The sequence below is a fragment of the Pseudarthrobacter sp. MOO13 genome (genome assembly GCF_058267655.1).
On the sequence record NZ_CM177848.1, the window covers coordinates 1,700,712 to 2,623,457 of the forward strand.

Sequence of the window (922,746 nt, forward strand, 5' to 3'; positions counted from 1 at the left end):
ACTGCTCTTCGAGCTGTACGAGAACGAGGTCCAGTACACGCACGACCTGTACGACGGCGTGGGCCTGGCCGAGGACGTCAAGAAGTTCCTGCACTACAACGCCAACAAGGCCCTGATGAACCTGGGCTACGAGGCGATGTTCCCCGCTTCCGTCACCGACGTAAACCCGGCCATCCTGTCGGCGCTGTCCCCGAACGCGGACGAGAACCACGACTTCTTCTCCGGATCCGGTTCGTCCTACGTGATCGGCAAGGCTGTCAATACTGAGGATGAGGACTGGGACTTCTAAATCGGTGTGAGAGGTAGACCTAAGTGGCAGAACTCACCCTTATTTGGAAGACGCGAAGTGACGAGTTGGAAGTCTTCCATTTAGGTGCAATTTTTGCTCCTCCCTGCCTACGCTGCCCACGTTTCGGCGGAGTTGATCGGTCGTTGTAACTCCCAAAACGGCTGGTGTTGCAACGACCGTTGCGACGCAACCTTTCCACCCACGTCGGCCGGCGGGACATTACCTTTTGCCCCCGTAACCTTGAATGGACAGAGATTCGCATCTGACGGCCGATGCCGTAGCAAGGCATGCCAGTAGATGCACGCCCAAGGATTTCAGTGGGCGCCGTGTTTGGTTTCGAGAATCCGGACCGAGTGGCCCAAGGCGTCTTCGGCGCCGCCCTCCGCGTGCAAGACGACATTGTCTCCGTGGGTGGGCACTCAAGCCAAAGGCGACATCACGTACCCGGCGTCCATCGCTTCTTCGGCCGGATCGCCCTAGGAGCGATGATGATGTCCAGGTCAATGTATTCGGCGGCGGCGGCAATAGCGGCGGTGCGCTCGTTCATGGTGTCGATCCGTTCGATGGTTCGTGCGCTCCTCCGGACGGGTGAACTCCGCGGGATCCAGATCGGCGGCCGAGGTATCTGGCGCGTGTCCACGACTGACATCGAGGAATACATCAGCCAGGCATATAAAACCACGGCCGAGAGGATCGCTGGGGGGAAATCCCTGAGGAAGAAACCGAAGGCAACTAATTTGCTATCAGCTTGCCGTGCCGCATCCCTTGCTGCACTCGGCAGTTTTGGTCGTGATCACGAGGTGGGAACAGAAGCTCTCTCGGGGGGTGAAACCGGGATGGTCTGTCGGGCCTCGTTCCTCCAATGAACATTGGTAGTTTTGCTGGGTTGGGGGGCGCACTCGTGCCGCCTTTGAAGAAGGAGATGACGTGGCAGTATCAGTTGTTTTTGATGGCGGAGATAAGACCTACGAGGATGGCGGGTCGAAGGAGTACCACTATCTCGTATCGGGCGGGGTTCTCAGCATTGTGGAGAAAGACGGAGATGACTGGCGAGTAGTACGTGAGTACTCACCCAATGGCTGGAACTACGTTGACGGCACCCGGAGGACCATCCCGTTGGGTGAAATTCCGGGCTCTGATGGGAAGAGCCAGGAGCCGGCGTCTCGTTTCGGCAGGTACCAGAGGGGCTAATCGACGGTCAGTGACGTCCGGTAGCTGAGGCTTCCACTCGTTGCCTGCGCGCCAGGCTTTGAACTCTGACTGCGTGGCGCGCAGCTTCGCTGGGATCTGTGCAGCGTTGTTCCCGTCCTACTCGTCACTGCCTGCAAACCCTAAAGCCCGTACCTTTTATTTCGCTGCCGTCCCTTCCAACTGGTGGGCGGAGGCTCCGGCGTCCGGTTGACGAGCCTTGCCGGATAGCGGCGACTTCCTCTGGCCCGAACTTGGCTTGCTTAGAGGTCGATAAAAGCCGGACTTGTCCAAGCCCGCGGGTTGCAGGTCGGACGCATCCGGCAAGAGGCCCCAGCCCGCCTCATTCTCCCAGGGACTCCTGTCGTCCTGCATCGGTCACGCGCTCTGCCACACATCGTCGTGATGTCGCTGTTTCGGTCGTACCGATCTATCTGCCCTACTTCAACTTGGGCGTCGTCGTTTTTCGTACTAGTCCCGCGTGTTTGTCCAGTGCGGCCGGAGATTAACAATTCCGCTTTTAAATTCTCCAATTCTTAACAGTTGTTAATTTCGAAGCAAACGCGCCTTGGGACCTTCGCTGTAACCTGAGTAGCTTGGTTTTTTCCTTTCCGCCCCCAGCCGTCGACGGGGGGTAGCTCCCGGTAGCCGGAAGACTTCTCGTCGCCCCCCGCTGGTTAGACGGCAACGTGGTTGAGTTTAGGTTTGCGCTCTAACCACTGGTAACGATGGCGGTGAAAGAGCCGTCAAGGTTGGGCTCGGTCTCGCTGTGCTGACTGAAGTTGCCAATTACGTCTGCAGCCCCGCCCTTCACCCGGAAGCGGTAGAAGGCGAGGACATGTGATAGAACGTCCAGCACGGCCTCGCTTGCTCGCGAGGGCGATGGTGCATCCTGAAGGAGGCAGTGTGGCGGGGGAGAAGCTTCCGGACATCATGGGCCCTGATCTTGACGTTGTCTTCGTTGGCACGTCCGCGGGGAAGAGGAGCGCCGAAGCCGGGCATTACTACAGCAACGGCGGCAACCGGTTTTACCGCTGGCTGCACGAGACCGGGTTCACCCCAAATCTGCTGAAGCCGACCGACGACCACCTACTGCCTGTCTTTGGGATCGGTCTGACCGACCTCAGCAAGACCTATGCCGGCATGGATGGGAGCGAGGAGCAAAGTGGCAGCTTTGATTGTCAGAGCCTGCTTGACCGTCTGACACCCCTCCGGCCCAAAGTCGTAGCTTTCACCGGGAAGCTTGCTGTGGGAGCATTCTTCGGTCCATTCATCGGGCATTACGGCGATGTCTACTTCGGCCCCCAGGATTGGGCAGTGGGCGAAAGCCTCGTGTTTGTCCTGCCGTCAACTTCCTCAGCCAGCCCCGCTACGAGGCCCCTCAAGGGAGTGGATGGGGTCGAGCGGCTGCCTGTCGATTACTGGCATGAGCTGGCGGCCTTTCTGGACCGCTAACGCCGCGAACCGATCCCGGAGTGGGTCATGCAATTGACGGATAGCTGGTCAAGATGGAAGTCCGCGATCTCCATGGGAAGGCTTCTTCACCGACGTGATCGAGGACTACCGTGAGGTGGTCGACGGCGCGTGCACCAGGAAGACTAAGACCAATGCCGCGAGTTCTTCCTGACCCTGGCAGCAGCTTATCGGACTCTCCCGTTAAAGCGATCCCGAGCCGGACGGTTCCCGCAGCATCGAGTGTTCGTCTTTGTGCTGATCGGGGGACTGCTGAAGGTTTGATTGGCACTCTGCCTGAGAGGATTTGATCCGTGCGGGTGAAAGGATGTTCGTCATGCCCAAAGCCTTTCCCGAAGAGTTTCGGCGAATGCTAGTGGTTGCAGGAGCGGCAACGACGAGAGCTGCGCGTCGGGGCCGCGTGGGGCTACAGCACTAAGTGTCGTACGCATTTCCTGCGTGGGACTATCGATCCGCACGCATGCAATGCGTACACTAATTCTGTGAACAAAGATCTTGGGCAGATGATCCGTGAACGGCGTGAGTCGCTGGGGCTGGATCAGGCGACGCTTGCAGCCAATCTGAACGTCGGCCAGCAAGCCGTCAGCGGGTGGGAGAAGGGTCGCTCTCGGCCGCGGCGGGCGACACTAGACGATGTCGCCCGCATTCTCGAAATCGATCTCGATAATCTCCTCGATGCTGGTGGATATTTGCCTCCGGCGCCGGCCGTTCGTGTCCCTGTCCGGCCACTGACACGCGCTCTCCCCCTCGATGAACTGACTGAGGAAAGGTTCGAGGACCTGCTCACCGAGGTGGTGGCCACGTTGCACCAGGACGGGCATGCGAGCAGGTACGGCGGTCGTGGACATAAGCAGCACGGCATTGACATCATCGTCACTGCTAACGGAACGAACCTCGCCACCGGCCAGTGCAAGCGCCACCGAGAGTTCGGCCCGGCCGCTGTAGAGAAAGCAATCAATGAGGTCACGATCGCCGCTCCCAAGAACTATCTGTTCCTATCTCGACTGGTCGCTACTCCCTCCGCACGTAAGGCGGCAGGGAAGCACGCGGCTTGGGAACTGTGGGACGGTGAGGACATCTCTCGCCATATCCGGAACCTGCCGCTCGAGCGTGCCGTACGAATCGTCGATAATTACTTCCCGGGTCACCGGGAGTCGTTCCTGGGCATTCCGGCGTCTGGCCCCTGGCTCTTGCCGGAGGAGCACTTCAGCGGCATCCGTGGCACTGTCTTCAACCACGAGTGGAGCCTCGTCGGACGGCAGTTCCAACTGGATCAACTGATGGGCGCGGCCCACCAGAGCGGCGCCGCCGTCGCGTTCCTAACTGGTGCTGGCGGCGTCGGAAAAACGAGACTCCTCAAGGCCTTTGCGGACACCGCGCCAGTAGGCTCCCCGGTCCGGATATTGCCCGGCAACGTGCAAGTGACTGCAGCCGACTTCGAGCTACTGCCCTATGACCCCGAACTCACGATCATCATCGACGACGCCCATGAGATCGGCGAGGTCACCGGCATCGTTTCTGGCATTTGGAGGCGCAATCCAAATGCGAAGGTCATCCTCGCTACCAGGCCTTATGGGTTGCGTACTCTGAAGGAGGAAATGGCACGCCACGGACTGCTTCCCGTGCCACATACGGAGGTTGTGCTTGGAGACCTTGAGTTCGACGAGGCCGTGGCCCTGGCGCATGAAGCGCTTGGCGGGGCAGCGTCTCCAGCCGTCGCACGTCGGCTCGCCGGGCTCACTACGGACTCTCCGCTGGTGACCGTCATCGGGGGTGTCCTGATAAAGGAAGGCCAGCTCGAGCCGACGGCATTGGAGCAGGACGACAACGTTCGACTCCACATCATGCGCGGGTTTCGCGATGCTCTGGTGAACGATCCGTTGTCATATGACCCGCCGATCCGACGCGCAGTATTGGATGCAATCTCTGCCCTACAACCGTTCCGCACTAACGACGAAGCTGCGCGCACATCGCTGAGCGCGATCGTGGGTAAGTCATACGACGAGTTGCACAAGCACTTGCGGAGCCTGGAGAACGCCGGAATCCTGCGGCGGCGAGGCGAGGCTCTGCGAATCGTCCCCGACCTCCTTGGCGACGTGATCCTGACCGAAGCTGCATTTGATGACATCAACCCGCTCGGCACCGGTTACCTCTCACGCATCGAGCCGCTGGTGACGGGGAGTAGCGTCGAGCACCTATTCATCAACGTGAGTCGCGTCGACTGGCAGGTCCGTAACCTCCGTGAGGATGCACCGAGCCTCTCTGACTCCCTTTGGGTTGCTTTCCGGGCCCGTGTCGAGGCTGCCGATGCGTTCGACCGACGCACCTTCGTCGAGACGTTGGCCAAAGTCGCGTACTTCCAACCCACCCGCGCTCTTGAACTGACCCGATGGTTAATCGATAACCCAACAGATCGTCTCGACGGTGACCATGCCGCTTGGCGAAGTCTGCTCCCGGTGGACTACAACGGCGTGCTTGAGGCGGTGCCCGCAGTGATCAAGCTCGCAGCCTTGACCGAAGAGACGCTCCCGGAGGCGCTTGCGCAGTTGTGGGAGTTGGCCCGGGGCGACACGCGCGCTACCAACCCACATCCGAGTCATCCGCTTCGGGTCTTGGGTGAACTAGCTGAGTTCCGTGTCGGGAAGCCTATCTGGTTCAACGAGCTGATCGTCGACTGTGCTTTAACATGGTTCGTGGATGGTCAGCAGTTGTCTCCGTTTGACGTTCTCGAGCCACTGCTCGCGACGGAAGGAGACGAGTCTTCCTTTCGCGGCCACGCCATCACCTTTCAGCCTTTCGCGCTGAACCCGCAAAGCATCATGAGGGTCCGGCAACGAGTCATCGACCTGGCCTTCGAGGAACTGGACTCCCCAGACCTGCGACGTTCGGGAGCCGCAGCGAAGGCCTTGAAGTCCGCAGTGCATCTCCCGACGGGGCGCTTCGGCCGCGAGGTATCGAAAGATGAACGAGCGGGGTGGATCCCGGGCGTGGTCGAGACCATCGACCGCCTTGGCGCCAGAGCTGCGGCCGGCGATCTGGATCCTGCGGTTCTCGTCGCTGTCCGTGATGCTCTGTTCTGGCACGACAGTTACGCGTCCGGCCCGACTCAGGAGGCCGCGCAGCGAGCCGTCGAGTCGATTCCGGATGACGTCGAGGCTCTGCTTGGTCTTATGGTTCATGACGGCTGGGGCCGCTTGGTGCGTGGCCGTGGTGACAACTTCGAGGAGATGGAAGCCAAACGCCTGGAACTTATTGGGCAGGTGGTTGAGGCCCTTAAGTCCCACGCGGACGAGGAGGTAGTCGAGCTGCTGATCGCGCGGCTCCGGGCCGACCGGGAAGTCTTTGGCCCGACCGAAGGCTATCCGGGACCCTTGGTGCAGGGACTGATCGACGCTCGCCCGACTCTCGCACCCGCGATGTTGGCGAAAATGCGGGACGCCGCTGCTGTCACGGATCTCGACCCGGTCCTTCCGGTCATCCTCGGCACGTTCGCCATGCACGATCCTGCAGCTGCACTGCTAAGCGCCCAAGGTCTGCTTAGCGGGCCGTCACTAGATCGCCGACGGTCGGTGAGCCAGGCGATGGGTTGGAACCGAGGCCTTCGGGAGCTACATCCCGGGGAACTCGACCTGCTGCTGGAATTGGCCTCTGACTCCGATGTAGTCATACGACGAAATGTGGTCCGGACGGCTCAACTTCTGATCGGAAGACAGAAGGCAGAAGCGGTCCGTTTGCTTGCACGCCTCCGGTTCGGTGATAGCCAACGTCTGGCTGGTGACTACTTCATGTCGTTCCGCCTTGACGCCGGTATCGCCTGGGATGACTTCTCGGACGCCGAACTTGAGCTAATTCGCCAAGACCTCGTGACGTTGCCAGGTATCGGCGAGTACTCGGTCTCACAGGCGCTTGCGGATCGGTCGGAAACGAACCCGGCGTGGGTCGTCCGACTTCTCCAAGAGCGGGTTGAGTTCGCGGAGACTCTCGGCTCAATCCAGGATTACCAAGCTCTCCCGCACTCCTGGGACAACGACTTGCGGATTCGGGACACGTCGGCCTTCCAAGCGAGCCTGAGTGGCATTCTGGCTTGGATCGCGGAGAAGCTCGACTCATGGCTCCGACGCAAGTTGGGCGCCGAAATCTTTCGCGCGGTGGCGGTCAAGTACGACGACCAAGTGCTGGATCTTCTTAGGAAGGCTCTCGCCGGTGGCACGGAGAGCTCGGTACGGGCCGTAGCAGCTGTCCTCCACGAGGCTCCCCGGACTTTGATTTGGGACCAATCCGTCTTCGTGCGCAATGCGCTGCAAATAGCCGACAAGCTGAGCGACGATGTACGGCACCAGATGATGGAAGCCCTATGGTCGGCCACGATTTCCGGTAGCCGGATCGGTACTCCCGGTGAGCCGTTCCAGGAGACGATCGAACAGCGAGACAGGTCGCGCGCACTCGCAGCGGAGTTGCCGGCTGGCTCCATCGAGAGACGGTTTTACGCCGATATGGCGAAGTCGGCCGAAAGGGACATTCAGCGTGAGATCGAAGATGACCTGCCCACCGACGGGCGCAGCTGGTAATAACGCGAAGGGGGACGATCTGCCATGGAGCCGATGAACGATGAGGTTAACCCGTCATGGTGGGAAGATGTGCTGACGGCGGCGTCGAGGGAGGATCCATATGAGCCTCCAGAGTTGCTGTCGTTGCATTTCGAGCGAGTTGCGGCGGACTCGGCTGTCACCGGGTTCCAGGAGCTGGTGCTTACGGTACTGGCGAAGGCGACGTCGGCGAGGTTGAACGCTGAGGATTGGCTGGAGCCGTTTACACCCGCGATGCAGCTCGGTGACAGGCGGACCTCGGTGCCGGCGGACTTGGATGCGGACCAGATTGCGTTGCTGGCCCGTATCGCTCCGCTTGTCGAGCGTGATGATCTCCGGGCCCGGGTTGCCGATGTCGCGTGGGTCTACGGGGACCGGTCTGATGTGGCGATGTTGGACCGAGCCATCGACGCGTACCGGGCGGCGCCGCTCACGGGCGATATTTGGTTCAGCGTGGGGCAGGATGCGTGGGTACGGGCGTTTGCGCTTGCGGGGCGGCGCGGCGCGGACGGTCATGTCCGTGTACAGGAAATGTCGGACGCGCTCAAGGGTCAGGTCTTGGCGGGCCAAGTGACGGACAACTTCAGAACCGTCAGGTTGGCCGAGACGTTACGTAAGCATGGTCGGGTCGACGCGGCCGGACGCATTGAGGTGCACGAAGGGCTGTTCGCGCTTGCGTCCCGGGCATTGTCGGAAAATCCACGCCTGTCACGTCAACTGGAGCGGGAGGCGCTCGCATGGCTTGGCGGTTCGGACGCCGCGGCGGCGAACGCCGCAACCGAGCGCATTGCAAGGACCTACATCGCGGAGGCAGATGCTCGCATCAAGGCGGATCCGAAAGCGGGTGCCCTGGTCGAGGGCCACTTCTTGGAGAAGGCCATCGCGGTCCTGCGAACCATCCCGCGCTCCTACCGGCTCGAGAACGACCTCGTCGAGCTCATCGACGACCTCCGCGCTCGGCTGCATGAGAGCCGGGAGCTCTCGATAGAGCAAATGATGCGCATTGAGTCGGACCCGGTCGATCTGACCGATGCCGTTTCCTATGCGCGGTCGCAAGTCTCCGGTCACGCGGACAAGTTCGCCGCACTCGCTGCCTTCGCGACGCTCGCACCGCCCATGGACAAATCCAGTACGCGCGAGAACGCCGAGAAGATGCTGGAGGGCAGCATTAGTCGCATCTTCCAGTCATCGACGTTCTCCGCTGACTTCCGTAAGATCGCCATGAGCCCACGGTCCTCGGGGCAGGCGGACGAGAACGCGGTCTGGGTCGAGATGGTCCGTACAGTGTTCTACCACTCGCAGCTGCTCGGAAAGGGCATGATCCAACCTGCGCAGGAGATTCTGACGACCGAGCACCGGTTCAACCGGCAGTACATGGTGTCGCTGTGCGTCGAGTCGCCAACGGTGCCCGAGGGACACGAGATGTTGTGGGGCGACGGGCTGGCGCTCGGCTTAAGCGGCAACTACGGTGCCGCGGTATCTGTGCTGGCGCCCCAGTTGGAACAGGTCGTGCGGGTCATGTTGAGACGGAACGGCGTGTATACGCTGTTCGTCGATGATCACGGCGTAGAGAGTGAGAAGAGTTTGAATGCGCTTCTCGACATGACCGAGACCGAGGAAATCTTCGGTGCGGGCATGGTCATGGAGATGAAGGCGATGCTGATCGTCCAAGGGGGCCCGAACCTGCGGAACGACGTTGCGCACGGCCTTCTCAATGATGCCGCGGCGTGGAGTTACTCGGCGTTGTACATTTGGTGGTTCTGTCTGCGGCTGGTGGTATGGCCGGTTATTAAGATGGTCGACCGCGTCCAGAGACGACCATCTGACTCATGCGAAGGCTCCATGGCGGGGAGCCGTGGAACGGATACCGATCCGGCGGTATGAGTTCACTGTGTCGCCACGTGGCAAGACATGAGTGTTTCCGAGTGACGCGATGTGGTGGAATTTAGGTTCGCACTTTAACGTCTGGCAGCAGCGATTGCATCGTTCCTGCCTCGCTCGCGATCCTTCACCCGGAACGTGGGTAGGCGGGCGGGAGAGTCTGCGAAGCCTCGAACTGTTCCGGATCACGAGGACTCAATGGCCCGCCCGCGGAACGTGACGTGCGGCGCGATGTAGGGGCCGTCCATGCTTTCCCTCTGCACGTCCACGCTGCCGAATGACACCAGCATCACGGGATACAGGGATGCCGTCGGGTCAGGCGACGCTGAGCCAAAAGGACGGACGTACCCCAAGCTCAGATCCCGTGGGCACACCATAGATCTGTTCGAAGTCGTAGCGTCGCTCTCGGCCCCATTCGAAAACGATGCCACCGTCCTTATCAATGGCTGCCGCACGTCCTGGCGCGGAGCCGGAATCCCGAACCCACCATTGTCCTTTTGACCAGTCATGTCCCGAGGGTTTGTCCTTCCCAACGTATAAGTATGTTGGACACCGGAATCCTCTAAGCTCGTCTTGGGACGGGACGAACACCGCGTCCATGACCGAGTCGGTTTCGCCTCGCGTGCGGTGGTCGACTGCTACGACTCGCGCGCGTAAACGTGGAGGCAATGACCCCAGGAACTCCGAATTCAGCCACGCCCGCAACTCCGAATCGCGCCATGTCGTCCCCTCCCAAGACCGCTGCGCGATCAAGTGGCTCGACAGGACGAGAACGCGGTCTTCGCTCGGGTGTACGTAGGTGGTTATCCAGCGAACCCCATCGGGATGGTAATCCGCGTTGAGTATTTCTTCCGCTCTTGTTTTTAAATCCTTCTCGCGGGCTTTCGTTGCGTTTTCTCTTGCCTTTGCCTCGGCTTCGCGCCGCTTTTCTTCCATACGCTCCTTTGCGAAGGCCTCGAGCTTCGACTGCCACATTTCAGCTAGGGGTCGGTCCTGCGCGATGCCTACTAAGCGCAGTAGATGCGTCGTCTCCTCGAAGGAGGCTAACTCGCATGCGCGAGCGGCGTACTTCCCTAAACGGCGGCGAAGCTCTGCGTCTCCGAAACGCATTGCCTTTACGTAATCAGGATGCGTGGCGAGTCGGTCGGTAGGGATCGCTCCGAGCTCTGCCTCATTCACAGCCTGATGATGTGCCATCAGCAAGACTATGTAGGCGTCAGCGTTTTGGGGATCTATGTTGAGCGCCTTATCGACGAGTTCGTGGGCTTTCGCAAAAAGGCCCTCCTCGCACATCATTCGCGCTCGTACGAGGAGAGGCTTAACATCGTCTGTCATGGTCATAAGGTATATGGATGGGTATTCGTTATGTCGAATAAGACTCGCCCATCGTCGGATTTGAGGCGAAACCTATAGGACCATTTGTGGCCACCGGTCAGATTCTATGGCTCACAACGGAGGCGGTCATGGATGCGGTCAGGATCGAGTCGCGCACGATGAAGATGGACCAAGCCGAGGGCATGCAGGACCACTTCGAAGCACGCGTTCTTGTCAACACCCGGGAGGCATGGCCCGCTCCGACCATGGACGTATACGACCGTCAATAACTGAAGGCCCACGGGCGGGTGCTCCTGGCGGAATTCAACTTGCGCCCGCATGGAAGGTTGCCGCCCATTCCCACGGCGCGAATCGCCTAGCGCTAAGGGTGTCGGCACAGGAGCATCTGGACCTCGGCATAGCATACGTCCGCGCTCAGCCCCGGCGCCTCGGAACCACGTACCACCCAAAGGTTATTCGGTTACGGAACGTGGTGGAGTTTCGCTTCTCGGTTTAAGCTCTGGAGGCAAGAAGCAGGCCGGCGAGATCACCGGGTCGGACGAGGAGGCGTCGATGTCGCTCTTCCGGACCTCTCGTCCCACATTGAAGCTTCGCGCAACGGCCGGTTCATCGAGGCCATCCTGACGGGTCATTGCTTCCCGATTGCCGGACCACGCACGATTCCACCGCTTCGGGTGCCGAGTGCCCCGATCAGCAGCTTCAGCATCACTTCATGATGCGCCCGGACGTCCTCATCGTTCCAACTCCCGGTCTCCGCCCGCCGTGCCATCAGCTCGAGCTTCAGGCTCTGCCGGCGTGCGGCATGGTTGTTTGCCTTCTGCGCCGGCAGGTAGTTGCTGAACTTGGAGTTCGTGCTCACCGTGACCAGTGCCAGGTTGCCCAGCCAGTTCAGCAGGCTGCGGTCCTCGACTCGATACGCATCGGAGATGTGCTCGGCGTCCTCGGTACGGGGGGAGAAGTGCTCCACCGAAGTGCGGTAACTGAATGTGAATTCCCACTGGTTCATCTCCTCGACCAGCAGGTAGTCGAGGTAGGTGTAAATGATGCGCGGGATCGCGAAGCCGAGCGGCAGGCCGTCAGGCCCTACCTCCTCCTTCTCCGGATCCGGGGAGAGTGCCGCGTGCACACGCTCGAGAGTGCGCGCCTCGAGCCGGTCCAGGAAATCGCGCGCGGTGACCGGCTGGCCGCGGTCGGTGCATTCGGTGACATAGCGCAGCGTATCGGTGATCCAGTGCATGGTGCGCGGAGACGTGTAGGTGATGCGCAGGGCCGACTGCAGCAGCAGGATGCGACGCTGCAGGCTTCCCGGCCCGGTCCCGGTCTCATCGGCCGCGAAAGTCGGGGGGTACCGCGGGGTGTCCTGCACCCGTCGCCCCTGGCTCGACGTGCCGCGCGCCAAGCGGTACAGCGACCAGTTCCCGGGCTCATCGTCGGTCGTCGACTCGTGCCCTCTGGTCAGGGTCGCGTCGCGCTTGAGTACGAAATGATCGAAAAGATACCGGATCCGCAGCAGGTCCGTGGTGAACGTCCGAACCCAGGCCGGGCGTTCAGTAAGCTTCTGCTCCTCGAGGCGTTTCGCGAAGCGGCTGACCAATAGCTTGTCATCGAGCTGCCGGTCGTCGCGCTTCGGGTCGTTGGTCGGTCCGCGCACGGCGAGGACGTGAAGCAGCAGGGTCGGGAACGTGATCTGGGAGGTGAACCGGTCCCCGCCGTCTGCGTCCACTGATTCCGTGTCGACGTCGTCGCGGGCGTAGGTCGTGACCGCCTCGTCGAGCGTCATCGCGGTGGACCTCGGCGGTAGCTCTTCCTCATCGCGCGCCGCGTTGTCCGTGGACGGGTGGTCGATGAGCTGAGCGCGAAGTTTGGTGAAGTCCGCGGTGGGCACGGAGTCCCACTCCGACCCGAAGACCTCTGCGCGCAACTGGGCGTCACCGGCCGTGACGGTCATGCCCACGTAGTGCTCTATGTCCGCGCAGGTGGTCCAGACGCGGTTCAGCAGCTTTCGGTCCAACGGATCGGTCAGATGGCGCAGCAGCCGGGCTTTGACGATGTCCACGGGGCTGAGCTGGGCGCCGCGGGTGTTCATGATCTCGAAGTACCGGTTCAAATCCGTCGTCCGGTCGATCGGCATGCGGATGAGGAGCACCCGGGTGAGCAGATAGTCGGTCACGCGCGGTGCCAGGAAACGGGCCCCAGCCTTGTCTCCGTCGAGCAGCGGGTCGATGATCCGGGCTGCGCGGAGGATGCCGGAATCCTCGCGGTCGCTCTCTTTCTCCGGTTGGTTGAGAGAAGTGACCGCGACGTCGCGCAGTGCGCGGGTGGCTTTGTCTCGTGCCTCGTACGCCCGGTAGTCGATGCGCTGGGTGTGAAGCCAAACCCCGAGCGTCCGTTCCTCCTGGTCGTCGGTCTTTTGGTGCCTCGGCCAGTCGTTCCCGGCCGTGAGCCAGGAGGAAACCTCGGCCAGCCGCTGGGTCCATCGTGCGGCCTCGGCGGCGCGCTTGTCCGTGTGCTCGCGCCAGCCAGGGACGACGTCCAGGCCGGTGGCGTAGACGGGGGAGAGGGTGCCCTCGGCGGCGTCCGTGCGGCGGCGCGTCAGCCACTCGGCGAGATTTGATTCCTGGCGGGATCGCCCACTGACCGGGAGCCGGCCCTCAGCTTGGTAGAACGCCAGGATCTCCTGCAGGTTCCGCTGCCCGGGCCCGGTGACGCGCTTGGGTACTGGTGTGGCCGCGGCGCGGTGGGCAGCGCGCAGCCCCGGATCGTGCTCCGCGGCCCTGGCGAGGTGAAACCTGATGACCGACTCCGCCACCTGGTGACAGCCGCGATTTGCTTGGCCGGGATGCCGCTGCCGTACATCAACACCCACTCCGGGTACGGCGTGGGGCGCTTGGTCTGGATCATGAGGCCGGCGGGTGATTCTTTGGGGGAGCGGCGTGCTTCAGTTCGGCGATCCGCAGCCGAAGGAAGATGATGGCCAGCACCAGGGCGTAGACCGCGAGGACGGCCACGACGAACGTGAAGACCGCGTACAGGATGCCCATGATGCCGAAGACTGGACTGAAACTCACTGCTACCCCCAAATAGTCCTTGCCCATAGGCTAGTCGACTTGGGCGATCAGCTTGGCTGGGTAGTGTGGACAGATGGACTTCTCCTCTGAGCTTCGCGGCGGGATTCTGCTCCGGCCCGTTCAGAAATTGGATGCCACGGCGCTGGCGGATGCCTTCCAGCGGAACAGGGCGCATTTGGCCCCCTGGGAGCCGATCCGGCCGGACAGTTTCTACACCGTTCAGGGCCAGCAGGAAGTGATCGTGATGGCAGCGGCGGGAACTCACTGCAGGAACAGGCCTGCCCATGGTGCTGGCACGCGAAGGCGAGATCGTCGGCCTGCTTACTATCAGCTCGATCGTGCGCGGCGCCTTCCAGAACGCGCACATCGGCTACTGGCTCGATCGGGACGCGCAGGGGTCCGGGGTCATGACCGCCGGGGTTGGTGCGGCCAGTACGGTCGCCAGGGAGTTGCTAGGGCTCCACCGGCTGGAGGCAGCGACCCTGGTGCATAACGCCGCATCCCAGCGGGTGCTGGAGAAGAACGGCTTCGAGGCCTACGGCACCGCGAGGGCATACCTGAAGATCGCCGGCCAATGGCAGGACCACCGGATGTTCCAGCGGATCCTTTGAAAAGGTAGCGGTCCCGGGCACGGGAAAGGGTGCGCCCCGTTCGCTGAGCGCACCCTTTTCGCGCCCCATGCACCGGATCCCCATCCGAATGCAGACATCATAAGCGTACTGATAGTTAGGCAGTCAAGACATTACATATTCCTAGCGGAATCCACACAAATCTGTAATTGCCTCCCAGGGCCTGAGCTTGAAGACGACGCGGTAGGGCGCTGGCGTCTTGGCATGGAAGTGTGAGTCAATGGTTTCGACCTCGCTCAAGGTGCGCTGGCTCCGGATGACCGCACCCAAATGGAGAGGGTGGCAGCCTGTTCGAGTCTGGCCGAGTCCGGAGGCCCTGCAATGGCAGGACCTCAAGCCTCATTCAGACAATGACCCCGCCGTTGAGGTGCACCTGCCGGGAGCGGCGGGGGAGTCCCCGCGCCCAGAAGGCGATCATGAGCCCGACGGTGGCTGCTCCGCCGGCGAGAGTCCAAGGCGAAGACCAGGATCCTTCAGGGGTGGGGATCGAGAAAGCGATCCAGACGGTGGCGGCGCCCAGGAGGACCTCGACGCCAGCCTGCACTGGTCGGGCCCGGTAGTCCGGGTAGGCCAGGCGGATCAGCGGTATCACCGGCAGCACGAACAGTCCCAGGCTGGGGATCGGGTAGATCACGTTGACCGAGAAGATCACCAGGCCGAGCAGGAGCAGGCCCAGGAACTTCAGCAGCTGCAGCACGCGCAGAGGGTTCTCCGGCGTCCACCGGCTCAGGAGCAGACCCCACGCTGGCAGGCCCAGCAGCCAGCCGCCGGCCCACACTCCCATATCCAGCAACGCCAAAACGACGAGCAGCGCGCCGGGCAGCAGGAACGCCGCGGCCTGCCGCAGCGACGGGAGTCTACCGGCCGGGCCGAAGATGCACGCACCAATCAGCAGGTAGCCGGCCACGTACCAGGGCAGCAGCTTCAGGACCGATCCGCCCGGAAGACCCGCGATCAGCACCGCCATTGTGAGGACCACGACGCACACCGCCGCGAACGTCCACGGCCTCCTAATGTCGACAGGGGGCGTCACGGCAGGGAGGCAAGGACGTCGTGCGGCCACTCTCTGGTGAGCACGTCATTCAGCTCTTCGTCCGGGCTGGAGAGACAGTAGGGCGTGTGGTGAGTGTTCAACACGGCTAGGTTCACCGGCACCTTGTAGACGCCCCAGGGGACTGCCCCCGGTTTTGTTGACTCCTTGACCTAGCGAGCTTGTGCTCGTGGAAGGATGTTGACCATGCCCACGGCTTATGGGGCGGAGTTCCGCCAGGATGTTATTGATGTGGCTCGGAAGGGCGAGGCGCCACTGGCGCAGATTGCGAAGGATTTTGGGCTGTCGGTCACGACGTTGAAGCGCTGGATTGCCATCGCGGAGCGTAAGGAATCCGGGACCGGCCCGGCGGCGGCCGAGTCGGCCGAGATGCGGGAGCTGAAGAAGCGCAACCGCCTGTTGGAGCAGGAGAACGAGATTCTGCGTCGGGCTGCTGCCTATCTGGCCAGGGACATCAACCCAAAATGATTTACCCGCTGGTCACGGATCTTGCCGCCGACGGTGTCCCCGTCGCGGTGACCTGCAGGGTGTTGGGATTCAGCAAGCAAGGCTATTACCGGTGGCGGGCCAGTCCGGTGACGGAACGCGACTGGATCGATGCGCACCTGGTCAACGCCGCACTGGACATCCACACCGACGACCCGGCATTCGGGTACCGGTTCATCGCCGACGAGTTACCCGGGAAGGGCATCACGGCGGGTGAGAACAGGGTCCAGCGCCTGTGTCGGGACCACAGTATCTGGTCGGTGTTCTCTAAGAAGCGTGGCCTGAACCGGAAACCGGGGCCGCCGGTTCACGATGACCTGGTGGAGCGGGATTTCACCGCCATGTCGCCGAACTTGCTGTGGCTGACGGACATCACCGAGCACCCCACCGCCGAGGGCAAGCTCTACCTCTGCGCGGTGAAGGACGTCTACTCCGGAAGGATCGTCGGCTACTCGATGGACTCGCGGATGAAGTCCTCGCTGGCCGTCGCCGCGCTGGAGAACGCGGTGCGGGCACGCCGCCCGGCAGGGACAGTGGTGCACTCGGATCGAGGGTCCCAGTTCCGGTCACGCCGCTTTGTCGAATCCCTCCGGCGCCACGGCCTCACCGGCTCGATGGGCCGGGTTGGTGCGTGCGCGGACAACGCCGCGATGGAATCGTTCTTCTCGCTGCTGCAGAAGAACGTCCTGGACCGTCAACGGTGGCTCACCAGGCAGGACCTCCGGCTGGCCGTCACGACCTGGATCGAACGGACCTACCACCGCCGGCGACGGCAAAGACGGCTGGGAAAACTCACGCCAATCGAATATGAAACAATCAACCGGACCGCGCTCACAGCGGCCTAAGACCCCAAGTCAACAAAAGCCGGGGCAGTCCCAATAGGAGTCCTAAATTCCCTCGTCAGCAGGGTAGCGCTGGACCTTATCGACGCCGGTAACCCGGAGGGCGAGGTGCTCACCCGCGGCATGGCAGAAGCTAAAGCGGCGGAGATCGCTGAGGAGGGTCTCTTCAAAGCAGCTATCCGACATGGAGCTGTCGATGAACTTTGACATGGCAGGCAACTTGCCGCTGGCTATGACGCCGCTTCCTTTTGCCGGGGAAATTGTCGCGAGCTATGCAGCCCGGATCGACGCTGCCACTGGGGCCTACCCGGGCCACCTGTGGCGTGTCGCGGTCTCAGCCTACCGGCGACGCGAAAGCCTGCCGGTTCATAGCCGAATCGACCAGGACATTGCAGAGCGCCAAGCCTTGGCGCTCTGCCAGGAGTTGGCCGGAAGCAGGGCCGATCGGCTGCTTCTACTAGGGCAGACCTCAAGAACTGTATGGCATGCCTGTCTGTCGTGCAGTCATGGCGCTATCGTGGCACTGCATCCAGACTATGCTCGACTCGTTTGTCCCCTCCACCAGACGTGGGCTGGACCTACTCTGATCAAGAGTCGTGAACCATTGCCGCCTTGGTCCATCCCGCCGCCGGCGGAACCGCACTCCCGAGCCGTGGATGGAGATACTGCCAAAGCAGCTGCGCGAATTCATAACAGCAGCGCATCGGTATCGATCATCAAAGAAGTACTGCGACGAGCGGCGTCGGCAGTTCGAAGTGAAGGGGGCGTCGCTCCGCAGCCGACAGACCTTCCCACTGCCGCCGCAATACTGGAGACAGTTATGGATGGAGAGGTTATTAGGGCTGTCAGTGATCAAAACCAGCCGTACATTGACGTCTACAAGGCAGTCGCGCGCAGGATGGAGGAGGCTAAAAATCCTGTCGGAGATGCCGGGACAGACCAAGCGTGGCTCGTGCTTAGATGGACAGCGGCGGCCGCAAGGCACCGTTTCGAAGATGAATGGAACACGGAAGACCCAGGACCCATCATCGACCCCCTGAAACCGGAGTCCAGCTCCAATGGCCATCTTCAACCTTTCCACACCTTCTTGGACTGCCTCCGGACACGCGACAGAAACGACCAGCAATGGTGGGACGATCGTTACCGGCAAACAGCAACCATTACGCGTTACCTCTGCCCGGAAGGACACGTAAGTCGAAAGCACCCTCCCAAAAATGCCCTGCACGGTCCATACGAGTCAGCCTGCTCGGCCTGCTCCGGCCGCAAAGTCTTTCCAGGGTACAACTCGCTCGCAGACAAGATGCCGTGGCTCCTCGACGAATGGGACCAGCAATTACAATCTGGGCCATCGCCGTGGACAGTGTCACCGGGAAGCAACAAGCAGGGACACTGGATCTGCCCACAAAACCACCACTACGACGCAACATTCGTTCATCGCGCCCTGCGGGGAACAGGCTGTCCCCACTGTGGATTCGGCAAAGTGCTCGCGGGCACAAACGATCTCGCCACAACACACGCCCAATTAGCAAGTTTGTGGGATCCCGAGAGCAGCAATGAAAAGACACCCCGAGAAATTACTGCGGGCAATGCGAAAGACCGTATCCACTGGCGATGCCCTCAAGGGCACCCATTCAAGCGGACACCCCTTCGCCTTGTTGCCTCCGGTGGACGTTGTAACGTTTGCAAAGGCCGCACCCTGCTGGTCGGGTTCAACGACTTAGCTACAAAGCGGCCGGATGTCGCGGCACAATGGCACCACACCCGAAATGGCAAACTAACCCCCGATCAGGTCCTGGTAGGGTCAGACACGAAGGTGTGGTGGGTCTGCCCCAATGGCCATGAATTCGAACGGCGCATATCAAACCGCTGCAGGTACCCGAAACTGACCTGCCCTATGGAGACAGGGAAGATCCTGCAGCTCGGGGTGTCCGACCTCGCCACACGCGAGCCGGTGCTAGTATGCGACTGGGATCACGGTCGCAATGGCTTTGCTCCTTCGGAAGTGGTGCCAGGAACAAGAAAATATTGCTGGACTTGCCCAGCTGGCCACACCCAACTTGTCTCAGTCGTCAACAGGCGCAGGGCAGGGGGATGCACGAGCTGTCCACCGGCCAGCCGAGCAATACCAAACAAGGTGCGGCAGCGCCGCTCAGCCGGGTCCAGATCCAGCGCGGGGCAGGTCCACCCCCTCTCGGACGCATAACGCCGCGTGCGGGGTCCGTTTGCTGCCGCCTATTGAATGACCCCGCACGCCAAGGGAAGCAGCGTCATTCTTTTCAGAGGAAAGTGGCTTGAATTTCCAGGGAGCTGAACATCCCCGTCAACATTGACTTTGTGTTTTGGGCGGCCTGTTGGCGCAGCTTCGACTCCTCCGCGGCGGAAGCCAGCTTGGTTTCGGCAAGTTTGAAGAACTGTGCCTGTTGGGGCGCCTCCATGGCGTCGGCGATCCGGTCCAGGACTCCGCGGTCTTGGCTGAACACGTAGGATCGGTCGTGGTCTAAGTTGGGCTTGTCCAGCTGTGGCTCGGGCAACCGCACAGTCACCGACTTCCCGTCGGCTGACAGTGTCAGGTCGTTGTCCGCGAAACCGGAGAGATCGACATAGGCGTCGACCGTGCCGGCGGCAACGAACAGGGTTCGTCGTCCGGTAATGAGGGTTGGGATGCCAGCGATGTTGTCCTCGATGTCCAGCACTGTTTCAAAGTTACCAACAGCGGCATGATAGCGGCTGATGTCTTTGACCGACTTCAGCAGGGCAGGCTGGCTCCGGTCGATCCGTTGAGGCTGAAGTGGGTTGTACCCTGCCATAGCCGATATGCCCACGACGGCTAGTCCCAAGACGATCGTGCCTAGCAGCACGATCATGATGCGCTTGGTCACTGGATATGTGTCCCTTGTGGCGTCACGGGCTTTGCTGCCGAAAGTCGTGCACGGTCCAGTCCTCGAAGGATCAGCTCGCCGGCAACTCCGAGGCCGAGCAGCGTCAGGAGGGTGCCGTTGCGGGCGGAACTGGCGGCGATGTAGGTGTTCTGCGTGGCTGTGATAGCAGCAATATCGTTGGCGTACCAACCGTTGACCACCGACTGCTGAGGGGCTCCCTTTGTTTCCCCGTTATTGACATCGTTCTTGACGCTTGCAGCAGCGAGGTCGGACTTCCACTTGGAAGGGCTGCCGGCGTCGACAGCGGCAGGTCCGGTGCCGACCCAGGTCAAGATGCACAACAATCCGAGGACTGCGCCCAAGATGACACGCGTCAGCTGGATTGGCCCTGCGGACGCTGCAAATTTCCTAATCCGGCCTTTACCTTTGCCGACGTTCACTTGGGGAGCGCTCTCCGGGGCCGGAGGAACGGCGGGGTTGTTGTAGCTTGTAGACGGATCGTAAGACGACATAGTTTTCCCATTTTCGTGATTTGTTGCTTGCTGCCCGTTGGCAGAAAGATGTAGGTGCTAGATGCGGGCGTCAGCGAAGCGCGGAGCCATCGACTCCATCTGCTCCATTACCAACTTGATGGCCTCCGGCTGCTTGTCCGGCGGGTACCCAAATCGCACAAGAAGCCGCTTGATGGAGGAGCGAAGCTTCGCGCGGACGTCGTCGCGAACCGTCCAGTCAGTGCGGACGTCGCGACGCATGACAGCGACCAATTCCCGCGCGATGTCAGCCAGAACGCCCTCGCCCTGGACCTCCACGGCTGACTCGTTCTGCGCGACGGCGTCGTAGAATGCAAGTTCGTCGGAGTTCAGCGGGGGCGTGAACTGTTCACCACGCTTGCCCTCCCTGGCGACTTCACGCGCCAGCTCCACCAACTCAGCGATAACCTCAGCGGACGTCAGCTGCTGGTTCGTGTACTTCTTCATCAGCTCGGTGATCCGCTCCGAGAACGCGCGCTGCCGGATTACGTTGTTCCGCGTGGAAGAGGCAGACTCATCGGCAATGAGCTTTCGCAGCGCCTCGATGGCTAGCTGTGGGTTCCGTGCCTTCTGCGTCTTGGCGATGAACTCGGGTGTAAGGTCATCCAGTGACGGCTTGGGCATGCCGGCGGCCTCGTAAATGTCGAGTACTTCACCGGTGGAGGTTGCGGAAGCAATGAGATTCCCCAGCAGCCGCTGGATCTCTTCAGGTAGGGGCTCGCCACTGGCCTGCCGGTCCGCGGCGTCGTACTTCGCCATCCAGACCCGGATTTCCTCATACACCTGGATCTCAGGGCGCAGCTCGGCAAGAGTGTCCGAGCCGGAGCACAGCGCCCATGCCCGCGACAGCTGGCCGGAGAACTTGCGGTACTTAGCGGCAACCGACTCCTCACCGTCGGCAGGCTGATTACCGGGAGTACCAGGATTCCGCAGGTAGCTGACTGCGCCAGTCACGGCGTTGAGAAACGACTTCGGGCCGCCCTTCATCAGCACGGACTTCCAGTCATAGCCGGCCAACAAGGACCGCAGCGCCTCCACCAAGGACACCGTCAGCCCTACAGCCTCGTCGATGTTCTTGCCCACTGGCTTGTTCGCCTGATCAGACTGGGTGTACTCGCTCAACGCCTTGGACAGGTTCTCGGCAAGCGGTGCATATGCCACCAGCAGCCCGTCCTCCTTGCCGCGGAACGTGCGGTTGACCCGCGCAAGCGTCTGCATCAACAGAGCGCCCTTGAGCGGCCGGTCCAGGTACAGGGTGTGCAGCGGGGGAGAGTCGTAGCCGGTGAGCATCATGTCCTTGACGATCACCAGCTCCAGTTCGTCGTTGACGTCCTTGAGTCGCTCTTTTACCTGGGCATTCAGGGAATCGCGGCGGACATGATCTGACACCGGCGGCACATCGGTCGCGTCGCCTGAGTAGACCACCTTGATCTTGCCCTTCGACAGGTCGTCCGAATGCCACTCAGGTCGCAGTGCCACGATGGCCGAGTAGAGGTTCGCGCAGATCTCCCGCGTTCCGCCGACGATCATCGCCTTGCCCGGCGCTTCGATGAACTTGCCCATCCGTTCGCGCCGGTTCTCCCAGTGCGCCACCAGGTCCTCGGCGAGAGCAGCGATGCGCTGCGGCGCACCATAGACGGCGTTCACGACGGCGACGCTCGCCTCAATGCGCGCGCGTTCCGTATCGTCGAGCCCCAGTGTCAGTTCATCCGCCGACTTGTCGAGGTCCTCTTCCGTGACGCCTTCCGTAAGCCCCACTTTGATGAGGCGCGGCTCGAAGTACACAGGCACTGTTGCGCCGTCTTCCACCGCACGGGTCAGGTCGTAGATGTCGATGTAGTCGCCGAAGACCTCCTGTGTGTTCCGGTCATCAAAGGAGATCGGCGTACCAGTGAAAGCGATCAGCGTGGCATGGGGGAGTGCATCTCGTAGGTGCCTGGCGTAGCCGTCCAGGTCGTCGTAGTGCGAGCGGTGAGCCTCATCTACCACAACAATGATGTTGCGGCGATCGGACAGCAGCGGGTGATCGGCGCCGGCGTCCTTCTCTGACTTGCTTCGCCCGAACTTCTGCAGGGTCGTGAAGTAGATGCCGCCGGTGGTCCGGTTGCTCAACTCGTCCCGCAGCTCGGACCGCTTCTTGATCTGCTTGGGCGACTCGGCGAGGAGCAGGCTGCGGTCAAAGCCTTCAAACAGCTGGCCGTCAAGTTCATTCCGGTCCGTGATGACCACGACGGTGGGGTTTTTCAGCTTCGGCTGCCGGGCCACCATGTTGGCATATAGTTCCATCTCCATGGACTTGCCTGAGCCCTGGGTGTGCCAGACGACGCCAGCTTTGCCGTTGCTTTCCACCGCCTGGATGGTGCTGGCCACCGCCTTAGTCACGGCATAGTACTGGTGGGGCTTGGCGATACGTTTGGCCAATCCGCCAGCGCCTTGGCTGAAGGCCGTGAAGTTGCGGATCAACTGCAGGAATCGCTCCTGGTTGTAGAGGCCGTCTAACGCTGTGTCCAGGGCGGTGACGGCGTCGCCGTCGACCATATAGCCCTGGGGGACGGGGACGCCGTCGTCGTCAACGTTCCATGGTGAGAAGTGGTTGAAGGGGGTGAACGGCGTTCCGTACTTTGCCTGGATCCCGTCGCTGGCGAGGGTGAAGACGCAGAAGCGGAACGCCGTGGGGAATTCGCGGAGGTAGGTCTGGAGTTGGGCGTGGGCGCCGGGGAGGGCGGCGTGCGCGCTGCCGGCCTTCTTGAGTTCGATGATGCTGACGGGCATGCCGTTGCAGTAGAGCACGATGTCGAAGCGCCGCTTGTAGTCGCCCTGGACCAGTGTGACTTGGTTGACGGCGAGCCAGTCGTTCTGGTCCGGCGCCTGGCTGAGCAGCCGGATGGTCGGGTTGGCTTCGTTGCCGTCGGAGTCGATGTAGGTCAGGCGGTAGCCGTCCACGAGGCAGTTGTGCACGCGGTGGTTCTCGGCCATCGCGTCGTTGGACTTGGGCGAGGCCAGCTCCGCCAGCGCCTGCTGCAAATACTGTGCCGGGACTGCCGGGTTAAGCCGCTGGAGGGCGGCAAGGAGGCGGGGCCGGATCAGGAGCTCGGACCAGGACTCCCGCTCCCCGGTGCCAGGCGCGATCGCCTGGCCCTCCAGCGGCTTCCAGTCCAACTCTCCGAGCCGCTCCTTTGCGGCGCCCTCCCAGTCCGCTTCTGAAAAGGCTACTGCTGGTGCTGTCACTGTGATTCCCCCACAATCGATTTGTTGTTCAGCTTACTCAGGCTTCGGTCGGTTATTTCAAGCTGCCCACTACACCCGGGCTGCCCGTTTATGACCCGGCGTTTTCTAGGACCTTCTCCGCGTCCTTGACCCGAAGCTTTCCGGATATGAGCTGGGGGAGAAGCGCGTCGCGAATTTCAGCAAGCTTCGAGTTCTCAGCGAGCAATGAGGAAATGGTGCCCTCAAGTGGTGCCAGCTTTGTCTCCAGCACCATTTCGTGCTCTGGCTTTAGCCGAGGCACTTGGAGGGAAGCCAACTGGCCCTTATTAATCGATCCGAATACCGTGCCTTCGGCCTCAAACGGGGCCCAAGCGTCGTCCGAATCCTTAAGGAGATGGAAGAGGGTGAAGGGTTGGTCACTGGATGAACGCACTGACGCCACGCCACGCCCTATGCACGTCTCTTCCGTCGCAAGATTGACACGGCCGACGGGGGCTCGGACACTCAGAAGGGTGTCGCCAGGCATGGCGAGCCGGGCAGGGGCAGTGGTCCAAACCCGGTTGCTTGGAAATCGAACCCCGAAGTCTCTGACGCCCTGGTAAAAGACGGTGCCCTCGCCAGTCTCGTTAAAGCTCGTACCTGAAGGCGAAGACCCCATGACTATGTCGGCGATCTCTGACAACGCAACGGATGCGGTGGTGTCCACGCCAAAACGAGTAAGCGCGGCAGCCAGTTCGTCTGCCAACTCGACGAGCTTGATGTTGGCGCCGATCTTGTCGTCGATGGACCCCAGCACCTCCGCGATCGCTCGTTGATCGGATAACGATGGCCAGCGGACTTTCAACGGATGTAGGTGGTTTCGGTTCAAGGTTGGATTCGCAGAACCTGCGTCCAGCCACGCAGTATCGAACTGGCTCATGAAGTAGTAAACGAAGCGGGGATGGCTGCCCTTGAAGTCTTGGACCCAGAGAGTCGTATCGTGCGGCCAGTAGTCTTCAGACATATAAAAGACCTTGCCCAAAGTACCCTTTCGACCGATCACCACCCCGGGAGCTTTGGCGGCGGCAGTATCGTGGTAGCTACTTATACCGCCTGATGAAACCACGGGGACTATGCCATCTCGCTGCGTTGCCCTCGTGATGTCATGACCACGCTGAAAATTGAGCACCTCACCGAGCGTCGTTTCCTGCCACGCGCTCACAGGACCCTCCCAAACTGCTCGCGCACAACAGCACCCAGTCGTTCGGACTGCTCGAACTGCTCGAACAGTTCCTTGGATAACCTGGCGATCTTCTCCTCAATCGGTTCGCCGTCGTCCTCAACGTCAGCCGCACCGACGTACCGTCCGGGCGTCAGCGCATAGTCGGCAGCCTTAACCTCGGCAAGACTTGCCGTATAGCAGAAGCCGGCCTCGTCGTCGTACGCCAGCCCTGCCTCAACGGCCGAGGCGGTGCCGCGCCAGGCGTGGTAGGTGTTGGCGATCTTGGCGATGTCGTCGTCGGACAGGGCGCGTTCGGCGCGGTCCACCATGTGGCCGAGGTTCCGAGCGTCGATGAAGAGCACCTGTCCGGTCCGGTCAACGGAGCCGCGCGGGCCGACGGTCTTGTCCTTCGCGAAGAACCAGGTGCATACCGGGATGCCGGTGCTGCGGAAGAGCTGGGTGGGCAGGGCCACCATGCAGGAGACGAGGTCGGCCTCGACCAGTTGGGCGCGGATTTCGCCTTCGCCGCCGGAGTTGGAGGACATGGAGCCGTTGGCCATGACCACGCCGGCGCTGCCGCCGGGGGCCAGCTTGGAGATGATGTGCTGGATCCAGGCGTAGTTGGCGTTGCCGGCCGGCGGGACGCCGTACTTCCAGCGCGGGTCGGACTCGGAGCGAGCCCAGTCCTTGATGTTGAACGGCGGGTTGGCCATGATGAAGTCCGCGCCGTTGTTGCCTGTCAGTTCCGGGTGCTGGTCGCGGGCGAACGTGTCGCCCCAGCGCGAGGCGAGGTTGGCGTTCAGCCCGTGGATTGCCAGGTTCATCTTGGCCATTCGCCAAGTGCGCTCGTTGAGCTCCTGGCCGTAGACCGAGATGTCCGAGCCCTCCAGATGGTGGGCGGCCAGGAACTTTTCGGCCTGGACGAACATGCCGCCCGAACCGCAGCAGGGGTCATACACCCGCCCGCGATGGGGTTCCAGCACCTCCACCAGCACGCGGACCACGCCGGCGGGGGTGTAGAACTCGCCGCCGCGCTTGCCCTCGGCCTTGGCGAACTTCTCCAGGAAGTACTCGTACACCTCGCCCAGCAGGTCGCGCGCCTTGCTGGCGCCCTGTCCGGTGAACCGTGCGGAGTTGAAGAGGTCCAGCAGCTCGCCCAGGCGGCGCTGGTCTACGTTGTCGCGGTTGTAGATCTTGGGGAGCGTGGCGGCCAGGGACTTGTTGTCCTGCATGATGAGCTCCATGGCCTCATCGATCAGCAACCCGATGGACTTGGGTGCTGCGCCGTCCACCGCGTCCAGGCCCTTGGCGTTCTCTGCAAGGTAGGTCCAGCGTGCGCGGGGCGCTACCCAGAAGACGCCGCGGCCGGTGTACTCATCCACGTCGTCGATCAGCTGGGCGATCTGCTCTTCGTTGAGCCCTTCAGCTTCCAGCTCGGCCTGGATCTGTTCGCGCCGTTCCTCGAACGCGTCCGACACATATTTCAGGAACACCAGCCCCAGGATCACATCCTTGTACTGTGAGGCGTCCATCGAGCCGCGGAGCTTGTCCGCCGCCTTCCAGAGCGTGTCCTTGAGTTCCTTCATGGTGGACGGGGCGAGGTCCACCTTTACTTTCGGGGGCATTATGCAGTTCCTTCTTCTGGTACGGCGTGGGTAATAGTGTCTGTCAGGGTGAGGCTTCCGCCCGCTACGCCGTCCGTAATCAGGGTAGCGAGTTGTTCCAGTTGTTTGAGTCGTTCGCGCGCCTGGGCCTGCTCGTGTTGCAGCCGGTTCAGGGCGATGTTGAGCGGTTGGCGTTGCGCTTCGCGTGTGCGGCGCAACTGCCAGTTGCGCCAGGACTTGTCTGCCGGGTTGAGGTTGCTGATGTCGTGGGCGACGACGGCGGGCAGCAGGCCGCCCGGGTCACCTCGATCAATCCTCAGGATCCGGGCGGGAAAGACGACGACGGCGCCGCCGGCCGCGTCCACGATCGCCGCGGGCCGCGGGCTGGTACAGAAGACAACGTCGCCGGGTTCGGTGAGCCGTCCGGCCGGATAGTTGGCCGCGAACTCCAGCAGGGTGATGAATCGCGCCGCGGCGCTGTGCGGGTCCAGCAGTTCCTCCCGGCCAAGGATCCTGCTTCCCGCCGTCGTATTGATGTGCTGCTCTTCGACCCGGATGCCTTTCACGTATTTGAGGTGCCCGGAGCCGATAAGTCCTGTCACGGAGGAGGGGGAGGGGGAGGAATGGTTGGCCGAGGGCTGAACACCAGGAAGCTGAGCACCGGAATTCGTCCCCGGTGCGGCCAAGGCCCGGACGAGTTCGTCGACGCGGAGCGCGGCCTCTGCGCCGCGCGGGGACGCGGGTGTCCTTTTGGACGTCCCGCTGACCAGGGCGCCGGCTCCCGCAAGCAGAATCCTGGTTTGTACCAGCCGGGCGAACCGGAAGGAGTGGGCGCGGATTGTGGCGCGGTTGCCCATCGACGCGACGATGTCGCTGATCAGGTCCTGGCTCACGTCGACGGTCAGCGGGATAGTGCTGAGGTCCGCCACCATGGTCCACCGGTCTGCGATGGGTACGTCGGCAAAGGACGGCCCCAGCACCCAAAGAGCCTGCGGCTCGCGTGGCTTTGACCGAAGGAGCCCGGGTGTGAGCCGGATGATGGCCCGCACCCGGCCGGACCGCAGCAGGTCGGCGCGGATGTTGCCAGTTTCACCGACAAGGACATCGGACAGGACCCGCGCAGGTGCGATCACCACTGCCCGCTGGGAGTCATCCATCTGCAGCACGATGTTCTCGATGCCGGACAGGATGCCTTCGGTGTCCAGACCGGGTTCACCGGGCGCTGGATACTGCGCCACATGGACTGCAGGACCGCTGACGGCGAAGGCGCCTTTGCTATCAACCTTGACGGGCCCACTGTCCGCACCATGCACTGCCAGGCGCCGGCGGGCCAAACGGGAGGCGCCGCCGTCGTGATCAGCTGCCAGAATGGTGACGGACTCTGACTCGCTGAACTGCTGGGCGATGCTGAGTATGACGTCGCTCCCGCCCGGTGTGGCGTCCACGAACACGGGCCGGCTGTCCAGCGTGGCCGCGAGCTCTGTGGCCGCAGCGCCGACGAGCTTAAGCCCAGCAGCCGTGAGAGCGGTGTCCGCATGCTCCCTCAGGCCCTCCTTGAAGCGGTGGGTCAGCAGCTTTTCAAACGCCGCTGGAGCGCTGTATGCGCTGTCCGCCAGCCTGTCAGCGAAGCTGGCCAGCCCGGGAAGAGCGGATCCCAGGGCCTCCAACTCCGAATAGAGGAACAGATCATCAGGATCTGCCTCATCGGCCTCGTCTAGGAGACGGGATGCACTCCGGTTGCTCAGCGCCTGTCCGGTGATGACTTTCAGTGCGAGCAGCGCAGTCAGGCCGTCGAAGGTCTTGCGGCCGTCCTTTAGCGAGTCGGCGCGAGCCGCGGGTTTGGCGTGAACGGCGACGTCGTTCCTTGCCTCCGGATTGTTGCCCCGTCCGGTTGCCTGCAGCCATGCGGTGACTTCGTCGGCGTCGAAGATTTCGACGCCGTTTACGGTTTCGGCGGATGCAGGGAATGGCAGCGGCCCTGCGCTGCTGCGTTTCCGCCACATCGAGACAACAGGACGTTGAACCTGTGCGAGAGATGCTACGTCCGACAATGTCATTCGCATTGTGGTCATGGATGTGTCCATTGTTGCCCCCTTTCCGTTGGTACGTCCCAAAGCCTAACGGAGCGGGCCGACATTTCCGGGTTGGATCTGATAACCCCCTTTATCAGTCTTTTAGCTGCGTCGGCGACCAAGCGCCCAATAGCTTTTTCCTGCAGCTACGAGGTGATCCTCCGGAGCTGTGGCGGTGGCGGGAAACCGCACATTGGGGGGAGGTATCCCGCCGCCGACCTGCACGACTCACGAAATGGGGAGAACTAAGTGTTGAACAACGACATCGGCCCAGGGGAGATCCCCGGCGCTGAGCAGACGTACCAATCCGGTCAATCCGGGCAGCGGACTCCTGCCCGGGTGAGCAAGCGGGGCCGGAAGAAGCCCGTCCTTCTGGCGGCGGCCGCCGTCGTGCTGTTAGCCGGCGGAACGGCCCTCGGAACGGCATTGCTGGATCCCAAGGAAAGCACCGCGTACAAGTCCCTTGCCGGTGAGAAGTCCACCGTCGAGACCGAGCGGGACGCGGCGCTTTCCAGCTACGCCTCGCTGAAAGGCAAGTACGACTCGCTTGAAAACGGCATGGCGTCCCGTGAGTCCAAGGTTGCGGCCAGGGAGGCCGAAGTCGGCAAGGCCGATGCTGCCGTGAAGACGGCTGAGGCAGCGATCAAGGCCCGCGAGGACGCCGTGACCGGAGCCGAGAAGGCGAAGGCGGCGCGCACGGTGGGCGACGGCACGTGGACGGTGGGAACCGACATCGAACCCGGCACCTACCGGGCCGCGGCTGCCGTGGGATCCACCTGCTACTGGGGGATCTACCGCAGCGGCAGCAACGGTAGCGACATCATCGAAAACGACATCCCCGGCGGCGGCCGACCGGTTGTCACCCTCTCGGCAGGGCAGGACTTCAACTCAACCCGCTGCGGTAAATGGGAAAAACAGTAGCCACTAAACCCCCGCAGCATCATCCAAACGCATCACTGAAAGGCACCATCATGACCAACCAGAACTTTGCCCCTGTCCCGCCTGCCGCCGGTGCACCTGCCGCCCGGCCGTTCTACAAGAAGAAGCGCTTCGTTGTCCCGGCAGGCGTCCTGCTGGTCGGCATTCTCATGGGCTCCTGCTCCGGGGGAAGCAATCAGGCTTCCGACTCCAGCCCGATCGCCTCCACCACGGCGTCTGCTGAGGCGACTGCGCTGTCTGCCGCTGCGCCTGCAGCCCCGGCAGCGGCAGCACCGCCGTCGCCCGCTCCTGCTGCTCCGGCGGCGCCTACGGTGGGCGTTCCATTCTCCGTGAAGATGCGCAACGGCAACGTCGCCAGGATCACTGTCGTATCTGCCGTCCGCACCGACTCTGTCACGACCGGCGCGTTCGCTACTCCGCCCAAGAACGGCACCTACCTGCTTCTGGACGTCCTCTGGGAAACGGAATCCGGCAAGACGAGCTCCAACCCGCTCTACTTCTCGGCGAAGGATGCCAACGGGCGTAAGGCAGACATGAGCATGTTCGCCGATAACCAGCTGGGCTCAGGCGAGGTTCTGCCCGGCGACAAGGCGCGGGGCAACGTTGCCTTCGATATTGCTCCGGGTGCTGCCACCGTCATGATTTCTGATCCGCTGCTGCAGGAGGCTGCCCGGATTCAAATTCCTTAGTTGACCGGTTCCTGGAACCTCTGGTGCGCAACTGGTCGGCTCCTTGGGGGCAGGACACTCACACGAAGCGTCCGCTTTGGAGTGTTTCTTCATGGCAGGGGCAATGTGGCGGGTGAGCAACCACTCATGAATAAGAACAGGAATTGCGAAGCACGAACAGTGCACCATGACCACGAATCGGACAGGGGAAAAGAGTTGAGACCTAAAGGCGTAATGGAAGTGTTGCGTACGCGACGGCACTGCCAGCAGGGATATGATCTCGAACTAATGATAACGGCTTGCTCAGCTATGGCTGATCGGCGTTGGGGGTTCGTCGAAAGGAAAGGCATGAGTGGGTCCGGAGACCTGCAAGGGCGCCACACGGAGAAAAGGCACTGGGTGCATGGCCTTCGCCGCCCTACGCCCATTGATTCTCGACTGTCTCTTGGGCAGGTCGAACGATAGTGGGTTTTTGGCACACCGGCTACATGGAATTTCATGAGCCTACAGGCGAAGGTTCAAATCCGTTCGTGGAGCCGAAACAGGTGACCTTTCCGTGTACGACATGTGGAGTGGAGTTTTCAACGGCCAGCGATCTGCGCGTACACACTTTTGAGGGTCACCCCGTGCGACGTCCTGTTCTCGTTTTCAATGGGCGGGAATGCGGCAGGAGTCGGCTAATCATCACCAGCGAAACCATGCCGAAGGATTGGGTCATACGGACAGCTGAGGCTGTGAGTGTCAACGGCAAGACAATTCCAATCGGAGGCGCTGCAGAATTTCTGTCGTCTCAGCGGAGCGGTGTTGTGGACGTGACGCTTTCGAATCTGGATGTTGTGCAAACTTTCCAGTTCGAGTTCGCTCTGGCTGATATGGACGATCTTGACGGCGTTGACGCTGCCCTGGCCCGCCTGGTCGACGGGGGCGAGCTGAGCCGCCGATCTATCGACGACTTCATCATGCGCTGCAAGCAACATCGGACTGCTGTCCGGTATCACTCCGGCCTTGCAAATTACCTTTACGGGGTTCTGGCACGCGAGGATGCTGCTGCGGGAGAGGGTTCCGAGCGGGCGGGTGAGGGCAGTGGCTATGAGGGCAAATATGATCAGGCTGTCGGAATTTTGAGAAGTTTCGATCGCCCTCCAGCAGAGGCTATATGCGGCATCGTTGCCTTCCACTACAACCAATTCGAACGCGCCATGACGAAGACCAAAAGCCAACGCGTTGCGGAAGTATCCCTACGCTTTCAGGCGCTCCTCAAAGGGGAAAGCTGGCTGCCCGATGCGCTGTCGCAGTCGCCACACCCGAGCCTGGACGTCGCGCTCAGCGACTCGGTAATCGAACAAGTGCTCCGGTGGACTGCATTGCCACTCGATGGAACAGCAGGCGGTGACATGGCTGAGCTGGCTGCCAATATTGGCTCGCAACGACCATACGACGCGCTTAAGCTCCATCTGGTGGCGGCTGAGCATGCGCTGGCTGTAGGAGACCTCGCTGCGGCGCTGCGACATGCCGAAAGCCTTCGACACAGCCGTCTCAGCGAGAAGTGGTACAGAAGTTTCCGACCTCGAGTTCAACGTCAAGGAGTTCTTAGAAATTGACAACAGACGACGGACCCACTGGAGTTCATCCGACTGACGGCTCGCACTCGCCCCTTTCCAGGGAACCAGCGGCCACCGGCCCACAGCAGCCCAACCCGGGAAACAGCAGCAAGCGGGAGCGGCCCAAAACGATCCTCGCATTGATGGAATATGCCTACAGCGAAGCGGGACGAAAGCTAAATTTGTCGCGGAAGGATATATTCGAGCTGTCCGTACGGCCAGAGGATGAGCAAGCAGAAACCGATACTGTTCGGCAATTAGCGGGTAGAGATCTGTTATTCGCCGTCCCGCCGGCTTTATTGTCATCGCTGGCTGAGCTGGGATCAGAAACGCTTGTGCGTCGCCGCGTTCTCGATCTAGTTGTCGTGGCTTTCGCCAGCCACAAACTCTTCGAGGGGCGGATTGAGCACTTGACGGAGCAGCAGCCCTTGAAGATGCTTACCGCCGAAGAGGTTAACCGTGCTGCCAAGCAGGTTAGATTCAGCGACTTGGGGCTGAAAGAGGAATCTGAATTCAGCGACGCAAGCCGGGTGCGGCTTCGCACAAACGCGGTAACCGCTCTGGAACTCTTCCGCGTTCTCCGCGATCGGTGGACTTCGCGACAGTTCATCGAAGACATGAGTGCCACCGTCTGGGACACCCCGGCACTGCCGAGTGCTTACAAGACGGCTGCTCTTCTGGCGACAGCAAGAAATACGGAAGCCCTGAGCCAAGTCTCACGGCACTTCGAGCATGTTCTCCATAACTCGAAGAGGGAAACAGAAAAGGCCATTTCACAAGCACGGGAGCAGGAGCTTCGTGCCATAACGGCCGAGGGTTTGGGAAAAAGACTGGCAGCAGATCTAGAAAAGGCAAGAGCACATGCCGCGGAGTTGGCAGCTAAAGCCAATGAACTTGAGCTACGGCTTTCCGTAGAGCAAAGCAACCGCGTGGTCGATAAGAGCCACCACGTCGATGACTATGAGGCTCTCAGAACGCAGGTGATTCGACGGCTCTCTACTCAGGCTGAGCTTTTAGGGGACGGGCTTCACGCCCTTCGCCATGGAAGCACAGGTGTAGCGGAGGAGTTCGTGGACAGGGCACTCACCGCAATCGGTGGTGAGGTCACGCGCCTTAAGGAACTGGATGGGGGAGTGCAATGATTGCAGGTTTTGATTTCGGAACGACTAACAGTCTGGTTTCTGTGGTCGTTGGCGACCGTGTTATTGACGTTTTGGACGATGAGGGCCTGCCGCACCCATCTGTCGTCCGATACGAGGGCGAGGAAGTCGTCGTCGGACGCGAGGCCCGCCATGCGCTTGAAGAAGTCGGTCTCGGCGTGTATGGCAACACCGTGCGCTCCCCAAAGTTTCTCCTGGGCGAGGAGTCAGTGACTGTCGGAGGGGTCGACCGCAGTCCCATCGAGATTGTTGCCGATGTCATCCGCCACGTCCGTTCCGAATCACGGCGAAGCGGTCAGCGACAAGTGCTGGGCGAGCTGGACCGGGCAGTGGTCACGATTCCTGTGAACATGAACGGCCCGAGACGCGCGGCGCTTCGAGAAGCGTTCGCCCATGCCGGAATCTCTGTGGCTCAATTTGTTCACGAACCACTTGCAGCCCTCTACGGCTACCTCCGCGGTGCAGCAGATACCGACAGCGAAATCCGGGGCTTGATGCGACGCAACGTACTGGTCGTTGACTGGGGTGGCGGTACCCTCGACCTCACACTTTGCAGAATCGAGCCGGGGCGGATCCTCCAGCTCCGCAACGGGGGAACTGACACAGTCGGGGGCGACAAATTCGATGAAGTGATTCGTGACGAGGTCGTCGCGCGATTCTCTACGAAGCACGGGATCTCCAAATCTGATCACCCCACGAAGGAAGCACGGCTCAGGCTGCTGCAGGATGCGGAACGGAACAAGATTGCACTCTCGGAGCGGCCGAGCGTCACTTTCTATCGTCCAGGCTACTTCCCAGAATCCGAAACCACGCTTGAGTACCCGCTGACGCGGCAAGAGCTGGACGCAATTACACGACCTCTTGTGACATCAGGCATCAGGGAGATTGAATCGCTCCTCGACAGCGTGGGAATGGCACCCGCTCAAGTCTCACTTTGCCTGGTTGCTGGCGGCATGGCCGCGATGCCAAGCATCCGCAGCCGGCTGCACGAACTCTTCGGGCCTGAACGAGTGCTCGTCCCTGAGAACAGTGCAACGCTTGTTTCGCAGGGAGCGGCACGCATAGCTCACGACTCACAGCGGCTGGTGCTGGCAAAGCCCATTGAGCTGGAAATGGCACGTGGTTCACGCCTTCCATTGTTGAGGGCCGGAACGGCCATGCCGAATGATGGCGAGGTATGTCAAGACCGCTTTCACTTGTACTGCACCGATCCGACTGACGGGGCGGCAAAGTTCTCCATAGTGGCGCCAACTGAGCTTGCTGATCAACCCCAGGCCAGCGATCCGAGAACGTCTCTCGGAATGGTAGCCATTGCTGTTGACAAGACGGCGCCACCTCTCGTCGAGCGGCTGGAACTCGACGTAAAGGTCGACGACAACCTCATCTTGTCTGTCAGCGCTATGTCCAAGCAGCGGGGCGACAAGGCACATGGGTCCTACTTTGACCTGGAGTTTGGCATCGGACTCCCGGGCAGCAATGACCTGGGGCCAATTGATATTGCTGACACTGACGCCTATGTACCTAATGACGGCCTGATCGCCCGTGCCAACGTAGCCGATCAACAGGATCCGAGGCTGGTTCCCGGAGACGTGCTTTATCAGCATCGTCCTCATGCGTTTTCGAGGCTCCCTGGTCCGGACCAGGCCACTGATGAGCAACTCATCGAGCACCTCTACTACAAGCCGTGTGCCGTTTGTAAGCGTAAGTGGGGCGATCCCGCTTGTAGGTGCGCCTCGGTAGCCTGAAATGGCTTCTCAGCAAGTCGTTGTACGTATCCAAGATGGTGCGTCCGTAGTTGCGGAACTTGTTCGTCGACCGGTCCGACTAACTCCGGACGGATATGCCGGCATAGTCTACGACGGCGCAGTGTACCCGTTGTTTGCCCACGACGTGGTCGACATTTCCGGGGCATCGTGGGAAGTCGAGGACTGCAGCAGGTTCCTTTTCGCAGGAGCTTCTATCCCCTACGCGCCGCAATCTGACGACGTCGGTGAGCAGCAGAACTTCCTGGGTTTCCACGGTGAGTGGGAGGTCGAGACCAATCGCTTTGGTCATTACCTTGTCTTTAACGCCCCTGAGCGACTTGCAACGGATGTCGTCGCCGCACTCGAGGCCGGCGGTCTTTCGGTCCAGAGGTGGGACGTCAGCCATCGTCCCACACACGAGGGGAAGTTCTACGACTGGTTCGCCCGGCTACGGTTTAAAGGCAGCCACGAAGAGGTCGTGGCTCAGATCTCCGCCGTCTTTTCGCCCGCCCCGGCCGAGCCAACAGCGGCGCCCGCTCCGGAACCTTCAGTTCCGCCGCTAGAGGATCTCGCAGCACAGGTCGAGCAATTGGTCGATCTGACCGCCGAACTCAGGGAGCGTCTCAGCACCTCTGAGTCGGAAGCCTCGCTCCTGAAAAGGCGGCTCATTGCCGCCTCGAGTCGGGAGTCAAAACTTTCCGACGATTTAGACCGGGCCCTAGATCATCAAAAGGCACTACAAGATCAGCTTGAAGAGCTGAGTCGTGATCCGCGGCAAGCTGTTGAAACGAAAATACTCCTGAAACGTCAGGCCGAGACCGAAGAACTTCTCGAACTGGCGTTCGCGGAAAACTCCGAACTTCGCAGCAGTCTGGCGGGCTTCCGTGATCAGGCGGAGCAAGGCGATGTACGGATTTTGACACTCGAGGCAACTGTCGTCGGCCTACAAGAACGGCTCCAAGAATTCGGGGAACAGGAGCGAGCGCGGCGCAGCGGTAACGCGACGGCCCGCGCACCTCGTCGTGGTGTTCCTGGATTTCTGGATGTGGCCTTCTCGCGGCTGACCTTCGTTCTCGACAGCGTTGAAGTATTGGCCAACCTCGATTCATCAGCGTCTATGATGCGATCGCTGGTGCAGATTGATATGGGCGAGGTTGTGGGCAAGGATTTGGAAGGCATGCGCGGCTGGCGCGAGGTTTCGAAACTTGCCACGGGGGTTGCTGGTAGCGAGGACATGGGTCGCATTTATTACAAGCCGGACGGCGACCGCGTCCTCGTCAGCGTGCACGTCAAGCAAGACGACAAGGAACAGCACCGTCACATCGAGAAGCTTCGCTCCATATGAGGACGGTACTAACTATCCGGTGGACTTGCAGTGGAAGTAGGCGTGGCCGGAAGTGGTGCCGCGTGGCGCGCTGAGAGCGGCCGGATCTTGCGCGACACTGATGATGTGCGGCAGAGGAGCGCTAGCCTCCTCTGCCGCGAACAGAATTGCTGCGTTTGTGAAAAGGCTCAGGGTTGAGCCTGTGGTTAAAGGGGAGAGCACAATGGCCGATATTGAAGACGTGACACTGTAGACCCAGCTCGATGACGAGGAGGCCAACTTAGACATCGAGAAGGCGGTCAGTGCCCGTCATTCGATCGCCCGGAAGTACGTCATGCGGATCCGGCGCCGGCGTCCGGAGGCGACGCCAGCGGAAGTCATCAAGTTGTTGGAGCGCCACTACAGCACATCGATCACCGCTGCAGGGGCTGCCATCGCTGCTGGGTCTATCGCCGCTGAGGTGGGAATTTCCCTGATTCCGGGTGGCGGAGTCGCAGCCGCCGGTCTCAAGACTGCCGGCAAGCAGGCCGCGAAGAAGACTGTTCAGGTAACGGCTAAGGAGGCGGCCAAGGTAGCCGCGAAGAATATGGCCATGGGTGCTGCGAAAAACGGGGCCCAGCGGGTGGCCGCGCTCCTCCCTGCCGGTGACCAGCAGCTTCAATTCGAGATTACGGCAATTTTTGGGCTAGCCCTCGCCGACGTACATGGGATGGACCTCGACCAAGACCAGGCTCATGCCCTGGTGTACGGGCTTACCAATGACCGCGTTAGCCAGGAGCAAATTGCGACCATGGCCAAGGACGTCGCGGAAACGTCTCCCAACGGCGTGGTGGGCGTTGGTCACAAATTCGCCGCCGCCAGCGGTGACTGGTCACACTGGGCGACGACGCTTGCAGACACGCTGCCGAGCGGAGCCGCGCAAAGTCTCGTCAGGACCATGCAGACGGGCCAGCTGGATACCGTGCGGGAAACCCTGAGCGGAAAACAGCAGTCTGCGATCGAGTACGGAGTTGGCGCGTTGACCGGCGGGGTCAGCCGCTTCGTATTTGGCCGCGACGTCGTCGTGGCCGCCCGGGCCGCGTTCCCCGAGGCGCCGGACGAGTTCCCGGCACACCTGATATGTAGGTCTCGTTTGTCAAGAGCGTGAGGAAGCGGTCCTCGGGCTGGATTGCCTGGGACCGCTTCCTTTTTGTGCCCTGGGAAGAGGTGTTGGGTGTGGCCAGCGTGTCGTTGGCGACTGCGCGGTCAGACTGATATGCGCGGGTTGGTTACCGCAGGACGAAGTGTTCGGCTGGAGGTTACCGCTGGTCTAGCAATGACGGGCGTGGCCGTTGTTGGTTGCCCATAGGTGTATCGCGGATTTACTCCACGCGCTGCAAGGAACCACTTCCAACTGGGTTTCCCCGGGGGCTTTCTGTCTCTGATCAGTGCACGGACGCGATCGATCTTGGGGAGCGGGCTGCCGGAGGTGTGCTTGTGGCCAGGGACCAGCACCAGCCGGAGAGTTCGCGGGCGATGGCGACGTTGGCGATGACCGGGCGCTTGCGGCGTTCGAGGTAGCTGAGCCAGCGTTCGTGCAGGCGCCGATTGCCGGCATGGCCGCGGGTTCGTGCTTCGGAGGTGGCTTCCTCCCACCTGGACCGCATGAGCCGGGACGGGTTGTTATAGGGCCTGCGGTGGTGCCATGCGGCCTCCACAAGCAGGCGGCGCGCGTGGCTGTTGCCTGTCTTCGTGATGGACCCCTGGGACCGGGACTGCCCGGAGGAATGCTCAGTCGGGACCAGGCCGAGGTAAGCGCCGATCGTGGAACCAGTAAACCGGTCCCAGTCGCCGATCTCCACGGCCAGTCCAAACGCGGTCAGCGTCGAGACGCCGCGCAGGCACTGCAGTGATCTGACCACCGGGGTGTACTCGCTCGCATACGCCATCTCTGTGATCGCTTGATCGAGGCGGTCCCGGCGGTCTGAGATCTCATGCATCGCTTCCAGGGAGGACTCGTAGGTCAGCTGCCGGACCGGGTTCTCGAAGTGCTGGCGTGCCAGCCAGAGTTCATGAGTGCCAGTCCAGGCTTGCCCGCCGGAATAGACGATGCCTTGGCGCAACAGCAGTTTGGAAATCCGGTGCCGGGAACGCATCAGATCGCCACGGACGTCTTCCCGGGAACGGACCAGATCCCGTGCAGCTTCTTGGTCCGCCGATGGAATTCTTACCCCGGTGACCTCACCCAGCTTCAGGAGCCGGGCCAAATGCAGCGCGTCCTTTGCGTCAGTTTTTACCCGGTCCCCGGACGGGCGCTGGAGCTTCGATGGTGCCGCGACGACTGTGTCGATCCCGGAGGCCAGCAGGAACCGTGCCAGGCCAAAGCCCGTTGGTCCTGCCTCGTAAACGACTCTGACCGGCGACGGCAGGGAAAGAATCCAGGCGAGAATCTCACCACGATCCGGAGTCATGCGGTGCAAAATGACTTCGCCGGTCTGCGCGTCCAGGGCGCATGAAACAACAGTGCGGGCATGGACATCCAAGCCGACGCTTGTACGCTCGAACATAGCTGGAACCTCCAAATTTCAAATGTGGCTCTACCTGTTCGCCAAGTGTGGCAGGCAACCCACGACTTGCTTTGAAAAGGAGGTTCCAGCCCCCTGGGCCACATATTCCGGACCCTTCTGACAGAGGGCCATCAGCGCCGGAACTAGATCCGGAGCGTCCACCGATCCGCATCGGCGACGGGAATCGGCACAAAGCAGGACGCTCCGGAAACGGTCCGGCGACAATGGACCTCCAGAAGGGTCCAGAAGGCTCGACAGGTGGTCCTCCCAAGCCGGCCACCTCCTACTTCATATCGTCTAGCTCTGCAGGACAAATCCTCAGACGCCGACGAAGGGGAATCCGAGCCCAACCGCGCACTGGCAGCTCTGGAGGACGCTGCAAAGTCGACAGGAAGCTGGATCACCGGGACGGCCAGCACAGTTGGAGAAGGAGTTACAACCGGTGCCTCGGCCGTGGGGTCGGGTGTAGCAAGCGCCGCCGCTGCAGTGTCCCGCCCGTTCCGTGCTGTGGACGTCGACGGGGACGGCATCCCGGATGAGCCGCAGGCCCTCACTGCGGTAAAGGGCCTAGGCGGTGCCCTTGCAGGAGCCACCGGCGCGGCGAGTGGAAAAGTTGCTGGCCTGTTCAAGTCGCGGAAGCGAGACATGGTTGATGCGCCGGAGAGGGCGCCCGAGGAATGAATCCGGACGCCTACAGCGCAGAATTGGCCGCGGCCATGGAGGCTGGATTTATAAAGAACCCCAACACAGGCGAGCACTGTCACAGCCTTGCTGACGCCTACATGGCTTCTCTGGCCGAGAGTTCCCTACCTGAGGACATGGAAGGGCGCAAAGAGTACGACCACCTCGTTGCATGGTCCCTGGAGAAGAGCAACGCCTCACCGGGAGAAGTCGTAAGACGTTTAACTACATTCGAGTTAAGGCGGTTAGGGTGGCCATGAAAGTCGCCCAGAGACGCGGCGAGGTCGGCCAGCACGAGTTACTTTATTAGGTCGCAGGACCTCAAGCAGGACCTCGTCGGACAATCCAGCACGCAGACAAGCTGCTTTCGCAGTTCACCAAGGGAAGGACTCCTCGGGTCACCGCAAACTTTCAAATGAACGGACGTGATCGCCCTGCCCCGCCAGCTCAAGACCCGGCATGATCGGGCCGTTTCTTGTTGAAGGTTCTTACAACTGGACTCGCAGCTCACGGGCGAATGCCCATGCGATGACTGAAATCCAACTTGAGAATCTAGACAAGCCCCACAGTCACAAGACGGTTGGGGGTTCTCTCTCGTTAGTCGTAACGCAGAAATATCCAAATGAGCGGCTAGCATAGCGGGATGGAGACACCACTAAACGCCTCAGCTACTTCAGCCGGCGCGCTATTGTCAGGGTCGACCTTCGTAGTTCCACCGTTTCAGCGGGAGTACGCCTGGGGTGAGGATGAGGTTCGTGACTTCTGGACAGATCTCCAAAAGGGCCTCAATGATGACTCCTACTTTTTGGGTCTCATTATCCTGACCGATGAAGACGGAAAAAAACACGTCGTTGACGGCCAGCAAAGAATACTCACCTTGACTCTTCTTGCTTCGGTGCTTTACCACGAAGCCATCCGCGCCGGACGAAATGCACTCGCCGATCGGCTAAAAGCTGACTTTCTGAAGTCCATCGACTATGAAACAGACCAGATCAAGACTCGAGTTTCACTTAGTGATGACCGTGACGATGAGACGTTTCAGCAAATGTTGGACATGGCAGAGACGATCACGCTGAACGGAGACCAAGACGACGAAAGTCTGTCCCCGAAGCTGGTTGCCGCCCACGGAGTGTTGCGGGCTGAGCTGCAGAAAGACTTGCTGAACGATCCCTTTAAGAGGCTGGGCCTTTGGGCTGATTTTCTCACGAACAGGGTCTACCTCGCCGTTTTCGTGCATCCTGATCCAGCATCTGCCTATCGCGTCTTTGAGGTCATAAATACTCGCGGGCGCGAGTTGACTACGGCAGATCTACTCAAGAATTACGTGCTGAGCCAAACGCCCCCCCTAGCTCGTAATGATAGATATATGCACTGGAAGCGTATTTCGCGCCAATTAGCGGCGGGTGGAGAGAATGCGCTGGTCCAATTTATTCGACATGTAGTCAGCATCGAAGCGGGATACGTTTTGCCTCGAGACTTGTACGACTTTCTGTCAGGGCGCGCAGTGGTCCTAGGTAAGGACCGGCGGACACCTCCTTCTACCGATGAACTCATGAGTCTCCTGGACAAGTGGGCTCCCTTATACGTGCAGATAATTGATCCGACGCTAGATGGGCCGGCCGATCCGGAATGGCTAAAAGTCTTCGCCTCACTAAATGACCTAGGGGTTATATCCGTTCGTCCGATGGTGATGGCGACGACCAGTGCAAATGACGCCACAGCAGGAATGCAAGCCCTCCTGCGGCTGGTTGTTCGCAGAATCGTCGTCGGAACGCTCGGCACGGGCAACGTGGAACGTAGATTCAGCGAAGCGGCGAAGAAGATTGCCAAAACTGGCGAGTGGCGGGAACCGCTCCAAGAGATTGCTGACCTAAATCCCTCAGAAGATGAGTTTGTTGGTCAGGTGCAGAAACGCTCCCTAAATAAGGGAACTCTTGCCTTTCTGAGACGCTCAATTATCCAAAAAACAATAACGCCCGAACCCATTGGTGTGCTGCATCTGATCCGTCCGCGCTACGCTTCGGATTGGGAAGGGTTTGACGACGAAGACTTCACTTACTGGGGATCCACGATCGGAAACACATTTCTGGCCAGCGTCGAGCGACGTGCTTCCGGATCTAGCACTTGGGAGGGGTTTCGAACTTTGATGCTACCCCATGCAGTTCCTAACGAACCGTTAGTGCGTATGGGGGAAGCCGAGGCCTGGACTGCGCAATCGGTGCAGGGGTTTGGTGACGATCTCGCCTCTGCCGCCGGAGATGTCTGGTATGAAGGGGAATGAACGTGCTGGATGAGGACGTGTCCGCAAGACTGTTCCAGGGTCTGAAATGGGGACAGGATCTCAATATCCTTGATGCTGTGGCCGCCGCCATCCGAGGTAGATCGACCGGACTCAAGTTTAGTGCGGACATGGCGGTGTGTTTTGACTCTAATGTCTTCATCAATATGGGCAAGGGCGCCAAGGGTGCGGAGTTGATAGATTATTTTGCCCAGCAACACAAGGCGCCCATAATACTCCCCAGCCAAGTTCTGATCGAGCTTTGGAACAATCAGCTGACTGGCGTAGAGGCGTATGTTGGTAAGTTGAACCGACAGTTTGAAGAACTAAACAAGACAATCGCGGAAATCGAGCCTCATTATTCCTCCCTGAAGACTGGTGCTAGTGCGTTGATAGCCGAGTTCCAGAGCGAATACGGTCACATCATCGAGCAGAAAAATCTTATCGACTTGATCGGTTTATTGGATATGTTGGGAAAGCGAGCCAAGTACTCACAAGTTTCCCGGGAGTCTCTTCTTGAGTGCGCACAGCAGCGCAAACGTACTAAGACGCCGCCCGGCTTTAGAGATGATGGTGACGGAGACTTCTACGTCTGGGCGGAATTTCTAGGCGGCCTCATGGCCGCCCAAAGCGAAGGCAGTGAATTCGCTAGTGCTTTGCTCGTTACTGATGACGTTAAGAAGGACTGGAGCACGAATGGAACTCCGAATCCGGTGCTGGCTGCTGAAATGGAGGCGCTGGTGGGCGTCCCATTCCACGTTATGAAACCCTCGGACGTGAAGGCTGGCATCAAAGACCTAGTCGGCTGATTCCGTGGGCCAGTCAGCTTCGGGGCAATACGCTGCCCCGCTAATAGGGGCAGTGACGAGATCTTCCACTCCAAGCTAGAGGTGCGGATGTAGCGCGCAACCTGGCCATTGGTTTGCGCGCTTTATGACCAAGTGCGGCCGCAGCATCACAATGGCAGAGTACAGCTTCGCGTGGATCTCGCGGGTGCCGCCCACAATCATCGCCTTGCCCGTCTCGATGACCTAGCCGGACAGTCCAGCCTGCCCAGAGGCCGCTCCGTTGCAGCTCAGCCAGGGACGGACTCCGGGGCCCGCAAACTTCCAAATGATCGTGACGTGATCGCACTGCTCTCAAACAGCAACTTCAGCGTAATCGCGCCGTTTCTTGTTGGAAGTTCTTCCAAAAAGGGCTGCATCTCACAATCGGGTGTGAGAGAAGCTGGTTGGCGGTTTGCGGCTGGTTATGAGTTGACGACTAGTTGGCACCACTGTCAAGCTAGTTGGCGCTGTGACAAACAGGGGCGCGGCGCCAACTAGCTTGGCCAGCTTCAGTCGCTTGGCCACTTTGACCTTGGCTGGTAATCGGCGCCGCGCCCGGTGTACGTCCACCGGCAGTTCACACTGAAACGTTTCCGCAACCGGTACAAATGGCAATCAGATCCGGGGATCGCCGCCAGCCCCGCCGCGCTGCGAAAGATCATAAATCCGTTGAGCCTGCATTCTCGTAGTCTCCGAAGCAAGATCAGCTCAAGCACCTTGCACGGGGGCCAGTCGGGTGGTTCAGTGCAGGCATGTCAGCAGCACCGACCGGGCCTCAGAGTCGTAAGCCGGTTGCCTCTCAGGAGGAAGCCCGGCGCAGGATCAACCGAATCGCGTACCAGTCGCTGCCCTTCATGATCGCCTTCGGGGTCTGGAATCTAATTCCGAACCTTCCTGATGCTTGGCGATTTGCAGTTATGCCCGTCGAGATCGTGTTTGTCGTCGTCTACGGAACGGCCGTTATCCGGTTCTCACTGTGGCAGCGTGACGAATACTGGCGGGAACGGGGCTCGCACCCGCGGCTCCGCTGGTCGGTCGCAGCGAGCGATCCCCCAATCCCTCCTTGCCCGGCCCAGTCCAGCGACGGGCCTGCATGTACGTGGGGGACGGCGCTGCCGGGGCTAGACTCGATTCATAAGCGAGCTTGGGGGAAGCAACGCATATGCGCATGGCAACAGGTTGTTTGGTATCCGCAGTCCTCATCGTCGCGCTGGCCGGATGTGAGTACACCGGCCCGGAGAGCGCGCCGGTCAGTTCCCAGGCCCAGGCCGGCGGCACGCGAATGCTGTCCTTTGAGGAAAACGTTGATGAAGTTGCGCGCGCACTCATGGTTTCTTCGGATGAACCAGGGATGCCGACGGTTGGGGAACCATTAGGGAAACTATCGGTTGACCTCGCGCCAGGGGACTACGTGATCAAGAGTGCATGTGCTGGTGTTCACGGTGTCACAGTCTCCATTGTCCAAGGCGAGAAGCCAACGATAGGGGTGCCCTACACGTGTGACTCTGTCTTGGAGCGATTTGTCCGGCACGCCGGCGGCCCGATCACCATCAGTACCGTCTCGCCCGTGGACAAGCCTGCCGCCGCCGGTGTCATGCTTGAACTCAACACTGATCCGCGCGCGTCAGAGTTTGAGGACATGTCGGAATGGGTGGCTCGGCAGCTTCAACCCAAACTGCCTGGACAGTTGGCGGGTGCCGCCAGCTCAAGCTCGCCCACGAGCCAAGGATTATCGGCAGAACCGGGCAGCTACGAAGTGCAGTTCCTTTGCGACGGAGCGGCCGACGTTGAGTTTTCAGTGGCCAGTTGGACAGGGGCGGAAGTTTTGAGCCCGATGAGCATCCCTTGCAACGGAAACGTCTTCAAGGCCCCTGTTGAGCTCCGGACCCGGGGAGCAGAATTCAGCATGGTCCCGAGCAGCGGGACCAAAACCCGTTATGCCTTCAAGCTTGTTCCAAACCCGTAGTCGCTTCCGGCGGAAGTGGTGCCGTCCGCTCGCGTGGTCGGGGCCAGCTGATGGGCGGAGCTCTACGTCCGGATAATGGTCTGCCTATCGCGTTTCGAGTGGGTGTTGCTTCGCCTCGCCCGCCATCCAGAGCCAAGGAACACCACGAAGGCAGCGCCGGCAGTGAAGAAGACCCAGTCGATGCCGGTCCAGCGAAGCGGTCGGAATTAGACATGGGGAACCCGGAGGGAGGCGTGTGCTGCAGCGGACACACCAGCTTCCGGCCCACCTTGATTGGACTTACGCAATCACTGGTGAGCTCCTTCGCGAGGTCCAGAGCGAGATAACCAGGGCTGTACCCCAAAGCAAGAACAGGGGATCCCACAACCATGCGTGTCCAATCATCGCGTTGAGGTCATAGCCACCTGAAGGATGGATCAACCCTCCTAGGACGGCACTGCTGACGACGGTGTTCACGCCCCCGTAGCTGACCAGGAGCAGGCCTCCGGCCCAGCTCACCGCACGCCAGAATCTTCGCCAGGGCATACGGTCATAAGCGACGACGACGGGGATCGTCGCTGCCAGCAACTTTCCTATCCCAACGAGGCCAAGCACTAGCCCTGCCTCGAGCGGGGCCTCCACGGACAGCTGGACCGCCCATTGGCCCACCGTGGCTACAAGCCATTGCCCACCCAGAGCCCAGTACAAGCTGAATCCGGCATGGACGATACCGGCTATGCATGCCAACCAAGCCAACGATCGGCTGAAGGACATTTTTCTCTCAAGCGTCACCTGGATCACTGTAGCTAATTGCTGACGGTCGGCGTCGGCTTGGAGGGCGCCGAGACGAACTGCGGCGCGTCGACAGCGGCGTCTCGAAGCTGGGCACCGTCCAACGTGGTGGACGATTCTGGCATGCCCATGCGTGCCGCTGGGGGAAAAATGGGGCGCCAAGCCCGGACCATTCTTCGTCGCTCTCGTCCTGCGGGCGCGGCGGGGTGGCTCCGGGACGTGCAGGTCCTGGAAAAAGCCACGGTCGTCCTTGGTCCACGGGCGGCGACCAACCAGCGGAACGACGGCGTGAGCCGCCCTGGATCCCCTAATCCGTCCGGGACGGATGGGTAGCATTTCAGCCTCTATGCTCATGGCAGGACGACGACTCGCTTTGCGAACTTGGGGGATCTGATGAAACCTAAACTTGGGATGCCGTGGCCGTTGATGTTATCTGGCGGGTTACTCTTTCTCTCCGTCGCGGCCATGGTCCTGCTTGGCCAAATGGGGCGGCCCTACTTTGTTTATGCGGGGGGTGTGGCGGCGGGCGCCGCTGTACTGTTGGGAACCTGCCTTCTTGCCGACGTCCGCGGATCGGCGCAATGGCTGGGGCAGGTCGCTCAGAACAATGCCTCGCTGTATGCAAAGGGGTCGGCTCCCGACAGCGGTGTCTACCGGATAGTGGGCGCAGGGATTGCTGTGCTGGGGGTTGCCATCGGCGTGGTCCTCCTGCTGAATCTGCCGTGGTGACTCGATCGGGACCGCCAACCTGCGACGAAGACTAGGACAAGCGCATGAAGGGTGGGCTGGTGTTCCTCTATTAGCCTGTGGCGCCTACATTTCATGTCCGCCGCCGCCCACCGTTTGACGGGCTTTCTGTCGCCGTTCGTCGGCTTGGAGGATGCCGTCACGGACGGCAGCGCGGATGATGCCGTAGAGGATGTAGAAGAACACTGCCACGAAGACGACGGACAGGACCAAGCTGTCGAGTGCCATTACTCTCCGTCACCTTCCGGCCAGTACTGCCGGGCGCCGGCCGCGGCATCGCGGAGTTGGGTTCCGTCAAGGTCAATGGAGGTTTCGGGCATGCCCATGTCGGTCCATTGGGTGACCAGGCGCATGGCTCCCGCCGGCGGCAAGGGCCACAGCCAGAGGGTTCCGCTGGCCGCCATCTCGTCGTCCCCGCCGCTGCCGCCTTGGCCTTGAAAGAGAACCACCGGCGGCTCCGGCTGGGGTGCGTCGGGTGCAGGGTGGGGTCTGTTCAGCATCGCCCCGGTGGAGGCTTTGGAGCCGTCAGCAAACTCCACTCCGCAGAGAAGGGCCGCGAGAGGCATGTTGGCCTTGGCCCACCGGGCGTGCGGCTGGCTGAAGAAGGAAGCGTTGAGCTCAGCCCATTCTTCGTCGTTCTCGTCATGCCGACGCAACTTCCACGACAGATCAAAAAGGCAACCCGTGGAATACACCTTGACGGCTTCAACAGCCATGACGAACGTTGGCGACAGATGAAGGAAACGGCCAACCCCCACCACCGCGGGCAGCTCATGCCGCGGGGCGCCCGCCCATACGGGCGGTACGTAACGGATGGTACGGCCCCGGGGTGGTAATTCGGGTACGGGCAGGTCCTGGAAGAAGGTCAAGGCGGTTCCTTGGGGTGCTGGCGTCGACTGACCAGCGGAACAGCAGTGCGAGCCCGCCGTGGATCCCCCAATCCGTCCTTACGCGGCCCAGTCTACCGGCCTGTCTTGCCGGATCCACCGCGAGGACCTCGCGTCTTGACTGTCGGCTGGCGGCGCTTCGGTACGAAGGGACCGCTACGTCCGTGCTGCAGCCACATCAGATGTTCGCGACTCCAGGTCCGGGGCGCGTGATGTCTTCGCGCAACTCCGGACCGTGAGAACACGAAAAGGGTGCGCCCCGTTCGCTGAGCGCACCCTTTCGATCCTCCACAAACCCGGATCCCCATCCGTTACCCCTATCATAAGCATGCTGATAGTTAGGTGGTCAAGACATGGCAAACTTGTAGCGTTGGCAAAGGCTGCTCGAGGACGTAGCTGACTGGGTCACGGCCCACGGCCCACGGCGCAGAGACCACCGCCGATGATGTAGAGATGGCCCTGGAGGCCGGGAAGCGGGCGTGGCGAGGAGTCCGCCGCCGGAAGGACGCGGATAAGGGGTGCGCCCGTTCACCGAGCGCACCCCCTTTATCCCCTCACAGCCGTCTCCCGTCGGCTGCATCTATCATAAGCATGCTTAGCTTTGTTCGCGCAATACCCATTGTCTCTGAATGGCGACATCGACAAAAGAGCTTGGCCCTTGACGTGAAACGCGGGGGAGGAGGCCGGGTTCGCCAAACGATACGCTGGGATCATGACAATGGGGGAAACGGCGCAGGAGCCGCTGGTACACATTCAAGACTTCAGGATGGACTTCGGGGACACCACGGTCATCCGGGACCTGTCCTTTGATGTCCACGCCGGAGAGACCTTCGGGTTCCTTGGCAGCAACGGTTCCGGGAAGACCACCACCCTGCGGGCGCTCCTGGGTATTTACCGGCCCACGGCAGGGACGTTGCACATCGGCGGGAAGGTCTTCGAGCCCAGGGACGGGGCCAGCCTCGGATACCTGCCCGAGGAGCGCGGCCTGTACAAAAAGGAACACGTCCTGGACGTGATGGTGTACTTCGGCCGGCTCAAAGGATTGTCAAAGGCCTCGGCCCGGTCCTGGTCCGAGGACTACCTGGAACGGGTCGGACTGGCGGGCAAAGCCAAGACCCGGCTCGACAAACTCTCCAGCGGCCAGCAGCAGAAAGTCCAGCTCGGGGTTACCATCATGAACAACCCGGGACTGCTGATCCTGGACGAGCCCACCAAGGGCTTCGATCCGGTCAACCGGCGGCTGCTGATGGACATCATCGAAGAGCACAAGCGGGCCGGGGCGACCGTCATCATGGTCACCCACCAAATGGAGGAAGTCGAGCGGCTCTGCGACCGCGTCATCCTGCTCAAGGACGGCGTCTCCCGCGCCTACGGAACAGTGGAAGAGGTACAGGAAGAATTCGGCGGCACCGTCTACCGGGTCACCCACGACGGTCCGCTGCCTGCGTCGGCCCTGTTCGACGTCGTATCGGAGGAGAACGGCCGGGCTGAACTCTCGCCGCGGCCCGGGGCAACGGAGGAATCCGTTCTCCGCGCGCTCGTGGACGCCGGCGCCGGGATCCGGTCCTTTACCCCGGCAAGGATTTCCCTGGATGAAATCTTCATCCAGGTTTACGGCGAACAGCATGAACTGGCGGAAGGCTGAGATGGCAATGGGACAGCACAACCTCGGCACCGTCATCTCCTTCGAGTTCTTCAGGACCATCAAGAAGCGCGGATTCGTGATCGCCACCCTGGCGCTCCCGGTCATCCTCGTGCTCATCTTCGCGCTGGTGTACGCGTCCAACGCCAGCACCAAGGACACCGCGGCCGCACAGAAGAGCGCAAGGTTCGCGTTCACCTACACCGACGCGTCCGGAATCATCGTGCCCGCTGCTGCCAAACTGGCCGGCGGGACGGTAGCCGGCGACCCGGCGGCTGCCATCGCAGCTGTGAAAGACGGCACCTCGGAGGCTTACTTCGCCTACCCGGCCGACCCTGCGAAGGAATCGGTGAAGGTTTACGGGGCTGACAAAGGCATGTTCGAGAATGATAAATACCAAGCAGTGGCCAAAGAGCTTCTGGCGGTCTCAGCCCAGAACCAGGTGGGCTCACCCGAGCTGACCGCTGCCCTGACTGGAGCCGTTAAGTTTGACTCGCAAACGTTCAAGGAAGGCAGCGTCGCGCCAGGCGTCGGCGGAATCATCCCGCCTTTGTTGTTCCTGGTCGTCTTCTACATTTCGATGATCCTTCTTTCGAACCAGATGCTGAACTCCACCCTGGAGGAGAAAGAAAACCGTGTCACCGAGATGATCCTGACCACGCTGAACCCAACCACACTCATTACCGGCAAGATCATCTCGCTGTTCGCCGTCGGGCTGGTCCAGATCCTGGTGTTCCTGGCGCCAGTGGGACTGGCTTACCTGTTCTTCCGGGACCGCCTGGCGTTGCCGGAGGTTGACTTGTCCTCCTTGGTCTTCGAACCCGGCCCCATGATCACCGGTGCGCTGCTCACGCTGGGCGGGTTCACGGTCTTCACCGGGGTCCTCGTAGCCATCGGGGCGATCATGCCAACCGCCAAGGAAGCCGGAACCGTCTTCGGTCCCCTCGTGGCGATGATGTTCATCCCCTTCTACACATTCAGCCTGATCATCTCCAATCCGGGTGCCCTGATCGTCCAGATCTTCACCTACTTCCCGCTGACCGCTCCCGTCACCGCCTTGCTTCGCAACGGGTTCGGAACCCTCAACCCTGTTGAAGCGACCATCGTCGTCGTCGAACTCTTCGTCGTCGGGACCCTGATCCTTCGACTGGCCGTCCATCTGTTCAGGTACGGATCCATTGAATACGGCCGCAAACTCTCCATTGCCGGAACGTTCCGTCGCAACGAGCTGGCCGCCAAATGACCCTGGTCCTGGCTCGGGGAAAGGTGCCATGACACCCGGTGCCGCCGGCGACGTCCTGATCAGGAGCGGCGTGATCCTGACAGGCCGGGCGCTCTTCAAGGGCTGGGCCATCACCACGACATTGTGGCTCGTCGGCCTGTATATCGTGCTGGCTGCCACCTCGCAGGGGTTCCTGCTCGACCTTGCCCTGATGGTCCTGATGTACGGGTATGGCATCGCGCTGGTGACGGGAGTCCCGCTGGCATGGATCCTTGGCCGCCTGCTCCGACCCATCCGCAACCAGTGGATCCATGTTGCCGCGTTCTTCATCGTGCCGACACTGGGCTTCTGGGCCCTGGGATCCGTGCTCGGCTTCGGTTGGTCCGTCGGTGCCCTCGGCCTGTGGGCAACCGTTGGTTTCGCCGCTGCCCTGGGTCGACTGGCCGTCTGGCGGGATGTGGCCGTCAGATGACCGCCGGCCGGCCCGCCGCCCGGGAAGTGAGGCATTGAGGAGCCGCTCAAGCTGGGGTGTCATCCTTTTCATCGGTGCAGCCCTGTCGGTAACGGGTTTCTGCATACTTGACGATGCATATTGGGCCGCCAGGCGCGAGCACCAACTGTTGTTTGTCGGCGCCCCCTTGAACTCCCTGGCCGCTTGGCTTCTCGTCGTGGCGGTTCCCATCGGCGCCGCAGGCCTGCTGCTCCTTCTTCCGGTGCTGATCGGCCGTATTCGCAGGAGAGCGGTGCGACGGCTCGCCGGATGGACCATCGTAGGAGGGGCCGCAGCGGCTGCGACCTGTTTTGGGGTGGTTGCCGTTTTCGCCCTCCTAGAGGCCACGGGGATCGGAGATACGGTCAGGCTGGAAGCCGTGGACGGACGGTCGGTGCTCGTTACCCAGGACGGATTCGACGGAGACGTGGTGGACATTTATACGGAGAACGGCAGCTTCTACTACAAATGGGCCCGCAGCGCCCCGGAGTTGTCCGGGTGGCCGCGGGTAAAGGACCGGGAGTGCAGGCTCGACGCGGGTGAGGCGGTGCTGCTGCTGGTGTGCGGGGAGAAAACGGTGGAAATCGACGTCGAAGAACCGGCCAGGTGAAACCGGGGGCCAGGCGCTGCCTCTAAGACACACGCCAGCCGGTTACCCGCACTCCAGCCACCGCCCCCGTCCAGGGTGTGGCACCGGGTGCAGGCTGGGAAAGGTGCGCCGAAACATAGCCCTGTTGCAGTGTGATGACCTGTGACGTGGATCCCGGGCAGTCAACGGTGATTTCGACAGGCCAGAGTGTGACTTTGGGATTCTCCTGGCGGATGTAGATCGTAGCGTTTGGGGCGCCGATGCAGGCAGCCGTGACGGTGTATTCTCCAGCCGAGATGACCTGTTCAGTGGTGCCAAAACCGCTGGCGGGCCCGTCCAAGGGCCCTTCTTGAAAAAGCAGGGCGGCTCCCGGGACAGTCTTGAGGAGTCCGTCCAAATCCCGATAGTTCCGCACCTCGCGCTCAAGGACCTGGGGGTCGGGGCTTGCGACGGATTGCGCCGTCACGGCTGCGGCCGTGCCGTCAGCTTCGGCGCCGGGGCTGTGCGCCGGATCCGGGTAGTCGTAGGAACACCCGGCCGTTCCGGCCGCCGGCACCAGAAAGCAGAGGCTCATAGCCAGCCGGCGCCGGAAGCCTTTCATTCGCACGCTTCCATGGTGGGCGCGGCCACCGGTGAACGCAACCAACACCGGCGGACAAGGTGGGGCTGGACCGGCGGCGTTTGGGGGGCGGCACCCATGGTCTCGTGGATGCTCCGGCCGCCGGTCCTGTCCCTGGTGCCAAGATCCTGCCCTCGCCGGCAGGATCTTGTTTTCAACGGTAGGACTGGAACCCCAACGGCCGCCCATGATCCCCGCAAATTTGGCTCAAGATTCGGACCGGGGCGCCGGCGATCAGGGCGGCAGCGCGCCGGTGCCCGCCCGGACCAAGCCCTCAGCGCAGCCCGGCGAGTGCCGCAGAAATTGCCGAAAGCCGCCTGGTCGAGGCAAGTCCCAGATGATACACGTGCAGTTCGTCGGCGCCGGCCGCATGAAGTGCGCCCCACTCGCCGGCCAGCCCGCCGCCGTCGGGCGCCTTTGGCGGCAGCGCCAGGACGTACGCGCCGGTGCGCACACCATTGGCTGACATGGCTTGGACCGTCAGCGCACCGTCGTCCGGGTTGCCCCAGCAAGGCACGACGGCGGTCACGTCACCACGCTGCCTCCACAGCCGGCTCCTGCGCAGCGCCTCCACCGGCAGGAACGGTCCCGTGTTCCAGGGATCCGGGGACGCGTGCAGGGAGATTTGGGGATTGGAGCCGGAGGCTGCAACGGCCGTCAGGCACTGATCGAGAAGCGCTGCGGCGGCGTCCCACCTGACCTCCAGCAGCGGGAGGAAGTCCTGCGCCCCGGCCGCTGTGGCTGCGGTGAGCCCGGGATCCTCTGCTTCCATAACTGCTGCACGCACCCGGCCCTGCTCCACGTCAGCCGGCAGGCCGCGAGCCTCATAGGAAGCCTTGCATGCCTCGCAGAAACACAGCGACAGCAGAGCCTGCACCCATGGTGAGTACTCCGCGCCCTCCGTCTTTTCATGCCTGTTCTGGTGGCTGAATCCCAGCGGCCCCACAGCTTCCAGGATGAGGCCGTCGGGCTGCCCGTGGGCCAGGACCTGGGCCACGATGCCGGCGGCGTACCCGCGGACCTCCGGGTGCGAGGGGCACAGGGCATAGCTGTAGACCTCGCCGAAGGCGTTGCGCACGCACATGCCGGGGTTGTTGCCCCCGGCTGCGCTTGAGTGGGTCAGGACCGTCCATGCGTCCACCGGGATGTTGGCGGCCCGGAGTACCGAAGCGGCCTCACCGAACGCGTTGTCCGTGCCCGTCCATTCGCTCGCACTGCCCGGGACGATGGGGTTGGCTGCGAACGCATCCGCGTCGGCGGGAACATAGAGTGCCGCGGATTGGGCGTCCACCACGCGGCGGCCGGGGTGCCTTGGCGTGCCGGCCCGCACCGAATGGTAAGCCGCCGCAAGCGCCACGCGATCCACGCCGCTGGCCTTGATCCAGTGAACGGCTCCGGGGTCACCCAGCACGTCCCAGGGATAGAGGTAGCCGGTGGCCCGCGGCGCCTGCGTGCCTACCACCGGGGGAGGTCCGCCGTGAAGTCGGGAACGAAGCGCTGCATGTAGCCGGTGTCATCGCGGGCCGTCATCCGGGCGTCCAGGTACTGCTGGTGCAGTTCGGCCAGTTTGTCCCGGTCCAGTTCCACGCCCAATCCCGTGCCTGTGGGAACCCGGACGCTGCCGTCCTCGAAGCGCAGGGCGCCGGGCTTGACCACATCGTTGTGCCCGTTCCAGGGATAGTGGGTGTCACAGGCGTAGGTCAGGGCCGGGGTGGCCGCGGCCACGTGCACCATGGCGGCGAGGCTGATGCCCAGGTGGGAGTTGGAGTGCATGGACAATCCTATTCCGAACGTCTCACAGATGGCTCCGAGCTCACGGGTGTGGCGCAGGCCGCCCCAGTAGTGGTGGTCGCCGAGGATGACCTGGACTGAGTCCAGTTCGACGCTCCGCTTGATGTGCTCGAACGCAACGACGCACATGTTGGTGGCCAGGGGCATGGTGGCTACGGCGGCCACCTGCCCCATTGACTCAAGGCCCGGCGTCGGATCCTCCAGGTACTCCAGCAAACCCTCGGTTTCCCGGGCAACCCACCGGGACGTTTCCACTGTCCATGCGGTGTTGGGGTCGAGCCGCAGCGGCATGTCCGGAAACGCTTCGCGAAGGGCCCTGATGGCCTCGATTTCCTCCGCCGGCGGGAAGACTCCGCCCTTGAGTTTGATGGACTTGAACCCGTAATCGGCAATCATCTTTTGTGCCTGCCGGACGATGCCCGCGGGGTCCAGCGCCTCACCCCACTCGTCGCCGATGGCAGGTTTGCCGTCCATGGCCGGATGCTCCTTCCACTTGTAGAAGAGGTAGGCGCTGAAGGGAACTTCGTTGCGGACGGTGCCGCCCAGCAGTTCACTGACAGTCCGGCCCGTGGCGTGTCCCTGGATGTCCAGCGCGGCAACCTCGAAGGCGGAGAAGACGGCTGCCCGTTCGAACGCGGACAGGGCGGGGTCGAGGGCCTGGTTGATCAGCTGTTCCATCCGGGTGGTCTCGAAGACATTCACGCCTTTGATGGCGTTGGCCCCTACAGCAAGGTTGTCCAGCCGGCTGCGGCCGCCGGCGCATTCGCCCAGCCCCAGCAGGCCGTTGGCTGTCCGGACCTCAATGACCACCCGGTGGACCAAGGGTTCGTGCACTCCGACGGCGTTCAGCAGCGGAGGGTCTGAGAACGCAATGGGCGTGATGGTGATATCTGTGATGATGAGGTCCGCCGCTACGGGTGTGGACGCTGGGTGGATGGTGGTGCTGGTTTTCATAAGGTTTCTTTCGTGGAATGGGCGGCGGGGGAGTGAAGGGTATGCCCTACCCCTTGGTGGCGCCCGAAGTGATGCCGCGGATCATGGAGCGTTGCAGGAAGAGGTACACCAGGAGGCTGGGAATCATGGCCATCAGGGCGCCGGCCAGCAGCACGCCGGGGCCCACCGTGGTGTCATTGCGCAGCACCGAGAGCGCGACGGTCAGGGTGTAGTCGCTGGGGTCATTGGCGGCGATGAGGGGCAGCAGGTACTGGTCCCAGACCATCATGAAGCCGAAGATTCCGATGACGCCGAGGGCGGGTTTGCAGAGCGGCAGGATGATGGTGAACAGCATCCGGAATTCGCCCACTCCATCCAGCCGGGCGGCTTCCTCGATCTCGCCCGGGATCTCCTTCATGAATTCGCTCATGATGAAGATGGAGAAACCCCAGATGCCCACCGGGAGGATGACGGCCAGGACGGAACCGCGCAGGCTGATCCCCAGCAGCGGCAAGTCTCCAAGGACCAGGGACAGCGGGATGCCGATGATCTCTTCCGGCAGCATCATGGTCATCAGGACCAGGAGCAGCACCAGCGCCTGTCCCCGGAACTTCCTCCGGCTCAGGCTGTAGGCGGCGAACACCGATACTGTCATCTGCAGCAGGAGTCCGCCGCCGGCCACCACCAGGGAGTTCAGCAGGTAACCCCACAGCCCTTGTTGCGTGGCCGCCTCAAAATTCCGCAGCGTGAAGCTCTTGGGCAGCAGCGATATGTCCGTGGGGCTGGAATTCCGGTCAAAGGCACCGGAAATGATGGCCACGAAGGGCAGCGCAAAGATGCAGAAGACCAGCACGCAGAGCAGGACGCGGAGGACCATGTTCGGCCCCAGCCGGGGAGACCAGCCCAATGCGGTGTCGAATCGCGCGCCGGCGGAAGGCTTGGCTGGGCGCGCCTTGGGGCGGGAAACGGTATGGGTCATCGTACGGCCTTCCTTTTGCCAACAAGCTGTGTCCCCACCGTGAGCAGCAGGGTGACCACCAGCAGTAGGACGGCGGCCGCAGACGCGACCCCGATGTCATTGCGTTGGAATCCGAGAGAGTACATGCGCGTCATCCAGACTTCGGTGGACCCGGCGGGACCGCCGCCGGTGAGTACGTAGACCTCGGTGAAACTTCGAAGGCTCCGGATGGCGGCCAGGGTCAGGACAATCACCAGCGATGGGCGCAGGGCCGGCAGAGTGATATAGCGCAGACGCTGCCAGACGCTGGCTCCGTCCACCCCCGCCGATTCGTAGAGGGAACGGTCCACGCCGGTGAGGCCGGCGAGGATGATCACCATGTTGTAGGGTGCGCCGCTCCAGATGCCGACGACGGCGATGGACCACAGTGCCGTGTCCGTACCGTTGAGGAACTGCAGCGGACCGAGTCCCAGCCAGCCCAGGATATTGTTCAGCGGTCCGTCAGCGGTGGGAAAGTACAGGATCCGCCAGATCTCGCCTACGACGGCCAGGGCCGTCACAACAGGCAGGAAGATGGTGGTGCGCAGGATCCACAGGGACCGGGCCTGGCCTTCAAGGAGGAGGGCCAACGCGAACCCGACCACGAGGGCGCCCAGCGTCTGGGTTACGCCGAGTACCACCGTGTGGCCCAGGGCTTCCATGAACCGGGCGTCCGTCAGGACGCTGATGTAGTTGTCCATGCCGACAAACACGTCCCCCAGGAACGGCTGGACCTTGAAGAAGCTCAGCCGGATGCCCTCGACCATGGGGATGAACTTGAAATAGAGGCCCAGCACGGCCGCCGGCACCAGGAAGAGCCAGATGGCCAGGAGTTGCTTGCCGTTGCTGCGCTTCCTGCGCACCGGCACCTGCCCCGTGTCCGGAGCTCCGGTCAGCGACCGTGCTGGTTTGGTTGGGGCTGTGGTCATGACTTCGCGTTCTGGCTTGTCAGTTCGTTGTTGATGGCGGTGTCAAGGTCCTTGAGGCCGGACGACACGTTGTCTGCAGCGCAGTCGGAGGCGATCTTGTTCAGTGCTTCCGCGGCGGCCTGCTTGATCGGGACGAAGTTGATGGCGGACGGGAAGGCCTTCGAAGAGTTCTTCAACGCATCCTGGACCACGGCCCAGCGCGGATCGTTGTAGACGGCGGCGGCATCGACGCCCGAATTCACGGGAACCCGGACGATCGGCTGCTTGCCGGCGGTCATGCCCGCCTTCTGCCCCTCTGCCGAGACGAGGTAGTCGATGACCTGCTTGGTCTGGTCCTTCTTGCCATTGGTGGCAGTGACGTAGATGTTCTCGCCTTCTGCCAGGACGGTGTTGTCCTTGCTGCCCTTCGGGGTCTCGATGACCTCGTACTTGTCCTTGCCGAGCGAGGCATCGAACGAGGAGAAGTTGTAGGGGCCGGTCAGGATGATGCCTGTTTTGCCGGTCTGGAAGAATGGGGTCGCGGCGCTCGTGGCCGCGGTGAGGGCGCCCGGCTGGGTGTTGCCCGGGGTGCAGAACTGCTGCTTGATCCACGTGACGCCCGCTTGGGCGCCGGAGGCGGAGGCCGAGTACTTGCCGTTGCCGTCGTCCTTGAGGTAGGCCCCGCCGTCCTGCCAGAGGTAGGAGGAGGCCCACCAGCCGAAGTAGCCGCGCTCTGTGGAGCCGGGAACAGTCATGCCATAGGTGTCGGCCTGGCCGTTGCCGTCGGGGTCCTGCGTGGCGAAAGCGGTTGCGAGCTTTGCCAGGTCCTCCTGCGTCTTGGGGATGGGCAGGCCCAGCTTTTCACGCCAGTCTTTGCGGATCATCGTCACCATGGTCTGGCGGGAAAACGGTACGCCGTAGGTGGAGCCGTCCAGGCCTTGTGTTTCCTTCCACAGGGAGTCCGGGATCGTGTCATTTCCTGCGACGGAGGACTTGTCAATCTTCTGCAGGTAGCCCTGGGATGTGTAGTTGCCCAACGCAGCTGAGTCGTTGATGACGATGTCGGGCAGTTTCTTGGACGCCGCCCTGGTCTGAAGCTGCTGGTCCAGGTCCGGTACACCCTGGAAGTTGACCTGCACACCCGTCTTGGCGGTGAACTCCTTGAACAGTGCGGAGTAAGTGGTGGCGGCATCGGTTCCGGCTCGCGCCCACACCTCGATGGGTTGTCCATCATCCTTCGCCGCCGGTGCCGAGGATCCGCTGCCGCAACCGGTCAGCAAGGCAGCCGAAGCTATGGACAGCGCCAGCGCCGCCCGGGAGCGGGACTTGAATTTCGAATCCACTCTGATTCTCCTTTTTACATATATAAATGATTGTTACTATGTGAAACGTACTTCACGAGAGTATGATCATGGTCACAGGCTGTCAACCACTGGAGGAAATCTTGGCCGCACGATCGAAGCCCGTCACTGTTGCCGTCACCGGAGGGGCGGGAATGATGGCCACGCTGCTGCGGCCTTATCTGGCAGAGGCCGGATATGCCGTCCGCCTGCTGGACCTGGCAGAGGCTGCCGACCCCCGTGCGCACGAGTCGGTATACGTGGGATCGGTAACGGACCCCGACTTCATGAACGCCGCCCTGGCCGGAGTCACCGGGGTTGTGCATTGGGGCGGCCTGCACCGCGAGATGACGTGGGAGGAAATTGTGTCCACCAACATCACGGGCACCCAGGTGACGCTTGAAGCGGCCCGTCGCAACGGCGTCGACCGTGTCCTCCTGGCCAGCTCCACGCACGCCGTGGGATTCCATCCCACGCACGCGGCGGCAGAGGATGCTGTCCTGGCGCCGCGCCCGGACACCTACTACGGCGTCAGCAAAGCCGCCGTGGAGGCGCTGGGCAGCCTGTACGCCGACAAGTTCGGCATGAAGGTGGTCAGTGCGCGCATCGGCACCGGCGGTGCGCGGCCGGACAACCTGCGGACCCTTGGTTCGTGGCTCTCCCCGGCGGATTCCTTCCGCCTGGTGGAGGCGGCACTCAGCGATGCGGGCGCGCCCGGCCACCATGTGGTGTGGGCGGTATCCGCCAACAGCCGGGGATGGGCGAACCTGGAAGCCGGCCGTGCCATCGGATTTGAGCCGCGGGACAATGCGGAAGAATTCGCCGGCGACGTTGACACCACGACTCCCGATGAATGGGCTGCACTCCTTGGCGGCGCCTGGGCGGGCAGTGACCATAAGGTGGGAATAGACAACTACCCGCACCTGGCCGTCAAATGAGTTGCGGCGAGCCGGGACTGTGGCGACAGGGGGAGCACTGATGGCATCACTCGAGGTCCAGGAGAGTCCGCGCGGGGAGGCGCCGGGCGGCGACGTGAAACTGGTAAAGTCCGCCGAGCGCACCATCGCGATCCTCGAACTGGTCGCTGCGGCCCCGCAGCCGCTGACAACCGCCGAGATCTTCAAACTGACCGGCTATCCGCGCTCCAGCCTGCACTGGCTGCTGCTGACTTTGCTTGAGCTGAACTGGATCGAGCAGACGCCGGAGGGCGCCTACCGGATCGGGACGCATGCACTCCTGTGCGGCACCGCGTACCTTGACCGTGATCCTGTGATGGAACATGTCTCCGGCATCCTGGAAAAAGTCCGCAACGCGACCACTTTCACCACCCACTACGCCCGCCTGGACCGTTCCGACGTCATCTACCTGGCCACCCGGCAGGCAGTGGACCGCCGCCGGCTTTCCTCCCGGGTGGGCCGCAAGCTGCCGGCCCAGGTGACTGCGCTGGGAAAGGCCATCCTGTCCGAATACACCGACGAGGAAGTAAGGCAACGGCTTGGTCCGGGACCCTACGCCCCGCTGACCCCCAACACGGTGCCTGACTTCGGGGCGCTGCAGGCAGAGCTGGCCGAATTCCGGAAAACCGGGCACGCCGTGGAGTGGGAACAGAACACGGTTGGGCTGTGCTGCGTCAGTGTGGTGGTCCCGTACCGCATCCCCGGCACGGACGCCATGAGCTGCTCCATGCCGATTGAGCTGGCCACCGATGACGTCATCGAAAAGACCGTGGAGACCCTGCACTCAGCGGCCGGCGAACTGGCCCGCACTTTGCGCGCCGCAGGCATCCGCTAGGCCTTCCCTCAGGGCCTGGCTGCCGATCCACCGGCCCCTGGCGGCAGCAGGGCGCTACGCCTCCCCGGCCCCGGCGTACAGGGCCAGCAAATCCCGGCTGAACTCGTGGGGCGAGGTTTCGCAGGGGCTGTGGCCACCCCGGTACACCCCGATCCGCGCCTTGATGGCCTGGGCAAACTGCCGGTGCAGGCTCAGCGGCCACAGGTCGTGGTCACCGACCGCTACGAACTTGGGCAGGGATGCCCCGGCCAGCTCCTGCCGGACATCCGGAACATGCTGCATGAGGGTGTAGATGTCCCGGATTGAGGCCCGCCGGGTGAAACGGAATCGATAGTTCACGAACCGCTGCCTGCCCCGCGGGACCCTCGCCACCCGGCCGCTGCGGATGCCCCAGATGAGGAGGGCGGCCCCTGCCCGGCCGTTCACCCACGTGCTGAACCGGCCGATCCTGCCCACTCCCTGGAAGCCCTGTCCCGGTTCGGGCGGGCAGGCCAGCAGCGTCAAGGACCGGAAAAGCCCGGGCCGCTCCACATAGGCGAGCTGGGCGATGATGGCGGCGAACGAGTACCCAACCACATGGACCGGCGTTGCCGTCGTCTCCAGGACGGCCACAAAGTCATCCACGAACAGCCGGTAGTCGTAATGGTTGCGTGGCGGAACCAGATTCTCCGGGCCGGCCCCGGCTGACTGGTATTGGCCTGCTAGGTCGTAAGCGAGAACAAAGTAACCGGCCGCGGCGAGGTCCGGCATCATCAGGGAAAAATCCTCTTTCGACCCCGTGGCGCCGGGGACCAGCACGACGCAGGGATCATCCGGATCGCCCAACGCGACGGCCGCAAGCTTGCCGCTCGGCACGTCGATGGTGAAGTCCACCGAGCCTGGCGGCGGGACTGCCCAGTCGACGTCGCCGAGCCCCGCATCCAGCTGTGCGGCCGCGTCCGCCCGGGCACGACCGAGGTCCCCCGGGTCTTCCCCGTTCCCGCTCCGGCCAGGCTTTGCCATGGTCCCAACATAGTCCGGTAAACCCTACGTGGGGCTGCCCCCGAGAATCCGGCGTGCATCGGCCTGCGCTTGGAGTTGGGCCGTGCTGACCACGTCACCCGCCACGTTGCCGCCGGCGGAGGCCATGGTGCGCAGTTCCGCAACCGTCCGGGGCGGGTTCTCGCTGTGCGCGACCACGTGGCAGTTCCGGCACAGCGGGACGAGATCGGCTACGGGGTCAAGCTGATAGCTGTTCCCCAGCATCTCTGCCGGAACCAGGTGGTGCACGGCAACCACGGCGGCACCGGCCACTCCGTAGGTGGCTTCAAAGGAAAAGCCGCAGGCCGCGCAGGACGTGCCGTGGAACGCCAAACACAACCTGCGGGTATCCGGGTCCCACTCGTAGCGGTTCACTTGGACGTGGCGGACGGCAGAAGGGTGAAAGGTTCCACCGGGGAGTTCATCGGGATCCGTCATCGCAGGACCTTGGATACGCCACAGCCTGTGAAGGGCCGGCTCGGACTCCGGCGGGACTTCCACCAAGGAGTGCGCGGACTCACCGGCAAGGAAACCGCCCGGAAACGCGGACTCAATGATTTCAGGGCCGGTCTGTTCACCCAAGGGCAGCAGCGAGTCGAAGACCACCGTGATGAACCAGCCAGTGTCTGAGGCATGGTCGGCTGCGGGGACCTGGTAAGGCTCGGACTCCACCAGCCCATGGCCGATCAGGCCATTGCCCTGCCCGCCGCCGCGCAGCAGCAGCCAGGCGTCCGTTCCCGGGATTGCTTCCGGCCGGGAATCGAGTTTCCACCGGTCCACGAACCTGCCGGACTCCATGGCCTGTTCGACGGCGGCACGGTAGTCCCGGCGATGCAGGTCGTCGGCGTCCACGGCCAGTATTACTGCAGCCACCGTTCACCTTGCCTTGGCGCGCGGGGCCGGCCCCCACCGTGCAGCGGGATTTAGATCGGTTCCTTGGCCAGCGCCTTGGTCTTGGCGGGTGTTTCGCGCCCCAGCCTTTCATCGAGCGTGACCCGGAGCCTGGCCGCAGCGACCTGGACCCGGCGCTCGGCGGGGGTTGCCTTCTTTGTGGCCGAGGGGGCAGCGGCTTTCCGTGCGGGGTGGACATAACGCTGCTCAGGCGACGTTGCGCTCATGGTCCAACCTCCTCGGCATTTTCTTCGTCTTTCGTTTCATTCTCGCCCAAGATGGCGCGGCCGTCCACGCCGGCCGCCTCCTCCCATGGGCCCGTGTCCGTCTCAGTGTCCTCTCCGTTTCTCTTCCCCGGAGACGCTCTTCCAGGCAATATCGAACAGCTCGAGCTCCTCGGTGCGCGCGAGCCCGCTCCGTGCCAGCACCTCCAGGGTGGCCAGCCCCAGCGCTTTGGTTCCTTCGTCCGGGTCCAGGGCCCTGTCCAAGGCCCACTGGGTCCGCCGCCACCACTCGGCCCGGCGGGACTTTTGGCCCTTTGTCCGGCTTGGTCCTGGTTCCATCCTGATTCCACGCAGTAAGGAGAGGGACATGGGTACTCTGGCCAGCCGGATTGGTGTGATCGTGCTTGCGCTGGGTGCCCTCCTGGTGGCGGTGCCGGCGGCGAGCGCCGCGGGTGCGCCCGTGGCCATCGTTGTGGAGGACACCGCAGGGGTGCTGGACCAGAACACGCTGGTCCCCGCCGTCGAAAGTATCCAGTTCTACGAACCCACCCGTATCGCAGTCTTCACCTACAACGGAACCGCCGCGGACAACCTTAACGAAAAGGTCCTCGCGTTTGCCCGGTCCCGGCATCCGGAATGGATCAGTGCGGATGGGCAGAAATGGGCGGACGGGTTGTTCATTTTCGCGCTCGATCCTGTGGGCCGCCACGTGGGCACTTACATGGGTGAGGACCGGAAAGTGTCCTTGGAGCAGCGTGGCGACATCCAGGACGCGTCGAAGGAACTCTTCCGTGACGCCCAGTGGACCGGCGGCACCGTGGCCGGCATCCGCCGGGCCGCCGAGCTCATCAACCAGCCATGGTACCGCTCTGCCGGGTTCCTCATCACAGTGTGGGTAACGGGCGGGCTGGCGGCGCTGGGCGCAGCCGCATGGCTTACAGTCCGCGGCGTGACACGAGCCAGGTGCCGCAGGCAGATTGATCGGGGGGACCGCAGCTATTCCAACGTCAGCATGGACCTGGAGGTCACGGAGCTGAACGCGGGCACCATCCCCGAATCGTCGCGCTATGGCAGCCAGGTCCTGGAGAAGCACCGCACTTTCCTGAGCCGGTACGCAGCCACCACGGACTTGTCCAACCAGGTGCATGCGCTCCCGCGGCGAGCGCTGAGCCGGCGGAAAAGCCTCAACCTTGCCCGCGAATTCGCCGACAACGCAGCCCGGCTGGATGCCCTGGATGACGTCATCGCGGACAGCAACGCCCTGCTGAACCGCGCCGCCACCTGGCCCACGGCCTGGGACCGGCAGCTTGCACCGTTCCGCGAGGACTTAGCCGGGCTGGAGCAGCTCCTGAGCAAGAGGCACGGGCAGGGCGAGTCCGCCAGCGCGGCGGCCCTGCGGTCCTTCAGGGACGAAAGCCTGCGGGAGATCGAGCGCTGGACGGCTGACCTGGCCGACGGAACAATCACGCCGGAGCAGGCACTGGACCGGCTCTACGATGCCCGTTCCCGGCTGTCGGAGCTGTTGGAGCAGCATGCCGAAACGGTCATCCAGGGGTTCGCCAGGAATGGGGACGAGGCGCGCTTGATGCGGGAGAAAATGGACGCCGCCCATGAAGGGCCCACCCACCACGGGCAGCGCAGGTACGAACCCAGCATCCTTGGCACGTGCTATCCCACGTACCAGTTCTTCTCCGTTGCCACCTTCAACTCCGGGTTCAGCACCGGCATCGGCAGTGTCAACTCGGCCAGGGGCGGCGGCAGCACCACCGGGTACGGCAGCACCGGCGGGAGCTTTTCCGGGTCGGGCAGTTCGTCAAGCTTCTAGTTCCGGGGGCGGTATTCGGGGGCCTACGCGACGCCGAGCGCACCCAACCGGCCGATTCCGCGCCGGATGCTGTACCGGGTGTGTGCTGCGGGAGCGAGGACGAGTCCCGCTGGTGGCACCACGTCACGGATCAGTCCGGTCCCTGCACATTCCCGGACTTCTTCTATGGCCGCGGCCGCCGACCGCTTGTCCGTGAACGGGCCGGAGACAGCCAGAACGTGGCCGTCCGGCATCACAAGCCGGAATCGGATCCGGGAGTCGTCATCTGCAAACAGTTCGAACGTACCTGCCATAAGCCTTCTGCTCCTCAGGGATTCCTGCCTCGGTCGGGGATGGGTTGGCCGTTGTCCGGCCCTCCGGCGCGGATGTACAACCACAGCGGTGTTCCGGCCCAGACCACCATCCCAGAGGACACGGCCCGCGTTTAGGGCCCAAAGTCCCGGCTGGCCGGTTCCGGCTGCCGGGCAGGGCCCACGGCAGGGCGCCGAATACCAGGGCCACCAGCGGCAGGCTCCCGTCAAAGAGCAACAGGCCCAGGCCTCTTCATGCCTGGGCCTCGCCATACGGGGAGCCGGCGTAGACAGCACCATTCGGCCCGGCTGTTAGGCGGTTCCGTTGGTTCACCCAAAGAGGTACCAAGTGCCCTGTTCTGTGGCGCCGGTCCTTGCACGTTTCCCGGGCCGCCGCTGAACCGGACTCCTCCCGAGGAACAGTGGGCCCCGGGCCTGCAGGCCAGCCTCCGCCAACTGCGCCGGGACATAGCCCGTGACGGGTGGCAACTATCTGCCCGCGGCACACAGCCCTGGGATCTGACCTTCAGCCGTGCCAGGAGTTGATCGACGGCGTCTGCCCTGCCTTAGGCAACGGGCCAAACCACCTTGGTCTGCCACGTGGCCGGATCCGGCTGCTTTTCCGGATCGCTCAAGTAGTATTCCCACACCATCCCGCCCGGGGTGGCGCCGTCTTCCTGCATGCGCTGCCGGATGGCATCGTAGGTGGTGCCCAACGTGTCATACGGGCCGCTGTGGATGGCCTCATACGCATCGGTGTCGGGAAGCGTCCCGCTGGCCACCTCGCCTGTTCCGTGAAAGAGTCCCGCGACGGGGAAACCCGCTTCGACGTCCACTGATTCGCCAGGCATACCGTGGTACAGCGCGAACGGCGGGCCTGCAGGGCTGGCGCCCTGCATCTGGACAGCCGCCATGACGGCACCGAAGGCCCTGCCAAAAAAGCCTGTCAGTGCGTCCATCGGGACGCGTTCGCGGACCACTGCCACAGCCTGCTCCGCAACGTGGGTCTTCCGCGGTTCCTGCCCATTTCCGTTCATGCCACCAGCATTGCCGCGAGGCCGGTTACATGACAGGGCCAAAGGTCACACCGCCACAAGGAGCGACGAGCCCGGTGCCGGGTCCAAATGCCCTACCCCAGGCAGTGCCGGACCGGTACGTTCGGCTCTATGCGTGATCACCATCGGTACACAGCTTTGAAGTGTCCTGAATGAGGAAGCCGGCCGCCCCGCCCACGGCGTCGGGCGGGCGCCTCGATGGAGTTGCCCCCGAAGGGCCCGCAAAGTCCTCCGCGGAGAAGGCGTGGCGTTTCACCAAGCAGTATCCCGTCGTCGCGCTGACGTGCCTGGTGCTGGCGGCCACGCTGGTGCTGATGCAATCCGGCCTGGAACTGCAGGTCCGGATCCTGGCCTCTGCCTATGCCGCTGTGATCGTGGTACTGCGTTCCGCCGGGATGGTCCGCGCCCTGCGGGAAGGGCGCTGGGGGATCGACCTCCTGGCGCTCATGGCGATCGGCAGCACCGTGGCAGTGGGCGAATACCTGGCCGCCCTGGTGGTCATCCTCATGTTGACCGGCGGGGAATCGCTCGAAAACTTCGCCCAGGGACGTGCCGCCCGGGAGCTGCGGTCCCTGCTGGACCGGGCACCCCGCTTCGCGCACCGCGAGCGAGCCGGCACCGTGCTCGAAGATATCCCGATCGGCGAGGTGGTGCCGGGGGACGTGCTGATGGTACGCCCCTCCGAGCTGGTGCCGGTGGACGGCACGCTGCTGTCTGAAACGGCCAGCCTTGACGAATCTTCGCTGACGGGCGAGAGCCTTCCCGTGGAACACGCAAGGGGGCAGGTGCTGCTCAGCGGATCGGTGAACGGTGTGGCAGCAATCCGCATGCGGGCATCGGCCACCGCGGCCGACTCCCAGTACAGCCGCATCATCGCCCTGGTAGAGGAAGCATCAAACAGCCGGGCCCCGGTGGTGAGGCTCGCTGACCGGTACGCCGTTCCCTTCACCCTCCTGGCACTGGCCATGGCCGCCACGGCCTGGATCCTGTCAGGTGAAGCGCTCCGCTTTGCACAGGTCCTGGTGGTGGCTACGCCCTGCCCGCTCCTGATCGCGGCGCCGGTGGCTTTCCTGGCCGGCACCAGCCAGGCCGCGCACAAGGGCATCATCATCAAGAACACCCGGACCCTCGAGCAACTTGCGAAGGCGCAGACAGCGGTTTTCGACAAGACCGGAACCCTCACCTCCGGGCGTCCCGTCCTTGACGAGGTCCGGGTGGCCCCGGGCAAGGGCGGGTCCCTGGGCAGCCACCGGATCCTGCAGCTGGCTGCCTCGGCTGAACAATACTCCTCGCACGTCCTGGCAGGCTCGGTGATCGAGGCGGCACAGTTGGCCAACCTGGAGCTCATGCCGGTACAGCAGGCGGCCGAAACTGCCACGCACGGGGTGGAAGCTGTCTGCGGCGGCCGGCGCGTGGTGGTGGGCAAAGCAGCTTTGGTCAGCAATGTCTCGACCGGGTTCCGTGAAACACCGGTCCACAGCGGCCAGCTGGCCATCCACGTGGCCGTGGACGGCGAGTACGCCGGTGCGCTGGTCATGAAGGATCCGTTACGCCGCAACGCCGTGGATACCCTGGCACAGTTGAACTCCCTGGGAGTGCGGAACACCATGCTGCTGACCGGGGACGCCAAAGCCACCGCGGCGCACATTGCCGAGGAAGCGGGAATCGGCCGCGTGCAGGCGGAATGCCTGCCGGAGGACAAAGTCAACACCGTGGCCGCCATCCGGGAACGCCCGGTCATCATGGTGGGCGACGGCGTCAACGACGCGCCCGTCCTGGCCGCCGCCGAGGTAGGAATAGCCATGGGCGCCAAAGGCGCAACGGCCGCCAGCGAATCGGCCGACGTGGTAATCATGCTCGATGACCTGTCCAAGGTGGCCCAGGCCGTCGCCATCGGCAAACGGACCGTAGCCGTGGCCCTGGTGAGCATCTGGACCGGCATAGGGCTCAGCCTGGTCCTGATGGCCATCGCCATGACTGGGTACATTCCCGCCGTCGCCGGCGCCCTCCTGCAGGAGCTGGTGGACCTGGCCACCATCCTGAACGGCCTGCGCGCCCTCCACGGTGCCGACCCGACGCGGATGGCAGGCTCCAGGCGCCCTTCGCCTGCTGCCGGCGTTGTCCGCCCATCAGCATGACTTTCGGCCCTTCCGCCCAAATGCACCAGCGGCCAACGTGGTGGTATGAACGCAGAAACAGTGGCCAAGCCCGTCATCGTTGGCGTGGACGGTTCCGAATATTCCTCCGCCGCCCTGCGGTATGCCGGCAAGCTGGCCGCCCGCCTGGGGACCCGCCTTGAGGTCATCACATGCGTCGGGATGCCCGACTACCTGGTGACCTCACGCCTCGAGGGGGCAGACCGGCAGTTCACCGCGAGGCTGGAGGACGCCGCCGAACGGCTCGTGGAGGACGCCCTGGGCCGGGCCTTCCCGGGCGAGCGGCCGGCGAACGTCGATGTGGACGTCAAATTCGGGCCACCGGCGAAGGTGCTGGTGGACGAAAGCCGCCGGGCGCAGATGCTGGTGGTGGGCAGGCATGGAGAGGGCGGCCTCCTTAAGCAGTCCATGGGGTCCGTCACCAAGGCGTGCGCAGCGCACTCCGCCTGCCCGGTGCTCCTGGTGGGCCAGGAGGCGGACGCTGTGTGAGGACCGCGGAGGGCCTGACATCTGCAAGGGCCGCGCAACTCCTGGAACAGGCCGGCCCCAACCAGCTGCCCACTGAAAAACCCGTCCCGCAATGGCGGAAGCTCTGGGCCGAGATGACGCACTTCTTCGCCCTCATGCTCTGGTGTGCCGCCGGGTTGGCCTTCATTGCCGACATGCCCCAGCTGGCGGTGGCGATCGTCGTCGTCGTGATCGTCAACGGCGTGTTTGCCCACATCCAGCAGGAACGCGCCCAGCACGCCGCAGCCAAGCTGCGCGCCCTGCTGCCGGCCGACGTCATGGTCCGCCGGGACGGGAAGGTGCAGACCGTCCACGCCAGCGCACTGGTGGTGGGCGACGTGGTCCTGCTCGCTGCCGGAGACCGGCTCCCCGCCGACATGGCCCTCATGCTGGCCTCCGCATGCGCGGTGGATGAATCGATGCTGACCGGCGAAAGCGAATCGGTCTCCAAAGCGGCGGGAGACCGGGTCTGGGGCGGCACCTTCATGGTCAACGGTTACGGGGAAGCGACCGTCACGGCGACCGGCGCCAACACCAGGCTGGCCGGAATCGCCGACCTCACCAGCAAAGCGGTTTCGCCCCCCACACCACTGTCCCTGGAACTGCGCCGGATCGTCCGGGTCACCGCGGCGATGGCGCTGGGAATCGCCGCCGTCTTCTTCATGGCCTCATTGCTGGTGGGTTTCCAATGGCGCGATTCGTTCCTCTTCGCCATTGGCGTTGCCGTGGCGCTGGTACCGGAGGGGCTCCTTCCCACCGTGACTCTCTCCCTTGCCATGGGCGCACAGCGGATGGCTGCACGCAACGGACTGGTGCGCAACCTCGAAGCAGTCGAAACGCTCGGGTCCACAACATTCATCTGCACCGACAAAACCGGCACCCTGACCCAGAACCGGATGAACGCCGTCGAAGTCTTCACCGCGGACGGATCCGTCCACGTGACCGGCGACGGGTATGACCCCGACGCCGACGTGCAGGGACACGGAATGGACAAGGCGGCCGCCGCCGCACTCGCAGCACGGGCGGCGTCGCAAGGCCGGGCCGAGCTGCACGGTGGGCAGTGGCGCGCGCAAGGAGATCCGATGGAAGCAGCCCTGGACGTCCTGGCCCGCAGGCTGACTGGAACCGGACCCGGGGCAGCCCCTGCGCGGCGGTTGCCTTTTGACCCGGTGCGGCGCCGGGAATCTGCCCTTGTGGGAGCGGACCTGTTCTGCAAGGGCGCCCCCGAAACTGTGCTCCCGGTGTGCGGCTCGGTGCCGCCGCACGTCAAGGAACATGTTGAAGTGATGGCATCACGTGGCTTGCGCGTCATCGCCGTGGCGCGGCGGAGACTCGGGGGAGTGCCGGCAACATGGCAGACCGGCACGCCGGCCGACCTCGAAACCGGGCTGGAATTCCTCGGCCTGATTGGCCTCCAGGATCCGCCTCGCCCCGATGTGGGCGACGTGATTGGGATTGCGCGCCGGGCCGGCCTGAAGATCGCCATGATTACCGGTGACCACCCGGGGACCGCGGCAGCGATTGCCCGCCAAATCGGCCTGACGGGATCACCCGAATGTGTCCTTGAAGGTTCGGACCTTCCCGCGGACGACCAGGTTCTGGGGGCCCTTTTGGACCGGGACGGGGTAGTAGTCAGCAGGGTATCGCCCGAGCAGAAGCTCCGCGTCGCCAGGGCCCTGCAGGCCCGTGGGCATGTGGTGGCCATGACCGGCGACGGCGTCAACGACGGCCCTGCCCTCCGCGAAGCCGATATCGGCGTGGCCATGGGGCTCAGCGGGACCGACGTGGCGCGGGAGGCATCGGACCTGGTGCTCCTTGACGACCACTTCGGCACCATCGTCGCAGCCATCGAGCAGGGCCGTGCCACCTACGCCAACATCCACCGCTTCCTCACCTACCACCTCACTGACAATGTGGCGGAACTGACCCCCTTCGTCATTTGGGCACTTTCCGGCGGGCAGTTTCCGCTGGCGTTGGGGGTGCTCCAGATCCTTGCCCTGGACATTGGCACCGACCTGCTGCCGGCCCTGGCGCTCGGGGCGGAGGCGCCGGGCAAACGTGTCCTGTCCCGTCCGCCCGAACGCCGGCACCTCATGGACAGGCGGCTGATCATCAGGGTTTTCTGCATCCTGGGGCCGGTGGAGGCCACGACGGAAATGGCGGTGTTCGCCGCTGTCCTCGCGGCCGGCGGCTGGACCCGGGGGCAACCACCGGCTCCCGGCCTCCTGGCGGCCGCATCCGGCGCCGCCTTCATGGCGGTGGTCTTGGGGCAGCTCGCCAACGCCTTCGCGTGCCGGAGCGCCACCGTGCCGCCGTGGAAGCTGGGATGGGGGACCAACAGGCTGCTGGTGTGGGCCGTGCTGGCTGAACTGGCCATCCTGGCAGCATGCCTCTACGTGCCCTATCTTGCGGCAGTGCTGGGCCAGGCCCCGCCTACCCCCATGGGCATGGCCCTCGCCCTCCTCGCCGCCCCCGCCGTCCTGGCAGCCGACTGGATCCACAAAACTGTCCGGAACCGCCTGCGGCCGGCCCAGGGGTCCGCTGTTGCGTAAGTACTGATGCCGCTGAGGGGGCGGCACCGGGACCAAAGACTCTGCCTGCCCTGCCCGGCGGCCGCCAGAATCGAGCCATGAGTGCCCCCGCAGAAGCCGTCCTGGCCAACGTCAATGTCACCTGGATCGAAGACACCGGGCTCGCGGACATACCTTCGGTTGGCGGCAAGAACGCATCCCTGGGTGAGCTGAGCCGGTCCCTTCAATCCTCGGGAGTGCGGGTTCCCGAAGCATTCGCCACGACTGCCGCCGCCTACCGGACCTTCCTGGCAGCCAACGGCCTGGAACCGGGGATCCGGCAGCACATGGATGACCACCGCGCCGGCCGGGCAACGCTGCGCCAGGCGGGCGCAGCCATCCGGGAACTGTTCCTGCAAGCGAGTTTTCCCGACGCCATCGCCGCAGACATCCAGGAACACTACCGTGACCTGTGCAGCCGGACGGGGCAGGCCCAGGTGCCCGTGGCCGTGCGCAGCAGCGCCACGGCAGAGGACCTGCCCGATGCCAGTTTCGCCGGGCAGCAGGAGACCTTCCTGAACGTGGCGGGCGAGCGCGGCGTCCTTGATGCCTGCAGGCGCTGCTACGCATCGTTGTTCACCGACCGCGCCATCAGCTACCGGGAGATGAAGGGCTATGACCACCTGGACGTCGCCCTTTCCGTGGGGGTCCAAAGAATGGTCCGGTCCGACGTCGGCGCTTCCGGGGTGATGTTCTCGATTGACACCGAATCAGGCTTTCCCGACGTTGTGGTGATCAGCGCCGCCTGGGGGCTGGGGGAGACCGTGGTCCAGGGCACCATCAACCCGGACAAATACCAGGTGTTCAAGCCGCTGCTGGCCGACCCGCGGTTCAGTCCCGTCATCGAACGGGCCGTGGGCGCCAAGGAGCGCAAGATGGTGTACAGCCAGGGCGGTGATGCACGGACCCGGACCGTTGACACCAGCGAACGCGAGCGGCGCTCGCTGGTGCTGAGCGACGCGGAAATTGTCCTCCTGGCCCGGTGGGCCGCCGCCGTCGAACAGCATTACGGGCGGCCGATGGACATGGAGTGGGCAAAGGACGGCCTGACCGGTGACCTTTTCATGGTGCAGGCGCGGCCGGAAACTGTCCAGGCGCGCAGAAGCGCCTCCACCTTCCGGACCTACCACCTCCTGCACCCCGGCCCGGTCCTGGCAACCGGGGCGGCGATTGGCGATGCCATCGCCAAGGGCGCGGCGTGCGTGATCCGCGATGCGAAGGACATCGAGTCTTTCGTTGACGGTTCCGTGCTGGTCACCCGGATGACCGACCCCGACTGGGTGCCGGTCATGAAGCGCGCCGCCGGCATCGTCACCGATCACGGCGGGACCACGAGCCATGCCGCGATCGTCAGCCGTGAGCTTGGCGTGCCGGCCGTCGTCGGAACGCGCAACGCAACGGAGATACTGTCCGACGGCGCCCCGGTCACCTTGTCCTGCGCGGAAGGGGAGGAGGGGCGCGTCTATGAAGGACTGTTGGAGTACTCAGTGGAGGATGTGGACATGGCGGGTCTTCCCGCCACCCGAACGGATGTGATGGTCAACATCGCCAGCCCGGCCGCGGCGTTCAAATGGTGGCGTCTGCCTGCAGCCGGGGTGGGACTGGCCCGGATGGAGTTCATCATCAACAGCCTGATCCGCGTCCACCCCATGGCCTTGGTCCATCCGGAAAAAGTGACTGATCCGCAGGAAGCAGACCTCATCAAGCGGCTCACCAGCGGCTACGACGACCCGCAGGAGTACTTCGTGGACGTGCTGGCGACGGGCATCGCCAAGATCGCGGCTCCCTTCCATCCGAAACCGGTGATCGTCCGGCTCAGCGACTTCAAGAGCAACGAATACAGCCACCTGGTGGGCGGCAGGTTCTTCGAACGTCCGGAGGAGAACCCCATGATTGGCTTCCGCGGCGCCTCCCGCTACTACAGCAACCACTACAGGGAAGGGTTCGCCCTGGAGTGCAGGGCCCTCAAACGGGTCCGGGAGCAGGCAGGATTCCGCAATGTCATCGTCATGGTCCCCTTCTGCCGCACAGTCGGCGAAGCGGACCAGGTCATCGAGGCGATGGCGAAGCACGGCCTGGTCCGTGGCGCTGACGGCCTGCAGCTCTACATGATGTGCGAGATCCCATCCAACGTGGTCCTGGCCGAGGAATTCGCCAAGCGCTTTGACGGCTTCTCCATCGGGTCCAACGACCTTACCCAGCTGGTCCTGGGAGTGGACCGCGACTCCGAGGAGCTTGCCGGCCTCTTCGATGAACGCGACCCCGCCGTGACGGCGCTCATTGCCGAGGCCATCCGCAAAGCCCACGCGGCCGGCATCAAGATCGGAATCTGCGGGCAGGGGCCCAGCAACCATCCGGACCTTGCCGAATTCCTGGTCGGCCAGGGCATCGACTCCGTTTCGTTGAACCCGGACACCTACGTCAAAACAGTTCCGGTCATCGCCGCAGCTGAAGCTGCGGCCGGCAAGGCGTCCTAAGCCAGCTGGACATAAAAAGTGCCTGGTCCCCGCGGGGGCCAGGCACCGGCGTCGTCCGCCCGGCGCTGCTCAGCCCCTGGTGATGGGGATCTTCGACGCGCTGGCTTCGACCGCCTGGTCAGGCATCGGGGCGCGGACCTCCAGGACGCCGTCCTTGTAGGCGGCGGTGACGTCCGCCTGTTGGACGCCACCGGGAAGCGGAATACGCCGGACGAAGGACCCGTACCGGAACTCGGAGCGGTAACTGCCCTTGTCCTTGTGTTCCTTCTTTTCCTCCCGCTGCGCCTTGATGGACAGCACGCCGTCGGAAACGGTGACGTCAACATCCTTTTCGGGGTCGATGCCGGGCAGCTCAGCCCGTACTACGAGGGTATTGCCGTCCACCATCTCCTCCACCCGGATGGCGGAAGTTCCCACGTCACCTTCGAAAAGCCGTTCGATGACGTCCAAGGGTGAGCGCCGTGAATCGAACCATTTCATCAGGTCAGTCATTACTGCCTCCTGCTCAAGTGGAAGCCGGACCATCGGATCGCCCGGCATTTCCACCATCCCCTCTTGGCAGGACAGCAGCCAGAGTCCAAGGTCCCAGCGCCGGTTCACCCGGCACGGGCGCGCCTGTGCCGGGTAAACCGGCCCACCCCTTCGATGGCCGCGCAGCCTGCCAGGCCAACCCCGACCGCGAGGGCCAGCAGGCCCGGGGGAGGCCAATCCACCCGGAAGAAATGCCGGGTCAGGGGCACACTGAACAGGAGGACCAGGCCCGCGTACATACCGGCCAGGATCAGGACCTTGGTGCCGTTGAGCGGCCGCGACGCCATCACCAGGATCCACGCAGCCAACAGACCCAAGGTTACGGTGGCTGCGGACTGCGCGTTCTCCCGGGTGTGCCCGCCGAAGCCTGTGGCGAGTGCGCTGACGGCCAAAACGCACACGGCGGTGCAGAATCCCGCCGGCACGGCAAAGGCCAGGGAACGGCGGAGGAACCCGGGGGCGTAGCGCTCGCCGCCCGGCTGCAGGGCCAGGAAGAAGGCCGGCAGGCCGATGGTCAAGCCGTCGAGTGCGGACAACTGCCGTGGCAGGAACGGAAAGGCCAGCAGCAGGATGCCGCACACCACGGAGATGACCGTGGCGTAGACGGTCTTGCTGAGGAATACCAAGGAAACCCGCTCGATATTGCTGATCGCCCGGCGCCCCTCATCCACCACCGCGGGCAGCCTTTCGAAGCGGCCGTCAAGGAGAACCAGCCGGGCCACCGCCTTGGTGGCCGGCGAGGCCGAGTCCATGGCGATGCCCAGGTCCGCCTCTTTCAGTGCCAGGACGTCGTTGACGCCGTCTCCGGTCATGGCCACCGTGTGCCCGCGCCGCTTCAGGGCCCTGACCAGATCCCGCTTTTGGGACGGCGTGACGCTGCCAAAGAGGCTCTGCGCGTCCACTATGTCCTCCAGTTGGGCCGGATCCCCGGGAAGGAGGCGTGCGTCGTACGCGGCCCGCTTGCCGAAGCCAACTCCCCGTGCCAGGGCCGCCACCGTCCGGGGGTCGTCACCGGAGATGATCTTCACGGTGACGCCTTGCCGTCGGAAGTAGTCCAGTGTCGCGGCGGCGTCCGCCCGGATTCTTTCGCGGAAAGTTATCAGCAGCACCGGCTCCAGTGTCGTGGGGAGACCCGTCTCGCCCGCGTCCGGCGGCAGGATGTCCGGAAGGTAGGCCAAGGCCAGCGTCCGAAGGCCGGTGGAGGCCAGGGCGGCGGCCTCCCTGTGTGCCGCCGCGCAACCAGGGGAGCCTCCGAGGACGGCGTCCGGTGCGCCGAGGATCCACGTGCCGGCCGCGCCGGATTCCGGCCCCACAGTGACAGAACTCCATTTCCGGGCGGACGAGAAGGGGATGGCGGACCGTTCCGCCAGCGGCGGGGCCGCGGGAAAAGCCGCACCAATGGCCGCTGCAGTGCTGCCGCCTTCCGATTGGGCCCCGAACCACTCCAGCACCGGCTGCCAGCGTGCTGCCCGGAAGGCCCCCTGAGCGTGGACGGCGTCGAACACCATGGAGCCTGAGGACAGCGTGCCCGTCTTGTCGAGGCACAGGACATCCACCCTCGCCAGCACTTCCACGGCCGCCAGCTCCTGGATCAGGACCTTTTGGCGTGCCAGCCGGAGGCCTCCAACGGCGAATGCCACGCTGGTCATCAGCAGCAGGCCGAGGGGGATCATCGCCATGATCCCGGCCACAGCCCCCACCACGGCCGGGATCCACCGCCCCGAGCCGAAGGCACCCGTCCACCCGCCCCGGTCCTGCATCTGCGCGTTTACCAGCAGCAACGCAGTGGGCAGCAGCAACCATGTGATGACGACGAAGACCTTCCCCAGGCCCCTGCGGATCTCCGACGTGACCAGCGAGAACCGGCGTGCCTCCGCCGCGAGGCGGTACGCGAACGTATCCGGCCCCACCCTGAGCACGGTGGCCCGGCCGCTGCCCGCCAGGATCAGCGACCCGGAGAGCAGCACGGCGCCGCCCATCTTGGGAACCGGCTCGGATTCGCCGGTCAACAAGGATTCGTCCACCTCCAGTGAGGCTCCGCCCAGCAGCAGGAGGTCAGCCGTGACCTGGTCGCCGCCGGCCAGGACGACGGTATCGTCGGGGACCAGCCCCGCCGACGGGATCCGTTCCCGTGCGCCGTTTCTTATCACCGTGTTCGTCGCCGCCTGCGTGATGGCCAACCGGTCGAGCGAACGCTTGGCCCGGTACTCCTGGACTATCCCGATCAACGAGTTGCTGATGGCCGACAACCCAAAGAGGGCGTCACGCCACTGGCCCAGGACGAACAGCAGGATGAAACAGCCGCCCACAACGGCGTTGAAAAGCGTCAACACGTTCGCCTGGACGATCGCCCTGACCGTTCGGCTGGTGGCCGTGGGCACGCTGTTGATCCGGCCGGCAGCGGTCCGCTCCTGGACTTCACCGGTGGTCAGCCCCTCACGGGCACGGCGGCCCTCCACATCGAGGGCGGAGGCCCCGGCTTTCCCGGCGGCCGGCATGGCATGCTCCACCAAGCGGGCGCGCTCAATCGCCGTGCTGCGGTACGTGCATCCGCGTGATGATGGTGGGGCATGGCGGCTGTGCCAGCACCGCGTGCACCGTGGAGCCCAGCAACAGCCGCTCGAAGCCGCCCTTGCCGCGGCTGCCCAGCACCAGCAGGCGCGCCCCGGAGGCGGCCCGGACCAGGGCAGCCGCGGGCTCCACGACGGTTTCCATCACCGTGTGCACGGTGAGGTCAGGGTAGTCCTGCCGCAGGCCTGCCTCCGTTTCGCCCAGGACAATCTGCTCCTCCTCGAGCACATGGGTGGCAAAACTGCTTGAGGGCAGTCCCGCCGCGATCCAACGGTTGGGCCCGGTGAACGCGTAGAGGACCGTCAGCTCCTCGCCCAGCATGTCGGCCTCGGCGGCAGCGTAGGCCACCGCCTGCGTTGACTCCTCGGAACCGTCCACCCCCACGAACACGCCGCGGCCGTCCTCTTGCCCCCCGCCGATGACCGCAACCGGACATTCGGCCGTTGCAGCAGCCTGGAGGGCACGGTCTGTCAGTGCGCCACGTGAGTGGCCGCTGGTACCCAGGACAAGCATTGCGGCCTCTTTCGAGTATGCGCCCAGCGCCGAGCCCACCCCTCCTTCGAGGAGTTTCAGCGAAAGGCTCAGCCCCGGGTAGGCGGCACTGACCTTCTCGCCGGCCTCCTTGAGCAGGCCCAGGCCTGATTCACGCAACACCTCGAAGTAGGGCAGTACTTCGGAGGCCATCCACCGGTCATCGACCACGGTGACGACGGCGAGGGGAGCCTTGAGCCTGTCGGCCCGTGCGGCGGCCCACATCAGGGCGGCGTCGGACGCCGGTGTGTTGGTGATGCCGACGGCGATTGGCTTGGCAGGTGCCATGGGGGCCATCCTTTGGAGTGTTGTGGCGTTGGATGGGGCGAGGTCGAAAGTCGGGTTCCTGGCCGCTGCGATCTTCAGTCCGCTGCCGGCTCCCGGGGCGGCCACCAGTGCGTAGGTGCCGCGATGACGAACCTCCGGCCGCTGATGTCGTGGGGCGTAACCCGGATCAGGGTGTTCTTCTGGCCCGGTTGCCACGGTGAGAGTCCGGCATCCATGGCGTCCTGGGTCTCCTCGGCATCGGAAACCACTGTGGCGTGCCCCTTGAGGATGACACTCCACGCGATGGTTCCGTACTGGTTCATGCCGTCCGCCTCAACAGCCACGGCCTTGCCGTCGAAGGAGGAGAGTTTTGTTGCCCCACCCGTCCGCATCAGCAGGGTTCCGTTGGTGGTGACAAAGTTCATGGGAAAGTTCTCGACCGAGTTGCCGTCCGTGAACGCGATCCTGCAAACGGATGTGGAATGAAGGAGTTTCCAACAATCGTGGACACCGAGTTCCTTGATTTCCGGATCTGCCCCTGCTGTGTTCATGGCCGTAGCCTAGGTCCGCGATCATTCGGCCGGTAGGGGAGAAGGTCCCGCCGGTACAGGGGGCTGGCGGCGGTGAGCCGGACTCAGCGTCAACGGCAGGGACTGCCTGCGGTTGACGCGGCCCCTAGACTACTGCCAGAGGATGTCTTCGAACACTTGATTCGCGCTACGGGCCTGCTGCCTTGCGGGCTTTTGCCGCCGGAGGTGGGACGTGAGCACTGAGCAGCCGTGGCGCTCCCCAATGCGGGACCAGATGGAAGACCTGCTGCTGGATACCCGCGAGCGGATCAACGGCCTCTTGGCGGCCGTCATAGCCGTCGCGGAGGACCTGAGCCTTGAAGCGGTCCTGGACCGGCTGGTGCGGTCTGCCTGCGCCCTGGTGGGTGCCGGCTACGGGGCGCTTGGTGTCATTGGCGAGGACCGCCGGCTCAGCCACTTCATCACGGTGGGAATTGATGAGGCGGGCATCCGTTCCATCGGAGACCTGCCCACCGGGCACGGTGTCCTCGGGCTCCTGATCCGCGAACCCAAGCCGCTGCGCCTTCATGACCTCGGCCAGCACCCCATAGCGTCGGGTTTTCCACCCAACCATCCGCCGATGAGGACATTCCTGGGTGTGCCGGTCCGCGTCCGGGACGAGGTATTCGGAAACCTGTACCTGACCGAAAAGCAGGGCGGCGTTGATTTCACGCAGGAAGACGAAGACCTAGCAGTGGCTTTGGCGGCCGCAGCCGGGGTCGCGATCCAGAACGCCCGCCTCTTTGAAGACAGCAGCCGCCGGCAGAAATGGCTGGAGGCCGGCATGGAGCTGAGCAGCCGACTGATCATGGAGCCCCATGCAGGGGATGCGGAAAGCCTGGATATTGTGGCCGGGACCGCCCTCAAGGCAGCCGACGCCTCGGTGGCCTTCATCGGAGTTCCGGCCGGCGACGGCGTGATCCGGTGCCGGTCGTGCCTTGGCGTGCAGGGCATCAAGGCAGGGCAGGAACTGGTGGTTTCCAGTGCAGTAACCGGAGTCTTCGCAACCGGCGAATCTTTCGTGGCTCCGGAGCCGCGCCAGGTCTTTGAGCACGCGATTGTCGAAACGCTGGGGCCTGTCCTTGTCTGCCAACTGGGGCACGGCAACAGCGGCAACGGGGTGCTTGTCCTGGCCCGTGCCCACGGAGCTGCCGCTTTTACCCAGGCTGACGCCGAATCCAGTTCGATCTTTGGGAGCAGGATCGGCTTGGCCCTGGACCTGGCACGCGTGAGTGCCCTGCGCGAGCAGGACCTGCTCCTGACGGATCGGGAACGGATTGCCCGCGACCTGCACGACCTTGTCATCCAGCGGTTGTTTGCTGCCGGCCTGAGCATCCAAAGCCTGCGACGCTTCACCACAGACCCCGTGGCCCATGATCGAATTGCTGCGGTCACCAAGGAACTTGATGACACCATCCGCAAGCTGCGGGACACCATTTACTCGCTTCGCACGGCAGATGTGGAACGGGAACCCCTCACCGGCCGGATCCTCCGGGTTGTCCGGGAAAGCTCGCGCAGCTACGGGCTGATTCCCAAGGTGTCGCTCGACGGTCCGGTGGATTCGGTCAGGGAAGATTTGGCTGCCCAACTGCTGCCCGTGCTCTCCGAAGCGCTCAGTAACGCGTTGCGGCACTCCGGTGCCGAGGAGATCCAGGTCAGCCTCACCGTTTCCGGCGATGACGTCCAGCTGTGCATTAAGGACAACGGCCATGGATTCAGCGGACCCGCCACGGAAAGCGGGCTTGCCAACATGCGCTATCGCGCCGGGCTCCTTGGCGGCCGCTGCGACATCGACAGCATCCCCGGCGAGGGCACGTCAGTGAAATGGGTTGCCCGCCTGTCCTGAGTGCGCGTCGGCCGGCGGCGCGGCACCCCTGTTGGGGGTACCCGGTCAGGCGCCGTCCGTACTGTTCCGGGTGACGTAGACGGCGGCCTGCGTCCGCCGTTCAAAACCGAGCTTGGCCAGGATGGACGAGACGTAGTTCTTGACCGTCTTTTCCGCCAGGAACAGTTCATCGCCAATCTGCCTGTTGGTCAGGCCCTGGCCGATCAGGGCGAGCACTTTCTTTTCCTGGGTGCTCAGCCCGTCCAGGCGGGGGTCCGTGGGTGCTGTGGAAAGGCCCGCGATGATCCGTTGCTCAACGCCCGGTTCGAACAGGGACTCGCCCGCCGCCGCCCTCCGGATGCCGGCCAGGAGGTCATCGCTCCTGATCTGCTTCAGGATGTACCCGGATGCGCCGGCGAGGACGGCGCCGCGAAGGGCCTGCTCGTCGTCGTAACTTGTGAGGATCAGGCAATGCAGGCGTGGATCAAGGGACCTGACGTCGCGGCACACCTCAATTCCGGTGCCGTCGGGAAGGCGCCCGTCAAGGACGGCAATGTCGGGGTGCAGGGCCGGGATACGGCGGGTGGCCTCGGCCGCCGATCCGCTTTCGCCAACCACCACGAAACCCTCGCCCTCAAGGAGGTCCTTCAGGCCCTGCCGGACAAGTTCATGATCGTCAAGGATGAACACCCGGACCGGCCCGGAGGACCCGGTGGCTTCACTGCCGGCAGTTTCATGCATGTGCACCCACGCTCCCAAACGCTTGCAGGACCAAACCGCACCTGTGCGGGCAGCTCCCCGGAGCGGCCACACCCCATTCTTACCCGCAACCGGCCCCGCCGGAAGGGACCAAAGTCCGCCGCGCCGGTCCTGCCGCTGCCGGGTGCACCGTCCGGACCGTGGAGCTGCTGTATGCCGCATGACTTTTGGCCCTGGTCCGGCGGCCGGCTCCGGTCCACGCTTGGTCCGAAGGGCAACGGGAGGAAATGTGACAACAGCAGGGAACCAAGGGCCGTCCGCGGCACCTGAACGGCGCCCCAGGATCATCGTCGCAGTTGATGGTTCCGACGCGTCCGTCGCGGCGTTGCGCGTGGCGCGGGCGGTGGCTGAACCCCTGGGGGCTCCGGTTGAAGCATGGGCGTGCTGGGATGTCCCGGCCGGTTACGGGATTTACCTGGCCGTAGGCATTGAGGGTTTCAAGTATGCCGCCGAGCAGGTGCTGGGCCAGGCGATCCGGGACGCATTCGGACAGGCGCCGCCCTTTGTGCACCCCCGGGTGGTCCGCGGGAAGCCCGGCCCCGTTCTCCTGGACGCGAGCCGCACCGCATCGCTCCTGATCGTGGGACGGCGGGGCCACGGCAGCTTTGTCCTTGGCTCGGTCAGTTCAACCCTGTCAGCCATGCCCACTGCCCGGTACTCGTGGTCCACGCCGCGGAAACCGGTGCCGCGGAAGAAGTTGCGCTGACGGACGCGACGGCACAGCCCTGAAGCGCCCCTGAAGCCCTGCACCGCCGGCCCGCTTGAACGTCGACCCGCCTGGCCCGATGCCGCCCGGGACGCTTGGCCCCGCACAGCCGGGACGCCGGCGTCGTCCTGCTATTCGCTGGTGGTGCCTTCCATCCGGGTGGCGTGCGGGGCTGCCTTCCGCGGCGACCAGTGCAGATCTTTGATGGCCCAGTACCCGGCACCGTTCATCACCGTGAAGCCGGCAATACCAACGACAGGGGCGTGGGCCACCAGGCCAAGCAGGAGGATGCAGACCCCGGCCGCGAAGAGCACCACTGCGCGCCGGAAGCTTGTCCGGCGGGACAAGGCGAAGGCGTCGTGGTTCAGCAGTACGGCGAGCCTGGGGTCGTCTTGCTCCAGGCCGTGCCCGATCAGTTCGAGTTCCCTTTTCTCGAATTCGGAAAGAGGCATCGTGGGCTCTCCGTGTCCGTTTCCTGCGGACTTTGGCTCAGGTGCCCGGGTGGCCGCGCAGGACGGCCAGCCTGTTCTGGTACTCCGCAACGTCGATCTCCCCGCGGGCGAAACGCTCCGCCAGCAGGTCTTCCGCCATCCGCGGAGACGGAGGCTGTGGATTGTGCGGGGAGGGGGCCCGCAATGATCGGGCCAGCAGCACAATGCCGGTGATGATCGCTCCCCAGACCACCAGCATGCTGATGCTCATCAGGGCATAGCCCCACAGGCCCATGCCGTCGTTCCAGCCGTACACTTCCCCGACCTCCGATTCACAGAAGGCCGCCGCCAACCGGCTGCCTTCCCTTCCAGTATTGGATTGCGGGGTGGGCGCAGGCAGAGCCATTAGTCCCGTTCCGGCCAGCACCGGAGCCCTGCGCCGGCAGATCCGCCGCCGCTCGTGAGCCAGCGGGAAAACGATCTAGAAACCCTGCCGGCGCAGGCGCTTGTCGACGGCGACCGCCAAGGATGCGAGCATGGCCAGGCCGAGGATCCGCAGCCAGGCATCCAGTCCGATGGGGGCGGTATGGAAGAGTTCGTTCATGAGGGGAACGTAGGTGAGGGCCACCTGTCCGGCGGACTGGAGGCCCACCCCGAGGAGGAGCCAGCGGTTGCCGAATGGCCTGATCCGCCAGGCCGGCCGGGTAAGGGACCGGCAGCTGAAGAGGTAGGAGACCTCAACGGCCACGAAGAGATTCACGGCGGACGTCCGGGCCTGGGCAACGGATGCACCGACGGTGAGCTCGTGGCCAAAGAGCCACCAGGTGCCCGCGACCAGGAGCGCTGAGACGAGCATGACGCGCACGGTGAGGGCCCAGGTCAGGAACGGACGGTCCGGTGCCCTCGGCGGCCGGGTCATCAGTCCGGGCTCTTTCGGTTCGAAGGCGAGCATCAGCCCAAGGGCAACGGCTGTGGTCATGTTTATCCAGAGGATCTGGGTAGGGAGGATGGGGAGCGTCCCGCCCGCCAGGATGGCCGCCAGGATCACCAGCCCCTCTGCCATGTTGGTTGGCAGGGTCCAGACCATGAACTTGACCAGGTTGTCGAAAACGTTCCGTCCTTCTTCAACGGCAGCCTCAATGGTGGCAAAGTCGTCATCCGTCAGGACAATGTCCGAGGCTTCCTTGGCCACCTCGGTTCCGCTGCGCCCCATGGATATGCCAACATTGGCCTGCCGGAGGGCGGGCGCATCGTTGACGCCGTCCCCGGTCATGGCCGCCACATGGCCCCGGGACTGGAGGGCCTGAATAAGGCGGAGCTTCTGTTCCGGGGAAACCCGGGCGAACACCGTGGCGCGTTCCACCGCATCCGGCAGCCGGTCGGCTGGAATGGTGTCCAGCTCCGCGCCGGTGAGCGCTGCTCCGGGTTCTGGACCGTTGGTCAGCCCTACCGCCGCGGCGACAGTCAGGGCGGTCCGGACGTGGTCGCCGGTGATCATCTTGACGGCCACCCCGGCGCGTCGGCACGCCAGGACTGACGATGCCGCCGCTTCACGCGGGGGATCGTGCATTGCCTGGAGCCCGGTCAGGGTCATGCGTCCTTCCAACTCCGTGCCGTCAAGGGCTCCGGTAGCCGCGGGGAGGCGCATCATGGCCGTTGCCAGCACACGCAGTCCACCGTCGGCGAGCGCATGTGCAGCATTGACCACGGCCTGCCTGCGGAGCGGCCTGGCGCCGCCTTGTGCGTCCATCTCGCTACCGCAGAGTTCAAGGACACGTTCCACGGCACCTTTGACAAACACGAATCCGGTACCGTCCGGATGGGCGGAGCGATGCATCGTGGCCATGAACTGGCGCTCAGGAGTAAAGGCCAGTTCGGCGTGCCGCGGCGAGCGGGCGAGGAACTCCGCAAGCGAGATGCCTCCCTTCCCGGCGGCCACCAGCATCGCGGCCTCGGTGGGATCTCCGCGCACCTGCCAGGTTGCTCCCTCGCGGCGGACACCGGCGTCATTGCAGGCTGCCCCGGCCAGGAGGCACCACCGCAGTGCCTCGTCCCGGATCCCGTCGCGCCCCAGGCACACCGGCGGCTGCGCTGTGCCGCCGGTGTGGATGGTGCTTGGGGGAATGATGTGTCCCTCCGGGCTGTAGCCGGTGCCTGTCACGCCATACCTGCCGGCAGGGGTCCAGAGGACTCGGACGGTCATCTGGTTTTCGGTGAAGGTTCCTGTTTTGTCCGAACAGATCACGGTGACACTGCCGATCGTCTCCACAACCGGAAGCCGGCGGACCACGGCACGGCGCCTCGCCATCCGGCGGACGCCGATGGCAAGGGCCACCGTGACAGCGGCTGGCAGGCCTTCGGGGATGGCCCCAACGGCAAGGGCGACGGCTGCGGTGAACATTTCTTCGGGCGGTTCACCGCGTGCCACGCCGGCAAGGAAAGCCACGCCCGCCAGGGCAAGGATGGCCGCGGTAAGCGTTGTGCTGAACCGTGCCAGCTTGCGCGTAAGGGGCGTGGCCTCGGGCCGGATGTCGTCGATGAGCCGGTGGATTTCGCCGAGTTCGGTTTCGCCGCCGATAGCGACGACGATCCCTGCCCCGGTTCCGGCAGTCACCAACGTGCCGCTGTACAGCATGTTCCGCCGGTCTGCCACGGGTGTGGACCGGGGGAGCACCACCTGGTCCTTGGCAACCGGTTCGGATTCGCCGCTCAGGGCGGATTCATCCACCCGCATCGCTGAAAGGCGGACCAGACGCAGGTCGGCGGGGACCCTGTCACCCGCTTCCAGCAGCACCAGGTCTCCGGGCACCAGGTCTTCGGAGGGAATGCTCAACCTTTCGCCGCGCCGCACGACTGCCGCATGGGTGCGAACCATGGAGTGGAGGGCATGGAGGGCCGCGTCGGCCCGAACCTCCTGGATGAAACCGATGAGCGTATTGACCAGAACCACGGCGAGGATCACCCCGGCGTCCAGGAACCCGCGAAGGAACGCGGTCACCGCGGCGGACGCCAGCAGGACGTAAACCAGCGGGTTGTTGAACTGGCGCCCGAGTTTGCCGGCAATACCCCCGCGCCGTGACCGGGGAAGCATGTTCGCGCCGAACTGCGCCCGCCGGCGGACCACCTCGGCCGGGTCCAGGCCTGTGGCGGTGTCCGTGCCAAACAGCAGCACCACTTCGTGGACGGGCAGTCCATGGTGGGCCGGGCCCGGGGTGCCTGCCGGGGTGGTCCCTGCCGGCGTCTTGTTGCCCATGATGGTGGTGCGGCCGGAGGCTAGCGCGCCAGCAGGGCATCGAGAGTGACAAAACCGTAGCCAGCGGCCCTGATGCGGTCGATGACCCGGGGGAGGGCGTCCGCGTCGAGCGTGGTGCCGTCGTCGGGGTTTGAACCGATGTGCATCAGGACGATCTCCCCGGGCTGCAGCCCGGCCTGGACACGGTCGGCCACCGACTGGACGCTGGCGCCGCCACTGGTTCCTTTCCACCCCAAAGTGTCCACCGTCCATCGAACAGCCACATATCCCAGGGCGTTGACGGCCGCGATGGTCCGCGCATCACGGTCGCCGTAGGGGAACCGGAACAGGGGCCTGGGGTCGGCGCCCGCGGCCAGGATGGCCTGTTCTGCACTTCGCACCTCGTTGACGATGGCGTCCCCTGCCAGCCCGGTGAACCCTGGATGCGTCATGGAATGGTTTGCCACCCGGTGCCCGGCTGCGGCAATCTGTGCCACTCCCTGCGGGTTGCTGGCAGCCCAGTTTCCGGTCAGGAAGAAAGTGCCGGCAACGCCCTTGGCCGCGAGGGTGGACAGGATTCCAGCCAGCCCTGCCGCGTTGGCTCCGGCATCGAAGGTGAGTGCGACGTTGGGGCCTGCCCCGGGAACGACTGTGAGGTCCTGGCCGCGGAGGGCTTCGGGAAACTCCGGGAGCGGGGGAGCCGGGGGAGCCGGGGGTGCCGGGGGTGCCACCGGTTCATCCGGTACCTCGGAGGGCCCGGCCGGCGGGATCGTGGCTGGAGGTTCCACCGGTGTCCCGCCCGCTTCGGGCGTGTCCGTTTCTGCCGGCGGCGCAGTGCCGGGGGCAGCATCCGCGCTGGCTGATGCGGACCGGATGGGTTGGGTTGCGGTCGGGGCGTCAGACGCCCCCGACGGGGTGGGCAGGGGCGGGCCGGCCGCCGGTGCCGGGCGAAACAGGGCCAGGGCGACGGCGAGGACCACCAGCGCGCCGGCGATCGCCAGGGCGAGCGTCCGTCGTCGTACGTCATCCGCCGGCACTTGCCTCACCCGCCCGGCACGCCGGTGGCTGTTGGCGTCGTCGCCGTCGCCGTCAGGAGGCCTTGGAATCGGCGGTGCTGGCCTCCGGGGTGTGAACCACCAGGACCGGGCAGTGGGCATGGGCGACGACGGCGGAGCTCACCGAGCCCAGGAGCAGGCCGCCGAACCCGCCGTGCCCGCGGCGCCCCACCACGACCATGTCAGCCTCGCGGCTGGCGTCGATCAGCGCCTCCCGCGGATGGCTCCGGACCAGCGTGGCGGTGACGTTCGACGGCGTGTCGGCGCCGAAGGCCTGCGTCACGGCGCCGTCGAGGACTGCTTTAGCGCCTTCCTCGAAGCCTTCCACGCCCATCATCACGTAGCCGGTATACACCTGGGGGTAGTCCCAGCAGGCTACCGCCTGGACTTTGGCGCCCAACGGGACGGCCATCCGCTGGGCCTGGCGGAGGGCTTCAACGGACGCCTCCGATCCGTCGACGCCCACCACGATGTTGGTTATCGGTGCCCCGGCAACGCTCATGTCTGCTCCTTCATCGGACCCGGCTGGTCACGCCCATCATCGTTCGCCCCGGCGGCCGGGAGGTAGGGGCGAAGGTCACTGCGCCGGCCCCACGCTTTGGGGCCCGCCCGCCGGCGGCGGCCCGGCCGCGGCGGGTGGAAGGCCCGCCGGGGGAGCGGCCGGGGCCAAGCCGGGCTCACCGGCACCTTGGTCCAGCCGGAAGGGCGGGTACTCGTCACGCATCAGTGAGGTGTACACCAGGACCCTGTAGATCCAGCGGTCCACGCCGAGGATGAAATCGAACAATGGACGCTGGTAGCGGCCGGTGAACAACAGGATGACCGCCGCAATCAACACCAGCAGGCCCAGGAGGGACAGGCCCGATCCGCGTTCATACGTGCCACCGATGATGTCGTTCCCTGCCTCCCACCGCCACACGGCGCCCGTGGTGCCCGCGAATGCGGCCACGAGGAGAAGATGCGGGATGGCCAGGAGCCACCATTTCACCAGGACCAGGCCGCGGGAGAGCCGCTCAGGGTAGTCCACGTCGAAGTCGGCAGGATAGTTGGTGCGCCTCAGCGTGAAAGGCGGGTAGAGATCGGTGCCGACGGCGGCGTAGGCGTAGAAGGCCACCCGCCAGTTCCAGCGCATCACGCCGACGTTGAAATCGAACAGTGCCCGCGGGTAGTGGCCGGTGAACAGGATGGCGAATCCTGCCACGATCGTGGTGATGACGAAGGCGAACCAGAGGAAGAACAGCAGGATGAAGTGTGGAATGGCCAGGAACCACTTGACCAGCCACAACCAGCGGGAGAGGCCTGGATCAAGTTCGCCGACCAGCCTCGCCGGGTAGCCCGTGGGGGGAACAGGTACCGGAGCGAAGACTTGTGGTTCATGGAATGCCCCGTACGGCGCCGGAGTGCCGGGTACTGCTGGTCCGGCGGCCTGGCCTGGCCCGGCCATGGCCATCGCCGGGCCTGCGGTTGCCGGTGCTCCCACCGGCGGGCCGCCCCTTGGGGGTCCTGCGTGCCGCCCCAGCCCAGCCGCGCCGACAATGATCAGGGGTATCCCGATCAGCAGGGCAATAATCCCGGCCACCAGCAGGGCCGTGGCCGCCGGACGGAAGAGGTCTGAGTGGAAGCCCGCCTGCAGTTGGACGTCCACGCCGGAGGAGGCATCAGCGTTCATCACCACGATTTCCCAGGCCCCCGGTGCCAGGTTCCAGGTGAGTTCCTGCTGGCCGGAGCCGGAAACCGAGGCGCTCCAGATGCCTTGGTCCGCCGGCGGTGTGGCAGGACTGGTCCCGGGAACATCACGGTAATCGGCCCGGAACGGCCGCTGGGAGACGTTGAGCAGTTCGGAGTGGTGCACGCCGGCCAGGTACTTTTCGACGTCGGCCTGCGGTGCGATGCCAATGAAGACCGCCTTGCCCGCCGTCTCGGATTCTGCCCGCAGCCGCAGGGTACCAATGTCAAAGGGAAGCCGGCCGGGCACTTCCTGCCCCATGGTGTCGCCGCGTGGGGAAGTCAGGGCGAAGGAGTTCACCGAGAACCGTGACGTACCGGACGTGAGGAATCCGTCTCCCTGGATCGACCCCACCGCGGAAGCCACGGCGCCTCCCGCCAGTGCTGCAAGGCCCGGGAGTGCCAGCAGGATCCCAAGGATCAGCATGATGATTGCGGCGGGTTTTTTCATGGCGCCGGACCTTCCGGGTGGGGTCATGGACAGGTGGGGAAGAGGACCTGCAGGCTCTGCGGCTAGATGGTGTCCTTCATGGCCTGGGTCCGGGTAATGATGGTGGGGCAAGGAAGGTGCTTCAGCACGCCATGGGCGGTGGAACCAAGGAGCAGGCGCTTGAAGGAGCCCCGTCCGCGGCTGCTCACCACCAGGAGGCGGGCCCCTGCGGCGGCGTCGACCAGGGCGTCCACCGGGCCCTTGTCCGATACAAGGCGCTGGTGCACCGTCAGGTCGGGGTAGTCTTCCTTGAGCCCCGCGACGGTTTCGGAGAGGACAACGCGTTCCTCATCGACGATCAGGTCAGCGAGGGCGCCGGGTGTCAGGCCGGCATCGACGACCGGATTCGGGACGTTAACGGCGTAGACGACCGTGAGTTCGTCGCCATTGCGGTCTGCTTCGGCAGCGGCGAACGCGACAGCCTGGGTCGATTCCGCCGACCCATCCACGCCCACCACGACGCCCGTCCTGCCCTCAAGGTCCTGGGTTCCGATAACGGCGACCGGGACTTTCGCCGCGGTGGCAACCTGGAGCGCCCGGTCGGCCAGGGTGCCGCCGAGGTGTCCGCTCCCGGAGCCGATGACCATCATGGAGGCCTTCTTGGAGTATTTGGCCAACGATCCGCCCACGCTCCCGGTGAGCATTTCCGTGGCGGGCGTGATCGGGACGGATCCTTCAAGGCGCGCGGCGGCGGTCTTCAGGAGTTCCTCGCCAGCGTGCTGCAGGGTCCCGAACCAGGGGTAGGGCTCGGCGATCCACCGGTCATCGACGACGTGGAGGATCACCAGGGGCAGCTTGGCGTCGTGTGCACGACGGGCAGCCCACAAGACTGCGGCCTGGCTTTGTGCTGAATCGTTGGTGCCCACGGCGATGGGTTTCTGGGATGACATGGCCGCACTTCCTGCTTGTCGTGAAAGGGTCTTCCTGCCCTTCAAGACTGGCCCCCGCCCCACCGGCACTCTAGGGCCTAAAGTCACCGAAGCAGGCGTGCAGGAGGGCCGCTAGGCCGAAGGTGCCGGTGGATCGCCGGCCGTTGCTTCGCGTCCGGACAGCGTCCTGTAGATGGTCCATCCGACGGCGGCCAGCGGGACTGCGAGCAGCGCCCCGACCACGCCGGCCAAGGTGGCCCCGGCCGTCAGCGCCAGGATGATGACCAGCCCGTGGATCCGCAGGACCCGGCCCATGAAGACAGGCTGCAGGATGTGGTGTTCGAACTGGTTGGCAGCCACCAGGATGATCAGCACGATGAGCGCCGGTACCGGCCCGTTTTCCACCAGGGCTACCAGTACGGCGAGGCTGCCGGCGGTGGTTGCCCCGATGATCGGAATGAACCCGCCCAGGAAGACCACGGCGGCCAGCGGCACGGCCAGGGGGACCCGAAGGATGAGCAGCCCCACCAGCACCAGGATCGCATCGATAGCGGCAATGATGAGGGTGCCCCGGACGTAGCCGCCGAGCACCAGGAGGCTGCGTTCCGCGGCCAACTGTGCTTTTCCTTGATGGTTGCCGGGAAGGAACCCGATCAGGAACGACCGGATCCTCTCGCCGTCCTTGAGGAAGAAGAAAAGGATGACGGCCGTCAGGACCGTGCCGGCAGCTATCTCCCCGGCGGTCCTGAGTCCGGTCAGCGCATCGGCTCCCAGGGTTCCGCCGGCAAGGAACTTCTGGAATTCGTTGCGGGCCGCGTCGATTTGCGCGCCGGTCAGTGCGACGGGTCCCGTGGTGATGAATTGCTGCAGTTGGCCAATCCCTGCTTCCGCCCGTGCTGCCAGAACCGGGGCCTGCTGGCGGACCAGTGCAACGATGCCGCCCACCACTCCGGCCGCGACGGCGATGATCACCAGGAAGGATGACAGCACGGCCAGCGACCGGGGGAACCCGCGGGCGGCGAGCCACCGCACGGCGGGAGCCATTGCCGACGCCAGGATCAGGGCGACCAGCACGGGTACGGTCACCAGCGGAACCCGGGTGGCGGCCACCACGGCCACCCAGGCGAGCGCCAGCAGCGAGAGCGCCTGGACGGCCCTGATGCTGGCCCTGCCCAAACCATCCGCCCAGAGCGCTGACATCCTTGCCGCGGGGGACTGGGGCCGGGACGGTTCTGCCCCGTGACTGTCCGGGGATACATTGCTGCGTTCCATCGGTTCTCCTTGCTTGCGGTCAACGCCCGGCCCACGACATGATGCACCTTGGTTACCTTGTACCCCGCGTCCCCCTCAAAGTCGAAACAAGCGCACGTGTTGACTGGGGCCGCCTGTTCACAGGCATGACGTTTACTCAGTAACCTTATTGTTCCCCGACCGGGCAACCCGAAAGGCGCCAGATCCATGGATTCCAAAGAATTGCTCCTTGAGTCCTTTGGCCGCCTCCCGGGCCTGGTCCGGCAGGTGCTCGACGGGCTCGACGAGGAACAGCTCCAGCACCGCCCCTCCGGCCGCGGCAACTCCATCGCCTGGCTGGTGTGGCACCTGGGGAGGGTGGAGGATGCGCAGGTCGCCTCCGCCTCGGAGTTGGAACAGGTCTGGACGTCGGAAGGCTTCGTGTCGCGTTTTGGCCTCCCGCTGGCGGAAGGCGACACGGGCTATGGCCACTCCAGCGGCCAGGTGGATGCTGTCCGGGCATCCGGTGAGCTCCTGCTTGAGTACTGTGAAGCAGTCCACCGGCAGACCACGAAGGTCCTCGAAAGCCTGGAAGAACAGGACCTGGACCGCGTGGCGGACTGGCGCTGGGATCCGCCGGTGACCCTTGGGGTGCGGCTTGTCAGCATTCTGGGGGACTGCCTCCAGCATGCCGGCCAGGCGGCCTATGCCAAGGGGCTGGATGATGCAGGGGCCAGCGGCGGCAGGGCCTGAAGCTCTCCGTGCAGGAGGGGCGGGCGGCACCACGGCGATAGGGTTAACCCATGACGGCAGCAGCTGAATCCACGGTCACCTTAGACGGCCGCTTCGCCCGTGAACTGGCGGAAATTGCCGTTCCCTGGCAGGCCGAGGAAGCTCCGGACCCCGAACTCCTGGTCCTGAATGAAAAGCTCGCAGCAGGCCTGGGCCTTGACCCGCGATACCTCCGCAGTCCGGAAGGGGTGCGCCTCCTCGTGGGCAACCACGTTCCGGCCGGTGCCACCCCGGTGGCGCAGGCTTACGCGGGCCACCAGTTCGGCGGCTACTCCCCATTGCTCGGCGACGGACGCGCGCTCCTGCTGGGGGAAGTCACGGACCGCGCCGGCCGCCTGCTGGACATCCACCTCAAAGGCTCGGGGCGCACCCCCTTCGCCCGCGCCGGGGACGGCCGGGCCGTCGTCGGGCCAATGCTGCGCGAGTACGTTGTCAGTGAGGCCATGCACGCCCTGGGTATTCCCACCACGCGCTCCCTCGCCGTCGTGGCGACGGGGCGGCAGGTCCGGCGCGAGGGCATGCTGCCCGGTGCTGTCCTGGCGCGGGTGGCCAGCAGCCACTTGAGGGTTGGGAGTTTCCAGTACGCCCGGGCCACGGAGAACATGGACCTGCTCAAGCGGCTGGCTGACCACGCCATCAGCAGGCACTATCCGGACGCTGCCGTCGCCCCAAACCCCTATCTGGCACTGTTTGCGTCCGTCTGTTCCGCCCAGGCCGGGCTGGTGGCCCGGTGGATGCTGGCGGGATTCGTGCACGGGGTCATGAATACGGACAACATGACCATCTCAGGGGAAACCATTGATTACGGCCCGTGTGCGTTCCTGGATGCCTTCGATCCCGCCGCCGTCTTCAGTTCCATCGATGTCAGTGGCCGTTACGCCTACGCCAACCAGCCAGTCCTTGCCGAATGGAACCTTGCCCGCCTTGCCGAGGCAATGCTGCCGCTCGTTGACGAAGACGAGGACAAAGCTGTTGCTGCAGCGGTGGAGGTGCTCGGTGGATTCCGTGGACAGTACAGCACGGCGTGGACGGGCGGCATGAAAACCAAACTGGGTCTTGCCGCTGGAAACGCCAGCGACGACGCCGCGTCCAGCCTTATTGACGATGTGGTGGCCATCCTCAAGGACGGCCCGGTGGATTACACCCTGTTCTTCCGTAACCTAGGCAGGGCGGCCCGCGGCGACCTGCGCCCGGTGCGCGGGATGGTGATGGATTTGGCCGGCTTCGACGCCTGGTCGGAGCGGTGGTTGGCGCTGCAACCCGACGCAGGGCTGATGGACAGCGTCAACCCGGCGTACATTCCACGGAACCATCTGGTGGAGGAAGCCCTCGCCGCCGGCACGGAGGGAGACACTGCCCCGCTGCACCGCCTGCTTCAGGCCGTGACCGATCCTTTCACCGAGCGGGCCGGGCTGGAACGCTACATGGACGGTGCCCCGGCGGACTTCGGGACGTATACGACCTTTTGCGGGACCTGATCCGACGACAACAGGAGGGTGGCAACCGGAGACCCGGCTGCCACCCTCCTGTTGGGAGCAGGCTTTACTGCGCGAAGACTAGGCGACGCGGACCACTGAGTAGCCGCTGAGCCAGCTGATGGAGTGCACCTGCGTGGTGTAGCCGTTGACGCCGCCACTCACAACCTGGCCGTTGCCGGCGTAAACGCCCACGTGGCCCGAGGTGATGATGAGGTCGCCGGGTGCCGGGCTCCCGACCACGCTGCCGTACTGGAAGAACTGCGTGGGAGCCAGGTCGCCGACGCTCTTGCCGACGGAGCGCAGGGCTTTTTCAACCATGGCGGTGCAGTCCTGGCTCACGCCGACCTGGCCGTAGGCGGAGGCCAGGATGGCAGCACCGGTCCCGCTCCCGGTGGTGGACGCCACCGGCGTTGCTGATGCGTAGGACATGTTCATGCCGGTGTTCGCCGGTGCGGTGGCGGCTGCCGCCTGGACGGGGGCCGCTGCCGGCGCAGGTGCTGCCACGTAGCCGGCGCCGGGGATCTGGATCTGGTCACCGGGGTAGATGATGGACGACAATCCCAGGCCGTTGGCAGCCAGGAGGTCATTGAGGCTGACTCCGTACGCGGCCGAAATCGCGCCGAGGGTGTCCCCGGAAACGACGGTGTGGACGGTTGCTGCCGCGGCTGCCGGAGCAGTTGCAGGAGCTGCGGCGGCCTGGACGCTGGCCTGCTCAGTGGTGTCCGCGCCCGTCACGCCCGCATGGGCCGGGGCGCCGACGCCGAACGCGATGCCGGACGCGGCGGCAACAGCGAGGGCCGGACGGCCAAACGAACGGGCCTGTGATTTGGCCGTCACGGCGAGTCCCTCGAGCGCAATGGAGCGGGCCGGGGTCGCGCGGTGGCGGGCAGTGCTGAGATTCTTTGACACGATTGATCGCCTCTCCCATGCCTGCGGGGTGAGCTGTCGGGTTCGGGTTGGAGATACCCGGCCGAACATATCTCCGCGGTGGGCGGAGGAGCTGTCCGACTTAACCCCAAGACCTGAAAGGTCGTGGAAACTTGGTTCCCCCGTCCCTGCCAGCATGAATGCGGTTGAATCCCGGTATCAGCGGCAGGGCTCGGCAAACTGATGGGAGTGTCCCGTTTGGGGAGGGACACCAGAAGACCATAACCCGCCGACCCTCCCATTGTCACGTTTAGATAACATGCGAGGTTCTTCTCTCGTATTCAACCAACGATTGGATGGGTCCGATCCACCCACGCCGGGCTCCCGCCGGTCCGGCACCGGACCAAACGGGTAACAAAGCAGGCACGGCCGCCTTTCCGCTCCGGCGTGCCGCCGGTATGCTTCGGGACTATGCCCCTGTTCGTGACCATGCCCACGTCCCCGCTGGTGGGGGGACTGCTCGCCATCGCAGTGGCAGCGGCCACGGTCCTGCCGGCCACTGCAGACGAGCCTGCACCTCCCGGTGGGTATCCGTCCTGGGCTGACGTGCAGCAGGCGCAGTCTTCCGAGGCAGCGAAAGCGGCAGAGATCACCACCATCAATGGGTTCCTGGACGGCCTCCAGACCCAGGCTGAAGCCGCCGGTAACACGGCGGTCCGGGCATCGGCCGACTACGCCGCAGCCGACGCCGGGCTGCAAGCGGCATCGGTAAGGCTGGATTCATTGTCCGCCCGGGCTGCCCGCGCCAACGACGAACTGGCCCGGCATCGCAAGGAAATCGGAGCGCTTGCCGTCCAGGCGTACAAGACGGGCGGGACCAATACCGGATTCTTCGTGGCCCTTGATGCCCTGCGGAACAACAGCGTCCAAGGGCTCAACCTCGTCCAGCTGGTGGGCGACAAGACTGCTGCTCTGGTGGAGAAAGCTGCGGCTGCCGGAAAAGTTGCCGCATCACTGGCAGAGCAGGAAAAAGTGGCCCGCACTGAGCGGGAACGACTGTCCGGGGAAGCAAAAGCCAAACTGGATGCAGCCCGCTCCGCCCAGGATGCGCTTGCCCGGCAGGTAAATGACGAACAGCAGCACAGCACCGAACTGACCGCCCAGCTTGCCTCGCTGAAGGGAACGACGGCGGCACTTGAGGGGGAGTATCGCCAGGGCCAGGCGGCGCTGGCTGCCTATGAAGCGGCCCAGGAGGCCAAGCGCGCCGCTGCGGCGCAGCAGGCCCGCCGGCAGGCCGAAGCCGCGGCGCAGGCTGCCGCGGCCGCAGCCAGGCAGCCCAAACCCGCGGCTGCAGCTCCGGCCGGCAACGCGGCGGTACCGGCCCCGCCGGCCGGCCCGGTTCCCGGCAGTCCGCCGCAGCCGGCCGTGCCCGGCCCGCCGCCCGTCGTCGTTCCCTCCGTCCCGGGCGGTGCCGTCAATGATCCTGCCGGCGCCAAGGCCTATGCCTCAGGACGCCTGGGTGCCCTCGGCTGGGGCGCCGACCAGTTCCAGTGCCTGTCCCAGCTGTGGACCAAGGAATCCGGCTGGCTGACCACGGCCACGAATGCCTCATCCGGGGCCTATGGCATAGCCCAGGCCCTGCCGCCGGGAAAGTACGCCAGCGCCGGAAGCGACTGGCTGACGAGTTACCGGACGCAGATTGACTGGGGGCTCGGCTACATCCGCGACCGCTACGGGTCCCCGTGCGGCGCCTGGAGCCATTCCGTCGCCCTGAACTGGTACTGACTGACGCGCTAGGCTTTCCGCATGCCAGATTTCGAACGGTTCAGGGTGCTGCTCGAAGAGGAACGGGCCCGGAGGTTGGCCCTGTTGCCGGCGCTGCGGGCTGATATCGACGCGGCCAACGCGGCCCGGCAGGACTCCAACGTCGATGACGAACACGATCCCGAGGGCGCCACGATCGCCTTCGAACTGTCGCAGGCGTCGGCATTGTTGAAGCAGAGTTCAGCCGGGCTGGACCAAGTGGAGGCAGCCCTGGAGCGGCTGGCCAACGGCACCTATGGAACCTGTGCGGTCTGCGGCGAGCCCATTGCGGCCGGCAGGCTCGAGGCGCGGCCCTGGACCCCATTCTGTATCCTTCATGCCTCTGCGGGGCGGGGGCGGTGACCGAGGTGCCCGACGTCGCGGCTGCTGCTGAATTTATCGACCGGACCCTTCAGAACGAGGGTGCCTGGTACCGGGCCGACGAGGTGGGCTACCGGCTGGGCGGAGCCCTGGCCTCCTACGGGTCTTCGATCGGCGCAGTCCGCGGCACAGTCCGGGACGCCCTTAGGAAGTTCAAGGACATGGGCCATGACACCACGGTCATGCTGGCCTCCGCCCTGTGGGGCCAGCCGAAACCAGGCTCGCAGCCGGTCTTCGAACGCCGGCTGGCCGCCGTTGTCCTGCTGCAAACAAAGGTGCAGGTGCTGCGGCATTCGGACCTCACCCGGCTGGAGGGCTTTCTCCGGTCGGCCCAGGCGGCAGAGCTGGCCGGGCCTTTGGTCTCCGACGTCCTGGTGCCCTTGCTGGCCGGCTTGGACCACCGAGACCGCCAGCGGGCCGCGGCTGTCCTGGCGCGCTGGCGCGCAGACCCTGAATCCCAACTCCAAACGGCAGCACGCCTCCTGGAGAAAGAGTTGACACAATGACCTGCAAGCCACAGAGGAGAGCCCATGAGTGAAGCGTTTGACCTGGAACGATTCGTCGCCGCCCAAGACAGTGGGGGAACCTACCGAAGCGCGCTTGGCGAATTGCAGCTCGGCAACAAGACCGGGCACTGGATGTGGTTCATTTTCCCCCAAGTTGCCGGGTTGGGGCAGAGCGCCACGTCGCGGACTTACGCCATCTCGTCCCTGGCAGAGGCACGGGCCTACCTGGACCACCCCGTCCTGGGCCCGCGCCTTCTTGAGTGTGCCTTGGCTCTCACCACGCATTCCGGCCGTTCGGCGTCGGACATCCTTGGCGGAATCGATACGCAGAAGCTCCGTTCGTCCATGACACTGTTTCTCCGGGCCGCGCCCGGAGAAACAGTGTTCAAGACGGTCCTGGCCCAATTTTTTGATGGCGAGCCGGATCCTGCCACGGATGAGCTCCTGGCCGGCCAGGAGGTCGCCGAATAACCGGAGGGCCCGCCGTGTTGGGCGGCCGGGAGCCTAGGGCGTGGGGCTGCCGCCGTTGACATTCAGTGTCTCGCCGACCACGTAGCTGGACTCGGGTGAGGCCAGGAAGACGTAGGCGGGGGCCAGTTCAGCGGGCTGGCCGGCACGGCCCAGGGGAGTGGATTGGCCGAACTCGGGCAATTCTTCCTTGGGCTGGCCGCTGCTGACCTGCAGCGGAGTCCAGATGGGCCCGGGCGCCACCGCGTTGACCCGGATTCCCTTGGGCGCAAGCTGTTGAGCCAGGCCCTTGGTGAAGTTGTTGATGCTGGCCTTGGTGGTGGCATAGTCCACCAGGGTCGGCGACGGGTTGTAGGCCTGGATGGACGTGGTGTTGATGATGGTGGAGCCGGCGGGCATGTGCGGCACGGCAGCCTTCGTGACCCAGAACATGGCGTAGACGTTGGTCTTGAGCGTGTGGTCGAACTGCTCATCCGAAATGTCCTGCAGATCCTCCTGTGCAACCTGCTTTCCGGCGTTGTTGACCAAGACGTCAACCCCGCCCAGCACTGCCACGGCAGTATCCACCAGTTCGCGGCACGCTGCGGAATCCTTCAGGTCGCCCGGCACCTTGACCGCCTTCCGGCCTGCGGCCTCAATGATCCCGGCGATGCGCGCGGCGTCTTCCTCTTCCTGCGGCAAGTAGGAAAGGACGACGTCGGCGCCTTCCCTGGCGAAGGCGATGGCCGTCGCGGCGCCGATCCCGGAGTCCGCGCCGGTAACGATGGCCCGGCGGCCTTCCAGCCGGCCGGTGCCGCGGTAGGTTTCCTCACCCAGGTCGGCCTTGGGCTCCAGGTCGGCGTCCAGGCCCGGTTCGGGCTGGTGCTGCTTGGGCGGGGAGATCTTTTCGTAGGCGGTCACGGGATTGCGGAAGGTGTACTGGTCAGTCATGGTGGTCCTCCTGTTCGGGTGGGACGCGGGCCCATTGGCGGCCCGGGACATGAAGCAGCCGGCAATTGCGGAAAGGGTAGCCAATAAAAACTAAGCTTGCTTACTGTTCCAGCCTAGGCAATTCCGGCCGCCGTGCCAAGCGCTCACCGCGGGACCTCCACCAGCCGGACCCCGGCAAGGGCGCCATCGTCGAGTACCGCCTCCATATAGGTGCAAACCGGCTGGCGCCGGCGGTCCGTAGGCGACCCGGGGTTCAGCAGCCGAAGCCCGCGCGGTGACACCGTGTCCCAGGGGATGTGGCTGTGGCCGAAGACCAGCACATCGGCGTCCGGGTACAGTGCTTCGCACCGGAGCTCGCGTCCTGTGGCCGGCCCGGTCTCATGGACCATGGCAAAGCGGACCCCATCCAGGGTGGCAGTTGCCGTTTCCGGCAGGCGCCGGCGCAGTTCGGGACCGTCGTTGTTGCCGTAGACGGCCAGCAGCCGCTTGCTCCGGCGTTCGAATTCGTCCAGCAGGGCTGCCTCCACCCAGTCGCCGGCGTGGAAAACCACATCGGCATTTTCGACGGCGGACCACACCTGCTCCGGCAGGTCCCTGGCGCGTTTTGGTACATGGGTGTCGGCGAGCAGGACGAGGTTCAGCGGCATACCGGAAATCCTGCCATGCGGCACTGTTCCGGTGCGCCCGCGGGTCGTACCCTTGGGCCGTGGAGGTGATTGCCATGGAGGCAGCCCAAGGCGACCGGATCGTGGTGCGCGGCAGGAACGTGGGGTCCGCGGACCGGCACGGGGTGATCCTGGAGGTGCGCGGCCAAGGCGGCGGCCCGCCCTACCTGGTCCGGTTCGACGACGGCCACGAAACAGTCATGTACCCGGGCGGTGATTTCGCCGTCGACCACGGGCAGGGCACATGACGTCCCGCCGCTTCACCTGTCAAACTGGGGCAATGGACCATTACCCGCCCTCCAGCCTGTCCTCCACTCCGCCGCCGCGGACCGGCCCCCGCGATCCGGGCGACGCCTGGGTGGAAGGTGACCGCGGCCGGTTCTGGGGCAGGTTCGGAGCGGCCGGGGTCCTGGCCTGGGATCCCGCCAGGGGAGTCCTGCTGCAGCACCGCGCGGTATGGAGTCACAACGGCGGAACCTGGGGCCTGCCCGGCGGGGCCCTGCACCAGGGCGAAGAACCGGTCGACGGCGCCCTCCGGGAGGCCTACGAGGAAGCGTCGGTTCCGCCCGGCAACGTCGACGTTCTCTTTACCTCCGTGCTGGACCATGGCTACTGGTCCTACACCACCGTGGTGGTCCGTGTGCGGGAGTCCTTTGAACCGGTCATCAGCGATCCGGAGAGCATTGCCCTGCTCTGGGTTCCGGTGGCTGAAGTCCACGGCATGGAACTCCACCCCGGCTTCGCAGCAGCCTGGCCGGGCCTGATGGCACAACTGGACGCCGGGGAATCCTGGTAAACGGCGGCGTTGCAGCCGGGCCTAGTAGCCTTCGCCGTACTCGGCTGTCACCAGGATGGGCAGGTGGTCTGAATTGCCGCGCGGAAGGGTTTCCACGCTGGCGATATCCAGCCCCAGGGAGGTGGCGAAGTCGAAATGGCCCTTGAAAACCTTGTACCGGGTGTAGGTGCGCCGGTTGCTCAAGGAGAGGGCATAGCCGGAGTTCTTCATGTGCATATCCAGGTTCTTGGTGAAGAACGGATAATTGAAGTCGCCCACCATCAGCGTCATCAGGCCTTTGCCCATGCTGAGCAGTTCCGCGTGGGCCGCGTGGATCTGCTTTCGCCGCAATGAGTTCGACGCCGTCAGGGGTGCTGCGTGGAACGAGCCGATCACCAGTTCGTGTTCGGTCTGGTTGTCCATGACCCGCGTGCCGATCAGCCGCTCATGGGCCGGAGCAAGGACCCTGTCGTGCATCGATTTCTTCAACGCGAAGGACTGCGTGTCCAGGGCCGTGAACCTGCTGGTCCGGTAGTAGATGGCCAGGCCCAGCCTGTTGCCCTTGGTGGCATCCGCCAGATGGAGGGGGCCCAGGGTCTCCGGGAGGTCGCTGGAATCCACCTCCTGGAGGCACAGCGCATCGACGTCGTGATTCCGTGCCAGGGCGAGAAGTTCGCCGCTTGCGGCATGCTTGCGGAGGTTGTAGCTGATGACGCGCATGAAACACCTCTTTTGAGGGTTGCTGACAGGACCAGTTCCTGAGTGTAGTCCGCTTGGCTGTGGTACCCGCCAACATTTCGTTGCCTGCCGCGTCGCGGCGCACTCACTGGCGATAGGGTTAGTGGCAATTCACTGAACTTTGCTTAAGGGGCCAGCTTTGACTGCAGACCTGCCTGAACTCGCCGAGGGCAACTTCTACTACCAGGAACTGGGCGGGGGCCGGTTCCGGTCAACCATCCATGCCCAGGGTGCCTGGAACACCCACGAGCAGCACATGGCGCCGGCCTCGGGCCTGATGGCTGACCTCCTGGAACGGCACCAGCCGCGCGACGACATGCGGATGGCCCGGATCAGCTACGAGATCCTGGGACTGATCCCCGGTGGCGACTTCCGGATCGAGACCACCACGCTGCGGCCAGGCAGGACCATTGAACTTGTGCAGGCCGAACTGGTGGCCGGCGGCCGTACCGCCATCCGTGCCACGGCGTGGCGCATGCTGACCAGCGATACCAGCCCGGTAGCAGAGGTCGAAGACACGGCCATACCAGGCCCGGACGAATGCAAGCCGTACGATGGTTCGGCGGTCTGGCCGGGAGGCTACATCCGTTCCCTGGAAATGCGGGTGGCTGAGGGGCACCGCCCCGGCGCCGGGAAAGTGTGGCTCCGCACCGGGCACCCGCTGACCGACCGGGCCGACAGTGGCGACCTGGCGCGGCTGATGGGAATGGTGGACACGGCCAACGGAATCGCCGCCAGGGTCCCGCCCGGCAAGGACAGCTATGCCTTCCCCAACCTGGACCTGCAGATCCACATGTACCGCCGGCCGCAAGGGGAGTGGCTGGGGCTGGACAACGCCGTTTCCTTCGGCTCCGACGGGATTGGGCTCACGTCCACGGTGCTGCACGACCGGCAGGGACCTTTCGGCCGGGCGGAGCAAATCCTCACCTTGCGCAGGACCTGACGCCGCCTGGGCCTTTCCGGCCCCGGAAACCGGCCGTCCGGCTATGGTGCCGGAATGTATCGCTGAGTATCGTTGTGTATCGTTCGCGATTGACGAAGGAGTGCATCATGCGTGGTTCAAACCCTGCAGGCGGGTTCGGCGGGAACAACCTGGACGGAATGTGGCAAGCGGTCGAAGAGTTTCGCTCCAGGTTCGAGAAACGGGCTGGAACCCGGGCCGGGAAAGGCGAGGTCCGGGCGGCGATTCTGGCGCTGCTCGCTGAGCAGCCCATGCACGGTTACCAGGTCATCCACGAGATTGAGGAGCGCAGCGGCGGCAGCTGGAAGCCGAGCGCAGGGTCCGTCTACCCCACCTTGCAGCTCCTGGCAGACGAAGGGTCCATCAGGGCCGAGGAATCCAACGGCAGGAAGATCTACTCGCTGACCGATGCCGGCCGCGAAGAGGCGGCTGACTTGCACGGGTCCGCGCCCTGGGATCCCGCGGCCGCCACCTTCGGAACCGGCGGCGCCTCCCTTCCGAAGGCCGGGATTGAGCTGGCCCAGGCCGCGGCGCAGGTGGGCAGGACCGGTTCACCGGACCAGGTGCAGCAGGCAGTGGCGGTGCTCGACGAGGCCCGCCGGCGGCTGTACGCCATCCTCGCGCAGGACTGACCCGGGTGGCGCTGACCGTACGGGACCGGGCCGACCCGGCGTCGCCCATGCGGGAACACCGCGGCCGGTACCGGCGGATCCTCCGGTTTGCCGCCTGGCATCTTGCCACCACGTGGTGGTTCGAACTGCTGCTGCCCAGGGTGGGGCTGGGCAGCATCTCCACGCGGACACGGTCCCGACGGATGCAGAACTTTGCCCGCCGGTTCCACGACCTGGCCATCGACCTCGGCGGCCTGATGATCAAGGTGGGGCAATTCCTGTCCTCCCGGCTCGACGTCCTCCCGCCCGAAATCACCAAAGAACTCGAAGGGCTTCAGGACGAGGTGCCGCCCGTGGCCTTCCCGCTGATCGCCGCCCTGGCAGAGCGTGAACTGGGTGCCCCCGTGGGCCGGGTCTACGCCAGCGTGGACGAATCCGCGATTGCGGCCGCCTCCCTGGGCCAGGCCCACCGCGCCCGCCTGAATCTCCTGGACGCCGAAGATACGGGCCTGGACGCCGTCGTCATGAAGGTACAGCGTCCGGGCATCGGCGCGATCGTCGACGTCGACCTCGCCGCCCTTCGGAAGGTGGCCGGCTGGCTCAGCCATGTCCGCCTCGTCTCCCGCCGCGCGGACATGCCGGCGCTGGTGGAGGAATTCGCCCAGATCAGCCTGCAGGAGATTGACTACCTGCACGAGGCCGTCAACGCCGAACGCTTCGCCGCAGACTTTGCCGGCGACGCCAGGGTAGCAGTGCCGGAAGTCGTCTGGGAGCGCACCACCCGCCGCGTACTCACGCTCGAGGACGTCACGGCCATCAAAATCACCGATGCGGGAGCGCTCCGGACCGCCGGCATCGATCCCGCCGCGGTGGCCCCCGTTTTCGCGTCCATCATGTTCGACCAGCTCTTCACCAACGGGTTCTTCCATGCCGACCCGCATCCGGGCAACATCTTCGTCACGCCTGTCCCTGCAGGGACGGGGGGACCTGGCTGGAAGCTGACGTTCATCGACTTCGGCATGATGGGGGAGGTCACGGCTTCCACGCGCAGCGGCCTGCGGAAGCTCCTGATCGCTGCAGCCGCGCGCGACGGCAAGGGACTCGTGGCGGCGATCAACGACGTCGGCGTGCTGATGCCGTCGGCGGACAGCGCAGGACTGGAACGGGCCATGACCCAGCTTTTCGCCCGCTTCGGCGGCATGGGCTTTGCCGAACTCCGCGAGGTGGACCCCCGCGAGTTCCGCGACTTCGCGGTGGAATTCGGTGACGTGGTCCGCTCGCTGCCATTCCAGCTGCCGGAGAACTTCCTCCTGATCATCCGCGCCATGTCCCTGACGTCAGGGGTATGCAGCGCCCTGGATGAGCGCTTCAACCTCTGGGACTCCGTGGAACCCTACGCCGCGCAGCTGCTGCGGAACGAACGCGGCAACGTGGTCCAGGACGTGGCCCGGCAGGCCCTCGATGCCGCCGCTAACGCCTTCCGCCTGCCCGGCAGGCTGGACGCCCTGGCCGGCCGGCTCGAGGAAGGATCGCTTGAGGTCGCAGTCCCGCGGCTGGAGCGGCAGGCTGCCCGGCTGGAAAGGGCGGCGCGGCGCTCCGGTTCGGCCCTGGTGTTCGGTGCGCTGCTGGTGGCGGGCACCATCGTCCGCTCTGACGACCTGGTATTCGGCAACGTCCTGATGGCCGTTTCTGCGGTTCCCCTGCTGCACGCACTGTGGGCAGGGCGCCGGGGCCGTTAAAGCCCGTGCCGTCGTCGGGCGTAACCTAGGGGAGGCCCGTCCGCCGGCGGCCATCGACCCCAGGGAGTTCAGCAACAATGCACCACACCGGTACCGACGCCCGCCCGCTGACTGTGGTGCGGCAGGACGTGTCCCTCGGCGCGGGACGTGACCTCGAATTCGGGCTGGAGCTGCTGGCCAGGGCCAGGTCAGGCAGCCTCGGTCCCACCCTGCGCCTGTACCGGCCCGCTCCCACCGTCGCCTTCGGGCAACGGGACACCCGGTTGCCCGGATTTGATGCGGCCGCACGGGCCTGCCTGGCCAACGGATTTGAGCCCTTGGTCCGCAGGGCCGGGGGACGGGCCGCCGCCTACCACCAAGGGACCTTGGTGGTGGACCACATCGAACCGGACGCCGACGCAGTAGCCGGATCCAAAGCCCGGTTCGCCTATTTCGGTGAGCTCTTTGCCCAGGCCCTGCGAAGCGTCGGGGTCCAGGCCGCGGTAGGGGAAATTCCCGGCGAATACTGCCCCGGCGAGTTCAGTGTGCACGGAACCGATGCGGCCGACAGCTCCCGCCGCGTGAAGCTGGTCGGCACCGCCCAACGGGTGGTTTCCGGTGGCTGGCTGTTCAGCTCGGTGATTGTGGTGGAGGATTCAGGCCCCATCCGGAAGGTGCTCACGGACAGCTATGCCGCCCTCGGCCTGGACTGGGACCCGTCCACGGCCGGCGCCGCCGACGACCTGGTACCCGGGCTGGATGTGGCGGCCGTGGAACATGCCCTCCTGGAAACGTATGCGGGCCACGCCACCCTGGAAACTGCTTCCTTCAGCAGCCTGGGGGCGTGACCCGCATCAGTTCTTCGGCGCGAAGCCGGCTGTCTCCTGCCGCTTAGGCAGCGAGCCTGCTTTGGACCTCAGCAGCTGACGGGTTGGTGGCAGCGGAGCCGTCCGGGAACAGGACGGTGGGAACGGTGCGGTTGCCGCCATTCAGTTTCTCCACGAGTTCGGCGGTGCCGTCCACCTCTTCGATGTTGATTTCCGTGTAGCCGATGCCCTTTGCGTCCAGCTGCTTCTTCAGCCGGTTGCAGTAGCCGCACCAAGTAGTGGAAAACATGGTGATGGTGCCGGATTCGGGAGTGAAGTCCACGCGGATCTCCTAAACGTCGCTTGAAAGGTTTCCTTACGGTCAACGGTAGCGTGGCCGCCGGTATTCCCGGACTTTCCGGGGCGGCGGGGCGGCTGCATGACAGTATGTGGCGACGGTGGCATGCTGGTCCCATGTGTGGACGCTACGTAATGGCACGCGCCGTGGGGGACCTGCTGGCCGAGTTCGACGCCGAGTTGGAGGAGGAGGTCAGCATCCCGCCGTCGTGGAACGTAGCGCCAACGGACGCCGTCCCCATCGTCCTGGAGCGGCTGGTGGAGGATGCTGCAGGGGCCCGGCAGGTACGGCAGTTGCATGTGGCCCGCTGGGGCCTGGTCCCGTCCTGGGCCAAGGATCCCGGGATCGGGTCGCGCATGATCAACGCCCGCAGCGAATCGGTGCTGGAGAAGCCTGCGTTCAGGAAGGCCGTGAAGTCACGCCGCTGCGCCGTCCCCGCCGACGGGTACTACGAATGGAAGCAAGGGCCCGGGAAGTCCAAGCAGCCCTATTATGTGCACCCCGGTGAGGACCACGGGCTGGTATTCGCCGGCCTTTACGAGTGGTGGAAGGACCCGTCCATTCCGGAAGGGGAACCAGGGCGCTGGCTGCTGTCCACTTCCATCCTCACGGCGGACACCCCACCGCCCGGGACTGAATCCACCATCTTCGGGAAGCTGACGGAACTGCACGACCGCGTGCCCCTGCCCATGGACAAGGCCACCACGCAGGCTTGGCTGGACCCGCAGGCTGACGACGCAGCCGCCCTTGTGGACCTGGTGCGGGCCGGGGTCAAGGAAGCTGCCGCCGACTGGCACGTGGAATCCGTGGGCAAGGACGTGGGGAACGTCCGCAACAACGGACCGGACCTGATCCGCCCTGTGGAGGCACTGTTCTAGCAGTCCCTGCCAGGGTGCGGACGCCGTCACACGGTGACCGTGCCGGCGTCGTCCACGGTCCACGTGGGGTTGTAGGCGACTTCCCAGCGGAAGCCGTCAGGATCCGCGAAGTACCCCGTGTAGCCGCCCCAGGGCTGGGTAACGGGTTCGGCGATGATGGCTGCCCCCGCCGCTGCGGCCTCTTCCATGACCCGGTCCACGTCCCCGGCGCTGGCGAGGTTATGGCTGAGGGTGATGCAGGGAACCCCGTCCGGCGGGCTGACGCCTGCCTCCGCCTGCATCTGCCGGGCGTCCCAGAGGGAGAGCACCAGCCCGTGGTTCACCTGGATGAACAGCACCTCCCCGGCAACCTCGCGGTGGACCGGCCAGCCGAGGCCGTCGATGTAGAAGGCCCGCGACCGGTCAACGCTGCGGACGCCGAGGGAGATAAAGTCGACTCTTGGCTCCATGCTTCGATACTGTCAGATGATGGCGACAATTCAAGGAAACGATCGGGATGCCCAGGCCGACAAGGAACAGCTCGCAGCTGTCCGGGTTGCCGTCGATGAGGTGGATGACCAGATTGTCACCCTCATCGCCCGCCGCGAGCGGCTGATCCGGATCGCCGGCACCCTGAAAGGCGACGACGCCGAGGTGCGGGCCCCCGGCCGGGTGGAGCGGATCATCGAGCACGTCCGGGCCGCGGCAGAGAAAAAAGACATTGACCCGGACATCGTCGAGTCAACCTACCGGGCCATGATCTCCGCGTTCATTGAACTCGAACTGAAGATCCATAAGGAAAACAGCTAAGGAAACCCCTACAGGGCTTCCTCCACCGGAACCCCATGCTGGAACTCCCGACCGTCCGCCTCGCTGAAGGCTGACAGGACGTGTCCTTTCCCGAGCCCGTTCAAGGCCGTGGCGGGAAAGCTCCCGGTAATGGTGTTTTCCGAGTGGGATACGCCGGACAGGTCGTAGTCTTCTTCGATTCCCTGGTCCCGGTTGAACGCGTAGCAGGCAATGAGCCTCCCCGTTCATGAATTCAATGCAAAGCCGCCGCTGCGTTGAATAGTCCGGCGTGGCTCCCATCAAGCCCACCACGTAGGCGCCGGACTCCGGAATGGCGCCATCGATATCGAACGTGGCCACCAGGGTGGAGTCCTGGGTCTTGATGCTTGCCTGCTTCAGGAGTGCGTCATCGGTACTCATGCCATCATCCTGCTCCCTGCCGCACGGTCCGTCCACCCCCGCCTATGTTTTGCCGGCTCCCCGGCGTAGACTTGATTTATTCGAACACATATTCGAATGGAGCATTTGGGAAGAACCGTCCGGGAGGCGCGCATGGGCATGTTCAGCGAGTCCATAGACGTGGCATGTTCCCCCTCCGGGCAGCCTGAATCGTTAACGTGGGCAGGCAGGGACTATCTCGTCTGCGCTGAGCCCGTCCGGTGGTATGAACGCCGCCAGTGGTGGGCTGAAGACGCCAGGGCTCCCCTGGGGAGCGGCCCTGGCGTGGTGGACCACGAAATCTGGCGAATCCAGGTGCTTCCCGCTGCTGGGAACAATGCTTCAGAACCCCTGACCCTCGACCTCACCCGGCATGTTGGCAGCGGCCGGTGGCGGCTGCTGCGGATCCATGACGCCCTTCGCCCCAGAACAGCATGAGCTTCACCCACCTTCACGTTTCCACAGCATTCAGCGCCCATTACGGCGTCTCCTGGCCGGAGGAACTTGCACAGGCCGCCGCAAGCGACGGCGCCACTGCCCTGGCATGCACCGACCGGGACGGCCTGTATGGCACCATCAAGCACCTCAAAGCCTGCATGGCTGCAGGCATCGACCCCATCGTGGGGGTGGACCTTGCGGTCTTCGACGACGACGGGGACCACCGCACGCAGGTAGCCGGGCGGGTGGTGGTGCTCGCCCGTGGGCACAACAATGGCGCGGGTTACCGTGCTCTATGCCGGCTGGTTTCCGATGCCCACGCCCGGACCTCCGGGAAGGCCGGGGGAACAGTGCCGGTAGCGGTCACCCGCGCCGAATTGGCCTCCCGGACCCTCGACCCGGCAACGCTCAAACCGGTGCTGACCGTGCTGATTGGACCGGATTCCGACGTCGGCAAGGCCATGGGAGGCAGGCGGTACCTCCGTCCCCGAACCCTTTTCAAACAATGGCTGGATGCCATGCCCGCGGGAACCGTCGTTGCAGAAATCGTCTCCCAGCTCAGCGCGCCCGGCTTCCCCCTCAGCACTGCCCATGCAGTCCGCATGCTCCGGCTCGCCGAAGAACACCACGTCCCCGCCATCCTCAGCAACGCGGTGCGGTATTGCGCTGCGGACGGGGCGCCAACCGCGGATGTCCTTGACTCTGCCCGGACGTTGAAGTCCCTGCCGGAGCTGGCAGGGGAACCGCTGCTCCAGCCCACAGGCCAGGGGTGGCTGAAAACCGCGGAACAGATGCTCGGCCTGGGCAAGGAAATCATTACCGCAGCAGGGTATGGGGCCGCTGACCTCAAGCAACTGATGGCCCAAACCGAGGCGCTCGCCGACCTCTGCCGGATGGACCCCACCTCGGACATGGGATGGAAGCAGCCCGTGGTGCCGGAGGCATCAGTCATTGGCATTACCCGGGATCCGCATATGGAACTCATCCAGCGGTGCCATGCCGGAATTGGCAGGCGGTTCCCGGGGATCGGCGGACACGACGAAAAAACGATGCTGGCTCGGCTTGAGCATGAGCTGGGGATCATCCGGAACCTGGGGTTCTCGTCCTACTTCCTGACTGTGGCAGAGGTATCCCGGATGATCCAGGACATGGGAGTCAGGGCGGCAGCCCGTGGGTCCGGGGCGTCCAGCCTGGTCAATTATTTGATCGAGGTAAGCCACGTAAATCCGTTGCAGCACGATCTCATCTTTGAACGGTTCCTCTCCAACGACCGTGCCACCCTGCCGGACATCGACATCGACGTTGAAAGCGCTGAACGCCACAACGTCTACCGCCAAATCTTCGAACGCTTCGGCTCAGAGCGCGTCACCCTGATGAGCATGCAAAACGGCTACCGGGCCCGCGGGGCAGTGCGCGACGCCGGGATGGCGTTGGGGATGGACGATGACGAGGTGGGGGAAATTGCCAAGCAGTTGTGGCGGTTCTCGGCCAGGAAATTCCGCGAAGCGCTGCAGGAAAAACCCGAACTCAAGGAGTTCGCCGGCCGGGTGGAGCACAAAGACGCCGACGGAAACCAGCAGCTGGACCTTCTGGTCGACCTGACGGAGCGGCTGGACCGGCTGCCCCGGCATATCTCGATGCACCCCTGCGGCGTCATCCTGGGAGACGCCACGCTCCTGGACCGCACCCCTGTCCAGCCCAGCGGCCTGGGCCTGCCCATGAGCCAGTTCGATAAACACGACATGGACCCCATGGGAATGCTCAAACTCGATGTCCTCGGCGTCAGGATGCAGAGCGCCATGGCCTTCGCGGTCCGGGAAGTGATCCGCCTGCACCCTTCCAAGGCCGAGGTGGTGGCTGCTGGCCGCCACCCGGCAGGTCCGGATGGCAGGGGACCTGACTACATCGCCGCTGACGGCCGGATCGACCTCAACGCCGTCCCCCTCGATGACGAACCGACCTATGAGCTGATCCGCAGCACCCACACCCTCGGGTGTTTCCAGATCGAATCCCCGGGCCAGCGGGAACTGATTGGAAAGCTGGCACCCCGGGAGTTCAACGACCTCATTATCGACATCTCCTTGTTCCGGCCGGGACCCATGAAATCGGACATGGTCCGTCCCTTCCTGGAACACCGCCATGGGTTCGCCCCGGAGGTGTATCCGCACCCGGACCTCAAGCCCGTTCTCCAGGAAACCCATGGAGTGACGGTCTTCCATGAGCAGATCCTCAAGACGTTCAATGTCATGACCGGTTGTGGGCTGGCCCGCGCGGACGAATTCAGGCGCGCCTTGGGCAACGAAGCGCTGGAGACTGCGGTGGAGGAATTCTTCCGCCGCGAAGCCCGTGCCCGCAATTACGCTCCTGACGTGGTGGACAAGGTCTGGGGAACCCTCAAGGCCTTTGGCAGCTTTGGTTTCTGCAAGGCCCACGGTGCCGCTTTTGCCGTGCCCACCTACCAGTCTGCCTGGCTCAAGGCCCACCATCCGGAAGCGTTCCTCGCCGGGCTCTGGGAGCATGACCCGGGAATGTATCCCAAGCGGCTGCTGGTAGCCGAAGCCCGGCGTCTTGGCATCCCCATCCTGCCCCTGGACATCAACCGCAGCCAGGCGGAGTACCGGGTGGAACGGGTGGAGGAAGGCAAGGACCAGGGAAAATTGGGTATCCGATTGAGCCTGAACGGTATTTACGGGCTCTCAGCGACGGAATTGAAGCGGATTGTCGCCGGACAGCCCTACGACTCTTTGGCGGACCTCAGGTCGCGCTCGCGGCTCAGCAAGCCCAGCATCCGGCGCCTGGCGCAGCTGGGCGCCTTCGATTCACTGCACCGTGAAGCGGGAGGCCAAGCAAACCGGGCCGATCTTGTGCAACACCTCCAACAACTCCAAGCAGGCAAAGGGGCACGGAAGGGAGTTGAAGTCCTTGAAGGGCAACTTTCCCTGCCCTTGGGGGATGTTGAACTGCGAAATATCAAACCCGGACTCCCGGCACCCACCCTGGTGGAGAATGTCAGGGCCGAACTCGATCTCATGGCCGTCGATGTCAGCAGCCACCTGATGGACAGCCACCGGCCGTTACTGGACAAGCTTGGCGTCACCACTGCTGACTCACTCCTCAGCCTGCGCAACGGCACCGAGGTCCTGGTGGCCGGTGTGCGGGTGGCCACCCAGACCCCTCCCATGCGCGGCGGAAGGCGGGTTGTGTTCATCAGCATCGACGACGGTACAGGCTGCGTGGACTCAGTCTTCTTCCATGAGGCCCAGGAGAGTGCAGGGCCCCTCCTTTTTGGCACCCGTTTGCTGTTGATCCGGGGCACCACCAGAAGGACCGGACCCCGGGGCATCAGCCTGAGCGCGAGCATGGCCTGGGACCTGGCCAGGACCGCGACTTTGCCGTTCCCGGAATCAACACAGCATCCGGACTCTGACGGTCCACATCCCCTTGACGGCATCAGCAGGGCACTGGCCATCACCGGTTTCAGCGGCTGAACCAAGCCCCGGGCACCACCTGCCGCGTTGGTCGGCCCCAGTCGGAACCGATAGCATTGACGATGGCTGGCTGTGGTCCCCGTATGCCACAAGCTATGAAGCCTGAACTTTGAATAGGAGACACCCGTGTCAGATGCCCAGCAGATCACCCTTCTCGTCGATGGCGAAGAGACCAAGGTGACTACCGGGACAACCGGTGCGGAACTCTTCTTTGAGCGCCGTGACGTTGTTGTAGCCCGCGTCAACGGCGAATTGAAGGACCTGGACCAGGAACTTCCCGAGGGCGCCGAGGTAGAGGGCGTCACCATCGATTCCCCCGACGGCCTGAACGTCCTGCGCCACTCCACTGCACACGTGATGGCGCAGGCAGTGCAGCAGCTGCGTCCCGACGCCAAGCTTGGCATCGGCCCCTACATCACCGACGGTTTCTACTTCGATTTCGACGTGGCCGAGCCTTTCACCCCTGAGGACCTCAAGACCCTCGAAAAGATGATGCTCAAAATCGTCAACCAGAACCAGAAATTCGTCCGCCGCGTGGTCAGCGAGGACGAGGCCCGCGAGGCCATGAAGGACGAGCCCTACAAGCTTGAACTGCTGGGCAAGAAGGACGGCGCTGCCGAGGCCGGCGAGGGCGTTAACGTCGAGGTCGGCGCCGGTGACATCACCATTTACGACAACGTGGAGCGCAAGGAAGGCACCACTGTCTGGTGCGACCTCTGCCGTGGCCCGCACCTGCCCAACACCAAGCTCATCTCCAACGCCTTCGCGCTGACCCGGTCCTCGTCTGCCTACTGGCTGGGCAACCAGAAGAACCAGCAGCTGCAGCGCATCTATGGAACCGCCTGGCCCACCAAGGACGCGCTGAAGGCGTACCAGGAGCGCATTGCCGAGGCCGAACGCCGCGACCACCGCAAGCTCGGCTCCGAACTTGACCTCTTCTCCTTCCCGGACGAGCTTGGCTCCGGCCTGCCGGTGTTCCACCCCAAGGGCGGCATTATCCGCAAGGAGATGGAGGATTACTCCCGCCAGCGCCACGTCGAGGCCGGCTACGAGTTCGTCTACACCCCGCACATCACCAAGGGCCACCTGTACGAAGTCTCCGGGCACCTGGACTGGTACAAGGACGGCATGTTCCCCGCCATGCACGTGGACGCCGAACTCAATGAGGACGGCACCGTGCGCAAGCCCGGCCAGGATTACTACCTGAAGCCGATGAACTGCCCCATGCACAACCTCATCTTCCGCGCCCGCGGCCGGTCCTACCGCGAACTGCCCCTTCGACTGTTCGAATTCGGTTCGGTGTACCGGTACGAGAAGTCCGGCGTGGTGCATGGCCTGACCCGCGTCCGCGGCATGACACAGGACGACGCCCACATCTATTGCACCCGCGAGCAGATGAAGGACGAGCTCACCAAGACCCTGACCTTCGTCCTGGACCTGCTCAAGGACTACGGACTGAACGACTTCTACCTGGAACTGTCCACCAAGGACCCGGAGAAGTACGTGGGCGACGACGCCACCTGGGAGGAAGCCACCAGGACCCTCGCCGAGGTGGCACAGGAGTCCGGGCTGGAACTGGTGCCGGACCCGGGCGGAGCCGCGTTCTACGGACCCAAAATCTCCGTGCAGGCCAAGGACGCGCTCGGCCGGACCTGGCAGATGTCCACCATCCAGTTGGACTTCAACCTGCCCGAACGGTTCGAACTCGAGTTCCAGGCCGCGGACGGAACCCGCCAGCGCCCCGTGATGATCCACCGTGCGCTGTTTGGATCCGTGGAGCGCTTCATGGGCGTCCTGACCGAGCACTACGCCGGCGCGTTCCCCGCCTGGCTGGCCCCGGTCCAAGTGGTGGGCATCCCCGTGGCGGAGGCCTTCAACGAGTACATGTTCGACGTCGTCGACGAGCTTAAAGCGGCGGGAATCCGCGCCGAGGTGGACACCTCCTCGGACCGGTTCCCCAAGAAGATCCGCACTGCCAGCAAGGACAAGATTCCATTCGTGCTCATCGCCGGCGGCGACGACGCGGAGGCAGGAGCCGTGTCCTTCCGCTTCCGCGACGGCAGCCAGGACAACGGCGTGCCCGTGGCCGAAGCGGTCAAGCGGATCACCGAAGCCGTCCGCAACCGGACCAGCTAGCCGAACGGAAGCAGCAGAGTGCAGGAGAACACAGGCGCAGGGTATCCAGGTGATGCCGGCGTTACCGACGATTTCGACCTCGCCGGTGTCCCGGACGCCTTCCAGCGCCTGTGGACTCCGCACCGCATGGCCTACATCAAGGGCGGCCAGCACCAGTTCAAGAACGAAGACGATTGCCCGTTCTGCACAGGGCCCGCCCGCACAGACGAAGAAGCGCTGATCGTCTACCGGGGCAGGACCTGTTACGTGGTGCTGAACCTGTTTCCCTACAACCCCGGCCACCTTCTGGTGTGCCCCTACCGGCATATCCCGGACTACACGGACCTGACCCGTGAGGAAACAGCCGAATTCGCCGAGCTCACCCAGACGGCCATGCGGGTCCTGCGCAAAGTATCCAATCCAGGGGGCTTCAACCTTGGCATGAACCAGGGCGTTGTCGGCGGAGCAGGCATTTCCGCCCACCTGCACCAGCACATCGTTCCGCGCTGGGGCGGGGACGGCAACTTCTTCCCGATCATTGCCCAGACCAAGGCCATCACCCAGACCCTCGACGAGGTCCGTCAACAAGTGGCCCAGGCCTGGCCCGGGGAGTCGGATGCTGAATAGGCACGCCCGCGGATTCTTCACCGCACTGTTCACCCCGCTGGCCCGTTGGCTGCTTCGGATGGGCGTGTCCCCGGACGCGGTCACCATTGCGGGAACCCTCGGTGTGGCCGTGGGGGCTTTGGTGTTCTACCCGCTGGGCCAGCTCTTCTGGGGAACGCTTTTTATCACGGCCTTCATCTTTTCCGACGTCCTGGACGGCATCATGGCCCGGATGCGAGACGTGAAGAGCCGCTGGGGCAACTTCCTTGACTCCACCCTGGACCGCGTCGCCGATGGCGCGCTCTTTGCCGGGGTAGCCGTCTGGTTCTACACCGGCGGCAGCAATGTCATCATCGCCACGGCAGCTTTGGTTTGCCTTGTCCTGGGCATGGTTGTCTCGTACGCCCGGGCCAAGGCCGAGTCGTTGGGGTTCACCGCCAATGTGGGGATCGCGGAGCGGGCTGAACGCTTGGTGTCCGTCTTGGTGGTGACCGGCCTCACGGGGTTGGGCCTGCCCTCGGTGGTGCTCCTGGCGACACTGGTCCTCTTGGCGGCGGCAAGCCTTGTGACGGTGGTCCAGCGCATCACTTCCGTGCGCCGGCAGGCGTTGGCGGAGCCCACGCCCGCGGATTAGACATGATTAAGCCTGCCGTGCGGCGGGGGACTAGTATATAAGTGCCCGGTCAAGCGACCCGGCAATCCGTGCGTGCACCTCCGGCAGCTGCCGCCGCATGCCCGGCGAAGATCATCTGTCTACCCATAGGGGTTTTTGTGTCTACACCTGATGTAAGCAACGAGGCCGGTTCGTCCGCGAACAGCGTCACGGGCAGCAGCCGCGTGAAGCGCGGCATGGCCGAGATGCTCAAGGGCGGCGTCATCATGGACGTCGTCAACGTCGAGCAGGCCCGCATCGCCGAAGACGCCGGTGCCGTGGCAGTCATGGCGCTGGAGCGTGTTCCGGCCGATATCCGCGCCCAGGGCGGCGTGTCCCGCATGTCCGATCCCGACATGATCGACCAGATCATTGACGCCGTGTCCATCCCGGTCATGGCCAAGGCCCGCATCGGCCACTTCGTCGAGGCCCAGGTCCTGCAGTCCCTCGGTGTGGACTACATCGACGAGTCCGAGGTCCTGACCCCGGCCGACTACGTCAACCACATCGACAAGTGGAACTTCAAGGTTCCCTTCGTCTGCGGTGCCACCAACCTCGGTGAGGCCCTGCGCCGCATCAACGAGGGCGCGGCCATGATCCGCTCCAAGGGCGAGGCCGGCACCGGCGACGTCTCCAACGCCACCGGCCACATGCGCAAGATCCGCTCCGAGATCGCCAAGCTCGCCGCCCTCCCCGAAGACGAGCTCTACGTCGCGGCCAAGGAACTGCAGGCACCGTACGAACTGGTCAAGGAAGTTGCCGCTGCCGGCAAGCTGCCCGTCGTGCTGTTCACCGCCGGCGGCATCGCCACCCCGGCTGACGCCGCCATGATGATGCAGCTCGGCGCCGACGGCGTGTTCGTCGGCTCCGGCATCTTCAAGTCCGGCAACCCGGCCCAGCGCGCCGCCGCCGTCGTCAAGGCCACCACCTTCTTCGATGACCCCGACGTCATCGCCAAGGCCTCCCGCGGTCTGGGCGAAGCCATGGTGGGCATCAACGTCGACGAAATCCCCCAGCCGCACCGCCTGGCCGAACGCGGCTGGTAAGTCGCTTCCGCGCCCGGTGGGCGCTGATCCTCGGCGTGCTATTCCCCGCCTTCCGCTGCCGCCATTTTTTGGTGGTGGCTGGGGGCGGGGCCCCTTTTACGCACGCTGCCGGATCAGCACCCACCGTCGTGCTTTTCTTTATAGTACGACGCCGGTTCCTCACCTCTCTTGGTGGGGGACCGGCGTCGTTCTTTTGCATCGATTGCTCCGTACTTGTCGTTTTGGGGGCTCTAAACGACGCTTACTGGGCAATCGATGCGGCGTTACTCCAGGCCGCGGCGCTTGAGCAGCGGATCCAGCCGGGCGTCCCGGCCGCGGAAGGCCCGGAAGGACTCCAGCGGGTCGCGGCTGTTGCCGCGGGAGAGCAGTTCGGTGCGGAAGAAGTCCCCGTTGGCCCGGGACAGGCCGCCGTTCTCCTTAAACCACTCGACGGTCTCGGCGTCGAGCACCTCGCTCCAGATGTAGGAGTAATAACCTGCCGCGTAGCCCGCCCCCGCGAAGATGTGCTGGAAGTACCCGGTCCGGTACCGCGGCGGAATCAGGCGGTGTCCGACTCCGGCCGCTGCAAGGGCCTTCGCCTCAAAGGCAAGTGCGTCATCAGGGATATCTCCCGGCTCCAGCACGTGCCAGGCGAGGTCGAGAAGTGCCGCGCCGAGGTACTCCGTGGTGGCGAAACCTTCTCCCCACAACCGCGATTCGTCCAGCCGCTCCACGACGGCCCGGGGCAACGGCTCCCCGGTGACGTGATGGCGGGCGTAGTTGGACAGCACGTCGGGCCACATGATCCACATTTCGTTGACCTGGGATGGGTACTCAACAAAATCCCGCGGCACGGACGTCCCGGCGAAGCGCGGATAGGTGACCGCTGACAACAGGCCATGGAGTGCGTGGCCGAATTCGTGGAACAAGGTGCGCAGCTCATCCAGGGTCAACAGCGTGGGTTCACCGGCCGCCGGTTTGGAAATATTGAGGGTGTTGATCACCACGGGCCTGGACTCCAGCAGCGCCGACTGTTCAACGAGCGAGTTCATCCATGCCCCGCCGCGCTTGGTTTCGCGGGCGAAGTAGTCACCGAGGAACAGGCCCAGGCCGGCGCCGTCTTCATCGCGGACCTCCCAGATCCGTACGTCCGGGTGGTAGCCCTGGAGGTCGGTCCGCTCGTGGAACGTGATCCCGTACAGTGCTGTGGCGGCGAAGAAGACGCCGTCCGTGATGGCCCGGTCCAGTTCGAAGTACGGGCGTAGGGCCTGTTCGTCGACGTCGTACTTGTCCCGCCGCACCATGGCCGAATAGAAAGCCCAGTCCCAGGGTTCCAGGGGGTGGCCGGCAATTTCCGCCAGGGCTGCCGCCTCGGCGTCGGCATTGCGGACGGCAGCCGGGGCCATCCGGTTCAGCATGGTGTGGACCGCCTGGAAGTCAGGTGCCGTTTGCCGGTCCGCCACGAGCTCGGCGTAATTGGCGAAGCCCAACAGCCGGGCTTTCTCGGCCCGCAGGCCGGCCGTGGACCGGGCCAGGTCCAGGACGTCCAGGCTGCTGCCATCGCTTCCCCGCGCCACCGATGCTTCGAACAGGCGGCGCCGGACATCCCGGTCCTGCAGCGCCGCCAGGGCCGGCTGGTTGCTGGGTTGGATCAGGGTCAGCAGGAACTTCCCCTCGTGCCCAGCGGTGCGGGCGGCCTCGGCGGCGCTGGCGACATCGTCCGCCGGCAGGCCCGCCAGGTCGCTGGCATCATCGAGCAACAGGGCGGCCGATTTCATCCCTTCCTTCACCCGCTGCCCGAATTCGGTGCCCAGCCGGGCCAGCTCGGCGTTGATGGCCCGCAGGTGTTCCTGGCCGGCGTCGTCCAGCTGGATGCCGGACTGGCGGAACTCCTTGAGGTATTCCTCCACCAGCCGGCCTGATTCGGCGTCGAGGCGGTCGGTGTCGATCGCGGAAAACCTGTCGAACAAGGCCCGATTGAGATATATCTCGTCCTGGTGGGCTGAAAGGAGCGGCGACAGTTCCGTTTCCAGTTCCCTGATCCGCGGCGAGGCGTCGGCGGAAACCAGCGTGAAGAAGGCAGCTGCCGCCCGGTTCAGCAGTTGCCCCGAGCGCTCCATGGCAAGTGCAGTATTTTCGAAGGTCGGGGCCTCTTCAGAGTCTGTGATGGCGTTGATCTCGCGCACGTGTTCCGCCAACCCTGCCCTGACGGCCTCCCCGTAGTGCTCAGCGGTGAGGACTGCAAAGGGCGGCAGGCCATACGGCAAGGGACTCGGGGTCAACAGCGGGTTCGTCATGGGGTAAACCTTTCACAGCAGGCCACGCTTCTCAATTATCCGAAAAGGCGGCTGCGGCGCGTGGCCCTCCCTAGAATTGCGAGTGCGTGCCACGAACGGCCCGCACTTTGCGTGTCCTTTGCCTGGATCCGCAGCAGGTTGCCACCACGAAGGGATCCGGCCAATGACCAAGCCTGCCAAGAGGCCACGGGCCGCCATCCTGGGAATGCCCCTCCGCTGGATGGGTCCCGGGGCGGTGCTGGTGTTGGCAGTGGCGTACGCCTTGTTCTGGTACGCGGTGCGTCCGGCGGGGGAACCTGTCCTTGGCTACGTGGGTCAGCTTTTCGGCGGGGAGTCGGTCCTGCTGTACTCGATCGCCCTGGTCCTGGTCAGCACGCTCCCGCACGTCGAACCGATTTTTGGCGGAATTGACCACGCGGCCATCTGGCACCGGAGGGCGGCCATCACGGCAACTGTCCTGTTGCTGCCGCACATTGAATTTGCGGCCAGCCCCGAGGCCACGAGCCTGGGCAAAACGCTGGCCGTGGTGGCCATCTGCGGCCTTATGGCGCTGGTGGTGTGGGCTGTCCTCCCGCGGTGGCGGACCATGCTTCCGGCGGCCGCCCGCCGCGTCGTCATCGCCTCGCTGCAAACCCGGGCCTTCCAACTGGCAGGCCGCGTGCTCGGTGGCTATGAACGCTGGCGCGGCTTCCACCGGCTGACCGGACTGTTCGTGGCTGCCGGATTCCTGCACGGCCTGCTGGATGCCAGCGCCTTCGAGGCGGCCCCCGCGTTGCGGTGGAGCTACGTGGCCATCGGGGCGACGGGTCTGGCGTTCTATGCCTATCGGGAGCTGCTTTCCCGCCACTTCCTGCCGCACCACGATTACCAGGTATCGGGCGTCCGGACGGTCGCTGCGGACCTGGTGGAGGTGGCCCTCCGTCCCCTGGGCCGCCCCCTGGGTTTCAAACCCGGGCAGTTTGCCATGATCTACCTGGAAACGGCAGAAGGCTGGCAGCGGCATCCATTTTCCATTTCCGGGCCCGCGGGCGAGGGCGGCATCAGCATCACGGTGAAGGCTCTGGGGGACCACACCACCAGGCTTCCGGACGTCATCCAGCCGGGGATGCCGGCGGTGGTCGGCGGCCCCTACGGACGTTTCGACCGGCACCGCGGCACATTTGACCAGGTCTGGATCGCCGGCGGCGTGGGCATCACGCCGTTCCTCAGCTGGCTCCGGTCACTCGACGGGGAACTGCATGAAAACGTCCATTTCTTCGTCACGTCGGCGGGACCCTCCCCGTTCGCCGACGAGATCGCCGCCGTCGCCAGGAACCATCCGCGGCTTATGGTCCACATGGTGGACACCGCGGCGGACGGCCGCCTGACCCCTGAGTTGGTCCTGGAAGCCGTGGGCACCGAACCGCGCAGGCTGTCGGTGTTCATGGGCGGCCCGGACACCATGCTGCGCCAGTTCCGGAAGGCCTTCCGGGCAGCCGGAGTCCGCCGGGCCAACATCCACCGCGAGTATTTTCAATGGCGCTAGGCGGCGGCGCCCGCGTGCGGCAGTGACTTTAGCGGGGCCTGCGGGCTGCGTGCTCCCGCGCCAGGACAGCGTAGGCATCGTCCGGTGTTCCGGGGGAGAAGCTGCCGAACTTTCGTTCTGCCGCGGTCCGGATCAGGAAGTCTGCAATGGCCGGGTTCTTCGGCAGCAGGGAACCGTGCAGGTAGCTGGCCACAATATTGCGGTACCGGGCACCTTCGTGGCCGTCAGTGCTGTTGTTTCCTGTGCCCTTGGGAACCGTGCCCAGGGGCCTGACCCCGCTGCCCAGGGTGGTTTGCCCGCTGTGGTTTTCGTAGCCAAGGACTTCGCCGAACTCGCTGGTTGACACCTTGACATTACCGATCAGGCGCTCGTCCGTGCCGTGGGTTTCGACGTCAAGGATGCCGATACCCGGAATCACTGCACCGGTGCGGGTCTTGAAGAAGCGGCCAAAAAGCTGGTAGAGGCCGCAAATGACCAGCATGGGCGCCCCTTCTTCGGCCAGTTCCCGCAATTCGCCGGCCCGGGCCTGCAGATCGTCCTGGATCACCAGCTGCCCGCTGTCCTGGCCGCCACCACCGACGATGATGTCCACATTGTCGGGAAAAGGATCGCCCACGTTGTATTCAAGGACATCGGGCGTGTAGCCGTGCCAGGCGATCCTGCGTTGCAGGACCAGGGCGTTGCCCCAGTCGCCGTAAATGTTCATGTCCCGCGGGTAGAGCTGCACCACGCGGAGCGTGCCCTTGGACGGAGCGGCAGCGGTCGAGGCTTCGGCTGGGTTCACGAGACAACCTCCACGGTGGTGATTTTGGCCAGCTCACGGCGGATGGCCAGCATGGCGGTGTATGTGCAGAAGATCCGCTTGGGCTTCCCGCGTCCTTCCCTGATGAAAGCCGCCAGTGCGGGGGCGATCTCGGGCTGGACAGCGCCGATACGGACGTCGTCGTACTGCAGCCGGAGGGCCATGTCATAGGCCCTGGAACCGGTCAGCTGGTCAACACCTTCGGCCCGGAGCGAATCGAATTCCACATCCCACAGCCAGGACATGTCCCGGCCGTCGGCGTAGTTGTCATTGATCGCGATCATGGTGGCATACCCGCCGGCCGGGAAGGACTTGAGCCCCAGCCGGAATCCGCTCGGGTTCTTCACCAGGACAAGGTCGAGTGGCAGTCCATCGACGGTCAGGCTTTCGCCGCGTCCAAACGCGGGCGCCACCCGGGAGAGCGCCTCCAACAACGTGGCGTGGTTGGCGGTGGCGGCTCCGCCGCCGCAAATGCTGCGGGCCAGCGTCAATGCCGCCGCGGCGTTGAAGATGTTGTATACGCCCCGCAGCTTCATCGCCGTGGTGACCGTTCCGCCGTCGTACGCAAACTCGGCGCTGTCCGCGCCCACCTTCAGCAGTACGACGTCGGCCGGCGGCTTTGCGGGCAGGGCCGCCGGAGCAGGGCTGCCGGGGGCTGCGCGCATGTCGTCGTCGTTGGGAAAGGTTCCCAGCAACGATTCGTCCAGGCCGAAGTACTTGACCTCCTGGCCGGTGAGGGTGTCCGCGATGCGTGCCACCCGCGGGTCCTCACGGTTCAGGACAACGGTTCCGGTGGTCTTGGCGGCGATGTGCTGGAGCAGCTGGGCGGTCTTGTCGATCTCGCCAAAGCGGTCCAGCTGGTCGCGCAGCACATTCAGCAGCAGGCAGTAGCGGGGCGGGACGCTGTTCACGAAGTGCACCGCGTGGGCTTCGTCGAGTTCCAGGACCGCGACGTCGGCGTCCAGCCGGCCACGCCAGTCCACTTCGCCCAGGAGCGCCGCCGCCACGCCGCGGGTGAAGTTGCTGCCGGTGCGGTTGGTGAAAACCTTCAGACCCTGGCTTTCGAGCAGTTCAACCACCATTTTCGTGGTGGTGGTCTTGCCGTTGGTGCCGCTGACGACGGCCACGCCGTGGGGGAGGGTGCTGAGCGTCCGCCGCATGAACCCGGGATCGATTTTCTCGACCACCAGGCCCGGCAGGGCCGAGCCGCCGCCCCGAAGCCGGGATACCCGGCGGACCAGCTTGCCGAGCGGAACACTGAAGAAGACCATGTTTTGAATATATCCCAGCAACGGCATGCAACCGCTGCCGGAAAGGTGCTGCCGGACCGCGGGCCGCGGGCCTGGCCGTATGCTGGAGGGATGACAAATCCCCCTTCAGCGGCTCCTGCGCGCGCGGGAGCAGGCCTGCGGATCGGTGTCCTGGCCCTGCAAGGCGATTTCCGCGAGCATCTCCACGCGGCCGAGGCCACCGGCGCCCGCGGCGTGCCGGTGCGGCGCCCCCGGGAGCTGGACGGCCTGGACGGCCTCATCATCCCCGGCGGAGAATCGACCACCATCGACAAGCTCGCCCGGGCCTTCGAGCTCGCCGATCCGCTCCGGAAGTACATCGCCGAAGGGCTCCCCGTCTACGGCTCGTGCGCCGGGATGATCCTGCTCGCCTCGGACATCGCGGATCCCGCAACCGATCTCTCCGGCGCCCCGCAGCAGACATTCGGAGGACTGGACATCACCGTCCGCCGCAACGCGTTCGGGCGCCAGCGGGAGTCCTTCGAAACCGACCTGGACTTCAAGGGGCTGGACTTCAGCGCCACCGAATCCGGGGTGGCCCCTGTGCACGCCGTCTTCATCCGTGGCCCGTGGGTGGAGCGGGTGGGCCCGGGAGTGGAAGTCCTCGCCCAGGTTGAGCCGGCGGACCCGGAGCACGCCTCCCACGCCGTCCCGCTGCCCGGGGCGGCTAGAATTGTGGCAGTGCGTTCCGGCCAGCTGCTGGCCACCTCCTTCCACCCGGAAGTGACTGGCGAAAAACGCGTACACGAACTTTTTATCCGCATGATCAGAGGAGAAGCGTAAAGCATGTCAGGCCACTCCAAATGGGCGACGACCAAGCACAAAAAGGCGATCATTGACAGCCGCCGCGCAAAGTCGTTCGCCAAGCTGATCAAGAACATCGAAGTAGCCGCCCGGATGGGCGGCCCGGACCTCGCGGGCAACCCGGGCCTGGAACTGGCGGTAACCAAGGCCAAGAAGACCTCGGTCCCCAACGACAACATCGATCGCGCCATCAAGCGCGGCGCCGGCCTCACCGGCGAAGTGGTGGACTACACCGAGATCATGTACGAGGCCCGTGGCCCCCAGGGCTCGGCGCTGCTGATCGAGTGCCTCACGGACAACAAGAACCGCGCGGCCTCCGAGGTCCGCCTGGCCATCTCCCGCAACGGCGGCACCATTGCCGATCCCGGGTCGGTCAGCTACCTCTTCACGCGCAAGGGCGTGGTTAACCTGCCCAAGAACGGCCTGAGCGAGGACGACGTCCTGATGGCCGTGCTGGACGCAGGCGCCGAGGAAGTGAAGGACAACGGCGAGACCTTCGAGATCCACTCGGAACCGGGTGACCTGCAGGCCATCCGCGAGGCGCTGACGGAAGCCGGCATCGAATACGACACCGACGAGGTGGAGTTCGTCCCGTCGATGCAGGTGGAACTCGACGTCGACGGCGCCCGGAAGTTCCTGAAGCTGGCAGACGCCCTCGAAGACCTCGACGACGTCCAGAACGTCTACAGCAACGCCGACCTCAGCGACGAAGTCCAGGCTGCCCTGGAATCAGAGTGACGTCCCGCCTTGCCAACTAAGACCCGGCACCGGCGTTGACGCTCCGCGTCCTGGGCGTCGACCCCGGCCTGACCCGTTGCGGGATCGGCGTGGTGGACGTCGAGCGGAACCGCAGGGCCACCATGGTGGCCGTCGGTGTGGTGGGCACCTCGCCCGAGGAATCGCTGGACCGGCGGCTGCTGGTGATCGCCACCGCCATCGACGAGTGGCTGGACCGGTACGAACCCGAGGTCCTCGCCGTCGAACGCGTCTTTTCGCAGCTGAACGTCAGCACCGTCATGGGCGTGGCGCAGGCGTCCGGCGTCGTCATCGCGGCGGCCGCCCGCCGCGGCATCCCGGTGGCCCTCCATACGCCGTCGGAAGTGAAGGCGGCGGTCACCGGGAGCGGTTCGTCCAACAAGGACGCCGTGACCAAGCTGGTCACCAAGATCCTCCGCCTCGAGGCGCCGCCGCGGCCGGCTGATGCCGCCGACGCGCTGGCTCTGGCCATCACCCACGCGTGGCGGGCCGGGAGCGGTGCGGCCGTGGCGACCACCGGGCCGGGCAGTTCGTCCTTGACGCCGGCCCAGCGGGCGTGGGCCGAAGCTGAGGCCAAGGCGCGCCGCGCACGCTGAATGTCCCTGCCGCTTGCTAGGGTATTCGTAGATATGTTCGGATAGCCGGGTGCTCACTGCGAGGCCGGCGATACAACGGGAGCCCGGCCTTGATCAGTTTCCTCCGCGGAACCGTAGCGCACGTCGGCCTGTCCACGGCCGTCATCGACCTCAATGGCGCAGGCATGAGCGTGAACGCGACGCCGCAGACCCTCAGCCGGCTGCAGGTGGGTGAACAGGGGCAGCTCTTCACGTCACTGATCGTACGGGAGGATTCGCTGACGCTTTTCGGCTTCGCCTCCGACGACGAACGCGAGGTTTTCGACGTCCTGCTCAGTGTCAGCGGGGTCGGACCCAGGCTTGCCCTTGCCGTGCTGGCGGTCCATGAGCCGGAGGCTATCCGCGTCGCCGCGCACACGGGGGACAGCAAGACGTTCACCAAGGTTCCGGGGATCGGTCCCAAGGTGGCGGGCCGGATCGTGCTGGAGCTGGCCGGCAAGCTTGTTCCGCACGGGACCGCTCCCTCGGCCGGTGCCGCAACCCCCGCCGAGGCCGCCTGGAAGCCGCAGGTAATCGCGGCGATGACCAGCCTTGGCTGGTCTGAAAAAGACGCGTCGGGCAGCATCGAGAAGGCCTTGGCCGACGAACCCGAGGTCTCCTTCCGCGGCAATGTTCCGGAGATCCTGCGCACCACGCTCCGCTGGTTGGGCCAGGACGGTGCCCGGGCAGGCAACCGCGTAGGCAGCCGTGGCTGAACCGTCCCTGGTTGCGGCGGGGGAGGAGCCGGAAGAGCGGGCCATCGAGGCGGCGCTGCGGCCTAAGAACCTCGATGATTTTGTTGGGCAGCACCGGGTCCGCAAGCAGCTGTCCCTGGTGTTGCAGGCCTCCCGGATGCGCGGGCGGACGGCGGACCACGTGCTGTTTTCGGGGCCTCCCGGCCTCGGCAAGACCACGCTGGCCATGATCGTTGCCGCGGAGATGAATGCGCCCTTGCGGCTCAGCAGCGGCCCCGCCATCCAGCATGCCGGCGACCTTGCTGCGATCCTGTCCTCCCTGTCGGAGGGCGAGGTGCTGTTCCTGGACGAAATCCACCGCATGTCCCGGCCCGCAGAAGAGATGCTCTACATGGCCATGGAAGACTTCCGCGTGGACATCGTGGTGGGCAAGGGCGCCGGCGCCACCGCCATTCCGTTGGAACTCCCGCCGTTCACCCTGGTGGGTGCCACCACCAGGGCCGGGCTGCTCCCGGGACCGCTCCGGGACCGGTTCGGCTTTACCGGCCACCTCGAGTTCTACTCCGTTCCCGAACTTGAGCTGGTCCTGCGGCGCTCCGCCGGCTTGCTGGACCTGAAAGTGAACTCCGCGGGCTTCGCCGAAATCGCAGGCCGTTCCCGCGGCACCCCCCGCATTGCCAACCGGCTCCTGCGCCGGGTCCGGGACTGGGCGCTGGTGCACGGCATCGAGCAGATCGACTCACGGGCAGCTTCAGCCGCCCTGGACATGTACGAAGTGGACAAGAAGGGCCTTGACCGGCTGGACCGGGCCGTCCTTGAGGCCCTGATCACCAAGTTCGGCGGCGGCCCCGTAGGCCTGTCCACGCTCGCCATCGCCGTCGGTGAAGAAACCGAAACCGTGGAGACGGTGGCGGAACCCTTCCTGGTCCGCGAGGGCCTGCTGGGGCGGACCCCCCGCGGCCGGATCGCCATGGCGCCCGCCTGGACGCACCTGGGCTACGCCATCCCGTCGGGAGTCTTCGCGCAGGAACAGCTGGACCTTTTCGATTCCGGGGAAGAAGCCGCCGGCGCCGGCGAATGGGCCCCGGAAGGCCAATAGCAGGCTGCCTTCAGCTTTTCCCTTTAGACTGGTATGACGCCCGGCACGTTCGGCGCTTTGTTTCGCCGGTGGCCCTGACGCCTCCGTCGCTTGGGGAAGGAACCGTCAGGCTTTGCCTGCATCTACTTCCCGCCCCGGCTGAAGCGAGGCCGACGTCGCTGGAAAACCGGCAACACCCACGCAAAAGAACGGAATTCCCCTTGGATCCAATGTCAATTCTCCTGTTCGTCATGCTCGGCGTCTTCATCTTCATGATGTTCCGCCGCAACAAGAAGACGCAGCAGCAGCAGGCAGAGCTCCAGTCGAAGTTTGCCCCGGGCGTGGAGGTCATGACCAGCTTCGGCCTTTTCGGCCGGATCGTGGACATCGACGAAGCAGAGAACAAGGTCACCCTTGAACTGTCCCCCGGAAACCTTGCCACCGTGCACCGCCAAGCGGTGACCAAGGTGGTCGAGCCTGCAGCTGAGCCGGCCGCCGCCTCGCCTGCCGTCCCCGACGATGCTTCCTCGCTCACCACCCCGGAGACGGGCAGCCCAGTGACGGGCACTGAGACTCCCGAGGAAACCCTGAAGCGCCTCAACGACGAGGGCAAGAAGGACAGCTAGGCCCGCTGGCTCCTTTCCTCCCTCTACCGCTGCGGATTGCCGCCGGCGCAGGCTGCAGCCCGCGCCGGCGGTTCTTCCGCGAATAAGAGAAAGATCGACAATGGCACGAACTGGCCGCAAGAAACCAGGGCTGCGCGTCCTGGTCTGGCTTGGCGTACTCCTGGCAGCACTGACCGCCGTCCTGGCGGGCGGCACCATCGCCGGACAAGCCAGCTGGGCACCCAAACTGGCCCTGGACCTCGAAGGCGGCACCCAGATGATCCTGGCGCCGAAGGTTGAGGGTGGTTCGGACATTAACGAACAGCAACTCAACCAGGCCGTGGCGATCATCCGCCAGCGCGTGGACGGCTCCGGCGTCTCCGAAGCGGAAATCAGCACCCAGTCCGGCCGCAACGTGGTGGTCAGCCTTCCCGGCACGCCGTCGGCTGAAACCCGGAACCTGATCCAGGCATCCGCCGACATGAACTTCCGCCCCGTGATCCTAAACGGTGACGGAGCAGCAGTGCCGCCGGAATCACAGACCCCGGACGACCAGCTGCCCAAGCCGACCGCTGCGCCGGCCAACAGCAGCGACACCAACTGGATCACGCCGGAAATCTACAAGCAGTTCGAAGCGCTGGACTGCAACAGCCCCGCAGCCGAGAAATCACAGCGGTCAGATCCCACCAAGCCATTGGTAACCTGCGAACCCGCCACCGCCAAAACCCCTGCCATCAAGTACATTTTGGGGCCGGTGGAGGTCAAGGGAACGAACATCGTCACCTCGTCCTTCCAGCTGCAGCAGGGCGCGCAGGGCGCGGTCACCAATGACTGGGCCGTGAACATCCAGTTCGACGCCGAAGGCACGGCCAAGTTCAAGGACGTCACCGAGCGCCTGAACCAGTTCTACGTCGCCGCTGGGGGCGAGTCTGGCACCGATCCCAAGTCCCAGTTCGCCATTGTGCTTGACGATCAGGTCATCTCCGCTCCCCGCTCGCTGGCCGTCATCACTGACGGACGCCCGCAGATCACGGGCGGCTTCACCGAGCAAACCGCCAAGGCGTTGTCCGACCAGCTGCGCTTTGGGGCTCTGCCCATCAGCTTCGACATCCAAAGCGAGCAGCAGATTTCGGCCACCCTCGGTGGTGAACAGCTGCGTATGGGCCTTTTGGCCGGCTTGATCGGCCTCCTCCTTGTGGTGGTCTACTCGCTGTTCCAGTACCGGGCGCTCGGATTTGTCACCATCGCATCCCTGGTGGTGGCCGGAGCCCTGACCTACCTGGCCATCGCGATCCTCGGCTGGACCGAGAACTACCGGCTGTCCTTGGCGGGCGTCGCGGGCATTATCGTCGCCATCGGCCAGACGGCGGACTCGTTCATTGTTTACTTTGAACGCATCCGTGACGAACTGCGTGAGGGCCGCGGCCTGGTGTCCGCCGTCGAAAACGGCTGGAAGCGCGCCAAGCGCACCGTCCTGGCCTCCAAGGCGGTCAACCTCCTCGCTGCGCTGGTCCTGTATTTCGTCGCTGTGGGCAACGTGCGGGGGTTCGCTTTCACCCTTGGCCTGACAGCCATCGCCGACCTCATCGTGGTGTTCATGTTCACGCACCCCACGCTGCAGCTCCTGGCGCGCACCAAGTTCTTCGGTGAGGGCCATAAGTTCTCCGGCCTGGATCCGGAGCGGCTCGGAGCGGTGCCCCTGTACCGCGGTGCCGGTCGCATCCGGACCCCGGAGGACCGGCCCATGGCGGTGCGCGGCAAGAATGCCGGTGCCGCAGCTGAGGCCGAACGACGCATGACCATCGCCGAACGGCGCCTGGCAGAGAAGCAGGAACAGCTCGCCGGCTCGTCGAAAACCTCCGCGAAGGAGAACAAGTAATGTCAGGCTTCGCCAGTTTTGGTAACGAGCTCTACACCGGAAAGCGCTCCTACGACTTTGTGGGCGCCAAGAAGATCTGGTTCCTCATCGCTGCCGTGGCAGTGGCCCTGTCCATCCTCATCCCGGTGGCCAAGGGCGGCTTCAACCTCGGCATCGAATTCCGGGGCGGCTCTGAATTCACGGTCTCCAATGTTAAGACGACCGACGCCACCGTGGGTGAGCGCGCCGTCACCGATGTGGTGGCCGGCAGTGTCCCCCGCGTGGCGAACGTCGCGGGCAACACCATGCGGATCCAGACCGACAAGCTGACCGATGACGAAACCCTTAAGATCAAGCAAGGCCTGACCACGGCCTACGGAGTCACCGACAACGAAGTGACATCCACGTTCGTCGGTCCCACCTGGGGTGCTGACGTGACCAAGCAGGCGTTGATCGGCCTGGCGGTCTTCGTGCTCCTCGCGGCGTTGCTGATGGCCCTCTACTTCCGCACCTGGAAGATGTCGCTGTCGGCTCTTGCCGGCATGGCGGTGACGATGTTCATCACCGCCGGGGTCTACGCCCTCAGCGACTTTGAGGTCACGCCGTCGGCCATCATCGGCTTCCTCACGGTTCTCAGCTACTCGCTGTATGACACCGTGGTGGTCTTCGACAAGATCCGGGAAAACACCTCCGGCATTGATGCCTCCACCCGCCGGACCTTCGGCGAGGAGGTCAATCTTGCCGTCAACCAAACCCTGGTCCGTTCCATCAACACCATGATGGTGGCCATCCTCCCCGTCGGAGCCATCCTCTTCATCGGGGCCGGGCTCCTGGGTGCGGGAACCCTGCGCGACCTGTCGCTGGCCTTGTTCGTCGGCATCCTCATCGGCACCGCCGCGACCATCTTCGTGGCCGCTCCGATGTACGCGTGGCTCCGCCAGGGCGAACCGGACCTCGTCAAGCAGGCGCGGCGCGTGGAACAACGGCGGGCGGGTGCGGCGGAACGGCCAGTTCCGGCCTCGCCGGCCCAGGCCTGATCCGCCGCCGACGGCACCCGTTACTCCCGAAAGACCGGGCAACGCATCCTCTGCGTTGCCCGGTCTTCGCATATGCGGGGCCGGTTATAAAAGTCACTGCCTTGGGGAATAGACTGGGGTAATTAAATGGTGGTGAGGGGTGCTTCATTGGAAGAACGATCGGCGTCGGCGCCTACGGCAGAGGATGATAAGAATCCTGCCGGTGTACAGGCCGGTATGGCATCTTCGGCGCGCCCCGGATCGTTGGTTCCCGTGGACAATTCAGGCTCGCGCGCGACGTTTCCCGGCCGCCGTGAGCGCACCAGGTCCCGGCTTGCCCGCCTGACCGGACGGGGGACGGCCACATACTCGCCCATCCTCGAACCCCTGCTGCGGACGGTCCGGGCCAACAATCCCAAAGAGGACTTCGACCTCATCCAGCGCGCGTTCGACGTCGCCGAGCGAAGCCACCGCGGGCAAAAACGCAAGAGTGGCGACCCCTACATCACCCACCCAGTGGCCGTCGCCACCATCCTGGCAGAACTAGGGCTCAGCGGCACCACCTTGGCAGCGGCCCTGCTGCATGACACCGTGGAGGACACCCCCTATACCCTGGCGGACCTGAAGCGGGACTTCGGGCCCGAAGTGGCCGTGCTGGTGGACGGCGTGACCAAACTGGACAAGGTCAGTTTCGGCGAAGCCGCCCAGTCCGAGACGGTCCGCAAGATGGTCGTCGCCATGGCCAAGGACATCCGGGTGCTGATGATCAAGCTGGCGGACCGGCTGCACAATGCGCGCACCTGGCGGTTCGTGTCCGCTGAGTCGTCAGCCCGCAAGGCGCGGGAGACCCTGGAGATTTTCGCTCCGCTCGCGCACCGCCTGGGCATGAACACCATCAAATGGGAGCTGGAGGACCTGTCCTTCGCGGCGCTCTATCCCAAGGTGTACGAAGAGATTGTCCGGATGGTGGGGGACCGGACCCCCGAGCGGGAAAAGAGCCTGGGCGTCATCCGCGACCAGATCACCGAGGACCTGCGTGCCGCCCGCATCAAGGCCACCATCACCGGCCGGCCCAAGCACTATTACTCGATCTACCAAAAGATGATTGTCCGCGACAAGGACTTTGACGACATCAATGACCTCATGGGTGTCCGTGTCCTGGTGGACTCCGTCCGGGACTGTTATGCAGCCCTGGGCACCATGCATTCGCGCTGGAACCCGCTGCCTGGCAGGTTCAAGGATTACATCGCGATGCCCAAATTCAACATGTACCAGTCCCTGCACACCACCGTGATCGGCCCCGGCGGCAAGCCGGTGGAAATCCAGATCCGTACGCACGAAATGCACCGCCGGGCCGAATACGGCGTGGCCGCACACTGGAAATACAAAGACCAGCCGAACCGCACCGCCGTCGGCCCCGGGAGCCCGCGCGACGGCGACATGGGCTGGCTGCGCTCCCTGGTGGACTGGCAGCAGGAGACATCCGATCCGGGAGAGTTCCTGGACTCGCTCCGCTTTGAAATCAACGCCCGCGAAGTGTTCGTCTTCACCCCCAAGGGCGAGGTCATGGCGTTGCCGGCGGGATCGACACCCGTTGACTTCGCCTACGCAGTGCACACCGAGGTGGGGCACCGCACCATCGGCGCCCGGGTCAACGGGAAGCTGGTTCCGCTCAACAGCGAACTGAACCACGGCGACTGGGTGGAGATCTTCACCTCGAAAGCCGAGGGCGCCGGCCCCAGCCAGGACTGGCAGCACTTCGTTAAAAGCGCGCGGGCCCGCAACAAGATCCGGCAGTGGTTCAGCAAGGAACGCCGCGAAGAGGCGATCGACCGCGGCAAGGAACTGCTGACCCGCGCCATGCGGAAGCAGAACCTTCCGCTGCAGCGGCTGATGACACACGAGGCCCTGGCCGCCGTGGCCGAGGAGTTCAAGTACACCGACATCTCCGGCCTCTACGCTGGCGTGGGTGACGGCCACACGTCGGCCCAGTCCGTCATGGAGAAGCTCATCGAGAGCCTGGGCGGCAACGAAAGCGCCGATGATGACGTCGAAGAGGTCAGCATCCCCACCCAGGTCAGCAAGGCCCGCTTCTCCGATTCCGGCGTGGTGGTCCGCGGCGTGGGCGACGTTTGGGTGAAGCTGGCCCGGTGCTGTACCCCGGTGCCGCCGGATCCCATCCTTGGCTTCGTGACCAGGGGTTCGGGCGTTTCCGTGCACCGCACCGACTGCACCAACATCTCCGACCTCAAGGACCAGCCCGACCGGATCGTGGACGTTGACTGGGCGCCCACCCAGTCAAGCGTGTTCCTGGTGGAAATCCAGGTAGAGGCGCTCGACCGCAAATCGCTGCTCTCCGATGTCACCCGCGTTTTGTCGGAGAACCACGTCAACATCCTGGCGGCCAGTGTCCACACGTCCACCGACCGGGTGGCCATCTCAAAGTTCGCTTTTGAAATGGGCGACCCCAAGTACCTCAGCCACGTGTTGAGCGCGGTCCGACGGATCGACGGCGTGTTCGACGTCTACCGCACCACCGGGAACAAGCGCCGGAGCTAGCAGCGCCAGTTTTTCCAGCGCTGCCCGCTTGTGGGGAACCCGGGGTGTGGCTTCGATGGCACGGACAAGCAGCCGGAGTCCCACGTCCTGCTGCGGCCTGGCCAGTAAGGCCGTGAGGGCAGGCAGGGCTCGTTCCGCTTCCACGTGCAGGGCAATATCCAGCGCCGTCCGCAGCGGGGTGGAGACCATCAGGCCGCCCAGGCTGATGACATCGAGCGGACCAAGCTTCACTTCGTGAAGGGTGCAGCCGCGCGTGTTCCGCAGGCTCGATACCCTCCGTTTCGTATCCACCAGCAGTGCAAGCCGGTCAGGTTCCGCGGCGCAACCGAAGATCCAGGCTGCGGTCATCCGGCCGGCCACCACACGTTGCCGTACCGCCGCGGGGACCACGGCGGCGGCCGCCCGCGCCCGGAGCTTCGGCGAGGCGGGCATCCCGGGCAGGGTGTAGCCGTGTTGGTGGAGCCGGGCCAGCAGACCGTCGGCGGCGAGGGACTGCAGTTCGGGCGCAGCAAAGGGAGCCCCTGGGGCGTAGAGCTCCGGAAAACGGGGCGCTGAGGCGGCGTCTGTGCCCTGGAGTTGGCTGCCTGCACCGGGAGTGCCCGCAACGGAAGTGCTGGGTTGCCCGGGAGCCGGAGGAACTGGTGCTGTGGCCATGTCCCCATCCTGCCCGGATGGCCGTTAACGAGCACAGGCCCGGTCCGGGTTATGTGGATAACCGGACCGGGCCCGCGTCAGTCAGGGGAAGCGTCAGGACAGCTCGCTGGCCGAGCGCTGGATCTGGTCCAGCCATGCCTGGCGGGCTTCGAGGGCTTCCTGGGCGGCCTTGATCTTGCGCTGGTCGCCGCTCTTCTCTGCCTTTGCGAGGTCCTCCTGGAGCCCTGCAATGGCGGACTCCAGCTGTGACAGGGCGCTGTTGGTGCGGGCCTTGCGCTCCGGGTTGGACCGCTGCCACTGCTCTTCCTCGGCGTGGCGGACGGCGTCCTCCACCTTCCGCAGGCCTGCTTCAATCCGGCCCATGTCTGCCCGGGGCACCTTGCCTGCTTCTTCCCAACGGTCACGGACGGACTGCAGTGCCTTCTTTGCGGCCGCGAGGTCATTCACCGGGAGGATCGCGTTGGCCTCAGCCAGCAGCTCCTCCTTGACGGCGAGGTTGGCCGTGTACTCCTGGTCAATCTCGTCGTTGGCAGCCTGGCGGGAGGTGAAGAACACGTCCTGGGCGGCGCGGAACCGGGCCCACAGTGCGTCGTCGTCCTTCCGGCTGGCGCGCGGCGATGCCTTCCACTGGTCCATTAGCCGGCGGTACTCTCCGGCGGCGAAGCCCCAGTCCGTCGAGGTGGACAGCGCCTCAGCCTCGGCGATCAGCTTCTCCTTGGCGGCCTTGGCCGCCGAGTTGTTGCTGTCCAGCTGCGAGAAATACGCCCTGCGGTGGCGGTCGAAGACGGTACGTGCAGCCCTGAACCGCTTCCACAGTGCATCCTCGTTGCTGCGGCCCAGCCGGACACCGCTCTTCTGCGCGGCCTTCCAGTTCTCGAACAACTCGTTCATCCGGGCACTGGAAGTCTTCCACTGCGTCTGCGCGGGATCCTGGCCGGAGATCTCCTCCGCTTCAGCCACGATGGCTTCCCTGGCCGCGAGTTCGGCGGCGCGGACGGCGTCGTGCTCGGCCTTTTCGGCTTTCTCGAGTTCCGTGATCTGGCCGGCCAGCTTTTCCAGCCTGGCCTCGGCGGCGCGGAGGTCGCCCACCATGTTTCGCTCGGCGAGCTGCTCGTGCAGGTGGGTCACGGTCTTCTGCATGTCAGTGCTGGGAGCCTTGGAGCTGACCCGCTGTTCCAGGAGCACGATCTGTGCCACGACGTCGTCGTACTTCCGGGCGAAGTAGATCAGGGCTTCCTCGCCGCTGACGCCGGGGTACTGCCCAACCGGGTGCTCACCGCCGTCGATCGTCAGGTAAACGTGGCCGTCCCCTTCCACCCGGCCCCACTTGGAGGCCTCGGCGACGGACGTGCTGGGAGCGGCAGGAACGGGTGCGGCGGCAGGAGCGGCTGCAGCAGGCTTCGGGCGCGACGCAAACGCGGCAGGAGAAGGCGCGGAAGGCCGGGGGCCCGCAGCAGGTGCTGCGGAAGGCGTTTCCTCGGGAGCGGCCTCTTCCGGGGCTGCGGATGCCGGTGGGTTGGTTGCTTCGGTGCCGGCGCCTTCGCTGATGTCCGAGGCCGCCGCCACGGTCAGGTCTGTTGCTGTTTCGTCGGATTTCTGACTGTCTGTCACCGCTAAAAGTCTTTCGCTTGGAGGGAAATACTCACGTACTGCACCGTGTCCGCTTGGGCCCGGCGTCCTACTTCAGAGAAAACGAGTCTATCGTGACTGGTTGGATCGGTGCGCCGTCTGTGTCACTGGCCCCGGGCTTAATACCTGCGGCGGCAATCTTGGTCACTGCGTCCAGCCCGGAGGTCACTTTGCCCACCACCGTGTAGCCGCCGGCAGAGTCAGGATTGATGACAGTGTCCTTGTAGACAATGAAGAACTGCGTGCCGTTTCCGTAGGCGTTGTTGCCGCTCCGCGCCACGGCGATGGTTCCTGCGGGATATTTGTTGTCGGCAGGGGCATTTTCCAAGGGGCCCCAGGTGTAGTTCGGGTCACCCTGGCCGTCACCGTTGGCGGAGCCGCATTGCAGGACACCGAACTGGTCCGCCGTGGTCAAGCGGTGGCAGGTCTTGCCGTTGAAAAAGCCTTGGTCGCTGAGTGACTTGAACACTGCGGCCGCTTGGGGCGCCTTGGTGCCGTCCACTTCCACGCCAAGGGGGCTGCCGTTCAGCGACAGCTCACCGGAGAATGTCTTGCCGGCGGCGGTCTCGGCTGCGGGAATGTTCGCCCCGTTGGATACTTGCGGAGACGGGGTGGCGGAGGCGCTTGCGGACGCCGACGGGTCGGTCAGCCCGGCCTGCGCGGCAGCGTATTCGTCCTCGGTGGGATTTCCGGCGAAGGCGGTGAGTTGAAGCACGACGGCGAGCGCGACGGCGGCGGCTCCCGCGCCGGCGGCCACGAGGTTGTCGCGTTTGCGCCGCTTCTCCTGGCTGCGCCGCAGCTCGCGCTTGGCCTCCATTTGCTGGATGCGCCGTTTTGTTTCGCGGGCACTGCGTGAACTGGCCGCCAAGGGTCCTCCTCGTCGTCGGGCTGCTGATGCCCGGCGGATGGCCGCCGGGCGCAGGTGGGGCCGCCATCAGCGCCGGTCCGCTGCATTAGAGATGCACACGGATGGCGCATAAACTGGCTGCCGCACATAGTTTATGCATGGCTGGCTGTGCTGCCGCCGAACGTCGCCTTGGAGCGGCGCGCGGGCAGCCCCCGGCGCACCTTTCACCGTAAGGAGAACTTTCCCCATGGCACGCACCGCCTCCCTGTCCGGATTCCCCGAGTGGCTTCCCGAGGAGCGGCTGGTGGAGCTGCACGTGCTCGATACCCTGCGCCGGGTCTTTGAACTGCACGGGTTTGCCTCGATCGAAACCCGCGCCGTGGAAACGGTGGGCCAGTTGTTGCGCAAGGGAGAGATCGACAAGGAAGTGTACGGACTCAGCAGGCTGCAGGAGGACGAGAGCGACAACCCCGTCAAGGGCGGCAAGGCCGATCCACACGCCCTTGCCCTGCATTTTGACCTGACGGTTCCGTTTGCCCGGTACGTCGTTGAAAACGCCGGGTACCTGGCGTTCCCGTTCCGCCGGTACCAGATCCAGAAGGTGTGGCGCGGCGAGCGGCCCCAGGAAGGCCGGGCCCGGGAGTTCACCCAAGCGGATATCGATGTTGTGGGCGACGGTGAGTTGCCGTTCCGCTACGACGTGGAGATTGCCCTGGTGATCGCTGAGGCGCTCAGCGCGCTTCCCATCCCGGACTTCCGCCTCCGGATCAACAACCGCAAACTGGCTGAAGGCTTCTACCGGGGGATCGGGCTCGATGACACCGCGGGCGTGTTGCGCAGCATCGACAAGCTCGAAAAAATCGGTCCTGCCAAGGTGGCGGAGCTCCTGAAGACAGAGCTCGGTGCCACCGACGAGCAGGCAGCCAAGGCGCTGCAGCTGGCGGCCATCCGCACGGAAGACACCTCGTTCGTGGCGAAGGTCCGCGCCCTGGGCGTCAGCGACGAGCTCCTGGACGAGGGCCTGGATGAACTGGAGCAGGTAATCGATGCCGCCGTGCAGCGCGCCCCCGGCAAGGTGTTGGCGGACCTGAGCATCGCCCGCGGCCTGGACTACTACACGGGCACTGTCGTGGAGACCGTCCTGGTAGGCCATGAACAGCTGGGATCGATCTGCTCCGGCGGCCGCTACGATGCACTGGCGTCCAAGGGCAACCGGAAGTTCCCCGGGGTGGGCCTGTCCATCGGCGTCACCCGCCTTGTGTCCCGGATCCTCAGCCAGGACCTGGCCAGGGCCTCCCGTTCCGTGCCCACCGCCGTGCTGGTGGCCCTGAGCCACGACGACAGCTGGGGCGCAGCGCAGGACGTTGCTGCTTTGCTTCGCAGCAGGGGCATCCCCACGGAGGTCGCGGCGAAAGCGGAGAAATTCGGCAAGCAGATCAAGTTCGCCGACCGGCGCGGAATCCCGTTCGTATGGTTCACGGACGACGACGGCACGCACCAGGTCAAGGACATCCGGACCGGTGAACAGGTGGTGGCAGCCCCGGAGAGCTGGGCCCCGCCGCTGGAGGACCTCACCGTCCAGGTGAGCACCACGGCCACCGCACCGGCGTCGGCCTAGCGGCCGCGCGGCCGGCCGTGCTGGCGCTGCCTGAAGCGCAGCACCAGCCAACGGCCGGCCATACCCGCGGCCAGGACCGCTGCCATGGTCAGCAGGGGAGCCGGCGGCAGCGTGAAGGCCAGCACCACGCACCCCAGGAAGCCCGCCGCGTTCAGCCAGCGCGGCGCATAGGCCGGATGCGAACCGAGGGTGTAGGCGGAGGCGTTGGCAACGGCGTAATACACCAGCACCCCGAAGCTTGAGAAGCCCACCACGGTCATTACGTCCGTGGTCAGCAGGAGCAGGATCACGACGGCGGCCACGGCCAGTTCCGCGACGAACGGAACGGTGTGCGCCCCGCCCACCCTGGCCAGGGTGCGGGGAAGGTCACCTTCCCGCGCCATGGCCAGCGTCGTGCGTCCGACGCCGGTGATCAGCGCGAGCAGGGCGCCCAGGCATGCGGCGGCGGCGCCCACCTGCACCAGTGGTGCACCCGCCGCCAGCTGCGATGCCAATACCGCGTCCAGGAGGGGAGTCCTGGCAGCAGCGAGCCGGTCTCCCAGGTGGGCCTGCAAAAGTAGGGCCAGCAGCAGGTAGATGGTGAAGGCGGAGGCCAGCGCGGCCAGAATGGCCCGCGGAATGGTGCGGGAGGGATCTTTGACTTCTTCGCCCAGTGTGGCGATCCGCGCGTACCCGGCGAAGGCGAAAAACATCAGCCCGGCTGCCGGCAGGACCCCCGCCGGGCCACCGGAACCCGGACCGGCCGCGTCCGCCGCGGGATGCGGGCCAAGGACTGCGGCAACTCCGACGAACACCAGGGACGCCACGACCACGCACAACAAGATCCGCGTGAGCTGGGCAGTGCGGGTAATCCCCAAGAGGTTGATGCCGGTCAGGGCAACCACGGCAGCGACGGCCACCGGCACGGCATAGCCCGGTGCGACGTAACTGCCGAAAGTCAAGGCCATGGCCGCGCAGGACGCGGTCTTCCCCGTGACGAATCCCCATCCGGCGACAAAGCCGGGCCACTCACCCAGTTGCTTCCGGCCGTAGACATAGGTGCCGCCGCTGGTGGGGTACCGCGCGGCAAGCGCCGCGGAGGCAACAGCGTTGCAGTATGCCACGATACCGGCGAGGACCACGGACCAGGCCAGCAGGTTGCCGGCCAGGGCTGCGGCGGGGGCGAACACCACGAACACGCCGGCGCCCAGCATGGAGCCAAGGCCTATGGCGGTGGCATCGAAGGCGCCGAGCCGGCGTTGGAGCTGCTGGGGTTGGGCCATGAGGCGGCAGTACCTTTCCAGCGGGTAAACTCGGACGGGATCGTTCCCGGAACGATCATATTGAACTTCCCACTGTTTTCCCGCAGAAAGGCGTGCTGTGCTGCGCACACATGACCTCGGATCCCTCCGTTCCGAGCACATTGGACAAACCGTAACCCTGGCCGGCTGGGTGGGCCGCCGTCGTGACCACGGTGGTGTGGCCTTCGTGGACCTGCGCGATGCTTCCGGCGTCTCGCAGGTGGTGGTGCGTGAAGAAGAGGTCTTCCATGGCCTGCGCAACGAGTACGTCCTGCAGGTCAAGGGCACTGTTTCCCGCCGCCCCGAGGGCAACGAGAACCCGGCGCTGGCCACGGGCGAGATTGAGGTCATCGCCGAGGACGTCACCATCCTCAACACGTCGGACCCGCTGCCCTTCCAGATTGACGAGCACGTCGAGGTGGGCGAGGAAGCGCGCCTCAAGCACCGCTACCTCGACCTCCGCCGTCCGGGCCCCAGCCGGAACCTGCGCCTGCGCTCCGAGGCCAACCGCGTGGCCCGTGAATTGCTCCACGACGAGGGCTTCGTGGAGATCGAGACCCCGACGCTGACCCGCTCCACGCCGGAAGGTGCCCGCGACTTCCTGGTTCCGGCCCGCCTGGCACCGGGTTCCTGGTACGCCCTCCCACAGTCCCCGCAGCTGTTCAAGCAGCTGCTGCAGGTGGGCGGCTTTGAGAAGTACTACCAGATCGCCCGCTGCTACCGGGACGAGGACTTCCGCGCGGACCGCCAGCCGGAATTCACGCAACTGGACATCGAGGCCAGCTTCGTGGACCAGGACGACATCATCCGGCTGGGCGAGAACATCGTCAAGGCCGTATGGCAGCTCATCGGTGCCGACATCCCCACCCCCATCGAGCGCATCACCTATGCGGACGCCATGGCGCGCTTCGGTTCCGATAAGCCTGACCTTCGCTTCGGGCAGGAACTGACCGAGCTCACCGAATTCTTCAAGGACACCAACTTCGGCGTCTTCAAGGCCCCCTACGTCGGCGCAGTCGTGATGCCCGGCGGCGCTTCGCAGGCACGCCGCGCCCTGGATGCCTGGCAGGAATGGGCCAAGCAGCGCGGCGCCAAAGGCCTGGCCTACGTCCTCTACAAGGAAGACGGCGAACTCGCGGGCCCCGTGGCCAAGAACCTCACCGACACCGAACGCGCCGGCCTGGCCGACGCCGTCGGCGCCAAGCCCGGCGACTGCATCTTCTTCGCCGCCGGCGAGAAGACGCCATCGCGTGCCCTGCTGGGCGCCGCGCGCGTGGAAATCGGCCACCGCACCGGCCTGATCGACCCCACCGCATGGGCTTTCTGCTGGGTCGTGGACGCACCGATGTTCGAGCCTGCCGCCGCCGCCATCGCCTCCGGTGACGTCGCCGTCGGTGCCGGCAAGTGGACCGCCGTCCACCACGCCTTCACCTCACCGAAGCCCGAGTTCCTGGACACCTTTGACAAGGACCCGGAATCGGCGCTGTCCTACGCTTACGACATCGTGTGCAACGGCAACGAAATCGGCGGTGGCTCCATCCGTATCCACCAGCGTGAGGTCCAGGAACGGGTCTTTGAGCTCATGGGCCTGGACAAGGAAGACGCGCAGACCAAATTCGGCTTCCTGCTGGAGGGCTTCAAGTACGGCGCACCCCCGCACGGCGGCATCGCCTTCGGCTGGGACCGCGTTGTTTCGCTGCTCGCCGGCGTGGAGTCCATCCGCGACGTCATCGCCTTCCCGAAGTCCGGCGGCGGCCATGACCCCCTGACCGAGGCTCCGGCGCCCATTACGCCGCAGCAGCGCAAAGAGGCCGGCGTGGACTTCAAGCCGGAGGCTAAGAAGCCGGAAGAAAAGAAGTAGACGAAGGACGGCAGCCGCAGGGCGCCGTCCGTCACCGAAGGTTCCCCGGGGAAACCGGGGGACCTTCGGCCGTTAAGGAAGGAATGCCGGTGGCGAGCCCGGACGATGTGAAACCCAGTGCCCTGGAACTCGAATCTGCCATGGATGCAGCGTGGCCGGCCCGGGAACGGCAGGAGGCCGGAAACTGGGTGCTCCGGGCGGCGGATGGCGTCACGCAGCGGGCCAACTCCATCTGGCCGCGTGTCCTGGAGGACGGCCACTCCGACGGCGACCTGGCCGCCTTGCTCGCCGAAGCAAGGGCCTGGTACCGCCTCCGCCGGCTGCCCGTGATCTTCCAACTGTTCGACCACCCCGCCACGGCAGCGCTCCAGGACCTGCTCGACGCCGAGGGGTTCACCCGCCAGTCCGAGACCGTGGTCATGACACGCAGCGCGGCCGCGGGCGGTACCCCTGAAGGCGGCCATAACGGCGCGGCGGTTGAACTGGCACCGATGCCGTCCGAGGACTGGCTGCGGGTCTGGTGGGAGGTGGACGGCCGCGGCGGCAAGGATGCCTTGGGCACCGCACGGGCAATCCTCGAAGGTTGCCCGTCGCTGTACGCCCTGGCGCGGGACAGCGACGGCCGCGCCGCCGCCGTCGGACGCCTTGCCATGCCTGCCGGCAGCACCCTCGGTGGGGTGTATGGCATGGCCACACGGACTGGCGCGCGCCGCAAGGGGTTTGCGGCAGCCATTCTCCATGCGCTGCTGCATGCCGGCGTCGACCACGGTATGACGGACTTCTGGCTGCTGGTGACGGCGCAGAACCATGGTGCCCGGGAGCTCTATTCAAGGGCGGGCTTCAGTGAGTACGGGCGCTACCTGTACCGCCAGGAGCGGCCCCGCCGGCCGCTGACGGGCTGCTGACCAGGCGGCGGCCCACGTTAGCCGGACGGGTCGGTTACCGTGACCCGGACGGAGCAGGCGTGCGCCGCCGCCTTCTTCAGCACGGCCGCCCGCGGCTCAGTGACGTTGAGATGTGCGAGCCGGGGCAGCGGGAGATAGGGCCGCAACGGCGGTTGCTGCAGGACAAGGTCAGCCAGGGCCCGGTCACCGCCCGGCACCACGTACTCGAACGGCGCACCACCGAATACCCCAGCCGCTTGTTCCGCCACGGAGGCCACCAAGGCATCCGCCTGGTTGGAACGGCGCCGGGCAAACCGCTGCTGGGACTGGCCGCCCGCCGCGGTACGCGACTGAACGTACCGGGTCCCGGCCTTGGACGCCAGCAGCATGCCTTCGCATGCCACCCCGACGCCGTAGCCGCCCCGACGCACCAGGAGCAGTCCCAGCCGGCGCGGCTGGGACGCAAGGGCGGCCAGCCGATCCACCGGGCCGTTGCCGCGTCCGGGACGGCCGTCAGCCGGCCACGGCGCCTGCAGGAGCGCCTCAGTGCCGTCAGCGGCCAAAAGCCGGAGACCGTCGTCGTCATCCCGCAACCGGAAGCCGCCGTGGGAGGAGCCGAAGCGTTCCACCCAGCCGGCCAGCCGGGCGCCGGCCACGAATGCCGTCCGGACCGATGGCGGGCCGCCGGCGGAAGCGGTGGCGGGCATAAGTGTTCCTTCGCTGTGGTGGGGGCGGGAAAATGCAGGAGGGGACTGGAAGTAGCCTATCTATGTGGATGATCTCTTCGGGCACGGCCCAGAAAACGACGACGACGACGATGCCGTCGCCGAGGCAGGCGCCGGTACCGGAGGACAAGGCGCGCGAGGACAGGGTGCACGCGGACAGGGATCGCCGCGGAGCCCGCTGGCGGTGCGCATGCGGCCGCGCAGCGTGGATGAGGTGGTGGGCCAGCAGCACCTGCTCGGCCAGGGCTCACCCCTGCGGCAGCTGGCGGCGGGAGCCGACGCCGCAGGCCCGGCGGGTCCCAGCTCGCTGGTCCTGTGGGGACCCCCGGGCACCGGCAAGACCACCCTTGCGCATGTCATTGCCCGCGGGCCCGGACGAAAATTCGTTGAACTGTCCGCCATCACGGCAGGGGTCAAGGACGTCCGGCGCGTCATGGACGACGCCCTGACGGCCCGCGACCTCTACAAGACCACCACCGTGCTCTTCCTGGACGAGATCCACCGGTTCAACAAGGCCCAGCAGGATGCGTTGCTGCCAGGGGTCGAAAACCGCTGGGTGGTCCTGGTGGCGGCCACTACCGAGAACCCGTCCTTTTCCGTGGTCTCCCCGCTGCTGTCACGGTCCCTGCTCCTGACGCTCAAGCCACTCACGGACGCCGATATAGAGGGCCTGCTGGTGCGGGCCGTGGAAGACCCCCGCGGTCTCGGCGGCAAGGTCAGGCTTGGCGACGAGGCCCTTGACCACCTGGTCCGGCTCTCCGGCGGCGACGCCCGCCGGGCGTTGACGGCGCTGGAAGCCGCGGCGGGGGTTGCCTTCGGGGACGCGGACGACGTCGAACGTTCCGTCCCGGAGGGCAGCGGCACCACCGAGCCGGTCACGGTGGAGTTGCGCCACACCGAGCGTGCCCTGGACGCAGCCGCGGTACGGTACGACCGGGCCGGCGACCAGCACTATGACGTGGCCAGCGCCTTCATCAAGTCCATCCGGGGCTCCGACGTGGATGCCGCACTGCATTACCTCGCGCGGATGCTCGAAGCGGGGGAGGACCCCCGGTTCGTCGCCCGGCGGATCGTCATTTCCGCGGCAGAGGATGTGGGCATGGCGGATCCCACCGCGCTCCAGACGGCGGTGGCCGCAGCACAGGCAGTGCAGCTGATCGGGATGCCGGAAGGGCGGATCATCCTGGCCGAGGCAGTGGTCCACCTGGCCACCGCGCCGAAGTCCAACGCCGCCTATATGGGCATCAACAAGGCGATCGCCGATGTGCGGGCCGGCCTCGGGGTCGGAATCCCCGCCCACCTGCGCGATGCACACTATCCGGGCTCCAAGCAGCTGGGCCATGGTGTGGGCTACAAGTACGCCCACGATGCTCCGCACGGGGTGGCCAGCCAGCAGTATCCGCCGGATGACCTGGTGGGGCGGGACTACTACCAGCCAACGGGCAATGGAGCCGAACGGGACATCGCCGTGCGGCTGGAGCGGCTGCGGAAGATTGTGAGGGGCACGTAGCTGCCGTGGTAGGCTATATGTTTGTCTGGCAAGGCCCGGCGCACAATCTCCCCAATTTTACCGTTGAGAAGGTTATGCCCTGTGCCCAGTAGCAAAAGGCAGCGGTTGGCCGATGCTCTCCATCGTGGAGGCCAGTAACACTGACACACCGCAGATATTGGAAGGACACAAGTGGCTAACAACACTCGTGCTCGCCGTCAGGCCCGCCTCTCGCGGTCCCTCGGCATCGCTCTGACCCCCAAGGCCGCCAAGTACATGGAGCGCCGCCCGTACGGCCCCGGTGAGCATGGCCGCGCCCGCAAGAAGCAGGACTCCGACTACGCCGTACGTCTGCGCGAAAAGCAGCGCCTGCGCGCCCAGTACGGCATCCGCGAAGCACAGATGACCCGTGCCTTCGAAGAAGCCCGCCGCACCAAGGGCCTGACCGGTGAGAACCTCATCGAACTGCTCGAAATGCGCCTTGACGCCCTGGTCCTGCGTGCCGGCTTCGCCCGCACCATCGCCCAGGCCCGCCAGCTGGTTGTGCACCGCCACATCATGGTTGACGGCGTCCGCGTTGACCGTCCGTCGTTCCGCGTCGGCGAGGGCCAACTGGTCCACGTCCACAGCCGCAGCGAGACCATGGTTCCGCTCCAGGTTGCCGCCGCCGGTGCCCACCGCGACGTCCTGCCTGCCGTTCCGGCCTACCTGGACGTCAAGCTGGAAGCCCTGCAGGCCCGCCTGGTCCGCCGCCCCAAGCGTTCGGAAATCCCGGTGACCTGCGAAGAGCAGCTCGTCGTCGAATTCTACGCACGCTAAATCCCAGCAGCGTATCCAAAGAAGCCCGTGGCAAGCGCCACGGGCTTCTTTGTATGTAAGGTACTTGGGGGACATCTGCGCATCGGGCCTTCCGGGCCCGGCCAGGATGGAACCCGACCACGGAATTTCGAGGAGATGAACGTCTATGTCTGGTGGCGATATTGCCGGCCTGATCGCTGCCGGGGTGTTCGCGCTCCTGGTGCTGCTGCTCGCGGTACCCATCCTGAAGCTGGGAAGTGTGTTCGACGAGGTGCGCACCGCCATCAAGTCCATCAGTGACGGCGCCACGCCCCTGATGGACGAGGTCACCGCCACCGTTTCGACCACCAACCAGCAGTTGAAGAAGGTCGACGGCATCTCGTCCAACGTCTCGGATGCATCCGCCAACATTTCCGCCCTGTCTTCGCTGGTCGCCGCCACGGTGGGTTCGCCGCTGATCAAGGTGGCCGCGTTCAGCTACGGCGTGCGCAGCGCCTTCGCGAACCGCAGGAAGCCCGCAGCCGGCCGCCGCAGCCGCTAGATTCGAAAAGAACGAACATGAAAAGAATTGTTTGGATGGGAATTGGCGTAGCCATCGGCGTCATCGCGTTCCGTAAAGTCACCGAGGCGCAGGCCAACCTCGGACCCGAAGGCCTCAACCGTGCTGTTGGGCGCCTGGCAGACGGCGTCTACGACTTCGCTGATGCCGTCCGGGCCGGAATGCGCGAGCGTGAGACCGACCTCCGCGCCGCACTGGGCGTCGACTCCGCGGAACTGGTGCGCCGCTGAGCCCCGGGGCAAGCAACGGCAGCCAACGAAAACCGGCAGGAACCAATCCCGGATCCCGCCACCTGAATTAACTTTCCGCGCCCGGCAGGAGCCGCGGACCACGAAGGGTAAGAAAACAGCTCATGAAGTCGCAGGAGATCACTAAGCGCTGGGTGGACTTTTTTGTCAGCAAGGGCCACACCGCGGTTCCCTCCGCATCGCTGGTCTCCAGCGACCCCTCGCTGCTGTTCACGGTGGCCGGCATGGTCCCGTTCATCCCCTACCTCACAGCCCGTGAGGAACCGCCCTACTCCCGTGCCACCAGCGTGCAAAAGTGCATCCGCACCGGTGACATCGAAGAAGTGGGCAAGACGGCCCGGCACGGCACCTTCTTCCAGATGTGCGGCAACTTCTCGTTCGGCGACTACTTCAAGGAAGACGCCATCAAGTTCGCCTGGGAGCTGCTCACCACGAGCGTTGACGACGGCGGCTACGGCCTTCCGCCCGAGCGGCTGTGGGTGACCGTCTACGAAGAGGACGACGAAGCCGAGGAACTGTGGCTCAAGAACACCGGCGTCCCCGCTGAACGCATCCAGCGGATGGGCAAGTCGGACAACTACTGGTCCACCGGCCAGCCGGGTCCGGCCGGGCCCTGCTCGGAGATCTACTACGACCGCGGACCGGCCTACGGCATCGAAGGCGGCCCGCTGGCTGACGAGACCCGCTACATCGAGATCTGGAACCTCGTGTTCATGCAGTACCAGATCGAGAACGTGCGCTCCAAGGTGGACTTCGACATCGTGGGCGAGCTGCCCAAGAAGAACATCGACACGGGCCTGGGCATGGAACGCCTCGCCATGATCCTGCAAGGTGTCGAGAACATGTACGAGACCGACCAGGTCCGGCCGGTCATCGACAAGGCCGCGGAACTCTCCGGCAAGGAGTACACCTCCGCTGAGACTCCCGAGGACCCCCACCACACGGACGACGTCCGGATGCGGGTTGTGGCCGACCACATCCGCTCGGCCCTGATGCTGATCTCCGACGGCGTCACCCCGTCCAACGAGGGCCGCGGCTACGTCCTGCGCCGCCTGATCCGGCGTGCCGTGCGCTCCATGCGCCTGCTGGGCGTCGAACAGGCCTGCCTGCCGGAGCTGCTGCCGGCGTCGCGGGATGCCATGAAGGGCGTGTACCCCGTCGTTGACACCGACTTCGCCCGGATCAGCCGCATCGCCTACGCCGAGGAGAAAGCGTTCCTGCGCACCATTGCGTCCGGGACTGCGCGGCTTGAGGACGCCGTGAAGGAATCCAAGGCAGCCAACAAGCCGCTGTCCGGCGAGGACGCCTTTACCCTCCATGACACCTACGGCTTCCCCATCGACCTCACGCTCGAGATGGCCGAAGAGGCGGGCTTGAAGGTTGACGAGGCTGCCTTCCGCAGCCTGATGCAGGAACAGCGCCAGCGCGCCCAGGCAGATGCCAAGGGCAAGAAGGGCGGCCACGCCGACGTCACCGTGTTCCAGGAGCTCCTGGGCCAGGGTGAGACGGTCTTCACCGGCTACACCGAACTCGAAGGCGAGTCCCGTGTCCGCGGCCTCCTGAGCGCCGGACGCAAGGTCCAGCAGGCTGCCACCGGCGACGAAATCGAACTCGTGCTCGCCGAAACCCCGTTCTACGCCGAGGCCGGCGGCCAGGCTGCCGACACCGGCCTCATCACCGGTGACGGGTTCGTCGTCGAGGTTCTGGACGTCCAGCGACCCATCAAGGGCCTGAGCGTACACAAGGCGATTGTCCGCGAAGGCGAGATCGGCGCGGACTCGCTGGTGCGCGCCGCCGTCGACCGTGAACGCCGGCACGCCGCCGAGCAGGCCCACACGGGCACGCACATCGTGCATGCCGCCCTGCACCAGATCCTCGGGCCGGAGGCCACCCAGCGCGGCTCCTTCAACAAGGCCGGCTACCTGCGCTTCGACTTTGCCTGGGGCGAAGGCCTGAGCACGGCGACGCGTTCGGAAATCGAAGAGGTGTCCAACCTTGCCATCCGCAACAACTACGCGGTGGAAACGAAGATCATGGGCCTGGCCGAGGCGAAGGCCATGGGTGCCATGGCCCTCTTCGGCGAGAACTACGGCAGCGAAGTACGCGTGGTGGAAATCGACGGCGCGTGGTCGCGCGAGCTTTGCGGCGGCACCCACGTTGCCAACACCTCGCTGATCGGCAGCCTGTCCCTCCTGGGCGAACAGTCCGTCGGTTCAGGCAACAGGCGCGTGGAAGCCTTCGTGGGCATGGAAGCCTTCCGCCACCTTGCCGCCGAGCGGGCCCTGGTGACCGAACTGACCGACCTGCTGAAAGTCCCGTCCGGCCAGCTCGCCGACAGGATTTCCGCCACGCTGGCCAAGCTGAAGGCCACCGAGAAGGAACTGGACCGGCTCCGCAAGGAACAGTTGGCCGCCTCTGCCGCGCGGCTGGCGGACACGGCCAAGGACGCCGGGGGAGTGAAGGTGCTGGCCCACGACGCCGGCACCGTCAGTGGAGCCGACGACCTCCGCGGCCTGGCCCTGGACCTGCGCAACCGGCTCGGCTCGGCGGCCTCCGCGGTTGCCGTCGCCGGTGTCGCCAACGACCGTCCGCTGATCCTGGTGGCCACCAACGAGGCAGCCAGGGAGGCCGGCGTCAAAGCCGGTGCGCTGGTCCGGATCGCCGCCGGCGTTCTCGGCGGTGGCGGTGGCGGCAAGGACGATGTTGCCCAGGGTGGAGGGACCGACGCCGGAAAGGTTGGCGCCGCGCTGGCCGCCGTCGTTGACGCCATTTCCGCGCGCTAATCCTGTCATGACCAATCCTGCAGCTGCCGGCGGATACCCCCAGGGCGTCAAACTGGGGGTGGACGTGGGCACCGTCCGGGTAGGGGTGGCCCTGTGCGACCGCGACGGGATCCTGGCCACGCCCTACAAGACCCTTGACCGGAACGCCAAGAAGAACTCGGACGTGCGGGTCATCGCCAAACTGGCGGAGGAACAGGGAGCCGTCCAGGTTTTCGTGGGACTGCCGCGCACCATGAAGGGCGAAGAACACGCGTCCGCCAGGATGGCCACGGACTACGCCCTGCTGCTGGTTGAAGAGCTTTCCGCCCGCGGTTTGGCGGTCCCGGTGAACCTCGTGGACGAGCGGCTGAGCAGCGTTACGGCGCACCGGAACCTGCACGAAGCTGGCATGAGCAGCAGGAACCACCGTAAAGTAGTTGATCAGGTCGCGGCGGCGGGTATCCTTCAGCACGCCATCGACATGCAGAAAGCCAGGGGAGCGGATGTCGGCTCACGCGTGACAGCGCCATCCCCGACCGTGGACCTGGGGGCCGGTGGGGTGGACGAACCAGTCCGCGCCATCTCCGCAGACACGGCCCGATTTTCAGATAATGGAAGGCAACAGTGAGCCCTGCCAACATTGACGACACTTCCGGCCCGCAGGACGCCGGGGCCGCGAGGCCGTTGACCCGCAAGGAACTGCGCGCACGCGAAAAGAGCCTCAATACCGGCGGCCACGACGCCGTCCCCGAGCAGGCCTATGAGACGGGCGAGGTCCCGCCGCCTCCCGTCACGCCGCCGGCAACCGCACCCTCGGCCGGAGAACCAACCTTTGCTCCGCTGCCTGGCGCCGAGGACGTGCCGGCTGCCCCCGATGCGCCGCCATCCATCCAGGACGGACCGCACCCCGGTGACTCCCGCCCCGCTGGAGCCTGGAGTAACGGGCCTTCCGCCGGAACCCACCACGACGCCGTTGCGCCGCCGCATGACGACGTGCAGGTTGGCGACGAGGTACACCAGCACGAGGAGCTGGCGCATGTCCCGGATACGGAGCACCCCGGGGACGCGTACGCCTACGCGGACGTTGCACACCACCAGGACGTGCAGCACCACGACGACGTGGCCCACCACCCGGACCACGCCACCTTCGCCGACGGGCACCATTACGGGGAAATCCCCGACGACCATTCATACGACGCCGGATACCACGACGATACGCATCCGGATGCTGCCCACCCGGATGCCGCCCATGAGCTGCTTCCCGTGTCCTCGGCAGCCCAGTCAGTGCCCCGGCCCTCGAAGAAGGTCCGGCGCCGGCGCAGGTTGCTGGCGCTGTTCCTGACGCTCGCTGTGTTCGTAACGGCCGTGGCCGTGGGCGCGCAGTTCCTCAAGCCCCTCCTCGGCAGCGGCAAGCCATCGGACTTCCCCGGACCGGGGACCGGCGAGGTCCACGTGACCGTGGCAAGCGGCGAGGGCACCCGGTCCGTAGCTGTGGACCTTGAGAACCAGCGGGTCGTCGCCAATGCCGACACCTTCATGCAGGCGTTCCATGCCTCCGGCGCAACGCTGTCGCCGGGCGACTACGTCTTCAAGACCGAAATGAAGAACGCCGACGCCGTTGATGTCCTGGCCGGCAAAGACAAGTCCAAGGTCATCTACTTCGCCCTGAGCGCAGGTCTGCGGATCGGTGAGTCGCTGCAGGCAGTTTCCGAGGGTTCGGGCGTTTCCATCCAGCAGCTGCAGGCCCTGAGCAACCAGCCTGCCCAGTTTGGATTGCCGGCAAACGCGAAGAACCTTGAAGGTTACCTCGCCCCCGGAGAATACCGCTTCCCGCTCGGAACCCCGGCCAAGGACATCCTGCAGGCCCTCGTGAAAGCCACCACCGATGAGCTGGTGTCGCAGGGAATCACCGACCCCGCCAAGCAGTACGAGGCCGTCATTGTGGCCAGCATTGTCCAGGCCGAGGGTGGCCAGGCCGATTACGGCGACGTGGCCGGTGCGATCTATAACCGGCTCAAGCCGAACGACCAGACAGGCGGTTTCCTCCAGGTGGATTCGGCGGTGACTTACGGCTTGGGCACCAAGAGCCTGAACTTCACGGATGACCAGCGCAAGGACAAGTCCAACCCGTACAACACCTATGCCAACCCCGGACTCCCGCCGGGCCCCATTGGTTCGCCCGGCAAGACTGCCATCGACGCGGCAGCACGGCCCAAGTCCAATGACTACCTGTACTGGGTGACCGTCAACCTGGACACCAACGAAACGAAGTTCGCGAAGACGCTCGCCGAACATAACGTCAACGTTGAGCAATACAACGCGTGGTGCAAGGCCAACGCGGGCCGCTGCACATGAGCCTGCGGGCTGCCGTCCTGGGCCACCCGATCAGCCACTCAAAGTCTCCCGCGCTGCACCTTTCGGCGTATGAGCGGCTGGGCGCGGCCATCAGCTACACGGCCATCGACGTCACCGAGCAGTTGCTGCCGTCGTTCATGCGCCAGATCCGGAACCAGCCCGGCTGGCGCGGGCTCTCCGTGACCATGCCGCTGAAGACCGCCATGCTTGATGAAGTGGACGAAGTCCGCGGAGTGGCCCAGACCCTGGGGGTCGTGAACACAGTCACCTTCGAGGAATCCGGCGGCGCAGTGAAGACGGTAGGTTCCAACACCGACGTCCCGGGGATCGTGAATGCCCTGCGCCACGCCGGGACGGCTGCGGCGCCGTCCGCCGTCATCCTCGGCGGCGGCGGCACGGCGGCGTCGGCTGTTGCTGCCCTCAAGGAACTTGGCACCACCACGGTCCAGGTGTACGTCCGTGATTCGTCGCGTACGTCGGACGTCCGCGCCGCTGCAGACAGCCTGGGGGTCGCGCTGGAGGTCCGCCCCCTCACCGCCGCCGCGCGCCCGACGTCGGAAGCCGACGTCGTCATCTCCACCTTGCCGCCACGCGCGGCCGACGGGCTCGCCGCCGAAATCGCCGCCTTGAAGACGACGACGCGGGGAGTCCTCCTGGACGTCGCCTACGATCCCTGGCCCAGCCTGGTGGCCTCTGTGTGGCAGGCCGGAGGCGGCCGCGTGGTGCCCGGCCTGGAGATGCTGTTGTACCAGGCGGTGGAGCAGGTGCGGCTTTTCACCCGGCGCGGGGAAGACGTTAACGCAGCTGTCATAGATGTGATGTGTGACGCAGTCGGCCTTGCCCGACGGGCGTTCTGACCGCCCTACGTGGCAGGATGGAAATTATGCGTTGGTTGACTGCCGGTGAATCCCATGGCCCGGCTTTGATGGGAATTATTGAGGGCGTCCCGGCTGGTGTGGAAATCACCAGCGGGGACATCGCAGACTCCCTGGCCCGCCGCCGGCTCGGCTACGGCCGCGGCGCACGGATGAAATTCGAGCAGGACGTGGTCACCATCCTTGGCGGTGTACGGCACGGCCGCACCCAGGGCGGTCCCGTCGCCATCCAGGTGGGCAACACCGAATGGCCCAAATGGGAGCAGATCATGTCTGCCGACCCCGTTGACGCTGAACTCCTCGCCGACCAGGCCCGCAACGCACCGCTGACGCGGCCCCGTCCGGGCCACGCCGACTTCACCGGCATGCAGAAATACGGGTTTGATGAAGCGCGTCCTGTCCTGGAACGCGCCAGCGCCCGCGAAACGGCAACCCGGGTTGCCCTCGGCACCGTGGCAGCCCGGTTCCTCCGGCACCTCGGCATCGAACTGGTCAGCCACACTGTCTCCATCGCCAGCGTCACCGTGCCCGAAGGCCGGCCGCTGCCGTTGCCCGGCGATGTCATCGCGTTGGACACGGATCCGCTGCGCTGCTTCGACCGCGAAACCTCCGACGCGATGGTTGCGGAGGTCGACGCCGCGCACAAAGAAGGCGAAACGCTGGGAGGCGTGGTCGAGGTCCTCGCCTACGGGCTTCCGCCGGGACTTGGCAGCTACGTGCACTGGGACCGCCGGCTCGATGCCCGGCTGGCCGCAGCGCTCATGGGCATCCAGGCCATCAAGGGCGTGGAGGTGGGCGACGGTTTCCTGACCGCTGCACGCCGGGGTTCAGCCGCCCACGACGAAATTGTCCGTGACGGCAAGGGCCGGATCGGCCGTGCCAGCAACCGGGCCGGCGGTATCGAAGGCGGCATGAGCATCGGCGACGTCCTCCGGGTCCGCGCCGCCATGAAACCGATCGCCACCGTGCCGCGCGCCCTGCGCACCATCGACGTCAGCACCGGCGAACCGGCCAAGGCCCACCACCAGCGCTCCGACGTCTGTGCCGTCCCGGCTGCGGGCGTCGTGGCCGAGGCCATGGTGGCACTGGTCCTGGCCGAAGCCGTCATGGAGAAGTTCGGTGGTGACTCCGTGCCGGAAACCGCCCGCAACATCAAGGGTTACCTGGACAACATCCCGGCTTCCCTGGACTCGATCGGCCAGTAGTGCTCCATCACAGCAGTACCGGCCCCGCAGGCGGCCGGCCGATCGTGCTCATCGGCCCCATGGCCGTCGGCAAATCGGCCATCGGCCAGCAACTGGCGCAACAGCTGGGCGCCCGCTTCATTGACACCGACGCCGTCATCGTTGCCGGCCACGGTTCCATCGCCGATATCTTCGCGGGCCGCGGGGAGCACGCGTTCCGCGAAATCGAAGCCCGGACCGTCGCCGACGCCGTTGAGGACGCGGCCGGGACCACCACGGTGATTTCCCTGGGCGGCGGGGCCGTACTGGACTCCGGGACCCAGCAGCTCATGGGCCGCTGCACCGTGGTCTACCTCGAATGCGACGCTGATACGGTGGCAGGCAGGATCGCCCGGAACTCGGGCCGGCCACTCCTCGCCGGCGACGCCATGGGCCGCTGGACAGCAATGTTTGCCACCCGCAGGCCGGTCTACGAGAGGCTGGCCGACATCACCCTGGACGTCCGCCACGGCTCCATACCCGAGCTCGGCGCACGGCTGGAAGCAGCACTGCGGCACCACGCAGCTGCCAAACAGGAAGTTGAGAAGTGAACACTCAATCAACAGTCATCAACGTCACCGGCGAAGGTGCTGGAAACAACTACGGCGTCGTCGTGGGGCGCGGCCTGCTTGGAGAACTTCCCGCCCTGTTGGGTGAACGCGTCCGCCGGGTGCTGGTGATCCACCCCCGCGCGCTGCGCCTCACCGGAGACACCGTCCGCGACGAGCTGGCCGAGGCCGGCTTCACCTCGCTTACGGCGGAAATCCCGGACGCCGAGGAAGGCAAGCACATCCAGGTCGCGGCATTCTGCTGGCAGGTCCTGGGCCAGAACGACTTCACCCGCTCGGACGCCATCGTGGCTGTGGGCGGGGGAGCAGTCACCGACCTCGCCGGCTTCGTTGCCGCTACGTGGCTGCGCGGCGTCAAGGTCATCCACATGCCCACCAGCCTGCTGGGCATGGTGGACGCCTCGGTAGGCGGCAAAACCGGCATCAACACCGCGGAAGGAAAGAACCTGGTCGGGGCGTTCCACCCGCCCGCGGCCGTCCTGGCCGACCTGGACACGCTGGAAACGCTGCCGAAGAACGAGATCATTTCCGGGCTTGCCGAGGTCATCAAGTGCGGCTTCATTGCCGACCCCGCCATCCTCGATCTCGTGGAGAAAGACCCGGCCGCAGTGGTGGACCCCCGCTCCGACGCGCTGCGCGAGCTGATTGAACGCGCCATCGCCGTCAAGGCGAAGGTGGTTTCCGAGGACCTCAAAGAATCCGGGCTCCGGGAAATCCTGAATTACGGACACACCCTGGGCCACGCCATCGAGCTGGTGGAACGCTACTCGTGGCGGCACGGCGCAGCCGTGTCCGTCGGCATGATGTTTGCGGCCGAGCTTGCCCGCAGCGTGGGCAGGCTCAGCGATGCCGACGCCGACCGGCACCGAAGCATCCTGGACGGCCTTGGGCTGCCGGTCACCTATCGCCGGGACCGCTGGCAGGGTCTGCTGGATGGGATGCGCCGCGACAAGAAGTCCCGCGGCGACCTGCTGCGTTTCGTGGTGCTGGACGGAATCGCCAAGCCGGGCATCCTTGATGTGCCGGACACCTCGCTGCTGTTCGCCGCGTACCAGGAAATTGCGTCCTGATGCAGGGCGACATGAATGGCACGGCCGACTGGCCCCAGGCCGGATTTCCCGGCATCCGCATAAACCCGGATACCCTGATGCCCCAGATCGTCAACGAGGACGCTGTCCGGGAAGCCCTGTCGGCCTCCACCGACCCCGCGGACCACATTTTCGTCCTGCTGGTCGAGGGCCATGCCTCCGAGGCGGCTGAACTGCTGGCCGAAGCACGGTTCAAGGACCCGGAATCGTTCCGGCTGCGCGTCTTCGAAGCCGAGGTACTGAGCGTCACCCACCGGATGGACCGCGCCATAGAGCTGTTCCGGCAACTCCTGGCCGAGGTGCACGGCACGCCCCGCGAAGCGCTGGCACTGCAGTTCCTGGGCAAGGCCCAGTACGCAGCCGGCCAGACCTCGGCCGCCGTTGAGTCGTTCTCCAAGGCGCTGGACCTGCGGGTGGCGCAGTCCGCGGATGCTGCCCAAATCTATTCCTCCACCGTGGCGCTCCAGCGTGCACGGGACATCCTGGAATTGGCCTGCTGAGGAGGCAGGCGGCGGCAGCGGACAAGCTGCCCGGTATTTACCGGTAGAATGGTTGTGGAATTTTTGCATCCACGCGATTTTTGACAAACACGTGCAGGCGGGCCGCTTTGGTTTGCCCGCCCGGCATACAGCACCTGGCCCACACGGCCGGATAAAGGAACCAGAGGAAACCAGTGGCAACCACTAACGACATTAAGAACGGAACGGTCCTGAAGCTTGAGGGCCAGTTGTGGAACATCATCGAGTTCCAGCACGTCAAGCCCGGCAAGGGCGGCGCCTTTGTCCGCACCAAGATGCGCAACGTGATGTCCGGCAAGGTTGTCGACAAGACCTTCAACGCCGGCCTCAAGATTGAGACGGCCACCGTCGACCGCCGCGACTACCAGTACCTGTACCAGGACGGCGCGGACTTCGTGTTCATGGACACCTCCGACTACGACCAGATCACCGTTTCCGGGGCCACGGTGGGGGACGCCACCAACTTCATGCTTGAGAACCAGATGGTGAACATCGCCATCCACGACGGCAACCCGCTCTACATCGAACTGCCGCCGAGCGTCGTCCTCGAAATCACCTACACCGAGCCGGGCCTGCAGGGCGACCGCTCGTCCGCCGGCACTAAGCCTGCCACCCTGGAAACGGGTTACGAGATCCAGGTGCCGCTGTTCATCGAGAACAACACCAAGGTCAAGGTGGACACCCGCGACGGCAGCTACCTGGGCCGGGTCACCGAGTAGTGAGCGCCCGCGGTAAAGCCCGCAACAGGGCACTGGATGTTCTTTTCGAGGCGGAGCAACGCTCTGTTTCGGCATTTGACGTGCTCCGCGCACGCCGGGAAAAGACCGACCAGGTGGTCAACCCCTACACCTTGGAAATCGTTGAGGGCGTAGTGTCCCAGCAGGCAGCCATTGATGAGTTCCTGGAGACCTACTCGCAGGGCTGGAGCCTGGAACGGATGCCGTCAGTGGACCGCATCATCCTCCGCATCGGTACCTGGGAGCTCCTGTACAACGACGACGTCCCCGACGGAGTGGCGGTCAGCGAAGCCGTTGCACTGGCCAAGACGCTGTCCACGGATGAGTCTCCGCAGTTCATCAACGGCCTGCTCGGGCGCTTGCAACAGCTGAAGCCTTCGCTGCTCGCCTAGCGAAGAGCCCAGGTTTGCGGCGTCAGCCGAACGCCAAGGGGCCCGCCGGACATCCGGCGGGCCCCTTCTGCGTTCTCAACGGGCGATGGCCGCCCGGAGCTCCAGGATCCGTTGGAGCTGGTGCCGCTCCTCGGCCTGGTGAAGAGGCAAATCCCGCCCGCTCAGGATCCGCTGGCGGATATTCGCGAGCTGTGTGGCCGCCTTCAGGAACTGCTTCATCTGCGGTTTCCGGCCCGCGGTGGCGGCCCAGGACAACGCCGTGCGCCTTCCGGCGGGGGTCGCCAGGAGCTGCACCTCGTCCGGCGTGAACCAGCCCGCGGCCGAATACTCCAGCAGCCGCTGCCGGGTCAGGCGCTTCTCGGCAACCCGAAGGAAGATGATGCCTGCCACCGCCAGCAGGAAGATCGGAACCTGGACCATGATGTAGTCCAGCAGGAAGCCCCTGCCCATGCTGTTCCACCTGTTGTGCAGGAACATGGCCGGCAGCAGCCCTGCCAGGAAGGCTCCCACGGACGCTCCGGTATGCCACTTCCGCGCGGCGAACCCCATCACCAGTCCCGTGGTTCCGGTGAAGATCGCGTGCGCGAAGGGCGACATCACGCCGCGGAGGAAGAAGATCTGGGCGAGGTCGCTGGCCGGGGAAGCCGATTCGGCCACGGCCCTGCCGAAGTAGAGGATGTTCTCGGTGAAGGCGAACCCGCCGGCGATGGTGAAGGCAAAAACGACGCCGTCAACGGGCCCGTCGAATTGCCGTCGCGCTGCCAGCAGGATGATCAGCAGGCCCAGGGACTTGGCAAATTCCTCGACCACCGGCGCCTGCACGGTGGCCATATACGTCTGCAGGTCCGCCTGGTCCGTGAACTGGAACGCGATCACAAAGAACGGCTGGATGAGCAGGGTCACCGCAACGGATACCGCAGCACCCCACACGAAGGCGAACAACAGCAGCCGCTTCGGCTCCGGTTCCCACCTGTCGATAATGTGGACCGCCGCCAGGACCACGGACAAAGGAACCAGGGACGCGAGGAACCCGATCAGGAATCCGGCGGCGCCGGTATTGGACAGCAGGAACGGGACCACCAGGAACAGGCTCAGGAACGCGAGCACACCGCCTGCGATGGACAGTCCCGCCAGTCCGGTCCGTGCCCGGGATACCCGCAGCGCAGTCTCCGGGAGGTGCGGACCGACCGTGGCCAGGGGCTGGCCGCCGTGCCCCGGTGCCGGGCGGTAGTGTCCTGGATGGACCTGGCCCATCCAGCTGGGGTTGGCCTGCCGGGGGACCGGCCCGGGTGCTTCGCGGTAGGGGTCCTCGGGGAGCCCTGGTGTTGGTTGCTGCGGATACGTCGGCATAACGGAAAGCCTAGGCGGGGGGCGCCGGGGCGCCAAGGAACCACGAATCCGCGCCAGCCGATGTGACCAGCAACGCGTCTCCCGGGCGCAGGCACGGCGAGGCGATGTGGTAATTTTGAACAGCAAATGTTCCTTTTTTAATTCCGTCCTGTGAGGCGGGGAAAGGGGAGACGAGCGTTGACTTCTGTCACCAGCGCACCGGTTCCAGCCAGGGTTGTCCTCAGCCAGGCGGACATCGACCGGGCACTCACTCGTATCGCCCATGAGATCCTCGAAGCCAACAAGGGATCCCGGGACTTGGTCCTGCTGGGCATTCCCCGCCGCGGATACCCGCTGGCCGTCCGGCTGGCCGAAAAAATCGCGGCTGCCGACGCCACCGTGGACGCCGCCGCCATCGTGGGCCAGCTTGACGTCACCATGTTCCGCGACGATCTTTCCCACCAGGGGACCCGGCCGCCGTACCCCACCAAACTGCCCCGGACGGGGATCGACAACAAGGTAGTGGTGCTGATCGACGACGTCCTGTACTCGGGACGCACCATCCGCGCCGCCCTGGACGCCCTCGTTGACCTCGGCCGCCCGCGCATCGTCCGGCTGGCCGTCCTGATCGACCGTGGCCACCGCGAACTTCCCATCCGTGCTGACCATGTGGGCAAAAACCTGCCCACCTCCTCCGCCGAAAAGGTACGGGTCCGGCTTGAGGAGACCGACACACCCCAAGGCGGATCACCGGTCAACGAAGTCGTGATCGAGGGCGGCGCATGAAACACCTCCTGTCCACCCAGGACCTCAGCCTTGAAAATGCCATCCGCATCCTGGACACCGCCGAGGAAATGTCTGCCGTGGGCGAGCGGGAGGTCAAGAAACTCCCGGCCCTGCGCGGACGCACGGTGGTCAACCTTTTCTTCGAGGACTCCACCCGGACCCGGATCTCCTTTGAAGCCGCAGCCAAGCGGCTCTCTGCCGATGTGATCAACTTCGCCGCGAAGGGGTCCTCGGTATCCAAGGGAGAATCCCTCAAGGACACCGCCCAGACGCTGTCCGCCATGGGGGCCGACGCCGTCGTCATCCGCCACTGGGCTTCCGGCGCGCCGCATCGGCTCGCCGCAACGGACTGGATCGACGCCGGCGTCATCAACGCCGGTGACGGCACCCACGAACACCCCACCCAGGCCCTCCTGGACGCCTTCACCATGCGCCGGCACTGGGCGCGGCTGGCCGGTACGGCGTCGGAGGGAACAGACCTCAAAGGCCTGCGCGTCGCGATCGTCGGCGATGTCCTGCACTCACGCGTGGCACGGTCCAACGTCTGGTTGCTCCGGACCCTGGGCGCGGAGGTCACCTTGGTGGCGCCACCCACCCTGCTGCCGGTCGGCGTCGAACAATGGCCCTGCAGTGTCAGCTATGACCTCGACCAAACCCTGGCAAATGGCGTGGACGCCGTCATGATGCTCCGCGTCCAGGGCGAACGCATGAACGCCTCGTTCTTCCCGAGCACCAGGGAATACTCCCGCCGCTGGGGCTTCGACGACAACCGGCTCCGCGCCCTGGACGACCTCGGCATGACAGACACCATCATCATGCACCCAGGTCCCATGAACCGGGGCCTGGAAATCAGCGCCGCCGCAGCCGACTCACCCCGGTCCACCGTCCTGGCACAGGTCCGCAACGGCGTGTCCGTTCGGATGGCCGCACTGTATCTGCTGCTCTCCGGGGATTCCCGCGAACCAGCCGCAACCCGGGCCCCGGCCTACACCACCGCCGCGCCCATCAAGGAGAGCATCTGATGACGACCACCACTGGAACCTACCTCATCAAGGGCGCCTCCATCCTGGGCGGCGAAGCCTCGGACGTGCTGATCCGTGACGGCATCATCGCCGAGATCGGCCACGGCCTGGATGCCGGCGGAGCCACGGTGATCGACGCCGCCGGCTGCGTGGCGTTGCCCGGCATGGTGGATGTCCACACCCACCTGCGCGAACCCGGCCGCGAGGACGCCGAAACAGTCGAAACCGGAACCCGCGCAGCGGCCCTGGGTGGCTACACGGCTGTCCATGCCATGGCCAACAGCACCCCCGTCGCCGACACCGCCGGCGTCGTCGAGCAGGTCTACACCCTGGGCCGGGCCGCAGGCTGGGTGGACGTGCGCCCGGTCGGGGCCGTCACGGTCGGACTGGCGGGGGAGCAGTTGGCGGAACTTGGCGCCATGGCCGACTCCCGCGCCCGGGTCCGGATGTTCTCCGACGACGGCATCTGCGTCCACGATCCCGTCCTGATGCGCCGGGCGCTGGAATACGTCAAGGCGTTCGACGGCGTCGTGGCCCAGCACGCGCAGGAACCCCGCCTCACCGCCGGGGCACAGATGAACGAGGGCGACGTCTCCGCGGTTCTCGGCCTGACCGGCTGGCCTGCCGTCGCCGAGGAAAGCATCATCGCCCGCGACGTCCTGCTGGCCCAGCATGTTGGCTCGCGGCTGCACGTCTGCCACGTATCCACGGCAGGCTCCGTGGAAATCATCCGGTGGGCCAAGGAACGGGGCATCGACGTCACCGCCGAGGTGACCCCGCACCACCTGCTGCTGACCGATGACCTCGTGCGCAGCTACGACCCCGTCTTCAAGGTCAACCCGCCGCTGCGCACCGATGCCGACGTCCAGGCATTGCGTGCCGGGCTCGCAGACGGCACGATCGACGTTGTGGGTACCGACCATGCACCGCACCCCAGCGAGCACAAGGAATGTGAATGGGCGCAGGCCGCCATGGGCATGACTGGACTTGAAACGGCCCTCTCAGTCGTGCAGCACGCCATGATCGAAACCGGACTGATGACTTGGGCGGACTTCGCCCGCGTCACCTCCACGGCCGCGGCGAAGATCGGGCGGCTGTCCGACCAGGGACGGCCCGTCGAAGCCGGCGAACCCGCCAACCTCATTTTGGTGGACCCGGCAGCCCGCTGGACCGTCGATCCGTCCACGATGGCCACCATGGGCCGCAACTCGCCGTTCAAGGGCCGGGAATTGCCGGGCAAGGTGGTTGCCACCTTCTACAAGGGACACCCCACGGTGCTCGAGGGTGCACTGAACACGCCCCACCCCGACGCCGCAGCCACCACGGCGGGCGTTGCCTGATGGACAAAATCCTCCCCGGACTTGCCATGCTGGCGGTCGTCGCCGTCGTCTTTGTCCTCCTGGGCATCGGGTGGCGCAACCGGCTCAGGCGCCAGGCCGACGTCGAACAGCTGCCCGAGGTGCCTGCGGCACCCGGTGAACCCGCCGCCGTCGCCGAAGGGCAGTACGTTGCCACCACCACCGCCGGTGACTGGCTCGACCGGATCGCCGTCCACGGCCTCGGGATCCGCACCAATGCAACCCTCGCGGTCTACCCGCACGGCGTCCTCTACGAACGGGCCGGAGCGCCGGCGCTCTACATCCCTGCCGCTTCCCTGACCGGTGTCCGGCAGGACAGCGGCATGGCCGGGAAGTTCGTCGAGAAAGACGGCCTGCTCGTGCTGGCCTGGATGCTCGGCGCGCATGAGCTTGACACCGGCTTCCGGACCCGACGCGCCGCCGACAAAGACGTGCTTTACCAGGCCCTTCAGGAATTGATTTCGTCAGCCCCAGCGGCTGGTGCCACCAGTGGAAAGTAAGACAGTGAAAGCGAATACATTGACAGCAACCACCTCCGCTCCTGTGTCAGCCCCCGCTGCGCTGGTTCTCGAAGACGGCCGCATTTTCCGAGGCACCAGCTACGGCGCCACCGGCACCGCCCTGGGCGAGGCCGTCTTCGCCACCGGCATGACCGGCTACCAGGAAACCATTACCGACCCGTCCTATGCCCGCCAGCTCGTGGTACAGACGGCACCCCACATCGGCAACACCGGTGTGAACAGCGAGGACGCCGAGTCCCGGCGGATCTGGGTGGCCGGCTACATTGTCCGGGACGCTGCCCGCCGGCCTTCCAACTGGCGCTCCGAGCGCTCCCTTGACGAGGAGCTGGTGGCCCAGGGCATCGTCGGCATCCAGGGCGTGGACACCCGAGCCATCACCCGCCACCTGCGCGAGCACAAGACCATGCGCGCCGGCATCTTCTCCGGCGGGGCGGCAGAGGCCACGGACAAGGAACTGCTCGACGCCGTCCTGGCCAGTGCGCCCATGGAAGGTTCCCGCCTGGCCGAGGAGGTCAGCGTCGACGAAGCCTACGTCGTAGAACCGAAGGACCACGGCTGGGAAGGTGAACCCCGCTTCACCATCGCGGCGATCGACCTCGGCATCAAAGCCATGACCCCGGTACGGTTCGCCGAGCGGGGCGTCCGCGTCCACGTGCTGCCGGCCACCGCCACCCTTGAGGATGTCAAGGCCGTCAACCCGGACGGTTTCTTCATGTCCAACGGCCCTGGCGACCCAGCGACCGCAGACGCCCAGGTCAAGCTGCTCCGCTCAGTCCTGGACGAAAAGCTGCCGTACTTCGGCATCTGCTTCGGCAACCAGATCCTGGGCCGGGCATTGGGCTTTGGCACGTACAAGCTCCGCTACGGACACCGCGGCATCAACCAGCCCGTGATGGACCGCCGCACCGGGAAGGTCGAAATCACCTCCCAGAACCATGGCTTCGCCGTGGACGCCCCGCTCGACGGCGCCACCCAGGCGCCGGAATCACGGTACGGCCGGGTGGAAGTCAGCCACATCAGCCTGAACGACGATGTTGTGGAAGGCCTCGCCTGCCTGGATATCCCGGCGTTCTCCGTGCAGTACCACCCCGAAGCTGCCGCCGGCCCGCACGACGCCGCGTACCTGTTCGACCGCTTCATCGACCTGATGGCGGACACCAAGGACGCTGAAACCAAGACTGCCAACGACAACAAGACCGAGGACAAGAAGTAATGCCAAAACGTACAGACCTCAAAAGCGTCCTCGTCATTGGTTCCGGCCCGATCGTCATCGGCCAGGCCGCCGAATTCGACTACTCCGGCACGCAGGCACTGCGTGTCCTCAAGGAGGAAGGCCTGCGCGTCATCCTCGTGAACTCCAACCCGGCCACCATCATGACCGACCCCGAGTTCGCCGACGCCACCTACGTTGAGCCCATCACCCCCGAGGTGGTGGAGAAGATCATCGCCAAGGAACGTCCGGACGCCGTCCTGCCCACCCTGGGCGGGCAGACCGCGCTGAACACTGCCATCGCCCTGGACAAGAACGGCGTACTGGAGAAGTACAACGTCGAGCTGATCGGCGCCAACATCGCCGCGATCGAGCTGGGCGAGGACCGTGAAAAGTTCAAGGGCGTGGTGGAACGCTGTGGCGCGGAATCCGCCCGCAGCCACATCATCCACAGCATGGATGAGGCCCTCACGGCGGCCGAAGACCTGGGCTACCCCATGGTGGTGCGCCCGTCCTTCACCATGGGCGGGCTGGGTTCCGGCCTGGCCTACAACGAACAGGACCTGCGCCGCATCGTCGGACAGGGCCTGCAGTACAGCCCCACCAGCGAGGTGCTGCTCGAAGAGAGCATCCTGGGCTGGAAGGAATACGAGCTCGAAATGATGCGGGACAAGAACGACAACGTGGTTGTCGTCTGCTCCATCGAGAACTTCGACCCCGTGGGCGTGCACACCGGCGACTCCATCACCGTGGCACCGGCGCTGACCCTCACCGACCGCGAATACCAGAAGCTGCGCGACGTCGCCATCGCCGTCATCCGCGAGGTGGGCGTGGACACCGGCGGCTGCAACATCCAGTTCGCCATCGATCCCAAGACCGGCCGCGTGGTGGTCATCGAGATGAACCCCCGCGTTTCCCGCTCCTCGGCACTGGCATCCAAGGCCACCGGCTTCGCCATTGCCAAGATCGCCACCAAGCTCTCGCTCGGCTACACCCTGGACGAGATCCCCAACGACATCACGCAGAAGACCCCCGCGTCCTTCGAACCCACCCTGGACTACGTGGTGGTCAAGGTCCCGCGGTTCGCCTTCGAAAAGTTCCCGGCAGCGGACAACACCCTCACCACCACCATGAAGTCGGTGGGCGAGGCCATGGCCATGGGCCGGAACTTCACCGAAGCCCTGCAGAAGGCCCTGCGCTCCCTGGAACAGAAGGGCTCGCAGCTGGACTTCAGCTCCGTCCCGGAATGGGAAGTGCCGGAGCTCATCGAAAAGGCCAAGCGCCCCACCACCGAGCGCCTGCACCAGGTCCAGCGCGCCCTCCTGGGCGGCGCCACCGTGGAACAGCTCTTCGAAGCCACCAAGATCGACCCCTGGTTCCTTGACCAGCTGGAGCTGCTCAACGAAATCTCCCGCGAAATCCGCCAGGCCGGCGCCCTGACCGCCGACATGCTCAAGCGCGCCAAGCGCCACGGTTTCTCCGACGAACAGATCGGCGCCCTGACGCACAACCCCGAGGCCGTGGTCCGCGGCGTACGCCAGGCGCTGGGCATCCGTCCCGTCTACAAGACCGTGGACACCTGCGCCGCAGAATTCGCCGCCTACACGCCGTACCACTACTCGGCATATGACGAGGAGGACGAGGTTGCGCTGCACTCCAAGCCGTCCATCCTGATCCTCGGCTCAGGGCCCAACCGCATCGGCCAGGGCATCGAGTTCGACTACTCCTGCGTCCACGCCTCCATGGCGCTGCGCAAGGCCGGCTACGAGACCGTCATGGTCAACTGCAACCCGGAAACCGTCTCCACCGACTACGACGTCTCCACCCGCCTGTACTTCGAGCCGCTGACGCTCGAGGACGTGCTGGAGGTCATCGCGGCCGAGGAACGCACCGGCGGCGTCATGGGCGTGTTCGTCCAGCTCGGGGGCCAGACCCCGCTGAAGCTGGCCCAGCAGCTGGCCGACGCAGGTGTCCCCATCCTGGGAACGTCCCCGGAGGCCATCGACCTCGCCGAGCACCGCGGCGCCTTCTCCCGGGTGCTGGACAAGGCCGGCCTGGTATCGCCCAAGAACGGCACCGCCGTCTCCTTCGAGGACGCCAAGAAGATCGCGGACGAGATCGGCTACCCCGTCCTGGTCCGTCCGTCCTACGTGCTGGGCGGCCGCGGCATGGAAATCGTCTATGACGAGCCCAACCTCTCCCGCTACATCGCCAACGCCACCGAAATCACCCCGGACCACCCCGTGCTGATTGACCGGTTCCTTGAGGACGCCGTCGAAATCGACGTCGACGCCCTCTACGACGGCACCGACATGTACCTGGGCGGCATCATGGAACACATCGAGGAAGCCGGCATCCACTCCGGCGACTCCGCCTGCGTCCTGCCGCCGATCACCCTGGGGAGCAACGTCGTCGAACGCGTCCGCACCGCCACCCGCGCCATCGCTGAAGGCGTGGGCGTCCGCGGCCTGATCAACATCCAGTTCGCGCTGGCCTCGGACGTCCTGTACGTCCTGGAAGCCAACCCCCGCGCGTCCCGGACCGTGCCGTTCGTGTCCAAGGCCACCGGCGTCCAGATGGCCAAGGCCGCGGCCCTCATCGGCACCGGCGTGACCATCAACCAGCTCCGCAGCGCCTACAAGATGCTGCCCGAAACCGGTGACGGCTCCACCCTGCCACTGGACGCCCCCGTCGCCGTCAAGGAAGCCGTCCTGCCGTTCAGCCGGTTCCGGACCCTTGAAGGCAAGGTGGTGGACTCCCTGCTCGGTCCCGAGATGCGTTCCACCGGCGAGGTCATGGGAATCGACAAGCATTTCGACACCGCCTTCGCCAAGAGCCAGGCGGCCGCCAACAACGCGCTGCCCACCGAGGGCAAGGTGTTTGTCTCCGTAGCCAACCGGGACAAGCGCTCGGTGATCATGGGCGTCAAGCGGCTCTCGGACCTCGGCTTCGAGATCGTCTCTACCGGCGGCACCGCCGACGTGCTGCGCCGCAACGGCATCCAGGCCACCCCGGTCCGCAAGGTCGCCGAGGGCAGCAGCGCCGAGGGTGAAGGCACCATCGCGGACCTCATTGTGGCCGGCGAGATCGACATGGTCTTCAACACCCCCTCCGGCGGCGAAGCCCGCAGCGACGGCTACGAACTGCGCGCCGCGGCGACGTCCATCGGCATTCCGTGCATCACCACGGTGGCCGAGTTCAACGCCGCCGTCCAGGCCATCGAAGCCCTGCGCACCTACGAGTGGTCCGTCACCAGCCTGCAGGAGCACGCCGCCGCGCTTGCGGAATCACAGAAGGCTGCGCTGCAGCATGCCTGAGCAGGTACCAGGCAGCAGGCCGGTATCCGCCGCCGGCCGGGAGTCCTTCGGCTCCCGGCTCGGCGCGGCCATGTCCGCCCGCGGCCCGCTCTGCGTGGGCATCGACCCGCATCCGGCACTGCTGAAGAGCTGGGGACTGGACGACGACGCCGCCGGGCTGAGGCGTTTTTCCCTCACCGTCCTGGAGGCGGTGGCTTCGCTCGCTGCCGCGGTAAAGCCCCAGGTGGCGCTCTACGAACGGCACGGATCGGCCGGTATGGCGGTCCTGGAGGAAGTCCTGGCCACCGCCCGGGACGAGTCCGTCCTGAGCATCGCCGACGCCAAGCGCGGCGACATCGGGTCCACCATGGCCGCCTATGCCGACGCCTGGCTCCGGGACGGGTCCCCGCTGGCGGCGGACTCCGTCACGCTGAGCCCCTACCTCGGCTTCGAGTCGCTGCGCCCCGCGCTGGACCTCGCGGCCGAAACCGGGCGCGGTGTCTTCGTGCTGGCGCTGACGTCCAACCCTGAAGGCGCTTCCGTCCAGCATGTTGGCGGTAAGGACTCGGTGGCCCGCAGGATCACGGCCGCCGCAGCGGCCGAAAATGCCCGGTACGGGGGCAGCCTGGGTTCCGTGGGCCTGGTGGTTGGCGCCACCGTTGGCAGTGCCCTGGAAGACCTTGGACTCGACCTCGCTGCCGTCCGCGGGCCCATCCTCGCCCCCGGCCTGGGGGCGCAGGGGGCAACGCCGGCCGACCTCCGCTCCACCTTCGGCGACGCCTACCCGCTGGTCCTGGGAACCTCCAGCCGCGACATCCTTTCGGCAGGCCCGCACATGGGTGGCCTGCGGGAGGCGGCCCTGCGGACGCTGGACGGGCTGCGGGGACAATAGGCTGCAATTGCCCGGATGCATTGATTCGGGCTGCACCAAAGGGTAGTTTCAGGACAGGTCCAAGGGCGGCCGCCCTTGGATGAAATCCGCCGAATCCGGGGGTGTCCGTGATGGTCCTGCGACCTTTATCCGCATCTGAACGGGCCGACGCCCTGGGCAAGGCAGCGGCAGCCAGGGCCACCCGTGCGGCCGCCAAGGAAAGCCTTCGGAACGGCGACAGGTCCGCGGCGGACATTATCAGCTCCGCCCTGGAAGACGACGCACTGGCCAGGATGAAGGTCTCGGAACTGCTTGAGGCCCTTCCCGGCATCGGGAAGGTGCGGGCCGCCGCCATCATGCAGCAGCTGGGCATCGCGGCGTCCCGCAGGGTCCGGGGCCTGGGCGTCCACCAGCGCCGGGCGCTGGTAGATTTTATTGACGAGCATTGAGGCAGGCGGCGCCTGTCTTTCCCCCAACTGCGGCAAAAGGAATACGTGAGCAAGAAACCTGGACTGACAGTCCTCGCAGGTCCGACGGCTGTTGGCAAAGGCACCGTGTCCACCTACATCCGTGACAACTACCCCGAAGTATGGCTTTCCGTTTCAGCCACCACCCGGGCGCCCCGGCCCGGGGAAGTTGACGGCGTCCACTACTTCTTCAAGACCAAGGATGAGTTCGAGCGGCTTATCGCCGATGGTGAACTCCTGGAATGGGCCGTCGTCCATGGTCAGAACACCTACGGCACCCTGAAGAGCACCGTGAACCAGGCCATCGCGGAGGGCCGCTCCGTGCTGCTGGAGATCGACCTGCAGGGTGCGCGCCAGGTCAAGGCAGCCGTTCCGGACGCCCAGTTCGTCTTCCTGGCCCCGCCCACCTGGGACGAGATGGTCCGCCGGCTGGTGGGCCGGGGCACCGAAACACCGGAAGAACAGCAGCGACGCCTGGAAACCGCTAAACTGGAACTTGCTGCTGAACCGGAGTTCGACCACACCGTCATCAACGACGACGTCCGCCGGGCAGCGGACGAGCTAGTTTCACTCATGGGGCTGACACCGCATCCACACCTGCCGGAACCGTCAGCCCGCTAGGAATTTGGAGAATTCGTGTCCACGAACCTTGAAGGCATCATCAACCCGCCGATCGACTCGCTGCTTGAGGCAGCCGACTCCAAGTACGGCCTGGTGATCTTCGGTGCCAAGCGTGCTCGTCAGATCAACGCCTACTACGCCCAGCTGCACGAGGGCCTCTTCGAGTATGTCGGACCCCTGGTCGACACCAAGCTGAACGAAAAGTCGCTGTCGATCGCACTGCGCGAAATCAACGAAGGCAAGCTGGTTTCCACGCCGATCGAAGCCGCAGAGTAATCCTGCCGCTGAACTGACTTGCTGTTGACGGAGGTCACGTGCGCATAGTCCTCGGAGTCGGGGGAGGGATCGCCGCCTACAAGGTGGCATCGCTCCTCCGGCTTTTTACTGAAGCCGGCCATGACGTCACGGTGATTCCCACGGAGGCGTCCACCCGCTTCATCGGTACCGCCACCTGGGAGGCGCTGTCCGGAAACCCGGTCAGCAACAGTGTCTTTGATGACGTGCACCTGGTGAACCACGTCCGCCTTGGCCATGAGGCGGACCTCGTGGTGGTGGCACCTGCCACAGCGGACCTCCTGGCGAAGGCTGCCACCGGCCAGGCCGGGGACCTGCTCACCAACACCCTGCTGATGGCCCACGGCCCGGTGCTGTTCGCCCCCGCGATGCACACGGAAATGTGGCAGCATCCGGCCACCCGGGCCAACGTTGAGACGCTCCGCGGCCGGGGCGCAGCCGTCCTGGAACCCGCCTCCGGCAGGCTGACAGGGGCAGACTCGGGACCGGGCAGGCTCCCGGAACCCCAGGCCATCTTCGACGCCGCCATGGCGCTGGTGCAGGGCCGGTCCGATTACCAGCTTCCGCTGGCGGGACGCACCGTCACCATCAGCGTCGGCGGAACCCGGGAACCCCTGGACCCGGTCAGGTTCCTCGGCAACCGGTCCTCCGGCAAGCAGGGCGTCGCGCTGGCCGTTGCCGCGCGGAATGCCGGGGCCACCGTGCGCTTGCTGGCAGCCCACATGGAGGTCCCGGCGCCGGCAGGGGTTGAGGTGCAACGTGTGGAGACGGCCCTGGAGCTCCGTGAGGCCGCACTGGCTGCAGCAGCCGATTCCGACGTGATCATCATGTCCGCTGCCGTGGCCGATTTCCGGCCCGGAGAAGTCTCGGACACCAAAATCAAGAAGCGGGACGACACCGCAGACCCCGTCATCACCCTGGTCCGCAACCCGGACATCCTGCAGGAACTCGTGGAGAAGCGCAACGCATCCCGTGCCGGAAGCGGCCAGCTCGTCGTCGGCTTCGCCGCCGAAACGGGAGACAGCCAGGGCGACGTCCTGGCTTACGCCCAAGCCAAACTGCAGCGCAAGGGCTGCGACCTGCTGGTGGTCAACCACGTGGGGATGGACAAGGTCTTTGGCCAGGACTCCAACGCGGTGGTCATCCTCTCCCGGGCCGGCTCCGAACCACAGGAGGCGTCCGGGACCAAAACCGAGGTTTCGGAAGCCATCATCAGGCGCATCAGCTTTGAACTGAACCACGTTTCGCCCCGCGCCTGAAGTGTTTCAGGCCACGTTTGCTTAGCACGGGGACATCTCCCGCCTGGCAAGCAACACCAACCAGTAAGGTAGTTGAGTGACTTTACCGCTGCACCTTCCCCAGGCCCACGGGGCCACGCCCGCCGCACTCCGGCTCTTCACGTCCGAGTCGGTCACCGAGGGCCATCCGGACAAGATCTGCGACCAGATCAGCGACGCCATCCTGGACGCGCTGCTGGCAGCCGACCCCGAGTCGCGCGTGGCCGTGGAAACCATGGCCACCACCGGTCTGGTGCACGTGGCAGGCGAAGTCACCACCGACGCCTACGTCGAGATCCCGCAGATCGTCCGTGAGACCATCCTGGGAATCGGCTACGATTCCTCGGCCAACGGCTTCGACGGCGCCCGGTGCGGCGTCTCCGTCTCCATCGGACAGCAGTCCAACGACATTGCCGGCGGTGTGTTCAACTCACTCGAGGCGCGCGAGGGCCGCCAGGAGGACGATTACGACCTCCAGGGCGCAGGGGACCAGGGCCTGATGTTCGGCTACGCCAGCGACGAGACCCCTTCCTACATGCCGACGCCGATCTGGCTCGCCCACCGGCTGTCCGAACGACTCACCGAGGTCCGCAAGACGGGCCAGCTGGCCTACCTCCGCCCGGACGGCAAGACCCAGGTGACCGTTGGCTACGACAAAGACGTCCCCGTCTCCGTGGAGACAGTAGTGATCTCCAGCCAGCACGCCGATGGCGCAAGCCTCGAGCAGCTCCGCGCGGACCTCGCCGCCATCGTGATCGAACCCGTTCTTGCCGGCGCCAACCTGGACCTCTCGCGCACCGCCAACATCCTCAACCCGGCCGGTGAGTTCGTTATCGGCGGACCGGTTGGGGACGCCGGACTCACCGGCCGCAAAATCATCGTGGACACCTACGGCGGCATGGCCCGCCACGGCGGTGGCGCCTTCTCCGGCAAGGACCCGTCCAAGGTGGACCGCTCTGCTGCCTACGCCATGCGCTGGGTTGCCAAGAACGTGGTGGCCGCAGGACTGGCCAAGCGCGCCGAGATCCAGATCGCGTACGCGATCGGCCAGGCCCGGCCCGTGGGAACGTACGTGGAGACGTTCGGCACCGAGACCGTGGACCCGGCCAGGATCAGCGCCGCCATCGCCGAGATCTTCGACCTCCGCCCGCGCGCCATCATTGACGCCCTTGACCTGAAGCGGCCCATCTACGCAAAGACTGCCGCGCACGGGCACTTTGGCCGCGACGATCCTGACTTCACCTGGGAACGCCTGGACCGGGTGGATGACCTGAAGGCATTCTTCAACGCCTGACAGTCCCCGTGAGGCGTCCGGAAAACCAATGTCAGTGCCCGGTGCTTGGCTGTCCTTGTCCAACCCGGTAGCTGAACGGAGGTAACCGCCATGGTTGCTGACAGTTCCGTCCAGCCATCGTTGCTGCAGGGATTTCCGGTTCGGACTCCGTCCGCCGGAGCCATGGCAGCACAGCTGCCGGTGGCGCGGGTTCTCGTGGAGTCCTCCCTCCCGCACCTGGACCGGCCTTTCGACTACGCCGTCCCGGCCTCCCTTGACCGGGAGGCCCGGCCCGGGGTGCGGGTCAAGGTCAAGTTCAACGGCCAGGACCTCAACGGCTTCCTCCTCGAACGGATGGCGGAGTCCGACGCCGGACATGCCCTGGTGCCCCTGGCCAAGGTCGTTTCACCGGTTCCGGTCCTCACGCCCGCCGTCCGGGACCTGGCCACCGCAGTCGCCGCCCGGTACGCCGGTACCGTCAGCGATGTCCTCCGCCTCGCCGTTCCACCCCGCGTCGCCAGGCTGGAGAAGGAATACCCGGGCGCCTACGCGGAAGCGGAAGTCGGAACCACTCCCGCCGCCGCCGGCCCCTCAGCCTGGGCGGACTACCGCACCGGTGCGGCCTTCCTGCGGCACCTGGCCGCCGGTGGAGCGCCGCGCGCGGTGGTCAACCCGCTCCAAGGCTACGGACCCGCCGGGTGGCCGCACCTCCTCGCCGAAGCCGCTGCCGCCGCCTACACCTCGGGCCGCGGCGCCCTGCTGGTGGTGCCGGACTACCGCGACCTTGACCGCCTCGAGGCAGCACTCAAGGACGTGCTGCCGGATGACGCCGTGGCACGGCTCACCGCAGACGACGGCCCCACGCCCCGGTACCGCAACTACCTTCGCCTGCTGGCCGGCACCGCCAAAGTGGCCATCGGCACCCGGTCTGCCGCCTTCGCACCGGTACCGGACCTCGGCCTGGTCGCCTGCTGGGACGACGGGGACGACCTCCACATCGAGCAACGCGCACCCTACCCGCACGCCCGGGAAGTCCTGCTCCTGCGGGCGGAACAGGAAGGCGCCGCCTGCCTCCTGGCCGGGCACTCGCGCAGCACGGAGGTCCAGCGGCTGGTGGAGTCCGGGTGGGCCATCCCCGTGAGCACCCCGCGTAACACCCTGCGGGCCACCGTTCCGCGGGTCGTCAGCACCGCCGACACCTTCGAGCAGGCCCGCGACCCGCTCGCAACGGTCGCCCGGCTTCCGCACGCGGCCTGGCAGGCCGCCAAGGAAGGCCTGGAGCGCGGACCTGTCCTGGTGCAGGTGGCCAGGTCCGGCTACGCGCCGTCACTGGTCTGCGAAACGTGCCGCGAGCCGGCACGCTGCGGAACCTGCCAGGGGCCGTTGGCGCTGGCAGGCACGTCGGCGCTTCCCCAGTGCCGCTGGTGTTCGACGCCGGCACCGGACTGGAGCTGCACCCACTGCGGCGGCCGGCGGCTCCGGAAAGGGGCCACCGGGGTCCTGCGTACTGCGGAGGAGCTGGGGAGGGCTTTTCCCGGCAAAACCGTCCTTACCTCCTCCGGTGACCAGGTAAAGGCCAGGGTGGGGGAGGCAAAGGCCCTGGTGGTGGCCACGGTGGGGGCGGAGCCGGTCGCGGCCGGCGGCTATGCAGCGGCCCTGCTCCTGGACGGCGACTCCCTGCTGCGGCGGGAAACCCTCCGCGCCGGCGAGGACACGGTCAGGCGGTGGCTGAACGCCGCGGCACTGGTGCGCCCTGCCCCGGACGGCGGACTGGTGGTGGTGACGGCCACGGACACCGCTGCCACAGGCGCCCTGCTCCGTTGGGATCCTGCCGGCTATGCCCAGCGGGAGCTGGCCCTGAGGATGGAACTCCAGTTGCCCCCGGCGGTCCGGATCGCATCTGTCACCGGGCCGCGACCCGCCGTCGAACACTTCACGGCCGCCGTGGAGGCCGGGCTCGGCAGCGCCGGAATAACGGTGCGCACCGCAGGCCCGGCGCCGCTGGTGCTGACCGCTCCGCCGTCCGGGAGGCGCTCGGCCGAGGACGTCCGGACCCTGCTGTTCTTCCCGTATGGCCAGGCGGCCGCCGTCGTCCGTGTCCTGCGGGCCACCCGGGCAGCCGCGGCCGCCAAGCGGACCGTGGAGCCGGTACAGTTGCGCCTGGACGGCGTGGACGTCCTGTAACGGGTTGGCAGCACGGTGCTTGTTGCCTCGCCTGCGTCACCGGACTGGAGACGCGCTCAGCGCCGCCTGTTCGCCACCACTTCGTGTGCCGCATCCACCAGTTGCCTCGCCGATTCGTCCCAGCTGAATTCGGCGGCCCGCGCCACGGAACGCCGGGACATGTCCTGCCAATGCCCGTCATCCTGCAACTGCGCCACCGCGTGCGCGAACTGTTCGGGGGAGCCCGGGTCCACGTACAGGGCTGCGTCCGCGCCCACCTCGCGGAAGATCGGGATGTCGCTGGCGATCACCGGCGTCCCCACGGCCATGGCTTCCACCAGGGGGAGCCCGTAGCCCTCGGCCCTGGACAGGCTTACCAGTGCGGTGGCCCGCCGCAGCAGCCCGTCATACTCCTCGTCGGTGACGCCGTTGTGGAACACCACGGCGGCGCCCGGCGGCACCAGGCCTTCGAGTTCCGCGCGCCGTTGTGGACTGATCCGGCTCAGCAGGTGCAGGGTGTAGCCGGGCAGCCCGGACATGCCGGCCACCATGGTTTCCACATTCTTGTAGGGCATGAACGAGCCCATGTAGATGAGCGTCTTGTCCGCGCCGTCACCCGGGGTGCGGTGGACCTGGGCCGGCTGGGGGGCGTTGGCGATGATGCGCACCGGCCGGCGGGTCAGGCGGTTCTTGGCGATGAGCGCCTCCGTGGTCCGGCTGATGGTGGCCACCGTGTCGGCCCGGTTCAGCAGCAGCCGCTGGGGCCAGAACGCCTTGTGGTAGAGGCGCCAGAGCAGCCTGACCGGGGCCGGCAGGAATCCCGGGGGAGCGGGGTGCGAGTAGTAGATGAGGTCGTGCAGCGTCAGGATCAGGCCGTACTTCCTGCCCCAGGTGCCCATGGTCTGCATGGGGCACACCACCACATCGGCGCCGAGGCCGTTGACCTTGCGGGCCACGAACAGCTCCAGCGGTGAGAGCGGACTGTTGATCAGCGTGTACGGAACATCCGGCAGGAGGGCGAGCTGGCGGACGTCGGAGACCAGCATGGAGACGTCTGCGATTTTCGCCGTGGCGGCGATCAGGCTGGCCCCGTAGCGGCTGATGCCGTCATGGTGGTCGGTGCGGGTAAAGCGGGCGTCGATAACTATCTTCACGCGGGATGGTCCTTCAGGAAGCTGCGGATGTGGCGGGCGGCGGGCTCCGGCGTTTCGTAATGGATCAGGTGTCCGACGCCGGGAATCACCTTCAGCTCCCCGTCCGGCAGCAGTGCCAGGAGGCGCTGCTGGCTGGGAAGCGTGGCTATTTCGTCCCTTTCGCCGGCCACCAGCAGCACGGGGAGGTCCAGCCGGCCGGCCACCTGGGCCACGTGGTTGCTGACCGACGCCGTGAAGGACTCCAGCAGGCTGTCGCGGTCGGCGAAGGAACTGAAGTACGCGTGGTGCTGGCCGTGGATGAATGCCCGCAGTTCCTTGTCGCGTGTCTTGGCCATGGTCTCGCTCATGACGCGCACAATCAGCCGGTTGCGCAACAGGGCCAGCCCCGGTTTGCGGGGGAGCCTTGCCGCCAGCCGGTAGTACAGGACTGCCAGCCGCGTCATCACGCCTTTGGGCCCCTCCAGCGCCGGGGCAGCAATGGGGTTGATGAGGATCAGGGGACGGACTGCGCCGGGGTGGCCGGCCACAAAGTGCGCTGCCACGATCGAACCGAAAGAGTGGCCCAGCAGGACGGTGTCCGGTCCCAGCCCGCGGGCCGCCATGAAGTCGCTGACGAACTGTCCGTAGCGTTCCACCGAATGCTCGTCCTGCCCGAAGGCGTCGGACCTGCCAAAGCCCGGCAGGTCGGGCATGATGATACGCATGTCCGGCAATTGGTCCGCGACGCGCAGGAGCCCGTGATGGTCGCCCCGGAAACCGTGGATCACCAGGATGGTGCGGGTTTCCGGTGTTTCCTTCAGCGGCTCGTAGGTCCAGAACGCCACGCTGCCGCCGTCGAGGTTTACGGTGCCGGCCGAAGTCCGCGCTGCCAGTGCGGCACTCACGTATGCCGGCGCAGGGGAGGTCCCCGGGTTCACGGTATCCATGCCCGCGCCTAGTTGACGTTGTCCGGATGCGAACCGGTGCGCTGCCCGCGGTCCAACGCAGTAATCGCGGCCAGGTCCCGTTCGGAAAGCTCGAACCCGAAGACGTCCAGGTTCTCCCGGATGCGGGCCTCCGAACTCGCCTTGGGGATGGCAATGTTGCCCAGCTGCATGTGCCAGCGCAGGATTACCTGCGCCGGGGTCCTGCCGTGCTCGGCGGCGCAGGCTTCGATGACCGGATCCGCAAGCACCTGGCCGCGGCCCAGCGGGCTCCATGCTTCGGTCCGGATACCCAGGTCAGCGTGCTTGCTGCGCAGTTCTTCCTGCTGCAGCCAGGGGTGCAGTTCGATCTGGTTCACGGCAGGAACCACTTCGGCGCTTTGCAGGAGCCGGTCAAGGTGGGCGGGCTGGAAGTTGCTGACGCCGATGGCGCGGACGCGGCCTTCGCGGTAGAGGGTCTCCAGTGCGCGGTACGTTTCCGGGAACAGCCCGCGCCGCGGGCATGGCCAATGGATCAGGTACATGTCCACGTAGTCCAGGCCCAGGTTGACCATGGAGTCGTCGAAGGCACGCAGCGTGGAGTCGTAGCCGTGATGGTCGTTCCAGACCTTGGTGGTGATGAAGACGTCCTCCCGGGTCAGGGAAGGGGACAGCTCCCCGGACCCGCCGCTTCCGGTTCCGTCGCCAAGCTGGGAACTGATGCCACGCGCGACGCCGGTCTCGTTTCCGTACATGGCCGCGGTGTCGAAGTGGCGGTAGCCTGCCGCGAGCGCCGTGGCCACCAGGCCTTCTGCGTCCGCCGCCGGCACCTTATACAGCCCAAAGCCAAGCTGGTCGATCAGCACGCCGTTGTTCAGGCTGAGCCGGGGTGAGGTTCTCATGGAAACGACTCTACCCACTTCAGCTTGTCAGGCCCTCGTAATCGACCAGCCGGCGGGCGGTGGCTTCGTCCAGGATCAGGTCCGTGGCCAGCCTCGCGGCCAAGGCCCCGCGGAGGCCGTTGATCTTGGAGACACCTGAGACCACGCAGATCCTCCGGCGCACCTGGCGCAACTGGGCAAGTGCCGGCCCGGTGGAGCGTTCGTTCAGGACGATCCCGTTGGAGGAACCGTCGGCCCGGAAGAACACGGTGGCTACGTCGCCCACCACGTCCGAGTTGGCCAGCGCGTTCAGGTCCTCCTCGTCGAGGTATCCGCCCGCGTAGACGTGGCTGGGGTAGTCGGCGTGCACCGAACCGACACCGAAGATGGCAATGCTCATCTTGGCCTGGAGTTCCAGGACGCGCTGCACGCTGCGTTCATTCCACATGGCCGTCTTGGTGGCGGCGTGGTCGAAGAAGGCCGGGACGGGAAACTGCTCCACCCGTGCGCCGTAGGCGCTGCCAAACCTTCGCATGATGTCGCTGGCGTAGGTAATGCCCGTGGTGTGCATGTTTCCTGCGCCGTTGAGCTGGACGATAACGCTGTCGTGGGTGATCTTCCGGGTGAGGTGCCGGCTGACCGCGCTGAGGGTGGATCCCCAGGCAACGCCGATGATGGCATTGGAGTCCACCAGGGGACCGATGGTGCGTGCGGCCTGCATGGCCACGCGGTCCAGGGTTTCGGCTTCGTTGAGCGTCCCCAGGACCGGTACAACGTGCACGTCAAGGTTGTACCTGCGCCGGATCATGCCTTCCAACTCCGGGCCGGTATCGAGCGGATTGCGGATCTGGATCTGCACCAGCCCCGATTCCCTGGCGGCGGACAGGAGGCGTGAAACGGTGGACCGGGAGGTACGCAGTTCGCGTGCGATCGCATCCATGGTGAGGTCCTGCAGATAGTACATTTGTGCAGCTCGGAGGGCATCTGCGTCCCTGGAGAGAGTCATCTCATTTCCCATCTGCACGTTTGTGCATAGTGCTTGACTCCATTTTCCATATCTCCAAACAATAGAGCAGAACGGCGGCGCGCCACGGTGGCAGCCGCATCACTCAAAGCCCCAAGGGAGTTTGTTTTGGGACCCAAGGAACCAACTGTCCAACTGTCTGCCGGCGCGCCCCGGGCCGGAGCCGAACGCTCATCGGTACACAGCCTCCGGCGCAGGCCGCACGCCAAAGTACTCGTGGTGGGCGGCGGCATTAACGGGGTAGGTACGTTCCGCGACCTGGCTTTGCAGGGCGTCGACGTCGCGCTCGTGGAACGCGGAGATTACTGCCAGGGGGCCAGCGGCGCATCCTCGCACATGATCCACGGCGGGATCCGCTACCTCGAAAACGGCGAGTTCCGCCTGGTGCGCGAATCTGTGGTGGAACGCAACCGGCTGCTGAAGATCGCGCCGCATTACGTCAAGCCGCTGCAGACCACCATTCCCATCTTCAGCACGTTCTCGGGCATCCTGTCCGCGCCTATGCGCTTCCTGACCCACAAGCAGCAGGGCAAGCCGAAGGAGCGCGGTGCGTTCCTTATCAAAGTCGGGCTGAGCCTCTACGATTCGTTCTCCCGCGACGGCGGCACCGTGCCTCGGCACCAGTTCCGCACGCACAAGTCCGCCCTCAAGGAGTTGCCTGCCCTCCGTCCGGACGTCAAATACACTGCCACCTACTTTGATGCCTCCGTGCACAACCCGGAGCGGCTCACCCTCGACGTCCTGCAGGACGGCGTGAAGGCCGGCCGCCCCGCGGGGACGGAGCAGGCCCACAACGCACAGGGCAACACGGCGCGTGCCAGCAACTACCTGTCCCTGCAGTCCATGTCTCCGGCACCCAACCCGGGGACCGGGCGGGGCAGCACCGTCCGGCTCCGTGACGAACTCACCGGCGAGGAGTTCGATTTCACGGCGGACGTCATCGTAAACACCACCGGCGCGTGGGTGGACCTCACCAATGGAGCCATGGGTGCCGCGTCATCCTTCATGGGCGGCACCAAGGGCTCGCACATCGTGCTTGACCACCCGGGCCTCCTTGCCGCGTGCCGGGGCCGCGAAATCTTCTTTGAGCACACTGACGGCCGGATCGTCCTGATCTACCCGATGGGTGACCGGGTCCTGGTGGGTACTACCGACGTCGACGCCGACATGTCCGAAGACGCCGTCTGCACCGACGACGAGATTGCGTATTTCTTCGACCTGATCGGGCACGTTTTTCCCTCGGTCGACGTGACACCTGAACACATCGTGTATACGTTCTCCGGGGTCCGTCCCCTGCCACGCCATGACGCCACCCAGCCCGGCTTCGTCTCCCGCGACTACCGCATCGAACGCCGCACCTCCGGACAGGACGCGGGCTCCGCCGTCGTCCTGAGCCTGGTAGGCGGCAAGTGGACAACGTTCCGCGCCCTCGCAGAGCACCTCGCCAACGACGTCCTCGCTGAACTCGGCATGCAGCGCAAGGTTTCAACCGCGCAGCTGCCCATCGGCGGCGGTGCCGGATTCCCCGCTGACGATAACGGCGTCCAGCAGTGGATCAAGGCGCACATGTCGGCCGGCCGGGACGCGGACCGCACGGCGGGCCTGCTGACCCGCTACGGAACGCGGGCCGAAGAAGTGATCGGGTACCTCGACGCCGCCCCTGACCAGGCGCTGCGTTCCACCCGTGAGCTCAGCGTCCGGGAACTGGAATACATGGCGGCACACGAACAGGTGGGCCATCTGGTGGATGTCCTGATCCGGCGCACCTCCCTGGCCTTCCGGGGACTCGTCACCGGCGAGCTGCTCAACGAGCTCGCCGAGGTGCTCTCCGGACCGCTCAATTGGGACGCTGCGACGCGGACCGCAGAGATCAAGCACGCCCAGGACGTGCTGCAGCGTTTCCACCGGGTGGAAACGCACAGCCTGGTCTCCTGAGGCCGGGCGGGGCCGGGGGAGCGAGTCATCCCGTCCCAACGGCCCTCCACCCGCGGAGGGCCGACAACTAAAAACAGAAGGAGTCAAAGATGTCTCTAGGAATAGTTTTCCTCTCCGAAGTCTTTGGTACCGGCATGCTGACCCTCTTGGGTTGCGGCGTCGTTGCCAACGTGGCTTTGCGGGGAACAAAAGGCAACAACGGCGGGTTCCTCATGGTCACATGGGGGTGGGGAATAGCCGTCTTCGCGGGTGTCTTCGTTGCCGCCAAGTCGGGCGCGCACCTGAATCCCGCCGTCACGCTCGGCCTGTTGCTTAACGGCAAAGCCGAGTACGCTCCGGGAGTCACCGTGGATTTCGCCTCCACCCTGACCTACTTTGGCGGCGAAATGCTGGGCGCGTTCCTCGGCGCCGTGGTCTGCTGGCTGGCATACAAGCAGCACTTCGACGACGAACCTGAGCCCGCCGGCAAGCTCGGCGTGTTTTCCACCGGGCCGGCCATCCGGTCCACGCCCTGGAACGTCATTACCGAGGTCATTGGCACCTTCGTGCTGGTGCTGGTGATCCTGACCCTCGGCGGAACCCCCTCCGGGCTCGGCCCGCTCGCCGTTGCCCTGCTCGTGGTAGGCATCGGTGTTTCCCTCGGCGGCCCGACGGGCTACGCCATCAACCCCGCGAGGGACCTTGGACCCCGCATCGCCCACGCATTGCTTCCCATTAAGGGCAAGGGCTCCAGCGACTGGGCCTACTCCTGGGTGCCCGTCGTCGGACCCTTGATCGGCGGCGCACTCGGTGGCCTCGTGGCCCGCGTTGTCCCCATCATCGTCACAGCAGCATCCTGAACCCACCCGACAGATCAACAAACCGGACAAGGACGTCATCATGAACCAGTACGTAATCGCTATCGATCAGGGCACCACCAGCACCCGCGCCATCATCTTCGACCACAGCGGCGCCATTGTCTCCTCCGGCCAGATGGAACACGAACAGATCTTCCCGCAAGCCGGCTGGGTGGAGCACGACGCCACGGAAATCTGGAACAACACCCGTGAGGTCATCGGCTCCGCGCTTTCCAAGGCGAACCTGACACGGCACGATATTGCCGCCGTCGGCATCACCAACCAGCGCGAAACCGCCGTGGTGTGGGACAAGACCACCGGCAAGCCGGTCTACAACGCCATCGTGTGGCAGGACACCCGGACCCAGGATATCGTCGATGAACTGTCCAAGGACGGCGGCGGAGACCGGTTCAAGCAAAAAGTGGGGCTCCCGCTGGCAACCTACTTCTCCGGGACCAAGATCAAATGGATCCTGGACAACGTCGACGGCGCCCGCGAAAAGGCAGAGGCCGGGGACCTGGTGTTCGGCAACACCGACGCCTGGGTCCTGTGGAACCTGACAGGCGGCGTGGACGGCGGCGTCCACGTCACCGATGTCACCAACGCGTCCCGCACGCTGTTCATGGACCTTGACACCCTCCAGTGGGATGACGAAATCCTTGGCATCTTCGGCGTGCCGCGCAGCATGATGCCGGAAATCAAGTCCTCCTCCGAGGTCTACGGCGAGGTCCACGGATCCCAGCTGCTCCGCGAGACGCCGGTAGCAGGGATCCTGGGCGACCAGCAGGCGGCAACCTTCGGGCAGGCAGCCTTCGACACCGGCGAAGCCAAGAACACCTACGGCACCGGCTGCTTCCTGATCTTCAACACCGGCGAGGAGATCGTCCACTCCAAGAACGGGCTTCTCACCACCGTTGGCTATAAGCTCGGCGACGCCAAGCCGCACTACGCCCTCGAAGGATCCATCGCCGTCACGGGTTCCCTCATCCAGTGGCTGCGGGACAACCTGGGCATGATCAGCAGCGCGCCGGAGGTGGAGACCCTGGCCGCGGCCGTAAAGGACAACGGCGGCGTGTACATCGTCCCCGCGTTTTCCGGTCTCTTCGCTCCCTACTGGCGCTCGGATGCACGTGGCGCGATCGTCGGCCTGACCCGCTTCGTCAACAAGAACCACATCGCCCGGGCTGCCCTGGAAGCCACCGCGTTCCAGACCCGCGAAGTGCTCGACGCCGTCAACGCGGACTCCGGCGTGCCGCTGAGCGAGCTGAAGGTCGACGGCGGCATGGTCGCCAACGATGCCCTCATGCAGTTCCAGGCCGACATCCTGGGCGTGCCGGTGATCCGGCCCAAGGTCGTGGAAACCACGGCGCTGGGCGCCGCCTACGCGGCCGGCCTCGCCGTCGGCTTCTGGAAGGACCTGGGCGAACTGTCCGCCAACTGGTCCGAGGACAAGCGGTGGGAGCCGCAAATGGACAAGGCGGAGCAGGAGCGCCAGCTGCGCCTCTGGAAGAAGGCCGTGACCAAGTCCATGGACTGGGTCGACGAGGACGTGAAGTAGGCCGACGAGCCGATGCCTTCACTGTTGAGGGGGCCCCGCCCGCTTCGCGGACGCCGAAGCCGCTCCCGGGCCCCCTCAACAGTTCGGCATTTCCGGGCCGGCCGATTCAGCCGCTCGTGGCGACTTACATAACGCTGGCAAGCCGTGCGCTAAAGTGGTGGTATGCGTGCGATCCTCCTTCTTAGCTAGCCGCCCGGCATCCCGGCCAGACTCCCGGATTGTCGAGCGGCAGCCCCTCCGTGTGAGGGGCTTTTGTGTGTCTGGGACGAAGTGCGGGCCCGGAGCAGGGGACCGAAGGATCAGGCGCGACCCGTCCTGATCGGACAAGATCGAAAAGAATAGAAGAGGCCAGCAGTGGGCGTTCAGCCGGAGACAGAGACCGGAACAGCAACAGTATCGGCAGGGCCCGAAGAGGGCACCTACAGTTTCACCGCCATGGAGGCCAAATGGCCCCAGGTGTGGGAGGACCTCAAGGTCTTCACCCCGGTGGACGACGGGTCCCGGGAACGCCGCTACGTGCTTGACATGTTCCCGTACCCCTCGGGCGACCTGCACATGGGTCACGCCGAAGCGTTCGCCATGGGCGATGTGGTGGCCCGCTACCTCCGCCAAAAGGGCTACGACGTCCTGCACCCGATCGGGTGGGACTCGTTCGGCCTGCCCGCGGAGAACGCCGCCATCAAGCGCAACGCCCACCCCAGTGAGTGGACGTACGCCAACATCGACACCCAGGCAGCCTCATTCAAGCGGTACGCGATCTCCGCCGACTGGTCGCGCCGCCTGCATACGTCCGACCCCGAGTATTACCGCTGGACGCAGTGGCTGTTCAAGCGCTTCTACGAGCGCGGCCTGGCCTACCGCAAGGACTCGCCGGTCAACTGGTGCCCCAAGGACCAGACCGTGCTGGCCAACGAACAGGTGGTCAACGGTGCCTGCGAGCGCTGCGGCACCACCGTCACCAAGAAGTCCCTGAACCAGTGGTACTTCAAGATCACCGACTACGCCGACCGGCTGCTGGACGACATGGACGAGCTCCGCGGGCACTGGCCCGAGCGCGTGCTGGCCATGCAGAAGAACTGGATCGGCCGGTCCGAGGGCGCCCACGTCACCTTCGTGATCGAGGCCGACGGCGGCAAGCCCGCCAAGGACGTCACGGTCTTCACCACCCGTCCGGACACGCTGTACGGGGCAACGTTCTTCGTGGTGGCCGCTGACGCGCCGCTCGCCGTCGAACTCGTCACCGACGAACACGCCGCCGCCCTGGAGGACTACCGGGAGAAGGTCAAGGCCCTCTCGGAAATAGAACGGCAGTCAACGGAACGGGAGAAAACCGGTGTCTTCACCGGCCGGTACGCCATCAACCCGCTGAACGGGGAGAAACTCCCGGTCTGGGCCGCAGACTACGTCCTGGCCGACTACGGCACCGGCGCGATCATGGCCGTGCCCGCCCACGACCAGCGCGACCTGGACTTCGCCAAGACCTTTGACCTGCCTGTCCGGGCGGTCCTGGACACCGGCGAGGAGGATCCGGCCGTGTCCGGCACGGCGACTGCCGGCGAGGGCACCCTGATCAATTCCGGGGCTCTGGACGGGCTGCCCAAGGCCGAGGCCATCCCGGCCGCAATCAAGATCCTCGAAGAGCAGGGCACTGGCGAGAAGTTCGTCAACTTCCGGCTCCGCGACTGGCTGCTGAGCCGCCAGCGGTTCTGGGGCACCCCGATCCCCATCATCCACTGCCCGGCCTGCGGGGAAGTGCCCGTTCCGGACGAGCAGCTGCCGGTGACGCTGCCGTCCGACCTCCGTGGCGAGGACCTGTCGCCGAAGGGCACGTCCCCGCTGGCGGCTGCCGAAGCGTGGGTCAATGTCGAGTGCCCCTCCTGCCACGGCCCGGCAAAGCGCGACACGGACACCATGGACACTTTCGTGGACTCGTCCTGGTACTTCCTGCGCTTCGTCTCGCCCCAGTTCACCGAGGGCCCCTTCGACCCGCAGAAGATCAACGACTGGATGCCTGTTGGCCAGTACGTCGGCGGCGTGGAGCACGCCATCCTGCACCTGTTGTATGCCCGGTTCTTCACCAAGGTCATCTACGACCTGGGCATGATCGACGCCGACGAACCGTTCAGTGCCCTCCTCAACCAGGGGCAGGTGCTCAACGGCGGCAAGGCCATGAGCAAGTCCTTGGGCAACGGCGTGGACCTCGGTGAACAGCTGGACAAGTACGGTGTGGACGCCGTCCGCCTGACCATGGTGTTCGCCTCCCCGCCCGAGGACGATGTGGACTGGGCCGACGTGTCGCCGTCGGGTTCGGCCAAGTTCCTGGCCCGCGCCTGGCGCCTCGCACAGGATGTTGCCAGCGACCCCGGGGTGTACGCCGCAGCCGGTGACCGTGCCCTGCGTTCGGTAACGCACCGCACCATTGCCGACGCCGCCGAACTGCTGGATGCCAACAAGTTCAACGTGGTGGTGGCCAAGCTGATGGAACTGGTCAACGCCACCCGCAAGACCATCGATTCCGGGGCCGGCGCCGCGGACCCGGCCGTCCGGGAGGCCGCAGAGGCTGTAGCCGTGATCCTCAGCCTGTTCGCCCCGTACACGGCCGAGGACATGTGGAACCTGCTGGGCCACCCGGCATCGGTGGCCAATGCGGGCTGGCCGGCACACGATCCCGCCCTCCTGGTCCAGGACACGGTCACAGCCGTTGTCCAGGTGCAGGGCAAGGTGCGCGACCGCCTGGAGGTGTCTCCGGACGTTTCCGAGGACCAGTTGCGTGAGCTGGCCCTGGCCTCCGAAAATGTCCAGCGTGCCCTCGACGGCCGCGGCATCCGGACTGTGATTGTCCGTGCGCCTAAGCTGGTCAACATCGTTCCGGCCTGACCGCTGCACCCGCAGTATCCACCGGCCGTCGGATATTTTCCGGCGGCCGGTGCCGCCTGAGCCGGACACCGTATCCAGGAGGCCCCTTGCCTGACAGTAACGCCGCCGCCTGGCCATGGGTACGGTCCCGGCTCTCGGCGCTCAGGCCCTCTGCCCGTCCGGGGACCACGCGGCAGGGCCCCGGCGCCGCGGTCCGCACCGCCGTCGTCACAGACTCTGCAGCCGCCCTGCCGGCCAGCTATCTGGCGGGGCTTCCGCACGACGGAATCCTCACCGTGGTGCCGATGCCCGTCATGGTGGGCGCGGAGATCTATGGCGAAGGCGAAGACGACATCCTGGAAACCATCGCCGTGGCCCTCGCTTCGGGAACCGCCGTCAAAACGTCCCGGCCTTCACCCGGGCAGTTCGAGCAGGCGTACCGCGCGGCCCAACAGCGCGGCTTCGAGGCGGTGGTGTCAGTCCACATCTCCGGTGAACTCTCCGGTACGGCGGACGCCGCAAGGCTCGCTGCGGCACGGGTTGGAATCCCGGTCGAGGTGGTGGACACGGAAACTGTCGGCATGGCCCAGGGAATGGCCGTCCAAGCTGCAGTCGCAGCCGCGGCAGCCGGTGCAGGCTGCGCCGACGTCGCCGCGGCCGCCCACGCCCAGGCAACCCGGACCAGGGTCTACTTCTACGTTCCCAGCCTGGAACAGTTGCGCCGCGGCGGCCGGATCGGCGCCGCAGCGTCGCTGGTGGGCACCATGCTCGCCATCAAACCCATCCTGGCGGTCGACGGCGGCAGGATCGTTCCGCTGGAACGCGTGCGTTCCGCGGCGCGAGCCGTGGCCCGGCTGGAAGAGATCGTTGCGGCAGAAGCGGTGCCCCGCCCGGGAGAAACCGTGCGCCTGGCCGTACACCACTTTGGAAACCAGGCGGAAGCGGACGGCCTGGCTGCCAGGCTGGCAGCGGCTTTGCCCGACTGCCCTCCTGCCCAGATCAGCGCCCTGCCCGCTGTCCTTGCGGCCCACGCCGGGCTCGGAGTGCTTGCCGTCATCGTCGGCAGGGGAACCGGCGGCGCCAGCCTTTCCACATAGGAGCCTCGCTGCCTGTCGACCGGTGGCAGGGCTACCTAGGGTGGAGCTATGTCACGCCGGGATGCTGGAGCAGCAGGTCAGCAGGCGCGGCATGCGAGGGACCGGCTCCAGTCCACGCTGGGCGGGGGACGCCCGGGCCTCCTGCTGGACGGTCCGGGCCCGGGTGGCTTTGAGTACCATGGCCCGGGACAACCGGACGAGGCCGGCATGGGGGCCGCCGCGGATGGCAGGAAAGATGTGGGCCTGCGACTCCGGTGGCGGATGGGACTGCGCGTTGCCGCGCTGCTCACCGCGCTGGCGTTGGCTGCCGGAGCCTGGTTCTGGTGGCAGGCGGGAGCCGGCGCCCCCGAAATCCTGCCACTGGGCGGCACAGGCATTTCCGGTGGCATCCATGCGTCCTCCAAGGACCCGGTTGCCGGTGCAGCAGAGGGCCGCCCGGACTCGCCAGCGGATTCCGGCCAGGCCCAGGGGGAGCCCGTGTCCGGCGGCGGCCAGGTGGTGGTGCATGTGACCGGGGCCGTGGGCAGCCCCGGGGTCATCCGTTTGCGGCAGGGCAGCCGCGTTGACGACGCCATTGTTGCAGCGGGCGGTCCTGCAGCCGATGCTGACGTGGACCGGCTCAATCTCGCACTTGTCCTGGAAGATGGACAGAAGATCCAGGTCCCGAAGGTGGGGGAGCCGCTTCCGTCCGCCCAAGGGACAGGAAGCGCTGGTGGCCCGGACACCGCCGGTCCGGTTGCCGGATCAGGCCAGCCCGGCGGGAAGATCAACCTCAACACCGCAAGTGTGGCGGAACTGGACACCCTTCCCAAGGTCGGCCCCGTGCTCGCGCAGCGGATCGTCGACTGGCGAAAAGACCATGGCCCCTTCAAGAGTGTTGAGGAACTGGACGCGGTGGATGGCGTCGGGCCCAAGATGCTTGAGTCCCTGCTGCCCCTGGTGACGGTCTGAGATGGCGCCGCGTGGTGGTGACACCGGGCCTGGATTGCCTGAGCAGGACCGCCATGCCCGGGGCCCGCAGCAGAACTCATGGAGCAAATTCGTGGAGTCAGCGGTCCGGGGAGAAGCACCCGGGCGGCCAGGGAACGGGCAGGGTCCGGTACCCTCAAGAACCGCGGGACACTCACGAACGGTTCCGCTTGGTTCACGTCAACGCCGGCTCCTCCAGGGCTGCCTGATATGGTGCGCCGGCTTTGTGCGCAAGCACGCGGCGGAAGCGCCGGACGCCCCGGCAGCGGCGGATTCTCCTGTTACTGCGCCCCGGCACCGCACCGATCTCCGTCTCGCCCTTCCGGCAGCACTGGTGTGGGGAGGCGCCGTGGCCGGGATCTGGTTGCCGCCTCCGTCCCTGGGATTGCTGTGCGCCGTCTTGGCGGCCGCCGCGGCAGCGTTCATTTCCGGCGCCGCCAGAGGCAGCCGCCGGGGAACACGTGAACCCGTCCAAGGGCCGCGGGCCACACCAGGCCGGAAGGCCCGGGCCAGGAGTTTCATGGCTGCTGTCGGGGTCTCCCTGATGCTTGCCGCTGCCGCTGCCGCGCAGTCGGCGGCGGGCTCAGCTCAGCGCTTCGACGGACCCCTGGCAGAGGCGATCGCAGCAGGCAGGTCGGTCGTGGCCATCGTGGAGGTAGCCGGAAGTCCACGGGCGGTGACGGGACCAGGGGGAGCGGCGGAACGATGGTCGGTGCCGGTGGTGACCCAGGAAGTCTCGACCGGCGGGGCGCGAGTTCGCACGCATGCCCCGCTGGTTGTCATGGGCGGACAGGACTGGGGCTCGTTGGTCCCGGGACAAACGGTGCGCGCGGCCGGCACGTTGCGGCCGGCCGAACCGGGACGCACGGAAGCGGGAAGCCTCGCGGCCTCCACTGCGCCCGCACGGACAACGGCCGGTCCAGTCCTGCAGGAGGCTGCACGGGAGCTTCGGGACCGGTTCGTATCGGCTGCGTCCTTCCTGGAGCCGGACGCCCGCGGTCTCCTGCCGGGAATGGTCACCGGAGACACCAGCGCCCTGGACCAAGGATTGGGGAACGCCATGAAAGCGGTGGGCATGACACACCTGACCGCGGTGAGCGGGGCAAACTGCAGCCTGGTGCTGGGGGCTTTGCTGGTGTTGTGCCGGCGGTTCCGATTGCCCCGTGCGCCCGCTGCGGGAGTGGCCCTTGCCGGGCTGGCGCTGTTCGTGGTCCTTGTGGGTCCGGATGCCAGCGTCCTGCGTGCGGCCCTGATGGGAGCCATCGGGGTTGCAAGCCTCGCCGGGGGACGCTCGGGACGTGGGCTGAGCTTCCTCTGCCTGGCCGTTATCGGTCTCCTGCTGTCAGATCCAGCACTTGGCACCAGTTTCGGCTTTCTTCTATCAGTGCTGGCTACGCTGGGCATCATCCTCCTGGGCCGGCCGATCATCGACTGGATTCCCGTGGTGGTGCCGAGGTGGCTGGCCGCTTCGGTAGCCGTCCCGCTGTCCGCCCAGCTGCTGTGCGGGCCCGTCATCGTCCTGTTGCAGCCACAGTTCGCCACATATGCCCTGCCGGCCAACGTGGTGGCCGCGCCCCTGGTTGCGCCTGTGACCCTGCTGGGGACCGCCGCAGTGCCCCTGTTGGCCCTCATTCCTTGCGCCGCCACGGTCCTGATTGCCGTGGCGGGAGCCTTCAGTTCAGCGGTTGCCGCCACGGCGAGGTTCGCGGCGCAGCTGCCCGGGTCCGCTTTGCCATGGCCGGAAGGGGTACCCGGCCTGCTCTCCATGCTGCTGCTGTCAGTCCTCACGTTCGCCGTGGTGTGGGCGACTGCCCGGCCAAGGCACCTCCTCCGTCGGATCCAGGAGGCGCACACGGGGACTGAAGCGTTGATCGAACTGCTCGAGATCCGAATGCATCGCCTCCGCCACGTGCAGAGCTTGAAGCGCTGGCGCGACGGCCCCGGCTGCGGCGGCAAATGCAACGGAAGCAATTCATAGGTTGGGCTTCGCAAAAAGTTCAGCAAGTATTCAGGCGATGTCCTGAAAGTGTGCGTGCCAAAGAAATCCACAGAACACAGAGGTTGACCGCGCAACAATATTCAGGCTGTGGCACGATTGAGAAGCACAAGAACAATTGGGGGAATTTGTGACTGAACAGCAGTATCCGCAGGCCGGGTCATCCGGGCAGACCACTGAGACACCTGGCTGGCCGCCTGCCGGCAATGCAGGAAACGCCGGCCATTCCGGGTCGGGCGCGGCCCCGGGCTCCAGTCTCCTGAAGACTTTCGACTATAAAACTTTGATTCCCGGGGCCCTGGTCGGCACCATTTCGTATGTGGTGATTCTCATCACCGCCTTTCTTTTCCTAATTCTGGCACTGATCGGTATTAGCGCCAGCAACGGTGGCAATACCGAATTGCCGTCGAATTCCATGCTTCCCAGTGAAAGCCCGATGCCGTCACCGTGGTCCCTGATAGGACAGCTGGCCGTGCAGCTGGTCGTCATGAGCCAGCTTGGCGCGCTTGGTTCGAGCATCGACGCAACCATTCCCTTCATGGGGAACGTGCACGGATCCGCTTCCGTCTTCGCGGTTCCCTTGCTGCTGACGGCCGTCTCGATCGCAGTGCTGTACTTCGGCGGCCGGTACGCCGCCAAGCGGGCCGCAGCCCAAACAACCGCCGGAACTTGGATCGAGGCAGTAACAACGGGCCTGGTGTTCACTCTGCTGGTCAATATCCTCGGGGCGATCTTCGCCATTTCCATACCGGTGCCGAGCGTGAAGATCAGCCCGATCGGCGCTGTGACCCTCGGGTCCTTCGTATTTGCGCTCGTGATCGGAACGCTCGCCACTTTCGCAGGGCGGGCATCAGTGCGCCCGCGCGCCATTACAGGCGCCGGTATCCGTGCGGCGGTCCGCCGGGCGTTTGAGACTGTCGCGGTGCATTACGTCGTTTTTCTGGCCATCGCCATCCCGGTGGTTGTGATTGTCCTGGGCATCAAGTCCGGGTGGCAGTCCACCCTCTCCTCGCCGCTGTGGGCACCCACGGCAGGCTTCTTCATGTTCGGCCTGGGCCATCTGGGTGCTCTCACCCGCAACTGGAACTTGGGCTCCTCAGTGGCCTCATCGGCGAATTCCTCCGCTTCCGACATCAGCTTCGGCTTCGGGCACGCCTTGGACCAGTACGGCATCCCTGGCTGGGCCGGATGGTTGCTGCTTCTCCTGGCGCTGATCTCAATCGTGGCGACCTCGGTCTTCTGGTACTTGCGCCGGGGGCCCGTGGTGACCAACAAGGTCACTGACTGGGCAGCGCTCCCTGCTGCATTCCTCGTTGCCGGGGCGCTGGTCACGTGGCTGAGCAGCGTGACCGGCACCTTTGACGCCGGGTCACTGGCGTCCGGTGCCGGCAGCATGACGCTGGCATGGTTTACCCCGTTCTTCCTGATGCTCTGGGGCGGCGCTACAGAAGCATCAGCGCGCTATCTCGCGCCCCAGCTGAGCCGGTATGTTCCCCTGGCCCTGGCCTACAAGATTGCTCCTTCCGAATCGGCAGCAGCTGCACCGGCTGGCACGGCCCCTGCACCGGGTGCCGGGGCCCCAGTTGGCCGTGCAGCCCCCGGAGCCCATCCTGCGCTGGCGCCCCGGGAGCCGATGTCCGCCCGCACGAAGCGCAAGCTTGGACTCATGCTGGGCTCCGCCGGTTTGGTGGTCGTACTGGTGGTCGGGGGAGTCATCGCACTCAACGTCATCAAGGGCAACAACGGTCCTGATAAGGCCGTGGGCAGCTACCTACAGGCACTTCAGAACGGCGAGGCTTCCAAGGCGATGGCACTGGCCGATCCCGGCGTGGCCAACGACCAACGGGTCCTGCTGTCCGATCAGGTCTACGCCAAGGCTGCCAAGCGCATCGACGGCTTCGACATTGTGTCCACGAAGGTCGCCGATGACACGGCTACGGTGGTGGCTGAGGTACACCAGGACGGCCGTAAGAAGCAGGAGACGTACAGCCTTCGCAAGTCGAATCCTGAACTCCTGGACGATCACTGGAAGATGGAGTCCACACCTCTTCAGAGCGTCCGCATCACGTCGGACACGCCGCTGAAGAAGGTCCTAATCAACGGTCAAGAGCTCGACGTCGACCTAGCGGGCAGCTCTATGGGCTCATCCGGCCTTAGCTACCCTGCTTTGCCCGGCGAAAACACCGTTGAACTGCCCTCCTCGGAAAAATTTCTGGCCGCTCAGAAGTCCACGGCGCTGGTCACCATCGGGGCCGCCCAGGCGCCCGCGACCGCCAGCCTCAAAGTGGACGCCTCTGACGCCCTGAAGTCCGAAGCCATGTCACAGATCGACGCCTATCTTGCCGAGTGTGTGAAGTCCACCGAGGCCCAGCCGGCCAATTGCCCGCTCGACAACTACAGTTCCTCGCGCTACTCCCGGAACTTTCACTGGACACTCACGTCGAAACCCACGTTCACCATAAGCAAGGACCCATATGGGTCTACCCCGTGGCGTATTCGTACACAGACCCCCGGGAAAGCGACAGTCAGCTACGAGAGGGATACCTCATTCGGTTTCGGAACAGCCGAGTGGAAGCCTGCAACAGACACAACCTCGGTTTCCATGAGTGCCAACGTCTCTGTTGAGGACGGCAAGGTAAAGCTGACCTACAGCAGGTATTAAAGGGAGGAACGCGACCTGCCGAGCCGTTCGCAGCGGTGTAGGCCAGTCACACCATCGGCCCTGTCCGGGGTTCCGGGGAGGGCCGCTGGTCGTCTCCACCCGCCGCCTCAGAACCGGCAGCTTGGAGCCCGGGCGCGGACATGGCAGGCTGGGATACTGCACTAAAACCTCCGGAAGGGACCTTCGATGGCCGCTGCGCAAAAGCGTGAAACCCGCTCTCCGGCGTCCAACGCTGCCTCCTGGCGGGACGTGACCCCGGCGCAGATCGTGCTGGTCACCGGGCCGGAGGAATACCTTGGCATCCGGGCCATGGACAGGGTCCGGGCGCAAGTCCGGGTGGCGGCGCCGGACGTCGAACTCAGCCGCATTAACGCCGCCGGTTATGAGCCGGGGGCCCTGACCATGCAGGTCAGCCCCTCGCTGTTCGGCGAGAGCAAACTCATTGAAGTCGAATCTGTGGAAGCCATGAACGAAGCCTTCCTGGCCGACGCGCTGGCTTACGTGCAGCACCCCGAGCCGGATGCCGTCGTCGTGCTTCGACACGCCGGCGGCGCCCGCGGAAAAAAGCTGCTCGACGCCGTCAAGAAGGGCGGCTGGCCAGTCGTTGACTGCCAGCCCTTGAAGAAGGACGCTGACAAAATCTCTTTCGTCACCGCGGAATTCAAGGCAGCGGGACGCCGAATCAACCAGGACGCCGTCCAGGCCCTGGTGAACGCCGTGGGTGCAGACCTGTCCGAACTCGCTGCCGCCTGCAGCCAGCTGATCGCTGACGCCACCACTACCGTCACGTCCGAGACTGTGGACCGGTACTACGGAGGGCGCATCGAAGCCACGGCCTTCAAGGTGGCGGACGCCGCCATGGCGGGAAACGCGCCGCTGGCGCTGTCCACCCTCCGCCACGCCCTCGCCACGGGCGCGGATCCGGTACCCCTGGTTGCCGCCCTCGCCGCAAAGCTGCGGACGGTGGCGCGGGTGGCCGGCGCATCAGGATCGTCCGCCCAGATTGCGGCGGAACTCGGAATGCAGCCGTGGCTGGTTGAACAAGCCCAGCGGGACGTCCGCCGCTGGACCCCCGAGGGCCTGGTGCGCTCCATCCAGGCCACGGCAGAGGCTGATGCCCAAGTGAAGGGCCTGTCACGGGACCCGGTTTACGCCGTCGAACATGCCGTGACGGTGATCGCCATGTCGGTCCAGGGCAGGTAACGCCGGCAGACGCGACTGCCGGCGAGGCGCCCGGGGCATCCTGCTGCCGGCGTCCAGGGTCGGCTGCGTACCACTGTGCCCGCTGCCTGGCAGGCCGCCGCTTAAACGCGTGTGGCCGGCACCTTCCGGTACCGGCCACACCATCAGTTCGCGGGAACTGGAAACCTTAGAGTGCGTTGACCTTCTTGGAGATCGCCGACTTGCGGTTCGCTGCGTTGTTCTTGTGCAGAACACCCTTGCTGACAGCCTTGTCCAGCTTACGGCTGGCAGAAACGAGCGCAGTAGTAGCAGCTTCCTTGTCAGCGGACTCAACGGCGGTGTTGACGGCGCGGATGGCCGTCTTCAGCTCAGACTTGACTGCGTTGTTGCGCAGGCGTGCCTTCTCGTTGGTCAGGATGCGCTTCTTCTGGGACTTGATATTCGCCACGTGTGAACTCTCTTTGTAATGCGGAAATGGTCTAGAGGGCTTTCCGGCTGGCCTTGACTGAGCGGCGTGGGGATACCTATGGCGGCCAACCATCAGTGACCGTCGACCTGCACGGACACACAGCAATAAAGAATAGCAGGTCAGGGACGGGACTGGCCATTTCCGGTGCCTATGTCCAACCGTGCCGCCGGCGCAGCCCGGAGGCAACTTTCTCAAAACGCGCCTTATCCAGGACGGCGCCCTCCCGCCGGACGCTGTCCGGCCTGATCTGCAGGACCCGGTCCAGCCGGACCTCGCTGGCCCTGCCCTGCTTGTCCCAGGCGCCGGAGCCCAGGTCCACGTAGAGGTCGGAGGCCGTACCCGGCGCCACCCGGTCCCTGCTGGTCATCATCAGTCCGAGGAGATATGTCCCATGATGTCCCACCAGCAGCACGGGGCGGTCCTTGCCCCTGCTGTGGTCCTCCTCGTAAGGGACCCAGGTCCACACCACCTCACCGGGGTCCGGATCGCCGTCGGGCCGGGGTGCATACCGCACGGCAGACCGGCCGGTGAAGTCACCCGGATAGGCGGACTTGGGAGCACCCTCGACGGGGCCTCGCAACTGCAGCATGCGCAGGCCGCGGCGGACGGCGTTAGCCACGGAGCGGAGGTCGATAGCCATGCTGAAACCCTATCGCCCTGCGCGGCCGGCGGAACGCCCCCACTGTGGCGCGGCAGGATGCGGTGCCGCGGCCCGGGACGTGGGACACTGGGAGTTCAAGATCTGCGGCCATACCGCCCGGCACCTTCGGGGTTGCCTGCCGGCTGGCTGCGAACAATGCCAACAGTAAGGACCCTGCGTGTCTCCCATGGCCCGCACCGCACCGGTGCCCGCCGCGACAGATCCGGCCATTATTCGGAACTTTTGCATCATCGCGCATATTGACCACGGCAAGTCCACGCTGGCTGACCGGATGCTGCAGTCCACCGGGGTTGTCCAGGCGCGCGACATGAAGGCCCAGTACCTGGACCGGATGGACATCGAGCGTGAGCGGGGCATCACCATCAAGTCCCAGGCCGTGCGCATGCCATGGGAAGTGGACGGGGTCAGCTACGCACTGAACATGATCGATACGCCCGGCCACGTGGACTTCACCTATGAGGTCTCCAGATCGCTGGCCGCCTGCGAGGGGGCAATCCTCCTGGTGGACGCAGCGCAGGGTATCGAGGCGCAGACACTGGCAAACCTGTACCTGGCCATGGAGAACAACCTCACCATCATCCCGGTGCTGAACAAGATCGACCTTCCGGCAGCGCAGCCGGAGAAATACGCAGCCGAACTCGCCAACCTCATCGGCGGCGATCCGGAGGACGTCCTGCGCGTGTCCGGCAAGACCGGCGTCGGTGTGGAGGCGCTCTTGGACAAGATTGTCCGCGACCTCCCCGCCCCGACGGGCGACCCGGATGCACCGGCCCGTGCCATGATCTTCGATTCCGTCTATGACACCTACCGTGGCGTCGTCACCTACGTCCGCGTCGTGGACGGCATGCTCCACCCCCGTGAGCGCATCCAGATGATGTCCACCAGGGCATCGCACGAGCTGCTGGAAATCGGGGTCAGCTCCCCGGAACCCACGCCGTCAAAGGGCCTCGGCGTCGGTGAAGTGGGTTACCTCATCACCGGCGTTAAGGACGTGCGCCAGTCCAAGGTGGGCGACACCGTCACCAACCTGGCCAAGCCGGCCGCAAAGTCACTGCCCGGCTACGCCGACGCCAAGCCCATGGTGTTCTCCGGCCTGTATCCGCTGGACGGGGCCGACTATCCGGTACTCCGCGACGCCCTTGAGAAACTCATGCTCAACGACGCAGCCCTGGTGTACGAACCGGAAACCTCCGCAGCCCTTGGTTTCGGTTTCCGTGTCGGATTCCTCGGCCTGCTCCACCTTGAGATCACCCGCGAACGCCTGGAACGCGAATACAACCTGGCACTCATCTCCACCGCACCGAACGTTGAGTACGAGGTCACCCTGGAGGACAAGAAGGTGGTCCAGGTGACCAACCCCAGCGAGTACCCCACAGGCAAAGTAGCGGAGGTGCGCGAACCCATGGTGTCCGCCACCATCCTGGCCCCCAACGAGTTCGTCGGCGCCATCATGGAACTCTGCCAGGCCCGCCGCGGCGTGCTGGGCGGGATGGACTACCTGTCCGAGGACCGGGTGGAGATCAGGTACCGCCTCCCGCTGGCCGAGATCGTGTTCGACTTCTTCGACATCCTGAAGTCCAAGACCCGCGGCTACGGGTCCCTGGACTGGAAGGCCGACGGTGACCAGGCAGCCGACCTGGTCAAGGTCGACATCATGCTCCAGGGCGAACAGGTGGACGCGTTCAGTGCCATCACGCACAGGGACAAGGCGTACGCGTACGGCGTGATGATGACCGGCAAGCTGCGCGAACTCATCCCGCGGCAGCAGTTCGAGGTGCCCATCCAGGCGGCCATCGGCTCCAGGATCATCGCCCGTGAAAGCATCCGCGCCATCCGCAAGGACGTCCTGGCCAAGTGCTACGGCGGCGACATCTCCCGTAAGCGCAAGCTGCTGGAAAAGCAAAAAGAAGGCAAGAAGCGCATGAAGATGGTGGGCACGGTGGAAGTTCCGCAGGAAGCGTTCATCGCCGCCCTCACCACTGACGATTCAAAGGACAAGGCCAAGAAGAAGTGACCACCGCGCAGCGGGGGACCCGCTGATGCCCAGCGTTCTTCCCCTTGGCGACCCGGCGCCGTCGGACGGCCTGCTGCCTGCTCAGGCAGCGGACGGTGCGGCGGCCCGGGCTTTCGGCTTGTACGTCCACATCCCGTTCTGTGCCGTGCGCTGCGGGTACTGCGACTTCAACACGTACACGGCCACGGAACTCGGCGGCGGAGCTTCCCAGGATGCCTATGCGGGCACGGCCGTCTCGGAAGTGGGGCTGGCCGCGCGGGTACTGCAGCGTTCAGGCGTCCCGGCACGCAAGCTCAGCACCGTTTTCTTCGGCGGTGGCACGCCTACGCTCCTGCCGGCCGGCGACCTCGCCATGATTCTTCGTGCCGCCATCGACCAGTGGGGAATCGAAGAGGACGCGGAAGTCACCACGGAGGCCAATCCCGACTCCGTCACGCCCGAATCCCTGGCCATCCTCAAGGAAGCCGGTTTCACCCGGGTGTCGTTCGGCATGCAATCCGCTGTCCCGCACGTCTTGAAGGTCCTGGACCGCACCCACACCCCGAGCCGGGTTCCGCAGGTGGTCCGGTGGGCCCGGGAGGCGGGACTTGCCGTCAGCCTGGACCTGATATACGGCACGCCCGGTGAATCCCTTGCCGACTGGCGGTACTCGCTCGAAACAGCCTTGTCCTACGAGCCCGATCACATCAGCGCCTATGCGCTGATCGTCGAGGAGGGCACCAAGCTCGCCGCACAGATGCGGCGCGGCGAGGTCCCGGGAATCGACGACGACGACCACGCCGACAAGTACGAGCTCGCAGACCAGCTGATCACCGAAGCCGGGCTGGGCTGGTACGAGGTCAGCAATTGGGCCCGGACCCCGGACCAGGCCTGCCGGCACAACCTGGCCTACTGGCGGGGCGACGACTGGTGGGGGATAGGGCCTGGCGCACACTCACACGTGGGCGGCGTGCGCTGGTGGAACGTCAAGCACCCTGTGGCCTACGCCAACCGGCTCGCGCAGGGCTATTCGCCGGCTGCGGGCCGCGAAACCCTGGATTCGGACACCAGGCGACTGGAGCGGGTGATGCTTGAGGCGCGGCTTCAGTCAGGGCTCGACGTCTCGACGCTCAGCACCTTGGGCCGCCATGAGGTGGCGGGCCTGATCGCGGACGAACTGGTGGAACCGGCCGCGGCGTTCCACGGACGGCTGGTCCTCACCCTAAAGGGCCGGCTCCTGGCGGACGCCGTGGTCCGCAGGATCCTGCCCGACTAACCGCAGCACGAACCCGGCCGGGCTTGCGGGGGCTTGATTGCGCTGGGAGCCGCTGGGGACTATTTGATCCAGCGCAGGTTGTACGGGTAGCGGTGCGGCTGGCCCCGGTTGACGTGGATCCCTGCGGCCACCGAGAAGCAGGTCAGCGCCACCCAGATCAGCGTGGCGATCACGGCGAAGATGTTGCCCACGTAGGGAATGAACACCAGGATGTTGGCCAGGACCGCGGCGATGGTGGGCGGCAGGCTGAAGTTCAGCGCTTCCTTCGACTCCTGCGCGGTGAACGGTCCGCGGTCCCGGAAGATCAGGTAGATCAGCAGGGACGGAATGCACCCCAGGATCCCGCCGAAGTGGGCCAGCGTGGCCCATTGGCGGTCTTCGCTGGCCGTGAGCGGCAGCGCATTGGCGGGGACGCCATGGTACTCGGAACGGCCTTGGCCATCCCTGTGATCACGTGCGTTTTCTGCCACAGTCTGTTTTCCTTCTGGGGTGCAAGTGGTGCTGACGACTAATAAGGACTCGGTGCCATGCTGTGAAAAGCAAGGCATCGCAGTATCCAGAATACTGGGTCGCGGGGCGGGAGCGGCTTTCAGGGCACGGTGAGGAAGTCGATCACTTCCTCAACCCGCCCCAGCAGCGACGGTTCCAGGTCGGCGTACGTGCGGACGGCGCCGAGGAGCTTTTGCCACCCCAGCCCGATATCTTCCTTGGTGGAGTGCGGCCAGCCAAAGGCCTTCAGGATGCCGGTCTTCCAGTCCTGGCCGCGGGGAATCGCCGGCCATTGCTGGATGCCCAGCACCGCGGGGCGGATGGCCTGCCACACGTCCACGTAGGGGTGGCCGACGATCAGGACATTTCCGGCGGCACCAGGGGAGGCCATCACAGCCTCGGCGATGCGCGATTCCTTTGAATCGGGCACCAGGTGGTCCACGAGGACCCCAAGGCGGCGCCCAGGTCCCGGCCTGAAGTCCGCCACGGCGGCCGTGAGGTCGTCGATGCCGTGCAGGGGTTCGACGACGATGCCTTCCACCCGAAGGTCGTCTCCCCACACCTTCTCCACCAGTTCAGCGTCATGCTTGCCTTCCACCCAGATGCGGCTCGCCTTTGCGACCTGGGCGCGCTGCCCTGCCACCCGAACCGACCCGGACGCGGTCCGCCCTGCGGCGGGACCGGCCCCAGCGCGGGCGGGCGCCGGCGGCATCAGGCGGATCGGCTGTCCTTCCAGGAGGAAGCCGAAGCCCAGCCGGAAGGACCGCGATTTTCCGCGCCGGTCCTCGAGGGCAACCACGTGCATTCCGCCGGACTTCTCCACCCGGGTGACAGCCCCAACCCAGCCGGACTGGACTTCCTCAAGCACCATGCCGCGCTCCACGGGAACCTCCGGCAGTTCGGTCCGGGCAGGGGCGGAAATCCCGCGGGGGCCCCAGTTCTGGTAGTCCATGGATTCGATCCGCCTCGCATTAGGTCCTCACCCCCGGAGTTTCGCCCGGAGCGGTACCAATGCTAACAACGGGCCGAGGCATAATAGACTGTTAGCACTGAGGCATGTCGAGTGCTAACCCCTGGGCGGCACCGGACGGGGCACGCGCCCCGGACCGTGGATGGAGGTGGAGAGTGAGCGAGCCACGCAAACTGGAAGTGCTGCGGGCGATCGTGGAGGACTACGTCCACTCCCGCGAGCCGGTCGGCTCAAAGGCGCTGGTGGAGCGCCATCATCTCGGTGTGTCCAGCGCCACGATCCGCAACGACATGGCGGCGCTGGAGGATGAGGGCCTGATCACCGCGCCGCACACCAGCGCAGGGCGGATACCCACGGACAAGGGCTACCGCCTGTTCGTGGACCAGATCTCGGCGGTCAAGCCACTGTCGGCCGCAGAGCGGCGGGCCATCCAATCACTCCTGGAAGGAGCGGACGACCTCGACGACGTCCTGGACCGCACGGTCCGCCTCCTGTCCCAGCTGACCAACCAGGTGGCAGTGGTCCAGTACCCGCACTTGAGCAGGGCCCTGGTCCGCCACATCGAATTCGTGCTGCTGGCACCGCGCAAAGTACTCGTGGTGCTGATTGCCAACAGCGGCAAAGTCGAGCAGCGCGTGATCGACGTCGGCCAGGACCTCGGTGACGAGGCGCTGGCGGAGTTGCGGACCCGGTTCCTCGGGGCCTTGGGCGGCACGTCGCTGAGCCACCTCGCGCAGGCCTTGCCCGCCGTCGTCGCCGCCGCGCCGCACCCTCAGCGCCAGGCCGCGCACGCACTCGCGCTTGGGCTGGAGGTTTTGGCCCAGAGCAGCCGGGAAGACCGGATGGTCATGGCCGGAACGGCCAACCTGGCCCGGTCCAACGTAGACTTTCCACTCAGCATCGGCCCGGTGCTCGAAGCACTCGAGGAGCAGGTGGTGATGCTGCGGCTGCTGAGCGAAATGGCACAGGACCACCGCGGCGTGGCCGTCAGCATCGGACGGGAGAACCCTTACGACGGCCTCGCGGAGGCATCGGTGGTGGCCACAGGCTACGGCCCTGACAGCGCCGCGAAGGTAGGGATCCTTGGCCCGACACGGATGGACTACCCCACCACCATGGCCGCCGTCAGGGCCGTGGCCCGCTACCTTTCCAGGATTTTGGGGCCCTGATCCTCCGTTGCCGGACCACGTCCGGCAACGGGACCGGACACCGGGCCCAACGGCACGCAGTACAACAAGGAAGAGATACGAACTTTGAGCAGCCACTATGACGTCCTTGGAGTCTCCCCCGAAGCTACGGGCGAAGAAATCAAAAAGGCCTACCGCAAACTGGCCCGCACCCTCCACCCGGACGTAAACCCCGGGGCGGACGCGTCGGAACGCTTCAAGGCAGTCACTCACGCCTACGAGGTCCTCTCCGACCCCCAGAAGCGCCGCATCTACGACACCACCGGCAATGAGAACGGAACGGACAACGGCTTCGGCGGTGCGGGCTACGCGGGCCAAGGGTTCGCGTTCCAGGACATCTTCGACACCTTCTTCGGCGCCGGCGGCACGTCCGGTCCGGCGTCCCGGGTGCGCAGGGGCCAGGACGCGCTCATCAGCGTCCGGATCGACCTCCGCGACGCCGTCTTTGGCGTCAACAAGAAGCTCGAAGTGGACACCGCCGTCGTCTGCCCCACCTGCGACGGATCGTGCTGCCGTCCCGGCACGCACCCCGAGCGCTGCGATATCTGCGGCGGCAGCGGCCAGGTCCAGCGTGCTGTCCGCTCCATTCTTGGCCAGGTCATGACGGCGGCCCCCTGCGGCACCTGCGAAGGCTTCGGCACGGTCATCAAGGATCCCTGCAACGAATGCAGCGGCCAGGGCCGCATCCGCAGCCGCCGCTCACTGACCATCAAGGTCCCTGCCGGTGTTGCCACCGGAACCCGCATCCAGCTCTCCGGGCAAGGCGAAGCCGGCCCCGCCGGTGGCCCCGCAGGCGACCTCTACGTGGAGATCCGGGTCAACAACGACGCCACCTATGTCCGCGAAGGCGATGACCTGCACGCCACTTTGCACATCCCCATGACAGCGGCTGCCCTCGGCACGGACGTCAGCCTGGAAACCTTCGACGGCAGCCAGGAGATCGACGTCAAGCCCGGCACCCAGTCCGGCGAGGTCATTACCCTCCGCGGTCTGGGCGTCACCCACCTGAGGGGCTACGGGCGCGGAGACCTGAAGGTCCACCTCCAAGTGGACACTCCCGCCAAACTCGACGCCGCGCAAGAGGACCTGCTGCGCCAGCTGGCCAAGCTCCGTGGGGAACAGATCACCGAGGGTAAGCTCGCTGCCAGCGGCGGGATGTTCGCCAAGCTCCGGGACCGGCTCGGTAACCTGTAGCGGTGAGCAACCCCGTATTCTTTGCCAGCCCCGGCTCGCTGGACGGCCTGGCGCCCGGCCAGGTCTTTGTCCTGGAAGGCCCTGAAGCCCGGCACGCAGTCACCGTGAAGCGCTTGTCGCCGGGGGAGGCCGTGGACATCGTGGACGGCGCCGGCGCGCGCATGACCGGCAAGGTGGCATCAGCGTCGTCCTCCGCACTGGAAGTGGAGTGCGGGACCGTGGTGGCCGAAGACAGGCCCGAGGTCCGGCTGGTGCTGGCGCAAGCGCTGGCCAAGGGCGACAGGGACGAACTGGCCATTGAGACGGCAACGGAACTGGGCATCGATGCCGTCATACCCTGGCAGTCGGAACGGTCCATCGTCCGCTGGAAGGGGGACCGGGCCGCCAAGGCCCATGCCAAGTGGCGGTCGGCGGTTGCCGCTGCCGCCAAGCAGGCCCGCCGCGCCTGGATTCCCGAGGTCCGGGACGCCGTTGAAACGTCCGGGCTCTGCAACGCCGTGGCCGCCGCGGACCTGGCCGTGATCTTGCACGAAGACGCTGTCAGGCCCCTGCGCACCGTCCTGGAAGGATGGCAGGGGAGCGCGGGCACCGGGCCCCGCGAGATCCTGCTGATTGTTGGCCCCGAAGGCGGCATCAGTCCCCGCGAGGTGACGAAGCTCTGTGACAACGGCGCGGTGACGGCCCTGCTGGGGCACCACGTCCTGCGGTCCTCCACTGCAGGCCCGGCCGCCGTCGTGCTGGCCAGCGATATCCTGGGACGCTGGGCTACCGCACCCTAAAGGACCGGGTGTCCTCGTTCCGGTCCGGTTCTCCACCGGATCCGGCCTGCGCCACGTGGAGTTCATAGTCACCGGCCGGCAGGTTAAGGGCCAGTGTGAAGACCCCCGCCTGGCCCTGCTCCGCGGCCGCCGTCGTTTCGCCGCTCAGGAAAGGCGTCTTGCCGCCACCGTTGTCCGCAACCTGCAGGATTTGCCAGTGGAGCTTGGCTCCCGGCGACGTGCTGCGGCCCGTGATCTTCACGGTTCCTGCCGGGACTTCGGTATTTTCCTGCGGATCAATGATCCAGACCGGCGCCACCAGGCCGGCAGCACGGGTCATCAGGGCGCCCAGCTGGACCTTCCCGAAAGCGACGTAGTCGGTGTGCCCGTCCACGAGGATCCGGACCCGGACCTGCTGGCTGGTGTCGATCAGCCCCGAACTGGCGGCCGCCGCGGTGGCCGTATAAATCAGTTGCTGGATGGCGCGGGCAGCCATGTCGGCGTCGAGGTTGCTGTTGAACGCGTCGGCCGAAACGTCCACCGTGATGACGTCTTTGCCTGAAATCGAGGTGGCCAACTTATCCGGATTCTGCCATGGCGTGAAGAAATCGGGGTCGAGCGGCTTCTCCGACATCATGGCCCGCAACGCACGCGTTACCGGGTTGTCTTGCTCCGGGACGTCGCGGAATTCGCGGTACAGGAAAATGTTGCCGCCGCTGCGGCCGATCCAGTACACGGGCGCCTTGTTGGAGGATTGGGTGGTCTCCAGCGGAGCGCTGGTGGACGGTGCGTCCGGCATGGTCCCGCCGGACGCCGGGACAGAGGCGAGGGTGCCGGTGGGCGATGGGCCGCCCTCAGCGGTGCAGCCGGCCAGTATGGGAACGAGCACCAGGACGCCTGCCAGGACCGCCGGGCGCAAGGGGCCCATCGTTCGGCCTGCCCTTTTGGGCACAGAGGTATCCGGCACTGTCCTGCCCTTGTCCTTTCGTGGCGTGGCGGGCCGATCCCCTGGCGGCCTGGAGTCCCAGCAGTTGCTGGATTTCCAGCATTGCACAGCGGTGCAGCCCAGCAGCGGTTCTGTGGCCCTCACGCCCCAACTGCAACGGGAACGATATGAGGCCGATATGAAGTTGATACCAAACGGCCGTGCCTGTGTGATGGGCAGCAGCCGGCCGTGGCCGCAGACGCCTGCTGCTGGCGTAAGATGATGGGATCGCTGGGCAAGGAGCACCGTGCAACGGGCGCCCCTTTCCGGCACGGAAAATTGGATTGAAGAACTTCGAGGGGACCACAGGCCTGCGGGCCAGCACCATGACTGAATCAGCGAATGGTAAGCGCCGGCTCAACATAGGCGACGGCAGCCCGGGGGAGTTTCCCCACTCACTGCCGGGCACCAGGACCGAAGTTGTCCTGTTTGAGAACTCGGACCAGATGGTTCAATCACTTGGCAGCCACGATGAGGCGTTGCGGTTCATCGAAGTCCAGTTCCCGGACGTCAACTTCCACGTGCGCGGCAACGAGCTCTCCATCAGCGGACCGGCCAGCGACGTCCCCCGGATCATGCGGCTCCTCCAGGAGGTCCGTGGCCTCGTGGCCCGCGGCACGGTGATCACCCCTGCTGTGCTGCAGCAGCTCGTGGCGCTCCTGCGCACCCAGTCACTGCAGAACCCGGTGGACGTCCTCACCCATGACATCCTCTCCAGCCGCGGCAGGACCATCCGGCCCAAAACGCTGAACCAGAAGAACTACGTCGACGCGATCGACGCCAATACGGTGATTTTCGGGATCGGGCCCGCGGGCACCGGCAAGACCTACCTGGCGATGGCCAAAGCCGTCCAGGCCCTGCAGCAAAAAGAGGTCAGCCGCATCATCCTCACCCGCCCTGCGGTTGAGGCAGGGGAGCGCCTTGGCTTCCTGCCCGGAACGCTGAGCGACAAGATCGACCCGTACCTTCGGCCGCTTTACGATGCGTTGCACGACATGATGGATCCCGAGTCCATCCCTCGGCTGATGGCCGCCGGGACCATCGAGGTGGCACCACTGGCTTACATGCGCGGCCGGACACTCAACGACGCCTTCATCATCCTCGACGAGGCGCAGAACACCACGCCGGAACAGATGAAGATGTTCCTCACCCGTCTCGGGTTCGGCTCCAAGATGGTGGTCACCGGAGACGTCACCCAGGTGGACCTGCCGTTTGGAACGCGTTCGGGGCTGCGGATCGTGGAGGAAATTCTGCAGGGCATCGAGGACGTGAACTTCTCCGTCCTTGACGCCGCGGACGTGGTCCGTCACCGCTTGGTCGGCGACATCGTCAACGCCTACAGCGTCTGGGACGAAGCCCAGCGGAACCGCGTCAAGCACTCAGTCAACAGGGAAAAGCGGGGGGAACACGCGTGAGCATCGAGGTGAACAACGAGTCCGGCGTCCACGTCGAAGAAGCCGAACTCGTTGCATTATCGCGGTACATCTTTGAACAGCTCTACATCCATCCCCAGGCCGAGCTGTCCATCCTCCTGGTGGACGAACCGGCCATGGAAAAGCTGCACATTGAACTGATGGACGAACCCGGCGCCACGGATGTGCTCTCGGTCCCCATGGACGAACTCACGCCCGGAACCCCGGGTCGGCCCACGCCCCAGGGCATGCTGGGCGATATCGCAATTTGCCCGCAGGTGGCGAAGGTCCAGGCCAGGAACGCCGGCCACTCGCTGCAGGACGAAATGCTGCTCCTGACCACCCACGGAATCCTCCACCTGCTGGGCTACGACCATGCGGAACCGGAGGAAAAAGCGGAGATGTTCGGCCTGCAGCGCGAACTCCTGACCGGATTCACCGGCAAAGAAGCACCCGCCGAGACGACCCAGTGACGCAACTGCTCCTCGTCGCGGTGGCACTGGTCTTCCTTGCCGTCGCGGCCCTGCTGACAGCGGCCGAAGCCGCCTTCAGTTTCCTTCCCCGGCACGACGCGGAAGCGGCACTGCACAAAAGGCGCGGCACGGCCATGCGCCGCATCCTCGCGGAGCCGGTGGCACATACCCGGGCCCTCCGGTTCTGGCGTGTCTGGTTCGAGATGGCCTCGGCCGTGGCAGTGGCCGTCCTGGCGGCCAGCCTCCTGGACAACGTCTGGCTGGCAGGCCTCGTAGCCACCGGCATCATGGCCGTTCTCGGGTTCGTGATCGTAGGTGTCTCACCCCGACAGCTCGGGAGACTGCACTCCACGACCGTGGTGCGGTTCACCGCCCCGATGGTCCGTTTCCTCACCAGTGTGCTGGGCCCCATTCCCGGCTGGCTCGTGGCCCTCGGCAGTTCCGCTGCCCCGGGAGCCCCGGGCGGGGACGACGCATTCTTCAGTGAGCAGGAATTCCGTGAGCTCTTGGACCGGGCCAGTGAATCGGACATGATCGAGGACACCGAGGCGGAGATGATCCAGTCGGTCTTCGACTTCGGCGACACCCTGGTCAGGGCCGTGATGGTGCCGCGGACCGACATCGTCAGCATCGACGCCGGTTCCAGCCTTCACCAGGCGATGTCACTGTTCCTCCGCTCCGGATATTCACGGATCCCGGTGATCAGCGAAAACACCGACCACATCCTGGGCATCATCTACCTCAAGGACGTTGCCGCGGTCATCCACCAGCTGGAAACCGGTGAGGAGCCACCCGTCGTTGAGGCGTTGGCCCGGGAAGTGCGCTACGTGCCCGAGTCCAAACCCGTCAGTGACCTCCTGCGCGAATTGCAGAAGGAATCCACCCACGTGGCAATCGTGATCGACGAGTACGGCGGTACCGCAGGCCTGGTCACGCTGGAAGACCTGATCGAGGAAATCGTCGGCGAGATCGTGGACGAATACGACACCGAAAGTGCCGAGGCTGTGGCGCTGGGTGACGGCTCCTACCGGGTCAGCGCCAGGATGGGCATCGACGATCTCGGCGAACTTTTCGACCTGGAGCTCGACGACGACGAGGTGGACACCGTCGGTGGCTTGCTGGCCAAGGCACTTGGCCGGGTCCCGATCGTGGGCAGCAGCGTGGAAGTACAGGGAGTGTCCCTTCGCGCTGAGCGGCTGGAAGGCCGGCGCAACAGGGTCAGCCACATCATTGCGGCGCCCGTACCAAGAGTAGAGACTGACTTTGAAGGCCTCCTGGAAGAGGCCGAAACAACCCAGCAGGGAGTTCCACGTGAGCAAGAAAAATAAGGACGCGGCGCCGGACGATTTCGGCGGCTTCCGCGCAGGGTTTTCGATCCTCGTCGGCAGGCCGAACGCGGGCAAGTCCACCCTGACCAACGCGCTGGTGGGCAAGAAGGTGGCCATCACCTCGGCCAAACCGCAGACCACGCGGCACACCATCAGGGGCATCGTCCACCGTGAAGACGCCCAGCTGATCCTTGTGGACACCCCTGGACTGCACCGGCCACGCACGCTGCTGGGCAAGCGCCTCAACGACCTCGTCGCCGACACCCTGTCCGAAGTTGACGCCATCGGATTCTGCCTGCCGGCCAACGAGAAGATCGGCCCCGGTGACAAGTTCATCGCCACACAGCTTGCCGCCGTCGGGCGCAAACCCGTCATCGCCATCGTCACCAAAGCTGACCTGGTGGACAAGCAGGCTCTGACTGAGCAGCTCCTCGCCGTTGCGGCCCTGGGCCGCGAGGTGATGGGGGAGGACGGCTGGAAAGACATCGTGCCCGTCTCAGCCGCTGACGGTTTCCAGGTGGAAACCGTGGCCGACGTGCTGATCAGCCACATGCCGCCGTCGCCTCCGCTGTACCCGGACGGTGAGCTCACGGACGAGCCCGAGGCCGTCATGGTGGCCGAACTGATCCGCGAGGCGGCGCTGGAAGGCGTCCGGGATGAGCTTCCCCACTCCCTGGCTGTCGTCGTCGAGGAGATCGTCCCGCGGGAAGACCGTCCCGATGACAACCCGCTGCTGGACGTCCGGGTCAACCTTTACGTGGAACGGCCCTCGCAGAAGGCCATCATTATCGGCAAGGGCGGCAGCCGATTGCGTGAAGTGGGCACCAACGCCCGAAAGGGTATCGAAGCGCTCTTGGGAACCCGCATCTACCTCGACCTCCATGTCAAGGTAGCCAAGGACTGGCAGCGCGACCCGAAGCAACTGGTCAAACTGGGTTTCTGAGCAGCCCCCAGGGCGCCCAATGGAGCCGTCCTGCCGCATCTCCAGACTGGACCACTAAAATGGACCGGACTTTGTACTAAGAGGAAGGTTCACCACGTGGGTCGAGGCCGCGACGAACGCGACAACGAGGCTGACCTCTCAGCCGGACCGGGACCGGTATCCCGGCACGCGGACGGCGGTGCCGCAGGGGCGGCGCGCCACCTGGGGCCGCTGCGCACCATGCCCCTGTGGCTGAAGATCCTCACCGGCGTGGTGGCCGCAGTCTTGGTGGGCGGGATCGCTTTTGCCGGCTTCTGGTTCTTCCGGCTGCAGGGCAACATTTCCAAGGCCCCATTGAACGCCGGCGGTGGCAGTACCGAATCGCCTGCCAATGATGCCACGGGCCGGATGCAGATCCTGATTCTCGGCTCGGACACCCGGGACGGGAAGAACTCCCAGTACGGGTCCGCTGACGATTCCACCGGCTATGGCAAGTCGGACGTGATGATGCTGATGGACATTTCCGAGGACAACAAGCGCGTCAACGTCATCAGCTTCCCGCGTGACCTCCTGGTCGACATCCCGCAGTGCACCGACCAGAAGACCAAAAAGGTCTACCCTGCCCGCAGTGGCGTGATGATCAATGAGGCCATGGGTGAGGCCGGCATCGGATGTGCCGTGGATACCGTCAACAAACTCACCGGCATGCAGGTGGACCACTTCATGATGGCCGACTTCAACGCCGTCAAGGAGCTCTCCAACGCCGTCGGTGGCGTGGAGGTATGCATCAGCGACGCCGTCTTCGACCCCGACTCGGGGCTTCGCCTCCCCGCCGGGACATCGTCCGTCCAGGGCGAGATGGCCCTGTCCTACCTCCGGACCCGGCACGCGTTCGCCGACGGCGGCGATCTGGGCCGGATCAAGGCCCAGCAGGGGTTCCTGTCGTCGCTGACCCGCAAGATCAAGGACGAGGGGACGCTGTCCGACCCCGCGAGGATGCTCAAGATCGCCGACGTCGTCACCCAGAACCTGACAGTGGACGATGGCCTGGCCTCCGTTCCGGCCCTCCTCACCATCGGCAACCGGTTGAAGAACATCGACATCGGCAAGGTTGCGTTCGTGGCCGTGCCCACCACGCCGGCACCCACCGACCCCAACCGCCTGGTGATCGCCGAACCTGCGGGCGCCCAGCTTTTCTCCGCGCTCCGGAAGAACGTCGACCTGACCGACCCGACGGCACCCACCACCACGGCACCGGCCCCTGGCGAGTCTGCCACGCCAACGCCCTCGCCGACGGAGACAGCGGCGCCGGTACCCCCCTACAACAAGGCGATCCAGCCCGTCACCGTTGCCAATGGCAGTGGCGTCCCCGGCAGGGCGCAGGAACTTGTGCAGGCCCTGGTCAGCGGCGGCTTCGCCGCAACGTCGCAGTTCCAGGCACAGCCGGTGGCCAAGACGGCCGTTTACTACGGCCCCAACTTCGCCGACGTGGCCACCGACGTCGCCGCCCTGCTGGGCATTCCAGCCGAGCAGGTAATTCCGCTGCCGGCCATCCAGGGCGTACAGGTGTACGTGGGCAGTGACTTCACCACCGGCACTGCCTTCGGTTCCGGCGCGCCCGCGCTGCCGTCTGACATCGTCAACCAGACCGCAGGGGACAAGGTCTGCCAGCAGGCCAACCCTGCACTGATCGTCCGGCAGTAGCAGGCAGCGCCTTGCCCGGAGCAGGCGAAGGCTCCCGTAAACGAACAGCAGGCCCCGCCGGTACCGGCGGGGCCTGCTGTTTGCCCGGAATCCCGCGCGGCCGCTACCAGATGCTGACGCGGTCAGCGGCGGGCATCCACATGCCATCAGCCTCCGTCACGTCGAATGCCTCATGGAATGCGTCAAGGTTCTTGGCGATCGCGTTGGTGCGGAATTCGTTCGGGGAATGCGGGTCCGTGGCCAGGCGACGGACGGCTTCCTCCTGGCGGATGACCTGGCGCCAGCCCGCGGCCCAGGAGGCGAAGAAGCGCTGTTGCCCGGTGAAGCCGTCCAGGACGTCGGGTTCCTTACCGTCCAGGCTGATCAGGTAAGCCTTGTAGGCGATGGTGAGCCCTGCCAGGTCGCCGATGTTCTCGCCCAGCGTGAGCCTGCCGTTGACGTGGTGGCCGGGTGCCGCGGTGGGGGACAGGGCGTCATACTGCGCCACGAGCCGGGCCGTCAGGGCCTCGAATGCCTGGCGGTCCTCGTCCGTCCACCAGTTGCGGAGCGCCCCGCCGCCGTCGAACTGGGAACCCTGGTCATCGAAACCGTGGCCGATCTCGTGCCCGATCACCGCACCAATGCCGCCATAGTTGACGGCGTCGTCGGCGTCGGCCGTGAAGAAGGGCGGCTGCAGGATGGCTGCCGGGAACACAATTTCGTTCATCATCGGGTGGTAGTAGGCGTTGACCGTCTGCGGCGTCATCAGCCACTTGTTGCGGTCCACGGGTTTGCCCACCTCATCCAGGTGCCGGTCCACATCGGCGTTGTGGGCGCGCTCCACGTTGCCCAGCAGGTCATCGGGCTTGATTTCGACGGCTGAGTAGTCGATCCACTCGTCCGGGAAGCCGATCTTGGCACGGAAGGCCGAAAGCTTGCGGAGGGCCTCCGCCTTGGTGTCCTCACCCATCCAGGCGACATCGTTGATGCTCCGGCGGTAGGCCTCGGTCAGGTTTGCCACCAGGGTCTGCATCCGGGCCTTGTGGGTTTCGGGGAAATGCCGTGCCACATAAATCTGGCCCACGGCCTCGCCCAGACCGGATTCGACCACCGCGACCCCCCGCTTCCAACGGTCCTTGTTCCGCGGGGTGCCGCTGAGCGTGGTGCCGTAGAACGCGAAGTTGGCGTCCACGAACGGCGAGGACAAGTAGGGTGCGGCGGCGCTGACGACGCGCATCGCCAGCCATTCCTGCCACGTGGAAAGCGGCACTTCGTCCAGGAGCGCGGTGGCCCCCGAAAAGAAGTCAGGCGTGCTCACCACGATTTCGGCCCGTTTGGCCGGCTCAATCCCGGCTGCCTCAAACCAGGTACCCAAAAGCGGGAAGAGCGCAGCGGCTTCATCTGCCGTTTTCAGGTTGTAGGTCTTCTGCGGATCCCGCAGGGTGACGTTGTCCCAGTGGTGGGCGGCGAGTTTCGTTTCCAGCCGGACCACCCGGTCAGCCGCACCATTCGGATCAGCCACGCCGGCCAGTTCGAACATCTTCCCCACGTGTCCGGTGTATGCCGAGACAATGGGAGCGAACTTCTCTTCGCGGTAGTAGGACTCGTCGGGCAGGCCCAGGCCGCCCTGGCCGGTGTAGAGCAGGACCCGGTCCGGATTACCCGCGTCCGGTGCCGGGTAGATGTAGAAGAGGCCGCCGACGTCGGCGCGGAAGAGCCGGCCGGCCAGCGCCATGAGCTCTTCGACTGACGCGGTGGCGAAGACTTCGGCCAGCCGGGCCCGGATGGGTTCCAGGCCTTTGCCCTCAACAGTTGCCTCGTCCATGAAGCTGTTGTAGAGGTCGCCGATCTTCCGTTCGATGCCCGTGGCATCCGCGCCCTTGGCCGCCGCTTCCTCGATAATGTCCCGGACGGCGATCTCGGACCCGTCACGGAGGGCAGTGAACGTACCTTCCAGGGGCCGGTCGTCGGGAATCTCGGTGGCTTTCAACCAGGCGCCGTTCACATGTTGGTACAGGTCATCCTGCGGCCGGACTGTGTGATCAATGGTGGACAGATCGATCCCCGAAATGGGCACTGAAACTCCTTTTTGCTGCGACGCCGCTGCCGGGCGAACACGGAGGCGTCTGCATGCTGGACTTTACGGACGGTAGTGCCCTTTCATCTTACGCACCCGTGTTACGCTCAAAGTGTGCGTGCAGAGCTCCTTCTCCTTAGCTGCCGCGGCGAGGCCACAGACGCTATCTAGCGCACGGCCCACCCTCGCTGCGGAGTTTGTGTTGCCCGGCCACCCTTTCACTGAAGATCGATAGAAAAGGCCACGAACATCATGCGTAACGCACAAAAGCCCTCCGGAATGCCTGCCCACCGGTACACCCCGTTCCAGGACCAGATCAAGGTCGAACTGCCGGACCGCACCTGGCCGGACAAGGTCATCACCAAAGCCCCGCGCTGGTGCGCGGTGGACCTGCGGGACGGCAACCAGGCCCTGATCGATCCCATGAGCCCGGCGCGCAAGATGAAGATGTTCGACCTGCTGGTCCGCATGGGCTACAAGGAAATCGAGGTCGGTTTCCCGTCCGCGTCGCAGACGGACTTCGACTTTGTCCGCCAGCTCATTGAGGGAAACCATATTCCTGACGATGTCACCATCCAGGTCCTGACCCAGGCCCGCGAGCACCTGATCGAGCGGACCTACGAGTCCCTGGTGGGCGCCAAGCAGGCCATCGTGCACCTGTACAACTCCACGTCGGTCCTGCAGCGCCGTGTGGTGTTCAACCAGGACCAGGACGGAATCCTGGACATCGCCCTGCAGGGTGCGAGGCTTTGCAAAAAGTATGAGGAAACGCTCGTTGACACGCACGTGACCTACGAGTATTCGCCGGAGTCTTTCACCGGCACGGAACTTGAGTACGCCGTCCGCGTTTGCAACGCCGTCGCCGATGTGTTCGAGGCGTCCGCCGACCGCCAGGTCATCATCAACCTCCCCGCCACGGTTGAAATGGCGACGCCCAACGTCTACGCCGACTCCATTGAGTGGATGAGCCGCCACCTGCACCCGCGCGAGGGAATCATCCTGTCCCTGCACCCGCACAACGACCGCGGCACCGGTGTCGCCGCCGCGGAGCTGGGATACATGGCCGGCGCCGACCGCATCGAAGGCTGCCTCTTCGGCAACGGCGAGCGGACCGGCAACGTGGACCTGGTGACGCTGGGCTTGAACCTGTTCGTCCAGGGGATCGATCCCATGATCGATTTCTCCAATATTGACGACGTCCGCCGGACCGTGGAGTACTGCAACCAGCTGCCCGTCCCGGAGCGGTCCCCCTACGGCGGCGACCTGGTGTTCACCGCATTCTCCGGCTCCCACCAGGACGCCATCAAGAAGGGTTTCGAAGCCCTGGAGCGCGATGCCGCTGCGGCCGGAAAGGCCGTGGACGACTTCACCTGGCAGGTGCCGTACCTGCCGGTGGACCCCAAGGACCTGGGCCGCAGCTACGAAGCCGTGATCCGCGTCAATTCCCAGTCCGGCAAGGGCGGCGTTGCCTACCTGCTCAAGAACGAGCACAGCCTGGACCTGCCGCGCCGTGCCCAGATTGAGTTCTCCGGCGTCATCCAGCGCCGCACCGACACTGTCGGCGGGGAGGTCAGCGGGGCCCAGCTCTGGCAGATCTTCCAGGACGAGTACCTGCCCTCCGGCCAGGCCGACGGACAGTGGGGCCGCTACTCGCTGGGTGCCGTCAAGACGGAAACAGATGACGACGGCGGCATGACGCTTCACGCCTCGCTCACCATTGATGGCGCGCAGGTCCGGCGCACCGGTACCGGCAACGGTCCGATCGCCGCGTTGCTGAGCATCCTGCACGATGACGGCGTGGACGTCCGGGTGCTGGACTACAGCGAACATGCCTTGTCCGAAGGCGGCAACGCCATGGCTGCCGCGTACGTCGAGTGCGCAGTGGGGGAGCGGGTCCTGTGGGGTGTCGGCATCGACGCCAATACCAGCATGTCGTCGCTGAAGGCCGTCATTTCGGCCGTCAACCGCGCCATCCGCGACGCCCAGGCCTGACACCTGGGAGGTTTGTGCCGCCGGTTCCGCCGGCGGCACAACCGCGTCCTGGCGACCTACGGCCGGGCAGGATGGGAAGATAGAGCGTGGTCCAACAGTCTTTTGCCTCCCGGGCGTACCGGGACGACGCCGTGGTGCTCCGCACCCACAAGCTGGGCGAGGCAGACCGGATTATCACGCTCCTCACGAAGCACCACGGCCAGGTCCGGGCAGTCGCCAAAGGCGTACGCCGCACCAGCAGCCGGTTCGGTGCCCGGCTTGAACCGTTCATGGTCGCTGACCTGCAACTGGTTTCCGGGCGAACCCTTGATATCGTCACCCAGGCGGTGGCAAAGGGTGCCTACGGCGGCAGCATCGCAGCGGACTACGGTCGGTACACGGTGGCCGCCGCCATGACCGAGACTGCGGAGAAGCTGACGGACGTCGACGGCGAGGCCGGCACGGCGCAGTACAACCTGCTCGTGGGTGCCCTGGCTGCGTTGAGCCGGGATGAACATGCTGCCGGCCTGATCCTGGACTCCTACCTCCTGCGTGCGTTGTCCACTGGCGGATGGGCGCCGAGCTTCACTGATTGTTCCCGCTGCGGCGCGCCGGGGCCGCATTCGGCATTTTCGGCACCCCTTGGCGGCATGGTGTGTGCCCAGTGCCGGCCCCCCGGGTCCCCGGCCCCGGCGCCCGAGACCGTCAGCCTGCTCGCTGCCCTGCTGACCGGGGACTGGACGACGGCGGACGCATCGTTGGCCCAGCACCGCAAGGAAGCGGCGGGCCTGGTGGCGGCGTACCTGCAATGGCATTTGGAACGAGTCCTGAAATCCCTCAAACACGTGGAGCGTACCTGACAGTGGCCATGGGTAAGAAGAACAATGCAGCCCGCAGGCGGACCCATCCGGTAACGGCACCCTACCCGCATCCTTCAGGCGAGGTGGCGCCCACCGTCCCGGCGGAATTCATTCCCCGGCACGTGGCTATCGTGATGGACGGCAACGGCCGCTGGGCCAACCAGCGGGGCCTTCCCCGGATCGAAGGGCACAAGGCGGGGGAACCGGCCCTCCTTGACGTCATGGCCGGTGCCATCGAACTCGGGATCGAGTACGTCAGTGTTTACGCATTCTCTACGGAAAACTGGCGCAGGTCTCCGGAAGAAGTCCGCTTCCTGATGGGATTTAACAAGGATGTGCTGCGCAGGCAGCGTAACCAGCTGGACGAGTGGGGCGTTCGGATCCGCTGGGCAGGCCGGCGGCCCCGGCTGTGGGGGTCCGTGATCCGCGAACTGGAGGAAGCCGAGGAGTTCACGGCGGCCAACAGCACCTGTAATTTGACCATGTGTGTTAATTACGGCGGCCGTGCTGAGATCACGGACGCGGTGTCGGCGATAGCCGCGGATGTGGCCGCGGGACGGCTCAAACCGGGTTCCATCACTGAACGGACCATCCAGAAGTACCTCGACGAGCCGGACCTGCCGGACGTGGATCTCTTCCTGCGCAGCTCGGGTGAGCAAAGGCTGTCCAACTTCCTGCTCTGGCAGTCCGCCTACGCCGAGTTCGTCTTCATGGACACGCTCTGGCCGGACGTGGACCGGCGCACCCTGTGGGCCGCCGTCGAAGAATATGCGCGCCGGGACCGCCGCTACGGTGGGGCTGTCGACGCCGCCGCACCGGCCGGGTCAGAAGCGGAACGGCCTCAGCCGTAAGCCCGCAGCCAGCGTGCCAGCCGCGCGTAGGCATCGGTTCGAATCGGCTCAGGGGACAGGAAGACGTCGTGCAGGGCGCCGTCAATTCGTTCCACGGTCACTGTGGTGCCCAGGGTCAGGGCACGCGCGCCGATGATCGCCACGTCCAGCACCGCATCGGTCCGCCGCATGTCCTCCGACCAGAAGAGCCCGTTGGCGCTTCCCGCGGACAGCAGCACCAGGATGGGCACCTGGATCCCGAGTCCCTGTGCCACCCGGGCGTGGCCGGCGAGCACGGCCCTCAACCAGCCCGCACGCACCGGGAATGCCATGCGCGGGCGGTACCGCTCGTCAAGCGGCCACTCGCCGTCGGCCGCACTGCTGATGGTGCGCCAGTAGTGGCCCCGCGGTGGAAGCCGGAGCACCGCCTGGGGCCGGAAGCGGGCCACCGGCCCCACCATGCCTGACGCGGCGCGGCGCACCAGTGCGCTCCCGTGCATCTCCAGCCAAGGACTGTTGAGGATCAGTTGCGACACGGCCCCGGGGTGGCGGCTCGTCCACAGCGCCGCCACCAGACCGCCGGTGGAGTGTCCCATCAGTGCCGCAGGCCCTGGCCCGCCGGCAAGGGCGATGAGCCGGAACGCCTGCTGTATTTCCGCGTCATAGGCGGCCAGGTCGCCAACGTAGCCGCCCGGGAAATCCGGCCGCAGGCTGCGCCCGTGGTTGTGCATGTCCAGCGCATAGAAGTCGTACCCGGCCCGCGCCCAAAAATAGGCCAGGTCTGCGTTGAAGAAGTAGTCGCTCCACCCGTGAAGGAACAGCACTGACCGGCGGGGGCCATCCGGAGCGCCCACATCCTTGGCCGGCCGGAGCCGGACCAAGGTTGCCGTCCGCTCCACGCCGTCGGCACCGGTGGCCACGAAGGAACACGACTCGAAGTCCCCACCCAGGATGTCCTGCTGCCAGTGCATGCCCTCATGCTAATCCGGCGTGGCGGGTACGGCCGCCTGCCAGGGCGCTTCTCCGTTTTGGTGTGGGACGCCACCAGACGGGAAACTGGAGGCATGCGCGTTTATCCCACTTTCTTCAAGCTGGCCTTTTCATGGATGGACGCCGAGCGCGCCCACAAAATCGGATTCAAGGGGATCCGGCTCGCGCATGCCACCGGCGCGGGAAGGGTACTGCAGAAGCTGACGGCTCCCGCGCCGTCGCTGCGGACCACCGCTTTTGGCGTAACTTTCCCCTCCCCATTCGGCCTTGCTGCGGGGTTCGATAAAGAAGGGCTTGGCATCGAAGCCCTCAGCGAGCTTGGATTCGGCCACGTGGAGGTGGGGACCATCACCGGCCAGGCGCAGCCCGGCAATGAGAAGCCCCGGCTTTTCCGGCTGGTCCAGGACAGGGCCGTGATCAACCGGATGGGATTCAACAACGACGGCGCCGCAGCTGTCGCGCCCCGGCTCAAGGCCGCGCGCGCAGCACTTCAGCGCCGGTACCCGGACGTTCGTCCCGTCATCGGTGTGAATATCGGCAAGACGAAGGTGGTGGAGCTGGCCGACGCCGTGGACGACTACCTGGTCAGCGCCCGCAGCCTGGCCCCCGCCGCCGACTATCTGGTGGTGAACGTCAGTTCCCCCAATACTCCGGGGTTGCGGCTGCTCCAGGACGTGGAAACGCTCCGCCCGCTCCTGGTTGCCGTGGGGCAGGAAGCCGACCGCGCCGCCGGGCGGCACGTCCCGCTGTTGGTGAAGATCGCCCCGGACCTGAGCGATGAAGACATCGACGACGTTGCCCGGCTGGCACTGGACCTGAAGTTGGACGGCATCATCGCCACCAATACGACGATCGCCAGGACGGGGCTCTCCTCGGCCGCCGGCGACGTGGAAAAGTGCGGAGCCGGCGGACTGTCCGGGGCCCCCCTGAAGCAGCGCTCACTGGAGGTGTTGAAGCGGCTCAAAGACGCCACTGATGATGCGCTGGCCTTGGTGTCGGTCGGTGGCGTGGAGTCCGCCCAGGACGTTCAGGACAGGCTTGACGCAGGAGCCACCCTGGTGCAGGGATACACCGCGTTCCTGTACGAAGGACCGTTCTGGGCCGCACGGATCAACAGGCAGCTGGCGAAGCGCCGCCGCCGCTGACCCTCAACGTTAAACGCAGGAACCCCGGTGGGCTGACCACCGGGGTTCCTGCGTTTAAGTGGTCCCGCGCGTCAGGACGGGTACTGTCCGCGGCCAACCTGCGGTTTGGGCAGGCGCAGCTTGCGGAACTGCAGGGAGCGCATGGAGCCGTACCAGACCGTTCCGCGTTCCACCTCACCAAACTTCTGGGCCAGGGTCTTCCGGAGCTTGCGGGAGAGGATGAAAACGTCAACGAAGACCGCCAGGAACATTACCCAGAACGCGCCGAGCACGTAGACCATCATGTCGCTGGAGGCCGGAACCACCAAGGACACCAGGACAAAGAGCAGCGCGCCGAACATCAGGTATTCGCCGAGATTGAAGCGCGCGTCCACATAGTCGCGGGCAAAGCGCTTTTGCGGCCCCTTGTCACGCAGCGGGAGGAACTTCTCGTCTCCGGTGTCCAGCGCGCGGCGCATCTTCAAGCGCTGGTCCTGGACCGCCTGGCGTTCGGCGGCCTTGGACGCCTTGCGGTCCTCCGGCACCAGCGGACGCTTGCGGGCAGCTTCCTGGGCCTTCCGGGTGGGGGTCGGGGCACCCTTGCCCACCACGCTGTTCTGCCGGGCCGCCGCTTCCGCTGCCTGCTGGTCTACTGTTTCCTGCGCCGAGGGCGCTTCTTTTCTACGTCCGAACACCTGACCAGAATACCTTGCGGGAACCCACCCGCCGCCTGTCCGCCCGGCTGCCGGCGGCCTGCGGCCGAATGTGACGGGGGTAATGTTTTGGCCATGACTTCATCACCTGCGGCCACCCCGCACAGCACTTCAGAAACATCGGGACAGGGCGCTGCCGGCTGGACGGACGATCTCCGTTCGGCGGTAGACCGGTCCTTTGACCAGACCCTGGCCCGGCTCAAGGATCTGGTGGCCATTCCAGGCATTGCCTGGCCCAGTTTTGACCGTACCCCGCTTGAACGCAGCGCGGACGCTGTCGCCGCCCTTGTCCGTGAAGCAGGATTGCCCGAGGTCCAGGTCCTGACCGTCAACAAGGAGGACGGCGCCCCCGGCGGCCCCGCCGTCGTCGCCCGGCGCCCTGCGGCGGAAGGGAAGCCGACCATCCTGCTCTACGCCCACCACGACGTCCAGCCTGTTGGTGACGAAGCCCTGTGGGAGACCGCACCGTTCACCGCCGTCGAAAAGGACGGCCGGCTGTACGGGCGCGGCGCCGCCGACGACAAAGCCGGCATCATGGCGCACATTGCCGCGTATGCCGCCGTCTCCGAGGTCTTTTCCGACTCCCTCGGACTCGGCGTGACCTTCTTCATCGAAGGCGAGGAGGAAGCCGGTTCGCCAACGTTCCGTTCCTTCTTGGAGGCCAACCGCGAACTGCTGCGCGCTGACGTCATCGTGGTTGCGGATTCCAGCAACTGGAAAGTCGGGATACCTGCCCTGACCACCAGCCTCCGCGGACTGGTTGACGGCGTCATCGAAGTCCAGGTCCTCGAACATGCCGTGCATTCGGGCATGTTCGGCGGCCCTGTCCTCGACGCACCGACCCTGCTGTCCCGCCTGATCGCCACCCTCCACGACGACGACGGGAACGTCGCGATCGAGGGGCTGGTCGCCACCGACACGGCGTCCGTCGAGATGCCCGAGGCCGACTACCGCGCCGATGCGTCGGTCCTGGACGGAGTGCGCCTGGCCGGCACCGGAAGCATCGCCTCACGGCTGTGGACCAAACCTGCGTTGTCGATCATCGGGTTCGACGCGCCCGCCGTCGATGTTGCCTCGAACACCCTGATTCCGCGGGCGCGGGCCAAGTTCAGCCTCCGACTGGCGCCGGGCCAGGTGCCGTCGGACGCCATGGAAGCGGTACGCCGCCACGTGGAAGCGAACGCCCCCTTCGGCGCGAAGGTGGTCTTCACGCCGGGGGAGGCCGGGAATCCGTTCCGCACCGACACCTCTTCGGCGGCCGCTTCGCTGGCCATGTGGGCCTTGGGCGAGGCCTGGGGAGTTCCCGCCGTCGAAACCGGAATAGGCGGTTCCATCCCGTTCATCGCCGACCTGACGGAGGTCTACCCCGACGTGCAGATCCTGGTCACGGGTGTGGAGGACCCTGATTCCCGCGCCCACAGCGCCAATGAATCCCTGCACATCGGGGACTTCCGCAACGCCGTCCTGGCTGAAGCTTTGATGCTGGCCCGGCTCAACAGCGAAGGCCTGGCCTAGGCGGCGCTCCCAGGGAACAACCGGCAGGTTTTGACGGTTACGTCAGGAGTTAGAGCTACAGGACTGCCGCGCGTAGCATGTAGCTATAGCCCATACCGTATCCGTAGGGGCAGGCGCCGTTACGCGGCGCCGCCAGACCGTCCTAAGAAGGTAGGCCAATGAGCACCGCAACCAACGAAAACAGCACCGCGACCACCGCTGCGGCCAGTGAAGAACTGCCCGTTCACGAGGTTGACCTGACCGACGTCGCTGCAGGCAAGGTACGCAGCCTCCTCGAGCAGGAAGGCCGCACGGACCTGCGGCTCCGCGTGGCTGTGCAGCCCGGCGGCTGCTCGGGGCTGATCTACCAGCTCTACTTCGACGAGCGGCTCCTCGACGGCGACGCCGTCCGTGACTTCGACGGAGTTGAGGTCGTCGTGGACAAGATGAGCGTTCCGTACCTCAGCGGAGCCAGCATCGACTTCGAGGACACCATCTCGAAGCAGGGCTTCACCATCGACAACCCGAACGCCGGAGGCTCCTGCGCCTGCGGTGATTCGTTCCACTAACCCGGTTATTTCGCCCGATGTCCGCGCCGAGCCTCCCGCCGTCCAAAACGGCACGGAGGCTCGGCGCTGACATGTGGGCGAAACGCCCGGCAGAGCGGTAAGCTCTACACCGAGTAGTAAAACTTTTAGTGTGCCCGGAGCGCCCATGGCAGCCCGGACAACAGCAACAAGTAGGAAGGGCCGTCTGTGAGTTCGCAGAACCGAACCGGCAGCCGACGCAAAACGATCACAACGATCTCAAGCTTGGCTATTGCCGGCGCGTTGGTTTTGACCGGATGTTCGCCAGAGGTAGAGAAAGGGTGGATGCCCACTGAACGTGGCACCACCAGCAACACCGACCGCATCATGGACCTCTGGGTCAACTCATGGATTGCTGCGCTCGTGGTGGGCACCATTACCTGGGGCCTGATCATCTGGTGCCTGGTGGCCTACCGCCGCCGCAAGGGAACCGTGGGCTTCCCGCGGCAGACCAGCTTCAACCTTCCCCTCGAGGTCTTCTACCTCACCATCCCGATCTTCATGGTCCTGGTGTTCTTCTACTTCACCGACCGTGACCAGCAGGCGATCGATGACCGTTCGCAGCCTGCCGACGTCGTCGTCGACGTCCGCGGCAAGCAGTGGGCGTGGGACTTCAACTACAAGTCCGGCGACGTCATCCAGGAAGACCTCCACGAGGCCGGTGTCCAGGCCCACCTGACCGGCAACAACATCGACATGGAACAGCTTCCGACGCTGTACCTGCCGGTCAACAAGTCCGTTGACCTCGAACTAAATTCCCGCGATGTCATCCACTCCTTCTGGGTTCCCGCCTTCCTGCAGAAGCGCGACATGATCCCCGGCAAGACCAACTACATCCGGTTCACCCCCACTAAAGAGGGCACCTACGACGGCAAGTGTGCCGAACTCTGCGGCGAGTACCACTCCGAAATGCTGTTCCGCGTCAAGGTGGTGTCGGAAACCGAATTCCAGGCACACATGGACCAGCTCAAGGCTGAAGGCAACACCGGCCTGCTTGGTGCTGAGTACGACCGCAACCCGAACCTGAACGAAACCAAGTAAGGGGAGCGACGTGGCTACGTACACCCAATCCGCACCCGCGGGAGCCCTGTCGGCGCCCGTGGTACCAAAATCCAAGGGACGCATCGTCGTCAACTGGATCACCTCCACAGACCACAAAACCATCGGGTACATGTACCTGATCGCATCGTTTGTGTTCTTCTGCCTCGGCGGCGTGATGGCGCTGCTGATCCGTGCCGAGCTCTTCGAACCCGGCATGCAGATCCTGCAGACCAAGGAACAGTACAACCAGCTGTTCACCATGCACGGCACCGTCATGCTCCTGATGTTCGCCACCCCGCTCTTCGCCGGGTTCGCCAACGTGATCATGCCGCTGCAGATCGGCGCCCCCGACGTCGCGTTCCCGCGCCTGAACGCCCTCGCGTTCTGGTTCTTCCTCTTCGGCTCCACCATCGCAGTGTCGGGCTTCATCACCCCCCAGGGTGCTGCGTCCTTCGGCTGGTTCGCCTACGCGCCGCTCTCCGACACCACGTTCACCCCTGGCATCGGCGGTGACCTGTGGGTATTCGGCCTGGCACTGTCCGGCTTCGGCACCATCCTCGGCGCGGTCAACTTCATCACCACCATCATCTGCATGCGCGCCCCGGGCATGACCATGTGGCGGATGCCCATCTTCACCTGGAACACCCTGATCACGGCGATCCTGGTGCTCATGGCCTTCCCGCCGCTGGCCGCGGCCCTCTTCGCCCTCGGCGCGGACCGGAAGTTCGGTGCGCACATCTTCGATCCCGCGAACGGCGGTGCAGTCCTCTGGCAGCACCTGTTCTGGTTCTTCGGACACCCCGAGGTATACATCATTGCGCTGCCCTTCTTCGGTATCGTCTCTGAGATCTTCCCCGTGTTCAGCCGCAAGCCGATCTTCGGTTACAAGGGCCTGGTTTACGCAACCATCGCCATTGCTGCCCTATCCGTGACCGTCTGGGCCCACCACATGTACGTCACCGGCGCAGTCCTGCTGCCGTTCTTCTCGTTCATGACCATGCTCATCGCGGTGCCCACCGGCGTGAAGTTCTTCAACTGGATCGGTACCATGTGGCGGGGGTCGCTGACCTTCGAGACCCCCATGCTGTGGAGCATCGGCTTCCTCATCACGTTCCTCTTCGGTGGCCTGACAGGCATCATCCTGGCTTCCCCGCCGCTGGACTTCCACGTATCGGACTCCTACTTCGTGGTTGCGCACTTCCACTACGTGGTGTTCGGCACTGTCGTGTTCGCCATGTTCGCCGGGTTCTACTTCTGGTGGCCCAAGTGGACCGGCAAGATGCTCAACGAACGCCTGGGCAAGATCCACTTCTGGCTGCTGTTCCTGGGCTTCCACGGCACCTTCCTGATCCAGCACTGGCTCGGCGTCATGGGCATGCCCCGTCGCTACGCCGACTACCTGCCTGAGGACAACTTCACCTGGATGAACCAGTTCTCCACGGTGGCATCCTTCGTGCTCGGCGCTTCCCTGATTCCGTTCTTCTGGAACGTCTACATCACGTGGCGGAATGCCGAAAAGGTCCAGGTGGATGATCCTTGGGGCTTCGGAGCGTCGCTGGAGTGGGCCACGTCCTGCCCGCCGCCGCGCCACAACTTCACGTCCCTGCCCCGGATCCGTTCAGAGCGTCCTGCTCTGGACCTGCACCACCCGGAACTCCGGCAGGTACACACCGTCGATTCGCCTGCCCCCGCAGCCGCAGTGCTCGGCAACGCTGACCAGAAGGACACCGCACAGTGAAAATTGAATCCTGGATCTTTGGCTCTGGAGTCTTCTTCTTCGTCCCCGTCGCCCTGGTCTACGGCTTCCTGACCAACTGGAGCGAATGGGTCGGCATCCTGGGCATTCTCCTCGTCGGCGGCCTGGCAGGCATGATCGGCGCCTACCTCGGATTCACCGGTAAGCGGGTTGGGCTGCGGCCTGAAGACCGCAGCGATGCCGAGATCCACGAAGGTGCCGGCGAGCAGGGACACTTCAGCCCCTGGAGCTGGTGGCCCCTGGTTCTCGGGATTGCGTGCGCCACCGGTTTCCTCGGTATGGCAGTCGGTTTCTGGATCGTCTTCATCGCCGGCGGCATTGCCGTCGTGGCCCTCGTCGGCTGGGTCTACGAATACAGCCGCGGTGACCACGCGCACTAGGCCTCTGCAGTAATAACGACGTCGGGCCCCACCTTGCGGTGGGGCCCGACGTTTTTGCATTTCCTAGACGCCCTGGGTGGCCCCCTGGGACTCCAGGAGCCTGCAGAGGTCCCTGAGTGCTTCCAGCGCCCGCCCGTGGTCCTGAGCGCCGTCCAAGGCGTCGTCGCTGACCACCAGTTCCACTTCGCAGCCCTGCCGGAAGTCGGCCGCCATCACCTGGAGCAGGGAACGTGCGTCCACAAGGCCGCCACCTTCCTTTCGAATGGCCAGGGGAAACCCTGTGTCGGTAACGGCACGGACGAACACGGCGGCAGAGCGTGCGTGCAGGCCCTCAGGTGCTGTCACTACGGCCTTCAGTGTTGGCAAAGGGGACTCCTTCGTCACGACGGCCCCATCCGTCGGCGGTCAAATTTTCCTGACTAAATATAGCGGGCGGGCAACCCGCGGCACTAAAAAGGACAGCGGTCACCCACTGGTCTAGACCGTCCTAAAATGAGGGAAGACAACCACGGCAGGAAGAGGGACCATGGCAGCTGGCGCCACCGCTATCACCGGCGAAATTGACCGCACCAGCGGCACCGCGATCTATGTGCAACTCCGCGAGATCCTGAGGGCGTACATAGCCGAATCCTGCCTTCCGGGTTCAGCGCTTCCATCCGAGCGTGACCTTGCCGAACGATTCGGACTTGCCCGGATGACCGTCCGGCAAGCCATCGATGCCTTGGTGGGGGAGGAGGTCATCGAACGTGTAGTCGGGCTGGGAACGTTCGTCCGGCGGCCGAAACTCGACCTTCAGGTTAAGCTGACGTCCTACAGCGAAGAGATGCAGCGCCGCGGCATGGTTCCCGCGGCAAAAGTCCTCAGTTTCGAGCAGATAGGAGCCAGTGCCTTCCTGGCCCGCGAACTCCAGCTCGACGAGGGAACACCGGTGGTACGGTTCCGCCGGCTCCTGCTGGCGGACGGGGAGCCGATGAGTGTCGACGAGAACTTTATTCCTGCCCACCGCGTCCCTGGCCTGCTTGACCACGAACCTCCCACGTCGTTGTACAACGTCCTCAGCGAACAATTCGGCCTGGTGATGGAGTGGGGCGAGGACATGATCGAGGCTACGGCTGCATCGCCCTCCACGGCGCGGTTGCTGAACGTGGAGGTGGGGGCGCCATTGTTGAAGATCCAACGGCATGCGTTTGTGGCGCGCGCCATGGTCGACTATTCCGTTTCGTACTACCGCGCCGACCGGTACAAGCTGTGGGTTCCGTTGCAGCGGCCTGGTGCCCGCAGGACGCGCAACCACTGAAACAGCCCGGGGGAGTACTGCCGGCGGTGTTCAGGGTACAGAGCCCGGACGACAAAACGAAGGGCCCGATCCGGCATGGATCGGGCCCTTCGTTACAGCTGGAGTTTCCTAGTGCGTCAGGCTCTTGGTGCCCTCTGCAGCTTCGACAGCCTCGTGGCCGTGGCCGTGTGCTGCTTCCAGCTCCGCGGGGGTTGCCGGAGCAACGCGGTCCTCGAAGAACCAGCGGGAGAGCAGCGCGCGCCGCTTTTCCTTCCGGGTGACCACGCCGTGCTCGTTCGGCACAGCCGGCTGTACCTGGGGTGATTCGAAACCAACCAGCTTGTACCGCTTGTATTCATCCAGTGGCGCGTGCACCTCGATGAACTCACCGTGCGGAAGCCGAACAATCCGGCCAGTCTCGCGGCCGTGAAGGGCGATTTCGCGGTCCTTGCGCTGCAGGGCCAAAGCCACGCGCTTGGTGACGATAAACGCGATGATCGGGCCGACGAAGAACAGTGCACGCAGCCAGTAGGTGACATCGTTCAGGGAGACACCGAAGTGGGTTGCGATGAGGTCCGAACCTGCGGCCGCCCACATGACGCAGTACCAGACGAAGCCGGCCATGCCGATGGCGGTACGGGTCGGAGCATTCCTCGGACGGTCGAGGACGTGGTGCTCACGGTCGTCCTTGGTCACCCAGCGCTCGATCCACGGGTAGGTGAACATCACGGTGAAGAGGATCCCGGCCGGTACCAGTGCAGGCAGGAGGACGTTGAACGTGAACACGTGACCAAAGAAGATCTGCTCGACGTGCCAGTTGCCAAGCGTCCCGGGCATGAGCCGGAGGGCGCCGTCAACGAACCCGATGTACCAGTCAGGCTGAGTGCCTGCGGAAACCGGGGAGGGGTCATAAGGTCCGTAGTTCCAGATGGGGTTGATGGTGAAGAACGCGGCCATCAAAGCGATCACGCCGAAGACGATGAAGAAGAATCCACCGGCCTTCGCGGCGTACACGGGTCCGAGGGGGTAGCCGACGACGTTGTTGTCGTTGCGGCCGGGGCCGGGGTACTGGGTGTGCTTGTGGACCACGACCATGAAGAGGTGCATAACGATCATCAGCAGGATGAGTGCCGGCACCAGCAGGATGTGCAGCATGTACAGGCGGCTGATGATGGCCGTGCCCGGGAATTCTCCGCCGAAGAGGAAGAACGAGATGTACGTGCCGATGACCGGAATCGACTTGATCACGCCGTCGATGATGCGCAGGCCGTTGCCGGAGAGCAGGTCGTCGGGAAGCGAGTAGCCGGTGAAGCCGGCGGCCATGGCCAGGATCAGCAGGACACAGCCGACAACCCAGTTCATCTCACGCGGGCGGCGGAACGCGCCGGTAAAGAAGACCCGGAGCATGTGCACTGCCACCGACGCCACGAACAGCAGTGCTGCCCAGTGGTGGACCTGGCGCATGAAGAGTCCGCCACGCACGTCGAACGAGATGTTCAGTGACGAGCTGTACGCCACCGACATCTCCACGCCCTTAAGGGGGACGTAGGACCCGTCGTAGTGGGTCTCCGCCATGGACGGATCGAAGAAGAACGTCAGGAAGGTTCCGGACAGCAGCAGGATGACAAAGGAGTACAGCGCCACTTCGCCGAACATGAATGACCAGTGATCGGGGAAGACCTTGCGGCCGAACTCGCGGAGGATCCCCGAACCGCCGACACGCGAGTCGACGAAGTCGGTGATCCGGCCTGTCTTGGTTTTGGCGACGAAAGCCGGCTCAGCTGTTGATGCTGCGCTCATGCGAATCACGCTCCCAGTAACTTGGTCCTACGGGTTCATGGAAGTCGCTGGTAGCGACGAGGTAGCCCTCGTCATCAACTGCGATCGGCAGCTGGGGGAGAGGACGGCTGGCGGGGCCGAAGATCACCTTGCACTCTTGCGTGAGGTCGAAGGTGGACTGGTGGCACGGGCACAGCAGGTGGTGCGTCTGCTGCTCGTAGAGAGCAACGGGGCAGCCAACGTGGGTGCAGATCTTCGAGTAGGCAACGATGCCGTTGTAACCCCACTCTTCACGGCCCTTGGACGGGTTCAGCGAGGCGGGATCCAGGCGCATGAGCAACACAACGGACTTTGCCTTCTCGTTGAGCTTGCCTTCCTCGAGTTCGTTGAGTCCCTCGGGGATGACGTGGAACGCCGAGCCGATGGTGACATCCGAAGCCTTGATAGGGGTTCCGTCAGGGTCGCGGGTCAGGCGCTTGCGCTTGCCGTCCTGCGGAGCCCACATGGTATGTGCAAGCTTGTCGTCAGGGCGGGGTCCGAGGTCGCCGAAGATCGCGATTGCAGGAAGCGGAGCCAGGGCCACCGCACCCAGGAGGGTGTTACGGATCAGCGGGCGGCGCTTGATGCCGGTCTCTTCCACGATGTCGTCGACGATGCGGACCGCAGCCTGGCGGTCTTCCTCGTAACGGATCGCGTGACGCTCTTCGGAGACTTCGTGATCGGGCATCAGGGCTTTGGCCCAGTGCACGATGCCGGTTCCGATACCCAACATGGCAAAGGCAGTGCCAATGCCCAGCAGGGCGTTCTGGAGCCGGATGGTGGCGATGCTGGAGTCGTCACCCAGATCGATGGCGAAGTACGCCACCAGGAAGATCAGGGTGCCAACAACAGAAATGCCAAACAGTAAGGCGACCTGCCGTTCTGCCCGCTTTGCGGCTCTCGGGTCCGTGTCAGCCAGGCGCAAACGATGCGGGGGAATCCCAGGATCCTGGAACTTCTCCACCTCATTCTGACCAGCCGTAGCTACGGTGCCCGAGTGGTTCGGACTGCCGTCACTATGGTTGCCCATAATTCGCCTCATCCTTCTCTCGTCCCGGCAGTTGCCGGGTTAGTTTCTAATTTCAAGCTGCTGACAGGGCAGCAGAAGTTTTGTGTGTCCTGCGGGACGTCAGGAAGTCCTGGAGGTCAGCCAGATGGTGAAGGCGATGATGACGCCGAGACCGGCAACCCACACGAACAGGCCTTCAGCTACCGGGCCAAGGGATCCCAGGTCGGCTCCGCCCGGGGATCCGGTGGACTCGATCTGCTTCAGGAAGGTGATGATGTCCTTCTTGCCCTCGGGGGTGATGTTGGCGTCGTTGAACACCGGCATGTTCTGCGGGCCCGTGACCATGGCCTCGTAGATGTGCTTGCCGGTTACGTCGGCAAGAGCAGGAGCAAACTTGCCGCGGGTCAGCGCACCGCCGGCGGCGGCGGCGTTGTGGCACATGGCGCAGTTGGTGCGGAACAGCTCTCCACCGGCAGCAGCGTCGCCGCCGCCGTTTGTCAGCTCGTCTGCAGGAATTGCCGGGCCGGCTCCCAGGGAAGCGACATAGGCTGCAAGCTGTGAGGTCTGCTGCTCGTTGAACTGGACAGGCTTCTTCATCGCCTGGGGTCCGTTCATCTGCATCGGCATGCGGCCGGTGCCAACCTGGAAGTCAACAGCTGCGGCGCCGACGCCCACCAGCGAGGGACCATCCTTGGAACCGCTGGCACCCATGCCGTGGCAGGTGGCGCAGTTCGCCGCGAAAAGCTTGCCGCCCTCTTCGACGTCGCTTGCGCTTGCCGTGGTGGTGCTCGCCTTGGCCTCGTTCATGCTGGTGGCAACGGCGTAGAGCCCACCAGTGATGAGGAGCCCCATCAGGAGCAGCGCTATTGCTGCAAGTGGGTGACGCCGCTTTTGTGAGAGTGCCTTCACGTGGTGGTTCCTTTATTCGATCCTGCGCCGGCTCCGGGAGCCGCTACCTGAAATTCTGCCTCTTGTAGAAAAAGAATCAAAGCTGGCTACTTGAGTACGTAGATGACCAGGAAGAGGCCGATCCACACGACGTCAACGAAGTGCCAGTAGTAAGAGGTGACGATTGCGGACGTTGCTTCGAAATGTCCGAACTTCTTCGCGGCGAAGGACCGGCCCATGATGAGCAGGAAGGCAATCAGGCCGCCAATGACGTGCAGGCCGTGGAAGCCGGTGGTCATGTAGAAGGCAGAGCCGTAAGCGTTGGAGGAGAGCGAGACGTGCTCGGAAACCAGCATTGCGTACTCGGTGGTCTGGCCGGCAACGAAGAACGCGCCCATCAGGAACGTCAGGGTGAACCATTCGTTCATTCCCCAGCGGGCGAACTGCAGGGCTCCGCCGGCGCGGCGGGGTTGCAGCCGTTCGGCGGCGAACACGCCCATCTGGCAAGTGAAGGAACTGGCCACGAGGACGATCGTGTTGACGAGCGCAAAGGGGAAGTTGAGCTTGGCTGTCTCTTCCGCCCACATCTGACCGCTCGTTGAGCGCAGCGTGAAGTACATGGCAAAGAGACCGGCGAAGAACATCAACTCGCTGGACAGCCACACTACGGTTCCGACAGAAACCATATTGGGGCGGTTCAGCGTGGGGTGCGCCGGGGTACTGGGGGCATGGGTCGCAGATGTCACATAGACATTATGTCTGCAAAAGTCCGTGCTGCCCAACGCAAACCGCCTTTTCGGGGGACTTTTTCTACAAAGACGCGAATTCGTCCCGAAAAGTTCCGGCCGACGTTCATATTGGTCAGCGCGCACCATCGCTCGATAGCATCAGCAGGTGACTTCACAGGCATCTGCAGCGTCCGGCAACACCTGGCCCCGGCTCATCTCGGCGCTGATCAAGGGCGCCGATCTTACGGCCGACAACACGTCGTGGGCCATGGACACCATCATGTCCGGCGAAGCGACGCCAACCCAGATCGCCGGTTTCCTCGTGGCACTCAGCGCCAAGGGGGAGACAGTGGCCGAGCTCTCCGGCCTGGTGGAAGCCATGCTGGCCCACGCCAAGCCGGTGGCAATCTCCGGGGAGAAGCTCGATATCGTCGGCACCGGTGGTGACCAACTTAACACTGTCAACATCTCGACGATGGCCGCCCTGGTAGCGGCGGGTGCCGGCGCCAAGGTCGTCAAGCACGGCAACCGGGCGGCGTCGTCGTCGTCCGGCTCTGCCGATGTGCTCGAGGCGCTCGGTGTCCGCCTTGACCTGCCTATCGACCGGGTGGCACGCAATGCGGAGGAAGCCGGCATCACGTTCTGCTTTGCCCAGGTCTTCCACCCCTCCTTCCGGCACACGGCCGTTCCCCGGCGCGAGCTGGCGATTCCCACCGCGTTCAACTTCCTGGGGCCTCTGACGAACCCCGCCAACGTACAGGCGTCGGCCGTCGGCGTTGCCAACGCAAGGATGGCGCCCCTCGTGGCCGGCGTCCTGGCGCGGCGGGGGAGCAGGGGATTGGTGTTCCGGGGGAACGACGGCCTCGACGAACTGACGACAACCGGTCCGTCGACCGTGTGGGAAATCCGCGACGGTGCCGTCAGCGAGCTCCGTTTCTCACCTGAAGACCTGGGCATCAGCCTGGCCACCGTGGAACAACTGCGCGGGGGAGACGCCATTGCAAATGCCGGTGTGGTCCGGGATGTGCTCTCCGGGAAGCCAGGTCCGGCCCGGGACGCGGTCCTGGTCAACGCGGCCGCCGGCCTGGTCGCCTTCGATCTCGACGCAAGTGGTCCGTTCCTGGAACGTATGCAGGCGGCTTTCGTACGGGCGGCGGACTCAATCGATTCCGGTGCTGCCGCTGCCGTGCTGGACCGCTGGGTTTCGCTGTCCCGCGCCTAGGTCCGCCTACTGTTCGAAGCCAAGCGAGAATGCGGCGTCCAAGTCGTGCTGCGAGTAGGCGCGGAAGGCAATATGCGTGGTGGTGTGGACCACTGCTGGCACCTTGGAGAGCTTGTCAGCGATGACGTCTGCCAGGTCCTCGTGCCTTGGCACCCTCGCCACGGCGATAAGGTCCCATTCCCCGGTGACGGAGTACACCTCGCTGATGCCCTCAATGGCCGATATTTCCTCGGCCGTCTCCGGAATGCGTGCGGCGTCAGTCTTGATCAGAACAAATGCGGTGACCACGTTTGAACCCCTTCAATCAGTTCCGCCGCGGCTAAGCCCGGCAGCTGTTTCCCTGATGCCAGCCTATTACACGGGCGGGCATCTTCCGGATGCCTTCCAGGCTGGGGATTTCCCCGTTGAGCTGAGGCTTCACCTGCGACGCAGGCGTACCACGCCGGCAAGCAGCAGCCGGTAGCCCACCAGGAAGACTGCCAAGGCCAATGTGGCCACGATGATGAAGGGGAGGACCACGGTCTGGGCGGTCAGCGCCCGGAGGACCATTCCACCAACCAGGCTGCCAACCCATACGGGAACTCCTGCACGGAGTGCTGACAGTGGATTCCTCCATGCCCGTGCGGCCATCCAGCCGGCGGCTGCGCCGGCAAGGAATGGCCACGCTGTGAGCAAGACACCCAGGACCGGTTCTTCCCGGTGGTGGGCATCGCGTCCAATTGCCGCAAATGCCAGGATGAGGATGAGGTCAGCCGCGGCGGCCAGGATAACGGTTCGCGCCACAACTGATGGTGCAGGCTTCGTCTTGAGGGAATCCATGGCTTTCACTCTAGCTGTCCGGGGCAGCATGAGCGGCTGCCGGGCTGGTAGGCAGGGCCAGGGGAGTGGGGTGGTCAGGGTGCCTCCGGAAGGGGGTCGCCGGCAGGCGCTCGGCGCACCCTGCGGACAAGCCAGCTCGCCTCCCAGCTGAGCTGGTACCCGGCGTCACCATCCCACTCAACGAGGACGTCTGTGACTGTTTATGCGATGGCGATGGCCCGCAGTGACCGGACCTTAACCGGGGCCGGCCGCAGTAGCAGGATCGGACGTCCCGGAGCCCGCTTCAGGGCTTCCCCCCGCAAATGGCTATGACACGCCTGCCCGTTCGCAGGGCAGGCTGGGCAATGTTGAAGGCAGGCAAATTCTCGCATCGGGCGTCCTGGGAAACGTAGGGGTGTGGGGCGCCGGCGCCAGCTTCATGAAAAGGGCGGCATCCGAGGAACCGCTCCACCGTGTGGCCCGCAGCAGGCCTTTCGGCTTGCCGCCATGTGCAACAGGATAGGACCGCAAAGAGCCGCCGCACACCGGTCGCAGCTACCTATTTGCTGCAATGGGGGGTGTTGTCTCTTCGAAGCAGTTATGGGGGCATGCAGTAATGTCGGCAGGGATCGACGTCACTCCCTGCATCCGGAGAGATAGTGAACAAACCGTTATGGATCTGCACGCTGGTCGGGGCCGCTATGGGATTCAGCCTGGGCCTGGCCCTCTTTCAGAGCCCTTTCTGGGGTTGCGCTGTGGGGCTCGCCCTCGGAGGCGTGGTTGGGGCCTCCATACGCCGGCGCCACTGAGCGTCCGCCAAAATCGGGAGCCGGGAGAGGGCTGCGAAGCGCTCCAGTCCAGGCTCTCCGAAAACGTTACTTTACATAATGTAGATTATCGGCGCTTTGGGAATCTCCGGGAGCGGGGCGGATCCCCAAGGCCCAATCCGGCGAATCGGCTGGTCAATCGGCATGGAGCCCATTGTCTTTGGTGCGGCGCGCGTCAAGAATGAACCAATGACGGCCTACGTGTGTTCCCTGGAAACTGCAGTCCCGACGACCAAGCTGATCCAGTCCGAAGCCCGCGATGTCTTCGCTGCGCAGCCGGGATTGTCGCGTCTGGGATCACGGCTGGTGAACACCTGCTTTGACGGTGCAGCCATCGAGACACGGTTTACCGCCGTAGAGGAAATGACGAACGCATCCCGCTCGGACAACCCGCAGTTCTACGACCAGGAATCCGGACTCCTGCTGAATCCCAGCACCAAGGTCCGCAACGATATCTTTGCCCGGGAAGCCACGAAGCTCTTCATTCAGGCAGCCCGCGCTGCCCTGGCGGCCGTCCCGGATCGTGGTTTACTTGACATAACTCACCTCATCACTGTTTCATGCACTGGATTCTTCAACCCCGGCCCGGACTACAAGGTGGTCCGGGAGCTGGGGCTGAACCCGGCCGTCCAGCGGTACCACTTGGGCTTCATGGGCTGCTACGCGGCATTTCCCGCATTGCGCGCCGCAAAGTTGTTCTGCGAGGCCGATCCCAGGGCCGTCGTCCTGGTTGTCTGCGCGGAACTGTGTTCCCTGCACGTGCGCACGTCCAACGATCCCGATGCCATCATGGGTTCAGCGCTGTTCGCCGACGGAGCCGCTGCCGCCGTCGTCACGGCCCGGCCCGGAGCCCGCGACACCGCTTTGCTCGCCCTGGACCACTTCGAAACGGTCCTCACCCCTGTCGGCGAAGACTCGATGGCCTGGAACATCGGCGACAACGGGTTCGAAATGGTGCTCGGCAACTACGTGCCCCACATCATCGACGAACACATTGTGGGCGCCCTGGAGCCCCTGCTGGCACGGGAACCGGAACTGGCGGCACTCCCCTACACCTCAATCCCCCACTGGGCCATCCATCCGGGCGGCCGCAGCATCCTGGACAAGGTCGAGTCCCGGCTGGACCTCACGGAGGAGCAGCTGGTGCCCGCCCGCGAAATCCTTCGCAACTACGGGAACATGAGCAGCGCCACGGTGCTTTTCGTGCTCAAGCACATCCTGGAACAACCACTCCGGGACGGAACCGACGGGGGTGAACGCATTTGTTCCATGGCCTTCGGCCCGGGACTAACCGTGGAAACAGGCCTGTTTACCAAGCTCCGTCAGGCCGTTGCAAGACACGGAAAGACGTCGGATGCGGCCACCGCCGAGGCAGCGGCAGTCGGCTGACCGGGTCCGGGCGATGGATTTCATGCTGGCCCGCCGCGCTGCTGCTGCCGTCGAGCAGATGGACCGCGCCGACTGTGATGCCCGGCTTTTGGACAACACCTACCGCCAGTTCGGCGTCATCAACAGAGTCTTGTCCGGTTGGCGGGGACTGTACGCGAGGGAGCTTCGGCCCATCGTTCCGCCACAGCCACGCCCGCTGACCATCCTGGATGTCGGATGCGGCGGCGGCGACCTCGCCGTCATGCTCTCCCGCTGGGCCGTCCGGGACGGGAAGAAGATGCACATCACGGGAATCGACCCGGATCCCCGAGCCGCCCGCTTTGCCCGGCAACGTGCTGCTGCCTCCGGTGTGGACTTCCGGCAGGCCCACAGCAGCGACCTCGTCCGCGAGAAGGCCCGGTTCGACGTCGTCATTTCCAACCATGTCCTGCACCACCTGTCTCCCGAAGACCTCCGGCACCTGCTGGCAGATTCGGAAATCCTCGCGGAAAGGACATCGCTGCATAACGACCTCATCCGCAGCCCGGCAGCCTTCGCCCTCTTCAGCGTTGCCGCGCTGCCGTTCCGGCACTCCTTCATCCGCGAGGACGGCCTGACCTCCATCCGGCGCAGCTATAAACCCGCCGAATTGTCCGCCGCCGCTCCCCCGGGCTGGTTCGTGGAACGGTCGTCGGCATTCCATCAAGTCCTGACGTGGCGACATGGCTGAGCTGGCTGCCGATGTTGTCATCGCCGGCGGCGGCCCTGTTGGGCTGTTCCTTGCCGGGCTCCTGCTCCAGGAGGGCGTCACCGTCAAGGTGCTGGAACAGCGTACGTCACGGAACCAGCACACCCGGGCCATCGGTATCCACCCGCCGGCGCTGCAGGCACTTAGCCGGATCGGCGTGGTACCAACCCTGGTTCGGGAGGGTGTCCGGATCCGTGAAGGCGTCGCCCTGAGCAGGGGAAGGACAGTCGGCACCATGGCTTTCGGCACCGTGTCCGCCAACTTTCCCTTCGTCCTTGCGCTGCCCCAGTTCAGGACGGAGCAAATCCTGGCGGACCGCGTGCTGGCCTTGGACCCGAACGCCCTGGTCAGGGGCGCAACCGTTACGGGGTTCACTGACGACGGCGCCGGGGTCACCGTCGCGTTCGAGTCCCCGGATCATCCATCGCTCGCGCCGGCCCGGGCCACGGCCGCGCTGCTGGTGGCCGCGGACGGTGCCCGCTCCCGGCTCCGGGGCGCCCTGGGCGTGGCTGCCGCCCGCAGGACGTATCAGGACCATTACCTCATGGGGGATTTCGACGACGACAGCGGACTGGGTGAAAAGGCTGCCCTCTTCCTCGAGCAGCAGGGCATCGTGGAATCGTTCCCGCTCCCGGGCGGAATCCGCCGCTGGGTGGTGCGGCTCGACTGCCCGGCCGGTTCCGCAACGGCCACCGACCTGGCCGGCCTGGTGGGCCGGCGGACCGGAATCGTTCCCGACCCGGCCACCACTTCCATGCTGAGCGCCTTCAGCGTCAGTTCGGCCATCGCCGGCCGTACTGTGGCCGGACGGGTAATCCTGCTGGGCGACGCGGCCCATGAAATCAGCCCCATCGGCGGCCAGGGCATGAACCTGGGCTGGCTTGATGCCGAAGCACTCGCCCCGCTGGTTCTCGAGGCGCTCCCCGGCGGCCCTGCGGACAGCCACTTCAGTGACTTCGAAAGGGCCCGGCGAAGGGCAGCGGTCCGTGCGCGCCGCCAGGCCGAAATCAACATGGCGCTCGGCCGGCCCCTGCCGGCTCCGTTGCTTCGAATCCGTACGGCGGCACTCGGTACTGCCGCCTCCATTCCGGCAGTCAACCGGTGGGCAGCCATGCGGTTCACCATGCAATGAACCAGTGGTGGGCCGGGGCGTGCCTAGCGGAAATAGCAGTCGTAGCTGTCCTGGCTCACAATAAAGCCGTCTTTCACCTCAAAGACGGAGGACGTCCTGGCCCGGATGGTCTCGCCGCGATCCCAGTACCGCAGATCCATCAGCAGGGTGGCCGACCAATCGGCTTCCACGGCCACGCGGCCGCCCTCGCATGTCGTCCGACGGACCACGAACTCCTGGTCCTCCACTACCTGGCGGCTCTGGTCAGCACCGGAAAGCACGCCCTCCAGCGTCCGGGTGGATCCCTCCGGTGCCAGCAGGTGCGGCGCTTCCGTGAGGACAAATCCGTCCGAGAGGAACGGGCGGATTTCAGCGGCGCCACCCCCCGCTTCAAGGACACGGATAAACTCCAGGACACGCGCCAGCGGCGAGCCGTGCGCCAACTCATCAACCATGCAATCGACCCTAGCCGAGGTTTCCGCAGGCCGTCCCCCAGTAGGCTGTCATCATGATCCAGAGTGCTCCCCCGACGACTGCCGGACCCGACGAAATCCGCGAGGCCGTGGAGCGGATCCTGTCGACCGGTTCCCTGCCGCCGATCGTCCAGGCCGGCCACCCCGCATTGCGCCAGCAGGCCGCAGAGTTCCACGGCCAACTTTCGGCGGAGCAGCTTGGCCGCCTCATCGAGGTCATGCGCCAGGTCATGCACGAAGCCCCCGGTGTCGGCCTGGCCGCGCCCCAGCTTGGCATCCCGTTGCAACTCGCGGTCCTGGAAGACCTGTACGACGTCGACCCCGGCGCCGCAGCGCTGCGGCACCGGAGCCCGCTGGAATTCCTGGCAATCCTCAACCCCCGCTACACCCCGCAAGGGTCCGGGCAGGCAGCGTTCTACGAGGGATGCCTTTCCCTCAACGGGCTGCAGGCCGTGGTGTCGCGGCCGGACACCGTGCTGCTGGACTACCTGACGCCCGACGGCGCGGCGCAGCAGCGCGTTTTTTCCGGCTGGCAGGCCCGCATCGTCCAGCACGAGACGGACCACCTCAACGGCATCCTCTATATCGACCGTGCCCAGCTCCGTTCCCTCAGCAGCAATGCGGAATATGCGGCCCACTGGGCGGAACCCGGCATCGGCAGGGCAAGCACCGGGTTGGGGTTCGACGCCGGCCCCGCGGGAATATCCCTCGGCTGACCTCGGGCGGGCCACCCTCTGTCCAGTAACGGGCAGCAGGACGGGCAGGCCACCATAAACTGGTGTCCATGCCATCCGCGGACCTCCCCCTCCTGTGCCCCGTCTGCTCGAATCCGTTGGTACTCCTCGGACCCGGCGCCGGGACGCAACCCCGGCTGGCTTGCGCTGCCGGTCACCACTTTGATGCCGCCCGGCAAGGCTACTTCAACCTGCTGGTTGGCAAGGGAACGTCGTTTGAGGCGGACAGCCCCGCCATGGTGCAGTCCCGCGTCAATTTCCTGGGGAACGGCCATTACCTGCCGCTGGCACGCGCCGTAGCTTCCGCTGTCGTCCCTTATCTCTCGGAAACAGGTGCCGCGGTGCTGGATTCCGGAACCGGAACCGGCCATTACCTCCGCGAGATCCTCGACGCCGCGGACGCTGGCGGGCGGCACGTGGCGGCCATCGGCCTGGATATATCCAAGTTTGCGCTGCGCCGCGCCGCGCGGCTCAACCCGGAAGCCATCAACATGGTCTGCGACATCTGGCAGCCCCTTCCGGTGGCCACCGGCTCGGTGGACGCTGTCACGGTGGTGTTTGCCCCGCGGAACCCGGCCGAATTCGCCCGGGTACTGCGCCCTGCCGGGGCGCTGGTGGTGGTGACTCCCCGGCCCGGCCACCTCTCGGAACTTGCCGCGGTCACCGGGATGCTCGGCATCGAAGAGGGGAAGGATGACCGCCTGGCGGAGGGCATGGCCGGCTATTTCGACCTGGACAGCTCCTCCGACGTCGACATAGCCCTCACGTTGACCCGCGCGGCCGCCGCGGACCTTGCCTTCATGGGACCGGCGGGACACCACCTGGATCCCGGGCACATCGCGGAACGGCTGGAGAGCCGCCCCGAACCCGTGACGGCCGGCGCACGGTTCAGGCTGATGGTGTTCCGGCCCAGGAAACACGGCGCCGCGTAACGACTTGGCCACTATCCCCGGGCCGGCGCCTGCGTCCGGCGCGCTTGCCCGGTCCCCGGACTAGGATGAAAAGACAGTTGCAGGCGGGTCCGCAGACGCGGCTCCCCCGTGACGAAGGGGGAAACAGGATGTTCGAGTGGCTTGGGGAAAACTGGTGGGCGCTGTGGCTCACGGCGTTCCTGGCGTTTGCCGTGATCGAGATGATCACCCTTGACCTGTTCTTCATCATGCTCGGTGGCGGCGCTCTTGCCGCCCTGGCAGCTGACTTTGCCGGCGCCGAACCCTGGCTCCAGGTGGTGGTCTTTTGCATCGTATCCCTGCTCATGGTCGCGTTCGTGCGGCCGGTGGCACTCTCGCACCTGAAGAAGGGCCCGTCCGAGCAGCGGACCAACGTTGACCGCCTCATCGGCGAACCCGCAATCGTCATGGAGGCCGTGACCTCGGACGGCGGTTTGGTGAAAATCGGCGGCGATATTTGGAGCGCACGCTCCGCGGCGGGAGTTCTTCCCGCAGGCCAGAAAGTGGTCGTTTCGGCCATTGACGGCGCAACAGCAGTGGTTTCGGTGCCGCCGGCGGCGGCCACCGGCCCTGAAACAGCCTGACATTTGGGGGATAAGGAGTTTTATGGAAAACGCAGGCGGAACCGCACTGGCCGTTGTGTTGGTGGTCCTGATCGTGTTCGTCATCATCGTTTTGGTCCGGTCGGTCCGGATCATCCCGCAGGCACGTGCCGGCGTCGTTGAACGCCTGGGCAAATACCAGCGGACGCTCAACCCGGGGCTGACCATCCTGATTCCTTTTGTGGACCGGCTCCTGCCGTTGCTGGACCTGCGCGAACAGGTGGTTTCCTTTCCACCGCAGCCGGTGATCACGGAAGACAACCTGGTGGTGTCCATCGACACGGTGGTCTATTTCCAGGTCACAGATCCACGCGCCGCCACCTATGAGATCGCCAACTACATCCAGGCGGTGGAGCAGCTCACCACGACAACGCTGCGCAATGTGGTGGGCGGGCTTAACCTCGAGGAGGCCCTGACTTCGCGTGACCAGATCAACGGGCAGCTCCGCGGCGTTCTTGATGAGGCGACGGGCCGCTGGGGCATCCGCGTGTCCCGGGTGGAGCTGAAGGCAATCGATCCGCCCCACTCCATCCAGGACTCGATGGAGAAGCAGATGCGTGCCGAACGCGACCGGCGCGCCGCCATTCTTACCGCCGAGGGGACCAAGCAGTCCGCCATCCTTACCGCTGAAGGACAGCGGCAGGCCGCCATCCTCAAGGCCGAGGGCGAGGCCAAAGCCGCCATCCTCCGGGCAGACGGCGAGTCGCAAGCCATCCAGAAGGTCTTCGATGCGATCCACAAGGGAAACCCGGACCAGAAGCTCCTGGCCTACCAGTACCTCCAGACGCTGCCGAAACTGGCCGAAGGCTCGGCAAACAAGCTGTGGATCATCCCCAGTGAAGTCGGTGAGGCCCTGAAGGGAATCGGAAGCGCCTTGGGAGGCAACGCACCTGAACAGGCGGCGAACGGACTGTTCGACGACGTTCCGGCCCAGCGGACCGAGCCCTAACCAGACCCTGAAACAGGGAGGGACCCGCGCCGCGGGCCCCTCCCTGTTTTGGTTCCGGCGGCAAAAAGCCCGTATAATTGTGTATTTGTCCGGCAGGATACCACCAGCTGGAACAACACAGCTTCGCAATGCGTTGAATCCAATGATGCAGCACAGTGCACACAAGAGTCCGGCGGCGCATCGTCACCACCGGCAGTCGCGGAGTTTTCATCCGCGAACCGACCAGAGGGAGAAATCATGAGCGATCGCAGCCTGCGGGGCATGCGCCTTGGTGCGCAGAGCATGGAGACCGAGTCCGGAGTTGAGCCGGCTCCGCGCCAGCGGGTCGAGTACCGTTGCGAGGATGGCGAGCAGGTCTTCGTCACGTTCTCCTCCGAGGCGGAAATTCCTCCGGTATGGGTCTCCAAGACCGGCAAGGAAGCGCTCCTGGTAGACGGCGAAAAGCCGGATACGAGCAACGACAAAGCAGTCCGCACCCACTGGGACATGCTGCTGGAACGCCGGTCCCTTCCTGAGCTGGAACAGATCCTTGAGGACCGCCTCACCATTCTGCGCGAACGCCGTGGAGAGCGCCGCTCCGCTTAGGCCACGCAAAAACGAGGGGGCGTCCCCGCACTTCCAGTGCGGGGACGCCCCCTTTCTTTAACCGTGGTAAGGGCTACGAGTTTGTGTTTTTCACTTTGCCGGCGAGCGTGTTCCAGCGAGCCGCGAGTCCCCACTTGGTGACGTTGATCATGGCTTCCACCACGATGTTGCCGCTCATCTTCGAGGCGCCCAGTTCGCGTTCGACGAAGGTGATGGGGCGTTCTTCGATACGGAGGCCGAGTTTGGCGACGCGCCAAGCGAGGTCCACCTGGAAGCCGTAGCCCACCGAATCCACCTGGTCCAGGTTGAGCTTTTCCAAAGTCCTTCGGCGGAAGGCGCGGTAGCCGCCGGTGACGTCCTTGATCCGGAGGCCGAGCATCAGCCGGGCGTACGTGCTGCCCACACGGGAGATTGCCTGCCGGTACAGCGGCCAGTTGACCACGCTGCCGCCGGGGACCCAGCGCGAGCCCATGGCCAGGTCTGCGCCCTGCTCAATGGCTTCAAGGAGTTGCGGGAGCTGTTCGGGCTGGTGCGAGCCGTCGGCATCCATTTCGACGAGGACGTCGTAGCCGGCTTCCAGTCCCCACTTGAAACCTGCGATGTAGGCCGCCCCAAGGCCTTCCTTGCCTTTGCGGTGCAGGACGTGGACCTGGGGATCCTCCGCGGCGAAGCCGTCGGCCAGGGTGCCGGTACCGTCGGGGCTGTTGTCATCGACCACCAGTACGTCCGACGCCGGAACAGCCGTCCGCAGGCGCTGGAGCGTCTTGGGCAGCGATTCCAGTTCGTTGTAGGTGGGAATGATCGTAAGGACGCGCACGAAGGGCCTTTCCTGGTGGAAGTGGTCGGAGCACCTGGTGCCGGGCTGGCCGGCGGTGGGCGCAACTACCCATTATAGGGCGGTAGAAACCTGGCTCAGGAACGCAAGGCCGGGCTGGCAAACAGTTCGGCTCCGTCTTTCACGGTTTGGAGGCACACGGGATCCGAACCCGTGTCCAGCGCCGGCAGCAGCGGGGTCCTGGCACGCGGATCCGTACTCCATGATTGGACCCGGCCGTCAGCCACCTGGACCATCAGTTCTTCCACCTCCCATACGGCGAAACTTGCCGGGGCTCCGGGGACGAGTTGCCCGGCCATCGGGTTGGTGTGCCGGGCGGCCCTCCAGCCGGCGCGGGTGTGGCCCAGGAACGCGGCACGTGCGGAAATTCTTTCGCCCTCGTTGTGGTGCTCCACGCACGCGCGGACACTGGACCAAGGACGCAGCGGGGTCACCGGGCTGTCGCTGCCAAAGCAGACTGGGACCCCTGCTGAGTAGAACGAGGCGAACGGATTCATGGACCGGCTCCGCTCCCCCAGTCGTTGCTCGTAAAGCCCGCCGGGTCCGCCCCAGGCTGCGTCGAACGCCGGTTGGGCGCTCACAGTCACCGAATAGGAAGCCAGTTTTTCGACGGAGGCGGCATCCACCATTTCAACATGCTCGAAGCGGTGGCCGGCGGCACGCACCCGCTGTGCGCCGACCACTTGGGCGGCACGGTCGAGCGCCTCCAGGGCAACGTCCAGCCCGGCGTCTCCAATCACGTGGAAACCGCCTTGGATACCGGCCAGAGAACAGGCGGCGAGATGGGCTGCGGCCTGCTCGACGTCCAGGTACGCAGCGCCGCGCTCGTGGCCGGCGTCGCTGTAACCGGCCCGCAGGGCGGCAGTCCGGGAGCCAATCGATCCGTCAATATTCAGGTCCCCGGCGAGCCCGCGGATGCCACCGCCGAACTGCGCAACGAGGGCGCGGGCCTGCTCCTCGGAAGATACCGCCTCGCCCCAGTACGGCAGGATTTCGGGAACCGGCCGGGCCGATGCATCCTGTGCGTTCCATGCGACGGCGCTCTTGAGATCGTCCAGGCCGCCGATGTGGGGCGCCCCCATCTCGGCGAGGGCGACGTACCCGTTGGCGGCAGCCTCGGCCAGGGCGCGGGCCTGGTGCTGCTTCAGGGCCCCGGCCGGCAGCTTCCGTGTGGCCAGCCGCGCTGCGGCGTGGGCTGCCCGGATGACCCTGGCTCCGCCGTCGAACCCGTCCTGGCACTGAAGGGCCGCGGACCGGGCAAGCGACGGTGAGACGAGCGCCGAGTGCACGTCAACCCTGGAAAGGTAGACCGGCCGGCCTCCGGCCGCCCGCTCCAATTCGTCCGCCGTGGGCAGCGTGGGGTCCGCCCATGTGGTCTCATCCCAGCCGTGCCCCAACACCGTGCCTTCGCCCTTAGCGCCGGCGACGGCGTCCAGGAGCTCCCGGGCAGACGTTGCTGATCCGAGTTGCAGGGAGTCCAGGGCGATGCCGGTTTCCGTCAGGTGCATGTGCGAGTCCACGAAGCCCGGTGCCACCAGTGCGCCGCGGAGGTCGATGACCTCCATCGAGCTGTCGGCGATGGACGCAGCCGCCTGTTCAGAACCAACCCAGGCGACGGTGTCGCCATCCACCAGCATGGCTGTCGCGAATGGGTCCGCAGCGGTGTAGACGGATCCGTTGCGGTACAGGACCGGAGCGGGGCGGGACGTGGCAGCGGGATTGGGCATGGTGGGCAGGACTCCTGGGGTGTGAACAGGCCGACGCCGGCCGGCGGGGTAGAAAGGTCAGAGAACAGACGAGTAAGCGACGACGCCGCGGCGGATCAGGGTGATGGCTTCAACGCACAGCCGGGACAGGCGTGGATCAAGGCCGGGAATTTTGGCCAGTTGGTCAAGCAGGTCCACAACCTGCTTGACCCAACGGACGAAGTCGCCGGCGGCGAGGTCCGTCCCGCTCAGGACATCCTGCAGATGCCGTCCCCGGGCCCACTTGTACAGCGGCCAGACGAGTCCAAGTTCGGGTTCGCCGGTCAGCGGAAGCTTGTTCTCCTCCTCCACGTCCTCCAGGGCGGACCACTCCCTGACCACAATGTCCACGGAGGTCTCCAGCGAGACGCTGGGCATCCGTGGCCGCAGTCCCCGGTCCTCCCGCTTGGCCTGGTACACCAGGACGCTGGCCAGCGCTGCCACCTCTGTGGCGTCAAGGTCGTCGAAGGCACCCAGCCGCAGGGACTGGGAGATGAGCAGGTCCTTCTCGCCGTAGATCCGGCGCAGCCGCTGCCCGTCGGGACTGATGACAAGCCGGCCGTCTCCCGTGTCTTCCAGGTAGCCGTAAGCGGACAACACGTCGCAGACCCGGTCGAAGGTTTTGGCGATGGTGTTGGTACGGCCCTGGATCTGCCGGACCAGGCCATCCGTTTCCCGCCGCAGCTTCCACCAGCGCTCGGACCACCGCGCGTGGTCTTCCCGTTCGCTGCACCCGTGGCAGGGGTGCGCCCGGAGGGCACGCCGGAGATCGGCAATGCGCTTTTCCTGGTTGGGCAGCGCCGCTCCGCGGCCGAAGTCGTGGTTCCGGTTCTGGCCGGGCGCGGGTGGGCGGTTCTCCCGCAGCGCATTCCGCGCCGAGGAGGCGAGGTCCCGGCGTGACTTGGGCACCTTGGCGTTGAAGGACTTGGGGATCCGGATCCTGGTTACGGGCGCGATGGGACCCTCAAGGTCGTCCGTGCCGATCCGCCGGAGCTGGTTGTCCAGCGTGAGGACGGCCGGTCGCGGTTCGCGGCTGCCGTGGTCGGAACTGAGGACGACGGCGGGTCCTGGCGCGCGTCCACCCGGAACGTTGACCACGTCTCCGGGCAGCAACCGGGCCAGCGAGTCGTCGCTCAGCGACTTCTGCACACGGGACTTGGTCCGGGACGTGGCGTTCTCGGCGTCCGACAATTCCCTCCGCAGCCGGGCGTACTCGGTGAAGTCGCCCAGGTGGCAGGTCATGGATTTGGCGTAACCGGCAAGGGATTCTTCCCTGCTTCGGACCTGCCTGGCGAGACCCACCACGGAGCGGTCGGCCTGGAACTGGGCAAAGGACGATTCGAGGATTTCGCGGGCCCGGGACCGGCCAAACTGTGCAAGCAGGTTGATGCTCATGTTGTAGGTGGGCCGGAAACTCGAGTTCAGCGGGTAGGTGCGCCGGGAGGCGAGGCCGGCGACCGCCGTCGGGTCCGTCCCAGGCTGCCACAGCACCACGGCGTGGCCTTCGACGTCGATGCCGCGCCGGCCGGCGCGGCCGGTGAGCTGGGTGTATTCGCCCGCGGTGATGTCCACGTGGGCCTCACCGTTGAACTTGTCCAGCTTCTCCAGCACCACCGAACGCGCGGGCATGTTCACGCCGAGGGCAAGGGTCTCCGTGGCGAAGACGGCTTTGACCAGTCCGTCGGCAAAGAGTTTCTCCACCACCTCTTTGAAAGTGGGCAGCATTCCGGCGTGATGGGCAGCGAAACCCCTGAGCAGTCCGTCGCGCCAGGTCCAAAAGCCCAGGACATCAAGGTCGTCCGGTGGGATGTCCTGCCCGGCTTCGTCTACCCGCTGCGCGATGATCCGCTGTTCGGTCTCCGTGGTAAGCCACAGGCCGGATGCGACGCATTGGGCGACTGCCCCCTCACACCCTGCACGGGAAAAGATGAAGGTGATGGCCGGCAGGAGGTCCATCCGGTCGAGGCTGGCGATCACCTGGGGGCGGCTGGCCCTGCGCACCCCTGCGGGTTCGCTGGCACGGAACGGGCGGTCATCGCCGCGCCGGCCGCGCTGGCCGCGCTTTCCCGGTCCCTGCCGGCTCCGGAAGCTTTGCTGGATTTCGCGGCGTGCCACATCAAGCAGTTCAGGGTTGACGTCAAAGCCGCGGCCTTTGCCGTCTTCGCGGGGTTTGGCCTGCGCGGGCGCCTCATCGATTCCGTCCCCACCGGGCGGGGCGATCTCGTCGAAGGTGGTTTCGCCGGCGAACAGGTCCATGATCCGGCGGCCCACCATGACGTGCTGCCACAACGGTACCGGCCGGTGCTCAGAGACAATGATGTCTGTGTCGCCGCGCACGGTGTCCAGCCACGCCCCGAATTCTTCGGCATTGGAGACGGTGGCGCTCAACGAAGCTACCTGGACCTCGCTGGGCAGATGGATGATGACTTCTTCCCAGACCGCCCCGCGGAACCGGTCGGCCAGGTAGTGCACTTCGTCCATGACCACGTAGCCAAGGTCGCCAAGCGTGGCAGAGCCGGCATACAGCATGTTCCGGAGGACCTCGGTGGTCATCACCACCACCTGCGCGTCGCCGTTGATGCTGGTGTCGCCGGTAAGGAGCCCCACGTTGTCCGCGCCGTACTTCGCGGCGAGCTCGCTGAATTTCTGGTTGCTGAGCGCCTTGATGGGCGTGGTGTAGAACGCCTTCAGGCCCCGTTGCAGGGCCAGGTAGATGGCAAACTCGCCAACGATGGTTTTGCCCGCGCCGGTGGGGGCCGCCACCAGGACTCCCCTGCCTTCCTGCAGTGAACGGCAGGCCTGCCGCTGGAAGTCGTCAAGCTCGAACTCGAGGGTTCCGGAAAACTGTCCCAGGTACGTGGCGGCTTCAGCCCTGCGTTCGGCGCTGGCGCGGTACCTTTCAGCGGGAGACAGTTCTTCTGAATCGGTGGGCCCGGTGGAGAACGGCCCGGTGTTGGAAGACATATCCCAAGCCTAGCGGCAGGCTAGAGCTTCTTGAGTTCACTGCTCGGGGTGGCTACGTCCGCGGTGGCCTCGGTTTCGGCAACCTGCTTGGCCTGGCGGCGGTCACGCCGCTTGTCATTCATGATGCAGATTCCAATGGCGGCAAAAAACAGCGCCAGCAGGGGCCCGGCGAGCATGAACATCGAGATGGCATCCGCGCCCGGCGCGGCGATAGCTGCCAGGACGAAAACGAGGAACACCGTGATGCGCCAGGCTTTGAGGATGGTGCGGCCGGACACAAGGCCTGCCATATTGACGCCGACCAGGACCACCGGAACCAGGAACGCCAGGCCCAGCATCAGCACCATGCGCGTGACGAATTCGATGTAGGTGCGTGCATCGATCACACTTGAGGAGCCCGCGGGGGTGAATTGCGTCAGCGCATGCACCACCTGGGGAACCACCAGCCACCCCACCCAAATGCCGGCAAGGAACAGCGGGATGGCGGCGGCCATGTAGCCCAGGGTGTAGCGGCGTTCCTTGGACGTCAGGCCGGGAGTGATAAACGCCCACAGCTGGTAGATCCAGATCGGGCTGGAGATCACTGCCCCAATGAGGAGCGACATCTGGAGCTTGAAGTCAAAGGGTGAGGCGATGGTCCCGAAGTTGATGGCGGCCAGGCCGCCGGTTTCATCGGAGATCCTGTTGACCGGCTCGGCCAGCGCCTTCAACAGCGGATCGTAAAGTATCCAGCCCCCAATGCCGCCGATAACGACGCCGATGGCCGACTTGATCAGCCGGTTCTTCAGCTCCTTGAGGTGCTCCCAGAGGGACATCCGTCCCTCTGGGTTGGCTTTACGGGCCCGCGACAGTGCCACGGGAGGTCAGGCGCGGGTCGACGGCGGAACGTCAGTGCCGTCTGTCGGCTCACCGGGCTTCGCCTTGGGATGGTTCACGATGGTGCCTTCCACCGGCCCGGAGGGCTCGGCGGGCTCGGCTTTTCCGTCGTTCTTCATTTCCTTGACCTCGGATTTGATAATCCGCATTGACTGGCCCAGGCTGCGGGCCATGGCCGGAAGCTTGGGGGCGGCGAAAAGAAGCAAAGCTACGACGATGATAATGACGATTGGCCAGGGGCCATCAAAGAGTCTTCCCACGGGAAATCCTTTCCTCTAAATACATCCTACTTCTATGTGAAGTCGAGATCTCCGAACGCCTGCGGCTGGCCCCGGTCCTTTTTGCGCTGCACTCGACGGCGGCGGCGTTCTTCCTGCCTGGCCGATTTGGATGCCTCGTAATCATGTCTCATGACAGCGGGCGAGGCAAAAACGGCCGAACCCGGCGCGACACCTAATGGAGCGGCGGGCTCCTCCGGCAATCCGGCCGGACCCAGGCTTCCCAGCCTGGCGGCAGCCTCGCTGAGGTCCCTTACCGTAGCCATGAACTGGCGGTAAAGGCGGATGCCCAACAGGACATAGAACAGCAGGGACACCGCAACAAGCGCTATCCAAATCAGGATCCAGGACCACCAAGGCATGCTGGAAGTCTATCCGTCGTAGGTTGCCAGCGACGCCGCGAGCCACTCGCTTGCCGCCGCGGCAAGTTCCGCCGGCGCCAGGATCCTGGCCGTGCCCCCGTGCTGGGCCACGAACATGGGCAGCCACGCAGTGCTGCCAAACCTGATCTCGGCCACCAGGCCGCCGTCGGGCAATTCCGCGGTGCGCTCCGCGTAATAGTCGTCCGCCAGGCCCCTCCCCTGCCGGGTGAGCTGGATGATCACAGTGGTGTCGTCGTCGTTGGGAGTGAAGAGTTTGGCGGGCACGCCGCCGCCGGGCGTGGCGTGGCGGCCTGCAGGTGCGCCGTTGGGGTGCACCTCCTGCACCCGGTCCAGGCGGAAGTTCCGAAGTCCTGACACGCTGTGGCACCAGGCTTCGAAATACCAGGTGTTGTCCAGCGAATAGAGCCGTAGGGGGTCGACATCCCGGATCGTGACCGCGTCCCGCTGGGGCGAGAGGTAGGTCAGCCGCAGCTGGGAGCGGGTTTCAATGGCCTGCCGGATGGTGGCATGGGTGTCGGCGTCTGCCGGTGCCACCTGGGGCCCGGCAATGGTGGCCGCCTGGAGGCCTTCCTCACCGGCTGCGGCGAGCAGCTTGAGGGTGACCGATTCCAGTGCACCGCCGCCGGGCAGGTCGGGCAGGCCGTTGAGCGTTTCGAGGCCCGTCAGCAGTGCGCAGGCTTCCTCCACGGTGAATCGGACGGGACGCTTCAAGTCCAGATCCTGGGAAATGAAGACGTGGCCGTCTTCCCATTGGATATCAAGCAGGTCATCCGGGTAACCCTCGGGCAGCCCGGAGCAGATGAGGATCTGGAGATCAGCCTCCAGTTCCTCGCGGGTGATCCCGAAATGCTTTGCGACATCCTGGATGTGCAGGCCCTGGTTGTGGACCAGGAAAGGGACCAGTTGGAGCATGCGCTTGAGCTGGTCCTCGGAGGTCCGCTTGCGGGCGGCCCGGGCGTGGACGTCGACGAACGTGTAGGCGGGGATGGGTGCGGCGCTGAAGGCGGCGGCGGCCCTAAGCCGGCGGCGCACGGCAGCGGCGAGGTCTTCCGGGTCCACCACCAGCGCGTCCGGCCCGTAGGAGGCGAGTTCCTCGGCAAGCACTTCCGGATCCCGGTATTCCAGGACAAGCCGGTCAAAGCCGTCGGCGGGCGGTCCGCCCGGCACCTGCGTTGCGGCGGCTCCGGCACGGCTCCGCAAGGCGAGGAGGCGCCCCTTCCTGACGTCCACGACGGCGGCGCGCAGCGGCAGTTCAGGCAGCCGGTCCAATGCGGCGCGGATACTGAAGTCCGCGGGCGGGGCGTACTGGTCTTTGCTTAGTACCGTGACGGCGCTGGTGAACCGGGAAAGACGGAAATGCCGGGGCGCGTTGCGGATGCGGTCCTTCCCCATCAGGTACCACTGGCCAAAGCGGCTGCCAAGGCCCCAGGGTTCCACCACCCGTTCTTCCTCCTTGCCGGTGCTGCCGGCCAGGTAGGTGAAGCTGACCGGATGCCGGGCATGCATGGCGGTGACGATGTCATCAAAGGCTTGTCCGGCGGGCTTGATCCGGGGTTGGACACCGGCGGGCAGTTCAACGTCCGCCAGCTGTCCGGAGGCCTGGATTTTGCGAAGTGCGCTCTGGGCCGCCGCGCCCAGGGCCGCCCGCTCCCAGAGCTGCGAGGCGAGCAGCAGGACGGTCCATTCTTCTGGTGCCAGCTGGACGTCGGGGAGCCTGTTGGATTCCTTGCCGATCCGGTAGCGCGTGGTGGCGGGGTCGTCTTCGCTCCAGCCGGTGTCCGTGAGGGTCTCGACGTCGAAGCCCATCGCCCGCAGGTCGTTTTTGTCGCGCTCGAACATCCGTCCAAATGCGACGTCGTTGCCGGAGGCGTCGTGGTAGACCTTCTCCCGCAGTTCACTGCGCCGCAGCCCATAGCGGGTATTCAGGAGCGCGATCAACAGGTTGAGGAGTCGTTCAGTGCGGGATACGGACACCTTGGCTACGTTACTAAACTCCTCCGCCTTAAACCGAAAGCGCGGCAGCACCGGGAAACATCCCCGTGCTGCCGCGCCTGTGGTTGGTGCGGTGTGCTGAAAGTCAGCGGACCCCGACGAGGTCCACAACGAAGATCAGCGCCTCGTTGGGCTTGATCGCTCCACCGGCTCCTCGGGAGCCGTATGCCAGTTCTGAGGGGATCTCGAGGCGGCGGCGGCCGCCGACCTTCATGCCCAGCAGGCCTTGGTCCCAGCCCTGGATGACCTGGCCGACGCCGACACGGAAGTCCAGCGGTGCGCCGCGCCCCCATGAGGCGTCGAACTCTTCGCCCGTGGACCAGGCCACGCCAACATAGTGGGTGGAGACGGTGTCGCCCGCCTGGGCTTCCCGGCCGTCGCCCTCAATGATGTCGGTGATGACCAGTTCCGTGGGGACGTCGCCTTCCGGAAAATCGATTTCGGGCTTCTGGCGGTCGAATTCCCGCTGTCCAAACGACATGCTTGCTCCTCTGCGTGAGTGTACTGGTGGGTGCCGCGAAAGGATGCGGCCTCCTTGTAAGTGTTGCTACTTGACCCCGAGGATGTCCACTACGAAGACAAGGTCACCCTTCGCCTGGCCCTGGCCGGCGTCGCCATAAGCCAGGTCCTTGGGGATGACCAGCAGGACACGGGAGCCTACCGTCTTGCCGGCCAGGCCCTGGGTCCAGCCTTTGATGACACCGGTCAACGGGAAGGTTGCCGGTTGGCCGCGGTCGAAGCTGGAATCAAACTTTGTGCCGTCGGCGAGGTTGACGCCAACGTAGTTCACGGTCAGGGTGTCGGATTCCTTGACGGTGGCGCCCGTGCCCTTGATCAGGTCCTGCGATACGAGGGATGTGGGCGCGGGGGCACCCGCAACGTTGATTTCCGGCTTACCGTCTTTTTCCGTCACGGTGGGCAGGCCGGGAGGCGGCGTCACGGTCTCGCCTTGGGGCTTGTCCAGGACGGGCGTGGAGTCGGCAGCGGAAATGACTTTGATGATCAGCAACTGGGTGGGATCAGCTGCAGCGCTCGGGCTGGGGCTGGCGCCGTCGGACGGGCTGGGGCTGGCTGACGGGGCACTTTGCTGGCCGGGGACGGCCAAGGCCAGGCTGGATCCGACCTTCGCGCCAACGAAGGCGTTGTAGATGACCGGGCTGCTGGTCTTGAGGTCGTCGGTCAGCTCGAGGCTCTCGGGCTCGCTGGGGAACGTGTCCTCCAGCTGGGATCCGTCGGTGCCGTTCAGGGCCAGGATCGAAATCTTGGCTACCTGGTTTGCCCTGACGGCGTCGCCGCTGCCTTGGGAAACGACCTTGATGGTCGGTTCAGTGACGGACAGGGGCTTGTCGAAGTCCACGCCCGGGGCCTTCTTGTCCCCGTTGTCCGTGAGTTTGAGGGAGTCGAACTTTGCAGTCTCCCCGGCGGACTGGCTGGTGGGCTCAGGCTGTGAAGCTGTGCCTCCACAGGCGGTCAGCAGCAGCAGGCCGGGAAGGAGGATTGCTAGTAGTCGGCGCACGTAGGAAACTTTCGTCGGGGCAAGATGGATACGGCATTCCGCATGGCAGCGGACAATGCCGTGGCAGGTCCCTTTAAAAGGACCTTATCCAGAATAGGCCCTGAAGCTGGACGTCAGCCCATAGAGTCGAGCAGGGCATCCACGCGCTCATCCACGCTGCGGAACGGATCCTTGCAGAGAATGGTCTGGTGGGCACGGTCGTTGAGCTTCAGGTGCACCCAGTCCACCGTGTAGTCGCGGCCCAACTCCTGCGCGCGGCGGACAAAGTCGCCCCGCAGCTTGGCACGCGTGGTTTGCGGCGGCGCGTCCACGGCTCCCTTGATGACGGTATCGTCAACGATCCGGCGCACGGCACCGCGGGACTGCAGCAAATAGTAGATGCCCCGGCTGCGGGAGATGTCGTGGTACGTCAGGTCCAACTGGGCGATGCGTGGCGCCTCCAGGCCCAGGCCATGGCGTTCGCGGTAGTTGTCCATCAGCTTCTTCTTGATGGCCCAGTCGATTTCGGTGTCGATGCTCCTGGTATCACCGGTCTCGATCGCGTGGAGGGTCCGTTCCCACAGGTCCAGGATTACTGGAACGTGCGGGTTGTGCGCGCCATGTTCCTGGACGAAAGCGGTGACCTTGGTGAGGTACTCCTGCTGGATCTCCAGGGCAGTAAGCTGGCGGCCGTTGGCGAGCCGCACGAGTGCCCTGCCGCTGAGGTCATGGGAAATTTCGCGGATGCTCCGGATGGGGTTTTCCATCCGCATGTCGCGCATGATCACGCCTGCTTCGATCATCCGCAGGACCAGGTCCACGGTGCCCACCTTCATGAGCGCTGTGGCCTCTGACATGTTCGAGTCCCCGACAATGACGTGGAGCCGACGGTAGAACTCGGCATCCGCGTGTGGCTCGTCCCGGGTGTTGATGATGGGGCGTGACCGGGTGGTTGCGGAGGATACGCCCTCCCAAATGTGGTCGGCACGCTGGGAGAACGCGTAGGTGGCTCCGTGCGGCGTCTTGAGGATTTTTCCGGCCCCTGCGATGAGCTGGCGGGTCACCAGGAAAGGGATCAGGATCTCCGCGAGGCGGGAGAATTCCCCGCGCCGCGGGATGAGGTAGTTCTCGTGGCTGCCGTAGGAGTTCCCGGCGGAGTCGGTGTTGTTCTTGAACAAATAAACGGTGCCGTTGAAGCCCTCCGCCGCGAGCCTGGCTTGGGCTTCGTCCACGAGGTCGTCGAGGATCAGCTCGCCCGCGCGGTCATGGGCGATCAGCTGGGCAAGGTCATCGCACTCGGCGGTGGCGTACTCGGGGTGGGATCCAACATCGAGATAGAGCCGGGAACCGTTGGTGAGGAAAACATTGGATGAGCGTCCCCAGCTGACCACCTTCCTGAAGAGGTACCGCGCCACCTCTTCGGGAGCAAGAGGCCTCGAATCGGGGCTTGAATACGAGATCCCGAATTCGGTTTCGATACCGAAGATTCTCTTGTCCATGTGGTCCTCCTAGGCCAGCAATGCCGTAATGTCCGCGTCGTTCAGCCTGCGGAAGGCGCGCCGTGTCCCGCGGGAGATTTCGGAACGCCTGTCCAGGACCGCCACTTCGAGGGCGCTTGCGGGCAGCGGGGTGGGCGGTTGGTCCGTGTCCGCGGCGGGGGTCAGCCCTTTCAGGGCCAGGCGGACGGCGTCGGCAAACCCCAAGGAGGCCTGCCAGCCGGCGCCGATGGCGGAGGAGACTTTCTCGGCCTGCCCACCCATGACGACGAAGCTGTGTTCGTCTGCGATCGAGCCGTCGAAGGTCAGGCGGTACAGGTGGTCGTCGGCCTGGGTGGGGCCCACCTCGGCGACGGCAAGCTCCACCTCGAAGGGCTTTTGCTCGGCGGTGAAGACTGCTCCGAGGCTTTGCGCGTACACGCTGGCCAGCCCGCGGGCGGTGACGTCCTCGCGGTCATAGGAGTAGCCGCGAACGTCGGCGTAGCGGACACCTGCCTGGCGGAGGCTTTCAAATTCGTTGTATTTCCCTACGGCTGCGAAAGCGATCTTGTCGTAAATCTCGCCGATCTTGTGCAGTGAGGGGGAAGGGTTCTCGGCGACCAGCGCGATGCCGTCCGCGCAGCTGATCACTACCACCGAGCGGCCGCGGGCGATGCCCTTCCGCGCGAAGTCCGCGCGGTCCTTCATCAGCTGTTCAGGCGAGACATAGAACTGCTGCGTCATCTCAGGCCTCCCGTCCGGCGATGGTGCGGGATTCGATGATGTTCCGCGACGCGGCCGATAGTTCGGCGTCCGGAACCCGCCGGGCGCCCGTCCTGTCCACGGTATAGACCACCGGCCACAACTGCCGGACGGTATCCGGACCGCCGGTGGCGGAGTCATCATCCGCCGCGTCGTAGAGTGATTCCACGGCCACGGACAGCGCCTCGGCGGCGGTGAGGTTGGGCCGCCAAAGCTTCTTCAAGGCCCCGCGGGCGAAGACTGAACCCGAGCCCACCGTGTGGTGTTCGTGTTCCTCGTACCTGCCCCCGGTGACGTCATAGGAGAACAACCTGCCCACGTTGGCGCCAGTGTCGAAGCCGGCGAAGAGCGGTACCACTGCCAGGCCCTGCAATGCCATGGGCAGATTGCCCCTGATCATGGCGCCCAGCCGGTTTGCCTTTCCCTCAAGGCTGAGCTGGGTGCCCTCGATCTTTTCGTAGTGCTCAAGTTCAACCTGGAAGAGCCGGGTCAGGTCGATAGCAATTCCTGCGGTTCCGGCGATGCCAAGGACCGAGAAGCGGTCGGCGGGGAAAACCTTCTCAATGTGCCGGCTGGCAATGACGTTTCCCATGGTGGCCCGCCGGTCGCCCGCCATCAGGACACCGTCGGTGTAGCTCATCGCTACGATCGTGGTGGCGTGGGGAACCTGCACGGGGGCAGCCGCTGACGCGCTGCCGGAGAAGGACCGGCTAAAGGGCAATAGCTCCGGCCGGTCCCGCTGCAGATGCTCGGTAAAGGACGAGGTGGCGTTGGCGGCTACCTGGTTGGCGGTTGATTCCTGCACTCATCACTCCTTGAACGTGGTACCTCAACGTCGGTACAGATTCCGGCCGGCCGCGGCTTCCGCCACCCATCGGGTCCGGGTTACTGGCCGCCCTTTTGGACGAAGGCCCGGACGAATTCTTCGGCGTTCGATTCCAGCACGCCGTCGATTTCATCCAGGAGGTCGTCCACGCCTTCGGTCGACGCCGATGCCTGCGCCTCGGGCGGTGCCGGGGGTGCCTCGGGAATGTCGTCTTCGACCTGGCTGTCACGTGACTGCGGCTGCTGTTGCTCCTGGCCTGCCATCGGTTTCCCTCCTCGTTCTTCCGGCGGATCCGGCGGATCCTCCGATATCCCCATCCTGCCACGGGACGGGCATTCCGGCGCGGTTTACGCCGCAGGCGGAGTGCTGTTGTGTCCCAGCAGTTCTCCCAGGAACGGTCCGGCTTCCCGGTAGCGCTCAAACAACGCTCCGGTCAGCTCTTTGGTTCCCCTCAAGGGCTCCCGGGTGGGCACGCGTTGGAGCCGTCCGTAACCCGGTACGTCGAAGATCACCGAATCCCAGCTGGCGCCCACGACGTCCTTGCCGAAGCTGCTGATGCACTTGCCGCGGAAGAACGCCCGCGTGTCCTCCGGAGGCTCCGCCACTGCGGCGGCGATGGCGGCGCCATCCACCACACGCTGCATCCGGCCCCTGGCGAGCATGCGGTAGTACAGGCCTTTTTCAGGCCTGATGTCGGACCACTGCAGATCCACCAAGCCGAGCCGGGCATCACTCCATTCCAGTCCATCGCGTTGCCGGTAGCCGTCCAGCAGGGAGAGTTTCGCCAGCCACTCCACCGACCCCGCAGCCGCGGTGCGGTCGTTGTCCAGCTGCGTCAGGACGGTAGCCCACCGTTCCAGGACGTCGTGGGTGTGGCCGTCGCCATCCACGGCGTCACCCACGCCGGTGTCCTGCGCAAGTTTTGCGGCGGCCTCGTGGTACATCCACTGAAGGTCCAGCGCCGTCACCCGACGGCCGTCCAGGAGGCGCAGCTTGGCGGTCAGCGACGTGTCGTGGCTGACCGTCTTCAGTGCGGTAACAGGCTCGTAGACCTCGATTTTTGGTGCCAGCCCGGCTTCGATCAGGCTGAGGACCAGGGCGGTGGTACCGAATTTGAGGTAGCTGGACACCTGGCTGAGGTTGGCATCCCCAATGATCACGTGCAGGCGCCGATACTTGTCCGCGGTGGCGTGCGGCTCGTCCCGGGTGTTGATGATGGGCCTGCGGATGGTGGTTTCCAGCCCGACTTCCGCCTCAAAAAAGTCGGCCCGCTGGCTGACCTGGAAACCGGGGACTGAACTGTCCTGGCCCAGTCCCAAGCGTCCGGCTCCGCACACCACCTGACGGCTGACGAAGAAGGGTGTCAGTCCACGGACAATGTCGCCAAATGGTACGGATCGGGGCATGAGGTAGTTTTCATGCGACCCATAGGAAACGGACTTGTTGTCGGTGTTGTTCTTGTAGAGATTGACCGGAGGAAGGGCAGGGTCGGCTGCCAGGCGCCGGACAGCGGCCAGGACGACCATGTCGCCCGCTGCGTCCCAGGCCACGGCATCGCGCGGGTTGGTGACCTCGGGGCTTGAGTACTCCGGGTGGGCATGGTCAACGTACAGCCGTGCCCCGTTGCCAAGGACCATGTTCATTAACAGGGACCCGGACTCGTCCTGGCCGTCGAGCTCAAGTTCCTCACGGCCGTAGGCCAACGCTACGGACTCGGCGTCAAGCACCGGTGGCTGGTCGGTCAGCTGGCTGGGATGCGCCGATCCGCGGTCCACCGTCCAGCCCCGGGCATCGTGCAGGGGTTCTTCATCCGTGTAGTCCCACCGGGTTTCCGCTCCCCCGGCGGCCCGCTGCCGGGTGACCTGGGCATAGGCCTGGACAACGCGGGCACTCATCATGGTGGCGTTGGCCGAGGGTGCCGAGGGAGCATGGATGCCGTATTCGGTTTCCGCTCCCATCACCCGCATGGCCCCGCCGGCAGGGAGGGCGTCCCCGACGGCGGGTCCTGATGCACCCGTCACAGATACTGTCCCGTGGTGGGCATGGTTTCGATCGACTTCCCGGGCTCCTGCCCGGCTTTGCCTTGGACGATGGTTCGGATGTAGGTGATCCGTTCGCCCTTCTTCCCGGAGATGCGCGCCCAGTCGTCAGGGTTGGTGGTGTTGGGCATGTCCTCGTGTTCGCGGAACTCATCCACCACGGCGCGCAGGAGATGTTCGATCCGCAGTCCCTTCTGGTGCGAGGTCAGCAAATCCTTGATGGCGTACTTCTTGGCCCGGTCCACCACGTTTTGGACCACGGCGCCCGAGTTGAAGTCCTTGAAGTAGAGCATTTCGGTATCACCGTTGGCGTAGGTGACCTCCAGGAACTCGTTGGACTTGTCCGTGGAGTACATGGCTTCGACGGTGCGCTGGACCATGGCGTCTACCGTCGCCTGGACGTCACCGTTGTGTTCGGCCAGGTCCGATTCGTGGAACGGCAGGTCGGGTGTGATGTATTTGTTGAAGATGTCTGCGGCGGCTTCCGCGTCCGGGCGCTGGATCTTGACCTTCACGTCCAGCCGGCCCGGCCGGAGGATCGCGGGGTCGATCATGTCTTCACGGTTGGACGCACCGATCACGATCACGTTGTCGAGGCGTTCCACGCCGTCGATCTCGCTGAGGAGCTGGGGCACGATGGTGGTCTCGACGTCGGACGAAATCCCGGTGCCGCGGGTACGGAACAGCGAGTCCATCTCGTCGAAGAAGACCACTACGGGGCTGCCGTCGGAAGCCTTTTCACGGGCGCGGGAAAAGATCAGCCGGATGTGCCGTTCCGTTTCGCCCACATATTTGTCAAGGAGTTCGGGCCCCTTGATGTTGAGGAAGTAGCTCTTGAGATCCACGTTCCCGGACCGCTCTGCCGCCCGGGCGGCGAGGGAATTGGCCACCGCCTTGGCGATCAGCGTTTTGCCACAGCCGGGGGGACCGTAGAGGAGGATGCCCTTGGGGGCCTTCAGCCCGTGCTCCCGGTAGAGGTCCGGATGCAGGAACGGCAGTTCGACTGCGTCGCGGATCTGTTCGATCTGGGGCCCGAGGCCGCCAATGTCCTCGTAGGTGATGTCCGGAACTTCCTCAAGGACCAGGTTCTCCACCTCGGAACGCGGAACCTTTTCCAGCGCATATCCGGTGCGTGAATCGATGGAAAGGGCATCGCCGACCCTGAGCTTTTCGGCCAGGAGGGCACCGGACAGGCGGACGACGCGTTCTTCGTCCGCACGGCCCACCACCAGGGCGCGGTCGCGTCCCAGCATCTCCTTCAACGTGGCGAGCTCGCCGGCCCGCTCATAGCCGAGCCCGGCGACGATCAGGAGCGCCTCGTTAAGCAGTACTTCCTGCCCGACCGCCAGCTGGTTGATGTTGACCAAGGGGCTGATGCCCACCCGCATCTTCCGGCCGGCATTAAAAATGTCCACTGATTCCTCGGTGGCGGCCTGTCCGCTGCTGCCCGGGGCGGGTTGCCGTTTGGGATTGATCTGCAGGATGGTGCCGAAGCTGTACGGCGGCTGTCCTTCCTGGTCCAGGGCGTTCTTAAGCCGCAGGATTTCCGCTTTCGCGGTCTCAAGCATGGTGACCAGCTTGGTGTTGTTCTGGGTTGCCGCTGCGAGCTGGCGGTCGATGTGCCTGAGCTTGTCCCGAAGTATGTTGACCTGGCGGTCAGCAACCGAGAGGTCGTTGGCGGCAGACTGCTCTGCCGGTGTACGTCCGGAGTCCTGGTTTGGAGTCTCCATGATGTATCAGCCCCTTCCTGCGCTTCTCTTAAGACATTAGTCCCAAGAAGGCGGGTAGGGATGGAGACTCCCGAAATATGGACTAGTTCGTAACCTCGGGGGTGTCCACGACGTTCGTGCCGGCAATGGCGTCGCGGGCGGCCCGGCGGAGTTTCTTGTCCGACACCGCCCGCTCCCCTACGGCACCGGGGGTCCAGGCATTGACGTCTTCTTCGTTGAATTCGGTCTTCGAAGGACGGCGCTTCACGGAGATTCCGGTGACCCCGTCGGCCAGCCGGCGGCTGACCAGGAGGAACCCGGTGTGGGCCACCATGCGGTGGTCGGGGCGTACCGCCAAACCTTCAAGGTGCCAGCCGCGGACCATTGACTCCCAGGCATCGGGTTCCGTGAAGCGCCCGTCGGCGCGGATGGCCTCAGCCGTCCGGGAGAGCTGCGTGACGGTGGCGACGTAGTTGATCCACACGCCGCCGGGGGCGAGGACCGTGGCCACGGCGTCGAGGCATTCCCACGGTGCCAGCATGTCCAGGACCACCCTGTCGACGGAGCCGGGGGCCTCGGCCTTGACCACTTCCTCCTGGAAGTCGCCGAGCGAAATCTGCCACGCAGGGTGCGGGCCGCCGAAGATGGTTTCCACGTTGCCGCGGGCGATGTCGGCGAATTCCTCGCGGCGCTCGAAGGAGTGGAGGTAGCCGTTGTCGCCGACCGCACGCAGGAGCGAGATGGACAGGGCACCCGAGCCGACGCCGGCTTCCACCACGCGGGCGCCGGGGAAGATGTCCGCCATGGTGACGATTTGGCCCGCGTCCTTGGGGTAGACGACAGCGGCGCCGCGCGGCATGGAGAGGACGAAGTCGGAAAGCAGCGGGCGCAGTGTCTGGTACTGCTGGCCCACATTGTTTACCACGACGGAGCCATCCACCTTGCCGATGATCTCGTCGTGATTAAGGAAGCCGCGGTGGGTGTGGAAAGCGCCGCCACGCTCCAGGGTGATGGTGTTCATCCGGCCGCGTTCGTCGGTCAGCTGGACGCGTTCGCCCTCGCGGAAAGGGCCGCGGCGACGGGCGGCTCCCACCGGTTGCGAGCCGCTGGCGGCAACACTGGATGGTGCTGCACCCTTGGCGTCGTTGACGGCAGTTTCGCTGCTCATGATTTTTCCTCGCTCCTGTAAACCTGGTGGTGCCGCGCTCCCCTGGTCCCTCGGGGCGCCAGTTGGCGTTGGCGGCGGCAATGCATGACCGGCAGGTAACTCTACCGGTTCTGGCCCTGAGGGGAGCTATTGTTCCGCGGACTCTTGCCGGTGATGGTTGCGAGGACGGCTTCCTGAGTCAACAGTCCGGTGACCTGTCCATTGTGGTCCACCACCGCATAGTGGCGGCCCGCAACCTGGGACAGGAACTGGACCAGCTCCTGTCCCTTGGACCACTCGGGAACGTACGCGCCGCCCGCGAGCGGGAAGGAAACGGCATCAACCGGCGTCGAATCCGCCGCGGCAGCGGGGACTGACTGGAGTGCCTCCGGGTCCACCACGGCTTGCGGCCGTCCGTCCGGTCCGCAGACCACCACTGCCCTTGCCCCTCCCTCCGAGAGGCGCAGGGCGTCTCCGGCGGTTGCGGTCGCAGGCAGGCCGGCAGCGGGCATGGACAATGCCGCGGCACTGACCAGTGGGAGCCTGCCGCGCAGTGTCCCTTGTTGGATGGACGCCGACGCGCCCATCCACAGGAAGCCGCCAACAAGGATGGTGATCATCAGGAAACTGAAGTCGGGGCTGTCACCGGCAAGGAAGGGGCGTACCAGGAACCAGTAGGCGATGGCGAGGACGATGATCCGCCCGCCCCAGCCGGCGGCAACGGTGCCCTTGGCCTGGCTGCCGGTGGCTTTCCAGACGATGGACTCGACCATCCGGCCCCCGTCCAGCGGAAGGCCAGGAAGGATGTTGAAGACGCCGATGAGGAAGTTGGCCCACATGAAGATGTTCGTCAGGATTTCGGCGACGCTCCCCAGGCTGTTGTCGCCCAGCACCAGCCACGCGCCCCCGGCCAGGACGAAGTTGGCCGCCGGTCCGGCAAGGGCCACCACTACCGAGCGCCCCGGGGAAGCTGTGAAGCTCTCGAACTGGGTGTGGCCGCCCCAGAGGTTCAGGACGATTTTCTGGGTGGGCCAGCCGTAGATTTTCGCGGTGAGGGCGTGGGCCAGTTCATGCACGAGCACAGAGATCAACAGCAGGACGGCGTAGGCGAAAGCGACGAAGTATGCACTGGCGCCCAGCACGGGGTTGTTCCGTGCCAGTACCGGTCCGTACACGATCACCGTGAAGGCCGCAATGACGAACCATGAGTAGGCCAGGACCACGGGGACGCCGGCGATCCGCCCCAGCGGGATCCCTTCGCGGCGCCCGGGGGCCTCCTGGCCGGTGCCAGGCTTCGTGCTGTGCTCAGCCAAGGGGATCACCCGACGCGGGTGCCGCGAGGCCTTGGGGACCCGCACCCACCAGCAGGGCTTCCAGCTCTCCCAGTGACCGGCCGGCCAGGGAGTCCCAGAGCTCGTAGCTCTCATGGTCGGGCAGGGGAACGATGTGCGGCACTGCCACCGTTGCGACCCCGGAGGCAACCGCTGCAGCCACGCCCGGCACGGAATCTTCCAGCGCGACGCAATGGTGGATGCCGAGCTCGGGATCGGCTTCCTGCAACAACTCCACTGCCGTCAGGTAGGCCTCCGGATGCGGCTTGCCCTGGGTAACGGTGTCACCGGTGACCAGCACGTCGAAGTAGGGCCTGGGAAGGTTGGCCACCACCTCCCGGGCCAGTGGACCTTCGGACATGGTGACCAAGGCGCACCGTACCCCGGCTTGGTGGAGTTCTTCCAACAGCTCACGGGCACCGGGCCGCCACGGCACCTGCTGCTGGACGCTGCTGATGACCTGGGCCGTCAGGGCGTCGATGATGTCGCGGATTTCCAGCTCCACACCCGCCTGCTGCAACAGTCCGGCAGAAAAAGTCAGTGACTGTCCAACCAGCTGCATGGCCTGCTGGTGGCTCCAGGTTCCTCCGTGCGCCTCAACCAGTGCCCGCTCGGCGGCGATCCAGTACGGCTCGGTATCCACGATGGTCCCGTCCATATCCCAGAGGACGGCCTTGAGCGGTGAACTGGCGGCAGGTATTGACATATAGCCAGTCTACGGGGCGTGGCTGGGCGGAGGCTGTGGGCTACGCCCTTGGCGAATATGACGCGGCAGGGGTGCCACAAGGACGGGTTTACGGGGATTTGCGGCGCTTCAATCCATGCACGACCAAGCACCTTGGACGTAGGGTGAAGAAATGAATAGCTTCGAGGGAGCCACGGCGGAAGAGGGTGCCGGACCCGAGCGGGAACGGTTCCTCCAGCCGGTGGCAGACGGACAGCGCGTAACGGTGATGCTTGCCGCCTTTGAAGGGTGGAACGACGCCGGAGAAGCGGCCAGCGATTCGTTGCGCTACCTGAACAAATTGTGGGGCGGCAAGAAAGTCGCCTCCATCGATGCTGACGAGTACTACGACTTTCAGTTCACGCGCCCCACCGTCCGCAGGAACGCGGCAGGCGAACGGAAGATCAAGTGGCCTTCCACCCGGATCTACAAAGCCAGCGCGCCAAATTCCAATGTGGATGTCATCTTTGTGCAGGGCACCGAGCCATCCTATAAATGGCGCGCCTACACCGCTGAGCTGCTGGTTCATGCGGAAGCGCTGCACGTGGATTACGTGGTCCTCGTCGGAGCGCTCCTGGCGGATGTCCCGCACAGCCGCCCGATTCCGGTGAGCACGTCCTCCGACGACGCCCCGCTCCGGGAGCGGATGGACTTGGAAGCGTCCCAATACGAAGGGCCAGTGGGCATTGTCGGCGTGCTGTCCGAGGTGTCCCTGCTGGCAGGCATTCCCACCGTGTCCTTGTGGGCTGCCGTACCGCACTACGTGGCCCAGGCACCCTCGCCCAAGGCCCAGCTCGCCCTCCTGCACCGGATCGAGGAACTCCTCCAGGTGCCCCTGGATACCCATGAGCTGGCCGAGGAGGCCGAGGCGTGGGAGCGCGGGGTGGATGAGTTGGCCACGGAGGACCCGGAGATCGCCGCCTACGTGCGCCAGTTGGAGGAAGCCAAGGACACCGCCGATCTGCCCGAAGCGAGCGGCGAGTCCATTGCCCGGGAATTCGAGCGGTATTTGAAGCGGCGGGGCCAGGACAGGGGCTGAAACCCGCCGGACGCGGAAAGGGCCTGGCCCGGAGGAATCCGGGCCAGGCCCTTTTTGTGCCGCCCGAAGCGGAGTTCGTTACAGCTGGATGCCCAGGAGGGCGTCCACCGCGTCCTTGACCAGGGCGGCGTCGGCGGCGCTGGCAGCAGCGCCGGCATCATTGGCTTTGCGTGCCCACCGGGATACGGCGGCAACCGCTGCGGGCGCGTTGAGGTCCGCTGCCAGCGCTTCGCGCATCTCGGCCAGGAGCGCCGTCCCCGAACCTGCGGGGGCATGCTGCAGGGCGGTCCGCCATGCCGCGAGGTCTGCCTTGGCCGCGGAGAACCCTTCATCCGTCCACGACCAGTCGGAACGGTAATGGTGGGACAGGATCGCCAGCCGGATGGCAGCCGGGTCCTCGCCGGCGGCACGGAGCTTCGAAACCAGCACCAGGTTGCCTTTGGACTTGCTCATCTTCTCGCCGTCCAACCCCACCATGCCGGCGTGTGCGTAGTGCTTCGCCAGGGGGACTCCAGCCAGTGAGTAGGCGTGGCCGGCGCCCATTTCGTGGTGCGGGAAGATCAGGTCGGAGCCGCCGCCCTGCACGGTGAATGGTGACGGGAGGTACTTCTGCGCAATGACGGTGCATTCGATGTGCCAGCCGGGCCGGCCTGGGCCCAGGCTTCCACCGGGCCAGCTTGGTTCGCCGTCCCGCGCCACCCGCCACAGCAACGGATCCAGGGCCTGCCGCTTTCCGGCGCGCCCCGGGTCGCCGCCACGTTCGGCGAAAAGCTCCAGCATGGCGCTTTCACCCAGGTGGGAAATGGCGCCCAGTGCCCACGCGTCAGGTGCGGTTGACTGCTTGCCGGCTGCTTCGACGTCGTAATAGACGTCTCCGTCGGGTTCGCCGTTGCTGCCGCCCACTGTGTAGGCCAGGCCCATGCTCACCAGCCGTTCCACTTCGGGCACGATCAGCCCGATGGACTCAACAGCGCCAACGTAGTGGTCCGGCGCCAGGACGTTGAGGGCTTCCATGTCGGTCTGGAAGAGCTCCACCTGTTGTGCGGCCAAATCGCGCCAGTCAACCCCGGTGGCGGTGGCGCGCTCGAGCAGGGGGTCGTCCACGTCGGTGACGTTCTGGACATAGGACACCTCGCTGCCGGCGTCGCGCCACGAACGGTTCAGCAGGTCGAAGGCGACGTAGCTGGCGGCGTGACCCATGTGGGTTGCGTCGTAGGGGGTGATGCCGCAGACGTACATGGAGGGCCTGGCCTCCGGTTCGAGGGCGACTTCGCGGCCTGCCGCAGTGTCGAACAGCCGGATGGCGGGCATGTTTCCGGGCAGGACGGGAACGGGGCGGGAAGTCCAGGATTTCACAGGTAAAGCCTAGTCCTAGGCGCTGATGACGTTGAAACCGAGGAGGAGGTAGAGGGCGAGGCCAAGGAAGATCCGGTACCAGACAAACAGCCTGTAGCTGCGGGTGGAGACAAACTTCAGGAACCAGCCGATGATCACGTACCCCACCACCAGTGCGATCACGGTGGCCAGGGCGGTCTCCGGCAGACCGAACGGCCCCGTAATGCCTTCCTTGGTGACCACTTTGTAGAGCTGGTAGAGCCCGCTGCCGAAAACGGCGGGGATGGCGAGCAGGAAGGAATACCGGGCGGCGGCCTCACGGGTATAGCCCATCAGGAGTCCGGCGGTAATGGTGCCGCCGGAGCGTGACACGCCCGGGATCAGGGCCATGGCTTGGGCCAGGCCGTAAAAGATGCCGTGCTTGTAGGTCAGGTGGGCCAGGTCCCGCTTCTGGGCGCCGATGGCGTCCGCCACGGCGAGGATGAGGCCAAAGACAATCAGCATGGTGGCAACGATCCACATGCTGCGCAGGACCGATTCGATCTGGTCCTGGAAGAGCAGCCCCAGCACGATGATCGGCAGGCTGCCCAGAATCACCAGCCAGCCCATGCGGGCATCGGGATCCTGCCGCGGCACTTTGCCGGCCAGTGAGCCTGCCCAGGCTTTGACGATGCGGACAATGTCACGCCAGAAGTAGATCAGCACGGCTGTTTCTGTGCCCAGCTGGGTGATGGCCGTAAAAGCTGCACCCGGATCCTGCGCGTTGGGAAGGAATTCCCCCACAATCCGCAGGTGTGCGCTCGATGAAATCGGTAGAAATTCGGTCAGTCCCTGCACTAGGCCCAGCAGGGCCGCTTCAAACCAGTTCACGCTAAGACCCTACGGCATGGCGGTGGCGCTTCTGCCCGTAAGCTTGCTGCTATGCAGCAGCGTTACGTCGGCAACAGTGGATTGCGAGTTTCAGCCCTCTCCCTGGGCACCCGTTCCTGGGGCCGGGAGACCGACGAGCAGGACGCCTCCGAGATGCTGCGGACGTTCCTTGGTGCGGGCGGCCGGCATGTGGACACGTCCGCGTCCTACGCTGGCGGGGGCTCCGAAGCGATCCTGGGCGCGCTGCTGGGCGACGTGGTATCCCGCACGGAAATTTCCATCTCCACCAAAGCGGGAATGACGACGCCGGATGGCCGGCGCGCCGTGGATACCTCACGGAATGCGATGCTCACCGGGCTGGACGCCAGCCTGGCCAGGCTGGGCACGGATTACGTGGACCTCTGGTTCGCCGAAGAGTGGGACGGAAACGTTCCCCTCGAGGAGACGCTGGCAGCACTGGAGTTCGCTGTCCGGTCGGGGCGGGCCCGGTACGCCGGGATCTCCAATTTCAAGGGCTGGCAGGCGGCTAAGGCTGCGGCGATCAGCAGCGTTCCGCTCGTGGCCGCCCAGGCCGAGTATTCGTTCCTTAACAGGTCGGCGGAATCGGAACTCATGCCGGCCCTCGAAGACGCCGGGCTGGGCCTGATGGCCTGGGGTCCCCTGGGCCGGGGTGTCCTCACGGGCAAATACCGGGGCAGCATTCCGGCCGGTTCGCGCGGCGCCTCCGCGGGCGAGGCCGATTACGTGGAGCCCTACCTGGAAGAGAAGCCGTCCCGCATCGTGGACGCCGTGTGCATGGCAGCCAACGGGCTGGGACGTTCACCGCATGATGTCTCATTGTCCTGGCTGCTGTCCCAGCACGGCGTCGCCACAGTTGTTGTCGGGGCCCGCACGAACGTGCAGTTGAAAGAGATCCTCGACGCCCAGCTCTCCCCGCTGCCGCCCCAAATTGCCAGGGCGCTGGAAGACGTGTCCGCCTAGCGACCCACCACCGGGATCCCGCGGGCTCCAGAGTCTTTCCCCGCTGCGCTATTCCTCCACAATCTCCAGGTCTTCGTCGTCGTCCACGTCGGCTTCATCATCGTCGTCTTCATCATCGTCGTCTTCATCGTCGAACACCTGCAACGGGGTAACTTCGTTGTAGGCCTCATAGAGGGCGTCTTCATAAACTTCGAACGCATCTGCAACTGCAAAAAAGGCTGCCTCCACGGAGGGGTCACCGTCCCCGCGCCGGTTCGATGCTGCTATAAGGTGTTCTTCCAAAGCGGTGGTCAGGGACGAAAGCGCGACACGCGGATCGATGCTCATGACTTCACGTTAGCCGGAAAAGGACGAAAATGGAGAGCAAATGAAGGAGCAATTTCTCACCAGCTCAGTCCAGCGGGAGCGGGACTATTTACGGCAGTACGAATACCTCGTACTGACGCTCAGCCCTGAGGATTCCCTGCCGGAGGCGCGGCGCCGCCTGGTGGAACACTCCGAGTACGGCAAGTGGGAATTGGAACGCAGCAAGCTTTACATGGGCGGCGGCCGGCGGTTTTGGCTGCGCCGCCGGGTCATGCAGGTCCAACGCACCGTGTAGGGCGGGCTTTGGGGAACCAGCGGCCCTTGGGGGAACGAACAGGAGCAGGTGCCCCGCGCCGGGGTTACTCCTCCAGGGGACCGAGCCAGGCGTTGGCGACGGTGTTGTGGGCTGACTCATCATCGGAAGGGTGGAACATGCCGGCCAGCACGTCCCTGTACAGCCGCTCCAGTTCGGAGCCCCTGAAGTAGCTGGATCCGCCGCTGACCCGGATGGCCAGGTCCACTACCCGCCTTGCGGTTTCGGTCGCATTCACCTTCAGCCCCACCAGCTTGGGGAACCACTGGGACCCGTGATCAGCCAGCGCGTCGACGTCCGCCGCCACGGCGTCCAGCTGGGGGTAGAGCGCATCCATGGCCATGGCCGCTTCGGCGACTTTCCAGCGGATATCGGGGTCCTGGGCGTAGCTGCGTCCGCCGTTCTTGAACGATGTGCGCCGCTTTGCCGTCTCCACGCCCACTGTCAGGGCACGCTCCCCCAGCCCCGTATAGACGGCGGCGAGGAGCGTCTCGAAGCAGGCGAAGATGGCGAAGATGAGGGGATCGGCGTTGGGCCCCACCGGCAGCTTCCGAAAGATCCGGTCCGCCGGTACTGCCGCGCCTTCCAGCACCGTGGTGGCGGACTGGCTGGCCCGCATGCCCAGCGTGTCCCAATCGTCAAGGATCCGGTAGCCCGGCGATCCGCGGCGGATGAATCCATGGACAAGCTCTCCCGCTCCATCCCTGGCCGCAGGGTCCTTGCCGAAGATCCCGAGGCGGGTCCAGGCAGGCGACAAGCTCGTGAAGATTTTCGTTCCGGTAAACGTGTACCCGCCGTCCGCGGCCGGCGCCGCGATGGTCCGTGAGTCAAAGAGGACGGAGTCGTTGCCCGCCTCGGAGTTGCCGAACGCAAACACTTCGCCCTGCGCGGCTTCTTCCAGGACAAAGGACAAGGAGTCGTCGCCCCGGGCGGCCAGGACATGTGCGACGCCGGTCCAGACCAGGTGCATATTGACTGCCAGTGCGGTGGCGGGGGCAGCCGTTGCCAGCCTGCGCTGGCACTGCGCCGCCGCCCGGAGCCCAAGGCCCGGACCGCCGTCGGACGCCGGCACGAAGAGCTTCAGGTATCCCGCAGCCGCCAACTCCTCCAAATCCTCGTGGAAGAAGGCGTTGTCCCGGTCGTAACCGGCCGCGCGTTGCCGGATCCGCTCCAGGAGAGCGTCCGGCAGCAGCTGTTCCGGAGTCACAGCCGTCCCCTAGTAGTTGGTCAGCAGGGTGTTCAGCACCCGTGCGCCGAATTTGAGGGAATCGGCCGGGACCCGCTCGTCCACCCCATGGAACATACCAGTGAAGTCGAGCTCGTCCGGAAGCATCAACGGTGCGAAGCCGTAGCCGGTGATCCCCAGCCGGCTGAGCGACTTGTTGTCCGTGCCACCGGAGAGGGTGTAGGGCAGCACTTTGGCGCCCGGGTCCTCCTTGTGGAGGGCATCGATCATGGAGTCCACCAAATTCCCGGCGAAGGGAACCTCCAATGAGACGTCGTTGTGGACATAGCTCACATCCACGCCGGTGCCGGCGAGCTCGCGGACGATTTCCAGGACCTGCTGTTCCTGGCCGGGCAGCGTGCGGCAGTCGACAAGGGCTTCGGCTGACTCCGGAATGACGTTGTGCTTGTAACCGCCCTTGAGGAGGGTGGGGTTGGTGGTGTTCTGCAGGGTGGCGCCGACGAAGCGGGCCACGGTGCCAAGCTGGTCCAGCAAGAGGTCCGGGTTGTCGGCGTCGAACTCCACTCCGGTGAGTTCAGTCACTCCGTCAAGGAACTGGCGGGTCGTGGGGGTGAGCTCGATGGGCCATTTGTACTCGCCGATGCGGGTGACAGCCGCGGCCAGTCGGGTGATGGCGTTGTCCGTGTTGATCTGCGAGCCGTGGCCGGCCCTGCCATGGGCCACCAGCCGAAGCCAGGAGATCCCCTTCTCGGCGGTTTGCAGCAGGTAGGTGCGCTGGCCGCCGATGGTGGCGGAGAAACCGCCCACCTCCGAGATTGCCTCGGTGGCGCCCTCGAAGAGTTCGGGACGGTTGTCCACGGCGTACCGGGCGCCGTAGACGCCGCCGGCCTCCTCATCGGCGAAGAACGCAAAGATGATGTCGCGCTTGGGCTTCCTGCCGTCCCGGGCGAAGCTGCGCATGACGGACAGGATCATGGCATCCATGTCCTTCATGTCGACGGCGCCGCGTCCCCAGATAAGCCCGTCCTTCAGTTCCGCGCCGAACGGGTCCACTGACCACTGGTCACACAGGGCGGGCACGACGTCCAGGTGGCCGTGGACCACCAGGGCGCTTGCCGAAGGGTCCTCCCCCGCCAAGCGGCTCACAACACTGGCGCGGCCCGGGGCGGATTCGAAGATCTCCGCGTCCAATCCCACTTCCTCGATCAGCCCTGCGGTGTATTCAGCAGCTGCCCGCTCGCCCGGACCCGATCCGTCACCGTAGTTGGACGTGTCCATCCGGATGAGTTCCTGGCAAATCCGGACAACTTCATCCTCGGGCAGGACTTCAGGCATTGGTATCTCCTTGGTAGGGAATGACTGGGTGGCACGAGCTGAACCGCTGTCCTCAGCCTACCCATTCGGCCCGATTCGTTCTTCCCGAAAAGTCATGTTAGAGTTTTTCTCGCTGCTTCGGAGAGGCGCGAAACGCTGAAAGGCGGGACGGCTTCCCGAAATACCACCTGCGCGGGTGGCGGAATGGCAGACGCGCTAGCTTGAGGTGCTAGTCCTCGAAAGGGGGTGGGGGTTCAAGTCCCCCTCCGCGCACATTGGGAAACCCCGGAAAATCAATGATTTTCCGGGGTTTTTCTGTATCCGGGCAACCCCAGGCGATTCCCGGGGTTCCTTACCGGCGTCGCACCACCAATCCCACCGGGAAGGCAGGCCATGACTACCAGTACCGTCCTTGTCGCCGGAGCCACCGGCGATCTCGGCCAACGCATTGTTCGTGAGCTGCTGCGCCACGACACGCTCGTCCGGGTCCTTACCCGTCCCGGGAGCGGCAGGGCGCAGAAAGTCTTCGGCGGGGCGGATCGCGTGCAGGTCCGCGAGGCCGTCTACACGGACCACGCCGGCCTCGTCTCCGCCCTGTCCGGCGTCGACACGGTCATCTCGGCTGTCAGCGGGGCGCGTCCGGTCATCATCGACGCGCAAAGGTCGCTCCTCGCAGCCGCCATCGAGGCAGGTGTGGCGCGGTTTATCCCGTCGGATTACTCCGCCGACTACCGTCGCGTCACTCCCGGCAGCAACCGGAACTTCGAGCTCCGCCGTGATTTCGCCGCGGAACTCGACGCCGCTCCCCTCCGCGTGACGTCCGTCCTGAACGGTGCGTTTGCGGACATGCTCACCGGGCAGGCGCCCATGATCCTGTTCTCGCGCCGCCGGGTCCTCTACTGGTCCTCAGCCGACCAAATCCTCGACTTCACCACCAAAGATGATGTGGCACGCGTCGTCGCGCTTGTCGCGCTCGACAAGGCCGCACCCCGGGTTGTCGAAGTGGCCGGTGACCGGGTCACTGCCCGTTCCGTTGCCCGGACCATGACCGAACTCACGGGAAAGCCCTTTGCGCTGCAGTGGGCCGGAACCACCGGGACCCTGTCGGCGATGGGCAGGATCGGCCGCCGCTTCTCGAAGGACAGGGAGGGAGCCTTTCCGGCCTGGCAGGGCATGCAGTACTTCTTCAGCATGTTCAGCGGCCAGGCCGAACTCCGCCATGTCGACAACCACCGGTACGGGCCGCACCGGTGGACTTCGGTCCGCGATGTCCTCCAAGGTCACCTGGCACAGACAACGGCCGATCGCTGATCCCAAACGCTGCAGCCGGCACCTGCCGCCACCCGGGAATGCGACGGGCCCAAGACATGAAAGAGGGGAAGACCATGGTGGTCTTCCCCTCTTCCTTACCCCCGCCTTTCCGGCGGGCCGGCAGCTGGGTTATTGAGTGGGCTGGTCGAACCGCTGCCCGGCCGGGTCCGGCCCCATGAGGGTGAAGACCAACAGGATGATCGCTCCCGCGAACGGAATGAGTCCCAGCAGGATCAGCCAGCCGCTCTTGTTGCTGTCATGCAGGCGGCGGACCGTCAGAGCCAGCGACGGGACGATGGTGGCCAGGCCCCAGATCATGCCCAGGATCAGTCCGACAACTGCTCCAGGACCCAGCTGCGGAGCGCTGCCGTAAGTCGACGTTGACGCCACCATGCCGGAGCTGATGATGATGTTCAGGACGATGCCGACGATGACGGCGACGAGCGTCCACCACCAGTATTCGCTCCTGCTGGCCCGGCCGGAGAAGGCTGCATACTTCTTGAAGAACCGCTTGACCGCCACCGGGAACGGGGCGCCATAGTAAGGGGCCCAGAGCGGGGGTTCCCCGCCGGGCCAGGACTGCTGGGACGGATACTGCTGCGGCGGATAGGGCTGCTGCGACGGGTATTGCGGATAGCTCAAGGTTTCCCCCAGGTGTCAGAAGTGACTGGAACGTGCTCATCGTACTGTCGATGCGGTCGAAATAGCCTGCACAGGGGTAACAATTTTCCCAATTTTCCCCGGAACAACAAGGATACGGCCGCTCCCGGAGATACCGCCGCGGGCCGCGTCCATGGGCTAGTTTGGGAACGAAGCGCCCTGCCCCGGGGCCCCGACAAGGAGCGCCGATTGGACAACATCGCCCGCAAGTGGTTTTTGAGCAGGTCCGAGCGCGGAAATCCTGCCAGTGCCGTGCAAGCGTTGAACGACGGATCACCAGCGTGGTCAGAGGGAAACCTGGTGCGGCCCTTGATCCACGGGGCGTCCTACTTTTCCCGCTTGCACGGGGAATTGTCGGCTCTCAAGGCCGGTGACCGGGTGTGGTTCACGGACTGGCGGGGGGATGCCGATGAGCGGCTTTCCGCTGACGGCCCAACGATTGGCACGGTGCTGGCGGAGCTGGCCCGGGTAGGGGTGGAAGTCCGTGGACTCGTTTGGCGGTCCCATGGAGAGCGGATATCGGCCCCCATCAGTGGACGCTCCAACGAACTGCTCAGCAGGCGAATCAACGATGCAGGCGGCGAAGCGCTGCTGGACCAGCGGGTGCGCCTCTTCGGTTCCCATCACCAGAAACTGGTGGTGATCCGCCGTCGCGACGACCCATCGAAGGACGTCGCTTTCGTTGGCGGGCTGGACCTCTCACACAGCCGCCGGGATGACGCCCGCCATGGCGGTGACCCGCAGGCGGTGAAGATGGACCCCAAGTACGGTCAGCGGCCCCCCTGGCACGACGCCGCGCTGGAGCTGCGTGGCCCCGTAGTGGCTGATGTCCTGGCGGTCTTCGCTGAACGCTGGAACGATCCCCACCCGTTGGACCGGCACACGCCATACCGCATGTTGCTGCAGCGCCTGGCCCGGATGCCCCGTCACCCCCGGCCCCTGCCTGACGCTGCCCCACCCCCGCCGCCGGCGGGCCCGCACGCAGTCCAGCTGCTGCGTACGTACGGCCGGAAGCATCCACCCTTCCCGTTCGCTCCCAACGGCGAGCGCAGCATTGCCCGCGCCTACGCGAAAGCCTTCTCGCAGGCCCGTTCCCTCATCTACATCGAGGACCAGTATTTGTGGTCAACAGATGTCGCGGCCGGAATCGCAACCGCGTTGGAGCGCAACCCTTCGCTCCAGGTGATCATCGTCGTCCCTCGCTATCCGGACTCTGACGGTCGGCTGGGCGGCCCGCCCAGGCGGCTGGGCCAACAGCGTGCCGTCTCCATGCTCCGGCGGGCCGCACCGGACCGGGTTGGCGTCTTCGACCTGGAGAACAGCGACAGCACGCCGATCTACGTCCACGCCAAAATCTGCATTATCGACGACACCTGGTTTACCTGCGGATCGGACAATTTCAACCGCCGGTCCTGGACCACTGACAGCGAACTGACGTGCGCCGTCGTCGATACCTCCCAACCGGAAAGAGGCAGCCCCGGCGAGGCCGGCCAACCTGCCCGATCCGGGCCGTTGGCCAGGGAGCTACGGATCCAGCTGTGGACCGAGCACCTGGGGCTGGACCCCGACGACCCGCGGCTCCTTGAGCCGACGGCCGGCCTGGACTTGTGGAACAGCACTGCCGATGCCCTTGCGCAGTGGCACCGAAACGGGCGCCGCGCTCCTCGGCCTCCCGGACAGGTGCAGCGCCACACCATAGAGCCCCTGCCGCCCCTCCACCGGCTCTGGGCCGATCCCCTGTACCGGCTTGTCGTGGACCCGGACGGGCGCCCTCGGTCCCTCCGCGGCACAGACCGGTTCTAGGCGCCGGAAGCGGGAAGGTTTCGGGCCACGCAACGGGGGCCACGCGGCACGAACAACCTGCAGTGGCACTGTGCGGGCGCGGTAAGTTGGAGCGGTACTTACAGCCGAGCGTGGATAGGGAGAAGACATGAAGGCCATCGTGTACGAAGAGACGGGCCCATCGGCGGTCCTGAAGCTCCGCGACAGGCCCTTGGTGGACCCCGGCCAGGACGAGGTCAGGGTCCGGCTGCTGGTGTCCGGAGTGAACCCTACTGACTGGAAGTCACGCTCCGGCGGCGGGAGCAGGAAACTGGACGCGCCCAAGGTTCCCAACCAGGACGGAGCCGGGGTGATCGATGCCGTAGGTGCCGGGGTAGCCAGGTTCGGCGTCGGGGACCGTGTCTGGCTCTGGGATGTCGCGTGGGGCGGCAACGAAGGCACCGCACAGGAGTACGTCACTGTCCCGGCCGGAAAGGTTGTGCCTCTTCCGGACGGAGAGTCCTTTGACGCCGGCGCCTCACTCGGCATCCCTGCTTTGACTGCCCACCGGGCCCTCACCTCAAGCGAAGGCGGACCGTCCCGGCTCTCCCCCGGGGCCCTGGCCGGACGGACCGTCCTTGTCACCGGCGGCGCGGGGGCAGTGGGTCATGCAGCCATCCAGTTGGCACGATGGGCCGGGGCAACCGTCATCACCACCGTCAGCGGCGACCACAAAGCGGAACTGGCCCGGCGGGCGGGAGCAGGCACGGTCATCAATTACCGGACCGACGACGTGGTGCGTGCTGTCCGCGACGCGGCCCCGGACGGTGTGGACACCATTGTGGAGGTTAACGCTCCGGCAAACATCGAGGCAGGCCTGGAGGTGCTCAAGCCGGGCGGGACGATCTCCGTCTACGCCGCAAACCCCGGGGAGTCACTGACCGTGCCCATCCGCGAGGGCATGACGAAAAACGTCCGGCTGCAATTCATCCTCACCTACACGGTGACTGACGAACAGAAACAGGATGCGGTTGCTGCGGTCTCCGGAGCCCTTGAGGCCGGCGCGCTCCGGGTCGGCGAAGACTACGGGCTGCCGCTGACCCGCTTCCCCCTTGAAGAGACCGCCGCTGCGCACGACGCCGTTGAACAGGGCATCGTCGGAAAGGTGCTCATCGACGTCGCGCCGTAACCGGCGGGGACCGGCGGCGGCGACGCCGCCTGGGCACTATTGCGAAAGCCGGTCCCTCGCCGCATGTTCGACAAGCACCGGTATGAAAGCGCGCACCCTCCCGGTATCAAGGATGCTGTGTTCCTGCTGCACCACGTCTTCGATCTGCTCCCTGGACAGCGTAGGAAACCTCGCTGCCAACCGGTCCACCACTTGGCCGAGGGCCCGCAATTCTTCGCTTACTCCCATCGTGAAAGTGTCAGCGGCGTTGAGAACCTCGTCAAGACTTGACTATGCAGCCGGCTTTGCGGTGTGTGGAGGGCTCCCAGGGAGCGTGTTCAACGGCGGGTGCCGAGCCGCACCGGGCAGCCTCGCCGGCCGCCTGGTCGCCGTTTGCCCACCTGCCCCCAAGCCGTCAGTGCGGATGCAACCTGCGGGGACGGGAGTGGCGGTGGATACGCGAACCGGCCACGGCAGGCCGGTACTCGATCCGACGTTTCTCCGTCCGGACATCACGCCGTTCCTGGCGCCGCGCTTTGCGTTCCGGACGGTCAATGGCGGACAGGATGGTCAGCGTCACCGCCATCCACAGGAGTGCGGTCCCCAACACCAAAGCGATCTCCAGCTCCGTGCTCATAGTCCCAATTTTAGGGCCCCACGGCTCCGGCTGACCCTGCGCAGATCCACATCGAAGCCGCCTAAATCCACAGCGTCCGCGGCGCTTCCTATTGGGGAATACGGGCCGGATGCTGTACGTTTCATACCCGACAGCCAATCAAAGAAAAGAGAAGCACCTAAAGTGGCAACCGATTACGATGAACTGCGTTCCGACGTCAAGGAATCGCAGGACAACTCACTTGAGCAGCTCCAGTCAGCAAATGCTCCCGACGCCCGCAGTGTTGTGCAGGAGTTGGACGAAGCTGACGGGCTGGACGGCGCCGGCGTCCCTGGCGGCGAATTCGTCGCTGAGGAACTCGTAGTCCAGGTCATTCCGCAGGCAGAGGACGAATTCACCTGCTACTCCTGTTTCCTGGTCCGGCACCGGTCCCAGATTGCGCGCCAGAAAGACGGCCACAGCTACTGCACTGAGTGCGAAGGCTAGGAAGAAACAGTTCCGGGCAAAACACCTGGACCCTCGTGAAAACCATCCGGAAGGCACGCCGCACAAGGCGTGCCTTCCGGTTTTAAGCGTTCACCCAGACAAAGTGGGTAACGTGCCGTCAAGGAACTTACGACGACGACCCGGCAGCCAGGAGGCAGCGTTGGACAGCCCAGCTGGCGTATGGAACACCTTCGCGGCGGCCTTCTCCCAGGCACCCGTGCCCAACATCACCTGGGTAGAGATGTTGCTGTCCCTGGCAGCAGCCACGGCGCTGTCCATCCCGCGCCGTTCCTGGCGCTACTTTGGACTCCTTGCCACCGCAACTCACGAACTGGGCCACGCGGTTGCCGCCGTAACCTCGGGCCAGCGGCTGTCCGGGATCCGGCTCCGTCTGGACCACTCCGGAACAACGACTGCCTACAGCCGGAGCCGTGTTGCCGCTGCCTGGTCGTGTTTCTGGGGCTATCCGGTCCCGGCACTCGTTGGTGCGGCGTTCGTGTGGTGCGGAGTCACCGGGTGGGGTGCCGCAGCCATGGCGGTAAGCGTGGTGGTCCTGGCCGCGTCAATGCTGTTCCTCCGCAACCTTGCCGGATTCCTCATCACCCTGACCGCCATGGCCGGCGCCGCTGCCCTCACGTTCCTGGCAACGGCCTCGGCTGCCGGACATGCCGCCGTCATCTTCGGCCTTGCCTTGCTCGTGGCCGCAGTCCGGGACCTGGCCAAACTCACCCACGTCCACCTCCGGCGTCGCGACCGCCTGGAAAGTTCCGACGCATACCTGCTGTACCGCGCCACCTCCGTGCCGTCCGCCGTCTGGATCACCATCTTCAGCGCGCTCGTGGCCGGCTCATGGCTTGCGGCCTGGCTGCCCGTCTCCCGGATCCTGCTTGGCGGCGCCTGAATTGTTGAGCCGGACGCATACGCTAGTGCCATGAGCCAGGAAACCGACAGCAGTCCCACAGCGACGGACCACAGCACCGAGCACAGCACCCGAGGCGCATATGTGACCGGCGGTGCGGAGTTCACCCGTGACACCAACTACATCGAAGACCGCATTACCAGGGATGCCGCTCCCGGCAGCAACGGTGAACCCGGCTGGCCGGTGGAAGCGGGACGGTACCGGCTCATTGCCGCCAGGGCTTGCCCGTGGGCCAACCGAACGGTCATAGTCCGCAGGCTGCTGGGCCTTGAAGACGTCATCTCACTAGGCCAGCCCGGACCTACCCATGATGCCCGGTCCTGGACGTTCGACCTCGATCCCGGCGGCGTTGATCCCGTCCTGGGCATTGAGCGCATCCAGGAGGCCTATTTCAAGCGTTTCCCTGACTATCCGCGGGGCATCACCGTCCCCGCCGTCGTGGATATACCAACCGGCGAAGTCGTGACCAACAACTTCCCGCAGATCACACTCGACTTTTCCACCGAATGGGTGGATTTCCACCGGACGGGCGCACCGGAACTCTACCCGGAGCACCTCCGCGGGGAGATTGACCGGATCAACAAGCGCGTCTTCACCGAAGTCAACAACGGCGTCTACCGCTGCGGTTTCGCCGGTTCGCAGGAGGCCTACGACGCCGCGTACGACCGGCTCTGGACGGCCCTGGACTGGCTCGAAGAGCGGCTCTCGCGCCAGCGGTACCTCGTCGGCGATACCATCACCGAAGCGGACGTCAGGCTCTTCACCACGCTGGCCCGCTTCGACGCCGTCTACCACGGCCACTTCAAGTGCAACCGGCAAAAGCTCAGTGAGATGCCCGCGCTCTGGGGCTACGCCCGGGACCTGTTCCAAACTCCGGGCTTCGGTGATACCACCGATTTCGTCCAGATCAAGCAGCATTACTACATCGTCCACGAGGACATCAACCCCACCGGGATCGTGCCGAAGGGGCCGGACCTGGCTGGCTGGCTGACCCCGCATGGCCGCGAAGCGCTTGGCGGCCGGCCCTTCGGGGACGGCACGCCGCCGGGTCCGGTACGGCCGGGCGAAGAAGTGGCTGCCGGACACGGAGCCGTGGGCTAGTTGTACTCAGTCAGTAGGTTGGTTGCACCTGCTGATGGGTGGTTTGCCTCCGAGGCTGCCGTGGGGCCGGTGGTTGTTGTAGAAGTCTAGCCATGGCTGCAGGGCGTCGGTCCGGGCTTGGTTGGAGGTGAAGGGTTGCCGGTAGGCCCAGCCTTCTTGGAGGGTGCGGTTGAAGCGTTCTGCTTTGCCGTTCTGCCAGGGATGGCGGGGTTTGATCAGGATGTGTTTGGCGCCCAGTGCAGCCAGTGCGTCCTGGAAATCTTTCGATATCCGGTAGGCGAACGCGTTGTCGGTCATGACTCTGCGGACGGGTGCGCCGTTGGCTGCCATGGCCGTTGCGGCCCGGGTGAGGAACCCGGCGCAGGTCGGGCCTTTCTCGTCGGGCAGGACCTCGGCGTAGGCCAGACGGGTGTGGTCATCGACGGCGACGTGGACGTAGTCGAAACCGACCCTTGTATGGCCTGTTGAGTGGTTGCGGGCGGACTGGTTCGGGTCGGCCCGCCAGCCTCCGCCGTCGGGAATCCGGCCGAGTTTCTTGACGTCGATGTGGATCATTTCCCCAGGGGCGTCGCGCTCGTAGCGTCGGTCCGTGGCACGGGAGGCGCGGATCCGTACCCCGGTCACCGGGTCCAGGTCCCACAGTCGGGGCATGCCCGCGCGGGTCAGGATCCGGGAGACCGTCCGGGCGCTGGTACCGCACCGGGCTGCAAGGCCCGCTGGCCCTTCGCGGTGCTCAACGCGCTGGGTCAGAACATCGGCAACGACTTCCGTGGAAGTGGCGTGGGGGCACGACCTTGGGCGGGAGCTGCGGTCCTCGAGGCCGGCCCAGCCGTGCGTCCTGTACCTGCTGATCCAGCGGTGTGCGCAGGTCCGCGAGACACCCATTTCTTTGGCCACATGGGCGATGGGGCGGCCGGCGAGGACGCGCTCGATAAGGATCCGCCTACCGTTCGGGGTCAGGCGGGCATTACGGTGGGACATGAAGACCTCTTAGTCGTTGGCTGTGTGTGGTAACCACCAACCTAAGAGGTCTTCACCTATTCACAATGCAACCAACGTCCTGACTCAGTACAGCTAGTCCGCAAAGCCCGGGCAGGAAATCGCTTTCCCCTATGCTGGGAGGCATGCAGACTTCCCTTGGCTTCGTCGCCCCCGGATACGAGAACGTGCTGGCCTTGTTCGAGACCCTGCTCGCTGGGGACCCCCGGTACAGCGCCCAACTGGCGGCCTACCAGGGATCCCGGCAGGTGGTCCGGCTGACTGGAGGCCCGGACATGGCGCCGGACACCCTGACGGGGGCGTACTCCTGTTCAAAGGGCGTCGGTGCGATGGTCATCGCACTGCTGGTCCAGGACGGCCTCCTCGATTTGGACCGTCCGGTGGCCCACTACTGGCCGGAGTTCGCCGCCCACGGCAAAGACAGGCTGCTGGTCCGGGAAGCCCTGTCCCATCAGGCCGGATTATTGGGTATCGACGGCGGGTTCGGGCTCACCGAGTTCACCACGCCCGAGGCTGCGGCGCGGCTCGCCGCGTTACCGCCCCTCTGGGAGCCGGGGCGGCAGTTCGGATATCACGCCCTCACTATTGGAATTCTGATGGAGGAGCTGTGCCGACGCACCGCCGGCGAGCCATTGCAGGCTGTCTACGAAGCAAGGATCCGCGCGCCCCACGGCGTGGACTTCTTCCTCGGCCTGCCGGAAGAACTGGAACCGCGGTACCGGGACGTCCTCTACCAGGACACCCCCGACCAGGGATGGGTGGACCCGCTGAGCCTGGAAGGTATTAACGGCAACGCACCCGTCAGCACCATCATGGAGCTGCCGAACATCCGCGCAGTCCGGGCAGCAGGCATGTCCGCGGCCGGAGGAGTGGGATCCGCCGAAGGGCTGGCCCGCCTCTACGCCGCCGCAACCACCGGCGTCGACGGCGGCCGTCCCTTCCTCGAGGCCACAACCATCGAAGCAATGTCACGGGAACAGGTGTGGGGCCTTGACCGGTCCTCTGGGCTCGATAATGCGTTCGCCGTCGTCTTCATGAAACCGCACCCGTCAAGGAACTTCGGCAGCCACCGCGCATTCGGGCATGAGGGAGCGAACGCTGCCCTTGGCTTTGCGGATCCCTCCTACGCCCTTGGCTTCGGATATGTCCCCCGCCGCCAGGAGGAAGGGCGGACCCCGGGCAGGGCCCACCGGCTGGCCTCCGAAGTGCGGCGTTCCGCGGCCGGCTTGTCCTGACGGGATGCCGGCCTTACTGTGGCCGGATGGGCAATACTCAAGCACGACCGGACGCACGGTGGGCTCGGGGGACCCAACTTCTCAAACAATCGGTGGAAGGAATTTCCGCTGCCTTTGCAGCGCAACGGCTGCAACTGGCGACGAAAGCCGCGCTCGCAGCGGGCCTGGCTTTCACAATCGCTCCGCTGATGCCCGGGGCGGCGTCGCACTACACGTATTATGCGCCGCTGGGCGCCCTGGTGGCCATGTACCGCAACGTCGCGGGCTCGGTCCGGAACGGACTCCAGGCCATCGCGGGACTTGCCGTGGGGATCGGTTTGGCGTTCATCCTGGTCAGCATTTCCGATCCCTCACCGTTGACGGTGGCTCTCTTCATGGGCGTCGGAGTGCTGTTGGGCGGGCTGCCAGGCATCGGCTCCGGCAGTGACTGGATTCCAACGGCCGCGCTCCTGGTCCTGCTGGTCGGCGGCAGGAATGCCGAGGACTTCTCCTACGGCTACCTCCTGCAAATGGCCGCTGGAGTGGCAGTGGGCATCGCCGTGAACTTCCTGATCTTTCCACCCCTGCACCTGAACGCGGCCGCCACCAGCCTGGCCGAACTCAGGCGCGCCCTTGGCAGGCAACTGACCGACATGGGTGCGGCCCTGACGGAAAAATGGCCGCCGGAACACGAGGAATGGTCGCGCAGGTCGGAGGAGCTGTCCGACGCGGCAAGATCGGTACGCCACCTGGTCAAGGAAGCTGATGCCAGCCGGCGCGCCAACCCGCGGCGAAAGCTGCATCCGAGGGACATCGACCAGGACTACCGCGAGTTGCAGAACCTGGAGCAGGTGACATTCCATATCCAGGACATGACCGATGTTCTTTCCGACGTGATCTGGAACAACGACCTGCCGTATGAGATTCCCCTCGAGGACACCGAACCCCTGGCCGCTGCCATCACGTCCACTGGAGAATTGCTGTCTATCGATGTCGAAGGTGAAGACAACAATCACCAGGACCGCTATGCCGCGGCCAAGGCGGCAGTGGAAGCCTGCATGGCCGCCACCACCGCCAGGCAAGCCGAGGAGGGCACCGTCCCGGCCTCCGAATCGGTCCTCCTGAGCCTGCACCGCATCCTGCGCGCCGCCAAGCCGAAGGACTGATCCGGCGCACCGTCATACTGCCTAAAGCGCTGAGACGTTGCCGTGGAAGTGGCGCCGCCCCGAACGTGGGTTCCAGGCCACATAGCGCGAATGTTTCCACGCACCGGACGAGGCCTGGTCCGTGCTGATCTCCAAAGCCACCCGGCACGGCAGGAAAACGGGCGCTTCAAACTCCACGTCCCAGCTGAAGGCGTCGCCCCGGGCGGGACCGACGTCGGCGAGCGCACGCGAGGCGAGGTACATTCCGTGGGCTATCGACCGGCGCATCCCCAGCGCCTTGGCCGAGAGGACGCTCAGGTGGATTGGATTAAAGTCACCTGACACGGCGGCGTACCCCCGTCCTGTGTCCACCCCCAAGTGCCACAGCGCCGTCGGTGCCGGAGCAGTGAATTCCGGTTTCGGCGCCGCGGCGGTTGGTTTGTCGATGCCGGGAAGGAACAACCCCTTGGCCAAGTAGGTGGAAACTCCGCGCCAGTGAATGTCCGCCGAGCCCGCGCGTCGCACCTCAGCCACGACGTCCACCTGCGTCCCTGCCCGGTGGCCTCGAAAATTTTCCACCCTGGCGGTCATGTCAAGCACGTCCGTGAAGACCAACGGCGTCCTCTGCTCAACGCTGTTGCGCAGGTGGATCATCCCCAGCAGCGGCAGCGGGAAGTCGTCGCGGTTCATGACGCTCATGGCGAGGGGAAAGGCCAGGGCATGGATGAAGCCGGCAGGCAGGACGTCACTGGCGGTCTCACCAATGAGGTGCTGGTACGCCGTGAGGTTTCCAACGTCCACGGTGACGCCCCTGACGTCGTGGCTCTCGGCCGGAAGATCGGCGGAATCATGCGTTCCCAGGAGCCTGCGACGTGCTGCCTGGGCGGCGGCGTTGACATACAGCTTGGACAGCGAGGGCATCTCCGCCAGGATCACCGGTTGCTGGAGTGTCATGCCCCCACCAGGTTTTGACCGCACACCCGCAACACCTCCCCGTTGATACCACCTGCGGCGTCGCTGGCCAGGAAGGCAATGGTTTCCGCCACGTCCGCGGGAAGGCCTCCCTGCTGCAGCGAGTTGAGCCGGCGCGCCACCTCACGGACCGCGAAAGGGATCCGCGCAGTCATCTCGGTCTCAATGAACCCGGGCGCGACGGCATTGATGGTGCCGCCACTGGCGGCAAGCAGCGGTGCCGTGGCCCGCACCATTCCCATCACGCCTGCTTTGGAGGCGGCGTAGTTGGTTTGGCCCCTGTTGCCGGCAATGCCACTCGTGGAGGCAACTGACACGATCCGCGGTGACGAGCGGAAGTGGTCCGCGGCGAGGAGGGCTTCGTTGATCCGAAGCTGGGCTGCGATGTTGATGTTGATGACCGAATTCCACCGGGAATGGTCCATGTTGGCCAGCAGTTTGTCCCGGGTAATCCCGGCATTGTGCACCACGATATCCAGGCGGCCATGCCGCTGCGCTGCATGCTCAAGGATCCGCGCCCCGGCGTCTGCGCCGCTGATGTCCAGCTGCAGCGCCGTACCCCTCACCTCGTTGGCCACGGCCGCCAGCTGGTCACCCGCCGCCGGAATGTCAACCAGGACCAGCATGGCACCGTCGCGGTGCAGGGTCCGGGCAATCTGCGCGCCGATACCCCTGGCTGCGCCTGTCACCACAGCGACCTTGCCCTCCAGCGGCCGGTCTGTGTTGGCGGGAAGCGCACCGTCCGGGGAAGAGACCGTCAGGAACTGCCCGTCAATAAATGCCGAGCGGCTGGAAAGGAAGAACCTGATGGCGCCCAGTGCGCTGGGACTCGTGGTGGTGGTGCCGTCCGAGAGGAGGACACCGTTGGCCGTGGCGCCCGCCCGCAGCTCTTTGGCCAGGGAACGCAGGAAACCATCCACGCCCTGGCGGGCAGCCGCTGCTGCAGGGGAAGAAACGCCCGCCGCGGGCCGGGACACCGTAATGACCCGACCTCCGGCCTGCAGGTCCCGCAACGAACCTGCAGCGGAGAGTACCGGCTGTTCCAAATCCGCGGGATGCTCCAGCTCGTCGAGGACCAGGATGATGGCGCCCAGCTTTTCGGCCGGAACGGCGTGCCTCCGGACATCGAGGTCCCACGACAGCAGTTCGGTGGCGAGGCTGTCCGCCGCAGGACTGTTTCCGACAACGACGACCGGGCCAACGACCAGCGGTTGTCCTGGCTGGTAGCGCCGAAGCACTGCGGGCTGCGGGAGTCCGAGCTTTCTGGCCAGGTTGCGGCCCGCGCCGCTGTTGACCAGCTGGGTATATGTATCCGTCATGACTGCCCCCTACACCGATTCCAGGATCGCGACGACGCCCTGGCCACCTGCCGCGCACACAGACACCAGGCCGCGGACGGGCCGGCCCTCCGCGTCCGCCTTGGCGTGCAGCATCTTGGCCAGCGAACCCACGATCCGTCCGCCGGTGGCGGCGAAGGGATGACCCGCCGCGAGCGAAGATCCGTTGACGTTGAGGCGTGAACGGTCGACGCTGCCGAACGCGCCGTCAAGCCCGAGACGGGTCCGGCAGAATTCCTCGTCCTCCCATGCGGCCAGCGTGCTGAGGACCGTGGCGGCGAAGGCTTCATGGATTTCGAAGAAGTCGAAGTCTCCCAGCGTCAGGTTCTGCCTGGCCAGGAGCCGCGGCACGGCGAAGACCGGGGCCATCAACAGGCCATCCTTGCCGTGTACAAAGTCCACTGCTGCGGCTTCGGCGTCCACCACGGCGGCGAGTTTGGGCAGGTCGCGGGCATCGGCCCAGTCGTCGGAGGCAAGAAGGACGGTTGAGGCGCCGTCGGTCAACGGGGTGGAGTTGCCTGCTGTCATGGTGGCGCCGGCGCCCAGGTTCCTGCCGAACACCGGCTTCAGCGATGCCAGTTTTTCCAAGGAAGTATCAGCGCGGAGGTTGGCGTCCCGCGTCAGTCCCCGGTAGGGAGTCAGCAGGTCGTCGAAGAAGCCTGAATCATAGGCGGCTGCGAGGTTACGGTGGCTGTTCAGTGCCAGTTCGTCCTGCGCTTCGCGGGAAATCTGCCACTGCGCCGTGGTCAGCGCCTGGTGCTCCCCCATGGACAGGCCGGTGCGCGGTTCCGCGGTACCGGGTGCCAGCGGGGCCAGGTCCTTTGGCCGGAGGCGGCTTAGGATCTGGAGCCGCTGTGGAAGCGACTTGGCGCGGTTGAGGTCAAGGATGATGTCGCGGAGCCCCTCGCTGACCACCACGGGGGCATCAGAGGCTGAGTCCACGCCGCCGGCGATGGCGGAATCGATCTGTCCAAGCTTGATCTTGTTGGCCAGCCCCACCACGGTTTCGAGACCGGTGGCGCATGCCTGCTGGAGGTCGTACACCGGGGTTTCGGCGGACAGTGCAGACCCCAGGACGGCTTCCCGGGTGAGGTTGAAGTCCCTGGAGTGCTTCAGGACGGCTCCTGCGGCAACCTGTCCGATCCGTTCGTCCTGGAGGCCGAACCGTGCGATCAGGCCGTCAAGGGCTGCGGTCAGCATGTCCTGGTTGGAGGACTTTGCGTAGGCGCCGCCGGCGCGCGCGAAGGGAATCCTGTTGCCGCCAACAATCACCGCCCTGCGCGGCGCAGAAACTGCTGGTCGAACTGATTCGTCAGGTGCTGGCGTGGACTGTCCGTCGATGGACATGGGTGGCTCCTCTGCTCACATGCGGTTACCGATACCCAGCGTACCTGATACGCTGGGTATCGTGAACTTCCACACTTCCAGCTTTCCGCTTACCGTCGAGCTCCCGCCTGCCGCCAGTTCAGACGGCCGCTCGGCACGCTGGCAGAGTCACCGCGAGGAACGCCGCCGGGAGCTGATCAAGCAGGCCCGCAGAGCGGTCCATGCCCTCGGAAGCGATGCGTCCATGGAGGAGATCGCCACCGCGGCAGGAACCTCCAAGTCCGTTTTCTACCGCTACTTCGGGGACAAAGCCGGCCTGCAACAGGCGGTGGGGGAAGTGGTCCTGAGCCAGATGCAGAACCGCATCAAGGAAGCCGCGCAGAGTGCCGTGACGCCGCGGGAAGGCTTGCTCGCGATGGTCTCGGCCTACCTGCAGATGGCGGACACCAGCCCCAGCGTCTATGCATTCGTCACCAGCTACACCCCCGCCGAGCCCACGGAACCCACGTCTCCCGCGACGTCGACCGGCGCCCTGGGCCACTTCTTCGATGCCATTGCGGACATGATCGCTGCGCCCATGCGCTCCCATCTGGGTGATGTGGGGGAAACGGTCATCGGATTCTGGCCCCGGGCCGCGATCGGCCTGGTACGGAACGCTGGAGAGCAATGGCTCAACACTCCGGACTCCCCCGCCAAGCCCAGCCAGGAAGCCATGGCCCGCCACATTACGGCGTGGCTGTGTGTTGGCATAGCACCCGAACTCACCCCCGCCCCACCGACCACCAAGTTATCCGCCAAAGAAGGACTGTGACATGACTGACGTAGTGGACCGCACCGCCCGAAAAGGGCTCCGCTCCCCGGCAACCCCGGCAGCCAACCCCGTAGCCGACTCCCCTGCACCCGCCGTCGACGTCGCGGCCCTGGGCCGGCACCTCCTGGGAAAGTGGGCCGATGTCCGGCTCCAAGCCCGGGACCTGGCTGCACGGCCGGAACTGCACAAGGTCGAAGGCCTGACACATACGGACCATCGCCAACGGGTATTCGGCCAGCTGCAATACCTCGTGGACAACAACGCCGTCCACCGCGCATTCCCGGCGGAACTGGGCGGCTCCGACGACCACGGCGGAAACATCGCCGGGTTCGAGGAACTCGTGGTGGCGGATCCTTCACTGCAGATCAAGGCCGGGGTCCAGTGGGGGCTGTTCGGGTCGGCCGTCATGCACCTGGGCACGGCCGAACACCACGCCAAGTGGCTGCCGGGCATCATGAGCCTGGCCATCCCCGGTTGCTTCGCCATGACGGAAACAGGGCACGGTTCTGATGTTGCCAGCATCGCCACCACGGCCACCTATGACCCGGATACCGAGGAATTCATCATCCACAACCCGTTCCGTGCAGCGTGGAAGGACTACATCGGCAACGCTGCCATGGACGGACTGGGAGCAGTGGTGTTCGCCCAGCTTGTCACCAGGGGAGTCAACCACGGCGTCCACGCACTCTATGTTGACCTCCGGGACCCGGACACCAAGGAGTTCCTGCCCGGCATCGGCGGCGAGGATGATGGCATCAAGGGCGGCCTGAACGGGATCGACAACGGCCGCCTGCACTTCACGAACGTCCGCGTCCCGCGCACCAACCTCCTGAACCGGTACGGCAACGTGGACGCCGATGGCGCCTACACGTCCCCCATTGCGAGTCCCGGCCGCCGCTTCTTCACGATGCTGGGAACGCTGGTCCAAGGGCGCGTGTCCCTGGACGGCGCTGCCGTTGCCGCGTCCAAGCTGGCGTTGAAGGCGGCCATCCAGTACGCCACCGAACGCCGCCAGTTCAACGCTTCGTCCCACACCGACGAGGAAGTCCTGCTGGACTACCAGCGGCACCAGCGGAAGCTTCACCCGCGCTCGCCACCACCTATGCTGCCGGGTTTGCCCATGAACAGCTGCTGCAGAAGTTCGACGACGTCTTCTCCGGCGCGCACGACACCGACGCGGACCGCCAGGACCTCGAAACCCTGGCGGCGGCGCTTAAGCCGCTGAGCACCTGGCACGCGCTGGATACCCTGCAGGAGTGCCGGGAGGCATGCGGCGGTGCCGGATTCCTGATCGAGAACCGGTTCGCCTCGCTCCGGGCCGACCTTGACGTCTATGCCACGTTCGAGGGCGACAACACCGTGTTGCTGCAGCTTGTGGCCAAGCGCCTGCTTGCCGACTACGCCAAGGAGTTCCGGAACGTGGACTTCGGCGTGCTGGCGCGCTACGTGGTAAACCAGGCGGCCGGCGCCGCCGTCCACCGCACCGGCCTGCGCCAGGTGGCGCAGTTCGTGGCGGACACCGGGTCGGTCCAGAAGGCTGCGATCGCCCTCCGCGACGAGGAAGGCCAGCGCGCGCTCCTGACCGACAGGGTGCAGACCATGGTGGCTGAGGCGGGTGCCGCACTCAAGGGCAGCAAGCGCCTCTCGCAGGACAAGGGCGCAGCCTTGTTCAACAGGCACCAGAACGAACTTATCGACGCTGCCCGGGCACACGCCGAGCTGCTGCAGTGGGAGGCCTTTACCGAGGCGCTCCAGCAGGTGGCCGACCCGGGCACCAGGAAGGTCCTGACCTGGCTGCGGGACCTCTTTGGCCTGTCCCTGATCGAGAAGAATCTGTCCTGGTACCTCATGAACGGCCGCCTCTCCATGCAGCGGGCACGGACAGTAGGCGGCTACATCAACCGGCTGCTGGAGAAGATCCGTCCCCACGCCGTGGACCTGGTGGACGCTTTCGGCTACGGGGAGGACCATGTCCGCGCCGCCATCGCCACGGGTGCCGAAAAGGTGCGCCAGGACGAGGCCCGTGCGCACTTCCGGAATGAGCGTGCCAGTGGCCAGGCTCCGGTGGACGAGAAGGTCCTGATCGCTAAGACCGCGGCCGGCCGCAACGGCTGAGACACACGGGGCGCCCCCTCGAGTGGCATAACGACGACGGCGCCGCCCCCCTTCCACGGGGGCGGCGCCGGCGTCGTTTCTGCGTGGAACGCTCAGCTGGTGGCGGGCAGCACCGAACGGTAGACCTCAAGGGTGGTCTCGGTGATGGATTCCCAGGAGAAGTGTTTTTCGGCACGTTCCCGGCCGGCCTGTCCCATGGCGCGGGCACGCTCGGGATCTGACACCACTTCGGTGAGGGCTGCTGCGAACTCCTTGACGAACTTCTCCGGATCCAGCGGCGTTCCGGTACCGTCGGTCACCTGCTCAAGGTCCACCAGGAGCCCGGTCGTGCCGTGCTCCACCACTTCGGGGATGCCGCCGGTGGCGCTGGCCACCACGGCTGCCCCGCAGGCCATCGCCTCAAGGTTGACGATCCCGAGGGGTTCGTAGATGGAGGGGCACGCGAACGCTGTGGCGTGGCTGAGCACCTGGATCAGCTCATGGCGCGGCAGCATCCGCTCGATGAGGACAACGCCCGTGCGCTGCTTCTGCAGGTCCTCGATCAGTGCGGCGGTTTCCGCTGCCAGCTCGGGGGTGTCGGCCGCGCCCAGGCACAGGACCAGCTGAACGTCGGCGGGAAGCTTCGCGGCGGCCCGCAGGAGATAGGGGACGCCCTTTTGCCGCGTGTTTCTTCCCACAAAAACGACGCTTGGTTTGGCTGGATCGATGCCCAGGGCGCGGACGGCGTCGTCATTCTCGTCACGCTGCCACAGCGCAACATCGATGCCGTTGTGGACCACCCGGACCTTCTCCGGGTCCACGTTGGGGTAGCTGCGCAGGATGTCCTGCCGCATGCCCTCCGAAACGGCGATGATGGCGGCCGCAGCTTCGTACGCCGTCTTCTCCACCCAGGACGAAAGGGCGTAGCCACCGCCGAGCTGCTCAGCCTTCCAAGGACGCAGCGGCTCGAGGCTGTGGGCACTGAGAACGTGCGGAATTCCGTGAAGCAGCGACGCCAGATGCCCCGCCATGTTGGCGTACCAGGTGTGCGAATGGACCACGTCGGCGCCTTGGACATCCGGCACGATGCGGAGGTCCACGCCCAGGGTCTGGACCGCGGCATTGGCCCCGCCGAGGTCCTCCGGCACCTGGTAGGACGTCACCGTCGCCCCGTGGTAGTCAGCGTCGCGCGGCGCCCCGAAAGCACGAACCTGCAGGTCAACATGCTTACTAAGCACCCTGCTCAATTCGGCGACGTGCACCCCGGCGCCACCGTAGATCTCCGGCGGAAACTCTTTAGTCACAATGTCTATACGCACAAGACCCAAGGTAGTCCTTCACGCATAACTGTTCTAGTGTGAAGGAGTCCGGGTGCACCGGACTGTCTTGGGAGTTACGAAGGCGTACAGGAGCGACCACCATGCCGTTAAATAAGAAAGTCCTGGCCATTGTCCTCGCAGGCGGCGAGGGAAACAGGCTGATGCCACTGACGGCAGACCGGGCCAAACCCGCCGTGCCCTTTGCCGGCAGCTACCGACTTATCGATTTCGCGTTATCCAACCTTGTGAATTCCCGCTACCTGCAGATTGTCGTCCTGACCCAGTACAAGTCGCACAGCCTTGACCGCCACATCTCTGAGACCTGGCGCATGTCCACCCAGTTGGGCAACTACATCGCTTCCGTTCCCGCCCAGCAGCGCGTGGGCAAGAGCTGGTTCCTTGGCAGCGCCAACGCCATCTACCAATCCCTGAACCTTATCCATGACGCCAACCCCGACATCGTCGTCGTGGTCGGCGCGGACCACGTCTACCGCATGGACTTCGCACAGATGGTGGCCCAGCACGTCCACAGCGGCGCCAAGGCCACGGTCGCGGCCGTACGGCAGCCGCTGCACATGGCCGATCAGTTCGGCGTCATCGAAGTGGACCAGAACGACTCCCAGAAGATCGCCGCGTTCGTCGAAAAGCCGGCCAGCACGCCGGGCCTGGCCGCGGACCCGTCCCAGTTCCTGGCCTCCATGGGCAACTACGTATTCGACGCTGACGCCCTGGTGGCAGCCCTGCATGTGGATGCCGAGCGGCTGGACACCAAACACGACATGGGCGGCGACATCATCCCCTACTTCGTCAACCGTGGTGAAGCCGGTGTCTACGACTTCACGCTCAACGACATTCCCGGCTCCACCGACCGTGACCGCACCTACTGGCGCGACGTGGGCACCATCGACTCCTTCTACGATGCCCACATGGACCTCATCTCCCCGATGCCGGTGTTCAACCTCTACAACTCCGAGTGGCCCATCTACACCCGGCAAAGCATCTCGCCGCCCGCGAAGTTTGTCCGGGGCGACAACAACACGGTGGGAACGGCCCTGGACTCGATCGTGGCCAGCGGCGTGGTCATCTCCGGCGGCATCGTTGAAGGCTCCGTCCTTTCCAACGACGTCTACGTGGCCACGAGCGCCAGGATCACGGACTCGGTCCTGATGGACAAGGTTCAGGTTGGAGCGGGCGCCGTGATCAACCGGGCCATCCTGGACAAGAATGTCAAGGTGCCGGCAGGGGCTGCCATCGGCCTGGACCCGGACCTGGACCGGGCGCGTGGTTTCAAGGTCACCGAATCCGGCATCACCGTCCTGGCCAAAGGCCAGCAGGTACCGGAACCCGGCGACGACGAACGGCAGCTGGCCGCCCAACACCTGGGGCTCATGCCAAACGCCGTCAAGGCTGCGGCTGACCGGTACCCCGAGGTCCGCGAGACCGTGGGCAAGGTGGCCGGAACGCACGCGGCCGCCGCGGCGCAGGCCTCACCGGACGGCGCCAGGGTCTCCTGACCTAGTACTGACGGCAAGAGCATACGGCGCGGGCCGGAGCACCTGGACGGTCCTCCGGCCCGCGCCGTACGCTGTAAAATTTGGCTAATGAGCTCCCCCGATCTGACCCCTGAGGAAATCCAGGCCTGCCTCAAGGTCCTGAATACGATCCACGCGTACGACGAGGAGCACCCCGACTACGTTTCGGTGCGCCGCGCCACCGGCAAGATGTTCAAGGCCGTCAAGCGCCACCGCAGGGTCACCAAGCGCGATTCCATTGCCGAAGCCGACCGGGCAGTCATCGCCCAGACCGCCACCGCTGCCCCGGACCGGATCGACGACGAAACCCGCGGCAACAAACTGGCTCCGTCCGCCACCGGAAACATCGCCGGCCACCTCATCCGGTCACGCCCGTGCTACATCTGCAAGCAGCATTACACCCAGGTGGATGCCTTTTACCATCAGCTCTGCCCCGAATGCGCGGCCTTCAGCCACAGCAAGCGCGACGCACGCGTTGACCTCACCGGCCGGCGTGCGCTGCTCACCGGCGGCCGCGCCAAGATCGGGATGTACATTGCCCTCCGGCTGCTCCGGGACGGTGCCCATACCACCATCACCACCCGCTTCCCCAAGGACGCCGCCCGCCGGTTCGCCGCCATGGAGGACAGCGCCGACTGGCTGCACCGGCTCCGGATCGTCGGCATCGATCTCCGTGATCCGGCCCAGGTGATGGCATTGACCGATTCGCTGGACGAGGCCGGGCCGCTGGACATCATCATTAACAACGCGGCGCAGACCGTCCGCCGGTCAGGCAACGCCTACAAGCCGCTGGTGGATGCCGAGGATGAGCCGTTGCCCCCAGCCCTGGAACACGCCAACGGTGGTCCCGAGTTGCTGACCTTCGGCCACGCCCATGACAAGCACCCCCTGGCCCTGGCCGGCAGCGTGACCGAACACCCGGTCCTGGCCGGCGATGCGATCACGTCGCTCGCCCTGTCCACCGGCTCAGCGTCACTGGAACGGATTGCGTCCGGGACGGCCATCGACGCCGGGGGGCTGGTCCCGGACCTGGCCACCATCAACAGCTGGACCCAGGTGGTGGACGAAGTGGATCCGCTGGAAATGCTCGAAGTCCAGCTCTGCAACGTCACGGCCCCGTTCCTGCTGGTCAGCCGCCTTCGCGGGGCAATGAAACGGTCCACGGCGCGACGAAAGTACATCGTGAACGTCTCCGCCATGGAAGGCCAGTTCTCCCGGGCCTACAAGGGGCCGGGACACCCGCACACCAACATGGCCAAGGCAGCGCTGAACATGATGACCCGCACCAGCGCCCAGGAGATGCTGGACACCGACGGCATCCTGATGACGGCCGTGGACACCGGGTGGATCACCGACGAACGGCCCCACTTCACCAAGGTCCGGCTCATGGAGGAAGGCTTCCACGCTCCCCTGGACCTGGTGGACGGCGCGGCCCGCGTCTATGATCCGATCGTCATGGGCGAAAACGGTGAGGACCAGTACGGTGTCTTCCTCAAGGACTACAAGCCCAGCCCCTGGTGATGGGCGTATGCTCACGGCATGAGCAACGAGTCATCAACCCAAGTGGAGAACCTGGAACACCACGATTGCTGGGCATTGCTGCGGACCGTCTCCGTGGGCAGGCTCGCGGTACTGGTGGACGGGCGGCCGGACATTTTTCCGGTCAACTACACAGTGGACGGGGGCACCCTGGTGTTCCGCACCGGCCAGGGCACCAAGCTCTCCGCCGCAACCGGTGAGGACGCCGCCGTCGCCGTGGAGGCAGACGGCGTGGACCCGGCCACTGGCCTGGCGTGGAGCGTGGTGATCAAGGGGACCGCCGCACTGGTCACCAGCACCGAGGAGGTCCTCGATACCTCCCGCCTCTACCTGTTCCCCTGGCAGGCAGGACGCAAGGATGCGTTCGTGCGCGTCACCCCGGAGTCCATGACCGGGCGCCGCTTCAAAGTCACCGATCCGATGACCTGGTGGACGCAGATCAGCAGTTCGGCCAGGTCAGCACCGGAATAGGACGACGCCGGCACCTCCCCCGGCCGCGAGGGCCGGGGGCGCCGTGGTCAGGCGAGCTGGGTGATCTCGACGCTTACGTTGAGGGCGGACCCGCCACCGCCGGACAGGATGCCCTTCAGCGGAGGCACGTCGCGGTAGTCCCGGCCACGCGCCACCGTGACGTGGAAGTCCCCGGCCGGTTTGTGGTTGGTGGGGTCCCAGCTGCGCCAGTCCCCGTCCCACCATTCCAGCCAGGCGTGCGACTGCCCGGCCACGGTTTCGCCGATCCCGGCACTGGACCGCGGGTGCAGGTAGCCGGAAACATACCGGGCCGGAATGCCGCAGCTCCGCAGTGCACCGATGGCAAGGTGGGCCAAGTCCTGGCAGACACCCTGACGCTGGCCCCAGGCCTCTTCCGCATTGGTGGTGACGGCGGTGGAGCCGGACATATACGTCATCTCGCCCCGCATCCAGGCAAAGACCGCCATGGCCGCCTGGTGCGGGTTCTTGCCGGCCACCACGCCGGGAACGATGCCCAGGACTTCCTCACCGGGGCCGCTCAGCCGGGACTGCGGCAGCCAGTCGCTGAACGTGTTCAGGGTGTCCGGCGACGCCAGGACGTCCCAGCCCACGATGTCCGCCTCGGTGGGGATCTTTTCCGCCCGGTGCACCTCCACAGTGATGTTGGAGACCACTTCGAGGTTGTCGTGCGGCATCTGCATGTCAAAGGCCGTCACCCGGGTGCCCCAGTAGTCACGGTAGGTGCTGACGGCTGCCTGGGACGGGGACACCTTGACCACGGATTCCAGCACTACCTGCTGGGAGTCCGTCAGCGGCGTCATCCGGGCTTCGTTGTAGGACAGCGTCACCCGCTTGTTGTATTTGTAGGCCGTCCTGTGGACGATGCTCAACCGGGTCATGACACTTCTCCCACCCAGGCAAGTTCGTCCGCCTGATTGAAGTACTTACGGGAAATGGCATCCGAGGCCTGGGAAACCGCCTTCTGCACCCGCTCCATGTGCTCTGGCAGTTCGGACATGAGGTCATCCGTCCGGTGGAACTCGAGGAAGGTCCGGGCCTGGCCAACGATGCGGCGGGCGTCGTTGATGAAGCCAACCCGCTGCGCGGACGGATCCAGCTTGGCAAGGCACTCGTCGGCGTCGCGCAGTGCGTAGACAATCGACCGCGGGAACAACCGGTCCAGGAGCAGGAATTCGGCCGCGTGCTGGTCGCCGAACGCTGCCCGCCGGGTCCGCAGGAACGATTCGTAGGCACCGGCGCAGCGGAGCATGTTGACCCAGGACATCCCCGCAGAGAGCACGTCGCGGGTCGAGAGCATCCGGGCCGTCATGTCGGCGCGTTCCAGGGATCGGCCCAGGACCAGGAAGAGCCAGCTTTCGTCGTGGCTGACCGTGGTGTCGGCCAGGCCGCTGACCATGGCCGTCCGCTCCAGGGTCCAGTTGCAGAAGCGGTAGGTGCCCACCACATCCTTGCGGTGCTGGCTGAGCCCGTAGTACGTGGTGTTCAGGCTCTCCCACAAACCGGACGAGACGGTTTCCCTTGCACGGCGGGCGTTTTCCCGGGCTGCCCCGAGGGACCCGGCGATGGACGTGGCGCTCGTCTTGTCGTAGGCCAGGGCGTGCAGCAGTTCGGGCAGGCCAAAGTCTTCGCTTTGCGGCCGGGCTCCCATTACCGCCAGGAGTTCCTGGGCAACGCTTCGGCGTTCCTCCATCGGGAGGTGGTTCAGGCGCTCCAGGTGCACGTCGAGGATGCGGGCGGTGCCGTCCGCCCGCTCCACATAGCGGCCGATCCAAAACAAGGACTCGGCAATACGGCTAAGCATTCGCGGCTACCTCCTGCGCGTCCGGAACGTTGAAAGAAAAATGCCCGACGGCGGCGCGGCTCACTGCTGCTGCTCCGACTGGCGGTCCCGCCAGTTGCTTTCCACGGGCCACACGGAGACCCGCTCGCGGACCGTGACCGACTGGCGGGGAACAGTTTCCACCGGCATCTGGGGTGAATCGGCGAGGACCCAGGTGTCCTTGGATCCGCCGCCCTGGCTGGAATTGACGATCAGGGACCCTTCCTTCAGCGCCACCCGGGTGAGCCCGCCGGGGAGCACCCAGACATTCTCGCCGTCGTTCACGGCAAAGGGCCTCAGGTCCACGTGCCGGGGACCGAATTTGTCCCCGCCGAGGGTGGGAACGGTGGATAGCTGCAGCACGGGCTGGGCGATCCAGCCGCGCGGATCTGCGATGATCCGCTGGCGGAGGGCGTCCAGTTCATCTTTGGAAGCGTCCGGGCCGATGACCAGTCCTTTGCCGCCGGACCCGTCCACCGGCTTGACCACCAGTTCGGCAAGGTTGTCCAGGGTGTACTCCCTGGCCTCCTTCTCCTCGAGGCGGAAGGTGTCCACGTTCGCGATGATGGGTTCCTCGCTGAGGTAGTAGCGGATCAGGTCAGGGACGTAACTGTAAACCAGTTTGTCGTCCGCCACGCCATTGCCCACCGCGTTGGCGATGGTGACACCGCCGGCGCGGGCGGCGTTGACCAGGCCGGGGCAGCCGAGCATGGAATCGGAGCGGAATTGCAGCGGGTCCAGGAAGTCGTCGTCGATCCGCTTGTAGATGACGTCCACGCGCTGTTCGCCCGCGGTGGTGCGCATGTAGACACGGTTGCCGCGGCAGATGAGGTCGCGGCCTTCCACCAGTTCCACGCCCATGAGCCCGGCCAGGAGCGTGTGTTCGAAGTAGGCGCTGTTGAACACGCCGGGGGTGAGGACGACGACGGTGGGGTCGTCGACGCCGGCCGGCGCGGTCTTGCGCAGGGCCGAGAGCAGCCGGCGGGGATACTCCTCGACGGGCCTGATGAGCTGCTGGCCGAAGGCTTCGGGCAGGCCCTTGGCCATCGCGCGCCGGTTCTCCAGCACATAGCTCACGCCGGAGGGAACACGGACGTTGTCCTCCAGGACGCGGAACGTGCCGGCGGCGTCGCGGACGACGTCGATGCCGGAAATGTGGACCCGGACCCCGCCGGCCGGTTCAAAGCCGTGGACCTGGCGGTGGAAGTGTGCACTGGTGGTCACGAGCTGGCGCGGGATGACGCCGTCGGAGACCACCGTCATCTTGTCGTAGACGTCGTTCAGGAAAGCCTCGAGGGCGCGCACACGCTGGGCGACGCCGCGTTCCAGGACGCTCCACTCGGCGGCCGGGATGACGCGGGGAACGATGTCCAGCGGAAAGGGCCGTTCCTCGCCCGCGTAGTCGAACGTGACACCGCGGTCCAGGAAGGTGCGGGCCATCGAGTCCGCGCGCGCACTCACGTCCGCCAGCGAGAGTTTCCGGAGGGCGTCGGCCACCTGCCCGTACGAGTCCCTGGCCTGCTGGCCGGGGGCGAACATCTCGTCGTAGGCCCCGGTGCGGCCCGCGGCCTCGGAGTAATCCTGGAATAGGTCTGACATGTCCAATAGCCAACCATCTTTTTGTTTCGAATTCATTACTGCCATCCATTCTGGCGTGTTGGCACCGATGGCCCGGTTCGTACTTTACGGGCCTCTTCGGGCACAGTAGGTGAGTGCCAGACAGCAGAAGCCTCCCAGCGCCGGGCCACGGCGGTTCCCGTCGCCCGCTGGTCCGGCTCATGGCAGGCTTACTGACCGCGGCAGCCGCCGTTGCCGCCGCGTTTCTCGTGCACGGACTGGTTCCTGCCCTGCCGGCCATGACCGTTGCCGTGGTCCTGGGCGTCCTCGCCGCCAACCTGCCTGGATCGGGAGCGTGGACGGCCGGCCGTGCCAGGCCGGGTCTGGATTTCGCCGGCAAGCACCTGATGCGCGGCGGGATCGTGGTCCTGGGCCTGAAGGTCAGCGTCATGGACGTCCTGGGCCTGGGCTGGCCGGCGCTGGTCCTGATCGTGGGCGTCGTGGCTGCCAGCTTCGGCGGGACCTACGCGATCTGCCGCCTGTTCCGCCTGCCGCCGGTGACATCGCTGCTGGTGGCCACCGGGTTCTCCATCTGCGGCGCCTCGGCAATCGGCGCCATGGCCGCCGTCCGCCGCATCCGGCACGCGGATACGGTCCTGCCGGTGGCCCTGGTGACCCTCTGCGGAACCCTGGCCATTGGTGTCCTTCCCCTGCTTTCCCATCCGCTGGGGCTTTCCGCGGCCGTCTTCGGCGCCTGGACGGGTGCCTCGGTGCACGACGTCGGCCAGGTGGTGGCCACGGCGCAAACCGCCGGCACCGCGGCGCTGGCGATCGCCGTCGTCGTCAAGCTCACCCGGGTCCTGCTGCTGGCCCCGGTTGCCGCGCTGGCGGGGGCGCACCACCGCAGCGGCGCCCGGCCCCCGGCCGGGCCGGACGGTTCCACCGCGAAAAGGCCGCCGCTGGTGCCGTTGTTTGTCCTGGGGTTCGTTGCCATGGTGGCGCTTAGGTCAACGGGCTGGCTGGGTCCCGGCTGGCTCGAGGCCGGTGCCACCCTGCAGGACATCCTCCTGGGCGCAGCCTTGTTCGGGCTGGGCTCCGCGGTGCGGATCCGCACCCTGCTGCACACGGGCGGGCCGGCGCTCCTCGCGGCCCTCGCCTCCTGGCTCCTGATTGCCGTGCTGGGCCTTGCAGCCGCCTTCGTGATCGCGGGCTGAGTCAATCAAACGGCACCATGATTAGATAGCCGGGTGTCACATGAGAATCTGCAGCGCCGCGAAGCCGCTGAACGTTCAGTCCTGATCAGCACCACCAGTTACGACATCTCGCTGGATGTGCGGCAAGCGGCGGATCCGGCCGTCGCAGGGTATACGAGCCGCAGCGTCATCAACTTCACGGCTTCAGAGCCCGGCGCCAGCACGTTCCTGGATTTCATCGGCGGCGAAGTGCACAGCGTGTTCCTCAACGGCAAGGGCCTGCCGGTGGCGGAGGTGGTGGATGGCGCCCGGATCCGGCTGGACAACCTGCGGGCCGAGAACCAGGTGACCGTTACCGGCACGGCGTTGTACAGCCGCTCGGGCGAAGGCATGCACCGCTTCGTGGATCCGGCCGACGGCCAGTGCTACCTCTACACCCAGTACGAGCCGGCCGACGCCCGCCGGGTCTTCGCCAACTTCGAGCAGCCGGACCTCAAAGCCGCCTACACCTTCCATGTGACGGCGCCGGCCCACTGGCAGGTGGCATCCAACGGGGCAGAGGTGAACCGCACCCTGCTCACCAGCGATCCGGCTACCGCCCGGTGGGACTTCGCCACCACGCTGCCCCTGTCCACGTACATCACCACGGTCCTCGCCGGCCCCTACTTCAAGGCAGAAGACCGCTGGGAGGCAACGCTCGACGACGGCACCCGGCTGGACGTGCCGCTCGCCCTCTACTGCCGGGCGTCCATGGCGGCGTCCTTTGACCCGGAGGCGCTGTTCGGGCTCACCAAGGCGGGCCTGGACTTCTTCAACCGCCTCTTCGACTTCCCCTACCCTTGGGGGAAGTACGACCAGGCATTCGTGCCCGAGTACAACCTGGGCGCCATGGAAAATCCCGGCCTGGTCACCTTCACGGAAAGCTACGTCTTCACGTCCCGTGCCACGGATGCGCAGTACCAGGCCCGGGCCAACACCCTGATGCACGAGATGGCGCACATGTGGTTCGGCGACCTGGTGACCATGCAGTGGTGGGACGATCTTTGGCTCAAGGAGTCGTTCGCCGACTACATGGGCACCCTGGGCGTGGACCAGGCCACCGGCTGGGGCACCGCCTGGGTCAACTTCGCCAACAAGCGCAAGGCCTGGGCCTATGTGCAGGACCAGCTCCCCACTACCCACCCGATCGTGGCGGACATCCCCGACCTCGAAGCCGCCAAGCAGAACTTCGACGGCATTACCTACGCCAAGGGCGCCTCGGTGCTGAAGCAGCTGGTGGCCTACGTCGGCTTTGACGCCTTCATCGCCGGATCGCGGGAGTATTTCCGCAACCACGCCTATGGAAACACCACGCTGGCCGATCTCCTTGAGGCCCTGCAGGCCGCTTCCGGCCGGGATTTGACCGATTGGGCCCACCAGTGGCTGCAGACCTCCGGGATCTCCACCTTGTCCGTTCAGGTAGGCGCCGGCGGTTCCGGCGACGGCCTGCCGGCAGGGGTGGCCATCGTCCAGGAAGCAGTGGACCCGGCCACCGGACGCGAAGAGCTGCGGCCGCACCGCCTCCGGGTCGGCTCCTACGATTTCGACGGCGAGGGCGCGCTGGTCCGTACCAAGAGCTTTGAGACCGACGTGGCGGGCGCCAGGACGGAACTCCCCCAGCTTGCCGCACAGCCACGGCCCGCCCTCATCCTGGTCAACGATGACGACCTGACGTACGCCAAGGTACGGCTGGACCCGGACTCCCTGGCGACTGTCCGCGCCGCCCTGGACCGGATCACCGACCCTATGGCCCGCGCCCTCTGCTGGACGGCCTTGTGGAACTCTGCCCGCGACGCGCAAAGCCCTGCCACGCTCTACGTGGACGCCGTAGCCGCGTTTGCCCCCGCCGAGACCGGAATCGGCGTCCTGTTGAACATCCTCGACAACGCGGCCACCGCCGTCGAACACTATGTCCCGCCGGCAGCCAGGGACTCGGTCCGCGCGTCCTTCCTCGCCACCGCGGCAACCGAACTGGACCGGGCCACACCGGGTTCGGACCAGCAACTGGCCTGGGCGCGGACCTTGGCGGGCTTCAGCAGGCACGATCCCGCCCTGCTCCCGCGGCTCCGCGGCCTGCTGGACGGCTCAGCTCCCGTGCCAGGCCTGGCCGTCGACGCTGAACTGCGCTGGCAACTGTGGCACGCGCTGGCCGCCAACGGACAGGCCACCGCCACCGAACTCGATGCCGAACTCGCCCGGGACACCACGGCCTCCGGCCGCGCCGGCCACGCAACGGCGATGGCGGCCCGTCCCGAAGCCCACGTGAAAGCGGCAGCCTGGGACGCCGCCGTGAAGAAAGACGAGCTTTCCAACCAGCTGCTGTCAGCCACCATCAATGGTTTCAGCACGGCACCGGCACAGTTGCTTGACCCGTACGTCGGCCCGTACTTCGATTGCCTGCGGACCGTTTGGGCTGAGCGGAGCATCGAAATCGCCAGCCGGATCGTGCGCGGGCTCTACCCGTCAACGCAGAACTTGGCGCAGGGCGCGGCTCCTGAACAGCATGCAGTGGTCCGGCGGACGGATGACTGGCTGGCGGCCAACGGGGATGCACCGCGAGCCCTGCGCCGGATCATCATCGAACAGCGAAGCCACCTGGTGCGGGCGCTCACGGCGCAGGCCGCCGGCGTTTCGTCATCGGTCGGCGGGTAACCGCCGTGAGGCTACGGAACGCGGTAGAGCCACTCCTCGGTGCCGAATTTCGCAGCCACGCGTTCCTCGGCGGCTGCGAGCTCGTGCCCGGCCAGCTGTGACGGGGCGGCCCCGTAGCGCTCGCTGAACACCTCGATCATGGCTTCGATGATCGCCATCCGGGCAAGGCCCGTCTGCCGGCGGAGCGGATCGACGCGCTTCTTTGCGCTGCGGGTGCCCTTGTCAGAGAGTTTTTCCTTGCCGATCCGCAGCACCTCGACCATCTTGTCGGCGTCGATGTCATAGCTCATGGTCACGTGGTGCAGCATTCCCCCGTTGGCCAGGCGTTTTTGCGCGGCGCCGCCGATCTTTCCCTGATCCGTGGCGATGTCGTTGAGAGGGACGTAGAAGGCGTTGATACCGAGCTTCTCCAGTGCCGCCATGACCCAGGCGTCCAGGAACGGGTAGGAGTCGGCGAAGCTCAGCCCGTCCAACAGCGTCTGTGGCAGGTAGAGCGAGTACGTGATGCAGTTGCCGGCTTCCATGAACATCGCGCCGCCGCCGCTGATCCGCCGCACCACGTTGATGCCGTGCTTGGCCACACCGTCGGGATCCACCTCGTTCTGGACGGACTGGAAGCTGCCGATCACCACGGACGGTTCCTGCCAGTCCCAGAACCGCAGGGTGGGAGTCCGCTCCCCCGCTCCGACGGCCTCGGTGAGAACCTCGTCCAGGGCAACGTTGATTTCCGTGGGGAGCACCGTGGGCGCAATGACGTTCCAGTGGTGGTCCGTCCAGGAGGTCGCCTTGGCAAGCGCGCGGCGGACCGTCACGGCCACGGCGTCGGCCGAAAAGCCGAACAGGACGGCCCCGGCCGGGAGGGCGGCCGTGACGGCAGCAGCAAGGTCCGCGGCCGTCGTCGTCTCCGGCAGTCCGGTCAATGCCCGGTTGATGTCTTCCAAGGCTTCGTCGGGTTCGAGAAAGAAGTCGCCGCTGACGGAGACCTCCGCCAGAGCCCCGTCCTCGACGTAAAGGTCGACCACGACGAGCTTGCCGCCGGGGACCTTGTATTCGCCGTGCAGTCGCGGGGTGCCGGCAGGATCAGTGGCAGGAAAGGGCTGGCTCATGCTTCCCATCCTGCCCCAAAAAACGGGTGCACGGTTAAAGCAGAACGCCCGCACCGTTTCCGGTGCGGGCGTCCAGCAACAAGCTTGGGCGAAGGAATTACTTCTTGCCGCCGAAGCCCTTGAAGCGAGCGTTGAAGCGCTCGACGCGGCCTGCGGAGTCCATGATGCGCTGCTTGCCCGTGTAGAACGGGTGGGACTCGGACGAGATTTCGACGTCGATGACCGGGTAGGTGTTGCCGTCTTCCCACTCGATGGTCTTGGAGGAAGACACGGTGGAGCGGGTCAGGAACTTCGTGCCGGAGGCCAGGTCGTTGAAGACAACAGCTTCGTATTTCGGGTGGGTATCAGACTTCATAATTGGACCTTTGTTCGCGCAACTGGATTTTGCCAGTTGCCAGGTATGAATGGGATGGCTGGGATCTGTCGGATCAGCCGAAGCTGAAAAAGCAGGACAACCAGCTATCCATCATAGACCAAGCCGAGGGGGCTGACGAACCGGCGCCCCTGCGAAGGTGCAGGTCACCCCCGTGCGCGCAACTCCCAGAACGCCACGGCTGAGGCCGCGGCCACATTGAGGGAAGGGTAAAGAACCGCCCGCTCAACTGCAGTCAGCCGAGTAGCGCTACGCCGAATTCAGCGACGACGGCCCGCAGTTCCCCGAGGTAGCGCTGCGCTTGGTCGGTGAGCGGAATCGCGGCGTGGCCAATCCAGCCGATTTCGATGCGTTCGTCAACGTCGAGCGGGATGGCGACGATCTCCGGGTCGAGCTGCCCACTGATGATTCCCGTCGAAATCGTGTAGCCGTGGAGCCCGATCATGAGGTTGAAGATCGTCGCACGGTCAGAGACCCGGATCTCCTGCTTACTGGACAAGGTGGAGAGAATCTCCTCGGCGAAGTAAAAGGAGTTGTTCGCACCTTGATCGAAGGTCAGCCGCGGCAAGGCGGCAAGGTCTTCCAGGGTCGCCCGCTCTTTTGAGGCGAGCGGGTTGTTCCGTGAAGTGAAGATGTGCGGATCGGCGAGGAACAGCGGAGAGAACGCAAGCCCGGATTCGCGGAGCAGCTTGTCGATGATCTTCCGGTTGAAATCGTTCCGGTAGAGGATGCCTATCTCGCTGCGGAGCGTCCGGACGTCCTCGATGATGTCCCAAGTGCGGGACTCACGCAGCGAGAACTCGTATTCGGCCACCTCAGTGGCCTTGACCATCCGGACGAAGGCGTCCACCGCGAACGAGTAGTGCTGCGTTGACACCCCAAGCAGGCGTCGCCGCGGTGGCCTACCAAGGTAGCGCTGCTCGAGGAGAGCGAACTGCTCGACGACCTGCCTCGCGTAGCCGAGGAACTCTACTCCGTCGGCGGTGAGGGTGACCCCGCGGGCGGAGCGAACCAGGAGCGCACGGCCCACCCTGGCCTCAAGGTCCTTCATCGCGGCGGACATCGTCGGCTGCGCGACGTAGAGAAGATCGGCAGCCGCGGAGATCGACCCCTCAGCTGCAACTTCTATGAAGTAGCGCAGTTGCTGCAGGGTCAATCCGCTCGTTATCTGAGGCATAGGCAAATTCTATATGAATGCATAACAGCCACTAGTTACTTGATACCCCTCGGAAGGTTGCAGCATGGATGCATCCCCTTCGGAAAGGCCGTCTCCGGCCCATCAACGGATTGGCAGCACATGGCAGACGACTTCACCTTCAGCATTACCACGACCCGCTTCGACGAGGACTACTCCCCGTCGGAAGGATCCCGGATCACGACGAACTTCGCCAACCTGGCGCGGGGCGAGCACCGTCAGGAGAACCTCCGCAACGCCTTGACCATGATTCGGCGCCGTTTCAACGATCTCGCAGACTGGGACAACCCGGATCGGGACCGCTACGCGCTCGAGCTTGAGATCGTTTCCGTGCAGATACAGTTCACCGCGGACGGCACGGATCAGCAGTTCCCGCTGTTCGAGGTTCTCGATATCCAGATCGTCGACCTGCTGAACGGGGTCCGCCACCAAGGGATCGTCGGCAACAACTTCTCCTCCTACGTCCGAGACTTCGACTTCAGCGTCGTACTGCCAGCGGCAGCCGGGGACTCAGGCAAGCCCACGGTGCCCGAGGACTTCGGCGATCTTCACGGCAAGCTGTTCCAGCACTTCCTCGATTCCCCGGCATACCGGGAGCGCTTCCCGCAGCCGCCAGTGGTGTGCATCAGCGTCTCCACAAGCAAGACGTACCGGCGAACGGAGAACCGCCACCCGGTCCTGGGCGTCGAGTTCCAGCAGGACGAGTTCTCGCTGACGGATGCGTACTTCGCAAAGATGGGGCTGCAGGTGCGCTACTTCATGCCACGCGGCAGCGTTGCGCCGCTCGCCTTCTATTTCCGCGGCGACCTGCTCAACGACTACTCCAACCTGCAGCTCATCGGCACCATCAGCACCATGGAGACGTTCCAGAAGATCTACCGCCCGGAGGTCTACAACGCGAACTCCGCCGCCGCCCACGTTTACCAGCCGAGCCTGTGCGAGCAGGATTACTCGCGGACCCAGATCGCTTACGACCGCGTCGAGCGCGGTCAGCTCGCGATCACGCAGGCGAAGTACACGGAGGAGTACTTCATCAAGCCCCACAAGGATCTGTTGGACCAGTGGACCGCCAACTACCCCGCCCTCGTCAACTGACCCACGGAGAATCGTCAATCATGAACACACTTTTGCCCACCACCGTCGTCGGTAGCCTGCCGAAACCATCGTGGCTCGCACAGCCGGAGACTCTTTGGTCCCCGTGGAAGCTGGAGGGAGAAGCGCTGCTCGAGGGCAAACAGGATGCCCTGCGCATCGCCATCCACGAGCAGAGCCTGCGCGGCATCGACATCGTCAGCGACGGCGAGCAAACCCGCCAGCACTTCGTCACGACCTTCATCGAGAATCTCAGCGGGGTCGACTTTGAACAACGCAAGACCGTGCGCATCCGCGACCGCTACGACGCAAGCGTACCGACCGTCGTCGGACCGGTGCGCCGCGAGCGGCCGGTATTCGTCGACGACGCAAAGTTCCTCCGCGCGACCACTGACCGGCCGATCAAATGGACTCTTCCCGGTCCAATGACGATGGTGGATACGCTCTACGATGACCACTACAAGAGCCGCGAGAAACTGGCCTGGGAGTTCGCCACGATCCTGAACCAGGAGGCGAAAGAACTCGAAGCGGCCGGCGTTGACATCATCCAGTTCGACGAGCCCGCGTTCAATGTCTTCCTCGATGAGGTCAAGGATTGGGGCGTGGCTGCGCTTGAGAGAGCCGCAGAAGGACTGCGCGCTGAGACCGCCGTGCATATCTGCTACGGCTACGGGATCAAGGCGAACAATGACTGGAAGGCGACGCTCGGCTCACAGTGGCGGCAGTACGAGGAAACGTTTCCGCTCCTGCAGAACTCCAGCATCGACATCATCTCGCTGGAATCCCAGAACTCTCACGTGCCCATGGACCTCATCGAGCTCCTCCGCGGCAAGAAAGTCATGCTCGGGGCAATCGACGTCGCAAGCGAGACCATCGAGACCCCGGAGGAGGTCGCCAACACCCTCCGCATGGCCCTCCAGTTCGTCGATGCGGACAAGCTCATCCCCAGCTCCAACTGTGGCATGGCACCGTTCCCCCGGGACGTCGCACTGGCCAAGCTGAGTGCCCTCAGCGCAGGGACGAACATCATTCGCGAGGAACTCGCCCGCTCCGCCCCCAAGGTGTCATAAGGATGTTCCATGCTTACCCCACGGACACATGGCTCGAGGCTCCGACGCAAAGCTTCCCGTCCTCCCTCTCCGCCGACGAATTCAAAGCACTGTTCCGTGGCCATCCGGGAGGTGTCGCCGTCATCACGGCCGATGCCGGCGAAGGACCGGTGGCACTGACGGTATCTTCGGTCGTGTCAGTGAGTGCGGAACCTCCGTTGATGATCTTCTCGGTCTCGGCACTGTCCTCTGCGTCCGAAGTACTTTCCCGCGCCGAAACCGTCGTCGTGCACCTGCTGGACGCGCTCGACGTCGACTTGGCGAAGTTTGGAGCGACCCCCGGCGCCGACCGCTTTGACCAGACGCACCGCTGGTCGCCCCTTGCAACCGGCGAAGCGGTGTATGAGGATGTCCGCGCCTGGGTGCGCTGCGCCGTCATCGATTGCATGGAGGTGGGCACATCCACCATCATCGCCGTTCACGCCCTGGAGTCCCGCGTGCTGCGTGACGTCCAAGCGGGCGAACCCGGCGACGCCCTGGTCTACTACAACCGTTCATGGCACCGTCTGGGCGAGCATTCCAAGCTTGAAGCCTGATTGACGATGACACCGTTGCCCAGTTGGGCGAGACAAACGTTCACGATCCGGAACGGCAAGGGCCGGGACGACCTTGCCGGCCATTCCGTGATTGCACGTCGACGCTACGATGGCGCCCCGGCCACCGGCGCAAATCCCATCTAAAACCACCAACAAGCATGTCCGAGGGGCGGTCATAGAGACCTCCCCTCACGATGAAAGATCCCTTAGACCATGACATCAGCTGTAGCCAGCTCAGGTACCAAAACCGCCTCTACCCCACAAGAAAATGCGTCGTCTCCGGAAAAGTTCCGACTGATGCTCATGATGGCCCTAACGCTCGTTACAGGTGTGGTTGACGCGGTCGGCTACCTTGGACTTGATCACGTCTTCACCGGAAATATGACCGGCAACGTGGTGATTCTTGCGATGGCGTTAGCCGGGGCGGCGAACCTGCCAACTTTGGGCCCACTGGTAGCACTTGGTGCCTTTCTCCTTGGCGCGGCGGTTGCCGGATCTACGCTCCAGTCAAGCCCGAAAGGCTGGAACCGCCGGGTGACGCTCCTTCTCACAGCGGGTTGTATCGCGTTGACGGGAACCGCCGCCATCTCTCTCATCGTGGAAGACGTCGGCCGGCAGTCCATTGGTGTCATTGTGGCCGCCGTTATCGCCATGCACATGGGCTCCCAAGCCCTGATTGCGCGGCATTTGGGCGTACGAGACATGACCACAGTGGTCATTACTTCCACCATGACTTCCCTCGCCGGAGAGTCACTTGTGGGCAAGCAACGGCCCCGGTTGCTCAACCGACGGCTGGGCGCTGTCCTCGCCATGTTCGCCGGGGCCGCCAGCGGAGTACTCCTGCTGCAAATCCATTTCAGCGTCCCGATCGGCCTCGGCATCACCATCACCGCCGCTGTGACGATCCTGGGGAGTCGCCGCTGGCATTGATGCGGTGCATCCCCCGGCGCATCAATGCCGGCTCTTCATGCTCCTGACGCCGCGGTAGGGGCGGGGGCGTCACGCTCAGCCCCTACTTGGTCGCGTAGAAGGCGACCGCCGACGAGGCGGCCACGTTGAGGGAGTCGACGCCGTTCATCATCGGAATGGTCACGCGCGCGTCGAGCACCTGATCAGTCTCAGGCCTCAGCCCCTCTCCCTCCGTGCCGAAGACCAGGGCCAGGTTCGGGTGGTCCTGGGCGACCAGCTCATCGAGTGTGATGGCACCTTGGCCGAGCGACATGCCGGCGACGAAGTAGCCTGCGTCCTTGAGTACCTCAAGGTCACCAGGCCACGACTCGATTCTGGTCCAGGGCACTTGGAACACAGTCCCCATCGACACCCGGATGGAGCGTCGGTAGAGCGGGTCGGCGCACTGCGGAGAGACCAGGACAGCGTCGACGCCAATGGCTGCGGCGCTGCGGAAAATCGCCCCAACGTTTGTATGGTCGGTAAGGTTCTCCAGGACCGCGATCCTTGATCGTCCCGGCGTACGAGCTCGATCAGGCTCTTGGATTTTGCGACCACTCACGTTGGTGTGGGCCGCGGTGTCCTCCAGCACGGCCACGCGGCGTGCACCGGCGAGGAGCTCCGGCAGGGGCACCGGGGCCGGGCGCTGCATCGCCGCCATCGCGCCGCGGTGGAGGTGGAAACCGGTGATTTCCTCCAGCAACGCGGCCGAGCCAATGTAGGCGGGAACGTCAGGGTAGGCCTGGAAGACGTCGTCGAGGTCCGCCATCCACTTCTCTGCCAGGAAGAAAGAGCGCGGCGCATGGCCTGCCGCCAGGGCGCGGCGGAGCACCCGCGACGATTCGGCGATATACATCCCCTCGGCAGGCTCGCGGAGCTTGCGCAGGTGGACATCGGTGAGCGTGGTGTAGTCGCTTACGCGCGGGTCATCGGCGGATTCGAGGTAGTGGAAGGTCACCGGGTGATTATTTCAGCAGGTTGGCGATCATGACGCCCAGGGCCACGATGCCCAGGCTGAAGATGACCGCCCGGAGGACGCGCGGCGAGAGCTTCCGGCCCACCTTCGATCCCATCAGGCCGCCGATGGTGGAACTGACGGCAATCAGCAGAACCACCAGCCAGTTGATCCGGTCAAAGGCGAAGACCAGGTAGGAGATGGCGGCCACCATGTTCACGCCGAGGACCAGGATGTTCTTCATGGCGTTGGCGTTCTGGATGGTCCCGGTGAGGAACACGCCGAGGATTCCCACCAGCAGGATTCCTTGTGCTGCGACGAAGTAGCCGCCGTACACGCCGGCCAGGTACACAAGCACCACCAGGAGGATCCCGTGGCGTTTGTCCCGTACGGCGTGCGCCGGATTGGCCTCGCGGTTGCGGACCCAGTCCTGGAGCCTGGGCTGGAACACCACCATCAGCAGCGCCAGTACCAGGAGCACGGGTGCGACGTAATGGAAGACCTGTTCGGGCAGGTGCAGCAGCAGCCAGGCCCCGGTGATCCCGCCGAGGACCGACGCCGGCAGGAGCCGGAGCACCTGGCGTCCCCGTCCTGCGAGCTCCCGGCGGTAGCCGAACGCACCGGCCGCGGTACCGGCGACGAGTCCCATGGCGTTGCTCATGGAAGCCACGACCGGGGCCACCCCCAGGGCGATGAGGACCGGGAAGGTGACCAGGGTCCCGGAGCCAACTACTGCATTGATGGTCCCGGCCCACAGGCCGGCGATGAACACAATGATGCTGCTGAAAAATTCCACAACGGTTGGGCAGGCGTGGCTTAACGGCGCGCGGTGGCGGTGTAACGGCCCGCGTTTTCGGACACGTCCAAGGGAAGGCCGAAAGTGGTGCTCAGGTGTTCTTCGGTGAGGACCTCGGTGATGGGGCCGGCGGCCACCACGCCTCCGTCGCGGAGCAGCATGGCGTGCGTGAAGCCGGGAGGCACTTCTTCGAGGTGGTGCGTGACCAGGACCATGGCCGGAGCAGCTTCGTCGCGGGCGAGCTCGCCAAGCTTGTGCACCAGTTCTTCACGTCCCCCAAGGTCCAGGCCGGCGCCCGGCTCATCCAGCAGCAGCAGCTCGGGATCGGTCATCAGGGCGCGGGCGATCTGGACACGCTTCCGCTCCCCCTCGGACAAGGTGGCGAAGGTCCGGTTGAGCAGCGGTCCCATGCCCCAGTCGTTCAAGAGCCGGAAGGCGCGCCGTTCGTCGTCGCGCTCGTACCCTTCCCGCCAGCGTCCGGTGACGCCGTACGCCGCGGTGACCACCACGTTGAGGACGTTCTCATGCTCGGGGATCTGGGTGGCCAGGGCTGCCGATGACAGGCCAATGCGTGGCCGGAGCTCGAAGACGTCCACCCGGCCAAGGACTTCGTCAAGGATGCCTGCGGTGCCGCTGCTGGGGTGGAGCCGGGCTGCCGCAATCTGGAGGAGGGTGGTTTTGCCGGCGCCGTTCGGGCCAAGGATGACCCACCGCTCGCCCTCGTTGACCTGCCAGTCGACCTTGTCCAGCAGGGTCTTCTTACCACGGACAACGCTGACGGAGTCCAGTTCCAGAACATCACTCATAGGAATAGACACTAGGACAAAAAAGATGATGACTGATAACCGGCGTGAAGGTCCCCGGGAACCCCCGAAGGCGGTTGCGCAACGAATGCAGGGGACCTTGTTGCCGCTCGATAAGATTGCAGGCATGACTTCGAACGTTACTGCGGTCAGCTATGGCCAAAATTTGACCCCCGACGGGCTGGAGCAGCTGCGTTCCGTCCTTGCTGCACAGGGCGCCGAGGTGCTGTCCGAGACCGGCCTGGGCGATGACCGCTACCAGGTGTCCCTGGCCGAACTCGCCTTTCCCGACAACACGGCGGCCGGGCTCGCGTCCCTGCGGCGGGCCGTGGCAGAGGCCGCGATCGAGGGTTTTGACACCGCCCTGGTGCCGGCCGGGCTGCGCGCCGCCGAACGGAAGCTGCTGATCATGGACGTCGATTCCACCCTGATCCAGCAGGAGGTTATCGAACTCCTGGCCGCGTACGCCGGCAAGCGGGAAGAAGTGGCCGCCGTGACCGAGGCCGCCATGCGCGGCGAACTGGATTTCGCGCAGTCCCTCCACGCCCGGGTGGCTGTCCTCGCGGGGCTGCCGGCCGACGTCGTCAATTCCGTCCGCCACGAAGTCCAACTCAGCGAAGGGGCCGCCGAACTGGTTGCCGCGTTCAAGGCCGCAGGCCACGTGGTGGCTGTGGTCTCCGGTGGCTTCAACCAGATCCTCGCACCGATCGCCGCGGACCTTGGCCTGGACTACTGGCAGGCCAACGAACTGGAAATCGTGGACGGTGCGCTGACCGGCAAGGTGCTCGGCGCGGTGGTGGACCGGGCCGCGAAGGAGAAGTACCTGCGCGAGTGGGCCGCGGCGGAGGGCATTGCCCTGGAACACACCGTGGCCGTAGGCGATGGCGCCAACGACCTGGACATGCTCGGCGCCGCCGGCATCGGGGTGGCGTTCAACGCCAAGCCGGCCGTCAGGGCGGTAGCGGATGCCGCAGTGAACATGCCTTACCTGGACGCCGTCCGCTACATCGCTGGGGTCTGAGTCCCTGCAAACAACTGATGGGCTCCGCTTGGCGGAGCCCATCAGGGATTTAAGGTGTACAACAGCGGGCGGCTACTGGACGCCCTTGCCGAAGTAGTCTGCGCCGCCGGCATACTCGGTGTGGCCGGACTCGACGTCGGCCGTTGCCATACCGGCCACAACCTGGGCGAATTCCTCCACGGAGTACAGCTTCCCGGCTTCGGCGCGGCGTGCCTCGATGGCACCTGGCGTGGAGCGGTCCAGGAGCGTGGCGGTGACGGTGCCTTCGATCATGTCCCCGGAGACCACCACGAGGGAGATGCCCTTCTCCGCGAGGTTGGGGATCAGTTCCCGGAGGGCGTCCTCACCGGCGCGCTTGCTGCGGGCAACGGGCTCGTACGCTTCCATGGTGGGAACGGTGTTGATGAAGTGGGCCTGGTGGCTGGTGACAAACACCACGCGGGAGCCTTCCCGCATGAGAGGCACGGCGGCGTTGAGCATGTTCACCTGCGCGTCGCGGTTCAGTTTGAGCGCGTAGTCCTCCCCCATCCCCGTTTCCATGCCGCCGGAGGCGTTCAGGACCAGGATGTCCAGGGACCCGAAGTTTTCCATGGCCGCGCTGGCCAGCGCCTGCACGCCTTCCTGTGTGGTGAGGTCGGCACCGACGGCTACCGCCCGGCCGCCGTCGGCCTCGATTCCCTGTACCACTTTGTTGGCGCGGGGCGCCTTCTGGCGGTAATTGACGACGACGGCGGCGCCTTCCGAGGCGAGGATCTTGGCTACGTCCGCGCCGATGCCCCGCGATGATCCGGTGACGATGGCCGTCTTGTTGTCCAGCAGTCCCATACGAGCTTCCTTTGTTCGAAACATCCAAATCGTTGTGGCCTGCAGTCCATCATGCCAGCGGCTGTTCCCAATGCCTTTGTCCGACCTCGACAAATAAGGGCCACCGGCCTAGTGCACTGCAGGGCCGTGGGCGGGGCCGGTCAGTGCCCCATGCCCAGGCCGCCGTCCACCGGGATGACGGCCCCGGAGATGTAGGCGGCTTCGTCGCTGGCGATCCAGCGGACCACATTGGCAACCTCTGACGCTTCGGCGAAGCGGCCGGCCGGAATGCTGGCCAGGTAGTCCTTCTGGGTTGCTTCGGGGAGTTCGGCGGTCATGTCGGTATTGATGAAACCGGGGGCCACCACGTTGGCTGTGATGCCGCGTGAACCAAGTTCGCGGGTGAGGGACCGGGCGATGCCCACCAGTCCGGCCTTGGACGCGGAGTAGTTGATCTGGCCCGGAGCGCCATACAGGCCGGACACCGAGGAGATCAGGACGACGCGGCCCTTGCGCAGCCGGATCATCCCTTTGGACGCACACTTGATGACGCGGAACGCGCCGGTGAGGTTGGTGTCGATCACGGAGGTGAAGTCGTCCTCGCTCATGCGCAGCAGCAGCGTGTCCTTGGTGATGCCGGCATTGGCCACCAGGACTTCGACGGGGCCGTGGGCGGCTTCCACTTCCTTGAAGGCTGCGTCCACGAAGGCCTCGTCGGTCACGTCGGCCTTGACCCCGAGGATTCCCTCCGGCAGCTGCGATTCACTGCGGTAGGTCACGGCCACTTTGTCGCCGTTGGCCAGGAATGCCTGTGCGATTGCCAGGCCGATACCGCGGTTTCCGCCGGTGATCAGGACGCTGCGGGCTGCGGAAACTGCTTCAGTCATAGAGGGCTCCGGTTTTCTGCGGCAGGCTGGGCCGCGGTTGCAGTGAGTGGTTTGGGCTGCCTCCGATCTTAGCGGCAGCCCCGGTACGGGTTTGGGCAGCACTGCCGATGGTGCGAGAATTGAGGGAAGCCTTTGGAGCGTGATTATTCACCGTGACCCTTGAAAACCATGCGGGACATTCCGCGCCCGGAGAACCATGCCGGTTCTCCGGCGATACCGAGGTACACAGCATTACCGAAGCTGCTGGAGCGCACTCGGAGGACATGCGACAGCGGATGATCAAGTACGCCCTGGCAATGGGCATCCGCATGGTTTGCCTGGTCATGATTTTCGTGGTGGACGGCTGGTTCAAGATCATTGCGGTGGCCGGCGCGGTGTTCCTTCCCTGGGTGGCGGTGGTCATAGCCAACGGCAACGACAAGGCCGAAGGGCACAGCGACCTGCTGATCGATTCCGCGCCCCTGGCGGAGCTCGAAAGCCCGGCTCCCCCGGCCGAGGACGAAGAAGCAGGGAGCGCGGTGCTCCAGGGCGAACTGGTAGCAGACGACGAGGAACAGGGAGAGGAGCGGCAGGCGCCATGAGCCTTTTCGATTTCGCAGCAGGATCGGACATGGCATCGGAGCCAACGGCTCTCTGCTCGCGGAAGGCCTGCAGGTCCGAAGCGTCCTGGCAACTCCTCTGGAACAATCCCAAGATCCACGCTCCCGAGCGGCGGAAGACCTGGCTGGCCTGCGCGGAGCACCGGGTATGGCTTGAGGACTATCTGCAAACGCGGGGACTCTGGAAGGAAACCCTTCCCCTGCAGGCGGACGCGGTCCCCCTGGAGCAGGACATCTGAATGTACCGCTTCCTCTTCTCCAGCAAGTGGCTGGGCTATCTCCTGCTGGCCGCCATCTTTGCCACGGCCTGCGTCTTCCTGGGCCGCTGGCAGATGGACCGCCGCGCCGAAACCCTTGCCGAAATCAACAGGGTCGTCAACAACTATTCGGCAACCCCCATCCCTTTCTCCCAGGCGAAGGACCAGTTCGCGCAGCTGGACCCGGCCAAGGAATGGACCCAGGTTGAACTCAAGGGAACCTACGATGCTGCCGGCCAGCGCGTGGTGAGGAACCGGCCCCTCAACGGCCAGCCGGGGTACGAGGTTGTTGTCCCGTTCCGGCTGGACAGCGGCGAAACCGTGGTGATCGACCGGGGTTGGCTGCCCATCGGAAACAAGAATCCCGGCAGTCCGGATTCGGTGCCGGCGCCCCCGGCCGGTGAGGTGACCGCCGTCGTGCGCTTGAAGCACAGCGAGCCCGAGCTGCAGCGCGGGGCACCCACGGGACAATTGGCGTCCATCGACCTGCAAACTTATGCGGCGCAACTGGGCTATCCGGTGTTCACGGGGGCGTACGGCCAGCTGGCCTCGGAAACGCCCGCTGTTGCCGACATGCCCGTGGCGTTCCCCAAGCCGTCCACGGACGAGGGGACGCACCTGTCCTACTCCCTGCAGTGGTTCGCGTTCGGCGTGCTCATGTTCGTCGGCTTTGGCTATGCGGCGCGGCAGCAGGCGCGCAACGCCGCGATTGACGCCGAGGATGAGGAGACGCCCGCCGACGGGGCCGTCCACTCCGCCGTCCCGGCTGCCCGCCGTCGGCCGGCACCAGCGCGGAAGCGCACCAAGGCGACGGCCGAGGAAGAAGAAGACGCCCTGCTGGACGCGCAGGGGTTCTAAGAATGAGCGGGTACGACGCCGGCCCGGTCGCCTTGGTGCGCTCGGCACTGCTCGAAGCAGGGTTACCGGATACGGTGCGGACTTTTGCTGCCGGCGTCCCCACCGCCCTGGCAGCGGCGGAAGCCCTGGGGTGCGACGTTGCGGCCATTACCAACAGCCTGGTTTTTGAGCTGGACGGCCGGCCGCTGCTGATCCTCGCCAGCGGCGCGGCGCGGGTGGACACGAAGCTGGTGGCCGGGCAGCTGGGCCACGGCAGGATCCGCCGGGCCTCCCCCGACTTTGTCCTGGAGCACACGGGCCAGCAGGTGGGCGGCGTGGCACCGGTGGGCCACCCCGCGCCCATCAGGACCCTGCTGGATACCAGCCTGCGGGAACACGAAGTGCTCTGGGCCGGAGCAGGCGACCATAACTCCATGTTCAGCATCACCTACCAGCAGCTGCTCCGCATGACCGCGGCCCGGGAACTGACCGTCCGCTAGGCCAGGGTGATCAGGTCCAGGTAGTCCTCGTTCCAGAGGTCCTCCACACCGTCCGGGAGCATGACGACGCGTTCGGGGTTGAGGGCCTCCACCGCGCCCTCGTCGTGGCTGACCAGGACGACGGCGCCGGTGTAGTTCCGCAGGGCGCCCAGGATTTCGGCGCGGCTGGCGGGGTCCAGGTTGTTGGTAGGTTCATCGAGGAGCAGGACGTTGGCGCTGGAAGCCACGATGGTGGCCAGGGCCAGGCGGGTCTTCTCTCCGCCGGAGAGGACGCCGGCGGGCTTGTCGACGTCGTCGCCGGAGAACAGGAACGAGCCCAGGATGCCGCGGACCTCGGCGTCCTTCATGTCCGGCGCGGAGGAGCGCATGTTCTCCAGCACGGTGCGGTCGTGGTCCAGGGTTTCGTGTTCCTGGGCGTAGTAGCCCACCTTGAGCCCGTGGCCCGGGATGACCTCGCCGGTGTCCGGTGCGTCCACGCCGGCGAGCATGCGCAGCAGGGTGGTCTTGCCGGCGCCATTGAGCCCCAGGATGACCACCTTGGAACCGCGGTCGATCGCCAGGTCCACGTCGGTGAAGATTTCCAGCGAACCGTAGGATTTGCTGAGCCCGTCCGCGGTGAGCGGGGTCTTGCCGCAGGGCGACGGATCGGGGAAACGAAGCGCTGCCACGCGGTCCTGCTCGCGGACCGCTTCCAGGCCGCTGAGCAGCCGTTCGGCACGCTTGGCCATGTTCTGCGCGGCGACGGCCTTGGTGGCCTTGGCCCGCATCTTGTTGGCCTGGTCCATGAGGACCTGTGCCTTCTTTTCGGCATTGGCGCGTTCACGCTTGCGGGCGCGCTCATCCGTTTCGCGCTGCTGGAGGTAGCGCTTCCAGTCCATGTTGTAGAAGTCGATCTGGGCACGGTTGGCGTCCAACAGGAACACCTTGTTGACGGTGGCTTCCAGCAGGTCCGTGTCGTGGCTGATGACGATCAGGCCGCCCTGGTGGTTCTTCAGGAAGTCACGCAGCCAGGCGATGGAGTCGGCGTCGAGGTGGTTGGTGGGCTCGTCCAGCAGCATCGTCTCGGCATCGGAGTACAGGATGCGGGCCAGCTCCACGCGGCGCCGCTGCCCGCCGGAGAGTGTCTTCAGCGGCTGGTTCAGCAGGCGGTCGGGGAGGGCGAGGTTGGAACAGATCGACGCCGCTTCAGCCTCGGCCGCGTAGCCGCCCGCGGCCAGGAACTCCGATTCCAGCCGGTCGTAGCGGTTCATGGCCTTCCGCTGGACCTCGGGGTCCTCGCTGGCCATCTCATCGTGCGCCTTGCGGAGTTTGCCGACGACGATATCGAGGCCACGGGCAGAGAGGATCCGGTCCCGGGCCAGCTGTTCCATGTCAGGGGTCCGCGGATCCTGGGGAAGGTAGCCGATTTCGCCGCTGCGGGTGACCTTGCCGGCAGCCGGAAGCCCCTCCCCTGCAAGGACGCGGGTCAGCGTGGTCTTGCCGGCCCCGTTCCGGCCCACCAGTCCGATCTTGTCCCCTTTGTCGATGCGGAAGCTCACCTGGTCCATGAGGAGCCGGGCGCCGGCACGCAGTTCAAGATCCTGGACAGTAATCACAGCAGGTAAGGCCTTTCACAAACAGGGATAAGCCGCGGCCCGGAGCGTCTGTGGTTGGGCGGGGCGGTAAACGGCCGGAGAACGGCACAGTCCAGTCTACCGTCCAGCGGGCCACCGCAATTTCAACGTCCGGGCCAGTGGACTATCGGTGCCGGCATCGGCCGTGGCGTGCGGATGCCGGCTTCCTGCACCCATGGAGAATGGGGTGCATGGAATTTGACCGTCTCCTCCAGGTCCGGCGCATCTATGCCCAGCCTGAAGCTTTGGAGCTGCCCCGTGGCCAGGAGATCGTGGCACGCTGGCCGGATGCGGACGTTGTGCTGGTGGAGAACCATTGGAACATTCCGGACGTGCACGGTGACGAAACGAACGTCCCGCGCTGGTCACGGATCAAGACGGAGGCGCTGGTACTCGGCGTGAAGAAGTCGCTGGCCGTCAAGCCCAATGGGCGTTCGGCGGACTTCATCGCACCCTCGACCGCCAACGGGTGCGCCATGGCGTGCGCCTACTGCTATGTTCCCCGCCACAAGGGCTACAGCAACCCGGTCACCGTGTTCGCCAACATCGGGCAGATCGCCGGAGCCATCGAACGGCATGCCGCCCGCCAGGGGATCAAGCTGGAGCCCAACCAGTGCGACGCTGAGCTCTGGGTCTATGACATCGGAGAAAACAGCGACTGCTCCGTAGACGCCCTGATCAGCGACAACGTGGAAGAGCTGGTCGCGTTGTTCCGCGAAATGCCCAACGCCAAGCTGTCCTTCGCCACGAAGTTCGTCAACCCCGCGATGCTGGAATGGGACCATGGCGGCCACACCAGGATCCGCTTTTCATTGATGCCCGCGGACCTGGCAAAGTCCATCGATGTCCGCACATCGCCGGTTGCCGACAGGATGGCCGCCATCAACGATTTTGTTGCAGCCGGCTACGAAGTGCACGTGAATTTCTCCCCGGTCATCATCACGGATACCTGGCTTGCGGACTGGGAACAACTGCTGCGCCAACTCGACGCAACCCTGACCCCCGAAGCCAAAGCCCAACTGGCGGCGGAGGTCATCTTCCTCACCCATAATGAGCAGCTGCATAAGGTCAACCTTGGCTGGCACCCGCAGGCAGAGGAGGTGCTGTGGCGTCCCGGCCTGCAGGAAGCCAAGGTCTCGTCGAACGGCTTCAGCAACGTCAGGTACCGCGCCCGGGCGAAGGCCGGTTACGTGCGGCAGCTCTCCACACTCGTCGCCGACATAGCGCCGTACTGCCGGATCCGCTACGCGTTCTAGCGGAGGCTGTTGTTCGCCGCGCGGCGTCAGCCCTGGTGATTCTCCGACTGCCGGCGGGCGGCCGCGTCATGGCCGTCCTTGGCTTCTTTGGCCTTGCCAAACGGCAGCACTTTCATCAGCGGGCCCACGACGGCCAGGACCACCAGGCCCCAGGCAAGTCCCAGTACCGCCGAGCACAAAGTGTTGACGAGCCACGCGAGGAGGCCGCCGACGGCTGGAACGGATTCCACCGGGTGCTCCAGGGCGTGGACGAGGTCGTAGGGTGCGTGCCAGCCGAGATCGTGGGCCCCCTGCAGCATGATGTGGCCGCCAACCCACAGCATGGCAATCGTGCCGACGAACGTGATGGCCGCCAGGACGGCCGGCATCCCCCTGACGAGCAGTTCACCGATGCGCTTGGAACGTGACGAGTCCTTGTCCATCAGGTGCAGCCCGATATCGTCCATTTTGACGATGAGGGCCACCGCACCGTAAACCAGCACCGTGATGGCAAACGCCACCAGCACCAGAATGAACGCCCGGACCCAAATGGATTCCGTTGCGACCTCATTCATGGAGATGACCATGATTTCGCAGGACAGGATGAAGTCGGTGGTGATGGCGCCCTTGACCACTTTTGCTTCGGCATCGTGCCCGCGCTCCACGGCCGGAGCCTCCCCGGCGTCATGATGGCCGCCACGGAACTTGTGCCAGACCTTCTCCGCTCCTTCATAGCAGAGGTAGGTACCGCCGAGCATGAGGATGAAGGGGATGATCCCGGGAACGAACGCACTGATGAGCAGCAGGGCCGGGAGGATGATCAAGAGCTTGTTGCGAATCGAGCCCCAGAAGATCTTCTTGATCATTGGCAGTTCCCGGGCCGGGTCCGCACCTGAGACGTACTGCGGGGTGACGGCGGCGTCGTCGATGACCACGCCCGCGGCCTTGGCTCCGGCCTTTGCGGCGCCGGCCGCGACGTCGTCCACCGAGGCGGCCGCGATCCGGGCCAGCGCTGCCACGTCGTCGAGCAGGGCGACGAGACCGCCGCTCACAGCCGGCCTCCGCGCAGTGTGCTATTGCGGCGGTGGGGATTTGGGGCAGGGTGCGTGATGGGCATGTTCGGAGTATATTGCAGGCCGCCGGGCGTCCTCAGCCCTTCTGCAGTTCCTCGGCGAACATCACAATGATTCCGCTGGGGCCGCGCACATAGGAGAGTTTGTAGACGTCGCCATACGTTGCGACGCCGCGCAGCGGGTGGCAGCCGTGCCTGGCAGCAATGCCAAGGGCATCCTCGATGCTGTCAACGGAGAAGGCCACTCGATGCATGCCGATTTCGTTGGGCAGGGTGGGCTCTGTGGGCATTGCATCGGGATGGATGTATTCGAACAGTTCGAGGCGGCCGTTGCCGTCCGGGGTCTGGAGGAGGGCAATTTTGGCGTGGTTGCCGTCCAGGCCCACAGCCGTGTCTGCCCAGTCGCCGCTGACCGTGTCCCGGCCCAGGACGGTGAGGCCGAGGTCGGTGAAGAACGCGATTGTTGCTTCCAGATCGCTGACGGCGATGCCGACGTTTTCAAGTTTGATGGGCATACGGCACAGGGTACCAAGCAGGCGCTTCCCGCAAACCCCTGTTTTGGTGCGCAGTCTGCTGCCTGAGTCCCGCTCATGGCGGCAGACAGATGTGCCGACATGTCGTGTGACAGTGCGAGGTGAGGGCCGTCACGCGACGCCGAGTGCATGGATGCGCGAGGATCTCACCGATCTCAAAGGCGTACGCCGCCGACACCGCATCGGCCCGATCGGCGTGCCGAGATGCGAAAGATTCACCCACCTATTCCAGGAGCTGGCACCGCTGGGACAGTCCTTAAACCGGCGTAACCAGTATTCGGCGGGGTTGGGGTCGTCCAGTGGTCGAGCGATTGTCCGGCTGGAAGTCAGTGGCGAAGCCACAGCGTACCCGGGCGGGACGCCTCGGCAATGCGGCAGCGCCCAGCCCAGTTGCGGACCGCCGCTGGGATCTTGACCTCATACTTGCATCTTGCAACTATGAGCCGCATGAGCCTCTTCATCACCTGCCCGGTTGACAGCGTTGAACGCGCAACCGCTTTCTACACCGCACTGGGCTGGACTCTCCAACCGGAAATGTCCAATCAGAACGTGTCATGTTTCGCGATCGCACCAGAGCAGTTCGTCATGCTCGGCAGCCGCGAGATGTATGCGAGCGTCGGCGGCGCCGAGGAGCTGGTAGGCGGACCCGATACGCCGTCAAAGGTCACTGTCTCGTTTGATGTCGGGAGCCGTGAGGCGGTCGATGAGCTCGTCGAGCGCGCCGGTGCCGCCGGCGGGCGGATCGGTGATACCGACGACTACCCCTTCATGTACCAGCGCCAGTTCGACGATCCTGACGGTTACCACTACTCGCCGTTTTGGATGAAACCGGACGCCGATCCGGCCGAGTGAGTGATCCGCCGCGGCCCGGCGTTGCGCGGGATCTTCCCTGCAGGCGAACTGACACTGATGAGCATCCATCTGATCTCAGCTTCAGCTAATACTGGTCCCGTTCAGACCATCTACGAACCCGTGGGCCCTGGCAGCACGGTCGGGACGTATTTTACCAGCTGGATGCGTCCATCGAAGGTCCGGCTGCCGATCATGTCGAGGGCGACGTCGGGGTACCCGTCGTAGATCCTCTCTCGGCCGGTGCTCCCGGTGATGACGGGGAAGATGACCACGCGGAAGCGGTCCACGAGACCTGCCTTCAGTAGCGACCGGCACAGCGTGAGGCTGCCTATCGTGCGCATTGACGTCGTCCCGGCTGCCTTCATCTCTCGCACGGCCTCAACGGCGTCCCGCGCGACGAGTTGAGCGTTCGCCCACGCGAGGGGTTCGCGCAATGTCTTCGAGAACACGATCGTCGACAGACCGGCCAGAGGTTCGGTACCGGGTTCGCCGGCAGCGGAGAGGCCTGACATGACGCGGTACGTCGTTGCCCCCATCAGCACGGTGTAGTCGACTTCGGGGGTATCTCCGAGCCATGCCAGGTATTCGGGCCCTTCAAGTCCCCACCAGCCCGGCCAGCCGTCCGCAGCCGCGTAGCCGTCGAGCGAGGTGATGAAGTCGATGAGGAGTTCGGGCATCGTCGGGTCCTTGTCCGAGAATTTCAGCTGGTGCGTTCATCCTCTCTCCGATGTAAGGCGGCTACAACGCCTGCTTGCCTGCCCACCAATGCAAAGCCCGAGTGCCGTAAGCGTTCGCCATCCCCGAAACCGACGTTCGGGCAGCAGGTCAGCCCGCCAGGACAATGACCTTGCCGGGCACGCGGCCAACGCTCGCCTCCGCGTGGAGGGCAGGCAGTTCCGCGAGGGTAATGCGTCGGGTGACTTCGACGGTGAGTTGCCCGTCGTCGACCAGGGATACCAACTCTGAGAGGCGTTCGCGGTTGGGACGGACGTAGACGGTGGCAGCACGCACACCACGCGTCTCGTCGCCCGGCGTCTGCATGAATGCCGTGGTGCTGACCACCGCGCCGCCATCGCGCACCAGGGCCACCAGCGCGGCAAATTGCTCCGGCTCGATCGGAGCCAGGTTGAGCAGCACATCGACCTGCCCGTCGACGGCGCCGAGCAGGTCGACGGCCGTATGGTCGATGACCTCATCCGCGCCTGCCGCGCGGACAGCGTCGATACTGCGTGGACTTGCGGTTGCCACCACGTGCACGCCGGCGCGCTTCGCGAGTTGGATGGCGTATTTGCCCACCACACCGCCGGCGCCGACAATGAGCAGCCGCTGCCCCGCCTCCAGCTGCCCCTCGTCAACGAGGGCTTGCCAGGCCGTCAATGCCACAGAAGGCAGTGCCGCTGCATCAGCCAGTGGAATGGTCGCCGGGGCGGCCACGACCGCATCGGCGGGGGCAATGACGTAGTCCGCGGCGCCGCCGTCCTGTTCCATGGGCAGGAACCCGATGACCGGATCGCCTGCCGAAATACCCTCGACGTCTTTGCCTACCGCATCGACGATGCCGGATACGTCATAGCCGGGAACGTGCGGCAGCACCACCGGGATCGGCAGGAATCCCGCCCGCATTCCGTTATCGGCCGCATTGAAGGCGGACGCGGCTACACGCAGCCGGACCTCTCCAGCGGCCGGCACCGGCTGCTCGATCTCCGTGAGCTGAAGCACCTCGGGGCCGCCTACCTCGTGAAACTGCACTGCCTTCATGATTGTCCCTTTCAGTTGATGCTTCGAATTTGAAGCAATGAAATGAAGGTAGCATTGCTTCGAACTCGAATCAACCCCTAGGATGGAACCATGGACGAAGCACCCTTGAACCTGACCCCCACCCAGCTCGGGGCGTATTTCGCGTTCACGGAGGTCAGCAGCCTGCTCCGCCACGCAGTGGAGAAACAGCTCCGCGATGCCGGTGACCTCAGCTACGTCCAGTTCCAGCTCCTGGCCCGCCTCGGAGACGCCCCGGACGGGCAGCTGCGCATGACGGACCTCGCCGACGGCGTTGTCTACAGCCGCAGCGGGCTGACCTACCAGGCGCAATCGCTCGAACAGCGCGGCCTCGTCTCCCGCTCCCCCTCCCCCGAGGACGAACGCAGCACCGTCCTGACACTCACCGACGCCGGCCGCACCGTACTCGGGGCCGTGTTCCCCGGCCATATCAACGCCGTGCGGAGCTTGCTGTTCGCGGCCCTGTCAGACAGCGACGTTGACGACCTCGCGCGCATCCTCGGCCGGGCATCCGCGCACCTCCGCGCAGCTCCGCCGCGCTCAGCCGCACCCCGCCGTCGGAAGGCAACCTAGGAGCCAATTTGTGCCCAGCCCAACGCAGCCCGCACCCGGCGTAGTAGACCCCCTACAAAATAGGCACCGTTCCACCCCGGTAACGTCGGCGGTACATTAGATTCCGCTTGTACAACCCCGACAGGACCGCCATGAGCAACACCCGCACCACTACACCGAACAGCCAACCGACAGGACGCCGCCGCTGGAACGGCACCGACCTGGGGCTTATTGCCGTCTTCGCCGCCCTCGTCGCCGGCGCAGCACTCGTGCCGGGGTTGGCCCTGAACGGTTTTGGCGTCCCCATTACCTTCCAGACCCTCGCCGTGATGCTCACAGGCCTGGTGCTCGGTCCTGCCCGCGGACTTGCCGCCGTCGGGCTCTACACCCTCCTGGGGCTCGCCGGCCTGCCCATCTTCAGCCAGGGCCGCAGCGGCCTGGGCATCCTTGCCGGCCCCTCAGCCGGCTACATCATCGCTTTCCCCATCGCGGCGGGAGTGGTGGGCTGGCTGGCCACCATCATCATCAAACGCACCAGCAAGGCCCGCGCGCTCTGGTTCTTCCTCGCCGCCACCGCCACCAGCGTTGTGGTGGTCCACACCCTGGGCATTTTGGGCATCGCCCTGAACTCGAAGGCAACCCTGGAACAGGCCTTCGTGGGCGACCTTGTCTTCTACCCCGGCGACGTCATCAAGAACATCCTTGCGGCGGCCATCGCCGTCGCGCTGCACCGCGCCTTCCCCGATGTCCTGGTCCGCCGGGTACGGCGGCAGGCCGCCACTCCTGCAACGGCGTAGGACTGCAAGCCATGCCCACCGTGACATTCGACAAGGTAACGGTTGCGGTCCAACAAGAGGATTCCCCGCAGCCCAAGGTCCTCCTTGATGACGTCAACCTCCGGCTGGACGAACCACGCGTGGGCGTCATCGGCGCCAACGGCTCCGGCAAGTCCACGCTGCTGCGGCTGGTCAACGGGCTGGTCCAGCCCACCACGGGCACGGTGGCGGTCGACGGCGACGACACAGAACGTGCCGTGCGGAAAGTCAGGCGGAACGTCGGTTTCGTCTTCACCGACCCGCTATCCCAGCTGGTAATGCCCACCGGCCGGGAGGACGTGGAGCTGTCACTGCGCCGCTCGGTGAAGAACGGAGCCGAGCGGCGCAGCCGGGCCGAGGCTGCCCTGGCGCGGCTCGGCATCCTGACGCTGGCAGACCAAAGCATCTACGAACTCTCCGGCGGCGAACGGCAGCTGATGGCCCTCGCCGCCGTCCTGGCCATTGACCCCAAGGTCCTGGTCCTGGACGAACCGTCAACACTGCTGGACCTGCGCAACCGCGAGCTGCTCCGGAGGACCCTGGCGGGCCTGGACCAGCAGATCATCATGTCCACCCACGACCTGGACCTTGCCCTGGAAATGGACCGGGTGCTGGTTATCGAACAGGGGCGCGTGGCCTTCGATGGCGCCCCGGCCGACGCCGTGGCGGCCTACCGTTCCTGGTGCATGGACGGGCTCAACAGGATCAACACCGCAACGGACACGCCATGAGGGGCCACGGATTCCTCCTGGCCAATTACGTGCCGGGGACCTCGTTCCTCCACCGGTCACCGCTGGCGCTGAAGTTCCTCCTCGTGGTTGGGTGCGGCCTGGCATCCTTCGTCATCGTGGACTGGGGCGTCTCCGCTGCGGTCCTGGCAGTTCTTGGCGGACTCTTCCTGGGGGCAGGCGCCGGGGGGAAGAGGCTTTGGGGGGCTGTCCGGCCGCTTGTCCCCGTGCTCCTGGTGGTGGGACTCTTCCAGGCGTGGCAGCTGGGCGCACCCACCGGCGCAAGGATTGTGCTGAACATCCTGGTGTGCGTCGTTGCTGCGTCCCTGCTCACCGCCACCACTCCGGTGCAGCAGCTGCTCGACGGCGTCGTCCGGCTGGCACGACCCTTCGAAAGGTTCGGTGCCGACCCTGAGCGTTTCGCCCTGACCATCGGCATCATGCTCCGCAGCATTCCGTACATCGCGGGAACATTCGCTGACGTACGGGACTCCGCGCGGGCAAGGGGCCTGGAACGCAATCCGCGGGCCCTGGTCCTGCCGGTGTTCATCACCTCCGTGGCCTACGCACGGCAAACCGGGGAAGCGCTCGCCGCCCGCGGCCTGGGCGAGGCCGAGGACTGACGGGGCACGCTAGAACCCGGCTCAGCAGCCCAGGCGCCGGTACTCCAGGAGCGCGGCCGTTCCCATGCCGCCCGCCATGCTGATCATCGCCATCGCCAAGGTGCCATCGACTCCCGATTTCCGTGCCTGCGCGAACAGCCGGGTCACCAGGACGGCCCCGGAGGCCCCGTAGGCGTGCCCCAGGGCCAAAGCACCGCCATCCAGGTTCACCCCCGCCGGATCGATCCCCAGCTCATCGAGGCATGCGAGCGTTTGCGAGGCGAACGCTTCGTTGAATTCCACGAGGTCCAGGTCCCCGGCCGCGACACCGGCCCCGGCCAGCACCTGCCGGGCCGCGCTCGCGGCACCGATCCCCAGCACCCCCGGAGCAACCCCGGCGGTGTGGGTACCGCGCACCAGCAGCGCGTCCCGGGCGCCCAGTTCGCGTGCACGTTGCAGCGAGGTCATGACGACGGCGGACGCTGCGTCCGCGTCGAAGCACGAGTTCCCGGCGGTGACCGTGCCCCCGGCGACGAAGGCGGCAGGGAACCGCGCCATGATTGCCGGGGTGAGGCCGGCCCGCGGTCCGTCATCGGTGGCGACGGTGCCTCCCGGGGTGGGCAGGGCCACGATTTCGCCCTCAAAGGTCCCGTCCCGCCCTGCTGCAAGGGCTTTCCGGTGGCTGGCCAGCGCAAACGCATCCTGCCGGTCGCGGCCGACACCATATTCCTGCGCCACCGTCTCGGCGGCCACGCCCATGTCCGGATCGCCGAAGCTGTGCGGCACAAACTGGGCGCGATGGTAGAACTCCGGACCGCCGTCGTCGTTCCGGTGCGCCCGCAACGGCGCCGTGCTGGTGCTTTCCACTCCGCCGGCAAGGTACACCTGGTTGCCGCCGCCGGCCACCAGCCGTGCGGCGAGGACGATGGCGTCCAGGCCGGATCCGCACTGCCGGTCCACGGTGAGCCCCGGAACGGTGACCGGCAGCCCGGCTTCCAGGAGGGCAAGACGGGCCACGTTTCCGCCGCCCCCCACAGCATTGCCGATGACGACGTCGTCAACGGCGGACGGCTCCAGGGCGGCCTGGCCGACCAGCTCCCGCAAGACCGGGGCCAGGAGTTCATGGGAGCGCAGGGCCCGCAAAGGTCCGTTGATCCGGCAGACCGGTGTCCGGAGGGCGGCGATGATGACCGGCTGCCGCTCCGCCGGGAGATCCTCAGCCACCAAGGCTGCGCACCCGCGGGTCCCTGGCGTTGATCCATTCCAGCAGCAGGCTGCGGCTGACCTTGCCGCGGTCCGTGGTGGGGAGTTCGGGCAGGACGTAGTACTGCAGCGGCCGTTTGTCCCTGGCCAGGATCTCCTCCAGCCCGGCCCGCAGCTGGGTGGCGGTGATTCCGCCCTGGGACGGGACCACGCCGGCCACCACACGCTGCCCGCGCAGGTCGTCCGGCATGCCGGCAGCCACCGCTGCGGCCACCCCTGGAACGGCGGCCAACGCCAGTTCAACCTCATGCGGGTAGACATTCCGCCCGGCGGTAAGGATCATGTCCGCACGCCGGCCCAGGATGTGCAGCTCCCCGTCTGCCAGATAGCCCTGGTCCCCCACCGTGAACCAGCTCCCGAACGAGCGCAGGGCCTCGCCGTCGTCCCCCCACAAATAGCCGTTGCTGACCATGCCGCTGCGCACGCAGATATTGCCGTAACTGCCCTCCGGCACCCCGGCGCCGGCGTCATCCCGGATGCTGACCTGGACGCCGGGAAAAGGCCGGCCAATGCCGGTCCCACCCGGAGTTCCGGGCTGCCCGGCCGCCAGTCCGAGTCCGGAGACAAAGCTGAGCTCGGACGCACCGTAGTACTCGTAGATCGTCGCGTTGGGCGCCCAGCGCCGGGCGGCTTCAAGGGTCCTGGCATCGAGTTTGGAACCGGCACAGATGATGGTCCGGATCCCCGATGCGTCAACGCATCCGGTCATGCCGCGTTCACTGAGCATCCGCAGCATGGTGGGCACCAGCACCAGCCGGGTTACCCGGTCGTGCGTAATAGCCGCATGGACGTCGCCAACGTCGAACGACTCCAGCGTTTGGAACTCGGAGCCGGCATAAAGGCATTCGGCCAGGGCATACAGGTTTAGGCTGGCCGCCAGCGGGCCGGGCGCGAGGGTCACATCATCCTGGCGCAGGCCGAAGAACTCGATGGACGCGTCAAAGGACTGCTGCCACGAGTGCCGGGAGCGGGTGAAGGCCTTGGGCACCGACGTGGTTCCCGAGGTAAGGCCAATGAGGAATCCGGTGTCCGGCGGCCCGTCGGCCAGGGCGTCGTCCGGGTCCACCTGGGCAGGAACCGCGCACTCCTCAACCCGGCGGACAATGTCCTCCTGCAGGGCGGCGGGCCAGGAGGGGTCGAGGACCGCGCACTGCCGGGTGCCGGCGACCGCCGCAGCGAACCTGGCCGCGAAATCCACCGAATTGGCCTCGCAGAGGGTGGTCACCGACTTTGTCTCCGCCACCAGCTCTGCGGCAGCGTCCCGCAGCTCCGCCCAGTCCAGCCGGCGCCCGGCGACCACGACGGCGGTCTGGTGCGGCCGCTGCTCCGCCCAGCGCTGGATCTTGTTCAGGAAAGGCACGGACCAACTTTACCGGCAGGCACGGATTGAGCCTCCGGGCCGCGGGTATTGTGACGTTATGAGTTTCAACGACAACGCGCAGCTGGATCCGTCCCAGGTCCAGGACCGGCGGGGCATGGGCACCGGGGTCAAGGTTGGGGGCGGGATTGGCGGCGGATTGGTGCTGCTCATTGCGCTGCTCTTGGGCATCAACCCCAACCTCCTTGGCGGGTTGACCGACGGCGGGACTGCCGGACAATCCCAGGGCACCGCACCGTCCTGCACCACCGGTGCGGACGCGGATGCCCGCCTCGACTGCCGGATCACCGGTACGGTCAACAGCCTCAACGCCTTTTGGCCCGGCTACCTTAAGAAGTACAACGTGCAGTATCCCCGCCCCGAAGCAGTGATCTTCAGCGGCGGCACCAATACCGCCTGCGGGGCCGCCACCTCGGAGGTGGGTCCGTTCTACTGCCCCACCGATACCACCGCGTACTTCGACCCAGGGTTCTTCCAGGAACTCGTGGACCGGTTTGGCTCCTCCGGCGGCCCGCTGGCGCAGGAATATGTGGTGGCCCACGAGTTTGGCCACCACATCCAAAACCTGCTGGGCGACCTGGGGCGGGCCCAGCAGGACCCCCAGGGACCCGAATCCGGTTCCGTGCGGACCGAGCTGCAGGCTGACTGCTACGCAGGATTGTGGGCCAAGTATGCCTCCAGCACTCCGGACCCGGCCACCGGCCAGCCCTACCTGGAACCGCTCACCCAGCAGGATGTCAACGATGCCCTCTCGGCGGCCGCGTCCGTGGGTGACGACCGGATCCAGAAGGCGGCCACGGGGCGCGTCTCCCCGGAGGGCTGGACGCACGGGTCCAGCGAGGAACGCCAGCGCTGGTTTGCCCGCGGCTACCAGTCCGGGGACATCAAGCAGTGCGACACCTTCAGCGCCGCCACCCTTTAACTGGGCCCACGCTACCGAGGGGCGTAAAGGGCCGGTGGGGACGACGACGGCGGGCCACCTTCCCAGGGGATGGTGGCCCGCCGTCGTCGTACTTATTCAGATGTTGAAGCCGAGGGCCCGCATCTGGTCCTTGCCGTCGTCGGTGATCCGCTCGGGACCCCAGGGCGGCATCCATACCCAGTTCAGGCGCCAGTCGTCCACAACGCCGTCCAGGGCCTGTCCCACCTGCTCCTCGAGAACATCGGTGAGCGGGCAGGCAGCAGTGGTGAGCGTCATGTCGATCAGCAGGGCGCCGTCGTCGTCGGAGTACTTGAGGCCGTACAGCAGACCCAGGTCCACCACGTTGACGCCAAGCTCAGGGTCGATGACGTCCTTGAGCGCCTCTTCGACGTCCTCCAGGGCCGTTCGGCCCGGCTTGATTTCGGTCATGACAAGTCCTTACTAGGCCTGTGCTGCGGCAGCAGCCGCGATGGTGGCTGCACCGGCGCCCGTGGCGTAACGGTCGTAGCCCTCTTCCTCGAGGCGGTCGGCCAGTTCGGGGCCGCCTTCCTCGACGACCTGACCGTCCACGAACACGTGGACGAAGTCAGGCTTGATGTAGCGCAGGATGCGCGTGTAGTGAGTGATCAGCAGGGTGCCCATGTTGCCTTCGGCGTGGGCGCGGTTGACGCCCTCCGAGACGATCTTGAGGGCATCGACGTCCAGGCCGGAGTCAGTCTCGTCGAGGACGGCGAACTTGGGCTTGAAGAGCTCGAGCTGCAGGATCTCCACGCGCTTCTTCTCGCCGCCGGAGAAGCCTTCGTTGACGTTGCGCTGGGCGAAGTCGGCGTCGATCCGCAGCTTCTCCATCGCGGCCTTGACGTCCTTGGTCCAGGTGCGCAGGGCCGGCGCCTGGCCGTCAATGGCGGTCTTGGCGGTGCGGAGGAAGTTGGTCATGGTGACACCGGGAACCTCGACCGGGTACTGCATGGCCAGGAAGACACCGGCGCGGGCGCGCTCGTCGACGCTCATGGCCAGGAGGTCTTCGCCATCCAGCGTGATGGTGCCGCTGGTCACGGTGTAGCGGGGGTGGCCGGCGATGGTGGATGCCAGCGTGGACTTGCCGGAGCCGTTGGGGCCCATGATGGCGTGCGTTTCGCCGGTCCTGATGGTCAGGCTGACGCCCTTCAGGATCTCCTTGGTGCCCTGCTCCGTGTCAATGCTGACGTGCAGGTCCTTGATCTCAAGAGTTGACATGCTCTTCTTTCTTCTTCGTTCGTAAGTCCGGTGCTGCGGGCGCTCAGTAGTTGTTTACTGCCGCGCCGTTCAAAACGTTGGTGACGTCCACGTAGACGTCGTCGCCATCGAGTTCGACGGCAAAGACGGGCACGGGATCGTAGGCGGGGAGCTGGAGGGGCTGGCCGCTGCGCAGGTCGAACTGGGAGCCGTGCCCCCAGCACTCGATGGCGCAGCCTTCCACGTCGCCCTCGGACAGTGAGATGTCCGCGTGCGAGCAGGTGTCGCCGATGGCGTGGATGTCGCCCATCGAGTCCCTGACGACTGCCACAGGATAGCCGTCCACCAGGATGCGCAGCGCCTGCTTGACCTTGATGTCATTGGCGCTGCACACCAGCTCGCCCTTGGGAGTCCCGTTCATGCGTTCGTGCCCGTCCGTCCTAGTAGTCGATTGCGGTGAGTTCGCGTTCCACAGCCTCGGTCAGGCGCTCTTCGAGGGCCGGAACCTTGATCTGCTGGATGATCTCGTTCAGGAAGCCGCGCACCACCAGCCGGCGGGCAACATCCTCGGGGATGCCGCGCGCCATCAGGTAGAACAAGTGCTCGTCGTCGAAGCGGCCGGTGGCACTTGCGTGGCCGGCGCCTTCGATCAGGCCGGTTTCGATCTCGAGGTTCGGAACGGAGTCCGCGCGGCAGCCCTCGGTCAGGACCAGGTTCTGGTTCTTTTCGTAGGAGTCGGTGCCTTCGGCCTGCTTCTGGATGAGGACGTCGCCAACCCAGACCGTGTGCGCACCCTTGCCCTGCAGCGCGCCCTTGTACAGGACGTTGGACTTGCAGTTGGCCACGTTGTGGTCCACGAAGGAGCGGTGCTCGAGGTGCTGGCCGGCGTCGGCGAAGTAGAGGCCCAGGAGCTCGGCCTCGGCGCCTTCACCGGCGAAGCGGACGTTGGAGTTCATCCGCACGATCTTGCCGCCGAGGGAGACGGCAATGTGCTTGTAGACCGCATCCTTGGCGACCTCGGCGTCGTGCTGGGCCAGGTGCTTGGCGTCGTCGCCCCACAGCTGCAGTGAAACGACAGTGAGGTGGGCGCCTTCGCGGACCAGGATCTCCACGTTGCCGTTGTGGTCGGCCGAGCCGTCGTGTTCGATGATCACCACCGCACGGCTGTTCACCCCGGCTTCGATCACATGGTGGGAGTTGGTGCGCAGTCCCGCCCCGTTGCCGGTCAGGACGAGCCGGACCGGGGCGTCCAGTTCGGTGTTGGCCGGGATCGAGATGAACTGGGCCTCTTCCGAGTTGGCGGAGCCGACGACGGCGGCCCGGTCGGCCGGGACCAGGGTGGCACCGCGGGGGGCCTCACCGGCCCGCAGGGTTCCCTGGCGGACAGCCTCGGGCGCTTCGACGGAGACGCCCAGGGCGCCGGCTTCCGCGGCCGTGTCGGAAAGCAGGTTCGCCAGTTCGCGCACCGGAGTGAAGCGCCACTCCTCTTCGCGGCCGTTCGGCAGCGCGAAATCGGCCACCTTGTGGCTGGTGAGGCGCTCGGCGCGGGAGGCCATGACCTGTACGCCATGGCTGTGGTGGCGGTCCACCTTGGAGGCAACGAGGTGTTCGCCCTCCTCGGTGAAACCGGCGATCGACGGTGCGCCGATGCGCGCCTTTTCAGTAGTAGCTTCGGCAGTCATTAACCGACGGATCCTTCCATCTGGAGTTCGATGAGGCGGTTCAGCTCAAGGGCGTATTCCATGGGCAGTTCACGGGCGATCGGCTCAATGAAGCCGCGCACGATCATGGCCATGGCCTCGTCCTCGGGCATGCCGCGGGACATGAGGTAGAACAGCTGCTCCTCGCTGACGCGGGAGACTGTGGCCTCGTGTCCCAGCTGGACATCGTCCTCGCGGATGTCGATGTACGGGTAGGTGTCAGACCGGGAGATGGTGTCCACCAGGAGCGCGTCGCAGCGCACGGTGTTGGCCGAGTGCTTGGCGCCTTCCCGGACCTGGACCAGGCCGCGGTAGGCGGCGCGGCCGCCGCCACGGGCAACGGACTTGGAGATGATGGAGCTCTTGGTGTTCGGCGCGATGTGGACCATCTTCGAACCGGTGTCCTGGTGCTGGCCTTCGCCCGCAAACGCGATGGACAGGGTTTCGCCCTTGGCGTGCTCGCCCACCAGGTAGACGGCCGGGTACTTCATGGTGACCTTGGAGCCGATGTTGCCATCGATCCATTCCATGGTGGCGCCGGCTTCGCAGATGGCGCGCTTGGTCACCAGGTTGTAGACGTTGTTCGACCAGTTCTGGATGGTGGTGTAGCGGACGCGGGCGCCCTTCTTGACGATGATTTCCACCACGGCGGAGTGCAGCGAGTCCGAGGTGTAGATCGGCGCGGTGCAGCCTTCGATGTAGTGGACGTAGGAGTCCTCGTCGGCAATGATCAGCGTGCGCTCGAACTGGCCCATGTTTTCCGTGTTGATGCGGAAGTAGGCCTGCAGCGGGATCTCCACGTGGACGCCCTTGGGCACGTACACGAAGGAGCCGCCGGACCAGACGGCGGTGTTCAGCGAGGCGAACTTGTTGTCGCCCACCGGGATAACCGTGCCGAAGTACTCCTGGAAGATCTCCGGGTGCTCTTTCAGGGCAGTATCGGTGTCCAGGAAGATGACACCCTGCCGTTCGAGGTCCTCACGCAGCTGGTGGTAGACAACCTCGGACTCGTACTGGGCGGCGACACCGGAAACAAGGCGCTGCTTTTCGGCCTCGGGGATGCCCAGCTTGTCGTAGGTGTTCTTGATGTCTTCGGGCAGGTCATCCCAGGTGGCAGCCTGCTTCTCGGTGGACCGTACGAAGTACTTGATGTTGTCGAAGTCGATGCCGGACAGGTCCGCGCCCCAGGTGGGCATGGGCTTGCGGTCGAAGTACTTCAGGCCCTTGAGGCGCAGGTCAAGCATCCATTCCGGCTCGCTCTTCTTCGCCGAAATGTCCCGGACAACCTCTTCGTTGAGCCCACGGCGCGCATTGGCGCCGACATCGTTCTTGTCAGCCCAGCCGTACTCGTAGTTGCCGATGCCGTGGAGCTCGGGATTCTTTTCCAGAATCTCCGAGATCACAGTGTTTTCGGCTACTGCTTTCTCTGATAGTTGGTCCGTCATCACGGCCTTTCTTGCTGATGGTTGATTACTTCGTCCAGGCCGGCGGGGGCTGCGGCCGGCACGGTGGCCGGTTTGGCAGGCAGCCTGCCTGTAGGAATGTGGGTGGTGCAGACGTGGCCGCCGCGGGCCAGGGTGGACAGGCGGCGGACGTCCACTCCGACCAGTCGTGAGAACACTTCGGTTTCGACGTCGCAGAAGACGGGGAAACGGGCGGCGAGCTGCTGGATGGGGCAGTGCCCCTGGCAGAGCTGCACGCTGGACAGTGCGGCGGGCAGCGGCGCCTTCGCTTCGATGGCGGCGGCGGAAGCCACGAAGTTGTCCCGGCTCAGAGCGGCCGAAAGTGCCGTGGCGCGGTCCCGGATGTCCGGGCCTGCTTCCTCGATTTCGGGTGCGTAGCGCCGCTCCATGTCCGCGAATCGTTCTTCCGCGAAGGCGCGCACCGCGTCCGGGCCGGCAACCTTCTGCAGCTGCTGGAGGGCCAGGGCGGCAATGTCCAGGTAGTCATTGCCCAGGCTCGATTGGCCCTGTGAACTCAGGACGTAGCGGCGGGCGGGACGGCCTGCACCCGCACCGGGCTTCGCCACCCTTTTGACCTCGATGACGCCTGCACGGGAGAGGTGGTCCAGGTGCCGGCGGACAGCCGCCGGGGTGAATCCCAGCATGTCTCCGAGCTCGGCCGCGCTGACGGGTCCGTGTTCCAGGACGGCAGCGAGCACCCGGTCACGGGTACGCTCGTCGGCATCAGCCACGGGAGCCGGCCCCGCCAAGGGCACAGCAGCAGCATTGGTCATGGAATACACAACACAATCATGTCGTAATTTAGTCCACGACTCCAGTAAGGGCAGGCTGACCTTGGGTCCTGCCGGAATGTGACCGCGCGCTTCCCGTGCCACCCGGGAGTGCCGCCCGGCGCCGGACGCGGGAGCCGCAGCAAGGACGGCACTGAATACTACATCCCGTAGAATACTGTGGTGCGATCCCCCAAGTCCCCTGTCCTGTCCATTAATGGGCTCATCAAGGACGTAGGCCCCCTGTCCAACCTGGACGGAAAGATGCTTCGGGTGGTGAGCGGCGTTTCACTCATCGCCGAGCGGGGGGAAGTGACCGCGTTGCTGGGCGCCAACGGTGCCGGCAAGACAACCACCCTCGAATGCGCCCAAGGCCTGCAGAAACGCGGCGGCGGCAGCATCTCGCTGCTGGGCCAGGACCCGGCCGCGGCCGGGTCCGGCCTCCGCGCCCGCGTTGGCGTCATGCTCCAGGATGGCGGGCTCCCGCCGTCGGCAAGGCCACTGCCGCTGCTGCGGCACATCGCCGGCCTCTACGCCGACCCCTGGCCCCTTGAAGACCTGGTGGGCAGGCTGGGCATCGATACCTTCAGCCGGACCAGCGTCCGCAGGCTGTCCGGCGGCCAAAAGCAGCGCCTTGCCCTGGCCGCCGCCCTGATTGGCCGTCCCGAAGTACTGTTCCTCGACGAGCCAAGCGCCGGCCTGGATCCGCAGTCCCGCCAGCTGGTGTTCGAGCTGATTGCCGAACTTCGCGACGGCGGCATGGGCATCATCCTCACGACACACCTGATGGACGATGCCCAGCGCCTTGCCGATTACGTCTACATCATCGACGGCGGCCGCAACGTGGCAGAGGGAACGGTCCAGGAACTGCTGCAGCGCAGCCCGGTGGCGGACCCGGGCGCCGAACACGTCCGGACCCTGGTCTTCGAGGCACCGGCCGGCCTGGACGTGGCCGCCGTGCTGCCCGCCGGCGTCGACGTCTCCGAAGTACGCGCCGGGAGCTACACGGTGACCGGCACCCTGACACCGCGCCATCTGGCCGCCCTGGCGCAGTGGTGGGAAGCGAAGGGCATCATGCCGGCCTCGATGAGCCTTCAGGCGCGTAGCCTTGAAGACGTCTTTTTGGATATCTCGGGAAAGGACATCCGATGAGTGCCGCAGCACTGCAGGAGCACCAGCAGCCCGCTCCCCTGCTTCGCCGTGTGCTGCTGCAGGGCAAGTACGAGGCACTGACGATGCTCCGGAACGGAGAACAGCTGATCCTTGCAGTGGTGCTTCCGCTCCTTGCCCTGGTTGGCCTGACGGTGACCCCGTTCCTGGACGGCATGGGCTCCAGCCGCGTGAACGTGGCGGTCCCCGGCATCCTGGCCCTCTGCGCGATGTCAACCGCCTTCACCGGCCAGGGCATCGCCACCGGGTTTGACCGCCGGTACGGCGTCCTGCGGTTCCTTTCCACCACGCCGCTCGGCCGTGGCGGCCTGATCGCCGGCAAGGTCCTGTCCGTCCTGGCCGTCCTCTGCCTGCAGGTGGTTGTGGTGGGCCTCGTGGCGCTGGCCCTGGGCTGGCAGCCGACGGCGGCCGGCTGGCTTCCCGGCCTGGGACTGCTGGCGCTTGGCGCCGCAGCCTTCACGTCGCTGGGGCTGCTGGTGGCCGGAACGGTGCGGCCGGAAGCGACCCTGGCCATCACCAACCTGCTGTGGATCCTCCTGGGCGCCATGGGCGGCATCGTCATCCCTGCCGAACGGCTGCCCGCCGCAGCCCAGGCCGTCATCCACTTCCTGCCCTCCGGCGCGCTCGGCGAATCCATGCGCGCCGCTTTCCTGGGCGGGGCCGTCAATGGCGGCGCCGCCCTCATCCTGCTGCTCTGGACCGTCATCGCCGGGGCCGCAGCCATCCGTTGGTTCAAGTGGAATTGAGAAAATCGTGACCACGGCTTCCCGCCTCCCCCAGCTCGCCAGCCGCCTGGCGTCCCGGCTGCCCCGCACCGTGGACGTCCGCGTCCGCCGCCTCGCTGTCGCGTCGCTGATTGGCCAGACACTCCTGGTGGTCACCGGCGGCGCCGTCCGGCTGACGGCGTCCGGACTTGGCTGCCCCACGTGGCCGCGCTGCACTTCCGATTCGCTGGTGAACACCCCGGAAATGGGCATTCACGGTTTCATCGAATTCGGGAACAGGCTCCTGACGTTTGTCCTGGCCGCGATTGCCGTGCTGTTGCTGGTGTACCTGTGGAACCTGCGGAAGGAACGCAAGGACCTCTTCCTGCTGGCCCTGGGCCTGCTGGCCAGCATCCCGGCGCAGGCCGTGATCGGCGGCATCACCGTGCTGACCAACCTCAACCCATGGGTGGTGGGCCTGCACTTCCTGGTGTCCATGGCCCTGGTGGTGTTCTCCACCTTGCTGGTGAACCGCGCTTTCGGCCGGACCGGCCGTTTCCTGGCGGCCCGGCCGGCCGTGCTCCCCGCGGTCCTGCGCCCGGTGACGGCCGCCGTCGCCCTCTTCTCTGCCGTGGCCGTCATGCTTGGCGTGGTGGTGACCGGGGCCGGGCCGCACGCCGGTGACGCCGATGCGCCCCGCAACAACCTCGACTGGGACCTTGTGTCGCACATCCATGCCGTACCCGCCTACCTGGTGACTGCCGGCACGGCGGTGGCCCTCGTCCTGGTGGTGCGCCGGCGGATCACCGGCCCGTTCCGGACCGCCGTGCTGGCCCTCCTCGGAGTCACGGTCCTGCAGGCTGTCATCGGGTTCACGCAGTACTACAACGGCATTCCCGCATTGCTGGTGGCGGCCCATATGCTCGGTGCCGCGTTGCTGATGGCCGCATCGACGAACGCCTGGGATCTCGCCCGCTCGAGCACAGCCACGTAGGTTCAGGCACCGCCACGAAGAAGGCGCCCCGGTCCGTCTATGGACCGGGGCGCCTTTCCTCTATTCGCAGGCCGTGCCGCAGGTGCCCGGACTAACCGGACGCCAAGGCGCCGTCCTGCAGCCTGGACCCGAGCGCCGGGTCGAGGTCCGCTATGCCGTCCGGCGTCACTTCGAGGACCCGCGCGGTGGCAATGTCGTAGAACAGGCCGGTTGCCTGGACCTGCCCGCCGGCCAGGGCCGGCCCCGCGTGCGGATGGTTGTGGAGCTTGCCCAGCTGCACGGCGACGTTGACCATCGCCAACTGGTCCACCGTGCTGTACCCGGCGGCGGCGGCCTGCCTCCCCACCGGGTGGCCCGCCAGCAGTTCGGCATGGCTTTGCCGGGCGTGCCCCAGCCAACGCCCGAACGCCGGGCCCAGGGAAGCGTGGTCCGCGCCGTCCGCCTCGGCGATCAGCGCCTTCATGGCGCCACAGTTTGAATGCCCGCAGATCACCAGCGACTTCACGCCCAGGCCCGTGACGGCGAAGGACAGGGCCGAGTCGATCGAGGAATCCTGGCCGTGGTTGCACACAACGTTGCCGATGTTCCGCAGGGTGAGCAGATCGCCCGGACCACTGCTGGTGATCAGGTTGGGGTTGACGCGCGAGTCAACGCAGGCCACGAACAGGCTGTCCGGGTTCTGCACTTCGGCCAGGTCGTGCACCAGGGGACGCACCTGGTCCGCGAACCGGCGGTGATACTTGTTGATTCCCTGCAGCAGGGATTCCTTCCGGGGTGGCAGCGGCAGCTCGCTGGCTTCTCCGCGGCGGGGCGATTGGTGGGCCGCGTCCCGGAACAGGGTGTTCCCGTGCTCTTCGAGGTTCACGGTGCCGCCTGTGGCCTGGTGCTGGACCTGCCAGGCCAGCAGGGCTTCGCGGAACGAATGGTCTACGTAGTCCGCATTCAGCTCCACCACGACGTCCACGGCGGCGGGGATTGACTGCAGCGTCCCGTTCAGCCGCGGCAGGGCGAAGAAGCTGCAGGATCCGGCAACGGTCACCCGCCAGGGCGACGACGCGGCGGCGGGCGGGTGGGCCTGGATCGGGGCGCGCAGGACCCGCCACAGCACGCACGCGGCGGCCAGGGCGAGCCCGATCATGACGCCCTCCAACAGGTTCAGGAAGACGACGCAGCCAAGGGTCACGGCGTAGATCAGGAGGTCACCGGTCCGCAGGCTGGTGCGGATATCGGCCACCTTGATCAGGCGTGCACCGATGACCACCAGCAGGCCGGCGAGGACGGCCAGGGGGATGAGCTGGATCAGTCCGGCGAAGAGCGCCGAGAAGGCGAGGACCCAGATGCCATGCAGCACGGCGGACGTGCGGGTGGCCGCGCCGGCTTCCACGTTGGTGGCGCTGCGGACGATCACACCCGTGACGGGAAGGCCGCCCAGTGATCCGGAGACGATGTTTGCGGCGCCTTGGCCGACGAGTTCCTTGTTGAGGTTGGTTCGCGGTCCGGTGTGCATTTTGTCCACTGCAACCGCGGAAAGGAGGGATTCGATGCTCGCGATCAGGGCCATGGTCAGGACTGCGAAAGCGAACGCCCGCCAGTTTCCGTCGGGAAGCTGCGGCAGGGCGATCGCATCGAAGATCGAACCGTCGAGGGAGATGCGTTCCACCCCCGGGGCAAAGGCGACCGCCAACGCGGTACCGGCGGCAACTGCTGCCAGCGGGCCGGGCACCCGGCGGACAATGGCGGGAAGGAACCGCCAACACAGCAGGATCACGATGACCGCCAGGCCCAGCAGGGCGGCATGCAGTTCCAGGTTGATAATGGCGGCGGGCAGTCCTGCGAGGTTCTCAAGCGCAGAGCCTGCGGGCCGCGATCCCAGCAGCACGTGCAGCTGCTGCAGGATGATGGTGACGCCGATGCCGGCGAGCATGGCTTTGACCACCACGGGGGAAACGGCCAGGGCTGCCCGGCCGACACGGCTGATGCCCAGCAGCAGCTGCACGACGCCGGCGGCCACGGTGATGGCGCACGTCACCTGCCAGCCGAACTCCTGCACCAGGCCGGCCACGACGACGGTCAGCCCGGCGGCGGGACCACTCACCTGAAGCGGCGAGCCGCCAAGGCTGCCGGCCACGATGCCGCCGATGGCGGCGGCGATCAATCCCGCCATGATCGGGGCACCGGATGCGGCCGCAATGCCAAGCGAGAGCGGGAGCGCGACGAGGAACACCACCAGTGAAGCGGGAATGTCGGCACCGAGATGGGAGGCAAACCCGGGGATGCCGGGTTTTTTCCGGAGCGGATTCCAGTTTCCACCCGGTGGGCTGTGGCTGGGAGCGGGGACGGCTGTGGGACGGGCTTCCATGGGCTCTTTCCTTTGCTTGCGGGAAGGGTCCGGTCCACCGTAAGCAGCTGGTCATGTTCAATGACAGTTAATGTGACAGATATGACAAAGATGTCATATTGTTCGCCAAGGCAACGAATCAGTGGCTTACCCCACGCTTGCCGCCCAACAAGGCTCAAAACAAAAAGCGGCCCCCACCGTGAGGTGGGGGCCGCCGGCAGGTTGGTGCGGCGTTTCAGCTAGCCGCCTGCCACCGCCCGGCCAATGAAGGGATCGACGGCGAGGGCGATAAAGAGCAGGGTCAGGTAGCTGATGGAGCCGTGGAACACCTTCATGGCCCGCTTGTCGGGGATGTCCTCCCGCTGCGCACGCGCATACAGGGCATGGGATTCATAAAGGAACCATGCGCCCGCCAGGACGGCGGTGGCCGTGTAGACCCAACCGGCACCGCCTGCGGGAATCATCAGCAGCGAGCAGGCGACCATGGCCCAGGCATAGAGGACAACCTGGACGGAAACCACCTTGGCGCCGGCGATGGCGCCGAGCATCGGGACATTGGCGTTGCGGTAGTCCTCGCCGTAGCGCATGGACAGCGGCCAGTAGTGCGGCGGTGTCCACAGGAAGATCACCATGAAGAGGATGACCGCCGGCCACTCCACCGAATTGGTCACCGCAGCCCAGGCAATCAGGACCGGGAAGCACCCTGCCGCGCCGCCCCACACAATGTTCTGTGCGGTACGGCGCTTCAGGATCATGGTGTAGACCACCACGTAGAAGAAGATGGCGCCCAGGCCGAGCCAGGCTGACAGCGGGTTGGCACCAAACCAGAGGATCACGATCGCCGCTGCACCCAGCAGCCACGAGAAGACCAGCGCTTCGCGGGGCGTGACTTCGCCCGTCACCAGCGGCCGGTTTTCGGTGCGGTGCATCAGCTTGTCGATATCCCGGTCGATGTAGCAGTTGAATGCCCCGGCACTTCCGGCGGCGAAGGCGCCCCCCACCAGGGTGGCAAGGATCAGGCCGATGGGCGGGAAGCCCCGCTCGGCGTAGATCATGGTGGGCAGGGTGCTCACCAGGAGCAGTTCGATCACGCGGGGCTTGGTGAGGGCGAGATACGCCTTTGCCTTGCGGGCAAACCCGGCGCCGGAGGCCCGGGATGCGTTTAGCGGCGTATCTGTTGTGCTCACGGTGGCAGTCACCCGTTCTGTGTGGCAGTTGAGGCTGGCTGTGCAGCTCCGGTCGTGCGGCCCCGCCCCGGGCATGGCACGACGAAAAGAAATTGCCATGTGCCTGCATCTGCCGGGAGACTCCGGCTGCAGTGGTGCCCACCGGTGTTGGCCTCCGAATATCATACCGTGCCGGCACCCCCGCCCGGGGCCTGCCATATGCGCAGTTGATCGCTCGCAGGCCCATTCGAGCAGATTAACTCAGCCTTCCGCCGGAGCCTTTCACAAAAGGGGAAATTGCGTCCAAAACGTGAGATTCGGGCCGCCCGGACTATGGATAAGAGCTAAGCTGTCACCAGATCAGCACGCAGCAAGTAAGCGGTGGAAAACGCATTCCCACTTGCTGTTCGTGACTGAATGCAAAGATCAACGTTTCGATGGTGAACGGCTGGTACACACCAAAGCGGCGCCACAGAGCGCGCCCTTAGCCGGATCCGGTGTACCACTGCCACCAGCACAGAGAGGGGCCCGGTTTTCGTGCCACATTTGGAAGAGCAAGAACTGTCATGGACCAGCCTGGACCAGCGCGCCGTGGATACCATCCGCGTGCTGGCAGCGGATGCCGTAGAAAAGGTGGGCAACGGCCACCCGGGTACGGCGATGAGCCTGGCCCCGGCCGCGTACCTTCTTTTCCAGAAGCTGATGCGCCACGATCCGCGTGATCCGCACTGGCTGGGCCGCGACCGCTTCATCCTGTCCCCCGGCCACACCTCCCTCACGCTCTACATCCAGCTGTTCCTTTCCGGCTATGGGCTGGAACTGAAGGACCTGGAAGCGCTCCGCACCTGGGGTTCACTCACCCCGGGCCACCCTGAGTACGAGCACACGGCCGGCGTGGAAATCACTACCGGCCCGCTGGGCCAGGGCTTGGCGTCCTCCGTGGGCTTTGCATACTCGCAGCGCCGCCAGCGCGGTCTTTTTGACGCCCACGCTCCCGCGGGCGAATCGCCGTTCGACCACACCATCTGGGTTATCGCCTCCGACGGCGACCTCCAGGAAGGCGTGACCTCCGAGGCATCCTCGCTTGCCGGCCACCAGGAGCTTGGCAACCTCGTGGTGATCTACGACGAGAACCACATTTCCATCGAGGACGACACCGACATCGCGTTCACCGAGGATGTCCTGAAGCGCTACGAGGCCTACGGCTGGCACACCCAGCGCGTGGACTGGACCCGCACGGGCGAATACAAGGAAGACGTCCAGGAGCTCTACTCGGCCCTGCTCGCCGCGAAGGCCGAAACCTCCAAGCCGTCAATCATCTCGCTGCGCACCGTCATCGGCTACCCGGCACCCAAGAAGCAGAACACCGGCAAGATCCACGGCTCGGCCCTGGGCGCCGAGGAAGTCGCCGCGCTGAAGGAAGTCCTGGGCTTCGACCCCGCCAAGTCCTTCGACGTGGACCAGGAAGTGCTCGAACACGCCCGTGCGGTGGTTGAACGCGGCGCTGCCGAACACAAAGAGTGGGAAGAGTCGTTCAACGCCTGGCAGGCAGCCAACCCGGAAGGGGCAGCACTGCTGCAGCGCATCGAAGCCCGCGAACTTCCCGAGGGCATCGACGACGCCCTGCCGGTGTTCCCCGCAGGCAAGGACGTTTCCACCCGCGCGGCGTCCGGCAAGGTTCTCAATGCGCTGGGCCCGGTCATGCCCGAACTCTGGGGCGGCTCCGCCGACCTCGCCGAGTCCAACAACACCACCATCGAGGGCTCGCCGTCCTTCGTGCCGGCCTCCAAGCAGACCGACGCGTGGTCCGGCAACCCGTACGGCCGGGTGCTGCACTTCGGCATCCGCGAGCACGCTGCCGCGTCGATCGTCAACGGCATCAGCCTGGCAGGAAACACCCGGGCGTTCTCGGGCACGTTCCTGATCTTCAGCGACTACCAGCGGCCCGCCATCCGCCTCGGCGCACTGATGGGTGTGCCGTCCCTGTACGTCTGGACGCACGACTCCATCGGCCTGGGCGAGGACGGCCCCACCCACCAGCCGGTGGAACAGCTGGCCTCACTGCGCGCCATCGTGGGACTGGACGTGGTCCGCCCCGGCGACGCCAACGAGGTTGCTGCCGCCTGGAAGACCATGCTGGAAAACCACGCCAACCCCGCAGGCATCGTCCTGACCCGCCAGAACATCCCCACGTGGGAACGCGGTGCGGGCGACGCCGACGGCGACACCTTCGGTTCCACCGCCGGGGTTGCGAAGGGCGGCTACGTCCTGGCCGAGGCTTCGAAAGACGGCGCCACGGTACCTGCCGACGTGATCCTCATTGCCACCGGTTCCGAGGTCCAGCTGGCCGTCCAGGCACGCGAAGCGCTGCAGGCCGACGGTATCGCCGCCCGCGTCGTCTCCATGCCGTGCGTCGAGTGGTTCAAGAAGCAGGATGCCGCCTACCGCGAATCCGTCCTGCCGGCCGCCGTCAAGGCACGCGTCTCGGTTGAAGCCGGACTGGCCTTGGGCTGGCGGGAATTCGTCGGCGACGCCGGCCGTTCCATCAGCCTCGAGCACTACGGCGCTTCCGCCGACTACAAGCGCCTTTTCCAGGAATTCGGCATCACGGCAGAAGCAGTTGCTGCCGCCGCCAAGGATTCCCTCTCCAGCCTCCAGGGCTAAACCTCATCTTTTAGGAGATACAGAAATGACTACTCCCACCCAGCAGCTCTCCGACGCCGGAGTCTCCATCTGGCTCGACGACCTCTCCCGCGGACGCCTGGAAACCGGCACCCTCCGCAAGCTCATTGAAGAGAAGAACGTGGTTGGCGTGACCACCAACCCGTCCATCTTCCACGCAGCCATCACCTCCGGCACGGACTACGACGCCATCATTGCCGGCAAGGCAGCAGAGGGCGCCAGCGTGGAAGACACGATCTTTGAGATCACCACCACCGACGTCGCCGACGCCTGCGACCTCTTCGCCCCGGTGGCGGCAGCCACCAAGGGCGTCGACGGCCGCGTGTCCATCGAAGTCGACCCCCGCCTGGCCTGGGACACCGCAGGCACCATCGCCGAGGCCAAGCACCTCTACCAGCGGGTCAACAAGGACAACGTCCACATCAAGATCCCGGCAACCCTGGAAGGCCTTGAGGCCATCACCGCCACCCTGGCCGAGGGCATCAGCGTCAACGTAACGCTGATCTTCTCGCTGGAGCGTTACCGCGCGGTCATCAACGCCTTCCAGTCCGGCCTGGAGCAGGCCAAGGAGAACGGCCACGACCTCGCGAAGATCCACTCCGTGGCCTCGTTCTTTGTCTCCCGGGTGGACACCGAGATCGACAAGCGCCTGGACAAGATCGGCACCGACGAAGCCAAGGCACTGAAGGGGAAGGCCGGCGTTGCCAACGCCCGCCTTGCCTACCAGGTCTACGAGGAACTCTTCTCGACTGAGCGGTGGGCACTGCTCGCCGGGGCCGGGGCACTCCCCCAGCGTCCGCTGTGGGCCTCCACGGGCGTGAAGGACCCGGCGTACCCCGACACCCTCTACGTCACCGAACTTGTCGCTCCCGGCGTCGTCAACACCATGCCGGAGAAGACCCTGGACGCCACCTTCGACCACGGCGTGGTCACCGGTGATACGGTCACCGGCACGTACGCCGAGGCGAACGCCACCCTCGACGCCCTGGAAAAGCTCGGCATCTCCTACAACGATGTCGTCGCCCTGCTCGAAACCGAAGGCCTGGACAAGTTCGTGGCCAGCTGGAAAGAACTGCTGGCCGACGTCGAAGGTGCCCTCGCCTCTGCACGGAAGGCCTCCTAACACACAATGAGCACACTCAGCTTCGACGCCACCGGCGCTGCCCAGCAAGCCCTGGACCAGCACCTTCCCGCCCTGGTAAATGACCGGATCGCCACCCGGATCTTCGCGAAGGACCACACCCTGTGGGGTCCTGATGCGGAGTCGGAGTCGGCCATCCGCCTCGGCTGGGTGGAGGCGGCCACCGTTTCACAATCCTTGGTCAAGGACATCCTGGAACTCCGCGACGCCCTGCGCGCCGAAGGCGTCACCCGGATCGTGCTTTGCGGCATGGGCGGATCCTCGCTGGCCCCCGAGGTTATCGCAGGCACGGCCGGCGTCGAGCTGACGGTGCTGGACAGCACGGACCCCGACCAGGTCCGTGCTGCCCTTGAAGACCGGCTGGCCGAGACCGCAATCGTGGTCTCGTCCAAGTCCGGTTCCACCCTGGAAACCGACTCACAGCGCCGCATCTTCGAGCAGGCCTTCACCGAGGCCGGGCTGGACGCCAAGAGCCGGATCATCATCGTGACCGATCCCGGTTCCCCGCTGGACAAGTCGTCCCGCGAAACCGGCTACCGCGCGGTGTTCAACGCCGATCCGAACGTCGGCGGACGCTACTCGGCGCTGACGGCGTTCGGACTGGTGCCCTCAGGCCTGGCCGGGGTTGATATCCAGGCCTTCCTGGATGAGGCCGAGGAAGCCGCCGAGGTCCTCAATGACGACGCCCCCGAAAACATCGGCCTCGCCCTGGGCGCCGCCCTCGGCGGTACCAGCCCGCTGCGGAACAAGATCGTCATTGCCGAGGACGGCTCCGGCATCGTTGGCTTCGCCGACTGGGCCGAGCAGCTCATCGCTGAATCGACGGGCAAGCTGGGGACGGGCATCCTGCCTGTCGTGGCGGGTCCCAACGCGCCCGAGGTGACCTCCGGCGCGCCGGACGTCCTGGTGGTGCGGCTGGTAGCCGCGGATGCCGACGTCGAACTCGGAGACAACCAGGTGGCCATCGCAGGAGGCCTCGCCACCCAGATGATGGTGTGGGAGTTCGCCACCGCCGTTGCGGGCCGGCTGCTGGGCATCAACCCCTTCGACCAGCCTGACGTGGAAGCCGCCAAGGTGGCTGCCCGGGGGCTGCTGGATGCCCAGCCGGAGCCGACCCCTGCCGCTTTCGTGGACGGTGCCATCGAGGTCCGGGGCGGCGACTGGCTCGGCGGCGCCACCACCGCCGCCGAAGCCGTCAAAGCACTCCTTGGCACGCTCGCTGCCGACAGCTACCTGAGCGTCCAGGCGTACTTCGACCGCTTGGCCTTTTCAGGCCTTGAAGGAATCCGTGACGAGCTCGCCGCGGCTTCCGGCCGGCCGGTGACGTTCGGCTGGGGCCCGCGCTTCCTGCACTCCACCGGGCAGTTCCACAAGGGCGGCCCCGCGATCGGCGTCTTCCTGCAGGTCACCGCTGCGGCGGCCGAGGACCTCGCGATCCCGGACCGGCCGTTCAGCTTCGGCGAGCTCATTGCCGCCCAGGCTGCAGGCGACGCCCAGGTCCTGGGCCAGCACGGCCGGCCCGTGCTGCGCCTCCACCTCACCGACCGTGCCGCCGGTGTGGCGCAGCTGCAGGACCTTGTCGCAGCGCTGTCCACCCGCGCATCCGCAACCGAGAGCTAAGGCGCAGAAGCAACCATGCCAGAAACTGAATACGGCAGGAAGGGCGCGGGCCGCGGGCGTAATCCGTTGCGCGACCCGCGTGACCGCCGTTTGAACCGGATTGCCGGTCCTTCGTCGCTTGTCCTCTTCGGGGTGACAGGCGACCTTGCCCGGAAGAAGCTCATGCCGGCGGTGTATGACCTCGCCAACCGCGGGTTGTTGCCTCCCAGCTTTGCGCTGGTGGGATTTGCCCGCCGTGAGTGGGATAAGGAGGACTTCGCCGCCGAGGTGAAGGCCTCCGTGCAGGAGCACGCGCGCACACCGTTCGATGAGGCGGTCTGGAACCAGCTGTCCGAGGGCATCCGGTTTGTCCAGGGCGAGTTCGACGACGACGCCGCGTTCGAGCGCCTCGGCGAGACGATCAAGGAGCTCGACGACGTCCGCGGCACCCGCGGGAACCACGCGTTCTACCTGTCGATCCCGCCCAAGGCGTTCGAGCAGGTGTGCCGGCAGCTCTCCAAACACGGCCTGGCGCAGGCTGACGGGGACAAGTGGCGGCGGGTGGTGATCGAGAAACCGTTCGGCCATGACCTTGAATCGGCGCGGCAGCTTAACGACATTGTCGAGTCCGTCTTCCCGCCGGACGCCGTGTTCCGGATCGATCACTACCTGGGCAAGGAGACGGTCCAGAACATCCTGGCACTGCGTTTCGCGAACCAGCTGTTCGAACCGCTGTGGAACGCCAACTACGTGGACCATGTCCAGATCACCATGGCCGAGGACATCGGCACCGGTGGCCGGGCCGGGTATTACGACGGCGTGGGTGCGGCCCGCGACGTCATCCAGAACCACCTCCTCCAGTTGCTGGCACTGACGGCTATGGAGGAACCGATCTCCTTCAACGCCGATGACCTGCGGGCGGAGAAGGAAAAGGTCCTCGCCGCGGTCAAGCTCCCGGACGATCTCTCCACGCACTCCGCGCGCGGCCAGTTCACCGGTGGATGGCAGGGCGGCGAGCAGGTCCAGGGCTATCTGGAAGAGGAAGGCATCCCCGCCGACTCCACCACGGAGACCTATGCGGCGATCCGGGTGGACATCCACACCCGCCGCTGGTCCGGGGTTCCGTTCTACCTGCGTGCGGGCAAGCGCCTGGGCCGCCGCGTCACCGAGATTGCCGTGGTCTTCAAACGAGCCCCGAATTTGCTCTTCCGCGACCATGGCGAGGACGACTTCGGGCAGAACGCCGTGGTGATCCGGGTCCAGCCCGACGAGGGCGTAACCATCCGGTTCGGTTCCAAGGTCCCCGGCACCCAGATGGAAGTCCGTGACGTGACCATGGACTTCGGCTACGGGCACTCGTTCACCGAATCGAGCCCCGAAGCGTACGAGCGGCTGATCCTGGACGTTCTGCTTGGTGAGCCGCCGTTGTTCCCGCGCCATCAGGAAGTGGAGCTGTCCTGGAAGATCCTGGACCCGTTCGAGGAATACTGGGCCACCCTGGCCGAACAGCCCGAACCCTATGCCCCCGGCTCCTGGGGCCCGGCCAGCGCCGATGAGCTGCTGGCCCGCGACGGACGAACCTGGAGAAGGCCATGATCGTAAACCTGCCCGATACCACCACCTCGAAGGTATCCAAGAAGCTCATGTCCCTGCGCGAGCAGGGCGGGGTGATCGCCCTGGGTCGGGTCCTCACCCTCGTGGTGGTGACCAAGTCCGGGCTTGAGGAAGAAGCCATTGAGGCCGCAAATGACGCCAGCCGGGAACACCCCTGCCGGATCATCGTCCTGGCCGACGCCGGAAAGGACGCCGAGGACCGGCTCGACGCGCAGATCCGCGTGGGCGGGGATGCCGGCGCATCCGAGGTCATCGTGCTCCGCGGCTATGGCCAGCTCGCGCACGAGTCCGAATCCCTGGTGGCCGCCCTGCTGCTCCCGGACGCCCCGATCGTGGCCTGGTGGCCGCACGGGGCACCCGAGAACGCGTGCGAGACTTCCATCGGCGCGATCGCGCACCGCAGGATCACAGACTCTGCCAACGAACCGGACCCGCAGGCGGCACTGGAACGGATCCACCACACCTACAAAGCCGGTGACACCGACCTCGCCTGGACCCGGCTGACCAACTGGCGGATCCAGCTGGCCGCGGCACTGGACGAAGTCGATTCCTCCCCCGTCACCGCGGTCGCGGTCGAAGGCGCCTCGGACTCACCGTCCACCATCCTGCTCGCGGCGTGGCTCACGCTGACCCTGGACGCACCCGTGACCATCGTCGCGGACCCGGCCGGGACAGGGATCCGCCGCGTCCGCCTCAGCCGGCCCGGCGGCGACGTGCAGCTCTTCCGCCCCGGACTCTCGGTCGCCGAACTCACCCAGCCCGGCCAACCCGCCCAACGGATCACCCTCCCCCGACGCAGCCTCCGCGACTGCCTGGCCGAGGAGCTCCGCCGGCTTGACCCGGACGAAGTGTTTGGCGAAGTGATTACTATTGGACTGCCACGTACCAATCTAAGGAGCGTCCGACCCAGTGAGCGTTGACCCCAGAGTAAGCATCCATCCTGATTCGTCCGTCCTCATGGCCGCCATCGCGGCCCGCCTGATCACCAAGCTCGTTGATGTCCAGGACAAGTACGGCGAAGCCACAGTGGTGCTCACCGGGGGGACCGTGGGGATCGGTACGCTGAAGGCAGTGGCCGATTCCCCGGCGGCTCCCGCCGTCGATTGGTCCAAGGTCAACTTTTGGTGGGGTGACGAACGTTTCGTTGGTACCGCGGACCCGGACCGGAACACCAAGCAGGCGTTCGATGCCCTGCTCTCACACATTCCCGTGGACCCGGAACGGGTCCACTCCCCGGGCTCCGCGGACGACTTCGGTACCGCAGAGGAGGCGGCCGAAGACTATGCGCGGCAACTCCGGGAAGCGGCAGCAGCCGAACATGCAGCGGACATGTCCGATGACCGCCCGGATGAGCCGTCAGCGTTGCCGCGCCTTGACGTGGTACTCCTGGGCGTCGGTCCCGACGCCCACATCGCGTCCTTGTTTCCTGAGCAAGCCGGCATCAGGGAAAAGAACCTCACAGTGGTGGGCGTCCGCAACTCGCCCAAGCCCCCGCCGCTGCGCATTTCACTGACCCTGCCAGCCATTAATACGGCGTCAGAGGTCTGGATGGTGGTGGCCGGAGAGGACAAGGCCGGGGCGGTAGGGCTTGCCCTTGCCGGCGCCAACCCGGTTCAGGTACCTGCCGCCGGACCGCGCGGTACGTCCCGTACCCTGTGGCTGATCGACGAGAACGCCGCCTCACGTGTCCCGCAGCAACTCGTCCGAAAAGACGCCGCGGGCGCGTAGCTTTTCCAGCGCTCCGGCCAGGACGTCTTCCGCGTCCCGGTCGGAGCGCCGCTCTTTAACGTATTCCAGGTGGCTTTTGTATCCGTCGTCGAACGGATCAGCCAAGGCGGCCGCCTGGCCGTCACGGGAGGCGGGACCCCCGCAGCGGCGGCAGTCCCAGGTCACGGGAATCTGGTCCTCTGGGAGCTTAAGGAAGACTGGCTGGGTCTCGTGTCCCTTCGCGCACCAGTAGGACACCCGGATGCGAGGGAGGGGCTGGGCGGAAGAATCGGTGGACTGCAGGCTCGATCCGGACCCTGCCGTCACCCCGGCGCGGGTCCCCCGAAAGCCCGATGCTGGATGGACCATGACATCTCCTGCCTCGAAGCGGATGGCCGGTTTCGGCAGCTTAAACGCAACTGTGGCCGCCGGTAAACCGACAGCCACAGTTTAGATGCCCGATCCGGGCAGCGGGAGGGCCTCTGGACCCTAGTCAGCGGGACCCTTAGGAGTCGCCACCGCCGCTGAACCGCATAATCAGGCCGAGGGCAATGATTACCACGCCCCACGTAACGCCCAAGACGATGGTGAAACGGTTGAGGTTTCGTTCGGCTACCCCGGAGGAGCTAAGGCCCGAGCTCATGCCGCCGCCGAACATATCGGAAAGCCCGCCGCCGCGACCCTTGTGCAAGAGGATCAGCAGCGTCAGCAGGAGGCTGGTGATGCCCAGGAGGATCTGCAGGATGACATGAAGAACGTCCACGACGGCCTTTCGGAAGTTGGGATGGCGGGAGTTTGTACTGGCGCCGGACTAGTCCGTGACCAGGTGGCTCTCGAACCTGACAATATTAGCAAACTCGGCAGGATCAAGGCTGGCACCGCCCACCAGGACCCCGTCCACGTCGCGCTCCTGCAGGATGGCGGCGGCGTTGTTGGCCTTGACCGAACCGCCGTACAGCAGGCGGGTCTTGGCGGCAACGTCCGCACCGAAGAGGTTGCCGAGCTCCGCCCGGATCGCAGCGCACATTTCCTGCGCATCCTCGGGGCCCGCGACCTCGCCGGTGCCAATCGCCCAGACGGGCTCGTAGGCGACCACCAGTTCGGCGGCCTGGTCGTTGGTGAGCCCTGCAACTCCGGCGCGGAGCTGCTGGAGCGTGTGTTCCACATGGGTTCCCGCCTGGCGGATTTCCAGGCCCTCCCCGACGCACAGGACCGGAGTGACCCCATGCTTGAAAGCCGCCTTGACCTTGGCGTTCAGGACGTCGTCGGACTCGTTGTGGATGGTACGGCGTTCGCTGTGGCCCACCAGGACGTAGGTGCAGCCAAGCTTGGCGAGGAATTGGCCGGAGATGTCGCCGGTGTAGGCTCCGGAGTCGAACTGGGAAAGGTCCTGGCCGCCGTAGGCCACCTGCAGGTCATCGCCCTGGACCAGAGTCTGGACGCCGCGGAGGTCCGTGAACGGCGGGAAAACGGCAACCTCGACCCGGCTGTAGTCGTGCTTGGCATCGGAGAGGGTCCAGGCCAGCTTCTGCAGGAGGGTGATGCCCTGCACGTGGTCCATGTTCATTTTCCAGTTGCCCGCGATGAAGGGCTTGCGGTCGAAGGCGCCGTTCGTTGACGTAGTCACGTGATCTCCATAAAAGTCTTGATATGTGTGCGGCCGGCAGGCTGCCGCGGGCAACCTGCCGGCCGGAGGACTGTCCAGTCCGATACTGCTGTGGCAGTTGTGCTACCGGTCCAGGACGCTGAGGCCGGGAAGCTCCTTGCCTTCAAGGTATTCCAGGCTTGCACCGCCGCCAGTGGAAATATGGCCGAACTGGTCGTCTGCGAATCCCAGCGTACGCACCGCAGCCGCGGAGTCGCCGCCGCCCACGACGGTGAAACCCCCGGTTTCCGTCAGCGCCTGCGCGATGGCGCGGGTGCCGGCGGAGAACGCCTCGAATTCGAAGACGCCCATGGGACCGTTCCAGAAGACCGTGCGGGCTCCCTTGATGCGCTCCGCGAACGCGGCAGCGGTGTTGGGGCCGATATCCAGGCCGATGCCGTTGGCACCGAAGCTGCTGCCTTCGATGGCCTCCGCCGGCACCGTTTCGTGCGCGGCGTCGGCAGCAAACTTCTCTGCCACCACGACGTCCGTGGGCACGACAAACTCGGTACCCGCATCCGCGGCCCGCTTGAGGTAGTCCTGGACCACGGGGATCTGGTCTTCCTCCAGGAGGCTGGAGCCCACCTTGTGACCGGACGCTGCCAGGAAGGTGAACAGCATGCCGCCGCCCACCAGGATGGTGTCGGCTTTGCCAAGCAGGTTGTCGATGACCGCAAGCTTGTCGGAGACCTTGGAACCGCCGAGCACCACGACGTAGGGACGCTGGGTGTCGGTGGTCAGCTTCCGAAGGACTTCCACCTCCGTACGGACCAGGTCGCCCTGGTATGACGGCAACCGGGTGGCGACGTCATAGACGCTGGCGTGCTTGCGATGGACGGCGCCGAAGGCATCGTCCACGTAAGCGCCGTTGTCGCCGGTGAGTGCCACGAGTTCGTCGGCGAAGGCGCCGCGTTCGGCGTCGTCCTTGCTGGTCTCCCGGGAGTCGAAGCGGACGTTCTCCAGGACCAGCACTTCGCCGTCCTGCAGGGCGGCAGCAGCCTCCTTGGCGGCACCACCCACGGTGTCAGCTGCCAGGGTGACCTTGAAGTCCGCCAGCTCGGCGAGGCGGTCCACGGCGGGGCGAAGGGAATACTTGTCCTCCGGGGCGCCCTTGGGGCGTCCGAGGTGGGCTGTTACCAGCACGCGGGCACCGGCGTCCGTGAGCTTTGACAGCACTGGAAGTGAGGCCTTGATGCGGCCGTCGTCAGTGACTGTAGAGCCGTCGAGCGGCACATTCAGGTCACTTCGAACCAGAATGTACCGCCCGCGGACACCTTCAGCGATCAGTTCGTTGAGGGTGTGAGATGTCATGTGTCTAACCCTAGCCCAGCTTGGATGCCACGAGCTCCGTGAGGTCGACGAGGCGGTTGGAGTAGCCCCATTCGTTGTCGTACCAGGAAACAACCTTGACCTGGTTGCCGATGACCTTGGTCAGGCCGGCGTCGAAGATCGAGGACGCAGGGTCGCCAACGATGTCGGAGGAGACGATGGGCTCGTCCGTGTAGGTCAGGAAGCCCTGCAGTTCCTCGGACTCCGAGGCGCGCTTGAGGGCGGCGTTGACTTCCTCCACGGTGGTCTCGCGGGAGACGGTGACGGTGAGGTCGGTGGCGGAGCCGGTGGGCACGGGGACGCGGATGGCGTAACCGTCCAGCTTGCCCTTGAGCTCGGGGAGGACAAGGCCGATTGCCTTTGCGGCGCCGGTGGAGGTGGGGACCATGTTGATCGCGGCAGCACGCGCACGGCGCAGGTCCTTGTGCGGGCCGTCCTGCAGGTTCTGGTCCGCGGTGTAGGCGTGAACGGTGGTCATGAGCCCACGCTCAATGCCGAATTCGTCGTTGACCACCTTGGCCAGCGGGCCGAGGCAGTTGGTGGTGCAGGAGGCGTTGGAGATGATGTTGTGCGTGGCGTTGTCGTAGAGCTTGTCGTTGACGCCCATCACGATGGTGATGTCCTCGTCCGAGGCCGGAGCTGAGATCAGGACCTTCTTGGCGCCTGCATCGATGTGCTTCTGGGCGTCTGCTGCCTTGGTGAAGAACCCGGTGGATTCGATCACGATGTCCACGCCCAGTTCGCCCCAGGGGAGCTTGGCGGGATCGCGCTCGGCCAGGACCTTGACGACGTTGCCGTTGACGACGATGTTGCCGTCCTTGACCTCGATGGTCTCCTTTAGGCGTCCGCCGACGGAGTCGTACTTGAACAGGTGGGCCAGGGCTTCGGGGCTGGTGAGGTCGTTGACGGCAACGATCTCCAGGTCCGCGCCTTGTGCAAGTGCTGCGCGGAAGTAGTTGCGGCCAATGCGGCCGAAGCCGTTGATACCAATACGGGTCGTCACTTTTACAGTCTCCTTGGTGCTTTGAGAAGCACTACTAGTTGAGCGGGCGTTCAAGCCAACTAACAGATCCCGCACGCCATTGGGCAGAGATGATTAACACGGAGGGCGACCAGCCTCATTGCTGAAGGCTAACCGCCTTCCGTGACCCATCTTACGTTTAACTGGGTCCGCCCCCGCAAGTGCGGGGGCGGACCATCCACATCCCGGCCGGTTTAAGTCAGAATGTGAAGTTTGTTACATCGATGTATAACGCAGCTCACTACGGGAGGGTGATGAGTCCCGTGGCGTTGGCGCGTGCAGCCTCGAAGCGCTGGGCGACGTCGGCCCAGTTGACGATGTTCCAGAATGCCTTGACGTAGTCGGCCTTGACGTTGACGTAGTCCAGGTAGAAGGCGTGCTCCCACATGTCCAGCATCAGCAGCGGCGTGGTGCCCAAGGCAACGTTCCCCTGCTGGTCGTACAGCTGCTCGATGACCAGGTTTCCACCGATGGGTTCGTAGGCCAGGAAGCCCCAGCCCGAGCCCTGCAGGCCCAGTGCCGCGGCGCTGAACTGGGCGCGGAACGCATCGAAGGAACCGAACGCGTCGTCGATGGCAGCTGCCAGCTCGCCTTCGGGCTTGTCGCCGCCGTCCGGGGACAGGTTGTTCCAGAAGACCGAGTGGTTGATGTGGCCGCCGGTGTGGAACGCGAGGTCCTTGGAGAGACGGTTGATGTTGGCGAAGTCGCCCTTTTCCCGTGCTTCGGCAAGCTGGGCCAGTGCGTTGTTGGCGCCGGTGACATAGGCTGCGTGGTGCTTGCTGTGGTGCAGCTCCATGATCCGCGCAGAGATGTGCGGCTCAAGGGCGGCGTAGTCGTACTTGAGTTCGGGCAATACGTACTCAGTCACAAAATCCTCCAATATCGTGGACACGCGGTCCGGTTGGTGACTCTCGGATTGTGCATCCGGGCGTCTGGCGCCCGGAATCTTTTTGATTCTATGGGGCGCTTACTCGTCCAGCATTTCCGGCGTCACATTGGCGTCGGTTCCGGGAATGCCCAGGTCAAGGGCGCGTTTGTCCGCCATGGCCAGGAGCCGGCGGATCCGGCCGGCAATCGCGTCCTTGGTCATCACGGGGTCGGCCAGCCGGCCCAGTTCGTCCAGGCTCGCCTGTTTGTGCGCCACCCGCAGTTCCCCGGCGTATTTCAGGTGGTCCGGAACGTCGTCGCCGAGGATCTCCAGGGCCCGGTCCACCCGGGCGCCTGCGGCCACCGCGGCCTGCGCGGAACGGCGCAGGTTGGCGTCGTCGAAGTTGGCGAGCCGGTTGGCCGTGGCACGGACTTCCTTGCGCATGCGGCGTTCTTCCCAGACCATCAACGCGTCGTGGGCGCCCATCCTGGTCAGCAGCGCCGCGATGGTGTCGCCGTCGCGGATGACCACGCGGTCCACTCCCCTGACCTCACGCGCCTTGGCCTGGATGTCCAGGCGGCGGGCCGCCCCGACCAGGGCGAGGGCCGATTCGGGCCCCGGGCAGGTGACCTCCAGCGAGGACGACCGTCCCGGTTCCGTCAGTGAGCCGTGGGCCAGGAACGCCCCGCGCCATACGGCTTCGGCATCGGCCGCCGAGCCGTTGACGACGGCGGACGGCAGCCCCCGCACCGGGCGGCCCCGGCCGTCCAGCAGGCCGGTCTGCCGGGCCAGTGCTTCGCCGTCGCGGACCACGCGGACCACGTAGCGGCTGGCGCGGCGCAGTCCACCGGCCGAGACCACGATGATTTCGCTCTGGTGTCCGTAGACTTCGGCGATGGCGGCGCGGAGCCGGCGGGCCGTGGACGCCAGGTCCACTTCCGCTTCGATGACGATCCGGCCGGAGATGATGTGCAGTCCCCCGGCGAACCGGAGCATGGCGGAGACTTCCGCCTTGCGCACTGATGACTTCTTGATGTCCAGACGGGACAGTTCTTCTTTGACTGATGCTGTCAGTGCCATGGCACCTTCCTAACTGTTCCCAAAAATGTCCTGGTACGCCGTGGCCAGCCGCAGTGGCTCGTGGACTGGGCGGCGTCCCGACGCCCCTACTTTACCCAAGACCACCTCCGCTCCAATCATGGCGGCGGCCTTCTCGAACTCCTGCCGGTCGGGTACTGAAGCGGGATCGGCGAGGACCACGTCCACGCTGAACTCCGGAGCGTAGCGCCGGAGGACGTGGAGATGGTCGGCGGCGCTCATGCCCGACGTTTCTTTGGTATCGGTGGCAAGGTTCATGGTCAGGCAGCGCTTGGCCGGCGTGCTGCACAGTGCCTGGCGCATCTCGGGCAGCAGCAGGTGCGGCAGGACCGAGGTGTACCAGGACCCCGGGCCCAGGACCACCCAGTCCGCCAGCTCGATCGCCGTCAGGGCCTCCGTGCAGGCCGGCGCCGATTTCGGCAGGAGCCGGACTTCTTCGAGCGACCCGGCGACGGCGCAGCGCGCTTGCCCGTGGATGGTCTCCAGCCCCGTTCCGCCGCCGGGGGTGGTGATGCGGACGTCGCCTTCGATCGTGAGCGGGACGGTGGACATGGGCAGCACCTGGCCACGGGCGCCCAGCAGCGCACCGGCCCACTTGAGTCCGGCGACGGCGTCGCCCAGCAGTTCCCACAGGGTGACGATCAGCAGGTTGCCCATGGCGTGCTCATCGAGGGAACCGCCCGGGCCTTTTCCGGCGCGGAACCGGTGCTGCATGACGTCGCGCCAGGTGCGGCCCCAGTCGGTGTCGTCGCACAGGGCGGACAGGGCCATGCGGAGGTCGCCGGGCGGGAGCACGCCGTACTCCTCGCGCAGGCGCCCGGACGAGCCGCCGTCGTCCGCCACGGTGACAATTGCGGTGAGCTCGGAGGTGAGCAGGCGCAGGGCCGACAAGGAGGCCGCGAGGCCGTGTCCGCCGCCCAGTGCTACAACGTTGGGGCCCTTGTCCTGGCCGGGCGACGTACCGCCGGCCGGTGGCACCAGGGGCAGGGCGCCGGTGAAAAGGGCCATTATTCGCGGCCCAGATCCCGGTGCGCGGTGGTCACGGTGACGCGCGGGTACTGGGCGAGCTTCTTGGAAAGCTCGACGGCGACCGCGACGGAGCGGTGCTTGCCGCCGGTGCAGCCAACGGCAATCGTGGCGTAGTGCTTGTTTTCCCGCCGGTATCCCTCCAACACGGGCTCCAGCGCGAGGACGTAGCGGTCCACGAAGTTCTTGACCCCTTCTGCCTCAAGCACGTAGTCACTGACGTCCTTGTCCAGGCCGGTCAGGGGGCGCAGCTGGGGCACCCAGTGCGGGTTGGGAATGAACCGCACGTCGGCCACGTAGTTGGCGTCCACCGGGAGGCCGTACTTGAAGCCGAAGCTCATGACGTTCAGGCGCAGGGCCACGGGACCGGTTTCGCTGAACAGCTCCGTAATGGCCGTGGCGAGTCCGTGGACGTTGTAATTGGAGGTATCGAGCACGACGTCGGAGCTGTCGCGCAGCTCCTGCAGCAGCTCGCGTTCCGCGGCGATGCCGTCAAGGATACGGCCCCCGCCCTGGAGCGGGTGGGGGCGGCGGCCCTGTTCGAAGCGCCGGACCAGGACGTTGTCGCTGGCGTCCAGGAACAGCACCCGGAAGGTGACCCCGCTGGCGGCGAGTGCGCCCAGTGCGGACCGGATGTCGGCGAAGAGTCCCTTGCTGCGGACATCGATGACCACCGCGAGCCGGGGAATGGACTGGGGAGCGTGCGAGACGAGTTCGGCCAGGGTGCCGAGCATCTGCGGCGGCAGGTTCTCCACGACATACCAGCCGTGGTCCTCCAACGCGTCGGCGGCGGTGCTCCGCCCGGCGCCGGACATTCCGGTGACCACCAGCAGCTCCGCTTCGAGCGGCTTGACTGTCTCCAGCCCGTCCTGCCCGTCCTCGGATCCCGCCGTCGTGTCTGCCATGAAGTCCGCCCCGTTTCGTTGTTGTGCCAGGGGCCGCCGCAGTGGCGCCGCCCCGTCACTTACCCTAGCTAAGTTTCAATGATTTCGCCGGTGGACATGTTAATTGCCGGGACGGACACGGCGTCGTCCGTGCCGGTGGCAAAGTGGTTCACGATGGCGCCGGCCAAGGCGGGTCCGATCCCCTTGGCTTCGGAGAGCTCTTCCACGGTGGCGGCCTTGACGCCCTTGACCGAACCGAAATGCGCCAGCAGGGCCTTCCGTTTGGACGCGCCCAGGCCCGGGACGGCGTCAAGCGCGGAGACGGTCATGGCCTTGCCGCGCTTTTGCCGGTGAAAGGTGATGGCAAAGCGGTGGGCCTCGTCACGGATCCGCTGCAGCAGGTACAGGCCTTGGGAAGTTCGGGGCAGGATCACCGGAAAATCGCTGTCCGGCAGCCATACTTCCTCCAGCCGTTTGGCCAGGCCCACCACGTAGACGTCATCGATGCCAAGCTCGGCCAGGGCGCGCGCTGCCGCGTTTACCTGCGGCTGGCCGCCGTCCACCACCACAAGGTTCGGCGGGTAGGCGAATTTGGCCTTGGGCGCCGGCGTGGTGGTGTCCAGCACTGCGTCCCCGGCCACAGGGTCTTTCCCATCCGCGGCAAGGAGGGATTCATCCACCTGTGCGGACTTGTCCTGCAGGTAATGGCGGAAACGCCGGGTCAGGACGTCATGCATGGCCGCCGTGTCGTCGGAGGCGGCAGGCCCGGTGATGGAGAACTTGCGGTAATCGGACTTCTTGGGCAGGCCGTCCTCCACAACCACCATGGAGGCCACCACGTTGGTCCCCTGGACGTGCGAAACGTCGAAGCATTCGATCCGGAGCAGCGGAACGGGCAGGTCAAGGGCTTCCTGCAGTTCCTGGAGTGCCTGCGACCTGACGGTGATGTCACCGGCACGCCGGGTTTTGTGGAGCTTGAGCGCGTGCTCGGCATTTTCTCGCACAGTGGACATCAGCGCCGCCTTGTCTCCGCGCTGCGGGACGCGGATGTCCACTTTGGCCCCGCGGATGCCGCCAAGCCAGGTGGCGAGGTCCTCCGCGTTGCTGGGTGCGACAGGGACCAGGACCTCGCGCGGCAGCCTGCCGTGGGTCTCGCCGTCCTCGCCGTAGACCTGCTGGAGCAGGTGCTCCACGAGGTCCGGGGTGGTGAAGTCCTCCACCTTTTCCACCACCCAGCCACGTTGCCCGCGGATCCGGCCGCCCCGGACGTGGAACACCTGGACTGCGGCTTCGAGCTCGTCCTCGTGCAGGGCGAAGACGTCGGCGTCGGTGTCTTCGGACAGCACCACGGCGTTGCGTTCGAAGACTTTGCGCAGGGCGGCGATGTCGTCGCGCAGCCGCGCGGCGTGTTCGTAGTCCAGTTTCGCCACGGCGTCGGCCATCTGCTTTTCCAACTTGTTGATGAACCGTTTGGCTTCGCCGCCCATGAAGGCGCAGAAGTCGTCGGCCAGCGCCCTGTGGTCGTCCGGCGAGATCCGGCCCACGCAAGGTGCGGAACATTTGTCGATGTAGCCCAGCAGGCACGGCCGGCCGCTGGCTTCGGCCCGTTTGAAGACGCCGGCACTGCAGCTGCGCACAGGGAAGACGCGCAGCAGGGTGTCCATGGTTTCGCGGATGGCACCGGCGGTGTAGGGGCCGAAGTAGCGGGTACCCTTCCGCTTGTCCCCGCGCATGACCTGGACCCTGGGGTATTTTTCGCCCATGGTGACGGCGAGGTAGGGGTAGGTCTTGTCGTCCCGGAACACGACATTGAACCGGGGCTTGAATTCCTTGATCCAGGTGTACTCAAGCTGCAGCGATTCCAGTTCGCTGCCCACCACGGTCCACTCGACGCTGCTGGCCGCGTGGACCATGGCGTAGGTTTTCGGCAACAGGCCCGCCGGGTTGGCAAAGTATGAGTTCAGGCGGGACCGGAGGCTCTTCGCCTTTCCCACGTAAATCACCCGCCCATGCGGGTCACGGAACCGGTAGACGCCCGGGTTGGTGGGGATTTCACCGGTTTTGGGCCGGTAACTTGCTGGATTTGCCACCTATCAAGTCTACTAAGGCGCGCCGGGCATCTGCGCCAGCACGGCTACTCGGCGGACTTGCTCTGGTTGTAGCTGGTCGAGCGCTCCTGGCCGGTCAGGGCAGCGATCGCGTCCATGATCCGGTCCGTGACCTCACGGCGCGCGGGCAGCGAGTGGTCCGGGCCGGTCTTATCGAAGTACAGCGGCTCCCCCACCTTCATGGTGAAATGCTGTGGCCTGACACCCTTTTCGCCGGCCCGCTGGAGTTTTTCGGTCCCGATCAGGCCCACCGGAATGACCGGTGCCCCGGTGGTCAGCGCGAGCCAGCCGACGCCGGTGCGTCCGCGGTACAGGATGCCGTCGCGGGACCGGGTGCCCTCAGGGTAGATGCCGATGCCGCGGCCGGACTCAAGGATGTCCAGGAGTGTCTTGAGCGCCTGGACGCTGGCTGCCTGTTCGCCGCGCTCCACGGGGATGGAACCCACTGATTCGAAGAAGGCCTTCATGACCTTGCCTTTGAGGCCTTCCGGTGGTGAAGTACTCGGCCTTGGCGAAGAACGCGACCGGGCGGGGCATCAGCGCCTGCACGATCACACTGTCAAAGAAGGACAGGTGGTTGGGGGCCACGATGAAAGGGCCGTCGGAGGGGACATTGTCCAGGCCGACGACGGTGGGGCGGCAGGTGCCGGAGATGAGGTTCCGCGTCGTCCAGCGGACGGCATCAAACATTTCCATTGTTGCTCACCCCGCTCATGGCCGCGGTGTGGACGGCTTGCAGCCGTTCGATGACTGTGACCAGTTCCTCACCAGTGCTGACGACGGCGACCGACCCGGCCTCTTCAAGTTCGCCGTCTGGCGCGAATCCCCAGGCCACGCCAATACAGTCCAGGCCGTTGGCAATCGCTCCCGAAACGTCCTGTGCCCGGTCCCCCACCATGATGGCGTGTTCGGTATCCAGGTCCCGCAGGGCTGCGGCAATGATCTGGGTCTTGCCCAGCGGAACGCCGTCCACGGCAGCCTCGTCGTCGGCGGACCCGTGGATGCCGTGGAAGAAGCCGTCGATGCCGTGGTGTGCCAGTACGGTGTGGGCAAGGCGCTGCGGCTTCTGGGTGGCCACGGCAACGGGCCGTCCGGCCGCTGCGAAGGATTCGAGGATTTCCTGGATTCCGGGGTACAGCCTGCTCTGGGCGATTCCGGTGGAGACGTAGTGTTCCCGGTAGCGGCGGACCACCTCTTCAAGGCGGTCCGCCGGCACCTTCGCTACGTTGAGCAGTGAGTCGCTCAATTTGGGGCCGATCATCGCATCCAGCAGGTCCTGGGCGGGAACCGGCAGCCCCAGCCCGCGGAGGGCCGATGCAATGCCTTCTGTTATTCCACCGGCCGGGTCGACAAGAGTGCCGTCCAGGTCAAAGATCACGGGCACTGTTGTTGAAGTCACCGGGTTAGTTTCTCACGACAGCGCGAGTGCCTGAAACTCGCATTCCCGTACAGGAATATTTCCGGACAGATTCCTCTGCTGGTCAGCCCAGTATTTCTGCCAGGAACTTCCCCGTATGGCTGGTGCTGGACTTGGCGACCTGCTCCGGCGTTCCCGCCGCGACGATCTGGCCGCCACCCGAACCGCCGTCGGGCCCGAGGTCCACGAGCCAGTCCGCACTCTTGATGACGTCCAGGTTGTGCTCGATGGTGATCACCGTGTTGCCCTTGTCCACCAGCCCTTGGAGGACCATGAGGAGCTTGCGGATGTCCTCAAAGTGCAGCCCCGTGGTGGGCTCGTCCAGGACGTAGATGCTGCGCCCGTTGGACCGCTTCTGCAGCTCGGCCGCGAGTTTGACGCGCTGCGCTTCACCGCCGGACAACGTGGTGGCGGGCTGGCCCAGCCGCACATAGCCCAGTCCGACATCCACCAGGGTGTTCAGGTGGCGGGCGATGGGCGAGAATGCCGCGAAGAACTCGGCGCCCTCCTCGATGGGCATGTTGAGGACGTCAGCGATGGTCTTGCCCTTGTAGTGGACTTCCAGCGTTTCCCGGTTGTAACGGGCACCGTGGCAGACCTCGCAGGGGACGTACACGTCAGGCAGGAAGTTCATTTCGATTTTCAGCGTGCCGTCACCGGAGCATGCTTCGCAGCGGCCGCCCTTGACGTTGAAGGAGAACCGGCCCGGCAGGTAGCCGCGAACCTTGGCTTCGGTGGTCTCCGCGAAGAGCTTGCGGATGTTGTCGAACACTCCCGTGTACGTGGCCGGGTTGGATCGGGGGGTGCGGCCGATGGGGCTCTGGTCCACGTGGACCACTTTGTCCAGGTGCTCGAGGCCCTGGACGGTCTTGTGCCGGCCAGCCACCTGCTTGGCGCCGTTGAGCTTGTTGGCGAGCACCTTGTAGAGGATTTCGTTGACGAGCGTGGACTTACCGGAACCGCTCACGCCGGTCACCGCAGTAAAGAGTCCCAGCGGGAAGGCGGCGTCGACGTTGACGAGATTGTTCTCCCGGGCGCCCACCACTTTGATTTCGCGCTTTTTGTCGTACTTCCGGCGCTTTTTGGGCACGGCGATGGCCTTGCGGCCGGACAGGTAGTCGCCGGTCAGCGATTGCTTGTTTTCCAGCAGCTCCTTGTAGGTTCCGGAGTGCACCACCTGGCCGCCGTGTTCTCCTGCGCCCGGTCCGATGTCCACGATCCAGTCAGCCACGTGGATGGTGTCCTCGTCATGCTCAACCACGATGAGGGTGTTGCCCATGTCGCGGAGCCGGGTGAGGGTTTCGATGAGCCGGCGGTTGTCGCGCTGGTGCAGGCCGATGGAGGGCTCGTCCAGGACGTACAGCACGCCCACCAGGCCGGACCCGATCTGGGTGGCGAGCCTGATGCGCTGTGCTTCGCCGCCGGAGAGGGTGGCTGAGGGGCGCTCGAGGTTAAGGTATTCGAGGCCCACATCCAGCAGGAAGGTAAGCCGCGCCTGGATCTCCTTGAGGACCTGGTGCGCGATCTGCGCTTCACGTCCGGTCAGGACCAGGGTGTTCAGGAACTCCGCACAGTCCCGCATGGGCAGTGCCGCTACTTCGGCGATGGACTTGCCGTTGATGAGGACCGAGAGCGAGGCCGGGTTGAGCCGGGCACCGTTGCAGGAAGGGCATGGGACCTGGCGCATGTATTCTTCGTAGCGGTCGCGGGCCCAGTCGGAATCGGTCTCGCCATGCTTGCGGTGGACGTACTGGATGGCACCCTCGAAGCCGGTGCTGTATTTGCGTTCCCGGCCGAACCGGTTCCGGTACTGCACCACCACCTTGTGGTCCTTGCCGTGCAGGATGGTCTGGCGGACGTCCTTGCCGAGCTTCTCCCACGGCGTGGCCATGGAGAAGCCCACTTCCTTGGCGAGGCCTTCCAGGAGACGGTTCCAGTATTCGGTGGTGGCGGTTCCCAGGGACCATGGCGCGATGGCGCCTTCGGAGAGCGAGAGTTCCGGGTTGGGAACGATCAGTTCCTCGTCCACCTCCAGCCGGGTACCGATGCCGCTGCAGGCCGCGCAGGCACCGAAGGGGTTGTTGAAGGAGAACGAGCGGGGCTCGATCTCGTCGATGGCCAGCGGGTGTTCGTTGGGGCAGGCGAGGTTCTCGGAGAAAGCCCGGATCCGTCCGGGATCGTCGGCGTCAAGATCCACGAACTCGGCCAGGACGCGGCCTTCCGCCAGCCCCAGGGCCGTCTCGATGGAGTCGGTGAGCCGCTGGCTGATGCCTTCCTTGACCACGAGGCGGTCCACCACTACCTCGATGGTGTGCTTGAACTGCTTGCCCAGCTTGGGCGGATCGCTCAACTGGACCAGGTTGCCGTCCACCCGCGCACGGGAGTAGCCCTTGGCGCTGAGCTCTTTGAAAAGGTCAACGAACTCGCCCTTGCGGCCGCGCACCACCGGCGCCAGGACCTGGAATCGGGTTCCGTCTGCGAGTTCCAGGAGCTGGTCCACAATCTGCTGCGGCGTCTGCTTGGATACCGGCTCACCGCACACGGGGCAGTGCGGCCTGCCGACACGTGCCCACAACAGGCGCATGTAGTCGTAGATTTCGGTGATGGTGCCCACGGTGGACCGCGGGTTCTTGCTGGTGGACTTCTGGTCGATGGAGACCGCGGGAGACAGCCCTTCGATGAAGTCGACATCGGGTTTGTCCACCTGGCCCAGGAACTGGCGCGCGTAGGCGGAGAGCGATTCGACGTAGCGGCGCTGGCCTTCGGCAAAGATGGTGTCGAACGCCAGGGACGACTTTCCGGATCCGGAGAGGCCTGTGAAGACAATCATGGCGTCACGGGGCAGGTCCAGGTCCACGTTGCGCAGGTTGTGCTCCCGCGCGCCCTTCACGACGAGCCTGGAGAGGTCCGGCCGCTGCGGGACGGCAGCGGGGGCGGCGGTGAAGGAGGAGGCGGGGGCAGAGGTTTCTTCAGCTACGGCTTTAGGCACCCCATAATGCTAATCGAAAACTTCTTCGAACATGCGCGGTTCCGCCCTCAGGGAACATCGTAGGCGGCCGCCAGCAGCTTGACGGCCTCCGCGAAGCTGGCCCCCTGCGCCTTGGCCACGTCCGCGTACGCCGCCGCGGCGGCGGCCAACCCGCCGAGCCTCTCATCCCGCGCCGAAACCACCGTGCCGTTCCGCCCGCGGGTGGCTACAATCCCCGCGGCTTCGAGCTCCTTGTAAGCCCTGGCCACGGTGTGCGGGGCGACGTCGAGCTTTTCCGCCAGGGCACGCACGGCCGGGAGCCTGGTGCCCGGGGCAAGCGCGCCGTTGTCAGCAAGGTGGATGACCTGCAGCCGCAGTTGCTCGAACAGCGCCACGGTGCTGGCGGGATTCGGCCGCCAGGCGCCGGGGAAGTCCGCGGGGGCGCTCACAGGCCACCCTCCAGGACACCGGCGCGGCCGTCACGGGCGGCGAACTGTGCGTTGTAGAGCGCGGCGTAGTAGCTGTTGGCGGCCAGGAGGCTCTCGTGCGTTCCCTGCTCAACGATGCGTCCATGGTCCATGACCAGAATTAGATCAGCGTTCCGTACCGTGGACAAACGGTGGGCGATGATGAAACTGGTCCGGCCGTTCCGGAGCCGTTGCATCGCCTGGCGGATCAGGAGCTCGGTCCTGGAATCCACCGAGCTGGTGGCCTCGTCCAGGACCAGCACCGAGCGTCCGGCCAGCTGCGCCCTGGCTATCGTGATGAGCTGCCGCTGTCCTTGGCTGAGGGGCTCGCCGCCGTTTTCCAGTACGGTGCCGTAGCCGTGGGGCAGGGAACGGATGAAACGGTCGGCATGGGTGGCCTCCGCGGCGGCGACGACGGCGTGGTCCGAAGCCTCCGGAAGGCCATAGGCGATATTTTCCCGGATGGTCCCGGCGAACAGCCAGGCATCCTGCGGAACCACGCCGAACCGGGAGCGCAGCTGGTCGCGCGGAACGGAGGAGATGTCCTGCCCGCCAATGGAGATCCGGCCCGAGGAAGGCTCGAGGAAACGCATCAGCAGGTTCACCACGGTGCTCTTGCCGGCACCGGTGTGTCCCACGATGGCCACCGCCTGCCCCGGATCAACCGTGAAGGTGAGGTCGCGGACCGCGGGGACCGAACCCGGGTAGCGGTACGTGACACCATCGAAAACGATGCGGCCGGCAACCGGCCCGGCCGGTGCCGTGCCGGCCGGTTCCGGGGGGTCCTCCACCGCGTCCAGGAGTGCGAAGACTCTTCCAGCCGACGCCGCACAGGACTGCATGACGCTGAGCAGGCCGCCAATCTGCCCCACGGGCTGGGTGAACAGCCGGCTGAACTGGATGAACGCCTGGACCCCGCCAATGGTCATGGACCCGGACAGGATCTGCAGGGCTCCCACGACCGCCACCGCAATGTAGTTGAGGTTGGACATCAGGACCATCAGCGGCTGGACCACGCCCGCGGAAAACTGGGCCTTGCGGCCGGCCCGGGCCAGCCGTGCGTTGCTCTGGCCGAACACTCCCGCAGCCTGCTCCTGCCAGCCAAAGGCCTTGACCACCTCGTGGCCGCTGATGAATTCCTCCACGTGCGCGTTGAGCTCGCCGGTCTCCTTCCATTGGCTGGCGAAATGCTCCTGCGAGCGGCGCGCCACCAGCACGGTGATCCACGTCGAGACCGGGACGGTGGCAACGGCAATGGCGGCGAGCAGCGGCGAGATCCACAGCATCATGGCCAGCGAGCCGCACAGCATGAGGACGGAGACGATCAGTTGCGTCAAGACCTGGTTCAGGGCCTGGGCAATGTTGTCGATGTCGTTCGTGGCGCGGCTGAGGACGTCGCCCCGGGACCGCTCCCGGAAGTAGGTGGACGGCAGGCGGTGCAGCTTGTCCTCCACCGAGGCGCGGAGCCTGAACATGAGGCCCTGGACGGCACGGGCCGTCAGCGCCCCTTGGATCCAGTTGAACAGTGAGGCGAGCACGTACATGCCGGCTACAACCGCGAGCAGGGTGCCGAGGCGCTGGTCCAGGCTGCCTTGGACGACGCCGTCCACCACCAGGTCCGTGGCGTCACCAAGATACTTGGGAGCGGCAACGTTGAGGCCGGCGAAGGCGCACGTGGCGCCGACGGCGCCCAGGACCCGCAGCCGGAAAGGGCGGAGGAGGCCAAGGAGCCTCGCCGCGGTGGGCCGGAAGGAGTGGGCGGCAGCCACGGCTTCGCCGGCCGCCGTCACAGGGGGCCGTCCAGCGCGAGCTGGGACTCGGCGATTTCCCGGTAGGTGGCCGAGTCCTGCAACAGCTCCGTATGCGTTCCCTGGGCGGCGACCCGGCCGTCGTCGAGCACCAGGATGAGGTCCGCGTCCTCGACGGCGGACAGGCGTTCAGCAACCACGACCACCGTGGCGGCCGCCAAAACCTGGTCCAGCGCCAGCCTCAGCCTGGTGTCGGTACGGTAGTCGAGGGCGGAGAAGCTGTCGTCGAAAAGGTAGAGGGGCGCCTGGCGCAACAGTGCCCGGGCAATGCACAGCCTCTGGCGCTGCCCGCCCGACAGGCTTGCGCCGCCCTGCCCCACCGGCGTGGCAAGACCCAACGGGAGATCGCGCATGAACCGCATGGTCTGCGCCGCCTCCAGGGCCGCCCACAGTTCCTCGTCGGTGGCCTCCGGCGCACCCAGCCGCAGGTTATCCGCAATGGTTCCGGTGAAGAGGTGGGAGTGCTGCGGCACGATCCCCATGGCTCCGCGCAAAAGGTCCAGGGGCATGTCCCGGACGTCGCGGCCGCCCACGGTGATGTGGCCTTCCGTGGGGTCGAGGAACCGCGGAATCAGGTTCAGCAGCGTCGACTTCCCGCTTCCCGTTGAGCCGACGATCGCCAAGGTGGTACCCGGTGCTGCGGTAAAGCTGATGTCCGCGAGCACCGGCGCTTCAGCTCCCGGGTAGCAGAAGCCAACCCCATGGAACTGGAGGAGACCCGGCCCGGGTGCCGGTGCGCCCGCGTCCGTACTCCGGCCGCCCGGCCTGGCTGGTCCATTACCGGCGCCGGGAATCCGGGCCGCCGCGTCGCGGACCGACGGCTCGGTGTCCAGGACAGCCTGGATGCGTTCGGCGCAGGCAGCCGCGCGCGGCGCCGTCATGAGGACGTACATGGCCATCATGATGGCCAGCAGGATCTGCATGATGTAGGCGATGAAGGCGGTGAGGGCGCCGAGGTTCATCAGGCCGTCCTGGATGCGGTGCCCGCCGAACCAGACCACGGCGACCGAACTGATGTTGACCACCAGCATGATCATCGGCAGCATCCCCGCCACCAGCAGCGCAGACTGCAGGTTGTTCGCGGTCAGTCCGGCGTTGGCCCGGGCAAACCGCCGTGCTTCGTAATCCTGGCGGACGAAGGCGCGGATAACATCCACACCGATGATTTGTTCGCGCAGGATTCCGCCCGAGCGGTCCAACAGGTCCTGGCCCTCCCGGTAGAGCGGAATCAGGCGGCGCACGATCAGGTACATGATCAGCAGGAGCAGCGGAACGATGACGATCACCACCACGGACAGCGCCACGTCCTGCTGCACGGCCAGGACGATTCCCCCGACGCCCATGGCGGGTCCGGCAAAGAGCATGGTGAAAACCAGGACGGCGAATGCCTGGATTTGCTGGGTGTCGTTGGTGGCACGCGTGGTCAGGCTTTGGGTTCCGAACAGAGCCACGTCCTGTGACGACAACGACTGGATCCGGGCAAAGACTTCCGCCCGCAGCCGGCGCCCGATCCGCATGGCCACCACGGCTCCCAGGTAGCCTGCCCCGATGGCTGACGCCGCCTGTACCACGGCGATGACGGCCATCGCCGCGCCCAGCCTGGATATGGCGGCCGTATCCCCGGCCACAATGCCATCGTCAATGATCGCCGCGTTCACTGTTGGCAGGAGCAGGTTGGCCGCTGCCTGGACCAACTGGAGCAGCACGATGGCCCACACCTGGGCTTGCTGTCCGGCGAGTTGCCGCCTGATAAGACCGACCAGCAAAATACCCCCCGTAGATGCACCCGGTCGAAGCGGGCCGGCGACTCGACCCTAAACCACAGACCACATTGTAAGCCAGATCACTTTTCGCCGCTGTCACGCCTTGTGACCAATGCATCAAACAAGAGTCGTGGCCCGTTTCAGCCGTCCCTGCGTCCGACGGCGAAGATCCTGCGGAACGGAAAGACGGTGCCGTGGGGTCCCCGCGGATAGGCGTCACGCAGCGCTGCGGCGTATTCGGCTTCGAAGCGCTTGGCGTCATCCTCCGCCAACGCGGCCAGGACGGGACGCAGCCCCGTGCCCCGAACCCACTCAAGGACCGGGTCCGGGCCGGGAAGGACCTGCTGGTAGCTGGTTTCCCACACGTCCGCGGCGTACCCGGCGTCGAGCATGATCCCAAGGTAGTCCCCCGGCTCCCCCACGGACTCCCCGCCCCGCAACACCCCGCCAAGCTTGTCGGCCCACGGGGCTGAGGACGCGAGTTCCCGCATCAGTGCGTGCGAGGGAGCGTCGAAATTTCCGGGAACCTGCAGGGCGAACCACGCACCCGGGCCGAGCGCCGCGAGCCATCCCCGCAGCATGTCCTGATGGCCGGGGACCCACTGCAGGGCGGCGTTGCTGACCACGACGTCCGTGTCCGGCGAGGGCGTCCAGTCGGCGATGTCGGCCTGTTCGAACCGCAACGACGGGTGCTCCTGGGCGAGGCGTGCAGCCTTGGCCAGCATTTCCGCGGAGGAGTCCACGCCCACCACGTCGGCCCCGGGCCAGCGGTCGCTGAGCGTCGCCGTCAGGTTGCCCGGCCCGCAGCCCAGGTCAACCACCTTGGCAGGGTGTCCGGCAAGGATCCGGGCGGTGAGGTCGAAGAAGGGCCGGTTCCGGTAATCGCCGAATTGGACGTACTTGACGGGGTCCCATTTCATGAGGTTCTCCAGGTTCTGCTGCGCACACGGCCAGGCCGAGCCTAACCCGGCCATGGGCGGGAGCACGGACACGACGTGGCACTAAGGTGGAAGTCAATGAAACTCCTTGACCAGCTGACCGATCTGTCCGTCCCCAACCAGGCCTCCGCCGTCGACCCGGACGCCCTCTACACCCGGTTCGCGGAGTGGACGGAGAGCCGGGGGCTCGCGCTCTACCCGGCGCAGGATGAGGCAATCATGGAGCTGGCCACCGGGGCGAACGTCATCCTGGCCACGCCCACCGGATCCGGCAAGTCCCTGGTGGCCATCGCAGCGCACTTCCAGGCGATGGCCCAGGGCAGGCGCAGCTATTACACGGCGCCCATCAAGGCCCTCGTATCGGAAAAGTTCTTTGCGCTCTGCGACATCTTCGGCGCGGAGAACGTGGGGATGATTACCGGCGACTCCGGCGTGAACCAGGACGCCCCCATCATTTGCTGCACGGCCGAGATCCTCGCCAACATCGCCCTGCGCGAGGGCTCCGCGGCAGAACTGGGCGCCGTGATCATGGATGAATTCCACTTCTACTCGGACCCGCAGCGCGGCTGGGCCTGGCAGGTGCCGCTGCTGGAGCTTCCGCAGGCACAGTTCCTGCTGATGTCAGCAACGCTGGGGGACGTGACCCGCTTCGAGGAAGGCCTGACGTCCTTGACGGGCCGGCCCACCACCACCGTAAGCTCGGCGGAGCGGCCCATCCCGTTGCACTACTACTACCACCAGAGCCCGGTCCACGAAACGCTGGAAGAGTTGCTGTCCACCAAACAGGCGCCGGTCTATGTGGTGCACTTCAGCCAGCTCGAAGCGATCGACCGCGCCCAGAACCTGATGAGCATCAACGTGTGCACCCGGGAGGAAAAGGACAAGATCGCCGAGCTGATTGCCAACTTCCGGTTCGCCGCCGGGTTCGGGAAGACACTGAACAGGCTGGTGCGCCACGGAATCGGCGTGCACCACGCCGGCATGCTGCCCAAGTACCGCCGGCTGGTGGAGCAGCTGGCTCAAGCGGGGCTGCTGAAGGTTATCTGCGGCACGGACACCCTGGGCGTCGGCATCAACGTCCCCATCAGGACAGTGCTCCTCACCGCCCTCAGCAAGTACGACGGCGTCCGGACACGGCTGCTCAACTCACGCGAGTTCCACCAGATTGCCGGCCGCGCCGGACGGGCAGGCTACGACACCGCCGGGACCGTGGTGGTGCAGGCACCCGAGCACGTCATCGAGAACGTGAAGGCGATGGCGAAGGCCACCGCCAAGTTCGGCGATGACCAGAAGAAGCTGCGCCAGGTGGTGAAGAAGAAGCCGCCTGAAGGTTTCGTCTCGTGGGGCGAGCCGACGTTCAAACGGCTGGTGGAATCCGTGCCGGACCCGCTGACGTCGAGTTTCACCGTCACGCACGCCATGCTGATGAACCTGATGGAGCGGCCCGGGGACCCGTTTGCCGCGGCCAGGCGGCTGCTGACCGAAAACCACGAGCCACGGTCGTCCCAGCTGCGGCTGATGAAGAAGGCGCTGGGGATTTACCGGGAACTCCTGGCCGCCGAGGTGGTGGAACGCATCCCGCCGGAAGAACAGGGACCTGACGGCCGCACCGTGCGGCTGACCGTCCACCTGCAGCCGAACTTCGCCTTGAACCAGCCGCTCTCCCCGTTCGCCCTCGCGGCGCTGGACCTCCTCGACCCGGAGTCGCCGTCGTACGCCCTGGACGCTGTGTCCGTGATTGAGGCGACCTTGGAGAAACCGCGGCAGATCCTCTCCGCGCAGCAGAAGAAGGCCCGCGGCGAAGCGGTGGCCGCCATGAAGGCGGACGGTATCGACTATGACCAGCGGATGGCCATGCTGGACGAGGTCACCTACCCGCAACCTCTTGCGGAGATCCTGGGCGAGGCCTTCGAGGTGTACCGGAAGGCTGCACCGTGGGTGGGCGACTTTGAGCTCGCGCCGAAGTCGGTGGTCCGCGATATGTATGAGCGCGCCATGAATTTCGGCGAATTCGTGCAGTTCTACGGCCTGGCCCGTTCCGAAGGGATCGTGCTGCGCTACCTGGCCGATGCCTTCAAAGCGCTCCGCCAGACCGTGCCCCAGGACATGCTGCGGGAAGACCTTGAGGACCTGACCGCCTGGCTCGGCGAGCTGGTGCGGCAGGTGGATTCCAGCCTCCTGGACGAGTGGGAGGAACTGGCCTCCGGCGCGGCGCCCACGCCGCACGACGCGCCACCGCCTCCCCCGCCGTCGTTGACCTCCAACATCCGCGCGTTCCGGGTGATGGTGCGCAACGAGATGTTCCGCCGCGTGGAACTGTTCGCCGACGAGGACGCCGCCGCGCTGGGTGAACTCGACGCCGGATCCGGGTGGGGTGCCGAGCGCTGGGAAGACGCGCTGGACGACTACTTCGACGAACACGACGACATCGGTACGGGCCCGGACGCCCGCGGGCCGGGCCTGCTCATCATCACCGAGGAGCGCGGCACGTGGAAAGTCCGCCAGATCTTCGACGACCCGGCAGGCAACCACGACTGGGGGATCTCGGCCGAGGTGGACCTGGCCGAGTCGGACGACACCGGGACCGCCGTGGTCAGGGTGACGGACGTGAACCGGCTCTAACGCGGGACCGGCGGTAAGCTCGAGCAATGAGTGTTATCCGCCCCGCCACCCCGCACGACGTTCCCGCCATTCTCCGGATGATCCACGAACTGGCCGATTACGAGAAGGAACCGGACGCCGTCCGGAACACTCCCGAACTGCTGGAGCGGGCCTTGTTCGGCGGCAACCCAAGCGTGTTCGCGGCCATGGCTGAGAACACGGCCGGTGAAGTGCAGGGTTTCGCCCTTTGGTTCCTGAACTATTCCACCTGGGAGGGCGTGCACGGGATCTACCTGGAAGACCTCTACGTCAGCCCCGGAGCGCGGGGCGAAGGACACGGCAAGGCGCTGCTGCAGCACTTGGCCGGGATTGCCGTCGAGAACGGCTACGCGCGGGTGGAATGGAGCGTGCTGGACTGGAACGAGCCGTCCATCAACTTCTACCGCCGCGTCGGCGCCGTCCCCATGGACGGATGGTCAACCTTCCGGCTCACCGGCCAGGCACTGGACCGGTTCGGCCGGGCGCAGTCCGGCACCTCCGTCCCCGCAGCCGCGCGTGGCTGAGCGGCACAGCGCGGCACTTGCCGCCAGGCATCGCGTTGGCGCCAGCCACGCCTTCCGGGGTATGCGGACCGTCGAACACTGGTTCACCGTCCCCCTGGACCACTTCGCTCCAGATGATCCTTCCGCCCCGGCGGCTGAGACCATCACCGTTTTCGCCCGCGAATACGTCTCCGCCGCGCACAGCGAGGAGGCGGCGGCCGCGCTGCCCTGGCTCCTCTTCCTTCAGGGCGGTCCTGGCGGCCGCGGCAACAGGTGGGCTTCCCTGGGCGGCTGGGGAAAGGCTGCGGCGGCAGAGTTCCGCATCCTGATGCTGGACCAGCGGGGCACGGGCCTGTCCACCCCCATCGACAGGCATACGCTGCCGGCGCGGGGGGATGCGGCCGCACAGGCTGCCTACCTGGAGCACTTCCGGGCCGATTCGATCGTGGCGGACGCGGAACTGATCCGTGCCGCCCTCGAATCAGCGCCCTGGACCATCTACGGCCAAAGCTACGGCGGCTTTTGCGCCCTGACCTATCTCTCCTTCGCGCCGGAAGGACTCCGCGAAGCACTCATCACCGGCGGCCTGGCGCCGCTCGCCGGCAGCGCCGACGAGGTCTACCGTGCCACGTTCCAGCGCGTCGCCGCCCGGAACGGGGAATACTTCGGCTGGTACCCCGAGGACCGGGAGACGGTGGAACGGATCGCCCGGCACCTGCGGTCCACGACCGAGATCATGCCCGACGGCGCGCCCCTCACCGTGGAGCGGTTCCAGATGGCCGGTGCATTCCTGGGCGGCAATACGCGGGTGGACAGCCTCCACTATCTCCTGGAAGATGCCTTCGTCGCCGCTCCCGGTGGACCCCGCCTGTCCGATGCCTTCCTGGAACAGCTCCAGGCCGTCGTCTCCCGCCGCTCCAACCCGCTGTATGCGCTCATGCACGAATCCATCTATGGCCAGGGGCAGGCGACCAACTGGTCCGCGTGGCGGATTCTGGGTGAAAACCCTTGGTTCAGGCCCGACGCCGAGCCGCTGCTCCTGACCGGCGAGATGGTGTACCCGTGGTACTTCGAGCAGGATCCCGCCTTGCAGCCGCTCCGGGACGTGGCCGAACTGCTGGCAGCCAAGCGGGACTGGAAGCCGCTGTACGACTCGCGGGCGCTGGCTGCCAATACCGTTCCCGTGGCAGCGGCCGTCTACACCGACGACATCTACGTTGACCGGGACCTCTCCCTTCAGACGGCGGCAGCGGTCCGCGGACTGCAGGTGTGGGAGACCGCCGATTTCCATCACGATGGAATCGCCGACGACGGCGAGCGGATCTTTGCCCGCCTGCTGGGGATGGCGCGTTCAGGCGGCCGCTGACCGGCGGCGTGAGGCGCGGGCGAGAATGGCCGCCGCCAGCACCGCGGCACCGATGGCGGCACCGATGAGGTTCAGGCCGAGGTAGCCGGCGGCGCCCAGGACGAGCCCCGACACCGCACCGCCTGCCGCTCCGGCAGCGCCCATCAGCATGTCCGAGACGCCCTGCACCGCGACCCGGGCGTCGCGTCCCACGCTTTCGGCCAGCAGCGTGGACCCGGAGATGGTCGCAGCCGACCAGCCAACGCCCAACAGGACAAGGCCTGCCGCAACAGCGGGGGTGGAAGACTGTCCAAGGCCTGCGACCACCACCGCCGCGACCAACACTGCGAAACCGATCACGATGGTCTCGATCCGGCCTGCCCTGTCCGTCAGCCAGCCCATGACCGGCGACAGGGCGAACATCCCGGCGATGTGCAGCGAGATGGTGAAGCCAATGATCACCAGCACGTCCCCCTCGGCGACGTGCCCTGGGTGGAACGCAGGCCCTTCCACCAGGTGCTGCAGATGCAGCGGCGTCATGGACATCACGCCCACCATCACTGCGTGGGCGGCGACGACGGCTGTCACCGCCAGGACTGCCTTCCGGGAGTCCCTGATGGCATGGAGCCCGCGGATGAGTGAACCGCCGGAACGCCCGGCCGCCACAGCGTCCGGGCGTGCCGGGTCATGGTCTTGGGCGGTGTTGGCTCCCGCAGCCGCGAGCTGGCGTGCCAGCAACAGCGGGTCGGGGCGAAGCCCGGCGAACATCAGCACGGAGGCAATCAGCAATCCCGCCGCGGCGATGACGAATGGTCCGGCCACCGGCGGCAGGCCCAGTGCCGTGCCCACCACCGTGCCGGGCTGGATGAGGTTTGGCCCCGTCACGGCGCCGACGGTCACGGCCCAGACCACCGTCGACAGCGCCCTCCCCCGGTGTTCGGGGGCTGCAAGGTCCACGGCCGCGAACCGTGCCTGAAGGGTGGCCGCAGTGCCGACGCCGATGCCTGCGGCACCCAGGACCAGGAGGATAAAGAGCCCGGACACGACGGCCAGGACCATAAGAAGCGCACCTGCCAAGGCCGCTGAAAGACCCGCCACCTGGCCCGCCCTGCGCCCTCGGTGGTCGGCCAACGACGCCAGCGGAAGTGCGGCTGCCGCGGCCCCCAGCGTCATGACCGTTGCCACGGCCCCCGCCCACGCGCTGGAACCGGACAATTCCACGGCCAGGATGGAACCGATCGACACGGTTGCCCCGGTGCCGATGCCGCCGAAGACCTGGGCTGTCCCCAGGAGCACAACGGTGCGCCGCTGCACCTGGCGCACGCGCTGGTCCGCTGCTGTGCTGGCCATGATCCGAGCATAGTCCTGCGCTGCCGCCTGATGCAGGGGCTTAAACAGGTAATCCCGGCGGGGCCGGGATTACCTGTTGCAGAGGTGCAGCGGACGCCTAGTCGACGTCGCTGTGGCTCTTCCGGGCGTCTTCCTCGAGCCGCGGATCGATCGCCGCCGCCTTGGCCTTGGAGCTCAGCAGGCTGGCCACCACGGCAACGATGATGGTGCCCACGATGACTGCCAACGACACGAAGGTCGGAATCTCGGGTGCCCACTCGATGTGGCGTCCGCCGTTGATGAAGGGCAGTTCGTTGACGTGCATGGCGTGCAGGACGAGCTTGACGCCGATGAACGCCAGGATGAAGGAGAGTGCGTGCTTGAGGTAGATCAGCCGGTTCATCAGGCCGCCGAGGAGGAAGTACAGCTGACGCAACCCCATCAGGGCGAACAGGTTGGCGGTGAAGACAATGAAGGGGCTTTGGGTGAGGCCGAAGATCGCCGGAATGGAGTCCACGGCGAACAGGAGGTCCGTGAGGCCGATGGTGATGAAGACGATCACCATGGGGGTGAACACCTTCTTGCCGTTCACCGTGGTCCGCAGCTTGCCGCCGTCGAACTTCTCCGACATGGGGATGACTTTGCGGATCCTGGCGATCAGGGGGTTCTCGCGGTCTTCTTCCTCTTCGCCTTCGTCCTGGGCCTGCTTCCAGGCCGTCCACAGCAGGAATGCGCCGAAGATGTAGAACACCCAGCTGAACTGTTCAATGACAATGGCGCCGAGCAGGATGAAGATGCCGCGCAGGATGAGCGCGATGATGATCCCCACCATCAGCACTTCCTGCTGGTATTTCCGCGGTACTGAGAACCTGGCCATGATGATGATGAAGACGAACAGGTTGTCGATGCTCAGGCTGTATTCCGTGACCCAGCCCGCGACGAACTGGCTGCCGAACTCGGGGCCGGTAAAGGCGAACATCGCTCCGGCGAAGGCCATGGCCAGTGCGACATAGAAGGCAACCCAGAGGCCGGCTTCCTTCATGGAGGGTTCATGGGGCCGGCGGACCACCAGGAGGAGGTCGGTCAGGAGGATCAGGCCAAGGATGACAAATGAGCCAACCTCGAACCATACGGGCAAGTCGAGCACAGGGACAGCCTTTCGCAGGGTACACAAAATGGTGTAAGTCTCTCCGGCCTGCCAGTGCACTTGGTGCTGAAGCGGCGGCCCGCTACGCCCGGCGGGGCAACCATGCCCTGCGTGTTGACGATCGTAGCGCTTTGGGATACTCCCCTACGTGCCTTCAACTCTACCCCAGCAACGCCGTTGGATAACGGTTTCCCGGAACCATTGACCCCCGGCAGACGCTGCTGTCATAATCACATCCAGTGAGAAAGCGGTTTCTCGCCCCATCTGTTAGACCCCTCCAGAAAGTCACGGTCAATGAAGACTTCGCTTCGCACCAGCACGATGGTCAAGTCGCTCGCAGCTGCGGCCACCCTCGCCTTGCTTGCCACCGGCTGTTCTCCCTCCTCAGCCGGCGACAGCGGCGGGAACGTCACGGTCCGCTTCACGTGGTGGGGCAACGACCTCCGCAACAAAGAAACCCAACAGGTGATCGACGCGTTCCAGGCCTCCCACCCCAACATCAAGATCCAGGCCGAGCCCGGAGTGTGGAGCAGCTACTGGGACAAACTGGCCACAACCACCGCCGCCAATGATTCCCCCGACGTGATCCAGATGGACCAGGCCTATATCGCTGAGTATGGCGGCCGGGGCGCCCTCCTGGACCTGTCCAAGCAAAGCAATATCGACACCTCCAAGATCGACCAGGACGCCCTTGACTCAGGCCAGGTCAGCGGTAAGCAGTTTGGCCTCAGCACCGGGCAGAACGCCAAGGCCGTCATGATCAACGCCAAGATGTTCCAGGACTACGGTGTGCCCATCCCGGACGACAAGACCTGGACGTGGGCTGACTACACCAAGACCGCCGCCCAGATCGCAAAGGCCGCTGCCAAGGCGGGCCAAACCAACTACGGCAGCTCCTACTCGCTGACGGACTCCGACCTGAACACGTGGGCGATGCAGCACGGCGAATCGCTCTACTCGGCGGACGGCGGCCTCGGCTTCAAGGAAAGCACCGCCACGTCCTTCTTCCAGAACCTCGTGGACCTGCGCAACGCCGGGGCTGCCCCGCCGGCCAACATTGCCACCGAGGACATCAGCGCCCCGGTGGAACAGACCCTCTTCGCCACCGGCAAGACTGCGATGTCGTGGTGGTGGACCAACCAGGTCAATGCGCTTCAGTCGGCGCTGAAGACCGACGTCAAGATCCTGCGCGCGCCCAGTTCCACAGGCAGCGCGAAGGACAACGGAATGTCCTACAAACCATCCATGTTCTGGTCCGTGTCTTCGCGCAGCAAGCATCCCAAGGAAGCTGCTGAGGTGGTCAACTACATGCTCAACAACCTGGACTCAGCCAAGACCATCCTGACCGAGCGCGGCTTCCCCACGAACTCAGAAGTCCAGGCGGCAATCGACCCGCTGCTGACCCCGGCGGACAAGTCCGCGGCGGCATTCCTGAAGGACATCAAGCCTGACCTGCAGAGCGGCCCGCCGGTGCCCCCAACCGGCTCCTCCGGGGTTCAGGCGCTGATCCAGCGGTACTGCACGGACGTCTTGTTCGACCGGAAGTCCCCCGCTGACGCAGCCAAGGGCCTGATGGACGAAGCAAAGGGAATGATCGACTCGGCCAGGAAGTGAAACCCCGGCACCACATGCGTTAACGACGGCTGGCACCTCCCCACGGAGGTGCCCGCCGTTCCATGGGCAGCCCATCCCGTCCTCCGGGCAGGCCTGGAACGAGACCGCCTAGGCGTGGCCGGCGGCCTGCATCTGGCGCAGTTCTTTCTTCAGTTCGCTGACCTCGTCGCGGATCCGCGCCGCCACTTCGAACTGCAGTTCGGCGGCGGCTCCGTGCATCTGTTCGGTAAGCTGCTCGATCAGTCCCACCAGGTCCTCGGCCGGAGCTGCCGCCAAACCATCCGCACGGACCTGGGCCGCACCCTTGGCTCCGGACTTGGCCCGCTTGGCGCCCTTGGCGAGCCGGTTGTTCTTGAGCAGTTCCTCGGTGTCGGCATCTTCCTTGGCCAACTGGTCCGTGATGTCGGCGATCTTCTTGCGCAACGGCTGGGGATCGACGCCATGGTCTTTGTTGTAGGCGACCTGGATGGCGCGGCGGCGGTTGGTTTCGTCGATGGCGAGGGCCATGGAGTCGGTGATCCGGTCCGCGTACATGTGCACCTGGCCCGAGACGTTGCGGGCTGCACGGCCGATGGTCTGGATCAGCGACGTGGACGAACGCAGGAACCCTTCCTTGTCCGCATCCAGGATGCTGACCAGGGACACCTCTGGCAGGTCAAGGCCCTCACGGAGGAGGTTGATGCCCACCAGGACATCGAAGGAGCCCATCCGCAGCTCGCGCAGGAGTTCCACTCGGCGCAGGGTATCGACATCCGAGTGCAGGTACTCCACTTTCACGCCGTGACCCAGCAGGTAGTCTGTGAGGTCCTCCGCCATACGTTTGGTCAGCGTGGTCACCAGGACGCGTTCGTCCTTCTCTACCCGGGTCTTGATCTCACCGAGGAGGTCATCGATCTGTCCCTTGGTGGGCTTGACCACCACTTCGGGATCCACCAGCCCGGTGGGACGGATGATCTGCTGGACGAATCCGTCCGCCTTGCCAAGTTCGTACTTGCCCGGGGTGGCCGAAAGGTAGACGGTCTGGCCCACCCGCTGGAGGAACTCGTCCCATTTCAGCGGCCGGTTGTCCATGGCGGACGGAAGGCGGAAGCCAAAGTCCACGAGGTTCCGCTTACGGGACATGTCGCCCTCGTACATGGCGCCGATCTGCGGAATGGTTACATGGGACTCGTCCACCACCAGCAGGAAGTCGTCCGGGAAGTAGTCCAGGAGGCAGTGCGGGGCGGTCCCCGGTTCCCGGCCGTCGATATGGGCGGAGTAGTTTTCGATGCCGTTGCAGAAGCCCATCTGCTGCATCATTTCGAGGTCGTACGTGGTCCGCATCCGCAGCCGCTGGGCTTCGACGAGCTTGTTTTGGCTTTCCAGCACCTTCAGCCGGTCCGCGAGTTCATCCTCGATCCGCTTGATGGCCCGCGCCATCCGCTCCGGTCCAGCCACATAGTGCGATGCCGGGAAGACGTACATCTCTTCCTCGTCGCGGATGACCTCACCGGTCAGCGGGTGGAGGGTGTGGATGTTCTCGATTTCGTCGCCGAAGAACTCGATCCGGATGGCCAGTTCCTCATACATCGGAATGATTTCCACGGTGTCCCCGCGGACCCGGAAGGTGCCGCGGTGGAAGTCGACGTCGTTGCGCGCGTACTGCATGGAAACAAACTTGCGCAGGAGGTCGTCCCGGTTCATTTCTGCACCCTTGCGCAGGGTGACCATGCCGGAGATGTATTCCTCCGGGGTTCCCAGGCCGTAGATGCAGGACACGGTGGCCACCACGATCACGTCCCGGCGGGTCAGCAGCGCGTTGGTGGCGGAGTGCCGGAGCCGTTCCACTTCCTCGTTAATGGAGGAATCCTTCTCGATGAAGGTGTCCGTCTGCGCCACATAGGCTTCGGGCTGGTAGTAGTCGTAGTAGGAGACGAAGTACTCCACGGCGTTGTTGGGCAGCAGTTCGCGGAATTCGTTGGCGAGCTGGGCGGCAAGGGTCTTGTTCTGGACCATCACCAGGGTTGGCCGCTGGACCTGCTCAATGAGCCACGCGGTGGTGGCGCTTTTGCCGGTACCGGTGGCGCCGAGGAGCACCACGTCCTTCTCCCCGTTGTTGATGCGTTCGGTCAGCTCCGCGATGGCGGCCGGCTGGTCACCCGCGGGCTTGAATTCGCTGATGACTTCAAAGGGCGCTACAACACGGTTGATCTCCTGCGCAAGGCTCATGGATCTAATTTACAGCCGGGCACCGACAGTGAAGCGTCCAATCCGTTACGGGCGAACAAGCGCCGGGACGGGGCGGCCGTTCACGACGCGTACGACGGCGGCGCCCACCCGGCTGTCCGGGCCCATGCGGACATCGCCGGCCAGGCAACGTCGGTGAACCACGGTTCCTTCGCCTCAGCGTAGGATCCGGTTCCGGCGGAGTCGGAAAAGCGGCGGGCGAGGTCCGCCTTGTGCGCCTGGTAGAGCGCAAGCGCGGAAGGATCGTTCCGCAGCCAGTCCCGGAACATCAGCGCATATCGCCATCCGGCCGAGCCGGCCGGCCGCACATGCACGTTCACCGCCCGGCCTGGATCCGCGTTGGCGTGGAATCGCTTGAGCCATGACGCGGGATCCGGCGCACCGGGTTTCGGCGTGTCCGATTCGATCCCCCGCACCGCCGGGTATCCGGCAGCGGCCAGGAGCGGCGCGATCGCAGCTGCGGCCGCCATGTCAGGCACGGCCACCTGGAGGTCGATGACGTCCTTGGCAGCCAGGCCGGGGACGGCGGTGGAGCCTATGTGGTCCACCGCCAGGATGGCGTCAGGGGCGGCCGCCCTCAGCCGCGCCGCGATCAGCGTGGCCTGCCGGGACCAGTCCCGGCTGTGCGGGGCAAGGACCGGCCCGCCGGTACGCGGGGCCCGGGTCCCGGCGGCGAGGTTGCGGGCGTAAGGCTGCAACCGCTGTTCCCAGAGCCGGTCCACCTGGTCCAGGAGCTGCTCCACGGTGCCGGAGTTGTCCAGGACGACGTCGGCGGCTGCCAGGCGTTGCTCGCGGGTGGCCTGGGCGGCCATCCGTGAACGCGCCGCTTCCGGGGTCATCCCCCGCAGCGCCTGCATGCGCTGCAGCCGGACGTCATCGGGAGCGTCCACCACCACGACAAGGTGGAAGCTGCTCCCCTGCCCGGTCTCGACCAGCAGGGGAATGTCCTGGACCACGACGGCGTCATCCGGTGCCGCTGCCGTCAGCTCGGCCGCGCGGGCCCGCACCAGGGGGTGGACGATGGCGTTCAGGGCCGCCAGGCGCTCCGGCTGGCCGAACACCGCTTCGCCGAGGCGCGCGCGGTCAAGCCGTCCGTCGCCGTCGAGCATGTCCGCGCCGAACCCGGCAGCGATCTGTTCCAGGCCTTGGGTCCCGGGCTCCACCACTTCCCGGGCCAGTGCATCCGCATCCACCAGGATCGCGCCGTGCTCCTTCAGCCGGGCCGCCACCACCGATTTTCCTGAGGCGATTCCGCCCGTCAAGCCGATTTTCAACACCCTCCCACCCTACTGAACCGCGTGTGAAGCCGGCGTCCGTGGCGTCACGGAATGTCCACCGAACCCCGAAAGCGCCGGTTCCCGCCGCCGCTAGACTGGGCCGGGTGCAAGCGCAAGACAGCAGGACCACTACTTACACCACGTTGGCGGCCGGCCATGACGTCCGGCACGAGCTGGAGATCAAGCGGTCCAGGTTCATCACCGTCCTCCGCAGGGCCGGAACGGAGGAGGACGCCCGGGAACTGGCTGCCGGGCTTCGCCGCGAGTTCCACGATGCCCGGCACCACTGCTCCGCGTTCGTCATCGGCCCGGACCGCAGCATCCAGCGCTCCAGCGACGACGGCGAGCCCGCGGGCACCGCAGGGATCCCCATGCTCGAAGCGCTGGTGAAAAGGGAAACGGCACCCGGGGTGGCCGACCTCAGCGACGTCAGTGCCGTCGTCGTGCGCTATTTCGGCGGAGTGCTGCTGGGCGCGGGCGGCCTGGTCCGCTCCTACTCGGAATCTGTCTCCGCGGCACTGGAACAGGCACCCCTGATCCGGCGCAGCAGGCTGCGGATCTGCTGGACGGCGGTGCCGCACGCCGGGGCCGGCCGGCTGGAGAACGACCTGCGCGCCGCCGGCCTGGTAATGGCGGAAACGTCCTACCAGGACCGCCTCACGGTCCTGCGCATCGCCGTACCCGACCATGCCGATGCCATTGCGGCAGCAACTGAACGGATCCAGCAGCTCACCGCAGGCTCCGCTGCGCTGACTCCCGAAGGAACGGAGTGGGTTGATGAACGCCTTGCCTGAGGTCACCATCGTGGATGTGGACCGGGCTGTCGCGGACCAGCTGCTCGAACTGGCCAAACGTGATGCCTCCCCTGACGAAGTGGCTCCCCCGCTCGGCGGCCCCGGCTGGAACCTTGAGCGCACCGCCTGGTTCTTCAGCTACCACCACGCGGCAGCCGCCGGCCTTGACGGCCCCGCGGCGGAGAAATCCTGGGCCGTGTTCAGTGGCGGTGACATAGCCGGTTCCGTCCGGCTCAAACGGGAAGCCCACACCGATGTGCTTTCGGCCGAAACCGGCATCTGGCTGGGACGGAGCTTTCGCTCCCGCGGGGTCGCCCGCGCCGCCCTGGGGCTGGTCCTTGAGGAGGCCCGCATGGCGGGCCTGCACCGCGTCACTGCCCGCACTTTGGCCGGTAACCTCAAAGCCCAGCGGCTCCTCGAGGCGGCCGGCGCCGTTCTGACGCCCGACGACGATGGAACGGTCCACGCCGTCGTCCACCTGTGAGGGCGGGAGGCGCTGTCGCCGCAGCAGCGCCCGGGACCCGCAGCAACGAGAACAGGCCCCCTGCCAGAGGCAGGGGGCCTGTTCTCGTTGCTGCCGGGATGAACCCGGCACCGGTGGCAACTAGTTGCCGGTCAGCTTCTCGCGGAGAGCAGCAAGTGCCTCGTCCGAGGCCAGGGTGCCGGCACCGGTGTCGGTGGCAGCAGGCTCGGAGGAGTAGCTGGTAGCGCCGGAATCGCTGTCACCGGACGTTGCAGCTGCAGCGTCGTCGGCAGCGTGCTGGGCAACCTGCTTCTTGTGTGCTTCCCAGCGGGTCTGGGCGTCAGCGTACTGCTGTTCCCAGGCGGCGCGCTGGTTCTCGTAGCCCTCGAGCCATTCGTTGGACTCGGGGTCGAAGCCCTCGGGGTACTTGTAGTTGCCCTCTTCGTCGTACTCTGCGGCCATGCCGTACAGGGCGGGATCGAATTCGGTGCTGTCGGCGTCGACGCCCTCATTGGCCTGCTTGAGGGACAGCGAGATGCGGCGGCGCTCGAGGTCGATGTCGATGACCTTGACGAACAGTTCGTCGCCAACGGAGACAACCTGCTCGGCCAGCTCAACGTGGCGCACGGCGAGCTCGGAGATGTGGACCAGGCCTTCGATGCCGTCTTCGACGCGGACGAACGCACCGAACGGAACCAGCTTGGTGACCTTACCCGGGACAACCTGGCCCAGGGCGTGGGTACGGGCGAAGGTCTGCCACGGATCTTCCTGCGTAGCCTTGAGCGACAGGGAGACACGCTCGCGGTCCAGGTCCACCTCGAGAACCTCGACGGTGACTTCCTGGCCAACCTCGACAACCTCGGACGGGTGGTCGATGTGCTTCCAGGACAGCTCGGAAACGTGAACCAGGCCGTCGACGCCGCCCAGGTCCACGAAGGCACCGAAGTTGACGATGGAGGACACGACGCCGGGACGGACCTGGCCCTTTTCGAGCTTGTTGAGGAAGGTGGAGCGGACCTCGGACTGGGTCTGCTCGAGCCATGCACGGCGGGACAGCACAACGTTGTTGCGGTTCTTGTCCAGCTCGATGATCTTGGCTTCGATCTGCTGACCGATGTACGGAGCCAGGTCGCGCACGCGGCGCATTTCGACCAGGGATGCGGGCAGGAAGCCGCGCAGGCCGATGTCGAGGATAAGACCACCCTTGACGACCTCGATGACGGTACCGGTGACGACGCCGTCTTCTTCCTTGACCTTCTCGATGTCGCCCCAGGCACGCTCGTACTGAGCGCGCTTCTTGGAGAGGATCAGGCGGCCTTCTTTGTCTTCCTTGGTGAGCACCAGGGCTTCGACCTGATCGCCGACGGAGACGACGTCTCCGGGATCAACGTCGTGCTTGATGGACAGCTCGCGGGAGGGGATGACACCTTCGGTCTTGTAACCGATGTCGAGCAGGACTTCATCGCGGTCGACCTTGACGACGGTACCTTCGACGAGGTCTCCGTCGTTGAAGTACTTGATGGTGGCGTCGACTGCTGCGAGGAAGTCCTCAGCGGTACCGATGTCGTTAATTGCGACTACGGGGGTACCGGGCTTCTCGGTGGAGGTGATGGTCATGTAGTAGGGGCTCCGTTGTGGATAGTTAGTCGGTCAGGCAAACCGGCGCGCCCGCGTTATGGAACGCAGGCGCGATTCACGGTGAATCCGACGGATCCTCCGGGTCATCCTGATTTTGTGGATTACTTTCAATGCGGCCTGGGACCGCAAGGACGTGCACGTGGTACACGCCCGTTTATTCTAGTCGGTGCCGGCAACGCGGGTCAAAGCGGCCGGGACCGGGGACGGGGACTCAGAAGTGGGTCAGGCAGTGCGTCGCCCGTTCCACCGCAAACATCTGCCGGGCCTCGAGGGCGGCGCCCGGCCGTGGCTCGCCGATGGCGCCGGCAGCCTTCAGGGTCACCGGGCACACAGCACCGAGGAAGATCGAGGACAGCGCGGAGACGCCCAGTTCGAGGTCGGCGGCGGTGCCTTCGGGCAGGCGTTCAACGCCGGCCTGGCCGCCCTCCACGGTCAGCGCAAAAATCCCCGGCGTGAGGCCGAGCGGATCATCGACTTTGAGGACCAGCCGGCCATCGGCCGGGTAGTGGCGCGCAGCGAGGGCTTGTGGAACGTCGAGGATCCTGAGCCAGAGCATGTCGCGGCTGTCCGAGGCGTCGATGCAGCGCGGGTCAGCCAGGGCCCAGGCAAGGGGATCATCCACCGGCGCCTCGTTCCAGGTGACCCGCTCCACGAGGTCGATGGCGGCCAGGTACTGCCAGAGTTCGAGGTAGGCATGGTCGGTGGCGGCGACAAGGTCCACCACTTCCACCGTGTAGGGGGTGGTGTCCCAGCCAAGGAACTTGTAGGAGACATAGCCGTCGATGGTTGCGTCCGGGCCGTAGTGCAGCGCCACCTTGATGGCGGGATCTTCCTTGCCGTCGCGTCCCAGCGACCCGGAGGCCAGGTGCCGGTACCATTCCTGCCGGCCGAGGGACCCTGGCGTGTGCCGGTGGACGCGTTCGAACACGGCGGGGGCCACGTCCAACAGGGTTTTGGGGTCCGCCACTTCCACGGCGCCCGTGGCCGCGTGCCGCAGGGCAAACCGGGCCGTGGTGTCCACTTTCACGGTGCGCTCAAGGCTTGCCACGCCGTAGCCGAACCTGCCGTAGATACTGCCCTCCGAGGCCGTCAGCGCTGCCATGGCGATGCCGTCGTCCTTGGCGGCTTGGAGGTCTTCGGTCATCATGCGGCGCAGGAGGCCGCGCCGGCGGTGCGATGTACGGACGGTCACGGCCGTAACCATCTGCGTTTCCAGCATGCGGCCGAAGCCAATGTTCAGGGTTTTGCGGAAGGTCCCGAAGGTGGCAACGGGTACCTCGGCAGGCAGCGAGGAGGGGGCCACGGGACCGGTCTGGTAAACCCCGGTGAAGATCCGGCCGTCGACCTCATAGGTGGCAAGGGACCGCTCCCGGTGCTCGGGGGTGCGGGTGGAGTCGTGGAAACCGAACCCGACGGCCTTGGCCCAGGTTTCGGCCTCCGCGTACCCTTCGTTGCCTTTGGACACGGCGGGAAAGCGCCGGATTTCATAGTTTCCGCTCAGATCACCCATTTACCCGAGCCTAGCCAATGAATCCGGCGCTTGACCAGCACAAACACGCCGGCCGTCTGCTGGGCCGGCAGGAAGCCTAGTGGCCGGCGTCGTACCAGCTGGGGCCGACGCCGATCTGCACTTCCAGGGGCACGCTGAGGTCGGCGGCGGCTGCCATCTGCTCGGTGACCAGCTTTTCCACGGCGGCCCGCTCCCCCGCCGCCACCTCGAGGACAAGTTCGTCATGGACTTGGAGCAGCATCCTGGACTTCAGCCCCTGGGCCTTGAGCTCGTCATGAACACCGAGCATGGCGCGCTTGATGATGTCCGCGGCGGAGCCTTGGATGGGGCTGTTCAGGGCAATGCGTTCGGCGTTTTCGCGCAGCTGGCGGTCCGTGCTGGTGAGATCGGGGAGGTAGCGGCGGCGGCCTTCGATGGTGGCCGTGTAACCATCCACCCGGGCCTGGTCCACCACGCCCCGCAGGTAGTCGCGGACGGCGCCGAAGCGGTCGAAGTAGTCCTTCATCAGGGTACGGGCCTCGTCCACGGAGATCTCCAGCTGCTTGGACAGGCCGAAGGAGGTCAGCCCGTAGGCCAGCCCGTAGGACATGGCCTTGACCTTGGAGCGCATGGCGCTGGTGACCTGGTCCGTGGGCACGTGGAAGATGTTCGAGCCGACGAAGCGGTGCAGGTCCTCGCCGTCCTTGTAGGCCTGGATCAGCCCTTCGTCGCCGGACAGGTGCGCCATGATGCGCATTTCGATCTGCGAGTAGTCCGCGGAAAGCAGGCATTCGTAGCCGTCGCTGACCACGAAGATGCCGCGCACGCGGCGGCCTTCCTCGCTGCGGATGGGGATGTTCTGCAGGTTGGGGTTGTTCGAGGAGATGCGGCCGGTTGCCGCGACGTTCTGGGCGTAGGTGGTGTGGATGCGGCCGTCCTCTGCCACCGATTTCTTCAGCGACTCGAGCATTTGGCGCAGCTTGGCGGCCTCGCGGTGGGCCATGAGCTGGACCAGGAACTCGTGCCCGGTTTTTTCCAGGAGGTTCTTCAGCGATGCCGCGTCCGTGGTGTAACCGGACTTGATCTTCTTGGTTTTGGGCAGCTGCAGTTCGTCGAACAGTACCGTCTGGAGTTGCTTGGGCGAGCCCAGGTTGACCTCGTGCCCGATGGCGGCAAACGCCTGTTCCTGGGCCTGGTCGATCACCCGCGCCAAATCGGCGAGCTGTTCGTCCATTTTGTCCATGTCGATCGCGATGCCGGCGAGTTCCATGTCCGCGAGGACGCGGCCCACCGGCAGCTCAAGGGTGGACAGCAGGTCTTCGGCCTTGCGCTCCTTGAGTTCATCCTCGAAGAAGCGGCTGAGGGCGAGGACGACGGCGCCGGCCTGGACCAGGGCATCGGCGGCGGCGGTGTCCTCGCCGTCGAACGACAGCTCCAATTGCCCGGCCTTGGCCGTGGCAGCGGGGATTCCCACGTTGAGGTGGTGCTGGGCCAGTTCGGCGAGCTCGTAGGTGCGCCGGTCCGGCTCGATCAGGTAGCCGGAAATGGAGGTGTCGTCCACCACGCCCTCCAGCTTGAGGCCACGGGCGGAGAGTGCCTTCAGCGCGGCTTTGAAGCCGTGTATCACCTTGGCCGCCTCCCGGTCCCGAAGCCACCCGGCCAGGACATTCTCTGTCTCCGCGTCCTGGCCGGCGAGGTCGATGTAGACGGCGGCGTCACCACGGACGATCGCCAGCGCCGCGGCGTCCTCGCCGATCCGTCCGGGCACGAGGTCGACGGCGAGGGCCGAGCGGTGGCCCACTCCCGCGGCCAGGAAGGCGGCAAGTTCAGAAGGCATCCGCGGGAGTGCTGTACTCCGGGGTGTCAATGCTGTCCCGCTCCGCTGCCGGGGTGTCGGCGTCGCCGTAGAGGGCGAAGAGGCGGCCGCGGATGGCCTTGAATTCGAGCTGGTCGAAAAGGTCCTCAAGGACGGCCTGGTCGGGCCGCGGCTGGTAGAGGTCGTCGAGCGTGACCGGCAGGTCGAGGTCGGTGTGGAGCTGGTTCAGCCTGCGGTTGCGCTTGACGGCGTCCACATTCCCGCGCAGGGCGTCACCTACCTTGCCGCCGATGGAGTCGATGTTTTCCAGCACCCCTTCGAGGCCGCCGTAGAGGTTGATCCACTTGGCTGCCGTCTTGGGCCCGACACCGGGCACGCCGGGCAGGTTATCCGCCGTCTCGCCCACCAGGGCGGCGAGGTCGGAGTAGCGGGACGGGCTCACGAAGTACTTGGCCTCGATGGCCGCGGCGTCCATCCGGGGAATGTCGCTGACGCCCTTCTTGGGATAGAGGACGAAGACGTTGTCCGTGATCAGCTGGAAGGCGTCCCGGTCGCCGGAAACGAGGAGGACCTCGAAGCCGGCCTTTTCGCCCATGGCGGCAAGGGTTGCGAGGATGTCGTCGGCCTCGTAACCGGGCATCTTGATGGTCTTAATCCCCCAGGCTTCCATCACCTGCCCGATGAGGTCGATCTGCCCGCTCATCTCGCGGGGTGTCTCGTTGCGGCCGCCCTTGTACTCGCTGTACTCGGCCTTGCGGTGCGTGGATTCGTCCGAGACGTCGAAAGCAACGGCGATGTGCGTGGGCTGCTGTTCCTTGATCAGGTTGATCAGCATGGACGTAAACCCGTGGATGGCGTTGGTGTGCTGGCCGTTGGCGGTGGAGAACTTGTCCGCCGGAAGGGCGAAGAACGCCCGGAAAGCCATGGAGTGCCCGTCAAGCACCAGGAGGCGCGGCTGGCCGGTGATGGGGACAACGGGGGCAACGGTAGCGGAAACCGACCCGCCGGCAGCAGGGGAAGCGTCACTGGCTCCCGGGTCCTGGGGGGTGGAAGCAGGCTGCGCCGAGGGCTCTTCCTCCAGGACCTGGGACGGGAAAGGGGCCGGTTTGGTTGTTTCACTCACAGGTGCCAGCCTAGTTGCCATGACAGACAATTTCACGCCGGGCCCCTTCGCCGAAGAGCTGGCAGCGGCCGGAATCCCCGACCATATGCACGGCTGGCTGGGCGCGTTTGGCGTCGGCGCACTCGTGGTCAAAATGGGGATCCATTTCCTGGAGATGAGCCCGGAACGGACAGTCGCCACCATGCCGGTGGAGGGCAACACGCAGGTCGCGGGAATCCTCCACGGCGGCGCCCACGTGGTGCTGGCGGAAACCCTCGGTTCGTTCGCCGCCGGAATGCACGCGGGTCCGGGAAGGCACGCCGTCGGCATCGAGGTCAACGCCACCCATCACCGTTCGATTGCGCAGGGGCTGGTTACGGGTACGTGCACCGCGATCCATTTGGGCCGCACGCTCACCACCCATGAGGTGGTCATGACCGACGCCCGGGGGCGGCGGCTGTCATCTGCCCGGATCACCAACATGCTCCGGGACAACGCCGGCTGAATCAGGCAGCGCCGGGCGGTGTTGTTTGCGCGGCCAGCAGGTAGCGCAATTCAACGATCCCCCTGCCGAGGGTGCGGGAGGCGGCCAGTTCGAGCGGGGCCGTCGGCCCCTTCAGCGGCAGCAGCCGCTTTCCCTCCCCCAGCACCACGGGAATCAGGGAGAGGATGATCTCATCCAGCAGCCCGGCGTCGGCAAACTGGGCGGCCAGGTTGCCGCCGCCCACCACCCAGATGTTCCGGCCCTGCGCGGATTTCCGGAAGTCAGTTATGAATTCGGCCACGTCGCCGCGGACGAAGGTGACGTCGGCCCCTTCGGCGACCGCGTACTCATGGTGCGTGAAGACGTACGTCGGAGTGCCCGCGTAGGGCCAGGTGCCGGCGTCGTGCTCCTGCAGCCAGGCGTACGTCTCCCCGCCCATGACGATGCACCCCACCCCGGCCATGAACGCGTCGTAGCTTTCCGCCCCGCCCTCGAATCCGTCGAACTGCAGGAGCCAGCCGAGGTCGTCCGTTGAGGTGGCGATGAATCCGTCCAGGGAGGCGGCTACGAAGTACTGGATGCGCGGCATGGGCCCAGCCTAGCCAACCCCGGCCGTGCTGCCCATGGTCGGGTCCAGCCGGAGGAACCCGCTACTTGGTGAAGTACGGGATGATCAGGTACAGCCCGAAGAGCACGGCCACGCCACACAGGGAGAAGCACAGGTAGGCCACCGAGCGCTTGATCCCCGGGGAGGGTTGCTGGGCGTCGGCGGCGATTGCCGTAAACCTGACGCCGAGCGAGTAGAGCGTAACCACCAGTGCGGCGGAAATGAGCGTGGTGCCTGCGACGGTCAGGAGTTCCAACCACTTCATCGCTGATTCTCCTTAGGGGTGTTGGCAGCAGCGCCATTGTCAGCTTTGGCCTGTTCCTTGGCCTGTTCCTTCGCTTTGGCCCGGGCGCGGGCCATGGCCTTTTTCTTGGCGAAGCGGACCGCTTGGCCGGCCTCCTCGACCTCGACCGCATTTTGGTGGCCCACAGAAGACTTGCGCGAGTAGAAGAACATGAACAGCACAGCGCCGCTGCCGGCCACGGCAGCAATCAGCACGCCCACCGCGCCGGTCTTGACCAGCAGGGCAGTCAGGGCACCGACAATTCCCGCTGCCGGCAAGGTGAAGAGCCAGCCGAGTGCGATCTTGCCCACCATGTTCCAGCGGACGGTGGTACCGCGGCGTCCCATTCCGGAGCCGATGACCGAGCCGGACGCCACCTGGGTGGTGGAGAGGGCGAAGCCAAGATGGGAGGAGGCGAGGATCGCGGAGGCGGTGCTGGTCTCGGCCGCGAAGCCCTGCGCGGGCTTGACCTCCGTCAGGCCGGAGCCCATGGTGCGGATAATGCGCCAGCCGCCGGCGTAGGTACCGATCGCAATGGCCAGGGCGCAAGCTGTGATCACCCAGAGTTGCGGGCCCGAACCGGGAGCCTGGCTGCCCGCGGCGATCAACACCAGGGTGATGATGCCCATGGTTTTCTGGGCATCATTGGTGCCGTGGGCGAGGGCTACCAGGCTGGAGGTGAAAATCTGGCCGGTGCGGAAACCGCCGCGCTTCTGGGTGAGCTTGCTGCCGGTCTCGGGATCGTGGCGGGCGGTGAGCGCATAAGCAAGCCGGGTGCAGACGTAGGCCGCGAGCCCGGCGATAACCGGGGCGAAGACAGCGGGAAGGATGACCTTCTGGAGCAGGCTCTCGAAGTTGACGGAACTGAACCCTGCACCGACAACGGCGGCACCAATCAGGCCGCCGAAGAGTGCGTGCGATGAGCTGGATGGCAGCCCCTTGAGCCAGGTGACCATGTTCCACAGGACGGCCCCCATCAGGCCGGCGAAGATAATCTCCGGGGTAATCTGCACGCCACCGGATCCTTCGCGGATGATTCCACCCGACACCGTCTTGGCCACTTCGGTGGACAGGAAAGCGCCCACAAGGTTCAGGACGGCCGCCAGGGCCACCGCTGTCCGCGGCTTGATGGCGCCCGTTGCGATGGGTGTGGCCATGGCGTTCGCGGTGTCGTGGAACCCGTTCGTGAAGTCGAAAAATAGTGCCAGTGCGATGACCAGCGCCACCATGAAGGTGATATCCACCTGTTGCCCAATCTGCAGAGTCGACGTTCAGCAGTTTCTCCTACCAGGCTGCCTTGCACAGCATAGTTCACCAGCTGTTTGCGTGGAATGACTTGCGGTGGGGGCCGGAACCGGCGGGAAACCTTATCGATCGTACGCGTCCCCGGCATGAGGACAAAACAGTGGCGGGCGCCGCCAACGGGTGTCCGCCGGCGTTGGTCCGCCTCGTTTCCACGCCATCGCGGTGGGGACCGGGGCTGTCTCCTGTCGCGCGGCTTCAGCCCTGGTGGAACTGCGCGGAACGGGGCGGCGCATCCAGTTCCGGCGCGATCTTCTCTTCGATCGCGGCGACGGTTACATCGGGCAGGACAATCAGGCCGTCCAGTTCGCGGCGGGCCCGTTTGTAAGCGGCCTGGCGTTCAGCGGGCGTGGCGGCCTGGTTTTCCGCGATCATCAGAAGTTTCCGTGCCGTGGCAAGCCGTTCGCGCTCGGGACCGCTGAACCTGCTGTCCCTGATCCGCTTTGCTTCCCGTTCCGCGACGTCGAGCGCCACCGCAAAGTTGTTGACTGCCTGCCGGTACGACTCAAGTCCGGTCACGGAAGTCAGGTCCGCGGCAGATGCCGACCGCTTGCCGTCTGCTTCCCGTTTGGCTCGCAGGAAGGCGACCGTGAGCGGCTCACGGACGTCGGTCATCAGCGGAAAGTCGATGAGCTTGCCGACATCGAGTTCGTACTCGAGCCACCGTTTGTTGGTGGTGTCATGGGCATCCATCAGCGCCTGCACCTCTGCCAGGGAGGCGCTCTCGACTTCACGTGCCTGGTTCTTCAGGTTGTACAGTTCAACCCGGCGCCGGTGGCGCCGTTCGGCGGCACGCCGCCAGCCGCCGGCCCAGCGGCCGGCGAAAGCCATCAGCGGGAAAACCAGCCACCATTTGTCGGAAAGAAATTCCATGAGGGGACTCACCCCTCCATCCTCGCAGCACGGCGGGCCCGCCTCAAGGAGTGGGCAGGGTGGATTCGTCCGGGTCGCGCCAGGAACTGCAGTGGCCGGCCGTCCCCGCCACGTAGGCCCGGGCAGGTTGCGGTCAGGGAGCCTGCGTGGCTTGCGCGCCGTTGACGTTGACCAGCCAGGACACTCCGAAACGGTCCACGCACATGCCGAAAACGTCGCCCCACGGCGCTTTTTCCATGGGGACCGTGACCGCACCGCCCTCACCGCTGAGCTTCTCGAAGTAGCCCCGGAGCTCCCCTTCGTCGTCCCCGCTCAGGGACACCGAGATCGATGAACCCGGGTGGTATTCCATACTGTTCGGGGTGTCGGCACCCATGAGCACCAGGCCTTGGGTGGTGGTGAGCATGCCGTGCATGATCTTCTCGGCTTCGGCAGGATCGTCGCTGGCCTGGAAGTCGGCGAACGTGCTCAGTGTCAGTTCGCCGCCAAAGACAGACTGGTAGAAGTTCATTGCCTCACGGGCGTTGTCCCGGAAGCTCAGGTAGGGGTTGAGGATGGTGGGCATAGCGGGGTCTCCTTAACATGGCCGGAACGGGTGCAGAAACCATCCTGCCCGATCCGGCGCCGGCCCGGTAGGGGATGCCTCCCCTGTTCATCCCGTGTTTGAGCGATCGAAAGGGCAGCCTCAACGTGCCCCGGGTGATGGTGCGGTGCGGCCCAGGGAACGTAGGCTCGGGTGATGGCCAGATTCTTTGATGTTCATCCGCACGACCCCCAGCCGCGCGCCATTGCGCAGGCAGTCAAAATCATTCGCGACGGCGGACTGATCGCCTACCCCACGGACTCCTGCTATGCCTTGGGAGCCCAGATGGGCAACAAGGATGCCTTGGACCGGATCCGAAGCATCCGCCACCTGGATGACAAGCACCATTTCACCCTCGTGTGCCGGGATTTCGCCCAGCTGGGCCAGTTCGTGAACATTGGGAACGATGTCTTCCGCAGCATCAAGGCCGTCACTCCGGGCAGCTACACGTTCATCCTTCCTGCCACCAAGGAGGTTCCGAAGCGGCTGCTCCACCCGAAGAAGAAAACGGTGGGGGTGCGCATTCCGGACAACCGGGTGGTTCAGGCATTGCTCGCCGAACTTGGTGAGCCCCTGCTCTCGAGCACGCTCCTGCTGCCGGATGAGGACGAACCGCTGACCGTCGGCTGGGAAATCAAGGAGCGGCTGGACCACCAGGTGGATGCGGTGATCGACGCCGGAGACTGCGGCGCCGAGCCCACCACTGTGGTCGACTTCTCCAGCGGGGTGGCCGAGGTGGTCCGGCGCGGCATGGGCGACCCGTCCCGCTTCGAATAGCCTCGCCGCACCTGCGGTGGCGTGGCCCTCGTGTCGGGCCCGGGTCAGTCGTTGTTGGCGTCGGCCGGCTTTCTTGCCCGGCTGGGCTGCACCCTGGGCGGTTCGCCCGGCATCTTGGGGTAGTCCGGCGGGAAGGGCATCTCCCCGAGTCCGTCCTTGCAGTCCCGGTCCCACCATTCCAGGAGCGTGTCGATGGTGCCGGGCTTGGCGCTGAAGTCAGCCCAGGGATCTCCCACCGTCTTCAAGCGTTCCGGCACCGTCAGGATGGTGAAGTTCTTTGGATCCGCTTTTTCCAGTTCCGCCCAGGTGAGGGGGCAGGACACGGGGGCGTGCGGGAGGGCCCGCGGGCTGTAGGCGCCGGCGATGGTACGGTCCCGGTTGGCCTGGTTGTAGTCGAGGAACACCCGGCGGCCGCGTTCTTCCTTCCACCAGGCCGTGGTCACCTTGTCCGGGATCCGGCGCTCCACCTCCCGGGCGGCGGCGATGACGGCGTGCCGGACATCAAGGAACTCGCGGTTTGGCTCGATGGGAGCGTAGACGTGCAGGCCGCGGTTTCCGGAGGTCTTGACGAAGCCGGTGAGCCCTGCCTCCGCAAGGACGTCCTTGAGCACCAGGGCAGCGGGGACGGCGTCGCCGAAATCTGTCCCGGGCTGCGGGTCGAGGTCGATGCGGAGTTGGTCCGGATTGTCGGTGTTTTCCGCCCGGGACGGCCAGGGGTGGAAGACCACGGTGTTCATCTGGACGGCCCAGACGGCAGCTGCCGGTTCGTCAAGGACCAGTTGGGGATGGGACCTGGCGCTGGGGTACACCACCTTGACGGACCTGACGAAGTCCGGCGTGCCCTTTGGCGGGTTCTTTGAGAAGAACATCTCGCCTTCGATGTTGTCCGAGTACCGCTGGAGGGACACGGGCCGGTCCCCGTTGGCGGCAATGAAGGCCTCCCCCACGTCGCAGATATACCTGGCGAGGTCCAACTTGGTCAGGCCCAGGTCCGGCCAGAGGACGCGGCTGGGGCTGGAGATGCGCATTTCGCGCTCGCCGTTGGGACCTTGGACGGTGATGGTGGTCTGTTCGCTCGCCATGGGGACAACGTACACCCGGCCGCCGGCAGACACCGGCATATGCGGCCGCCCTCGGGCATGATGGATCCATGCCCCACCCCGACCATCAGCTCGTCATCGCTGCAGGTGACGCCACGTTTTCGGCCATCTACGCGCGCCCGCACCAACCCACCGCAACAGTGGTGGTGGCGCACGGCGCAGGAGCCGGGATGGACCACCCGTTCCTGCGCGGATTCACGGACGCCCTTAACGGCCTGGGCCTGGCCACCCTGCGCTTCAATTTTCCGTACCGGGAGGCAGGGCGGAAGTTCCCCGACCGCCCTCCGGCTGCCATCGCCGCCTGGCGGGCCGCTATGGACACAGCCCGCGCCCAGGCGAAGGCCAACGGCGACAGCGGCCCCGTCTGGGCGGCGGGCAAGTCATTCGGCGGCAGGATGGCATCCATGGCCGTTGCCGACGGCATGGCCGCCCAGGGCCTGGTGTACCTGGGCTACCCGCTGCACGCCCCCGGCAAACCGGAGAAACTCCGGGATGGGCACCTGTACGGGATCACGGTGCCGATGCTGTTCCTGCAGGGAACGCGCGACACGTTTGCCACGCCCCACATTTTGACGGACGTCGTGGCCCGGATCGGCTCCAATGCGGTCCTGGAGTGGGTGGAGGGCGGTGACCACTCCTTTGCCGTGGCGGGAAACAAGCGCCCCGCCGATGAGGTGGGTGCGTCGCTGGCGCTTTTAGTGGCCCGGTTCATCGCCGCGCACGCTTAGGGCGCCTGGCAGCGTCGCCCGTTCATCTGATACCTCACGGGCAGGCCGCGGGTGCTGCCCGCCGCCCCCTAACGGCGGCCCTATGTGCGTGGCTTGGCGCGTGCGCTCGCCGGGGCTGACCACGGATCCTCCGGCCAGGGGTGCTTGGGGTAGCGGCCGCGCATTTCGGTACGCACCTGGGCATACGGGCCGGACCAGAAAGAGGTCAGGTCGTCCGTGACGGCCAGGGGGCGGCGTGCCGGGGACAGCAGGTGGAAGAGCACCGGAACCCGTCCGCCGGCAAGCCGGGGTGATTCAGCCAGCCCGAAGCATTCCTGGAGTTTCACCGCCACCACGGGCGCCGCGCCGTCGTCGCCAGGCTCCGGGTACTCGATCCGGACCCGCGAACCGCTGGGCACTTCAAGCCATTCCGGAGCGAGCTCGTCGAGCCTGGCGGCCTCGGGCCACGGGAGCAGCCCGCGCAGCGCCCCGGCCAGGTCGAGGGAATCCAGCGGCGCCCCCGCGGCGAGGGCTTCCAATTCGGTTCCCAGCCACTCTTCCAGCCGGGCCAGCAGGGCCGTATCCGAGACATCGGGCCACGGCTCCCCTGCCTGGCGGTGCAGGAAGGCGAGCCGGCTCCGGAAGGAGGCCGCCGCCGTCGGCCAGGAAAGGGCTGCCAGCCCGCCCGCCTGGAAAGCGGCTGCCACCGCGGCCCTGCCTTGGGCGGCCGTGGGACGCACCGGTGTCGAGGCAAGTACGACCGCCCCCAGCCGCTTGGTCCTGCGGGCCGTCAGCCGCCCTCCGCTGAAGCGCGTGTCCACGGTTTCAGCCAGCAGGTGCCCGGCCGCAGTTTCGGCCATGGTGGCGGACAAGGGTGCCGCGGCGCGGATCACGGCACCGGTTCCGGCCGCGTCCCGGCCACCGGCCCGCGAAACGTCGGCCACGGCCAGCCATTCGTGGCCTGAGAGGGTACTGCCGCCGGGGAGGCCCGCCCGGGTGCCCGACGTGAACAAGTACTGCCCCGACCCCTCGCTGCCGGGGACGCGGCGTGCCACGCGGTCGGGATAGGCGAGGGCGACGACGGCGCCCACAGCTTCGCCCCGGGCCGGGGGCAACACCGCGGGGGCATGGCGGTCCGGCTGCCGGCGGGCCAGGGACGCCAGGCGTTTGGATTCCTCGGCCCAACGCCGGCCGGCAGGCCCGGGATCTGCCCGCAGCTGGGCCAGGAGCCGGGGCAGGTCCGCCCCGGGCGCGCGGTGGTCCCCGGAGAGCGCAGCCACCACCTCGGCGGCCAGCCGGGTCCCGGCGGATGCGGCACCTTCAAGCAACGCCCGGGCGAGCCGGGGGTCGGCGGGTACGGCCGCGAGCAGCCGGCCTTCGGCCGTCACGTGGCCGTCGTCGGTTACGGCGCCGAGCTCCCGCAGGACCTCGACGGCGTCATCCATGGCGGGGCGGGGCGGCGCGTCCGGCAGGGGCAAGCCCTTCCCGCCGGGCGAGCCCCAGCAGGCCAGGGTCAACGCCGCGCTGGTCAGGTCCGCCACGTTGATCTCCGGCGTGACGTGCGCCGGCGCGGCACCATAGGCCTGCTGGCTGTAACAGCGGACTACGGTGCCCGGGCCTTGCCGGGCCGCGCGTCCTGCGCGTTGCTCAGCGGATGCCCGGGAACAGGAAACGGTGACAAGCCCGCTCATTCCGCGGCCCGCATCGCGCCTGGGCTCCCGGGCCAGGCCGGAATCGATGACCAACCGCACGGCGGGCACGGTCAGGGACGACTCGGCAAGGTCCGTGGAGACGACGATCCGTGGGCCGTCCCCGGGGTGCCGGCCGGACACGGCCCTGTCCTGTTCGGCCGCACCAATCCGGCCGTGCAGTTCCAGGACATCCACGCTGCTGCCCAGCCTGCCGCGCAGGGCCGCGGCCACGTGCGAGACCTCCCGGGCTCCCGGAACGAAGACCAGGGCGTCCACGGAGCTGTCTGCCGCAGCGTGGGCCTCCGCAGCCGTGGCGGCCACTTCGTCAAGGAAAGCGCGCGTCACTCCCCCGGCGTCAAGGCGCGGGCTTTGTGCCGGGAGCCACTGCACCTCGAGCGGGTAATGCACCGCCGGGCAGTCCACCACGGGGACCGGGCGGCCGGATGTGCCCAGCAGCGCAGCGAACCTGGGTGCGTCGAGGGTGGCTGACATGGCGACGACGGCAAGGTCACCGCGCAGCTCGCGGACCTCGGCGAGCATCCCGACCAGGAGGTCGGTTTCGAGGCCGCGTTCGTGCACCTCGTCCAGGACGACGGCGGCCGTCCCGTCCAGGCCCGGGTCCGCCAGGAGCCGGCGCAGGAGGATGCCGGGGGTGACGAACTCAATCCGGGTGTCCGGGCCTGCCCGGCGTTCGCCGCGGACCGTGTAGCCCACCCGCCCGGCAGCCGGGCTGCCAACAAGTTCCGAGAGCCGCCGGGCTGCTGCGCGGGCTGCGACGCGCCGCGGCTGGGTGACGACGACGCGGCCCGAGGTGCCCACAAGGTTGGCCAGCAGGGGCGGGACGAGGGTGGTCTTTCCGGTTCCCGGCGGGGCCTGCACCACGGCGGCGGCCCCGGGGCCGGTTTCCAGTGCCTGCCGCAGCCGGGGAACGGAGGCTGCGAAGGCAAGGCCGGCGCCAATGGCGCGGAGGTCAAAGCCGTCGTCGGCTTGGCCTGCACGAGGAATCATCCATCTATTCTCCCCTGACCGGGACGAGTTCTTTGGCGCCCGGTCAGGGCTTGCCTTGGCCTTTTGCCTTGCCCTTGGCTTCCTTCGCCGCATTCGAACGCCCCGCGCCCGGCGGATCGGCGGCGGGCGCCGGTTCAGGCGCCACGGCCGCCACGGCCGGTTCGGCCGGTTCGGCTGGAACGCTTCCAGCCTCACCCGGTGCTGCCGACAGCTCGCCGCCGGCCGGAGCAGCCTGTGGCGCCTCGGGGGGCGCAACTGCCGCGACCTTTGCTGCGATGTCGGCCCGGACGGAGGCCAGTGCGCTGTGGATGCCGTTGTACCGCTCGGGTGAAAGCCGCCCGTCCGCCGCCGCCTCGCCGAGGTCTTTCTCCAGTGCCTCAAGTGCTGACAAAGCGCCGTCCATCCTGTTTTCGGCCGCCGCCTGGCTGATGCCCAGCACCCGGACCTGGAAGCCCCGCAGCACGCCCTGGTCGGTGCGCCCGGGACCGATGGCCGCAGCGCCGGCAACCAGTATGGCCGCGACGGCAACGCACACCAGGATCAGGGCACGCGTTCCGCGGCGCCGCCGGCTGCCGGGCTCTGTCACGCGGTCATTGTCCGTGTCGCGTCCGGCTTCAGGCCGCATGCCGGCCACGGAGCGGGACGACGGAGGGTGCGCGCTGGGGCAGGGCGGTAACGGTGGCGGGGTCCGCGTGCTCCTGGGCTGCCGGCGTCCTCCGCGAGCCGAAAGTCGACCGCGCCAGGAAGTGGCGGACCGCGGTGCGGATCCAGGTGGTGAGGAACAAGCCGATCCCCATCCCGAGGAGCACGTGTCCGGCAACGTAATGTTGCCCGGCTCCCGGGCCCCCTTCGGCTGCCATCGCCACGCCGCCGGCGGTCAACATCACTGACAGGGCCGTTCCTGAGATAACGCCCATGGCTCCTGCTCCATCCCATTTAGTCAGCACGCTTACTGGTATTGCTCAGCAAGCTTACTACTTGGCGGGGCTGATTCAAGAGCCGGGGGTTGACGCCGGGACGGTGGGCCGGCCGACAAGCCGGCCCCGGTCAGCCTGCAGCTTCGAGCAGGCGTTCGACCGGCGAGATCCCTGCATAGCGTCCCTTGAAAAACAACAGCGGCTCAGCGTCCACCCGGGCATCCAGGTGCCGTACCGCGGCCACCACGATGGTGTGGTCACCGCCGTCATATTCCGCGTGCAGTTCGCAGTCGAGCCAAGCCAGGGCGTCATCCAGGACGGGATTGCCCAAGGGCGACGACGTGTGGCTGACTCCGGCGAACTTGTCCGACCCGGAGCGGGCGAACTGACCTGCGAGGTGCTGGTGTTCAGCCGGGAGGATGTTGATGGCGAAGGTGCCCGCACCGCGGAGCACAGGCCAGGTGGTGGACGTACGCGCCGGGCTGAACGTGACGAGCGCCGGGTCAAGGGACAGGGACGCGAACGACTGGCACGTAAAGCCTGCCGGGCCTTGTGGCGTGGAGCTTGTGATTACCGTCAATCCGCTGGCAAAAGTTCCAAAGATATCCCGAAGCCGGCGTGGAGCGAGATCTGATGTGGCGGTCATAATGTGGCCTCTCGTTTGGATCGTTACCTCACCAAACCATCAGCGGATTGCACGTTCAAACCGCCTGAAATGAGCCGACGCCCGCCGCAACGAAACGTCACGGCCGTACACCCGGCGTCATCCAAACCTGGCTCCGGGACGTCCAGCATGTCCCGGTTTTACGCAATAAACAGTCATCCCGGACCCGGCTGGCAGCACCGGCGTCGTCCGTCAGGCTTGCTGGTCCAGTGCGGCGAGCAGCCGGCGGACCGAGCCTCCGAGGTTCCAGTCCCCGGCCGCCTGCTCAAGCCCGGCGCGCCGACTGCCGGTCACGGGCCGGAGCCGGGCCCCCGCCTCGTCCAGGGTGGGCAGCTCCAGGTTGCGGACCAGGCGCACGACGGCGGGGGCGGCTTCCAGGTATTCGGCGGCGGCGTCCAGCCTGGCCCGGACCGGGCCGGATACCCCGCCGCCGGGCTCATCGGCTGCTGCCAGCAATCGTTCCAGGGTGCCGTACTTCAGGAGCAGTGACGACGCCGTCTTCTCACCGATCCCGGCAACGCCCGGCAGTCCGTCCGAGGCGTCCCCGCGCAGAGTGGCGTAATCGGCATACTGCTGCGGCAAGACCTTGTATTTGGCCACCACGGTTTCCTCCGTGACCACCTCGAGGTTCTTCATGCCGCGCGCGGTGTAGATCACCCGGACGCCGCGTTCGTCGTCGCAAACCTGGAACAAGTCCCGATCTCCTGTGACCACGTCCACCGGGAAGGCGGCGTGGCTGGCATAGGTGCCCACTACGTCGTCGGCCTCATGGTCTGCGGCCCCCACGATGGCAATGCCGGCGAGCTCAAGGGTCCGGCGGATCATGGGCAATTGGGCCTCAAGGCCCTCGGGGACCACCTCGATGTCGGTCCCGCCCGGTACCGCCTTCGCCACCCGGTGTGCCTTGTACGTGGGGATCAGGTCAACCCGCCACTGGGGCCGCCAGTCGTTGTCCCAGCACGCCACCAGATGGGTGGCCTGGTAGTCGGTGGTGAGCCGCGCGATCATGTCCAGCAGGCCGCGGACAGCGTTTACGGGCGTACCGTCCGGCCGCCGGATGCTGTCCGGAAGGCCGTAGAAGGCACGAAAGTACAGGGAAGCAGTGTCAAGCAGCATCAGGCGCTGGGGCATACCTGATCCTGACACGGATTTCCCGCCTGCGGCTGCACCGGGCAACCGACGCCGCGCTGCCTAGAAGGACGGCATGGTGAATTCCATGCCCAGCAGGCCGCGGCCCGCCTGCTCCAGGATGGGGTCGAGGCCCAGGGTGGGGTGGCTCAGGAGCACGCCGACGTCGCGCTGGATCCGCTGCAGCGGATGGGACAGGCGGTGGGCACTGGCGCCCGATCCGGCAACGGCTAGCCGGACCGCCTCCTGGGCGGCTTCCGCGCTTAGGGCCAGCGACAGCCGGAACGAGGCCCGCTCCCGCGCGGCAGGCCCACTGGGCGCCGACCCGTCCCCCGGCAGCAGGGACAGTGCCGCCTGCCAGTGCAGTTGGGCGGTGGCCACCAGCCCGGACGCCTTGGCGTAGCGGGTTTGCGCCGGGACATAGTCTGCCTGCCGGGTGATGGGGCCGTTCTTTTCCTTCCGGCGCAGCAGCTGGTCCCGGAACAGCTCCAGGGCATACTCTGCGGAGCCAAGTGCCGCCGCCGGGGCCACCAGGTTGAGCAAGGTTGACATCGGCGCAGAGATCAGTGGTTCGGAGTGAAGCTCTGCGCCGGGATTGTCGGGGCCGCTGAGCAGGGCCCAGTCCATGACCCGGTCCGCCGGAACGAAGAGCGAGTCCGCGCGGAGGTCGTTGCTGCCGGTTCCCCTGAGCCCGTCCGTATGCCACGCGTCCACCAGTTCCAGGTCGGTGAGCGGAACCAGCGCCTGCAACCGGATGCCGTCGTGCTGCACCGCCAACAGGACCCATTGCGAGTGCATGATGCCCGAAGCGAAGCTCCAGTGGCCCGAAACCGCATATCCGCCCGGCACCTTCCGCGCCGAACCAACCGGGGCACTGGTTGCGGCGGCGAGCGGCATCACGCCGCCGGAAAAAACGTCGTCCTGCACCTTCCGGGGCCAGCGTGCCAGCATCCAGGCGTGCTCCGCCAGGTGCCCGGCGGTCCAGGCCGTGGAGGCGCAACCCCGTGCGAGGCCCCTGATGGCTTCCCCGTACGTCTGTGCGCCCAGGCCATACCCGCCGACACCCGCGGGCGCCAGGAGACGGAAGATGCCGGCGGCCCCCAGGTCCCGCATCGTCCCCTCCGGGAGCCGGCGCAGCTGCTCGGCCTCCTCCGCCCTGGCGCGCAGGGCGGGGATCAGGGCTTCCACGCGGCCCAGCATGTCCGCGTGCCCGGGGGCGCGGCCCGGGGCGGCGCGGACGACGGCGGCCTGGCCGAGCTCCAGCGTATGTCCGGTCCGGTCCCGCTTGGCGGCGAGGTAGCGGGAGTTGGCCTCGGAGAGGTGGACACCGGTGGGGATCTTTTCGGCGGTGGTGATGCCGAGTGCGGCCAGCTGCGAAGCTTTGTCGGGATTGTTGCTCAACAGCCTCACCGACGTGGCGCCCAGGGCATTGAGCATCTGGGCTGCCGCCGTATAGTCGCGTTCATCCTCGCCGTGGCCGAGGGCAAGGTTGGCGTCATAGGTGTCAAGGCCCTGGTCCTGCAGGGCGTAGGCATCGAGTTTGGGGTAAAGGCCAATGCCGCGGCCTTCCTGGCGGAGGTAGAGCAGGAAGCCTCCGGAGGCAGCAATGCGTTCCACGGCTTCCCGGAGCTGCGGTCCGCAGTCGCAGCGCTCGCTGCCAAAGACGTCCCCTGTCATGCATTCGCTGTGCAGCCGGACCAGGGGCGCCGTTGAGCCGCCGAGCAGGGCCTGCTCCCAGTTACCCAGGGCCAGCAGCAGGTGTTCCCGGCCGTCCACCAAGCCATGGAACGTCATGACGACGGCGGTGGTGGCGTAGCCGTCGACGAACCGGAGCGGGACGCTGACCTGGCTGCGGACGGTGGCCGCGGGCAGGGCGGACGAATGCGGTGCGGAATGGGCAATTGCTGTCATTGCGGGCCTCGGCGATCATCATAAATGGTTGAAGATTAAAGCAAGAGTATCTTGCATTAGTTCAAGCTTCAAGCATTGTGTCCGGATAAGTCGGGGCTGGCTGAACGTTCGAATCCGACCGGTTTCGGCCACACCCTTGACCACCGCGCCGATACTTGCATATGGTCCAACCACACAGCCCATGACGGCTCCGTGGCCGGCGCCGGACGGCGCGCCCACGGGTGGAACCCACCCCACAACGAGAGCAGGATTCCGATGCCCGGCATGCAGACCACCATCAATGACAACGGCGCATGGTGCTGGTTCCAGGACGAGCGCGCCCTGGTGGACCCGGCCAACAACACGCTGCTGGTGGGCTCCGTGGCAGCCCCCGGGGGCGCCGGGGGCGACAGCCGGGGCGGAAACATCGAGGTTGCCGTCCTTGACCTTGCTACCGGTGACAGCCAGGTCCACGTTGTCCACACAAGGCTGGAGCCGGACGACCACAACGCCCCGGCGCTCCTGATCAGGCCCGATGGCCGCTACCTGGCGATGTACGCCAAACACAAAACGGACAACTACTCCCGCTGGCGGATCTCCACCCGGCCACATGACGCCTCCGAATGGGGCCCGGAGGAACACTTCGACTGGACGGAGCTGGCCGGCGGCCGCGGCGCGACCTACTCGAACCTGCACCGGCTCGCTGCCGAGTCCCGGGTGTACAACTTTGTCCGTGCCATCAACGACGACCCCAGCCTTCTGGTGTCAGGAGATGACGGCACCACATGGCGGTTCGGCGGAAAACTCTTCACCCGCCCCAAGATCGGCTACGTCAACGGCTACACCCGATACTGCGGAAACGGGACGGACCGCATTGACCTCATCACCACCGACCACCACCCGCGGGACTTCAACAACAGCATCTACCACGGCTACATCCGCGACGACGCCCTGCACGACGCCCGGGGCCAGGTGGTCAGCAAGCCGCTGATCGGCTCGCCGGGGATCAACCAGGCTGCACTGACCACAGTGTTCGCGGCGGGAACGGACATTGACGGCGACATCCTTACCCACGGCTGGACCGTGGACCTGCGCCGCCAGGGGCAGGACCTGGCCGCCATCATCAGCTGCCGCGCCAACGACGTCAACGGCCCGCTGCAGCGGGAGCAGCCGCTCGACGTCGATGATCACCGGCTGCTGTACGCCCGGTTCGACGGGAGGCAGTGGAACCTGCACCCGCTGGCGGCCGCCGGCCCGGCCCTGCTGCCGCACGAGCAGGACTATACGGGCCTGGGCGCGGTGGACCCGCATGACCTCAACCAGGTGTACATCTCCACTCCCATCGACCCGCGGACCGGGCAGGCCACCGGCCACTACGAGATCTACCGGGGCAGGACGCGGGACGGCGGCACCACCTTTGGCTGGGAAGCGGTCACAGAAGGCTCCGCAGTGGACAACCTCCGGCCCATGGTGCCGCCCGGGGATCCCTCCACCCACGCTGTCTGCTGGTTCCGCGGCAGCATGACCTCGTCCCAGGACTATGCGACAGACGTGGTGGTCCTGCATTGATGCCGGGCGCCCGGACCACCCGGGCCCGGTGACCGAGTGTGATCGAACCGGCGCCGGCCGTTGACCCCGCCGCACCCCGTGCGCCAGTGTTGAAACGTTATTAGCGACTGCGAGCGGCCAGGACGACGAATGCACCACCCAGCGGAGCTCGAACCAACACTGACGGTGTCAACACTGGGGGCGCCCGGCAAAAGCCTGGACACGGTCCTGTCCTGGTTGGTGGCGCACGGTGCACGGGGAGTGGAGCTGCGGCTTGGCCCCGGCGAAATCGCCGCCCCGGCCATGACCCGGCGCGAACGCTCCGAAGTCCGGTCCCGGATCGAAGATTCAGGCCTGGCCGTCACCGGGGTGGCCAGCTACATCAGGGTCGCGGAACCGGTTGCCGATGAACTGGTGGTGGGGGCGCTCGAAGCGGCGCTGATCCTGGCCCATGATCTCGGCGCGCCGGCCGTCAGGGTATTCCCGGGAGCCCCCGTCCACCCCTGCGGATACGACAGGGTGCCCGAAACCATCCAAGCCAGGCAGGAAGCCAACGCCCTGGCAGCCGGCCGACTGACCGCCGTCGCACGCTTGGCCCGGGATCTGGGAACGTACCCGGCGCTTGAAACGCACGATTCACACCCCCGCGGCAGCGACATCGCCGCCATCCTGGACATGGTGGATGGGCCCGCAGGCGCCGTCTGGGACCTCATGCATCCGTGGCGGGTGGGCGAGACCCTCGGCGCAACGTGGCGGGCCCTGCAGCCCTGGCTCACCGGCGGAGCGGGCAGCGTCCAGGTCAAGGACGCCCGGTTGCCCGCCAGCCGGACCCCGGCCCTCGTCGGCACAGGCACCCTCCCGGTCGATGCCTTTGCCGGGCTGCTCCGGGACGCCGGCTACGCCGGTCCCGTCTGCCTGGAGTGGGAGAAGGCGTGGCACCCCGACGCACCGCCACTGGACGAGGCACTCGGGTCCGCGGTGCGGTGGTTCCGGCGCCACTGGCCTGCGCGGCCAGGAGCCGACACCGCCGCACCTTTTCAGCCCCAGCCCTTCCCTGGAGACATCATGATGGAGCCGTGACCTGAACTCACCCCTGGAACTTCCGGGAACAACAGCACCGCCAACGCCTTCACCGCGCGGCGGCTCCCCAACTCTGGATTCAGCCTGTCGTGGGCTCTTCGCCGTTGGCGACAGCTTCGATCCAATCCACGGCCCCATCAGTAAGTTGGGGACCGCCAGCTGATGTTCCAGCCCACCATTCAGGATCGGTCGAGCCGCCGGTGACGGCCATGATGTCCGTGATGACAAGGGCCGGCAAGGGCTCGCCGTTGTGCTCAATGAGCCACGTGCGTGTTTCGTCGCCTACCAGCGGCCACCAGGCGGATATCTTCATGAACGCAGTATCGCACCGACGATGGTGCGTGCCTACACTCATTCGCCGGCGCGATGTCCGGGCACCCGCGGCAATCCGATGTCGCAACTTTGCGGGGGGGGCAGTCCTCGGACATGTGGTCACCACCCACCGATTGAGTCCGCTTCCACAAGCCGGTGCAGAAATGCTAAGCCCCTGTTAGCATTTTCCCCACGTGCATGTGACCCGCGCCACAGGCATGTCGATTCGACGACCAAAGGGGTGCCCCATGGTGAATCCGCTGCAATGGCCAGTGCTGCGCCAACTGCTCGAGAACGATCCCACGGGCAGGCATCATGCCGTGAAATCACCCGCCACCGAAAACCTCACGCCCCGGACCGCCACCGCAGACCACGTGGTCCCTTCGGTGTGCCCCTACTGCGCTGTGGGATGCGCCCAGCGGGTCTACGTCAAAGACGGGACGGTCATCCAGATCGAGGGCGACCCGGACTCCCCGATCAGCCGGGGACGGTTGTGCCCCAAAGGCTCGGCCTCGCTGCAGCTGACCACCGGTGATTCCCGCGAAAAGTACGTTCTCTACCGCCGGCCCCACGGTACTGACTGGGAGCGGCTCGACCTTGAAACAGCCATGGACATGGTGGCCCAACGCGTGGTGGACACCCGCCGGAAGACCTGGGAATGGGAATCCGGGGGCCTCCGCACCCGCCGCAGCATGGGAATCGCCAGCTTGGGCGGCGCCACCCTGGACAACGAAGAAAACTACCTGATCAAGAAGCTGTTCACCTCCCTGGGGATCGTCCAGGTGGAGAACCAGGCGCGGGTCTGCCACAGCTCCACGGTGGCCGGCCTTGGCACGAGCTTCGGCCGGGGCGGCTCCACGACCTATCTGCAGGACCTCCAACGCGCCGACTGCATCCTGATCCAGGGATCAAACTTCGCCGAAGCACACCCCGTCGGATTCCAATGGGTCATGGAAGCGAAGGAACGCGGGGCAAAAATCATCCACGTGGATCCCCGGTTCTCCCGCACCAGCGCCATGGCCGATACGTTTGTTCCAATCCGCGCCGGGACGGACATCGCCTTCCTGGGCGGCCTGGTCAACTGGGTCATTGGCCACGATGCGTACTTCCACGACTACGTCGTCAACTACACCAACGCCGCTACCATGCTCAGCAAGGATTTTCGCGATACCGAAGACCTCGACGGCCTCTTCTCCGGATTCAACCCGGACGATTCCTCTTATGAAACCGAAAGCTGGCAGTACGAGGGAGGCTTCGCGGCTGCGTCCTCCGGTGAACGGGACGCGGACGAGCAGGACGGCAGCAGGCTGGGTGAATCCTCGCATGCCCAGTCCCATGGTTCCGGCGGGCCCGGTGTGGCCGGGAAGTGGCACCGCGACGAGACCTTGCAGGATCCGCGCTGCGTGTTCCAGGTCCTGCGCCGGCACTACTCGAGGTACACCCCGGAGATGGTGGAAGAGGTGTGCGGGGTACCGCAGGCCTTGTTCGAGGAGGTGGCCGAGGCGCTCACCAGCAACTCGGGCCGGGACCGGACCACGGCCTTCGCCTACGCCGTGGGCTGGACGCAGCACACCACGGGGACGCAGTACATCCGGGCCGCATCGGTTTTGCAGCTCCTGCTGGGCAACATCGGCCGCCCCGGTGGCGGGATAATGGCCCTCCGCGGGCATGCCAGCATCCAGGGCTCCAGCGACATCCCCACCCTCTTCGACCTGCTGCCCGGCTACCTGCCCATGCCGCACGCCAAGCAGCACCTGGACCTGGCCGGCTACGTCGAGGCGGACTCCGCCAAGCAGGGCTTCTGGGCCAACATGTCCGCCTACACCGTGAGCCTGCTCAAGGCCTGGTGGGGGGACGCCGCCACGGCAAGCAACGACTACTGCTTCGACTACCTTCCCCGGATCACCGGCAGCCACAGCACCTATGACACCGTTATGGCGCAGCTGGAAGGAATCTGCAAGGGTTACTTCCTCATGGGCGAGAACCCCGCCGTCGGATCCGCCAACACCCACCTGCAACGTGCCGGGATGGCCAACCTCGACTGGCTCGTGGTCCGCGATTTCTCCCTGATCGAAAGCGCCACCTGGTGGAAGGACGGCCCGGAAATCGCCACCGGCCAGATGCGCACGGAGGACATCGGCACGGAAGTCTTCTTCTTTCCGGCCGCAGCCCACACGGAAAAGGCCGGCAGCTTCACCAACACCAACCGCCTTGTCCAGTGGCGCGAGCAGGCCGTGGAGCCTGGCGCCGAGCGCCGCAGCGACCTCTGGTTCATCTGGCACCTTGGCAACCGCATCCGGAAGCTGCTCGCGGACTCGCGCGACGACGTCGACCGTCCCATCCTGGACCTGACGTGGGACTACCCCACCGTCGGCACCCAGGATGAACCGGACGCAGACGCCGTTTTCGCCGAGATCAACGGCCGCGGTGCCGACGGCATCCCGCTCTCCGCCTACACCCAACTCAAGGACGACGGCTCCACCTCATGCGGCTGCTGGATCTACTGCGGCTGCCGCGCCGACGGCGTCAACCAGGCGGCCCGGCGGAAACCCCACACCGAGCAGGATATTTCCAGCCGCGAGTGGGGCTGGGCATGGCCGGCCAACCGGAGGGAACTGTACAACCGGGCCTCCGCCGATCCGGAGGGACGGCCGTGGAGCGAGCGGAAAAAGCTCATCTGGTGGGACGCGGACGCCGGGACATGGACCGGCGACGACGTCCCCGACTGCGAGCCCACCAAACCACCGACCTACCGTCCCGCCGAGGACGCCACGGGCACCGACGCCCTCTCCGGCATCGACCCGTTCATCATGCAGTCCGACGGAAAAGGCTGGCTCTTCACCCCCGCCGGCCTGACCGACGGGCCGCTCCCCACACACTATGAGCCGCAGGAATCCCCCTTCGACAATGCCCTCTACGGGCAGAACCGGAACCCGGTCCGGAAGCTCCTCAAACATGACGGCAACCGGTACCAACCCAGTGGCCGCGAGCCGGGGGCGGAGGTGTACCCGTTCGTGCTGACCACCTACCGTCTCACGGAGCACTTCACCGCCGGAGCCATGACCCGTTGGCTGCCCTACCTTGCCGAGCTGCAGCCGGAGTCGTTCTGCGAAGTGTCACCGGAACTGGCGGCCGAGCGGGGGCTCACCAACAACGGCTGGGCCACCCTGGTCTCGGCCCGCGGAGCCATCGAGGCCAGGGTCCTGGTGACCGGCCGGATGAAACCGCTCACCGTGCAGGGCCGCACCGTGCACCAGATCGGGATGCCCTACCACTGGGGCCCCAACGGACTCAGCCGCGGCGATGCGATGAACGAGCTCTCCTCCATCGCCATGGACCCGAACGTCCACATCCAGGAGGTCAAGGCATTGACAGTGGACATCCGTCCCGGGCGGAGGCCGCAAGGGCCGGCCTTGCCATCCCTGGTGGCGGAATACCGTCAGCGGGCAGGCATTGATGAGCACACCGGCCAGGAAGGAATCAAGGCATGAGCGTCACGCAGTTGGGAATGCCCGCCATCGGAGTACCCGTTGAAGCACGCAAGGGCTTCTTCACGGACACCAGCCTCTGTATCGGCTGCAAGGCCTGTGAGGTGGCCTGCAAGGAGTGGAACTCGCTGCCGGCGGAGAGGCCGTTACAACTCACCGGTGAGTCCTTTGACAACACTTCCCGGCTCAGCGCGGACACCTGGCGGCACGTGGCCTTCATCGAGAAGAAGGTTCCGGCTCCGGCGGCTGGCGGAACCGAGGGCATCAAGTGGCTGATGTCCTCGGATGTCTGCAAGCATTGCACCAACGCCGCCTGCCTGGATGTGTGCCCCACCGGGGCGTTGTTCCGTACCGAGCATGGCACAGTGGTGGTCCAGCAGGACATTTGCAATGGCTGCGGGTACTGCGTTTCGGCGTGTCCGTACGGCGTGATCGACCAGCGGCCCGACGACGGCCGCGCCTTCAAGTGCACCATGTGCTACGACCGCCTTGGTGTCGGCGAAGAGCCGGCCTGCGCCAAGGCATGCCCCACCCAGTCCATCCAGTACGGTGAGCTTGGTGAGCTCCGGGAACGGGCCGACGCCCGGGTCGCGGAGCTCCACGAGCGGGGTGTGGATGAGGCCAGGCTCTACGGCAGGGATCCCGACGGCGGGGTGGGCGGTGACGGGGCCTTCTTCCTGCTGCTGGATGAACCCGAAACCTACGGGCTGCCGCCGGATCCGGTAGTGACCACCAGGGACCTGCCTGCCATGTGGCGGCGGGCCGCGGGTGCTGCTGCCGGGCTCCTGGCGGGGGCCGCCGTCGTCTTCTGGGGAGCCAGGAAGTGAGCCGCCGCCGGGAGCGTGAGAAATTCACCTCATACTATGGCCGGCCCATCCTCAAGGAACCCACCTGGGAGGCGGCGGACATCGCGGGGTACATTTTTGCCGGCGGCGTGGCTGCGGCCTCCTCCATGCTGGCGGCCGGCGCGCAGTACACGAGGCGGCCCGCACTGGAACGCCGCGCCAAGCTCACGGCGCTGACCGCGATCTCGGTGTCCGCAGCGGCGCTGGTGCATGACCTGGGCCGGCCGGAACGGTTCCTCAACATGCTGCGAGTGGCCAAACCCACCTCGCCCATGAGTATGGGTTCGTGGATCCTTTCCGTGTACGGCCCGCTCGCCGGCGCGAGTGCGGCCGCCAACATCACGGGACTGTTCCCGGCGGCCGGGCGGGCCTGCGGCCTCGGCGCAGCTGTCAGCGGTTCCGCGGTGGCCACGTACACGGCGGTGCTGCTGGCCGACACCGCGGTTCCCACCTGGCATGACGCCCACGAAATCCTGCCGTTCGTGTTTGCCGGTTCGGCCGCCGCTGCCGGCGGCGGCATCGCAGCCGCCCTGGCGCCCGTCCCGGAGGCCGGTCCTGCGCGGCGCATGGCAGTGGCGGGTGCGCTGCTGGAAACGGTGGCGAGCCTGCGGATGGAACGCAGCGGCCACCTGAGCACGGAGACACTGCGGGAGGGCCGGGGCGGTACGTTGATGCGCCTGTCCAAGGCCTTCAGCATCGGCGGCGCCGTGGGGCTGGCCCTCGGCGGTCACCGGTCGCGCACCGTCAGCGTCGTGGGTGGCCTCGCCGTGGCTGCGGGGTCGGCCATGCTGCGGTTCGGTGTCTTCGAGGCCGGAAAAGCGTCGACGCGCGACCCCAAGTATGTGGTGGTCCCCCAGCGGGAGCGCCTCAACGCTGCCGAAGCCGTCAGGAGGGAAGCCGCCGGCATCGACGCGGCAGCCTGAGCGGGCCGCCTGAACGGAAGCCGCAGCCCGGGCCGGGACGCTGCGGAGCGCCCGGCCCGGTCAGAACCAGTCGCCGTCGGCGTAGGCGCTGCGGACGTGCGCCCGGAGGTATTCCCCCACCACGGCTGCGCCCAGGTCGCCGACGTCAGGAGCCACCACGCGGCCGTCCACCCGGCGTGCCAGGCGCTGGATGAAGCGCTCCAGCCCGGGATCGTTCCCAAGCCGGAAAAACGTGGTCTGCGTCCCCGCCCTTCCCAACCGGTCCAGCTCGGCAACGGTGGCCCGGATGGTTTCCGCGTCCGGCGGCCAGTTGAACCAGGAGTCTCCGTCCGGCAACAGGTGGGCGGTCGGTTCCCCGTCCGTCACCACCAGGAGCACCGGCTGCATGGAGGGGTGCCGGCGGAAGAAGCGGCCGGCCAGCAGCAGCCCGTGGTGGAGGTTGGTGCCCTGTTCCCGCAGGGCCGGCAGGGCCGTCAGTTCCGCAATGTCCATGGACTGGGCGTAACGGCCGAAGGTCACCAGCTGCAGCCGGTCACCGCGGAACCGGGTGGACACCAAGTGGTGCAGGGCCAGCGCCGTGCGCTTCATCGGGACCCACCGCCCCTCCGCGGCCATGGAAAAGGAGACGTCCACCAGCAACGCGACGGCGGCCTGGGTCCGGGCCTCGGTTTCGGTTACCTCGATGTCCCCGACGGCGAGGCGCAGTCCGCGCGCCGGATCGCCGCCGTCGGCCATGGTGCGGCGGATGGCGTTGGTCAAGGTGCGCGTCACGTCCCACGGCTCGGCGTCGCCGAACTCCCACTGGCGGCTGGAGCCGGACTGTTCACCGGCGGCCCCTGCCGTCCGGGTATCCCTGTTTCCCTGCCGCCCGGACAGCTGTTTGGCGGTGTCGCGCAGCAGCGACCTGCCGAGCCGGCGCATGGCCTGCGGCGAGAGCCGGAGGTCGCCGTCGGCGCCGCGGCGCAGGTAGCCGCCCTCCTGCATGGCCCGCTCGATTTCGGCAAGAGTGCGGGCGCTGACGGCCGCACCCTCACCAAGTTGACGGGCCAGCGCGTCGAGGTCAAGGTCATCGAGCCGGGATCCGTTGTAGGACTGGGACAGCTGTTCGGAGAGCTCATCAAGTTCCGCGATGTCCTGCAGGACGCCGGTTCCGTCGCCCAGGCCGAGTCCTTCCTGCCCCTCGAACCGTTCCGAGCCGCTCCAGTCCTCCCCTGGGCGCAGTGCCTGCAAGGAGGCATCGAGCTCGCTGAGCTGGGCCATCAGTTCCGGCGAGCCGAATGCCTGGGCGGACAACTGCATCAATTCCGCGCGCTGTTCGGCGGACATGGACTGCAGGAGCCGCTGGGCGGCGGCGGCACGTTGCGCCAGGGCATCCACGAGCTCTTCCACTGATTGCGGGTCTTCCGGGAAGAACTGGCCGTGCTTGGCCATGAACTCCTGGAAATCGGCCTCGGTGTCTTCGCCGCGGCGGTGCTTCGCCAGCAGCCCGTTGAGGTCCCGGAGCATGGCATTGACGGCCTCGCGGTCCTCATCGGTGGCGCTCTCCAGCGCCTGTTTCATTCCGGCAAACCGCTGTTCCAGGACCTCCCGACCCAGCAGGTCCTTGATCCGGTCGTACGCTTCCTTGGCGGTTCCGGACTGCCAGTCGTAGGAGGCGAGCTCGTTGACTGCTGCGGCGGTGGAGGCCGGCAGGTTCTGGAGCTGCATCTCGCGGAAGTCGCGTTCGGTGTTGTCCATCATGACGTCCCGGGCCAACTGCTTGCGTTCCTCCAGCACGGCGGTATCCAGGAGCTTCCTGACTTCCTCCAGCGTGCCGTCCAGCCGGTGCCTGCTGAGCAGGTCCCGCCGCCGCTCCTGCACGCGGCGGGCAAGGTCGTCCAGGCCTTCGCGGTTCCGTCCACCACGCCGCAGGAACTCCTGCAGGGCATGCCGCGGCGAATAGCCTGCCATCACGTCGTCGGCGACGGCGTCGAGCACTTCCGCCAGGTCCACCGGCGGAGCCAGGGGGTCCGGGCCGCCGGTGTACCGGCCGTACCTGGCGGACCTTTTGTGGATGGCCATGCTGCCTCCTGCGCCTAGCCGTAGATGGTTTCCTCGTCGTCGGACTCCTTGGAGATCCGCCGGCCCAGGTAGAGCCCTTCCAAGGCCAGTTCGACGGCGGCAGCCCGCTGTCCGTCGTTCGTCGCACCCAGGCGGCGACCGATTTCGTCGTAGAGGCCGGAGCCGTTGAGGGACGGGAGGTTAGCGAGGAACTCCTGTGCCGTGACTTGCTCCCCGGTGGTGACGGTTCGGTGGCCGTCCAAGGCCGATACGAGCGGTCCCATATCGAGGCCTTGGAAGTGGGCCCTGACGGCCTCTGCGGTGGCGGTGCGGAGGAGGTGGTCGAGGATGCCTTGTTCGCGGCCTTCCTCACCCGATTCGAACTCGATCTTGCCGGTCAGGACTTCCACGGCAGGTTCGAGGTCGATGATCCGGGCCACGGCGTGGTCCTCCCCGCGGAGCCGGGCCCGGCGGAGCGCCGCAGCGGCCACGGTTTCGGCACCGGCGATCGCGAACCTGGCCGAAACTCCGGAGGTCTGGTTGATGGCCGGGGACTCGCGCAGCGCCCGGGTGTAGCGGGCAAGGATCTCCAGGATGAAGGGCGGGACGTCAGCCACCAGCCGGCCCTCCTGCCGGATGACGGAGACCTCGTCCTCGAGTTCGATCGGGTAGTGGGTCCTGATCTCGGCACCGAAGCGGTCCTTCAGCGGGGTGATGATCCGGCCGCGGTTGGTGTAGTCCTCCGGGTTGGCGGAGGCCACAACAAGCACGTCGAGGGGTAGCCGCAGTACGTATCCGCGGATCTGGATGTCACGTTCCTCCATCACGTTCAGCATGGACACCTGGATGCGTTCGGCCAGGTCCGGGAGCTCGTTGATGGCGATGATGCCGCGGTTGGAGCGCGGAATAAGCCCGTAGTGGATGGTCTCCGGATCCCCGAGCCTTCGGCCCTCGGCCACGCGCATGGGGTCGACGTCGCCGACGAGGTCCGCCACGGACGTGTCCGGCGTTGCGAGCTTCTCGACGTACCGTTCGGAACGGTGCCGCCAGCCGATCCTCAACCGGTCCCCCTCGGCCCGGACGCGGGCCAGGGACTGTTCGGTGATCGGCTGATAGGGGTGTTCGTTCAGTTCCGAGTCCTCAATCACCGGAGACCATTCGTCCAGCAACCCGGCCAAGGTGCGGAGCAGGCGGGTTTTGCCCTGTCCGCGTTCTCCCAGCAGCACGAGGTCATGGCCGGCGATCAGGGCTCGCTCAAGCTGGGGCAGGACGGTCCGGCTGAACCCATAGAGGCCAGGCCACGGGTCACGACCTGCTGCCAGGGCGGCGAGGAGATTGTCGCGGATTTCGTGCCTCAGGTCCTTGAGGACATGGCCCGCTGCTCGGAGTTCACCAACGGTGTAGATTTCGGGGCGGTCAGTCACTCCTCTACCGTAATCCCCGCCCTGAAGGTAATCGATAGATTCCTCCAGATTCCTGGACCGACATGCCGGCCGCCCGCAGGAGCCGGCGTATCACTGGGGTTCGGGGCGTCCTTGCACGGCCGCCGCGGCAGCCGGCGCCGCCTGCTCAAGGTAGGCGCCGATGTGTTCCAGAAGGTAGTGCTGTCCGGCCACGGTGGGGTGGTCGCCGTCGGGGCCGATCAAGTCATCGAAGTCGCCGCTGATCCAGCCCTCGGCGATGGGGTCCACGAATTCGCCTCCGGCCCGGGCCGTGGCGGCCTTGAGCTGGCTGCTGATCTCCAGGAGCCCGGGGTCCGGGTCCGGGGAGTACGACGGCGGTCCCACCACAATGATTTTCGCTTCCGGGGCGAGCGTCTCGGCCCGGTCCATCGCCGCCAGCGCGGCGTCGCCAATTTCATCGGACGCGTAGCCGAGGTCGTTTTCCGAGCCGAAAAACACCACAATCCCCGTTTTGGCGTTGACGAGCTCCTCAACCTGGGTGCCAAACGTGCCGTCAAAATCGCCGGGGCTGACGTATCCACTGCCGTCTTCTGCTGCGTTGACCACTTCCAGGCCGGCGCCTACGGGGTCGTTGCGCATCAGGGCCGGCCAGGCTTCCTGCGGCGAGGTGCCGTGGCCGGTGCTGAGCGAGTCCCCCACCACTACCACCCGGACCGGGGCCTCCCCCGTGGCCGGCGGCTGGGTTTGCGCCGCGCTGCCTGACGTAACGGCCAGCAGGACGCCGAACGTGCCGGCAGCAACGAGCCTGGCGGGGTGCCCGCGCAGCGGCACGGTGTGTTGCATGGGTGCCGCCTCCTGCCTGGAATCCGGCGGCGGCTAAGTCGCCGGCCGCCACGTTATTGTCGTTTGTCCGTGTCCCATCGTAGGCATTCAGTGAGGATACTGTAGTGCCGGCGGGGCCAATGCGACAGATCGCACAGCAACTCCACAGCCAATTCACACCTTCTGCATCGGTTGCCTGCCGGGCGGCCGGACCCGTCCGGCAGGCCTGGAGTGGCCGCCCGGGACCGGCCCCGGGTGGTCAGCCCTGGTGCGGGACAACCACCGCCCGGGCGCTCAGCTTCCCCTCCGCCAGCCGGCGGTAGGCGTCCAGGCCGTCGTCAAGGGAGAAGGTCTCGATCTCCGGTACGATCTGGCCCGCCCGGTACATGTCCACCACCTCGTGGAGCTCCTCGATGGTGCCCCAGTACGTGTTGGTGATGGTGGATTCGTAGGGCGTGTTGAAGAACGTCCATTCGTGGACTCCGCCGGCGATGCCCACCACGGTCAGCCGTCCGCCCTGGGCCATGGACCCGGTGGCGGTGGCGATGGTGGGGGTGACGCCCACGAAGTCGAAGGCCGCGTCCACGCCCCGGCCGCCGGTAAGCTCACGGATTTTGGCCACCTGGTCCGGACCGCCGGGCACGGTGACGGCCCCTGCCGCTTCAGCCTTGGCCATGGCCTCCGGCTTCATGTCGGTGGCAATGATGGTGGCGCCCGTGAGTGCCGTGAGGATCTGGACTGCGATCTGTCCCAGCCCGCCGAGTCCCACCACCAGCGCGAAGCGGCCTCCGCCGTTCAGGTGCGGAAGGGCAGTCTTGATGGCGTGGTAGGGCGTCAGGGCGGCGTCGGCCAGCGGTGCCGCGGCAATCGGATCCGCCGCACCGAGCGGAATGAGGTTGCGCACCGGGACGGTGACGTATTCGGCCATGCCGCCGTCCCGTCCAAGTCCGATACCCAGGTAGGGGTTGGTCGCCGCACTCTCGCAGTAGGTGTCCTGGCCGCGGGAGCATGCCTTGCAGTGCCCGCAGCCGATGGGCCCGTACACCAGGTAGGCGTCGCCGACGTTGATGCCGTCGACGCCGGGGCCGAGCTCTTCAACCCACCCGGAGTTCTCGTGGCCCAGGATGAAGCCTGTCGACATGTTTCCGGGCACCTCAGCCGTGAAATCCTCGAAGATGCTCACATCCGAGTGGCAGGCACCCGCGCCGGCCACCTTGAGCAGGACTTCGCCGGGCCCGGGAACGGGCCGGGCCACTTCCTGAAGCTCGGGAAACTGCTTCCATTCGTTGAACACTATGGCGCGCATGCTGCTGCCCTCTTCTTTCTGTTGCATTGTTGTGGGTTTCTGCTTCAGCGGGCGGTGTAGCCGCCGTCGAGCACGAGTTCGGACCCGGTCATGAACGCGGCGTCGTCGCTGGCGGCGGGCAGGATGCCGCCGCCACATCCTCAGGGCGGCCCCGCCGAGACATGGGAATGGTGGTGCTTCCTTTCAACCGTGAGCCGAAGGTACAGTGGCCCGATCGAACTATCCAACAAATGTTGGATAGTTAGAACGCTACGCCCGCGGGGGCGGTATATCCACCGCCGGCGGCCAAGATCACCAGGGAGTGTGACCGGCATGACAAAAGGATCGGATCAGGGCACGGAGGTACCGGCTGCCCGCGATCCCCGCGCGGCCAGGAGCCATGCCAGGCTCGCCGCCGCCATCCTGGAACTGGCAGCGGACCACGACGCCGGGACACTGGGGGCCGCGCAGGTCGCCGCTGCCGCGGGGGTCAACAGGTCGACGTTCTACCAGCACGCGGCATCCCCCGCCGCCTTGCTGCGGCAGGTCCTCTCCGCCGAACTGGATGCCCTGCGGGACGAGCACCTCTCCGTGTCCGGCGGCGACATTGGCCACGCCGTCGCAGCCGTAACCGCCGGGGTGGTCCGCCACGTGGATGCCCACCGCCGGATCTACCGCCACGGCCTGGCCGCCGAGCCGGGAACTGCGGGGTTGCACGGCATGCTCGGCGCCCATTTCGAGGGTTCGGTCCGCCTGCTGATCGAACGCCGGGCCATCGCCGTTCCGGCACCGGGTGGCCGCGACGTCCCGCCGCCCATGGTGGCGCGGTTCATTGCCTACGGCGTGGTGGGGGCACTGGAGTCACGCCTCCTGGAGGATCAGCCCCGGCCGGCGGAGGAATTCCTGGCGGACCTGTGGCAACTGCTTCCGGAGTGGTGGCCCATCGGCTGACAAGACCGCTCCCTAGAACTTGCCGTACCGGGCCCGCGCCATGGAGTACACGCCGTAGCAGATGAGGCCGGCGGCGATGGCCCCGAGCAGGAACACGCCGTAGGGCTGTGAACCCAGTGCCTTCAGGCCGCCATCCAGTCCCGAAGACTTGGACGGATCGGCGGTCGCAGCCGCCACGATAATCAGGACACCAACGACGGCGAGGACCACTCCTTTGGCGATGTAGCCCACGGTGCCGAGCCACTCGACAGCGGTGCGGGCGTTTCCGGGATCCTGCAGGTCTTCCATGAACTTTCGGGTGAAGCCCCGGTACGCGTAGTAAACGCCGGCGGCAACGATCGCCAAGCCGACAACGACCAGCAGCACCACTCCAGCGGGCGCAGCCATGAGCTTGGCCGTGAAGTCACTGGCCGACTGGCTGGAACTCTTGGAACCGCCCGTCGCGAACACGGCGAACGTGAAGGCCAGGAAACCGAACACCACGGCCTTTCCCGCAGCGGATCCTGCCTCTTTCAGCTTCTTCTTCGAATCACTTTCGGTACGCGCACCGAACACGGCTTCGCCGACCATCCACAGAGCGAGGGCCGCGCAGGCAACCGCCCCTGCCCACAGGAGGATTCCGCCGCCGGGTTTTGAGGCAAGGGATCCGATCGCCCCTGACTGGTCCGCTTCCCCGCCCTGGCCCCGGTCCAGCTGCAGGGCGATCACGCCGATCAACACGTGGACCAGGCCGATGAACACGAAGCCGGCACGGGCCAGAATGCGTAACGCCGGGCTGCGGCTGGCCGATGCCGCTTCCGAAACTGCCCGGTTAGCTCCCTGCGACGCGTTGCCCATGGTCCGCCCTTCCAGCTATGTAGTTGATCCTCTGTTCCCACGCCAGCTTTCCCCGGCCGCAACGTGTCGCGGGATGCTTCAGTGTAGATCCGCGGGGACCATCCGGACAGGCCCCGGGTGCGGCCTTAGGCGCGGCTGACCGGCGCGTTTGTGCTCAGCGGGCAGGCTGGCAGAGCCTGTCCAGCGCCTCGTTGAGGGTGGACTCGATCTGGCCGTTGAGGAGGTCCCGGCGGCCGGTGCTGGCGGGGTCTTCAACCTCGCCGGGCATGGGCGGCGCCGTGACCGTCATTGCGGCTTGGTAGCGCCCGTCGTCGCTGCTGACGGCAACGGACTGGAAGTCCCGGAACGAGCCCTTGCCTTCCTGCCGCATGGCCGGTGAACACTGATCCGCGAAGCGCCACAATCCCAGCCCGAAGCGGCCAAAGCCGGGGCTGGTCTTCATCTCCCGCAGCGAGGACGGGGAAACGGCCCGGCCCTGGAGGAGTGCGGCCATAAAAAGGTTCAGGTCCGCCACCGTTGACACCACACCGGATGCCGGGGAGCCGGCGACGGACGCGTCGTCGGTGGTGTCGATACGCTCGCCGTGAAGGGTGACGTAGCCATGGAGGATGTTTGGTGCCCGCGCGTCCGGCCGGTCCAGGGTGCTGTCCTTCAGCCCCAACGGGGAGAACACCTGTTCCAGCATGACCTGCGCGAATGGCTTATGGCGCAAGGCTTCCACCACGAGGCCCAGGACCACGTAGTCGGTGGTGGAGTATGTGAACAGTCCGACGTCGGAGGCCCGCCAAGGCAGCGTCCCGGCGGCCTGCACCTGCTGCTCGAGGTCCAGGGCCCGCGACAGTGCCGGGCGGAAGTCCACGTCATGGGGCAGTGCCGTGGCGGCGTCCGGCATCCCGGAAGTGTGACTCAGCAACTGGCGCACAGTGAGCGGTCCGGGCGGCCGCAGCAGGCCCGCGAGTTCAGGGACGGCGTCGATAACAGGGTCATCAAGGCCGATGAGATGGTCATCGACGAGCCGAAGCACCGCGACGGCGGTCATCGCTTGGGTGACGCCTGCTATCTCCACCCTGTCCGTGGGCTGCGCCGGGTCCAGGGAGTCGAGGTCGCGCACGCCAAAGGCCTGTGACCATTCGCCGCCCGGCCACCGGACCTGGACAACGGCCGAGACGGCGCCTTGGTTCAGGAACAGCTGGATCTGCTGCACCATAGGCTCCAAAGCAGGGGGAAAGGTACCGGGCGGAAGGGGGTCGTCCGTGTAGGTGCAGCCGGAGACGGAGAGTGCCACCGCGAGCGCCGCCCGCCTCACGATGCGGTTTTTCGAGCCCACACCTCATGGTAGGGCGGCCCGCGCCGTATTGACATGCCGGGGCCGCTGCCCATAATTGGTGGCAGCACCTCAGTGAGACCGGAGAATGGCATGACGCGTTTGGTGAGCTCACTGCTGAGGCCCCGCAACAATTCAGAGCAGCGCGGACACGACCTTCTGGTCCACACCGACGTCAACCAGCGGCAGGCCGTCCTGGTGGAACTGCAGGTGGGGCACGGGACGCTGGCCACATCCGCGGGGGCCCGGTTCGCCACGCTCTTCAACGACACCTTTTCATCGGTTGCGGATCCGCCTGCCCCGCCGCTGCAGGTCTCAACCCTGTACCTCCAGTGCCGGCTCCGGCCCGACGAGCTCACCGACCTCCTGGCCGCAGATGCGGCACACGGGGTTGCGGAGCGCACCATCTACCGTGTGTGGCCCGACTACATTGTGCGTCCGCACATCGACAGGTCGGCCGCCACCGTGCAGGCCGATGCCGCCCTGCGCACATTCGGGGCCTCGGGCCGCGGATGTGTATGGGCCGTCATCGACTCGGGCATCGACGGCACGCACCCGCATTTCCTTCCTGTCCACGCGGGAAAGGCGGACAACCTGCATGACCCGCGGGTGGCGGATCTCCACCGCGACTTCACGGCTCTGGTCTCCGGCCCGGATGCCGACGGCTCGGCTCCCCAGGACGCAGGAGCCGTCCGCTCAGCCAAGGACCTGGTCCCGCAGGACCCGGCACCTGCCCTGGTGGACGACGTCGGACACGGGACACACGTGGCAGGGATCATCGCCGGCTCCGCTCCCCCGGCGGCAGTCATCATGATGAGCCGCTCCACCCCGGACGGGCTGCCTGAATGGACACCGCGGGAACTGGACCCCGGCCGGTCTCTGGCCGGCCTGGCTTCCGAGGCCCTTCTGGTGAGCCTGAAGGTCCTCAACAACCAGGAGCACACGCTGTCCAGCGCCGTGATCGCCGCACTGAACTACGTCAGGGCGGTCAACTCCTACGGCCGCAACATGGTGATCCACGGCGTCAACCTTTCGCTCGGCTGCGATTGGTACCCCGGTGATTTCGCAGCCGGCCAAAGCCCCCTGTGCCGGGAGATCGACCTGCTGGTGGGCTCCGGCGTCGTGGTGGTGGTCAGCGCAGGCAACGGTGGCGACGCCCGGGACGATAACGGCGACTTCTACGGCCGGCTCTCCACCATCACCGACCCGGGAAACGCAGCCAAGGCCATCACGGTCGGCTCAACGCACCGGGACCAGCCGCACGTCTTCGGGGTGTCCTATACCTCCTCCAAGGGGCCCACCCTTGACGGGCGCCTGAAGCCGGATCTTGTAGCCCCCGGCGAGCGCATCACGTCAGCAGCAGCCGGAAAGACCCGCAGCCAGGTCCCGGGCTTCAAGGACGCGACCGCGCCCATGCCCTGCTACGTCGAGGACAGCGGAACCTCGATGGCTGCCCCGCACGTTTCAGGAGCCATCGCCGCGTTCCTCTCGGCACGGCCGGAATTCATCGGCAAGCCTGAGGTGGTCAAAGACCTGTTCATGCAAAATGCAAGCTCGCTGGGCCGGCACCCGTTCTTCCAAGGCAGCGGCCTGGTGGACCTGATGCGGGTCCTGAACTCGATCTAACCACCCACCAGCCAGGAGCAGCCATGACCGGTCGCATCGGGGACCTCGACTACTACGAGCTGGCCTTCGCCGCCGATGGCAAACCAGACCCTGGAAACCCGGCAGACGGTGCTTCCCTGGCCGCCGCCGTTGCGGACGGCGGCATCCGTGACCTCTTCGTCTTCTCCCACGGCTGGAACAGCGATGTCCAGTCCGCGCGCAGCCTCTACCAGTGGATGTTCGGCAATCTGTCCGACCAGCTGGGACAACAGGCGGAAGGCTGCGCCGCCGTCGGAATCATCTGGCCGTCCCTGCTCTTTCCCGAGGACCAGGCAACCGCCGCGCCGGCAGCCCCGTCCACGGGGGCGGCACTGGCGGCGCACCTGGCCCCGGCGTTCCCCCGGAACGAGCAGGACCTCGGCGCGATCGGAGACCTGCTGGACCGGCAACCGGAAGATCCGCAGGACCTCGAACGCTTCCACCACCTTGCGCTGCGGCTGGTCAGCTCCCCCGTGCCGCCGCCCGAATCCGAGGACTCGAACCTGCAGGCAGCGTTGGCAGCCACCACAGCGCCCCTCCTGACCCACGCCGCCGCGCTCGCCGCCCCGTCGCAGTCGAGTGCGCAGGACATCGGGAACCCCTTCGGCATGCTGTGGAAAGGCGCCCGTGAGGTGCTGCGCGCGTTCAGTTACTACGAAATGAAGAACCGTGCCGGCGTCATCGGCAGCCAGGGACTGGGCCCGTACCTCGGTTCCCTCGCAGGACCCGGCGGCCAACCGCGCATCTACCTGATGGGGCACAGCTTCGGGGCCCGGCTGGTGGCCAACGCGCTCGCCGGGCTGCCGGCCTCCGCTGTTGGCCCTGCTAGCCCCGTCAAGCTGCTCTACCTCATCCAAGGAGCCTTCTCACACTTCAGTTTCGCGTCCCCGCTCCCCACCGATCCCGCACGGTCGGGCCTCCTGGCATCCTGTGCCGGCCGGGTGGACGGGCCGTTCATCGCCACCTTCAGCAAAGCCGACCGCGCGGTGGGGACCTGGTATCCGACGGCAAGCTTCCTCCAGCGCCAGGACAACGAGGACGTCCACGACTTCATGTACCGCTGGGAGGGGATGGGCCATGACGGCTACCAGCAGGCCGGCGCAACGACGGTCCCCATGCGCCGGCCGGGTGAGTCCTACGGATTCAGCGCGGGCGGGTTCTACTGCCTTGACGCCAATGCGGTGATTTCCCAGGACCAGAACCCGTTCGCCGGCGCCCACAGCGATATCCGGCACCCCGAGGTACTGTGGCCCGTCGTGGACGCGTTCGCTGCCGCCGCCGGACGGTGAGGCTCGCCGGCCAAGACCGGACAGCCGCCGACTCCCCCGCGGGCCGCCCGTTTTCTGTTGCCGCAGGCAAATATCAGCCCAGCTCTGGACTCTTGGGCGGGGCCCAACCAGACTGTCTACAACAGCTGGCCGGGCGCGCCGACGGCGAGGTTTATTTCTACGGCGGAATTCCCGACGGCTGCATTTATTGGGGCTTTACCGTGATGCCTGTTCCGCGGCATCGAAAGGACCTGGTCATGCCGGATTTCACCGCATTCTTCCCGCTTATTGCCACCATTCTGGCGGTGCTCGTCGCCATCGGATTCATTTGGACGGCAACAAAACTGATGTGGAAGGTGGCCGAACCCAACGAAGCCCTGATCATTTCCGGGCTGACCCGCGGAACCCTCGAAACCCGGGCCGGAATGGACTTCAAGATCGTCACCGGCAAGGGCGCCCTGGTGCTGCCCGGACTCCAGACGGTGCGGACCCTCTCGCTCACGCTGAATGAGACTGAGCTCAAAGTGTCCTGCGTTACTTCCCAAGGCATCCAAGTGATCGTGGAAGGGGTTGTCATTTACAAAATCGGCGATGCTCCGCCTTTTATTGCCAATGCGGCCCGACGTTTCCTGGGCCAGCAACCAAAAATGGAAAGCCAGGTCTATAACGTTTTTGAAGGGCACCTGCGGTCCATTATTGGCAGCATGACCATGGAGGAAATCATCCGCGAGCGCGACAAGCTGGGTTCGCAGGTCCGCAGCGCCAGCGGCGTGGAAATGGAGAAGCTGGGCCTCGTGGTGGATTCGCTGCAGATCAAGGACCTGCAGGACCCCACCGGGTACATCCAGAACATCGCCAAGCCGCACATCGCGCAGGTGAAGATGGAGGCCCGCATTGCCGAGGCCACCCGCAACCGCGAGGCGGCCGAAAAGGAGGCGGAGGCTGCCGCGCTGATTGCCGACGCGCAGAGCGTCTCGGCGATCAGGCAGTCAGTGGCGCAGGCGAACGCCGAACGCGCCAAAGCCAACGCTGCGCAGGCCGGCCCGCTGGCGGAGGCCACGGCCCGGCAGCAGGTGGTGGTTCAGGAGACCGAAGTTGCCAAGCTGGAGGCGGACCGGGAAGAGCAGAAGCTGCAGACCACCATCCGGAAGCCTGCCGATGCGAAAGCGTACGCCAAGCGCACCGACGCGGAGGGCCAAAAGGCCGCCGACATCTCCGCCGCAGAGGCCCTGGCCCGGCGCACCGAGCTTGAGGCCACGGCCAATGCCCGCCGAACGGAACTTCAGGCGCAGGCCAACGCCAACGCCGCAGCTGCTGCCGCCGGCGCCACCAAAGTCACCGGTGAGGCCGAGGCCGCAGCCACCAAGGCCAAGGGCGACGCGGCAGCCTCGGCAATCAAGGCCAAGGCCCTTGCAGAGGCGGACGGCATCAAGGCCCGGGCCGAGGCTTTGGGAACCAACCAGGACGCCGTGATTTCGCAGCAGCTCGCCGAAAACATGCCCGCGATCATCGCCGCAGCGGCCGAGCCCTTCTCCCACGTGGGGCAGATGACGGTCCTGAACGGCGGCGATGGGGTCAACAAGATGCTGGGCGGGATCCTGGCCCAGGTGGGTGACTATCTGCCGGCCCTCTCGTCAGCGCTTCGGAAGGGCGGCGAGGATAAGCGTGCGCCCAAGGCTCCGGGCGCGTAGGGACAGCCGATGCACAAAGAGGTGGACCGGAGCCTGACGGGAAAGATTGGGCGGGTGACCGGCCGCATCGGGCCGGGAACCATCGGGGAGGTCATGCTGCCGTACCTGGGCGGCATCATGGCGTTCCATGCCTACCCGTATGACAAATCAAGCGGCTTCGCGGTGGGCGAGGAAGTGCTGGTGATCTACTACGACCCGCCGCAGACGGTGTACGTGGACCAACTGCCCGATGTGCTGAAGCACCCGGCGTAAAGGCCCACGCACCGCCGCCGTTCCTAGCGGCCGCCCTCCATTTTGCGGCTGCGCTGCTCCTGCGCCATCGGCCCGTACGGGTAGACCCCCGTCTGCGGCAGGCTGGCCTCGGTGAGCCTGCTGACTTCTTCACTGCTGAGCCGCAGGTCGGCAGCAGCCATGTTGTCGGCCAGCTGTTCGGTGGTGCGGGCTCCCAGGATCACCGAGGTCACGGCCGGCCGGTCCGCGAGCCAGGCCAGGGCCACCTGGGCGGGGCTTACCCCGTGGCCCGCGGCGATGTTTTCGACTGCGTCAATGACCGCCCAGGTCCGGGGGTTGTCATTGCGTGCCTTCCACGCCTCCATGCCGCGTTCGGGGTTTTCACCGAGGCGGGTTGCGCCGGCCGGACGCTGGTCCCGCTTGTACTTGCCGGACAACCAGCCGCCGCCCAACGGGGACCACGGCAGCAGGCCAATCCCCGCGTCGAGGGCCGCGGGGACAATCTCGAATTCGATGTCCCGGACCAGCAGGCTGTACTGGGGCTGCAGGCTCACGGGCTCGCTCCAGCCCTGGTTGCGCGCCGTGTGGACGGCCTTGGTCAGCTGCCAGCCGAGGAAGTTGGAGAAACCGTAGTAGGCGATCTTGCCCCGGCCCACGGCGTCGTCGAGGAAGCGGAGGGTCTCTTCCAGCGGCGTGATGGGGTCCCACGCGTGCAGCTGGTAGAGGTCGATCTGGTCCACGCCCAGCCTGCGGAGGGAATCGTCCAGGGCGCGCGTCAGGCGCCGCCGCGAGGTTCCGACGTCGTTCGGTGCCGTTCCCATGGGGAAGCGTCCCTTGGTGGCGATGACCGCTGTGTCCCGCAGCGCGGGACGCTGGGCCAGCCAGCGGCCAATGATCTCCTCCGACGTGCCCGAACTGTAGACGTCGGCGGTGTCGATGAAGTTTCCGCCCGCGGCGAAGTAGCTGTCCAGGATGGCGTGCGAATCTTCCTCAGTGGCTTCCGCGCCGAACGTCATGGTTCCGAGCGCGTAGTTGGTCACGACAGTGCCGCTGTGGCCCAGGGTTCTGTACTGCATGGATGTCCTCACGTTCAGGGGTGGGTTGATGGAATGTTACGGCTGGCCGCATCGCGGGTTCTGGTGCGGATCCGGTACAGGCTGGTGGTCGCGGTGAGATAGAGGTCCCGGCCGTCCGGGCCGCCGAAGCACAGGTTGGAAACCGTCTCCGGGACGTCGATGGAAGCCAGCAACTCGAAAGATGCGGAGTAGATCCTGACGGCTGGGCCTGCGGAGGTCCAGATCCTGCCCTCGACATCGACCCGGAGTCCGTCGGCTGCCTGCCCGTCGGGGAGTTCCACCACGACGCGGCCGGGCCCGCAGGCGGCATCGCGAACGTCGTAGGCCACGATCCTCAGCGGCACCCCGTGGATCGGCCCCGCGGTGTCCGCCACGTACAGGACAGTCTCGTCCGGGGAGAACGCCAGCCCGTTGGGGTGCACGAGGTCGGTGATCACGGCGTCAAGGTTTCCGGACGCCGGATCGAGACGGAACACGTAGCAGCCTCCGTATTCCTGCTCGCCCTCGTGCCCTTCCGTGGTGCCGGGAAGGATGCCGTAGGGCGGGTCGGTGAACCAGATGGACGCGTCGCCGGCAATGACCACGTCGTTGGGCGAGTTCAGCCTGTGGCCCCGGAAGGAATCAACCAGGCCGGTCACGGTGCCGTTCCTGTCCCGTTCCACCCGGCGGCGGCCGTGGCTGCACTGCACCACGCTGCCGTCGTGGTCGAGCGTGCGCCCATTGGTGAATTCGACGTTCTGCGCGTAGTCGCGGACGGCACCGGTGGCGGGGTCGAATTCCAGGATGCGGTTGTTGGGAATGTCGCTCCAGCGCACGGTCTGCGTCGAGGGTACCCACAGGGGCCCTTCAGCCCAGACGGTTCCCGTGTAGAGGCACTCCAAGGCTCCCGTCGTCAGTCCATCAGCCATCGGCGCACCTTCGCATAGGCACCACCATAGCCCCACGGCCGGGGCGGGGCGCCTGTCCCGCGCCGACGCCGTGGATCAGGCCGGGAGGCCGTGCAGCCCGGGTGGCTGCGGGGTTACCAGACGGAGTCGCCGCGCAGGACAGCGTCGCTGCCGCCGTCGATGTAAACCACCTGGCCGCACAGGTGGGTGTTTTCCTCGCCGCCGAGCCAGGCCAGCAGGCGGGCCACGGCGATCGGTTCGGCGATGCCGTTCAACGGCATCGGGACCATCGCAAGCAGGGCTTCCCGGCCTTCGGCTGTGTCAATCAGGCCCGCCGTCATGGGGGTGGCAATGATGCCGGGGGCGACGGCGTTGAGCGGGATGCCTGCGCCGGCCCATTCCGGGGTGGCTGCCTGCCGCCGGACCCAGCGTGAGAGCGCCAGCTTGGTGGAGGCGTAGATGAGTCCCCCCGTGGTTTCCGGTTCCCGGGCCAGGACCTCGGCGCGGGCAAGCGACGCCGCTTCGTCCCCTGCCGTGAGCAGGGAAACGAGGTCGGGGTCGCTGGGCATCAGGGCGGCCATCGAGGAGACCAGCACGGCCCGCGGGGAAGGGGATCCGGCCAGGAGCGGGCGCAGGCCATCAAGGGTGGCGACGGTGCCGAAGAAATTCACCGCCACGGTAGCCGGCGTGGGGGTGGCCAGGCCGGCCACCGCGTACACGGCGTCCACCTGCCCCGCCAGGTCCCGGACTCCCTGCACCAGGGCTGTCCGCCCTGCGGGGGTTGAAAGGTCGGCGGTCACGTCAGTGCCGTGGATGTCCACGCCAATGACGCGGCCGCCCCGCTGCTCCAGCAGCTCTTTGGTTGCTTTGCCAATGCCGGAGGCGGCGCCGGTGACGACTGATATCCGGGTCATTCGATCCCCTTAAGCGTTGCTGCGGTGACGTGTTCGGTTTCACAGTAGAGGGGGTGTTGGCGGGCAGGACAGGGTCCAACGGCCCCTGCGGCCCGGACCGGGCCGATGGCACCGGCGCTCCCTTGACCCCGCCAGAGGCCAGGCGTATACCGAAAGAATCATCATGCTGGCCCCCGCTGGGCCCTGTATGGAGCCGGCTGCCCCTGGTCTTCGACACAAATATCTGGAGTTGTGATGGGTAGCGAACGTTTCAACGTGCTCCGCGAACAGGTCCGCGGGCAGGTCATCGAAGAGGAGGACGCCGAGTATGAGGCCGCGCGCCTTGTCTACAACGGCATGATCAGCCGCCGTCCGGCAGCAGTCCTGCGGGTCTCGCAGGTGGCGGACGTCCTGGCGGCCGTCCGGTTCGCCAGGGGCCTCGGGATCGAGGTCGCCGTGCGTGGCGGCGGACACAGTGCCCCGGGATTTGGGACGGTCGACGGCGGCCTGGTCCTTGATTTCTCGGCCCGCCGCGGCGTCCGCGTAGACCCCGCGGCACGGCTGGCCCGGGTGGAGCCCGGCGCCACGTGGGCGGACTACAACCACGCTGCGCATGCGTTCGGGCTGGCCAGTACCGGCGGGATTATCGGTTCAACCGGGGTCGCCGGCCTCACGCTCGGCGGGGGCATCGGCTACCTCTCCCGGAAGTATGGGCTGAGCTGCGACAACCTTGCTTCAGCGGACGTGGTCCTTGCCGACGGGACCTTCGTCACGGCCAGCGAAGCGGAAAACGTGGACCTCTTTTGGGCGCTGCGGGGCGGAAGCGGCAACTTCGGCGTGGTGACGTCGATGGAATTCCGGCTGCACCCGGTGGACATGGTGCATGTGGGGATCATGTTCTTCGATGCATCGGCCGGTGCCGCGGTGGGCGCTGCCTACCGGGAGTGGATCGCCGCCGAGCCCGACGAGATGGGGGCCTTCCTTGGATTCCACCAGGGACCGCCGGTCCCGTTCCTTCCCGAAGAATGGCACGGGAAGCCGGTGGCCGTGATTGCCGGCATGTGGACGGGCGATCTTGACGCGGGACCGGCACACTGGCAGAAGATGCTTGACGCGGGGACGGTGCTGGGCAGCTTTTTCGCACCCATGCCGTACCCGGCGCTGAACGTCATGTTCGACGGACTCAGCGGCGTTCCGGGACTGCAGGGTTACTGGAAGGCTGATTTCCTCCGCACCCTCAGCGACGAGGCGTTGCGGACCGCCGTCGAGTACGCACCGGGTATTCCCAGCGTCCACTCGGCCAACCACTTCTATCCGATCGACGGGGCGGTCCAGAGGGTGGCGCCCGAGGCCACCGCGTTCGCGTACCGCGACGTTGACTTTGCGCCGGTCATCGCGGCGCAGTGGCCCGACCCGGCGGAAAACGAGCGAAACATTGCCTGGGTCCGGGAATATTGGTCCGCGCTGCACGAGTTCTCCGAGCCCGGCGGCTACCTTAACTTCCAGGACGCCGACGACCAGTCCCGGATCGAGGACACCCTCGGATCGAACTATGCGCGGCTTGCCCACCTGAAGGCGAAGTACGACCCCGACAACTTCTTCCATGTGAACCAGAACATCAAGCCCGCCGCGGCAGGGGCCACGGCGCCATCGGAGGCGGCGCCGCACGAGGCCGCTGCGCCGCCCGCGGCACATCCGGCCGAGGGCGCCGCAACGTCCTGAGGTGCAGTGGGCCCGTGCGGAAGGTGCCGGACCTACGGCCGGAGCTGAGCCCACACGGCGGCGGGGTCCACGGGAGTGCCGTCGGCAAACACGAACAGGCCGTCCCCGCGGAAGCCGGCGGCGTCCAGTTCGGTGGTGAGTCCGTTCCCGCCGAGTCCGACGACGGCCGCGTAATCTCCGTCAGCCGCCGGACCGGCGGTGCCGGCCCACGGAATGGCCACCTGCTCCCCCACCGGGTGCGGCGCCTCCGACTGCCACGTGCCGGCGTCGTCAAGGTCCTGCCCCCAGCCCACGGGACGGACCACACTGCTGAGCGTGGACCCGGCGGGGACCGGCCACCCGCCGATCCGCAGCCGCGCGGCCGCCCCGGACGCCCCGCGCACACGCACCAGGCGAAGCTCGACGGCGCCGCGCGTCACCGAAACAACCGTCACTTCCGGACCGGGCGTGGCAACCCCGGCAGCTCCGCTGCCGTGGTCCGGACCGCCGTCGGGATCGATCGCGATCCAGTGCGTGGCCGCACGGGAGGCGCCCACCTGCACCCCGCCGGCGCCGAATTGGCCCAGGAAATCAAACCCGGTGCGGTGCGTCAGCCGCCCGCCGGCATCGGCGAACACCACCGCGTTGTCCAGGGACTCGGACGCCAGGTCCGGGAAGGTGGCCGTGGAGTAACCCAGGCGTGCGTACAGCGGTGAATCAGCCACCCGGGTTCCGGGGTTGGCGTGGTCGGTTCCATGGTTACGGACCCGGACCACGCCGTCCGCTGCCGTGCCATCCACCTGCCAGCCCGGGGCCGGGATGAACAGCCGGGTGTCTGCGGTCTCCACCGGCAACGGCTCCTCGACGGCGGTCCACGCCGGATGGTCCGCCGGAAGGGCCAGGCCCAGCATCCCCTTGGCCGCCCAGTAGGGCGAACCTGCGCCGGAGTAGGACTGCTTCATGCCCGGGAACTCGCCGTGGAACCCAATGGTGAGCAGGCCGTCGTCGTTCGTCGCCCCACGGCCCATGAAATAGGCCAGGACACCGGACGCTGCCCGCCGCGAAACACCGGGGCTCAACCGGGTATGGCCCAGCAGCTGGCCGCTCCAGAACGGGGCTGCCGCCGCAAAGCGGTAGATCAGGCTGCGGCCCTGGACCAGGGGCGCGCCGTCCGCCCCCACCAGGTGGATGGCGTCGTCGAGGAAGTCCGCCAGCCGGCCGCCGTCCAGCGCCGCCCGCGCCTGCACCCGGGGATCCCCGGGCGCCATGAGCTGCAGCAACTGCGGATACACCTGGAAGGCCCAGCCCACGTAGTGGTCGTACGCGCGCTCCGGCCCGTCGGCGAACCAGCCGTGGCCGCGGTGGAGGGAGTCATGGACGGCCAGGCCGGCGTCGATATCGGCATCCGAAGACCTGCCGCCAACGCCGGCGAGGAAGATCTCCACCACGATCTGGAACCACACCCAGTTGATTGGTGGGTAGGTTTCACCAATCACCGTCTCTAACCAGGCGATCAGTTGTTCCTGCACCCGGCGGGGCAACGTGTCCCAGAGGACGTCGCGGGTCAGGGCCAGTCCAACGGCCAGCGATGCGGCTTCCACCTTGGCCTGGTCCAGTTCGCCCGGCGTGGGCCAGCGGTCGGGGTTGGCGGGGTCGGTGCCGGCGTCGAGCCCTTTCGCGTACCAGTCCGCGAGCCAGCGGGTGCCCTCCGGGTCTCCGGCGATCCGGAAGGAGGCGAGCAGGAATGTGCGGGCGAAGGCTTCGAGCGAGTCGCTTCGGCGACCGTAGGCGCTGGTGGCGCCCGGCAGGAACAGGTTGGCGTGGTCGTCGGTGGCGAATCTGTGCGCCGAGCGCAGGAGGTGGTCCGCGTAGGCGCACCAGTGCTCACGGGTGAGGCCGGTGTAGGGCGACAAGTCCCGGTCCAGCGGGGGAAGGACAAGGGCGAGGGGACGTGCAGGGACAGGCATGGATTCCTAGGGGTGTGTGTTGCCCGCGGGCCGGGCAGTGGGCGGCCCGCGGAGCGGCATCGTGATTACGGCGAGTCCAGCAGCGCACCCGTGGCAGCGCGCGGCGCCCCCACCGATGAATCACGCAGGATCAGGTCGGGATTCAGTTCCACCCGGTGCACAGGCCGCATCCGGCCCTCGGCGAGCCGGGCGGCCACGAGCTGGACCGCCACCTTGCCCACGTACTGCTTGGGCGGGCGGACGGCTGAAATGGCGGGTTCGCCGAGGTAGGCCACCTCGTCGTCATATCCCACCACAGCGATGTCCCCCGGCACGGCAAGTCCACGGTCCACGCAGTGCTGGACGAATGCGACCGCCTGGGTGTCCGAATGCACCAAGATGGCGGTGGTACCGGTTGCGGAGCAGAGTGCCAGCACCTGGTCGAAGTGCTGTGCCCGGTCACCGTTGACCTGTTTCACGGAGTCTTCGAGGACGGCTCCCTGGACTGGAATCTTGAGCGCGGTGAGGGCCTGCTGCCAACCCCGGACGACGTGCGGGCTGGTGGGACTGGAGGAGTCCGTCAGGCAGCCGATCCGCCGGTGCCCTTCCTGCCACAGGTGCCGTACGGCCATGCCGGCGCCAAAGGCATGGTCCGTGGCCACCCACTCGAGCCGGTGCGCCGGAACCTCGGGCGGCGAGCGGCGTTCGGCCAGGACCACCGGGATGGGCAGCGCGTTAAGCCACCGCAGCAGCTCCTGCCCGTGCTCCCCGCCCATGTCCGGTGCCACGATCAGTCCGTCGATGTTCTGGGTATCCAGGAGGGCCTGGACCTGCCGCCGGTTGTCTGCAGCGTCGTAGGCGGAGCCGCGGACCAGGATCCGGAGGTTCTGGACTTCCGCTTCGGCACGCGCCCCGCTGATCACCTGCGGCCAGTAGTAGTCCAGCGACGGGACCACCATGCCGATCGAATAGCTGTGGTTGGCCGGCCGGCCCGCCGCGGTGCGGTCCAGGGGGCTGGGCAGTGTGGCACCGCCGTGGACCCGGGACACCAGCCCTTCATCCGCCAGGGTGTTCACGTCGCGGCGGATGGTCAGCTCACTGACCCCGAACCGCGCCGCAATGTCCCTGACGGTGATGGCGCCATGGGCGCGCAGCTCCTCCATGAGCCGTTCCCGGCGCTGCAGGGAAAACAACGATTTTCCTTCCGCTCCGGCGGATGGCTCAGGACTCATGGTGTTGCCTCCACAGTGAGGGTGAATGCGCCTGGGGCGCCGGACGGGGTTGGCGCGCGGAAGCGCAGGCGGGTGAGTTTCGGTCCCCAGACGACGGACAGCAGCGGGTCTTCCAGGTGCCATTCATCCACGAGGACGACGGCGGATCCAGGCTCCCAGCGCAAGGCGGCTCCCCGCCCGGTTGCCGCGGCGCCTCCGCAGTCCGTGCCGGGAATACCGGCCGGGTGGACTTCCGCGCTGCCCGCCGGACCGACACGGACGGTGCCGGAGGCCAGGAACGTGATGTCGACGTCGGACGCCGCTCCATCCGGTGCTGGAGCGTGCGGGCCTTCACTGTGCGGGCCGGCAGGGAGGTCCCAGTGGTCGGCAATAGTGACCCGGCCCATGACCCGGTCCAGGGTGGACGTGCGGATCCACTGGTGCGGCTGCAGCCCGTAGGCTGCCCCCAGGGCGAGTCGGAGTCGTGGCTGCTCCGCCGTGGGCAACCCGAGGACTTCGGCGGCGAACCCGCTGCCTGTTCCCTGCTCCATGCCGAACGGGGCAGGGACGTTGTGCCAGTTGCTCTGCATGGCGCGGATATCGTAGCGGTCCGGACCAAACGTCTTTGCGGTGTACGTGGGCTGGCCGGCGTCCACCAGCACGGGGGTGCCGTCCACGGCAACCACCACGGATCCGACGTCGCGGTGGTTGTGGTGCTCGCCGTTGTGGCCGCCCTTGGCGGCGAGGAGGAGGCCGCGGGTGGAACCTGCCGTTTCCCGGGCAACCATGATCTGGACCGACGGCAGGTAGGTGAACGCCACCAGCGGGAAGGCGCCATTGACGCCTTGGGGACGCCCGGGCGCCGACGCACTCCGGAACAGCGAATGCAGGACGCGGCCCAACCCGGCGGCCGCATCCGGCGCTCCGGAGAGCATCGAGGCCGCGTGCCGTGCCGCGTCATCGTCCCCCAGGCGCACTGCCCAGCGGTGGAGCATGTCCCACGGAAGGGCCGTGGCGGCGCGTGCGGGCCCATCCGCCACGTTCAGGAACCAGTGGCCGCCGATGTGCATCCGGTGCGGGAAGGCAACGAGCTCCCGGATCACCGGCAAGCCGGCACCGAGGACGCCCGCGGTGGCCTCCTCCAGCAGCGCCAGGCCCTCCAAGGCGCGGCCCGCCCCATTCCACCAATAGGCAAAACCTTCGTCGATGGCGCCGTCCGCCGGAATGGCGGCCAGGAAACGGTCCATCCCCTCGATGCAGCGGGCCAGGACCCGGGCCTGCAGGCGGGAATCGTCCACCAGGAACAGCGCCGCGACGATGAGGTTCGAATGGATCCACGGATTCCAGTTGTGGACGTCACCGTCCAGGCCCAGCCAGTGCCAGTCGAGCCGTTCCAGGAAGGGCTGGATCACGCGTTGGTGGACTTCCTCGCGCAGGCGCTTCCGCAGGCCGGGCGCCCGGCTGTCCAAGCGGGCACCGAGGACGTGGTCAAGCCAGGCCAGCTGTGCGGCCACCTCGCCGGCGCCCAGGTCGAGGAACGGCCGCCCCCGGTCAGGAACCACGTCCCCGGAGCAGCGGAATACGTCGTCGTGTGCCGCCCAGGACCAGGAGCTTTGCTCGCAGAGGAGGTAGGCGCCGTCCACAACATCGTCAAGCCACCCGTCAGCTTCATCACCGTCGGCAGCGGTCAGGGCCATCACCACGGCTCGGGTGAGTCTCTGCTGCCTGGCAGCCACCAGATCCTCGTAGGCGGTGCGGTTGCCGTCACGGAAGTAGCGCGCGTAGTGGGAAACCAGCGGTTGCGGCCAAGGCGTTCCGTGTTCCAGGACCGCCTGATGCTGCAGCGCCGCCAGGCTGGTTCCGGACACAGCGCGCCAGGCTCGATCGCCTGACGGGCGGACGGTGATGCGGGCCTCCGCGCCCTCGAGGGCGCGCAGCAGCTCATCCGGCCGGGCGTGCGTCCCCCACGCCGATGCAAGGGGGGCGCCGGGCGGCGTTGCCGCGCCGGGGATTAACGGAACAGGCATCAAAAATCGATTCTGTTGTTCGATCATGATCGTTTGAGGGTGATCTAGATCATCTTGGTTGTTCTGTCTTGTTCATGAGTATGTACTGATTGTTAGATGTGATGCAAGACATGAACAGCGGCCCGATCCGCTCTCCAACCAATGAAGAAAGGAGGCCCGAATGTCGCGTAAACCCAAGGCCCTGCTGGTCATGAACCAGGGAACCTTTGCCGACCAGTTCGATTCCCTGCGGCTCGACCGGCTGGCGGGCCTGGTGGACCTGGGCAAAGCGCCGTGGACCGATTCCCTGGACAACCCGGCGATCACCGGCCACCTGGCCGACGTCGAAATCCTGCTGACCAGCTGGGGGGTGCCCCGCCTCGACGCGCCTGCCCTGGCACGGATGCCCAACCTGCGTGCGGTGTTCCATTGTGCCGGTACAGTTCGCAGCTTCGTCACTCCGGAGTTGTGGAAACGCGGCATCGTGGTGACGAACGGCGCCGACGCAAACGCCATCCCGGTAGCCGAGTTCACTTTCGCTTCGATCGTGCTGGCCGGCAAGAAGGCCCACGTGCTCGCGAACGACGCACGCATCCACCGCGAGGACTGGGGCTACGCCACGTCACGCGGGGAGTTGGGCAACATCGGCCGGGTGATCGGCGTGATCGGGTTCTCCCGCATCGGCCGCCGGGTGGTCCGGCTGGTCCAGCAGCTGCAGGACGTGACCTGCCTGGTCAGCGACCCCCATGCGGACTCCGCGGCCGTGGCGGACGCCGGCGGGAAACTGGTGTCCCTGCAGGAGCTGCTGGAGTCCTCGGACATCGTCACGGTCCACGCCCCGGCCCTGCCGGAAACCCGGCACATGATCGGGTCCGCCGAGCTGCAGGCCATGAAGGACCACGCAACACTGATCAACACCGCGCGGGGTTCACTGGTGGACACCAAGGCCCTCGAAGCCGAGTGCGCCACGGGCCGGATCCAGGCCTTGTTGGATGTCACCGAACCCGAACCGCTCCCGGCGGACTCGATTCTCTACGACCTTCCCAACGTGGAGATCACTCCGCACATCGCAGGCTCCCTGGGAACGGAAACCCGGCGGATGTCCGATGCAGCACTGAACGACCTTGAACGCTACCTGACCGGGCAGCAACTCGCGGCGCAAGTGGTCTCAGCAGACCTCTCCCTCAGCGCCTGAACAACCTCACGCCGCACACAACCAAAACCTCAAAGGAGAACGCAATGAAGCGCAGGACTTTCACCGCCATGGCGCTGGCCGTCACCGCAGGCCTCGGCCTGTCCGGATGCGCCGGGGCCGCAGGCACGGCACCGCAGGCCCAGGACGGCAAGACCACGTTGACGGTATCCGTGTGGAACTACGCAGGGACACCGGAATTCAAGGCCCTCTTCGACGGCTACGAAGCCAGCCACCCCAACGTCCACATCGAACCCGTTGACATCCTGGCCGACGACTATCCGCAGAAAGTCACCACCATGCTGGCCGGCGGCGACACCACCGACGTCCTGACCATGAAGAACGTCATCGACTATGCCCGCTACGCGAACAACGGCCAGCTCCAGGAAATCAACAACGTGGTGGACGCCGTGGGCAAGGACAAGCTGGCAACCCTTGACGCATTCAACATCAACGGCAAGTACTACGCGGCCCCGTACCGCCAGGACTTCTGGCTGCTCTACTACAACAAGGACCTCTTCAAGGCGGCCGGCATCGACGACCCCAAGGACCTGACCTGGGACAAGTACGCCGAGATCGCCAAGAAACTCAGCGGCACCGCCCCCGACGGCAAGAAGGTCTACGGTACCTACCAGCACATCTGGCGCTCGGTGGTGGAAGCCATCTCCGCGGCCCAGAACGGCAAGGACCAGAACAGCGGCGACTACAGCTACTTCAAGGACCAATACACCATGGCCCTTGACCTGCAGAAGAGCGGCGCCTCCCTGGACTACGCAACGGCCAAGAGCCAGAAGACCAGTTACAGGACCATGTTCGAAAGCGGCCAGGCCGCCATGATGCCCATGGGCACCTGGTACATCGCCGGCCTGCTGCAGGCCAAGAAGGACGGCAAGACCAACGTCAACTGGGGCCTTGCACCCATGCCGCAGAAGGACTCGAACGGCAAAACCACCACCTTCGGCTCCCCCACCGCCTTCGCCGTGAACAAGAACGCCACCCACTCCGACGAGGCCAGGAAGTTCATCGAGTGGGCCGCCGGCGAAGAAGGAGCCAAGGCCATCTCCAAGGTGGGCGTGGTCCCGGCCCTCCAGGACGACGCCGTGACGGACGCCTACTTCAAGCTCGACGGCATGCCCACCGATACCCTGTCCAAGAAGGCATTCGCGCCGGACAGCACCGCCCTGGAGATGCCGGTCAGCGACAAGTCCGCGGCCACGGACAAGATCCTGAACCAGGAGCACGACCTCATCATGGTCGGTGAGAAGTCGGTTGCCGACGGAATCGCCGAGATGGGCAAGCGTGTCAAGAGCGAAGTCCTGGGCCAGTAACAGGCAGCCATGACAACCAAAACCATCACCCCGGCCGCCGCGCCCGCTGCAGCCCCGGCTCCCGGCCGGGGCAACCGGAAACAGGCGCGGCGCAACACCCTGATCGGCTGGACGTTCATCCTGCCGAACTTCCTGGGATTCCTGGCCTTCACGCTCATCCCGGTGCTGGCCGCATTCGCCCTTTCCTTCATGGAATGGACCTCCTTCAGTGCCCCCAAGTGGGTGGGACTGGCGAACTTCCAGCGGATGCTGGCCAGCGACTCCTTCTGGGTGGCCCTGCGGAACACCGTGGTCTACGCGATCGGGCACGTGCCGCTGACCATGGCCCTGGCCCTGCTGCTGGCCATGCTGCTGAACCGCAAGCTCAAAGGCATCGGCTTCTTCCGGGTGGCCATCTTCTTCCCGTACATCACCTCCCTGGTGGCCGTCGCCGTCGTCTGGAACATGCTCTTCAGCCCGGACAACGGACCCATCAACCAGTTCCTGCACGCGATCGGCATCGCCAACGCGCCGGGCTGGACCTCCAGCTCGGACTGGGCACTTCCCGCCGTCATCATCACCAGCGTCTGGCGGGACATGGGCTATTACATGGTGCTGTACCTGGCGGGCCTGCAGGCCATCCCCTCGGAACTTTACGAGGCCGCGGAGGTTGACGGCGCCAGCGCCTGGCAGCGGTTCTGGAACGTCACCATTCCGTCGCTGCGGCCCACCACGTTCTTCGTGGTGGTCATGCTGACGGTTTCCAGTTTCAAGGTCTTCGACCTCATCGTGGTGATGACCAACGGCGGTCCCGGCCGCTCCACCACGGTCCTGTCCCAGCTCATCTACCAGGAGGGCATCGGCGAGGGGAAGTTCGGCTACTCGTCCGCGATCTCGCTCGTGCTGTTCCTGATCGTGCTGACGGTCACCGTCCTGCAGTTCAAGATCCAACAGCGGAGGGAACGCTGATGACCAACATGGCCGAAGACCTCAAGGCCGAGTCCCGGCTCCTGGGAATCGGGCTTCCCCCGAACACCGCCGAAGAGGACCGCCGCACCGAACGCCGCCGTTCACCGCGGGAGCAGAAAAAACGCACCACAGACCTTGTCATCTACGCCGTGCTGGCCGTGCTCGTGGTGGCGCTCATGGTGCCGTTCATCTGGATGGTCTCCTCCTCGCTGAAGGAAAACAACCAGGTCCTCACGGTGCCCATCCAGTGGATTCCCAGCGAGTTCGTGTGGAGCAACTACACGGACATCTGGACCCGGATCCCCATGATGGGGTACCTGCAGAACTCGCTGTACCTGGCCGTGATCATCACCTGCCTGCAGGTGGTCACCGGATCGCTGGCAGCCTACGGCTTCTCCAAGGTCCGTTTCCCGGGCCGGGACGTCCTGTTCCTCTGCTACATCGGCACCATCGCCGTGCCCTGGCAGGCCTACATGGTGCCGCAGTACATCATGATGCAGAACCTGGGCCTGACCAACAGCTTCAACGCCCTGATCCTGCTCCAGGCGTTCGGCGCATTCGGTGTTTTCCTGATGCGGCAGTACTACATGACCATCCCTGATGAACTGTGCGAAGCCGCCCGGATCGATGGCTTGAGCGAATACGGGATCTGGGCCCGGGTGATCCTGCCGCTGTCCAAGCCGGCGCTGGCCAGCCTGGCACTGCTGACGTTCGTGAACACGTGGAACGACTACATGGGCCCGTTCATCTACCTCACCTCCAACCGGCTCTGGACCGTTCAGCTGGGGCTGCGTTCCTTCGTGGGCCAGTTCGACGCCGAGTACGCCATGATCATGACCGGGTCCGTCATCTCGGTGATCCCCATCCTGGCCATCTTCCTCATCGGGCAGCGGTACTTCATCCAGGGCATCGCCACGAGCGGGATGAAGGGATGACCTCCGTGGCGCAGGACCACACGTCCCGGCCGGGTGGGCCCCCGCGGCGCGGCCTGGCCGGGCGCATCCCCAGCCCCGGGTTCGACGCGTTCGGCAGCATTTTCGGCTTCATCTACACCTTCCTGGCCGGTAATGTGCTCGTGGCGCTCGCCAACGCCCCGCTGGTGCTGTGCCTTGCCCTGGTGGCGGATCCGGCCGCGGCATGGCCTTTCTTCCTGGCGCTGTGCGTCACCGTTGCGCCGTCGCTCGCCGGACTCTTCGCCTCCTTCCAGGCATTGCGCGACGACGGCGCCGCGGCCAAGCCGGTGGCCTCCTTCCTGCGGGGCTACCGGCGCGGTTTCCGTCGGGCGGCCCTGCTCGGAGTCGCGGCCGTGGCGGTACTGCTCTTCCTTGGCGTGGACCTGGCGATCGTGCAGTCCATGCCGGCCGCCGCACTCCTGGTGCCCGTGATCGTGGTGGCCGCCGCGATGACCGTGAGCGTGGCCGTGATGGCGATTGCCGGCGTCGTACTCCTTCCCGGCAGCGGGCTGAAAAGCCTGCTCAAGGCGTCCCTCTACCTGTCCGTCCAGCGCTGGTACCTGAGCCTGGCCATGCTGGTGCTGCTGGGGATCATTGCCTCCGCGGCCGTGCTGCAACCGGTCCTGGGCGTGGCCCTGGCACCGGCACCGCTGCTGTTTGTGGCTTGGAGCAACGCCGCCTATGCCTACTCTTCCGTCCTGCGTACTTCCTAGGATTCCCTCCGTGCACACCTTTGCCATCGGCAGCCGCGACTTCCTGCTGGACGGGGAGCCGTTCCGCATCCTCTCCGGGGCCATCCACTACTTCCGCGTCCACCCGGACCTTTGGGCAGACCGGATCCGCAAGGCGCGGCTGATGGGCCTGAACACCATCGAAACGTACGTGCCGTGGAACGAGCACTCCCCCGCTCCCGGAGTGTTCCGGACCGGCGGCGGCCTGGACCTTGCCCGGTTCCTGGACCTGGCAGACGCGGAAGGAATGCGGGCCATCGTGCGGCCGGGGCCGTATATCTGCGCGGAATGGGACAACGGCGGACTGCCGGCGTGGCTTTTCACCGATCCCTCCATCGGTATCCGCAGCAGCGAACCCCGTTACCTGGCGGCGGTGGATGGTTTCATGGAGAACCTGCTGCCCATCGTCGCGGAGCGGCAGGCCACCCGCGGCGGGCCGGTCATCCTGTTCCAGATCGAGAACGAGTACGGCGCATACGGCTCGGACAAGGCGTACCTGCAACACCTGGTGGACGTCGCAAGGCGGGCAGGCGTGGACGTTCCCCTTTTTACCTGCGACCAGCCGTTCGGGACCATGATCGAGGACGGCTCACTGCCAGGGCTGCACAAGACCGGCACTTTTGGTTCCCGCGCCGCCGAGCGGCTTGCGTTCCTGCGGGAACGGCAGGCGGACGGCCCGCTCATGTGTGCAGAGTTCTGGAACGGCTGGTTCGACACCTGGGGAACGCACCACCACACCACGGACGCCGCCGCGTCCGCCGCCGAGCTGGACACCTTGCTGTCCGCCGGGGCGTCGGTGAATATCTACATGTTCCACGGCGGCACGAACTTCGGATTCACCAACGGCGCGAACGACAAAGGCATCTACGAACCCACCATCACCTCCTACGACTATGACGCCCCGCTGTCCGAGGACGGATACCCCACCGACAAGTACTTTGCGTTCCGCGAGGTCATAGCCAAACATTTCCCCGTTCCTCCGGAGGTCCCTTCGCGGCGCCCGGCCGCTGCCGAGGCGGCGGTGGTTGTGGGGTCGAGCGCCGCGCTGCTGGACGTTGCCGGCGCCCTGCCCGCCGCAGCGGTCCCCGGCCCCGTGCCACCGGGCGAGGCCACCGGCCAGTACCGGGGGTTCGTCCTCTACGAACGGCACATGCCCGACGCCGGAGTCCTCACCTTCAGCGACGTGCGAGACCGCGCCCAGTTCTTCCTGGACGGCATCCCGGCGGGTGTCCTGGCCCGCGAACTCGGCGAGCGCACCATCGTCCTGCCGTCAGGTGGGAAACTGCAGATCCTGGTCGAAGACCAGGGCCGGGTCAACTACGGGCCAAGGATCGGCGAAGCCAAGGGCCTGATCGGGCCGGCGCTGCTGAATGGCGTTGAGCTTGCGGACTGGACCATCCGGCGTGTGGACCTTTCGTCCCTTGCGGCTTTCCGGGCCGCTGCAGTGCCGCTGCCCGGTTCCGGGGGCGGTGCGCCGCACGGCTCCGGCGGCGTGGCCGGACCTTCCGTCTCCTTCGCCACCTTCACGGCCGACGCTCCCGGCGACCGGTATTTGCGGCTGGACGGATGGACCAAGGGCAACGCCTTCATCAACGGCTTCAACCTGGGCCGTTACTGGAGCCGCGGGCCGCAGCGCACTCTCTACGTGCCAGGGCCCCTGATCCGGGCCGGCAGCAACGAACTCGCCATTCTCGAACTGCAAGGCAGCGCCACCCGCGCAGCGCAGTTCGTGTCCGGCCCGGACCTTGGGCCGGACGAAAAGTAGGCTCCCCGCGTCTCAAAGCGGCAGCGGCTGCCGCGGTACGGCGCTCTTAAAGGATGCGCTGGTACATGCGGTGGTCCTGCCACTGGCCGGCGATCCGCAGGTAGGCCCGGGCGGTGCCGTACGCCTCGAAGCCGTTCTTCTCCAGCACCCGTTGCGATGCCGTGTTGTGCAGGAGCGTGGCCGCCTCGAGGCGGTGCAGGCCGAGTTGGGCCTTGGCAATGATCATCGCCGCGGCCAGCGCCGACGTCATGAGCCCTCCCCCTTGGGCGTCCTGTGCGGTCCAGTAACCCACGTGGGCGTTTTGGAAGGCGCCGCGGACGATCGAGCTCAGGGTCAGCAGGCCGACCACTGCCTTGTCCGCCACGAGGACCATCGGGAGTGCGGTGCCGTCGTCGAGGTCCTTCACCCGCCGGGTGAGGACGTCATGCTGGCCCTGGACCGTGTAGAACTCCTCGGGCCTGACCGGTTCCCACGGTGCGAGGTAAGCGCGGTTGGCCTGGAACGCGGCGGCCAGCGGCGCGGCGTCAGACAGGTGGACGGGACGGAGCACGATGCCGTTGGCGAGTTCGCAGGAGAAGTCCACGCGCCCAGACTACCTGCCGTGCGGGTGTGGCGGATTGCCCTGGCAGGTGTCTAACCACGCCCTTAATTCTGTGCTACTCGGCCGTGCCCGTCTTCGCGGCATAGGCAGTGGCCTGGGCGCGCACCTGCCGGATGTAGGCATCTGACTGGTTGTACGAGTAGATGGCATTAGTCCACCCCTGCGCTGTGGTCAGGTCGCGGCCGTGGCCGCACAGGTACGTCGCGGCGGTGAGGGCGGCGTCGTCCAGGTTGAACGGATCCGCCAGGCCGTCGCCGTTTCCGTCCAGGCCCGCCATCTTCCAGGTGGAAGGGATGAACTGCATCGGTCCAACGGCATGGTCCCAGCGGGCGTCACCATCCAGGGCACCGCCGTCCGTGTCAGGGATGGCGGCGAAGCCGGCGCCGTTGAGGCTTGGGCCCACAATGGGGCCCGTTGCGTGACCGTCCTTGTCCAGGCTCCCGCCGCCGTAAGTTCCGTGCGCCGATTCGACGAAGCCCACGGCCGCCACCGTGTTCCAGCCGATCCCGCAGCCAGGATTGGAATCGTTGGCAGCAGCAGCTGCGGCAACATACACGCGCAGCACGGTAGCGGGGATCCCGGTCTGCGCGGCCGCCTGCGCGAGCCACCCACCGTCCGGGGTCCTGGTCACCTTCACCGCCGTCGTCATGCCGGCGGACAACGCATCCATCTTTACGGCCGCCCGGGGCGGCGGCGAAAAGGCCCCGTGTGCGTCAGCGCCCGGCTGCCCGATGGCCCAGAACGAGAACGCGGTCATAACGCCCACCAGGAAGAGGCAGAGAACCAGGTAGCGTTTGAAACGGAGCACTGACCAATCAAACCATTTCCGGCCGCAGCCGGTTGACGGCTGGGTACCATCAGGCATGGGCAGAAGGAATTACCTGGTGGAAGGTGGTTCAGGGACCGGAAAGACCGCCGTATGCAACGAGTTGCGGCGGCGCGGCTTCCAAGCCATCAATGGCGACCGGGAGCTGGCCTACCAGGGTGATCCGGAAACCGGCGAACCACAGGCGGGCATCACCGGCGCCGCTGCGCATCATCACCACCTCTGGCGGGTGGGCGACGTGGAAGCCCTCGCCTCGGACCGGAGTGAGGCAGTGACCTTTTTCTGCGGCGGTTCAAGAAACCTCGGAAAGTTCATCCACCTGTTTGACGGCGTCTTCGTCTTGGAGGTGGACCTGGAGACGCTGAAACGGCGGCTTGACGGGCGCCCCGATGAGGAATGGGGTGGGCGGCCGGCGGAGCGGGCACTGATTGAGCAGCTGCACAGGACACGGGAGGACATCCCGCCTGGCGGCATCGCCATCGACGCCACCGCGCCGCTCCATGACGTGGTGGACGAGATCCTGCGGCAGGTCCAGGCGACGGGCGGAGCCTGAACCTCCCCGCGGTGCCAGTCCAGGGCGGCCCCTTGAGGCGGCCGGTCCCGGCATGCGGTGCCCGCCGGGAAGTCACCCTGGTCCGGCGCCGGGGACTTTAAGTGCGGTCTTCCATCGAGCGCGCGGCGGGAGCAAACTGCGAGAACGCGGGTGCCCGCGTACACACCATCCAGCAGAAAGGCGTTCCAATGACCACTTTCGAACCTCTCCTTGGGATCGGCGTCAGCGAGATGCAAAGCGCCGCGGGGAGGGAAGTCAAGAGGATCATGGCCGAGGCAGGCGGCGACCGTCTCAAGGCCGACAAGATCGTCCTCAACAAACTCCTTGAGCTTCAGTTCGTCACCGAATCGGAGCTGCCCGTGCTGACGCGCATCTGCGAACTGGGATACGCCGTCACGGGCGGCAAACACGACGCTGCCGCGGCCCACACCGAGGTCAAGAAGGCGTACGAAGAGCTCCTGGTCCGCGGCAACGCCACCCCCGTGGCGCTGTCCTATGCATCCGGCGCCATGGGCTCCTACGTGCCAACCAGTTCCGGTGGACAGACCACAGTCGTCTACAAAAAATCAGGCGGCAACTGGCAAGGGACCCTGGCCGGGGCGGGAGCCATCATCGGAGGATACTTCGGGGGGCCGGGCGGCGCGGCCGTCGGCGGCGCCATCGGCGGTGTCCTCGGCAAGATTGTCGACGACTGCTGACCGGGAGCACTGAAACACCCGGGCCTTCAACAGGTGCACCATCACGAGATGCGGCGTGAAGATGTACCCCGAGAACGCGATAGGAAACTACCCGAAATGCGGCGGATCGATTCCGGGCAAAGAAAAATGCAGCGCGCCATTGGCGCGCTGCATTTTGTGGCCACTCCTGAGGTGGCCCTAGCCGTCGCTTCCGGCAGCGGACGTGCCGGCGGATGACGTGCCCGGCCTGGGGTGGCCGAGGGCCGAGGAGCCTGCGGCAGGGGAAAGGCCCAAACGGCGGACGATTTCGGCTGCTTCCTCTGCGGGAGTGCGGCCCACGTCGATGACGACGGTATTTTCCTCCGGTCCCGGAGGTTCCAGGGTGGCGATCTGTGAATCCAGCAGGGTGGCCGGCATGTAGTGGTCCATGCGGCTCGTCAGGCGCCGTGCGATCTGTTCCTTGGAGCCAGACAGATGCACAAAGACGACGTTCTTCTCACGGAGCCGGTCACGGTAGATCTTCTTCAACGCTGAGCAGGTAATGATGCCTGGTATCCCGGCCATGGTGTGTTCGATGATCCAGGAGGCGATCGTGTCGAGCCAGGGCCAACGGTCGTCATCGGTCAGCGGGATGCCGGACGCCATCTTTTCGATGTTCTCAGGTGAATGGAGATCGTCGCCCTCCTCAAGGTCCCAACCAAGCTGGCCGGCGAGGATGCCTGCCACCGTGGACTTGCCGGAACCTGAGACACCCATGATGACGAGGACGGGCTGTTGGTCCTGCCCTGGTGCGGGCACTGGATCCTGCGTCATGGAATCACCACGGAAAGAAGCATCACCAGGCCGAAGCCGACGAGCGAGATCAGCGTCTCCATCACTGACCAGGTCTTGAAGGTCTGGCCCACGGTCAGGCCGAAGAGTTCCTTGACCAGCCAGAATCCGGCGTCGTTGACGTGGGAGAGGAACAGCGATCCTGCACCCACCGCGAGTGCCAACAGGCCTGCGTGCGCCGGGGAAAGGGACGTGGCCAATGGGGCGACGATGCCGGCCGCTGTGACGGTTGCCACCGTGGCCGAACCCGTGGCCAGCCGCATGGCCACGGCGATGAGGAACCCGAGGACCAGCACCGAGATGTTCGCGCCGGTGGCCCATTTCGCGACGGCGTCTCCGACGCCGGCGCCGATCAGTGTCTGCTTGAACCCGCCGCCGGCGCCGACGATGAGGATCACCGCGGCGATCGGTCCCACGGAGGCACCGATCTTGCCGCCGATCTTGTTGCCGGAGAAGCCGACGGCGTAGCCGAAGGTCACCAGGGCCAGGAGCACGGCGAGGGTCATGGCGACGAGCGGTTCACCGATGAAGTCGAAGAACACGCGTGCCGCGCTGGGGTTCTTGGCGTCCGGGGAAATGATGTCAACGATGGCCTTGAGGAGCATGAGCACGACAGGGAAGACGATGGTCAGCAGGGTGACGAGGAAGGTCGGCTGGCGTTTGGCGTCCGGGTCCGCCTGCGTGTGTTCGGTGTCGATACCGCCGGCCAGCTTCGGTGCGTCGACGGGGACCCAGCGGGCGGCGTAGATCGCGAAAAGCGGTCCGCAGATAATGACGGTGGGGATGGCGATCAGGAGGCCGAGGGCAAGTGTGATGCCGAGCGGGGCGTTCAGGCTGGAAATGGCAACCAGGGGGCCGGGGTGCGGCGGGACCAGTCCGTGGAGCACGGAGAGGCCGGCAAGGGCTGGAATGGCGACGCGCATCAACTTTCCGCCGGACCGCTGGGCGACCAGCACGATGACCGGCAACAGGAGGACCAGGCCGATCTCGAAGAACATCGGCAGACCGATGATCACCGCCACCAGGGCCATGGCCCACGGCAGGAGCTTCGGGGAGACCTTGCCAAGCAAGGTGTCCACCACGCGGTTTGCTCCGCCGGAATCGGCAAGCAGTTTGCCCAGCATCGCGCCCAGGGCAATCAGCAGGCCCACTTCCTTCAGGGTGTTGCCCACGCCGTCTTCGAAGTTGCTGATGACCTTGTCCAAGCCGACGCCTGACGCCAGCCCGACAAAGGCCGAGCCGAGCACCAGTGACAGGAAGGGATGAAGCTTGAATTTGACGATCAGCAGCACGATGAGGGCGATGCCGATCGCGGCGACCACCACGAGTTGGGTGTCGTGGCCGTTCCAGGGCTGCGCTGCCGCAGGAAGGAGGAGGGGTGTCATGGGTTTCCTTGGGTTGGGGCGGAACCGGGAACTATTTGTTTTTGACCGGACCGCCAAATATGCTGTGGATCACCGTACACACTAAATACGATTTATGGAACCCGGCGGCGCTGCCAGCAAATTGACGTGCCTCCGGCCCAAAGGGGGACGCTGCGATGACTGATCAACCAGGGACCGCCCGGCACGTCAGCAGGCATTCTGCGATCGTCGAGCGGCTCGGGAGTGACATTACGTCCGGCAAGCTGGCCACCGGACTGGTGCTCCGCTCCGAAGACATGGAGCAGCAGTACGACGTCACGCGATCCGTGCTCCGCGAAGGCCTGCGCGTCCTGGAAACGCTGGGAATGGTGACCTCCCGCCGCAGCGTGGGCGTATCCATCCGCCCCCAGTCCGAATGGAACGTTTTCGATCCGCTCGTGGTCAGGTGGCGGCTGAATGGTTCAGGCAGGGCAGCCCAGCTCAGGTCACTGACCGAGCTCCGCTCCGCCGTCGAACCGCTGGCCGCAAAACTCGCTGCCACGCGGATAGCGGCGGAGGACGGCCGCCTGCTGCTTGAACTCGCGGCAGGACTTGAAGTCACGGCCGAAGCCGGCGACCTCGAAGCCTTTCTTCCCCTGGACATCCAATTCCACGCGTTGATCCTCAAAGCGTCCGGCAACGAGATGCTGCTCAACCTGGAATCGGCGATCGGAGAGGTCCTGACCGGCCGGACCCACCACGGGCTGATGCCCGACCGGCCCGAACCAGAGCCGCTGCGCCTGCACCTCGAAGTCGCACGGGCCGTTGTCGCCAGCGAACCCGCGGCGGCACATGCGGCCATGCAACGCATCGTGGACATCGCGGGCCGGGAAATGGACGCAATTTTGGGATAGGGATCCGGAGTGCAGGCATGAACCCAGGATTCCCTCCCCGGAGGCAGGGGCGTTAGGCCCTGTCGGCGCCCACAGGTCAGGTATCTACTGAAAGGACGGGGGGCCCTGCGTGGCCCTTTACGGCCAACGAGTCGAGCGCATGGTTGAGTCACCCAGCCAGGCGGATCAGGAGCACGTATGAGCGGGCAACATCCACCAGCGCTGCAGTTCCTGGGCGCTACGGACACGGTGACAGGTTCCCGATACTTGGTCCGTTCGCAAAATCACCGGATCCTTGTTGAGTGCGGACTTTTCCAAGGCTATAAGGTCCTCCGTGATCGAAACCGCACTCCGTTGCAGGTCAGCCCGGCGAGTGTCGATGCGGTGGTCCTCACCCACGCCCATCTGGATCACAGCGGGTACATCCCCGCCTTGGTACGCGATGGCTTTCGCGGTCCTGTTTACTCGACACCCGGTACCGCGGAACTGTGTTCCCTCCTGCTCCCGGACAGCGGTTATCTCCAGGAGGAGGAAGCCCGGTATGCGGACCGCACCGAATCGTCAACGCACCATCCGCCCATGCCCCTCTATACCGCTGAAGACGCCGTCCGGTCGCTGGACAGTTTTCAAACCCGGGCCTTCGACTCCCCTTTCCTGCTGCCAGGGGGCATCGAGGCAACATTCCTTCCGGCCGGGCATATCCTTGGGGCAGCACAGGTACACCTCGCACTCGCAGGCCACACCGTGCATTTCACCGGCGATCTGGGACGCAGGAACGACCCCCTGATGTACCCGCCACGAGACCTTGGGACCGCTAACGTCCTTGTCACGGAATCCACGTACGGCAACCGGACACACCCAGGAGGAAACCCGGAAGCTGAACTCGGCGAAATCATCAGCCGCGTGGCCAAGCGACATGGAGTCATCATGATCGCCGCGTTCGCCGTCGGCCGGGCCGAGACCGTCCTCCTGTACCTCTCCCGCCTCCTGGCCCGGCATGCGATTCCCGCCATCCCCATATACCTCAACAGCCCGATGGCCATCGACGCCTCCGGTATGTATCAGCGCCACCGCGAGGAACACAGGCTGGCACAGCACGACTTTGAAGCCATGTACAGGGTCGCGAAGCCCATCCGCAGCGCGGACGAATCGAAACTGCTCAACCTCCGCGGCGGACCCATGATCATCATCTCCGCCAGCGGCATGCTCACGGGCGGCCGGATCCTGCACCACCTCGCTGCCTACGGCCCAGACAAGCGCAATGCCATCATCCTTAGCGGATACCAGGCCGGAGGCACGCGCGGCGCAGCACTCGCCGCAGGTGGAAAACACCTCCGCATCTACGGGCAGGATGTCCACATCGAAGCAGAAGTCATCCAGATGGAAGGCCTCTCCGCGCACGCGGACTCCAATGAATTGCTCCAATGGATGCAGGCAGCCCCGCAGGCACCAGACATGACCTACATCACGCACGGGGAGCCGGACGCCGCTGACGCTCTCCGTGTCCGAATCAAGCGTCAACTTGGCTGGAAAGTCCGCGTTCCTGAACACCAGGAGACCGTGTCGATCGAAAACCCCCGCTGACACCCGGCCTTCCACGTCCGCCGTGCTGGTTAGCTCCGTGGCAGACGCGCGCAGCCGGCCATCCACACACTCATTCGCTTGGGGGGCCGGCGGCCGGTTGGCCTCGGCGTTCGATTCTCCGGTGCCTGCTTGACCGTCCCGCACTGTCGCGTACCAGGCAGGGGCCCCTACAGTCCGGCGGCGATGGACCGGAGCGCTTCGAGGTGGTGCTGGTAGGCAGTCCGCCCGGCAGGCGTGAGGGAGAGCCAGGTCCGCGGGCGTTTTCCGACGTAGCCTTTTCGGATTTTGATGTAGCCGACAGCTTCGAGTTGGGCAGCCTGCTTGGAGAGCACCGGGGCCGTCACCTCGATCGTGTCGCGGACGTGGGCGAACTCGGCTTCGTCGACCTGCGCCAAGGCGGCAACGATACTGAACCGGACGGGTGCGTGAATGTGCTCATCCAGCCTGTGCCGGGCATGCTGGCCGGCACTGCTCACCTGGAGATCCAACGGATAGCTGCAGCGGCCACCAAGGCTGGGGCGGCGGCGAGGACGGCGCCCAGAGCGACCATGGGCCACGTGTTGTCGGCGGATTGGGACGCATGGTTGAGCCAGGGCAGAACGGCGATCAAGGACAGGACGAAGGATCCTGCAATGCCTGTCCTTGACCACAACCTCGCCCTTCGAGGGACCGTTTTCGCTGCCCGTTCGATCCACCAGGCAACGAGCAGCCACAAGGCAATGAAGGCAACGGTCTTCACGGCATGGGCCATGCCGCCGGCGAGGATATTCTGACTCGCCATGTAAAAGGCCGTGGTAGCACCGAACACAGCCGTTGCCAGGGCGTGGACCGAACGGTCCCGCTCTGAGGTGATGCTGCGGGCCTGGACGGCAGAGAGCTGCTCACGGGCTTGCTCCGGGGTTGGATGGTTTGTCACGGAAACTCCTCGCTCAGTTGAATGTCTGTCCATCTAAACAAGTAGTTTCCAAATTGGCAACTACTTTCCATTGGGCGTTCGCAGCTCATATGCGGGCTCTAACCAGGAATCAGAGGACGGGCGACGCAGGCACCTCCTCTAATTGCAGTCCTTAAGGGTGCGGGCGATGGAATCATGCTCGGCCGGAGTGACCCAGAGGCTGTACTTGGCCTTGACGGTAGTCTGGCGGGCGACGTAGTCGCAACGGAAGGCTTTGTTCGGCGGCAGCCACGTTGCCGCGTCGCTGTCACCCTTGGCGGCGTTGGTCGGTCCGTCCGCAGCCATGAGGTTAAGCGGGTCGTTGGCGAATTCCTTGCGCCGCTCTTCACTGAGCTGCTGTGCACCTTTCTGCCATGCATCACTGAGTGGAACGATATGGTCGATCTGGACCCTGGAACTCGTGTCCTGGCCGCGGACGAAGCCGATCCTCGAGCCGGTGTACTTGTCGGCCAAGGTGCCGCTGGCAACGACACAGCCATTGGTGCCGGGCTTGAAAGTCTTGTCCAGGAGATCACGCCCAAGAATGTCATTGCGGGTATCACAACCGTTGTGGTCGACGTCCGCCCACGCCGGCCCGAACTCATCGCGGGTATAGCCGGTCTTGGGCGCCCGACCTTTTACTTGGATGGTTTCCAGTTGGGCGAGAGCTCTCGCGGCGTCAACGGAAGCTTCGGCATGCACAGTTGCTCCTGAGGCGATGCCTGGGCCAGGCTGGCCGTCGTCGAAGGCGTGGGCTGTGGCGTCACATCCTGCTAATGACCCACCCAGCAGCAAGACAACGGCGGCCGTTAGGGCTTTGGAAGGCAGAAGGGCGGTTTTCATGGTCCTCTGGATCGCTGGGGGTCATTCCACGCTAGCTTCGAACCACCGCTGCCGCGCGCAACGGCGCCCGTGGTGCCTGCCACACTCGTCGGACCCGCGGTCCCCCGGCAACATCCGCCCAGACACCGTGTTCTCGCTCCCCTGGGCAAGAAACGCCGTGTACGCTGTGGGCCATGACGGCGCCGCAAATCTATGTCATGTTCCCCGGCACGGCGCGTGAAGCACTTGGTTTCTACGCGGACGTTTTCGGCGGCGAACTCTCCTTGTTCACGTACCGGGAGTTCAGCCGGAATGACGGACCACCGGATGCCATAGCCCACGGCGTCCTCTCAGGCCCGGTCGCCGTGGCCGGGGCGGACGCGGCCACCGGCGAGAATGCTGTCCAATCTGAGGGGCTGATGCTCTCGCTGCTGGGAACCGCCGTACCTGCCGTTCTTCACCAGTGGTTCGACAAGCTCGCCTTGGGCGGCAGGGTGGTCGATCCCCTTGGCCCGAAGCCATGGGGCGCGGCGGACGGCCAGGTCGTCGACCGCCACGGGCTCCACTGGCTCATCGGCTATGAGACGGCACCCTGAAGCACGCACACCTGTGACCTCGCCTCGTCGTCAGCAGATCGACGCCGCGGATGTCGGTCCGGGAGTTCCATCCGCAGGCCGGTGGGTCGAGACGCTCTGGACACCCGCGCGCCCTGCGGCCAGGCCCCAGTACACTGATCCACACACGATTAATCGGGACAGTACCTGAAGGATGGCCAAGAGATGACGGACAAGCTGCGCCTCACCCCGGACGACGACTTCCCGGAGGATCTGGAAGTGATGACCGATAACGATGTTCAGGTACTGGACAGCAGGATCCAGCGACAGCTCGATCATGAAATCGTCACTACGGGCGAATCGGATCCCGAAACGGAATTCCGCCACTACGAACTCGATGATGAGTTCACAGAACGCGGCAAATAAACCCGGTAGGTAGACATGCGGGGTTTGCGCTTTAACCAGGCGGTCTCGAAGGCGGCGGTTCTGGTGCCCAGGCATGTCGTCGTCACCGACGACGACCCGTGTCACGGGTGCGGCAAGCCCGTCATTCGTAGTCGATGGCGCGGCCTTTGGCGAGGGTTTCGGCCCACCACTTGAGCCCTTCGGCGAGAGCTTTGAGCCGGGGCTCGATAGGCTCGAAGACGCTGAAGTCAGCAGGGTCTTTGGATTTCAGTGCCGGGCGTATGACGTCAGGCAGGATGTGCACGGCCTGGCGGATGGCTGCCATGTCAAGTTCCACGGCCACCAGTCGGAGTTGTTCGATCACCCGGGCTCCCCCTACGCCGCCCCAGCCGACGAAGCCAACAGGTTTGCGCTGCCACTCGATGAAGGTGTGATCGATGGCGTTCTTCAACACTGCGGGGTAGCCGTGGTTGTATTCACCACTCATGATGACGAACCCGTCCGCTTCATCAATTTTGCGGCCCAGCGCCGCGATTGCCTCGGTTGGGTAGTCACGCCTGGTGACGGACGGCGGTTTTTGGTCGAAGAACGGCAGCGGATAGTCGCGGAGATCCAGCAGTTCCACGTCCAACCCGTGCTCCCGCAGCCGCTGCTGCACCCAAGGGGCGACACGTTCGCTGAAGCGGCACGTCCTGGTTGTTCCCATGATGACCTGGATCCTGGTCATTGGCGCCTCCTGGCCGTACTCCCACTCATTGAAGAAACGCCGGCGCGGATGCCGTTATTTCATCACGGTTACCACCGCGCCGGCCAAGTGGTGAACCCTCCCTCGGATGCCACCGCCGACGGCGCCCTGGAGAGACGGCCGTCTTCGGCGTGCCCGAGAAGCGCCAGGCGGTGTTCATTCCCGATGGGCTGATGCTTCGAGACAGGGCTGTTGTAGGTATCGGCGCCTGTCAGACACCGCCCGCGTGTCAAACCCGGAATTGTACGGAGATCTCCAGTTAACTCCCCCAAAACAGATTAGGGAGGCAGGACAATAGCTATACGCGCCAAATGATCCTTAGAATTGGCGGACCCAAAAGCGGCCTTTCATGGCCCCAATATCCAGGTTTTCCCATCCGCCGCAGGGAGTGCAGGGGCTCCCCACCGAATTCAGCTCGTCATTAATTGCCAGGAGGCAACAATGAATTCGCTCCCCCGCAAAATCGCAAAGTTTCTCTCGATGACCGCATTTCTCGCCCTGGTCATATCCGGCTGCAGTTCGCAGCCCGCCACACCTGCCAACCAAGGGCCACCCGCCGGCCCAGCAACCTCTGCCGCTCCCACGGCGGATTCCGCAACGATCCCAGCGACCACCACGGCCCAACCGCAATTTGAAACTCCCACGCCGGCCGCCACCCCTACAGCGCAAAGGCAAACCGTCACCCCCACGGCTCAACCGCCAACCGCCACAGCAACTGTCAGTTGCTCAAGCACCGACAAGCTTAACCCGGGCCATTGCATCGAGAGCGACCCATTGGGTGATGCACCGCTCGGTGCTGCGCCTCCGCAAAGCCAGGTCATCCCGGGTAGCGACTACTCGTACACCGTGGAGCAGTACCTGAATTTCGTTATGGACGATGTAGGAAACCAATGGGCGAAGTGGTTCCCTTCAGTTGGCCTGCCTCAACCGTCCGTTTACTTCATCCTCATCGAGCCAAATACGACAACCACGAGCAAATGCTTCACCGCGCCTCTCACCAGTGATCATCCGAACTCTTATTACTGCCCCAAGGACAGCGACAGCCAACATGACGGGACAATTATTCTCCCCGTCACGACCTTCCAGAAGATGTGGACAGGGGACGTCTTCGAACGCAACAGCAAGACCAAGGGTGACTTTGCTGCCGCCATCCTTGTGGCCCACGAGTTCGGCCACCACGTTCAGAATGCGATCCAGCTGGGTTACAACAAATTGCATCCGGAAGCGCCAATATCGGCCGCACCGCAAGGAAAAAACATTGAACTCATAGCCGACTGCTTCGCAGGCAATTGGATGGCCACCGCCTATTACGAAGGGCTGCTGGAGCCAGGTGACTACGAAGAAGCCATTGCCGGCCTGGAGTCCATTGGCGACACACTCCCCGGCGGAACGGCCCCGCACGGCTCGGCAGACGAACGGAAGGCGGCCCTCTTGACCGGCTACAACGGCACGGCGGAGACGAAATCGGGCGATCCCCTCGCCTGCATCTCCACCTACTGGAAATAGGGGGCCCCTCGGCTGCTCGCCACCGTGTCGTCGAGGGTGCCTGGCCTGGGAGGATCCGGTCCCCCAGTGGAACCCAGTAGATCGTCAAAGCCTGGGACTGGAGTGACCGCGCATCTTGTAATACAAGTTTTCAGCTTATATTATATGTGAGCGGGGTAACGTTGCCCCCTTTCCCAGGAGTATCAATGAGTACTGTCGATCTGATCCGGCACGTCAAGCTGTCCACCGCGCGCCTGCCGCTCACTGTCCCCATCAGCGACGCCAAAGTCTTTACCGGCCGGCAGAAGCCCATGACCGAGGTGGTCTTCCTGTTCGCCGAGATCACCACCGAACTCGGGCATTCGGGCATCGGCTTCAGCTACTCCAAACGGGCCGGCGGACCGGCACAGTACGCCCACGCCAAAGAGGTCGCCGAGGGCCTGATCGGCGAGGACCCCAACGACATCGCCAGGATCTACACCAAACTCCTGTGGGCCGGGGCCTCCGTGGGCCGCTCCGGCGTCGCCACCCAGTCCCTGGCCGCCGTCGACATCGCCCTGTACGACCTGAAGGCAAAACGCGCGGGCCTGCCCCTGGCCAAGCTCCTGGGCTCGTACCGCGACTCGGTGCGGACCTACAACACCTCCGGCGGCTTCCTCAACGCCACCCTCGAAGAGGTCAAGGACCGGGCCAGCCGGTCCATCGAGGAAGGCATCGGCGGCATCAAAATCAAAGTAGGCCTGCCGGACAGCACGGAAGACCTCCGCCGGGTCGCCGGCATCCGGGACCACATCGGCCCCGACGTTCCACTGATGGTCGACGCCAACCAACAGTGGGACCGCGCCACAGCCCTGCGCATGGGCCGCCGCCTCGAAGACTTCAACCTGGCCTGGATCGAAGAACCGCTGGACGCCTACGACTTCGAAGGCCACGCCCACCTCGCCCACGTCCTGGACACCCCCATCGCCACCGGCGAAATGCTCGCCTCCGTCGCCGAACACAAAGCCCTGATCAACGCCAACGGCTGCGACATCATCCAACCCGATGCCCCACGCGTCGGCGGCATCACCCAATTCCTCCGACTCGCCGCCCTCGCCGACGAACGCGGCCTGGGCCTAGCCCCGCACTTCGCCATGGAAATCCACCTCCACCTCGCCGCCACCTACCCCCGCGAACCCTGGGTAGAGCACTTCGACTGGCTCGACCCGCTGTTCAACGAACGCCTCGAAACCAAAGACGGCCGGATGATCGTCCCGGACCGCCCCGGCCTCGGCATCACCCTCAGCGACCAAGCCCGCGCCTGGACAACCGAAAGCGTGGCCTTCGGCGCGTAACCTCCGCTCCGGGCGCGCACGGTTGCCGGCGCCCACAGAACCCACGCTTGCCGCCGTTCGCGCCCACGGCGACACGGCCGAAGCACACAACGCTCCGGCATCCCCCTGCGCCACACAGCGCAGCACCGACAACTAAACCCACGAGTGTTCGGATGTCCCGACCCGGCCCACAGACGCCGCAGTGAACCCGACCCCCGCGCTTTTCCACGATAAGGAACGTCGATGTCCAATCCCATCATCCAATCCACCACCCAGGAAGCCGGACCAGCACGTCCTGCACGCACCAAGTCCCATACACGGTTCCTTGTGCTGGGGCTGATCTTCTTCGTCACGGTAGTCAATTACGCAGACCGCAGCAGCATGTCCATCGCGGGAACAGACATGACCAAAGAACTCGGGATGACATCAGTCCAGCTCGGGTTTGTTTTCTCAGCCTTCAGCTGGGCCTATGTCGTCGGGCAGCTTCCGGGCGGATACCTGCTGGACCGGTTCGGAGCCAAAAAGACCTACGGGCTCAGCCTCGCGCTCTGGTCCGCGGCCACTCTCGTGGTGGGCTTCGTCGGCCTGATCTCCACACCGGTTCTGGTATCGGTGGGCATCCTGTTCGCCCTACGCCTGTTCCTCGGGCTTGTGGAAGCCCCTGCCTTTCCTGCTAACGCACGTATTACCACCATGTGGTTCCCCACCAGCGAGCGCGGTCAAGCCACGGCAGTGTTCAACTCCGCCCAGTACCTCGCCACAGCAATGTTCGCCCCCATCATCGGTTGGATGACCTTCACCTTCGGCTGGCGCATCGGGTTCTACGTCCTGGGCGCACTTGGCCTGGCCATGGCCGTCGTCTGGTTTCGCTGGATGAACGTCCCCTCAAGGCACAAACGCGTCTCCGCAACAGAAATCGAAACCATCCGGGCAGGAGGAGGCCTGGTCGACCTCGACGAATCGGCAACCCTCTCCCAGCGGAAGGCGACAATCACCCGGTCCCAGTTCAAGCAGCTCTTCACCAGCCGCATGTTTTGGGGTCTCTACGTGGCACAATACGCCGTCAACGCCCTTACCTATTTCTTCATCACCTGGTTCCCGATCTACCTGGTCAGCAGCAGGCACCTGAACATCATGCAGGCCGGTTTCATCGCGGCCATCCCCGCCCTCGCAGGGTTCGCTGGCGGCATACTGGGTGGATTCATCTCCGACCTCCTCCTACGCAGGGGAGTCCCCCTCACGGCGGCACGGAAAATTCCGTCGGTTGCCGGCATGGCACTGGCCATGCTGATCATGCTCTGCCCATTCACCGACAGCACACCCCTCATCGTGACGCTCATGACTCTCGCATTCTTCGGTAAGGGGGTTGCGGCACTGGGCTGGGCATTCGCCACCGACATGGCCCCCAAGGAAGCCAACAGCGTCTCCGCCGCCATCATGAACGCCTTCGGCAACATCGCCGGCATCGCGACCCCCATCGTCATCGGATTCGTCATCGCGGCCACCGGGAACTTCGACGTCGCCCTCTGGTTCGTCGGCGCCCACGGAGCCGTCGCCCTGCTCGGCTACCTCATCATGGGCAAGGTACAGCGGCTCGAATTCACCCACGACAAAGCACAGAACTAAACTCCCCTGGCGCCCAAGCCCGACTCGCCGAAGAGAATGCCGCAAGATGACTCGTGCCACGGGTTCCTCTTCGCCGATGCTTCCTTCAGGGTTCGACTGGACCGCTCACCCAAATCACCTGGCTGCCTTCAGAGAACGCATATGACTATGCCTCCACGACAGGCATGAACACTGAGGTCACGATCTCGGCTTCGGGCGTTTGGCTCGGATCGTTGCGATAAATGTTGAAGTGGTGCGTCGCGAGGTCGTCATCTTCCCTGGCCGGCCGCCAATCGTTCTCGGCCATGAACGCTGCGATCGCTTCATGTGCCCGGGGAATCGCATCCGTGTACGGCCCGGTGACTGTAGCGGCCACCACGCGACGTGCGGGAAAGTGCAGCACGCTCAGTGGCTCCGCGGCCTCGGTATCGGGCGCTACCTCAAGGAAGACCGACTCGTCGACGTCATGCTCGCGGTATTCACCGTCGTGTTCGATGCACCCGCCAGCCCCCGTGACGCGAATCCCTTGGGCTGAGATCTCAGGCGTGAACCGGGCCCATAGTTCGCCCTCGGCAGTGTAGTCGGGCACCCTCCCGCGAAGGGTGATGAGGGTTTGCTCGGGCAACGTGGTGAGTTGGGCCGAGACGGTAGACATGGCGTCCTCCTGACGTTGTTGGTCCAGCATTCGTTCAATGATTACGAGCCGTCGCAGGGCGGCTGACGATTCCTCGGCAAGGGCCGCTCGCTGAGCGGACAGGGCTTGTGCGTAAGCGGGAGTCCCGCGGGCAGCAAGGAGCGCCCCTATGGCAGACACACCAAAGCCCACGTCCCTGAGCCGCCGGATTTCGCTTGCCTCGCGGAGCTGGTCGTGGGCATACCAGCGGTAGCCGGTGGCTCGATCGACAACAGCCGGAGCGAGGACTCCGTTCGCGTCGTAATGCCGCAACATCCTGACACTGATCCTGCTGAGCGAGGAGAAGTGGCCGATGGGCATGAGCTTCGAGATATCGGTCATGCCTCCGATTCTCCGCGCTGACATCGTGTCAGAGTCCATTTTCTCGAAGACTCATGTGACGGCGCGCTGCGACCGACCAGCCGGGGTACCGACCAAAAGTAGCCTAAGTCCACCTCCCTTGGGCTACCCGCGCCGATGCTGCCACTGCCAGGCGTGCCGGAACATGAGGCCCATCGAGGTTCTCAGGGCTACCGGCTATAGCGACGAGCCGCCGGGACGCCCGTCCAGGGCTGTACGCGACCCCGTTCCAGTCAACGACAGGCTGGCACGTATCTCACGAATACGGTGCCGGGATTGGGAAATCTGCCATTCCCGGCAACGCCCACCATGCAGTGGGCGACGGCATACATGTGGAAAAAACCCTTTGACACCAACCAGCTAACGCGGGTAACTTGGATCACGCACCAAGGTAACGCGAGTTACTAATAGTAAGACCAGACCACTAGCGGCCAAGGTCCAGTTAAAGAGAAGACTTCTGGAGCATCCAATGGCGGACACCGCCTCCCAAAGCCGGGCACGGAACTACTCAGACATTGCTTCCCCAGGCAGCTATTGCTGCACACGGGGCGCCAAGGAGCCTCGTAGACGTGGGTCTTTAGGAACAAACACTTAGGAAGTTCATCAACCTATACAGCAGGACAGCCGACCACTGCCATCCGGCAGTAATCGACTGTCCAGTACTAAAACGCCCTTCGGTCTGACCGCGAAATCAACATCGAAGAGCAAAACCCAACCCACCCTTCACCTTGCTGATGAAGAAAGGAAGAGACAGCTCATCATGACACAAACCAGATTCTTTCTTCAGGTCGAGCCAGGCGCTCTCCCCACGCGATGAACCTGAGAGCACCCCGACTCCTGCAATTGCAGCCAGTTCGATTTCGCGGTGCTCCCTTTACGCCAACACACGCCCGCTCCACAGGTCCGCGGACCGCAGTCACGGCCATGAAAAGAGAACAATGAACAGCATTACCACCACCGTTGAGACCTACAGGCCGGCCATGCACTTTGCCGCCAAAGACACGTGGCTCAACGATCCGAACGGGCTTGTCTTCCACGAGGGCACCTACCACCTGTACTACCAGAACAACCCCTTCGGAAACGTCCACGCCAATATGTCCTGGGGCCATGCGACTTCTGCTGACCTGGTCAGCTGGACGGAGCAACCGGTAGCGATTCCCTGTGATGACGACGAGGAAATCTACTCCGGCAGCATTGTGGTTGACGCCGAAAACACCAGCGGATTCGGCGCGGACGGTAAGGCTCCCCTGGTGGCCATCTACACCAGCGCGTACAAGCCGGGCTCCCTCCACGAGGGCACGCAGGCGCAGTCCCTCGCGTGGAGCACGGACGGCGGATACTCCTGGACGAAGTACGCCGGCAACCCGGTCCTGACCCGGAACTCGCCGGAATTCCGGGACCCCAAGGTATTCCGCTACGACGGCCCTTCGGGCAGCTATTGGGTCATGGTGGCGGTGGAGGCCCATGATTTCACCGTCCTGCTCTACCGCTCACAAGACCTCAAGAGCTGGGAATATCTCAGCACCTTCGGCCCCGCCAATGGCACGGGAGGCATCTGGGAATGCCCGGACCTTTTCGAGCTGCCCCTGGACGGTGACTCCTCAGCCATGAAATGGGTCCTGACGGTGAACATGAACCCCGGCGGCCCCAACGGCGGGTCCGCAGGGCAGTACTTCGTGGGAGAGTTCGACGGCGTCACGTTCAGTTCCGAGACAACCCTCACCGCGGGGATGCAGGACCCTGAGCGCGTACCCGACTACCAGTGGCTGGACTGGGGCCGGGACTACTACGCCGCGGTCTCGTTCAGCAACGTCCCGGGCGGCCGGCGGCTGATGATCGGCTGGATGAACAACTGGCAGTATGCCAACCACATCCCCACCTCGCCCTGGCGCAGCCCCATGAGCCTGGTCCGGGACGTGTCCCTCGTTTCCGTGAACGGGCAACCCCGGCTCCTGCAGCGCCCCGTACCGGAGGCGAGGGCAACTTCGACACCCGGTCCCGAGCAGCGGCTGGCCCTGAACGGCCCCGCAACCGTTGAGGGCGGCACTGCGGTACAGCTTATTGACATCACCTTCTCCCCTGGTGACGCCGAGGAGTTCGGGCTTGTGGTCAGAGGGTCAGCGGACGGGACGGTCGGGACACGAATCGGGATCCACGCCGGCAGCGGGGACCTGATCGTGGACCGCACCCACTCCGGCGACACCGACTTCCACGAAGCCTTCGCCTCCACCAGCCGCGCCCCCATTGCCGCAGCCAAGGATGGCAACTACCGCCTGCAGATCTTCGTCGACCATTGCTCAGTGGAGGTCTTCGGCAACGATGGGCTCGTCTCGGTGACCGAACTGATCTTCCCGGATCAAGCCCAAACTTCCCTCACTCTCTACTCCACCGGCGGCACAGCCGACGCAGTTTTCCAACTCACCAACTTCGAAAAGGCTGATGCCTAATGGAATACCGCAAATTGGGAACCTCCGGCCTGTACATCAGCGAAATCGCCTACGGAAACTGGGTGACCCACGGCGAGCAGATCGACCAGGCCGCTGCGACGGAATGCGTCAAACAGGCACTGGAGTTGGGCATCACCACCTTCGACACTGCCGATGCCTATGCCGGAACCCGGGCCGAGGAAGCTTTGGGTGTGGCGCTCAAGGGAACACGCCGTGAAAGCGTGGAGATCTTTACCAAGGCCTACTTCCCTACCGGGGATGGCCGGAACGACCGCGGCCTGTCCCGCAAGCACGTCATGGAGTCCATTAACTCCTCGCTGCGCCGGCTCCAGACTGACTACGTGGATCTCTACCAGGCGCACAGGTATGACTACGAGACTCCGCTGGAAGAGACCATGCAGGCTTTTGCCGATATTGTCCGGGCGGGGAAGGCACACTATATCGGAGTGTCGGAGTGGACGGCGGACGAAATCCGCTCCGGCGTTGCCCTTGCCAGGGACCTTGGGGTCCAGCTCATCTCCAACCAGCCGCAGTATTCCATGCTGTGGCGCGTCATCGAACCGGAAATCGTTCCCCTGAGCGAGGAACTGGGCATTGGCCAGATCTGCTGGTCTCCGCTCGCCCAGGGAGCCCTCACCGGCAAATACACCCCCGGCGCGGCGGCCCCGGAAGGCTCCCGCTTCCGAGGCGACAACGGCAAGCTGAAGAATGACCACCGCTTTCTCAACGAGGACATCCTCATCCGCGTCCAGAAATTGAAGCTCCTGGCCGAAGAGACGGGACTGTCCATGGCGGCTTTCGCGGTTGCATGGGTACTCCAAAACCCCAACGTCTCGGCAGCCATCGTGGGAGCATCCCGGCCCGATCAGCTCGTGGACAACGTCCGTGCCGCAGGAGTGAAACTCGACCAGGAAATGCTCCTGAGGATCGATGACATCCTCGGCCCCGTCATCGAAAGAGATCCCGGGAAGGTCGAGTCCTTCAAGGACCGCCCCTAACAGCAGCAGCTGAAGAAATGTATTGACACCATCTAGTAACGCGGGTAACTTAGATCACAGCCCCAAAGTAACGCGAGTTACTAGGCTTAGATTCACCCCATTGCCTCCGTATTAGCACGGGCAACCCCAGCTCAACGAAGACCTCTGGAGCATTCAATGGCGAAGACCACCTCCCCCGACAAACCCGGCACTGCCCGGCAGCGTGGCGTCACCATGAATGACGTAGCCAAGCATGCCGGAGTATCCCGGACAGCTGTTTCATTCGTGCTGAACAACCGTGAAGACGCCAGCATCTCGGAGGAGACCCGGGTCCGCATCGCTGAGGCGGTTCAAGCTTTGGGCTACCGTCCAAATGCCGGGGCGAGGGCGCTGGCATCCCAGCGCAGCGATTGGTACGGAATCGTCACCGAGATCGTCACGGCCCCATTCGCCGTGGACATCATCAAAGGTGCCCAGGACCAGGCCTGGAGTGACGGCCGGTTCCTCCTGATCGCCCCGTCGGACCAGGGTGATGCGGCCGGCCCCAACCAGGGGATGGAGGATGCTGCTGTGGAAAAGCTGCTGGAGCAGCGGGTGGAAGGCCTGCTGTACGCCGCAACCCACCACCGTGGCGTCCATGTGCCCCCCAGCGCGCACGAAGTGCCCACGGTGCTCGTCAACTGTTTCGACCTGGACGGGAAGCTGCCCTCAATCGTCCCTGACGAACGCGCGGGCGGACGGGTCGCCGTCGAACGCCTCCTCAAGGCCGGCCACACCAAGATCGGTGTGATCAACCTGGACCCCCGCATCCCGGCAGCTGTTGGGCGTTTGCAGGGCGTCCGGGAGGCCTTGGCCGACGCCGGCCTGGAGCTTGATCCGGAACTCGTGGCGGCCGGGTATGCGACGGCAGACGGAGGCTACGACGCTGCCTGTCAGATCCTTGACCGGTACCCGGCCAAGGACCGGCCCACCGCCCTGTTTTGCCTCAATGACCGTATGGCCATGGGGGCTTACGACGCCATCAAGGAACGTGGCCTGGCCATCCCCGGTGACGTCGCCGTGATCGGCTTCGACAACCAGGAACTCATCGCGGCCTACCTCAGGCCCAAGCTGACCACTGTTGCGTTGCCGTTCGAAAAGATGGGCGCTCTGGGAGTCCAGACGCTCGCCGCCCTTACAGCCGGACAGCCGATCACTGCCAGTCAGCAGTTGGTCGACTGTCCGCTGTTAGAACGCTCTTCGGTCTGACCGCGAAATCAACGTCGAAGAGCAAAACCCCAACCCACCCTTCACCTTGCTGATGAAGACAGGAAGAGATAACCCCATCATGACACAAACCAGGTTCCTCAAGTCCGCCCGCATTGCCGCGGCCGGACTGGCGGTAGGCGCGATGCTGCTGACCGGCTGCGCCGCCACCGGCAACAAGTCCGGCGGCACCGACGCCGCAGCCAACGCCAGCGCGTTCCTCACCATTCCCCGTGAAGACATGGGCACGTTCGTGCAGAACTTCAACCCGTTCGCGCCGACCGTCAACCCCATGGTCCAGCAGTCCATCTACGAGTCCCTCCTGGTCTTCAACCCGGCCAAGGGCAATACGGTGCCGTGGCTGGCCACCGACTGGAAGGCCGCGGACGACGGTAAGTCCATCACGTTCACCCTGCGTGATGGTGTGAAGTGGTCCGACGGCCAGCCGCTCGTTGCCGACGACGTCGCGTACACGTTCGAGCTGCAGAAGAAGCTGAAGGGCGGCTACGAGTATCTCGACGGCGTGACGGCGCAAGGCAACCAGGTCACCTTCAACTTCAACAAGCCCTGGTCCCCCGCCCTGTACGACGTCGGCCAGCTCAGCATTCTGCCCAAGCACATCTGGTCCGCGCTGGCCGATCCGGAAAAGGACGCCAACGCCAAACCTGTGGGCACCGGACCGTACACCGAGGTGGACAACTTCCAGGCCCAGTCCTTCGTGCTGAAGAAGAACCCCAATTACTGGCAGCCGGACAAGCAGAAGATTGCCGGCATCAAGATGCTCGCGTTCGCCGGGAACGACGGCGCCAACCTCGCCGCCGCCAACGGCGACGTGGACTGGGCGCCCCAGTACATCCCGAATATCGAAAAGACCTTCGTCTCGAAGGACAAGGACCACCGGCACTACTGGTTCCCTCCGACCGGTGCCATGATCAACTGGCAGCTCAACACCACCAAGGCGCCCTTCAACGATGTAGATGTCCGCAAGGCGCTGAGCATGGCCGTGGACCGGGACCAGGTCACCAAGATCGGCATGAGCGGCTACGCGCAGCCGGCCGACTGCACCGGCCTCTCCGGCAACTACGAGACCTGGAAGAACACCCAGGTCAAGGACAACTGCACGTGGACCAAGCACGACGTCCAGCAAGCAAACGACCTGCTGGACAAGGCGGGCTACCCCAAGGGCCCCGACGGCAAGCGCACGCTCAAGGACGGCAAACCGTTCGAGTTCAAGATTTCCGTGGGTGCTACCTCGTCCGACTGGCTTTCCGTGGCCAACGTGATCTCCCAGAACCTGGCGGAGGTCGGCGTAACCGCGAAGGTGGACTCTCCGGACTGGGCTGCCGTGGTGGCAGGGTACGAAAAGGGTGATTTCGACTCCGGCATCGTCTGGAGTGCCAACGATCCCAGCCCGTACAAGTACTTCAACACCATCATGGGCTCCGCATCGGTGAAGCCCGTGGGCACCAAGGCCTCTGATAACTACCACCGTTTCGGCGACCCCAAAGCTGATGCCCTGCTGAGCGACTTCGCTGCAGCGACTGACCAGTCCAGGCAAAAGGATATTGCCAACAAGCTGCAGGAAGAATACAACGACGCCGCACCAGTGGTGCCGCTGTTTTCCGGCCCGGAATGGGGTGCATACAATGACACCCGCTTCACCGGCTGGCCCACGCAGGACAACCCCTACGCCACCCTCTCGGTTCGCGCACCCACCACGGTTCTGGTGCTGACCAGCCTGGAACCGCGCAAGTAGTCCCCCGCCCCTGAGGCCCATCTGGCCCTCAAGGCACCACACGCCCGACGGCCTGGCACATGCCATCAGCCGGCCGTCGGGCGTACCCACAATCTTGACCACTCCCGAATTGGAGGGAAACCGTGCGCTTCATCCTGCGCCGACTGGGTTTCTACCTGATCGCCTTCTGGGCATCCATTACCCTGAATTTCCTGCTCCCCCGCTTCATGCCCGGGGACCCCGTATCACGCATGTTTGCCCGCACCCAGGACAGAATGCAGCCCGAACAGCTCGAAGCCCTGCGCAAGCTGCTTGGCGTGGACGACCGGCCCATCTGGGAGCAGTACGCCGGCTACCTCCAGAACATCCTCACCGGACAGATGGGGGTATCGATTACGCGCTTCCCCACCCCCGTCACCGAAGTCATCTCATCCCAAATCGGCTGGACCCTCCTGCTTGGCGGAACCGCGCTGGTGATTGCCGCCGTCGTGGGCAACCTGCTGGGCATCCTGGCAGCCTGGCGCCGCGGCAGCGCCCTCGACTCGGCCCTGCCTCCCGTGCTGGTCTTTATCGGATCGTTCCCCTACTTCTGGCTGGCAATGGGCGCTCTGTACCTGTTCGGCGTCGTGCTCGGCTGGTTCCCCATCCGCCACGCGGTCACCGACGGCCTGGAGCCGGCGTTCACCGCCGAGTTCATCGGTGACGTCGGCGCCCACCTCGTGCTACCGGCGCTGACCATCGTGCTGGTCTCCATCGGTGGCTGGATGTTGGGCATGCGGAACACCATGATTGCCACGAACTCCGAGGACTACATCACCATGGCCGAAGCCAAGGGCCTGCGCCCCGGACGGATCATGCTCCGCTACGCAGCCCGGAACGCGATGCTGCCCTCGGTGACCAGCTTCGGCATGGGCCTGGGCTTCGTCGTCGGCGGCGCCCTCCTGACCGAGGTGGTCTTCGCCTACCCCGGCGTCGGATACCAGCTCCTCAACGCCGTCCAAGGCCTCGACTACCCGCTTATGCAGGGCCTGTTCCTGACCATCACCGCCGCCGTGCTGCTGGCGAACTTCCTGGTGGACATCCTCTACGTCCGCCTCGACCCCCGCGTGCGCAGCAACTGAGCAGTGCGTACACAGTAACCAAGGGACCGACCATGACCAGCGTTATCCTCCAGCAGCCAACTGAAGCAAAAGCTGCCCGCAAAACCAACCGTGGTTTCATCCACGGACTCATCACCAACAAGAAGGCCATGACCGGCATGGCCATCATGCTCGTCTTCATCGTCCTCTCCCTGGCCGCGCCGGTACTGTTCCCGGACGACCCCTCCCGGATCACCGGGATGGCCTCACTGGAACCAGACAGCGAACACTGGCTCGGAACCACCGCCAAGGGCCAGGACGTGCTCGCCCTGACCATCCACGGCGCCCGAAGCTCCCTGCTCGTAGGGCTTACCGTCGGGTTCGCATCCACCTTCATCGGAATCCTCGTTGGCCTGGCATCAGCCTATTTCGGCAAATTCATCGACGAAGCACTGTCGCTGCTGACCAACGTCTTCCTCCTCCTTCCCGGCCTGCCGCTGCTCGTCATCCTGGCCGCCTTCCTGCCCCCGGGGCTGGGCACGGTCATCCTGGTCCTCACCGTCACGGGATGGGCCGGATCGGCGCGCGTACTCCGGGCACAGGCCCTATCCATCCGATCCAAGGACTTCGTCGCTGCCGCCGTCGTCTCCGGTGAGCGCGCCGGCCGCATCATGTTCCGCGAAATCCTGCCGAACATGGCATCGATCGTGATGGGAACACTGCTCGCCTGCGTCATCTACGGCATCGGGGCCCAGGCCGGCCTCGAATTCCTTGGACTGGGTGACGTCAGCACTGTCTCCTGGGGCAACAACCTCTTCTGGGCCGGAAACGAAGGCGCCCTGCTCACCGGAAGCTGGTGGGTCTTCATCCCCTCCGGCCTCTGCATCGCCCTGGTCGCATTCGCCCTGGCCCTCATCAACTACGCCGTCGACGAAGTAACCAACCCCCGGCTGAGGAAGATCCGCAAACCCGCCACCACCGAAAGGGGCGCCGCACAGTGACCGTCTCCCAAACCTCCTTCGGCTCCCATGAACCGGTCCTCGACGTCAAGAACCTCACCGTCAAATACGTCGGCGACTCCCGCTCGACCACGGCCGTGAACGACGTCTCCTTCAGCATCGGCGCCGGTGAGGTCTTCGGGCTGGCCGGCGAATCCGGTTGCGGAAAATCAACCATCGCCAACTCCATCATGCGGCTGCTCAAGGACCCGGCGAAGATCGCCGCCGGCAGCATCTCCTTCGGCGGCAAGGACGTCCTCGCCATGAACCAGGACGAGCTGCGCCGTTTCCGCTGGCAGGACGTCGCCATGGTGTTCCAGTCCGCCATGAACTCGCTGAACCCCGTGCTCACCATCGGGGAACAGATGGCTGACATCTTCACCACCCACGCCGGCTACCCGCGCAAAGAATCCCTTCGACGCGCGGCGCAGCTGCTGGAACTGGTCCGCATGGACCCCGCCCGCCTCAAGTCGTACCCGCATCAACTCTCCGGCGGCATGCGGCAACGCGCCGTCATCGCCATGGCTGTCGCCCTGAAGCCGTCACTGCTGATCCTTGACGAGCCCACCACCGCACTGGACGTGGTGGTGCAACAGGAGATCATGGCCCAGATCAAGGATCTGCAGCGCGAACTGGGCTTCTCCGTCCTCTTCATCACGCACGACATGTCCTTGATGGTGGAACTCTCCCACCGGATGGCCGTCATGTACGGCGGCCGGATCGTGGAAACGGCCAAAGCCCACGACATCTACACCGCCCCAGGACACCCCTACACCCAAGCCCTCATGGGCGCGTTCCCGCCGCTCACCGGCCCGCGGATCCCGCTTAAGGGCCTGCCCGACGGCGTGAAGTTCCGGAACATCCCGGACCTCGCCGAAATTGCGCCCGGCCACTTCGTGGCACCGTTTGATGCCGACGCCGAAGCCGCCGTCCTTGAAGGAGCAGCACAATGAGCCACGCCGTCCACTCCCCGGCACGGCCGGATGTTTCGTCCCTGACTCCTGCCCTGGAGGTGCGCGGACTTGGTAAGTCCTTCCACATCGGCGGCCTGTTCTCCAGCCAGGCGGTCCGGGCGCTCCACGGTGTCGACCTGACCATCGGTCGCGGAGAGATCGTGGCACTGGTCGGCGAATCCGGTTCAGGCAAGAGCACCCTGGCCCGCTGTGTCGCCCGGCTCGAGAAACCGAGCGAAGGGGCCATCCTGGTCGACGGGGTCGACGTCCTCAAACGTGACCGTTTCCAGGCCTCACGGGAGTTCCGGTCCCAGCTGCAAATGGTCTTCCAGGATCCCTTTGGCTCACTGAATCCCGCCCACCGAATCGAGCACTTCCTCCGCCGGTCCCTCACCATCCACGGCAAAGGCGGCACCCGCCAACGCGGTTCCGAAGAGCAGACCAGGCGCCGTCTCGAAGAGCTCATGACCACCGTCGGGCTTCAGGCCGACATGCTCGACTCCTACCCCCATGAGCTCTCCGGCGGGCAACGTCAACGGGTCGCGATCGCGCGGGCCCTGGCCGTGGAGCCAAACGTCATCCTCGCCGACGAACCGACTTCCATGCTGGACGTTTCGGTCCGCATCGGCGTGCTGAACCTGATGCGGAAACTGCGCGATGAGCAGGGCATTTCCATGCTCTACATCACCCACGACCTCGCCTCCGCCCGGTACCTGGCGGACCGGACGGCCGTCATGTTCGCCGGCGAAATCGTGGAAGAAGGTGAATCACTGGACCTGCTGGCCAACCCGGCCCACCCCTACACCCAATTGCTCGTCTCAGCCGTCCCCGACCCGGCGCGGGCCGGATCCTACGACCCCATCCACCGCGCCCAGCTCCGGCAAGCCGTCATGGCTTCCGCCGGCTGCGCCTTTGAGAACGACCCGGAGCAGCGCTGCTCATCCAAGGAACCCGTCCGGCACCAGGTGGGCGATCCCCTGAACCGCCACTGGGTCCGCTGCCACCTCTACCGCCCGCGCGCCGGCGCCGGCGGCCATGCATTGGCGACAGAACCGGAGCCTGGAGACTGACGTTCCCGTTTCCACGTCCAAACATCAACATTCACGCCCCGGCAGCACCGTCGCTGCCCGCCGAAAGGTAACTGATGGAAGATTCACCCGCCGTATCCCGGCGTGCCCTCCTGACCGGAAGCGGGGCCGCTGCCTCACCGGATCGCTCGCACTAGCAACACCATTCGCCCAGTCAGCGGCAGCGGCACCCCTGAACGCCCCAAACAACGCACCGGCCAAGCCGCCCTACAAAGGACCAACCCGTATGCGCCCGACCTATCACTTCAGCGTCCCCGACAACTGGAAGAACGACCCCCAGCGGCCCATCTACATCGACGGCGAATACCACTACTACTACCTCTACAACGCCGATTACCTCCAGGGCGGCGGCGGCACATCGTGGCGCCGTGCCACCACCACCGACCACGTCTCCTTCCGCGACCGTGGCGTGGCCATCCCCAAGTTCAGCAACGGCAACGGCGACTGCTGGTCAGGCTGCCTTGTCATCGACGAACGAAACACTGCCGGCTACGGTGAAAACGCCGTCATAGCCCTCGTGACCCAGGCACCCCAGGGCCGCCAGGCGCAATACCTCTGGTACTCAACTGACCGTGGGCGTTCGTTCAAACCTGGTGGGACGGCGCCGGTACTTCCAAACCCAGGCGTGCAGGACTTCCGCGACCCGAAAGTCATCTGGGACGAAGACCGCAGGCAGTGGTTCATGGTCAACGCCGAAGGGCAGAAGCTCGGCTTCTACACATCTGCCAACCTGCGTTCCTGGCGGCGGGTCGGCGAGTTCGTCCGGACGGACCTTGGGTTGCTGGAGTGCCCGGACCTTTTCCGCATGACCGCCGACGACGGTACTTCGCACTGGATCCTGGGCACCAGCGCCAACGGCAAAGGCCGAGGACTGCCGGCAACATACGCCTATTGGACAGGAGCCTTCAACGGAATCACGTTTGCTCCGGACCATGCCGAGCCGGAGTGGCTGGACTACGGCTATGACTTCTACGGAGCAGTGACTTACCCCCACCACGACGCCTCCGGCGCGGAGGATGCCACCCTGCGCAGGGCGCTTGGCTGGGCGAACTTCTGGGACTACCCCCACAACACCCCCACCCTGGCGACCGACGCGTACAACGGTGATGACATGATCGTGCGCGACATCCGGCTCAAGAAGGCAGGCGGAAGCTACAGCCTCCTCTCGACCCCCACCACCGGCCTGGCCAACCACATCGAACGCACCCACCGCCTCGGGGACGTCGAGGTCACGGGAACCCATGACCTCGATATCAGTTCACTAGCCTATGACCTGACCTGTGAACTTGTATGGGACCCGACGGCCCCTCCGTCCAACATCGGCCTTGAGGTCTGCCGTGCAGCCGGTGGGGGCCGGCACGTCGCCGCCGGTGCATTCCTCCGCGGCCCCTTCGCTTACGTCAACCGGCGGCCCACCATCAACCCCACTGGCGGGGAAAGCCAGACACCCATCGATCCCTCGGCAGGGCGCCTTACACTCCGTCTCCTGGTGGACCGGACCAGCGTCGAAATGTTCGTCGGAGACGGACGGGTGGTGCACTCACACCGCGTGTTTCCCCTGGAAGGTGACAACAACATCCGGCTCTACGCCAACGATGGAACGGCCACCTTCAGTGACCTCACGATCAACGAGATCAACGCGACGACTTAGCCGCTCCCCAATCAACACTGCCCGAGAGAAAAATATGGATTACCTCAAAGCAGCCTGCCCAGACGCCCAGCAGCCATTTGACGCCGTCGTTGTCGGCGAAGCGCTGATCGATGTGGTCACCGCCCCGGACAGCCAGGTTGAGCATCCTGGCGGATCGCCCGCCAATGTCGCCTATGGCCTCGCTCTCCTGGGGGTCACCACGGGCTTGCTCACGGCCATTGCACCCGATGAGCGGGGAAGAACTATCGAGAACCACCTCCACCGGGCAGGGGTAACACTTCTGCCTGGATCAAAATCCCTCACCCGCACCGCAACAGCGACCGCAACCCGCGGACCCGACGGATCCGCCGCATACGACTTCGACATCCGCTGGCAGCTGCCACGAGCAACGCCTGCCTGTTTCCCCCAAGTCCTGCACACCGGTTCCATCGCCACCTTCCTCAACCCCGGGGCCGGTGCCGTCAAAAGCCTGCTCGAACAAGCCCACAAGCATTGCACCATCACCTACGACCCGAACATCAGGCCATCGCTGCTTGGCAGCCACGCCGAAGCGAAGGCAAGCTTCGAAGCAATCGGCGCACTGACCGACGTCGTTAAACTCAGCGACGAGGACGCCCAGTGGCTCTACCCCGCGAAAACACTGGAAGAAACCGCTGAGCACATCCTCCGCCTGGGCGCCAAGCTGGCGGTGATAACCAAAGGTGCTGCCGGCTCCCAATTCACCTCGCCGTCCGCGAGCATCACCATTCCCGCCGTCAAAGCGACGGTGGCGGACACCATCGGCGCCGGCGACTCCTACATGGCCGCACTGATCCTGGGCCTGCTCACCCGCGGCGCCGGGGGCTTTGCCCCCGCCGTCATGGAGCAACTGGGACGCACGGCAGCCGCAGCAGCGGCCATCACCGTGCAGCGCGCCGGGGCCAACCCACCCACCCTTGACGAACTGACAGCTGCTGTCGAAGCACACGCCTCCGCACCACGGGCTTTCACATGCGACCAGGCATAAACAAAACGACCCCGCGGGCAACAAACGTAAAGGACGCCGTCTACCCTGTTAGGAGGAGCCAACAATGACGTCTGAGAAGACACCGGAGCACCAAGCCCCTGCGCATTCGCTGCGGTCCAGCAGCAGGTTTGCGCAACTCACCCGGCGTTCCATGCTGGGCCTGGGCGGGCTCGCCGTGGCGGGGGCCACTGTGGGGGCCTGGCCCCGACTTACCGGCGCCGACATTCCGGGCCGCGGCAGCAAGGCCCTGAACATCGCCATTCTGGGAACGGCAGCGGATACGGCGGGACGCCAGGGCCTGATCCAGGCTTTCACCACCGCCCATCCCGACATCCCAGTGCGGCTGCAGGCGATTCAGGGTGCGGACTGGAAGGACTTCTTTTCCAAGATCCTGACCATGGTGGCCGCGGGAACGCCACCGGATGTGGTCTATGTCGCCACCGAAGGCGCCCAGTTGTTCGCCGACAAGCTGGCCGAGCCTCTGGATGGATATGTCCGCCGGGACGCCGCGGCGATGAGCGACTACTTTAATGACGTTCATCCGAGCCTGCTGGAAGCCTTCATGTACCAGGGAAGCCTGTACCAGCTTCCCCTGGACTGGAACGCGGCGAACATGTACCTGAATACCACCACCTTCGCGCAGGCCGGCCTTGACCGGCCGAGGGACGACTGGACCAAGGACGACTTCAGCTCCACCCTACGGGCCCTGCGTAAAGCGCGCCCCTCCGATTTCACCCCGTACTACTGGACCAACCGGCTTTTCGGCGGGGTGGTGCCGTGGCTTTACGCCAATGACACCAGCTTCCTGTCCGAAACGAAGGCGCCCGGCGGGGACTGGCTTTGGGACCGCTTCTACCCCACCGACCCTGCCCGCGGCACCCGTGGTGGCGGATACCAGTGGCTGGCCCCCAACGCCGAGGACGGGCGCGTCATTGAAACCTTCGACTACCTGCGCGAGCTCGTAGCCGAAGGACTGGGCGTACGTCCCGAATCAGGTGGCGGCAACGCCCTGGTGGGCCTGTTCGGCAACAACCGCATCGGCACGACGCCGGCCGGTGGCTATTGGGCGCAGGGCCTGCACGAGGCCGGGATGACCGCTGATCAGTTCGACGTGCAGTTCTTCCCGCGCTGGCGGACCCAGCGGCACCAGTTCGGTGCTGCCGGCTACGCGATCATGCGCACAGCGAAAGACAAGGATGCGGCCTGGGAATGGGTGAAGTTCTGCTCCAGCCGCGAAGCGATGCAGCTGGCCATTCCCAAGCCGAACACCACCCCCACACGCCGTTCAATGGTCAACGAGTCCTTCTACGCCGCCACCGGGCCGCGGCACTGGAAAGTCTTCTACGACACCCTGGACAGGTTCCCCACCTCCGGCCCGATCCCCGCCCCGCCGCACCAGGCGGCCGTCGAAACTGCCCTGATGAAGAACGTCTCCACCGCGGTCAGCGGCAGCTCCGCCGATGTCCGGGCCGCGATGGGCAACCTTCAACGTGACCTCGAACTGGCCCTGAGGAGGAATTCATGACCACCACGTCCACCGTCCCGCGGCCACCAGTGAAGCCACCGGCCGTGCGCCGGTCCTTTGTCGAGCGGTGGCTTGCAAGGATTTTCCTTGCTCCTACGGTGATCGGGATGGCCCTTTTCACCTTCCTGCCGATCATTGCTTCGCTGGTCCTCGCGTTCTTCCGCTGGGACATCATTTCGGCACCGCAGTTCGTCGGGTTCGCCAATTTCGCCTCACTGGCACAGGACCCCACCGTCCGCGTGTCCTTCCTGAACACCATCGGGTTTGTGATTGTGGCGGTAGTCCTTCAACTCGGCATCGCCCTTGGCCTGGCCTCCATGCTTCAGGCCAGGATGCCCTCCTGGCTGAGGGTATTCCTCCGTTCCACCTTCTTCTTTCCCCTGGTCCTGTCCGCCGCGTCGGTGTCCATCTCCATGCGGTACATGTTCAACGAACAATTCGGCGTGGTGAATTGGCTCCTGTCGCTCGTCGGGATCCCCGCTGTGCCGTGGCTGACAAGCCCTGCGGCGTCCGCCGCCGTCGTCGTCCTGGTCTACGTGTGGCAGAACTTCGGGTTCTCATTCCTGCTCTTTCTCGGCGCCCTGACCAATATCCCGAAAGAACTGCATGAAGCAGCGAACCTGGATGGTGCCACGGGCTGGAAACAGTTCAGCAACGTGACCCTTCCGCTGATCAGCCCGACGGTGCTCGTGGCGTCCGTCATGGCCATCATCAGCGCCCTGCAGGTCTTCGACCAGCCCTATGTCCTGACCAACGGCGGCCCCGGCGACTCCACCCGGACCGCCGTCATGGTCATCTTCGAATCCGCCTTCCAGCAACTGGAGTTCGGCAAAGCCTCCGCCATAGGCCTGGTACTCACCGTGCTGATCCTTGCCGTCACCGCCCTGCAGTTCCGCCTTAGCCGCCGCTTCGTCTTCTACCAGTGAGGTCCGCCATGTCCAGCCAGACCCTGCACACCGGGACCGGCTTGCCTTCCGGTTCCACCGCCGAACCGCCCGCCACCCGTACGCCCCGCCGCTTGCCATCAGCCGGCACTGTCGGCAGATACGCAGCCTTGGCCGTGGCAGCGGCGCTGACCTTCGGCCCTGTCCTGTGGACCTTGTCCACCTCGCTGCGCACGCCGTCGGAATCGTTCAACCTGCCGCCCTCCTTCCTGCCCATCAACCCTGACTTCACGGCTTACCAGGAAGTGTTCAAGCAGATCAACGTCGGCCTCCTGGTCCTGAACAGCGCCCTGGTGACCGGCCTGATCGCACTTGGCCAGATGGCGTCGGCCACCCTGGCCGGCTACGCCTTCGCCCGCCTGGACTTCCGCGGTAAGAACGCCATCTTCTCGCTGGTGCTGGCCACCATGATGGTCCCGGTGCAGGTCACCATCGTCCCGGTGTTCATGCTGATCCGTGGAATGGGCCTGTCCGACACCCTGCTGGCCCTGATCCTGCCGGCCATTCCCACAGCATTCGGCACCTTCCTGATGCGCCAGTACTTCCTTGGCCTGCCGAACGACTTCGCCGAAGCAGCAGCCCTGGACGGTGCGGGGCCGTGGCGGATCTTCCGTTCGGTCTATGTCCCCCTGGCCGTCCCCGGCATGGCGATCGTCGGGATCCTCGGCTTCAACTTCCATTGGAACGAGTTCTTCCGGCCACTGATCCTCACCATCAGCGAACAGAATTTCACCCTTCCCCTCGGCCTGGTCACGCTCCAGGGCAACCTCGGCACCGGCAGCATCTCGGTGGTCCTCGCCGGCGTGATCCTGTCCATGCTGCCGGCACTGGTCGTGTTCATCTTCGGCCAACGAACCCTGCGAGAAGGCCTCACCGCCGGCGCCAGCAAATAGCCGTGCGGCAGGAAAGAAACAGGTCCGCGCAGTGGGGCGCATCATCTCGGGAGGGCACGGCGGGCCAGAGCGAAGACACTCAAAGTATCTGAACAGGTTAAAGCCAAATGCCCCTCTGACGAGGGGAATCTGCTGTGCCCGAGGTGGGACTCGAACTACATTCTCGCCCTTGCAAACACTGGGAACCCGCGAAAACATCGGAAATACGGGCGCATTTGGAGGCAGTACGGGATAGTCCGGGACCAGGAGTGTGGACAAAGTCCACACTCCTTTTCCAATTAACTCGTGAAAGACGGGCTGTAGTGGTTAGTCAGGGAATCGCTTGCATCGCCGGGGTGGGTCCGTCGGCGCCAGTGGTGCAGATACTGACCCGGGGGTCGAAGGCGATGGCGCCGGGCTCGACTGCGATCAGTCCCCCATCCACCGGGATCGTGGCGGCGTTGACGTACGAGGCCTGATCGGAAAGCAGCCAGGCAATGACATCGGCGACCTCGGAGGATGCGGCCGGGCGCCGGCTTGGGACGAACGCTGTGGCGAGGCTATAGGCTTCCTCGCGATCGATGCCGCTGTGTTCAGCGAAGTCGCCCATCTCCATGTCGGCCATCTCTGTCCGGGTCCAGCCTGGGCATACTGCGTTGGCGCGCACCCCGCGCGGTCCGTAGTCGACGGCCACGGAATGCATCAACATGGCAAGGCCGGCCTTCGTGGCATCGTAACCGGCGATTCCAGCGGTAGCCCGAAGTGCGGCCGCCGAGGCCACCCCTACGATCGAGCCGTTGGCTTTGATCAGGTGCGGCAAGGCGGCACGGACTAGTAGGAAGGGCCCGGTGAGGTTGGTGCTGACCATGGCGTTCCAGTCTTCATCGGACAGCTCGCCGGCACTGCCGGCACGGACAATTCCGGCATTCAGAACCAGGCCGTTGATGGTGCCGAATTGATCCACGGTGTCCTCGACCAGCCGTTCCATATCGGAAACCGAATTGACGTCTGCGGCAACAGCGTGGGCGCCGGTTGTTTCAGCGACCTTGGCGATAGCTTCCCGCCGGCGTCCACAGATGACAACTTCCCACCCTTGGCCCCGGAGTGCTGCGGCGGTGGCGGCTCCGATTCCGGTTCCTCCGCCCGTAATAACTGCAACTGGTGTGGGGGTCATTTGGATCTCCCGGTTCTGTTTCGGAGTGTGTGCTGTTGCCGTCTCATGAAGGACTAACCCTTCGACTTAAACAAGGGTGCGGCGTACCTTTGCGCGTCATTCTGGTGGCTTCAATGCCGAAATGCTTTCCCCATCGACGATGGCGGATACCTTGCTGCCGCCAGAGGGGCGGCAGGAAGGTATCCGCGTCAGATTACTTCTCTGGCGTAGTCGATGTCGCGCTTGCTCCTGCCGAACACCAGGCCGCCAAGCATCGCGGCGGGAATGAGGACGAGCAGCCATTTCGCGGCGGCGTTGTCAGGCCCAATGAGGGAGTCGTAGTTCTCGATCGTCACGTAGCCGATGTAGGAGAGGATCAGGGTGGAGAGAGTGGGTGCGATCTTGGTCGCCCAGATACTGGTGTTGTCTTTGGTCCGGAAGAAGAACACGACGATGGATACGGACGCCACGATGAGGATGGTGATGAAGGCTGCCGTTGCCAAGGCGCTGAACCAGGCGAACACGACGGTCAGCGGATCTGCGCCGAAGACCAGGAAGGCAACCACGACGATGCCGACGGCCACGCCGTTGGCCAGGGCTGCGGTGGCGGGACTCCCATCCTTGGAAACGGTGGCCAGCCTGGCCGGCAGGACTCCGGCATGGCTGAGGGCGAAAAGGTAGCGGGCGAACATGTTCATCAGGCCCAGCAGCATGGCGAGGTAACTGGTCACGACGAGAACCTGCATGGCCATGCTCAAGACGCTCCCTCCATTTTCGGAGGCGAGGTTGAAGATGAATCCCGCAGGGTCATCCGTTGCCGCCTGTTGGATGTTGTCCACCCCGATGGCCCCTCCGATAACCCAGATGGAGAGCGTGTAAAAAATTCCGACAAAGGCAATCACGGCGTAGAGGGCCCGCGGGATCGTCTTGCGGGGGTTGATTGCTTCTTCAGAGAAAACCACGGTTGCTTCGAAGCTGGTGAAGCACAGGAAGGCGAACAGCAGTGCAATGCCCAGGCCCGGGCTGAAGAGGTTTTCTGGCGTGAAGCCAGAGAATGTGAAGACTCCTGGCCCCTTGCTGGCAACGAGCACGATAACGAGGGCAGCCACTACGAGCGTTTCACCAATGATGAGGACGGCCAAGAGTCGGATGCTCGTGTCGACGCCCCGCATAGTGAGTGCCGTGGAGATCAGAAGCAACGCGACAATCCAGACGAGCGGGGGCACGGAGAGTCCCGTGATGCTCTCCAGCAACTGCCCGGCGAAGACGCCGAACTGCGACCAGAGCCCGACCTGCAAGCTGAGGTACATCAGCAGCGCCAGACCAGCTCCTGCCGTGGCCCAGGGTGTACCTAGGCCTTTGGCGATGTAGGCGACGAAGCCGCCGGCGTTGGTGACATACCTGCTCATGCGCAGGTATCCGACGGCGAAGAGTGCGATGAGCAGGGCAGCGATCGCGTAGATCAAGGGGGCTGCCGGTCCAACCGCAGCAAAGACCACGGGACCGGTGCCCACGACGGCTGCCATGGGGGCCGCCGCTGCGATGACGAAAAAGGCGATGGCGAAGACGCCGAGTTTATTTGAGCGGAGATGGCCTGCTTGCGGTGGGACAGGTGTGCTGGACGGCGTCGTTGCCGGCAACTCGCTGACATTATCAATCATGGGTTTTCTCTTTCGGGCAGATAATGGCCGTAGCCGTGGTCGGGCTTCCTCAGACGAGGAGCCGTGCCTTGAGTTTGTTTGTGAGCGCCGGAGTGATGCCGAGTCCGTCTTCCAAGTAGGAGTGACGTGATCCCCAGGCGTGCTCCACGCTGTGCCATGCGGCTTCGAGGTACCCTTGCCGCGCTTCCAGCAAGGGTGTGATGACTGTTCGCAGGTGCCTGTCGATGGGCGCGACGCTGCCTGCGGAATCTCTGATGAGGTATTGGTTCTCCGGCAATGAACTCTGAACGTAGTCTTCGAGGATTGCGGTTTCAGGTACTCCCAGGATGGTCAAAAGGATGGCTATTGCCCATCCGGTTCTGTCCTTCCCTGCCGAGCAGTGGACGACGACAGGCAGCTCAACTCGAGCCAATGACTGAAGGAAATTGGCAAATACCGATGGGTTGCCGGCTATGTCACGGGCATAGAGCCGGTGCATTACCTCTTCAGCCTCCGCAGCAGTCAGCGTCCTGCCAAGCTCGCTCACGCGACCTTCGCGAACCGCAGACCACAGGCACGCGTCCCTGCTGTCTTGAGCCTGAAGTGGCGTTTGTACAGCCGTTAGCGCAGGCACGCAACGGTCTTCGGCGTCGGATTCCCAAGGACTTCGCAGATCCATGAAGTGCAGGCGTGCCGCCTCCAGCCTCTGACGGTCCAGGGCTGTCGAGTATCCGAAGTGTCCACTCCTGTACACCATGCCTTCAGCCACACGGGATCCTCCGTGCGCTGGCAGTCCCCCGAGGCTTCGGAAGTTCCGGACGCCCTCAAGGGAGTTAGGGCCAGCCAAGCCTGGTGTGACCTGTTTCATACATAAAAGGTAAACACTGAATGTTTCGTACTGCAATAGAACACGTTAAATGTTTTTTGCATGACTAGTTCAGAACTTAGGCATAGTGTTCAATGTTTTCAACCGCATCGGAGCGGCCTCGTACCTCTTCTTCAAAGTTTGCACAGACTGTTCACTTTTAGGATCTGATGTGCAATCATGTGAAGCAGATCACCAGCACCCCACACGAAGGACCAGAAATGAGTGCCTCCAACAAGCCCCTCTCCCTTCGGGAACGCAACCGCATGAGAACCCGCGGCGACATTCTCGACACCGCAGCTGAGCTGCTGAGTTCGGAGGGGTACGCCTCTACCGCGCTCGAGGTCCTCAGCCAGCAGGCGGGTATTTCGAGGGGCACCATTTATGCCCACTTCCCCGGCGGAAGGGACGAAATTGTCCGCGAAGTTTATCTGCGGATCGCCGACGCCGTGTACGTACGAGGGATCAGCTTGCGGGATGCCCTGACGGACCCCGGCGCAAGAATCACGGCGCTGGCCACGGCGTTGGTGGAGGCGACAAAGGAGCCCAAGGGCCGGTTCTACGGGGTGATGGGACCGGACCTGGTGTCAGCACTATCGGACGTCATGGGCTCGACTTCCCGCTCTTTCGAAGAGCTCATTGCGCGGGATCTGAAGGATGCCAAGGACAGCGGCACCTTGCCGGAGGACGCACCGACTGAGGCCTTGGCTGCAACGATAACCGGGGCGATCCGCGCTGCCGGGGCTGCTGCAGCACGTGAGCCGGCGAACGCCGGGCCAGCGGTCGCGGCTATCCGGTTGCTCATGGACGGACTTCTAGTACGAGCCACTGTCTGACCCGCCAAGGGTCCGAAAACCACTAACGGAGGAATTTGTGTCAACACAACACTACGACGTCATCGTCATTGGATTGGGCCCCTGGGGCTCATCGGCGGCGTGGCACTTGGCAGCCCGCGGCAAGTCCGTGCTCGGCCTGGATAAGTTCGCACCGCCACACATGCACGGCTCGCACGGAGGCGCCACACGGCTGGCCCGGCAATCCAGCAGTGCAGGAGCCCAGTACACCACCTTCACAAAGCGGACCTTTGAGTTGTGGGACGAGTTGGCCGCGAAAACCGGGACCCGGCTGTTGGAACGTTCGGGAACTGTGTTCGTCGGCGAACCCGGATCAATGTGGTTCGACAAAACGGTGGCATCCCTGAACGCGTCCGATTTTGAGTACGATGCCCTCAACGCGTCGACGGCACGGAAGCGGTTCCCTTGGGCCACGATTAAAGACGACGAAGTCGCCGTATGGGAGCCAAACGGCACCGTTGCCCTCGTCCACCCCGCCATCAAGGCCCTGCAGTCGGAGGCTCGCCGGCTCGGCGCAACCCTGCGCACGGGAGAAGCGGTTCAAGGCTGGGATGAGAGCGCTTCGGGCATCGTCGTGAGCACCGATCAGGGTAACTATTCAGCCGACAAGGTCGTCGTCACCGTGGGTGCCCGCGCCAACCATTTGATGCAACTGGATCTGCCCTACAAGGTGGACCGTCAGGTGCTGGCCAATTTCCGCCAGGACGGGCCACCGAAGCCAGCCATCTACTTCGCCAAGCCCCCAGGATCGGACGAGGCACCGGCTTACGGTTGCTCCGAGCCTAACGGTGAATGGAAGTTCTCTGTCCCCGGGAAGGGAAACTGGATCGATCCCGAGGACCTCAGTCAGGACCTCAGGCCCGGAGACCTCGAACGGATCCAGGAAGTCCTCAGCGCCAGGCTTCCGGACATCGACACCAACCCGGTATCGACCACCGTATGCATGTGGTCTGAGGTGGAGGACGGCCATTGGGTTATCGGTGGACACCCGGAGTCGTCCAATGTCGTCATCGGCACCGGAGACATGGGCCGAGGGTTCCGCTATGCAGCGGTTGTTGGTGAAATGCTGGCCGATCATGTCGACGGCGTTTCCCGCCCCGAAACAAACCTGTTCCTGCCTTCACGCTTCGCCACAGCAAAGGCGTAAACAGTGACACCGGCAGATGTCCTGACCGCACCGTTACAGAGCTTGTGGGAGCTCGTGAAACAGTGCGAACAGTGCAGCCAGGACAACCTCCGACCCCAACACAGTGCACCTGCATTCGAACATCGAAGGACATCCAATCCTAATGACCATCGTCCCTGATACCGAAATCACCAGCATTGAGGCGGTGCTTTCGACGAACCCCGACTGGGGTGGCTGTCACGTCACCGCACATTCCCTCTCCGGCGGCCAGGCCCATAAGAACTACCTCGTCGAGGACGGTTCCCGTCGCTGCGTCGTCAAGCTCTGGAACAACTACTGGGAAACGGTAGGAGTTCTGCCCGCCGCCCACGTTGTTCTGGAAAACACGAGAATTGCCGCCGAGATCGGCGTAGGCGCGCCCGTCATAACAGTCTCAAACGAACCCTTGGCACTGGCTCTCGACTTTGTTCCGGGAGGCCACCCGAGGCTGCGCGACGACGATGACTCCGTCACCCGACTCGTCCCTGCCCTTCACCGGCTTCATCACTCCGGCCGCCGGTTCCTCAACGACATCAACCCCTTCAACCTGGCCCGACAAAGGATGGAGGCCGCCAGAAGACAGGGTATCGAGCTGCCGCCCGGAACGTCAGCCATCCAGGCCCTGATGGACCGCCTGGAGACCGTCCTGGCCCTGGATCCGTCCCAGTTTGTTCCCTGCCATCTGGACATTTGGGATGCAAACATCATCAAGGACACCTCCTCGATGACCTACAACATTATCGACTGGGACCTCGCCGGCAACTCGGACCCGTGCTACGAGATCGGATTTATTGCAGCGCAAAACGGATTCGGGAAAGAGAGGGCACAGGCACTCTTCGAAGCCTATTTCGGCAACACTGACCCAGTAAAAATGGCCCGCGCCAGGCTCTTCATGGCGGTGGCCCATTGGTCCAACAGTGGACTGTGGATCACCGCAATGGGCAACGCTGCGCCCAACGACGACGCCGACTACGCAGGGGAACTGCGTACATGCTGGGAAGGGCTGATCACCGAAATAACAGCCCCTGACTTCCCCGACTTAATAAAGGCAGCCGCAAAACCAGCAGCTCTCGTCTAACACCCCCCGCCGCGCGTTAGCGCCTACCCAAGGCTGGCTCTACACCAGTCGATACAACTACGCCCATAAACAGGAAAAGATTTCGGAGCAACAGATGAACGACATCACACAGCAAGAAGCACACAAGATAGTTGAAGCGGCACGAGAGGCAGCCCTGGCCTCGGAAACCCTGATGAACATTGCCGTTGTAGACGCCGGCGGAAACCTCAAGGCCTTCACCCGCATGGACGGTGCGTGGCTCGGCAGTATCGACATCGCCATCAAAAAGGCACGCACGGCCCGTTACTTCGACATGCCCACCGGAGACATCGGCTCCATCTCGCAGCCCGGCGGACCGCTGTTCAACATCGAAGTGTCCAATGGCGGCCTGATCACCTTTCCCGGAGGCATCCCACTGACCAAAGACGGGGTGACCGTCGGCGCCATCGGTGTCAGCGGCAGCACCGTGGAAAACGACCACCTGGTCGCTACTGCCGGCGCCCAAGCCCTCTAACCGGTTGCCGGGGCCGGCCATCGACCGTCCGACCCCGGCAACACCCACCGACTCATGTTCCGGACTCAAATCCGCACCAACGGCCAAGGACAGCAATGACACTCGAAACAGCCACAGAACCGGCACCCGACGCACTCCTCCAGGAAGGTCTCATTAACCGCCGCGAACGCACCATCGGGCGCCACTCCCCGCTGTTCTATGCCACTCCCCTGGAAATCGTGGCCGGCGAGGGCGTGTGGGTCCACGACGCCACCGGCAAGACCTACCTGGATGTCTACAACAACGTTCCCCACGTCGGACACTCCAACCCCGTCGTCCGCGAAGCAATCACAACCCAGCTGCAGACCGTCAACCTCCACACGAGGTACCTCAACTCACGCGTCGTTGAGTACGCCGAAAAGCTGCTGGCGCTCTTCGATTCCCCCTTGGAGCGGGTGTTCTTCACCAATAGCGGATCAGAAGCAAACGAGCTCGCGCTGCGAATCGCACGGCAACACACCGGCAACACCGGCATCCTTATTTCGGACCACAGCTACCACGGCAACACCACGACCCTTGCCGAATTGACCACCGGCCTCCAGGTCAAAGAACCCCTCGGCGCCCACGTACGCCCCATTCGTATTCCGGACGCAGCAGGGCTGACACCGGCTAAACGAAAGCGCCTCCTCCAGGAAGCGCTGCGCGACGTCGACGCAGCCATCTCCTCGCTCCAGGCCGAAGGCTACGGCGTCTCAGCCATCCTGTATGACCCGCTGTTCTCAACCGAGGGACTCCTGCAGACCCCCGACGGCTACATCGAGGCGGTCACCGACCGGGTCCATGCCGCCGGCGGACTGATCATCGCGGACGAGGTCCAGTCAGGCTTCGGACGGACCGGCAACCACATGTGGGGCCACCAGGCTTTCGGCACCACCCCTGATCTGGTGACACTTGGCAAGCCGATGGGCAACGGCCACCCCGTAGGTGGCGTCATCACCACGCACGCACTGATGGAGGAATTCGGGGAAAACAACACCTACTTCAACACATTTGCTGGAAACCCCGTTTCGTCAGCAGCAGGCCTTGCTGTCCTGCAGGTCATGGAAGAGAACGGGCTTGTTGAAAATGCACACCAACTCGGCAAGTTCATCGCTGACGAACTCGCAGCCCTTACTAAGGGCAACCCCAGGATCAAGAGCGTCCGCGGCAGGGGCCTCTTCTTTGGCCTTGAAATCGTCAATCCCGACGATGCGACGCCGGACCCCGCCGCCACCAAGGCACTCACAGAAGAGATGCGTTCCCGCGGCGTTCTCATCGGAAAGATCGGTCGCCACGAAAACGTCCTCAAAATGAGGCCACCGCTCGTCTTCGAACTCGAACACGCCCAACACATGATCGAGCAACTCCGTCTGGCACTGGAAACACTCGACGGCCCTACTGATCAAAACCAATGGTGACCATCCCGGATTCACGCGGAACAACAACTAACCACTCAATGAGGAGAATGCCATGAACACCACACCCGTCCTGACCGAGGGCTCCGTTGCTGCCCGGACCATCTTCAATCCCGCCACCGGTGAACCCGTTGGAGAAGCCCCGGTGCATACGGTCGCGGACCTGCAGCACGCCATCGACGTGGCAGTTGCCGCCCAGCCCGGCTGGGCCGAGCTCGGCCACGAGGCACGGTCCGCTGCACTGTTGAAGGCCGCCGACGCCATCGAAGCCCGCGCCGAAGAACTCGCCCAGCTGCTTTCTTGCGAGCAGGGCAAACCGCTGAACGGCCCCAACGCCCGCTTCGAAGTCGGCGCCTGCGCCGCCTGGCTCCGCGCCGCCGCCGGGACACCCCTCGAAGCCGAAACCCTCGTCGATGACGGCGAAACCCGCGCCGAACTGCACTACCGGCCCATCGGCGTCGTCGGGGCCATCGGACCGTGGAACTGGCCCATGATGATCACCGTCTGGCAGGCCGCCCCCGCCCTGAGAATGGGCAACGCCGTAGTGGTCAAACCCTCCGAACACACCCCGCTCAGCGTGCTTGCCCTCGTCGACACCATCAACGAAGCCCTCCCCGAAGGGCTCCTCACCGTAATCTCCGGCGGACGCGATGTAGGCGAAGCCCTCGCCTCCCACCCCGCCATCGGCAAGATCATGTTCACCGGCTCCACCGCCACCGGCAAAGCGATCATCAAATCCTCCGCGGACACCGTCAAGCGGCTCACCCTGGAACTGGGCGGAAACGACGCCGGCATCGTCCTGCCCGACGCCGACCCGAAGGCCATCGCCGAAGGCCTGTTCTGGGGCGCCTTCATCAACACCGGCCAAACCTGCGCCGCCCTGAAACGCCTCTACGTCCACGACGACATCTACGACGCCGTCTGCGACGAACTCACCAACGTGGCCAAGGCCATGCCGATGGGTAACGGCCTGGACGAAAACAACGTCCTCGGACCACTGCAGAACAAAGCACAATACGACATCGTCGCGAACCTCGTCGAGGCCGCCAAAGCCTCCGGAGCCCGCGTCCTCCTCGGCGGAAACCCGGACACCGACCAGCCCGGCTACTTCTACCCCACCACCCTCGTGGCCGACATCGACAACGACAACCCACTCGTCGCCGAAGAACAATTCGGCCCCGCCCTGCCCATCATCCGCTACAGCACCATCGACGAAGCAATCCAGAAAGCAAACGCCCTCGACGTCGGCCTCGGCGCCTCCGTCTGGTCCTCAAACCCCGCAACAGCCCGCAACGTCGCCGCCCGAATCCAAGCAGGTACCGTCTGGATCAACAAACACGGCGCCGTCGACCCACGCATCCCCTTCGGCGGCGCAAAACAATCCGGCTACGGCCTCGAATTCGGTGCTGAAGGACTCAAACACCTCGGCGTCCCCCAAATCATCAACGGCTGAATTTTCCCTTCTGGATAGCCCGTGTCTGGCCACCACCGGTCAGGTGCGGGTTATCCATTCACATCTGCCTCTGCAAAGGATGAACATGTCAAAATCCCATCACCGCGCCCATCAGGAAGTCACCGACTGGTCATCCCTGCAGCCGGGCGACGCAGTCGCTATCTCCGACGACCTCCACTGCCCGGATCCGGCATATGTTGAAATAACAGCTCCCGAGCTCGGCGTTCTATGGATTCACCGGCCAAAGATCGGGGAACGGCGGCTGCTCCACACCGAAACCCACCGAATCTGGCGCCTAGTCCCGAACAGCCCGAGCTGAACAATAGACTTCGGCCGCGAGAAACTGCTCATCGGATCCCTCCGACACCGGTTTCGCTGGAGAGCCAGCCTCTCATCCCTCATGTGTCCCGAAAAACAAAAGCCTTCCAAGACACCCCTATACGGCCAATCAAAGGAATAGGGTTCTGCGTCATACCGTGTTTCCTGACGTCTCGCTATGCCGTCTCAGCGAGGGAGGTTTCAGCAGTGCCTTGAAGAGGCCTTTTCGAGCCGCAGTGGCAACGTGAGACACCTTGGCTATACACGGGTCAGTTCATCCAACCAGGACGCGCAGCTGCAGCTCGACGCGCTTGCCGCGGCCGGGGTCTGTCGCGTCGACAGGCTCGGCCTGAAAACGGCAACCACGCTTAGTTCCGGCAGGCCCTCTAGCTCGGTTCGCAATAATCAAAGGCTCTGAGAACTAAAAGCCATAGCTGTTCATGAGCTGGACGGCATGTGCGGTGATCAGAACTGTCAGGGATTGCGCAAACTCAATAACTTCGTACTCGAAAAAGCAGTAATAGGTGTGGACACTGTACACACTCCCTTTGACAGGACAAAGCACCCGGGCCGCCCTTTCTACCGGTCCTTCAGACCGGCCTGCGGCAGCACAGGAGAGCAGGTGCGTACAGGTCATGTTGTCCCCAGTACCCCGCGGCATGAATAGATGTAGGCCACCACCGGCCAACCCACCAACATAACCGGAATGAGGAACCGCAGACCCGTACGACAGCAGGCGGAAGGCCCACCAGCCAGGGTCTTGAACCCGTCACCCCCACACACCTGAATAGGCTCCGCGGCAGCCAGGCCAAGGCCCGCCAACCAGCCGTCACAGACGCGAACGCAAGCTTTGTCAACACGTCAAAGCAAAATCGCCTCTGACGAGGGAAAACGTCGTGCCCGAGGTGGGACTCGAACTATATTCAAACCCTTGCAAACATTGGGAACCGGCGAAAACATCCAGAATCCGGAGCAGTTCGTGGGCGGTACGAGGCACTCTGCTACGAAAAGTGTGGACATTGTCCACACACTCCTTTGGGGGGCAATTCCCCGAACTCGGTCCGTCGTTTCCTGGGGCGAATTCATGCGGTTGATCACCGCCGCCGGGCCAATCCCTCACCTGCCAGGGCGTGACAGCGTCATCCCTACACGGTGCGGAGCTTTACCGAAGTTGCCAGCCGGCCATCACACTGGGAGGCGTGGTGCCTGCAGGGGTAGTCCACGGCGCCCCTCCGGAGCCATGATGGCACCATGACTGATCCCCAATGGAAGCTGTCCGCCGCCGAGATCGCCGAGGCCGGGCTTACCGGCTGGCGCGTGACCGGTGGGGCCCTCGCCGCCACATTCAGGACCCGGAAGTTCTCCACCGGCCTGGAGCTCGTGAACCGCATCGGCGCCTCCGCCGAGGAGGCCAACCACCACCCCGACCTCACGCTCACCTACCCCGAGGTCGGCGTCACGCTCTCGAGCCACGATGTCGGCGGGATCACCAGCCGCGACATCGACCTGGCCCGCGCCATCAGCAGCCACGCCGCGGACCTTGGGGTCGCGGCCGCGGACTGAGTCTCCCGCCGTCGGGCAGGGGCCGTGGAGGAGTCGGGCCCCATGTTCGTTTTGGGTTCTCAGGTCCTTCTACAGACCGGGGGACTTTAGCGAGCAGCATCGGACCCCTGATGCCACAATATGGTGCCAGGCCAGGAATCCGATTGCAGCAGGAGGATTTTATGTCTGGTCAGCACTTTGCCAGTCTGGTGCTTGAATGAGCTCCACCCGATTTCCGTCTGGGTCGAGGAGGTAGACGAGCCACCCGCCGGCAATGGGGCCTGAGGTCGGGGCAACTGGTTCGGATACGGCCTTGTAACCAAGGGCCGTCATCTTGGCGTAAACCTGCCGTACGTCAATGTCTGTGAAGGCAAGGTGTGCCGTGCCTGGCTGTGCATCTGATGGGTCGACTGCGGGCAGGAGAGGCTCGGCATGGGCAAGTTCGAGCCGGAAGGTTCCGTCATTTGTGGTGAGAAGCATGGCTCTGACCTTTACGTTGGGACGGCCGTAAAGTTCGCCGATGTATGGTCCCGAGGTCCATGCATCCAAGCGGGTTAGTCCGAGGCCGTCCTCGTAGAATCGCGCGCTGCGTTCCATGTCCGTAACGTGCAGGGCGGTGTGATGGTGTCGCATTTAGGTGTCTCCTTGGTGGGTCAGGGCTCCCTACTCGTCTCCGATTGTTGAATACTGTGCGCGCGATGAGGGCAGCCCTGAGGCGTTGATGTTGGTGGGTAAGCCAGGCCCGGGAGCATCGGGCGACGGCACGTATGAAGCCCCGCAGGGTAGTCTTAGGTTCCGATTCCCAGGTGTGCTCCGCCTGCCACATCGAGGGAAACTCCTGTGATGTAGCGGTTGTCGGGATCGGCGAGGAAAAGGATGGCGCGGGCGACTTCGTCGGGTTCGGCGAACCTCCGCATCGGAAGTTGCGCTGCCCGCTTCGCGCGGTTGGCGGCTGCATCCGGTCCGGAATCCTTGGCGAATTGTGCCCACATGGGTGTATTTACTGGGCCTGGTGCGATGGCGTTGACGGAGATGCCGTTGGGCCCGAGCAGTTCAGCGAATGACCACATGATGTGAAGTACAGCGAGCTTGCTCGCGTTGTAGGGCAGATAGTTGAGCCGTGATTCCTTGGCCGCAACTGACGATAGGACCACGATGGCACCGGCAGTGCCGGTCTCGAGCATTGACTTGGCGGTCTCCCGCACCATCGTGAAGGTGGCGGTGGCGTTGATCCTCAGGATGGAGTCAAATTCCTCGGTGGTTGTCTCCATGATGCCGGGGGTGGGGCCGAGCACCCCGGCTGCGTGGATCAGGACATCGATGCGGCCGTATTTGGCTGTGATGTCTTGGATAGCAGCCGCGCATTGCTGGTCGGAGGTGATGTCGAGGGGGTAAAACGCCTTGAGGTTCTGGCCCTCTTTAGGGGAACGGTCAGCGCCTACGACGATGGCGCCTTCTGCTGTGAGGGTGTTGACGGCGGCATCGCCTATCCCGCCGCTGGATCCGGTTACAAGAACCACCTGGTCTTTGAGGCTCATTTGTTCTCCTTGCCATGGGCGTAGGTGCACCGCGGGTCCCCGGCGGTGAAAGCGTGAGTTGCTCGCTTCATGTTCAATTCCTTAGGTGTAGTGCAGTTGGGCCGCTCGCGCGTTGTTCAGGTTTGGTGATGCTATCGGGCGACAACGTCCTCCGCGTCCGAAGCATCTGCAGCCAGGACCGCGTCGGCGATTGCGGTGGCCCGGAGAGCCTGGCTGAACGTAACGGCGGGGCCTTCGCCGGTGCGGAATTTGAGCGCCGCCTCTGCCTGGCGACGGAAGAGGTCGGTGGGGGCGAACGACGTTGTGTCGTGGCTCCCGTCCCGGTTCCAGACGTGGACGGTGTCGTTGGACCACAGCATCCGGCCGTTGCGTGCGAGTACATCGATGGTGAGACTCCAGTCCCCTTGGTTGAGCCCTTGCGGCTCCTGCCAGGGAGACCAGTAGGTCTGCAGCTGGAACACGGCTCCCGCGGGAAATTCGAGGGCGGTGACTACGTACTCCGGTACCGGCGAGCCGTATAGGCTGCTGCTGGAGCTTGTGGCAAGGACTTTTGGGTCACCGTCGAACCAGGATGACACCAACTCGATGGCGTGGATGCCGTTTACAACGGCGACGCCGCCCTCCTTTGGGTCAGCTCGCCAGGAATCGACGTTCTGTTTGTGGGCTACGGAGCGTACGGATACGGCGACCACGTCGTTGTTCCTCACCCATCGAGAGAGGAGGGCTGCTGCCGGGTGCTGGTGGAGGGTGTATCCGACCATCAGGCGCTCGTTGACACCGGACGCGGCGGCAAGGACGGCCGCGCCTTCTGCGTCTGCGGCGACCGGTTTTTCAGTCAGCACATGGAAGCCGCGGTTCAGCAGGTCAGCGCAGATGGCGGGTTGAATGGTTGTCGGGAGGGCAACGACCACGAGGTCTGCGTGCTCGGGGCGGAGCGCTTCGGTGCTGGCTACCAGCACGGCGCCCAGTTCCTGGGCGAGGGGGTAGGCGCGGTCGTCCTTTTCTACAAGAGCCGTGACGTGGGCCCCTGCTGCGGCGAATGCTCGTGCGTGTCGGGAGCCGGCCCAGCCGGCCGCCCCGACGACTGCGACGCGCGGAGCTGGTGTTGCTGAGGTCATGACTTGACACCACCGGAGGTCAGGCCGGCGATGAACCAGCGTTGGAAGGCGGCGAAGATGGCCAGGACAGGTATGAATGCGACGATGACGAAGGCGCCGAAGGCGGCCCAGAAGTTGCCGTAGCCGGTGGAGATGTAGCGGACGATGCCGTTTTGCACGGTCTTCATGTCTTCGGTTGTTGCCAGGACGGTCCCGACGAGGAAGTCGTTCCAGACGAAGACGAAGATGAAGATCGCGACGGCGGCGATGCCTGGGCGGATCAGTGGCAGCACGATGCGCAGAAGGATTTGGCGTCGGCTGCATCCATCGATTGCTGCTGCTTCCTCAATCTCAACTGGGATGTTTTCGATGAAGTTGCGCAGGAACAGGATCGTCTGTCCGCAAATGATGCCGGTGTAGACCACGATCAGCAGAGGGTAGGTATTGATGAGCGCGGTCTTCACGAACATGGAGTAGAGCGCAATGAAGACGACGACGCCGGGGACCATGGACAGCACAAGGATTGCGGTCATGAGGCTTTCCATGCGATGGCCCCGGTATCGGGTCGCGACGTAGGCTGCGGGAACGCAGACGGCCAGGGCGAGGATGATCGAACCGATGGCGTAGATCAGCGAGTTCAGGAAGAAGCGGACGTTGGTGGAGGTGAAGAGTCCGCCGTAGCTGTCGAACGAGAACGGGTTCGGTATCCACACGGGCGGGAAAGCGACCGTGTTCGCATCGGTTTTCAGGGACGTCGATAAGATCCACAGGACGGGAGGCAGCACCAGGGCCGCCGTGACTGCGACGACTGCCCAGATGGGTAGCCGGCGGAGTATATGCCCGGGTCGGCGGCGTGCGGGAATGGTGGCAGTCACAGGGTTTCCTTCCGTCGGAAGCGGATCGCTACCAGTGTCAAGGCGATGTTGATGGCGAAGAGCAAAATTGCTGCCGCGGAGGCACCGGAGAGGTCGAAGTCCTGGAACGTCTTGTTGAACACCCGCATGGAGAGCGTTTCCGTTCCGCCCAGGGGCCCGCCGCGGGTGGTGACCAGGATGATGGTTACCATCTGTACATACAGCATCAGGAGGACGACGACGACGGAAACGATGGTGTTGCGAAGGAAGGGAAGTGTGATGTTCACGAATCCCTGCCACACGTTCCCTCCGTCAACGCGCAGGCTCTCATACAGTTCGGTTGGTACGGTCTGAAGCGCCCCGAGGAAGAGGACCATTGCCTGGGGATAGGACCACCACGCGGTGATGAGTGTTAGTGCCAGCAGCGCAGAACCCGGTGTGGAGAACGCATCGGCGGGCCCGAAACCAAGGGCTTTTGTGATGGCTGTCCCCGGGCCGTAGGTGGGGTTGAGGAACCACAGCCAGAGGGTGCCGACGGTGGCTTGTGACATCAGCCATGGAAGCAGGAACAGACTCCGCACCGTCCGCTTGAAGCGAATGATTTTATTCAGGACCACCGCTGAGGCAAAGCCGAGTGGCAAGGCAATCGCGAGGGCCCCGAGCGAGAAGGCAAGGGTGGTGCCGATCTGTTTGGGAAGGTCCTTATCGGTGAAAAGCTTGGTGAACGACTTTAGTCCCGAGAAGTCCTTGATTTGGTAGTACGTGGTGTCGTGGAAGGCCGTCCAGGCTGTGAAGAGGAGGGGCCCAACGAAGACGAAAAGGAAGACAGCAACGACCGGGATGACGTAGAGCCAGACTGCGCGGTCCTTCCGTGCCGGCCGGAGACGGGGCTTGGTGCTCCGCGCTGCGCGTTGTTCTTGTGTCACTGACATGGGATTCGCTTTCCTGGGGGCAGGTTTACCTGGTTAGTCCTGTCCGGTCGGGGGCTCATTTGTTGGCTGCGTCCTGGGCAGCTTTCATGAAATCGTCGGCGGACGAGTTGTTCAGGTACAGCTGCTGTCCGGCGTTGGCAAGTCCACCGGCAATCGCGATCCAGTTGTCCGGGTAGGTGTGTGGCTCGCTGTGATCTTTGACGAAGTTACTGACGTCCAGCACGGTCTTGGCCTCGGGAGTGGTGAAGTACGGCTCCTGGAACGTCGACGAGCGGGTGGGTACGTCTCCCCCGGTTGCCATGAGCGCCCCGGCTTTCGGGCCGGTCATGTATTGGATGAACTTCCAAGCCGCCTTGGCATGCTTGCTTCCGGCGCCGATGCCAAGGGTCCAGCCAAACGTCGATCCCGTGTCCGAGCCGTTTGAGGTTTTGGGCAGGGTGGCCGACTTGATGTCCGGGTTGGCCTTTTGCAGGGTCAGGAGGCGTTCCGTTCCGAGGGCGGACATGGCAACAGTGCCGTTTTGGAGGCCGTCCGCAACCGTTGAGTACTGGTCCCCCACAACGCTCGGTGGCATGCCGCCGGCTTTTTTGAGCTTCACGAGGAAGTCGGCGAATTCTTTACCCTTTTCAGTGTTAAAGCTGGCCTTGCCGTCCTGGTTGGAGATCTCCTGCCCCACCTCGCTCATGAAGCAATCGAAGAAGGTCGAGATGATCGCTGAGTTGTCGACCCCGGAGAACCCCGTCCCGAACCCGGTAAATCCGGCCTTCGCCGCTTTCCCAGCAACCTCGGCGACCTGGTCCCAGGTGGTGGGTACGGCAGCGCCGACCTGCTTGAGGATCTTGTCGTTGTAATAGAGCGTGCACGTACGGTAGTCGTACGGGACGGCTACTTGCTTTCCATCCTTGTCCGCCAGCTTGTCCACCGGGCGCAACCAGTCAGTGATCTGCTTGGCCTCCTCAGGAAGCGGCTGATAGACCTGCGCGGCAGCAATTTGGGGAACAACCGGGGCGAACATCTTCACGACGTCCGGTGTCTGTCCCGCTGCTGCTGCCTGCGGGAGCCTGCTGATCATGTCACCGAAGGAAACCGTCGAGAGCTGGACTGTGATGTCGGGATTTTCCTTGTGGAAGTTCTCGAGGTTTTGCTTCAGCGCCGCAGCCCGTGGGTTGTTCTGGCTGGGGTCCATGAAGTCCCAGTACGTCAACGTGACGGGACCGTCGTCGTTGTTGTTGCCGGAGTCGCCTGAACTGCCTGAGCAGCCGGTGAGCAGCGCCCCGGCGACGGCAATGGCGGTCAAAGTACTTGCAGCTTTGATCAATTCATCTCTCCTTTGAGATCGGTTGCATTTTCACCAGCGCGACTGAGATCGGTTGCTGAGATCGGTTGCAATAAACATAGGGTCGGGAGCAGGGTCTGTCAAGGATTATTCAGCTCAGGTTTTCGGAGCCTTCTGGTTCCGGTCGTGGACGAGAGGTATCTCGGTATTGAGATGCGGCGTTTGGGGCCCCGAAGTCCTTAGTGCATCTTCAATCACGCGCGGTCTGTTGATCATCAGGGCTCCCGTGGTAAGCACGAGCAGCCAGGCTCCGAGCATGCCGAACGACGGCAGCCAGTGGTCTCCGGGCTGATGCAGGAGGCCAAAAAGGAATGGGCCAAGGCTTGCCAGGGTGTAGCCGATCCCCTGGGCGAACCCGGACAGTACCCCCGACCCGGTCTGTGTTCGTGCTCGCTTATTGATCATGGTAAACGCGAAGGAGTATGCGCCCTGACCAAGCCCGGCGATGGCTACCCACACCCCGGCAGAAGTTACCGGAGCAAAGATGATGCCTCCATAGCCGACCGCGAACGTGACGACGAACAGGATTGCGACAGGAAGCGGGCGAGGCATCCTCACCACAGCAAAAGGCACAATAAGGCCGACGGGCAGGCCGAGGATGGAATAGAGCGCCAACATGAATCCGGCCGTTCCCGGACTCATCCCTCTGTCTACAAGAACAGTCGGAAGCCACGCCAACGCCGCAAACGTGTTGCTCGCGAAGATCAGTGCCGTTCCCCAGCCAAGAGATGATCTCCAGGGCTTGACGACGCTGGTGCGGGGCGGCGGCACTTCGCTGGTGGGCGGCTTCCCGACGCGGGCAGCCGTACGCCTGCCCGAAAGGACCATCAGCCAAGGTACGGCCGCAGCGGCGCTGATGACCGCCCAGATGCCGATGGAGAACCGCCAGCCATACATACCCGCCAAGGGTATAGCCGCTTGGGCGGCCACGGCAGTGCTGACGGCGAGGAGAGTTACGTGGAGGGCAGGGAGGACCCCGATTTTATCGGGGAAATACTTCATCAGCAGCGGCGGAATCACCACATTTACCACGCCGATCCCCAGCATTGCGACACAGGTGAACACCAAAAAGGCGAGGGTAGTCCACCCCAGGGCGCGTCCGACCTGGCCGAGTGTTGTCAGCAGGATTGACACCAGCAGCAGGTGTTCGGGCTGGGTACGTCGGATCAGTGGAACAGCCAGGAAGCCCATCGCTGCGAAGCCGGCGGTCGGCAGCATTCCAAGGATGCCGGTCGTCACGGCGTCGAGGGATAGGTCCCCGCCTATTGGACCAATGAGTGGCGATACCGCCGAAACCGCCTGTCTGGCGCTGAACGCGACCAGCAGGATGCCAATGAGCGGGGTGAGCCGTCCGCGCAGCGGTTGTCGTCCCGCTCCCCCGACTTTCGGGTTGCTCGGGTGGAGGCGGTTTGGAGCTATTTTGTGCCTCCTTATGCTCGGCGGCTTGTGGAGCCGCGGTTTCTTCACCTATGGCTGCAAGACCTAACCCGAGGAATTGGGCGAGCTTAGTTGTTCAGTTTCCGTTCACTGCGTGGCTGGCCCATTCCCGACCGGCTTGTTCCTCTGTCGGCAGCCCGGATGCGGCGAGGATTACGTCGAGCAGGCGCTGGGTGTGGACGGCTTCACGGCCAGAGGTCAGTGGCTGTTGCCTGTCGGCGACCCGGTCCAGGAAGTGGTGGACTGCAGCGGAAAATCCGAGAGTGTCTGTCGCGGTGGCCCAGCCATACGCCTCGGCGCTGAGTTCGCGTGACGTGGTGACTCCCTTGACGGTGGTTGAGACTGTTTCAGGTGCCCTGACTTCAACGGTGTTGCCGCCACCGTAGGCGTCAAGCTTTTCGTTCCACGCTCCCGCTGTGCGGGCTGCCATCAGGACCCCGGTGTTGCCGGTGCTGAACCGAATCATCGCTGCGACGCCGTCTTCTTCCCAGGGGTCGTCACCGGCGGCGTGAGCGGCCACGTGCTCCGGTTCGCCGCCGCAGTACCAGCGGAGCAGATCGACCATGTGGATGGCATTCTCGAATGTCGCACGGTATTCCGATCCAGGCCTGTTTTTCTGGGCGACGCAGAAGGTGGCACCTTTGTCACCAAAAACTTCACGACCGGCCGTGTAGACGGGGGCATAACGGCGGTTGAAGTCGACCATCAGCACTCGTCCCCGCTCGTCGGCCAGATCTGCCAGGCGTTCTGCTTCATCTGTTGCCGGAGCCAACGGTTTTTCGCAGAACACGTCAACGTCACGGCTGAGGCATAGCTGGACGGCATGGGCGTGCTCAGAGCGTGGCGTCAGCACGAAGACTGCATCCAGCTCCTGCGAATCCAACATGTCCTCCACCGTTTTGTAGGCGGCGTTGAAGCCCCAGCGCCGGACCAGGTTGCTGGGGTCCTCACGCCGGGACACCAAGGCGGCCAATTCGACGTCGGCACGTTGCACAAGGGTGGGCAACTGGGCGATGGTGGCGATGTTGCCTGCGCCGACAACTCCGACGCGGAGACGGTTGGTGCTCATTAGGAGTTCCTCACTTCGGCCAGGTCAGAAATCATTGCGCGCAGCACGGCGGCGGATTCCCTGAACCCGTCCTCGGGTGCAGGCAGGTCTTGCGGGTGCCAACGGTATTCAAGCTCGATGCTCAGTACGTCGTCGTAGCCATGCTGCAGCAACGCGGCCAGGATTTGGGGCCACGGAACGACGCCGCTGCCCACGACCCGGGACCGGACGGCCCGCTCGGAGGCGTTGACCCGGGCCGTTTCCGTGGCGCGGAAAGCCGCGTTGGGATTCGTGAAGATGAGGTCCTTCACGTGCACGTGGCCGATCAGGTCCCCTTGAACAGCAAAGGCCTGTTCGAACGATTCATCGTGCGTGAATGTCAGGTTTGCCTGGTCATAGAGAACGCGGACGGCCGGGTGGGCGATTTCGCGGACCAGTGCGGCGGTGTCCGCGGCGGTCTGGGTCATGGTGCCAAAGTGGTTTTCCACGCAAAGGCGAACCCCTGCCTGGTCAGCTTCAGGTGCGAGCGTTTCCAATGCCTGGCGCAGTTTCCCCCAATGTGCCGCGTGGTCGTCGTCCCCGGGGTGCCAGGAACCGGCATAGACGCGGACCCGGTCAGCGCCGAGCAGGTGCGCGGTCTCAATCGCGCCACGGAATTCATTGATTGCTTGACGCCATTCCGCATCGTCCAGTGAGTTGATGGCGGTTGTGTATGGTGTGAGACCGACGATGGGCAGGCCTTCGCCATTGGCTGCCTGCAAAGCCTCCATGGCGGCGCGCCGGTCGCCTAACGGCAATCCGGAGCTGTAGTCATCCTGGTAGATGACTTCGGCGGCGTCGAGCCCGGCGGCTCGAAAGAGTTTAAGTGCTTGGGGAACCGTGTGGTCCGGGGTGCCTAGTGTGTGACCCGCTAGCCGCATTATTCTTTGTCCTTTCAGAAGTGTTGTGGGCTGCTGTCCAGTCCGCAGGGCCGACCAGCCGGGGCGGGGCTGCGACGCGGGATCGATCCACGATTTCCATCAGCAGTCCCCAGGGGGTGATGAAGTAGGTCCAGCGGTTGCCGGCCACGCGGGGGCTGTCGCCCGCGACTTCCTTGCGCTCTCCGAGCACGCGTACGCCAGGTGTTTCCTGCAGCACCGCGATCGCTTCATCAACGTCGTCCACGACGAAGCACAGGTGGTGCCCGCCGGCGTCGCAGTGCCGCGGCGGGGTATCGCGCCGCTCAGCGCTGCTCCATTCGAAAAGCTCGATGTTGAGATTCGGCGGCAGGCGCAGCATGGCGAGCGTGAGCTTCGCATCTGCCGGGACCTCGAAGTTCGTAGGCATGAATTCTTCATCGGGCCCGCGCTCGGAACGGTAGAGCTCCTCGGCTCCGAGAACGTCGACGAAAAACCGGATGCCGTCCTCAAGATTCGGAACCGTCAGACCGACGTGGTCCGTGTGGCGGAGCCCTGGCAGGCGCCGGAGCGTTGAGTCCTGTCCCCGGGTCATTTGCGTGGTCCCGTGGTGGAGCCACGAACCAGGAGCTCAGGTTCGAGGACGATGTGGTCCACGGAGCCGTCAAGGTTCTGCTTCTCAGCCAGTTCAATGGCAAGGTGTCCCATGTCGGCGATCGGCTGTCGGACCGTCGTCAGTGGAGGGTTGAACCGGGCACCGAGAGCGAGGCCGTCGAAGCCGATGACCGACACGTCCTCCGGTACCCGTACGCCACGTTGGCCGAGCGCCGAGATGACCGCGAACGCCACCATGTCATTGGCCGCGATAATTGCCGTTGGCGGACTGACCATCTCAAGGTAATGCTCTGCCCCGCGCGTGCCCGCATCCAGATCCGACCCGCTGTCCAGCACGACAGGTGCGCTCCCGCTCTCGGCGGACAGCTCCAAATAAGCGTCCATCCGGTCCTGGGCGGTGTGCGTCCCGGCGATACCGGAGACATAACCGATCGACCTGTGGCCCAAAGAATGAAGGTGATCCAAGGCCAGCATGATTCCGCGGCGACTGTCGACGGTGACCGTGGGGACGGCATCGTCCCCTTCAACCCGGTCGATCACCACGACCTTGCGTCCGAAGTCGAAGCGTTTCATGGCCTCCGTGTCGACTTTCGTGGACGGGGCCACAATTCCGAAGGGGGCGTACATGGCCTGCATGGCGGTGAAGTAGCCATCGGTTTTAGCCGGGTCCCCGTTGGTGACGCAGAGCAGCAGCTGGTAGCCGCGCTCGTCCGCCGCCTGTGTCATCGTCTTGGCAAGTTCGGCGAAAAACGGGTTGGTGATGTCGGGGACGATCAGCGGGATGAACGTGCTGGTTTTCCGGCGCAGCGCCTGGGCGAGTGGACTCATCGTGTAGCCGAGTCCCTCGGCGACTCGAAGGATGTGCTCGCGTGTCTCACTCTTCACCGCCTCAGGACGTGAGAACGCCCGGGAGACCGTAGACCTATGGACACCAGCAGCTTTTGCCACGACGTCGATACTCAAGTCAGACATGTTCTTTTCCTCCGCGCTGGTTGTCATAGGCCCCCCAAATGGGGCGCATGACGTTTTCGAGCTGGGCCAGGGTCGTCAGGCCCCGGAATCCATCATCCAGCGTCCGGGCGACGCTCCGCACGAACGGATCGTAAAGCGGGTCGCTGTCCACATTGATCTTGCCGACCTCCGTGGTGCCGTCCAGTGCAGTGAACGTCGCCGTGCCGTCCGAATCAACGGAGGCGAATCCCGCCTCACCGACGGAGGTAAAGCTGCAGTAGCGCTTAAGCGGGGAGCCAGGGAAGGCGTAGCCAACCTCCACAACGGCTTCGCGTCCTTCCGGTGTCGTGAGGATGAGACTGGCATGATCCTCAACGCCCTGGTGGTGAAGAGCCGATGAGAGCCGGGAGTCCACACGCGCTATGGTCTCACCCGTGCCCCTAAGGAACAGATCCACAAAATGTGGGCCCAGATTGGCCAGGCAACCCCCGCCAGCCTTAGCCGGATCGAGCATCCAGGGATTGGCATTGTCGCGATACCGGGCTGGCGGGCCGGCAATGAACGATGTTCGCTGGTAAGTCGGCCTGCCTGCCTTGGCAAGCCATTGCTCTGTAGGTCCACCGCGCTGGACCAACGGGACAGTGGCAGGCACGCCAGCTGCCTCGGCGGCTTCACGCACTGCGGAAAGCTCGTCAAGGGACGTGCCCAACGGCTTCTCAACAACGAACGGAATACCACGCTTGATCAGGGCAAGACACTTTTCGGCCATCCCGTCATGCGGGCCGAAGACATATGCGAGTCCAACGCCAGGGAGATCAACGAGCTTCCGCCAGTCGGCCTCAAGCGGCGCCCCCCAACCTTTCGCCAGGTCCTGCACCTGCATGCGGGATACGTCGTCGTCACCGACTCCGATGACCTCGTGTTCCTCGGCAATGGCCGGCGCGCAGAGCGGAACGTGCCAGTGGGAAGCGCCCAGAATAATTGTGCGTACGTGAGTCAACCGCAATACCCCCTTGTATGAGATCGGTTGCTGAGATCGGTTGCAATAACAGTATGGATGGTGGGAAAGTTTGTCAACGACACTTCAACCTGCCCGGGCAATTACATCAACTCGTCCGGGCGCAGAAAAGGCAACCATGTACAAGAAACTTCGGACCCTGCAGACCATCGACGAATCCGGCGCCGTCCTGATCGTCCGCCTCCAGAACGCTGAGGTGGCAGAACGCGTGGCAGAAGCCGCCATCACCGGAGGCTTCCGAGCCCTTGAAATCACCCTCTCGATCCCCGGAGCCGTGGATGTCATCCGCCGGCTCGCCGCCAAGCACGGACCCAATGGAGTAGCGATCGGCGCCGGTACGGTACTGGACGAGCACTCAGCCTACGAATGCATCCGCGCCGGCGCCGAGTTCCTGGTCAGCCCTCAACTGAACCCCGCGATGATCCGTACCGCGAACCGGTACCAGATACCAACCGTCAGCGGGGCTTACACGCCGACCGAACTCGTCAACTCCGCCGAAGCCGGCGCTGACATCCTCAAGCTCTTCCCCACCGAAGCCGGAGGCATCCCCTACGTCAAATCCGTCCTCGCACCGCTCGCGCACCTGCCGATCATGCCGGCAGGCGGCGTGACCCTTGAGAACGTAGGCGAATGGTTTGCCGCTGGCGTCGCAGGTGTCGGCGTCGGCAGCTATGTGACAAAAGCGTGGCAGCCGGACGGCGACTTCACCCGCGTCACCAAAGCCGCCAAGGAATTCCTGTCAGCGGTGGCAGAGGCCCGCCGATGACCGTCCCCAGCGTCTTCATCGTCATTGGCCCGGCCGGCTCAGGAAAAACGACGGTGGCCCAAAAAACGGCAAAGGACAACGATGCCGCTTACCTGGACAAGGACAGGATATGCGGACGGTTTGTCGAGTTCGCCCTGAAAGTGACCGGACACGACCCCACCGACCGGGAGTCCAACGACTACTATCGCGACCACCTGCTCCCCCTCGAATACGACACACTTATGGACGTGGCTGGAGCGAACCTGCGCCTCGGCCGGTCAGTAGTGATCGACGCCCCTTTCGGGGCCTACTTCCAGGTACCCGACTTCCTGACCGGCGCGGCAGAGAAATTTCACTGGCCACCTTCGCAGACCACAGTCGTGCGGGTGAGGGTTCCCCAGAATCTTCTGCGGGAACGGCTTACCCGCCGCGGCCTGGAACGAGACCAATGGAAACTCTCGCACTGGGACGAGTACTGGTCCATCTACGGAAGCCTCGAATGTGCGTGGTCCGGGGTGGAGTACCTGGACTTCAACAACGAAACACCGCTCCCGGCAGATGTGTGACTTCCAGACCTGACCGCACCGCTTGCCTTCACGGACCCTCTGAGCGGCCCTCCTCAGGCCTGCTGCCCTACTTCTTGTCCGACTGAGGCGGTAGGCCTGCCTCCAGAGCGCAGGCAGCGTGGCCGCCTGCCGGACGCCGACGGCGGGCCCAGCTTCCGGACGACCCCTTCCGCAAGACGTTGACAAGCGACTTTCATCACTCGTAAGGTTATTGCAACCGATCTCAGCAACCGATCTCATGATCGAGTCGCAAGCTGGAGAGCCGCAGTAAAGCAAGGGCCGGGCAAGCATCATGCGCCCCTTATCCCATTACCCCTCCGCAGCAAATGTGAAAATATGGAGAGTTCAATGAAGACCTCAAAAGAAGCCGTTGGCAGGCCGGCCCCTTCGGAGTTTCCCGAAGTGTCCAAGCGTCCTCGCCGCAATGTGAATATGGTGGCAGGAACGATTGGCCACTTCGTGGAGTGGTACGACTGGTACATCTACGGGCTGCTTGCGGCGGTGTTTTCGTCCCAGATATTCCCCGGCGATTCCCCGTTCGCCTCGCTGGTCGCAGCATTGCTCACCTATGCCGTGGGGTTTGTTGTGCGACCGCTCAGTGGAGTCATCATTTCTCCGCTGGCGGACCGTTTCGGTCGCCGTCGCATCCTGACTCTGTCCATCTCCGGAATGGCGGCCGGCGCGCTGATCATCGGCCTCACACCTTCATTTGCGACCATCGGCTATGCCGCACCGATTCTTTTCCTGGTGGCACGCGTCCTCCAGGGCATCTCGGCCGGCAGTGAGGCGCAGAGCGCTATTGCCTTCATGGTCGAACACGCCCCGGCGAACCGGAGGGGCCTGTTCGGTTCATTTTCCAACACAGCGAGCGGCCTTGCGACTCTCGCAGCGACCGGCGCCGCGGCAATGGTGACGTCAGCCTTTGCCCCAGCGGACCTGGCCGCCTGGGGTTGGCGCATCCCATTCATTGCGGGCGGTATCCTCGGCGTCGTTGGCCTGATTTTGCGGTCCCGGGCCGAAGAGACTCCCGAGTTTGAAGCAACTGCTCTCGTCGATCAGAAGTCTGCAGCGGCCCGTCTGATGGACCTGCTTCGGGAACATCCAAAGGCGCTGTTGCAGGCGGCAGCACTGTCTGCTCCGGCCGTGGCCTACTACACCTGGGCCACCTTCCTTCCCACCTACGCCAAGCTGACCACCGGCCGGGACCTGGCCTCCACGCTGACCGGGAACGTCATTGGGCTTGCATTGCTCGTTGTTATCGTGCCGATCTGCGGCGCGCTGTCCGATCGGCTCGGCCGACGCAAGATCTTCCCGATCGTCGGTGCCATCGGCATGATCGTTCTCTTCTACCCTCTCCTGCTCCTGCTGAACCAGCCGGGGTTCGGTGTCTACGTTCTGGTATCGGCCTCGGGATGGGTGGTTCTCGGTATCTGGCAGGCTGTCTACCCGACCATTCAGGCCGAGCTGTTTCCGGCTTCAGTGCGTGTATCCGGAATTGGGTTTGCACACCAGATCGTCATCGCCGTCTTTGGCGGAACAGCGCCACTGATCGCCGCTGCGTTCGTTGGCGCCGGACAGCCCATGCTGGTCGCGGTGTACATGATTGTCGTCGTCGCCCTGTGCCTCGTCGTCTACTTCACCCTTCCGGAGACCGGCAGCCGTACCGGCCGTGCCACCGTGGCGCTGGCTGACGCTGAGGTACTTGAAGGCGAGCACCTGCTGGTGGCTCCTTCTCATGCCACGCACGAGGCTAAGCGTTCCAGGTAAGCAGGCCGGTACCACGCCGCAATGGCGGCTCGACGAGGCGACATGGGGCGTTTCCGCCCGAGCCTCGTCGAGCCGCCCGGCTCGCGCTTTAGAGCCCTTTGCAGGGTTCGACATTCACGGCGCGTTGTCCACAGGCGAAAAACAGAGAGGATTCCTTTACGTGAACCACATGATCATCAACACGTTCTCCTACCTATGGTCAGCTACGGCAATTGATGCCATCGCCGAATTGACCGACAACGGCTACAGAACTTTTGAAGTTCCGATCAGCTCCCCCCATTGCTGGCCGGATGAAATTACCGCCCTGGAGCGTTCGGCCACTCGCGCGAGACTTGATGACTACGGCGCAACGGTAAGGTCACTGAACGCCGGTGGATATGACATCAACTTGGCCAGCCCGGGCGCCAACATGCGACGCAAAAGCATCGAGCACATCAAATCGGTGATTGACCTCGCTGCGGCCTGGAATGTCCCCGACGTCGTGATATCCCCCGGCACAAGACGCCCCATGATCTCACCCTCACTCGAAAACACCTACGGGTGGATGTACGAGAGTATGGAGAACCTCATTCCGCTGGCCAGACAGGCTGGCACACGACTGCTCTTCGAAAATACGCCCTATTGCTTCACGCCTACCATCCAGGACCTGGCAGGCGTTGTCAGCAATATCAACGACGATGCAGTGAAGATTGTGTACGACGTCGCCAACGCCGCCTACATCGGAGAAGACCCCGTCGACAGCTTGCTCTCGCACCATTCATCGATCGGACTCGTGCACATTTCCGATACCGGCACCGAGACCTGGGGTCACGATCCAATCGGCACCGGAGTGATCGACTGGAAGGGGTTGGGCAAAGCCGTAAGAGAAACCTGCGGCGTCAATAACGTCGTCCTTGAGATCATTCGCGAAGAAAACCCCGTGCAGGAATTCAATAAGGCCGTGCAGGATCTCAAAAATCAAGGCTGGGATCTGGGGTCCTAGCCCAAGGCCAAAGTTGCGGCCAGCCAGTCAATGTTGTCTATCCATAGTGACATTCCACTGCCACTTCTATGGGAAAGTCAGCCGGCTGTACAGGCCGAGATCCCTCTTTCAGTCAAACGAATTCATGTGAACCCTCAAGTAGAAGGAATGTATGCAATGAGAGCTTTGGTAAGTGGCGGAAGCAGCGGCATAGGTGCGGCTACGTGCGTGAGAATCGCAGAGGCGGCCCTTGCTCGGGGTGTGCAGCCGATGATTGCCGTGGCTGGACACGAATCGAACAGCAGCCAAGAGGAAGTCGTTCGTTCAATCCAGTCCATGGGTGGTACTGCCATCGCACTGGGGGGCGATCTCAGCGACGCTGACGTGCCACGTCAACTCGTAGAGGCTGCTGTAGCTGAATTCGGCGGCCTGGACGCGTTGGTAGCAAACGCCGGAATCGCCAACCCTGCAGCGCTCTGCGACGTATCCCTTGAGGATTGGGACAACATGTTCTCCGTAAACCTCCGCGGCCCGTGGCTCCTGGCCAAAGCAAGCTACCCGCACCTGAAGCAGAGCCAGGGCGCCGCTTGCTTTACCTCTTCCATGTCTGGCCAGCTACCCCATGCCGGATCCGGGGCCTACAGCCCGAGCAAGGCTGCATTGACGATGCTGGCCCAAACATTCGCGTTGGAATGGGCACCGGACGGGATCCGAGTAAATGTGGTATCCCCCGGCATGACTCACACGCGGATGACCGAAAAAATGTACGCTGATCCGCAAATCAAAAAGGCAAGGGAAAATATCATCCCGCTGGGGCGAATTGGCGATCCCATGGACATCGCCAACGTGATCGAATTCCTTGTGAGTCCGCTATCCGGTTATGTCACCAGCCAAGACATCTGTGTCGACGGTGGCTTCTCCAGGTCGATTCTTAGCCATATTCCTGGTCGACCCAGCTCCAAATCCTGACGCCCGATCTGAATCGTCACCTCGAGAAGTGGTCGTAAGCGCCGCCGCACCGGGGAAGACCAATGCTGCGGTCACCTCACCCAATCCGCCCGACGGCCGCGCACTCTCGTGAGCGCCACGGGGGCCGTCCAGCGAGGTGATGATCCTGGAGCGCGTCTGACAATTCGCTGGGTGCGGGTTCCGAGTGAGCCCCCGGGGCGTGTCGCGTCAGCAGTTGCCGGAGTATCTCACCGCCCCTTTGAACACCATCAACTAGGACTCTGACTGCCCGGCAATGTCGTTGGCACACGGCTTACCAAGGCAAGCCTCGCAGATCAACAATTCCGTCGGGCCAAGCCTCGACCGGCTTGGTCCCCCCGCAGATCAAGGTCGGACCGGCACTCTCAATCACGCTCATGGCATCGCGTGGCGAAACATCTCGAATGCGACATTCAATAAGCGTGAAGCGGCACGACTGATAGAAGGGCACGACCTCTTCACGGCATCCGAGCAGACCGAAATCGGCAGGAGCCAACCCACGCATAGCTTCTTGCAGCCCAAAAAGAACCTCGCGCCCGACCCCTTGGCCACGAGCCTCGGCCGCTGTCAGGACACCACCCAGGCCTGCGACGAGAACCTCATCATTGCCTACACCTACAAAGCGGCGTGCTGAGGCAGCGTATCCAACGAGTTTTCCACCGACACGTGCGAAGCAATGCAGCTCACCTCGCGCGTAACCGTAGCCTCGCTTCGGATTCCAGGGCCCCCAGTCGTCCTCATATTCACTATCGAATAGAACGGCCATATCGGCGTAGTCACGCGCGGAGAGTTCGGTAGTCCAACGAAATGAAAGGGTTGTCACCAGGCCACACTAACAATCGCCCCGCCCGCGTTAGGCCAGGGTGGATCCCGCGGGGGAATGCTGGTTGCCGACTGACCACCAGCCTGTCTTCAAATGCAGGAAATGTCGTAGTCGAAGCTGCCCGAGGTGTATTGGGTGAGGGCGACTTTTCCTCCGCCGGTGAGGGGGGCGTCGGAGCACCTGCGTTTGGCCGCGGCCGACGAGCTGGCACCAGGAAGCCAGCTGCGCAGGGTGAACAGGTTGCTCGTGGCAGGCACGGTGCCAACGATCTGCGTCCACTGGGCGCTCGTGGAGTACAGGCCGACTCCGGCGCCGATGCTCGCGAAGTAGGCCGACATGCCCTCCAGATCAGCCCTGTTCGCCACCCTATCCGTCGACCAGCTGTTCCCTGTTTCTACATCCAGCCACCAGGTGTACGAAGCCGGGTTGCTAACCCCACGGATGTTCGCATCGTCATAAGCCTTGGCGTACCCGTACATGTAGGAGCATGCTGCCCCGACCGATCCGCTGGTGCACTGCCCGTACGGGTTCGGCACGGTCGTCCCGCCGTAGGTGTTGCTGCTGGGCCACCAAGATCCGGCCGCCCCCGGGTTGGCGGTGTTTACACACAAGGCGACCAAGGGCTGGCCCGTCCCGCCCTTCGAAGTGCGCGCCCATGACAGCTCGGCGGCCAAGCACGGGTTGGTGTTGTTCGCCAGACCATTGTTGACACCTACGATGGCGAAAGTCTGGGACTTGGGCAGCGTTTGGCCGCACTGCGGCCAAGACACGTCGTTACCGGGACCAGCGGTCGTGGCTGCCTGCGCTTGAGCACCAACGAGCATCAGCACGGCGGCTGCCGATGCGGCCAACAGCAATCGGAGACGCGAGACGTGGGGTGCACAACTAGTCAAGGACATCGTCGGCCTTCCGATCAAGAGCTCACCACGAACAGGCAACCAGCGTGATCCCCCGGGTTGACGCGGTCAAGGAGCAGCAGTTTCCGGCCCAAGACTTTTCGGGCCAATTGCCGGAGGAAGACGCAGGGCCGATCCAATGCCGTTTTATGGCTGCCGGTGAGAGGGGCGGAGAGACCCTCTCTCCGCCCCGGAAGGGCTCTGGCCTGGCCTTTCTTCCTCGGGATCCTGCGGCCGCATCGTCGCCGCCAAATGGGAAAAGAGGCATCGTTGCCCCCGTTTCCCAGATCGCGCCGCCCAAATTTTCATCAATTCAGCGCGCGTTTTTCAAGTTTCTCGATGCTTTCGCGCGCCAGGTGAAGGAGACCTCATCGCGCCGGTCACGCCTCCGAACGCGCCAGCGCAGTACCGGGGCTAGTTCTGTTCGGGAATCGAGGCCGGTGCCTGCACCCCCGCACCTGTGAGGTTGTCGCACCGCACGAGCTGGGTCCCGATCCGTTCGAGCGGGCAGTCGACGTACGTGGTCAGAGAATTATCGTCGGTATCGGAAGAGGCTGTCGCAGCCCCTGCCGTGAGGAAGAGCGCCGGGAAGAGCGCGGCAACCGCTGAGGCGCGGCGTGCAGACATGGCTGCCTCCTGTCGAAACGTCTATATATGTTGGCCAGCCCTAAAAGCGGGCGGCGTAAAAAAATGGCCCACATTCAGCCCCACGCTTTGGGTCCGTCGCGGTAGTCGGACCGCGACAGGACTAAATCTACTCGGCGACCACCAGTGCGCTCAGTGAACGCGATACCCCAATGGCTCACATAGCTACCCAATTTGCGGACCCCGCTACCCAACGATTCTCTGACGACGCCACAGGACAACCCCCACGGGCAGGATCAGTCCGGTTGGTGGCAGCCCACCGGTTCACTGTTTCTTGAGCAAATCCCGCGGTTGGCCTGCGCCTCCATTGAGACACAGGCGCTAACCTCGGGATCGAGGCCACACCGCTGGGGTGGTGAGGCCATCAATACGGGAGAGTTGACCGGCGGCGGGCGGGTCCATCGGAACCGACGGACGTCGGACCGATCCGCCGCCAGGCCAACTCTCCCGGCCCCGCACCGGAACAAACTCTCGATCCACGGCATCGCACATGTTGTACGATGCAATCCAGGTACACCCGATCCCCCAAACCGTCAGGGCACGTGACTCCTTCGTCGACGAAGAGACGCCGAGCCAGTCGCAACTATATGACACGGATCAACACAAAGCGGCGTCCGCTGGTGGACGCCCCGCAAGCCGCGAACACGCCGCCCGGGGTCGACGTATGCGGTATGGCACACGCCCCGTCACCAGTAGCCGGGCCCGGTGGATTACCTACCGGATTACGTGGTGATCGCCCGAGTCTTCACCCGTCCCAAGGGCCGCCATGCCCAACCCGATACTTCACCTCCGGGCCGCAGCCAATGTCCGACTCACCGGCTAACCGTCTGCTGTCTCGTGCTCCACCAGCCATATGTCGTTTCAAGGAACCTTTGCGGTGGTGGTTGCGGGTTTCTGGGGTAGGTTCTTGGTGAAAGGCGTTCGGAGCAGGGACAAGGGGAGACCATGCTTTTTGAGCCGTTAAATGCGTACTACCGGACGTTGGGGCCCAGGGGCCGGGCGGTGCTGTTCCAGCTGCCGCTTTCTGTGACCATGTTGATGGTTGTGCTCCTGACGATGGTCCTGCACCCCCAACTCGACGTGGCCGGCCCATTCATCCGCAGCCTGGGAGCACACGTGCTCTTACTCGCTGCATGCGCCCTGGTGCCGTGGGGTCGATTGCCCGAACGGGCCGTGCTCGTCATCCCTTTCCTGGACTGCATAGTCGTTGGGATCTCCCGCGAGGCCGCCGACCAGTACCTCACCGTTTTGGGTTTCCTCCTGGTCTTTCCCGTCGTATGGCTGGCAGCGGACCGGCGCCGCAGCGGCGTCCTTTACGCCGTCGTCGCCACCATCCTCAGCGCCGTGCTGCCCCCGGTCATCCTGGGCACGGGCTTCGACGGCCCGGACTTCATCCGGATCGTCCTGCTGCCAGTCATCCTCGGAGCGATCGCACTGACGTCCTACGCGATCGCCAACGCCCTCACGCTGCAGCGGCAACGGCTGGAAGCCCAGGGCTGCAAGGTCAGGGACCTCCTGGTCGCCAGCGAGGACCGTGAGCGGCTGCTGAGCAGCGTCATGGACACCGTGAGTGTAGGAGTGTGCGCCGTCGACGCCAACGGGCAGGCGGTACTTGCCAATCACCAATTCAGCAGCCATTTCGGCGGCACCGTCACCGGCAGGCAGCTATCCGATGAACCACCGGGCTTCCTCGTCTATGGTCCCGACCGGAAGCAACCGCTTCCGCCGGAGCGACGCCCCGGGTTCCGGGCGGCACGAGGAGAGTCCTTCACCGACGAACTGATCTGGGCAGACAACGGAACCAGCCAGCGGGCCTACTCCGCAACGTGCCGGCTGATCCGTGACTCCCGTGGCGAACACCGGGGAGCGGTCATGGCGTTCACCGACGTCACAGCGCTGGTCGACGCGCTCTCGGCCAAAGACCAGTTCGTCGCCAGCGTCTCCCACGAACTGAGGACCCCACTGACCTCGATCCTGGGCTACATGGACCTGGCCCTGGACGTAAAGGATCTTGACCCCGACATCGAGATGTACCTGACCGTCGCAAAACGGAACGCCCAGCGGCTCCTGCACCTGGTCGGAGACCTTCTCACCGTTGCTGCCGGAGCCCTGACCATAGAGCCCCGTCACGCGGACCTGGTCGAAGTTGTCCGTCAAAGCGTCGAGGCCGCCGAGCCTAAAGCGAAGTCCGACGACGTCACCCTGGACCTACTCGCCCATGGAACCGCCACGGGCTACTTCGACCCCGAACGGCTCCGCCAGGCCATCGACAACCTGATCTCCAACGCCATCAAATACACGCCCCGCGGTGGCAGGGTCACCGTCACTGTCGATGCCACAGGGCACGAGCTCCGCTGCGAAGTAACCGACACCGGTGTCGGCATGAACGAGGAAGAAATCGACCAGGCCTTCACCCGCTTCTTCCGCGCCGCGAACGCACATTCCTCGACCATTCCCGGCGCCGGCCTGGGACTGGCAATCACCAAATCCATCGTCGAAAACCACCGCGGCCACATCACCCTCTCCAGCAATCCCGGAAAGGGCACGACCGCAACCCTGACAATCCCAGCCGCCGACCACGACACCCCAACAATGGCCACCACCACCTAAGCCCACGCCCCGGCCGGTCCGGGCCAGAAGTTCGCAGGCGTGCGTATAGGCACGTCCCACAGTTGGCGTGCGCTTGCCGATCTTTGTTGTACCTTGCTGTCTGAATGCGTGGCGGAACAGGGCGCCAGCCGATTCACGGTGGGCGGCCGCAGCGTGACTGACGCGGTAGCCAACGCGAAGGACGCCCTTTCCAGGAATTATCTGTACAGGAGCCGCGTGAGGGCACGCTGCTGCCGAGATCCACATCCGGTGACGGTTCGCTCCTAGCTGTGGACACCCGGTTCGATGGCTGGAACTTCCACGCGGTGCCGGAAGAATAGTGCCCTGCAGAGCAGGACCGCTGATTCACCGCAGATGCAAGGAGAAACCATGACGTCCGCCATCTCCGTCATAGTCTTTGACGTGAACGAAACGTTGTCCGACATGTCCCCTATGAGTGATCGCTTCCGCGAGGTCGGGGCACCCGCCGACATGGCGAAGCCCTGGTTCGCGACCTTGCTGCGGGACGGGTTCGCGCTGGCCGCCAGTGGAGACAACGGCTCGTTTTCCACCATCGGCGCCGACGTTCTCCGGCGACTGCTTAGCGATGTGAGACTCGACCGGCCCCTCGACGAAGTTGTCGAGCACGTCATGGGCGGTATGAAAGACCTGGATGTGCATCCGGACGTCCCAGCGGGGATCAGAGCTCTCAAGGGCGCAGGGTTCCGGCTCGTGACGCTCAGCAACGGCTCAGCCCAGATCGCCGAGGAAGTGTTTAGTCATGCCGGGATCAGGGATGAATTTGAGGCGGTCCTGTCGGTCGAAAACGCGTCCGCGTGGAAGCCGGTGCGCAGCTCCTACGACTACGCAGCCGCCAGTACCGGCTCCGATCCAGGCAGTATGCTGCTCGTGGCCGTGCATCCCTGGGACATCCACGGCGCCTCCCGGGCCGGGCTCCGAACCGCGTGGCTGAACAGAACCGGAGACAGCTACCCGGCCTATTTTGCGGCTCCCGAATTCACGGTGTCTTCTCTGACCGGGCTGGCACCGGCCTTGGCCGCAGCCTACTGAGGGAGCGTTCCGGCGGAAGGAAGGCTGGGCCCGGGCACAGAATCTAGTGCCAGGACCAGGTCTTGCCGCAATCGACGGTGGGTCGAAGATCCATAGGCCGTCGGTATCGGTCAGGTGGCTGTTTCGGCATGGAGCCACTGGACGCGCACCCGGATTGCCTCGCAACGATGATTCAATTTGCACCGCTGCCCGGCAGGTGCCGCGAGGCATTTGAGCTTAAACTGTTCGAGTTCATGGTTGAACCGATCCGAAGCCTGCGTCGGCCTCAGCTTTCGAATTGCGTCCGGATCAATGACGGCGGGTTGCCTTCAGCCGCGCTCGGCGCATCGGCCAGGGTGGCCGTTCCGACTGCTCGACTCACGAATACCGATCCCATAGACCCGTTCCTCTCAGCAAGCGCATTGGACTCCGTCTGGCAGCGAGTCCGTCAAGGATTCCCCGGCGGACCCCGGGCTCGGCGTTCAGCAATCTCAGCGACGAAGCACAGAGTCCGCGACCTGTTGCGCAGCCTGGTCCGGCGTGAGGTCGGTGGTGTCGATGACTTCGGCTTGGTTGTGCAACCAGGAGCGGGCTCCGACGGCGTATGGTTCCAAATACGAAAAACGGAACGTCGAGGGGCCGAGAACTGTGTCGTTCTGTATGCGGTCACGCAGCGTGGCTTGATCGGCATGGAGCACGAAATGCCGGATAGGTATGCCGTGCTCTGAAAGACCGTCGCTGATTTCCTGCCAGTAGCTCTCGACTAGAACAGTCATTGGCATTACGAGTGTGCCTCCGGTGAACTCAAGCACGCGCCGCGCGGTTTCAACAACGAGGGTCCGCCAAGGGCCCAGTGCTGGAAGTTGTCGGTTCCAGGAAGTCCCGGCCTAATGTCCATGAGCACCTCGCCGACCTTTTCGGCATCGAGGACGCGGGACCTAGGCAGCATGCCCGCCACTAGCGCACTCGTAGTCGTCTTTCCCGCTCCATGGGCGCCGTTCAGCCAAACGATCATGCAGCGAACTCTAGTTCAAAAAGATGTACTTGCAGGGCCCCGCAGCCCGGTCGCTCGAAAAATCCGCGGCTACCGCGTTAGCCGATCGGTTTACGGGAAAAGATGCCGTGTTTTTAATGGTCGGTGTCGCTGGGTCAGGTGTGGTGGCTAGTAAGAGGAGGGCGGCGGCTGCGGGGCTGCCTGCGTCCGCGGTGTACATCAGGATCCGGTGCCCGGAGTCGTCGGGTTGGGCCAGGACCTCGAAGTTCAGCTCCAGGGTGCCGACCTCAGGGTGATGCATCATTTTCTTTCCGGCCATGCAGTTCTGCACGGGGTGCTTGGCCCAGAGCTTCGCGAATTCCGGGCTTTTCATTGTCAGTTCCCCAACCAGGGCTGTCAGCTCCTGGTCGTTGGACGCGGCTCCTGCAAGCAGCCGGAGTGAGGACACTGCCCGGGCGGCTTCTTCCGCCCAGTTCACGTAAAGGGCCCGGGTGTGCTCATCCATGAACAACATCTTCGTCATGTTGGGCCGCTCCACCGGGTCGGTAGGGCTATCAAAGGCCAGGTGCCCGGCGACCAGCCTGTGCCCAAGACTGTTCCAAGCCAGCACCTCACTTCGCCGGCCCAGGACGACGGCGGGCGTGCTCGCCATGGAGTCGATCAGCCGCACCGTCCCTGTACGGGCACGATCAGGCCGTGAAGCAGCGCGGCGCTTGCGCTTGGTGACCGGCCTGGCCAGGTTGAACAGGTGCAGTCTTTCGTCCCTGTTCAGGTTCAGTGCCCGGGCGATCGCCTCTATCACCGCCTCGGAAGCATTGGTGCCTAGACCCTGCTCGAGGCGGGTGTAGTAGGTGTTGCTGACCCCGGCAAGCATCGCCAGCTCTTCACGGCGCAGCCCGGGGACCCGGCGGACACCATAATTCCGGAGCCCGACGTCCTCGGGCTGCAGCGCTGCACGCCGGACTCGCAGGAATTCCCCCAGCTCACTTCCATTGCTCATCCCCCCAGTCTGCCCGGACGGTCACGTGGTTGTCCTGTCCCTGCCAGTGCTACCCACAACGTGGTGTGGCTGACGTTCCCCGATCCACGCAAGCTGAATCCGACAACTTCTCTTTTCAGACCTCATCACCCTTGAAGGAATACCCGTGACGACATCGAATGACATGGACCGCCCCCAAACAGCGGCCCAGGCCCGGCCCGAACCGGGCATGAGCGGCAGGCAACGGGTCAGCCTGATCGTCCTGCTCACCGCCAGCTTCACCCTGGCCGTGGACTTCTCCATCCTGAACGTCGCCCTGCCCACCATTGGTGCGGACGTCGAATTCAACCTCGAACACCTGCAGTGGATCGCCACGTCCTTCGCCCTCTGCGCGGCCGGGCTGACACTGCTCTTCGGCCGGGTCGCTGACCTGGCCGGCCGACGACGAATGTTCATCATCGGCATGGCCCTGCTCGGCGCCGGCTCCCTCCTCGGCGGCATCGCCACCGAACCGCTCCTGTTGATCATCGCCCGCGTCGCCCAAGGTGTAGCCACCGCCATCGTCGTACCGGCAGCTCTGTCACTGCTGCTCTCATCCTTCCCGGAAGGAAAGGTCCGGGAAAAAGCGCTGGGCCTGAACGGAGCCCTCATGGCCGCAGGGTTCACCACCGGGGCCATCCTTGGCGGGCTGCTCACCGATCTGATCAGCTGGCGGTGGGCGTTCCTGATCAACGTCCCCGTCGCGGCCGCCGTGCTGGTCCTCGCTCCAATCGTTCTAGCCGAAAGCCGCCCCACAGAAAAGACCCGGCTGGATGTTCCCGGAGCCATCACGGTCACCCTGGGCCTGCTCGCCCTCGTCTTCGGACTCACCCACGCGGCCGAAGCCTCCTGGACCGATCCCATCACCGTGGGAGCCTTCGCCGCAGCCGTCATTCTGCTGGTCGCTTTCGTCGCCGTCGAGCGACGCGCAACCGCTCCACTTGTGCCGCTGGCAATCCTGAAACGCTCCACCGTAGCGTGGGGCAACGTGGCCGGGATCCTGGCGTTCGTTACCGAAACCTCGTTGGTCTTCCTGCTCACCCTGTACCTGCAGCGGGTCCTCGGCTACACCCCGCTCGGTGCGGGGCTCACCTTCGCTGTCCTGGGTTTGGGCACCGTCCTCGGCGGAATCCTGGGACCAAAGGTCATCGGCAAGATTGGCAACAAACGCGCCATTGTGTACGGGTTCATCGTCCAGGCCATCGCTACAGCGTCACTCGTTCTACTCAGCAACGACCCCGCAGCGATCATCCTGTTGCTGATCGCGACGTTCGTCGGGGGCGTCGCGAACCTGGTCGTCATCGTAGGGTTCATGGTCACCGCCACCACAGGCCTGCCCGAAGAAGAAGCAGGCCTCGCCACCGGCCTTGCAACCATGAGCCAACAAATCGGCATCACCATGGGCATCCCAATCATGAGCGCCATCTTCACCTCCCAGCTCCTGGCCATCGGATCAGCAGACGCCCCGGCAGTCCTCACCGGAGTAACCCTGGCCGTCTGGGTCAACGCCGCGCTCTGCCTGGCAACAGCACTGGCCGTCGCCCTCTTCCTGCGCCCAACAACAACTGAGCAAGCCCCAGCCCCCTATAATCGAGCACCTGCATAAAGCCCAGGGGCATGCCACTCCAAGATGAGCGGCATGCCCCTCCCCATGACCTGTGCCCCCGCAATTTCTGGGCGTCGAATCTCAAGTCGTACACGACAGCTGCACCGGCGGCCGCGGCATCCTGTGAAGGATCGTTTTGTGGGTACACCAATCGCAGATACGCGCGAAAAGCCGCCATGCACCGCTGAAAATCACACCTCTAATCCCCGCCAGCTGACGTCAGCTGCCCAACACCCCGAACTGACGTCAAGGCCTCCTGAGGAGAGCAAATGTCGATTACGCGCGGGACCCTGGCTTGTTCTCAGGAGAGCACGATTCACAGCACGTCCTTCGGCCACCTCGCCACTCGCGACGCTGAGAAATCTCCGCGTTCAAAACCGAACCTGAAAACCAGCAGCGATATACGCTTGACGCGTTACGCTTCCTGTTTAGGCAAAAGCAGTAAGGGTAACCCTAGAGCCCGTCGCAGCAATTATGGCCTCCGACAAAGACATTTGCGGGGCCAACCCTCCGGCGGGGTACACCCTGGGCCCGTGACGAATCCAAGCTTTTGGCGAGTATTCCGCAGGCTCTCCGAGGATTGCAGCTAGTGGAGAAGGCGCGCTGCTCCGCGCCTGTGCCGGACCACATCAGGGCACTGGTGAAGGTCTCGCCCTCAGTGGCCCTGCACAACTAGCTCCGGCCCAAGCCAAGCACTGCTTTCTGTCAATCCCGTACGGAGGGGCGTCGCCGCGCCCGTGGGGTATGAGTTTGTCCAAGCAGTGGTTTTACTTAGGCTAGCCTTAGCTAATAAAATTTCTCGGATGACCACGCAGCTTGAATTCGCGCGGGTACCTTTCGCTGCCGATCTTTCGAGCTACGGAACCAGGCCTGCCATCATCGCCGACGGGCTCACCTTGACCTATCAGGGCCTGGCCGAGCGCACCGCGGACCTGGCCAAGGCTCTCGGCACGGAGCGTCGCCTCATTGCACTGGCCGCATCGAACGATGTCGAATCTTTGGTCGCCTATCTCGCCGCTCTTGCGTCCGGAAATCCGTTGATCCTTCTTCCCGAAGACAAGCCAGCGGCGCTGGATTCCATGATCGAAGCCTATGATCCTGACGTTGTGCTGCGCTCGGCCAACGGCCGGTTCAGCCTCGACGAACGACGGCCGAAAAGCAGACACGAACTTCATCCAGACCTTGCCCTGCTGCTAAGCACATCTGGTTCCACAGGTTCACCAAAGCTGGTCAGGCTCTCCCACGGCAACCTGCAAGCCAACGCCGAGTCCATCGCCACATATTTAGGCCTCACCTCGGACGACCGCGCCGCCACCACGCTTCCGATGTCGTACTGTTACGGACTTTCGGTCATCAACAGCCATCTGCTCCGCGGCGGCACCCTGGTACTGACCGGCCTGTCGGTGGTGGACCCATGCTTCTGGGACCTGTTCCGGAATGCGCAGGCCGCTTCGTTCGCCGCGGTTCCCTATACGTTCGAACTGCTCGAACGTGTAGGTTTCGCGGAAATGGAGCTGCCCAGCCTCCGCTACATTACCCAAGCCGGCGGCCGGCTTGCGCCCGAAAAAGTCCGTGCCTACGCCGAGATCGGCAAGCAGAGGTGCTGGGATCTCTTCATCATGTATGGCCAGACCGAAGCGACGGCACGGATGGGATACCTTCCTCCGCACCTCGCCGCCGACAACCCCGGAGCGATTGGCATACCTGTTCCCGGCGGCACCTTCCGCATCGACCCCGTCGATGGCTTGGCAGACGGGGAACTGATCTACAGCGGACCGAACGTCATGCTTGGGTACGCGCAGGCACCCCACGATCTGGCCCAGGGCCGTACCGTTACCGAGCTGCGGACCGGTGATCTGGCGCGCAGAAACGACAAGGGACTCTACGAAGTGGTCGGGAGGCGCAGCAGGTTCCTCAAAATCGTCGGCCTCCGGGTAGACCTTGGCCAGGTGGAAAGCCTCCTGACCGGCCTCGGCGTCACAGCGGCAGCCGCAGGCACCGATGATGTCCTGACCGTTCTTGCCGAGGGCACCCACGACATGCAGCTCCTGACCAAAGTTCTGGCCCAAGGCATCGGACTGCCTCGAGCCGCCGTCGACCTCCGCCCAGTCCACGAACTGCCGCGCCTGGGCAACGGGAAAGTCGACTACAGCGCCATCACCGCCCTTGCCGGGCGCAACGGCATCGACACCGATCCCACCACCGCACAACCCGAAGGACAGCGCGCGCCGGGCGCCCCGCCCGGCGCAGAAACCGAGACCATCCGCCGCATCTTCCAAGAGGGGCTTGAGCTCACAGAAATCAAGGGCGGGGACAGCTTCGTATCACTCGGCGGCGACTCCCTGTCATTTGTAGCGGTGTCGGTCCGGTTGGAACGGCTCCTCGGCAACCTTCCCCCCGGCTGGCACCTTAGGACCGTCTCCGACCTGGAAGCCAAAAATCCTGTACCCAATAACCCGGGACAGGGCGCCCGCCCCTCCCGGCAGAAGCGTAGACCCGTTACCTCAGCCATGGATACCAGCATCGTTCTCCGGGCCATAGGCATCATCCTGATCATCAGCACCCATATCGGCCTCTTCGAATGGCAAGGCATGGCGCACGTCCTGATCGCCGCGTCAGGGTTCAACTTCGCCCGATTCCAGCTCAACGGTCACGGACTCCCCAGGCTACGCCGCCAACTCACCGCAGTGGCCCGCATCGCGGTGCCAAGCATGCTCTTCATCGGCGTTGCATACCTCCTCACGGACCGGTACACCGTAGCCAACGTATTGCTGCTCAACGCCCTGATCGGACCCGAGCAGGTCACCACACAATGGCATTTCTGGTTCATCGAGGTCATCGTCTACATCCTCGTAGCGATGTCGGCTCTGCTCACAATCCCCTGGCTCAACCGGGCCGAACGCCGGTTCCCGTTTCTTTACCCGCTGGCACTCTTCGGCACGGGACTTCTCACCCGCTACGAGGTCATCAACCCGGACATCCCCCATACCCTCCCCGCCCTTTGGCTTTTCACACTGGGCTGGGCACTCGCGCGGTCGCACCACCTCCCGCAACGCATCCTCGTCTCAACGCTCGCGGTCCTCACCATCCCAGGGTTCTTCGACGATCAAAACCGGGAACTCACCATGATCGCCGGGATCCTGCTCCTGACCTGGCTGCCTACCCTGCCCGTGCCCCGCATCCTCAGCAAACCAGCCGCCCTCCTGGCCAGCGCCTCCATGCACATCTATCTCGTCCACTGGCTCATCTACCCCCTCGTGAACCCCATCAGTTCAACCCTTGCCGTAGCGGCCTCCCTCGCCGCAGGCATCGCCTACCGGAGCCTATGCAACATCACGGTCCATGCATATCGCCGGCGCATGCTCCGCAAACCGAAAGTAGGCCGGGAGCCCACGGCGTCCGCTCGCCAACTAACTCCCGTCTAAACCACCGTTTGTGGGGTTGCCCGCAAATCGTGGACAGTTGATCAGGCGGCTTGTGCCGGCTGAGGTTGTGCTGTGGAGAGCAGTAGCTCGTGCTCCACAGGAGTGTTGAAGCCCAGAGCTGAGTGCAATCGGACGCGGTTGTAGAACTCCTCGATCCAGCGACCCGTGGCCATGATCGCGTCGTGCCTGGTTGCCCAGCGGCGGCGGTCGTAGAACTCGGTCTTGAGCGTGGACCAGAACGATTCCTGCATCGCGTTATCCCAGCACACGCCGGTCCTGCCAACGGATTGGAGAATGCCCAGCTTGTCGCAGACGTCGTTTAGTTGGGCGGAGGTGTACTGGGTGCCGCGGTCGGCATGGAACACGACACCGGCCGGGCCGCCGCCGCGCAGGACGTAAGCCATGCACAGCGCGCGTTCCACCAGGCTGGCCGTCTGGACCGAGTCCATCGCCCAGCCGATCACCCGCCGGGAGCAGGCGTCCCTGACAGCACACAAATACACCCAGCCCTCGCCGGTGCGAAGGTAAGTGATGTCCGAGATCCAGACCGCGTCCAAGGTCCCGGTATCCCACTTTCTGGCCACCAGATCCGGGATGGAGTGCACCCGGACCTCCCCGACCGGAGTCACCGGACGGAAACGGCGCGGCGAGATACCTTCCAAGCCTTGCCGGCGCATGGACGCCGCAACGGTCTTCCGGTCAACAGCGGTCCCATTCCGGGCCAACTCCGCGCGGATCCGGGGCGCCCCATACGTCCCGCATGACTTCACATGCGCCTTTCGGACCTTCACATCCAGATCCGCCCGCTCCGCGGCGCGAACCGTGGCTTCTGAATGGACTCGTTGGCGCCAGGCATAGAACCCGGACCGGGACACCCGTAAGAGCCTAGCCATCCGCTGGACGGGATAGTTGGCCTTCTCGGCCTCCATCAGTTCGAAGCATTCCGATTCTGCTGCTTGGAGGCGAAGAAGGCTGCGGCTTTTCCCAAGAACTCGTTATCCATCCGCAACTGCGCATTTTCCCGGCGCAAACGCTCCAGCTCCGACTTCTCCGTCTCGGCCGCCGCGAACTCCTCCGGAGCCGCCAAACGCGCCCTCTCCTGAGCCACCCACCGGCCAAGCAACTGCTCACCCAGACCCAGTTCGCGGGCCACCGGCGCGACCGGCCTGCCCGTATCAATCACCAGACGCGCGGCCTCCCGCCGATACTCAGGAGTGAATTTACGTCGTGTCGTGCTCACAAGAACACCTTCCCGCAGAATCCCAGGATCCCGCTACTTCAGGTGTCCACCAACAGAGGCTAACCCCATTTGCTAAGAATGAAATTCGATGGCCCCTCAGTTGCGGGGCGCACGAGGATTCCGAGGGCACCGCGAGGGGTTGATGTCGGCGTTACACGGCCATCAGGAATTTTTCGGCGGTCAGGCCAGCACATCGGGTACGACGATGCTCTGCCTTGGCCTCGCTGAGGTCGGCCGGGCCGTCGCGGCTGTGATCCTTTACGGCGCCACACATCGCCGCGCGGGCAGGCAGAGTTACTTGCCAACTCGATGACCAGGGCGGCCGAAGCCGGTCGTTCTGGTGTGATCAACACCCAAGAAGAGGAGGACCCGTACTCGGGATGGGACGGAACCGACCATTAGGCCAAAACCGGCAGGATCGGCATCAGCCACCGCGCCGCCGCCGATCGGCCGGGTTCGCTCCTGGGAAGAAAAGGAGGAAGATTACGTGATGGAGTTTGAACTACGGATCATCGCGGATTGCCCACATAGTGCGCCGGCCCTTGCGCTGCTTCGTGCCTCGCTGGCGGATGAAGGGATTGATGGAGAAGTCCGGGTAGTCGAACTTTTTCGTGAGGAACAGGCCCAGGCGCTGGGTTTCCACGGCTCGCCATCCTTCATCGCCGATGGCCGTGACCTGTTTCCCTCCAATGCGCCTCCTGCCCTGACCTGCCGGCTCTATAGCCGCGGCAGCGGTGCCGGCGGCCTGCCCATGCAGAAAGACATCCAAGCCGCCCTCCGTCAGCTCAACAGCGATACTTAGGCGCGGCGTGACGTTCGTTTGCCGACTCTGGCCCGCGAGCAGGTCAAAGGTCTCAATCCCGCCGAAGGTGACGGTGTCCAGGAGGATGTCCTTGGGTAATTCGACAACGTTGCGTGCTGAGTAGGAAAGCGTTAGCCAGGACGGGCTCCAGCCTGTCAGGCCTCGACTGTCAGTGCCCGGTCACGACGATGAAGAGGCCGTGGATGGGTGAACAATCCCCCGGTCCTTTCCCGGCCGGCGCCGGTGACCGTCAGGTCGACGGCCCGGTTCCAGGGGTTGCCCGAGCTGCCGGCATCTGTCAGGACAAGCGTCCGGCAGCTGTTCACTGTGCTGATCATCGCAATCTCCGGCGCAGGGATGTCTGATCGATGTGTGGTCAACCAGGAGGGGGCGGCTCGGCGGAATTCGCCCACGCGTCGTGGTTCTTGATATGGCGGCCGGTTTTGCCTCGGCTCAGGGCCTGCCGGATCGATATTTGGGTAAAAGCAGACGAAGGGACTTCCGTCGGGGCGAGCGTGAGGTTTTCCTTGGTAAGAGCTGTTTCGATGGCCTTGACTGTTTCCTCTCCGAGCCCAACGACCTCGGTCAACAGTTCCGCCTTTGACCGGCTGATTAGCTGGCCGACGGAATTGACTCCGACCCGAAGCAGGGCCTTAACGGCCTTCGTTGGAAGTGCCAGTTCCGTAACGGGACGAACGCGGTTCAGTTCGCGTTCTCGTAGCCTCCCGTCAAGCGGCGGGGCTAAATTTTTGGAGCCAGCCAGTGGCGATGGACTCCCCGCGCTGCCGGTTGTGTCATGGAGTGCTTTGCCCATGGCTTCTTCTCCGTGTAGTAAAATGCCGCCGTGACGGCCTGTCCGTGGTGACACCATAGGTGTCCGAAGGAAATCCTGCAACCGAAGCGCAGAGGTACGGTGACAAGGCGGAGCATGGAGTGATCAAACTAATGCCATCAACAGTATCGAGGGCTAACATCACGCTGCAATGCCCTCTGCCCCTCCCCCATCCCTGCGTCGCCTGAAGTTCCCGGGCCCGAGGATGGTCGCTGCACACGCTCCCGCAGAAGCCTTCTTCAATGGGGACAGGAGGACAATGCGGGTGGGCTTGGATGGACGAAAGGATATTCGGGGCGTTCGTGACCAACCTATCAATTGAGATGTCCAGCGCGGAGGCCTGAAGGCTGGCGCTGCACGCATAGCGGCTCTGTCAGCTCGGCGGTGAAGTGAATCGTCAGTTACCCGCGCCAACCGTCAAGCCGTGCCCGGCCGACTCCGTGGGGCCCTTGCTCCGTCGGCCCGGTCCGGGGTGAACCGCACATCTACAGACCGGGCAACCATGCCTTTCAACGTCTCTGTTTCCGGACGTATGGCACCGGCATTGCCTGGGGCCCTGTCGCTGCACACCATCGACACCCTGAGCCGGAGCCTGAAGAGTCTCGGGGCCCACCTCGACGACGCCGTAGCCCCCGCCGTGGCGGCAGGTGGCTTGCGGAATAGGAAGATCGGCAGAGCCCGGGAGCTCAGAAGTGCTGGGAAACACAATGGCCGGTATCGTCGGACGTCAAGGCCGCGCAGCAATCAATCCGGGCAGGGAGGAACTGGAATTCCATCCAGGATGCTAGATCCCGGCCGCGGCAGCAACCGCGATTTCCAGTGCGTTTATGGGTTCCCGTTCAAGGATGTCGTTAATATCCGTGCCTATCCCCGCAAGGAATCCGTGACTTGCGGCGGAATGGATTGAGAGCAGCATAGATGGCTGGAAGGGTAGCAGAGCAGCGGAGTTTAGGCTCTGCCGCAGTTCGGTGAGTTTACCCGGCCGATACTCTGCACCCAGCCTGTAAGCCAAGTCCTTGCCCGTGATGACGGCGTTCCCAACGAGGTTGTACGTCTTGTCTTGGTGCTTTTCGGGGTTCCGGGCGATGATGGCCGCTGCTTCCGCCAGGTCGTCCCGGGCAACGGCGGCGACGCCGCCCTGCCCGAAGGGGGCAGAGATGACGCCTTCATGCGGAGTCAGGAGCTAGCCGATCAGCTCAGCGTAAAGACCGTTCCTCAAGATGGTCCACCGCGCCGTTCCGTTGCAAAGGCGGCGCTCTGTCCAGCGGTGCGCCAGTGCGAATCCCAGGTGATCGCCGGCGTCAGTAAGGCTCGTGTAAACGATGTGCCTGACCCCATCTCGTTCGGCAGCCGTGATGGCGTTGTTGTGCCTGGTGATCACGATGTCGTCTTCTTGGGCTCCCGCGGACACCAAAACCAGTGTCTCCACGCCTTCGAAGGAGATCGTTTCGGGAGCGTCGAAGTCGAGGGCCCGGAGCTGGCTGGTGGAGTTTGGGTTACGGGTTGTTCCGGTCGCCGGCGCACCCGCCTTCTTGAGGCGGCCGAGGATAGCTGTGGCAAGGTGGCCGGAGGCTCCGGTAACGAGAATCATGGGCAGGCTCATTTCACTGGTACTTTTCGGTAACTAGACTCATCATCGGGAACCGAACAAGGGCCCACAAGGAGGCACGTTGGTGTTAGGCAGTCACATGGCAGTAACCCCCGTCCTGGAGCCTTGCGGCGACGCCGCCCACCCGGATTGCGGGATCCGAGACGTCCTGGACCGGATCGGTGACAAGTGGTCGGTGCTGGTCATCGTGGAGCTGGCCTCCGGCGTAAGACGTTTTCGAGAGCTCCAGCGGGCTATCGATGGAATTTCGCAGCGCATGCTGACCCTCACGGTGAGGCGTCTTGAACGCGACGGGCTGGTTTCCCGCACGGTCTACCCCACCGTGCCGGCCCAGGTCACCTACGAACTCACTGAACGCGGAAACAGCCTCACCATGCTTGTCAAACAACTCGCGGATTGGTCTGCGGAGCACAAAGACGCCATCGGCGCATCCCGCGAGCTCTACGATCACCAAAACCCAGACCACCAGATCCGCTAACCCAACCCGACTTCAACAGGGGCCGGTTCACGGCCCTTGGGGGATTCGCGGCCGAGAGGTTTCAAGCCACATCGCGATCGAACTAAGAGCGGCCGGGCCGCCCGTAAGTGATAGGTGAACGGACACGAGCCATCATTCTTGATGGCTCGGCAAGTTCCGTGAAGCCATGCTGGGCATAAAGCCCGTGAGCATCCGCCGTTGAAAGCAAAATCCGCCTCAGGCCCAAGGGTTCCAGATCCGCCATTACACCTGCGGCGAGCATCTTGCCGATGCCCTGACCGCGGGCTTCGGTCGCAACGAACACGTCGCATAGCCAACCAAAAGTAACTCCATCAGTCACGACGCGACCGTACGCTACTTGCTCTCCACTCTCGATGTCGTACACTCCATAGTTCCGGGAGGCATCAATAGCGGCATCTTGCATTTCACGAAACCGACCTCGCGCCCAGTAGGACTGCTCGCTAAGCCACAGGTGCACGCGGGCACGATCAACCCTGTCCGAGTCGGCAGAGAAAAAATATCGCTCAGTCATGACAACACCCTATGGCGAACGGGCAACGTGGTTCACACACTGACCGCCAAAGGTTAAACGCTGGGCTTGGAACAGAGCGGTATACACCCGTATCCCTTCAGGCCGTGGCGTCCTGAACGACGACTGCCGACGACCCTGGTCAGAACCGCAACGAGCACACCACAACATGGGCGTGACCGGATGCCCACATCTGCGGACGATGGATGGCTCGCCCTCGAAGTCCTTGAATTGCCCAATCTTGTCTTCCAGACAAAGACGGGAGACCAGCCCGAAGCGGGGTTTAGCGACGGACGCTCCGTCTAACGGTCAGCGATCCTTGGCAATTACACCGTGGCGTCTTACGCCCCAAATGAAGAGCCTCCGGGAGCCTAGGAGACGTATGACAGGAATCCCAGGTAGATCGGTATTTCCGCGCCCGCGTGGAAGAGCGGTGCGGGGATGATGCTGCCGGAGCTGCGAGTGAGGTAGCCGCCGATGAGACCGAGCGGGAATGCGAACAGCCCAATAAAGATGAGTGCGGAGGCCGTGTAAGTCACGCCGACGTGCCAGGAGGCAAAGATCGCAGCCTGGATACCGGTCGCCCCGTAGGGGCCGAAGGCGATGTTGAGCTTGGACAGCAGCAGCCCCCGGAACATCAGCTCCTCCAGGAATCCATTGGCGGCCGCCGTTGTCAGAAGCGGGGGCGTCAGGCTGAGGTAACGGGCGACGTCGAGGGCGCCTTGAGGGGGCATGAAGCGTGAGTGCGACAAGGCGCCGAAAGTCAGTGCGTAGAACGCAAGGAGCGCGACGATTCCGATCACGTACGCCCTCCCGAATCGACCTCTGCGCAGATAAATTAAGGCCAGCGAACTCCTTGAGATCCAGACCACCACCAGCACGGCGAGGACGGTGAGCAGCAGCTCATCGAGCTCGATGATCACCGTGCCCGAAACCGTCGAAGCCAAGGGGTTCCCGGCGGCCGGAGGGCTGCGCAGGATCCGGCCTGAAAGGAATCCGGGCACGTAGCGATCGGCCACGATGAAAAGGGACATACCGAACAAAGCCAGGGGGATTTCCCAGTAAGCGTGCATGGCGGCACTGCGCCGCGCCAGTAGGGCGACGGCAAGCAACACCGCCGGGACGACCAGGCCGCAGGCGAGGCGAGCGGCATCACCGGGAACGTACCCGGCTGCCACGGGCAGGAATCCGGCCACGATGCAGGCGGCTCCGAAGCGAGCCGCCGGCATCGGCGTGAGCGGCGCTCCCTGCGTGCCAAGAGGGTCTGGAGCTGTTAGAGAGGTTTTCGTTTTCGCCCGTTGCCGGTTAAATGCAAGGTTTGCCGGGCTCTGGTGCTTTGAGTTCATGGCCTACTGCTCCCCGATGGGATGAAAGACGGCGGCCGGTCAACGTGGATCCGTTTGGCGCGCGCCCAAACCACCGCGTTCTGCCCGGCAAATGATATGGCCAGGGCCAAGAGCAGTTCGCCGACTACCAAGCCCTGGGGATGGTGTGAGCTCGGGTCGAAGAGTGCGAACGGCAACCGCATCCCCATCAGAACAGCCCACGCTACAAGCGTCATCGCTGTCCCCTTGACCATCACGTAGCCGGCATCGGCCCAGACCCGGAACGTTGTCCCCCGCCAGAGACCGGCAGCCAAGCCGATCACAATACCGGCCACAAAAACGGCTGCGCCTCCCACGTCCATGGCGAGAGGTTGGCGCGCCAGTTGCTGGAGCCCAATGAGGCCAAGGCCCGCCGGGAACAGCACCAGCCTTCGAACCCTGAGAGGTTGGGCACGCATCTGGCGGTACAGGACGAAAGCGATCAAAGCCACGTAGATTCCAACGTTGACCGCGAGGCTCCCAAACTGATCCGGGGACATCCTTACACCTCCATGGAGCGTATGTCTTACCGTAAGATGTACGCTACATCCATGCAGGAATCTGTCAAGACCCCCCGGAAACGGAGACCGCGCGGTTCTTTGACCCGGGAGCAGGTAGTCGAAGCAGCGTTGGCGCTAGCCGACGAAGAAGGCCCCGAGGCCCTCACCATGCCGATGCTGGCCCAGCGCCTCAAATGCGGGGTGATGACCATCTACGGCTACGTCGTCAGCAAGGATGAGCTGCTCGCAGCCATCGCCCAACGCGGCCTCCGCGACCTCCGGCTCCCTCACCCTCTACCCGCTGACGCCGCGGAAATCCTACTTGCCTGGGGACGGGCACTTCGCCTGAACCTGCTCGAGCACCCGAGCCTCCCGCTAATCTTCCTCTCCCGCCCGGTCATCGGACCCGGCATCCTGCACGGACTCGAAGCCCTCCTCGGGCCCTTGGCCAACGCCGGAATGCAGCCCTCGCGGAGCGTCCACGCCGTCTACGCGGTCCTGACCTACGCCACAGGATTCGTGGCATGGGAAGTACCACGCACCCACCGGCAGCCGCCAGCGACCTACGCCGCGAGCTGGCGGCGGGAAGTTGCCAGCCTGCCTCCAACCGACCTTCCCCTTCTCGCCGGCCTCCTCGACGAACTTCCAGAGGTCGCCGGCCAGGAACAGTTCGAACTCGGGCTGGCAGCCCTGACCACCGGCCTGACCATCAACCCCTTCCAATAAAGTCCCGTCCAACAACATGCCGCACACCTGCGACTTGCAACAACCAAGAACCAGCCATCAGCAGGTAGGAATGCTCCCCCGAGAGCCACCCTTGCGACCGCGGCCCGCGACGACGTCCATTAGATCTCAGACATGTACCTCCCGGAGTCCGGCCTCCTTCCAACGACAGGCCTGAGGTGAATTACTTTCAACGGTTGCCAGCCGGGCCCCTAGGAGGGCCCGTCTGTATCTCTGGCCAGCCACGTCAGAGCGTCATCCCGTGAGGTGAAGAACCGGGTCGGGCAAGGCGGAATGTGGACGTTGAGGAAGAAATTGGCAATCACACGGTCCACGGGGCTCGCGCCAAGGAGTGCAATCCTGTTTGCGGCACATGGAATGGAGAACACGGCGCGCGCTTCTCGGGCAACGTGCTCCGTGGTCGCCATGTCGACGAGCATGGGGTACTCCGCGCCGCAGGCGACAGTATTGACCGCCGTCATAGCCGCCCGTGCGTCTTGAACTTCGATGCGAACCCTCGGGTTCCACATCAAATGAATAATTCCGTCCGGACGCAACGCGACTGCGCCCTTGCCACCACGAACGATGACACCAGTACCTTGTCCACCCCGCATCGGGGAATCGTACCTTGCAGGTGACCATAGGGTCACCAAATAAAATACAGTTCACCAACCGCATCCGGGTCCCTGGTGCGCATTGCCGCCCGCGGTCTGATGTGGTCTTGCAGGAGCAGGTTACCCGGGGCGCCACCGCCTCCGCGCGTCCTGCCGCCCCATAACGGGCCGGGGAGGGCCGGAAGCCTCAACTTCGCACCGTCGGACACCATAGCCCAGCGCTCCGCCCCCCCTCCCGGGCTGCGTTGATCCGCCTTCAAGTGGGCTTTTGATGAGGGTTCTCAGTTGCAATGATTGATGGAGAATAGTGTTCATGAATGAGGCGAGAATGGGGCGTCAGGGAACGCTGTTATTTCTCATCGATAGGGCTCCTCGCAAATTCGACGGGACGACAGAATACCTGAGAGTGACAGTGGAATTAAAAGGCCTGCGAGCCAACAAAAGCGTTTATGATCAGAACAAGTGGGCGGGGCTGCTGTCGTTTTTCGAGGAGCTGGCACTCAACAGGCATGGCTGGGACGGTGAAAAGAAGTTTGACTCCGTGGAAGGCGATTTCCGGCTGTGCGCTTAGCACGACGGACTTCTCCGACTTTCCTTCGAGCTCGAGGACTACGTCCGGTCGGCGCCGTGGGTCGCCAAAGGGGAAGTCACCCTGGATCCCGGCCTAGAACTGACCGTCGCACTGGAGGCGCTCCGCGCTTTGCTCGCCCCCACACGACCGTGAGCTGCCCGAAACAAACAACCCAGCTTTACAATCCCATTGTTTCCCATGCCGGCGGCCGGGCTTTGTAGGCCCACCAATACAAGCACAGCTGGGAATGACGTCCAGCCTCCTGGAAACCAACGAACTCCGCCTGCGACGGCTCAGTACCGAGAGATTTGCACGTTTGTGAAACCGGCGGCGGGGCAACCCTCCTCGACTCGCCAGGCCCGTAGTCGTGTTCCGCATTCCGCCAGCGAATAAGCTGGCCCATCGCACCGAGCAGACGCGGAGGGAGTACGAACCTTGATCCAAGCTGCAGAATTGTCGTGTTTTTCCTAACACGGAAAACTCGACACAAAGCAGTCAATTCGTCACCTTGGCCTGGTGTTTGGTCCAGGTGCAAGCACAATTGGGGCAAGAAACAGATTAGCCACAGGGAGGGACAATGGAAGTACCCGCCATCCTCACCGAACGGAACCTCGACGCGGCAGCGAAACTGGTGCACCGCTACTATGCGGGGACCGACAAGCACGGACGCACGGGCACGGGAAGCTACTTCGACGGGTGGGCCGGCAGGGGCGACATGGAAACACGCGATGTCCTCACGGACAGTGATGCCATCGCTGTTAACATGCTCGGCGCGCCCATCCCTCTGAAAGCATGGATTGCGTTGCAAGAACCCACCAGAGCAGCTCGCGTGACAGATATCTTGCGACGGATCCCCACCCACGTCCCGCTAAGCAGCCTCACCCGCGAACAGGCCATCGATCTACTGACGGGAAGTGGACCGGCGATGATTTTGCGGGACGAACTTCGTCGCGATGCGGAAGCCGGGTTGGATATCGGAGCCGCCGCGGCCAGCAGAATCATGGCACGCAAACGATCCGACCTCATCCCCGTCTGGGACATCACCATCGGAAGAGTCACGGGACAACGCAGCTCAGACACCCAGTGGGTAGACTGGCACGCGCTCTTGACCGACGGAACCGGCCTGCCCGAACGCCTCGCCGAGATCCATAAGCTCTCCGGAATCGAACAGGCGATATCGGAGTTGCGGCTTATGGACGTCATCCTTTGGATGTTTGGCAAAGAGCCGGAATTCAGCTAGGTTCGCGCGTAGGCCACATGAGCACCTGCAACAGCGCAATCCACTCGGAAAAGTGTGTTTATGTGCTTTTATGGTTGGTCGGTGCCGCTGGCTGCCTCCTTCTGACCTGATGGCAGGACGAAGCTCTTAACGATACCCAGGTGCTGGATTTCCGCCGGTGGCAGCCCGGCGGCGGCCACGAGTTCATGGAATGATCGACCGCTGCTGAAGCGGTCAAAGACTTCCTTGTTTGGGCAGGTGTCGAGGACAGCGATGCCGTCTTTCGTTTCCACGCAGAGGTGTAGGTCCAGTTGGCCTTCCGGAAGGAGGGCGAGCATGCGGTCGTGCCCGGCAAGTAGCTCAGCCGGGTTCCCCCTGAATATGTACATTCCTAGATACATTTTTCTGCCTCGCTTGTTTCTCGCTGGGTCGCTGTTTTGTTCGATAGCTGTGGATCGGATTTACAGCATCGTGGTTGTTGGTCGCCGCGCGGCCCAGGGATTGGCCCGTTCCAGCTGCGCGGCAAGCCGGAAAAGGGTTGCCTCGGCACCGAAGGCGGCCAGGAAAGACATTCCGACGGGGAGCCCAGCGGAATCGGTGCCCGACGGTATCGACACGGCCGGGTTACCGGTAATGTTGGCGTACTCGCCATCAAACATCAGGAACCGGCCAGCTTCCCGCTCGCCGCGGAGCGGGTCCTCGACCGTCGCCGTCAGTGCGCCCAGCGGCAACGGCGGCCAGCCGACCGTCGGCGTCAGCCAGAGGTCGAAATTATCGAAGAATCCGGCGATCCGCCGGCTAAAGCGCTGCAGTTCCTCCACGCCCTGGAGGTAGTCCGCGGCACTGACCTTGCGGCCGCGTTCGAACAGGACCTCGGTGTAGGGTTCGATTTCGCCCGGTTCGGGCCCGCGCCCTTGCCGGTTCGTCCAGTACCCTTCGATCCAGCTGGCCGCGGCAGCGTATACGGCGCGGAGAGCTCGGTGTCCGGCACGATCCAGCGGTTCAGGATGCGCTTCTTCGACGTGGTGGCCCAGGCTGACCAATAAGTTCACCGTCGCGTCAAAGGTCCGCTGGTAGTCAGGATGGACTGACTGGCCCCTGTTGGGTGAAGCCGTGGCCGCGATTCTCAGGCGTCCCGGCGCGGTCATTATCTCGGCCGTGTAGGGGCGCTGCTGCGGCGGAGCGCAGTATGGGTCACCGGGAGCCGGTCCGGCTACGGCGTCCAACAATGCAGCCGCGTCGCGGACTGTGCGGGTCAGCGCAAACTCGGCCGCGAGGCCGCCCGCGATGTCGCCATATTCCGGTCCGAGCGGAACCCGGCCGCGGGTTGGTTTGAGGCCGAAGAGTCCGCACCACGCTGCTGGATAGCGCAGTGAACCGCCCAGGTCGTTTCCGTGGGCCATCGGGACGAGGCCGGCCGCAACGGCGGCCGCCGACCCGCCGCTTGATCCGCTGGTGGAAAGAGCGATGTCCCATGGGTTGCGCGTTGGGCCATGGAGGATTGGTTCGCAGTGCGGACTTAGGCCGAACTCACAGGTGTTGGTCTTGCCGACGATGGCCAGTCCGGCCCGCTGGAACCGCCGCGCGAGCTCCTGGTCCGTGCGTGAGACGTTCCCCGCAAGCCAACGCGAACCTTCCGAAAACGGTGTCCCCGCGATTTCCAGGGCGAGATCCTTGACCACGAACGGCACCCCTGGAAACGGATAGTGATCGGATCCTCCGTTGTCAGGAGGTGTGTTTCCGGCCAGGGCGGGCAACCAGTCGTGCGCCGGGTCCAGCTCGAGGATCACGGCGTTCAGGGCAGGGTTCATCACCCGGATGCGTTCCCTCCCTTCCTCAAGCAGTTCACCGGCGCTGACCTGGCCCGAGCGTACTAAATCGGCCTGCTCTGTTGCATCCATCCAACGGAGTTGTTCATCCACTACGGCCCTCCCTGGGCGGCATTACGACAGTCCTTGTCCGGCCAAGGCTCTACGCCCGGAAACTATGGCCGGAGAGTCGACGTGGTGCGGGGCCCAGCCGTACGCAATTCTATTTCCCGGCAGCCACAAGCCATCTTCGGCTGACGCTACATTCCGGGCATCAGGCCCAGTTGCCCCATCATCGACGCGACGTCAGGATGAGCCCGGAAGGAGACGATCTTGCCGTCCCTGATGGAAGCAAAATAGGTTCCTGTCCCGACCACGGACTTGCCCGTCGCGGGAATTTCCTGGTCTCCCATCCGCAACGGACCGGTATTCGTTCCGGTGAACTCCACTTCCGCCGCCACGTCGTCATCGCTGACCACCCTGCTCGTGGTCTTCACGTGCATATCCGGGAAGGCCGAGAACCACGCGTCCATGTAGGACTGGACCTGATCCCGCGTGTGGAAGGGCTCCGCGGCCATCACATCCGAAAAGGTAAAATTATCGGCCAGCAGGCCGGCGAAGCCGGCCGTGTCATGCTGGTCCCAGGCCGCCATCCCGCGGTCGTCAAGCTCCTCAACTTCAGCGCGTGACATCACACATCTCCTCCTTGAAAATGTCCTGACGCGGTTCATGCTAGACCTGCCAAGGCACCAGTCAATGGGTCGTTGGTCCCTTATCTCCCCACCACCGTCGCGGGTGAAGTCAGACAAGTTAGGCACACAGAAAAGGCAAGGATCCGCGTCCGGAAGGCATCGACGCCACAAACACGGTCAGCGTGCGCAGGGCAGCCATGGGCGCACAGCCGTTTCGCATCGGTCAAGATGATTCAAGGCAGGCTTTGAGCGATGTGAGCTGGCTGACCTCGGCGCCCATGGTGCGTTGTATCAAGGGTCCGGCCAGTTTCATGAGGCCCTTGGGCTGCACATCGAGAGTGAATCTCACGAGGGTCCCCGTGGCGTCCTGGGTCAGTCTGTATTCCCCGACGGGACGCGCCGGGCCGGCTACGACATGGAACGCAAGGTATTCCCCAGGCCGGGCTTCCGTAATTTCGTAGTCTCCAGCCACCGGACGGCCTCCGGGACCGGTAAGCGTCTGCTGGTAGATGGCCCCGACGCTGCCGGCAGCGCCGCTTCGCAGGCTGATGGCCTGAACACCCGAGCGCCATTTCGGGTTGTTCAATCCATCCGCGAGGAACGCATACACCGCCTCAGGTGAGCGGTCGATGGTGATCTGATTTTCTGCGTGGGCCATAGTTATCCTTCCAACAACCGAATGCACGTCACCGACCACGCAATTCCACCAATACTGGCGGTTTCGCGGCGTCCTGCCGAGGCAGGCCACGTCGGCCAGCTTCTCAGGAGAACGTTGACTAAGTCCAGGGTCAGGATGGCTTACTTCAGGTGCCGGACTGCTGCCCCAGTTCGCCACCTTGGTGGAAGCGTATCCGTGCGGTCGACCCAGAGGGACCATCGGCCCTGTCTGAACCTGTCTTGGTGCGGAACGCTTTCGTCTATGCCGTTCCTTCTTGAGTACGGAACCGACCACGGAGCTGGCTGGTTCACGGTTGCGGGCACGAACTTCAGGGACGCCATGGCCAAGGCTGTGGAGGCTTTGCGGGGTCTGGAGTGCCGCCATGCGGTGTTGCGGCAGACTACTTACCCGCACACCCTTGTTGGGCGGGGACCGGTTGTCGCCGCCTATACCAAGGGTGGAGGGTGGACGGTACAAGGCGTCTGGCCGGGCCTGTGACGACTTCTGCCACTGGAATCTGGCTGTCAGCGAAAGATTGGACGAGCTGACAGCGTGGAGTCCGCAGCGAGCGACTCCAACCTCGTGAGGTTCGAGGGGGTGCACACCCGTGGACTTTCTGCGTGATATGCCCCTCCCCGCTGTGTCGGGGAACTCGTATGCAGAGGGCTGAAGCACAGGTGGTTCAAGGCCCGACGCGGTGCTGATGCTAAGCCGACGCGGCGCACATTCAATGCCCTGACCGGCCCTGGCGGGGCAACCGAGCCTAGACTCCTGATCATGATCTCAGTCGAAATGCAGGGCCGAGCCGAGCATCGCTGGCCGGCCGTGATTGGCCTCCTCGCTGCGCTGGGCTTGTACGGGACGCTGCCGACGACTTTCTTGCCGGGCGTTCGCTACGTCGTCGTGGTGGTCGGACTTGGTCTGCTGATTCCGCTGGTGGTCCTGAATCCTCGCCGGCTGACCCGCGAAACCCGCTGGTCCAGAATTCTTTCCATTGGCCAGGCACTCCTCCTGGTCGTGGCCAACGAGGCTGCCTTGGTTCAGCTGGTCATTGCCCTGACGACAACCAGCAGCAACGGACCCACCCTTTTGCTCGCCGCACTTCAGGTATGGGTAACGAACGTGATCGCTTTTGCCTTGGTCTATTGGGAACTGGACCGCGGCGGACCCGTATCCCGCCGACACACCCCGCGCCCCCACCTGCCCAGAGCAGACTTCCGCTTCCCGCAAGACGAAGACCACGACGCTGTCAAGGAAGTTGCGGCCAGATCTTCGGTCAAAACCGGCTGGACGGCTGCGTTCATTGACTATCTGTACTTCTCGCTGTCCAACTCCATGGCATTCAGCCCCACGGATACAATGCCGCTTTCAGCCCGGGCCAAAGGACTGATGGGGTTGGAAGCCTTCGGCGGCTTCGTCCTGCTGGCGTTGGTCATCGCCCACGCCGTCTCCCTGCTTGGCCAATAACAGCCCAGGGTGGTGGAGCGGCCCAGGCATGGGCCGCAGGGGCCAGGAAGTGCACTCGCCCGCTGCCGACGAGAACACCGTCCTCTCTGCGCACCCACGGGCATGGTGCCCTCGGAGTTGAGGTCGGAGGGATATATTTTGGGTGTGCGTCTCCGTCCGGGTGTTCGGGCGGCCCGGGTCTTGAGTTCTTGCGGGTGCGAGGCGCCCGATTGGGAGGGCTCAACGTGTCTCAGAACGGTCTCCTCGAACGTCCTCGACCGGTCGACCGAAGCAGAACCAGGCTCGCTTGGCTCGCGGGATGTGCTGTCGTACTGCTGGCTGCGCTGGCATTGTATTTCGATTGGAATAACGGAACCGCGGCCGCCAGGGTGACCGGCGATTTCCTCATCCTCGCGGCCGCTGTGATGGCTGGCATCAGTTGCAGCAGGGCAGGCCGGCGTGGTGAGAATGCACGGGCGTGGTCCCTCCTGGCTGTGGCAGCGTTTACCTGGGCTGCGGGGCAGGCGCTGTGGACTTACTTTGGGCTCGCCAACAACAACACATATCCGTTTCCCTCGGTTGCCGACGTACTCTTCCTTGCGTACTCGATCCCTGCCGCCGCCGCGCTGTTCAGCTTTAAGCGGCCGGCTGACACCGCCAAGGTGGGTTGGGTCAGGTCGGCACTCGATGCCTCGGTGATTGCCGGCTCGGTCTTGGCGATCAGCTGGTACACGGCGCTTGGGCCGGCCCTGAGCTCTGAAGGCGACGTCCTGACCGTGCTGGTCAGCGTCGGGTACCCCGTCGTGGATGTGGTCATCACGTCCTTGGTCTTGGTCTTGGCCATGCGCCGGCAACCGGGCGAACGGCTTCCCTGGTTGTGCTTCGGCGGCGGGTTGCTCGCCCTGACAATCACGGACAGCACCTACGTCAGGCTCACGTTCGACGGCGTCACGGGCGTCACGGGATCGCCCGTTGCCCTGGGGTGGATTGGCGCCTTCCTCCTGATCGCGCTTGCACCATTGCTGCCGTACGCGGAAAACCCGCAGCCTGAGCGCAAGGCGTTCGCCCTGGCCCTGGAATTGCTCCCCTATGCGCCGATCCTGGCGGCGCTGGTTGTCGTGGCCGGCCCGCACGTCCAGGAAATGAATACCTTCCTGCTGGTGGTGGCCAGGATAACGGTCGTCCTCATCCTGGTCCGTCAGGTGCTGATCGTTGTTCAGAACCTCACCCTGACCACCGGCCTCGAAAAGGAAGTGGCCGTCCGGACCGCGGAGCTGGAGGGCCTGGGCGCGATCGTGAATTCCTCCACGGACGCCATCTTCAGCACCACCCCGGAGGGCGTCATTACCAGTTGGAATCCAGGGGCTCAGCTGCAGTACGGGTACGTTGCCGAGGAGGCCCTCGGCCGCGACGGGCGTATCCTCGTGGCGCCCGGCAGCGTGGACCGGACCGAGGACATATTCGAACGGCTGAGGGAGAGCGGCGCCGCGGTGAACTTCGAGACCGAACATGTGAGGAAGGATGGGACGGTCATCCCGGTGTCCCTGACCGTCTCACCGATCAATAAAGACGGGAACCTTCGCGGTATCGCCGTCATCGCCCGGGACATCACGCTCCGCCGGGCCGCCGAGGACGAACTGAAGGCCGCCAGGGCGGCCGCGTTGGAAGCCAGCAGGCTCAAATCCGAATTCCTTGCCACCATGAGCCATGAAATCCGAACGCCGATGAACGGTGTGGTGGGATTGACCGCACTCTTGCTCGAAACCCCGCTGGATGACACACAGAAGCAGTATGCGCAAGGGGTCAAAGGCGCAGGTGACGCCCTGTTGGCCTTGATCAATGACATCCTGGACTTTTCCAAGCTGGAGGCTGACAAAGTGGATCTGGACTTGCGTCCATTCGATCCCCGGGTTCTGGTCGAGGAAGTCGCGGGGCTGCTGGCAGAGCCGGCACAAACCAAAGGGTTGGAGCTCATCGCCTATTGCGAGCCTGACCTGCCCGGCAGACTGATCGGGGATTCAGGTCGGATCCGCCAGGTCCTGCTGAACCTGGCCTCCAATGCTGTGAAGTTCACCGCTGCCGGCGAGGTGGCCATCCTAATAAAGGCCGAAACACGCGATACCCGGCCCGGGTCCGCCGCCATGGTCTACTTCGAAGTCCGGGACACGGGAATCGGCATCGAACCCGCACACCATGCCCGGTTATTCGAATCGTTCTCCCAAGCCGACGCCTCAACAACCCGCCGCTACGGCGGCACCGGACTGGGTCTGGCAATCTGCAGCCGCATCACGGAAGCGATGAACGGTGAGATCGGGATGAGAAGCACCCCCGGTCAAGGGAGCACCTTCTGGTTCCGTATCCCCCTGCCGGTGGCACCGCCGTCGACCGATCGCCTGCCGACCGCCGAAATTCTCACCGGGCTGCGGGTACTGGTGGTCGACGACAACGCCACCAACCGACTGGTACTGGAATCGCAATTACGCGGCTGGCGGCTGCAACCTGACGCCGTGCCCGACGCCCGGACCGCCCTGGCCAGGGCCCGCGAAGCGGCAGAACGGGGAGAACCCTTCGATCTTGCGGTACTGGATCTCTGCATGCCCGAAACCAACGGCCTGGACCTGGCCCGCTCCATCAAGGCCGACCCCGCCCTGGCAACCATGGAACTGATCATGCTCACCTCCACCATGCAGATCAGCGGCGCAACAATTGCCGAAGCCGGGGTCCGGGAATGGCTGATGAAACCTGTCCGCAGCTCCGAGTTCTACAACCGCCTGATCCGCCTGATGTCCACCAGCGAACAACGCACCCCCGCCGAGAGGCTCACGGCCCTGACAAGTGCGGCCTTGCGTGAGCGGCCAGCCACCAGGCCCGCGAGCCCAGGGCATATCCCCGGCCGACTCCTGATCGTCGAGGACAACGAAGTCAACCAGCTCGTAGCCCGCGCAACAGTGACGATGTTGGGCTACGCGGCGGACGTCGTCGCCAACGGCGTTGAAGCCGTGGACCGCACCGAAAGTACGCGGTATGACGCCGTCCTGATGGACTGCCATATGCCGGTCATGGACGGGTTCGAGGCCACCAGGATCATCCGGAGCCGCGAGAACGCGAGCAGCCGGCTGCCCATCATCGCCATGACCGCCGGGGCCCTCGACGGGGACCGGGAACGCTGCCTCGCCGCCGGCATGGACGACTACCTCTCCAAACCCGTTGACGCCACGGACCTCGAAACAGTCCTGGCCCGGTGGGTCCCCGATCAGCCAACACGGTTCGTGCCCGGGGAACCCCCGGCCGTCACCGGCCGCCGGAGCGCCAGTGACCAAGCGTCCCCTCGGGCGGGGCTCGACCAGGGCCGTCTGGCTATCCTTCGAGACCTCGGACCGGTGGGCGGGCTGGGGCTGCTGCCCGCGGCGGCAGAAGCGTTCCGGAAAGATGTCCCGCACCGGCTTGCCGCGCTGGACAGAGCAATCACCGACCACGACGGTCCCGCAGTGACCAGGGCCGCACACGCCCTGCGGGGTGCCGCGGCCAACATCGGAGCCACGGCAGCTGCGGCCCTGTGCGGCGACCTGGAAACTCTGGGATCGGCCGGGCAGTACGACGACGCTGCGGAGATGGTCCGCAGGTTGGAAACGGAGCTTGAGCAGGTGGACATCGAACTCGATCGTGCCCTGGACGTCGCCCCATGATGATCCTGGTGGCTGATGACGACCCGGGCTCTCTGCTGGTGGCCAAGGCCGCCGTCGAACGCTCCGGCCATAGCTGCCTCACCGCAAGTGACGGCGATGAGGCTTGGGCCCTGTTTCTGGAACACCAGCCGGACGTGGTGGTCACGGACTGGATGATGCCCGGCCTTGACGGACTAGCGCTGTGCCGCGCCATCCGGGCACGGACCACCGACCTCTACACCTACATCGTGCTCCTTACCTCGCAAGGATCCCGGGACGACGTCCTCGCCGGCCTCGAGGCCGGCGCCGACGACTACGTCACCAAGCCGCTGGACCCCTTCGTCCTGCATACCCGGCTGCTTGTGGCACGGCGTGTGACCACACTCCACGCCGACCTGGCACACTATCGGACGATGCTCTCCCACCAAGCCCGCACCGATCCCCTGACTGGCCTGAGCAACCGCCTTAAGCTCACCGAAGACCTCCAACAACTGCACGCACGCAGCCTCCGGTACGGCGAAGATTATTGCCTCGCCATGTGCGACGTGGACAACTTCAAACGCTACAACGACATCTACGGGCACCAGGCAGGCGACCTCGCCCTGCAGGCCGTTGGTGCCGCCCTCGCCACAGTCGCGCGCGCCAGTGACGGCGTGTACCGGTACGGTGGCGAGGAATTCCTGCTCGTCCTGCCAAGACAAACGCCTCATGGAGCCAAGGAAATGCTGCAAAGGGCCCTGCAAGCGGTCCAGACACTGAACATCACCCATTCCGGAGACCCAACCGGCCACCTGACACTCAGCGCAGGCATTGCAGCATTCGCCGACTACCACGCCGAGGCCGACAACGTTCTGCGTGAGGCCGACGCGGCCCTCTACGCCGCAAAGGCGGCGGGCAGAAACAGGGTGGCAACCGCACCTTGAAGCTGCTGCTCCACGACGTAACCTGCCGCAGCGACGAGTACTCGTATGTCACGAAGACTCGAGATTGTCGAGTCGATCCATTAACTAGGGCGCCTGATGGTTGCCTGCAATAACAGTTACCGTCTCCTGGAATTAATCCATGGACCGTAGGTTCGCTTGCGTGAAAAGACCCACAGAGTCCACAAGAACAATGCTCCACGTCCGCGACGGCATGGTCTGGATCACGGACCTGCACTCGAGCAATGGGACGGTGCTCACAAATCCGATGGGAGAAATCGTTGTGAGTACGGCCGGGAACCCAATGCCGGCGGGCGATGGCTGGCAAGTGGGCTTCGGCGACTATGTCGTACAACTGAAGGGGAAATAACCGTGTATTGGAGCATCTACGATGTCCTGATGCTGGTATCGGGACTCATCACGCTCGTCATCGTCATCGCACCAGTCAAAGGGATCACTCCCCGTACGCGCATCGCAGCGGGCGCGATCGGCCGGGCGCTCGTGCTCGCCTCTCTGGTGCTGGCAAGCATACCGTCCTTTCGCTACCCGGGCATCGTCGTCGTCGCCCCTGCGATCGCGCTCGTGAGCGCTATCGCCGTTATCGGCAAGGCCGTGCGTGCCCAGAGTTCCCTGCAGACAGGACAACAGGGCCACACCCCTCACCATCAGGAACCTGGCCCGATGTCCGGCCCGGCACAACCCCCAAGTCGTATCAGACGTCCAAATCACTTCTGCGGACCTAACCCCGGCGGAACTGATGGAACTCGCAGCTCGCGAGAGAACCCAGTGGGTCGAGATAGCCGGCACCCCTCGGCCTATCCCGACTTGCTTGAATGGCTAAATCAGTACGGAAGCGCCGATGTGAAGGCTGCCGTGGCCGCACGCCGTCACGTCGATGCACCGGATCCTGCCTAGGACTTATAGGCTCCAGGTCAAGGGGTGCGCTTGTTGCCGTCTACAAGGGATGACGCGCACAAGTGTGTCAAGCAACGCGGCAGCTGAGCGCCAACTCCGGGTACGGCTGGAAGCCCATCACGGTTTTTGCTGGCGTTGCCCACGCCGGTGCCAGGAGACCGGCGTCGCGAACGTGGAAGCCGGAGCGGTCAACGACGTGAAGGGCATACTCAACGTCCAGGTAGGCAGTAACGCATCTCCGCGGAGCGTCAACAATTCAGCGTCGTGTCAGACCCTGAGTGTTTTCGCGGCGACGCGAATGACGCTTCAAGAGCAGGTCGGCTGCCTTACAGCAAACGGGCCGACTTGGACGTATGTTCCTCCCCAGCCAGCCGCTCCGGCCGCCGATAGAGATCTTCGCCTAAACGCAATTTCATAGTCGGCCAGGCCCTGCGTCGCCTGACGGACGCGCGCGAGCCAGCCCTATAAACCGGATATAAATGTGGACAGTGTCAACACCCCTTTTGGCCTGACAAATCGAGCACATCCCCTTGCCCGACGTCTAAGGGTGGCCCCTCAAGAAAAGTTTCGCCCCACGGTGGGCAAAGTCATGTCGTCCCCACACGTCCGCCCCATGAATAGGTGTAGGCCAGCCGGGCCACCCGACAAACCGGAACGAGGAACCGCAGACCGGCAGGTCAGCAGGCGGAAGGCCCACCAACCAGCGTCTTGAACCCGCCACCCACACACCTGAACAGGCCTCCGCGGCAGCCAGGCCCACAGCCCGCAACCCAGCCGTTAGAGGGGCGGCACCACACGCCATGTCCACACGTTAAAGCAAAAAGCCCCTCCGACGAGGGGTCCTGCTGTGCCCGAGGTGGGACTCGAACTGTCTTCCAGCCCCTGCAAACACTGAGAACCCGCTAAAACATGCGGAATCCGAAGCAGTTCGATGACGCTACGGGCCGATAAGGAGCCAGGAGTGTGGACAATGTCCACACCTCTTTTGTTGCCTTTGGCCGAGTGGAGGAACTCTCTAAAGGAACAATCGCAGGCGACACAGGAGGCACCAGCGGTTTTGTTCGGCTCCTCAGGACGTGCAGCAGCCTCGGGGCGAAGATGCCATCGATTGGCCGGATGTTCTCATCGGCTGCGCACCGGTTCCCACGCCACGCGCGTGGTGGACGCCGGGCCTGTGCCTTAGTGGTCGTTTTCGTACAGCAGTGCCGCGACGTCCACGGCTGAGGCTCCGCCGTCTATGGGGATGATCGCTCCGGTCAGGTACGAAGCTCCCTGGGACATGAGGAATGCGATGACCGAGGCAACCTCGGAGGGATCCCCCGCACGTCGGGCCGGCACATGTTGGGTTGCCGTTTCGTAGGCAGCCTCCAGGCTGATGCTGCGCTTTTCCGCGACAGTCATCAGCGCCGTAGCCGACATTTGGGTCTTGATCAGCCCGGGGCACACCAAGTTGGCGCGAACTCCTTGGTGCCCGAATTCCACCGCTACCGACTGAAGCATGAGCCCAAGGCCGGCCTTGGAAGCGGCATATCCGCTCATAAAGGAGCTTGCCCTGAGCGCAGCAAGGGATGCAACGCCAACGATGGATCCGCCTTCACTGCCGAAGTGAGGCAGAACAGCCCTGGTTAGTCGGGCAGCACCAAGCAAGTTCGTCTCCAGCATTTCACGCCAAAGGGTGTCCGTGGTGTCCATGAAACGCCCGGCGTGGGCTACTGCAGCATTGAGTACAAGCCCATCCACGCGACCGAATTTGTCCATCACGGCGTCTACTAGTTCATCAGCTCCGCCCCGGTCAGTCATGTCAAGAGCAATGGGAAAGGCTCCAGTTGCTGATGCGGTCTCTTCCAAAAGTTGTGGGCGGCGTCCGCAAATGGCGACTTCCCAGCCCGTGTCCCGGAGTTGAGCCGCGGTTGCTGACCCGATTCCAGTGCCACCGCCGGTGACAATGGCGACTGGTTTGGCTTGTTTGTTGTCACTCATGTGGTTCGTAATCCTGTCTTATTTGTCCTTGCAGCGGCGCGAATGTGGGCCGTTGGTTATGATCCGGTTCGGTAGACGACTTCTCCTTCGAAGACGGTCATGTCGACGACCGTGGCGCCAATCTCTGAGGTCGGGATTTTGAAGAGATTCCTGTCCAGCACGATGAAGTCCGCCGATTTTCCTGGTTCCAAGGTTCCTTGCACATCTTCTTTGCCCACCGCCCGTGCCCCGGCAAGAGTCACGGCTTCCAACGCAGTGACTAAATCAACCGAGTGTTGACCGTGCTCGAGCATTCCTTGAATGCCTGGAAAAAGGTTCGGGCTCGGCAACACAATCCAATCGGAGCCGACTGTGAGCTTTGCATGGTGGGATGTGACGGATTTGAACCGGAAACCCTCCTGGAGACCGAATTCAGGGATATGCCAGAGCGCGGGAGACATCTCGGCGATGACGTCCAATTGCGAGAGTCGGGGATAGTCCGTCTCGCTAATGAAGCCGGCATGCGCCAGCTCATGCGTCTGACCTCCAGTGCCGTTCTTTTGGCGCACCTGCTCGATGGCATCCAGGGCAGCCCGGATGGCTCCTTCACCGGCGCAATGGATTTTCACTTGGAGCCGGTCCGCGTCGAACTTCGCCAGTGCCTCCACCAGGTCGGTCTGCGGGATCAGGATCTTTGACTGGTCTATTTCGTTCTCCACCAGGTCTGATTGTGTGCAGTGTGGGGGCAGCGGGGCGCCATCCAGCCAGATTTTGATGAACGAGGTGTCCACGTGGGGACTCGCCCAGGACTGTCGATTTGCGATCACGGATTCCAACTCCGCGGCGGTTGCCATGCCGAAGCCTTCCTCGCGCCACACCAAGTGCGCGGCCACCCGGAGTTTCAGCTGGTTTCGGGAGTCGAGGGTTCTGAGTGCTGCCAGGGCTTGAGGCGATGCGGAGGCTTCCTGTACCGAGGTGATGCCGAATTCGTGACACCGGCCCACAGCCCAGCTCACCGCATCGACGTAGACATCCTCGGGGTACTCCGGGATGGCGCTTTGTACCGGCCAGGTCGCTTGTTCCACCAGTTCTCCGGTGAGCTGGCCCGTCGTCGAATCCCGTAGAAAGCTTCCTCTCAGCGCCTCCTGCGGCTGCCCGGATTTCAGACCCGCCAGTTCCAAGGCTTTGGCGTTGGCCAGGCCGTGATGGATTGAGTAGTCGTATAGGAAGACCGGGGTTTCGGGGAAGGCCTCGTTGAGTCGACGGTTGTCGACACCCCCGGTGAAATTTGCAGGCATGAATTCACCGCCGATGATCCATTGGTTCCCCTGCCGGTCCATTGGTCCTGCGCACTGGCAGCTTCGGAGGTCTTCCACTATCTGTTCGGCGTCGGCGCCTGGCGAGAGTCGTGCCTCGTACTTGAATTTGAGGCCACTGAACAGAAGGTGCAGGTGCGCGTCGTGGATGCCCGGCATCACCATGCGACCTTGGAGGTCAACTTCCTCGGCGCCGCCGGACAGCTCACGGAGGTCCCGTTCGTTACCCACCGCCTTGATCCGGCCGTCGGATACCCAAAGGGCCTCCGCCCACGGCTGGTCGGTGTTCCCCGTGTAGATTTCGCCGTTGAGGTAGATGGTGGACATGTTCGCTCCTCTGTGCAGCCGCCCCTCTGAGTCGAGGTTGCGGACAGCCGTCTTGTTGAAGGATGTGGCTACGGGACTAGTTCTTCAAGGAAATGAGTTCCGACTTCCGGGGCCCGGATGGATCCTGCTCTATGAATTTCCTGGCCCGGGCCTGCCAGGCGGAGCGGATGATCCGCTGGATCGATTTGTCCAGCGCTACGGCCACGACCAGTGTGAGGCCAACCAGAACGGTTTGGAGATAGGCGGAAACTCCGAGGATGACCAGTCCATTCCGCAGCACGCCCACGAACAACAGACCGGCCACAACCCCGCTGATACGGCCCGTGCCGCCTTCAAAGGCAATTCCGCCGAGGAGGACGACAGTGAGTGCAGTCAGTTCCATGCCATTGCCGACTGCCGGGCTAACAGCGGCCAGTTTTGCCGAGAGCATCATGCCCGCCAATGCCGAAAGCCCTCCCGTCACGACAAATACCCAGAACTTGGTGGCCTCGACCCTGACGCCCATCAGATGGGCAGCCCGGTTGTTCCCTCCGACGGCCAGGATCTGCTTACCCTTGGCGGTGCGGTTCAGGATGTACCAGGAGGCGGCGACGGCGACAATAAGCATGGCGATTTGCAGTGGTATGAAGCCGATGGAGAAGGTGCCGAGCCGGGTGAAGTCCTTCGGGAGACCCGTCAGCGTCTTGCCGCCGCTCAGGAGGAACGCGAGTCCGCTCCAAACGCTCAAGAAGCCCAGGGTTACGACGAATGTATTCAGTCCAAGGTAGGCGACCAGGAAACCGTTGACTGCCCCGGCGAAGACCCCGAAGGCCAGCCCTGCAAGCAGCCCGACCCAGACGTTGTTGCTGGCCACTAGCGCGTAGCCGGCGATCACGGCGGAGCACGAGGCAATTGCACCTACTGACAGGTCGGCGCAGCCCATCATGACGACAAAAGCCACAGGCAGGGCGATGATCCCCAGCTCGGCGATCTGAAGCAGGATGGTTGAGCAATTGTTGAACGACAGGAACCTGGGGTTCAGTGTGGCGAAGATGAGGGCCATAACAAGCAGCGCGCCAAACACGCCGTTCTGGGCGAGAACTATCTTGATCTTTTCAATGCTCACAGGAGTTGCTTTCTATCAGAATCACGAAGGGGAGTTGCCGTCCCGCCCTGAGCGTTCTCAGCTCCCAGCGAGAGGAGGTTGTCCAGAAGGTTCTCGTCCGTCAGTGCTCCCCCAGTGAGCTCACGGATCCGGCCCTGGTAGATGACGTAGCTTCGATCACACATGCTGGCGATCTCGTCGGATTCCGCCGAGGCCACCAGTACAGTGGTTCCTTCCACGGCGAGGCGGCGCACGGCACGGACTATGTCCACCTTTGCCCCGAAGTCGACGCCCTGCGTGGGCTGGGCCAGAAGCAGCACTTTAGGTCGCTTAAGGAACATCCAACGTGCCAGGAGGTGCTTTTGGCGGTTCCCCCCGCTGAACTCGGCGATCGGCTCCTCGCCCGTCGGTCCGTGAACGTTAAGTTCTTTCCGGGAGTCCGCGTAGAGCGCATTCCCCGTGCCGCCAGTCCACCAGCCTCCCCCAAGGTGCGAGAGCCACGGAAGCAGCACGTTCATGCGAGCGGACACTGTTGGCAGCAGGGCGTCCTTTTCCCGGTCGGCCGGAACATAGTGGATACCCTTCCGAAGGGCATATACTGGTTTCGTTGGCTTGTAGGCGTGACCATCCAAGATCACGGCCTCCATGGATCCGCCCACTCCGTAGAGGCCTTCCAACAGAGCAAATTGCTCGCCCGCCGCCATTCCAAACAGCCCGACTACCTCACCTGCAAAACCGCGGATCGTGCCGTCGCCAAACGGAAATTCGACGGCGACCGCCTCCGTTGCCTCGTTGGTCAGTTCAGGTTTGGAAATCCCGGGAGCCAAGGCCTGCGCCAAGTCACGGGCAGTGATGCCGGCGGCCGGGCGGTCAGCGATCAACCGCCCACCGCTCATGACGACAATCCGGTTACAGACATCGAGGATGTCAGGCAGCCGATGGGAAACGTAGATGACGGCTGTCCCGCCGGCGGCGAATTCCCGGATGAGCTGGTGCAAGGCTGACGTTTCCTGCGCACCCAGGGCGGCAGTGGGCTCATCCAGAAGCAATGCTTTGATTTCGCCTTCCAGCACACCCCGCGCCAGGTCGACCAATTGCCTCTGCCCGAGTGAAAGGGTGGCCACGGGGTGATCGAGGGAAATTTTTGCGCCGACCTTCGACAAGACTTCCCGCGCTGCATCCTTCCTGTCCTGGAGATTTCCCGGCCTGCTGCGTCCAAGTTCGAGATTGTCAAAGACGCTGAGGTTCTTGGCCAGCGCCGGTTCCTGATGCACCACCGTTATGCCGAGCTCCGCGAACTGGCGTGGAGAGCTTCCTTTGGCCACCTGCACCCCGTCAACGGCGAAGTGCCCCTTGCTGGGTGTCACGGCGCCCGTCGCGACGTTTAGGACGGTGGATTTCCCAGCCCCGTTATGTCCCAGGAGTCCAACGATTTCTCCCGGCTTCATATCCAGAGTGAAGCCGTCTACGGCCCTGGTGGCACCAAAATCAACAGTCAGGTCCTGGAATGTCACGCGGCTTGCGATCGCATCGCCGGACGGTGTCATGGAATTCACCTCAATCATGGCCCCGGTCATTTGGACATCATGTCTGCCGCGGTGTCCTTGGTGACGTGCCGTGTGGGGACATTAATGTCGCCGGCCGGATTACCATCGGCTGCGGAAATCAAAAGCTTGGCGTCTGCTTCGGCCAGGTCTTTCGGCGACCATACGTGCGTTTCACGCCAGATGTCGTTTCCCGCCTGGATGAGCTTGAACACCTCGTCGTTCCCATCGGTGGCGGAGACGTAGCGGTCGGGATCGCTCGCACTGGCCCCGCCGTCTAGGACGGCCTGCCGTGCACCGAGCATCATGTCGGCACCGATTCCGAGCCAGATCTTTGTCTGCGGGTGGGCCACCAGCTGGGTCTGCGCAGCTTTGTAGCCATCATCCCTAGAGGATGCTTCAAGATTGAAGACGCTCGCATTTGCGCCACTGGCCTTCAGTCCTGCGGTGATGCCTTCCGCCTGCAGTCGGCCGAGGTCAGCACGCGTGTCGGCAAGCAGTCCAACCTCAACGGACTGGTTGGCGTACTTGGTCTTGATCCACTCACCGGCAGACTGGCCTACTTCAGCGCCTGCGCCCTTGACGTCCAGGATAAGCTGACCCGAGGTACCTTCCCACGAACCCGCGTATCCGATAACCGGGATGTTTGCGGCCTTGGCCTGCGCAGTAACCGCGACCATGGAGTCCGCTTGGACAGGGAAGCCCATGATGGCCTTGACGTCGCCGCGTTGGATCCAGCTTGTCCAATCGTTTACTTGCGTCTGGATATCCCAGTTAGGGTTATCCGCCAGCAGTTCATAGCCGGCCTTTTCCACTATGGGTTGCATCAAATCAACCTGCTGCTTCCAAATGTTCACGTCATGCGTGGGAAAACTCATCGCCACGGCACCTTTGCTCGCGGCAGAACCACCAGAGCTGGCAGCATTCTGGGCGCCGGCACAACCTGTCAGGAGGACCGTGGCAGCCGTGACAATGGCGGCGGCTCGTGCGAATGCAGGAAATTTCATGGGAGTCCTCAGTGCTGGGAGGGAATTGGTGATTGAAAACTTTGGCTGGCAGCCGATGCCAGACAGGAACGACGTCACGTTTCGGGACGCTGCAGCGGATCTGTGTTGCTGGTGCTGGTCGATCGCTTTCCTGTGATGATCGCCACGTTGCAAAAAATATACGTTTGTCTAGTTTCCAGTGTCAATACTTGGGCTAAACAAATGGAGAGTTTTTTAGATCGGCCACTCCTGCAGGCTGTTGCAGGAGCGCAGGTGGCGCGGACTGTGGGTTCGCGAACAGCAGTCGGCGTTACGGACTGTTCGCGCGTCACCATCACCCGAGCATTTTATGGGCGCCTGCGGTCATCGATTTCGGGGAGCTAAATTGGCAGCGGCCACAGGCTGGAGTGCAGCGGCTGAACCGGCTATGGACGCTTAGGCGCAGTTGGAGTTTAGGCATCCCCGAAGTGACGGTTGACAGGCACCGCGGCGTCGACCAGGCGACCTAATTCGACGATGGCTTCCCTGATGGGTAGCGCACTCCCCACGGAGAGGAACTGGAGAATCAACCCGTTCAGTGACGCGAAAACGAGGCGCGCCAAGCTTCTCGGGGAACCTTCGGGATCATGGAGTCCTCGCGCGCGAAGGCCACGCTCAATGGTGGAGATGTAATTGTCATACAAGCGTTCAATGAGCGCTCGTATCTCGGGCCGGCCAGGCGCTTCGAGCACCATCCGCGCCTGAAACATCTCAATCTCGGGATCTGAGGCCAAAGAAGCCAGCAGCTGGTCCGCGAAGCTTTCGTCGAACCTGCCGGCCGCCGAGAGACCCGTTTCGGTGATCGCACGTTCCACAGCCACCTCCGTGGCAGCTGCGACAAGACCGTCCAGTGACCCAAAGTGCAGCGCTACGAGCCCATGATTCACACCTGCACGGGTCGCAACCGACCGGTGGGTTAGCCCCTGGATGCCCTTTTCGGCCACAATCTCGATGGCCGCCCGCACCAGGGCGTCCCGTCCTGATCCATACGCCACGTTCGCTACTCCATGAACAGCACGGCGACGTCTGCGCTACCGCTAACAGGATGAAGCGGAGCGTCAGTATCGCGGCCGTTGGATGCCTCAAGAAGTTCTATTAGCCGCCCAACTTCAACCACGGCCGCCCGGATCCTCACTGGATCACTGATAGTCAGGAACTGCAGCATGAGCCCGTCAAGCGCCGCAAATATGGCCAGCGAGAAACCGTCATCAGCAGTTAAGCCCCGCTCCCGCAGCGCCGTATCCACGGTTCGCACGTAATTGGCATAAAGCCGCTCAACAAGCGCTCGAACCTCTGGGTTTCGGCGCGATTCGAGCATCATTTCAAACTGGAAGAGCTGCAGTTCGGGTTCAGCAGCCACCGTCGCGATGAGCGCATCAGCAAATTCTTCGCCGAAATCGACGAGGTGCTCCAGGCCGGTTTCCTCAATGGATCGCTGAACAGCCCATTCCATCGTTGCGGCCAGAAGGCCCTCGATCGAACCAAAATGATGCGTGACCAACGTGTGGTTAACCCCCGCCTTCGCCGCAACCGCACGATAGGTCACGCCCTTGAGCCCCTTCTCCCCCACGACGGCGACGACGGCCGACAGGAGGGCGTCACGCCCGTCACCGTACGGCAAGCGTGAGGAGGTCTGCGGTCGAGTCATACCCCGAGTCTAGCCCCACGCCGGGTCTGAAAGTGAGGCGTTGACACCCAGAACTAAACAGACGTAGAGTTTTCCCTGTGGCCTTGGTCACCCCACGTTCGCTCGATTGCAATCACCTTCTCCCCACATCTTCTGTGCACTGACGCGCAGAAACAGGGGAACCCCATTTTTCGCATCGGCTTCACGCCCTGCATCCCGAAAAGAGCCATCGCATGAATCAAGAATCAGTCGCATTGCCGACGAGCATTGGGTCGGAAGAGCCCGGGGACTCTCCCAGCCCAGCGGGACTGAGGCCCAATAAACTCGGCGTCCTGGCCATAGCCTTTTTCGCTATTGCCGCGGCCGCCCCTATGGCGGCGGTAGTAGGTGCCAGCCCCGTACTGTTCTCGGCCACCGGCGCCGGAACACCCGTCATCTACGTTATTGCCGCTCTACTTGTGGCCCTCTTTTCCGTCGGTTATCTCCGGATGAGCCAGCACATCACCAACGCAGGCGGCTTTGTCGCCTATATGGCCAAAGGTCTGGGAACGAAATGGGCCACCGGCGGCGCGGGGATCGCCATCCTGACCTACCTCAGCCTCCAAATCGGGCTCTGGTCACAGTTCGGCGTCTTCGCCCAGCTCCTGGTTGAAGGAATCACCGGGCTCAGCATCCCGGTCTACCTTTGGATCGCCGTGCTGCTCGCCCTCGTGACCGGGCTGACCATGCGCGGAGTCGACGCCAGCCTCAGAGTGCTGGGAGTTCTCATTGTCGGCGAAGCCTTCGCGGTAGCCGCACTGGTGGTCTCCCTCATCGCCCAAAAAGGCATCGGCATCTTCACATTCGAGGGCTTCACCGGTGCCAACGTCTTTGGACCCGGTCTAGGAATCTCCCTGCTCTTCGCCTTCGCCTGCTTTACGAGCTTTGAAGCAACCGTCGTCTTCGCCGAAGAAGCTAAAGAACCCCGCCGCACCATTCCGCGCGCCGCCTACTTCGTCATCGCCTTCGTAGGAATCTTCTACACCATTTCCACCTGGGCCATCAGCGGAGCCATCGGCATCGACAACATCCAGACCGTCGCCGCGGACAAGCCGGCCAGCATGATCTTCGACCTGGCCGAGACCAGCGCCGGCTACTGGCTGAGCATGACCATGCAGATCCTCGTGGTCACCAGCTTCCTGGCCATGCTGCTGGGCCTGTCCAACATGTTCTCCCGCTACCTGTTCTCCCTCGGCCGCGCCGGCGCCCTGCCCACGAAGCTTTCCGCCGTCTCCAAGACCGGGGCCCCGCACGTCGCCGGGTTCATCAACGGAATCGTCGTCCTCGCGGTCATCAGCACCTTCCTGCTCGCAGGAGCCGACCCCATCACCACCGTGTTCTCCTGGTTCGTTGCCCTGGGAACTGCCGGCTTCATCACCATCCTGCTCGTCACCTCAGCCGCCATCGTGGTCTTCTTCGCCAGGAACGGCATGCGGGACAACCTCTGGGTCACCGTCATCGCCCCGTCCCTTTCATTCCTCGCCTTCATCGTCATCGGATACCTGACGCTGGACAACTACGACGCCCTGCTCGGCGGCGCCGGCGGCGTTGCACGCTGGCTCCTCCTCGGCGTCCCCCTCTTCTTCGTGGCCGGAATCGCCCGGGGAGCACAAAAACCATCAATCAATTTCGAAACCGTCATCTGCTGACCCAGCCGCACCCACCTGTCCCCACACAATGAAAAGAACAAAGGAACACACCGTGACTTCAACGGACATCCAGGACTACATTCCCGAAGAGGAGTGGCCGCCGGTTTCCGCCATGCTCGAAGGCTTCGGCGACCAGACACTGCCCGCCTCCCCCGCCCTCACGGGAGCGGCCCTGAGCATCCCGGGCGAGGACGGAGCAACCGAGGAGTACGTCTTCAAGACAGAATCCTCCATCATCTGGACCTCTAAGCGCGGCGAGGAGAAGACCAGCGGAACAGCAGGCTACAAAGCCATCGAAGCCCGCCCCGGGATCTTCATCATCGACTTCGTCCGCGGTGAAGGGCTCACAGCAAATAACGTCACCATTATCTGGGACCGGAACACCGGCGCGGTTACTTCCGGACTATCACGCTTCGTCGTCGTAGGCGAAAAAACCCGCAGCACCACCGACTTCAGCCAGACCAACAGCAACGGCTCAGCGGCCCGGCACGAACGCTCATCCGGCCTGGTCGGAAAACGGATCTTCTACCGCTACAGCGACGTCGAATCCTACGAACACATCTACCTGAACCCAGGCACCTTCACCTGGAACTGCGTCCGCGGCGGCGAGGCAGGGCTGGCGGACACCGACCGCTGCATGACCTGGGAAGTAACAGAGGACCTCTTCATCTTCTTCTGGACCGAAAAGGTCATGTGCGTTGAAGCCGTCCTGCTCGTGGACCTGCGGGAACAGCGCTCCATCGGACGGATGTTCGGCTGGGACGACCCCGCCAACGAACCGGTCATCCTGCCCTTCGATTCCCGGCTCAGCGTGCTGAACACCACCGAGTACCCCCAGGACACCAACAAGCATTAGGCCCGGAGAGGATGTCCGGTCCTGCACCGGACATCCTCTCATCAGCGGTGTGAACGGCTTCCCAGCTGGACCATGCGTCGACGGGAGCAGTTGTGAGGCTGACTGCGCACTTCGGCTATATCGCCCTTCCAGCGCAGCCCTCACAGGACTTCGCCGACGAACCCATAACCAAATGGACAATGACCACAGGGCCTGCTGCCGGAGAAGGCCACGCTATGGAGACCTAAGAGTCCCTCGACCCGCGTGGCCACCATAGATCCCGGCATACCGTCCACACCCTCTTTGGGAGGACAAAGTGCAGCGCTCACCCGTCGCAGCGATGAGAAGGCCACCCCTGGGGAAACTCCTAGAGCGCTGTCAGCACGGTCATGTCGTCCCCGCTCCCCCGGCACATGAATAGGTGTACGCCGCCCCCGGGCACACCTAACAGAACAGGAACGAGTAACCACATAAACACATTCTCAGCAGGCGGAGCGCCCACCCAGCCAGAGACTTGAACCCGCCACCCACTCACCTGAACAGGCTCAGCGGCAGCCAGGCCCAAGCCCAAGCCCGCAATTATAGCGTCAGAGGGACGTCACCGCAAGCTTTGTCAACACGTTAAAGCGAAAATCCCTCTGACGAGGGAAAACACTGTGCCCGAGGTGTGACTCGAACCGCATTATCGCCCTTGCAAATACTGGGAACCGGCGAAAGCATACAGAAACCGGAGCAGTTCGACGGGGCTAGGGCGTGTCTCCTAAAGCCTGATGGCCGCATCCGGGATGCTTGATGGGTGTCGCGTACTTCTGTTTTGACTGATGGGCAATGGGCCCGCATCCAGCCGCTACTGCCGTCTTCTGCAGGCCGGCGGGGTCGTCCTTTTCGGGATGACCGCCGAGTGGTCGAGGGCATCATCTACCGGTATCGCTGCGGGATCGCTTGGCGGGATGTGCCTGCCGAGTTCGGTCCGTGGCAGACCATCTGGAAGCGTCACCGCCGCTACAGCGGTGACGGAACGTGGGACAGCATTCTGGCGGCGCTGCTGACGGTCGCGGACTCTCAGGGTGAGGTGGACTGGTCCGTCTCGGTCGACTCGACGGTCAACCGCGCCCACCAGCACGGCACCAACCTTCCCCGCGCCACAGGCGGACCGCTCGAATTACATGAATCTGTTTGCTGAGCCGGACGACCATACCATTGGCCGGTCCCGCGGCGGCTTGAGCACCAAGATCCACGCCCTGGTTGATGGCAAAGGCAGGCCCCTGGTTCTGTTGGTCGCACCGGGCCAGGGCGGCGACGCGCCGATGTTCGCCCACCTCATGAACCAGTTGAAGATCAACCGGGCCGGTCCGGGCAGGCCCCGAACCCGCCCGGACCGGGTCCGCGGTGACAAGGCCTACTCATCTCGGGCGATCCGAACCCACCTCCGCGACCGCGGCATAGTAGCGGTGATCCCGCAGCCTTCCGATCAGGTCGGTCACAGAAAACGACGTGGCTCCTCCGGCGGCCGGCCTCCGGGCTTCGACAAAGAGGATTACAAAGGCCGCAACGTCGTCGAACGCAACTTCAACACCTTCAAACAGTGGCGAGCCCTGGCAACCCGCTACGACAAACTCGCCCTCACCTACCGCGGCGGAGCAGTCCTCCGAGCAATCAGCATCTGGCTGACAGCTTTAGGAGACACGCCCTAAGAGCCGATGCGAAGCCAAGAGCGTGGACAATGTCCATGCTCTTACTTCTGATCAGGGACGCCTGCTGAGGCTGACCCAATCACAACTATCGGCCGCATTGCATCAGTCGGAGCAGGGAACTGGCGCCCGGACTGAACCCGAGAGCAGGGGATCACTTTGGCTGGATGCCGGGAGAAGCCTTGCGCCGGGCGTCGTTCCTGCGGAAGACTCGGGGACGCATGCTGAATTGATGAAGATTTGGAGCGGGATACACACGGAAAGCGTGGGCAACGACGCCTCGCGCCTGATGGCCGCAACGACGCAGCCTCGAGGTCCCGCGAACCGAAAGGATCATAATGGCAGGAATGTTCGAACTATATGTCGACGCAGAATCAGCCTTCAGGTTCCGGCTCACCGCTCCCGATGGCACCATCATGGCGTTATCAAAACCCTTCGACACCAAGACTGAGGCTGTAGCAGGCATCGCCGCCGTTCGCGAGTACGCCGGCATGGGACTGATCACCGACCACTCGACAACGACCACCGATTCCGCACCGCCCCGAAACCACGACGACCCGTTTGGTCCGGCCGATTCCCCCCGGGCCTCGACGGTCGACTTCCACACGCGCGCGCGGGCAGTCCGGAAAGCCGTATCCGGGCCTCGCTGTGCCGGAGCAATACACAACCTCTCCTGAACCTTGGGGTGGGGCCCCCGAGCCCATGGCGGGGTCGCCACCGAAGAGTGAGTCCGCGCAGGCTGCCAGGGCAGACGGATCGTCGAGGCGCTAAGGGAATACGTCAAGTGGGCGCGGACGGTGCCAGCACCAGCGTGGCCTCCCGCCACGCCGACTCCGCAGTACAGCCCAAAAGCCAATTTCGTCCTGCAACCGTACAGGGAGCCAGGGACCTCAACAGATTCACACCCTATAGAACGTGCGTTGCCTGAAGTCCCAGCGCGCTCCTTCCAGCTCTGCTGTCCGGGGCGCCGCGCCATGAACAGCCTGTCGTGCCTCTCCGGGAATCCCACAACAGGCGTGGTGGTGAAGTTTTCGACAAAGAAAGGCTCAAGACCCCCATTCTGGATTTTCCGGGACCGTAGGATGAGCAAGTCGCCACTGCCCTGTAGAAGGTGAGTCTCCTGGGCCACGCGGGGAGGTAGGTCGGCTCTTCAGTCTCCCGCGGGCGGCTGAGCGAACCAATGGGGGTATGGGGTGTTTGTTCCAAACGACGGTGATCAGTTCCGCGAGGACAACCTGCCGGCGCGCATCCGTAAGCTGCGGATGCCCGCCTGGGCGGCCACGACCTGTGCCCTGGGACTCCTGGTACTCGCCGCTGCGGCTATTGCCGGTTCGATCCTGGTCAATGAGTACGACAGCACAATCATTTCGTCCCGGGTTGAGGGACTGATTTTGGGCGCGGCGATCGTCTTAGCGATCTCAGGCGCCGTCCTGCTGTGGTACGCCGGGGAGCGGGTGACACTCACACGGGAAGCGGCCTTCGTAACGACGGCGTTCTTCATCCGGCACAGGGTTGATCGGACTCACCTGGAAGATTTCCATCCGTACCTTCACCGGTACCCTAGCCGGGGTGGTCCGCAGTACCGGATAATGCCGACCTTCACCGTGAGAGACAACCGAGACCGGCTCCGGGACGTTCCGCTGCCGTTCCTGTCCTACTGGAACCCGGTCGGCGGCACGAACGCGGCCCTGCCGCCCCGGGCCGCGTTCGTCGAAGCATGGGCACGTTCGGTCAGCAGCCCCTATTCGAGAGCCGCTATCACCGGGGCTGTGCCGGGCGTACTTGAGATGCACCGGCAATCCGTGCGGACAGGCCTGCTGCGACGCGGCCGCCTCGTCGCCATCCTTGTACCCCTCGTCTCCATCGGGCTCGGGCTCGGCCTTGGCTTCGGTCTTGCCCCAGCTGGCAGCGCCTTGGGGCTAAACCACAGCGCCGACGCCCAAACCAACCGCACAGGGATCCGGGACCTCGACGACCACCTCACACCAGCAGTAACCGGCTACCAGTGGCGTGCCAGCGAGTTCCAGCCAGGAATGAGAAACTTCACCTTCTTCCCGACCCTGCGGTCGCTGCCGACCGCCCCATATACGGTCCACTACTTCATCCGTGACCCATCGCAGCACGGGTCCGAACTAACCGGCCCGGAGCAGAAGTACGGCCGCATCATCTCAGAAGGAACCATTTCCGTTCAGAATCCCACCATCCAGTTCACCCTGGAGCACGACCACACGACCTTCACTTTCGAGGTTTACGTCACCGACGACCATGGCCACACGACATTCGATTCGGACCTTTACAGGAACATCGCGGCACCGCCGACTCCAACGACCTAGGGAAAACGCCACAGTCGCAAGAATGTAATCTGCCCCGGCAGGCCCCCCTTGCCCGGAGCTGTCACGGCTCCATGAGCCGCCTCGATCCAGATTTGGATGCACCGAGTGCCTGTCGCCCTCAGTCTCAGACGGCGTCGCCAAGGGCCATCGCCTACCACTTTTGAAGGGTAGGTGGACTGTCCCAGCCTGAGGCAAAATCATGCCGCTTGAACCATCGGCCCCGATGGACCACTAGAGGTACGAACTGCTTGTCATTCTGATACTCCCATGATCGCTGGGCGGGTCCTCCGCGCAACCAGGGCGCTACCGCGCCGACCCCGGAACCGAAAACTTCCCAGGCCAGAGCCGGTTCGCTCCGGGACGAAGTTTTCGTCCCCGGCGCCGGTCGCCCAAGTTGCACTCCGGCCCCTCAACCCACGGATGGTCCCCTACCAGAACGACGCCCACAACCAACAACCGCAGACAAAACAGAAAGCAACTGGGTGAAGGAAACGGGATCAAGGAAAAGCTCACCATCAAGACACCATCAGACGTCCTCAGCTTCATCGGACACACCCTCGGCTTCTGGCCCCAGGAAAGCCTGGTCTGCATCACCATGAATGACAACAGCATCGGCGCGACCCTCCGTATCGACCTCCCCCGCCAACCAGGCCAGGAACTCAACTATGCACGCACCGTCGCCCACTACCTCACCAGTGACACCACCGCCACGTCCGTCCTCTTCGCCGTCTACACCAGCGAAACCACCCAACCCGGACAGCCCAAACCCCAGGCCGCGGCCATCGCCGCGCTCACCGGGGTCCTCGCCGAGCAGGGCATCACCATCCGGGACGGCCTCTTCGTCGGGGACGAAACCTTTTCAACCTACGACGGCGAACCCCGCACCAGCCTCGCCCTACCCGTCAGTTCCACCGAAACCAGCCTGGTTTTCAGGCCCGGCAGCTTTGTCCATACGGTCGACGCAGCGGCATACACCTCCATGGGGATCGCGGCCCTGCTGACAGCTGCCGCCTTCACTGACAGGCAGGGCCGGTGGCAGCGGTGGTTCGCCATCGCCAACGGCCCGACGGCACTGCTGGTCTTGATCTCCTACATCACCGACCAGGTTTTCTTCGGCGATCTGGTTCCACCGGTCCTCGAGAAGACTTCAATCCGACTGTGACAACTGACCTGGGAGGCCCCATGGGGGGAAGGCGTTGAAAAACCTCCCTCCACGAACACGGGGATGCTGGTGGACCGGCTGAAAGCGGTCCACCTGTGGGGACCTGTGCTTCATCATGCCGGCCCTCCTCATCCTGGCCGTCGATGCCTTCCACGGAGGCAGGATAGGACTCCTGCTGCTGCCGGCCCCGTTCGTCCTCAGCTAACGCCATCATCCTGCCCCTCGCGGCGGCCGAGCTGGCCAAGGCCCTGTTCGGCCTGCCCTTCGACCCGGCGTCGTTCAGGGCCATGGCTCGCACTGTCGATGCTGTTCCTCGGGCCGACCCTCCATCTCCTCCGCTTCCAAACCCCGCAGGCCTTCATCGAGGGGGATCTGCGGTGATCCACGGCCCTGCCTGGTCGAAGTGGCCCTCTGGACTCCTTCGTTTTGGGGTTAGGTGGTGTTTACACGGCGGGCCGAGTGCTCGCCGGGCCGGGACAAGAGCGCGATGGCGAGGAGTGCGGGAGAATCTTGTGCTCGCCATGCCTGTTTTGGTGCCGGTGTCAATGGCGTTGGTGTTCCGTGCACTGAAGCGGAGATTGCCGCCGGCCCAGCATACAACGTCGGTTTCGCCGTCTACTGGGCAGGCTGGTGCACGGCGTTCCCCGTCCTGATCCTCGGGCCGAGGAACGCGTGGCGACTACTGGGCGGCGGGGCCCGGCCCAGACCCCTCGATTGGGGGATGATGGTCCTGCCGATAGTGGGAGCCTTCATGCAGGCGCTGGTCCCAACCGGAAACGGGTGACGCCGGCGGTCGCCTGCGTGATGGCAGGCAGCGCCGGCACCATGCCGCTCGCTGAGTCGTCCGTCCGGAATAACGGACCGAGCTGATCGATCCGGCCCCGATTGAATCACCCGTGACGGCGCCTATGCGATCTTGATGACGCCGCTGCCGGCGCACATGCTGTCGACGAAATTCACCAGCTGGGGTTCGCCATTGACGATGTGAACGATGGTCTTGCCCGTTGACACGATCGTGTTGGGCCCGTCCTGCAGGACGGACACGGCGCCGATCGAGTAGACGAGAGGCGCACCAGGAGGGGTGGTGCCGGTCGAGTGGGAGCTGTAGGCGTAGGCATTTCCCGTCACAAGGTCTGTCGCCGTTCCCTTGACTGTGTACTCCGTGCGGGTGGAGCTGACTTGAACTGTGCCAGAGTAGGAAGTTTCAAATCGGTGGCCGGTACATGGGTCAGTGAAGGTCCCGCCGCCGCTGGAAATGACCATAGGCGCTGCATTCGCGCCTACTCCCATTGTCAGCAGGATGCCGCCGGCCGCAGCCGTTGCCGCCAATGTCCGCTGAAATTTCATCGCGCTCCTCCAAGGGCCTCTCTCTTACACCGGCACATCCGGCTGCTCTGATGGTGCAGCATGGGACACTGCTGCGACAGGGACTTCTGTCCCGGCACGTGTGGCAGTACTTCAATCTGGATCCATCGCCGACGACGGCCTAAGCGGGAATGACCGCTACATGATCAGTCTCAGCAGGACCGACTCGTAAACTGCCAGGCAATAACGGGCAAGTGGGGCTGTGGATAACCGATACGGTAATTTAGGATCGTGTTGGTGATCCACCGCGGCATTCGTGCCGTACTTGATTTCCAGCGGATTGTGCTGGGGAGCAGAACGGGGAAGATTTGGCAGCTGACTTAAACTGCTGAAGCCCGCGCCAGCCGGCTTCAACAGTCCTGAGCCAGGTCATGCCGATGGCGCCCAGAGCACGCCCCGCCTCGAAAGACGCTCATAGAAATCCAAACGGGTCCCTCCCCCAATCCAGGACACAGCATATGCGGTGAACTCTGCGCGCGTGCGGCAACGGAGTCCGGCCTGGCCCGTGTCGCACCAGCGCATATACCGCATGACCCGCCCTGGCCCGGCCATCCCTCGGCGAGGGAACGGGATGAGGCTCTTAAAGAGAACATCTGGGTTGCTACCTGCAGGAGAACTTGCCGGGTATCGGCGCAATTGCCAGAGCGGCTGCTTCTCTCCGTCTTCAAAAAATTCCGAAAAGTCAAGCATTGTCAACACTAAAAAGCCAAAAGACCTTTGACCTGCGAAAACACTGTGCCCGAGGTGGGACTCGAACTGCATTCCCGCCCTTACAAGCATTGGAAACAGGCGAAAACATAAGGAATTCGGAGCAGTTCGAAGACAATAAGAGCTGATCCAGAGCCGAGAGTGTGGACAACGTCCACACTCTTACTTTTGGCCCGTGGCGCCCCGCTAAGGCTGACGGAATCTCCACTATCGGCATTTCAAATTGATCGGGGAGGAACGCGGAAAGAGCTCGTTTCAACTGCCCGCTGAGGGTCCTCCCCTTTGGAAAGGCCACCGGACCGGAAATGCACTGGATCTCGACAGGAATTCATCAGCCACGACAACCACCGACGCAACACCACTCAGGCCAGAGATTCCACAGGGACCGGTGGCGTGATTCTGAACGGCGAGAGGATAGCTGGGTGGGTCCTCCGCGCAACTCGGGCGCTGCCGCGCCGGCGCCGGGTTCGGAAACTTCCCTGCGACGTCACTACTCCCGCGCAGCTTGGCCAAGTATCCGAACCCAATGCCGGTTCCCCCAACTGCACTCCAGCCCCTCAACCCAGCAGTTGGTGCCCTATCAGAACGACGCCCGAGGCTAACCACCAGGCACCGACCGGCAGATGACAAGATCTTCATTCATCGGCGCTTAAAGAATGGGAGTGGAAGTAGAACGGTCGTTCCCGAGCCTAGTGGACGTTTTCGTGCTCAGCGGGGAATGTGACCCAAGAACAAGGGCAATCGACCAACACCCACACGCTTTCAATCGATTCCCCTCCTCCACTGCCCACGCAACGACCCCAGGTGCGCTCCAGGCACAGCGATACTCCGTTGGTCCAGCCCTAGGAACCAAAACTGGGGCCAATCCGAGCATCAGAGGTCCTTAAGCAGAAGGGCAGCGGACATGACCGTTACTCCCTCCCGTCTTTAGTCACTCAGTGCAGCAGCTGATTTGCAGATTTCAATTCTCCCGGCCCCCTCGCTGATACTTCATCAGGCCCAGCTCCGTGAGCAGACACCGGGCATGGGGTGGAATGCAAGCAGAAAGATGGACGTTGCACGAATTTACTCGGGTGAAAGCTGGCTATTTACGTGACTCCGCGGAGTCCTCAAGCAGCCACTCCGTTGCCTTGTCCGGAGATGTGAAATACCGGACTGGAAATCCGACCGGCAATAGGGGCAGGCGGAACATGGCGATCACGCGATCAACGGGCGAGGAACCCAAGAGCGCCATACGCGAGATGCTGGATGGATCGGGAAAGACTTTTCGAGCGGCGGCCGAGTGCGTCACGCCCTGAATTTCGACCAGCATCGGCAACCTGGCGCCTTGGCCCAAGGTGGAGATGGCTTCAAGGGCTGCCTTGGCTACGTCAATGCCGACGTAAGCTCCTTGCTTCCAGCGCAAGTGAAGGATTCCACCGGACAACTCCATCGTGCCTTTGCCCTTGATATCCAGCTTGCTCATACTGTCCCCTGTCGCGAAAGCCCAACTGATTTTAACCGCGTGGCCAGTCGCCTCACCCTGCAGTAAGGCCCGGTGGATCTCCTAGGTGTTCTGGTTGTCTCTTTGCGACACTGTCAGTCAGGCGGAAGTCCGGCGGCGCGGCTTAGTTGAACGGGTAGTTGTGGATTCAGCTCCCGCTGCCAGATGCGCGGGCGCTTCTCAGGGTGCTGTGGCCAGGTTCCCGAGGGTGACGTGCAGGGTCTGCGGTGTTGAACCGCGCTGCACCACGATATCGACCTGCTGTCCGGGGTCCTGTTTCCTGAGTGCCACGAGCAGGTCTGTAACGTTTCGGATTTGGTTTTGGGCGAATTTGGTGATGATGTCACCTGCTTTCATGCCGGCAGTATCAGCTGGGCTGCCTTGGGAAACGTCGACGATCAATGCTCCGGCAGTGGCGGGCAGAGAGAACCGTTGAGCTAGTTGTGGTGTGATGTCGGTGGGGACGACACCGAGTGCTGCGTGTTTGACCTCTCCGCTGGCCAGGAGCTGGTCGGCAACGGTGGTAACCGTAGAAGATGGGGTGACGAACCCGATGGCAACTGCTCCGGAGCTGGGTGGCAGGTACGCCTCGGACAGTCCGATGACCTGTCCCGTGGAGTCTGCTACTGCACCGCCGGAGTTACCGGGAGAAATGGGGGCATCGGTTTGCAGCAGGTCGATGGCGCCGTGAGGTGATTCCTTGGAAGGTGGCATGTTCCGGTGCAGGCTGGATACGATTCCTGCGGTGACTGTTTCCTCCAACCCTAAGGGGCTTCCGATCACGACTGTCATCGAGCCCACTTCCGGATCGGAAGAAGCGAATTTGGCCGCCGGAAGGCCATTGCGGTCGACCTTGATGACGCCAACGTCCGTGACGTCGTCAACACCCAGGACGGTACCTTGAGACTGTGAGCCGTCGGCGAACTGGACCTGAACGTTCTTGAAGGGCTGTTTTCGCTCGTTCTCAACGACGTGGGCGTCGGTGACGATGGATCCGTCGCTCTGATAGATGACTCCGCTGCCGAGGCCGATATCTGTGCGAATCGTCACGACTGACGGTTCGACTTCCTTGACCACGCCCGGCACCGCGGGCAGTCCCCCATTTGCGGGCGGGGCAGCCGCTGGAGCGGAAACCGTCGGTGATGCTGCCGAGGAGCTGGACGTTGGCGCGGAATTCCCGGTGCACCCAGCCAGAGCGAGTGCTGCTGCCGTCACTGCAGCTGCCGGATAAATCCTGAAGTATCTCATGGGGTTACTCCTTCTTGAGAGCCCCCAGGGAAGCGGGCCCCTTGCGCCTCTGAAACTGTTCCGCCCCGCACCGTGCTGGCTGGTCAGAAGCAACTGCCCCGCCCGCTGGGCTTTCCGGGTGGCCGTGAACAACTATCGCACCGTGGTCTTATTCAACCGCACTACTTGCGTAAACGCAACGGTCTCTCGCTGGCAGCTCCCTGAAGGCACTGACCACATGAAGACTCCCCCACTCGCAAGGCGGTCAAAGTTGTGCTTTTCTGGGGGGTTCGCCTCTTGGTGAGTGGTTGCTCGGGGTGCTCCGCGCTCCGCCGCGCCGCGGCGTCGATGGGTCCCATGTGCGCTGACAGGTGCTGGTTTTTGGGGTCAGCTGGATGGGCTTGGAGATGGAATGTATGGCCGGTACTGGTCAAAGGTTCCATTCTGGATGGGCACGTTGATTGCCGCCTGTTGCCCTTTCACTGTTACCTGCAGATCGGTGCGGGCACCGGGCGGCTCCTGCGTGCTGTTGAAGATCAGAGGCGACTGGTCGAACTCGACATGTCCCAGAGCGGGGATCTTGACTGGATGTTGTTCATCGGAGTCGGCAAGGACCATTTGTATGTCTGCAGCGGTGGTGTTGAAGATCGTACCCAGGACGCGCCCGGGTTCGTTTTGGCCGGACGTCACGATCAGGACGCTGCGCAACTGCAGTCCCGAGAAGTTTAGGTCCGCGCCGAGGGCAATGGGGTCGCGGTCCCCTCCAGAGGGGTGGTAGCAGCCGGTCAACGCAGCCGCTGATATCGCCAGGGGCGGGATCAGGCGGAAGAACTTTGTGATGCTATGGGCGGCTTTCATGGGAGCTCCTTATCGTGGCGCTGTGAATTGATTGGCTGATCAAACCTGAAGCCGCAGGCGCAACTGTAGGTGATGACAACGTCGTGGACGGTGCTGGTGCCGCTTTCCCCAAGGGGTCCCTGGCGCGAGGTCGTCATTGGCTCACCGCAGTGGGTGTGTGTTGTGAGCATCCGTAGAAGCTGTGGATCGGTGGACAGGGCTTTGATGCCTTCCGGCCGGCGTTGTTTCATGACTCGTCACAGCCTGTTTTCGTCTCGTCGCCGGTGGTGATTTTTGTATTCATAGTGGCCTCTCCCCGTGAGGTGTAGGTGGTGGGCGCCGCCCGTCATTGACCGGTAGAGCCCTGGCCCGCCAACGAGCGCATCAAGTAATTACGCCGGCGGTGGCAACTACGGATCAGTACAAGGTCCACGGGTCTAGGGTTTGTCGGTGCGTCCCGTTGCACTGCGGTTGACTTGGCGTGGCGGAGGGCGGAGCCTCTTCGGCTTCGCGGTGGGAGGAAACGCGCAGTTTGGCATTGGCGTAGGCGGTGTTCCGCACGGTCCAGCAGAACAGCATCATCGCTGCTCCCGGCGATCGTCGTGCCAATTACGCTTGCGAAGCTTAACAGCGCATTCAACGCGTCCTCCTGTCAGGCGGCTCATCCTCGTGGCGCCGACGCCCGTCATGGCATCCAGATAATGCTTAATGCCTGCTGATGATTCCGTGACCAGCCCGGACAGCCGGCTGAAAAGTCGTCGTCGTGATTGTCGGCGCTCATGGTCCCTAACCAAAAAGTATGGCCGCGGACGCCTACCACCCCCGGGTCCATATCCCAGGTCGCGGACGGGCCACGGGTCATCCCCCTGCCGGCAGGTGGTGATGGTCCCGGACAGGAAGCAGGCAGATTCGGCATCGGTGCCTCATCTCAGGCTGAGCCGATGGCGGGAACCGCCTCGGTGTCTTTTTGCCAGGGCCATCGGCCCGTGATTTCCAGCTCCAGGGAGAAGCTTAGGAATGTTCGGATGACAACGATCACGGCCAGGACTCCCACACTGGTGAAGGTGGGCGTCACGGCCACGGTGCGGATGATGTCTGCGGCGACCAGCAGTTCAAGGCCAAGAAGGATGGACCGCCCGAGCAACTGCCCGTATTCCCGGTAGAGCGACCGGCTTGGACGACGGCTGCCTTCCTGGAGGTTTCGGCGGCGTACGGCCAGCGGCGCGGAGACCACGGCGCCGATGACCATGACGGCCACTCCGGCAAAGTCCAGGTATCGCCCGGCAGTTTCGATGATGAGTCGCAAATCCACGTCTGCCTCCCTGCAAGCTGCGTATCGCCCGCCACACCCACAGCCGCAGACTTCTCGACTGGTCCTGACATGTCCGTTCCCTGACGAACTGGCCTTCACGTCAGTCTGGCGCATCACTTGCGAACATGCAACGAATCGTCACCGCCCTGATCACTCCTTTGCAGGATTGTTGCACTCCTGTGACCCCTCGCGGCGTCGGCGCTAGATGCGAGGCGAAAGGGTTATTTGCTAATTGGTAACTATTCGAAAGGTGGTGCCATCTTCAACCGCGGCGGCATTTCGACCGCCTCCTGGCATGCCCCGGCAGTGCTTAACAGGCTTACCTCTGGCGTGCGGCACGAACGAAGGAAGTCTTGCATGCTGCATCAAATACACTCTGTGGAAGAACTCCGTAGCCTTCATCGCCGCCAGCGTTATTGGCGGCTTCCTGATCGCCGGACTCCTGGCCCCGGCCGCGGCGTTGAGTTCGACGGCGGCAGGGGCATCCATTAGGTTCTTCGATCAACTCCCCTCGAACCTGGACCTGGAGCCGCCGTCCAGGACATCCCAGCTCCTGGCGAAAGACGGGTCGGTGATCGCCACTTTTTACGCCCAGAACCGGGCCCCGGTTGGCCTGGAACGAATGTCATCGTTCATCCGTGACGGGGTAGTGGCGATCGAGGACGCACGTTTCTACGACCACGGCGGGGTTGACCTCACCGGTATCCTGCGCGCGCTCTACGTGAACGCCAGGGGCGGCAGGCAGGGCGCATCGACAATCACCCAGCAGTACATCAAGAACGTCCTCATCTTGTCACCTGCAACCGGCGGCAGCAGCGCAGACGTCGCCACGACCGACGCCTCCCGAAGCATCGGCGACAAGCTTCGGGAAATGAAGCTTGCTATCGGGCTTGAGGAGAAATACTCCAAAGACCATATCCTGCAGGATTACCTGAACCTGGTCTATTTTGGCAACGGGGCCTACGGCGGAATTCGGACCGGAGTGGGCGAACGAGAACATCACCATCAGCGGGACGTACTACACCGGACTGAACGGGGCTAACATGCCGGCACTCAATGGGCCCACCTCATGAACGCCGCAGCTCCGCAATACCCTGGCCGCCGGTTCCCCACACCGCCGCCATCAATGTTGCGCTGGAGGCGGCTGTGGGCAGCACCCAGACGGCCGGGGCGACAGGGCCGGGGAAAATGTCCTAGTCAACGCCTTCGGTGATCTGAGGATAGGGAACGGCGGGATCCACGAGTGCCTGCACCCCTCCCGGGACGAAACGCACGTGAACGCCATGTTCCTGCGTTGCTGCCGATTGTTCCAGCACCGGCAATACTGTCGCGGTGAAGGCAGGATCCTTGGGGGCAAGGTAGGAGACGTACGCTTCCGGCAGCCGGGACGGAAGATCAACGGTGTCCACATTGCCTGAAGACGCCGACCCGCCACCCGGCTCAGCAGGGACACGCTCCGCCCGGGCCCGCCTGCCAAGGGTTTTGCCCAAGACGGCGCCGTAGAGCAGATGGGCGGCCAGCATCGTCAGCGCCCTGCCGGTCTTGTCCCGGTGTGCAGGGGGCAGTATTCCCATCGCCGGCAACCAGCCCTCGTAGCCCACCGCCCACACAAATGCACCGTAAGCGAGGCCCGCGTCCCGGGTGGAGTGCTGCTTGCGTACCACGGCATAAAGACACCCACCGGTTACCCCGTACCCGAAATGGGCGAGGACGGCGGCAGCGTCCCTGAGGGGCAGCGGAAACCGGGGGAAAAACTTATCGATGATCCTCCGGGGCGGCTCGTAGTTCATCACGCCGGTGACGTCGGCGGCAACGAGCAGCGCGCTCATCGCTCCCGTAGCGACCAGCCCCGCAAAATCCCCGCCGGCAACTCTTTCGGACGTTGATTCACTGCTATAGGTATCCATCCCTTCATGGAACCGGGATATTTGTGTCAGCGCAAGCAAGCTCACAATCAGACGGGCTTTCCCATCCGCTTCGGCCTGACAACTTGAGTTCCTAGGAGTGCCGCAAACGATTAGAACTCTCAGTCCCTCGAAGGGTTACGGCCCCCCGCCGCCCAGAGGTCCAATAGCGGAATTTGCCAAGTAAAGCTGCGCGACGGCTAGCCCTTGCGGTTAGGTAACTATTGCGCTAAGCTCTCTATCACTTCCGCTGAAAGCCCGAGGAGAGATCCGGATGGAAACAGCACGCAGAGTTGTCCTCGTGACAGGAACCACCGGGGGGGATCGAAGGGTCTCGGCGTTCGCTTTGTGGCGGCGGGGCGGCCCTGTGGCCCTACTGGCACGACAAAGGCAGGACTTGCCGGGGCAGCGGCAGAGGTTGAAGCCGCAAGCGGGAAGGCATTGGCCATCCAGCTCGACGCAAGCCCGCACGAGCCTGACGCTGCCGCTGTGCTGGTCGAGCAGGAAGAAGGCCCCAAGCTGGTTGCCTCCCAGTATCACGGCTTCATCGCGGCCGGGCTCGGGAGCCCTCTCCGTGAATGCAGGCGTTGCGGCAGCCCTGACTCGAAAGGATGGCCGGTGAGACACTTGGAAGTGGTCAGGGCAGCGCGGAGCTCCTGGCCCCTGGAGCGGCGGAATGCCTCCTGATCGCACGCGCCCCCGATGCCCAATCCTGCACGTTCATCCGAGTCCTGGGGGCACGGCACCTACTGCGGGCCGCCGCCACCACCATCTTCGGTGCCGGGGCTGGCCTGCACTGGATCAGCGCCGGGGCCGATGCCCTTCACGCCTTGACGATGTTAGGCCTGGCAGCAGTGGACCGGCGACGGCGGCACGCCGTGGTCGCCAATGCGGCCATCGCCCTGGCTTTTGCCGCGGGAGAACTTCGATCAGGGACCCCCATCGGCCGGCCGCAGGTACACAGAGCGCACCGTGTCGGCTTACCGGGCGGGCGGTAAGTGACGATCGAGTAGGTGCGCAGGACAGGGGCACGAGTCATACAAGGATGGGGATGGGACCATGACTACCGATAAAAGCAGTGGCGAAGGGACCGGCTTCTTCACCAGATTCACCTCCAGGACGGCAATGGTCCTGGGTCATGCATGGATCTTCGCTGCGGCCGTCGCCGTTCTGGTGCTGTGGGCCTGCACCGGGCCGCTGCTGGGTTTCTCCAATACCTGGCAGCTGGTGATCAACACGGGCACGACGATCGTGACGTTCCTGATGGTGTTCATCATCCAGAACACCCAGAACCGTGACTCCGCCGCGTTGCACCTCAAACTTGATGCCATAATGCACGAGCTTCGGGTCACCAACTCCAAACTCTACGAAGCTGAAGACGAGAGCGAAGACGAACTCGAGCGGCAGCGCAAGCACATCGAAGCACAATCCGAAGAGCCGCCCGGCAAAGAAGAGCGGCACGTCAACCAGGAGAACAAAAACGAGGAGGAATGACTACCCGCCATGGCCAGCGATTACGACGAAGTGCGCCCTGAGCTAAAAGAGTCCCAGGAAAGTTCCTTGGAGGCGCTCCGGACAGAAAACACCCCCGACGCACGCAGCGTCGTGAAGGAGCTCGACGAGGCCGACACCGTCGACGGAGTCGATCTGCCCGGCGACTTCATCGGCGAAGAGCTCATCGTGGAAGTCGTCCCCCAAAAGAAGGATGAATTCGTCTGCTCCTCCTGCTTCCTGGTTCACCACCGGTCCCAGCTGGCCAAGGAGAAAGACGGACACGTCTATTGCATCGAATGCGAGGGATGAAGCAGTGACGTTCCTGACGGCGCCGGACCACAACCATGAGACCTTCAGGGGCCTGATCCAGCCACCCCAGCAGCTTGATCGAGCCGCGCAATGAGCGGTGGTCGTGGGCCTGTCGCGCAGAGCAGGCAAGAACGTTTCCACTTAGGTGCCGGCAAAAAGGTCTCCACAGGCCGGTTCCTGGTTCTTCACGCGGTGTCGCTAAGCCTTCTCCTGGCTGGTATGTCCACGTTTGTACTGACCCTTGCGGACGTGTTGACGGGCAGCGGGCTCGCAAGCGTCGACGGACCTCTGACTGACTGGTCTATCCATCACCGCACGGGTACAGCCACATTTGTGCTGGCCGGATTTGCTTTCGTTTTCGGACCCGCGGCGCTTCCCGTGATCACTTTAGTAGCCGTCGTTGCGTGGGCCCTGGTGACCCGTCGTCTGTGGCGCCCGATACTGCTGGCCGGGGCGATGATCACCGGGGTAGTCCTCACTGAGGTCATAGCCCACGTGGTGAGACGTTCCCGGCCCCCGGCCGAATTTATGATGCTTGGCGCCGATGCCACATCATCCTTTCCCTCGGGACATGTCGTGGGTGCCTCGAACTTCCTGCTCATCGGAGCTTATTTGGTCTTCTCACGTTCCTCCCGCAGAACTGCCCTGATCGCGGCTTTCGGCGCCGCTGCCGCTGGCATAATAGTGGAAGCAGCAAGCCGTATTTACCTCGGCTACCACTGGTTCACCGACACGGTGGCCTCCGTTTCCCTCTCCGTCGTTCTCCTCGCAGTCGTGATCCTGCTGGATGTTAGCCGCGGTGGGCGGCCAGGTCCTGAACATACAGAGTGATCGCTCCTCGAGGCTGATCCACGGCTTCACCGGCCGCCGGACGCCTACGGGAGGTGACCCGGACGGCCCGTGGTCCCCAGGGTTTCGCCTGCCTGGACAAGGAGTCTCGCCGGGTGGCACACGATGTCAGGGACCGGGAGAACGCTACGGCCGGGGAAAGTCAGTTTGTCAGTGGCAAAGGGTGAAGGTGCGTGGGCTGACAACAAGCCTTCCCGGAACTCCCACTGCCCGACTGAAGCCCTTGGGGAGCCAGACCCACTTAGGACCTGTCTGCGGCAAGTCCCTCACGGGAGCTGATTCTTTCCCGGATCTTGCGTCCGCGCCGGATTTCTTCTTCCTCCTGCCGGTGCAGTTTGTCGCTCTTCTTTGTGTCCCTTGGCGGCAACTGGATAGTTACTTCGGCTTTGAAGCCGCCCTGCAATTCCCTGCCCCGCTCGGTCTCGGCATCGAACTCGGCTCCGAAAAGCAGTGAAACATTCAGAATCCACAGCCACAGCAGCATAATGATGACGCCTCCGATGGCGCCATACGTCTTGTTGTAATTGCCGAAGTTGGCGACGTAGGCACTGAAAACCACCGATGCCAGCACGAAGGCCACCAGCGCGAGGAAGGACCCCGGGCTCAACCAGCGGAACCGGGGCTGGTGCACGTTTGGGGTCACGTAGTAAAGAACCGCGACGATGACGATAACCAGCAAGATGATGACTGGCCACTTCGCAATATTCCACACGGTCAGGAACAGGCCGCCAAGTCCCAGCAGACGGCCCATGGCCTCGGCTACTGGTCCGCTGAGCACGAGCAGGGCTGCGAGCATCGCGACGATAACCACGGCAAGAATCGTCACGCCCAGCATCGTGGCCCGGAACCTGATCGAGCTCCTGCCTTCATCGACTTCATAGATCCGGTTCATGGCACGAGCGAAAGCGCTCACGTAGCCCGACGCTGTCCAAAAGGCCCCTACTATGCCTGTCGCGAGGGTGAAGCCGGCGGTCTGTGACGTCGTAGGTTCCTCAATCGGCCCGCGAATAAGGTTCACTGTGGAGCCAGCCGCTTTACTGCACAATGCCCCATCCCGGAAACCAGCTGGCCCCTTCATATCCCATACCGTTGCATAAACGCAACTAGTGCGGGAAGCTTGCCAAGGGGACCGGTTTCTGATTTGAGGAGAAGAAGTTATGCGTGCGTTGACAGTTACTCCCGGGGAAAAAGATTCACTCAAACTGCGCGATGTTCCGGAGCCGGCCACCGGGGAGGGCGAGGTGCTGGTGGAGGCGCTGGCCGTGGGCCTGTGCGGAACCGACAGCGAAATCATCGCCGCGGATTACGGTGAGGCCCCCCGGGCCAGGACTACCTGGTGCTGGGGCACGAGAACCTGGGCCGGGTGCTGGACGCTCCCCCGGACTCCGGACTGGCCAAGGGTGACCTGGTGGTGGGCATCGTCGGCAGGCCGGACCCGGAGCCCTGTAAAGCCTGCGCCGCCGGGGAATGGGACATGTGCCTCAACGGCAACTACACCGAGCACGGCATCAAGGGCCTCGACGGTTTTGCCCGGGAACATTGGCGGGCGGATGCGGAGGCAATGGTGAAACTGGACCCCGACCTGGAGGACGTGGGCGTCCTGCTGGAGCCCACCACCATCGTCGCCAAGGCCTGGGAACAGATCAACCGGATCGGGAAGCGGGCCTTTTTCGATCCCCATACAGCCGTGGTGACCGGCGCGGGGCCCGTTGGGCTGCTCGCCGCCCTGCTGGGAGTCCAGCAGGGCCTGGACGTCCACGTCTTCGACGTCGTCACGGACGGACCCAAACCGCAGCTTGTCCGGGACCTGGGCGCCACCTACCACAGCGAACCGCTGCCGGATTCCGGAATCAAGCCCAACGTCCTGGTGGAATGCACCGGCGTCACTCCAGTCGTGCTGGAGGCCCTGACATGCCGGGCCCAGGACGCCGTCACCTGCCTGACCGGCGTGTCCGGAACGGGCAAGCAAACAGGGGTGGACGTGGGTGCGCTCAACCGTGAGGAAGTGCTGATGAACGGCGTGGTGTTCGGCAGCGTCAACGCCAACCGCCGCCACTACGACGCGGCCGCGCAGGCACTGGCGGCGGCGGACCATGACTGGCTACGCCGCCTCATCAGCCGCAGGATTCCACTGGCCAGCTTCGCGGACGCCTTCAAACACCGGCCCGACGACGTCAAAGTCGTCCTCGATGTCACCCATGGCACGGATGGAAGCCTCAGCCATGAGTGAGAGGACCCCGTGGGGCGGCGGGACCGGCCATTGCCTCCCCTCGGGACGTCAGTATGAACTTTCTTTTGAACGACAAATAGTCGTGGTGACCGAAGTCGGGGGCGCCTTGCGGGATTACCTGCTGGACGGCCGGCCTCTGCTGGACGGGTATGGGCCCGAGGAGATGTGCACGGGCGCCCGGGGCCAATCCCTGATTCCCTGGCCCAACCGCATCCAGGGCGGCAGTTACGAGTGGGAGGGCCAGCGGCTGCAGCTTGACCTGAGCGAGCCGGACAAGGGCGGCGCCATCCACGGGCTCACGCGTTGGCGGAACTGGGAGGCCCCGGCTGTGGAGCACACTGAGGACTCCATCTCCTTCACCTACACGCTCCACTCTTGCCAGGGCTGGCCCTGGGTGCTCGACTGCCGCCTGGACTACCAGCTTGGCCATGACGGGTTGACCGTGCGGACCACGGCCATGAACCGAAGTGCGTCGCGGTGCCCCTACGGGACAGGGGCGCATCCTTACCTCAGCACCGGTGTCAGCGCTCCCGGGGCCATCAATGCCGCGTTGGTCCAGGTGCCCGGGCGCACCTTCCTGCCCGTGGACGAGCGTGGCATACCCACTGGTCGCGAGCGGGTTGAGGGCACCGAGTATGACCTGCGGGAACTCCAACAACTTGGCGGGCGGCACATCGACGTCGCCTACACCGACCTGGTCCGTAACGCTGACGGGCGGGCCCGGGTGAAACTCCGGCGCCCGGATAACTCCGGAGGGGTTGAGCTGTGGGTGGACGGGTCCTATCCGTACCTGGAAATCTTCACCGGGGACACACTCCCCCAGCCGGGCAGGCGTCGGAGCGGGCTGGGGGTTGAACCAATGACGTGCGCCCCGGACGCTTTTAACTCCGGTGAGGGCCTGATAACCCTTGAACCCGGGCAATCCCACACCGGTCAGTGGGGTATCAAGCCGCTCTAACCGGGCCGCCAGGTCCGCGCAGCGTTGGAGAACTGACGCGAGCAGCTCGCCAACTATTGCGTACACGCAATTATTGAGGTTGAATGAAGACATGGCTTGCGGCACCAGGACTTCGTCACTTCACGTGTTGGCTCCCAGGGTAAAGCGGCCGTCAGTGGTGCCTTGGACACCGGCGGCCGCCGCGAAAGCCTCCAGCGCAGCAGCCAGTGCCGGGCGGCGACCCAATGGCATCCTCAAAATCACCTCCGCGATGGCTTGCCGCCGGTGCTCGAGCACGGAGTTCACCAGAGCTTTTCCCTTTGTGGTCAGTTCGAGACGGATGTATCGCCGGTCTGCCGGGTCTTCCCGCCGCTCGAGCAGGTCAGCAGCGACCAGCCGGTCGCAGATGCGCGTGGCGTTGGAGGCATGCACACCCAGTTCCGCGGCCACGCCGCCCAAATTTTGCGGTCCCCGCGTGTGGATGAGGACCAGGACCCGCAATTGCGGAGTGTTGACCACGTCCTCTACCTCGGCAACGGAGCGGGACACGACACGCAAAAGGGTATCCGCGGCCCGCATTACCGCTTCAACTTCCCGGCTAGAAGGTTCCGGGACTAATTCAGATCCACCAGCTGTATCCATGAGTACCAGTTTCCTCCGATAGTTGCTTTCCCGCAAAGTTTGAAGATTCCAGAGCAGCAGTACGAGAAAGTCCCCGGATGAGGAGAAATTGTGGGAACACAACAGGCAAAAGGTACCTTGGCGGAAACCATCGATGGGATCGACCCTCTCATCAGGAACGTTCAGAGCGGCCGGTTTGAGTGGCCCCTATCGGCAGTGACGTCCGTGGGGATCTTCCCCGAGCCACCCGAGACAACAAAGGGGCCCGCCGCTGGCCCGCGGACCCGCTCGGAGCAGCGGCGGTGGCGGAAGCCCTGCCTCCGCACGGCCACCACGATGGCGCTTCCTGTTGAGGTCGAAAATAGGGCCTGCTAAATGCTCACAACAATGGAGAGGACTCAGCCTGTGAAAATCCTGCTGACCGAACCGACACCCCGCCTCATGGCAAGGGTAGTGTAATGCCCGCATGGTTGCTGGCATGGATGTGGGGCACCATCGCCGGCGGTGCCCTGGTCGTAGGGTGCGGCTTGGCGTGGAAGTGGAAAATCCCGTCCAAGGTCGTGTCATCGGTGATGTCTTTTGGTGCCGGCGTACTGATTTCGGCCCTCGCGTTTGGGCTGGTTCAGGAAGCAGTCAACGGCGGTGGGCTGTGGCCGACCATCGGCGGTTTCGCCACCGGCGCCGTGGTATACGTTGCCGCCAACGCCCTGCTGGCCCGCAAGGGGGCCAAGCACCGGAAGCGGTCAGGCGGAAAACAACCATCCGAGCAGCAAAAGCCGGGCAGCGGGACCGCCATCGCGATCGGGGCCCTCCTGGACGGCATCCCGGAATCAGTCGTTCTGGGCGTGGGTTTGGTGACCGCCGGTGCAGTCAGCCCGGCCATGCTGGCGGCCGTGTTCATCTCTAACGTCCCCGAGGGCCTATCCAGCACTGCGGGCATGAAAAAGGCCGGCCGGAGTGCCAGATATGTGTTTGGGGTGTGGGTGGGAATTGCTGTCGTTTCGGGCCTCGCAGCCTTGGTTGGCTTCCTGGTCCTGCAGGACGCACCCCCGGAAGTTGTCGCCTTCATCACGGCCGTGGCCGCCGGCGCGATCCTCGCCATGCTCGCCGACACGATGATCCCCGAAGCCTTCGAGGAACACCACCTGCTCACCGGCCTCATCGCCGCCGTCGGGTTCCTGGCAGCCTTCACCGTTGACCAGGTCGGCGGCTGAACCACCACTGAAAGGAAACCCATGAGCTCCAATCCAAACAACGCCGGCCGCGCCAACCCTGAGCCGCTGAATCCTGACCCCACTGGCCAGGACCCCAGCGCCACAGACCCAGCCGCGGATGCCAAACTGCAGCTCCAGCTGGCCATCTTCGACGCCACCAGGGACGCCCAGGGCAACAGCCTCGACGAGATCCTGAAAAGGCTGCGGTCGGCCTTCGCAGACCACGGCGTTCAGACACCGCCGGGCACCTGGCTCGAGTCCGTGGCTTCCTCCGCGTTCTACGGTGAGCCCTACATTATCGACCTCCCCACGGCTGTTGCGGCCGACAATACCCTGCCCGCCCCAAGCACCGATGTGCGTCGCAGGCTTGCCATCCGACGCCGGCTGCGGCAGGAGAAACTACCGGCGGGGACCTTCCCCTCCCCGGCCTCCTGGGATGTACCGGGCAACGAGACCACCCACCACCGCAGGCCCGGGCACGTCCGCCCGGCTACCATCTCCCGGACAGCAAGCGGGACCCGTATGGTCGTGGCTGCTGTCGGGGCGGTAATGGCGGTGCTTATGGCCATCCGGGCCGTTCGGGAGGCCAAACACACCCCAGTGCTGCCCCTCCAAGCACTCGACGGTGCGGCCTGGAAGGGTAACAATGCCTGAAATCAGTGACTACGCCATTGTCGGTGACCTGCACACGGCCGCGTTGGTCAGTACCAGCGGGTCAATCGACTGGATGTGCCTGCCCAATTTTGACTCCCCCGCCTGCTTTGCAGCTTTACTGGACACCCCGGCCGCGGGCCGGTGGCTCATGGCGCCCGCGGGTGCTCAGAAGTGCACACGCCGCCGGTACCGCCCCGGCAGCCTCATCCTTGAAACCGAATGGGAAACAGCCGACGGAAGCGTCAGGGTCACCGACTTCATGCCGATCCGTGATGACGCCGCCGACCTGGTACGGATCGTCGAAGGGCTCAGCGGCACAATCCAGATGTACGGGGAACTGTGCCTCCGCTTTGACTACGGACACATCGTGCCCTGGGTGCGGCGCAACGACCACGGGCTGAGCGCAGTCGCGGGCCCGGATACCGCTTACCTCACCACGCCGGCCCCCCTCGAAGGCCAGGACATGCGCACCGTCAGCGAATTCACCGTCCGGTCCGGTGAAAAAGTGCCCTTCGTGCTGACCTGGGTTCCCAGCAGCAAACCAGCCCCGCGCCAAACCGACCCGAGCACGGCGTTGCGGGTAACGGAGGACTTCTGGCAGGACTGGATCGGCCGCAGCAGGATAGAAGGAAAGTACAAGGACGCCGTCGAACGCTCATTGATTACCCTCAAAGGGCTCATCTACGCTCCCACGGGCGGCATCGTCGCCGCCCCAACCACGTCCCTGCCAGAGGAACCCGGCGGATCCAGGAACTGGGATTACCGGTTCTGCTGGCTCCGCGACGCGACCCTGACACTTCAGTCACTGCTCGCCGGAGGCTACACCGACGAAGCGGCCGCCTGGCGCGAATGGCTGCTCCGCGCCGTCGCCGGGGACCCCGCCGACCTGCAGATCATGTACGGTATCGACGGCACCCGCCGCCTCCCCGAAACGGAACTACCCTGGCTCGCAGGATTCGAAAATTCAAAACCGGTCAGGACAGGAAACGCCGCCGCACCCCAACTCCAGCTCGATGTATGGGGTGAGGTCCTAGACGGGCTATCCCTCACCCGTGCCGCCTTCCCGGACACTGAAGACGATTCCTGGGACATCCAGGTCGCCCTCATGGAATACCTCGAAGGCGCCTGGGACAAACCCGACAACGGGCTCTGGGAAATGCGCGGCCCCCGCCGCCAAAACACTCACTCAAAAGTCATGGCGTGGGTCGCCGCAGACCGCATGGTCAAAGGAATCCGGCAATCCGGGCTGCCCGGCCCCGAAAAGCGGTGGTCCGCCTTGCGGGACACCATTCACAAAGATGTCATGACCCACGGCTTCGACACTGACCGAAACACCTTCGTCCAGTCCTACGGAAGCAAAGAACTGGACGCAAGCCTCCTGCTGATCCCCCGCGTAGGATTCCTGCCCCACGACCACCCCCGCGTCATCGGCACCGTGGACGCCATCCAACAGCACCTCACCGAAGACGGCTTCGTCCTCCGCTACCACCCACAAGCGAGCAACGACGGCCTACCAGGAACCGAAGGCGTCTTCCTCGCCTGCTCCTTCTGGCTTGTCGACGCCCTGCTCGGGATTGGCCGCCGTGAAGAATCCCAAGAACTCTTCGAACGACTCCTCAGCCTCCGCAACGACGTCGGCCTGCTCAGCGAAGAATGGGACCCCAAGAACCAGCGCCAACTGGGCAACACCCCGCAGGCATTCAGCCACTTCCCCCTCATCCACTGTGCCCTGCAACTTCACCACGGCCGCGCCAGGCACAGCGACACGCCCCTGCCCAGCCCCAAAAACCCCGACCACGGCCCGTCCCGCGGCCACGAGGAATCCGTCCGTGGAAGGGCAACGTGAAGCCTGACGCCGTAGTTGTCGGGGCGGGACCCAACGGGCTCGCTGCTGCCGTAACCTTGGCGCGGGCCGGGCTAAAGGTACGGATGATTGAGGGAGCACAGACGGTCGGGGGTGGAGCCCGGACGGCAGAGCTGACGTTGCCCGGGTTCCACCATGACGTTTGTTCAGCTGTCCACCCCATGGCCCTTGCCAGCCCTTACTTCCAGGCATTTGAACTTGAAAAGCGCATTCGAACTGCGCGTGCCCGAAATCTCCTACGCCCACGCCGTGGATGCAGCCACAGCCGGGATCGCATACCGCAGCCTCGCCCGAACCGTCGAGGACCTGGGCCCCGACGGGGAACGGTACCTCCGGCTGTTCCAACCCCTCGTTCAAAGGGTCGACGGGATCACTGACGTAGCCATGCACCAACTGCTGCGTATCCCCCGCGACCCCCTCGGATCGCTCCTCTACGCCGCCAGAACCGTGGAACAGGGCGGGCCCTGGTGGAACGCACGCTTCACAGGAGACATCGCCCCAGCCATGGTCACCGGCGTCAGCGCCCACTGCATAGGGTCGCTACCAGGACTGGCCACCAGCGGCACCGCGATGTTGTTGGGCGCGCTCGCCCATGCCGGCGGCTGGCCGCTCCCCATAGGCGGATCCCAATCGATCGCTAACGCCATGGCTGAGGACCTGCTGAACCATGGTGGAGAGATAGTCCTCGGCTCCCCCATCACCGACTTGGCTGAAGTCCGGGACGGTTCCCGGCCAAGGGCCATCCTCTTGGACCTCTCCCCAGCGGGGCTTGCCCAAGTGGCCGCAGCCGAACTCCCCACAAGCTACCTTCACAAACTTGCCTCGTTCCGGTACGGGAACGGGGTCAGCAAAGTCGACTTCGCCCTCTCAGAACCCGTACCGTGGGCCAACCCTGCCCTTGGCGCGGCGCCCACAGTGCACTTGGGGGGAACCAGGGGAGAAATGTCCCGTGCGGAGGCCGAGCTAGCGTCCGGAGGGTATCCCCGACAGCCCTTTGTCCTTGCATGCCAACCATCGACCTTGGACAGCGGCCGTGCCCCCTCCGGGAACCACATCCTGTGGACCTACACTCACGTCCATGCGGGCTCGAGCGTGGACTCGACAGAAACGATCATCAGGCGGGTCGAACAATTCGCACCGGGCTTCCGGGACGTCATCCTGGCTACGCACTCCATCACAGCCCACCAATACAGCGAGTACAACCCGAACTACGTTGGGGGCGACTTCTCCGCAGGTGCGCTTTCGCCCCGTCAACTGCTCACAAGGCCGGTTATTTCATCCGACCCCTGGTGGACACCAGCAAAAGGTGTCTATCTGTGTTCATCCTCAACGCCACCGGGGCCCTCGGTCCATGGCCTGTGCGGGTGGTACGCCGCCCAGTCCGCTCTTAAACGAGAATTTGGACTGCCCTCACCGGAACTGACGTACCGGACGTAGCCGCCGGGTAAGAAGGCACTGGATATCGGACAAGTTCGCCGGTGAAAGACCTGGATGGGCACCAGCCGGGGGCAGTTCATCGCCGGGACGCTTGTCCCTCGTTATTGCCATCTGCAGTTCTTGGCCTAACGTGCTCCGTGGGACCTGGAAGAGGAAACAACTGAGCGCTCGGGTGTCGCGATAAGGGGGTACAAAAACATGTCCTTTGCGCTGCCGCAATGGTAGCGTAGTAGCAAGGAACTGCAGGCCTGCAAGGTGCCGGCAAAATGCCGCCTTTCAGGAAAGGGAAAATCATGGACCAAGGTTCAACTGCGTTCATCCAGTGGCTGTGCTGGATAGTTGCCGTTGCCAGCGCCGGCACCGCACTCATTCGGGCCGGTGTGGCTTCCACCGCTGGGCCCCGGGCCGTTCGGCAGAAAAGCGGACAGATAGGCGCGCTCTGGATACTCTGCGCCGCTTCTGTTCTCACCGGCTTTATCCTCGCAGCAGCCGCTGTCCGGAGCGGCCGCTGAACAACGCCACGGTGCGCGCACCGGTGGTCCTCAGTTAGGCCCGAACTGGTCATGATGATCAGTTCGGCCCACACCAAAAGCAGGAGGAAGAACCATGGCAACTGTCAGCGATTTCGTAATCCAACGGGTGAGGGATTGGGGGGTCAGCCGCATCTTCGCTTTTCCCGGCGACGGGATCGGCGCATTCGACGGTGCACTGGAGAAAGCCCAACGCGCTGAAGCGGGCCTGAAGTATGTACGCCCCACACATGAGGAGATCTGTTCGCTGATGGCCACCGCGCACGCGAAGTTCACCGGTGAAGTTGGCGTCTGCGTTGCGACCTCCAGCCCGGGTGCTTTCCACATGCTCAACGGACTCTACGACGCCCAGATGGACAATCAGCCTGTCGTAGCTATCGTGGGCCAGCAGGGGCTCAACGCGCTGGGCACCTTCACGCAGCAGGAGAGCAACCTCGAACGCACCCTTGCCGATGTCGCGGTCTATGTCCAGACGATAGTCTCACCCGAACAGGCCCAGGCGGTCGTTGACACCGCTTTCCGTACCGCCAAAGTTCGGCTGGGGCCCGCCGTGATCATCTTTCCCCACGACGTGCAGGGAATGAAAATGCCCGAGCTTTCGCCCCAGAACTGGGTATCACGCTCCAGCGCCGTCGCCCCGTCCATCTCAATCGTCCCCCCACAAAGTGAGATCGAGAAGGCCGCAGCAATCATTAACGCGGGCAGTAAAGTCACGTTCATCGTCGGCCATGGGGCGAACGGGGCCACGGATGAGGTCCTTAGGGCCGCAGAACTCTGCGGAGCGGGCCTGATTACGGCCTTACGCGCGAAACAGGTGATTCCCTCAGACGTGCCGCACCATTCCCAGCAGCTAGGACTCCTGGGTTCCCTGCCCAGCGTGCACCAAATGAGCAACTGCGACACTCTGGTATTTCTCGGGACCAACTACCCCTACAGCCAGTTCCTGCCCAAAAGCGGGCAGGCGCGGGCGATTCAAATCGATCTTAAACCCGAGCAGATGGGACTGCGCTACCCCACCGAACTCAACCTGTGGGGAGACGTGAGAGCAACCCTCGCCGCTCTTATTCCGCATCTGGACTCGAAAACCGACCTCTCCTGGCAGGATACGGTCGCCGAGGAGATGCTGGAATGGGAAAGAGAGATGGAAGCGCAGGCGATGCTGTCCTACGAAGACGGCGTCAACCCCCGGCGCGTCTATCACGAACTAAACAAGCGCCTGCCCCCACGCGCCATAGTCACCGCGGACGCCGGTTCAACGGCAGACTGGTACGGCCACCACATCAGGCTCCGCCACGGCATGCTCGGTGATCTTTCCGGACGGCTTGCCAGCATGCTCGCCGCCATGCCGTACGCCACGGCGGCCAAGTTCGCCTACCCTGACCGATCAGTTGTCTGCACCATCGGCGACGGCGCCTTCCAGATGCTCGGCATGAACGAACTGATAACCATCAAGAAATACCTGCAGGAATGGGAGAACCCGCAGCTGATCATCATGGTTCTGCACAATAACGACCTCACACAAGTGTCCTGGGAGATGCGCACCGAGGACGCAAACCCCGTGTGGTCCACATCCCAGGACATTCAGTCAGTTGACTACGCCGGGTGGGCGGAGTTGCTCGGCTTCAGCGGAATCCGGGTCAAGACCGACGGTGAGGTCGCCGGCGCCTGGGACACGGCATTCGCGCACCAGGGGGTCACCGTCATCGATGCCTACACGAGCAAAAACGTACCGCCCCTTCCCCCGCACATCACCCTCGAGTTCGCCAAGCACACTGCGGAGGCGCTACTCAAGAGAGACCCGGACGGGGTCGACGTGGTGCGCGACTCGGCCAAGGCGCTCCTTACGGAAGGAATGGAACGCGTTAAAGGAAAACTTCACATTGGCCAGGACCACGACGAGGACGAGCACTAACGAGAGCACCGAACGGAAGCCGGCACTTGAAAATCCGCTTTGATCGGACCACTATGGATGGGTTGCGGAAGGGTTATCGAGGCCGCATCAGTTGATTCCGCCTCCGGGGAAGACGAGGGCAAGTGCTACATCCAAGCGGCTGTAGCGGGTCGAAGCCCGGTGACCAGGGCGCGTAATGACTCGATGGGTGCCTATCGCGGCCTTGACTGCTGCACAGGGCCTCAAGGCCTCGCCTCCGGGGCATTGCGCCCGAGCCTCAGCCCACGGGCGTTCAGTGACTGGCAAGTCAGGGGCCAGGAAGTGCGCACGCAATGCGGGAAGCCGCGTAACCGCTTAGTCGTTTCTTCGTGTCCAAATGCTTGATTGGTCCTGCTGCACCTACACCGCTCAGGGCTTGTGGCCGAGACGCGAGCTGCCACCAATAGGAGGATTGCCGTCAAGACCGAGGCACCGCTGCCGGACCGAAGGACACTGACACAGGCTTCATTTCCCGGCAGCCAACGAATGCCAGGACTTTCAAAAAAGCTGGGACCCGCTTCTTGCGATAAAGCAACAATTGCGCAAAAATAAGAGCAGGGTTCGTGAGTGAAGCCCCCCGCGTCACTCCACCTGAGGGGTGCGTTCCATTGTTTTGGCGGCTCCACGTGTAATACGTCCTGCTCGTTCCGCCCAGTAGTGGAAAGCGGACCGCCGGGTCCGCGGGAGAGCAACAGCGCGCTGGGGCGCGATCTGATAAGCCACATATTGCGAAGGAGCAATTCTGATGGCACGCAGCGTGACGTCCGCCCCTGCGGTGGGCAATGCACGGTGGAAGCGGCTGATTCCCGTCGCAATCATCGTCTACATCATCTCGTTCATGGACAGGACCAATATCGGGTTCGCCCTCAACGGCCTCCACCAGGACCTGGGCATTGATGCGGCCCAGCAGGGACTGGCAGCCGGCATCTTCTTCATCGGCTACCTCGTCCTGCAGATACCAGGCGGTCACCTTGCCGAACATTGGAGTGCGAAGAAGTTCGTCGGCATCATGGTGCTCATCTGGGGCGTGCTGGCTGTCCTTTCCGGATTCATCCAGGACTTCACCCAACTTCTGGTGGTGCGCTTCTTCCTCGGCGTCGCCGAGGCCGGGATCTGGCCCGCCATCCTTGTCCTGATCAGTCACTGGTTCCCGGCCGCTGAACGCGCCCGGGCCTACGCGTTCTGGATGATGAACATCGCCATCGCCTCCATCATCACCGCGCCCCTCTCGGGCTGGATCCTATCCTTTTCGGATTGGCGGTGGCTCTTCATCATCGAAGGTATCTTCCCGTTCGTCATCGCTGCACCACTGTGGTGGGCCCTGATCGCCGACCACCCGCGGGAAGCCAAGTGGTGCTCCGTCCAGGAACGGGAGTACATCGAGAAGGGCCTTGCTGCTGATGCCGCGGCACATCCACAGCAGGAAAAGCTCGGCCTCCGGCACGTCCTGTCCAACGCAGTGGTGTGGCGGCTGACCCTGGTGTACTTCCTCATCCAAATCGGCTTCTACGGCATCAATATCTGGCTCCCCCACGTGATCAAGACGATCACCTCCGGATCTTCCATCGAGGTTGGCTTCGTCACCGCGATCCCGTATGTGCTGGCCATGGTGGGCCTCTGGTACAACGCCAAGGCAGCCGACCGCACGGGCCGATACTCCACGCACGTGCTCCTCTCGATGGCCGTTGGTGCCGTGGCACTGGTGCTCTCGGTGGCAACCGGGGATAACGTTCCATTCCTTGCGGTCACCCTGATCAGCATCGCGGTCGCCGGCGCCCTGGCCTACGACGGCCCCTTCTGGGCCTCGGCCTCCCGTGCCATGCCCGTAGCTGTCGCGGGCACCGCCATGGGCCTGATCAACGCGGTGGGCAACCTCGGCGGATTCGTCGGGCCCTACGTGGGTGGATACCTGCAGGACGTGACACATGGCAGCTTCCTCGCCACGTCCATCTTCCTGGCCGCATGTTTGCTGGCTGCCGGCCTGGTGATGCTGAGCCTGCGGCGCGGCGGCGACAGGCCGGTGCACGGCAGGTTTCCCAAGGATCATTTCCGGGGGCCGGACTCGCAGAAGCCTATGAAGAAGACTCCCTGAGAGTGAGCGCCCTCGCCTCACGGCTCAGTGGAGGTGCCATGTTCTTCGACCTCCTGGGCACTCAGATCACCGGCCGTCAGTTCGGCCGGTGATCTGTGAGCAATGCGCGCCCGCTCGGGAGGAGGAGCAGGCAGTGTGAATGAGGGAGCTCAACTGACTCTTGCAGTTGATTGAAGACCTGCTGGCTGGACAGAGTGAAGTTTGGCCCTCCCAGGCGGCGTTGCCTGGGCCTCCCGGTCAAACAACACTGCGCCGAACAACCCGACGGATGGGAAGACGGGAATTTGTCGGTAGCTCTCTGATGGCGAACCCCTGTTTTTGATCGACCACACCGGGAAGCACGGCGAGGACTGCCTCCGAGGGGAGCCGCCCTATAAGCTGCTGACTCGCTGACTGTTAATACCGACTTACCCGTCGTAAGGGCCGTTACGTTAGTCATGGCAGGGAGTCATCGGTTTCACCGGTCGACGTCGGCGCGGCTGAGTAAGGCACTTAGGGTCGGCATCTGTCTGCCGTGGTTGTCTAACCCACCCGGTAGTTTTCGACGGCCGTGCTGCGAAAGGTCAGCCCGTTGCCTGGGGAGTGTGCATCGGGTGCGATCGTGCCGCCGCTGGGATCCAGGGTCCCGTCAAAGAATGTCCGTTCGATGCGGACGTGGTCGTGGAACCACTCCAGATGGCGAAAGTTTTCTGTTGCGGCGGCGACGGGAGCGCTCAGGTTCGGTGCGCAGTGGCCGGACACCTGAAGTCCATATGCTGCCACCGCGGCGGCTATCCGGAGCCACTGGGTGATGCCGCCACAGCGTGAGACGTCCAGCTGGACGCAGTCCACGGCTTCGGCTTGGCATAACCGTTGGAAGTAGAACAAGTCGGTACCGTATTCCCCCGCGGCAACATCGGCAGTTATTGCCTCCTTGACGGTCCGCAGTCCGAGCAGGTGGTCGGAGGACACTGGCTCTTCAAACCACGCGAGCCGGGATTCCTGAGCCGCTTCGAAAACCCTTATGGCTTGTTTTGCCGTGTAGGCGCCGTTGGCGTCGACGAACAGTTCTGCGCCATCCCCAACGATGGTGCGTGCCTCATTGATGCGCTGCAAGTCCCGTGCGATGTCATTTCCGTTATCCTGACCGATCTTTATTTTCACCCGAGGGATCTGTTGGCCGTGGACCCAGCCGGCGAGCTGGTCCTCCAGTTGTTGACGGGAGTAGGTGGTAAACCCGCCGCTGCCATAAATGTTGACCGTCTCGCGCGCCGCTCCCAGGAGGCGGTACAGGGGAAGGTCAAGCAGGCGTGCCTTCAGATCCCATAAGGCACAGTCCACCGCAGAGATGGCGTAGCCGGCGAGCCCGCTCCGACCGGTGTTGCGAACGGCCCTCAGCATCGATAGGGCGGCGCCTGTGGTGTCCCAGGCGGACCGTCCCGAAATGGCCGGTTCGAGCAGTTCTGTGATGAGCTTTGAGCAGGAGACAGGCGCATACGTCCAGCCGATCCCTTCGGAGCCGGCGGCCCGGGCACGGACCACAACAACCGTGGTGGAATCCCAGGCGAATGTGCCGTCCGCCTCCGGGCTGTCGGTGGGAATTGTGTACGTGCCGACGTCCAGACCGATGAGGACCGGATCCGATGTAGTTCGCGTGACGGCCATGGTCAGCCTTTCTTGTTTGAGAGGGTTTCCTGCGATTCTGCTTTGGCTCCCCCGGCCGCCGTTAGCACCAACTACTGGAGCCGGAGGCTTCCCCGGGAGCTCATTTGTAGCCTCTGCGAACGAGATAGCCGACGTTCGGGTCTCTTGTGCCCTTTATAATCAAAAGCCGGGAAGACTGGACGTGCGGGCTCTGCGGGTCAGGTGGGTTTGCTGGCACCGCTTGCGATCAATCGATTCGCGGCGCGGGCCGCGACGGCCATGATGGTTAGTGCCGGGTTGGCACTCCCCTGGGTCGGCAATACGCTTCCGTCTGTGATGTAGAGGTTGGGTACGGCGAAGCTGCGGCAGTCCGCGTCGACAACGCCATGCCGTTCGTCCGCCGCCATCCGCGCTCCCCCGACAAGGTGGGCAAAGCGTTTAATGGTGATGACTTCCTCGGCACCTGCACCTTGTAGGATCTTCTCCATGGCGCCCTGGGCCGCTTGCATCAGCTGGCGGTCATTGTCGCACTGGGAGTAGTGGAAATGCGCCACTGGCATTGAGTTCCTGTCCTTCTCCGAGGCAAGCGTCACGCGGTTGTCGGGCTGCGGCAAGAACTCGCACAGCGCACCCAGACAGGCCCAGTGCACGTAGTCGCTCATGTATTCACGCAGCTTTCCCCCCCAATGCCCCTGGGCAGCGACGTGCTCTGCCCACGTGATGGGCAGGGGCGATACCGTCTGTATGGAGAAACCGCGCTTGTACGGTTTGGACGGGTCGGTTTCGTAGAAGTCCTCAGAGCTGACTTCCGGCGGCGGGGCCTTCCACATCCGTACCTCTGGCTTGAACCTGCCCGCCGTCTGGGGTGCCCCCTGGACCATCAAGTATCGCCCCACCTGGTCGAAGTCATTGCATAGCCCCTCAGGGAATCGTTTGCAGGCGGAGTTGAGCAGCAGGCGTGGGGTCTCGATGGAATACCCGGCGACGGCGACGATCCGGGCACGCTGGAAGCGGGCCCGTCCGTGCCGCATGTAGTGCACCCCGGTGGCGTTGCCCGTTTTGTCGTCAATTTCGATCCTGGTGACCATCGAGTCTGCCCGAACTTCCGCCCCGTGGTGCAGGGCGTCGGGGATATGGGTGATCAGTGGTGACGCTTTGGCGTTGACTTTGCAGCCCTGAAGGCAGAAGCCCCTGTAAATGCAGTGCGGCCGGTTTCCGAAGCGGCCATTGGCGATCGCGACCGGGCCAACCTTGGCCGTTATGCCGGACGCCAAGGCACCCCGCAGGAACAATTCGCCGTTGCCGGAAACAGGGTGGGGACTGTGGGGATATGAGTGTGGATCGCCCCACGGCCAGTGCTCTCCGGCTACTGGCAGTTCTCCCTCGATGTCCTCGTAGTAGGACTTGAGTTCCTCATACTCCAGGGGCCAGTCGGCGCCGACGCCATCGGCGCTGTGGGTATGAAAGTCACTGGGATGGAACCTGGGCGTGTAGCCGGCGTAGTGCACCATGGAGCCGCCCACGCCTCTGCCGGAGTTATTCGATCCAAGGGGTACCGGATCGTCCCCGGAAATGATCCGGGGTTCGGTCCAGTACAGGTGGTGCGAGCCTGCTTCGTCGCTCACCCAGTCACGTTCGGGGTCCCAAAATGGACCTGCGTCCAGGGCCACAGCCTTCCAGCCTGCGCGGGCCAGACGCTGGAGCAGGGTTGAGCCGCCCGCACCACAGCCGACGATCACTATGTCGACCTCATCCTCGTCGCGAAACTGCTTCATGTCGGTACGCATGGCGTGATTTGTGCCCGGCACGGGAGGCAGCAGCCATGCAGAGGCATTGCGATCTTTTACCGAAGGCATCAGCGTCGCCTTCCTGTTCCGGACTTGGCGTTGTGTTCCGCAGGGTCCTGGGCCGGTCGTGCGTCGGCCACCTCGAAAGGTTCCCGTGCGTTGAGGCCGAGATTCTTGTACCCACGGGGATAGGCGGGCCCGGCGAAACCTATCTCATCCCAGGCCAAGGGGTGGGAGTAGAACGCCGTGCATGCGTAGCGCGTCCACAAGCTCCAGACCCGCGACGCAGGGCGGCCCCGCCACTTTTCCGCGGCCTGGATGTCGGTCAGGAGCAGCGATTGTTCTTCCCAGGAAAGCTCGGCGAATGGCCTTTCGTGGCGTTCACGGGCCTCGGCGTCCAACTCGGCCAGGGTGCTGCGCCACGCAGCAGGGTCCGGTTCCATGTCTTCGTAATGCCAGCCGTCGGTCTGGTCCTCAGCCAGGCGAGCATCGACCATGTTGACTACTGGAACCCGTGGCTCGTGGCGCTGGTCAAGCAACTGATCAAAAAGTGCCCTTGCTGTTGCTTCCTCTGCAACGGTAAAAAACCGGAGGTCTGTTGGCCGTCCGAGGCGGGCCAGGACCACACCCTGGGTCACCCGGTCCCAATGCTGGGACTGTCCTTGCGCGTCGAAGCCGGGAAAGCGGCCGCCGCCGTCCTTGGGGTCAAGCGGGAGTGCTGTCACTTTTCCCTCCTCAGTACTGCGGCAAGCAACCCCATCCCGCCGACCAGCGTTACAAGAAGCGGTGCCAGTAACGGTGGTCCCATCTCCATGTTGTAGGTCAGGTTGGAGAATCCTCCCGGCTTCTGGGCGATGCCCCGCGCGTGCAAATACGTTCCCTGCAAGCCATTGGCTACGATGGCCGCGGAAGCCAGGGGGAGCGCTGTCTTGGCCATCCGCTTGCTGAAGATTCCGGCGATCCCGGCAGCCGCGCCCACAGGACCGAGGGCGACCGGGAGCCACATCAGTTTGTTGCCGAAGCTTGCCTTGTCGTGTTCAAAATATATTTCCGCTGCCGTAACCAAGGCACCGACCGCGGTCAGCCCGGAAAGTGACCGCTCAAAACGTCCGGTTTCCACATTCCGGATCATGCGGTCTATCCCATGAACGGTTGCCTTTGTTGGAACTGATGTCTTCATGCCGCTCCCCGTCCTCATCCTGCTTCTTTCATTGGCAAAATCTTCGCTGCACCACGCCCCCGGTGCTGACCCCCATGTGGGCCCGTCAGCACTGCATCATCCCCGCCAATGTGCCCCCGGAGGCTGGAGCGCCCGCTTTGCGGCGGCCCGCAGCCGCGAATTCCATCCCGGCGAACAGCGCTGCAAGCACGGCGTCCAGGGCGGCTGCCCTGCGCCGACGCCGATCGGCGATGGCCAGCGCCACCATGCTGACCGAATGCAGTGAGTCCACCACACCGGCACCCAGGTGGAGCGCAGCGGAGGTTGGGGCTGCTTCGACGATCAAGGCTTGCATTAGGTGCCTGGCCCCCAGAACGCGCATTACGACGCGGACATGCGCATCCGGTTGCTGGCCAACCGCAAAACGGAAGATCGGTCCGGGAAAGCTCGTCTGGCACAGGCCATAGGCCGCCCGGGTGGTCTCCAAGGCCTTCATCGCCGCCGCTTTCCCAGAAACATGGGGAACAACGTCAACAACCCCGCTGCCGCAGCTCCGCCCGCCGCGAGAATGGTGCCGTGGTGCTGGGAAGCCCACAGTTGAACACTTCGCTCTGCTGATCGGGCGTCGAACGCGCCGTGGGTACCGAAGTCACGCTGTTCGTCGGCCGCTTTCCAAAGGTTGACGGGTTGTTCGGGGTCGCGCGGTTGCGGCCTTTGCTGGGATTTGAATCCTGTCCGGGCAAGGTACCTGTCGAGCAGTCCGGGGGCAACGGCATTGGCCACCAGGGTGCCCATGGTGCTTCCCCCAACCCAGTACTCCCGGCGATGGGGGTGGGCGGCGGCGTAAAGGACGCCACGCGCCGCGACCTCGGGCTGGTAGATGGGAGGCACCGGCTGGGCTTTGTTCGGCAGGCGGGAAAGCACCCAGCTGAACTGTGGGGTATTGACAGCTGGCATCTGCACCATGGTTGTCCTGATTGGGCTTCGATCGTGAAGGAGTTCGCACCGAAGGGATTCGTTGAAGCCCTGGATAGCGTGCTTTGCACCGCAGTAGGCGGACTGGAGCGGAATTCCCCGGTAGGCAAGAGCCGAGCCCACCTGGACAATGGTGCCCTGTCCCTGCTTCTTCATCCGGTCCAGAGCGATCATTGTTCCGTAGACGTAGCCAAGATAGCTGACCTCGGTGACGCGCTGGTACTCTTCGGGTTTGATTTGGTCAAAAGGAGCGAAGACTGAGGTGAAAGCTACGTTGACCCAGATGTCGACGGGACCGAGTTCCCGCTCGACGCGGGTGGCTGCTGCGTCGAGGGCATGATGGTCGGAAGTGTCCACCGCGATCGTCAGTGCCCGTCCCCCCGCCGCTTCCACTTCCCTTGCCGCTCCGGCCAGCCCTGCTTCTCCCCTAGCGAGCAGGGCGACTGAGGCTCCCTGTTGGCCGAAGCCGATAGCCGTGGCCCGGCCGATACCGCCGCTCGCGCCCGTAACAACTACTGTCTTGCCTTTGAAGGTGTTCATGCGTGCTCCTCGTCGTTCCTCGGTTACTTCGCCAAACATCCGGTTGATGGTGCTCGCCGTCAGGAACCCAGGCCCCGCCACGGGGGCGGAGGATCCGCCAGCCGCCGCGAGGTTTCGAGCATCGCCGCGTGCACAAAGGCCTGCGGGAAATTGCCACGAAGCTGGCGTTGCTCGACGTCGTACTCCTCCGTGAAGAGGCCGGGGGAGCCGCAGGCGGCCCGGTTTCTTTCGAACCAGCGGGCTGCTTCGGTGGTCTCTCCGCGTTGATGGAGGGCCATGGCCATATCAAAACCGCACAGCAGGAAGGCTCCCTCAGATTTGGCCAGGGCCCGTCCATCCTGGCGGAAGCGATACAGGTACCTGTCCCGGGCCAGGTTGTCCTGCACAGCTTTGAGGGTCGCTACGGACCGGGGGTCATCGGGCGGAAGAGCACCCCGGATCACCGGGAGAAGCAGGGACGCGTCAACGCGATCATCATCCGGTGCACGTTGCCACCGGCCGCTGGGATGCAAGCAGTCGTTGGCCACGTCCGTAATCAGCGTGTCAGCCTGCGAGGTCCACTGCGCCCCCTGCTGTGGCGGGGCGTTACGCCCTATGGCCCGCAGGCCTGCAGCGCAGATGAGGCGGGAGTGGGCCCACCTGCGGTTGTCGAGTTCCCACATGCCCGCATCGGGTTCCTGCCACCGCGCCATGATGGCATCCGCGCAGATTTCTGCCGCCTTCCAGTGCTCAAGGTCCAGCCGGTCATTCTCTGCTGCTGCGGCGAACAGCAGCAGTGACTCCCCGAATGCGTCCAACTGAAACTGGTTGTTGACCCAGTTCCCTGCCCGGCCGGCCCCGCCAGGATACCCGGGCAACCCAACGTCCCATTCATCCGGTACCTGGCCGCCCTCGGTCGTATAAGCCGGGCGCATTCCCGGTCCGTCGGTGAGCAGTCTGGAGGCAACAAAACCCACCGCGTCATCCAGCAGTGGAAACATCTTGCAGGCCGCGACTGCTTGGCCGACGTAGCATTGGTCCCGGATCCACGCGTACCGGTAGTCGTAATTCCTCTTCTGCTCGGCCCGCTCAGGCAAACCCATGGTGGACGCGGCCACCATCGCTCCGCCCACCCCCGTCATTCCGCGCAAAACCGCATATGACTGTCTGCAGTCATCGGCAGATATCGTGTTATCGAACCGGGGGACCACCGAATGCCAGGCGTTTTCCGTGGCACTCCAGGCCGGCCCGGGCTCCACCGGCTCCACGGGCAGTCGGTGATCGGAGATTTCCAGCACCAGATCCTGATAGTCGCCCTCCACGAGCTCAAAAACCGCTTCAAGACCATGTTCTCCAGACTTCGCCACTGAAGCACCGGCCAGACGGACCCTCAAATCCCCGGAGCGGGCAGTCCAGACACCGTCATGGCAGGAAAGGCGGCCCATCTTGTGCCTGCCGAAGTTCGCCCGCGCGTCCAAAATCATCCGCACCGACGCAGGACCCAGAACAGCAGAAATCCGGCGCAGCAGCACCGCCCGGGTTGGGTCCCCGGGATATGCCAGCGCTTCCCGGCATTCGATGATTCCCGCCCCGGTTACCCACCGGCTCACCCAAATCAGTGTTCCGTCCTCATACTGTCCGCCCCATACATAACGCGGATCAGTCGGACTTACTGCGAAGGCCCCGGGACCGCCCAGAAGACCCGAGAAAACGGCATCGTCGTGCCAGCGCGGCGCGCACATCCACACCACGTCGCCCCGGGGACCTATCAAAGCAGCCCGGGCACCGTCAGCAACCATTGCATACTCCCGCAACACATGTGGGGGAAAGCCTGCCGCGGGGTCGAACATACCACCGAGTCTAGGGGTAATAGTTGCCCAAGCGCAATGGAAAACCGTAGATTGGTCGGCCGCACACCGAGGTCCACTGTCTTCCCTTCAGGGCTTAATAGGGCGGTCGATGCGTCGGCTGCCTCCAGGGGCTTTCTCCCGTCCAGAAGACCCAGTGGGCTAGAAATTTCCTTTCAATTGCGCATGCGCAATGATATGTTATTTGCAATTACCCGAGGGAGCTCAGGCCCTGCCGGAACCGGAAGAGCCAGAATGGAAGAATCCCACCGCACGGCAACTCTTACGCGGCGGCTGGCCCGGTACGGTTCACTTTCCATCGATGCGACGCCAAACGAAGACAGGATTAAAGGGAGGGACTGGCGATGGCTGGGTTTTTGGGCGGGATGCGCCGGAGCGGCAACGGCCTGCTGCTGCGTGCCTCCGTTATCGCGGCGGTGGGTGGCTTACTGTTCGGTTACGATACGGGGGTAATTTCAGGGGCGCTGCTCTTCATCAAGAGCGATCTGAACGCGAGTGCAGTCGCCCAGGAATGGATTGTGTCCTCCCTGTTGCTTGGTGCCATGCTTGGTGCCCTGATCTCCGGGTATCTCGCGGACAGGATCAGCCGGAAATGGACCAAGGTGATTTCTGGCTCCATCTATGTCGTCGGCGCTTTGGGATGCGCCCTTTCGATTAGCGTTCCCATGCTGATCGGCTTCAGGTTCCTGCTGGGGGTATCGGTTGGGACGGCATCCTTTGTGGCGCCGTTATATATTTCCGAGGTAAGTCCGCCACGCGTCCGGGGTGGGCTGGTGTCCTTCAACCAGCTCGCGGTCACCGTAGGAATCCTGCTGGCCTACATGGTGAACTTCGTGTTCCAGGGCTTCACTGACAATTGGCGCTGGATGCTCGGCCTGGGTGTCGTCCCCGGCGCCGTGCTGGCCATCGGTATGCTGACCGTCCCACACACCCCTCGCTGGCTTGTGCAGCAGGGACGCGGCGAGGAGGCGCACAAGGTGTTGGAGCGCTTGCGCGAGGGCGTTGAAGGTGCGCAGGTGGAACAGGAAATCCAAGACATAAAAGAGGCCAACGATGCTGAATCCGCAGCGAAGGTTCGGGACCTGCTGAGGCCCGAGATCCGTCCACTGCTGTTGATCGGTTTAGGTTTAGCCGTTTTCCAGCAGTTCGTCGGCATCAACACGGTTATTTACTATGCTCCGACAATCCTCTCCGACACCGGACTGACAAAGAGCACCTCCATCACACAGACCCTGTTCGTCGGGCTGACCAACCTGATATTCACTGTTATCGCAGTGCTTCTGATCGACCGGCTGGGCCGGCGCAAGCTGCTGCTTACCGGGACGGTGGGGCTTACATTGTCTTTGGTGCTGCTGGCAGCCTATTTCAGCTTTGGGGCCCTTCAGCAGCACGCAAGCTACCTTGCCCTGGTGGGTCTGCTGCTTTACATCGCTTCTTTCGCCATCGGCCTGGGCCCGGTCTTCTGGCTAATGATCTCCGAGATATACCCCACGGGCATCCGCAGCAAGGCCATGTCCGTGGCCACCCTGGTTAACTGGGGCGCCAACTTCCTGGTTGCCGCCACGTTCCTGAGCCTCGGCCAGGTGATCACCCGCCAGGGTACGTTCTACCTCTATGCCGGTCTTGGTGTCCTGGCGTTCCTGTTTTTCCTGAAGAAGGTTCCCGAGACAAAGGACCGGTCTCTCGAGAACATCCAGTCCGACCTGATCGCGAAGGACTCCCCCGGGGACTAACCCCTGCTCCCCCAATGACGCCAGCCGGGGCTTTTGGTCCCCTTTGAAGGAAGCCCTTGAGATTTACCCACTACGCGAGGCCGGAATAACCAGCAGAAAGAGGACCGCATGCACCGCTTGTTTGACCCTCGGGCAAGCCAGAGATCCTCGGCGCACGAACGGTTGTATGCCACCATCGAGCTCACCTACACTGTGGTCGATTTCGCCGCTGCCGGCCTTTTCATCATCGGCAGCATGCTGTTCTTTTCTCCGGATGCCGCGGACCCGGCGCTCTGGTGCTTCCTCATCGGGTCCATCTGTTTCGCCCTTAAGCCTACGCTGCGCCTCATCCGGCAGTTCCGCTACCTCAGGCTGGACAAGATCGACTCACTGGCCCGGGACGAACAAAGCCACCGGTGAGGGGACCATCTTATGCGGACGTCACCACTGGGTATTTATTCAGCGTCTCGGTCTGGATGGCTACGGCGCGCCGGACCCCGGCCTCCTCCGATTCCGTGTCTTGCGGAGCAACCGGTTCGCCAGGAAGGCCAAACCACCGCCCGCAGCAATAGCGATGGAAAGGCCCAGATGTTCCAGGCTGCGGGACGAACTGAACCCCATCTCGGTTCGTGCCTTGTGTGCCTGATCCGCCACGGATTCCAACGCTACCGGGGTTGGGAGTTTCCCGAGCCACTGGCGGTCCCGGGTGTGGCGGCTAATTTCACCCGCAGTCGCGCCTGGGCCGCGCCCATCCAGGAGCGCGGCGCGCAGGCGGGCAAGTTCTTGTTGGACTGTGTCGGTGCCGTAACTGGCCATACCCAACAGTGTGCCCCGTGTGCTTCTTTTCGGCCAGTGAACCCCGCGAGGGCGGGCCTTCCACACATTGAATCGCAGCGGCGGGGTGTCCAATCGTCATCGCCAATCATTAAGGAGGACGTATGCCTGAATTTTTTCCCGCATGGGTGGTGATAACCCATTTTCTTAACCTTGCCCTGATGGTAATGCTCTTCCGGTCCGGCATAGAGGTTCTGTCAGCTTTCCCGAAGTTGTACTGGCATGATGACTGCCCGCCAGGACGTCAATGGCTGCGGTTGTCGAAGAAAAATTTCGGTGCCGACTCGCGTAAACCATGGTCGTCTCTGGACGAGGAGGAGTCCTGGTCACCGGTGATTGCCCTGCCGGGCAGAAAAAACCTCGGTCTGGGCCGGCATTGGCACTTCATGACCATCGAATTCTGGATACTCACCGGCGTCGTGTATGTCGCCACCATGTTCGTCACGGGCTATTGGCAGTACATCGTTCCCACCCATTGGTCGATCATCCCCGATTCGCTGAAGGCAGTCGGCACCTATCTGCAATTCGAGTTGCCGGCCAAGATCCCCGGCGAACCCTTCGAACCGGCACAAAAGCTTTCCTACTTCGTGGTGATCTTCATTCTGGCACCACTGCAGATTCTGACCGGTGCAGCAATGTCACCTTCCGTGCTTGCCCGCTTCCCCCGCTACGGCAAGCTGTTCGGAGGCAAGCAAGGAGCACGCAGCCTCCATTTCCTGATCATGTGTGCTTTCGCCGCGTTCACTGTCGTACACGTGTTCATGGTCATCATCCATGGCCTTCCGCAGGAATTCGCAGCCATCGTTCTCGGCAACCCCCACGGCGACCGCCGGCTGGCCACTGGCATCGGACTGGCCGGGCTCCTAGCGATCGTGATTTTCCACGTGGTCATCACTTGGTTCTCGCTGCGTTACCGTCGCCGCACGCAACGGCTTCTGGGCAGGATTGTGAATCCCTTTGAACGGGCCATATCCCGGGCCGGCACTTCGCGTCAGCGTTACTCCCGAAAAGAGATCTCCCCCTACTTCCGTGTTAACGGTTACCCGCCGCCAAGCAAGGACTACGAGCAGATGGCGGCCAACGGTTTCCGTGGCTACCACCTCGCCGTCGGCGGCCTGGTTGCAGAACCCATGTCATTCTCACTGCCGGAATTGCGGGAGCTCGGCGAGCAACGGCAGATCACAAAGCACAACTGCATTCAAGGATGGACCGCCATCGCTGAATGGGCAGGAATTCCCCTTTCCGACATCATGCAAAAAGTCAAACCCCACCCCGAAGCCAAGCACGTGGTGTTCTACGGCATGGACGACAAAGGTTTGACCGAAGGGGAAGGGCGCTACGGCTTCTACTACGCCTCCATCCCGATCTACCTAGCCCGGCACCCGCAAAGCCTCCTAGCCCTGGAGATGAACGGCGCACCGCTGCCAATCGAACACGGAGCACCGCTGCGGCTCAGGCTTGAGACCCAGCTCGGCTTCAAAATGATCAAATGGATCCAGGGCATCGAATTCGTCACGGACGTCAAGGACATCGGAATGGGAATGGGCGGGTGGCGCGAAGACCAGCAGTTTTACGCCAACGCCGCAGGGATTTAGCACTGTAGGAAACCCTGAACATCACGGCACAAACTGAAGCCTTGGAAGGCCGTGACTCCGGGGGCTGCTTGAAATCAACTTCCCCCCTGTCTTAGGCCGCATATCGGAGGCGGTTTCTGCGAAGCACCACAAGAATGCGGCAGAAAACAGCTCTCCAAAAAAAGAGCAATAGGCGGGTAAACTCCCCTCGCTTCGCTTGACAGCGTGCTCGAACAAGGCGGTGCTCGGCTCGGCGCGACGTCTGGGGGCCTAGGAGACCAGAGCTGGGCTGGCTCCCGTCCAGACGCGCGGCACTAGTCTTCGGACCGCCCCAGGCTGTGCTGCTTCGGTTTCGCCCGAAGTTTGGAGCAGTGTAGGTGCGACCGCGGCGTAGCTGTGGGCGGCGTTTTGCGAGTTGGGGGTGCCCGCCTTTGGCGCTCACCCGAGAGTGGGGTCGCAGCGAACAACGCCGCCGGCACCGCCAGGGCGGGCTGACGTCGATCGTTGTGCTGGCCGAATTGCCGGGCCCGGCCAACGGCAACACCACGAGTTCGGCTAGCTGGCACCGCTGCCTCCCATCAAGTCCCCGACGCCATCCTGAACCAGCCTGACCAGAGCATGGCCAGACCTCGGGGCACCCGAGCGTCAAGGGTGGGCTTGCGCAGTATGGTTCGGCGGGTGGAGAAGGAGCAAACCTTCAGAAGCCTATGCGTCATAACGGGAGTCGGGGCACCCGGGGGTTAGACATTCAAGGAGCGCCAGCTTCCATTTCTCAGCTTGTCCCGGATCGGACAAATCGTAGACGCGCTGCCACGTCGGGTACGCCGTCTCACCGCAGACCGGGCACATGGCGGTATAGCTCCGCCTCTCTTCCGTCGAGAATTCCCGATCAACCTCCATCTATCTATGCTAGATCGGCGCAGCGGGAAGAATGCAGCTACATGAGGTCCTTTACTTGCGCTGGACGTGAGGGCCTACATCGGCATGGACGGAAGCCAGAACCACTTGGAATACAAAGAAGGCCGCCCGGTGACGGGGCGGTCTTTACTGTTCCCTGCGTCGGCGTCTCCGGTACCCCTCGGAATTCCGCAACGAGGAATACCCTGAAGCTCGGCATGTTCAACCACACCTTCAGAGAGTCCTATTCCGGGTAAGGGACTGTGAAATCAACCCTGTACCTTGGCTTGACACGCCGGGCGGTTGACCCGGCGGGAAGTAGGCAGATAAGGCCGCGACACTTGAGGCTGTGCCGAGTAAAACATCCGCTGACAATCTGACAGACAAGTTCGAGGCCGAGGTCGCCCGCGAGCTGGTCAAGATGGCAATCTCAGCTCTGACGCTACCTTCATTACTCAACTAATGTTCATTGGAATATTCACTGGGTTTGTTCTGCTTGCCTACGGCGTTGAGCGCGCACCCTATCTGTACCGGCTGCCACGGAAACACAACAATGAAATTGCACAACTTATCAGAACAATCGATCAGAAAAACCAAAAGCGATTTCAAGTAGCCAAACGCAAAAAGAGACAAAGTATCGGCTCACAGAAGACCTCCTGCACCAGGTCAGAAATAAAGTTCTCTGGTTGGAAGAGGGAAACGTCCGCCTTGAACTTGACCACATACCCCCGCCGCTGTCGCCCGAGATTGACCCGCGCAAAACCCACCAGCTTGCGCTGAACAAGAAGCCAAAGGTTTGCTTCCAAGGCCAGACGCCTGGAGTCAGGGAGCGAATAACACACACCGTACGACCCGGATCCCACGCCGCGCAGAGGAAAAGGCTGGCCGATTTCGTAACCTGCTGTAGCCACCCCGCAAGGCCACCCTCATCGTACGGGCAGGCGAGGAAGTGCGCACACAGTACGATGCCGAGCCGACAACGCGGGCCAATGGTGCTCCGCGCAACAACGCCTGCGACACAGAACGCTGCATGGCCGCAGTTCTGTCCATCACGGCCTGATAAGCGGCAGCCAGGTAACTGACCAGAAGCTGCCCGGGAATTCCTCTCCCGGCATGGAGGCGACGTCGGCCCACCGGGTAGCCGAACAAGGCTCACATAAAGCAGACGTAAGTGTGGACGCTGTCCACACCCTCTTTGACAAGACAAACCGCGCACACCCTGCGCCTATGAGGTCACAAAAGCGGCTTCTCAACAACGGGTCCAACCATAATCCGCAACGTCATGTCGTCTTCGCTCCCCCGGCCCATGAATAGGTGTAGGCCCGCCGGGCCGACCCGACAAAGCCGGAAGCGAGGAACCGCATAACCCAGCAAACAGCACGCGGAGGGCCCCCAGCCAGGGCGCTGAACCCGCCACCCACACACCTGAATAGCCCCGCGGCGGCCAGGCCACAGCCCGCGACCCAACCCGTCAGGCGACGCGACCGCAAGCTTTGTCAACACGTCAAAGCAAAATCGCCCCTGACGAGGGAATACGTCGTGCCCGAGGTGGGACTCGAACTACATTCCGGCCCTTGCAAACACTGGGAACCCGCGAAAACGTGCGGAATCCGGGGCGGTTCAAAGACGGTAAGAGCCGATCCGGAGCCAAGGGTGTGGACAATGTCCACACCCTCTTTTGAGCTTCCTTCGACGCGTTAAGTGCCGCTCGTTGCACGTGTCCAAGCTCCGGTCTGAGCAGCTGACAGGAGTCAGCATGACAACAACAGTCCATGGAACATGCCCGCGCTCTTGGTGTCGACATCAGCTGCTGCCGGCGCCAAAAGCGCAAGAGTTCTCTATTCGTGTTGTTGGCGTGTCAGGCCGAAGGGAACGGCAGGGTGGGCCCGCACAATGTACCGGCCAGGCGCTACGCGGGTGACCATGATTCCGGTTTGGTGACGGGTGGCTGCGTCCTTGATCGCCTCTATGGCCTCGCTCAAAGCGTGGTCCAATTCAGAACTGTCGTTTACGTTGACCTCGACCATGCCGGGGGAGGTCTCTCGCCTCACTGCCGTTGTCATGGTTTCAGGACGACGGTCGTCGCGGAGGGCAGGTCTGTTACGGAGAAGCCGGCCCGCATCTGGTAGTTGCCGGGTTCGTAGTTCCAGCCGTTGTTCCAGTAGGCGAGGAGACGGGTGGTGATCTGCAGGTCTACTGAGACATGTTCGCCGGGCTCTACCCAGACGGGTGCCGAACCGACCAGCCAGCGGACAGCCCGCTCCACGGTGGAGTCCTTCTTTTCTGCATAAACCTGGATGACCTGCTTGCCGGCTCGTTCGCCAGTGTTTGTCAGGGAGACCTTCAGAGGGACGCTGTCACCGGGCGTGACGGGGTCCGCCGGTCCTTCGACGTTGTTGAGGGACCAGGTCGTGTATCCGAGGCCGTAGCCGAAGTCGTAGGCGGGGGTGGCGCCGGTCTTGAGCCAGGCGCGGTATCCGATGTGGATGCCCTCGTCGTAGCGGAGCTTGCCGTCGGCGTCGGGAGTGGTGTTCAGGACCGGGACGCTGCCCTGAGTTGCCGGCCACGTAGTGGGCAGGCGGCCTCCGGGCTCGGTGGTGCCGGTGAGGATGTCGGCCAGCGCGTTACCGAATTCCTGGCCTCCGAAGTAGCCGATCAAGGTCGCGGCGACTTCGTGGCGCCAGGGCATGATGACGGGAGAGCCGGCGTTGACGATCACAACGGTGCGGGGGTTCGCTGCGGCGATGGCGTGCACGAGCCGGTCCTGATAACCAGGCAAATCCAGGCTGGTCCGGTCGTAGCCTTCGGATTCGACCCGGGAGTTTGTGCCAACAACGACGACGGCGACCTCCGCTTGCCGCGCAGCTTTCGCTGCTTCGATGATGAGCACCTCGGGGTCGATTTGAGCGGGTTCGGTGCCGAGGGTGACGCTCAGGGCGTTGTCGAGGGGGCCCCTCCGGTTTGATGTGTCCAGTTCGACGAGGACTTCCACGGCAACACCTGCGGTTACCGGGATCTCCACCGTTGATGACGGCGGGGCGAGGAAGGACTCGGCGATGTCTTTGCCGTTCACCTCCACCTCCGCCTCATGGACGAGAATTCCGTCCACGTGGATCCGTACCCCGCCTACGGTGGCGGCCCCCAAATGGACAGAGCCGGTTTCGTCGGGCGTGTAGATCGTGTGCAACCGGACCGTGGAGGATTCGCGGATGGGGGCGTCTCCTCCGAACCAGACGAGGGCGGTGGACCGGCGGTCTTCCGTGAACAGTTCCTTGCCGTCGGCGTCGAGGAACGCAACCCGCAGACCGGGAATGCCGGTGGCAGGGTTAGTTATCTGTGCCAGGGGAAGTTCGGCGACGCCTTCCTGCACGATGGCACCAGTGCTGTAGGTGACGCTGTCTGCCCCGAACGCGGCGCGTATCCCTTCGAGCGGGGTGACGATCTTTTCCGGGAGCACGGTCGCTGACCCGCCGCCCTGGGTCCGGGCGTACTTGGCGTTATGTCCGATGACCGCGATCGTGCCCACTGCGGCTGGGTCCAGCGGCAGCACGCCGTCGTTCTTCACCATGACAGTGCCGGCTGCGGAGGCTTCCCGGGTGAAGGCCACCAGGTCCTCCCGGTCCACGGGTTCGGCGCTGACCGGTTCGAAGCCTTCCAGGGCGCCGACCCGGGCGGCGAGCTGCAGGATCCGAAGGACCTTCCGGTCGATGCTGGCTTCTGTTACCTCTCCGGAGCGGACCGCTGCGACGAGGGCGTCGCCCCAGGGGCCATCGGGGCCTGGCATGACGAGGTCCTGCGATGAGTTGGCGGAGTCGACGCTGCGCACCGCGGTCCAGTCGCTGATCACGACCCCGTCGAAACCCCATTCACTGTTCAATGGTGTTTCGAGCAGGTCATTCTCGGTGGCGGTGGTGCCGTTGATCGAGTTGTAAGCGCTCATGACCAGCCAGGCGCGGGATTCAACGACGGCCTTTTCGAAGGCCAGCAGATACAGTTCCCGCAAAGGGCGCTCGTCCACGATGGCGTCAACGGTGAAGCGGTCGGTTTCGGAGTCGTTGGCAACGTAGTGTTTCGGCGTCGCCCCGACACCATTGCGCTGGACGCCTGCCACGTAGGCTGCTGCCAGTTCCGCGGTGAGAACCGGGTCTTCACTGAAGGCTTCGAAGTGCCGGCCGCCCAAGGGCGAGCGGTGCAGGTTAATGGTCGGTCCGAGAACGACGTCGACGCCCTTGCGCCTCGCCTCGACGGCCGATGCCGCTCCAAGCCGATCGGCGATGGCGGGGTCCCAGCTGGAGCTGATGGCCGTGGCGGAAGGGAAATTCACGGACGGCTGGCGTTCGTCCCAGACTTCGCCGCGGACTCCGGTGGGGCCGTCGGAGACCAGGATGCGGCGCAGCCCAATCTTTTCCATCGGCCAGGTGGTCCAGAAGTCGCGGCCGGTCAGCAGCTGGACCTTTTCTTCAAGCGTCAGTTGGGGCAGGAGGGCTTGGAGGCGGTCGTCGATGGCTTTGTTGGAGGTTTTCTGTGCGCTGAGGGTTTCCATGGGCTGGTGGTGGTTCCTATGCGTGGGTTGGAAGGATGATGTGTGGTGCAGGACGGTCAGCCGTGCTGGAGTGCTTCCTGCCGGCGGTTTTCGAGGATGTCGCGGACCTTGGCGACGTCCCGCGGGTAGCAGCCGTAGAGGGCGGTGAGGACCACTGCATTGACGAGCATCAGGATGACGAGGGTCCAGAGGAACACGGTCTGGATGCCAAGCGATGCCGCGAGTGCGCCGGCGCCAAGGGAGAAGACAGCCCAGCCGATGGTTTCGAAGACGGTCAGGAAGATCGCGAAGGCCTGGTTGCGGAGTTCGGGCAAGACGACGGCGGCGACGATGGGACGGTTGGCGGGCGGGTTGGCGCCCTGGGCGAAGCCCATCAGTGCCCAGAAGATGCCGTAGATGCCGACGTTGTCGTAGTTGAACTGGGTGGCGAAGAAAGCGACGACGGCGAAGAGGACCTGCGCACCTTGCAGGTAGGCGACGCGGCCGCGGTCCGGCAGGATGCGGTCAAGTAGTGCCATGAGCCAGCCGCCGCCTGCGGTGCCGGCGAAGTAGCCCAGCCCGAAGGGCAAGAGCACGATGGCGGCCACGGCGTTGGTGAAGTGGCGTTCGGCGACGAGGAACTGGATACCGAAGATCACGATCAGCAGGTGACCCGACAGCAGCCGGGAGAGCATCATGACGGAGAAGGTGGGGATGCGGAACAGGGAGAGCACGGTGCCGAGGGTGACTTTCGGCGCGAGCGTTTCGCGTCCTGTCAGGTCGGCGAGCTGCTTTTCGGACGCGCCCACTCCGGGGTCCTTGAGGAAGAACATGACGAGCAGGCCCGCCGCGATGCAGATGGCGCCGATGGCCCACATGCCGTACCGCCATCCGTCGGTCAGTCCGGTGAAGAGCGCGATGAGGGGGCCGATGAATGAGCTGATGAGGCTGATGAAGCCGTAGAAGTAGCCTGCGGCCTTGCCGCGCTGGCTGTCGTCAAAGGAGTCGGCGATGATGGCGTTCGCGATCGGGCTGCCGCCGATGATGGCTGCGGACATCAGGGTGTTGAAGATCAGCAGCTGGACGAAGTCGTGGGAGAAGCCGGCGGCAATGCCGAAGGCACCGCCGACAAAGGTTGTGGCGACCAGGGCCTTCCGGCGTCCGATTTTTCCTGCCAGCCAGGCCCAGGCCGGACCGGCGGGTACAGCCACGAGTTTGCCCAGGGCTGCGAGAAGCCCAAGGTGGCTGCTCTGCAGCTTCAGCGCGGCGGCGATGGTGGGGAACAGGGTGGTGCTCAGGCCGGCTTCGGTGTTGTCGACGACGGTGACACCGGTGAGGACGGCAAGGTTTCGCCACCGGTGCGGGACGTGACGGGCCTGGGCTGCGCCTTCCACCTGGGTAGGAGCGGCCGTGTTCTGGGCGGGGGTTGCGGGGACGCGATGAGTGCTCATTAAAGAGTTCCTGTCTTCGTTGCCAGGTGATAGATGGGTGGGTTGTGTTAGGCCGTGGGTACGGCGGTGAGGGCTTCGGCGATGGGGCCGAGGGCGGCTGCCGGGACAGCGGCGACTGCGGCAAGTTGGTGAAGGGTGAGCTGCGCCGGAAGGTTGACGAGCTCGGTGCTGACGAGATCGGGCAGGTGCCTTTCCAGGACCTCGCGTGCGTTGGGGTCCTGGAGGAGTTCGAGGACCGGGACTGTCAGTGCGGCTCCCCTGCCGGGGAGGGAATCCAGGGCGGGCAGCGGTTCCAAGGCCAGGCGGGCGCGATCGGCCTGCTTCCGGACCAGCAAGTGGTCTTCGCCGGGTTCACCGACCCCGGGGAGTCCGAGGCGTTCGAACTGGCTAGCAGGAGCTTCGGAGGCGTGCATGAGCGTCACCAGGAGCCGCAGCATGCGCAGTTCAGTTTCGTCGTCCGTCAACGGGTTCTTCTGCTGCGGGTCGTTCTCGAGGTCAAACAGCAGAGTTCCGTGGGTCCAGGGGTTCATGAAGGAACTCGTCTGCACGGACATGGTCCGCAGGCCCTTGGTGAAACCGAACGGTTCGGCGGGTTGCCAATTGGCCAGTTCGGGCACAGTGAAGCGGCTGCGCATGTGGGTGGGCATGAGGGTGTAGTCCTCCAAGGGCCCGTTGCCGGGATCGGCTGCGGCGCGCATGTAGACGTACCGGCCGTCGGTGACATTGACGTGGCCCCCATGGATCCCGAACAGCGCAGCGTCGCGGACCTCAGCGGAGTCGTCTTCCATGACGAGGGCGAGGTCCTGGCCCTGCATGTCCGGAGTGGGTTCGAGGCCGAAGTACCGGAGCATGGTGGGAGCGATGTCAATGGTCTGTGCCAGGGCTCCCCTGCGCGTGTCGCGACCGGCGGTGCGCGGATCCCACAGGAACATCGGCAGGTGCACCAGCTCGTTAAACCAGGGCTGAACTGATTTGGCCCACCAGCCATGTTCACCCAGCAGGAAACCGTGATCGGTGTTGACCAGCAGGAGGGTGTCCTCCCAGAGGTTGTGCTCATCCATGGCATCGAGGACCCGGCCGAGCGACTTGTCGCACATAGACACCAGGGCGGCGTACTCGTACCGGGCATGCTCCACCTGGTCCTGGGATTCACTGACCTTCTGGTAGCCGGGCCAGTCGAACTCCAGCCCGTCGTAGTCGTGTGGGTACATCGCCTTGTAAGCCTCGTGGGTGAAGAACGGCTCGTGAGGGTCGAATAGTTCAATCTGGAGCATCCACTTGTCCGCGTCCTTGTTCACGTCGAGGAAGTGAAGGCCCGCGTCAACGGTTCTGGTCTGTGAGTGTTCCTCTTCAGTTGCCATGTAGGAGCGGTTGATCAGGTCCTGCCGCTTCATCTGCGACCGCCAGTCTTCGCCCTCTCCTGCGGGCTCGACCACGCCCTTCCAAGGGTCGCCTTCCTGGCCACGGAAGAATTCCCAGGTGGTGTAGCGCGGGTGGTAGGTCGCTCCGCCGTCCTCCCAGTAGTGCGGGTGGTCGGACACCAGGTGCGCGTGGACGCCGGCCTGCTTCAGAAGCTCGGGCATGGAGTCGTCAAAGGGCTCAAGTGGTCCCCAGGAGCGGTGCAGGAAGTTGTAGCGGCCTGTGTGCATTTCCCGCCGTGCGGGCATGCACGGCATGGATCCGGCATAGAAGTTGTCGAAGGTGGTCGCCTTGGCCGCGAGCCGGGCGAAGTTGGGTGCCTGCACGATGGTGTCGGCGGCGTAGGGGGAAAGCATGTGCCGGTTGAGGCTGTCGAACATCAGGATGATGGCCCGCATGGGGAATCCTTTCAAAGACAAAAAGTCAGGTGTGTGGGGGAGGCGCGGACAAATAACCCGTCAGCGGGAGTTCCGGGGAACCGAGGGTCAGGACGGGCCCGCGGTTGTTGTCACCGGGGTTGTGCTGGGGACTCATCCCCGGGCACCGCCGGCAGCGAGCGGGAAGACAGCTTTCCGTCCAGCAAATCGCGGCGGAGCTCGATCATGGCGGCAACGTGGGCGTCGATGGCCGCAGCCCCCATCAGGTGCATCCGCTCTCCGACCGAATCTGCAAGTTCGGCGTCAAACGGGATGGTTGGCGCCCAGACCTGCCTCCGGTCCCGATTGCGGTAACGGGCAATTTCGGACTGCCGGGTTTCAATCTCGGTATCCAGGATGCGAAGCAGTTGCTCTGCGCTCATGAACCCCGAGAAGGTCAGACGCACGCCCAGCTCGGGATCCTGGAAGCGCGACGGCGGCTGGTACGGTCCCGTCAGCCAGTCAAGGAAGACGGTGGCCCCTTCCTGCGTCACCCGGTAGGTTTTTGCGTCCTGGGCGCCAGGGCGGGGATCGAGCTCATGTGTGACCCAGCCTTGTTTTTCCATGCTGGCCAGAGAGCGGTACACCTGACTCATCTGGGTGTTGGAGCGCAGGAACCTGCCGTGGGTGTCCAGGTACTTTTTGAGGTCGTATCCGGTGCTCGGGTGCTCGAGGAGCACTCCAAGGAGGATGCTCTCCATCTTCATCGATGCCTCCGGAAGGTCGTTGGATGTCGTGAGGTGGGTCACCTCGTCTTCATCGAGCATGACACAAGTGGAATCATCGGTCAATAGCACTTGTGGAATGGTTATGCGGCAGAGCATAGTAGATGAAGGATCCAAGCGAGTACCCGTCGAGGTCGCGAGCTCTTTTCCAGGAGGACCATGGACTGCCAAAACCCGGGGGCCAGCCCCAGTTGCTGCACGCCCAACAGCGGAGCAAACACCCCCACGGCCGCAGAGCAACACTCAGGACCAGCAGTACCGTCCTCCCCCACTACCGCCTCGACAGCACCTAGACATCAGGACGTACCTATCCCGGCAGGTGTGTTCCTCATGGGCGACGCATTCGGAGAAGGCTACCCGAGTGACGGGGAAGGCCCCGTCCACGCGGTGGAGCTAGAGGCGTTCAGGATTGATGCGACGGCGGTGACGAACCGGATGTTCGCCGCCTTTGTGGCGGCCACCGGTTACCGTACGGAGGCCGAACAGTACGGCAGTTCGGCTGTGTTCCACCTCCTCGTAGCCGCACAGGATGCTGACATCGTTGGCCGCGCTGCCGGAGCACCCTGGTGGATCAACGTCCGCGGCGCGGACTGGACACATCCAGCTGGCCCCTCCTCTGACTGGAACCAGATGCCTGATCACCCGGTCGTCCACGTCTCCTGGAATGACGCGCAGGCATACTGCCAGTGGGCCGGCCGACGACTGCCGACCGAGGCGGAATGGGAATGTGCCGCGCGCGGCGGACTGACTGGGAAGCGCTACGCATGGGGGGACGAGCTCACTCCGGGCGGGGAGCACCGCTGCAACAAATGGCAGGGGACCTTCCCAACAAACAACAGCGAGGATGACGGCTTTCTCGGCACCGCCCCCGTAAAGTCCTACCCCGCCAACGGCTACGGGCTCTACGAGGTTGCCGGAAATGTCTGGGAGTGGTGCAACGACTGGTTCCTTCCCAACTTTTACCGGACCTCGCCCAGCCAGGATCCGCAGGGGCCCGTCACTGGGGCCGGCCGGGTCATGCGCGGCGGTTCCTACCTGTGCCACGAGTCGTACTGCAACAGGTACCGGGTCGCCGCCCGTACCTCCAACACGCCGGAATCCTCCAGCGGAAACTGCGGCTTCCGAACGGTGACCCTCTAATGGTCAAGCTCAAAGAACCCAAATGGCGCCGCAACGGGGAGATGCCGGACTACCGCTTCTCACTGGCAAACGAACGCACCTTCCTGGCCTGGATCCGCACCGCTATGGCCATCCTCGCCGGCGCCATCGCCGTCGACCAGCTCACCCCGCAGATCGCCCCGCCCCCGGTCCGGATCATCCTGTGCCTCGTGCTCGCCGTCATCGGCGCGCTGCTGGCCCTGGAAGCCTACCGGCGCTGGTCTCTGCAGGAACAAGCCATGCGCCAGAAACGGGAACTCCCCCACGCCTGGCTGCTCGTGGCGATGACGACCGTCATCGCACTGGCCGGCACCGTCGTCGCTGTTCTCATCCTTGTCCGGTGACACCACGGGACCCAGGGCTGCAGCCGGAACGGACCGCACTCGCCTGGCGGCGCACCTTCCTGGCAATGATCGTTTCCGACTTCTTTATCTGGCGCGCTTGGACAACATCCCTCACCCACCACGGCGGCGACATCGCAGGCTCCTCCCTCGGTCTCGGCATCGCAGCGGCCGTCGCGGCGAGTGCCACCGCCGTACTCGGAATCTGCATCCTGCACCGCAACGCAAACCTCCGCGACAAAAAAGCGGCGCATCCAGTCCTCCTCCGCACCGCGACGGGGGCAATCATTGCCGTCGGTACCGCCACCATCTCTTCAATCCTGCTGGGCGGGTGAAACACCGGCCGAGAACAACCGTGTGGGAAACGCACCGATACGCGCCCACACACACGCGCGATAGTCGCCAAACCCGCTTTCCGACCGAGCCAAGTTGCCGGGCGGGTTCAACGACACGGGCTGGGCAGGCTTTGGTGGACGAGCCCAGACGCGAGTGGCGGGTCTTCTTGGTGCCCACAGGTTCGCCCAGAAGAGAACGCCCAGTCCGAAAGGAGCAGAGGACGCTGCCTGATCCAGCGCTCAAAGCCAGAGTGGTGGTGCTTGCCAGAATCGACGACTCTCCGAAACGTCAAGCTTTGTCAACACCAAAAACATAATAAGCTCTTGACCTGCGGAAACACTGTGCCCGAGGTAGGACTCGAACTGGACTCCAGGCCTTGCCAACGCTGGGAACTTCCGAAAACACGCGGAATCGGAAGCAGTCCAACCGCTATAAAGCACGATCCAGCGTGAAAGGTGTGGACATTGTCCACACCTCCCAGCAGCCCTAATTAGCAGTCCTTCCACGGAACATAGCCTTGGTGCGAGGCTTAATCTGGGACTCCGCTTTCTAACTGTCGTGTCTTGGCTCCCCCTCGCTGCGGTTGAACCAAGGCTCTCCGTCGAATTCAGCATCCATGAAGCCGCTGGCCGTCATGTTGATTAGCGTTGGTGCATGTAGCTCTGCGGGTAAAAACTTGTCATCGTCCGGATGCCGGTAGACGTATTCCCTGGCATGCTTTGCCGTGTGCTCGTTAAATAGTCGCTCCATGGCCGTTGATCCGCCTTGAGCGCGGTCTGCCGCTCCTTGCAGAACGGCTGCTCTGATCTCCTGCACCTGAGGGTCATCTGCGGATAGTCCCTTGACGATTGCCATAGGATCGCTCATCAGCAGGCCTAATTTCCTCGTCAGTGGAAACGCCACAGCCCAAGCAGTTCCGAAGCCCACACCTTGCCAGGGTTCGTCTTCAAAGTTACGCACCAGGCTGATTGGCGCGTCCGAGGTTATGAGAGACCGTTGGGCGAAACGGACAAGAGTCCATGGCCGGGTCGCGATGTACGGGGTCAGCTGTTCGGAGGTGTCAACCATGTGCTGTATGTGAATGTGATTTGGAAACGAGATTGGCGGCCCTCCGGGCTGCGTGGCTTCATCCCATATGCGATTTGCCTGTTCGTCGCTGGCATCGAACCCCATGTTGTCTTTGATCCAACGTTTGACGTTCCTCCGCCCTCCAGCACCAACCTCTACCCGGGCAGTCTTGGCATGTAGATGCTCAATCGTCTTGCGCGTATCAGGACCTCGGGAAGCTTGAAGCGCGATATAGAACGAAAAAGTCCATCGGTCTCTTTCCGGAAGAGGAAGCTCACCGCCCTCGAGGCGGCGGATTATATTCAGGGCTTCGCCCTCAATACCGCTGAGAAGTTTCTCAAACTCGTCAGGCTCATAATAGCCATGAAGCGTGTGGAAGTGAGTCTGCGCGGCGACGTTTTTCACCGACGGCGTGTAACTCGCCCTCCCGTCGAGCGGCACAACCGTAATACGCTCTTTCTCATTTGCGAAGCCGCGTAGATAGCCCTGAGGAACGTAATGGTGCAGCTTCGCCACACTGCCCTGCTTTGACATGTATAAATGACCCCCAGAGTTAAGACCAATGCCAACGTACTACCAGCAGGTGGCACTCACAGCACTTCTGTACGGCAGCCCCACTTACAGTCCCAAAACCGCCAATCACACTTATGGTTCACTCTGTCGAACGCGTGACCCTTGCGTTCCCGTAGACGAGGGCAACATCTTGGTCTCTCCAGCGGAGCAAGGATCCTCCGATCTCGCTTCTCGCTTAGAGCACTCGGACCGGCGTCATGCCGCTGAACTGCCAGGCCGCGATGGACAGGCAGAAGTACGAACTGCTTGTCATTCTGATATGTCCCCATGATCGCTGGGCGGGTCCTCCGCGCAACCAGGGCGCTACCGCGCCGACCCCGGAACCGAAAACTTCATCATCAGAACGGTGAAGCATTGCCCGCGGCTGAAGTTTTCGCCCCGGCGCCGGTCCCCCAAGTTGCACTCCGGCCCCTCTACCCAGCGGGTGGTCCCCTACCAGAACGACGCACACAACCAACAACCGCAACAAGACACGGCAACACAAGGGTGAAGGGAAACAAGGGGATCATGGAAAAGCTCACTATCAAAACACCATCAGATGTGCTCAGCTTCATCGGGCATACTCTGGGCTTCTGGCCCAAGGAAAGCTTGGTCTGCATCACCATGAACGAGAACAGCATCGGCGCGACGCTGCGCATCGATCTCCCCCGCCAGCCCGGCCAAGAACTCCCCTACGCACGCACCGTCGCCCACTACCTCACCAGCGACACCAACGCCACATCCGTACTCTTCGCCGTGTACACCACCGAACCAGCGCAGCCCGGTCAGGCCCGGCCGTATGCCGGCACCATAGCCGCTCTCACCGGGGTCCTCGCCGAACAGGGCATCACCATCCGGGACGGACTCTTCGTCGGAGACGAAACCTTCTCCCCCTACGACGGCGAGCCCGGCACCACCCTCGCCCTACCCGTCAGCTCCACTCAGACGAGCGCCATCAACGCCGAATTTATCTACCGGGGCAGTTTCGTCGAACCCACCGACCGGGTTATTCTCCCGCCCACCGGCGAGGAAGCAGCGAAAGCGGCCGCCGTCGAACACCACATGGACACCATCGCCTCCCAACCAACGGACGCCGCGCTCCAGCAGGGCCGGCAACTCTGGGCAGGAATGCTCAACTCCAAGACCTTCCCGAGCGATGACGACTGCCACGCCCTCGTCGCAAACCTGCAGTTCCCGGCTATCCGGGACCGGCTCATCGCAGACATCCCAGGCGTCGACGAACCCATGCAACAGATCCTGTTCGCCCAAACCGACCATGCTCCGAAATGGTCACGCATCGAATGGGCACAACAACTCCTCCTGCACGCCTACACCCGCACCAGCGCCGAACACGCAGCACCAGTGCTCACCACCATCGGCTACATCAACTGGTGGGAAGGCAGAGGCAGCAAAGCCCACCAATTCCTCCAACTCGCCCTCGACACCGACCCCGCCTACCGTCTCGCCCGCCTCAGCGACCAAATGATCGGCTCCGGCATCGTCGCCGGCTGGAACATGAACAAAGACACCGCATACAAATCCCTGCCCTACGACCTTCCGTGAGGCACTTCAGGACTAGCCGAGTTGGCGCAGCTTAACAGAAGGTACACTATCGGCTCTTTAGAATGGGCGGGGGAGCACCTGCAGAACGGACTGTTCCTGCCATCGTTCGTGGCTTGTTTTCCGCCGGACTTCGGCGCGTGGGAACGGCTCAGCCAGCACCTGGTTGACGGCCTGGATGTCCAGAAAGGCCGGTCAAAGGTTACGGCAGATCCGGTCATCTCCACCCCCCCATACGGACCGTTCGGCGTGGTCAGGATACGACGGTTCGACCAGGGCATGCATGATTTCCTCGAATACCCGGGGAAACCTCCGGCGTATTCCAGCGGGCCGCGCCGTGCATGTCGATCAACCAGGCCGGCGGACTGCAGTGACGGCCGTTGGGTGACCGCGGTTCTCGTTAGTGGATCGCGCCGAGTTCGACGAGGAAGACGCCGCCGATGATGAGGACGATGCCAATGCTCATTAGCCACGTAAGGGGGTCGTTGAAGAGGACCTTAGAAAGAACGGCGGTGAGGGCGACGCCTGTTGCGGCCCAGATTCCGTACGCGATGCCGATGGGCATCCCATGAGCGAGGGCGAGGCCGAGCATGCTGAAGGACACCACGTATCCGACCGCAACTGCTGCGTACCAGCGTTTGTTGTCGATTGCCAGGCGGAGGCTGATCGTGCCGGAGACCTCAAACAGGATGGCAGCGGTGAGGAGAAGATAAGACATCAGGCCATCTCTGCTTTCTTGTGGGCCGCCTGGGCCCCGAGCTCCACGCACAGGACGCCGGCGATGATGACGATGATTCCTATGCCCATGAGGGCGGTGATCGGTTCTCCGAAGATCAGGAGGGAGCCAACGGCAGTGAGGGCGACGCCGGTAGCTCCCCAGATACCGTAGGCGACCCCGAGGGCCATACCCGTGCGGAGTATCTTGGCGAGCAGTACGAATCCGCTCAGGTAGCCGATGACAACGACGACGTAGAGGGCGGGGTGCTCGAGTGCGCCCTTGAGGGCGAGTGAGGCCATCACTTCGACCAGGATGGCGGGAATTAGGAGTAGCCAGGCCTTCGTGGTGTGGTCATGGGTTGTTTCCTTGCGTGATGTGCTGCTGGGTGGTCTGCGCGACGAGGTGGCCCTCGTAGCCCCAAACGAGGGAAAGAATATGTCCGCGAATGTCAGGGCGAGGATCGTTCCTTGACGCGGCGGCAGGAAGCCAACGATCACGTAGATCCCTGTTCAAGATGATTTGGGCTTAGAGGGAGGCACTGTAAGTGATGCGGTTCTTTCCGGATGCATCGTTCGAGGTATGCCCGCACGCCTGATTCGGCGGCCCGCCGACGGGCTCACTGCCCACTAAGCGATGGGTGTGTGGCAGGTCCTCACGCAAGATGCATAGTCCGGGCACGTTGAGCGCGCGACGCCCACCCTCGCGGTACTTACTACCGGGTACTGCGGCCTTGGGCGGCGGAGGTGACGAGGTCGCTCTTGGTCAGCGGCGCGCCCGTGTGCAGTGCCGCAGTCCAGGTCTCGGTGTCGGTGACGGCGGCCCAGTTCGAGTGCAGCAGCGCCATGAGGGTCTCATGGACTTGGCGTGCGGGCGCGGTGCCGGCGTCGTTGGCGAGGTCGATTGCTCCGGTCGCGTCTGAGAGGACTTCGACCGTGAATCCGAGGGGCTCCGCGGCAGCGGCGGACGCGAGCACGCAGTTGTTGGTCATGTAGCCGGCGAGGGTGATGGTGTCGATGCCTTGTTCACGCAGCCAGGCTTCGAGGTCCGTGTCCGCGAAGACGCTGGAGAACTGTTTGCTGATGCGCTTGGCCGCCGCGTTCTCGTGGGCGGCTACTTCGGGGTGGTTGTGCCAGGTCGCCGATCCGGATGCGAACACCGGTGCTTCTGCGGGAAGCTCGTGCTGGACGATCACGACCGGCGTTCCGGTCTGCTCTGCGGTCTTGATCGCGGTCTGGATGCTGATGATGGATTGGTCACGGCCCGGGTACTGGATCGGAAGCAGTCCGTCGAAGTATTCCTGCTGGGCGTCGATGACGATCAGGGCGCGGCGCGGTGCGGTCATGGAGTTCTCCTTCAAGGGGTGTGTTGTGAACATGCGGAATGTGGGTATGGCTGCTACTGGGCGGCGGTTGGAAGGGGCGCCTCCACGTGGGGCAGCGTGTAGTGATCGGCGAGCAGGCTAATCCCCTGCTGGTCGAGGCGTGCAGAGTGGCCGCCAACGACGAGCATCACCTCATCGACACCGGTGCGCTCGTGCATGGCTTCGAGACGGTTTGCGACAGTAGCGGCGGAGCCATGAAAATTTCGGCTGGTGTAGGCGTCGAGGATTTGCCGCTCCTGAATAGTGGCCGGATACGCCTCAACCTCGTCCGGCGGCAGGAGCAGGTAGCCTTCGCGCTTGAACATGCGCAGCATCCCCATTGCCGACGTTGCCGCCTGCCGTTCTGCCTCAACCGGGTCATCGCTGATCGCCACGGGCACGCTGACGAGCGTGTACGGCTCGGTAAGCACTTCGGAGGGCTGGAAGCTCTCACGGTAGAGACGCATGGCAGTGTCGATGTCAGCGTCGCCGAACTGCAAGGCGAACGCATACGGCCTGCCGAGCTGCCCCGCCAGTTGTGCTGAGTACGGAGAGGAACCCAGCACCCACACCTCCGGGAAGGTCGAGGGCGCAGGCATCCGGTTCTCCCTCGCTTGCCACGGGCCAGGGACTGCGTGAACATGTCGGTAGGGGTGTCCAGAAGGAAAGTCGTCGCCGAGGAATCCGAGCAATTCGAGCACCTGTTGTGGGAATCCGTCGTTGGCATCCGCGCCTCGACGCAGAGCCGCAGCGGTCGCCCCATCAGTGCCGGGCGCGCGTCCCAGCCCAAGATCGATCCGGCCCGGGGCGAGAGCCTCCAGCATCCCGAACTGTTCGGCGATCAGCAACGGTGCGTGGTTGGGCAGCATCACCCCTCCGGCGCCAAGGCGGATGCTCGTCGTCTCAGCGATGAGACGGGCGACCATCAACGCAGGTGATGACACCGAGGTCGCCCCCATCGCATGATGCTCAGACATCCAGAACCGGTGATAACCGCGCTGGTCCGCCGTTCGCGCCAAGGAAATCGTCGCCGCGAGCCCCTCCCCGGCGGTCATCCCCACCCCGGTACCGCCCGCAGAAAGCACCGACAGCGCGAAGGGGGCCGTGCCGGCCGCTCCATCGAACGTCATCGGACCCGCTCATGGAAAATAGTGTTTTTTAGCATGATCGGAGCCTAGCATTCTTCTCACGCTTAAATGAAACTGCTACCATGAGGATCATGTCGGAAACACCGCTGGCAGCCGCACCAGGCGCTAAAGAGCATCCCAGCCTCGCGCTGGTCAACAGCGCGAACGAATTGCCCGCCGGCAAACGCTATGACGAATTGGACGGTCCTGACGACGCTGCGGCCTGGCTGAGAGCACACGATCTCATCGGGCCGGAGACTGTGTTGCACGACCACTGCCGGGGCAGGCTCGCAGACCTGCGGTCAGACCTGCGCGATCTGTTCACCGCGCACACCACAGGGGACGTCCCCACGACAGCGGCCGTGCAAGCTCTCAATTGTGCGCTGACTTGTGCGCCCGGTGCACTCCTGCTTCAGTTTGACCCGGATTCAGGGTTTACCCGCAGCGCCAACCACCCCGTGACGCAGGTCGTCGAGCACGTCATGGCCCTCATCGCCGACGACGCTGCCTCACTGCTTAGCGGCGACCAAGCATCGGTGCTCGCTTCCTGCGAAGCGGACGGGTGCCAGCGATTCTTCCTCCGCACCCACGCTCGACGGCAATGGTGTTCAACCCGCTGCGGCGACCGCGTCCGCGCCGCACGCTCCTACGCGCGCAAACGGCGCGCAGCTCCAAAGTAGCTATGTGAGCGAGGCCAGACCCTGGCGCAGTGGCCTTGGGGAGCATTCCGTCGCGCTCTGAGCCGCCTCGGAAAAGGGAATTTCTCTCAACCGGCTCTTGTGACTTGCTCTGGTGCACGGCCGCCTTAACGTCAAGCCGGAAGACTCCCGGATGCGGTCGCGAGATCGCAAAGGTAACAACTTCAGCGGCGCCAGCGGGTGACGGTTTACGTGTTCTGCGATGCCCTAGGGATGGCCCCAGAAGGAATCTTCCGATTGGCTGTCAGCTGAGAAAAGCCTCACCTCCGCGATCTTTCCCTCACGGATCGTGAGGAGATCGACGCCGGACATATCCATCGATGCATCCGCGCGCTTGCCTGAGAACTGCACCGGAACGGCAACGAGTTCTCCGTTAGCCATTGCCGGCCCGGTGACGGCGATGGCGAAGGTCCCCTGGCTCGCTTCCATCATCCCGCCGAGCAGCGCACCCACGCCGTCGACCCCCGTGTGATCACCGGAAAACCGGTTGGAGCCCGGCTGATACCAGACGACGTCCGGGCTGAACAATTCCATTGCCGAGGGCATATCACCCCTGCTGAGGGCGTCGAAGTACGCTATTGCTACAGCAACGGGTGTCTGGTCAGTCATCTTGATCTCCTAGATTGGGTTACGATCCCTATGGTTACATTCGGTAACCTGTTACCTCAACGTAACTAAGGAGGCCGACTCTATGAACGTACCTGCCTGGAACGTCATGGTGGCCACCTGCCCCTCGCGGACCTCCCTCGCGAAAATAGCCAACAAGTGGACTGCGATGATCATCATCGCCCTGAGCGGCGGTCCACTGAGGTTCGGTGAACTGCGTGATGCCGTGGACGGTGTCAGCGGCAAAGTCCTGGCCGATACCCTGCGTGATCTGGAGCGTGATGGCATCGTAGAGCGAACGGCCTATGACGAGATGCCCCCGCGGGTTGAATATGAGCTAACCACCCTGGGCCAAACGCTTCGAGAGCCACTATCGGCGCTTGGCCGCTGGGCTGAACAACATATCGAAGCTGTACTGTCAGCCCGGGAATCCTACGACAACCGGGCCGACCCAACGACCCTCAATAGGCGCGCGTAGTTGGGCGGTCACACCCTAGCGGCCCATGTCGAGAAACGTCCCCAGCCGAGGCGCTGGAAGCACCGTTGTCGTTCCCGAGCACACCCCACCTGGCGGCGGTGCTGCAGTAGACCATCTCGCGCTGGGGCAGCCAAGCAAGCCGTCGCTCAGACGCCGTTTCGACGCCCAACCCCGGGTCTGGCTCCGGGCGCTGATTCCGAGTGCTGGCTCTTCCGCCACGTGTCAGTCCTTCAAGTGACGGGAGAGGCCGTTCGTTCGGGATTGAGGGGGACCCGGTCGGCGGGGCGGTTGATCCGGCCCACCACTTCGGTTTTGTACGTCTGGGATGAGTCCATGCTGCCGCGGAACCACACGACGGCGTGGACGGCCGGTTCTCCCGGGACCACCATGGGGCGGAGGTTGTCCGCGTCCGAGTTTTCCGTCACCTCCGACCATTGCCAGGAGGCGCCGTTGTCGGATGTGCGCCCTCTATAGATCTCGTAGTGGCCAGTGGCTTGACTGGTCCCCGGGTGTAGGGGTGTGGAGATGTACACCTGGTCCAGATCGTTCGGATCCACGGCGCCGAGCCCCGTGTAGTCCTGTTCGTGGGGCAGCAGCGCCGAGCCCGCGGCGGCCAGCGGGTGTACCAGCCAGCGCGTCCCGTCGAAGCGCGCGTAAAGCAGCCGATGGTCGTCGACCTCAAGCCGCTGCAGACGCTCGAGAGGTCCGTCGACGTCGTTGGCGCGGCAGCTGATAATTGCCGCGAGTTGGTCGCCCTTCCCTCGCAGGTCCGTGGTCCAGGCATGGGTGAGGACATCACCGTCGATCCTGGTGCCGGATTTGAAGACGGTCGTGAGAGCATTCTGGTTTATGCCCGCCGAGCCCAGGAGAGGTTTTTCCATGACCCTTCCAGCGGCGTCGTGGAGGGCGTTGTCGCGGATAAAGCCGTGGTAGATGCTGTTGTTGTAGTCGCGGGGGTGGTGGTCCGTGGTGATGAGGTCGATCCGGTCCACCCCGTTACCCCAGTACCGGGTGTAGCCATTGACGTAACCCACCTTGGGCCGGGTGAACAGCTTGCCGCCGTAGCGCCACGTCCCGCCGTCGTCGTCGGAGACCATCATGCTCGGGTCGTCGTTGACGGCACGGACAAAATTGTAGACACGCGATTCGGCGTCCAGGCGGTGCAGGTTGGAGTAGGTGGCCCCGCGTCCGCCAGCCAGGTCTGTCCAGTCAAAGGCGTGCTCCGGGCCCCATTCTGATGCGTCGTGCGGACGCAGTGAAACCCGCCAGCGCGAGTAGTTGTCGGTCTTGTGTTTGGCGTACATCGCCACGTACCTGCCGTCGGGCCTTATCAGCAGGGCGGGTGCATTGTGGTCGTCCGATTCCAGTCGCTGGTGGAGCACCTGGACGCGTCTTTGGCCCGTTTTCAGGTCCACCACGGCGATTTCTATGTTGCCTCCCCGGGTCTCACCGCCGGGGCCTTCGGGTGCGGCTACGGAGCCTACCAGCAAGGTGTTGTTGGCGGGATCGATGAGGGCGCGTTCGTCCTGGAACCAGCACCACGCCCCGTTGTCGTTGATGCGAATTTGACAGCCGTTCTGCTTGTTAGGGAAGGTCTTGTTCTTTATTCCAGCAGGGGAAGACAAGGATGGAAAGGGCTTTCCGCGTATGATGTGCCGGCTCTCCTGCGCCGGTCATCTTTCAGAATTCCGTCTTGATCACGGCGACGCCTGAGGGTTCGAGGGTGAGGGTTTGACCCTTGCACACCGTCTGTCCGGCAAGGAGCTCCCAGCCGCTGATTTCCGCCTCAAGAATCCTTGTTTCCTCTGAATGGTTAAGGAAGAAGAGATACTTGTGCTCTCCGGTGCGGCGTTCGGTGACCTCCACGTCGTCGGGCGCCCCGTGAGGGGCTTCCACCCGTGCACGGGCGATGAGTGCAGAGCAGACTTCGTCCAGGGCGCGTTGGGGTAGGTGCGTTCCAATGTAGATCGCGCTGCCCTCCCCCATTCGGTGGTCCAGGATCGCTGGTTTGCCGTCAAGGTGCCCGCCTACGTACCTGGCCGCGACGCTGGCTCCTTCGGGTGCTATATCGTCCTGCCAGCGGCTTGTGTCCGTTGAGAACGATTGGCTAAGCAGCTCTGCTTCCGGCAGCGCCTGGACTAAGGCGGTCTCTTCTGCCGGCAGGGGTGCAAAGTCGCGGACGTGAGCGCCTATTACATCGCGAAGACCGCCCGGGTAGCCGTTACCGATGATCTGGTCGTTTTCGTCGACGATGCCGGAGAAGTACGAGATGAGCGCGTGGCCGCCGGCTTCCACGAAGGATCGCACAGCCGTGTGCTGTTCATCGCTGATGAGGTACTGATTTGGTATGACCAGGACGCTGTACTGGGATAGGTCCGAGGTGAGGGTTACGACGTCGATGGAGGCATTGGTCTTCCAGAGGGCCCGGTAATGGCTGGTGACCACCTCCTTGTAGCTGTAGTTGTTCAGGGGATGGGCAGGGCCTTCGACAGCCCACCAGTTATCCCAGTCCCAGACGATCGCGACCTTCGCGGTGCTGCGGGCGCCGGCAACGGCGTCCAGCAGCGATAGTTCGTTGCCCAATGCCTTTACTTCTTGCCAGCCTCGGGTTTTAACGCCGCCGTGCGGAAGCATGGCGGAGTGGAACTTTTCTTGGCCAAAGCGGGCGGCCCGCCATTGGAAGAACATCACGGCGTCGGCCCCGTGCGCGATCGCCTGGTAGGAGCCCAGCCGCATTGCCCCAGGCTTTTTGGGCACATTTACCGCCCACTGGCTGACCGCACCGGCGGCTTGTTCCATCATCATCCAGGGTGATCCGTTACCGAGATGGCGCATGAGATCGTACTGCATCGCGGCGTCTGAGAGTGCCTCGGGGTTGGCAGGATCCGGATAGATATCGAGGGCGATGACGTCAAGCTCTGGCGCCCATCTGCGGTAGTCCTGAACCGGGAAGAATTGGACGAAGTTGGTTGTCGCCGGGATGTGGGGGGTCACTTCCTTCAGCAGGTCCCGTTCGCGCCGGTAGAGATCGATCTGGATATCGCTGTTGAAGCGGGCGTAGTCGAGTTCTCTGGCAGGGTTCACCCAGCCGCGTACAGGTTTGGGTACGTGCAGCTGCGACCAGTCGCTATAGGACTGGCTCCAGCAGCTGGTGCCCCAGCGTGTGTTGAGTTCATCCAGCGTCCCGTACTTCTGCTGCAGCCAGTGACGGAAATTGTCGTCGCAGAGGTCGCAGAAGCAGTACTGGTGATACTCGTTGCCGACGTGCCACATGGCGAGGGCGGGGTGGTCGCCATACCGTTCGGCCAGGAGCCGTGCGATGCGCTGGCTGCGGTTGCGGTAGACCGGCGAGGAGGGGCAGAAATGGCCTCGGCTGCCAATTGCCATTCGTGTTCCCGATCGCTCGACCATGAGGGTCTCCGGAAAAGAGGAGGCCAGCCAGGGTGGTGGAGCGGCGTTCGGGGTGGCCAGATTAGCGGAAATTCCGTTCGTGGCGAGCAGATCCATAATCTCGTCGAGCCAGTCAAAGGTAAATGCCCCGTCCGAGGGCTCCAACATCGCCCAAGAGAACACGCCCAGGCTCACAAGCCGAACTTTGGCCTCGCGCATCAGCCGGACATCTTCGTGCCACGTTTCCCGCGGCCACTGTTCCGGGTTGTAGTCACCGCCGTAGATGATGCCCGGGAGGCGTTGGCGGAAGGAGGCAAAGTCAGCAGGGTGCATCGTCGAGGTCTCTCGTGTTGGAGGTGGAAGCGTAAAGGTCCAAGCCGCTATGCCGGTTGCCCGCAGGCCCCGTGCCACGGGGCCTGCGGTTACCTACATGGCGGCTTTGACTGTCTTGATCAGTTGGTCGGCTGCCTGTTCCGGGGTCATTCGGTCGAAGACGACTTCTTGGGACAGCCGCTTGACCGTGTCGATGAGGACGCCCCCGGCTTTGGTGTTCGGGACGGCGTAGGGCGGGGTGCCCAGATCATTCACGCGCGTGACGTAGTCGGCGACCTTTTTCTCGACCGGCGTCAGGGACGGGGTGATGGCTTCCAGCACCTTGGAGTTGGAGGGGACACCTCGGTCGAACTTCAGTAATTCGGCAGCATCGGAGGAGTTGGTCATGAAGTCGATCAGCATTGCCGCTTCCTTTGGGTGTTCGCTGTTGGCGGCTATTGAGTAGTAGATGCCGGGTTTGGTCCAGCCCCCTTGCGTGGAGAACTGTTTCTCGCCCGGGAGTCTCATCAGTTTGAATTCCTGGCCCGCGGCCTTTTCCAAGTTGCCTACCTGGTTCACCGAGACCAGTGCCATTGCTTTCTTGCTCATGGCAAGCGGGGACTGTTCCAGGGCGACGCTGGCGGATTCGAGTTCTGCCTCCACTGACTGGGTGCCACCACTGTCACGGACCTTTTTGACGAATTCCCACCAGTCCTTGGCGGTATCGGCAGAGAATCCGATTTCCGTTCCGTTGTTCTTCCAGTAGTCCTCCCCGTGCTGTCGGATCCACATGTTCATGGTCTGCTCGTCCATGGGTATGGACGTGCCGGCCACGCCTGGAAGAGCCTTGGAGAGGGCAACGGCTTTGTCTATGTATTCGTCCCAGCTCCACGTGTTGTCGTCCGGCAGCGGAACCCCGGCCTTTTCGAAGAGGGCGGGATTCAGCGCGATACCGAAACCTGAATCACCGGACGGGATTCCATAGAGCCCATCGTTGATACTTGTTCCGCCAAGCGAGGACTTGGAGAAGTCCGACGTCGGCAGAACGTCGGAGAACTTCTTGAGATCCAATATCTGGCCGTTGTCAATGTACGAGTACATGTAGGGATCGGTCTGCTGCATCACATCGGGCAGATCCCGGGATGCAGCACCGGTCGACAACTTGTTGAAGTAGTCGGAGAAGTTCGAGAACTCCGGCTGGACCTTGATGTTGGGATGTGCCTGCTCAAACCGGTCGATTGCGGCTTGGGTCTGTTTGTGCCGGGCGTCCGAGCCCCACCAGTTGAAGCGAATCGTAACGTCCTGATTGGAAGACTGGGAGTCTGGGGAACCGCACCCGGCCAACATTGCAACACAGGTCAGGGCGGAAAGGATGCCAGCAGCCATCCTCCTGCGGGCCGGACGTGCTTTTCTTGCTCGCATGCGTGAGCTCCTTTGCTTGGTGATGGGGAGGCGGGACGGCTATTGAAGTCCTGCTGCCATGCTCGGCGGCGTGGTCAGGCGTCTCGACGAAAATTGAGCTAGTGACCGGTAACCATTAGATCACTGACGTCTTTCAGAGGTTCTAAGGACCTGATCAAGAACACTAGTGACCGGTAACGTAGCCGTCAAGACCTTGACGAAAGCGTTTTCCCGATGTCATGCTCGACTGCACCCGACCAGCCACAAACCTATGTCCGGAGTACCCATGTCAACGCTGACGCCTCCCAAACGGAGCACTGCACCCTCTCGCATGGTGCCACCGAAAGGGCGCACCCTCATGAAACGGTTGGAAGAACGAGCTGCCTGGTCTTTTCTGCTTCCGTGGTTTCTGGGAATGCTCGTCATCACCATCGGCCCGATGATCGCCTCGCTGTATTTTTCGTTCACTGACTACAACCTGCTCCGCGCCCCACAATGGGTCGGGTTGGACAACTACGAGCAGATGTTCAATGACCCGCGCCTGCACAAATCCCTCGGCGTAACTTTTGTCTATGTTCTGATCGGAGTGCCCTCCCTCCTGGTCGTGGCACTCTCGCTGGCGATGGTCCTGAATAAAGGCATCCGGGGCTTGGCTTTCTACCGGTCGGTGTTCTACCTGCCCTCCCTGCTGGGCGGTTCGGTCGCCGTTGGCGTCCTGTGGCGGCAGGTATTCGGCAGTGGCGGGCTGGTCAACCAGTTCCTCGCCCTTTTCGGCATCCAAGGGCCGGGGTGGATTTCGAACCCGGACACTGCTCTCAGCTCGCTCATCATGCTGCATGTCTGGAGCTTCGGTTCCTCGATGGTGATCTTCCTTGCCGGCCTTCGGCAGATACCGGAAGATCTCTACGAAGCTGCGTCACTCGACGGGGCAGGACGGTGGCGCCAATTCATTAGCGTCACCTTGCCGCTCCTGACGCCCATTCTTTTTTTCAACCTCATCCTGCAAATCATCAATTCATTCCAGACCTTCACCCAGGCGTTTGTGGTGAGTGGCGGAACAGGCGGCCCGGCTGATTCGACCCTCTTCTATTCGCTCTATCTCTACGAGCAGGGATTCGGACGCCTGAACATGGGCTACGCCTCCGCGATGGCCTGGCTGCTGGTGGCGATCATCGGCATCTTCACGGCCATCAATTTCTATTTCAGCAAACGATGGGTGTACTACAGTGACCGCGATTGAGACAGAGACAGTCAAAAGCCTGCGCCGGAGCAACACCCCTGAGCCGGTACTCCGGAGGCAAACCCACCGGTTCAGGGGTGCCCTGAAGCACGCCGCCCTGATCCTGGCGGCGGGACTAATGCTTTACCCGCTGCTGTGGATGGTTGCCAGCTCGTTCCGCCCCGAAGCACTGATATTCAGGGACCCTGGCCTAATTCCCACCGAGGTGGACACAGGCCATTACGCAGACGGTTGGACGGCGCTGGCAAATCCGTTCAATGTCTACCTGCTGAACTCCGCCGTGGTCGTCGCAGGATCCCTCATCGGGAATCTACTCACTTGCTCCATGGCCGCCTACGCCTTCGCCAAGCTGGAATTCCGTGGCCGGAACATTTTCTTCGCAGCCCTATTGCTGACCCTTATGCTGCCGATGCACGTGGTACTGGTCCCTCAATACGTACTGTTCGCCAACCTCCACTGGGTCAACACCTTCCTGCCACTGATAGTGCCCAAATTCCTGGCCACGGATGCCTTCTTCGTATTCCTCATGGTCCAGTTCTTCCGCGGACTGCCAAAGGAACTGGACGAAGCCGCCAGGCTTGACGGGGCAGGTTACTGGCGAACCTATTTTCAAGTCATACTGCCCCTGTCAGTGCCTGCGCTGGCGACGACCGCAATCTTTACCTTCATCTGGACTTGGAATGACTTCTTCGGACAGCTGATCTACCTGACAAAACCCGCGCTGCACACCGCGCCGGTGGCACTGCGCAACTTTGTCGATGCCACGAGCGGCGCCTCCTGGGGCTCCCTGTTCGCGATGTCCATCGTGACGTTGATCCCGGTCTTTGTGGTTTTCCTTCTTGGACAGAAGTATCTCGTCAAAGGCATTGCCACAACCGGGCTGAAGTAACAAGGAACGTAAGCTAGAGAGATAATGAGGCACCAAAATGAGGACCCGCCGGCCAGCCTGACCATGCGGCGCGCTACCATCGTGGACGTGGCAACGGCTGCCGGTGTCTCGAAACAGACAGTGACCCGGGCTATGAACGACATGCCCGGCATCAAAGCCGAGACACGCCAGCGAATAAGGAAAATAGCACAAGAGCTCGATTACGTACCCAGCAGATTCGCCAAGGGCCTTGCCCAAGGAACCGGCACTTCCCTCGGACTTGCTGTCCCAGGGCTCTCGAACCCCTACTTCCCCTCTTTCGTTTCAAGCGTCGTCGAGCAAGCAACTAAGCGTGGCTGGCAGGTCGTCATCAACGACTACGGAGACGGAGCAGTCGACCCCGTCTCCGCAATTGCACAGCTCGCACCGAACGTGGATGTCGTCATCGGCTGGCTCGGCGATGAGCACGGCGCCTCCCAAAAGGCCCTTGGGAGGCGCCCCCTTGTGCTCCTGGACCTGGCCGATGCCGGGGCTGCTGGAGAGGTAACCTTCGACTACACCCACGCCGCCCAACTGGCGCTGGACCACCTCCGCGCTCAGGGCCACGAGAAGATCGTGTACTTGGACTACGTCCGCCACCAGGGCCTGTCCGTCCGCGCGCAGGCCTTCGCCCGATACGCCGGAGAACAAGGTCTTCCCCTAACATTCAAAAATTCCAAAGACTCCGCCTTTGGAGCCCGGCAAGCAGTGATAAACATGCTGGAAAGCGGCACCGAACCCGACGCCATCATCACCTTCAATGACGTGATGGCCATCGGAACAATCAAAGCCCTCACCCAGATGGGCAGGTTGGTTCCCCGGGATTGCGCCGTCATAGGCATGGATGGCATCCCACTCGGAGAACTCTTCATGCCCGAACTAAGCAGCCTATCCATAGACTTCAAAGAAACAGGAGCGGCAGCGGTACAACTGGCAGAAAGGCTACTTTCCGGCCAGACAGTTGCCGGCACGCCCGACGCCAAGACCGTACTCAAACACAAGCTCTGCCTCCGCCAGTCCGGTTAGCGCACACCCAACCTGACGTCAGGGGTGCCCGCTAACGGCAAATGACGCCTGGGCGCGGAGCTCCGGCTTTCTTGGAGGAGCCCACCGGCGTGTCCTATGGCGGGGGTGCCCAGCGGGACAACATGAACGACATAGCTTACTACAGCCAGTCCGGTACCGAGCTTTTTACCGACGACGCCGACAGCATGGGCTCGACCAAAAACCTCCCCAGGTTCCAACACCTACGTCGCCGCAAGCCCCGGATGGTCGCCCATAGCTGGCGAGGTGCTGGCGGACCAGCCTCGGTAGGGACGGACAGGCGATGACGGATCCTACCGTCGGTGAAGCGGCGCGAGAGCTGCGTCCTCGCCCTCTGGTGAGTACGCACCAAGAAACGTGATGGAGGCGACGCCAGCGATGATCCCCGTTGCACCACTTGCCACTGATTGATGGTGGACACCGATACAACGGGACCATGGTTCGAGCTCGTGCTCGTCAGGAGGACTAGCCCCGTCACGATCTGTCCCGTGGGTCTGGACAAATCGGCGGCATGCTTTGGCCACTCCTAGCGCCCGTAACGGAGGTATGCGCTCATGGAACCCGCCACAGGCAACGCGATCCGGGCCAGGTCCGATAGGGTCGTGCCCGCACATCTCCAGCTGTCATGGCGAGCATCGCAACGATCATCGTGATCGCGCCGGCAACGGCGGTAAAGGAGGGGTGTCGGCTGTGTTCTTCATAGGTGATGACGCTGCGAATTCAATTGTTTGAGCGGTACGAAAGGTGCTCGCGCAAGTAGCGCCCAGTGATGCTGGAGGGGTTATTCGCGAGCTCGTCGGGTGAACCTGTTGCGATGATGCGGCCGCCTGCGGTACCACCGCCGGGCCCCATATCTATGATGTGGTCAGCGTTCGCGATCACGTCCAGGTCGTGTTCAATCACGACGACGGTTGCACCTTTGTCTATGAGTCGCTGCAGAACTCCCAGGAGGGTTCGAACATCGAGGGGGTGGAGGCCGACGCTGGGTTCGTCGAAAACGAAGATGGCTTTGTGTTGGTCTCGATGGAGTTCCGTAGCGAGCTTGAGCCGCTGTGATTCTCCTCCGGAGAGTGCAGGAGTACCCTGTCCAAGGGTGAGGTACCCCAGTCCTAGATCAATAAGTGCCTGGAGTTTTTTTCGGACCTTGCGGATATCCCGGAGGTTGGTGAGCGCTTCGGTGAGGGACATGTCCAGCAGTTCCGGCAGCGACACTCCGGACCCTTCAGGCTTCTGCTGCGACGGGCGTCGAATGTCGCCAGTCTCGGGTGCATAACGCGTTCCGTTGCAGTCGGGGCATTCAATGTCAACGTCGGGCAGGAATTGCACGTCAAGGACGATCTGGCTGGTCCCTTCGCAGAGCGGGCACCGCAAGGAGCCGGTGTTGTAGGAAAAATCGGCGGCGCTCAACGCACGGTCCTTAGCGGCTCCCAGGGATGCGAATGCCCGCCGCAGATCATCCATTATCCCGCTGTAGGTGGCGATGGTGGAGCGTACGTTGACCCCGATGGGTGTTGCGTCGACGACGTGGACTTGCTCGATCCCCGCGACGTCGATGCTTTTGACATGTGCGGGGGCTTTCGAGTTCTTCCCGGTCTGGAGGGCGGGGACAAGGCTTTCGAGGATAAGCGTTGTCTTGCCCGAGCCGGACATCCCGGTGACGGTAGTGAGCTGCCCAAGAGGAATGTCGGCAGATAAGGCCTTGACGGTATGCAGAGGGGCTGTTTCGAGGTGAATGGCGCCTCGGTGGAAAACCGTACCGTGCGCCGTACGCTCGCGGACGATAACCGGCTCCTTCCCGGTGAGAAACCCGCCTAGGAGTGATGCGGGATTTGTTCCGATGTCGCCGACAGTTCCAGCAGCCAGGACCGTGCCACCCTGCGGACCAGAGCCCGGACCGATCTCAATAACAAAGTCTGCTTGCCGCAGGACCTGGACATCGTGATCGACAAGGACGACTGAGTTGCCGTCCTTCAGCAGGTCGCGCATGACGCCGGTAAGGCCGTCTACGTTGGCCGGGTGCAACCCGATCGAGGGTTCGTCAAGGACATACAGGACCCCGGTGGTCTCGTTGCGTACAGCCCGGGCCAATTGCACCCGCTGTCGTTCACCAGTGGATAGAGTTGAGCTGGTCCTGTCAAGGCTTAAGTAGCCCAGCCCGAGATCGATGAGGCGCACGGCCATGTTCTGAAGCGTTGCGACGAGGTTTGTGGCCATCTGCCGCATTGCCCCTGGCAAGCTGTCAGGAACGATAGATGCCCAAGAGATCACCTCTTCCAGGGTCATGGCTGTGACCTCAGCGAGATTCAAACCAATAACCTGGCTACCTCGGGCCTTCTCGCTGAGTCGGGTGCCGTGACAGTTTGGGCAGGTGGCCGCGGTGATGAATCGTTCGACCCGGTTCAAGCCTTTCTCAGTTGTCGCGTTATCGAGGGCTTCCTGCACTGCCTGGCGCGCATTGCGGTAGGTGAAGTTGAGTTCGAACAGTTTTCCGTTCTTCGATGGCACGGTGACACGCCTTTGTTCCGCAGGGCCCTGCATGACGATCCAGCGTTCATCGTCTGTAAGGTCGCGGTATGGGATGTCGGTGCGGACGCCGAGGTCAGCGGCAACACGGGGCATCACGGTCAGGCCGAACATGGACCACGGCGCCACCGCGCCTGCATCGATGCTCTTGTCATGGTCAGGAACCAGCGAGGCCTCGTCGATTCCGCAGGCGACGCCGGTGCCGGAACATGCCGGGCATGCCCCGTCCGAGTTGAAGGCCAGTACCTCGGCGCCTGGCGGGTAGAACGCCACTGCGCATTTCGGGCACACAAGGTCCTTATCCTGTGCCACCTCAATTGTTGGTGCCAGCCGGTGGCCGTTCGGGCATAAGTGCGAGCCGAGCCGGGAGAACATGAGGCGCAACACGTTCAGCAGCTCTGTCGACGTTCCGAAGGTAGACCTGACGCCCGGCGTACCAGGACGCTGACGCAGTGCGAGTGCCGCGGGAACATGCCGGACGGAATCGACTGCCGGCCGGGGTGCATGCGACATGCGCCGGCGAGTATACGTGGATAACGCTTCTATGTAGCGGCGGGAGCCTTCAGCGTATAGAACCCCCATCGCCAGCGAGGATTTCCCTGATCCCGACACTCCCCCGATCGCGACCAGTTGGCGGGCCGGTACGGCGATGTCGATGTTCTTCAGGTTGTGAACCCTGGCGCCCCGAACTTCTATAGCCAGCGGTGTCTTCGCGCTGACATCCTTAAATTCCGCCATCGGTCTCCTGTCATAGGTTCTTCGGTGCCCTACCAGTTCCTTCCCAGGGAAACTAACTTCACACTGGGTTTCGGACCGGAGCGCTGGCCCTAAGCAGCTTCAGGTTCAAGGACATCCGCTCCAGTTCCGCGCGCCCGAGTACGGCGCTAAAGCGGCGCTCCAGTTCATCCTCAAATGTTGGTATCGACGCCTGAAGCTTCGCCTCACCGGACTCTGTGAGTTCGAGCAGCGATGATCGTCGATCGTCCGGATTCCGAAGACGGCGGCAGTAGCCGGCCTCTTCGATCCGGTCGATCACTTTGCTGACGCCTCCAGCGGAGATCGCGAATTCTTTCCCGATGTCGTGAACGCGCCGTCGGGGCGTAACCGAGAGGAACTGCATGACCTCGAACCAAGTCAGGTGCAGCCCGCAGTCCCGGCGGAGCCTTACATCCAAAGCCGCCCACAGTTCAGTTTCAAAACGCACCAGGTCGTGGTAAAGGTCTTTCAGTTCGGCCACAAGCCCACCCTTCAGTCGCATCGACAGCTTATTGGACACACCCTAGTATAGTTTTCACGGAAGATTCTTCCAAGGAAATATCTGATGCTTTGAAGGAGCAATACGTGACCACCGCTCATGCTGCCGAGGTACCGATAAGAGTGTTGAACGGCCCCACCGTGCTGATCGAGTACGCGGGGTTGCGATTTCTGACGGATCCAACCTTTGATGATCCGGGCGAGTACCCCACCCCGGTCCCTGGTTTTTCGTTGATTAAGACATCATCCTCCACCGTGCCCCCGGCAAAGGTTGGACATGTTGACGCCGTACTTCTCTCGCACGACGAACACGACGATAACCTCGACCATAGTGGTCGGGAATTTATCGGCCACGTCCCCCTGACGCTGACGACAATCAGCGGGGCAGGACGTCTCGGCGGGTCGTCCAGGGGGCTCGGGTTCTGGGGAGAAGTTCACCTGACCGCACCCGACGGAACAGAAGTTACGATCACTGGGTTACCCGCACTCCATGGCCCCGAGGGCAATGAATCAATATCTGGTGATGTCATTGGCTTCCTGCTCACTGCCGCCGGCCACCCCAGCGTATACATCAGTGGAGACAACGCTTCGATGGAGTGCATCGAGCAGATCGCAGAGCGGCATGGCCCCGTGGACATCGCAGTGCTCTTCATTGGCGGTGTTAGGCACAAACCATTCTTCGATGGTGCGCTCGTGACCATCAACAACGCGATGGCGGCCCAAGCCACGAAGGTCCTCGGGGCCCGTCGGGTTGTGCCGGCCCACTTTGAAGGATGGGCACACTTCAGTGGCGGGCGCCAAGAGCTGGTTGACGCCTTCTCTGCTGCCGGCCTGGGGGATCGTCTCAGCTTCGACTAGGACAATCCGGCCGGCTGCTGGCCGCTCAAGTGACAACTGACGGAATGGCAGCTCCTCAAGGAGGCAAAAGTACCAGTGCGGTGCATGGAGCCCGAAAAGAGGGCCTGATCTGCCAGGGAAGCCGCTAACATGCTTCCTTCGCGCACGTCAGGACCCTGTGCAGCGCTTCCGCGCCGACGAGACCTTGTGCGTGTCAGCGCTGGTCGAAAAGTGAGCCATTTCGCTGGCTGAAAACTGAGCCACTTTGACGTTGGTTATTCTGCCGTATTTTCCGGTCTTGTCGAGGGCAGCGAGTCGACCTGAGTGTGTTTGAGCCGGTAGCTGGAGCCCTTGAGGGTGATGACTTCGGCGTGGTGGACGATGCGGTCGATCATGGCTGACGCGACGACCTGGTCGCCGAAGACGTCGCCCCAGCGGGCGAAGGGCAGATTTGAGGTCAGGATCAGCGAGGCGTGTTCGTAGCGCGATGAGACCAGTTGGAAGAACAGGTTCGCGGCGTCCTGCTCGAACGGGATGTAGCCGACTTCGTCGACGATGATCAGTCCGTAGCGGCGTAGCCTGACCAGTTCTTGGGGCAGCCGGCCGTTCTGGTGGGCTGCCTGGAGCCGGGCGACCCAGTCGATGGCGGTGGCGAACAGGACGCGGTGACCGAGCTGGGTGGCTCGTAAGCCCAGCCCGGTGGCGAGGTGTGTTTTGCCGGTGCCGGGCGGTCCGAGCAGGACGATGTTGGACGCTTCGGTGAGGAACGCGCCGGTGGCCAGGTGCGCGATGGTGTCGCGTTTGAGGCCGGGTTGGTGATCGAAGTTGAAGTCCTCGAGTGATTTCCGGGCCGGGAAACCAGCTGCCCGGGCCCTGAGCTCGGCGCCGGAGGCTTCTCTGGCTGCGACTTCCCGGGACAGGACAGCGGCGAGGTATTCCTCATGGCTCCAGCCTCCTTCACGGGCCTGGTCCGCGAGCCGGGTTGCTGCTTCCCGGATCCGGGGTGCCTTCATCGCCCGGGAGTAGTACTCGATCTGGCCAGTCGTTTCTTTGACGTTGGCCATCAGGCGACCTGCCCGTCATCGAGGACCACACCGAAGGCGCGGTCGTAGTCCGCCAGGTCCCGCAGCCCGGTTGTTTCGCCCGCGGGCGGTGGGGTTTGGAAGGCCTTCCGCAATGCCCTTGCCGCCTCGACGTGGGCCGGGTCGGTGATGGTCAGTCCGGAGCCCCACGACCGAGGGTGGGTGCCGACGGATCTGCCGTCCAGGCTGATCATGACGGTCGTCAGGTCCGCGGTGACGTCGACGAACCGGCCGATGGCCTGCGGGTGAACGGAGTAATCATTTGATCCCATCCTGACGTAGTAGTCCCTCGGCAGGCGGACCCGCGCGACGAATCCCGTCACCGGTGGAACCGGCGGCAGCGCCAGCATGGCTGCTTTGTCCGCTGCGAGCAGCTCCGTGGGCCGGGCGCCGATCCGCCTGACCATCCGGGCGTTAGCCTTCGGCAGCCACTGCCCGAGCTGATTATTGAAGTCTTCCGGCGAGGTGAAGATTCGGCCCGGCAGGAAGGACGTCTCCAGGAACTGGTTGGCCCGTTCGACCACGCCCTTGGTTTCCGGGTCGTAGGGTTTGACCTGCACGACCCGGGTGGCCAGGACACCGGCGAACGCGGAAACGCCGGCAGCGTAACTGTTCCGGCGGCCGATGCCGGTTTCGTTGTCCCAGATCAGCCGCCGCGGAACAGCCCCCAATCCACCGAGCAGTTCCCACATTCCGGCCAGCAGGTCCCCGGTCATCCGGGACGGGATCATCCGGGCCATGATGAACCTCGAATGGGAGGAGACCATCACCAGTACCGGCAGCACCCTGGCTTTGCCGGCGCCAACGGGTATTCGGACCTCAGGGAACCACAGGTCGCACTGCGCCTGGTCCCCGGGCTCGTAGCTAACCCGGTCTGCAGGATCAGCTGGGGCATATTCCGGCCGGATCCTGGCCACGTTCTCCCGGAACCAGGCTGCCGATCCGGACCAGCCCACCCGCTCAGCCAATACTGTCGCCGGCATCCGCGGGTTCTCCAGCAGCAGCGCACGAATTGCCGGTTCCACAGCTTTGATCCCGGAGTTCCGCGGCGCACGGACGTACGCCGGCGGACCATCAGCACTGACAGCTTTCGCGACGGTATTCCTGGAGATCCCCAACCGTGCCGCTATCGACCTCATCGACTCACCCTCGGCAAGATGCAACCGCCGAATAAGCGCCCAATCCTCCACTGTGATCACCCACCCAATCGTTTGGAACGGGTGGCTCAGTTTTCAACCGTCACAATGGCTCAGTTTTCGACCGTCACCGACAGTGCGACAGCGCGACTGACAGACATTGACGTTCAGCCTCATAACCGACCGCCGGCTAGGGACTAGTGGCATGCCTCGTACTTTTTCTCGAGTCCGCGTGCAGTAACAACCCTGCCTTGCAGTAATGAGCATCCCGGGCTGCTTGCATCTCGTCCCGGCGGGCCTCGGCGCAAGCTTAAGAGCAATGGGGATTCCAAAGTTCGCCTCGGATACACCCAGGCACGACGTTGGCGACATCAGTCTTGAGGTGGTAGGGCCCCGGGCTAAGTCGACCCACGCTGAAATCGATTCGAGAAGGCGCGGCCACGGCTGATGAGCAGTGACTTCTGAAACGGGATCCCTGGCGTAAGCCGCTCCCATTCAGGCTCCCGGTTTGTGTCCCTTCGCCCTTTTCTGGCGTAGTTATCGACCGTCTATCGCTCGATCAGTGATCAGAGTGGACGGGTGGACCTAGGGTAGGTAATCGAATACGTGCTCGGACCATCTCCATACCTGCGGGCCAGTGATCAGGCGGCCATGAAAGGTGCCGAGATTCAAACACTCCGGTGCTGTTTCTGTCTTCCAGCATTGGTATGTGCCCGTGTATTGAACGGTGGGGCCGTCGTGCCGAAGGCTGAGGTTGCTTGTTGTGATAAAAGTGCTGATGTTGTCCTGGACGAGTCGGTCGATTGTTTCTTCGGGAGTCAAGAGATAGAGCTCGCCGTCAGCATCCTCCGCCAGTGTCCTTCCACCCTGGAGCACAGTATTTAGCCCTGCCCGATCTCTTCTGCTCAGCGAATCAAAGAACGCGGCGAGAAGGTTCTCGACGTAGTGTCGGGCAACTGGGAGGTTGGATTGGAATATCATCTCCTGGTTGGCTCCAGCGAGAAGGGCAGTGTGCACTCGCCGTTTTTCGAGGCAAGCGACCTTCATGTCAGCTGAGCACAGGCGGGTGATGGGTCAACTGATACCCGCTGCCGGCGGGAAGGGCTCCAAGTAAACAGCCCATGGAGCGCGGGCGCGGTACTGGGCCCGCCTAAATGACTTTGATAAGAGTTGTGATGGTCTATCACTGGTCTTCGTGCCCCTTAGTTCTCATCGTTCCAACTCGTCCTATGGCGAGTGCTGTTCTTAGAGTTTTTGCGTCTTCCTGGACTTTCCCCATTGTTGCGCTTCTACAAAGGGGAAGTTTTGCTTGTAGCCTAAGCTTCCTCTTTGTAGGGCTTTCTAGCTCCAGGTTGTCTTGATGCTCTGGATGAAGTTTCTGAACTGTGCCACCATTGAGAAACTTCCGGGGGCGCACAGCCATTGCTGCTGAATGCCATCCATGACGGCAATGGTGTTGTTCACAAGGAAGGTCACGGGGGCGTCTTGTTTGACGTCGCCCTGGATCTTGCCTTGTTCGAGGGCTTCGCTGAGCCACTGGCGCAGGCTGCTGTAATGATCCAGGAGCCACTGGTGTGCTGGGTGTCCGGGCTCGGTAGCCTCCGCCGATAGCCTGACAAAGAGCCCTACCCAGTCAGGACGTGTGGAGTTGCGGGCCACGAGCGAGACGAGGGCGTCGAAGGCCTCCCACCCAAGAGGGGCCTGTTCCCCACCAAAAAGAAAATCTGTGTCCTCTTTGGAACGGTGCTCAAGGACGGCTGTCAACAAAGCCGTTTTAGAAGGGAAGTGGTGGAGCAGTCCGGATTGAGAAAGTCCCGTTTTGGCGGCGACGTCGGCAATGGATGTTCCGCCGTAACCGCCGACGGCGAAAAGCTCGATCGCGGCATGGATGGCCTTGAGTCGCGCGGCTTCGCCGCTGCTTCGCCGTCGGGGGCGTTCCCGTTCGATCCGGTATCCCGCTGGATACGACATGCTTACTCCTTTAAGTCCCAGCCGTCACGGCTGTGTTCTGAACGAGAGACAGTTCAAGTCTGACATCGCCAAGGCCACGGGCGACCACGATCCGGCCTCCTGTGATTTCCTTCCATTGGCATGACGGAGTATGCCAAACCCGTTGCGCCCGGCTGTCGCAGCTGACCTCGATGGTGGCTTCCTCGCCCGGCTGGAGATGCGCCTGGCGCCAGCCGATGAGCCGAGGCGGAACGGTCGGATCATCCGGGAAACGATAAATTTGGACAGTTTCCGTTCCGGGGTACTCTCCGGTATTCCTGAGGGTCACCTCAACGGCAGTAACATTTTCCTCTTGGGTGGCAGTGATTTCCGCTTTTTTGTATTCCCACTCGGTGTACCCGAGTCCGTGGCCGAACCAGAACAGGGGCTTGTCCTTGGACCGGCTCCAGCCCCGATACCCGACGTCGGTGTCCTCCGTGTAGGACAGCTTGCCGTCGCGTGGCGTGACGGACCATGCCGGTCCTTGGCCATCCTGAGCCGGGAAGGTTGTCACCAGACGGCCGGCGGGCTCAATGTCCCCGGTCAGCGCGGCAGCGATGGCGTTGCCTGCTTCCTGTCCGGGCAGACCAGCAAACAGTACGGCGTCCACATCCGCGATCCACGGCATCAGCACGGGCGTGGCAGCGTTGACAACAACAACTGTGCGTTTTGCCACTGCGGCCACTGCGGCGACCAGGGCATCCTGGTCACCTGGGAGTGCGAGGGTGTTTTTGTCCTGCCCTTCCGTTTCTTGTTCCTGGGTATTGCCGACGACGACGATGGCCGTGTCCGCCCCTGCAGCGGCCGCGACGGCGTCGCGGATGGCTGCTGCACTGTTCTTCAATGCAGGCTCTACCACCAGCCCGATGAGGCGGTTTTCGTCTTCGGCGTCCGTGACGGCGGTTATGCGGGCACCCGGTTCGACTTCCAACGGTACGGCGTGGCTTTTTGGACGGAAAAAGCCGCCGCCGGGACCGTTGTGGAACGGCGTCCGTACCGATTCGCTGTGTCCAGGAGTAGAAATTGTCCAGTTGCCGGCCCCCCGGCTGCCAATCATCATCTTGGCACGCCGATCGATGGCCAAATCCGCGGAGAGCTCAATGGACGCTGCCCCTGCAGCCCAGCTTTCCGCGCTGATTTCCAACTCTGGAACGTCCAGGTGACGGGTCTTGAGCAGATTTCCTTCCTTATCAAACGTGCGTGCGCGTGCTCCCCGTGTTCCGCTTACCGGATCCCTAACAAGATCGGGATTCGCTGCCAACCATTGCGTTCGGGTCTGGACGCCGTCCACGACGGTCACGCGATCCTTGCCAAGGGCCTCGGTGATGCCCTTCGCGGCGCTGATAACGTATGGCGGCCTCACGATAGCCGATCCGCCACCTTGCGCGACTGTGTCAATGGCATGGCGACCGATGACCACAATGCGCTCGTCAGAATCTTTGCTGAGCGGGAGGGTTCTGTCACGATTGACCAGCACCGACATGCCGCCGGCGGCGAGCCGGCGGAGCTGCTCGCGGAGTGTTGGACTGTCGGGGCTAGGCACATTCCGCGCCCAAGTGCGGGTGCCAGTGAAGGCACCCACCCGGTGGGCGAGCCTCAGGAGCCTGCGAAGATGATCGTCTATTGTTTCCTCAGTAACGTCGCCGGCTACCACCGCCGCCACAAGGGACCGACTCCACGGGGTATCCGGGCCTGGCATGACGAGGTCAAGGCCTCCGTTAGCGCTCTCGACCGCCGTTTTGGTCGCGAGCCAATCGGACATCACCAACCCATCGAATCCCCACTCCTCCTTCAGGATCTTGTTCAGGAGCTGATCGTGTTCGGTGGCGGTGGTTCCGTTTATGCGGTTGTAGGAGGCCATGATCGTCCACGGTTGGGCATCCTCGACAATAATCTGGAAGGGCAGCAGATACAGTTCCCGGAGTGCAGAATCCGAAACCACGGAATCCACGGTTGTTCGTTCGGTTTCGGATTCATTAGCCAGGAAGTGTTTCGGCGTTGCGCCGATGCCACGCTTTTGAAGGGAGCGCACGTAAGCTGCCCCGAGATGGCCCGTGAGAACGGGATCCTCGCTGAAGCACTCAAAGAGGCGACCGCCCAGCGGAGTTCGATGGAGATTCACAGTTGGGCCAAGAACCACATGCGTCTGTTGGTCCTCGGCTTCATCGGCGAGAATCTCCCCCACCTCGTCCATGACGTCCACATTCCAGCTCTGGGCAATGAGGGTCGCGTTCGGCAACAGGCAGCTGACCCGTCCACCGACAACCAGTGGCCCTCGCACCCCTGTTGGCCCATCCGACATAACTATTTCCTCAAGCCCGATTGCGGGCTCACCCCAGAGGCTGAACATCCGGGCACCCGAGAGAAGCTTGACCTTTGAAGTCAGGTCCAGGGTTGCGATTGCATCTTCAATTGCCTTGTTGCTCGTGTTACTACTCATTCGTGGACTCCTGTCCTGTTTGTGCGCTTGTAGTAGACGCAGCCGCTTAGCGGACCTTCTTCACAGGGAGGATGGCCAGTGCGCCAAGTAGCGCGACGGCAGCCGCCACGGTAAGCAGGAGGTCATAACCGCCTCCACCGAGTCCGAGCAGCGCTGCCGAGATCGCCGGCGCAATGGTTTGGGGTCCTGCCATGGCGATGTTGAATACTCCCAGATCTTTGGCGGCGTCATCGGGGCTGGGAAGAACATCGACTACGAGGGCAAGGTCAACTGCGACGTAGACGCCGAAACCTATGCCAATGACAAGTTCGGCCCAGTAGAAACCGGATGCTGAGCCGGCTTGGCTGAGTATCCATGTGCCGAGGCCGAAGATGACGGCTGAGACCCAGATGAAGACCTTGCGGCGTCCAAGTCGGTCCGAAAGCCAGCCTGCGGCCTGGCCGGCGATCATGAGTGCCACGGTGTAGATGAGCACGCCGGTCGCCATAACGCTGACGGCATCGGCTTTCTCCAGCTGCAGGTCCTGCTGCAGGTAGAGGAGACGGAAAGTGACAAACATGAACATCGCCAGCACCACGAGGAAGCGGGAGATCCAGGCGAAGGCGAAGTCAGGGTGCTTGGCAGGGTTGACCCAGAAAGTCTTCAGAACGGTGCGCAACCCCCCTTCCGATGCTGGGCGACGGGACATTGGCTGGTCTGGCAGCACAAAGGCGAAGACAGCCACGAGCAGCAGTCCTACGACTCCCGGCACGAGAAAGAGAAGGAGCATGTTTTGGCCCAGGAAGCTCGCAGAATATGCTGCGCCCAGTCCGGCAGCTTGCTGGGCGATGCCGATCATCCCACTGACCTTGCCGCGCTGCCACTGCGGAATCTGGTCTGCCAGGGACGCGGTGTGCGCGGCAACCGCAGCGTTGCCAAGTGCCTGAGCGAAGAACCATCCAAGGCCCAGGACTACGACGTTCGGCGCGAGAGCGATAACCACCAGGCTCGCCAGCAACCCCAAAGAACCGAAGACGAGCCAAGGGCGCCGGCGCCCGAATCGGCCTACCGTACGGTCACTGAGCCGGCCAAACACCGGATCAAAAAAGAGTGCCGCGAAGGCCCCCATGGAAATGACCGAGCCAAGCGTTAGGGCCACGTCGCCAGGAGCCACCAAGGTCTGCACCTTGAGGGTCATTCCGGCCAGCGCCGGAGTGCTCAGAGCAAGCATGATTCCCAGTCGGGCGGCCACCATGGCGGCGATAACGCTGGCCTTGGCCTTTTCTTTGGGGACAGAGACAACAGGGGACGGCAACGTCGCTCCTGCAGCCGGATCAGACACAACCATGGGTCTCATCGCTTTCTATGTGTGGTGAGGGACCGGAGTACCAAGTCCCGACGTGATGGAAACCACAATATCACGAAACGGACCGTTCACTCGGTCTGTTGGGAAAGATTTTTGCCCATACTCACCCTCACTTAGCTGGAAGTTACTGCGCCGACCCGCCTGGCGGTATTTACAGACCGAGTACTCGGTCTGTATGCTTGGGGCCGTAAGCCGGCCATATGCGTCCCGAAATATGCTTGCCCGTCAAAGGCGGCCGGAGTGGCGTCCTCGAAAATTCAACGAGTGATAGGAGTCAATACGATGCTGATCAGCGTTGGAATACTTGGTTTGGTCATCGGCGGACTAACGGGACTACTGGGCGCAGGAGGCGGAATCCTAGCGGTCCCTGCACTGGTGTACCTGGTCGGGATTCCTCTTGGGACGGCTATCTCAACGTCACTGGTGATGGGCGCCGTCGGACCCGTGGCCGCCCTCCTTCCGCGTCTGCGCGCGGGCGTGCAATGGCAGACCGTGCTGGCGGTTAGTGCCGCCGGAATCCCTACCGCGTTCCTTGGCACACTCGCAGGGGCTTCTCTTCCAGAGAACGTCGTGCTGCTCGCCTTCGCGGTCCTTATGATCGCCGCAGGCACGCAGATGCTCAGGAGCCGTCCACGCGGCAAAGACATTGGCGTTCGCCCGAGGCTTTGGCTAGTACGTGGGCTGGCTGTGGGCGCGCTCGTAGGTTTCCTTACCGGATTGCTCGGAATCGGAGGCGGTTTCATCACCGTTCCGGCGCTCATGCTGATCCTCGGTCTCCCGATTGGACTGGCTATCGGAAGCTCGCTCGTCATCGCTATCATCAACTCTTTTGCCGGAATCCTTGCACACGCGGGAACCACGAGTCCTGACTGGGCAGTAGCAGTAGCATTCGTAGTGCCATCAATGGCGGCAGCGCTAGTATCGGCGCAACTATCCAAGCGGGTCAGCGGGCCTGTCCTGCAGAAATCATTCGCCGGCCTTGTGCTAGTGGTGGCGGCTATCACCATCACTCGGGTAATCCTTACTGCAACGACATCCTGACCGGAAGAGCATCAAGTTCCACCTGACCGGGGGCCGGAGCCGCTGCGGTTTTGCGGCCGCGATCTTCGCCTGCCAGCAGCCCAAGTCCCCACCCACAAGGGCGATTCTGAGCGGGACGTGGCCAACGAATCAGGAAATGCGCATGTCGGGAGGGCACACGCCGCGAACGCACCTGGACAATCGGCCCGACCCTGCTGCGATGTCCGCCGCCTTGGGCACCAATCACGAACTGTCTGAAATCGTTGACGAAGACCTCCTGTCCCTCAGCGAACAGACCGGTGAAACCATCACGCTCGCCCTCTATGACGCCTACCAAGAAAGGGCCTACATCGCCAGATCCCACATGTGCGCCCGGAATGTCCGGTACGTGCTGGATGAAGGATCGGAAACACCGCTTACAGCAGGAGCGGCAGGCAAGGCAATCCTCGCCTACCTACCGCAGACCACGAGCGCACCGATCACCCATGAAGCCAATGCCCGGGCAGAAGAGCTGGAAGACATCCGCACGCGGGGTTGGGCCACCACCGACAGCGAAAGAGTCCCCGACGCGCACGGAATAGCAGCCCCGTTTTTCATTAACGGCGCCGTCGGCGGATCAGTCACAGCCACGATTCCCAACCACCGCATCGCCGGAACGCCAGCTGAAGAGCTTATTACCGCCGTCGTCCAAGCAGCACACCGGTTTACCCGCCTGCTGTCCACGGACCCACACCCGCCAGCCCACGAACCCGAAGCAACAAACTCGTCGGAAACCCGAACTCGAACGGTCATCGCGTAATAACGGTCATCGCGTAATAAAGGGCGGCAACCGTCAGAGCCACCGGGACTCCTCCGGGAGACGCTGATGCCCAAATCCTCACTGTCCATAATTGGGGTCAATTGCGGTCATCCACTCTCTTCAGCACCGAGAGTGTTGACGTCGATACCTTTAGGAAAATACTGGCGAAGAAGGCCGTTGGCATTCTCGCTGGAACCGGCGCTCCCTCTATTGGAATGTTGCGAGAATGATGTCGGCAACTTTTTCGACGATTCCACGCGTGACGGGTTGGCGGACCAGCCATGTCTCAAGGGCCATGGCTGGGTCCACGAGTTGTTTCCAGTGCCAATCGGGCAGGAGGCGGTGTGCGCTTGCTTCGGTCAGCATTACGGCGACGGACGACGTGGAGTCCGCACACGCCCGGGCGTGCTCGTTGAACGTGGCGATTCGCCAGGCTGGGGCCCAACCCATCTCATGGGAGGTTGCCAACAGCCGGTCATGGCCGAGGGGGAATTGCTCCCTGGAATGAATCAGCACTGGTTGGTCATGAACGTCGGCCAGCCGGCAGCTTGTCTCGTCGCCAATCGCCGGAAGGCCCGGACGGCAGGCGAGCCCGAAGAACTCCTTCCGGACATGGCCGCCGACCAGGTCCTGGGAAGGCTCCTGATGAACCAAGCCAATATCAAGGCGCCCTTCCCGGACCATCCTTAACTGGCTTGTCGTGTCTCCGTCCGTCAACTCCAGCTCAGCCAAGGGAACCTGTGCACTTACCGTCGTCAGGAGCCGGTCCACCCACTCGAAAGGCAGGCCCGGCGCCAGCCCAACAGCAACAGGTTGCCTGACTGGCCCAGCTTGGCGCGCTACCTCTCTGGCAGACCCGGCCATCGCAAGCATGGTGAGCGCGTGTTTGTGCAGGGCCACGCCGGCGGGGGTGGGGAATGTGCCCTTCGGCAGCCGCTCGAAGAGGGGCGTTCCGCATTCGTGTTCCAGGAGGCGGATTTGTCTGGTCAGGGCCGGCTGGGATATGAGCAACTGTTCAGCGGCCCGGGAAATCGACTTCTGGTTGAACACGGCCACGAAGTAGCGCAGTTGCCGAAGTTCCATGCCGCTTCCTCTCCACTAAGTATCTGAGGTGGTGGACCCATAACTTCAGGGTATGCCCCCTCGTGGAAAAGAGTATTGGATACCTGCAATTCAGGGCTTCTATATTGTGATGTGCGACATAGAAGCGGCCCCTGGTTATGGGAACGACTCTAGACCGTCACAGCAGGGACCAGCTGCAGCAGCCCTTTCATCCTTCTGTTAATTGCCTCAAAGAAAGAAAGTCAATGACGACTTCGCTACCTGCGATCCGCCAGTCACCATACCGTTGGGTGATCCTGACATTGGCCTGGGCTGCTTTCACCATGACCTCGGTTGACCGCGCTACTTGGGGCCCCGCGGCGGGCTTTGTTGGCGAGGACCTGGGCGTTGCCGTGGCCGGCCTGGGCCTGTTCGCGACCACCTATTACATCGGCTACGTCGTTTCCAACCTCTTCGGTGGTTTCCTTGCCGACTGGCTGGGTGGCCGGCTCATAGTCGGGCTCAGCATATTGCTCTCTGGTTCCTTCATGCTCGCCTTCGGTGAATCGACATCCAAAGACATGGGCCTTGTGTTCCAAGCCTGTATCGGGTTGTTCGCGGGCGCAGAATTCGGCGGAGGCGTCCGGCTCATCGCCAACTGGTTCCGGCCGGAGAAGCGCGGCACGGCAATGGGTATCTTTATGACGGCAACCTCCCTGGGCCTCGTCATCGCCAATGCCGTGGTCCCGTCCCTGATTCAGCAATCAAGCTGGCGGACTTCCTACCACCTGTTCGGGTTCATCTCCCTCGGCCTCGGTATTCTCTGCTTGATCTTCCTGCGCGGCGGAAAACGGCAAGCAGAACCCCAAGAGAAAACCCGGCCCCAGATCATGCCGCTCCTGCGCAACAGGAACCTCCTCATGCTCGGCCTGGCCGGTTTCGGCGCCCTCTGGGGCACCTACGGGTTCGTCACCTGGTCCAACCTCCTGATGACCAAAGGCATCGGCATCAGCCCGGTCCAGGCGGGCGTCGTCGTCGTGATCTTCGGCTCCGCAGCTATCTTTTCAAAGCCCCTCATCGGCTTCGTTTCCGATGCCATCAAGATGTCCCGACGTAACCTCACCATCATCATCCTGCTGGCATTCTCGGCCACCCTGATCGCCTTCAGCATGGCCACCAACAACGTGCAGTTCCTCTGGATCGCACCTTTGCTGGGCATCGCCGCCTACGTCTACAGCCCCATCATGCTCGCCATGATCCCCTCCCTTGCGGGAGAAAAACTCGCCGGATCCGCCGCCGGCGGCATCAACGCCTTCTGGCAACTGGGCAGCACCATCGTCCCGACCGTCATCGGCATGATCTTCGGCGCCACATCCTCCTTCCAGCTAGCCTTCCTCGCCCTGGCGGCAGGACCCCTGCTCGCCGTCATTCCCATGCTGGCAATCCGACCGGCAAACACCAACAGTGGCAAAAACGTCCCGGTAGCGGCCTCCGAGCCGGCCCGATAACACCTCTACACCTGAAGCAACACCTTGAAAGGCAAGACTTTGGACAACCATTACGACGTCATCATCGCCGGCGGCGGCTCGGCAGGAGTGGCTGCAGCCATCGGCGCCAGTCGTACCGGCGCGCGCACGCTGCTCCTTGAGAAGGGGCCCTGCCTGGGCGGGGCCGCAACCCTCCGCAATGTGGTCACCTATGCCGGGATCTTCACCCAGGAAGACCAGCGGCAGGTCGTGTTCGGCGTGATGGAAGAGGTCTACGCCCGACTCCGCGGGCTGGGGGCTGTCAGCGAACCACGGAAATACAACGCGGTCACGGTCGTCTTCGAACCAGAAGATGTGAAATTCGTCCTCGATGAGCTGTGCGCGGAAGCGGGCGTGGACGTTCGGCTTCACACCCTCATCGTGGGTGCCGAGACAGATGACAACGGATCGATCACCGCGGTGAACGTCGCAGACCACGAAGGACTGCACTACTTCACAGCCGCCGCGTTCGTCGACGCTACCGGAGATGCAGACCTCGCTCACCACAGCGGGGCGGAAGTGCGATATGGCCGGGACGGCAAAGTCCAAAACGGCACCCTCGGAGTCCGCTTCGGCGGCATACCCCTGGACGTCGATGCCGGACGCGCCGCACTGAAGAAAGCGGTCACTGCCAGCAAGGCGGCCGGCATGCCGAACCTCCTCGCCGAAACCGGACTCGTCGCCCGACTCCCGCTCTCCGGAGACATCATCACTTACCTGGTGGACGAGGGCTACGACGCCCGTAGCGCCACGGACACCAGCCGCGCAGAAGCCCACGCCCGCCTGCAGGCCCAGGCATACCTCCAAGCGCTCAAAACTGTGCCCGGCTGCGAGAACGCCTACATCGTCTCCACCGGACCCGAGCTCGGCACCCGGGAATCCCGACACGTCGTCGCACCCCTGCGCCTCACGGAAGAAGACATCCTCCTCCCGGAACCCCGCGAAGACGCCGTAGCCATTGGAGCCTGGCCAATGGAATACCACCCCGGCCCCGGAGTCCCCTCGATATGGAAATTCATCGCCGACCCGGGCTACTTCGGCATTCCCCTGGACTGCCTCAAGAGCGTAAACCGGACCAACCTCTTCGCCGCCGGCCGAGTCCTCGACGGAGACCAAGCAGCCGGGTCATCACTAAGGGTCATGGGCACAGCGTTCGCCACCGGCCACGCGGCCGGGATCGCCGCCGCCCACATCGCCTTGGACAGGCTCTGCGACACCTACACGGTGCAGGCAGAGCTCCAACGTCAGGATGCCCGACTCCCGCTCCCCGTCAGCTCGGCAGCTCACCTCGACGTGGCTGCCTACTAGCCCACTCCCAACCCTTTCTCGGTCTGGCCCTACGGCCACACCGCCCTTCACCTATGCCAAAGGAATGAACATTCATGGTTGCCAAGATCGCCCTTGAAGAGCACTTCGGTGCTACCGACCCCAACATCGTTGAGCAGTCCGCGGAGCACTTCACCGCCGACGCATGGCCCGCACGCCGGGACATGCTGCTCGACATCCACGAAGACCGGCTTCGCCTGATGGACAAGTGCGGAATCGAAAAGTCCGTGCTGTCGCTGCTGTCGCCCGGCATCCAGTCGCTGCACAATTCCGAGCAGGCCGTGGACTGGTCGAAGCGACTGAACGATTACGCCGCCAAACAGGTCTCAAACAATCCGGACCGATTCGCTTCCTTCGCAGCACTTCCGATGCAGGACCCCGACGCCGCCGTCGCGGAGCTGCGCCGCGCCGTGACTGACCTGGGCCTTGTCGGGGCCTTGGTGAATGGCTATTCGCAGATCGGTACCGAGGACACGGTGGTGTACCTGGACGACGCGCGGTACGCCGAGTTCTGGGCCACGGTCGAGGAACTCGATGTGCCCCTCTACCTTCACCCCCGTGACCCGCTGGCTTCACGCAGCCCGCAGTACGACGGACACCCGTGGCTGTACGGGTCCGCCTGGGCATTCTCCGTCGAAACCGGTACCCACGCGCTGCGGCTGATGGGCAGTGGACTGTTCGACCGGCACCCCGGAATCCAGATCATCCTCGGCCACCTGGGTGAGCTGCTGCCCTTCAACATCTGGCGCACCGATCATAGGGTGGCCGTCGCTCCCCGCGGCATCTCCATCGAGAAAAGCTTCGGACACTATCTGCGCAACAACTTCTACCTCACGACCAGCGGCAACTTCCGAACCCCTGCACTGCTCAACACCATCCAGGAAATCGGGGCAGACCGGCTGCTGTTCTCCTCCGACTACCCGTTCGAGCGGATGGACGAGGCTGCAACCTGGTTCGACAACCTGGAACTCAACGAAAACGATCTGACCAAGATCGCACGCACCAACGCTGCGAAGCTCCTGAAGCTCTAGCGACCCCAAGACACCCACCTGAAGTATTAGGAACACCAGACATGAGCGCACAAGCAACCGCTGCCGCCTCCGGCGCTAACGCAACACAGCGATTCCGTGAGAACAAGCAGACCAGCGCAGCCGCCAACCAAGAGCGTGTCGCCCTGCTCGCCGGCCGGCTGATTAAGTCCGCGAACGATATCGTGCTCGAGGAACGGGTCACGTACGAGGAGTACAACGCTCTCAAGGCCTGGTTGATCCAGGTCGGTGAGGACGGTGAATGGCCGTTGTTCCTGGACGTCTGGCTGGAGCACTCCGTCGAGGAGGTCGCAACCAGTCACCGCAAGGGCAACAAGGGATCCATCGAAGGGCCCTACTACGTCCCGAACTCGCCGGAACACCAAAGCCCGGCAACTATCGGCATGCGCCCTGAGGAGAAGGGCACCCCGCTGCTCTTCCAAGGACAGGTCCGCAGCACCGACGGCAGCCCCCTCCCGAAGGCGAGGATCGAGCTGTGGCACGCCGACGAGGACGGCTTCTACTCCCAGTTCGCACCGAACATCCCCGAGTGGAACCTGCGCGGCACGTTCATCGCCGATGAGGAGGGCAACTTCCAGATCAATACGATCCAGCCGGCCCCGTACCAGATCCCAACCGACGGGGCATGCGGTCACCTGATCAACGCTGCGGGTTGGCACGCCTGGCGCCCGGCCCACCTGCACCTGAAAGTCTCAGCTCCAGGGCACGAGCTTCTGACCGCGCAGCTCTACTTCCCGGGAGACCCGCACAACGAGGACGACATCGCCACCGCAACCAAGCCAGAGCTCATGCTCGACATCCAGCCTGGCCCCGATGGGCATGGAGTTCAGACCAGCTACAACTTCATCCTGGACCCCTCTTCCTAACCAGAAGCGAAGGTCCGAGCTGCCGTTGCGGGATCTGTCCCTGGATCCCGCAACGGAAGTTCCCGTCCCACGCCAGCATTCAGACCCCCTCTTGCGCTGCCACACCCTAGGCTGAGACCGGAAGGACCGCCCCGTGAAAATCGAGCGGATCGAAGCGATCCCGTATGCGATCCCTTACACGCACCCTTTGAAATTCGCCAGTGGCGAGGTCGCCACCGCCGACCACGTCCTCATCCGCGTCTACACGGACGACGGAGTCGTGGGAATCGCTGACGCTCCTCCCCGCCCCTACACCTACGGGGAGACCCAGGAATCCATCACGGCGATCATCGACAAGGTGTTCGCTCCACAGCTATTGGGCACCGAGGTTCTGGACCGGGAACGGATTCACGCGGTACTGGGGCGGACAGTTAACAACCACGTCGCCAAGGGAGCCATCGACATCGCCATATGGGACGCGATCGGCAAGACTCTCGGAACACCGGTCCACAAGCTCCTCGGCGGCTACACCGACCGCATGCGGGTCAGCCACATGCTCGGCTTCCGCCCGGCGGTAGAACTACTCGACGAGGCACAGCGCTTCGGCGAGACATACGGCATCACCACCTTCAAGCTCAAGGTAGGGCGCCGGCCGCTCGCACTCGACATTGAGGCGTGCCGCGTACTGCGCGAAGGGCTGGGGGAGGACGTCGAGATCTATCTCGACGCCAACCGTGGCTGGACCGCAAACGAGGCCCTGGAAGTTCTCCGCCGAACAGAGGGACTGGGCCTGACACTGCTGGAGGAACCGTGCGATGCCAAAGAACGATTTCGAAGGACTGGCCGTTGGCGTCCATCAACCTCTTTAGGGTTTCAGCCTCGGTGAGACTAGCGACTGTGAGGCCCTGTTGCTCGCGGCTCTTCGGGTCCCGCCACAGCACCATGTAGGACGATGAACCGTCCTTTTTGGTGCGTTTGCGAATGCTGGCCACACAAAAACGGTACGCCGCTGTCAACACTTTGGGCGTTTTTGTCAACACCCAAAGAAGAAACAGGCCCTTGACCTGCGTAAACACTGTGCCCGAGGTGGGACTCGAACCCACACACCTTTCGATACCGCATTTTGAGTGCGGCGCGTCTGCCAATTCCGCCACTCGGGCGCGGAATACATGGAGTGAAACACTACGCCCACAGCTGACTGTGAGCAACGCGATCGCTTCACGTACGCGGAATTACTCTACATGCAGATAGGCTGAATTCCAGAATCGCGCCGCCGTCGCCGCAAACAAACCCTGCAAGCCAAGTACAGCCGCGGTGGCACCTAAGATAGTGATGTCCCGCCGTACCTTTTCAAGGAGATCCCGTGACTGAACAGACGGAGTCCAAGCCCACGTCCCAGCCGGCGCGCCGCGTTATTGTGGCGGAGGATGAAACCCTCATCCGCCTCGACATCATCGAGATCCTGCGCGGCGAAGGCTATGACGTTGTGGGCGAGGCGGACAACGGTGAGAAGGCCGTCCAGCTCGCCGAGGAACTGAAGCCGGACCTGGTCCTCATGGACGTCAAGATGCCCGTCATGGACGGCATTTCAGCGGCCGAGAAGATCGTCAAGGCACGCATCGCCCCCGTGGTGCTGCTGACCGCCTTCAGCCAGAAGGAACTGGTGGAGCGTGCCCGCGACGCCGGCGCCATGGCCTACGTGGTGAAGCCGTTCACGCCCGCCGACCTCATCCCGGCCCTGGAGATCGCGCTTTCCCGCCACGAGGAAATCAAGGCCCTCGAGAGCGAGGTTTCCGACCTCCAGGAGCAGTTCGCCACCCGTAAGCTCGTGGAGCGCGCCAAGAGCCTGCTGACCACCAAGATGGGCCTGACCGAGCCGGAGGCCTTCCGCTGGATCCAGAAGACCTCCATGGACCGCCGCCTCAGCATGCGCGAGGTCGCCGAAACCATCATCAACCAGGTCAACTAGCGCTCCGGCCGGGGCCCAGAGAATTACGACGGCGGCCCGGGCCCCACGCGTAAAGTCCCCTAACGCGCACAGCACAAAGCAAAGGACCCCTGCCAACCGGCAGGGGTCCTTTGCTTTATCCGAAGACCAGGCTAGGCCTTCTTCTTCTTTTCCGGCCAGGGGCCGAGCTTTTCCTTGTTGCTGCTGACTTCACCGGCGCGGGTGGAGTCGGCCAGGTCGCCTACCTTGTGCACCTTCAGCGAGTTGGTGGAACCGGCCTTTCCGGGAGGCGAACCGGCGGCGATGACCACCAGGTCACCATCTTCCACCAGGCCCATTTCCTCGAGGCTGCGGTCCACCTGGGCGGTCATGGCGTCCGTGTGGTCCACCATCTGCACCAGTACCGGCTGGATGCCCCAGGTGAGCGCCATCTGGTTCCAGACCTGTTCCACCGGGGTGAACGCGAAGACCGGCTTGATGGGCCGCAGGCGGGACAGGCGGCGGGCGGAGTCGCCGGACTGGGTGAACGCACAGATGTACTTGGCGTCCAGCTGGTCGGCGATTTCGACGGCGGCACGGGTGATGGCGCCACCACGGGTCTTGGGCTTGGTCCCCAGCGGGGGGACGCGCTCCAGGCCGTGGACCTCGGTGGATTCGATGATCCGGGCCATGACCTTGACCGTTTCGATCGGGTACTTGCCCACACTGGTCTCACCGGAGAGCATGACGGCGTCGGCACCGTCGAGGACGGCGTTGGCGCAGTCGGAGGCCTCTGCACGGGTCGGGCGCGGGTTGTCGATCATGGACTCGAGCACCTGGGTGGCCACGATGACCGGCTTCGCCCAGCGCCGGGCGAGCTCGATGGCGCGCTTCTGCACGATCGGCACTTCCTCCAGGGGAAGCTCCACACCGAGGTCGCCGCGGGCCACCATGATCGCGTCGAACGCGTCGATGATCTCCGGCAGCTGCTCGACAGCCTGCGGCTTCTCGATCTTGGCGATGACCGGCACGCGGCGGCCTTCTTCGTCCATGATCTCGTGCACGCGGGTGATGTCGGACGCATCCCGGACGAAGGACAGGGCCACCAGGTCCACGCCCCGGCGCATTGCCCAGCGGAGGTCGTCCTCATCTTTTTCGCTCAGCGCGGGAACGTTGACTGCCACGCCGGGCAGGTTGATTCCCTTGTTGTTGGACACCATGCCGCCGACGGTCACCTCGGCAACCACCTTGACGTCGTCGACCTCAATGGCGCGAAGGGCCACCTTGCCGTCGTCGATCAGCAGTGCGTCTCCCACCTTGACGTCCTCGGTGAGGCTCTTCAGGGTGGTGGAGCAGATCTCCTGGGTGCCGGGGACGTCCTCGGTGGTGATGGTGAAGATGTCACCAACCGCGAGTGCGTGCGGGCCATCCACGAAACGGCCCAGGCGGATCTTGGGGCCCTGCAGGTCGGCCATGATGGCCACGGCCTTGCCCAGGTCCGCTGCCGCCTTGCGGACGTTTTCGTAGGTGTTGTCGTGCACGGTGTAATCGCCGTGACTCATGTTCATGCGGGCGACGTCAACGCCGGCCTCCAGCACAGCCAGGGTGTTCTCGTAGCTGGCAATTGCCGGGCCAAACGTAGCCACAATTTTTGCGCGTCTCATATACCTACCCTATTGGTCTCTTGCATTGGTTAAGTTGTCGGCGAGGTGAACCCTCGATGCACCCCTAGAGGACGGCGATGGCGCGGTCCGTCGGCGCGACGGGAGCGGGAAGGATAGTGCTTCCCATCAGGTACTTGTCCACGGCTGCTGCGGCGGCGCGGCCCTCGGCGATGGCCCACACGATCAGGGACTGCCCGCGGCCGGCGTCACCGGCAACGAAGACACCGTCGGTGTTGGTCATATAGTAGCCGTCGCGGGCCACGTTGCCGCGTCCGTCGAAGTCCGCGTGCACCTGTTCGGTGAGGCCGGCCGGTTCGGCTCCGGTGAACCCCAGGGACAGGAACACCAGGTCTGCGGGGATGACCCGCTCGGTGCCCGCCTTGGGGAGTCGCTTGCCGTCGACGAATTCGGTTTCGGCCACCTTGACGCCGGTGAGCTTGCCGTTCTCGCCAACGAATTCCACGGTGGACGCGAGGTAGGTGCGTTCGCCGCCTTCCTCGTGGGCGCTGGCCACTTCGAAGAGGTTGGGGAACGTGGGCCACGGCTGGTGGCTGGCACGTTCGGCCGGCGGCTGCTTGCCGATCGCCAGCGTAGTGACGGACGCTGCGCCGTGCCGGTGGGCGGTGCCGAGGCAGTCGGCCCCGGTGTCACCGCCGCCGAGGATCACCACGTGCTTGCCGTTGGCGTGGATCTGGTTTTCGATGGCTTCCCCGGCCACCACGCGGTTGGCGGGTACCAGGTAGTCCATGGCGAAGTGCACGCCTTCCAGGTCCCGGCCCGGGATGGGCAGGTCCCGCGGGACGGTGGCGCCGGTGCACACCACGACGGCGTCGTAGCGCCTGCGCAGCTGCTCCCACGTCACGTCGGTCCCCACGGCCACGCCGGTCCGGAAGCGGGTGCCTTCGGCCTTCATCTGCTCGACGCGGCGGTCCACCTGCTCTTTTTCCATCTTGAAGTCGGGGATGCCGTAGCGCAGCAGGCCGCCGATCTTGTCGTCCCGTTCGTAGACAGCGACGGTGTGGCCCACGCGGGTCAGCTGCTGGGCGACGGCCAGGCCCGCCGGCCCGGAACCCACCACGGCGACGGTCTTGCCGGTCAGGCGCGTCGGCGGCAGCGGGTTGACCCAGCCGTTCTCGAACGCCTCGTCGATGATGGAAACTTCGACCTGCTTGATGGTGACGGCGGGCTGGTTGATCCCCAGCACGCAGGAGGCTTCGCAGGGGGCGGGGCACAGCCGGCCGGTGAACTCGGGGAAGTTGTTGGTGGCGTGCAGCCGCTCAATCGCTTCCTCGCCCTTGTCCCGCCACATGAGGTCGTTCCACTCCGGAATGAGGTTCCCCAGGGGGCAGCCCTGGTGGCAGAACGGAACGCCGCAGTCCATGCAGCGGCCGGCCTGCGCCTTCAGGACGCCTTTCTCCTGCGCTTCGTAGACTTCCTTCCAGTCCATGATGCGCACGGGAACGGGACGGCGCGGCTGGGTTTCACGCTGGCGTACTTTCAGAAATCCGCGTGGATCAGCCACCGGTCACCTCCAGGATTCGAGACCATACTTCTTCGCCGTCGGGGTCAAGGCCCTCTTCGATGGCGTCAAGACGGGTTTGCAGCACGGCCGCGTAGTCGCGCGGCAGCACCTTGGTAATGCGGGCAGCGGTGTCGTCAAAGTTTTCGAGGAGCCGCGCCGCCAGCTGGGATTCGGTTTCTTCGATGTGCTTCACCAGCAGTCCATGGACAATGTCGCGGTCCTCGGCGTCGAGCTCGCGCAGCTGCAGCTCGCCGGACTCGAGGGCCTGCTTGTTGACACGGGTGGTCCGCAGGTCCAGCACGTAGGCGGTGCCGCCGGACATGCCGGCGCCGAAGTTGCGCCCGGTGCGTCCCAGGATCAGCGTCTGGCCGCCGGTCATGTACTCGCAGCCGTGGTCCCCGATGCCTTCGACGACGGCCGTGGCACCTGAGTTGCGGACCAGGAAGCGTTCGCCCACCTGGCCGCGCAGGAACATCTCGCCGCTGGTGGCGCCGTAGCCGATGACGTTGCCGGCGATGACGTTGGTCTCTGCCTTGAAGACGTTGGTACGGTCCGGCCGGACGATGATCCGGCCACCGGACAGCCCCTTGCCCACGTAGTCGTTCGAGTCGCCGAACAGCCGCAGGGTGATGCCCGCCGGCAGGAAGGCGCCGAGCGACTGGCCGGCAGTGCCGTTCAGCGTGATGTCGATCGTGTCCGTGGCCAGCACGTCGGTGCCGTAGGTCTTGGTGACGACGTGGCCCAGCATGGTGCCCACGGAACGGTCGGTATTGATGACGTCCACGTTGATCTTCACGGGGCTGCGGTCCGTCAGCGCCTCGGTGGCCATGGTGATCAGCCGCTGGTCAAAGTGCTTGTCCAGCTCGTGGTTCTGGCCGGTCATGTTCCGCAGCGGCGCGTCGTCGTCGAACTCCAGGCCGTGCAGGATCGGGTCCAGGTCCAGGCCGTCGGCCTTCCAGTGGTTGACCGCGTCGCGGGCATCCAGGACTTCCGCGTGGCCAATGGCCTCTTCGAGGCTTCGGAAGCCAAGCTCGGCAAGGATTTCACGGACTTCCTCAGCCAGGAACTCGAAGAAGTTGACCACGAACTCCGGCTTGCCGCTGAAGCGGGCACGAAGCTCAGGGTTCTGGGTGGCAACGCCCACCGGGCAGGTGTCCAGGTGGCAGACGCGCATCATGATGCAGCCTTCCACCACGAGCGGGGCGGTGGCGAAGCCGAATTCCTCGCCGCCCAGCAGGGCGGCAATGACGACGTCACGGCCGGTCTTGAGCTGGCCGTCGACCTGGACCACCACGCGGTCGCGCAGGCCGTTGAGCATCAGCGTCTGCTGGGTCTCGGCCAGGCCAAGTTCCCAGGGGACACCGGCGTGCTTGAGCGAGTTCAGCGGCGAGGCGCCGGTTCCGCCGTCGTGCCCGGAAACCAGGACGACGTCGGCCTTGGCCTTGGTCACGCCGGAGGCCACGGTGCCGATCCCCACTTCGGACACGAGCTTCACGTGCACCCGTGCGGACGGGTTGGCGCGCTTGGCATCGTAGATCAGCTGCGCCAGGTCCTCGATCGAGTAGATGTCGTGGTGCGGGGGCGGGGAAATGAGTCCGACGCCGGGAGTCGAGTGGCGGGTCCGGGCCACCCACGGGTAGACCTTCTGCGCCATCAACTGGCCGCCTTCGCCGGGCTTGGCGCCCTGGGCCATCTTGATCTGGATGTCGTCGGCGTTGGTCAGGTAGAGGCTGGTGACGCCGAAACGGCCGGAGGCGATCTGCTTGACCGCGGAGCGCCGCTTGGGGTCCAGCAGGCGGTCCACGTCCTCGCCGCCTTCACCAGTGTTGGACTTGCCGCCCAGCTGGTTCATGGCGATGGCCAGCGTCTCGTGGGCTTCCTGGGAGATGGAGCCGTAGCTCATGGCTCCGGTGGAGAACCGCTTGACGATGCTGGAGACCGGTTCCACTTCTTCGAGCGGAACGGAGGGGCGCTCGTTCTTGAACTTGAGCAGCCCGCGCAGGGTCATCAGGTTGGTGGACTGGTCGTCCACGCCCTTGGTGTAGGCCTTGAAGATGTCGTACCGGCGCTCACGCGTGGCGTGCTGCAGCCGGAAGACGGTCTCCGGGTTGAACAGGTGCGGTTCGCCGTCGCGGCGCCACTGGTACTCGCCACCGCCCAGCAGGGGCCGGTGCGGCTGTTCGATGCCGCCTTCCGGGTATGCCATCTGGTGGCGTGCGGAAACTTCGGCAGCGATAACGTCCAGGCCAACGCCGCCGAGCTGGGAGTGCGTGCCGGCGAAGAATTCGTCCACCAGTTCCTGGCCCAGGCCCAGTGCCTCGAACGTCTGGGCGCCGGTGTAGGACGCAACAGTGGAGATGCCCATCTTGGACATGATCTTCAGGACGCCCTTGCCGAGGCCCTTGATCAGGTTGTAAACGCCGTCCTGCGGGGTAACCCCGGTGACGTCGCCTGCGGCAATGAGCTGTTCCACGGATTCCATGGCCAGGTAGGGGTTGACGGCGGACGCGCCGTAGCCGATCAGGACGGCCACGTGGTGCGTCTCGCGGACGTCGCCGGCCTCCACCACCAGGGCGGTCTTGGTGCGGTTGGCGCTGCGCAGCAGGTGGTGGTGCACGGCGCTGACCAGCAGCAGGGACGGGATCGGGGCCCACTGGGCGTTCGAGTCACGGTCGGAGAGCACGATGTACTGGACTCCGCGGTTGATGGCGCCGGAAACCTGCTCGCAGATCTCGGTCAGCCGGGCGCGCAGTGCGTTCTCGCCACCCTCCGGGCGGTACAGGCCGCGGACCTTCATGGCCACGCGGTTGCCGTCGGCGTCCTCGATGTTGGCGATCTTGGCGAGCTGGTCGTTGTTGATCACCGGGAACGGCAGCTGGACCTGCGGCTGGCGCACCTGCTTGGTGTCCAGCAGGTTGCCGTTGGGGCCGATTGCGCACGTCAGGGAGGTGACCAGTTCCTCGCGGATGGCGTCCAGCGGCGGGTTGGTCACCTGCGCGAAGGACTGCACGAAGTAGTCAAAGAGCAGGCGGGGGCGCTTGGACAGGACCGCCACCGGGGTGTCGGAGCCCATGGCGCCGAGGGGCTCGGCGCCGGTGCGGGCCATCGGGCCCAGCAGGATCTTCAGTTCCTCGGTGGTGTACCCGAAGGTGCGCTGGCGGATGTTCACCGACGCGGCGGTGTGGACCACGTGCTCGCGCTCGGGCAGGTCGTTGAGGTCGATCAGGTTGTCCTTGACCCACTCGGCCCACGGGTTGGCCGCGGCGACTTCGGCCTTGACCTCTTCGTCGTCGATGATGCGGCCGGCCTCGGTGTCCACCAGGAACATCTTGCCCGGGGAGACGCGGCCCTTCTTGACCACCTTGGAGGGCTCGACGTCGATCACGCCCACCTCGGAGGCGAAGACGATCAGGCCGTCTTCGGTGATCCAGAACCGGCCGGGGCGCAGGCCGTTGCGGTCAAGGGTGGCACCCACCAGGTTGCCGTCGGTGAAGGAGACGGCGGCAGGGCCGTCCCACGGTTCCATCAGCAGTGAGTGGTACTCGTAGAACGCGCGCCGTGCCGGATCCATGGTGGCGTGGTTTTCCCACGCCTCGGGGATCATCATCATGATCGAGTGCGTGATGGGGCGGCCGGAGAGCCAGAGCAGCTCGGCGACCTCGTCGAAGGACGCCGAGTCGGATGCACCCGGGGTGCAGATGGGGTACAGCTCTTCGGGAGAGTCGCCCAGCAGAGGGTTGGCCAACTGTGACTGGCGGGCACGCATCCAGTTCCGGTTGCCCTTGACGGTGTTGATCTCACCATTGTGGGCGATGGTCCGGAACGGCTGCGCCAGGGGCCAGGACGGAAAGGTGTTGGTGGAGAAGCGTGAGTGGACGATTGCCAGCTTGGTCTTGAACCGCTTGTCCGAGAGGTCCGGGTAGAACGGCTCCAGCTGCGCGGTGGTCAGCATGCCCTTGTAGACGATGGTCCGGGAGGACAGCGAGGGGAAGTAAACGCCGAACTTGTTCTGGGCGCGCTTGCGGATCCGCCAGGCGCGGGAGTCCAGTTCGTTGCGGTCCAGTTCCTCACCATTGGCCGAGGCCAGGAAGGGCTGGGAGAAGTAGGGCATGCAGGCGCGGGCCATGGCGCCCACGAGGTCGGCGACAACAGGTACCTCACGCCAGCCGAGGACCTTCAGGCCTTCGTCGGCGGCGAGGCCCTCGATGCCGGCCTTGGCTGCGTTGGCCTCACGCTGCTCGGCAGGCAGGAATGCCGTGCCCGCCACGTACTGGCCGGGGGCAGGCAACTCGAACTCGGTCACCGCCCGGAAGAACTCGTCGGGGATCTGCATGAGCAGGCCCGCGCCGTCGCCCGTGCCCTCGTCGGCACCCACGGCACCGCGGTGTTCAAGGTTGCGCAGGGCCGTCAGGGCGGCATCGACGATGTCATATCCGGGCTCGCCGCGCAGGGTCGCGATGATGGCGAGGCCGCACGCGTCCTTTTCCTGCTCCGGGTTGTAGAGCCCGGCAGCTTCCGGCATGGCGGCGAAGCGCTTGAACGGCGACAGTGCAGTCTCAGGCTGGTCCGGTTCGGACCAGCTGGGAGTGTTAAGAGTTTGGGTCATGGGAGACGTCCTTCCTCCTGATCGTGCGTATGGAAGGGACACCGTTGGCCCCACTCGTCGGCGCCGTTGCAAGGGCACAACAAAGTGTTGATTACTGGAAATTGTAGGTCAGCGCAGCCTGCTGAACTAACGGTTACGCAGGCACCTGCCCGGGGCTTCATCCGTCAGCATCTCTTTGCTGCCAGGAGTGGCCCCATGCCACGACATTGTGGTTTCGGGCCCTTCGAGCGGTGGCTCTGCTGCCCTGCCTGGCCGGCTTCCTATTTACCGGCGCCGGCCTCTGATGCGGGTCCTGTGGCTGTGCTGCCGGATGTTCCGGAAGCCGTGGCATCCGTGCCAGGCTTGGAGCCTGCCGGAGCCGCCGCGGGTTCTTCCGTGGAATCGGAAGCATGCCGGGAACCGCTTTGGTTATCAGGGAGATTACCACGCGAATCACTATCTGAGACAACAGTGTCCGGATCACGGACCTCCTGTGCGTCCTCGGCGGCTGCCCCGGGCAGGGCTGCTTCGGCCGCGGCTGCTTCGGCCGGTTCACGGCCGGGCAGGTAAACGGTGTCCGGCTCCGGCCGGCCCTTGAGCCCCAGCAGGAGGAAAGCAAGCAGGGCGGCCAGGAACACGAAGATGCTGGTCCACACGTTGAGCCTGGTGGTGATGCCGAGGATGTTGATCTGTTCGGCGTCGTCGATGCGCAGCAGTTCGATCCAGACGCGGCCCAGGGTGTAGTACATGGCGTAGAGCCAGAAGAGCCTGCTCCGGCGGAAGTTGAAGCGCCTGTCCAGGGCGAGCAGGATGAGTACCCCTGCCACATTCCAGAGCGATTCGTAGAGGAAGGTCGGGTGGAACAGGGTATCCGCCGGCAGGCCGGCCGGGAAGTTCGGGTTGTTGGCGTCGATCTGCAGCCCCCACGGCAGCGTGGTGGGGCCGCCGAAGAGTTCCTGGTTGAAGTAGTTGCCCCAGCGTCCCAGGGCCTGGGCCAGGAGCAGGCCGGGTGCGGCGGCGTCGACGAAGGCGCTGAGCTTGACGCCGCTGCGGCGGCAACCGATCCAGGCACCGACGGCGCCCAGGACGACGGCGCCCCAGATTCCGAGCCCTCCACGCTGGATCTGCGGAATCAGCGAGAGGTCGCCGGTGCCATCGAAGCCGGGGCCGAAGTAGGCATCGGGGGACGACACCACGTGGTACAGGCGCCCGCCAATGATGCCGAAGGGAATGGCCCAGATGACGATGTCCCAGACGCTGCCCTCGGGGGCCCTGCGCTTGGCCCAGCGGACCGAGGTCAGCCACAGGCCAACCACGATGCCGGCCAGGATGCACAGCGCGTAGGCGTGGATCCGCAGGCTGCCCCACGGCAGGGGGATGTCGAACCCGGACCAGCTGGGGCTGGGGATGCTGCCCGGCACCAGTGCGGGTGCCAGGGCGGCTGCCTGGATCAGTGCCTGCATGGGTTATGCCCCGTCCGTGGTGTGGCCGGCTTCCGGCGCGAGGCCGGTGCTGAGGTCCTTGGTGAGCGTAGCGACGGCATCCACTCCCCCGTCGCGGAGGGCCGCAACCAGGGCGGTGCCCACAATGACGCCTTCGGCGTAGGCGGCGATCTCGCGGACCTGGTCCGCGGTGGAAACTCCGAGGCCTACGCAGACGCGTTCCGCTCCGGCGTCGTGCGCGGCGGCAACGACGTCTTTGGCGGCGGTGCTGACGGACGTGCGGGCACCGGTGACGCCCATGATGGAAACGGCGTAGACGAACCCGCGGCTTGCATCCACGGTCCGCTGCATGCGCTCGGCGGTGGAGGACGGGGCAACCAGGAACACCCGGTCAAGGCCGTACTTGTCCGACGCTGCCATCCACTCGGCGGCCTCGTCCGGGATCAGGTCCGGCGTGATGAGCCCGGCTCCCCCGGCCTCGGCAAGGCGGCGGGAGAATTCGTCCACGCCCATGCGGACCACGGGGTTCCAGTAGGTCATGACCAGGACGGCGGCGTCGGTCTTGCTGGTGATGCCGGCGACGACGTCGAAGACCTGCTTGACGTGGAAGCCCTTGGCCAGTGCCTCGGTGGTGGCAGCCTGGATGACCTGGCCATCCATGACGGGGTCGGAATAGGGGATCCCGATCTCGATCAGGTCCGCGCCGTTCTCCGCCAGGGCGATGCCGGCGGCGATGGTGTCCTCGACGCTGGGGTAGCCGGCGGGGAGGTACCCGATCAGTGCCGAGCGGCCCTGGGCGCGGGCGCGGTCAATGGCGGCTGCCGACTTGCTGGTCATCTCTGCGCTGTTCACAGCTGCTCCCCCTCTTTGCCGATTTCCGATTCGGCGGAATCCTTGTCAAGCAGGTCAAACCATTCGGCGGCGGTGGCCACGTCCTTGTCGCCGCGGCCGGAGAGGTTCACGATGATGATCTTCTCCGCCGCGGTGGCGGGGTCTTCGGCGGCGAGCCGTTGGCCCACCTTGATGGCACCGGCCAGCGCGTGCGCGGATTCGATGGCGGGAATGATGCCCTCGGTGCGGCACAAAAGGCGGAAGGCTTCCATGGCTTCGGTGTCGGTGATGGGTTCATAGCTGACCCGTCCGATGTCCGAGAGGTAGGAGTGTTCCGGGCCGACCCCGGGGTAGTCCAGGCCGGCGGAGATGGAGTGTGATTCGATGGTCTGCCCGTCGTCGTCCTGCATCAGGTAGGAGCGGGCGCCGTGCAGGACGCCGGGCTTGCCCAGCGAAATGGTGGCGGCGTGCCGGCCGGTCTCCACGCCGTCGCCGCCGGCCTCGAAGCCGTAGATCTTCACGGACGGGTCATCCAGGAAGCCGTGGAAGATGCCGATGGCGTTGGAGCCGCCGCCGATGCAGGCGCAGACGGCGTCGGGGAGCCGGCCCTCCTGCTCCAGGATCTGGGCACGGGCTTCCTCCCCGATGACCTCGTGGAAGTAGCGGACCATGGCGGGGAACGGGTGGGCTCCGGCCGCTGTCCCGAGCAGGTAGTGGGTGTTGGCGACGTTGGCCACCCAGTCCCGGAGGGCGTCGTTGATGGCGTCCTTGAGGGTCTGTGATCCGCTGGTGACCGGGATGACCTTGGCACCCAGGAGCTCCATCCGGGCAACGTTCAGCGCCTGCCGGCGGCAGTCCTCGGCGCCCATGTACACCACGCAGTCCAGCCCAAGCAGGGCAGCGGCGGTGGCGCTGGCCACGCCGTGCTGGCCGGCGCCGGTTTCGGCGATGATCCGGGTTTTGCCCATCCGCTTGGCGAGCAGCGCCTGGCCCAGGACGTTGTTGATCTTGTGCGAACCCGTGTGGTTGAGGTCCTCCCTCTTGAGGAACACCCGCACTCCCCCGGCATGCTGGGAGAACCGCTTGGCTTCGGTCAGCAGCGACGGCCGGCCGGAGTAGTTCTTGTTCAGGTCGGCAATCTGGGCCCGGAAGTCGGGGTCGTCCTTGGCCTTGTTGAAGGTTTCCTCAAGTTCGTCCAGGGCGGCGATCAGGGACTCGGGCATCCACCTGCCACCGTAGCCGCCAAAGTACGGCCCCGGCGCGTGGCGGAGGGATCCGCCCTGCAGGAATGCTTCCGCGGTGTTGTTCTCAGCGTGCCCTGAGGGTGCGTCGGCCATCAGTCCCGTCCTGTTCCAAGTTGATCGGTCAAAAGTGTGCTGTTCCAGCCTGGGCCGGATCGGTGATTGCAGGCACTGCGGTGCCGGCCCGTGCCGGCACCGCAATGCAGGGTGCGCCGGGGTGCCGTCAGCGCGCGGCGATCGCGGCGGCACCCGCGGCAGCGAATTCGGCGATTCGTTCCCGGGGAGTCGCATGGCTCACCAGGGCCTCGCCCACCAGTATGGCGTTGGCGCCGTTTGCGGCGTAATGCGTGACGTCCTCGGCGTCGCGGACGCCCGATTCGGCGACCACCACTGCGTCGCCCGGGATCAGGCCCGCCAAGGAGGCGAAGACTGAACGGTCGACGTCGAGCGTCTTCAGATTGCGCACGTTGACGCCGATGATCCGGGCGTTCGCCGCCACGGCGCGCTCGATTTCCTCTTCGGTGTGGGTCTCCACAAGCACGTTCATGCCCAGTTCGGCGCTGAGGGCGCTGAACTCGGTGAGCTGGGCGTCGGAGAGTGCGGCAACGATCAGCAGGATGAGGTCGGCGCCGTGGGCACGGGCCTCCCAGACCTGGTACTCGTCAAGCGTGAAGTCCTTGCGGAGCAGCGGGACGTCGACGGCGGCGCGCACGGCGTCAAGGTCGGCGAGGGATCCGTTGAAGCGGCGCTGTTCGGTGAGGACACTGATGACGGACGCGCCGCCGTCGGCGTACTGCCTGGCCAGCGACGCCGGATCCCCGATGCTGGCGAGGTCGCCCTTGGAGGGGCTGCGGCGCTTGATTTCCGCGATGACTTTCAGCTGTTCCCGGGTTGCGGAGGTGCCGCCGAGGGCCGCCCAGGCGTCGCGTGCGGGCGCGGCGGCCTGGGCCCGGTCCTTCAGCTCAGCCAGCGAAACGAGACGCTTCCTGGCCTCCATGTCCTCCCGGACACCGGCGTTGATGTCGTCGAGAACAGTTGCCATCAGTGGCCGGAGTTCTTCAGCTTGCTGCCTTCGACGCCGTAGCCTGCCTTGCGCATGACGTAACCGAGGATCAGCCCGATCACCATGACCACGGCTCCGCCGATGAAGATGGGGGTGCTGGCGATGACGAACGCGATGGCTGCGATGAGCGCGCCGACGAGCATGACGATGACGCAGGTCCAGGCGGCCGGGCTGTTGCCGTGGCCAAGTTCCTGGCTGTGGTCAATGACGCCGGGGGCCACCGTGCGGGTGCCGGACGTGGAAGCGGACGCAGGTGCTTTGCTCATGGAAATCTCCTCAGGATGGATACTGCTTACATTCTGCCATTTTTTGGTTGCCGCCCGCGTACCGTCAGGCGTCCCGCCGGTTCCGGCGCCGGCGGCGGCGCCGCTCAGGTGGGGTCGTCGCCGCGCGACAGCCGGTCCCAGCTGTCGATCTCGTCCACGGGTCCGGCCGGCGCCGCCTGCCCGGCTGCGACGGGCGCGTCATATTTGGTGCGCGCCTTCCAGTGCCGGGATGCGGGAATGATCAGCAGGGCGCCCAGGGCCAGCAGGCAGCCGGCGACGACGGCCACTGCCGGGAAAGCGGTGAGTTCAACGTGCGCCTGGCTGCCGGAGACGCCGGTGGCGGTGGCAATCGTTCCCTGCGCCGCTGCCAGCGGGTCCGCAAGGACGGTGGCGGCGGCAGTCAGGATGCCGGCCGAGGCAAGGACGATGATGGCGGTGATGACCCACCGGGCGATCCTGCCGGCAATGGACGCTGCCAGCCCGCCGGCCAAGGCCACCAGGGCCAGGGCCGTGACGGTGGTGGCCGCTTTGCTCCCCTGCACGGGCAGGACGCTTTGCGCGGCGCCTGCCTGGTTGGGGTCCAAGGTGGCGGTCATCCACGTCTGGGTGGTGGTGCCGAACGCGGCCAGGGCCAGGAGGGTGATCAGCAGGACCAGCGTGGACTTGCGCGCCCACGCGGGTGTGGTCCGGCCTGCCTTGGCTTTGCCCGCTTTGCCTGCTTTTCCTGCATTGTCCGCTGTTCCCGCGCTGCCGGCAGCCGCTCCGGAGTCAGCCATCAGGACTCCGTCCGGCCGGGAAGGGATTCCGCAGAGATGTTGTGCAGGGAGCCGGCGGTGTGGACCGCGCGCAGCGGGGCGGCGGCCTTGTTGACGGTTTCGAGGGCCTCCGTGGGATTCGCGGAGTCGGCCACGATGCCGCCGCCGGCCTGGACGTAGGCCCGGCCTTCGCGGATCAGGGCGGACCTGATGGCGATGGCCATGTCCATGTCGCCTGCGAAATCGAGGTAGCCCACCACGCCGCCGTAGATGCCGCGGCGGTGCGGTTCGAGTTCGTCCAGCAGGCGCAGCGCCCGGGGCTTGGGCGCGCCGGAGAGGGTGCCGGCCGGGAACGTCGCTTTCAGGACGTCGTAGGCCTTGGCCTGCGGTGCCAGCCTGCCCACCACGGTGGACACCAGGTGCATGATGTGGCTGAAGCGCTCCACCTCCATGAACTGGGTGACGTCCACGGTGCCGGCCACGCAGACCTTGGAGAGGTCGTTGCGGGAGAGGTCCACCAGCATCAGGTGTTCGGCACGTTCCTTCTGGTCGGCGAGCAGTTCCTCGGCGAGGGCCTTGTCCGCTTCCACTGTCTTCCCGCGGGGACGGGATCCGGCGATCGGGTGGGTGATGACTTCCTCGCCGGTGACCGTGACCAGGGCTTCGGGCGAGGATCCGACGATGGAGTATTCGCGGCCCTCGGCGTCGGCCAGGCTGAAGATGTACATGTAGGGGCTGGGATTGGTGTTGCGCAGGACCCGGTAGACGTCCAGGGCGGACGCGTGGCATTCCATCTCGAACCGTCGCGAAATCACCACTTGGAAGACCTCGCCGTCCACGATGGCTTCCTTGCCGCGGTCCAAGGCGGCCAGGTACTCGGCCTCATCCCAGCGTTCCTGGACGCTGGACGCAAAATCCAGTGCCGCCGGTTCCAGAACGGAGACCGGCTGCGGGACGGGGGCGCTGATCTTGGCCAGGAGTTCCTTTACCCGCGCGACGGCGTCGTGCCAGGCCTCGTCCACGCGCTCGGAGCTGTTGTCGAAGTTGATGGCGTTGGCAATGAGCAGGACCGTGCCGTCAACGTTGTCGTGCACGGCCATGTCGGTGACCAGGTTCAGGGCCATCTCCGGCAGCTGCAGGTCGTCCTCGGGCGGGCTGACCAGCCGCTCCCAGTGCCGGACGGTTTCCCAGCCCAGGAACCCCACCAGGCCGGAAGTGAAGGGCGGGAGCCCCTCGAAGCGGTCGGTGCGCAGCGCGTCGATGGTGTCGCGTACGGCGTCGACGGGGCTGCCGCTGACGGGGACGCCGGCGGGCGGCTCGCCCAGCCAGTGGGCCTGTCCGTCCTTGGTGGTCAGGGTGGCGCGGGACCGGGCACCGATGAAGGAGTAGCGGGACCAGGCGCCGCCAACGGCCGCGGATTCCATCAGGAACGTTCCGGGCTGGCCCTGCGCCAGCTTGCGGTACAGGCCGATGGGTGTTTCGGCGTCGGCCAGTACCTTGAGCCTGACGGGGATGACCCGGCTGTGGCCGGCGAGTTCCCGGAATTCCTCAAGGCTTGGGCTGATGGTTCCAAGGTCCTGCATGGCTATGCTTGTCCGCCTGTTCTTCTGAAGGGCCGGCCGCGCCGGACACCTTGAGTGTGCTTGCTGGGTTGGCCGCGGCCGGCTGGGACGCCGTGGCCCGGCAGCCGGTCCGGCCTAGCGTGCGTGGCCTGTGACGACGGTGAGGTCCCTGCCGTCGAAGCAGGTGCGGGTGCCGGTGTGGCAGGCGGCACCGACCTGGTCGACGCGCACCAGGAGTGCATCGCCGTCGCAGTCCAGTGCAACCGACTTGACCCACTGGACGTGGCCGGAAGTGTCGCCCTTGCGCCAATACTCCTGGCGGGACCGCGAGTAGAACGTGACGCGTCCGGTGGTCATGGTCCGGCGCAGTGCCTCGTCATCCATCCAACCGAGCATCAGGACCTCGTTCGTGTCGAACTGCTGGACCACCGCTGCCACCAGGCCGGCGGCATCGCGCTTGAGCGCGGCTGCCACGTCCTCGGGAAGCGGTCCGGAGCCGGGTGTTGCCGGGTCGGATTCAGCGGACGACGACGGTACCTGGGATCCGTTGGATCCAGCGGTTGGGGCGGGGGTTGGCTGCTCAGACATCGGGTCAAGTCTAGTGCCTTTGGCGGCCGCCCTCCCGATGTGAACAACGGCACGCCACCGGGCGGTGGGATGCTGCCCAACTTCGCGGCTCTCGTGCTAGTTTCACAAGTGATGCATTTCGTCGAACCGTCCCGAGAAGTCCTGGCCGAGACCCTGCTTGCGGCCGGCCCTGATGCGCCCACGCTGTGCAAGGGCTGGCGCACCAGGGACCTTGCCGCGCACCTCTACCTGCGGGAGCGCAAGGCCGCCGTCGGGCTCGGTTTGATCATCAAGCGACTGGCCAAGGCCTCCGACCAGGCCACTGCCAAGCTTGCGGCCAAGCTGACCACCACCGAGGACTACGCCCGGCTGGTCAACACCTTCCGTGCCGGGCCGCCGGCCCTTTCGCCGATGAGCATCAAAGCCCTGGACGAAAGCGCCAACCTGATCGAGTACTTCGTGCACACCGAGGACGTCCGCCGGGCTGTGGACCGGTGGGCGCCGCGGGCCCTGGACGAGGCGTACTCTGATGCGCTCTGGGACGAACTGGTCAAGCGTGCCGCCATCCTGTACCGCGGCGTGGACCTCGGCATCGTGCTGGTCCGTCCGTCCGGTCCCCGCCACGTCGCCAAGCGGGCGCCTGTCTCCGTGGCCATCGTGGGCGAGCCGGGCGAACTGCTGATGCACGCCCACGGCCGCACGCGCCACGCCCTGGTCACCTTCGAAGGCCAGCCGGACGCCGTCGCCCTCCTGCAGTCAGCCGAAGTAGGCCTCTGACCGAAACTGGCTCGCAGTTGTTGCCGTTAAGAGCGTTCATAACGACAACAGCTGCGAGCCAGTCGGGTTAACGGACTTCGAAGCCGGCGTCCCGGATGGCGTCCTTGACCTGGGACATCATGTCGTCCGGGCCCCAGTGGAAAATTGACGCCGCCAGCACGGCATCCGCGCCGGCAGCAACCGCCGGCGGGAAGTGTGCGGGCTCCCCTGCGCCGCCGGAGGCGATGATCGGCACCCTGACGGCGGCCCGGACCAGCTTGATGAGTTCGAGGTCGAAGCCGTCCTTGGTGCCGTCGGCGTCGATGGAGTTGAGGAGGATCTCCCCCACGCCGCGGTCGGCGGCTTCCTTCGCCCACGCGATGGCGTCAATCCCGGTCCCGGTGCGGCCGCCGTGGGTGGTCACTTCGAATCCCGACGGCGTGGGCCGGGACCCCGGGCGGGTGCGGCGGGCGTCGACGGACAGAACGAGCACCTGGGATCCGAAGTGGCGGGTGATTTCGTCGATGACGTCCGGCCGCGCCACGGCAGCGGTGTTGATGGAGGCCTTGTCGGCGCCGTACCGGAGGAGTTTGTCCACCTCGGCGACGCCCCGGACGCCGCCGCCGACGGTGAGCGGGATGAAGACTTCCTCGGCGGTGCGGCGGACCACGTCGAAGGTGGTCTCGCGGTTTCCGGAGGAGGCCGTGACATCGAGGAAGGTCAGTTCGTCGGCGCCGGCATTGTCGTACCGGTGGGCCAGTTCCACGGGGTCACCGGCGTCGCGGAGGCCCTCGAAGTTGACGCCCTTGACGACGCGTCCGGCGTCGACGTCGAGGCAGGGAATGACGCGTACTGCTACTGCCATGGGAACTCCTGGATATTCAGTGCTGCTGGCGGTGCCGGTGATCAGATGCGGCAGGCGTGGATGCTGCTGACCAGGATGGCGCGGGCGCCGAGGTCGTACAGTTCATCCATGATCCGGTTGGTTTCCTTCTTGGGAACCATGGACCGTACGGCGACCCAGTCCGAGTCCCGGAGCGGCGAGACCGTGGGCGATTCCAGGCCGGGGGTCAGGCCTGCGGCCTTTTCCACGAGTTCCTTGCGGATGTCGTAGTCCATCAGCACGTACTGGCGGGCCACCAAGACACCCTGGAGGCGCCGGATGAGCACCTCGATTTCCTTGGCGGTGCCGTTCGCCGCGCCGCCATTGCCGGTGCGCCGGATCAGGACGGCTTCGGACTTCAGGATGGGCTCGCCGAAAATTTCCATGCCGGCGGCCTTGAGGGTGTTCCCGGTCTCCACGACGTCGGCGATGGCATCCGCGACGCCAAGCCGGACGGAAGACTCAACGGCGCCGTCGAGCCTGACCACCTTGGCGTTGATGCCCCGTTCGGCGAGGTAGTTGCGCAGGAGGCCGTCGTAGCTGGTGGCCAGTCGCTTGCCTTCGAGCTCTGCGGCAGAGCTGAAGTCGCCCACCGGACCGGCAAAGCGGAAGGTGGAGGCGGCGAATCCAAGCTGCAGCAACTCCTCGGCTTCCACCTCGGCGTCCAGAAGGAGGTCGCGGCCGGTGATGCCGACGTCGAGCGTTCCCCGGCCGACGTAGACCGCGATGTCGCGGGGGCGGAGGAAGAAGAACTCGATGTCGTTGTCCGGGTCCACCATGACCAGTTCGCGGCTGTCGCGGCGTTGGCGGTATCCGGCTTCGGAGAGCATGGCGGAGGCGGCTTCTGACAGGGAGCCCTTATTGGGGACGGCTACTCGCAGCATGGGGAATTCTTTCTGGGGTGGAAGGTCTGGATTTTCAGGCAAATGAAGGCCACAGCGGGGCCGGCGGCAGGCGCCGGACCAGTGGCTACAGATGCTTGTAGACGTCTTCCAGGGTCAGGCCTTTGGCGAGCATCAGAACCTGCAGGTGGTACAAAAGCTGGGAAATTTCCTCTGCCGCGGCTTCATCGGATTCATATTCGGCAGCCATCCATACTTCGGCTGCTTCCTCAACGACTTTCTTGCCGATGCCGTGAACACCGGACTCCAATTCTGCGACGGTGCGGGAGCCTTCCGGACGGGTGGCTGCCTTCTCGCTGAGCTCAGCGAACAGCGTCTCGAAATTCTTCACGCCCTCCAGCCTACTTGCTGCGGCCGCACGGGCGCTTCCCGGGCCGTTGCATGACGGGCGCGATGTGAGCGAATACACACCGCGCCCGCCACCTGGACATCGGAGTTATGCGTACTGTTTCAGGACCACGGCCGTGGCCAGGGCAGCGGTGACTGCCTCATGCCCCTTGTCTTCCTTGGAGCCGGGAAGTCCTGCGCGGTCCAGGCCCTGCTGTTCGTTGTCGCAGGTGAGCACGCCGAAGCCCACCGGCACCCCGGTGGAAACGCTGACGTCGGTGAGGCCCGACGTCGCGGCCTGGCAGACGTAGTCAAAGTGCGGCGTTCCACCGCGGATCACGACGCCGAGGGCCACCACGGCGTCGAAATGCGGGGCCAGGCGCGCGGCGGCCACCGGCAGCTCGAAACTGCCGGGAACGCGCAGGACGGTGGGTTCGCTGATGCCTGCGTCCTTCGCGGCCCGCAGGGCGCCGTCCAGGAGGCCGTCCATGATCTGCGTGTGCCAGCTGGCTGCCACGATGGCGAGCTTCAGCTGCGAAGTCTCGGCCGGGTTGAGGGTGCTGAGGTCGATGTCGGGGGCGCCGTGTCCGCTCATGGGTGTGTCGATTTCCGTTCAGTCTTGTTCGTGGTCGTAAGGGGATTCGGGGGCCGGTACGGGCACCGGTGCCACGCTGGTGTCCAGCAGGAGCCGGTGCTCCATCCGGTCCTTCTTGGTGCGCAGGTACCGGATGTTCTGTTCGCGGGAGGGGACCTCGGTGGGGACCATTTCCACCACCTTGACGCCGGCCTGGGCCAGCCTGTTCTGCTTGTCCGGGTTGTTGCTCAGCAGCCGGACCTCGTGCAGGCCCATTTCGGCGAGGATCTGGGCCGCGGCTTTGTAGCACCGCGCGTCAACCGGCAGGCCCAGCTGTTCGTTGGCTTCCACGGTGTCGAAGCCCGCTTCCTGCAGCGCGTAGGCCTTGATCTTGTTTGCGAGGCCGATGCCCCGGCCTTCCTGCCCGCGCAGGTAGAGCAGGGTGCCGCCGTTGTCGCGGATCAGTTCCAGCGCGAAGGCAAGCTGTTCCCCGCAGTCGCACCGGTAGGAACCGAAGACGTCGCCGGTGAGGCACTCGGAGTGCAGCCGTACCAGGGGTGCCTTGCCGTCAGTGGGCGCGTTGGGCGAGCTCACGGCCAGGTGCTCCACACCGGTGAGGACGTCGGTCCAGGCCTGGGCAACGAAGTCCCCGAAGGCGGTGGGCAGTTGCACAATGGGACCTCCGCTGACGGGGTAGGTCCCGGCACCGGGTACCGAGTGGTGGTCCCTGTGGCCGTCCTGGTGGCTGTCGTCTCTGGCTGCCGATGCCGTCATGGCTTCTCCTTCTCTTCGCCCGGCGTGACCCGGACCTTCTCGCGCTGGGTTCCCCCGGCCCCGGCTTCAAGATACGCCACCAGGTCCTCGATCGAGATCAGCGGGCACCCATGGTCGGCCGCAAAAGTCCTGAGGCCGTCCAGGCGCATCATTTCACCGTCGTCATACACTACTTCCGCGATCACCCCGACAGGCTCCAGGCCGGCAAGGCGGCACAAGTCCACCGCGGCCTCGGTGTGGCCCTGGCGTTCCCGCACACCTCCCTCAACCGCACGAAGCGGGAAAATATGCCCCGGCCGGGTCACAGAGGCAGGAACCGCGTGCGGGTCCGCCAGGATGCGGGCCGTCAAGGCACGGTCCGTCGCGGAAATTCCCGTGCTCACGCCGGTGGCCGCGTCGCAGGAGACCGTGTAGGCGGTGCCCTTCGCGTCCTGGTTGACGGCCGTCATCGGGGGCAGCTCCAGGGCATCGGCCCGGGCACCCGTCAGCGGCACGCAGATTACGCCCGAGCTGTAGCGGATGGTCCAGCCCATCAGCGCCGGTGTGGCGTGCTGGGCCGCGAAGATGATGTCGCCTTCGTTCTCGCGGTCCTCATTGTCGACCACCAGCACCGGCCGGCCGGCGGCCATGGCGCGCACGGCGTCCTCGATCGGGTCCAGGCCTTTGCCCGGCGCCTGGGCCACCGGCTGGCCGGTGGCCGGGTCTCCGGCGACGGGCGTGTCCAGGTGTACCGCGGCGTTCACCGTGCACCTCCAGCGGTGGCAGCCTCGCCGGCACCGGCCGCGGAGGCCGGTTCGCGGAAGGCCAGCAGCCGTTCGGTGTACTTGGCCAGCACGTCGACTTCCAGGTTCACCCGGCTGCCGGTGTGCTTGGTGCCCAGGCCGGTCTCAGCCAGCGTCGTGGGAATGAGGCCTACCTCAAACCAGGGTTCCTGCTCGGACGCGGGGCTGACGGCAGTAACGGTGAGGGAAACGCCGTCGATGGCGATGGAGCCTTTTTCTGCAATGTAGCGGGCCAGGTTGGCGGGAACGCCGAAGCGCAGCCGCTCCCAGTTGCCTTGGGCTTCCCTTTCCAGCAGGACACCTACGCCGTCCACATGGCCTTGCACCACATGCCCGTCCAATCGGCCGCCGGCGGGGACGCAGCGTTCAAGGTTGACGGAGTCGCCGGCAGCGAGTTCGCCGATGGTGCTCCGGAGCAGTGTTTCGCCCATGACGTCGACGCTGAACTCCTTGCCGTCAATGGCGGTGGCCGTGAGGCAGACCCCGTTGACGGCGATCGAACCGCCAAGTGCCAGGCCCTCCGTGGACCCGGGTGCGTGGAGCCGGACGGTGGCGCTGGTGTCGCCGTCGCGCTCAACGGACAGCACCTGCCCCTGCTCGGCGATAATTCCGGTGAACATCAGCGGCCTCCCTGGGCTTGCTCCGCGGTACCGCGGGTTGGTTGGTGGTCCAGTGCAACTCTGCGTTGCGGTCTTAGGTGAAGTCTCAGGTCCCGGCCGAGCGTCCGCACGGCGCCGCCGTCGGACTGGTCCCATTCCCATTGCTGGGCGTCGGCAAGGGTGGTGATGCCCAGCCCGTCCAGGGCCGGGGTGCCCGAGCCCAGCAAAGTGGGGGCGAGGTACATGATCAGTTCATCCACGAGCCCGGCCGAGAGGAATGAGCTGAGGATCCGTGATCCTCCCTCCACCATGATGTGGCGGGCGCCTGCGTCGTACAGCATGGACAGGGCTTCGGCGGGGTCGCGGGTGGGCAGGTGGACGGCCAGGCCGTCATCGCCGCGGATTGCTGCGTCGTCGGGAATGTCCCGGAGCCCCATGACGGCCCGTACGGGCTGTTTGGCGGCCAGCCCACCGGAGGGGTTTCGGGCGGTCAGGCGCGGGTTGTCCACCAGCACGGTCTGCGTGCCCACCAGGATGGCATCGATGCGTCCGCGGATACCGTGGTTGTCCGCCAGCGATTCCGGGCTGGAGATCCACTGGCTGGTGCCGTCTTCGGCGGCGATCCTGGCGTCCAGGGTTTGTGCGATGTGCAGCGTGACGAAGGGCCGCTTGGCCGCGACGGCCTCAAACCATTGCCGGTTCAGGTCCAGCGCTTCCTCGGCGCCGAGGCCGCTGCGGACACTTATCCCGGCGGCGCGGAGGGTGGCTGCTCCCCCGGCGGCAGGGTCATGGGGGTCGTCGATGGCGTAGACCACGTCGGTGATCCCCGCGGCGATGATCGCTTCCGTGCACGGCCCGGTGCGGCCCACGTGGTTGCAGGGTTCGAGCGTGACCACCATGGTGCAGCCGGAGAGGTCCATGCCGACGGCGGCAGCCTGGGCTATGGCGTCGGCTTCGGCGTGGGCGGTGCCGGCACCGCGGTGGTGGCCGGTGACCAGGTGGCGGCCGTCGGGGCCGATGACGACGGCACCCACCAAGGGATTGGCGCCGCGCGGACCGCGCAGGGCTGCCTCGAGGGCTTCCTCCATGGCCCGGATTTCATCCGTGCTGAAGGCTGTGACTACTCCGGCGGCTGGTTTCAGTTCAACTGCACCGCTCATGCGGCGGCCGTCGGGGAGTTGGTGCCTGCCGTGGAAGCAGCAGGACTTGTGGCGTTGAAGAGCCATCGCTGGGGGTTCATTCGTGTCGTTCCTTCCCTCTCGAACCGCGATGGCTCCGGGGATATACGACAGCAGAACGCTGCGGAGCCCAAAGGCCCGCAGATACAGCTGTACGTGCTTCTCTCATCCAGACTTTAACTGTCGGTACCGGAATTCCACCGGTTCAACCGTCTGCCGGGTCCCTGTGGAAAGGGCACCGGCTCGCGGGTCGCGGACTGTCACCGCCGGTTCGGACTTACACCGACCCCGGAGCACGTATGTGTGTTGTTATTGTGCCACAACCGGCAGGGGCAGCCGGTTATTCCGTCGCCGCACGTAACGTCCGGCTGGCCTTTGCACGGAGCAGCTCGATGGCTGCGGCCGGATCCTCCGCACCGTAGACCGCGGAGCCGGCGACGAAGACGTTGGCGCCGGCTTCGGCGGCGCGGGCGATGGTGTCCTCCGAAATACCGCCGTCCACCTGGATGGCGACTCCCAGTCCCGAACCGTCCACCGCTTCCCGGGCCCTGCGGATCTTGGGCAGCGTGATATCCAGGAAAGCCTGGCCGCCGAAGCCCGGCTCCACGGTCATGATCAGCAGCATGTCCAGTTCCGGCAGCATGTCCAGGTACGGTTCAACCGCCGTGGCCGGCCGCAAGGCCATCCCGGCCTTGGCGCCCCTGCTGCGCAGTTCCCGCGCGAGCTTGATGGGGGCGATGGAGGCCTCGGCGTGGAAGGTGACCGAGGCGAGCCCGGCGTCGGCGAACCCGGGCGCCCAGCGGTCGGCATCGGCAATCATCAGGTGCGCATCCAGCGGAACGGGGCTGACCGCCTGGATCCGCTGCACGACCGGCAGCCCAAGGGTGAGGTTGGGGACGAAGTGGTTGTCCATCACGTCCACGTGCACGGCGTCGGCGTTGCTGATCCGCTGGAGTTCGGCCTCAAGGTTGACGAAGTCGGCGGAGAGGATGCTCGGGTTGATGCAGCATTGCGCCACGGAAGTGCCTTTCGCTGAAGGTGTGGGGGTGTTGCCGGGAGTGTCCCTGCCCTGGCAGGGACACTCCGGGTCAGGATGTCTTTTTGATGAGGGCCAGGAACATGGCGTCGGTGTGGTGGACATGGGGCCAAAGCTGGGCGGTCAACTCATGTCCGGCGCCAAGGTTGCCGGTGAGGCTGACCGCGTCCAGGGCGGCGCCGGCATCAAGGAGCTCAAGGTCGTCGCGTTTCCGGAGTGCGTCAGCCACGACGGCGGTGGTTTCCGCCGGATGCGGCGAACAGGTCACGTAGGCAACGACTCCCCCGGGACGGACCGCTGCCAGCGCGGATGCCAGCAGCTCACGCTGCAGCGGGCCGAGGTCCGCGATGTCCTTGGGTGAGCGCCGCCACCGGGACTCCGGACGGCGGCGCAGCGCTCCCAGGCCCGTGCACGGGACGTCCACGAGGACGCGGTCGAAACCGCCGGGCTGCTCCGTTCCGACACCGCGGCCGTCTCCGGTGCGGACCTGCCAGCTCTCGTGCGGCACCGCGGCCAGGGCCTGGCCCACGAGCTTTGCCCGGTGCGGCGCCGGTTCGTTCGCCAGGAGCGTGGCGCCGCGCTGGTGGGCCAGGGCCCCCAGCAATGCCGCCTTCCCGCCAGGCCCCGCACAAAGATCAAGCCACGCCTCCGGGGAAACGGCCGCAGTTGGCCCGCCAGCGGCATCCGCCGCCGGGCCGAGGTCGACGGCGGCAAGCGCCCTGGCCACCAATTGGGAACCGACGTCCTGCACGCGGGTGGTTCCGGCCCGGACAGAGGCCAGGCGGCCCAGGTCCCCGCCGCTGGACAGCGCGGATCCCTCCACCAGTTCACCGGGCCTGGCACCGGTTTCCAGGGCTTCCTCCAGGCTCCCGAGCCCGGGCAGCGCCACCAGGTTGACCACGGGTGCCGCATTGTCAGCTTCGAGCAGCGCGTTGATCTCGGTGGCGGGGCGGCCGTGCGCCACCAGCGATTGCCGCATGGCCCGGACAATCCATTCCGGGTGGGCGTACCGCAGCGACGCGATCTTCGTGTCGTCGGTTTCGCCCGCCACCAGAAGGTCCAGCCATTCATCAAGGGTGCGGGCCGTGACCTTGCGCAGGACTGCATTGATCAGTGCCGAAGGGCCTGCACCGATGACGGCGCGGGCCAGTCCAACCGTTTGGTCCAATGCCGCATGGGCCGGGACCCTCATGGCCAGCAGCTGGTGGACGCCGATCCGGAGGGCGTCGAGGACGGCCGGATCAAGCTGGTCAAGCGGCCTGTCCACGCACCGGGCCAGGATGGCGTCGTAGGTGCCTTGGCTGCGCAGCGCACCGTAGCTCAACTCGGTGGCGAAGCCGGCGTCCCGCTTGTCCAGGTGGTGGTGCCGGATCCGTGCGGGCAGCACCAGGTTGGCGTAGGCATCCTCCTGTGCGACGGCGCGCAAAACCTCGAAGGCCACCAGCCGTGCGGGGTCGGCGCGCCGGGTCCGCTGCGACGGCGCCTGCTCGGTGAAGCTCCGTTGCGGCCCGCGGTTGCGTTCCCGTCCCTTGGCGTTCCGCCGGCTGGCATCGCCGGAACCACCGCTGCCTCGACCGCGGCCGCCGGAAACGCCGCTGCCGCCTTGGCCGTTCCGCCCGGCGTTCCCCCGCCCTCCGGGCCTGCCCTGGCCGCCCGGGTTTTCTCCGGAACCGCTCATTCGAACACCACGCCCTCCATAGAAGCCATCCCGCGCGCCCAGTCGGCGGCAGCCATCATTTTCTTGCCGGCGGGCTGGATCCGGGTGAGTTCCACCGCGTGCGATCCCGTTCCCACCATGACGCTCTTTCCCTGGACGGACACCGACCCCGGCGCCAGGCCGGCAACATCCGGCCGGAGCCGGACCGGCTCAAGCTTGATCCGCTGGCCATCCAGCATGGTCCAGGCTCCCGGCTCGGGGGTGACGCCGCGCGCCTGCCTGCTGATGGCAAGCGCCGGGTGGGCCCAGGTGAGTCGGCCGTCGTCCAAGGTCAGCTTCGGGGCGAGGGTGACATCGCCCGTTTGCGGCTGCGGCACCGCTTGTCCGGCGTCGATGGCGGACAGTGTCTGGGCCAGCAGGACCGCTCCGCTGCGCGACAGCCGCTCGAGCAGGTCGCCCGCGGTGTCGTTGGCGCCCACCGGCTCGGTCAGCGTCCCGAAGACGGGACCGGTATCGAGCCCCTCTTCAAGCCGGAAGGTGACGGCACCGGTGAGGCCGTCTCCGGCCATCACGGCCCGCTGCACCGGCGCTGCTCCACGCCACGCCGGCAGCAGGGAGAAATGCAGGTTGACCCAGCCGTGGCGGGGCACGGCCAACGCGGCCGGCGGGACCAGGCCGCCGTAGGCAACGATGGCTGCCACGTCAGGCGCGGCAGCCGAGATGCGTGCGGTGGTGCCGGCGTCCACCTTGGCCGCGTGGATGATATCGATGCCCAGCTCAGCCGCGCGCCGGGCAACCGGGGAGGGCGTCAGCACGCGCTTGCGCCCCAGCGGCGCATCGGGGCGGGTCAGGACTGCGACGACCTCAAAGCCGGCGTTGACCAGGGCATCGAGCGAGGGAACGGCGACTGCCGGAGTACCGGCAAAGAGGACCCTCATTCGGCGTTGCCAAAGCTGCCGGGGGCACCAAAACTTGTGCCGCCGAAGCTGGACCCGACGCTCTTGGCGCGCTTGGCCGTGGTGCGTTCGGCGACGGCGTCGTAATTGGCATTGCGGATGGAGCGCAGCGCTGCCTTCCGGTCTTCACCCTCCAGCCGGTCGGTGTAGAGGATGCCGTCCAAGTGGTCGTTTTCATGCTGGAAGCACCGCGCCAGCAGACCCTCGCCGTCGACCGTCACCGGATTGCCGTGCATGTCGACGCCGGTGACCCGGGTGGTGCGGAAACGGCGGACCGGGAAGCCGAGGCCGGGGATGGACAGGCAACCCTCCACCTGGTCCGGTTGGTAGTCCTCGCTGTTCTCCAACACCGGGTTGATCATGTGGCCCTCCACGCCGTCAATGCGGTAGGTGAAGACACGCTTGCTGACGCCGACCTGCGGCGCGGCCAGGCCGGCGCCTTCCACGTCCTCCATGGTCTCGGTCATGTCGGCGACCAGTTTGGCAAGCTCGGGTCCGAATTCCGTCACGGGATCGGCCACGGTGCGAAGCACGGGATCGCCGATGATGCGGATATTCAGGATAGCCATGCGCAGTTATTCCTCACGGTTGGCGGCAAAGGGAACCTGTCCAGTTTAGGTGCAGTCCCCCGCCGCTCGGCTCGGTCCTAGGCGGTACGGGCGGCCTGTGCCAGCGGCGGCGGCGCGATGGGCAGCAGCGCCGTGCCGGCGCTGAGGGTGTCCGCGGACAGTTCCCACACCCGGCGCAAGGCGCAGAACTTCCACCAGTGGTGCTTGAGGACTTCGGGATTGGCACGGACCGGACGCACCTCGGTTTTACCGATGGCGACAGCCAGCAGGACCGGGTTGTCGCCGTATTTCCAGGGCTCCCAGGTTCCGGCCTCCGCATCCACCAGGCTTTCCTCCGCCTTCATGCCGGCAACCAGCTGCATGACCACCTTGTCATCGAGCGGTTTGACCAGTCCGTCGCGGGTGGTGCCCTTGGTTTTGTAGTCGATCAGGCAGACTCGTCCGTTGATCCGGGCCACCAGGTCAAGGGTGCCTGCATAGCCCACCGTATTGTTCCAGACCGTGATCTCGGGGGCGATGGGCTCCACCCGGAAGAGCTCCCACCACTCGTCAAAGCGGACGGCGAAGGCTTCTTCCCCGTTTGCGGCCAGGGCCTCGCGGGCTTCCTTCATGGTGTGCGGGCGACCCAGCGCGCGGAGCGCCACCTGCTCGCAGTAGTTGTGGACCCGGTCCCCCCGCCTGGCGGCGTCGTCCCGGTAGGTCTCGGCTGCCTTCGCCGCGCGGTTGACGGCCTGCTTGATTTTCGCCGGACTCCCCAGGCAGTCCGCGAGCAGGGGGTCGTTCGCCAGGCTGCTGGCACCCATGTATCCGAACCAGCCGTCCAGGCCGTGCGGCTGCTGGCTGATGACGGTGGTGATGGACGGCACGGAAAACTGTTCAGACGTGGACCGTGCGTACATCCGGCCGTATTCAGTAGCGTGGGCAAGAAGCGGATCAGTCATACAAAAGACTCTTTCACAGGGGGCCGACAAAATCTCCGGACGCTGGATCCGAACACAAAAAAGGTCCGTCTCCGCTGCGTATGAGCGGAAACGGACCTTTGCGGTGGGCGATACTGGGTTCGAACCAGTGACCTCTTCGGTGTGAACGAAGCGCGCTACCACTGCGCCAATCGCCCCGATGCATTTGAATGCTAGCCGACCTTCCGGCCATTTCAAAAATCGGCTTCTCGAGGCAGGAAGCATGCCCGTGGGTCGGGGGCTGGGCACTGCTTCCGTCACCCTCGAGAGAGGCCCGGGTCGAGGTGGACGGTGGGCCCGCGGAACCTATGCGCGGCAAACGCACCATGGGGGAGGCACCAGGGTGAGCCCCCGCGGCCGCTTCCGCCGGATCCCGGCCACGATCGAATTACACGCTTGTAAGTCACAAAATCCGCGTCATGACGCCGAAGCGGAGCCGCATGACCGTTGCCGGCCGGAGGCAATTTGGAGAATCCCGGAACCTCCTATATTGTTTTTACTCGTTGGAACGCGAGGAAATGCCGGAAACGGCAGGGAATCAAGCCTCCAAAATGCGGACGTAGCTCAGCTGGTAGAGCACCACCTTGCCAAGGTGGATGTCGCGAGTTCGAATCTCGTCGTCCGCTCGCAGGACACTGTCACAGCAAATATTCTTCGGAATTGACGCTAACACGGTGGGTTGGCCGAGAGGCGAGGCAGCGGCCTGCAAAGCCGTATACACGGGTTCGAATCCCGTACCCACCTCGGTGAAAACCATGGTTTCCGGGTTACCGGAGGCAATGGGCGATTGGCGCAGCGGTAGCGCGCTTCCCTGACACGGAAGAGGTCACTGGTTCGATCCCAGTATCGCCCACTCGGCAAGGAAACTTGCCGGCAGTACCACCGGAATATCCGGGACAAGCTGCAAAATGCGGACGTAGCTCAGCTGGTAGAGCACCACCTTGCCAAGGTGGATGTCGCGAGTTCGAATCTCGTCGTCCGCTCTCTTTTATCCCATACCGGTCTTCCGGTTCCGGGCGATTGGCGCAGCGGTAGCGCGCTTCCCTGACACGGAAGAGGTCACTGGTTCGATCCCAGTATCGCCCACACTTATGCAGCAGCTCTCCGGAGCTGCTTTTTTGTTGCCCGGGGATACGCTGCGGGCGAACGGGATTTCCTTGGCATGCCTTCCCTCCGCGGCTAGGATCGATTGCGCGAGGAGCGACCTGGCTCCGCGATCGAAGGGAGGTGCTCGTGGGTTTACTTGACGATCTAAAGGGCAAGGCTCAGGGTCTGATCCAAGGCAACGAGCAGGCCATCAAGGACGGCATCACCAAGGCCGGCGATTTCGTCGACACCAAGACCGGCGGCAAGTACGCGGGCCACGTCGACAAAATCCAGGATGGCGCTTCGAAGCTCGTTGACAAGAACGGAACTCCCGGCCAGGCACCTGCCGCCGGGCAGGTTCCGCCGGTTGCTCCTGAAACCCCGGTTCCGCCGGTTGACAGGACGCCCTAGAGGATTTGGCCAGGGGCCCTTGCCCCGGCACGTCAAGGAGGTGCAGGTCCCGCCGGGAGGCGGCACCTGCACCTTTGTCGTTTAACGGCAGGCCCTCGCTGCGACCAACCAGCGGAGCACCCAATTGCCGGTTCGCCAAGCCGCGCCGGTAACCTGCCGGTATGCCAAAGTCCGCAGCATCTCCCACAACAGCCTCCGGTGGGCGGTCCCGGCTGGACTCCCGGCCCGTGGTCGCCGGAATCGTCACCGCGCTGGTGGGCTTTACGTCGTCCTTTGCTGTGGTCCTCGCCGGCCTGAGGGCGGTGGGTGCCGATCCTGCCCAGGCTGCCTCCGGTCTGCTGGCGGTCACGCTCGCCGTCGGGCTTGGTGTGCTGCTGCTTGCCTGGCGCTCCAAAGTTCCGGTGACGCTGGCATGGTCAACGCCGGGCGCCGCTTTGCTGGCAGCTTCGGGAATGCCCGACGGCGGCTGGCCGGCCGCCGTCGGGGCCTTCCTCGTGGCGGGGGTACTGCTGGCGCTGACCGGCCTGGTGCCCGCGCTCGGCAGGCTGCTGACAGCCATCCCGCCCACGCTTGCGCAGGCGATGCTGGCAGGTGTCCTGCTTCAGTTGTGCCTGGCGCCCTTCAAGGCCTTGGGCACGGTTCCATGGTTCGTAGCCCCCGTGATCCTGTGCTGGCTGGTGATGATGAGGTTCGCTCCACGGTGGGCCGTGCCGGCCGCGCTGCTGGTCGCCCTGCTGGTGATCGGGATCCATGTCGCGGCCGGCGGGACTGCCCTCGGCGCCGCGACCCTCATCCCCACCCTGGTGTGGACCACACCCGCCTTCACCCTGCAGGCGTTGATGGGCATCGCGGTCCCGTTGTTCGTGGTGACCATGGCATCCCAGAACGTCCCCGGGGTGGCAGTCCTGCGGTCGTTCGGATATGAAACCCCGTGGCGGCCGGCCATGCTGGTGACGGGTGCGGGGACCGTCCTGGGGGCACCGTTCGGCGGCCATGCCATCAACCTTGCAGCGCTCAGCGCGGCTCTTGCCGCCGGCGAGGAGGCAGGCGCGGACCGGAGCAGGCGGTGGATCGCCGGTTTCGTGTCGGGCCCCGCGTACCTGCTGTTGGCAGCGTTTTCCGCTGCCCTCGTGGCCGTGGTGGGTGCGGCACCGGCGGGGATGCTGGAAGCAGTGGCCGGGCTCGCGCTGCTGGGGACCCTCGCCTCGGCGGTGTCGGCCGCGCTGGCGGACCCGGAAGACAGGATAGCTCCTGCGGTCACGTTCCTGATGGCGGCGTCCGGCCTGGCCTTCGCCGGAATCGGGTCCGCGTTCTGGGCGCTCCTCGCCGGCCTGGCGGTGCGGGCGCTGCTGGTTCCACGACGGCGCGCCGCCCCGGAGAGGGCCGGGACCTAGGAGGGTTCGTGGTTCTGGCCTTCACGGGCCAGCGCGGTGAGGCGGGAAACAGCGCGGAAGTACTTCTTCATGTATCCGCCGGTCATCATTTCCTCGGTGAACAGCTTGTCGAACGGGACACCGCTGGCCAGGATGGGAACGTCCTTGTCGTAGAGCCGGTCGGCCAGGACGACGAACCGCAGCGCCACGGCCTGCTCGCTGATGGTTTCCACGTTCCGCCACACCACGCCGTCGATGCCGTCGATAAGTTGCCGGTAGCGGCTGGGATGCACGCCCGCCAGGTGGTGGATCAGGGTGGCGAACTCGTCCTGCGCCACGGTCTTGCCGTCGAACTCCGCTTTCATGTGCGTGTTCAGTTCGCTGTTCTTCAGCGGTGCCGGGGCAGCGGGAAGGCCGCGGTGCCGGAAGTCCTCACCGTCGATGCGGATGACCTCGAACTGGTCCGCAAGCACCTGGATCTCGCGCTGGAAGTCGACCGCCGCGAAACGGCCGTCGCCCAGGGAACCGGGGAGGGTGTTGGACGTGGCAGCGAGCTTGACGCCGGCGTCGGCCAGTTCCCGCATGAGCCGGGACATCAGGACGGTGTCGCCCGGATCGTCAAGTTCGAATTCGTCGATGCAGACCAGCTTGTAGCTGCTCAGCGCTTCCACGGTCTTGCGGAACGACAGGGCGCCCACCAGGTTGGTGTACTCCACGAAGGTACCGAAGGCCTTGGGACCGGGCGCAGCGTGCCAGAGCGATGCGAGCAGGTGGGTCTTGCCCACGCCGAATCCGCCGTCGAGGTAGATGCCTGCCCTGGATTCGTCCTTCTTGCCGAACAGCTTCTTGAACAGCCCGCCCCCATTGCCCGCTCCCACGCCGCCGGCAAATTCCTCAAGGGCGCGCACTGCTGCGGCCTGGCTTGGCTGCTTGGGGTCCGGGCGGTAGCTCGAAAAGGAAACCTCCCCGAACCGCGGCGATGGGTAGAAGCCCTTGAGGAGCTCGTCCACCGAAACTGCCGGCGTACGGGCGGCAAGCTGTTCGATCTGTACCAAGGTGGTCCGTTCTGCTCGTGGTTGGTCCCCAGAAAGGATACCGGCAACCGGGACCGCACCCGGGGTTGGCGGTATCTCCGGCACGCCCGCGTGACCAAGCAAACATTTCGCCCTGTTAACGGAATACGGACAACGCCGGGGGCGCTGGCTAGGGTGGGAACAGGTTCCAATGCCGGTCCCACGGTTTTCCGTGCCCTTAGTGAAAGGCCAACGCCATGCCCTACCCGGTTGAACAGAATGAGAAGTTCGCAGCCTACGCCCACCCCGAACGGCTTGTATCCACGGAGTGGCTGGCCGCCGCCATCGAAGCCGGCGCGGTAGCCAACGGCGAGCTCATCGTGGTCGAATCCGACGAGGACGTGCTCCTTTACGAAACCGGGCATATCCCCGGTGCCGTGAAGATCGACTGGCACACGGACCTGAACGACGACGTCTCCCGCGACTACGTCAACGGCGCAGCTTTCGCCGAGCTCGCGGCGTCGAAGGGGATTTCCCGGGACAGCACCGTGGTGATCTACGGCGACAAGTCCAACTGGTGGGCCGCGTACGCCCTGTGGGTGTTCACGCTGTTCGGCCACCAGGACGTCCGGCTGCTCGACGGCGGCCGGGACAAGTGGATTGCCGAAGGCCGCGAACTGACCAGGGACAAGCCCTCCCCCGCACCCGGCAGCTACCCGGTGGTTGAGCGCGAGGATGCGCCCATTCGCGCGTTCAAGGACGACGTCCTGGCGCACTTGGGCAAGCCCCTGATCGATGTCCGCTCCCCCGAGGAATACACCGGCCAGCGCACGCACATGCCGGCCTACCCGGAGGAGGGCGCCCTGCGCGGCGGCCACATCCCCACTGCCGCATCCATCCCATGGGCCCGTGCGGCCGCCGAGGACGGGACGTTCCGCAGCCGCGAGGAACTCGAAGCCATCTACCTTGGCGAGGCCGGGCTGACGGAGGGCGACGACGTGGTGGCGTACTGCCGGATCGGCGAGCGGTCCAGCCACACCTGGTTCGCCCTGAAGTACCTCCTGGGCTTCGAGACCGTCCGCAACTACGACGGTTCCTGGACGGAATGGGGCAACGCCGTCCGCGTGCCGATCGTCAAGGGCGCCGAGCGCGGTTCCGTTCCGGTCGGCGTCCGGGGCCTGACGCCCGGCGTGCCCGCGTAGACTTGGAACGATGAGTACTCAAGCGTTGCCCACCGCCCTGGCGGCGATCGTGGACGATTTCCAGGCCCTGTCCGAACCCGAGCGGCTCCAGCTGTTGCTGGAGTTCTCGGAGGGGTTGCCGGAATTGCCCGACCGCCTCAAGGACCACCCTGAACTCCTTGAGCAGGTGGTGGAGTGCCAGTCACCGCTGTTCCTCACCATCGAGACGGAGAAGAACGACGACGGCCCGGCCGGCGTGGTGCACCTCTACTTCAAGGCCCCGGCCGAGGCTCCCACCACGCGGGGTTTCGCCGGTGTGCTGTACGAGGGCCTGGATGGCTTGTCCGCCGGGGAAATCCTGTCCGTCCCCGATGACATGCCGGAACTGCTGGGCCTCACCCGGGCCATTACCCCGCTCCGCATGCGGGGCATGACGGCCATGCTGGGCCGGATCAAGCGCAAGGTGGCCGCCGCTTCACGCGTCCACAGCTGAGAGCGTCCACCCGATGGCGCGCAAGAATGCTTTCCAGGGAACCCCGGCCACGGCGGCATTGACCGCGGCCGGGGTTCCTTTCGTGCTGCACCCGTACATCCATGACCCGGGCGCCGGCAGCTACGGCGCAGAGGCAGCCGCCGCCCTGGGAATCGATCCGTCCAAGGTTTTCAAGACCCTGATGGTGGACGTGGAGGGGAGGCTTGCTGTCGGCATCGTGCCGGTCAGCGGCACCCTTGACCTCAAGGCAATGGCCGCGGCGCTCGGGGCAAAGAAAGCGTCCATGGCTGATCCCGCTGTCGCCCAGCGGCGCACCGGCTATGTCGTGGGCGGCATCTCGCCCCTCGGCCAGCGCCTGCCCTCCCCCACGGTCCTGGATTCCTCCGCGTTGCGGCTGGAGACCCTGCTGGTCTCCGGGGGCAGGCGCGGACTGGACATCGAACTGGCGCCAGCGGACCTGATCCGGCTCACGGACGCTGTTTCGGCGCCCATTGGTTCGCCGGCTGCGGGCAGCTCCCGTCCATAGCAGTGCAGGGGCTGGGAGCCCCCGGCTACTCGATCAGGTACCGCTGCATCATGTCGTTGTCCTCGTGCTCCAGGATGTGGCAGTGCCAGACGTATTCACCCGTGAAGGAGGTGCCCATGGCCAATGGGGCTCCTCCTGCCGCGGCCGCACCGAAGGGCACGCGGATCCGCGTTACTTCGCCAGGCATCGCCACCACGGTGTCCTTCCATCCGCGTTCATTGGCCGGCGCGGCCTTGGGACGGCCGATCAGGAAGGGCTTGACCGGTACAGCGCACCCCCTTCCGGGCGTGACGAGTCCGGTTTTGGGGTCCACGAAGTCCGAGGCCTCAAGGTAGGAGTCGGCATCAAACTTTTGCCGGTTGAGCACCTGGAACTGGGTGAAGTGAAGGTGGATCGGGTGGGCGTCCACGGTGGTGTTGATGAGCTCCCACTGCTCAAGTGTGTCTTGCTTCACTACCGTGATGTCGGGGCTGTCGAACATCCTGTTGTTCAGCAGCGCCATGATGGGAACGTCATCCGCGTTCGCCACTTCCACCAATGCCATGGACCTGGTGGCCACGGTGGGCAGTTCCACGAGCCGGGTGAGAGGCTCGGACCGCAGCTGGGCCGGCAGCGGCACCGTGTAGCCGGACTGCGCCAGCACGGTGAACTGCATGATCTGTGGGAGGGGGATGGCGCCGCGCTGGACAGATTCCGGCCCGTTCGGGAAGGGCACCCGGGCGCTGTTGGCCAGGACCACCTTCGAACCTGGCTTCAGCCCGGCGAAGTCCACCACAATGTCTGCCCGCTCACCGGGTCCCATCACCAGCCTGTTGAGCCTGACCGGGACGCCCAGCAGGCCGCCGTCGGACCCTATCTGGTGGAAAATGGCCGCGTTGCCGTCCGCGATGAATGTGAAGTCGTAGAACCGCGCGTTGGAGCCGTTGAACATCCGGAAGCGGTACTTGCCGCGGGCCACGTCCAGGTTGGGCCGGCATTTTCCGTTGACCGTGGCAACGTCGCCGAAGAACTCAGGGGCCCAGGGCCGGGCCGTGCCGTCTGCGCCCACCAGATCGGGGTTGGGCGGGTAGGCAAACGAGCCGTCCTGGTTGAACATGCGGTCCTGGATGACCAGCGGCAATTCATATGGCGGCGGTGGAAGATGTGTCCCGTCGCCGGTGTCGATGCCCGTGCTGCGGGTGTCCCGGAGCAGGTAGCCACCAGCCAGCCCGGCGTAGACATTCAGGCGGGTGAGGCCCAGCGCGTGGTCGTGGTACCAGAGGCCGGCCGCATCCTGGGTGTTGCCATAGTGGTAGGTGTACGAGGCGCCGGGCCGGAAAGTCTGTCCAGGGCCGCCGTCGGACGTTGGTGCAGTGTTGCCGCCGTGGAGGTGGACAGCCGTCCTGGGAGATCGGGCGTCGTTGCTGCCGGGCGGGACCAGCTCGGGGTCGATGGCGAAGGCTAGGGGATGCCGCCCAATATCGTTGTGGACGGTGAGGCTCAGGGGCGTACCCTTCCGGGCAATGATGACCGGCCCGAGGTAACTCCTGGATGATGCAGCGTCCTGGTACGTCAGCGTGTCGGTAAGGCCCATTTCGGCCTGGAAGCGGTGGCGGGAGTTGCGGGCCCACAACTCAAGGTTGCCGCCGGACCGCATGTCGATAACCCCCAGGTCGGCGAGCGTGGGAAGCTGCTCCGTAAAGGTGCCGGGCGGGGAACCAGGGGCCGCCAGTCCCGGGCTGGCCCCGGATCCATAAGCCTGGGTCAGAACACCTGCACCGGCCACAGCGCCGGCCTGCAGCAGTTGTCGTCGTGTGATGCGCATTTTGGGGCCCCATTTCTTCGCAGCGGTATCCCCCTTGGGCAGCAGGATAAACCTGTGCTTTAGTCCGTCATAGGGTCCCGGGTCCCCTCTGTAAGGGGGTGGGCCACCCCGGTATTCCCTCCAGTCCGCCCCGCGGCCCGGCCGGTGAAATGGTCCATGGTTTGGTTGACCCCCAACACGTCCATGACCCGGTCGAAGACGCCAACCGGAAGGATCCGCAGCACGGGCAGCAGGTTGACGACCGGCGGCAGGAGCAGCTTGCGGCGGCCGGCCTCGACGGCGTCAAGGACGCGGCTCGCCACCTGCTCTTCGTGCAGGATGGGCAGGAGCCGCGGCCACCGGGTCCTGACGCCGTCGAACATCCCGGTGTCAATGTAATAGGGGCAGACCACCAGGGTGTTGACCGGCGTGTGCGCGGCCCGGAGCTCGGCGCGGAGGGACTCGTCGAAGCCGAACGCGGCGAACTTGCTGGCAGAGTAGTCCGTCTGCCGGGCGACTCCCACCAGGGCCGCAGCGCTGGCGATGGTCACCACGGTTCCACGGCGCCGGCTCACCATGCCGCCAAGGAACGCGCGCGTGACCCAGTACAGGGAAAGGACGTTGACCTGCATGGCCGTTCGATGTCCTGCTCCGCGGCCTCCAGGAGCCTCCTGCCGCTGACCACGCCGGCGTTGTTGACCACAATGTCCACGGGCCCTGCCAGTTCTGCGGCAGCCTTGACGGCCTGGTTGTCGGTGACATCCACGGCCTGTGAATCGGCGGCGCCGCCGGCGGCGCGTATTTCGTCGCGGACTGCTGCACCCCGTTCGGCGTCGACGTCCCAGATCACCACCCGGCTCCCGCGTGCGGCGGCACCAAGCGCCAGGCGCCGGCCCAGCCCGCGTCCGCCTCCCGTGACCAGCAGCGTTGCACCGGAAAGCCGGGTTCCTTTGGCCATGTCATTCCTCCTGGGATGTCGGCGCCACGGACACTGTCCTAGCGGCCTCTGGGAAGTCGGCCCATCAGGGTGATGGCCCGTTTCATGATGCGGGCGTATGCCTTGTTCGACATGCCGGCGGCCGGAGCCACCCGCAGCAGCCGCTGCACCGCAATGGTCTGCGGCTCGGTGTACTTCAGCATGCCTTCCCGGCCGTGGCGGCGCCCGGCCCCGGAATCCTTCATGCCGCCGATCGGTGCGTCATGGGAGGCCCAGGTGGCGGCATAGCCTTCGTTGACGTTGACCGTGCCCGTCATCAGCCGGCGGCCAACCTCTTCGCCGTGGCGGGCGGACCAGACGCTGGCGTTCAGGCCGAAGTCGGAGTCGTTGGCCAGGGCGACTGCTTCGTCGTCGTCGGCAGCCCGGTAGATGGCAACCACCGGACCGAAGGTTTCTTCGCGGGCCATAAGCATGTCGTCGGTCACACCTGCCAGGACGGTGGGTTCGTAGAAGAGCGGTCCCAGGTCAGGCCGCCGGCGTCCACCGGCGAGAAGTTCAGCGCCCTTTGCGAGCGCGTCCTGGACGTGGCGGTCCACCCGATCGATCTGTGCCTGGCTGATAAGCGAGCCCATGCCGATGCCCCAGTCGGGGCCCGGCCCCAGGCGGATGGCCTTCACCCGGGCGGTAAAGGCGGCCACGAAGGGGGCGTGGACTGCCGCGTGCACATAGATCCGTTCAATGCTGACGCACAGTTGGCCGGAGTTTGAAAAGCAGGCGTGCACCGCACCCGCGGCCGCCCGGCCAACGTCTGCATCTGAGAGCACGAGCATGGGATTCTTGCCGCCGAGTTCGGCGGAGAAGCCGATGAGCCGGGCGCTGCACTGCCGGGCGACGTTCTTGCCGGTTTCCGACGATCCGGTAAACATCAGGAAATCGACCTGCCCGATCATCGCGGGGCCAATCTCCGTGCCGGGCCCCGTCACCACCTGGAACAGGGCTGCCGGAAGTCCGGCATCCCGGAGCAGCCTGAGCATCAGGAGCGCCGTGAATGGCGTCTGCGAATCCGGTTTCAAGACGACGCTGTTTCCGGCCAGCAGCGCAGGAATGGCGTCCGAGACCGCGAGCGTCAACGGATAGTTCCACGGGCTGATGACGCCCACCACGCCCTTGGGCAACAGATACTCGGTGGTGCGAGTCAGGACCGGCAATGCTCCCTTCCGGCGGCGCGGCCGGAGGTACCTTTCCACGTTGCGTTGGTAGTAGTCCGCCGTCATCACGACGTCCGCAAACTCTTCGAAGGCGCTCAACCGCGATTTTCCGCTTTCGGCCTGGACCAGGTCCAGGACGTCCCGCTCCCGGTCCAGCAGGAGCTCCCGGAACCGCCGGATGACTGCCCGGCGTTCGGCAACCGGCATGGCCGCCCAGCTACGCTGTGCCTCGCGGGCCGTGCCGACGGCGGTTTCGACGTCGGCGGTGCTGCATACCGGGACGTCCCCTACCGGCGAGCCGTCGAACGGTGCATTCGTGGCGTGCCGCGGGCGGCCCGGAGCCGCGGACACCAACCCTTGGAGTCCGGCAGCCAGGTCCCGGCCGCGGGCCGTCAAGGCGGCGACGCCGTCCGGCGCGCCCAACTCAGGCTCCGGCCGGGGTGACCCGGCCAACCGATCCCGGATTGAGCCGGGGTGCGAGTTGTTGCCGGAGCCACGCTTTGACCAGGCGCTCCCAGCGGTCCGGGTCAACATTCCATTCCTTGGTGTGTCGCGCGTGGTTGAACGTCTCGAACGTCACCATTTCGGGGTTGCGCTCGGCCAGCATGGCTGAAGGTCCATAGGGCACGTACTCGTCATCCACGCTGTGGATCACGAGCGTGGGGGTCCGCAGCTCGACTGCACGGGACACCCAGTCCATGATTTTCAGGTCAACGGGAGCCGAGAGGCCGGTGAGCCGGCGTCCCAGCGGATGGCCCAGCATCAGTTGCCCGTACCGGCCCACCAGCGAGGGGATCCGGTTCAGCTGGGCGTGGTGGGCCAGCACCGTCACCCAGTCGATGACCGGCGCATCAAGCACCATGGCCCGGATCAGGTGCCGGTAGCGGGACAGGTCCGCAGTCTGCAGGCAGATGGCCCCGCCCATGGACCAGCCGAACAGGACCACTTCCTCTGCGCCGTTGGCCAGGGCGTACTCGATGGCGGCTTCGATGTCCTGCCATTCCGTTGAGCCCAGGCCATAGCGCCCGTCATCGGCCGATGGCGCCAGGCCGTCGTTCCGGTACGACACCAGCAGGCTGGTCAGGCCCAGTTCCAGGGCCGGGCCCACCGCGCGCAGGGCTTCCTGCCGGGTTGCGCCGCGGCCGTGGACCATGATGGCCCACGTCCGCGCAGCCCCCTTGGCCCGCACCAGCCAGGCGGGCGCCTCCCCGCGCTCCACGGGGATGGGCACATCCTCGAACGGAATCCCGGCCGCGGCCGGGTCGGGATAGGTGGCGCCGCTCCACCATCCCCAGCGGGCCGATGCGAGGTCCCCGCTGTAGACGGCTTCCACCTCGCGCAGGACTGTCCGCTCCGCGGGCGAGTAGGACACGATCCGGCCGATCCGGGCGTGGCCCTTGCCGCCGTCGAAAAAGAAGCCGTACACACCGTCAACGGTGGTGTCGTCGTTGGCTGCCAGGATCACCTGTTGTTTGTGGCCGTCACGGATGACGGCCAGGACTTCCTTGTCCGCCGTGCGCTGCCGCGCCGGAGTAATTACCCTGCGCGCGAAGTAAACGGCCAGGGCGGAGGAACCGGCTCCCAGGAGGCCGGCCAGTGATCCGCCGGCAATCGCGCCGCCCACTGCCCACTTCGCTCCCGGCGACATCCCGCCGGAATCCCGGGTGGGTGCAGTCATTGCAGGGCGCGCTCGCCGGAAAGGTGCCATGGCTCTATTCTTACCGGCGTTGAGTCAGATACCCGCATTCCCTGCCGGCCGCGGCATGCCCTGCGGCAATCCGCCGGTGTCCGCGGGGCGCGGTGCAGGCGTGCACGGGCCCGACTAGGCTATGGCCATGAGTGATCCAATCATCATCCTGACAGAAGAACCCCTGGGCGCGGACGACCGCCTGAACATCGAACAGCTCGTGGACGGGTCCGACAGCAGCCTGGTGGTCCTGGTGCCGGCCAACACCGAGCGGCACCTGCTGGTGGACTTCCTGGAAAACCTCTCCATGCTGGACGTGGCGAAGGCGTTCCGGGAGCTTGCGGGCGGCACTCCGGATGACGCCACCGAGCGGGCTCATGCGGATGAGACGCTCGCAGCCTCCCTCGCAGCACTGGCGGGGCTGGGCTCAGGGGTTACCGGACAGGTGGTGGCCGGCAAGGCGGTGGACAGCCTCGTCGCCAAGGTCAAGGAAACCGGTGCCTCGCAGGCGGTGGTGATCACGCGGCCGCACGCCGTGGCGGATACGTTCCACACCGACTGGGCCAACAAGGCCCAGGACCAGCTCGGCGTTCCCGTCCTGCACCTGTACGCGGGTTCGGGATTTATCGGCGACTCCTGAGCGTTGGTATTGCCATGAGCATCTTTGGAAACAGCATTTTCGGTCATAAGGCAACGGGCATGGTGGATGCCGGCGGGCAAGCGGACACCACGGCAAGCGCGACTGAATCGCCCGTGCAGAAAAGCGATGCCCAATGGCGGGAAGAACTGACGCCGGAGGAGTACCGGGTCCTCCGCCAGGCCGGCACGGAACGTCCCTACACCGGCGAATACTGGGACACGCATACGGCTGGGGTCTACCAGTGCCGCGCCTGCGGGACTGAACTGTTCACCAGCAATGAGAAGTTCGATTCCCATTGCGGCTGGCCTTCCTTCTGGGCACCCCTGGCCGAGGGAACCGTGCGGTATATCCACGACCGGACCTTGGGCATGGACCGCGTGGAGGTCCGCTGCGCCGCGTGCGACTCCCACCTGGGCCACGTGTTTGAGGGGGAAGGCTATGGCACTCCCACCGACCAGCGGTACTGCATCAATTCCGTGTCCCTGCGGCTCGTGGAGAAGGAAAACGCGGACGACGTTCCGTCCGGGAACTGAGGGACTCCCCTGAGGCCCCCGATCAACCAGTTCCATGCAGGCCTCGACGGTCGTGAAAGCACATGGAGACCAACAGTTTCTTACGCTCAGCACTGCCAGGCATAAGTCATTCTGGTTGCTTGTTACGCTCGCCAGAGAAGCAAGCAACCAGAAAGGCAGCCGACGATGACAGAGGCCCTGACCACCGCTGTGGCGGGAATTTCCGCCCGGAACGAAGACTGGCTCCGGCTCAAGGGTGCCGCGACCGCCCTGCAGGCCCTCCAGGCCCAGGACGGCTCGGTTCCCGAGGCCGAGAACCACCCCGAGGCCTCCCGGCAGGTGTCCGCCATCGTCGACGCCATCGAGGCCCTCGCTCCCGCGTTCCCCCACGACGCGGCCTACCTGGACGCCCTTCGCCGGGACTTCTCCGGGTGGGCTGCCGGCGGGTTCGCCGTGCCTGACTTCCTGGCCTCACTGCTGGCGTTCCAGCCCCAGCAGCAGCGCCAGGATGGCCTCCAGCACCTGGTGGTCTTCCCCATGTATACCCAGAACGGCAGCAGCCACCGGCTGGTGGAGGCCGTGCTCATCGAGGTCATCTGGCCCGAATTCATTGCCGGGCTGGAGGCCGGGGATTATTCGAACAAGCTGTTCGTCCCCATCCGTTTCCTGGACTTCACTCCCGGCTACGACACCAACTCCGCCGTGCTCTTTCCCGAGACCGTGGCGGTCAGCCAAACTCCCACCTTCACCTGGGGCGCCATCTTCGCAGACCGCGAAGCAGCGAGGTTCCGCCGCGTCCTCAAGGCCGCCGCGGACATCACCTCGCTGGAACTGCCGCCAGGCGCCGCCGAGCTGCTGGCCGACCAGGACCTGACCGAAGCCACCTTCGTCATGTGGGACCTTATCCACGACCGGACCCACATGCGCGGCGACCTGCCCTTCGATCCGTTCATGATCAAGCAGCGGATGCCCTACTTCCTGTACTCCCTCGAAGAACTTCGCTGCGACCTCACGGCCTTCCGCGAATCTGTCCGGATTGAGAAGGACGACGACGCCGACCCGCAAGCCCGGCGCCACGCGAAGCTGGTGCAGTACGCCATCATCTTCGACCGGATCTTCCGCTTCGCCATCACCGGCAGCCGGGTCAGGAACTATGACGGCCTGGGCGGCCAGCTCCTCTTCGCCTGGCTCCACCAGCAGCATGTGCTGCACTGGACGGACACCCGCCTGACCATCGACTGGGACGAGGTCGCAGACGCCGTGATCGCCCTGGGCGAAAGCATCGACGAACTCTACTGGCGCTCGATCGACCGGCCCAAGACAGCACACTGGCTGGCCGCGTACCAGCTGGTGTCGGCTACCGTCACCGCCAACCCGGCCTCCGTCTGGGCCAAGGGACCTGACGCCCTGCCGTTGGCTGGAACCCCGCGCGGACTGACGGACCAGGTGCTTGACGACGAATTCCCGCTGTCCATGTTCTACGAAGCATTGGAGAAGAAGATGCGCCCGGTCATCGATTCGACCGCGGGAATCACCGGCCGGTCAGCACTGTGAGCCAGTTGCCGGACGGCACGGCATTGACCGTCCTGGTCGCCGGCGGCAGCGGTGCGTCCGGAATTGCCGTTGCCCGGGCCCTGGCCGCCGCCGGGCACCGGGTAGCCACGGTGGGTTCTGATGCAACCCGCATTAAGGCGGCCGCAGGGGAGGCGGGCGACGGCGTCACGCCCTTCACGTGCGACCTCGCCGAGATGGCCGGGGTCCGCCGGCTGCGCGATGACGTCGGGGACGCCTTGGGGACGGTCGACGCGGTGATCCACCTGGTGGGCGGCTGGCGGGGCGCCACGGGCATCGTCGACCAGTCCGACGACGACTGGGAGTTCCTGGAACGGAGCGCCATCACCACCCTGCGCAACGTCTCCCGCGTCTTCTTCGACGACATCGCCGCCTCCACTCACGGCCGCTTCGCGATGGTGTCCTCCACCTCACTCGATAAGCCCACCGCAGCGGTGGCCAGCTACGTGGCCGCGAAGGCAGCCGCCGAAGCCTGGACCATGGCCATGGCGGACGGCTTCCGAAGGGCTTCGAAGGACGGGGGCGGGGGCGGGCAGGCAGCCGCTGTGGTCCTGGCAGTGAAGGCCCTGGTGGACGACGGACTGCGCCGCAAGCATCCGGAGCGGTCCTTCCCGGGGGCGACGGACGTGGCTGACTTCGCTGCCGCCGTCGTCCGGCTGCTCGGCACCCCGGCCGCCGAACTAAACGGTGCCCGGCTCCGGCTGGCGGACTGACTGCCGCGACTGTCCCTACACTGAAAGCGTGAGCAATCCAATGACGACAACAGCAGAAACACGCGCCCCGCAGCGGCTGCACGACCCCGGCGTGCGCGGGTTTGCCTCCGACAACTACTCGGGGGTCCACCCCGAGATCCTGGCAGCCCTGGCCGCCGCCAACGAAGGGCACCAGGTCTCCTACGGCGAAGACGACTACACCGCGCGGCTGCACGAACTGATGGTTGACCACTTTGGCCCGGGCATCGAATGCTTTCCGGTCTTCAACGGCACCGGCGCCAATGTGGTGTCGCTGCAGTCGCTGCTCCCCCGCTGGGGCGCCGTGGTATGCGCCTCCACGGCCCACATCAACATGGACGAGAACGGCGCACCGGAACGCATCGGCGGCCTGAAGCTGCTCCACGTCCCCACCCCCGACGGCAAGCTGACGCCGGAACTCATCGACCGGGAGGCCTGGGGCTGGGGTGACGAGCACCGCGCCCAGCCACTGGCAGTCTCGATCACCCAGACCACGGAACTGGGCACCTGCTACACCCCGGAGGAGGTTCGGGCCATTGCCGACCATGCCCACGCGAAGGGCATGAAACTGCACATGGACGGGGCGCGGCTGGCCAATGCGGCCGCCCACCTGGGCGTCCCGCTGCGGGCCTTCACCAGCGATGCGGGCGTCGACATCCTCTCCTTCGGCGGCACCAAGAACGGGCTGCTCTACGGGGAGGTGGTGGTGGCCCTGAACCCGGAGGCGGCCCACGGCCTGGTGTACCTGCGCAAAATGGACATGCAGCTTGCCTCGAAGATGCGATTCCTGTCCGCCCAGTTCATCGCCTTGCTCGAAGGCGACCTGTGGCTGCGTTCGGCCTCGCACGCCAACGCCATGGCCACCCGGCTCCGCGCCGCCGTCGACACCATCGACGGCGTCCGGCCCACCCAGGAGACGGAGTCGAACGGCGTATTTGCCGTCCTTCCCCCCGGCGTGGCCGACCGGCTCCGCGGCTCCTTCCGTTTCTACGACTGGGACGAGGCAGCCGGCGAAGTCCGGTGGATGTGCTCCTTCGACACCACGGAGGAGGACGTTGATGCCTTTGCCGCCGCGATCCGGCACGAACTCCGGGACTACCGGGACGGCCGGACCGGGTGACCGGGTGACCGGCCCGCGACGGCGAGCCTTCCCGCGGTGCCGCGTCTTGCCCCGTAATCTGCCAAGGTGAACGCACTTGACCAGGTTCCCCCGGCTTTCGTCCATGCCTTGGGAACCCTCAGGAAGGCACAGTGCCGCAGTGAACTGCGCCTCGCCGAGATCCCGGCACCCGCCCGCCTGGCACCCTTCGCCGTGGCTCTGGGCGCCGAAGTCATGGCGCCCGGCGCCGGCGCCCCCGCAACTCCGGTGCACGGCCCGGCAGCCATGGCCTTCGCCTCGGCCCCGGCCTCGGGGGGCGAGGACGAAACGGAACTCGCCACGGGGCGTTTCATCCTGCTCCACGACCCCGACGGCTCGGCCGTCTGGGACGGCGAGTTCCGCATCGTCACCTATATCCGCGCTGAACTCGAACCGGACATGGGCAACGACCAGATGCTGGGGACCGTGGCCTGGACCTGGCTGGTGGAGGCGCTCGAAAACCACAAGGCGGCCTACCGGGCGGCCGGCGGCACCGCCACGCGTGTCCTCTCCGAAAGTTTCGGTACCCTGGCCGGCCGCCCGGGCTCCATCGACATCGAACTCCGGGCCTCCTGGACACCGGATTCCTCCGACGTCCAGGCCCACCTGGAGGCGTGGTCGGACATGGTGTGCACCTTCGCCGGGCTGCCGCCGCTCCCCGACGGCGTCACCGCCCTCCCGCACCGGCGCCGAAGCTGACCGGGCTTTGACGGACCTGCCCGGTAAACTGGGGAAACCATGACCCCAAACATTCCGGAAAACACCACAGCCGGCGTCCCGGCTGCTGCTGCCGCACCCCATATCACCGTGGAGGGCTTCGACAGCCCCATCCCCGAAATCATCGACCTTGACTCGCCCCGCGACGGCGTTCCCCTGGTCATCGAAACGCAGTCCGGGCTGGAACGCTGCGCCGCCGCCATCGCCGCCGGCACCGGACCGGCGGGGGTGGACGCCGAGCGCGCTTCCGGATTCCGCTACGGCCAGCGGGCGTTCCTGGTCCAGATCCGTCGCGAAGGCGCCGGGACCTGGCTGATTGATCCCGAACCCTTCGGGAACCTGGGCATCATCAATGACGCCCTGCGCGGTGTGGAGTGGATCCTGCATGCCGCCAGCCAGGACCTGCCCTGCCTTTCGGAACTTGGCATGTGGCCGGACAAGCTCTTCGACACCGAACTCGCCGCACGCCTGGCCGGGCTGCCCCGGGTGGGCCTTGCCGCCGTCATCGAGCAGCTGCTGGGGTTCGGGCTGGCCAAGGAGCACTCCGCGGCCGACTGGTCCACCCGCCCGCTTCCCGAACCCTGGCTGCGTTATGCCGCCCTCGATGTCGAGGTCCTCACGGAGCTGCGCGAGGAACTCATTGAACTGCTGCAGGCTGACGGGAAGCTGGAGTACGCGGAGCAGGAGTTCGCCGCCATTCTTGCTGCCGGGATCGCTCCCCCGCGGGTGGATCCTTGGCGGAAGACCTCAGGCCTGCACCAGATCCGGGACCGCCGGCAGCTTGCCGCGGTCCGGGAGCTCTGGCTTGAACGCGACTCCCTCGCACAAAAGCGCGACGTCGCGCCTGGCCGTCTCATTCCGGATTCCGCCCTGGTGGCAGCGGCCAAGGCCATGCCCGCCACGGTGCCCCAGTTGCTGGGAACCAAGGGCTTCCACGGCCGGGCGGCGCAGCGCGAGGCACCGCGCTGGCTCCGGTGCATTGCCGCCGCGCGGGACCTCGAGGACCTGCCTCCCCTGCACCTGGCCACCATCGCCCCACCACCGCCGCGGGTCTGGGCAGACCGGGATCCGGAGGCCGCCGCCCGGCTGGCCACCGCGCGGCCGCTGCTCCAGGAGAAGGCCGAGGAGCTGAAGTTGCCCCTGGAGAACCTGCTGACGCCGGACTTCCTGCGGCGCGTGGCCTGGCGGCCGCCTGCCGAGGTCACGGAGGAATCCATTTCCGCCGAACTGCGGACGCTCGGTGCCCGCCGGTGGCAGGTGGAACTGGCGGCACCGCTGATCGCGGCGGCTTTCCTGAACCCGCAGCCGCTGCCGCCCAGGGAGCCCAAATCCGCTGCCGCCGCGGACGACCAGTAGCCAAGGCCTCCGGCCCTTGCGGCCTAAGTTACTCACGAGTAACATCGGTGGAACCGACGCCATGCTGCTGCCGTCCTCCGGCATGCATCCGGCGCTACGTCTCGATGAGGAGTTACACGTGAGCCAGCACGGAAGCGGCGCATCCCCGCGCACTGTCCGCGACGTCGTCTTTGTGGACGGCATCCGCACACCCTTCGGCAGGGCCGGCGAGAAAGGAATCTACGCCGGGACCCGGGCCGATGACCTGATCGTCAAATGCATCCGCGGCCTGCTGCGCCGCAATCCGTCCCTTCCGGCGGAGCGGATCGATGAAGTAGCTGTCGCCGCCACCACCCAGACCGGGGACCAGGGGCTCACCCTCGGCCGGACCGCCGCGCTGCTGGCGGGACTTCCGCGCACGGTCCCGGGCTTTGCCATCGACCGGATGTGCGCCGGCGCCATGACCGCCGTGACCACCACGGCAGGCAGCATCGGTTTTGGCGCCTACGACGTGGTGATCGCCGGCGGAGTGGAGCACATGGGCCACCATCCCATGGGCTCCGGCGCAGACCCCAACCCGCGGTTCATGTCCGAGCGCCTGGTGGACCCGGCGGCCCTGAACATGGGCAACACCGCCGAAAACCTGCACGACCGGTTCCCGGCGATCACCAAGCAGCGTACCGATGCCTACGCGGTGGCCTCTCAGGACAAGCTTGCCGCCGCCTACCAGGAAGGCAGGATCCAGCCGGACCTGGTTCCGGTGGCCGCCCGGAAGCCGGGCCAGGGCTGGACCGTCCACAGCAAGGATGAACCACCCCGCCCCGGCACCACGATGGCGGACCTCGAATCCCTTCGCACGCCCTTCCGCGCGCACGGCAGGGTCACCGCCGGAAACGCCGCCGGGCTGAACGACGGCGCGACAGCCGCTGTCCTGGCGTCCTCCGAGGCCGCCGCCGAACTGGGGCTGCCCGTGAAGATGCGGCTGGTCAGCTACGCGTACGCCGGCGTGGAACCCGAGGTCATGGGCATCGGACCGGTACCGGCCACCGAGAAGGCCCTCAAGAACGCCGGCCTGACCATCGACGACATCGGCCTGTTCGAGATCAATGAAGCTTTCGCCGTGCAGGTCCTAAGCTTCCTGGACCACTACGGCATTGCCGACGACGACCCCCGGGTCAACCGCTACGGCGGGGCGATCGCCGTGGGCCATCCGCTGGCATCATCAGGAGTCCGGCTGATGATCCAGCTGGCCCGACAGTTCGAGGAGGACCCCTCGGTGCGCTACGGCATCACCACCATGTGCGTGGGACTGGGAATGGGTGGCACAGTGATTTGGGAGAACCCGCACCACCCCGACTACAGCGGAGCCCCCTCGGGGCAGACCGCCGCCACCACCGTTTCCGAAGGAGCCACCGCATGAGCGCCGCAGATTACCGCAAGTTGGCGGATCTTTTCCCCAACGAAACTGTCACCCACTCCTACGTGCAGGACATCGTCCTTCCGGGCACGGACGGCAAGCCGGGACCTGGCACATTCGCCCTCATCACCCTCGATAACGATCTCGACCACACCAAACCCACCACCCTGGGCCCCAACACGCTGGTGGAACTCGGTACGGCCCTGGAGGGCCTGCGCGAACGTGCTGTTCGCGGCGAGATCGTGGGCGTCGGCGTCACCGGAAAACCGCACTACCTGGTGGCCGGTGCGGACCTCTCCGCGGTGAAATCGCTGGAAAAGCGTGAGCACGGCCTGTGGATGGCACAGTTGGGCCACGACGTCTACGCCACCCTGGCCAACCTTGGCGTCCCCAGCTTTGCCTTCATCAACGGGGCAGCGCTGGGCGGTGGCCTGGAAATCGCCCTGCAGTCCACGTACCGCACCGTGTCCACCGGTGCCGGGGCCCTGGCCCTGCCGGAGGCATTCCTTGGGCTCGTTCCCGGGTGGGGCGGCGTCTACATCCTCCCCCGCCTGGTGGGCCCGGAGAACGCCGTCAAGGTCATGATCGAAAACCCGCTCAGCAACAACCGGACTCTGTCCGGCCCGCAGGCGTTCGCGCTGGGCATCGCCGACGCCCTCTTCGAACCCGCGGATTTCCTGGAACAGTCGCTGGCATGGGCCGCGGAAGTCATCTCCGGCGGCGTCGTTCCGGAACGCGCCAACGCCGTCGACCCTTCCGCCACCGGGGTGGAAGCCCGCTGGCAGGCCGCAGTTGCGGCCGGCCGCAAGTTCGTGGAGGCCAAGACGTCGGGCGCGTCGCCGGCGCCGGGCAAGGTCCTTGACCTCCTCGAGGCCAACCGCACCATGACGGCGGCGGAATCCGCCGCCGTTGAGTGCGAGACGCTTGCCGAGTTGATGCAGACCGATGAGTTCCGCTGCACCGTGTACGCGTTCCTGGACCTGGTGCAGAAGCGCGCCAAGCGGCCCGCCGGGGCGCCCGACCGCAAACTGGCCCGCCCCGTCACCAAGGTGGGCGTGGTGGGCGCCGGACTCATGGCCGGCCAGCTGGCGCTGCTTTTCGCACGCCAGCTCAAGGTGCCCGTTGTGCTGACGGACATCGACCAGGCCCGCGTTGACAAGGGCGTGGCCTACGTCCATGCAGAAGTGGACAAGCTGCTGGGCAAGAAACGCCTCAGCCAGGACGCTGCCAACCGCACCAAGGCGCTGGTGACCGGCTCGGTATCCAAGGACGCCTTTGCGGATGCGGACTTCGTGATCGAGGCGGTCTTCGAAGAACTCAGCGTCAAGAAGCAGGTGTTCAAGGAGGTTGAGGCGATTGTCTCGCCGGAATGCATCCTGGCCACCAACACGTCCTCGCTGTCCGTGACGGCGATGGCCGAGGACCTGGAGCACCCGGAACGCCTGGTGGGGTTCCACTTCTTCAACCCTGTGGCCGTGATGCCGCTGCTGGAGGTTGTCCGCGCCCCGCGGACAGACGACGCCGTGCTGGCCACTGCATTTGAACTGGCGAAGGCCTTGAAGAAGAGCGCCGTGCTGGTCAAGGATGCGGCCGCGTTCGTGGTCAACCGCATCCTCCTGCGGCTGATGGGAGAGGTCACCGCGGTATTCGATGAGGGAACCCCGGCCGAGGTGGCCGACAACGCCTTGCGGCCCATGGGACTTCCCATGACCCCCTTCACGCTCCTGGCCATGGTGGGCCTCCCCGTGGCACAGCACGTCCAGGAGTCACTGCACGCAGCATTCGGCGACCGCTTCCCGGTCTCCGCCAACCTGGCTGCGCTCATCGACAACAACGTCAAGGCGCTCTGGGAAACTGCACCTGACGGCACCCGGGCTATCCCCGCCTCCACCCTTGAACTGCTGTCCTTCGGCTCCAGCCCCTCCACCGGGGAGCAGGTGCTGCGGCGCGTCCAGGATGCACTGGCCGAGGAGATTGGCCTGATGGTGGACGAGGGCGTCGTGGCAGGACCTGAGGACGTGGACCTGTGCATGATCCTTGGCGCCGGCTGGCCCCTGTTCCTCGGTGGCATCACGCCTTACCTGGACCGGGTGGGAGCGTCGGAGCGTGTGAACGGACGGCGTTTCCTGGCCCCCGGCGTGGCGTCCCGCCCCGCCTAGGCGCTTCGGTCCAACCTGGCCATCCCCACCAGGCGCTGCGGGCGGGGATGGTCAGGCAGGAACCAGGCGGCCGCCGTCGAGCGCCAGAAGGCGGTGGGCCGCCGAACGTGCGTAGCCCAGGTCATGGGTAACCAGCACGACGGCGGCGCCTTCCGCGGCTGCCCGGCGGACGGCTGCATCCAGCAGGGCCAGCCCGTCGCCGTCCAGCGCCACAGTGGGTTCATCCAGTGCCAGGACGGCCGGCTTGCGCGCCAGGACGGTGGCCAGGGCCAGGAGGCGCTGGGCTGACGCCGGCAGTTCGGCGGGGTGTTCGCGCGCAGCGCCTGCCAGCCCGACTGACTCCAGCGCCGCCGCAGCACGGCGGGCTGCCTGGGCCGGACCCACCAGGCGGTCAAGGCCAAAACCGACCTCCCGCAGGGCGGACCGTTCGAACAGTTGGTCGCGGGGCTGCTGGAACAGCAAGCCCACCGAGGCCGCCGTCCGCCCCACGGGTGCGCCGGAGATGTTGGCACCCCGCACCTGCACCGACCCCGCGCTGGGGCGAAGCAGTCCGTTGAAATGCCGCAGGAGGGTGGATTTTCCCGCCCCGTTGGGTCCGGTCACCGCGACGATCTCCCCCGGATGGACGGCAAGCTCGACTCCCCGCAGCACGGGTGCAACGCCACCCGGATGCCCCGCTTGAACAATTCTTCGCCGCCACCTGCCGGCCCCCGGCCCGCCCGGGTACGCGAAGTCGACACCCCGCAGCTCCAACGCGGGGGTACCCGTCTGCGGCACCACGGGACGGGGTCCGGCAACCGCTGCCGCCGCGGTGGCGGGGCGGCGGATGGCCGGCGGCACCACCCCGGAGCAGGCCCCCATGGCGGCGGGCGGACCGCTCGCGGTGACGGTCCCCCCGGACAGCACCACCCACGTCCCGGCCTCCAGGAGCAACGGATCGATGGACTGGCTAAGGATGACGACGGCGGTCCCCCGGGCCAGGAGGTCCCGCACCACAGCGGCGAGCCCGTCGGCGCCAGCCGCGTCAAGGGAGGCGAACGGCTCGTCCATGACCAGCACCGGCGGCCCGGTAATGATGGCGCAGCCGATTGCCAGCCGGCGGAGCTGGCCGCCCGAGAGCCGGGCCGGGTCCTGTTCCAATTGATCGTGCAGGCCCAACAACGCTGCGGTGCGCCCCACCGCGGCTTGCATGGCGGTACGTTCCATCCCGGAGTTCTCCAGGCCGAACGCGAGTTCCTCGGCCACGGTGGACCGGACGGTGGACAGGACCGTGGCTGCATCCTGTGGAACGAAACCCACGTGCCGGCCCCACTGGGCGGGATCGATCCGAGGGTCGTCGGGGCCGCCGTCGAACTCGAGCCGGGAACCGGACAGCTCCAGGAAGCCGGCCAGCGCTCCGTGGCCACCCGGCGGCAGCCACGCAGCGAGCAGGCGGCCCAAGGTTGACTTGCCGCTGCCGGAGGCACCCAGGATCGCCGTGAAGGAACCTGCCGTGAAGGAAACCGTGACGTCGCGCAGGGCCGCTGTTTCGTCGTCGTGGAATGTGAAGGACCGGATGCCGGCCGCCAGGACCGGGAGGTTGCCGTGAACGGCGGTGTCGGCGTCCCTCAGGCGCTCAGGCACTGGCACCTGCCTGTACCAGCCGCAGCACCAGCGCCGCCGCGGCCGCCAGCACCAGGACGGCCCGTGCCGTGCGCTGCAGCCGCGAGTCGGGCACTTCCCGGTAGCTGGTGCGGGGTCCGGTGTTGCTGAGTCCCCGTGCTTCCAGGGCCGCGGACCGGGTGCCGGCATCCTCCACCAGGGACAGGACCAAGGGGACAGCCTGGAGCCGGAACGCGGCAAGCCTGGACAGGAGGTTCCGTGTCACTACCAGCCCCCGCGACTCCTGGGCCTGGCGGATCCGCCGCGCCCGGGCGCTGATGGCCGGCAGCAGGGTCAGGGTGGAGGCCAGGACGAACGCAAACCGGCCCTGCACGCCGCGGGCGGACAAAGCCGCCACGAGGTCCGGGAGGCTGACGTTGAAGGAGAAGACCAGCAATGCCAGGACCACGGCGCCCAGCTGGAGGATCCGCTGGCTGGCGAACCCGAGTCCTTCCGCCGTGACCCGCGCAGGCCCCCATGCGGCCAGGACGGTGGTCCCCTCGGGGAAGAACAGCCCGTGCAGCATCAACAGTGACAGGCCCAGGGGAACCAGGATTGCCGCGGCGGCAGCCAGGACGCGGCGGGCGGTCCCGCCTGCCGCCGAAAGACCCAGGGAGGCGCCAATCACGGTGAGCGACAGCGGCCAACTGCCGGCCGCCGTCGTGATGACCGCTGTACTCCCGGCAGCAGCCAGCAAGGTCAGCGGATTCAGGCGCAGCGGCCTGGCCGGCCCGGCGGCACTGCGTTCAGGGGATGCGGTCACGGCGGTGCGGTCAGTGGTCCCGGGCAGCGCCCTGTGCCGGTGCCTCGGTGGTCCCGGCCGGGGCCTTGCCTGCCAGGACACGGTGGCGGCGCAGGAACGGGAACTGCTGCCGGGCCCTGCGCGGCAAGGCATAGACGAGGATGGCCACGATGGTGAACACGATCGCCTTGTCCATGGGGTCGGAGATCAGTGCCTGCTTGGTGATGGCCGCCAGGAGGGTGTCACCCATGGCACGGAAGGCGCTCACGATCGCGCCGGTGGCCACGCCCGAGGTTCCGCCGAAGACAAACGCGGCCACGGGGGCAGACACCACACCGGCGATGATGCCGGCGACGAAGCCGGCCACCGGGGCGAGGTAGAAACGGCGGAAGAGGCCGTAGCGGGCGGCGAGCCCGGCCAGGCAGCCGATGAGCGCGGCGCCTGCCGCGAAAGGCAGCACGGTGGGGTTGAAGAACGACCAGACGATGCTGCTGAGGGCGCCGGTGGCAGCGCCCGCGGCGGGACCGGCCAGGACGGCGATCAGCACGGTACCGATGGCGTCAAGGTAGAAGGGCACCAGGGTGCTGCCGACGAACTGGCCCAGCACGATGTTCAGGACCAGCGCCACCGGGATCAGCACCAAGGTGGATGCGGGAAGCGTGGGCAGGACGGCCGCGATGAGCAGGACCGCCCCGGCCAGGAAGCCGGAGAGTGCGATCAGGGCCGAGGCACTGCCGGGGCCTCCGGTGATGTCCGCGGGCTGGTTCAGGACCAGGTAGACGTAGGTTGCGGCGATGGCCAGGGCGCCGAGGATCTCCAGCAGCCGGCGGCGGCGGGCCGCCGGGCGTTCCTGGGACGGAAGCGTCAGGGAGGGCGATGACATGGGAAATGTTCCTTCGGGTGCGGGCAGTGGCCCGGCAGAACCGGGCTGGGGTGGGGCTGCCTATGTCACCTCGGCAGCAGCCGGCGGCAACTGCGCCGGGCCGGTCCGTGGCCCATTCTACCGGGCATTTCGGGGGTGGAAGCCGGCCGCGGTCCGGTAATCCTTCGCCGCCTGGTGGGCAGTCAGGCCGGCAGTCAGGCCAGCGGTAGTCCCACCCGCCGGGCCAGGCCGCCGACGGCGGACACCAGCTCGCGGAAGGCCTGCTCCGGGTTGTTGCCGGAAACAATCCTGGCGTTCGGCGGAGCGCCCCATAGTCCGCGGAAATCGGCCACCGTGGTTCCCATCAGCAACGGCGAGCTGGTTTCGACGTCCACCGTGGCCGGGCGGACGTCGTACTCGAGCGTGCCGGCGGCAACTCCGGCGGCGAAGAAATCATGGACGTGTGCCACATAGCCCTGGTCGTACAGCCGGTGGAACTCGAAGTAGAACCGCAGTGCGTCGGACAGATGGCGGATGAGGGCGTTGCCGGACGTGCTGCGCAGGCCCTCAGGCTGGTCCGGCAGGACCAGTTCCGGCACGGCTGCACCGGCGGCCTCGGCGAGTTGCCGGACGTGTTCCGGGCGCAGCTCCATCCGCTCGGTGGTGTCCAGCGAACAGACGATCGGCAACTTGGCCAGCGGCTTGCCGCGGTACGCCGCGAACACCTCCTTGGCCGCATGCGGGTCCACATGCGTGTTCCACTCGGCCGTCGGGGTGGTGTTCCCCTGGTGGTAGAAGCTCCCGCCCATGATCACCACGCCGGCCAGGAGGTCCGGCAGGCCGGGCTCCCGGCGGAGTGCCAAGGCGAAGTTGGTCAGCGGCGCCGTGATCAGGGCGGTGAGCTCCCCCGGCCTGGCGCGGGCGTGTTCGATCCACAGGTCGACGGCGTTCCGCGCCGAGACCTGTCCGGCGGGCTCGGGCAGCACCGCGTATCCGATCCCCTGCGGCCCATGCGTTTCGGGGGTGGTGGTGAGCGGAATGGACAGCGGCCCGCGCGCCCCGATGGCCACCTCGACGCCCGGTCTGCCGCACAGCTCCAGCAGTGCGAGGGTATTCCGGGCCACCTGGTCGGCGTCCACATTTCCCGGTGTCGCAGTGACGGATACGAATTCCGTCTCCGGCAGCGCGGCGAGATAGGCCAGGGCGAGGGCGTCGTCGATGCCGGTATCGACGTCGAGCAGATATGAGGTCACAGTCGCGGTACGGGGCGTGTGGGTCTCCGGTGTCCTAGAAGAGGGCAACCTTGGGAACGGTGGGGAAAATCGCGTCCAGCTCTGCGAGGTCTTCAGCCGTGGGCTGCCAGTCGGCGGCCGAGGCGTTCTGGCGGACCTGCTCCGGTTTGGTGGCACCCGCGATCACGCTGGCCACGGACGGCTGTGCAGCCAGCCAGGAGAAGGCCACCTCCACCTCGGTCAGGCCGCGTTCCTTGGCAAACAGGCTGAACCGGCCCAGCTGGTCCCAGTCGGCGTCCTCCACCATGTTGGTGCGTGTGTGGCTGAGGCGGGAACCGTCGGGCGCGTGGCCGGGCGCGTACTTGCCCGTGAGCAGGCCGTTGGCCAGCGGGAAATAGGGCAGGACGCCCAGGCCAAGGGCTTCGGCGGCGGGGGTGACTTCCTGCTCTGCCCGGCGGTCCAGGAGGTTGTAGTGGTTCTGGGTGGAAACGAAGCGTGCGCCGCCGAGTTCCCGGGCCACGTACTCGGCCTGGGCGATCTGCCAGCCGGCCCGGTTGGAGTGGCCGATGTACCGTACCTTGCCGCTGCGGACGAGGTCGTCGAGAGCGGCGAGGGTCTCGTCGATGGGCGTCAGCGGGTCCGGGGTATGGAACTGGTAGAGGTCGATCCAGTGGGTGCCGAGCCGCCGCAGTGACGCTTCGACGGACTGGATGATGTAGCGGCGCGAGCCCCGGTCACCGAAGTCGGGGCCGTTCGCGCCCTTGGCTTCCATCCCGAACTTGGTGGCCACCACAGCCTGGTCCCGCCGGTTTCCCAGCGCCTTTCCCAGCATGGTCTCGCTCAGTCCCGGTTCCCGGCCGTAGTTGTCCGCGACGTCGAACAGCGTGATCCCGGCCTCCAGGGCTGCGGAGACGACGGCGTCCGTGCCTTCCTGCGACTCAGTGGCGGTGTTGGCGCGGCCCAGGTTGTTGCATCCGAGGCCCACCGTGGAGACGGTGAGGCCTGATTTTCCAACGCGGCGGTAACTGGTCACGGACGACTCCTAGAGGCTGAAGCTGTTGGCGGGCTTGGCTGAGTGCTTGAGTTTGAACTGCCCGGGTTCGGTATAGGGGGCGGCACCAATGCTGAGCTTGGTGAAGTCAAGGTCCTCGCCGCGGGCGCACACCTTGATGGCATTAACGGCCTTGTTCACCTCCGGGCAGAGGCAGAAAATGTTGAGTTTGTAATCCGTGAACTCAGACCGTTCCACCGTTCCAAGGCCCCGCCAGGCAAGGTGGCTGATGAGCGCATCTTTGGCCTTCTGCTCCAGGTAGCGGTCCCGCTCCGTGCCCTCCCTGGTCTTGAGGGCGAACTGGGCCACCACCCAGGACTGCTCCTCGTTGGGGATTTCGGCGTAGCCGTCCTCCTGGCACTGGGCTGCGAAGGCATCCAGCAGGCTCTCGGCACCCTCGGCGTCGCTGACGTCGGTTTCCTCGGTCTTGCTCTGGTGCCCCACGACGCCGAAATTCATGACGAACTGGGAGTACTCCTCATCGAACCAGGCTTCCCGGAAGTGGAGGGTGCCCTCGTCGTCGCGCTTGTAGACCCTGACTATGCCGCTCATATGCGTCCCTTTGTAAACCATTCAACGTCGGTACCGTCGAAAGGCGCCTGCTGCGCCTTCACGGCATGGAAAAGCTCATCCGCGGCCGCCTGGATGTCCTCGACCAGCCGTTGGGGGTAGCGCATGGACACGCTGTGCTCGGCGAATTCGTCCTGGTCGTCGATGAAGACGCCGCGAGATTCGGTGCGGATCACGTCCAGGTCCATGTCGATCACATGGAACTCCGTAACGGCGGGCCGGATGTCCGTCCATTCGTGGCCCACGGCGAGGTCGATGTAGAGCCGCACGCCGGCGGGATGGGCAGAATCGTAGAACGTGGCCACCCAGTCGCCCTGCCGCGGCACCAGGAGCACGGCGTCCGAGCGCGTATAGAACGCGGCGCCTGGGCGCGAACAGAACTCGTTGGTGCCCTGGAAGATCCACCAGCCATGCCGGTCTTCGCCAAGGTACCGGCCGGGGACCACCCAGTGCGCCTTGCCGTTCCATTTCCGGTTGCGGGAGACCACCAGCTGCCCGGGCTGGAGTTTGCCGGGCACGCGGGTGGTGGTGGTATGCAGAACCGGCCCCGACTCCCCCACGGCCCCCGGGTATTTCAGTGCGTCTTCGTCCCTCACAGGATCGGGAGGCTGCCAGTGGTGGGGTGCTGCTGCCCGGGCAGGGGACGCGCGAACGGGACCTTTGTACCCAAAACCTGCGCGACGATGTCGTGCGTTATTTGCTGGGCGGTGAGCCCCACGCGCTCCATGACCTGGGCGCGGGTGCCGTGGTCGAGGAACTCGACGGGCAGGCCAACCTCGTTCAGGGCGGTGTCCACCCCTGCCGCGCGCATTTCCTGCCGGATGCGGGAGCCGACTCCGCCGGCCCGGACGCCGTCCTCGATGCAGACCACCAGGCGGTGGTGCGAGGCCAGCGCGATGATGGAGCGGCGGACCGGGAGCACCCAGCGCGGATCCACCACTGTGCTGCTGATGCCTTGGGCACCGAGCCGGTTGGCGACATCGAGGGCGAGCTCGGACATGGCACCCACGGTGACGATCAGGACGTCGTTCTCGGTGGATCCGGAGGGTCGGCGGGCCAGGATGTCAACGCCGTCGCTGAGCCGTTCGAGGGCGTCCACTTCGGGACCCACGGATCCCTTGGAGAAGCGAACCACACTGGGCGCGTCGCTGATGGCCACCGCTTCCCGCAGTTCTTCCCGGAGGCGGCTGGCGTCGCGTGGTGCGGCGAGGTGGAGGCCAGGAACGATCTGGACCATGGCCATGTCCCACATGCCGTGGTGGCTGGCGCCGTCCGGGCCGGTCACGCCGGCGCGGTCCAGCACGATGGTGACGCCGGCCTTGTGGAGGGCGACGTCCATCAGCAACTGGTCGAAGGCCCGGTTCAGGAAGGTGGCGTAGACGGCGACGACGGGGTGGAGGCCGCCGAACGCCATGCCGGCAGCAGCGGTGAGGGCGTGCTGCTCTGCGATGCCGACGTCGACGACGCGTTTCGGGTGCTTGGCCGCGAACTTGTGCAGGCCCACCGGGATCAGCATGGCGCCGGTGATGCCGACGATGTCTTCGCGTTCGTCGGCGATGGCGGCGATCTCGTCGGCGAAGACGGACGTCCAGGACTGCGCGCCGCCGGTGCCCGTTGGTTCGCCGGTTTCGGGATCGATGATGCCTACCGCATGGAACTGGTCCGCTTCATGGGCGCGGGCCGGCGCGTAGCCATGGCCCTTTTCGGTCATGGCGTGGACGATGACCGGGCCGCCGTAGTTCCTGGCGGTGGAGAGCGCATGCTCCATGGCCTGGAGGTTGTGGCCGTCCACCGGTCCGATGTACTTCATGCCGAGGTCCTCGAACATGCCCTGCGGAGCCCACCAGTCCTTGATGCCTTTTTTCATGGCGTGCAGGCTCTTGTAGGTGAACTGTCCTGCGGGGCCGCCGTTCTGGAGCTTCTTCTTCCACCAGTCCAGGGCGCCTTCATAGGCGGGTGCGGCGCGGAAGGAGTCGATGGTGGGGCGCAGGGACGCGAGGTAGTCGGCAAATCCGCCCACGGTCGGGGCGTAGGAACGGCCGTTGTCGTTGACTACGATGACAACCCGGCGTTTCTTGTCCGCGGCGATGTTGTTGATGGCTTCCCAGGCCATGCCACCGGTCAGGGCGCCGTCGCCCACGATGGCCACCACGTGCCGGTCGCCTTTGCCGGTGAGCTGGCGGGCCCGGGAGATGCCGTCCGCCCAGGACAAGGATGAGGATGCGTGCGAGCTTTCCACGATGTCGTGTTCGGACTCCGCGCGTGAGGGGTAGCCGGAGAGGCCGCCTTCCTGCCGGAGGGTACTGAAGTCCTGGCGTCCGGTCAGGAGTTTGTGGACGTAGGACTGGTGGCCCGTGTCAAAGACGATGCTGTCGCGGGGGGAATCGAAGGTGCGGTGGACGGCCAGCGTCAGTTCCACCACGCCAAGGTTGGGTCCGAGGTGTCCGCCCGTCTGTGAGACGTTCGTGATCAAAAACTCCCTGATCTCCGAAGCCAGCTGCTCCAGCTGTTCCTCGGTCAACTCGTTCAGGTCCTGCGGATTCCGGATGGTGTCCAAGATTCCCAATGACCCCTCCTTCGGGTGGTAGACGTGCCGTTTAACTCTAACGCCTTGGCTTGGTTGCAAAGCCGAAGCCCCGGCTGGTCGGTGACCGGCCGGGGCTTCGGGGAGGATGCTGGCTGCGCAGCTGTTCCGCTAGTTCGCGGAGATCTGCCGCAGCACGTACTGCAGGATGCCGCCGTTGCGGTAGTAGTCGGCTTCACCCGGGGTATCGATGCGCAGGACCGCGTCGAAGCTCGTGGTGGTGCCGTCTTCGGCCGTCGCGGTGACCTTCAGGGTCTTCGGCGTGGTGCCTTCGTTCAGGGCGGTGACGCCCTCAACCGCGAAGGTTTCCGTGCCGGTCAGGCCCAGGCTGGCGGCGTTCTGGCCGGCCGGGTACTGCAGCGGAAGGACGCCCATGCCGATCAGGTTGGAGCGGTGGATGCGCTCGTAGCTTTCGGCGATGACGGCCTTGACGCCCAGCAGCGCCGTGCCCTTGGCGGCCCAGTCGCGGGACGAACCGGAGCCGTACTCCTTGCCTGCCAGGACCACCAGCGGGGTGCCGGCTGCCTGGTAGTTCTGCGCGGCGTCGTAGACGTAGGCCTGGGGGCCGTCTGCCTGGGTGAAGTCGCGGGTGAAGCCGCCTTCGACGCCGTCGAGCAGCTGGTTCTTGATCCGGATGTTGGCGAACGTGCCGCGGATCATGACCTCGTGGTTGCCACGGCGCGAACCGTAGGAGTTGAAGTCCTTGCGCTCCACGCCGTTGGCCAGGAGGTACTGGCCCGCCGGGGTGTCGGACTTGAAGGAACCGGCCGGGGAGATGTGGTCGGTGGTGACGGAGTCGCCAAGCTTCAGCAGCACGCGCGCACCGGTGATGTCCTTGACCGGCTCCGGCTGGGCCTGCATGCCCTCGAAGTACGGGGGCTTCCGGACGTAGGTGGACTTCTCGTCCCAGGCGAAGGTGTCGCCGGCGGGGGTGTCCAGGGCCTTCCAGCGGTCGTCGCCTTCGAAGACGCCCTCGTAGCCGCGGGCGAACATGCCCTTGTCGATCGAGGAGTCGATGACCTGCTGGACCTCGACCGGATTCGGCCAGATGTCCTTGAGGAAGACATCGTTGCCGGCCTCGTCCTGGCCCAGGGCATCGTTTTCGAAGTCGAAGTCCATGGTTCCGGCCAGGGCGTACGCGATGACCAGCGGCGGGGAGGCCAGGTAGTTCATCTTGACGTCCGGGTTGATCCGGCCTTCGAAGTTGCGGTTGCCGGAGAGGACGGCGGTGACGGAGAGGTCGTTGGCCTGGATGGCCTCGGAGATCTCGGGGTCGAGCGGGCCGGAGTTGCCGATGCAGGTGGCGCAGCCGTAGCCCACGATGTAGAAGCCGAGCTTCTCAAGGTACGGAGTCAGGCCCGACTTGTTGTAGTAGTCGGTGACCACCTTGGAGCCGGGAGCCACGGAGGTCTTGACCCAAGGCTTCGCGGCCAGGCCCTTTTCCACGGCGTTGCGGGCCAGCAGCGCGGCGGCCAGCATCACGGAGGGGTTGGACGTGTTGGTGCAGGAGGTGATCGAGGCGATCGACACAGCTCCGTGGTCCAGTTCGAACTCGCGGCCGTCGGCGGTGGTGACAGCCACCTTCTTGGACGGACGTCCGTTGGACTTGGGACCGTGGGCGTGCGGGGCCTGCTCGGTAAGGTGGGTCGCCGAGGCGGTGAAGGACGGCGAGTCGGAAGCCGGGAAGCTCTCGTCGATCGCTTCGTCCAGGCTGCCGTCGGCGAGGTCCACCTTGACGTAGTTGCGGAGGTCCTCGCGGAACTGGGCCTTGGATTCGGTGAGGATGATGCGGTCCTGCGGGCGCTTCGGTCCGGAGATCGACGGAACGACGGTGGACAGGTCCAGCTCGAGGTACTCGGAGAACTTGATCTCACGGGAGGGGTCGTGCCAGAGGCCCTGTTCCTTGGCGTAGGCCTCGACCAGGGCGACGTTCTCGTCTGACCGGCCGGTGAGGCGGAGGTAGTCGAGGGTGACGTCGTCGATCGGGAACATGGCGGCGGTGGAACCGAATTCGGGGCTCATGTTGCCGATGGTGGCGCGGTTGGCCAGCGGCACAGCCGCGACGCCTTCGCCGTAGAACTCAACGAACTTGCCCACCACGCCGTGCTGGCGCAGCTGTTCGGTGATGGTGAGGACGACGTCGGTGGCGGTGGCACCGGCCGGGATGGATCCGGTCAGCTTGAAGCCGACGACGCGCGGGATCAGCATGGAGACGGGCTGGCCCAGCATGGCAGCCTCGGCCTCGATACCGCCGACGCCCCAGCCGAGCACGCCCAGGCCGTTGACCATGGTGGTGTGCGAGTCGGTGCCGACGCAGGTGTCGGGGTAGGCGCGCAGGGCACCGTCAACCTCGCGGGTCATGACGGTGCGGGCCAGGTATTCGATGTTGACCTGGTGCACGATGCCGGTTCCCGGCGGGACGACCTTGAAGTCGTCGAACGCGGTCTGGCCCCACCGGAGGAACTGGTACCGCTCGCCGTTGCGCTGGTACTCGATCTCCATGTTGCGCTCCAGTGCGCCGGAGTTGCCGAAGGCGTCGATCTGCACGGAGTGGTCGATGACCATTTCCGCCGGTGCCAGCGGGTTGACCCGCTTGGGGTCGCCGCCGAGTTCCTTGACGGCTTCACGCATGGTGGCGAGGTCCACAACGCAGGGCACGCCAGTGAAGTCCTGCATGATCACGCGCGCCGGCGTGAACTGGATTTCAGTGTCGGGCTCGGCGTTGGGATCCCAACCGGCCAGTGCGCGGACGTGGTCGGCCGTGATGTTCGCGCCGTCCTCGGTCCTCAACAGGTTTTCAAGCAATACCTTGAGGCTGAACGGAAGGTTTTCTGCACCTTCAACGGAGTTCAACCGGAAAATTTCGTAATCGGTTCCGGCTACATTAAGTTTGCCTTTTGAACCGAAGCTGTCCACAGTGCTCATCGCAGGACTCCTCTCGCAACAGTTTCATCTTTGTCGCGCGGTTGACCGCCTGCTAGTTAGGATGCCCTAAGTAGTTCGAGGGCCCGAAAATTGCACACGGCCGGCCGAGAATTCGGGCGCGACGTGGGACTACTACGGCCATCGTAGTCCAAAACGCCGGTGGCATCACGGACCGGGAGCCAGCAGTGCCACGGTCTCCAGGTGGTGGGTGTGGGGGTACAAGTCGAAGGCACGGAGCCCGGCGAGTTCCCAGCCCGAGCGTCGAAAGTAACCGAGGTCACGGGCAAACGACGCCGGATCGCAGGACACATAGGCAATGGCACGGGGCTGCGAGGCAATGAGTTGCCCGACGACGGCTTTCCCTGCCCCCGCACGGGGCGGATCGAGGACAAGAGCGTCGAAATTCCGCGGTTTCTGGCGGAGCACGCGCTCCACGCGGCCCTGGACCACCTCCACCTGCGGAGCTGAATGGAGGTTCTTGCGTGCATCGCGGCTGGATCCGGGCGCACCTTCGACCGACAGGACGGACCCGGTCTCCCCCACGGCATCGGCCAGCGCGGCAGTGAACAATCCGGCCCCGGCGTACAGATCCGCCACCACCGCCCCGGGGTGCAGGAAGCCGCCGCCGCTCAGGAATTCCGTGACGGCGCCCACAAGTGTCCCGGGCGCGTCGCGGTGGATCTGCCAGAAGCCCGCGCCCGACACGCGGTAATCGTGGCCGGCCGCCGTTTCCTGCACCCACGTCCGTCCCCGGACCTGGGTCGCGTCGCCGCTGACCGGATCGAACGCCGCCACGGATACCTCCGCCGGCAGTCCGGCGGCAATGGCCCGCAGCCGCTTGTCCTTGGTTCCCGGCGCCGGAGCCAGGAGCACCAGTGGGCGGGAGCCGTTCGCCGGAGCCGCCACCTCAACGCGTTCGATGCCCTGCAGGTCCAGCTCCCACAGGCGGAGGGCGTTGACCGCTTCCGTGGCCAGCGGCATATCCCGCACCGGAACGATATGCCCGGAACGGTGCGCGTGCATCCCCAGCTTGCCGCCGGGGGTGACCGAAAAGCTCGCCCGTGTCCGCCACCCGAGGCCGGAGCCGTCGTCGTGCGCCTCCCCCACGGCTTCGACGCTGCCGGCCCACACAGACGGTGCAGGGTCAACGCCGGCGAGCCGGGTGAGCTGCTCGGCCAGGACGTCCGCTTTGAGTTGCCGCTGCCGGGCCAGCGTGATGTGCCCGAATTCGGCGCCGCCCACCGGCGGATGGCCGTGGCCCCAGGCCCGGGCTGAATCGGCGAGGTGCCAGAAGTGCTCCACCCGGTCCGGTGACGCTTCGAGGATCTCCACGGCGTCCGCCCGCCAGAACTTGGCGTGGTCGCCGGCATCGGTCAGCCGGACACGGACCTTTTCGCCGGGGATGGCGTGCCGGACAAAGACCACCCGGCCTTCGTGGCGGGCCACGCAGTGCCCGCCGTGGGCAACCGGCCCGACGTCGAGCACGGCTTCTTCGCCGGCGTGGCCGGCCTGGTCGGATGCCGGCACTGCCGTGGGCGAGGTTCTTGCGGTCACTGGACGTCCTGCAGATTCTTGGCTTCTTCGGATGATTTGAGCTGCCAGGGAACGCTGGCCACCATGACGCCGGGTTCGAAGTGCAGCCGGGTCTTGATCCGCAGCGCGGTCTGGTTGTGCACCAGCTGCTCCCACCATTTGCCCACGACGTATTCCGGAATGTAGACCACGATGAGGTCCCGCGGGGAGTCAAGGCGCATTTGCTTGACGTAGTCCATGATGGGCGTGACCGTCTCGCGGTACGGGCTGGCAAGGACCGTCAGCGGGACCGGGATTTCGAGCTTCTCCCAGTCGGTAATGGTGTGGGCGGTCTCTTCCGGATCGATGTCCACCGTAATGGCGTCCAGCCGTGAGGGCCTGGACGCGCGGGCGTAGGCCAGGGCACGCAGCACGGGCTTGCGGACGTGCGAGACCAGCAGCACGGCGTGGACCCGGGTGGGCAGCGCGCGCGGCGAGGAGTCCTCGTCCACGGCAAGTTCCTTGGCCACATTGTCGTAGTGCGCCCGGATGCTCCACATGATCAGGAAGAGGATGAACATGGCCAGCAGTGCGATCCAGGCGCCTTGCTGGAACTTGGTGATGAGGACGATGACCAGCACCAGGCCGGTCATGCCGAACCCGATGGTGTTGATGGTGCGGGATTTCAGCATCCGGCGCCGGACGGCCTTGTCCTTGACGAGTTTGAGTTCGCGGCCCCAGTGCCTGATCATGCCGAGCTGGCTGAGGGTGAAGGAGATGAAGACGCCCACGATGTAGAGCTGGATCAGCTTGGTGACGTCGGCGTCGAAGGAGATGATCAGCACCAGGGCGCCGGCGGCAAGGGCCAGCACGCCGTTGCTGAAGGCGAGCCTGTCGCCGCGGGTGCGCAGCTGCCGGGGCAGGTAGCCGTCCTGCGCCAGGATGGAGCCCAGCACGGGGAAGCCGTTGAAGGCGGTGTTGGAGGCGAACACCAGGATGACGCCGGTGGCTGCCACCACGATGTAGAACGGGATGGAACCGGGGCCGAAGATGGTCTGTGCGATCTGGCTGATGGCGGGGTTCTGGATGTAGCCCTCGGGCAGCGGCTTGCCGTCGAGCAGGAACTCCTTGGCCGGGTCCAGCACGATGTGGACCTTCGTGGCGTTCGCCAGGTAGATGATGCCTGCGAGCATCGCGGCACCGATGATGCCCAGGAGCAGCAGGGTGGTTGCCGCGTTCTTGCTTTTGGGGTGCCGGAAGTTGGGAACGCCGTTGCTGATCGCTTCGACACCCGTCAGTGCCGCGGCGCCGGAGGAGAAAGCCCGCAGGAGCAGGAAGGCACCGGCGAGGCCCACGAGGCCCTGGTCGAAGCCTTCGGTCGGGACGATGGTGAAGGCTGCAGACGGCGCCTGGCCAAGCTGCCCGGTGGCCGCCTGGAAGATGCCTACCGCGGTCATGCCCAGGATGGAGGCCATGAAGATGTACGTGGGGACCGCGAAGACGCTGCCGGCTTCCTTGATGCCGCGCAGGTTCACCAGGGCAAGGATGACGACGCCGATGGTGGCAATGATTGCCTGCTGGCCGTGCAGCGACGGTACAGCCGTGGTGAGGTACGCCGCGGCCGAGGACATGGACACGGCAACCGTCAGGACGTAGTCCACCAGGAGCGCGGAGGCCACAGTCAGGCCCGCGTACTTTCCCATGTTCACGTTGGCAATCTCGTAGTCGCCGCCGCCGGAGGGGTAGGCGTGGACGTTCTGCCGGTAGGAGGCAACGACGGTCAGCAGGACCACCATCACGGCCAGGCCCACCAGCGGTGAAATCGCCACCGCACTGACGCCGGCCAAGGCAAGGGTCAGCAGGATTTCATCCGGGGCATAGGCTACGGACGACAACGCGTCCGACGCGAAGATCGGCAGTGCGATCTTTTTCGGCAGCAGGGTATGGGCAAGGCGGTCATTCCGGAAAGGCCTGCCCACCAGCACGCGTTTGACGGCGTTCAGTATTGTCAACACCCCACAAAGCTAGTCGGAATCGCGGACGATGTCATGACGGAGCCGGGCCGGGCCGAACCGCGGACGTGCCGGTAGAGTTCTAGCTGCACGATCGTGACGTACATACAGAGGAGATACGGTGGCGCATTTCGTGATCATGGGATGTGGCCGGGTGGGGGCAACGCTGGCGCACACGCTGGAGGATGCCGGCCATTCCGTGGCCATCATCGACCAGGACGACCGAGCGTTCCGCCGGCTCCGCCAGGGGTTCACGGGCCGGAAGGTCACGGGGGTGGGATTCGACCGGGACACCCTGAAGCAGGCCGGCGTCGGTGAAGCCTATGCCTTCGCGGCGGTGTCCAGCGGCGACAATTCGAACATCCTGGCCACCCGCGTGGCCCGCGAGACGTTCCATGTCCCGCACGTGGTTGCCAGGATCTACGACCCGGGACGTGCCGAGATTTACCAGCGCCTGGGCATTCCCACCGTGGCAGCCGTCCGCTGGAGCGCGGACCAGGTATTGCGCCGGATCCTGCCCGAGCAGCACCTCGCCGGCGATTTCCGCGAACCCTCCGGGCGCCTGGTCCTGGCTGAGCTGGACCTGGACGGTGGCTGGATCGGGCACCGGATCAGCAGCATCGAGAAGGCAGCCGGTGTCCGCGTGGCCTATCTCACGCGGTTCGGCGAAGGCCTGCTGCCGGACGCGGGCACCGCGTACCAGGACGGCGATACCGTGCATGCCATGCTGCAGGTGGACCGCAGCGCCCTGATCGCCCAGATCCTCGCCAAAGCCCCTGCCAAGGAGTATCAGTGAAAGTAGTCATCGTCGGCGCCGGCAGCGTCGGATCATCCATTGCCCGGGAGTTGCTGGCGCACAAGCATGAGATCCTCCTGATCGACCTGAAGCCGGAGGTGATCGGGCGCAGCGGCCTGCGCGGTGCCCATTGGCTGGTGGGTGATGCATGTGAGCTCTCGACGCTCCAGGGCGCCAAGGTGGAAGATGCCGACGTCGTGGTTTCCGCTACGGGTGATGACAAGGTCAACCTGGTGGTGTCGCTGCTGGCGAAGACGGAGTTCGGCGTGGGCCGTACCGTTGGCCGGGTCAACAACCCCAAGAACGACTGGATGTTCAACGACTCCTGGGGCGTGGACGTCGCGGTCAACACCCCGCAGCTGATGACTGCCCTGGTGGAGGAAGCCGTTGAGATCGGCGACCTTGTCCGGCTTCTGACGCTCCAGACCGGCGTTGCATCGCTGGTGGAGTTCACCGTGCCGCACGACTCGCACGTTATCGGCATGACCGTTGGGGACATCCACTGGCCGGAAGACGCCACCCTGGTGGCAATCCTCCGCGACCAGGCCCCCATCACCCCGAGCCGGGACGATGTCATTGACGGCGGCGACGAACTCTTCTTCGTCACCACGATCGCCGCCGAGGACAGGTTGCGTGAGCTTCTCTCCTCGGCTCCCGGCAGCATCGACGCCGGCACCCCGCCGCAGCCCGCCGTCGGCGTCCAGCATGCCGCAAGCGAATACGGTCCGGTGCCGGACGACGACGGCTTCGACGGCTAGGTGCCCCGGGCCCTGGGTCCTCAGGCGGCTGGGGGCATCAGGTGTCCTGGCCGGCGCCTGCCCGGTCTTCGGCTTCGGCCGGAGCCGGGCGGGTGACGAGCCACGCCACCCACACTCCAAGAATGTACAGGGGCGCGCCCATGATCAGGCGCGTCGTGGCGAGGGCGGCCAGGCCGTCTGAGCCCATCAGGTACAGGGGAACCTGTACGATGAGCCGGAGCGCCAAGACCGCAACGATGATCCAGGTGCCCAGCCGGTAGGCCTTGACCCGGTCCGGGTCTTTGCGCCATTCCACTCCCTCGTTGCGGATGAAACCGAAGAGGAGCCCGGCGACCGGCCATTTAACGATGATTGAAACCACCATCGCCAGGATGTAGGCGGCGTTGGTGAAGAAGCCGGGCAGGTAGAAATCCTCAGCCTTCCCGGTGGTGTTGGCCAGCCATGCCGAAATGCCGACGCCCACCACGCCCGCCAAGGCCTGGGTCAGGGGGCGCCGTTGTGCCAGCCTGGCGATGGTGAACGCAGCTGCCGATGCCAAGGCAGCAACCAGGGAGAGTGTGAGCTCCCGTGTCACGGTGAACGCCACGAGGAAAACCAAACCGGGAACAATGCTTTCCGCAATGCCCTGGACTCCCCCGGCGCTTCGCAGGACGTCCACCCTGCCGTCGTGGGTGCGGTGGAGCCCCGCCTTGGCCGCGTACTCCGCGGCCAGCCCGGCTACCGGCGACGGCGCGGCTGCCGGTGACGGGTCCGCCCCCTGCCGCCGGCCCGGGGCGGCGTTTTCGGAGGACTGTTCGGGCTGCTGCTCGGTCATTCGTGCTCCTGGCGGGACATGATCTCGTAACGGGGATTAAAGATGGTGGGCATGTCCTTGCCGCGGGCAAGCATTCCTTCGACCCGGATCTCGGCGCCCGCTTCGATGCCCGGCACCCGTCGTCGGCCCAGCCACACGATGCGAAGCCGTGCGGGCTTGTTCCGTCCGGGGCCGGGGCCTGGCCGTCCGGTTCCGGTCTCGGAGACGATGGCAATGAACTCTGCCGTCCGGTCCGCGGGTACGAAAGTCACAGATTCGATGTGCCCCTGGCACAGCACGCGTCCCTTGTCCGGGAGTTGGGCCAATGGGGTCAGCCCACCGGACGCCTGGGCGGGTCCGCCGTGTGCGGCCTCAGCCGATTTGGGTGATTTCGGGACCACGTTCTGGTTCCTCCAATGTGGGACCGGCGGGCGGAGGAGTAGCGGAGGCATCCTTGGGCAGCCGCAGCTGCAGGAGATCCCGCGGCGGCATGGGGCTGTCGCCCCGGACCACCACCACCTTCCGGAACAGGGTCTCCAACGGTTCGGCGGCGGGTCGCTCCAAGGCTGCGGGTCCACCCAGGACGCCGCGCAGGAACCAGCGCGGACCATCGACGCCGATGAAACGGGCCACGCGGTAGCCCTGGCTGCCGTCCGGAAGCCCGGCTGGGAGTTTGGCAACCAGCTCCGTGCCAAACGCGCCCTCCACCTCCTCGACCTGGCCGCCCTGGGCGCCGACCGACTGGCCGATCTGTTCGCGGATTTCGTCCCACAGCGTTTCTGTCTTGGGGGCGGCGAACGCCTGCAGTTGAAGGCTGGATCCGTTCAGGTCAAGGGTTACGGCCACCACCCGCTGCGTCGCCTCTTCAACCTCGAGGCGGAGCTGGAGTCCCTCGCTGGGCGTGATCAGCAGGGCACCGAGGTCCACGAAGCCGTCCCGGCTGCCTACCTCGGATTCGTCGAAGGGGCCATCCTGGCTGCGCGTTGAAGCGGCGGTTGGGCCTTCTTCGGATTCCGCTGCCGTCAGCTCTTCGGCCGGTTGCGCCGGCTCTTCCTTCTTGGCTTTCCTGCCGAGCCCAAAGACCATGGGTGACTCCTTCGTTCCTAGAATGTGCCAGTTCTCAAAATCTGCCGGCCGGGACCAGGTCCCGCCGTCGTTCGCGCTGGCGTGGCAGCGGTTGTGGGTGGAGGTGTCAGGCTCCGGGAACGTTGAACCCGCCGGTGGAGCCGAAGCCTCCCGCGCCGCGCACGGAACCGCTCAATTCGACGACAGGAATGAAGTGCGCGTGTTCCACCCGCTGGATAACCATCTGGGCAATTCTATCGCCGCGGCGCAGCTCGATCGGCTGGGACGAGTCGGTGTTCAGCAGGGTAACCGATATCTCTCCGCGGTAGCCGGCATCCACGGTGCCGGGTGCGTTTACGATTGTCAGCCCGTGCTTGGTGGCCAGTCCGGAGCGCGGGTGGATCAGCGCAACGAACCCGTAGGGCAGGGCAATGGCCACACCTGTGGGGACCAGTTTGCGCTCCCCCGGCATCAGGACCACGTCTTCGCGCGCGCGAAGGTCCGCTCCGGCGTCGCCCGGGTGCGCGTAGGAGGGAGCTTCCAGGTCCGGATCCAGCATCTTCAACTGGACCTGCATGGTGGGCGAGGCTGGGGATGCCGTGTCCGGATCGAGGTCTACTGCGGTGGGATGTTCAGTCACAGTCACTCACTCTAACCCGCGCCCCCGCAACAGTCCCAGATGGCCGGATCCGGAGCCGCAGCACCCAAGATGAAATAGCGGACCAAAGGTGGAAAGCTTGGCATATGCCCGAATCAAGCACGCCAGCGTCCGTTCCCAGCACACCCTCGGCCGGGACACCTGTCACATACCAGGAGAAGCTCTGGCCCAACGCCTGGATCTGGGTCATTGCCGTGGGCGTCTCCGCGGCCGGCATCCTGGTCTTCGCCCCCATCAGCATGGCGGCCGGGTATACCGCGGCGGTGGTGCTCCTGGCCATCATCAGCGTGCTCCTGGTCCTGTCCACTCCAACCATCACCGTTACCCGGGACGCACTGACGGTCGGACGGGCCAGCATCGAACGCAAATTCGTCGGCAGCGTTGAGCCGTTCACCTCCGGGGAGGCCACAGCGGAGCGGGGCACGAGGCTCAACGGGCTCGCCTACCTCTGCATCAGGGGCTGGATCGACCCCGTCGTGAAGATCGAGATCACCGACCCGGCCGACCGCACCCCGTACTGGCTCGCCTCCACCCGGCATCCTGACAAGCTGGCCGCTGCCCTCACCCGGGGCTGAGCGTACAAATATCCGTCGCAGCCTTTCCACCTGCGGTTACTCCTCCTCGGCGCAGGGCGGGCCCGCCCGTTCGGGCCGGAATCAGGCGGAAAATCACGGCGCGCCCTGCCCCTTGAGCCAATTCGGCGCCACCGGGTGGCAGAGTTTCGATTGATAGTAATGCCAGGGTGGAGGATTTGTATGCAGGATCTACGGCTTGTAGGCGTGCACGACGACGGGACGCATCTCCTGTTGGGCGGGGCCGGCGGCGAGATGTTCCAGCTGCCGATCGATGAGGCCCTCAGGACGGCCAGTCGGTCAGCGGCCAAACCGCGGGCGGAGCGGCCGGCCGTTCCGATGTCCCCGAGGGATATCCAGGCCCGGATCCGCGCCGGTGCCACCGCTGCCGACGTGGCCGAGTTGTCCGGCATGCCGCTGGCCAAGGTGGAGCGTTACGAAGGTCCGGTCCTTGCCGAGCGCGAATACGTTGCGCAGCAGGCGCGGAAAGTCGAAGTAGCGGCGCCCTCTCCCGGCCACGACATCTACCGGTCCGCGTTCGGCGATTCCCCGGCCACCCTGGACGACATGGTTTCCCACCGGTTGTCCGCACACGGCATTGATCCCGCGACGGTGGAATGGGATTCGTGGCGGCGCCAGGACGGCACCTGGACGGTATCCGCGAGTTTTGAGGCCAAACCGGGCGGGACCTCCGGCATTGGCGAGGAGCCTCCGGCCCTGTGGACGTTCAGTCCGGCACGCAAGTCGCTGCAGAACACCAACCGGTGGGCACAGCAATTGAGTGAGCTTGAGCCGCTGGACGGACCTGTTCCGGCCCGCCGCCTCACCGCTGTATCGGACCGCCCCTTCGACTTTGAAACCGACGCGGATTCGTCCAAGGCGTCCGGCAGCCAGGGCGCCCCGGCCCAGGAGTCAGGCAAGGAGTCCGACGGCCTCCTGGATATGCTGCGGTCGCGGCGTGGCCAGCGGATAGGCGTCGACGAAGATTCTGATGACGCCTTGGCGCTGCTGCTGACCCATGGGGTACCGGCGGCCCATCCCCGCCCGTCCGAGGTGGTTCCCGAACCAGAGTCAAACGAACCGGAGCCCCAGGACGACCAGCGTGACGGACCGGCAGCCCAAGGTGATTCGTTTATCCGCCGCAGGGATGCCAGGCCGTCCATGCTGTCCAGGCTCAGCCTTATCCCGCCGCACCGCGACATCCAGGACGATGCTTTGCGGCTTCACGACGGCGTCAGCACGGACACGAGGGAAATCACGATTGCCGCGTCCCCGCAGAAACCTTCGGGCGGCAGCCAAGGTGCAGCACCAGGCGCCGGGCTGGATGAGTTGCTTGGCGGGAACGCCCGCCGCACCACGGCGAAGCCGGACGACGCTTCCCCCGCCACCGGCCAACTTCCGGAGGCCGAGGCGCCGGAACGGTCGGCTAAGCCAAAGCGATCCAGCGTCCCCTCCTGGGATGAGATCGTTTTTGGAACCCGAAGCGACTAGGAGCTTTTCTCGCAGCCCCTGATGGACTTGGGCACGTGCTAGGATCCCCAGCACGCGGCCGCGTGTAAAGCGCAATTACCAGGAGGTTCTCGGTGCCGGACACAACCTGCCATATGTCCATTTCGCTGGACGGCTTTGTCGCCGGACCGGACCAGAGCCGCGAAAACCCGCTGGGTAAACGCGGGCTCGAGCTGCATGGCTGGCATATCGGCGACCCCCGGGCCACCGAAACCAACCAGGTCGCCGCCAATTGGCTCATGCGGCCTCGCGGCGCCTATGTGATGGGCCGGAACATGTTCGGTCCCATCCGCGGTGAGTGGAGTGGGGAATGGAACGGCTGGTGGGGCCCGGAACCGCCTTATCACGCACCCGTTTTCGTCCTCACCCACTATGAGCGTGACCCGATCCAGATGGAGGGCGGGACCACGTTCCACTTCGTCACCGAGGGATTCGACGCCGCCTATGCTGCCGCGTCCCAAGCCGCCGGAGACAAGGGCGTGGACATCGCAGGTGGAGCCTCGACCGTCCGCCAAGCACTGGCTGCCGGCGTCGTGGACGAATTGACGCTCGACATCGCCCCGGTGCTTCTCGGTTCGGGCGAACGTATCTTCGACGGCATTGAGTCTTTCGACTTCGACCCCGTCGAGGTGCTTCACTCGCCGTTGGCAACCCACATCCGCTACCGGCGCAGGCAGTAGATCCGCCTGGTGGCGTTGGCTCCGCCTGTCCCAGCGAGGGCGTTCACGCGTGGGTGTGCAGGTATCCCTCCCGGCCATCCCCTGGGCCATGTGGGTGGTCCCCAGTCCTGGTGTTCGCTGGGGTAGTGGCGGCCGGCCGGTGAGGTCCAGCCCGGTGGTTCGGTTTTGCTGGCCGGGGTGGGTTTCCAGCCGGTGGTATGCCGGAGGCGGTGGTGTTTCGGGCAGGGCTGTCCCAGGTTGCTGATTCCGGTGGTCCCGCCGTTGACCCAGGCCAGGATGTGATCGGCCTCCGTGTCCAGTGAGGAGTTGCTGCACCCCGGGAACGGGCACTTACCATCCCGGAGCCGGAGCCAGTTCCGCATCGCCTTGCCCACCCGGTAGCTGGTCCTGCCGATCTCCAGGGGTGCCCCGTCCCGCGGGTCCACGAGCACCCGGTAAAACGCTCCCGCACCCTCCGCGACCAACCGGCGCGCCATCGAAGCCGGGATCGGCCCATACCCATCCAGCACCGCCGCCTCATCCGTCAACCCGAGCAGCGAAAACACCGGCACGGTCACCAACACCTGCGCCCGGATCGGCGAACGCGGCAGGTCGGCTCCGTCAACAGCCCCGCTGGCAGTACAGTCGGCGGCCGCGCTGCCGCCACCCACCACACTCTCCGCGAAGGTGTCGGCCCGGAGCTGGGTGAGGGTCCTGGCCTCGCCGGGTCCTTGGAGTCCCCGGGCCACAGCGGTCAGCCGGTTCCAGCCCGCTGCCGCCTGGTCCGCGGGCAGATACGCACCCAGCCACGCCATCCCGTCCCGGCCGGAACTCCACCCGCCGGTCCACCACCCCCTTGGCGTGACGTTTCTCGATGCTCCCGGCATGGCGGCGCTCCCGCCAAACCCTGGCCTTGGCACGGAACCGGTGCGCCGGCAACTCCCCCACCGCACACCCCCGCACCGCATCCGGTGCACCGGGGTCCAGGAAATGAGCCTCCAACCCCGCCGCCCCCGCAGCATCCAACCCGGCCGTTTCATCGGCCAACACCGTGGCGTGCTGCCAGGAGATCACCCCCGCCTGCAACGCCGACAAGGTCAACGGCAACCCCTTGACCACAGCCTGCGAGGTGGCCAGGAACGCCCCCGCAGCCCGCGGACCCAGCGCCAGCACACACCCAACCTCCGCCGCGACCGCCATCTCCTGCGCCACCACCGGCACCCCCGGCCCCGCCACAACACCCGCAGCATCCGCAAACGCCACCGCAGCCCGCGCCCTCAAACCAGCGACCCGGGCCTCCACCTCACGGACACCGGCCAGAACATCAAGGCAACCATCCGCCAACCCAGCCAACGGATCAGCCACCGAAAACGGCTCCGCACCACACCCGTCCACCTCGGCAACCAACACCGCAAGGGCAGCACGAATATCCGCCAACGCCCCCACCACCGCCGCTTTCCCCATAAACCCATCATCACAAAGGGGTACGACATTTAAGGTCCGAGATTTAGGGGCCGGCCACGACAACCGGTCACCCAAAGACACGGGACAGGTGTCGACAAGCTGAACCACCGGCAGGCTCAACCACCGGGTCTGCGCGGACACTTACGTCCCGCGGGGCTCCCCTGGTCCACCTGAACCGCGCCAGAGGCAGGCGTCCACTTCGAACGGCAGCAATTCGTCCTGCTGGGCCATCAGTTTGGCGCCGTGCGCCGTCACCCTGCGCATGAAATGCCGGCGGCACAGCGTCTCGTAACCCACCACGGGGACGTGTTCGGCAGCCTGCGCGGTGGCGGCGTCGGCCACCATGTCCACGTCGCCGACCACCACCTGCGCACCCTCGGTGACCATGACGCCGTCGACCGTTCTGGCGTTGTGCGTGGCTCGGCGGCCGCACCAGCACAGCGCCTCCACTTGGAGCACCTGCACCCGGTCAGCCAGCTCAATAAGGCGTTGGGACCCGGGGAACAAACGGGTGCGGAAGTCGGCAGTGATGCCGAATGCGAAGACGTCGACGTCGATCTCGTCCACCACCTTGGCCAGTTGCTCCACCTGCACGGGGGTGTAGAACTGGGCTTCATCGCAGATAAGGTAATCCACCCGCCTGCCCTGGGTGCGCCGGACCATGACTTCCTCCCAGAAGTCCGTGCTGTCCAGCACCTCCACGGCGTCCGTCTCCAGGCCCAGCCGGCTGGAGATGCGGGATTCGCCGGCGCGGTCGTTGCGGCTGAACCGCACACCGCCGCGGCCGCGTGCCCGGTGGTTGTAGTCCATCTGCAGGGCCAGCGTGGATTTTCCGCAGTCCATGGTGCCGGAAAAGAAAATGAGTTCAGCCACGCCGGCGGCTCCTTCCGTCGGCTGCAAAACAGAGCAGCGGGACCTCACGCTCGGCTTTGGTCAGGGAGCCGTGCTGGCCTACCACTTCCATGGCGGTGGGTCGCATGCGCCGCCCGTCATAGAGGGCGACGGCGTCCCGCGCCGCGATCATGACGTCACCGATCCTGCCCTCCACGGCAGGCCGGACGTCACCAAAAAGTCCCCCGGCGATTGCTTCTTCCCGGGTGAAGGCCCATACCCGGTCGCCAAACCTTGATTTCCAGGCAGCCACCAGCCGTTCCCGGCCGGCAGAGCCATCCAGGTGCGTCTCTTCGAGGTACAGGTGGACCATCCGGGGTTCGCCGGCAGTATGCCGGACGCCGTCAACCAGCGCAGAGTCGGCGGAGAAGTCGATCCGCTGGGACTCGGGAATGTCGAGCATGCCGTGGTCTGCGGTGAGCAGGATCGTGGTCCCGGCGGGCAGTGAGGAGTTGAGCCGCTTGACCGTGGCGTCGAGCTCCTCCAACTGGTGTTCCCACTGTTCCGACCGGCAGCCGTAGCGGTGGCCGGCTTTATCCAGCTCATTCACGTAGAAGTACATCAGGGATGGACCGGCGCCCGCCATGGCGTCGGCGGCAGCGCCGGTGCGGGCATGGGCGGTGGTTCCGGAGATGAACCTGCCGCCGCGCAGGGCGGCCCGGGTCATGGGCGAACCGTTGAACTGGGCGAGGCTGACGGTGCTGACATCCGCCTGCCCGGCCACCCGCTCAAAGACCGTGGGGAACGGCTGCCAGGTGGCCGGATCGACGCCGGGGTCCCAGTTGCCCAGGAGGTTGACTACCTTGTCCTGCCCTGGGTCCAGGACGTCGTACCCCACCATGCCGTGCTGGCCGGCGGGGAGCCCGGTCCCGAAGCTGGCCAACGCTGCGGCCGTGGTGGAAGGAAACGCCGAGTCCAGCCATACAGGGACGTCGCCCTGGCCTGCCTGGACCACCGAACGCAGGAAGGGGGTGTGGGCGGCTTTCTGCTTCAGCAGGTTCCTGCCCAGGCCGTCGGCGAGGACCACGCAGACACGGCTGGCGGCGGGGAGGCCCAAGGTGTTGTCGAAGCCTTCCATCCCCAGGCTCGCCGCAGCACTGGTCAGGACTTCGGCGACGGAACGGTGCCCGTAGGCAGGAGCGGGCGGAAGATCGGGGGTGTATCCGGAAGCGGGAGTTTGTTCGGCTTGGTGGCTGGCTTCGGGCATCTCAGCGCTGCTGGTGCCCGCGGCTGAGCCGGTTTCCGAACACCCCGGACCGCGGACGGGGAGCCATGGACTGCACGTGGGGCACGGGCGCTGCCGATGCGGTGTTGACGGCGCGCAGGGCCCGGGCAAAAAGCTTGGCGTCCTGCACGGCCTGCAGCCCGTCGGCCTCGGCGCTGATGCGGAGCACGATGTCTTCCTGCGCGATGGTGCCCGTGTAGCCGTGGTCCGCTTCGCACTGCGGGTCCCCGCAGCTGGCGGGACCCATGTCCAGGCGTTGCCCGCCGGACCACGCAATCGACAGGGTCAATTCGCGGACGGGATCCGAGGGCTTGTAGTTCTGCGGCTGGGCGTACATGTAGCTCAGGACCACGGAGCGGATCTGGGCCACGGGAACTGATTCGGTGGAGATCTGCGCGACGATCTGCTCCCCCGCCTCGTCCAGCTGCTGGTCGTCCACGTGGGTGATGACCAGCATGTCCGCGGTGAGCACCAGCACCGTGATGTGGCGCCGCACCTCCGCCCGGTCAAAATGGGTTTCCAGGTGCACCAGGTGCGCTACGCAGTCCCGACCATCCAGGGCGTCGTCAACGACGTCGGAGACCAGTCGCGGGTAGAAGCCGGCCTTCTGCAGCGCGTCTTCGAGGCTCTGGCCCTGGAGTCCGTGGTGGTGTGAGCTGTGCTGGCGGAGTGCCTGGTTTTCATTGCCGGGCGTTTCGGGCGCCGACGCGGGAGGCTGGAAGCTCATGCCCCCATTTTCACAGATCGGCCGGTCACTTGCTAACCGCCTCAGCCCAGCATTGCCCTGCGGGCACTGTCTGTCCGCTGCGCCGCGTTGCCAATCCGCACGTCAGCGGCGAGGATCGTGGCCCCGGACGTGCCGCACAGGACGGGGTTGAATTCCACGAGCGCGATCTCCGGGTGGTTGTCCTTCATCCAGGCCAGCCTGGCGGCCAGGTCCTCAAGGGCCGGCACATCAACGGCCGGCAGCCCTTGGTACCCGAACAGTTTCCTTGATGCCCTGGGGGCACGGATGAAGTCGTGGACGTCGGCGGCGGACAGCGGCGGAACCCGGTGAGCCCAGTCGTCGAGCAGGTTGACGGCGTCACCGGCGAGGCCGAACGAGATCACCGGGCCAAGCAACGGGTCTTCGATGGCCCGGAAAGTGCAGGCCTGGCCCACCGGTGCCATGGACTGGACCTCAAGGGCCGGGTCACCGTAGGCCGCGAGCGCCCGCCGCATCTGCGCCACGTTCTGGCGCAGCGACTCGGCGTCCTCGATGCCGAGGCGTACCCCGCCCAGGTCCAGCCGGTGCCGGAGGGCCGGGTCCGTGGTCTTCAGTACGACGGGCCAGCCGAGGGCTTCCGCGGCCTGCACGGCCTCATCCGGTGTGTTGAAGGCTGTCGACGGCAGGACGGTGATGCCGTAGTGCCCCAGGAGGGACGCCGCTGCTGCCGGTTCCAGTTGCTTGAGCTGTTCACCGGTGACGTCCCGCAGCAGCTCGTCGAGTTCGGCCTCGGCCTTGCGGGGATCGCAGCCGGCCGGTTCCACGAAGTGTCCTTGGTCGCGGGCAGCCCACTCCGCATACCGCACCACGGCAGCAAGGGCAGCAACGGCGGCGCCGGGGTTGGAGAAGCAGGGAACAGTGGACCCGTCGGCGCCCACCAGGCCCTCCACGTTGATGGCGGGGTCCAGGATGCCGGTGAAGGCAGCCACCACCGGTTTCCCCGCCGCGGCCGCACACTCCGCCAGGACCCGGGCCACGGCGTCTACGGTCAAGCCCCTTGCGGGCAGCAGGGCTGCGACGGCGGCGTGCACGGTATCCGAGGCCAGGGCGTCAAGGAGTGCCTTCCGCAGCGCTGGCAGCGCCACCGACTGGCCCGTGTCCAGGTCGAGGCCGGAGACCACCTGGGCAACGCCCAGCCCGTGCGCCACTGCGCTGTCCGCCACCACGTTGCCGAGGGCCTGGGAGTTGCTGAAGATGGCGACGTCGGGCCCGGCCGGAAGCGCCTGGCCCGACACCACCTGGGCAACGTCCACGAGCTCTTCCACGGTTTCCACGCGGATCACGCCCGACTGGCGCAGCATGGCGTCCAGGGCACCGGCCGGTGCCTGCGTGGTCCGGACGGCGTGCCCGGGCGGCAGCCGCAATCCCATGGTGTCCGACTTGGCAACGATCACCGGCTTGGTGCGGGCCAGGCGCCGGGCGATCCTGGAGAACTTGCGCGGGTTGCCAATGGACTCCAGGTACAGGCCCACGGCGGTGGTATCGCCGTCGTCCTCCCAGTACTGCATCATGTCGTTGCCCGAAACGTCTGCCCGGTTGCCGGCCGAGAGCAGGCTGGAGAGCCCCAGGCGGCGCCGGCTGGACGCCGCGTACAGCGAGACGCCGATCGCCGCTGACTGGCTGAACAGGCCCAGCCCGCCACGCAGCGGCATGGTGGGAGCCATCGACGCATTCAGCGACACGTCCGGGTGCGTGTTGGCGATGCCCAGCGACGCCGGGCCGATCACGCGCATCCCGTTGGCCCTGGCCTGGCGCACCATGGCGCGCTGCCGCAGGAGGCCGCGTTCGCCGTCGTCCGCGAAGCCTGCCGTGGCCATCACCACGCCCTTTACCCCGGCGGCTGCGCAGTCTTCCATGACGCCGGCCACCTCCTCGTAAGGAACGGCGACGATGGCCAGCTGGACGGGTTCTGGAACTTCGGAGAGCCTTCCGTAGGACATCATTCCCGCCAGTTCCAGCGCCTCCGGGTTGATCGCGTATACGGACCCGTGGAAGCCGCCCTCGATGATGTGCTCCAGCAGCTGGTACCCCACGGTGCCCCACTTGCGGCTGGCACCGATGACGGCAACGGACGACGGCGCCAGCAGGCCCCGGACGCTCCTCGCCTCGGCGCGGTGTTCGCGGGATTCCATGACGGCACGCGATTTCTCGGTAGGCTCCACGTTGAACTCAAGGCTGACGACGCCGTCATCGAAATGCCGCTTGACGTCGTAACCGGCGTCGGAGAACACCATCAGCATCTTGCGGTTTTCCGGCAGCACCTCGGCGGTGAACTTGCGGATCCCGTTTTCGTGCGCGGCGGCGGCCAGGTGCTCCAGCAGGATGGAGCCGATGCCCCTGCCCTGGTGGGCGTCGGCGATGTTGAAGGCCACCTCTGCCTCGGTGGGGTCGGCGAGGCGGTCGTAGCGGCCGATACCGATGATCTCGCCGTGGATGGTGATGACGAACGCCACCCGGTCCTTGTAGTCGACCTCAGTGAAGCGCTTGAGTTCCTTGGCGGACAGCCTGGCCTTGAACGCAAAGAAGCGCATGTAGATTGAATTCTGCGACTGCCGGGTATGGAAGGCCTGGACAGCGTCGGCATCCGACGGGTGGATGGGCCGCAGGTGCGCCGTTCCGCCGTCACGCAGGACGACATCGGCCTCCCAATGTTCCGGATATTCGCCGTCCCCGGGCTGATCCACCATAGGCTTAGCCTAGCCAAGAACTCCCGCAGCATGCCCGAAAAGCTGCAAGCACCCCCAGAAGGATCCACCAAACCCCATGGCCCGCCGCCAAAGTTCAAAACCCATCGTGGAAGACACCTACACGGAGAACATCGTCGATATCGATGTCACGTCCGAAATGCAGGGCTCCTTCCTGGAGTACGCGTACTCGGTGATCTACTCCAGGGCACTCCCGGACGCCCGCGACGGGCTCAAGCCGGTGCAGCGCCGCATTCTGTACATGATGAGCGACATGGGCCTGCGCCCGGACCGCGGCCACGTCAAAAGTGCCCGCGTGGTGGGCGAGGTGATGGGCAAGCTGCACCCGCACGGGGACGCAGCCATCTATGACGCCATGGTGCGCATGGCCCAGGACTTCTCCTTGCGGCTGCCGCTGATTGACGGGCACGGCAACTTCGGCTCGCTCGACGACGGCCCGGCCGCGCCGCGGTACACCGAGGCACGGATGGCGGCGGCGGCCCTCACACTCACCAACCACCTCGATGAAGACGTGGTGGACTTCGTCCCGAACTACGACAACCAGTTGACGCAGCCGGACGTCCTGCCGGCAGCCTTCCCCAACCTGCTGGTGAACGGGGCCACCGGCATCGCCGTCGGCATGGCCACCAACATGGCCCCGCACAACCTGGTGGAAGTGATCGCGGCCGCCCGCCACCTGATCGCCCACCCGGACGCCACGCTGGAGGACCTCATGCGGTTCGTGCCAGGCCCTGACCTGCCAAGCGGCGGCAGGATCGTGGGCCTGGACGGCATCCGGGACGCGTACGCCACCGGCCGCGGCTCCTTCAAGACCCGGGCCAAGGTGGAGATCGAGCAGCTCACGGCACGCCGCACCGGCCTGGTGGTCACCGAACTGCCGTACATGGTGGGCCCGGAAAAGGTCATCGAAAAGATCAAGGACGCGGTCAACGCCAAGAAGCTGACCGGCATCAGCGACATCGTGGACCTCACGGACCGCAAACATGGGCTGCGGCTGGTCATCGAACTGAAGAACGGCTTCAACCCCAACGCCGTCCTGCAGCAGCTGTACCGCTACACGCCGATGGAGGACTCCTTCGGCATCAACAACGTCACCCTGGTGGACGGCCAGCCGCAAACCCTGGGCCTGGTGGACCTCCTCTCGGTCTACGTCAACCACCGCATCAACGTGGTGCGCCGCCGCACCGTCTTCCGGCTGGGCAAGAAGAAGGACCGCCTGCACTTGGTGGAGGGCCTGCTTATCGCCATTGTGGACATCGATGAAGTCATCCAGATCATCAGGTCCTCGGACGAGGCCGCCGCCGCCCGCGAACGGCTGATGTCCATCTATGACCTCACCGAGGTCCAGGCCAACTACATCCTGGAACTGCGCCTGCGCCAGCTGACCAAGTACTCCCGGATCGAGCTTGAAAAGGAGCAGGACGAGCTCCGCCGCGAGATCGCGGAACTGCAGGCCATCCTGGACTCCGAGGAACTGCTCCGCACGGTGGTTTCCGACGAACTCGGCGCGATCGCCGAGGAACACGGCACCCCGCGCCGGACCGTGCTGCTGGAATCCGAGGCCGTGTCCCCCACCGTCGCCGCCGAGCTCGCAGCGGCCCCCGGGAAGGGCAAGGCAGCCCCGCTGGCGCTGGAAATCGCCGACGACCCCTGCTGGGCGATCCTCACCGCGTCAGGGCAGGTGGCGCGGACCAGCAACCAGGAGCCCCTCGCCGAAGCAGGGCCCCGGAACAAGCACGACGTGTACGCATCGGTGGTCAAGACGTCGGCACGCGGCGAGATCGCGGCCGTCACCTCGCTGGGCCGCATGCTCCGGCTGCAGGTCATGGACATGCCCGTCCTGCCGCCGGTATCCGGGCTGCCCAACCTGGCCGGCGGCGTGCCGGCCAAGGAATTCCTCACCCTGGTCAAGGGTGAGTCCCTGGTGGCATTCGTCCGGTTGGATGAGGTCCTGGCCATCGGCACCGCCCAAGGCGTGGTGAAGCGCGTGCAGCCGGACTACCCGCTGAACCGCGAAGACTGGGAAGTCATCACCCTCAAGGACAAGGATTTCGTGGTGGGTGTGGCTCCCGCCGGCACGGATGACGCCGAGCTGGTCTTCGTGACCAGGCAGGCACAACTGCTGAAGTTCCCCGCCGCCGTCGTCCGCCCCCAGGGGCGCACCGCAGGTGGCATGGCCGGCATCAAACTGGCTGCGGGTGACCAGGTGATCTTCTTCGGCGCGGTCCAGCCGAACGATGCCGCCGCCGTCGTGGTCACCATCGCGGGGACCAACGGCGCCCTTCCCGGCACTGCGCCCGGGACCGCCAAGGTCACCGCCTTCGATGAATATCCTGCCAAGGGACGCGCCACCGCGGGCGTCCGGGCACACCGGTTCCTGAAGGGCGAGGACACGCTCCTGCTGGGCTGGGCAGGACATGGGCCGGCCAAGGCGTCGTCCGCGGCCGGCGTGGCACGGTCACTACCGCAGGAGCATGGCCGGCGCGACGGCTCGGGTGTCCCCCTGTCCCAGGCTGTGGAGGTCGTGGGACCTGCCATGGCGTGGGAGCCGGAACCGGCCGCCGGAGACTAGCAGCCGTTGCCGGGGACCCACCCGGCGTTCAACCCGGGGGTTACCCGGCCACGTCACGGCGGCGGAAACCGGCGACGGCGAGCGCCACGAGCACGGCGATGGTGGCTGCCGACACCAGGACGCTGTCCCAGGCGGTGCCCTGCCGCAGCGGATCGTGGCCGATGTACTGGAAGAACGGTGACACCTGGTGGATCCGGTCGAAGGCATCCACCAGCGGGGCGAGCGCGTTGACGATGTAGGCGAGCACCGCCAGGACGGCGGGTATGCCGCGGCTGAGCCCGGTCCGTCCGGTGCCGGCCGACAGCGCCAGGGCAAGGCTGCCAAAGACAACACCCAGCAAGGCCAGGTGCAGCATGGCGGCGGCCACTTTGTCGGCCGGCAGGACCATATCCACCAGTCTGCCCTCCAGCACCAGCGAAACGCCCATGACGGCGGCCAGCAGGAAGGTGCCCAGGGCCATGGCCGCGAACTTGTCCACTACCACCCTGCCGCGGCCCACCGGGTTGGAGAGCAGCAGGTCCATGGTGTGCCGGTCCTCTTCCCCGCCGATGGCGCCCGCGCCGGCGCTGACGGCGTAGATCAAGACGGCGATGGGTCCCATGAAGGACATCAGCTCCACTTGGATGTATCCCGTGGGGGTGGACATATCCGCGCTGGAGGTGGCGAACAAGGAGCGAAACGCCTCGGGCATCTGGTCGATGAAGCCGCTGATGGACGGTTGGGACTGGACCGCCGGCCACACAGCAGCGTACATGGCGACGATCAGGGCCAGGGAGACGGCCCAGGCCAGCAGCGTCCTGCTTTGGTCGCGGAGCGTTTTCACCAGGACGTTAGCCAGCATGGCGCGGCCCTGTCCCCGCTGTGTCCAGGGCATCGGCGCCGCCCTGGTCCGAGCCGTAGTAGGTCAGGAAGGTTTCCTCCAGCGGAGCCTCGGAGCACTCAAAGTCCTCCACGTCCCGGGCGCTCACCAGCTTCAAGAGTGCATCCAGGGCCGACTGCGGGGCGTTGCAGCTGAGCGAGCGGCCATCCACCGTCAGGTCCCGTACGCCCGGGACACCCGCGAACCCTGCCGCGGACACCGTGGTGGTGAACCGGGCCCGCACCCGGTGCAGGGACCGCGCAGCGAGATCCTGCAGCCGCTCCACCGCCACGAGCTTCCCCGCCCGGACCACTCCGATCCTGTCCGCGACGCGTTCCACCTCCCCCAGGACGTGCGAGGAGAAGAGCGCGGACCCGCCGCCGGCCGTGTGCTCGCGGAGGATCGAGTGGAATACCTGCTGCACCAGGGGGTCGATCCCGCTGGTGGGCTCGTCCAGCACCAGCAGCCGTGGACTGGACATCACCGCGAGGACAACGGCAAGCTTCTGCCGGTTTCCGCGCGAGAGGGTGCGGGCCTGCCGGTTCAGGTCCAGGTCGAGCCGGTCCGCCAGCTCGGCGGCGCGCGGGGCATCGTCCCGGTTCCGCAGGTGGGCGCAGTACGCCACATGCTGGTGGCCGGTCAGGCGGTCGTAGAGCGCCGGCTCTCCCGGTACATAGCCCACCAGCCGGTGGACGTCCCGGGCCTGCCGCCAGGCGTCCAACCCCAGCACCGCCGCTGTGCCGGACGTGGGCCGCAGCATGCCCATCAGGAGCCGGATGGTGGTGGTCTTGCCCGCCCCGTTGAGGCCCAGGTACCCGAAGACCTCTCCCGGCCCGATGGTGAGGGTCACGTCGTCGAGCGCTGTGTTCCGGCCGAACCGCTTGGTCAGGCCGGACAGCTGCACCATGCTGTCCGCATCCACTGGTGCTCCCGCATCCCGGCGGCCATCCGCACTCATGCTGCAAGGCTAGGCAGGCGTCCCCTGGCGTCCCAGAGTCTTTCGGCCCGGACCCCCTAGACTGCTCTCATGCCTATCGTTCCTGATGAAAAGGACTGGACCTGGGTCCTGTCCCGCACCTGCCCGGAATGTTCCTTCGACGCTTCCACCGCGACCCCGGCAACCGTTCCCGGCATCATCGAAAGCATGCTGCCCCGGTGGCGGGCCGTCCTGCGCCGGCCGGATGCGGCCGAGCGCCCGGACGACCGGACGTGGTCCGCACTGGAGTATGCCTGCCATGTACGGGACGTCTTCAGCCTCTTCGACCACCGGCTCAACCTGATGCTCGCCGAGGACGGCGCCCGCTTCGAGAACTGGGACCAGGACCTGACCGCGGAGGAAAAGGACTACGCCAATTCCGATCCAGCCGAGGTGAGCGCCGAACTGGCCGCCGAGGGGCACCAGGCCGCGGATGCCTTCGCCGGTGTCCGCGAAGAAGACTGGGCACGGAAGGGCCTGCGCAGCAATGGATCCGAATTCACGGTCCTGACCCTGGCCCAATACTTCCTGCACGACGTCGTCCACCACCTGCACGACGTCGACGGCTAGCGGCGCGGGCAGCCGAGCTAGCAGCGGCGCGGGCAGCAGGCTCAGCGCGACGCTGGCACGCGGTCCCCGGGCACGCCGGACACGGCCGGAAGTTCCAGCCGGGCGTCCGTCCCGGCGATATCCGCCCCGTTGTGGGTTACCAGGACCACGGTACGGTCCCGCAGCCCCCTGCGAAGGTCCGCCAGCATGGCTGCGGCAGCTTCCGCATCCAGGTGGGCGGTGGGTTCGTCCAGCAGGATCACGTCCGCGCCGGTCAGCAGAGTCCGCGCCACGGCCAGGCGCTGCCGTTCGCCACCGCTGAGGAAGGCGCCGCCGGGGCCGATCCTGGTATCCAGGCCGGCAGGCAGCCTCTCCACCAGCCCGTCAAGTCCCACGGCGGCCAGCACCGCGCCCAGGTCATCATCGGAAACCGGTGGCCCACCAGTCCCGGCGGCACACCCCAGCAGCAGGTTGCCCCGGATGGTGGAATCGAAGAGGTGGGCCTCCTGCGGGCACCAGGCCGCGCGGCCGGACACCTGGGCCCGGCCCGTCGCCGGCGCCAGGAAGCCGAGCAGGACGGAGAGCAGGGTTGATTTCCCCGAACCGGACGGCCCGGTGACTACCAGCCAGCGGCCGGGCTCCGCCACGGCATCCAGCCCCGTGAAGACCGGGGGCCCATCCGGCCATGCTGCGGCCAGCTCCGTCAGCGCTATGCCCGGGGCGCCGCCGTCGCGGGCCGGGAGGGCGTGCAGCCCGGAGGTATCCCCGTCCGGAGAGGCCACGCCCGCGCCGCTGCCGGACGGGCCGCCGTCCAGGGCCCCGGACTCCCCCACCCGCTGCAGGACCTCACGCAGGGCAGGAAACTGGCGCACCGCCGTCGTCATGGCTGCGTAGGGTTCCACGAGCGCGAGCAGAAGCAGCACCACCACGGCTGCCGTGGCCGGGGCAACCCGGGCAGCCAGTACGTCGTGGCCGGCAAGCCAGGCAGCGGCCAGGGCCGCGGCCCCGCATCCGATGGTGGCAATGGCGTGTCCCAGCCCGTCCGCCCAGGCGGAGCGCCGCGAGGCGTCCGTCGCATCCCGGTCCTCGGCCCGGAGCGACTCGAGCACGGGTGCTGCCAGGCCGTTCGCGTGCAGGTCTGCCCGGGCGTCCAGCGCCGCCGCTGTCCGCCGCAGCACACCGGAGCGCAGGGACTGCTCGGCAGTGGCCGACCGCCGGTCCCCCCACAGGGCGGCCGCCGGCGCGAGCAACAGGCCACCGGCAGCTGCGCCGATCACCGCCGGCAGCGCGGCGGGCACCAGGATTCCCGTGGCAGCCAGGGCCAGGGCGGACACTGCGACCGCCGTGACGGGCGGCAGGACCACGCGTGGCAGGAGGTCGCGGACGGTGTCGACGTCGTCAATCACCGTTCCCAGCACGTTGCCGCCCTGCAGGAGCCGGCGCAGCGACAGGGCCCTCCGGCTGAGGGATTCCCAGAGCCTGCCGCGCAGGCGGGTGAGGGCGGCGAAGACGGCATCGTGGAGCAGCAGCCGTTCCCAGTAGCGGAGCACCGCGCGGCCGATGCCAAAGAACCGGACGCCCACAATAGCGGTCAGCAGGTAGAGGATGGGCGGCTGTTCGCTGGCCCGGATGATGAGCCACCCGGAGAGGCCCGACAAGGCGACGGCGAAGATGGCCGCCAAGGTGCCCACCACGGCTGCGGCCGCAAATTTGCCGCGCACCGGTTCCAGGAGCGCCGCGAGGAGTCCAGCCGCGCCCGAGGTGGACCGGGCAGTACGGTTGGTGCCGCTGCGGTCAGTGCCGGGTGCGCTCGACGCGGCATCAAGGGATGAGGGGTCTTCGGACGGCGGATTGCCCGTGCCGGCGTAAGCGGCCATGACCGGGGCATGCGGGGGCTCGTGCGGTTCCACGGCCTGCCCGGGACCTGCCACCGGAACCAGCTGGTCCGCAAGGTGCCGGGTGCGGTGGTTGTGGGCCACCAGGATCACGGTCACCTGGCCGCGGAGTCGGCGGATGGCATCTTCGACGACGGCGGCGGACGCGTCGTCCAGATGCGCGGTGGGTTCATCGAGCAGCAGGATCGACGCCCCGGCATCAATCCTGGCCAGTCCGCGGGCCAGCGCCACCCGGCGCAGTTCCCCGGGGCTCAGCTCCGCCTGGTGTTTGGCCGCCAGGTGGCCGGCGCCTGCCCGCTCGAGGCAGCTCCGGGCGGCATCTTCGGCGGCGAACCGGTCCGGGCCGTGGCCCGGGTCCCGTGTCAGGTACAGCAGCACCTCGTCCAGGACCGTCGGGGCCACCATGACGGGGTGTTGCGGCACCCAGGCAATGGCAGCGCGGTCCAGTCCCCTGATCGAGCCCGAAATACTGGTGCCGTTGCCCGCGCCGACTGTCCCGGCCAGGACGCCGAGGATGGTGCTTTTGCCCGCACCGCTGGGGCCGTCAAGGGCGGTGATCCTGTCAAGCGGCGCGGTGAAGGTGAGGGGCCCGACGGCGGTCCCGGACCGCCCGGCATAGCGCACCGTCAGGCCGGTCACTTCGAGGGGGGCGCCCGGCCGGCCGGCTTTGGCGGCGGGCAGCGGTGCCGCCTCGGGGGCGCCGGTCACCGCTGCCGCTTCCGCCAAAGCCACGCGGCCATCGTCACTGGCGTGGTGGGCGGTGCCCAACTCCCGGAGCGGGAGGTAGCAGTCCGGTGCCAGGAGCAGCGCCAGCAGGCCTGCCTCCAGCGGCATGTCCCCGTGGACCAGGCGGACGCCAATGAAGACCGCCACCACTGCCACCGAGATGGTGGCGATGAGTTCCAGCGCCAGCGCGGAGAGGAATGCGGTGCGAAGGGTGCCCATCGTGCGGGAGCGGTATTCCTCGGAAATCTCTTCCAGGGCTTTGCGCTGCGCGGTGGCACGGCCCAGGCCCACCAGGACCGGCAAGCCCTTGGCGAGTTCGAGCATGTGCGCTGACAACCGTGCCAGCGACGCCTGGGCCTGGCGCACGCTGTCCTCGGTGTAGCGGCCTATCAGCACCATGAAGACCGGGATCAGCGGGACCGTGAGGACGATGACCACGGCGCTCACCCAGTCCGCGAAGAGGATCCGCGCCCCCAGGAGCAGCGGGATGGCCGCGCAGTTGACCAGGGCGGGCAGGAACTGGGTGTAGTAGTTGTCCAGGTCGTCCAGTCCGCGGGTTGCCAGCACCGCCAGGCCTCCGTCGCCGGGCCCGGATCCGCGGACGCCGGTGCGGAGGGCATGCTCCAGCAGCCCGGCGCGCAGCTCCTCCTTGACCCCCAGGGCGGCGCGGCGGGCCGCGACGGCCTGTCCCCAGACGGTCAGGGACCTTAGCACCACGCCGGCAAGTCCGGCGGTGATGTGGGTTCCCCACGCGGGGTTGCCGGCCACCAGTCCGGCCAGGACGGCTGCCACCGCCTGGCCGATCAGGACGAGCGAGAGTGCCTTGAGCGCCGCCAGGACCCCCAGCCAGTAGATCGCTGACCGGGTGGACGGGCCTGCTGGGAACGTTGGCCGCACGTCAGCCCTTGATGGTGAACGCCTTGGCGGCCACGGCCGGCAGGAAGCTGTGGGCTTCCGGGATGTGGGCGGCGCTGACGCGGCGGCGGAACACCCAGTAGGTCCAGGCCTGGTACGCGATCACCAGGGGAAGGCCAACGGCTGCGACGATGCTCATCAGGCCCAGGGTGTAATCCGAGGAGGAGGCGTTGGAGATGGTCAGGTCAAAGGCACTGTCCAGCGTGGAAGGCAGCACCACCGGAAACACCGCCCCGAAGATGGCAGTGGTGCCCAGCACCAGGAAGGCGCCCAATGCGAGGAATGCCCGTCCCTCGGAGCCCTTCCGGGCCAGCAGCCAGGCCGTTGCGGCAGCGCCCACGGCGAGGACGACGGCGGCCCAGGTCCAGGGCTTGCCGTCCATGAACTGGATGGCAAGGGCCCATGCGGCAATCGGCAGGAGCAGGACAGGCAGGAGCCGCACGAACCACCGGCGCGCACGGTGCCGCACGTCGCCGTCGGTCTTCAGGGCCAGGAAGGCCAGGGCGTGCAGCAGGGAGAATCCCACCACGGCCGCACCCCCCAGCAGGGCGTAGCCGCTGAACCATGCCAAGGGGCCACCTTCCCGGTCGCCGTTGGCGTTCAGCGGCAGGCCGGTGGTGGTCAGGGCCAGGGCGGCTCCAACGCCGAAGGCCGCGAAGAAGGAGCCCAAGGCAATGGCCCAGTCCCAGCGGTTCCGCCAGCTGTCGGTATCCACCTTGCCTCGGTATTCGAAGGCCACGGCACGGAAGATCAGGGCCAACAAAACCACCAGGAGCGGCAGGTAGAGCGCGGAGAACAGGGAGGCGTACCAGAGCGGGAAGGCCGCGAACGTTGCGCCGCCGGCGGTCAGCAGCCACACCTCGTTGCCGTCCCATACGGGTCCGACGGTGTTCAGGAGCACCCGGCGCTCGGTGTCGTTGCGGGCGAAGATCTTCATCAGCATCCCGACGCCCAGGTCGAAGCCCTCCAGGAAGAGGTAGCCGGTCCAGAGCACCGCGATGGCGATGAACCAGATGGTGGGAAGCAGTTCCATTGTTCGTTTCCTCTGCTCGTTGGAGCCTGTTGGGTCCGGTGCGGCTAGTAGGCGAAGGCCAGGACGTCGTCGGCGGCCCTGGCTTCCCCGGTGCCGCCGTCGCCCGGGGTCCGGTCCTCATTCTCATCGGCCGGTGCGTGGGCAAGTTCGGGCATCGCGGAGACCACGCCGCCGCGGATGTACTTCACCAGCAGTTTCACTTCCACCACCAGCAGGACGGCGTAGACGGCGGTCAGTGCCACCAGGGAAGCGATCAGCTCGCCCGCGGAGACCCCGGGGGAAACGGCGGCGGCGGTGAACATGAACACCTGGTCGATGCCGCTGGGGTCCGGGTTGGGGGCCACAACGAACGGCTGGCGGCCCATTTCGGTGAAGATCCAGCCGGCGGCGTTGGCGCCGAAGGGTGCCAGGATGCCGAACACTGCCAGGCGCATCAGCCAGCGGGATTCCGGTACCGTCCCCTTGCGGGTGATCCAGAGTGCCACCAGCGCGGCCAGGGCGGCAAGGCCGCCAAAGCCGATCATCATCCGGAAGCCCCAGTACGTGACTTCCATGACGGGTACGTACTGGATCTCCTGGCCGGCGCGGTCACCGTAAATCGGGTTGTCCGGCAGGTTGGTTCCGTATTTCTCCTTGTACTCGGGCAGCAGGCTGTTGACGCCCTTCACCTCGGTGGTGAAGTCACCCTTGGCCAGGAAGGACAGGATGCCGGGGACCTCGATGACTGCCACGACGTCGTCGCAGTTCTTCGATCCCACGTTGCCGACGCTCAGGACGGAGAAGCCCGTGCCGTCGTGGCAGGCAGCTTCGGCGGCGGCCATCTTCATGGGCTGCTGCTGGAACATAAGCTTGCCCTGGAGGTCACCGGTGACCGCTGTGCCTGCGAACGAGATCATGGCCACCACGGCGCCGATGCGCAGGGACCGGATCCACACGCTGTAGTCGGCGCGGTCCCGGCCGGGGATGCGGGCGTCCTCACCGGGGATGGCCCGGCCGTCGGCACCCACGGTGTCGACGCCGTCGTGCCGCCTCCGCCACAGGTGGTACCAGGCGATGCCGAGGAGGAAGCCGCCGGCTACGGCGAGGGCGCCGAACAGGGTGTGCGGGACGGCCACCAGGGCAGTGTTGTTGGTGAAGACTGCCCAGGCGTCGGTCATCACGGGCCGGCCGTTCACCATTTCCACGCCCACCGGGTGCTGCATCCAGCTGTTGGCCACAATGATGAAGTAGGCAGAGAGGGCTGAGCCGATGACGGCCACCCAGAGGCAGGCGAGGTGGATGGCCGGCTTGAGCTGTTTCCAGCCGAAGATCCACAGGCCCAGGAAGGTGGACTCCACGAAGAAGGCCAGGAGGGCTTCCAGCGCCAGCGGGGCGCCAAAGACATCGCCCACGAACCGGCTGTACTCACTCCAGGCCATGCCGAACTGGAACTCCTGCACGATGCCGGTGGCGACGCCCATGATGAAGTTGATGAGGAACAGCTTCCCCCAGAACTTGGTCATCCGCAGGTATTCCGGCTTGCCGGTGCGGTACCAAGCGGTCTGGATCGCCGCTACCACGAGGCCCAGGCCGATGGTCAGCGGCACCATCATGAAGTGGTAGACGGTGGTGATACCGAATTGCCAGCGTGCGATTTCCAAGGCGTCCATGGCAGTCCCTACTGTTAGCAGTGCAGTTTTCTACGCTTCGTAGAACTCTAACTTCTACACAGTGTAGAACATTGTCGGTGGCTGCAAAAAACCATCCGCCACACCCCTAGGATGGCGCGTCCCGGCCCGCCACGCCAGATGTTCTACCATATGTAGAAAGAAGCAGGGTTTCGGGGTAAATTTAGTTCTGTAGTTGAACAGCCGCGTGACGTCATCGGCGCAGCGAAAAGCGCACGGTGCGGGGAAATAAAGGAAAAGTGAAATGGCTAGTCTTGGTGAACTGGAACGGGCGGTCATGGACCTGCTCTGGGCGGGCCAGGAAGCGGCTACGGCCAACACCCTGAGGGACCAGTTGGCGCGCTCGTCGGCTGCACAGGGCGGGGCGGGCCACGAGGGCAAGGAACTGGCTGTCACGACTGTACTTACCGTGCTCTCCCGGCTGGAGAAAAAAGGGCTGGTGGAACGCGAACGCGGCACCCGCCCGCACCGCTACCAGGCTGTTTCCAGCCGCGCCGACCACACTGCCGAACTCATGCATGAGGTCCTCGGGTCAGCACCCGACCGCGAGGCAGTCCTCGCCCGCTTCATAGGATCGGTCTCCGAAGGTGAAGCCGCTACGCTGCGCAAACTGCTTGGCCACCTCTAGCAAACCATGTTCTGGGCCTCGTACCTGCTGGCGGTCCTTGCGATAGTCCTTGCGTGGCCGGTGCCGATCCTCCTTTCGAAGGCACAATGGCCGGCCAGGTCGCCCTTCACCGCGATGCTGCTCTGGCAGGCGATCGCCCTCGCAGGTGGCTTGTCCATGATCGGCGCCATGCTGGTCTATGGCCTGGAGCCGATTGGCGACAACCTGGTGGCCGGCCTTCGGGCCCTCGCCGGCATGGTACTTTTCAGCGCTCCCACCACGGCATTGGGGTTCTGGCACATCTTCGCCCTGTCCGCCGCGGCCCTGCTGACCGCTCACCTGGTCTTCACCCTGCTGCTCACCTACTACAAGATCCAGCGGCAGCGGCGGCGGCACCGTGAACTCCTGGCCCTGCTGGCCTCACCGTCCGGACAGGACACCGGAACCCTGGTCATCAGCCATGATTCCCCGGTGGCCTACTGCCTGCCGGGTGGGGCCCGCTCTGTGACCGTCCTGTCGGACGGCCTGATGGCCGCCCTCGAGCCGGCTGAACTCCGCGCCGTCCTCATCCATGAGAACGCCCACCTGAGCCAACGGCACCACCTGCTGCTCTGGGCGTTTGCCGCCTGGCGGCAGGCGCTGCCCTGGCTGCCCACCACCCGCCTTGCCCAGGAATCGGTCAACTCACTCATCGAGATGCTGGCTGACGACGTCGCCCTGCGGACCGAGAGCAAGGCGACCCTGATCAAGGCCATCGCCATCGTCGCCAGCGGCTCGGCAGCGAACCCCGAAGCTGGTGGCATCCGGCCGTCCTCACCCAGCCTGGCGCTTTCAGGGCTGGAGGCGGCCTCCATGGGACCGGGCTCGGACGCGGTCCGGACTGCAGCGTCCAGGGTCAGCCGCCTGCTGACACCCCAGCCCCAACTGCCGGCCGCGGCCCGCAGTGCCGTCCTGGCCGGCTGCATCCTGCTGCTCGCGCTGCCAACCGCTTTGCTCGTGGTTCCGGGGCTGCTCGGCTGACCTGCCACCGCCGCGGTGGTTGACCTGCCGAAGGCCGGCACCCTCAGGCGTCGATGCGCTCCCGGTCAAGGCTGGACGCCCCGGCGATGATGAAGTCCTTGCGCGGGGAGACATCCGAACCCATCAGGAGGTCGAAGATCTCCTCCGCCTGCTGGGCATTCTCGATGCCCACCTTCCGAAGGGTCCGGTGGCGTGGGTCCATGGTGGTCTCGGCCAGTTGCTCGGCGTCCATCTCCCCCAAGCCCTTGTACCGCTGGATGGGTTCCTTGTACCGCTTCCCCTCCTTGGCCAGGCGCGCCAGCAGCACGTGGAGCTCGGCTTCGGAGTAGGTGTAGATCATCTCGTTGGCCTTCTGGCCGGCGTTGATAACCTCCACCCGGTGCAGCGGGGGAACCGCCGCGAAGACCCGGCCTTCGAGGATCATGGGCCGCATGTAGCGGAAGAACAGGGTCAGCAGCAGGGTCCGGATGTGGGCGCCGTCCACGTCGGCGTCCGTCATGAGGATGACCTTGCCGTACCGGGCGGCGCTGATGTCAAAGCTGCGGCCGGAGCCGGCGCCCACCACCTGGATGAGGGCCGCGCATTCGGCGTTGGAGAGCATGTCCCCCACCGATGCCTTCTGCACGTTCAGGATCTTGCCGCGGATGGGCAGCAGGGCCTGGAAATCGGACGAGCGGGCCAGCTTGGCGGTGCCGAGGGCGGAGTCGCCTTCCACGATGAAGAGTTCGGAGCGTTCGACGTCGTCCGTGCGGCAGTCAGCGAGCTTGGTGGGCATCGAGGACGTTTCCAGGGCATTCTTGCGCCGCTGCGTCTCCTTGTGCACGCGGGCCGAGATGCGGGACTTCATCTCGTTGACGATCTTTTCCAGCAGCAGGGCCGACTGCGCTTTGTCGTTCCGGTTGCTGGAGGTGAGCTTGGCGGTGATCTCCCGTTCCACCACCCGCGCCACGATGGCGCGGACGGCGCTGGTGCCGAGGATCTCCTTGGTTTGCCCCTCGAACTGCGGCTCGGCGAGCCGGACGGTCAGGACTGCGGTCAGGCCGGCGAAGATGTCGTCCTTGTCGATCTTGTCGTTGCCGGCCTTGAGCTTGCGGGCATTGGTTTCCACGGCTTTGCGGAACGTCTTGACCAGGGCTTGCTCGAAGCCGGACTGGTGGGTGCCGCCTTTCGGGGTGGCAATGATGTTCACGAAGCTGCGGACGGTGCTGTCGTAACCAATGCCCCAGCGCAGGGCCACGTCCACTTCGCAGTCCCGTTCGACCTCCGCCAGCTGGCTGTGGCCCCGTTCGTCCAGGACAGGGACGGTTTCCTTGAACTTGCCGGAACCGTGCAGCCGCCACACATCGGTGACGGCCGGATCGGCGGCCAGGAATTCGACGAACTCCGAGATGCCGCCGTCGTGGTGGAAGACCTCTTCGTGCGGGCCTGCCTCACCGGGGGTTCCCGGGAGCTTGCGTTCGTCGCGCACGGTGAGCTTGAGCCCGGGAACCAGGAACGAGGTCTGCCGGGCACGGGCTGCGAGGTCGTCGTAGGAGAACTTCGCGTCCGGCGTGAAGATCTGCCGGTCCGCCCAGTAGCGGATGCGGGTCCCCGTTACTCCGCGCTTGGCCTTGCCCGTGACGTCCAGGACAGAGTCGTTGACGAACGGCGTGAAGGGCGCTGCCGGATCGGGCTTGGACCCGGTGTCCTTGAACCGGCCGGGTTCGCCGCGGCGGAACGACATCCGGTAGGTCTTCCCGCCGCGGTCCACCTCAACGTCGAGGCGTGAGGAGAGGGCGTTGACCACTGAGGCGCCAACGCCGTGGAGGCCGCCGGACGCGGTGTAGGAGCCACCGCCGAACTTGCCGCCTGCGTGCAGCTTGGTGAATACCACCTCGACGCCGGTGAGCCCCGTCTTGGGCTCCTTGTCGATGGGAATGCCGCGGCCGTCGTCGTGGATTTCGACGGAATTGTCCGCGTGAAGGATGATGCGGATGTCGTGGCCGAAGCCTGCCAGGGCCTCGTCCACCGAGTTGTCGATGATTTCCCAGAGGCAGTGCATAAGGCCGCGCGAGTCGGTTGAGCCGATGTACATGCCCGGGCGCTTGCGGACAGCTTCGAGCCCTTCCAGGACGGAAAGGTGCCGGGCGGTGTACTCAGAGCTTGGTGCCACTGGTGATGAACTCCTTCAGGGACGTGGGAGCGGCACTGGAACCGCTCCCTCTAGGGTAGTCGGCGGCAGCGACAGGAGCCTGCTGCCACACCCGCCGGCCGCTGTGCGGCGCGCCACGGGCAGGGTCCCGGCAGTCGGTGGGACATTCTTGACCCAACCTTGCGGATACGCGCACAGCGAACTTGCCCCATCCTTGCGATGGATTGGATACGAATGCTGGTTATATAGATGTACTGATCTACTAAGGAGGCCGACATGACAACAGCAGTGGCAGACCGCACGCTCAACGCACTGGACCGGTGCGACCGTTGCGGAGCTCAGGCATATGTCCGGGTTGTACTCGAGTCCTCCGGCGGTGAGCTGCTGTTCTGTGGCCACCACGCCCGTGCAGTGGAGGCGACGCTTAAGCCGTTGAGCTCCGACTGGCACGACGAGACGGGAAAGCTTCACGAGAAGGCTCCCGTCGAGATCGACTAGATGAGGCATCGGTAACAACGAACCCGGTGGGACCTGTCCGAATGGATGGGTCCCACCGGCGTTTAACCGTCCTTAGGGGGAACCTCACGGGGGTTAAAAAGCCAGGCCGCCCCGGGCCCACCGCAGGGTGGGGTCGGGGCGGCCTGGCTTTTTGCGCTGGAGATCTAGTCCAGGTAGTCGCGCAGCACCTGCGACCGTGACGGGTGGCGGAGCTTGGACATCGTCTTCGATTCGATCTGCCGGATCCGCTCGCGGGTGACGCCGTAGACCTTGCCGATTTCGTCTAAAGTCTTCGGCTGTCCGTCGGTGAGGCCGAACCGCATGGCAACGACGCCTGCTTCGCGCTCGGAGAGGGTATCCAGTACCGAGTGCAGCTGTTCCTGCAGCAGGGTGAAGCTCACTGCGTCGGCAGGGACCACCGCCTCGGAGTCCTCGATCAGGTCACCGAACTCGGAATCGCCATCCTCACCCAGGGGAGTGTGCAGCGAGATTGGTTCGCGGCCGTATTTCTGGACCTCGACAACCTTTTCCGGGGTCATGTCCAGTTCCAGCGCCAGTTCCTCGGGCGTGGGTTCGCGGCCGAGGTCCTGCAGCATCTGGCGCTGGACACGGGCCAGCTTGTTGATGACCTCAACCATGTGCACCGGAATACGGATGGTACGGGCCTGGTCGGCCATGGCGCGGGTGATCGCCTGCCGGATCCACCAGGTGGCGTACGTGGAGAACTTGAAGCCCTTGGTGTAGTCGAACTTCTCCACGGCGCGGATCAGGCCCAGGTTGCCTTCCTGGATGAGGTCCAGGAAGAGCATGCCGCGGCCTGTGTAGCGCTTGGCCAGGGAAACCACGAGGCGGAGGTTGGCCTCCAGGAGGTGGTTCTTGGCGCGCTTGCCGTCGTGGATGATGAATTCGAGTTCGCGCTTGTACTTGGGGTCCATGGTGTCCCCGTCGGCAGCGATCTTTTCTTCGGCGAACAGTCCGGCTTCGATCCGGAGAGCCAGGTCGACTTCCTGCTCGGCGTTGAGCAGTGCCACCTTGCCGATCTGCTTCAGGTAGTCCTTGACGGGGTCGGCGGTGGCGCCGGCGGACATGACCTGCTGGACCGGGGCGTCGTCGTCGTCGGCGTCGGAGTAGACAAAGCCCTTGCCGCTGCCGGCGGCACCCTTGACCGGATCGGCGTCGGCATCCTCGACCGCGTCGGGGCCTTCGAGGACGATGTCGTCGATGTCCTCCTCGACCTCCTCGACGTCGTCCGGGTCAACGTCACCGGTGGACTTGCCGGCAGCCTCTGCTGCAGCCTTGGCGCCCGGTTTGGGCCCGCGCTTCTTCGGCTCGCGCTTGCCGTCCGCTGCAGCCTCACCGGACGAAGCCTTGTTGGCTGCCCGCGTAGCTGCCCGCTTGGCGTTGGTCGCGGCCTGCTTCTCCTCAGGGGACAAGACGTCCTGGGCGGCGGAATCCTTCTTCGTGGAAGACGGGGTCACAGAAAACCTTTCTAGCGGTGGTCTGTGGAATCACCATACGGGCAACACCACTATGACCCTGTCAAGTCCGTGGTGGAAACCAAGCGCCACCACGGCCGGCAGAGTCACTTAAGACAACTCCCGGAGCGGCTGTAATGTTCCCTTGCGGGCACGGTTACAAGCACTCGATACACGGACCCAACCGGGTCTCGGCATCCATTGTCTCATGATTTGGCCGAATCCGGCCTCTCCTGCCGGCATCCATTACCACCCCAGCGCTTCCGGCGCCCCTGAAAGGCGTGGCCCGGGGCCACCACGGCCGGGCGTCAGACCACACCTCCGCGCTCCGGCCCAAAGGGATCCGGCCCGAATTTCTGCCAGGCAGCGTCCTTCCGCGCCGCCCAGCCGCAGAGCGCACCCCGCGCGACAATGTCCAGCAACAATTCCGCCAGCCTGTACCCGGGCTCAAGCCGGAGCGCCTCGCCCAGGTAGGCGGCCGCGTACGATCCGCGGCCGCGGCACCAGGCTATCCATCCCCTGCCGGACAAGGCAGCAGCCCCGGCCCGTCCGCCCGGCGCTGCCAAGTGTTCAAGGACGCGATCCAACATGTCCAGGGCCGCCCAACAGGGCACCTCAGGCGCCACTCCCATCAGGATCTCGCCGTAACCGGCAACCGGAGGGCCGGCGGGGTTCAGCAAACGTGGCCGGCGGTCCCGGCCCAGCCGCGCAGGCGCTGTTGCAGCCCCGAACCCCGGCGTCCGCAACCGCGGCGCCGTGTCCCGGCATGCGGCCGGCGAGGCCGACGGCGCGGACACGGCGGAGTCGCCGGCAACCTCAGTGGCACCCACATCGTCAAGGGCCCCGAAAAGCTCAGCTCCTGCCTCCGCGGCGCTCCTGCCCGCTGCTGCCATGACCAGAACGGCATCGCGCCAGGTCGGCACGAAGATGGTGGCGCGAAGGAACGCATCGCGCTCGGCGTCCGGTTGCCACGGCGTTGCGGCCGGCTGGCCCAGGATCCTCTCCCAGAAATCCAGCACGGAGCTGAACTGGGCCCTGCTCCGGGTCCGCCCGGCCAGTTCTTCCATCCAGCCGTCCTCCCGCGCCAGGACGGAGGCCACATATTTGCCCGGCAGCGCCGGCAGGTGCGCAGTGCCCGATCCCGGCGCTGCCTCGATGCTGCTGCCCCGGTACACCATCTCGGCATTAAGCGTGCTGTCCCTGATCTGCTGGACCGGGCGGCCGGGCGGTGGGCAACACGACGAGTCCCGGCACAGGGCGTCCCGCCAATACGCGTCGCCCACGAACCACGCGTGACGGACAGGCATGCCCGCCTGGTCCAGGACAGCCTGCACGTCGCGGACCAGTTGGTCGTAGGCGGTAGGCGGCGCCGCCCCGGCGTCGGTGGTAAAAATCGCCAGCAGCGAGCCGTCGGCCTCAACGTCAGACTGCAGGTAGCGGCGGACGGCGCGGGCGAACCCCGACGGGTCCACCTGTGTCTCCAGGTCGGGAAGGTCAAGCCGCAGCGTGGCTCCCAGCGTGGTGCCGCGCAAGGTCATGGCCACGAGACTCGATGCCGGCCAGTATCCCAGCGAATGCGGGATGAAGCCGAGGATGTCTTCGGGGCCGTGGACTGTCAATCGTTCCGGAGCTGTCATGGCTCCAGCATTGGCCCCCTGCCGCGCAGCGCGCACCGGGCCGTTCGGCTATGTGGGAAACCCGAGCGGTGGAGGACCAGTGGCCTGCGCCCTTAGTCGTCGGTAGGTGCAGGCTGCCGGCGGCGGGCCAGGCTCTCCCGGCGCTGCCGCGCCAAGGCACTGCGCAGGGGCGGCACGACGATTCCCTGCGCAGCCATCTGCCGGCGCACCTTTCGCCTGGAGGCAACGATCGCTGCCGATCCAATCGCGAGCAGCAGGAACTGGACGCTGAGGGCCAGCCGGAACGGGTCCAGGCCATACAGGACACCCTGCGAGAATCCGGTGGCATAGAGCAGGTCCAACACCAGGCCGATCAGGAAGATGGACACCAGGGCGGCAATGAAACCGCCAACATTGACGATGCCGGTGGCCGTCCCGATCCGGTGCGCGGGGTTGAAAGTCCGCGCGAAGTCAAAACCGATCATCGACCCCGGGCCGCCGATGGCGAGGACGACCACCAGCATGGCCAGCAGCCACAGCGGAGACCTGCCGGGCAACAACAGCACCGCGGCCCAGGCGGCGGCCGTGAAACCGGCAATGAGCAGGACCATCGTGGAGCGGCGCAGCGGGTGGCGGGAAACGAAGCGGCCAATGAAAGGGCCCACGGCCATGGCAGCGGCAACATACAGCGCCATCAGAGCTGCAACGGTACCGGCGTCCAGGCCCTGGCCGGAGATCAGGAACGGGTAGCCCCAGGTCATCGCGAACACGGTGCCGCTGAACTGGATGGTGAAGTGGCTCCACATTCCCAGCCTGGTTCCGGGCTGGCGCCAGGCGCGCGCCAGCGAGACGCCGGTTGCTTTCAGCCCCTGCCGGGCGTCCGGGCGTTCGGTGCCCGGCGGAACGTCCTGCAGCAGCAGGAGGACCAGCACGACGGCGAGGGCTGACATCCCGGCCAGCATCAGGAAGGCGGGAGTCCAGCCCGACAGGTGCAGGACGAGCGCGAAGGGAAGGACGCTGAACAGCTGCCCCAGCTGGCCGGACATGCCGGTCAGCTGGGTCACCAGGGGGACGCGGACCGGAGCAAACCACAGCGGGATGAGCCGGATCACCGAGATGAAGGTCATGGCATCGCCGGCTCCCACCAGCACGCGGCCCAGGACCCCGCCCGGGATGCTCTCGGCAAAGGCAAGCTGCAACTGGCCCAGCCCCATCAGCACGGCACCGCCGGCGATCATTGCCCGGGAGCCGAACCTGTCCACCAGCAATCCGACCGGGATCTGCAACCCGGCGTAGACCAGCAGTTGGAGGACCGTGAAAAAGGATATGGCCGAGGCCGTGGCATGGAAGCGCTCGGTGGCCTCAAGGCCCACTACCCCGAAGGAGGTGCGTTGCGCCACGGCCACCAGGTACCCGAAAATTCCAACGGTCCAAATCAGCCAGGCGCGGGGAGCAGTCACTAGTTCATTATGCCCGGCCCCGGCAGGCTCCCCCGAAGCCGTGACGCGCCGCTACGGCTTCGGATTCTCCCTGGCCAGGTATGCTTCCACGGCGGCGCCGAGGTCGTCGGCGTCGGGAAGCTCGTCATTTTCATTGGCCAGGAGCGAGCGCCGCACCATGCCGTCGGCCTTCTCGTCGTAGCGCGTTTCGAGGCGGGCCACCACCTGCTGGACTTCCTCGGACGCCTCGATCTGCTCGGCGATCTGGCGGCTGACGTCACGGCCCGATTCACGCAGCCGGTCGGTGGGCAGCATGAGCGACGTCGCAGCACCGAGGTATTCGAGGCCGGCGACGGCGGCCGTGGGGTACTCTGCCTCCGCAAGGTAGTGCGGCACGTGGATGACGTAGCCGGCGACATTGCGTCCGGCTTCGACGAGGCGCAATTCCAGGATGTGGCCGACGGCGGCTGGAACTTCCACGGTGGGCTTCCACACCGAAATGCCTTCAATCAGCTCAGGCCGGTTTCCGTGCACGGTGACGCCCACGGGACGGGTGTGCGGGACCGGCATGGGGATCGAGTGGATCCACGTGACCAGGTTGACATCGAGTTTCTCCACGATGTTGACCACGGCGCGGGCGAACCGCTCCCACTGCAGGTCGGGTTCGAATCCAGCCAGGAGGAGGAACGGTTTGCCGAGTCCATCGACGAGGCGGTAAAGGGCCAGCCGCGGCTCCTGGTAGTCCTGGATGTGGTCTTCCACAAAGCTCAGGTGCGGGCGGCGGGACCGGTAGTCGATCAGCTGGTCGGCGTCGAAGACCGCCACCGGCTGGGCATCAAGGGTGTCCAGCAGTTCGGCGTTGATCTGCTTCACCACGTGGCCGGCGTCGGCGAAACCGGTGAAACCCATGACCAGGTTCAACCCCCGCAGATCGGGGCTGTGGAACAGCTCGATGTTGCTGGCGTAGAGCGCGTCGGGGTCCAGCAGGGAGCCGGAAATCCGTTCAAGCACGGCGTGTTCCTTTCAGGGGTTCGGGTGGACATCTTGCATAACGCGGCGGACGGGCCGGGCATTCCGGCACCCCGTGTGGCGCACATCTCAGGAAATTCTCCCGCCGTGGCACGGAAGGGCTACGATCGGAACTGGCCTGCCAGGCGGGCTGGCACGCACCCGGAGCGGTCCACGACGGCCGGAGCCGGGCCACCATGGCAGAGCGCCCAACATGCATTCCTGCCCGAACGTTTCGAGAATTGAGGACTCATCCCTGTGGTCAAGAATACTGAAATCAACCTTAGTACCGTCTCGCGGGACTTGAAGAAGAGCGCCAGCGAGGCAGTGGTCATCGGGGTGGGGCAGGGAACCGACGGGCCCGTTCTCCTGGACAACCCGTTGACGGCAAAGTCCGCGGAAGCCCTCACGGAATCCCTCAAGGCGCTGGGCGTTACCGGCGCAGCAGACCAGCTTGTACGCCTGCCGGGGCTGCCCGAAACCGGAGCCGGGATCCTGGCCCTGGCCGGGGTTGGCAAGGTCGCAGCCGGCGAACCGCTGGCAGGCGAGTCGCTTCGCCGCGCCGCAGGCTCGGCGGTCCGCCAGCTTGCGGGCCTGGCCACAGTCACCCTGGCGTTTCCGACGGCGACCGTGCAGGACGTCGCTGCCGTCGCCGAGGGTGCGGCGCTGGGCGCCTACTCCTTCACTGAGTTCCGGTCCTCGACTGACGGGCTGAAGGACCCGGTCCGGAACGCCGTGATCTTCACCGAACTGGCCGGCACCGCCGGGGTGGACTCCGCGCTGAAGCGCGCAGGCCTGGTGGCCAAGGCCGTGAATGCGACCCGGTCCCTCGTTAACACCCCGCCCAGCCACCTGTACCCGGAATCCTTCGCAGAGGCCGCCAAGGATCTCGCCAAGGGCCTTCCGGTGAAGGTGACCGTTTGGGACGAGAAGCGCCTGGAGAAGGAAGGCTTCGGCGGCATCATGGGCGTTGGCAAGGGCTCCTCGCGGCAGCCGCGCCTGGTGAAGGTCGAATACTCCCCCGCCAAGGCGACGTCGAAGATCGCCCTCGTCGGCAAGGGCATCACGTTCGACACCGGCGGAATTTCCCTTAAGCCGGCCCTGAACATGGGTGACATGAAGAGCGATATGGCGGGCGCCGCCGTCGTCCTTAACACTGTCCTGGCCATCGCCGGGCTGGGCCTGCCCGTCAAGGCCACGGCCTGGCTGTGCATCGCCGAAAACATGCCCGGCGGTGCCGCCTCCCGCCCCGCCGATGTCCTGACCATGTACGGCGGCAAGACCGTGGAAGTACTTAATACGGATGCCGAAGGCCGGCTGGTCATGGCGGACGGCATCGTCGCAGCGAGCGGCGAATACCCGGACGCCATCATTGACGTCGCCACCCTCACCGGCGCGCAGCTCATCGCACTGGGCAACCGCACCGCGGGCATCATGGGCTCGGACAGCGTCACCGGCGCGCTCAAGGTTGCCGCGGACCGCGCCGGCGAGCTGGTCTGGCCGATGCCCCTGCCGGAAGAACTGCGCCCCAGCCTGGACTCCCAGGTGGCGGACCTTGCCAATATCGGAGAGCGGCACGGCGGCATGATGACCGCTGCCGTTTTCCTGCGCGAGTTCGTGGGTAAGGATAAGGCGGGCGCGCAGATCCCGTGGGCGCACATCGACATTGCCGGGCCGTCATTCAACAACGGCAGCCCTTACGGCTACACACACAAGCAGGGCACCGGCTGCACCGTCCGGACCCTGGTCGCGTACGTCGAGGACATCCTCGCCGCGGCCTGATCAAGCCTTGACGGGCCGTGCCGCGCGGCTTTGCGGCGGGGGTGATCCCTCCGCCACAAAGCCGCGTGACACTGGCCACAAGCGCTCCACAAACGCGCCGCCAAGGTGGAGCATGGATAGGTGGTTCGCTAAGGTGAACCACGGTAGTCACAAATGCAAGAGAGTTGCCCTGCTGACATAATCACGGCAGTGCAAGTTCCAAGACCAGATGATGCGCGCTGATCGCGTCATCGTTCACGCGAGGGAGCGTTTTAGTGGCCGATCAGGCAACTGCGCAAGAATTCGACATCCTGGTACTCGGTGGCGGCAGCGGCGGGTACGCCGCGGCGCTGCGGGCGGTACAGCTGGGCCTTACCGTCGGCCTCGTGGAGAAGGGCAAGCTGGGCGGCACCTGCCTCCACAACGGCTGCATCCCCACCAAGGCCCTGCTGCACTCTGCAGAGCTGGCCGACCACGCCCGTGACTCCGCCAAGTACGGCGTGAACGTCACCCTCGACAGCATCGACATCAACGCTGTCAACGCCTACAAGGACGGCATCATCGCCGGCAAGTACAAGGGCCTGCAGGGACTCATCAAGTCCAAGGGCATCACCGTCATCGAGGGTGAAGGCAAGCTGCAGGGCACCGACACCGTCGTCGTGAACGGCACCGCCTACAAGGGCAAGAACATCGTCCTGGCAACCGGCTCCTACTCCCGCACCCTGCCCGGCCTGGAAATCGGCGGCAAGGTCATCACGTCGGACCAGGCCCTCACCATGGACTACATCCCCAAGAGCGCCATCATCCTCGGCGGCGGCGTCATCGGCGTCGAGTTCGCCTCGGTCTGGAAGTCGTTCGGCGTGGACGTCACCATCGTCGAAGGCCTCCCCTCCCTCGTTCCCAACGAGGACGCGACGATCGTCAAGAACTTCGAGCGTGCCTTCAAGAAGCGCGGCATCAAGTTCTCCACCGGCGTGTTCTTCCAGGGTGTCGAGCAGAATGACGACGGCGTCAAGGTCACCCTCGTGGACGGCAAGACCTTCGAAGCCGACCTGCTGCTGGTTGCCGTTGGCCGCGGCCCCGTCACCGCCAACCTGGGCTACGAGGACGCGGGGATCACCATTGACCGCGGCTTCGTCATCACCAACGAGCGCCTGCACACCGGCGTCGGCAACATCTACGCGGTGGGCGACATCGTTCCCGGCGTGCAGCTGGCGCACCGTGGTTACCAGCAGGGCATCTTCGTTGCCGAGGAAATCGCCGGCCTGAAGCCGGTGGTTGTCGAGGACATCAACATCCCCAAGGTCACCTACTCCGAACCCGAAATCGCCACGGTTGGCTTCACCGAGAAGGCTGCCAAGGAAAAGTTCGGCGACGACCAGGTCCAGACCCAGGAGTACAACCTGGCCGGCAACGGCAAGAGCTCCATCCTGGGCACCTCCGGACTGGTCAAGCTGGTCCGCCAGAAGGACGGCCCCGTGGTTGGCGTCCACATGATCGGAGCCCGCATGGGCGAGCAGGTGGGCGAGGCCCAGCTGATCGTGAACTGGGAAGCCTACCCGGAGGACGTCGCCCAGCTGGTGCACGCCCACCCCACCCAGAACGAGGCCCTCGGCGAAGCCCACCTGGCGCTGGCCGGCAAGCCGCTGCACGGCTGATTTTCCACAGTATTACCAGGCCTGGTGCACCCGGCCGCGCAGGCCGGGTGCACTAGGCTTCCACCATGGCAGCAATCATTCGCACTAAAGATCAATAAGGAGAACGGGGACGACATGTCTGAATCCGTTAACTTGCCCGCCCTCGGTGAGAGTGTCACCGAAGGAACCGTCACCCGCTGGCTCAAGCAGGTAGGTGACCGGGTAGAGGTGGACGAGCCACTGCTCGAAGTCTCCACCGACAAAGTAGACACTGAAATCCCCTCTCCCGTAGCTGGCGTGATTGAAGAAATCCTGGTCGCTGAAGATGAGACCGCCGAGGTAGGCGCACCCCTGGTGCGCATCGGCGACGGCTCCGGCGGCGGTTCCGCACCCGCCGAAGAAGCCCCTGCGCAGGAAGCACCGGCCCAGGAAGCACCCGCACCGGCTGAGGCTGCTCCCGCCCAGGAAGCACCGGCCCAGGAAGCTCGTGCCCAGCAGGCACCGGCGGCCGGCGGCGAAAGCCACGACGTCACCCTGCCCGCGCTCGGCGAAAGCGTCACCGAAGGCACCGTCACCCGCTGGCTGAAGGCCGTAGGCGACTCCGTTGAGGTGGACGAGCCGCTGCTCGAGGTTTCCACTGACAAGGTGGACACCGAAATTCCGTCTCCGGTGGCAGGCACCCTGCAGGAAATCCGGGTCAACGAGGACGAAACCGCCGAGGTCGGCTCCGTGCTCGCCGTTATTGGCTCCGGCGCTCCCGCTGCTGCGGCTCCGGCTCCGGCTGCCGCACCTGCTCCCGAGGCCCCCAAGCAGGAGGCACCGAAGCAGGAAGCCCCCAAGCAGGAAGCTCCTGCCCCTGCCGCGGCTCCCGCCCCGGCACCTGCGGCGGCTCCCGTCCCGGCTGCAGCACCCGCTGCACCCGCAGCCCAGGAGGCAGCCCCGGCCGGCGGTTCCGAGTCCGGCTACGTCACTCCCCTGGTCCGCAAGCTCGCCAACCAGCACGGCGTTGACATCTCCTCGCTGTCCGGCACCGGCGTCGGCGGCCGCATCCGCAAGCAGGATGTCATCGCCGCGGCAGAGGCAAAAGCCGCTCCCGCCGCAGCTCCGGCTGCAGCGCCTGCCGCGTCCGCTCCGGCCGCTTCCGGCGCTGCTGCCTCCTCCCTGCGCGGCACCACCCAGAAGGCTCCCCGCATCCGCCAGGTCATCGCCCGCCGCATGCGCGAATCCCTCGAGGTCTCCACGCAGCTGACGCAGGTCCACGAGGTGGACATGACCAAGGTCGCCAAGCTGCGCGCCCGGGCCAAGAACTCCTTCCAGGCCCAGAACGGCACCAAGCTGACCTTCCTGCCCTTCATCGCCAAGGCTGTGGCCGAGGCCCTCAAGCAGCACCCGAAGCTCAACGCTGCCTACGACGAAGACAAGCAGGAAATCACCTACCACAACGCCGAGCACCTGGCGATCGCCGTCGACACCGACAAGGGCCTGCTGGTTCCAGTCATCGCCGACGCCGGCAACCTGAACCTTGCCGGCCTCGCCGGCAAGATCGCCGACGTCGCATCCCGCACCCGCGACGGCAAGATCGGTCCGGACGAACTCTCCGGCGGCACGTTCAGCATCACCAACATCGGTTCCGTTGGTGCCCTGTTCGACACCCCGATCATCAACCAGCCGCAGGTGGGCATTCTGGGCACCGGCGCCATCGTCAAGCGGCCCGTTGTGGTTGCTGACGAAAACAGTGACGACTCGATCGCCATCCGCTCCATGATGTACCTGTCCTTGACGTACGACCACCGCCTGGTGGACGGTGCGGACGCCGGCCGCTTCCTCCAGACCTTGAAGGCACGCCTGGAAGAGGGCGCTTTCGAAGCTGATCTGGGGCTCTAGCCTCCGCAGCAAAGACAACGACGGCGGTGCCGGCGCAGGTGGGAAACCGCCCGCGGCCGGCGCCGCCGTCGCGGTTTAACCAACGCAGCCGCTCCCGGGGCCGCCGTGGCGTGGCTTTGCTACGGGCCGTAGAATTGACTGGCTAAGCTGGTGCCATGACTATTCTCTTCAACATCCTGGTCTTCCTGCACGTCGTGGGAGCCGCCATGATCGTAGGCTACTGGATTGCCACGATGCGGACCCCCACCGTCCACCCGCGCCAGCGCGATGGCGCGTTCCTGCAGCTCCTCACCGGCATTGCCATGATGGGCATCCTGCCGTTCCTCCCGGACAAGGATCCGAACTACGCCAAGCTGGGCATCAAATTCGTCATTGCCGTCGTCGTGGCAGTCCTGGCCGTCATCGGGACACGCAAGGTCAAGAACGGGCAGCCTGTCTCCACCGGCCTGGCCCACGGCGTGGGCGGCCTGGCACTGGTGAACGTGGCCATCGCCACCATCTGGCAGTAGCCCCGCACCAGCCGGCCGTAAACGTCTGTCCGGTCATAATCCTCTGAGAGCGGACAACCCGTGCACCGGACGGACGTGGTCCCTAGGATGGGAAACGGCGGGCCCGGCCGCGGGTGGCCGGCCCGGATTCGAACCGACGTTGAGGAGAGACATGGCGACAACACGCAATGCGCACACTGTATGGACCGGAAGCCTGACGGAGGGTTCGGGCAACACCACCCTGGACAGCTCCGGCCTTGGCACCTTCGATGTCACCTGGAAGGCGCGCACCGAGGCCGCCGGCGGAAAGACCAGCCCGGAAGAGCTGATCGCCGCCGCCCACTCGGCATGCTTCTCCATGGCGTTCAGCCACGAACTGAGCCAGGCCGGCTTCACGCCTGAGGAAGTCAACACCAAGTCCGAGGTCGGCTTCCAGCCGGGGACCGGCATCACGGGCAGCCACCTGACCCTGAATGCCCGCATCCCCGGCATTTCGGAGGAGGACTTCCAGCGGATCGCCGAGGCCGCGAAGAAGGGCTGCCCGGTCTCCCAGGCCCTCGCCGGGATCGAGATCACCCTGGATGCCACGCTTCAGGCCTAAGCCTTGCCGGCATAGAGCACCAAAAAGGCCCTGTCCCGCCGGATGTCCGGCGGAGCAGGGCCTTTTGGTTTACCCGGAAAAACCTAGGCAGGCGTCTCCGCCTGGCCGGCCTGCCGGCGGGCGGGCAGCGGCGCAGGCTTCAGGCGGCGGTATCCGGAGCGGGCCGGCGGACGGTCGGTGGGCAGTTCCTGGATCATTTCCTTGAGCGCGCCGATGCCGTACTCAAGCTGGGGATCGCGGCCAGCGGCGTAGGCGTGCGGTGGGTAGGTCACTTCGATGTCCGGGTCCACGCCGTAGTTTTCAACGCTCCACCCAACACCGCCGCCGAACCAGGTGGCGTACCTGGGCTGGGTGACTCCCGTGCCGTCGGCCAGGGAGAAGCGGTTGTCGATGCCCACCACGCCGCCCCAGGTCCGCGTTCCGATGACCGGCCCGATCCCCCGCAGTTTGGAGACCTGGGTGATGATGTCACCGTCCGAGCCCGCGAATTCGTCGGCGAGAATGATCACCGGCCCGCGCGGAGCGTGGTGCGGATACGTCCGGGGCTTCTCCCCGCGCGGCATGCTCCAGCCGGTGACCTTGCGGCCGATCAGCTCAGCGACCAGCTGGGACGTGTGTCCGCCACGGTTCCGGCGCACATCGACAATGAGTCCGTCCAGCGCGGTTTCGGTGTCCAGGTCCCGGTGCAGCTGGGCCCAGCCGTTGGCCATCATGTCCGGAATGTGGAGGTAGCCGAATGTTCCGTCCGAGGCCTCGCGGACGGTGCGCCGGTTGCCGGCGACCCATTCCTGGTACCGCAGCCGTTCCTCGTCCTTGACAGGCACGACGGCGACCCGCCGCTGGGTCCCTGCAGCGCCGCCGTGTCCCGGGCCGTTGAGCAGGGTCAGCTCCACTGCGCGTCCGGCCGCACCCACCAGCTGCATGGCCGGGGTGACGGCCTGTGACAAGGGGACACCATCGATGGCAAGGAGGATGTCCCCTGCCTTGGCGCTGACACCCGGCCGGGTCAGCGGCGACGTGGCGAGCGGATCGGAGGACTCACCGGCCAGGATGCGGGTGATCTCCCAGCCCTGCGGTGTGTGGGTGAGGTCGGCGCCGAGGCGGCCCTGCCCGCGGCTGCCCCGCTCGGTCACTGCGGCCGGGCGCACGTAGGCGTGGGATGTGCCGAGTTCGCCGTGCAGCTCCCACAGCAGGTCAATCAGGTCATCGTGCGAGCCGAGGCGGTCCACCAGGGGACGGTACCGGGCGCGGATGGATTCCCAGTCCTGGCCGGCCATGTCTTCGGTCCAGAAGAAGTCGCGCTGCAGGCGCCAGGCTTCATCGAACGCCTGTCCCCAGACGCTGAGCGGGTCCAGCAGGACCCTGATCCTGCCCAGGTCCACTTTGACGGCTTTGCCGGATTCCTCATCCGCCTTGGCATCGGATGGAACGGCAGTGACCTGCTTGTCCGAGACCAGGACCACCTTGCTGCGGTCCCCGGACAGGCGGTAGCTGTCCACGGCGTCCACCAGCGTGGCTTGCTTGCGGCGGGCGACGTCGTAGCGGACCAGGCTGGGGCGGGCGTCCTTGTCCTCCTGGCTGGCCTTGCCGTCGCCGGTCACGCCGGCCAGGACGGAGTCGAGCCACAGGAGTCCGCCGTCCACGGCCTTCAGTGAGCTGTAGTTGCCCTGGGGTACGGGAACCCCGATGACGCGGTGCGCCAGGCCTTCCGGGTCGACGTGGACAGCTGCCGCGCTGTCCTGCTGCCCTTCGCTTGCGTCCGCGCCGTCCTTTACGGTTTCGGGTGCGGTCTCCTCGCCGGCGGGATCCACCGACGGGCCAAAGGGCGACGGCGTGTCAGCTGCGAGTGCCACCAGGTAGGGCTTGATGGGGCTGGGGAAGGAAAGGTCGAACGAGTGCCCGTCGTAGACCGGATCGAAGCTGCGGTTGGACAGGAACGCCAGGAACTTGCCGTCAGAGGTGAACGACGGCGAGGCGTCGCGGAAACGGCCGTCAGTGACCTCCACGGGATCGGCGTCGAGGCGGTCCACGGTGGCCAGGCGCAGACGGCTGCGTGAGCCGAAGGACGTGACCGGTTCCGACCACGCCAGCCAGCGCGAGTCGGCGGACCAGGCCAGCTCGGAGATGCTGCCTTCGCCGATGCTGGCAACGCGCGTGAGGTTACCGGTTCGAGTGTCGGCCAGGTGGACGTCGCCGAACGAGGTGCCCAGTGCTATCCACCGGCCGTCCGGGCTGGCTTCGAGCGAACTGGCCCGCGACGGCGTGGGGACGGTGATGCCGGTGGGCGCCGTGTCCTCCCTGTTTTCCGCGGCGGCCGTCGAGTCCTGCGGGGCGACGTCTGCCTGCTGGTCGTCGTCGGCGGGAACATGTTGGTTTCCGCCCGCAAGGACTGCGGCGCCGGAGGCCGGGACCGGTTGCGGCAGGTTGGGCGTTTCGGGGCCCTCCGTGCCCGTTTGTCCGGCGTCGGCGGAGTGGTCCGCCGTAGGTTCCTGGCCCGGTGCCGTCGCCTGCTGGGCACTATGCGGGACAGGTGCGGCGATGTCCTTGATGTGCAGCGCCTCGACGCCGTCGTGGTCGGCGATGTAGGCGATGCGGCCGTCGCCCAGGGGCCGGGGCAGGCGCCCGCGGACACCCGGGGTTGCCTCGATGATGCGGGAGGGCCCGTCCTTGTGGCGCACCCAGTGGATGGTTCCGTGCGATTCGACGGCGCTGGCGGCTCCGGTGGTATCGGGTGCCACGGCGCCGAGGTGTTTTGCCGGGTCGAGGAGGGCCGGACGCCTGGTCTGCGAGGCAGAGCCCAGGGAGATCTCCAGCTTGACCGCCTCCGATTCGAGGTCACTCAAGACCCAAAGTTCACCGGCGGATTCGAAGATGACCCGTTTGCCGTCGGTGGCGGCGTGCCGGACGTAGAAGTCCTGGTGGTCGGTGTGCCGGCGCAGGTCCTGTCCGTTGGGCAGCACCGAGTAGAGGTTGCCGTAGCCCTCATGGTCGGAGAGGAAGGCGATCCGGCCAGCCACCCACAGGGGGTCGGCGAGATTGCCGTCCAGGTCGGGCAGCAGCCGTTCGAATTCGCCGTTGCCGTCGTTGTCGATCCACAGCTTTCCGGCGGTACCGCCGCGGTACCGCTTCCACCATGCCGGTTCGCGGGACAGCACGGTCCCCAGCACCACCGGACGTTCGTCGCCCACCTCGGGGCCGAACGCAACCGATTCAACCGGGCCGTACGGCAGTTCCTGCGCCCACCCGCCGTCCAACGGGACACTGTAGGCGTAGGTGTGCCGGCTTTCGGCCTGCCGGAATGCGCTGGTGACCACCACGGAACCGCCGGCGGTGAACCCCTTGACCCTGGTGCTGCTGTGCCCGAAGTAGGTGAGCTGCCGGTATCCGCCGCCGTCGACCTGTGCCGAGACAACCTCCGGCGCCGTGCCCTGCACCACCGTCCACACCAGCCGCTTGCCGTCCGGGGTGAACCGCGGGTTGCGGGCGGGTAATTGGAGGGACGAGACGCGCCAGGCCCGGCCGCCGTCCAGGGGCGCGATCCAGACGTCGTCCTCGGCCACGAAAGTGACCAGGTCGCCGTGCAGATGCGGGAAACGGAAGTAGCTCGAGGAAGTCATCGTTCGATCATAGTCAACCACCGCCTGCCCCCGCGGGAGGTGCCGGAGCCGCGCTGGCGTGGTGAGATGGACCATGCACATCGTCATGGCCGGCGCCTCCGGGCTCATCGGCACCTCCATGTCCGCAGCCTTCCGAGACGCCGGCCACTCGGTGGTGACACTGGTCCGCCGACAACCTGCGGGAGCATCAGAGATCAGGTGGGATCCGGCGGCCGGCGTCCTGGACCCCGGCGCCCTTGCCGGCGCCGACGCCGTCGTCAACCTGGCCGGCGCCGGCATCGGCGACAAGCCCTGGACGCGGCGCAGGGTCGAGGAACTGTTCAGTTCGCGGCTGGCACCCACCAGGACCCTGGTGCAGGCCATGGCGCAGCTTGAAACCCCGCCTGCCACCTTCATCAGCCAATCAGCGTCAGGATATTACGGCGACGCCGGCAACACGGTCCTGCGCGAGGACGCACCTGCCGGTTCAGGCACGTTGGCACAGATCTGCATCGAGTGGGAACGCGAAGCCAACCTGGCGCCCGAGGGTGTTCGCGTCGTGACGCCCCGCACCGGGGTGGTGTTCAGCCGTTCCGGCGGAGCACTGGGCAAGCTGCTCCCCCTGTTGCGGCTGGGCGTGGGCGGCCCGTTCGGAAACGGCCGCCAGTTCTGGCCGTGGGTGACGCTTCCGGATGTCTCGGCCGCCTTCCTGTTCCTCCTCGAATCCCAGGTGGCGGGGCCGGTAAATGTCGCGGCCCCCGGGCAGGCGGACGTCAATGCGATCGTTGCGGCGCTGGCGCGCGCCCTGCACCGGCCTGCCGTGCTGCGGGTTCCGGCGCCCGTGCTGCGGACCGTGATGCCCGGGCTCGCTGAAGAGCTTCTGTTGTTCAGCCAGCGGATGGAGCCTGCAGTTTTGTCGGCTGCCGGCTTCCAGTGGCAGCACGGGAACCTTGACGCCGCAGCCCGCTGGGTGGTCGGGAAGGACAACGCCGGCTGACCAGGGGCACTGGTGCGGCAGCCCTGCCCGCGGGCGCGTCATCAGCCGCCCGGAAGGATGTTGCTGATCTTCCACCGGCCGTCCACGGACACCAGGGCCAGCCTGAGCCGCTGCGCCGGGCTGGCCGGCCCTGTCGCCAGCACCTCGTTCTCCGGGCCCACGGCCTGGTAACCCGAGGAGGCGGAGGTCAAGCGCACGACGGCGTGGTCCTGCGTCGACCCGGATTCGGGCGTGACCTCCGAGACCATCGTGGCGAAACCGTCGAGGCGCTGGCGGGAAGCACCCAATGGCCCGGCAATGTCCTGGTCAGCGGCCGCGGCGGGCGATCCGGGCGCGTTGACGGCGGACAGCAGATCCACACTCCCGGTATTGAAGGCATGATCCCGCAGCGCGGCCAGCCCCCGAACAGCCACCGCAGGATCGGCAGCCGCAGCTTGCTGCCGGGCCTCGGCCAGCACGTCGACGGGGCTACGCCCGGCGTCATGGCCTGGCGCGGCCGGTCCTTGCGGAACGCCGGCAGCGGACGGCATGCCCGGAGCGGAGTCTCCGAGCCACGGTCCTGCACCGGCGGAAGCGGCCAGCCACCACATCCCAGCCGCCGCCACGCCCACTGCCGGCAAGGCGAGCCGGGCCGGCAGCCGCGGAATATGCAGTGCCCGGACCCCGGCAGGGGCGCCCGCATGCTTCCCATGTGACGTTGCTTCGGCCTGGGGCGAAGGAAAGCGGCGGATCCGGGCCCGCGCTGCCGGGCCCGGCCACCGCAAGGTCGAGAGCCGCCGCCGCAGTCTCCGGAGTCTCGTGCCCAGCGCGGAACCCTTCGCTTCGGCGGGGATACTGCGGCGGGTGAGCAGCTCCGGAAGGACCGTGGGATGGACGGCACCCGAGAGGTCAAGAGGCAGTGCCTCCGCGCTGCGGAAGACGGCAGTACCCAGCGCCATGGCAGTAGGCCGCAGCCGGCGGTCCTCGTTCAACCCTTGTTCGAGGGCTGCGGCAAGCTCCTTCGGGACACCGGGAACCAGCAAGGACAGCGGCGGGCGGTCCAGCGTGCGGCCGGGCGCTTCACCGGTCAGGCAAAACCAGCCAATCGCAGCCAGCGAGAACACATCGCGCCCTGGCTGAAGCCCCGCGCCGGCGCCATCAACAGGCGACGGGTCAACGAATCCGCCGGTTCCAGCCGTCACTGCCCGGCCAGGATCGCCGAGCATCCGGGCCACACCGACGTCGGACAGCATCGGTTTCCCCTGCCCGGTGAACAGGATATTCCCGGGCGCCACATCCGAGTGCGTGAAGCCTTGGGCGTGCAGGTATCCCAGGGCCTGCGCAACGGGAGTCAGGACGGTGACGCTTTCTCCCACGCTGAGCCTGCCCCGGGATGCCACCAACTGCGCCAGCGAACCGCCAGCGGCGAAGTCCATGGTCAGGGCCGTCCCCGGCGCGGGCCCGGCGACGCGCACGGCATCGTGGGCCCTGATGAGGTGCGGGTGGTCCAAGACACTGAGGATGCGGATTTCCCTTCGCACTTCCTCCTCCCGCATGGCCTCGTCCCGGGCTCTGCCGTCCGGGGCACGGAAGCACTTCAGCGCAAAGTCCCTGCCCGTGCGCTGTTCCGTGGCCAGCCAGACATCCGCGCTGCCGCCGCGGCCAAGCAGCCGGCCGACGTCGTAGCCCGGGACTTCGGGAGCTTGTGCACCATCCATGCTCCATGTCTATCGGAATCCGGGGCGGGCTGCAGAAGTTATCCACAGGCCGTGGCCGCTGCAGTCACATTGGGTGCCCGCCGGTGAGCTTGGACACTAAACCGGGCCGGGACGGCTTCGGGGTCTAAGCTGGATTCCATGACTCTTGAGTTTTCACAGCTGGGTCTTGCCCCCGACTTCGTTGACTACATGGAAGGCTGGGAAGCCCAGCGCGAGCTCCATGACAAGGTTGTCGCCGGAGTTGCCCCCAGCACAGTCCTGCTCCTGGAGCACGCAGCCGTTTATACGGCCGGCAAGCTCACCGAGGACCACGAACGGCCGTTTGACGGCACGCCGGTCGTCGCGGTGGACCGCGGCGGCAAACTCACCTGGCACGGCCCCGGGCAACTGGTGGCCTACCCCATCCTGAAGCTGAAGAACCGTGCCGGCATCCGCGACTACGTGGAACGCCTCGAAGACATCATGATCACGGTCATGGCGGACTACGGCATCAAGGCGGAACGCATCAAGGGTCGCGCGGGCGTCTGGATCAAGGCGGACGCCATCGGTCCCGACCGCAAGATCGCCGCCATCGGCATCCGGGTCTTGAACGGCGTCACCATGCACGGCATCGCCATCAACTGCAGCAACGATCTCGCCCCCTACGGCCAGATCATTGCCTGCGGCATCACCGATGCAGGCGTGACCACCATGTCCTTGGAAACAGGACAGGACATCCGTCCGGCCCATATTGTGGACCGGTTCGTGGAGGAATTCCACAAGCACGAAGAAGCATTGGTTTCGAGCCCTGAAGGAGCTCTACTGTGACATTGGCACCTGAAGGCCGGAAGATGCTGCGGATCGAGCAGCGCAATGCTGCCGTTCCGGTGGAGCGGAAGCCGGAATGGATCAAGGCCAAGGTCCAGATGGGCCCGGAGTTCGTCGGGCTGAAGAACCTGGTCAAAAAGGAAGGCCTGCACACCGTCTGTGAAGAGGCCGGCTGCCCGAACATCTTCGAATGCTGGGAAGACAAGGAAGCGACCTTCCTGATCGGCGGTTCCGAATGCACCCGCCGCTGCGACTTCTGCCAGATCGACACCGGCAAACCCTCCCCCGTGGACATGTTCGAACCCACCAAGGTGGCCCGCTCCGTCCAGTCCATGCAACTGCGCTACGCCACCGTCACCGGTGTGGCCCGCGACGACCTCGAAGACGAAGGCGTCTGGCTCTACGCCGAAACCGTCCGCAAGATCCACGAACTGAACCCCGGCACCGGCGTGGAACTGCTCATCCCCGACTTCTCCGGCAACCCCGACCACATCAAAGCGATCTGCGACTCCGCCCCCGAAGTCTTCGCCCACAACGTCGAAACCGTGCCCCGGATCTTCAAACGGATCCGGCCCGCGTTCCGCTACGACCGCTCCCTGGACGTCATCACCCAAGGCCGCAACCTGGGCATGGTCACCAAATCCAACCTCATCCTGGGCATGGGCGAAACCCGCGAGGAAATCTCCGAAGCCCTCCGCGACCTCCACGAAGCCGGCTGCGACCTGATCACCATCACCCAATACCTCCGCCCCTCCGAACGCCACCTCCCCGTGGACCGCTGGGTCAAACCCCAGGAATTCGTCGACCTCCAGCACGAAGCCCAGGACATCGGCTTCCTCGGCGTCATGTCCGGCCCCCTGGTCCGCTCCTCCTACCGCGCCGGCCGCCTCTGGGCCACCGCCATGCGCAAAAAAGGCCGCGACATCCCCGCCGAACTCGCCCACATCGCCGACGGCATCCAAGACTCCGGCACCACCCGCCAGGAAGCCAGCACCCTCCTCGGAGCGCATTCCTGACGCGCACCCGCACTGACTGGCCCCAGGCCGGACACCGGACGATTCCGGCGTCCGGCCTTGGCATTTAAGTCACGTAGAATTGAGGCACTATGGCTAAATCCCCTGACTCCAGCAACTCCACCCCGGCGGGCCCAAGCGCGGTGAAGCGCGGCCTGTTCTCGCGCAAGCCGAAGGAAGCGAAGGCCAAGAAGCCCAGCAGGCTCAAGCAGATCGGCGAGGTCTTCACCATGACCCGCCGCCACGACCCCATGGTTCCGTGGCTGATGCTCCTGGTGTTCCTGGGCGTTGTAGCCGTGAGCTTCCTGGTGGGCTTCTGGCTGGATAACTGGATCACCGGCCTGATCATCGGTATTCCGCTGGGCCTGCTGGCGGCCACCTTCATTCTCTCCCGCCGTGCCGAACGCGCAGCGTTCGCGCAAATCGAAAACCAGCCCGGCGCCTCCGGTGCCGCGCTGGGCACGCTGCGGCGTGGCTGGATCACCGAGGAACAGCCTGTGGCTGTCAACCCCCGCACGCAGGATGCCGTGTTCCGTGCGGTAGGCCGTCCCGGCGTCGTCCTTGTCAGTGAAGGCCCCACCCACCGCGTGAAGCCCCTGTTGGATGCCGAGCGCAAGCGCCTCGCACGGATCCTGCCCAACGTTCCGGTCCACACGATCCAGACCGGGCACGGCGAAGGCCAGGTCCCGCTGAGCCAGGTGGCCAAGAAGATGGGCAAGATGAAGAACGAACTGACCAAGCTGGAGGTCAGCACCGTGTCCAAGCGCATCGCATCCATGGGCACCCGGCTGCCGATCCCCAAGGGCATCGACCCGTACAAGGCCCGTCCCAACCGCGGACGCTAGCTGGCCGAACGCCCCGGAACCGGCACAGCCGGCTGCCGGGGCGTTTTTTCTTGCCGCCCACGCGGCGGCCACCGTATGACGGACCGTGAACCTACCAACGACAGGAACACCACCATGCCGCTGAGGACCACCGTGATCCGGGCTTTCCGGATCCTCGCCATCGCCGAAGCCTGCAGCTGGGCAGCGCTGCTGGCCGGGATGTACTTCAAATGGATCGCCGGAACCACCGAAGTTGGCGTCCAGGTGGCGGGCCCGGTCCATGGCGCGCTGTTTATCGGCTACGGCCTGGCAGCGCTCACGCTATGGCGTGTGCAGCGGTGGCCTTTCCGGGTGGCGGCGCTGGCAGGCTTCTCCGCGATCTTCCCGTTCGCGACCATCCTGTTCGAGCGCTGGGCCGGACGCCGCGGCTACCTTGGCGCCCCCGCGCCGGAGGGCACCCCGGCCCGCCTCACGTCCAGCCGCACCTAGCAAGAGCAGCGGCTACCGGCGGACCAGCAGCGTATTCATGGCCTTGTCATGAAGGCCGCGCTGGTCGGGGTCGAATATGACGGCGGGGATGACCAGGCAGAGCAGCACCGTCCTCACCAGGGCCGCGAGCGGTCCCGGGGTGCCGCCGCCGGGCCTCACCACGGCGATGCCCATCACCCGGTGGCCGATGCTGTAGCCGAGGGTTCCCACCAGCAGGATCTGCTCGATCGCGAAGACCCCGAGCGTCGCCCAGGAGTCGCCACCGAAAGCGAAATTGCTGATCAGCAGCGCAATGCCCCAGTCGATCATGATGGCTGCGATCCTGCGCCCCGCCCGGGCGATGGAGCCGGGACCGGACTCCGGCAGGCCCAGGCGCTCCCCCGGATACTTCGAGATGCCGGAGGTGTCCGGCCCGCTGAGCCAGGAGCCAATGTCTTTGCGATCTACCACCGTCCAAGCTTACCGACCCGCGGGACGCGCGACGCGCCCACAGTGTGGATAGGACTCGACCACACTATGGACGGAGGATAGCGTGGTCATAGCAGGGCATTCTGTAACCTGCCCGAAACAATGCGGACACGGACGGGAAATGCCGCATCCATAGTCTGTTAGCAGTTTCAAGCAATCCCCCGGCAGGTACCGCAGCAGGGAGACCATGGGTTCTCCCTGCTTTTGGATTGCGCTGGATCACATGGCTTGCACGCCAGATATTTACATATGCGTTAGGAGCATAGATGTTCAAGACTGCGGACGAAGTCCTCAAGTTCATCAAGGACGAAGATGTAAAGTTCGTCGATATCCGCTTCACCGATCTTCCGGGCGTCCAGCAGCACTTCAACGTCCCCGCCAAGAGTGTTGACGCAGACTTCTTCGTCAACGGCCAGCTCTTCGACGGTTCCTCCATCCGTGGCTTCCAGGGCATCGCCGAGTCCGACATGCAGCTGATCCCGGACGTCACCACCGCGTTCCTGGACACCTTCCGCATGGAGAAGACGCTCGCGCTGAACTTCTCGATCGTCAACCCCCGTACGGGCGACCCGTACCACCGCGACCCCCGCGGCGTTGCTGAGAAGGCGGAAGCCTACCTGGCCTCCACCGGCATTGCCGACACCGCGTTCTTCGCTCCCGAAGCCGAATTCTTCGTGTTCGACAACGTCCAGTACCAGTCCTCCCCGCAGGGCAGCTTCTACAAGATCGACTCCGAGGAAGCGCACTGGAACACCGGCCGCGAGGAAGAGGGCGGCAACCTGGGCTACAAGACCCCCGTCAAGGGCGGTTACTTCCCGGTCTCCCCCACCGACAAGCAGGCCGACCTGCGGGACGCCATGTGCGTGGCCCTGGACGAAGCCGGCCTTGAGGTCGAGCGCAGCCACCACGAAGTTGGATCCGCCGGCCAGGCCGAGATCAACTACAAGTTCACCACCCTGACCCACGCTGCCGATGACCTGCAGAAGTTCAAGTACGTCATCAAGAACACCGCTGACGCCTGGGGCAAGTCGGTCACCTTCATGCCCAAGCCCGTCTTCGGTGACAACGGCTCGGGCATGCACTGCCACCAGTCGCTGTGGAACGGTGGAGAGCCGCTGTTCTACGACGAGAAGGGCTACGCCGGCCTGTCCGACACCGCCCGCTGGTACATCGGCGGCCTGCTGAAGCACTCCTCCGCTGTCCTCGCCTTCACCAACCCGACGGTGAACTCCTACCGCCGCCTGGTCAAGGGCTTCGAGGCTCCGGTCAACATGGTGTACTCGCAGGGCAACCGCTCCGCCGGCATCCGCATCCCGATCACGGGTTCCAACCCGAAGGCCAAGCGCATCGAGTTCCGCGCTCCGGACCCCTCCTCCAACCCGTACCTGGCCTTCGCTGCCCAGCTGATGGCCGGCATCGACGGCATCCGCAACCGCATCGAGCCTCCCGCCCCGATCGACAAGGACCTCTACGAGCTCCCGGCAGAGGAAGCCAAGGACATCCCGAAGGCTCCGGGCACGCTTGAGGAAGCCCTGGAGGCCCTGCGCGAGGACAACGAGTTCCTGCAGGCCGGCGGCGTCTTCACCCAGGACCTGATCGACACCTGGATCGAGTACAAGTACGAGAACGAGATCCGCCCGCTGTCCCTGCGCCCGAACCCCTACGAGTTCGAGCTCTACTACGGCGTCTAGTCTGCGGCCTGCCTGGCAGGACCACTGAACCAGCAAAGGCGGCCACCGGAATGTTCCGGTGGCCGCCTTTGGCGTTCCCGGGGATGCGAGGGCCCGTGGATCGAAAAGCGCTGGGGTGGGGGCCCGCTTCCTGACGTGCTGAGACCGGGAACCGGACCCCCTGACGGATGCCCCCCGAGACGAAGACTCTATCCAGCCTTCCCCCCAACAAGGTTGGAGAACACCGCCAACCCACATACTCGGGCAATTGGATGCCAAGCGCAATGCCCGTCACGCGAGTTACGTCAGAAGGTATCCGCGAAGCTGTGGAACATGGTGCGCTGGGGGCCGGAGGAGCCGCCCAGGTAGCGTCCGGCGTCGACGAAGCCTGCACGGCGGTAGGCGGCCAGGGCCGCTGGATTTTCCTCGTTGACGGAAAGTACGACGCCGGATTCACCGGTTGAGTGCCGGGCCGTGAGTCTGCGCCCTGCCTCCACGGCCGCGGTGGCCGCCCGCGTGCCCAGTCCTGAGCCCTGGTGCCGGCGGTCGATGAGGAACCCGCGCAGCAGCCACGCTGAGTGGTCGTCAGGCCAGCCGGCAAGGCGTGCCGCGGTCCGTTGCAGGGTCAGCATGCCGACCGGGTCACCGTTGGCTTCCACCACGAACGGATGCCTGGATTCCTCCGCCAGTCCAGCCAGTGCCATCCGCAGCGGGTCGCCGACGAAACGCTCCTGGCCGGGCAGCAGCGACATGGCTGCGAGGGCGCCTAACTGGATCGCGCGGACGTCCCCGTCGAGGTCCCGCAGCGGGATAAGCCACACCCATGCGGCCGGCCTAGTTTCCATAGAAGACACGTTCAAAGACCGCCCGTGCCCGCCGGCTCACCCTCAGGTAATCCTCCTCCAGGGCGGTGGCGTTGCCCGGTTCGTAACCGCACCAGCGTGCCACGGCCTCCAGGTCCCGGCGGGAGGAGGGCAGGAGGTCCGACGCCTTGCCGCTCCAGATGACGTTGGCGGACCTGATCCGGCTGGCAAGCTGCCAGGCCTCCGCCAGCAGTCCGGCGTCGGCACTGTCCAGCAGCCCCAGGTCCGCTGCGGCGTTGAGGGCCTCCAGGGTCGACGTTGTGCGAAGTTCCGGGTGGTTGCCCGCGTGCTGCAGCTGCAGCAGCTGTACCAGCCACTCGACGTCGCTGAGGCCGCCCCGGCCCAGCTTGAGATGGCGTGCGGGGTCGGCGCCGCGGGGCAGCCGCTCGGATTCCACCCTGGCTTTGATGCGACGGATCTCGCGTACGTCCTGCTCAGAGACTGACTTCGGGTACCTGATGGGGTCGATGAGCTTCAGGAAGTCGGCGGCCAGCGTGTCATCGCCGGCCATGGGGCGGGCCCGCAGCAGGGCCTGAGCCTCCCAGATCAGGGACCAGCGGCGGTAGTACTCGGCGAAGGAGTCCAGGGAGCGGACCATGGCCCCGTTCTTGCCCTCCGGCCGCAGGTCGGCGTCCATCTGCAGGACCCGTTCGGCCATGATGGCGGGCTTCAACGGCTGGGTCAGCAGGCTTGATACCTTGGAAACAATCCGGGCAGCCTGTTCCTGCGCCTCGGCTTCGGTGAATCCGGGGATGGCCCGGTGGACGTACATGACATCGGCGTCGGATCCGTATCCGATCTCCCGCCCACCCTGCCGGCCCATGGCTACCACCAGCACGGTGGTCTTCAGCGGGCCGCCGGCGGACACGATGCCTTCCGCCACACGGAGGGCTCCCAGGACGGCGGCCCGGTCCGTGTCCGCGAGGGCCGCGCCCACCTGCTCCTGGTCCAGCAGCCCGGCCGAATCGGCGATGGCGATGCGCAGGATTTCACGCCGCCGGATCAGCCGGATCAGGCGCATGGCACTCTCCGGATCAGCGTGCCGCGACATTTTGGCCGTGATTTCCTGCCATTGGGCCTCAAAGCCCACAGGAACCAGGTCCTTGTCCTGTCCCAGCCAGGCGACGGACTCGGGCGAGACTTCCAAGAGGTCGGCGATCAGCCGGGAATTGGACAGCATGTGGCACAAACGCTCCGCTGCTGCGTTGGAATCGCGGAGCAGGCCAAGGTACCAGTGCGTGGTGCCCAGCGCCTCACTGACGCGGCGGAAGGCCAAGAGCCCGGAGTCGGGATCCACGCCTTCGGCAAGCCAGTCCAGCAGGATGGGCAGGAGCTGCCGCTGCAGTGCGGCCCGGCGGCTTACGCCCGCGGTCAGAGCCTCGATGTGCCGCATGGCCCCCTGCGGATCCCGGTATCCCAAGGCCGCCAGCCGCCCCTGGGCCGCCTCGGGGGTCAGCCTGGCGTCCTCGCTGCTGAGCTTGGCAGCGGTGTTCAACAGCGGCCGGTAGAAGATCCGCTCGTGCAGTTCACGCACGGACCGCTTGGTCCGGTGCCAGGCGGACAGCAGGGAATCCGGGCTTGGCCGTTCACCGGAGAAAGGGCCCAGTACTGCCTTCGCCAGTGACCGCAGCGCCGGCTCGGCCACCGGCATCAGGTGGGTGCGGCGCAGCTGGAAGAGCTGGATGCGGTGTTCCAGCAGGCGCAGGTAGCGATAGGCGTTGTCGAACGCCGCAGCGTCGGAACGCCCGATGTAACCACCCGCCGACAGCGCGGCGATCGCCGATGTAGTGTCCCGCCGTCGTAATGACTCATCCGCCTTGCCGTGCACCAGCTGGAGCAGCTGCACGGTGAACTCGACGTCGCGCAGGCCGCCGCGGCCGAGCTTGATCTGCCGCTGCTCCTCTGCGGCCGGAATATGCTCAGTCACCCGCCGGCGCATGGCCTGGACGGACTCCACAAAGCCGTCGCGACCGGCCGAGCTCCAGATCAGCGGCGCCACGGCGTCTTCATAGGCCCGGCCCAGCCCGGCGTCACCGGCGATGGCACGGGCCTTGAGCAGCGCCTGGAACTCCCAGCTCTCGGCCCACCGGGCGTAGTAGGTCTCGTGCGAGGCGAGGGTGCGGACCAGCGGGCCGGACTTGCCCTCGGGCCGCAGGTTGGCGTCCACCTCCCACAGACCCGGTTCCCTGGCCACCGAGGAGATGGCCCGTGAAATGCCGCTGGCCAGGGCGGTGCCGATGGTGTTGGCGTCCGCGTCGGCCAGGCTGCCGGGGTCCACCACGTAGATGACGTCGACGTCTGAGATGTAGTTCAGTTCCCGGGCGCCGCACTTGCCCATTCCAACCACGGCCAGGCCGACATCCGCAACATCGGCGGCGCTGTACTGCCCGGCTGCCGTCAGCCCGGGAGACGGCGAGGGCAGCCTCGATGGCCGCCGCCGCCAGGTCCGCCAGCTCGCCGCCCACCGATGGCAGGAAATCGAGCGGATCGGCCGCGCAGAGGTCCTTGACGGCGAGGTCCACCAGTCCGCGCCGGTAAGCCGTCCGCAGGGCCGCATAGGCCTCCACGCCCGTCGTGGCGGCGACCGGACGGGCGGCACGGGGGTCCGCGCCGACGGATAGGAGGAGGGTGGCCCGCAGGCGGGAGGGGTCGGCAGGCAATGGCTCCGGGCTGGCGCGGACCTGGAAGGCATCAAGGTGCTCGGGGTGCCGGATCAGGAACTCCCCCAGCGCTTCCGAGGCGCCCAGGACCCGGAACATGGGTTCACTTGCCTCCAGGTCGGCGGCAGCAAGCTCGCGCAGCTGGGGGTGTTTTTCGATCAGCCGGACGAGGGACTGGAGTGCCGTGTCCGGGCTGGCCGCGAGCTGAAGTCCGGCGAAGAGCGTGTCCTGGTCCAGGCCCTCGAGTTCGCGGGCGGCAAGGAACCGTTCGCCCTTCTCCAGGTCGCTGAATCCGGCCGCGATGAGGCGGCGTGCCAGGCTCACGCCGGGCACCTAGAGGATGCCGAGGTTGCGCTGCAGCTCGTAGGGCGTCACCTGCAGCCGGTAGTCCTGCCATTCGGCGCGCTTGTTGCGCAGGAAGTGCTCGTAGACCTGTTCCCCCAGGATCTGCGGCATAAGCTCCGAGTCCTCCATGGAGCGGATGGCGTCGTGCAGGCTCGCCGGAAGAGGATCGTGGCCCATGGCCCGGCGTTCCGCCGAACTCAGCGACCAGACGTCGTCCTCGGCTGCGGCGGGAAGCTCGTAGCCTTCCTCAATGCCCTTCAGGCCGGCTCCGAGCAGGACGGCGTAGGCCAGGTAGGGGTTGGCGGCGGAGTCGATGCCACGGTACTCAATGCGGGCCGACTGGCCCTTTCCCGGCTTGTACAGCGGGACGCGCACCAGGGCCGAACGGTTGTTGTGGCCCCAGCTCAGGTAGCTGGGTGCTTCGCCGCCGCCCCAAAGCCGCTTGTAGGAGTTGACGAACTGGTTGGTGACGGCGGTGAACTCGGGCGCGTGCTTGAGGATTCCGGCAATGAACTGGCGTGCAGTCTTGGACAGCTGGAACTCGGCGCCGGCCTCGAAGAAAGCATTGCTGTCACCTTCGAAGAGCGAGAAGTGCGTGTGCATGCCGGAGCCCGGGTGGTCCGTGAACGGCTTGGGCATGAACGTGGCGTACGTGCCCTGCTGCAGCGCCACCTCCTTGATGACGGTGCGGAACGTCATGATGTTGTCGGCCGTCTGCAGCGCGTCGGCGTAGCGGAGGTCGATCTCGTTCTGTCCGGGTCCGGCCTCGTGGTGGCTGAATTCCACCGAGATGCCCACCGATTCCAGCATGGTTACGGCGGTGCGGCGGAAGTCCTGGGCCACGCCACCCGGGACATGGTCGAAGTAGCCGCCCTCGTCAACCGGCACCGGTGCACCGTTCGGGCCCGGTTCCTGGGACTTCAGGAGGTAGAACTCGATTTCGGGGTGGGTGTAGCACGTGAAGCCCATGTCCGCGGCCTTGGCCAGCGTGCGCTTAAGGACGTTGCGGGGGTCCGCTGCCGAGGGTTCGCCGTCGGGAGTGAGGATGTCGCAGAACATGCGCGAGGTCTGTTCCGTCTCGCCACGCCAGGGCAGGATCTGGAAGGTGGACGGATCGGGCTGGGCCAGCATGTCGGATTCGAAGACCCGGGCCAGCCCTTCGATGGCGGAGCCGTCGAAGCCAAGGCCTTCCTCGAAGGCGCCCTCGACCTCGGCCGGCGCCAGGGCTACGGACTTCAGCGATCCCACGACGTCGGTGAACCACAGGCGCACGAAACGTACGTCGCGCTCTTCGATCGTGCGCAGGACAAATTCTTGCTGGCGGTCCATGATGGCCTCTTCTCCGGTCAACGTTCATGCTCCGGGGCCCGCGCAAAGGGGAAAGCCGGCAGCAGTTCATCAACACTGTACTAATCATTCGGCGCCGATGCTTGAGCCTGAGCCGTGCGTAACACAGCATTAACCTCCGGAGCGGTCCGGGAGGTGCCCTTGCGGCTTCCGTGCCGGACGTCAACGGCGTTCCGGCACGGCCGCTATGACGCTAATCACCTTTGCCCGGAACCGGCTGCGGTAGAAAGCACGGCAGGTCCCGCACTACGCTCATCCCATGGCCACCAGCAACAGCTCCGACTCCAGCGCGTCCGCCGAAGTACCCGCCCCGTACGGCAGCGGACCCGGCCAGCACGAGGCTCCTGCCGCCGGACGAAAACCGGCCAAGGTCCGGATCCACCACCTGCAGCAGGCCAAGCGGGACGGCACCAGGTTCGCCATGCTCACCGCCTACGAGCAATATACGGCGGAGATCTTTGACGCTGCCGGCATTGAAGTGCTGCTGGTCGGTGATTCGGCCTCGAACAACGTCTACGGCAACGAAACCAGCCTTCCGGTCACCGTGGACGAACTGCTGCCGCTGTGCCGCGCCGTGGCCAGGACCGCGAAGCGCGCCATGGTGGTCGCGGACCTGCCCTTCGGCAGCTACGAAGTCAGTGCCGAACAGGCCGTCGCCACCGGTGTCCGCTTTTTGAAGGAAGGCCTGGCGCATGCTGTGAAAATCGAGGGCAGCGCGTACTACGCCCCAACGGTGCGAGCAATGGTGCAGGCGGGCATCCCGGTCATGGCCCACATCGGTTTCACCCCGCAAAGCGAACACGCACTGGGCGGATACCGCGTGCAGGGCCGGGGCGACGACGCCCAACGCCTGATCGACGATGCCCGCGCCCTCTCCGACGCAGGCGCATTCTGCGTGCTCATGGAAATGGTCCCGGCCGACACCGCGGCCGCGGTGGACGCTGCCGTGGACGTCCCCACCATCGGCATTGGCGCCGGGAACGCGACCACTGGCCAGGTCCTTGTCTGGCAGGACATGGCCGGCCTGCGGGGCGGCCGGATGGCCAAGTTCGTCAAACAGTACGCGGACCTGCGCACCACCCTGCTCGACGCCGCCACCGCCTACGGCGACGACGTCCGCTCCGGCCAGTTCCCCGGCCCGGAACACTCCTTCTAGCTTTCAACGTCACCCCGCCGACGCGGGCGGAACAGGCGGGCCGGCACCCGGCCGGCCTGCCCACCCAACCGGTCAGTCGTCGTCGCCCTTTTCCCAGGCCTCGTTGCGCGCCTTGACCTTCTCGATGGCGTGTTCGGCTTCTTCCCGGGTCTTGTAGGGCCCAATGAGCTGGCTCCAGTCGGAGAGCCGGTCTTCTTCCACTTCGTGGGTGTTGACGTTGAACCAGTACTCAGTCATCGTTGCTCCTCGTTCCGGCGACAGGAAAGCCGCGGGGTGATCCACGTAACACAAACACTTACGTGTGCCCTCCGCCGCTTGTCGGTTGTTAGGCGTTCTGCGGTGCCTTATATGATCAATCTATGCCTTCCCTTGCCTCTACTGCACCCACCGGAACCCTCACCCCGGGTACCGTAGGCCCGCAGCGTTCCGTCCCGGCGTCCATCCCCCGTCCGGAGTACGTCGGCAAGCCTGCCCCGGCCAAATTCACGGGTTCGGAGGTCAAGTCCGCCGAAACGATCGAGAAGATCCGCGTCGCCGGGCGGATCGCGGCCCAGGCCATCGTGGAGGTCGGCAAGCACATCCAGCCCGGTGTCACCACCGATGAGCTGGACAGGGTGGGCCACGAATTCCTGCTGGACCACCACGCGTACCCCTCCACGCTCGGCTACCGCGGATTCCCCAAGTCCCTGTGCTCGTCGCTGAACGAGGTCATTTGCCACGGCATCCCGGACAGCACCGTGGTCCAGGACGGCGACATCCTGAACATCGACATCACCGCCTTCATCAACGGGGTCCACGGCGACACGAACTACACGTTCCTGGTGGGTGACGTGGACGAGGAATCACGGCTCCTGGTGGAGCGCACCCAGGAGTCGCTCAACCGGGCCATCAAGGCGGTGGCACCGGGCCGGGAAATCAACGTGATCGGCCGCGCCATCCAGTCGTACGCCAAGCGTTTCGGCTACGGCGTGGTGCGGGACTTCACCGGCCACGGTGTCGGCGAGGCTTTCCACACCGGACTGATCATCCCGCACTACGACGCCGCCCCCGCCTACAACACCGTGATCGAAACGGGGATGGTGTTCACGATCGAACCGATGCTCACCCTCGGCACCGTCGAATGGGACATGTGGAGCGATGACTGGACCGTGGTGACCCGCGACCACAAGCGCACCGCCCAATTCGAGCACACCCTGCTGGTTACCGAGACCGGTGCGGAAATCCTCACCCTGCCGTAGTCTGTCCCCTGCCCGCACACGGCATCTGATGCCGGTGCAGGACCCACCCTGTTGTGGGGCTGCCCCCGGCCGCCCCTTCCCTGCCCGCCCCAGCCTAGAACGGAATCCCATTGGCCAAGAAGGACGAGAAGTCGCACAAGAACGCACCACTGATCGGCATCGACATCGGCGGTACGGGCATCAAGGGCGGCATTGTCGACCTGAAGAAGGGCAAGCTTCTGGGTGAGCGTTTCCGGGTGCCCACCCCGCAGCCCGCCACGCCCGAGGCCGTTGCCGAAGCAGTGGCCCTGGTAGTCGCCGAGCTCTCTGCGCGCCCCGAGGCCCCGGAGGCCGGCTCCCCCGTGGGCGTGACCTTCCCCGGCATCATCCAGCACGGCGTGGTCCACTCCGCCGCCAACGTGGACAAGAGCTGGCTGGATACGGACATAGACGCCCTCCTCACCGAGCGGCTGGGCCGCCCCGTGGAGGTCATCAACGACGCCGATGCCGCCGGCCTGGCCGAAGCCCGGTACGGTGCCGGCGAAGGTGTCGCCGGCACCGTCCTGGTCATCACCCTGGGCACGGGCATCGGCTCCGCCTTCATTTTCGATGGGAAGCTGGTGCCGAACGCGGAACTGGGGCACTTGGAGATCGACGGCTTCGATGCCGAATCGAAGGCCTCCGCCGTGGCCCGCGAACGGGACGGGCTCTCATGGGACGAGTACAGCGTGCTGCTGCAGCGGTACTTCTCGCATGTGGAGTTCCTGTTCTCCCCGGAGCTGTTCATCGTCGGCGGCGGAATCTCCAAGCGCGCGGACGAGTACCTTCCCAACCTCAAGTTAAGGACGCCGATTGTTCCGGCCGTCCTGCGGAACGAGGCCGGGATCGTTGGCGCGGCCCTGGAAATCGCATTGCAGCACAAGCTCACCAAGTAAAGGTGGTGCCGGTGGCGGCTGCGGCTTCCCCTCCGCTGCCGCCACCGGAGCTTAGAGCGGGCTCTTCTCGGAGCTCTTCGGGCCGGAGGCGCCCTTGGCGCCTTCCACGGCTTCGTGGCGGAGCAGTGCAATAGCCGATTCGAAGTCCTCCAGGGACTCGAATGCCTGGTACACGCTGGCGAAGCGCAGGTACGCTACCTCATCCAGCTTCTGGAGCGGTCCGAGGATGACCAGGCCTACCTCGTGCGCGTCGATTTCGGCGGCGCCGGAGGAACGGATCTGCTCTTCCACCTCCTGGGCCAGCATGGCGAGGTCGTCTTCGCTGACCGGCCGGCCCTGGCATGCTTTGCGCACGCCGTTGATCACTTTGCTGCGGCTGAACGGCTCGCCCACGCCGGAGCGCTTGATGACGGAGAGGCTGGTGGTTTCGACGGTGGTGAACCGGCGCCCGCATTCGGGGCACTGGCGCCGGCGTCGGATAGCCGAGCCGTCATCGGCCATCCGGCTGTCAACGACGCGGGAATCGGGGTTGCGGCAGAACGGACAATACATGGCGTTTCCCCTTCCCTTCCGGCGTCTAACGGCAACGAAACCGGCAGTGCCGCCGGACCGCAGTGTTACCGTCCCAGTTTACGGCTGCATCCCGGGTAATAACAAGCCTGTAATTACTACATGTAGTGCCCGGCAACCTATATGTAGTGGCTAATCACGTCCAGGAAACCGCGCGCTGACGGCGTCCCCGTGGGCCGGCAGGTCCTCGGCGCGGGACAGGCTCACAATGTGGCCGCTGACCTCCGCCAAGGCCTCCCGGCTGTAATTGACCACCTGGATGGCGCGCAGGAACGTGGTGACGTTGAGCCCGGACGAGAACGCAGCGGTCCCGCTGGTAGGCAGCACGTGGTTCGAGCCTGCGCAGTAGTCCCCCAGGCTGACGGGGCTGTAGTCGCCCACAAAGATCGCGCCGGCATTCCGGATCCGCGCGGCCACGGCGGCGGCGTCCCGCGTCATGATCTCCAGGTGCTCGGCGGCGTAGGCATCGCACGCGGCGATTCCCTGGTCCAGGTTGTCCACCAGGACGACGCCGGATTGGGGGCCGGACAAGGCCTCCCGGACGCGGGCGGAGTGCTTGGTTGCGGCGGCCTGCCGATCGAGCTCGTCCCGTACCGCCATGGCCAACGGCTCCGAATCGGTGACCAGCACCGATGCTGCCTTGGGGTCGTGCTCGGCTTGGCTGAGCAGGTCGGCGGCCACCAGCGCCGGTTGGGCGGAGTCGTCGGCAAGGATGGCGATCTCCGTGGTTCCTGCCTCCGAATCGATGCCCACCACTCCCTTGACCAGGCGCTTGGCGGTGGCGACGAAGATGTTGCCGGGCCCGGTCACCACGTCCACCGGTTCCAGTGCGGGGCCCGCGTCGCCGGCGTCCACCCCATAGGCAAACGCGGCGATGGCCTGTGCGCCGCCGATGCCGTAGACCTCGGTGATACCCAGCAGCGCCGCAGCGGCGAGGATGGTGGGGTGCGGCAGGCCGCCGAATTCTTTCTGGGGCGGCGAAGCAAGGGCAATGGATTCCACCCCTGCCGCCAGCGCCGGCACCACGTTCATGATCACCGATGACGGATACACTGCCAGGCCGCCCGGAACGTACAGCCCAACGCGCGTTACCGGGACCCAGTTCTGGCTGACGACGGCGCCGTCGCCCAGTTCGACGTCAACGTTGCGGGGCCGCTGCCGGTCGGCGAATCTCCGTGCCCGGCTGATGGATTCCTCCAGTGCTGCCCGCACCTTCGGGTCAAGACCCTCCAGGGCTGCGGCGATCGCCTCCCGGGGAACCAGCGGATGGCGCTGATCCACGCCGTCGAACCTTGACGCAAGGTCAGACAACGCCGCGAAGCCGCGCTGCCGGACGGCGGCGATAATGTCCAGGACCTTTTCCTCGGCGTCCGCCACGGTCTGGCCCTTGGCGCGCGGAACGGCGGCGCGCAGGGCCGCCAGGGTCAGGGTGCGGCCGCGAAGGTCGATGGTGCGGAAGTCGACGGCGGTAGTCGCGGGGGCAGGAGGCTGAGGGGAAGTGGTCACCTGACTATTTTACGGCGCTGTTCCCGCCCGCCGTTCCGCCGGGGATGCCGGCGGGTTTCCGGCCTGCCATCCCCACCAACTCCAAAACGAAGACCGAAACCGCCGTGGCAGCCGGCCACAGCAGCAGCACCGGCAACGCCCGGAGCGAGAAGGCGATGCTGGCATTGGCCGAGGTGTCCACCGCCGGCCCCCAGAGCCGGGCCGCGAGGAGACCGGTTCCCCAGGCGGCCAGGCTGCCGGCCACCGCGCCGACCAGGCCCGCCAGCAGAGCCGTCCGGGGGTCCGGACGCTTGCCGTCGGCCAGGAACACGGCCAGCAGGCAACCGGCCAGCACCATAATCCCGGCAAGTGTCAGGTCGCGTGGCAGCCACACCAACGGTGCCGTTCCCGATGCCAGGGCGGGGTTCCGGGTGATCAGGTTCAGGCCGCCCGGGGCAAGCAGCCACCAGAGGAGCCCGGCCGGAACGCCTGCCGCCGCCGGGACCAGCAGCAGGGACCAGGGCAGCCGCCGCGCGGGGCGGCCAAAGTTCGTCATGACAGACACCTTAACAAAGGTTCCTGCGGAGCCCGTCAGCGGTTCAAGGGCTCTGTGTTTTCCCGCCTGGCCCGCGGGCCAATACGCTTGGGGAAAGAGATATGCCACTTAGTGCAGGAGTTCCGGTGACCGACAACAGCGAGCCCTTTGAGCAGACGTTCAGGGAGATGTTCCGGCGGCATGCCGCGGGCGTCGCCATCATCACCGTGAACTACCAGGACGAGCCCTACGGATTCACCGCAACATCGGTGGCCTCCCTGTCGGCCAAACCGCCGCGATTCACGTTCAACATGGCCCGCAGTTCCAGGTCGTGGCCCGCCGTTGCCAACACCCAGTTCCTGGGCGTGCACATGCTGGGCCTCGAAAACCAGGAACTGGCAGCCCGGTTCGCCCGGCCCGGCAACCGGTTCGAGGGGAACCACTGGGAGATCGGACCGCACGGGGTGCCCATCCTGAAGGATGTGGCCGGCTGGCTCATCGGCGAGGTGCAGATGCGGCTGTCGTTCGAAAACAACGCCGTGGTGGTGGTCCAGGTGGTGGACGGCCAGGTGGGCGGCGATGGTGCGCCGCTGCTCTACCACGGGGGCGCCTACGGGCAGCCTGTCCCGCTGGACTACGAAATCTAGCGCACTCCATCGTCCCGGGTCCGGGCTGAAGCGACCAGACGCCAAAGGCGCGGACGACGCCGGAAGCCGGCTTCCGGCGTCGTGCTCCCCTGCGTCAGGCGTCCAGGCAGGCCGGCCCCAGCAGCACCTTCAGGTCGCCGAACAGCGACGGGCTGGGGTTCACCCGCAGGTGGACGGGCAGGCCCATGATTTCCGTGCGGGTGTCGCCCTGGAGGTGCAGCCGCACCTCCGAGTTGCCCCGGTGCGTGCGCAGCACGTCCCCCAGCTCCGTCACCACTGCCTCGGTTGCCTTGTAGGTGGGCATGGTGATGACCAGCGGCCCGTGCAGGCCTTCGCTCAGGTCCGGAACGGACAACTCCATGCAGTTGAGGGTGATTGCGCCGTCGTCGCGCTTTTGCAGGCGGCCCTTGACCACCACGATCAGGTCCTCGGCGAGCACGGAGGCGATAGGCCCGTAGACCTGGCCGAAGAACATCACTTCGATGGAACCGCCGAGGTCCTCGATCTCGGCCCGGGCGTAGGCATTGCCGCTGGCTTTGGCGATGCGGCGGCTCAACGAGGTGATCATGCCGGCGATGGTGATGATGGCGCCGTCCTGCGGCCCGTCTTCGCCGATGATGGTCGTTATGCTCATCTCCGCGTGCTGGCTCAACAGCCCCTCGAGGCCCTGCAGCGGGTGGTCCGAGACGTACAGGCCCAGCATGTCCCGTTCGAAGGACAGTTTGTCCTTCTTCTCCCATTCGGGCAGGTCCGGGATTTCGATGCTGAGCGACGCTTCCGATTCGGCTTCCTCAAAGCCCGCAAAGAGGTCGAACTGGCCGATCGCCTCGTTCCGCTTCAAGGTGATGACGGAGTCGATGGCCTCTTCGTGGATCATGGCCAGCGCACGCCGGTGATGGCCCAGGGAGTCGAAGGCCCCGGACTTGATCAGGGATTCGATGATCCTCTTGTTGCACACCACCGCCGGAACCTTCATCAGGAAGTCTTTGAAGGACGTGTAGGCACCTTCGCTCTCGCGCGCGGTGACCATGGCATCGACGGCGTTCGCACCCACGTTGCGGATAGCGCCCATGCCGAAGCGGATGTCATTGCCCACCGGGGTGAAGTTCAGGGCCGACTCATTGACATCCGGCGGAAGCACCGTGATGCCCATGCGGCGGCATTCGTTCAGGTAGATTGCCGACTTGTCCTTGTCGTCACCGACGGAGGTCAGCAGTGCAGCCATGTACTCCGGCGCATAGTGCGCCTTCAGGTAGGCCGTCCAGTAGGAGATCACCCCGTATGCGGCGGAGTGGGCCTTGTTGAAGGCGTAGTCGGAGAAGGGCAGGAGGATGTCCCACAGGGTCTTGACGGCCTCCATGGAGTAACCGTTGTCCTGCATGCCCTGGGAGAAGCCGGCGAACTGCTTGTCCAGTTCCGACTTCTTCTTCTTGCCCATGGCCCGCCGGAGGATATCTGCCTGGCCCAGCGAGTAGCCGGCCAGCTTTTGCGCCACGGCCATCACCTGCTCCTGGTACACGATCAGGCCGTACGTGCCGCCGAGGATCTCCTTGAGCGGTTCCTCCAGCTCGGGGTGGATGGGAATGACTTCCTGGATCCCGTTCTTGCGCAGCGCGTAGTCAGTGTGGGCATTGGCGCCCATGGGGCCTGGCCGGTACAACGCCAGCACGGCGGAGATGTCTTCGAAGTTGTCAGGCTTCATGAGCTTGAGCAGGGAACGCATGGGGCCGCCGTCGAGCTGGAACACGCCCAGGGTGTCGCCGCGGGCCAGGAGTTCGTAGGACGGGGCGTCGTCGAGCTCCAGGTTTTCCAGGTCGAGGTCGATGCCGCGATTCATTTTGATGTTCTCGAGGGCATCCGAAATGATCGTCAGGTTCCGCAGGCCCAGGAAGTCCATCTTGATCAGGCCAAGGCCCTCGGACGTCGGGTAGTCGAACTGGGTGATCACCTGGCCGTCCTGGAAGCGGCGCATGATGGGGATGACGTCGATGATGGGGTCCGAGGACATGATGACGCCGGCTGCGTGCACGCCCCACTGGCGCTTCAGCCCTTCAATGCCCAGGGCCGTTTCGAAGACCTTGGCGGCTTCCGGGTCGGTGGCGATCAGCTGCCGGAAATCGCCGGCCTCGCTGTAGCGTTTGGCTTCGGGGTTCTGGATATCCGCGAGCGGAATGTCCTTGGCCATCACGGCGGGGGGCAGGGCCTTGGTCAGCTGTTCACCCATGCTGAACGGGTAGCCCAGGACCCGGGAGGAGTCCTTGAGGGCCTGCTTGGTCTTGATGGTGCCGTACGTGACGATCATGGCGACGCGTTCGTCACCGTACTTGCGGGTCACGTAGTCGATCACTTCGGAACGGCGCCGGTCATCGAAGTCGACGTCGAAGTCGGGCATGGAGACGCGGTCCGGGTTCAGGAACCGTTCGAAGATCAGGCCGTGGCGCAGGGGGTCGAGGTCGGTGATGCGCATGGCGTAGGCCACCATGGAACCGGCACCCGAACCACGGCCGGGGCCAACGCGGATGCCGTTGTTCTTGGCCCAGTTGATGAAGTCGGCAACCACCAGGAAGTAGCCCGGAAACCCCATGGACGTGATGACGCCGAGCTCGTAGTCCGCCTGCTTGCGGACCTCGTCCGGGATGCCTCCCGGGTAGCGGTACTGCAGGCCCTTGTCCACTTCCTTGACCAGCCACGAGGTCTCGTCCTCGCCGGGCGGGCAGGGGAACCTGGGCATGAAGTTGGCGTCCGTATTGAAGGACACCTCGCAGCGCTCAGCGATCAGCAGGGTGTTGTCGCAGGCTTCGGGGTGGTCGCGGAAAAGCTCGCGCATCTCCTGTGGGGATTTGAGGTAGTAGCCGCTGCCGGAGAAGGCGAACCGCGAACCGCCGTTGTCGTACGTGGGTTCGAGCAGCGTGGAGCCCGACTGGATGGCCAGCAGGGCCTCATGGGCCTTTGCATCGTGCTCGTGGGTGTAGTGGAGGTCGTTGGTGGCCACCAGCGGCAGGTTGAGGTCCTTGGCGAGCCTCAGGAGGTCGCCGTTGACCCGACGCTCAATGTCCAGCCCGTGGTCCATCAGCTCGCAGAAGTAGTTTTCCGCGCCGAAGATGTCCCGGAACTCGGCGGCCGCCTCCAGCGCTTCGCGGTACTGGCCGAGCCGGAGCCTGGTCTGCACTTCGCCGGAGGGACATCCGGTGGTGGCAATCAGCCCCTCGGAGTAGGTGTTGAGCAGTTCGCGGTCAAGCCGCGGCCACTTGCCGAACACCGAATCGAGGGAGGCGATGGAGGAGGCCCGGAAGAGGTTCCGCATGCCCACGTTGTTGTAGCTCAGGAGCGTCATATGGGTGTACGAGCCACCACCGGAGACGTCGTCCTTGCGCTGGGATTCGTCGCCCCAGCGGACGCGTTCCTTGTCCGTGCGGGCCGTGCCGGGGGTTACGTAGGCTTCGACGCCGATGATCGGTTTGATGCCCTTGTCCGTGGCCTTGCGCCAGAAATCGAACGCCCCAAACAAGTAGCCGTGGTCTGTGGTGGCAAGGGCCGGCATCCCCAGGCGCTCGGTTTCATCGAACAGCTCGCCCAGGCGGGCAGCTCCATCCAGCATGGAATATTCGGTGTGGGTGTGCAGGTGGACAAACGAATCTTTGCTGGAACTCACCGCACCATTCTAAGCGCTGGCAGTTGGCGGCCCGGCCAGGCCGCCCGTGTCAGGCCTGTCCCGACTCCAGCAGTTCCAGGGCGTAGGCCAGGTCCTGCGGATAGTCGCTGGTGACAGAGACGCGTTCCCCTGTCACCGGGTGGTCGAATCCCAGCTGGCGGGCGTGGAGCCACTGCCGGGTGAGCCCCAGGGTGGCCGCGAGGCGCGGGTCGGCGCCATAGGTGAGGTCACCGGCGCAGGGATGGCGGAGGGCTGAGAAGTGGACCCGGATCTGGTGCGTCCGGCCCGTCTCCAGGTGCACTTCCACCAGGCTTGCCTTCCCGAAAGCCTCCAGGACTTCGTAATGGGTTACCGAGGGCCGGCCGTCCTCGATGACGGCAAAGCGCCAGTCGTGGCCGGGATGCCGTCCGATGGGCGCGTCGATGGTGCCTGTCAGCGGGTCCGGGAGGCCCTGGACCACCGCGTGGTACACCTTGTCCACAGTGCGCTCCTTGAAGGCCCGCTTGAGGGCTGTGTAGGCCCGCTCGGACTTCGCCACCACCATCACCCCGGAGGTGCCGACGTCGAGCCGGTGCACGATCCCCGCCCGCTCCGGTGCGCCGGAGGTGGAGATGCGGTAGCCTGCACCGGCCAGTCCGCCCACCACAGTGGGGCCAACCCAGCCGGGCGAGGGATGCGCAGCGACACCCACGGGTTTGTCGACGACGACAAAGTCCTCGTCGTCCAGCAGGATCTTCAGGCCTTCCACAACTTCCTCCACGACTTCCAGCGGGTCCCGCCGCTCCGGGACGGTGACGTCAAGGACATCCCCCGCCACAAGTTTTGCCGATTTCCCGAGCGCCTTCCCCCGGGTGACGACATGGCCCTCGGCCAGCAAGGATGCGGCCACGGACCGGGACACGCCCAGGAGGCCGGCCAGTCCGGCGTCGGCCCGGGTCCCGCCGAATTCCTCGGCCACGACGATTCGCTCACTCATGGCCGGGCTTGTCCTTGTGTGCAGTCCCGAGGCGCGTTCCGTCCAGCGCGATTCCGCGAATGGTCAGGATGCAGATGATGGCGACGGCAGACACGACGGCGGAGTCCGCGATATTGAAGATCGCGAAGTTGGGAAGCTGAATGAAGTCCACCACATGGCCCATCCCGAAGGAGGGCTCGCGGAAGAGCCGGTCGGTGAGGTTGCCCAGGGCGCCGCCCAGCAGCAGCCCGAGAGCCAGGGACCACCAGGCCGAGCCCAGCTTCCGGACCTGGAAGAGAATGGCGATTGCGACGCCGGCCATGATGATCGAGAACACCCAGGTGACGTTCTCCCCGATCGAAAACGCGGCACCTGAGTTCCGGATGAAGTACCAGTGCAGCAGGGGCGGCAGGACCGGGATCCTTTCGCCTTCCACCATGGTGGACGTCACCCAGAGTTTGGTGAGCTGGTCCAGGACGTAGGCAAAGACCGCGAACCCGCCGAAGAGGGACAGCAGCACAGCCCGTCGGGGGCGCGGAGAGGAGGGGGCCGGCCGTGCGGCGTCGGCTGCGAGTTCGTCAGTCATGGTGCTTTCACTTCGAAAAACTTAGGTGTCAATGCCAAAAGCCGGTGGCCGAGGAGTCCTCAGCCACCGGCTTTCAGAATACGTGTTGCCAGGGTTAGTTTGCTTCGCTGACTTCCGGCGTCGCAACGGAACCACGTGCGTCCAGGTCGCGGAGCTGGCCTTCGATGTAGGCCTTCAGGCGTGAACGGTAGTCGCGTTCGAAGCCGCGGAGCTGCTCCACCTTGCGCTCGAGGACCGAACGCTGCTGCTCCAGTGCGCCCAGGATCTTGCGGGACTTTTCCTGTGCGTCGTTGACGAGGCTGCTGGCTTCGATCTGCGCCTCGGCGATGATCTTGTCCTTCTGGGCCTGGCCTTCGGCGACGTGGCGGTCGTGCATCTGCTGCGCCATGGCCAGCAGGCCGGCAGCGGACTCGGCGGAAGGAGTGGAGGCGGCGGGCGCTGCGGGGGCGGCTGCAACCGGAGCGGCCGGCTCGACGTCCTTCTTCTTGCTGGCTTCGGCGGCCTTCGCTTCGGCTTCAGCCTTCTCGCGGGCCTCATCCTTGTCGGACTTGCCCGGGGCGGGGACCTTCTCAACCACAGGTGCGGCGGTGATGCTTGCCGGGACGCTGGAGCCGGCGTCGGCGAGCTTCTTGCGGAGCTCGTCGTTTTCCTGGTTCAGGCGGCGGAGTTCGACGACGATTTCGTCCAGGAAGTCGTCAACCTCGTCCTGGTCATAGCCCTCGCGGAACTTGGTGGGCTGAAAGCGCTTGTTGACAACGTCTTCTGGCGTCAAAGCCATCTGGTCACCTCACTGGTCTGGTTAGTCAGTAGGCCTTCCGGCCGTCAAAACTACGGTACCTAAATTTGGTCTGCTTACTCTAATTCAACACCGCGGTGTCAAACGGGAGGTTTCTTCGCTTTACAGTAGCTGTTCCCGGGAGGATCATCCTGCATTGCCAAGTCTTTGTTGGTGGATCAGGCCAGATTCCTGGTGATGCTCATCGCAATGCTGACGCCGATGAACAGGATCAGGAAGCCCAGGTCCAGGGAGATGCCGCCAAGCCGAAGGGGCGGGATCAACCGCCGCAGCCCCTTGAGCGGCGGATCAGTGATGGAATACACAGCGTGCGCCACCACGAGGGCCGCACCGCGTGGCCGCCATTCCCTCGCGAACATCTGCACCCAGTCGTAGACCAGGCGGATGATGAGGGCCACGAAGAACAGCAGCAACACGAGATAGAGAAGTCCGAAAACAATTCCCATGACTTATTTCATATCTCCATATTTCGTGCGGACCATCCCGTTCGGATGCCGCGGTGTGCTGCAGTTGTCTTGTCTATTTCAGCACAGATGCCAGACAGGTGTCCCTGCCTGGCATCTGTCGTCGGCCTTGGCCGTCAGCTCTGGTTGAAGAAACTGGCCTGGGTGTCGCTGACTTTCTTGTCGTCACCGATCACTTCGACGTAGGACGGTGAGAGCAGGAACACCTTGTTGGTCACCCGTTCGATGCTGCCGCGGAGTCCGAAGACGAGTCCGGCCGAGAAGTCCACCAGGCGCTTTGCGTCTGCCTCGCCCATGTCCGTGACGTTCATGATCACCGGGATACCGTCCCGGAAGCTCTCACCGATGAGCTTGGCATCGTTGTAGGAGCGGGGATGGATGGTGGTGATCTGCCGAAGTCCGGTGTTTTCTTCACGGCTCGAGGCCGCACGCTTAATCGGGGTCACTGGGGCGCGGTATTCCTCTTCAGGGGTGTAGGACGCCTCACGGCTGACTTCGCGGACCGGTGCCGGGGCACGGCGTTCCTCGCGGTCGACTTCCATGGGTTCGTCCTCATCCTTACGTGTGGTCTGTTGCTCGGACTCGTAATGCTCATCGCCGTCGGCGAGCCCAAGATAGATCATTGTCTTGCGCAGAGCGCCGGCCATGGTCGACTCCTAATCGTGTCCCGTAAGCGGGCCGCCCAATGACTTGACAGCACTGGAGTCCCCCGCCCATCACTTCCAACAGGTCCGACGCTACCCCACCGCGGGACGCGAACCGAGAATATCGGAACCGATCCGCAGGTGTGTCGCCCCGAACTTGATGGCCGCCTCCAGGTCCTGGCTCATGCCGGCCGAGATGGCAGCTGCCCCCGGGTGGTCGGCCACCAGGCGGGCCGAAACCGCGGCGAGCTTCTCGAAGGCCGGCTCCGGCGGCGCCCCCAGCGGCGCAACGGCCATGACGCCTGCAAGGTGGAGGCCGGCTGACGCGGCGATCCTCTCCGCCAGGAGTGGCACATCGGCCGGGGCCGCCCCGCCGCGGTGCGTGCCGCCGTCGTCCTCCAGGCTGACCTGGATGAAGCACGCCAAAGGGTCCCGCCCGCCGGAATCCATCTCGTTCCGCACTGCCTTGGCGAGGGCGTCCACGAGCTGGAGGCGGTCCACTGAGTGGACGGCGGCGGCGTACCGGACCACCGATTTTGCCTTCTTGCTCTGCAGTTGGCCCACGAAATGCCAGTTGAGGGCCAGTCCGGCCAGTTCGGCGGCCTTCGCGGCCGCCTCCTGGTCCCTGTTCTCACCCACATCGGTGACCCCGAGGGCCGCGAGCCGGCGGATGTCCGCGGCCGGGTGGAACTTGGTGACCACGATGAGCGACGGCGGCCGGCCGCTGCGGCCGCTCGCCTCGGCGGCGGCCGCGATCCGGTGGCGTACCGTGGCCAGCCTGATGGCGAGTTCCGCGGCGCGGGGATCGGACGCCGGGTCCCGGGGGTCCTGCGGATACTCAGTCATGGCACCACACCAGTCCGGCGAAACGGCCGGTGTTCCGGTTGCGGCGGTAGGAGAACAGCGTGTCGGTCTCGAGGGTGCAGGGACCGGAGTAGGCCACTTCCACGCCGGCGGCCTCGACCTGGCTCCGGGCACCGGCCGGGAGGTCCAGCCCGGGGGTCCCCCAGGAGGTGGTACTCCACGTCGCGGGCACCTTGGCGGCTACCTCCTCGCGCAGCGCGGCGGGTACTTCGTAGCAGGCACCGCAGATGGAGGGCCCCAGCCAGGCACGGACGCGGGACGCCCCCAGGGATTCCATGGCCTCCACGGCCGCCGGGAGCACACCGTTGGCGGTCCCGGGACGGCCGGCGTGGACGGCGGCGAGAACCGGCCCGTTGGCCGACTCCCCCGCGAGCAGGACCGGGATGCAGTCCGCCACCATGACGGCCAGGGGAATGCCGTGGGACACCATGGCGTCGGCTTCGGGAACGGGAGAGTCCGCGTCCATTAAAGCGACGGTGGCGCCGTGGACCTGGTTCATGAAGCGCAGTGACTGCGGAGCGGCACCGATGGATTCCTCCAGGCGGCTCCGGCGCTCCATGACCCGGGCGGGGTCGTCTCCCACGTGGAGGGCCAGGTTTCCAGCACTCGCGTCGGTGAATGCGGCCGACACCCCGGGCAGGATGTCGGCGCGCCAATGGAACAAGCCGGTGCCTACTTCAGGAAGTCGGGGACATCCAGGTCGTCCGGGTGGTTGCCGGTCAGGTCCGGCTCCACGACGGACGGGAGGTCGACGTCGAAGCCGGAGTCGGCCGGGACGGCAGACGGACGCTGCTGGCCCCAGTTGCTCAGGCCCGCCGCACCAACGCCGGCGTGGATGGGCTGCACGTTCTGCTGGTGGCTTCCGTTGCCCTGGTGGTTTCCACCCTGGGAGTGGGCCGAGGCGGGGGCGGCAGCGGGGGCAGCGGGCCGCTGGGGGGCGGTCTGCGGCTGTGACTGGTCCATGGACGGTGAGGTGGCCTTGACGTCGTCGAAGCCGGCGGCGATGACGGTGACGCGTGCTTCGTCGCCCAGGGCGTCGTCAATGACGGCACCGAAAATGATGTTGGCCTCGGGGTGGGCCACCTCCTGGACCAACCGTGCGGCTTCGTTGATCTCGAACAGGCCCAGGTCGGAGCCGCCCTGGATGGAGAGCAGCACGCCGTGGGCGCCGTCGATGGAGGCTTCCAGCAACGGGGAGGCAATGGCCAGTTCGGCAGCCTTGACGGCGCGGTCTTCGCCGCGGGCCGACCCGATGCCCATGAGCGCGGAACCGGCACCCTGCATCACGGACTTGACGTCCGCGAAGTCGAGGTTGATCAGGCCGGGGGTGGTAATGAGGTCGGTGATGCCCTGGACACCGGACAGCAGGACCTGGTCGGCGGAGCGGAAGGCGTCCAGCACCGAAACGTTGCGGTCGCTGATGGAGAGCAGGCGGTCATTGGGGATCACGATCAGGGTGTCCACTTCATCGCGCAAGGCGTCGATGCCGGCCTCGGCAGAGCCGGCGCGGCGCCGGCCCTCGAAGGTGAACGGTCGGGTGACCACGCCAATGGTCAGGGCCCCCAGGGAGCGTGCGATCCGGGCGACGACGGGAGCGCCGCCGGTGCCCGTTCCGCCGCCTTCGCCGGCGGTCACGAAGACCATGTCGGCGCCGCGGAGGACTTCTTCGATCTCGTCAGCGTGGTCCTCGGCAGCCTGCTTGCCCACCTCCGGGTTGGCGCCGGCACCCAGGCCTCGGGTCAGCTCGCGCCCGACGTCGAGCTTGACGTCGGCGTCGCTCATCAGCAGGGCCTGGGCGTCGGTGTTGATGGCGATGAACTCAACACCCCTGAGGCCGACCTCGATCATGCGGTTGACTGCGTTCACGCCACCGCCGCCGATGCCGACGACTTTGATGACGGCCAAGTAATTCTGCGGAGCTGCCACGTTACGTGTCCCTTGTTCGTGTCTGTATTGCGAAAACTGATGGTGAGCTTGAAGCCTGCAACCTTAACCTTCGACTTGAAGGTTATAGTTATGTCAAGTAACTCATGTCTGTGACGGTATTTCCTCTGGTTCCGACATTCAATGACCGGGTCCGCGTGTCGGATTAATACGGGGAAAGAAAGCGCTCAGCGCGTCACGGGGTGCCGGGGCACACTGACATCGTAGACCCTGACGGGGTTCTTCGGATCCGCCGGAACCTTCAGGAGCGCGGCCAGCACCTTGGCCTTGAGTTCCTTCTCCGACGCGTTGCCCCACACGATCGTCTGGCCGTCCACAAGCTTCAGCTCCACGGCATCCACGGACTGGGCTGAGGCGTTGGACAGCTTGGCCAGCACGTCCGCGGGCAATGCACCCAGGACTGCCGCCGTGGCACGGAACAGGTCCTGGCCGATCGCTCCGGCACCGCCGTCAATCACCGGCAGCGAGGCCGATGCCGGGTCGGCCGTGGTACCCAGCTGGACGCCGTCGACGTCCACCAGCTGGTACTGCTCCCCCTGCTTGACCAGGGCTACCGGAACCCGCTCATGCACGGAAATGGCGAGCGTGGAAGGCGGCCGTGCCTCGACCGAGACGGACTTGACCTGGACCAGGGGCCCGAGAAGGCCGCGTACGTCGTCTTCACTGATCTGTGGCAGCGGCTTGCCGCGGAGCGGCTCCAGGGCGGCCTGGACCTGGGCGGGCGTCAGGAGCCGGGTGCCGCTGACCGAGATCGTTTGCAGGGCGAGGACGGGTGAATAGATGGCACCGGCCAGGATGCCTGCCACCAGCACCAACACGGTTCCGAGGGCAATGAGGAATCTCTTCCGGCGTCGTTTGGCTTTGGGCTCCGGGAACGCCAGGACCGTCGCGCCGGCGGGTTTCTGCGCTGTCGCCGATTGTTCCGGGGCCGGGTCCTGGATGCCGCGGGAGGCGGTGATGACGTCCCCACCGGTGGCACGGGGCGCCCCGTTCGCCGGGTCTTTCCGGGAAGCGGTGCCCGCCGTGGTGTCGGCACGATTGCTTCCCTTCGGAGGTGCGTAGGTGGGCCGGCGCGAGCTAGGCATGGAGCGCCTCCACGATCCGGGGACCGTAGGCCGTGACGTCGCCGGCACCGACAGTGAGGACGACGTCGCCGTCCCCAGCAGCTGCCGCCAGGGTGGCGACGGCGTCATCGGCGGCTACCAGCCGGCCTTCCCCGGTGAGGTGGTCGGCGATGAGCTGGCTGGTGATGCCCGGAATGGGGTCCTCCCTGGCAGGGTAGATGTCCAGGACCAGGGCGGTGTCTGCCAGGTTCAGGGCATCGGCGAATTCGGCGGCGAACTCCCGGGTCCGGGAGAACAGGTGCGGCTGGAACAGGACGTGCACCTTGTGGTCTCCGGCGACGGAGCGGGCCGCGGCAAGGGCAGCGCGGACTTCCGTGGGATGGTGGGCGTAGTCGTCGAAGACGCGAACCCCCCTCGCCGTGCCCTTCAGTTCGAAGCGGCGGGACGCTCCCGAGAAGCTGGCAAGGCCGGCTGCGGCGGCCGCCGGCTCCAACCCCAGCTCCAGGGCCACGGCAAACGCCGCCGCGGCGTTGAGTGCGTTGTGCCGGCCGGGAACCTGCAAGGCCAGCGGAAACTGCCCGGCGGGGTTTGCCACGGCGACGCGGCCAGGACCGTCGTCGAGCAACCGAACGTCCGCGGCTTCGTTCGTGCCGTACAGGACCACCCGCGTGGCGCCGCGGGCCTTGGTCCTTTCCGCGAGGGCCAGCGCCCCGGCGTCGTCAGCACAGGCAATGAGGAGCCCGTCAGGGGGCAGCAGGGCGGTGAACCGGTCGAAGGACTCGTAGACGGCTTCGGCTGTGCCGTAGTAGTCGAGGTGGTCGGGCTCGACGTTGGTGACGACGGCGATCCGTGGCCGGTAATTGAGGAAGGAGCCATCGGATTCGTCGGCCTCCGCCACGAAGATGCCCGATGTCCCGTGGGCGGCATTGACGCCAAGCGCCGGAATGTTGGCCCCCACGGCGAAGGAGGGGTCCAGCCCGGCGGCCCGCAGCAATACGGTGATCATGGAGGTCGTGGTGGATTTTCCATGCGTTCCCGCCACCGTCACCACGGCGTCATCCCCCATGGTGGCGGCGAGGGCCTCGGAGCGGTGCAGGACTGGCAGCCCTGCCTGCCTCGCGGCAGCCAGTTCCGGATTATCGTCCCTGATGGCCGATCCGGCCACCACCGTCTCCGCGTCCCCCAGGTTCTCCGCGTCGTACCCGACCGCGATGCGGGCACCTGCCGCCGCGAGGTCCGACATGACGGGCAGGTCCTTGGCATCGGATCCGCTGACCGGGACGCCGCGGGCCACCATGATCCGTGCCACGGCGGACATGCCCACTCCCCCGATGCCGATGAAGTGCACCTTGCCGAGGATGTCCGTGCCTGCGTTGGTGTGGGGGTTCATGCGGATACCGCTTCCAGGACGAGACCAGCCATCCGCTGGTCGGCGTTTCGGATACCGAGCCGGTAGGACTTGGCTTCCATGGCCGCGAGCCGGGCCTTGTCGGTGACCAGGGGGATCAGTTCGCGTTCCACCCAGTCGGGCGTGAAATCACGGTCGGCCACCAGCAGCGCGCCGCCTGCGGCCACCAGGCCGGCGGCGTTGAGGGCCTGTTCACCGTTGCCGATGGGCAGCGGTACCAGGACGGCGGGAACGCCCACGGCGGCTACCTCGCAGACGGTGGCGGCGCCCGAGCGTGCCAGCAGGAGGTCCGCCGCGGCGTAGGCGAGCTCCATGCCGTCAATGTATTCCACCTGCCGGTACCCCGCTGCGGTGAGGGGTTGGCCGGCCCCGTCCAGCACGGTCTTGCCGCGGCCGGTGACGTGCAGCGTCTGGATGCCCGCGTCGGCAAGCCGGCCCACGGCGGCGGCGATGGTCCGGTTGATGCTTTGCGCCCCGGAGGAACCGCCCGTCACAATCAACGTGGGCTGCTGGGGATCAAGCCCCAGGGCTGCCCTGGCCGCAGTCCGGGCAGCTTTGCGGTCCAGCCCGGAGATTTCCTTCCGCATGGGCATTCCCACGTGGACGGCGTTCCGGAACGGGGTGCCTTCGAACGCCACGGCCACCCTGCCGTTGAGGAATGCCCCGACCCGGTTGGCCAGTCCCGGGCGCGCGTTGGCCTCGTGGATCACCACGGGAATGCGGCGCTTTCGGGCGGCCAGGTACATGGGGGTGCAGACATACCCTCCCACTCCCACCAGAACATCAGCGTGCGCCCGGTCCAGGATGGCCCCGGCCTGGCGGACGGCGCCGGCCAGCCTGCCGGGCAGGCGCAACAGGTCCGCTGACGGTTTCCGCGGGAAGGGCACGCGGTCGATCGTGGCCAGTTGGACGCCGGCCGCCGGCACCAGCCGCGTTTCCATCCCCGAGGGTGTTCCGACGGCAAGGATGTCCGCCCCCGGCGCTTCGCTCCGGAGCGCCGCGGCGATGGCGAGCAGCGGGCTGATATGGCCGGCGGTTCCGCCGCCGGCCAGGACGATAGAGGGTGTGGCAGGTGTCATCTGAGGTTAAGCACGCTTTCTGGAATTCTTGGGTTGGCTCTTGTGGCGGTCTTTCCGGGCCTTGAGCTTGAGCATCCGTTTGGGCCGGATGGCTGGGGCCATTTGTTCCCGGGCAAGGGAAAGAACCACGCCGATGGCGCACAGTGACATCAGCAGGGCCGAGCCGCCGTAGGAAATGAACGGCAGCGGCACGCCGATGACGGGCATCAGCCCGGTGACCACGGACATATTGACGGTGGCCTGCCCCAGCAGCCAGACCATGATGGTGCCGGCCAGGACGCGGTGGAACATGTCCTCCTGTGCCACCACGACGCGGTAGATCGCGGCGCCCAGGATGGCGAACAGGACCAGTACGACGACGGTCCCCACCAAGCCGAGTTCCTCGCCGATGATGGCGAAGATGAAGTCGTTGTGGGCCTCGGGGATCCAGCTGTACTTTTGCCGGCTCTGGCCCAGGCCCACGCCGAGCCAGCCTCCGGAGGCGAGGCCGTAGAGGCCGTTGGTTGCCTGGTAGTTGGCGTCGATGCCGTCGGCGCAGGACTGCCCGGTCCACCAGGAGGTAATCCGGCACATCCGGTTGGAACTGGTGACGGCCATGAAGGCGGTACCGGCGGCGGCGATGATGCCCGCGATCCCGAACAGATAGAGCGGTACGCCCGCGAAGAAGAGGGCCGCGGCCACGATCATCATGATGATCATGGCCGTGCCGAGGTCGTTGCCCACCAGGATCAGGACGATGACGACCGCGGCCATGGGGACCGCCGGAACCAACACGTGCTGCCACCGGCTGAGCAGCCTGCCCTTCATGGCCAGGACGGTGGCCATCCAGAGGGCAAGGGCCAGCTTTGCCGCTTCCGAGGGCTGGAAGGTGATGCCGCCGACGTCGATCCAGTTCCTGTTGCCGTTGATCTCCGAGCCGACTACCTGGACCAGCCCCAGCAGCAGCACGGCGGCACCGACGGCGGGCCATGCCAGCCGCTTGAGCCACACGACGTTGATGCGCGAAAGGACGAACATGGTGAAGATACCGATCGCCGCGAAAACGCCCTGCTTCATGGCGTCCCCATAGGGGGATTTGCCGGCTGCGATCGATTCGACGCTGGAAGCGGAGAGGACCATCATGATGCCGATGGCGGTCAGCGCAAGGGTGGCTCCGAGGATCAGGTAGTAGGTAGAGCCGTTCCTGGAGGTTCCGGTACCCTCCAGGGCGGACCAGAACTTGTGGTGCAGTGCCTGCAGTCTCATCCGGGCTGAAGCCGGCGGCCGCGCGTCCTTGGCTGTGGAACCGGGGCGCGACTTGCTGCCCGGCGGCCGGGTGGGCGTGCTGACCATTGTTACTCCTCGCCGGTCTGGGCCTGCCCTTCCACCAGCTCGCGGACAGCGTCGATGAATGTACCACCACGGTGAGCGTAGGAAGAGAACTGATCCATGGAGGCCGCTGCCGGAGCCATCAGCACGGTGTCGCCTGATTCGGCGAGCCGGGCTGCTGACGCGACGGCCCGGGTCATCACCAGTTGTCCGTTGGCTGGGGAACCGGCCGGTGTGGCACCGGGCGCCGAAGCAGTCTCCACCTCTTCAGTGTCGCCCGCGTCCGGCTCGATGACCGGGACATCCGGCGCGTGTCGCTGGAGGGCCTCACGCAGCGGGCCCGTGTCTGTTCCGATCAGGACCACCGCTTTGAGCCGGGCGGCGTGCTGCCTGACAAGGTCGTCGTAGCTGACGCCCTTTGAGAGCCCACCGGCTATCCACACCACCTTGGTGAAGGCGGAGAGGGATGCCGACGCGGCATGCGGGTTGGTGGCTTTCGAGTCGTTGACCCAGAGGACGCCGTTCCTGCGAGCCACCGGCTGGATGCGGTGGTCCCCCGGCACATAGTCGAGGATGCCTTGGCGGACAGCCTTGGCCTCAACCCCGTAGGCACGGACCAGGCCCGCGGCGGCGAGGGCATTGGCCACCATGTGGCGCGGTGCCAGCGGACCGAGATCGGCCATGGAGGCAAGTTCCGCTGCACTGTCGCGGCGTTCTTCAATGAACGCCCGGTCCACGAGCAGCCCTTCCACCACTCCGAGCATGCTGACAGCGGGCGTGACCGTGGTGAAGCCCACAGCACGGCAGCCCTCAACGACGTCGGCGTTTTCCACCATGCGTTCGGTTTCAATCTGCTCGGCGTTATAGATGCAGGCCTTCTGGGTGTGTTCGTAAACCTTGGCCTTGTCCGCCAGGTACGAGTCATAGGAGCCGTGCCAGTCAACGTGGTCCTCGGCCACGTTGAGGCACACGCTGGCCACCGGGGAGAGCGATTCGGCCCAATGCAGCTGGAAGCTGGAGAGCTCGACGGCGAAAACGTCGTAGTCAACCGGATCGCGAAGGGCATCGAGGATGGGTGTCCCGACATTGCCCACGGCGATGGCCTTGAGCCCGGCAGCCCGGAGCATCGATTCCGTCAGGCCGACCGTGGTGGTCTTGCCGTTTGTTCCCGTAATCGCCAGCCAGTCGGCAGTCTTGCGGCCTTCCCTGATCCGGACCCGCCAGGCGAGCTCGACGTCCCCCCACACGGGGATGTGCGCACGGGCCGCAGCGGCGAGGAGGGCCTGGTCCGGGCGCCAGCCTGGTGAGGTGACGATGAGTTCAGGGAGTTCGCCGTCGATCAGCGGAACATGGTTGACGGCTTCCGCACCGAGCAGGACGTCGGCCGCACCCACGATTTTCAGGGTGTCGGCGTGGGCCCGCGCTGTGTCGCTGGTGGCGGCATCCACCACCACGACGCGTGCGCCAAGTTCGATCAGGGTGTCTGCCGCTGCGAACCCGGAGACGCCGATGCCGGTGACGGCAACACGCAGGCCGGCCCAGTCGGAGTCCCAGGAGACGAGGTTGGCCAGGCGGGGGGAAACGGTCACAGCAGTACAACCCATTCAGCGTAGAAGATGCCCAGGCCCACGGCGACGAAGAGGCCGCCCAGGATCCAGAACCGGACCACAACGGTGACCTCGGCCCACCCCTTCAGTTCGAAGTGGTGCTGCAGCGGCGCCATTTTGAACACTCGCTTTCCGCCCGTGGCTTTGAAGTAGCCCACCTGGATGATGACGGACAGGGTGATCAGGACGAAGAGGCCGCCAACGATCCCCAGAAGCAGTTCCGTCCTGGACAGGATGGCGAATCCGGCTACCGCTCCACCGATGGCCAGCGAGCCGGTGTCGCCCATGAAGATCTTGGCCGGCGAGGTGTTCCACCAGAGGAATCCCACCAGTGCTGCACTCAGGATGGCGGCAAGCAGTGCCAGATCCAGAGGATCCCGGACCAGGTAGCAGCCGCTTCCGGCTTCCCGGGGCGAGCCGCAGGCCTGGTTGCTCTGCCATATGCCCATAAGCGTATATGCACCGAACACCATGATGGAGGCGCCGGCGGCCAGGCCATCCAGGCCGTCGGTGAGGTTGACGCCGTTGGTGGCCGCCGTGACGATCAGGTTGGACCAAATGACGAACAGGATCGCCCCCAGGACAGTCCCGCCGAAGGCGAGGTCCAGCCATGGCAGGTCCCGGACCAGGGAAATCTTGGTGGACGCCGGAGTGAGCCCGGCGTCGTTGGGAAAGTTCAGCGCCAGGATGGCGAAGATGATGCCTACGGCCGCCTGGAGGATCAGCTTGGCCTTCGCGTTCAAACCAAGGCTCCGCTGCCGGGAGATCTTGATGAAGTCGTCCAGGAATCCCACCAGGCCCATGCCCACCATCAGGAACAGCAGGATCAGGGCAGAGGCGGAGGGACCGGGCGAGTCGGGGTTCATCATCAGCATGATGAGGTGGGTGAGCCCGTAGCTGAGCAGGACCGCGGCAACGACGACGGTGCCACCCATGGTGGGCGTGCCGCGTTTGGTGTGGTGCGAGGTGGGGCCGTCGTCCCGGATGAATTGGCCATAGCCGCGGCGGACCAGCAGCCGGATGAACAAGGGGGTGCCGACGAGGGCGCACAGCAGGGCGAGGCCCGCACCGATCAGGAGAGCAATCACAGCAGAGTGCTCCTTTCATCGGCAGGTGTCGGGGATGGGGGTAATGCTATCCGATCGCCCAAATGGCGAAGCCCAACGCTGTTGGACGACTTGAACAGCACCAGGTCCCCTGGCTGCAGCTCGGCGTCAAGGATCTGGTAGGCCTCTTCGGCGGTTTCGGCGAACAGGCATTCGTCGCCCCAGGATCCTTCCTGGACGGCGGAAACGTAGAGTGCACGGGCTTCGCGGCCAACCACCAGCAACCTGGAGATGTTGAGCCGTACCACCTGGGTGCCCACAGCGGTGTGCTCGCGAATGGAATCTTCGCCAAGTTCCAGCATGGCGCCCAGGACCGCCCAGGTCCGGCGGCCCCGGCCAAGGTCGGCCAGGGTGCGCAAGGCGGCACGCATTGATTCAGGGTTGGCGTTGTAAGCGTCGTTGATGATCGTGACGCCGTCCGGGCGTTCGGTGCGTTCCATCCGCCAGCGGCTCGCGGCGGCCTGCTGGCTCAGTGATTCAGCGATGCGGTCCCCCGGCACCCCTGCGGCACACGCAGCTGAGGCTGCCGCCAGCAGGTTACCCATGTGGTGGGCGCCGATGAGCCGGCTGCGGACGTGCCGTGGCGCTTCGCCGTCCGGCAACTGGAGATCGAATTCCGGGCAGCCCTCAGCGTTCGTGTCGGCATTCAGCGCCTGCACCACGGCATCCGGGCGGCCTTCCGCGGAGAACCCGAGGACCGTCGCGGAGGTCCGGCTGCGCATCGCAGCCACGCGTTCGTCGTCGAGGTTGATGATCGCGGTGCCCGCACTGGTGAGTCCTTCAACCATCTCGCCCTTGGCCCGGGCGATGTTCTCCACTCCCCCGAATTCGCCTGCGTGGGCCGTTCCTACGGCGAGCACAACTCCGATGTCGGGTTTGACCATCTCCGCCAGGTAGCGGATGTGGCCAATCCCAGTGGCACCCATTTCAATGACCAGGTAGCGGGTGTCGGTTCCGGCCCGGAACACTGTCAGCGGGACGCCAACCTCACCGTTGTAGGAACCCTGTGGCGCTACGGTTGCCCCCTGGGTGGAGAGTATGCCGGCCAGGAGGTCCTTGGTGGTGGTCTTACCCGCTGAACCGGTGATGCCAACGACCGTCAGCTGGTCACCTGCTGCCGAGCGAGCGGCGCGGATCCGTCGGACTGCTTCGGCGGCGAGGGCGCCCATGGCGAGGACGGCGTCAGCAACCAGGACTGTCGGGTAGCCCCGGCCGTCCGGCGCAGCGACCGGGCGTTCAACGAGGGCCAAAATGGCCCCGGCAGCAAAGGCGGCGTCCACGAAATCGTGGCCGTCGGCCTGTTCGCCCGGCTTCGCGACGTAAAGCGAACCCTGCGTGGCTTCGCGTGAATCCGTCACCACCGAAAGGGGCGTAATTCCGGGATCGGCGTCCAGGCGCCCGTTGGTGATTTCGGCGATTTCCGCCGCAGTAAATGCAATCATCTCGGTCTAGGACTCTATCCGGTCGTCATGGAGAACGTTGAATCCCCTGGCTGTCAAGGCGCTGCGCAGTTCCACCCGGTCGTCCAGGGCGAGGTTGACGCCTTTTACCTCCTGCCAGACCTCGTGGCCGCGGCCTGCGACAAGAAGGGTGTCCTGCGGGCGTGCGAGTTCTGCGGCTCGGCGGATGGCCTCCGCCCTCGGGAAGACTTCCAGCAGCTCTGTTCCAAGCGCTTCATTCTGCACGGCCTCCCGGGCCCCCGCCAGCACGTCCGCGCGGATGGCCGCGGCATCTTCGTCGTGCGGGTCGTCATCGGTGATGATCACGGTGTCAGCGAGCCGCGCGGCAATGGCGCCCATCGCCGGACGCTTGCCTTGGTCCCGCTGCCCTGTGGCGCCGAACACCACGATCAGCCGTGAGCCGGGCTCGGGTGAGCGGACCGCTTCCAGTGCCCGCGCCAGTGCGTCGGTGTTGTGGGCAAAGTCGACGACGGCGGCGGGCCGGTCGGAGACCAGCTGCATGCGGCCCGGGACTTCAACGGTAAAGGGGTCGGCACTGTCCAGTGCGGCTTGGAGGTCTGCGGCGTCCACGCCGGAGGCAAGGACCATCAGTGCGGCAAGGGCCGCGTTGGCAACGTTGAAGCTGCCCGGCAGCCCGGTGTGGAGGTTCAGGACGGCCCCTGCCGGCCCCGTGAGGGTGACGTCGGTTCCGAGCCCGCGCGGGGACGTCGATGTCACGCGCCAGTCGGCGGGCGTGTTGCCGCTGGTGCTGAGCGTGGTGATCGGCATCTGGGCATCGCCGGCAAGCCGGCGGCCCCACTCGTCGTCGACCGTCACCACGGCCTTCCTGGCGCGCGCGGGGGTGAACAGTTCCGCCTTCGTGGCGAAGTAGCCGTCCATGGTTCCGTGCAGGTCCAGGTGGTCCTGGGTGAGGTTCGTGAATCCGGCGACGTCGAAGAGCAGCCCGTCCACCCGCTGGTAGGAGATGGCGTGGGAGGACACTTCCATGGCTGCGGCGTCGAGCCCGCGCTCATGCATGAGCGCCAGCAATCCGTGGACCTCGGGTGATTCAGGAGTGGTGAGGAGGCTGGGAACAGGTTCTCCCCCGGCCTGGATTTCGATGGTGCCGATCAGGCCCGCCTGCCGTCCAAGGGCCCGCAGGAGCGAGGTGATGAAGTAGGTGGTGGTGGTCTTCCCGTTGGTTCCGGTAACCCCAAAAAGCTGCAGCGGACGGCCAGCCGCGGACTGGCTCCGGTAGATCAACGCGGAGAGAGGCCCCACCTCGTTCCGCGGGCTGTCCACCACCAGCACCGGGACGGGCGTGTCCGCGGCAAGGGCAAGGAGCCGGGCGCCGGCGTCGTCTGTCAGCACTGCGGCCGCACCGGCTTCGATGGCGTCCGTGGCGAAGTCCGCGCCGTGCCGGCTTGCCCCGGGCAGTGCCACATACAGGTCGCCGGGCTCCACGGTGCGGGAGTTGATGGAGATGCCGCTGACCTGCACCTCGGCGGCCGGAGCGGGAACCGTTACTCCCAGGGCATTGCCGACGGCGGCCAGCGGAACGGGCGCTACGGCAGAAGGCCGGAAGCGGGCCGGGTTTTCATCCCGGGCAGCGTCGCCGCCGGGCGTCGTGAACTCTGACAAGGGGATCTCCGATGGTGCTAGTGCGTGCCCGCCATGGTTCGCGCCGGGCACTGTGATGCGCTGGATGCTGCTGGTGTTTCCAGCGTGGCGCAGCGGCTACTTCGCGTACTGGGGCAACCTGGCCGGCGCTCCGGTTGAAGGCTGTACGTTGTAGGTCCGCAGCGTCTGGCTCATGACGGACCGGAAGACCGGCCCGTTGGTGATGCCGTAGATGCTGCCCTTCGGCCGCTGGAGCACCACCTCCACAATAAACCGCGGATCATCCATCGGCGCCATTCCAACGATGGAGGCCGTGTAGCCGCAGTAGCCTGATTTGCCGTCGTCACACGGGGATTCCGACGTGCCGGTCTTGGCGCCCACCCGGTAGCCGTCGATACCGGCGTCCTTGATCTCGCCTTCTGTGACGGCGCTCTCCAGGATGTCCTTGACCTGCTGCGCGGTGCTTCCCGAAACCACCTGGCGCGAGGGTTGGGCCGGGACCTTCTCTTCCGTGCCGTCGGGGGAAATGTAGGAATCGATCAGCCGCGGCTGCAGCATGACACCGTTGTTGGCGATGCTCTGGTAGGCGCGGACGGTCTGGAGCGTGGACTGGGAAACGCCCTGTCCAAACAGGACGGTGTACTGCTGGCGTCCGTCCCACTGGTCAGCCGGCGACAGGATGCCCGCTGCCGTTGCGGGCAGTCCGATGTCGGGCGCTTCGCCGATGCCGAATTTCTTCAGCCAGTCGTAGCGCTGTTCCTTGCTGAGCCGCTGGCCGGCCATGACGGTTCCGGTGTTCATGGAATACCCGATGATGCCGGCCAGGGTCCGTTCCTCTGTCCCGTGGGTGAAGGCGTCACTGAAGGTCTGGCCGTCCACGGTGTACGTCGGCGGAATGGTGAACTTGTCCAGCGGGCTTGCCAGCCCTTCATCGATGACCGCCGCCGCGGTCATCATCTTTTCCACTGATCCGGGCTCGTAGGCCGCGGTCACTGAACGTGTGCCGCGGTCCTTCGCGGCCACCAGCCCCGGGTTATTGGGATCGGGTGCGTTGGTGTCCGCCAGGGCAAGGAGGTTGCCGGTTTTGGCATCCATCACGATGATGACGCCCCATTCGGCACTGAGCTTGTCCGCTTGGCTCTGGATGGCCTGCTGGGCGAAGTACTGGAGGTCGGAGTTGAGGGTGAGCTTGACGTCCTTGCCATTCTGGGGCGGTGTCAGCTGGTCGAGGCCCACGGGGATGCGCAGTCCGTCCGCGCCGATCTCGAACAGCCGCTTGCCGTCCGTGCCCTTCAGCTTGTCGTCCTGTGTCTGCTCGATGCCGGCCTGGCCGGTGGTGCCGTCCTGCAGGAATCCCACCACGCCGCCCGCAACCGCGCCGTTGGGGTAGACGCGCTTGCTGACGCCCTCGGCAACAATGCCCGGGACCTGGAGCTTGGAGATGCGGTCCTCGACGTCGGGTTTCACGTCCTTGGCCACGATGTAATAGGGCTGCTGGCCGGTCACGGCGTCCCGGACAGCGGCGGTGTCCATTCCGAGGGCTGCAGCGAGTTCCGAGATTGCCTGGTCGCGGCTGATGTCCACCAGTTTGTCGTGGCCGTCAGCCTGCGGTTCGTACCGCTTGTAGGAGTCTGTCTTGGTGTTGACGCGCTGGTCCACCACGATGTTGTAGCGGATCACGCTGTTGGCGAGCACGGTGCCGCGGGAGTCCAGGATGCTGCCGCGTTCGGCCGGCAGGATCGCCGAGGTCATCCGGCTGTTCAGGGCTGCTTCCGCCATGCCGCCGACGTCGAGTCCCTGGACCAGGAACAACTTCCCGCCCACCACCAGCAGGAGGGTGAGCATGATTCCCAGCCCCAGGCGCAAGCGCTTCGTGGCGTTGGGTGCCTTGCCTTTTCCTGCTTTGCCGGTCGTTTGCGCCACCGTGATATTCCTTGCTGTTCGACCTGCTGCTTGTCCTGCCTGGCGACTTACTGTCCGGGGACCTTCTGCTGCGGCGCCGGGATGGAGCCGCCGTGCAGTTCAGGCGCCGGAGCTGCTGCAGCGGCCGCTGCTGCGGCCTGCGCGGCGGCTTGTGCCTGTGCCGCGGCCTGGGCCGCCTCCGCTGCCGGGGCCGAGGACGTCCTGCCGGCGTCCGGCGGCGTCGCCTTGCCGGCCGTTGCGTCCTTGGCCGCCGGGGGCACGATGAGCTGGCCCGCCACAGCCGGCGACGGGATGACTGCCCCTGCCGGTGCGCCCTTGACCGCGGGCGTCGCCTTTCCGGTCACGGACAATGTGGACAAGTCGATCTGGCCTTTGACCGTGGAGGCCACCATGCCCAGTTCAGTTGCCTTGGCGGCCAGGTTCTGCGGTGCCTCGAAGTTCTGCACCTGCTGGGTGAGGTCCTGGTTTGCCTTGGTCAAGGAGCTCTGTTTGGCCCGGAGCTCAACGAGCTGGTACTGGGCCGTGGAGACCGAAATGTTAAGGACGAGCACTGCCACCAGCGCGACGGCCAGCATGGCGAAGCACATCACGACGAACGGGGCCCGGCGCTTGCGCGGGGCCGTGCGGACCACGGAGAGCGGGGTCCGTCCCTTGCGAACTTCGTCAGGCCGGCCCGCGGGCCTGCTGGCGGGCGCCGAGCTGCCGGAAACGACGGGAAAGTTCTTGACGGCGGCGGTGCTCATGCAGCTCTCCTGGCTCTGATTCGTTCTGCGGCACGAAGCCTGGCGGAGGCAGCGCGCGGGTTTTCGGCGATTTCGACGGCGGTGGGCACCTCGGTGCCCTTGGTGAGGGTTTTCAGCTCGGGCTTGTGCTCTTCCAGCTCCACCGGGAAGCCGAGGGGAGCCGATGACTTGGACCGCGCCTGGAACACGCCCTTGACGATCTTGTCTTCCAGGGAGTGGTAGGACATCACCACGATGCGCCCGCCCATGGCCAGGGAGTCGACGGCGGCAGGTACGGCCCGTTCCAGGACGTCCAGTTCCTCGTTGACCTCGATCCGCAACGCCTGGAACGTCCGCTTGGCGGGATGTCCGCCCGACTTCGCGGCCGAGGCAGGGACAACCGAGCGGATCTGTTCCACGAGCTCGCCGGTGGTGGTGAACTCCTTGACGGCGCGGGCGGCGACAATCCGGTTTGCTATGCGTCCAGCAAACTTTTCCTCGCCCCATTTGCGGATGATCCTGACCAGGTCCGCTTCGCTGTAGGTGTTAACAACATCCGCCGCCGTTTGGCCCCGGCTGGTGTCCATCCGCATGTCCAGGGGTGCGTCGAAGGAGTACGCGAAGCCGCGCTCACGCTCATCCAGCTGCAGGGAGGAGACCCCCAGGTCCATGAGGATCCCGTGTACTTCGGCTACGCCGAGGTCTGCCAGCACCTCCGGGATTTCGTCATAGACGGCGTGGACGAGGTCGGTGCGCCCTGCAAAAGGCGCCAGCCGCTCCCCCGCGAGGGCCAGCGCTTCTTCGTCGCGGTCGATCCCGATGAGGTGGAGGTCGGGAAACCGCTGGAGCATCGCCTCTGAGTGACCGCCCATGCCCAGGGTCGCGTCGACGGCTATAGGAGTCTGGCCCCGCAGCCTCGCAGCTTCAAATCCCGGTGCCAACAAATTGATGCACCGGTCCCGAAGGACCGGCACATGGCGTTCGGACGTGGGCTTCGGTTCATCTGTCATGCCTGGTCCTTTCCCGCCGTCGTTGTCACCTTCTGCTTCTGGGACCAGATCCCCATCCGCGCCTACCGTCCTGCCCGCCTGGCTCAGGGGAAGTTGAGCCAGGTTGGCAGCCGATGGGCCGGCTGGAGATCTCATCCAAGAAGCCACCTGCTGCCCGTTCCGGATTCAGAGAATGCCAGGAATGGGATCGTCAGTTTCGGAGAAGGCGGTTTCCTTCTCCGCAAGGTATTCATTCCAAGCCTGGGCGTCCCAGATCTCGGCGCGGGTACCGGCGCCGATCACGGCAAGTTCCCTTCCGAGTCCTGCATACTCCCGGAGCGCTGGTGGAATGGTCACGCGCCCCTGCTTGTCAGGTACCTCGTCCGAGGCTCCAGAGAGAAAAACGCGGATGTAGTCACGTGCTTGCTTGGAGGAGATTGGCGCCTCCCGCATCTGCTCGTGGACCCGTGCAAATTCCTTCTCGCTGAAGACGTAGATGCAACGTTCCTGGCCCCTTGTGAGCACCAGCCCGCTGGCAAGCTCCTCCCGGAACTTTGCGGGGAGAATGATCCGTCCCTTTTCATCCAGACGTGGCGAGTGAGTGCCCAGAAACACTGGCCCACCGCCTGTCCGCCGTCAGGAACTGCACATCCCCTGTGTTGCAACCACCCTCTTATGTCCTCCACATTACTCCACTTTCCACCACAGTCAACGCAAAACGGCCTTTCCAGCGCGGCGTTTATGGGATGTCACCCCTGAAAAGATGCGGAAAATGCCCTGGTGGTGGAAAGTGGAGGACTTTTACCCAAAACCGGCCCACTCGGGACCATGAGGCGGCCACCTGCCGGTTAAACAAGGAAAGGCCCGCCGAAGCGGGCCTTTACGTGCGATTCCCCGACGTCAGGGGAGCGAAATGGAGGGGCGGGGCGGCTTAGCCGGGAGGCCGCTCAGGACTCTCCCCTGCGGCGCTCGTCCCATCGTTCCTCGAGGCTGCTCATGAAGGAACTCCGGGGCTTGCCGGCCTTTCCCGTTCCGGCCTTGGAACCAGGGCGGCCCCGGGAACTGCGCATGGTGGCAAAATATACTCCGCCGCCCATGACCACAAAGCCCAGGACGCCGACGAAAATGTTCTGCAGGGTGACGCCAACCAGTAACAGGAAGACGCCGGCAAGCGCGCACAGGACTCCGATGACCACGTGCCTCGTGGACCATGACCGCCCGGGGTCCGAACCCATCGAGTTCGCGAACTTCGGATCGTCCTCGTGAAGCTGCTTCTCAAGCTGCTCAAGCAGCTTCTGTTCGTGCTCCGACAGCGGCATCACGACCTCCTTTTGTAGGCCAACGTCCGGGCTGATCCCAGCCACTACTTCTGACCCCTAGAACGTCTGCTGTAGCTGGAAAGTTCCCGTCCGGCCGGCGGCGGCCAAGACGGGAACCTTACATGCAGTCGCGGGGGCGGGAGCATGTCCAAGAGGGTCCGGCAGTAAGTCCATTCACTCGAAAACTATGTATATCCAAGGATAGATTGTTGAGGCCTGATCTGAAAGACGGCAATGACTTCGGCGGTCAGGCCGGACCTGCCGTTCCGTCCCCTGAAGGGATGTCCGGCTCCATCAGGCGTGCGGGCAGGACAGACTTGCTGCCAAACCTGCGCGTTACCTCGTCCAGCGCCTGCTCGGCGGCCCGCCAGTTCTCATCCCTGCGGTCGATGCTCAGCTGCAGCGAGGTCCGCGCCGCTTCCTCAAGCTGTTCGGCCCGAACCCCCACGAGCCGCACGGTCATTGTCCTGGTTCCAAGGGACTCCAACAGCTGGAGTACCACCGCATAGATCAGCTGGGCGCTGTCGACCGGGGTGTGGACCGTCCTGCTGCGGGTGATGGTGGAGAAGTCTGCAAACCGGAGCTTCAAGGCTACGGTCCGCGCCACCATGCCCGAGCTGCGCAGCCGCGTCGCCGTCCGGTGGGACAGCCGGAGCAGTTCCCGCCTCAGGAGCGCGTCGTCGGCCGTATCCACGGCGAACGTCTCTTCCGCCCCGATGCTCTTTTCCAGCCGCACCGGGGTCACGGGACGGGGGTCAATGCCCCAGGCGAGCTGGTGCACGTGTTCCCCGGCGGCGCCGAGGACTTTCTTTAGCGAGGAGACCGGGGTTGCCGCGACGTCGGCCACGGTCTTGATGCCCATGTTCGCCAGCGCCTCACCCGTCTTGGCGCCGACGCCCCACAGTGCGCCAACCGGGAGGCTGTGGAGGTACGGAACGGTTTCGTCGGGCCCAATCATCAGGAGCCCGTCGGGCTTGCACCGGGTGGAGGCGATCTTGGCCACGAACTTCGTTTCCGCTATCCCCACCGAGGCGGTGATCCCCAGCTCCGCGGCCACCCTGCGCCGGATCAGCTCCCCGATCCCCCGGGGCGGCCCCAGCCGGCGCAGCGCACCGGTGACGTCAAGGAAGGCTTCGTCAACACTCAACGGCTCCACGAGCCCGGTGATGGATTCGAAAATCGCCATCAGCTGCCCGGAGACCTCGTAGTAGAGCTTGTGCCGGGGTTCAATCACCACAGCCTGCGGGCACATCCGCATCGCCACGGCCATGGGCATCGCAGACTTCACTCCAAAAGCCCGGGCTTCATAAGAACCCGACAGGACCACGGACCGTTCCCCCGGGAACCCAACGATCACGGGCTTGCCGCGGAGTTCGGGGCGGGTACGGAGTTCGACAGAGACGAAGAAGGCATCCATGTCCACATGCATGATGCAGGAACGCCGGCGGCCCGGAAGGGGCGCGGCGGCTGGCTGGTTCATACCTGCGGGCACCACGGCTGCAATCCTATCGGTTTGCGCCGCCCCCTCCGGAGGCTGGCTAAACTGGAGGCTGATTCCGCCCACAACACCAGGAGGAAAGTCTCTGTGACGGTTATTGGAAACTTCAAGCCAGCTGGCCTGGCCGCGCTTGCCGCCGTCGGGGTCCTCGCCCTTGCCGCGTGCAGCCAAGCCCCGTCAGGCCAGGCAGAGTCCTCCCAGACCGCTTCCATTGCCGCCACGCAGTCCACCCTCACGGCCTCGCCCAGCCCGTCGGCATCCCCCAACACGTCGGCAACGGTCGGCGCCGTCGTCGAAGGATTTCCCCAGCAGCTTCTTCCCCTGATGACCGGGGCCACGGTGGTGTCCAGCAGCTTTGACAAGGCATCCACCCCGGCAACGGCCGCGCTGGTGGGCACGGTATCGGCTCCCACCAGCGCCGTCATCGACTTCTACACCAAGGCCCTCGAAGGCCAGGGCTTCAAGGCGGTGCCGGGCGATACCGTGGGCGGGGTTGCTTCCAAGGACTTCGTCCGTGGCGACAATGAGACCGTGAACCTCGCGGTGGTGGAGGCTTCCGGCGTTTCCACGTTCACGATCGGCGCGAACGTCGCAGCTGAGTCGGCCAAGTGACGGCCGCGGAGCAGCTGAGGAATGAACAGGCAGACTTCGTGGCGGGAGTGGCCGGCGAACTGACCGGCTTCCTGACCCAGCGACAGTCCATCATGTCCGGCATCTCGCCGGACATCGAGCCCATCATGGGCTCCATCTCGAACCTGGTCACCGGCGGCAAGCGCCTGCGGGCGCTCATGTGCTACTGGGGCTGGCGCGGCGCCGGCGGGGCGGCCGGAGCCAGCCAGGTTGTGACGGCAGGTGCCGCACTGGAACTGTTCCAGGCCGCTGCCCTGATCCACGATGACATCATCGACCGTTCGGACACCCGGCGTGGCGGTCCCAGTGTGCACCGGCGTTTCAGCCAGCTGCATACCGCGCAGGGCTGGGCCCTGGACGGCGAACGCTTCGGCCAGGCAGCAGCCATCCTTGCCGGCGACCTTTGCCTGTCCTTCAGCGAGGAAGCGTTCACCGACATCGGCGAGCGTGCAGCCTCAGGCAGCAGGGCACGGCTGATCTTCAACCTCATGCGCGCCGAGGTAATGGCCGGACAGTACCTGGACATCCTTGAGGAAGTGGCAGGGCCGGTCCGGGACCGCGCCGGAGCGGTCGGCAGGGCCCAGTCCATCATCCGGTTCAAGAGCGCCAAGTACTCCACCGAACATCCGCTGGCACTGGGCGGAGCCTTGGCTGGAGCGTCTAACGAGCTGCTCCGCGGCTACTCGGCGTTCGCCCTGCCGCTCGGCGAAGCATTCCAGCTCCGCGACGACGTCCTGGGGGTATTCGGCGATCCGCTGACCACGGGCAAGCCCGCGGGGGACGATTTAAGGGAGGGCAAGCGCACGGTCCTGGTGGCGCTGGCCCTGGACCAGGCATCACCCGCGGAGTCGGCCTTTATCGACGCCAGCCTCGGCAGCCCCGATCTTTCCGAGGCGGACATCCTCGACATCAGGCGGATCATCGAGGATTCCGGCGCGCTGCAGGCTACGGAGGTCCTGATCGGGGAATTCGGTGCCGCGGCATTTGATGCCCTCGATGAACTCGAACTGGAAGACCTGCCCAAGACCGCCCTGCGGAGGCTGGCTGAAGCAACCGTCAGCCGAGCCTCCTAAGCGGCAAGTTACCAGGCGAGAGTTTGGGCCCTGCGCCTGATTTCCGTCTTGCGGCCTTCCCGCAATGCATCAATAGGGCGGCCGCGCAATGATTCATCGGCGGTAAACAGCCACACAATGAGGTCTTCATCCGAATAACCTGCATCGGAGAGCACCACAATGGTGCCTTTGAGGCTGTCCACTACCTGGCCATCCTGGATGAATTCTGCGGGAACCGAACGGATCTTCCGCTCCCCAACCCGCACCGCGGCCAAAGCATGGTCGTCAATCAGGCCATGGACCTTCGTGACGGAAACATCCAACAAACGTGCGACGTCGGGCAGCGGCAACCACTCGCCCACCAGGTTTTCTACATTACTCACGGACCAAGGTTGCCACGCTGCGTACCTTGTCGCCTAGTCGGGGCAATTCATTTGCCTGGCCGCCCCGGGACACTCCATGAAAGTGGCCATTCCGGGCATTCTCCGGCTTCTTGTGCTAATCGCAAATTCGTGAAAGATTCACTTTGATCACAGTTGTAACACGAATAACTTAAGTCACAGTAGTATCAAGATTGACAGCGGCATCCCCGCCCGCGTCCGCGCCCGCAGTTGAGAAGAGGATTCTTTCCATGTCGATGTCCCGCTCGCCCAAGCAGCCCCCCAAGCCGAGCCTGCCGATGATTGCCGCCACCACCGCGGCACTGCCAGCGGTTGTCCTGTCATCCTTGGCCCTTGCCCAACCCGCAGCGGCAGCGCAGCCGGTACGCACCATTCCCAGCAGCCTTGCAGCGGCCATGAAAGCCCAGGCAGCTGCCCAGGTTTCCGGCGCGGTCATCCCCGCCTCTTCTGTCTCCACCACCATTCCGGCCACCCTGCAGCCCGCACAGCCGGCGCCCCCTGCGGAGTACACCATCGTCCGGGGCGACACCGTGAGCGCGATCGCCGGCCGCTTCGGACTGGACACAGGGGAAATCCTCAAGCTGAACAACCTCCAGCCGAACACCATCATTTACCCCGGCCAGAAGATCAAACTGTCCGGCTCGGCAGCACCGGCAGCCCCCTCGCCGGCTCCGGCAGCGCAGGCTCCGGCAGCACCGTCAGCCCCGGGCGGCGCAACCTATACGGTGAAGCCTGGAGACACCTTGGGTGCCATTGCCGCGCGGCACAATGTGGGCCTCTCCGACGTCTTTGCCTGGAACAACCTGTCGATGCGCTCCATCATCTACCCGGGCCAGAAGATCAAGGTCAGCGCCGGAAACGCCGCTCCCGCCACTGCTGCACCGGCACCGGCGGCTCCCGCCCCGGCTGCTCCTCCTGCACCCGCCTTGGCCGTCACGTCCGCTCCGGCCTCCGGTTCCTACACGATCAAGGCCGGTGACACCCTCTCAGCCATTGCCTCCCGGCACGGGGTCAAGTTGTCGGACCTGCTCTCCGCGAACCAGTTGAGCATGACCACCGTCATCTACCCCGGCAGCAAACTGGTCATCCCCGGCGGCGCCGGACAGGCAGGCCCGCAGCCCGCCCCCGCAGCCCCGCAGCCTGCCCCCGCTCCCCTGGTCCCCAGCACCTTCCTCGGCTTCAGCTACCCGGCAGCGGTCGTGAGTTCGGCCAACGAGAACAAAGCCCTCCTCAACGCGTCCCCCGTCCCTTCGAGGGATGAAATGAAGAACATCGTGGCGGATACCGCCCGTCGAATGGGCGTGGATACCTCGCTGGCCCTCGCCTTTGCCTACCAGGAGTCAGGCTTCAACCAGCGGGCCGTGTCACCGGCGAACGCGATCGGAACCATGCAGGTCATTCCCAGCTCCGGGCAGTGGGCATCCGACTTGGTCGGGCGCAAGCTGAACCTGCTCGACCCTTACGACAACGCGACGGCAGGCATCGCCATCCTTCGCCAGTTGCTGGCAACCAGCAAGGACCAGGACACGGCCATCGCCGGGTACTACCAAGGCCAGTACTCGGTGAGCAAGCACGGAATGTACGACGACACCAAGGCCTACGTAGCCGCTATCAAGGCAAACCAGAAAAACTACAGCTGAGCCCCCGGGCATCACCGGCTCCGGATGAAACACCGCGGGTCCGAACCGTTACCGGTTCGGACCCGCTTCCGTTTCGGATGCCTTTTGCCGCGGGATTAGGATCGTAAGGTGCAGGAACACGTGACAGACCCCCTTGCAGGGACACTGGTGGACAACCGCTACGCAGTGGCCTCCAGACTCGCCCGCGGCGGAATGTCCACCGTCTACCTGGCCGTCGACCAGAGGCTGGACCGCGAAGTGGCGCTCAAGGTGCTCCACCCGCACCTCGCCGCCGACGAAAGCTTCCTTGGCAGGCTTGGCCGCGAAGCGAAGGCCGCCGCGCGCCTCTCGCACCCGCACGTGGTGGGTGTCCTGGACCAGGGCAACGACGGCAACACCGCCTACCTCGTCATGGAGTACATCAAGGGCCACACGCTTCGGGACGTCCTCAGGGAACGGGGCGCCCTCTCGCCGCGGCTGGCGCTGGCCCTGATCGACCCCGTGGTGGAGGGCCTGGGAGCCGCGCACGCAGCAGGCTTCATCCACCGGGACGTCAAGCCGGAGAATGTCCTGATCGCCGATGACGGCAGGATAAAGATTGGCGATTTCGGCCTGGCCCGCGCGGTCACCAGTTCCACCAGCACCGGTGCGCTGATCGGCACCGTCGCCTATATCTCCCCCGAGCTGGTCCTGGGCCAACCGGCGGACGAGCGAAGCGATGTCTATTCCGTGGGCATCATGTTGTACGAAATGCTGACGGGGCGGCAGCCGTTCGAGGGTGACGTCCCCATCCAGGTCGCCTACCAGCATGTCAACGGAACGGTCGGGCCGCCGTCGGCCCTGGTTCCCGGCCTCGCAGCGGAAGTCGATGAGCTGGTTCAGTGGTGCACCGCCAATGATCCGGAAAACCGGCCGGTCGACGGCAATGCGCTGCTCCAGGAGCTGCGCCACATCCGGACCAACCTCACGGATGCCGAACTTGACCTGCAGCCGCCCGCAGCTGCAGCAGCAACGGCCCAGCACCAGACCGAGGTCCTGGCCCGCGCCAGCAATCCCACAACGCTGATGCCCCCCGCACGGCCGGCTGCCCCCGGCTATCCCCCCGGACGGCCACCGTTGCAGCACAACAGCACGGACGGCGGGGCTGCTACGGAAGCCCTGATATTCCACTCCCGGCGGCCGGACCTCGCACTTCCCGACGACGCCGACGACGCCGACGACGCCTGGACTGCGCCGCCGCCCCGGCTCAGCAAGCGGGCGCAGCGCCGGTCGGACAGGGAGGACGAAAAGGTCCGCGCGCGGGCGGCCGCCACTCCGGCGCGGACACTCCGGGAGGGCAACCCCCGCCGCCGCGGCATCGTGTGGATTGTCGTGCTTATTGTTGCCGCCCTGCTGGCCACGGGCGCCGGATGGTTTTTCGGCATGGGACCAGGCGCCGCGGCCGAGGTGCCGCCCGTCGCCAATAAAACGGTGGCGCAGGCCCAGCAGCTGCTCAACGGGGTGGGTTTCCATTCCACCACCAGCGATGTCTTCGATGACCAGGTGCCCAACGGGCTGGTGGTGGGCAGCGATCCGTCCGCCGGAACGGAGATCCGGAAATTCCAACCGGTCTCCCTGCTGGTCTCGAAGGGACCGCAGCTCTTCCCCCTGCCCAAACTCACGGGCGGAACCCTGACGGACGCGAAGAACGCCCTCAACGCAGCCCAAATGGCGCTGGGCCCGGTCAACGAACAGTATGACGACCAAACCGCGGCCGGCACGGTGCTCTCGCAAAATCCGGCGGCCGGCACTCCCGCCCGGCATGGCACGCCCGTGGAGATGGTGGTATCCAAGGGACCGCAGCCGATCCCCGTTCCCTCCGTCGTGGGCAAGGCCAAGGACGACGCCGTCGCCGCGATCAAGGCCGCGGGGCTCACTGCCGATACATCACCCGATGCGGTGTTCGACAAATCCGTTCCCGAGGGCGCCGTGGTCAGCCAGACTCCGGCCACCGGGACACTGACCCGCGGCGGGACGGTCACCCTGACCCTTTCCAAGGGGCCAAAGATGGTGGATGTCCCCAGCTTCATCGGCAAGCAGGCTGCAGACGCGCGGAAGGCCTTGGAAGCGCTGGGCTTCCAGGTAAGGGTCAACAACATCCTCGGCGGCTTCTTCGGCACCGTCCGGGACCAGGAACCGGTGAACCGGAAGGTCCCGGAGGGTTCCGTCATCACCATCACCGTGGTGTAAGAGGGTGGGGCCGGCAGTGCCGGCCCCAACCCGGCCTAGTTCTTGGCGAGGGCCCCGGCGACGAGGAACGCCATTTCCAGCGACTGCATATGGTTCAGGCGGGGATCGCACACGGATTCATAGCGGTCCAGGAAGGCATCCTGGTCGATCGGGTCCGCGCCGCCCAGGCACTCGGCCACATCGTCGCCGGTCATCTCCACGTGCAGGCCGCCCGGTACCGTGCCCAACCCGTGGTGCACTTCGAAGAAGCCGCGCACTTCGTCGATGACGTCGTCGAAATTGCGCGTCTTGTAGCCGTTGGGCGACGTGACGGTGTTGCCGTGCATGGGGTCGGTGACCCACAGCACCTGGGCACCGGACGCTGTGACCTTCTCGACGACGGCAGGCAGCTTCTCTCGGATGTTGCCGGCACCCATGCGGGTGATGAAGGTCAGGCGGCCGGGCTCGCGGTCAGGGTCCAGCTTGTCGATCAGGCGCAGGGCGTCATCACCGGTGGTGGACGGGCCGAGCTTGACCCCGATGGGGTTGCGCACCCGCGAGAGGAAGTCGACGTGTGCGTGGTCCAGTTCCCGGGTGCGCTCCCCGATCCACAGGAAGTGGGCCGAGGTGTCGTAGGGGAAACCGGTGCGGGAGTCGATGCGCGTCAGGGCGCGCTCGTAATCAAGCAGCAATGCCTCGTGGCTGGCGAAGAACTCCACCCGCTTGAGGGCTTCGAAGTCGGCGCCGCAGGAGTCCATGAATTTGATGGCGCGGTCGATGTCCCGGGCCAGTGACTCGTAGCGCGCGTGGGCCGGGTTTTCGGTGAACCCCTTGTTCCACTGGTGCACCGAGCGGAGGTCCGCGAATCCACCCTGGGTGAAGGCCCGGATGAGGTTCAGGGTGGACGCCGAGGTGTGGTAGGCGCGGAGCATCCTGGCGGCGTCATGGCCGCGGGACTCGGGCGTGAAATCGTAGCCGTTGACAATGTCGCCGCGGTAGGCGGGAAGCGTGACGCCGTCGCGGGTTTCGTCGTTTGAGGAACGGGGCTTGGCGAACTGGCCCGCCATCCTGCCCATCTTGATGACCGGCATTGCCGCCCCGTACGTGAGCACCACCGCCATCTGCAGAATGGTCTTGACGCGGGCGCTGATCTTGTCCGCCGTGGCGGCCTCGAACGTTTCGGCGCAGTCGCCGCCCTGCAGCAGGAAAGCCTTGCCCTGGGCCGCGGCGGCGAGCCGCTCGCGCAGCACGTCCACTTCACCGGCGAAAACCAGCGGGGGGAGGACGGAAAGTTCCTTTACCGAGGCCTCGAAGACGCCGCGGTCCTGCCAGCTGGGCTGCTGCGAGATGGGAAGGTCCCGCCAGTTGTCGAGTCCGGGATAGTTGGCCGCCCCGCTCTGGGCGGTACTGGACAGCGAAAAGGCAGGTTTTGCGGATAGCTCAGTCACCATCTAAGACTAGCGTCCGGGCGGGAGCGGCGGGCACAGCGTCGTCACTCAGCCCGGCACCGGCGTCATAACAGCACAGGAAAGCCCAGTGCTGTTACCTGGCGGCGGATGTCCCGGCGTCGTCCTCCGGGGCCGGAGTGCCTTCCGCCGGGGCCTTCGGGCCGCTGCCCTGGACAAACTCGCCGTCGGCGGCGACCGGCGCGGCCAGTGGCTCGGCTGCCGCCTGGGGTTTCACGGGCTTGCCGGCAAGCCGCAGCTTGACCACGGCGGCGTACTCGTCCACGTACTCCTGGCCGGACAGCCGCATCAGGTTGGTCATGATCTCGTCGGTGACAAGCCGCTGCACGGTGCGGTCTTCCGCCTGGTCGCGGTATTGGCTGAAATCCAGCGGCTCGCCGAAGATCATGCCGATCCTGCGGATGTTGGGCAGCCGCTTGCCGATGGGCTGGACTTTGTCGGTGCCGATCATGGCCACGGGAATGACGGGAACTCCCGCCTGCAGCGCCAGCCGGGCCACACCCACTTTCCCGCGGTACAACCGGGCGTCCGGGCTGCGCGTGCCCTCGGGGTAGATGCCCAGCAGGCCGCCGGAGGTGAGCACGTCCATCCCGGCGTTCAGGGACGCCGCCGAGGCCGCACCGCCGGACCGGTCCATGGGCAGCTGGTTGGTCAGGCGGAAGAACGCCGCCGTCAACCTGCCCTTGATCCCGGTTCCCGTGAAGTATTCCGACTTTGCCAGGAACACCACCGGGCGGCGGACCATGAGCGGCATGAAGATGGAATCCGAGAATGACAGGTGGTTGGAGGCGATAATGGCGGCCCCCTGCGCAGGGATGTTGTCCAGGCCCTTGACCCACGGCCGGAAAAGCATCTTGATCACCGGACCGAGGAAGATCCTTTTCATGACCCAATAGAACACGTGGCGAACCTCTCCGGAAGGCGGCTTCCAGCCCCGGCGTCGGGCCTGGCCAGCGATTCAATGCAACCCTACTCTAGTGAGATTTGGCAGGAACAGTGACACGATGGAGTCATGACTGAAAGCAGCACCCCGCCCCGTCCGGCCGCTTTCAGCTATCCAGGCCACGGCCCCAATGCGCGGATTGGCATCGCCATCTGCCACGGGTTCACCGGCAGCCCGCTAAGCGTGCTGCCGTGGGCAACCCACCTGGCGGACCAGGGATACGCGGTGTCCGTTCCCCTGCTGCCGGGACATGGGACCCACTGGCGCCAGCTCGCCCGAACAGGGTGGCAGGACTGGTACCTCAGTTACGAGGAAGCCTTCCTGGATCTTTCCGCGCGGACGGAAATGACGTTTACCGCCGGCCTCTCCATGGGCGGTGCGATCGCCCTGCTTGCGGCCTCCCGCCACCACGCTGCGGGAGTCACCATCGTCAACCCGGGCCTGAGCTTCTATGACCGCCGGGTGCGCGTGATCGGTGTCCTCAAGTACTTCCAGCGGACCACGATTCCCATCCAGGAGGACCAGCCTACGGCGGCGGCAACGGACGACGGCGACTATTCGCGGACTCCGCTGGCGGCCGTGCATGAGCTCAAGAAGCTCTTTGGCGCCGCAATCCGCGGGCTGCCGAAAGTGGACGCCCCGGTCCAGGTCTTCAAATCGCGGACGGACGCCGTGGTCCCGCCATCATCCCTGACCCTCCTGGAGAAAGGGCTGCGGGGAAACCTCGCCGAGGTGGTGGAGCTTGCCAGCAGCGGACATGTGGCTACTCTGGACGTGGACGCGCCCGCGATCTTCGAGAAATCGGAAGCATTCGTCGCCGCCCACGCCCGCCGCACCAGTACCTTGGAGACCCCATGACCTCCGTCCCCGACCACAGCCCCTTCTCCAGTGCCTTCAGCGGCGAGGGTCCCCGCACCGGAATCGTCCTGTCCCATGGCTTCACGGGAAGCCCGCATGGTTTGCGCGCCTGGGCCACGGCGTTCGCCGAGGCTGGGTTCGCCGTCCGGATGCCGCTGCTTCCGGGCCACGGCACGACGTGGCAGGACCTCTCCCGGACCCGCTGGCAGCAATGGCACAGCGCCCTCGATGAAGCGTTCCTAGAGCTGGACTCCCAGTGCGACCGGGTTTTCGCTGCCGGGCTGAGCATGGGCGGTGCCCTGGCGCTGAGGATTGCCGCAACCAGGCCGGTGGCGGGAGTGGTCCTGGTGAACCCCGGCCTGGTGGTCGACGACCCCCGCGCGCCGCTGGCGGGCATCCTGAAGCTGGTCCTGAAGAGCACCCCGTCCATCGGCAACGACATCCTCAAAGCCGGCGTGGATGAGGGCGCCTACGCACGCACCCCGGTGGCCGCCGCCCACGAACTCAACAAGATGTTCAAGGACACCCTCCGGCTCCTCCCCCGGATCACCGCCCCGGTCCAGGTGTACCGGTCAACCGTGGACCATGTGGTGTCCGATGCCAGCATGGCCGTCCTTCGGCGCGGGCTGGCGAACGCACCCCTGGACGTGGTCCGGCTGGAAAACAGTTACCACGTCGCCACCCTGGACAACGACGCAGAACTGATTTTCGAGGGCTCGGTGGATTTCATTCGGCGGGTCCTGAACGCCGCGCCCCCGGCCAGTCCCGCCGCTGCTGGGCAGGAGGGCCGCCATGAACAGGCATGACCCGGGCCAGCCGGATCCGGGGGCCAGCCAGGATGACGCCGTCTGGCTGGACCTGGTGGCACGGCTCGAATCGGACACCGTGGCAACGCGCCCTGATACCCCGGCAGGCGGCCAGCTGCCACCGTCCGGGAAGGTGTCCGGAGCGCCGGAAACCCACCAGCCGCCGTCGTTCCAGGACTTCGACCCCCTGGGGCTGGCCGGGATGCCGGCGGCGGAGCGCCAGGCAGCAGCCGCCGGCGGGACGGGCACGGAGCCTGCCGGCCCGTCCGAGGGACCCCGCGACTATGAGGTTGACGACGACGGCGGTGAGTTCGTGCCCGAGGAGCCGCCCAGCCTGGCCGGCACCGATCCGCTGACCATGCTGGCGTGGCTGGGAGCCGTGGGCGGACCGGTGGCGCTGCTGTTGTCGGCAATGTTCTGGCGGTCGGCACCCCTGCTGGCGATCGTCGGCATTGTTGCCGTCTTCGTGCTCGCGACCGTTTACCTGATCATGAAGCTGCCGCAGGAAAAGAACGGCGACGACGACGGCGCGAGGGTCTAGCAGGGCTCCCCGGCCAGGTCAGCTGCGGACGCGGCTGCTGACGCGGGAGAGGTCGGCTGCGCCGATCAGGCCGGCATTGGGACCCAGGGCCGCCAGTTCGATGGCCGCTTCCGGCCGGAAGCCACGGCCGGTGAGGTTCCGGGAGAACGCCTTGCGGGCCGGCTGCACCAGCAGGTCACCCGCAGAGCACAAGCCCCCGCCGATGACGAACATGCCTGGATCGAGGGCTGCGGCCAGGTTGGCCAGTCCCAGGCCAAGCCATTCGCCCACTTCCTCGATCAGTTCGCGCGAGGCACGGTCGCCTGCCAGGGCCAGTTCCGTGACGATTGCACCCGTGATTGCTTCCGGACGTCCGCCCACGGCCGCCAGCAGGTCCTGGGCTACGGGCGAATTTGCCCGGGCGAGGAGCCGGGCCTCCCGGCCCAGGGCGTTGCCCGATGCGTATTGTTCCCAGCATCCGCGGTTGCCGCACTCGCACCGGTGGCCGCCGGGCATGATGATCTGGTGGCCAAACTCGCCGGCAACTCCGAAGCGGCCGCGTTCCACCCTGCCGTCCATCACCATGGCCCCGCCGATTCCAGTCCCAAGGGTGATGCACACCAGGCGGTCCTCCCCTTGGCCGGCACCGAAGCGCCATTCCGCCCACGCCGCAGCATCGGCGTCGTTGGTCAGGAGCACGGGACGGCGAAGGAGCCGTTGCAGGTTCTCGCGGAGAGGCTCGTTGCGCCAGGCCAGATGCGGACTGAAGAGGACGGTTCCGCCGGCCAGGTCCATCCACCCTGCGGCGCCGATTCCCACCGACCAGATGCGGTGGCCCCGGCCCAGTTCCTCGACGAGTTCGACAATGACCTGCTCCACCGCCCGCGGGTCGGTGCCAGGCGTGGACCGGCGCGCTTCGCTGAGAATCCGGCCTTCGGCGTCCACAACGCCCGCGGCGACCTTGGTCCCCCCGATATCGATCCCGATGGCCAATCCCTTGCGGCCAAGGCGGAGGTGCCCGCGGACGCCGCCGCCGTGCAACCGTCCGGCGCGCTGGATGGCGGGACGGCGCCGCCAGGGAGCCGGTCTTCCAAGGGGGCCGGCCTGATCGCCGGGCAACGCTCCGTACATAGTCCACCATTCTAGGCGGGCACCGGAATTGTCTTGACATACGCGGGCGCACACGGCTCTCATTGACGGCTAAGTTACTCGCCAGTAGGTTTATGTACTGCACAGTCCCGCCCGGGGTATTAGTCTTTAGGCAACCCCCTGCGCGGGACTTCAGATATCAAAGGAGCTATAGTGCGCGAATTCAGTGTTCCGCCCCTGGTTGTTGTCCCACCCGAATCCAACATCACCGACCTGGTGTTGCGGCAGGCAGGCAAGGCCAGCAATCCGGCACTGTTTTCGCGCCTGGATGCCGGGGGCGCGTGGCAGAACGTTGCCGCCACGGACTTCCTGGCAGATGTCAGAGCCTTGGCCAAGGGCCTGATCGCCAGCGGCGTTGCTGCAGGCGACCGCGTGGGCATCATGTCCCGCACCCGTTACGAGTGGGCACTGGTCGACTTCTCCATCTGGTTCGCCGGTGCAGTGTCGGTCCCCATCTATGAAACGTCGTCCCCGTCCCAGGTCGCCTGGAACCTCGGGGATTCGGGCGCTGTGGCCGCTTTCGGCGAATCCGCGCACCACGAGAACGTCATCCGCCAGGCCGTTACGGCTGAGGGGCTCACCGCCGTGCAGCACGTCTGGCAGCTTGAGGGCCAGGGACTGGACGCGCTCCGCGATGCCGGCCGGGACGTCAGCGATGAAGAACTCGAAAAGCGACGCAGCGCAGCGAACCTTGGCGACGTCGCCACCATCATCTACACCTCCGGAACCACGGGACGGCCCAAGGGCTGCGAGCTGACGCACGGGAACTTCGTGGAGCTCTCGGACAACGCCCTGGCCATCATCGGCGACATCGTCCACGAGAACGCCAAGACCATCATGTTCCTGCCGATGGCCCACGTGTTCGCCCGCTTCATTTCCGTGCTTGCGATGGCCGCCGGCACCACCGTGGCCCACACCCCCGACATCAAGAACCTCCTGGGCGACCTGCAGAGCTACGAGCCCACCTTCATCCTGGCGGTACCGAGGGTCTTCGAGAAGGTCTACAACTCCGCACTGACCAAAGCGGAGGACGGCGGCAAGGGCGCCATCTTCCACCGGGCAGCCGACACCGCCATTGCGTTCTCCAAGGCACGCCAGGACGGACGGGTGGGGCTGGGCCTGAAGTTGCGCCACGCCCTGTTCGACAAACTGGTGTACGGCAAGTTGCGGGCGGCAATGGGCGGACACGTCGCGCACGCCGTGTCCGGCGGCGGCCCCCTGGGCGAGCGGCTGGGTCATTTCTTCCAAGGAATCGGGCTGCAGGTGCTGGAGGGATACGGCCTCACCGAGACCACCGCTCCCATCACGGTCAACACGCCGTCACGGATCAAGATCGGATCAGTGGGCAAGCCGCTGCCGGGCAACGCGGTCAAGATCGCCGACGACGGCGAGATCCTGGCCAAGGGCGTCTGCGTCATGCGGGGCTACTACCGACGGGAGGACCTCACGGGCGAGGCGTTCACCGACGGCTGGTTCCACACCGGAGACATCGGCCGGCTGGACGAGGAAGGCTTCGTATGGATCACCGGGCGTAAGAAGGAGATCATCGTTACCGCCGGCGGCAAGAACGTGATCCCGGCCCTCCTGGAGGACCAGATCCGCGCCGACGCCCTGGTCTCCCAGGTCCTGGTGGTGGGCGACAACAGGCCCTTCATCGGCGCCTTGGTGACCCTGGACCAGGAAGCACTGCCGGGCTGGCTCCAGCGCCACGGCCTTCCAGCGGACACCACGCTCGAGCAGGCCGCGGGCAATCCGGTAGTGAAGGCGGCGGTGCAGGACCTGATCACCGCGGCAAACACGTCGGTCTCGCAGGCCGAAGCCATCAAGTCCTTCCGGATCGTTCCGGCGGACTTCACCGAGGCTTCCGGGCACCTGACCCCTTCCATGAAGGTCAAGCGGGCCCAGGTGATAAAGGACTTCGAAACGGTCATCGAGGAAATGTACTCCGCGCCGCGTTCGTAGCAAGGCGCCGGTAAACGAAGGGGGCCTCCCGTAGCCGGGAGGCCCCCTTCGTTTACCTGGCTGTGGCCCGTCTACTCCTCGATCACCAGCAGCAGATCCCCGCCCTGGACCTGCTCGACGGCGGAGATGGCGAGCCTGGCCACCTTGCCGGCTACCGGCGTCGTGATGGAAGCTTCCATCTTCATCGCTTCGATCGTTGCCACGGTGTCTCCGGGCTTGACGGTGTCGCCGGGCTTGACGGTGACAGTGACGGCGCCGGCGAAGGGTGCAGCCACCTGGCCCGGCTGGCCGGGATCGGCTTTCTCGGCCGCCTTGACGTTGCTGACCACGGAACGGTCTCGCACCACGACCGGCCGGGACTGGCCGTTGAGGGTGCACATGACGGTGCGCATGCCCTTCTCGTCCGGCTCCGAGACGGCTTCCAGGGAGGCGATGAGGCGGACGCCGCGTTCCAGCTGGATTTCGTGCTCGGTGCCGCGCTGGAGTCCGTAGAGGTAGTCCCGGGTATCCAGCACGGAGATGTTGCCGTACGTGTCCACGCTCTTGAGGTAGTCCTTGGTGGGTCCGTCGAAAAGCAACCGGTTCAGCGTGTGCTGGCGGGTCTTCGAATCGGACTTCAGGGCCGCGCTGTCCTCGGCGCTGAGCTCGACATCGCGGACCTTTACGCTCCTGCCCTGCAGGGCCTTGGTGCGGAAGGGCTCGGGCCAGCCTCCCGGAGGATCACCGAGCTCGCCGGACAGGAAACCGATGACGGAGTCGGGGATGTCGTAATTCTGTGGATTCGCTTCAAAATCCGCGGGATCGGCGTTGAGGCCCACCAAGTGGAGCGCGAGGTCACCCACCACCTTCGAGGACGGCGTCACCTTCACCAAGTGGCCCAGGATCCGGTCCGCGGCCGTGTACATGTCCTCGATCGCTTCGAAGCGCTCCCCCAGGCCCAATGCCGTGGCCTGCTGGCGGAGGTTGGACAACTGGCCGCCGGGGATTTCGTGCTTGTATACGCGGCCGGTGGGGCCCGGCAGGCCGGACTCGAACGGGGCATACACGCGGCGCACCGCTTCCCAGTACGGTTCCAGCGAGCTGACCGCGTCCAGGCTGATGCCGGTGTCGCGCGGCGTGTGGGCCAGGGCCGCTACAAGGGCCGACGCCGAGGGCTGGCTGGTGGTGCCGGCCAGCGATGCCGCTGCGACATCCACGGCGTCCACACCGGCGTCGATGGCGGCGAGCAGGGTGGCCAGCTGGCCGCCCGCCGTGTCGTGCGTGTGCAGGTGGACGGGCAGGTCGAACCGTTCCCGCAAGGCGGCCACGAGCTTTGCCGCGGCCGCAGGGCGGAGCAGGCCCGCCATGTCCTTGATGGCCAGGATATGGGCGCCGGCGTCCACGATCTTCTGCGCCAGCTCCAAGTAGTAGTCAAGGGTGTACAGCTTCTCTTCCGGGTCCAGCATGTCGCCGGTGTAGCAGAGCGCCACTTCGGCGACGGCGGTGCCGGTGGCGCGGACCGCCCGGATGGCCGGGGCCATCTGGCTGACGTCGTTCAAGGCGTCAAAGATACGGAAGATGTCGATGCCGGTGGCGGCGGCCTCGTTCACGAAGGCCTCCGTCACTTCTTCGGGGTACGGCGTGTAGCCAACCGTATTGCGGCCGCGAAGGAGCATCTGGATGCACACGTTCGGCATCGCCTTGCGCAGCGCGGCGAGCCGGTCCCAGGGGTCCTCACCGAGGAAGCGGAGGGCGACATCGTAGGTTGCGCCGCCCCACGCCTCAACGGACAGCAGCTGCGGGAGCAACGCCGTGACGGCGGGCCCGGCGGCAACGAGGTCGCGGGTGCGGACGCGGGTGGCCAGCAGGGACTGGTGTGCGTCGCGGAACGTGGTGTCCGTGACCGCCACGGCGGTCTGCTCGCGCAATGCCTTGGCGAAGCCCTCCGGGCCCAGCTCAAGGAGCCTCTGGCGCGAACCCGCTGCCGCCTCCTTGCCCTTGACGTCCGGCAGCTTGTCGGCGGGGTTGGAGTGCACGGTCAGCTCGCCGTTGGGCTTGTTGACGGTGACCTCGGCCAGCCACGTCAGGAGCTTGGTGCCACGGTCGGCCGACACACGGGCCTTGAGCAGTTCAGGGCGCTGGTCGATGAAGTTGGTGGCGACATCGCCTGCGATGAAATCGGGGTCGTCCAGGACGGCCTGGAGGAAGGGAATGTTCGTGGAGACACCGCGGATGCGGAACTCGGCCAGGGCACGGCGGGCACGGGCCACCGCTGACGGGTAGTCCCGGCCGCGGCAGGTGAGCTTGACCAGCATGGAGTCGAAGTGGGGGCTGATCTCGGCACCGGAGTACACAGTGCCGCCGTCGAGCCGCACGCCGGCGCCGCCGGCCGAGCGGTAGCCGGTGATCTTTCCGACGTCGGGCCGGAAACCATTGGCGGGATCCTCGGTGGTGATGCGGCTCTGCAAGGCGGCGCCGCGGAGTTTAACGGTGTCCTGGGACAGTCCTAGGTCGGCCAGGGTCTCGCCGGAGGCGATCCGCATCTGGGCCTGGACCAGGTCCACGTCCGTGACTTCCTCGGTGACGGTGTGCTCCACCTGGATGCGAGGGTTCATTTCGATGAAGACGTGCTGGCCGGCCCGCTCACCCTCGGTGTCCACCAGGAATTCGACCGTGCCCGCGTTGACGTAGTTCAGGGCCTTGGCGAATTTCACGGCGTCCCGGTAGAGGGCCTGCCGGATTCCCTCATCGAGGTTGGGGGCGGGAGCGATCTCGATGACCTTCTGGTGCCGCCGCTGGATGGAGCAGTCGCGCTCGAAGAGGTGCATGACATTGCCCTCTGCGTCGGCAAGGATCTGCACCTCGATGTGGCGTGGGCGCAGGACGGCCTGCTCCAGGAACATGGTGGGGTCACCGAAGGCCGCGTCCGCCTCGCGCATGGCGGACTTCAGGGCCTCAGGCAGGGCGTCGCGGGTGTCCACCCGGCGCATGCCGCGGCCGCCGCCGCCCGCTACAGCCTTTGCGAAGATGGGAAATCCGATCTCGTCGGCGGCCGCCAGCAGCTCGTCCAGGTCCCTGGAGGGCTCGCTGGACTTCAGTACGGGGACACCGGCCTCGCGGGCAGCCTTGAGGGCCGCCACCTTGTTGCCGGCAAGCTCCAGCACTTCCGCAGGCGGACCAACGAAGGTGATGCCGGCGGCCTTCGCCGCGCGGGCAAGCTCAGGGTTCTCGGAGAGGAAGCCATAACCCGGGTAAATCGCGTCCGCGCCCGACTCCTTGGCAACCCGGACCACCTCAGCCACGTCCAGGTAGGCCCGGACAGGGTGTCCTTCCTCGCCGATCAGGTAGGCCTCGTCCGCTTTCTGGCGATGGATCGAGTTTCGGTCCTCCTGCGGAAAAACGGCAACGGTCTTGGCACCCAGCTCATAGCCGGCGCGGAAGGCCCTGATCGCGATTTCACCGCGGTTGGCCACCAGAACTTTGGAAAACATACTTCTCCTGCATCATTGCGGGGTGGATCGAATGAGTGGTCACAGTGTCTAGGACCTACAAGGACAAACACAAATCTTTGTGGCCACCATCACAGATTTCCCCGTCATGTCCCGAACGCTTTCAGCGTGGCTGGCGGAAACCGCCCCGGCAGCACAGTCGGTGCCATGCCGACGCCCGATAAAACAGGATTCGCCGACGCATCAACATATGATGAGTAGGGCGGCAGGACCGTCCGGCTTCGGCTCTGCCGAGGCAAACATTACCCCCAACACGGCATCCGGCGTTAGGTTTTGGTCTCTCAAGTGCAAGTAGTCAGCATCAGCAGCCTTAAGGGTGGAGTCGGCAAGACTTCCGTCACCACAGGATTGGCGTCTGCGGCGCTGGCCGCCGGAATTCGCACACTGGTGGTGGACCTGGATCCGCACGCCGACGCCACCACGGCACTGGGACTCCAGCCCGGAGACCATCTGGACATCGGCAGGATGCTGAAGAGCCCCCGCCGGGCAAAGATGGCCGAGAACGTGGTGCGAAGCAACTGGGCTGACCGCGTCCCGGCCAACGGTTCCGGGCCCGCCGTCCTGGACGTCGCCGTCGGCTCCGCCTACACGGGCATCTACGATCGGCCGGACCTTGGCCGCCGCGACCTCCGCAGGCTGTCGGCCGTACTTGCCGGCGCCGGGGACTACCAGCTGGTCCTGATCGACTGCCCGCCGTCCCTCAACGGGCTGACCCGCATGGCATGGGCCGCCAGCGACAAGGTGGCCCTGGTCGCCGAGCCCGGCCTCTTCTCGGTGGCAGGCACGGAACGCACCATGCGCGCCATCCAGCTGTTCCGCCAGGAGTTCGCCCCCAATCTTTCGCCTGCCGGCATCGTGGCCAACCGGGTCCGCACGGGTTCCTCCGAGCACACCTACCGGCTGGCGGAGATGGAGTCCATGTTCGGCGAACTCCTGCTGAGCCCGAGGATCCCGGAGCAGGCCAATTGGCAGCAGATCCAGGGTGCGGCCCACCCCGTGCATCACTGGCCCGGCGATTCGGCCAAGTCCGCGGCGGCATTGTTTGACGACCTCCTGGCCAACCTCATGGCCGCAGGCGCCGGCCTGCGGAGCCGTACCCGCTAGGACCCGTTCCAATAATTAAGGGCCACCCTCCGTCCGGAGGGTGGCCCTTAAATATTGGAACGGGTGTCAGCTGATCTTCCGCGCCGCACGGCGCTTGCTCAGTTCGTCGTCGGGAAAGGATTGCTCCGCGGCATGTTCGCTGGGCAGCGACGCGAGGCTGCCTTCCACTTCCCGCCAGACACGGCCAACGGCGATGCCAAAGACTCCCTGGCCACCCTGGACGAGGTCTATGACCTCATCCGCGGACGTGCACTCGTAGACGCTTGCACCGTCGCTCATGAGCGTAATCTGTGCCAGGTCCTCGACGCCGCGCTCCCGGAGGTGTTCGACGGCGGTCCGGATCTGCTGCAGGGAGACCCCGGTATCCAGGAGGCGCTTGACCACTTTGAGGACCAGGATGTCCCGGAAGCCGTACAGCCGTTGTGAGCCGGAGCCGGCGGCACCGCGGACGGCGGGTTCAACCAAACCGGTCCTCGCCCAGTAGTCGAGCTGCCGGTAAGTGATGCCTGCGGCTTTGCAGGCAGTGGGGCCGCGGTAGCCTGCGTCCTCATCCAGTACCGGAAGGTCCTCGGTGAACAGGAGGCCCTGGGCACCGCTCACGGGCACAGCAACACCAGCTGTGGGCTGTTTCAGCCCGCCTGCTTCGCCTTTGGGACTCACCTGGATCCTCCTTGTCGTACGCTCCCAGGAACTCTCTAAGGCAGCTTCGGCATGAAGACCATGCGTGTAATTGTCGCGGGGCGCACTTTCCAGTGTGACTTGCGCGGCTGCCGTAAGCAAGGGAACTTGATACTTCGACGTTAGGCCCGGCAGGTCCCCAGGTCAAAGACGTTGGGGGGTTGAAAGAGGCGTGTCGAAACTTTCAGCCTCAACTTTAACCTTAACGTGACCTTAGCCGTCGAAATCCTCGGGCTCCACGTCGTCAAGGAACTCGCGGAACCGGCGCATTTCGCGTTCTTCGTCCACCGTGGGGCCCGGCTCGGTGTCCTCCCCCTCATCATGTTCCGTGATGCGCACTCCGGCCTCGTCCATGACCGAATCGGCACACCAGATCCGGCACTTGGCCCGCAGCGCGATGGCCAGGGCGTCGGAGGCCCGGGAGCTGACCGTGGTGCCGTTCTCGAACTGCAGCTGGCCATAGAAAATGTTGTCTTCCACGGCCACGATGTTGACGCTGACCACGGAGTGCCCCAGCGACTCCACCACGTCCACCAGGAGATCGTGCGTCATGGGCCGGGGCGGGACAACACCCTGCTGGGCGAGCGCAATGGCACTGGCCTCGGGGGTGCCGATCCAGATGGGCACGTGGCGTTCGCCGTGCATCTCCTTGAGCAGGACCAGCGGCTGGTTGGACGGCAATTCGATGCGAACGCCTACGATCTCTACTTCAATCATCAGATGTCCATGCGTGAGATGTGGTCTTGCACCAGGGCCCGGTGCAGGGTGAGGCAAAGATCGCTGATCTCGCGGGCGGCCTCGGCCGCGCGTGCCTGCGATGCCGAGTCCTTGCGCGAGGCCAGCGGCGCGACGGCACGTTCCACGAGGCCGAATTCCCTCTCGGCCGCCGCCTGGAAGGGGCGAAGGTGGCGCGGCTCGAGCCCATGGCTTTCCAGCTGCACGCACGCGCGGGCAACCTGGAGGGCATGCTCATCGAACTGGCCGTTGCTGTGGCTGATGAGGCCGAAGCTCAGCAGGGACTGCAGCAGGGGGACACTGGCTCCGGATTCGGTCCGAAGCTGCTCCTCGCTCAGTTTCCTGCCCCGGTTCTGCAACTCGGCGGCAAGTTCGTCCGAGACAATACGCGGGGACACCACGACGCCGGGGGGCAGGTTTTCCGGCCGCTCTCCCCTGTCGATTGCGTCAAGGTAGTCCTTGATGACCTTCAGGGGCAGGTACTGGTCGCGCTGCAGGGCCAGCACGAACCGCAGGCGTTCGACGTCGCCGTCGGAGTACTGGCGGTAGCCGGCAGGTGTGCGGCGCGGATTGATCAGGCCCTTTTCCTCAAGGAAACGGATTTTCGACGCCGTCATGCCCGGGAAGTCAGCGCTGAGCTGGGCGAGGACCTCGCCGATATTCAGGACCTGGGGGCCCCGGCGTTCCGGTTGTGCCATTGCCACAGGCAGTGGTCCCCGGGTCAGCTGCGGCCTGCAGCCGTGGCAGGGCTCAGGTAGAAGGTGAGGCGGAACTTGCCGATCTGGACTTCGCTGCCGGACTTGAGCTCCACGCTGTCCACCCGGTCGTGGTTGACGTAGGTGCCATTGAGGCTGTTCTTGTCCACGACTTCGAAGCTGCGAGCGGTGCGGCGGAATTCGACGTGCCGGCGCGAGACCGTGACATCGTCCAGGAAGATATCCGCATCCGGGTGGCGGCCGGCGGTGGTCACGTCCGAATCCAGGAGGAACCGGGCACCGGCGTTCGGGCCGCTGTGCGCTACCAGCAGCGCGGAACCGGCAGGCAGGGCCTCCACGGAATTGCGCTCGTCCGAAGAAAGCTTCGGGGCGATGGTGGGCTCATCGGTGACCGGCGTGAGATGGATCGAGGTGGTCTCCGACGCCTTAGCCGCACCCGTGCCGTAATCCCCATCGGCAGGGTTGTGTCTGTGGCCAGCCATGGATTCCTCCTCTTAGATGTGCAGGGCCTTGGCCCGCAACCGACGATTGCTCACCGGCCCTGCCCGGCAGGTCCGGCGCCGGCGCCCGATCCGGCCACTGACGTGCGAAGACGTCCTGCCTGCGACGCGGGGCCGGACCGGATTAACCGGTTAGCTTTAGCCTACCTGTTGTTCGTACTCCGATGCACTGAGCAGCGACTCGACGGCGTCAGGTTCGGCCAGTTTGACCTCGATCAGCCAGCCATCACCGTAGGGATCGGTGTTGATCAGGGCGGAATCGCTGTCCAGGGAGTCGTTGCGCGCCACGACTTCGCCGGAAACGGGTGCGTAGATGTCGCTCACGCTCTTGGTGGACTCGACCTCGCCCACCACTTCGTTCGCCGTAATCTTCGTGCCGACTTCGGGCATCTGGGCGTAGACGACGTCGCCAAGCGCGTCCTGGGCGAAGTCGGTGATTCCCACGCGGACCACGCCGTCGGCATTGGGGGCCGTAACCCACTCATGTTCGGCGGTGTAGGACAGGTCTTCGGGAATGTTGCTCATGGGGGGCCTTTCATCGGGGTGCGCGCCAAGGTCACGAGGGGCCCGGAAATCGGGCCGCCGCTGAAAGTATAGGCACAACTGCCGGGGCGGGCACCGGGGTTTCTGACAAGATGGGACCCATGAGTGCAAGCACTGGTGCAGCATCCCTGCGGCGGGGCGGGTAAGCCATGCCGGAACTGCCCGAAGTGGCCGGCCTGGCCACGTTCCTGGACGAGCAGCTGCGCGGGTGCACGATCTCAAGGTTGCAGATCGTGTCCTTCGCCGTCCTCAAAACCGCCGACCCGCCCTTCAGCGCCCTTGAGGGACAGCTGGTCTCCGGGGTCCGGCGGTTCGGCAAATTCATCAGCATCGACACTGCGGGCGTGTCGCTGGTATTCCACCTGGCGCGAGCGGGGTGGGTGCGCTTCACCGGCTCCCCCGCCGACAGCCAGCTTCGAATGGGCAAGGGCCTGATCGCCGTCAGGTGCACCTTTGCCGGTCCGGACGGCCCGCGGGGCCTGGACCTGACCGAAGCGGGCACCAAGAAAAGCCTGGCGGTCTATGTGGTGCGCGATCCGCAGGATGTGCCGGGAATTGCGGCGCTGGGTCCCGATCCGTTCACGGAGGCGTTCGACGCCGGCATGCTGGCGGAGATCCTGCAGGGCAGTTCGCAGCAGATCAAGGGGCTGCTGCGCAGCCAAAGCGTCATTGCCGGCATCGGCAATGCCTACAGCGACGAAATCCTGCACGCCGCGCGGATCTCTCCGTTCGCCATCGCCAAGTCCCTGGACCGGGAGACGGTCCAGGTGCTCTACGACGCCATCCACAGCGTGTTGGGCCAGGCGCTGGTGGAAGCCCGCGGCAAGCCGCCCAAAGACCTCAAGGACGTCAAGCGAAGCCACATGCGGGTGCACGCCCGCGCCGGCCAGCCCTGCCCCGTGTGCGGCGACACCGTGCGTGAAGTGTCGTTCGCGGACACGGCGCTGCAGTACTGCCCCACGTGCCAGACCAAGGGCAAGATCCTGGCGGACCGGAGGACGTCGAAGTTCTTGAAATAGGCAGTCCCGGAACCAGGCATCCGGCCGGACCGGGAACGGCCGGGAACGCCAAAAAAGCGGAAAGCGCCGGAGATGATCTCCGGCGCTTTCCGCTTTTTGGTCGGGCTGACAGGATTTGAACCTGCGACCCCTTGACCCCCAGTCAAGTGCGCTACCAAGCTGCGCTACAGCCCGCTGGTTCCGCCGTTCTCCGCTGACCCGGATCCAAGGATTCCTCCAAGGATTTCCATCAGCAGTCCGGCCGAACCACCTAGAAGAGCTTACACGATCCGGAGGGGTGCCAGTGACACTTTCCGGCGATCAGCCCCAAGGTGTGTCGCAATTAACGCTTGCGGCCGCGCTTCTCACGCACGCGCATGCTCACCTCGATGGGAGTACCTTCAAAGCCGAAGGTTTCCCGCAGCCGCCGGGTGATGAACCGGCGGTAACCGGGGTCCAGGAAGCCGGTGGTGAACAAGACGAACTTCGGCGGCCGGCTGGAGGCCTGGGTACCGAAGAGGATGCGCGGCTGCTTGCCGCCACGGACCGGGTGCGGGTGCGCGGCCACGAGTTCGCCGAGGAAGGCATTGAGGCGCCCGGTGGGGATGCGCCGGTCCCAGTTCTCCAGGGCCAGGTCCAGGGCCGGAACCAGGCGGTCTTTGTGCCATCCGGTCTTGGCGGAGATGTTGACCCGCGGAGCCCATTCGACGTGGGCAAGGTCCTGCTCGATTTCCCTCTCGAGGTAGCGGCGGCGTTCGTCGTCGAGCAGGTCCCACTTGTTGAAGGCCAGCACCAACGCGCGTCCGGACTCGATGGCCAGCTGCAGGATACGGACGTCCTGTTCACTGAGGACCTCGTCCACCGCCAGGAGTACGACGGCGACCTCCGCCTTTTCGAGGGCGGCCTGCGTCCGCAGGGAAGCATAGTAGTCCGCACCCTGGGCCATGTGCTGGCGGCGGCGGATACCGGCGGTGTCCACGAAGCGCCACGTGCGGCCGCCGAGTTCGATGAATTCGTCCACGGGGTCACGGGTGGTGCCGGCGGTGTTGTCCACCACCACGCGTTCGGATCCGGCGAGCTTGTTCAGCAGGGAGGACTTGCCCACGTTGGGACGGCCGATCAGGGCGATCCGGCGGGGACCGCCGGATCGTTCCACGCCCTCGACGGTGGAGAACTCGGGGAGGATGTCCATGACGTGGTCCAGGAGGTCTGCCACGCCGCGGCCGTGCAGCGCTGATACCGGGTACGGTTGGCCGAAGCCGAGGCCCCACAGTGCGGCGCTGTCCGCTTCCTGGGCGAAGTCGTCCACCTTGTTGGCCACCATGATGACCGGCTTCTTGCTGCGGCGAAGCATCTTCATGACGCCTTCGTCCGTGGCGGTGGCTCCGACGGCGGAGTCCACCACGAAGAGGACGGCGTCGGCAAGTTCCACGGCCATCTCGGCCTGCTCGGCCACGCGGGCGTGGATGCCGCGGGCGTCATGTTCCCATCCGCCGGTGTCCACCAAAGTAAAGTTGCGGCCGTTCCAGTTCGCCGAGTACATGACGCGGTCCCGGGTGACGCCGGGGGTGTCCTCCACCACGGCCTCACGCCGGCCCAGGATCCGGTTCACCAGCGTGGACTTGCCCACGTTCGGGCGGCCGATAATGGCCAGGACCGGATCCAGCTTAAGGGGACCCTCAAGGTCTTCGTCGCCGTAGTCTCCGCTGAGCAGGGCGGCGTCGTCCTCGTCGAGGTCGTAGTCCTCAAGGCCGGCCCGGAGGGAGGCGGCACGCAGCTCTGCTTCGTCGTCGTCTATTGCCGCCAGCCGTTCGGCGACCTGGTCGCTGCCGGAGGGTACGTATTCGTCATCGCCGGCACCGGAATGCCCGGAAGTCTGGGTGGTGTCGCTCATTGCACTGTCCTTAGTGGTCATCTGCCGGCGTCCCCGGCTACTGCTGTCAGGTCTTGGTGATCAGCGAAAGGCAAGGGCTGCCCGCTGATGGTGATGGTGTCCTGGACATGCCCCGCCAGGGCCGCGCGGATTTCCTGCGCCGCCCTGTCCATTGAAGCACGCCCGCTTTCGCCGGCCCGGCGGGCCAGGGTAAGGGCTGTCCCGAAGCTGACGTGGAAACGCCGCCCGGGCCGCGGAACCGAATCCAGGTGTTCGGCTCCCTGGCGGGTCCCGAGGATGGCCACCGGAACCACCGGCGCGCCGGTGTTCAGGGCCAGCCACGCCACGCCGCCGTTGATGTCTTCTGCTGCCCCGCTCCCCCGCGTTCCCTCGGGGAGAATCCCAACGCAGCGTCCGGCGTCGAGCACGGCCTTGCAGCGCTGCAGCGCACCCCTGTCCCCCCGGCGGTCCACAGGAAGTTGTCCGGAGGCGGTGAGCACCCGGCCCAGGAAGCCTTTGAACATCTCCTGCTTCACCAGGATGTGCATGGGCCGTGGGGCCGCGCCGAACATCACCGGCCCGTCCAGGAAGCTGATGTGGTTGGCCGCAAAGATGACGGGACCGCCGGTGGGGACGTTGCTCCTGCCGGTCACGGAGGTCCGGTAGACCACATGGTCCAGCACCCAGCCCACGGGCCTGCTCCATACCGTGGTCAAACCGGACGGCAGGCCGGCTCCGGCGTCAGTCACGGTTGAGCACCTTGATGACGATCACGAGCGCGGCGTCCACCGTCTGCTCGAAGTCCAAGTCCGAGGAGTCCAGGGTGACCACGCCGTCCGCCGCCTGCGTGAAGTTGACCACGGTTGAGTCCTTGGCATCCCGGTGCGTGACCTGGGCGGCAAGTTGCTCGGCGTTCTGGGTGCCGCCCAGTTGGATGCCGCGCCGGCGCAGCCGGGCTTCCTCGCTGGCGGTGAGGAGCATGCGCACTTCGGCGCCGGGCGCGACGACGGTAGTGATGTCCCGGCCTTCCACCACCATGCGGCGGTGGTGCTTTTCGATCAGGTCCCGCTGCCGGCGGATCAGTTCGGTCCGGGCGCCGAGCGTGGTGGCGACGGCGCTGACGGCCGAGGAGATCGCGGGCTCACGGATGGCGTCAGTAACGTCCACGCCGCCTACCCGCACGTATTCCTCCTGCGGGCTGGTGCTCAATTCCAGCACAAAGTCGCGGGACGCCTGCTCCACGGCAGGGGTGTCCGCCAGGTCGATGCCCTCGCTCACGCAGTACCAGGTCAGGGCACGGTACATGGCACCGGTGTCCAGGTAGGCAAGACGGAGCCGGCGGGCGACCTCCTTGCTCACGCTGGATTTGCCGGAGCCGGACGGCCCGTCGATGGCGACCACCAGGGGCCGGCCGATGCGCAGCGCGCGCATGGTTTCGAGAAGTTCCTGTGTCATTACTGAAGTACCCGCCATCCGCGGTCGTTGAGGGCTTCGATCAGGTGGTCGTGCTTGTTCGGCAACACTGACAATTCCACCATGCCGACGTTTTGTCCGGATGAATGATCCAGCCGAAGATCTTCGACGTTCACGCCGATTTCACCGATCTCGGTGAGCAGCTGCGCGATCTGGCCCGGTTTGTCATCCACCAGCACCGTCAGCCAGGAATACGCCTGTGGTGGCCCGCCGTGCTTGCCGGGAATCCGCGCCTGCCCGGCGTTGCCCTCACTGATGAGCTGGGCAAGGTCCAGGCGGGCACCCGGTGCAGTGGGCTGCTCCAAGGTTCCGATGAGCCGGTTCAGGTCCTCGCGGACGCCATAAAGGATCTCTACGACCTTGGCCGCGTTGCCGCCAAGGATTTGAACCCACAGGGTGGGATCGCTGGCGGCGATCCTGGTGACGTCTCGCAGGCCGTTCCCCGCCAGGGACAGGGCATGCAGCGGCGTGCCCTGCAGCCTGCTCGCCAGCAGCGAAGACATGACCTGGGGCAGGTGCGACACCAGGGCGACGGCTTCATCGTGCTCTTCCGCCGTGAACTGCGAGACGACGGCTCCCAGGTCCGAGGCAAGCGAGCGGGCCACCTGCAAAGCGTGGTCCGAGGTTTCCTCCGACGGGCAGAGCACCCACGGCATGGAAGTGAACAGCTCGCCGCGGGCGGCTACCGGACCGGACTTTTCCCTTCCGGCCATGGGATGGGTGCCCACATACCGTGAAAGGTCGGCGCCCAGGCTCCGGAGCCGGGCAAGGATGTCCGCCTTGACACTGGCAATGTCCACGACCACGGCGTCAGGGTAGTCGGAGAGCGCCTGGCAGACGACGTCGGCCGTAACGTCCGGCGGGGCGGCAACCACGACGAGCTGGGCTTTTCCGCTGCCGAGCTCGGACAGCGGGCGGCCCGCCCCGATATCCACCGCCACCGCCTGGTTGGTGGGTGAGGGGTCGGACAGGAACACCGCTACGCCGCGCCCACGCAGGCCCAGCCCGATGCTGGCACCCAGCAGTCCGGCGCCAATGACCACCACAGGCCCGTCCAGGTGGCCGCGGCCGTGGCTTTTGAACGCGGACATGGATCAGAGCCCTACGGATGCCAGCAGGTGGCCGACTTCCTGCTTGCCCAGGTTACGGATGCTGCCCTGGCGCTGGTCTCCGAGCCCAATGGGGCCCACCTTGACGCGGACAAGCCGCTGGACCGGGAACCCGACAGCGTCGAAGAGGCGGCGCACAATCCGGTTCTTGCCGGAGTGGAGCACAACCTCGATCAGCACGTGGCCGGGCGTGGAGTCCACCAGCCGGAAGGAATCGACGCTGGCAAAGCCGTCCTCAAGCTCGACGCCGGCCTTCAGCTGGGCACCGACACCCTGCGGGAACGGCCCGCGCACCTGGACCAGGTAGGTCTTGGGTACCTCGTAGGAGGGGTGGGTCAGCCGGTTGGCGAGCTCGCCGTCGTTGGTCAGCAGCAGCAGCCCCTCGGTGGCGACGTCCAGCCGGCCCACGTGGAAGAGGCGTTCGCCGGTGTTCTTGTTGTTCTTGAGGAAATCGCTGATGCAGGGGCGGCCCTCCGGGTCCTCCATGGTGGACACCACGCCCTTGGGCTTGTTGAACACCATGTAGACCAAGTTTTCGTCCAGCTGGATCCGCAGGCCGTCGACGTGGATGACGGCGGTCTTGGGATCGACGCGGACACCAAGCTCGGTGACCACCTGGCCGTCCACTTCCACGCGGCCCTCCGCGATCATCTCTTCGCAGACACGCCGCGACGCCACACCAGCCGACGCCATCACCTTCTGGAGGCGGACGCCGTCGGCATCGTGGAGTTCGGACTGGGGAACGTTGCCGCGGGGGCCCTTCCTGCGGGCAGGTTTGCGGACCGGGCCAAGGTTCTGGCCGAAGCGTTCGCTGCCGAAGGCGCGGGACGCAGCAGCGCCGGGTGCACCCGTGCGCGATTTGGTCTTGGGTGCGCCGGGAGTTCCGGGTGCCTTCTTGGATCCCGGTTTGCGGGCAGCGGGCTTGCGCGACAACGGCGCCGCCGGCTTGGAGCCTCCTGCTGGGCGTCCTTGCTGGTCCCCGGCAAGGTCGGGGTCGATGAAGCGCTCCTCGCGCGGCTTCGGCGCCCGCTGCGGGCGGTCGCCGCCGAAGGCGGACGAACGCTTTGCCGCGCCGCCCCGGGAGCCTCCGCCCTGGTTGCCGCGCTGGGGTGAATTCCCGCGCTGTGACGCGTTGCGGTCGCTCCCGCCGCGTCCTGATCCGTTACGTGGTGAACCCTGGCGTCCCGCCTGTGTCATGACCCGTCCTTCGATGTTTTGGCCCGCAGAGATGTCCAAGGACAACCCTAGCCAGCCGTGCAGACTTCGTCTGCCCTGGTAAGTGAATTGATGCGGACAGGGAGTGCCCTGCCTACATCATGTCGGCGTCGTAGAACTCTGCGATCCCATCGAGACCCGGTAGGTGCGGCGACAGGTGGGGCAACTCCTCCACTGAACCGATTCCCATCCGTTCAAGGAAATAGGAGGTGGTCCGGTAAAGGATTGCGCCGGACTCGGGATCGGTTCCCGCGTCCTCGATCAGCCCGCGCTGGGCGAGTGTCCGTACGACAGAATCAACATTGACTCCGCGAATTGCAGACACCCTGGCCCGTGAAACGGGTTGGCGGTACGCGATGACAGCCAGTGTTTCCAATGCCGCCTGGGTGAGCCTGGTGGTCTGCCCGTCGAGCACGTACTTGCCCACGATGTCGGCAAATTCGGCGCGGGAGTAGATCCGCCAGCCACCGGCGATGTTCCGCAATTCAAAACCCCGGGGCCTGGAGCCAAAGCCAGCGTGGCTGGCATTCTCCATATCCGGGGCGTTAACAGTATAGCCGTCATACTCGCGTTGAAGTTCTTCCAGCAGGGAGCGCACCGTGGCGGGCGTGAGGCCAACCCCCGCGGCGAGCTCATCCTCCGTAGCCGGCTCGTCCAGGACCATCAAGACGGCCTCAAGGGCGGCCTTGGCGCCCCCCGGAAGCCCGTCGGGGTCGTGGTCATCCCCAAAGTCCGCCCCCGGCTCCGGTTGTTGCGGTTCCAGGTTCACAGTTGTTCCTCGTATTCTTCGCTGAGATGCTCGGCCGACCAGTCCCGGCCATCGGCTGTCCAGTGGATCGCCAGCTCTGCCAGCGGGGACAGCTGGTCGAACGAGACCGCCTTGTCCCGGAACAGCTCCAACAGCGCCAGGAACCGGGCGACCACCACCAGGGTTGACCCGGCATCGGCGATCAGGGAGCGGAAGGTCAGCGGGGACTGCCGTTGCAGGCGCAGGCCCAGCATCTCGGCCTGCTCCTTGACGCTGACGTTGCCCCCGTGGAGGTGGCCAAGGGCCACCTGCGGCGGCTGCGCCGGGGCCTTGGGCCGCAGTGCGGCCCCGGCCAGGGCGGCGAATTGTTCAGGCGTGTGCTTCCAGACGAGTTCGGGAAGCATCGCCGCGAACTGCTCCTCCAGTGCCACCTGCCGCGGGAAGCGCCGGCCCTCCTGGTGCAGGGTCTCGCCCAGGATTCCGGCCACGTGCTTGAAGGCCTTGTACTGGAGCAACCGGGCGAAGAGCAGGTCCCTCGCTTCGAGGAGGGCGATGTCTTCGTCATCCTCGACCTCGCCGGCGGGGAGGAGCCGTGCCGCCTTCAGGTCAAGAAGCGTCGCGGCAATCACCAGGAATTCGCTTGCCTCATCCAGCGCCCATTCTTCGCCGAGCTCCTGGAGTTTCCGGATGTACTTGATGAACTCATCCGTCACCGTGGCGATGGCCACCTCGGTGATGTCCAGCTGGTGCTTGGCAATGAGGCCCAGGAGGAGATCGAAAGGGCCGGTGAAGTTGGCCAGCCGCACCTCGAAGCCGGGCTTTGATTCGGCCACGGCGTTGGTTACGGTGCGCCGCCGCGGGCGATCAGTTCCTTGGCCAGCCTGCGGTAGGCGTCAGCCCCCACGTGGTTCCCCGCGTAGCTGGTGATGGGTTCGGCGGCGACGGTGGCGTCGGCGAACTTGATGGAGCGCTTGATGACGGTCTCGAAGACTTTGTCGCCGAAGGCCTCCACCAGGCGGGTAATGACCTCCCGGCTGTGCAGGGTGCGGGCGTCGTACATGGTGGCCAGCACGCCGTCCACCTGCAGGCGCGGGTTCAACCGGTCCTGGACTTTGTCGATGGTTTCGACCAGGAGCGCCACCGCGCGGAGCGCAAAGAACTCGCAGATCAGCGGAATGATGACACCGTGCGCTGCCGTGAGGGCGTTGACAGTCAGGAGGCCGAGGGACGGCTGGCAGTCGATGAGGACGACGTCGTAATCGTCTTCGACTTTCTTGAGCGCACGGTCCAGGACCTGCTCGCGTGCCACTTCGTTGACCAACTGGACTTCCGCGGCGGAGAGGTCGATGTTGGCCGGCAGGAGGTCGACGTTCTCAACGCCGGTCTGGTGGATGGCGTCGCGGATGTCCACCTTGCGGTCCATCAGGACGTTGTAGACGGTGAGGTCAAGCTCGTGCGGATTGACGCCCAGGCCAGCCGAGAGCGCGCCCTGGGGGTCAAAGTCCACCAGAAGGACGCGGCGGCCGTATTCCGCGAGCGCTGCGGCGAGGTTGATGGTGGAGGTCGTCTTCCCGACGCCGCCCTTCTGGTTGACCATGGCAATGACGCGGGCCGGGCCGTGGGAGGACAGCGGCGCGGGTTCCGGGAACTCCCGGTATGGGCGCCCGGTGGGGCCCATCACCGCGTTTTCCAGGTCGAATTCCGTGCCCTCCAGAGTTGCTGAACCCTGTTCGCTGCTCACGTATCTGTCCACACTTTCGATGACGGTGATTTCCTGCCGCTGGCTCGCCAGCGCCGTTCGTTCTGATCCTTAGGTTACAGCGCCCGACACGGCATTCGACGGAACTTGACTTTCCGCGAATGTTGAGCCTTGACCCTCTAGTTGAGGTCGAAGGTTGTGGGTTGAATACAACAAAACCGCCCCTGCAGCGGGGGCTGCAGGGGCGGTTTCGGGCGTTGCCGCAGGTGACGGTCAGGCCTTGGCGACCTCGCGGGCGCCTTCTTCCTTTGGTGCCATTTCGCCATGCCCGGCGATCATGGTCTGCTCATCGAACGGGGCCTCGCCGGAGAGGACGCGGGTGACCTGGCCGCCGTCGATCTCCTTGACCCAGGTGCCGATCAGGACGGTGGCGACGGCGTTGCCGGTGAAGTTGGTCAGCGCACGGGCTTCGGACATGAAGCGGTCGATGCCGACGATCATTCCCACGCCGCCGAGCAGCTCGGGACGGTGTGCCTGCAGGCCAGCGGCGAGGGTGGCCAGCCCGGCGCCGGTCACGCCGGCGGCGCCCTTGGACGCAATGATCATGAAGATCAGCAAGGAGATCTGGGCGCCGAGGTCCAGCGGGGTACCCATGGCGTTGGCAACGAAGAGGGACGCCATGGTCAGGTAGATGGCTGTTCCGTCAAGGTTGAAGGAGTATCCGGTGGGAACGGTGACGCCGACGACGGGCTTGGACACGCCCAGGTGTTCCATCTTGGCGATCAGCCGCGGGAGCGCAGCCTCGGAGGAGGACGTGGAGAAGATGAGGAGGTATTCGCGGGCCAGGTACTTCATGAGCTTGAAGATGTTGACGCCGGCCACCACCTGGAGGAGCCCGCCGAGGATCACGACGATGAACAGCGCACAGGTGATGTAGAACGCCACCATCAGGGTGAACATGCTCACGATGGCCTGGACGCCGGTGGCGCCCACGACGGCGGCGATGGCACCGAAGGCGCCGACCGGAGCGAGCCACATGATCATGATGAGGATGCGGAACACCAGGGCCTGGCCGTGGCCGATGGCCTTCAGGATCGGAGCGCCCTGGGGGCCCATCTTTTGCAGTGCGAAGCCCACCAGGATTGCCGCCAGCAGGGTGGGCAGCACGGGGATGTCGCTGGGGATGATGCCAAGCAGGAAGTCGACGGTGCTGTCCGTAGCTGCCTTCTTGTTGGGATCGTAGGGCGTGAGCTTCAGGCCCTCACCGGGGTGGATCAGGTTGCCGACCACCAGGCCGATGGCCAAGGCGAAGGTGGACATGATGACGAAGTAACCCAGCGCCAGGCCGCCCACCTTGCCCACGGTAGCCGCCTTGGCGATGGAACCGATGCCCAGGACGATAGTGCAGAAGATGACCGGCGCGATCATCATCTTGATGAGCTTGATGAACCCGTCGCCCAGCGGCTTGAGGTTCTTGGCGACCTCCGGGAACAGCAGGCCCACCAGTGCGCCCAGGATAACTGCCGCGATGACGGCGATGTACAGGTAGTGGGACTTGTCCAGTCCCTTGCGCCGCGGCGTCGCAGTTCCGAGCGACTCTCCTCGTTGAGAAGCCATGATGTGTCTCCTTGTGGATATTCTGATAGACGCTGCGGCACAGGCTCTGGGCTCGACACGTCCTTGCAATGTGATATCCATCATTGGGCACCCCGTGATCCAGCTCACCGTTGCGTTCATATTGGTCGCGGCACCCGCAGGGTCAGATGGAGGTACGCATGATCCACCGTTGGAGTATCGCCCGCCGGCTCTTCGTGGCAAACCTGCTGATCGTGGTGTGCTTCATCGCCATCGTAGGAACTGCCGCCTACCTCGACGCACGGGACCGGACCTATGATGAAGCCGGCCGCCGGATGGAGGGCGTGGCTGCCTCCATCGCCGCCAATCCTTTGGTGCTCCAAGCAGCAGCCACGCCGGATCCCTCCGTCCTCCTGCAGCCGTACGCCAAGGATGTCACCGCCGCGGCACGGGTGGACTTCATCACCATCATGGCTCCCGACCGGACCCGCTGGACGCATCCCCGGGATGAGGAACTGGGCCGGCCATATATCGGTTCCATCGATGCCGCCCTCCAGGGGCGCACCTTTACGGAAGTCACGGCGGGTACCCTCGGCCCTTCCGTCCGGACCATCGTTCCGGTCAAGGATTCAGCGGGAACAATCAAGGCGCTGGTGGCTGTGGGTGTTACGGTCCGCAACGTCGACGTTGCGTTCGCTGCCCGGCTCCCCGTGCTGCTGGCCCTGGGCATTGCCCTGCTGGTGGGCGGGTCCCTGGCCTCCTGGCTGCTGGGCCGGTACCTTCGCCGCGTGACCCGCGGCTGGGGCCCCGAACAGTTGGCCCAGCTGTTCGCCTACTACGAGTCGGTACTCCACTCGGTCCGGGAAGGGCTGATCCTGATCGATGCCAGGAAGCGGGTGGTGATGTACAACGACCAGGCCGCCGAGCTGCTGGGCCTTGCCGAGACCGGAAGCAATGATCCCACCAAGCCGCCATCGTTGGCCGATCTCCCGCTGGACAGCGAGCTTCGCAGCCTCTTCGAGTCCGGACGTACCACCAAGGACGAGATGGTCCTGACAGGTTCCCGCGTGCTGGTGGTCAACCAAGGCCCCGCCCGGGGCCCGGAGTCCCCCGGTGCGCGCGGCAAGGTGCCGGTGTACGGAACGGTTGCGACACTCCGTGACAGGACGGAGATCGAAGCGCTGGGCAACGAGCTGCAGACCATGCGGACCCTGTCCGATGCGTTGCGGGCGCAGACCCACGAACACGCCAACCGGCTGCACACCATGGTCTCGCTCCTTGAGCTGGGCCGGACCGGGGAGGCCCTGGACTTTGCCACGAAGGACCTGGCGTTGAGCCAGCAGCTGACCGATGACATGGTGAGCTCCATCGACGAACCGGTGGTGGGCGCCTTGGTCATGGGAAAAGTGGCCGAGGCCCACGAACGCGGGGTGCAGCTGGACGTGTCCACCCTGGGTTCGGGCTCGACGCCGGGTGTGGCCGTCCAGGACCTGGTGACGATCATGGGCAACCTGCTGGACAACGCCATTGACGCGGCAGCCGATGCTCCCGCTCCGCGGCGGGTCCAGCTGACCCTGGAAGCGGACGAGGAAGGACTGGACATCGCCGTCAACGATTCCGGGACCCCCATCGACCCGGCCAATGCCGAACTGATCTTCCGGCATGGCTTCAGCACGAAGCCGGCCGGTCCCGGGGGCCGGGGGGTCGGACTGGCGCTGGTCCGGCAGGCTGTCGGGCGTTTGGGCGGTACGCTGGCCATCAATGGACGGAACGGCGCCAAGTTCGAAGTATTCCTGCCCGCGGCGGTGCCCCCGGAAAAGGAGCACAGCCAGTGAGCAACATCCGGGTCCTCGTCGTTGAGGATGAAGCGATCGCCTCCGCAGCCCACGCCGCCTACGTGGGGCGGCTGCCCGGATTCGAGCTCGCCGGCACTGCCCCGGACGGCCAGTCGGCCCTGCGGCTGCTGAACGAGTTCGTGGCGGCCGGAGAGCCCGTGGAACTGGTCCTGCTGGACATGAACCTGCCGGACCTGCACGGCCTGGACATTGCCCGGCGCATGCGTTCGGCCGGAATCCTTGCCGACATCATCGCCATCACCGCCGTCCGCGAATTGGCCATCGTCCGCAGTGCCGTCGCCATCGGCGTGGTCCAGTACCTGATCAAACCGTTCACGTTCGCCACGTTCTCCGACAAGCTCGAAAGCTACCGCCAGTTCAGGCAGCAGCTGGCCGGGGCAGGTGCCGGGGCAGGCAGAGGGGGCGCTTCGCAGAGTGATGTGGACCAGGCCTTCGCCAGCTTGCGGGCTCCCTCGGAGTTGCCGCTGCCCAAGGGGCTTTCCACCTCCACCCTCGGTTCAGTCCAGGAGTTCCTCCGCCAACAGCCCGGGGCAGTCTCTGCCACCGAAGTCATGGAGGCCCTGGGCATGTCCCGGGTAACGGCTCGGAGGTACCTGGAGTACCTTGCCGATGCCGGCACCGTTTCCCGTACGGCCCGCTACGGCACCCCCGGCAGGCCGGAGAACGAATACCGGTGGACCGCCCGCTAAGGTCCAGGGCGGTATACTCCTGCGGCTCAGTCTCCGGCTGCGCGTTCCGGCCGCAGTACGCCGGCCAGTTGGCCGATGACCCGGGGGTCCTCGATGGTTGACGGCACGGTGTACTCCTCTCCGTCGGCGATCTGCCGCATGGTCTTGCGGAGGATCTTTCCGGATCGGGTCTTGGGCAGGGCCTCCACCACCGTGACGTGCTTGAAATCCGCCACCGCGCCGATGTCCCGCCGCACCAGGGCGACCAGGTCTTTCTCCAGGAGTTCCGGGGGTATGTCCACCCCGGATTTGAGCACCACATAGCCGCTGGGGCGCTGGCCCTTCAGGGAGTCCGCGACGCCGATCACCGCGCATTCGGCAACGGCCGGGTGCTGGCCGATCACCTGCTCCATGGCACCGGTGGAAAGCCGGTGCCCGGCGACGTTGATGATGTCGTCGGTGCGGCCCATCACGAAGAGGTAGCCATCCTTGTCCCGGTAGCCGGAGTCTCCGGTGGCGTAGCTCCCCTCGAACGCCTGCAGGTAGGAGGAGATGTACCGTTCGTCATTCCGCCACAGGGTGGCAAGGGTGCCTGGCGGGAGCGGCAGGTCGAGGACTATGTTGCCCTCGGTGCCGGCCTCCACCTCCTGGCCGGCCGCGTCGAGGATCCGCAGCCTGAAGCCGGGCATCGGAACACTGGGCGAGCCCGGCTTGATCGGCAGTGTGTCCAGTCCGCGCGGGTTGGCGCAGATGGCCCAGCCGGTCTCGGTCTGCCACCAGTGGTCCACCACGGGCACGCCGAGGACGCGGGAGGCCCAGTGGAAGGTGTCCGTGTCCAGCCGCTCCCCCGCGGCGAAGAGGGTCCGCAGGCTGGAGATGTCGTAGTTCTTCACCAGCATGGCCTCCGGGTCGGCCTTGCGGATGGCCCGCAGCGCGGTCGGGGCGGTGAAGAGCACGTTGACCCTGTGGTCCTGGATCACCCGCCAGAACGCACCGGCGTCGGGGGTTCCCACCGGTTTGCCCTCGTAGATCACGGTGGTGGCGCCGGCCAGCAGCGGACCGTAGACAATGTAGGAGTGGCCCACCACCCAGCCCACGTCCGAGGCGGTCCACATGACGTCGCCGGGACCGACGTCGTAGATGTTTTCCAGGGTCCAGCGCAAGGCGACGGCGTGGCCGCCGTTGTCCCGCACCACGCCTTTGGGGGTGCCTGTGGTCCCGGAGGTGTACAGGATGTAGAGGGGATCCGTGGCCATGACGTCCACCGGTGCGGCGGGATCCGCGGATGCCATTTCGCTCTCCCAGTCCAGCCAGCCGGCGTGGTCCGCCGCGGAATCCTTGAAGCCGTCCCGGCCCTTGACCAGCACCGGGGTCGCCGGCGTTCCGGCGAGCTCCAGCGCCTCGGCGACGGCCGGCAGGTATTCGATCCGGCGGGAGGGCTCGAGCCCGCCCGAGGCGGTGACGACGACGGCGGGGGCGGCGTCGCGAATCCGGGCGGCAAGTTCCTTGGGGGCGAAGCCGCCGAAGACCACCGAATGGATCGCGCCCAGGCGGGCAGTGGCCAGCATGGCGATGGCGGCCTCAGGAATCATGGGCAGGTAGATCACCACCCTGTCGCCCTTGCCCACACCGTTACGCCGGAGCACTCCGGCGAAACGGGCCACAAGTTCGGTGAGTTCTGCATAGCTGAAGCGCTGCTGGATGCCCAGCATGGCGGAGTCGTAGATCAGTGCCGTCTGGTCTCCGCGGCCTGCGGCCACATGCCGGTCCAGCGCGTTGTAGCAGGTATTCAGCTCACCGTCGGGGAACCAGCGGTAGAGCGGGGCGCGGCTCGAATCCAGGGCGCGGGTGGGCTGGACGCTCCAGTCGACGGCCCGGGCGGCGTCTCGCCAGAAGTCCTCCGGCCGCTGCACGCTGCGCCCATAGCATTCCCGATAGCTGCTGGTGCCCATGAAGTCATCCCGTCCACGACATTGTGATGCAGGTCATGCTAGTTCCTTAGGAGGCTCACCACAAGACCTGTGTATACAGAACTGCGGCTAAAGGCCGGACAATGGTGAATTTGCTTGGTCGATCAGCAGTCTATGTATACACTGATGTTCATCTACCGAGGAAGGAGACTCCCGTGCGTGCCAGCGAGAAGGCCTACGCCGCCCTCCGGGACGACATTGTCGAATGGCGGCTTGCCCCCGGGACGGTCCTGGCCGAGGTGGAGCAGTCCGAACGGCTCGGCGTCTCGCGCACCCCGCTCCGCGAGGCCCTCGGCCGGCTCACCGCGGAAGGCCTGACGACGCCGGGCGGCCGCGGTGTGGTGGTCACGGATATCTCCCTTGAGGACATCGACGAACTGTTCGAACTGCGCGAAACCCTTGAAGGCAAGGCTGCTGCGCTGGCTGCCGGCCGAGGCGATGCCGCCACTTTCGAACAGTTGCGGGGTGAACTGGTCCGCGCACCGGAGATGATCAACGGTAACGATCCCACGCGCCACGAGTACTACGAGCTGGTGGGACGCCTGGATACCGCCATCGATGCCGCCATCTCCAACTCCTACCTGGCCCAGGCCATGCGAAGCCTTCGCGTGCACTTGGTCCGCATCCGCAGGTTGGCCGCCGATGACGCCGCGCGCCTGGCGGCCGCGGCCGCCGAGCACGCCGCGATCGCCGAGGCAATCGCCGCAGGCAACCCCAGGCTCGCCGAAGCAGCCACGATTGTGCACCTGCACCGCAGCCTCTCCCACGTCAAAGCAACCCACGCATCCCACCACAAGGAGCACCATGGTTAAGGAACACCACGTCCGCGTCTACAAGAGCGAAGAGAACCTGGCCCGCGAGGACCAGCTTGCCTTCAAGATCGCCAAGGTGGCCGCGGATCCTGTGGCGGTTACCGATGACGTCACCGACATGGTGATCAACCGGATCATCGACAACGCCTCCGTGGCCATCGCGTCCCTGAACCGGGCCCCCATCGTTGCCGCCCGCGCCCAGGCGCTCACCCACGGCCCTACCACCGGCGGCAAGGGCTCGAAGGTCTTTGGTATCGAGGAGCGCGTGGCCCCGGAATGGGCGGCCTGGGCCAACGGCGTCGCGGTCCGCGAACTCGACTACCACGACACCTTCCTGGCCGCGGACTACTCCCACCCGGGCGACAACATCCCGCCGATCCTCGCCGTTGCCCAGCACGTCGGCTCCAGCGGCCAGGACCTGGTGCGCGGCATCGCCACCGGCTATGAGATCCAGGTCAACCTGGTCAAAGCCATCTGCCTGCACAAACACAAGATCGACCACGTGGCCCACCTCGGCCCCTCCGCCGCGGCCGGCATCGGCACCCTGCTGGGCCTCGACGTCGAAACTATCTTCCAGTCCGTGGGCCAGGCGCTGCACACCACCACCGCCACCCGCCAGTCACGCAAGGGCGAGATCTCCACCTGGAAGGCCCACGCCCCCGCCTTCGCCGGCAAGATGGCCGTGGAGTCCACCGACCGTGCCATGCGCGGCCAGACCTCCCCCGTGCCCATCTACGAAGGCGAAGACGGCGTGATCGCGTGGATGCTCGATGGCCCCGATGCCAACTACTCGGTGCCACTGCCAGAGGACGGCGAGGCCAAGCGTGCCATCCTGGACACGTACACCAAGGAGCACTCCGCCGAATACCAGGCCCAGGCCTGGATCGACCTGGCCCGCAAGCTGCACGGGGAACACCCGGAGGTCACCGACCCGGCCAACGTCGAGTCCGTGCTGATCAAGACCAGCCACCACACGCATTACGTGATCGGCTCCGGCGCCAACGACCCTCAGAAGTACAGCCCCACCGCGTCCCGCGAGACCCTGGACCACTCCATCCCGTACATCTTCACCGTCGCGCTGCAGGACGGCGCCTGGCACCACGTCGACTCCTACGCCCCGGAACGAGCCGGCCGCCCGGACACCGTGGAACTGTGGCACAAGGTCACCACGGTCGAGGACCCCGAATGGACCCGCCGCTACCACTCCCTGGACATCGCCGAGAAGGCCTTCGGCGGTTCGGTGGAAATCACGCTCAAGGACGGCACCGTCATCACCGACCAGATCGCCGTCGCCGACGCCCACCCGCTGGGCGCCCGGCCGTTCGCCCGGGAGCAGTACGTCAACAAGTTCCGTACCCTTGCCGCCGGGCTCGTGGAGGAGGCCGAGATCGAAAGGTTCCTCGCCGCCGTCGAACGCCTCCCCGACCTCGCCGCGGGCGAGCTGGACCAGCTGAACATCACCGCCGCCCCCGGCGTCATCGACCTGGCGGCAGCACCGAAGGGACTCTTCTGATGCTGTATTCGAAGACCACCCCGGAACAGAAGCGGATCCGGTTTCGGCAACTGCTGGCCTCCGGGACCATCCAGCAGTTCCCCGGTGCCTTCAACCCGCTCTCCGCGCGACTGATCGAGGAAAAGGGCTTCGCCGGGGTGTACATCTCCGGCGCGGTCCTCGCCAACGACCTCGGCCTGCCGGACATCGGGCTGACCACCCTTACCGAGGTGGCTACCCGGGCTGGGCAGATCGCCCGGATGACAGACCTGCCCTCGATCGTGGACGCCGACACCGGCTTTGGCGAACCCATGAATGTGGCACGCACCGTGCAGGAACTCGAGAACGCGGGCCTGGCCGGCCTGCATATCGAGGACCAGTTCAACCCCAAGCGCTGCGGCCACCTCGACGGCAAGAACGTGGTGGACCTCGAGACCGCCACCAAGCGGATCCGCGCCGCGGCCGACGCCCGGCGCGATCCGAACTTCCTGATCATGGCGCGCACCGATATCAGGGCCACCGACGGACTCGAGGCGGCACAGCAGCGCGCCAGGGCCCTCGTGGACGCCGGAGCGGACGCAATCTTCCCGGAAGCCATGAAGGACCTCAGCGAATTCCAGGCGATCCGCGATGCCGTGGACGTCCCGATCCTGGCCAACATGACCGAATTCGGCAAAAGCGACCTCTTCACGGTTGACCAACTGGCCGGCGTCGGCGTCAACATGGTGATCTACCCGGTCACGCTGCTCCGTAGTGCCATGGGCGCTGCTGAGCGTACTCTGGAATCGATCAAATCCGACGGCACCCAGGAGGCCCAGGTTTCGAGCATGCTGACCCGCGCGCGTCTCTATGACCTCGTCGACTACGAGGCCTACAACCGCTTTGACACCGGGGTCTTCAACTTCCAGATCCCCGGAATCTGACACCCCCACCGGGCTGCCGGCCCCGGCCGGTCAACAGGCGTTAGGAACAAAGGAGTTTCAGCATGGCTGAAAATGAGATCAAAAAAGGCCTCGCCGGCGTCGTGGTGGATTACACCGCGGTGTCGAAGGTCAACCCGGACACCAACTCGCTGCTCTACCGCGGCTACCCTGTCCAGGAACTGGCTGCCAAGTGCAGCTTCGAGGAAGTCGCCTACCTGCTGTGGAACGGGGAGCTGCCCGCGAAAGAACAGCTCGCCGAGTTTTCCGCGCGGGAACGGGCCGGCCGGGCCCTGGATCCGGTGGTCAAGACAGTCATCGACGCGTTGCCCACCACGGCCCATCCGATGGATGTTTGCCGCACCGCAGCCTCGGTGATGGGCGCACGGCACCCCCTGGCCGAAGATTCGTCCCGGGACGCCAACATGGCCAAGGCCATCGACCTGTTCGCCGCCATGCCCGCGGTGGTGGCCTACGACCAGCGCCGCAGGCACGGCCAGGACGTGGTTGAACCGCGCGATGACCTGGGCTACTCGGCAAACTTCCTCTGGATGGCCTTCGGCGAAGAACAGGTCCCGGAGGTGGTGGAGGCCTTCAACGTTTCGATGATCCTCTACGCTGAGCACTCCTTCAACGCCTCGACTTTCACCGCCCGCGTGATCACCTCGACACTCTCGGACCTGCACTCCGCAGTGACCGGAGCCATCGGGGCCCTCAAGGGTCCGCTGCACGGCGGCGCCAACGAAGCCGTCATGCACACCTTCGACGAGATCGGCATCCGGCAGGAGGAATCCCTCGAAGAAGCCGCCGCCAGGGCCAAAGCATGGATGGAAGATGCCCTGGCCGAGAAGAAGAAGGTCATGGGATTCGGCCACCGGGTCTACAAGCACGGCGACTCCCGGGTTCCCACCATGAAGGCCGCCTTGGACAAGATGATCGCCCACTACGGCCGCCCGGAGCTGCTGGGACTGTACAACGGGCTGGAAACCGCGATGGACGAGGCCAAGGCCATCAAGCCCAACCTCGACTACCCCGCCGGGCCCACCTACCACCTCATGGGCTTCGACACCCCTACCTTCACTCCCCTGTTCGTGGCCAGCCGGATCACCGGCTGGACCGCGCACATCATGGAGCAGTTGGACTCGAACTCGCTGATCCGCCCGCTGAGCGAGTACAACGGTGTGGAGGAACGGCACCTGGCCTAGCGTTTGGCAGGAACGGCCGACGGCGGGCGGGCACCCAGGTGGCCGCCCGCCGTCGGCCGTTTAACAGCCCTGGCCGCCCTCCTGGCCCAGGAGGCTTTCAGACGACGCGACGGACTCGTTATCGGTGTGCATGGTGACCACCACGTTCACCCGGCGGCCTTCGAGCACCACAGGCAGCCAGTGGTCGGCGTCCTGCCACATGCGCTCCACCGGGAGGGCCTCCACGTTGAACCACTCAGGCAGGATCTCATCGCTGGGCACCGGATCGCCGTGCCAGGTGCGCGCGGTGAAGAGCCGGGTGGCCATGTTCCATTCCGGCCGCGCCGGAAAAACAAAGCGGACGGTTCCGGCGTCGGACAGATCTTCGTGGCGGAGCACGACGGCGGTTTCCTCGAGCACCTCACGGATCACGGCCTGCGCGTCGGTCTCCCCCGGTTCCACGTGGCCGCCGATGCCCACGATCTTGCCCTTGCCGAAACCTGTCTGCTTCAGCCCCAGAAGGACCTCAGTCCCGTCGGCCCCGTCGCGGAGCAGGAAGCAAAGAGTCACGGCGGCTGCGGTCATGGCTCCAGCCTAACCGGCACTTCCGCGGATACCGGACTGCATCACGCCTGCTGCCACGGGCCATTCCCCATTGCTACAGTGAGGCCCATGAACCCGGCTGGAGAGGACCACTCCACCCCTGCACCAAGAGTTGGGGCCGTGCTTCGCCGCCCCGTGCCGTTGCCGGGCTGGCTGGCCCGGAATCCGCTGTATGCCGGGTGGGCGTGGACTGGTGCGTGGGCGGTGCTAATCGTTGCCGACGAGTACCTGGACCTGGCCGACTGGACCTGGTACGCCTGCGTGGGGATGGCCGCCCTGCCTACCTTGGCGTGCACTGTGGCCGTGCTTCACGCAACTCCGCGCCGATACCTCCGGCCAACACGGGAATCTGTGCTCTCGCACTTCTTCGTCAGGTTCCTGGCGTTGACTGCCGCTTTCCTGGTGTGGGGCATCTCGGTCGTGGCCAGCGCCTCAATTTCAACCACGGTCCAGGCGCTTGCCGGCGATTCGGAGCGGGAAGTCACCTCGCTGGGACTCAGCCTGCTCGCCGCGGCCGTCCCGCTGGTTGTGTCCGTGCTGTGGATGGCACTGATCGTGCGCTGCGCGTGGTTCCTGCGACGCCTTCGGGGCTGGCGCCAGGTACCGGTGCATTCGCGTGTGCCGTCAGGGTTCCTGCACCGCTCGCCGCAGCTCCGGCAGGTAGTGATTGCCCTCGCCCACCCGGGGCTGCTGCTCGTGGCCGGACTGGGCACTTCGATCCTGGCGCTGTCCCTCGGCGCAGCGGAAGTAACCCTGGACCTGGCCGGGTAAACGATCTTTTCCTGCCGCCGGCAGGCCCCGGGGCCGGCTAGCCCAGAGCCCTCGGATGGGCGGCGGCGTAGATCTCCCGCAGTGTGTCGGCGGTGACCAGCGTGTAGACCTGGGTGGTGGTTACGGAGGCGTGGCCCAGCAGTTCCTGCACCACCCGGACATCGGCGCCCCCTTCGAGGAGGTGGGTGGCGAACGAGTGGCGCAGCGTGTGGGGTGAGACGTCCCTGGTGATGTTGGCTTTCTCCGCAGCAGCCTTCAGGATGGTCCAGGCGCTCTGCCTGCTGATCCGTCCGCCGCGGGCATTGAGGAACAGGGCCGGTGTGCCTTTGCCCTTGGCGGCGAGCAGCGGGCGGCCGCGGATCAGGTAGGCATCGAGGGCGCGTGCCCCGTACGACCCCAGCGGGACCAGCCGTTCCTTCGAGCCCTTGCCGAACAGCCGGACGATGGCGGGACCCGCCCCGGGCTCCGCGAGGGTGATGTCATCGACGTCCAGCCCCACCGCCTCGCTGATCCGCGCTCCGGTGGAATAGAGGAATTCGAGCAGGGCCCGGTCCCTCAACCCGGTGGCAGTATCAGTGCCCGCGGCCTCGAGGATGCGGGTCACCTCGTCCACACTGATGGCTTTGGGCAGCCGTTTGCCGGCCATCGGCGGATGGACTTCGCTGGCGGGATCGGCCGGCGTGTACCCTTCGAGGGCCCAGAACTTGTGCAGTCCCCTTACCGCCACCACTGTCCTGGCCGCTGACCGCACTCCCAAGGCGGAGCCGCCGTCGGAACCGTCGGAGAGGGCGCGGACGTAGCCGGTGACATGATGACGGGTGATGTCCTCCGGGCGGCTGCAGCCGGCGGCCGCGAGGTACCGGGCGTACCGGGCGAGGTCGCGGCGGTAGGCCGCCAGTGTGTTGGCGGCCAATCCCCGCTCCACGCCCACGTGCTGCAAATAATCGGTGATGGCCCGGTCGATGGCCCCGGAACGTCCTGCTGCCGGTTCCGCGTCTGCAGCGGCCGCAGCGGTTCGCGGCGCCGGTCCGGCGGAAGGCACCGGTTCAGCCGAAGGACCGGGACCCATCAGCGCTGGCTGGGGTGCGCGGGCCAGGGGGCGTCGGCTGGGCGGAGTTCCTGGAAGTTGCCGGCGCGGGCGGCTGCGGCGGCAAGGATCCCGACGACGGCGGAGGGGTTGTGCAGGCGCCCGGCCAGGACGGAGGCCACGGCATCGTCCAGGCTGATCCAGTGGAACTCGATCTCCGCTTCCTCCTCGGTCCGCTCGTGGCGTTCGTGGTGCGGGATCTCGGTGAGGTCGCGGGCCAGGTAGATGCGGATTGCTTCGCTGGACGAGCCGGGCGAATTGAAGACGTCGGCAAGGACGTTCCAGGTTCCGGCGGCAAGGTCGGCTTCCTCGGCAAGTTCGCGGGCGGCGCCCACCACGAAGTCTTCGCCTTCGACGTCGAGCAGGCCGGCCGGCACCTCCCACAAATCCATCCCTACCGGGTGCCGGTACTGCTTTAGGAGCAGGATGCGGCCCTCGGCATCCATGGGCAGGACAGCCACTGCCCCGGGGTGGTCGATATAGTCGCGGGTCAGCGCATCCCCGGACTCGGAAAGCTGGAAAGTGTCGCTGACGACGTCCCAGATCCGGCCCTGGTACACCTTCTCGGTAGACAAAAGACGGCGCGGGCTTGGTGCATCCGAAACCTGCGTTGCAGGGGTGGTTTCAGGTGTACCAGGCATCGCGCCGTCCTTCTTCTGCTCTATTGACTACTTAGCGGTAACCGTACCGGATGCCGCGGCCTTCCCGGCCACGGGCGCAGCCGTGTCGGCAACCGCCTGGGATCCGGCGCTTTGGTGGTCCAGGGCCGCCTTGACCAGGCCGGCGAACAGCGGGTGCGGGCGGGTGGGCCGCGAGCTCAACTCGGGGTGCGCCTGCGTGGCCACGTAGTAAGGGTGAACGTCGGCGGGCAGCTCGACGAACTCCACCAGCTTGCCGTCCGGCGAGGTACCTGAGAAGACCAGGCCCTTGTCGGCAATCTGCTGGCGGTACTTGTTGTTGACCTCGTACCGGTGCCGGTGGCGTTCGCTGACAGTGGTGGCGCCGTACGTTCCGGCGATGACCGAGCCTTCGTCAAGCTTGGCTTCGTAGAGGCCCAGGCGCATGGTTCCGCCGAGGTCTCCGCCCCCTTCGACGAACTCGAGCTGTTCCTCCATCGTGGCGATGACGGGGTATTTGGAGTCCGGTTCGAACTCGCTGGAAGAGGCACCCTCCAGGCCCACCACGTTGCGGGCGTACTCGATGACCATGCACTGCAGGCCCAGGCACAAACCCAGGACGGGGAGCTTGGTTTCGCGGGCGAACTTCAAGGCGCCGAGCTTCCCTTCCAGTCCGCGGATGCCGAAGCCGCCCGGCACGCAGATGGCGTCGACGCCGTCGAGCGCTTTAATGGCGCCTTCGCGCGTCTCGCACTCGTCGGACGGGACCCAGCGGATCTTCACCTTGGCCTCGTTGGCGAAGCCGCCGGCGCGCAGTGCTTCGGTCACCGAAAGGTAGGCGTCGGGCAGGTCGATGTACTTGCCCACCAGGGCGATCTCGACGTGGTGCTTGGGGTTGTGGACGGCGTCGAGCAGTTTGTCCCAGCTGGTCCAGTCGACGTCCTTGAACGGCAGGTCGAGGGCGCGGACGATGTAGGAGTCCAGTCCCTGGGAGTGCAGGGTCTTGGGGATGTCGTAGATGCTCGGGGCGTCGGCGGCGTTGACCACGGCGTCGATGTCGACGTCGCACATCCGGCCGATCTTTTCCCGCATGGCTTCGGGAACTTCGCGGTCCGAACGGATCACGATCGCTTCGGGCTGGATGCCGATGGAGCGCAGCGCGGCCACGGAGTGCTGCGTGGGCTTGGTTTTCAATTCCTGGGACGGCCCGATGTAGGGCACCAGCGAGACGTGCAGGAAGAAGACGTTGCCGCGGCCGATGTCCTGGCGGACCTGGCGGGCGGATTCGAGGAACGGCTGGGACTCGATGTCGCCAACGGTGCCGCCGATTTCGGTGATGATGACGTCGGGGGCGTTCTTTCCCTCGGCGGGCAGGCGCATGCGGCGCTTGATCTCATCCGTGATGTGCGGGATGACCTGGACGGTGTCGCCGAGGTATTCGCCGCGGCGTTCCTTCGCGATCACCGTGGAGTACACCTGGCCGGTGGTAACGTTCGCGGAACCTTCAAGGTTCTCGTCGAGGAAGCGCTCGTAGTGCCCGATGTCGAGGTCCGTCTCGGCGCCGTCGTCGGTCACGAAGACCTCGCCGTGCTGGAAGGGGTTCATTGTGCCCGGATCCACGTTCAGGTAGGGATCGAGCTTCTGCATCGTCACGGACAGGCCGCGGGCCCGGAGCAGGTGACCAAGGCTTGAAGCCGTCAGTCCCTTACCGAGCGAGGACGCCACACCGCCGGTGACGAAAATGTGCTTCGTCGTCTTGGAGGAGCCCGGGAACCGGGAATTTACACGGGAATTTGATCGCTGCACCACGGAATTCGAGCCTATCATCAATTCAGCCATCCCGTCGTTGTCCCGTCAGGCCCGCTGGGGCAGGAGCTTGGCGTCGTCCAGCAGTTCGCGGGCGTGTGCCTGCGCGGATTCGGAGTCCTCCTGGCCTGCCAGCATGCGGGCCAGTTCACGGACCCGTTCGGGACCGTCGAGGAGGCGGACATCACTGGACGTGAAGCCTGTGGCGGTTTTGCCGTCCGCTCCCCTGACCGAGGTTTTGGTCACCGTGATGTGCTGGTCAGCGAAAGCAGCCACCTGGGGAAGGTGGGTGACCACCAGCACCTGCACGTGTCGGGCCAGCATCGCCAGGCGCCGGCCGATCTCAACGGCGGCCCGTCCGCCCACCCCGGCGTCCACCTCGTCGAAGACGAACGTGGGGACCGGATCCACGGCGGCAAGCACTACCTCGATGGCCAGCATGACGCGGGACAATTCACCGCCGGATGCACCCTTGCCCAGCGGCCGGGCCGGAGCGCCGGAATGGGGCTGGAGCAGGAAACTGATGTCGTCCGCGCCGTGCGGGCCCAGTTGTCCGGCTGGTTCCAGGTTGATCACCAGGGTGGCGTCTGCCATGGCCAGCGCCGTCAATTCGGCGCTGACACGGGCCGAGAGGTCCTTGGCGGCCTTGGACCGGATCTTGCTGATGGCCGCCGACTGCTTCTGGAGCTCCGCTTCGGCCCGCACCACCTCGGCGTCCAGCGCCTCGATCCGGGAGGAGTCGTCCTGCAGTTCGTCGTACCGAACCCGCGCAGTTTCAGCCCACACCAGCACCTCGTCAATGGTGGGTGCGTACTTGCGGACCAGCTTGGCCAAGGCGCCCCTGCGGTCCTCGATTTCGGCAAGCCGTTCCGGCCCTTCCGAGTCCAGTCCTGCCTGGTAGCTGGCAAGTTCCGTGGCGATGTCGTTGAGCAGGAAACCAACTTCGGCCAGGCGTGCGGCGGCGGAACCGAGCTCGGCATCGTGCTCTGCCACATGCTCCAGGGTGCGCTTTGCAGCATCCACAAGCGTGGTTGCATCGGCGGCTTCGCCAAAGTCCTCGGCGATGAGGGCCTGGTGGGCGGTGCTGGCGGCGATCCGGAGTTCCTCAACGTTCGCAAGCTTTACGGCTTCGGCCTTCAGCTGCTCGTCCTCGCCGGGCTGGGGGTCCACGCCGTCGATCTCCGCGAGGGCCGCCTCCAGCGACTCCGCTTCCCGGAGCCGGTCGCGGGCGGCGCTGCGCAGGCTGTCCAGCTCTGCCTGGCTGGCCTTCCACCGGCCGTAGAGCTCCTGGTAGGCGGCCAAGGGCCCGGCCAGGACATCGCCGGCGAACTTGTCGAGCGCCTCCCGCTGGGCCGTGGCGCTCTTGAGCCGGATCTGGTCCGACTGGCCATGCACCACCACCAGCGACTCGCCGATCTCGGCCAGTACACCCACCGGAGCGGCCCGGCCGCCCAGGAACGCCCGGCTGCGTCCGTCCGCGCCCAGGCGGCGGGCCAGGATCAGCTCGGCGCCGTCGTCGAACTCTTCTGCTTCCGCGCCGGCATCAAGGGCGCGGGCGATGGCCGGATGCCCGGCTTCAAGCTTCAGGACGGCCTCGGCCGTGGCGCTCTTCGCGCCGCTGCGGACGGCCCCGGCATCCGACCGGGCACCCAGCAGGAGGCCGACGGCGGTGACCACCATGGTCTTGCCGGCACCGGTTTCGCCGGTCACCACGCTCAGGCCCGGGCCGAGCGGCAGCGTTGCGTCGGTGATGACGCCCAGATCGCGGATTCTCAGTTCTTCAATCATGGATTCACTTTGCAGTCGACGGATCGGGGTCGCCGCCGGCGCCGTCCGGCTCCGGGACCTGCAACGGCGGCATGGGCCGTGGCGTGCGGACCAGCGGGATGGGGCCGGTGTGCACTGCGTCGGCTTTGGGCACGGGGCCGCGCCAGCCGTGGATGGGCAGTTCGAACTTGCGGACCAGGCGGGCAGAGAAGGGGGTCTGGTGGGTGCGGGCCAGCCGCACCGGGTTGGCGGACTTGGTGACCTCGACGCGGGCGCCGGGCGGCAGGTCCACGGAGCGCCGGCCGTCACACCACAGCACACCCTGCGCGTCGGTGCGGCCGAGCACCTCGACGGCCAGCCTGGACCGGGGCGAGACAACCAGTGGCTTGGCAAACAGCGCGTGCGCACTGATGGGCACGATCACCAAGGCTTCCACTTCCGGCCAGACCACGGGTCCGCCGGCAGAGAACGCGTAGGCCGTGGAACCGGTTGGGGTGGCCAGTACGATGCCGTCCGAGCCGAAGGACGTGAGCGGGCGCTCATCCACTTCGGTCACAACTTCGAGCATACGTTCGCGGTTGGCCTTCTCGATGGCGGCTTCGTTTAAAGCCCAGGTGTGCCAAATCTTTTGTCCCCTGACCCACACCTGGACGTCAATCGTCATCCGCTCTTCCACCGTGTATTCACGGCTGGCGATCCAGTCGACGGTCTGGGCCAGGTCCGCCCGTTCGCTTTCGGCCAGGAAGCCCACGTGCCCAAGGTTGACGCCCAGCAGGGGCACGTCCTCCTCGCGGACCAGTTCGGCTGCGCGCAGGATGGTTCCGTCGCCGCCAAGGACCATGACGAGTTCAACGTCGGACAGCTGGACATGGTCGTGGAGCACCTCCACCGGCTGGGCCAGGTGGCCAAAAAAACGCTCCATGTCCCCCAGCTCGGACTCCTGCATCACAGGGACGATGCCCGACGCGTGCAGCAGGGCGCAGGCCTCCCAGGCAGCCTTCAGTGATTCCTCGCGGCCGGTGTGGGCAAGGACCAATACACGCCTGCTCATCAGGTTCCGCTCTCTAGTGGTTCGGCCAGATTTGTCCGAGCAACGCAGCGGCTGCTGCCTCTCGCTCTTCGATCTTAGGCAAGTCTTGGGTGTTCCTGCGTTTTATCCACAGGAAGTATTCGACGTTGCCATCCTGTCCCGGAAGCGGGCTGACCGCCAGCCCGCACAGGTCCAGGCCGGCGTCGAGCGCCGCCATGGCGACTTTCTCTACGGCCAGCCTGCGTTCGCGCTCCGACGTGACCACACCCGTCCGGCCCAGGCGGTCCTTGCCGATTTCGAATTGCGGCTTCACCATGAGCACCAGGTCGCCGCCAGGGTCGGTGCAGGCCGCCAGCGGCCGCACCACCAGGGTGAGCGAAATGAAGGAGAGGTCGGCCACCGTCAGGGCGCACGTCCCGCCGATGTCCTCCGGCGCCATGTACCGGACATTCATTCCCTCGTGGACGGCCACGCGCGGGTCGTTGCGGAGGTGCGGCACCAACTGGCCGTGCCCGACGTCGACCGCCACCACGTGCGCGGCCCCGCGGCGGAGCAGGACGTCCGTGAAGCCGCCGGTGGAGGCGCCGGCGTCAAGGCACCTCTTGCCCTGGACGGTGATCGCCGGAAAGGCGTCAAGGGCACCGGCCAGCTTGTGACCGGCACGGCTGGCGTAAACATCCTGGTCATCATGCTCGACGGCGATGTCCCGGCCGTCATCGATCTGGAGGGATGCTTTGGCGAGGACCTGGCCGCCGGAACTGACCTTGCCTTCCGCGATGAGCGACGCCGCGTGGGTGCGTGAGCGTGCCAGGCCGCGGGCCACCAGTGCCTGGTCGAGGCGGACGGGCATCAGGCGCTGCCTCCTGCGGGAGCATTGGCGGCAGGTGCGCTATCCGTGGGGTCGGTGTTGAGCGCGGCCAGCAGGTCGTCGTGAAGCCGGTTGTACACGTCTTCGTGACCGGCGGTTGGAAGCCGGGGTATCTCCTGGAGACGGTCGACCGCCTGTGCCACGCCTGGATCGGGGATGTCCTGTCCGACGGCCTGCGGCCACTCGGGAGCAGGCTGGGCTGGCACGTTGTCCGGTTCGGTCAGCTCAGTCATGGAACCATCCTAGTGATCCATCCACACCAGCTTGGGCGCCTGCGGGGCGGATGCGTCCGGGGTCGCAGCCCACCAGGCGGCACATGCTGCCCGCCAGGAATCAAGGTCTTCCTTGCTGCCAATGATGCCCACCGCGCCGTTGGCCACGCGTGCCGTCGCCTGGCCGCATGCGTACGTGCCGTCGTCGTGCGTCACGTCCGGGTACGGACGGTGCAGCCCGGCAAGGTCTTCGATGATGTAGTCGGGCCGTTCCGCGGACCGCGCCGCGAGGATGCTTTCCCGGGTGTCGACGCCGGTCAGGACGGCGACCGTGGCAAAGCCTGCGTTGTTGCCGCCCAGGATGTCCGTGTCCAGCCGGTCGCCCACGACCAAGGGACGCTCGGCACCGAGGCGCTTGGCGGCGGAGTGGAACAGCGGTGCCTCGGGTTTGCCGGCGACTTTGGGCTTCTGTCCGGTCGCCGCCGCGACGGCGGCCACCAGGGTCCCGTTCCCGGGTGCGATGCCGCGGGCCTGCGGAATGGACATGTCGGTGTTTGTTGCAACCCACAGGGCACCGGCAGACACCACATAGGTGGCTTCCGCCAGGTCCTTCCAGCCGATGGACGGGCTGAAGCCCTGCACCACGGCCACGGGTTCCTCGTCCTGGCTGCCAACCGGTACCAGGCCTGCCAACTCTATTTCCCGGGCCAGCGCGGAACTGCCGGTGATCAGGACCCGTGAGCCGGCCGGGAGAAGCGAGGCCAGCAGGTCCGCCGCCGCTTGGGACGAGCTGACCACCTGGTTGTCCTCTGCCGGGGCACCAAGCTCGCGAAGGTGCCCGGCCACCTCCGCCGGGGAGCGGGAGGCGTTGTTCGTTACGTAGCCCAGCCCGATGCCCAGCCCGGAGAGCTGCTTCAGCGCATCGACGGCTCCCGGGATGGCGTGCGGGCCGGCGTAGACCACGCCGTCCAGGTCTGCGAGGAGTGCGTCGAAGCGGGAAACCAGGGAAGCGTCACTCATCCGGCGTCAGTCCTCCCGGCGTTCGTCGGAGTGCTGGGCGCTGGCTGCCCCGTCTTCGTGGCTTTGTTCCGAGGCATCGGTAACAAGCTCGTCCTCTTCCACCGAGTCCGGGTCGGATTCGGCGTCGTCGGAGACGAAGTAGTCGGCGTCCTGGTCGTCGAGGTTGCTGTCCTGGACCGTCTTGGCCGCGGTGGCGCGACCAGCCTGGGCGCTTTCCGGGGAAGGAGCGGCGGCGTCTTCGGTTTCGGAGCCCCGTGCTTCCGGGGACGCGGACGCACGGTCCAGCAGCTTACGGCGTTCGGCTTCTTCCCGGGCTTCTTCCTCTTCGTCCCAGCCGAGGTCGATGATTTCGGGTTCTTCATCGACGCCCTGGCCGAGGGCGTTTTCGGCAACGACGGCCTGCCTGCTCCACTTCTCCGACTCTGCTTGGCGGCCAACAGCGGCGAGGGCGTCAGCGTAGGCGCGGAACAGCCGCGGGCTGTAGGAGAATGCGCGGTTGATGTCCAGCTGCTGGATCTCGAGCTCGGCTACAGCGGCATCCAGCTGGCCGAGGTCGGTGCGGGCGCCGGCGGCGACGATAGCCAGTTCCACTTTGCCGGGTGCGTCAAGGTCCTGGGCTTCCTCGGAACGGGCAACGTCCAGCGCCCTGTCCGGACGTCCCAGGCCGCGTTCGCAGTCGGCCATGACAGGTAGGTGGACGTTGGAGCCGCTGATCCGGCGGAACGTGCGGAATTCGCGGAGCGCCTCGCCGTAATGCCCGGCGGCGTAGGCGGTCAGGCCCACCGCTTCACGGACGGCCGCAAGCCGTCCACCACGCCGGCTCGCGGCGAGGGCATGCTGGAACGCCAGCTCAGGTTCGTCATCGATCAACCGGCCGGCCATCACCAGGTGGCGGGCCACCCACTCAGCGCTCTTCGGCTCGAGGGTCTTGATCTGGTGGTGGGTGGCGCGGTCCAGTTCCTTGCCCGTGACGTCCTCATCGATTTCGGGCGAACGTTCGCGGTCCGGCCGGTTGGCGCTGCGGAGATCGGCTGCGTTCGGCACGCGGACGGGGCGCTCCTCCTGGCGGTCACGGCCGAAGCCACGGGGACCCGAGCCGCCCCGCCCGGAGTCTGAACGGGAGTCTCCACGATCGAAACTACGGGGCGCGCGGTCCTGGCGGTCCCCGAACGGCTTGCGGTTCTCGCCCCCGCTGAATCCACGTCGGTCACCCTCACCATCGCGACGGGGACGGTCACCAAACGGCTTACGATCGCGGTCACCGAACGGCTTACGGTCACGGTCACCGCCGCCGCTGAATCCACGACGATCCCCCTCGCCATCACGACGCGGACGATCCCCGAACGGCTTACGGTCACGGTCACCGCCGCCGCTGAATCCGCGGCGGTCACCCTCGCCATCGCGACGGGGACGGTCACCGAACGGCTTACGGTCACGGTCACCGAACGGCTTACGGTCACGGTCACCGAACGGCTTACGGTCACGGTCACCGCCGCCGCTGAATCCACGACGATCCCCCTCGCCATCACGACGCGGACGATCACCAAACGGCTTACGATCACGATCACCGAAAGGCTTACGATCACGATCACCACCACCGCTGAATCCGCGACGATCCCCTTCACCGTCACGGCGCGGACGATCACCAAACGGCTTACTATCACGATCCCCGCCACCTGCAGAACCGCCACGGGGGTCACGGTCCGACCTGGAGCGGAACCCGCGAGGGTCCCCGCCGGAATTGTTGTTGCCCCGGAAGGCCCCCCGGTCATTGCCGCGGTTGCCACCGTTGTGCTCGGCCATTTGGATTCCTCCTGTTATGAGCCGACCACTGGCGCAACTGCAGCCGCTCGTTTTGTTTCCTACGCAACCCGAAATCAAGCGCTTCGAAGTCCGTGTATCTTCATCAATTCTAGTGGAGACGCCAAATCCCCCGGGACGGCGAAAGCCTTGACGGCCGAATCGTGGCAATCTTCACAGATGAGGCCTGGCTCGTGCTCCGAACGCCCGCTCACATCCTGCAGCCTCAACCCGAACGCCCGCTCAGATCCTGCAGCTCCAACCCCGACGCCCGCTCACTTCCTGCAGCTTCTCCCCCAACGCCCGCTCAGATGTGGGCGGGGGTTGCGGGGTTAAGTGTCGGGGGTGAGCGGGCGTGGGCGTGTGGTGGGTGGTGGTGTTTTTAAATGTGGGAGGCCCCAACCGTGTGGTTGGGGCCTCGACCAATGTGTGTGTCCGGCGGTGTCCTACTCTCCCACACCCTCCCGGGTGCAGTACCATCGGCGCTGTGGGTCTTAGCTTCCGGGTTCGGAATGGGACCGGGCGTTTCCCCCACGCTATGACCGCCGTAACCTTGTTACCCGTCCCAACCCTGGGGTTGGTGGGAAGACTGTGTGGTTACAACATGTGTGGTGTTGTTATTCAGTTGTTGGTTCCGTGCCGTATCAAACCCCGGGTGTTGTCGGGGTTGTTGGTTGGGAACCACATAGTGGACGCAAGCAGAATTTGTATGTATCTGTGTGGTGTAAGTTGTTGGCCTATTAGTACCGGTCAGCTTCACGAGTCGTTAGTCCTCGCTTCCACATCCGGCCTATCAACCCAGTGGTCTGGCTGGGGGCCTCTCACACATAAAGTGTATGGAAATCTCATCTTGAAGCGAGCTTCCCGCTTAGATGCTTTCAGCGGTTATCCCATCCGAACGTAGCTAATCAGCGGTGCACTTGGCAGTACAACTGACACACCAGAGGTTCGTCCGTCCCGGTCCTCTCGTACTAAGGACAGCCCTTCTCAAATTTCCTGCGCGCGCAGCGGATAGGGACCGAACTGTCTCACGACGTTCTAAACCCAGCTCGCGTACCGCTTTAATGGGCGAACAGCCCAACCCTTGGGACCTACTCCAGCCCCAGGATGCGACGAGCCGACATCGAGGTGCCAAACCATGCCGTCGATATGGACTCTTGGGCAAGATCAGCCTGTTATCCCCGAGGTACCTTTTATCCGTTGAGCGACGGCCATTCCACAATGTACCGCCGGATCACTAGTCCCGACTTTCGTCCCTGCTCGAGATGTCTCTCTCACAGTCAAGCTCCCTTGTGCACTTACACTCGACACCTGATTGCCAACCAGGCTGAGGGAACCTTTGGGCGCCTCCGTTACTTTTTAGGAGGCAACCGCCCCAGTTAAACTACCCATCAGGCACTGTCCCTGACCCGGATTACGGGCCGAAGTTAGATGTCCAAAGTGACCAGAGTGGTATTTCAACGATGACTCCACCCGAACTGGCGTCCGGGCTTCAACGTCTCCCACCTATCCTACACAAGCCACTCCGAACACCAATACCAAACTATAGTAAAGGTCTCGGGGTCTTTCCGTCCTGCTGCGCGTAACGAGCATCTTTACTCGTACTGCAATTTCGCCGAGTTTATGGTTGAGACAGCGGGGAAGTCGTTACTCCATTCGTGCAGGTCGGAACTTACCCGACAAGGAATTTCGCTACCTTAGGATGGTTATAGTTACCACCGCCGTTTACTGGGGCTTAAATTCTCAGCTTCGCCGTGAGGCTAACCGGTCCTCTTAACCTTCCAGCACCGGGCAGGAGTCAGTCCGTATACATCGTCTTGCGACTTCGCACGGACCTGTGTTTTTAGTAAACAGTCGCTTCCCCCTGGTCTCTGCGGCCCCGATCCCCTCCACACCGCGAAGGTGTATCAAGGTTGGGGCCCCCCTTCTCCCGAAGTTACGGGGGCATTTTGCCGAGTTCCTTAACCATAATTCTCTCGATCGCCTTAGTATTCTCTACCTGATCACCTGTGTCGGTTTGGGGTACGGGCGGCTAAAACCTCGCGTCGATGCTTTTCTCGGCAGCATAGGATCACCAAATCCCCCCAAACGGGGGTCCCATCAGATCTCAGGCACCATGAGTGGCGGATTTGCCTACCACTCGCCCTACATCCTTAGACCGGGACAACCATCGCCCGGCTCGGCTACCTTCCTGCGTCACACCTGTTAATACGCTTGCCTCCCAGGATCAGGTCCCGCGCTCCACCAAAACCCACAACACCACAAGGGTGAGCGGGCAGGTCTCGGGCGGTTAGTATCCCCTGTTCAACATGGACGGTTTTTCGCCGGTACGGGAATATCAACCCGTTGTCCATCGACTACGCCTGTCGGCCTCGCCTTAGGTCCCGACTTACCCAGGGCAGATTAGCTTGACCCTGGAACCCTTGATCATTCGGCGGACGGGTTTCTCACCCGTCTTTCGCTACTCATGCCTGCATTCTCACTCGTGTAGGCTCCACCGCTGGTTTACACCGCGACTTCACCGCCCACACGACGCTCCCCTACCCATCCAAACACCTGAACCACGAAGGCTTAGTAAATGTTTGAATGCCACAACTTCGGCGGTGTACTTGAGCCCCGCTACATTGTCGGCGCGGAATCACTTGACCAGTGAGCTATTACGCACTCTTTTAAGGGTGGCTGCTTCTAAGCCAACCTCCTGGTTGTCTGGGCAACTCCACATCCTTTCCCACTTAGCACACGCTTAGGGGCCTTAGTTGGTGGTCTGGGCTGTTTCCCTCTCGACTATGAAGCTTATCCCCCACAGTCTCACTGCTGCGCTCTCACTTACCGGCATTCGGAGTTTGGCTGACGTCAGTAACCTTGTAGGGCCCATTAGCCATCCAGTAGCTCTACCTCCAGCAAGAAACACGCAACGCTGCACCTAAATGCATTTCGGGGAGAACCAGCTATCACGAAGTTTGATTGGCCTTTCACCCCTACCCACAGCTCATCCCCTCCATTTTCAACTGAAGTGGGTTCGGTCCTCCACGACGTCTTACCGTCGCTTCAACCTGGCCATGGGTAGATCACTTCGCTTCGGGTCTAGATCACGCCACTGCAACGCCCTATTCAGACTCGCTTTCGCTACGGCTGCCCCACACGGGTTAACCTCGCGACGTAACACTAACTCGCAGGCTCATTCTTCAAAAGGCACGCCGTCACCAGAATCAGACTGGCTCCGACGGATTGTAAGCACACGGTTTCAGGTACTGTTTCACTCCCCTCCCGGGGTACTTTTCACCTTTCCCTCACGGTACTGGTCCGCTATCGGTCATTAGGGAGTATTTAGGCTTATCAGGTGGTCCTGACAGATTCGCACGGGATTTCTCGGGCCCCGTACTACTTGGGATACTCTCACAGGCGGCACAAACACATTACGGTTACGGGACTAACACCCTCTCTGGCCGGCCTTTCAAAACCGTTCACCTATGCGCGCACATCACACCCCACCAGCCCGGCAGAACTGGTATGGAAAGTCCCACAACCCCGACCATGCAACGCCCGCCGGCTATCACACATGGAACGGTTTAGCCTGATCCGCGTTCGCTCGCCACTACTAACGGAATCACTATTGTTTTCTCTTCCTGCGGGTACTGAGATGTTTCACTTCCCCGCGTTCCCCCCACGCACCCTATGTGTTCAGGTACGGGTCACCAAGTCACTCGCGCGCTTGGCGGGGTTTCCCCATTCGGACACCCTGGGATCACAGTCCGGTTATCGACTCCCCCAGGCTTATCGCAGATTCCTACGTCCTTCTTCGGCTCCTAATGCCAAGGCATCCACCGTGTGCTCTTAAAAACTTGACCACAAAGATCAAAAAAATTTCTCGAGAGAACCACAAAAACCAACCACACCCCAACACCCACAAAGGGCATCAACAGCGCAGCCAGATCCAGGTTCATATTCTTGGAAATTGCTTCTTATACAAGATGCTCGCGTCCACTATGTAGTTCTCAAACAACAACCCCAAACCACACACCCCACACACCACGCCCGCAACAGCAGACGCACCCATGCATGATCGATGCAGCCAGGAAACCAGAAACAAACAAACCCACCAACAACCCCCACCCAAACAGGCAGGAGCCGTCCGTGGCCCTGTTGCCTCAGGACCCAACAGTGTGCCAAACACTAAACCGCGCCATCACCCACCCACCGTTCCAGAACCATCACTGGCTCGTACTAAGACAAGCAGAAAACACCACGACCGCTATTTGTTGATATTCCACCCTTGAGCACCCGCCACGAAACACTCGTCCGCGAAACGGGCCTTTACTCCTGACAACACCACCACCCCGCATACACGGGACAGCAACCGTTGTAGGTGCTCCTTAGAAAGGAGGTGATCCAGCCGCACCTTCCGGTACGGCTACCTTGTTACGACTTAGTCCCAATCGCCAGTCCCACCTTCGACAGCTCCCTCCCACAAGGGGTTAGGCCACCGGCTTCGGGTGTTACCAACTTTCGTGACTTGACGGGCGGTGTGTACAAGGCCCGGGAACGTATTCACCGCAGCGTTGCTGATCTGCGATTACTAGCGACTCCGACTTCATGGGGTCGAGTTGCAGACCCCAATCCGAACTGAGACCGGCTTTTTGGGATTAGCTCCACCTCACAGTATCGCAACCCTTTGTACCGGCCATTGTAGCATGCGTGAAGCCCAAGACATAAGGGGCATGATGATTTGACGTCGTCCCCACCTTCCTCCGAGTTGACCCCGGCAGTCTCCTATGAGTCCCCACCATCACGTGCTGGCAACATAGAACGAGGGTTGCGCTCGTTGCGGGACTTAACCCAACATCTCACGACACGAGCTGACGACAACCATGCACCACCTGTAAACCGACCGCAAGCGGGGCACCTGTTTCCAGGTATTACCGGTTCATGTCAAGCCTTGGTAAGGTTCTTCGCGTTGCATCGAATTAATCCGCATGCTCCGCCGCTTGTGCGGGCCCCCGTCAATTCCTTTGAGTTTTAGCCTTGCGGCCGTACTCCCCAGGCGGGGCACTTAATGCGTTAGCTACGGCGCGGAAAACGTGGAATGTCCCCCACACCTAGTGCCCAACGTTTACGGCATGGACTACCAGGGTATCTAATCCTGTTCGCTCCCCATGCTTTCGCTCCTCAGCGTCAGTTAATGCCCAGAGACCTGCCTTCGCCATCGGTGTTCCTCCTGATATCTGCGCATTTCACCGCTACACCAGGAATTCCAGTCTCCCCTACATCACTCTAGTCTGCCCGTACCCACCGCAGATCCGGAGTTGAGCCCCGGACTTTCACGGCAGACGCGACAAACCGCCTACGAGCTCTTTACGCCCAATAATTCCGGATAACGCTTGCGCCCTACGTATTACCGCGGCTGCTGGCACGTAGTTAGCCGGCGCTTCTTCTGCAGGTACCGTCACTTTCGCTTCTTCCCTACTGAAAGAGGTTTACAACCCGAAGGCCGTCATCCCTCACGCGGCGTCGCTGCATCAGGCTTCCGCCCATTGTGCAATATTCCCCACTGCTGCCTCCCGTAGGAGTCTGGGCCGTGTCTCAGTCCCAGTGTGGCCGGTCACCCTCTCAGGCCGGCTACCCGTCGTCGCCTTGGTAGGCCATTACCCCACCAACAAGCTGATAGGCCGCGAGTCCATCCAAAACCACAAAAGCTTTCCACCAACCACCATGCGATGGAAGGTCATATCCGGTATTAGACCCAGTTTCCCAGGCTTATCCCAGAGTCAAGGGCAGGTTACTCACGTGTTACTCACCCGTTCGCCACTAATCCCCAGTGCAAGCACCAGTTCATCGTTCGACTTGCATGTGTTAAGCACGCCGCCAGCGTTCATCCTGAGCCAGGATCAAACTCTCCGTTGAAGAAAAACAGACACAACCAAGCAGGTGGAAATAACACCACACCCGGCTGCACAAAATTTGAAACCAGCTGTAAAAACCAGACCACACCACGGGGTGGCGGATCCAGTCAATTCAACCAATCCATAAAACAATTGGTATCAACAAACTTGGCACACTATTGAGTTCTCAAACAACAGACACATTCGAATATTCCCGGAAGAAATTCAGTAAACTGAACTATATATTCCGTATTTCTTCGCTGCGATGTTTCCATCTTATTTCATTCATATTCACTTTCGCAAATCCGGTTATTTTTCCGGAATTCACTCGGTGGAATGAATCCGCCCAGCAGAATGGGAAGCAATTTCTCCAGTTCCACGCTGTGCGCGGTAAGAATTGCTTCTCATCAGTTGGGGGTTGTCGCCACTCAGCGGCGGCGACTCAGAAAACAATACACGCCCCCCGGCGGCCGTGCAAATCGGCTGCCGAGAGGCGTGCATCAAGCATCCGAAGGTGCTAGGGAACCAGCACCTCAACCGTGGCCAGGTTCTTCTTGCCCCTGCGCAGGAGCAAATACTGGCCATGCAGGAGTTCAGACTCGGAAATCACGGCCTCAGGATCCGAGACTTTCTCGTTGTTGACGTAGGCGCCGCCCTCCCCCACGGTTCTCCGGGCAGCCGACTTGCTTTCGGAAAGTCCGGACGCAACCAGGAGGTCGACGATTCCCATCCCGTCCACCTGCACCGTGGTGGTGGGAAGTTCGGAGGTTGCCGCCTGCAGGGTTGCCTTGTCCAGCGCGGCCAGGTCGCCGTTGCCAAAGAGCGCCGCCGAGGCGGCAATGACCTTCTCGGTGGCGTCGACGCCATGCACCAGCGAGGTGACCTCGAAAGCCAACTTCCGCTGGCCTTCCCTGGCAAAGGGACGCTCCGCCACCGAAACTGCGATCTCTTCGATCTCGGCCCGCGTCAGGAAGGTGAAGACCTTGAGCCGGTCCACGACGTCGGCATCGGACGTGTTGAGCCAGAACTGGTAGAACGCATACGGGCTGCACATGCCGGCATCGAGCCAAATGGCGTTGCCCTCGCTCTTGCCGAACTTGGTTCCATCGGAGTTGGTGATCAAGGGAGTGCCGAGGGCGTGTACGCTCTTGCCCTCCACCTTGCGGATCAGCTCCGTACCGCTGGTGAGGTTGCCCCACTGGTCGGAGCCGCCGGTCTGCAGTACGCAGCCGTAGTCGCGGTAGAGCTGGAGGTAGTCCATGCCCTGCAGGATCTGGTAGCTGAATTCGGTGTAGCTGATGCCTTCATCGGAGTTCAGCCGGGAGGCCACAGCGTCCTTGCGCAGCATGGTGCCCACCCGGAAGTGCTTGCCCACTTCACGCAGGAAGTCGATGGCGCTCAACGGCGCCGTCCAGTCCAGGTTGTTCACGATCCTTGCAGCGTTGTCCCCTTCAAAGCTGAGGAAGCGGCTGACTTGGGCCTGGAGGTAGCCGACCCACTCCGCAACCGTGTCCTTGGTGTTCAAGGTGCGCTCCGCCGTCGGACGGGGATCGCCGATCATGCCGGTGGAACCGCCAACCAGCCCCAGCGGTTTATGCCCGGCCAGCTGGAGCCGCCGCATGACCAGCAGCTGGACCAGGTTGCCCAGGTGCAGGCTCGGCGCGGTGGGGTCGAAGCCGCAATAGTAGGTGACCGGCCCATTGGCGAGGAGCTTCTCCAGCTCTGCTTCGTCCGTGGAGACATGGACCAGCCCACGCCACTTCAGTTCCTGCCAAATGTTGGCGAAAGTGGGGTCGTTGCGCTGCGGTTCGAGGTTGTTCAGTTCAGGCACGCTTCCTAAGTTAGCAGTAACGCCGGGACCCCGGTCAGCCGGCTATTCCGGCCGGTACAGGTTCTGCGGCAATCAACCGGAGCCGCTGCGTGGCGCGGGTCATGGCAACGTAGAGATCCCCCACCTTGCCGTGCTCGTGGTTGAGCATGACGGAAGGTTCCAGCACCACCACACCGTCGAACTCCAGTCCCTTCGCCTCGCGCGGGCTGATTACCACGATGTCCTGTTCGTAGCTTCCCGCGCCGGTACCGATCCGCCGGCCGTAGGCCGCACGCAGGGCGGAAGTTGCCTGGGGCAGGAGGTCACCGTCGGCGATGACGGCGAGCAGGCCGCCGTCGAGCGCTCCCAACTCCTCCGGAAGGACCTCGAGAAGCCGGTCCACCACGCCGCCGGCAGCAACCTCATCGATGATGGGTGACCAGCGTCCTTCACGTACGGCCTTGGGAGCGGACACCACCAGGCCGGCGGCGTTGGCCATTCTGACCGCGGCCTCGGCGATCTGGGACGGCGTACGGTAATTGACCGTCAACTCTTCCAGCTGCCACCGGTCACCGAACATCGGGGCCAGTGCGCCCTGCCAGGAGTTGGCACCGGCCACGGAACTGGTCTGGGCGATGTCCCCCACGATGGTGAAGGACTTCAGCGGGCAGCGCCGGACCAGCAGCCGCCACTGCATGGGCGAGAGTTCCTGCGCCTCGTCCACCACGATGTGCCCGAATGCCCAGGTCCGGTCACTCGTGGCACGCTCGGCAGCGGTCTGCCGGGCGCCCTGCTCCTGGTTCTGTTCAGCAAGCTCCTCAGCGGACATCAGCGGGTCCACGCCGGCAGCCTGCATGTTGACCAGGGTCTGTTTTGCGTTGGCAAGGTCCCGGGCCCGGTCGTGCTCCTGCTGGGCCAGCCCCCGTCCGGCGGCCGGGTCCAGCTCGCCCAGCAGCTCGGCGGCCTCATCCAGCAGCGGCACGTCCGGCTCGGTCCAGGGAGCGTCGGCGGGGCGCAGCAGCAGCGCCCGCTCCTCCGGTGTCATGTTGGGGGTGCAGAATTCCAGGATTTCCGGCTTGCTGAAGAGGTCCGAGATCAGCTTTTCCGGAGTCATCGGCATCCAGCACAAGTTCAGCGCAATCCGCACGTCCCGGGCAGTGCGCACATCCTCGGCCAGGTACGAGCGGTCCGCATTGTTCCCGATGCTCCCGGCCTCAACGAGTTCGGTCATCTCCTCGGTCAGCTCGCGCAGCAGGATCTTGACGAACGTCACCCGGGCCTCGTTGTACGGCTTCCCGGTGGCGCGTGCACGTTCCCGGGCACGACGGACCTGCCGGGGCGTCAAGGTCAGCTTGCGCCCGTCCACCTCGAGGATCCGGTTCCGGGCGGGGACACGCATCCGGTTGGACACGGCGTTGGCCACGATGGCGGCCATGTCCAGGCGCCCCTTGATGGCCGCCACGTCGGCGTTGGTTTCGGGCACGGCGTGGATGCCCGGCATCAAGCGGCCAACGCTGGCCATGACAACCCCCGTCTCGCCGAGCGAGGGCAGCACCCGTTCGATGTATTTCATGAACGACGACGACGGCCCCACCAGCAGGACGCCGGCGCTTTTGAGCCGGTCACGATGGGTGTAGAGCAGGTAGGCGGCGCGGTGCAGCGCCACGGCGGTCTTGCCCGTGCCGGGGCCGCCCTGGACCACCACGGCACCGGAGATCGAGGACCGGATGATGCGGTCCTGCTCGGACTGGATGGTGCTGACGATGTCCGACATCCGGCCGGTCCGCTTGGAGTTCAGGGCGGCAAGCAGGGCCCCTTCGCCCTGGAGCGATTCGGCGTCCGTCAGCATGCCTGCGTCAAGGACGTCGTCCTCGATGGCTTTGACGTCGCGGCCCTGCAGGATCAGGTGCCGGCGGCGCCGCACACCCTGCCGGTCGAAGGCGGTGGCCTGGTAGAAGTGGCCGGCCTCGGGTGCCCGCCAGTCCACCATCAACCGCTGCAGGTCCTCGGTGGTCAGCCCGATACGCCCGATGTACTGGGCCTCGCCGGAATCCAGGTCCAGCCGGCCGAACACCAGCCGGTCATCCACGGCGTCCAGCTGGGCCAGGCGGTCCTCATACAGTGCGGCGAACGCATCACGTTCGGAAACGTTCTGCATGGTGCCCACGGCTCCGGCACGGCGGACCTGCGCCAGTTGGCGGCGCTTTTCCTCACGGAGCTCCTCCAGCCGGGCATACAGGCCGGCAACATAGTCCCGTTCGTGGGCCAATTCGGCGTCGAGCATCAACGTTCCCCTATCGCGAAAGACAGACCGTCCATTCTACAGCCATTTCGATTAACGCAGGCGAAACGTGCCGGCCCCGGGCGGCCCACCGGCCGCGGGCCTCCGGGTCCGCGGTTTGGCTGCCTTGTATTTGGAAACCGTGGGGTCGCCGGTGAGCCAGAACCGCCAGGCGTAGCGGTCCGATCCCCCGGCCCCGGCCACGCCCACCCGCGGACCGGAGCTGACGGGACCGGCCGGACCGGAGGGAAGCTCCAGCCCGAACGGCGGTGCCAGCGCATCCCGGCCGCTGTCCGCCGTCGTCATGCCCAGCGCCTTGGCCAGGCGGGCCGGGCCGCTGGCAAGGTCGGCGGGGGTTTTCGACGTCGGACGCCGGCGTTGCGCCACGTCCAGCCCGCCGACGATTTCCCCGGCCCGCAGCAGCAGGGCGGAAGCCACCCCGTCGGGTCCGCACACGATGTTGGTGCAGTGATGCATGCCGTAGGTGAAGTAGACGTAGAGGTGCCCGGCGGGACCGAACATCGGCGCGTTGCGGGGCGTCGGGCCGCGGTAGGTGTGCGAGCCGGGATCGGGATGCAGGGAGTCCTCCGGCCCAAGGTAGGCCTCCACCTCGGTCAACCGCACGGACACGGTGCCGTCCCGGGACTCGTGGGTCAGCACGGCGCCAAGCAGCAGCGGCGCGAGTTCCCGGGCGTCCCCGGACAGGAAATCCCGGAGCGGCCCGGTGGTTGAAGGGCTCTCATCCATTGCTCGACTGTACCCAGAAATCCGCTGTTCCCGCGGGAACCAACGGGCATCCGGCACCAACCACGGCGATGTCCGATTTCCGCTAGTAGCAGTGGTGCGGGGCTGGCAGGATGGAGGCATGGACTTCTGGCAGCGCTACCGGGCAATCGATGCCCGCGACCCCCGGTTCGATGGCCAGTTCTTCACAGCCGTCCGCACCACCGGGATCTATTGCCGTCCCTCGTGCCCGGCCCGGACGCCAAAGGCATCGAACGTGACGTTCTACGAGACGTCCGCGGCCGCCCACGAGGCAGGGTACCGGGCCTGCAAACGTTGCCTGCCGGAGGCTGTCCCGGGGACACCGGCATGGAACGTGCGCCAAGACGTTGCCGGCCGGGCGATGCGCCTGATCAACGATGGCGTCATCAACCGGGACGGTGTGGCGGGTCTTGCTGCCCGGCTGGGCTACTCCGCCCGGCAGCTCAACCGCATCCTCGGCCAGGAACTGGGTGCCGGTCCGTTGTCGCTGGCCCGGGCGGCGAGGGCACAGACGGCGCGCACCCTGTTGGTGTCCACGTCCATGAAGTTTGCGGATGTGGCCTTCGCAGCCGGTTTCAGCAGCATCCGGCAGTTCAACGACACCATTGCCGAAGTCTTCGACCTGACCCCCACGGCACTGCGGCGGACCACCCGGCATCCGGCAGCCGCCGGGGGCGCCACCGCCCTGACCCTGAGCCTGCCCTACCGGGCGCCCTTCGATACCGGTATTTTCTCCTTCCTGGCCGTGCGTGCCATTCCGGGAATCGAGGAGGGCACGCCCACCTCCTATGCCCGGACCCTCCGCCTCCCGCACGGCGACGCCCGGTTCCGGGTGGAGTACGACGACGCCGCGCGGGGGCGGCCGCTGACCCTCACCGTCGGCGCGGTGGACCTGCGCGACCTTCCGGCGCTGCTGAGCCGCGTGAGGCGGCTGTTCGACCTCGACGCGGACCCGGAAGCGATTGACGGCACGCTTGCTGCGGACCCCCGGCTGGCGGACTCCGTTTCAGCTGCCCCCGGGATGAGGCTGCCCGGGGCGCTGGACCCGCAGGAACTGTTGGTGCGGGCCATGGTGGGGCAGCAGATCACGGTGGCGGCCGCCCGGACCGCACTCACGCAACTGGCCGCCGCCGGCAGCCCCTCCAGCGACCCCGGCGGGGGCCTGGAACGGCTGTTTCCGACGCCGGCGCAGATCGCCGCAGCGGGGCATGTGCTGCGCGGACCCCGGCGAAGGATCGAATCGCTGCTGAACGCGGCGGATGCGATGGCCGGCGGGCGGCTCGAATTCGGGTACGGCGACGATGTGCCAAGCCTCACCGGGGCCCTGCTTCCCCTGCCGGGGGTGGGACCATGGACGGTGGGATACGTGGCAATGCGCGTCCTGGGCGCCCCGGACATCTTCCTCGCCAACGACGCCGCCGTCCGGAACGGCATCCGCGCCCTCGGCACCGGAGGCCACACCCTCACACCGGACTTCCGGGAAACCAGCCCCTGGCGTTCCTACGCCACCATGCACTTGTGGCGCGCCGCGGCACGGCCCGCCACTCCATCCACCCCCGCGAAAGGGATGCCATGAAAGCCCAACTGCTGCAACTGTCCACCCCGGACGGTCCGTTTACCATCCTCGCCAGGGACGGCATGGTCCTGGCCTCGGGCTGGACGGCCGGCCTGCCCGAATTGATCGGGCAGGTCCACCCCGCGCTGCGTCCCGAGGACGTGGAGGAGGTGGCCGGCCTGGCGGGAATCTCGTCCGCCGTCGAGGCCTTCTACGACGGCGACCCGGCGCCCGCCATGGCCGTCCCGGTCCTGCAGCGGTCCGGGCCGTTCCGCGCGCACGCCTGGGATGTGCTGCGGGAGGTCAAACCGGGTTTCCCGGTGACGTACAGCGAGTACGCGGCCCTGGCAGGGAACCCCAAGGCAGTGCGGGCGGCGGCCAGTGCGTGCGCCTTCAACGCGGCGGCCCTTTTTGTCCCATGCCACCGGGTGATCCGGACTGACGGCTCTTTGGGCGGGTTCCGCTGGGGCCTGCCTATCAAGGAGAGCCTGCTGGCCCGCGAGGCCGCGTAGGGCTACTTGGGGTCCGGCATCGCCGAAGGCCAGGGCAGCAGCTCCGGAAGGTCCGTCCCGTCGCCGGCGGCGGTGGCGCGCAGGCTGTCCAGCGATGGCTGCCTGCCGGCGAGCCATGCGGCGATATCAGTGACCATGCCGCTGACGACGACGGTGCTGCCGCCGGCGCCGAGTCCCATCGGCGGCAGGGCAACGGGCTGCAGGACCAGCCGGGTTCCCGTGGGAACCCGGGCGGCCAGGAAGTCGAAAAGGTGCGAGCAGAAGGCGCCGTTCCAGGTTTCGGGGCCCGTGCCGGCATCCAGGTCCGAGGTGTGGATGACAAGTTCGCGCCACAGCGCCAGGCCTGCGTCGTAGATGACTCCGTCGCGGAAGGCGATGGGCGTCTGCCACTCAGGACCGGTCAGAGCATCGAAGGCGGCCAGCGCCCGGTGGAGGGCTGCGGTGATGTCGGCGCGGTGCTGGCCGAGGCTGTGCCCCGCTGCAAGATCGATGGCACGGTTGCGTCCCTCTACGCCGCCGTCGTAGAGCGCCACCTTTTCGCCGCGGCGGCCGTGCTCCACCTGCCGGGCGAGGGCGTCGCAGATGCCGGCGATGTGGGCCAGCAAGTGGCCGCGGCTCCAGCCTGGAAGCGTTGACGGCGCCTTTTCGCCGCCGTCGGGAAGGCGGTCCAGGGCGGCGGCAAGCGCCTCGGCGGCCTTGTGCAGTTCAGCTTGGAGCGCCGCAGGGGAAGGTGAGGTCATGCGGTCAGCCTAGCGGAGGGCCCGGCGCGGCGGCGGCTATTCCAGCGGTGTTCCGTCCGGTCCAACGCGGTGCCGGACGTGCCGGCCGTCGGCGGCTGCCTGCCAGAACTCAATCTCGCGAGGCTGGAGTGCATAGAGCTGCCAGTTCGGGTTTTCGGTGCCGTCTGCGCGGGGCCGTTCGTGCCAGTCGAGGCTGGAGGCTTCGGCGGAGAGACCGGTCACCGTCCCGGTGAGCCGGACCTGCCGGCCCAGGCGTGGCCAGTAAAAGTTCATCGCAGCCCTCGGCTCCGCCGTGAGTTCCCTGCCCTTGCGGGAGGTGCGGGACGTGGCGAAGTGCCAGCCGTCGTCGTCAATGTTCTTCAGGATCAGCATCCGGGAAGAAGGCTGCGGGCCGCCCCCGGACGCGGCATCCACCGTGGCGAGGCTGAACGCGTGCGGCTGTTGCTCCCCCGCGTCCAAGGCCTCGTCCAGCCATTGCTTGAAGAGCAAAGCCGGATCCCGCGGGGCACTGCCGGGATGGAAGGCGGGCAGGTCGGCCGGGAAATCGGGCAGCGTGCGAAGGAACTTCCGGAACGTTTCGCTCATGGACCCAGCCTAGCCACATGCGGGTTTCAGCAAGCCCAACCACCCACACCTACCCCCGACGCCCGCTCAGATATTGCAGTGGAACTACCAACGCCCGCTCACTTCCGTAAAGAAAGTGAGCGGGCGTTGACGCAAAACCGGCAGGAAGCGAGCGGGCGTTTCAGCCGGCGTACGCCCGGACGTCCGCGAGTTCACTCTCCAGGGCGACAAGCTGGCGTTCGACGGCGGCCGGTGCCGTGCCGCCCTGGGAGTTGCGGCTGTTCAGCGAACCTTCCGTGGACAGGACCGTGCGGACCTCCGGCGTGAGGTGCTCCGAAATGGCGGCGTACTCCTCATCCGTCAGATCCCACAGCTCCACGCCGCGGGACTCGGCCTGCTTGACCGCGGCACCGGAGAGCTCGTGCGCCTCGCGGAACGGCACGCCCTGGCGGACCAGCCACTCGGCGATGTCCGTGGCCAGCGCGAAACCCTGCGGGGCCAGGGACTCCATCCGTTCCGTATTGAACTTTAGGGTGGCGATCATGCCGGAGACGGCCGGGAGCAAGAGCTCCAGGGTGTCGGCGGCGTCGAACACCGGTTCCTTGTCCTCCTGCAGGTCGCGGTTGTACGCGAGCGGCAGGCCCTTAAGCGTGGCCAGCAGCCCGGTCAGGTTGCCGATCAGGCGCCCTGCCTTGCCGCGGGCCAGCTCTGCCACGTCCGGGTTCTTCTTCTGCGGCATGATCGAGGAGCCGGTGGAATAGGAATCGTGCAGGGTGACGAAGGAGAACTCCTTCGTGGCCCAGAAGATCACTTCCTCTGAGATCCGGGACAGGTCCACGCCGATCATCGAGCAAACCCAGGCGAACTCGGCGAAGACGTCGCGGGACGCGGTGCCGTCGATCGAGTTGTGCGTGGCCGAGTAGAACCCGAGGTCAGCCGCCACCGCTTCGGGGTCCAGCCCCAACGAGGAGCCGGCCAGCGCACCGGAGCCGTAGGGCGAGACCCCGGCCCGCTTGTCCCAGTCCCGGAGCCGCTGCACGTCGCGCAGCAGTGCCCAGGCGTGGGCCAGCAGGTGGTGGCTGAGCAGGACCGGCTGGGCGTGCTGCAGGTGGGTGCGGCCCGGCATGGCAACACCGTGGTGCGCCTTGGCCTGCTCCACCAGGGCATCCACTGTTGCCAAGACGCCCCGGGCAATGATCCGTGCATGGTCGCGCAGGAACATCCGGCCCAAAGTGGCCACCTGGTCGTTACGCGACCGGCCGGCGCGGAGCTTGCCGCCGAGCTGGGCGCCGGCGCGCTCGATCAGGCCGCGTTCCAGCGAACCGTGCACGTCCTCGTCAGACTCGGCCGGGGTGTATGCGCCGGAGGCGACGTCCGCGTCCAGGCGGTCCAGGGCGTCCAGCATCCCCGCCAGCTCGCCGTCGTCGAGCAGTCCGGCCTTGTGCAGCACGCGCGCGTGCGCCTTGGAGCCGGCTATGTCGTAACGGGCCAGGCGCCAGTCGAAGTGCGTGGACTTGCTCAGCGCCGCGAGGGCGTCCGCGGGGCCGCCGGCGAACCGGCCGCCCCACAGCGCACCCGTGTTGGTGGCTTCGGACTTGAGCTCAGCCATCCGGGTTACTTTCCTGCGACGCGGATGTCGCGGCCGGAGGCAACCTTGGCGGACATGCCCCACAGCTCGATGAAGCCCTTGGCCTGGGACTGGTCGAAGGTGTCGCCGGTGTCGTAGGTGGCCAGCGAGAAGTCGTACAGCGAGGTGTCGGAGCGGCGGCCGTTGACGATGGCCTGGCCACCGTGGAGGGTCATGCGGATGTCGCCGGAGACGTACTTCTGGGTGTCCTCGATGAAGGCGTCCAGGGAGCGCTTGAGCGGGGAGAACCACTGTCCGTCGTAGACAAGTTCGGCCCAGCGCTGGCCAACGGTGGCCTTGAAGCGGGCCTGCTCGCGCTCGATGGTGATGTCCTCCAGGTGCTTGTGCGCGGTGATCAGCGCCATGGCACCGGGGGCCTCGTAGATTTCGCGGGACTTGATGCCCACCAGGCGGTCCTCGACGACGTCGATGCGGCCCACGCCCTGGGCACCGGCGCGGCGGTTGAGTTCCTTGATGGCCTGCAGCGGGGTGACCTTGACGCCGTCGATCGCGACGGGGACGCCTGCCTCGAAGGAGATGGTGACTTCATCCGGTGCCGGCGGGAACTCCGGGGTGGCGGTGTAGTCGTAGATGTCCTTGGTGGGGGCGTTCCAGATGTCCTCGAGGTAGCCGGTTTCCACGGCGCGGCCCCAGACGTTCTGGTCGATCGAGTACGGGTTCTTCTTGGTGGTCTCGATGGGCAGTCCCTTTTCCTCGGCGAAGGCGATGGCCTTGTCGCGGGTCAGGGCGAGGTCGCGGACCGGGGCGATGCACTTCAGGTCCGGGCCGAGGGTCTGGATGCCCACTTCGAAGCGGACCTGGTCGTTGCCCTTGCCGGTGCAGCCGTGGGCCACGGTGGTGGCGCCGAATTCGCGGGCGGCCTTCACCAGGTGCTTGACGATCACCGGGCGGGAGATGGCGGACACCAGCGGGTAGTGGCCCTGGTACAGGGCGTTGGCCTTCAGCGTGGGCACGCAGTATTCGTTGGCGAACTCGTCCGAGGCGTCCGCGACGTAGGCCTCGACGGCGCCGCAACCGAGGGCGCGCTGGCGGATGGTTTCCAGCGATTCGCCGCCCTGTCCGACGTCGACCGCCACGGCGATGACCTCGGCACCGGTGGCTTCACCGATCCAGCCGATGGCTACTGACGTGTCCAGGCCGCCGGAGTAGGCCAGCACAATGCGTTCAGTCACTTTAAATGCTCCTTGTTGGGGTTGGTTGATGTTCTGTCGTCAAGCTTATTGCCCGGCTTCCTCGGCCAGTTGCAGGAAGCGGGCTGCGAGGTCCGGGCCGCCCAGCGGATCGCGTGACACCAGCAGGACGGTGTCGTCCCCTGCGATGGTGCCCAGGATGGATGGCATTACGGAGTGGTCGATGGCCAGGGCCAGGAAGTTCGCGGCACCGGGCGGGGTCCGCAGGACGGCGATGTTGGCGGAGGCTTCCGCCGTGACCAGCAGTTCGCTGCACAGCCGGGCCAGCCGCGCGTCCAGGATTTCCTGCGTGACGCCGCTCTTCGCGGCCCGTTCACCGCCTTCGCCGGGGACGGCGTACACCAGGACGCCTTCCTTGCCACGGACGCGGACCGCACCCAGTTCCACCAGGTCCCGGGACAGGGTTGCCTGGGTGACCTGCACGCCGTCGTCCGCCAGCAGCGCCGCAAGCTCAGCCTGCGAACGAACGGACTGCCCGGTAAGGATGGCGGTGATGCGTGCCTGCCGGGCGGTCTTGGTGGCCGGGCTGCTGCCCGGGGAGGACGGCTGGGCGGTCACTGGAACGTGCTCTCCCCGGCACCTTCAACGGGGGAAAGGCCGTCAACGACGGCCAGGCCGGACCGGTGCATCAGCCAGGCCATCAGGGCCTTCTGGGCGTGCAGGCGGTTTTCCGCCTCGTCCCAGACGATGGACTGGGGTCCGTCGATGACGTCCGCTGAGATTTCGTAACCGCGATAGGCAGGCAGGCAGTGGAGCACGACGGCGTCTTCCGCGGCGAGTGCCAGGGCGTCCGAATCGACGGAGTAGTCCCGGAACAGCTGGAGCCGTGCTTCCTTCTCGGCTTCCTGCCCCATGGAAACCCACGTGTCGGTGGCCACCACGTCCGCTCCCTGCAGGGCTTCCTTCGCATCGGTGGTGACCAGCACGGAACCGCCGGTTTCGGCCGCCCGTTCCTTCGCGGCCGCCACGATGTCCGCGGCCGGCAGGTAGCCTTCCGGACCGGCAATGCGGACGTGCATCCCGGCCGTGACGCCGGCCAGCAGGTAGGAGTTGGCCATGTTGTTGGCGGCGTCGCCGAGGTAGCTCATGGTGAGCCCCTTCAGTTCGCCCTTGTGTTCCTTGACGGCGAGGAGGTCGGCCAGGAGCTGGCAAGGGTGGTAGTCGTCGCACAGGGCGTTGATGACCGGGACTTTGGAGTTGGCAGCCATGGCCACCAGCCCGGAGTGCGCGCCGGTGCGCCAAACGATGGTGGACACCATCCGTTCGAGGACCTTGGCGGTGTCCTCCACGGATTCCTTGTGCCCGATCTGCGCCTCGCCGGGATTGATGATCAGGGCATTGCCACCCATGTCGGCGATGCCCGTGGCGAACGAGACGCGGGTCCGGGTGGAGGTCTTGTCGAAGATGACGGCCACGGTCTTGCGTCCGCTGCGCTCAGCGGCGAACGGCTGGACGCTGTACGGGGCGGCCTTCATCCGGGCTGCGAGTTCCAGGACCTCTGCCTGCTCGGCGGGGCTGAGGTCGGTGTCCTTGAGGAAGTGCCGGGTTGCGGTGGTCACTGGGCGTCCTTAGCTGTCTGGAGGATTGCCGGGAAAGCGGCGAGGAAGGTGTCCGCCTGGGCTGTGGTGAGGATCAGCGGCGGTGCCAGGCGGATGGTGCGCGGGCCGGGACTGTTGACGATGAAGCCTGCGTCGAGGGCGGCCTGCACGACGGCGGGGGCGACGTCGGCGTCGAGGTCGAAGCCGATCAGCAGCCCTTCACCCCGGACCTCGGTGACGCCGGTGACCGCGGCCAGTGCGGAGCGAAGGTGCGCACCCACCGCGGTGGCGTTGGCCAGGACGTCCTGGCTTTCGAGCGCGTGGAGGGTGGCCAGGGCGGCCGCCGTGGCCACCGGGTTGCCGCCGAACGTGGTGCCGTGCTGGCCGGCGGACAGCAACGACGACGTCTGCTCACCCATGGTGATCAGGGCGCCGATGGGGAATCCGCCACCGAGGCCCTTGGCCAGGGTGACGGCGTCGGGGACGATCCCGGCGTCTTCGCTGGCCAGCCACTTGCCGGTCCGCCCGATGCCGGTCTGGACCTCGTCGAGGATCAGGAGTGCTCCCGCCTTGGTGGTGGCCTCACGGGCAGCCTGCAGGTAGCCCGGGGGCAGCGGCCGGACGCCGGCCTCGCCCTGGATGGGCTCCAGGAAGACGGCGGCAACGGTGTCATCCACTGCTGCCTGCAGCGCAGCGATGTCGCCGAACGGAATGTGCACCACGCCACCGGGCAGCGGTTCGAACGGTGCCCGGTAGGCTTCCTTGGCGGTCAGCGCCAGGGCACCCATGGTCCGGCCATGGAAAGCGCCTTCGAGGGCGATGATTTTGCTCCGCTTGGTGTCGCCGGCGCCGGTGTTGCGGCGGGCAAGCTTGAACGCTGCCTCGTTCGCTTCCGTGCCGGAGTTGCTGAAGAACACCTTGGACCCGGCAGGGGCGTGGGTGAGCTCCAAAAGTTTCTCCGCCAAGGCCACCTGCGTGGGGCTGGTGAAGAAGTTCGAGACATGGCCCAGGGTTGCCAGCTGGCTGGCGATGACTGAGGTCACGAAGGGGTGGGCGTGGCCGAGGGCGTTGACGGCGATACCGCCGAGCAGGTCCAGGTATTCCTTGCCGTCGGCGTCCCACACCAGGCAGCCGGCGCCGCGGACCAGGACGCGCTGGGGCGTGCCGAAGACGTTCATCAGCGAGGTGGAGTAGCGGGAGAGCCACTCGGAGCCCGCGTGGCCCTTGGTTTGCACCAGTTCGGCCACCGGGGTTTCGACAAGCTCAACCTCTGCGGTGTGCTTACTCATGCGTTGTTCTCCTCGTCCGGGACCACCTGGGTGCCGATGCCCGCCGTCGTAAATGTTTCAAGAAGCATGGAGTGGGGCAGGCGCCCGTCCACGATGTGCGCGCGCTCCACGCCCTCGTCGATGGCCTTCAGGCACGCGGCCATCTTGGGGATCATGCCCGATTCGAGCCGGGGCAGCATCTTCCGCAGCTCGGAGGCCGTCAGCGATGAAATCAGGGAGGACTTGTCCGGCCAGTTGGCATACAGGCCTTCGACGTCGGTCAGGATGACCAGCTTGGAGGCGCCCAGTGCCGAGGCGACGGCGGCGGCCGCGGTGTCCGCGTTGACGTTCAGGACCTGGCCGGTGGGCTGGAAACGCCCGGCACCTGGCACGTTCTCCCCGCCGTCGACAATCTCCGGGGCCACGGTGGAGATCACCGGGATGCGGCCGGCGGCCAGGATGTCCACGATGCCCGCGGGGTCGACGCCGACCACCTCGCCCACGAGCCCGAGGTCGATGTCTTCGCCGTCCACCACGGTGCCGGTGCGGACGGCGCGCAGCAGCCCGCCGTCTTCGCCGGACATGCCGACGGCGTAGGGCCCGTGGGAGTTGATCAGGCCCACCAGTTCGCGCCCCACCTGGCCGGTGAGGACCATGCGGACCACGTCCATGGCTTCCGGGGTGGTGACGCGCAGGCCGCCTTTGAACTCGGATTCGATGCCCAGCCGGCCCAGCATGGAGTTGATCTGGGGGCCGCCGCCGTGGACCACCACCGGGTGGATACCCACGTGGTGCAGGAAGACGATGTCCTCGGCGAAGGCCCGGCGGAGTTCGTCGTTGACCATGGCGTTGCCGCCGTACTTGATCACCATGGTGGTGCCTGCGAACCGCTGGATCCAGGGCAGCGCCTCGATCAGGGTGGCGGCCTTGTCCTGGGCAGCGGACATGCTGGTGGTTTCACGCGTCTGGGTGTTCATGCTGTCACTTTCCGCAGCGGTTCCTGCCGGGAGCAGGAGCTCCTAGCTGGAGTAGGCGCTGTTCTCGTGGACGTAGTCGTGGGTGAGGTCGTTGGTCCAGATCGTGGCTTCGGCGTCGCCTGCCTGCAGGTCGATCTCCACCAGGACCTCGCGCGGTTCCAGGTCCACCAGGCTCCGGTCGTCGCCGATGCTGCCGTTGCGGCAGATCTGGATCCCGTTCATGGCCACGTTGAGCTTGTCCGGTTCGAACGCAGCGTCCGTTGTGCCCACGGCGGACAGCACGCGGCCCCAGTTCGGGTCCTTGCCAAAGATGGCGGCCTTGAACAGGTTGGAGCGGGCCACGGAACGGCTGACCGTTTCGGCGTCCGCTTCGCTGGCGGCATTGAAGGTGCGGATGGCGATGTCGTGGCTGGCACCCTCGGCGTCGGCGATCAGTTTGCGGGCCAGTTCGGCGCAGACCTGGGTGAGGCCGGCACCGAAGTCCGCTGCGGAAGGTACGGCCCCGGACGCGCCGGAGGCCAGCAGGACCACGGTGTCGTTGGTGGACATGCAGCCGTCGGAGTCGGCGCGGTCGAAGGTGACGCGGGTGGCGTCCCGCAGGACGACGTCGAGCATTTCGGATTCGACGGCGGCGTCGGTGGTGAGGACTACCAGCATGGTGGCCAGGCCGGGGGCCAGCATTCCGGCGCCCTTGGCGATGCCGCCGATGCTGAACTCCTGGCCGTCGGCGTCGGTGCCGATGAACAGCGCCGATTTGGGAATGCTGTCGGTGGTCATGATCGCGGTGCCCGCCGCCGGACCGCCGTCGGCGCTCAATGCTGCCGCCGCCGCTTCGACGCCCGGCAGGATCTTGTCCATGGGCAGCTGTTCACCGATCAGGCCGGTGGAGCAGACAAAGACGTCGGTGGCCGAAATCCCCAGGACCTCTGCCACTTTCTCCGCGGTGCTGTGGGTGTTCTGGAAGCCGGTGGGGCCGGTGCAGGCGTTGGCGCCGCCGGAATTGAGGATCACGGCGTCGACGCGGCCGTCGGAGACCACTTGGCGGGACCAGTGGACCGGAGCCGCTGCCACCCGGTTGCTGGTGAACACGGCGGCCGCGGCCTTGGCCGGGCCGTCGTTGACCACGAGGGCGAGGTCCGGGTTGCCGGAAGCCTTGAGGCCGGCGGTGACGCCGGCTGCCCGGAATCCCTGGGGTGCGGTGATGGTCACGGGGCTACTCCCTGCAGGTTGAGGCCGTCGGTTTCCGGCAGGCCGAGTGCGATGTTCATGGACTGGACGGCGCCGCCGGCGGTGCCCTTGGTGAGGTTGTCAATCACGCAGGTCACGATCACGCGCCCGGTGTGGGGGTCGAGGGCGAGCTGCATGGCGGCGTGGTTGGAGCCCTGGACGGACTTGGTGGCTGGCCACTGGCCTTCCGGCAGGACATGGACGAACGGCTCGTCATCGTACGCGTCCGTCCAGGCCTGGCGCAGCTGCGTCGCGGTGGTGCCGGCCTTGACCTTGGCCGTGGCGGTGGTGAGGATTCCGCGGCTCATCGGAGCCAGCGTGGGGGTGAAGGACACCGTGACCTGCTCCCCCGCCGCGTTGGACAGTCCCTGCTCGATTTCCGGTGTGTGCCGGTGTCCGCCGCCCACTCCGTACGGGCTCATGGATCCCATCACTTCGGAGCCGATGAGGTTGGCCTTGGCCGCCTTGCCCGCGCCGGAGGTGCCGGAGGCGGAAACGATGACGACGTCGTCGGGCTCCAGCAGGTGGGCTGCAAACCCGGGAGTGAGCGCCAGCAGGGCGGAGGTGGGGTAGCAGCCGGGGACGGCGATACGCCTGGCACCCTTCAGGGCCTCGCGCTGGCCGGGCAACTCCGGAAGTCCGTACGGCCAGGTGCCGGCGTGGGCGGAACCGTAGAACTTTTCCCAGGCCTCGGGGTCCTCGAGCCGGTGGTCGGCTCCGGCATCAATGACGACCGTTCCTTCCGGCAGCTGGGCGGCGATTTCGGCGGAAGCACCATGCGGGAGGGCAAGGAAGACGACGTCGTGGCCGGAGAGGTTCTCCACCGTGGTGTCTTCCAGGATCCGGCTTGCCAGTCCGTGCAGGTGCGGCTGCAGTTCGCCCAACCGCGAGCCCGCGTTGCTGTGCGCCGTAATTGCGCCGATGGTCACACCGGGGTGCCCGGCCAGGAGGCGGAGGACCTCTCCCCCGGCGTATCCGCTGGCTCCCGAAACCGCAACAGAAATAGTCATGCCTCCACCATACAACAATAATTATGCAATGGGGCCGATATTTATGCATGCGCAATCCGGGGACGGTTGTTCCGCATCCGTGTCCGTCCGGCACAGGGTGTCCCTAGGATGGACTTCGGCAGCCGGGCCGGAAATACCGGAACCCGGGAAAGGAGCGCCATGACGCACGCAATCGTCGCACGGCAGGCAGGCGGACCGGAAGTCCTCGACTACGCCGCGGTTGAGCCCCCCACTCCCGGCCCGGGGCAGCTGCTGTTCAAGGTGGGCGCGGCCGGCGTGAACTTCATCGATACCTACAAGCGCAGCGGCACCTACAAAGTGCAGTACCCCTTCACCCCCGGCTCCGAGGCCGCCGGCACGGTGGAGGCGGTGGGAGAGGGGGTGACCGGATTTGCCGTCGGCGACCGGATTGCCACGGCTGAAGGCATCAACTGCTACGCGGACTACGCGCTGGTGGACGAAGACGCCGCGCTGCCGGTACCAAGGGGCCTGGACGTCTTTACCGCCGCGGCGCTGCCCCTGCAGGGCATGACTGCCCACTACCTGATGAACTCCACCTTTAAGGTGGAACCTGGCCACAAGGTCCTGCTCCATGCCGGCGCCGGAGGCGTGGGACTGCTGCTGATCCAGCTGCTTAAGGCACGGGGCGCTGAGGTGTTCACCACGGTGTCCACGGACGAAAAGGAAGACTTGGCGCGCGACGCCGGAGCGGACCACGTGCTCCGCTACGAAGGATTCGCGGAGCACGTCAGGGACATCACGGGCAGTACCGGCGTGGACGTGGTGTACGACGGCGTGGGCAAAGACACCTTCGACGGTTCCCTTGCCGCCTTGCGAATCAGGGGGATGCTGGTGTTGTTCGGTGCCGCGTCCGGTCCCGTCCCGCCGGTCGACCCGCAGCGCCTGAATGCCGGCGGCTCCTTGTTCCTGACCCGCCCCACGATGGGCCACTACCTCCGGGATGCCACGGAACGGCGCTGGCGCTCCGGCGAGGTGTTCGCAGCGGCGGCCGAGGGCAGCCTGAAGGTGCGGGTCGGGGCCCGTTACCCCTTGTCGCAGGCAGCCCTCGCGCACCGCGACCTTGAGGGCAGGAAGACCACCGGCAAAGTGCTCCTGGTTCCGTAACCGCAGGCAACGTGAACACCGGGCAAACCCCCGGGCCGCCTCAAACGGCGCGTCCGGGCGCGCCGGACACCTTTTGTTCATCTTCTCCCGGGAAAATGCACGGGTGACCCAGCAGCAGGTCCCCTTCGGGGATGACCATCCCGGTGCAGCGCCGGCCAGCACCGTCCACCAGGATCCTGCGGCCTCGGCAGCCGTGCCCCCGGCAGGTGGGGCCGGCAGGAACGTCGCCCTGTACGGGCCCCAGCTGCCGGGGGCCGCGGCTGCACCGGCGGCCCGGACGCTGATCGATATCCTGCAGGACACCGCGGCCCGCTTTCCCGACGCCTCGGCGCTGGACGACGGCCGTACCTCACTGAGCTACGCGCAGCTGCTGGACGCTGTCCGCGCCACCGGCCGCCGCCTGCACCAGGCCGGGTTCGGCGCCGGGGACAGGATTGGCATCCGGATCCCGTCCGGCACCAGCGAACTCTACGTCTCCATCCTCGCCGTCCTCCTGGTGGGAGCCGCTTATGTTCCCGTGGATGCCGACGATCCCGAGGAACGCGCACGGCTGGTGTTCGGCGAGGCCAACGTGGCAGCCGTCCTGGGGCAGGGCGGTTCGATCAGGCCGGGCGCATCGATCGGGACGGGGCCGGCCGGGCAGGGGCGGAAAGGCCCGTTCAAAGGCGCACGGCCCCCGGAACCTGGCGACGACGCCTGGATCATCTTTACCTCCGGCTCCACCGGAACACCCAAGGGCGTGGCGGTCCGGCACCGGTCTGCCGCTGCCTTCGTGGATGCGGAGGCAAGGATCTTCCTCCAGGACGAACCCCTCGGTCCGCAGGACCGGGTCCTGGCCGGGCTGTCGGTCGCCTTCGACGCTTCCTGTGAGGAAATGTGGCTCGCCTGGCGGCAAGGCGCCTGCCTGGTGCCCGCACCGCGCGCCCTGGTCCGGACCGGCATGGACCTTGGCCCCTGGCTGATCAACCACGGCATCACCGCCGTTTCGACCGTGCCCACCCTCGCTGCGCTCTGGCCGGCGGAATCGCTCGAGAACGTCCGGCTACTCATATTCGGCGGCGAGGCATGCCCGCCCGAGCTGGCCAGCCGCCTGGCCGTTGAAGGCCGCGAAGTCTGGAACACGTACGGTCCAACGGAAGCAACGGTGGTGGCCTGCGCGGCGCCCCTGGGTGCACCCGGTCCCGTGCGGATCGGGTTGCCGCTGGACGGCTGGGACCTGGCCATCGTGGATGGGAACGCGGTACCGGTAGCCGAAGGCGAAGTAGGCGAACTCATCATCGGCGGCGTTGGCCTGGCCCGCTACCTCGATCCTGCCAAGGACGCGGAGAAGTACGCGCCCATGCCCACCCTGGGGTGGGACCGGGCCTACCGGTCGGGTGACCTGGTGCGCTTCGAGCAGGCCGGCCTGGTCTTCCAGGGCCGGGCCGACGAACAGGTTAAGCTCGGCGGCCGCAGGATTGAGCTGGGCGAGATCGATGCCGCGCTCCAGTCCCTTCCCGGGGTGGCCGGCGGCGCCGCGGCAGTCCAAACCACGGCCGCCGGAAACCACGTCCTGGTGGGCTACCTGGCGCCGGCGGCCGGGGTGGTCCTTGACCTTTCGATTGCCCGGGAGCAGCTGACGACAAGCCTGCCTGCGGCCCTGGTTCCCATGCTCACCGTGGTGGACTCCCTGCCGACCAAGACCAGCGGCAAGGTAAACCGGCACGAACTCCCATGGCCGCTGGCCGGGGCTGGCGCCGCGGAGGCTAACGCCGCCCCCCTGAATATTCCGGATGACGCCGCCTGGATCGTGGAGCAGTGGAGCAACGTGCTGGGGAGCCCGGTCAGCTCGCTGGACGCCGATTTCTTCGCGTACGGTGGCGGTTCACTCTCGGCCGCCCAGCTGGTCTCGGCCCTGCGGGTCCGCTACCCCACCATCACCGTGGCCGATATCTACGCGACGCCGCGGATCGGTGCGCTGGTGGAAGTGGCACGCCAGTCCCGTCCCGGCGGCCCGGCGGTCCCGGCACCGGAGCGCTCCGTGCGGCCCACTGCCAGGAAGTCCCAGGTTTTCCAGACCCTGATGGGTGTGCCGCTGCACATCCTGGTGGGCATGCGGTGGCTGACCTACGTCATGGCCCTGAACAACCTGTTGTCCGGGCTTGCCGGGTTCACTGCCGCTCCCACGGTCTCGTGGTGGTGGGTGGCGGTGTCCTGGCTGGTGTTCGTCAGCCCGGCGGGGCGGATGCTGTTGGCCATCGGCGCGGCCCGGTTCCTGCTGCGCGGGGTGGAACCGGGCATCTATCCGCGGTCCGGGCGCGTCCACCTGCGGTTGTGGCTCGCCGAACAGATCCAGGACCTCGCCGGCGCCGTCAGCCTCGCCAGTGCGCCATGGGTCCCGTATTACGCCCGGGCGCTGGGTGCAAAGATCGGCCGGGACGTCCAGCTGCATTCGCTGCCTCCTGTTACCGGGATGCTGACGCTGGGCAGCGGAGCCAACGTGGAACCGGAAGTGGACCTCTCCGGCTGGTGGATCGACGGCGACGATGTCCATATTGGAGCCATCCGGATTGGCCGCGGAGCCAGCGTGGGCGCACGCAGCACGCTGATGCCCGGCGCCTCGATCGGAGCCGGGGCGCAGGTGGAAGCCGGTTCCGCGGTGCTGGGGAAGGTCAAGGCAGGCCAGCTGGCGGCCGGGTCTCCGGCGCGCCGGCAGGGCAAGGCCAAACACAGCGTGCCGGATGCCGCAGCCCAAGGCAGGTTTGCCGCACGCGCCTGGTTCGCCGGCTTCGCGCTGGCGTCGGCTTGCCTTTCCGTCATCCCTTACGTGTCCGCCGCTGCCGCGCTGTGGGTCGCGTTCGCCTTCATCCAGGGCAGTACCTCTCTCACCGAAGCCCTCCCCCGGCTGGTGCCGGCCCTTGCCCCCGCGTCGCTGGTGTGGTTTGCCGTGAACGCCGTCCTGGTGCTGGCTGCCACGCGCCTGCTGTCCATCGGGATCGCGGAGGGCTACTACCGGATCCGCAGCCGGGTGGGATGGCAGATCTGGGCCACCGAGCGGGTGCTGGACCTGGCCAGGGACCTGCTGTTCCCGATCTACGCCAGCCTGTTCACCCCGGTGTGGCTTCGCCTGCTGGGCGCCAAGGTCGGGAAGAACGTCGAGGCCTCCACCGTGCTGCTGATACCGAAAATGACCACCGTGGGAGAGGGTGCCTTCCTGGCCGATGACACCATGGTGGCCTCTTACGAGCTCGACGGCGGCTGGTTGCGGGTGGCACCGGCCAAGATCGGCAAGCGGTCCTTCCTCGGCAATTCCGGCATGACCGCCGCCGGCCGGAACGTGCCCAAGAACTCGCTGGTGGCCGTCCTGTCCGCGACGCCGGCAAAAGCCAAGGCGGGCACCTCCTGGCTGGGAAGCCCGCCGGTCCGGCTGCGGCGGACCGCGATCGCCTCAGACGGTTCCCGCACTTTCCAGCCCCCGGCGCGGCTAAAGGTGGCCCGGACCCTGTGGGAGCTGGGCCGGTTTGTGCCGGTCATGCTCACGGTGGCCATCGCTGCCGGCACCATGCTGGCCTTCGACTGGATCGCTGCAGCCCTGGGCTATGGCGCCGCAGCCGTACTCACGGGCGTGATCATGCTGCTGGCGGGCTTTGTCGCCGCAGCCGCGTCCGTCGTCGCCAAGTGGATCCTGGTGGGCCGGATCCGCCCCGGCGAGCACCCGCTCTGGAGCTCGTTCATCTGGCGCAACGAAGTAGTGGACAGCTTTATCGAGATGGTGTCCGCGCCATGGTTTGCGCGGGCTGCTTCCGGCACGCCGGCCCTGGTCTGGTGGCTGCGTGCGCTCGGCGCGAAGATCGGCAGCGGCACATGGTGTGAAAGCTACTGGCTGCCCGAAGCCGACCTGGTGACGCTTGGCCGCAACTCCACGGTGAATCGGGGCTGCGTGGTGCAGACGCACCTGTTCCATGACCGGGTGATGAGCATTGACGCTGTTACGCTCGAGGACGGGGCCACCATGGGCCCGCACGGGGTCATCCTTCCCCAGGCCAGGGTCGGCGCAGGCGGAACAGTGGGGCCGGCGTCCCTGGTGATGCGCGGCGAAGCAGTTCCCGCCGCGACGTACTGGATGGGCAACCCCGTCAGTCCCTGGAGCGGCCCCGGATCGCCGTCTGCCAACCGAAGGTCCCCATGAGTTCTTCAGCATCATCCGCGCGCGGCAGTGTCAACGAGGCCGGCGGCGCTGCCCCGGATCCTTACCTGCCCGGCGCCGGGACCAACGCCTTCCGGGTGGAGCGGTACGAACTGGACCTGGACTACCGGGTGGCCAGCAACCGGCTCAGCGGCAGGGCGGTGCTGCACGGCGTCACGTGCGTCCCGGCGTCGGCCATTGTGCTGGACCTTGCCGGGCTGCGCGCCACCAAAGTGCTGCTGGACGGCCGCAAGCCCCTTCGGTTCAGCCAGCGGGCAGGGCAACTCGTGGTTTCGGCGCAGAACCCTTTCGAGGCCCGGCAGCCGTTCACGCTGGAGGTGCGCTACGAAGGCAACCCGCGGCCACGTCGGGGCCTCTGGGGTGAGGTGGGCTGGGAGGAGCTCACGGACGGCGTCCTGGTGGCCGGGCAGCCCAACGGGGCGCCCTCCTGGTTCCCGTGCAACGACCACCTCGGGGACAAAGCCAGCTACCGGTTCACCGTGACCACCGATGCGAACTACCGCGTGGTGTGCAACGGCGTCCTGCAATCGCACACCGCCCGTTCCAGCCGCGAAACCTGGGTCTATGAACAGGCCGATCCCATGCCCGCCTACCTGGCCACCGTGCAGATTGGCAGGTATGCGCTGCTGGAACTGGACAGCGGTCGGCACGGCACCCCCGTACCGCAGACCGTGGCCGTCTCCCACGCCTTGGCGGACCGGGCACGGGCCGGCCTGGCGCTCCAGCCGGCCATGATGCGCACCTTCAGCAGCTGCTTTGGCCCCTACCCGTTTCCCGGGTACGTCGTGGTGGTCACCGAGGACGAACTGGAAATCCCGCTTGAGTCGCAGGCAATGTCCATCCTTGGCCCCAACCACCTGGGCCTGGACTGGGAGTCCCAGCGCCTGATCGCCCACGAACTCTCCCATCAATGGTTTGGCAATGCCCTGACGGCGGCCAGCTGGCAGGACATCTGGCTGCACGAGGGCTTTGCCTGCTACGCGGAATGGATCTGGTCCGAAGAAGCCGGCGTCATGGCCGTGGCGGACCGGGCCCGGGCTGCCTGGCGCCGGCTGGCCGCCGAGGAGCAGGACATCCTGGTGGGAGACCCCGGACCTGGGCGGATGTTCGATGACCGCGTCTACAAACGCGGAGCACTGGCTGTCCATGCCGTCCGGATGGCCGTCGGCGACCTTGCCTTCTTCGCCGTCCTGCAGGACTGGACCGCCAGCCACCGGCATGGCTCGGTGACCACACAGGACTTCATCATGGCCGTCAGCCGGGCAACAGCCGTGGATGCAGAATCCCTGCTGCACCCTTGGCTCTACGAGGAGCCGCTGCCGCCATTGCCTGCGTCCTGAGCGGGCACGGAAAGCGCGACGGCGGCGGCCAGGTGGGCGGGAAGCCCGGTTTCCGCGGGGCCAAGGTCGATCAGTCCGGGACGTTCCAGGACGTCAAGGGAGGACGGCATCCTGCTGAGTCCCTCGCCGGTCATCTTCAGCCAGGCCTCTTTGCGGGCCCACAACCTTGCCCTGGCTGCAGGGAGGAGGTCCGCCGTGACGCCCCGGAGCGCAAGCTGTTCGGCAGGTGCCAGCGCCAGTCCGTCGAACCCGTCGAAACCGGTGCGGGCCGGATCCTCGATGTCCGTCCCGAGGCGGGTTCCGGGTGCGGCATCCGGCACGGCCGCGAGCAGGGTCCAGCCGCCGGCCCGGGACAGGCTGAGGGCCAGGGGCACGGGGGCACCCCGATAGGTGTACCCCGGCCTGCCGTGGCCCAGGTCCGGGCCCGTGCCGCAGCGCGGGCAGCCGTAGGCCGTGGCGAGGTCTGCGGCGGACACTGACAGCAGGCTGGCGGCGAAGTCCCGCTGGGCCAAACGCCCGGCCAGGAACGCCGTCCCGGCGGCAGCCGCCATGGCCTTGGCCCGCGCCAGTTCCACGCCGTCCAGGAGGCGTTCGGCGTCCTTGCGCACCGCGGCGGCGTCGCCGGGCAGCAGGAAGGGCGGGACTGCACGCATTTCACAGTGCGTCATGACCCGCCCTTCCGGAGGCTGCGAACAGGAACTAGCGCTGCACGGCTCCGAAGCGTTCCGCGGCCAGGGCCACGGCGCTTTCGCGCGCGGCCGAGGCTTCGTCCGCGGTCAAGGTGCGGTCGGCGGCCCGGAACCGGAGCCCGAAGGCCAGCGACTTCTTGCCGTCCTCAATGCCCTTGCCGGCGTAGACGTCGAACAGGGCGACGTCCTCCAGCAGCTCGCCGGCACCTTCACGCAGGGCGGCCAGGACCTCATCGGCCGGGACATCGGCCGGGACCACGAGCGCCACGTCCTGGGTGGCCACAGGGAAGGTCGAGATGTGGCGGGCCACGATCACGTCCGGTGCGGCGTCGAAGAGGGCGTCGGCATTGAGTTCAAGTGCCACCGAACGGGCCGGCATGTCCGAGGCCGCCAGCAGCTTGGGGTGCAGTTCGCCCGCGTACCCCACGGTCTCTCCCGTCCGCAGTGCGAGCCGGGCGGTGCGGCCGGGATGGAACGCCTGGTGGCTGCCCTGCGTGACCACAAGGTCGACGCCGAGGACGTCGCCCGCAAGGCGGGCAACATCCAGCGCGTCAGCCCAGTCCCACGTCCGCGGAGTGTGGCCGGCAGCAGCCGGGGAATCGTGGCCGGTGAGGATGGCGGCCACATGGAACGGCTGGTCCGGGACGCCGTCGTAAAGTGCGTCGAGCACCTCGTCGGCGGGCTTTTCCCCCAACGGCGGGATGGCGGCGGTACCCATGGCGGCGCCGGGAAGGAAGACCAGGCCGGACTCGAACAGGGCGAGGTCGCGGAAGCCGCGGGAATGGTTCCGCTTGGCCACCTCGATCAGGCCCGGAATGATCGAGGTCCGCAGGTAGCCCTGCTCCTCGCTGATCGGGTTGGCGAGCTTGACGGCGCTCCGGGGGGTGGCTTCGTCGGCCGTGCCGAAGGTGTCGTTGGCCGCCTTGGACACGAACGGGTAGGACAGGACCTCGGTGAGTCCGGCGTCCGCCAGGGCCTGGATCAGGCGCCGGCGCTGCTGCTGGACCCGGGTGAGGCCGCGGCCGGGAGGGGCCACGGGCAACGTGGCAGGGATCTTGTCGTAGCCCACCAGCCGGGCGATTTCCTCTGTGAGGTCTTCCTTGGTTTCCAGGTCGCTGCGCCAGCTGGGCGGCGTCACGGTCCAGCCGGCGTCGTGCTTTACGACGACGGCACCCAGGTCCTCCAGCGAGGTGACAATCTGCGCTTCGGTGAAGTCGATCCCGATGCGGGCCGCGGCGAAGCCGGCCGGCAGCTCGATGGTGACGGTTTCGGGGGCGGTGCCGACGTCGGTCCCCGCCTCATCGGCGGATCCCCCGGCCAGTTCCACCAGGAGGTCCACCACGCGCTGCGCGGCGATGCCCGCAACCTGCCAGTCAACGCCGCGTTCGAAGCGCTTGGACGCCTCGGACGGCAGCTTGTGCCGGCGCCGGGAACGTCCGATGGACACGTCGTCGAAGTGTGCCGCCTCAACCAGGATGTTCGACGTCGAATCGCTCACCTCGGTGGCCGCGCCGCCCATGACGCCCGCGATGCCGATGGCGCCGGAGTCGTCGGTGATCAGGAGGTCCTCCGCATCAAGGGTGCGCTCCTTGCCGTCCAGGGTGGTGATCTTCTCCCCTGCGGACGCGCGCCGCACCACGATGTCGCCGGACAGCTTGTCCAGGTCGTAGCAGTGCGTGGGCTGGCCCAGCTCAAGCATGACGTAGTTTGAAATGTCCACCGGCAGCGAGATGGAGCGGATGCCGGCCAGCCGCAGCCGGGATACCATCCACTGCGGGGTGGGCCGGGTGGCATCCACGCCGCGCACCGTGCGGGCCACGAAGCGGTCGCAGCCGGGCGTGCCGTAAATGGGGGCGTCGTCGTTGAGCTTGACGCCGTAGCCGCCGGACAGCTCGGCCGGGGCGTTGACCTTCGTGGCGGGATCCGTGAAGGCGGTGCCGGTGGCGTGCGCGTACTCGCGGGCCACGCCGCGGATGGAGAAGGCGTAGCCGCGGTCCGGGGTGACGTTGATTTCCGCAGCCTGGTCGTAGAGGCCTAGGAGCTCCATGGCGTCGGTGCCGATTTCCGGGTCCAGCCCGATGCGGGAGAGCACCAGGATGCCGTCGTGGTCATCGCCGATGCCCAGTTCGCGGACGGAGGCGATCATGCCGGCGGAGAGGTGGCCGTAGGTCTTGCGGGCGGAGATGTGGAAGTCGCCGGGCAGCACGGCGCCGGGCAGGGTGACCACCACTTTGTCGCCTTCCACGAAGTTGTGGGCGCCGCAGATGATGCCCTGCACGCCGGAGGGGTCGATGCCGTCTCCTGTCAGGGTCTGCTCCTGCCCTTCGGGCACGACGCGGACCTGGCACCAGTTGATGGTCTTGCCGTTGGTCTGCGGTTCCTTGACCAGGCTCAGGACCTGGCCCACCACCACGGGCCCGCGCAGGGCGTCGGTGGGGCGGTGGACCGCTTCCTCTTCGAAACCGACCTTGACCAGTTCGGCCATGACGTCTTCGGCCGTTGCATCGGCCGGTACGGCCGCGAATTCACGCAGCCAGGAAAGTGGGATACGCACTGTTAGATCTCCATCCCGAAGTGCTCGCTGAACCGTACATCGCCTTCGATCATGTCGCGCATGTCCCCCACCTCGTTGCGGAACATGAGGGTACGCTCGATGCCCATGCCGAAGGCAAAACCTGAATAGACGTCCGGGTCGATGCCGGCGGCGCGCAGGACGTTCGGATTGACCATGCCGCAGCCGCCCCACTCGATCCACGCCGGGCCCCCCTTGGCCCCGGGATGGAAGATGTCCAGTTCGGCGGACGGCTCCGTGAACGGGAAGTAGTTGGGGCGCAGCCGGATCTGGGCTTCATCGCCGAACATCTGCCGGGCGAAGTGCTCAAGGGTGCCGCGCAGGTCCGCCATGCTGAGGTTCCTGTCGATGGCAAGGCCCTCGAACTGGTGGAACACCGGGGTGTGGGTGGCATCGAGTTCGTCGGTGCGGAACACCTTGCCGGGGCACAGCACGTAGATGGGTACTTCGCGCTCGAGCATGGAGCGGACCTGTACCGGGGACGTGTGCGTGCGCATCAGCAGGTGGGCTTCGGGCGGCTCAACGAAGAAGGTGTCCTGCATTTCGCGGGCCGGGTGGTCCGGCTTGAAGTTCAGCGCATCGAAGTTGAACCACTCCGATTCGACCTCGGGGCCTTCGGCGATTTCCCAGCCCATGCCCACGAAGATGTCCGCCACGCGGTCCTGGAGGGTGGAGAGCGGGTGGCGGGCACCGGCACGGCGACGGCGCGGCGCGGCGGTGACGTCCACGGTTTCCTCAACCAGGATGCGGGCATCGTTCTCGGCTTCCAGGACGGCCGTGCGGTCGGCGAGCGCCTTGTTGACCCGGCCGCGGGAGGCGCCCATCAGCTTTCCGGCGAGCGCCTTCTGGTCCTTGGGCAAGCGGCCGATCTCACGGTTGGCAAGGCTCAGCGGGGATTTCTCGCCGCTGTGGGCAAGCCGCACCGCCTTCAGCTCGTCAAGGGTGGCCGCACCGTCGATGGCGGTGATGGCCTGGTCTACAGCGGCGTTGATGGCGGCCTCATCCGTGGGGTTCGGAATGGCGGCGCCCGGCAAAGTTTCAGTCATCTACTGTTCTTAGCTACGAGTCGTGGCTGCCGGCGGGCGGGGCAGCCGTACGCGGTTTCCCGCTTGGCGCGTCCGTCGCTGGCAGGTCATGGATGAATGCGCTGAACGTCAGTTCATTCAATGACCAGGTCAGGGCTCGCCGGCAGGACCGGCGGCCACTGCCCTCCAGTCTAGTTGAACCCTCCGGCTACCATGGCCTCATGACTTTGCGGCAGCGCGCGGGTACCCAGGATGTCCCGACGACGGCCCAGCGGCTCAGGCGGGCAGCGAACCTCCTCAACGGGAGTACTGTCGCTGGCCTCGCCGTCGCCCTCGCCGCGGGGACCCGGCTAAGCCGCGGCCCGCGTGGCATGGTCTTGGCCGCCGGGTACCGTTGGCGGCTTCCGGCCGCCCGCGCCTTCACGGTGGGGAACGTGGTGCTGTACCGCGGTCCGGCCGCCGACCTGTTGTCCCGGCCTGCGTTGCTGGGCCATGAGGAGCGGCACTGCAGCCAGTACGCATGGTGCCTCGGCCTGCCGTTCATTCCCTTATACCTGGCCGCGGCCGGCTGGTCCGTGCTGCGGAGCGGAAATCCGGGAACAGCGAATATTTTCGAACGCAGGGCCGGCCTGGCCGCCGGCGGCTACCCGGTTCCGGCGGGGAGCGCGGTCCTGTGAACGCCGCGGAGCGGGCCTCCACAGATGCCGGCACGGTGACCGTCACCGGGAGCGGGTGGGCGGAGGCGGTCCCTGACCTGGTGACGGTGTCCGTGGCGGTGGAGTGCCGCGCGCCGTCCTTGGCGGACGCGTATGCGGCGGCCGGCCAGGGCCTTGCCGCCGTGGCCGCGGCCCTCCGGGGACACGGCGTTGCCCCTGCCGACCTGCGGACGGGCGGCCTGTCAGTGCGGGCAGACCTCGCGTGGCGGGACGGCGAAGGGCAGAAACTCGTGGGCTACGTTGCGGTCGGCAGCCTTGCTGTCAGGCTGCGGGACGTCGGCAACGCACCGGCGGCCATCTCCGCCGCCGTTGAGTCGGGCGGTGACGACGTCCGGCTGGAGAGCCTGCAGCTGGTCCTCTCCGATGACTCAGCCACCCGTGCACAGGCCAGGGAGGCTGCCTGGCAGGACGCACTCCGCGCAGCCGCCCAGTTCGCGTCGCTCGCCTCGGCCACACTGGGCCGGGTGTTGTCCGTGACCGACCTCCGGGCGGCTCCCGGCCCGGTACCGGCCGCCGGCCTGCAACGGGCCTCCGCCGTTGAGGGGCTGCCCCTTGAGTCCGGCCGGAACCGGGTGGAGGCAGGCGTGACGGTCACGTGGGAGCTGCTGCACTAGCCGGCGTTGGCTGGGAGAAGCCCTGAGGCAGCGCGCCGCCCTTGACTTCCGTTCGAACATGTCTTCGAATGGAGGCCATGAGATGGGAAGCACAGGCTTTGGTTCCGACCCCCGAAACTGCCAGTGGGGCTGCTCCGGCATTGCTGCCGCTGGCCGGCCTGGTACGGTCCGTCACCACTCCCGAGTTCGCCGGCATCACGTTCCATGAGGTCACCGCAAAATCGGTGCTCAACAGGGTCCCGGCTGGGTCCAGGATGCCTTTCGAATGGACGGTGAACCCCTACCGGGGTTGCAGCCACGCCTGCGTGTACTGCTTTGCCAGGAAGTCCCACACGTATTTGGATTTCGACGCCGGCATGGACTTCGACAACCAGGTGGTGGTTAAGGTCAACGCGGCGGAAGTCCTGCGCAAGGAAGTGAACAAGGCGTCCTGGACGCGCCAGCAGGTGGCGCTTGGCACCAACACCGACCCCTATCAGCGGGCCGAGGGACGGTACCGCCTCATGCCGGGCATTATCTCCGCCCTGGCGGACTCCGGCACTCCCCTGTCCATCCTCACCAAGGGCACGTTGCTGGCGCGGGACATCCCCCTGTTGAAGAGTGCCGCCACGCAGGTGCCGGTAGGCCTGGGAATCTCGCTGGCCATGACCGATGAGGCCCTTTCGGAAGCCATCGAGCCCGGCACACCCGGGCCCAGGGCGCGGCTGAGGCTGGTGTCCCGGCTGCGCGAAGCCGGGCTCCCGTGTGGGGTGATGGCCATGCCCATCCTGCCGTGGCTTTCCGACAGTGACGAAGCCCTGGATGCTCTCTTCGGCTCCTTGGCGGCCGCGGGCGCAACGGGAGTCACCGCGGGTGCCCTGTACCTGAAGCCCGGGACCAGGGAGTGGTTCATGAAGTGGATCGCAGCCCACCACCCCGAACTGGCGGGACGCTACCGGCGGCTGTACGGGACGGGGTCCTACGCCTCCAAGGAATACCGCACCTGGCTGGCCGCCAAGGTCCGGTACTTCAAGGCACGCCACGGTTTCTCGCATTCCTCCGGCTTCAGCCACCGGGACCTGGACGATCCCCGCGCCGAGGAAGCGCAGTACCCCGCCGGCAGCATCCCCGCCCCGGCTACAGAGGGCACCGCGGGGGTTCCCGCCCGGCCCCTGCAGCAGGACGCCCTCTTCTAGCGGTCCTGTGGTGGCGGTCCCGTGTCAGAGGCCCAGGTTCAGCGGGCCTGGTTCAGCGGGGATGCCACCGAGTCCAGCAAAGCCCGGACGATCGGAAAATCCGCGGGGATCCACGGCAGGCCCAGGACCGCGTCCCGGTCCCGGAGGTCCATCCACCGCAGTTCGTCATGGTCTTCAAGGGGCCGCGGCTCGCCGTCGCTGACCTCCGCGAACCAGACCCGCATGCTGGCCCGTTCGTTCAGCGGCCAGCCACCGGGATCCTCCGCCGACAGTTCGGGTCCCAGCCGGACACCGATTCCGAGTTCCTCTGACAGTTCCCGCACCAGCGCGGCCTCGGGCTCCTCGCCGGGTTCAACCTTGCCGCCCGGGAACTCCCACAGACCGGCCAGGTGCTCCGGCGCACTTCGCCTGGCGACCAGCAGGGCCGCCGGGTCCGCCAGCTCGTCCACGATGGCTCCGCCCACAACCTGAATCAGTCCAGTCATTCGGCCATTCTATGGTCCACAATGGAATGTCCCGGAACAGCATTCCAGCCTCAGGGAATAGGTCCTGGCCGCCAAGGGTTTGCGACTCTGTCCGGACGTTCCTGCCCCACTGCCGTGGCATCCGGTCTTTTCCACCCATCTTTGAGAAGCAGGCACATGAGCAGCGTTCTTTCCCAGTCCACGGCAACACCCGCCAAGACCCCAAACCTTGGGATGGCCATTTTTGCGCTGGCCATGGGCGGGGTAGGCATCGGTGTGACCGAGTTCACCATGATGGGCCTGTTGAAGGAGGTGGAGCAGGGACTGGCGATCAGCACTCCCCAGGCCGGCTACCTGATCTCCGCCTACGCCCTGGGCGTCGTGGTCGGCGCCCCGCTGCTTGCCGTCGTCGGGGCCAAGCTACCCCGCAAATACCTGGCGCTCGGGCTCCTGCTTTTCTTTACGGTTGCCAACCTCAGTTCGTTCATCGCACCTGACTACGGGTCCATGCTCGTCTCGAGGTTCGCTGCGGGCCTGCCGCACGGGGCGTTCTTTGGCGTGGCCGCCGTGATAGCCGCCTCCCTGGTCCCGCCGACGCGGCGCGGCTGGGCCATCTCCATGGTGATGGCCGGCCTCAGCATCTCCAACGTCGTCGGAGTACCCTTTGCCACCTGGCTGGGCCAGGCCTTCGGCTGGCGGCTGCTGTTCGTCCTGGTGGGGTGCATCGGGCTGCTGGCACTGGTGCTCGTCTGGATCTTCGTGCCGTTCCAGAAGACGCACCCGGACGCGAGCATCCGGCGCGAACTCGGTGCGCTGAAACGGCTGCAGGTGTGGCTGGCGCTCCTGGTGGGGATTGTTGGCTTCGGCGGCTTCTTCGCAACCTATACCTACATCGCCCACACCATGACCAACGTGGCCGGAATCCCGTCCACGCTGATCCCGCTGGTGGTGGCCTTGTACGGACTGGGTATGGTGGCCGGGAACCTCATCGGCGGCAGGCTGGCCGACAAGTCGGTGATGGGCACCCTCTACCGCGTCCTGCCCGCGATTGCAGTTGCCCTGGTGCTCTACGCCGTGGCAGCACACTGGGCATGGAGCGCCCTGGTCATGGTGTTCGTGGTGGGGGCCGCCGGTTCCATGCTGGTCCCCGCCCTGCAAACCCGGCTGCTGGATGCTTCACCGGATGCGCCGTCCCTGGCCTCCTCGCTCAACCACGCCGCGCTCAACGTTGCCAACGCCCTGGGGGCCTTTCTCGGCGGCCTCGTCATTGCCCTCGGGTGGGGCTTCGTAGCCCCGGCGCTCGTGGGCGCCGTACTCGCCGTCCTCGGGTTCGGCGTCGCGCTGCTCAGTGGCGTGCTGGAGCGCAAGCGTCCGCTGGCAGCCTGATCCCGCCCGCGACCCACCATCGCCGCGGTACCGCCATGTACAGCCAGGGAGCTTCCTCGTCGCCGGTTCTTCGCTGCTGGACAGTGCAGGATCCCGCCGTGGCCCCACCCGGTCCATACCGTACCGGGACGCCCCTAACGATGCAGCAACGGCGCAGGTTCGGCTACTGACTTTGCGGGGCCCTTATGTTAGCTTGAGGCTCATCGGGACTATTTTTCCCGGTCACAATAAGGAGGAGACATGGGTTTTCTTGCTTGGATTATTTTGGGCCTGATTGTCGGGGCCATCGTTAAGGCCGTTATGCCCGGACGGGTCGGCGGCGGCTGGGTCACCAGCCTCATCCTCGGTGTTGTTGGTGCCATTGTTGGCGGCTGGATTGGCAGCCTCCTTTTCGCCAAGGGCGACATGGGCTTCTTCGACCTCGGCACGTGGATTCTCGCTATCGTCGGTGGCCTCATTGTCGCCGGCATCTACGGATTCGTCACCGGACGCGGAAAAGCCACCCGCGCGCCCTGACCACTCCGTCACCACATAACCACCGGGCCCCGGATATCCGGGGCCTTTCTTTTTGCCCGGCCGCTTCCTCCCCGGCCACTCCTTCGTCGGCGGCGCCCTCCTGGCTGGCCGCCGGCAACTTATTCCGGAACTGCCCCATCCCGGCGTTGGGACCTGGCGCTGGCGTAGAGGCAGACGGTGGCCGCAGTACCGAGGTTCAGGCTCTCCGCCGCCCCGTAGACGGGGACAGCCACCCGGTGGTCGGCCAGGGCAAGTTCTTCCTCCGACAACCCCTGCGCCTCGTTGCCGAAGAACCAGGCTGTGGGCCCGGCCAGGTCGTACACGGAATCCGGGCCCTTTCCGGTGAGCCTGCGGCGGGCGCTCTCGTCCTGGAGGACATCCAGGTCCAACAGTCCGTAGCCGTCCGCAGCGAGGATGCCGATGCCGCGGGCCTTGCACGCAGCCGCGAGTTCGGCCGGGTCGGCAGCCAGGACAACAGGCAGGTGGAACAGGGAACCGGCCGTAGAGCGGACTGCCTTGGGGTTGTAGATATCGACGCTGGACGCAGTGAACACCACGGCGTCGGCCCCGGCGGAATCGGCGGCGCGGAGCACTGTTCCGGCGTTACCGGGATCCCTGACCTGGCAGAGCACGGCTACCAGGCGTGGTCCGGCGTCGAGCACGTCCGCCAGGGAGACGTCCACGAAGCGGCAGACGGCCACGATTCCCTGCGGATTGACCGTGTCGGCCATGGCCGACAGGACTTCATCGGTGGCCAGCCGTGCCGTGGTCCCCTCGGCAAGCTCCTCGAACTCGGGAAACCGGTCCAGGCAGCTTTCGCTTGCGTAGACGTCCGTGACGATGCCCGGGGCTCCGGCCGCAAGGCGCTGCTGGTGGAGCTTGAGTGCCTCGCGCACTGCCTGCGGCCCCTCAGCAAGGAACTGGCCACGCTTTAAACGGGCCGGGCGCCCTGCAAGCTTTGCCACGTCCCTGACCCGATCGGCTCGGGGGTTGGACAGTGGAAAATCTTGCGGGCGCCCGGTGTCGTTCATACAAGAAACTGTAGTAGCTGCTGCCACCAGTTCTTGAACCGGCCCCTCAGGGAGGAGCACTGCGCGGCCTCTAGGCTGCGGCGACCTTCTTGGCGGAGGTGTCAGCCGGCAGGGAGTCCTTGGCCACCTGGACCAGTGCGGCAAATGCGTTGGCGTCCGAGACGGCGAGCTCGGCCAGCATGCGGCGGTCAACCTCGACCTCAGCGGCCTTCAGGCCCTGGATCAGTCGGTTGTAGGTGAGGCCGTTGGCGCGGGACGCAGCGTTGATGCGCTGGATCCACAGGCGGCGGAAGTCGCCCTTCTTCTTCTTGCGGTCACCGTAGCTGTACACAAACGAGTGCAGCAGCTGCTCTTTGGCCTTGCGGTACAGGCGCGAACGCTGTCCGCGGTAACCCTTTGCCCGCTCAAGGACAACCCGGCGCTTCTTGTGGGCGTTTACCGCCCTCTTCACACGTGCCACGTGCGTACTCCTTCGAAAATCTGATCCCAAGCATCTGTTGCCGGAAATCCGGCGGCCTGAGAAGGCTGTTTGGCAGAAGACGAACCGCCAGGGGGCGGCCCATCAATAAACTTGGAAACTAGATGCCGAGCATCTTCCGGATGACCTTGGCATCGCCCTTGAAGACGATCTTGTCGCCGGCGAGGCGGCGGGTCAGGCGGCTGGACTTGTGCTCCAGGTAGTGGCGGCGGTTGGCCTGCTGGCGGCGCAGCTTGCCGCTGCCGGTCAGCTTGAAGCGCTTCTTAGCACCACTGTGGGTCTTCATCTTCGGCATGGGAACCGATCTCCTTACGTTTCTGCGGGCCCTGGGGCCGGCAGTTCTATCGCGCAGCCGCCCCTGCGGGCAGCATGCTGGTTGCTGACTGCCGGAGGGCGGAACCTCCGGCAGCTGTGAACTAGTTGGTCTTCTTACCCGCCGGCTTGGGCACTGCCTTGGGGGCAGGGCGGGCAGCAGGCTTCGGTGCAGCAGGCCTGGCCACCGGCTTCGGCGGTGCAGGCACGGCGGCGGGCTTCGGCGCCGCTGCCGCCGGCTTGGCGGCCGTCGCGGGCTTCGGTGCTGCAGCGGCTGCCTTCGGAGCCTCCTGCTTCGGAGCCTCCTGCTTGGGTGCAGCAGCCTTGGGCGCGGCGGCCTTAGGTGCTTCCTGCCGGGGTGCCGGGGCAGCCTTGGGAGCTTCCTCCTTGGCGGCTTCCTGCTCGGGAGCCGGTGCAGCAGGCGCCTCGGCAGCGGCAGTTTCCTCCGGAGCCGTCTCCGGTTCGGTGGAAACGGTGAAGCCTTCCGGCAGGAGGTCAGCCAGTGACTGGGTCATGGGCGCCTGGTCCGTGCCGGACGTGTCCACACGGCCGGAGGCCTTGGCTTCGTTCTGTGCCTTCGCCTCGGCGCGCTGGGTGGCGCGACGGGCTTCAGCCTTTGCCTCGGCCTTGTTCTTCAGCGGACCGACAACCATGACCATGTTCCGGCCATCGATGCGGGGGCTGGACTCCACCACGCCAACTTCGGCGACGTCGTCCGCGAAGCGCTGGAGCAGGCGGATGCCCATTTCGGGGCGCTGCTGCTCGCGGCCGCGGAACTGGATCATGGCCTTGACCTTGTCCCCGGCGCCGAGGAAGCGAAGGGCGTGGCCCCGCTTGGTCTCGTAGTCGTGGGTGTCGATCTTGAGGCGGAAGCGGATTTCCTTCAGAACGGTGTTCGTCTGGTTCTTCCGGGCCTCACGTGCCTTGACCGCGGCTTCGTACTTGTACTTGCCGAAATCCATCAGCTTGCACACCGGAGGCTTCGCCTGAGGTGCAACTTCAACGAGATCAAGGTCGGATTCGGCAGCCAGGCGCAGGGCATCCTCAATACGGACGATTCCTACCTGTTCACCTGCAGGTCCGACCAGCCGCACCTCGGGGACGCGGATACGCTCATTGATTCTTGGCTCGCTAATGTTAAAGCTCCTGTGTTTGTTGTTGTGTCCGGCAAATAGAGAAGGCCCCCAATTGCCGGAGCAATCGAAGGCCTCAAACAGGTTGGCGAAGCCGTCCCGAAAACGGGAAGCACGCGCACAGTTCCGGTTGTTACCGGTTCCATGCCCAACCAGGTACCCGGCAACCTTTCGTCCCCTGGCGGTTCGCAAGGAACCTGGGAAACAGCGGCTGACGCGGGTGGGAGAGAACTCCGCTTGCAAACTGGATGCCATTCTACAGAAAAAATTCCCGCCAACGCCGCGAAGCGCTGCTGGGAACCCCATCGTTTGGAACGATCTCTGAAATAACGACATCCAGTCGGTCTGTGTCAAGCTTACCAGTATGAGCACCTCAGACAGTAATTCGTACGTTTTCGAGCCCGCTGACGCAGGCGCGGACGTTTCACAGCAGATCCGCGACATCTCGGAGGTCCCCGCCATCGAGGTCATCACCACGGCCGCCGTGCACCTCATGAGCGCCGCCGCCGTGAAGCTGGGCCTGGCCGCTGAAGACAACGCAGCCGAACTCAAGGACCTGGACGAAGCCCGGAAACTGATCACCGCCCTTGCCGGCCTGGTTACCGCGGCCGCCCCGGAAATCGGCTCCCAGCACGCCGGACCGTTGCGCGATGGCCTCCGCTCCCTCCAGCTCGCCTTCCGTGAGGAGTCCCTGATTCCCGATGCTCCGGGCAAGGGCCCGGGCGAAAAGTACACCGGGGCCGTGAACTAACGCCGGACTCCCCCACGCAGCGCCCGACGGCGGGACGACCATCCGAGGTCGTCCCGCCGTCGTCGTTTCCCCGGGAACATGGCCCGCGGCTCGTCCACGCGGGCGGGGAGCAACCGTTGGAAGCGGGTTCAGGCGGCGGCCCTGCGCCGGCGCAGCTGCAGGGCCAGCCCCACCAGGCACAGCAGCACACCCGCGCCCCCGACCGAGACGAAGCCGCCGGAGGGGCCCATCAGGTCGATGAAGATGCCGGCGAGCGGTGAACCGAGCGCAACCCCGGCGGTGAGGGCCGAGCCGTACCAGCCCATCGCCTCCCCGCGCCGCTCCTCCGGGACCAGGTCCGCCACCTTCTCGGAGGCCGCCGAGAGCACCGGGGCGCACAGCAAACCGGGCAGGACGGAGACGAAAGCGAGCGTCCAGGTGTCGTGGGCGAGTGCCATGGGCAGCGTCAGGGCCGCCATGCCCAACAGCAGGATGACGGGCGGGACGGGCCTGTGCATGGCGCCGTAGATGATGCCGCCCACCACTGAGGCGGCGCACCAGAAGACGAAGACGATGCCGATTTCGCTTTGGTGTCCACCGATCTCCAAGGCGGCAACAATGCCAACGTCGGTGCCGCTCAGGACCATGCCGGCGCCGGCGGCGACCGCGAAGAGGGCCGCCACTGTGGCGGTGAACCAGGAGAAGCCGCCCGCCGGCCTTCCCCTCGAGCCCTCCTGCGGTGCAGCGGCACCCGCGGGCGCCGCCAGTTCCGCAGCGGCTTCCTGGACATGGGCCGGGGCGGTGGAGACGACGGCGGCCTCCGCCGCGTGCTGCTCGTCAGCTTCGCGTCCCATTCCCGGGTCCGCACTGCGGGTGGGCGGGTTGAACCACATGAGGAACAGTCCGGCCAGCGACGTCGCTATGCCCACGACGGTCAAGCCTGCGGTGGTGAACCCGCTGGTGGCCACCACGGCGCCCGCGGCCGGGCCGATCATGAACACCATTTCGGTGGTGATGGCGTCCAGGGCAAAGGCCGTACGGCGCTGGTCGCCTTGGGCCAGGACGCCCAAGGACTGCCGGACGACGCTGAAGATGGGCAGTGTGAGCAGGCCGCCGACGAAGACGAGCGGCAGGAGCCACTGGTAGGACACATGGGGCACCACGGACCAGATGATGGACTCCGAGATCACCGACGGAATAAGCGCCGTCCGCAGGCCCACGGTGTCAACGCGCCGGCCACGCCACGGGGCGCCAAGGGCAATGCCAATGGTCATCACCGCCGCGGCGGCGCCGGCCGCCGCGTAGCCCTGGCCCAGGGTCAGGACGATATGCAGGGTGAGCAGGACTCCGGCAGCCGAGTGCGGGATCCGGGCAACCATGCCCACCAGCAGCAGCCGCCGGATGGGCCGGACGGCGAGCAACTCCCGGTAGAGAGCGAAATTCACGAAGCGATCCTTAGGGTCCGCCCCGGCGCGGGCGGGGTTCACCCATCCGGCCGGCAGCTAGTCGGGAGCGCGCCTGAGCTTGATCTCCAGGGAATCGACGCGCTCCCCAAACAATACATTCCGGGACCACTCGGCCTGCAGGCCGGCCACCAGTTCCTGGACCCCGGCGGCGTCCAACCCGTCCTCAAGGTAGAGCACCACCTGGAGTTCGGGTCCGGCGCCGCCGCCGGGAACCACGGTGCCGTCGGCAGCAGTGGCGGACACTCCCCTGCCAGGGAGGAGTTCGATACCGCGCACCGCGGGAAACCCGGAGGAGGCGCGGCCAAGTTCACCCGCAAGCTCACCGTCCTCGTAGGAAGGGACCCAGTGGTGCTGCTTGGCCAGGGCCCAGACGGCCGGGCGGCGGACCACGAAGGTGAAGCCGGCCCCCGGGTCCAGGACCAGGAGTTCGGCACCCTCAGCGACGGCAGAGAGCGCGGCGCGGGCCGCGTACACGGCAACCGGCCGGGCCTCGGGGTGCCAGGCGGAGAGCGCGGCTGCAGAGGTGAATGCCGGGAGCGCGGTCCGGCCGTCGGCGGCCTTCAGCGTGACCAGGGCCATGTCCGCCTGCTTGTCGGCGTGCAGCCCGTGGTCCGTCTCCGCTTCCTCAGCAAGCTGCGCCACGATGGGGATGAAGACCCGTGCCGTTGCCAGCGCCGCCACCACCCCGGCCTCGCTGCCGCTCCCCTGCCGGAGCGCCGTAACAGCGGTGAGGTAGCCGGCGTCGGCCGTGCCGTCGTCGTCTTCGAAGTTGTGGATCTTGCCGTCTTCACCGGCGAGGCTGCGCCCGGCCCATGGCCGGCCCGCGGAGTCCGCCGGCCCGCCGGCCCCGGCGAGGGCTGCGGCGATATGTCCTGGCAGATGGCGGGCTGGGGGATGTCCCGGTTCCTGGGCGCTGGGCATTGGCTGGACCTTCCGGGCGCCTAGCGCCGGCCGGCGACGTCGAGGGCTTCGGGCAGCGTGAAGGCCCCGGCGTACAGGGCCTTGCCCACGATGGCGCCTTCCACGCCCAGCGGCACCAGCGAGCGGAGGACCTTGAGGTCATCGAGGCTGGAGATGCCGCCGGAGGCGACCACGGGTTTGCCGGTCTTCTCCACCATCTGGCGCAGGAGTTCAACGTTGGGTCCCTGCAGGGTGCCGTCCTTGGTCACGTCGGTCACCACATAGCGGGAGCACCCGGCCTCCTCGAGGCGGCCCAGCACGTCCCAGAGGTCCCCGCCTTCCTTGGTCCAGCCCCGGCCGGCCAGGGTGGTGCCCCGGACGTCAAGGCCGACGGCGATCTTGTCGCCGAAGCGTTCGATGGCCCGCGCGGTCCACTCCGGATTCTCCAGCGCAGCGGTGCCCAGGTTGACCCGGGCCACGCCCAGGTCCAGGGCCGCTTCGAGGGTCTCGTCGTCGCGCAGGCCGCCGGAAAGCTCCACCTTGATGTCCAGGCGGCCCACCACGTCGCGGAGCAGGTCCGCGTTGGAGCCGCGCCCGAACGCCGCATCCAGGTCCACCAGGTGCACCCACTCGGCGCCCTGCTGCTGCCAGTTCAGTGCCGCGTCCAAGGGCGTGCCGTAGCTGGTTTCGCTGCCGGCTTCCCCCTGGACCAGCCGGACGGCCTGCCCGTTGACGACATCGACGGCAGGCAGCAGTTCAAGGACCGGCAGGTCATGTGCGGTGGTCATACTCATCCTCAGTGTTGGTTCTTCGGGACAGGGGCTGGGGCGTCGACGCCGGCATGGTCGCCGGCGGCCGGCGGGGTCAGCTGGCGGGCAGCGTGAGCAAATAGGCGGCCAGCAGCGACATGGCGGCCAGGACGTAGAAGGACACCTGCGTCCAGAGCGGCTTGTGCTGCTGACGGAACGAGATGCCGCCGCCAATCAGGATGCCGGCGAGGCCCATCAGGAGTACGGACCACATCTACGCGCCACTGCCGGCTTCGGCCGGGGAGGTGCCATGGCCGGCGTCGCCGGTGGTGGGCTTGCGGAGGCCTTCCACCCAGTTGCGCAGGAGCCGGGCGCCGGCGTCGCCGGACTTTTCGGGGTGGAACTGCGTCGCGCAGAGCGGCCCGTTCTCCACGGCGGCAATGAAGGGGCCGCCGTGCTCGGACCAGGTGACCAGCGGTGGCGCCATCCGCGGCTGGATCACCTCAAAGTTCCACTCCTGCACGCCGTAGGAATGCACGAAGTAGAACCGTTCGTTTTCGACGCCGGCGAACAGCTTGGATCCCTCGGGCACCTTGACGGTGTTCCAGCCCATGTGCGGGACAACCTCGGCGCGCAATGCCTCCACCTTGCCAGGCCATTCACCGATGCCCTCGGCTTCCGTGCCATGTTCCACGCCGGCCTCGAAGAGGACCTGCAAACCCACGCAGATGCCCAGCACGGGGCGTCCTCCTGCGACGCGCCTGCCGATGAGGCGGATGCCGTCCACGGCCTTGAGTTCGCGCATCACGGTCTCGAATGCGCCGACGCCGGGCACCACCAGGCCGTCGGCGTTGAGCACATCGTCCGGTTTGGCGCTGAGGATCACTTCCGCACCGGCGCGCTCCAGGGCGCGCACGGCGGAGCGGACGTTCCCGGACCCGTAGTCGAGCACCGTCACCGTCGGCTTGCCCTCGGGCGACGGGAGCTTCTGTGAGGCGGTGGGATCGATGATCGCTCCGTCCTTGAGGACCTGCCCGCTCACAGCGCACCCTTGGTGGAGGGGATGCCTTCAACCCGGGGATCGGGTTCGACGGCGGCGCGGAGCGCGCGGGCGAAGGCCTTGAACTGCGCCTCCACGATGTGGTGCGGGTCCCGGCCGGCCAGGACGTTCATGTGCAGGCAGATGCCGGCGTGCAGCGTGATGGCCTCAAAGACGTGGCGGGTCAGGGAGCCGGTGAAGTGGCCGCCTATCAGGTGGTACTCCTGGCCAGCGGGCTCGCCGCCGTGGACCAGGTAGGGACGGCCGGAGACGTCCACCACCGCGTTGGCGAGGGCTTCGTCCAGCGGCACGGTGGCCTCGCCAAACCTGCGGATCCCGGCTTTGTTTCCCAACGCGGTCCGCAGGACCTCGCCGAACGTGATGGCGACATCCTCCACGGTGTGGTGGACGTCGATGTGGGTGTCGCCGGTGGCTTTGACGGTCATGTCGATCAGCGAGTGCTTGCACAGGGCGGTCAGCATGTGGTCGTAGAACGGCACCGAGGTGTCGATGTTGGACACACCCGTTCCGTCGAGGTTGATCTCCACGAGGACGGAGGACTCGCTGGTGGCGCGCTCCATGCGGGCGGTCCGGGCCGCAGCAGTATTCGAACCGGTTGAACTCATGGTGAAGGATCCTTAGTGGGAGAAGGAGTGGTTCAGGGCGCCCAGCGCCGCTGTATCAAGTCTAGGCGGGAAGCGCGGCGTGGCCCGCAAGGATGCGCTCCAGGGACGTGAGGAAGGCTGTGGTTTCCGGCTCGGTACCGGCCGTGACCCGCAGGTGCCCGGGAATTCCCACGTCGCGGATCAGCACGCCCGCGTCCAGCAGTTCCTGCCAGACCTGGTGCGGGTTCTCCAGGCCGCCGAAGAACACGTAGTTGGAGTCGGACGCGGCGGGCTTGAGGCCCATCCTGGTCAGCTCAGCCACAATGCGGTCGCGCTGCTGCTTGATGTCCTGCACATCGGCCATGAGCGCTTCGCGGTGCTGCAGGGCTGCCAGGGCGGTTGCCTGGGTGATCGCGGACAGGTGGTACGGAAGGCGCACCAGCCGCAGGGCATCGGTGACCTCCGGGGCCGCGGCCATGTAGCCGAGGCGTGCGCCGGCGAGTGCGAAGGCCTTGCTCATGGTGCGGGAGACAATCAGCCGCTCCCTGCCGGGCAACAGGGTCAGGGCGCTGGGCGTGCCGTCGTGGGCGAATTCGTGGTACGCCTCGTCCACGATGACGATGGTCTGGCTTGGAGCACCGGCCTCGTAGACAGCCTCGACGACGTCCAGTCCCAGGCCGGTGCCGGTGGGATTGTTCGGCGAGCAGAGGAACACGATGTTCGGCTGCAGCTCCCTGACCTGCCGGGCAGCGGATTCTGCGCTGAGGTCGTAGCCCTCGGCCCGGACACCGGTGATGTATTCGGTGTCGGTGCCGCTCGCCAGCAGCGGGTACATGGAGTACGTGGGCGGGAAGCCCAGGGCGGTGCGGCCCGGGCCGCCGAACGCCTGGAGGATTTGCTGCAGGACCTCGTTGGAGCCGTTGGCGGCCCACAGGTTGGTTTCGTCGAGGCCGTGGCCAAGGTACTCGGCCAGGGCCTTGCGGAGCTCGGTGAACTCCCGGTCCGGGTAGCGGTTCAGGCCGGCGGCGGCCTCCGTCACGGCGGCGCTGATGGCGGCACGCACGTCCGCCGGGACGCCATGGGTGTTCTCGTTGACGTTCAGGAGAATGGGGACGTCCAGTTGGGGCGCCCCGTAGGGAGTCAGCCCGCGAAGGTTGCTGCGGAGGGGTAGCCGGTTCAGGCGTTCTAGCTGGTCGTTCACCTGAACAGTTTAGTTGCCGTGGCAACTACCGGAAAATATGACACTTTTGGCCTGCCTCGGAAACGCCCGGACGAAGAGCTGGCGGCAGCCTCCGGGGGACGCGCACCCGCAGTCACCAGGCCGCGGCGCCAGGCTGCCGCTCCGCGGTACCCGCTCAAGAAGGGGTCAGTGGCTGGGGACGAAGAGCTGCTGCCCGGGCAGGACCGCGCCGGCGGACAGGTTGTTGAGCTGGACGATGTCCGCCACGACGTCCCGTGCATCCCGGTTCGGGGCCACGGCACCGGCGATGGACCACAGGGACTGGCCGGGCTGGACCGTGACTGTCACCGTGGGCGTCACGGCGAGGTCCGCGGCGGAATCGGAGGCCTTGGCCGGGGAGTGGAAAAGTCCCGCCAAGGAGAGCAGCAGGACCGCGAGGAGAATCAGCGGCACTCCCACCAGGACGATCCGCCCCCGCCGGGTCAACCGAAGCGGCGCCGGTGATGGCGCAGTTCCGGCACTGATCCGCCGGCTGCCGGACGAGTGGCGCTCCCCGGCCAGGAACTCCGGACGGGATATGTGGGAAAGAGTTAAAGCTGACATGAACTGAGCCCTCCTGGACCTGCCGTGCTGCCCGGGTGTCCGCCGCTGCCGTCCTGCCTGCCGTGCCGGAATACCGATCTCTTCCGGCCAGGTCTTCGAACAGGCCATGCAATGGTTAGAACACATATTCGAACTTTGCTTACTAAGTTTTAGCACCTATCAACGAACAATGTCGAGACTCGCTAGAACAAATGTTTGAAAAAGCAATGTGGCTGGCCTAGCTTGGAAACCAAGAACAACCACCACTGAAGTTGAACAGCAGGGTCTGACAATGACAGCGGTGACCCTTCACGCAACGCCGGCCTACGGCGTGGGGCGGAAGATCCGGCGGCAAGCGAAAGGCATTGGCGAACATGGCAGCAGCAGCCGCCGGGGGCAGGACGGCCCCGCAACCAAAGAGGACTCCGAAGGGGCTTACCCCGCGGCAGAAGAAGATCCTCGAGACCATCCAGCGGTCCGTCAATGACAACGGCTACCCGCCCTCAATGCGCGAGATCGGCGACACGGTGGGCCTTGCGAGCTTGTCCAGCGTGACCCATCAGCTGTCCCAGCTGGAGAAGCTTGGCTACCTCCGGCGCGACCCGAAGCGGCCGCGGGCCATGGAGGTGCTCATGCCCCTCACGCTTGACGGCGGCGGCGGGAAGCCGATTGCCGCCTCAGCGCCGCAGACACCCGGCGCCACCGTAACGGAGCTGCCTACCGCGCTGGACACCGCCATGGTTCCGCTCGTGGGCCGGATTGCCGCCGGCGGTCCCATCCTCGCCGAGCAGCTCGTTGAGGATGTCATGCCGCTCCCCCGCCAACTTGTGGGCCAGGGTGAACTGTTCATGCTCAAGGTGGCCGGGGACTCCATGGTGGACGCCGCCATCTGCGACGGAGACTGGGTCGTGGTGCGCCGCCAGGCGGACGCCGTCAACGGTGACATCGTCGCTGCCCTGCTCGATGACGAAGCAACCGTCAAGACCTTCCGCCAGCGGGACGGCCACACCTGGCTGCTCCCGCAGAACACGCAGTACGAACCCATCCTGGGCGACCACGCGACCATCATGGGCAAAGTGGTTTCGGTGCTGCGGTCCCTCTGACACCGCCTGTCACCTCCGGCCGCGGCAGGACTCTATTCAGAGGCCTCCGCGCCGAGCCTGGTGAGTGCGGCCAGCGCCTTGCTGCGGTCCGTGGTGGACCAGAAAGGCGGCAGCGCGGCCCGCAGGAAGCCCGCATAACGTTCGGTTGCCAGCCGCGAATCCAGCACCGCCACCACTCCTTTGTCGCCGGTTGACCGGATCAGCCGCCCGGCGCCCTGCGCCAGCCGGATGGCCGCGTGGGTAGCCGACACCGACATGAAACCGTTGCCACCGGCCTGGGCCACGGCCCGCGACCGAGCTGTCATGAGGGGATCGTCCGGCCTGGGGAAGGGAATCCGGTCGATCACCACGAGCCGGCACGACCCGCCCGGAACGTCCACCCCCTGCCACAGGGACATAGTCCCGAAGAGGCAGGTATCCGGTTCGTCCGCGAACTGCTTGACCAGGGCGGTCATGGTTGACTCGCCCTGGCAGAGCACGGTCATATCGAGCTTGGGCCGCAGGGCATCGGCGGCCTCCTCCGCAGCCCGACGCGAGGAAAAGAGGCAAAGGGCCCCGCCACCGGATGCTTTGATGAGCGCCTCGAGCTCCTCCAGGGCTTCCGGCGAAACACCCCGGCCCGGTTTGGGCAGGTGTCCCGCCACGTAGAGGATGCCCTGTTTGGGGTAGTCGAAGGGTGAGCCGACATCCACCCCCGTCCAGCTGGGAGCTCCGTCGCCTATCAGTCCCAGCCCGCCCGCTGCCGGTTCGAACGCGGACCCGATGGCCAGGGTGGCAGAGGTCAGCACAACAGTGTGGCCGGCGAAGAGTCCTTCCCTCAGCCGCCCGGCAACGGACAGCGGCGCGATGTTGACCAGCACCGGCGCATTCTCGTCAGGCTGGGAGTAACCCTGGCCGGGGTCGAAGGTGCTCGCGCGCGAGAACCAGACCACTTCGCGGTTCTCTCGGGCAGCCAGCAGCCGTTCGCATAATTCAAGGATCAGCATGAGGCGGGACCGGGCGAGCTGCCGCCCGCCGTCGGCCGTGGTGTTGCTGTCCCCCTTGGAATCGGACAGCGCCGCGCGGCAGGCCTCACGCAGCTGGTCCACGCAGTCCAGCTGTTCGTCGTTCAGGCCGTTGGGCAGCAGCCCGTTCGGGGCCCCGGCGAGGGCCAGCTCAAGGTTGGCGGCCGCAGCGTTCAGGGCGTCAACGGTGATGGCCGTGTGTTTGCGGGCACCTGATGCGGCGGCGTGCACCATGGCGACGGACAACTGCCCGGAGACGGCCCCGGTGACGCGGTCCTGCAGTTCATGCGCCTCGTCCACTACCACGACGTCATATTCGGGCAGCACGGCGAGCCCCTCGAAGGCGCTGACGGCGAGCATGGCGTGGTTGGTCACCACGACGTCTGCCTCGGCCGCGTCCTGCCGCGCCAGTTCACTGAAGCACTCAGCGGCCATGGGACATTTTTGCGCCCCCAGGCATTCCATGGAGGTCACGGACACCTGCCGCCATGCACGGTCGGTCACGCCGGGAAGAAGCTCGTCACGGTCGCCGGTGGCGGTCTTCTCGGCCCACTCCCGCAGCCGCACCACTTCCTTGCCCAGCTGGGAGGCGGGACCGCCCACAGAGGCGGCGAAGTGCGGCACGCTGGTGTCCTCGCCCAGGGAGAACAGCTGGCCCTCCGAAGGCTCTTCGGAAGGGAACCCGCCCTCCACCTTGTGGCGGCAGACGTAGTTGGACCGCCCCTTGACCAGGGCCACTTTGACGGGCCGTTCCAGGGCCGGGGTGATGTTCTTTAGGAGGCGGGGCAGGTCCCTGCCCACGATCTGGGTTTGCAGGGCCAGCGTGGCCGTGGACACCAGGGCGGGCTTATTGCTTTCCAAGGCATGGGCAATGAGCGGTACCAGGTAGGCCAGGGACTTGCCGGTCCCGGTGCCGGCCTGGACCAGGAGATGGTTGCCCGAACTGATGGCCCGGGCCACCTGACGGGCCATTTCGTGTTGTCCGGTGCGGCTTTGTCCGCCCATGCCGGCGACGGCGCGGTCGAGCAGTTCAAGGACGAACTGCTCGCCGCTCGCCTGCGCAGCTTCCCCGGCCGCGAGGTCAGTCATTGAGGGCGAATGGTTCCAGCTCGGATGCCAGGCCCTCGCGGACCATCACCACGGCCCTGGTACCTTCCTCAACGTGGTCGAGGTGGATGATTTCGGCGTCGGATTCGTGCAGCTTGCTGAGCAGGTCGCCCCGGTCGTACGGAATGAGCAGTTCAAGCTTCACGCTGGGCCTCGGGATGGCGTCGCTGATGGCCTTCAGCAGCTCGGCAATACCCTCACCCGTCCGGGCCGAGACCACCACATGGCGTGGTTCGCGCTGCTTCAGCCGCTCGATCACGAAGGGATCGGCGGCATCGGCCTTGTTCAGCACGATGATCTCAGGCACCTTGCGGGCGTCAACTTCGCTGAAGACCTTCCGGACCGCGGCGATCTGGCCCTCGGGATCGGGGTGCGAGGCGTCCACCACGTGCAGGATCAGGTCCGAATCGGCCACCTCTTCGAGGGTGGAGCGGAAGGCCTCCACCAGCTGGGTGGGCAGCGAGCGGACGAAGCCCACGGTGTCGGCCAGGGTGTAACCCAGGCCGTCAGCGGTTTCGGCCTTGCGGACGGTGGGATCCAGGGTGGCGAACAAGGCGTTCTCCACCAGGACGCCGGCGTCGGTGAGCCTGTTGAGCAGGGAGGATTTCCCTGCGTTGGTGTACCCGGCAATGGCCACCGACGGTACCTCGTTACGACGGCGGTTGGCCCGCTTGGTTTCCCGCGCCGGCTTCATCGCGGCGATCTCGCGCCGAAGCTTGGCCATGCGCGTACGGATCCGGCGCCGGTCCAGTTCGATCTTGGTTTCACCGGGGCCGCGCGAGCCCATGCCGGCGGCAGCGCCACCCACTTGGCCGCCTGCCTGGCGGGACATCGATTCGCCCCAGCCGCGGAGTCGGGGAAGCAGGTATTCCAGCTGTGCCAGCTCCACTTGGGCCTTGCCCTCGCGGCTCTTGGCGTGCTGGGCGAAGATGTCCAGGATCAGGGCCGTACGGTCGATTACCTTGACCTTGACGATGTCTTCGAGGCCACGACGCTGCGAGGGTGCGAGCTCGGCGTCCACCACCACGGTGTCCGCACCGGTGGACATGACGATGTCCTTCAGTTCGAGCGCCTTGCCCGAGCCCAGGAACGTTCCGGGATCCGGCTTGGCCCTCCGCTGTACCAGCCCGTCGAGGACCTCGGAGCCGGCCGTCTCGGCGAGGGCGGCAAGCTCGCGCAGCGAATTTTCGGCGTCGGCCAGTGTTCCGTCGGACCAGAGCCCTGCCAGGACCACGCGTTCCAAGCGGAGCTGGCGGTATTCGACCTCGGTGACGTCTTCGAGTTCGGTGGACAACCCTGCCCTGCGGCGCAGGGCCCGGCGTTCCTCGAGGTCCTGCTGGTCGCCGTCGTACGTTGAATGTTCTTCGTCGAGGCGGGATATGGCCTGGGCCTTGCCGAGCACAGCTTTTCCGGTGCCGCTGCCGTCGCCGCTGGGCGTGCTGACTTTCCGGACCGGTACGTCCTTGGCGAGGATCCGGTCGATGACAGCCTGGATTTCCTCGGGACTCATGTCCTGGGCGGCTGGATCGGACCCGGTGTTTGGCTGGCTGGTCATGGTCTCCTTTGAAGATTCGGCATTTCCAGAATAGTGCCGATTAGTTGGAAGGTGGGAAGAATTCGCGCTGGGCTGACGGCCTGCGGTCATGCAGTCCTCCTGATGGTGGGGCCGCCGGCGGCGGTGCGGGGGCCGGGATGCCGCGTTGCAGGGGCGGCTGGGCGGGCGAGGCCGGAGAATTGCAGGAAGCGCAGCGGAAGGCTGACGTTCGAGTACTGTCCGGCGGCCGGGCCTGGACGGAATGGTCCGGTCCGGTGCACAAGCGGAAGGCATGGGAACCTGCGTCGCTGTGGGACGGGCTGCCTCTGCTGGGCAGCGGCAGGAACGGGCGGGGCCCGTACCGGCTACTCGAAGATCAAGAACATGCCCATTAGCCTAACAGAGGGGCGCAGGCACAGTTTCCCATTACGCTGCAGGGGGAACTACTCTGGCCAGTTATGGAGTCCGCTCACTATTTCAGCACGTCCCCCGCCGGGCCCTTTACCCGCAAGCCCCTCACCGTGGAACTGGCCGGCGGAACGCGCAGGCTCCAGACCTCCTCGGGCATTTTCAGCCCGGACGGCATCGACAAGGGCACTGCAGTACTTCTGGCGGAGGTCCCTGCGCCGAACCCCCACGGCAACCTGTTGGACATTGGTTGCGGCTGGGGGCCGGTGGCCCTCACCATGGCTCTGCTGGCGCCCCAGTCAAGGGTCTACGCGGTGGACGTCAACGAACGGTGCATCACCCTGACCAACGAGAATGCCGAGGCGCTGGGCCTGTCCAATGTCGTTGCCAGCACGCCTGAGGCCGTAGACCCCGAAGTGCGTTTCGACACCATTTGGTCCAATCCGCCCATCAGGATCGGCAAGGAAGAACTGCATGCCCTGCTGAAGCTGTGGCTCCCCCGCCTGGCTGAGGGCGGGACGGCGTGGCTGGTGGTCCAGAAGAACCTGGGCTCGGACTCGCTCCAGCGCTGGCTGGCCGCCGAACTGGACAGCTCCTTCACCGTGACGCGCGAATCGACCGCCAAGTCCTTCCGGATCCTGAAGGTCAGGAAAGCGTCCCGCTCGCCACAATGACCGCCGGACCGCTGAGCTCAACATGCTCGTGGCCGCCGGGTCCGGCGAAGAACTTGACGCCAACGACCCCTCCGGGAACATGGACGCGCCAGACGTCGGGAGCCTCGGCACCCGCCCAGTGCCGGATGGCGACGGCGGCCGCGCAGGCGCCCGTGCCGCAGGATTGCGTCTCCCCCACACCGCGCTCATGCACGCGCATGGTCACCGATCCGACGCCGTCGTGCACAAGGGGCTCAGCCGGAACGACGAACTCCACGTTGGTTCCGTTTGCCGGGACGGGATCGACTTTCGGCGCGGTGAAAAGCCGGGTGCCGGCCAGCTCGGACAGCTCGGCGAGGGCCACCACGGTGTGCGGGTTGCCCATGCTCACGGACAAGGCCGGCCGGGGAACCTCCAGCCCGTCGGCAGCGACGAGGGAATCCATGGCCTTGGCACTGGCTTCGCCGGGAAAGATGAACTCCCAGGGGCCCATGTCCACCGCGTAGTCGTTCCCGGTACGGACCACGGTCTTTACCCCGCCGCGCGTCCCGATGGCTAGTGAACCGCCGTCGGGCAGGTCGATCAGCCCCTCGGTTCGCAGGAAGTGGACGAACACCCGGACCCCGTTTCCGCACATTTCGGACAGCGAACCGTCCGCGTTCCGGTAATCCATGAACCATTCCGCGCCGGGGGTGTCCAGCAGCAGTTCCCTGCCCTCCGTCAGGAAGCGGGAGGGCACGGCCCTGATCAGCCCGTCGGCGCCGATTCCCTGGTGCCGGTCGCACAGGGCCGCTGCCTGGTGCGCATCGAAGCTGCGGGTGCCCTCAGGATCGGCCACCAGGACGAAGTCGTTGCCCGTGCCGTGCCCCTTGGAAAAGCGGAGGCCGCCCATGGCACGAAGGGCGGATCCGGACGTTTCGACGGGGGTAGCATTCATGGTCCCAAGCGTAGCGGCGGATGCCGCTGCCGCTGAAACCGCGGCTACCTGCAGAGCAGTGCAGCCTTGCCGGCAAGTTCCGGATCCTGCCAGTCCAGCCACGTGATGCGGGGGTCGGCGCGGAACCATGTGAGCTGGCGGCGGGCAAATTGGCGGGTGGCCACAATGGTTTCCTCCGCAGCGTCCGCCACGGTTGAGGCGCCGTCGAGGACCCGCAGGAACTGTGAATAGCCGAGGGCCCGGGAGGCTGTCTTCCCGGTCCGCAGGCCTTGGGCGTCAAGCGTCCCCACTTCTGCCAGCAGCCCGGCGTCCACCATCCGGTGGACCCTGGCTGCCAGGCGCTCCCGCAGGACATCACGGTCCACGGCCAGGCCCACCTGGACAGCCGGCTGGTGGTACTCCCGGCGGGGCATGAAGGAGCTGAAAGGCCGTCCGGTGAGTTCGTGGACTTCCAGGGCGCGGATGATCCGCCGGGCATCAGAGAGCCGCTCGGCCGACACGGGATCCACCGCGCGGAGCCTTGCCAGGAGTTCTGCCGTCCCGCGTTCCGCGTATTCGGCCTCAAGCCGGGCGCGCAATGAGGCGTCCGTACCGGGGAACTCCAGTACGTCCAGGGCGGCCCGTACGTAGAGCCCCGAGCCGCCGGCGAGGATGGCCCTCTTGCCGCGGGCATGGACAGCCGCTATCACGTTGCGGGCCTGCTCCTGGAATGTGGAGACGCTCGCTTCCTGCGTGACGTCCATGATGTCCAGGAGGTGGTGCGGCACGCCCTTGCGCTCGGCCACGGAGATCTTCGCGGTGCCGATGTCCATTCCCTGGTAGAACTGCATGGCGTCGGCGTTGATGACCTCGCCGTCGAGTTCCAGGGCAAGGTTGACGGCAAGATCCGATTTGCCGGAGCCAGTGGGACCGACGACGGCGATGACGGGCGGGGCGACCACCGGTCAGCGGGTGCGCAGCGGCAGCGAAGGCATGCCCAGCGAGACACCCTTTTGTCCAGCCCCGCTCCCCGGCACCGGCGCGCCGCAGGAATCGGCCTGCGACCGGTCCCACGCGTCCCCGGCGCGCGACCTGCGCAGGCTGTAGTCCTCGGGCGTGGGGTCGGCCACCAGGTGGAAGGCAGCGGCTTCGGTGATGGTGACTGTTACGAGGTCGCCCGGCCTCGGGGCCGGCGCGCCTTCAGGAACCGAGAAATGTACCAGCCTCTGGTCCCTGGACCGGCCGGAGAGCCGGTGCGTCTCCTCGGACTTGCGCCCCGACTGGGCGGTGACCATGACCTCCAGCCGCCGGCCGAGCTGCTTCCGGTTCTCCTCCGCGGCGATCCTGTCCTGCAGTGCGGTGAGCCGTTCGAACCTTTCCTGGACCACGGCCTTGGGCAGTTGGTCCGGCAGGTCGGCGGCAGGGGTCCCCGGCCGCTTGGAGTACTGGAAGGTGAAGGCGGTGGCAAAGCGCGACTTCTCGACGACGTCGAGCGTGGCCTGGAAGTCCTCTTCCGTCTCGCCGGGGAAGCCGACGATGATGTCGGTGGAGATAGCGGCGTCCGGGATCCTGTCCCGGACCTTGTCCAGGATGCCGAGGAACTTGGTGGACCGGTAGGACCGCTTCATGGCCTTCAGGATGCTGTCCGAGCCGGACTGCAGCGGCATGTGCAGCTGGGGCATGACATTGGGTGTTTCCGCCATGGCCTCAATGACGTCGTCGGTAAACGCCGCCGGGTGCGGGCTGGTGAAACGGACCCGTTCCAGCCCGTCGATTTCGCCGCAGGCACGGAGGAGCTTGGAGAAGGCCTGGCGGTCGCCGAACTCCACTCCGTAGGAGTTGACGTTCTGGCCAAGCAGCGTGACTTCGATGGCACCGTCGTCCACCAGGGCCTGGATTTCGGCGAGGATCTCACCCGGGCGGCGGTCCTTTTCCTTACCCCGGAGGGCCGGCACGATGCAGAACGTGCAGGTGTTGTTGCAGCCAACGGAGATGGACACCCAGCCGGAGTACACGGAGTCGCGCTTGGTGGGCAGCGTGGACGGGAACACGTCCAAGGACTCCAGGATTTCCAGCTGTGCTTCGTCGTTGTGCCGGGCCCGGTCGAGCAGGGCCGGGAGCGCACCAACATTGTGGGTGCCGAAAACGGCGTCGACCCAGGGCGCCTTCTTGAGGATGGTTTCCCGGTCCTTCTGGGCCAGGCATCCGCCCACGGCGATCTGCATCCCGGGGTTCGCCGCCTTGACGGGCGCCAGGATCCCGAGGTTTCCGTAGAGCTTGTTGTCAGCGTTTTCGCGCACCGCGCAGGTGTTGAACACCACGACGTCGGCTTGCTCGCCTTCCGCGGGAACGTACCCGGCGTCTTCAAGGAGTCCCGCCATCCGCTCCGAGTCGTGGACGTTCATCTGGCACCCGAACGTCCGCACCTGGTAGGTACGCGGCCGGGCTCCGGGCTGCGGACCCGTCCCGGGTTCAACGGAAGGGGTGGTGCCGGAATGGGGGGAAGGAATGGTCAAACTCACCCGTTAAGGGTACCGGCTTTGGAGCGGGTCACCGTCGGGATCCTGGACTGAACCGAGTACCTCATTGACGATCCTGAACGCCTGCCCGGGCTGGTAGCCCTTTCGCGCCAGCATGGACGCCAGACGGCGCACTGCTTTATCCCGTTCGGCCGGGTCTGACAGGTTTGTTCCGGGCCGCAGCTTGCGCTCAACCAGGGTCCTGGCGGCAGTTTCCTCGTCGGCGTCGGTCACTTGTTCCAGGGCCGCGGCAGCGGTTTCGGGGTCGATGCCCTTCTCCGACAGCTCGCGCCGGAGAGCTCCCCTGGCGAGCTTGCGGGACTGGGATCGGCTCCTGACCCACATGTCAGCAAATTCGGCGTCATCGATCAGGCGGACTTCCTGGAATTTATCCAGGACTTCCTCTGCCACGCGTTCCGGAATGTTCCGTTCGGCCAGTTTCCGGGCAAGCTGCAACCTGCTCTTCGGCGAGGCCGTCAGTTGCCGGTACACGATGGCCTTGGCCACCCCGGCAGGATCCGGTTCGGCGTCCTCTGCCAAGGGATCTTCGGGCACAGCAGACCGCTCCGTTGCCCCACGGGCGGGGTTGGCGGAGCGGCGCCGCCGGGAACCGGATTTGGGTGACCTGGCGTCGGGAGGATGCGCCTCGGGAGACCATGTCAAGGGCTAGAACCCGTCGACGGCTTTCAGCTTGGGCGTGTCCTTGGACTCGTCCTCCGCCGGCTTCACGCCCACACCGAGTTTCTCCTTGATGAGGCGCTCCAGTTCGGCGGCAAGCTCGGGGTTGTCGCGGAGGAACCGGCGCGAGTTCTCCATGCCCTGGCCCAACTGGTCGCCATCGTACGTGAACCAGGAGCCGGACTTCTTGATGATGCCGTGCTCGACGCCCATGTCGATAATGCCGCCTTCGCGGGAGATGCCCTGGCCGTAGATGATGTCGAACTCGGCCACCTTGAAGGGCGGGGCCATCTTGTTCTTTACGATCTTGGCCTTGGTCCGGTTGCCGACCGAATCAGCGCCTTCCTTCAGGGTCTGGATGCGCCGGACGTCGATGCGGACCGACGCGTAGAACTTCAGCGCCTTGCCACCGGTGGTGGTTTCGGGGGAACCGAAGAACACGCCGATCTTTTCGCGGAGCTGGTTGATGAAGATGGCGGTGGTCTTGGTCTGGCTCAAGCGGCCGGTAATTTTACGCAGTGCCTGGCTCATGAGCCGTGCCTGGAGGCCAACGTGGCTGTCGCCCATGTCGCCTTCGATTTCAGCACGCGGAACCAGGGCGGCGACGGAGTCGATGACGACGATGTCCAGGGAGCCGGAGCCCACCAGCATGTCCATGATTTCCAAGGCCTGTTCACCGGTGTCCGGCTGCGAGACCAGCAAGGCGTCGGTATCCACGCCGAGCTTCGCGGCATAGTCCGGGTCCAGGGCGTGCTCGGCGTCGATGAAGGCAGCGATGCCGCCCAGCCGCTGGGCGTTGGCAACGGCGTGCAGTGCCACGGTGGTCTTACCTGACGATTCCGGCCCATAGATCTCCACCACACGGCCACGGGGCAGCCCGCCAATGCCCAGGGCGACGTCCAGGGCAATGGACCCGGTAGGGATGACTTCGATGGGGGCACGGACTTCGTCGCCCAGGCGCATCACCGATCCCTTGCCGAACTGCTTGTCAATCTGGGCAAGTGCTGCTTCCAGCGCTTTTGCACGATCCGGGGCTGCCGCCATGGTTGACACCTCTAATGCTTTCTCGATGGTGGCCTGTGCGGCCGTCTTGTTGGTCATCTCTGACGCTAAGGGGACCCACTGACATTCCGGCCTCAGGACATCGGCTATGTGGAAAACCCAATAGAAAAAGCATAGCGTTATCCGAACAGGTATTCGAAGAGGATGGCCGCGCGGCGTGTCCGGCAAGGGTTCCCGGACCGGTCGGCAGGAGGGCCCGGCCGGCCGGCGGATGGAGGGTGCCCCGCGGGAATCAGTCGCGGCGGGGGGCTATGTCCCGGCCGAGCCGGCGGTCCGCCGGCACGTCCTGGAGATCGCAGACGGCAAGCCAGACCTTGCGCGGTTCCACGCCGGCGGCCAGCGCCTGGTCCGCGGTGCGCCCGCCCACCCCGGCCAGGACCAGGGTACTGCTCAGCACTCGGGAGTAGCCCGCGCCGAACTCGTCATCCATGAGCCGCCAGTAGTCGCTGATTCGCATCGGTAAATCCTCTCATGATTGGGGACCCTAGAATTGTTGCCATGAGCAACTCCCCCGATGGCACGCCGGCTGATGTCTCAATCGAGGCTGCCGCCGACACGGCCCTGCAGAACGTCGAACACCAGATCAGTCTTTTTTGGCGGCGGGCCCGGGCCATCTCGAACCAGCTGTCCCGGGAAGTGCACCCGGACATGGAGCCTGCGGCGTACGGGCTGTTGACCGTGATCCGCCGGGAGGGGCCCATCCGGCTGACCGAACTGGCAATGAACATCGGGGTGGGCAAGCCCTCCGTCAGCCGGCAGATCGCATTCCTTGAAGGCCTGGGGCTGGTTTCCAAGGAGGCCGACCCGCTGGACCGCCGGGCGCAGGCCATCCGGCTGACGCCCAAGGGGGAGGAAAAGATGCACCAGGTCCAGGACGCCCGGCGCCAGGTCTTTCAGGAACGGCTGCGGGAATGGCCGGTGGAGGACCTGCAGGAGCTGGCCCGCTACATGGCCAAGTTGAACGCCACCTACGAGCCCGACGGATTCCCGAAGGAAGCACCGGGCGCGTCGCCGGCACAGGAGAGCTAACCGCCTTCACGCAAGGAAGCCCCCGGCCATGCCGGGGGCTTCCTGGTTCCACGGCCCACCCAACGGGTGGGGGCTGCCCCTAACGGGCGCCGGAGAGAAGGCCTGTGGAGAGTTCGTCGTTCAGTTCAGCGTTGAGGTCGCGTTCCAGGTCACGGCCGTAACGCTGGGAGAATTCCTGCGGTACGGTGTCCGGAACTGCAACGCCCTCGGCTACCGCCACCCGGTCGCTGACCTCCCGAAGCATGCTGGACAACGGCACGTCCAGGGCAGAGCAAATCGAGGACAGGAGCTCCGACGAGGCTTCCTTCTGGCCACGCTCCACTTCGCTGAGGTACCCCAGGGAAACGCGGGCGCTGTGCGAAACTTCACGGAGCGTGCGCCCCTGACGCTGGCGGACATCGCGCAGCACATCACCGATTTCGTGACGAAGTACCACCATCTTGCGCTCCTTCTGTTCGCTCTTAGCCTGTTCGGCGAGGCCCACATCCTTCCAGCGGACAACGCCGTTTACGGATACGGGCTGCTTTACCATCTGTATCGCCTTGCTCCCTCATTGGTCAGGTCCGCCGGAAGGCGGACCGTCTGGTCGTTTCATCCTAGGCGCCTCCGCTCTCCGGAAGCGACACAATGTAATAACTAATCGGTACCGGCTTTTGTTCCCGGCAACTTTACGTGCGGTAACTTGAGCGGGCAAGCGTCAGGCGGACATCGCCTCGAGGAGTCTTTCGAGGGCCGCCGCACACGCTTCGGCGCGGATATCAGGCCTGCTGCCGGTGAAGGAGTATTCAAATGCCGCGGTACCGGCGGCGGTGGCAATCCCCACATAGACCCGCCCCACGGGTTTGCCGTCGTGCGGCTCGGGACCGGCCACGCCGGTGGTGGAAACCCCGAGGTGGGCGCCCAGGACGTCGCGGGCTCCTGCCGCCATGGCGCGGGCGACGTCCGGGTCGACGGAGCCGACCCTTGCCAGGAGCCCGGCGGGGACGTGGAGTACGCCTTCCTTGACCGAATTCTGGTACGCCACGACGCCGCCCTGAAGCATGCCGGAGGCGCCGGGGGTGTCGGCGAGGACGGCGGATACCATGCCGGCGGTCAGGGACTCTGCCGTGGCAACGGTCAGTCCCGCGTCAAGTGCCTGCCGCACGGCCTGTCCGGCGAGATGGTGGAGGTTGCTCACGATTCCTGTCCTTTCGCCGTTCCTGCCTGCCGCCCCTTCGCGCGCAGGCGCAGGGCTTCGATGACATACTCGACGCCGGTCCACACGGTGATGGCCAGCGCCGCCATCATGACGGCGAAAGCAACCCACACCAGCCACGGCGCAAAGGCGCCCAAGGGGAGCAAATACAGGAAGATCGCTGCGGTCTGCACGACGGTCTTGAGCTTTCCGCCGCGGGAAGCGGGAATGACCCCATAGCGGATGACGAAGAAGCGCAGGGCCGTGATACCCCATTCCCGGACCAGGATCACCAGCGTTGCCCACCACGGCAGTTCACCCAGCAGGGAAAGCATGACCAGGGCCGATCCGATGAGCAGTTTGTCCGCGATGGGGTCGGCGATTTTGCCGAAGTCCGTGACAAGGTTCCGGCTCCTGGCGATATCGCCGTCGAGCTTGTCCGTGTAGATGGCGACGGCGAACGCCGCCACCGCGGCCCAGCGCCACGGCCCGGCCTCACTGCGCAGGCCGGGGGCATCCGCCACAAGGAACCACACGAAGAACGGGACCAGCGCGATGCGGATCATGGTCAGGACGTTGGGAAGGTTCCAGACCCCGGCACGGCGCGGGCCGGCGGCGGTGGCATCGGTGCTAGTCACGTACCTAGGCTACCTTCCCGGGGCTGCCGCAACGCCGGCGCGGCCCTACCGTCCGGTCAGCGACCAGGCGTCCTCGGAGCCGTCGTCGTCATCGCCGTACCCGCCGGGAGCGGAATCGGAGCCGTCGTAGTACTCGACGTTCTGCTTCCGTTTGTCCAGGTCGGCGGCCACCAGGTCCTCTGCGTAGCCGCCCTGTGCGATGTTGGCGTTGGCATTGTCACTGAGCGCGGCTGTCTGCGAATCCGGGGCGGCCGGCGCGTCCTGGCCCTTCATGGCGGCCAGCACGGCCGCGAGGTCGTCCGGCTTGACCAGCACGTCGCGGGCCTTGGAGCCCTCGGAAGGGCCCACCACTCCCCTGGACTCGAGCAGGTCCATGAGCCGACCGGCCTTGGCGAACCCCACCCGGAGCTTGCGCTGCAGCATGGAGGTGGAGCCGAACTGCGTGGTGACCACGAGTTCCGTGGCCTGCAGCAGCACCTCGAGGTCATCGCCGATGTCGTCGTCGATCTGCTTCTTTTCCGCCTCGGGGGCGACGTCGTCCCGGTAGACGGCCTGGAGCTGTCCCTTGACGTGCTCCACCACCTTGTGGATCTCCGACTCGGTGACCCAGGCGCCCTGGACGCGCATCGCCTTGGAAGCACCCATCGGCAGGAAGAGCGCGTCGCCCTGGCCGATCAGCTTCTCCGCCCCGGGCTGGTCCAGGACCACGCGGGAGTCGGTGACGGACGACGTTGCGAAGGCCATGCGGGAGGGCACGTTGGCCTTGATGAGGCCGGTCACCACGTCCACGGAGGGCCGCTGGGTGGCCAGCACCAGGTGGATGCCGGCGGCACGGGCGAGCTGGGTGATGCGGACGATGGAGTCTTCGACGTCGCGCGGGGCGACCATCATCAGGTCGGCGAGTTCGTCCACGATCACCAGCAGGTACGGGTACGGCCGGATGACGCGCTTGGAGTCCACCGGCGGGTGGACCTTGCCGGCACGGACGGCCTTGTTGAAGTCGTCGATGTGCTTGAAGCCGTAGTTGGCGAGGTCGTCGTAGCGGGCGTCCATTTCGCGGACCACCCACTGCAGTGCCTCGGCGGCCTTCTTGGGGTTGGTGATGATCGGCGTGATCAGGTGCGGGACGCCCTCGTAGGCGGTCAGTTCCACGCGTTTGGGGTCCACCATGACCATGCGCACCTCGTCCGGGGTGGCGCGCATCAGGATGGAGGTGATCATCGAGTTCACGAACGAGGACTTACCGGCACCGGTGGCACCGGCGACCAGGAGGTGCGGCATCTTGGCGAGGTTGGCCACCACGTAGCCGCCCTCGACGTCCTTGCCGACGCCCATCACCATCGGGTGGTCCGTGCGGCGGGCGTTCTGGCTGCGGAGCACGTCGCCCAGGGAGACCGTCTCGCGGTCCGTGTTGGGGATCTCGATGCCGATCGCGGACTTGCCCGGGATGGGGCTGAGGATCCGGACGTCCGAGCTGGCGACCGCGTAAGAGATGTTCTTGGACAGCGCGGTGACTCGTTCCACCTTGGTGCCCGGCGAGAGTTCGATCTCGTACCGGGTGACGGTGGGGCCGCGGCTGAAGCCGGTCACGGTGGCATCGACGTTGAACTGGGTCAGGGTGTCGGTCAGGGCGGCGACGACGGCGTCGTTGGCCTCGGTGCGTTCCTTCGGGATGGACCCGGGGGTCAGGTAGTCCGAGGCAGGGAGGGTGTAGGTGACGTCCCCGGCGAGGGAGAGTTGTTCGGTCCGCTGCGGGATGGGCACAGGTGGCGGAGCGGGCGCTACCGGGTTCGAGGGCACCGTGGGTGCGGCGGCCGGTTTCCCGGGAGCCGCGGCGCCGGGAATGACCAGCGGGATGGCCTCGGTGGCGTTCTCCGCGGGAGGGGCCGAGCCGGCGCCCAGGCCCTGCGCGGCCTTGATTTTTTCGACGGCGATCTCCGCCTGGGTGGGGCGCCGGACGCCCGGTGCGGGCCGCGCGGGCTCCGGCTCGTCGTCGTCGATGACCGCGTGTTCGAAAGCTTCGTCGCCCACGTAGCCTTCCAGGCCGGCATCGGGCTCCTGGTCCTTGCCGAACAACCTGCGCTTCTTCTTTTTGGGCTCAGCGGCTGCGGGGCGTTCGAGGTAGCTGCGGTCGTGGGTGTCCGCGGTCAGGTCCTGGTCCATCAGGTCGATGCCCATGAGGTGCTCGTAGGCTCCGCGAAGGCGGCGCGGGATGGCCGTGAACGGGGTGGCCGTGATGATCAGCAGGGAAACGAAGGCCAGCAGCCCGTAGAGTGCCACCGGCACGGCGGGATGGATGGCGGCCAAGGGACTGGCGGCCAGGAAGCCGAGCATGCCGCCGGCTTTGCGGAGGCCGTCGAAGCCATCGGCAACCGTGGGCTGGCCGCCGAGGATGTGGGCCAGGCCGCACCCGGCGAAGGTCATGATGAGGAAGCCGATGCCCACCCGATTGTTGCCCCGGCCGTCCGAGGGGCGCCTGAACAGGCGGAACGCGCAGACAAAGAGCATGAGCGGGAGCAGCAGGGAGAGCCAGCCGAAGGTTCCGTTGACCACGGCGTAGACGGCGTCCGGGAACCAGCCCGTCAGGCCCCACCAGGCGAACGTGGCAATGAACACACCCAGGGCCAGGTTGAACAGCGCGGCACCGTCGCGGCGTTCGTCCGCGGGGAGGTCGCTGACGTCGTAGCCGATCCGGCGTACTCCCCCGCCCACCAGGTGCCCGATTCCGAGCCATGCCCCGCCCACGACGCGCAGGAGCCAGGGCTGGTGGTGTTCGACGGCGGGAAGCTGTCGGGTGCGTGCGGTGCTGGTTGAGCCGCCGCGCCCTGTCTTGCCGGCTGTGGAGCCGGTTCCGCGGCCTGTGGAGCTTCCGGCTTTGCTGCCGGAGCTGCCCCTGCCGGTACCTTTGGGCGCGGAAGTAGTACGTGTGGCCATAGTAGCCACGGTACCGGAAGCATGCTGTGATTCCGGGGATGTCGGGGCTGCCGGGCCGCCTGCCGGGGCTTGCCGATGCGCTTGCGGATGCGCATGGCCGGACGCACGAAAAGGCCCGGTCCACTGGGAACCGGGCCTTATCGGAGGTGCAGCGACGTTGTCCGCGCAGCTCAGTGTCGCAGCCGGGCCGCGCGGGGCGCTCAGGCCTCGAGCACCACCGGGATGATCATGGGCTTGCGGCGCAGCTTGCGGTTGACCCAGGTGCCCACGACGCGGCGCACCACCTGCTGGAGCTGGTGGCTGGTGTGGTCGGCGTGGTTCTGGACTGCTTCCTCCAGCGCGGCGTTGATCTTGGGGATGATGTCGTCGAAGACGGAATCGTCCTCGGCGACGCCGCGGGCGTGAATTTCCGGACCGGACACCACCTTGCCGGTGGCGCGGTGGATGACCGTGATGATCGAAATGAATCCTTCGTCACCCAGGATGCGGCGGTCTTTGAGGTCGGCGTCGGTGATTTCACCCACGCTGGACCCGTCAACGTAGACAAAGCCCACTTCCACCTGGCCGACGATGTCTGCCTGGTGGTCGCGGAGGTCGATGACTGTGCCGTTGTCGGCAAGGATGACGCTCGCCTCGGGCACGCCGGACTCGATGGCGATCTTGCCGTTGGCGATGAGGTGCCGGGTTTCGCCGTGGACGGGCATGGCGTTCAAGGGCTCAAGGATGTTGTAGCAGTACAGCAGCTCACCCGCGGCGGCGTGGCCGGAGACGTGGACCTTGGCGTTGCCCTTGTGGATGACATCGGCGCCGAGCTTCAGGAGGCCGTTGATGATCCGGAACACGGCGTTCTCGTTGCCCGGGATGAGGCTGGAGGCCAGGATCACGGTGTCGCCGTCGCCCACCACCACGCGGTGGTCGCCGTTGGCCATCCTGGACAGGGCGGCCATGGGCTCGCCCTGGGAACCTGTGGACATCAGCACCACGCGGTTGTCCGGCAGGTTGTCGATGTTCTTGATGTCCACGATCAATCCGGCGGGAACATCCAGGTAGCCAAGCTTTTCCGCGATGGCCATGTTGCGGACCATGGAGCGGCCCACGAAGGCCACCTTGCGGTTGTGCTTGGCGGCGGCGTCGAGGACTTGCTGCACGCGGTGGACGTGGGAGGAGAAGGACGCCACGATAATGCGTTTGGTGGCCTGGCCGAAGAGGCGCTCCAAGGTGGGGCCGATTTCCTTCTCGGCCGTGGTGAATCCGGGCACGTCGGCGTTGGTGGAGTCGGACATGAAAAGGTCCACGCCCTCCTCGCCCAGCTTGGCGAAGTGCCGGAGGTCGGTGATCCGGCCGTCAAGGGGCAGCTGGTCCATCTTGAAGTCGCCGGTGTGCAGGACCGTTCCGCCCGCAGTGCGGATGAAGACGGCCAGGGCGTCCGGGATGGAGTGGTTGACGGCCACGAATTCGCAGTCGAAGGGGCCGAACTTCTCCACCTGGCCCTCCTCCACGGTGAGTGTGTAGGGCCGGATGCGGTGTTCCTGCAGCTTGGCCTCGATGAGGGCGAGGGTCAGTTGCGAACCCACCAGCGGGATGTCGTTGCGCAGGCGCAGCAGGTACGGCACGGCGCCGATGTGGTCCTCGTGGCCGTGCGTGAGGACGACAGCCACGACGTCATCCAGCCGGTCCTCGATGTAGGAGAAGTCGGGCAGGATCAGGTCGACGCCGGGCTGGGTTTCCTCAGGGAAGAGGACGCCGCAGTCCACGATCAGCAGCTTGCCGTCGATTTCGAACACGGCCATGTTCCGGCCGATCTCCCCCAGCCCGCCCAGCGGAACGATCCGCAGCGTGCCCTGGGGCAGGCGCGGAGGGGTGACAAGGCCGGTAAGGGCAGTTTGGGTCATAATGCACTACTTTCCAGGCGGAAGGGTGCCGGTCTTAGCCTCAGGAGAAGACCAGCCCAGCTTCCGCCAAATCCCCGCGGATGGTTTCGATCTCGGTTTCGTCCGGCTCCACGAGGGGCAAACGGACAATCGAGTTGGGCAGGACTCCCTGCCATTTAAGAATCTGCTTGGCCGCCACGGCCCCCTGGACGCGGGTCATGGTTGCCCGGACCACCGGCTGGAGTTCAACGTTGATCTTCCGGGCGGTGCCGAGGTCGTTGGCGTTGACGGCGTCGATGAGTTCGCGGAAGCGGCGGGTGGCCACGTGGGTGGTGACGCCCACCAGTCCGACGGCGCCCAGCGCCATCCACGGCAGGGTCAGTCCGTCGTCGCCGGAGTAGAAGAGGAGGTCGGTTTCGGCCATGACCCGGGTTGCCGCCACGAGGTCCGCCTTGGCGTCCTTGACGGCCACAATGTTGGGGTGCTGGGCCAGCCGGATCATGGTGTCGGGTTCGATCGCGATGGAGGACCGGCCCGGAATGTCGTAGAGCATGACCGGAACGTCCACGGCGGAGGCGACGGTCTCGAAGTGGGCGCGGACACCGGCCTGGCTCGGCTTGTTGTAGTAAGGGGTCACCAGGAGCAGTCCGTCGACGCCGAGGGCAGCGGCCTGCTTGGACAGGTGGACCGAGTGGGCTGTGTCGTTGGTGCCGGTACCGGCAATGATCGCGGCGCGGCCACCGACGGCGTCTTTCACCGCGCGGAACATGCCGAGGTTCTCTTCGTCGGTCAGGGTTGAGGTCTCACCGGTGGTGCCGGTGACCACCAGCCCGTCGCAGCCGTCGTCGACGAGCTTGCTGGCCAGCGCCGCCGCCTGGTCGTAGTCCACTGCGCCGTCCTTGGTAAACGGCGTGACCATGGCGGTCAGGAGGGTACCGAGGGCAGGGATGTGCGCGGAAGAATCAGCCATGGAAAAAACGTTACCCTGTCCCCGGCTGGTTAGGACAATGCCACGGGCGTGACGAGCGTCAAACAGCCTGGCTGCCGGGCCCCGGCGCGTCTGTTCCGGCGTGGCAATAGCGGCCGACGGCGGCCTGCCGGAGGTCCTCCGCCCAGGCAGCGAGCCGCTGCGCGGCCCGCACGTAATGGAACAGCTCGGTGGGCGTCAGGGCATCGATATCCGTCTCGGACAGCCGCCGGGCGAGTTCCGCCCCCTCCGGCTGGGCCGAGAGGGCGATGCCTTCCCGCTCCCACTGGAGGTCCTCTGACGGCCGCCCGGACACCAGCTGCCGGAACAGGTAGTCCACCACGCCCGGGCTCATTGCCCTCAGCGGCAGGTTGGCTGAGTGGGTATGTGCCGGCTGCAGGCTTTCCCGCCGGGCGGGGATTCCGGATGATGGCGTGTCCATTCCGCCATGTTATTCGAACATATATTCGAACACAAGGGTGCGCCGCCACCGCATCGGCACGATAGTCCGCCGGCGGCCACCCGTCACCTCACCGGCAAGCCGCGCCGCGCGGGCATGTGAGACGATCGGGTCATGACGTCCCGCACCCCGGCCACCCGGTCGCGAAAGGCCCCCGGGCCGAACCAGCCGGGCCGTCTTCGCGGCATCGATGCAGCGCGGGGCCTCGCCCTTCTGGGCATGATGGCCACGCACCTGCTGCCAACGTTCGAGTCGAACGCCAACCTCACCCCGACCTGGATCGGCCTCACCTTCTCCGGACGGGCCGCGGCCCTCTTCGCCGTGCTGGCCGGGGTGGGACTTGCCCTGTCCACCGGAAAGCACCAGCCGCTGTCCGGTCCCGATCTCGCGAAGGCCCGCCGCGGTGTGGCGCTGCGGGCCCTGGTGATTGCCGCCGTCGGACTTACCCTCGGCGGCCTGGAAGTGAACGTGGCCGTCATCCTGGTCCATTACGCCGTGTTGTTCCTGTGCGTACTGCCATTCCTGGGCCTGGGCGCCAAAAGCCTGTGCGCCTGGGCCGCGGGCTGGATCCTTGCGTCACCCGCGCTGGCCTACCTGCTGCGCCCCTGGCTCCTTGCCGCTGAGCCGCCACTGAAGCTGGGCCACAACCCGCGGTGGGAGGACCTGGGCACCCCCGGCCAGCTGCTGGGCGACCTCTTCCTGACCGGCTACTACCCGGTGGTGCAGTGGCTTGCCTACTTGCTGGTGGGCCTGGCCATCGGCCGCCTGGTCCTTGCCAAGGCACTGGTCCCTGTCCTCCTGCTGGTGGGCGGAACGGTGGTGGCCGTCACCGCCAAGGCCATCGGGGTGGCCGCGATCGAGGATTGGGGTGGCCTGGCCGCCCTGGAGAAAGTCGTCAACGCCCCCGGCTATCCGCTGGGCAGTGTCTTGCAGGTAAACCTGGCGGGGCTCCCGCAGGACGGCTCCTGGTGGTGGCTGGCATCAGCTGCTCCGCACTCCGGGACCCCCCTTGACCTGCTCCACACCTCGGCGGTGGCGGCGGCCGTCATCGGCGCGTGCCTCCTGCTGGGGCGGCTCGCCGAGTGGATTGACCTGGACCTGCTGCTGCCCCTGCGCGGCGCAGGGGCCATGACCCTGACCCTGTACACGGTCCACGTCTGGGTGTTGTCGAACTTCTACCTGAAGCCGTTGCCGGCCGGCTGGACCGAGGACGGCATGTACTTTGCACACGCCGCCGTTGCCATCACCATTGGCGTGGTGTTTGCCAGGTTGGCGTGGCGCGGCCCGCTGGAATGGCTGGGCCACGCCGCGGGCCGACTGGGCCGCGGCGTGCTGCCGAGGCCTGCTACTGCGGGGTCACGGTGAAACTGGACGCCTGGTCGCCGTAGTCATTGGTGACCACCACCGTGACGGGGCCCTCCTTGACGTCGAAAGCGATAACGCCCTGGCGCGAATCACCGGCGCCCACCTCGTCGGTCTGCAGGCCACCGATTTCCTTGTCCAGGTAGATCAGCTCGCCCTCCTTGCCGTCCGCGTCAAAGACGCTGAAGTTCGACGGCGTGGCAAAGCTGGTACCGCTCACCGTCTCCCAGGACACCTGCACAGCCAGGAATCCGCCGTTCTTTGGTTCCAGGTAGGACATGCCGGGAATCTCGGCGGTGTAGATGGAATCCAGCACTCCTACCCTGACCGTGTTGCCCTCGGACATGGTCACCACCGAGGAGTTCGCTTCCGTGGACGTGCCCGGTGACGGCGCCGGTGCGGCCGGGGAGGCCGGGAGGGGCGCCTGGGCCGGGACGTTGAAGCCCTCAACGGCAGCGGAAACCACGGCGATGGAGGCAATGGCCAGGACCGTTCCCGCAACAGCGCCCACAAGCCAGACGACGGCGGTGATGATCCAGGCCTTCTTCTTGTTCTCCGGATACCCCTCCAGCGGGCGGCCATGGATGTCCCTGGTGTTCCCGGTCAAGGTCATGACCAGGTCCACGATGGCCCAGATACCCAGGCCGCCCGCCGTCAGCAGCTTGGCCACGGCGGAACCGGTCTTGCCGAGGTAGAACCGGTCCGCCCCGAAGGTGCCCAGGAGCAGGGACAGGAGCCAGGTGGCAAGAAAGGACTTGCGCGGCCCGTCACCGTAGGGAACCTGCGGGTAGGCGCCCGGCTGGTATTCCCCCTGGGGGCTCGTTGGGTACGGCCCGCCAAACGGGGAGGGTGCCGGCGGGACCGGGGGCACGGCCGGTCCGCTGTGGGGCGGCTGGGGGTATTGGGGCTGGGGGTAAGGCGGCTGGCTCATTGGTCGTCCTTCGTGCGGGATCGGTGCAGGCAAACGGGGTTTCGAAGGACGACTGTGGCGGAGAACCCGCCCACCCCATCTCCGCCCCCAGGCCGGAAATTGTTGCCAGACGAACATACCGCGGGCGGCATGCGGCTGCGATGGGCAGAAATGCCCATCGCAAGAATCACATGCAGGCGCCGGCCGTTTGGCCGGCCACGGGAAGGGCCGCTGCTAGGAAGCGGCTGTGAACAGCCGGACGGCGTCGCGCATGGAGGCCCGGGCCCGCTTGCGGTCTCCGGCGGCGTCGTAAGCGCAGCTCAACCGGAACCATGAGCGCCAGTCGTCCGGAGCCGATTCGGCTTCGATGCGGTACTTTTCGAACTCGGCGTCTGCCGCCGCCCGGACGATCCGGCCGCCGGGCGTCCGCGGCAGCTCATCCACCGGCAACCCGCCTTCGGCTTCCAGGACCTTGGCCATCTGCTCGGTGCGGGCACCGAACATCAGTTCGCGGATCAGGGCCCACGCGCCCACCACGGGCAGCACCAGGTACGCCGCGCCAATGGCTTTCGCCGTGAGGTTGCTGTCGGCCAGGAGCAGGAGTGAGCGCTGGAAGGACACCACCAGGTAAAAGACCAGCAGCAGCGTCACCGCTCCCACCCAGATCTTGGTGCGGTTCTTCCGGAAGCCGGCAACGAACCCGTTCATTCTCAGAGCCCCAGGTCCAAGTAACCGTCCAGCCCCACGGTCAGGCCGGGGTGCGAGGCTACCTGCCGAACGCCCAGGAGAACGCCGGGCATGAAGGACGCACGGTCGAAAGAGTCGTGGCGGATGGTCAGCTGCTCGCCGGGGCCGCCCAGCAGCACTTCCTGGTGCGCCACAAGCCCGCGGAGCCGCACGCTGTGCACCCGGACGCCATCCACGTCGCAGCCGCGGGCACCGGCACGTTCGCTGGTGGTGGCATCAGGGCTGGGCGGCACCTGCGCTGCGCTGCGCCCGGCGGCGATGAGCTGGGCAGTCCGGACGGCGGTGCCGGACGGGGCGTCCACCTTGTCCGGGTGGTGCAGCTCGATGATTTCCACGGACTCGAAGTATTGGGCGGCCTTGGCTGCGAAAGCCGAGGCCAGGACGGACCCGAGGGCGAAGTTCGGGGCGATGAGCACTCCGGCCTCCGGGTGCCGGGCCAGGACGGACTCCAGCGCGGACAGCTTGTCCGCGTCCCAGCCCGTGGTGCCCACCACGGCGTGCATGCCGTGTTCAACGGCGAACCGGACATTCGCTTCGGTGCTCTCGGGAACCGTGAGGTCCACTACGTACTGCGCACCGGAGGACGTCAGCTGCTCCAGCGAGTCACCCCGCCCCAGGGCTGCGGCAAGCTTCATGTCGGGCGCGGCGTCAATGGCTTTTACGGCCTCGGCGCCCATGCGTCCGTTGGCGCCCAGGACGGCTACCAGTTTGGGGGCGGAGTGTTGTTCGGTCATGCCATCCAGCCTACCGGCGGGACCGGTTGCCGCAGGAACCGGTCCCTGTGCGTTACCTCGCAACGGAGCGGACAACCACGCCGGCTTGGCCGGGCCGGTGCGCGGACGCAGCAGGCATCAGCCGTCCGCGCCGACCCATTCGACGGTGCCGTCGGAAAAGAACTGTTCCTTCCAGATGGGAACCTGCTCCTTGATCCGGTCCACCAGCTCCGAGCAGACCGCGAAAGCCTGGCCGCGGTGCGCCGCGGAGACCGCGCACACCAAGGCTGGATCGCCGATTTCCAGCATCCCGATCCGGTGCGCCGCCCAGATCCGGACGGGTTGCCGGACGGCGTCGCCGCCTGCGCCCGGCGCAGCGTCCTGCTCGGCAACCAGGCGGGCCACGACGTCGGCCATCACCTGGTGTGCCGTGGGGTGCGCACTGTAGCTGAGCCGCTCGACTGCCTTGCCGGCGTCGTGGTTGCGTACTACGCCGCTGAAGCTGACCACGGCTCCCGCGGTGTCGCTTTCCACCGCTGCGATCGCCTGGTCGACGGAGATGGGGTCCGCGCTGAGGACTGCCCGGACCACCTCGAATGCCGCGTCAGTGCCCATGTCCGCCTTCCAGCTGGTCGCAGAGATGCCCGATCACCGGGTCCAGGACGGTGAGCCCGTCCATGACGCCCTTGGGTGAGCCGGGCAGGTTCACAATAAAGGTTGCGCCGGCGGCCCCGGCGTGGCCCCTGCTCAGGGCGGCCAGCGGGGTTTTTGCGGCGCCGGCCCGCCTGATGGCTTCCATGATGCCCGGGATCTCCCGATCCAGCAGGGGCAGCGTAACGTCCGGAGTCCGGTCGTCCGGGCTCAGGCCTGTCCCGCCGCTGGTGATCACGACGGCGGGACGCTGGGTCAGGAGCGCCCTGATGGCGGCGCCCACGGGCTCACCGTCCGGGACCACCATCGGCGGAAAGACATCGAAGCCGTGCTCGGCCAGCCAATCGCTGATCACCGGGCCGGTCTCGTCAACGTAGATTCCGGCTGCGGCGCGGGTGGAGGCGATCACCACGCCGGCTTTCCGTCCCTGGGCGTCGCCGTGCCGGTGCGGCTCGGGGGCGCCGAGGGGCTTGGTGTTGGTCACAGCGCCCAGTCTCCGCTCTTGCCGCCGCTCTTGGCCAGCACCTTGATATCCGTCAGGACGGCGTGCTTGTCCACGGCCTTGATCATGTCGTAAACGCTCAGGGCCGCAACGGACGCAGCAGTCAGGGCCTCCATTTCCACGCCGGTGACGCCGCGGGTCTTCACGGTGGAACTGATGGTGACGGTATCGGGGCCGAGGTCAAAATCGACGGTGACTTTGGCCAGGGGCAACGGGTGGCAGAGCGGAATGAGGTCGGGCGTCTTCTTCGCAGCCATGATGCCGGCCACCCGGGCCACGGCCAGCGCGTCGCCCTTGGGCAGGCCCCCGGCCCCCAGGAGTTCCATGACCTCCGAGGTGGTCCGGACGGTAGCTGTGGCCGTGGCTTCCCGGGTGGTCTCGGCTTTGGCTGAGACGTCCACCATCTGGGCACTGCCGTCCTGGCGCAGGTGCGTCAGGGCGGGGGTCTGTTCTGCGTTCACAGCATCCATACTTCCACCTCATCGCCGGCGCCGAGTTCCGTGACGCCGTGGGGGACGTGGACCAGGACGTTCGAGCCCGCGAGCGCATGCATCAGGTGGGAACTCTCACCACCCTCAAGCCGCACGGTGCCGCCGGGTTGCAGGCTGCCCCGCCGGACCTGGTGTTTGTGGCCGGGGGACGTGAGCGGGTGGGCAAGGCGTGCCCGCAGCGGCAGCCTGGCCGCCGGTGCGCCCAGGAGTCCGGACAGCGCGGGGCGGAGGAACATTTCGAAGGACACCAGGCAGCTGACGGGGTTACCGGGGAACCCGAGGAAAGGGAGGCCGTCGAACGTTCCCAGGCCTTGGGGGCCGCCGGGCTGCATGGCCACGTGCAGGAAATCGACGGGCTGATCCACCATCGCCTGCCGCACCACTTCGTAAGCGCCCTTGCTGACCCCGCCGGTGGTGACGATGAGATCGGCGCCTTGGCCCTCGGAACGCAGCAGGCCGCGCAGTTCATCGGGATTGTCGGTGGAGATACCGGCCCGCCGGACGGTGAGGCCGGCCTGCGTCATGGCGGCTTCGAGGAGGGTTCCGTTGGAATCGTAGATCTTCCCGGGCGGGAGGGGCCGGCCGGGTTCCACCACTTCGTCCCCGGTGGTGACCAGCAGGACGGTGGGCGCCCGGTAGACCGGCACCTCGGCCAGGCCCAACGCGGCGAGCAGCCCCAGCTGGGCCGGCCCCAGGCAGGTCCCGGTGGCCAGGGCCAGCTCCCCCGCCGCGATGTCGCTGCCGGCGGACCGCACGTACGCGCCGGGTCCGGTGGCGGGCAGCCTGACGGTGCCGCCCCGGGCGGGTTCCAGGAAGTGGTCCGGCACGGCCCGTTCAATGGGTACGACGGCGTCCGCCCCGGCCGGGATCACGGCACCTGTCATGATGGGCGCCGCCGTCCCCGGTTCGAGCGCGGGCGGCCTTGATCCGGCGGCTACCGGGGGCATGGTCTCCAGGTCCGCGCCGCCGTCGGGAATGTCGCCGGAGTGGACGGCGTAACCGTCCATCTGCGAATTGGCGAATGGCGGCAGGCTGACGGGCGCTGTCACATCGGCCGCCAGCCCACGGCCCAGGGCCCTGCTGAGTGGGAGCGTTTCGGTGCGTCCCGCCGCCCGGAGCGGCTGCAGGAGTGCTGCGACGGCGGCGGCGTGGTCGGCAACCGAGCGGGCATGTTCATGCGGGTGCCGGGCACGGCTCTCCGGCGGGTGGCCGTGCGGGGTGGGGCTGGTCATGGGTACGCCTTCGGTCGCGGACTTCAGGATTTCACGTCCACTCTAACCGTGTGGAATCCGGTGGCACCGTCAGGTTGGGGCGGCCGCTCCGTTTCCTCCTGGGGTTTGCCCGTGAGGTCCGTGGCGCGGACCTGGACCTCGTACTGCCCCGGGGTCAGGTCCACTGCCAGTTTCCACTGGTACCAGGTGTCCGCTGACAGGCCCGCAGCGAGTTCGGCCTCCCGCCACGGCCCACGGTTGATCCTCAGTTCAACCCTCCCGATCCCGGTGTGTTGGGCCCAGGCGACGCCCGCGAAGACCACGGACCCTGCACTGACCGGACGCCCGCTGCGGGGCACGTCGATCCGGGAGGACGTCTTGACCGGGCCGCGCTCGGACCAGCCCCGGGGGGTCCAATATCCGGCGTCCTGCGCGAACGTGGTGACTTTGAGTTCGGTGACCCATTTGGTGGCGGACACGTAGCCGTAGAGTCCCGGGACGATCATCCGGACGGGAAAGCCGTGCTCGAGCGGCAGGGGTTCCCCGTTCATTCCGACGGCAAGCAGGGCGTCCCTGGTGTCGGTGAGGACTTCCAGGGGCGTCCCTGCAGTCCAGCCGTCCGTGCTCCTGGACAGCACCATGTCCGCTCCGGGGTGGGGGCCCGCCTGGGCCAGCAATTCGCGGACCGGCCAGCCCAGCCAGCGGGCATTCCCGATCAGGTCGCCGCCCACGCCGTTGGACACGCAGGCGATAGTGATGTGGCGCTCCGTCAGCGGCTTGGCCAGGAGTTGCCCGTAGGACAACTGGATCTCCCGGTCCACCATGCCTGTGACCCTCAGGGCCCAATTGTCCGGGTTGACTGCCGGGACGGACAGTGCGGTGTCGATCCGGTAGAACTCGCGGTTGGGCGTCACCAACGGCGTCGCTCCGGCCACGTCCAGGTCGGCGCCCGCCGGAACCGGCGGTGCGGGTGACGCCGGGACTGGCAGGGTGATCCGTGCCCTGGCCTCGCTGACGGCATTGGTTGCCCCGCGCCACGCCCCGGCCAGCACACCTGCCACCGCGGACACGGCCGCCGTGCCGGCAAGGGCCTGGAGGAAGCTCCGACGTGAACTTCCCGGTCCGCCCGGTTCAGCGGCGCCCGCTTTCCATTCGCGAAGCTTTCCGATGAGGAATCGCAGCAGCACCACGGCCACCACCGCGGTCACGAGCGGGAGTGCCACGGCGATTGGCGTCATTTGGGCGCGGGTGAGTACAGCGGCGGCTCCCACGGCTCCGAAGATGCCCACCACGGCCGCACCCCGATAGCCGCGGCGGAACTCCAGCACCCCTGCCAGCGCGGCCAGGACGGCAATGACCAGCGCCATGCCCGCCAGGAGGGCAGCCTTGTCCGCCGTCCCGAAGACGGATACCGCCCAGTCCTTGACGTCCGGCGGGACGGCGTCGATGACCGCACCGCCAACGGCCGTCAGCGGCGAGACGGAAGGACTGGCAAATCCTGCGAGCAACTCCCCCACGGCCACGCCGCCGGCGACGGCGGCTGCACCCGCGGCGGCGGCCCACCTGCCCGTGGCGCCCGTGGCAGCCTTGTGCGGGACGGGACGGTCCGGCAGCTCCCCACGGCGCCCGCCGTCGTCGTCCGCCGCCTTCGAAACCCGGGAATCGTTCACCCCTCCAGCATAGGTTTGCCACCGCCCGCCGGCACTGGCCCCCAGGTGTGACCGGAACCCGTGCAGTCACGGTGTGATGCGCGGCTCAAGGTGGCGTAGCCTGAATCCATGACTGTCCAGCTAGGCATGCCGCAGCCGCGGGAGGAAGCAGCATCGGAGCTGCCCGGCGTTCCCGCACGCCGTCCCGAGGATGCACCGGACGGGCTGGTGGACCGCTACGGCCGCCGCGCCACGGATATGCGGCTGTCCCTGACGGACAAGTGCAACCTCCGCTGCACCTACTGCATGCCGGCGGAGGGCCTGGAATGGCTCGCGAAGCAGGCCGTCATGTCGGCTGAGGAGATCGTCCGGATTGTCCGCGTCGGCGTGGAGCAGCTGGGGGTGCGGGAACTGAGGCTGACCGGCGGTGAGCCGCTGGTCCGGCACGACCTCGTGGAGATCATCTCGGCGCTGCGGAACAACCATCCGGACCTGCCCATCTCGATGACCACCAACGGTGTTGGCCTGGCCAGGAAGGCGGCCCCGCTCAAAGCGGCCGGGCTGACACGGATCAATGTCTCACTGGATTCGCTGCACGAGGAAACGTTCGCCAAACTGACCAGGCGGCCGTTCCTGGACCAGGTCCTGGCGGGTGTGGACGCCGCATGGGCGGCAGGCCTGGGCCCGGTGAAACTGAACGCTGTCCTCATGCGCGGCATCAACGATACCGAGTCGCCGCAGCTGCTCGCCTGGGCCTTGGAGCGGGGATACGAACTTCGGTTCATCGAACAAATGCCGCTGGACGCCGACCATGGCTGGACCCGCCGCAACATGATCACGGCCGCCGAGATCCGCGACCTGCTGTCCAAGGACTATGTGCTCAGCCCCGATGCCCGGGCCCGTGACGGTGCCCCCGCCGAGCGCTTTGACGTCCGACGACGGGCGGCAGGTTCATTGGAAGCTGACGGTCCGGTGCTGGGAACAGTGGGGATCATCGCCTCCGTCACCGAGCCGTTCTGCGCGGACTGCCGGCGCACCCGGATCACCGCCGAGGGCAAGATCATGAGCTGCCTGTTCTCCCGCGAGGAATTCGACCTGCTGGGCCTGCTGCGCTCCGGCGCGGCTGATGACGAGCTGGCGCAGCGGTGGCAGGATGCCATGTGGCTCAAGCCAAAAGCCCACGGCATGGACCACGTGGGACTGGACGCTCCGGACTTCGTCCAGCCGGACCGCAGCATGAGCGCCATCGGGGGCTGACCGGAATGCTTGTACGTTACTTCGCTGCCGCACGCGCTGCCGCCGGCCGGGAGGAAGAAAAGTTCGACCTGCCCGACGGTTCCACGGTCGCCCATCTCCTGGAGGCTGTGCTTGCGGTGCCCCGTGCCGAACCGCCGGCAGGCACCCCTCCACTCCCCCGGCTCCTGTCCCGCAGCAGCTTCCTGCTCAACGAGGTGGCTGTCCGGGACCAGTCAACGGTTCTTGGGGCCGACGACGTGGTTGACGTACTTCCCCCGTTCGCCGGCGGGTAGGTATTCCGTAACGCCCAGGCGACTGGCAGCATTCCGGGGGGGTGGCCTCCTGCCTGGTCCTGCCAACGCTGCCGCAGCCTTGAATGTCGGACCCTGGTTGGATGATGTTTCCATGGGAATCGGTGCGGATCTGGCGGTGGTGATGGAGGGTGTTTCTGCCTCTGTTGCTGCGCTCAGCGGGCTGGTTCGGGAGGATGGTTCCTTCGCTTCAGGTACCGGCGCCGGCGCGGATCTGGACGTGCTGCAGCGGCGGTATGAGTCATGTCTGGGGCGGCTGGAGGTGGTGGCCCGGTTGGAGGCCCAGCTGGCGGCGGTGAAGGCGCGGGACGTGGCGGATGCGGTTGAGATCCAGCATGCTCTGCTTCGGCCGGACGCCCCGGTGGAGGAGCGCACGTTCGCGGAGATGTCGGTGGTGGAGGAGATCGCCGTGGTCCTGACCATCAGTTCGGGGGTTTCCGGCGCGCTGGTCGAGCAGTCCCGCCGGGTGTGCTCGCTGCCGCCTGTGGTCGAGGCCCTGTCCACGGGTGCGGTGTCGTGGCAGCACGCCCGGATCGTTGCCGACGAAACCGAAGGCCTCACCCCTGAAGGGGCGGCCGGGTTGGTGGCGCACTTCTTCGACCCCGGCGCACCCAACCCCGCCCGCGGCGCCGCGCCCGGTGACCTTGTCCCGTCCCGGTTCCGGGCGAAGGTCCGGGCCTGGCGGGAACGCCACCACCCTGAGTCCTTGGAGAAACGGCATGTGAAGGGGGTGGCGGACCGGCGGATGGACTACGCCCCGGACCACGACGGGATGGCCTGGCTCTCGTTCTACCTGCCCGGGGACACCGCGTGCGCGATCTGGAACCGCAGCACCGCCACTGCCCGCGGCCTCCAAACCCCCGACGAGCCCCGCACCCTCACCCAGCTCCGCGCCGACGTCGCCGCGTCACTGCTCCTCGGCGCCGGAAACGCGACAGCCCCGGGTGAAGCTGCCGCAGATGCCGGTGCTATCGGCAAGATCCCCACGCCGCGGGCTGATGTCCTGGTCACGGTCCCGGTGTTCTCGCTGCTGGGCCTCACCGATGAGCCGGCCGTGCTGGACGGGTTCGGGCCGGTCCCGGCATCCATGGCGCGGAAGCTCGTCGCCGGCGGGGCGGAATCGTTCTACCGGGTCCTGGTCGACCCCCGCGACGGGGCACCCCTGGAAATTGGCCGCACCCGCTACCGGCTCCCGGAGACCATCAAACAATGGATCCGGCTACGGGACGGCACATGCACCTTCCCCGGCTGCACCAACCACACCCCCGACAACGACACCGACCACCTCAACCCCTGGCACCACGGCGGCACCACCGGAACCCACAACCTCGCCCAACTCTGCCCCCGACACCACCGCCTCAAACACCACAGCACCTGGACCCCCGACCCAGCCACCAAAAACAAACCACCCGGCTGGACCTCACCCACCGGCCGACACTACAAACCCGAACAACACGACCCCCAACCAACCCACTGGCCACCAGGAACCCCGCCGCTTGCCGAACTCCCAGCGTGCCCGGATCCGGAAACTGAGGAGCCGGACGGGAACTTGATTGAGCCGGATCAACTCCCTCCAACAGATCCTGTGTGGGACGACTTCTACGCTATGCCGTTCATCCTGCCGCCAGACCCAGCGAGGCGATGGGACGTCGTCTTATCGTAGGGACTTTCGGTAAACGAATGTGTCTCAGGCGGTGGCTCCGGAAGCCAACAGCCCACCGCTAGGCCCTGGCTCCCGTGCCCAGGGCCATGGCCAGCAGGGACACCCGGCTGTGGACTCCGCATGTCTGGAAGAGTTGCTTGAATTGGTCCTGGATCGTGTACGGCGTCACGCCCTGGGCGTCCGCCATGGCTGCCGTATCGGCCCCTTCCGCAGTGAGCCAGAGCAGTTCCCCCTGCCGGGGTGACAGGCCAAACGCCCGGGCAAACATGTCAAGCCTCGCGGCAGGCGTGCTGGCCTGAATCGTCACGGCCACCGGTGGAGTGGGTCCGGACACCTCCGACTCCATGCGGTTGGCCCGCAGGGAGGCCCAGCGGCCCGCCCCGACGTAGACCCTGCATTCCGCGGGGTGGGTGTCCACCAGCGCTTCCCGTGCCGCCAGCTGGGCCGCAACGTTCAACACCTCAGCCGGCACCTGATGGTGAGGGACCGGACCAGGCTGAAGCAGCTTGAGCCAGTCGTCCACGGACGCCGTTCGGCCAGCTATCGCCAGATCGTCGTCCAGGGTGAGGACAGCCTGCTCCGGCAATCCGGGCTGCCCGGATCCTGTCCCGGATGCCTGGTCCGGGCCAGGTTCCGGATCCGGTCGAATCCAAAATTGCCTGGCTACGGACCTCCGCAGGCCGGCGGTCACTGCCGCTGCCAGCTCGCCCAGGTAGGCAGTTTCTTCGTCCGTGAAGGGGACCGAATCGCCGGCCCGCCACAAATCGAGCCAGGCCCAACACCCATACTTGTCGGCAAACACGGCGGACAGGACATCGCGGACGCCATAGCGTTGCAACACGCCACTCCACACCGGGCTGCGGGAGGGCTCTCCCTGCGTTGCCTTCAGGAGGGATTCCGCCGGCTCCGGCCAACGCATCAGCTCGGTCCAGCGGCCCGCCCGGGAGAGGTACTTGAGGCGGATAAGTGTGGGCAATTCCTGGGGGCAGGGAGTCCTGGCCCTCGGCGCCATCCCCACCGTCGTGACGGGATCACACAACGGCCAAACGAATGCATCGAAAGGCACCATGGTGGCCACTTCTGCCAGAATCGCTGTCCGGAGGGCTTGGTGATCCAGGTCCGAGCCTGCCAGGAGTCGGATGCGCTCCTGGCTCCGGTCTGCAGCCCAGCCCTTGGTCATGTTCCAAGTATGCTCCGGCAATCCTGCGCGACCCGGCGGCGCTGCCACCCAGAATTCTGGGATACCCGCCGCAGCCCGGACCATCTAGCTTTAGCAGCGTGGAGCGTCCTCCAACCTGGCGGGACGAGTAAGGAGACTGGAATGTTCACCCTGCAGATCGAACAAAGAATCACAGATTTCAGCACATGGAAGGCGGCATTCGACCGGGATCCGGTTGGCCGGTCCGCGTCAGGGGTTCTCGCGCACCGGATAGGCCGGCCCGTGGGCGAACCGCAATATGTTGTTGTGGAACTCGACTTCGCGGACCTGGCCCAGGCAGAGCAGTTGCTCTCGAACCTCCAAACACAGGTATGGCGTTCGCCGGCGGACGCCCCTGCGCTCGCCGGCGCGCCAAAATCGCGCATCCTCGAGGCGGCGTCCTAGCCCCCGCCTCCGGCGCGGTGAAATTCCGAGCGCATGAATGGTGAGTAGGACGAAGCCTTGCCGTCCACACCCCCCTCCGGGGCATCGTCGCCGTCGTTACGCCCGTGCGAACGCAATTCGGTGACGTGTGTCAGGACACCGTTCGCCACCTCGATCGAGTGGCGCGTCCAGCCTCCGGCATTGCGGCGTTCAACACGGATGACACCGTCGCGCGAGGTGCAGCGGGCGGCGTTGCCGGGCGGCACGCCGGTGCTGTCAACGTAATACCACAGCACGTCGTTGTGGACCGGATCGATCGTGAATATGCCGTGGCCCTCGAAGTGGCTGCCGTCCGGTTCGACGTGCCGGTAGCTCTGCACCACGCCGAGACCCCCGGCAACCTGCGTGTAGGACACTTGGGCGCTCACGCGGTGTTCCGGCCCCCAAGGGCCGGCAGCAACGTGTGTGTAGCCCTCCCAGTGACCCAGCAGGTTCGTTAACTCCGGATGTCCGTGCTTCGCTCCTGGCCCGTTCACCGTTCCGCCTTCCCCTGCCGAAGATCATTCCTACTCAGGATGTACTCTGCAGAGCCGGGCCGCCAGCGTCTCCGCGACGCAGGGTGCCACAGGCCGAAGGTTTCGGTCTCGTCGAACGGACCCACCAAAATGACGGTGCGCTCGTCGAACGGGCCCACTAAGGTGACGGTGCGCTCGTCGAACGGGCCCACCAAGGTGACGGTGCGCGGCGCGGAAGCTACAACCCGAACGTCTCGTCTTCGTCGAACGGGCCCACCACGGTGACAGTGCGCGGTGCGGCGGCGAGTTCGGCGGCGAGTTCCTGGACCTGCTCCGCGGTGACGGCTTTGATCTGGCGCAGGGTTTCGTCAATGTCCTGGTATTCGCCGGAGACCAGTTCGGCGCGGCCCAGCCGGGACATCCGGGACCCGGTGTCTTCGAGTGCCAGGACGATCCCGCCGCCGAGTTGTCCCACGGCCTTGCGCAATTCATCGCCTGAAATACCGTGCTCCGCGAGCTTGTCCAACTCCACGCCCAGCAGGTCCAGCACCTGGCGGACCTTTGACGGAGTGCAGCCGGCGTACATCCCGAAGTAGCCGGCGTCGGCGTAGGACGAGGCGAAGGAGTAGGTGGAGTACACCAATCCGCGCTTCTCGCGGATTTCCTGGAAAAGCCGGGAGGACATGCCGCCGCCCAGGACGGCGTTCAGGACGCTCATGACGTAGCGGCGCTCATCCGTGGCAACGATGGTGGGGCACCCCATGATGATGTTGGCCTGTTCCACTGCGCGCTTGACCACGTGCAGTCCCGCCGTTCCGGTGATTTGGGCGCGTTCGGTGGGGCGCCGGCTGACCGGGGCCGCATCCGGCTCAAGCGACCATCCGGCGGATTCGAGGGCGTCCACCACGAGTCCGCAGACAACGTCGTGGTCCAGGCCGCCCGCGGCGGTGATGACCAGTTCCTGGGGCTTGTAGTACTTGCGGTAGTGGTCCCACACGGAGTCGCGGGCCACGGCTTTGATCGCTGCGGGGGTCCCGCCGATCGGCCGTCCCAGGGGGTGGCTGCCCAGGACGGCGGCCACAAAGTGTTCGTGCGCAACGTCGGTGGGGTCATCGCTGTCCATGGCGATTTCCTCAAGGATGACGTCACGTTCCTGCTCCATCTCATCCGGGTCCAGGACAGCGCCGGTGATCATGTCCGCAATGACATCGATCGCCATGGGCAGGTCCGAATCCAGGACACGGGCGAAGTAGCACGTGCTTTCCTTTGCGGTGGCGGCATTCGATTCTCCGCCCACCTCATCAAACGCCGAGGCGATCTCCAGGGCGGTGCGCCGGCGGGTGCCTTTGAACAGGAGGTGCTCAAGGAAGTGCGTGGAACCGTGCTGGCCGGGCGCCTCGTCACGGGATCCGACGCCCACCCAAAAGCCGATCGTGGCCGACCGTTGGCCCGGCATCGCTTCCGTCAGTACCCGCACTCCCCCGGGCAGCACGGAACGGCGGACTTCGGACCCGCCGTCGGAGCCATGGACCAGGGTGTCGCCGGCGTGGTTCTGCTCAAGCGGCAGGGGTACAACAGTCATTGAAGCCTTTCAGGACGGGCAGCCGGATCTGGCTGCCATCGTAACAGCGGCGGGACCGGTGGATCATCCACCGGTCCCGCCGATTCATGCTGGTGCCAAGCGAGGGCTGTTAGACGTCAGCGCCTTCAGCCGGCTCCGTGGCGTGGACGCGCTCGGTGTCGGCCGGAGCCTCTTCCTCGGCGACGACCGGGGCGAGCGAGAGCTTGCCGCGGTCATCGATCTTGGTGATCTCAACCTGGACCTTCTGGCCCACGGAGACGACGTCTTCGACGTTGTCCACGCGCTTGCCGTTGGCCAGCTTGCGGAGTTCGGAGATGTGCAGGAGGCCGTCCTTGCCCGGGGTCAGCGACACGAAGGCACCGAAGGTGGTGGTCTTGACGACCGTACCCAGGTAGCGCTCGCCGATTTCCGGGACCTGCGGGTTGGCGATGGCGTTGATGGCGGAGCGTGCTGCATCTGCAGACGGACCGTTGGTGGCGCCAATGTAGACCGTGCCGTCGTCCTCGATGGAGATGTCGGCGCCGGTGTCTTCCTGGATCTGGTTGATCATCTTGCCCTTGGGGCCGATGACCTCGCCGATCTTGTCCACGGGGATCTTGACGGCGATGACGCGCGGTGCGAACTCGGAGAGCTCGTCCGGGGTGTCGATGGCCGAGTTGATGACCTCGAGGATGTGCAGGCGGGCTTCGCGGGCCTGCTTCAGCGCTGCAGCCAGCACCGAGGCGGGGATACCGTCGAGCTTGGTGTCCAGCTGGATGGCGGTGACGAACTCGGCCGTACCGGCAACCTTGAAGTCCATGTCGCCGAAGGCGTCTTCGGCGCCGAGGATGTCGGTCAGTGCCGCGTAGCGGGTCTGGCCGTCAACCTGGTCGGACACCAGGCCCATGGCGATACCGGCGACGGCGGCCTTCAGGGGCACACCGGCGTTCAGCAGGGACAGGGTGGAGGCGCAGACGGAACCCATCGACGTCGAGCCGTTGGAACCGAGGGCCTCGGACACCTGGCGGATGGCGTAGGGGAACTCCTCGCGCGACGGCAGGACGGGCACCAGGGCGCGTTCGGCCAGGGCGCCGTGGCCGATTTCGCGACGCTTGGGCGAGCCCACACGGCCGGTTTCACCGGTGGAGTACGGCGGGAAGTTGTAGTTGTGCATGTAGCGCTTGCGCGTTACCGGCGACAGCGAGTCGATCTGCTGTTCCATCTTGAGCATGTTCAGCGTGGTGACACCCATGATCTGGGTCTCGCCGCGCTCGAAGATGGCCGAACCGTGAACGCGGGGCAGGACCTCGACCTCGGCGGTGAGCTGGCGGATGTCCGTCAGGCCGCGGCCGTCAATGCGGACCTGGTCCTTGAGGATGCGCTGGCGCACAACGTGCTTGGTGACCGAGCGGAAAGCAGCGGACAGCTCCTTTTCGCGGCCTTCGAACTGACCGGCCAGGCCCGCCAGGACTTCGTCCTTGAGCGCGTCGGAGGCGTTGTCGCGTTCCTGCTTGTCGGCGATCTGGAAGACAGCTGCCAGCTTGTCGGCGGCAGCGGATTCGACGGCGGCGTAAGCGTCGTCCTCGTAGTCCAGGAAGACCGGGAACTCGACCGTGGGCTTTGCGGCACGCGCGGCGAGATCGGCCTGGGCGTCGCAGAGAGCCTTGATGAACGGCTTGGCGGCCTCGAGGCCTTCGGCCACGACCTCTTCGGTGGGGGCGGTGGCGCCCTGTTCCTTGATGAGGTTCCAGGAGTTGTCGGTGGCTTCGGCTTCAACCATCATGATGGCGACGTCGTCGCCGGCAACGCGGCCGGCAACCACCATGTTGAAGACCGAGTTCTC

At 65.3% G+C, this 922,746-nt stretch carries 798 protein-coding genes, 9 tRNA genes, 3 rRNA genes, 13 pseudogenes and 2 riboswitches (2 of these 825 running past the window's edge); of the genes and pseudogenes, 370 read left to right on the top strand and 453 right to left on the bottom strand.

Translation table 11 applies throughout. The features are described 5' to 3' along the window. The 5 genes from nrdF to AC4EEO_RS07980 all read left to right on the top strand — a co-directional run. Window positions 1–289, top strand: the 3' end of a protein-coding gene (nrdF, locus tag AC4EEO_RS07960; protein ID WP_018761532.1) for a class 1b ribonucleoside-diphosphate reductase subunit beta. The gene continues 686 nt to the left of window position 1, outside the view; 289 of the gene's 975 nt are visible here — the last part of the coding sequence; the start codon falls outside the window, past its left edge; it ends in the stop codon at window positions 287–289. A gap of 927 nt (window positions 290–1,216) precedes the next feature. After that, window positions 1,217–1,480, top strand: coding sequence for a hypothetical protein (locus AC4EEO_RS07965; RefSeq protein WP_491340212.1), 264 nt, complete (start codon window positions 1,217–1,219; stop codon window positions 1,478–1,480). A 903-nt stretch (window positions 1,481–2,383) separates the two neighbouring features. Further along, window positions 2,384–2,932, top strand: coding sequence for a mismatch-specific DNA-glycosylase (locus tag AC4EEO_RS07970; RefSeq protein WP_491340213.1), 549 nt, complete (start codon window positions 2,384–2,386; stop codon window positions 2,930–2,932). A gap of 500 nt (window positions 2,933–3,432) precedes the next feature. Next, window positions 3,433–7,518, top strand: coding sequence for a helix-turn-helix domain-containing protein (locus AC4EEO_RS07975; protein ID WP_491340214.1), 4,086 nt, complete (start codon window positions 3,433–3,435; stop codon window positions 7,516–7,518). Between the two features lie 24 nt (window positions 7,519–7,542). Next, entirely contained in the window at window positions 7,543–9,420 is a 1,878-nt protein-coding gene (locus tag AC4EEO_RS07980; RefSeq protein WP_491340215.1) for a DUF7380 domain-containing protein, read from the top strand. 312 nt (window positions 9,421–9,732) lie between these two features. Here AC4EEO_RS07980 and AC4EEO_RS07985 read toward each other — a convergent pair whose 3' ends face one another. The 3 genes from AC4EEO_RS07985 to AC4EEO_RS07995 all read right to left on the bottom strand — a co-directional run bounded on the left by AC4EEO_RS07985 (window position 9,733) and on the right by AC4EEO_RS07995 (window position 13,820). Next, window positions 9,733–10,752 (bottom strand): DUF6273 domain-containing protein, encoded by a 1,020-nt coding sequence (locus AC4EEO_RS07985; RefSeq protein ID WP_491340216.1) that lies wholly within the window; start codon window positions 10,750–10,752, stop codon window positions 9,733–9,735. Window positions 10,753–11,380: 628 nt separating this feature from the next. Continuing rightward, window positions 11,381–13,561, bottom strand: a complete 2,181-nt coding sequence (locus AC4EEO_RS07990; RefSeq protein WP_491340217.1) for an HNH endonuclease family protein — start codon at window positions 13,559–13,561, stop codon at window positions 11,381–11,383. An 88-nt stretch (window positions 13,562–13,649) separates the two neighbouring features. Next, entirely contained in the window at window positions 13,650–13,820 is a 171-nt protein-coding gene (locus tag AC4EEO_RS07995) for a hypothetical protein (RefSeq protein ID WP_491340218.1), read from the bottom strand. Between the two features lie 284 nt (window positions 13,821–14,104). Here AC4EEO_RS07995 and AC4EEO_RS08000 point away from each other — a divergent pair, with 284 nt between their 5' ends. After that, a complete protein-coding gene (locus tag AC4EEO_RS08000; RefSeq protein WP_491340219.1) occupies window positions 14,105–14,431 on the top strand; it encodes a GNAT family N-acetyltransferase in 327 nt (108 codons plus the stop codon). 361 nt (window positions 14,432–14,792) lie between these two features. On the opposite strand, the gene AC4EEO_RS08005 is transcribed toward AC4EEO_RS08000, so the two are convergent. Next, window positions 14,793–15,428: a hypothetical protein gene (locus AC4EEO_RS08005; protein ID WP_491340220.1), complete on the bottom strand. Its 636-nt coding sequence runs from the start codon at window positions 15,426–15,428 to the stop codon at window positions 14,793–14,795. A gap of 258 nt (window positions 15,429–15,686) precedes the next feature. On the opposite strand from AC4EEO_RS08005, the gene AC4EEO_RS08010 reads away from it, so the two are divergent. After that, a protein-coding gene (locus AC4EEO_RS08010; RefSeq protein ID WP_491340221.1) for an IS3 family transposase occupies window positions 15,687–16,831 on the top strand; the annotation gives its coding sequence in 2 pieces (ribosomal slippage) (window positions 15,687–15,963 and window positions 15,963–16,831; 1,146 coding nt in all). 42 nt (window positions 16,832–16,873) lie between these two features. Here AC4EEO_RS08010 and AC4EEO_RS08015 read toward each other — a convergent pair. Continuing rightward, a complete protein-coding gene (locus tag AC4EEO_RS08015; protein WP_491340222.1) occupies window positions 16,874–17,038 on the bottom strand; it encodes a hypothetical protein in 165 nt (54 codons plus the stop codon). Between the two features lie 1,090 nt (window positions 17,039–18,128). Here AC4EEO_RS08015 and AC4EEO_RS08020 point away from each other — a divergent pair. Further along, window positions 18,129–19,031 carry a zinc-ribbon domain-containing protein gene (locus tag AC4EEO_RS08020; protein ID WP_491340407.1) on the top strand — a complete coding sequence of 301 codons (903 nt, stop codon included), beginning with the start codon at window positions 18,129–18,131 and terminating at the stop codon, window positions 19,029–19,031. Window positions 19,032–19,104: 73 nt separating this feature from the next. On the opposite strand, the gene AC4EEO_RS08025 is transcribed toward AC4EEO_RS08020, so the two are convergent. From AC4EEO_RS08025 to AC4EEO_RS08050, 6 genes are all read right to left on the bottom strand, one after another. Then, window positions 19,105–19,707, bottom strand: a complete 603-nt coding sequence (locus AC4EEO_RS08025) for a DUF4230 domain-containing protein (protein ID WP_491340223.1) — start codon at window positions 19,705–19,707, stop codon at window positions 19,105–19,107. Then, complete coding sequence (locus tag AC4EEO_RS08030) at window positions 19,704–20,039, bottom strand: hypothetical protein (protein WP_491340224.1); 336 nt, start codon at window positions 20,037–20,039, stop codon at window positions 19,704–19,706. The genes AC4EEO_RS08025 and AC4EEO_RS08030 overlap by 4 nt, the downstream gene beginning before the upstream one ends. Window positions 20,040–20,276: 237 nt before the next feature. Continuing rightward, window positions 20,277–23,465, bottom strand: coding sequence for a type I restriction endonuclease subunit R (locus AC4EEO_RS08035; RefSeq protein ID WP_491340225.1), 3,189 nt, complete (start codon window positions 23,463–23,465; stop codon window positions 20,277–20,279). 88 nt (window positions 23,466–23,553) lie between these two features. After that, window positions 23,554–24,645 carry a restriction endonuclease subunit S gene (locus AC4EEO_RS08040; RefSeq protein WP_491340226.1) on the bottom strand — a complete coding sequence of 364 codons (1,092 nt, stop codon included), beginning with the start codon at window positions 24,643–24,645 and terminating at the stop codon, window positions 23,554–23,556. Next, a complete protein-coding gene (locus AC4EEO_RS08045) occupies window positions 24,642–26,270 on the bottom strand; it encodes a class I SAM-dependent DNA methyltransferase (protein WP_491340227.1) in 1,629 nt (542 codons plus the stop codon). The genes AC4EEO_RS08040 and AC4EEO_RS08045 overlap by 4 nt, the downstream gene beginning before the upstream one ends. Further along, window positions 26,270–28,321, bottom strand: a complete 2,052-nt coding sequence (locus tag AC4EEO_RS08050) for a hypothetical protein (RefSeq protein WP_491340228.1) — start codon at window positions 28,319–28,321, stop codon at window positions 26,270–26,272. Before AC4EEO_RS08050 ends, AC4EEO_RS08045 begins: the two co-directional genes overlap by 1 nt. A 249-nt stretch (window positions 28,322–28,570) precedes the next feature. Between AC4EEO_RS08050 and AC4EEO_RS08055 the strand changes: the two genes are divergently transcribed. The 7 genes from AC4EEO_RS08055 (at window position 28,571) to AC4EEO_RS08085 (ending at window position 36,905) form a co-directional block, all read left to right on the top strand. After that, window positions 28,571–29,242 carry an Rv1352/Rv1906c domain-containing protein gene (locus tag AC4EEO_RS08055; RefSeq protein ID WP_491340229.1) on the top strand — a complete coding sequence of 224 codons (672 nt, stop codon included), beginning with the start codon at window positions 28,571–28,573 and terminating at the stop codon, window positions 29,240–29,242. A gap of 50 nt (window positions 29,243–29,292) precedes the next feature. Continuing rightward, window positions 29,293–29,949, top strand: coding sequence for a DUF4352 domain-containing protein (locus tag AC4EEO_RS08060; RefSeq protein WP_491340230.1), 657 nt, complete (start codon window positions 29,293–29,295; stop codon window positions 29,947–29,949). A 467-nt stretch (window positions 29,950–30,416) separates the two neighbouring features. Next, entirely contained in the window at window positions 30,417–31,529 is a 1,113-nt protein-coding gene (locus AC4EEO_RS08065) for a hypothetical protein (protein WP_491340231.1), read from the top strand. Further along, window positions 31,526–32,671 carry a hypothetical protein gene (locus AC4EEO_RS08070; RefSeq protein WP_491340232.1) on the top strand — a complete coding sequence of 382 codons (1,146 nt, stop codon included), beginning with the start codon at window positions 31,526–31,528 and terminating at the stop codon, window positions 32,669–32,671. Before AC4EEO_RS08065 ends, AC4EEO_RS08070 begins: the two co-directional genes overlap by 4 nt. After that, on the top strand, window positions 32,668–34,434 hold the full coding sequence (locus AC4EEO_RS08075) for an Hsp70 family protein (protein WP_491340233.1): 1,767 nt from the start codon (window positions 32,668–32,670) through the stop codon (window positions 34,432–34,434). The genes AC4EEO_RS08070 and AC4EEO_RS08075 overlap by 4 nt, the downstream gene beginning before the upstream one ends. A 121-nt stretch (window positions 34,435–34,555) precedes the next feature. Continuing rightward, window positions 34,556–35,779: a hypothetical protein gene (locus AC4EEO_RS08080; RefSeq protein WP_491340234.1), complete on the top strand. Its 1,224-nt coding sequence runs from the start codon at window positions 34,556–34,558 to the stop codon at window positions 35,777–35,779. A gap of 313 nt (window positions 35,780–36,092) precedes the next feature. Then, on the top strand, window positions 36,093–36,905 hold the full coding sequence (locus AC4EEO_RS08085; RefSeq protein WP_491340235.1) for a hypothetical protein: 813 nt from the start codon (window positions 36,093–36,095) through the stop codon (window positions 36,903–36,905). Between the two features lie 277 nt (window positions 36,906–37,182). Here the strand turns inward: AC4EEO_RS08085 and AC4EEO_RS08090 are convergent, their stop codons facing one another. Further along, a complete protein-coding gene (locus tag AC4EEO_RS08090; protein WP_491329093.1) occupies window positions 37,183–38,304 on the bottom strand; it encodes an IS110 family RNA-guided transposase in 1,122 nt (373 codons plus the stop codon). Between the two features lie 1,324 nt (window positions 38,305–39,628). Here AC4EEO_RS08090 and AC4EEO_RS08095 point away from each other — a divergent pair. The 3 genes from AC4EEO_RS08095 (at window position 39,629) to AC4EEO_RS08105 (ending at window position 44,056) form a co-directional block, all read left to right on the top strand. After that, window positions 39,629–41,266, top strand: coding sequence for a DUF262 domain-containing protein (locus AC4EEO_RS08095; RefSeq protein ID WP_491340236.1), 1,638 nt, complete (start codon window positions 39,629–39,631; stop codon window positions 41,264–41,266). Continuing rightward, on the top strand, window positions 41,263–42,072 hold the full coding sequence (locus tag AC4EEO_RS08100) for a PIN-like domain-containing protein (RefSeq protein ID WP_491340237.1): 810 nt from the start codon (window positions 41,263–41,265) through the stop codon (window positions 42,070–42,072). The genes AC4EEO_RS08095 and AC4EEO_RS08100 overlap by 4 nt, the downstream gene beginning before the upstream one ends. A 1,180-nt stretch (window positions 42,073–43,252) precedes the next feature. Then, window positions 43,253–44,056, top strand: coding sequence for a hypothetical protein (locus AC4EEO_RS08105; RefSeq protein WP_018761530.1), 804 nt, complete (start codon window positions 43,253–43,255; stop codon window positions 44,054–44,056). Window positions 44,057–44,335: 279 nt separating this feature from the next. On the opposite strand, the gene AC4EEO_RS08110 is transcribed toward AC4EEO_RS08105, so the two are convergent. Further along, window positions 44,336–45,181, bottom strand: a complete 846-nt coding sequence (locus tag AC4EEO_RS08110; protein ID WP_350224052.1) for a DUF3995 domain-containing protein — start codon at window positions 45,179–45,181, stop codon at window positions 44,336–44,338. Window positions 45,182–45,220: 39 nt separating this feature from the next. Here AC4EEO_RS08110 and AC4EEO_RS08115 point away from each other — a divergent pair, with 39 nt between their 5' ends. Further along, window positions 45,221–45,556, top strand: coding sequence for a hypothetical protein (locus AC4EEO_RS08115; protein WP_133247071.1), 336 nt, complete (start codon window positions 45,221–45,223; stop codon window positions 45,554–45,556). An 84-nt stretch (window positions 45,557–45,640) separates the two neighbouring features. On the opposite strand, the gene AC4EEO_RS08120 is transcribed toward AC4EEO_RS08115, so the two are convergent. Further along, entirely contained in the window at window positions 45,641–45,802 is a 162-nt protein-coding gene (locus tag AC4EEO_RS08120) for a hypothetical protein (protein WP_018761527.1), read from the bottom strand. After that, window positions 45,802–46,290: a hypothetical protein gene (locus AC4EEO_RS08125; protein ID WP_491330043.1), complete on the bottom strand. Its 489-nt coding sequence runs from the start codon at window positions 46,288–46,290 to the stop codon at window positions 45,802–45,804. The genes AC4EEO_RS08120 and AC4EEO_RS08125 overlap by 1 nt, the downstream gene beginning before the upstream one ends. An 889-nt stretch (window positions 46,291–47,179) precedes the next feature. On the opposite strand from AC4EEO_RS08125, the gene AC4EEO_RS08130 reads away from it, so the two are divergent. The 4 genes from AC4EEO_RS08130 to AC4EEO_RS08145 all read left to right on the top strand — a co-directional run bounded on the left by AC4EEO_RS08130 (window position 47,180) and on the right by AC4EEO_RS08145 (window position 50,425). Next, window positions 47,180–48,106: an ABC transporter ATP-binding protein gene (locus AC4EEO_RS08130; protein ID WP_491340408.1), complete on the top strand. Its 927-nt coding sequence runs from the start codon at window positions 47,180–47,182 to the stop codon at window positions 48,104–48,106. Next, on the top strand, window positions 48,054–49,346 hold the full coding sequence (locus tag AC4EEO_RS08135; RefSeq protein ID WP_491340238.1) for an ABC transporter permease: 1,293 nt from the start codon (window positions 48,054–48,056) through the stop codon (window positions 49,344–49,346). The genes AC4EEO_RS08130 and AC4EEO_RS08135 overlap by 53 nt, the downstream gene beginning before the upstream one ends. Before the next feature lie 28 nt (window positions 49,347–49,374). After that, window positions 49,375–49,797, top strand: a complete 423-nt coding sequence (locus AC4EEO_RS08140; protein ID WP_018761522.1) for a hypothetical protein — start codon at window positions 49,375–49,377, stop codon at window positions 49,795–49,797. Window positions 49,798–49,993: 196 nt separating this feature from the next. Continuing rightward, the gene (locus tag AC4EEO_RS08145; protein ID WP_133831645.1) at window positions 49,994–50,425 is read left to right on the top strand and encodes a hypothetical protein; all 432 of its coding nucleotides are present in this window, start codon (window positions 49,994–49,996) and stop codon (window positions 50,423–50,425) included. A 22-nt stretch (window positions 50,426–50,447) separates the two neighbouring features. Here AC4EEO_RS08145 and AC4EEO_RS08150 read toward each other — a convergent pair whose 3' ends face one another. From AC4EEO_RS08150 to AC4EEO_RS08175, 6 genes are all read right to left on the bottom strand, one after another. Further along, window positions 50,448–50,978, bottom strand: coding sequence for a hypothetical protein (locus AC4EEO_RS08150; RefSeq protein WP_491340239.1), 531 nt, complete (start codon window positions 50,976–50,978; stop codon window positions 50,448–50,450). Between the two features lie 319 nt (window positions 50,979–51,297). Beyond that, the gene (locus AC4EEO_RS08155; protein WP_491340240.1) at window positions 51,298–52,485 is read right to left on the bottom strand and encodes a hypothetical protein; all 1,188 of its coding nucleotides are present in this window, start codon (window positions 52,483–52,485) and stop codon (window positions 51,298–51,300) included. After that, entirely contained in the window at window positions 52,479–53,768 is a 1,290-nt protein-coding gene (locus tag AC4EEO_RS08160) for a glucarate dehydratase family protein (RefSeq protein WP_491340241.1), read from the bottom strand. Before AC4EEO_RS08160 ends, AC4EEO_RS08155 begins: the two co-directional genes overlap by 7 nt. Before the next feature lie 46 nt (window positions 53,769–53,814). After that, window positions 53,815–54,726, bottom strand: coding sequence for a carbohydrate ABC transporter permease (locus tag AC4EEO_RS08165; RefSeq protein ID WP_018761517.1), 912 nt, complete (start codon window positions 54,724–54,726; stop codon window positions 53,815–53,817). Then, complete coding sequence (locus AC4EEO_RS08170) at window positions 54,723–55,673, bottom strand: carbohydrate ABC transporter permease (RefSeq protein ID WP_018761516.1); 951 nt, start codon at window positions 55,671–55,673, stop codon at window positions 54,723–54,725. The genes AC4EEO_RS08165 and AC4EEO_RS08170 overlap by 4 nt, the downstream gene beginning before the upstream one ends. Next, the gene (locus AC4EEO_RS08175; protein WP_133831640.1) at window positions 55,670–56,995 is read right to left on the bottom strand and encodes an ABC transporter substrate-binding protein; all 1,326 of its coding nucleotides are present in this window, start codon (window positions 56,993–56,995) and stop codon (window positions 55,670–55,672) included. Before AC4EEO_RS08175 ends, AC4EEO_RS08170 begins: the two co-directional genes overlap by 4 nt. Window positions 56,996–57,096: 101 nt before the next feature. Here AC4EEO_RS08175 and AC4EEO_RS08180 point away from each other — a divergent pair, with 101 nt between their 5' ends. Next, entirely contained in the window at window positions 57,097–57,930 is an 834-nt protein-coding gene (locus tag AC4EEO_RS08180; RefSeq protein WP_240617685.1) for an NAD-dependent epimerase/dehydratase family protein, read from the top strand. A 40-nt stretch (window positions 57,931–57,970) separates the two neighbouring features. Then, entirely contained in the window at window positions 57,971–58,783 is an 813-nt protein-coding gene (locus AC4EEO_RS08185; protein WP_109044495.1) for an IclR family transcriptional regulator, read from the top strand. A gap of 54 nt (window positions 58,784–58,837) precedes the next feature. Here the strand turns inward: AC4EEO_RS08185 and AC4EEO_RS08190 are convergent, their stop codons facing one another. The 4 genes from AC4EEO_RS08190 to AC4EEO_RS08205 form a co-directional block, all read right to left on the bottom strand. Further along, a complete protein-coding gene (locus AC4EEO_RS08190; protein ID WP_491340242.1) occupies window positions 58,838–59,785 on the bottom strand; it encodes an alpha/beta fold hydrolase in 948 nt (315 codons plus the stop codon). Window positions 59,786–59,809: 24 nt separating this feature from the next. After that, window positions 59,810–60,676, bottom strand: coding sequence for an HNH endonuclease (locus AC4EEO_RS08195; protein WP_491340243.1), 867 nt, complete (start codon window positions 60,674–60,676; stop codon window positions 59,810–59,812). Window positions 60,677–60,726: 50 nt separating this feature from the next. Then, window positions 60,727–60,921, bottom strand: a complete 195-nt coding sequence (locus AC4EEO_RS08200; protein WP_133831638.1) for a hypothetical protein — start codon at window positions 60,919–60,921, stop codon at window positions 60,727–60,729. Window positions 60,922–61,023: 102 nt separating this feature from the next. After that, entirely contained in the window at window positions 61,024–61,257 is a 234-nt protein-coding gene (locus AC4EEO_RS08205) for a hypothetical protein (RefSeq protein ID WP_491340244.1), read from the bottom strand. A gap of 28 nt (window positions 61,258–61,285) precedes the next feature. On the opposite strand from AC4EEO_RS08205, the gene AC4EEO_RS08210 reads away from it, so the two are divergent. Then, window positions 61,286–62,743, top strand: a complete 1,458-nt coding sequence (locus AC4EEO_RS08210; RefSeq protein WP_491340245.1) for a DUF5129 domain-containing protein — start codon at window positions 61,286–61,288, stop codon at window positions 62,741–62,743. A 23-nt stretch (window positions 62,744–62,766) separates the two neighbouring features. On the opposite strand, the gene AC4EEO_RS08215 is transcribed toward AC4EEO_RS08210, so the two are convergent. Together AC4EEO_RS08215 and AC4EEO_RS08220 are read right to left on the bottom strand one after the other, a co-directional pair. Continuing rightward, window positions 62,767–63,036 carry a YegP family protein gene (locus tag AC4EEO_RS08215; protein WP_491340246.1) on the bottom strand — a complete coding sequence of 90 codons (270 nt, stop codon included), beginning with the start codon at window positions 63,034–63,036 and terminating at the stop codon, window positions 62,767–62,769. Between the two features lie 563 nt (window positions 63,037–63,599). Further along, entirely contained in the window at window positions 63,600–64,070 is a 471-nt protein-coding gene (locus AC4EEO_RS08220) for a GyrI-like domain-containing protein (protein ID WP_491340247.1), read from the bottom strand. A gap of 170 nt (window positions 64,071–64,240) precedes the next feature. Between AC4EEO_RS08220 and AC4EEO_RS08225 the strand changes: the two genes are divergently transcribed. From AC4EEO_RS08225 to ppsA, 4 genes are all read left to right on the top strand, one after another. Continuing rightward, complete coding sequence (locus AC4EEO_RS08225; protein ID WP_491340248.1) at window positions 64,241–66,226, top strand: heavy metal translocating P-type ATPase; 1,986 nt, start codon at window positions 64,241–64,243, stop codon at window positions 66,224–66,226. 45 nt (window positions 66,227–66,271) lie between these two features. Next, window positions 66,272–66,733 (top strand): universal stress protein, encoded by a 462-nt coding sequence (locus AC4EEO_RS08230; protein WP_018761504.1) that lies wholly within the window; start codon window positions 66,272–66,274, stop codon window positions 66,731–66,733. Next, window positions 66,730–69,303 carry a cation-translocating P-type ATPase gene (locus tag AC4EEO_RS08235; protein ID WP_491340249.1) on the top strand — a complete coding sequence of 858 codons (2,574 nt, stop codon included), beginning with the start codon at window positions 66,730–66,732 and terminating at the stop codon, window positions 69,301–69,303. Before AC4EEO_RS08230 ends, AC4EEO_RS08235 begins: the two co-directional genes overlap by 4 nt. Before the next feature lie 77 nt (window positions 69,304–69,380). Beyond that, window positions 69,381–71,798 carry a phosphoenolpyruvate synthase gene (ppsA, locus tag AC4EEO_RS08240; RefSeq protein ID WP_491340250.1) on the top strand — a complete coding sequence of 806 codons (2,418 nt, stop codon included), beginning with the start codon at window positions 69,381–69,383 and terminating at the stop codon, window positions 71,796–71,798. Between the two features lie 69 nt (window positions 71,799–71,867). Here ppsA and AC4EEO_RS08245 read toward each other — a convergent pair whose 3' ends face one another. From AC4EEO_RS08245 to AC4EEO_RS08260, 4 genes are all read right to left on the bottom strand, one after another. Next, window positions 71,868–72,290: an Hsp20/alpha crystallin family protein gene (locus AC4EEO_RS08245; protein WP_018761501.1), complete on the bottom strand. Its 423-nt coding sequence runs from the start codon at window positions 72,288–72,290 to the stop codon at window positions 71,868–71,870. A gap of 104 nt (window positions 72,291–72,394) precedes the next feature. Then, window positions 72,395–74,827 (bottom strand): HAD-IC family P-type ATPase, encoded by a 2,433-nt coding sequence (locus AC4EEO_RS08250; RefSeq protein WP_491340251.1) that lies wholly within the window; start codon window positions 74,825–74,827, stop codon window positions 72,395–72,397. Window positions 74,828–74,852: 25 nt separating this feature from the next. Then, on the bottom strand, window positions 74,853–75,719 hold the full coding sequence (locus tag AC4EEO_RS08255; protein ID WP_491340252.1) for a universal stress protein: 867 nt from the start codon (window positions 75,717–75,719) through the stop codon (window positions 74,853–74,855). A 74-nt stretch (window positions 75,720–75,793) separates the two neighbouring features. Continuing rightward, the gene (locus AC4EEO_RS08260; protein ID WP_133831627.1) at window positions 75,794–76,249 is read right to left on the bottom strand and encodes a pyridoxamine 5'-phosphate oxidase family protein; all 456 of its coding nucleotides are present in this window, start codon (window positions 76,247–76,249) and stop codon (window positions 75,794–75,796) included. Between the two features lie 241 nt (window positions 76,250–76,490). Here AC4EEO_RS08260 and AC4EEO_RS08265 point away from each other — a divergent pair, with 241 nt between their 5' ends. Next, complete coding sequence (locus tag AC4EEO_RS08265) at window positions 76,491–78,113, top strand: GAF domain-containing sensor histidine kinase (RefSeq protein ID WP_491340409.1); 1,623 nt, start codon at window positions 76,491–76,493, stop codon at window positions 78,111–78,113. A gap of 45 nt (window positions 78,114–78,158) precedes the next feature. Here AC4EEO_RS08265 and AC4EEO_RS08270 read toward each other — a convergent pair whose 3' ends face one another. After that, window positions 78,159–78,833, bottom strand: coding sequence for a response regulator (locus AC4EEO_RS08270; protein WP_491340253.1), 675 nt, complete (start codon window positions 78,831–78,833; stop codon window positions 78,159–78,161). 247 nt (window positions 78,834–79,080) lie between these two features. Here AC4EEO_RS08270 and AC4EEO_RS08275 point away from each other — a divergent pair. Beyond that, window positions 79,081–79,580: pseudogene (locus AC4EEO_RS08275) on the top strand (universal stress protein). A 108-nt stretch (window positions 79,581–79,688) separates the two neighbouring features. Here AC4EEO_RS08275 and AC4EEO_RS08280 read toward each other — a convergent pair. The 8 genes from AC4EEO_RS08280 to AC4EEO_RS08315 form a co-directional block, all read right to left on the bottom strand. Next, on the bottom strand, window positions 79,689–80,009 hold the full coding sequence (locus tag AC4EEO_RS08280) for a DUF3040 domain-containing protein (protein WP_018761494.1): 321 nt from the start codon (window positions 80,007–80,009) through the stop codon (window positions 79,689–79,691). A gap of 37 nt (window positions 80,010–80,046) precedes the next feature. Next, entirely contained in the window at window positions 80,047–80,394 is a 348-nt protein-coding gene (locus AC4EEO_RS08285; protein ID WP_491340254.1) for an SHOCT domain-containing protein, read from the bottom strand. A gap of 75 nt (window positions 80,395–80,469) precedes the next feature. Further along, window positions 80,470–83,241: a cation-translocating P-type ATPase gene (locus tag AC4EEO_RS08290; protein WP_491340255.1), complete on the bottom strand. Its 2,772-nt coding sequence runs from the start codon at window positions 83,239–83,241 to the stop codon at window positions 80,470–80,472. A gap of 20 nt (window positions 83,242–83,261) precedes the next feature. After that, the gene (locus AC4EEO_RS08295) at window positions 83,262–84,257 is read right to left on the bottom strand and encodes a polysaccharide deacetylase family protein (protein ID WP_133831623.1); all 996 of its coding nucleotides are present in this window, start codon (window positions 84,255–84,257) and stop codon (window positions 83,262–83,264) included. A gap of 52 nt (window positions 84,258–84,309) precedes the next feature. After that, on the bottom strand, window positions 84,310–84,777 hold the full coding sequence (locus AC4EEO_RS08300) for a universal stress protein (RefSeq protein ID WP_018761490.1): 468 nt from the start codon (window positions 84,775–84,777) through the stop codon (window positions 84,310–84,312). A gap of 75 nt (window positions 84,778–84,852) precedes the next feature. Continuing rightward, window positions 84,853–86,451 carry a DUF4389 domain-containing protein gene (locus AC4EEO_RS08305; RefSeq protein WP_133831621.1) on the bottom strand — a complete coding sequence of 533 codons (1,599 nt, stop codon included), beginning with the start codon at window positions 86,449–86,451 and terminating at the stop codon, window positions 84,853–84,855. Between the two features lie 62 nt (window positions 86,452–86,513). Next, window positions 86,514–87,380 (bottom strand): universal stress protein, encoded by an 867-nt coding sequence (locus AC4EEO_RS08310; RefSeq protein ID WP_491340256.1) that lies wholly within the window; start codon window positions 87,378–87,380, stop codon window positions 86,514–86,516. 111 nt (window positions 87,381–87,491) lie between these two features. Then, window positions 87,492–88,631 (bottom strand): AI-2E family transporter, encoded by a 1,140-nt coding sequence (locus tag AC4EEO_RS08315; protein WP_491340257.1) that lies wholly within the window; start codon window positions 88,629–88,631, stop codon window positions 87,492–87,494. A 186-nt stretch (window positions 88,632–88,817) separates the two neighbouring features. Between AC4EEO_RS08315 and AC4EEO_RS08320 the strand changes: the two genes are divergently transcribed. Together AC4EEO_RS08320 and AC4EEO_RS08325 are read left to right on the top strand one after the other, a co-directional pair. Beyond that, window positions 88,818–89,342: a mycothiol transferase gene (locus tag AC4EEO_RS08320; protein WP_491330020.1), complete on the top strand. Its 525-nt coding sequence runs from the start codon at window positions 88,818–88,820 to the stop codon at window positions 89,340–89,342. Between the two features lie 50 nt (window positions 89,343–89,392). Further along, complete coding sequence (locus AC4EEO_RS08325; RefSeq protein WP_491340258.1) at window positions 89,393–90,859, top strand: protein adenylyltransferase SelO; 1,467 nt, start codon at window positions 89,393–89,395, stop codon at window positions 90,857–90,859. A gap of 78 nt (window positions 90,860–90,937) precedes the next feature. On the opposite strand, the gene AC4EEO_RS08330 is transcribed toward AC4EEO_RS08325, so the two are convergent. Continuing rightward, on the bottom strand, window positions 90,938–91,768 hold the full coding sequence (locus tag AC4EEO_RS08330; protein ID WP_491340259.1) for a C40 family peptidase: 831 nt from the start codon (window positions 91,766–91,768) through the stop codon (window positions 90,938–90,940). Between the two features lie 3 nt (window positions 91,769–91,771). Further along, window positions 91,772–91,944, bottom strand: a riboswitch (cyclic di-AMP (ydaO/yuaA leader). A gap of 253 nt (window positions 91,945–92,197) precedes the next feature. Between AC4EEO_RS08330 and AC4EEO_RS08335 the strand changes: the two genes are divergently transcribed. The 4 genes from AC4EEO_RS08335 to AC4EEO_RS08350 are packed head-to-tail and all read left to right on the top strand — an operon-like array spanning window position 92,198 to window position 94,887. Continuing rightward, on the top strand, window positions 92,198–93,511 hold the full coding sequence (locus AC4EEO_RS08335; protein ID WP_491340260.1) for a coiled-coil domain-containing protein: 1,314 nt from the start codon (window positions 92,198–92,200) through the stop codon (window positions 93,509–93,511). A 21-nt stretch (window positions 93,512–93,532) separates the two neighbouring features. After that, complete coding sequence (locus tag AC4EEO_RS08340; protein WP_018761482.1) at window positions 93,533–93,892, top strand: TraR/DksA family transcriptional regulator; 360 nt, start codon at window positions 93,533–93,535, stop codon at window positions 93,890–93,892. Further along, window positions 93,889–94,416: a DNA alkylation repair protein gene (locus AC4EEO_RS08345; protein ID WP_133831616.1), complete on the top strand. Its 528-nt coding sequence runs from the start codon at window positions 93,889–93,891 to the stop codon at window positions 94,414–94,416. Before AC4EEO_RS08340 ends, AC4EEO_RS08345 begins: the two co-directional genes overlap by 4 nt. A 24-nt stretch (window positions 94,417–94,440) precedes the next feature. Continuing rightward, window positions 94,441–94,887, top strand: coding sequence for a DUF1810 domain-containing protein (locus tag AC4EEO_RS08350; RefSeq protein WP_133831615.1), 447 nt, complete (start codon window positions 94,441–94,443; stop codon window positions 94,885–94,887). 33 nt (window positions 94,888–94,920) lie between these two features. Here the strand turns inward: AC4EEO_RS08350 and AC4EEO_RS08355 are convergent, their stop codons facing one another. Both AC4EEO_RS08355 and AC4EEO_RS08360 read right to left on the bottom strand, forming a co-directional pair. Continuing rightward, complete coding sequence (locus AC4EEO_RS08355) at window positions 94,921–95,814, bottom strand: glucose 1-dehydrogenase (RefSeq protein WP_018761479.1); 894 nt, start codon at window positions 95,812–95,814, stop codon at window positions 94,921–94,923. Window positions 95,815–95,957: 143 nt separating this feature from the next. Continuing rightward, window positions 95,958–96,461: a metallophosphoesterase family protein gene (locus tag AC4EEO_RS08360; protein ID WP_133831614.1), complete on the bottom strand. Its 504-nt coding sequence runs from the start codon at window positions 96,459–96,461 to the stop codon at window positions 95,958–95,960. Between the two features lie 74 nt (window positions 96,462–96,535). Here AC4EEO_RS08360 and AC4EEO_RS08365 point away from each other — a divergent pair, with 74 nt between their 5' ends. After that, window positions 96,536–96,727 (top strand): DUF1918 domain-containing protein, encoded by a 192-nt coding sequence (locus AC4EEO_RS08365; protein ID WP_018761476.1) that lies wholly within the window; start codon window positions 96,536–96,538, stop codon window positions 96,725–96,727. Window positions 96,728–96,759: 32 nt separating this feature from the next. Then, window positions 96,760–97,275, top strand: coding sequence for an NUDIX domain-containing protein (locus AC4EEO_RS08370; RefSeq protein ID WP_109044516.1), 516 nt, complete (start codon window positions 96,760–96,762; stop codon window positions 97,273–97,275). 21 nt (window positions 97,276–97,296) lie between these two features. Here the strand turns inward: AC4EEO_RS08370 and AC4EEO_RS08375 are convergent, their stop codons facing one another. Then, window positions 97,297–97,974, bottom strand: coding sequence for an endonuclease/exonuclease/phosphatase family protein (locus AC4EEO_RS08375; protein ID WP_018761474.1), 678 nt, complete (start codon window positions 97,972–97,974; stop codon window positions 97,297–97,299). 157 nt (window positions 97,975–98,131) lie between these two features. Here AC4EEO_RS08375 and AC4EEO_RS08380 point away from each other — a divergent pair, with 157 nt between their 5' ends. The 4 genes from AC4EEO_RS08380 (at window position 98,132) to AC4EEO_RS08395 (ending at window position 102,130) form a co-directional block, all read left to right on the top strand. Continuing rightward, complete coding sequence (locus AC4EEO_RS08380) at window positions 98,132–98,935, top strand: thioesterase family protein (RefSeq protein ID WP_133831613.1); 804 nt, start codon at window positions 98,132–98,134, stop codon at window positions 98,933–98,935. Window positions 98,936–99,042: 107 nt separating this feature from the next. Next, a complete protein-coding gene (locus AC4EEO_RS08385; RefSeq protein WP_018761472.1) occupies window positions 99,043–99,585 on the top strand; it encodes a PadR family transcriptional regulator in 543 nt (180 codons plus the stop codon). Between the two features lie 47 nt (window positions 99,586–99,632). Beyond that, the gene (locus tag AC4EEO_RS08390) at window positions 99,633–101,303 is read left to right on the top strand and encodes an ABC1 kinase family protein (protein ID WP_133831695.1); all 1,671 of its coding nucleotides are present in this window, start codon (window positions 99,633–99,635) and stop codon (window positions 101,301–101,303) included. 77 nt (window positions 101,304–101,380) lie between these two features. After that, the gene (locus AC4EEO_RS08395) at window positions 101,381–102,130 is read left to right on the top strand and encodes a lipoate--protein ligase family protein (protein ID WP_018761470.1); all 750 of its coding nucleotides are present in this window, start codon (window positions 101,381–101,383) and stop codon (window positions 102,128–102,130) included. A gap of 43 nt (window positions 102,131–102,173) precedes the next feature. Here the strand turns inward: AC4EEO_RS08395 and AC4EEO_RS08400 are convergent, their stop codons facing one another. Continuing rightward, on the bottom strand, window positions 102,174–102,431 hold the full coding sequence (locus AC4EEO_RS08400) for a mycoredoxin (protein ID WP_018761469.1): 258 nt from the start codon (window positions 102,429–102,431) through the stop codon (window positions 102,174–102,176). Window positions 102,432–102,562: 131 nt separating this feature from the next. Here AC4EEO_RS08400 and AC4EEO_RS08405 point away from each other — a divergent pair, with 131 nt between their 5' ends. Continuing rightward, on the top strand, window positions 102,563–103,324 hold the full coding sequence (locus AC4EEO_RS08405; protein ID WP_081624120.1) for an SOS response-associated peptidase: 762 nt from the start codon (window positions 102,563–102,565) through the stop codon (window positions 103,322–103,324). Between the two features lie 26 nt (window positions 103,325–103,350). Here AC4EEO_RS08405 and AC4EEO_RS08410 read toward each other — a convergent pair whose 3' ends face one another. Further along, complete coding sequence (locus tag AC4EEO_RS08410) at window positions 103,351–103,773, bottom strand: VOC family protein (RefSeq protein WP_018761467.1); 423 nt, start codon at window positions 103,771–103,773, stop codon at window positions 103,351–103,353. A gap of 16 nt (window positions 103,774–103,789) precedes the next feature. Between AC4EEO_RS08410 and AC4EEO_RS08415 the strand changes: the two genes are divergently transcribed. Continuing rightward, window positions 103,790–104,113: a chorismate mutase gene (locus AC4EEO_RS08415; protein ID WP_109044521.1), complete on the top strand. Its 324-nt coding sequence runs from the start codon at window positions 103,790–103,792 to the stop codon at window positions 104,111–104,113. An 8-nt stretch (window positions 104,114–104,121) separates the two neighbouring features. Here the strand turns inward: AC4EEO_RS08415 and AC4EEO_RS08420 are convergent. Then, window positions 104,122–104,512, bottom strand: a pseudogene (locus AC4EEO_RS08420) (hypothetical protein). A 132-nt stretch (window positions 104,513–104,644) separates the two neighbouring features. Between AC4EEO_RS08420 and AC4EEO_RS08425 the strand changes: the two are divergent. From AC4EEO_RS08425 to pdxS, 6 genes are all read left to right on the top strand, one after another. Next, window positions 104,645–104,968, top strand: a complete 324-nt coding sequence (locus AC4EEO_RS08425; RefSeq protein WP_491330008.1) for a DUF6504 family protein — start codon at window positions 104,645–104,647, stop codon at window positions 104,966–104,968. Then, window positions 104,965–108,456: a DNA polymerase III subunit alpha gene (locus AC4EEO_RS08430; protein ID WP_491340261.1), complete on the top strand. Its 3,492-nt coding sequence runs from the start codon at window positions 104,965–104,967 to the stop codon at window positions 108,454–108,456. The genes AC4EEO_RS08425 and AC4EEO_RS08430 overlap by 4 nt, the downstream gene beginning before the upstream one ends. 126 nt (window positions 108,457–108,582) lie before the next feature. Further along, a complete protein-coding gene (gene thrS, locus AC4EEO_RS08435) occupies window positions 108,583–110,592 on the top strand; it encodes a threonine--tRNA ligase (RefSeq protein WP_018761463.1) in 2,010 nt (669 codons plus the stop codon). An 18-nt stretch (window positions 110,593–110,610) separates the two neighbouring features. After that, window positions 110,611–111,198 (top strand): HIT family protein, encoded by a 588-nt coding sequence (locus AC4EEO_RS08440; RefSeq protein WP_109044526.1) that lies wholly within the window; start codon window positions 110,611–110,613, stop codon window positions 111,196–111,198. Further along, window positions 111,188–111,811, top strand: coding sequence for a phosphatidylinositol phosphate synthase (pgsA, locus tag AC4EEO_RS08445; RefSeq protein WP_491340262.1), 624 nt, complete (start codon window positions 111,188–111,190; stop codon window positions 111,809–111,811). The genes AC4EEO_RS08440 and pgsA (AC4EEO_RS08445) overlap by 11 nt, the downstream gene beginning before the upstream one ends. Before the next feature lie 137 nt (window positions 111,812–111,948). Beyond that, the gene (pdxS, locus tag AC4EEO_RS08450; protein WP_026264497.1) at window positions 111,949–112,875 is read left to right on the top strand and encodes a pyridoxal 5'-phosphate synthase lyase subunit PdxS; all 927 of its coding nucleotides are present in this window, start codon (window positions 111,949–111,951) and stop codon (window positions 112,873–112,875) included. Window positions 112,876–113,138: 263 nt separating this feature from the next. Here the strand turns inward: pdxS and AC4EEO_RS08455 are convergent, their stop codons facing one another. Beyond that, window positions 113,139–115,151 (bottom strand): M3 family metallopeptidase, encoded by a 2,013-nt coding sequence (locus tag AC4EEO_RS08455; RefSeq protein ID WP_285317997.1) that lies wholly within the window; start codon window positions 115,149–115,151, stop codon window positions 113,139–113,141. A 163-nt stretch (window positions 115,152–115,314) separates the two neighbouring features. Between AC4EEO_RS08455 and AC4EEO_RS08460 the strand changes: the two genes are divergently transcribed. Continuing rightward, window positions 115,315–116,676 (top strand): ferredoxin reductase family protein, encoded by a 1,362-nt coding sequence (locus AC4EEO_RS08460; RefSeq protein ID WP_491340263.1) that lies wholly within the window; start codon window positions 115,315–115,317, stop codon window positions 116,674–116,676. 28 nt (window positions 116,677–116,704) lie between these two features. On the opposite strand, the gene AC4EEO_RS08465 is transcribed toward AC4EEO_RS08460, so the two are convergent. After that, complete coding sequence (locus AC4EEO_RS08465; protein ID WP_109044529.1) at window positions 116,705–117,460, bottom strand: type 1 glutamine amidotransferase; 756 nt, start codon at window positions 117,458–117,460, stop codon at window positions 116,705–116,707. Next, window positions 117,457–118,749, bottom strand: coding sequence for a Mur ligase family protein (locus tag AC4EEO_RS08470; RefSeq protein WP_285246181.1), 1,293 nt, complete (start codon window positions 118,747–118,749; stop codon window positions 117,457–117,459). Before AC4EEO_RS08470 ends, AC4EEO_RS08465 begins: the two co-directional genes overlap by 4 nt. Window positions 118,750–118,839: 90 nt before the next feature. Here AC4EEO_RS08470 and pdxT point away from each other — a divergent pair, with 90 nt between their 5' ends. From pdxT to AC4EEO_RS08515, 9 genes are all read left to right on the top strand, one after another. Then, window positions 118,840–119,550, top strand: coding sequence for a pyridoxal 5'-phosphate synthase glutaminase subunit PdxT (pdxT, locus tag AC4EEO_RS08475; RefSeq protein WP_109044531.1), 711 nt, complete (start codon window positions 118,840–118,842; stop codon window positions 119,548–119,550). 3 nt (window positions 119,551–119,553) lie between these two features. After that, window positions 119,554–120,309 carry a YebC/PmpR family DNA-binding transcriptional regulator gene (locus tag AC4EEO_RS08480; RefSeq protein ID WP_018761454.1) on the top strand — a complete coding sequence of 252 codons (756 nt, stop codon included), beginning with the start codon at window positions 119,554–119,556 and terminating at the stop codon, window positions 120,307–120,309. Between the two features lie 35 nt (window positions 120,310–120,344). Beyond that, window positions 120,345–120,923 carry a crossover junction endodeoxyribonuclease RuvC gene (ruvC, locus tag AC4EEO_RS08485; protein WP_018761453.1) on the top strand — a complete coding sequence of 193 codons (579 nt, stop codon included), beginning with the start codon at window positions 120,345–120,347 and terminating at the stop codon, window positions 120,921–120,923. Window positions 120,924–121,012: 89 nt separating this feature from the next. After that, window positions 121,013–121,657, top strand: a complete 645-nt coding sequence (gene ruvA, locus AC4EEO_RS08490; protein WP_285246180.1) for a Holliday junction branch migration protein RuvA — start codon at window positions 121,013–121,015, stop codon at window positions 121,655–121,657. Then, on the top strand, window positions 121,650–122,735 hold the full coding sequence (gene ruvB / locus AC4EEO_RS08495) for a Holliday junction branch migration DNA helicase RuvB (RefSeq protein WP_018761451.1): 1,086 nt from the start codon (window positions 121,650–121,652) through the stop codon (window positions 122,733–122,735). The genes ruvA and ruvB overlap by 8 nt, the downstream gene beginning before the upstream one ends. A 209-nt stretch (window positions 122,736–122,944) precedes the next feature. Beyond that, window positions 122,945–123,340: a preprotein translocase subunit YajC gene (yajC, locus tag AC4EEO_RS08500; protein WP_018761450.1), complete on the top strand. Its 396-nt coding sequence runs from the start codon at window positions 122,945–122,947 to the stop codon at window positions 123,338–123,340. Window positions 123,341–123,440: 100 nt separating this feature from the next. Then, window positions 123,441–125,198 carry a protein translocase subunit SecD gene (secD, locus tag AC4EEO_RS08505; RefSeq protein WP_018761449.1) on the top strand — a complete coding sequence of 586 codons (1,758 nt, stop codon included), beginning with the start codon at window positions 123,441–123,443 and terminating at the stop codon, window positions 125,196–125,198. Further along, window positions 125,198–126,214: a protein translocase subunit SecF gene (gene secF, locus AC4EEO_RS08510; RefSeq protein WP_109044535.1), complete on the top strand. Its 1,017-nt coding sequence runs from the start codon at window positions 125,198–125,200 to the stop codon at window positions 126,212–126,214. Before secD ends, secF begins: the two co-directional genes overlap by 1 nt. A gap of 147 nt (window positions 126,215–126,361) precedes the next feature. Further along, window positions 126,362–128,752 carry a RelA/SpoT family protein gene (locus AC4EEO_RS08515; RefSeq protein ID WP_491340264.1) on the top strand — a complete coding sequence of 797 codons (2,391 nt, stop codon included), beginning with the start codon at window positions 126,362–126,364 and terminating at the stop codon, window positions 128,750–128,752. On the opposite strand, the gene AC4EEO_RS08520 is transcribed toward AC4EEO_RS08515, so the two are convergent. The 3 genes from AC4EEO_RS08520 to AC4EEO_RS08530 all read right to left on the bottom strand — a co-directional run bounded on the left by AC4EEO_RS08520 (window position 128,633) and on the right by AC4EEO_RS08530 (window position 131,903). Then, window positions 128,633–129,406 (bottom strand): type IV toxin-antitoxin system AbiEi family antitoxin, encoded by a 774-nt coding sequence (locus AC4EEO_RS08520; protein ID WP_285246178.1) that lies wholly within the window; start codon window positions 129,404–129,406, stop codon window positions 128,633–128,635. The two genes, AC4EEO_RS08515 and AC4EEO_RS08520, sit on opposite strands and share 120 nt — an antisense overlap. A 93-nt stretch (window positions 129,407–129,499) precedes the next feature. Next, complete coding sequence (locus AC4EEO_RS08525; protein ID WP_491330000.1) at window positions 129,500–131,017, bottom strand: DUF349 domain-containing protein; 1,518 nt, start codon at window positions 131,015–131,017, stop codon at window positions 129,500–129,502. A 67-nt stretch (window positions 131,018–131,084) separates the two neighbouring features. Further along, entirely contained in the window at window positions 131,085–131,903 is an 819-nt protein-coding gene (locus tag AC4EEO_RS08530) for a peptidylprolyl isomerase (protein WP_018761445.1), read from the bottom strand. 226 nt (window positions 131,904–132,129) lie between these two features. On the opposite strand from AC4EEO_RS08530, the gene hisS reads away from it, so the two are divergent. Then, window positions 132,130–133,500, top strand: coding sequence for a histidine--tRNA ligase (gene hisS, locus AC4EEO_RS08535; RefSeq protein WP_491329999.1), 1,371 nt, complete (start codon window positions 132,130–132,132; stop codon window positions 133,498–133,500). Here the strand turns inward: hisS and AC4EEO_RS08540 are convergent. Beyond that, a complete protein-coding gene (locus tag AC4EEO_RS08540; protein WP_491329998.1) occupies window positions 133,497–134,762 on the bottom strand; it encodes an APC family permease in 1,266 nt (421 codons plus the stop codon). The two genes, hisS and AC4EEO_RS08540, sit on opposite strands and share 4 nt — an antisense overlap. A 97-nt stretch (window positions 134,763–134,859) precedes the next feature. On the opposite strand from AC4EEO_RS08540, the gene aspS reads away from it, so the two are divergent. Continuing rightward, a complete protein-coding gene (aspS, locus tag AC4EEO_RS08545; protein WP_109044539.1) occupies window positions 134,860–136,641 on the top strand; it encodes an aspartate--tRNA ligase in 1,782 nt (593 codons plus the stop codon). An 83-nt stretch (window positions 136,642–136,724) separates the two neighbouring features. Beyond that, entirely contained in the window at window positions 136,725–137,546 is an 822-nt protein-coding gene (locus tag AC4EEO_RS08550) for a GNAT family N-acetyltransferase (protein WP_491329997.1), read from the top strand. Between the two features lie 17 nt (window positions 137,547–137,563). Here the strand turns inward: AC4EEO_RS08550 and AC4EEO_RS08555 are convergent, their stop codons facing one another. After that, the gene (locus AC4EEO_RS08555) at window positions 137,564–138,232 is read right to left on the bottom strand and encodes an acVLRF1 family peptidyl-tRNA hydrolase (protein WP_491329996.1); all 669 of its coding nucleotides are present in this window, start codon (window positions 138,230–138,232) and stop codon (window positions 137,564–137,566) included. Between the two features lie 64 nt (window positions 138,233–138,296). On the opposite strand from AC4EEO_RS08555, the gene AC4EEO_RS08560 reads away from it, so the two are divergent. The 14 genes from AC4EEO_RS08560 to nusB all read left to right on the top strand — a co-directional run bounded on the left by AC4EEO_RS08560 (window position 138,297) and on the right by nusB (window position 151,863). Continuing rightward, a complete protein-coding gene (locus tag AC4EEO_RS08560; RefSeq protein WP_491340265.1) occupies window positions 138,297–139,760 on the top strand; it encodes a replication-associated recombination protein A in 1,464 nt (487 codons plus the stop codon). A gap of 171 nt (window positions 139,761–139,931) precedes the next feature. Beyond that, window positions 139,932–140,558: a 30S ribosomal protein S4 gene (rpsD, locus tag AC4EEO_RS08565; protein WP_009357431.1), complete on the top strand. Its 627-nt coding sequence runs from the start codon at window positions 139,932–139,934 to the stop codon at window positions 140,556–140,558. A gap of 145 nt (window positions 140,559–140,703) precedes the next feature. Beyond that, window positions 140,704–141,078 carry a DUF948 domain-containing protein gene (locus tag AC4EEO_RS08570; protein WP_018761438.1) on the top strand — a complete coding sequence of 125 codons (375 nt, stop codon included), beginning with the start codon at window positions 140,704–140,706 and terminating at the stop codon, window positions 141,076–141,078. Between the two features lie 35 nt (window positions 141,079–141,113). Beyond that, entirely contained in the window at window positions 141,114–141,326 is a 213-nt protein-coding gene (locus AC4EEO_RS08575; RefSeq protein ID WP_018761437.1) for a hypothetical protein, read from the top strand. A gap of 122 nt (window positions 141,327–141,448) precedes the next feature. After that, window positions 141,449–144,127, top strand: a complete 2,679-nt coding sequence (gene alaS, locus AC4EEO_RS08580; protein WP_491340266.1) for an alanine--tRNA ligase — start codon at window positions 141,449–141,451, stop codon at window positions 144,125–144,127. Window positions 144,128–144,134: 7 nt separating this feature from the next. Beyond that, the gene (ruvX, locus tag AC4EEO_RS08585; protein WP_285318014.1) at window positions 144,135–144,734 is read left to right on the top strand and encodes a Holliday junction resolvase RuvX; all 600 of its coding nucleotides are present in this window, start codon (window positions 144,135–144,137) and stop codon (window positions 144,732–144,734) included. Further along, window positions 144,731–146,461 carry an endolytic transglycosylase MltG gene (gene mltG, locus AC4EEO_RS08590; RefSeq protein ID WP_491340267.1) on the top strand — a complete coding sequence of 577 codons (1,731 nt, stop codon included), beginning with the start codon at window positions 144,731–144,733 and terminating at the stop codon, window positions 146,459–146,461. The genes ruvX and mltG overlap by 4 nt, the downstream gene beginning before the upstream one ends. Beyond that, window positions 146,458–147,318: a shikimate dehydrogenase gene (locus tag AC4EEO_RS08595; protein WP_491340268.1), complete on the top strand. Its 861-nt coding sequence runs from the start codon at window positions 146,458–146,460 to the stop codon at window positions 147,316–147,318. Before mltG ends, AC4EEO_RS08595 begins: the two co-directional genes overlap by 4 nt. 23 nt (window positions 147,319–147,341) lie before the next feature. After that, complete coding sequence (gene aroC / locus AC4EEO_RS08600) at window positions 147,342–148,541, top strand: chorismate synthase (RefSeq protein WP_026264491.1); 1,200 nt, start codon at window positions 147,342–147,344, stop codon at window positions 148,539–148,541. A 59-nt stretch (window positions 148,542–148,600) separates the two neighbouring features. Beyond that, on the top strand, window positions 148,601–149,110 hold the full coding sequence (locus tag AC4EEO_RS08605; RefSeq protein WP_491330927.1) for a shikimate kinase: 510 nt from the start codon (window positions 148,601–148,603) through the stop codon (window positions 149,108–149,110). Further along, window positions 149,107–150,198, top strand: a complete 1,092-nt coding sequence (aroB, locus tag AC4EEO_RS08610) for a 3-dehydroquinate synthase (RefSeq protein ID WP_018761430.1) — start codon at window positions 149,107–149,109, stop codon at window positions 150,196–150,198. The genes AC4EEO_RS08605 and aroB overlap by 4 nt, the downstream gene beginning before the upstream one ends. Then, complete coding sequence (locus AC4EEO_RS08615; RefSeq protein WP_018761429.1) at window positions 150,198–150,716, top strand: tetratricopeptide repeat protein; 519 nt, start codon at window positions 150,198–150,200, stop codon at window positions 150,714–150,716. The genes aroB and AC4EEO_RS08615 overlap by 1 nt, the downstream gene beginning before the upstream one ends. A 173-nt stretch (window positions 150,717–150,889) precedes the next feature. Further along, window positions 150,890–151,453: an elongation factor P gene (gene efp / locus AC4EEO_RS08620; protein WP_018761428.1), complete on the top strand. Its 564-nt coding sequence runs from the start codon at window positions 150,890–150,892 to the stop codon at window positions 151,451–151,453. Next, complete coding sequence (nusB, locus tag AC4EEO_RS08625) at window positions 151,453–151,863, top strand: transcription antitermination factor NusB (RefSeq protein ID WP_018761427.1); 411 nt, start codon at window positions 151,453–151,455, stop codon at window positions 151,861–151,863. The genes efp and nusB overlap by 1 nt, the downstream gene beginning before the upstream one ends. A gap of 75 nt (window positions 151,864–151,938) precedes the next feature. On the opposite strand, the gene AC4EEO_RS08630 is transcribed toward nusB, so the two are convergent. Further along, window positions 151,939–153,213 carry a PrsW family intramembrane metalloprotease gene (locus AC4EEO_RS08630; protein ID WP_491329993.1) on the bottom strand — a complete coding sequence of 425 codons (1,275 nt, stop codon included), beginning with the start codon at window positions 153,211–153,213 and terminating at the stop codon, window positions 151,939–151,941. 177 nt (window positions 153,214–153,390) lie between these two features. On the opposite strand from AC4EEO_RS08630, the gene pyrR reads away from it, so the two are divergent. The 13 genes from pyrR to AC4EEO_RS08695 all read left to right on the top strand — a co-directional run bounded on the left by pyrR (window position 153,391) and on the right by AC4EEO_RS08695 (window position 168,372). Then, on the top strand, window positions 153,391–153,978 hold the full coding sequence (gene pyrR, locus AC4EEO_RS08635; protein WP_018761425.1) for a bifunctional pyr operon transcriptional regulator/uracil phosphoribosyltransferase PyrR: 588 nt from the start codon (window positions 153,391–153,393) through the stop codon (window positions 153,976–153,978). Next, window positions 153,975–155,000 carry an aspartate carbamoyltransferase catalytic subunit gene (locus tag AC4EEO_RS08640; protein ID WP_018761424.1) on the top strand — a complete coding sequence of 342 codons (1,026 nt, stop codon included), beginning with the start codon at window positions 153,975–153,977 and terminating at the stop codon, window positions 154,998–155,000. Before pyrR ends, AC4EEO_RS08640 begins: the two co-directional genes overlap by 4 nt. Continuing rightward, window positions 155,000–156,340: a dihydroorotase gene (locus AC4EEO_RS08645; protein ID WP_491329992.1), complete on the top strand. Its 1,341-nt coding sequence runs from the start codon at window positions 155,000–155,002 to the stop codon at window positions 156,338–156,340. Before AC4EEO_RS08640 ends, AC4EEO_RS08645 begins: the two co-directional genes overlap by 1 nt. Then, window positions 156,340–156,858 (top strand): PH-like domain-containing protein, encoded by a 519-nt coding sequence (locus AC4EEO_RS08650; RefSeq protein WP_491329991.1) that lies wholly within the window; start codon window positions 156,340–156,342, stop codon window positions 156,856–156,858. Before AC4EEO_RS08645 ends, AC4EEO_RS08650 begins: the two co-directional genes overlap by 1 nt. Then, complete coding sequence (gene carA, locus AC4EEO_RS08655) at window positions 156,839–158,092, top strand: glutamine-hydrolyzing carbamoyl-phosphate synthase small subunit (protein ID WP_109044550.1); 1,254 nt, start codon at window positions 156,839–156,841, stop codon at window positions 158,090–158,092. The genes AC4EEO_RS08650 and carA overlap by 20 nt, the downstream gene beginning before the upstream one ends. Further along, window positions 158,092–161,406 (top strand): carbamoyl-phosphate synthase large subunit, encoded by a 3,315-nt coding sequence (carB, locus tag AC4EEO_RS08660; RefSeq protein ID WP_134164710.1) that lies wholly within the window; start codon window positions 158,092–158,094, stop codon window positions 161,404–161,406. The genes carA and carB overlap by 1 nt, the downstream gene beginning before the upstream one ends. Next, entirely contained in the window at window positions 161,399–162,277 is an 879-nt protein-coding gene (pyrF, locus tag AC4EEO_RS08665; RefSeq protein WP_491340269.1) for an orotidine-5'-phosphate decarboxylase, read from the top strand. The genes carB and pyrF overlap by 8 nt, the downstream gene beginning before the upstream one ends. Before the next feature lie 110 nt (window positions 162,278–162,387). Next, entirely contained in the window at window positions 162,388–162,705 is a 318-nt protein-coding gene (gene mihF / locus AC4EEO_RS08670) for an integration host factor, actinobacterial type (RefSeq protein WP_026265771.1), read from the top strand. Between the two features lie 45 nt (window positions 162,706–162,750). Beyond that, window positions 162,751–163,344 carry a guanylate kinase gene (gene gmk, locus AC4EEO_RS08675; protein ID WP_144599766.1) on the top strand — a complete coding sequence of 198 codons (594 nt, stop codon included), beginning with the start codon at window positions 162,751–162,753 and terminating at the stop codon, window positions 163,342–163,344. Between the two features lie 15 nt (window positions 163,345–163,359). Beyond that, window positions 163,360–163,620: a DNA-directed RNA polymerase subunit omega gene (gene rpoZ / locus AC4EEO_RS08680; protein ID WP_003800778.1), complete on the top strand. Its 261-nt coding sequence runs from the start codon at window positions 163,360–163,362 to the stop codon at window positions 163,618–163,620. Between the two features lie 38 nt (window positions 163,621–163,658). Next, on the top strand, window positions 163,659–164,897 hold the full coding sequence (gene coaBC / locus AC4EEO_RS08685; RefSeq protein WP_491340270.1) for a bifunctional phosphopantothenoylcysteine decarboxylase/phosphopantothenate--cysteine ligase CoaBC: 1,239 nt from the start codon (window positions 163,659–163,661) through the stop codon (window positions 164,895–164,897). A 76-nt stretch (window positions 164,898–164,973) separates the two neighbouring features. Then, window positions 164,974–166,209 (top strand): methionine adenosyltransferase, encoded by a 1,236-nt coding sequence (gene metK / locus AC4EEO_RS08690; protein WP_018761414.1) that lies wholly within the window; start codon window positions 164,974–164,976, stop codon window positions 166,207–166,209. A 90-nt stretch (window positions 166,210–166,299) separates the two neighbouring features. Continuing rightward, window positions 166,300–168,372 (top strand): primosomal protein N', encoded by a 2,073-nt coding sequence (locus tag AC4EEO_RS08695; protein ID WP_491340271.1) that lies wholly within the window; start codon window positions 166,300–166,302, stop codon window positions 168,370–168,372. 56 nt (window positions 168,373–168,428) lie between these two features. Here AC4EEO_RS08695 and AC4EEO_RS08700 read toward each other — a convergent pair whose 3' ends face one another. Genes AC4EEO_RS08700 through AC4EEO_RS08715 form a run of 4 tightly spaced genes read right to left on the bottom strand, consistent with a single transcriptional unit; the run spans window position 168,429 to window position 172,294 of the window. After that, window positions 168,429–169,505: a glycosyltransferase family 4 protein gene (locus AC4EEO_RS08700; RefSeq protein WP_491329988.1), complete on the bottom strand. Its 1,077-nt coding sequence runs from the start codon at window positions 169,503–169,505 to the stop codon at window positions 168,429–168,431. Then, window positions 169,502–170,431: an alpha/beta fold hydrolase gene (locus AC4EEO_RS08705; protein ID WP_491329987.1), complete on the bottom strand. Its 930-nt coding sequence runs from the start codon at window positions 170,429–170,431 to the stop codon at window positions 169,502–169,504. Before AC4EEO_RS08705 ends, AC4EEO_RS08700 begins: the two co-directional genes overlap by 4 nt. A gap of 8 nt (window positions 170,432–170,439) precedes the next feature. Continuing rightward, complete coding sequence (locus tag AC4EEO_RS08710) at window positions 170,440–171,309, bottom strand: aldo/keto reductase (RefSeq protein ID WP_109044556.1); 870 nt, start codon at window positions 171,307–171,309, stop codon at window positions 170,440–170,442. 19 nt (window positions 171,310–171,328) lie between these two features. Then, complete coding sequence (locus AC4EEO_RS08715; protein ID WP_026264485.1) at window positions 171,329–172,294, bottom strand: sugar-binding transcriptional regulator; 966 nt, start codon at window positions 172,292–172,294, stop codon at window positions 171,329–171,331. A gap of 126 nt (window positions 172,295–172,420) precedes the next feature. Between AC4EEO_RS08715 and AC4EEO_RS08720 the strand changes: the two genes are divergently transcribed. The 10 genes from AC4EEO_RS08720 (at window position 172,421) to holA (ending at window position 187,424) form a co-directional block, all read left to right on the top strand. After that, window positions 172,421–174,247, top strand: a complete 1,827-nt coding sequence (locus AC4EEO_RS08720; protein ID WP_491329986.1) for a glycerol-3-phosphate dehydrogenase/oxidase — start codon at window positions 172,421–172,423, stop codon at window positions 174,245–174,247. Between the two features lie 89 nt (window positions 174,248–174,336). After that, window positions 174,337–175,086, top strand: coding sequence for an MIP/aquaporin family protein (locus AC4EEO_RS08725; protein ID WP_026264481.1), 750 nt, complete (start codon window positions 174,337–174,339; stop codon window positions 175,084–175,086). A 40-nt stretch (window positions 175,087–175,126) separates the two neighbouring features. Next, window positions 175,127–176,641, top strand: coding sequence for a glycerol kinase GlpK (gene glpK, locus AC4EEO_RS08730; RefSeq protein WP_109044557.1), 1,515 nt, complete (start codon window positions 175,127–175,129; stop codon window positions 176,639–176,641). Between the two features lie 354 nt (window positions 176,642–176,995). After that, on the top strand, window positions 176,996–179,518 hold the full coding sequence (gene leuS, locus AC4EEO_RS08735) for a leucine--tRNA ligase (protein WP_491329985.1): 2,523 nt from the start codon (window positions 176,996–176,998) through the stop codon (window positions 179,516–179,518). Between the two features lie 86 nt (window positions 179,519–179,604). Further along, window positions 179,605–180,594, top strand: a complete 990-nt coding sequence (locus AC4EEO_RS08740) for a DegV family protein (RefSeq protein ID WP_018761404.1) — start codon at window positions 179,605–179,607, stop codon at window positions 180,592–180,594. 48 nt (window positions 180,595–180,642) lie between these two features. Next, on the top strand, window positions 180,643–181,545 hold the full coding sequence (locus AC4EEO_RS08745; protein ID WP_491329984.1) for a helix-hairpin-helix domain-containing protein: 903 nt from the start codon (window positions 180,643–180,645) through the stop codon (window positions 181,543–181,545). Between the two features lie 538 nt (window positions 181,546–182,083). After that, window positions 182,084–183,541 (top strand): ComEC/Rec2 family competence protein, encoded by a 1,458-nt coding sequence (locus AC4EEO_RS08750; RefSeq protein ID WP_491340272.1) that lies wholly within the window; start codon window positions 182,084–182,086, stop codon window positions 183,539–183,541. Then, complete coding sequence (locus AC4EEO_RS08755; protein ID WP_491340410.1) at window positions 183,508–183,693, top strand: hypothetical protein; 186 nt, start codon at window positions 183,508–183,510, stop codon at window positions 183,691–183,693. The genes AC4EEO_RS08750 and AC4EEO_RS08755 overlap by 34 nt, the downstream gene beginning before the upstream one ends. After that, window positions 183,690–186,221: a hypothetical protein gene (locus AC4EEO_RS08760; protein ID WP_491340273.1), complete on the top strand. Its 2,532-nt coding sequence runs from the start codon at window positions 183,690–183,692 to the stop codon at window positions 186,219–186,221. Before AC4EEO_RS08755 ends, AC4EEO_RS08760 begins: the two co-directional genes overlap by 4 nt. Before the next feature lie 186 nt (window positions 186,222–186,407). After that, window positions 186,408–187,424, top strand: a complete 1,017-nt coding sequence (gene holA, locus AC4EEO_RS08765; protein ID WP_491329981.1) for a DNA polymerase III subunit delta — start codon at window positions 186,408–186,410, stop codon at window positions 187,422–187,424. Window positions 187,425–187,590: 166 nt separating this feature from the next. On the opposite strand, the gene rpsT is transcribed toward holA, so the two are convergent. Further along, window positions 187,591–187,851: a 30S ribosomal protein S20 gene (gene rpsT, locus AC4EEO_RS08770; protein WP_018761400.1), complete on the bottom strand. Its 261-nt coding sequence runs from the start codon at window positions 187,849–187,851 to the stop codon at window positions 187,591–187,593. Between the two features lie 169 nt (window positions 187,852–188,020). Next, window positions 188,021–188,512, bottom strand: a complete 492-nt coding sequence (locus tag AC4EEO_RS08775) for a type II toxin-antitoxin system PemK/MazF family toxin (protein ID WP_018761399.1) — start codon at window positions 188,510–188,512, stop codon at window positions 188,021–188,023. A 178-nt stretch (window positions 188,513–188,690) separates the two neighbouring features. Here AC4EEO_RS08775 and lepA point away from each other — a divergent pair, with 178 nt between their 5' ends. Further along, window positions 188,691–190,547 carry a translation elongation factor 4 gene (gene lepA, locus AC4EEO_RS08780; RefSeq protein WP_026264477.1) on the top strand — a complete coding sequence of 619 codons (1,857 nt, stop codon included), beginning with the start codon at window positions 188,691–188,693 and terminating at the stop codon, window positions 190,545–190,547. A gap of 25 nt (window positions 190,548–190,572) precedes the next feature. Next, window positions 190,573–191,802, top strand: a complete 1,230-nt coding sequence (gene hemW, locus AC4EEO_RS08785) for a radical SAM family heme chaperone HemW (protein WP_018761397.1) — start codon at window positions 190,573–190,575, stop codon at window positions 191,800–191,802. A 59-nt stretch (window positions 191,803–191,861) separates the two neighbouring features. Here the strand turns inward: hemW and AC4EEO_RS08790 are convergent, their stop codons facing one another. Together AC4EEO_RS08790 and AC4EEO_RS08795 are read right to left on the bottom strand one after the other, a co-directional pair. After that, window positions 191,862–192,272, bottom strand: coding sequence for a DUF4870 domain-containing protein (locus AC4EEO_RS08790; protein WP_018761396.1), 411 nt, complete (start codon window positions 192,270–192,272; stop codon window positions 191,862–191,864). 119 nt (window positions 192,273–192,391) lie between these two features. Next, entirely contained in the window at window positions 192,392–193,243 is an 852-nt protein-coding gene (locus AC4EEO_RS08795; protein ID WP_018761395.1) for a DUF3097 domain-containing protein, read from the bottom strand. A 173-nt stretch (window positions 193,244–193,416) separates the two neighbouring features. On the opposite strand from AC4EEO_RS08795, the gene hrcA reads away from it, so the two are divergent. The 3 genes from hrcA (at window position 193,417) to AC4EEO_RS08810 (ending at window position 196,421) form a co-directional block, all read left to right on the top strand. After that, entirely contained in the window at window positions 193,417–194,430 is a 1,014-nt protein-coding gene (gene hrcA / locus AC4EEO_RS08800; RefSeq protein ID WP_109044563.1) for a heat-inducible transcriptional repressor HrcA, read from the top strand. An 84-nt stretch (window positions 194,431–194,514) separates the two neighbouring features. Then, on the top strand, window positions 194,515–195,642 hold the full coding sequence (gene dnaJ, locus AC4EEO_RS08805) for a molecular chaperone DnaJ (RefSeq protein WP_109044564.1): 1,128 nt from the start codon (window positions 194,515–194,517) through the stop codon (window positions 195,640–195,642). Window positions 195,643–195,644: 2 nt separating this feature from the next. Then, window positions 195,645–196,421 (top strand): 16S rRNA (uracil(1498)-N(3))-methyltransferase, encoded by a 777-nt coding sequence (locus tag AC4EEO_RS08810; protein WP_491329980.1) that lies wholly within the window; start codon window positions 195,645–195,647, stop codon window positions 196,419–196,421. On the opposite strand, the gene AC4EEO_RS08815 is transcribed toward AC4EEO_RS08810, so the two are convergent. After that, window positions 196,408–197,328, bottom strand: a complete 921-nt coding sequence (locus tag AC4EEO_RS08815; RefSeq protein WP_285318050.1) for a GerMN domain-containing protein — start codon at window positions 197,326–197,328, stop codon at window positions 196,408–196,410. The two genes, AC4EEO_RS08810 and AC4EEO_RS08815, sit on opposite strands and share 14 nt — an antisense overlap. Window positions 197,329–197,711: 383 nt before the next feature. Between AC4EEO_RS08815 and AC4EEO_RS08820 the strand changes: the two genes are divergently transcribed. The 5 genes from AC4EEO_RS08820 (at window position 197,712) to AC4EEO_RS08840 (ending at window position 203,224) form a co-directional block, all read left to right on the top strand. Further along, window positions 197,712–198,800, top strand: a complete 1,089-nt coding sequence (locus AC4EEO_RS08820; RefSeq protein WP_491329979.1) for a PhoH family protein — start codon at window positions 197,712–197,714, stop codon at window positions 198,798–198,800. Beyond that, complete coding sequence (gene ybeY / locus AC4EEO_RS08825; RefSeq protein ID WP_285318052.1) at window positions 198,797–199,270, top strand: rRNA maturation RNase YbeY; 474 nt, start codon at window positions 198,797–198,799, stop codon at window positions 199,268–199,270. Before AC4EEO_RS08820 ends, ybeY begins: the two co-directional genes overlap by 4 nt. Beyond that, window positions 199,267–200,598, top strand: a complete 1,332-nt coding sequence (locus tag AC4EEO_RS08830) for a hemolysin family protein (RefSeq protein WP_491340274.1) — start codon at window positions 199,267–199,269, stop codon at window positions 200,596–200,598. The genes ybeY and AC4EEO_RS08830 overlap by 4 nt, the downstream gene beginning before the upstream one ends. Further along, entirely contained in the window at window positions 200,582–201,541 is a 960-nt protein-coding gene (era, locus tag AC4EEO_RS08835; protein ID WP_018761387.1) for a GTPase Era, read from the top strand. Before AC4EEO_RS08830 ends, era begins: the two co-directional genes overlap by 17 nt. A 96-nt stretch (window positions 201,542–201,637) precedes the next feature. Next, window positions 201,638–203,224: an LCP family protein gene (locus AC4EEO_RS08840; RefSeq protein ID WP_133831577.1), complete on the top strand. Its 1,587-nt coding sequence runs from the start codon at window positions 201,638–201,640 to the stop codon at window positions 203,222–203,224. A gap of 103 nt (window positions 203,225–203,327) precedes the next feature. On the opposite strand, the gene AC4EEO_RS08845 is transcribed toward AC4EEO_RS08840, so the two are convergent. After that, window positions 203,328–205,280, bottom strand: a complete 1,953-nt coding sequence (locus AC4EEO_RS08845; RefSeq protein WP_491340275.1) for a M13 family metallopeptidase — start codon at window positions 205,278–205,280, stop codon at window positions 203,328–203,330. Between the two features lie 252 nt (window positions 205,281–205,532). On the opposite strand from AC4EEO_RS08845, the gene leuA reads away from it, so the two are divergent. From leuA to AC4EEO_RS08860, 3 genes are all read left to right on the top strand, one after another. Beyond that, entirely contained in the window at window positions 205,533–207,272 is a 1,740-nt protein-coding gene (leuA, locus tag AC4EEO_RS08850) for a 2-isopropylmalate synthase (RefSeq protein ID WP_491340276.1), read from the top strand. An 86-nt stretch (window positions 207,273–207,358) separates the two neighbouring features. Continuing rightward, complete coding sequence (recO, locus tag AC4EEO_RS08855) at window positions 207,359–208,111, top strand: DNA repair protein RecO (RefSeq protein WP_285246128.1); 753 nt, start codon at window positions 207,359–207,361, stop codon at window positions 208,109–208,111. Window positions 208,112–208,113: 2 nt separating this feature from the next. After that, window positions 208,114–208,962, top strand: coding sequence for an isoprenyl transferase (locus AC4EEO_RS08860; RefSeq protein ID WP_491340277.1), 849 nt, complete (start codon window positions 208,114–208,116; stop codon window positions 208,960–208,962). Here AC4EEO_RS08860 and AC4EEO_RS08865 read toward each other — a convergent pair. Continuing rightward, window positions 208,953–209,912 (bottom strand): alpha/beta hydrolase, encoded by a 960-nt coding sequence (locus tag AC4EEO_RS08865; protein ID WP_491329975.1) that lies wholly within the window; start codon window positions 209,910–209,912, stop codon window positions 208,953–208,955. The genes AC4EEO_RS08860 and AC4EEO_RS08865 overlap by 10 nt on opposite strands. Window positions 209,913–210,005: 93 nt before the next feature. Between AC4EEO_RS08865 and AC4EEO_RS08870 the strand changes: the two genes are divergently transcribed. After that, complete coding sequence (locus AC4EEO_RS08870) at window positions 210,006–211,076, top strand: quinone-dependent dihydroorotate dehydrogenase (protein ID WP_491329974.1); 1,071 nt, start codon at window positions 210,006–210,008, stop codon at window positions 211,074–211,076. Between the two features lie 71 nt (window positions 211,077–211,147). Here the strand turns inward: AC4EEO_RS08870 and AC4EEO_RS08875 are convergent, their stop codons facing one another. Then, window positions 211,148–211,750: a DUF3043 domain-containing protein gene (locus AC4EEO_RS08875; protein WP_461840956.1), complete on the bottom strand. Its 603-nt coding sequence runs from the start codon at window positions 211,748–211,750 to the stop codon at window positions 211,148–211,150. A 93-nt stretch (window positions 211,751–211,843) separates the two neighbouring features. Here AC4EEO_RS08875 and AC4EEO_RS08880 point away from each other — a divergent pair, with 93 nt between their 5' ends. The 5 genes from AC4EEO_RS08880 to AC4EEO_RS08900 all read left to right on the top strand — a co-directional run bounded on the left by AC4EEO_RS08880 (window position 211,844) and on the right by AC4EEO_RS08900 (window position 217,026). Continuing rightward, entirely contained in the window at window positions 211,844–213,283 is a 1,440-nt protein-coding gene (locus AC4EEO_RS08880) for a dipeptidase (RefSeq protein WP_491340278.1), read from the top strand. 158 nt (window positions 213,284–213,441) lie between these two features. Then, on the top strand, window positions 213,442–213,831 hold the full coding sequence (locus tag AC4EEO_RS08885) for a HesB/IscA family protein (protein WP_133831571.1): 390 nt from the start codon (window positions 213,442–213,444) through the stop codon (window positions 213,829–213,831). Window positions 213,832–214,017: 186 nt separating this feature from the next. Beyond that, window positions 214,018–214,890: an aa3-type cytochrome oxidase subunit II gene (gene ctaC / locus AC4EEO_RS08890; RefSeq protein ID WP_026264471.1), complete on the top strand. Its 873-nt coding sequence runs from the start codon at window positions 214,018–214,020 to the stop codon at window positions 214,888–214,890. 10 nt (window positions 214,891–214,900) lie between these two features. Next, a complete protein-coding gene (ctaD, locus tag AC4EEO_RS08895) occupies window positions 214,901–216,628 on the top strand; it encodes an aa3-type cytochrome oxidase subunit I (protein ID WP_018761375.1) in 1,728 nt (575 codons plus the stop codon). Beyond that, window positions 216,625–217,026, top strand: coding sequence for a cytochrome c oxidase subunit 4 (locus AC4EEO_RS08900; protein WP_018761374.1), 402 nt, complete (start codon window positions 216,625–216,627; stop codon window positions 217,024–217,026). The genes ctaD and AC4EEO_RS08900 overlap by 4 nt, the downstream gene beginning before the upstream one ends. A gap of 63 nt (window positions 217,027–217,089) precedes the next feature. Here AC4EEO_RS08900 and AC4EEO_RS08905 read toward each other — a convergent pair whose 3' ends face one another. After that, the gene (locus AC4EEO_RS08905; protein WP_166651706.1) at window positions 217,090–217,392 is read right to left on the bottom strand and encodes an HPr family phosphocarrier protein; all 303 of its coding nucleotides are present in this window, start codon (window positions 217,390–217,392) and stop codon (window positions 217,090–217,092) included. A 160-nt stretch (window positions 217,393–217,552) separates the two neighbouring features. Between AC4EEO_RS08905 and AC4EEO_RS08910 the strand changes: the two genes are divergently transcribed. Then, window positions 217,553–218,323, top strand: a complete 771-nt coding sequence (locus AC4EEO_RS08910) for a GntR family transcriptional regulator (RefSeq protein ID WP_018761372.1) — start codon at window positions 217,553–217,555, stop codon at window positions 218,321–218,323. A gap of 108 nt (window positions 218,324–218,431) precedes the next feature. Here the strand turns inward: AC4EEO_RS08910 and qcrB are convergent, their stop codons facing one another. From qcrB to ctaE, 4 genes are all read right to left on the bottom strand, one after another. Then, entirely contained in the window at window positions 218,432–220,102 is a 1,671-nt protein-coding gene (gene qcrB, locus AC4EEO_RS08915; protein WP_018761371.1) for a cytochrome bc1 complex cytochrome b subunit, read from the bottom strand. Then, window positions 220,080–221,150 (bottom strand): cytochrome bc1 complex Rieske iron-sulfur subunit, encoded by a 1,071-nt coding sequence (gene qcrA, locus AC4EEO_RS08920; RefSeq protein WP_026264469.1) that lies wholly within the window; start codon window positions 221,148–221,150, stop codon window positions 220,080–220,082. The genes qcrB and qcrA overlap by 23 nt, the downstream gene beginning before the upstream one ends. A 99-nt stretch (window positions 221,151–221,249) precedes the next feature. Continuing rightward, window positions 221,250–222,038, bottom strand: a complete 789-nt coding sequence (gene qcrC / locus AC4EEO_RS08925; RefSeq protein WP_018761369.1) for a cytochrome bc1 complex diheme cytochrome c subunit — start codon at window positions 222,036–222,038, stop codon at window positions 221,250–221,252. A gap of 86 nt (window positions 222,039–222,124) precedes the next feature. Continuing rightward, a complete protein-coding gene (ctaE, locus tag AC4EEO_RS08930) occupies window positions 222,125–222,763 on the bottom strand; it encodes an aa3-type cytochrome oxidase subunit III (protein ID WP_196803315.1) in 639 nt (212 codons plus the stop codon). A 148-nt stretch (window positions 222,764–222,911) separates the two neighbouring features. Between ctaE and trpD the strand changes: the two genes are divergently transcribed. Then, complete coding sequence (gene trpD, locus AC4EEO_RS08935; protein WP_133831569.1) at window positions 222,912–223,967, top strand: anthranilate phosphoribosyltransferase; 1,056 nt, start codon at window positions 222,912–222,914, stop codon at window positions 223,965–223,967. A 6-nt stretch (window positions 223,968–223,973) separates the two neighbouring features. On the opposite strand, the gene AC4EEO_RS08940 is transcribed toward trpD, so the two are convergent. Both AC4EEO_RS08940 and AC4EEO_RS08945 read right to left on the bottom strand, forming a co-directional pair. Continuing rightward, the gene (locus tag AC4EEO_RS08940; RefSeq protein ID WP_018761366.1) at window positions 223,974–224,255 is read right to left on the bottom strand and encodes an Lrp/AsnC family transcriptional regulator; all 282 of its coding nucleotides are present in this window, start codon (window positions 224,253–224,255) and stop codon (window positions 223,974–223,976) included. Window positions 224,256–224,384: 129 nt separating this feature from the next. Beyond that, window positions 224,385–224,786: a DUF3054 domain-containing protein gene (locus AC4EEO_RS08945; RefSeq protein ID WP_051083435.1), complete on the bottom strand. Its 402-nt coding sequence runs from the start codon at window positions 224,784–224,786 to the stop codon at window positions 224,385–224,387. Between the two features lie 995 nt (window positions 224,787–225,781). Between AC4EEO_RS08945 and AC4EEO_RS08950 the strand changes: the two genes are divergently transcribed. Genes AC4EEO_RS08950 through AC4EEO_RS08960 form a run of 3 tightly spaced genes read left to right on the top strand, consistent with a single transcriptional unit; the run spans window position 225,782 to window position 228,840 of the window. Next, window positions 225,782–226,981 (top strand): type III polyketide synthase, encoded by a 1,200-nt coding sequence (locus AC4EEO_RS08950; RefSeq protein WP_491340279.1) that lies wholly within the window; start codon window positions 225,782–225,784, stop codon window positions 226,979–226,981. A 22-nt stretch (window positions 226,982–227,003) separates the two neighbouring features. Then, window positions 227,004–227,690 carry a class I SAM-dependent methyltransferase gene (locus AC4EEO_RS08955; RefSeq protein ID WP_491340411.1) on the top strand — a complete coding sequence of 229 codons (687 nt, stop codon included), beginning with the start codon at window positions 227,004–227,006 and terminating at the stop codon, window positions 227,688–227,690. Then, the gene (locus tag AC4EEO_RS08960; protein WP_491340280.1) at window positions 227,683–228,840 is read left to right on the top strand and encodes an FAD-dependent oxidoreductase; all 1,158 of its coding nucleotides are present in this window, start codon (window positions 227,683–227,685) and stop codon (window positions 228,838–228,840) included. Before AC4EEO_RS08955 ends, AC4EEO_RS08960 begins: the two co-directional genes overlap by 8 nt. A gap of 23 nt (window positions 228,841–228,863) precedes the next feature. Here AC4EEO_RS08960 and AC4EEO_RS08965 read toward each other — a convergent pair whose 3' ends face one another. After that, complete coding sequence (locus AC4EEO_RS08965; RefSeq protein ID WP_109044586.1) at window positions 228,864–229,274, bottom strand: nuclear transport factor 2 family protein; 411 nt, start codon at window positions 229,272–229,274, stop codon at window positions 228,864–228,866. A 53-nt stretch (window positions 229,275–229,327) separates the two neighbouring features. Between AC4EEO_RS08965 and AC4EEO_RS08970 the strand changes: the two genes are divergently transcribed. From AC4EEO_RS08970 to AC4EEO_RS08990, 5 genes are all read left to right on the top strand, one after another. Next, complete coding sequence (locus tag AC4EEO_RS08970; protein ID WP_491340281.1) at window positions 229,328–230,008, top strand: peptide deformylase; 681 nt, start codon at window positions 229,328–229,330, stop codon at window positions 230,006–230,008. 68 nt (window positions 230,009–230,076) lie between these two features. Next, a complete protein-coding gene (locus AC4EEO_RS08975) occupies window positions 230,077–230,958 on the top strand; it encodes a putative RNA methyltransferase (RefSeq protein ID WP_491340282.1) in 882 nt (293 codons plus the stop codon). 128 nt (window positions 230,959–231,086) lie between these two features. After that, entirely contained in the window at window positions 231,087–231,560 is a 474-nt protein-coding gene (locus tag AC4EEO_RS08980) for an NfeD family protein (RefSeq protein ID WP_018761358.1), read from the top strand. Between the two features lie 22 nt (window positions 231,561–231,582). After that, the gene (locus AC4EEO_RS08985; RefSeq protein ID WP_109044588.1) at window positions 231,583–232,527 is read left to right on the top strand and encodes an SPFH domain-containing protein; all 945 of its coding nucleotides are present in this window, start codon (window positions 231,583–231,585) and stop codon (window positions 232,525–232,527) included. Between the two features lie 237 nt (window positions 232,528–232,764). After that, on the top strand, window positions 232,765–233,112 hold the full coding sequence (locus tag AC4EEO_RS08990) for an RNA polymerase-binding protein RbpA (protein WP_018761356.1): 348 nt from the start codon (window positions 232,765–232,767) through the stop codon (window positions 233,110–233,112). A 73-nt stretch (window positions 233,113–233,185) separates the two neighbouring features. Here AC4EEO_RS08990 and AC4EEO_RS08995 read toward each other — a convergent pair whose 3' ends face one another. The 18 genes from AC4EEO_RS08995 to AC4EEO_RS09080 form a co-directional block, all read right to left on the bottom strand. Continuing rightward, on the bottom strand, window positions 233,186–233,929 hold the full coding sequence (locus AC4EEO_RS08995) for a polyprenol monophosphomannose synthase (protein WP_491340283.1): 744 nt from the start codon (window positions 233,927–233,929) through the stop codon (window positions 233,186–233,188). A 95-nt stretch (window positions 233,930–234,024) separates the two neighbouring features. Next, a complete protein-coding gene (locus AC4EEO_RS09000) occupies window positions 234,025–235,674 on the bottom strand; it encodes an amidohydrolase (RefSeq protein WP_491340284.1) in 1,650 nt (549 codons plus the stop codon). A gap of 57 nt (window positions 235,675–235,731) precedes the next feature. Next, window positions 235,732–238,656: a DEAD/DEAH box helicase gene (locus tag AC4EEO_RS09005; protein WP_491340285.1), complete on the bottom strand. Its 2,925-nt coding sequence runs from the start codon at window positions 238,654–238,656 to the stop codon at window positions 235,732–235,734. A gap of 20 nt (window positions 238,657–238,676) precedes the next feature. Further along, a complete protein-coding gene (gene tatC, locus AC4EEO_RS09010; RefSeq protein WP_018761352.1) occupies window positions 238,677–239,471 on the bottom strand; it encodes a twin-arginine translocase subunit TatC in 795 nt (264 codons plus the stop codon). A gap of 48 nt (window positions 239,472–239,519) precedes the next feature. Further along, entirely contained in the window at window positions 239,520–239,792 is a 273-nt protein-coding gene (gene tatA / locus AC4EEO_RS09015; protein WP_018761351.1) for a Sec-independent protein translocase subunit TatA, read from the bottom strand. 32 nt (window positions 239,793–239,824) lie between these two features. Beyond that, the gene (locus tag AC4EEO_RS09020; protein WP_018761350.1) at window positions 239,825–240,172 is read right to left on the bottom strand and encodes a hypothetical protein; all 348 of its coding nucleotides are present in this window, start codon (window positions 240,170–240,172) and stop codon (window positions 239,825–239,827) included. A 9-nt stretch (window positions 240,173–240,181) separates the two neighbouring features. Then, complete coding sequence (locus AC4EEO_RS09025; protein ID WP_491340286.1) at window positions 240,182–242,167, bottom strand: helix-turn-helix transcriptional regulator; 1,986 nt, start codon at window positions 242,165–242,167, stop codon at window positions 240,182–240,184. Between the two features lie 103 nt (window positions 242,168–242,270). Next, a complete protein-coding gene (locus tag AC4EEO_RS09030) occupies window positions 242,271–242,666 on the bottom strand; it encodes an FKBP-type peptidyl-prolyl cis-trans isomerase (RefSeq protein ID WP_018761348.1) in 396 nt (131 codons plus the stop codon). Window positions 242,667–242,732: 66 nt separating this feature from the next. Continuing rightward, entirely contained in the window at window positions 242,733–243,701 is a 969-nt protein-coding gene (locus AC4EEO_RS09035) for an FKBP-type peptidyl-prolyl cis-trans isomerase (protein WP_491340287.1), read from the bottom strand. A 113-nt stretch (window positions 243,702–243,814) separates the two neighbouring features. Continuing rightward, a complete protein-coding gene (pafA, locus tag AC4EEO_RS09040) occupies window positions 243,815–245,179 on the bottom strand; it encodes a Pup--protein ligase (protein ID WP_018761346.1) in 1,365 nt (454 codons plus the stop codon). Window positions 245,180–245,188: 9 nt separating this feature from the next. Then, window positions 245,189–245,899, bottom strand: a complete 711-nt coding sequence (prcA, locus tag AC4EEO_RS09045) for a proteasome subunit alpha (RefSeq protein ID WP_491340288.1) — start codon at window positions 245,897–245,899, stop codon at window positions 245,189–245,191. Window position 245,900: 1 nt separating this feature from the next. Further along, window positions 245,901–246,722 carry a proteasome subunit beta gene (gene prcB / locus AC4EEO_RS09050; protein WP_018761344.1) on the bottom strand — a complete coding sequence of 274 codons (822 nt, stop codon included), beginning with the start codon at window positions 246,720–246,722 and terminating at the stop codon, window positions 245,901–245,903. A gap of 80 nt (window positions 246,723–246,802) precedes the next feature. Next, entirely contained in the window at window positions 246,803–247,006 is a 204-nt protein-coding gene (locus AC4EEO_RS09055) for a ubiquitin-like protein Pup (RefSeq protein WP_018761343.1), read from the bottom strand. Between the two features lie 84 nt (window positions 247,007–247,090). Then, window positions 247,091–248,710: a depupylase/deamidase Dop gene (gene dop / locus AC4EEO_RS09060; protein WP_491340412.1), complete on the bottom strand. Its 1,620-nt coding sequence runs from the start codon at window positions 248,708–248,710 to the stop codon at window positions 247,091–247,093. A gap of 50 nt (window positions 248,711–248,760) precedes the next feature. Then, on the bottom strand, window positions 248,761–250,512 hold the full coding sequence (arc, locus tag AC4EEO_RS09065; RefSeq protein ID WP_018761341.1) for a proteasome ATPase: 1,752 nt from the start codon (window positions 250,510–250,512) through the stop codon (window positions 248,761–248,763). 82 nt (window positions 250,513–250,594) lie between these two features. Further along, window positions 250,595–251,659, bottom strand: coding sequence for a tRNA (adenine-N1)-methyltransferase (locus tag AC4EEO_RS09070; RefSeq protein WP_285318080.1), 1,065 nt, complete (start codon window positions 251,657–251,659; stop codon window positions 250,595–250,597). Between the two features lie 101 nt (window positions 251,660–251,760). Beyond that, window positions 251,761–252,951 carry a site-2 protease family protein gene (locus tag AC4EEO_RS09075; protein ID WP_491340289.1) on the bottom strand — a complete coding sequence of 397 codons (1,191 nt, stop codon included), beginning with the start codon at window positions 252,949–252,951 and terminating at the stop codon, window positions 251,761–251,763. Beyond that, complete coding sequence (locus AC4EEO_RS09080; protein WP_491330923.1) at window positions 252,944–253,627, bottom strand: HAD family hydrolase; 684 nt, start codon at window positions 253,625–253,627, stop codon at window positions 252,944–252,946. The genes AC4EEO_RS09075 and AC4EEO_RS09080 overlap by 8 nt, the downstream gene beginning before the upstream one ends. Window positions 253,628–253,826: 199 nt before the next feature. On the opposite strand from AC4EEO_RS09080, the gene AC4EEO_RS09085 reads away from it, so the two are divergent. Beyond that, complete coding sequence (locus tag AC4EEO_RS09085) at window positions 253,827–254,732, top strand: PAC2 family protein (protein ID WP_018761337.1); 906 nt, start codon at window positions 253,827–253,829, stop codon at window positions 254,730–254,732. Window positions 254,733–254,810: 78 nt separating this feature from the next. Here the strand turns inward: AC4EEO_RS09085 and mshC are convergent, their stop codons facing one another. Both mshC and AC4EEO_RS09095 read right to left on the bottom strand, forming a co-directional pair. Further along, window positions 254,811–256,088: a cysteine--1-D-myo-inosityl 2-amino-2-deoxy-alpha-D-glucopyranoside ligase gene (gene mshC, locus AC4EEO_RS09090; RefSeq protein ID WP_491329962.1), complete on the bottom strand. Its 1,278-nt coding sequence runs from the start codon at window positions 256,086–256,088 to the stop codon at window positions 254,811–254,813. 15 nt (window positions 256,089–256,103) lie between these two features. After that, window positions 256,104–256,937 (bottom strand): undecaprenyl-diphosphate phosphatase, encoded by an 834-nt coding sequence (locus tag AC4EEO_RS09095; RefSeq protein ID WP_018761335.1) that lies wholly within the window; start codon window positions 256,935–256,937, stop codon window positions 256,104–256,106. Window positions 256,938–256,988: 51 nt separating this feature from the next. On the opposite strand from AC4EEO_RS09095, the gene AC4EEO_RS09100 reads away from it, so the two are divergent. Further along, complete coding sequence (locus AC4EEO_RS09100) at window positions 256,989–257,918, top strand: aldo/keto reductase (protein ID WP_109044596.1); 930 nt, start codon at window positions 256,989–256,991, stop codon at window positions 257,916–257,918. A 48-nt stretch (window positions 257,919–257,966) separates the two neighbouring features. On the opposite strand, the gene AC4EEO_RS09105 is transcribed toward AC4EEO_RS09100, so the two are convergent. Further along, complete coding sequence (locus tag AC4EEO_RS09105) at window positions 257,967–258,245, bottom strand: hypothetical protein (RefSeq protein ID WP_491340290.1); 279 nt, start codon at window positions 258,243–258,245, stop codon at window positions 257,967–257,969. Window positions 258,246–258,285: 40 nt separating this feature from the next. Between AC4EEO_RS09105 and AC4EEO_RS09110 the strand changes: the two genes are divergently transcribed. Then, window positions 258,286–258,519, top strand: a complete 234-nt coding sequence (locus tag AC4EEO_RS09110; RefSeq protein ID WP_018761332.1) for a DUF5703 family protein — start codon at window positions 258,286–258,288, stop codon at window positions 258,517–258,519. Window positions 258,520–258,583: 64 nt separating this feature from the next. On the opposite strand, the gene AC4EEO_RS09115 is transcribed toward AC4EEO_RS09110, so the two are convergent. Next, on the bottom strand, window positions 258,584–259,744 hold the full coding sequence (locus AC4EEO_RS09115; RefSeq protein WP_491340291.1) for an acyl-CoA dehydrogenase family protein: 1,161 nt from the start codon (window positions 259,742–259,744) through the stop codon (window positions 258,584–258,586). 9 nt (window positions 259,745–259,753) lie between these two features. Then, complete coding sequence (locus tag AC4EEO_RS09120) at window positions 259,754–261,058, bottom strand: M20/M25/M40 family metallo-hydrolase (RefSeq protein WP_491340292.1); 1,305 nt, start codon at window positions 261,056–261,058, stop codon at window positions 259,754–259,756. A 169-nt stretch (window positions 261,059–261,227) separates the two neighbouring features. Here AC4EEO_RS09120 and AC4EEO_RS09125 point away from each other — a divergent pair. Continuing rightward, window positions 261,228–261,310, top strand: a tRNA-Leu gene (locus tag AC4EEO_RS09125). Window positions 261,311–261,430: 120 nt separating this feature from the next. After that, the gene (locus AC4EEO_RS09130) at window positions 261,431–262,348 is read left to right on the top strand and encodes an NmrA family NAD(P)-binding protein (protein WP_109044598.1); all 918 of its coding nucleotides are present in this window, start codon (window positions 261,431–261,433) and stop codon (window positions 262,346–262,348) included. A 129-nt stretch (window positions 262,349–262,477) separates the two neighbouring features. Here the strand turns inward: AC4EEO_RS09130 and AC4EEO_RS09135 are convergent, their stop codons facing one another. Further along, window positions 262,478–262,990 carry a DUF805 domain-containing protein gene (locus AC4EEO_RS09135; RefSeq protein ID WP_109044599.1) on the bottom strand — a complete coding sequence of 171 codons (513 nt, stop codon included), beginning with the start codon at window positions 262,988–262,990 and terminating at the stop codon, window positions 262,478–262,480. Window positions 262,991–263,347: 357 nt separating this feature from the next. Between AC4EEO_RS09135 and AC4EEO_RS09140 the strand changes: the two genes are divergently transcribed. Both AC4EEO_RS09140 and AC4EEO_RS09145 read left to right on the top strand, forming a co-directional pair. Further along, on the top strand, window positions 263,348–264,811 hold the full coding sequence (locus AC4EEO_RS09140) for a phospholipase D family protein (RefSeq protein ID WP_491340293.1): 1,464 nt from the start codon (window positions 263,348–263,350) through the stop codon (window positions 264,809–264,811). Between the two features lie 127 nt (window positions 264,812–264,938). Continuing rightward, window positions 264,939–265,958, top strand: a complete 1,020-nt coding sequence (locus AC4EEO_RS09145) for an NADPH:quinone reductase (RefSeq protein ID WP_018761326.1) — start codon at window positions 264,939–264,941, stop codon at window positions 265,956–265,958. 36 nt (window positions 265,959–265,994) lie between these two features. On the opposite strand, the gene AC4EEO_RS09150 is transcribed toward AC4EEO_RS09145, so the two are convergent. Continuing rightward, window positions 265,995–266,186 (bottom strand): three-helix bundle dimerization domain-containing protein, encoded by a 192-nt coding sequence (locus AC4EEO_RS09150; RefSeq protein WP_491329955.1) that lies wholly within the window; start codon window positions 266,184–266,186, stop codon window positions 265,995–265,997. 166 nt (window positions 266,187–266,352) lie between these two features. Beyond that, window positions 266,353–266,574, bottom strand: coding sequence for a hypothetical protein (locus AC4EEO_RS09155; protein ID WP_018761324.1), 222 nt, complete (start codon window positions 266,572–266,574; stop codon window positions 266,353–266,355). Window positions 266,575–266,736: 162 nt separating this feature from the next. On the opposite strand from AC4EEO_RS09155, the gene AC4EEO_RS09160 reads away from it, so the two are divergent. From AC4EEO_RS09160 to AC4EEO_RS09170, 3 genes are all read left to right on the top strand, one after another. Further along, entirely contained in the window at window positions 266,737–267,039 is a 303-nt protein-coding gene (locus AC4EEO_RS09160; protein ID WP_018761323.1) for a DUF4193 domain-containing protein, read from the top strand. Between the two features lie 160 nt (window positions 267,040–267,199). Then, entirely contained in the window at window positions 267,200–267,940 is a 741-nt protein-coding gene (locus AC4EEO_RS09165) for a M50 family metallopeptidase (protein WP_491340294.1), read from the top strand. A 30-nt stretch (window positions 267,941–267,970) separates the two neighbouring features. After that, on the top strand, window positions 267,971–269,059 hold the full coding sequence (locus AC4EEO_RS09170) for a glutathione S-transferase family protein (RefSeq protein ID WP_491340295.1): 1,089 nt from the start codon (window positions 267,971–267,973) through the stop codon (window positions 269,057–269,059). A 6-nt stretch (window positions 269,060–269,065) separates the two neighbouring features. On the opposite strand, the gene AC4EEO_RS09175 is transcribed toward AC4EEO_RS09170, so the two are convergent. Further along, complete coding sequence (locus AC4EEO_RS09175; protein ID WP_491329862.1) at window positions 269,066–270,040, bottom strand: IS481 family transposase; 975 nt, start codon at window positions 270,038–270,040, stop codon at window positions 269,066–269,068. A 143-nt stretch (window positions 270,041–270,183) separates the two neighbouring features. Here AC4EEO_RS09175 and AC4EEO_RS09180 point away from each other — a divergent pair, with 143 nt between their 5' ends. Together AC4EEO_RS09180 and AC4EEO_RS09185 are read left to right on the top strand one after the other, a co-directional pair. Then, entirely contained in the window at window positions 270,184–271,293 is a 1,110-nt protein-coding gene (locus AC4EEO_RS09180) for a serine hydrolase domain-containing protein (protein ID WP_491340296.1), read from the top strand. Window positions 271,294–271,385: 92 nt separating this feature from the next. Further along, the gene (locus AC4EEO_RS09185; RefSeq protein ID WP_491340297.1) at window positions 271,386–272,438 is read left to right on the top strand and encodes an FUSC family protein; all 1,053 of its coding nucleotides are present in this window, start codon (window positions 271,386–271,388) and stop codon (window positions 272,436–272,438) included. 21 nt (window positions 272,439–272,459) lie between these two features. Here AC4EEO_RS09185 and AC4EEO_RS09190 read toward each other — a convergent pair whose 3' ends face one another. The 3 genes from AC4EEO_RS09190 to AC4EEO_RS09200 are packed head-to-tail and all read right to left on the bottom strand — an operon-like array spanning window position 272,460 to window position 276,073. Then, window positions 272,460–273,371 carry a MaoC family dehydratase gene (locus AC4EEO_RS09190; RefSeq protein ID WP_491340298.1) on the bottom strand — a complete coding sequence of 304 codons (912 nt, stop codon included), beginning with the start codon at window positions 273,369–273,371 and terminating at the stop codon, window positions 272,460–272,462. Further along, window positions 273,368–274,708 carry a 3-oxoacyl-ACP reductase gene (locus AC4EEO_RS09195; RefSeq protein ID WP_491340299.1) on the bottom strand — a complete coding sequence of 447 codons (1,341 nt, stop codon included), beginning with the start codon at window positions 274,706–274,708 and terminating at the stop codon, window positions 273,368–273,370. Before AC4EEO_RS09195 ends, AC4EEO_RS09190 begins: the two co-directional genes overlap by 4 nt. A 9-nt stretch (window positions 274,709–274,717) precedes the next feature. After that, window positions 274,718–276,073 (bottom strand): acetyl-CoA C-acetyltransferase, encoded by a 1,356-nt coding sequence (locus AC4EEO_RS09200; RefSeq protein ID WP_491340300.1) that lies wholly within the window; start codon window positions 276,071–276,073, stop codon window positions 274,718–274,720. Window positions 276,074–276,134: 61 nt separating this feature from the next. Here AC4EEO_RS09200 and AC4EEO_RS09205 point away from each other — a divergent pair, with 61 nt between their 5' ends. Both AC4EEO_RS09205 and AC4EEO_RS09210 read left to right on the top strand, forming a co-directional pair. Then, a complete protein-coding gene (locus AC4EEO_RS09205) occupies window positions 276,135–276,863 on the top strand; it encodes a TetR/AcrR family transcriptional regulator (RefSeq protein WP_491340301.1) in 729 nt (242 codons plus the stop codon). A gap of 1 nt (window position 276,864) precedes the next feature. After that, a pseudogene (locus AC4EEO_RS09210) lies at window positions 276,865–278,978 on the top strand (acyl-CoA dehydrogenase family protein). Between the two features lie 92 nt (window positions 278,979–279,070). Here AC4EEO_RS09210 and glgA read toward each other — a convergent pair. Then, the gene (gene glgA, locus AC4EEO_RS09215) at window positions 279,071–280,276 is read right to left on the bottom strand and encodes a glycogen synthase (protein ID WP_026264462.1); all 1,206 of its coding nucleotides are present in this window, start codon (window positions 280,274–280,276) and stop codon (window positions 279,071–279,073) included. A gap of 101 nt (window positions 280,277–280,377) precedes the next feature. Between glgA and glgC the strand changes: the two genes are divergently transcribed. The 3 genes from glgC to AC4EEO_RS09230 all read left to right on the top strand — a co-directional run bounded on the left by glgC (window position 280,378) and on the right by AC4EEO_RS09230 (window position 283,818). Further along, complete coding sequence (gene glgC / locus AC4EEO_RS09220; protein ID WP_018761312.1) at window positions 280,378–281,790, top strand: glucose-1-phosphate adenylyltransferase; 1,413 nt, start codon at window positions 280,378–280,380, stop codon at window positions 281,788–281,790. 87 nt (window positions 281,791–281,877) lie between these two features. Further along, window positions 281,878–283,329, top strand: coding sequence for an SDR family NAD(P)-dependent oxidoreductase (locus AC4EEO_RS09225; RefSeq protein WP_109044603.1), 1,452 nt, complete (start codon window positions 281,878–281,880; stop codon window positions 283,327–283,329). A gap of 18 nt (window positions 283,330–283,347) precedes the next feature. Then, complete coding sequence (locus tag AC4EEO_RS09230) at window positions 283,348–283,818, top strand: pyridoxamine 5'-phosphate oxidase family protein (RefSeq protein WP_026264461.1); 471 nt, start codon at window positions 283,348–283,350, stop codon at window positions 283,816–283,818. Window positions 283,819–283,865: 47 nt separating this feature from the next. Here the strand turns inward: AC4EEO_RS09230 and AC4EEO_RS09235 are convergent, their stop codons facing one another. Genes AC4EEO_RS09235 through AC4EEO_RS09245 form a run of 3 tightly spaced genes read right to left on the bottom strand, consistent with a single transcriptional unit; the run spans window position 283,866 to window position 287,257 of the window. Then, window positions 283,866–284,717 carry a transglutaminase family protein gene (locus AC4EEO_RS09235; RefSeq protein ID WP_491340302.1) on the bottom strand — a complete coding sequence of 284 codons (852 nt, stop codon included), beginning with the start codon at window positions 284,715–284,717 and terminating at the stop codon, window positions 283,866–283,868. Next, window positions 284,714–285,640 carry an alpha-E domain-containing protein gene (locus tag AC4EEO_RS09240; RefSeq protein WP_018761308.1) on the bottom strand — a complete coding sequence of 309 codons (927 nt, stop codon included), beginning with the start codon at window positions 285,638–285,640 and terminating at the stop codon, window positions 284,714–284,716. The genes AC4EEO_RS09235 and AC4EEO_RS09240 overlap by 4 nt, the downstream gene beginning before the upstream one ends. Before the next feature lie 60 nt (window positions 285,641–285,700). Then, entirely contained in the window at window positions 285,701–287,257 is a 1,557-nt protein-coding gene (locus tag AC4EEO_RS09245) for a circularly permuted type 2 ATP-grasp protein (RefSeq protein WP_018761307.1), read from the bottom strand. Window positions 287,258–287,370: 113 nt separating this feature from the next. On the opposite strand from AC4EEO_RS09245, the gene AC4EEO_RS09250 reads away from it, so the two are divergent. Further along, window positions 287,371–288,429 (top strand): YeiH family protein, encoded by a 1,059-nt coding sequence (locus AC4EEO_RS09250; protein ID WP_491329943.1) that lies wholly within the window; start codon window positions 287,371–287,373, stop codon window positions 288,427–288,429. 33 nt (window positions 288,430–288,462) lie between these two features. Further along, window positions 288,463–291,099 (top strand): aminopeptidase N, encoded by a 2,637-nt coding sequence (gene pepN / locus AC4EEO_RS09255; protein WP_491340303.1) that lies wholly within the window; start codon window positions 288,463–288,465, stop codon window positions 291,097–291,099. Between the two features lie 11 nt (window positions 291,100–291,110). Here pepN and lplAB read toward each other — a convergent pair whose 3' ends face one another. The 4 genes and pseudogenes from lplAB to AC4EEO_RS09275 all read right to left on the bottom strand — a co-directional run bounded on the left by lplAB (window position 291,111) and on the right by AC4EEO_RS09275 (window position 293,755). Next, window positions 291,111–292,205: a lipoate-protein ligase LplAB gene (gene lplAB, locus AC4EEO_RS09260; protein ID WP_491340304.1), complete on the bottom strand. Its 1,095-nt coding sequence runs from the start codon at window positions 292,203–292,205 to the stop codon at window positions 291,111–291,113. 97 nt (window positions 292,206–292,302) lie between these two features. Then, entirely contained in the window at window positions 292,303–292,560 is a 258-nt protein-coding gene (locus AC4EEO_RS09265) for a type B 50S ribosomal protein L31 (protein ID WP_018761303.1), read from the bottom strand. Between the two features lie 164 nt (window positions 292,561–292,724). Next, window positions 292,725–292,829, bottom strand: a pseudogene (locus AC4EEO_RS09270) (TrmH family RNA methyltransferase); the annotation flags it as partial. After that, complete coding sequence (locus AC4EEO_RS09275) at window positions 292,814–293,755, bottom strand: LysR family transcriptional regulator (protein WP_491340305.1); 942 nt, start codon at window positions 293,753–293,755, stop codon at window positions 292,814–292,816. The gene AC4EEO_RS09275 and the pseudogene AC4EEO_RS09270, both read right to left, overlap by 16 nt. 120 nt (window positions 293,756–293,875) lie before the next feature. Between AC4EEO_RS09275 and AC4EEO_RS09280 the strand changes: the two genes are divergently transcribed. From AC4EEO_RS09280 to AC4EEO_RS09295, 4 genes are all read left to right on the top strand, one after another. Beyond that, on the top strand, window positions 293,876–294,868 hold the full coding sequence (locus AC4EEO_RS09280) for a DUF1852 domain-containing protein (RefSeq protein ID WP_491340306.1): 993 nt from the start codon (window positions 293,876–293,878) through the stop codon (window positions 294,866–294,868). Between the two features lie 20 nt (window positions 294,869–294,888). Beyond that, a complete protein-coding gene (locus AC4EEO_RS09285; protein WP_285318107.1) occupies window positions 294,889–295,935 on the top strand; it encodes a methionine synthase in 1,047 nt (348 codons plus the stop codon). 2 nt (window positions 295,936–295,937) lie between these two features. Next, window positions 295,938–296,510 carry a flavin reductase family protein gene (locus tag AC4EEO_RS09290; RefSeq protein WP_491340307.1) on the top strand — a complete coding sequence of 191 codons (573 nt, stop codon included), beginning with the start codon at window positions 295,938–295,940 and terminating at the stop codon, window positions 296,508–296,510. A gap of 213 nt (window positions 296,511–296,723) precedes the next feature. Further along, window positions 296,724–297,440 carry a YoaK family protein gene (locus AC4EEO_RS09295; RefSeq protein ID WP_491340308.1) on the top strand — a complete coding sequence of 239 codons (717 nt, stop codon included), beginning with the start codon at window positions 296,724–296,726 and terminating at the stop codon, window positions 297,438–297,440. An 82-nt stretch (window positions 297,441–297,522) separates the two neighbouring features. On the opposite strand, the gene AC4EEO_RS09300 is transcribed toward AC4EEO_RS09295, so the two are convergent. Genes AC4EEO_RS09300 through AC4EEO_RS09310 form a run of 3 tightly spaced genes read right to left on the bottom strand, consistent with a single transcriptional unit; the run spans window position 297,523 to window position 300,015 of the window. Next, window positions 297,523–298,416, bottom strand: a complete 894-nt coding sequence (locus tag AC4EEO_RS09300) for a TrmH family RNA methyltransferase (RefSeq protein ID WP_491340309.1) — start codon at window positions 298,414–298,416, stop codon at window positions 297,523–297,525. A gap of 7 nt (window positions 298,417–298,423) precedes the next feature. Next, window positions 298,424–299,209, bottom strand: a complete 786-nt coding sequence (locus AC4EEO_RS09305) for a sulfite exporter TauE/SafE family protein (protein ID WP_491340310.1) — start codon at window positions 299,207–299,209, stop codon at window positions 298,424–298,426. Between the two features lie 20 nt (window positions 299,210–299,229). Then, window positions 299,230–300,015, bottom strand: a complete 786-nt coding sequence (locus AC4EEO_RS09310; RefSeq protein ID WP_018761300.1) for an ABC transporter ATP-binding protein — start codon at window positions 300,013–300,015, stop codon at window positions 299,230–299,232. A gap of 124 nt (window positions 300,016–300,139) precedes the next feature. On the opposite strand from AC4EEO_RS09310, the gene serB reads away from it, so the two are divergent. Further along, window positions 300,140–301,033, top strand: coding sequence for a phosphoserine phosphatase SerB (serB, locus tag AC4EEO_RS09315; protein WP_109044702.1), 894 nt, complete (start codon window positions 300,140–300,142; stop codon window positions 301,031–301,033). Between the two features lie 72 nt (window positions 301,034–301,105). On the opposite strand, the gene AC4EEO_RS09320 is transcribed toward serB, so the two are convergent. Next, complete coding sequence (locus AC4EEO_RS09320; RefSeq protein WP_109044610.1) at window positions 301,106–301,858, bottom strand: SDR family oxidoreductase; 753 nt, start codon at window positions 301,856–301,858, stop codon at window positions 301,106–301,108. 140 nt (window positions 301,859–301,998) lie between these two features. Beyond that, entirely contained in the window at window positions 301,999–302,724 is a 726-nt protein-coding gene (gene fabG, locus AC4EEO_RS09325) for a 3-oxoacyl-ACP reductase FabG (RefSeq protein WP_491340311.1), read from the bottom strand. A 152-nt stretch (window positions 302,725–302,876) separates the two neighbouring features. On the opposite strand from fabG, the gene AC4EEO_RS09330 reads away from it, so the two are divergent. The 4 genes from AC4EEO_RS09330 to AC4EEO_RS09345 are packed head-to-tail and all read left to right on the top strand — an operon-like array spanning window position 302,877 to window position 304,917. Further along, on the top strand, window positions 302,877–303,305 hold the full coding sequence (locus AC4EEO_RS09330) for a DUF3099 domain-containing protein (RefSeq protein WP_491340312.1): 429 nt from the start codon (window positions 302,877–302,879) through the stop codon (window positions 303,303–303,305). Then, complete coding sequence (locus AC4EEO_RS09335) at window positions 303,302–303,562, top strand: hypothetical protein (protein ID WP_491340313.1); 261 nt, start codon at window positions 303,302–303,304, stop codon at window positions 303,560–303,562. Before AC4EEO_RS09330 ends, AC4EEO_RS09335 begins: the two co-directional genes overlap by 4 nt. Continuing rightward, on the top strand, window positions 303,563–304,438 hold the full coding sequence (locus AC4EEO_RS09340; protein WP_018761294.1) for an SURF1 family cytochrome oxidase biogenesis protein: 876 nt from the start codon (window positions 303,563–303,565) through the stop codon (window positions 304,436–304,438). It abuts the gene before it with no gap. A 2-nt stretch (window positions 304,439–304,440) separates the two neighbouring features. Further along, window positions 304,441–304,917: a YbaK/EbsC family protein gene (locus AC4EEO_RS09345; protein WP_018761293.1), complete on the top strand. Its 477-nt coding sequence runs from the start codon at window positions 304,441–304,443 to the stop codon at window positions 304,915–304,917. Here AC4EEO_RS09345 and AC4EEO_RS09350 read toward each other — a convergent pair. Continuing rightward, window positions 304,914–306,512, bottom strand: a complete 1,599-nt coding sequence (locus tag AC4EEO_RS09350; RefSeq protein ID WP_018761292.1) for an ABC-F family ATP-binding cassette domain-containing protein — start codon at window positions 306,510–306,512, stop codon at window positions 304,914–304,916. The genes AC4EEO_RS09345 and AC4EEO_RS09350 overlap by 4 nt on opposite strands. A 209-nt stretch (window positions 306,513–306,721) precedes the next feature. Here AC4EEO_RS09350 and AC4EEO_RS09355 point away from each other — a divergent pair, with 209 nt between their 5' ends. Continuing rightward, entirely contained in the window at window positions 306,722–307,786 is a 1,065-nt protein-coding gene (locus AC4EEO_RS09355) for a spore photoproduct lyase family protein (protein WP_491340314.1), read from the top strand. Window positions 307,787–307,812: 26 nt separating this feature from the next. Here the strand turns inward: AC4EEO_RS09355 and AC4EEO_RS09360 are convergent, their stop codons facing one another. Together AC4EEO_RS09360 and AC4EEO_RS09365 are read right to left on the bottom strand one after the other, a co-directional pair. After that, a complete protein-coding gene (locus AC4EEO_RS09360) occupies window positions 307,813–308,817 on the bottom strand; it encodes a DUF808 domain-containing protein (RefSeq protein WP_018761290.1) in 1,005 nt (334 codons plus the stop codon). Window positions 308,818–308,914: 97 nt separating this feature from the next. Next, a complete protein-coding gene (locus AC4EEO_RS09365; protein ID WP_491340315.1) occupies window positions 308,915–309,352 on the bottom strand; it encodes a VOC family protein in 438 nt (145 codons plus the stop codon). Window positions 309,353–309,817: 465 nt separating this feature from the next. Here AC4EEO_RS09365 and AC4EEO_RS09370 point away from each other — a divergent pair, with 465 nt between their 5' ends. Then, complete coding sequence (locus AC4EEO_RS09370) at window positions 309,818–310,222, top strand: VOC family protein (protein WP_491329937.1); 405 nt, start codon at window positions 309,818–309,820, stop codon at window positions 310,220–310,222. Window positions 310,223–310,332: 110 nt separating this feature from the next. Here the strand turns inward: AC4EEO_RS09370 and AC4EEO_RS09375 are convergent, their stop codons facing one another. Continuing rightward, entirely contained in the window at window positions 310,333–310,899 is a 567-nt protein-coding gene (locus AC4EEO_RS09375; protein ID WP_491340316.1) for a dihydrofolate reductase family protein, read from the bottom strand. Between the two features lie 148 nt (window positions 310,900–311,047). Continuing rightward, window positions 311,048–311,980, bottom strand: a complete 933-nt coding sequence (locus AC4EEO_RS09380; protein ID WP_491340317.1) for an NADP-dependent oxidoreductase — start codon at window positions 311,978–311,980, stop codon at window positions 311,048–311,050. Between the two features lie 90 nt (window positions 311,981–312,070). Between AC4EEO_RS09380 and AC4EEO_RS09385 the strand changes: the two genes are divergently transcribed. From AC4EEO_RS09385 to AC4EEO_RS09400, 4 genes are all read left to right on the top strand, one after another. After that, entirely contained in the window at window positions 312,071–312,571 is a 501-nt protein-coding gene (locus AC4EEO_RS09385; RefSeq protein WP_018761285.1) for a MarR family winged helix-turn-helix transcriptional regulator, read from the top strand. A gap of 131 nt (window positions 312,572–312,702) precedes the next feature. Beyond that, window positions 312,703–313,347: a biotin transporter BioY gene (locus tag AC4EEO_RS09390; RefSeq protein ID WP_109044618.1), complete on the top strand. Its 645-nt coding sequence runs from the start codon at window positions 312,703–312,705 to the stop codon at window positions 313,345–313,347. A gap of 11 nt (window positions 313,348–313,358) precedes the next feature. Next, a complete protein-coding gene (locus AC4EEO_RS09395; RefSeq protein WP_491340318.1) occupies window positions 313,359–314,096 on the top strand; it encodes an energy-coupling factor ABC transporter ATP-binding protein in 738 nt (245 codons plus the stop codon). Then, window positions 314,093–314,716 carry an energy-coupling factor transporter transmembrane component T family protein gene (locus AC4EEO_RS09400; protein WP_018761282.1) on the top strand — a complete coding sequence of 208 codons (624 nt, stop codon included), beginning with the start codon at window positions 314,093–314,095 and terminating at the stop codon, window positions 314,714–314,716. Before AC4EEO_RS09395 ends, AC4EEO_RS09400 begins: the two co-directional genes overlap by 4 nt. Window positions 314,717–314,737: 21 nt before the next feature. Here AC4EEO_RS09400 and AC4EEO_RS09405 read toward each other — a convergent pair whose 3' ends face one another. Together AC4EEO_RS09405 and AC4EEO_RS09410 are read right to left on the bottom strand one after the other, a co-directional pair. After that, window positions 314,738–315,922, bottom strand: a complete 1,185-nt coding sequence (locus AC4EEO_RS09405) for a thiolase family protein (RefSeq protein WP_109044620.1) — start codon at window positions 315,920–315,922, stop codon at window positions 314,738–314,740. Beyond that, window positions 315,912–317,318, bottom strand: a complete 1,407-nt coding sequence (locus AC4EEO_RS09410) for a class I adenylate-forming enzyme family protein (protein WP_491340319.1) — start codon at window positions 317,316–317,318, stop codon at window positions 315,912–315,914. Before AC4EEO_RS09410 ends, AC4EEO_RS09405 begins: the two co-directional genes overlap by 11 nt. A gap of 58 nt (window positions 317,319–317,376) precedes the next feature. Between AC4EEO_RS09410 and ypfJ the strand changes: the two genes are divergently transcribed. After that, window positions 317,377–318,258 carry a KPN_02809 family neutral zinc metallopeptidase gene (gene ypfJ, locus AC4EEO_RS09415; RefSeq protein WP_109044622.1) on the top strand — a complete coding sequence of 294 codons (882 nt, stop codon included), beginning with the start codon at window positions 317,377–317,379 and terminating at the stop codon, window positions 318,256–318,258. Window positions 318,259–318,354: 96 nt separating this feature from the next. Here the strand turns inward: ypfJ and AC4EEO_RS09420 are convergent, their stop codons facing one another. From AC4EEO_RS09420 to AC4EEO_RS09445, 6 genes are read right to left on the bottom strand one after another with little or no spacing between them, the layout of a single operon-like run. Beyond that, window positions 318,355–318,687, bottom strand: coding sequence for a metal-sulfur cluster assembly factor (locus tag AC4EEO_RS09420; protein WP_018761278.1), 333 nt, complete (start codon window positions 318,685–318,687; stop codon window positions 318,355–318,357). A gap of 12 nt (window positions 318,688–318,699) precedes the next feature. Then, window positions 318,700–319,494 (bottom strand): Fe-S cluster assembly ATPase SufC, encoded by a 795-nt coding sequence (gene sufC / locus AC4EEO_RS09425; protein WP_491340320.1) that lies wholly within the window; start codon window positions 319,492–319,494, stop codon window positions 318,700–318,702. Window positions 319,495–319,537: 43 nt separating this feature from the next. After that, window positions 319,538–319,894 carry a non-heme iron oxygenase ferredoxin subunit gene (locus AC4EEO_RS09430; RefSeq protein ID WP_018761276.1) on the bottom strand — a complete coding sequence of 119 codons (357 nt, stop codon included), beginning with the start codon at window positions 319,892–319,894 and terminating at the stop codon, window positions 319,538–319,540. A 19-nt stretch (window positions 319,895–319,913) separates the two neighbouring features. After that, complete coding sequence (sufD, locus tag AC4EEO_RS09435; protein ID WP_109044624.1) at window positions 319,914–321,155, bottom strand: Fe-S cluster assembly protein SufD; 1,242 nt, start codon at window positions 321,153–321,155, stop codon at window positions 319,914–319,916. Beyond that, window positions 321,155–322,618: a Fe-S cluster assembly protein SufB gene (gene sufB, locus AC4EEO_RS09440; RefSeq protein ID WP_018761274.1), complete on the bottom strand. Its 1,464-nt coding sequence runs from the start codon at window positions 322,616–322,618 to the stop codon at window positions 321,155–321,157. Before sufB ends, sufD begins: the two co-directional genes overlap by 1 nt. After that, window positions 322,618–323,409 (bottom strand): helix-turn-helix transcriptional regulator, encoded by a 792-nt coding sequence (locus AC4EEO_RS09445; RefSeq protein WP_109044703.1) that lies wholly within the window; start codon window positions 323,407–323,409, stop codon window positions 322,618–322,620. Before AC4EEO_RS09445 ends, sufB begins: the two co-directional genes overlap by 1 nt. A 180-nt stretch (window positions 323,410–323,589) precedes the next feature. Between AC4EEO_RS09445 and AC4EEO_RS09450 the strand changes: the two genes are divergently transcribed. Genes AC4EEO_RS09450 through AC4EEO_RS09460 form a run of 3 tightly spaced genes read left to right on the top strand, consistent with a single transcriptional unit; the run spans window position 323,590 to window position 326,274 of the window. After that, entirely contained in the window at window positions 323,590–324,558 is a 969-nt protein-coding gene (locus AC4EEO_RS09450; protein WP_491340321.1) for an ABC transporter ATP-binding protein, read from the top strand. Beyond that, window positions 324,555–325,322: an ABC transporter permease gene (locus tag AC4EEO_RS09455; RefSeq protein WP_133831525.1), complete on the top strand. Its 768-nt coding sequence runs from the start codon at window positions 324,555–324,557 to the stop codon at window positions 325,320–325,322. The genes AC4EEO_RS09450 and AC4EEO_RS09455 overlap by 4 nt, the downstream gene beginning before the upstream one ends. A gap of 7 nt (window positions 325,323–325,329) precedes the next feature. Further along, the gene (locus AC4EEO_RS09460) at window positions 325,330–326,274 is read left to right on the top strand and encodes a COX15/CtaA family protein (RefSeq protein ID WP_491340322.1); all 945 of its coding nucleotides are present in this window, start codon (window positions 325,330–325,332) and stop codon (window positions 326,272–326,274) included. Window positions 326,275–326,365: 91 nt separating this feature from the next. Here the strand turns inward: AC4EEO_RS09460 and AC4EEO_RS09465 are convergent, their stop codons facing one another. Both AC4EEO_RS09465 and AC4EEO_RS09470 read right to left on the bottom strand, forming a co-directional pair. Next, complete coding sequence (locus AC4EEO_RS09465) at window positions 326,366–328,633, bottom strand: SulP family inorganic anion transporter (RefSeq protein WP_018761269.1); 2,268 nt, start codon at window positions 328,631–328,633, stop codon at window positions 326,366–326,368. A gap of 218 nt (window positions 328,634–328,851) precedes the next feature. Then, window positions 328,852–329,811, bottom strand: coding sequence for a heme o synthase (locus tag AC4EEO_RS09470; protein ID WP_285318130.1), 960 nt, complete (start codon window positions 329,809–329,811; stop codon window positions 328,852–328,854). Window positions 329,812–330,324: 513 nt separating this feature from the next. On the opposite strand from AC4EEO_RS09470, the gene tkt reads away from it, so the two are divergent. The 6 genes from tkt to pgl are packed head-to-tail and all read left to right on the top strand — an operon-like array spanning window position 330,325 to window position 338,542. Further along, window positions 330,325–332,442 carry a transketolase gene (gene tkt, locus AC4EEO_RS09475; RefSeq protein ID WP_491340413.1) on the top strand — a complete coding sequence of 706 codons (2,118 nt, stop codon included), beginning with the start codon at window positions 330,325–330,327 and terminating at the stop codon, window positions 332,440–332,442. A gap of 25 nt (window positions 332,443–332,467) precedes the next feature. Beyond that, the gene (gene tal / locus AC4EEO_RS09480; protein WP_018761266.1) at window positions 332,468–333,583 is read left to right on the top strand and encodes a transaldolase; all 1,116 of its coding nucleotides are present in this window, start codon (window positions 332,468–332,470) and stop codon (window positions 333,581–333,583) included. 6 nt (window positions 333,584–333,589) lie between these two features. Further along, window positions 333,590–335,221, top strand: coding sequence for a phosphoglucose isomerase-related protein (locus AC4EEO_RS09485; RefSeq protein ID WP_018761265.1), 1,632 nt, complete (start codon window positions 333,590–333,592; stop codon window positions 335,219–335,221). Between the two features lie 15 nt (window positions 335,222–335,236). Next, on the top strand, window positions 335,237–336,796 hold the full coding sequence (gene zwf / locus AC4EEO_RS09490; RefSeq protein WP_026264452.1) for a glucose-6-phosphate dehydrogenase: 1,560 nt from the start codon (window positions 335,237–335,239) through the stop codon (window positions 336,794–336,796). Further along, complete coding sequence (locus tag AC4EEO_RS09495) at window positions 336,793–337,734, top strand: glucose-6-phosphate dehydrogenase assembly protein OpcA (RefSeq protein WP_018761263.1); 942 nt, start codon at window positions 336,793–336,795, stop codon at window positions 337,732–337,734. The genes zwf and AC4EEO_RS09495 overlap by 4 nt, the downstream gene beginning before the upstream one ends. Continuing rightward, the gene (gene pgl / locus AC4EEO_RS09500; RefSeq protein WP_109044629.1) at window positions 337,724–338,542 is read left to right on the top strand and encodes a 6-phosphogluconolactonase; all 819 of its coding nucleotides are present in this window, start codon (window positions 337,724–337,726) and stop codon (window positions 338,540–338,542) included. The genes AC4EEO_RS09495 and pgl overlap by 11 nt, the downstream gene beginning before the upstream one ends. Here the strand turns inward: pgl and AC4EEO_RS09505 are convergent. The 17 genes and pseudogenes from AC4EEO_RS09505 to AC4EEO_RS09585 form a co-directional block, all read right to left on the bottom strand. Continuing rightward, entirely contained in the window at window positions 338,495–338,890 is a 396-nt protein-coding gene (locus AC4EEO_RS09505) for an RNA polymerase-binding protein RbpA (protein ID WP_018761261.1), read from the bottom strand. The two genes, pgl and AC4EEO_RS09505, sit on opposite strands and share 48 nt — an antisense overlap. 136 nt (window positions 338,891–339,026) lie before the next feature. Then, the gene (gene secG, locus AC4EEO_RS09510; protein WP_018761260.1) at window positions 339,027–339,284 is read right to left on the bottom strand and encodes a preprotein translocase subunit SecG; all 258 of its coding nucleotides are present in this window, start codon (window positions 339,282–339,284) and stop codon (window positions 339,027–339,029) included. A 48-nt stretch (window positions 339,285–339,332) separates the two neighbouring features. Beyond that, the gene (gene tpiA, locus AC4EEO_RS09515) at window positions 339,333–340,148 is read right to left on the bottom strand and encodes a triose-phosphate isomerase (protein ID WP_133831520.1); all 816 of its coding nucleotides are present in this window, start codon (window positions 340,146–340,148) and stop codon (window positions 339,333–339,335) included. Between the two features lie 102 nt (window positions 340,149–340,250). After that, the gene (locus AC4EEO_RS09520; protein WP_491340323.1) at window positions 340,251–341,477 is read right to left on the bottom strand and encodes a phosphoglycerate kinase; all 1,227 of its coding nucleotides are present in this window, start codon (window positions 341,475–341,477) and stop codon (window positions 340,251–340,253) included. Between the two features lie 10 nt (window positions 341,478–341,487). Continuing rightward, on the bottom strand, window positions 341,488–342,498 hold the full coding sequence (gap, locus tag AC4EEO_RS09525) for a type I glyceraldehyde-3-phosphate dehydrogenase (protein ID WP_018761257.1): 1,011 nt from the start codon (window positions 342,496–342,498) through the stop codon (window positions 341,488–341,490). 259 nt (window positions 342,499–342,757) lie between these two features. Then, entirely contained in the window at window positions 342,758–343,384 is a 627-nt protein-coding gene (locus AC4EEO_RS09530) for a superoxide dismutase (protein WP_026264449.1), read from the bottom strand. A 99-nt stretch (window positions 343,385–343,483) separates the two neighbouring features. After that, on the bottom strand, window positions 343,484–344,464 hold the full coding sequence (whiA, locus tag AC4EEO_RS09535; RefSeq protein ID WP_015937022.1) for a DNA-binding protein WhiA: 981 nt from the start codon (window positions 344,462–344,464) through the stop codon (window positions 343,484–343,486). 9 nt (window positions 344,465–344,473) lie between these two features. After that, window positions 344,474–345,490, bottom strand: a complete 1,017-nt coding sequence (locus AC4EEO_RS09540) for a gluconeogenesis factor YvcK family protein (RefSeq protein WP_491340324.1) — start codon at window positions 345,488–345,490, stop codon at window positions 344,474–344,476. After that, window positions 345,490–346,413, bottom strand: a complete 924-nt coding sequence (rapZ, locus tag AC4EEO_RS09545) for an RNase adapter RapZ (protein WP_018761254.1) — start codon at window positions 346,411–346,413, stop codon at window positions 345,490–345,492. Before rapZ ends, AC4EEO_RS09540 begins: the two co-directional genes overlap by 1 nt. A 68-nt stretch (window positions 346,414–346,481) precedes the next feature. After that, complete coding sequence (gene uvrC, locus AC4EEO_RS09550; protein ID WP_491329928.1) at window positions 346,482–348,482, bottom strand: excinuclease ABC subunit UvrC; 2,001 nt, start codon at window positions 348,480–348,482, stop codon at window positions 346,482–346,484. Between the two features lie 44 nt (window positions 348,483–348,526). Next, window positions 348,527–349,196, bottom strand: a pseudogene (locus tag AC4EEO_RS09555) (lysophospholipid acyltransferase family protein). Beyond that, window positions 349,183–349,899, bottom strand: coding sequence for an HAD hydrolase-like protein (locus tag AC4EEO_RS09560; RefSeq protein WP_026264444.1), 717 nt, complete (start codon window positions 349,897–349,899; stop codon window positions 349,183–349,185). The pseudogene AC4EEO_RS09555 and the gene AC4EEO_RS09560 overlap by 14 nt, the downstream one beginning before the upstream one ends. A gap of 82 nt (window positions 349,900–349,981) precedes the next feature. Further along, window positions 349,982–352,906, bottom strand: coding sequence for an excinuclease ABC subunit UvrA (gene uvrA / locus AC4EEO_RS09565; RefSeq protein WP_109044632.1), 2,925 nt, complete (start codon window positions 352,904–352,906; stop codon window positions 349,982–349,984). Window positions 352,907–352,953: 47 nt separating this feature from the next. Continuing rightward, on the bottom strand, window positions 352,954–353,334 hold the full coding sequence (locus AC4EEO_RS09570) for a GntR family transcriptional regulator (RefSeq protein ID WP_018761249.1): 381 nt from the start codon (window positions 353,332–353,334) through the stop codon (window positions 352,954–352,956). After that, entirely contained in the window at window positions 353,331–355,142 is a 1,812-nt protein-coding gene (locus AC4EEO_RS09575) for an ABC transporter ATP-binding protein (RefSeq protein ID WP_285318142.1), read from the bottom strand. The genes AC4EEO_RS09570 and AC4EEO_RS09575 overlap by 4 nt, the downstream gene beginning before the upstream one ends. Beyond that, on the bottom strand, window positions 355,139–356,926 hold the full coding sequence (locus AC4EEO_RS09580) for an ABC transporter ATP-binding protein (protein WP_285318143.1): 1,788 nt from the start codon (window positions 356,924–356,926) through the stop codon (window positions 355,139–355,141). Before AC4EEO_RS09580 ends, AC4EEO_RS09575 begins: the two co-directional genes overlap by 4 nt. Window positions 356,927–357,063: 137 nt before the next feature. Further along, window positions 357,064–357,843, bottom strand: coding sequence for a trans-aconitate 2-methyltransferase (locus AC4EEO_RS09585; RefSeq protein ID WP_109044705.1), 780 nt, complete (start codon window positions 357,841–357,843; stop codon window positions 357,064–357,066). A gap of 96 nt (window positions 357,844–357,939) precedes the next feature. Here AC4EEO_RS09585 and AC4EEO_RS09590 point away from each other — a divergent pair, with 96 nt between their 5' ends. The 3 genes from AC4EEO_RS09590 (at window position 357,940) to AC4EEO_RS09600 (ending at window position 362,370) form a co-directional block, all read left to right on the top strand. Then, complete coding sequence (locus AC4EEO_RS09590; RefSeq protein ID WP_491340325.1) at window positions 357,940–360,483, top strand: DEAD/DEAH box helicase; 2,544 nt, start codon at window positions 357,940–357,942, stop codon at window positions 360,481–360,483. 26 nt (window positions 360,484–360,509) lie between these two features. Beyond that, a complete protein-coding gene (locus AC4EEO_RS09595; RefSeq protein WP_285318147.1) occupies window positions 360,510–361,025 on the top strand; it encodes a GNAT family N-acetyltransferase in 516 nt (171 codons plus the stop codon). Between the two features lie 61 nt (window positions 361,026–361,086). Next, window positions 361,087–362,370, top strand: coding sequence for an alpha/beta fold hydrolase (locus tag AC4EEO_RS09600; protein WP_491340414.1), 1,284 nt, complete (start codon window positions 361,087–361,089; stop codon window positions 362,368–362,370). On the opposite strand, the gene AC4EEO_RS09605 is transcribed toward AC4EEO_RS09600, so the two are convergent. Together AC4EEO_RS09605 and AC4EEO_RS09610 are read right to left on the bottom strand one after the other, a co-directional pair. Then, window positions 362,356–363,699 (bottom strand): MFS transporter, encoded by a 1,344-nt coding sequence (locus AC4EEO_RS09605; protein WP_491340326.1) that lies wholly within the window; start codon window positions 363,697–363,699, stop codon window positions 362,356–362,358. The genes AC4EEO_RS09600 and AC4EEO_RS09605 overlap by 15 nt on opposite strands. A 97-nt stretch (window positions 363,700–363,796) precedes the next feature. After that, window positions 363,797–364,825: a TerC family protein gene (locus tag AC4EEO_RS09610; RefSeq protein ID WP_109044638.1), complete on the bottom strand. Its 1,029-nt coding sequence runs from the start codon at window positions 364,823–364,825 to the stop codon at window positions 363,797–363,799. 294 nt (window positions 364,826–365,119) lie between these two features. Here AC4EEO_RS09610 and AC4EEO_RS09615 point away from each other — a divergent pair, with 294 nt between their 5' ends. Beyond that, a complete protein-coding gene (locus AC4EEO_RS09615) occupies window positions 365,120–366,439 on the top strand; it encodes an ABC transporter substrate-binding protein (protein WP_240617693.1) in 1,320 nt (439 codons plus the stop codon). A gap of 108 nt (window positions 366,440–366,547) precedes the next feature. On the opposite strand, the gene uvrB is transcribed toward AC4EEO_RS09615, so the two are convergent. Beyond that, the gene (gene uvrB / locus AC4EEO_RS09620) at window positions 366,548–368,647 is read right to left on the bottom strand and encodes an excinuclease ABC subunit UvrB (protein WP_018761239.1); all 2,100 of its coding nucleotides are present in this window, start codon (window positions 368,645–368,647) and stop codon (window positions 366,548–366,550) included. An 80-nt stretch (window positions 368,648–368,727) separates the two neighbouring features. Further along, window positions 368,728–369,942 (bottom strand): dephospho-CoA kinase, encoded by a 1,215-nt coding sequence (gene coaE, locus AC4EEO_RS09625; protein WP_109044641.1) that lies wholly within the window; start codon window positions 369,940–369,942, stop codon window positions 368,728–368,730. A gap of 104 nt (window positions 369,943–370,046) precedes the next feature. Here coaE and AC4EEO_RS09630 point away from each other — a divergent pair, with 104 nt between their 5' ends. Then, complete coding sequence (locus AC4EEO_RS09630) at window positions 370,047–370,736, top strand: IMPACT family protein (RefSeq protein WP_491340327.1); 690 nt, start codon at window positions 370,047–370,049, stop codon at window positions 370,734–370,736. Then, window positions 370,720–371,220, top strand: a complete 501-nt coding sequence (locus AC4EEO_RS09635) for a GNAT family N-acetyltransferase (protein WP_018761236.1) — start codon at window positions 370,720–370,722, stop codon at window positions 371,218–371,220. Before AC4EEO_RS09630 ends, AC4EEO_RS09635 begins: the two co-directional genes overlap by 17 nt. Window positions 371,221–371,340: 120 nt before the next feature. Here AC4EEO_RS09635 and rpsA read toward each other — a convergent pair whose 3' ends face one another. The 3 genes and pseudogenes from rpsA to polA all read right to left on the bottom strand — a co-directional run bounded on the left by rpsA (window position 371,341) and on the right by polA (window position 377,067). Beyond that, window positions 371,341–372,816: a 30S ribosomal protein S1 gene (gene rpsA / locus AC4EEO_RS09640; protein ID WP_018761235.1), complete on the bottom strand. Its 1,476-nt coding sequence runs from the start codon at window positions 372,814–372,816 to the stop codon at window positions 371,341–371,343. Window positions 372,817–373,048: 232 nt separating this feature from the next. Next, on the bottom strand, window positions 373,049–374,347 hold the full coding sequence (locus AC4EEO_RS09645; RefSeq protein ID WP_109044642.1) for a GNAT family N-acetyltransferase: 1,299 nt from the start codon (window positions 374,345–374,347) through the stop codon (window positions 373,049–373,051). Between the two features lie 76 nt (window positions 374,348–374,423). Further along, window positions 374,424–377,067, bottom strand: a pseudogene (polA, locus tag AC4EEO_RS09650) (DNA polymerase I). Window positions 377,068–377,284: 217 nt separating this feature from the next. Between polA and AC4EEO_RS09655 the strand changes: the two are divergent. After that, window positions 377,285–377,749 carry a hotdog fold thioesterase gene (locus AC4EEO_RS09655; RefSeq protein WP_018761232.1) on the top strand — a complete coding sequence of 155 codons (465 nt, stop codon included), beginning with the start codon at window positions 377,285–377,287 and terminating at the stop codon, window positions 377,747–377,749. A gap of 1 nt (window position 377,750) precedes the next feature. Here the strand turns inward: AC4EEO_RS09655 and AC4EEO_RS09660 are convergent, their stop codons facing one another. From AC4EEO_RS09660 to AC4EEO_RS09680, 5 genes are all read right to left on the bottom strand, one after another. Continuing rightward, window positions 377,751–378,317 (bottom strand): dihydrofolate reductase family protein, encoded by a 567-nt coding sequence (locus tag AC4EEO_RS09660; RefSeq protein WP_018761231.1) that lies wholly within the window; start codon window positions 378,315–378,317, stop codon window positions 377,751–377,753. A 61-nt stretch (window positions 378,318–378,378) separates the two neighbouring features. Then, window positions 378,379–378,600 carry a hypothetical protein gene (locus tag AC4EEO_RS09665; protein ID WP_018761230.1) on the bottom strand — a complete coding sequence of 74 codons (222 nt, stop codon included), beginning with the start codon at window positions 378,598–378,600 and terminating at the stop codon, window positions 378,379–378,381. Then, window positions 378,597–379,862 carry an inorganic phosphate transporter gene (locus AC4EEO_RS09670; protein ID WP_018761229.1) on the bottom strand — a complete coding sequence of 422 codons (1,266 nt, stop codon included), beginning with the start codon at window positions 379,860–379,862 and terminating at the stop codon, window positions 378,597–378,599. Before AC4EEO_RS09670 ends, AC4EEO_RS09665 begins: the two co-directional genes overlap by 4 nt. A 256-nt stretch (window positions 379,863–380,118) precedes the next feature. Then, window positions 380,119–380,793 (bottom strand): hypothetical protein, encoded by a 675-nt coding sequence (locus tag AC4EEO_RS09675; RefSeq protein ID WP_491340328.1) that lies wholly within the window; start codon window positions 380,791–380,793, stop codon window positions 380,119–380,121. Window positions 380,794–380,926: 133 nt separating this feature from the next. Further along, window positions 380,927–381,358 carry a VOC family protein gene (locus AC4EEO_RS09680; protein WP_018761227.1) on the bottom strand — a complete coding sequence of 144 codons (432 nt, stop codon included), beginning with the start codon at window positions 381,356–381,358 and terminating at the stop codon, window positions 380,927–380,929. A 174-nt stretch (window positions 381,359–381,532) separates the two neighbouring features. Here AC4EEO_RS09680 and AC4EEO_RS09685 point away from each other — a divergent pair, with 174 nt between their 5' ends. Next, entirely contained in the window at window positions 381,533–382,153 is a 621-nt protein-coding gene (locus AC4EEO_RS09685) for an L-threonylcarbamoyladenylate synthase (RefSeq protein WP_133831507.1), read from the top strand. A gap of 44 nt (window positions 382,154–382,197) precedes the next feature. On the opposite strand, the gene ligD is transcribed toward AC4EEO_RS09685, so the two are convergent. Continuing rightward, on the bottom strand, window positions 382,198–383,235 hold the full coding sequence (ligD, locus tag AC4EEO_RS09690; RefSeq protein ID WP_026264433.1) for a non-homologous end-joining DNA ligase: 1,038 nt from the start codon (window positions 383,233–383,235) through the stop codon (window positions 382,198–382,200). A 68-nt stretch (window positions 383,236–383,303) separates the two neighbouring features. Here ligD and AC4EEO_RS09695 point away from each other — a divergent pair, with 68 nt between their 5' ends. Next, on the top strand, window positions 383,304–383,981 hold the full coding sequence (locus AC4EEO_RS09695; RefSeq protein ID WP_491340329.1) for an alpha/beta hydrolase family protein: 678 nt from the start codon (window positions 383,304–383,306) through the stop codon (window positions 383,979–383,981). A gap of 80 nt (window positions 383,982–384,061) precedes the next feature. On the opposite strand, the gene hrpB is transcribed toward AC4EEO_RS09695, so the two are convergent. The 6 genes from hrpB to ribA (AC4EEO_RS09725) form a co-directional block, all read right to left on the bottom strand. Further along, window positions 384,062–386,659, bottom strand: a complete 2,598-nt coding sequence (gene hrpB, locus AC4EEO_RS09700; protein ID WP_491340330.1) for an ATP-dependent helicase HrpB — start codon at window positions 386,657–386,659, stop codon at window positions 384,062–384,064. Between the two features lie 43 nt (window positions 386,660–386,702). Continuing rightward, complete coding sequence (locus AC4EEO_RS09705; protein ID WP_491340331.1) at window positions 386,703–387,245, bottom strand: hypothetical protein; 543 nt, start codon at window positions 387,243–387,245, stop codon at window positions 386,703–386,705. A 28-nt stretch (window positions 387,246–387,273) separates the two neighbouring features. Beyond that, window positions 387,274–387,576: a hypothetical protein gene (locus AC4EEO_RS09710; RefSeq protein WP_018761221.1), complete on the bottom strand. Its 303-nt coding sequence runs from the start codon at window positions 387,574–387,576 to the stop codon at window positions 387,274–387,276. A gap of 130 nt (window positions 387,577–387,706) precedes the next feature. Next, window positions 387,707–388,222 (bottom strand): flavin reductase family protein, encoded by a 516-nt coding sequence (locus tag AC4EEO_RS09715; RefSeq protein ID WP_491340332.1) that lies wholly within the window; start codon window positions 388,220–388,222, stop codon window positions 387,707–387,709. Window positions 388,223–388,432: 210 nt separating this feature from the next. Beyond that, on the bottom strand, window positions 388,433–389,371 hold the full coding sequence (locus tag AC4EEO_RS09720; protein WP_491340333.1) for a 5'-3' exonuclease: 939 nt from the start codon (window positions 389,369–389,371) through the stop codon (window positions 388,433–388,435). A 60-nt stretch (window positions 389,372–389,431) separates the two neighbouring features. Further along, window positions 389,432–391,279, bottom strand: a complete 1,848-nt coding sequence (gene ribA, locus AC4EEO_RS09725) for a GTP cyclohydrolase II RibA (protein ID WP_491340334.1) — start codon at window positions 391,277–391,279, stop codon at window positions 389,432–389,434. Between the two features lie 255 nt (window positions 391,280–391,534). Here ribA (AC4EEO_RS09725) and AC4EEO_RS09730 point away from each other — a divergent pair, with 255 nt between their 5' ends. Both AC4EEO_RS09730 and AC4EEO_RS09735 read left to right on the top strand, forming a co-directional pair. Beyond that, window positions 391,535–392,827 carry a BNR-4 repeat-containing protein gene (locus AC4EEO_RS09730; protein ID WP_491340335.1) on the top strand — a complete coding sequence of 431 codons (1,293 nt, stop codon included), beginning with the start codon at window positions 391,535–391,537 and terminating at the stop codon, window positions 392,825–392,827. Window positions 392,828–392,956: 129 nt separating this feature from the next. Next, window positions 392,957–393,886, top strand: a complete 930-nt coding sequence (locus tag AC4EEO_RS09735; RefSeq protein WP_491340336.1) for a sugar phosphate isomerase/epimerase family protein — start codon at window positions 392,957–392,959, stop codon at window positions 393,884–393,886. 79 nt (window positions 393,887–393,965) lie between these two features. Here AC4EEO_RS09735 and AC4EEO_RS09740 read toward each other — a convergent pair whose 3' ends face one another. Next, complete coding sequence (locus tag AC4EEO_RS09740) at window positions 393,966–394,199, bottom strand: hypothetical protein (RefSeq protein WP_491340337.1); 234 nt, start codon at window positions 394,197–394,199, stop codon at window positions 393,966–393,968. 247 nt (window positions 394,200–394,446) lie between these two features. Between AC4EEO_RS09740 and fdh the strand changes: the two genes are divergently transcribed. The 3 genes from fdh to nrfD are packed head-to-tail and all read left to right on the top strand — an operon-like array spanning window position 394,447 to window position 399,454. Further along, window positions 394,447–397,689, top strand: coding sequence for a formate dehydrogenase (gene fdh, locus AC4EEO_RS09745; RefSeq protein ID WP_491340338.1), 3,243 nt, complete (start codon window positions 394,447–394,449; stop codon window positions 397,687–397,689). After that, window positions 397,686–398,513: a 4Fe-4S dicluster domain-containing protein gene (locus tag AC4EEO_RS09750; protein WP_491340339.1), complete on the top strand. Its 828-nt coding sequence runs from the start codon at window positions 397,686–397,688 to the stop codon at window positions 398,511–398,513. Before fdh ends, AC4EEO_RS09750 begins: the two co-directional genes overlap by 4 nt. Then, on the top strand, window positions 398,510–399,454 hold the full coding sequence (nrfD, locus tag AC4EEO_RS09755; protein WP_491340340.1) for an NrfD/PsrC family molybdoenzyme membrane anchor subunit: 945 nt from the start codon (window positions 398,510–398,512) through the stop codon (window positions 399,452–399,454). Before AC4EEO_RS09750 ends, nrfD begins: the two co-directional genes overlap by 4 nt. A 60-nt stretch (window positions 399,455–399,514) precedes the next feature. On the opposite strand, the gene AC4EEO_RS09760 is transcribed toward nrfD, so the two are convergent. From AC4EEO_RS09760 to AC4EEO_RS09775, 4 genes are all read right to left on the bottom strand, one after another. Next, window positions 399,515–401,515 carry a vWA domain-containing protein gene (locus AC4EEO_RS09760; RefSeq protein WP_491340341.1) on the bottom strand — a complete coding sequence of 667 codons (2,001 nt, stop codon included), beginning with the start codon at window positions 401,513–401,515 and terminating at the stop codon, window positions 399,515–399,517. 14 nt (window positions 401,516–401,529) lie between these two features. After that, window positions 401,530–402,918, bottom strand: a complete 1,389-nt coding sequence (locus AC4EEO_RS09765) for a sigma 54-interacting transcriptional regulator (RefSeq protein ID WP_109044656.1) — start codon at window positions 402,916–402,918, stop codon at window positions 401,530–401,532. Between the two features lie 90 nt (window positions 402,919–403,008). Next, a complete protein-coding gene (locus AC4EEO_RS09770; protein ID WP_109044657.1) occupies window positions 403,009–403,740 on the bottom strand; it encodes an SGNH/GDSL hydrolase family protein in 732 nt (243 codons plus the stop codon). 238 nt (window positions 403,741–403,978) lie between these two features. Next, a complete protein-coding gene (locus AC4EEO_RS09775) occupies window positions 403,979–405,025 on the bottom strand; it encodes an NAD(P)-dependent alcohol dehydrogenase (RefSeq protein ID WP_491340415.1) in 1,047 nt (348 codons plus the stop codon). Between the two features lie 312 nt (window positions 405,026–405,337). On the opposite strand from AC4EEO_RS09775, the gene AC4EEO_RS09780 reads away from it, so the two are divergent. Next, entirely contained in the window at window positions 405,338–405,955 is a 618-nt protein-coding gene (locus tag AC4EEO_RS09780) for a TetR family transcriptional regulator (protein WP_491340342.1), read from the top strand. Between the two features lie 12 nt (window positions 405,956–405,967). Here AC4EEO_RS09780 and AC4EEO_RS09785 read toward each other — a convergent pair whose 3' ends face one another. Further along, on the bottom strand, window positions 405,968–406,792 hold the full coding sequence (locus tag AC4EEO_RS09785) for a DUF1206 domain-containing protein (RefSeq protein WP_491340343.1): 825 nt from the start codon (window positions 406,790–406,792) through the stop codon (window positions 405,968–405,970). Between the two features lie 154 nt (window positions 406,793–406,946). Continuing rightward, window positions 406,947–408,119, bottom strand: coding sequence for a serine hydrolase domain-containing protein (locus AC4EEO_RS09790; protein ID WP_133831496.1), 1,173 nt, complete (start codon window positions 408,117–408,119; stop codon window positions 406,947–406,949). Window positions 408,120–408,209: 90 nt separating this feature from the next. On the opposite strand from AC4EEO_RS09790, the gene AC4EEO_RS09795 reads away from it, so the two are divergent. The 4 genes from AC4EEO_RS09795 (at window position 408,210) to AC4EEO_RS09810 (ending at window position 412,971) form a co-directional block, all read left to right on the top strand. Next, window positions 408,210–409,742: a S8 family serine peptidase gene (locus tag AC4EEO_RS09795; RefSeq protein WP_133831495.1), complete on the top strand. Its 1,533-nt coding sequence runs from the start codon at window positions 408,210–408,212 to the stop codon at window positions 409,740–409,742. 23 nt (window positions 409,743–409,765) lie between these two features. After that, window positions 409,766–411,049 carry a serine/threonine protein kinase gene (locus tag AC4EEO_RS09800; RefSeq protein ID WP_491340344.1) on the top strand — a complete coding sequence of 428 codons (1,284 nt, stop codon included), beginning with the start codon at window positions 409,766–409,768 and terminating at the stop codon, window positions 411,047–411,049. Window positions 411,050–411,285: 236 nt separating this feature from the next. Further along, entirely contained in the window at window positions 411,286–412,719 is a 1,434-nt protein-coding gene (locus AC4EEO_RS09805; RefSeq protein WP_491340345.1) for a flotillin family protein, read from the top strand. Window positions 412,720–412,728: 9 nt separating this feature from the next. After that, window positions 412,729–412,971 (top strand): NfeD C-terminal domain-containing protein, encoded by a 243-nt coding sequence (locus tag AC4EEO_RS09810; protein WP_109044663.1) that lies wholly within the window; start codon window positions 412,729–412,731, stop codon window positions 412,969–412,971. A 23-nt stretch (window positions 412,972–412,994) separates the two neighbouring features. Here the strand turns inward: AC4EEO_RS09810 and AC4EEO_RS09815 are convergent, their stop codons facing one another. From AC4EEO_RS09815 to AC4EEO_RS09825, 3 genes are all read right to left on the bottom strand, one after another. Then, window positions 412,995–414,026 carry an aldo/keto reductase gene (locus AC4EEO_RS09815; RefSeq protein ID WP_491340346.1) on the bottom strand — a complete coding sequence of 344 codons (1,032 nt, stop codon included), beginning with the start codon at window positions 414,024–414,026 and terminating at the stop codon, window positions 412,995–412,997. Window positions 414,027–414,040: 14 nt separating this feature from the next. Continuing rightward, window positions 414,041–414,934, bottom strand: coding sequence for an SMP-30/gluconolactonase/LRE family protein (locus AC4EEO_RS09820; RefSeq protein ID WP_491340347.1), 894 nt, complete (start codon window positions 414,932–414,934; stop codon window positions 414,041–414,043). A 113-nt stretch (window positions 414,935–415,047) separates the two neighbouring features. Then, the gene (locus AC4EEO_RS09825) at window positions 415,048–415,827 is read right to left on the bottom strand and encodes an SDR family oxidoreductase (RefSeq protein WP_018761197.1); all 780 of its coding nucleotides are present in this window, start codon (window positions 415,825–415,827) and stop codon (window positions 415,048–415,050) included. A gap of 234 nt (window positions 415,828–416,061) precedes the next feature. On the opposite strand from AC4EEO_RS09825, the gene AC4EEO_RS09830 reads away from it, so the two are divergent. Continuing rightward, window positions 416,062–417,528, top strand: a complete 1,467-nt coding sequence (locus AC4EEO_RS09830) for an FAD-binding oxidoreductase (RefSeq protein WP_491340348.1) — start codon at window positions 416,062–416,064, stop codon at window positions 417,526–417,528. 32 nt (window positions 417,529–417,560) lie between these two features. Here the strand turns inward: AC4EEO_RS09830 and AC4EEO_RS09835 are convergent, their stop codons facing one another. The 3 genes from AC4EEO_RS09835 to AC4EEO_RS09845 form a co-directional block, all read right to left on the bottom strand. Beyond that, window positions 417,561–419,474 carry a DUF2264 domain-containing protein gene (locus AC4EEO_RS09835; protein ID WP_491340349.1) on the bottom strand — a complete coding sequence of 638 codons (1,914 nt, stop codon included), beginning with the start codon at window positions 419,472–419,474 and terminating at the stop codon, window positions 417,561–417,563. A gap of 65 nt (window positions 419,475–419,539) precedes the next feature. Further along, on the bottom strand, window positions 419,540–420,685 hold the full coding sequence (locus tag AC4EEO_RS09840) for a LacI family DNA-binding transcriptional regulator (protein WP_109044667.1): 1,146 nt from the start codon (window positions 420,683–420,685) through the stop codon (window positions 419,540–419,542). Further along, a complete protein-coding gene (locus AC4EEO_RS09845) occupies window positions 420,682–422,691 on the bottom strand; it encodes a heparinase II/III family protein (RefSeq protein ID WP_240617695.1) in 2,010 nt (669 codons plus the stop codon). Before AC4EEO_RS09845 ends, AC4EEO_RS09840 begins: the two co-directional genes overlap by 4 nt. Before the next feature lie 160 nt (window positions 422,692–422,851). Between AC4EEO_RS09845 and AC4EEO_RS09850 the strand changes: the two genes are divergently transcribed. Genes AC4EEO_RS09850 through AC4EEO_RS09875 form a run of 6 tightly spaced genes read left to right on the top strand, consistent with a single transcriptional unit; the run spans window position 422,852 to window position 429,587 of the window. Then, on the top strand, window positions 422,852–423,865 hold the full coding sequence (locus AC4EEO_RS09850) for a hydroxyacid dehydrogenase (RefSeq protein WP_109044668.1): 1,014 nt from the start codon (window positions 422,852–422,854) through the stop codon (window positions 423,863–423,865). A gap of 44 nt (window positions 423,866–423,909) precedes the next feature. After that, entirely contained in the window at window positions 423,910–425,190 is a 1,281-nt protein-coding gene (locus AC4EEO_RS09855; protein ID WP_491340350.1) for an ABC transporter substrate-binding protein, read from the top strand. Window positions 425,191–425,199: 9 nt separating this feature from the next. Beyond that, window positions 425,200–426,138: a carbohydrate ABC transporter permease gene (locus AC4EEO_RS09860; RefSeq protein ID WP_018761190.1), complete on the top strand. Its 939-nt coding sequence runs from the start codon at window positions 425,200–425,202 to the stop codon at window positions 426,136–426,138. Beyond that, a complete protein-coding gene (locus tag AC4EEO_RS09865; RefSeq protein WP_109044670.1) occupies window positions 426,138–427,073 on the top strand; it encodes a carbohydrate ABC transporter permease in 936 nt (311 codons plus the stop codon). Before AC4EEO_RS09860 ends, AC4EEO_RS09865 begins: the two co-directional genes overlap by 1 nt. Then, a complete protein-coding gene (locus tag AC4EEO_RS09870) occupies window positions 427,070–427,804 on the top strand; it encodes a DUF624 domain-containing protein (protein ID WP_133831484.1) in 735 nt (244 codons plus the stop codon). The genes AC4EEO_RS09865 and AC4EEO_RS09870 overlap by 4 nt, the downstream gene beginning before the upstream one ends. 10 nt (window positions 427,805–427,814) lie before the next feature. Continuing rightward, window positions 427,815–429,587 carry a glycoside hydrolase family 35 protein gene (locus AC4EEO_RS09875; RefSeq protein WP_133831483.1) on the top strand — a complete coding sequence of 591 codons (1,773 nt, stop codon included), beginning with the start codon at window positions 427,815–427,817 and terminating at the stop codon, window positions 429,585–429,587. A 46-nt stretch (window positions 429,588–429,633) separates the two neighbouring features. Here AC4EEO_RS09875 and AC4EEO_RS09880 read toward each other — a convergent pair whose 3' ends face one another. Then, complete coding sequence (locus AC4EEO_RS09880) at window positions 429,634–430,170, bottom strand: GNAT family N-acetyltransferase (protein ID WP_109044672.1); 537 nt, start codon at window positions 430,168–430,170, stop codon at window positions 429,634–429,636. A 73-nt stretch (window positions 430,171–430,243) separates the two neighbouring features. Then, the gene (locus AC4EEO_RS09885; RefSeq protein ID WP_133831482.1) at window positions 430,244–430,996 is read right to left on the bottom strand and encodes a lytic transglycosylase domain-containing protein; all 753 of its coding nucleotides are present in this window, start codon (window positions 430,994–430,996) and stop codon (window positions 430,244–430,246) included. A 55-nt stretch (window positions 430,997–431,051) separates the two neighbouring features. Between AC4EEO_RS09885 and AC4EEO_RS09890 the strand changes: the two genes are divergently transcribed. Beyond that, complete coding sequence (locus AC4EEO_RS09890) at window positions 431,052–431,567, top strand: nucleoside kinase (protein WP_109044674.1); 516 nt, start codon at window positions 431,052–431,054, stop codon at window positions 431,565–431,567. Window positions 431,568–431,755: 188 nt separating this feature from the next. After that, window positions 431,756–432,265 (top strand): hypothetical protein, encoded by a 510-nt coding sequence (locus AC4EEO_RS09895; protein WP_109044675.1) that lies wholly within the window; start codon window positions 431,756–431,758, stop codon window positions 432,263–432,265. A 177-nt stretch (window positions 432,266–432,442) separates the two neighbouring features. Here the strand turns inward: AC4EEO_RS09895 and AC4EEO_RS09900 are convergent, their stop codons facing one another. Together AC4EEO_RS09900 and AC4EEO_RS09905 are read right to left on the bottom strand one after the other, a co-directional pair. Further along, complete coding sequence (locus tag AC4EEO_RS09900) at window positions 432,443–433,057, bottom strand: gluconokinase (RefSeq protein ID WP_043423874.1); 615 nt, start codon at window positions 433,055–433,057, stop codon at window positions 432,443–432,445. Continuing rightward, window positions 433,054–434,460, bottom strand: a complete 1,407-nt coding sequence (locus tag AC4EEO_RS09905; protein WP_018761181.1) for a GntT/GntP/DsdX family permease — start codon at window positions 434,458–434,460, stop codon at window positions 433,054–433,056. Before AC4EEO_RS09905 ends, AC4EEO_RS09900 begins: the two co-directional genes overlap by 4 nt. Window positions 434,461–434,615: 155 nt before the next feature. Between AC4EEO_RS09905 and AC4EEO_RS09910 the strand changes: the two genes are divergently transcribed. Both AC4EEO_RS09910 and AC4EEO_RS09915 read left to right on the top strand, forming a co-directional pair. Continuing rightward, window positions 434,616–435,332: a FadR/GntR family transcriptional regulator gene (locus tag AC4EEO_RS09910; protein ID WP_109044676.1), complete on the top strand. Its 717-nt coding sequence runs from the start codon at window positions 434,616–434,618 to the stop codon at window positions 435,330–435,332. 177 nt (window positions 435,333–435,509) lie between these two features. Beyond that, window positions 435,510–436,895, top strand: a complete 1,386-nt coding sequence (locus AC4EEO_RS09915) for an MBL fold metallo-hydrolase RNA specificity domain-containing protein (protein WP_491340351.1) — start codon at window positions 435,510–435,512, stop codon at window positions 436,893–436,895. A 167-nt stretch (window positions 436,896–437,062) separates the two neighbouring features. Here AC4EEO_RS09915 and AC4EEO_RS09920 read toward each other — a convergent pair whose 3' ends face one another. The 3 genes from AC4EEO_RS09920 to AC4EEO_RS09930 all read right to left on the bottom strand — a co-directional run bounded on the left by AC4EEO_RS09920 (window position 437,063) and on the right by AC4EEO_RS09930 (window position 438,672). After that, window positions 437,063–437,371 (bottom strand): winged helix-turn-helix domain-containing protein, encoded by a 309-nt coding sequence (locus AC4EEO_RS09920; RefSeq protein WP_018761178.1) that lies wholly within the window; start codon window positions 437,369–437,371, stop codon window positions 437,063–437,065. Continuing rightward, window positions 437,368–437,811, bottom strand: coding sequence for a hypothetical protein (locus AC4EEO_RS09925; protein ID WP_133831470.1), 444 nt, complete (start codon window positions 437,809–437,811; stop codon window positions 437,368–437,370). Before AC4EEO_RS09925 ends, AC4EEO_RS09920 begins: the two co-directional genes overlap by 4 nt. A 138-nt stretch (window positions 437,812–437,949) precedes the next feature. Next, window positions 437,950–438,672 carry an HNH endonuclease family protein gene (locus AC4EEO_RS09930; RefSeq protein ID WP_109044679.1) on the bottom strand — a complete coding sequence of 241 codons (723 nt, stop codon included), beginning with the start codon at window positions 438,670–438,672 and terminating at the stop codon, window positions 437,950–437,952. Between the two features lie 173 nt (window positions 438,673–438,845). Between AC4EEO_RS09930 and AC4EEO_RS09935 the strand changes: the two genes are divergently transcribed. Next, window positions 438,846–439,247 (top strand): VOC family protein, encoded by a 402-nt coding sequence (locus AC4EEO_RS09935; RefSeq protein WP_491340352.1) that lies wholly within the window; start codon window positions 438,846–438,848, stop codon window positions 439,245–439,247. Window positions 439,248–439,430: 183 nt separating this feature from the next. Beyond that, window positions 439,431–439,631, top strand: a complete 201-nt coding sequence (locus AC4EEO_RS09940; RefSeq protein WP_018761174.1) for a hypothetical protein — start codon at window positions 439,431–439,433, stop codon at window positions 439,629–439,631. A 121-nt stretch (window positions 439,632–439,752) separates the two neighbouring features. Here AC4EEO_RS09940 and AC4EEO_RS09945 read toward each other — a convergent pair whose 3' ends face one another. Next, window positions 439,753–440,337, bottom strand: coding sequence for an NADPH-dependent FMN reductase (locus AC4EEO_RS09945; protein WP_491340353.1), 585 nt, complete (start codon window positions 440,335–440,337; stop codon window positions 439,753–439,755). A gap of 459 nt (window positions 440,338–440,796) precedes the next feature. Between AC4EEO_RS09945 and AC4EEO_RS09950 the strand changes: the two genes are divergently transcribed. The 3 genes from AC4EEO_RS09950 (at window position 440,797) to AC4EEO_RS09960 (ending at window position 444,779) form a co-directional block, all read left to right on the top strand. Further along, the gene (locus AC4EEO_RS09950) at window positions 440,797–441,861 is read left to right on the top strand and encodes a neutral zinc metallopeptidase (RefSeq protein WP_491340354.1); all 1,065 of its coding nucleotides are present in this window, start codon (window positions 440,797–440,799) and stop codon (window positions 441,859–441,861) included. A gap of 185 nt (window positions 441,862–442,046) precedes the next feature. Further along, entirely contained in the window at window positions 442,047–443,174 is a 1,128-nt protein-coding gene (locus AC4EEO_RS09955) for an L-talarate/galactarate dehydratase (RefSeq protein WP_491340355.1), read from the top strand. 222 nt (window positions 443,175–443,396) lie between these two features. Next, the gene (locus tag AC4EEO_RS09960; RefSeq protein ID WP_491340356.1) at window positions 443,397–444,779 is read left to right on the top strand and encodes an MFS transporter; all 1,383 of its coding nucleotides are present in this window, start codon (window positions 443,397–443,399) and stop codon (window positions 444,777–444,779) included. 145 nt (window positions 444,780–444,924) lie between these two features. Here the strand turns inward: AC4EEO_RS09960 and AC4EEO_RS09965 are convergent, their stop codons facing one another. Next, window positions 444,925–445,773: a MerR family transcriptional regulator gene (locus AC4EEO_RS09965; RefSeq protein ID WP_491340357.1), complete on the bottom strand. Its 849-nt coding sequence runs from the start codon at window positions 445,771–445,773 to the stop codon at window positions 444,925–444,927. A 956-nt stretch (window positions 445,774–446,729) separates the two neighbouring features. Between AC4EEO_RS09965 and AC4EEO_RS09970 the strand changes: the two genes are divergently transcribed. The 13 genes from AC4EEO_RS09970 to AC4EEO_RS10030 all read left to right on the top strand — a co-directional run bounded on the left by AC4EEO_RS09970 (window position 446,730) and on the right by AC4EEO_RS10030 (window position 462,332). Continuing rightward, complete coding sequence (locus tag AC4EEO_RS09970; protein WP_491340358.1) at window positions 446,730–448,238, top strand: glycoside hydrolase family 32 protein; 1,509 nt, start codon at window positions 446,730–446,732, stop codon at window positions 448,236–448,238. Beyond that, complete coding sequence (locus AC4EEO_RS09975) at window positions 448,238–449,236, top strand: aldo/keto reductase family protein (RefSeq protein ID WP_491340359.1); 999 nt, start codon at window positions 448,238–448,240, stop codon at window positions 449,234–449,236. Before AC4EEO_RS09970 ends, AC4EEO_RS09975 begins: the two co-directional genes overlap by 1 nt. 156 nt (window positions 449,237–449,392) lie before the next feature. Then, the gene (locus AC4EEO_RS09980; protein ID WP_133832846.1) at window positions 449,393–450,463 is read left to right on the top strand and encodes a LacI family DNA-binding transcriptional regulator; all 1,071 of its coding nucleotides are present in this window, start codon (window positions 449,393–449,395) and stop codon (window positions 450,461–450,463) included. A gap of 79 nt (window positions 450,464–450,542) precedes the next feature. Then, the gene (locus AC4EEO_RS09985; RefSeq protein WP_491340360.1) at window positions 450,543–452,216 is read left to right on the top strand and encodes an ABC transporter substrate-binding protein; all 1,674 of its coding nucleotides are present in this window, start codon (window positions 450,543–450,545) and stop codon (window positions 452,214–452,216) included. Between the two features lie 122 nt (window positions 452,217–452,338). Further along, window positions 452,339–453,316, top strand: coding sequence for an ABC transporter permease (locus AC4EEO_RS09990; protein WP_491340361.1), 978 nt, complete (start codon window positions 452,339–452,341; stop codon window positions 453,314–453,316). A gap of 32 nt (window positions 453,317–453,348) precedes the next feature. Continuing rightward, the gene (locus tag AC4EEO_RS09995) at window positions 453,349–454,275 is read left to right on the top strand and encodes an ABC transporter permease (RefSeq protein WP_133832848.1); all 927 of its coding nucleotides are present in this window, start codon (window positions 453,349–453,351) and stop codon (window positions 454,273–454,275) included. After that, window positions 454,272–455,225, top strand: a complete 954-nt coding sequence (locus tag AC4EEO_RS10000) for an ABC transporter ATP-binding protein (protein ID WP_018763808.1) — start codon at window positions 454,272–454,274, stop codon at window positions 455,223–455,225. Before AC4EEO_RS09995 ends, AC4EEO_RS10000 begins: the two co-directional genes overlap by 4 nt. Next, complete coding sequence (locus tag AC4EEO_RS10005) at window positions 455,222–456,295, top strand: ABC transporter ATP-binding protein (protein WP_285318226.1); 1,074 nt, start codon at window positions 455,222–455,224, stop codon at window positions 456,293–456,295. The genes AC4EEO_RS10000 and AC4EEO_RS10005 overlap by 4 nt, the downstream gene beginning before the upstream one ends. A gap of 244 nt (window positions 456,296–456,539) precedes the next feature. Continuing rightward, complete coding sequence (locus tag AC4EEO_RS10010; RefSeq protein WP_491340362.1) at window positions 456,540–457,964, top strand: glycoside hydrolase family 32 protein; 1,425 nt, start codon at window positions 456,540–456,542, stop codon at window positions 457,962–457,964. Between the two features lie 34 nt (window positions 457,965–457,998). After that, on the top strand, window positions 457,999–458,970 hold the full coding sequence (locus tag AC4EEO_RS10015; protein WP_491340363.1) for a PfkB family carbohydrate kinase: 972 nt from the start codon (window positions 457,999–458,001) through the stop codon (window positions 458,968–458,970). Between the two features lie 64 nt (window positions 458,971–459,034). Further along, the gene (locus AC4EEO_RS10020) at window positions 459,035–460,495 is read left to right on the top strand and encodes an extracellular solute-binding protein (RefSeq protein ID WP_491340364.1); all 1,461 of its coding nucleotides are present in this window, start codon (window positions 459,035–459,037) and stop codon (window positions 460,493–460,495) included. Further along, the gene (locus AC4EEO_RS10025; RefSeq protein ID WP_491340365.1) at window positions 460,492–461,421 is read left to right on the top strand and encodes a carbohydrate ABC transporter permease; all 930 of its coding nucleotides are present in this window, start codon (window positions 460,492–460,494) and stop codon (window positions 461,419–461,421) included. Before AC4EEO_RS10020 ends, AC4EEO_RS10025 begins: the two co-directional genes overlap by 4 nt. An 8-nt stretch (window positions 461,422–461,429) precedes the next feature. Next, the gene (locus tag AC4EEO_RS10030; RefSeq protein WP_491340366.1) at window positions 461,430–462,332 is read left to right on the top strand and encodes a carbohydrate ABC transporter permease; all 903 of its coding nucleotides are present in this window, start codon (window positions 461,430–461,432) and stop codon (window positions 462,330–462,332) included. A gap of 310 nt (window positions 462,333–462,642) precedes the next feature. Here the strand turns inward: AC4EEO_RS10030 and AC4EEO_RS10035 are convergent, their stop codons facing one another. The 3 genes from AC4EEO_RS10035 to AC4EEO_RS10045 all read right to left on the bottom strand — a co-directional run bounded on the left by AC4EEO_RS10035 (window position 462,643) and on the right by AC4EEO_RS10045 (window position 465,972). Next, window positions 462,643–463,485: an SDR family NAD(P)-dependent oxidoreductase gene (locus AC4EEO_RS10035; protein ID WP_491329878.1), complete on the bottom strand. Its 843-nt coding sequence runs from the start codon at window positions 463,483–463,485 to the stop codon at window positions 462,643–462,645. 188 nt (window positions 463,486–463,673) lie between these two features. Next, entirely contained in the window at window positions 463,674–465,125 is a 1,452-nt protein-coding gene (locus AC4EEO_RS10040) for an APC family permease (RefSeq protein ID WP_491340367.1), read from the bottom strand. 49 nt (window positions 465,126–465,174) lie between these two features. Next, entirely contained in the window at window positions 465,175–465,972 is a 798-nt protein-coding gene (locus AC4EEO_RS10045) for a tyrosine-protein phosphatase (protein WP_081620239.1), read from the bottom strand. A gap of 218 nt (window positions 465,973–466,190) precedes the next feature. Between AC4EEO_RS10045 and AC4EEO_RS10050 the strand changes: the two genes are divergently transcribed. From AC4EEO_RS10050 to AC4EEO_RS10085, 8 genes and pseudogenes are all read left to right on the top strand, one after another. Further along, a complete protein-coding gene (locus tag AC4EEO_RS10050) occupies window positions 466,191–466,805 on the top strand; it encodes a TetR/AcrR family transcriptional regulator (protein ID WP_491329876.1) in 615 nt (204 codons plus the stop codon). Window positions 466,806–466,842: 37 nt separating this feature from the next. Continuing rightward, entirely contained in the window at window positions 466,843–467,970 is a 1,128-nt protein-coding gene (gene solA, locus AC4EEO_RS10055) for an N-methyl-L-tryptophan oxidase (RefSeq protein WP_081620240.1), read from the top strand. 142 nt (window positions 467,971–468,112) lie between these two features. Then, window positions 468,113–469,066 carry a phosphotransferase gene (locus AC4EEO_RS10060; protein ID WP_491329874.1) on the top strand — a complete coding sequence of 318 codons (954 nt, stop codon included), beginning with the start codon at window positions 468,113–468,115 and terminating at the stop codon, window positions 469,064–469,066. Window positions 469,067–469,160: 94 nt separating this feature from the next. Then, complete coding sequence (locus AC4EEO_RS10065) at window positions 469,161–469,559, top strand: GlcG/HbpS family heme-binding protein (RefSeq protein ID WP_133832290.1); 399 nt, start codon at window positions 469,161–469,163, stop codon at window positions 469,557–469,559. 95 nt (window positions 469,560–469,654) lie between these two features. Further along, window positions 469,655–470,995 carry an aspartate aminotransferase family protein gene (locus AC4EEO_RS10070; RefSeq protein ID WP_134165428.1) on the top strand — a complete coding sequence of 447 codons (1,341 nt, stop codon included), beginning with the start codon at window positions 469,655–469,657 and terminating at the stop codon, window positions 470,993–470,995. 52 nt (window positions 470,996–471,047) lie between these two features. Then, window positions 471,048–472,445, top strand: coding sequence for an aldehyde dehydrogenase family protein (locus AC4EEO_RS10075; protein ID WP_491340368.1), 1,398 nt, complete (start codon window positions 471,048–471,050; stop codon window positions 472,443–472,445). Between the two features lie 562 nt (window positions 472,446–473,007). Beyond that, window positions 473,008–473,103: pseudogene (locus tag AC4EEO_RS10080) on the top strand (recombinase family protein); the annotation flags it as partial. Window positions 473,104–474,014: 911 nt separating this feature from the next. Continuing rightward, window positions 474,015–474,326 carry a 4a-hydroxytetrahydrobiopterin dehydratase gene (locus AC4EEO_RS10085; RefSeq protein WP_223994978.1) on the top strand — a complete coding sequence of 104 codons (312 nt, stop codon included), beginning with the start codon at window positions 474,015–474,017 and terminating at the stop codon, window positions 474,324–474,326. 159 nt (window positions 474,327–474,485) lie between these two features. On the opposite strand, the gene AC4EEO_RS10090 is transcribed toward AC4EEO_RS10085, so the two are convergent. From AC4EEO_RS10090 to AC4EEO_RS10145, 12 genes are all read right to left on the bottom strand, one after another. Further along, window positions 474,486–474,938, bottom strand: coding sequence for a VOC family protein (locus tag AC4EEO_RS10090; protein ID WP_223994976.1), 453 nt, complete (start codon window positions 474,936–474,938; stop codon window positions 474,486–474,488). A 155-nt stretch (window positions 474,939–475,093) separates the two neighbouring features. Next, on the bottom strand, window positions 475,094–475,843 hold the full coding sequence (locus AC4EEO_RS10095; RefSeq protein ID WP_223994975.1) for an SDR family NAD(P)-dependent oxidoreductase: 750 nt from the start codon (window positions 475,841–475,843) through the stop codon (window positions 475,094–475,096). A gap of 131 nt (window positions 475,844–475,974) precedes the next feature. Next, a complete protein-coding gene (locus tag AC4EEO_RS10100; RefSeq protein WP_491340369.1) occupies window positions 475,975–476,961 on the bottom strand; it encodes a Gfo/Idh/MocA family protein in 987 nt (328 codons plus the stop codon). Further along, window positions 476,958–477,815, bottom strand: a complete 858-nt coding sequence (locus AC4EEO_RS10105; protein ID WP_223994973.1) for a carbohydrate ABC transporter permease — start codon at window positions 477,813–477,815, stop codon at window positions 476,958–476,960. Before AC4EEO_RS10105 ends, AC4EEO_RS10100 begins: the two co-directional genes overlap by 4 nt. Then, window positions 477,812–478,726, bottom strand: coding sequence for a carbohydrate ABC transporter permease (locus AC4EEO_RS10110; protein WP_223994971.1), 915 nt, complete (start codon window positions 478,724–478,726; stop codon window positions 477,812–477,814). Before AC4EEO_RS10110 ends, AC4EEO_RS10105 begins: the two co-directional genes overlap by 4 nt. 55 nt (window positions 478,727–478,781) lie before the next feature. Then, window positions 478,782–480,044, bottom strand: a complete 1,263-nt coding sequence (locus AC4EEO_RS10115) for an ABC transporter substrate-binding protein (RefSeq protein ID WP_223994969.1) — start codon at window positions 480,042–480,044, stop codon at window positions 478,782–478,784. 114 nt (window positions 480,045–480,158) lie between these two features. Next, window positions 480,159–481,481, bottom strand: a complete 1,323-nt coding sequence (locus AC4EEO_RS10120; protein ID WP_491340416.1) for an MFS transporter — start codon at window positions 481,479–481,481, stop codon at window positions 480,159–480,161. Between the two features lie 94 nt (window positions 481,482–481,575). Next, complete coding sequence (locus AC4EEO_RS10125; RefSeq protein WP_223994967.1) at window positions 481,576–482,568, bottom strand: Gfo/Idh/MocA family protein; 993 nt, start codon at window positions 482,566–482,568, stop codon at window positions 481,576–481,578. Continuing rightward, on the bottom strand, window positions 482,568–483,467 hold the full coding sequence (locus AC4EEO_RS10130) for a sugar phosphate isomerase/epimerase family protein (RefSeq protein WP_223994965.1): 900 nt from the start codon (window positions 483,465–483,467) through the stop codon (window positions 482,568–482,570). Before AC4EEO_RS10130 ends, AC4EEO_RS10125 begins: the two co-directional genes overlap by 1 nt. Further along, complete coding sequence (locus AC4EEO_RS10135; RefSeq protein WP_223994962.1) at window positions 483,409–484,038, bottom strand: VOC family protein; 630 nt, start codon at window positions 484,036–484,038, stop codon at window positions 483,409–483,411. The genes AC4EEO_RS10130 and AC4EEO_RS10135 overlap by 59 nt, the downstream gene beginning before the upstream one ends. Further along, complete coding sequence (locus AC4EEO_RS10140) at window positions 484,035–485,057, bottom strand: LacI family DNA-binding transcriptional regulator (protein ID WP_491340370.1); 1,023 nt, start codon at window positions 485,055–485,057, stop codon at window positions 484,035–484,037. The genes AC4EEO_RS10135 and AC4EEO_RS10140 overlap by 4 nt, the downstream gene beginning before the upstream one ends. Beyond that, window positions 485,023–486,009 (bottom strand): Gfo/Idh/MocA family protein, encoded by a 987-nt coding sequence (locus AC4EEO_RS10145; RefSeq protein ID WP_491340371.1) that lies wholly within the window; start codon window positions 486,007–486,009, stop codon window positions 485,023–485,025. The genes AC4EEO_RS10140 and AC4EEO_RS10145 overlap by 35 nt, the downstream gene beginning before the upstream one ends. A gap of 136 nt (window positions 486,010–486,145) precedes the next feature. On the opposite strand from AC4EEO_RS10145, the gene AC4EEO_RS10150 reads away from it, so the two are divergent. The 5 genes from AC4EEO_RS10150 to AC4EEO_RS10170 all read left to right on the top strand — a co-directional run bounded on the left by AC4EEO_RS10150 (window position 486,146) and on the right by AC4EEO_RS10170 (window position 491,035). Continuing rightward, window positions 486,146–486,793, top strand: a complete 648-nt coding sequence (locus tag AC4EEO_RS10150) for a bifunctional 4-hydroxy-2-oxoglutarate aldolase/2-dehydro-3-deoxy-phosphogluconate aldolase (protein WP_223994957.1) — start codon at window positions 486,146–486,148, stop codon at window positions 486,791–486,793. Next, complete coding sequence (locus AC4EEO_RS10155) at window positions 486,790–487,338, top strand: P-loop nucleotide/nucleoside kinase family protein (protein WP_223994955.1); 549 nt, start codon at window positions 486,790–486,792, stop codon at window positions 487,336–487,338. The genes AC4EEO_RS10150 and AC4EEO_RS10155 overlap by 4 nt, the downstream gene beginning before the upstream one ends. 348 nt (window positions 487,339–487,686) lie before the next feature. Beyond that, window positions 487,687–489,105, top strand: a complete 1,419-nt coding sequence (locus tag AC4EEO_RS10160) for an MFS transporter (protein WP_491340372.1) — start codon at window positions 487,687–487,689, stop codon at window positions 489,103–489,105. 169 nt (window positions 489,106–489,274) lie between these two features. Continuing rightward, window positions 489,275–490,087: a sugar phosphate isomerase/epimerase family protein gene (locus AC4EEO_RS10165; RefSeq protein WP_223995174.1), complete on the top strand. Its 813-nt coding sequence runs from the start codon at window positions 489,275–489,277 to the stop codon at window positions 490,085–490,087. 156 nt (window positions 490,088–490,243) lie between these two features. Beyond that, window positions 490,244–491,035 (top strand): SDR family NAD(P)-dependent oxidoreductase, encoded by a 792-nt coding sequence (locus tag AC4EEO_RS10170; RefSeq protein WP_223994951.1) that lies wholly within the window; start codon window positions 490,244–490,246, stop codon window positions 491,033–491,035. A gap of 292 nt (window positions 491,036–491,327) precedes the next feature. On the opposite strand, the gene AC4EEO_RS10175 is transcribed toward AC4EEO_RS10170, so the two are convergent. The 3 genes from AC4EEO_RS10175 to AC4EEO_RS10185 form a co-directional block, all read right to left on the bottom strand. Continuing rightward, the gene (locus AC4EEO_RS10175; RefSeq protein WP_223994949.1) at window positions 491,328–491,876 is read right to left on the bottom strand and encodes a GNAT family N-acetyltransferase; all 549 of its coding nucleotides are present in this window, start codon (window positions 491,874–491,876) and stop codon (window positions 491,328–491,330) included. 89 nt (window positions 491,877–491,965) lie between these two features. Beyond that, entirely contained in the window at window positions 491,966–492,733 is a 768-nt protein-coding gene (locus AC4EEO_RS10180; RefSeq protein WP_491340373.1) for a glycoside hydrolase family 25 domain-containing protein, read from the bottom strand. 453 nt (window positions 492,734–493,186) lie between these two features. After that, entirely contained in the window at window positions 493,187–493,399 is a 213-nt protein-coding gene (locus AC4EEO_RS10185; RefSeq protein WP_223994948.1) for a hypothetical protein, read from the bottom strand. Between the two features lie 963 nt (window positions 493,400–494,362). On the opposite strand from AC4EEO_RS10185, the gene AC4EEO_RS10190 reads away from it, so the two are divergent. Continuing rightward, a complete protein-coding gene (locus tag AC4EEO_RS10190; protein WP_491338799.1) occupies window positions 494,363–496,027 on the top strand; it encodes a PAS domain-containing sensor histidine kinase in 1,665 nt (554 codons plus the stop codon). 369 nt (window positions 496,028–496,396) lie between these two features. Further along, window positions 496,397–497,077, top strand: a complete 681-nt coding sequence (locus tag AC4EEO_RS10195; protein WP_223994944.1) for a haloacid dehalogenase type II — start codon at window positions 496,397–496,399, stop codon at window positions 497,075–497,077. A gap of 470 nt (window positions 497,078–497,547) precedes the next feature. On the opposite strand, the gene AC4EEO_RS10200 is transcribed toward AC4EEO_RS10195, so the two are convergent. After that, window positions 497,548–497,832 carry a hypothetical protein gene (locus tag AC4EEO_RS10200; protein WP_491338800.1) on the bottom strand — a complete coding sequence of 95 codons (285 nt, stop codon included), beginning with the start codon at window positions 497,830–497,832 and terminating at the stop codon, window positions 497,548–497,550. A 249-nt stretch (window positions 497,833–498,081) separates the two neighbouring features. After that, complete coding sequence (locus AC4EEO_RS10205) at window positions 498,082–499,050, bottom strand: helix-turn-helix transcriptional regulator (protein WP_223994941.1); 969 nt, start codon at window positions 499,048–499,050, stop codon at window positions 498,082–498,084. Window positions 499,051–499,258: 208 nt separating this feature from the next. On the opposite strand from AC4EEO_RS10205, the gene AC4EEO_RS10210 reads away from it, so the two are divergent. Further along, window positions 499,259–500,674, top strand: coding sequence for an MFS transporter (locus AC4EEO_RS10210; RefSeq protein WP_491340417.1), 1,416 nt, complete (start codon window positions 499,259–499,261; stop codon window positions 500,672–500,674). Window positions 500,675–501,477: 803 nt separating this feature from the next. Beyond that, a complete protein-coding gene (locus tag AC4EEO_RS10215; protein ID WP_491338801.1) occupies window positions 501,478–504,099 on the top strand; it encodes an AMP-binding protein in 2,622 nt (873 codons plus the stop codon). 41 nt (window positions 504,100–504,140) lie between these two features. Here AC4EEO_RS10215 and AC4EEO_RS10220 read toward each other — a convergent pair. Further along, window positions 504,141–505,339, bottom strand: a protein-coding gene (locus AC4EEO_RS10220) for an IS3 family transposase (protein WP_491338802.1) whose coding sequence is annotated in 2 segments (ribosomal slippage) — window positions 504,141–505,072 and window positions 505,072–505,339 — 1,200 coding nt in all. Because the reading frame shifts where the segments join, the coding sequence is not laid out codon by codon here. A 490-nt stretch (window positions 505,340–505,829) separates the two neighbouring features. Between AC4EEO_RS10220 and AC4EEO_RS10225 the strand changes: the two genes are divergently transcribed. Then, window positions 505,830–506,141 (top strand): hypothetical protein, encoded by a 312-nt coding sequence (locus AC4EEO_RS10225; RefSeq protein ID WP_491340418.1) that lies wholly within the window; start codon window positions 505,830–505,832, stop codon window positions 506,139–506,141. Between the two features lie 155 nt (window positions 506,142–506,296). Here the strand turns inward: AC4EEO_RS10225 and AC4EEO_RS10230 are convergent, their stop codons facing one another. The 3 genes from AC4EEO_RS10230 to AC4EEO_RS10240 all read right to left on the bottom strand — a co-directional run bounded on the left by AC4EEO_RS10230 (window position 506,297) and on the right by AC4EEO_RS10240 (window position 508,564). Then, window positions 506,297–506,479: a hypothetical protein gene (locus AC4EEO_RS10230; protein WP_491338803.1), complete on the bottom strand. Its 183-nt coding sequence runs from the start codon at window positions 506,477–506,479 to the stop codon at window positions 506,297–506,299. 38 nt (window positions 506,480–506,517) lie between these two features. Further along, window positions 506,518–506,955 carry a DNA-directed RNA polymerase subunit alpha C-terminal domain-containing protein gene (locus AC4EEO_RS10235; RefSeq protein ID WP_491338804.1) on the bottom strand — a complete coding sequence of 146 codons (438 nt, stop codon included), beginning with the start codon at window positions 506,953–506,955 and terminating at the stop codon, window positions 506,518–506,520. Window positions 506,956–508,156: 1,201 nt separating this feature from the next. After that, window positions 508,157–508,564 carry an NAD(P)H-binding protein gene (locus AC4EEO_RS10240; protein ID WP_223994930.1) on the bottom strand — a complete coding sequence of 136 codons (408 nt, stop codon included), beginning with the start codon at window positions 508,562–508,564 and terminating at the stop codon, window positions 508,157–508,159. Between the two features lie 97 nt (window positions 508,565–508,661). Here AC4EEO_RS10240 and AC4EEO_RS10245 point away from each other — a divergent pair, with 97 nt between their 5' ends. Next, complete coding sequence (locus tag AC4EEO_RS10245; RefSeq protein WP_223994928.1) at window positions 508,662–509,060, top strand: winged helix-turn-helix transcriptional regulator; 399 nt, start codon at window positions 508,662–508,664, stop codon at window positions 509,058–509,060. A gap of 82 nt (window positions 509,061–509,142) precedes the next feature. Here the strand turns inward: AC4EEO_RS10245 and AC4EEO_RS10250 are convergent, their stop codons facing one another. The 3 genes from AC4EEO_RS10250 to AC4EEO_RS10260 all read right to left on the bottom strand — a co-directional run bounded on the left by AC4EEO_RS10250 (window position 509,143) and on the right by AC4EEO_RS10260 (window position 511,453). After that, the gene (locus AC4EEO_RS10250) at window positions 509,143–509,592 is read right to left on the bottom strand and encodes a GNAT family N-acetyltransferase (RefSeq protein WP_223994926.1); all 450 of its coding nucleotides are present in this window, start codon (window positions 509,590–509,592) and stop codon (window positions 509,143–509,145) included. A gap of 368 nt (window positions 509,593–509,960) precedes the next feature. Continuing rightward, entirely contained in the window at window positions 509,961–510,935 is a 975-nt protein-coding gene (locus AC4EEO_RS10255; RefSeq protein ID WP_223994924.1) for a CPBP family intramembrane glutamic endopeptidase, read from the bottom strand. Then, window positions 510,932–511,453: a hypothetical protein gene (locus tag AC4EEO_RS10260; protein ID WP_461841122.1), complete on the bottom strand. Its 522-nt coding sequence runs from the start codon at window positions 511,451–511,453 to the stop codon at window positions 510,932–510,934. The genes AC4EEO_RS10255 and AC4EEO_RS10260 overlap by 4 nt, the downstream gene beginning before the upstream one ends. Before the next feature lie 51 nt (window positions 511,454–511,504). Between AC4EEO_RS10260 and AC4EEO_RS10265 the strand changes: the two genes are divergently transcribed. Next, the gene (locus AC4EEO_RS10265) at window positions 511,505–512,179 is read left to right on the top strand and encodes a TetR/AcrR family transcriptional regulator (RefSeq protein ID WP_223994920.1); all 675 of its coding nucleotides are present in this window, start codon (window positions 511,505–511,507) and stop codon (window positions 512,177–512,179) included. Between the two features lie 209 nt (window positions 512,180–512,388). Here the strand turns inward: AC4EEO_RS10265 and AC4EEO_RS10270 are convergent, their stop codons facing one another. Next, window positions 512,389–512,790 carry a SpoIIAA family protein gene (locus AC4EEO_RS10270; protein ID WP_461841123.1) on the bottom strand — a complete coding sequence of 134 codons (402 nt, stop codon included), beginning with the start codon at window positions 512,788–512,790 and terminating at the stop codon, window positions 512,389–512,391. A gap of 313 nt (window positions 512,791–513,103) precedes the next feature. Here AC4EEO_RS10270 and AC4EEO_RS10275 point away from each other — a divergent pair, with 313 nt between their 5' ends. Then, the gene (locus tag AC4EEO_RS10275; RefSeq protein WP_491338805.1) at window positions 513,104–513,361 is read left to right on the top strand and encodes a DUF6228 family protein; all 258 of its coding nucleotides are present in this window, start codon (window positions 513,104–513,106) and stop codon (window positions 513,359–513,361) included. 577 nt (window positions 513,362–513,938) lie between these two features. Further along, window positions 513,939–514,601: a DUF6308 family protein gene (locus AC4EEO_RS10280; RefSeq protein WP_223994916.1), complete on the top strand. Its 663-nt coding sequence runs from the start codon at window positions 513,939–513,941 to the stop codon at window positions 514,599–514,601. A 68-nt stretch (window positions 514,602–514,669) separates the two neighbouring features. Here AC4EEO_RS10280 and AC4EEO_RS10285 read toward each other — a convergent pair whose 3' ends face one another. The 4 genes from AC4EEO_RS10285 to AC4EEO_RS10300 form a co-directional block, all read right to left on the bottom strand. Next, on the bottom strand, window positions 514,670–514,969 hold the full coding sequence (locus AC4EEO_RS10285; RefSeq protein ID WP_461841125.1) for a hypothetical protein: 300 nt from the start codon (window positions 514,967–514,969) through the stop codon (window positions 514,670–514,672). Between the two features lie 72 nt (window positions 514,970–515,041). Next, complete coding sequence (locus AC4EEO_RS10290; RefSeq protein WP_491338806.1) at window positions 515,042–516,481, bottom strand: amidase; 1,440 nt, start codon at window positions 516,479–516,481, stop codon at window positions 515,042–515,044. Between the two features lie 167 nt (window positions 516,482–516,648). Next, a complete protein-coding gene (locus AC4EEO_RS10295) occupies window positions 516,649–517,080 on the bottom strand; it encodes an ester cyclase (protein WP_223994909.1) in 432 nt (143 codons plus the stop codon). 223 nt (window positions 517,081–517,303) lie between these two features. Next, a complete protein-coding gene (locus AC4EEO_RS10300) occupies window positions 517,304–517,738 on the bottom strand; it encodes an SRPBCC family protein (RefSeq protein WP_491338807.1) in 435 nt (144 codons plus the stop codon). Between the two features lie 777 nt (window positions 517,739–518,515). Between AC4EEO_RS10300 and AC4EEO_RS10305 the strand changes: the two genes are divergently transcribed. From AC4EEO_RS10305 to AC4EEO_RS10320, 4 genes are all read left to right on the top strand, one after another. Then, window positions 518,516–519,205, top strand: coding sequence for a hypothetical protein (locus tag AC4EEO_RS10305; RefSeq protein ID WP_491338808.1), 690 nt, complete (start codon window positions 518,516–518,518; stop codon window positions 519,203–519,205). Window positions 519,206–519,678: 473 nt separating this feature from the next. Continuing rightward, window positions 519,679–522,870: a PAS domain-containing hybrid sensor histidine kinase/response regulator gene (locus tag AC4EEO_RS10310; protein WP_491329835.1), complete on the top strand. Its 3,192-nt coding sequence runs from the start codon at window positions 519,679–519,681 to the stop codon at window positions 522,868–522,870. Further along, window positions 522,867–523,772 carry a GGDEF domain-containing response regulator gene (locus AC4EEO_RS10315; RefSeq protein WP_491338809.1) on the top strand — a complete coding sequence of 302 codons (906 nt, stop codon included), beginning with the start codon at window positions 522,867–522,869 and terminating at the stop codon, window positions 523,770–523,772. Before AC4EEO_RS10310 ends, AC4EEO_RS10315 begins: the two co-directional genes overlap by 4 nt. A gap of 369 nt (window positions 523,773–524,141) precedes the next feature. Further along, complete coding sequence (locus AC4EEO_RS10320; protein WP_491338810.1) at window positions 524,142–524,684, top strand: variant leucine-rich repeat-containing protein; 543 nt, start codon at window positions 524,142–524,144, stop codon at window positions 524,682–524,684. 1,179 nt (window positions 524,685–525,863) lie between these two features. Here the strand turns inward: AC4EEO_RS10320 and AC4EEO_RS10325 are convergent. The 7 genes from AC4EEO_RS10325 to AC4EEO_RS10355 form a co-directional block, all read right to left on the bottom strand. Then, window positions 525,864–526,664 (bottom strand): SDR family NAD(P)-dependent oxidoreductase, encoded by an 801-nt coding sequence (locus tag AC4EEO_RS10325; RefSeq protein ID WP_491338811.1) that lies wholly within the window; start codon window positions 526,662–526,664, stop codon window positions 525,864–525,866. Between the two features lie 56 nt (window positions 526,665–526,720). Continuing rightward, entirely contained in the window at window positions 526,721–528,286 is a 1,566-nt protein-coding gene (locus AC4EEO_RS10330; RefSeq protein WP_491338812.1) for an amidohydrolase, read from the bottom strand. Between the two features lie 76 nt (window positions 528,287–528,362). Further along, on the bottom strand, window positions 528,363–529,391 hold the full coding sequence (locus AC4EEO_RS10335; protein WP_491329831.1) for an ABC transporter permease: 1,029 nt from the start codon (window positions 529,389–529,391) through the stop codon (window positions 528,363–528,365). Continuing rightward, entirely contained in the window at window positions 529,388–530,947 is a 1,560-nt protein-coding gene (locus AC4EEO_RS10340) for an ATP-binding cassette domain-containing protein (protein ID WP_491329830.1), read from the bottom strand. The genes AC4EEO_RS10335 and AC4EEO_RS10340 overlap by 4 nt, the downstream gene beginning before the upstream one ends. Beyond that, complete coding sequence (locus AC4EEO_RS10345; protein ID WP_491329829.1) at window positions 530,944–531,921, bottom strand: sugar ABC transporter substrate-binding protein; 978 nt, start codon at window positions 531,919–531,921, stop codon at window positions 530,944–530,946. Before AC4EEO_RS10345 ends, AC4EEO_RS10340 begins: the two co-directional genes overlap by 4 nt. A gap of 431 nt (window positions 531,922–532,352) precedes the next feature. Continuing rightward, a complete protein-coding gene (locus AC4EEO_RS10350; RefSeq protein ID WP_491329828.1) occupies window positions 532,353–532,934 on the bottom strand; it encodes a TetR/AcrR family transcriptional regulator in 582 nt (193 codons plus the stop codon). Window positions 532,935–532,939: 5 nt separating this feature from the next. Then, window positions 532,940–533,587 carry a TetR/AcrR family transcriptional regulator gene (locus AC4EEO_RS10355; RefSeq protein ID WP_491329827.1) on the bottom strand — a complete coding sequence of 216 codons (648 nt, stop codon included), beginning with the start codon at window positions 533,585–533,587 and terminating at the stop codon, window positions 532,940–532,942. 212 nt (window positions 533,588–533,799) lie between these two features. Between AC4EEO_RS10355 and AC4EEO_RS10360 the strand changes: the two genes are divergently transcribed. The 6 genes from AC4EEO_RS10360 to AC4EEO_RS10385 all read left to right on the top strand — a co-directional run bounded on the left by AC4EEO_RS10360 (window position 533,800) and on the right by AC4EEO_RS10385 (window position 541,275). Next, window positions 533,800–535,254: an APC family permease gene (locus tag AC4EEO_RS10360; RefSeq protein WP_491329826.1), complete on the top strand. Its 1,455-nt coding sequence runs from the start codon at window positions 533,800–533,802 to the stop codon at window positions 535,252–535,254. A gap of 52 nt (window positions 535,255–535,306) precedes the next feature. Beyond that, window positions 535,307–536,110: a MoaF C-terminal domain-containing protein gene (locus AC4EEO_RS10365; protein WP_491329825.1), complete on the top strand. Its 804-nt coding sequence runs from the start codon at window positions 535,307–535,309 to the stop codon at window positions 536,108–536,110. A 775-nt stretch (window positions 536,111–536,885) separates the two neighbouring features. Beyond that, window positions 536,886–537,783, top strand: a protein-coding gene (locus tag AC4EEO_RS10370; RefSeq protein WP_491329824.1) for an IS5 family transposase whose coding sequence is annotated in 2 segments (ribosomal slippage) — window positions 536,886–537,242 and window positions 537,244–537,783 — 897 coding nt in all. Because the reading frame shifts where the segments join, the coding sequence is not laid out codon by codon here. A 344-nt stretch (window positions 537,784–538,127) separates the two neighbouring features. Further along, window positions 538,128–538,457 carry a YegP family protein gene (locus AC4EEO_RS10375; protein WP_491329823.1) on the top strand — a complete coding sequence of 110 codons (330 nt, stop codon included), beginning with the start codon at window positions 538,128–538,130 and terminating at the stop codon, window positions 538,455–538,457. Window positions 538,458–538,973: 516 nt separating this feature from the next. Beyond that, window positions 538,974–540,113 (top strand): hypothetical protein, encoded by a 1,140-nt coding sequence (locus AC4EEO_RS10380; protein ID WP_491329822.1) that lies wholly within the window; start codon window positions 538,974–538,976, stop codon window positions 540,111–540,113. A gap of 394 nt (window positions 540,114–540,507) precedes the next feature. Then, window positions 540,508–541,275, top strand: a complete 768-nt coding sequence (locus AC4EEO_RS10385) for a DUF4192 family protein (protein WP_491329821.1) — start codon at window positions 540,508–540,510, stop codon at window positions 541,273–541,275. 906 nt (window positions 541,276–542,181) lie between these two features. Here the strand turns inward: AC4EEO_RS10385 and AC4EEO_RS10390 are convergent. From AC4EEO_RS10390 to AC4EEO_RS10410, 5 genes are all read right to left on the bottom strand, one after another. After that, window positions 542,182–542,403 (bottom strand): hypothetical protein, encoded by a 222-nt coding sequence (locus AC4EEO_RS10390; RefSeq protein ID WP_491329820.1) that lies wholly within the window; start codon window positions 542,401–542,403, stop codon window positions 542,182–542,184. Window positions 542,404–544,432: 2,029 nt separating this feature from the next. Next, a complete protein-coding gene (locus AC4EEO_RS10395) occupies window positions 544,433–544,813 on the bottom strand; it encodes a DUF7793 family protein (protein ID WP_463960759.1) in 381 nt (126 codons plus the stop codon). A gap of 198 nt (window positions 544,814–545,011) precedes the next feature. Then, a complete protein-coding gene (locus AC4EEO_RS10400) occupies window positions 545,012–545,908 on the bottom strand; it encodes a S1C family serine protease (RefSeq protein ID WP_491329819.1) in 897 nt (298 codons plus the stop codon). Window positions 545,909–546,445: 537 nt separating this feature from the next. Beyond that, window positions 546,446–546,916, bottom strand: coding sequence for a hypothetical protein (locus tag AC4EEO_RS10405; RefSeq protein WP_491329818.1), 471 nt, complete (start codon window positions 546,914–546,916; stop codon window positions 546,446–546,448). 907 nt (window positions 546,917–547,823) lie between these two features. Further along, complete coding sequence (locus AC4EEO_RS10410) at window positions 547,824–548,207, bottom strand: DUF1622 domain-containing protein (RefSeq protein ID WP_491329817.1); 384 nt, start codon at window positions 548,205–548,207, stop codon at window positions 547,824–547,826. Between the two features lie 295 nt (window positions 548,208–548,502). Here AC4EEO_RS10410 and AC4EEO_RS10415 point away from each other — a divergent pair, with 295 nt between their 5' ends. Then, window positions 548,503–549,249 (top strand): transglycosylase domain-containing protein, encoded by a 747-nt coding sequence (locus tag AC4EEO_RS10415; protein WP_491338813.1) that lies wholly within the window; start codon window positions 548,503–548,505, stop codon window positions 549,247–549,249. Window positions 549,250–549,400: 151 nt separating this feature from the next. On the opposite strand, the gene AC4EEO_RS10420 is transcribed toward AC4EEO_RS10415, so the two are convergent. Continuing rightward, a complete protein-coding gene (locus tag AC4EEO_RS10420; protein ID WP_491329815.1) occupies window positions 549,401–550,114 on the bottom strand; it encodes a DUF6789 family protein in 714 nt (237 codons plus the stop codon). Window positions 550,115–551,170: 1,056 nt separating this feature from the next. On the opposite strand from AC4EEO_RS10420, the gene AC4EEO_RS10425 reads away from it, so the two are divergent. From AC4EEO_RS10425 to AC4EEO_RS10435, 3 genes are all read left to right on the top strand, one after another. Then, entirely contained in the window at window positions 551,171–551,605 is a 435-nt protein-coding gene (locus AC4EEO_RS10425; protein WP_463960767.1) for a low affinity iron permease family protein, read from the top strand. 9 nt (window positions 551,606–551,614) lie between these two features. Further along, window positions 551,615–551,914: a DUF4193 domain-containing protein gene (locus tag AC4EEO_RS10430; RefSeq protein ID WP_463960768.1), complete on the top strand. Its 300-nt coding sequence runs from the start codon at window positions 551,615–551,617 to the stop codon at window positions 551,912–551,914. A gap of 219 nt (window positions 551,915–552,133) precedes the next feature. Beyond that, the gene (locus AC4EEO_RS10435; protein ID WP_491329813.1) at window positions 552,134–552,745 is read left to right on the top strand and encodes a phosphatase PAP2 family protein; all 612 of its coding nucleotides are present in this window, start codon (window positions 552,134–552,136) and stop codon (window positions 552,743–552,745) included. Window positions 552,746–553,004: 259 nt separating this feature from the next. Here the strand turns inward: AC4EEO_RS10435 and AC4EEO_RS10440 are convergent, their stop codons facing one another. Continuing rightward, window positions 553,005–554,057: a YihY/virulence factor BrkB family protein gene (locus AC4EEO_RS10440; RefSeq protein WP_491338814.1), complete on the bottom strand. Its 1,053-nt coding sequence runs from the start codon at window positions 554,055–554,057 to the stop codon at window positions 553,005–553,007. Between the two features lie 42 nt (window positions 554,058–554,099). Here AC4EEO_RS10440 and AC4EEO_RS10445 point away from each other — a divergent pair, with 42 nt between their 5' ends. Continuing rightward, window positions 554,100–554,993, top strand: coding sequence for an MDR/zinc-dependent alcohol dehydrogenase-like family protein (locus AC4EEO_RS10445; protein ID WP_491329811.1), 894 nt, complete (start codon window positions 554,100–554,102; stop codon window positions 554,991–554,993). Window positions 554,994–555,078: 85 nt separating this feature from the next. Beyond that, the gene (locus AC4EEO_RS10450; protein ID WP_491329810.1) at window positions 555,079–555,951 is read left to right on the top strand and encodes an aldose 1-epimerase family protein; all 873 of its coding nucleotides are present in this window, start codon (window positions 555,079–555,081) and stop codon (window positions 555,949–555,951) included. 120 nt (window positions 555,952–556,071) lie between these two features. On the opposite strand, the gene AC4EEO_RS10455 is transcribed toward AC4EEO_RS10450, so the two are convergent. After that, on the bottom strand, window positions 556,072–556,479 hold the full coding sequence (locus AC4EEO_RS10455; RefSeq protein WP_285244056.1) for a MarR family transcriptional regulator: 408 nt from the start codon (window positions 556,477–556,479) through the stop codon (window positions 556,072–556,074). Window positions 556,480–557,009: 530 nt separating this feature from the next. Between AC4EEO_RS10455 and AC4EEO_RS10460 the strand changes: the two genes are divergently transcribed. The 7 genes and pseudogenes from AC4EEO_RS10460 (at window position 557,010) to AC4EEO_RS10490 (ending at window position 566,272) form a co-directional block, all read left to right on the top strand. Further along, the gene (locus tag AC4EEO_RS10460) at window positions 557,010–557,765 is read left to right on the top strand and encodes a ZIP family metal transporter (protein WP_491329809.1); all 756 of its coding nucleotides are present in this window, start codon (window positions 557,010–557,012) and stop codon (window positions 557,763–557,765) included. Window positions 557,766–557,786: 21 nt separating this feature from the next. Continuing rightward, window positions 557,787–558,419 carry a hypothetical protein gene (locus tag AC4EEO_RS10465; RefSeq protein WP_491329808.1) on the top strand — a complete coding sequence of 211 codons (633 nt, stop codon included), beginning with the start codon at window positions 557,787–557,789 and terminating at the stop codon, window positions 558,417–558,419. After that, window positions 558,412–560,265: a glycoside hydrolase family 15 protein gene (locus tag AC4EEO_RS10470; RefSeq protein WP_491329807.1), complete on the top strand. Its 1,854-nt coding sequence runs from the start codon at window positions 558,412–558,414 to the stop codon at window positions 560,263–560,265. Before AC4EEO_RS10465 ends, AC4EEO_RS10470 begins: the two co-directional genes overlap by 8 nt. Further along, window positions 560,262–560,381: pseudogene (locus AC4EEO_RS10475) on the top strand (NAD(P)-binding protein); the annotation flags it as partial. The gene AC4EEO_RS10470 and the pseudogene AC4EEO_RS10475, both read left to right, overlap by 4 nt. A gap of 100 nt (window positions 560,382–560,481) precedes the next feature. Then, window positions 560,482–561,720: a phytoene desaturase family protein gene (locus AC4EEO_RS10480; RefSeq protein ID WP_491340453.1), complete on the top strand. Its 1,239-nt coding sequence runs from the start codon at window positions 560,482–560,484 to the stop codon at window positions 561,718–561,720. A gap of 606 nt (window positions 561,721–562,326) precedes the next feature. After that, window positions 562,327–564,162, top strand: a complete 1,836-nt coding sequence (locus AC4EEO_RS10485) for a thiamine pyrophosphate-requiring protein (RefSeq protein WP_463960777.1) — start codon at window positions 562,327–562,329, stop codon at window positions 564,160–564,162. 763 nt (window positions 564,163–564,925) lie between these two features. Then, window positions 564,926–566,272 (top strand): MFS transporter, encoded by a 1,347-nt coding sequence (locus AC4EEO_RS10490; RefSeq protein WP_491329805.1) that lies wholly within the window; start codon window positions 564,926–564,928, stop codon window positions 566,270–566,272. 522 nt (window positions 566,273–566,794) lie between these two features. On the opposite strand, the gene AC4EEO_RS10495 is transcribed toward AC4EEO_RS10490, so the two are convergent. From AC4EEO_RS10495 to AC4EEO_RS10525, 7 genes are all read right to left on the bottom strand, one after another. Beyond that, complete coding sequence (locus AC4EEO_RS10495) at window positions 566,795–567,916, bottom strand: enolase C-terminal domain-like protein (protein WP_491329804.1); 1,122 nt, start codon at window positions 567,914–567,916, stop codon at window positions 566,795–566,797. Window positions 567,917–568,113: 197 nt separating this feature from the next. Next, entirely contained in the window at window positions 568,114–569,751 is a 1,638-nt protein-coding gene (locus AC4EEO_RS10500; protein WP_491329803.1) for a GMC family oxidoreductase, read from the bottom strand. Further along, window positions 569,751–570,407, bottom strand: coding sequence for a gluconate 2-dehydrogenase subunit 3 family protein (locus AC4EEO_RS10505; protein ID WP_463960781.1), 657 nt, complete (start codon window positions 570,405–570,407; stop codon window positions 569,751–569,753). The genes AC4EEO_RS10500 and AC4EEO_RS10505 overlap by 1 nt, the downstream gene beginning before the upstream one ends. After that, window positions 570,404–570,862, bottom strand: a complete 459-nt coding sequence (locus tag AC4EEO_RS10510) for a hypothetical protein (protein WP_491329802.1) — start codon at window positions 570,860–570,862, stop codon at window positions 570,404–570,406. Before AC4EEO_RS10510 ends, AC4EEO_RS10505 begins: the two co-directional genes overlap by 4 nt. Window positions 570,863–570,947: 85 nt before the next feature. Continuing rightward, on the bottom strand, window positions 570,948–571,196 hold the full coding sequence (locus tag AC4EEO_RS10515) for a hypothetical protein (RefSeq protein WP_463960783.1): 249 nt from the start codon (window positions 571,194–571,196) through the stop codon (window positions 570,948–570,950). Window positions 571,197–571,333: 137 nt separating this feature from the next. After that, window positions 571,334–572,356: an SDR family oxidoreductase gene (locus AC4EEO_RS10520; RefSeq protein ID WP_491338815.1), complete on the bottom strand. Its 1,023-nt coding sequence runs from the start codon at window positions 572,354–572,356 to the stop codon at window positions 571,334–571,336. 59 nt (window positions 572,357–572,415) lie between these two features. Further along, window positions 572,416–574,185 (bottom strand): glycoside hydrolase family 15 protein, encoded by a 1,770-nt coding sequence (locus tag AC4EEO_RS10525; protein WP_491338816.1) that lies wholly within the window; start codon window positions 574,183–574,185, stop codon window positions 572,416–572,418. Window positions 574,186–574,547: 362 nt separating this feature from the next. Between AC4EEO_RS10525 and AC4EEO_RS10530 the strand changes: the two genes are divergently transcribed. From AC4EEO_RS10530 to AC4EEO_RS10540, 3 genes are all read left to right on the top strand, one after another. Next, a complete protein-coding gene (locus tag AC4EEO_RS10530; RefSeq protein WP_491329799.1) occupies window positions 574,548–575,936 on the top strand; it encodes a sugar porter family MFS transporter in 1,389 nt (462 codons plus the stop codon). 108 nt (window positions 575,937–576,044) lie between these two features. After that, entirely contained in the window at window positions 576,045–576,335 is a 291-nt protein-coding gene (locus tag AC4EEO_RS10535) for a YrhK family protein (protein WP_463960786.1), read from the top strand. Between the two features lie 518 nt (window positions 576,336–576,853). Then, on the top strand, window positions 576,854–578,344 hold the full coding sequence (locus tag AC4EEO_RS10540) for a molybdopterin-dependent oxidoreductase (protein WP_491329798.1): 1,491 nt from the start codon (window positions 576,854–576,856) through the stop codon (window positions 578,342–578,344). 1,481 nt (window positions 578,345–579,825) lie between these two features. Here AC4EEO_RS10540 and AC4EEO_RS10545 read toward each other — a convergent pair. The 6 genes from AC4EEO_RS10545 to AC4EEO_RS10570 form a co-directional block, all read right to left on the bottom strand. Next, on the bottom strand, window positions 579,826–580,026 hold the full coding sequence (locus AC4EEO_RS10545; RefSeq protein WP_491329797.1) for a hypothetical protein: 201 nt from the start codon (window positions 580,024–580,026) through the stop codon (window positions 579,826–579,828). Window positions 580,027–581,058: 1,032 nt separating this feature from the next. After that, window positions 581,059–581,271 (bottom strand): hypothetical protein, encoded by a 213-nt coding sequence (locus tag AC4EEO_RS10550; protein WP_491338817.1) that lies wholly within the window; start codon window positions 581,269–581,271, stop codon window positions 581,059–581,061. Between the two features lie 8 nt (window positions 581,272–581,279). Then, window positions 581,280–583,763 carry a beta-glucosidase family protein gene (locus AC4EEO_RS10555; protein WP_491329796.1) on the bottom strand — a complete coding sequence of 828 codons (2,484 nt, stop codon included), beginning with the start codon at window positions 583,761–583,763 and terminating at the stop codon, window positions 581,280–581,282. 56 nt (window positions 583,764–583,819) lie between these two features. After that, on the bottom strand, window positions 583,820–585,193 hold the full coding sequence (locus AC4EEO_RS10560) for an MFS transporter (protein ID WP_491329795.1): 1,374 nt from the start codon (window positions 585,191–585,193) through the stop codon (window positions 583,820–583,822). Window positions 585,194–585,240: 47 nt separating this feature from the next. Continuing rightward, the gene (locus AC4EEO_RS10565) at window positions 585,241–587,010 is read right to left on the bottom strand and encodes a sulfatase (RefSeq protein ID WP_491329794.1); all 1,770 of its coding nucleotides are present in this window, start codon (window positions 587,008–587,010) and stop codon (window positions 585,241–585,243) included. A 110-nt stretch (window positions 587,011–587,120) separates the two neighbouring features. Next, the gene (locus AC4EEO_RS10570) at window positions 587,121–587,795 is read right to left on the bottom strand and encodes a PadR family transcriptional regulator (protein WP_491329793.1); all 675 of its coding nucleotides are present in this window, start codon (window positions 587,793–587,795) and stop codon (window positions 587,121–587,123) included. A gap of 117 nt (window positions 587,796–587,912) precedes the next feature. Here AC4EEO_RS10570 and AC4EEO_RS10575 point away from each other — a divergent pair, with 117 nt between their 5' ends. From AC4EEO_RS10575 to AC4EEO_RS10585, 3 genes are read left to right on the top strand one after another with little or no spacing between them, the layout of a single operon-like run. Continuing rightward, entirely contained in the window at window positions 587,913–588,893 is a 981-nt protein-coding gene (locus tag AC4EEO_RS10575; protein ID WP_491329792.1) for a formylglycine-generating enzyme family protein, read from the top strand. After that, entirely contained in the window at window positions 588,893–589,255 is a 363-nt protein-coding gene (locus AC4EEO_RS10580) for a YidH family protein (RefSeq protein ID WP_491329791.1), read from the top strand. Before AC4EEO_RS10575 ends, AC4EEO_RS10580 begins: the two co-directional genes overlap by 1 nt. Then, window positions 589,252–589,587 carry a DUF202 domain-containing protein gene (locus AC4EEO_RS10585; protein ID WP_491329790.1) on the top strand — a complete coding sequence of 112 codons (336 nt, stop codon included), beginning with the start codon at window positions 589,252–589,254 and terminating at the stop codon, window positions 589,585–589,587. The genes AC4EEO_RS10580 and AC4EEO_RS10585 overlap by 4 nt, the downstream gene beginning before the upstream one ends. Window positions 589,588–590,137: 550 nt before the next feature. Here the strand turns inward: AC4EEO_RS10585 and AC4EEO_RS10590 are convergent. Beyond that, on the bottom strand, window positions 590,138–591,190 hold the full coding sequence (locus tag AC4EEO_RS10590) for a DUF4238 domain-containing protein (protein WP_491338818.1): 1,053 nt from the start codon (window positions 591,188–591,190) through the stop codon (window positions 590,138–590,140). A gap of 546 nt (window positions 591,191–591,736) precedes the next feature. Here AC4EEO_RS10590 and AC4EEO_RS10595 point away from each other — a divergent pair. Beyond that, entirely contained in the window at window positions 591,737–592,771 is a 1,035-nt protein-coding gene (locus tag AC4EEO_RS10595; RefSeq protein WP_491329788.1) for a DUF4192 domain-containing protein, read from the top strand. Window positions 592,772–593,168: 397 nt separating this feature from the next. On the opposite strand, the gene AC4EEO_RS10600 is transcribed toward AC4EEO_RS10595, so the two are convergent. The 4 genes from AC4EEO_RS10600 to AC4EEO_RS10615 all read right to left on the bottom strand — a co-directional run bounded on the left by AC4EEO_RS10600 (window position 593,169) and on the right by AC4EEO_RS10615 (window position 595,976). After that, complete coding sequence (locus tag AC4EEO_RS10600) at window positions 593,169–593,486, bottom strand: DMT family transporter (protein WP_491329787.1); 318 nt, start codon at window positions 593,484–593,486, stop codon at window positions 593,169–593,171. Beyond that, entirely contained in the window at window positions 593,486–593,983 is a 498-nt protein-coding gene (locus AC4EEO_RS10605) for a DMT family transporter (RefSeq protein WP_491338819.1), read from the bottom strand. Before AC4EEO_RS10605 ends, AC4EEO_RS10600 begins: the two co-directional genes overlap by 1 nt. 215 nt (window positions 593,984–594,198) lie before the next feature. Further along, complete coding sequence (locus tag AC4EEO_RS10610) at window positions 594,199–594,828, bottom strand: cysteine hydrolase family protein (protein WP_491329786.1); 630 nt, start codon at window positions 594,826–594,828, stop codon at window positions 594,199–594,201. A gap of 53 nt (window positions 594,829–594,881) precedes the next feature. After that, on the bottom strand, window positions 594,882–595,976 hold the full coding sequence (locus AC4EEO_RS10615; protein WP_491329785.1) for an LLM class flavin-dependent oxidoreductase: 1,095 nt from the start codon (window positions 595,974–595,976) through the stop codon (window positions 594,882–594,884). Between the two features lie 80 nt (window positions 595,977–596,056). On the opposite strand from AC4EEO_RS10615, the gene AC4EEO_RS10620 reads away from it, so the two are divergent. Then, window positions 596,057–596,653 carry a CGNR zinc finger domain-containing protein gene (locus AC4EEO_RS10620; protein WP_491338820.1) on the top strand — a complete coding sequence of 199 codons (597 nt, stop codon included), beginning with the start codon at window positions 596,057–596,059 and terminating at the stop codon, window positions 596,651–596,653. 225 nt (window positions 596,654–596,878) lie between these two features. On the opposite strand, the gene AC4EEO_RS10625 is transcribed toward AC4EEO_RS10620, so the two are convergent. Then, window positions 596,879–597,280 (bottom strand): nuclear transport factor 2 family protein, encoded by a 402-nt coding sequence (locus AC4EEO_RS10625; protein WP_491329783.1) that lies wholly within the window; start codon window positions 597,278–597,280, stop codon window positions 596,879–596,881. An 82-nt stretch (window positions 597,281–597,362) separates the two neighbouring features. On the opposite strand from AC4EEO_RS10625, the gene AC4EEO_RS10630 reads away from it, so the two are divergent. After that, entirely contained in the window at window positions 597,363–597,755 is a 393-nt protein-coding gene (locus AC4EEO_RS10630) for a winged helix-turn-helix transcriptional regulator (RefSeq protein WP_491329782.1), read from the top strand. Between the two features lie 230 nt (window positions 597,756–597,985). Here the strand turns inward: AC4EEO_RS10630 and AC4EEO_RS10635 are convergent, their stop codons facing one another. The 3 genes from AC4EEO_RS10635 to AC4EEO_RS10645 form a co-directional block, all read right to left on the bottom strand. Beyond that, window positions 597,986–599,320 carry a BNR-4 repeat-containing protein gene (locus AC4EEO_RS10635; RefSeq protein ID WP_491330916.1) on the bottom strand — a complete coding sequence of 445 codons (1,335 nt, stop codon included), beginning with the start codon at window positions 599,318–599,320 and terminating at the stop codon, window positions 597,986–597,988. Between the two features lie 115 nt (window positions 599,321–599,435). Further along, window positions 599,436–601,478, bottom strand: coding sequence for a beta-galactosidase (locus AC4EEO_RS10640; protein ID WP_491329781.1), 2,043 nt, complete (start codon window positions 601,476–601,478; stop codon window positions 599,436–599,438). 93 nt (window positions 601,479–601,571) lie between these two features. After that, window positions 601,572–602,843, bottom strand: coding sequence for an ABC transporter substrate-binding protein (locus tag AC4EEO_RS10645; RefSeq protein WP_491338821.1), 1,272 nt, complete (start codon window positions 602,841–602,843; stop codon window positions 601,572–601,574). Window positions 602,844–603,189: 346 nt separating this feature from the next. Between AC4EEO_RS10645 and AC4EEO_RS10650 the strand changes: the two genes are divergently transcribed. From AC4EEO_RS10650 to AC4EEO_RS10660, 3 genes are all read left to right on the top strand, one after another. Then, window positions 603,190–604,098, top strand: a complete 909-nt coding sequence (locus tag AC4EEO_RS10650; protein ID WP_491330915.1) for a carbohydrate ABC transporter permease — start codon at window positions 603,190–603,192, stop codon at window positions 604,096–604,098. Between the two features lie 19 nt (window positions 604,099–604,117). Beyond that, the gene (locus AC4EEO_RS10655; RefSeq protein ID WP_491330914.1) at window positions 604,118–604,987 is read left to right on the top strand and encodes a carbohydrate ABC transporter permease; all 870 of its coding nucleotides are present in this window, start codon (window positions 604,118–604,120) and stop codon (window positions 604,985–604,987) included. An 87-nt stretch (window positions 604,988–605,074) separates the two neighbouring features. Beyond that, a complete protein-coding gene (locus AC4EEO_RS10660) occupies window positions 605,075–606,031 on the top strand; it encodes a LacI family DNA-binding transcriptional regulator (protein WP_491329779.1) in 957 nt (318 codons plus the stop codon). A gap of 738 nt (window positions 606,032–606,769) precedes the next feature. Here the strand turns inward: AC4EEO_RS10660 and AC4EEO_RS10665 are convergent. Then, a complete protein-coding gene (locus tag AC4EEO_RS10665; protein WP_491338822.1) occupies window positions 606,770–609,310 on the bottom strand; it encodes an excinuclease ABC subunit UvrA in 2,541 nt (846 codons plus the stop codon). A gap of 58 nt (window positions 609,311–609,368) precedes the next feature. Beyond that, a complete protein-coding gene (locus tag AC4EEO_RS10670) occupies window positions 609,369–609,848 on the bottom strand; it encodes a MarR family winged helix-turn-helix transcriptional regulator (RefSeq protein WP_491329777.1) in 480 nt (159 codons plus the stop codon). A 65-nt stretch (window positions 609,849–609,913) separates the two neighbouring features. Here AC4EEO_RS10670 and AC4EEO_RS10675 point away from each other — a divergent pair, with 65 nt between their 5' ends. Beyond that, complete coding sequence (locus AC4EEO_RS10675) at window positions 609,914–610,684, top strand: MBL fold metallo-hydrolase (RefSeq protein ID WP_491329776.1); 771 nt, start codon at window positions 609,914–609,916, stop codon at window positions 610,682–610,684. 254 nt (window positions 610,685–610,938) lie between these two features. Here AC4EEO_RS10675 and istB read toward each other — a convergent pair whose 3' ends face one another. The 5 genes from istB to AC4EEO_RS10700 all read right to left on the bottom strand — a co-directional run bounded on the left by istB (window position 610,939) and on the right by AC4EEO_RS10700 (window position 618,604). Continuing rightward, entirely contained in the window at window positions 610,939–611,727 is a 789-nt protein-coding gene (istB, locus tag AC4EEO_RS10680; protein ID WP_440745464.1) for an IS21-like element helper ATPase IstB, read from the bottom strand. Further along, window positions 611,727–612,944 carry an IS21 family transposase gene (gene istA, locus AC4EEO_RS10685; RefSeq protein WP_440745465.1) on the bottom strand — a complete coding sequence of 406 codons (1,218 nt, stop codon included), beginning with the start codon at window positions 612,942–612,944 and terminating at the stop codon, window positions 611,727–611,729. Before istA ends, istB begins: the two co-directional genes overlap by 1 nt. Window positions 612,945–614,222: 1,278 nt before the next feature. Continuing rightward, complete coding sequence (locus AC4EEO_RS10690; RefSeq protein ID WP_491329775.1) at window positions 614,223–614,852, bottom strand: TetR/AcrR family transcriptional regulator; 630 nt, start codon at window positions 614,850–614,852, stop codon at window positions 614,223–614,225. A gap of 10 nt (window positions 614,853–614,862) precedes the next feature. Further along, window positions 614,863–617,310, bottom strand: coding sequence for a glycoside hydrolase family 3 C-terminal domain-containing protein (locus tag AC4EEO_RS10695; protein ID WP_491338823.1), 2,448 nt, complete (start codon window positions 617,308–617,310; stop codon window positions 614,863–614,865). Window positions 617,311–617,356: 46 nt separating this feature from the next. Next, window positions 617,357–618,604, bottom strand: a complete 1,248-nt coding sequence (locus AC4EEO_RS10700) for an MFS transporter (RefSeq protein ID WP_491329773.1) — start codon at window positions 618,602–618,604, stop codon at window positions 617,357–617,359. 333 nt (window positions 618,605–618,937) lie between these two features. Here AC4EEO_RS10700 and AC4EEO_RS10705 point away from each other — a divergent pair, with 333 nt between their 5' ends. Both AC4EEO_RS10705 and AC4EEO_RS10710 read left to right on the top strand, forming a co-directional pair. After that, window positions 618,938–619,696 (top strand): sulfite exporter TauE/SafE family protein, encoded by a 759-nt coding sequence (locus tag AC4EEO_RS10705; protein ID WP_491329772.1) that lies wholly within the window; start codon window positions 618,938–618,940, stop codon window positions 619,694–619,696. A 142-nt stretch (window positions 619,697–619,838) separates the two neighbouring features. Beyond that, window positions 619,839–620,474, top strand: a complete 636-nt coding sequence (locus tag AC4EEO_RS10710) for an IclR family transcriptional regulator domain-containing protein (protein ID WP_491329771.1) — start codon at window positions 619,839–619,841, stop codon at window positions 620,472–620,474. A 207-nt stretch (window positions 620,475–620,681) separates the two neighbouring features. Here the strand turns inward: AC4EEO_RS10710 and AC4EEO_RS10715 are convergent, their stop codons facing one another. Further along, a complete protein-coding gene (locus AC4EEO_RS10715; protein ID WP_491329770.1) occupies window positions 620,682–621,557 on the bottom strand; it encodes a LysR family transcriptional regulator in 876 nt (291 codons plus the stop codon). A 224-nt stretch (window positions 621,558–621,781) separates the two neighbouring features. Between AC4EEO_RS10715 and AC4EEO_RS10720 the strand changes: the two genes are divergently transcribed. From AC4EEO_RS10720 to AC4EEO_RS10740, 5 genes and pseudogenes are all read left to right on the top strand, one after another. Beyond that, complete coding sequence (locus AC4EEO_RS10720) at window positions 621,782–623,023, top strand: MFS transporter (RefSeq protein WP_491338824.1); 1,242 nt, start codon at window positions 621,782–621,784, stop codon at window positions 623,021–623,023. A 24-nt stretch (window positions 623,024–623,047) separates the two neighbouring features. Further along, a complete protein-coding gene (locus AC4EEO_RS10725; RefSeq protein ID WP_491329768.1) occupies window positions 623,048–624,349 on the top strand; it encodes an FAD-dependent oxidoreductase in 1,302 nt (433 codons plus the stop codon). A 74-nt stretch (window positions 624,350–624,423) separates the two neighbouring features. Next, window positions 624,424–625,398 (top strand): amidohydrolase family protein, encoded by a 975-nt coding sequence (locus AC4EEO_RS10730; RefSeq protein WP_491338825.1) that lies wholly within the window; start codon window positions 624,424–624,426, stop codon window positions 625,396–625,398. Window positions 625,399–625,439: 41 nt separating this feature from the next. Beyond that, entirely contained in the window at window positions 625,440–626,282 is an 843-nt protein-coding gene (gene catA, locus AC4EEO_RS10735; protein WP_491329766.1) for a catechol 1,2-dioxygenase, read from the top strand. Between the two features lie 133 nt (window positions 626,283–626,415). Further along, window positions 626,416–627,099, top strand: a pseudogene (locus tag AC4EEO_RS10740) (mandelate racemase/muconate lactonizing enzyme family protein); the annotation flags it as partial. 240 nt (window positions 627,100–627,339) lie between these two features. Here the strand turns inward: AC4EEO_RS10740 and AC4EEO_RS10745 are convergent. Next, a tRNA-Leu gene (locus AC4EEO_RS10745) sits at window positions 627,340–627,421 on the bottom strand. 203 nt (window positions 627,422–627,624) lie between these two features. On the opposite strand from AC4EEO_RS10745, the gene AC4EEO_RS10750 reads away from it, so the two are divergent. Then, entirely contained in the window at window positions 627,625–628,230 is a 606-nt protein-coding gene (locus AC4EEO_RS10750; protein ID WP_009358190.1) for an ANTAR domain-containing response regulator, read from the top strand. A 131-nt stretch (window positions 628,231–628,361) separates the two neighbouring features. Here the strand turns inward: AC4EEO_RS10750 and pyk are convergent, their stop codons facing one another. The 11 genes from pyk to hisI all read right to left on the bottom strand — a co-directional run bounded on the left by pyk (window position 628,362) and on the right by hisI (window position 643,707). Continuing rightward, window positions 628,362–629,852 carry a pyruvate kinase gene (gene pyk, locus AC4EEO_RS10755; RefSeq protein WP_043423794.1) on the bottom strand — a complete coding sequence of 497 codons (1,491 nt, stop codon included), beginning with the start codon at window positions 629,850–629,852 and terminating at the stop codon, window positions 628,362–628,364. A 64-nt stretch (window positions 629,853–629,916) separates the two neighbouring features. Continuing rightward, on the bottom strand, window positions 629,917–631,374 hold the full coding sequence (locus AC4EEO_RS10760) for a glutamate synthase subunit beta (RefSeq protein WP_491329765.1): 1,458 nt from the start codon (window positions 631,372–631,374) through the stop codon (window positions 629,917–629,919). After that, window positions 631,367–635,980 carry a glutamate synthase large subunit gene (gene gltB / locus AC4EEO_RS10765; protein ID WP_109863998.1) on the bottom strand — a complete coding sequence of 1,538 codons (4,614 nt, stop codon included), beginning with the start codon at window positions 635,978–635,980 and terminating at the stop codon, window positions 631,367–631,369. The genes AC4EEO_RS10760 and gltB overlap by 8 nt, the downstream gene beginning before the upstream one ends. Window positions 635,981–636,240: 260 nt before the next feature. Then, window positions 636,241–637,422, bottom strand: a complete 1,182-nt coding sequence (lgt, locus tag AC4EEO_RS10770) for a prolipoprotein diacylglyceryl transferase (RefSeq protein ID WP_491338826.1) — start codon at window positions 637,420–637,422, stop codon at window positions 636,241–636,243. Between the two features lie 3 nt (window positions 637,423–637,425). Then, complete coding sequence (trpA, locus tag AC4EEO_RS10775; protein ID WP_133832326.1) at window positions 637,426–638,238, bottom strand: tryptophan synthase subunit alpha; 813 nt, start codon at window positions 638,236–638,238, stop codon at window positions 637,426–637,428. Between the two features lie 11 nt (window positions 638,239–638,249). Then, window positions 638,250–639,569 carry a tryptophan synthase subunit beta gene (gene trpB, locus AC4EEO_RS10780; RefSeq protein WP_133832274.1) on the bottom strand — a complete coding sequence of 440 codons (1,320 nt, stop codon included), beginning with the start codon at window positions 639,567–639,569 and terminating at the stop codon, window positions 638,250–638,252. Between the two features lie 127 nt (window positions 639,570–639,696). Then, a complete protein-coding gene (trpC, locus tag AC4EEO_RS10785; RefSeq protein WP_109864001.1) occupies window positions 639,697–640,515 on the bottom strand; it encodes an indole-3-glycerol phosphate synthase TrpC in 819 nt (272 codons plus the stop codon). Then, entirely contained in the window at window positions 640,515–640,802 is a 288-nt protein-coding gene (locus AC4EEO_RS10790) for an HGxxPAAW family protein (protein ID WP_018761156.1), read from the bottom strand. Before AC4EEO_RS10790 ends, trpC begins: the two co-directional genes overlap by 1 nt. Before the next feature lie 104 nt (window positions 640,803–640,906). Beyond that, window positions 640,907–641,578: a Trp biosynthesis-associated membrane protein gene (locus tag AC4EEO_RS10795; protein ID WP_491329764.1), complete on the bottom strand. Its 672-nt coding sequence runs from the start codon at window positions 641,576–641,578 to the stop codon at window positions 640,907–640,909. Further along, window positions 641,578–643,140: an anthranilate synthase component I gene (locus tag AC4EEO_RS10800; RefSeq protein WP_491338827.1), complete on the bottom strand. Its 1,563-nt coding sequence runs from the start codon at window positions 643,138–643,140 to the stop codon at window positions 641,578–641,580. Before AC4EEO_RS10800 ends, AC4EEO_RS10795 begins: the two co-directional genes overlap by 1 nt. A 114-nt stretch (window positions 643,141–643,254) precedes the next feature. After that, complete coding sequence (gene hisI / locus AC4EEO_RS10805; protein WP_109864004.1) at window positions 643,255–643,707, bottom strand: phosphoribosyl-AMP cyclohydrolase; 453 nt, start codon at window positions 643,705–643,707, stop codon at window positions 643,255–643,257. Between the two features lie 111 nt (window positions 643,708–643,818). On the opposite strand from hisI, the gene AC4EEO_RS10810 reads away from it, so the two are divergent. Next, window positions 643,819–644,463 (top strand): TIGR03085 family metal-binding protein, encoded by a 645-nt coding sequence (locus AC4EEO_RS10810; protein ID WP_026264411.1) that lies wholly within the window; start codon window positions 643,819–643,821, stop codon window positions 644,461–644,463. A gap of 67 nt (window positions 644,464–644,530) precedes the next feature. On the opposite strand, the gene hisF is transcribed toward AC4EEO_RS10810, so the two are convergent. From hisF to AC4EEO_RS10880, 14 genes are all read right to left on the bottom strand, one after another. Next, entirely contained in the window at window positions 644,531–645,307 is a 777-nt protein-coding gene (hisF, locus tag AC4EEO_RS10815; RefSeq protein WP_109864005.1) for an imidazole glycerol phosphate synthase subunit HisF, read from the bottom strand. 41 nt (window positions 645,308–645,348) lie between these two features. After that, the gene (gene hisG, locus AC4EEO_RS10820; RefSeq protein ID WP_491338828.1) at window positions 645,349–646,209 is read right to left on the bottom strand and encodes an ATP phosphoribosyltransferase; all 861 of its coding nucleotides are present in this window, start codon (window positions 646,207–646,209) and stop codon (window positions 645,349–645,351) included. 85 nt (window positions 646,210–646,294) lie between these two features. After that, window positions 646,295–646,558 carry a phosphoribosyl-ATP diphosphatase gene (locus AC4EEO_RS10825; RefSeq protein WP_009358176.1) on the bottom strand — a complete coding sequence of 88 codons (264 nt, stop codon included), beginning with the start codon at window positions 646,556–646,558 and terminating at the stop codon, window positions 646,295–646,297. A gap of 105 nt (window positions 646,559–646,663) precedes the next feature. Next, the gene (gene ribH, locus AC4EEO_RS10830) at window positions 646,664–647,149 is read right to left on the bottom strand and encodes a 6,7-dimethyl-8-ribityllumazine synthase (RefSeq protein ID WP_109864007.1); all 486 of its coding nucleotides are present in this window, start codon (window positions 647,147–647,149) and stop codon (window positions 646,664–646,666) included. An 18-nt stretch (window positions 647,150–647,167) separates the two neighbouring features. Next, a complete protein-coding gene (ribA, locus tag AC4EEO_RS10835; protein ID WP_018761148.1) occupies window positions 647,168–647,902 on the bottom strand; it encodes a GTP cyclohydrolase II in 735 nt (244 codons plus the stop codon). Then, complete coding sequence (gene ribB / locus AC4EEO_RS10840; protein WP_018761147.1) at window positions 647,899–648,645, bottom strand: 3,4-dihydroxy-2-butanone-4-phosphate synthase; 747 nt, start codon at window positions 648,643–648,645, stop codon at window positions 647,899–647,901. The genes ribA (AC4EEO_RS10835) and ribB overlap by 4 nt, the downstream gene beginning before the upstream one ends. After that, the gene (locus AC4EEO_RS10845; RefSeq protein WP_018761146.1) at window positions 648,642–649,304 is read right to left on the bottom strand and encodes a riboflavin synthase; all 663 of its coding nucleotides are present in this window, start codon (window positions 649,302–649,304) and stop codon (window positions 648,642–648,644) included. Before AC4EEO_RS10845 ends, ribB begins: the two co-directional genes overlap by 4 nt. Then, window positions 649,304–650,443, bottom strand: coding sequence for a bifunctional diaminohydroxyphosphoribosylaminopyrimidine deaminase/5-amino-6-(5-phosphoribosylamino)uracil reductase RibD (gene ribD, locus AC4EEO_RS10850; protein ID WP_491338829.1), 1,140 nt, complete (start codon window positions 650,441–650,443; stop codon window positions 649,304–649,306). Before ribD ends, AC4EEO_RS10845 begins: the two co-directional genes overlap by 1 nt. Before the next feature lie 170 nt (window positions 650,444–650,613). After that, window positions 650,614–650,762, bottom strand: a riboswitch (FMN riboswitch). A 39-nt stretch (window positions 650,763–650,801) separates the two neighbouring features. After that, the gene (rpe, locus tag AC4EEO_RS10855; protein WP_133832268.1) at window positions 650,802–651,479 is read right to left on the bottom strand and encodes a ribulose-phosphate 3-epimerase; all 678 of its coding nucleotides are present in this window, start codon (window positions 651,477–651,479) and stop codon (window positions 650,802–650,804) included. Window positions 651,480–651,549: 70 nt separating this feature from the next. Next, the gene (locus AC4EEO_RS10860) at window positions 651,550–653,175 is read right to left on the bottom strand and encodes an RsmB/NOP family class I SAM-dependent RNA methyltransferase (protein ID WP_491338830.1); all 1,626 of its coding nucleotides are present in this window, start codon (window positions 653,173–653,175) and stop codon (window positions 651,550–651,552) included. After that, on the bottom strand, window positions 653,172–654,092 hold the full coding sequence (gene fmt / locus AC4EEO_RS10865; protein ID WP_491338831.1) for a methionyl-tRNA formyltransferase: 921 nt from the start codon (window positions 654,090–654,092) through the stop codon (window positions 653,172–653,174). Before fmt ends, AC4EEO_RS10860 begins: the two co-directional genes overlap by 4 nt. Continuing rightward, window positions 654,089–654,679 (bottom strand): peptide deformylase, encoded by a 591-nt coding sequence (gene def / locus AC4EEO_RS10870; RefSeq protein ID WP_491338832.1) that lies wholly within the window; start codon window positions 654,677–654,679, stop codon window positions 654,089–654,091. Before def ends, fmt begins: the two co-directional genes overlap by 4 nt. Window positions 654,680–654,756: 77 nt before the next feature. Beyond that, complete coding sequence (locus tag AC4EEO_RS10875; protein ID WP_491338833.1) at window positions 654,757–655,620, bottom strand: cytochrome; 864 nt, start codon at window positions 655,618–655,620, stop codon at window positions 654,757–654,759. Window positions 655,621–655,724: 104 nt separating this feature from the next. Continuing rightward, window positions 655,725–655,796 (bottom strand) — tRNA-Val (locus AC4EEO_RS10880). 395 nt (window positions 655,797–656,191) lie between these two features. Between AC4EEO_RS10880 and AC4EEO_RS10885 the strand changes: the two genes are divergently transcribed. From AC4EEO_RS10885 to AC4EEO_RS10915, 7 genes are all read left to right on the top strand, one after another. After that, window positions 656,192–656,264 (top strand) — tRNA-Gly (locus AC4EEO_RS10885). A 47-nt stretch (window positions 656,265–656,311) separates the two neighbouring features. Next, a tRNA-Cys gene (locus AC4EEO_RS10890) sits at window positions 656,312–656,382 on the top strand. A 37-nt stretch (window positions 656,383–656,419) separates the two neighbouring features. Then, a tRNA-Val gene (locus tag AC4EEO_RS10895) sits at window positions 656,420–656,491 on the top strand. A gap of 57 nt (window positions 656,492–656,548) precedes the next feature. Continuing rightward, window positions 656,549–656,621 (top strand) — tRNA-Gly (locus tag AC4EEO_RS10900). Between the two features lie 31 nt (window positions 656,622–656,652). Next, window positions 656,653–656,724: transfer RNA gene (locus tag AC4EEO_RS10905), tRNA-Val, on the top strand. 147 nt (window positions 656,725–656,871) lie between these two features. Beyond that, window positions 656,872–657,135 carry an antitoxin gene (locus tag AC4EEO_RS10910; protein ID WP_026264404.1) on the top strand — a complete coding sequence of 88 codons (264 nt, stop codon included), beginning with the start codon at window positions 656,872–656,874 and terminating at the stop codon, window positions 657,133–657,135. 161 nt (window positions 657,136–657,296) lie between these two features. After that, window positions 657,297–658,529, top strand: a complete 1,233-nt coding sequence (locus AC4EEO_RS10915; protein WP_491338834.1) for a benzoate/H(+) symporter BenE family transporter — start codon at window positions 657,297–657,299, stop codon at window positions 658,527–658,529. Here AC4EEO_RS10915 and zapE read toward each other — a convergent pair. Next, a complete protein-coding gene (zapE, locus tag AC4EEO_RS10920) occupies window positions 658,526–659,563 on the bottom strand; it encodes a cell division protein ZapE (protein ID WP_133832264.1) in 1,038 nt (345 codons plus the stop codon). The genes AC4EEO_RS10915 and zapE overlap by 4 nt on opposite strands. A gap of 215 nt (window positions 659,564–659,778) precedes the next feature. Here zapE and AC4EEO_RS10925 point away from each other — a divergent pair, with 215 nt between their 5' ends. From AC4EEO_RS10925 to ybaK, 3 genes are read left to right on the top strand one after another with little or no spacing between them, the layout of a single operon-like run. Beyond that, window positions 659,779–660,723 (top strand): sulfurtransferase, encoded by a 945-nt coding sequence (locus AC4EEO_RS10925; RefSeq protein WP_491338835.1) that lies wholly within the window; start codon window positions 659,779–659,781, stop codon window positions 660,721–660,723. A 10-nt stretch (window positions 660,724–660,733) separates the two neighbouring features. Further along, window positions 660,734–661,195 carry a SufE family protein gene (locus tag AC4EEO_RS10930; RefSeq protein WP_133832262.1) on the top strand — a complete coding sequence of 154 codons (462 nt, stop codon included), beginning with the start codon at window positions 660,734–660,736 and terminating at the stop codon, window positions 661,193–661,195. A 13-nt stretch (window positions 661,196–661,208) separates the two neighbouring features. Beyond that, complete coding sequence (gene ybaK / locus AC4EEO_RS10935) at window positions 661,209–661,721, top strand: Cys-tRNA(Pro) deacylase (protein WP_133832261.1); 513 nt, start codon at window positions 661,209–661,211, stop codon at window positions 661,719–661,721. Between the two features lie 25 nt (window positions 661,722–661,746). On the opposite strand, the gene AC4EEO_RS10940 is transcribed toward ybaK, so the two are convergent. The 4 genes and pseudogenes from AC4EEO_RS10940 to AC4EEO_RS10955 all read right to left on the bottom strand — a co-directional run bounded on the left by AC4EEO_RS10940 (window position 661,747) and on the right by AC4EEO_RS10955 (window position 667,327). Beyond that, window positions 661,747–663,525 (bottom strand): multicopper oxidase family protein, encoded by a 1,779-nt coding sequence (locus AC4EEO_RS10940; protein WP_491338836.1) that lies wholly within the window; start codon window positions 663,523–663,525, stop codon window positions 661,747–661,749. Window positions 663,526–663,584: 59 nt separating this feature from the next. Next, window positions 663,585–664,462 (bottom strand): annotated as a pseudogene (locus tag AC4EEO_RS10945) (SDR family NAD(P)-dependent oxidoreductase). A gap of 38 nt (window positions 664,463–664,500) precedes the next feature. Further along, window positions 664,501–666,072: a succinic semialdehyde dehydrogenase gene (locus tag AC4EEO_RS10950; RefSeq protein WP_491338837.1), complete on the bottom strand. Its 1,572-nt coding sequence runs from the start codon at window positions 666,070–666,072 to the stop codon at window positions 664,501–664,503. Between the two features lies 1 nt (window position 666,073). Next, the gene (locus AC4EEO_RS10955) at window positions 666,074–667,327 is read right to left on the bottom strand and encodes an alpha/beta hydrolase family protein (RefSeq protein WP_109864020.1); all 1,254 of its coding nucleotides are present in this window, start codon (window positions 667,325–667,327) and stop codon (window positions 666,074–666,076) included. A 157-nt stretch (window positions 667,328–667,484) separates the two neighbouring features. On the opposite strand from AC4EEO_RS10955, the gene AC4EEO_RS10960 reads away from it, so the two are divergent. The 9 genes from AC4EEO_RS10960 to AC4EEO_RS11000 all read left to right on the top strand — a co-directional run bounded on the left by AC4EEO_RS10960 (window position 667,485) and on the right by AC4EEO_RS11000 (window position 677,557). Continuing rightward, window positions 667,485–667,976 (top strand): hypothetical protein, encoded by a 492-nt coding sequence (locus AC4EEO_RS10960; RefSeq protein ID WP_133832259.1) that lies wholly within the window; start codon window positions 667,485–667,487, stop codon window positions 667,974–667,976. A 59-nt stretch (window positions 667,977–668,035) separates the two neighbouring features. After that, the gene (msrB, locus tag AC4EEO_RS10965; protein WP_133832322.1) at window positions 668,036–668,509 is read left to right on the top strand and encodes a peptide-methionine (R)-S-oxide reductase MsrB; all 474 of its coding nucleotides are present in this window, start codon (window positions 668,036–668,038) and stop codon (window positions 668,507–668,509) included. Between the two features lie 165 nt (window positions 668,510–668,674). Next, window positions 668,675–670,042: a DUF6421 family protein gene (locus AC4EEO_RS10970; RefSeq protein WP_491338838.1), complete on the top strand. Its 1,368-nt coding sequence runs from the start codon at window positions 668,675–668,677 to the stop codon at window positions 670,040–670,042. Continuing rightward, on the top strand, window positions 670,039–670,773 hold the full coding sequence (locus tag AC4EEO_RS10975; protein WP_491338839.1) for an SDR family NAD(P)-dependent oxidoreductase: 735 nt from the start codon (window positions 670,039–670,041) through the stop codon (window positions 670,771–670,773). Before AC4EEO_RS10970 ends, AC4EEO_RS10975 begins: the two co-directional genes overlap by 4 nt. A 40-nt stretch (window positions 670,774–670,813) precedes the next feature. Next, complete coding sequence (locus tag AC4EEO_RS10980; protein WP_018761125.1) at window positions 670,814–671,911, top strand: threonine aldolase family protein; 1,098 nt, start codon at window positions 670,814–670,816, stop codon at window positions 671,909–671,911. Window positions 671,912–671,977: 66 nt separating this feature from the next. Continuing rightward, window positions 671,978–672,628, top strand: a complete 651-nt coding sequence (locus tag AC4EEO_RS10985) for a DUF3000 domain-containing protein (protein ID WP_491338840.1) — start codon at window positions 671,978–671,980, stop codon at window positions 672,626–672,628. Between the two features lie 39 nt (window positions 672,629–672,667). Next, entirely contained in the window at window positions 672,668–674,002 is a 1,335-nt protein-coding gene (locus AC4EEO_RS10990) for an HRDC domain-containing protein (RefSeq protein ID WP_491338841.1), read from the top strand. A gap of 118 nt (window positions 674,003–674,120) precedes the next feature. Next, window positions 674,121–675,401, top strand: coding sequence for a thiolase family protein (locus AC4EEO_RS10995; protein WP_018761122.1), 1,281 nt, complete (start codon window positions 674,121–674,123; stop codon window positions 675,399–675,401). Further along, a complete protein-coding gene (locus tag AC4EEO_RS11000; protein WP_491338842.1) occupies window positions 675,398–677,557 on the top strand; it encodes a 3-hydroxyacyl-CoA dehydrogenase NAD-binding domain-containing protein in 2,160 nt (719 codons plus the stop codon). The genes AC4EEO_RS10995 and AC4EEO_RS11000 overlap by 4 nt, the downstream gene beginning before the upstream one ends. A gap of 51 nt (window positions 677,558–677,608) precedes the next feature. Here the strand turns inward: AC4EEO_RS11000 and AC4EEO_RS11005 are convergent, their stop codons facing one another. From AC4EEO_RS11005 to AC4EEO_RS11055, 11 genes are all read right to left on the bottom strand, one after another. Then, a complete protein-coding gene (locus AC4EEO_RS11005) occupies window positions 677,609–679,180 on the bottom strand; it encodes an ABC transporter ATP-binding protein (protein WP_491338843.1) in 1,572 nt (523 codons plus the stop codon). Then, the gene (locus AC4EEO_RS11010) at window positions 679,173–679,961 is read right to left on the bottom strand and encodes an energy-coupling factor transporter transmembrane component T (RefSeq protein WP_491338844.1); all 789 of its coding nucleotides are present in this window, start codon (window positions 679,959–679,961) and stop codon (window positions 679,173–679,175) included. Before AC4EEO_RS11010 ends, AC4EEO_RS11005 begins: the two co-directional genes overlap by 8 nt. 10 nt (window positions 679,962–679,971) lie before the next feature. Next, on the bottom strand, window positions 679,972–680,823 hold the full coding sequence (locus AC4EEO_RS11015; protein ID WP_491338845.1) for an ECF transporter S component: 852 nt from the start codon (window positions 680,821–680,823) through the stop codon (window positions 679,972–679,974). Between the two features lie 194 nt (window positions 680,824–681,017). After that, window positions 681,018–682,055: a nucleoside hydrolase gene (locus AC4EEO_RS11020; RefSeq protein WP_491338846.1), complete on the bottom strand. Its 1,038-nt coding sequence runs from the start codon at window positions 682,053–682,055 to the stop codon at window positions 681,018–681,020. Between the two features lie 34 nt (window positions 682,056–682,089). Further along, entirely contained in the window at window positions 682,090–683,067 is a 978-nt protein-coding gene (locus AC4EEO_RS11025; protein WP_491338847.1) for an aldo/keto reductase, read from the bottom strand. Window positions 683,068–683,076: 9 nt separating this feature from the next. After that, window positions 683,077–683,637, bottom strand: coding sequence for a hypothetical protein (locus tag AC4EEO_RS11030; protein ID WP_018761115.1), 561 nt, complete (start codon window positions 683,635–683,637; stop codon window positions 683,077–683,079). Then, on the bottom strand, window positions 683,634–684,251 hold the full coding sequence (locus AC4EEO_RS11035) for a DUF402 domain-containing protein (protein ID WP_018761114.1): 618 nt from the start codon (window positions 684,249–684,251) through the stop codon (window positions 683,634–683,636). Before AC4EEO_RS11035 ends, AC4EEO_RS11030 begins: the two co-directional genes overlap by 4 nt. Continuing rightward, window positions 684,248–686,221, bottom strand: coding sequence for a 1-deoxy-D-xylulose-5-phosphate synthase (gene dxs / locus AC4EEO_RS11040; RefSeq protein WP_491338848.1), 1,974 nt, complete (start codon window positions 686,219–686,221; stop codon window positions 684,248–684,250). Before dxs ends, AC4EEO_RS11035 begins: the two co-directional genes overlap by 4 nt. Before the next feature lie 129 nt (window positions 686,222–686,350). After that, window positions 686,351–689,164 (bottom strand): aconitate hydratase, encoded by a 2,814-nt coding sequence (locus AC4EEO_RS11045; RefSeq protein WP_018761112.1) that lies wholly within the window; start codon window positions 689,162–689,164, stop codon window positions 686,351–686,353. Between the two features lie 165 nt (window positions 689,165–689,329). Continuing rightward, window positions 689,330–690,718: a class I SAM-dependent RNA methyltransferase gene (locus AC4EEO_RS11050; protein ID WP_018761111.1), complete on the bottom strand. Its 1,389-nt coding sequence runs from the start codon at window positions 690,716–690,718 to the stop codon at window positions 689,330–689,332. Continuing rightward, window positions 690,715–692,691: an APC family permease gene (locus tag AC4EEO_RS11055; protein WP_043423783.1), complete on the bottom strand. Its 1,977-nt coding sequence runs from the start codon at window positions 692,689–692,691 to the stop codon at window positions 690,715–690,717. The genes AC4EEO_RS11050 and AC4EEO_RS11055 overlap by 4 nt, the downstream gene beginning before the upstream one ends. A 118-nt stretch (window positions 692,692–692,809) precedes the next feature. Between AC4EEO_RS11055 and AC4EEO_RS11060 the strand changes: the two genes are divergently transcribed. Beyond that, window positions 692,810–693,484, top strand: coding sequence for a potassium channel family protein (locus AC4EEO_RS11060; RefSeq protein WP_018761109.1), 675 nt, complete (start codon window positions 692,810–692,812; stop codon window positions 693,482–693,484). Beyond that, window positions 693,481–694,242 (top strand): potassium channel family protein, encoded by a 762-nt coding sequence (locus AC4EEO_RS11065; protein WP_018761108.1) that lies wholly within the window; start codon window positions 693,481–693,483, stop codon window positions 694,240–694,242. The genes AC4EEO_RS11060 and AC4EEO_RS11065 overlap by 4 nt, the downstream gene beginning before the upstream one ends. 37 nt (window positions 694,243–694,279) lie before the next feature. Here the strand turns inward: AC4EEO_RS11065 and AC4EEO_RS11070 are convergent, their stop codons facing one another. From AC4EEO_RS11070 to dut, 4 genes are all read right to left on the bottom strand, one after another. Continuing rightward, window positions 694,280–695,056, bottom strand: coding sequence for a DUF3159 domain-containing protein (locus tag AC4EEO_RS11070; RefSeq protein ID WP_491338849.1), 777 nt, complete (start codon window positions 695,054–695,056; stop codon window positions 694,280–694,282). Then, window positions 695,053–695,361 (bottom strand): hypothetical protein, encoded by a 309-nt coding sequence (locus AC4EEO_RS11075; RefSeq protein ID WP_018761106.1) that lies wholly within the window; start codon window positions 695,359–695,361, stop codon window positions 695,053–695,055. The genes AC4EEO_RS11070 and AC4EEO_RS11075 overlap by 4 nt, the downstream gene beginning before the upstream one ends. Before the next feature lie 46 nt (window positions 695,362–695,407). Continuing rightward, window positions 695,408–696,121, bottom strand: a complete 714-nt coding sequence (locus tag AC4EEO_RS11080) for a DUF3710 domain-containing protein (RefSeq protein ID WP_018761105.1) — start codon at window positions 696,119–696,121, stop codon at window positions 695,408–695,410. A 106-nt stretch (window positions 696,122–696,227) separates the two neighbouring features. Continuing rightward, window positions 696,228–696,740: a dUTP diphosphatase gene (gene dut / locus AC4EEO_RS11085; protein WP_491338850.1), complete on the bottom strand. Its 513-nt coding sequence runs from the start codon at window positions 696,738–696,740 to the stop codon at window positions 696,228–696,230. 104 nt (window positions 696,741–696,844) lie between these two features. On the opposite strand from dut, the gene AC4EEO_RS11090 reads away from it, so the two are divergent. The 3 genes from AC4EEO_RS11090 (at window position 696,845) to AC4EEO_RS11100 (ending at window position 699,519) form a co-directional block, all read left to right on the top strand. Beyond that, window positions 696,845–697,333, top strand: coding sequence for a DUF3093 domain-containing protein (locus AC4EEO_RS11090; protein WP_285248931.1), 489 nt, complete (start codon window positions 696,845–696,847; stop codon window positions 697,331–697,333). A gap of 180 nt (window positions 697,334–697,513) precedes the next feature. Then, window positions 697,514–698,821, top strand: a complete 1,308-nt coding sequence (sepH, locus tag AC4EEO_RS11095) for a septation protein SepH (RefSeq protein ID WP_491338851.1) — start codon at window positions 697,514–697,516, stop codon at window positions 698,819–698,821. A gap of 92 nt (window positions 698,822–698,913) precedes the next feature. Next, entirely contained in the window at window positions 698,914–699,519 is a 606-nt protein-coding gene (locus AC4EEO_RS11100; RefSeq protein ID WP_491338852.1) for a dihydrofolate reductase family protein, read from the top strand. Here the strand turns inward: AC4EEO_RS11100 and AC4EEO_RS11105 are convergent. The 5 genes and pseudogenes from AC4EEO_RS11105 to AC4EEO_RS11125 all read right to left on the bottom strand — a co-directional run bounded on the left by AC4EEO_RS11105 (window position 699,501) and on the right by AC4EEO_RS11125 (window position 706,531). Continuing rightward, window positions 699,501–700,962 (bottom strand): annotated as a pseudogene (locus tag AC4EEO_RS11105) (HNH endonuclease signature motif containing protein). The gene AC4EEO_RS11100 and the pseudogene AC4EEO_RS11105 sit on opposite strands and share 19 nt — an antisense overlap. A 141-nt stretch (window positions 700,963–701,103) precedes the next feature. Next, window positions 701,104–701,835, bottom strand: a complete 732-nt coding sequence (locus AC4EEO_RS11110; RefSeq protein WP_018761100.1) for a thymidine kinase — start codon at window positions 701,833–701,835, stop codon at window positions 701,104–701,106. Next, entirely contained in the window at window positions 701,828–703,060 is a 1,233-nt protein-coding gene (locus tag AC4EEO_RS11115) for an alkaline phosphatase family protein (RefSeq protein ID WP_018761099.1), read from the bottom strand. Before AC4EEO_RS11115 ends, AC4EEO_RS11110 begins: the two co-directional genes overlap by 8 nt. A gap of 1 nt (window position 703,061) precedes the next feature. Next, window positions 703,062–703,805, bottom strand: a complete 744-nt coding sequence (locus AC4EEO_RS11120) for a DUF5998 family protein (protein WP_018761098.1) — start codon at window positions 703,803–703,805, stop codon at window positions 703,062–703,064. A gap of 41 nt (window positions 703,806–703,846) precedes the next feature. Next, on the bottom strand, window positions 703,847–706,531 hold the full coding sequence (locus tag AC4EEO_RS11125; RefSeq protein ID WP_133832243.1) for a bifunctional acetate--CoA ligase family protein/GNAT family N-acetyltransferase: 2,685 nt from the start codon (window positions 706,529–706,531) through the stop codon (window positions 703,847–703,849). A gap of 76 nt (window positions 706,532–706,607) precedes the next feature. Between AC4EEO_RS11125 and AC4EEO_RS11130 the strand changes: the two genes are divergently transcribed. Beyond that, a complete protein-coding gene (locus AC4EEO_RS11130; RefSeq protein ID WP_491329742.1) occupies window positions 706,608–709,121 on the top strand; it encodes a DNA gyrase/topoisomerase IV subunit A in 2,514 nt (837 codons plus the stop codon). A 40-nt stretch (window positions 709,122–709,161) separates the two neighbouring features. Here AC4EEO_RS11130 and AC4EEO_RS11135 read toward each other — a convergent pair whose 3' ends face one another. Both AC4EEO_RS11135 and AC4EEO_RS11140 read right to left on the bottom strand, forming a co-directional pair. Further along, window positions 709,162–709,962, bottom strand: coding sequence for an ABC transporter permease subunit (locus AC4EEO_RS11135; protein WP_018761095.1), 801 nt, complete (start codon window positions 709,960–709,962; stop codon window positions 709,162–709,164). Further along, entirely contained in the window at window positions 709,952–710,938 is a 987-nt protein-coding gene (locus tag AC4EEO_RS11140; protein WP_491338853.1) for an ABC transporter ATP-binding protein, read from the bottom strand. Before AC4EEO_RS11140 ends, AC4EEO_RS11135 begins: the two co-directional genes overlap by 11 nt. Window positions 710,939–711,007: 69 nt before the next feature. On the opposite strand from AC4EEO_RS11140, the gene AC4EEO_RS11145 reads away from it, so the two are divergent. Beyond that, window positions 711,008–711,526: a DinB family protein gene (locus tag AC4EEO_RS11145; RefSeq protein WP_018761093.1), complete on the top strand. Its 519-nt coding sequence runs from the start codon at window positions 711,008–711,010 to the stop codon at window positions 711,524–711,526. Between the two features lie 41 nt (window positions 711,527–711,567). Here the strand turns inward: AC4EEO_RS11145 and cydD are convergent, their stop codons facing one another. Genes cydD through AC4EEO_RS11160 form a run of 3 tightly spaced genes read right to left on the bottom strand, consistent with a single transcriptional unit; the run spans window position 711,568 to window position 717,723 of the window. Further along, window positions 711,568–715,023 carry a thiol reductant ABC exporter subunit CydD gene (gene cydD / locus AC4EEO_RS11150; RefSeq protein ID WP_491338854.1) on the bottom strand — a complete coding sequence of 1,152 codons (3,456 nt, stop codon included), beginning with the start codon at window positions 715,021–715,023 and terminating at the stop codon, window positions 711,568–711,570. Between the two features lies 1 nt (window position 715,024). After that, complete coding sequence (gene cydB, locus AC4EEO_RS11155; protein ID WP_491329739.1) at window positions 715,025–716,074, bottom strand: cytochrome d ubiquinol oxidase subunit II; 1,050 nt, start codon at window positions 716,072–716,074, stop codon at window positions 715,025–715,027. A gap of 44 nt (window positions 716,075–716,118) precedes the next feature. Beyond that, the gene (locus AC4EEO_RS11160; RefSeq protein ID WP_491338855.1) at window positions 716,119–717,723 is read right to left on the bottom strand and encodes a cytochrome ubiquinol oxidase subunit I; all 1,605 of its coding nucleotides are present in this window, start codon (window positions 717,721–717,723) and stop codon (window positions 716,119–716,121) included. Window positions 717,724–717,985: 262 nt separating this feature from the next. Between AC4EEO_RS11160 and AC4EEO_RS11165 the strand changes: the two genes are divergently transcribed. Together AC4EEO_RS11165 and AC4EEO_RS11170 are read left to right on the top strand one after the other, a co-directional pair. After that, window positions 717,986–718,369 carry a BlaI/MecI/CopY family transcriptional regulator gene (locus AC4EEO_RS11165; RefSeq protein WP_018761089.1) on the top strand — a complete coding sequence of 128 codons (384 nt, stop codon included), beginning with the start codon at window positions 717,986–717,988 and terminating at the stop codon, window positions 718,367–718,369. A 6-nt stretch (window positions 718,370–718,375) separates the two neighbouring features. Further along, window positions 718,376–719,368, top strand: coding sequence for a M56 family metallopeptidase (locus AC4EEO_RS11170; protein WP_018761088.1), 993 nt, complete (start codon window positions 718,376–718,378; stop codon window positions 719,366–719,368). 43 nt (window positions 719,369–719,411) lie between these two features. Here the strand turns inward: AC4EEO_RS11170 and AC4EEO_RS11175 are convergent, their stop codons facing one another. Then, the gene (locus AC4EEO_RS11175) at window positions 719,412–721,520 is read right to left on the bottom strand and encodes a DNA gyrase/topoisomerase IV subunit B (RefSeq protein ID WP_491338856.1); all 2,109 of its coding nucleotides are present in this window, start codon (window positions 721,518–721,520) and stop codon (window positions 719,412–719,414) included. Between the two features lie 255 nt (window positions 721,521–721,775). Between AC4EEO_RS11175 and AC4EEO_RS11180 the strand changes: the two genes are divergently transcribed. Beyond that, window positions 721,776–721,997 (top strand): DUF7455 domain-containing protein, encoded by a 222-nt coding sequence (locus AC4EEO_RS11180; protein WP_018761086.1) that lies wholly within the window; start codon window positions 721,776–721,778, stop codon window positions 721,995–721,997. A 164-nt stretch (window positions 721,998–722,161) separates the two neighbouring features. Here AC4EEO_RS11180 and AC4EEO_RS11185 read toward each other — a convergent pair whose 3' ends face one another. From AC4EEO_RS11185 to AC4EEO_RS11200, 4 genes are all read right to left on the bottom strand, one after another. After that, on the bottom strand, window positions 722,162–723,475 hold the full coding sequence (locus AC4EEO_RS11185) for an RNA polymerase sigma factor (protein ID WP_018761085.1): 1,314 nt from the start codon (window positions 723,473–723,475) through the stop codon (window positions 722,162–722,164). A gap of 305 nt (window positions 723,476–723,780) precedes the next feature. Then, on the bottom strand, window positions 723,781–725,109 hold the full coding sequence (locus AC4EEO_RS11190) for a DUF4192 family protein (protein WP_491329738.1): 1,329 nt from the start codon (window positions 725,107–725,109) through the stop codon (window positions 723,781–723,783). Between the two features lie 92 nt (window positions 725,110–725,201). Beyond that, entirely contained in the window at window positions 725,202–726,548 is a 1,347-nt protein-coding gene (locus AC4EEO_RS11195) for an MFS transporter (RefSeq protein ID WP_018761083.1), read from the bottom strand. Window positions 726,549–726,599: 51 nt separating this feature from the next. Further along, on the bottom strand, window positions 726,600–727,538 hold the full coding sequence (locus AC4EEO_RS11200) for a proteasome assembly chaperone family protein (RefSeq protein ID WP_018761082.1): 939 nt from the start codon (window positions 727,536–727,538) through the stop codon (window positions 726,600–726,602). A 255-nt stretch (window positions 727,539–727,793) separates the two neighbouring features. Between AC4EEO_RS11200 and AC4EEO_RS11205 the strand changes: the two genes are divergently transcribed. The 5 genes from AC4EEO_RS11205 (at window position 727,794) to AC4EEO_RS11225 (ending at window position 733,906) form a co-directional block, all read left to right on the top strand. Next, window positions 727,794–729,317: a leucyl aminopeptidase gene (locus AC4EEO_RS11205; protein ID WP_109864051.1), complete on the top strand. Its 1,524-nt coding sequence runs from the start codon at window positions 727,794–727,796 to the stop codon at window positions 729,315–729,317. A 254-nt stretch (window positions 729,318–729,571) separates the two neighbouring features. Continuing rightward, a complete protein-coding gene (gene lpdA / locus AC4EEO_RS11210) occupies window positions 729,572–730,954 on the top strand; it encodes a dihydrolipoyl dehydrogenase (RefSeq protein WP_491338857.1) in 1,383 nt (460 codons plus the stop codon). A gap of 114 nt (window positions 730,955–731,068) precedes the next feature. Continuing rightward, a complete protein-coding gene (gene sucB / locus AC4EEO_RS11215; RefSeq protein ID WP_491329737.1) occupies window positions 731,069–732,817 on the top strand; it encodes a 2-oxoglutarate dehydrogenase, E2 component, dihydrolipoamide succinyltransferase in 1,749 nt (582 codons plus the stop codon). Between the two features lie 155 nt (window positions 732,818–732,972). Beyond that, window positions 732,973–733,326, top strand: coding sequence for a hypothetical protein (locus tag AC4EEO_RS11220; RefSeq protein WP_018761078.1), 354 nt, complete (start codon window positions 732,973–732,975; stop codon window positions 733,324–733,326). Between the two features lie 151 nt (window positions 733,327–733,477). Next, window positions 733,478–733,906 carry an OsmC family protein gene (locus AC4EEO_RS11225; RefSeq protein ID WP_018761077.1) on the top strand — a complete coding sequence of 143 codons (429 nt, stop codon included), beginning with the start codon at window positions 733,478–733,480 and terminating at the stop codon, window positions 733,904–733,906. 83 nt (window positions 733,907–733,989) lie between these two features. Here the strand turns inward: AC4EEO_RS11225 and AC4EEO_RS11230 are convergent, their stop codons facing one another. Continuing rightward, on the bottom strand, window positions 733,990–737,523 hold the full coding sequence (locus AC4EEO_RS11230; RefSeq protein WP_491338858.1) for a S41 family peptidase: 3,534 nt from the start codon (window positions 737,521–737,523) through the stop codon (window positions 733,990–733,992). A gap of 73 nt (window positions 737,524–737,596) precedes the next feature. Here AC4EEO_RS11230 and AC4EEO_RS11235 point away from each other — a divergent pair, with 73 nt between their 5' ends. Further along, window positions 737,597–738,499 (top strand): TIGR01777 family oxidoreductase, encoded by a 903-nt coding sequence (locus AC4EEO_RS11235; RefSeq protein WP_109864056.1) that lies wholly within the window; start codon window positions 737,597–737,599, stop codon window positions 738,497–738,499. A gap of 41 nt (window positions 738,500–738,540) precedes the next feature. Here AC4EEO_RS11235 and AC4EEO_RS11240 read toward each other — a convergent pair whose 3' ends face one another. Next, complete coding sequence (locus tag AC4EEO_RS11240; protein WP_491338859.1) at window positions 738,541–740,196, bottom strand: serine/threonine-protein kinase; 1,656 nt, start codon at window positions 740,194–740,196, stop codon at window positions 738,541–738,543. A gap of 138 nt (window positions 740,197–740,334) precedes the next feature. On the opposite strand from AC4EEO_RS11240, the gene lipB reads away from it, so the two are divergent. The 4 genes from lipB to AC4EEO_RS11260 all read left to right on the top strand — a co-directional run bounded on the left by lipB (window position 740,335) and on the right by AC4EEO_RS11260 (window position 743,329). Further along, window positions 740,335–741,003, top strand: coding sequence for a lipoyl(octanoyl) transferase LipB (gene lipB / locus AC4EEO_RS11245; protein WP_109864058.1), 669 nt, complete (start codon window positions 740,335–740,337; stop codon window positions 741,001–741,003). Continuing rightward, a complete protein-coding gene (lipA, locus tag AC4EEO_RS11250; protein WP_491329734.1) occupies window positions 741,000–742,019 on the top strand; it encodes a lipoyl synthase in 1,020 nt (339 codons plus the stop codon). Before lipB ends, lipA begins: the two co-directional genes overlap by 4 nt. An 89-nt stretch (window positions 742,020–742,108) precedes the next feature. After that, on the top strand, window positions 742,109–742,861 hold the full coding sequence (locus AC4EEO_RS11255) for a DUF4191 domain-containing protein (protein WP_018763580.1): 753 nt from the start codon (window positions 742,109–742,111) through the stop codon (window positions 742,859–742,861). Between the two features lie 114 nt (window positions 742,862–742,975). Then, window positions 742,976–743,329 (top strand): DUF3817 domain-containing protein, encoded by a 354-nt coding sequence (locus AC4EEO_RS11260; RefSeq protein ID WP_109864312.1) that lies wholly within the window; start codon window positions 742,976–742,978, stop codon window positions 743,327–743,329. 12 nt (window positions 743,330–743,341) lie between these two features. On the opposite strand, the gene AC4EEO_RS11265 is transcribed toward AC4EEO_RS11260, so the two are convergent. Then, window positions 743,342–743,779: an RDD family protein gene (locus tag AC4EEO_RS11265; RefSeq protein ID WP_491338860.1), complete on the bottom strand. Its 438-nt coding sequence runs from the start codon at window positions 743,777–743,779 to the stop codon at window positions 743,342–743,344. A gap of 284 nt (window positions 743,780–744,063) precedes the next feature. Between AC4EEO_RS11265 and glnA (AC4EEO_RS11270) the strand changes: the two genes are divergently transcribed. Next, entirely contained in the window at window positions 744,064–745,488 is a 1,425-nt protein-coding gene (gene glnA, locus AC4EEO_RS11270; RefSeq protein ID WP_285242527.1) for a type I glutamate--ammonia ligase, read from the top strand. 284 nt (window positions 745,489–745,772) lie between these two features. Here glnA (AC4EEO_RS11270) and AC4EEO_RS11275 read toward each other — a convergent pair whose 3' ends face one another. The 3 genes and pseudogenes from AC4EEO_RS11275 to glnA (AC4EEO_RS11285) all read right to left on the bottom strand — a co-directional run bounded on the left by AC4EEO_RS11275 (window position 745,773) and on the right by glnA (AC4EEO_RS11285) (window position 750,664). Further along, window positions 745,773–746,312 (bottom strand): GNAT family N-acetyltransferase, encoded by a 540-nt coding sequence (locus tag AC4EEO_RS11275; RefSeq protein WP_491338861.1) that lies wholly within the window; start codon window positions 746,310–746,312, stop codon window positions 745,773–745,775. Continuing rightward, window positions 746,302–749,314 (bottom strand): annotated as a pseudogene (locus AC4EEO_RS11280) (bifunctional [glutamine synthetase] adenylyltransferase/[glutamine synthetase]-adenylyl-L-tyrosine phosphorylase). Before AC4EEO_RS11280 ends, AC4EEO_RS11275 begins: the two are co-directional and overlap by 11 nt. A 9-nt stretch (window positions 749,315–749,323) precedes the next feature. Then, the gene (gene glnA, locus AC4EEO_RS11285) at window positions 749,324–750,664 is read right to left on the bottom strand and encodes a type I glutamate--ammonia ligase (protein WP_491338862.1); all 1,341 of its coding nucleotides are present in this window, start codon (window positions 750,662–750,664) and stop codon (window positions 749,324–749,326) included. 277 nt (window positions 750,665–750,941) lie between these two features. Here glnA (AC4EEO_RS11285) and panB point away from each other — a divergent pair, with 277 nt between their 5' ends. Then, a complete protein-coding gene (panB, locus tag AC4EEO_RS11290) occupies window positions 750,942–751,838 on the top strand; it encodes a 3-methyl-2-oxobutanoate hydroxymethyltransferase (protein ID WP_018763573.1) in 897 nt (298 codons plus the stop codon). A 72-nt stretch (window positions 751,839–751,910) separates the two neighbouring features. Here panB and AC4EEO_RS11295 read toward each other — a convergent pair whose 3' ends face one another. After that, complete coding sequence (locus AC4EEO_RS11295; protein WP_018763572.1) at window positions 751,911–752,075, bottom strand: SPOR domain-containing protein; 165 nt, start codon at window positions 752,073–752,075, stop codon at window positions 751,911–751,913. Window positions 752,076–752,197: 122 nt separating this feature from the next. On the opposite strand from AC4EEO_RS11295, the gene map reads away from it, so the two are divergent. Next, window positions 752,198–753,076, top strand: coding sequence for a type I methionyl aminopeptidase (gene map, locus AC4EEO_RS11300; protein WP_018763571.1), 879 nt, complete (start codon window positions 752,198–752,200; stop codon window positions 753,074–753,076). Between the two features lie 110 nt (window positions 753,077–753,186). Beyond that, on the top strand, window positions 753,187–753,990 hold the full coding sequence (gene ppgK / locus AC4EEO_RS11305; protein ID WP_018763570.1) for a polyphosphate--glucose phosphotransferase: 804 nt from the start codon (window positions 753,187–753,189) through the stop codon (window positions 753,988–753,990). Window positions 753,991–754,041: 51 nt separating this feature from the next. On the opposite strand, the gene nrdR is transcribed toward ppgK, so the two are convergent. The 3 genes from nrdR to AC4EEO_RS11320 form a co-directional block, all read right to left on the bottom strand. Beyond that, the gene (nrdR, locus tag AC4EEO_RS11310; RefSeq protein ID WP_018763569.1) at window positions 754,042–754,542 is read right to left on the bottom strand and encodes a transcriptional regulator NrdR; all 501 of its coding nucleotides are present in this window, start codon (window positions 754,540–754,542) and stop codon (window positions 754,042–754,044) included. A 150-nt stretch (window positions 754,543–754,692) separates the two neighbouring features. Beyond that, a complete protein-coding gene (hisD, locus tag AC4EEO_RS11315; protein ID WP_491338863.1) occupies window positions 754,693–756,066 on the bottom strand; it encodes a histidinol dehydrogenase in 1,374 nt (457 codons plus the stop codon). Between the two features lie 4 nt (window positions 756,067–756,070). Beyond that, complete coding sequence (locus AC4EEO_RS11320; protein WP_109864315.1) at window positions 756,071–756,601, bottom strand: hypothetical protein; 531 nt, start codon at window positions 756,599–756,601, stop codon at window positions 756,071–756,073. 125 nt (window positions 756,602–756,726) lie between these two features. On the opposite strand from AC4EEO_RS11320, the gene AC4EEO_RS11325 reads away from it, so the two are divergent. Beyond that, complete coding sequence (locus AC4EEO_RS11325; protein ID WP_018763566.1) at window positions 756,727–757,227, top strand: flavin reductase family protein; 501 nt, start codon at window positions 756,727–756,729, stop codon at window positions 757,225–757,227. Window positions 757,228–757,321: 94 nt separating this feature from the next. Here AC4EEO_RS11325 and dnaE read toward each other — a convergent pair whose 3' ends face one another. The 23 genes from dnaE to dinB all read right to left on the bottom strand — a co-directional run bounded on the left by dnaE (window position 757,322) and on the right by dinB (window position 784,196). Next, on the bottom strand, window positions 757,322–760,879 hold the full coding sequence (gene dnaE, locus AC4EEO_RS11330) for a DNA polymerase III subunit alpha (RefSeq protein ID WP_491338864.1): 3,558 nt from the start codon (window positions 760,877–760,879) through the stop codon (window positions 757,322–757,324). A 49-nt stretch (window positions 760,880–760,928) separates the two neighbouring features. Further along, complete coding sequence (locus AC4EEO_RS11335; RefSeq protein ID WP_491338865.1) at window positions 760,929–761,855, bottom strand: RluA family pseudouridine synthase; 927 nt, start codon at window positions 761,853–761,855, stop codon at window positions 760,929–760,931. Continuing rightward, a complete protein-coding gene (gene lspA / locus AC4EEO_RS11340; protein ID WP_018763563.1) occupies window positions 761,848–762,420 on the bottom strand; it encodes a signal peptidase II in 573 nt (190 codons plus the stop codon). Before lspA ends, AC4EEO_RS11335 begins: the two co-directional genes overlap by 8 nt. A gap of 94 nt (window positions 762,421–762,514) precedes the next feature. Beyond that, window positions 762,515–763,198: a DivIVA domain-containing protein gene (locus AC4EEO_RS11345; protein ID WP_491338866.1), complete on the bottom strand. Its 684-nt coding sequence runs from the start codon at window positions 763,196–763,198 to the stop codon at window positions 762,515–762,517. 176 nt (window positions 763,199–763,374) lie between these two features. After that, window positions 763,375–763,662, bottom strand: coding sequence for a YggT family protein (locus tag AC4EEO_RS11350; RefSeq protein WP_018763561.1), 288 nt, complete (start codon window positions 763,660–763,662; stop codon window positions 763,375–763,377). Window positions 763,663–763,796: 134 nt separating this feature from the next. Next, complete coding sequence (locus AC4EEO_RS11355; protein ID WP_018763560.1) at window positions 763,797–764,327, bottom strand: cell division protein SepF; 531 nt, start codon at window positions 764,325–764,327, stop codon at window positions 763,797–763,799. Between the two features lie 90 nt (window positions 764,328–764,417). Beyond that, window positions 764,418–765,170: a YggS family pyridoxal phosphate-dependent enzyme gene (locus AC4EEO_RS11360; protein ID WP_491338867.1), complete on the bottom strand. Its 753-nt coding sequence runs from the start codon at window positions 765,168–765,170 to the stop codon at window positions 764,418–764,420. After that, entirely contained in the window at window positions 765,163–765,852 is a 690-nt protein-coding gene (locus AC4EEO_RS11365; RefSeq protein ID WP_491338868.1) for a purine nucleoside phosphorylase YfiH/LACC1 family protein, read from the bottom strand. The genes AC4EEO_RS11360 and AC4EEO_RS11365 overlap by 8 nt, the downstream gene beginning before the upstream one ends. A gap of 8 nt (window positions 765,853–765,860) precedes the next feature. Then, window positions 765,861–767,114, bottom strand: a complete 1,254-nt coding sequence (ftsZ, locus tag AC4EEO_RS11370) for a cell division protein FtsZ (RefSeq protein WP_018763557.1) — start codon at window positions 767,112–767,114, stop codon at window positions 765,861–765,863. Window positions 767,115–767,299: 185 nt separating this feature from the next. Further along, window positions 767,300–768,217, bottom strand: coding sequence for a cell division protein FtsQ/DivIB (locus AC4EEO_RS11375; protein ID WP_491338869.1), 918 nt, complete (start codon window positions 768,215–768,217; stop codon window positions 767,300–767,302). Next, window positions 768,210–769,586 (bottom strand): UDP-N-acetylmuramate--L-alanine ligase, encoded by a 1,377-nt coding sequence (gene murC, locus AC4EEO_RS11380; RefSeq protein ID WP_491338870.1) that lies wholly within the window; start codon window positions 769,584–769,586, stop codon window positions 768,210–768,212. The genes AC4EEO_RS11375 and murC overlap by 8 nt, the downstream gene beginning before the upstream one ends. Next, window positions 769,583–770,683 carry an undecaprenyldiphospho-muramoylpentapeptide beta-N-acetylglucosaminyltransferase gene (gene murG, locus AC4EEO_RS11385; RefSeq protein WP_491329724.1) on the bottom strand — a complete coding sequence of 367 codons (1,101 nt, stop codon included), beginning with the start codon at window positions 770,681–770,683 and terminating at the stop codon, window positions 769,583–769,585. Before murG ends, murC begins: the two co-directional genes overlap by 4 nt. A gap of 6 nt (window positions 770,684–770,689) precedes the next feature. Further along, the gene (gene ftsW / locus AC4EEO_RS11390) at window positions 770,690–772,015 is read right to left on the bottom strand and encodes a putative lipid II flippase FtsW (RefSeq protein WP_491329723.1); all 1,326 of its coding nucleotides are present in this window, start codon (window positions 772,013–772,015) and stop codon (window positions 770,690–770,692) included. Between the two features lie 2 nt (window positions 772,016–772,017). Further along, window positions 772,018–773,595 carry a UDP-N-acetylmuramoyl-L-alanine--D-glutamate ligase gene (gene murD / locus AC4EEO_RS11395; RefSeq protein ID WP_491338871.1) on the bottom strand — a complete coding sequence of 526 codons (1,578 nt, stop codon included), beginning with the start codon at window positions 773,593–773,595 and terminating at the stop codon, window positions 772,018–772,020. After that, window positions 773,577–774,686: a phospho-N-acetylmuramoyl-pentapeptide-transferase gene (gene mraY, locus AC4EEO_RS11400; RefSeq protein WP_018763551.1), complete on the bottom strand. Its 1,110-nt coding sequence runs from the start codon at window positions 774,684–774,686 to the stop codon at window positions 773,577–773,579. The genes murD and mraY overlap by 19 nt, the downstream gene beginning before the upstream one ends. Continuing rightward, window positions 774,683–776,146 carry a UDP-N-acetylmuramoyl-tripeptide--D-alanyl-D-alanine ligase gene (locus AC4EEO_RS11405; protein WP_491338872.1) on the bottom strand — a complete coding sequence of 488 codons (1,464 nt, stop codon included), beginning with the start codon at window positions 776,144–776,146 and terminating at the stop codon, window positions 774,683–774,685. The genes mraY and AC4EEO_RS11405 overlap by 4 nt, the downstream gene beginning before the upstream one ends. Window positions 776,147–776,152: 6 nt before the next feature. Further along, window positions 776,153–777,784, bottom strand: a complete 1,632-nt coding sequence (locus AC4EEO_RS11410; RefSeq protein ID WP_491338873.1) for a UDP-N-acetylmuramoyl-L-alanyl-D-glutamate--2,6-diaminopimelate ligase — start codon at window positions 777,782–777,784, stop codon at window positions 776,153–776,155. 96 nt (window positions 777,785–777,880) lie between these two features. Continuing rightward, window positions 777,881–779,686 (bottom strand): peptidoglycan D,D-transpeptidase FtsI family protein, encoded by a 1,806-nt coding sequence (locus tag AC4EEO_RS11415; protein ID WP_018763548.1) that lies wholly within the window; start codon window positions 779,684–779,686, stop codon window positions 777,881–777,883. Between the two features lie 47 nt (window positions 779,687–779,733). Beyond that, on the bottom strand, window positions 779,734–780,429 hold the full coding sequence (ftsL, locus tag AC4EEO_RS11420; protein ID WP_018763547.1) for a cell division protein FtsL: 696 nt from the start codon (window positions 780,427–780,429) through the stop codon (window positions 779,734–779,736). Next, window positions 780,426–781,418, bottom strand: a complete 993-nt coding sequence (rsmH, locus tag AC4EEO_RS11425; protein WP_109864329.1) for a 16S rRNA (cytosine(1402)-N(4))-methyltransferase RsmH — start codon at window positions 781,416–781,418, stop codon at window positions 780,426–780,428. Before rsmH ends, ftsL begins: the two co-directional genes overlap by 4 nt. 165 nt (window positions 781,419–781,583) lie before the next feature. Beyond that, window positions 781,584–782,012 (bottom strand): division/cell wall cluster transcriptional repressor MraZ, encoded by a 429-nt coding sequence (gene mraZ, locus AC4EEO_RS11430; protein ID WP_018763545.1) that lies wholly within the window; start codon window positions 782,010–782,012, stop codon window positions 781,584–781,586. A gap of 332 nt (window positions 782,013–782,344) precedes the next feature. Beyond that, window positions 782,345–782,716, bottom strand: a complete 372-nt coding sequence (locus AC4EEO_RS11435) for an SCO2097 family morphological protein (RefSeq protein ID WP_018763544.1) — start codon at window positions 782,714–782,716, stop codon at window positions 782,345–782,347. Between the two features lie 247 nt (window positions 782,717–782,963). Continuing rightward, window positions 782,964–784,196, bottom strand: a complete 1,233-nt coding sequence (gene dinB, locus AC4EEO_RS11440) for a DNA polymerase IV (protein WP_491338874.1) — start codon at window positions 784,194–784,196, stop codon at window positions 782,964–782,966. A 105-nt stretch (window positions 784,197–784,301) separates the two neighbouring features. On the opposite strand from dinB, the gene AC4EEO_RS11445 reads away from it, so the two are divergent. Both AC4EEO_RS11445 and AC4EEO_RS11450 read left to right on the top strand, forming a co-directional pair. Beyond that, window positions 784,302–784,826 carry a hypothetical protein gene (locus AC4EEO_RS11445; protein ID WP_018763542.1) on the top strand — a complete coding sequence of 175 codons (525 nt, stop codon included), beginning with the start codon at window positions 784,302–784,304 and terminating at the stop codon, window positions 784,824–784,826. After that, window positions 784,823–785,917: a polyprenyl synthetase family protein gene (locus tag AC4EEO_RS11450; RefSeq protein ID WP_133832211.1), complete on the top strand. Its 1,095-nt coding sequence runs from the start codon at window positions 784,823–784,825 to the stop codon at window positions 785,915–785,917. The genes AC4EEO_RS11445 and AC4EEO_RS11450 overlap by 4 nt, the downstream gene beginning before the upstream one ends. Window positions 785,918–785,925: 8 nt before the next feature. Here AC4EEO_RS11450 and AC4EEO_RS11455 read toward each other — a convergent pair whose 3' ends face one another. Continuing rightward, window positions 785,926–786,279: an Rv2175c family DNA-binding protein gene (locus AC4EEO_RS11455; RefSeq protein WP_026265088.1), complete on the bottom strand. Its 354-nt coding sequence runs from the start codon at window positions 786,277–786,279 to the stop codon at window positions 785,926–785,928. 248 nt (window positions 786,280–786,527) lie between these two features. On the opposite strand from AC4EEO_RS11455, the gene AC4EEO_RS11460 reads away from it, so the two are divergent. Continuing rightward, a complete protein-coding gene (locus AC4EEO_RS11460; protein ID WP_491338875.1) occupies window positions 786,528–787,937 on the top strand; it encodes a LysM peptidoglycan-binding domain-containing protein in 1,410 nt (469 codons plus the stop codon). A gap of 108 nt (window positions 787,938–788,045) precedes the next feature. Next, window positions 788,046–790,145, top strand: a complete 2,100-nt coding sequence (pknB, locus tag AC4EEO_RS11465; protein WP_491338876.1) for a Stk1 family PASTA domain-containing Ser/Thr kinase — start codon at window positions 788,046–788,048, stop codon at window positions 790,143–790,145. 35 nt (window positions 790,146–790,180) lie between these two features. On the opposite strand, the gene AC4EEO_RS11470 is transcribed toward pknB, so the two are convergent. Further along, entirely contained in the window at window positions 790,181–791,575 is a 1,395-nt protein-coding gene (locus AC4EEO_RS11470; RefSeq protein WP_018763537.1) for a class II 3-deoxy-7-phosphoheptulonate synthase, read from the bottom strand. Window positions 791,576–791,666: 91 nt separating this feature from the next. Beyond that, window positions 791,667–792,491, bottom strand: coding sequence for a lysophospholipid acyltransferase family protein (locus tag AC4EEO_RS11475; RefSeq protein WP_018763536.1), 825 nt, complete (start codon window positions 792,489–792,491; stop codon window positions 791,667–791,669). 111 nt (window positions 792,492–792,602) lie between these two features. Between AC4EEO_RS11475 and AC4EEO_RS11480 the strand changes: the two genes are divergently transcribed. Genes AC4EEO_RS11480 through AC4EEO_RS11490 form a run of 3 tightly spaced genes read left to right on the top strand, consistent with a single transcriptional unit; the run spans window position 792,603 to window position 794,738 of the window. After that, on the top strand, window positions 792,603–793,391 hold the full coding sequence (locus AC4EEO_RS11480) for an alpha/beta hydrolase (RefSeq protein ID WP_491338877.1): 789 nt from the start codon (window positions 792,603–792,605) through the stop codon (window positions 793,389–793,391). Beyond that, window positions 793,388–794,197, top strand: coding sequence for an alpha/beta hydrolase (locus AC4EEO_RS11485; RefSeq protein ID WP_491338878.1), 810 nt, complete (start codon window positions 793,388–793,390; stop codon window positions 794,195–794,197). The genes AC4EEO_RS11480 and AC4EEO_RS11485 overlap by 4 nt, the downstream gene beginning before the upstream one ends. After that, on the top strand, window positions 794,184–794,738 hold the full coding sequence (locus tag AC4EEO_RS11490; protein WP_109864336.1) for a hypothetical protein: 555 nt from the start codon (window positions 794,184–794,186) through the stop codon (window positions 794,736–794,738). The genes AC4EEO_RS11485 and AC4EEO_RS11490 overlap by 14 nt, the downstream gene beginning before the upstream one ends. Window positions 794,739–794,756: 18 nt before the next feature. Here the strand turns inward: AC4EEO_RS11490 and AC4EEO_RS11495 are convergent, their stop codons facing one another. Then, window positions 794,757–795,848, bottom strand: coding sequence for an ROK family glucokinase (locus tag AC4EEO_RS11495; protein ID WP_026265086.1), 1,092 nt, complete (start codon window positions 795,846–795,848; stop codon window positions 794,757–794,759). A gap of 171 nt (window positions 795,849–796,019) precedes the next feature. Between AC4EEO_RS11495 and AC4EEO_RS11500 the strand changes: the two genes are divergently transcribed. Beyond that, a complete protein-coding gene (locus tag AC4EEO_RS11500; RefSeq protein WP_018763531.1) occupies window positions 796,020–797,828 on the top strand; it encodes an AMP-dependent synthetase/ligase in 1,809 nt (602 codons plus the stop codon). A gap of 71 nt (window positions 797,829–797,899) precedes the next feature. On the opposite strand, the gene AC4EEO_RS11505 is transcribed toward AC4EEO_RS11500, so the two are convergent. Then, on the bottom strand, window positions 797,900–801,298 hold the full coding sequence (locus AC4EEO_RS11505; protein WP_491338879.1) for a pyruvate carboxylase: 3,399 nt from the start codon (window positions 801,296–801,298) through the stop codon (window positions 797,900–797,902). A 303-nt stretch (window positions 801,299–801,601) separates the two neighbouring features. Here AC4EEO_RS11505 and AC4EEO_RS11510 point away from each other — a divergent pair, with 303 nt between their 5' ends. Then, entirely contained in the window at window positions 801,602–802,420 is an 819-nt protein-coding gene (locus tag AC4EEO_RS11510) for a ParA family protein (RefSeq protein ID WP_491338880.1), read from the top strand. A gap of 66 nt (window positions 802,421–802,486) precedes the next feature. On the opposite strand, the gene AC4EEO_RS11515 is transcribed toward AC4EEO_RS11510, so the two are convergent. From AC4EEO_RS11515 to gcvH, 5 genes are all read right to left on the bottom strand, one after another. Next, window positions 802,487–803,080: a MerR family transcriptional regulator gene (locus AC4EEO_RS11515; protein WP_018763528.1), complete on the bottom strand. Its 594-nt coding sequence runs from the start codon at window positions 803,078–803,080 to the stop codon at window positions 802,487–802,489. Window positions 803,081–803,311: 231 nt separating this feature from the next. Continuing rightward, a complete protein-coding gene (locus tag AC4EEO_RS11520) occupies window positions 803,312–803,815 on the bottom strand; it encodes a bifunctional nuclease family protein (protein ID WP_018763527.1) in 504 nt (167 codons plus the stop codon). Continuing rightward, complete coding sequence (gene ftsR / locus AC4EEO_RS11525; RefSeq protein WP_018763526.1) at window positions 803,815–804,531, bottom strand: transcriptional regulator FtsR; 717 nt, start codon at window positions 804,529–804,531, stop codon at window positions 803,815–803,817. The genes AC4EEO_RS11520 and ftsR overlap by 1 nt, the downstream gene beginning before the upstream one ends. A gap of 23 nt (window positions 804,532–804,554) precedes the next feature. Continuing rightward, window positions 804,555–805,031 (bottom strand): FHA domain-containing protein, encoded by a 477-nt coding sequence (locus AC4EEO_RS11530; RefSeq protein WP_018763525.1) that lies wholly within the window; start codon window positions 805,029–805,031, stop codon window positions 804,555–804,557. 156 nt (window positions 805,032–805,187) lie between these two features. Beyond that, a complete protein-coding gene (gene gcvH, locus AC4EEO_RS11535) occupies window positions 805,188–805,574 on the bottom strand; it encodes a glycine cleavage system protein GcvH (RefSeq protein WP_018763524.1) in 387 nt (128 codons plus the stop codon). 167 nt (window positions 805,575–805,741) lie between these two features. Between gcvH and AC4EEO_RS11540 the strand changes: the two genes are divergently transcribed. Next, a complete protein-coding gene (locus AC4EEO_RS11540) occupies window positions 805,742–806,611 on the top strand; it encodes an Fpg/Nei family DNA glycosylase (protein WP_491338881.1) in 870 nt (289 codons plus the stop codon). 97 nt (window positions 806,612–806,708) lie between these two features. On the opposite strand, the gene AC4EEO_RS11545 is transcribed toward AC4EEO_RS11540, so the two are convergent. The 10 genes and pseudogenes from AC4EEO_RS11545 to AC4EEO_RS11590 form a co-directional block, all read right to left on the bottom strand. Further along, a tRNA-Pro gene (locus tag AC4EEO_RS11545) sits at window positions 806,709–806,785 on the bottom strand. Window positions 806,786–806,933: 148 nt separating this feature from the next. Continuing rightward, window positions 806,934–808,484 carry a ribosome biogenesis GTPase Der gene (der, locus tag AC4EEO_RS11550; protein ID WP_018763522.1) on the bottom strand — a complete coding sequence of 517 codons (1,551 nt, stop codon included), beginning with the start codon at window positions 808,482–808,484 and terminating at the stop codon, window positions 806,934–806,936. A 10-nt stretch (window positions 808,485–808,494) separates the two neighbouring features. Then, window positions 808,495–809,212 (bottom strand): annotated as a pseudogene (locus tag AC4EEO_RS11555) (lysophospholipid acyltransferase family protein). Further along, on the bottom strand, window positions 809,205–809,918 hold the full coding sequence (gene cmk, locus AC4EEO_RS11560) for a (d)CMP kinase (protein WP_109864341.1): 714 nt from the start codon (window positions 809,916–809,918) through the stop codon (window positions 809,205–809,207). Before cmk ends, AC4EEO_RS11555 begins: the two are co-directional and overlap by 8 nt. Continuing rightward, complete coding sequence (locus AC4EEO_RS11565; protein ID WP_018763519.1) at window positions 809,918–811,027, bottom strand: prephenate dehydrogenase; 1,110 nt, start codon at window positions 811,025–811,027, stop codon at window positions 809,918–809,920. The genes cmk and AC4EEO_RS11565 overlap by 1 nt, the downstream gene beginning before the upstream one ends. A 3-nt stretch (window positions 811,028–811,030) precedes the next feature. Then, on the bottom strand, window positions 811,031–812,242 hold the full coding sequence (locus tag AC4EEO_RS11570; protein ID WP_491338882.1) for a pseudouridine synthase: 1,212 nt from the start codon (window positions 812,240–812,242) through the stop codon (window positions 811,031–811,033). Between the two features lie 112 nt (window positions 812,243–812,354). Continuing rightward, on the bottom strand, window positions 812,355–813,023 hold the full coding sequence (gene scpB / locus AC4EEO_RS11575) for an SMC-Scp complex subunit ScpB (RefSeq protein WP_491340419.1): 669 nt from the start codon (window positions 813,021–813,023) through the stop codon (window positions 812,355–812,357). Between the two features lie 2 nt (window positions 813,024–813,025). After that, entirely contained in the window at window positions 813,026–813,841 is an 816-nt protein-coding gene (locus AC4EEO_RS11580; protein WP_133832205.1) for a segregation and condensation protein A, read from the bottom strand. 8 nt (window positions 813,842–813,849) lie between these two features. Then, entirely contained in the window at window positions 813,850–814,749 is a 900-nt protein-coding gene (locus AC4EEO_RS11585) for a ParA family protein (protein WP_018763515.1), read from the bottom strand. Window positions 814,750–814,980: 231 nt separating this feature from the next. Continuing rightward, a complete protein-coding gene (locus AC4EEO_RS11590) occupies window positions 814,981–816,324 on the bottom strand; it encodes a cation:dicarboxylate symporter family transporter (RefSeq protein WP_109864344.1) in 1,344 nt (447 codons plus the stop codon). 158 nt (window positions 816,325–816,482) lie between these two features. Here AC4EEO_RS11590 and AC4EEO_RS11595 point away from each other — a divergent pair, with 158 nt between their 5' ends. Beyond that, on the top strand, window positions 816,483–818,117 hold the full coding sequence (locus tag AC4EEO_RS11595) for a sensor histidine kinase (RefSeq protein WP_491338883.1): 1,635 nt from the start codon (window positions 816,483–816,485) through the stop codon (window positions 818,115–818,117). After that, a complete protein-coding gene (locus AC4EEO_RS11600) occupies window positions 818,114–818,827 on the top strand; it encodes a response regulator (protein WP_018763512.1) in 714 nt (237 codons plus the stop codon). Before AC4EEO_RS11595 ends, AC4EEO_RS11600 begins: the two co-directional genes overlap by 4 nt. Before the next feature lie 26 nt (window positions 818,828–818,853). On the opposite strand, the gene AC4EEO_RS11605 is transcribed toward AC4EEO_RS11600, so the two are convergent. Beyond that, window positions 818,854–820,758: a propionyl-CoA synthetase gene (locus tag AC4EEO_RS11605; protein ID WP_491338884.1), complete on the bottom strand. Its 1,905-nt coding sequence runs from the start codon at window positions 820,756–820,758 to the stop codon at window positions 818,854–818,856. A 173-nt stretch (window positions 820,759–820,931) separates the two neighbouring features. On the opposite strand from AC4EEO_RS11605, the gene AC4EEO_RS11610 reads away from it, so the two are divergent. The 4 genes from AC4EEO_RS11610 (at window position 820,932) to AC4EEO_RS11625 (ending at window position 825,205) form a co-directional block, all read left to right on the top strand. Next, window positions 820,932–821,588, top strand: coding sequence for a GntR family transcriptional regulator (locus AC4EEO_RS11610; RefSeq protein ID WP_491338885.1), 657 nt, complete (start codon window positions 820,932–820,934; stop codon window positions 821,586–821,588). Further along, on the top strand, window positions 821,581–823,101 hold the full coding sequence (locus AC4EEO_RS11615) for an MmgE/PrpD family protein (protein WP_491338886.1): 1,521 nt from the start codon (window positions 821,581–821,583) through the stop codon (window positions 823,099–823,101). The genes AC4EEO_RS11610 and AC4EEO_RS11615 overlap by 8 nt, the downstream gene beginning before the upstream one ends. Then, window positions 823,101–824,003, top strand: a complete 903-nt coding sequence (gene prpB / locus AC4EEO_RS11620) for a methylisocitrate lyase (RefSeq protein WP_491338887.1) — start codon at window positions 823,101–823,103, stop codon at window positions 824,001–824,003. Before AC4EEO_RS11615 ends, prpB begins: the two co-directional genes overlap by 1 nt. A gap of 62 nt (window positions 824,004–824,065) precedes the next feature. Then, entirely contained in the window at window positions 824,066–825,205 is a 1,140-nt protein-coding gene (locus AC4EEO_RS11625; protein WP_491338888.1) for a bifunctional 2-methylcitrate synthase/citrate synthase, read from the top strand. A gap of 60 nt (window positions 825,206–825,265) precedes the next feature. Here AC4EEO_RS11625 and AC4EEO_RS11630 read toward each other — a convergent pair whose 3' ends face one another. After that, window positions 825,266–825,769, bottom strand: coding sequence for an 8-oxo-dGTP diphosphatase (locus tag AC4EEO_RS11630; RefSeq protein ID WP_491338889.1), 504 nt, complete (start codon window positions 825,767–825,769; stop codon window positions 825,266–825,268). Between the two features lie 87 nt (window positions 825,770–825,856). Between AC4EEO_RS11630 and AC4EEO_RS11635 the strand changes: the two genes are divergently transcribed. Then, window positions 825,857–826,558, top strand: coding sequence for a hypothetical protein (locus tag AC4EEO_RS11635; RefSeq protein ID WP_491338890.1), 702 nt, complete (start codon window positions 825,857–825,859; stop codon window positions 826,556–826,558). Between the two features lie 37 nt (window positions 826,559–826,595). On the opposite strand, the gene xerD is transcribed toward AC4EEO_RS11635, so the two are convergent. The 15 genes from xerD to AC4EEO_RS11710 form a co-directional block, all read right to left on the bottom strand. Then, window positions 826,596–827,627 carry a site-specific tyrosine recombinase XerD gene (gene xerD, locus AC4EEO_RS11640; RefSeq protein WP_026265082.1) on the bottom strand — a complete coding sequence of 344 codons (1,032 nt, stop codon included), beginning with the start codon at window positions 827,625–827,627 and terminating at the stop codon, window positions 826,596–826,598. Next, window positions 827,627–828,286, bottom strand: coding sequence for an NUDIX domain-containing protein (locus AC4EEO_RS11645; RefSeq protein WP_491338891.1), 660 nt, complete (start codon window positions 828,284–828,286; stop codon window positions 827,627–827,629). Before AC4EEO_RS11645 ends, xerD begins: the two co-directional genes overlap by 1 nt. A 27-nt stretch (window positions 828,287–828,313) precedes the next feature. After that, window positions 828,314–830,089: a CTP synthase gene (pyrG, locus tag AC4EEO_RS11650; protein WP_491340420.1), complete on the bottom strand. Its 1,776-nt coding sequence runs from the start codon at window positions 830,087–830,089 to the stop codon at window positions 828,314–828,316. 27 nt (window positions 830,090–830,116) lie between these two features. Continuing rightward, window positions 830,117–831,856: a DNA repair protein RecN gene (gene recN / locus AC4EEO_RS11655; protein ID WP_285318348.1), complete on the bottom strand. Its 1,740-nt coding sequence runs from the start codon at window positions 831,854–831,856 to the stop codon at window positions 830,117–830,119. Window positions 831,857–831,860: 4 nt separating this feature from the next. After that, the gene (locus AC4EEO_RS11660; RefSeq protein ID WP_026265079.1) at window positions 831,861–832,886 is read right to left on the bottom strand and encodes an NAD kinase; all 1,026 of its coding nucleotides are present in this window, start codon (window positions 832,884–832,886) and stop codon (window positions 831,861–831,863) included. A 13-nt stretch (window positions 832,887–832,899) separates the two neighbouring features. Further along, window positions 832,900–833,715, bottom strand: a complete 816-nt coding sequence (locus tag AC4EEO_RS11665; RefSeq protein ID WP_109864176.1) for a TlyA family RNA methyltransferase — start codon at window positions 833,713–833,715, stop codon at window positions 832,900–832,902. Then, window positions 833,715–833,966, bottom strand: a complete 252-nt coding sequence (locus tag AC4EEO_RS11670) for a hypothetical protein (RefSeq protein ID WP_491329706.1) — start codon at window positions 833,964–833,966, stop codon at window positions 833,715–833,717. The genes AC4EEO_RS11665 and AC4EEO_RS11670 overlap by 1 nt, the downstream gene beginning before the upstream one ends. Before the next feature lie 9 nt (window positions 833,967–833,975). Beyond that, window positions 833,976–834,965 carry an HAD-IIA family hydrolase gene (locus AC4EEO_RS11675; protein WP_018763497.1) on the bottom strand — a complete coding sequence of 330 codons (990 nt, stop codon included), beginning with the start codon at window positions 834,963–834,965 and terminating at the stop codon, window positions 833,976–833,978. Between the two features lie 6 nt (window positions 834,966–834,971). Beyond that, complete coding sequence (locus tag AC4EEO_RS11680) at window positions 834,972–836,009, bottom strand: hypothetical protein (protein ID WP_491338892.1); 1,038 nt, start codon at window positions 836,007–836,009, stop codon at window positions 834,972–834,974. Window positions 836,010–837,198: 1,189 nt separating this feature from the next. Continuing rightward, window positions 837,199–837,315, bottom strand: a 5S ribosomal RNA gene (gene rrf, locus AC4EEO_RS11685). Between the two features lie 169 nt (window positions 837,316–837,484). Further along, window positions 837,485–840,613 (bottom strand): 23S ribosomal RNA (locus tag AC4EEO_RS11690). 529 nt (window positions 840,614–841,142) lie between these two features. Continuing rightward, window positions 841,143–842,666: ribosomal RNA gene (locus tag AC4EEO_RS11695) — 16S ribosomal RNA — on the bottom strand. Together the 16S, 23S and 5S rRNA genes form the textbook arrangement of a ribosomal RNA operon. Window positions 842,667–843,161: 495 nt before the next feature. Then, window positions 843,162–844,475: a tyrosine--tRNA ligase gene (tyrS, locus tag AC4EEO_RS11700; protein WP_018763582.1), complete on the bottom strand. Its 1,314-nt coding sequence runs from the start codon at window positions 844,473–844,475 to the stop codon at window positions 843,162–843,164. A 34-nt stretch (window positions 844,476–844,509) separates the two neighbouring features. Next, complete coding sequence (locus tag AC4EEO_RS11705) at window positions 844,510–846,738, bottom strand: HelD family protein (protein ID WP_133832564.1); 2,229 nt, start codon at window positions 846,736–846,738, stop codon at window positions 844,510–844,512. A 51-nt stretch (window positions 846,739–846,789) separates the two neighbouring features. Continuing rightward, window positions 846,790–847,482, bottom strand: coding sequence for a DNA-3-methyladenine glycosylase (locus tag AC4EEO_RS11710; protein ID WP_018763584.1), 693 nt, complete (start codon window positions 847,480–847,482; stop codon window positions 846,790–846,792). 118 nt (window positions 847,483–847,600) lie between these two features. On the opposite strand from AC4EEO_RS11710, the gene AC4EEO_RS11715 reads away from it, so the two are divergent. Together AC4EEO_RS11715 and AC4EEO_RS11720 are read left to right on the top strand one after the other, a co-directional pair. Beyond that, complete coding sequence (locus tag AC4EEO_RS11715) at window positions 847,601–849,076, top strand: AlkA N-terminal domain-containing protein (RefSeq protein ID WP_491338893.1); 1,476 nt, start codon at window positions 847,601–847,603, stop codon at window positions 849,074–849,076. Further along, a complete protein-coding gene (locus AC4EEO_RS11720; protein ID WP_133832567.1) occupies window positions 849,073–849,567 on the top strand; it encodes a methylated-DNA--[protein]-cysteine S-methyltransferase in 495 nt (164 codons plus the stop codon). Before AC4EEO_RS11715 ends, AC4EEO_RS11720 begins: the two co-directional genes overlap by 4 nt. A 2-nt stretch (window positions 849,568–849,569) precedes the next feature. On the opposite strand, the gene AC4EEO_RS11725 is transcribed toward AC4EEO_RS11720, so the two are convergent. The 10 genes from AC4EEO_RS11725 to argC all read right to left on the bottom strand — a co-directional run bounded on the left by AC4EEO_RS11725 (window position 849,570) and on the right by argC (window position 859,729). Beyond that, window positions 849,570–850,307, bottom strand: a complete 738-nt coding sequence (locus AC4EEO_RS11725; protein WP_133832568.1) for a maleylpyruvate isomerase family mycothiol-dependent enzyme — start codon at window positions 850,305–850,307, stop codon at window positions 849,570–849,572. A gap of 36 nt (window positions 850,308–850,343) precedes the next feature. Continuing rightward, on the bottom strand, window positions 850,344–850,892 hold the full coding sequence (locus tag AC4EEO_RS11730) for a pyridoxine/pyridoxamine 5'-phosphate oxidase (protein ID WP_491338894.1): 549 nt from the start codon (window positions 850,890–850,892) through the stop codon (window positions 850,344–850,346). A 160-nt stretch (window positions 850,893–851,052) separates the two neighbouring features. After that, on the bottom strand, window positions 851,053–852,480 hold the full coding sequence (gene argH / locus AC4EEO_RS11735; RefSeq protein ID WP_491338895.1) for an argininosuccinate lyase: 1,428 nt from the start codon (window positions 852,478–852,480) through the stop codon (window positions 851,053–851,055). A gap of 5 nt (window positions 852,481–852,485) precedes the next feature. Next, window positions 852,486–853,691 (bottom strand): argininosuccinate synthase, encoded by a 1,206-nt coding sequence (locus tag AC4EEO_RS11740; RefSeq protein ID WP_018763590.1) that lies wholly within the window; start codon window positions 853,689–853,691, stop codon window positions 852,486–852,488. 45 nt (window positions 853,692–853,736) lie between these two features. After that, complete coding sequence (locus tag AC4EEO_RS11745) at window positions 853,737–854,267, bottom strand: arginine repressor (protein ID WP_018763591.1); 531 nt, start codon at window positions 854,265–854,267, stop codon at window positions 853,737–853,739. Then, a complete protein-coding gene (gene argF / locus AC4EEO_RS11750; RefSeq protein ID WP_109044876.1) occupies window positions 854,264–855,268 on the bottom strand; it encodes an ornithine carbamoyltransferase in 1,005 nt (334 codons plus the stop codon). Before argF ends, AC4EEO_RS11745 begins: the two co-directional genes overlap by 4 nt. Further along, entirely contained in the window at window positions 855,265–856,536 is a 1,272-nt protein-coding gene (locus AC4EEO_RS11755; RefSeq protein WP_491338896.1) for an acetylornithine transaminase, read from the bottom strand. The genes argF and AC4EEO_RS11755 overlap by 4 nt, the downstream gene beginning before the upstream one ends. Next, window positions 856,533–857,492: an acetylglutamate kinase gene (argB, locus tag AC4EEO_RS11760; RefSeq protein ID WP_285320619.1), complete on the bottom strand. Its 960-nt coding sequence runs from the start codon at window positions 857,490–857,492 to the stop codon at window positions 856,533–856,535. Before argB ends, AC4EEO_RS11755 begins: the two co-directional genes overlap by 4 nt. Window positions 857,493–857,534: 42 nt before the next feature. Beyond that, window positions 857,535–858,701, bottom strand: a complete 1,167-nt coding sequence (argJ, locus tag AC4EEO_RS11765) for a bifunctional glutamate N-acetyltransferase/amino-acid acetyltransferase ArgJ (protein WP_491338897.1) — start codon at window positions 858,699–858,701, stop codon at window positions 857,535–857,537. After that, window positions 858,698–859,729 carry an N-acetyl-gamma-glutamyl-phosphate reductase gene (argC, locus tag AC4EEO_RS11770; RefSeq protein WP_491338898.1) on the bottom strand — a complete coding sequence of 344 codons (1,032 nt, stop codon included), beginning with the start codon at window positions 859,727–859,729 and terminating at the stop codon, window positions 858,698–858,700. Before argC ends, argJ begins: the two co-directional genes overlap by 4 nt. Window positions 859,730–859,888: 159 nt before the next feature. Here argC and AC4EEO_RS11775 point away from each other — a divergent pair, with 159 nt between their 5' ends. From AC4EEO_RS11775 to AC4EEO_RS11785, 3 genes are all read left to right on the top strand, one after another. Next, window positions 859,889–860,854: a quinone oxidoreductase family protein gene (locus AC4EEO_RS11775; protein WP_491338899.1), complete on the top strand. Its 966-nt coding sequence runs from the start codon at window positions 859,889–859,891 to the stop codon at window positions 860,852–860,854. A gap of 229 nt (window positions 860,855–861,083) precedes the next feature. Next, window positions 861,084–865,022: a Pls/PosA family non-ribosomal peptide synthetase gene (locus AC4EEO_RS11780; RefSeq protein ID WP_491340421.1), complete on the top strand. Its 3,939-nt coding sequence runs from the start codon at window positions 861,084–861,086 to the stop codon at window positions 865,020–865,022. After that, window positions 865,019–866,380 carry a M1 family metallopeptidase gene (locus tag AC4EEO_RS11785; protein WP_491338900.1) on the top strand — a complete coding sequence of 454 codons (1,362 nt, stop codon included), beginning with the start codon at window positions 865,019–865,021 and terminating at the stop codon, window positions 866,378–866,380. The genes AC4EEO_RS11780 and AC4EEO_RS11785 overlap by 4 nt, the downstream gene beginning before the upstream one ends. On the opposite strand, the gene AC4EEO_RS11790 is transcribed toward AC4EEO_RS11785, so the two are convergent. The 3 genes from AC4EEO_RS11790 to pheS are packed head-to-tail and all read right to left on the bottom strand — an operon-like array spanning window position 866,344 to window position 870,687. Then, on the bottom strand, window positions 866,344–867,048 hold the full coding sequence (locus tag AC4EEO_RS11790; RefSeq protein WP_243835538.1) for a 4'-phosphopantetheinyl transferase family protein: 705 nt from the start codon (window positions 867,046–867,048) through the stop codon (window positions 866,344–866,346). The genes AC4EEO_RS11785 and AC4EEO_RS11790 overlap by 37 nt on opposite strands. Window positions 867,049–867,079: 31 nt before the next feature. Then, a complete protein-coding gene (pheT, locus tag AC4EEO_RS11795; protein ID WP_285320613.1) occupies window positions 867,080–869,623 on the bottom strand; it encodes a phenylalanine--tRNA ligase subunit beta in 2,544 nt (847 codons plus the stop codon). 2 nt (window positions 869,624–869,625) lie between these two features. Continuing rightward, a complete protein-coding gene (pheS, locus tag AC4EEO_RS11800) occupies window positions 869,626–870,687 on the bottom strand; it encodes a phenylalanine--tRNA ligase subunit alpha (RefSeq protein WP_018763602.1) in 1,062 nt (353 codons plus the stop codon). Between the two features lie 200 nt (window positions 870,688–870,887). On the opposite strand from pheS, the gene AC4EEO_RS11805 reads away from it, so the two are divergent. The 3 genes from AC4EEO_RS11805 (at window position 870,888) to AC4EEO_RS11815 (ending at window position 873,171) form a co-directional block, all read left to right on the top strand. Continuing rightward, complete coding sequence (locus AC4EEO_RS11805) at window positions 870,888–871,343, top strand: hypothetical protein (protein WP_109044884.1); 456 nt, start codon at window positions 870,888–870,890, stop codon at window positions 871,341–871,343. Then, entirely contained in the window at window positions 871,340–871,996 is a 657-nt protein-coding gene (locus tag AC4EEO_RS11810) for an SIMPL domain-containing protein (protein WP_491338901.1), read from the top strand. The genes AC4EEO_RS11805 and AC4EEO_RS11810 overlap by 4 nt, the downstream gene beginning before the upstream one ends. Window positions 871,997–872,073: 77 nt before the next feature. Then, a complete protein-coding gene (locus AC4EEO_RS11815) occupies window positions 872,074–873,171 on the top strand; it encodes an Rv2578c family radical SAM protein (RefSeq protein WP_491338902.1) in 1,098 nt (365 codons plus the stop codon). 38 nt (window positions 873,172–873,209) lie between these two features. Here AC4EEO_RS11815 and AC4EEO_RS11820 read toward each other — a convergent pair whose 3' ends face one another. Next, window positions 873,210–873,656: a (deoxy)nucleoside triphosphate pyrophosphohydrolase gene (locus tag AC4EEO_RS11820; protein WP_491338903.1), complete on the bottom strand. Its 447-nt coding sequence runs from the start codon at window positions 873,654–873,656 to the stop codon at window positions 873,210–873,212. Window positions 873,657–873,812: 156 nt separating this feature from the next. Here AC4EEO_RS11820 and AC4EEO_RS11825 point away from each other — a divergent pair, with 156 nt between their 5' ends. After that, window positions 873,813–875,021: an MFS transporter gene (locus tag AC4EEO_RS11825; RefSeq protein ID WP_133832579.1), complete on the top strand. Its 1,209-nt coding sequence runs from the start codon at window positions 873,813–873,815 to the stop codon at window positions 875,019–875,021. Window positions 875,022–875,261: 240 nt separating this feature from the next. Further along, a complete protein-coding gene (locus tag AC4EEO_RS11830) occupies window positions 875,262–875,537 on the top strand; it encodes a GlsB/YeaQ/YmgE family stress response membrane protein (protein WP_018763608.1) in 276 nt (91 codons plus the stop codon). 119 nt (window positions 875,538–875,656) lie between these two features. Here AC4EEO_RS11830 and AC4EEO_RS11835 read toward each other — a convergent pair whose 3' ends face one another. The 4 genes from AC4EEO_RS11835 to infC all read right to left on the bottom strand — a co-directional run bounded on the left by AC4EEO_RS11835 (window position 875,657) and on the right by infC (window position 878,575). Continuing rightward, a complete protein-coding gene (locus tag AC4EEO_RS11835) occupies window positions 875,657–876,568 on the bottom strand; it encodes a TrmH family RNA methyltransferase (protein ID WP_491329690.1) in 912 nt (303 codons plus the stop codon). 70 nt (window positions 876,569–876,638) lie between these two features. After that, the gene (gene rplT, locus AC4EEO_RS11840) at window positions 876,639–877,028 is read right to left on the bottom strand and encodes a 50S ribosomal protein L20 (RefSeq protein WP_018763610.1); all 390 of its coding nucleotides are present in this window, start codon (window positions 877,026–877,028) and stop codon (window positions 876,639–876,641) included. Between the two features lie 118 nt (window positions 877,029–877,146). Continuing rightward, entirely contained in the window at window positions 877,147–877,341 is a 195-nt protein-coding gene (gene rpmI / locus AC4EEO_RS11845; protein WP_009358635.1) for a 50S ribosomal protein L35, read from the bottom strand. A gap of 121 nt (window positions 877,342–877,462) precedes the next feature. Further along, window positions 877,463–878,575, bottom strand: coding sequence for a translation initiation factor IF-3 (gene infC / locus AC4EEO_RS11850; RefSeq protein ID WP_491340422.1), 1,113 nt, complete (start codon window positions 878,573–878,575; stop codon window positions 877,463–877,465). A gap of 280 nt (window positions 878,576–878,855) precedes the next feature. Between infC and AC4EEO_RS11855 the strand changes: the two genes are divergently transcribed. Continuing rightward, window positions 878,856–879,242, top strand: a complete 387-nt coding sequence (locus AC4EEO_RS11855; protein ID WP_018763612.1) for a DUF1844 domain-containing protein — start codon at window positions 878,856–878,858, stop codon at window positions 879,240–879,242. A gap of 128 nt (window positions 879,243–879,370) precedes the next feature. Here AC4EEO_RS11855 and AC4EEO_RS11860 read toward each other — a convergent pair whose 3' ends face one another. The 8 genes from AC4EEO_RS11860 to AC4EEO_RS11895 form a co-directional block, all read right to left on the bottom strand. Next, window positions 879,371–880,666 carry an MFS transporter gene (locus AC4EEO_RS11860; protein ID WP_491338904.1) on the bottom strand — a complete coding sequence of 432 codons (1,296 nt, stop codon included), beginning with the start codon at window positions 880,664–880,666 and terminating at the stop codon, window positions 879,371–879,373. A gap of 57 nt (window positions 880,667–880,723) precedes the next feature. Further along, window positions 880,724–881,608 carry an SseB family protein gene (locus tag AC4EEO_RS11865; RefSeq protein ID WP_491338905.1) on the bottom strand — a complete coding sequence of 295 codons (885 nt, stop codon included), beginning with the start codon at window positions 881,606–881,608 and terminating at the stop codon, window positions 880,724–880,726. 20 nt (window positions 881,609–881,628) lie between these two features. After that, window positions 881,629–882,375, bottom strand: coding sequence for a bifunctional 1-(5-phosphoribosyl)-5-((5-phosphoribosylamino)methylideneamino)imidazole-4-carboxamide isomerase/phosphoribosylanthranilate isomerase PriA (priA, locus tag AC4EEO_RS11870; protein WP_018763615.1), 747 nt, complete (start codon window positions 882,373–882,375; stop codon window positions 881,629–881,631). 76 nt (window positions 882,376–882,451) lie between these two features. After that, entirely contained in the window at window positions 882,452–882,610 is a 159-nt protein-coding gene (locus AC4EEO_RS11875) for a hypothetical protein (protein WP_018763616.1), read from the bottom strand. Next, a complete protein-coding gene (hisH, locus tag AC4EEO_RS11880; RefSeq protein ID WP_285320609.1) occupies window positions 882,611–883,378 on the bottom strand; it encodes an imidazole glycerol phosphate synthase subunit HisH in 768 nt (255 codons plus the stop codon). Beyond that, entirely contained in the window at window positions 883,375–884,001 is a 627-nt protein-coding gene (gene hisB, locus AC4EEO_RS11885; protein ID WP_018763618.1) for an imidazoleglycerol-phosphate dehydratase HisB, read from the bottom strand. The genes hisH and hisB overlap by 4 nt, the downstream gene beginning before the upstream one ends. Before the next feature lie 61 nt (window positions 884,002–884,062). Further along, window positions 884,063–885,181, bottom strand: a complete 1,119-nt coding sequence (locus tag AC4EEO_RS11890) for a histidinol-phosphate transaminase (RefSeq protein ID WP_018763619.1) — start codon at window positions 885,179–885,181, stop codon at window positions 884,063–884,065. Window positions 885,182–885,346: 165 nt separating this feature from the next. After that, window positions 885,347–885,763: a LysM peptidoglycan-binding domain-containing protein gene (locus AC4EEO_RS11895; RefSeq protein ID WP_231369931.1), complete on the bottom strand. Its 417-nt coding sequence runs from the start codon at window positions 885,761–885,763 to the stop codon at window positions 885,347–885,349. Between the two features lie 353 nt (window positions 885,764–886,116). Here AC4EEO_RS11895 and lexA point away from each other — a divergent pair, with 353 nt between their 5' ends. Continuing rightward, a complete protein-coding gene (gene lexA / locus AC4EEO_RS11900; protein WP_109044892.1) occupies window positions 886,117–886,845 on the top strand; it encodes a transcriptional repressor LexA in 729 nt (242 codons plus the stop codon). Window positions 886,846–886,877: 32 nt separating this feature from the next. On the opposite strand, the gene AC4EEO_RS11905 is transcribed toward lexA, so the two are convergent. Together AC4EEO_RS11905 and hflX are read right to left on the bottom strand one after the other, a co-directional pair. Beyond that, a complete protein-coding gene (locus tag AC4EEO_RS11905; RefSeq protein ID WP_491338906.1) occupies window positions 886,878–888,938 on the bottom strand; it encodes an ATP-dependent DNA helicase in 2,061 nt (686 codons plus the stop codon). Next, window positions 888,931–890,511 (bottom strand): GTPase HflX, encoded by a 1,581-nt coding sequence (gene hflX, locus AC4EEO_RS11910; RefSeq protein ID WP_491338907.1) that lies wholly within the window; start codon window positions 890,509–890,511, stop codon window positions 888,931–888,933. Before hflX ends, AC4EEO_RS11905 begins: the two co-directional genes overlap by 8 nt. 437 nt (window positions 890,512–890,948) lie before the next feature. Here hflX and AC4EEO_RS11915 point away from each other — a divergent pair, with 437 nt between their 5' ends. Continuing rightward, a complete protein-coding gene (locus tag AC4EEO_RS11915) occupies window positions 890,949–891,572 on the top strand; it encodes a class I SAM-dependent methyltransferase (RefSeq protein ID WP_018763624.1) in 624 nt (207 codons plus the stop codon). Here AC4EEO_RS11915 and dapF read toward each other — a convergent pair. The 6 genes from dapF to AC4EEO_RS11945 all read right to left on the bottom strand — a co-directional run bounded on the left by dapF (window position 891,544) and on the right by AC4EEO_RS11945 (window position 897,183). Then, window positions 891,544–892,488 (bottom strand): diaminopimelate epimerase, encoded by a 945-nt coding sequence (gene dapF, locus AC4EEO_RS11920; protein ID WP_026265106.1) that lies wholly within the window; start codon window positions 892,486–892,488, stop codon window positions 891,544–891,546. The two genes, AC4EEO_RS11915 and dapF, sit on opposite strands and share 29 nt — an antisense overlap. Before the next feature lie 44 nt (window positions 892,489–892,532). Then, the gene (gene miaA / locus AC4EEO_RS11925) at window positions 892,533–893,429 is read right to left on the bottom strand and encodes a tRNA (adenosine(37)-N6)-dimethylallyltransferase MiaA (RefSeq protein ID WP_491338908.1); all 897 of its coding nucleotides are present in this window, start codon (window positions 893,427–893,429) and stop codon (window positions 892,533–892,535) included. A gap of 3 nt (window positions 893,430–893,432) precedes the next feature. Next, entirely contained in the window at window positions 893,433–894,989 is a 1,557-nt protein-coding gene (gene miaB / locus AC4EEO_RS11930) for a tRNA (N6-isopentenyl adenosine(37)-C2)-methylthiotransferase MiaB (RefSeq protein ID WP_026265108.1), read from the bottom strand. Window positions 894,990–894,992: 3 nt separating this feature from the next. After that, complete coding sequence (locus tag AC4EEO_RS11935) at window positions 894,993–895,541, bottom strand: regulatory protein RecX (RefSeq protein WP_018763628.1); 549 nt, start codon at window positions 895,539–895,541, stop codon at window positions 894,993–894,995. Window positions 895,542–895,652: 111 nt separating this feature from the next. Continuing rightward, window positions 895,653–896,708 carry a recombinase RecA gene (recA, locus tag AC4EEO_RS11940; RefSeq protein WP_026265110.1) on the bottom strand — a complete coding sequence of 352 codons (1,056 nt, stop codon included), beginning with the start codon at window positions 896,706–896,708 and terminating at the stop codon, window positions 895,653–895,655. A gap of 250 nt (window positions 896,709–896,958) precedes the next feature. Next, window positions 896,959–897,183, bottom strand: coding sequence for a DUF3046 domain-containing protein (locus tag AC4EEO_RS11945; RefSeq protein ID WP_018763630.1), 225 nt, complete (start codon window positions 897,181–897,183; stop codon window positions 896,959–896,961). Between the two features lie 41 nt (window positions 897,184–897,224). Between AC4EEO_RS11945 and AC4EEO_RS11950 the strand changes: the two genes are divergently transcribed. Further along, complete coding sequence (locus tag AC4EEO_RS11950; protein ID WP_109044898.1) at window positions 897,225–897,755, top strand: MarR family winged helix-turn-helix transcriptional regulator; 531 nt, start codon at window positions 897,225–897,227, stop codon at window positions 897,753–897,755. A 79-nt stretch (window positions 897,756–897,834) separates the two neighbouring features. Here the strand turns inward: AC4EEO_RS11950 and AC4EEO_RS11955 are convergent, their stop codons facing one another. The 7 genes from AC4EEO_RS11955 to AC4EEO_RS11985 all read right to left on the bottom strand — a co-directional run bounded on the left by AC4EEO_RS11955 (window position 897,835) and on the right by AC4EEO_RS11985 (window position 905,781). Then, entirely contained in the window at window positions 897,835–898,287 is a 453-nt protein-coding gene (locus AC4EEO_RS11955; protein WP_018763632.1) for a helix-turn-helix domain-containing protein, read from the bottom strand. 165 nt (window positions 898,288–898,452) lie between these two features. Next, complete coding sequence (locus AC4EEO_RS11960) at window positions 898,453–898,932, bottom strand: CinA family protein (RefSeq protein ID WP_491338909.1); 480 nt, start codon at window positions 898,930–898,932, stop codon at window positions 898,453–898,455. Further along, complete coding sequence (pgsA, locus tag AC4EEO_RS11965) at window positions 898,929–899,567, bottom strand: CDP-diacylglycerol--glycerol-3-phosphate 3-phosphatidyltransferase (RefSeq protein WP_491338910.1); 639 nt, start codon at window positions 899,565–899,567, stop codon at window positions 898,929–898,931. The genes AC4EEO_RS11960 and pgsA (AC4EEO_RS11965) overlap by 4 nt, the downstream gene beginning before the upstream one ends. A 45-nt stretch (window positions 899,568–899,612) precedes the next feature. Further along, window positions 899,613–902,501 carry an FtsK/SpoIIIE family DNA translocase gene (locus AC4EEO_RS11970; RefSeq protein WP_491329680.1) on the bottom strand — a complete coding sequence of 963 codons (2,889 nt, stop codon included), beginning with the start codon at window positions 902,499–902,501 and terminating at the stop codon, window positions 899,613–899,615. Between the two features lie 200 nt (window positions 902,502–902,701). Then, window positions 902,702–904,393 carry a ribonuclease J gene (locus AC4EEO_RS11975; RefSeq protein WP_491329679.1) on the bottom strand — a complete coding sequence of 564 codons (1,692 nt, stop codon included), beginning with the start codon at window positions 904,391–904,393 and terminating at the stop codon, window positions 902,702–902,704. A gap of 40 nt (window positions 904,394–904,433) precedes the next feature. Then, window positions 904,434–905,342 (bottom strand): 4-hydroxy-tetrahydrodipicolinate synthase, encoded by a 909-nt coding sequence (gene dapA / locus AC4EEO_RS11980; protein ID WP_018763637.1) that lies wholly within the window; start codon window positions 905,340–905,342, stop codon window positions 904,434–904,436. Window positions 905,343–905,400: 58 nt separating this feature from the next. Further along, entirely contained in the window at window positions 905,401–905,781 is a 381-nt protein-coding gene (locus tag AC4EEO_RS11985) for a hypothetical protein (RefSeq protein ID WP_491329678.1), read from the bottom strand. A gap of 132 nt (window positions 905,782–905,913) precedes the next feature. Between AC4EEO_RS11985 and AC4EEO_RS11990 the strand changes: the two genes are divergently transcribed. After that, on the top strand, window positions 905,914–907,164 hold the full coding sequence (locus tag AC4EEO_RS11990; RefSeq protein ID WP_491329677.1) for a heparan-alpha-glucosaminide N-acetyltransferase domain-containing protein: 1,251 nt from the start codon (window positions 905,914–905,916) through the stop codon (window positions 907,162–907,164). Here AC4EEO_RS11990 and AC4EEO_RS11995 read toward each other — a convergent pair. The 8 genes from AC4EEO_RS11995 to AC4EEO_RS12030 all read right to left on the bottom strand — a co-directional run bounded on the left by AC4EEO_RS11995 (window position 907,145) and on the right by AC4EEO_RS12030 (window position 913,909). Then, a complete protein-coding gene (locus tag AC4EEO_RS11995) occupies window positions 907,145–908,092 on the bottom strand; it encodes a TM2 domain-containing protein (RefSeq protein ID WP_491329676.1) in 948 nt (315 codons plus the stop codon). The two genes, AC4EEO_RS11990 and AC4EEO_RS11995, sit on opposite strands and share 20 nt — an antisense overlap. Window positions 908,093–908,305: 213 nt before the next feature. Then, window positions 908,306–908,779, bottom strand: a complete 474-nt coding sequence (locus AC4EEO_RS12000) for a hypothetical protein (protein ID WP_018763641.1) — start codon at window positions 908,777–908,779, stop codon at window positions 908,306–908,308. Window positions 908,780–908,781: 2 nt separating this feature from the next. Beyond that, a complete protein-coding gene (gene dapB / locus AC4EEO_RS12005; RefSeq protein ID WP_491329675.1) occupies window positions 908,782–909,552 on the bottom strand; it encodes a 4-hydroxy-tetrahydrodipicolinate reductase in 771 nt (256 codons plus the stop codon). Window positions 909,553–909,669: 117 nt separating this feature from the next. Then, window positions 909,670–910,146 carry a molybdenum cofactor biosynthesis protein MoaE gene (locus AC4EEO_RS12010; RefSeq protein WP_018763643.1) on the bottom strand — a complete coding sequence of 159 codons (477 nt, stop codon included), beginning with the start codon at window positions 910,144–910,146 and terminating at the stop codon, window positions 909,670–909,672. Then, a complete protein-coding gene (locus tag AC4EEO_RS12015; RefSeq protein ID WP_018763644.1) occupies window positions 910,136–910,666 on the bottom strand; it encodes a MogA/MoaB family molybdenum cofactor biosynthesis protein in 531 nt (176 codons plus the stop codon). The genes AC4EEO_RS12010 and AC4EEO_RS12015 overlap by 11 nt, the downstream gene beginning before the upstream one ends. Then, the gene (gene moaC, locus AC4EEO_RS12020) at window positions 910,663–911,154 is read right to left on the bottom strand and encodes a cyclic pyranopterin monophosphate synthase MoaC (protein WP_018763645.1); all 492 of its coding nucleotides are present in this window, start codon (window positions 911,152–911,154) and stop codon (window positions 910,663–910,665) included. Before moaC ends, AC4EEO_RS12015 begins: the two co-directional genes overlap by 4 nt. After that, window positions 911,142–912,407 carry a molybdopterin molybdotransferase MoeA gene (locus AC4EEO_RS12025; RefSeq protein WP_491338911.1) on the bottom strand — a complete coding sequence of 422 codons (1,266 nt, stop codon included), beginning with the start codon at window positions 912,405–912,407 and terminating at the stop codon, window positions 911,142–911,144. The genes moaC and AC4EEO_RS12025 overlap by 13 nt, the downstream gene beginning before the upstream one ends. 23 nt (window positions 912,408–912,430) lie before the next feature. After that, the gene (locus AC4EEO_RS12030; RefSeq protein WP_491340423.1) at window positions 912,431–913,909 is read right to left on the bottom strand and encodes a molybdopterin-dependent oxidoreductase; all 1,479 of its coding nucleotides are present in this window, start codon (window positions 913,907–913,909) and stop codon (window positions 912,431–912,433) included. 255 nt (window positions 913,910–914,164) lie between these two features. Between AC4EEO_RS12030 and moaA the strand changes: the two genes are divergently transcribed. From moaA to AC4EEO_RS12045, 3 genes are all read left to right on the top strand, one after another. Further along, a complete protein-coding gene (moaA, locus tag AC4EEO_RS12035; protein WP_208294432.1) occupies window positions 914,165–915,292 on the top strand; it encodes a GTP 3',8-cyclase MoaA in 1,128 nt (375 codons plus the stop codon). 5 nt (window positions 915,293–915,297) lie between these two features. Continuing rightward, window positions 915,298–915,564 carry a MoaD/ThiS family protein gene (locus AC4EEO_RS12040; RefSeq protein WP_133832591.1) on the top strand — a complete coding sequence of 89 codons (267 nt, stop codon included), beginning with the start codon at window positions 915,298–915,300 and terminating at the stop codon, window positions 915,562–915,564. 112 nt (window positions 915,565–915,676) lie between these two features. Then, the gene (locus AC4EEO_RS12045) at window positions 915,677–917,245 is read left to right on the top strand and encodes an HNH endonuclease signature motif containing protein (RefSeq protein ID WP_491329673.1); all 1,569 of its coding nucleotides are present in this window, start codon (window positions 915,677–915,679) and stop codon (window positions 917,243–917,245) included. A 58-nt stretch (window positions 917,246–917,303) separates the two neighbouring features. Here AC4EEO_RS12045 and AC4EEO_RS12050 read toward each other — a convergent pair whose 3' ends face one another. Beyond that, window positions 917,304–918,425 (bottom strand): helix-turn-helix transcriptional regulator, encoded by a 1,122-nt coding sequence (locus tag AC4EEO_RS12050; RefSeq protein ID WP_491338912.1) that lies wholly within the window; start codon window positions 918,423–918,425, stop codon window positions 917,304–917,306. A gap of 141 nt (window positions 918,426–918,566) precedes the next feature. Between AC4EEO_RS12050 and AC4EEO_RS12055 the strand changes: the two genes are divergently transcribed. Then, entirely contained in the window at window positions 918,567–918,848 is a 282-nt protein-coding gene (locus AC4EEO_RS12055) for a hypothetical protein (protein ID WP_491338913.1), read from the top strand. Here the strand turns inward: AC4EEO_RS12055 and AC4EEO_RS12060 are convergent. The 3 genes from AC4EEO_RS12060 to AC4EEO_RS12070 form a co-directional block, all read right to left on the bottom strand. Beyond that, complete coding sequence (locus tag AC4EEO_RS12060; RefSeq protein ID WP_491329671.1) at window positions 918,845–919,363, bottom strand: DUF1579 family protein; 519 nt, start codon at window positions 919,361–919,363, stop codon at window positions 918,845–918,847. The two genes, AC4EEO_RS12055 and AC4EEO_RS12060, sit on opposite strands and share 4 nt — an antisense overlap. A gap of 217 nt (window positions 919,364–919,580) precedes the next feature. After that, window positions 919,581–920,924 carry a M16 family metallopeptidase gene (locus tag AC4EEO_RS12065; RefSeq protein ID WP_018763491.1) on the bottom strand — a complete coding sequence of 448 codons (1,344 nt, stop codon included), beginning with the start codon at window positions 920,922–920,924 and terminating at the stop codon, window positions 919,581–919,583. A gap of 109 nt (window positions 920,925–921,033) precedes the next feature. Further along, window positions 921,034–922,746 carry the 3' portion of a polyribonucleotide nucleotidyltransferase gene (locus AC4EEO_RS12070; protein WP_109044966.1) on the bottom strand. 546 nt of this gene lie beyond the right edge of the window, so 1,713 of the gene's 2,259 nt are visible here — the last part of the coding sequence; its start codon lies beyond the right edge, outside the window — the gene reads right to left on this strand; its stop codon occupies window positions 921,034–921,036.

Bases quoted from the DNA above. Each gene is read 5' to 3' on its own strand.
- AC4EEO_RS09370 (WP_491329937.1), top strand. From the start codon at position 309,818: ATGAGCCTCTTCATCACCTGCCCGGTTGACAGCGTTGAACGCGCAACC.
- AC4EEO_RS10620 (WP_491338820.1), top strand. From the start codon at position 596,057: ATGAGGATCATGTCGGAAACACCGCTGGCAGCCGCACCAGGCGCTAAA.
- AC4EEO_RS09955 (WP_491340355.1), top strand. From the start codon at position 442,047: ATGAGTACTGTCGATCTGATCCGGCACGTCAAGCTGTCCACCGCGCGC.
- AC4EEO_RS11115 (WP_018761099.1), bottom strand. From the start codon at position 703,060: ATGCCCGAAGCCAGCCACCAAGCCGAACAAACTCCCGCTTCCGGATAC.
- holA (WP_491329981.1), top strand. From the start codon at position 186,408: ATGGCCGCTGCGCAAAAGCGTGAAACCCGCTCTCCGGCGTCCAACGCT.
- AC4EEO_RS08520 (WP_285246178.1), bottom strand. From the start codon at position 129,406: ATGGCCACAGCACCAGTTCCTCCGGCTCCCGGGCAACCCAGCACTTCC.
- AC4EEO_RS08405 (WP_081624120.1), top strand. From the start codon at position 102,563: ATGTGTGGACGCTACGTAATGGCACGCGCCGTGGGGGACCTGCTGGCC.
- AC4EEO_RS11030 (WP_018761115.1), bottom strand. From the start codon at position 683,637: ATGAGCGGCATAGTCAGGGTCTACAAGCGCGACGACGAGGGCACCCTC.
- AC4EEO_RS11790 (WP_243835538.1), bottom strand. From the start codon at position 867,048: ATGACGCACTGTGAAATGCGTGCAGTCCCGCCCTTCCTGCTGCCCGGC.
- AC4EEO_RS11955 (WP_018763632.1), bottom strand. From the start codon at position 898,287: ATGGTAAAGCAGCCCGTATCCGTAAACGGCGTTGTCCGCTGGAAGGAT.
- AC4EEO_RS08470 (WP_285246181.1), bottom strand. From the start codon at position 118,749: ATGGTCTTCTTCAGTGTTCCGCTCGGCAAGCTGGTCCGCCGGGTATCC.
- rpsA (WP_018761235.1), bottom strand. From the start codon at position 372,816: ATGACCATCACCTCCACCGAGAAGCCCGGTACCCCCGTAGTCGCAATT.
- AC4EEO_RS10015 (WP_491340363.1), top strand. From the start codon at position 457,999: ATGGATTACCTCAAAGCAGCCTGCCCAGACGCCCAGCAGCCATTTGAC.
- AC4EEO_RS09590 (WP_491340325.1), top strand. From the start codon at position 357,940: ATGAAACTCCTTGACCAGCTGACCGATCTGTCCGTCCCCAACCAGGCC.
- AC4EEO_RS10325 (WP_491338811.1), bottom strand. From the start codon at position 526,664: ATGAGTGACAACAAACAAGCCAAACCAGTCGCCATTGTCACCGGCGGT.
- argB (WP_285320619.1), bottom strand. From the start codon at position 857,492: ATGAACACCCAGACGCGTGAAACCACCAGCATGTCCGCTGCCCAGGAC.
- istB (WP_440745464.1), bottom strand. From the start codon at position 611,727: ATGGCCAACGTCAAAGAAACGACTGGCCAGATCGAGTACTACTCCCGG.
- dinB (WP_491338874.1), bottom strand. From the start codon at position 784,196: ATGAACCAGCCAGCCGCCGCGCCCCTTCCGGGCCGCCGGCGTTCCTGC.
- AC4EEO_RS09740 (WP_491340337.1), bottom strand. From the start codon at position 394,199: ATGAAGATATCCGCCTGGTGGCCGCTGGTAGGCGACGAAACACGCACG.
- AC4EEO_RS10360 (WP_491329826.1), top strand. From the start codon at position 533,800: ATGAATCAAGAATCAGTCGCATTGCCGACGAGCATTGGGTCGGAAGAG.
- AC4EEO_RS10010 (WP_491340362.1), top strand. From the start codon at position 456,540: ATGCGCCCGACCTATCACTTCAGCGTCCCCGACAACTGGAAGAACGAC.
- AC4EEO_RS10720 (WP_491338824.1), top strand. From the start codon at position 621,782: ATGACGACTTCGCTACCTGCGATCCGCCAGTCACCATACCGTTGGGTG.
- carB (WP_134164710.1), top strand. From the start codon at position 158,092: ATGCCAAAACGTACAGACCTCAAAAGCGTCCTCGTCATTGGTTCCGGC.
- AC4EEO_RS09355 (WP_491340314.1), top strand. From the start codon at position 306,722: ATGGAATTTGACCGTCTCCTCCAGGTCCGGCGCATCTATGCCCAGCCT.
- trpB (WP_133832274.1), bottom strand. From the start codon at position 639,569: ATGGCCGACGCACCCTCAGGGCACGCTGAGAACAACACCGCGGAAGCA.
- AC4EEO_RS10070 (WP_134165428.1), top strand. From the start codon at position 469,655: ATGACACTCGAAACAGCCACAGAACCGGCACCCGACGCACTCCTCCAG.
- AC4EEO_RS08205 (WP_491340244.1), bottom strand. From the start codon at position 61,257: ATGGAACCAGGACCAAGCCGGACAAAGGGCCAAAAGTCCCGCCGGGCC.
- AC4EEO_RS09175 (WP_491329862.1), bottom strand. From the start codon at position 270,040: ATGTCCCACCGTAATGCCCGCCTGACCCCGAACGGTAGGCGGATCCTT.
- AC4EEO_RS09145 (WP_018761326.1), top strand. From the start codon at position 264,939: ATGAAGGCCATCGTGTACGAAGAGACGGGCCCATCGGCGGTCCTGAAG.
- murC (WP_491338870.1), bottom strand. From the start codon at position 769,586: ATGAACCCCCACACCAACGCAGGCACGGACATCCTCGGCAAGGTGCAC.
- AC4EEO_RS10485 (WP_463960777.1), top strand. From the start codon at position 562,327: ATGGCAACTGTCAGCGATTTCGTAATCCAACGGGTGAGGGATTGGGGG.
- AC4EEO_RS07985 (WP_491340216.1), bottom strand. From the start codon at position 10,752: ATGACAGACGATGTTAAGCCTCTCCTCGTACGAGCGCGAATGATGTGC.
- glnA (WP_285242527.1), top strand. From the start codon at position 744,064: ATGTTCAAGACTGCGGACGAAGTCCTCAAGTTCATCAAGGACGAAGAT.
- AC4EEO_RS09420 (WP_018761278.1), bottom strand. From the start codon at position 318,687: ATGACCGAAATCAAGCCGGGCCGAACGGCCCTGGAGGACGTCGAAGAG.
- AC4EEO_RS08365 (WP_018761476.1), top strand. From the start codon at position 96,536: ATGGAGGCAGCCCAAGGCGACCGGATCGTGGTGCGCGGCAGGAACGTG.
- AC4EEO_RS11435 (WP_018763544.1), bottom strand. From the start codon at position 782,716: ATGCCGCTGTCGGAGCACGAACAGAAGCTGCTTGAGCAGCTTGAGAAG.
- AC4EEO_RS10235 (WP_491338804.1), bottom strand. From the start codon at position 506,955: ATGGGCAAAGCACTCCATGACACAACCGGCAGCGCGGGGAGTCCATCG.
- whiA (WP_015937022.1), bottom strand. From the start codon at position 344,464: ATGGCACTGACAGCATCAGTCAAAGAAGAACTGTCCCGTCTGGACATC.
- tal (WP_018761266.1), top strand. From the start codon at position 332,468: ATGACTACTCCCACCCAGCAGCTCTCCGACGCCGGAGTCTCCATCTGG.
- AC4EEO_RS11335 (WP_491338865.1), bottom strand. From the start codon at position 761,855: ATGAGTGAGCGAATCGTCGTGGCCGAGGAATTCGGCGGGACCCGGGCC.
- sufC (WP_491340320.1), bottom strand. From the start codon at position 319,494: ATGTCAACTCTTGAGATCAAGGACCTGCACGTCAGCATTGACACGGAG.
- AC4EEO_RS10490 (WP_491329805.1), top strand. From the start codon at position 564,926: ATGGCACGCAGCGTGACGTCCGCCCCTGCGGTGGGCAATGCACGGTGG.
- AC4EEO_RS08715 (WP_026264485.1), bottom strand. From the start codon at position 172,294: ATGACTCTCTCCAGGGACGCAGATGCCCTCCGAGCTGCACAAATGTAC.
- hemW (WP_018761397.1), top strand. From the start codon at position 190,573: ATGCCCAGCGTTCTTCCCCTTGGCGACCCGGCGCCGTCGGACGGCCTG.
- AC4EEO_RS10045 (WP_081620239.1), bottom strand. From the start codon at position 465,972: ATGAAACAGGTCACACCAGGCTTGGCTGGCCCTAACTCCCTTGAGGGC.
- AC4EEO_RS12000 (WP_018763641.1), bottom strand. From the start codon at position 908,779: ATGAACGGGTTCGTTGCCGGCTTCCGGAAGAACCGCACCAAGATCTGG.
- AC4EEO_RS09900 (WP_043423874.1), bottom strand. From the start codon at position 433,057: ATGACGCAGGATCCAGTGCCCGCACCAGGGCAGGACCAACAGCCCGTC.
- AC4EEO_RS09810 (WP_109044663.1), top strand. From the start codon at position 412,729: ATGCACAAAGAGGTGGACCGGAGCCTGACGGGAAAGATTGGGCGGGTG.
- AC4EEO_RS11355 (WP_018763560.1), bottom strand. From the start codon at position 764,327: ATGGCCGGCGCTCTGCGCAAGACAATGATCTATCTTGGGCTCGCCGAC.
- AC4EEO_RS11715 (WP_491338893.1), top strand. From the start codon at position 847,601: ATGGACTTCTGGCAGCGCTACCGGGCAATCGATGCCCGCGACCCCCGG.
- AC4EEO_RS10575 (WP_491329792.1), top strand. From the start codon at position 587,913: ATGGACTGCCAAAACCCGGGGGCCAGCCCCAGTTGCTGCACGCCCAAC.
- AC4EEO_RS08955 (WP_491340411.1), top strand. From the start codon at position 227,004: ATGCTGGCCCGCCGCGCTGCTGCTGCCGTCGAGCAGATGGACCGCGCC.
- AC4EEO_RS10195 (WP_223994944.1), top strand. From the start codon at position 496,397: ATGACGTCCGCCATCTCCGTCATAGTCTTTGACGTGAACGAAACGTTG.
- AC4EEO_RS10125 (WP_223994967.1), bottom strand. From the start codon at position 482,568: ATGAGCACCAACCGTCTCCGCGTCGGAGTTGTCGGCGCAGGCAACATC.
- AC4EEO_RS08065 (WP_491340231.1), top strand. From the start codon at position 30,417: ATGGAATTTCATGAGCCTACAGGCGAAGGTTCAAATCCGTTCGTGGAG.
- AC4EEO_RS10640 (WP_491329781.1), bottom strand. From the start codon at position 601,478: ATGCACCCTGCTGACTTTGCCTCCTTCCGCCAACGCCTCCCGGGCATC.
- murD (WP_491338871.1), bottom strand. From the start codon at position 773,595: ATGGGTTGTACTGCTGTGACCGTTTCCCCCCGCCTGGCCAACCTCGTC.
- AC4EEO_RS09395 (WP_491340318.1), top strand. From the start codon at position 313,359: ATGCCCACCGTGACATTCGACAAGGTAACGGTTGCGGTCCAACAAGAG.
- AC4EEO_RS10090 (WP_223994976.1), bottom strand. From the start codon at position 474,938: ATGCGACACCATCACACCGCCCTGCACGTTACGGACATGGAACGCAGC.
- AC4EEO_RS11595 (WP_491338883.1), top strand. From the start codon at position 816,483: ATGATCCACCGTTGGAGTATCGCCCGCCGGCTCTTCGTGGCAAACCTG.
- AC4EEO_RS10845 (WP_018761146.1), bottom strand. From the start codon at position 649,304: ATGTTCACCGGAATTATCGCCGAGCAGGGGCAGGTGCTGTCCGTTGAG.
- AC4EEO_RS10430 (WP_463960768.1), top strand. From the start codon at position 551,615: ATGGCCAGCGATTACGACGAAGTGCGCCCTGAGCTAAAAGAGTCCCAG.
- AC4EEO_RS08170 (WP_018761516.1), bottom strand. From the start codon at position 55,673: ATGACCACAGCCCCAACCAAACCAGCACGGTCGCTGACCGGAGCTCCG.
- fabG (WP_491340311.1), bottom strand. From the start codon at position 302,724: ATGACTGAAGCAGTTTCCGCAGCCCGCAGCGTCCTGATCACCGGCGGA.
- AC4EEO_RS10165 (WP_223995174.1), top strand. From the start codon at position 489,275: ATGATCATCAACACGTTCTCCTACCTATGGTCAGCTACGGCAATTGAT.
- AC4EEO_RS10565 (WP_491329794.1), bottom strand. From the start codon at position 587,010: ATGCGGGCCATCATCCTGATGTTCGACAGCCTCAACCGGCACATGCTT.
- AC4EEO_RS09770 (WP_109044657.1), bottom strand. From the start codon at position 403,740: ATGCAACACACCGTGCCGCTGCGCGGGCACCCCGCCAGGCTCGTTGCT.
- AC4EEO_RS10280 (WP_223994916.1), top strand. From the start codon at position 513,939: ATGGAAGTACCCGCCATCCTCACCGAACGGAACCTCGACGCGGCAGCG.
- AC4EEO_RS10200 (WP_491338800.1), bottom strand. From the start codon at position 497,832: ATGACTGTTCTAGTCGAGAGCTACTGGCAGGAAATCAGCGACGGTCTT.
- AC4EEO_RS08000 (WP_491340219.1), top strand. From the start codon at position 14,105: ATGGTGCTGGCACGCGAAGGCGAGATCGTCGGCCTGCTTACTATCAGC.
- AC4EEO_RS10960 (WP_133832259.1), top strand. From the start codon at position 667,485: ATGAGTGATCCAATCATCATCCTGACAGAAGAACCCCTGGGCGCGGAC.
- AC4EEO_RS08705 (WP_491329987.1), bottom strand. From the start codon at position 170,431: ATGGATACCGTGAACCCGGGGACCTCCCCTGCGCCGGCATACGTGAGT.
- AC4EEO_RS11990 (WP_491329677.1), top strand. From the start codon at position 905,914: ATGACGTCCCGCACCCCGGCCACCCGGTCGCGAAAGGCCCCCGGGCCG.
- AC4EEO_RS09380 (WP_491340317.1), bottom strand. From the start codon at position 311,980: ATGAAGGCAGTGCAGTTTCACGAGGTAGGCGGCCCCGAGGTGCTTCAG.
- AC4EEO_RS10065 (WP_133832290.1), top strand. From the start codon at position 469,161: ATGAACGACATCACACAGCAAGAAGCACACAAGATAGTTGAAGCGGCA.
- AC4EEO_RS10425 (WP_463960767.1), top strand. From the start codon at position 551,171: ATGACTACCGATAAAAGCAGTGGCGAAGGGACCGGCTTCTTCACCAGA.
- AC4EEO_RS08280 (WP_018761494.1), bottom strand. From the start codon at position 80,009: ATGCCTCTTTCCGAATTCGAGAAAAGGGAACTCGAACTGATCGGGCAC.
- hisS (WP_491329999.1), top strand. From the start codon at position 132,130: ATGGCACGCACCGCCTCCCTGTCCGGATTCCCCGAGTGGCTTCCCGAG.
- trpA (WP_133832326.1), bottom strand. From the start codon at position 638,238: ATGACCAGCAAGTCGGCAGCCGCCATTGACCGCGCCCGCGCCCAGGGC.
- AC4EEO_RS09645 (WP_109044642.1), bottom strand. From the start codon at position 374,347: ATGGGTGATCTGAGCGGAAACTATGAAATCCGGCGCTTTCCCGCCGTG.
- AC4EEO_RS10990 (WP_491338841.1), top strand. From the start codon at position 672,668: ATGACCCCAAACATTCCGGAAAACACCACAGCCGGCGTCCCGGCTGCT.
- AC4EEO_RS10160 (WP_491340372.1), top strand. From the start codon at position 487,687: ATGAAGACCTCAAAAGAAGCCGTTGGCAGGCCGGCCCCTTCGGAGTTT.
- AC4EEO_RS09005 (WP_491340285.1), bottom strand. From the start codon at position 238,656: ATGTCTTCCAACACCGGGCCGTTCTCCACCGGGCCCACCGATTCAGAA.
- AC4EEO_RS10225 (WP_491340418.1), top strand. From the start codon at position 505,830: ATGGAGTTTGAACTACGGATCATCGCGGATTGCCCACATAGTGCGCCG.
- AC4EEO_RS08455 (WP_285317997.1), bottom strand. From the start codon at position 115,151: ATGACGAACCCGCTGTTGACCCCGAGTCCCTTGCCGTATGGCCTGCCG.
- AC4EEO_RS08270 (WP_491340253.1), bottom strand. From the start codon at position 78,833: ATGCATGAAACTGCCGGCAGTGAAGCCACCGGGTCCTCCGGGCCGGTC.
- AC4EEO_RS08820 (WP_491329979.1), top strand. From the start codon at position 197,712: ATGACTGAATCAGCGAATGGTAAGCGCCGGCTCAACATAGGCGACGGC.
- hisI (WP_109864004.1), bottom strand. From the start codon at position 643,707: ATGTCTGAGCAGCCAACCCCCGCCCCAACCGCTGGATCCAACGGATCC.
- AC4EEO_RS10245 (WP_223994928.1), top strand. From the start codon at position 508,662: ATGGCAGTAACCCCCGTCCTGGAGCCTTGCGGCGACGCCGCCCACCCG.
- AC4EEO_RS08305 (WP_133831621.1), bottom strand. From the start codon at position 86,451: ATGAAAAAACCCGCCGCAATCATCATGCTGATCCTTGGGATCCTGCTG.
- argH (WP_491338895.1), bottom strand. From the start codon at position 852,480: ATGGCTGAGCTCAAGTCCGAAGCCACCAACACGGGTGCGCTGTGGGGC.
- AC4EEO_RS09120 (WP_491340292.1), bottom strand. From the start codon at position 261,058: ATGCCTGAAGTCCTGCCCGAGGATGAAGTTGTCCGGATTTGCCAGGAA.
- AC4EEO_RS11720 (WP_133832567.1), top strand. From the start codon at position 849,073: ATGAAAGCCCAACTGCTGCAACTGTCCACCCCGGACGGTCCGTTTACC.
- AC4EEO_RS11630 (WP_491338889.1), bottom strand. From the start codon at position 825,769: ATGACCGCAGCCGCCGTGACTCTTTGCTTCCTGCTCCGCGACGGGGCC.
- AC4EEO_RS09375 (WP_491340316.1), bottom strand. From the start codon at position 310,899: ATGCCCGAACTCCTCATCGACTTCATCACCTCGCTCGACGGCTACGCG.
- AC4EEO_RS11405 (WP_491338872.1), bottom strand. From the start codon at position 776,146: ATGATTGCATTTACTGCGGCGGAAATCGCCGAAATCACCAACGGGCGC.
- sepH (WP_491338851.1), top strand. From the start codon at position 697,514: ATGCAGGATCTACGGCTTGTAGGCGTGCACGACGACGGGACGCATCTC.
- AC4EEO_RS09180 (WP_491340296.1), top strand. From the start codon at position 270,184: ATGCAGACTTCCCTTGGCTTCGTCGCCCCCGGATACGAGAACGTGCTG.
- AC4EEO_RS11665 (WP_109864176.1), bottom strand. From the start codon at position 833,715: ATGCCCGTCCGCCTCGACCAGGCACTGGTGGCCCGCGGCCTGGCACGC.
- AC4EEO_RS09735 (WP_491340336.1), top strand. From the start codon at position 392,957: ATGCACCACCCAGCGGAGCTCGAACCAACACTGACGGTGTCAACACTG.
- def (WP_491338832.1), bottom strand. From the start codon at position 654,679: ATGGCTATCCTGAATATCCGCATCATCGGCGATCCCGTGCTTCGCACC.
- AC4EEO_RS10570 (WP_491329793.1), bottom strand. From the start codon at position 587,795: ATGCTCGATGAAGACGAGGTGACCCACCTCACGACATCCAACGACCTT.
- AC4EEO_RS10555 (WP_491329796.1), bottom strand. From the start codon at position 583,763: ATGGAAACCCTCAGCGCACAGAAAACCTCCAACAAAGCCATCGACGAC.
- AC4EEO_RS11645 (WP_491338891.1), bottom strand. From the start codon at position 828,286: ATGCCTGGTACACCTGAAACCACCCCTGCAACGCAGGTTTCGGATGCA.
- AC4EEO_RS09865 (WP_109044670.1), top strand. From the start codon at position 426,138: ATGACCAACATGGCCGAAGACCTCAAGGCCGAGTCCCGGCTCCTGGGA.
- AC4EEO_RS08425 (WP_491330008.1), top strand. From the start codon at position 104,645: ATGGGCATGTTCAGCGAGTCCATAGACGTGGCATGTTCCCCCTCCGGG.
- AC4EEO_RS08265 (WP_491340409.1), top strand. From the start codon at position 76,491: ATGCGGGACCAGATGGAAGACCTGCTGCTGGATACCCGCGAGCGGATC.
- AC4EEO_RS10375 (WP_491329823.1), top strand. From the start codon at position 538,128: ATGTTCGAACTATATGTCGACGCAGAATCAGCCTTCAGGTTCCGGCTC.
- argC (WP_491338898.1), bottom strand. From the start codon at position 859,729: ATGACTATTTCTGTTGCGGTTTCGGGAGCCAGCGGATACGCCGGGGGA.
- AC4EEO_RS09730 (WP_491340335.1), top strand. From the start codon at position 391,535: ATGCCCGGCATGCAGACCACCATCAATGACAACGGCGCATGGTGCTGG.
- AC4EEO_RS08045 (WP_491340227.1), bottom strand. From the start codon at position 26,270: ATGCCCCCGAAAGTAAAGGTGGACCTCGCCCCGTCCACCATGAAGGAA.
- AC4EEO_RS10795 (WP_491329764.1), bottom strand. From the start codon at position 641,578: ATGGCTGACTCCGGAGCGGCTGCCGGCAGCGCGGGAACAGCGGACAAT.
- AC4EEO_RS10050 (WP_491329876.1), top strand. From the start codon at position 466,191: ATGAGTGCCTCCAACAAGCCCCTCTCCCTTCGGGAACGCAACCGCATG.
- AC4EEO_RS10715 (WP_491329770.1), bottom strand. From the start codon at position 621,557: ATGGAACTTCGGCAACTGCGCTACTTCGTGGCCGTGTTCAACCAGAAG.
- secF (WP_109044535.1), top strand. From the start codon at position 125,198: ATGTCAGGCTTCGCCAGTTTTGGTAACGAGCTCTACACCGGAAAGCGC.
- AC4EEO_RS10925 (WP_491338835.1), top strand. From the start codon at position 659,779: ATGCCCTACCCGGTTGAACAGAATGAGAAGTTCGCAGCCTACGCCCAC.
- gcvH (WP_018763524.1), bottom strand. From the start codon at position 805,574: ATGAGCAACATTCCCGAAGACCTGTCCTACACCGCCGAACATGAGTGG.
- AC4EEO_RS11485 (WP_491338878.1), top strand. From the start codon at position 793,388: ATGACCTCCGTCCCCGACCACAGCCCCTTCTCCAGTGCCTTCAGCGGC.
- ribA (WP_491340334.1), bottom strand. From the start codon at position 391,279: ATGACAGCAATTGCCCATTCCGCACCGCATTCGTCCGCCCTGCCCGCG.
- AC4EEO_RS09675 (WP_491340328.1), bottom strand. From the start codon at position 380,793: ATGGAATTTCTTTCCGACAAATGGTGGCTGGTTTTCCCGCTGATGGCT.
- AC4EEO_RS08970 (WP_491340281.1), top strand. From the start codon at position 229,328: ATGATCCAGAGTGCTCCCCCGACGACTGCCGGACCCGACGAAATCCGC.
- AC4EEO_RS11170 (WP_018761088.1), top strand. From the start codon at position 718,376: ATGTTCTGGGCCTCGTACCTGCTGGCGGTCCTTGCGATAGTCCTTGCG.
- AC4EEO_RS09935 (WP_491340352.1), top strand. From the start codon at position 438,846: ATGACGGCGCCGCAAATCTATGTCATGTTCCCCGGCACGGCGCGTGAA.
- AC4EEO_RS08480 (WP_018761454.1), top strand. From the start codon at position 119,554: ATGTCAGGCCACTCCAAATGGGCGACGACCAAGCACAAAAAGGCGATC.
- AC4EEO_RS08125 (WP_491330043.1), bottom strand. From the start codon at position 46,290: ATGGCTGTTGAAGCCGTCAAGGTGTATTCCACGGGTTGCCTTTTTGAT.
- AC4EEO_RS08540 (WP_491329998.1), bottom strand. From the start codon at position 134,762: ATGGCCCAACCCCAGCAGCTCCAACGCCGGCTCGGCGCCTTCGATGCC.
- AC4EEO_RS09485 (WP_018761265.1), top strand. From the start codon at position 333,590: ATGAGCACACTCAGCTTCGACGCCACCGGCGCTGCCCAGCAAGCCCTG.
- AC4EEO_RS08090 (WP_491329093.1), bottom strand. From the start codon at position 38,304: ATGTTCGAGCGTACAAGCGTCGGCTTGGATGTCCATGCCCGCACTGTT.
- pdxT (WP_109044531.1), top strand. From the start codon at position 118,840: ATGACAAATCCCCCTTCAGCGGCTCCTGCGCGCGCGGGAGCAGGCCTG.
- AC4EEO_RS08250 (WP_491340251.1), bottom strand. From the start codon at position 74,827: ATGCCGGCCGCCGGGAAAGCCGGGGCCTCCGCCCTCGATGTGGAGGGC.
- ribH (WP_109864007.1), bottom strand. From the start codon at position 647,149: ATGAGCGGACACGGCGCCCCCGACATCGACCTCAGCACCCTCAACCCG.
- AC4EEO_RS10580 (WP_491329791.1), top strand. From the start codon at position 588,893: ATGGTCAAGCTCAAAGAACCCAAATGGCGCCGCAACGGGGAGATGCCG.
- yajC (WP_018761450.1), top strand. From the start codon at position 122,945: ATGTCAATTCTCCTGTTCGTCATGCTCGGCGTCTTCATCTTCATGATG.
- AC4EEO_RS08395 (WP_018761470.1), top strand. From the start codon at position 101,381: ATGCACCACACCGGTACCGACGCCCGCCCGCTGACTGTGGTGCGGCAG.
- AC4EEO_RS10110 (WP_223994971.1), bottom strand. From the start codon at position 478,726: ATGTCAGTGACACAAGAACAACGCGCAGCGCGGAGCACCAAGCCCCGT.
- AC4EEO_RS09890 (WP_109044674.1), top strand. From the start codon at position 431,052: ATGGGCAGAAGGAATTACCTGGTGGAAGGTGGTTCAGGGACCGGAAAG.
- AC4EEO_RS08985 (WP_109044588.1), top strand. From the start codon at position 231,583: ATGGAAAACGCAGGCGGAACCGCACTGGCCGTTGTGTTGGTGGTCCTG.
- AC4EEO_RS11275 (WP_491338861.1), bottom strand. From the start codon at position 746,312: ATGGAAACTAGGCCGGCCGCATGGGTGTGGCTTATCCCGCTGCGGGAC.
- AC4EEO_RS09950 (WP_491340354.1), top strand. From the start codon at position 440,797: ATGAATTCGCTCCCCCGCAAAATCGCAAAGTTTCTCTCGATGACCGCA.
- AC4EEO_RS09685 (WP_133831507.1), top strand. From the start codon at position 381,533: ATGGCCAGATTCTTTGATGTTCATCCGCACGACCCCCAGCCGCGCGCC.
- AC4EEO_RS08575 (WP_018761437.1), top strand. From the start codon at position 141,114: ATGGGAATTGGCGTAGCCATCGGCGTCATCGCGTTCCGTAAAGTCACC.
- AC4EEO_RS12045 (WP_491329673.1), top strand. From the start codon at position 915,677: ATGGGAATCGGTGCGGATCTGGCGGTGGTGATGGAGGGTGTTTCTGCC.
- AC4EEO_RS10085 (WP_223994978.1), top strand. From the start codon at position 474,015: ATGACTGATCCCCAATGGAAGCTGTCCGCCGCCGAGATCGCCGAGGCC.
- leuA (WP_491340276.1), top strand. From the start codon at position 205,533: ATGCGTAACGCACAAAAGCCCTCCGGAATGCCTGCCCACCGGTACACC.
- AC4EEO_RS08200 (WP_133831638.1), bottom strand. From the start codon at position 60,921: ATGAGCGCAACGTCGCCTGAGCAGCGTTATGTCCACCCCGCACGGAAA.
- AC4EEO_RS11875 (WP_018763616.1), bottom strand. From the start codon at position 882,610: ATGTGGTCCGTACTCCTGATGGGCCTCGCCGGCATCCTGATTGGCGGC.
- AC4EEO_RS09000 (WP_491340284.1), bottom strand. From the start codon at position 235,674: ATGCCCAATCCCGCTGCCACGTCCCGCCCCGCTCCGGTCCTGTACCGC.
- AC4EEO_RS11590 (WP_109864344.1), bottom strand. From the start codon at position 816,324: ATGGCTTCTCAACGAGGAGAGTCGCTCGGAACTGCGACGCCGCGGCGC.
- AC4EEO_RS09345 (WP_018761293.1), top strand. From the start codon at position 304,441: ATGAGCGGGTACGACGCCGGCCCGGTCGCCTTGGTGCGCTCGGCACTG.
- AC4EEO_RS08550 (WP_491329997.1), top strand. From the start codon at position 136,725: ATGCCGGTGGCGAGCCCGGACGATGTGAAACCCAGTGCCCTGGAACTC.
- msrB (WP_133832322.1), top strand. From the start codon at position 668,036: ATGGTGGATGCCGGCGGGCAAGCGGACACCACGGCAAGCGCGACTGAA.
- AC4EEO_RS11345 (WP_491338866.1), bottom strand. From the start codon at position 763,198: ATGGCTTTGACGCCAGAAGACGTTGTCAACAAGCGCTTTCAGCCCACC.
- dapA (WP_018763637.1), bottom strand. From the start codon at position 905,342: ATGGCTGATTCTTCCGCGCACATCCCTGCCCTCGGTACCCTCCTGACC.
- prcA (WP_491340288.1), bottom strand. From the start codon at position 245,899: ATGACGCAGCAGTTCTATGTCTCGCCTGAACAGCTGATGAAGGACCGC.
- AC4EEO_RS08325 (WP_491340258.1), top strand. From the start codon at position 89,393: ATGACGGCAGCAGCTGAATCCACGGTCACCTTAGACGGCCGCTTCGCC.
- AC4EEO_RS10710 (WP_491329771.1), top strand. From the start codon at position 619,839: ATGTCGGGAGGGCACACGCCGCGAACGCACCTGGACAATCGGCCCGAC.
- AC4EEO_RS09695 (WP_491340329.1), top strand. From the start codon at position 383,304: ATGCCCCACCCCGACCATCAGCTCGTCATCGCTGCAGGTGACGCCACG.
- AC4EEO_RS10155 (WP_223994955.1), top strand. From the start codon at position 486,790: ATGACCGTCCCCAGCGTCTTCATCGTCATTGGCCCGGCCGGCTCAGGA.
- AC4EEO_RS11730 (WP_491338894.1), bottom strand. From the start codon at position 850,892: ATGAGCGAAACGTTCCGGAAGTTCCTTCGCACGCTGCCCGATTTCCCG.
- AC4EEO_RS10095 (WP_223994975.1), bottom strand. From the start codon at position 475,843: ATGAGCCTCAAAGACCAGGTGGTTCTTGTAACCGGATCCAGCGGCGGG.
- AC4EEO_RS11190 (WP_491329738.1), bottom strand. From the start codon at position 725,109: ATGACAGCTCCGGAACGATTGACAGTCCACGGCCCCGAAGACATCCTC.
- AC4EEO_RS10600 (WP_491329787.1), bottom strand. From the start codon at position 593,486: ATGTCTTATCTTCTCCTCACCGCTGCCATCCTGTTTGAGGTCTCCGGC.
- AC4EEO_RS11950 (WP_109044898.1), top strand. From the start codon at position 897,225: ATGAGCAACTCCCCCGATGGCACGCCGGCTGATGTCTCAATCGAGGCT.
- AC4EEO_RS09985 (WP_491340360.1), top strand. From the start codon at position 450,543: ATGACACAAACCAGGTTCCTCAAGTCCGCCCGCATTGCCGCGGCCGGA.
- AC4EEO_RS10435 (WP_491329813.1), top strand. From the start codon at position 552,134: ATGTCCACGTTTGTACTGACCCTTGCGGACGTGTTGACGGGCAGCGGG.
- AC4EEO_RS08595 (WP_491340268.1), top strand. From the start codon at position 146,458: ATGAGCCTGCGGGCTGCCGTCCTGGGCCACCCGATCAGCCACTCAAAG.
- AC4EEO_RS09970 (WP_491340358.1), top strand. From the start codon at position 446,730: ATGAACAGCATTACCACCACCGTTGAGACCTACAGGCCGGCCATGCAC.
- rpmI (WP_009358635.1), bottom strand. From the start codon at position 877,341: ATGCCGAAGATGAAGACCCACAGTGGTGCTAAGAAGCGCTTCAAGCTG.
- lexA (WP_109044892.1), top strand. From the start codon at position 886,117: ATGGCAGCAGCAGCCGCCGGGGGCAGGACGGCCCCGCAACCAAAGAGG.
- AC4EEO_RS10005 (WP_285318226.1), top strand. From the start codon at position 455,222: ATGAGCCACGCCGTCCACTCCCCGGCACGGCCGGATGTTTCGTCCCTG.
- AC4EEO_RS08245 (WP_018761501.1), bottom strand. From the start codon at position 72,290: ATGACTGACCTGATGAAATGGTTCGATTCACGGCGCTCACCCTTGGAC.
- AC4EEO_RS08020 (WP_491340407.1), top strand. From the start codon at position 18,129: ATGCCGTGGCTCCTCGACGAATGGGACCAGCAATTACAATCTGGGCCA.
- AC4EEO_RS11855 (WP_018763612.1), top strand. From the start codon at position 878,856: ATGAGCACCTCAGACAGTAATTCGTACGTTTTCGAGCCCGCTGACGCA.
- AC4EEO_RS08370 (WP_109044516.1), top strand. From the start codon at position 96,760: ATGGACCATTACCCGCCCTCCAGCCTGTCCTCCACTCCGCCGCCGCGG.
- AC4EEO_RS09915 (WP_491340351.1), top strand. From the start codon at position 435,510: ATGAGCGGGCAACATCCACCAGCGCTGCAGTTCCTGGGCGCTACGGAC.
- AC4EEO_RS09245 (WP_018761307.1), bottom strand. From the start codon at position 287,257: ATGTCAGACCTATTCCAGGATTACTCCGAGGCCGCGGGCCGCACCGGG.
- AC4EEO_RS11565 (WP_018763519.1), bottom strand. From the start codon at position 811,027: ATGTCCGCGTTCAAAAGCCACGGCCGCGGCCACCTGGACGGGCCTGTG.
- AC4EEO_RS11130 (WP_491329742.1), top strand. From the start codon at position 706,608: ATGGCCCGCCGCCAAAGTTCAAAACCCATCGTGGAAGACACCTACACG.
- AC4EEO_RS11815 (WP_491338902.1), top strand. From the start codon at position 872,074: ATGAGATGGGAAGCACAGGCTTTGGTTCCGACCCCCGAAACTGCCAGT.
- AC4EEO_RS10290 (WP_491338806.1), bottom strand. From the start codon at position 516,481: ATGGATGCAACAGAGCAGGCCGATTTAGTACGCTCGGGCCAGGTCAGC.
- AC4EEO_RS09825 (WP_018761197.1), bottom strand. From the start codon at position 415,827: ATGACCCGGATATCAGTCGTCACCGGCGCCGCCTCCGGCATTGGCAAA.
- AC4EEO_RS10440 (WP_491338814.1), bottom strand. From the start codon at position 554,057: ATGATTTCGCTGTCGGTTCCGCACAGGCCCACGGCCAGCGCCTCCACC.
- moaA (WP_208294432.1), top strand. From the start codon at position 914,165: ATGACTGTCCAGCTAGGCATGCCGCAGCCGCGGGAGGAAGCAGCATCG.
- AC4EEO_RS10355 (WP_491329827.1), bottom strand. From the start codon at position 533,587: ATGACTCGACCGCAGACCTCCTCACGCTTGCCGTACGGTGACGGGCGT.
- pafA (WP_018761346.1), bottom strand. From the start codon at position 245,179: ATGGACAAGAGAATCTTCGGTATCGAAACCGAATTCGGGATCTCGTAT.
- AC4EEO_RS11255 (WP_018763580.1), top strand. From the start codon at position 742,109: ATGGCTAAATCCCCTGACTCCAGCAACTCCACCCCGGCGGGCCCAAGC.
- murG (WP_491329724.1), bottom strand. From the start codon at position 770,683: ATGACACCTGCCACACCCTCTATCGTCCTGGCCGGCGGCGGAACCGCC.
- AC4EEO_RS08120 (WP_018761527.1), bottom strand. From the start codon at position 45,802: ATGGCACTCGACAGCTTGGTCCTGTCCGTCGTCTTCGTGGCAGTGTTC.
- map (WP_018763571.1), top strand. From the start codon at position 752,198: ATGCCTTCCCTTGCCTCTACTGCACCCACCGGAACCCTCACCCCGGGT.
- AC4EEO_RS10515 (WP_463960783.1), bottom strand. From the start codon at position 571,196: ATGCAAGCCTTGATCGTCGAAGCAGCCCCAACCTCCGCTGCGCTCCAC.
- AC4EEO_RS11080 (WP_018761105.1), bottom strand. From the start codon at position 696,121: ATGGTCTTTGGGCTCGGCAGGAAAGCCAAGAAGGAAGAGCCGGCGCAA.
- AC4EEO_RS10980 (WP_018761125.1), top strand. From the start codon at position 670,814: ATGACGACAACAGCAGAAACACGCGCCCCGCAGCGGCTGCACGACCCC.
- AC4EEO_RS09845 (WP_240617695.1), bottom strand. From the start codon at position 422,691: ATGCCTGTTCCGTTAATCCCCGGCGCGGCAACGCCGCCCGGCGCCCCC.
- AC4EEO_RS08965 (WP_109044586.1), bottom strand. From the start codon at position 229,274: ATGGTTGATGAGTTGGCGCACGGCTCGCCGCTGGCGCGTGTCCTGGAG.
- AC4EEO_RS10190 (WP_491338799.1), top strand. From the start codon at position 494,363: ATGCTTTTTGAGCCGTTAAATGCGTACTACCGGACGTTGGGGCCCAGG.
- AC4EEO_RS11755 (WP_491338896.1), bottom strand. From the start codon at position 856,536: ATGAGTAAGCACACCGCAGAGGTTGAGCTTGTCGAAACCCCGGTGGCC.
- AC4EEO_RS11710 (WP_018763584.1), bottom strand. From the start codon at position 847,482: ATGGATGAGAGCCCTTCAACCACCGGGCCGCTCCGGGATTTCCTGTCC.
- AC4EEO_RS09760 (WP_491340341.1), bottom strand. From the start codon at position 401,515: ATGGCCATCCACAAAAGGTCCGCCAGGTACGGCCGGTACACCGGCGGC.
- AC4EEO_RS09265 (WP_018761303.1), bottom strand. From the start codon at position 292,560: ATGAAGTCTGATACCCACCCGAAATACGAAGCTGTTGTCTTCAACGAC.
- nrdR (WP_018763569.1), bottom strand. From the start codon at position 754,542: ATGTATTGTCCGTTCTGCCGCAACCCCGATTCCCGCGTCGTTGACAGC.
- AC4EEO_RS10205 (WP_223994941.1), bottom strand. From the start codon at position 499,050: ATGAGCAATGGAAGTGAGCTGGGGGAATTCCTGCGAGTCCGGCGTGCA.
- AC4EEO_RS10510 (WP_491329802.1), bottom strand. From the start codon at position 570,862: ATGAAGACATCAGTTCCAACAAAGGCAACCGTTCATGGGATAGACCGC.
- glpK (WP_109044557.1), top strand. From the start codon at position 175,127: ATGAACCAGTACGTAATCGCTATCGATCAGGGCACCACCAGCACCCGC.
- AC4EEO_RS09715 (WP_491340332.1), bottom strand. From the start codon at position 388,222: ATGACCGCCACATCAGATCTCGCTCCACGCCGGCTTCGGGATATCTTT.
- AC4EEO_RS10285 (WP_461841125.1), bottom strand. From the start codon at position 514,969: ATGTACATATTCAGGGGGAACCCGGCTGAGCTACTTGCCGGGCACGAC.
- AC4EEO_RS10230 (WP_491338803.1), bottom strand. From the start codon at position 506,479: ATGATCAGCACAGTGAACAGCTGCCGGACGCTTGTCCTGACAGATGCC.
- AC4EEO_RS09945 (WP_491340353.1), bottom strand. From the start codon at position 440,337: ATGACCAGGATCCAGGTCATCATGGGAACAACCAGGACGTGCCGCTTC.
- AC4EEO_RS09070 (WP_285318080.1), bottom strand. From the start codon at position 251,659: ATGAGCAGCGAAACTGCCGTCAACGACGCCAAGGGTGCAGCACCATCC.
- AC4EEO_RS08060 (WP_491340230.1), top strand. From the start codon at position 29,293: ATGACCAACCAGAACTTTGCCCCTGTCCCGCCTGCCGCCGGTGCACCT.
- AC4EEO_RS08335 (WP_491340260.1), top strand. From the start codon at position 92,198: ATGCCCCTGTTCGTGACCATGCCCACGTCCCCGCTGGTGGGGGGACTG.
- AC4EEO_RS10645 (WP_491338821.1), bottom strand. From the start codon at position 602,843: ATGGCTGCTGGCATCCTTTCCGCCCTGACCTGTGTTGCAATGTTGGCC.
- prpB (WP_491338887.1), top strand. From the start codon at position 823,101: ATGCTGTATTCGAAGACCACCCCGGAACAGAAGCGGATCCGGTTTCGG.
- AC4EEO_RS09085 (WP_018761337.1), top strand. From the start codon at position 253,827: ATGAATAGCTTCGAGGGAGCCACGGCGGAAGAGGGTGCCGGACCCGAG.
- AC4EEO_RS11615 (WP_491338886.1), top strand. From the start codon at position 821,581: ATGGTTAAGGAACACCACGTCCGCGTCTACAAGAGCGAAGAGAACCTG.
- AC4EEO_RS10140 (WP_491340370.1), bottom strand. From the start codon at position 485,057: ATGACAACCAGCGCGGAGGAAAAGAACATGTCTGACTTGAGTATCGAC.
- AC4EEO_RS08870 (WP_491329974.1), top strand. From the start codon at position 210,006: ATGCGCGTTTATCCCACTTTCTTCAAGCTGGCCTTTTCATGGATGGAC.
- AC4EEO_RS10300 (WP_491338807.1), bottom strand. From the start codon at position 517,738: ATGGCCCACGCAGAAAATCAGATCACCATCGACCGCTCACCTGAGGCG.
- pgsA (WP_491340262.1), top strand. From the start codon at position 111,188: ATGCTGAATAGGCACGCCCGCGGATTCTTCACCGCACTGTTCACCCCG.
- AC4EEO_RS10170 (WP_223994951.1), top strand. From the start codon at position 490,244: ATGAGAGCTTTGGTAAGTGGCGGAAGCAGCGGCATAGGTGCGGCTACG.
- AC4EEO_RS11470 (WP_018763537.1), bottom strand. From the start codon at position 791,575: ATGGTGACTGAGCTATCCGCAAAACCTGCCTTTTCGCTGTCCAGTACC.
- sufD (WP_109044624.1), bottom strand. From the start codon at position 321,155: ATGACTGCCGAAGCTACTACTGAAAAGGCGCGCATCGGCGCACCGTCG.
- AC4EEO_RS09225 (WP_109044603.1), top strand. From the start codon at position 281,878: ATGAGCTCCCCCGATCTGACCCCTGAGGAAATCCAGGCCTGCCTCAAG.
- AC4EEO_RS09540 (WP_491340324.1), bottom strand. From the start codon at position 345,490: ATGGCCCTTTTCACCGGCGCCCTGCCCCTGGTGCCACCGGCCGGCGGT.
- AC4EEO_RS10665 (WP_491338822.1), bottom strand. From the start codon at position 609,310: ATGGCGGAATTTAAGGATGTCAGCGCGAAGACACCGCTGGCTATAGAA.
- AC4EEO_RS11260 (WP_109864312.1), top strand. From the start codon at position 742,976: ATGCCGCTGAGGACCACCGTGATCCGGGCTTTCCGGATCCTCGCCATC.
- glgC (WP_018761312.1), top strand. From the start codon at position 280,378: ATGCCGTTAAATAAGAAAGTCCTGGCCATTGTCCTCGCAGGCGGCGAG.
- AC4EEO_RS09615 (WP_240617693.1), top strand. From the start codon at position 365,120: ATGAAGACTTCGCTTCGCACCAGCACGATGGTCAAGTCGCTCGCAGCT.
- cmk (WP_109864341.1), bottom strand. From the start codon at position 809,918: ATGACACAGGAACTTCTCGAAACCATGCGCGCGCTGCGCATCGGCCGG.
- AC4EEO_RS08105 (WP_018761530.1), top strand. From the start codon at position 43,253: ATGCGCATGGCAACAGGTTGTTTGGTATCCGCAGTCCTCATCGTCGCG.
- AC4EEO_RS10395 (WP_463960759.1), bottom strand. From the start codon at position 544,813: ATGAGCAAGCTGGATATCAAGGGCAAAGGCACGATGGAGTTGTCCGGT.
- mihF (WP_026265771.1), top strand. From the start codon at position 162,388: ATGGTCCTGCGACCTTTATCCGCATCTGAACGGGCCGACGCCCTGGGC.
- AC4EEO_RS09200 (WP_491340300.1), bottom strand. From the start codon at position 276,073: ATGTCCATCGACGGACAGTCCACGCCAGCACCTGACGAATCAGTTCGA.
- AC4EEO_RS11830 (WP_018763608.1), top strand. From the start codon at position 875,262: ATGGGTTTTCTTGCTTGGATTATTTTGGGCCTGATTGTCGGGGCCATC.
- hflX (WP_491338907.1), bottom strand. From the start codon at position 890,511: ATGACCAGCCAGCCAAACACCGGGTCCGATCCAGCCGCCCAGGACATG.
- AC4EEO_RS11220 (WP_018761078.1), top strand. From the start codon at position 732,973: ATGACTATTCTCTTCAACATCCTGGTCTTCCTGCACGTCGTGGGAGCC.
- AC4EEO_RS08945 (WP_051083435.1), bottom strand. From the start codon at position 224,786: ATGGATTCCCTCAAGACGAAGCCTGCACCATCAGTTGTGGCGCGAACC.
- priA (WP_018763615.1), bottom strand. From the start codon at position 882,375: ATGACCACCGCACATGACCTGCCGGTCCTTGAACTGCTGCCTGCCGTC.
- AC4EEO_RS11230 (WP_491338858.1), bottom strand. From the start codon at position 737,523: ATGACTTCCTCGAGCTACTTCCGTTTCCCGCATCTGCACGGCGACCTG.
- AC4EEO_RS10520 (WP_491338815.1), bottom strand. From the start codon at position 572,356: ATGAACACCTTCAAAGGCAAGACAGTAGTTGTTACGGGCGCGAGCGGC.
- AC4EEO_RS08135 (WP_491340238.1), top strand. From the start codon at position 48,054: ATGAAATCTTCATCCAGGTTTACGGCGAACAGCATGAACTGGCGGAAG.
- AC4EEO_RS08095 (WP_491340236.1), top strand. From the start codon at position 39,629: ATGGAGACACCACTAAACGCCTCAGCTACTTCAGCCGGCGCGCTATTG.
- AC4EEO_RS08750 (WP_491340272.1), top strand. From the start codon at position 182,084: ATGGCTGCTGTCGGGGTCTCCCTGATGCTTGCCGCTGCCGCTGCCGCG.
- AC4EEO_RS09910 (WP_109044676.1), top strand. From the start codon at position 434,616: ATGACTGATCAACCAGGGACCGCCCGGCACGTCAGCAGGCATTCTGCG.
- AC4EEO_RS10255 (WP_223994924.1), bottom strand. From the start codon at position 510,935: ATGAACTCAAAGCACCAGAGCCCGGCAAACCTTGCATTTAACCGGCAA.
- AC4EEO_RS08100 (WP_491340237.1), top strand. From the start codon at position 41,263: ATGAACGTGCTGGATGAGGACGTGTCCGCAAGACTGTTCCAGGGTCTG.
- AC4EEO_RS09105 (WP_491340290.1), bottom strand. From the start codon at position 258,245: ATGAGCATCGATCCGCGTGTCGCGCTTTCGTCCCTGACCACCGCTTTG.
- AC4EEO_RS11015 (WP_491338845.1), bottom strand. From the start codon at position 680,823: ATGTCATCGCCCTCCCTGACGCTTCCGTCCCAGGAACGCCCGGCGGCC.
- AC4EEO_RS08375 (WP_018761474.1), bottom strand. From the start codon at position 97,974: ATGCGCGTCATCAGCTACAACCTCCGCAAGCATGCCGCAAGCGGCGAA.
- AC4EEO_RS11785 (WP_491338900.1), top strand. From the start codon at position 865,019: ATGAGTTCTTCAGCATCATCCGCGCGCGGCAGTGTCAACGAGGCCGGC.
- AC4EEO_RS09230 (WP_026264461.1), top strand. From the start codon at position 283,348: ATGAGCAACGAGTCATCAACCCAAGTGGAGAACCTGGAACACCACGAT.
- pyk (WP_043423794.1), bottom strand. From the start codon at position 629,852: ATGAGACGCGCAAAAATTGTGGCTACGTTTGGCCCGGCAATTGCCAGC.
- AC4EEO_RS09275 (WP_491340305.1), bottom strand. From the start codon at position 293,755: ATGCCTCAGATAACGAGCGGATTGACCCTGCAGCAACTGCGCTACTTC.
- ligD (WP_026264433.1), bottom strand. From the start codon at position 383,235: ATGGCGAGCGAACAGACCACCATCACCGTCCAAGGTCCCAACGGCGAG.
- AC4EEO_RS09600 (WP_491340414.1), top strand. From the start codon at position 361,087: ATGCGGACCGTCGAACACTGGTTCACCGTCCCCCTGGACCACTTCGCT.
- AC4EEO_RS10595 (WP_491329788.1), top strand. From the start codon at position 591,737: ATGGAAAAGCTCACTATCAAAACACCATCAGATGTGCTCAGCTTCATC.
- AC4EEO_RS09660 (WP_018761231.1), bottom strand. From the start codon at position 378,317: ATGCCGCGCATCCAGTACTTCGTAGCCGCCTCCCTGGACGGATTCATC.
- AC4EEO_RS10915 (WP_491338834.1), top strand. From the start codon at position 657,297: ATGCCAAAGTCCGCAGCATCTCCCACAACAGCCTCCGGTGGGCGGTCC.
- AC4EEO_RS12025 (WP_491338911.1), bottom strand. From the start codon at position 912,407: ATGACCAGCCCCACCCCGCACGGCCACCCGCCGGAGAGCCGTGCCCGG.
- AC4EEO_RS10240 (WP_223994930.1), bottom strand. From the start codon at position 508,564: ATGATTCTCGTTACCGGAGCCTCCGGCCACCTTGCCACAGCTATCCTC.
- AC4EEO_RS11460 (WP_491338875.1), top strand. From the start codon at position 786,528: ATGTCGATGTCCCGCTCGCCCAAGCAGCCCCCCAAGCCGAGCCTGCCG.
- AC4EEO_RS11160 (WP_491338855.1), bottom strand. From the start codon at position 717,723: ATGGACGCCTTGGAAATCGCACGCTGGCAATTCGGTATCACCACCGTC.
- AC4EEO_RS10185 (WP_223994948.1), bottom strand. From the start codon at position 493,399: ATGTCTGCACGCCGCGCCTCAGCGGTTGCCGCGCTCTTCCCGGCGCTC.
- alaS (WP_491340266.1), top strand. From the start codon at position 141,449: ATGAAGTCGCAGGAGATCACTAAGCGCTGGGTGGACTTTTTTGTCAGC.
- AC4EEO_RS11705 (WP_133832564.1), bottom strand. From the start codon at position 846,738: ATGCTCGACGCCGAATTGGCCCACGAACGGGACTATGTTGCCGGCCTG.
- AC4EEO_RS11820 (WP_491338903.1), bottom strand. From the start codon at position 873,656: ATGACTGGACTGATTCAGGTTGTGGGCGGAGCCATCGTGGACGAGCTG.
- AC4EEO_RS11070 (WP_491338849.1), bottom strand. From the start codon at position 695,056: ATGACCGAGCAGCAGCCCGAACAGTCCTCCGAAAACGCCGCCCCGGGC.
- AC4EEO_RS09855 (WP_491340350.1), top strand. From the start codon at position 423,910: ATGAAGCGCAGGACTTTCACCGCCATGGCGCTGGCCGTCACCGCAGGC.
- AC4EEO_RS08880 (WP_491340278.1), top strand. From the start codon at position 211,844: ATGACTTCATCACCTGCGGCCACCCCGCACAGCACTTCAGAAACATCG.
- AC4EEO_RS11490 (WP_109864336.1), top strand. From the start codon at position 794,184: ATGAACAGGCATGACCCGGGCCAGCCGGATCCGGGGGCCAGCCAGGAT.
- AC4EEO_RS08990 (WP_018761356.1), top strand. From the start codon at position 232,765: ATGAGCGATCGCAGCCTGCGGGGCATGCGCCTTGGTGCGCAGAGCATG.
- fmt (WP_491338831.1), bottom strand. From the start codon at position 654,092: ATGAGGGTCCTCTTTGCCGGTACTCCGGCAGTCGCCGTTCCCTCGCTC.
- AC4EEO_RS09280 (WP_491340306.1), top strand. From the start codon at position 293,876: ATGGCAGACGACTTCACCTTCAGCATTACCACGACCCGCTTCGACGAG.
- AC4EEO_RS08645 (WP_491329992.1), top strand. From the start codon at position 155,000: ATGACGACCACCACTGGAACCTACCTCATCAAGGGCGCCTCCATCCTG.
- AC4EEO_RS10695 (WP_491338823.1), bottom strand. From the start codon at position 617,310: ATGAGTAGTAACACGAGCAACAAGGCAATTGAAGATGCAATCGCAACC.
- pyrF (WP_491340269.1), top strand. From the start codon at position 161,399: ATGCCTGAGCAGGTACCAGGCAGCAGGCCGGTATCCGCCGCCGGCCGG.
- ybaK (WP_133832261.1), top strand. From the start codon at position 661,209: ATGGCGCGCAAGAATGCTTTCCAGGGAACCCCGGCCACGGCGGCATTG.
- AC4EEO_RS09310 (WP_018761300.1), bottom strand. From the start codon at position 300,015: ATGAGTGATGTTCTGGAACTGGACTCCGTCAGCGTTGTCCGTGGTAAG.
- AC4EEO_RS08980 (WP_018761358.1), top strand. From the start codon at position 231,087: ATGTTCGAGTGGCTTGGGGAAAACTGGTGGGCGCTGTGGCTCACGGCG.
- AC4EEO_RS10530 (WP_491329799.1), top strand. From the start codon at position 574,548: ATGGCTGGGTTTTTGGGCGGGATGCGCCGGAGCGGCAACGGCCTGCTG.
- AC4EEO_RS08150 (WP_491340239.1), bottom strand. From the start codon at position 50,978: ATGAGCCTCTGCTTTCTGGTGCCGGCGGCCGGAACGGCCGGGTGTTCC.
- fdh (WP_491340338.1), top strand. From the start codon at position 394,447: ATGGTGAATCCGCTGCAATGGCCAGTGCTGCGCCAACTGCTCGAGAAC.
- rapZ (WP_018761254.1), bottom strand. From the start codon at position 346,413: ATGGCAGACACGACGGCGGGATCCGAGGACGGGCAGGACGGGCTGGAG.
- AC4EEO_RS11165 (WP_018761089.1), top strand. From the start codon at position 717,986: ATGGCTAGTCTTGGTGAACTGGAACGGGCGGTCATGGACCTGCTCTGG.
- AC4EEO_RS09110 (WP_018761332.1), top strand. From the start codon at position 258,286: ATGAAGGAGCAATTTCTCACCAGCTCAGTCCAGCGGGAGCGGGACTAT.
- AC4EEO_RS11235 (WP_109864056.1), top strand. From the start codon at position 737,597: ATGCACATCGTCATGGCCGGCGCCTCCGGGCTCATCGGCACCTCCATG.
- AC4EEO_RS11825 (WP_133832579.1), top strand. From the start codon at position 873,813: ATGAGCAGCGTTCTTTCCCAGTCCACGGCAACACCCGCCAAGACCCCA.
- AC4EEO_RS09980 (WP_133832846.1), top strand. From the start codon at position 449,393: ATGGCGAAGACCACCTCCCCCGACAAACCCGGCACTGCCCGGCAGCGT.
- AC4EEO_RS08640 (WP_018761424.1), top strand. From the start codon at position 153,975: ATGAAACACCTCCTGTCCACCCAGGACCTCAGCCTTGAAAATGCCATC.
- AC4EEO_RS08815 (WP_285318050.1), bottom strand. From the start codon at position 197,328: ATGGGCCCCTTGCGCCCGGCGGTCCTGGCAGGCGTCCTGGTGCTCGTT.
- AC4EEO_RS08615 (WP_018761429.1), top strand. From the start codon at position 150,198: ATGCAGGGCGACATGAATGGCACGGCCGACTGGCCCCAGGCCGGATTT.
- AC4EEO_RS08300 (WP_018761490.1), bottom strand. From the start codon at position 84,777: ATGAGCGTTGCCGGGGCACCGATAACCAACATCGTGGTGGGCGTCGAC.
- AC4EEO_RS10135 (WP_223994962.1), bottom strand. From the start codon at position 484,038: ATGACCCGGGGACAGGACTCAACGCTCCGGCGCCTGCCAGGGCTCCGC.
- AC4EEO_RS08015 (WP_491340222.1), bottom strand. From the start codon at position 17,038: ATGTCAAAGTTCATCGACAGCTCCATGTCGGATAGCTGCTTTGAAGAG.
- AC4EEO_RS11520 (WP_018763527.1), bottom strand. From the start codon at position 803,815: ATGATTGAAGTAGAGATCGTAGGCGTTCGCATCGAATTGCCGTCCAAC.
- AC4EEO_RS08910 (WP_018761372.1), top strand. From the start codon at position 217,553: ATGGCAGCTGGCGCCACCGCTATCACCGGCGAAATTGACCGCACCAGC.
- ftsW (WP_491329723.1), bottom strand. From the start codon at position 772,015: ATGGTCAGCACGCCCACCCGGCCGCCGGGCAGCAAGTCGCGCCCCGGT.
- AC4EEO_RS09830 (WP_491340348.1), top strand. From the start codon at position 416,062: ATGGGTAGCGAACGTTTCAACGTGCTCCGCGAACAGGTCCGCGGGCAG.
- AC4EEO_RS08115 (WP_133247071.1), top strand. From the start codon at position 45,221: ATGAAACCTAAACTTGGGATGCCGTGGCCGTTGATGTTATCTGGCGGG.
- AC4EEO_RS08350 (WP_133831615.1), top strand. From the start codon at position 94,441: ATGAGTGAAGCGTTTGACCTGGAACGATTCGTCGCCGCCCAAGACAGT.
- AC4EEO_RS10615 (WP_491329785.1), bottom strand. From the start codon at position 595,976: ATGACGTTCGATGGAGCGGCCGGCACGGCCCCCTTCGCGCTGTCGGTG.
- dop (WP_491340412.1), bottom strand. From the start codon at position 248,710: ATGCGGGTGATGGGAGCGGAAACCGAATACGGCATCCATGCTCCCTCG.
- AC4EEO_RS08460 (WP_491340263.1), top strand. From the start codon at position 115,315: ATGACCAAGCCTGCCAAGAGGCCACGGGCCGCCATCCTGGGAATGCCC.
- ftsR (WP_018763526.1), bottom strand. From the start codon at position 804,531: ATGGCACAACCGGAACGCCGGGGCCCCCAGGTCCTGAATATCGGCGAG.
- AC4EEO_RS10150 (WP_223994957.1), top strand. From the start codon at position 486,146: ATGTACAAGAAACTTCGGACCCTGCAGACCATCGACGAATCCGGCGCC.
- AC4EEO_RS10210 (WP_491340417.1), top strand. From the start codon at position 499,259: ATGAGCGGCAGGCAACGGGTCAGCCTGATCGTCCTGCTCACCGCCAGC.
- AC4EEO_RS09995 (WP_133832848.1), top strand. From the start codon at position 453,349: ATGACCAGCGTTATCCTCCAGCAGCCAACTGAAGCAAAAGCTGCCCGC.
- AC4EEO_RS09595 (WP_285318147.1), top strand. From the start codon at position 360,510: ATGAGTGTTATCCGCCCCGCCACCCCGCACGACGTTCCCGCCATTCTC.
- AC4EEO_RS11675 (WP_018763497.1), bottom strand. From the start codon at position 834,965: ATGAGTGACGCTTCCCTGGTTTCCCGCTTCGACGCACTCCTCGCAGAC.
- AC4EEO_RS12050 (WP_491338912.1), bottom strand. From the start codon at position 918,425: ATGACCAAGGGCTGGGCTGCAGACCGGAGCCAGGAGCGCATCCGACTC.
- AC4EEO_RS09720 (WP_491340333.1), bottom strand. From the start codon at position 389,371: ATGCCCCAGCGCCTGATGCTGCTTGACACTGCTTCCCTGTACTTTCGT.
- AC4EEO_RS11985 (WP_491329678.1), bottom strand. From the start codon at position 905,781: ATGGACACGCCATCATCCGGAATCCCCGCCCGGCGGGAAAGCCTGCAG.
- AC4EEO_RS08950 (WP_491340279.1), top strand. From the start codon at position 225,782: ATGACGGCCTACGTGTGTTCCCTGGAAACTGCAGTCCCGACGACCAAG.
- AC4EEO_RS08190 (WP_491340242.1), bottom strand. From the start codon at position 59,785: ATGGCAAAGCCTGGCCGGAGCGGGAACGGGGAAGACCCGGGGGACCTC.
- AC4EEO_RS10075 (WP_491340368.1), top strand. From the start codon at position 471,048: ATGAACACCACACCCGTCCTGACCGAGGGCTCCGTTGCTGCCCGGACC.
- AC4EEO_RS09815 (WP_491340346.1), bottom strand. From the start codon at position 414,026: ATGCAGTACAGAACCCTGGGCCACAGCGGCACTGTCGTGACCAACTAC.
- AC4EEO_RS10590 (WP_491338818.1), bottom strand. From the start codon at position 591,190: ATGTCAAAGCAGGGCAGTGTGGCGAAGCTGCACCATTACGTTCCTCAG.
- AC4EEO_RS11090 (WP_285248931.1), top strand. From the start codon at position 696,845: ATGCCCGAATCAAGCACGCCAGCGTCCGTTCCCAGCACACCCTCGGCC.
- AC4EEO_RS11350 (WP_018763561.1), bottom strand. From the start codon at position 763,662: ATGGGAATTGTTTTCGGACTTCTCTATCTCGTGTTGCTGCTGTTCTTC.
- AC4EEO_RS08255 (WP_491340252.1), bottom strand. From the start codon at position 75,719: ATGGCACCTGCCAAGCCAATCGCCGTCGGCATCACCAACACACCGGCG.
- AC4EEO_RS11905 (WP_491338906.1), bottom strand. From the start codon at position 888,938: ATGACTGACCTCGCGGCCGGGGAAGCTGCGCAGGCGAGCGGCGAGCAG.
- AC4EEO_RS11180 (WP_018761086.1), top strand. From the start codon at position 721,776: ATGACAACAGCAGTGGCAGACCGCACGCTCAACGCACTGGACCGGTGC.
- AC4EEO_RS09960 (WP_491340356.1), top strand. From the start codon at position 443,397: ATGTCCAATCCCATCATCCAATCCACCACCCAGGAAGCCGGACCAGCA.
- AC4EEO_RS11120 (WP_018761098.1), bottom strand. From the start codon at position 703,805: ATGAGCTTCCAGCCTCCCGCGTCGGCGCCCGAAACGCCCGGCAATGAA.
- AC4EEO_RS11495 (WP_026265086.1), bottom strand. From the start codon at position 795,848: ATGTACGGAGCGTTGCCCGGCGATCAGGCCGGCCCCCTTGGAAGACCG.
- AC4EEO_RS10630 (WP_491329782.1), top strand. From the start codon at position 597,363: ATGAACGTACCTGCCTGGAACGTCATGGTGGCCACCTGCCCCTCGCGG.
- AC4EEO_RS11995 (WP_491329676.1), bottom strand. From the start codon at position 908,092: ATGAGCCAGCCGCCTTACCCCCAGCCCCAATACCCCCAGCCGCCCCAC.
- qcrB (WP_018761371.1), bottom strand. From the start codon at position 220,102: ATGAGCGCAGCATCAACAGCTGAGCCGGCTTTCGTCGCCAAAACCAAG.
- AC4EEO_RS10800 (WP_491338827.1), bottom strand. From the start codon at position 643,140: ATGCAGGACCTTGGAACCATCAGCCCAAGCCTTGAGGAATTCCGGGAA.
- AC4EEO_RS08075 (WP_491340233.1), top strand. From the start codon at position 32,668: ATGATTGCAGGTTTTGATTTCGGAACGACTAACAGTCTGGTTTCTGTG.
- AC4EEO_RS11000 (WP_491338842.1), top strand. From the start codon at position 675,398: ATGAGCGCCGCAGATTACCGCAAGTTGGCGGATCTTTTCCCCAACGAA.
- AC4EEO_RS10250 (WP_223994926.1), bottom strand. From the start codon at position 509,592: ATGACTGAGCGATATTTTTTCTCTGCCGACTCGGACAGGGTTGATCGT.
- AC4EEO_RS09290 (WP_491340307.1), top strand. From the start codon at position 295,938: ATGTTCCATGCTTACCCCACGGACACATGGCTCGAGGCTCCGACGCAA.
- AC4EEO_RS10035 (WP_491329878.1), bottom strand. From the start codon at position 463,485: ATGACCCCCACACCAGTTGCAGTTATTACGGGCGGAGGAACCGGAATC.
- AC4EEO_RS10525 (WP_491338816.1), bottom strand. From the start codon at position 574,185: ATGTTCGACCCCGCGGCAGGCTTTCCCCCACATGTGTTGCGGGAGTAT.
- pheS (WP_018763602.1), bottom strand. From the start codon at position 870,687: ATGACTGAAACTTTGCCGGGCGCCGCCATTCCGAACCCCACGGATGAG.
- AC4EEO_RS11660 (WP_026265079.1), bottom strand. From the start codon at position 832,886: ATGAGCAGGCGTGTATTGGTCCTTGCCCACACCGGCCGCGAGGAATCA.
- AC4EEO_RS11865 (WP_491338905.1), bottom strand. From the start codon at position 881,608: ATGCCCAGCGCCCAGGAACCGGGACATCCCCCAGCCCGCCATCTGCCA.
- AC4EEO_RS11970 (WP_491329680.1), bottom strand. From the start codon at position 902,501: ATGGCCACACGTACTACTTCCGCGCCCAAAGGTACCGGCAGGGGCAGC.
- AC4EEO_RS11045 (WP_018761112.1), bottom strand. From the start codon at position 689,164: ATGAGCACTGTGGACAGCTTCGGTTCAAAAGGCAAACTTAATGTAGCC.
- qcrA (WP_026264469.1), bottom strand. From the start codon at position 221,150: ATGGGCAACCATAGTGACGGCAGTCCGAACCACTCGGGCACCGTAGCT.
- arc (WP_018761341.1), bottom strand. From the start codon at position 250,512: ATGGAGACTCCAAACCAGGACTCCGGACGTACACCGGCAGAGCAGTCT.
- AC4EEO_RS08140 (WP_018761522.1), top strand. From the start codon at position 49,375: ATGACACCCGGTGCCGCCGGCGACGTCCTGATCAGGAGCGGCGTGATC.
- AC4EEO_RS08260 (WP_133831627.1), bottom strand. From the start codon at position 76,249: ATGAACACAGCAGGGGCAGATCCGGAAATCAAGGAACTCGGTGTCCAC.
- AC4EEO_RS10305 (WP_491338808.1), top strand. From the start codon at position 518,516: ATGATCTCAGTCGAAATGCAGGGCCGAGCCGAGCATCGCTGGCCGGCC.
- AC4EEO_RS10270 (WP_461841123.1), bottom strand. From the start codon at position 512,790: ATGCGGGGTGGACAAGGTACTGGTGTCATCGTTCGTGGTGGCAAGGGC.
- AC4EEO_RS08290 (WP_491340255.1), bottom strand. From the start codon at position 83,241: ATGGGCAACAAGACGCCGGCAGGGACCACCCCGGCAGGCACCCCGGGC.
- AC4EEO_RS10860 (WP_491338830.1), bottom strand. From the start codon at position 653,175: ATGAGCGGTTCCGGAGAAAACCCGGGCGGCCAGGGCAGGCCCGGAGGG.
- sufB (WP_018761274.1), bottom strand. From the start codon at position 322,618: ATGACGGACCAACTATCAGAGAAAGCAGTAGCCGAAAACACTGTGATC.
- AC4EEO_RS10940 (WP_491338836.1), bottom strand. From the start codon at position 663,525: ATGCGCATCACACGACGACAACTGCTGCAGGCCGGCGCTGTGGCCGGT.
- AC4EEO_RS09750 (WP_491340339.1), top strand. From the start codon at position 397,686: ATGAGCGTCACGCAGTTGGGAATGCCCGCCATCGGAGTACCCGTTGAA.
- AC4EEO_RS09820 (WP_491340347.1), bottom strand. From the start codon at position 414,934: ATGGCTGATGGACTGACGACGGGAGCCTTGGAGTGCCTCTACACGGGA.
- tatC (WP_018761352.1), bottom strand. From the start codon at position 239,471: ATGTCCCTCTGGGAGCACCTCAAGGAGCTGAAGAACCGGCTGATCAAG.
- AC4EEO_RS08410 (WP_018761467.1), bottom strand. From the start codon at position 103,773: ATGGAGCCAAGAGTCGACTTTATCTCCCTCGGCGTCCGCAGCGTTGAC.
- AC4EEO_RS10540 (WP_491329798.1), top strand. From the start codon at position 576,854: ATGCCTGAATTTTTTCCCGCATGGGTGGTGATAACCCATTTTCTTAAC.
- AC4EEO_RS08160 (WP_491340241.1), bottom strand. From the start codon at position 53,768: ATGAAAACCAGCACCACCATCCACCCAGCGTCCACACCCGTAGCGGCG.
- AC4EEO_RS08555 (WP_491329996.1), bottom strand. From the start codon at position 138,232: ATGCCCGCCACCGCTTCCGCCGGCGGCCCGCCATCGGTCCGGACGGCA.
- AC4EEO_RS10500 (WP_491329803.1), bottom strand. From the start codon at position 569,751: ATGCCTTCGGTAAAAGATCGCAATGCCTCTGCATGGCTGCTGCCTCCC.
- ppsA (WP_491340250.1), top strand. From the start codon at position 69,381: ATGAGTGCCCCCGCAGAAGCCGTCCTGGCCAACGTCAATGTCACCTGG.
- AC4EEO_RS09445 (WP_109044703.1), bottom strand. From the start codon at position 323,409: ATGACCAATGCTGCTGCTGTGCCCTTGGCGGGGCCGGCTCCCGTGGCT.
- AC4EEO_RS07980 (WP_491340215.1), top strand. From the start codon at position 7,543: ATGGAGCCGATGAACGATGAGGTTAACCCGTCATGGTGGGAAGATGTG.
- AC4EEO_RS09390 (WP_109044618.1), top strand. From the start codon at position 312,703: ATGAGCAACACCCGCACCACTACACCGAACAGCCAACCGACAGGACGC.
- AC4EEO_RS08050 (WP_491340228.1), bottom strand. From the start codon at position 28,321: ATGACCACAATGCGAATGACATTGTCGGACGTAGCATCTCTCGCACAG.
- AC4EEO_RS09805 (WP_491340345.1), top strand. From the start codon at position 411,286: ATGCCGGATTTCACCGCATTCTTCCCGCTTATTGCCACCATTCTGGCG.
- AC4EEO_RS08385 (WP_018761472.1), top strand. From the start codon at position 99,043: ATGCGTGGTTCAAACCCTGCAGGCGGGTTCGGCGGGAACAACCTGGAC.
- AC4EEO_RS10345 (WP_491329829.1), bottom strand. From the start codon at position 531,921: ATGAAATTTCCTGCATTCGCACGAGCCGCCGCCATTGTCACGGCTGCC.
- glnA (WP_491338862.1), bottom strand. From the start codon at position 750,664: ATGGACCGCCAGCAAGAATTTGTCCTGCGCACGATCGAAGAGCGCGAC.
- AC4EEO_RS08225 (WP_491340248.1), top strand. From the start codon at position 64,241: ATGAGGAAGCCGGCCGCCCCGCCCACGGCGTCGGGCGGGCGCCTCGAT.
- AC4EEO_RS08775 (WP_018761399.1), bottom strand. From the start codon at position 188,512: ATGGCTATCGACCTCCGCTCCGTGGCTAACGCCGTCCGCCGCGGCCTG.
- AC4EEO_RS08110 (WP_350224052.1), bottom strand. From the start codon at position 45,181: ATGAGCATAGAGGCTGAAATGCTACCCATCCGTCCCGGACGGATTAGG.
- AC4EEO_RS11225 (WP_018761077.1), top strand. From the start codon at position 733,478: ATGGCGACAACACGCAATGCGCACACTGTATGGACCGGAAGCCTGACG.
- AC4EEO_RS09775 (WP_491340415.1), bottom strand. From the start codon at position 405,025: ATGCGCGCCATAGTGTTCAACGAATGGAAGCAGTTTCCCGAGCTTCAG.
- AC4EEO_RS08960 (WP_491340280.1), top strand. From the start codon at position 227,683: ATGGCTGAGCTGGCTGCCGATGTTGTCATCGCCGGCGGCGGCCCTGTT.
- AC4EEO_RS08605 (WP_491330927.1), top strand. From the start codon at position 148,601: ATGGCCGTCGGCAAATCGGCCATCGGCCAGCAACTGGCGCAACAGCTG.
- AC4EEO_RS09020 (WP_018761350.1), bottom strand. From the start codon at position 240,172: ATGCCTTGGTGGTCCTGGATCCTGATTTGGATAGCGCTTGTTGCGGTG.
- AC4EEO_RS12055 (WP_491338913.1), top strand. From the start codon at position 918,567: ATGTTCACCCTGCAGATCGAACAAAGAATCACAGATTTCAGCACATGG.
- AC4EEO_RS09795 (WP_133831495.1), top strand. From the start codon at position 408,210: ATGACGCGTTTGGTGAGCTCACTGCTGAGGCCCCGCAACAATTCAGAG.
- AC4EEO_RS11505 (WP_491338879.1), bottom strand. From the start codon at position 801,298: ATGTTTTCCAAAGTTCTGGTGGCCAACCGCGGTGAAATCGCGATCAGG.
- AC4EEO_RS10025 (WP_491340365.1), top strand. From the start codon at position 460,492: ATGACCACCACGTCCACCGTCCCGCGGCCACCAGTGAAGCCACCGGCC.
- AC4EEO_RS09780 (WP_491340342.1), top strand. From the start codon at position 405,338: ATGACAAAAGGATCGGATCAGGGCACGGAGGTACCGGCTGCCCGCGAT.
- AC4EEO_RS09130 (WP_109044598.1), top strand. From the start codon at position 261,431: ATGACTACCAGTACCGTCCTTGTCGCCGGAGCCACCGGCGATCTCGGC.
- AC4EEO_RS09465 (WP_018761269.1), bottom strand. From the start codon at position 328,633: ATGGAAGCCCGTCCCACAGCCGTCCCCGCTCCCAGCCACAGCCCACCG.
- AC4EEO_RS11240 (WP_491338859.1), bottom strand. From the start codon at position 740,196: ATGGATGGTGCACAAGCTCCCGAAGTCCCGGGCTACGACGTCGGCCGG.
- AC4EEO_RS11775 (WP_491338899.1), top strand. From the start codon at position 859,889: ATGACGCACGCAATCGTCGCACGGCAGGCAGGCGGACCGGAAGTCCTC.
- AC4EEO_RS10650 (WP_491330915.1), top strand. From the start codon at position 603,190: ATGGTGCCACCGAAAGGGCGCACCCTCATGAAACGGTTGGAAGAACGA.
- ftsL (WP_018763547.1), bottom strand. From the start codon at position 780,429: ATGAGCACCGCCGCCGTCAAGAACTTTCCCGTCGTTTCCGGCAGCTCG.
- AC4EEO_RS11915 (WP_018763624.1), top strand. From the start codon at position 890,949: ATGGAGTCCGCTCACTATTTCAGCACGTCCCCCGCCGGGCCCTTTACC.
- AC4EEO_RS09785 (WP_491340343.1), bottom strand. From the start codon at position 406,792: ATGGGCAACGCGTCGCAGGGAGCTAACCGGGCAGTTTCGGAAGCGGCA.
- AC4EEO_RS11975 (WP_491329679.1), bottom strand. From the start codon at position 904,393: ATGACCCAAACTGCCCTTACCGGCCTTGTCACCCCTCCGCGCCTGCCC.
- catA (WP_491329766.1), top strand. From the start codon at position 625,440: ATGAGCGCACAAGCAACCGCTGCCGCCTCCGGCGCTAACGCAACACAG.
- cydB (WP_491329739.1), bottom strand. From the start codon at position 716,074: ATGGAACTGCTTCCCACCATCTGGTTCATCGCCATCGCGGTGCTCTGG.
- AC4EEO_RS11945 (WP_018763630.1), bottom strand. From the start codon at position 897,183: ATGCGAATCAGCGACTACTGGCGGCTCATGGATGACGAGTTCGGCGCG.
- AC4EEO_RS09655 (WP_018761232.1), top strand. From the start codon at position 377,285: ATGACAGACAATTTCACGCCGGGCCCCTTCGCCGAAGAGCTGGCAGCG.
- AC4EEO_RS09850 (WP_109044668.1), top strand. From the start codon at position 422,852: ATGTCGCGTAAACCCAAGGCCCTGCTGGTCATGAACCAGGGAACCTTT.
- AC4EEO_RS11895 (WP_231369931.1), bottom strand. From the start codon at position 885,763: ATGTCAGCTTTAACTCTTTCCCACATATCCCGTCCGGAGTTCCTGGCC.
- AC4EEO_RS10340 (WP_491329830.1), bottom strand. From the start codon at position 530,947: ATGACCGGGGCCATGATTGAGGTGAATTCCATGACACCGTCCGGCGAT.
- AC4EEO_RS09285 (WP_285318107.1), top strand. From the start codon at position 294,889: ATGAACACACTTTTGCCCACCACCGTCGTCGGTAGCCTGCCGAAACCA.
- AC4EEO_RS08285 (WP_491340254.1), bottom strand. From the start codon at position 80,394: ATGGCTCTGCCTGCGCCCACCCCGCAATCCAATACTGGAAGGGAAGGC.
- AC4EEO_RS09235 (WP_491340302.1), bottom strand. From the start codon at position 284,717: ATGACCCGGTTGAGCATCGTCCACAGGACGGCCTACAAATACAACAAG.
- AC4EEO_RS09870 (WP_133831484.1), top strand. From the start codon at position 427,070: ATGACCTCCGTGGCGCAGGACCACACGTCCCGGCCGGGTGGGCCCCCG.
- ribD (WP_491338829.1), bottom strand. From the start codon at position 650,443: ATGAGCGGTGCAGTTGAACTGAAACCAGCCGCCGGAGTAGTCACAGCC.
- AC4EEO_RS09680 (WP_018761227.1), bottom strand. From the start codon at position 381,358: ATGCCCACCATCCTCAACCCCTACCTGAGCTTCCGGGACAACGCCCGT.
- AC4EEO_RS09190 (WP_491340298.1), bottom strand. From the start codon at position 273,371: ATGACACTCCAGCAACCGGTGATCCTGGCGGAGATGCCCTCGCTGTCC.
- AC4EEO_RS11295 (WP_018763572.1), bottom strand. From the start codon at position 752,075: ATGACTGAGTACTGGTTCAACGTCAACACCCACGAAGTGGAAGAAGAC.
- uvrB (WP_018761239.1), bottom strand. From the start codon at position 368,647: ATGAGCCTTGCGCAGGAGATCAACCGTGTTGTAGCGCCCTTTGAAGTC.
- AC4EEO_RS11360 (WP_491338867.1), bottom strand. From the start codon at position 765,170: ATGACTGAGTATCCGCAGGACCCCCGGGACCCGGCGTCCGATCCCCGC.
- AC4EEO_RS09835 (WP_491340349.1), bottom strand. From the start codon at position 419,474: ATGCCTGTCCCTGCACGTCCCCTCGCCCTTGTCCTTCCCCCGCTGGAC.
- AC4EEO_RS11320 (WP_109864315.1), bottom strand. From the start codon at position 756,601: ATGACGAACTTTGGCCGCCCCGCGCGGCGGCTGCCCTGGTCCCTGCTG.
- AC4EEO_RS11530 (WP_018763525.1), bottom strand. From the start codon at position 805,031: ATGGCTGGCCACAGACACAACCCTGCCGATGGGGATTACGGCACGGGT.
- AC4EEO_RS09940 (WP_018761174.1), top strand. From the start codon at position 439,431: ATGACGGACAAGCTGCGCCTCACCCCGGACGACGACTTCCCGGAGGAT.
- lplAB (WP_491340304.1), bottom strand. From the start codon at position 292,205: ATGAGCCAGCCCTTTCCTGCCACTGATCCTGCCGGCACCCCGCGACTG.
- ypfJ (WP_109044622.1), top strand. From the start codon at position 317,377: ATGAGTTTCAACGACAACGCGCAGCTGGATCCGTCCCAGGTCCAGGAC.
- AC4EEO_RS08310 (WP_491340256.1), bottom strand. From the start codon at position 87,380: ATGTCATCCCAGAAACCCATCGCCGTGGGCACCAACGATTCAGCACAA.
- AC4EEO_RS08165 (WP_018761517.1), bottom strand. From the start codon at position 54,726: ATGACCCATACCGTTTCCCGCCCCAAGGCGCGCCCAGCCAAGCCTTCC.
- AC4EEO_RS10955 (WP_109864020.1), bottom strand. From the start codon at position 667,327: ATGACTGCACCCACCCGGGATTCCGGCGGGATGTCGCCGGGAGCGAAG.
- AC4EEO_RS09800 (WP_491340344.1), top strand. From the start codon at position 409,766: ATGACCGGTCGCATCGGGGACCTCGACTACTACGAGCTGGCCTTCGCC.
- AC4EEO_RS09100 (WP_109044596.1), top strand. From the start codon at position 256,989: ATGCAGCAGCGTTACGTCGGCAACAGTGGATTGCGAGTTTCAGCCCTC.
- recN (WP_285318348.1), bottom strand. From the start codon at position 831,856: ATGATTGAAGAACTGAGAATCCGCGATCTGGGCGTCATCACCGACGCA.
- hisB (WP_018763618.1), bottom strand. From the start codon at position 884,001: ATGAGTTCAACCGGTTCGAATACTGCTGCGGCCCGGACCGCCCGCATG.
- recA (WP_026265110.1), bottom strand. From the start codon at position 896,708: ATGGCGGCAGCCCCGGATCGTGCAAAAGCGCTGGAAGCAGCACTTGCC.
- AC4EEO_RS10030 (WP_491340366.1), top strand. From the start codon at position 461,430: ATGTCCAGCCAGACCCTGCACACCGGGACCGGCTTGCCTTCCGGTTCC.
- AC4EEO_RS09965 (WP_491340357.1), bottom strand. From the start codon at position 445,773: ATGACCGATATCTCGAAGCTCATGCCCATCGGCCACTTCTCCTCGCTC.
- AC4EEO_RS08885 (WP_133831571.1), top strand. From the start codon at position 213,442: ATGAGCACCGCAACCAACGAAAACAGCACCGCGACCACCGCTGCGGCC.
- AC4EEO_RS08710 (WP_109044556.1), bottom strand. From the start codon at position 171,309: ATGAGAACCTCACCCCGGCTCAGCCTGAACAACGGCGTGCTGATCGAC.
- AC4EEO_RS12065 (WP_018763491.1), bottom strand. From the start codon at position 920,924: ATGACTGTTGTACCCCTGCCGCTTGAGCAGAACCACGCCGGCGACACC.
- AC4EEO_RS11140 (WP_491338853.1), bottom strand. From the start codon at position 710,938: ATGAGTGCGGATGGCCGCCGGGATGCGGGAGCACCAGTGGATGCGGAC.
- AC4EEO_RS11670 (WP_491329706.1), bottom strand. From the start codon at position 833,966: ATGACTGAGCTGACCGAACCGGACAACGTGCCAGCCCAGCCTGCTCCC.
- AC4EEO_RS10495 (WP_491329804.1), bottom strand. From the start codon at position 567,916: ATGGCCGTCACGCGAACTACATCGGATCCGGTCCTCATCGGTCTGGAC.
- AC4EEO_RS11635 (WP_491338890.1), top strand. From the start codon at position 825,857: ATGAACCCGGCTGGAGAGGACCACTCCACCCCTGCACCAAGAGTTGGG.
- AC4EEO_RS09505 (WP_018761261.1), bottom strand. From the start codon at position 338,890: ATGGTCCATCCAGCATCGGGCTTTCGGGGGACCCGCGCCGGGGTGACG.
- AC4EEO_RS08210 (WP_491340245.1), top strand. From the start codon at position 61,286: ATGGGTACTCTGGCCAGCCGGATTGGTGTGATCGTGCTTGCGCTGGGT.
- AC4EEO_RS09155 (WP_018761324.1), bottom strand. From the start codon at position 266,574: ATGAGCACGGAGCTGGAGATCGCTTTGGTGTTGGGGACCGCACTCCTG.
- lspA (WP_018763563.1), bottom strand. From the start codon at position 762,420: ATGACTGACGAACTCGCAGCCGACGCCGCACGGCCGGCCCCCTCCTCT.
- AC4EEO_RS12010 (WP_018763643.1), bottom strand. From the start codon at position 910,146: ATGGGCACTGACGCGGCATTCGAGGTGGTCCGGGCAGTCCTCAGCGCG.
- AC4EEO_RS09335 (WP_491340313.1), top strand. From the start codon at position 303,302: ATGAGCCTTTTCGATTTCGCAGCAGGATCGGACATGGCATCGGAGCCA.
- zwf (WP_026264452.1), top strand. From the start codon at position 335,237: ATGCCAGAAACTGAATACGGCAGGAAGGGCGCGGGCCGCGGGCGTAAT.
- panB (WP_018763573.1), top strand. From the start codon at position 750,942: ATGGCCACCAGCAACAGCTCCGACTCCAGCGCGTCCGCCGAAGTACCC.
- AC4EEO_RS09585 (WP_109044705.1), bottom strand. From the start codon at position 357,843: ATGAAATGGGACCCCGTCAAGTACGTCCAATTCGGCGATTACCGGAAC.
- AC4EEO_RS09710 (WP_018761221.1), bottom strand. From the start codon at position 387,576: ATGGGCGTTATCTCAGGAACGGCCCTGTCAGTGATGTTGACCGCCGGC.
- sucB (WP_491329737.1), top strand. From the start codon at position 731,069: ATGTCTGAATCCGTTAACTTGCCCGCCCTCGGTGAGAGTGTCACCGAA.
- AC4EEO_RS10460 (WP_491329809.1), top strand. From the start codon at position 557,010: ATGCCCGCATGGTTGCTGGCATGGATGTGGGGCACCATCGCCGGCGGT.
- AC4EEO_RS10625 (WP_491329783.1), bottom strand. From the start codon at position 597,280: ATGACTGACCAGACACCCGTTGCTGTAGCAATAGCGTACTTCGACGCC.
- ruvX (WP_285318014.1), top strand. From the start codon at position 144,135: ATGACCAATCCTGCAGCTGCCGGCGGATACCCCCAGGGCGTCAAACTG.
- AC4EEO_RS08795 (WP_018761395.1), bottom strand. From the start codon at position 193,243: ATGGACTACCAGAACTGGGGCCCCCGCGGGATTTCCGCCCCTGCCCGG.
- AC4EEO_RS10420 (WP_491329815.1), bottom strand. From the start codon at position 550,114: ATGGATACCTATAGCAGTGAATCAACGTCCGAAAGAGTTGCCGGCGGG.
- AC4EEO_RS10060 (WP_491329874.1), top strand. From the start codon at position 468,113: ATGACCATCGTCCCTGATACCGAAATCACCAGCATTGAGGCGGTGCTT.
- AC4EEO_RS08390 (WP_133831695.1), top strand. From the start codon at position 99,633: ATGCGGGAACACCGCGGCCGGTACCGGCGGATCCTCCGGTTTGCCGCC.
- AC4EEO_RS09385 (WP_018761285.1), top strand. From the start codon at position 312,071: ATGGACGAAGCACCCTTGAACCTGACCCCCACCCAGCTCGGGGCGTAT.
- AC4EEO_RS08430 (WP_491340261.1), top strand. From the start codon at position 104,965: ATGAGCTTCACCCACCTTCACGTTTCCACAGCATTCAGCGCCCATTAC.
- AC4EEO_RS11540 (WP_491338881.1), top strand. From the start codon at position 805,742: ATGCCGGAACTGCCCGAAGTGGCCGGCCTGGCCACGTTCCTGGACGAG.
- AC4EEO_RS10020 (WP_491340364.1), top strand. From the start codon at position 459,035: ATGACGTCTGAGAAGACACCGGAGCACCAAGCCCCTGCGCATTCGCTG.
- AC4EEO_RS08360 (WP_133831614.1), bottom strand. From the start codon at position 96,461: ATGCCGCTGAACCTCGTCCTGCTCGCCGACACCCATGTACCAAAACGC.
- AC4EEO_RS10875 (WP_491338833.1), bottom strand. From the start codon at position 655,620: ATGACTGATCCGCTTCTTGCCCACGCTACTGAATACGGCCGGATGTAC.
- AC4EEO_RS08630 (WP_491329993.1), bottom strand. From the start codon at position 153,213: ATGCCGACGTATCCGCAGCAACCAACACCAGGGCTCCCCGAGGACCCC.
- AC4EEO_RS09665 (WP_018761230.1), bottom strand. From the start codon at position 378,600: ATGAAGTGGTTGGAACTCCTGACCGTCGCAGGCACCACGCTCATTTCC.
- AC4EEO_RS08320 (WP_491330020.1), top strand. From the start codon at position 88,818: ATGGATTCCAAAGAATTGCTCCTTGAGTCCTTTGGCCGCCTCCCGGGC.
- AC4EEO_RS10330 (WP_491338812.1), bottom strand. From the start codon at position 528,286: ATGTCCACCATCTACCTCAACGGCGAAATCTACACGGGGAACACCGAC.
- AC4EEO_RS09455 (WP_133831525.1), top strand. From the start codon at position 324,555: ATGAGTGCCGCAGCACTGCAGGAGCACCAGCAGCCCGCTCCCCTGCTT.
- hrpB (WP_491340330.1), bottom strand. From the start codon at position 386,659: ATGATTCCTCGTGCAGGCCAAGCCGACGACGGCTTTGACCTCCGCGCC.
- AC4EEO_RS08220 (WP_491340247.1), bottom strand. From the start codon at position 64,070: ATGAACGGAAATGGGCAGGAACCGCGGAAGACCCACGTTGCGGAGCAG.
- AC4EEO_RS08130 (WP_491340408.1), top strand. From the start codon at position 47,180: ATGGGGGAAACGGCGCAGGAGCCGCTGGTACACATTCAAGACTTCAGG.
- AC4EEO_RS09055 (WP_018761343.1), bottom strand. From the start codon at position 247,006: ATGGCAGGCCAGGAGCAACAGCAGCCGCAGTCACGTGACAGCCAGGTC.
- AC4EEO_RS09150 (WP_491329955.1), bottom strand. From the start codon at position 266,186: ATGGGAGTAAGCGAAGAATTGCGGGCCCTCGGCCAAGTGGTGGACCGG.
- AC4EEO_RS08315 (WP_491340257.1), bottom strand. From the start codon at position 88,631: ATGGAACGCAGCAATGTATCCCCGGACAGTCACGGGGCAGAACCGTCC.
- AC4EEO_RS09635 (WP_018761236.1), top strand. From the start codon at position 370,720: ATGAACGCCTTGCCTGAGGTCACCATCGTGGATGTGGACCGGGCTGTC.
- AC4EEO_RS09520 (WP_491340323.1), bottom strand. From the start codon at position 341,477: ATGACATCTCACACCCTCAACGAACTGATCGCTGAAGGTGTCCGCGGG.
- AC4EEO_RS09240 (WP_018761308.1), bottom strand. From the start codon at position 285,640: ATGCTTAGCCGTATTGCCGAGTCCTTGTTTTGGATCGGCCGCTATGTG.
- AC4EEO_RS11125 (WP_133832243.1), bottom strand. From the start codon at position 706,531: ATGGTGGATCAGCCCGGGGACGGCGAATATCCGGAACATTGGGAGGCC.
- AC4EEO_RS10535 (WP_463960786.1), top strand. From the start codon at position 576,045: ATGCACCGCTTGTTTGACCCTCGGGCAAGCCAGAGATCCTCGGCGCAC.
- ribA (WP_018761148.1), bottom strand. From the start codon at position 647,902: ATGACGGCATCGGCAGCCAGAGACGACAGCCACCAGGACGGCCACAGG.
- AC4EEO_RS09860 (WP_018761190.1), top strand. From the start codon at position 425,200: ATGACAACCAAAACCATCACCCCGGCCGCCGCGCCCGCTGCAGCCCCG.
- AC4EEO_RS11835 (WP_491329690.1), bottom strand. From the start codon at position 876,568: ATGAACGACACCGGGCGCCCGCAAGATTTTCCACTGTCCAACCCCCGA.
- gltB (WP_109863998.1), bottom strand. From the start codon at position 635,980: ATGACCCAAACTCTTAACACTCCCAGCTGGTCCGAACCGGACCAGCCT.
- AC4EEO_RS11375 (WP_491338869.1), bottom strand. From the start codon at position 768,217: ATGCCTAGCTCGCGCCGGCCCACCTACGCACCTCCGAAGGGAAGCAAT.
- AC4EEO_RS11725 (WP_133832568.1), bottom strand. From the start codon at position 850,307: ATGACCTCACCTTCCCCTGCGGCGCTCCAAGCTGAACTGCACAAGGCC.
- lipB (WP_109864058.1), top strand. From the start codon at position 740,335: ATGACTCTTGAGTTTTCACAGCTGGGTCTTGCCCCCGACTTCGTTGAC.
- AC4EEO_RS09430 (WP_018761276.1), bottom strand. From the start codon at position 319,894: ATGAACGGGACTCCCAAGGGCGAGCTGGTGTGCAGCGCCAATGACATC.
- AC4EEO_RS10215 (WP_491338801.1), top strand. From the start codon at position 501,478: ATGACCACGCAGCTTGAATTCGCGCGGGTACCTTTCGCTGCCGATCTT.
- secD (WP_018761449.1), top strand. From the start codon at position 123,441: ATGGCACGAACTGGCCGCAAGAAACCAGGGCTGCGCGTCCTGGTCTGG.
- AC4EEO_RS09170 (WP_491340295.1), top strand. From the start codon at position 267,971: ATGAGCCAGGAAACCGACAGCAGTCCCACAGCGACGGACCACAGCACC.
- moaC (WP_018763645.1), bottom strand. From the start codon at position 911,154: ATGGATGCTGTGAACGCAGAACAGACCCCCGCCCTGACGCACCTGCGC.
- AC4EEO_RS10690 (WP_491329775.1), bottom strand. From the start codon at position 614,852: ATGTCGTATCCAGCGGGATACCGGATCGAACGGGAACGCCCCCGACGG.
- AC4EEO_RS11605 (WP_491338884.1), bottom strand. From the start codon at position 820,758: ATGGGCACCAGCAGCTATCGGGAATGCTATGGGCGCAGCGTGCAGCGG.
- AC4EEO_RS09930 (WP_109044679.1), bottom strand. From the start codon at position 438,672: ATGAAAACCGCCCTTCTGCCTTCCAAAGCCCTAACGGCCGCCGTTGTC.
- AC4EEO_RS10970 (WP_491338838.1), top strand. From the start codon at position 668,675: ATGACAGAGGCCCTGACCACCGCTGTGGCGGGAATTTCCGCCCGGAAC.
- AC4EEO_RS08185 (WP_109044495.1), top strand. From the start codon at position 57,971: ATGGCATCACTCGAGGTCCAGGAGAGTCCGCGCGGGGAGGCGCCGGGC.
- AC4EEO_RS10705 (WP_491329772.1), top strand. From the start codon at position 618,938: ATGCTGATCAGCGTTGGAATACTTGGTTTGGTCATCGGCGGACTAACG.
- AC4EEO_RS10315 (WP_491338809.1), top strand. From the start codon at position 522,867: ATGATGATCCTGGTGGCTGATGACGACCCGGGCTCTCTGCTGGTGGCC.
- hisF (WP_109864005.1), bottom strand. From the start codon at position 645,307: ATGGCAGTAGCAGTACGCGTCATTCCCTGCCTCGACGTCGACGCCGGA.
- AC4EEO_RS09975 (WP_491340359.1), top strand. From the start codon at position 448,238: ATGGAATACCGCAAATTGGGAACCTCCGGCCTGTACATCAGCGAAATC.
- AC4EEO_RS11480 (WP_491338877.1), top strand. From the start codon at position 792,603: ATGACTGAAAGCAGCACCCCGCCCCGTCCGGCCGCTTTCAGCTATCCA.
- AC4EEO_RS11570 (WP_491338882.1), bottom strand. From the start codon at position 812,242: ATGACACAGGCGGGACGCCAGGGTTCACCACGTAACGGATCAGGACGC.
- AC4EEO_RS10130 (WP_223994965.1), bottom strand. From the start codon at position 483,467: ATGCGGCTAGCGGGTCACACACTAGGCACCCCGGACCACACGGTTCCC.
- hisG (WP_491338828.1), bottom strand. From the start codon at position 646,209: ATGCTGCGAGTAGCCGTCCCCAATAAGGGCTCCCTGTCAGAAGCCGCC.
- trpC (WP_109864001.1), bottom strand. From the start codon at position 640,515: ATGGCAACTGTTCTCGACGACATCAACGCCGGTGTCCGGGAGGACATG.
- AC4EEO_RS08745 (WP_491329984.1), top strand. From the start codon at position 180,643: ATGTCACGCCGGGATGCTGGAGCAGCAGGTCAGCAGGCGCGGCATGCG.
- AC4EEO_RS12040 (WP_133832591.1), top strand. From the start codon at position 915,298: ATGCTTGTACGTTACTTCGCTGCCGCACGCGCTGCCGCCGGCCGGGAG.
- AC4EEO_RS08415 (WP_109044521.1), top strand. From the start codon at position 103,790: ATGATGGCGACAATTCAAGGAAACGATCGGGATGCCCAGGCCGACAAG.
- AC4EEO_RS10810 (WP_026264411.1), top strand. From the start codon at position 643,819: ATGCATTTCGTCGAACCGTCCCGAGAAGTCCTGGCCGAGACCCTGCTT.
- AC4EEO_RS09080 (WP_491330923.1), bottom strand. From the start codon at position 253,627: ATGGACGGGACCATCGTGGATACCGAGCCGTACTGGATCGCCGCCGAG.
- AC4EEO_RS09340 (WP_018761294.1), top strand. From the start codon at position 303,563: ATGTACCGCTTCCTCTTCTCCAGCAAGTGGCTGGGCTATCTCCTGCTG.
- AC4EEO_RS11625 (WP_491338888.1), top strand. From the start codon at position 824,066: ATGGCTGAAAATGAGATCAAAAAAGGCCTCGCCGGCGTCGTGGTGGAT.
- dapF (WP_026265106.1), bottom strand. From the start codon at position 892,488: ATGAATGCTACCCCCGTCGAAACGTCCGGATCCGCCCTTCGTGCCATG.
- AC4EEO_RS09030 (WP_018761348.1), bottom strand. From the start codon at position 242,666: ATGTCGTTTGGACAGCGGGAATTCGACCGCCAGAAGCCCGAAATCGAT.
- AC4EEO_RS08340 (WP_018761482.1), top strand. From the start codon at position 93,533: ATGCCAGATTTCGAACGGTTCAGGGTGCTGCTCGAAGAGGAACGGGCC.
- serB (WP_109044702.1), top strand. From the start codon at position 300,140: ATGACTTCGAACGTTACTGCGGTCAGCTATGGCCAAAATTTGACCCCC.
- der (WP_018763522.1), bottom strand. From the start codon at position 808,484: ATGAGCGACACCACCCAGACTTCCGGGCATTCCGGTGCCGGCGATGAC.
- AC4EEO_RS09195 (WP_491340299.1), bottom strand. From the start codon at position 274,708: ATGACGGATACATATACCCAGCTGGTCAACAGCGGCGCGGGCCGCAAC.
- AC4EEO_RS09320 (WP_109044610.1), bottom strand. From the start codon at position 301,858: ATGGGACTGCTGGACAACAAGACGGCCATCGTCACCGGATCATCGCGG.
- AC4EEO_RS10260 (WP_461841122.1), bottom strand. From the start codon at position 511,453: ATGTCCCCGGATCAGTTTGGGAGCCTCGCGGTCAACGTTGGAATCTAC.
- AC4EEO_RS10465 (WP_491329808.1), top strand. From the start codon at position 557,787: ATGAGCTCCAATCCAAACAACGCCGGCCGCGCCAACCCTGAGCCGCTG.
- AC4EEO_RS10470 (WP_491329807.1), top strand. From the start codon at position 558,412: ATGCCTGAAATCAGTGACTACGCCATTGTCGGTGACCTGCACACGGCC.
- AC4EEO_RS09840 (WP_109044667.1), bottom strand. From the start codon at position 420,685: ATGAGTCCTGAGCCATCCGCCGGAGCGGAAGGAAAATCGTTGTTTTCC.
- rsmH (WP_109864329.1), bottom strand. From the start codon at position 781,418: ATGACAGATGAACCGAAGCCCACGTCCGAACGCCATGTGCCGGTCCTT.
- AC4EEO_RS08230 (WP_018761504.1), top strand. From the start codon at position 66,272: ATGAACGCAGAAACAGTGGCCAAGCCCGTCATCGTTGGCGTGGACGGT.
- AC4EEO_RS10790 (WP_018761156.1), bottom strand. From the start codon at position 640,802: ATGAGCAAAGCACCTGCGTCCGCTTCCACGTCCGGCACCCGCACGGTG.
- AC4EEO_RS09605 (WP_491340326.1), bottom strand. From the start codon at position 363,699: ATGGCCAGCACAGCAGCGGACCAGCGCGTGCGCCAGGTGCAGCGGCGC.
- AC4EEO_RS08975 (WP_491340282.1), top strand. From the start codon at position 230,077: ATGCCATCCGCGGACCTCCCCCTCCTGTGCCCCGTCTGCTCGAATCCG.
- AC4EEO_RS09365 (WP_491340315.1), bottom strand. From the start codon at position 309,352: ATGCCCATCAAACTTGAAAACGTCGGCATCGCCGTCAGCGATCTGGAA.
- AC4EEO_RS10730 (WP_491338825.1), top strand. From the start codon at position 624,424: ATGGTTGCCAAGATCGCCCTTGAAGAGCACTTCGGTGCTACCGACCCC.
- AC4EEO_RS10275 (WP_491338805.1), top strand. From the start codon at position 513,104: ATGAATGAGGCGAGAATGGGGCGTCAGGGAACGCTGTTATTTCTCATC.
- AC4EEO_RS08570 (WP_018761438.1), top strand. From the start codon at position 140,704: ATGTCTGGTGGCGATATTGCCGGCCTGATCGCTGCCGGGGTGTTCGCG.
- AC4EEO_RS11145 (WP_018761093.1), top strand. From the start codon at position 711,008: ATGCCTATCGTTCCTGATGAAAAGGACTGGACCTGGGTCCTGTCCCGC.
- AC4EEO_RS10295 (WP_223994909.1), bottom strand. From the start codon at position 517,080: ATGTCACGCGCTGAAGTTGAGGAGCTTGACGACCGCGGGATGGCGGCC.
- AC4EEO_RS11805 (WP_109044884.1), top strand. From the start codon at position 870,888: ATGACTTTGCGGCAGCGCGCGGGTACCCAGGATGTCCCGACGACGGCC.
- pyrG (WP_491340420.1), bottom strand. From the start codon at position 830,089: ATGATAGGCTCGAATTCCGTGGTGCAGCGATCAAATTCCCGTGTAAAT.
- AC4EEO_RS10560 (WP_491329795.1), bottom strand. From the start codon at position 585,193: ATGAGCACTCATCGCGTCCCCGCAACCCCCGCCCAGAACACGGCCGCT.
- AC4EEO_RS10415 (WP_491338813.1), top strand. From the start codon at position 548,503: ATGCCCCGGCAGTGCTTAACAGGCTTACCTCTGGCGTGCGGCACGAAC.
- AC4EEO_RS08865 (WP_491329975.1), bottom strand. From the start codon at position 209,912: ATGCACTGGCAGCAGGACATCCTGGGTGGGGACTTCGAGTCGTGTTCC.
- xerD (WP_026265082.1), bottom strand. From the start codon at position 827,627: ATGGGTCCCGGTCCTTCGGCTGAACCGGTGCCTTCCGCCGGACCGGCG.
- AC4EEO_RS09905 (WP_018761181.1), bottom strand. From the start codon at position 434,460: ATGACACCCCTCCTCCTTCCTGCGGCAGCGCAGCCCTGGAACGGCCAC.
- AC4EEO_RS11135 (WP_018761095.1), bottom strand. From the start codon at position 709,962: ATGCTGGCTAACGTCCTGGTGAAAACGCTCCGCGACCAAAGCAGGACG.
- AC4EEO_RS10405 (WP_491329818.1), bottom strand. From the start codon at position 546,916: ATGAAAGCCGCCCATAGCATCACAAAGTTCTTCCGCCTGATCCCGCCC.
- AC4EEO_RS08650 (WP_491329991.1), top strand. From the start codon at position 156,340: ATGGACAAAATCCTCCCCGGACTTGCCATGCTGGCGGTCGTCGCCGTC.
- AC4EEO_RS08725 (WP_026264481.1), top strand. From the start codon at position 174,337: ATGTCTCTAGGAATAGTTTTCCTCTCCGAAGTCTTTGGTACCGGCATG.
- AC4EEO_RS10265 (WP_223994920.1), top strand. From the start codon at position 511,505: ATGCAGGAATCTGTCAAGACCCCCCGGAAACGGAGACCGCGCGGTTCT.
- lgt (WP_491338826.1), bottom strand. From the start codon at position 637,422: ATGCAGGCACTGATCCAGGCAGCCGCCCTGGCACCCGCACTGGTGCCG.
- AC4EEO_RS08355 (WP_018761479.1), bottom strand. From the start codon at position 95,814: ATGACTGACCAGTACACCTTCCGCAATCCCGTGACCGCCTACGAAAAG.
- AC4EEO_RS08695 (WP_491340271.1), top strand. From the start codon at position 166,300: ATGGTTGCTGACAGTTCCGTCCAGCCATCGTTGCTGCAGGGATTTCCG.
- AC4EEO_RS09495 (WP_018761263.1), top strand. From the start codon at position 336,793: ATGATCGTAAACCTGCCCGATACCACCACCTCGAAGGTATCCAAGAAG.
- AC4EEO_RS08085 (WP_491340235.1), top strand. From the start codon at position 36,093: ATGCGGATCCGGCGCCGGCGTCCGGAGGCGACGCCAGCGGAAGTCATC.
- AC4EEO_RS10930 (WP_133832262.1), top strand. From the start codon at position 660,734: ATGAGTACTCAAGCGTTGCCCACCGCCCTGGCGGCGATCGTGGACGAT.
- dapB (WP_491329675.1), bottom strand. From the start codon at position 909,552: ATGACCGAACAACACTCCGCCCCCAAACTGGTAGCCGTCCTGGGCGCC.
- AC4EEO_RS08215 (WP_491340246.1), bottom strand. From the start codon at position 63,036: ATGGCAGGTACGTTCGAACTGTTTGCAGATGACGACTCCCGGATCCGA.
- AC4EEO_RS10040 (WP_491340367.1), bottom strand. From the start codon at position 465,125: ATGATTGATAATGTCAGCGAGTTGCCGGCAACGACGCCGTCCAGCACA.
- AC4EEO_RS09895 (WP_109044675.1), top strand. From the start codon at position 431,756: ATGACCACTTTCGAACCTCTCCTTGGGATCGGCGTCAGCGAGATGCAA.
- AC4EEO_RS09295 (WP_491340308.1), top strand. From the start codon at position 296,724: ATGACATCAGCTGTAGCCAGCTCAGGTACCAAAACCGCCTCTACCCCA.
- AC4EEO_RS10610 (WP_491329786.1), bottom strand. From the start codon at position 594,828: ATGACCGCACCGCGCCGCGCCCTGATCGTCATCGACGCCCAGCAGGAA.
- AC4EEO_RS09400 (WP_018761282.1), top strand. From the start codon at position 314,093: ATGAGGGGCCACGGATTCCTCCTGGCCAATTACGTGCCGGGGACCTCG.
- AC4EEO_RS10100 (WP_491340369.1), bottom strand. From the start codon at position 476,961: ATGACCTCAGCAACACCAGCTCCGCGCGTCGCAGTCGTCGGGGCGGCC.